834 protein-coding genes, 4 tRNA genes, 1 other RNA gene, 17 pseudogenes and 2 riboswitches (2 of these 858 cut by a window edge) are annotated in these 912,501 nt (G+C 72.5%); of the genes and pseudogenes, 452 read left to right on the top strand and 404 right to left on the bottom strand.

Annotated features, from left to right (window positions below; genetic code table 11):
• From O7627_RS26050 to O7627_RS26020, 7 genes are all read left to right on the top strand, one after another.
• Positions 1–1,523, top strand: the 3' portion of a protein-coding gene (locus O7627_RS26050) for a TIGR03960 family B12-binding radical SAM protein (protein WP_278096105.1). 466 nt of this gene lie to the left of the window's left edge; the window shows 1,523 of its 1,989 coding nt (coding positions 467–1,989); its start codon lies beyond the left edge, outside the window; the stop codon is at positions 1,521–1,523.
• A gap of 5 nt (positions 1,524–1,528) precedes the next feature.
• Positions 1,529–2,305 (top strand): TIGR03936 family radical SAM-associated protein, encoded by a 777-nt coding sequence (locus O7627_RS26045; RefSeq protein ID WP_278096104.1) that lies wholly within the window; start codon positions 1,529–1,531, stop codon positions 2,303–2,305.
• A gap of 137 nt (positions 2,306–2,442) precedes the next feature.
• A complete protein-coding gene (locus tag O7627_RS26040) occupies positions 2,443–5,502 on the top strand; it encodes an Rne/Rng family ribonuclease (RefSeq protein ID WP_278096103.1) in 3,060 nt (1,019 codons plus the stop codon).
• A 227-nt stretch (positions 5,503–5,729) separates the two neighbouring features.
• Positions 5,730–6,059, top strand: a complete 330-nt coding sequence (gene rplU / locus O7627_RS26035; protein ID WP_278096102.1) for a 50S ribosomal protein L21 — start codon at positions 5,730–5,732, stop codon at positions 6,057–6,059.
• Positions 6,060–6,070: 11 nt separating this feature from the next.
• Positions 6,071–6,328, top strand: a complete 258-nt coding sequence (gene rpmA, locus O7627_RS26030; protein WP_278096101.1) for a 50S ribosomal protein L27 — start codon at positions 6,071–6,073, stop codon at positions 6,326–6,328.
• A 96-nt stretch (positions 6,329–6,424) separates the two neighbouring features.
• Complete coding sequence (obgE, locus tag O7627_RS26025) at positions 6,425–7,927, top strand: GTPase ObgE (protein WP_278096100.1); 1,503 nt, start codon at positions 6,425–6,427, stop codon at positions 7,925–7,927.
• Positions 7,928–8,049: 122 nt separating this feature from the next.
• Positions 8,050–8,454 carry a hypothetical protein gene (locus tag O7627_RS26020; protein ID WP_278096099.1) on the top strand — a complete coding sequence of 135 codons (405 nt, stop codon included), beginning with the start codon at positions 8,050–8,052 and terminating at the stop codon, positions 8,452–8,454.
• Positions 8,455–8,470: 16 nt separating this feature from the next.
• Here O7627_RS26020 and trpS read toward each other — a convergent pair whose 3' ends face one another.
• Both trpS and O7627_RS26010 read right to left on the bottom strand, forming a co-directional pair.
• Positions 8,471–9,469, bottom strand: coding sequence for a tryptophan--tRNA ligase (trpS, locus tag O7627_RS26015; protein WP_278096098.1), 999 nt, complete (start codon positions 9,467–9,469; stop codon positions 8,471–8,473).
• 604 nt (positions 9,470–10,073) lie between these two features.
• Positions 10,074–10,268: pseudogene (locus tag O7627_RS26010) on the bottom strand (DUF397 domain-containing protein); the annotation flags it as partial.
• Between the two features lie 447 nt (positions 10,269–10,715).
• On the opposite strand from O7627_RS26010, the gene O7627_RS26005 reads away from it, so the two are divergent.
• Entirely contained in the window at positions 10,716–11,006 is a 291-nt protein-coding gene (locus O7627_RS26005) for a hypothetical protein (RefSeq protein ID WP_278096097.1), read from the top strand.
• 7 nt (positions 11,007–11,013) lie between these two features.
• Here O7627_RS26005 and O7627_RS26000 read toward each other — a convergent pair whose 3' ends face one another.
• On the bottom strand, positions 11,014–13,818 hold the full coding sequence (locus O7627_RS26000) for a PQQ-dependent sugar dehydrogenase (protein ID WP_278096096.1): 2,805 nt from the start codon (positions 13,816–13,818) through the stop codon (positions 11,014–11,016).
• Positions 13,819–14,128: 310 nt separating this feature from the next.
• Complete coding sequence (locus tag O7627_RS25995) at positions 14,129–14,347, bottom strand: DUF397 domain-containing protein (RefSeq protein WP_278098438.1); 219 nt, start codon at positions 14,345–14,347, stop codon at positions 14,129–14,131.
• A gap of 79 nt (positions 14,348–14,426) precedes the next feature.
• Between O7627_RS25995 and pepN the strand changes: the two genes are divergently transcribed.
• From pepN to O7627_RS25970, 5 genes are all read left to right on the top strand, one after another.
• Positions 14,427–16,946, top strand: a complete 2,520-nt coding sequence (pepN, locus tag O7627_RS25990) for an aminopeptidase N (protein ID WP_278096095.1) — start codon at positions 14,427–14,429, stop codon at positions 16,944–16,946.
• A gap of 83 nt (positions 16,947–17,029) precedes the next feature.
• Entirely contained in the window at positions 17,030–17,626 is a 597-nt protein-coding gene (nadD, locus tag O7627_RS25985; RefSeq protein WP_278096094.1) for a nicotinate-nucleotide adenylyltransferase, read from the top strand.
• A gap of 101 nt (positions 17,627–17,727) precedes the next feature.
• Positions 17,728–18,126, top strand: coding sequence for a ribosome silencing factor (gene rsfS, locus O7627_RS25980; protein WP_278096093.1), 399 nt, complete (start codon positions 17,728–17,730; stop codon positions 18,124–18,126).
• The gene (locus tag O7627_RS25975) at positions 18,123–18,749 is read left to right on the top strand and encodes a histidine phosphatase family protein (RefSeq protein ID WP_278096092.1); all 627 of its coding nucleotides are present in this window, start codon (positions 18,123–18,125) and stop codon (positions 18,747–18,749) included. Before rsfS ends, O7627_RS25975 begins: the two co-directional genes overlap by 4 nt.
• Before the next feature lie 49 nt (positions 18,750–18,798).
• Positions 18,799–19,647, top strand: a complete 849-nt coding sequence (locus O7627_RS25970) for a DegV family protein (protein ID WP_278096091.1) — start codon at positions 18,799–18,801, stop codon at positions 19,645–19,647.
• Here the strand turns inward: O7627_RS25970 and O7627_RS25965 are convergent.
• A complete protein-coding gene (locus O7627_RS25965) occupies positions 19,571–20,659 on the bottom strand; it encodes a hypothetical protein (RefSeq protein WP_278096090.1) in 1,089 nt (362 codons plus the stop codon). The genes O7627_RS25970 and O7627_RS25965 overlap by 77 nt on opposite strands.
• Positions 20,660–21,013: 354 nt before the next feature.
• On the opposite strand from O7627_RS25965, the gene O7627_RS25960 reads away from it, so the two are divergent.
• The 5 genes from O7627_RS25960 to O7627_RS37215 all read left to right on the top strand — a co-directional run bounded on the left by O7627_RS25960 (position 21,014) and on the right by O7627_RS37215 (position 27,039).
• Positions 21,014–21,493: a MarR family transcriptional regulator gene (locus tag O7627_RS25960; RefSeq protein WP_278096089.1), complete on the top strand. Its 480-nt coding sequence runs from the start codon at positions 21,014–21,016 to the stop codon at positions 21,491–21,493.
• A 404-nt stretch (positions 21,494–21,897) separates the two neighbouring features.
• Positions 21,898–22,662 (top strand): ComEA family DNA-binding protein, encoded by a 765-nt coding sequence (locus O7627_RS25955; RefSeq protein ID WP_278096088.1) that lies wholly within the window; start codon positions 21,898–21,900, stop codon positions 22,660–22,662.
• A gap of 32 nt (positions 22,663–22,694) precedes the next feature.
• Positions 22,695–25,133 carry a ComEC/Rec2 family competence protein gene (locus O7627_RS25950; protein ID WP_278098437.1) on the top strand — a complete coding sequence of 813 codons (2,439 nt, stop codon included), beginning with the start codon at positions 22,695–22,697 and terminating at the stop codon, positions 25,131–25,133.
• Between the two features lie 107 nt (positions 25,134–25,240).
• On the top strand, positions 25,241–26,242 hold the full coding sequence (gene holA / locus O7627_RS25945) for a DNA polymerase III subunit delta (RefSeq protein WP_278096087.1): 1,002 nt from the start codon (positions 25,241–25,243) through the stop codon (positions 26,240–26,242).
• Positions 26,239–27,039 (top strand): hypothetical protein, encoded by an 801-nt coding sequence (locus O7627_RS37215; protein WP_347404675.1) that lies wholly within the window; start codon positions 26,239–26,241, stop codon positions 27,037–27,039. Before holA ends, O7627_RS37215 begins: the two co-directional genes overlap by 4 nt.
• Before the next feature lie 139 nt (positions 27,040–27,178).
• On the opposite strand, the gene rpsT is transcribed toward O7627_RS37215, so the two are convergent.
• The 3 genes from rpsT to O7627_RS25925 all read right to left on the bottom strand — a co-directional run bounded on the left by rpsT (position 27,179) and on the right by O7627_RS25925 (position 28,917).
• Complete coding sequence (gene rpsT / locus O7627_RS25935) at positions 27,179–27,445, bottom strand: 30S ribosomal protein S20 (protein ID WP_278096086.1); 267 nt, start codon at positions 27,443–27,445, stop codon at positions 27,179–27,181.
• 166 nt (positions 27,446–27,611) lie between these two features.
• Positions 27,612–28,625, bottom strand: coding sequence for a phosphotransferase (locus O7627_RS25930; protein ID WP_278096085.1), 1,014 nt, complete (start codon positions 28,623–28,625; stop codon positions 27,612–27,614).
• Positions 28,626–28,671: 46 nt separating this feature from the next.
• Entirely contained in the window at positions 28,672–28,917 is a 246-nt protein-coding gene (locus O7627_RS25925) for a hypothetical protein (protein ID WP_278096084.1), read from the bottom strand.
• 107 nt (positions 28,918–29,024) lie between these two features.
• Here O7627_RS25925 and lepA point away from each other — a divergent pair, with 107 nt between their 5' ends.
• The 3 genes from lepA (at position 29,025) to O7627_RS25910 (ending at position 31,800) form a co-directional block, all read left to right on the top strand.
• Positions 29,025–30,905, top strand: coding sequence for a translation elongation factor 4 (lepA, locus tag O7627_RS25920; RefSeq protein WP_278096083.1), 1,881 nt, complete (start codon positions 29,025–29,027; stop codon positions 30,903–30,905).
• Positions 30,906–30,976: 71 nt separating this feature from the next.
• Positions 30,977–31,438, top strand: a complete 462-nt coding sequence (locus tag O7627_RS25915) for an NUDIX hydrolase (RefSeq protein WP_278096082.1) — start codon at positions 30,977–30,979, stop codon at positions 31,436–31,438.
• Between the two features lie 71 nt (positions 31,439–31,509).
• Positions 31,510–31,800, top strand: a complete 291-nt coding sequence (locus tag O7627_RS25910; RefSeq protein ID WP_278096081.1) for a GlsB/YeaQ/YmgE family stress response membrane protein — start codon at positions 31,510–31,512, stop codon at positions 31,798–31,800.
• Positions 31,801–31,929: 129 nt separating this feature from the next.
• Here O7627_RS25910 and O7627_RS25905 read toward each other — a convergent pair whose 3' ends face one another.
• A complete protein-coding gene (locus tag O7627_RS25905; protein ID WP_278098436.1) occupies positions 31,930–32,784 on the bottom strand; it encodes a hypothetical protein in 855 nt (284 codons plus the stop codon).
• Between the two features lie 79 nt (positions 32,785–32,863).
• Positions 32,864–33,655, bottom strand: a complete 792-nt coding sequence (locus O7627_RS25900; RefSeq protein WP_278096080.1) for an enoyl-CoA hydratase-related protein — start codon at positions 33,653–33,655, stop codon at positions 32,864–32,866.
• Positions 33,656–33,673: 18 nt separating this feature from the next.
• Here O7627_RS25900 and hemW point away from each other — a divergent pair, with 18 nt between their 5' ends.
• A complete protein-coding gene (gene hemW / locus O7627_RS25895) occupies positions 33,674–34,897 on the top strand; it encodes a radical SAM family heme chaperone HemW (RefSeq protein ID WP_278096079.1) in 1,224 nt (407 codons plus the stop codon).
• Between the two features lie 53 nt (positions 34,898–34,950).
• Here hemW and O7627_RS25890 read toward each other — a convergent pair whose 3' ends face one another.
• Entirely contained in the window at positions 34,951–35,541 is a 591-nt protein-coding gene (locus O7627_RS25890) for a DUF4870 domain-containing protein (protein WP_278096078.1), read from the bottom strand.
• 251 nt (positions 35,542–35,792) lie between these two features.
• Here O7627_RS25890 and hrcA point away from each other — a divergent pair, with 251 nt between their 5' ends.
• The 3 genes from hrcA to O7627_RS25875 are packed head-to-tail and all read left to right on the top strand — an operon-like array spanning position 35,793 to position 38,858.
• Positions 35,793–36,815, top strand: a complete 1,023-nt coding sequence (hrcA, locus tag O7627_RS25885) for a heat-inducible transcriptional repressor HrcA (RefSeq protein WP_278096077.1) — start codon at positions 35,793–35,795, stop codon at positions 36,813–36,815.
• A 54-nt stretch (positions 36,816–36,869) separates the two neighbouring features.
• Positions 36,870–38,003: a molecular chaperone DnaJ gene (dnaJ, locus tag O7627_RS25880; protein WP_278098435.1), complete on the top strand. Its 1,134-nt coding sequence runs from the start codon at positions 36,870–36,872 to the stop codon at positions 38,001–38,003.
• Positions 38,004–38,006: 3 nt separating this feature from the next.
• Positions 38,007–38,858, top strand: coding sequence for an RsmE family RNA methyltransferase (locus O7627_RS25875; protein WP_278096076.1), 852 nt, complete (start codon positions 38,007–38,009; stop codon positions 38,856–38,858).
• 116 nt (positions 38,859–38,974) lie between these two features.
• Here O7627_RS25875 and O7627_RS25870 read toward each other — a convergent pair whose 3' ends face one another.
• Positions 38,975–41,155 (bottom strand): MMPL family transporter, encoded by a 2,181-nt coding sequence (locus O7627_RS25870; RefSeq protein ID WP_278096075.1) that lies wholly within the window; start codon positions 41,153–41,155, stop codon positions 38,975–38,977.
• 228 nt (positions 41,156–41,383) lie between these two features.
• Here O7627_RS25870 and O7627_RS25865 point away from each other — a divergent pair, with 228 nt between their 5' ends.
• On the top strand, positions 41,384–41,941 hold the full coding sequence (locus tag O7627_RS25865; RefSeq protein WP_278096074.1) for a TetR/AcrR family transcriptional regulator: 558 nt from the start codon (positions 41,384–41,386) through the stop codon (positions 41,939–41,941).
• A 66-nt stretch (positions 41,942–42,007) separates the two neighbouring features.
• Positions 42,008–45,145, top strand: a complete 3,138-nt coding sequence (gene ileS, locus O7627_RS25860) for an isoleucine--tRNA ligase (protein ID WP_278096073.1) — start codon at positions 42,008–42,010, stop codon at positions 45,143–45,145.
• Here ileS and O7627_RS25855 read toward each other — a convergent pair.
• Positions 45,126–47,654, bottom strand: a complete 2,529-nt coding sequence (locus O7627_RS25855) for a glycoside hydrolase family 3 C-terminal domain-containing protein (protein WP_278096072.1) — start codon at positions 47,652–47,654, stop codon at positions 45,126–45,128. The genes ileS and O7627_RS25855 overlap by 20 nt on opposite strands.
• 142 nt (positions 47,655–47,796) lie before the next feature.
• Here O7627_RS25855 and O7627_RS25850 point away from each other — a divergent pair, with 142 nt between their 5' ends.
• From O7627_RS25850 to era, 7 genes are all read left to right on the top strand, one after another.
• The gene (locus tag O7627_RS25850) at positions 47,797–48,147 is read left to right on the top strand and encodes a histidine triad nucleotide-binding protein (protein WP_278096071.1); all 351 of its coding nucleotides are present in this window, start codon (positions 47,797–47,799) and stop codon (positions 48,145–48,147) included.
• A gap of 119 nt (positions 48,148–48,266) precedes the next feature.
• Positions 48,267–49,667, top strand: coding sequence for a serine hydrolase domain-containing protein (locus tag O7627_RS25845; RefSeq protein ID WP_278096070.1), 1,401 nt, complete (start codon positions 48,267–48,269; stop codon positions 49,665–49,667).
• Positions 49,668–49,827: 160 nt separating this feature from the next.
• Complete coding sequence (locus O7627_RS25840) at positions 49,828–50,883, top strand: PhoH family protein (protein WP_278096069.1); 1,056 nt, start codon at positions 49,828–49,830, stop codon at positions 50,881–50,883.
• Positions 50,884–50,931: 48 nt separating this feature from the next.
• Positions 50,932–51,399, top strand: a complete 468-nt coding sequence (gene ybeY, locus O7627_RS25835; RefSeq protein WP_278096068.1) for an rRNA maturation RNase YbeY — start codon at positions 50,932–50,934, stop codon at positions 51,397–51,399.
• Positions 51,399–52,829: a hemolysin family protein gene (locus tag O7627_RS25830; RefSeq protein ID WP_278096067.1), complete on the top strand. Its 1,431-nt coding sequence runs from the start codon at positions 51,399–51,401 to the stop codon at positions 52,827–52,829. The genes ybeY and O7627_RS25830 overlap by 1 nt, the downstream gene beginning before the upstream one ends.
• A complete protein-coding gene (locus tag O7627_RS25825; RefSeq protein ID WP_278096066.1) occupies positions 52,822–53,175 on the top strand; it encodes a cytidine deaminase in 354 nt (117 codons plus the stop codon). Before O7627_RS25830 ends, O7627_RS25825 begins: the two co-directional genes overlap by 8 nt.
• Positions 53,172–54,053, top strand: a complete 882-nt coding sequence (era, locus tag O7627_RS25820; protein ID WP_278096065.1) for a GTPase Era — start codon at positions 53,172–53,174, stop codon at positions 54,051–54,053. Before O7627_RS25825 ends, era begins: the two co-directional genes overlap by 4 nt.
• Positions 54,054–54,083: 30 nt before the next feature.
• Here the strand turns inward: era and O7627_RS25815 are convergent, their stop codons facing one another.
• On the bottom strand, positions 54,084–54,872 hold the full coding sequence (locus tag O7627_RS25815; protein ID WP_278096064.1) for a DUF4097 family beta strand repeat-containing protein: 789 nt from the start codon (positions 54,870–54,872) through the stop codon (positions 54,084–54,086).
• Positions 54,873–54,970: 98 nt separating this feature from the next.
• Between O7627_RS25815 and recO the strand changes: the two genes are divergently transcribed.
• A complete protein-coding gene (recO, locus tag O7627_RS25810; protein WP_278096063.1) occupies positions 54,971–55,753 on the top strand; it encodes a DNA repair protein RecO in 783 nt (260 codons plus the stop codon).
• Positions 55,750–56,538 (top strand): isoprenyl transferase, encoded by a 789-nt coding sequence (locus O7627_RS25805; RefSeq protein ID WP_278096062.1) that lies wholly within the window; start codon positions 55,750–55,752, stop codon positions 56,536–56,538. Before recO ends, O7627_RS25805 begins: the two co-directional genes overlap by 4 nt.
• 7 nt (positions 56,539–56,545) lie before the next feature.
• Here the strand turns inward: O7627_RS25805 and O7627_RS25800 are convergent, their stop codons facing one another.
• The 3 genes from O7627_RS25800 to O7627_RS25790 are packed head-to-tail and all read right to left on the bottom strand — an operon-like array spanning position 56,546 to position 59,379.
• Complete coding sequence (locus O7627_RS25800; protein WP_278096061.1) at positions 56,546–57,346, bottom strand: energy-coupling factor transporter transmembrane component T; 801 nt, start codon at positions 57,344–57,346, stop codon at positions 56,546–56,548.
• Entirely contained in the window at positions 57,343–58,791 is a 1,449-nt protein-coding gene (locus O7627_RS25795) for an ABC transporter ATP-binding protein (RefSeq protein ID WP_278096060.1), read from the bottom strand. Before O7627_RS25795 ends, O7627_RS25800 begins: the two co-directional genes overlap by 4 nt.
• 3 nt (positions 58,792–58,794) lie before the next feature.
• The gene (locus O7627_RS25790; protein WP_278096059.1) at positions 58,795–59,379 is read right to left on the bottom strand and encodes an ECF transporter S component; all 585 of its coding nucleotides are present in this window, start codon (positions 59,377–59,379) and stop codon (positions 58,795–58,797) included.
• 75 nt (positions 59,380–59,454) lie between these two features.
• A riboswitch (TPP riboswitch) is annotated at positions 59,455–59,559 on the bottom strand.
• Positions 59,560–59,666: 107 nt separating this feature from the next.
• Between O7627_RS25790 and O7627_RS25785 the strand changes: the two genes are divergently transcribed.
• The 13 genes from O7627_RS25785 (at position 59,667) to O7627_RS25725 (ending at position 70,523) form a co-directional block, all read left to right on the top strand.
• Positions 59,667–60,704, top strand: a complete 1,038-nt coding sequence (locus O7627_RS25785; RefSeq protein WP_278096058.1) for a permease — start codon at positions 59,667–59,669, stop codon at positions 60,702–60,704.
• Positions 60,704–61,435, top strand: a complete 732-nt coding sequence (locus tag O7627_RS25780; RefSeq protein WP_278096057.1) for a TIGR03943 family protein — start codon at positions 60,704–60,706, stop codon at positions 61,433–61,435. The genes O7627_RS25785 and O7627_RS25780 overlap by 1 nt, the downstream gene beginning before the upstream one ends.
• 99 nt (positions 61,436–61,534) lie before the next feature.
• Positions 61,535–62,023, top strand: a complete 489-nt coding sequence (locus tag O7627_RS25775; protein WP_278096056.1) for a DUF6328 family protein — start codon at positions 61,535–61,537, stop codon at positions 62,021–62,023.
• Positions 62,024–62,113: 90 nt separating this feature from the next.
• The gene (locus O7627_RS25770; RefSeq protein WP_278096055.1) at positions 62,114–64,120 is read left to right on the top strand and encodes an acyl-CoA dehydrogenase family protein; all 2,007 of its coding nucleotides are present in this window, start codon (positions 62,114–62,116) and stop codon (positions 64,118–64,120) included.
• A 201-nt stretch (positions 64,121–64,321) separates the two neighbouring features.
• Entirely contained in the window at positions 64,322–64,603 is a 282-nt protein-coding gene (locus tag O7627_RS25765; protein WP_278096054.1) for an uberolysin/carnocyclin family circular bacteriocin, read from the top strand.
• Positions 64,604–64,636: 33 nt separating this feature from the next.
• Positions 64,637–65,218: a stage II sporulation protein M gene (locus O7627_RS25760; RefSeq protein ID WP_278096053.1), complete on the top strand. Its 582-nt coding sequence runs from the start codon at positions 64,637–64,639 to the stop codon at positions 65,216–65,218.
• 28 nt (positions 65,219–65,246) lie between these two features.
• The gene (locus tag O7627_RS25755) at positions 65,247–65,846 is read left to right on the top strand and encodes a hypothetical protein (RefSeq protein WP_278096052.1); all 600 of its coding nucleotides are present in this window, start codon (positions 65,247–65,249) and stop codon (positions 65,844–65,846) included.
• Positions 65,847–65,866: 20 nt separating this feature from the next.
• Positions 65,867–66,253 (top strand): hypothetical protein, encoded by a 387-nt coding sequence (locus tag O7627_RS25750; protein WP_278096051.1) that lies wholly within the window; start codon positions 65,867–65,869, stop codon positions 66,251–66,253.
• 1 nt (position 66,254) lies between these two features.
• The gene (locus tag O7627_RS25745) at positions 66,255–67,829 is read left to right on the top strand and encodes a hypothetical protein (RefSeq protein ID WP_278096050.1); all 1,575 of its coding nucleotides are present in this window, start codon (positions 66,255–66,257) and stop codon (positions 67,827–67,829) included.
• The gene (locus O7627_RS25740; RefSeq protein WP_278096049.1) at positions 67,781–68,437 is read left to right on the top strand and encodes an ATP-binding cassette domain-containing protein; all 657 of its coding nucleotides are present in this window, start codon (positions 67,781–67,783) and stop codon (positions 68,435–68,437) included. The genes O7627_RS25745 and O7627_RS25740 overlap by 49 nt, the downstream gene beginning before the upstream one ends.
• Positions 68,434–69,366 carry an ATP-binding cassette domain-containing protein gene (locus tag O7627_RS25735; RefSeq protein ID WP_278096048.1) on the top strand — a complete coding sequence of 311 codons (933 nt, stop codon included), beginning with the start codon at positions 68,434–68,436 and terminating at the stop codon, positions 69,364–69,366. Before O7627_RS25740 ends, O7627_RS25735 begins: the two co-directional genes overlap by 4 nt.
• Entirely contained in the window at positions 69,363–70,163 is an 801-nt protein-coding gene (locus O7627_RS25730) for a hypothetical protein (protein ID WP_278096047.1), read from the top strand. Before O7627_RS25735 ends, O7627_RS25730 begins: the two co-directional genes overlap by 4 nt.
• 48 nt (positions 70,164–70,211) lie before the next feature.
• On the top strand, positions 70,212–70,523 hold the full coding sequence (locus O7627_RS25725) for a hypothetical protein (protein WP_278096046.1): 312 nt from the start codon (positions 70,212–70,214) through the stop codon (positions 70,521–70,523).
• A gap of 3 nt (positions 70,524–70,526) precedes the next feature.
• Here O7627_RS25725 and O7627_RS25720 read toward each other — a convergent pair whose 3' ends face one another.
• From O7627_RS25720 to O7627_RS25685, 8 genes and pseudogenes are all read right to left on the bottom strand, one after another.
• Positions 70,527–71,231 (bottom strand): hypothetical protein, encoded by a 705-nt coding sequence (locus tag O7627_RS25720; RefSeq protein WP_278096045.1) that lies wholly within the window; start codon positions 71,229–71,231, stop codon positions 70,527–70,529.
• A gap of 147 nt (positions 71,232–71,378) precedes the next feature.
• Complete coding sequence (locus O7627_RS25715; protein WP_278096044.1) at positions 71,379–71,978, bottom strand: hypothetical protein; 600 nt, start codon at positions 71,976–71,978, stop codon at positions 71,379–71,381.
• A gap of 23 nt (positions 71,979–72,001) precedes the next feature.
• On the bottom strand, positions 72,002–72,403 hold the full coding sequence (locus O7627_RS25710) for a Fur family transcriptional regulator (RefSeq protein WP_278096043.1): 402 nt from the start codon (positions 72,401–72,403) through the stop codon (positions 72,002–72,004).
• Positions 72,400–72,699 carry a metalloregulator ArsR/SmtB family transcription factor gene (locus O7627_RS25705; protein WP_278096042.1) on the bottom strand — a complete coding sequence of 100 codons (300 nt, stop codon included), beginning with the start codon at positions 72,697–72,699 and terminating at the stop codon, positions 72,400–72,402. The genes O7627_RS25710 and O7627_RS25705 overlap by 4 nt, the downstream gene beginning before the upstream one ends.
• 178 nt (positions 72,700–72,877) lie before the next feature.
• Positions 72,878–73,705: pseudogene (locus O7627_RS25700) on the bottom strand (metal ABC transporter permease); the annotation flags it as partial.
• On the bottom strand, positions 73,702–74,475 hold the full coding sequence (locus tag O7627_RS25695; RefSeq protein ID WP_278096041.1) for an ABC transporter ATP-binding protein: 774 nt from the start codon (positions 74,473–74,475) through the stop codon (positions 73,702–73,704). The gene O7627_RS25695 and the pseudogene O7627_RS25700, both read right to left, overlap by 4 nt.
• Positions 74,472–75,446, bottom strand: coding sequence for a metal ABC transporter substrate-binding protein (locus O7627_RS25690; RefSeq protein WP_278096040.1), 975 nt, complete (start codon positions 75,444–75,446; stop codon positions 74,472–74,474). Before O7627_RS25690 ends, O7627_RS25695 begins: the two co-directional genes overlap by 4 nt.
• Before the next feature lie 62 nt (positions 75,447–75,508).
• Entirely contained in the window at positions 75,509–75,766 is a 258-nt protein-coding gene (locus O7627_RS25685) for a hypothetical protein (RefSeq protein WP_278096039.1), read from the bottom strand.
• 50 nt (positions 75,767–75,816) lie between these two features.
• Between O7627_RS25685 and O7627_RS25680 the strand changes: the two genes are divergently transcribed.
• The 4 genes from O7627_RS25680 to O7627_RS25665 all read left to right on the top strand — a co-directional run bounded on the left by O7627_RS25680 (position 75,817) and on the right by O7627_RS25665 (position 78,949).
• Positions 75,817–76,158: an antibiotic biosynthesis monooxygenase gene (locus O7627_RS25680; RefSeq protein WP_278096038.1), complete on the top strand. Its 342-nt coding sequence runs from the start codon at positions 75,817–75,819 to the stop codon at positions 76,156–76,158.
• A gap of 151 nt (positions 76,159–76,309) precedes the next feature.
• The gene (locus O7627_RS25675) at positions 76,310–76,807 is read left to right on the top strand and encodes a hypothetical protein (RefSeq protein WP_278098434.1); all 498 of its coding nucleotides are present in this window, start codon (positions 76,310–76,312) and stop codon (positions 76,805–76,807) included.
• A gap of 133 nt (positions 76,808–76,940) precedes the next feature.
• Positions 76,941–78,320, top strand: coding sequence for a glycine--tRNA ligase (locus O7627_RS25670; protein WP_278096037.1), 1,380 nt, complete (start codon positions 76,941–76,943; stop codon positions 78,318–78,320).
• Positions 78,321–78,340: 20 nt separating this feature from the next.
• A complete protein-coding gene (locus tag O7627_RS25665) occupies positions 78,341–78,949 on the top strand; it encodes an NUDIX hydrolase (RefSeq protein ID WP_278096036.1) in 609 nt (202 codons plus the stop codon).
• Here O7627_RS25665 and O7627_RS25660 read toward each other — a convergent pair.
• Genes O7627_RS25660 through O7627_RS25650 form a run of 3 tightly spaced genes read right to left on the bottom strand, consistent with a single transcriptional unit; the run spans position 78,938 to position 80,843 of the window.
• Positions 78,938–79,744 carry a hypothetical protein gene (locus O7627_RS25660; RefSeq protein WP_278096035.1) on the bottom strand — a complete coding sequence of 269 codons (807 nt, stop codon included), beginning with the start codon at positions 79,742–79,744 and terminating at the stop codon, positions 78,938–78,940. The two genes, O7627_RS25665 and O7627_RS25660, sit on opposite strands and share 12 nt — an antisense overlap.
• Positions 79,741–80,391 carry an RNA polymerase sigma factor gene (locus O7627_RS25655; RefSeq protein WP_278096034.1) on the bottom strand — a complete coding sequence of 217 codons (651 nt, stop codon included), beginning with the start codon at positions 80,389–80,391 and terminating at the stop codon, positions 79,741–79,743. The genes O7627_RS25660 and O7627_RS25655 overlap by 4 nt, the downstream gene beginning before the upstream one ends.
• 59 nt (positions 80,392–80,450) lie before the next feature.
• Complete coding sequence (locus tag O7627_RS25650) at positions 80,451–80,843, bottom strand: MerR family transcriptional regulator (protein ID WP_278096033.1); 393 nt, start codon at positions 80,841–80,843, stop codon at positions 80,451–80,453.
• Between the two features lie 49 nt (positions 80,844–80,892).
• Between O7627_RS25650 and O7627_RS25645 the strand changes: the two genes are divergently transcribed.
• The 10 genes and pseudogenes from O7627_RS25645 (at position 80,893) to O7627_RS25600 (ending at position 100,581) form a co-directional block, all read left to right on the top strand.
• A complete protein-coding gene (locus tag O7627_RS25645; RefSeq protein ID WP_278096032.1) occupies positions 80,893–82,107 on the top strand; it encodes an MFS transporter in 1,215 nt (404 codons plus the stop codon).
• Between the two features lie 59 nt (positions 82,108–82,166).
• A complete protein-coding gene (locus O7627_RS25640) occupies positions 82,167–83,303 on the top strand; it encodes a sensor histidine kinase (RefSeq protein WP_278096031.1) in 1,137 nt (378 codons plus the stop codon).
• The gene (locus tag O7627_RS25635) at positions 83,300–83,962 is read left to right on the top strand and encodes a response regulator transcription factor (RefSeq protein ID WP_278096030.1); all 663 of its coding nucleotides are present in this window, start codon (positions 83,300–83,302) and stop codon (positions 83,960–83,962) included. The genes O7627_RS25640 and O7627_RS25635 overlap by 4 nt, the downstream gene beginning before the upstream one ends.
• A gap of 190 nt (positions 83,963–84,152) precedes the next feature.
• Positions 84,153–87,338, top strand: coding sequence for a hypothetical protein (locus O7627_RS25630; protein WP_278096029.1), 3,186 nt, complete (start codon positions 84,153–84,155; stop codon positions 87,336–87,338).
• A gap of 5 nt (positions 87,339–87,343) precedes the next feature.
• A complete protein-coding gene (locus O7627_RS25625) occupies positions 87,344–90,976 on the top strand; it encodes a LamG domain-containing protein (RefSeq protein ID WP_278096028.1) in 3,633 nt (1,210 codons plus the stop codon).
• Between the two features lie 56 nt (positions 90,977–91,032).
• The gene (locus tag O7627_RS25620) at positions 91,033–97,839 is read left to right on the top strand and encodes a polymorphic toxin-type HINT domain-containing protein (protein WP_278096027.1); all 6,807 of its coding nucleotides are present in this window, start codon (positions 91,033–91,035) and stop codon (positions 97,837–97,839) included.
• Positions 97,840–97,842: 3 nt separating this feature from the next.
• On the top strand, positions 97,843–98,358 hold the full coding sequence (locus tag O7627_RS25615) for a hypothetical protein (RefSeq protein WP_278096026.1): 516 nt from the start codon (positions 97,843–97,845) through the stop codon (positions 98,356–98,358).
• A gap of 308 nt (positions 98,359–98,666) precedes the next feature.
• A pseudogene (locus O7627_RS25610) lies at positions 98,667–98,814 on the top strand (LuxR C-terminal-related transcriptional regulator); the annotation flags it as partial.
• An 88-nt stretch (positions 98,815–98,902) separates the two neighbouring features.
• On the top strand, positions 98,903–99,574 hold the full coding sequence (locus tag O7627_RS25605) for a DUF2306 domain-containing protein (protein WP_278096025.1): 672 nt from the start codon (positions 98,903–98,905) through the stop codon (positions 99,572–99,574).
• A complete protein-coding gene (locus tag O7627_RS25600; protein WP_278096024.1) occupies positions 99,571–100,581 on the top strand; it encodes an NAD(P)-dependent alcohol dehydrogenase in 1,011 nt (336 codons plus the stop codon). Before O7627_RS25605 ends, O7627_RS25600 begins: the two co-directional genes overlap by 4 nt.
• Positions 100,582–100,630: 49 nt before the next feature.
• Here O7627_RS25600 and O7627_RS25595 read toward each other — a convergent pair whose 3' ends face one another.
• The 6 genes from O7627_RS25595 to O7627_RS25570 all read right to left on the bottom strand — a co-directional run bounded on the left by O7627_RS25595 (position 100,631) and on the right by O7627_RS25570 (position 105,647).
• A complete protein-coding gene (locus tag O7627_RS25595; protein WP_278096023.1) occupies positions 100,631–101,437 on the bottom strand; it encodes an SAM-dependent methyltransferase in 807 nt (268 codons plus the stop codon).
• Between the two features lie 161 nt (positions 101,438–101,598).
• Complete coding sequence (locus O7627_RS25590) at positions 101,599–101,763, bottom strand: hypothetical protein (RefSeq protein WP_278096022.1); 165 nt, start codon at positions 101,761–101,763, stop codon at positions 101,599–101,601.
• 134 nt (positions 101,764–101,897) lie between these two features.
• A complete protein-coding gene (locus tag O7627_RS25585; protein ID WP_278096021.1) occupies positions 101,898–102,179 on the bottom strand; it encodes a hypothetical protein in 282 nt (93 codons plus the stop codon).
• Positions 102,180–102,264: 85 nt separating this feature from the next.
• Positions 102,265–103,479 carry a helix-turn-helix transcriptional regulator gene (locus O7627_RS25580; RefSeq protein WP_278096020.1) on the bottom strand — a complete coding sequence of 405 codons (1,215 nt, stop codon included), beginning with the start codon at positions 103,477–103,479 and terminating at the stop codon, positions 102,265–102,267.
• 201 nt (positions 103,480–103,680) lie between these two features.
• Positions 103,681–105,369, bottom strand: a complete 1,689-nt coding sequence (locus O7627_RS25575; protein WP_278096019.1) for a sodium:solute symporter family protein — start codon at positions 105,367–105,369, stop codon at positions 103,681–103,683.
• Positions 105,366–105,647, bottom strand: coding sequence for a DUF4212 domain-containing protein (locus O7627_RS25570; RefSeq protein WP_347404717.1), 282 nt, complete (start codon positions 105,645–105,647; stop codon positions 105,366–105,368). The genes O7627_RS25575 and O7627_RS25570 overlap by 4 nt, the downstream gene beginning before the upstream one ends.
• Before the next feature lie 398 nt (positions 105,648–106,045).
• On the opposite strand from O7627_RS25570, the gene O7627_RS25565 reads away from it, so the two are divergent.
• The 3 genes from O7627_RS25565 to dusB all read left to right on the top strand — a co-directional run bounded on the left by O7627_RS25565 (position 106,046) and on the right by dusB (position 108,782).
• Positions 106,046–106,459 (top strand): hypothetical protein, encoded by a 414-nt coding sequence (locus tag O7627_RS25565; protein ID WP_278096017.1) that lies wholly within the window; start codon positions 106,046–106,048, stop codon positions 106,457–106,459.
• Positions 106,460–106,682: 223 nt separating this feature from the next.
• Positions 106,683–107,609, top strand: coding sequence for an NADP-dependent oxidoreductase (locus tag O7627_RS25560; RefSeq protein WP_278096016.1), 927 nt, complete (start codon positions 106,683–106,685; stop codon positions 107,607–107,609).
• A gap of 48 nt (positions 107,610–107,657) precedes the next feature.
• Entirely contained in the window at positions 107,658–108,782 is a 1,125-nt protein-coding gene (gene dusB, locus O7627_RS25555; RefSeq protein WP_278096015.1) for a tRNA dihydrouridine synthase DusB, read from the top strand.
• Between the two features lie 16 nt (positions 108,783–108,798).
• On the opposite strand, the gene O7627_RS25550 is transcribed toward dusB, so the two are convergent.
• Positions 108,799–109,218: a PIN domain nuclease gene (locus O7627_RS25550; RefSeq protein ID WP_278096014.1), complete on the bottom strand. Its 420-nt coding sequence runs from the start codon at positions 109,216–109,218 to the stop codon at positions 108,799–108,801.
• Positions 109,215–109,433: a type II toxin-antitoxin system VapB family antitoxin gene (locus tag O7627_RS25545; RefSeq protein ID WP_278096013.1), complete on the bottom strand. Its 219-nt coding sequence runs from the start codon at positions 109,431–109,433 to the stop codon at positions 109,215–109,217. Before O7627_RS25545 ends, O7627_RS25550 begins: the two co-directional genes overlap by 4 nt.
• Positions 109,434–109,569: 136 nt before the next feature.
• Here O7627_RS25545 and O7627_RS25540 point away from each other — a divergent pair, with 136 nt between their 5' ends.
• The 4 genes from O7627_RS25540 to O7627_RS25525 all read left to right on the top strand — a co-directional run bounded on the left by O7627_RS25540 (position 109,570) and on the right by O7627_RS25525 (position 111,959).
• Positions 109,570–109,824, top strand: a complete 255-nt coding sequence (locus tag O7627_RS25540) for a type II toxin-antitoxin system VapB family antitoxin (protein WP_278096012.1) — start codon at positions 109,570–109,572, stop codon at positions 109,822–109,824.
• Positions 109,824–110,243: a PIN domain nuclease gene (locus tag O7627_RS25535; RefSeq protein WP_278098433.1), complete on the top strand. Its 420-nt coding sequence runs from the start codon at positions 109,824–109,826 to the stop codon at positions 110,241–110,243. The genes O7627_RS25540 and O7627_RS25535 overlap by 1 nt, the downstream gene beginning before the upstream one ends.
• 216 nt (positions 110,244–110,459) lie before the next feature.
• Complete coding sequence (gene lepB / locus O7627_RS25530; protein WP_278096011.1) at positions 110,460–111,350, top strand: signal peptidase I; 891 nt, start codon at positions 110,460–110,462, stop codon at positions 111,348–111,350.
• Between the two features lie 54 nt (positions 111,351–111,404).
• Positions 111,405–111,959 carry a hypothetical protein gene (locus O7627_RS25525; protein WP_278096010.1) on the top strand — a complete coding sequence of 185 codons (555 nt, stop codon included), beginning with the start codon at positions 111,405–111,407 and terminating at the stop codon, positions 111,957–111,959.
• A gap of 66 nt (positions 111,960–112,025) precedes the next feature.
• Here the strand turns inward: O7627_RS25525 and O7627_RS25520 are convergent, their stop codons facing one another.
• Positions 112,026–113,891: a S8 family serine peptidase gene (locus tag O7627_RS25520; protein WP_278096009.1), complete on the bottom strand. Its 1,866-nt coding sequence runs from the start codon at positions 113,889–113,891 to the stop codon at positions 112,026–112,028.
• Between the two features lie 404 nt (positions 113,892–114,295).
• Positions 114,296–114,424, bottom strand: a complete 129-nt coding sequence (locus tag O7627_RS25515; protein ID WP_278096008.1) for a hypothetical protein — start codon at positions 114,422–114,424, stop codon at positions 114,296–114,298.
• Between the two features lie 446 nt (positions 114,425–114,870).
• Between O7627_RS25515 and O7627_RS25510 the strand changes: the two genes are divergently transcribed.
• Both O7627_RS25510 and O7627_RS25505 read left to right on the top strand, forming a co-directional pair.
• The gene (locus O7627_RS25510) at positions 114,871–115,662 is read left to right on the top strand and encodes a helix-turn-helix transcriptional regulator (RefSeq protein WP_278096007.1); all 792 of its coding nucleotides are present in this window, start codon (positions 114,871–114,873) and stop codon (positions 115,660–115,662) included.
• A 26-nt stretch (positions 115,663–115,688) separates the two neighbouring features.
• Positions 115,689–115,886, top strand: coding sequence for a DUF397 domain-containing protein (locus O7627_RS25505; protein ID WP_278098432.1), 198 nt, complete (start codon positions 115,689–115,691; stop codon positions 115,884–115,886).
• A 271-nt stretch (positions 115,887–116,157) separates the two neighbouring features.
• On the opposite strand, the gene O7627_RS25500 is transcribed toward O7627_RS25505, so the two are convergent.
• Positions 116,158–117,828, bottom strand: a complete 1,671-nt coding sequence (locus tag O7627_RS25500) for a family 20 glycosylhydrolase (RefSeq protein WP_278096006.1) — start codon at positions 117,826–117,828, stop codon at positions 116,158–116,160.
• Positions 117,829–118,151: 323 nt separating this feature from the next.
• Between O7627_RS25500 and ppdK the strand changes: the two genes are divergently transcribed.
• Positions 118,152–120,866 (top strand): pyruvate, phosphate dikinase, encoded by a 2,715-nt coding sequence (ppdK, locus tag O7627_RS25495; protein ID WP_278098431.1) that lies wholly within the window; start codon positions 118,152–118,154, stop codon positions 120,864–120,866.
• Positions 120,867–120,885: 19 nt separating this feature from the next.
• Here the strand turns inward: ppdK and O7627_RS25490 are convergent, their stop codons facing one another.
• Positions 120,886–121,401 carry a roadblock/LC7 domain-containing protein gene (locus tag O7627_RS25490; RefSeq protein WP_278096005.1) on the bottom strand — a complete coding sequence of 172 codons (516 nt, stop codon included), beginning with the start codon at positions 121,399–121,401 and terminating at the stop codon, positions 120,886–120,888.
• Between the two features lie 263 nt (positions 121,402–121,664).
• Between O7627_RS25490 and O7627_RS25485 the strand changes: the two genes are divergently transcribed.
• Positions 121,665–122,936: a deoxyguanosinetriphosphate triphosphohydrolase gene (locus tag O7627_RS25485; RefSeq protein WP_278096004.1), complete on the top strand. Its 1,272-nt coding sequence runs from the start codon at positions 121,665–121,667 to the stop codon at positions 122,934–122,936.
• 19 nt (positions 122,937–122,955) lie between these two features.
• Here O7627_RS25485 and O7627_RS25480 read toward each other — a convergent pair whose 3' ends face one another.
• The 3 genes from O7627_RS25480 to O7627_RS25470 all read right to left on the bottom strand — a co-directional run bounded on the left by O7627_RS25480 (position 122,956) and on the right by O7627_RS25470 (position 126,353).
• Complete coding sequence (locus O7627_RS25480; RefSeq protein WP_278096003.1) at positions 122,956–124,461, bottom strand: toll/interleukin-1 receptor domain-containing protein; 1,506 nt, start codon at positions 124,459–124,461, stop codon at positions 122,956–122,958.
• Positions 124,462–124,581: 120 nt separating this feature from the next.
• The gene (locus tag O7627_RS25475) at positions 124,582–126,072 is read right to left on the bottom strand and encodes a cation:proton antiporter (RefSeq protein WP_278096002.1); all 1,491 of its coding nucleotides are present in this window, start codon (positions 126,070–126,072) and stop codon (positions 124,582–124,584) included.
• 53 nt (positions 126,073–126,125) lie between these two features.
• Entirely contained in the window at positions 126,126–126,353 is a 228-nt protein-coding gene (locus tag O7627_RS25470) for a potassium transporter TrkA (protein ID WP_278096001.1), read from the bottom strand.
• 64 nt (positions 126,354–126,417) lie between these two features.
• On the opposite strand from O7627_RS25470, the gene O7627_RS25465 reads away from it, so the two are divergent.
• A complete protein-coding gene (locus O7627_RS25465) occupies positions 126,418–127,443 on the top strand; it encodes an alpha/beta hydrolase-fold protein (RefSeq protein ID WP_278096000.1) in 1,026 nt (341 codons plus the stop codon).
• A 39-nt stretch (positions 127,444–127,482) separates the two neighbouring features.
• Positions 127,483–128,322 carry a siderophore-interacting protein gene (locus O7627_RS25460; protein WP_278095999.1) on the top strand — a complete coding sequence of 280 codons (840 nt, stop codon included), beginning with the start codon at positions 127,483–127,485 and terminating at the stop codon, positions 128,320–128,322.
• On the opposite strand, the gene O7627_RS25455 is transcribed toward O7627_RS25460, so the two are convergent.
• Complete coding sequence (locus O7627_RS25455) at positions 128,283–129,149, bottom strand: hypothetical protein (protein WP_278095998.1); 867 nt, start codon at positions 129,147–129,149, stop codon at positions 128,283–128,285. The genes O7627_RS25460 and O7627_RS25455 overlap by 40 nt on opposite strands.
• An 86-nt stretch (positions 129,150–129,235) precedes the next feature.
• Between O7627_RS25455 and O7627_RS25450 the strand changes: the two genes are divergently transcribed.
• Positions 129,236–131,377: an ATP-binding domain-containing protein gene (locus tag O7627_RS25450; protein ID WP_278095997.1), complete on the top strand. Its 2,142-nt coding sequence runs from the start codon at positions 129,236–129,238 to the stop codon at positions 131,375–131,377.
• Positions 131,378–131,459: 82 nt separating this feature from the next.
• Here O7627_RS25450 and O7627_RS25445 read toward each other — a convergent pair whose 3' ends face one another.
• The gene (locus O7627_RS25445) at positions 131,460–131,879 is read right to left on the bottom strand and encodes a hypothetical protein (protein ID WP_278095996.1); all 420 of its coding nucleotides are present in this window, start codon (positions 131,877–131,879) and stop codon (positions 131,460–131,462) included.
• A 14-nt stretch (positions 131,880–131,893) separates the two neighbouring features.
• Entirely contained in the window at positions 131,894–132,805 is a 912-nt protein-coding gene (locus O7627_RS25440; protein ID WP_278095995.1) for a ParA family protein, read from the bottom strand.
• A 238-nt stretch (positions 132,806–133,043) separates the two neighbouring features.
• Here O7627_RS25440 and O7627_RS25435 point away from each other — a divergent pair, with 238 nt between their 5' ends.
• A complete protein-coding gene (locus O7627_RS25435) occupies positions 133,044–133,439 on the top strand; it encodes a type II toxin-antitoxin system RelE/ParE family toxin (RefSeq protein ID WP_278095994.1) in 396 nt (131 codons plus the stop codon).
• Positions 133,436–133,750, top strand: coding sequence for a helix-turn-helix transcriptional regulator (locus tag O7627_RS25430; protein WP_278095993.1), 315 nt, complete (start codon positions 133,436–133,438; stop codon positions 133,748–133,750). The genes O7627_RS25435 and O7627_RS25430 overlap by 4 nt, the downstream gene beginning before the upstream one ends.
• Here the strand turns inward: O7627_RS25430 and O7627_RS25425 are convergent.
• Entirely contained in the window at positions 133,733–134,113 is a 381-nt protein-coding gene (locus tag O7627_RS25425) for a hypothetical protein (RefSeq protein WP_278095992.1), read from the bottom strand. The genes O7627_RS25430 and O7627_RS25425 overlap by 18 nt on opposite strands.
• 456 nt (positions 134,114–134,569) lie before the next feature.
• Here O7627_RS25425 and O7627_RS25420 point away from each other — a divergent pair, with 456 nt between their 5' ends.
• The 3 genes from O7627_RS25420 (at position 134,570) to O7627_RS25410 (ending at position 137,397) form a co-directional block, all read left to right on the top strand.
• Positions 134,570–134,770 (top strand): AlpA family phage regulatory protein, encoded by a 201-nt coding sequence (locus O7627_RS25420; RefSeq protein ID WP_278095991.1) that lies wholly within the window; start codon positions 134,570–134,572, stop codon positions 134,768–134,770.
• Positions 134,771–134,984: 214 nt separating this feature from the next.
• Positions 134,985–136,868 (top strand): DNA primase, encoded by a 1,884-nt coding sequence (gene dnaG, locus O7627_RS25415; RefSeq protein WP_278095990.1) that lies wholly within the window; start codon positions 134,985–134,987, stop codon positions 136,866–136,868.
• Between the two features lie 4 nt (positions 136,869–136,872).
• Positions 136,873–137,397, top strand: a complete 525-nt coding sequence (locus O7627_RS25410; RefSeq protein ID WP_278095989.1) for a hypothetical protein — start codon at positions 136,873–136,875, stop codon at positions 137,395–137,397.
• On the opposite strand, the gene O7627_RS25405 is transcribed toward O7627_RS25410, so the two are convergent.
• The gene (locus O7627_RS25405) at positions 137,360–138,460 is read right to left on the bottom strand and encodes an EamA family transporter (protein WP_278095988.1); all 1,101 of its coding nucleotides are present in this window, start codon (positions 138,458–138,460) and stop codon (positions 137,360–137,362) included. The genes O7627_RS25410 and O7627_RS25405 overlap by 38 nt on opposite strands.
• Positions 138,461–138,545: 85 nt before the next feature.
• Here O7627_RS25405 and O7627_RS25400 point away from each other — a divergent pair, with 85 nt between their 5' ends.
• From O7627_RS25400 to O7627_RS25345, 12 genes and pseudogenes are all read left to right on the top strand, one after another.
• Entirely contained in the window at positions 138,546–139,436 is an 891-nt protein-coding gene (locus O7627_RS25400) for a LysR substrate-binding domain-containing protein (RefSeq protein ID WP_278095987.1), read from the top strand.
• 114 nt (positions 139,437–139,550) lie between these two features.
• Entirely contained in the window at positions 139,551–140,483 is a 933-nt protein-coding gene (locus O7627_RS25395; protein WP_278095986.1) for an ABC transporter ATP-binding protein, read from the top strand.
• Positions 140,483–141,304, top strand: a complete 822-nt coding sequence (locus tag O7627_RS25390; protein WP_278095985.1) for an ABC transporter permease — start codon at positions 140,483–140,485, stop codon at positions 141,302–141,304. The genes O7627_RS25395 and O7627_RS25390 overlap by 1 nt, the downstream gene beginning before the upstream one ends.
• 45 nt (positions 141,305–141,349) lie before the next feature.
• Positions 141,350–142,162, top strand: a complete 813-nt coding sequence (locus O7627_RS25385; protein WP_278095984.1) for an ABC transporter permease — start codon at positions 141,350–141,352, stop codon at positions 142,160–142,162.
• 217 nt (positions 142,163–142,379) lie between these two features.
• Complete coding sequence (locus O7627_RS25380) at positions 142,380–143,336, top strand: YihY/virulence factor BrkB family protein (RefSeq protein WP_278098430.1); 957 nt, start codon at positions 142,380–142,382, stop codon at positions 143,334–143,336.
• Between the two features lie 155 nt (positions 143,337–143,491).
• A complete protein-coding gene (locus O7627_RS25375; protein WP_278095983.1) occupies positions 143,492–144,670 on the top strand; it encodes an ROK family protein in 1,179 nt (392 codons plus the stop codon).
• A gap of 221 nt (positions 144,671–144,891) precedes the next feature.
• Positions 144,892–145,776, top strand: coding sequence for an SCO3242 family prenyltransferase (locus O7627_RS25370; protein ID WP_278095982.1), 885 nt, complete (start codon positions 144,892–144,894; stop codon positions 145,774–145,776).
• On the top strand, positions 145,773–146,654 hold the full coding sequence (locus tag O7627_RS25365) for a sugar phosphate isomerase/epimerase family protein (RefSeq protein WP_278095981.1): 882 nt from the start codon (positions 145,773–145,775) through the stop codon (positions 146,652–146,654). The genes O7627_RS25370 and O7627_RS25365 overlap by 4 nt, the downstream gene beginning before the upstream one ends.
• 76 nt (positions 146,655–146,730) lie before the next feature.
• On the top strand, positions 146,731–147,933 hold the full coding sequence (eboE, locus tag O7627_RS25360) for a metabolite traffic protein EboE (protein WP_278095980.1): 1,203 nt from the start codon (positions 146,731–146,733) through the stop codon (positions 147,931–147,933).
• A 2-nt stretch (positions 147,934–147,935) separates the two neighbouring features.
• Positions 147,936–149,000 carry a polyprenyl synthetase family protein gene (locus O7627_RS25355; RefSeq protein ID WP_278095979.1) on the top strand — a complete coding sequence of 355 codons (1,065 nt, stop codon included), beginning with the start codon at positions 147,936–147,938 and terminating at the stop codon, positions 148,998–149,000.
• 5 nt (positions 149,001–149,005) lie between these two features.
• Positions 149,006–150,334, top strand: a pseudogene (locus O7627_RS25350) (ThuA domain-containing protein); the annotation flags it as partial.
• A 245-nt stretch (positions 150,335–150,579) separates the two neighbouring features.
• Complete coding sequence (locus tag O7627_RS25345; protein WP_278095978.1) at positions 150,580–151,587, top strand: sugar phosphate isomerase/epimerase family protein; 1,008 nt, start codon at positions 150,580–150,582, stop codon at positions 151,585–151,587.
• Positions 151,588–151,647: 60 nt separating this feature from the next.
• Here the strand turns inward: O7627_RS25345 and O7627_RS25340 are convergent, their stop codons facing one another.
• Positions 151,648–152,016, bottom strand: coding sequence for a hypothetical protein (locus O7627_RS25340; RefSeq protein ID WP_278095977.1), 369 nt, complete (start codon positions 152,014–152,016; stop codon positions 151,648–151,650).
• A 254-nt stretch (positions 152,017–152,270) separates the two neighbouring features.
• Here O7627_RS25340 and O7627_RS25335 point away from each other — a divergent pair.
• Positions 152,271–152,343 (top strand) — tRNA-Asn (locus tag O7627_RS25335).
• A gap of 75 nt (positions 152,344–152,418) precedes the next feature.
• Positions 152,419–153,654, top strand: coding sequence for an NAD(P)/FAD-dependent oxidoreductase (locus O7627_RS25330; protein WP_278098429.1), 1,236 nt, complete (start codon positions 152,419–152,421; stop codon positions 153,652–153,654).
• 137 nt (positions 153,655–153,791) lie between these two features.
• Here the strand turns inward: O7627_RS25330 and O7627_RS25325 are convergent, their stop codons facing one another.
• A complete protein-coding gene (locus tag O7627_RS25325) occupies positions 153,792–154,373 on the bottom strand; it encodes a TetR family transcriptional regulator (RefSeq protein WP_278095976.1) in 582 nt (193 codons plus the stop codon).
• Between the two features lie 76 nt (positions 154,374–154,449).
• On the opposite strand from O7627_RS25325, the gene O7627_RS25320 reads away from it, so the two are divergent.
• From O7627_RS25320 to O7627_RS25310, 3 genes are all read left to right on the top strand, one after another.
• Positions 154,450–155,022 carry a dihydrofolate reductase family protein gene (locus O7627_RS25320; protein WP_278095975.1) on the top strand — a complete coding sequence of 191 codons (573 nt, stop codon included), beginning with the start codon at positions 154,450–154,452 and terminating at the stop codon, positions 155,020–155,022.
• Positions 155,023–155,073: 51 nt separating this feature from the next.
• Positions 155,074–155,147, top strand: a tRNA-Ile gene (locus O7627_RS25315).
• 160 nt (positions 155,148–155,307) lie between these two features.
• Entirely contained in the window at positions 155,308–155,526 is a 219-nt protein-coding gene (locus O7627_RS25310) for a hypothetical protein (RefSeq protein WP_278095974.1), read from the top strand.
• 62 nt (positions 155,527–155,588) lie between these two features.
• Here the strand turns inward: O7627_RS25310 and O7627_RS25305 are convergent, their stop codons facing one another.
• From O7627_RS25305 to O7627_RS25295, 3 genes are all read right to left on the bottom strand, one after another.
• Complete coding sequence (locus tag O7627_RS25305) at positions 155,589–156,725, bottom strand: cellulose binding domain-containing protein (RefSeq protein WP_278095973.1); 1,137 nt, start codon at positions 156,723–156,725, stop codon at positions 155,589–155,591.
• A 99-nt stretch (positions 156,726–156,824) separates the two neighbouring features.
• Entirely contained in the window at positions 156,825–158,138 is a 1,314-nt protein-coding gene (locus O7627_RS25300) for a DUF6596 domain-containing protein (protein ID WP_278095972.1), read from the bottom strand.
• On the bottom strand, positions 158,135–158,491 hold the full coding sequence (locus O7627_RS25295; protein WP_278095971.1) for a YciI family protein: 357 nt from the start codon (positions 158,489–158,491) through the stop codon (positions 158,135–158,137). The genes O7627_RS25300 and O7627_RS25295 overlap by 4 nt, the downstream gene beginning before the upstream one ends.
• A 274-nt stretch (positions 158,492–158,765) precedes the next feature.
• Here O7627_RS25295 and O7627_RS25290 point away from each other — a divergent pair, with 274 nt between their 5' ends.
• The 3 genes from O7627_RS25290 (at position 158,766) to O7627_RS25280 (ending at position 162,901) form a co-directional block, all read left to right on the top strand.
• Positions 158,766–160,778 (top strand): beta-L-arabinofuranosidase domain-containing protein, encoded by a 2,013-nt coding sequence (locus O7627_RS25290; protein ID WP_278095970.1) that lies wholly within the window; start codon positions 158,766–158,768, stop codon positions 160,776–160,778.
• A gap of 61 nt (positions 160,779–160,839) precedes the next feature.
• Entirely contained in the window at positions 160,840–161,544 is a 705-nt protein-coding gene (locus O7627_RS25285; protein ID WP_278095969.1) for a hypothetical protein, read from the top strand.
• A 130-nt stretch (positions 161,545–161,674) separates the two neighbouring features.
• Positions 161,675–162,901, top strand: a complete 1,227-nt coding sequence (locus O7627_RS25280; RefSeq protein ID WP_278098428.1) for a hypothetical protein — start codon at positions 161,675–161,677, stop codon at positions 162,899–162,901.
• Positions 162,902–163,096: 195 nt separating this feature from the next.
• On the opposite strand, the gene O7627_RS25275 is transcribed toward O7627_RS25280, so the two are convergent.
• Positions 163,097–163,714, bottom strand: a complete 618-nt coding sequence (locus O7627_RS25275) for an FMN reductase (RefSeq protein WP_278098427.1) — start codon at positions 163,712–163,714, stop codon at positions 163,097–163,099.
• 5 nt (positions 163,715–163,719) lie between these two features.
• Positions 163,720–164,895 carry an LLM class flavin-dependent oxidoreductase gene (locus O7627_RS25270; protein WP_278095968.1) on the bottom strand — a complete coding sequence of 392 codons (1,176 nt, stop codon included), beginning with the start codon at positions 164,893–164,895 and terminating at the stop codon, positions 163,720–163,722.
• 215 nt (positions 164,896–165,110) lie between these two features.
• Between O7627_RS25270 and O7627_RS25265 the strand changes: the two genes are divergently transcribed.
• Positions 165,111–165,833, top strand: a complete 723-nt coding sequence (locus tag O7627_RS25265) for a hypothetical protein (RefSeq protein ID WP_278095967.1) — start codon at positions 165,111–165,113, stop codon at positions 165,831–165,833.
• A gap of 78 nt (positions 165,834–165,911) precedes the next feature.
• Here O7627_RS25265 and eat read toward each other — a convergent pair whose 3' ends face one another.
• Complete coding sequence (gene eat, locus O7627_RS25260) at positions 165,912–167,411, bottom strand: ethanolamine permease (RefSeq protein ID WP_278095966.1); 1,500 nt, start codon at positions 167,409–167,411, stop codon at positions 165,912–165,914.
• A 201-nt stretch (positions 167,412–167,612) separates the two neighbouring features.
• Here eat and O7627_RS25255 point away from each other — a divergent pair, with 201 nt between their 5' ends.
• Together O7627_RS25255 and O7627_RS25250 are read left to right on the top strand one after the other, a co-directional pair.
• Entirely contained in the window at positions 167,613–168,698 is a 1,086-nt protein-coding gene (locus tag O7627_RS25255) for an S-(hydroxymethyl)mycothiol dehydrogenase (protein WP_278095965.1), read from the top strand.
• A complete protein-coding gene (locus tag O7627_RS25250; RefSeq protein WP_278095964.1) occupies positions 168,695–169,327 on the top strand; it encodes an MBL fold metallo-hydrolase in 633 nt (210 codons plus the stop codon). Before O7627_RS25255 ends, O7627_RS25250 begins: the two co-directional genes overlap by 4 nt.
• 41 nt (positions 169,328–169,368) lie before the next feature.
• Here the strand turns inward: O7627_RS25250 and O7627_RS25245 are convergent, their stop codons facing one another.
• Both O7627_RS25245 and O7627_RS25240 read right to left on the bottom strand, forming a co-directional pair.
• Positions 169,369–171,102, bottom strand: a complete 1,734-nt coding sequence (locus O7627_RS25245; RefSeq protein WP_278095963.1) for a copper resistance protein CopC — start codon at positions 171,100–171,102, stop codon at positions 169,369–169,371.
• Between the two features lie 112 nt (positions 171,103–171,214).
• A complete protein-coding gene (locus O7627_RS25240; RefSeq protein ID WP_278095962.1) occupies positions 171,215–172,435 on the bottom strand; it encodes a histidinol-phosphate transaminase in 1,221 nt (406 codons plus the stop codon).
• 712 nt (positions 172,436–173,147) lie between these two features.
• On the opposite strand from O7627_RS25240, the gene O7627_RS25235 reads away from it, so the two are divergent.
• Genes O7627_RS25235 through O7627_RS25225 form a run of 3 tightly spaced genes read left to right on the top strand, consistent with a single transcriptional unit; the run spans position 173,148 to position 177,107 of the window.
• A complete protein-coding gene (locus O7627_RS25235) occupies positions 173,148–175,067 on the top strand; it encodes a hypothetical protein (RefSeq protein WP_278095961.1) in 1,920 nt (639 codons plus the stop codon).
• On the top strand, positions 175,064–176,533 hold the full coding sequence (locus tag O7627_RS25230) for an NADH-quinone oxidoreductase subunit NuoF family protein (protein ID WP_278095960.1): 1,470 nt from the start codon (positions 175,064–175,066) through the stop codon (positions 176,531–176,533). Before O7627_RS25235 ends, O7627_RS25230 begins: the two co-directional genes overlap by 4 nt.
• Before the next feature lie 16 nt (positions 176,534–176,549).
• Entirely contained in the window at positions 176,550–177,107 is a 558-nt protein-coding gene (locus O7627_RS25225; RefSeq protein WP_278095959.1) for a redoxin domain-containing protein, read from the top strand.
• Between the two features lie 53 nt (positions 177,108–177,160).
• On the opposite strand, the gene O7627_RS25220 is transcribed toward O7627_RS25225, so the two are convergent.
• Positions 177,161–178,420 (bottom strand): MerR family transcriptional regulator, encoded by a 1,260-nt coding sequence (locus O7627_RS25220; RefSeq protein ID WP_278095958.1) that lies wholly within the window; start codon positions 178,418–178,420, stop codon positions 177,161–177,163.
• Positions 178,421–178,483: 63 nt separating this feature from the next.
• Positions 178,484–179,323 (bottom strand): hypothetical protein, encoded by an 840-nt coding sequence (locus tag O7627_RS25215; protein WP_278095957.1) that lies wholly within the window; start codon positions 179,321–179,323, stop codon positions 178,484–178,486.
• A 337-nt stretch (positions 179,324–179,660) separates the two neighbouring features.
• Here O7627_RS25215 and O7627_RS25210 point away from each other — a divergent pair, with 337 nt between their 5' ends.
• On the top strand, positions 179,661–180,428 hold the full coding sequence (locus O7627_RS25210) for a trypsin-like serine protease (RefSeq protein ID WP_278095956.1): 768 nt from the start codon (positions 179,661–179,663) through the stop codon (positions 180,426–180,428).
• 124 nt (positions 180,429–180,552) lie between these two features.
• Here O7627_RS25210 and O7627_RS25205 read toward each other — a convergent pair whose 3' ends face one another.
• Entirely contained in the window at positions 180,553–181,725 is a 1,173-nt protein-coding gene (locus O7627_RS25205; RefSeq protein WP_278095955.1) for a saccharopine dehydrogenase NADP-binding domain-containing protein, read from the bottom strand.
• Positions 181,726–181,861: 136 nt separating this feature from the next.
• Between O7627_RS25205 and O7627_RS25200 the strand changes: the two genes are divergently transcribed.
• Positions 181,862–184,642 carry a LuxR family transcriptional regulator gene (locus O7627_RS25200; RefSeq protein WP_278095954.1) on the top strand — a complete coding sequence of 927 codons (2,781 nt, stop codon included), beginning with the start codon at positions 181,862–181,864 and terminating at the stop codon, positions 184,640–184,642.
• A 20-nt stretch (positions 184,643–184,662) separates the two neighbouring features.
• Here O7627_RS25200 and O7627_RS25195 read toward each other — a convergent pair whose 3' ends face one another.
• The 3 genes from O7627_RS25195 to O7627_RS25185 form a co-directional block, all read right to left on the bottom strand.
• Positions 184,663–185,223, bottom strand: coding sequence for a thioredoxin domain-containing protein (locus O7627_RS25195; RefSeq protein WP_278095953.1), 561 nt, complete (start codon positions 185,221–185,223; stop codon positions 184,663–184,665).
• Positions 185,224–185,284: 61 nt separating this feature from the next.
• On the bottom strand, positions 185,285–185,776 hold the full coding sequence (locus O7627_RS25190) for a redoxin domain-containing protein (RefSeq protein ID WP_278095952.1): 492 nt from the start codon (positions 185,774–185,776) through the stop codon (positions 185,285–185,287).
• A 60-nt stretch (positions 185,777–185,836) separates the two neighbouring features.
• Positions 185,837–186,514, bottom strand: a complete 678-nt coding sequence (locus O7627_RS25185; protein WP_278095951.1) for a BON domain-containing protein — start codon at positions 186,512–186,514, stop codon at positions 185,837–185,839.
• A 177-nt stretch (positions 186,515–186,691) separates the two neighbouring features.
• Between O7627_RS25185 and O7627_RS25180 the strand changes: the two genes are divergently transcribed.
• The 4 genes from O7627_RS25180 (at position 186,692) to O7627_RS25165 (ending at position 192,599) form a co-directional block, all read left to right on the top strand.
• Positions 186,692–188,578, top strand: coding sequence for a hypothetical protein (locus O7627_RS25180; RefSeq protein WP_278095950.1), 1,887 nt, complete (start codon positions 186,692–186,694; stop codon positions 188,576–188,578).
• Positions 188,579–188,636: 58 nt separating this feature from the next.
• A complete protein-coding gene (locus tag O7627_RS25175) occupies positions 188,637–189,125 on the top strand; it encodes a hypothetical protein (RefSeq protein ID WP_278095949.1) in 489 nt (162 codons plus the stop codon).
• Entirely contained in the window at positions 189,122–189,592 is a 471-nt protein-coding gene (locus O7627_RS25170; RefSeq protein ID WP_278095948.1) for a hypothetical protein, read from the top strand. Before O7627_RS25175 ends, O7627_RS25170 begins: the two co-directional genes overlap by 4 nt.
• Before the next feature lie 253 nt (positions 189,593–189,845).
• Positions 189,846–192,599, top strand: coding sequence for a cellulose binding domain-containing protein (locus O7627_RS25165; RefSeq protein WP_278095947.1), 2,754 nt, complete (start codon positions 189,846–189,848; stop codon positions 192,597–192,599).
• Positions 192,600–192,659: 60 nt separating this feature from the next.
• Here the strand turns inward: O7627_RS25165 and O7627_RS25160 are convergent, their stop codons facing one another.
• A complete protein-coding gene (locus O7627_RS25160) occupies positions 192,660–193,100 on the bottom strand; it encodes a hypothetical protein (RefSeq protein ID WP_278095946.1) in 441 nt (146 codons plus the stop codon).
• A 491-nt stretch (positions 193,101–193,591) separates the two neighbouring features.
• Here O7627_RS25160 and O7627_RS25155 point away from each other — a divergent pair, with 491 nt between their 5' ends.
• Positions 193,592–193,954, top strand: coding sequence for an STAS domain-containing protein (locus tag O7627_RS25155; protein WP_278095945.1), 363 nt, complete (start codon positions 193,592–193,594; stop codon positions 193,952–193,954).
• Between the two features lie 52 nt (positions 193,955–194,006).
• On the opposite strand, the gene O7627_RS25150 is transcribed toward O7627_RS25155, so the two are convergent.
• From O7627_RS25150 to O7627_RS25130, 5 genes are all read right to left on the bottom strand, one after another.
• Complete coding sequence (locus O7627_RS25150) at positions 194,007–194,843, bottom strand: 5'/3'-nucleotidase SurE (protein WP_278095944.1); 837 nt, start codon at positions 194,841–194,843, stop codon at positions 194,007–194,009.
• A 16-nt stretch (positions 194,844–194,859) separates the two neighbouring features.
• The gene (locus tag O7627_RS25145) at positions 194,860–195,822 is read right to left on the bottom strand and encodes a PfkB family carbohydrate kinase (RefSeq protein WP_278098426.1); all 963 of its coding nucleotides are present in this window, start codon (positions 195,820–195,822) and stop codon (positions 194,860–194,862) included.
• Positions 195,823–195,968: 146 nt separating this feature from the next.
• The gene (locus O7627_RS25140; protein ID WP_278095943.1) at positions 195,969–197,798 is read right to left on the bottom strand and encodes a carbohydrate-binding module family 20 domain-containing protein; all 1,830 of its coding nucleotides are present in this window, start codon (positions 197,796–197,798) and stop codon (positions 195,969–195,971) included.
• Positions 197,799–198,067: 269 nt separating this feature from the next.
• Positions 198,068–200,077 carry a TetM/TetW/TetO/TetS family tetracycline resistance ribosomal protection protein gene (locus O7627_RS25135; RefSeq protein ID WP_278095942.1) on the bottom strand — a complete coding sequence of 670 codons (2,010 nt, stop codon included), beginning with the start codon at positions 200,075–200,077 and terminating at the stop codon, positions 198,068–198,070.
• A 179-nt stretch (positions 200,078–200,256) separates the two neighbouring features.
• The gene (locus O7627_RS25130; protein ID WP_278095941.1) at positions 200,257–200,541 is read right to left on the bottom strand and encodes a DUF1707 domain-containing protein; all 285 of its coding nucleotides are present in this window, start codon (positions 200,539–200,541) and stop codon (positions 200,257–200,259) included.
• 69 nt (positions 200,542–200,610) lie between these two features.
• On the opposite strand from O7627_RS25130, the gene O7627_RS25125 reads away from it, so the two are divergent.
• The gene (locus O7627_RS25125) at positions 200,611–201,573 is read left to right on the top strand and encodes a hypothetical protein (protein ID WP_278095940.1); all 963 of its coding nucleotides are present in this window, start codon (positions 200,611–200,613) and stop codon (positions 201,571–201,573) included.
• A 19-nt stretch (positions 201,574–201,592) separates the two neighbouring features.
• Here the strand turns inward: O7627_RS25125 and O7627_RS25120 are convergent, their stop codons facing one another.
• Together O7627_RS25120 and O7627_RS25115 are read right to left on the bottom strand one after the other, a co-directional pair.
• Positions 201,593–202,378: a DUF6585 family protein gene (locus O7627_RS25120; RefSeq protein WP_278095939.1), complete on the bottom strand. Its 786-nt coding sequence runs from the start codon at positions 202,376–202,378 to the stop codon at positions 201,593–201,595.
• A 92-nt stretch (positions 202,379–202,470) separates the two neighbouring features.
• Positions 202,471–205,845 carry a BTAD domain-containing putative transcriptional regulator gene (locus O7627_RS25115; protein WP_278095938.1) on the bottom strand — a complete coding sequence of 1,125 codons (3,375 nt, stop codon included), beginning with the start codon at positions 205,843–205,845 and terminating at the stop codon, positions 202,471–202,473.
• A gap of 98 nt (positions 205,846–205,943) precedes the next feature.
• Here O7627_RS25115 and O7627_RS25110 point away from each other — a divergent pair, with 98 nt between their 5' ends.
• Positions 205,944–206,822 (top strand): alpha/beta hydrolase, encoded by an 879-nt coding sequence (locus tag O7627_RS25110; protein WP_278095937.1) that lies wholly within the window; start codon positions 205,944–205,946, stop codon positions 206,820–206,822.
• A gap of 21 nt (positions 206,823–206,843) precedes the next feature.
• On the opposite strand, the gene O7627_RS25105 is transcribed toward O7627_RS25110, so the two are convergent.
• Positions 206,844–207,749 carry a class I SAM-dependent methyltransferase gene (locus O7627_RS25105; protein WP_278095936.1) on the bottom strand — a complete coding sequence of 302 codons (906 nt, stop codon included), beginning with the start codon at positions 207,747–207,749 and terminating at the stop codon, positions 206,844–206,846.
• A gap of 256 nt (positions 207,750–208,005) precedes the next feature.
• Between O7627_RS25105 and O7627_RS25100 the strand changes: the two genes are divergently transcribed.
• Positions 208,006–209,646 (top strand): cellulose binding domain-containing protein, encoded by a 1,641-nt coding sequence (locus O7627_RS25100; protein ID WP_278095935.1) that lies wholly within the window; start codon positions 208,006–208,008, stop codon positions 209,644–209,646.
• A gap of 180 nt (positions 209,647–209,826) precedes the next feature.
• Here the strand turns inward: O7627_RS25100 and O7627_RS25095 are convergent, their stop codons facing one another.
• The 7 genes from O7627_RS25095 to O7627_RS25065 all read right to left on the bottom strand — a co-directional run bounded on the left by O7627_RS25095 (position 209,827) and on the right by O7627_RS25065 (position 219,211).
• On the bottom strand, positions 209,827–210,993 hold the full coding sequence (locus O7627_RS25095) for an RNA ligase RtcB family protein (protein ID WP_278098425.1): 1,167 nt from the start codon (positions 210,991–210,993) through the stop codon (positions 209,827–209,829).
• Positions 210,994–211,210: 217 nt separating this feature from the next.
• Positions 211,211–212,143: a tetratricopeptide repeat protein gene (locus O7627_RS25090; RefSeq protein ID WP_278095934.1), complete on the bottom strand. Its 933-nt coding sequence runs from the start codon at positions 212,141–212,143 to the stop codon at positions 211,211–211,213.
• A 275-nt stretch (positions 212,144–212,418) separates the two neighbouring features.
• The gene (locus O7627_RS25085) at positions 212,419–213,477 is read right to left on the bottom strand and encodes a hypothetical protein (RefSeq protein WP_278095933.1); all 1,059 of its coding nucleotides are present in this window, start codon (positions 213,475–213,477) and stop codon (positions 212,419–212,421) included.
• Positions 213,478–213,684: 207 nt separating this feature from the next.
• Positions 213,685–216,009: a glycoside hydrolase family 3 N-terminal domain-containing protein gene (locus tag O7627_RS25080; RefSeq protein ID WP_278095932.1), complete on the bottom strand. Its 2,325-nt coding sequence runs from the start codon at positions 216,007–216,009 to the stop codon at positions 213,685–213,687.
• Positions 216,010–216,055: 46 nt separating this feature from the next.
• Positions 216,056–216,871, bottom strand: a complete 816-nt coding sequence (locus tag O7627_RS25075) for a carbohydrate ABC transporter permease (protein WP_278095931.1) — start codon at positions 216,869–216,871, stop codon at positions 216,056–216,058.
• A gap of 40 nt (positions 216,872–216,911) precedes the next feature.
• Complete coding sequence (locus tag O7627_RS25070) at positions 216,912–217,751, bottom strand: sugar ABC transporter permease (RefSeq protein WP_278095930.1); 840 nt, start codon at positions 217,749–217,751, stop codon at positions 216,912–216,914.
• A 152-nt stretch (positions 217,752–217,903) separates the two neighbouring features.
• The gene (locus O7627_RS25065; protein WP_278095929.1) at positions 217,904–219,211 is read right to left on the bottom strand and encodes an extracellular solute-binding protein; all 1,308 of its coding nucleotides are present in this window, start codon (positions 219,209–219,211) and stop codon (positions 217,904–217,906) included.
• Positions 219,212–219,350: 139 nt separating this feature from the next.
• Between O7627_RS25065 and O7627_RS25060 the strand changes: the two genes are divergently transcribed.
• Both O7627_RS25060 and O7627_RS25055 read left to right on the top strand, forming a co-directional pair.
• Complete coding sequence (locus tag O7627_RS25060) at positions 219,351–220,445, top strand: LacI family DNA-binding transcriptional regulator (RefSeq protein ID WP_278095928.1); 1,095 nt, start codon at positions 219,351–219,353, stop codon at positions 220,443–220,445.
• A gap of 458 nt (positions 220,446–220,903) precedes the next feature.
• Positions 220,904–222,118: an RCC1 domain-containing protein gene (locus tag O7627_RS25055; RefSeq protein WP_278095927.1), complete on the top strand. Its 1,215-nt coding sequence runs from the start codon at positions 220,904–220,906 to the stop codon at positions 222,116–222,118.
• A 116-nt stretch (positions 222,119–222,234) separates the two neighbouring features.
• Here the strand turns inward: O7627_RS25055 and O7627_RS25050 are convergent, their stop codons facing one another.
• Positions 222,235–222,945, bottom strand: coding sequence for an MBL fold metallo-hydrolase (locus O7627_RS25050; RefSeq protein WP_278095926.1), 711 nt, complete (start codon positions 222,943–222,945; stop codon positions 222,235–222,237).
• Between the two features lie 101 nt (positions 222,946–223,046).
• On the opposite strand from O7627_RS25050, the gene O7627_RS25045 reads away from it, so the two are divergent.
• The 4 genes from O7627_RS25045 (at position 223,047) to O7627_RS25030 (ending at position 225,936) form a co-directional block, all read left to right on the top strand.
• Positions 223,047–223,628, top strand: a complete 582-nt coding sequence (locus O7627_RS25045; RefSeq protein ID WP_278095925.1) for a TetR-like C-terminal domain-containing protein — start codon at positions 223,047–223,049, stop codon at positions 223,626–223,628.
• A 22-nt stretch (positions 223,629–223,650) separates the two neighbouring features.
• Positions 223,651–224,226 (top strand): hypothetical protein, encoded by a 576-nt coding sequence (locus tag O7627_RS25040; protein WP_278095924.1) that lies wholly within the window; start codon positions 223,651–223,653, stop codon positions 224,224–224,226.
• A 14-nt stretch (positions 224,227–224,240) separates the two neighbouring features.
• On the top strand, positions 224,241–224,957 hold the full coding sequence (locus O7627_RS25035) for a hypothetical protein (protein ID WP_278095923.1): 717 nt from the start codon (positions 224,241–224,243) through the stop codon (positions 224,955–224,957).
• 229 nt (positions 224,958–225,186) lie between these two features.
• Positions 225,187–225,936, top strand: a complete 750-nt coding sequence (locus O7627_RS25030) for a cellulose binding domain-containing protein (RefSeq protein WP_278095922.1) — start codon at positions 225,187–225,189, stop codon at positions 225,934–225,936.
• A gap of 18 nt (positions 225,937–225,954) precedes the next feature.
• Here the strand turns inward: O7627_RS25030 and O7627_RS25025 are convergent, their stop codons facing one another.
• Positions 225,955–226,326, bottom strand: a complete 372-nt coding sequence (locus O7627_RS25025) for a helix-turn-helix domain-containing protein (protein WP_278095921.1) — start codon at positions 226,324–226,326, stop codon at positions 225,955–225,957.
• Positions 226,327–226,638: 312 nt separating this feature from the next.
• On the opposite strand from O7627_RS25025, the gene O7627_RS25020 reads away from it, so the two are divergent.
• Positions 226,639–227,550 (top strand): NAD(P)-binding domain-containing protein, encoded by a 912-nt coding sequence (locus O7627_RS25020; protein WP_278095920.1) that lies wholly within the window; start codon positions 226,639–226,641, stop codon positions 227,548–227,550.
• Positions 227,551–227,776: 226 nt separating this feature from the next.
• Positions 227,777–230,251 carry a non-reducing end alpha-L-arabinofuranosidase family hydrolase gene (locus tag O7627_RS25015; protein ID WP_278095919.1) on the top strand — a complete coding sequence of 825 codons (2,475 nt, stop codon included), beginning with the start codon at positions 227,777–227,779 and terminating at the stop codon, positions 230,249–230,251.
• A gap of 83 nt (positions 230,252–230,334) precedes the next feature.
• Here O7627_RS25015 and O7627_RS25010 read toward each other — a convergent pair whose 3' ends face one another.
• Positions 230,335–232,848, bottom strand: coding sequence for an ATP-dependent Clp protease ATP-binding subunit (locus tag O7627_RS25010; RefSeq protein WP_278098424.1), 2,514 nt, complete (start codon positions 232,846–232,848; stop codon positions 230,335–230,337).
• A 209-nt stretch (positions 232,849–233,057) separates the two neighbouring features.
• On the opposite strand from O7627_RS25010, the gene O7627_RS25005 reads away from it, so the two are divergent.
• Together O7627_RS25005 and O7627_RS25000 are read left to right on the top strand one after the other, a co-directional pair.
• Positions 233,058–233,933, top strand: a complete 876-nt coding sequence (locus O7627_RS25005; RefSeq protein WP_278095918.1) for a hypothetical protein — start codon at positions 233,058–233,060, stop codon at positions 233,931–233,933.
• Between the two features lie 183 nt (positions 233,934–234,116).
• On the top strand, positions 234,117–234,848 hold the full coding sequence (locus O7627_RS25000; RefSeq protein WP_278095917.1) for an SDR family oxidoreductase: 732 nt from the start codon (positions 234,117–234,119) through the stop codon (positions 234,846–234,848).
• Here the strand turns inward: O7627_RS25000 and O7627_RS24995 are convergent.
• The 9 genes from O7627_RS24995 to O7627_RS24955 form a co-directional block, all read right to left on the bottom strand.
• Positions 234,833–235,624 (bottom strand): carboxymuconolactone decarboxylase family protein, encoded by a 792-nt coding sequence (locus O7627_RS24995; RefSeq protein WP_278095916.1) that lies wholly within the window; start codon positions 235,622–235,624, stop codon positions 234,833–234,835. The two genes, O7627_RS25000 and O7627_RS24995, sit on opposite strands and share 16 nt — an antisense overlap.
• Positions 235,617–235,985 carry a cupin domain-containing protein gene (locus O7627_RS24990; protein ID WP_278095915.1) on the bottom strand — a complete coding sequence of 123 codons (369 nt, stop codon included), beginning with the start codon at positions 235,983–235,985 and terminating at the stop codon, positions 235,617–235,619. Before O7627_RS24990 ends, O7627_RS24995 begins: the two co-directional genes overlap by 8 nt.
• Entirely contained in the window at positions 235,982–236,899 is a 918-nt protein-coding gene (locus O7627_RS24985; RefSeq protein ID WP_278095914.1) for an NAD(P)-dependent oxidoreductase, read from the bottom strand. The genes O7627_RS24990 and O7627_RS24985 overlap by 4 nt, the downstream gene beginning before the upstream one ends.
• Positions 236,896–237,726 carry an N-acyl homoserine lactonase family protein gene (locus O7627_RS24980; RefSeq protein WP_278095913.1) on the bottom strand — a complete coding sequence of 277 codons (831 nt, stop codon included), beginning with the start codon at positions 237,724–237,726 and terminating at the stop codon, positions 236,896–236,898. Before O7627_RS24980 ends, O7627_RS24985 begins: the two co-directional genes overlap by 4 nt.
• Complete coding sequence (locus tag O7627_RS24975; protein ID WP_278095912.1) at positions 237,723–238,664, bottom strand: DUF6282 family protein; 942 nt, start codon at positions 238,662–238,664, stop codon at positions 237,723–237,725. Before O7627_RS24975 ends, O7627_RS24980 begins: the two co-directional genes overlap by 4 nt.
• Before the next feature lie 49 nt (positions 238,665–238,713).
• Entirely contained in the window at positions 238,714–239,841 is a 1,128-nt protein-coding gene (locus O7627_RS24970) for an ABC transporter ATP-binding protein (RefSeq protein ID WP_278095911.1), read from the bottom strand.
• Positions 239,838–241,556 carry an ABC transporter permease subunit gene (locus O7627_RS24965; protein ID WP_278095910.1) on the bottom strand — a complete coding sequence of 573 codons (1,719 nt, stop codon included), beginning with the start codon at positions 241,554–241,556 and terminating at the stop codon, positions 239,838–239,840. The genes O7627_RS24970 and O7627_RS24965 overlap by 4 nt, the downstream gene beginning before the upstream one ends.
• A gap of 5 nt (positions 241,557–241,561) precedes the next feature.
• Complete coding sequence (locus tag O7627_RS24960; RefSeq protein ID WP_278095909.1) at positions 241,562–242,566, bottom strand: extracellular solute-binding protein; 1,005 nt, start codon at positions 242,564–242,566, stop codon at positions 241,562–241,564.
• Positions 242,567–242,725: 159 nt separating this feature from the next.
• A complete protein-coding gene (locus O7627_RS24955) occupies positions 242,726–243,511 on the bottom strand; it encodes an IclR family transcriptional regulator (protein WP_278095908.1) in 786 nt (261 codons plus the stop codon).
• Positions 243,512–243,725: 214 nt separating this feature from the next.
• Between O7627_RS24955 and O7627_RS24950 the strand changes: the two genes are divergently transcribed.
• Positions 243,726–244,559: a glucose 1-dehydrogenase gene (locus tag O7627_RS24950; RefSeq protein ID WP_278095907.1), complete on the top strand. Its 834-nt coding sequence runs from the start codon at positions 243,726–243,728 to the stop codon at positions 244,557–244,559.
• Between the two features lie 84 nt (positions 244,560–244,643).
• On the opposite strand, the gene O7627_RS24945 is transcribed toward O7627_RS24950, so the two are convergent.
• The 3 genes from O7627_RS24945 to O7627_RS24935 all read right to left on the bottom strand — a co-directional run bounded on the left by O7627_RS24945 (position 244,644) and on the right by O7627_RS24935 (position 247,548).
• The gene (locus O7627_RS24945; RefSeq protein ID WP_278095906.1) at positions 244,644–246,329 is read right to left on the bottom strand and encodes a thiamine pyrophosphate-binding protein; all 1,686 of its coding nucleotides are present in this window, start codon (positions 246,327–246,329) and stop codon (positions 244,644–244,646) included.
• On the bottom strand, positions 246,326–246,766 hold the full coding sequence (locus O7627_RS24940) for a carboxymuconolactone decarboxylase family protein (protein ID WP_278095905.1): 441 nt from the start codon (positions 246,764–246,766) through the stop codon (positions 246,326–246,328). The genes O7627_RS24945 and O7627_RS24940 overlap by 4 nt, the downstream gene beginning before the upstream one ends.
• Before the next feature lie 104 nt (positions 246,767–246,870).
• On the bottom strand, positions 246,871–247,548 hold the full coding sequence (locus O7627_RS24935) for a GntR family transcriptional regulator (protein WP_278095904.1): 678 nt from the start codon (positions 247,546–247,548) through the stop codon (positions 246,871–246,873).
• A 158-nt stretch (positions 247,549–247,706) separates the two neighbouring features.
• Here O7627_RS24935 and O7627_RS24930 point away from each other — a divergent pair, with 158 nt between their 5' ends.
• Genes O7627_RS24930 through O7627_RS24920 form a run of 3 tightly spaced genes read left to right on the top strand, consistent with a single transcriptional unit; the run spans position 247,707 to position 250,913 of the window.
• Positions 247,707–248,477: an aldolase/citrate lyase family protein gene (locus tag O7627_RS24930; protein WP_278095903.1), complete on the top strand. Its 771-nt coding sequence runs from the start codon at positions 247,707–247,709 to the stop codon at positions 248,475–248,477.
• A 34-nt stretch (positions 248,478–248,511) separates the two neighbouring features.
• A complete protein-coding gene (locus tag O7627_RS24925; protein WP_278095902.1) occupies positions 248,512–249,423 on the top strand; it encodes a hypothetical protein in 912 nt (303 codons plus the stop codon).
• Entirely contained in the window at positions 249,420–250,913 is a 1,494-nt protein-coding gene (locus O7627_RS24920; RefSeq protein ID WP_278095901.1) for an NAD(P)/FAD-dependent oxidoreductase, read from the top strand. The genes O7627_RS24925 and O7627_RS24920 overlap by 4 nt, the downstream gene beginning before the upstream one ends.
• Here the strand turns inward: O7627_RS24920 and O7627_RS24915 are convergent.
• The 4 genes from O7627_RS24915 to O7627_RS24900 are packed head-to-tail and all read right to left on the bottom strand — an operon-like array spanning position 250,882 to position 254,538.
• On the bottom strand, positions 250,882–252,147 hold the full coding sequence (locus O7627_RS24915) for a family 1 glycosylhydrolase (protein ID WP_278095900.1): 1,266 nt from the start codon (positions 252,145–252,147) through the stop codon (positions 250,882–250,884). The genes O7627_RS24920 and O7627_RS24915 overlap by 32 nt on opposite strands.
• A gap of 41 nt (positions 252,148–252,188) precedes the next feature.
• Positions 252,189–253,040 carry an N-acyl homoserine lactonase family protein gene (locus O7627_RS24910; protein ID WP_278095899.1) on the bottom strand — a complete coding sequence of 284 codons (852 nt, stop codon included), beginning with the start codon at positions 253,038–253,040 and terminating at the stop codon, positions 252,189–252,191.
• Complete coding sequence (locus O7627_RS24905) at positions 253,037–253,606, bottom strand: carboxymuconolactone decarboxylase family protein (RefSeq protein WP_278095898.1); 570 nt, start codon at positions 253,604–253,606, stop codon at positions 253,037–253,039. Before O7627_RS24905 ends, O7627_RS24910 begins: the two co-directional genes overlap by 4 nt.
• A complete protein-coding gene (locus O7627_RS24900) occupies positions 253,603–254,538 on the bottom strand; it encodes a DUF6282 family protein (RefSeq protein WP_278095897.1) in 936 nt (311 codons plus the stop codon). The genes O7627_RS24905 and O7627_RS24900 overlap by 4 nt, the downstream gene beginning before the upstream one ends.
• 74 nt (positions 254,539–254,612) lie before the next feature.
• Between O7627_RS24900 and O7627_RS24895 the strand changes: the two genes are divergently transcribed.
• From O7627_RS24895 to O7627_RS24885, 3 genes are all read left to right on the top strand, one after another.
• Positions 254,613–255,362, top strand: coding sequence for an SDR family oxidoreductase (locus O7627_RS24895; protein ID WP_278095896.1), 750 nt, complete (start codon positions 254,613–254,615; stop codon positions 255,360–255,362).
• Positions 255,363–255,377: 15 nt separating this feature from the next.
• Positions 255,378–256,805: an NAD-dependent succinate-semialdehyde dehydrogenase gene (locus O7627_RS24890; RefSeq protein ID WP_278095895.1), complete on the top strand. Its 1,428-nt coding sequence runs from the start codon at positions 255,378–255,380 to the stop codon at positions 256,803–256,805.
• A gap of 160 nt (positions 256,806–256,965) precedes the next feature.
• Positions 256,966–258,225 (top strand): endonuclease/exonuclease/phosphatase family protein, encoded by a 1,260-nt coding sequence (locus O7627_RS24885; protein WP_278095894.1) that lies wholly within the window; start codon positions 256,966–256,968, stop codon positions 258,223–258,225.
• A 72-nt stretch (positions 258,226–258,297) separates the two neighbouring features.
• Here the strand turns inward: O7627_RS24885 and O7627_RS24880 are convergent, their stop codons facing one another.
• The gene (locus O7627_RS24880; RefSeq protein ID WP_278095893.1) at positions 258,298–258,666 is read right to left on the bottom strand and encodes a hypothetical protein; all 369 of its coding nucleotides are present in this window, start codon (positions 258,664–258,666) and stop codon (positions 258,298–258,300) included.
• A gap of 76 nt (positions 258,667–258,742) precedes the next feature.
• On the bottom strand, positions 258,743–259,450 hold the full coding sequence (locus O7627_RS24875) for an SPASM domain-containing protein (RefSeq protein ID WP_278095892.1): 708 nt from the start codon (positions 259,448–259,450) through the stop codon (positions 258,743–258,745).
• A gap of 361 nt (positions 259,451–259,811) precedes the next feature.
• Here O7627_RS24875 and O7627_RS24870 point away from each other — a divergent pair, with 361 nt between their 5' ends.
• The gene (locus tag O7627_RS24870) at positions 259,812–260,024 is read left to right on the top strand and encodes a hypothetical protein (protein ID WP_278092690.1); all 213 of its coding nucleotides are present in this window, start codon (positions 259,812–259,814) and stop codon (positions 260,022–260,024) included.
• Complete coding sequence (locus O7627_RS24865; protein ID WP_278093401.1) at positions 260,021–260,416, top strand: type II toxin-antitoxin system HicB family antitoxin; 396 nt, start codon at positions 260,021–260,023, stop codon at positions 260,414–260,416. The genes O7627_RS24870 and O7627_RS24865 overlap by 4 nt, the downstream gene beginning before the upstream one ends.
• Before the next feature lie 63 nt (positions 260,417–260,479).
• On the opposite strand, the gene O7627_RS24860 is transcribed toward O7627_RS24865, so the two are convergent.
• Both O7627_RS24860 and O7627_RS24855 read right to left on the bottom strand, forming a co-directional pair.
• On the bottom strand, positions 260,480–260,854 hold the full coding sequence (locus tag O7627_RS24860; protein WP_278095891.1) for a hypothetical protein: 375 nt from the start codon (positions 260,852–260,854) through the stop codon (positions 260,480–260,482).
• Positions 260,855–261,162: 308 nt separating this feature from the next.
• Positions 261,163–261,858, bottom strand: coding sequence for a DUF998 domain-containing protein (locus O7627_RS24855; RefSeq protein ID WP_278095890.1), 696 nt, complete (start codon positions 261,856–261,858; stop codon positions 261,163–261,165).
• A gap of 130 nt (positions 261,859–261,988) precedes the next feature.
• On the opposite strand from O7627_RS24855, the gene O7627_RS24850 reads away from it, so the two are divergent.
• The 3 genes from O7627_RS24850 to O7627_RS24840 all read left to right on the top strand — a co-directional run bounded on the left by O7627_RS24850 (position 261,989) and on the right by O7627_RS24840 (position 267,283).
• The gene (locus O7627_RS24850; RefSeq protein ID WP_278095889.1) at positions 261,989–262,579 is read left to right on the top strand and encodes a TetR/AcrR family transcriptional regulator; all 591 of its coding nucleotides are present in this window, start codon (positions 261,989–261,991) and stop codon (positions 262,577–262,579) included.
• 362 nt (positions 262,580–262,941) lie between these two features.
• Entirely contained in the window at positions 262,942–264,021 is a 1,080-nt protein-coding gene (locus O7627_RS24845; protein WP_347404674.1) for a potassium channel family protein, read from the top strand.
• An 802-nt stretch (positions 264,022–264,823) separates the two neighbouring features.
• Positions 264,824–267,283 carry an endo-1,4-beta-xylanase gene (locus tag O7627_RS24840; protein WP_278095887.1) on the top strand — a complete coding sequence of 820 codons (2,460 nt, stop codon included), beginning with the start codon at positions 264,824–264,826 and terminating at the stop codon, positions 267,281–267,283.
• A 948-nt stretch (positions 267,284–268,231) separates the two neighbouring features.
• On the opposite strand, the gene O7627_RS24835 is transcribed toward O7627_RS24840, so the two are convergent.
• From O7627_RS24835 to O7627_RS24825, 3 genes are all read right to left on the bottom strand, one after another.
• Positions 268,232–268,477, bottom strand: a complete 246-nt coding sequence (locus tag O7627_RS24835) for a hypothetical protein (RefSeq protein ID WP_278095886.1) — start codon at positions 268,475–268,477, stop codon at positions 268,232–268,234.
• 377 nt (positions 268,478–268,854) lie between these two features.
• Positions 268,855–270,786 (bottom strand): FtsX-like permease family protein, encoded by a 1,932-nt coding sequence (locus tag O7627_RS24830; protein ID WP_278095885.1) that lies wholly within the window; start codon positions 270,784–270,786, stop codon positions 268,855–268,857.
• A complete protein-coding gene (locus O7627_RS24825; RefSeq protein WP_278095884.1) occupies positions 270,783–271,520 on the bottom strand; it encodes an ABC transporter ATP-binding protein in 738 nt (245 codons plus the stop codon). The genes O7627_RS24830 and O7627_RS24825 overlap by 4 nt, the downstream gene beginning before the upstream one ends.
• A 107-nt stretch (positions 271,521–271,627) precedes the next feature.
• Between O7627_RS24825 and O7627_RS24820 the strand changes: the two genes are divergently transcribed.
• Both O7627_RS24820 and O7627_RS24815 read left to right on the top strand, forming a co-directional pair.
• Positions 271,628–272,854 carry a sensor histidine kinase gene (locus O7627_RS24820; RefSeq protein WP_278095883.1) on the top strand — a complete coding sequence of 409 codons (1,227 nt, stop codon included), beginning with the start codon at positions 271,628–271,630 and terminating at the stop codon, positions 272,852–272,854.
• A 17-nt stretch (positions 272,855–272,871) separates the two neighbouring features.
• Complete coding sequence (locus O7627_RS24815) at positions 272,872–273,525, top strand: response regulator transcription factor (RefSeq protein WP_278098423.1); 654 nt, start codon at positions 272,872–272,874, stop codon at positions 273,523–273,525.
• A 129-nt stretch (positions 273,526–273,654) separates the two neighbouring features.
• Here the strand turns inward: O7627_RS24815 and O7627_RS24810 are convergent, their stop codons facing one another.
• Positions 273,655–274,731, bottom strand: coding sequence for a hypothetical protein (locus tag O7627_RS24810; protein ID WP_278095882.1), 1,077 nt, complete (start codon positions 274,729–274,731; stop codon positions 273,655–273,657).
• A gap of 102 nt (positions 274,732–274,833) precedes the next feature.
• Between O7627_RS24810 and O7627_RS24805 the strand changes: the two genes are divergently transcribed.
• The gene (locus tag O7627_RS24805) at positions 274,834–275,400 is read left to right on the top strand and encodes a TetR/AcrR family transcriptional regulator (protein WP_278095881.1); all 567 of its coding nucleotides are present in this window, start codon (positions 274,834–274,836) and stop codon (positions 275,398–275,400) included.
• 81 nt (positions 275,401–275,481) lie between these two features.
• On the opposite strand, the gene O7627_RS24800 is transcribed toward O7627_RS24805, so the two are convergent.
• Together O7627_RS24800 and O7627_RS24795 are read right to left on the bottom strand one after the other, a co-directional pair.
• Positions 275,482–275,979, bottom strand: coding sequence for a nitroreductase/quinone reductase family protein (locus tag O7627_RS24800; RefSeq protein ID WP_278095880.1), 498 nt, complete (start codon positions 275,977–275,979; stop codon positions 275,482–275,484).
• A 67-nt stretch (positions 275,980–276,046) separates the two neighbouring features.
• Positions 276,047–276,994, bottom strand: a complete 948-nt coding sequence (locus tag O7627_RS24795; RefSeq protein WP_278095879.1) for a WYL domain-containing protein — start codon at positions 276,992–276,994, stop codon at positions 276,047–276,049.
• Between the two features lie 63 nt (positions 276,995–277,057).
• Between O7627_RS24795 and O7627_RS24790 the strand changes: the two genes are divergently transcribed.
• Both O7627_RS24790 and O7627_RS24785 read left to right on the top strand, forming a co-directional pair.
• A complete protein-coding gene (locus O7627_RS24790; RefSeq protein ID WP_278095878.1) occupies positions 277,058–277,984 on the top strand; it encodes an alpha/beta hydrolase in 927 nt (308 codons plus the stop codon).
• 116 nt (positions 277,985–278,100) lie between these two features.
• Positions 278,101–278,541: a hypothetical protein gene (locus tag O7627_RS24785; RefSeq protein ID WP_278095877.1), complete on the top strand. Its 441-nt coding sequence runs from the start codon at positions 278,101–278,103 to the stop codon at positions 278,539–278,541.
• A 27-nt stretch (positions 278,542–278,568) separates the two neighbouring features.
• Here the strand turns inward: O7627_RS24785 and O7627_RS24780 are convergent, their stop codons facing one another.
• The 5 genes from O7627_RS24780 to O7627_RS24760 all read right to left on the bottom strand — a co-directional run bounded on the left by O7627_RS24780 (position 278,569) and on the right by O7627_RS24760 (position 283,027).
• The gene (locus O7627_RS24780; protein WP_278095876.1) at positions 278,569–279,810 is read right to left on the bottom strand and encodes a PQQ-dependent sugar dehydrogenase; all 1,242 of its coding nucleotides are present in this window, start codon (positions 279,808–279,810) and stop codon (positions 278,569–278,571) included.
• A 257-nt stretch (positions 279,811–280,067) separates the two neighbouring features.
• A complete protein-coding gene (locus tag O7627_RS24775) occupies positions 280,068–280,649 on the bottom strand; it encodes a dihydrofolate reductase family protein (protein WP_278095875.1) in 582 nt (193 codons plus the stop codon).
• A 66-nt stretch (positions 280,650–280,715) separates the two neighbouring features.
• A complete protein-coding gene (locus tag O7627_RS24770) occupies positions 280,716–281,555 on the bottom strand; it encodes a helix-turn-helix domain-containing protein (protein WP_278095874.1) in 840 nt (279 codons plus the stop codon).
• A gap of 73 nt (positions 281,556–281,628) precedes the next feature.
• Positions 281,629–282,096, bottom strand: a complete 468-nt coding sequence (locus O7627_RS24765; protein WP_278095873.1) for a hypothetical protein — start codon at positions 282,094–282,096, stop codon at positions 281,629–281,631.
• Between the two features lie 7 nt (positions 282,097–282,103).
• A complete protein-coding gene (locus O7627_RS24760; protein ID WP_278095872.1) occupies positions 282,104–283,027 on the bottom strand; it encodes a LysR family transcriptional regulator in 924 nt (307 codons plus the stop codon).
• A gap of 120 nt (positions 283,028–283,147) precedes the next feature.
• On the opposite strand from O7627_RS24760, the gene O7627_RS24755 reads away from it, so the two are divergent.
• The 3 genes from O7627_RS24755 to O7627_RS24745 are packed head-to-tail and all read left to right on the top strand — an operon-like array spanning position 283,148 to position 285,133.
• The gene (locus O7627_RS24755) at positions 283,148–284,005 is read left to right on the top strand and encodes an LLM class flavin-dependent oxidoreductase (protein WP_278095871.1); all 858 of its coding nucleotides are present in this window, start codon (positions 283,148–283,150) and stop codon (positions 284,003–284,005) included.
• Entirely contained in the window at positions 283,974–284,864 is an 891-nt protein-coding gene (locus O7627_RS24750) for a class I SAM-dependent methyltransferase (protein ID WP_278095870.1), read from the top strand. The genes O7627_RS24755 and O7627_RS24750 overlap by 32 nt, the downstream gene beginning before the upstream one ends.
• Positions 284,861–285,133: a cellulose binding domain-containing protein gene (locus tag O7627_RS24745; protein ID WP_278098422.1), complete on the top strand. Its 273-nt coding sequence runs from the start codon at positions 284,861–284,863 to the stop codon at positions 285,131–285,133. Before O7627_RS24750 ends, O7627_RS24745 begins: the two co-directional genes overlap by 4 nt.
• On the opposite strand, the gene O7627_RS24740 is transcribed toward O7627_RS24745, so the two are convergent.
• A complete protein-coding gene (locus O7627_RS24740) occupies positions 285,122–285,880 on the bottom strand; it encodes a DinB family protein (RefSeq protein ID WP_278095869.1) in 759 nt (252 codons plus the stop codon). The genes O7627_RS24745 and O7627_RS24740 overlap by 12 nt on opposite strands.
• A gap of 92 nt (positions 285,881–285,972) precedes the next feature.
• On the opposite strand from O7627_RS24740, the gene O7627_RS24735 reads away from it, so the two are divergent.
• Positions 285,973–286,701, top strand: a complete 729-nt coding sequence (locus O7627_RS24735; RefSeq protein ID WP_278095868.1) for an aspartate/glutamate racemase family protein — start codon at positions 285,973–285,975, stop codon at positions 286,699–286,701.
• Between the two features lie 37 nt (positions 286,702–286,738).
• Here the strand turns inward: O7627_RS24735 and O7627_RS24730 are convergent, their stop codons facing one another.
• On the bottom strand, positions 286,739–288,226 hold the full coding sequence (locus O7627_RS24730) for a S8 family peptidase (protein ID WP_347404673.1): 1,488 nt from the start codon (positions 288,224–288,226) through the stop codon (positions 286,739–286,741).
• A 211-nt stretch (positions 288,227–288,437) separates the two neighbouring features.
• Here O7627_RS24730 and O7627_RS24725 point away from each other — a divergent pair, with 211 nt between their 5' ends.
• Positions 288,438–289,118: a hypothetical protein gene (locus tag O7627_RS24725; protein WP_278095867.1), complete on the top strand. Its 681-nt coding sequence runs from the start codon at positions 288,438–288,440 to the stop codon at positions 289,116–289,118.
• 11 nt (positions 289,119–289,129) lie between these two features.
• Here O7627_RS24725 and O7627_RS24720 read toward each other — a convergent pair whose 3' ends face one another.
• From O7627_RS24720 to O7627_RS24710, 3 genes are all read right to left on the bottom strand, one after another.
• Positions 289,130–289,324 carry a hypothetical protein gene (locus tag O7627_RS24720; RefSeq protein ID WP_278095866.1) on the bottom strand — a complete coding sequence of 65 codons (195 nt, stop codon included), beginning with the start codon at positions 289,322–289,324 and terminating at the stop codon, positions 289,130–289,132.
• A 212-nt stretch (positions 289,325–289,536) separates the two neighbouring features.
• Positions 289,537–292,497 carry a glycosyl hydrolase gene (locus O7627_RS24715; RefSeq protein ID WP_278095865.1) on the bottom strand — a complete coding sequence of 987 codons (2,961 nt, stop codon included), beginning with the start codon at positions 292,495–292,497 and terminating at the stop codon, positions 289,537–289,539.
• A gap of 325 nt (positions 292,498–292,822) precedes the next feature.
• Positions 292,823–293,887: an FAD-dependent monooxygenase gene (locus tag O7627_RS24710; RefSeq protein WP_278095864.1), complete on the bottom strand. Its 1,065-nt coding sequence runs from the start codon at positions 293,885–293,887 to the stop codon at positions 292,823–292,825.
• A 62-nt stretch (positions 293,888–293,949) separates the two neighbouring features.
• Here O7627_RS24710 and O7627_RS24705 point away from each other — a divergent pair, with 62 nt between their 5' ends.
• Positions 293,950–294,525 (top strand): TetR/AcrR family transcriptional regulator, encoded by a 576-nt coding sequence (locus tag O7627_RS24705; RefSeq protein ID WP_278095863.1) that lies wholly within the window; start codon positions 293,950–293,952, stop codon positions 294,523–294,525.
• 51 nt (positions 294,526–294,576) lie between these two features.
• Here the strand turns inward: O7627_RS24705 and O7627_RS24700 are convergent, their stop codons facing one another.
• Positions 294,577–295,683, bottom strand: a complete 1,107-nt coding sequence (locus tag O7627_RS24700; RefSeq protein ID WP_278095862.1) for a hypothetical protein — start codon at positions 295,681–295,683, stop codon at positions 294,577–294,579.
• A 4-nt stretch (positions 295,684–295,687) separates the two neighbouring features.
• Positions 295,688–295,816, bottom strand: a riboswitch (cyclic di-AMP (ydaO/yuaA leader).
• A 118-nt stretch (positions 295,817–295,934) separates the two neighbouring features.
• On the bottom strand, positions 295,935–296,849 hold the full coding sequence (locus O7627_RS24695; protein ID WP_278095861.1) for a cation diffusion facilitator family transporter: 915 nt from the start codon (positions 296,847–296,849) through the stop codon (positions 295,935–295,937).
• Between the two features lie 163 nt (positions 296,850–297,012).
• Here O7627_RS24695 and O7627_RS24690 point away from each other — a divergent pair, with 163 nt between their 5' ends.
• The gene (locus O7627_RS24690) at positions 297,013–297,981 is read left to right on the top strand and encodes a superoxide dismutase (RefSeq protein ID WP_278095860.1); all 969 of its coding nucleotides are present in this window, start codon (positions 297,013–297,015) and stop codon (positions 297,979–297,981) included.
• A gap of 64 nt (positions 297,982–298,045) precedes the next feature.
• Here O7627_RS24690 and O7627_RS24685 read toward each other — a convergent pair whose 3' ends face one another.
• The gene (locus tag O7627_RS24685; RefSeq protein ID WP_278095859.1) at positions 298,046–300,163 is read right to left on the bottom strand and encodes an AAA family ATPase; all 2,118 of its coding nucleotides are present in this window, start codon (positions 300,161–300,163) and stop codon (positions 298,046–298,048) included.
• 307 nt (positions 300,164–300,470) lie between these two features.
• Positions 300,471–301,364, bottom strand: a pseudogene (locus O7627_RS24680) (alpha/beta hydrolase); the annotation flags it as partial.
• Positions 301,365–301,532: 168 nt separating this feature from the next.
• Here O7627_RS24680 and O7627_RS24675 point away from each other — a divergent pair.
• Positions 301,533–302,186 carry a carbonic anhydrase gene (locus O7627_RS24675; RefSeq protein WP_278095858.1) on the top strand — a complete coding sequence of 218 codons (654 nt, stop codon included), beginning with the start codon at positions 301,533–301,535 and terminating at the stop codon, positions 302,184–302,186.
• Between the two features lie 186 nt (positions 302,187–302,372).
• Here O7627_RS24675 and O7627_RS24670 read toward each other — a convergent pair whose 3' ends face one another.
• The gene (locus O7627_RS24670) at positions 302,373–302,702 is read right to left on the bottom strand and encodes a hypothetical protein (protein ID WP_278095857.1); all 330 of its coding nucleotides are present in this window, start codon (positions 302,700–302,702) and stop codon (positions 302,373–302,375) included.
• A gap of 251 nt (positions 302,703–302,953) precedes the next feature.
• Here O7627_RS24670 and O7627_RS24665 point away from each other — a divergent pair, with 251 nt between their 5' ends.
• From O7627_RS24665 to O7627_RS24650, 4 genes are all read left to right on the top strand, one after another.
• Entirely contained in the window at positions 302,954–303,445 is a 492-nt protein-coding gene (locus O7627_RS24665; protein ID WP_278095856.1) for a DUF3145 domain-containing protein, read from the top strand.
• A 183-nt stretch (positions 303,446–303,628) separates the two neighbouring features.
• Entirely contained in the window at positions 303,629–305,350 is a 1,722-nt protein-coding gene (locus tag O7627_RS24660; protein WP_278098420.1) for a glycoside hydrolase family 3 N-terminal domain-containing protein, read from the top strand.
• 89 nt (positions 305,351–305,439) lie between these two features.
• Positions 305,440–306,519: a glycosyltransferase gene (locus tag O7627_RS24655; protein ID WP_278095855.1), complete on the top strand. Its 1,080-nt coding sequence runs from the start codon at positions 305,440–305,442 to the stop codon at positions 306,517–306,519.
• Complete coding sequence (locus O7627_RS24650) at positions 306,516–308,804, top strand: hypothetical protein (protein ID WP_278095854.1); 2,289 nt, start codon at positions 306,516–306,518, stop codon at positions 308,802–308,804. Before O7627_RS24655 ends, O7627_RS24650 begins: the two co-directional genes overlap by 4 nt.
• Before the next feature lie 22 nt (positions 308,805–308,826).
• Here the strand turns inward: O7627_RS24650 and O7627_RS24645 are convergent, their stop codons facing one another.
• The 7 genes and pseudogenes from O7627_RS24645 to O7627_RS24615 all read right to left on the bottom strand — a co-directional run bounded on the left by O7627_RS24645 (position 308,827) and on the right by O7627_RS24615 (position 316,805).
• Complete coding sequence (locus tag O7627_RS24645) at positions 308,827–310,890, bottom strand: cyclic nucleotide-binding domain-containing protein (protein ID WP_278095853.1); 2,064 nt, start codon at positions 310,888–310,890, stop codon at positions 308,827–308,829.
• A gap of 294 nt (positions 310,891–311,184) precedes the next feature.
• Positions 311,185–311,817: a class I SAM-dependent methyltransferase gene (locus O7627_RS24640; RefSeq protein WP_278095852.1), complete on the bottom strand. Its 633-nt coding sequence runs from the start codon at positions 311,815–311,817 to the stop codon at positions 311,185–311,187.
• A gap of 106 nt (positions 311,818–311,923) precedes the next feature.
• Positions 311,924–313,150, bottom strand: a complete 1,227-nt coding sequence (gene fabF / locus O7627_RS24635) for a beta-ketoacyl-ACP synthase II (protein ID WP_278095851.1) — start codon at positions 313,148–313,150, stop codon at positions 311,924–311,926.
• A gap of 2 nt (positions 313,151–313,152) precedes the next feature.
• A complete protein-coding gene (locus O7627_RS24630; RefSeq protein ID WP_278095850.1) occupies positions 313,153–313,392 on the bottom strand; it encodes an acyl carrier protein in 240 nt (79 codons plus the stop codon).
• Positions 313,393–313,449: 57 nt separating this feature from the next.
• On the bottom strand, positions 313,450–314,388 hold the full coding sequence (locus O7627_RS24625; protein WP_278095849.1) for a beta-ketoacyl-ACP synthase III: 939 nt from the start codon (positions 314,386–314,388) through the stop codon (positions 313,450–313,452).
• Between the two features lie 97 nt (positions 314,389–314,485).
• Positions 314,486–315,418 (bottom strand): annotated as a pseudogene (locus tag O7627_RS24620) (ACP S-malonyltransferase); the annotation flags it as partial.
• Positions 315,419–315,554: 136 nt separating this feature from the next.
• A complete protein-coding gene (locus O7627_RS24615) occupies positions 315,555–316,805 on the bottom strand; it encodes a helix-turn-helix domain-containing protein (RefSeq protein ID WP_278095848.1) in 1,251 nt (416 codons plus the stop codon).
• Positions 316,806–316,908: 103 nt separating this feature from the next.
• On the opposite strand from O7627_RS24615, the gene O7627_RS24610 reads away from it, so the two are divergent.
• Positions 316,909–317,619, top strand: a complete 711-nt coding sequence (locus O7627_RS24610) for a phosphatase PAP2 family protein (RefSeq protein WP_278095847.1) — start codon at positions 316,909–316,911, stop codon at positions 317,617–317,619.
• Here O7627_RS24610 and O7627_RS24605 read toward each other — a convergent pair.
• Positions 317,579–318,256 carry a response regulator transcription factor gene (locus tag O7627_RS24605; RefSeq protein WP_278095846.1) on the bottom strand — a complete coding sequence of 226 codons (678 nt, stop codon included), beginning with the start codon at positions 318,254–318,256 and terminating at the stop codon, positions 317,579–317,581. The genes O7627_RS24610 and O7627_RS24605 overlap by 41 nt on opposite strands.
• Positions 318,253–319,554 carry a histidine kinase gene (locus O7627_RS24600; protein WP_278095845.1) on the bottom strand — a complete coding sequence of 434 codons (1,302 nt, stop codon included), beginning with the start codon at positions 319,552–319,554 and terminating at the stop codon, positions 318,253–318,255. Before O7627_RS24600 ends, O7627_RS24605 begins: the two co-directional genes overlap by 4 nt.
• A 209-nt stretch (positions 319,555–319,763) precedes the next feature.
• Between O7627_RS24600 and O7627_RS24595 the strand changes: the two genes are divergently transcribed.
• Together O7627_RS24595 and O7627_RS24590 are read left to right on the top strand one after the other, a co-directional pair.
• Positions 319,764–320,303, top strand: a complete 540-nt coding sequence (locus O7627_RS24595) for a hypothetical protein (protein ID WP_278095844.1) — start codon at positions 319,764–319,766, stop codon at positions 320,301–320,303.
• A gap of 212 nt (positions 320,304–320,515) precedes the next feature.
• The gene (locus O7627_RS24590) at positions 320,516–321,022 is read left to right on the top strand and encodes a hypothetical protein (RefSeq protein ID WP_278095843.1); all 507 of its coding nucleotides are present in this window, start codon (positions 320,516–320,518) and stop codon (positions 321,020–321,022) included.
• A gap of 8 nt (positions 321,023–321,030) precedes the next feature.
• On the opposite strand, the gene O7627_RS24585 is transcribed toward O7627_RS24590, so the two are convergent.
• A complete protein-coding gene (locus O7627_RS24585; protein WP_278095842.1) occupies positions 321,031–321,681 on the bottom strand; it encodes a hypothetical protein in 651 nt (216 codons plus the stop codon).
• Between the two features lie 286 nt (positions 321,682–321,967).
• Between O7627_RS24585 and O7627_RS24580 the strand changes: the two genes are divergently transcribed.
• The gene (locus tag O7627_RS24580; protein WP_278095841.1) at positions 321,968–322,504 is read left to right on the top strand and encodes a copper resistance CopC family protein; all 537 of its coding nucleotides are present in this window, start codon (positions 321,968–321,970) and stop codon (positions 322,502–322,504) included.
• Between the two features lie 57 nt (positions 322,505–322,561).
• On the opposite strand, the gene gltX is transcribed toward O7627_RS24580, so the two are convergent.
• Positions 322,562–323,971 (bottom strand): glutamate--tRNA ligase, encoded by a 1,410-nt coding sequence (gene gltX, locus O7627_RS24575; protein WP_278095840.1) that lies wholly within the window; start codon positions 323,969–323,971, stop codon positions 322,562–322,564.
• A gap of 103 nt (positions 323,972–324,074) precedes the next feature.
• Between gltX and O7627_RS24570 the strand changes: the two genes are divergently transcribed.
• Positions 324,075–325,322 carry an SLC13 family permease gene (locus O7627_RS24570; RefSeq protein ID WP_278095839.1) on the top strand — a complete coding sequence of 416 codons (1,248 nt, stop codon included), beginning with the start codon at positions 324,075–324,077 and terminating at the stop codon, positions 325,320–325,322.
• A gap of 33 nt (positions 325,323–325,355) precedes the next feature.
• Here the strand turns inward: O7627_RS24570 and O7627_RS24565 are convergent, their stop codons facing one another.
• Together O7627_RS24565 and O7627_RS24560 are read right to left on the bottom strand one after the other, a co-directional pair.
• Positions 325,356–326,639: an MFS transporter gene (locus O7627_RS24565; protein ID WP_278095838.1), complete on the bottom strand. Its 1,284-nt coding sequence runs from the start codon at positions 326,637–326,639 to the stop codon at positions 325,356–325,358.
• Positions 326,636–327,994: a GH1 family beta-glucosidase gene (locus O7627_RS24560; protein ID WP_278095837.1), complete on the bottom strand. Its 1,359-nt coding sequence runs from the start codon at positions 327,992–327,994 to the stop codon at positions 326,636–326,638. The genes O7627_RS24565 and O7627_RS24560 overlap by 4 nt, the downstream gene beginning before the upstream one ends.
• Positions 327,995–328,133: 139 nt before the next feature.
• Between O7627_RS24560 and O7627_RS24555 the strand changes: the two genes are divergently transcribed.
• Positions 328,134–328,586, top strand: a complete 453-nt coding sequence (locus O7627_RS24555; RefSeq protein WP_278095836.1) for an SRPBCC family protein — start codon at positions 328,134–328,136, stop codon at positions 328,584–328,586.
• 152 nt (positions 328,587–328,738) lie between these two features.
• On the opposite strand, the gene aceE is transcribed toward O7627_RS24555, so the two are convergent.
• Positions 328,739–331,489, bottom strand: a complete 2,751-nt coding sequence (gene aceE, locus O7627_RS24550) for a pyruvate dehydrogenase (acetyl-transferring), homodimeric type (RefSeq protein ID WP_347404672.1) — start codon at positions 331,487–331,489, stop codon at positions 328,739–328,741.
• A gap of 167 nt (positions 331,490–331,656) precedes the next feature.
• Between aceE and O7627_RS24545 the strand changes: the two genes are divergently transcribed.
• Entirely contained in the window at positions 331,657–332,061 is a 405-nt protein-coding gene (locus O7627_RS24545) for a YjbQ family protein (RefSeq protein ID WP_278095835.1), read from the top strand.
• Positions 332,062–332,109: 48 nt separating this feature from the next.
• Here the strand turns inward: O7627_RS24545 and O7627_RS24540 are convergent, their stop codons facing one another.
• The gene (locus tag O7627_RS24540; RefSeq protein ID WP_278095834.1) at positions 332,110–333,786 is read right to left on the bottom strand and encodes an alkaline phosphatase D family protein; all 1,677 of its coding nucleotides are present in this window, start codon (positions 333,784–333,786) and stop codon (positions 332,110–332,112) included.
• Positions 333,787–334,024: 238 nt separating this feature from the next.
• On the opposite strand from O7627_RS24540, the gene O7627_RS24535 reads away from it, so the two are divergent.
• The 13 genes from O7627_RS24535 (at position 334,025) to O7627_RS24475 (ending at position 342,642) form a co-directional block, all read left to right on the top strand.
• Positions 334,025–336,409 carry a transketolase C-terminal domain-containing protein gene (locus tag O7627_RS24535; protein ID WP_278095833.1) on the top strand — a complete coding sequence of 795 codons (2,385 nt, stop codon included), beginning with the start codon at positions 334,025–334,027 and terminating at the stop codon, positions 336,407–336,409.
• A 111-nt stretch (positions 336,410–336,520) separates the two neighbouring features.
• Entirely contained in the window at positions 336,521–336,958 is a 438-nt protein-coding gene (locus O7627_RS24530) for a DUF3052 domain-containing protein (RefSeq protein WP_278095832.1), read from the top strand.
• A 163-nt stretch (positions 336,959–337,121) separates the two neighbouring features.
• Complete coding sequence (locus tag O7627_RS24525; protein WP_278095831.1) at positions 337,122–337,583, top strand: peroxiredoxin; 462 nt, start codon at positions 337,122–337,124, stop codon at positions 337,581–337,583.
• 84 nt (positions 337,584–337,667) lie between these two features.
• Positions 337,668–337,742 (top strand) — tRNA-Val (locus O7627_RS24520).
• Positions 337,743–337,857: 115 nt separating this feature from the next.
• Positions 337,858–338,796, top strand: a complete 939-nt coding sequence (locus O7627_RS24515) for a tyrosine-type recombinase/integrase (protein WP_278095830.1) — start codon at positions 337,858–337,860, stop codon at positions 338,794–338,796.
• 178 nt (positions 338,797–338,974) lie between these two features.
• Positions 338,975–339,178, top strand: coding sequence for a hypothetical protein (locus O7627_RS24510; RefSeq protein WP_278095829.1), 204 nt, complete (start codon positions 338,975–338,977; stop codon positions 339,176–339,178).
• A 256-nt stretch (positions 339,179–339,434) separates the two neighbouring features.
• The gene (locus O7627_RS24505) at positions 339,435–340,670 is read left to right on the top strand and encodes a helix-turn-helix domain-containing protein (protein WP_278095828.1); all 1,236 of its coding nucleotides are present in this window, start codon (positions 339,435–339,437) and stop codon (positions 340,668–340,670) included.
• A 213-nt stretch (positions 340,671–340,883) separates the two neighbouring features.
• Positions 340,884–341,114, top strand: a complete 231-nt coding sequence (locus tag O7627_RS24500) for a hypothetical protein (RefSeq protein WP_278095827.1) — start codon at positions 340,884–340,886, stop codon at positions 341,112–341,114.
• Positions 341,111–341,362 (top strand): hypothetical protein, encoded by a 252-nt coding sequence (locus O7627_RS24495; protein ID WP_278095826.1) that lies wholly within the window; start codon positions 341,111–341,113, stop codon positions 341,360–341,362. The genes O7627_RS24500 and O7627_RS24495 overlap by 4 nt, the downstream gene beginning before the upstream one ends.
• 2 nt (positions 341,363–341,364) lie before the next feature.
• Positions 341,365–341,577, top strand: coding sequence for a hypothetical protein (locus O7627_RS24490; RefSeq protein WP_278095825.1), 213 nt, complete (start codon positions 341,365–341,367; stop codon positions 341,575–341,577).
• A gap of 28 nt (positions 341,578–341,605) precedes the next feature.
• Positions 341,606–341,911: a hypothetical protein gene (locus tag O7627_RS24485; protein ID WP_278095824.1), complete on the top strand. Its 306-nt coding sequence runs from the start codon at positions 341,606–341,608 to the stop codon at positions 341,909–341,911.
• Positions 341,912–342,267: 356 nt separating this feature from the next.
• Positions 342,268–342,459 (top strand): hypothetical protein, encoded by a 192-nt coding sequence (locus tag O7627_RS24480; protein WP_278095823.1) that lies wholly within the window; start codon positions 342,268–342,270, stop codon positions 342,457–342,459.
• A 9-nt stretch (positions 342,460–342,468) separates the two neighbouring features.
• A complete protein-coding gene (locus O7627_RS24475; protein WP_278095822.1) occupies positions 342,469–342,642 on the top strand; it encodes a hypothetical protein in 174 nt (57 codons plus the stop codon).
• A 129-nt stretch (positions 342,643–342,771) separates the two neighbouring features.
• Here O7627_RS24475 and O7627_RS24470 read toward each other — a convergent pair whose 3' ends face one another.
• From O7627_RS24470 to O7627_RS24445, 6 genes are read right to left on the bottom strand one after another with little or no spacing between them, the layout of a single operon-like run.
• Positions 342,772–342,999: a holin gene (locus O7627_RS24470; RefSeq protein WP_278095821.1), complete on the bottom strand. Its 228-nt coding sequence runs from the start codon at positions 342,997–342,999 to the stop codon at positions 342,772–342,774.
• Positions 343,000–343,010: 11 nt separating this feature from the next.
• Entirely contained in the window at positions 343,011–343,319 is a 309-nt protein-coding gene (locus tag O7627_RS24465) for a hypothetical protein (protein ID WP_278095820.1), read from the bottom strand.
• Positions 343,319–344,083, bottom strand: a complete 765-nt coding sequence (locus tag O7627_RS24460) for a hypothetical protein (RefSeq protein ID WP_278095819.1) — start codon at positions 344,081–344,083, stop codon at positions 343,319–343,321. The genes O7627_RS24465 and O7627_RS24460 overlap by 1 nt, the downstream gene beginning before the upstream one ends.
• Before the next feature lie 3 nt (positions 344,084–344,086).
• Complete coding sequence (locus O7627_RS24455; protein ID WP_278095818.1) at positions 344,087–344,548, bottom strand: hypothetical protein; 462 nt, start codon at positions 344,546–344,548, stop codon at positions 344,087–344,089.
• Positions 344,545–347,325: a hypothetical protein gene (locus O7627_RS24450; protein ID WP_278095817.1), complete on the bottom strand. Its 2,781-nt coding sequence runs from the start codon at positions 347,323–347,325 to the stop codon at positions 344,545–344,547. Before O7627_RS24450 ends, O7627_RS24455 begins: the two co-directional genes overlap by 4 nt.
• Positions 347,325–349,271 (bottom strand): phage tail tape measure protein, encoded by a 1,947-nt coding sequence (locus tag O7627_RS24445; RefSeq protein WP_278095816.1) that lies wholly within the window; start codon positions 349,269–349,271, stop codon positions 347,325–347,327. Before O7627_RS24445 ends, O7627_RS24450 begins: the two co-directional genes overlap by 1 nt.
• Positions 349,272–349,378: 107 nt before the next feature.
• Here O7627_RS24445 and O7627_RS24440 point away from each other — a divergent pair, with 107 nt between their 5' ends.
• The gene (locus O7627_RS24440; RefSeq protein WP_278095815.1) at positions 349,379–349,741 is read left to right on the top strand and encodes a DUF732 domain-containing protein; all 363 of its coding nucleotides are present in this window, start codon (positions 349,379–349,381) and stop codon (positions 349,739–349,741) included.
• Here the strand turns inward: O7627_RS24440 and O7627_RS37210 are convergent, their stop codons facing one another.
• The 20 genes from O7627_RS37210 to O7627_RS24340 all read right to left on the bottom strand — a co-directional run bounded on the left by O7627_RS37210 (position 349,742) and on the right by O7627_RS24340 (position 363,543).
• Entirely contained in the window at positions 349,742–349,870 is a 129-nt protein-coding gene (locus tag O7627_RS37210) for a hypothetical protein (protein WP_347404671.1), read from the bottom strand.
• 68 nt (positions 349,871–349,938) lie between these two features.
• A complete protein-coding gene (locus O7627_RS24430) occupies positions 349,939–350,484 on the bottom strand; it encodes a hypothetical protein (RefSeq protein WP_278095814.1) in 546 nt (181 codons plus the stop codon).
• A complete protein-coding gene (locus O7627_RS24425; RefSeq protein ID WP_278095813.1) occupies positions 350,484–351,236 on the bottom strand; it encodes an IPT/TIG domain-containing protein in 753 nt (250 codons plus the stop codon). Before O7627_RS24425 ends, O7627_RS24430 begins: the two co-directional genes overlap by 1 nt.
• A gap of 16 nt (positions 351,237–351,252) precedes the next feature.
• Positions 351,253–351,702, bottom strand: coding sequence for a minor capsid protein (locus O7627_RS24420; RefSeq protein WP_278095812.1), 450 nt, complete (start codon positions 351,700–351,702; stop codon positions 351,253–351,255).
• A gap of 10 nt (positions 351,703–351,712) precedes the next feature.
• On the bottom strand, positions 351,713–351,997 hold the full coding sequence (locus O7627_RS24415) for a minor capsid protein (protein ID WP_278098417.1): 285 nt from the start codon (positions 351,995–351,997) through the stop codon (positions 351,713–351,715).
• Positions 351,998–352,053: 56 nt separating this feature from the next.
• The gene (locus O7627_RS24410; protein ID WP_278095811.1) at positions 352,054–352,329 is read right to left on the bottom strand and encodes a hypothetical protein; all 276 of its coding nucleotides are present in this window, start codon (positions 352,327–352,329) and stop codon (positions 352,054–352,056) included.
• A 2-nt stretch (positions 352,330–352,331) separates the two neighbouring features.
• Complete coding sequence (locus O7627_RS24405) at positions 352,332–352,676, bottom strand: hypothetical protein (protein ID WP_278095810.1); 345 nt, start codon at positions 352,674–352,676, stop codon at positions 352,332–352,334.
• Positions 352,677–352,683: 7 nt separating this feature from the next.
• Entirely contained in the window at positions 352,684–353,403 is a 720-nt protein-coding gene (locus tag O7627_RS24400) for a hypothetical protein (RefSeq protein WP_278095809.1), read from the bottom strand.
• The gene (locus tag O7627_RS24395; protein WP_278095808.1) at positions 353,400–354,137 is read right to left on the bottom strand and encodes a hypothetical protein; all 738 of its coding nucleotides are present in this window, start codon (positions 354,135–354,137) and stop codon (positions 353,400–353,402) included. Before O7627_RS24395 ends, O7627_RS24400 begins: the two co-directional genes overlap by 4 nt.
• A gap of 70 nt (positions 354,138–354,207) precedes the next feature.
• Positions 354,208–354,792 carry a hypothetical protein gene (locus O7627_RS24390; protein ID WP_278095807.1) on the bottom strand — a complete coding sequence of 195 codons (585 nt, stop codon included), beginning with the start codon at positions 354,790–354,792 and terminating at the stop codon, positions 354,208–354,210.
• A gap of 1 nt (position 354,793) precedes the next feature.
• Positions 354,794–355,150, bottom strand: a complete 357-nt coding sequence (locus O7627_RS24385; RefSeq protein ID WP_278095806.1) for a hypothetical protein — start codon at positions 355,148–355,150, stop codon at positions 354,794–354,796.
• Positions 355,150–356,163: a major capsid protein gene (locus O7627_RS24380; protein ID WP_278095805.1), complete on the bottom strand. Its 1,014-nt coding sequence runs from the start codon at positions 356,161–356,163 to the stop codon at positions 355,150–355,152. Before O7627_RS24380 ends, O7627_RS24385 begins: the two co-directional genes overlap by 1 nt.
• Positions 356,164–356,201: 38 nt before the next feature.
• Positions 356,202–356,945 carry a hypothetical protein gene (locus O7627_RS24375; protein ID WP_278095804.1) on the bottom strand — a complete coding sequence of 248 codons (744 nt, stop codon included), beginning with the start codon at positions 356,943–356,945 and terminating at the stop codon, positions 356,202–356,204.
• A 121-nt stretch (positions 356,946–357,066) separates the two neighbouring features.
• Entirely contained in the window at positions 357,067–357,324 is a 258-nt protein-coding gene (locus tag O7627_RS24370; RefSeq protein ID WP_278095803.1) for a hypothetical protein, read from the bottom strand.
• Entirely contained in the window at positions 357,321–359,375 is a 2,055-nt protein-coding gene (locus O7627_RS24365) for a phage minor capsid protein (protein WP_278095802.1), read from the bottom strand. Before O7627_RS24365 ends, O7627_RS24370 begins: the two co-directional genes overlap by 4 nt.
• 3 nt (positions 359,376–359,378) lie before the next feature.
• Positions 359,379–361,208, bottom strand: coding sequence for a phage capsid protein (locus O7627_RS24360; RefSeq protein ID WP_278095801.1), 1,830 nt, complete (start codon positions 361,206–361,208; stop codon positions 359,379–359,381).
• Positions 361,209–361,229: 21 nt separating this feature from the next.
• Positions 361,230–361,469 (bottom strand): hypothetical protein, encoded by a 240-nt coding sequence (locus tag O7627_RS24355; RefSeq protein WP_278095800.1) that lies wholly within the window; start codon positions 361,467–361,469, stop codon positions 361,230–361,232.
• Positions 361,469–361,729, bottom strand: a complete 261-nt coding sequence (locus tag O7627_RS24350) for a hypothetical protein (RefSeq protein WP_278095799.1) — start codon at positions 361,727–361,729, stop codon at positions 361,469–361,471. Before O7627_RS24350 ends, O7627_RS24355 begins: the two co-directional genes overlap by 1 nt.
• A 16-nt stretch (positions 361,730–361,745) precedes the next feature.
• Positions 361,746–363,035, bottom strand: a complete 1,290-nt coding sequence (locus O7627_RS24345) for a phage terminase large subunit (protein ID WP_278095798.1) — start codon at positions 363,033–363,035, stop codon at positions 361,746–361,748.
• A complete protein-coding gene (locus O7627_RS24340) occupies positions 363,025–363,543 on the bottom strand; it encodes a helix-turn-helix domain-containing protein (RefSeq protein ID WP_278095797.1) in 519 nt (172 codons plus the stop codon). Before O7627_RS24340 ends, O7627_RS24345 begins: the two co-directional genes overlap by 11 nt.
• Positions 363,544–363,684: 141 nt before the next feature.
• Between O7627_RS24340 and O7627_RS24335 the strand changes: the two genes are divergently transcribed.
• Entirely contained in the window at positions 363,685–363,864 is a 180-nt protein-coding gene (locus tag O7627_RS24335; protein ID WP_278095796.1) for a hypothetical protein, read from the top strand.
• A 161-nt stretch (positions 363,865–364,025) separates the two neighbouring features.
• Here the strand turns inward: O7627_RS24335 and O7627_RS24330 are convergent, their stop codons facing one another.
• From O7627_RS24330 to O7627_RS24190, 29 genes are all read right to left on the bottom strand, one after another.
• Positions 364,026–364,298: a hypothetical protein gene (locus O7627_RS24330; RefSeq protein WP_278095795.1), complete on the bottom strand. Its 273-nt coding sequence runs from the start codon at positions 364,296–364,298 to the stop codon at positions 364,026–364,028.
• The gene (locus O7627_RS24325) at positions 364,295–364,483 is read right to left on the bottom strand and encodes a hypothetical protein (RefSeq protein ID WP_278095794.1); all 189 of its coding nucleotides are present in this window, start codon (positions 364,481–364,483) and stop codon (positions 364,295–364,297) included. Before O7627_RS24325 ends, O7627_RS24330 begins: the two co-directional genes overlap by 4 nt.
• Positions 364,480–364,752 (bottom strand): hypothetical protein, encoded by a 273-nt coding sequence (locus O7627_RS24320; RefSeq protein WP_278095793.1) that lies wholly within the window; start codon positions 364,750–364,752, stop codon positions 364,480–364,482. The genes O7627_RS24325 and O7627_RS24320 overlap by 4 nt, the downstream gene beginning before the upstream one ends.
• On the bottom strand, positions 364,749–365,081 hold the full coding sequence (locus O7627_RS24315; protein WP_278095792.1) for a hypothetical protein: 333 nt from the start codon (positions 365,079–365,081) through the stop codon (positions 364,749–364,751). Before O7627_RS24315 ends, O7627_RS24320 begins: the two co-directional genes overlap by 4 nt.
• 1 nt (position 365,082) lies before the next feature.
• A complete protein-coding gene (locus O7627_RS24310; protein WP_278095791.1) occupies positions 365,083–365,706 on the bottom strand; it encodes a hypothetical protein in 624 nt (207 codons plus the stop codon).
• A gap of 57 nt (positions 365,707–365,763) precedes the next feature.
• On the bottom strand, positions 365,764–365,958 hold the full coding sequence (locus tag O7627_RS24305) for a hypothetical protein (RefSeq protein WP_278095790.1): 195 nt from the start codon (positions 365,956–365,958) through the stop codon (positions 365,764–365,766).
• 109 nt (positions 365,959–366,067) lie between these two features.
• Positions 366,068–367,822 (bottom strand): hypothetical protein, encoded by a 1,755-nt coding sequence (locus O7627_RS24300; protein WP_278095789.1) that lies wholly within the window; start codon positions 367,820–367,822, stop codon positions 366,068–366,070.
• Entirely contained in the window at positions 367,819–368,019 is a 201-nt protein-coding gene (locus tag O7627_RS24295) for a hypothetical protein (protein ID WP_278095788.1), read from the bottom strand. Before O7627_RS24295 ends, O7627_RS24300 begins: the two co-directional genes overlap by 4 nt.
• Entirely contained in the window at positions 368,019–368,198 is a 180-nt protein-coding gene (locus tag O7627_RS24290; RefSeq protein WP_278095787.1) for a hypothetical protein, read from the bottom strand. The genes O7627_RS24295 and O7627_RS24290 overlap by 1 nt, the downstream gene beginning before the upstream one ends.
• A gap of 11 nt (positions 368,199–368,209) precedes the next feature.
• Complete coding sequence (locus O7627_RS24285; RefSeq protein WP_278095786.1) at positions 368,210–369,082, bottom strand: hypothetical protein; 873 nt, start codon at positions 369,080–369,082, stop codon at positions 368,210–368,212.
• A gap of 83 nt (positions 369,083–369,165) precedes the next feature.
• Complete coding sequence (locus tag O7627_RS24280; RefSeq protein ID WP_278095785.1) at positions 369,166–369,996, bottom strand: DUF2303 family protein; 831 nt, start codon at positions 369,994–369,996, stop codon at positions 369,166–369,168.
• Positions 369,996–370,358 (bottom strand): hypothetical protein, encoded by a 363-nt coding sequence (locus O7627_RS24275; protein ID WP_278095784.1) that lies wholly within the window; start codon positions 370,356–370,358, stop codon positions 369,996–369,998. The genes O7627_RS24280 and O7627_RS24275 overlap by 1 nt, the downstream gene beginning before the upstream one ends.
• Positions 370,359–370,393: 35 nt before the next feature.
• The gene (locus tag O7627_RS24270; protein ID WP_278095783.1) at positions 370,394–370,891 is read right to left on the bottom strand and encodes a hypothetical protein; all 498 of its coding nucleotides are present in this window, start codon (positions 370,889–370,891) and stop codon (positions 370,394–370,396) included.
• Positions 370,888–371,106, bottom strand: coding sequence for a hypothetical protein (locus O7627_RS24265; protein WP_278095782.1), 219 nt, complete (start codon positions 371,104–371,106; stop codon positions 370,888–370,890). Before O7627_RS24265 ends, O7627_RS24270 begins: the two co-directional genes overlap by 4 nt.
• The gene (locus O7627_RS24260) at positions 371,106–371,540 is read right to left on the bottom strand and encodes a hypothetical protein (RefSeq protein ID WP_278095781.1); all 435 of its coding nucleotides are present in this window, start codon (positions 371,538–371,540) and stop codon (positions 371,106–371,108) included. The genes O7627_RS24265 and O7627_RS24260 overlap by 1 nt, the downstream gene beginning before the upstream one ends.
• A 2-nt stretch (positions 371,541–371,542) precedes the next feature.
• Positions 371,543–371,926 carry a hypothetical protein gene (locus O7627_RS24255; RefSeq protein ID WP_278095780.1) on the bottom strand — a complete coding sequence of 128 codons (384 nt, stop codon included), beginning with the start codon at positions 371,924–371,926 and terminating at the stop codon, positions 371,543–371,545.
• Positions 371,919–372,311: a hypothetical protein gene (locus O7627_RS24250; RefSeq protein WP_278095779.1), complete on the bottom strand. Its 393-nt coding sequence runs from the start codon at positions 372,309–372,311 to the stop codon at positions 371,919–371,921. Before O7627_RS24250 ends, O7627_RS24255 begins: the two co-directional genes overlap by 8 nt.
• Complete coding sequence (locus O7627_RS24245) at positions 372,304–374,064, bottom strand: UvrD-helicase domain-containing protein (RefSeq protein WP_278095778.1); 1,761 nt, start codon at positions 374,062–374,064, stop codon at positions 372,304–372,306. Before O7627_RS24245 ends, O7627_RS24250 begins: the two co-directional genes overlap by 8 nt.
• Positions 374,061–375,413: a hypothetical protein gene (locus O7627_RS24240; RefSeq protein WP_278095777.1), complete on the bottom strand. Its 1,353-nt coding sequence runs from the start codon at positions 375,411–375,413 to the stop codon at positions 374,061–374,063. Before O7627_RS24240 ends, O7627_RS24245 begins: the two co-directional genes overlap by 4 nt.
• Positions 375,410–375,736 (bottom strand): hypothetical protein, encoded by a 327-nt coding sequence (locus tag O7627_RS24235; protein WP_278095776.1) that lies wholly within the window; start codon positions 375,734–375,736, stop codon positions 375,410–375,412. The genes O7627_RS24240 and O7627_RS24235 overlap by 4 nt, the downstream gene beginning before the upstream one ends.
• Positions 375,733–376,122, bottom strand: a complete 390-nt coding sequence (locus O7627_RS24230; RefSeq protein ID WP_278095775.1) for a hypothetical protein — start codon at positions 376,120–376,122, stop codon at positions 375,733–375,735. Before O7627_RS24230 ends, O7627_RS24235 begins: the two co-directional genes overlap by 4 nt.
• A complete protein-coding gene (locus O7627_RS24225; RefSeq protein WP_278095774.1) occupies positions 376,115–376,273 on the bottom strand; it encodes a hypothetical protein in 159 nt (52 codons plus the stop codon). The genes O7627_RS24230 and O7627_RS24225 overlap by 8 nt, the downstream gene beginning before the upstream one ends.
• Entirely contained in the window at positions 376,270–376,410 is a 141-nt protein-coding gene (locus O7627_RS24220; RefSeq protein WP_278095773.1) for a hypothetical protein, read from the bottom strand. Before O7627_RS24220 ends, O7627_RS24225 begins: the two co-directional genes overlap by 4 nt.
• A complete protein-coding gene (locus O7627_RS24215) occupies positions 376,407–376,595 on the bottom strand; it encodes a hypothetical protein (RefSeq protein WP_278095772.1) in 189 nt (62 codons plus the stop codon). The genes O7627_RS24220 and O7627_RS24215 overlap by 4 nt, the downstream gene beginning before the upstream one ends.
• Positions 376,592–377,323, bottom strand: a complete 732-nt coding sequence (locus O7627_RS24210; RefSeq protein WP_278095771.1) for a hypothetical protein — start codon at positions 377,321–377,323, stop codon at positions 376,592–376,594. The genes O7627_RS24215 and O7627_RS24210 overlap by 4 nt, the downstream gene beginning before the upstream one ends.
• Entirely contained in the window at positions 377,316–377,711 is a 396-nt protein-coding gene (locus O7627_RS24205; RefSeq protein WP_278095770.1) for a hypothetical protein, read from the bottom strand. Before O7627_RS24205 ends, O7627_RS24210 begins: the two co-directional genes overlap by 8 nt.
• A gap of 176 nt (positions 377,712–377,887) precedes the next feature.
• Entirely contained in the window at positions 377,888–378,061 is a 174-nt protein-coding gene (locus tag O7627_RS24200) for a hypothetical protein (protein WP_278095769.1), read from the bottom strand.
• Positions 378,058–378,300, bottom strand: a complete 243-nt coding sequence (locus tag O7627_RS24195) for a hypothetical protein (protein ID WP_278095768.1) — start codon at positions 378,298–378,300, stop codon at positions 378,058–378,060. Before O7627_RS24195 ends, O7627_RS24200 begins: the two co-directional genes overlap by 4 nt.
• A 53-nt stretch (positions 378,301–378,353) precedes the next feature.
• Positions 378,354–378,599: a helix-turn-helix transcriptional regulator gene (locus O7627_RS24190; RefSeq protein WP_278095767.1), complete on the bottom strand. Its 246-nt coding sequence runs from the start codon at positions 378,597–378,599 to the stop codon at positions 378,354–378,356.
• Between the two features lie 142 nt (positions 378,600–378,741).
• On the opposite strand from O7627_RS24190, the gene O7627_RS24185 reads away from it, so the two are divergent.
• The 4 genes from O7627_RS24185 to O7627_RS24170 all read left to right on the top strand — a co-directional run bounded on the left by O7627_RS24185 (position 378,742) and on the right by O7627_RS24170 (position 381,865).
• Positions 378,742–379,200: a helix-turn-helix transcriptional regulator gene (locus O7627_RS24185; protein ID WP_278095766.1), complete on the top strand. Its 459-nt coding sequence runs from the start codon at positions 378,742–378,744 to the stop codon at positions 379,198–379,200.
• A gap of 326 nt (positions 379,201–379,526) precedes the next feature.
• Positions 379,527–379,790 carry a hypothetical protein gene (locus O7627_RS24180; protein ID WP_278095765.1) on the top strand — a complete coding sequence of 88 codons (264 nt, stop codon included), beginning with the start codon at positions 379,527–379,529 and terminating at the stop codon, positions 379,788–379,790.
• Complete coding sequence (locus O7627_RS24175; protein WP_278095764.1) at positions 379,787–380,170, top strand: hypothetical protein; 384 nt, start codon at positions 379,787–379,789, stop codon at positions 380,168–380,170. The genes O7627_RS24180 and O7627_RS24175 overlap by 4 nt, the downstream gene beginning before the upstream one ends.
• 471 nt (positions 380,171–380,641) lie before the next feature.
• On the top strand, positions 380,642–381,865 hold the full coding sequence (locus O7627_RS24170) for a helix-turn-helix transcriptional regulator (RefSeq protein ID WP_278095763.1): 1,224 nt from the start codon (positions 380,642–380,644) through the stop codon (positions 381,863–381,865).
• Here O7627_RS24170 and cutA read toward each other — a convergent pair.
• The gene (cutA, locus tag O7627_RS24165; RefSeq protein WP_278095762.1) at positions 381,798–382,133 is read right to left on the bottom strand and encodes a divalent-cation tolerance protein CutA; all 336 of its coding nucleotides are present in this window, start codon (positions 382,131–382,133) and stop codon (positions 381,798–381,800) included. The two genes, O7627_RS24170 and cutA, sit on opposite strands and share 68 nt — an antisense overlap.
• Positions 382,134–382,393: 260 nt before the next feature.
• Here cutA and O7627_RS24160 point away from each other — a divergent pair, with 260 nt between their 5' ends.
• The 3 genes from O7627_RS24160 to O7627_RS24150 are packed head-to-tail and all read left to right on the top strand — an operon-like array spanning position 382,394 to position 383,063.
• Positions 382,394–382,618, top strand: a complete 225-nt coding sequence (locus O7627_RS24160) for a hypothetical protein (protein WP_278095761.1) — start codon at positions 382,394–382,396, stop codon at positions 382,616–382,618.
• Entirely contained in the window at positions 382,615–382,842 is a 228-nt protein-coding gene (locus tag O7627_RS24155) for a hypothetical protein (RefSeq protein ID WP_278095760.1), read from the top strand. The genes O7627_RS24160 and O7627_RS24155 overlap by 4 nt, the downstream gene beginning before the upstream one ends.
• Before the next feature lie 2 nt (positions 382,843–382,844).
• A complete protein-coding gene (locus O7627_RS24150) occupies positions 382,845–383,063 on the top strand; it encodes a hypothetical protein (RefSeq protein ID WP_278095759.1) in 219 nt (72 codons plus the stop codon).
• A gap of 46 nt (positions 383,064–383,109) precedes the next feature.
• On the opposite strand, the gene O7627_RS24145 is transcribed toward O7627_RS24150, so the two are convergent.
• Positions 383,110–383,736: a YdcF family protein gene (locus O7627_RS24145; protein WP_278095758.1), complete on the bottom strand. Its 627-nt coding sequence runs from the start codon at positions 383,734–383,736 to the stop codon at positions 383,110–383,112.
• Positions 383,737–383,830: 94 nt separating this feature from the next.
• Here O7627_RS24145 and O7627_RS24140 point away from each other — a divergent pair, with 94 nt between their 5' ends.
• Positions 383,831–384,949, top strand: coding sequence for a polysaccharide pyruvyl transferase family protein (locus tag O7627_RS24140; RefSeq protein WP_278095757.1), 1,119 nt, complete (start codon positions 383,831–383,833; stop codon positions 384,947–384,949).
• A 37-nt stretch (positions 384,950–384,986) separates the two neighbouring features.
• On the opposite strand, the gene O7627_RS24135 is transcribed toward O7627_RS24140, so the two are convergent.
• Both O7627_RS24135 and O7627_RS24130 read right to left on the bottom strand, forming a co-directional pair.
• On the bottom strand, positions 384,987–385,196 hold the full coding sequence (locus O7627_RS24135) for a hypothetical protein (protein WP_278095756.1): 210 nt from the start codon (positions 385,194–385,196) through the stop codon (positions 384,987–384,989).
• A gap of 58 nt (positions 385,197–385,254) precedes the next feature.
• Positions 385,255–385,683 carry a zinc ribbon domain-containing protein gene (locus O7627_RS24130; RefSeq protein ID WP_278095755.1) on the bottom strand — a complete coding sequence of 143 codons (429 nt, stop codon included), beginning with the start codon at positions 385,681–385,683 and terminating at the stop codon, positions 385,255–385,257.
• 139 nt (positions 385,684–385,822) lie between these two features.
• Here O7627_RS24130 and O7627_RS24125 point away from each other — a divergent pair, with 139 nt between their 5' ends.
• From O7627_RS24125 to O7627_RS24115, 3 genes are all read left to right on the top strand, one after another.
• The gene (locus O7627_RS24125) at positions 385,823–387,454 is read left to right on the top strand and encodes a right-handed parallel beta-helix repeat-containing protein (RefSeq protein WP_278095754.1); all 1,632 of its coding nucleotides are present in this window, start codon (positions 385,823–385,825) and stop codon (positions 387,452–387,454) included.
• 175 nt (positions 387,455–387,629) lie between these two features.
• Positions 387,630–390,830 (top strand): DEAD/DEAH box helicase, encoded by a 3,201-nt coding sequence (locus O7627_RS24120; RefSeq protein WP_278098416.1) that lies wholly within the window; start codon positions 387,630–387,632, stop codon positions 390,828–390,830.
• The gene (locus O7627_RS24115; protein WP_278095753.1) at positions 390,827–391,735 is read left to right on the top strand and encodes an SWIM zinc finger family protein; all 909 of its coding nucleotides are present in this window, start codon (positions 390,827–390,829) and stop codon (positions 391,733–391,735) included. The genes O7627_RS24120 and O7627_RS24115 overlap by 4 nt, the downstream gene beginning before the upstream one ends.
• 105 nt (positions 391,736–391,840) lie before the next feature.
• On the opposite strand, the gene O7627_RS24110 is transcribed toward O7627_RS24115, so the two are convergent.
• Complete coding sequence (locus O7627_RS24110; RefSeq protein WP_278095752.1) at positions 391,841–392,095, bottom strand: DUF3040 domain-containing protein; 255 nt, start codon at positions 392,093–392,095, stop codon at positions 391,841–391,843.
• 645 nt (positions 392,096–392,740) lie between these two features.
• Between O7627_RS24110 and O7627_RS24105 the strand changes: the two genes are divergently transcribed.
• The 3 genes and pseudogenes from O7627_RS24105 to O7627_RS24095 all read left to right on the top strand — a co-directional run.
• Positions 392,741–394,069, top strand: coding sequence for a ferredoxin reductase family protein (locus tag O7627_RS24105; RefSeq protein ID WP_278095751.1), 1,329 nt, complete (start codon positions 392,741–392,743; stop codon positions 394,067–394,069).
• Between the two features lie 30 nt (positions 394,070–394,099).
• On the top strand, positions 394,100–394,618 hold the full coding sequence (locus O7627_RS24100) for an FMN-binding protein (protein ID WP_278095750.1): 519 nt from the start codon (positions 394,100–394,102) through the stop codon (positions 394,616–394,618).
• A gap of 40 nt (positions 394,619–394,658) precedes the next feature.
• Positions 394,659–395,339: pseudogene (locus O7627_RS24095) on the top strand (FAD:protein FMN transferase); the annotation flags it as partial.
• 570 nt (positions 395,340–395,909) lie between these two features.
• Here O7627_RS24095 and O7627_RS24090 read toward each other — a convergent pair.
• Complete coding sequence (locus tag O7627_RS24090; protein ID WP_278095749.1) at positions 395,910–396,614, bottom strand: bifunctional DNA primase/polymerase; 705 nt, start codon at positions 396,612–396,614, stop codon at positions 395,910–395,912.
• A 260-nt stretch (positions 396,615–396,874) separates the two neighbouring features.
• On the opposite strand from O7627_RS24090, the gene O7627_RS24085 reads away from it, so the two are divergent.
• The 5 genes from O7627_RS24085 to O7627_RS24065 all read left to right on the top strand — a co-directional run bounded on the left by O7627_RS24085 (position 396,875) and on the right by O7627_RS24065 (position 401,674).
• The gene (locus O7627_RS24085; RefSeq protein ID WP_278095748.1) at positions 396,875–398,101 is read left to right on the top strand and encodes a helix-turn-helix domain-containing protein; all 1,227 of its coding nucleotides are present in this window, start codon (positions 396,875–396,877) and stop codon (positions 398,099–398,101) included.
• 16 nt (positions 398,102–398,117) lie between these two features.
• The gene (locus tag O7627_RS24080) at positions 398,118–398,687 is read left to right on the top strand and encodes a flavoprotein (RefSeq protein WP_278095747.1); all 570 of its coding nucleotides are present in this window, start codon (positions 398,118–398,120) and stop codon (positions 398,685–398,687) included.
• A gap of 119 nt (positions 398,688–398,806) precedes the next feature.
• Positions 398,807–399,610 (top strand): Nif3-like dinuclear metal center hexameric protein, encoded by an 804-nt coding sequence (locus O7627_RS24075; protein WP_278098415.1) that lies wholly within the window; start codon positions 398,807–398,809, stop codon positions 399,608–399,610.
• A 34-nt stretch (positions 399,611–399,644) separates the two neighbouring features.
• Positions 399,645–400,385, top strand: coding sequence for a C4-type zinc ribbon domain-containing protein (locus tag O7627_RS24070; RefSeq protein WP_278095746.1), 741 nt, complete (start codon positions 399,645–399,647; stop codon positions 400,383–400,385).
• Positions 400,382–401,674 (top strand): bifunctional RNase H/acid phosphatase, encoded by a 1,293-nt coding sequence (locus O7627_RS24065; RefSeq protein ID WP_278095745.1) that lies wholly within the window; start codon positions 400,382–400,384, stop codon positions 401,672–401,674. The genes O7627_RS24070 and O7627_RS24065 overlap by 4 nt, the downstream gene beginning before the upstream one ends.
• 8 nt (positions 401,675–401,682) lie before the next feature.
• On the opposite strand, the gene O7627_RS24060 is transcribed toward O7627_RS24065, so the two are convergent.
• Positions 401,683–402,546: an alpha/beta hydrolase gene (locus O7627_RS24060; RefSeq protein ID WP_278095744.1), complete on the bottom strand. Its 864-nt coding sequence runs from the start codon at positions 402,544–402,546 to the stop codon at positions 401,683–401,685.
• A 310-nt stretch (positions 402,547–402,856) separates the two neighbouring features.
• On the opposite strand from O7627_RS24060, the gene O7627_RS24055 reads away from it, so the two are divergent.
• The gene (locus O7627_RS24055) at positions 402,857–403,468 is read left to right on the top strand and encodes a DUF2975 domain-containing protein (protein ID WP_278095743.1); all 612 of its coding nucleotides are present in this window, start codon (positions 402,857–402,859) and stop codon (positions 403,466–403,468) included.
• Complete coding sequence (locus O7627_RS24050; protein ID WP_278095742.1) at positions 403,468–403,740, top strand: helix-turn-helix transcriptional regulator; 273 nt, start codon at positions 403,468–403,470, stop codon at positions 403,738–403,740. The genes O7627_RS24055 and O7627_RS24050 overlap by 1 nt, the downstream gene beginning before the upstream one ends.
• 55 nt (positions 403,741–403,795) lie before the next feature.
• On the opposite strand, the gene O7627_RS24045 is transcribed toward O7627_RS24050, so the two are convergent.
• Positions 403,796–404,560: a sulfite exporter TauE/SafE family protein gene (locus tag O7627_RS24045; RefSeq protein WP_278095741.1), complete on the bottom strand. Its 765-nt coding sequence runs from the start codon at positions 404,558–404,560 to the stop codon at positions 403,796–403,798.
• Positions 404,561–404,874: 314 nt separating this feature from the next.
• Here O7627_RS24045 and rnpB point away from each other — a divergent pair.
• An RNA gene (gene rnpB, locus O7627_RS24040) (RNase P RNA component class A) lies at positions 404,875–405,292 on the top strand.
• Between the two features lie 13 nt (positions 405,293–405,305).
• On the opposite strand, the gene O7627_RS24035 is transcribed toward rnpB, so the two are convergent.
• From O7627_RS24035 to O7627_RS24010, 6 genes are all read right to left on the bottom strand, one after another.
• Positions 405,306–405,545 carry a hypothetical protein gene (locus tag O7627_RS24035; RefSeq protein ID WP_278095740.1) on the bottom strand — a complete coding sequence of 80 codons (240 nt, stop codon included), beginning with the start codon at positions 405,543–405,545 and terminating at the stop codon, positions 405,306–405,308.
• Positions 405,546–405,654: 109 nt separating this feature from the next.
• Complete coding sequence (locus O7627_RS24030; protein WP_278095739.1) at positions 405,655–407,529, bottom strand: Hsp70 family protein; 1,875 nt, start codon at positions 407,527–407,529, stop codon at positions 405,655–405,657.
• A 36-nt stretch (positions 407,530–407,565) separates the two neighbouring features.
• The gene (locus O7627_RS24025; RefSeq protein ID WP_278095738.1) at positions 407,566–408,777 is read right to left on the bottom strand and encodes an acyl-CoA thioesterase/bile acid-CoA:amino acid N-acyltransferase family protein; all 1,212 of its coding nucleotides are present in this window, start codon (positions 408,775–408,777) and stop codon (positions 407,566–407,568) included.
• 249 nt (positions 408,778–409,026) lie between these two features.
• Positions 409,027–410,244, bottom strand: a complete 1,218-nt coding sequence (locus tag O7627_RS24020; RefSeq protein ID WP_278095737.1) for a hypothetical protein — start codon at positions 410,242–410,244, stop codon at positions 409,027–409,029.
• A gap of 6 nt (positions 410,245–410,250) precedes the next feature.
• Complete coding sequence (locus tag O7627_RS24015) at positions 410,251–410,571, bottom strand: hypothetical protein (RefSeq protein ID WP_278095736.1); 321 nt, start codon at positions 410,569–410,571, stop codon at positions 410,251–410,253.
• A gap of 138 nt (positions 410,572–410,709) precedes the next feature.
• Positions 410,710–411,330, bottom strand: coding sequence for an ABATE domain-containing protein (locus tag O7627_RS24010; RefSeq protein WP_278095735.1), 621 nt, complete (start codon positions 411,328–411,330; stop codon positions 410,710–410,712).
• Positions 411,331–411,423: 93 nt separating this feature from the next.
• Here O7627_RS24010 and O7627_RS24005 point away from each other — a divergent pair, with 93 nt between their 5' ends.
• Both O7627_RS24005 and O7627_RS24000 read left to right on the top strand, forming a co-directional pair.
• Positions 411,424–412,740, top strand: a complete 1,317-nt coding sequence (locus O7627_RS24005) for an MFS transporter (protein ID WP_278095734.1) — start codon at positions 411,424–411,426, stop codon at positions 412,738–412,740.
• Positions 412,637–414,349, top strand: a complete 1,713-nt coding sequence (locus O7627_RS24000; RefSeq protein ID WP_278095733.1) for an NAD-binding protein — start codon at positions 412,637–412,639, stop codon at positions 414,347–414,349. Before O7627_RS24005 ends, O7627_RS24000 begins: the two co-directional genes overlap by 104 nt.
• Before the next feature lie 21 nt (positions 414,350–414,370).
• Here the strand turns inward: O7627_RS24000 and O7627_RS23995 are convergent, their stop codons facing one another.
• Positions 414,371–414,661, bottom strand: a complete 291-nt coding sequence (locus O7627_RS23995; protein ID WP_278095732.1) for a hypothetical protein — start codon at positions 414,659–414,661, stop codon at positions 414,371–414,373.
• Positions 414,662–415,016: 355 nt separating this feature from the next.
• On the opposite strand from O7627_RS23995, the gene O7627_RS23990 reads away from it, so the two are divergent.
• The 3 genes from O7627_RS23990 to npdG all read left to right on the top strand — a co-directional run bounded on the left by O7627_RS23990 (position 415,017) and on the right by npdG (position 417,039).
• The gene (locus O7627_RS23990) at positions 415,017–415,220 is read left to right on the top strand and encodes a hypothetical protein (RefSeq protein ID WP_278095731.1); all 204 of its coding nucleotides are present in this window, start codon (positions 415,017–415,019) and stop codon (positions 415,218–415,220) included.
• An 87-nt stretch (positions 415,221–415,307) separates the two neighbouring features.
• Positions 415,308–416,183: a histone H1-like repetitive region-containing protein gene (locus O7627_RS23985; protein ID WP_278095730.1), complete on the top strand. Its 876-nt coding sequence runs from the start codon at positions 415,308–415,310 to the stop codon at positions 416,181–416,183.
• A gap of 157 nt (positions 416,184–416,340) precedes the next feature.
• Positions 416,341–417,039 carry an NADPH-dependent F420 reductase gene (gene npdG / locus O7627_RS23980; RefSeq protein WP_278095729.1) on the top strand — a complete coding sequence of 233 codons (699 nt, stop codon included), beginning with the start codon at positions 416,341–416,343 and terminating at the stop codon, positions 417,037–417,039.
• A gap of 50 nt (positions 417,040–417,089) precedes the next feature.
• On the opposite strand, the gene panB is transcribed toward npdG, so the two are convergent.
• Positions 417,090–417,920, bottom strand: coding sequence for a 3-methyl-2-oxobutanoate hydroxymethyltransferase (gene panB, locus O7627_RS23975; protein ID WP_278098414.1), 831 nt, complete (start codon positions 417,918–417,920; stop codon positions 417,090–417,092).
• Between the two features lie 132 nt (positions 417,921–418,052).
• On the bottom strand, positions 418,053–419,828 hold the full coding sequence (locus O7627_RS23970; protein ID WP_278095728.1) for an NAD+ synthase: 1,776 nt from the start codon (positions 419,826–419,828) through the stop codon (positions 418,053–418,055).
• A 208-nt stretch (positions 419,829–420,036) separates the two neighbouring features.
• Here O7627_RS23970 and O7627_RS23965 point away from each other — a divergent pair, with 208 nt between their 5' ends.
• A complete protein-coding gene (locus O7627_RS23965; RefSeq protein ID WP_278095727.1) occupies positions 420,037–421,386 on the top strand; it encodes a glutamine synthetase family protein in 1,350 nt (449 codons plus the stop codon).
• A gap of 127 nt (positions 421,387–421,513) precedes the next feature.
• On the opposite strand, the gene O7627_RS23960 is transcribed toward O7627_RS23965, so the two are convergent.
• The gene (locus tag O7627_RS23960; RefSeq protein ID WP_278095726.1) at positions 421,514–421,996 is read right to left on the bottom strand and encodes a hypothetical protein; all 483 of its coding nucleotides are present in this window, start codon (positions 421,994–421,996) and stop codon (positions 421,514–421,516) included.
• Positions 421,997–422,121: 125 nt separating this feature from the next.
• Positions 422,122–423,504: a cellulase family glycosylhydrolase gene (locus O7627_RS23955; RefSeq protein WP_278095725.1), complete on the bottom strand. Its 1,383-nt coding sequence runs from the start codon at positions 423,502–423,504 to the stop codon at positions 422,122–422,124.
• A 126-nt stretch (positions 423,505–423,630) separates the two neighbouring features.
• On the opposite strand from O7627_RS23955, the gene O7627_RS23950 reads away from it, so the two are divergent.
• Positions 423,631–424,416, top strand: a complete 786-nt coding sequence (locus O7627_RS23950; protein ID WP_278095724.1) for a GNAT family N-acetyltransferase — start codon at positions 423,631–423,633, stop codon at positions 424,414–424,416.
• 49 nt (positions 424,417–424,465) lie between these two features.
• Here the strand turns inward: O7627_RS23950 and O7627_RS23945 are convergent, their stop codons facing one another.
• Positions 424,466–424,906: a hypothetical protein gene (locus O7627_RS23945; protein WP_278095723.1), complete on the bottom strand. Its 441-nt coding sequence runs from the start codon at positions 424,904–424,906 to the stop codon at positions 424,466–424,468.
• Positions 424,907–425,028: 122 nt separating this feature from the next.
• On the opposite strand from O7627_RS23945, the gene O7627_RS23940 reads away from it, so the two are divergent.
• Positions 425,029–425,427 (top strand): hypothetical protein, encoded by a 399-nt coding sequence (locus tag O7627_RS23940; RefSeq protein WP_278095722.1) that lies wholly within the window; start codon positions 425,029–425,031, stop codon positions 425,425–425,427.
• A gap of 167 nt (positions 425,428–425,594) precedes the next feature.
• Complete coding sequence (locus tag O7627_RS23935) at positions 425,595–428,768, top strand: ATP-binding protein (protein ID WP_278095721.1); 3,174 nt, start codon at positions 425,595–425,597, stop codon at positions 428,766–428,768.
• Here O7627_RS23935 and O7627_RS23930 read toward each other — a convergent pair.
• Positions 428,743–429,618: an LD-carboxypeptidase gene (locus O7627_RS23930; RefSeq protein WP_278098413.1), complete on the bottom strand. Its 876-nt coding sequence runs from the start codon at positions 429,616–429,618 to the stop codon at positions 428,743–428,745. The two genes, O7627_RS23935 and O7627_RS23930, sit on opposite strands and share 26 nt — an antisense overlap.
• Positions 429,619–429,716: 98 nt before the next feature.
• Complete coding sequence (locus O7627_RS23925; protein ID WP_278095720.1) at positions 429,717–429,917, bottom strand: helix-turn-helix domain-containing protein; 201 nt, start codon at positions 429,915–429,917, stop codon at positions 429,717–429,719.
• Positions 429,918–430,058: 141 nt separating this feature from the next.
• On the opposite strand from O7627_RS23925, the gene O7627_RS23920 reads away from it, so the two are divergent.
• Positions 430,059–430,334, top strand: coding sequence for a hypothetical protein (locus tag O7627_RS23920; protein ID WP_278095719.1), 276 nt, complete (start codon positions 430,059–430,061; stop codon positions 430,332–430,334).
• A 134-nt stretch (positions 430,335–430,468) separates the two neighbouring features.
• Positions 430,469–430,633 (top strand): hypothetical protein, encoded by a 165-nt coding sequence (locus tag O7627_RS23915; RefSeq protein ID WP_278095718.1) that lies wholly within the window; start codon positions 430,469–430,471, stop codon positions 430,631–430,633.
• 14 nt (positions 430,634–430,647) lie between these two features.
• Here O7627_RS23915 and O7627_RS23910 read toward each other — a convergent pair whose 3' ends face one another.
• On the bottom strand, positions 430,648–431,487 hold the full coding sequence (locus O7627_RS23910; RefSeq protein ID WP_278098412.1) for a helix-turn-helix transcriptional regulator: 840 nt from the start codon (positions 431,485–431,487) through the stop codon (positions 430,648–430,650).
• 145 nt (positions 431,488–431,632) lie between these two features.
• Here O7627_RS23910 and O7627_RS23905 point away from each other — a divergent pair, with 145 nt between their 5' ends.
• The gene (locus O7627_RS23905; RefSeq protein WP_278095717.1) at positions 431,633–432,589 is read left to right on the top strand and encodes an SDR family oxidoreductase; all 957 of its coding nucleotides are present in this window, start codon (positions 431,633–431,635) and stop codon (positions 432,587–432,589) included.
• Positions 432,590–432,611: 22 nt separating this feature from the next.
• Here the strand turns inward: O7627_RS23905 and O7627_RS23900 are convergent, their stop codons facing one another.
• The 3 genes from O7627_RS23900 to O7627_RS23890 form a co-directional block, all read right to left on the bottom strand.
• Positions 432,612–433,235, bottom strand: a complete 624-nt coding sequence (locus O7627_RS23900) for a VTT domain-containing protein (RefSeq protein WP_278095716.1) — start codon at positions 433,233–433,235, stop codon at positions 432,612–432,614.
• 242 nt (positions 433,236–433,477) lie between these two features.
• Positions 433,478–434,449 (bottom strand): hypothetical protein, encoded by a 972-nt coding sequence (locus tag O7627_RS23895; protein ID WP_278095715.1) that lies wholly within the window; start codon positions 434,447–434,449, stop codon positions 433,478–433,480.
• A gap of 136 nt (positions 434,450–434,585) precedes the next feature.
• Positions 434,586–435,593 carry a trypsin-like peptidase domain-containing protein gene (locus tag O7627_RS23890; protein WP_278095714.1) on the bottom strand — a complete coding sequence of 336 codons (1,008 nt, stop codon included), beginning with the start codon at positions 435,591–435,593 and terminating at the stop codon, positions 434,586–434,588.
• A 198-nt stretch (positions 435,594–435,791) separates the two neighbouring features.
• Between O7627_RS23890 and O7627_RS23885 the strand changes: the two genes are divergently transcribed.
• From O7627_RS23885 to O7627_RS23855, 7 genes are all read left to right on the top strand, one after another.
• Positions 435,792–436,559, top strand: a complete 768-nt coding sequence (locus O7627_RS23885) for a type 1 glutamine amidotransferase (RefSeq protein ID WP_347404670.1) — start codon at positions 435,792–435,794, stop codon at positions 436,557–436,559.
• 8 nt (positions 436,560–436,567) lie between these two features.
• Positions 436,568–439,807: a bifunctional [glutamine synthetase] adenylyltransferase/[glutamine synthetase]-adenylyl-L-tyrosine phosphorylase gene (locus tag O7627_RS23880; protein ID WP_278095713.1), complete on the top strand. Its 3,240-nt coding sequence runs from the start codon at positions 436,568–436,570 to the stop codon at positions 439,805–439,807.
• The gene (locus tag O7627_RS23875; RefSeq protein ID WP_278095712.1) at positions 439,800–441,413 is read left to right on the top strand and encodes a hypothetical protein; all 1,614 of its coding nucleotides are present in this window, start codon (positions 439,800–439,802) and stop codon (positions 441,411–441,413) included. The genes O7627_RS23880 and O7627_RS23875 overlap by 8 nt, the downstream gene beginning before the upstream one ends.
• Positions 441,407–442,810, top strand: a complete 1,404-nt coding sequence (gene mptB, locus O7627_RS23870) for a polyprenol phosphomannose-dependent alpha 1,6 mannosyltransferase MptB (RefSeq protein ID WP_278095711.1) — start codon at positions 441,407–441,409, stop codon at positions 442,808–442,810. The genes O7627_RS23875 and mptB (O7627_RS23870) overlap by 7 nt, the downstream gene beginning before the upstream one ends.
• A 250-nt stretch (positions 442,811–443,060) precedes the next feature.
• Positions 443,061–444,512 (top strand): pyridoxal-dependent decarboxylase, encoded by a 1,452-nt coding sequence (locus O7627_RS23865; protein ID WP_278095710.1) that lies wholly within the window; start codon positions 443,061–443,063, stop codon positions 444,510–444,512.
• A 14-nt stretch (positions 444,513–444,526) separates the two neighbouring features.
• Positions 444,527–445,753 (top strand): endo-1,4-beta-xylanase, encoded by a 1,227-nt coding sequence (locus O7627_RS23860; RefSeq protein ID WP_278095709.1) that lies wholly within the window; start codon positions 444,527–444,529, stop codon positions 445,751–445,753.
• A gap of 67 nt (positions 445,754–445,820) precedes the next feature.
• Positions 445,821–446,660, top strand: coding sequence for an SAM-dependent methyltransferase (locus O7627_RS23855; RefSeq protein WP_278095708.1), 840 nt, complete (start codon positions 445,821–445,823; stop codon positions 446,658–446,660).
• Between the two features lie 81 nt (positions 446,661–446,741).
• Here the strand turns inward: O7627_RS23855 and O7627_RS23850 are convergent, their stop codons facing one another.
• The 6 genes from O7627_RS23850 to O7627_RS23825 all read right to left on the bottom strand — a co-directional run bounded on the left by O7627_RS23850 (position 446,742) and on the right by O7627_RS23825 (position 452,116).
• Positions 446,742–447,734: a hypothetical protein gene (locus O7627_RS23850; protein WP_278095707.1), complete on the bottom strand. Its 993-nt coding sequence runs from the start codon at positions 447,732–447,734 to the stop codon at positions 446,742–446,744.
• A complete protein-coding gene (locus O7627_RS23845) occupies positions 447,731–448,243 on the bottom strand; it encodes a sigma-70 family RNA polymerase sigma factor (protein ID WP_278095706.1) in 513 nt (170 codons plus the stop codon). The genes O7627_RS23850 and O7627_RS23845 overlap by 4 nt, the downstream gene beginning before the upstream one ends.
• A gap of 319 nt (positions 448,244–448,562) precedes the next feature.
• Positions 448,563–448,907 carry a hypothetical protein gene (locus tag O7627_RS23840; protein WP_278095705.1) on the bottom strand — a complete coding sequence of 115 codons (345 nt, stop codon included), beginning with the start codon at positions 448,905–448,907 and terminating at the stop codon, positions 448,563–448,565.
• Positions 448,908–448,942: 35 nt separating this feature from the next.
• The gene (locus O7627_RS23835) at positions 448,943–450,151 is read right to left on the bottom strand and encodes a cytochrome P450 (protein WP_278095704.1); all 1,209 of its coding nucleotides are present in this window, start codon (positions 450,149–450,151) and stop codon (positions 448,943–448,945) included.
• A complete protein-coding gene (locus tag O7627_RS23830; RefSeq protein WP_278095703.1) occupies positions 450,148–450,615 on the bottom strand; it encodes a hypothetical protein in 468 nt (155 codons plus the stop codon). The genes O7627_RS23835 and O7627_RS23830 overlap by 4 nt, the downstream gene beginning before the upstream one ends.
• A 10-nt stretch (positions 450,616–450,625) precedes the next feature.
• A complete protein-coding gene (locus O7627_RS23825) occupies positions 450,626–452,116 on the bottom strand; it encodes a hypothetical protein (protein WP_278095702.1) in 1,491 nt (496 codons plus the stop codon).
• 924 nt (positions 452,117–453,040) lie between these two features.
• Between O7627_RS23825 and O7627_RS23820 the strand changes: the two genes are divergently transcribed.
• Positions 453,041–453,175: a hypothetical protein gene (locus O7627_RS23820; protein WP_278098570.1), complete on the top strand. Its 135-nt coding sequence runs from the start codon at positions 453,041–453,043 to the stop codon at positions 453,173–453,175.
• Here the strand turns inward: O7627_RS23820 and O7627_RS23815 are convergent.
• Positions 453,140–453,611 (bottom strand): annotated as a pseudogene (locus O7627_RS23815) (DUF4291 domain-containing protein); the annotation flags it as partial. The gene O7627_RS23820 and the pseudogene O7627_RS23815 sit on opposite strands and share 36 nt — an antisense overlap.
• 266 nt (positions 453,612–453,877) lie before the next feature.
• Between O7627_RS23815 and O7627_RS23810 the strand changes: the two are divergent.
• A complete protein-coding gene (locus O7627_RS23810) occupies positions 453,878–454,252 on the top strand; it encodes a hypothetical protein (RefSeq protein WP_278095701.1) in 375 nt (124 codons plus the stop codon).
• Positions 454,253–454,514: 262 nt separating this feature from the next.
• On the opposite strand, the gene O7627_RS23805 is transcribed toward O7627_RS23810, so the two are convergent.
• Positions 454,515–455,303: a glycoside hydrolase family 11 protein gene (locus O7627_RS23805; protein WP_347404669.1), complete on the bottom strand. Its 789-nt coding sequence runs from the start codon at positions 455,301–455,303 to the stop codon at positions 454,515–454,517.
• A 147-nt stretch (positions 455,304–455,450) separates the two neighbouring features.
• Here O7627_RS23805 and O7627_RS23800 point away from each other — a divergent pair, with 147 nt between their 5' ends.
• Both O7627_RS23800 and O7627_RS23795 read left to right on the top strand, forming a co-directional pair.
• Positions 455,451–455,999: a hypothetical protein gene (locus tag O7627_RS23800; protein WP_278095700.1), complete on the top strand. Its 549-nt coding sequence runs from the start codon at positions 455,451–455,453 to the stop codon at positions 455,997–455,999.
• A gap of 214 nt (positions 456,000–456,213) precedes the next feature.
• On the top strand, positions 456,214–456,444 hold the full coding sequence (locus O7627_RS23795) for a hypothetical protein (RefSeq protein WP_278095699.1): 231 nt from the start codon (positions 456,214–456,216) through the stop codon (positions 456,442–456,444).
• A gap of 60 nt (positions 456,445–456,504) precedes the next feature.
• On the opposite strand, the gene O7627_RS23790 is transcribed toward O7627_RS23795, so the two are convergent.
• The gene (locus O7627_RS23790; RefSeq protein WP_278095698.1) at positions 456,505–456,711 is read right to left on the bottom strand and encodes a hypothetical protein; all 207 of its coding nucleotides are present in this window, start codon (positions 456,709–456,711) and stop codon (positions 456,505–456,507) included.
• 129 nt (positions 456,712–456,840) lie between these two features.
• Between O7627_RS23790 and O7627_RS23785 the strand changes: the two genes are divergently transcribed.
• Complete coding sequence (locus O7627_RS23785; RefSeq protein ID WP_278095697.1) at positions 456,841–458,058, top strand: hypothetical protein; 1,218 nt, start codon at positions 456,841–456,843, stop codon at positions 458,056–458,058.
• Entirely contained in the window at positions 458,051–458,308 is a 258-nt protein-coding gene (locus O7627_RS23780) for a hypothetical protein (RefSeq protein WP_278095696.1), read from the top strand. The genes O7627_RS23785 and O7627_RS23780 overlap by 8 nt, the downstream gene beginning before the upstream one ends.
• Positions 458,309–458,401: 93 nt before the next feature.
• Here the strand turns inward: O7627_RS23780 and glnA are convergent, their stop codons facing one another.
• On the bottom strand, positions 458,402–459,826 hold the full coding sequence (gene glnA / locus O7627_RS23775) for a type I glutamate--ammonia ligase (protein ID WP_278095695.1): 1,425 nt from the start codon (positions 459,824–459,826) through the stop codon (positions 458,402–458,404).
• A gap of 185 nt (positions 459,827–460,011) precedes the next feature.
• Between glnA and O7627_RS23770 the strand changes: the two genes are divergently transcribed.
• From O7627_RS23770 to O7627_RS23760, 3 genes are all read left to right on the top strand, one after another.
• Positions 460,012–460,392, top strand: a complete 381-nt coding sequence (locus O7627_RS23770) for an RDD family protein (RefSeq protein ID WP_278095694.1) — start codon at positions 460,012–460,014, stop codon at positions 460,390–460,392.
• 179 nt (positions 460,393–460,571) lie between these two features.
• Positions 460,572–461,669: a LacI family DNA-binding transcriptional regulator gene (locus O7627_RS23765; protein WP_278095693.1), complete on the top strand. Its 1,098-nt coding sequence runs from the start codon at positions 460,572–460,574 to the stop codon at positions 461,667–461,669.
• Positions 461,670–461,671: 2 nt separating this feature from the next.
• A complete protein-coding gene (locus O7627_RS23760; protein WP_278095692.1) occupies positions 461,672–461,875 on the top strand; it encodes a hypothetical protein in 204 nt (67 codons plus the stop codon).
• 66 nt (positions 461,876–461,941) lie between these two features.
• Here the strand turns inward: O7627_RS23760 and O7627_RS23755 are convergent, their stop codons facing one another.
• Positions 461,942–462,628, bottom strand: a complete 687-nt coding sequence (locus tag O7627_RS23755; protein WP_278095691.1) for a DUF4191 domain-containing protein — start codon at positions 462,626–462,628, stop codon at positions 461,942–461,944.
• 183 nt (positions 462,629–462,811) lie between these two features.
• Between O7627_RS23755 and O7627_RS23750 the strand changes: the two genes are divergently transcribed.
• The gene (locus O7627_RS23750) at positions 462,812–463,000 is read left to right on the top strand and encodes a hypothetical protein (RefSeq protein WP_278095690.1); all 189 of its coding nucleotides are present in this window, start codon (positions 462,812–462,814) and stop codon (positions 462,998–463,000) included.
• A 101-nt stretch (positions 463,001–463,101) separates the two neighbouring features.
• Positions 463,102–466,068, top strand: a complete 2,967-nt coding sequence (locus tag O7627_RS23745; protein WP_278095689.1) for a helix-turn-helix transcriptional regulator — start codon at positions 463,102–463,104, stop codon at positions 466,066–466,068.
• Positions 466,069–466,110: 42 nt separating this feature from the next.
• Here O7627_RS23745 and O7627_RS23740 read toward each other — a convergent pair.
• From O7627_RS23740 to O7627_RS23725, 4 genes and pseudogenes are all read right to left on the bottom strand, one after another.
• Positions 466,111–467,568, bottom strand: a pseudogene (locus O7627_RS23740) (NAD(P)/FAD-dependent oxidoreductase); the annotation flags it as partial.
• Positions 467,569–467,650: 82 nt separating this feature from the next.
• Positions 467,651–468,655 carry a lipoyl synthase gene (locus O7627_RS23735; protein ID WP_278098411.1) on the bottom strand — a complete coding sequence of 335 codons (1,005 nt, stop codon included), beginning with the start codon at positions 468,653–468,655 and terminating at the stop codon, positions 467,651–467,653.
• 135 nt (positions 468,656–468,790) lie between these two features.
• On the bottom strand, positions 468,791–469,438 hold the full coding sequence (gene lipB / locus O7627_RS23730) for a lipoyl(octanoyl) transferase LipB (protein WP_278098410.1): 648 nt from the start codon (positions 469,436–469,438) through the stop codon (positions 468,791–468,793).
• A gap of 83 nt (positions 469,439–469,521) precedes the next feature.
• Positions 469,522–471,300: a DUF2079 domain-containing protein gene (locus O7627_RS23725; protein ID WP_278098409.1), complete on the bottom strand. Its 1,779-nt coding sequence runs from the start codon at positions 471,298–471,300 to the stop codon at positions 469,522–469,524.
• A 213-nt stretch (positions 471,301–471,513) separates the two neighbouring features.
• Between O7627_RS23725 and O7627_RS23720 the strand changes: the two genes are divergently transcribed.
• Positions 471,514–472,488, top strand: coding sequence for an ATP-binding protein (locus O7627_RS23720; protein WP_278095688.1), 975 nt, complete (start codon positions 471,514–471,516; stop codon positions 472,486–472,488).
• A gap of 55 nt (positions 472,489–472,543) precedes the next feature.
• On the top strand, positions 472,544–472,936 hold the full coding sequence (locus O7627_RS23715) for an SCO5389 family protein (RefSeq protein WP_278095687.1): 393 nt from the start codon (positions 472,544–472,546) through the stop codon (positions 472,934–472,936).
• Positions 472,937–472,990: 54 nt separating this feature from the next.
• Here O7627_RS23715 and O7627_RS23710 read toward each other — a convergent pair whose 3' ends face one another.
• The 3 genes from O7627_RS23710 to lpdA form a co-directional block, all read right to left on the bottom strand.
• A complete protein-coding gene (locus O7627_RS23710) occupies positions 472,991–473,890 on the bottom strand; it encodes a TIGR01777 family oxidoreductase (protein WP_278095686.1) in 900 nt (299 codons plus the stop codon).
• A gap of 128 nt (positions 473,891–474,018) precedes the next feature.
• Positions 474,019–475,893: a 2-oxoglutarate dehydrogenase, E2 component, dihydrolipoamide succinyltransferase gene (gene sucB / locus O7627_RS23705; RefSeq protein ID WP_278095685.1), complete on the bottom strand. Its 1,875-nt coding sequence runs from the start codon at positions 475,891–475,893 to the stop codon at positions 474,019–474,021.
• Positions 475,894–475,963: 70 nt separating this feature from the next.
• Positions 475,964–477,352: a dihydrolipoyl dehydrogenase gene (lpdA, locus tag O7627_RS23700; protein WP_278095684.1), complete on the bottom strand. Its 1,389-nt coding sequence runs from the start codon at positions 477,350–477,352 to the stop codon at positions 475,964–475,966.
• A gap of 209 nt (positions 477,353–477,561) precedes the next feature.
• Here lpdA and O7627_RS23695 point away from each other — a divergent pair, with 209 nt between their 5' ends.
• Positions 477,562–477,888: a hypothetical protein gene (locus tag O7627_RS23695; protein WP_278098408.1), complete on the top strand. Its 327-nt coding sequence runs from the start codon at positions 477,562–477,564 to the stop codon at positions 477,886–477,888.
• Between the two features lie 41 nt (positions 477,889–477,929).
• On the opposite strand, the gene O7627_RS23690 is transcribed toward O7627_RS23695, so the two are convergent.
• The gene (locus O7627_RS23690; RefSeq protein WP_278095683.1) at positions 477,930–479,516 is read right to left on the bottom strand and encodes a leucyl aminopeptidase; all 1,587 of its coding nucleotides are present in this window, start codon (positions 479,514–479,516) and stop codon (positions 477,930–477,932) included.
• Between the two features lie 161 nt (positions 479,517–479,677).
• Between O7627_RS23690 and gcvT the strand changes: the two genes are divergently transcribed.
• Entirely contained in the window at positions 479,678–480,811 is a 1,134-nt protein-coding gene (gene gcvT, locus O7627_RS23685; RefSeq protein WP_278095682.1) for a glycine cleavage system aminomethyltransferase GcvT, read from the top strand.
• 34 nt (positions 480,812–480,845) lie between these two features.
• Here gcvT and O7627_RS23680 read toward each other — a convergent pair whose 3' ends face one another.
• The 3 genes from O7627_RS23680 to O7627_RS23670 form a co-directional block, all read right to left on the bottom strand.
• A complete protein-coding gene (locus tag O7627_RS23680; RefSeq protein WP_278095681.1) occupies positions 480,846–482,129 on the bottom strand; it encodes a DUF2314 domain-containing protein in 1,284 nt (427 codons plus the stop codon).
• A 74-nt stretch (positions 482,130–482,203) separates the two neighbouring features.
• Positions 482,204–482,977 carry an adenosylcobinamide-GDP ribazoletransferase gene (locus O7627_RS23675; protein WP_278095680.1) on the bottom strand — a complete coding sequence of 258 codons (774 nt, stop codon included), beginning with the start codon at positions 482,975–482,977 and terminating at the stop codon, positions 482,204–482,206.
• Positions 482,970–485,024, bottom strand: a complete 2,055-nt coding sequence (locus tag O7627_RS23670) for a bifunctional adenosylcobinamide kinase/adenosylcobinamide-phosphate guanylyltransferase (protein ID WP_278095679.1) — start codon at positions 485,022–485,024, stop codon at positions 482,970–482,972. The genes O7627_RS23675 and O7627_RS23670 overlap by 8 nt, the downstream gene beginning before the upstream one ends.
• 112 nt (positions 485,025–485,136) lie before the next feature.
• On the opposite strand from O7627_RS23670, the gene O7627_RS23665 reads away from it, so the two are divergent.
• Positions 485,137–485,337, top strand: a complete 201-nt coding sequence (locus tag O7627_RS23665; protein ID WP_278095678.1) for a hypothetical protein — start codon at positions 485,137–485,139, stop codon at positions 485,335–485,337.
• Positions 485,338–485,342: 5 nt separating this feature from the next.
• On the top strand, positions 485,343–486,140 hold the full coding sequence (locus O7627_RS23660; protein WP_278095677.1) for a site-2 protease family protein: 798 nt from the start codon (positions 485,343–485,345) through the stop codon (positions 486,138–486,140).
• Positions 486,141–486,196: 56 nt separating this feature from the next.
• Here O7627_RS23660 and O7627_RS23655 read toward each other — a convergent pair whose 3' ends face one another.
• Both O7627_RS23655 and O7627_RS23650 read right to left on the bottom strand, forming a co-directional pair.
• Positions 486,197–487,195 carry an aldo/keto reductase family protein gene (locus O7627_RS23655; RefSeq protein WP_278095676.1) on the bottom strand — a complete coding sequence of 333 codons (999 nt, stop codon included), beginning with the start codon at positions 487,193–487,195 and terminating at the stop codon, positions 486,197–486,199.
• A gap of 52 nt (positions 487,196–487,247) precedes the next feature.
• Positions 487,248–490,904 (bottom strand): WG repeat-containing protein, encoded by a 3,657-nt coding sequence (locus O7627_RS23650; protein WP_278095675.1) that lies wholly within the window; start codon positions 490,902–490,904, stop codon positions 487,248–487,250.
• Between the two features lie 345 nt (positions 490,905–491,249).
• Here O7627_RS23650 and O7627_RS23645 point away from each other — a divergent pair, with 345 nt between their 5' ends.
• Genes O7627_RS23645 through O7627_RS23635 form a run of 3 tightly spaced genes read left to right on the top strand, consistent with a single transcriptional unit; the run spans position 491,250 to position 493,841 of the window.
• Positions 491,250–491,921 (top strand): ABC-2 family transporter protein, encoded by a 672-nt coding sequence (locus tag O7627_RS23645; protein WP_278095674.1) that lies wholly within the window; start codon positions 491,250–491,252, stop codon positions 491,919–491,921.
• Entirely contained in the window at positions 491,914–492,729 is an 816-nt protein-coding gene (locus O7627_RS23640) for an ABC-2 family transporter protein (RefSeq protein WP_278095673.1), read from the top strand. Before O7627_RS23645 ends, O7627_RS23640 begins: the two co-directional genes overlap by 8 nt.
• Positions 492,730–492,764: 35 nt before the next feature.
• Complete coding sequence (locus tag O7627_RS23635; protein ID WP_278095672.1) at positions 492,765–493,841, top strand: ATP-binding cassette domain-containing protein; 1,077 nt, start codon at positions 492,765–492,767, stop codon at positions 493,839–493,841.
• On the opposite strand, the gene O7627_RS23630 is transcribed toward O7627_RS23635, so the two are convergent.
• Positions 493,825–494,412, bottom strand: a complete 588-nt coding sequence (locus O7627_RS23630) for an XRE family transcriptional regulator (protein ID WP_278095671.1) — start codon at positions 494,410–494,412, stop codon at positions 493,825–493,827. The two genes, O7627_RS23635 and O7627_RS23630, sit on opposite strands and share 17 nt — an antisense overlap.
• A 54-nt stretch (positions 494,413–494,466) precedes the next feature.
• Here O7627_RS23630 and O7627_RS23625 point away from each other — a divergent pair, with 54 nt between their 5' ends.
• Together O7627_RS23625 and O7627_RS23620 are read left to right on the top strand one after the other, a co-directional pair.
• Positions 494,467–495,234 (top strand): AzlC family ABC transporter permease, encoded by a 768-nt coding sequence (locus O7627_RS23625; RefSeq protein WP_278095670.1) that lies wholly within the window; start codon positions 494,467–494,469, stop codon positions 495,232–495,234.
• Complete coding sequence (locus tag O7627_RS23620) at positions 495,231–495,566, top strand: AzlD domain-containing protein (RefSeq protein ID WP_278095669.1); 336 nt, start codon at positions 495,231–495,233, stop codon at positions 495,564–495,566. The genes O7627_RS23625 and O7627_RS23620 overlap by 4 nt, the downstream gene beginning before the upstream one ends.
• 15 nt (positions 495,567–495,581) lie before the next feature.
• On the opposite strand, the gene O7627_RS23615 is transcribed toward O7627_RS23620, so the two are convergent.
• The 3 genes from O7627_RS23615 to nadA all read right to left on the bottom strand — a co-directional run bounded on the left by O7627_RS23615 (position 495,582) and on the right by nadA (position 498,987).
• A complete protein-coding gene (locus tag O7627_RS23615; protein WP_278095668.1) occupies positions 495,582–496,190 on the bottom strand; it encodes a DUF3043 domain-containing protein in 609 nt (202 codons plus the stop codon).
• Between the two features lie 64 nt (positions 496,191–496,254).
• On the bottom strand, positions 496,255–497,610 hold the full coding sequence (murA, locus tag O7627_RS23610) for a UDP-N-acetylglucosamine 1-carboxyvinyltransferase (protein WP_278095667.1): 1,356 nt from the start codon (positions 497,608–497,610) through the stop codon (positions 496,255–496,257).
• Positions 497,611–497,817: 207 nt separating this feature from the next.
• Positions 497,818–498,987 (bottom strand): quinolinate synthase NadA, encoded by a 1,170-nt coding sequence (gene nadA / locus O7627_RS23605; RefSeq protein WP_278095666.1) that lies wholly within the window; start codon positions 498,985–498,987, stop codon positions 497,818–497,820.
• Positions 498,988–499,054: 67 nt separating this feature from the next.
• Here nadA and O7627_RS23600 point away from each other — a divergent pair, with 67 nt between their 5' ends.
• The 5 genes from O7627_RS23600 (at position 499,055) to O7627_RS23580 (ending at position 503,651) form a co-directional block, all read left to right on the top strand.
• Positions 499,055–500,206: a glycerate kinase gene (locus tag O7627_RS23600; RefSeq protein ID WP_278095665.1), complete on the top strand. Its 1,152-nt coding sequence runs from the start codon at positions 499,055–499,057 to the stop codon at positions 500,204–500,206.
• Between the two features lie 173 nt (positions 500,207–500,379).
• Positions 500,380–500,757: an iron-sulfur cluster insertion protein ErpA gene (erpA, locus tag O7627_RS23595; RefSeq protein WP_278095664.1), complete on the top strand. Its 378-nt coding sequence runs from the start codon at positions 500,380–500,382 to the stop codon at positions 500,755–500,757.
• A 114-nt stretch (positions 500,758–500,871) separates the two neighbouring features.
• Positions 500,872–501,849 carry a carbohydrate kinase family protein gene (locus O7627_RS23590; protein WP_278095663.1) on the top strand — a complete coding sequence of 326 codons (978 nt, stop codon included), beginning with the start codon at positions 500,872–500,874 and terminating at the stop codon, positions 501,847–501,849.
• A 129-nt stretch (positions 501,850–501,978) separates the two neighbouring features.
• Positions 501,979–503,106, top strand: a complete 1,128-nt coding sequence (locus tag O7627_RS23585; protein ID WP_278095662.1) for an ImmA/IrrE family metallo-endopeptidase — start codon at positions 501,979–501,981, stop codon at positions 503,104–503,106.
• A gap of 2 nt (positions 503,107–503,108) precedes the next feature.
• Complete coding sequence (locus tag O7627_RS23580; protein ID WP_278095661.1) at positions 503,109–503,651, top strand: hypothetical protein; 543 nt, start codon at positions 503,109–503,111, stop codon at positions 503,649–503,651.
• Positions 503,652–503,675: 24 nt separating this feature from the next.
• On the opposite strand, the gene O7627_RS23575 is transcribed toward O7627_RS23580, so the two are convergent.
• The 4 genes and pseudogenes from O7627_RS23575 to O7627_RS23560 form a co-directional block, all read right to left on the bottom strand.
• Positions 503,676–503,879, bottom strand: coding sequence for a DUF397 domain-containing protein (locus tag O7627_RS23575; RefSeq protein ID WP_278095660.1), 204 nt, complete (start codon positions 503,877–503,879; stop codon positions 503,676–503,678).
• 14 nt (positions 503,880–503,893) lie between these two features.
• Positions 503,894–504,406: pseudogene (locus tag O7627_RS23570) on the bottom strand (DUF5753 domain-containing protein); the annotation flags it as partial.
• A gap of 401 nt (positions 504,407–504,807) precedes the next feature.
• Entirely contained in the window at positions 504,808–505,023 is a 216-nt protein-coding gene (locus tag O7627_RS23565; protein ID WP_278098407.1) for a sulfurtransferase TusA family protein, read from the bottom strand.
• Positions 505,024–505,130: 107 nt separating this feature from the next.
• The gene (locus O7627_RS23560) at positions 505,131–506,390 is read right to left on the bottom strand and encodes an aminotransferase class V-fold PLP-dependent enzyme (RefSeq protein WP_278098406.1); all 1,260 of its coding nucleotides are present in this window, start codon (positions 506,388–506,390) and stop codon (positions 505,131–505,133) included.
• A gap of 303 nt (positions 506,391–506,693) precedes the next feature.
• On the opposite strand from O7627_RS23560, the gene coxB reads away from it, so the two are divergent.
• Together coxB and O7627_RS23550 are read left to right on the top strand one after the other, a co-directional pair.
• Positions 506,694–507,611: a cytochrome c oxidase subunit II gene (coxB, locus tag O7627_RS23555; RefSeq protein WP_278098405.1), complete on the top strand. Its 918-nt coding sequence runs from the start codon at positions 506,694–506,696 to the stop codon at positions 507,609–507,611.
• 10 nt (positions 507,612–507,621) lie between these two features.
• Positions 507,622–508,047, top strand: a complete 426-nt coding sequence (locus O7627_RS23550) for a cytochrome c oxidase subunit 4 (RefSeq protein WP_278095659.1) — start codon at positions 507,622–507,624, stop codon at positions 508,045–508,047.
• 77 nt (positions 508,048–508,124) lie between these two features.
• Here O7627_RS23550 and O7627_RS23545 read toward each other — a convergent pair whose 3' ends face one another.
• Positions 508,125–508,346 (bottom strand): hypothetical protein, encoded by a 222-nt coding sequence (locus O7627_RS23545; protein ID WP_278095658.1) that lies wholly within the window; start codon positions 508,344–508,346, stop codon positions 508,125–508,127.
• Positions 508,347–508,487: 141 nt separating this feature from the next.
• Complete coding sequence (locus O7627_RS23540) at positions 508,488–509,075, bottom strand: TetR/AcrR family transcriptional regulator (RefSeq protein ID WP_278095657.1); 588 nt, start codon at positions 509,073–509,075, stop codon at positions 508,488–508,490.
• 117 nt (positions 509,076–509,192) lie between these two features.
• On the opposite strand from O7627_RS23540, the gene O7627_RS23535 reads away from it, so the two are divergent.
• On the top strand, positions 509,193–510,062 hold the full coding sequence (locus tag O7627_RS23535) for an SDR family oxidoreductase (protein ID WP_278095656.1): 870 nt from the start codon (positions 509,193–509,195) through the stop codon (positions 510,060–510,062).
• Positions 510,063–510,132: 70 nt separating this feature from the next.
• On the opposite strand, the gene O7627_RS23530 is transcribed toward O7627_RS23535, so the two are convergent.
• From O7627_RS23530 to O7627_RS23515, 4 genes are all read right to left on the bottom strand, one after another.
• Complete coding sequence (locus tag O7627_RS23530; RefSeq protein WP_278095655.1) at positions 510,133–511,755, bottom strand: ubiquinol-cytochrome c reductase cytochrome b subunit; 1,623 nt, start codon at positions 511,753–511,755, stop codon at positions 510,133–510,135.
• Positions 511,752–512,849: a Rieske 2Fe-2S domain-containing protein gene (locus tag O7627_RS23525; protein ID WP_278095654.1), complete on the bottom strand. Its 1,098-nt coding sequence runs from the start codon at positions 512,847–512,849 to the stop codon at positions 511,752–511,754. The genes O7627_RS23530 and O7627_RS23525 overlap by 4 nt, the downstream gene beginning before the upstream one ends.
• On the bottom strand, positions 512,846–513,697 hold the full coding sequence (locus O7627_RS23520; RefSeq protein ID WP_278095653.1) for a cytochrome c: 852 nt from the start codon (positions 513,695–513,697) through the stop codon (positions 512,846–512,848). Before O7627_RS23520 ends, O7627_RS23525 begins: the two co-directional genes overlap by 4 nt.
• A 96-nt stretch (positions 513,698–513,793) precedes the next feature.
• The gene (locus O7627_RS23515; RefSeq protein ID WP_278095652.1) at positions 513,794–514,393 is read right to left on the bottom strand and encodes a heme-copper oxidase subunit III; all 600 of its coding nucleotides are present in this window, start codon (positions 514,391–514,393) and stop codon (positions 513,794–513,796) included.
• 109 nt (positions 514,394–514,502) lie between these two features.
• Between O7627_RS23515 and O7627_RS23510 the strand changes: the two genes are divergently transcribed.
• The 4 genes from O7627_RS23510 (at position 514,503) to O7627_RS23495 (ending at position 517,770) form a co-directional block, all read left to right on the top strand.
• Entirely contained in the window at positions 514,503–515,408 is a 906-nt protein-coding gene (locus O7627_RS23510) for a cytochrome c oxidase assembly protein (protein WP_278095651.1), read from the top strand.
• Between the two features lie 87 nt (positions 515,409–515,495).
• Positions 515,496–515,891 (top strand): hypothetical protein, encoded by a 396-nt coding sequence (locus O7627_RS23505; RefSeq protein ID WP_278095650.1) that lies wholly within the window; start codon positions 515,496–515,498, stop codon positions 515,889–515,891.
• A gap of 48 nt (positions 515,892–515,939) precedes the next feature.
• Entirely contained in the window at positions 515,940–517,007 is a 1,068-nt protein-coding gene (gene trpD / locus O7627_RS23500) for an anthranilate phosphoribosyltransferase (RefSeq protein WP_278095649.1), read from the top strand.
• Between the two features lie 151 nt (positions 517,008–517,158).
• A complete protein-coding gene (locus O7627_RS23495; RefSeq protein WP_278095648.1) occupies positions 517,159–517,770 on the top strand; it encodes a DUF4142 domain-containing protein in 612 nt (203 codons plus the stop codon).
• A gap of 51 nt (positions 517,771–517,821) precedes the next feature.
• Here O7627_RS23495 and O7627_RS23490 read toward each other — a convergent pair whose 3' ends face one another.
• The 6 genes from O7627_RS23490 to O7627_RS23465 form a co-directional block, all read right to left on the bottom strand.
• Positions 517,822–518,766, bottom strand: a complete 945-nt coding sequence (locus tag O7627_RS23490; RefSeq protein WP_278095647.1) for an alpha/beta fold hydrolase — start codon at positions 518,764–518,766, stop codon at positions 517,822–517,824.
• Positions 518,767–518,825: 59 nt separating this feature from the next.
• A complete protein-coding gene (locus O7627_RS23485; RefSeq protein WP_278095646.1) occupies positions 518,826–519,113 on the bottom strand; it encodes an Lrp/AsnC ligand binding domain-containing protein in 288 nt (95 codons plus the stop codon).
• A 40-nt stretch (positions 519,114–519,153) separates the two neighbouring features.
• A complete protein-coding gene (locus O7627_RS23480; protein ID WP_278095645.1) occupies positions 519,154–520,170 on the bottom strand; it encodes a sugar phosphate nucleotidyltransferase in 1,017 nt (338 codons plus the stop codon).
• Positions 520,167–520,697, bottom strand: coding sequence for an NUDIX domain-containing protein (locus O7627_RS23475; RefSeq protein WP_278098404.1), 531 nt, complete (start codon positions 520,695–520,697; stop codon positions 520,167–520,169). Before O7627_RS23475 ends, O7627_RS23480 begins: the two co-directional genes overlap by 4 nt.
• A 100-nt stretch (positions 520,698–520,797) precedes the next feature.
• Positions 520,798–522,579, bottom strand: a complete 1,782-nt coding sequence (locus O7627_RS23470) for a RelA/SpoT family protein (protein ID WP_278095644.1) — start codon at positions 522,577–522,579, stop codon at positions 520,798–520,800.
• A gap of 135 nt (positions 522,580–522,714) precedes the next feature.
• The gene (locus tag O7627_RS23465; protein WP_278095643.1) at positions 522,715–524,493 is read right to left on the bottom strand and encodes a DEDD exonuclease domain-containing protein; all 1,779 of its coding nucleotides are present in this window, start codon (positions 524,491–524,493) and stop codon (positions 522,715–522,717) included.
• 185 nt (positions 524,494–524,678) lie between these two features.
• On the opposite strand from O7627_RS23465, the gene O7627_RS23460 reads away from it, so the two are divergent.
• From O7627_RS23460 to O7627_RS23435, 6 genes and pseudogenes are all read left to right on the top strand, one after another.
• Positions 524,679–526,217: an NYN domain-containing protein gene (locus O7627_RS23460; RefSeq protein ID WP_278095642.1), complete on the top strand. Its 1,539-nt coding sequence runs from the start codon at positions 524,679–524,681 to the stop codon at positions 526,215–526,217.
• A 199-nt stretch (positions 526,218–526,416) separates the two neighbouring features.
• A complete protein-coding gene (locus O7627_RS23455; RefSeq protein ID WP_278095641.1) occupies positions 526,417–526,644 on the top strand; it encodes a hypothetical protein in 228 nt (75 codons plus the stop codon).
• A gap of 123 nt (positions 526,645–526,767) precedes the next feature.
• Positions 526,768–527,340: a GNAT family protein gene (locus O7627_RS23450; protein WP_278095640.1), complete on the top strand. Its 573-nt coding sequence runs from the start codon at positions 526,768–526,770 to the stop codon at positions 527,338–527,340.
• Between the two features lie 143 nt (positions 527,341–527,483).
• Positions 527,484–528,917 (top strand): annotated as a pseudogene (locus O7627_RS23445) (FAD-dependent monooxygenase); the annotation flags it as partial.
• Positions 528,914–529,477, top strand: a complete 564-nt coding sequence (locus O7627_RS23440) for a GNAT family protein (protein ID WP_278095639.1) — start codon at positions 528,914–528,916, stop codon at positions 529,475–529,477. The pseudogene O7627_RS23445 and the gene O7627_RS23440, both read left to right, overlap by 4 nt.
• Positions 529,477–529,965, top strand: coding sequence for a cupin domain-containing protein (locus O7627_RS23435; protein ID WP_278095638.1), 489 nt, complete (start codon positions 529,477–529,479; stop codon positions 529,963–529,965). Before O7627_RS23440 ends, O7627_RS23435 begins: the two co-directional genes overlap by 1 nt.
• A gap of 70 nt (positions 529,966–530,035) precedes the next feature.
• On the opposite strand, the gene O7627_RS23430 is transcribed toward O7627_RS23435, so the two are convergent.
• The 3 genes from O7627_RS23430 to O7627_RS23420 all read right to left on the bottom strand — a co-directional run bounded on the left by O7627_RS23430 (position 530,036) and on the right by O7627_RS23420 (position 531,771).
• Entirely contained in the window at positions 530,036–530,725 is a 690-nt protein-coding gene (locus O7627_RS23430) for a TetR family transcriptional regulator (protein WP_278095637.1), read from the bottom strand.
• 66 nt (positions 530,726–530,791) lie between these two features.
• Positions 530,792–530,980, bottom strand: a complete 189-nt coding sequence (locus O7627_RS23425) for a DUF397 domain-containing protein (RefSeq protein WP_278095636.1) — start codon at positions 530,978–530,980, stop codon at positions 530,792–530,794.
• On the bottom strand, positions 530,971–531,771 hold the full coding sequence (locus O7627_RS23420; RefSeq protein ID WP_278095635.1) for a helix-turn-helix transcriptional regulator: 801 nt from the start codon (positions 531,769–531,771) through the stop codon (positions 530,971–530,973). Before O7627_RS23420 ends, O7627_RS23425 begins: the two co-directional genes overlap by 10 nt.
• Before the next feature lie 501 nt (positions 531,772–532,272).
• Between O7627_RS23420 and O7627_RS23415 the strand changes: the two genes are divergently transcribed.
• The 4 genes from O7627_RS23415 (at position 532,273) to O7627_RS23400 (ending at position 537,079) form a co-directional block, all read left to right on the top strand.
• A complete protein-coding gene (locus O7627_RS23415; RefSeq protein ID WP_278098403.1) occupies positions 532,273–532,560 on the top strand; it encodes a hypothetical protein in 288 nt (95 codons plus the stop codon).
• A 92-nt stretch (positions 532,561–532,652) separates the two neighbouring features.
• Positions 532,653–533,912 (top strand): M48 family metallopeptidase, encoded by a 1,260-nt coding sequence (locus O7627_RS23410; protein ID WP_278095634.1) that lies wholly within the window; start codon positions 532,653–532,655, stop codon positions 533,910–533,912.
• Positions 533,909–535,078, top strand: a complete 1,170-nt coding sequence (locus tag O7627_RS23405; RefSeq protein WP_278095633.1) for a glycosyltransferase family 4 protein — start codon at positions 533,909–533,911, stop codon at positions 535,076–535,078. The genes O7627_RS23410 and O7627_RS23405 overlap by 4 nt, the downstream gene beginning before the upstream one ends.
• 12 nt (positions 535,079–535,090) lie before the next feature.
• A complete protein-coding gene (locus O7627_RS23400; RefSeq protein WP_278095632.1) occupies positions 535,091–537,079 on the top strand; it encodes an ABC transporter ATP-binding protein in 1,989 nt (662 codons plus the stop codon).
• Here O7627_RS23400 and O7627_RS23395 read toward each other — a convergent pair.
• The 5 genes from O7627_RS23395 to O7627_RS23375 form a co-directional block, all read right to left on the bottom strand.
• The gene (locus O7627_RS23395) at positions 537,041–538,714 is read right to left on the bottom strand and encodes a bifunctional diguanylate cyclase/phosphodiesterase (RefSeq protein ID WP_278098402.1); all 1,674 of its coding nucleotides are present in this window, start codon (positions 538,712–538,714) and stop codon (positions 537,041–537,043) included. The two genes, O7627_RS23400 and O7627_RS23395, sit on opposite strands and share 39 nt — an antisense overlap.
• Positions 538,715–538,808: 94 nt before the next feature.
• Entirely contained in the window at positions 538,809–539,618 is an 810-nt protein-coding gene (locus O7627_RS23390; RefSeq protein ID WP_278095631.1) for an SAM-dependent methyltransferase, read from the bottom strand.
• Positions 539,619–539,821: 203 nt separating this feature from the next.
• Entirely contained in the window at positions 539,822–540,490 is a 669-nt protein-coding gene (locus O7627_RS23385) for a response regulator transcription factor (protein WP_130460771.1), read from the bottom strand.
• 7 nt (positions 540,491–540,497) lie between these two features.
• Positions 540,498–542,192 carry a GAF domain-containing sensor histidine kinase gene (locus O7627_RS23380; RefSeq protein WP_278095630.1) on the bottom strand — a complete coding sequence of 565 codons (1,695 nt, stop codon included), beginning with the start codon at positions 542,190–542,192 and terminating at the stop codon, positions 540,498–540,500.
• Between the two features lie 14 nt (positions 542,193–542,206).
• The gene (locus O7627_RS23375) at positions 542,207–544,018 is read right to left on the bottom strand and encodes an AMP-dependent synthetase/ligase (protein ID WP_278095629.1); all 1,812 of its coding nucleotides are present in this window, start codon (positions 544,016–544,018) and stop codon (positions 542,207–542,209) included.
• A gap of 150 nt (positions 544,019–544,168) precedes the next feature.
• Between O7627_RS23375 and O7627_RS23370 the strand changes: the two genes are divergently transcribed.
• The 6 genes from O7627_RS23370 to O7627_RS23345 all read left to right on the top strand — a co-directional run bounded on the left by O7627_RS23370 (position 544,169) and on the right by O7627_RS23345 (position 549,724).
• The gene (locus O7627_RS23370) at positions 544,169–544,624 is read left to right on the top strand and encodes an SRPBCC family protein (RefSeq protein WP_278095628.1); all 456 of its coding nucleotides are present in this window, start codon (positions 544,169–544,171) and stop codon (positions 544,622–544,624) included.
• 35 nt (positions 544,625–544,659) lie between these two features.
• Positions 544,660–545,496, top strand: coding sequence for a hypothetical protein (locus O7627_RS23365; protein WP_278095627.1), 837 nt, complete (start codon positions 544,660–544,662; stop codon positions 545,494–545,496).
• A 146-nt stretch (positions 545,497–545,642) separates the two neighbouring features.
• Entirely contained in the window at positions 545,643–546,602 is a 960-nt protein-coding gene (locus tag O7627_RS23360) for an ROK family glucokinase (protein WP_278095626.1), read from the top strand.
• A gap of 10 nt (positions 546,603–546,612) precedes the next feature.
• Positions 546,613–547,353, top strand: coding sequence for an endonuclease/exonuclease/phosphatase family protein (locus tag O7627_RS23355; RefSeq protein WP_278095625.1), 741 nt, complete (start codon positions 546,613–546,615; stop codon positions 547,351–547,353).
• A 164-nt stretch (positions 547,354–547,517) separates the two neighbouring features.
• Positions 547,518–548,918 (top strand): NAD(P)-binding domain-containing protein, encoded by a 1,401-nt coding sequence (locus tag O7627_RS23350; RefSeq protein WP_278095624.1) that lies wholly within the window; start codon positions 547,518–547,520, stop codon positions 548,916–548,918.
• A 14-nt stretch (positions 548,919–548,932) separates the two neighbouring features.
• Positions 548,933–549,724 carry an alpha/beta fold hydrolase gene (locus O7627_RS23345; RefSeq protein WP_278098401.1) on the top strand — a complete coding sequence of 264 codons (792 nt, stop codon included), beginning with the start codon at positions 548,933–548,935 and terminating at the stop codon, positions 549,722–549,724.
• A gap of 81 nt (positions 549,725–549,805) precedes the next feature.
• Here O7627_RS23345 and O7627_RS23340 read toward each other — a convergent pair whose 3' ends face one another.
• Both O7627_RS23340 and O7627_RS23335 read right to left on the bottom strand, forming a co-directional pair.
• Complete coding sequence (locus tag O7627_RS23340) at positions 549,806–551,221, bottom strand: trehalose-6-phosphate synthase (RefSeq protein ID WP_278095623.1); 1,416 nt, start codon at positions 551,219–551,221, stop codon at positions 549,806–549,808.
• Between the two features lie 185 nt (positions 551,222–551,406).
• A complete protein-coding gene (locus O7627_RS23335) occupies positions 551,407–552,276 on the bottom strand; it encodes a DUF308 domain-containing protein (protein ID WP_278095622.1) in 870 nt (289 codons plus the stop codon).
• A 251-nt stretch (positions 552,277–552,527) separates the two neighbouring features.
• Here O7627_RS23335 and O7627_RS23330 point away from each other — a divergent pair, with 251 nt between their 5' ends.
• Complete coding sequence (locus O7627_RS23330; protein ID WP_278095621.1) at positions 552,528–553,250, top strand: lysophospholipid acyltransferase family protein; 723 nt, start codon at positions 552,528–552,530, stop codon at positions 553,248–553,250.
• Between the two features lie 41 nt (positions 553,251–553,291).
• On the opposite strand, the gene O7627_RS23325 is transcribed toward O7627_RS23330, so the two are convergent.
• A complete protein-coding gene (locus O7627_RS23325; RefSeq protein ID WP_278098400.1) occupies positions 553,292–556,837 on the bottom strand; it encodes an adenylate/guanylate cyclase domain-containing protein in 3,546 nt (1,181 codons plus the stop codon).
• 244 nt (positions 556,838–557,081) lie between these two features.
• Here O7627_RS23325 and O7627_RS23320 point away from each other — a divergent pair, with 244 nt between their 5' ends.
• On the top strand, positions 557,082–557,285 hold the full coding sequence (locus O7627_RS23320) for a hypothetical protein (protein ID WP_278095620.1): 204 nt from the start codon (positions 557,082–557,084) through the stop codon (positions 557,283–557,285).
• A gap of 85 nt (positions 557,286–557,370) precedes the next feature.
• Here O7627_RS23320 and O7627_RS23315 read toward each other — a convergent pair whose 3' ends face one another.
• Complete coding sequence (locus O7627_RS23315) at positions 557,371–558,063, bottom strand: Crp/Fnr family transcriptional regulator (RefSeq protein ID WP_278095619.1); 693 nt, start codon at positions 558,061–558,063, stop codon at positions 557,371–557,373.
• Positions 558,064–558,462: 399 nt separating this feature from the next.
• Between O7627_RS23315 and O7627_RS23310 the strand changes: the two genes are divergently transcribed.
• The 4 genes from O7627_RS23310 to O7627_RS23295 all read left to right on the top strand — a co-directional run bounded on the left by O7627_RS23310 (position 558,463) and on the right by O7627_RS23295 (position 561,630).
• On the top strand, positions 558,463–558,978 hold the full coding sequence (locus tag O7627_RS23310; RefSeq protein ID WP_278098399.1) for a polyadenylate-specific 3'-exoribonuclease AS: 516 nt from the start codon (positions 558,463–558,465) through the stop codon (positions 558,976–558,978).
• Positions 558,979–559,158: 180 nt separating this feature from the next.
• On the top strand, positions 559,159–560,187 hold the full coding sequence (locus tag O7627_RS23305) for a 6-phosphofructokinase (protein ID WP_278095618.1): 1,029 nt from the start codon (positions 559,159–559,161) through the stop codon (positions 560,185–560,187).
• A gap of 209 nt (positions 560,188–560,396) precedes the next feature.
• On the top strand, positions 560,397–561,215 hold the full coding sequence (proC, locus tag O7627_RS23300; RefSeq protein ID WP_278095617.1) for a pyrroline-5-carboxylate reductase: 819 nt from the start codon (positions 560,397–560,399) through the stop codon (positions 561,213–561,215).
• A 67-nt stretch (positions 561,216–561,282) separates the two neighbouring features.
• Positions 561,283–561,630 (top strand): DUF2203 domain-containing protein, encoded by a 348-nt coding sequence (locus O7627_RS23295; RefSeq protein WP_278095616.1) that lies wholly within the window; start codon positions 561,283–561,285, stop codon positions 561,628–561,630.
• Between the two features lie 173 nt (positions 561,631–561,803).
• Here O7627_RS23295 and O7627_RS23290 read toward each other — a convergent pair whose 3' ends face one another.
• Both O7627_RS23290 and O7627_RS23285 read right to left on the bottom strand, forming a co-directional pair.
• Positions 561,804–562,520: a class F sortase gene (locus O7627_RS23290; protein ID WP_278095615.1), complete on the bottom strand. Its 717-nt coding sequence runs from the start codon at positions 562,518–562,520 to the stop codon at positions 561,804–561,806.
• Positions 562,521–562,522: 2 nt separating this feature from the next.
• Complete coding sequence (locus tag O7627_RS23285) at positions 562,523–563,443, bottom strand: DUF4397 domain-containing protein (RefSeq protein WP_278095614.1); 921 nt, start codon at positions 563,441–563,443, stop codon at positions 562,523–562,525.
• Positions 563,444–563,947: 504 nt separating this feature from the next.
• Between O7627_RS23285 and O7627_RS23280 the strand changes: the two genes are divergently transcribed.
• Complete coding sequence (locus O7627_RS23280; protein ID WP_278095613.1) at positions 563,948–565,567, top strand: glycosyl hydrolase family 18 protein; 1,620 nt, start codon at positions 563,948–563,950, stop codon at positions 565,565–565,567.
• Between the two features lie 68 nt (positions 565,568–565,635).
• Here the strand turns inward: O7627_RS23280 and O7627_RS23275 are convergent, their stop codons facing one another.
• Together O7627_RS23275 and O7627_RS23270 are read right to left on the bottom strand one after the other, a co-directional pair.
• Positions 565,636–566,298, bottom strand: a complete 663-nt coding sequence (locus tag O7627_RS23275; RefSeq protein ID WP_278095612.1) for an O-methyltransferase — start codon at positions 566,296–566,298, stop codon at positions 565,636–565,638.
• A gap of 64 nt (positions 566,299–566,362) precedes the next feature.
• Complete coding sequence (locus O7627_RS23270; RefSeq protein ID WP_278095611.1) at positions 566,363–566,776, bottom strand: DUF2000 domain-containing protein; 414 nt, start codon at positions 566,774–566,776, stop codon at positions 566,363–566,365.
• A 155-nt stretch (positions 566,777–566,931) separates the two neighbouring features.
• Between O7627_RS23270 and O7627_RS23265 the strand changes: the two genes are divergently transcribed.
• The 3 genes from O7627_RS23265 to O7627_RS23255 all read left to right on the top strand — a co-directional run bounded on the left by O7627_RS23265 (position 566,932) and on the right by O7627_RS23255 (position 570,010).
• The gene (locus O7627_RS23265) at positions 566,932–567,426 is read left to right on the top strand and encodes a hypothetical protein (RefSeq protein WP_278095610.1); all 495 of its coding nucleotides are present in this window, start codon (positions 566,932–566,934) and stop codon (positions 567,424–567,426) included.
• Between the two features lie 138 nt (positions 567,427–567,564).
• A complete protein-coding gene (locus O7627_RS23260; RefSeq protein WP_278095609.1) occupies positions 567,565–568,971 on the top strand; it encodes a 3-deoxy-7-phosphoheptulonate synthase class II in 1,407 nt (468 codons plus the stop codon).
• Positions 568,964–570,010, top strand: coding sequence for a GntG family PLP-dependent aldolase (locus tag O7627_RS23255; protein WP_278095608.1), 1,047 nt, complete (start codon positions 568,964–568,966; stop codon positions 570,008–570,010). Before O7627_RS23260 ends, O7627_RS23255 begins: the two co-directional genes overlap by 8 nt.
• Positions 570,011–570,096: 86 nt before the next feature.
• Here O7627_RS23255 and O7627_RS23250 read toward each other — a convergent pair whose 3' ends face one another.
• Together O7627_RS23250 and pknB are read right to left on the bottom strand one after the other, a co-directional pair.
• Positions 570,097–570,957 (bottom strand): deoxyribonuclease IV, encoded by an 861-nt coding sequence (locus O7627_RS23250; RefSeq protein ID WP_278098398.1) that lies wholly within the window; start codon positions 570,955–570,957, stop codon positions 570,097–570,099.
• Positions 570,954–572,951: a Stk1 family PASTA domain-containing Ser/Thr kinase gene (pknB, locus tag O7627_RS23245; RefSeq protein WP_278095607.1), complete on the bottom strand. Its 1,998-nt coding sequence runs from the start codon at positions 572,949–572,951 to the stop codon at positions 570,954–570,956. The genes O7627_RS23250 and pknB overlap by 4 nt, the downstream gene beginning before the upstream one ends.
• Before the next feature lie 139 nt (positions 572,952–573,090).
• Between pknB and O7627_RS23240 the strand changes: the two genes are divergently transcribed.
• The 3 genes from O7627_RS23240 to O7627_RS23230 are packed head-to-tail and all read left to right on the top strand — an operon-like array spanning position 573,091 to position 574,201.
• Complete coding sequence (locus O7627_RS23240) at positions 573,091–573,477, top strand: Rv2175c family DNA-binding protein (protein ID WP_278095606.1); 387 nt, start codon at positions 573,091–573,093, stop codon at positions 573,475–573,477.
• Positions 573,478–573,482: 5 nt separating this feature from the next.
• The gene (locus O7627_RS23235; protein ID WP_278095605.1) at positions 573,483–573,827 is read left to right on the top strand and encodes a lycopene cyclase domain-containing protein; all 345 of its coding nucleotides are present in this window, start codon (positions 573,483–573,485) and stop codon (positions 573,825–573,827) included.
• The gene (locus tag O7627_RS23230) at positions 573,824–574,201 is read left to right on the top strand and encodes a lycopene cyclase domain-containing protein (protein WP_278095604.1); all 378 of its coding nucleotides are present in this window, start codon (positions 573,824–573,826) and stop codon (positions 574,199–574,201) included. The genes O7627_RS23235 and O7627_RS23230 overlap by 4 nt, the downstream gene beginning before the upstream one ends.
• A gap of 478 nt (positions 574,202–574,679) precedes the next feature.
• Here O7627_RS23230 and mptB (O7627_RS23225) read toward each other — a convergent pair.
• Positions 574,680–576,032 (bottom strand): annotated as a pseudogene (mptB, locus tag O7627_RS23225) (polyprenol phosphomannose-dependent alpha 1,6 mannosyltransferase MptB); the annotation flags it as partial.
• A gap of 144 nt (positions 576,033–576,176) precedes the next feature.
• Positions 576,177–577,259, bottom strand: a complete 1,083-nt coding sequence (locus O7627_RS23220; protein WP_278095603.1) for a polyprenyl synthetase family protein — start codon at positions 577,257–577,259, stop codon at positions 576,177–576,179.
• 101 nt (positions 577,260–577,360) lie between these two features.
• On the opposite strand from O7627_RS23220, the gene metF reads away from it, so the two are divergent.
• The 5 genes from metF to O7627_RS23195 all read left to right on the top strand — a co-directional run bounded on the left by metF (position 577,361) and on the right by O7627_RS23195 (position 580,237).
• On the top strand, positions 577,361–578,278 hold the full coding sequence (gene metF / locus O7627_RS23215) for a methylenetetrahydrofolate reductase [NAD(P)H] (RefSeq protein WP_278095602.1): 918 nt from the start codon (positions 577,361–577,363) through the stop codon (positions 578,276–578,278).
• A gap of 38 nt (positions 578,279–578,316) precedes the next feature.
• Positions 578,317–578,994, top strand: a complete 678-nt coding sequence (locus O7627_RS23210) for a CDP-alcohol phosphatidyltransferase family protein (RefSeq protein ID WP_278095601.1) — start codon at positions 578,317–578,319, stop codon at positions 578,992–578,994.
• 174 nt (positions 578,995–579,168) lie between these two features.
• Positions 579,169–579,546 (top strand): DUF2089 domain-containing protein, encoded by a 378-nt coding sequence (locus O7627_RS23205; RefSeq protein WP_278095600.1) that lies wholly within the window; start codon positions 579,169–579,171, stop codon positions 579,544–579,546.
• On the top strand, positions 579,546–579,803 hold the full coding sequence (locus O7627_RS23200; protein WP_278095599.1) for a hypothetical protein: 258 nt from the start codon (positions 579,546–579,548) through the stop codon (positions 579,801–579,803). The genes O7627_RS23205 and O7627_RS23200 overlap by 1 nt, the downstream gene beginning before the upstream one ends.
• Positions 579,804–579,814: 11 nt before the next feature.
• Entirely contained in the window at positions 579,815–580,237 is a 423-nt protein-coding gene (locus O7627_RS23195; RefSeq protein ID WP_278095598.1) for a hypothetical protein, read from the top strand.
• A gap of 184 nt (positions 580,238–580,421) precedes the next feature.
• Here the strand turns inward: O7627_RS23195 and O7627_RS23190 are convergent, their stop codons facing one another.
• The 9 genes from O7627_RS23190 to O7627_RS23150 form a co-directional block, all read right to left on the bottom strand.
• On the bottom strand, positions 580,422–582,836 hold the full coding sequence (locus O7627_RS23190; protein ID WP_278095597.1) for a family 43 glycosylhydrolase: 2,415 nt from the start codon (positions 582,834–582,836) through the stop codon (positions 580,422–580,424).
• Positions 582,837–583,141: 305 nt separating this feature from the next.
• The gene (locus O7627_RS23185; RefSeq protein ID WP_278095596.1) at positions 583,142–584,572 is read right to left on the bottom strand and encodes a non-reducing end alpha-L-arabinofuranosidase family hydrolase; all 1,431 of its coding nucleotides are present in this window, start codon (positions 584,570–584,572) and stop codon (positions 583,142–583,144) included.
• Between the two features lie 145 nt (positions 584,573–584,717).
• The gene (gene crtI, locus O7627_RS23180; protein WP_278095595.1) at positions 584,718–586,211 is read right to left on the bottom strand and encodes a phytoene desaturase family protein; all 1,494 of its coding nucleotides are present in this window, start codon (positions 586,209–586,211) and stop codon (positions 584,718–584,720) included.
• A gap of 173 nt (positions 586,212–586,384) precedes the next feature.
• Positions 586,385–587,521: a glycosyltransferase family 2 protein gene (locus O7627_RS23175; RefSeq protein WP_278098397.1), complete on the bottom strand. Its 1,137-nt coding sequence runs from the start codon at positions 587,519–587,521 to the stop codon at positions 586,385–586,387.
• Positions 587,522–587,583: 62 nt separating this feature from the next.
• Complete coding sequence (locus O7627_RS23170) at positions 587,584–588,393, bottom strand: carotenoid biosynthesis protein (RefSeq protein ID WP_278098396.1); 810 nt, start codon at positions 588,391–588,393, stop codon at positions 587,584–587,586.
• A gap of 62 nt (positions 588,394–588,455) precedes the next feature.
• Positions 588,456–589,004, bottom strand: coding sequence for a GNAT family N-acetyltransferase (locus O7627_RS23165; RefSeq protein WP_278095594.1), 549 nt, complete (start codon positions 589,002–589,004; stop codon positions 588,456–588,458).
• 13 nt (positions 589,005–589,017) lie between these two features.
• Positions 589,018–589,830 carry a monooxygenase gene (locus O7627_RS23160; protein WP_278095593.1) on the bottom strand — a complete coding sequence of 271 codons (813 nt, stop codon included), beginning with the start codon at positions 589,828–589,830 and terminating at the stop codon, positions 589,018–589,020.
• Positions 589,827–590,315, bottom strand: a complete 489-nt coding sequence (locus O7627_RS23155; protein WP_278095592.1) for a YbaK/EbsC family protein — start codon at positions 590,313–590,315, stop codon at positions 589,827–589,829. Before O7627_RS23155 ends, O7627_RS23160 begins: the two co-directional genes overlap by 4 nt.
• Positions 590,316–590,516: 201 nt before the next feature.
• Positions 590,517–590,927 (bottom strand): cupin domain-containing protein, encoded by a 411-nt coding sequence (locus O7627_RS23150; protein ID WP_278095591.1) that lies wholly within the window; start codon positions 590,925–590,927, stop codon positions 590,517–590,519.
• A 60-nt stretch (positions 590,928–590,987) separates the two neighbouring features.
• Between O7627_RS23150 and O7627_RS23145 the strand changes: the two genes are divergently transcribed.
• Positions 590,988–591,473 carry a MarR family transcriptional regulator gene (locus O7627_RS23145; RefSeq protein WP_278095590.1) on the top strand — a complete coding sequence of 162 codons (486 nt, stop codon included), beginning with the start codon at positions 590,988–590,990 and terminating at the stop codon, positions 591,471–591,473.
• A 67-nt stretch (positions 591,474–591,540) separates the two neighbouring features.
• Here O7627_RS23145 and O7627_RS23140 read toward each other — a convergent pair whose 3' ends face one another.
• The gene (locus tag O7627_RS23140; RefSeq protein WP_278095589.1) at positions 591,541–592,530 is read right to left on the bottom strand and encodes an EamA family transporter; all 990 of its coding nucleotides are present in this window, start codon (positions 592,528–592,530) and stop codon (positions 591,541–591,543) included.
• Positions 592,531–592,664: 134 nt separating this feature from the next.
• Here O7627_RS23140 and O7627_RS23135 point away from each other — a divergent pair, with 134 nt between their 5' ends.
• Positions 592,665–593,123 carry a heavy metal-responsive transcriptional regulator gene (locus O7627_RS23135; protein ID WP_278095588.1) on the top strand — a complete coding sequence of 153 codons (459 nt, stop codon included), beginning with the start codon at positions 592,665–592,667 and terminating at the stop codon, positions 593,121–593,123.
• A gap of 121 nt (positions 593,124–593,244) precedes the next feature.
• On the opposite strand, the gene O7627_RS23130 is transcribed toward O7627_RS23135, so the two are convergent.
• Positions 593,245–593,367, bottom strand: a complete 123-nt coding sequence (locus tag O7627_RS23130) for a hypothetical protein (protein WP_278095587.1) — start codon at positions 593,365–593,367, stop codon at positions 593,245–593,247.
• Here O7627_RS23130 and O7627_RS23125 point away from each other — a divergent pair.
• Positions 593,366–593,632 carry a type II toxin-antitoxin system Phd/YefM family antitoxin gene (locus O7627_RS23125; RefSeq protein ID WP_278095586.1) on the top strand — a complete coding sequence of 89 codons (267 nt, stop codon included), beginning with the start codon at positions 593,366–593,368 and terminating at the stop codon, positions 593,630–593,632. The genes O7627_RS23130 and O7627_RS23125 overlap by 2 nt on opposite strands.
• Complete coding sequence (locus tag O7627_RS23120) at positions 593,629–593,901, top strand: type II toxin-antitoxin system RelE/ParE family toxin (protein ID WP_278095585.1); 273 nt, start codon at positions 593,629–593,631, stop codon at positions 593,899–593,901. Before O7627_RS23125 ends, O7627_RS23120 begins: the two co-directional genes overlap by 4 nt.
• Positions 593,902–594,104: 203 nt before the next feature.
• On the opposite strand, the gene O7627_RS23115 is transcribed toward O7627_RS23120, so the two are convergent.
• Positions 594,105–594,455, bottom strand: coding sequence for a hypothetical protein (locus O7627_RS23115; protein WP_278095584.1), 351 nt, complete (start codon positions 594,453–594,455; stop codon positions 594,105–594,107).
• Between the two features lie 86 nt (positions 594,456–594,541).
• On the opposite strand from O7627_RS23115, the gene O7627_RS23110 reads away from it, so the two are divergent.
• Positions 594,542–594,787, top strand: coding sequence for a winged helix-turn-helix domain-containing protein (locus O7627_RS23110; RefSeq protein WP_278095583.1), 246 nt, complete (start codon positions 594,542–594,544; stop codon positions 594,785–594,787).
• A 153-nt stretch (positions 594,788–594,940) separates the two neighbouring features.
• On the opposite strand, the gene O7627_RS23105 is transcribed toward O7627_RS23110, so the two are convergent.
• Positions 594,941–595,129, bottom strand: a complete 189-nt coding sequence (locus O7627_RS23105; protein WP_278098395.1) for a hypothetical protein — start codon at positions 595,127–595,129, stop codon at positions 594,941–594,943.
• Positions 595,130–595,184: 55 nt separating this feature from the next.
• Entirely contained in the window at positions 595,185–595,472 is a 288-nt protein-coding gene (locus O7627_RS23100; RefSeq protein WP_278095582.1) for a UTRA domain-containing protein, read from the bottom strand.
• 599 nt (positions 595,473–596,071) lie between these two features.
• Between O7627_RS23100 and O7627_RS23095 the strand changes: the two genes are divergently transcribed.
• From O7627_RS23095 to O7627_RS23070, 6 genes are all read left to right on the top strand, one after another.
• Positions 596,072–596,542: an SAV_6107 family HEPN domain-containing protein gene (locus O7627_RS23095; RefSeq protein ID WP_278095581.1), complete on the top strand. Its 471-nt coding sequence runs from the start codon at positions 596,072–596,074 to the stop codon at positions 596,540–596,542.
• Between the two features lie 82 nt (positions 596,543–596,624).
• Positions 596,625–597,392, top strand: coding sequence for a hypothetical protein (locus tag O7627_RS23090; RefSeq protein WP_278095580.1), 768 nt, complete (start codon positions 596,625–596,627; stop codon positions 597,390–597,392).
• Positions 597,389–599,023: a DNA polymerase Y family protein gene (locus tag O7627_RS23085; protein WP_278095579.1), complete on the top strand. Its 1,635-nt coding sequence runs from the start codon at positions 597,389–597,391 to the stop codon at positions 599,021–599,023. Before O7627_RS23090 ends, O7627_RS23085 begins: the two co-directional genes overlap by 4 nt.
• A gap of 81 nt (positions 599,024–599,104) precedes the next feature.
• Entirely contained in the window at positions 599,105–602,500 is a 3,396-nt protein-coding gene (locus O7627_RS23080) for an error-prone DNA polymerase (RefSeq protein WP_278098394.1), read from the top strand.
• A 157-nt stretch (positions 602,501–602,657) separates the two neighbouring features.
• A complete protein-coding gene (locus O7627_RS23075; protein WP_278095578.1) occupies positions 602,658–603,419 on the top strand; it encodes a methyltransferase domain-containing protein in 762 nt (253 codons plus the stop codon).
• Entirely contained in the window at positions 603,416–604,609 is a 1,194-nt protein-coding gene (locus O7627_RS23070) for a nucleotide pyrophosphatase/phosphodiesterase family protein (protein WP_278095577.1), read from the top strand. The genes O7627_RS23075 and O7627_RS23070 overlap by 4 nt, the downstream gene beginning before the upstream one ends.
• A 62-nt stretch (positions 604,610–604,671) precedes the next feature.
• Here the strand turns inward: O7627_RS23070 and O7627_RS23065 are convergent, their stop codons facing one another.
• The gene (locus O7627_RS23065; protein ID WP_278095576.1) at positions 604,672–605,682 is read right to left on the bottom strand and encodes an aldo/keto reductase; all 1,011 of its coding nucleotides are present in this window, start codon (positions 605,680–605,682) and stop codon (positions 604,672–604,674) included.
• 119 nt (positions 605,683–605,801) lie between these two features.
• Between O7627_RS23065 and O7627_RS23060 the strand changes: the two genes are divergently transcribed.
• Together O7627_RS23060 and O7627_RS23055 are read left to right on the top strand one after the other, a co-directional pair.
• A complete protein-coding gene (locus tag O7627_RS23060) occupies positions 605,802–607,073 on the top strand; it encodes a DNA polymerase IV (RefSeq protein WP_278095575.1) in 1,272 nt (423 codons plus the stop codon).
• A gap of 115 nt (positions 607,074–607,188) precedes the next feature.
• Positions 607,189–607,572: a DUF3040 domain-containing protein gene (locus O7627_RS23055; protein WP_278095574.1), complete on the top strand. Its 384-nt coding sequence runs from the start codon at positions 607,189–607,191 to the stop codon at positions 607,570–607,572.
• A 470-nt stretch (positions 607,573–608,042) separates the two neighbouring features.
• Here the strand turns inward: O7627_RS23055 and O7627_RS23050 are convergent, their stop codons facing one another.
• The 3 genes from O7627_RS23050 to O7627_RS23040 all read right to left on the bottom strand — a co-directional run bounded on the left by O7627_RS23050 (position 608,043) and on the right by O7627_RS23040 (position 612,980).
• Positions 608,043–610,556, bottom strand: coding sequence for a DUF3488 and transglutaminase-like domain-containing protein (locus O7627_RS23050; RefSeq protein WP_278095573.1), 2,514 nt, complete (start codon positions 610,554–610,556; stop codon positions 608,043–608,045).
• A 67-nt stretch (positions 610,557–610,623) separates the two neighbouring features.
• Positions 610,624–611,922, bottom strand: coding sequence for a DUF58 domain-containing protein (locus tag O7627_RS23045; RefSeq protein ID WP_278098393.1), 1,299 nt, complete (start codon positions 611,920–611,922; stop codon positions 610,624–610,626).
• 2 nt (positions 611,923–611,924) lie between these two features.
• Positions 611,925–612,980: a MoxR family ATPase gene (locus O7627_RS23040; protein WP_278095572.1), complete on the bottom strand. Its 1,056-nt coding sequence runs from the start codon at positions 612,978–612,980 to the stop codon at positions 611,925–611,927.
• Between the two features lie 375 nt (positions 612,981–613,355).
• Between O7627_RS23040 and mbhE the strand changes: the two genes are divergently transcribed.
• The 6 genes and pseudogenes from mbhE (at position 613,356) to mnhG (ending at position 619,212) form a co-directional block, all read left to right on the top strand.
• Positions 613,356–616,211, top strand: coding sequence for a hydrogen gas-evolving membrane-bound hydrogenase subunit E (gene mbhE, locus O7627_RS23035; RefSeq protein WP_278095571.1), 2,856 nt, complete (start codon positions 613,356–613,358; stop codon positions 616,209–616,211).
• Positions 616,208–616,465 (top strand): annotated as a pseudogene (locus O7627_RS23030) (NADH-quinone oxidoreductase subunit K); the annotation flags it as partial. The gene mbhE and the pseudogene O7627_RS23030, both read left to right, overlap by 4 nt.
• A 206-nt stretch (positions 616,466–616,671) precedes the next feature.
• Entirely contained in the window at positions 616,672–618,171 is a 1,500-nt protein-coding gene (locus tag O7627_RS23025) for a proton-conducting transporter membrane subunit (protein ID WP_278095570.1), read from the top strand.
• A complete protein-coding gene (locus O7627_RS23020) occupies positions 618,168–618,581 on the top strand; it encodes a Na+/H+ antiporter subunit E (protein ID WP_278095569.1) in 414 nt (137 codons plus the stop codon). Before O7627_RS23025 ends, O7627_RS23020 begins: the two co-directional genes overlap by 4 nt.
• Positions 618,578–618,838, top strand: coding sequence for a monovalent cation/H+ antiporter complex subunit F (locus O7627_RS23015; protein ID WP_278095568.1), 261 nt, complete (start codon positions 618,578–618,580; stop codon positions 618,836–618,838). The genes O7627_RS23020 and O7627_RS23015 overlap by 4 nt, the downstream gene beginning before the upstream one ends.
• Positions 618,835–619,212, top strand: coding sequence for a monovalent cation/H(+) antiporter subunit G (mnhG, locus tag O7627_RS23010; RefSeq protein ID WP_278095567.1), 378 nt, complete (start codon positions 618,835–618,837; stop codon positions 619,210–619,212). Before O7627_RS23015 ends, mnhG begins: the two co-directional genes overlap by 4 nt.
• Before the next feature lie 73 nt (positions 619,213–619,285).
• Here mnhG and O7627_RS23005 read toward each other — a convergent pair whose 3' ends face one another.
• Complete coding sequence (locus O7627_RS23005) at positions 619,286–619,828, bottom strand: hypothetical protein (protein WP_278095566.1); 543 nt, start codon at positions 619,826–619,828, stop codon at positions 619,286–619,288.
• 220 nt (positions 619,829–620,048) lie between these two features.
• On the opposite strand from O7627_RS23005, the gene O7627_RS23000 reads away from it, so the two are divergent.
• Positions 620,049–620,669, top strand: coding sequence for a LysE/ArgO family amino acid transporter (locus O7627_RS23000; RefSeq protein WP_278095565.1), 621 nt, complete (start codon positions 620,049–620,051; stop codon positions 620,667–620,669).
• Here the strand turns inward: O7627_RS23000 and O7627_RS22995 are convergent.
• The 3 genes from O7627_RS22995 to O7627_RS22985 all read right to left on the bottom strand — a co-directional run bounded on the left by O7627_RS22995 (position 620,652) and on the right by O7627_RS22985 (position 623,465).
• The gene (locus O7627_RS22995) at positions 620,652–621,320 is read right to left on the bottom strand and encodes a VTT domain-containing protein (RefSeq protein ID WP_278098392.1); all 669 of its coding nucleotides are present in this window, start codon (positions 621,318–621,320) and stop codon (positions 620,652–620,654) included. The two genes, O7627_RS23000 and O7627_RS22995, sit on opposite strands and share 18 nt — an antisense overlap.
• A 104-nt stretch (positions 621,321–621,424) precedes the next feature.
• Positions 621,425–622,156 (bottom strand): glutamine amidotransferase, encoded by a 732-nt coding sequence (locus tag O7627_RS22990; RefSeq protein ID WP_278098391.1) that lies wholly within the window; start codon positions 622,154–622,156, stop codon positions 621,425–621,427.
• 61 nt (positions 622,157–622,217) lie between these two features.
• A complete protein-coding gene (locus O7627_RS22985) occupies positions 622,218–623,465 on the bottom strand; it encodes a MurT ligase domain-containing protein (protein WP_278098390.1) in 1,248 nt (415 codons plus the stop codon).
• Between the two features lie 516 nt (positions 623,466–623,981).
• Between O7627_RS22985 and mraZ the strand changes: the two genes are divergently transcribed.
• The 26 genes from mraZ to O7627_RS22855 all read left to right on the top strand — a co-directional run bounded on the left by mraZ (position 623,982) and on the right by O7627_RS22855 (position 655,745).
• Positions 623,982–624,413 (top strand): division/cell wall cluster transcriptional repressor MraZ, encoded by a 432-nt coding sequence (gene mraZ, locus O7627_RS22980; protein ID WP_278095564.1) that lies wholly within the window; start codon positions 623,982–623,984, stop codon positions 624,411–624,413.
• 201 nt (positions 624,414–624,614) lie between these two features.
• Positions 624,615–625,790 (top strand): 16S rRNA (cytosine(1402)-N(4))-methyltransferase RsmH, encoded by a 1,176-nt coding sequence (rsmH, locus tag O7627_RS22975; RefSeq protein WP_278095563.1) that lies wholly within the window; start codon positions 624,615–624,617, stop codon positions 625,788–625,790.
• Positions 625,780–626,463 carry a hypothetical protein gene (locus O7627_RS22970; protein ID WP_278095562.1) on the top strand — a complete coding sequence of 228 codons (684 nt, stop codon included), beginning with the start codon at positions 625,780–625,782 and terminating at the stop codon, positions 626,461–626,463. Before rsmH ends, O7627_RS22970 begins: the two co-directional genes overlap by 11 nt.
• 231 nt (positions 626,464–626,694) lie before the next feature.
• Positions 626,695–628,935 carry a penicillin-binding protein 2 gene (locus O7627_RS22965; RefSeq protein ID WP_278098389.1) on the top strand — a complete coding sequence of 747 codons (2,241 nt, stop codon included), beginning with the start codon at positions 626,695–626,697 and terminating at the stop codon, positions 628,933–628,935.
• Positions 628,936–629,007: 72 nt separating this feature from the next.
• Complete coding sequence (locus tag O7627_RS22960; protein WP_278095561.1) at positions 629,008–630,684, top strand: UDP-N-acetylmuramoyl-L-alanyl-D-glutamate--2,6-diaminopimelate ligase; 1,677 nt, start codon at positions 629,008–629,010, stop codon at positions 630,682–630,684.
• On the top strand, positions 630,681–632,168 hold the full coding sequence (murF, locus tag O7627_RS22955) for a UDP-N-acetylmuramoyl-tripeptide--D-alanyl-D-alanine ligase (RefSeq protein ID WP_278095560.1): 1,488 nt from the start codon (positions 630,681–630,683) through the stop codon (positions 632,166–632,168). Before O7627_RS22960 ends, murF begins: the two co-directional genes overlap by 4 nt.
• A complete protein-coding gene (mraY, locus tag O7627_RS22950) occupies positions 632,165–633,289 on the top strand; it encodes a phospho-N-acetylmuramoyl-pentapeptide-transferase (RefSeq protein WP_278095559.1) in 1,125 nt (374 codons plus the stop codon). The genes murF and mraY overlap by 4 nt, the downstream gene beginning before the upstream one ends.
• A 217-nt stretch (positions 633,290–633,506) precedes the next feature.
• Positions 633,507–634,919: a putative peptidoglycan glycosyltransferase FtsW gene (locus tag O7627_RS22945; RefSeq protein ID WP_278098388.1), complete on the top strand. Its 1,413-nt coding sequence runs from the start codon at positions 633,507–633,509 to the stop codon at positions 634,917–634,919.
• Positions 634,919–636,025, top strand: coding sequence for an undecaprenyldiphospho-muramoylpentapeptide beta-N-acetylglucosaminyltransferase (murG, locus tag O7627_RS22940; protein WP_278095558.1), 1,107 nt, complete (start codon positions 634,919–634,921; stop codon positions 636,023–636,025). The genes O7627_RS22945 and murG overlap by 1 nt, the downstream gene beginning before the upstream one ends.
• A gap of 91 nt (positions 636,026–636,116) precedes the next feature.
• Entirely contained in the window at positions 636,117–637,550 is a 1,434-nt protein-coding gene (murC, locus tag O7627_RS22935; protein WP_278098387.1) for a UDP-N-acetylmuramate--L-alanine ligase, read from the top strand.
• Between the two features lie 272 nt (positions 637,551–637,822).
• Complete coding sequence (locus O7627_RS22930; RefSeq protein WP_278098386.1) at positions 637,823–638,560, top strand: FtsQ-type POTRA domain-containing protein; 738 nt, start codon at positions 637,823–637,825, stop codon at positions 638,558–638,560.
• Between the two features lie 291 nt (positions 638,561–638,851).
• Entirely contained in the window at positions 638,852–639,964 is a 1,113-nt protein-coding gene (gene ftsZ / locus O7627_RS22925; protein WP_278095557.1) for a cell division protein FtsZ, read from the top strand.
• A 43-nt stretch (positions 639,965–640,007) separates the two neighbouring features.
• On the top strand, positions 640,008–640,757 hold the full coding sequence (locus O7627_RS22920; protein ID WP_278095556.1) for a YggS family pyridoxal phosphate-dependent enzyme: 750 nt from the start codon (positions 640,008–640,010) through the stop codon (positions 640,755–640,757).
• 256 nt (positions 640,758–641,013) lie between these two features.
• Positions 641,014–641,730 (top strand): cell division protein SepF, encoded by a 717-nt coding sequence (sepF, locus tag O7627_RS22915; RefSeq protein ID WP_278095555.1) that lies wholly within the window; start codon positions 641,014–641,016, stop codon positions 641,728–641,730.
• Between the two features lie 24 nt (positions 641,731–641,754).
• Positions 641,755–642,054 (top strand): YggT family protein, encoded by a 300-nt coding sequence (locus tag O7627_RS22910; RefSeq protein WP_278095554.1) that lies wholly within the window; start codon positions 641,755–641,757, stop codon positions 642,052–642,054.
• Between the two features lie 52 nt (positions 642,055–642,106).
• A complete protein-coding gene (locus O7627_RS22905; protein ID WP_278095553.1) occupies positions 642,107–642,910 on the top strand; it encodes a DivIVA domain-containing protein in 804 nt (267 codons plus the stop codon).
• 230 nt (positions 642,911–643,140) lie between these two features.
• Positions 643,141–643,794, top strand: coding sequence for a hypothetical protein (locus O7627_RS22900; RefSeq protein ID WP_278098385.1), 654 nt, complete (start codon positions 643,141–643,143; stop codon positions 643,792–643,794).
• Positions 643,795–643,863: 69 nt separating this feature from the next.
• Entirely contained in the window at positions 643,864–644,196 is a 333-nt protein-coding gene (locus O7627_RS22895; protein ID WP_278095552.1) for a DUF167 domain-containing protein, read from the top strand.
• 22 nt (positions 644,197–644,218) lie between these two features.
• Positions 644,219–645,721, top strand: coding sequence for a potassium/proton antiporter (locus tag O7627_RS22890; protein WP_278095551.1), 1,503 nt, complete (start codon positions 644,219–644,221; stop codon positions 645,719–645,721).
• Between the two features lie 301 nt (positions 645,722–646,022).
• Positions 646,023–646,442 (top strand): TraR/DksA C4-type zinc finger protein, encoded by a 420-nt coding sequence (locus O7627_RS22885; RefSeq protein WP_278095550.1) that lies wholly within the window; start codon positions 646,023–646,025, stop codon positions 646,440–646,442.
• 39 nt (positions 646,443–646,481) lie between these two features.
• The gene (gene lspA / locus O7627_RS22880; protein ID WP_278095549.1) at positions 646,482–647,090 is read left to right on the top strand and encodes a signal peptidase II; all 609 of its coding nucleotides are present in this window, start codon (positions 646,482–646,484) and stop codon (positions 647,088–647,090) included.
• On the top strand, positions 647,087–648,046 hold the full coding sequence (locus O7627_RS22875; RefSeq protein ID WP_278095548.1) for an RluA family pseudouridine synthase: 960 nt from the start codon (positions 647,087–647,089) through the stop codon (positions 648,044–648,046). Before lspA ends, O7627_RS22875 begins: the two co-directional genes overlap by 4 nt.
• Positions 648,047–648,095: 49 nt before the next feature.
• Positions 648,096–649,142, top strand: coding sequence for a hypothetical protein (locus O7627_RS22870; RefSeq protein ID WP_278095547.1), 1,047 nt, complete (start codon positions 648,096–648,098; stop codon positions 649,140–649,142).
• Positions 649,143–649,306: 164 nt separating this feature from the next.
• Positions 649,307–650,950 (top strand): AAA family ATPase, encoded by a 1,644-nt coding sequence (locus tag O7627_RS22865; RefSeq protein ID WP_278095546.1) that lies wholly within the window; start codon positions 649,307–649,309, stop codon positions 650,948–650,950.
• A gap of 87 nt (positions 650,951–651,037) precedes the next feature.
• Complete coding sequence (gene dnaE, locus O7627_RS22860; RefSeq protein WP_278095545.1) at positions 651,038–654,574, top strand: DNA polymerase III subunit alpha; 3,537 nt, start codon at positions 651,038–651,040, stop codon at positions 654,572–654,574.
• A gap of 181 nt (positions 654,575–654,755) precedes the next feature.
• Complete coding sequence (locus tag O7627_RS22855) at positions 654,756–655,745, top strand: DUF2567 domain-containing protein (RefSeq protein ID WP_278095544.1); 990 nt, start codon at positions 654,756–654,758, stop codon at positions 655,743–655,745.
• Here O7627_RS22855 and O7627_RS22850 read toward each other — a convergent pair.
• Positions 655,660–656,538, bottom strand: coding sequence for an LON peptidase substrate-binding domain-containing protein (locus O7627_RS22850; RefSeq protein WP_347404668.1), 879 nt, complete (start codon positions 656,536–656,538; stop codon positions 655,660–655,662). The genes O7627_RS22855 and O7627_RS22850 overlap by 86 nt on opposite strands.
• A gap of 187 nt (positions 656,539–656,725) precedes the next feature.
• Between O7627_RS22850 and hisD the strand changes: the two genes are divergently transcribed.
• The 7 genes from hisD to priA are packed head-to-tail and all read left to right on the top strand — an operon-like array spanning position 656,726 to position 661,741.
• Complete coding sequence (gene hisD, locus O7627_RS22845; protein ID WP_278095543.1) at positions 656,726–658,057, top strand: histidinol dehydrogenase; 1,332 nt, start codon at positions 656,726–656,728, stop codon at positions 658,055–658,057.
• Positions 658,058–658,104: 47 nt separating this feature from the next.
• Positions 658,105–659,229, top strand: coding sequence for a histidinol-phosphate transaminase (locus O7627_RS22840; protein WP_278098383.1), 1,125 nt, complete (start codon positions 658,105–658,107; stop codon positions 659,227–659,229).
• Complete coding sequence (gene hisB / locus O7627_RS22835) at positions 659,226–659,852, top strand: imidazoleglycerol-phosphate dehydratase HisB (RefSeq protein WP_278095542.1); 627 nt, start codon at positions 659,226–659,228, stop codon at positions 659,850–659,852. Before O7627_RS22840 ends, hisB begins: the two co-directional genes overlap by 4 nt.
• The gene (locus tag O7627_RS22830) at positions 659,853–660,023 is read left to right on the top strand and encodes a hypothetical protein (RefSeq protein ID WP_278095541.1); all 171 of its coding nucleotides are present in this window, start codon (positions 659,853–659,855) and stop codon (positions 660,021–660,023) included.
• The gene (gene hisH, locus O7627_RS22825; protein ID WP_278095540.1) at positions 660,023–660,664 is read left to right on the top strand and encodes an imidazole glycerol phosphate synthase subunit HisH; all 642 of its coding nucleotides are present in this window, start codon (positions 660,023–660,025) and stop codon (positions 660,662–660,664) included. The genes O7627_RS22830 and hisH overlap by 1 nt, the downstream gene beginning before the upstream one ends.
• A complete protein-coding gene (locus O7627_RS22820) occupies positions 660,661–660,990 on the top strand; it encodes a hypothetical protein (protein WP_278095539.1) in 330 nt (109 codons plus the stop codon). The genes hisH and O7627_RS22820 overlap by 4 nt, the downstream gene beginning before the upstream one ends.
• A 25-nt stretch (positions 660,991–661,015) precedes the next feature.
• The gene (priA, locus tag O7627_RS22815; RefSeq protein ID WP_278095538.1) at positions 661,016–661,741 is read left to right on the top strand and encodes a bifunctional 1-(5-phosphoribosyl)-5-((5-phosphoribosylamino)methylideneamino)imidazole-4-carboxamide isomerase/phosphoribosylanthranilate isomerase PriA; all 726 of its coding nucleotides are present in this window, start codon (positions 661,016–661,018) and stop codon (positions 661,739–661,741) included.
• A 12-nt stretch (positions 661,742–661,753) separates the two neighbouring features.
• On the opposite strand, the gene O7627_RS22810 is transcribed toward priA, so the two are convergent.
• The 11 genes from O7627_RS22810 to O7627_RS22760 all read right to left on the bottom strand — a co-directional run bounded on the left by O7627_RS22810 (position 661,754) and on the right by O7627_RS22760 (position 675,761).
• The gene (locus O7627_RS22810) at positions 661,754–662,590 is read right to left on the bottom strand and encodes a hypothetical protein (protein WP_278095537.1); all 837 of its coding nucleotides are present in this window, start codon (positions 662,588–662,590) and stop codon (positions 661,754–661,756) included.
• Complete coding sequence (locus tag O7627_RS22805; protein WP_278095536.1) at positions 662,587–663,612, bottom strand: ATP-binding cassette domain-containing protein; 1,026 nt, start codon at positions 663,610–663,612, stop codon at positions 662,587–662,589. The genes O7627_RS22810 and O7627_RS22805 overlap by 4 nt, the downstream gene beginning before the upstream one ends.
• A gap of 37 nt (positions 663,613–663,649) precedes the next feature.
• The gene (locus tag O7627_RS22800) at positions 663,650–665,008 is read right to left on the bottom strand and encodes a hypothetical protein (RefSeq protein ID WP_278095535.1); all 1,359 of its coding nucleotides are present in this window, start codon (positions 665,006–665,008) and stop codon (positions 663,650–663,652) included.
• On the bottom strand, positions 665,005–666,027 hold the full coding sequence (locus O7627_RS22795; protein WP_278095534.1) for a thiopeptide-type bacteriocin biosynthesis protein: 1,023 nt from the start codon (positions 666,025–666,027) through the stop codon (positions 665,005–665,007). The genes O7627_RS22800 and O7627_RS22795 overlap by 4 nt, the downstream gene beginning before the upstream one ends.
• Positions 666,024–668,774 carry a lantibiotic dehydratase gene (locus O7627_RS22790; RefSeq protein ID WP_278095533.1) on the bottom strand — a complete coding sequence of 917 codons (2,751 nt, stop codon included), beginning with the start codon at positions 668,772–668,774 and terminating at the stop codon, positions 666,024–666,026. The genes O7627_RS22795 and O7627_RS22790 overlap by 4 nt, the downstream gene beginning before the upstream one ends.
• 10 nt (positions 668,775–668,784) lie before the next feature.
• The gene (locus O7627_RS22785; RefSeq protein ID WP_278095532.1) at positions 668,785–670,581 is read right to left on the bottom strand and encodes a nitroreductase family protein; all 1,797 of its coding nucleotides are present in this window, start codon (positions 670,579–670,581) and stop codon (positions 668,785–668,787) included.
• On the bottom strand, positions 670,578–672,512 hold the full coding sequence (locus O7627_RS22780; protein WP_278098382.1) for a TOMM precursor leader peptide-binding protein: 1,935 nt from the start codon (positions 672,510–672,512) through the stop codon (positions 670,578–670,580). The genes O7627_RS22785 and O7627_RS22780 overlap by 4 nt, the downstream gene beginning before the upstream one ends.
• Positions 672,513–672,769: 257 nt before the next feature.
• Positions 672,770–672,985 (bottom strand): thiazolylpeptide-type bacteriocin, encoded by a 216-nt coding sequence (locus tag O7627_RS22775; RefSeq protein WP_278095531.1) that lies wholly within the window; start codon positions 672,983–672,985, stop codon positions 672,770–672,772.
• An 82-nt stretch (positions 672,986–673,067) separates the two neighbouring features.
• Complete coding sequence (locus tag O7627_RS22770; RefSeq protein WP_278095530.1) at positions 673,068–673,271, bottom strand: hypothetical protein; 204 nt, start codon at positions 673,269–673,271, stop codon at positions 673,068–673,070.
• Between the two features lie 91 nt (positions 673,272–673,362).
• Positions 673,363–673,545, bottom strand: a complete 183-nt coding sequence (locus O7627_RS22765; RefSeq protein ID WP_278095529.1) for a hypothetical protein — start codon at positions 673,543–673,545, stop codon at positions 673,363–673,365.
• Entirely contained in the window at positions 673,542–675,761 is a 2,220-nt protein-coding gene (locus O7627_RS22760; protein ID WP_278095528.1) for a TOMM precursor leader peptide-binding protein, read from the bottom strand. Before O7627_RS22760 ends, O7627_RS22765 begins: the two co-directional genes overlap by 4 nt.
• Before the next feature lie 297 nt (positions 675,762–676,058).
• Here O7627_RS22760 and O7627_RS22755 point away from each other — a divergent pair, with 297 nt between their 5' ends.
• The 6 genes from O7627_RS22755 to hisF all read left to right on the top strand — a co-directional run bounded on the left by O7627_RS22755 (position 676,059) and on the right by hisF (position 686,618).
• A complete protein-coding gene (locus O7627_RS22755; RefSeq protein ID WP_278095527.1) occupies positions 676,059–678,914 on the top strand; it encodes a LuxR family transcriptional regulator in 2,856 nt (951 codons plus the stop codon).
• A 133-nt stretch (positions 678,915–679,047) separates the two neighbouring features.
• Positions 679,048–681,795 (top strand): class IV lanthionine synthetase LanL, encoded by a 2,748-nt coding sequence (gene lanL, locus O7627_RS22750; RefSeq protein WP_278095526.1) that lies wholly within the window; start codon positions 679,048–679,050, stop codon positions 681,793–681,795.
• 76 nt (positions 681,796–681,871) lie between these two features.
• Positions 681,872–681,991: an ALQxL family class IV lanthipeptide gene (locus O7627_RS22745; RefSeq protein ID WP_278098381.1), complete on the top strand. Its 120-nt coding sequence runs from the start codon at positions 681,872–681,874 to the stop codon at positions 681,989–681,991.
• Between the two features lie 126 nt (positions 681,992–682,117).
• Positions 682,118–683,968, top strand: a complete 1,851-nt coding sequence (locus O7627_RS22740) for an ABC transporter ATP-binding protein (protein WP_278095525.1) — start codon at positions 682,118–682,120, stop codon at positions 683,966–683,968.
• Positions 683,965–685,767, top strand: coding sequence for an ABC transporter ATP-binding protein (locus O7627_RS22735; RefSeq protein ID WP_278095524.1), 1,803 nt, complete (start codon positions 683,965–683,967; stop codon positions 685,765–685,767). Before O7627_RS22740 ends, O7627_RS22735 begins: the two co-directional genes overlap by 4 nt.
• A complete protein-coding gene (hisF, locus tag O7627_RS22730) occupies positions 685,764–686,618 on the top strand; it encodes an imidazole glycerol phosphate synthase subunit HisF (protein ID WP_278095523.1) in 855 nt (284 codons plus the stop codon). Before O7627_RS22735 ends, hisF begins: the two co-directional genes overlap by 4 nt.
• Before the next feature lie 151 nt (positions 686,619–686,769).
• Here hisF and O7627_RS22725 read toward each other — a convergent pair whose 3' ends face one another.
• The gene (locus O7627_RS22725) at positions 686,770–687,228 is read right to left on the bottom strand and encodes a hypothetical protein (RefSeq protein ID WP_278095522.1); all 459 of its coding nucleotides are present in this window, start codon (positions 687,226–687,228) and stop codon (positions 686,770–686,772) included.
• 60 nt (positions 687,229–687,288) lie between these two features.
• A complete protein-coding gene (locus O7627_RS22720; RefSeq protein WP_278095521.1) occupies positions 687,289–688,023 on the bottom strand; it encodes a hypothetical protein in 735 nt (244 codons plus the stop codon).
• Between the two features lie 59 nt (positions 688,024–688,082).
• Here O7627_RS22720 and O7627_RS22715 point away from each other — a divergent pair, with 59 nt between their 5' ends.
• Positions 688,083–689,540, top strand: a complete 1,458-nt coding sequence (locus O7627_RS22715; protein ID WP_278095520.1) for a PLP-dependent aminotransferase family protein — start codon at positions 688,083–688,085, stop codon at positions 689,538–689,540.
• Positions 689,541–689,600: 60 nt separating this feature from the next.
• On the top strand, positions 689,601–690,905 hold the full coding sequence (locus O7627_RS22710; RefSeq protein ID WP_278095519.1) for a low temperature requirement protein A: 1,305 nt from the start codon (positions 689,601–689,603) through the stop codon (positions 690,903–690,905).
• Positions 690,906–690,992: 87 nt separating this feature from the next.
• Here the strand turns inward: O7627_RS22710 and O7627_RS22705 are convergent, their stop codons facing one another.
• Positions 690,993–692,819: a long-chain fatty acid--CoA ligase gene (locus O7627_RS22705; protein ID WP_278095518.1), complete on the bottom strand. Its 1,827-nt coding sequence runs from the start codon at positions 692,817–692,819 to the stop codon at positions 690,993–690,995.
• 253 nt (positions 692,820–693,072) lie between these two features.
• On the opposite strand from O7627_RS22705, the gene O7627_RS22700 reads away from it, so the two are divergent.
• Positions 693,073–694,302, top strand: a complete 1,230-nt coding sequence (locus tag O7627_RS22700; RefSeq protein ID WP_278095517.1) for a S8 family peptidase — start codon at positions 693,073–693,075, stop codon at positions 694,300–694,302.
• A 151-nt stretch (positions 694,303–694,453) separates the two neighbouring features.
• On the opposite strand, the gene O7627_RS22695 is transcribed toward O7627_RS22700, so the two are convergent.
• The gene (locus O7627_RS22695; protein WP_278095516.1) at positions 694,454–695,239 is read right to left on the bottom strand and encodes a phosphotransferase; all 786 of its coding nucleotides are present in this window, start codon (positions 695,237–695,239) and stop codon (positions 694,454–694,456) included.
• Between the two features lie 146 nt (positions 695,240–695,385).
• On the opposite strand from O7627_RS22695, the gene O7627_RS22690 reads away from it, so the two are divergent.
• Positions 695,386–695,661 carry a hypothetical protein gene (locus tag O7627_RS22690; protein ID WP_278095515.1) on the top strand — a complete coding sequence of 92 codons (276 nt, stop codon included), beginning with the start codon at positions 695,386–695,388 and terminating at the stop codon, positions 695,659–695,661.
• On the opposite strand, the gene O7627_RS22685 is transcribed toward O7627_RS22690, so the two are convergent.
• The 3 genes from O7627_RS22685 to O7627_RS22675 form a co-directional block, all read right to left on the bottom strand.
• Positions 695,655–695,909 (bottom strand): hypothetical protein, encoded by a 255-nt coding sequence (locus O7627_RS22685; RefSeq protein ID WP_278095514.1) that lies wholly within the window; start codon positions 695,907–695,909, stop codon positions 695,655–695,657. The two genes, O7627_RS22690 and O7627_RS22685, sit on opposite strands and share 7 nt — an antisense overlap.
• An 83-nt stretch (positions 695,910–695,992) precedes the next feature.
• The gene (locus O7627_RS22680) at positions 695,993–698,554 is read right to left on the bottom strand and encodes a helicase-associated domain-containing protein (protein WP_278095513.1); all 2,562 of its coding nucleotides are present in this window, start codon (positions 698,552–698,554) and stop codon (positions 695,993–695,995) included.
• Positions 698,555–698,643: 89 nt separating this feature from the next.
• Positions 698,644–699,144, bottom strand: coding sequence for a PepSY domain-containing protein (locus O7627_RS22675; protein WP_278095512.1), 501 nt, complete (start codon positions 699,142–699,144; stop codon positions 698,644–698,646).
• 154 nt (positions 699,145–699,298) lie between these two features.
• Between O7627_RS22675 and O7627_RS22670 the strand changes: the two genes are divergently transcribed.
• Positions 699,299–700,087, top strand: coding sequence for a Clp protease N-terminal domain-containing protein (locus O7627_RS22670; protein WP_278095511.1), 789 nt, complete (start codon positions 699,299–699,301; stop codon positions 700,085–700,087).
• Between the two features lies 1 nt (position 700,088).
• The gene (locus tag O7627_RS22665) at positions 700,089–701,060 is read left to right on the top strand and encodes an asparaginase (RefSeq protein ID WP_278095510.1); all 972 of its coding nucleotides are present in this window, start codon (positions 700,089–700,091) and stop codon (positions 701,058–701,060) included.
• Between the two features lie 112 nt (positions 701,061–701,172).
• Here the strand turns inward: O7627_RS22665 and O7627_RS22660 are convergent, their stop codons facing one another.
• On the bottom strand, positions 701,173–701,670 hold the full coding sequence (locus O7627_RS22660) for a hypothetical protein (protein WP_278095509.1): 498 nt from the start codon (positions 701,668–701,670) through the stop codon (positions 701,173–701,175).
• 316 nt (positions 701,671–701,986) lie between these two features.
• Here O7627_RS22660 and O7627_RS22655 point away from each other — a divergent pair, with 316 nt between their 5' ends.
• The 4 genes from O7627_RS22655 to O7627_RS22640 all read left to right on the top strand — a co-directional run bounded on the left by O7627_RS22655 (position 701,987) and on the right by O7627_RS22640 (position 716,041).
• Positions 701,987–712,852: a LamG-like jellyroll fold domain-containing protein gene (locus O7627_RS22655; protein WP_278095508.1), complete on the top strand. Its 10,866-nt coding sequence runs from the start codon at positions 701,987–701,989 to the stop codon at positions 712,850–712,852.
• Between the two features lie 217 nt (positions 712,853–713,069).
• On the top strand, positions 713,070–714,872 hold the full coding sequence (locus tag O7627_RS22650; protein WP_278095507.1) for a WD40 repeat domain-containing protein: 1,803 nt from the start codon (positions 713,070–713,072) through the stop codon (positions 714,870–714,872).
• Positions 714,873–714,943: 71 nt separating this feature from the next.
• Positions 714,944–715,186, top strand: coding sequence for a hypothetical protein (locus O7627_RS22645; protein ID WP_278095506.1), 243 nt, complete (start codon positions 714,944–714,946; stop codon positions 715,184–715,186).
• 384 nt (positions 715,187–715,570) lie between these two features.
• Positions 715,571–716,041 (top strand): hypothetical protein, encoded by a 471-nt coding sequence (locus tag O7627_RS22640; RefSeq protein WP_278095505.1) that lies wholly within the window; start codon positions 715,571–715,573, stop codon positions 716,039–716,041.
• A gap of 6 nt (positions 716,042–716,047) precedes the next feature.
• Here the strand turns inward: O7627_RS22640 and O7627_RS22635 are convergent, their stop codons facing one another.
• Positions 716,048–716,233, bottom strand: coding sequence for a DUF397 domain-containing protein (locus tag O7627_RS22635; protein WP_278095504.1), 186 nt, complete (start codon positions 716,231–716,233; stop codon positions 716,048–716,050).
• Complete coding sequence (locus O7627_RS22630) at positions 716,217–717,008, bottom strand: helix-turn-helix transcriptional regulator (RefSeq protein ID WP_278095503.1); 792 nt, start codon at positions 717,006–717,008, stop codon at positions 716,217–716,219. Before O7627_RS22630 ends, O7627_RS22635 begins: the two co-directional genes overlap by 17 nt.
• 551 nt (positions 717,009–717,559) lie before the next feature.
• On the opposite strand from O7627_RS22630, the gene O7627_RS22625 reads away from it, so the two are divergent.
• The 4 genes from O7627_RS22625 to O7627_RS22610 all read left to right on the top strand — a co-directional run bounded on the left by O7627_RS22625 (position 717,560) and on the right by O7627_RS22610 (position 722,794).
• Positions 717,560–717,826, top strand: a complete 267-nt coding sequence (locus tag O7627_RS22625; RefSeq protein WP_278095502.1) for a flavin reductase — start codon at positions 717,560–717,562, stop codon at positions 717,824–717,826.
• A gap of 240 nt (positions 717,827–718,066) precedes the next feature.
• Positions 718,067–720,565, top strand: coding sequence for a S8 family serine peptidase (locus tag O7627_RS22620; RefSeq protein WP_278095501.1), 2,499 nt, complete (start codon positions 718,067–718,069; stop codon positions 720,563–720,565).
• Positions 720,508–721,227, top strand: coding sequence for a hypothetical protein (locus tag O7627_RS22615; RefSeq protein ID WP_278095500.1), 720 nt, complete (start codon positions 720,508–720,510; stop codon positions 721,225–721,227). Before O7627_RS22620 ends, O7627_RS22615 begins: the two co-directional genes overlap by 58 nt.
• 79 nt (positions 721,228–721,306) lie before the next feature.
• The gene (locus O7627_RS22610; protein ID WP_278095499.1) at positions 721,307–722,794 is read left to right on the top strand and encodes a hypothetical protein; all 1,488 of its coding nucleotides are present in this window, start codon (positions 721,307–721,309) and stop codon (positions 722,792–722,794) included.
• A 154-nt stretch (positions 722,795–722,948) separates the two neighbouring features.
• Here O7627_RS22610 and O7627_RS22605 read toward each other — a convergent pair whose 3' ends face one another.
• Together O7627_RS22605 and O7627_RS22600 are read right to left on the bottom strand one after the other, a co-directional pair.
• Positions 722,949–724,334, bottom strand: a complete 1,386-nt coding sequence (locus O7627_RS22605) for a HAMP domain-containing sensor histidine kinase (protein WP_278095498.1) — start codon at positions 724,332–724,334, stop codon at positions 722,949–722,951.
• Positions 724,331–725,095 (bottom strand): response regulator transcription factor, encoded by a 765-nt coding sequence (locus O7627_RS22600; RefSeq protein WP_278095497.1) that lies wholly within the window; start codon positions 725,093–725,095, stop codon positions 724,331–724,333. Before O7627_RS22600 ends, O7627_RS22605 begins: the two co-directional genes overlap by 4 nt.
• 102 nt (positions 725,096–725,197) lie before the next feature.
• On the opposite strand from O7627_RS22600, the gene O7627_RS22595 reads away from it, so the two are divergent.
• Positions 725,198–725,743, top strand: coding sequence for a septum formation initiator (locus O7627_RS22595; RefSeq protein ID WP_278095496.1), 546 nt, complete (start codon positions 725,198–725,200; stop codon positions 725,741–725,743).
• A 30-nt stretch (positions 725,744–725,773) separates the two neighbouring features.
• On the opposite strand, the gene O7627_RS22590 is transcribed toward O7627_RS22595, so the two are convergent.
• The 4 genes from O7627_RS22590 to O7627_RS22575 all read right to left on the bottom strand — a co-directional run bounded on the left by O7627_RS22590 (position 725,774) and on the right by O7627_RS22575 (position 729,457).
• Complete coding sequence (locus O7627_RS22590; RefSeq protein ID WP_278095495.1) at positions 725,774–726,862, bottom strand: serine hydrolase domain-containing protein; 1,089 nt, start codon at positions 726,860–726,862, stop codon at positions 725,774–725,776.
• On the bottom strand, positions 726,859–727,386 hold the full coding sequence (locus O7627_RS22585) for a helix-turn-helix domain-containing protein (RefSeq protein ID WP_278095494.1): 528 nt from the start codon (positions 727,384–727,386) through the stop codon (positions 726,859–726,861). The genes O7627_RS22590 and O7627_RS22585 overlap by 4 nt, the downstream gene beginning before the upstream one ends.
• Before the next feature lie 45 nt (positions 727,387–727,431).
• Positions 727,432–728,376 (bottom strand): terpene synthase, encoded by a 945-nt coding sequence (locus O7627_RS22580; RefSeq protein WP_278095493.1) that lies wholly within the window; start codon positions 728,374–728,376, stop codon positions 727,432–727,434.
• 451 nt (positions 728,377–728,827) lie between these two features.
• Complete coding sequence (locus tag O7627_RS22575) at positions 728,828–729,457, bottom strand: TIGR03085 family metal-binding protein (protein WP_278095492.1); 630 nt, start codon at positions 729,455–729,457, stop codon at positions 728,828–728,830.
• A gap of 146 nt (positions 729,458–729,603) precedes the next feature.
• On the opposite strand from O7627_RS22575, the gene O7627_RS22570 reads away from it, so the two are divergent.
• Together O7627_RS22570 and O7627_RS22565 are read left to right on the top strand one after the other, a co-directional pair.
• Entirely contained in the window at positions 729,604–731,508 is a 1,905-nt protein-coding gene (locus O7627_RS22570) for an ABC transporter ATP-binding protein (protein WP_278098380.1), read from the top strand.
• Positions 731,505–733,289, top strand: coding sequence for an ABC transporter ATP-binding protein (locus O7627_RS22565; RefSeq protein ID WP_278095491.1), 1,785 nt, complete (start codon positions 731,505–731,507; stop codon positions 733,287–733,289). The genes O7627_RS22570 and O7627_RS22565 overlap by 4 nt, the downstream gene beginning before the upstream one ends.
• Positions 733,290–733,396: 107 nt before the next feature.
• On the opposite strand, the gene O7627_RS22560 is transcribed toward O7627_RS22565, so the two are convergent.
• Positions 733,397–734,251 carry an alpha/beta hydrolase gene (locus tag O7627_RS22560; RefSeq protein WP_278095490.1) on the bottom strand — a complete coding sequence of 285 codons (855 nt, stop codon included), beginning with the start codon at positions 734,249–734,251 and terminating at the stop codon, positions 733,397–733,399.
• A gap of 65 nt (positions 734,252–734,316) precedes the next feature.
• On the bottom strand, positions 734,317–734,928 hold the full coding sequence (gene rpsD / locus O7627_RS22555) for a 30S ribosomal protein S4 (protein WP_278095489.1): 612 nt from the start codon (positions 734,926–734,928) through the stop codon (positions 734,317–734,319).
• Between the two features lie 73 nt (positions 734,929–735,001).
• On the opposite strand from rpsD, the gene O7627_RS22550 reads away from it, so the two are divergent.
• Positions 735,002–735,820 carry a DUF2470 domain-containing protein gene (locus O7627_RS22550; RefSeq protein ID WP_278095488.1) on the top strand — a complete coding sequence of 273 codons (819 nt, stop codon included), beginning with the start codon at positions 735,002–735,004 and terminating at the stop codon, positions 735,818–735,820.
• 42 nt (positions 735,821–735,862) lie between these two features.
• Here the strand turns inward: O7627_RS22550 and O7627_RS22545 are convergent, their stop codons facing one another.
• The 3 genes from O7627_RS22545 to O7627_RS22535 are packed head-to-tail and all read right to left on the bottom strand — an operon-like array spanning position 735,863 to position 738,096.
• Entirely contained in the window at positions 735,863–736,540 is a 678-nt protein-coding gene (locus O7627_RS22545; RefSeq protein ID WP_278095487.1) for a TetR family transcriptional regulator, read from the bottom strand.
• Positions 736,541–736,594: 54 nt separating this feature from the next.
• Positions 736,595–737,350, bottom strand: a complete 756-nt coding sequence (locus O7627_RS22540; RefSeq protein ID WP_278095486.1) for an ABC transporter permease — start codon at positions 737,348–737,350, stop codon at positions 736,595–736,597.
• Positions 737,347–738,096 carry an ABC transporter ATP-binding protein gene (locus O7627_RS22535; protein ID WP_278095485.1) on the bottom strand — a complete coding sequence of 250 codons (750 nt, stop codon included), beginning with the start codon at positions 738,094–738,096 and terminating at the stop codon, positions 737,347–737,349. The genes O7627_RS22540 and O7627_RS22535 overlap by 4 nt, the downstream gene beginning before the upstream one ends.
• A gap of 118 nt (positions 738,097–738,214) precedes the next feature.
• Here O7627_RS22535 and O7627_RS22530 point away from each other — a divergent pair, with 118 nt between their 5' ends.
• Genes O7627_RS22530 through O7627_RS22515 form a run of 4 tightly spaced genes read left to right on the top strand, consistent with a single transcriptional unit; the run spans position 738,215 to position 741,537 of the window.
• On the top strand, positions 738,215–738,646 hold the full coding sequence (locus O7627_RS22530; RefSeq protein WP_278095484.1) for a MerR family transcriptional regulator: 432 nt from the start codon (positions 738,215–738,217) through the stop codon (positions 738,644–738,646).
• Between the two features lie 22 nt (positions 738,647–738,668).
• Positions 738,669–739,121, top strand: a complete 453-nt coding sequence (hisI, locus tag O7627_RS22525; protein WP_278095483.1) for a phosphoribosyl-AMP cyclohydrolase — start codon at positions 738,669–738,671, stop codon at positions 739,119–739,121.
• Entirely contained in the window at positions 739,118–740,797 is a 1,680-nt protein-coding gene (locus tag O7627_RS22520) for an anthranilate synthase component I (protein WP_278095482.1), read from the top strand. The genes hisI and O7627_RS22520 overlap by 4 nt, the downstream gene beginning before the upstream one ends.
• Positions 740,794–741,537, top strand: a complete 744-nt coding sequence (locus tag O7627_RS22515; RefSeq protein WP_278095481.1) for a Trp biosynthesis-associated membrane protein — start codon at positions 740,794–740,796, stop codon at positions 741,535–741,537. The genes O7627_RS22520 and O7627_RS22515 overlap by 4 nt, the downstream gene beginning before the upstream one ends.
• A gap of 2 nt (positions 741,538–741,539) precedes the next feature.
• On the opposite strand, the pseudogene O7627_RS22510 reads toward O7627_RS22515, so the two are convergent.
• A pseudogene (locus O7627_RS22510) lies at positions 741,540–741,761 on the bottom strand (hypothetical protein); the annotation flags it as partial.
• A 374-nt stretch (positions 741,762–742,135) separates the two neighbouring features.
• Between O7627_RS22510 and trpC the strand changes: the two are divergent.
• The 6 genes from trpC (at position 742,136) to O7627_RS22480 (ending at position 751,450) form a co-directional block, all read left to right on the top strand.
• A complete protein-coding gene (gene trpC / locus O7627_RS22505; RefSeq protein WP_278098379.1) occupies positions 742,136–742,939 on the top strand; it encodes an indole-3-glycerol phosphate synthase TrpC in 804 nt (267 codons plus the stop codon).
• A gap of 43 nt (positions 742,940–742,982) precedes the next feature.
• Positions 742,983–744,227, top strand: a complete 1,245-nt coding sequence (gene trpB, locus O7627_RS22500) for a tryptophan synthase subunit beta (protein ID WP_278095480.1) — start codon at positions 742,983–742,985, stop codon at positions 744,225–744,227.
• Positions 744,224–745,051 (top strand): tryptophan synthase subunit alpha, encoded by an 828-nt coding sequence (gene trpA, locus O7627_RS22495; protein WP_278095479.1) that lies wholly within the window; start codon positions 744,224–744,226, stop codon positions 745,049–745,051. The genes trpB and trpA overlap by 4 nt, the downstream gene beginning before the upstream one ends.
• Before the next feature lie 80 nt (positions 745,052–745,131).
• Positions 745,132–746,463 (top strand): prolipoprotein diacylglyceryl transferase, encoded by a 1,332-nt coding sequence (gene lgt / locus O7627_RS22490; protein WP_278095478.1) that lies wholly within the window; start codon positions 745,132–745,134, stop codon positions 746,461–746,463.
• Between the two features lie 30 nt (positions 746,464–746,493).
• On the top strand, positions 746,494–747,693 hold the full coding sequence (locus tag O7627_RS22485; protein ID WP_278095477.1) for an NAD(P)/FAD-dependent oxidoreductase: 1,200 nt from the start codon (positions 746,494–746,496) through the stop codon (positions 747,691–747,693).
• A gap of 178 nt (positions 747,694–747,871) precedes the next feature.
• Complete coding sequence (locus O7627_RS22480; protein WP_278095476.1) at positions 747,872–751,450, top strand: BTAD domain-containing putative transcriptional regulator; 3,579 nt, start codon at positions 747,872–747,874, stop codon at positions 751,448–751,450.
• 31 nt (positions 751,451–751,481) lie between these two features.
• On the opposite strand, the gene O7627_RS22475 is transcribed toward O7627_RS22480, so the two are convergent.
• Positions 751,482–752,261, bottom strand: coding sequence for a GNAT family N-acetyltransferase (locus O7627_RS22475; protein ID WP_278095475.1), 780 nt, complete (start codon positions 752,259–752,261; stop codon positions 751,482–751,484).
• A 264-nt stretch (positions 752,262–752,525) separates the two neighbouring features.
• On the opposite strand from O7627_RS22475, the gene O7627_RS22470 reads away from it, so the two are divergent.
• Positions 752,526–757,295 (top strand): glutamate synthase-related protein, encoded by a 4,770-nt coding sequence (locus tag O7627_RS22470; RefSeq protein ID WP_278098378.1) that lies wholly within the window; start codon positions 752,526–752,528, stop codon positions 757,293–757,295.
• Entirely contained in the window at positions 757,288–758,766 is a 1,479-nt protein-coding gene (locus tag O7627_RS22465) for a glutamate synthase subunit beta (protein ID WP_278095474.1), read from the top strand. The genes O7627_RS22470 and O7627_RS22465 overlap by 8 nt, the downstream gene beginning before the upstream one ends.
• A gap of 63 nt (positions 758,767–758,829) precedes the next feature.
• Here the strand turns inward: O7627_RS22465 and O7627_RS22460 are convergent, their stop codons facing one another.
• Together O7627_RS22460 and O7627_RS22455 are read right to left on the bottom strand one after the other, a co-directional pair.
• Positions 758,830–759,801: a hypothetical protein gene (locus tag O7627_RS22460; RefSeq protein WP_278095473.1), complete on the bottom strand. Its 972-nt coding sequence runs from the start codon at positions 759,799–759,801 to the stop codon at positions 758,830–758,832.
• Between the two features lie 127 nt (positions 759,802–759,928).
• On the bottom strand, positions 759,929–760,405 hold the full coding sequence (locus tag O7627_RS22455) for an OsmC family protein (RefSeq protein ID WP_278095472.1): 477 nt from the start codon (positions 760,403–760,405) through the stop codon (positions 759,929–759,931).
• Between the two features lie 147 nt (positions 760,406–760,552).
• Between O7627_RS22455 and O7627_RS22450 the strand changes: the two genes are divergently transcribed.
• Together O7627_RS22450 and O7627_RS22445 are read left to right on the top strand one after the other, a co-directional pair.
• A complete protein-coding gene (locus O7627_RS22450) occupies positions 760,553–763,243 on the top strand; it encodes an FtsK/SpoIIIE domain-containing protein (protein WP_278095471.1) in 2,691 nt (896 codons plus the stop codon).
• Between the two features lies 1 nt (position 763,244).
• The gene (locus O7627_RS22445) at positions 763,245–764,345 is read left to right on the top strand and encodes a hypothetical protein (protein ID WP_278095470.1); all 1,101 of its coding nucleotides are present in this window, start codon (positions 763,245–763,247) and stop codon (positions 764,343–764,345) included.
• Between the two features lie 29 nt (positions 764,346–764,374).
• Here the strand turns inward: O7627_RS22445 and O7627_RS22440 are convergent, their stop codons facing one another.
• From O7627_RS22440 to O7627_RS22390, 11 genes are all read right to left on the bottom strand, one after another.
• Positions 764,375–764,911, bottom strand: coding sequence for a hypothetical protein (locus tag O7627_RS22440; RefSeq protein WP_278095469.1), 537 nt, complete (start codon positions 764,909–764,911; stop codon positions 764,375–764,377).
• 167 nt (positions 764,912–765,078) lie between these two features.
• Positions 765,079–765,837: a transposase family protein gene (locus O7627_RS22435; RefSeq protein WP_278094068.1), complete on the bottom strand. Its 759-nt coding sequence runs from the start codon at positions 765,835–765,837 to the stop codon at positions 765,079–765,081.
• Between the two features lie 224 nt (positions 765,838–766,061).
• Positions 766,062–766,439, bottom strand: a complete 378-nt coding sequence (locus tag O7627_RS22430) for a DUF2399 domain-containing protein (RefSeq protein WP_278098377.1) — start codon at positions 766,437–766,439, stop codon at positions 766,062–766,064.
• Positions 766,440–766,668: 229 nt separating this feature from the next.
• Positions 766,669–766,827, bottom strand: coding sequence for a hypothetical protein (locus O7627_RS22425; protein WP_278095468.1), 159 nt, complete (start codon positions 766,825–766,827; stop codon positions 766,669–766,671).
• A gap of 27 nt (positions 766,828–766,854) precedes the next feature.
• Positions 766,855–767,112, bottom strand: coding sequence for a hypothetical protein (locus O7627_RS22420; RefSeq protein ID WP_278095467.1), 258 nt, complete (start codon positions 767,110–767,112; stop codon positions 766,855–766,857).
• A gap of 143 nt (positions 767,113–767,255) precedes the next feature.
• Positions 767,256–768,002, bottom strand: a complete 747-nt coding sequence (locus O7627_RS22415) for an aminoglycoside phosphotransferase family protein (RefSeq protein WP_278098376.1) — start codon at positions 768,000–768,002, stop codon at positions 767,256–767,258.
• Positions 768,003–768,137: 135 nt separating this feature from the next.
• On the bottom strand, positions 768,138–768,983 hold the full coding sequence (locus tag O7627_RS22410) for an AraC family transcriptional regulator (protein WP_278095466.1): 846 nt from the start codon (positions 768,981–768,983) through the stop codon (positions 768,138–768,140).
• Positions 768,984–769,081: 98 nt separating this feature from the next.
• A complete protein-coding gene (locus O7627_RS22405; protein ID WP_278095465.1) occupies positions 769,082–770,578 on the bottom strand; it encodes a hypothetical protein in 1,497 nt (498 codons plus the stop codon).
• 14 nt (positions 770,579–770,592) lie between these two features.
• The gene (locus O7627_RS22400; protein ID WP_278095464.1) at positions 770,593–771,141 is read right to left on the bottom strand and encodes a DUF3558 family protein; all 549 of its coding nucleotides are present in this window, start codon (positions 771,139–771,141) and stop codon (positions 770,593–770,595) included.
• Between the two features lie 18 nt (positions 771,142–771,159).
• A complete protein-coding gene (locus tag O7627_RS22395) occupies positions 771,160–771,687 on the bottom strand; it encodes a hypothetical protein (RefSeq protein ID WP_278095463.1) in 528 nt (175 codons plus the stop codon).
• A gap of 29 nt (positions 771,688–771,716) precedes the next feature.
• Positions 771,717–772,196 (bottom strand): quercetin 2,3-dioxygenase, encoded by a 480-nt coding sequence (locus O7627_RS22390; RefSeq protein ID WP_278095462.1) that lies wholly within the window; start codon positions 772,194–772,196, stop codon positions 771,717–771,719.
• 96 nt (positions 772,197–772,292) lie between these two features.
• Here O7627_RS22390 and O7627_RS22385 point away from each other — a divergent pair, with 96 nt between their 5' ends.
• Positions 772,293–772,955: a TetR/AcrR family transcriptional regulator gene (locus O7627_RS22385; protein ID WP_278095461.1), complete on the top strand. Its 663-nt coding sequence runs from the start codon at positions 772,293–772,295 to the stop codon at positions 772,953–772,955.
• Positions 772,956–772,958: 3 nt separating this feature from the next.
• Here O7627_RS22385 and O7627_RS22380 read toward each other — a convergent pair whose 3' ends face one another.
• The 3 genes from O7627_RS22380 to O7627_RS22370 all read right to left on the bottom strand — a co-directional run bounded on the left by O7627_RS22380 (position 772,959) and on the right by O7627_RS22370 (position 777,434).
• Complete coding sequence (locus O7627_RS22380) at positions 772,959–773,456, bottom strand: GNAT family N-acetyltransferase (protein WP_278095460.1); 498 nt, start codon at positions 773,454–773,456, stop codon at positions 772,959–772,961.
• Positions 773,457–773,610: 154 nt separating this feature from the next.
• The gene (locus O7627_RS22375) at positions 773,611–776,184 is read right to left on the bottom strand and encodes a tetratricopeptide repeat protein (RefSeq protein WP_278095459.1); all 2,574 of its coding nucleotides are present in this window, start codon (positions 776,182–776,184) and stop codon (positions 773,611–773,613) included.
• A 311-nt stretch (positions 776,185–776,495) separates the two neighbouring features.
• On the bottom strand, positions 776,496–777,434 hold the full coding sequence (locus O7627_RS22370; protein ID WP_278095458.1) for an NADP-dependent oxidoreductase: 939 nt from the start codon (positions 777,432–777,434) through the stop codon (positions 776,496–776,498).
• A gap of 79 nt (positions 777,435–777,513) precedes the next feature.
• Between O7627_RS22370 and O7627_RS22365 the strand changes: the two genes are divergently transcribed.
• Together O7627_RS22365 and O7627_RS22360 are read left to right on the top strand one after the other, a co-directional pair.
• A complete protein-coding gene (locus O7627_RS22365; protein WP_278095457.1) occupies positions 777,514–777,951 on the top strand; it encodes a helix-turn-helix domain-containing protein in 438 nt (145 codons plus the stop codon).
• Positions 777,952–777,960: 9 nt separating this feature from the next.
• Positions 777,961–778,959: a DUF72 domain-containing protein gene (locus O7627_RS22360; protein ID WP_278095456.1), complete on the top strand. Its 999-nt coding sequence runs from the start codon at positions 777,961–777,963 to the stop codon at positions 778,957–778,959.
• Here the strand turns inward: O7627_RS22360 and O7627_RS22355 are convergent.
• Positions 778,870–779,698 (bottom strand): annotated as a pseudogene (locus O7627_RS22355) (2-hydroxyacid dehydrogenase). The gene O7627_RS22360 and the pseudogene O7627_RS22355 sit on opposite strands and share 90 nt — an antisense overlap.
• Before the next feature lie 210 nt (positions 779,699–779,908).
• Between O7627_RS22355 and O7627_RS22350 the strand changes: the two are divergent.
• Positions 779,909–781,627 (top strand): sulfatase, encoded by a 1,719-nt coding sequence (locus O7627_RS22350; RefSeq protein WP_278095455.1) that lies wholly within the window; start codon positions 779,909–779,911, stop codon positions 781,625–781,627.
• A gap of 58 nt (positions 781,628–781,685) precedes the next feature.
• Positions 781,686–782,492 carry an FkbM family methyltransferase gene (locus O7627_RS22345; protein WP_278095454.1) on the top strand — a complete coding sequence of 269 codons (807 nt, stop codon included), beginning with the start codon at positions 781,686–781,688 and terminating at the stop codon, positions 782,490–782,492.
• Here the strand turns inward: O7627_RS22345 and O7627_RS22340 are convergent.
• Complete coding sequence (locus O7627_RS22340) at positions 782,465–783,358, bottom strand: CDP-alcohol phosphatidyltransferase family protein (RefSeq protein WP_278095453.1); 894 nt, start codon at positions 783,356–783,358, stop codon at positions 782,465–782,467. The genes O7627_RS22345 and O7627_RS22340 overlap by 28 nt on opposite strands.
• A 203-nt stretch (positions 783,359–783,561) precedes the next feature.
• Here O7627_RS22340 and O7627_RS22335 point away from each other — a divergent pair, with 203 nt between their 5' ends.
• Entirely contained in the window at positions 783,562–784,656 is a 1,095-nt protein-coding gene (locus O7627_RS22335; RefSeq protein ID WP_278095452.1) for a winged helix DNA-binding domain-containing protein, read from the top strand.
• An 8-nt stretch (positions 784,657–784,664) separates the two neighbouring features.
• Here the strand turns inward: O7627_RS22335 and O7627_RS22330 are convergent, their stop codons facing one another.
• On the bottom strand, positions 784,665–785,864 hold the full coding sequence (locus O7627_RS22330) for an RtcB family protein (protein ID WP_278095451.1): 1,200 nt from the start codon (positions 785,862–785,864) through the stop codon (positions 784,665–784,667).
• A 179-nt stretch (positions 785,865–786,043) separates the two neighbouring features.
• Here O7627_RS22330 and O7627_RS22325 point away from each other — a divergent pair, with 179 nt between their 5' ends.
• From O7627_RS22325 to O7627_RS22315, 3 genes are all read left to right on the top strand, one after another.
• Positions 786,044–787,075, top strand: a complete 1,032-nt coding sequence (locus O7627_RS22325) for a hypothetical protein (protein WP_278095450.1) — start codon at positions 786,044–786,046, stop codon at positions 787,073–787,075.
• Positions 787,076–787,493: 418 nt separating this feature from the next.
• A complete protein-coding gene (locus tag O7627_RS22320; RefSeq protein ID WP_278095449.1) occupies positions 787,494–788,099 on the top strand; it encodes a hypothetical protein in 606 nt (201 codons plus the stop codon).
• A 21-nt stretch (positions 788,100–788,120) separates the two neighbouring features.
• Entirely contained in the window at positions 788,121–788,636 is a 516-nt protein-coding gene (locus tag O7627_RS22315) for a hypothetical protein (protein ID WP_278095448.1), read from the top strand.
• A 96-nt stretch (positions 788,637–788,732) separates the two neighbouring features.
• Here O7627_RS22315 and O7627_RS22310 read toward each other — a convergent pair whose 3' ends face one another.
• The 3 genes from O7627_RS22310 to O7627_RS22300 form a co-directional block, all read right to left on the bottom strand.
• The gene (locus O7627_RS22310; RefSeq protein WP_278095447.1) at positions 788,733–789,212 is read right to left on the bottom strand and encodes a DUF3291 domain-containing protein; all 480 of its coding nucleotides are present in this window, start codon (positions 789,210–789,212) and stop codon (positions 788,733–788,735) included.
• A 31-nt stretch (positions 789,213–789,243) separates the two neighbouring features.
• Positions 789,244–789,915 (bottom strand): transcriptional regulator, encoded by a 672-nt coding sequence (locus O7627_RS22305; protein ID WP_278095446.1) that lies wholly within the window; start codon positions 789,913–789,915, stop codon positions 789,244–789,246.
• An 84-nt stretch (positions 789,916–789,999) separates the two neighbouring features.
• On the bottom strand, positions 790,000–791,109 hold the full coding sequence (locus tag O7627_RS22300; protein ID WP_278095445.1) for a hypothetical protein: 1,110 nt from the start codon (positions 791,107–791,109) through the stop codon (positions 790,000–790,002).
• A 73-nt stretch (positions 791,110–791,182) separates the two neighbouring features.
• Between O7627_RS22300 and O7627_RS22295 the strand changes: the two genes are divergently transcribed.
• Both O7627_RS22295 and O7627_RS22290 read left to right on the top strand, forming a co-directional pair.
• Positions 791,183–791,902 (top strand): HD domain-containing protein, encoded by a 720-nt coding sequence (locus tag O7627_RS22295; RefSeq protein WP_278095444.1) that lies wholly within the window; start codon positions 791,183–791,185, stop codon positions 791,900–791,902.
• Between the two features lie 82 nt (positions 791,903–791,984).
• Positions 791,985–794,132, top strand: coding sequence for an NACHT domain-containing protein (locus O7627_RS22290; RefSeq protein ID WP_278095443.1), 2,148 nt, complete (start codon positions 791,985–791,987; stop codon positions 794,130–794,132).
• Positions 794,133–794,217: 85 nt separating this feature from the next.
• On the opposite strand, the gene O7627_RS22285 is transcribed toward O7627_RS22290, so the two are convergent.
• The 4 genes from O7627_RS22285 to O7627_RS22270 form a co-directional block, all read right to left on the bottom strand.
• The gene (locus tag O7627_RS22285) at positions 794,218–794,904 is read right to left on the bottom strand and encodes a hypothetical protein (RefSeq protein WP_278095442.1); all 687 of its coding nucleotides are present in this window, start codon (positions 794,902–794,904) and stop codon (positions 794,218–794,220) included.
• Between the two features lie 36 nt (positions 794,905–794,940).
• Positions 794,941–795,444 (bottom strand): SigE family RNA polymerase sigma factor, encoded by a 504-nt coding sequence (locus O7627_RS22280; protein WP_278095441.1) that lies wholly within the window; start codon positions 795,442–795,444, stop codon positions 794,941–794,943.
• A gap of 198 nt (positions 795,445–795,642) precedes the next feature.
• The gene (locus O7627_RS22275) at positions 795,643–795,975 is read right to left on the bottom strand and encodes a cellulose binding domain-containing protein (protein ID WP_278095440.1); all 333 of its coding nucleotides are present in this window, start codon (positions 795,973–795,975) and stop codon (positions 795,643–795,645) included.
• A 67-nt stretch (positions 795,976–796,042) separates the two neighbouring features.
• A complete protein-coding gene (locus tag O7627_RS22270; protein ID WP_278095439.1) occupies positions 796,043–797,098 on the bottom strand; it encodes a LacI family DNA-binding transcriptional regulator in 1,056 nt (351 codons plus the stop codon).
• Between the two features lie 338 nt (positions 797,099–797,436).
• On the opposite strand from O7627_RS22270, the gene O7627_RS22265 reads away from it, so the two are divergent.
• Positions 797,437–799,539 carry a cellulase family glycosylhydrolase gene (locus O7627_RS22265; protein WP_278095438.1) on the top strand — a complete coding sequence of 701 codons (2,103 nt, stop codon included), beginning with the start codon at positions 797,437–797,439 and terminating at the stop codon, positions 799,537–799,539.
• A gap of 90 nt (positions 799,540–799,629) precedes the next feature.
• Here O7627_RS22265 and O7627_RS22260 read toward each other — a convergent pair whose 3' ends face one another.
• Positions 799,630–800,073, bottom strand: a complete 444-nt coding sequence (locus O7627_RS22260; RefSeq protein ID WP_278095437.1) for a hypothetical protein — start codon at positions 800,071–800,073, stop codon at positions 799,630–799,632.
• A 164-nt stretch (positions 800,074–800,237) separates the two neighbouring features.
• Here O7627_RS22260 and O7627_RS22255 point away from each other — a divergent pair, with 164 nt between their 5' ends.
• A complete protein-coding gene (locus tag O7627_RS22255) occupies positions 800,238–800,516 on the top strand; it encodes a hypothetical protein (RefSeq protein ID WP_278095436.1) in 279 nt (92 codons plus the stop codon).
• 39 nt (positions 800,517–800,555) lie between these two features.
• On the opposite strand, the gene O7627_RS22250 is transcribed toward O7627_RS22255, so the two are convergent.
• The gene (locus tag O7627_RS22250) at positions 800,556–801,068 is read right to left on the bottom strand and encodes a hypothetical protein (protein WP_278095435.1); all 513 of its coding nucleotides are present in this window, start codon (positions 801,066–801,068) and stop codon (positions 800,556–800,558) included.
• A gap of 210 nt (positions 801,069–801,278) precedes the next feature.
• Between O7627_RS22250 and O7627_RS22245 the strand changes: the two genes are divergently transcribed.
• A complete protein-coding gene (locus tag O7627_RS22245; RefSeq protein ID WP_278095434.1) occupies positions 801,279–801,932 on the top strand; it encodes a hypothetical protein in 654 nt (217 codons plus the stop codon).
• Between the two features lie 28 nt (positions 801,933–801,960).
• Here O7627_RS22245 and O7627_RS22240 read toward each other — a convergent pair whose 3' ends face one another.
• From O7627_RS22240 to O7627_RS22225, 4 genes are all read right to left on the bottom strand, one after another.
• Positions 801,961–802,716: a hypothetical protein gene (locus O7627_RS22240; protein ID WP_278095433.1), complete on the bottom strand. Its 756-nt coding sequence runs from the start codon at positions 802,714–802,716 to the stop codon at positions 801,961–801,963.
• A 107-nt stretch (positions 802,717–802,823) separates the two neighbouring features.
• Positions 802,824–804,515, bottom strand: coding sequence for an amidase (locus O7627_RS22235; RefSeq protein WP_278095432.1), 1,692 nt, complete (start codon positions 804,513–804,515; stop codon positions 802,824–802,826).
• A complete protein-coding gene (locus tag O7627_RS22230) occupies positions 804,512–804,814 on the bottom strand; it encodes a hypothetical protein (RefSeq protein WP_278095431.1) in 303 nt (100 codons plus the stop codon). The genes O7627_RS22235 and O7627_RS22230 overlap by 4 nt, the downstream gene beginning before the upstream one ends.
• 197 nt (positions 804,815–805,011) lie before the next feature.
• Positions 805,012–806,946, bottom strand: a complete 1,935-nt coding sequence (locus O7627_RS22225; protein ID WP_278095430.1) for a PPC domain-containing protein — start codon at positions 806,944–806,946, stop codon at positions 805,012–805,014.
• A gap of 384 nt (positions 806,947–807,330) precedes the next feature.
• Between O7627_RS22225 and pyk the strand changes: the two genes are divergently transcribed.
• The 4 genes from pyk to O7627_RS22205 all read left to right on the top strand — a co-directional run bounded on the left by pyk (position 807,331) and on the right by O7627_RS22205 (position 811,483).
• Positions 807,331–808,779 carry a pyruvate kinase gene (gene pyk / locus O7627_RS22220; protein ID WP_278095429.1) on the top strand — a complete coding sequence of 483 codons (1,449 nt, stop codon included), beginning with the start codon at positions 807,331–807,333 and terminating at the stop codon, positions 808,777–808,779.
• Between the two features lie 49 nt (positions 808,780–808,828).
• Positions 808,829–809,716: an acyl-CoA thioesterase II gene (locus O7627_RS22215; RefSeq protein ID WP_278095428.1), complete on the top strand. Its 888-nt coding sequence runs from the start codon at positions 808,829–808,831 to the stop codon at positions 809,714–809,716.
• Between the two features lie 46 nt (positions 809,717–809,762).
• On the top strand, positions 809,763–810,254 hold the full coding sequence (locus O7627_RS22210; RefSeq protein WP_278095427.1) for an Rrf2 family transcriptional regulator: 492 nt from the start codon (positions 809,763–809,765) through the stop codon (positions 810,252–810,254).
• Positions 810,255–810,391: 137 nt separating this feature from the next.
• On the top strand, positions 810,392–811,483 hold the full coding sequence (locus O7627_RS22205) for a TSUP family transporter (RefSeq protein WP_278095426.1): 1,092 nt from the start codon (positions 810,392–810,394) through the stop codon (positions 811,481–811,483).
• Here the strand turns inward: O7627_RS22205 and O7627_RS22200 are convergent.
• The 4 genes from O7627_RS22200 to O7627_RS22185 all read right to left on the bottom strand — a co-directional run bounded on the left by O7627_RS22200 (position 811,464) and on the right by O7627_RS22185 (position 818,589).
• Positions 811,464–812,900 (bottom strand): pyridoxal-dependent decarboxylase, encoded by a 1,437-nt coding sequence (locus O7627_RS22200; RefSeq protein WP_278095425.1) that lies wholly within the window; start codon positions 812,898–812,900, stop codon positions 811,464–811,466. The two genes, O7627_RS22205 and O7627_RS22200, sit on opposite strands and share 20 nt — an antisense overlap.
• Positions 812,901–812,912: 12 nt before the next feature.
• The gene (locus tag O7627_RS22195) at positions 812,913–813,959 is read right to left on the bottom strand and encodes a LacI family DNA-binding transcriptional regulator (RefSeq protein ID WP_347404716.1); all 1,047 of its coding nucleotides are present in this window, start codon (positions 813,957–813,959) and stop codon (positions 812,913–812,915) included.
• Positions 813,960–814,024: 65 nt separating this feature from the next.
• Complete coding sequence (locus O7627_RS22190) at positions 814,025–816,952, bottom strand: glycoside hydrolase family 3 protein (RefSeq protein WP_278095423.1); 2,928 nt, start codon at positions 816,950–816,952, stop codon at positions 814,025–814,027.
• A 296-nt stretch (positions 816,953–817,248) separates the two neighbouring features.
• Positions 817,249–818,589 (bottom strand): ROK family transcriptional regulator, encoded by a 1,341-nt coding sequence (locus O7627_RS22185; protein WP_278095422.1) that lies wholly within the window; start codon positions 818,587–818,589, stop codon positions 817,249–817,251.
• A gap of 279 nt (positions 818,590–818,868) precedes the next feature.
• Here O7627_RS22185 and O7627_RS22180 point away from each other — a divergent pair, with 279 nt between their 5' ends.
• From O7627_RS22180 to O7627_RS22170, 3 genes are read left to right on the top strand one after another with little or no spacing between them, the layout of a single operon-like run.
• Entirely contained in the window at positions 818,869–820,551 is a 1,683-nt protein-coding gene (locus O7627_RS22180; protein WP_278095421.1) for an extracellular solute-binding protein, read from the top strand.
• A 12-nt stretch (positions 820,552–820,563) separates the two neighbouring features.
• Positions 820,564–821,637 (top strand): ABC transporter permease subunit, encoded by a 1,074-nt coding sequence (locus O7627_RS22175; RefSeq protein WP_278095420.1) that lies wholly within the window; start codon positions 820,564–820,566, stop codon positions 821,635–821,637.
• Positions 821,634–822,560: a carbohydrate ABC transporter permease gene (locus O7627_RS22170; protein WP_278095419.1), complete on the top strand. Its 927-nt coding sequence runs from the start codon at positions 821,634–821,636 to the stop codon at positions 822,558–822,560. The genes O7627_RS22175 and O7627_RS22170 overlap by 4 nt, the downstream gene beginning before the upstream one ends.
• A 53-nt stretch (positions 822,561–822,613) precedes the next feature.
• Here O7627_RS22170 and O7627_RS22165 read toward each other — a convergent pair whose 3' ends face one another.
• Complete coding sequence (locus tag O7627_RS22165) at positions 822,614–824,962, bottom strand: TIM-barrel domain-containing protein (RefSeq protein ID WP_278095418.1); 2,349 nt, start codon at positions 824,960–824,962, stop codon at positions 822,614–822,616.
• A gap of 114 nt (positions 824,963–825,076) precedes the next feature.
• Between O7627_RS22165 and O7627_RS22160 the strand changes: the two genes are divergently transcribed.
• Both O7627_RS22160 and O7627_RS22155 read left to right on the top strand, forming a co-directional pair.
• Complete coding sequence (locus O7627_RS22160; protein ID WP_278095417.1) at positions 825,077–827,161, top strand: beta-galactosidase; 2,085 nt, start codon at positions 825,077–825,079, stop codon at positions 827,159–827,161.
• A 216-nt stretch (positions 827,162–827,377) separates the two neighbouring features.
• On the top strand, positions 827,378–829,663 hold the full coding sequence (locus tag O7627_RS22155; RefSeq protein WP_278095416.1) for a cellulose binding domain-containing protein: 2,286 nt from the start codon (positions 827,378–827,380) through the stop codon (positions 829,661–829,663).
• A gap of 189 nt (positions 829,664–829,852) precedes the next feature.
• On the opposite strand, the gene O7627_RS22150 is transcribed toward O7627_RS22155, so the two are convergent.
• Complete coding sequence (locus O7627_RS22150; protein ID WP_278095415.1) at positions 829,853–830,884, bottom strand: LLM class flavin-dependent oxidoreductase; 1,032 nt, start codon at positions 830,882–830,884, stop codon at positions 829,853–829,855.
• A 150-nt stretch (positions 830,885–831,034) separates the two neighbouring features.
• On the opposite strand from O7627_RS22150, the gene O7627_RS22145 reads away from it, so the two are divergent.
• The 5 genes from O7627_RS22145 to O7627_RS22125 all read left to right on the top strand — a co-directional run bounded on the left by O7627_RS22145 (position 831,035) and on the right by O7627_RS22125 (position 836,890).
• Positions 831,035–831,460 carry a TOBE domain-containing protein gene (locus O7627_RS22145; RefSeq protein WP_278095414.1) on the top strand — a complete coding sequence of 142 codons (426 nt, stop codon included), beginning with the start codon at positions 831,035–831,037 and terminating at the stop codon, positions 831,458–831,460.
• A gap of 47 nt (positions 831,461–831,507) precedes the next feature.
• Positions 831,508–832,329 (top strand): molybdate ABC transporter substrate-binding protein, encoded by an 822-nt coding sequence (modA, locus tag O7627_RS22140; RefSeq protein WP_278095413.1) that lies wholly within the window; start codon positions 831,508–831,510, stop codon positions 832,327–832,329.
• A 2-nt stretch (positions 832,330–832,331) separates the two neighbouring features.
• Entirely contained in the window at positions 832,332–833,111 is a 780-nt protein-coding gene (locus O7627_RS22135) for an ABC transporter permease (protein WP_278095412.1), read from the top strand.
• Positions 833,108–834,247: an ABC transporter ATP-binding protein gene (locus O7627_RS22130; protein WP_278095411.1), complete on the top strand. Its 1,140-nt coding sequence runs from the start codon at positions 833,108–833,110 to the stop codon at positions 834,245–834,247. Before O7627_RS22135 ends, O7627_RS22130 begins: the two co-directional genes overlap by 4 nt.
• A 1,020-nt stretch (positions 834,248–835,267) precedes the next feature.
• Positions 835,268–836,890 (top strand): glycosyltransferase, encoded by a 1,623-nt coding sequence (locus O7627_RS22125; protein WP_278095410.1) that lies wholly within the window; start codon positions 835,268–835,270, stop codon positions 836,888–836,890.
• On the opposite strand, the gene O7627_RS22120 is transcribed toward O7627_RS22125, so the two are convergent.
• Together O7627_RS22120 and O7627_RS22115 are read right to left on the bottom strand one after the other, a co-directional pair.
• A complete protein-coding gene (locus O7627_RS22120) occupies positions 836,840–837,892 on the bottom strand; it encodes a glycosyltransferase family 2 protein (protein WP_278095409.1) in 1,053 nt (350 codons plus the stop codon). The genes O7627_RS22125 and O7627_RS22120 overlap by 51 nt on opposite strands.
• A 195-nt stretch (positions 837,893–838,087) precedes the next feature.
• Positions 838,088–838,161, bottom strand: a tRNA-Leu gene (locus O7627_RS22115).
• 118 nt (positions 838,162–838,279) lie between these two features.
• On the opposite strand from O7627_RS22115, the gene O7627_RS22110 reads away from it, so the two are divergent.
• The 8 genes from O7627_RS22110 (at position 838,280) to polA (ending at position 848,249) form a co-directional block, all read left to right on the top strand.
• A complete protein-coding gene (locus tag O7627_RS22110; protein WP_278095408.1) occupies positions 838,280–838,897 on the top strand; it encodes a response regulator in 618 nt (205 codons plus the stop codon).
• A gap of 88 nt (positions 838,898–838,985) precedes the next feature.
• Positions 838,986–840,170: a hypothetical protein gene (locus O7627_RS22105; protein WP_278095407.1), complete on the top strand. Its 1,185-nt coding sequence runs from the start codon at positions 838,986–838,988 to the stop codon at positions 840,168–840,170.
• Positions 840,171–840,408: 238 nt separating this feature from the next.
• On the top strand, positions 840,409–841,554 hold the full coding sequence (locus tag O7627_RS22100; protein ID WP_278095406.1) for a branched-chain amino acid ABC transporter substrate-binding protein: 1,146 nt from the start codon (positions 840,409–840,411) through the stop codon (positions 841,552–841,554).
• Between the two features lie 64 nt (positions 841,555–841,618).
• Entirely contained in the window at positions 841,619–842,602 is a 984-nt protein-coding gene (locus tag O7627_RS22095) for a branched-chain amino acid ABC transporter permease (protein WP_278095405.1), read from the top strand.
• Positions 842,599–843,756 (top strand): branched-chain amino acid ABC transporter permease, encoded by a 1,158-nt coding sequence (locus O7627_RS22090; protein WP_278095404.1) that lies wholly within the window; start codon positions 842,599–842,601, stop codon positions 843,754–843,756. Before O7627_RS22095 ends, O7627_RS22090 begins: the two co-directional genes overlap by 4 nt.
• Positions 843,749–844,687 (top strand): ABC transporter ATP-binding protein, encoded by a 939-nt coding sequence (locus O7627_RS22085; protein WP_278095403.1) that lies wholly within the window; start codon positions 843,749–843,751, stop codon positions 844,685–844,687. The genes O7627_RS22090 and O7627_RS22085 overlap by 8 nt, the downstream gene beginning before the upstream one ends.
• Positions 844,677–845,387, top strand: coding sequence for an ABC transporter ATP-binding protein (locus tag O7627_RS22080; protein WP_278095402.1), 711 nt, complete (start codon positions 844,677–844,679; stop codon positions 845,385–845,387). The genes O7627_RS22085 and O7627_RS22080 overlap by 11 nt, the downstream gene beginning before the upstream one ends.
• A 171-nt stretch (positions 845,388–845,558) precedes the next feature.
• On the top strand, positions 845,559–848,249 hold the full coding sequence (gene polA, locus O7627_RS22075) for a DNA polymerase I (protein WP_278095401.1): 2,691 nt from the start codon (positions 845,559–845,561) through the stop codon (positions 848,247–848,249).
• Positions 848,250–848,357: 108 nt separating this feature from the next.
• On the opposite strand, the gene O7627_RS22070 is transcribed toward polA, so the two are convergent.
• The 3 genes from O7627_RS22070 to O7627_RS22060 form a co-directional block, all read right to left on the bottom strand.
• The gene (locus tag O7627_RS22070; RefSeq protein ID WP_278095400.1) at positions 848,358–848,711 is read right to left on the bottom strand and encodes a DUF3140 domain-containing protein; all 354 of its coding nucleotides are present in this window, start codon (positions 848,709–848,711) and stop codon (positions 848,358–848,360) included.
• A 5-nt stretch (positions 848,712–848,716) separates the two neighbouring features.
• Complete coding sequence (locus O7627_RS22065) at positions 848,717–848,956, bottom strand: DUF2945 domain-containing protein (protein ID WP_278095399.1); 240 nt, start codon at positions 848,954–848,956, stop codon at positions 848,717–848,719.
• Between the two features lie 150 nt (positions 848,957–849,106).
• On the bottom strand, positions 849,107–849,919 hold the full coding sequence (locus O7627_RS22060) for a class I SAM-dependent methyltransferase (protein WP_278098375.1): 813 nt from the start codon (positions 849,917–849,919) through the stop codon (positions 849,107–849,109).
• 454 nt (positions 849,920–850,373) lie between these two features.
• On the opposite strand from O7627_RS22060, the gene rpsA reads away from it, so the two are divergent.
• Together rpsA and coaE are read left to right on the top strand one after the other, a co-directional pair.
• Positions 850,374–851,888 (top strand): 30S ribosomal protein S1, encoded by a 1,515-nt coding sequence (gene rpsA / locus O7627_RS22055; RefSeq protein WP_278095398.1) that lies wholly within the window; start codon positions 850,374–850,376, stop codon positions 851,886–851,888.
• 144 nt (positions 851,889–852,032) lie between these two features.
• The gene (gene coaE, locus O7627_RS22050; protein ID WP_278095397.1) at positions 852,033–853,241 is read left to right on the top strand and encodes a dephospho-CoA kinase; all 1,209 of its coding nucleotides are present in this window, start codon (positions 852,033–852,035) and stop codon (positions 853,239–853,241) included.
• Between the two features lie 26 nt (positions 853,242–853,267).
• Here coaE and O7627_RS22045 read toward each other — a convergent pair whose 3' ends face one another.
• Together O7627_RS22045 and O7627_RS22040 are read right to left on the bottom strand one after the other, a co-directional pair.
• The gene (locus O7627_RS22045) at positions 853,268–854,461 is read right to left on the bottom strand and encodes a DUF2254 domain-containing protein (RefSeq protein ID WP_278095396.1); all 1,194 of its coding nucleotides are present in this window, start codon (positions 854,459–854,461) and stop codon (positions 853,268–853,270) included.
• A 58-nt stretch (positions 854,462–854,519) separates the two neighbouring features.
• A complete protein-coding gene (locus O7627_RS22040) occupies positions 854,520–856,547 on the bottom strand; it encodes a hypothetical protein (RefSeq protein WP_278095395.1) in 2,028 nt (675 codons plus the stop codon).
• Positions 856,548–856,942: 395 nt separating this feature from the next.
• Between O7627_RS22040 and uvrB the strand changes: the two genes are divergently transcribed.
• The 3 genes from uvrB to O7627_RS22025 all read left to right on the top strand — a co-directional run bounded on the left by uvrB (position 856,943) and on the right by O7627_RS22025 (position 860,539).
• Positions 856,943–859,051 (top strand): excinuclease ABC subunit UvrB, encoded by a 2,109-nt coding sequence (gene uvrB / locus O7627_RS22035; protein ID WP_278095394.1) that lies wholly within the window; start codon positions 856,943–856,945, stop codon positions 859,049–859,051.
• Positions 859,032–860,102 (top strand): AraC family transcriptional regulator, encoded by a 1,071-nt coding sequence (locus O7627_RS22030; RefSeq protein WP_278095393.1) that lies wholly within the window; start codon positions 859,032–859,034, stop codon positions 860,100–860,102. The genes uvrB and O7627_RS22030 overlap by 20 nt, the downstream gene beginning before the upstream one ends.
• 68 nt (positions 860,103–860,170) lie before the next feature.
• Complete coding sequence (locus tag O7627_RS22025; RefSeq protein ID WP_278095392.1) at positions 860,171–860,539, top strand: VOC family protein; 369 nt, start codon at positions 860,171–860,173, stop codon at positions 860,537–860,539.
• Between the two features lie 106 nt (positions 860,540–860,645).
• Here O7627_RS22025 and O7627_RS22020 read toward each other — a convergent pair whose 3' ends face one another.
• Entirely contained in the window at positions 860,646–860,972 is a 327-nt protein-coding gene (locus O7627_RS22020) for a hypothetical protein (RefSeq protein WP_278095391.1), read from the bottom strand.
• 80 nt (positions 860,973–861,052) lie between these two features.
• Here O7627_RS22020 and O7627_RS22015 point away from each other — a divergent pair.
• Both O7627_RS22015 and O7627_RS22010 read left to right on the top strand, forming a co-directional pair.
• Positions 861,053–861,244: pseudogene (locus O7627_RS22015) on the top strand (Scr1 family TA system antitoxin-like transcriptional regulator); the annotation flags it as partial.
• A 22-nt stretch (positions 861,245–861,266) separates the two neighbouring features.
• The gene (locus O7627_RS22010) at positions 861,267–861,458 is read left to right on the top strand and encodes a DUF397 domain-containing protein (RefSeq protein ID WP_278095390.1); all 192 of its coding nucleotides are present in this window, start codon (positions 861,267–861,269) and stop codon (positions 861,456–861,458) included.
• 18 nt (positions 861,459–861,476) lie between these two features.
• Here O7627_RS22010 and O7627_RS22005 read toward each other — a convergent pair whose 3' ends face one another.
• On the bottom strand, positions 861,477–862,250 hold the full coding sequence (locus O7627_RS22005; protein ID WP_278095389.1) for an SDR family oxidoreductase: 774 nt from the start codon (positions 862,248–862,250) through the stop codon (positions 861,477–861,479).
• Between the two features lie 83 nt (positions 862,251–862,333).
• On the opposite strand from O7627_RS22005, the gene O7627_RS22000 reads away from it, so the two are divergent.
• The 6 genes from O7627_RS22000 (at position 862,334) to O7627_RS21975 (ending at position 868,580) form a co-directional block, all read left to right on the top strand.
• Positions 862,334–863,368 (top strand): GNAT family N-acetyltransferase, encoded by a 1,035-nt coding sequence (locus O7627_RS22000; RefSeq protein ID WP_278095388.1) that lies wholly within the window; start codon positions 862,334–862,336, stop codon positions 863,366–863,368.
• A gap of 62 nt (positions 863,369–863,430) precedes the next feature.
• Positions 863,431–864,351, top strand: a complete 921-nt coding sequence (locus O7627_RS21995; protein WP_278095387.1) for an STM4015 family protein — start codon at positions 863,431–863,433, stop codon at positions 864,349–864,351.
• A complete protein-coding gene (locus O7627_RS21990) occupies positions 864,348–865,466 on the top strand; it encodes an STM4014 family protein (protein ID WP_278095386.1) in 1,119 nt (372 codons plus the stop codon). The genes O7627_RS21995 and O7627_RS21990 overlap by 4 nt, the downstream gene beginning before the upstream one ends.
• Positions 865,463–866,287: an STM4013/SEN3800 family hydrolase gene (locus tag O7627_RS21985; protein WP_278095385.1), complete on the top strand. Its 825-nt coding sequence runs from the start codon at positions 865,463–865,465 to the stop codon at positions 866,285–866,287. The genes O7627_RS21990 and O7627_RS21985 overlap by 4 nt, the downstream gene beginning before the upstream one ends.
• A complete protein-coding gene (locus tag O7627_RS21980; protein WP_278095384.1) occupies positions 866,284–867,627 on the top strand; it encodes an STM4012 family radical SAM protein in 1,344 nt (447 codons plus the stop codon). Before O7627_RS21985 ends, O7627_RS21980 begins: the two co-directional genes overlap by 4 nt.
• On the top strand, positions 867,624–868,580 hold the full coding sequence (locus tag O7627_RS21975) for an STM4011 family radical SAM protein (RefSeq protein WP_278095383.1): 957 nt from the start codon (positions 867,624–867,626) through the stop codon (positions 868,578–868,580). Before O7627_RS21980 ends, O7627_RS21975 begins: the two co-directional genes overlap by 4 nt.
• 51 nt (positions 868,581–868,631) lie before the next feature.
• On the opposite strand, the gene O7627_RS21970 is transcribed toward O7627_RS21975, so the two are convergent.
• The gene (locus O7627_RS21970) at positions 868,632–868,928 is read right to left on the bottom strand and encodes an antibiotic biosynthesis monooxygenase family protein (RefSeq protein ID WP_278095382.1); all 297 of its coding nucleotides are present in this window, start codon (positions 868,926–868,928) and stop codon (positions 868,632–868,634) included.
• 356 nt (positions 868,929–869,284) lie between these two features.
• On the opposite strand from O7627_RS21970, the gene O7627_RS21965 reads away from it, so the two are divergent.
• Positions 869,285–870,298, top strand: coding sequence for a TerC family protein (locus O7627_RS21965; RefSeq protein ID WP_278098374.1), 1,014 nt, complete (start codon positions 869,285–869,287; stop codon positions 870,296–870,298).
• A gap of 4 nt (positions 870,299–870,302) precedes the next feature.
• Here the strand turns inward: O7627_RS21965 and O7627_RS21960 are convergent, their stop codons facing one another.
• From O7627_RS21960 to typA, 3 genes are all read right to left on the bottom strand, one after another.
• Complete coding sequence (locus O7627_RS21960; RefSeq protein WP_278095381.1) at positions 870,303–871,280, bottom strand: NlpC/P60 family protein; 978 nt, start codon at positions 871,278–871,280, stop codon at positions 870,303–870,305.
• Between the two features lie 138 nt (positions 871,281–871,418).
• Positions 871,419–872,369 carry a serine hydrolase gene (locus O7627_RS21955; RefSeq protein WP_278095380.1) on the bottom strand — a complete coding sequence of 317 codons (951 nt, stop codon included), beginning with the start codon at positions 872,367–872,369 and terminating at the stop codon, positions 871,419–871,421.
• Positions 872,370–872,378: 9 nt separating this feature from the next.
• Positions 872,379–874,247, bottom strand: coding sequence for a translational GTPase TypA (gene typA, locus O7627_RS21950; protein WP_278095379.1), 1,869 nt, complete (start codon positions 874,245–874,247; stop codon positions 872,379–872,381).
• A 134-nt stretch (positions 874,248–874,381) separates the two neighbouring features.
• Between typA and O7627_RS21945 the strand changes: the two are divergent.
• Positions 874,382–875,722, top strand: a pseudogene (locus O7627_RS21945) (DedA family protein); the annotation flags it as partial.
• Positions 875,723–875,794: 72 nt separating this feature from the next.
• Here the strand turns inward: O7627_RS21945 and O7627_RS21940 are convergent.
• On the bottom strand, positions 875,795–877,861 hold the full coding sequence (locus tag O7627_RS21940; protein WP_278095378.1) for an MMPL family transporter: 2,067 nt from the start codon (positions 877,859–877,861) through the stop codon (positions 875,795–875,797).
• Between the two features lie 88 nt (positions 877,862–877,949).
• Between O7627_RS21940 and O7627_RS21935 the strand changes: the two genes are divergently transcribed.
• The 3 genes from O7627_RS21935 to O7627_RS21925 all read left to right on the top strand — a co-directional run bounded on the left by O7627_RS21935 (position 877,950) and on the right by O7627_RS21925 (position 881,101).
• On the top strand, positions 877,950–878,441 hold the full coding sequence (locus O7627_RS21935; protein WP_278095377.1) for a MarR family transcriptional regulator: 492 nt from the start codon (positions 877,950–877,952) through the stop codon (positions 878,439–878,441).
• Positions 878,438–880,072 (top strand): CocE/NonD family hydrolase, encoded by a 1,635-nt coding sequence (locus O7627_RS21930; protein ID WP_278095376.1) that lies wholly within the window; start codon positions 878,438–878,440, stop codon positions 880,070–880,072. The genes O7627_RS21935 and O7627_RS21930 overlap by 4 nt, the downstream gene beginning before the upstream one ends.
• A 108-nt stretch (positions 880,073–880,180) precedes the next feature.
• Positions 880,181–881,101: an N-acetylmuramoyl-L-alanine amidase gene (locus tag O7627_RS21925; protein ID WP_278095375.1), complete on the top strand. Its 921-nt coding sequence runs from the start codon at positions 880,181–880,183 to the stop codon at positions 881,099–881,101.
• Positions 881,102–881,139: 38 nt separating this feature from the next.
• On the opposite strand, the gene O7627_RS21920 is transcribed toward O7627_RS21925, so the two are convergent.
• On the bottom strand, positions 881,140–881,343 hold the full coding sequence (locus tag O7627_RS21920; protein ID WP_278095374.1) for a cold-shock protein: 204 nt from the start codon (positions 881,341–881,343) through the stop codon (positions 881,140–881,142).
• A gap of 193 nt (positions 881,344–881,536) precedes the next feature.
• Here O7627_RS21920 and O7627_RS21915 point away from each other — a divergent pair, with 193 nt between their 5' ends.
• Both O7627_RS21915 and O7627_RS21910 read left to right on the top strand, forming a co-directional pair.
• Entirely contained in the window at positions 881,537–882,256 is a 720-nt protein-coding gene (locus tag O7627_RS21915; protein WP_278098373.1) for a 50S ribosomal protein L11 methyltransferase, read from the top strand.
• Between the two features lie 76 nt (positions 882,257–882,332).
• Positions 882,333–882,950 (top strand): VTT domain-containing protein, encoded by a 618-nt coding sequence (locus O7627_RS21910; RefSeq protein WP_278095373.1) that lies wholly within the window; start codon positions 882,333–882,335, stop codon positions 882,948–882,950.
• Positions 882,951–882,962: 12 nt separating this feature from the next.
• Here the strand turns inward: O7627_RS21910 and O7627_RS21905 are convergent, their stop codons facing one another.
• Both O7627_RS21905 and O7627_RS21900 read right to left on the bottom strand, forming a co-directional pair.
• A complete protein-coding gene (locus O7627_RS21905) occupies positions 882,963–883,586 on the bottom strand; it encodes a hypothetical protein (RefSeq protein WP_278095372.1) in 624 nt (207 codons plus the stop codon).
• Entirely contained in the window at positions 883,583–884,662 is a 1,080-nt protein-coding gene (locus tag O7627_RS21900; RefSeq protein ID WP_278095371.1) for a sulfite exporter TauE/SafE family protein, read from the bottom strand. Before O7627_RS21900 ends, O7627_RS21905 begins: the two co-directional genes overlap by 4 nt.
• Before the next feature lie 144 nt (positions 884,663–884,806).
• Here O7627_RS21900 and O7627_RS21895 point away from each other — a divergent pair, with 144 nt between their 5' ends.
• Both O7627_RS21895 and O7627_RS21890 read left to right on the top strand, forming a co-directional pair.
• Positions 884,807–885,076 carry a hypothetical protein gene (locus tag O7627_RS21895; protein WP_278095370.1) on the top strand — a complete coding sequence of 90 codons (270 nt, stop codon included), beginning with the start codon at positions 884,807–884,809 and terminating at the stop codon, positions 885,074–885,076.
• Positions 885,073–885,456: a hypothetical protein gene (locus O7627_RS21890; RefSeq protein WP_278095369.1), complete on the top strand. Its 384-nt coding sequence runs from the start codon at positions 885,073–885,075 to the stop codon at positions 885,454–885,456. The genes O7627_RS21895 and O7627_RS21890 overlap by 4 nt, the downstream gene beginning before the upstream one ends.
• A gap of 73 nt (positions 885,457–885,529) precedes the next feature.
• On the opposite strand, the gene O7627_RS21885 is transcribed toward O7627_RS21890, so the two are convergent.
• Entirely contained in the window at positions 885,530–886,183 is a 654-nt protein-coding gene (locus tag O7627_RS21885) for an MBL fold metallo-hydrolase (protein WP_278095368.1), read from the bottom strand.
• A 115-nt stretch (positions 886,184–886,298) separates the two neighbouring features.
• Here O7627_RS21885 and rsgA point away from each other — a divergent pair, with 115 nt between their 5' ends.
• From rsgA to uvrC, 4 genes are all read left to right on the top strand, one after another.
• Positions 886,299–887,348 carry a ribosome small subunit-dependent GTPase A gene (gene rsgA, locus O7627_RS21880; RefSeq protein ID WP_278095367.1) on the top strand — a complete coding sequence of 350 codons (1,050 nt, stop codon included), beginning with the start codon at positions 886,299–886,301 and terminating at the stop codon, positions 887,346–887,348.
• Between the two features lie 144 nt (positions 887,349–887,492).
• Complete coding sequence (gene uvrA, locus O7627_RS21875; RefSeq protein ID WP_278095366.1) at positions 887,493–890,546, top strand: excinuclease ABC subunit UvrA; 3,054 nt, start codon at positions 887,493–887,495, stop codon at positions 890,544–890,546.
• 181 nt (positions 890,547–890,727) lie between these two features.
• Complete coding sequence (locus tag O7627_RS21870) at positions 890,728–891,201, top strand: Rieske (2Fe-2S) protein (protein ID WP_278095365.1); 474 nt, start codon at positions 890,728–890,730, stop codon at positions 891,199–891,201.
• A gap of 77 nt (positions 891,202–891,278) precedes the next feature.
• Positions 891,279–893,225 carry an excinuclease ABC subunit UvrC gene (uvrC, locus tag O7627_RS21865; RefSeq protein WP_278095364.1) on the top strand — a complete coding sequence of 649 codons (1,947 nt, stop codon included), beginning with the start codon at positions 891,279–891,281 and terminating at the stop codon, positions 893,223–893,225.
• A 45-nt stretch (positions 893,226–893,270) separates the two neighbouring features.
• Here the strand turns inward: uvrC and O7627_RS21860 are convergent, their stop codons facing one another.
• Positions 893,271–894,410 carry an alpha/beta fold hydrolase gene (locus O7627_RS21860; RefSeq protein ID WP_278095363.1) on the bottom strand — a complete coding sequence of 380 codons (1,140 nt, stop codon included), beginning with the start codon at positions 894,408–894,410 and terminating at the stop codon, positions 893,271–893,273.
• 280 nt (positions 894,411–894,690) lie between these two features.
• Between O7627_RS21860 and rapZ the strand changes: the two genes are divergently transcribed.
• The 8 genes from rapZ (at position 894,691) to O7627_RS21820 (ending at position 901,678) form a co-directional block, all read left to right on the top strand.
• Positions 894,691–895,593: an RNase adapter RapZ gene (gene rapZ / locus O7627_RS21855; protein WP_278098372.1), complete on the top strand. Its 903-nt coding sequence runs from the start codon at positions 894,691–894,693 to the stop codon at positions 895,591–895,593.
• Positions 895,590–896,567 (top strand): uridine diphosphate-N-acetylglucosamine-binding protein YvcK, encoded by a 978-nt coding sequence (gene yvcK / locus O7627_RS21850; RefSeq protein ID WP_278095362.1) that lies wholly within the window; start codon positions 895,590–895,592, stop codon positions 896,565–896,567. The genes rapZ and yvcK overlap by 4 nt, the downstream gene beginning before the upstream one ends.
• An 81-nt stretch (positions 896,568–896,648) precedes the next feature.
• On the top strand, positions 896,649–897,629 hold the full coding sequence (gene whiA / locus O7627_RS21845; protein ID WP_278095361.1) for a DNA-binding protein WhiA: 981 nt from the start codon (positions 896,649–896,651) through the stop codon (positions 897,627–897,629).
• A gap of 224 nt (positions 897,630–897,853) precedes the next feature.
• Positions 897,854–898,858 (top strand): type I glyceraldehyde-3-phosphate dehydrogenase, encoded by a 1,005-nt coding sequence (gene gap / locus O7627_RS21840; RefSeq protein WP_278095360.1) that lies wholly within the window; start codon positions 897,854–897,856, stop codon positions 898,856–898,858.
• Positions 898,855–900,054, top strand: a complete 1,200-nt coding sequence (locus tag O7627_RS21835) for a phosphoglycerate kinase (protein WP_278095359.1) — start codon at positions 898,855–898,857, stop codon at positions 900,052–900,054. The genes gap and O7627_RS21835 overlap by 4 nt, the downstream gene beginning before the upstream one ends.
• A complete protein-coding gene (gene tpiA / locus O7627_RS21830) occupies positions 900,054–900,845 on the top strand; it encodes a triose-phosphate isomerase (RefSeq protein ID WP_278095358.1) in 792 nt (263 codons plus the stop codon). The genes O7627_RS21835 and tpiA overlap by 1 nt, the downstream gene beginning before the upstream one ends.
• A gap of 53 nt (positions 900,846–900,898) precedes the next feature.
• Positions 900,899–901,159 (top strand): preprotein translocase subunit SecG, encoded by a 261-nt coding sequence (gene secG, locus O7627_RS21825; RefSeq protein WP_278095357.1) that lies wholly within the window; start codon positions 900,899–900,901, stop codon positions 901,157–901,159.
• A gap of 174 nt (positions 901,160–901,333) precedes the next feature.
• Positions 901,334–901,678, top strand: coding sequence for an RNA polymerase-binding protein RbpA (locus tag O7627_RS21820; protein ID WP_278095356.1), 345 nt, complete (start codon positions 901,334–901,336; stop codon positions 901,676–901,678).
• Positions 901,679–901,682: 4 nt separating this feature from the next.
• Here the strand turns inward: O7627_RS21820 and pgl are convergent, their stop codons facing one another.
• Genes pgl through tkt form a run of 6 tightly spaced genes read right to left on the bottom strand, consistent with a single transcriptional unit; the run spans position 901,683 to position 910,046 of the window.
• Positions 901,683–902,435: a 6-phosphogluconolactonase gene (pgl, locus tag O7627_RS21815; RefSeq protein ID WP_278095355.1), complete on the bottom strand. Its 753-nt coding sequence runs from the start codon at positions 902,433–902,435 to the stop codon at positions 901,683–901,685.
• Positions 902,432–903,463: a glucose-6-phosphate dehydrogenase assembly protein OpcA gene (locus tag O7627_RS21810; RefSeq protein ID WP_278095354.1), complete on the bottom strand. Its 1,032-nt coding sequence runs from the start codon at positions 903,461–903,463 to the stop codon at positions 902,432–902,434. The genes pgl and O7627_RS21810 overlap by 4 nt, the downstream gene beginning before the upstream one ends.
• Positions 903,464–903,500: 37 nt before the next feature.
• On the bottom strand, positions 903,501–905,015 hold the full coding sequence (gene zwf / locus O7627_RS21805) for a glucose-6-phosphate dehydrogenase (RefSeq protein ID WP_278095353.1): 1,515 nt from the start codon (positions 905,013–905,015) through the stop codon (positions 903,501–903,503).
• Positions 905,016–905,048: 33 nt separating this feature from the next.
• Positions 905,049–906,713, bottom strand: coding sequence for a glucose-6-phosphate isomerase (locus O7627_RS21800; RefSeq protein WP_278095352.1), 1,665 nt, complete (start codon positions 906,711–906,713; stop codon positions 905,049–905,051).
• Positions 906,710–907,888, bottom strand: coding sequence for a transaldolase (tal, locus tag O7627_RS21795; RefSeq protein WP_278095351.1), 1,179 nt, complete (start codon positions 907,886–907,888; stop codon positions 906,710–906,712). The genes O7627_RS21800 and tal overlap by 4 nt, the downstream gene beginning before the upstream one ends.
• Before the next feature lie 16 nt (positions 907,889–907,904).
• Positions 907,905–910,046: a transketolase gene (tkt, locus tag O7627_RS21790; RefSeq protein ID WP_278095350.1), complete on the bottom strand. Its 2,142-nt coding sequence runs from the start codon at positions 910,044–910,046 to the stop codon at positions 907,905–907,907.
• Positions 910,047–910,311: 265 nt separating this feature from the next.
• Here tkt and O7627_RS21785 point away from each other — a divergent pair, with 265 nt between their 5' ends.
• The 3 genes from O7627_RS21785 to O7627_RS21775 all read left to right on the top strand — a co-directional run.
• On the top strand, positions 910,312–911,298 hold the full coding sequence (locus O7627_RS21785) for a heme o synthase (RefSeq protein ID WP_278095349.1): 987 nt from the start codon (positions 910,312–910,314) through the stop codon (positions 911,296–911,298).
• 239 nt (positions 911,299–911,537) lie between these two features.
• Positions 911,538–911,873, top strand: a complete 336-nt coding sequence (locus O7627_RS21780; protein ID WP_278095348.1) for a hypothetical protein — start codon at positions 911,538–911,540, stop codon at positions 911,871–911,873.
• Between the two features lie 3 nt (positions 911,874–911,876).
• Positions 911,877–912,501 carry the 5' portion of a hypothetical protein gene (locus O7627_RS21775; RefSeq protein ID WP_278095347.1) on the top strand. Its footprint extends 296 nt past the window's final position, so 625 of the gene's 921 nt are visible here — the first part of the coding sequence; its start codon is at positions 911,877–911,879; its stop codon lies off the right edge, out of view.

Here is a 912,501-nt window from a genome sequence, read left to right as displayed (position 1 = left end):
TCGTGGCCGGCGGGCACGCCGCCTTCAACCCGGAGCCGATCGCCGACTTCATCGACGCCGCGGTGCTCGGCGACGGCGAGGAGGCGGTCCTGGAGATCACCGAGATCGTCCGGGCCTGGAAGGCCGAGGGCAGCCCCGGCGGCCGGGACGAGATGCTGCTGCGGCTGGCCCGCACCGAGAGCGTCTACGTGCCGCGCTTCTACGACGTGGACTACCTGCCCGACGGCCGGATCCAGCGGGTGGTGCCGAACCGGGCGGACGTGCCGTTCCGGGTGCACAAGCGCACGACCATGGACCTGGACGCCTGGCCGTACCCGAAGAAGCCGCTGGTGCCGCTCGCCGAGACGGTGCACGAGCGGTACGCCGTGGAGATCTTCCGGGGCTGCACCCGGGGCTGCCGGTTCTGCCAGGCCGGCATGATCACCCGGCCGGTCCGGGAGCGGTCCATCACCACCGTCGGGCAGATGGTCAAGGAGGGTCTGGAGTACTCCGGCTTCCACGAGGTCGGGTTGCTGTCGCTGTCGTCGGCCGACCACTCCGAGATCGGCGACATGTGCTCCGGCCTGGCCCAGCAGTACGAGGGCACCAACGTGTCGCTGTCGCTGCCGTCGACCCGGGTGGACGCGTTCAACATCGAGCTGGCCCAGGAGCTGTCCCGCAACGGGCGGCGCACCGGGTTGACCTTCGCGCCGGAGGGCGGCTCCGAGCGGATCCGCAAGGTGATCAACAAGATGGTGTCGGAGGAGGACCTGATCCGCACCGTCGTCACCGCGTACGGCAACGGCTGGCGGCAGGTCAAGCTCTACTTCATGTGCGGGCTGCCCACCGAGACCGACGACGACGTGCTGCAGATCGCCCGGCTCGCGCACGAGGTGATCAAGGCCGGGCGGGCCGAGACCGGTTCGAAGGACATCCGCTGCACGGTCTCGATCGGCGGGTTCGTGCCCAAGCCGCACACCCCGTTCCAGTGGGCGCCGATGGAGCGCCCCGAGGTGATCGACAACCGGCTGCGCCTGCTCAAGCAGGCGATAAACGCCGACCGGTCGCTGGGCCGGGCGATCGGCTACCGCTACCACGACGGCGAGCCGTCACTCATCGAGGGGCTGCTGTCGCGGGGCGACCGGCGGGTCGGCGCGGTGATCCGGCGGGTCTGGGAGAACGGCGGCCGGTTCGACGGCTGGAGCGAGCACTTCTCCTACCGGCGCTGGGTGGACGCCGCCGCCGAGGTGCTGCCCGCCTACGGCGTGGACCTGGACTGGTTCACCACCCGCCAGCGCGAGCAGCTCGAGGTGCTCCCGTGGGACCACCTCGACTCCGGGCTGGACAAGGACTGGCTCTGGCAGGACTGGCAGGACTCCCTCTCCGAGTACGAGCAGGACGACTGCCGGTGGACGCCGTGCTTCGACTGCGGGGTCTGCCCGTCCATGGACACCGAGATCCAGATCGGGCCGACCGGCCGCAAGCTGCTCCCGCTGACCCCGGTCAACACCGGGCTGCGGGTGCCCGCCGGCACCCAGGGGTGATCCGGATGGCCGCGAAACGCCAGCCCGAGGGGGGCCAGGACCCCGTCGTCCAGAAGATCCGGATCCGGTACGCCAAGCGCGGTCCGATGCGCTTCACCTCGCACCGTGACTTCGCCCGCGCCTTCGAGCGGGCGCTGCGCCGCGGAGGCGTGCCGATCGCCTTCTCCCAGGGCTTCACCCCACACCCCAAGATCTCGTACGCCAGCGCCGCCCCCACCGGGGTGGCCAGCGAGGCGGAGTACCTGGAGATCGGCCTGCGGGCGGAGGTCGACCCGGCCGCGCTGCGGGCCGCGTTGGACGCGGCGCTCTCGCCGGGCCTGGACGTGCTCGACGCGGTGCGGGCCGGGCCGGGCGGGCTGGCCGACCGGATCGACGCCTCGCACTGGCGGATCGAACTGCCGGGCGTGCAGCCGGCGGTGCTGCGGCAGGCCGTGGCCGCGTTCCGGGCCGCGTCGGAGGTGCCGGTCGAGCGGCTGACCAAGCAGGGACGGCGCGTCTTCGACAGCCGGGCTGCAGTTACGCGCATCGATGTGATCGAGTCAACCGGGGCACCTTCCGAGGTCACGGCCGTACCGTGTGCGATACTCGACCTAGTCGTACGGCAGGTCACCCCGTCCGTACGGCCCGATGACGTCCTAGCTGGCCTCCGCGTGGTGGCCGACCTGGAGCCGCCGGTGCCGCCAAGCGCGACCCGGCTGGCGCAGGGCAGGCTGACCGCGCAGGGGGAGATCGTGGATCCGTTGGAGGCGGACCGCGACGGGGCAGTCATTGGTGAACGCTAGCCGGCCATCGGCGAGCGCTCAGGTAGGCAGACTTCGGTGGCCCGGGCACCACGACGCGTCACCGGAAACACTTTTGCGGCAACCCTGCGTGGCAGCGCTCACCCGCGCCCGGGGCGGCCAGAACTGGAGATCGTCCAATGCTCGACAACGAGCCCGAGGGCGGGGAGCGGAACGGCGCGACGCCGACCCCCGAAACCGCCGACACCACACCCACCGGCACCAACCTGACGGCTGACGCCGCGCCGCCCGCCGAGGTCGCGACGCCGCCGGTCCGGCGAGCCCGCGCCACCCGCCGCCGCACCTCTCCGGCGGCGGCCGAGCCGGCGCAGGCCGGCGCTCCGGTGGAGGCGCCCGCCGAGACCACGATGGTGAGCGGCGAGGCGCCGGACGGCGACGTCCTGGCGCCGGTCGCCGGCGACACCGAATCGGCCCCGAAGACCCCCCGCCGGCGTCGCAAGGCCACCACCGCGGACAAGCCCGAGTCGCCGGCCGCCGAAGCACTCACGCCGGCCGCCCCGGCCGAGCCCGAGGCCCCCGCCGCGGACGCCCCACCGGTCAAGGTGACCCGGACCCGCCGCCGCAAGGCCGCCCCCGAGGCCGCCCCGCTCTTCGACGCCACCCCGGCCGGCGACGCCCCGACCGGCGGTGCCACCCGGACCGGCAGTGCCGCCCCCGTCGGCGGTGTCACCCCCGAAGGCGAGGTCGCCCCGGGTGGCGAGGTCGCTCCGGGCGCGGCGGTCGTCGGGTCAGCCGGCCAGGCGCCGAGCCCGGTGGTACCCACCGCCGAGCCGGTCGGGCCGGCCGGCACCGAGGCGGACCCGCAGGCCCCACCCACCGAGGAGGAGCCGCCCCGGACCCGCCGCCGCCGGGCCGCCATCACCCCGCCGACCGTGCTCTTCATGGCGCCCGAGCCGGAGACGCCGCCGGTCCGGGCAACGGTCGAGGCGCAGCCCGCCCCGGCGGCCCCGGCCGAGGACGAACCGGTGGAGGAGCCGACCGAGTCGTCCCGGCGGCGCCGCCGTGGCCGACGTACCGCCGAACCGGTCGCCGCCGAGGCCGAGGTGACGGCCCCCGCGACCACCGACGAGGAGACCGACGAGGACGAGGACGACGACGAGGAGTCGGCCGCCCGGCGGCGCCGCCGCCGGGGCCGCCGCGGCCGTGGCCGCGGCAAGGGCACCGCCGAGGACGAGACGGACGACGAGGAGACCGAGCCGGCCGCCAAGGCCGCCGACGCCGAGCCCGCCGACGGTGACGACTCGGACGACGGCTCCGGCGACGGAGTCACTCGGCGACGTCGCCGGCGGCGCCGCAAGGGCGCCGGCGAGGCCGACGGTACGGCCGACGACGGCGTGCCGACCGTTGTCAAGATCCGCGAACCGCGCCGGGGCAGCTCGGACGAGGTGCAGGGCGTCTCCGGGTCGACCCGGCTGGAGGCCAAGCGGCAGCGCCGGCGCGACGGGCGCGAGCAGCGCCGGACCCGGCCGCCGATCCTGAGCGAGTCGGAGTTCCTGGCCCGCCGGGAGGCGGTCGACCGGGTGATGGCGGTCCGGCAGCGCGGCGACCGCACCCAGATCGCGGTGCTGGAGGACGGGGTGCTGGTCGAGCACTACGTCACCCGGGCCTCCGCCGGCACGATGGCCGGCAACGTCTACCTCGGCAAGGTGCAGAACGTGCTGCCGAGCATGGAGGCCGCCTTCGTCGACGTCGGTCGGGGCCGCAACGCGGTGCTCTACGCCGGCGAGGTCAACTGGGACACCACCGGCCTGGAGGGGCGGGCCCGCTCGATCGAGCAGGCGCTGCGCTCCGGGGACTCGGTGCTGGTGCAGGTCACCAAGGACCCGATCGGGCACAAGGGCGCCCGGCTGACCAGCCACATCGCGCTGTCCGGCCGGCACCTGGTCTACGTCCCGCACGGCAACGCCTCCGGGATCAGCCGCAAGCTGCCCGACACCGAGCGCAAGCGGCTACGGGACGTGCTGAAGAAGCTGGTGCCGGACGGCGCGGGCGTGATCGTCCGGACTGCCGCCGAGGGCGCCAGCGAGGACGAGCTGGCCCGCGACGTGAAGCGGCTGCAGGCGCAGTGGGAGGACATCCAGGCCAAGGCCGCCGGTGGCGGCGCCCCGGTGCTGCTATACGAGGAGCCGGACCTGGTGATCCGGGTGGTCCGGGACCTGTTCAACGAGGACTTCCGGGAACTCGTGGTGCAGGGCGAGAACTCGTACGAGATGGTCGAGTCGTACCTGTCGCACGTCTCGCCGGACCTAGTGGCCCGGCTGCGCCGGCACACCGGCGCCACCGACGTCTTCGCCGAGCGGCGGATCGACGAGCAGATCCTCAAGGGCCTGGACCGCAAGGTCTTCCTGCCGTCCGGCGGTCACCTGGTGATCGACCGGACCGAGGCGATGACCGTCATCGACGTGAACACCGGCAAGTACACCGGCGCCGGCGGCAACCTGGAGGAGACGGTCACCCGCAACAACCTGGAGGCGGCCGAGGAGATCGTCCGGCAGCTCCGGCTGCGCGACATCGGCGGCATCGTGGTGATCGACTTCATCGACATGGTGCTGGAGTCCAACCGTGACCTGGTGCTGCGCCGGCTGACCGAGTGCCTGGGCCGGGACCGGACCAAGCACCAGGTCACCGAGATCACCTCGCTGGGGCTGGTCCAGATGACCCGGAAGCGGATCGGCGCCGGGCTGCTGGAGGCGTTCAGCGAAACCTGCGACTGCTGCAAGGGCCGCGGCCTGATCATCCACACCGAGCCGGTGCCGGAGAAGCCGCGGGCCGGCGCCAACGGGGGCGCCGCCGAGAAGGTGAAGGCGGTCGCCTCCGCCTCCAACGGCGCCGCCGTCGTGGAGACGACGACCACCACCAGTACCGGCCGCCGCCGGGGTCGGCGGGCCGCCGCCCCGGAGAAGGCCACCGTCGAGGTGGTCGAGGTCGCCGGGGACGACGACACCATGGGGTACGACCTGTCGCGCTACGAGAACGCCATGGCGACGCCGGACCTCGACGAGGCGCCCGAGCTGGCCAACGGGGTCGAGACGGAGCCGACCGAGCCGATGCGGCTGGCCGGCGCCGACGACCCCGACGCGCTCGACGAGAACGGCGACCTGGACGACGAGGGCGAGCCGGCCGGTGCCGGTGGCCGGCGTCGGTCCCGGCGCGGCACCCGCCGGCGGACCCGTCCCTGACCGCCGCGCCCCGACCGGGCCGGCGGCGGTGCGGCCGCTGACGGGTACCCGGTTTGGGCGGTGGGCGGGCGATGGCGTACCCTTGCCTGTGGTGCGGATTTCCGCGCCGTGTTCCGCCTGCCCGCCCCCGCGTCCGCGCGGCCGTGGCGAGCGCCGCGGACCGAACCCGTTAGACCGCACCCGTTAGTAAGCCTCAGTAAGCCTCAACGACAGGGAGTCCGCGTCCGATGTACGCGATCGTCAAGACCGGCGGCAAGCAGTACAAGGTCGCCGAGGGCGACGTGATCGAGGTCGAGAAGCTCACCGGCCAGCCCGGTGACGCCGTGACCCTCGCCGCGGTGCTCCTGGTGACCGACGGCGACGACGCTGCCTCCCGGGTCGTCACCGACGCGGCTGAGCTGGCCAAGGTCGCGGTTTCCGGCGAGATCGCCGCCCACACCAAGGGCCCCAAGATCCGCATCCACAAGTTCAAGAACAAGACCGGTTACCACAAGCGGCAGGGGCACCGTCAGCCGCTGACCCAGATCAAGGTCACCGGCATCTCCAACGGAAAGTAAGGGCACCTGAGATGGCTCACAAAAAGGGTGCGTCCAGCTCGCGCAACGGTCGTGACTCCGCGGCCCAGCGGCTCGGCGTGAAGCGGTTCGGTGGCCAGGTGGTGAGCGCCGGGGAGATCCTGATCCGGCAGCGCGGCACCAAGTTCCACCCCGGCGACCTGGTCGGCCGCGGCGGCGACGACACGCTTTTCGCGCTGGCCGACGGGGCGGTCCTGTTCGGCACCAAGCGCGGTCGCAAGACCGTCAGCATCGTACCGGCGCAGCAGTAACCTCGGTTTCGACGTAGCGTTAGTTTCTTCGGCGAAGCGGGCCGCGGACCTGGTGTCCCGGCCCGCTTCGGCGTTCTCTGCGGAAGGTGTACCACCGTGACCACGTTTGTTGACCGGGTCGTCCTGCATCTGCAGGCCGGCGACGGCGGGCACGGCTGTGTCTCGATCCACCGGGAGAAGTTCAAGCCGTTCGGCGGGCCGGACGGCGGCAACGGCGGGCACGGCGGCAGCATCTCGCTCGTCGTCGACCCGCAGGCGCACACCCTGCTCGACTTCCACTTCCGGCCGCACCTCAAGGCGGAGAACGGCAAGGGCGGCGCCGGCTCGAACCGGGACGGCGCCAACGGCAGCAACCTGGTCCTCAAGGTGCCCGACGGCACCGTCGTGCAGACCACCGACGGGACGGTGCTGGCCGACATGGTGGGCGCCGGCACCACCGTCGAGGTGGCCCGCGGCGGCCGCGGCGGCCGGGGCAACGCCTCGCTGGCCAACGCCAAACGCAAGGCCCCCGGCTTCGCCGAACTGGGCGAGCCCGGCGACCAGCTCGACGTGGTGTTGGAGCTGAAGAGCGTCGCCGACGTCGGGCTGGTGGGCTTCCCATCGGCCGGGAAGTCCTCGCTGATCTCGGTGCTCTCGGCGGCGAAGCCGAAGATCGCCGACTACCCGTTCACCACCCTGGTGCCGAACCTCGGGGTGGTGCGGGCGGACAACCACACCTTCACCGTCGCCGACGTACCCGGCCTGATCCCGGGTGCCGCCACCGGCAAGGGCCTGGGGCTGGAGTTCCTGCGGCACATCGAGCGGTGTGCGGTGCTGGTGCACGTGGTGGACACCGCGACGATGGAGCCCGGCCGCGACCCGCTGGCCGACATCGACGCGATCGAGGCCGAACTGAGCGCGTACGGCGGGCTGGCGGACCGGCCGCGGCTGGTGGTGCTGAACAAGGTCGACGTGCCGGACGGCCGGGACCTGGCCGAGATCGTCCGGCCGGACCTGGAGGCCAAGGGCTGGCCGGTCTACGAGGTCTCCGCCGCCACCCGGGAAGGGCTACGGGAGCTGACCTTCGCGATGGCCGAGGCGGTCGAGCGGGACCGGGCCGCCACGCCGGTGGCCGAGCCGACCCGGATCGTGCTCCGGCCACTCGCCGTCGACGACGCCGGCTTCACCATCGAGACCGCCGCCGACGGCGCGTACGTGGTGCGCGGGCAGCGGCCGGAGCGGTGGGTGCGGCAGACCAACTTCGACAACGACGAGGCGGTCGGCTATCTGGCCGACCGGCTGGCCCGGCTGGGCGTGGAGGAGCAGCTCGCCAAGGCCGGCGCCGAGCCCGGCAGCCTGGTCCGGATCGGGGAGCGCGAGTTCGACTGGCAACCCACGCTGTACGCCGGGGTCGACTTCGTGCCCGGCAGCCGGGGCACCGACGCCCGGCTGGAGGAGAGGTCGTCGCGTCCGTCGGCCAGCGACCGGTTGGCCGCCCGCAAGGCCCGCCGCCAACGTCCGGCCGACGAGCAACCGGCCGCCGGGCAGCCGGTGGACGAGGAGCCGGTGGACGAGGACGAACAGAGCACGGTCGGCGGGACGCCGTCCGACGAGCACTGACGTCGACAATCCACACCGTGGGTGCGGAGAGAGTTGACTGGCCGTAGCGTTCGGCGACCACGTGGGAAAAATCGGGGCGACGGGGCCCCATCCGGCCCAAGATGGTGCAACGATGGCGTCTCATGAGCGAGTCTCCGGTTCTGGACAGCCCCGAGGCGATCGACGCCCACCTGATGGCGTCGATCGAGCCCTGGGAGCGCGGCAACCACGGCGTACGGTTCGTGCTCTGCGACGCGGACAACCAGGTTCGCGTGCACTGCCCGGTGGACCACCTGCCGCCGGACCCCGATCCGGCCGACTGCGCCCACGCCATCTCCGTCTTCGCCACCGCCCTCGCCGAGCGGGAGGGTGACGGGGGGATGCTCGTGGTGCTGACCCGGCCGGGCTCGTCGGCGGTCAGCGACCCCGACCGGGTCTGGTTCCACGAGTCGTACCGGGTCTGCAACGAGCTCGGCGTACGGCTGATCGGCGTACACCTGATGACGCCGGCCGACCAGCGGCGAATCCTGCTCGACGACGCGCTCTAGCCTGCGCGGGGCCGCTTCAGGCCAACAGGCCGATGGCCCGCTTGGCGCGGTGTACGGTCCCGGCCGCCGAGTCCCTGGCCCGCTCCGCGCCCTCCTCAAGAACCCGGTTCACGTACCCGGGGTCGCGGGCCAACTCCTTGTACCTGGTCCTGATCGGACGCAGCAGGCCGTCGACCGCCTCGACCACGGCGCGCTTGAGTGGTCCGTACGACGGGAAGTCGCCGGCCAGCGCGGCGGGTGTCGAACCGACGCAGGCCGCCAGGATCGTCAGCAGATTCGCCACCCCCGGCCGGAACTCCGGTTCGTAGCCGACGGTGCGGTGCGAGTCGGTGATCGCCCGCATGACCTTTCGTCTGATCACCTCCGGCGGATCCAGCAGGAAGATGACGCCGGCCCCGTTGCCCGTCTTGCCCATCTTGCTCCTCGGCTCGGCCAGGTCCATCACCCGCGCGGCGACCTCGGGGGCGACCCCGACGGGGACGGTGAAGGTGGGACCGTAGCGGGCGTTGAACCGGAGCGCGATGGTACGGGTCAGCTCCATGTGCTGGCGCTGGTCCTCGCCGACCGGCACCTCCTCGGTGTCGTGCAGCAGCACGTCGGCGGCCATCAGTACCGGGTAGCTGAGCAGGCTCAACCGGACATGTTCCTGGGCCGCCGCCTTCTCCTTGAACTGGATCATCCGATGCGCCTCGCCGTAGCCGGTGGCGCATTCCAGCAGGAAGTGCAGCTCGGTGTGCTCCGGCACCTGGGACTGCGCGTAGAGCAGGGCACGGTCCGGGTCGAGTCCGGCGGCCAGCAGGGCGGTCGCCTGTTCCAGGGTGCGGGCCCGGATCGCGCCGGGGTCGTGCTCGACGGTCAGCGCGTGCAGGTCGGCCAGGAACGCGATGGTGTCGGAGCGGTACTGCTCCTGGATCATCGGCCGGATTGCGCCGAGCAGGTTGCCGAGCTGCAGGTGCCCGGTCGGTTTGAGGCCAGTCAGCCGGCGCTTCGGGCGGGTTGGTGCGGTCACGGTCATGGTGGCTCCTCCGGGAGGTGGTCACCCGTCCCGGGGATCTGCCGACACGAGCAACGGCCGCCCTCCGGGAGGGCGGCCGTTTCGGTCTCTACGGGTACGCGGATGCGTCAGGGGCCGCCCGTCAGGGCGCCCGCCAACCGTTGCTCGTCGTCATCCGCACCGGTTCACGGTAGCAGTCGGCTTCATGATCGCGGAGCACGCCGCTGCTCCCGCTTGGCGTGCGGTTCCGCCTGGCGCGCGCTCTCTCACCGGGCCGTGTGTGCGTCGGCGGAACTGCCTCTCGATCGAGGCGCAGCCAGCCGTTAGATAACGCCGTTTTCGACGGCTCGGTGCGCCTCGATAAAGGAATCGTGGTCCGCGTTCCGTTGCAATAGCGGTGACGGCCGGCCCTTCGATCGCGGCTTTGCGACTCTGCCTGCGCCTGATCTGCGAGCAAATCGGTCATACCTGGGCAGAAGTATGCGGTCCGGCGAGACATTCTCTTTGTTGATTATGCCTCTCCGTCATAATTATGACGGAGAGGCATAATGCGAGTTCAGAGATTGGTGCGGGGTGCCGGTGCGCCGGGCGCGGCGGCAGTGCGAGTGCGGTTGGTGCCGGGCGGTCAGGAGCGCTTGCTACTCAGCGTGGCGACGAAGGTAGTCCAGGCGGCGGGGGCGAAGGTCAGGATCGGACCGGTCGGGTCCTTCGAGTCCCGCACCCCGACGACACTGGCGACCGCACCCCCCACCGCAGCCACCGCGACCTCGACGCAGTCACCACCGTTCTCGCCGCTGCGGGCGCTCTTGCGCCAACTTGCGAATGGGGTGTGGGAGGGTCCATGGGGCTCCTTCGCGGCTCAGCCGTGGCCCTGTGCCACCTCCGCGATCAGCTCGACGGATGCCTCATCGGGTGTCGTGCTCGCCGGTTGGCCGCGGTGCTCGGTGATTCCGGCGGCTACGGCGTCGCCGGCCGGTCGGGGCGCGGCGGCGTCCGGCAAGGTTTCCGCGCCCCGACCGGAGTCAGACGACCGGCTCCAAACAGGGCTCAAGGGGAGGGCGCGAATGGACCGCAGCCACGACAACAGCTCGCCGCACTGGCCGGCGCCCGGCGACGTGCGTCGACCACCGGTCCGACCGGTCTTCGACGCCGTCGCGGGACGCTGGACGGGCGGCTCCGACAGCAGATGCCTCAACGCCCGGGCCGGCACACCGGCCCACCTGGTCACGTTGCCCCGGCGGATGCCGGTGCTGCCGCCACCTTCACCGTGCACCTCAGCTTTGGCGCGGTCACCATGGACGACGCCCGGGCGCAGGCGATCAGCTACACCGAGGCGCTGAGCATCCTGCGGACCGAGATCGCGCTCGGCGCGAGATCGCTGTCGTACGCCGACGAGTGGCACCGGGCCGAACGACTGTTCTGCGCGGCGCGCGGACCGGACGGCGGGACCTGTGCCGGCGTACTACGTCATGCCGGCCCGCACCGGGCGGACGGCCCGGGCGGTCTCACCTGGAGCGGCGGCGACCCCGGCCCCGACTCGGGACCGGGGTCGCGTTGACGCGCGGCTACCGGCGGACTGGGATCCGGGGCGGTGACTGGCCGGCCGCCGACCCGCCGCCCAACGATTTGCGTGGGGTCGAAGCGGCGGCGAGGGTCTGGCCGGTGGTTGGTACGACACCGACGTTCAGCTCGGCCACCGAGGTCCACGGGTTGCCGTTGACCTCACCGAGCGCGGTCAACCGGACGTAGCGGGCCGTGGTCGGCGCGATCGTGACGGTCTGCTCCGCGGTCGAGTTCGGGAAGGTGCCGCCCGCAACCGGGCTGCCCCAGGTGGTGCCGTCCGAGGAGAGATGGACCTGGTAGCTGCTGATCCGGCCGTTCGCCATGTTCTGCCGTGGCAGGTAGTACAGCCGGTTCACCTGGTGCGCGGCGCCCAGATCCAGGGTGATCCAATGCGGGTGCGGCGGGTCGGCGGCCTGCCACTGGGTGTGCCAGATCGTGGCGGTGTTGCCGTCCAGCACGTTGATTCCCCGGCCGTTCTCGCCGGCCGTCTCCTGGCTGTCCTGCCCGGTCACCGTCAACTCGGTGCGGGACAGCAGCACGGTCGCCGGCGTACCGGTGAAGGTGGCGACGTAGCTGGCCGGCGTCGCGGGCGCGGTGATCACGTGCGACTGGGCGCCGCCGTCCGACCAACTCGCGTACGTGTACGTCGTACCGCTGAGGGTTTGGGGTGTCACCGCGCTCACCGTGTTGCTGGACCCCTGGATGACGGTGCGGGTGAACGGGGTGACCTGGGTGTCGGAGCCGAAGGCGAGCTGCAGGCCGGACGGGCTGGAATCGAAGGTGATGTCGACGGTCTTCGGGTCCAGCCGGACGCTGCTCTGGTGGCTGAGCCCCTGCGCGTCGGTCGCCGTGAGCACCAGCTCCAGATAGGACGGGTACTCGTGGTCCGGGGCGAACATGCTCCCGCCGGCCACTCCGGTGAAGTCCTGCAGCGCGTGGGTGTGGCAGTTGTCGAGGGTGTAGCAGTGGTGCAGCAGCATCCGCCAGTGCAGCGCCGACGCCGGCAGGGTGCCCTGGTCCGGGTCGGTGGCGTGCCCGCTGAACGTGATCGTGTCGTTGACCGCCCAGGTCAGGCTCGCCGCCGGGGTGTCGATGACGGCGGTGGGCATGCTGTTGCCGGTCTGGATCGGCACCGTCTCGGTGTCGGCGGCGCCGAGGGTGTCGACGACCCGCAGCCGGGCCGTGTATGGGCCGCCGGCCGGGTACGTGTGGCTGACCGTGGCGGCGGTCGAGTCGACGGTGCCGTCGTTGGTGAAGTCCCACTCGTAGCGGAGCTGGCCCTGGTCGGCGGGGTCCGGGTCGGTCGAGCCGGTCGCGTCGAAGTTGACGGTCAACGGCGCCGCACCCGAGGTCGGCGACGCGACGATGGACGCCTGCGGCGGCTGGTTGCCGGGGAAGTAGCGGATCCGGCGTACGTTGCCGCCGTGGTCGACGTAGTAGAGGTCGCCGCCTGGGCCGATGGCCAGGTCCACCGGGTTCGACGCGGCGGAGGCGAAGGTCTGCCGGTTCGCCGGGTCCGGCAGCCCGCCGGGCGCATTCGGCAGCATCGCCCAGATGCAGTCCCGCGAGTAGTCGGAGAAGAACAACGCCCCCTGGTACGTGGCCGGGTAGCTGCCGCCGCTGGCCGGCGAGAACGCCAAGCCGCCGACCGAGGAACTGCCGCTCGGGCAGGCTTCCCCGCTGACCACCTTCACCGCGTGGTCGTACGCGTAGTAGGGGGCGGTCTGGCCGGCGCCGGTGTAGAGGTTCTCGCAGATCGGCAGGTTCGCGCCGTCGTAGCCGCCCTGCCGGGCGGCACCCTCGTAGCAGGGCCAGCCGAAGTTCGCGGGGGAGGCGGCGGTCGGGTCGACCACCCGGTTGATCTCCTCCCACTTGTTCCAGCCCACGTCGCTGGTCCAGACCTCGCTGGTGCCCGGCCGGACGGTCATCCGGAACGGGTTGCGCTGGCCGTCGGCCACGATCCGGCGGGCGTTCACGTCGGTGCTGGCCGCCAACGGGTTGCCGGCCGCGGCGGCGCCGGTGGTCGGGTCCAGCCGCAGCACCGCGCCGTTGAGCTGGGTCGGGTCGGTCATCGTCCGCAGGTCCTGGGACCGCAGGCCGCCGCCCTCGTTCGGCGGGTCGGCGCACGGGTTCGGCGGGTTGCCGAGCTGCCCGTAGTCGACCTGGTTGTAGCTGGCGCCGTCGCCGGAGGTGGCGTAGAGCATGCCGTCCGCGCCGAACGCCAGGTCGCCGGTGGCGTGGCTGGCCCACTGCTGGCACCAGTCCTGCACCAGCACCTGCTCGGTGCCGGTCATCGTGTTCGCGGTGCCGGTGCCGGCCGGGGTGTTGCCGGCGGTCAGCTTGGACAGTCGCCCGGTGACGATGCACCGGCCGCCGTTGGTGCCGCCGACCGCCGAGCAGTTGTCGTTCCAGTACGGCGCGGTCTCACCCGGCGGGGCGTCGTAGGCGTAGAGCACGTAGAGGTACGGCTGGGCCGGGAACTGCGGGTGGATGGCCAACCCGAGCAGGCCCCGGTCGTGCTGGCTGTGCACATTCGCGGTCAGGTCGGCGAAGATGGTCGGCGTCGGGTCGGAGAGGCCGTCGTACACCTTGACCCGGCCGGCCTTCTCGGCGACGAAGATCCGGCCGTCCGGCGCGAACTCGATGTTGGTCGGCAGGTTGAGCCCGCTGAACACCACCTGCTCCTGGAATCCGGCCGGCAGCGTGACCGCCGCCGCCGGGGCCGTGGTGGTGACGATCGGTGTGAGCACCGCCGCCACCATGGCCATCACCAGGCCGATCCGGCTTGATCTCTTGAGTCCCGGCATACCTATCCGCCCCTAACAGGTCGCAGCACCAAGGGTCCACAGTGATTCGACAGGCTAGAGGTTGATTGGATGTGAGACATGCTCGGGGTGCCGGGAGTGAGCATGACGTGAGTACGGTCCTACCGCCCGTCACCGGCAAACCCGGGGAGAACGATCAACTCACCCGATCGCACTTCAGATCGCCGTGAACCTCGCTGCTACCGGCCCACTGCTGGCAATGGCGGCGATTCGCCGAGAATAAAGGGCAAACGTGAATACGGTGAAGCGGCCCGGGACCGAAGCCCCGGGCCGCCGGCACGGCATAATCTGATCAGTCGAGGTCGAACTCGCCGTCCTGGGCGCCGCCGACGAAGGCGTCCCATTCGGCCTGGGTGAAGACGAGGATCGGGCCGTCCGGCTCGGCGGAGTTGCGCATGCCGATCAGGTCGTCGACGAAGGCCACCTCGACCGCGCCCTCCGAGTCGTCTCCCTCGGCCCGTTGCCAGACGGCCCGGGACAGGTCGAAGTCACCCTTCGGGTGGTGCGCCACGGTCTGTTCCTCTGCTGCGGCATCGCTCATGTGCAAAGGCTAACGCCAGGCAGGGCCGATCATCGGGCAGGATGGGCTGATGTCGAGTCTGAGTCGTATCGAGGCGGCGCAGCGCGCCGCGCTGCTCGCCGTCGAGGCGTACGAGATCGATCTTGATCTGACGGTGGGGGACGAGCGGTTCCGGTCGACCACGACGGTCCGCTTCCGGGCGGCCACCCCGGGCGCCGCCACGTTCGTCGAGGTCAAGCCGGCGCAACTGCTCGGGGTACGACTCAACGGCGCTGATCTGGACCCGGCCACGCTGGTCGACAACCGGCTCCCGCTGACCGACCTGGCGGCCGACAACGTCCTCGTCGTCGAGGCCGAGATGGCGTACTCGAACACCGGGGAGGGGCTGCACCGGTTCGTCGACCCGGCCGACGCGCAGACCTACCTCTACGCGATGTCGTTCCTGGACGACGGGCAGCGGATCTTCGCCTGCTTCGACCAGCCCGACCTGAAGGCGCCGGTCACCCTGGCGGTCACCGCCCCGCCGGAGTGGACGGTGGCCGGCAACGGGACCGTCGCGGACCGGCCGGCGCCCGGCCGTTGGGTGTTCGCGCCGACCGCGCCGCTGGCCACCTACTTCATCTCGCTGATCGCCGGCCCCTACCACTCCCGCCACGCCGAGCACGACGGCATCCCGCTCGGCATCTACTGCCGGCGGTCGCTCGCCGAGCACCTGGACCGGGACGTCGACGAGATCCTCACCGTCACCCGGCAGTGCCTGGACCGGTTCCACGAACTCTTCGAGGTGCGCTACCCGTTCGGCAAGTACGACCAGGTCTTCGCCCCCGAGTTCAACGCCGGGGCGATGGAGAACCCGGGTCTGGTGACCATCCGGGACGACTACGTGTACCGCTCCGCGGTCACCGACAGCGAGCGGGAGACCCGGGCCACCACGATCGCCCACGAGATGGCGCACATGTGGTTCGGCGACCTCGTCACCATGCGCTGGTGGGACGACCTGTGGCTGAACGAGTCGTTCGCCGAGTACCTGGGCGTGCGGGTGACCGCCGAGGCGACCCGCTTCGACGGCACCTGGACCGCCTTCGCGATGCGGCGCAAGGCCTGGGGGTACGCCGCCGACCAGCGCCCCTCCACCCACCCGGTCGCCCCCGACGAGGTGATCGACTCCGCGCTGGCGCTGCTCAACTTCGACGGCATCTCGTACGCCAAGGGCGCCTCCGTGCTGCGCCAACTCGTCGCCTGGCTCGGCGACGAAGCCTTCCTGGCCGGGCTGCGGGCGCACTTCGCCGCCCACCGGTTCGGCAACGCCACCCTCGCCGACCTGCTCGGCGCGCTCTCGGCGGCCAGCGGGCGGGACCTGTCGAGCTGGGCCGACGGCTGGCTGCGCCGCGCCCAGGTCAACACGCTGCGGGTCGAGACCGCCCTGACCGACGACAACCGGTACGCCGAGGTGGCGATCGTGCAGACCGCGCCGCCGCAACACCCCGTGCTGCGGCCGCACCGCCTCGGCGTCGGGCTCTACGACACCGACGGGCCGGTCACCAAGCTGCGGGACCGGCTGGAGGTGGACCTCGACCCGACCGCGCCCGACGGCCGGACCGTGCTCACCGAACTGGCCGGCCAGCCGGCCGCCCGGCTGCTGCTGCCCAACGACGGCGACCTGGCGTACGCGAAGGTGCGGCTGGACCCGGTCTCGGCCGGCGCCGTCCCGGCGGTGCTGCCCGGCCTCGCTGATCCGCTGGCCCGGGCGGTGCTCTGGGGGGAGACCCTGGACGCGGTCACCGACGCCGAACGGCCGGTCGCCGACCTGGTCGCGTTGATCCTCACCGCCCTGCCGGTGGAGACCGAGGTGGTGGTGGTCGAGGACGTGCTCGGGCTGTCCCGCTCGCTGATCGACCGCTACCTCGACCCGAAGGCCCGGCTGGCCGCGCTGGGACACGTGGCGCAGGCCTGCGACCGGCTGCTCACCTCCGTGCCGGGCGTCCGGCTGGCGGCGCTGCGCGGGCTGATCGGCGCCACCGCCGACACCGCCCGGTTGGCCGGGCTGTTGGCCGGCGAGGACCTGCCCGACGGGATCGTCCTCGACGCCGACCTGCGCTGGACGCTGCTGCGCCGGCTCTGCGTGCTCGGCGTGGCCGGCCCCAAGCAGATCGCCACCGAGGAGGCCGTCGACCGCAGCGCCAAGGGCGCCGAGCAGGCCGCCACCTGCCGGGCGGCGCTGCCCGACCCGGCCGCGAAGGCGCGGGCCTGGGAGATCATCGTCCGCGACGAGGAGTTCTCCAACCGGCTGCTGGCCGCCACCGCCGCCGGGTTCTGGCAGCCCGAGCAGGCGGAGCTGACCGAGTCCTACGTGGAGTGGTACTTCGCCCAGATGCCGGCGATGGCTGGTCGGCGTACCCCGTGGGTGGCCGACGAGGTCGCTCGGCTGGCGTTTCCCCGCTACGCCGTGGCGGACGAGACCCGGGAGTTGGCCGCGGCCCTGCTGGCCCGCGACGACCTCGCGCCGGGACTGCGCCGAGTGGTGGCCGACGCCGACGACGACCTGCGCCGCGCGTTGGCGGCCCGCGCCGGTGCCGGCCCTGTGCCGTAACGGGGTGTTTGTCAGCGGCGTCCGAACTGCGATCTACGTCATGCTCCAGCGGCGGACGGGCCGGCTGGTCCTACGATCAAGGCGTGGACGGCGAAATCCGGCGAGTCGGGATCATGGGGGGCACCTTCGACCCGATCCACCACGGGCACCTGGTGGCGGCGAGCGAGGTGGCGGACCGGTTCGGCCTGGACGAGGTGGTGTTCGTCCCGACCGGGCAACCCTGGCAGAAGGCGGACGAACCGGTCAGCTCGGCCGAGGACCGCTACCTGATGACCGTCATCGCCACCGCCTCCAACCCGAGATTCCAGGTCAGCCGGGCCGACATCGAGCGCGGCGGCCCCACCTACACCGTCGACACCCTGCGCGACCTGCACGCCGAGTACGGCCCGAAGGTCCAGCTCTTCTTCATCACCGGCGCCGACGCGCTGGACAAGATCCTTTCCTGGAAAGACCTGGACCAGATGTTCGAGCTGGCCCACTTCATCGGCGTCACCCGGCCCGGTTTCGAACTGACCGACGCCCACCTGCCCGCCGACACCGTCAGCCTGGTCGAGGTGCCGGCGATGGCGATCTCCTCCACCGACTGCCGGGCCCGGGTCGCCAAGGGCGTACCGGTCTGGTACCTGGTCCCCGACGGTGTGGTGCAGTACATCGCGAAACGCGGCCTCTACCGCGAGTAGTTTCGTCACGTTGATCCGCTAACGGCAGCAAACTGCCGGGTCGTTCCGTCGCCAGGTGTGAGACGCTTGTACGCGTCCGACGGATCATCGTAAGGAGCAAGGTGACAGCTTCCGAACGCGCACTCGAACTGGCTCTCACGGCCGCCCAGGCCGCCGCCGACAAGAAGGCGCAGGACATCGTCATCCTCGACGTGTCGGACCAGCTGGCCATCACCGACGTCTTCCTGCTCGCCTCCGCGCCGAACGAGCGGCAGGTGCTCGCCATCGTCGACGCGATCGAGGAGAAGCTGGTCGACCTCCCGGAGAAGGCCAAGCCGGTCCGCCGTGAGGGCGAACGCGCCGGCCGCTGGGTGCTGCTCGACTACGTCGACATCGTGATCCACGTGCAGCACAGCGAGGAGCGCGAGTTCTACTCGCTCGACCGACTCTGGAAGGACTGCCCCACCATCCCGTTCGTGGACCGCGACCTGGTCCAGGCGGAGGCGGGCACCGCCGAATGACCCGGCTGATCGTCTGGCGGCACGGCAACACCGACTGGAACGCCGCCAACCGGGTGCAGGGCCAGCTCGACGTACCCCTCAACGACCTCGGCCGCCAGCAGGCCGGCCGGGCGGCCGAACTGCTCACCACCCTGCGACCCGACGCGCTCTTCGCCAGCGACCTGCAACGCGCCGCCGACACCGCGCGGGCCCTGGCCGCCCTCACCGGGCTGCCGATCCGCACCGACCCCCGGCTGCGGGAGCGGTACTACGGCCACTGGCAGGGCCTGACCATGGTCGAGGCGGCCGAGCGGTTCCCGACCGAGCACGCCCGCTGGCGCTCCGGTGACCAGGACCCGGGTTGCGAGATTGAGAGCCTCGACGACCTCGGCAAACGGGTCGCCGCCGCGCTGCAGGACGCGGCCGATGCGGTGCCCGGCGGAACCGTCGTGGTGGCCACCCACGGCGGCGGCGCCCGGCAGGGCTTCGGCCACCTGCTCGGCTGGGGTCCCGAGGTGATGGCGAAGGTCCGCGCCCTGCAGAACTGCCACTGGACCGAGCTGCGGCACGACGAGATCCGCGGCTGGCACCTGACCGCGCACAACGCCGGCCTGATCAGCCAGGAACTCACCCCCGCCTTCTGATCTTCTCCGTCGACGGGCCGGACCCGCGATGATCGGCTACCGTGCCGGCATGCCCGTCGCGGTCGTCACCGACTCCACCGCCTACCTGCCGGCCGAACTGGCCGGCCGACACGCGCTGACCGTCGTGCCACTGGTGGTGGTCCGCAACGGGGTGGAAGGGCTCGAAGGGGTCGAGGTGTCACCGGCCGACGTGGCCGCGGCGCTGACCGCCCGGCGGGTCGCGGTGAGCACCTCCCGGCCCGCCCCCGAACAGTTCGCCGAGGCGTACCGCCGGTTGTTCGACGCCGGCGCCGACGCGGTGCTGTCGGTGCACCTGTCGGCCCGGCTCTCCGGCACCCACGAGGCCGCGGCGCTGGCCGCCACCGAGTTCGGCGACCGGGTCAGCGTCGTCGACGCCCGGTCGACCGGCATGGGCCTGGGGTTCCCGGCGCTCGCGGCCGGCGCGGCCGCCGCCCGCGGCGAGGACCTGGACGGGGTACGCCAGGCAGCGCTCGACACGATCGCGCGCACCCACACCTTCTTCTACGTCGACACGCTGGAGTTCCTACGCCGGGGCGGCCGGATCACGGCGGCCGAGGCGTTCCTCGGCACCGCCCTGTCGGTCAAGCCGATCCTGCACGTCGTCGACGGCACCATCGCCGTCCGGGACAAGGTGCGCACCGCCGGGCGGGCGCTGGCCCGGCTGGTCGACCTGGCCGTCGAGGCGGCCGGGGACGGCGCGGTGGACGTGGCGGTGCACCATCTCGGGGCGCCGCAGCGGGCCACCGACCTGGGCGACGTGCTGCGGCAGCGGCTCGGCGACCGGCTACGCGACCGCTATCTCACCGAGGCCGGCGCGGTGGTGGCGGCGCATGTCGGTCCGGGTCTGGCCTGCGTCGTCGTACACCGCCGCCCCTGATCCAGCGGCCGGCGCCGCCGGCATCCCGCCGGCCGTCCCGGTCCCGCCGGCCGCCTGTGGTCCGGCGGCTGGCGGCGCGTAGTCCGCTGGTTAGCAGGCCGCAGCCGGCGGCGAAGGAGAGCACCGCCAGGCAGGAGGCGAGCGCCGGGTCACCGACCGCGGCGAAACTCAGCACGGCCAGCAGCAACAGGCCGAATCCGCCGGCGAGCAGGGTACGGGTGGCGCCGGTGTCGGTGCCGGACTGCCGGCGTACCCGGGGCGGGGTGGGTCCGTCGGACCCGCCGTCCGCCTCCGGCGCCCGGCCCGGCGCGGTGCTCGGTCCGGCCGACGGCGCGCCCGAACCGGCTGGCCCGGTCGGCCGGGTGGCCGGTTGATCGATCAGCGGCGCGGCGGCCGGTCGGAAATCCCGCAGGGGTACGCCGACCTGCCTCGCCCGGTGCCGGAGCAGCCGCCAGGCGTCGGTGTCGGTCGGGGCGAGATGCTCGGTGAGCAGGGTGAGATCGTCGCGGGTGAGCCGGTCGAAGTCGGCCCGGTCGGCGATCACCGAGAGCGCGGCGGGCGGCTCCACCCGGGCGGCGTGGTAGTGGTCCTGCCGCACCACGGCGGCGAGCACCGGGCCCAGTACGGTCGTGCGGGCGGCCAGCAGGTGGTCGGTGACGGCGGCCACCTGGGGGTTGGCCGGCGCGGCGGCCAGCAGTGCGACGGCGGTGGCGCCGTGCACCTCGGCGCGGCGACGCAGATCGGCCTGGCCGGCCGGTCCGGCCGACACCTGGGCCCGGGACAGGTACTCCCGGAAGCACCGGACCGCGTCCGGGTAGGCCCGGCGGGCCAACCGCTCCCAGCCGGCGGTGTACCAGGCCGTCGCATCGTCGGGGGGATCGTTCTCGGCTCGGTTCGGGCGGTCGGTCCAGGTCGGGCGGTCGGCCCGGGTCGGGTTGCCGCCGAGGGCCGGCTGGAACCGCCCCTGGCCCGGGATCGGTGACCGCACCCCCGGTTCGTCGCCGGGCCTCATGGTGTCCCACCCGGCGGCGATCCGGCGCTGCGCTGGCTGCCAAAAGTCTGCAAGACGTCCTCCCGAGCAAGCTCCACTTGTCGGTCCCCGATCGCGATGCGACGGTGGTTCTACCTAGGGTCAGGCTACGTCTACTTAGAGTCAGGGTGGGTGGCGTGCCCGGCAATGGGCAACTAGGGCGGCTGTCACCGTACGGAGTTGTCCGACTGCGCGACTATCGGGCCGAGTCGCGGGGCGCAAAGCCGGCCAACTGCACCGAATGGTCGAAGGCCCTGGCCGATGTGCCGAGATCGGCGGGTTGACCTGCTCCGTTGAGGACGGTCCGGCGGCAGATCATCTTGTTATGCTCGCGGCATGACCACCCCGGCGGCGACGGGGAGCAGCCCCGACCTGATGTTCCTGCTGTCCTGGGCAAGCCACGTGGTCACCACCGAACACGCCGCAAGACTGGCCGAACTGGGCATTTCGCCGCGGGCCTACTGCGTACTGGTCAAGGCCGTCGCCGGCGCACTGACGCAGAAGCGGCTCGGCGATCTCTGCGGCATCGACAAGACGACGATGGTGGTCACCGTCGACGAACTGGAGCGGGCCGGTCTGGTCGAGCGGCGGTTGTCCAGTGCCGACCGTCGGGCCAGGATCATCACGGTCACCGCCGAGGGCGAAGACGTCCTCGCGCGGGCCCGCGCCATCGCGGCCCGGATCCAGGACGACGTGTTCGCCGCCCTCTCCGACCGGGACCGGACGGTCTTCCTCGACGTGTTGACCGGCCTCGTGGACGGCCCGCTGGCCACCCCGGCGCGGTGCGACCGGCCGGTGCGGCGGCGTACGGCCTAGCAGAACCGGCCAAGATCAGGGCGTTTTCCACAGCCGGGCCGGTTGTCCACAGTAGGTCGGCCTTCGGCTGATCCGGCGGCGGTTCGCGGGGCACGCTGCCGGTTGTGCCAGATGACGACGAGACAGCGGTGTGGGAGCGGTTGTCGCGGCTGATGCCGGGGGCCGTCGAGCCTTGGTCGCCCGCTACTGACGTGGGCCGGCCCTCGGCGATGCTGGCGGAAGCAACGCCGGCCGCGCCGACCGGAAGCCGACCTCGGCCGCTGCCGGACCAGGGAAGCACGGGGCCGGCGCTGCCTGCCGGTCCGGTGCTGTCGGGGTCGTCGCGTCCGGTGGGGTCGTCGCGTCCGCTGGGGTCGTCGCGTCCGGTGGGGTCGGCGTGGGCTGCCGGGCCGACGCCGCCGCCGGTGGAGCCGGCACGAACTGTCGAGTCTGCGCTGCCGCCGATGGAGGCGGCGCGGGCTGGCGAGGGGTCCCGGTTGCCCGGTCCGCGGGCGTTCGATCCGGGGCGGCGGGGAGTTCGGGCGCTGGCCGTGGTGGCCGTGCTGGTGGTGCTGGGGGCGGCCGGTTGGGCCTGGCAGTCCCGGCCCCGGACCGAGCCGGTGGCCGCCGAGCCGCCCGTCGTCTCGGTCGATCAGAGCGGGCCGTCGGATCCGGACGTTTCAGGCGGGGCCGACACCGCCGGGTCACCCGGCGCGGGTCCCGGCGGTGAGGTGGTGGTCGCCGTCGCCGGCAAGGTGCGCCGCCCGGGTCTGGTGCGGCTGCCGCCCGGCGGCCGGGTCGCGGACGCCATCGAGGCGGCCGGCGGGGCGTTGCCCGGGGTCGACGTCACCCTGCTCAACCTGGCCCGCAAGGTGACCGACGGCGAGCTGATCCTGGTCGGTGTCACCGCCCCGCCCGGGTTCGGGCAGCCCGGCGCCGCTGGGCCGGGTGCCGCCGGGCCGGGCGCCGCCGGGCCGGGCGCCGGCGGGCCACCGGCCGGGAAGGTGAACCTCAACACCGCCACGCTGGCCGAGTTGGACGCGCTGCCCGGGGTCGGTCCGGTGCTCGCGCAACGGATTCTGGACCACCGCACGGACCGCGGCGCGTTCCGCTCGGTGAGCGACCTTCGCCAGGTCAACGGCATCGGTGATGCCCGGTACGAGGATCTCAAGGACCTGGTGACGGTGTGAACCCGAACCGACCGGTCCACCGGGACGACGACGTGACCGAGCCGGCATCCGACGACTCCCGGGCCGAGCCGCCCGATCTGCGGCTGGCCGGTGTGGCGGTCGGTGCCTGGCTCACCGCGCTGGCCGGCCTCTGGCTCGGCACCGACCTGACGGTATTGACGACCGCCCTGGTCGGCGGTGCCGCCGCTGCCCTCGCCGGTTACCTGATCCGGACCCGCCGACGCGCTCGCCCCATCGAATCCGGGCCGTCTACCCGGTCTGATCGGGCCGGGCTGGTGGCTCGGGCCGGGCTGGTTGCCGGGTATGGCTGGTTCGCCGTGTCGGTGTTGATCGGTGCTGTCTGTGGCGGGGCGGCGACCGGTGCGCGGCTCGCCGTCCGGGACGCACCGGCGATCACCGCCCTGGTGGCGACGGGTGCCACGGTGACGGTGCGCCTGGTGGTACGCGACGACCCGCGCGCCGTCCGTGGGGCCGCCGGTCGCCCGCCCAGCTACCTGCTCTCAGCCGAGCTGATCTGGCTGCGAACCGGGTCGGCCGCGCCGGTAGTGGTGCCGGCGCGGGTTCTCGTGCTGGCCAGCGACGCCCGATGGCAGAACCTGTTGCCCGGCCAGCGGCTGACCGCCGAGGGACGGTTGCTGGCACCGCGCGGCGGCGACCTGACGGCGGCGGTGCTGTCGGCCCGACAACCACCGCAGTTGACCGGCGAGCCGTCCTGGGCGCAGCGGGCGGCGGGAACCCTGCGGGCCGGGCTGCAACGGGCCTGTGCGCCGCTGCCGATCGAGCCGGGCGGCCTGCTGCCCGGGCTGGTGGTCGGCGACACCAGCCGGCTGGAACCGGCCGTCGAGGAAGACTTCCTGGTGACCGGTATGACCCATTTGAACGCTGTATCCGGCTCCAATGTGGCGATCGTGGTCGGCCTGGTGCTGTTGCTGGCCCGGTGGGGTCGCGCCGGTCCCTGGCTCGCGGCCGGGCTCTGCGGCGTGGCGCTCATCGGCTTCGTGATCCTGGTCCGGCCCTCGCCCAGCGTCGTGCGGGCCGCCGCCATGGGCGCGATCGGCCTGCTGGCGCTCGCCACCGGGCGCACCCGTGCGGCGCTGCCGGCGCTGGCCGCCGCGATCACCACGCTGATCTGCCTCGACCCGGCGCTCGCCGGCGACCCGGGATTCGCCCTCTCCGTGCTGGCCACCGGTGGGCTGCTGCTGATCGCACCCTGCTGGCGGGACAGGTTGCGGCGGCGCGGGATGCCGGCCGGGCTGGCCGAGGCGTTGGCGATTCCGGCCGCCGCCCAGCTCGCCTGCGCGCCGGTGGTGGCCGGGCTCTCCGGGACCATCAGCCTGGTGGCCGTACCGGCGAACCTGCTCGCGGTGCCCGCGATCGCGCCCGCCACGGTGCTCGGCGTCGGGGCCGCCGTGCTGTCGACGATCTGGCCGGCCGGCGCCGAGTTCACCGCCTGGCTGGCGAGTTGGCCGGCCTGGTGGCTGGTCCTGGTGGCCCGCCACGGCGCCCGGCTGCCGGCCGGCACCCTGCCCTGGTGGGACGGTGTCCCGGGTGGACTGCTGCTCGGCGCGCTCACCGTCGCCGTGCTGGCGGCCGCCCGCCGCCGGCTGCCGCGCCGGTTGCTGGCCGTCGCCGCCGTCGCCGCCGTCCTCGGGGCGCTGCCGGTCCGACTCGCCGCGCCGGGCTGGCCACCGCGCGACTGGGTGGTCGCCGCCTGCGCCGTCGGGCAGGGCGACGCGGTGGTGCTCCCGGTGGCCGCCGGGCGGGCGGTGGTGGTCGACGCCGGCCCGGAGCCGACCGCGGTCGACCGCTGCCTGCGCGGGCTCGGCGTACGGGCGGTGCCGTTGCTGGTCGTGAGCCATTTCCACGCCGACCACGTGGGCGGGCTCGACGGCGCGCTGCGTCGCCGCCGGGTCGGCGCCATCCTCACCCCACAGTGGCCGGAGCCGGTGGCCGGACGGGACGCGGTCAGCCGGGCCGGCGCGCTGGGTGGGGTGCCGGTGGGGGTGGTCCGGCCCGGTTGGCGGTGGACGGCGGGTCCGCTGACGGTGCGTTCGGTCGGGCCACCGGCACCGCTGCGCGGAACCAGGTCGGACCCGAACAACAACTCGGTGGTGCTGCTCGCCGAGGTCCGCGGCGTGCGGATCCTGCTGGCCGGCGACGCCGAGTCCGAACTCCAGGACGAACTGCTCACCGATCCGACCGCCGACCTGGCGGTGGACGTACTCAAGGTCGCCCATCACGGGTCGGCGTACCAGAGTCCGGCCTTCCTGGACGCGGTCTCGCCGGCGGTGGCGCTGGTGCCGGTGGGCACCGACAACGGGTACGGGCACCCGAACCCCGCAGTGCTGGCCCGGCTGGCCCGCAACGGCGCCCGGGTGCTGCGTACCGATGTCGACGGTGACGTCGCGGTGGTGGTGCGCCCCGGCGGCGGGCTGGGGGTGGTGACCCGCGGCCCGGGGGAACGCAGGTGACCACCCAGTAGAGCTGACCGAGGCAAATGTCTGGATTTGCGCCAAGTGCGGGGTCGGCCGTGGGAACGGGGGTGACCAGGTCCAATGCGCACTCGGCGCGTGCGACTATGGGCGGCGTGAGCCCCGCCAGTCCCGCACCGGTCGTCCTCGTCCTCGGCGACGAGGAACTGCTCGCCACCCGCGCCGTGGCGGCGACGACCGAGGCCGCCCGGGCCGTCGACCCCGGCGCCGACGTACGCGAGTACGAGGCCGGCTCGGTGAGCCCCGGGGAGATCGCCGAGATGCTCAGCCCGTCGCTGTTCGGCGGACGGCGGGTCCTGATCCTGCGGTCCGGTCAGGACGCCCGCAAGGACCTGGTGACCGCGCTGCTGGCGTACGCGAAGAATCCGGACCCGGAGGTCCACCTGGTGGTGACCCACCTCGGCGGCGCCAAGGGGAAGGCGTTCGCGGACGGACTCCGGGCGGCGGGCGCGGAGGTGGTGCCGGCCGCGAAGCTCAAGGGCCACCGGGACCGGGTCGCATTCGTCCGCGACGAGATTCGGCGCGGCGGCGGTCGCTGCACCGACGACGCGGCCGAGGCGCTGCTCGCCGCCGTCGGCAACGACCTGCGGGAACTCGCCTCGGCCTGCTCCCAGCTGATCGCCGACACCGACGGCCGGATCGGCGTCGACACGGTGGCCCGTTACTACCGGGGTCGGGCCGAGGTCAGCGGTTTCACCGTCGCGGACGCCGCGGTGGTCGGCGACGTGCCGGCCGCATTGGAGGCGCTGCGCTGGGCGCTGCACGTCGGCGTCGACCCGGTGCCGATCGCGGACGCCCTCGCCGACGGGGTACGCACCGTCGCGCGGGTCAGCTCCGCCGGACGCGGCAACGCCTACCAGCTCGCCAGCAGCCTCGGCATGCCGGCCTGGAAGATCGAGCGGGCGCAGCGGCAGGGTCGAGGTTGGACCCCGGAAGGGCTGGTCGAAGCGATGCGGGCGGCCGCCGACTGCAACGCCGCCGTCAAGGGCGGCGCCGAGGACCGCGGGTACGCCCTGGAACGGGCCGTGTTCGCGGTGGCGGGCGCCCGCCGGGGCGGTGCCACACCGGCGGGAGGTGGACCGCGATGAGCGTGCCGGCCTGGTTCGGGCGGGTCGCGGTGCGCCGCGCCGCCGCCGGCTTCCCCGAGCCGATCGGATTCCTACCGGACCCGGCCGGCATTCCCGCCGACGAGGACCGGCTCCGTCCGCTCTACGCCCGGGTGCTCGGCCTGAGCCACCTCGACCCCGGCGGACTGCTCTGCTTCGCCTTCTTCGAAGGCACCCTGATCCTGGCGTTCCTGCTCGCGCTCGCCGAACTGATCAGTTGGTGGGGGCTGCTCATCCTGCCGGCCTCGGTGGCGGTGATGGTCAAGGTCAATGACCTGGTGGCCGCGGCGGTGGCCCGCTCCGCGGCCCGGGTGCCGGAACTGGAGCAGGAGCGTTTCCGGCGCGAGTTGCAGCCGGTGGTCGGTCGGGCCACCGTGCCCGGCGCGCTGGCCTACCCGATGACCGTGCCGGTCCCGACGGGCCGGCAAGCGGACCGGGCCGGGGTGGCTCGGTTCGACGCCGACCGGGCAGCGGCGGGGGCTGAGCCGGGATCGGCGGCGGTGGCGCGGGTACGGCCAGAGCTGGCCACCCCCCGGACCCGGCCCCGACCGGTCGCCGACGCGGCACGAACCGGAGCCCCGCCGGCCGTGGAACCTGCCGCCTCCGGGCTGGCCGCCGCCCACTCCGGCCGCAGCGGCCTCAACGCCCACTCGTACGGGCGATTGGATTCCTACCGCCGGCCAGATCAGCGGTCGGCCCGGATCGACGCCCGGGCGCACTACCCGGCCGATGCCGCCGAGCAGCGGTTACGCCAGTCAGCCCACCGACGCTACGAGTGAACAGCCGTCGGGCACCGCGTGGAAAGCACGGCGCCCCGGACAGCGCGACGGGCGCCGACCCGGCCGGTGGCCGGTCGACGCCCGATCGAAGATCTGCGCGCCCGAGGCTCGCTCGACGGGCCGAGGCCCGGGTGCCTGGTCAGGCGGCGAGCGACCCCATGCGCTTGGCGATCGCCGACTTGCGGTTCGCCGCCTGGTTGGCGTGGATCACGCCCTTGCTGGCGGCCTTGTCCAACTGCCGCGAAGCCGCCCGCATCAGAGCGGTGGCCTGCTCGGCGTCGCCGCTCTCGGCGGCCGCGTTGAACTTCCGGATGGCGGTCTTCAGCGACGACTTGACCGACTTGTTGCGCAGCCGGCGCTTCTCGTTCTGCCGGTTGCGCTTGATCTGGGACTTGATGTTCGCCACGCGACAGCCTCGTCCTGGTAGCTAGGGTTTCTGGTTTGCTGACTCGAGTTCGCTGGTTTGCTGACTCGAGCTGAGTCCGTGCTTGTACCCGTGCCGGGTTGGGCACGTGAAAAGCCAGGCTACCAGGTCGGCCGACCGGGGCCAAAACCGGTCAGCCCGGCCGGCTTCAGCGCCAGCCGCGGCGTTCGGCGAGCCAGCCGAGCGCGATCTCCCCGCTCCACTGCTGGTGCGCGCCGAGATGCGGCGAGCCGCTGCTCGGGCCGGCGGCGGCCCGGGTCAGCCAGTGCCCGGCGAGGGCAGCCAACGTCACGTCCAGGGCATCCGGCGGTGCCTGCCGGGCGGTCGGCGACTCCGCGAACAGCCGATCGGCGTCCAACCCGGAGGCGTACGCCGTGACCAGCAGGCCGGCCACGTCGAACCAGGCGGGTCCGTAACAGACCCAGTTCCAGTCGCAGAACCAGGCGTCGCCGGCCCGGTCGATGAGCACGTTGTCCACCCGCAGGTCGCAGTGGATCACCGAGCCGGTCCGGGCGTACGAGGGTAGGAGGGCCTCCAGCGCCGCCAGTTCCGGCAGGTGGCCGCGGAGCCCGGGCCCGGCGAGCGCCCCGGCCGGCCCACGCACCGCGACGGTCGGCAGCGGCTCGACCCCGGCGGCGATGTCGCGCCACCAGCACAGGTCGGTCCGGGCGATCTCCGCCAGCTCGGGCAGGCCCAGCGCCACCAGCTCGGCCGGCGGGTTGGTCAGGCTCGCCGCGACGGTGGCGTAACCGGCCAGCGTGGCGTCCAGCTCCGCCGGGTCCCACGGCAGGGTCGGCAGGCGGCCGTCGATGGCGTCCAGACAGATGACGTAGTACCCGGCCACGGTGAGGGTCCACCGCGGTCGGGCCACCCGCAGCCCCGCGGGCAGGACCGCGCTGATGGCGGCCTCCCGCGCGTAGTAGTCGCTCAGGTGCCGCTGGTCGGCCAGGGAGGCCGCCTTGACGAACACCCGGTCCCCGGCCTCGGTGTCGAGCACCGCCGCGAAGCCACGGGTGAACCCGCCGTGCGCGGTGGTCGCCCAGACCACCGGGGAGTGCAGCCGGGCGGCGATGGCGGTCCGCAGCTCCGCCGGCAGCTCGGCCCAGCCCGGACGCACGGCCGTCGTGCCGTAGGGGACCGGCGGGACACAAACAGTGGGCATGGAACCATCCTGCCTTGATCATCGCAACGACATCATCCGGCCGACATCAGCTGGCCGACTCCCGCGGCGGCTGGCCGCCGGGCGCCGGCGGACCCGCCGGCGCACCCGGCCGGGCCGGGCGGGAGGAGTGATCAGACCCGGGGCGGGGCGGCATGGGAACATAGGTGTCGGGCCGGCGCCAGCGCCGGCCGTCCTGCCACCACCAGCCGATCAGGATCCGCCAGCCGACAAAGCACCACCAGCCGGCGAGCTGACCGGAGCCGACCGCGACCCAGTACCGAAGACGAGCCACGAGCCGATAACGAGCCACGACCCGACCAGGCCACGACCGACCAGGCCAGGGCTTGACCGACCAGACCCGGGCCGACCCCGGACCCGAGCCGATCAGAACGGACTGCTGTGCCACCGACGCCAGATCCCGGCGCGAACGCGCCTGGTACGACCGATCCCGGTCGGATCAGGAACTTCTGCATCATCGCCCACATCGACCACGGCAAGTCGACGCTGGCCGACCGGATGCTGCAGCTCACCGGGGTGGTGGACGACCGGCAGATGCGCGCCCAGTACCTGGACCGGATGGACATCGAGCGGGAACGCGGCATCACGATCAAGAGCCAGGCGGTCCGGATGCCCTGGACCGTGCGCGACGGCGAACGGGCCGGCGAGGCGGCCGTGCTCAACATGATCGACACGCCGGGGCACGTCGACTTCACCTACGAGGTCTCCCGCTCGCTGGCCGCCTGCGAGGGCGCGGTGCTGCTTGTCGACGCGGCGCAGGGGATCGAGGCGCAGACGCTGGCGAACCTCTACCTGGCGCTGGAGAACGACCTGCACGTCATCCCGGTGCTCAACAAGATCGACCTGCCGGCCGCCCAGCCGGACAAGTTCGCCGAGGAACTGGCGCACCTGATCGGCGGCGAGCCGGAGGACTGCATCCGGGTCTCCGGCAAAACCGGGGAGGGCGTACCGCATCTGCTCGACGAGATCGTCCGGCAGTTCAAGCCGCCGGTCGGCGACGCGGCCGCCCCGGCCCGCGCGATGATCTTCGACTCGGTCTACGACGTCTACCGGGGCGTGGTCACCTACGTGCGGGTCATCGACGGCCGGATCGAGGCCCGGGACCGGATCAAGATGATGTCCACCGGCGCCGTGCACGAACTGCTGGAGATCGGGGTGATCTCCCCGGAGATGCTCAAGTCGACGGCGCTCGGCGTCGGCGAGGTGGGCTACCTCATCACCGGTGTGAAGGACGTCCGGCAGTCCCGGGTCGGTGACACGGTGACCATCAACAACCGGCCGGCCACCGAGGCGCTCGGCGGCTACAAGGACCCGAAGCCGATGGTCTACTCCGGGCTGTACCCGATCGACGGCTCGGACTACCCGGACCTGCGGGACGCGCTGGACAAACTCAAGCTCAACGACGCCGCGCTGAACTACGAACCGGAGACCTCGGCCGCGCTCGGGTTCGGGTTCCGGTGCGGCTTCCTCGGCCTGCTGCACCTGGAGATCATCCGGGAGCGGCTGGAGCGCGAGTTCGGCCTCGATCTGATCTCGACGGCCCCGAACGTGGTCTACCGGGTGCTGATGGAGGACGGCGCGGAGGTGACCGTCACCAACCCGAGCGAGTACCCGACCGGCAAGGTCGCCGAGGTGTACGAGCCGGTGGTGCGGGCCACCGTGCTGACCCCGAACGACTACGTCGGCGCGGTGATGGAGCTCTGCCAGGGGCGGCGGGGCACCCTCAAGGGGATGGACTACCTCTCCGCCGACCGGGTCGAGCTGCGCTACACGCTGCCCCTCGCGGAGATCATCTTCGACTTCTTCGACCAGCTCAAGAGCCGGACCAAGGGGTACGCCTCGCTGGACTACGAGCCCTCCGGCGAGCAGCAGTCCGAGCTGGTCAAGGTGGACATCCTGCTGCACGGCGACGCGGTGGACGCGTTCAGCGCGATCGTCCACAAGGACAAGGCCTACAACTACGGCACCACGATCGCGGCCAAGCTGCGCAAGCTGATCCCCCGGCAGCAGTTCGAGGTGCCGATCCAGGCGGCGATCGGCAACCGGGTGATCGCCCGGGAGACGATCCGGGCGATCCGCAAGGACGTCCTGGCGAAGTGCTACGGCGGTGACATCACCCGGAAGCGCAAGCTGCTGGAGAAGCAGAAGGAGGGGAAGAAGCGGATGAAGATGGTGGGCCGGGTCGAGGTCCCGCAGGAAGCCTTCATCGCCGCCCTCTCCACCTCCGACGGCGGCGACGGGAAGGCCGGCGGGAAGAAGTGACCCTCCGGGCGTACGGGCCGGCGGCCCGGTTCTGCCCGCGTTGTGCGGCGCCGCTGTCCGGACCGCCGCCGGTGGCCTGCGCCGGCTGCGGCTACCAGCTGTTCGTCAACGCCCGCCCGACGGTCAACCTGGTGGTGCTCGACGGGGACGGCGACCGGCCGCACTTTCTGGCGCTGCGCCGGGTGGCCGAGCCCCGGGCCGGCCGGTGGGAGACCCCCGGCGGATTCTGCGACGGCGCCGAGCACCCCACCGACGCCGCGCGGCGGGAGGCCCGCGAAGAACTCGGCGTCGATGTCACCCTGGGCGACCTGATCGGGATGTACGTGGGCAGCTACGAGTTCCAGGACGAGGCGCTGCCGCTGCTGGAAATCTTCTATCTGGCCACCATCCCGCGCGGAGAAGTTACCCTTGACCCAAGCGAATCGTCCGAAATGAAGTGGTTTTCCGTCGCCGATCCGCCCGCTTTGGCGTTCTCGACGATGAATGCGGCCGTTGCCGACGTTGCGCGACGTCTGGGGCATGGATCGGTTTGAGCGTCGCTGCGGCCGGGAATCTAGCCGTCACCACAACAACAGCGTGTGACACTTCTTGGAGGAGGACGGCCGTGGAATTCACCGTCATGGGCATCATCACCGCACTCATCGTTGGTCTGATCATCGGGGCGCTCGGCCGTCTGGTCGTCCCCGGCCGGCAGAACATGCCGCTCTGGCTGACCATGCTCGTCGGCGTCGGTGCCGCGCTGCTCGGCACCGTGATCGCCCGGGCCGCCGGCATCGCCACCCAGACCGCCGGTATCGACTGGACCGAGCTGCTCATCCAGGTGCTGGTCGCGGCCATCGCCGTCGCGCTGATCGCGGGCGTCGGCAGCCGCCGCCGCGGCGTCAGCCGCTACTGACCGGGTTCCGGCGCGAGCCGGGACCTGACCACAACGCCGATGGGGCGCCCGACCACCCGGTTCGGGCGCCCCATCGGCGTTGTCGTCACCGGTCGGCTTCCACTGGCCGGCGTCCGCCGGTCGCCGTCGTCACCTGTCGGCGAAGACCTCCGCGAACACCTGGCCGGCGGCCGACTCGTCGTCGGCGACGGTGGACCAGTTGCCGGCACCGGAGGTCCACTCCAGAGTGCCGAAGCGCACCCGCCGTACCCCGTGGTCCTTGGCGTGCGAGACCAGCCAGTGGGCGTACCGCCAGCCGGCCCGCTCGTCGGCGGCGGTGACGGCCAGGCCGGACAGCTCCGCCGCGACGGTGGTCTCCAGCCGGCCCCAGTCCAGCCGCAACTGGTCGTCGAGCGCGCTGGCCGCGGCGCTGCCGCGCAGCGCCGGATCGCCGACGCCCCGGCAGGCCACCGCCCCGGTGGCGTTGCCGACCAGGGCCCGGGCCAGCACCGCCGACTCGTCGGCCCACTGCTCGTACGCCTCCGGGAAGGCCGACCGCTGCACCGCCTGGGCGGCGTCGGTGACCCGCATCCGCTCCCAGCCGCGCACCTTCTTCAGCCCGGCGTAGAACTTGTTGGCCGCGTACCGGGGGTCGCGGATCTGCTCCGGGGTGCCCCACCCCTGGCTGGGGCGCTGCTGGAACAGGCCGATCGAGTCCCGGTCGCCGCCGGCCAGGTTCTCCAGCCTGGATTCCTGGTAGGCGGTCGCCAGGGCGACCACCACCGCCTGCTCCGACATCTTCCGGCGGATGCCGACCGCGGCGATGGTCGCGGCGTTGGCCATCTGGCTGGCGGTCAGCTCGACCCGGCCGTCGGCCTCCACCGTGCAGCCCCGCATCCCCAGCGTGATCGGCAACGACCCGGTGAGTTCCCGGCCGCCGAGGTAGACCCCGAAGCCGGCGACCAACGCCAGCGCGGCGACAATCGCGATCACCCGAGCACGCACGGTCACCCCTCAGTTCGACTGTGGAGCCGACCCGGCATCGTCGGCGCGCTCGGCTCCGCAGCCAGCGTACGTGCCGGCGTCAGTCCACCGGGATCCATCGGGCGGGCCGCTTCTCCCGGAACGCCGCGACCCCCTCCCGACCCTCCGCCGAGAGGAAGTAGCCGGTGGAGAGCGCCGACAGCTCGGCCAGCTCGGCCCCGATCGAGGCCGGCGTCGGCCGGCGCAGCAGCTCCTTGGCGCCGGCCAGCGCCCCGGGCGCCCCCCGGACCAGCGCCGCGCAGTAGCCGGCCACCGCCGCGTCCAGCCCGTCGGCCGGCACCGCCGCGCTGACCAGGCCGATCTGCGCCGCCCGCCGGCCGTCGAAGGTGTCGCCGGTCAGATAGAGCTCGGCCGCGGCGCGCGGCTGCAGCCGGGGCAGCACGGTGGCCGAGATCACAGCGGGGATCACCCCGAGCCGGACCTCGGTGAACGCGAACGTCGCCGGTTCGGCGCAGACCGCGATGTCGGCCGCCGCGATCAGGCCCAGCCCGCCGGCCCGGGCCGGGCCGCCGACCCGGGCCAGCACCGGCTTCGGGCACTCCCAGATCGCGGTCAGCACGTCGCCGAGCATCCCGACCGGCACCCGGCCGCTGGCGTACGCGGCGGCGGTCTCGGCGAGGTCGGCGCCGGAGCAGAAGACCGGGCCGGTGTGGGAGATCACCACCACCCGGACGGCATCGTCGGCCACCGCCGCGGCCAGGCCGGCCAGCAGCTCGGTCATCAACGGGGTGGAGAGGGCGTTGCGGTTGTGCGGGCTGTCCAGGGTAAGGGTCCGCACCCCGGCGGCGGTCGAGATCCCGACCAGGCCGGTCCGCTGCTCGTTGTCGCTCATGCCGGGCACACTAGTGGGATGCCCGGCGTACCCCCAGATGGTGAGCCCGTCCCGACCGACGGTGCGCTGCCCGACGGCGCCCGCGCGGCGGTGGGCGCGCGGGGGTTCGGCGTCTACCTGCACGTGCCGTTCTGCGCCAGCCGGTGCGGCTACTGCGACTTCAACACCTACACCGCCGCCGAGCTCGGCCCCGGCGCCAGCCGCCAGGAGTACGCCGACGCGGTCCTCGCCGAATTGGCGCTCGCCGCCCGGGTGCTCGGCGACGCGCCGCCGCCCCGGGTCGACACCGTCTTCGTCGGCGGCGGCACGCCCACCCTGCTGCCCACCGACGACCTGGCCCGGATGCTGGACGCCATCGACCGGACCTGGGGGTTGGCGCCGGACGCGGAGATCACCACCGAGGCCAACCCGGAGTCGGTCACCCCGACCTCGCTCAAGGAGCTGCGGGCGGCCGGCTACACCCGGATCTCGCTCGGCATGCAGTCGGCCGCGGCCGGGGTGCTCGCCGTGCTGGACCGCCGGCACACCCCGGGCCGGGCCACCGCCGCCGCCGCCGAGGCCCGCGACGCCGGGTTCGACCACGTCAACCTGGACCTGATCTACGGCACGCCGGGGGAGAGCGCGGACGACTTCGCCGGGTCGCTGGCGGCCGTCACCGCCGCCGGAGTGGACCACGTGAGCGCGTACGCGTTGATCGTCGAGGACGGCACCCGGCTGGCGGCCCGGATGCGGCGCGGCGAGCTGCCGTACCCGAGTGACGACGTGGCGGCGGACCGCTACCTGGCCGCGGAGGCCGCCCTCGACGCGGCCGGCCTGACCTGGTACGAGGTCTCCAACTGGGCGCGGACGCCGGCCGACGAGTGCCGGCACAACCTGCTCTACTGGCGCGGCGGCGACTGGTGGGGCCTGGGGCCGGGCGCGCACAGCCACGTCGGCGGCGTCCGCTGGTGGAACGTGCGGCACCCGGCGGCGTACGCGGCCCGGCTGGCGGCCGGCGAGTCACCCGGGCAGGGCCGGGAACTGCTGACCCCGGTGGACCGGCACATTGAGGACGTGATGCTGCGGCTGCGGCTGCGCTCCGGGCTGCCGCTGGCCGCCCTCGACCCGGCTGGGCTGGCCGGCGCGGTCGAGGCCCGCGACGCCGGCCTGCTCTCGGCCCCCGAGTACGCGGCCGGCCGGGCGGTGCTCACCCTGCGCGGCCGGTTGCTGGCCGACGCGGTGGTCCGCGACCTGCTGCCGTGACGACGTCGGGCCGGGCACCCCAGGGGGTGGCCCGGCCCGACGAACAGCGCTGGTTACTTGATCATTTTGATCGACATGGGGTAGTTGTACAGCTCTCCGTTTGTCGCCTTGAGCCCGGCGATCACGCCGAAGACCGTGGCGATGATCCACGCCGCAAGGGTGATCAGGAAGCCGATGAAGATGCACATCGTGATGTAACCCACGATGGCGATGATCGACCAGAGGATCTGGAAGTTGAGCGCGTTCACCGCGTGCGCCCGGACGGTCGGGGATTCGTTCCCCTTGGCCAGGAGCGCGACCAGCGGGGCGATCCAGCCGCCGGCGCCGCCGCCGACCAGCGCGCCCGCCGCGCCACCGAAGTGGGCGACCAGGGCCCAGGTCTTCTCATCGTTGTTCGCGTAGCCGGCCGGAGCCGGGCCGCCCCCGTAGTAGCCGCCGCCGGCCGGCGGGTAACCGCCGCCCTGCGGGGGATAGCCGCCGCCACCGGGTGGGGGGTAGCCGCCCTGGTCGTACGAGGGCGGCGGGTAGCCGGGAGCGGGGGCCTCGCCCGGAGTCGAGTAGGACCCGGGGGGTGCGGGCGGAGAGGTCGGGTCCGACGGGCTGCCGGGGTAGCCCTCTCCGGGAGGGCGAGGTGGTTCAGTCATGGGGTCACGGTAGGGGCACGGGTCAAATGGCGCCAGACAACACCCGTGAAATCTGTGGACAATTACCGACCGAAGCTGTTAGGCGTCCGGAGGTATGGTCTGGGGGCCGGTCGTTCGGGGGAGGCCCGCCGGCCAGCCGGCCGGCGATCATCGCGCCTGGCCCGGGCGACGACGTAGACTGGCACTCGCTACATTCGAGTGCCAGGCGGGCGCAGCCAGCGCCGGCGCCACCCGCCGTCGGGGAGGTGAAGATGGGTCTGGACGACCGCAAGCTCGACGTGTTGCGCGCGATCGTCGAGGACTACGTCGCCACCCAGGAGCCGGTCGGCAGCAAGTCGCTCGTCGAGCGGCACCAGTTGGGTGTCTCGCCGGCCACGGTCCGCAACGACATGGCCGTGCTGGAGGAGGAGGGCTACATCCGGCAGCCGCACACCAGTGCCGGCCGGGTGCCCACCGACCGCGGCTACCGGCTCTTCGTGGACCGGCTCTCCCGGGTCAAGCCGCTCACCCCGGCCGAGCGGCGGGCGATCGAGCGGTTCCTGGTCGGCGCGGTAGACCTGGACGACGTGGTGCACCGCACGGTCCGGCTGCTGGCTCAGCTCACCCGCCAGGTGGCGGTGGTCCAGTACCCGAGCCTGGCCCGCTCCTCGGTGCGGCACCTGGAGCTTGTCCCGATCTCCACCACCCGGCTGATGCTGGTCATGATCGCCGACACCGGTCGGGTGGAGCAGCGGCTGGTCGAGCTGCCCGCCCCGGTGCCCGCCGACGACGTCACCGACCTGCGGCAACTGGTGAACGAGAAGCTCGTCAGCTGCCGGCTCTCGGAGACTCCGCCGCTGGTGCAGGCCCTGGTCGAGGAGGTGCCGCCCCGGCTGCGGCCGGCGATGACCACGCTCGCCACGGTGCTGCTGGAGACCCTGGTGGAGCGGCACGAGGAGCGGATCGCGCTGGCCGGCACGGCCAACCTGACCCGCGGCGGCCTGCTGGACTTCCAGGGCTCGCTGCGGCCGATCCTGGAGGCGCTGGAGGAGGAGGTCATCCTGCTCAAGCTGATCGGCGAGGTGGAGCCGAGCACCCTGCGGGTCCGGATCGGCGACGAGAACGAGATCGACAATCTGCGGGCCGCCTCGGTGGTCAGCACCGGTTACGGGCCGGGGGCCACGATCGTGGGTGGGCTCGGCGTGCTCGGCCCGACCCGGATGGACTACCCCGGCACGATCGCCACGGTGCGGGCCGTGGCACGCTACGTCGGCGACCTGCTGGCGCAGAACTGACCCCTGACGACCGGCGAATGGCAGCGCGAGACGGATATGAGGACACGGAACGCAGTGGCCAAGGACTACTACGGCATTCTCGGCGTCGGCCGGGACGCCTCCGACGACGAGATCAAGCGCGCCTACCGCAAGCTGGCGCGGCAGTACCACCCGGACGTGAATCCGGACCCGGAGGCGCACGAGAAGTTCAAGGACATCAACGCCGCCTACGAGGTGCTCTCCGACGATCAGAAGCGGCAGATCGTCGACCTCGGCGGTGACCCGCTCGCGCCCGGTGGCGGCGGTCCGGGCGCCGGTCCCGGTGGGGCCGGCCCGTTCGTCGGGTTCCAGGACATCATGGACGCGTTCTTCGGGGCGTCCGGTGCGCGCGGCCCCCGGCCGCGGACCCGGCCGGGGGCGGACGCGATCCTGCGGCTCGAGCTCGACCTGCACGAGACCGCGTTCGGGGTGGAGGCGCCGATCACCGTCGACACGGCGGTGCTCTGCACCACCTGCACCGGCGCCGGCACCGCCGCCGGCACCCACCTGGCCACCTGTGACGCCTGTGGCGGCCGGGGCGAGGTGCAGTCGGTGCAGCGGACCTTCCTCGGCCAGGTGGTCTCGTCCCGGCCGTGCGCGGTCTGCCAGGGCCACGGCACGATCGTCCCGCACCCCTGCCCGACCTGCGCCGGTGAGGGCCGGGTGCGGACCCGCCGCTCGCTGACCGTGAAGATCCCGGCCGGGGTCGAGGACGGGATGCGGATCCGGCTGGCCCAGCAGGGCGAGGTCGGACCGGGCGGCGGCACCGCGGGCGACCTCTACGTGGAGATCCACGAGCGCACCCACGACGTCTACTCCCGCAAGGGCGACGACCTGCACTGCCGGGTCACCGTCCCGATGACGGCGGCGGCGCTGGGCACCCGGCTGACCATCAAGACCCTGGACAGCGAGGAGCCGGTCGACGTCAAGCCGGGCACCCAGCCGGGCAGCACGCTGCGGCTGCGCGCCCGCGGAGTGCCGCACCTGCGCGGCACCGGCCGGGGTGACCTCTACGTGCACCTGGACGTGCGCACCCCGACCCGGCTCGACGCCGACCAGGAGCGGATGCTCCGCGAGTTCGCGAAGACCCGGGGCGAGGAGGTCGCCGAGCTGAGCAAGCAGGGCGGTTTCTTCTCCCGGATGCGCGACGCGTTCAACGGTCACGCCTGACCGTTGTCCGCGCCGTCGTTCCTGGTCGGGGCGCTGCCCACCGGCGATACCTGCACCCTCGACGGCCCGGAGGGCCACCACGCGTCCACGGTGGCGCGGCTGCGCGTCGGCGAGCCGCTGCTGCTCACCGACGGGCGGGGCGGCACGGCCACCGCGGTGGTCACGGCCGTCGGCCGCGGCACCCTCGACCTGACGATCACCACCCGGGGGTACGCCGAGCCGCCCGACCCCCGGCTGGTCGTGGTCCAGGGGATCGCCAAGGGCGATCGGGGCGAGCTGGCCGTGCAGGCGATGACCGAGGTGGGGGTCGACGAGATCGTGCCCTGGGCGGCGGAACGCTCGGTGGTGCGGTGGCGCGACGAGCGGGGGGAGCGGGCCCGGCAGCGCTGGGTGGCCACCGCCCGGGAGGCCGCCAAGCAGTCCCGCCGGCCGTGGCACCCGACCGTCGCGGCGGCCGCCTCGACCGGCGAGGTGGCCCGTCGGCTGACCGGCCCGGTCACCCAGCCCGGCGCGAGTGCGGCAGGCTCCGGCGGTGCTGCGGGCTCCGGCGGTGCTGCGGGCGCGGCGGGCTGCGGCGGCGCTGCGGGCTCGGCTGGTGCGGCCGGTGCGGCGGGCGTGGTCACCGGGTTGGTGCTGCATGAGGAGGCGGGGCTGGCGTTGTCCCGGGTGGCGTTGCCGGTGGCCGGCGAGATCGTACTGGTGATCGGGCCGGAGGGCGGGATCGCGCCGGGGGAGCTGGCGGCGTTCGAGGCGGCGGGGGCGGTGCCGGTGCGGCTCGGGGCCGAGGTGTTGCGTACCTCGACGGCGGGGGTGGCGGCGCTGGCCGTGCTCTCGGCGAGGCTGGGGCGCTGGTGAGGCTGGGGCGCTGGTGAGGGCGGGGCGCTGGTGGGGGCGGCGGGGGCTGAAGATCAGTTGATGAAAACGGTCGCTACCGGCTCCGGTAGCGACCGTTTTCATCATTTGATCAAGGGTTAGTGGGCCACCGCCGGTTCGGCGGGGGTGGTGGCCGGGTCGGTGGGTGGGTGTGCGGCGTCGCGGGGGGCGTCGCCGTGGCCGGGCCACCAGGCCTTGTGGCCGAGTAGGGCGGTGATGCTCGGCACCAGGAACATCGACATCACGAACGCCGAGATGGCGATGCCGACGGCGACCGCGAAGCCCATCTCGGTCAGGAACGCCACCCCGGCCAGCATCATCGAGGCGAAGGTGCCGGCCAGGATCAGCCCGGCCGCGCCGACCGACGGTCCGCCATGCTCGACGGCCAGGTCGGCGGCGGTGCGGGGATCGTTGCCGAGCCGGGCCTCCTCCCGCAGCCGGGCGATCATGAGGATGTTGTAGTCGGTGCCGATCGCCACCACGAACAGGTAGAGGATCGTCGGCAGCATGAACGACAGCCCGGGCCGGCTGCCGATGCCCTGGAAGACCAGGACGGTGGCACCCAGCGTGCTGAGGAAGCCGAGGAAGACCGCCGCCATCAGGTAGATCGGCGCGACCAGGCTGCGCAGCAGCAGGGCCAGCACGATCGCGATCAGCAGGCCGGCGATCGGCAGGATGACCCGCAGATCCCGGTTGTTGGCGTCCCGGATGTCGGCGAAGGTGGCGGTGACCCCGCCGACCAGCGCGGTGGTGCCGGCCGGGGCCTCGGCGTGGGCCAGGTCGCGCAGCTCGCCGCCGGCCAGGTCCAGCGACTCGGGCGAGTACGGGTTGTCGGCCAGCAGCAGGTTGATCTGGGCTGCCATGCCGTCCTGGCTCAGCCCGACCGGGCTGCCGTCCTGACCGGCGGGCATGGTGCCGCCGACGCCCGGTGCGGCGCCGAGGCGTTCGGCGTACCGCCGCAGTTCGGTCGGGTCGAGCGGGGTGCCGTTGTCGCTGCGGATGTAGACGGTGGTGGGGTTGAGGGCGCCCGGCGGGAAGCCGGCCTGCAGGTCCTCGAAGCCCTGGGCGGACTCGGTGTCCGACGGGAGCTGGCCGGTCTGGTCGTAGTCCCACTTCATGCCGAAGACACCCAGCGCGAGCACCACCATCAGGCCGCCGGAGACCAGGGCGACCACCCCCGGGCGGCGGCCGGTGAACCGGCCGAGCCGCTGGAAGGTGGTGCCGGTGGGCACCTTCTGCCAGGACTTCGACGGCCAGAAGACCTTGGTGCCGAGCAGCGAGACGATGGCCGGGACCAGGGTGAGGGCGGCGATCGCCATCACCACCACGGCGATCGCCAGGCCGGGGCCAAGGCTGGTGAAGGCGCCGAAGACGGCCAGCAGCAGGGCGCTGAACGCGATCACGATGGCCGCGGCGGCCGAGGCGATCACCTCGCCGACCCGGGCCACCGCGTTCACCAGGCCGACCTTGCGGTCGTCGCCGGCCCGCAGCCGCTCCCGGTAGCGGAACAGCAGGAACAGGATGTAGTCGGTGCCGACGCCGTAGAGCACGATGGTCAGGATGATCTCCAGGGACGGGTCGACCTGGAGGTCGGCGAACTTCGCCACCCAGGCGATCAGTCCCGGCGAGACGGCGCTGACCACGCTCACCGCGACGATCGGCAGCAGGGCCGCCACCGGGCTGCGGTAGATGATCAGCAGCAGGCTGATGATCAGGACGATGGTCGCGATGCCGACCACGACCAGGGCGGTGTCGAAGGCGTCGGCGTTGTCGGCGAACATCGCCACGTCGCCGGTGACGGCGGAGTCCAGGCCGGTGTCGGCCAGCGCCGTGTCGACCGTGTCGCGCAGTCGGGGGATCGCGTCGATCAGCGCCTGGTCCTCGGCGAGCCCGACCAGGCCGACGGTGACCAACTCGACCTGGTTGTTCGGCGATGGCGCGGGCGGGCCGACCAGACCGGTGACCCGCTCGATGTCGGCGGCGTCGATCGCCTGCGCCAGACCGCCGACGGTGTCGTGGTCGGCCTCGGTCAGCGGTTGGCCGTCGGTGCGCTTCACCACGATGGTGGCGGTCGCGTCGTTGGTCTGCGCGAACTGCTGCTGAGCCAGCTCCAGCGCCTGCACGGACTCGTAGCTGTCGGGCAGGAAGTTGGCCTGGTCCTGGTTGGTGACCTCGTCCAGGGTGGGGGCGAGCGCGAGGATCGCGCCGGCCACCACCAGCCAGGCGAAGATGACTTTCCACGGGTTGTAGACGACGAAGCGCCCCAACCGTTCGAACATGACTCCCCCTAGGTCGATACTTACCGTGCGGCAGGTAGATGCCTACCTGCCGCACGGTAGATAGACTCTGAGCGTACGGCAAGGCGATTTCCGACCGGGACCGATCCGCTGTGACCGCGCCCACTCACGGGTCATGATGCGTACCCGGGGCTGAGATCCCGCTGAGTGTGCGTTACGACTGAGTTGCCGGTTAGGATTGCGACCCCCTTGAGGAGGTGCGGAAACACGGTGGTGGCCGAGGACACCAAGGCCCGGATCAGGGCCGTCGCGGTGGAGCTCTTCACCGCCCGCGGGTTCGAACAGACCAGCCTCCGGGAGGTCGCCGACCGGGTCGGGATCACCAAGGCGTCGCTGTACTACCACTACCCGTCCAAGCAGGCGCTGCTGCTGGCCCTCGTGCACCCGCTCGTCGACGACCTGCGCCGGGCCGTGGAGCTGATCGAGGCGCGGCCGCACAACCCCGACTCGGTCCGCGCCGCGCTCGGCCAGTTTCTCGACATCGTGCTGCGGCACCGGGCCGCCTGCGCCATGTTCATGCGCGACACCCCGGCGGTGCTCGCCGCGATCGAGCCGATCTGGCAGGAGACCATCGGGCTCAGCACCCGCCTGCACGCCTGGATCGCCGGGCCGGACCCGACCGACGTGGACCGGATCCGGGCGATCGCCGCGTCCGAGGTGCTCGGCGCCGCCCTCTCCTCCGCGTCGGTCCTGCCCGACGTGGAACCCGCGGTGCTGCGCCAGACCCTGGTCGACTGCGCGGGAGCCGTGCTCGGCCTGCCGAGTTAAACGACTTCCGCGACAACTACTATTTGTGGGAAAGATCTGCCCGTGTTCGCGGATGAGGAGCAGCCAGTGTCAGGGTCGTCGCCGTTCAGTGCCGTACCGGCTCGGATCGACCTGCCGGCGATGGACCACGACATTCTCACCTTCTGGCAGAAGAAGGAGATCTTCCGGCGCAGCCTGGCCCAGACCAGCGGCGGCCCGCGCTGGGTCTTCTACGAGGGCCCGCCGACCGCCAACGGCAAGCCCGGCGTGCACCACGTCGAGGCCCGCGCCTTCAAGGACGTCTTCCCCCGGTTCCGCACCATGAAGGGCTACCACGTGCCGCGCCGGGGCGGCTGGGACTGCCACGGCCTGCCGGTCGAGATCGCCGTCGAACGCGAACTCGGCCTCTCCGGCAAGCAGGACATCGAGCGGGTCGGCATCGCCGAGTTCAACGACCGCTGCCGGCAGTCGGTGCAGCGCTACGTGGCCGAGTTCGAGGCGATGACGGCTCGGCTCGGTTATTGGGTGGACATGTCCGAGCCGTACTGGACCATGTCCCCGCAGTACGTCGAGAGTGTCTGGTGGGCGCTCAAGCAGATCTACAGCAAGGGACTGCTGGCCGAGGACTACCGGGTCGCGCCCTACTGCCCCCGCTGCGGCACCACGCTGTCGGACCACGAGGTGGCCCAGGGCTACGAGACGGTCACCGACCCGTCGGTCTACGTCCGGATGCCGGTGCTCGGCGAGGTCGCCGGCATCGGCGGCGTGGAGCTGCTGATCTGGACCACCACCCCGTGGACGCTGGTCTCCAACACCGCGGTGGCGGTGCACCCCGACGTCGACTACGCGGTGGCCCGCAGCGCCGCCGGCACCTTCGTGGTCGCCGAACGACTCGTCCCGGCGGTGCTCGGCGAGGACGCCGAGATCCTGGCCCGGGTGCCCGGCCGCACCCTGGACGGGCTGCGCTACACCCGCCCGTTCGACTTCGTGGAGATCCCCGACGCCCACCTGGTGGTGCTCGCCGAGTACGTCACCACCGAGGACGGCACCGGCCTGGTCCACCAGGCGCCCGCGTTCGGCGCCGACGACCTGCGGGTCTGCCGGCAGTACGGGCTGCCGGTGGTCAACCCGGTCGGCCCGGACGGGCACTTCGCGGCCGGCGTACCGCTGGTCGGTGGGATGTTCTTCAAGGACGCCGACGAGGTGCTGGTCGCCGAGCTGGAGCGGCGCGGGCTGCTGTTCCGGGCCCAGCGCTACGAGCACAGCTATCCGCACTGCTGGCGCTGCCACACCCCGCTGATGTACTACGCCCAGCTCTCCTGGTACATCCGCACCACCCGGATCCGGGACGCGCTGCTGCGCGAGAACGAGAACACCACCTGGTACCCGGAGACCATCAAGCACGGCCGGTTCGGCGACTGGCTGGAGAACAACATCGACTGGGCGCTGTCCCGCAACCGGTACTGGGGCACCCCGCTGCCGCTGTGGCGCTGCGAACAGGGGCACCTGACCTGTGTGGAGTCCCGGGCCGAGCTGAGCCGGCTGACCGGCACCGACCTGTCCGGACTGGACCCGCACCGCCCCTACATCGACGAGATCGGCTTCGACTGCCCCGACTGCGGCTCCGCCGCCGTGCGGGTGCCCGAGGTCATCGACGCCTGGTTCGACTCCGGCGCGATGCCGTTCGCGCAGCTCGGCTACCCGCACGCCGAGGGCAGCCGGGAGGAGTTCGGGCAGGCGTACCCGGCGCAGTTCATCTGCGAGGCGATCGACCAGACCCGGGGCTGGTTCTACACCCTGATGGCGATCGGCACCCTGGTCTTCGACCGTTCCTCGTACGAGAACGTGCTCTGCCTCGGGCACATCATCGCCGAGGACGGCCGCAAGATGAGCAAGCATCTCGGCAACGTCCTGGAGCCGATCCCGCTGATGGACAAGCACGGCGCCGACGCTCTGCGCTGGTTCATGCTCTGCGCTGGCTCGCCGTGGTCGGCCCGGCGGATCGGCGACGGCCCGATCGACGAGATCGTCCGCCGGGTGCTGCTGACCTACTGGAACACCGTCTCCTTCTTCACCCTGTACGCCGAGGCCGGCGGCTGGGCCCCCGACCCGGCCACGACCGTCGAACGCTCCCCGCTGGACCGGTGGCTCACCGCCGAACTGCACCGGCTGGTGTCGGTGGTCGACGCGGCGATGGAGGACTTCGACACCGCCACCGCCGGCCGGGCGATCAGCCAGTTCGTCGACGACCTCTCCAACTGGTACGTGCGGCTGTCCCGGCAGCGGTTCTGGGCCGGCGACCCGGCCGCGCTGGCCACCCTCTACGAGACGCTCGAGGTGCTGACCCGGCTGCTGGCGCCGTTCACCCCGTTCGTCACCGAGCACGCCTGGCAGGTGCTGGTCCGGCCCGCCACCCCGGACGCGCCCGAGTCGGTGCACCTGGCGAGCTGGCCGGTCGCCGACCCGTCGCTCGTCGACGAGGAGCTGCGGGCCGGGATGGCCACCGTGCGCGCCCTGGTGGAGGCCGGCCGGGCCGGCCGCAAGGCCAGCGGGCTGCGGGTCCGCCAGCCGCTGGCCCGCGCCCTGGTGGCGGTGCCGGGGGGCCGGCTGCCCGCCGACGAGCTGCTCGGCTATCTGCGCGACGAGCTGAACATCCGCGAGATCGCCCCGCTGGACGCGGCCGACACCGTCATCGACGTGACGGTCAAGCCCAACTTCCGGGGCATCGGCCGGCGGTTCGGCTCCCGGACCCAGCAGGTCGCCAAGGCGGTGAGCGCAGCCGACCCGGCCGCCGTCGCCGACGCGCTGCACGGCGGCGGCAGCTACCCGCTGGAGCTCGACGGCGAACCGATCGAGGTCGGCCCGGACGACGTGATCGTCAACCGGACCCCCCGGACCGGTTGGGCGGTCACCAGCCAGCGCGACCTGACCGTCGCGCTGGACACCACGATCACCCCGCAGCTGCGCCGCGCCGGCCTGGTCCGGGAGGCGATCCGGCTGGTCCAGGACGCCCGCAAGCAGGCCGGCCTGCAGATCACCGACCGGATCCGGCTCGGCTGGCAGGCCGACGGCGAGACCGCCGAGGCGCTCCGCGAGGGGAGTGCGGAGATCGCCGAGGCGGTGCTCGCCATCGAGATCGGCGAGGGCGAACTGCCGGCCGTCGACGCCACCAACGGCGACGACGAGCTGGGGCTGCGGGTCTGGGTCAGCCGAGTCGAGCGGTGACCGCGAGGCGCCGGTCGGCCAGACTGTGGGCGGCCTCCACCCGGTAGTCGGTCGGCGCGTCCCGCCAGTCACCATCGACCCAGGTCCGGGTGGCCCGGTGCGGCAGCGGCACCCGGGCGGTGACCTCCTCGCCCGGCGCCGCGGTCACCGTCGCGAACCCGGCCAGCCAGCGCTCCGGCCGCTCCGGGTCCGGCTCGACCGGGCCGACGTACACCTGGACCACCTCGCGGCCCGGTCGCGCGCCGGTGTTGCGCAGCCCGACCACCGCGGCCGGCTCGTCGGTGGTCTGGTCGACCCGCAGCGAGGTGTATTCCCAGTCGGTGTAGCCCCGGCCGTGGCCGAACGGGAAGAGCGGCTCGGCCCGCCAGCCCCGGTAGCCGACGAAGACGCCCTCCCGGTAGTCGAGTACGCCGTCGGTGGGGGTGACCGCCAGCGCCGGGCAGTCGTCGGCGGCGCGCGGCCAGGTGGTGGGGAGCCGGCCGCCCGGCTCGGCCACCCCGAGCAGCACGTCCGCGAGGGCGGCGCCGGCCTGCTGGCCGGGGAACCAGGTGAGCAGGATCGCGGCCACCTCGTCGGCCCACGGCATCAGCACCGGTGAGCCCGAGTTCACCACCACGACGGTCCGCGGGTTGGCCGCCGCGACCCGGCTGACCAGCTCGTCCTGCCGGCCGGGCAGGGCGAGGCTGGCGCGGTCGAAGCCCTCCGACTCGACCTCCTCGGTGGTGCCGACGACGACCACCGCCACCTCCGCGTCGGCGGCCAACGCCACCGCCTCGGCGAGCAGCTCGTCGGGCGTACCGGTGGGGGCGGCGTGCCCGAGGGTGAACGAGACGAAGCCGGCCATCCCCTCCGGCACCTTCTGGGTGAGCCGCACCTCGACCGGTTCGCCGGCGGTCATCGGCACCGGGAACCGGCGTTCGAGGGGGGAGAGGAAGACGGTGGCCCGGTCGGCGTCCTCGTCGATGATCAGCCCTTCGAAGATGTCGGCACCGGCCACCCGGAGGGTGAACATCCCGAATCCGTTGATCGTCAACACGTGTTCGCCGCTGGTCATCGGCGTACAGGTCGCGGCCAGCTCGATGGTGTCCACCTCGGCGGGGTCGACGCCGGCCGGCGGGGTGCCCATCCAGCGCACGGTGGCCCGGTCCAGTTCGGCCCGGTACAGCTCCCGCCCGCCGGCGGCGCGCAGCACGGCGGTGATCGGCGTCCACTGCAGGCCGGTGGCGGCCGGCACCTTGGGCCGGGGGTCGGCGCCGATCGCGTAACTGACCTCGGCCTGAGGCAGCGCCGCGGTGATGCCGGCCAGCGGGGAGATGACGTGCGGCGGGAAGACCTGGGCGCTGCCGCCGCCCTGGATCCGCGCGTCGGTGGCGAGTGCGCCGAGCACCGCCACCCGCCGCAGCGAGCCGGCGTCCAGCGGCAGCAGTCCGCCGTCGCTGCCGCCCCCGGCGTCACTACCGGCGGCGCCGGCGGCACTGCCGGCGGCGGCCTGGTCGGACCTTCCGGCCGCGAGGTTGTTGCGGGCCAGCACGAAGGAGCGGACCGCGACCTCGCGGGCCACGGCGGCGCCGTCCAGCGGCGCCGGCCGGTCGTCCGGCGCCACCGCCGGGGGTACGCCGTCGAGGATCCCGACCCGGGCGGCCAGCCGCAGCACCCGGCGTACCTTGTCGTCGATCTCGGCCTCGTCGACCGTGCCGGCGCGCACGGCCGCGACCAGCGCGGCGCCCCACGGGTCGCCGAGGGCCGGCATCACCACGTCCAGCCCGCCGGTGGCGGTCGCCTCGGTGGACCGGGCCGCCGTCCAGTCCGACACGATCATCCCGTCGAAGCCCCACCCGGTCTTGAGCAGGTCACGCTGCAGGGCCCGGTGCTCGGTCATGGTCGAGCCGTTGACCCCGTTGTAGGCGGCCATCACCCCCCACGCGCCGGCACGGACGATCCGCTCGAACGGGGCGAGGTACAGCTCCCGCAGCGCCCGTTCGGAGACCCGCACGTCGACGGTCATCCGGTCGGTCTCGGAGTCGTTGGCGACGAAGTGCTTGACGGTGGTGCCGACGCCCTGCTCCTGCACGCCGGTCACGTAGCCGACGCCGATCTCCCCGGTGAGCAGCGGGTCCTCGGAGTAGCACTCGAAGTGCCGGCCGCCGAGCGGGCTGCGGTGCAGGTTGACGGTGGGGGCGAGCAGCACGTGTACGCCCTTGCGCCGGCACTCCTGGCCGAGCAGCCGGCCGGCGGTGCGGGCCAGGTCGGGGTCCCAGGTGGCGGCGAGCGCGGTCGGGCTGGGCAGCGCCACGGACGGGTCGTCGGGCGCCCACCCGGTGCCGCGTACGCCGATCGGGCCGTCGGACATCACCAGCGAGCCGAGCCCGATCTGCGGGATCGCCGGCAGGGTCCACCAGTCCTGGCCGGTCAGCAGCCGCACCTTGGTCGGCAGGTCCAGGGCACGCACCGCCGCCTCGATCGCCGCCTCGCTGGCCGCCGCGTCCCGCGCCGTGTCGACCGTCGTCATGCCGGGGTCTCCCTTCGTTCCGTCCAGGGTGGACGTACATTGATCGGGTTCCGTCCCGATACTGCCAGGTTCATGATCGAGGCGCAGCCGGCCGCGATCGAGGTCCGAGCGGGTCGCCGCAGGTCCCACTACCATGCCGGGGATGACCACCGACTGCCTGTTCTGCCGGATCGCCGCCGGCGAGATCCCCGCCACCGTCGTCCGCGAGACCGACACCACCCTGGCCTTCCGGGACATCGGGCCGAAGGCCCCGGTGCACATCCTGGTGATCCCGAAGGCGCACTACGCCGACGTGGCGACGCTGGCCCAGGACGACCCCGGCCTGGCCGGCGCGGTGCTGGCCACGGCCGCCGTGGTGGCCGAGACCGAGGGGCTACTGGTGGACGGCTTCCGGCTGATCTTCAACACCGGGGAGTACGGCGGCCAGGAGGTCTTCCACGCGCACGCCCACGTGCTCGGCGGCGCCCCGCTGGGACCGATGGTCGCCGGCTGATGCCAGCGGCCCCACCCGCCCCCGGGCCGTCGCCCGCCGGGCCCACGGCTTCCCGGCCGGCTACCGCCGGGCCGACCGCTTCCCGGCCGGCTGGGCCGACACAGCGGTACGCCCGGCTGGTGCGGCGGGTGCAGTCGCAGGCCCGGGTGCCGGCCGTGTCGGCGGCCCTGCACCGGGCGGACCGGCCGCTGTGGACCTGCGCGGTCGGCGGTACCGGGGGGCCGGCGCCGCTCGGGCCGGACACCGCGTTCCGGATCGGCTCGGTCACCAAGACCTTCACCGCCGTACTCGTGCTGCAGTGCCGCGACGACGGGCTGCTCGACCTGGACGACCCGATCGGCCGACACCTCGACCTGCCGGCGCACGGCGAGCTGACCGTACGCCGGTTGCTGTCGCACACCGCCGGCCTGCAGCGGGAGCCGTACGGCGACGTCTGGGACACCCTGCGTACCCCGGAGTTGGACCGGCTCGTCGCGGAGCTGGCCCGGGCCGAGCGGGTACTGCCGGCGGCCCGGCGCTACCACTACTCCAACCTTGGGATGGCGCTGCTCGGCCAGGCGGTGGCCCGGCTGCGCGGCGGAAGCTGGGCGGAGGTGCTCGCCGAGAAGATCCTGGACCCGCTCGGGCTCACCGCCACCAGCACGACACCCGGTCCGGCGGCGGCGACCGGCTACCTGGTCGACGCCTACTCCGACCACGCCCGACCGGAACCGAACCTCGACCTCGCCGCCGTGGCGCCGGCCGCGCAGCTGTGGAGCACCGCGCCGGAGATGGCCCGTTGGGCGGCGTTCCTCGCCGACCCGGCGACGGTCGACCCGGCCGGCGCGGTGCTGGCGCCGGCCACCCTCGACGAGATGCGCTGGCCACTGACCGTCACCGACGAGACGGTCTGGGCGGCCGGCTTCGGGCTCGGCCTGCTCCTGCTGCCGCAACGCGGCGCCGACCACGCCGCCGGGCCGGGCGCGGCCGACCGGGTGCTGCACGTCGGCCACGACGGCGCCATGCCGGGCTTCCTGGCCGGCGTCTACGGCCGGCGGGGCGGCGCCGGTACGCCGGCCGCGATGGGCTGCGCGGTGCTCGGCTCCGCCGGCACGGCCGGCGCGTTGCTGGACCTGGTGCACGACCTGCTCGCCACCGCCGCCGCCGAGGATCCGGCCGAGATCGCAGTCTGGCGACCCGGCCCGCCGGCCCCCGACCGCTACCGGGGGATGCTCGGCCGCTGGTGGGGCGAGGGTTTCGAGTACGTCTTCTCCTGGCACGACGGCGCGCTGCAGGCCAGGGGTGCCGACGATCCACCGGGCAAGCCGCCGGCGGTCTTCGAACCGCTGCCCGGCGACCCGGACACCCTGCGCACGGTGGCCGGCCGGGAGACGGGCGAGCTGCTGCGGCTGACCCGCGACGGCACCGGGACGGTGGTCCGGATGCACTGGGCGACCTACCGGTTCACCCGCCGGCAGGAGACCTTCGACGGGTTCGACTTCCGGGCCGCCGACGGACCGGACACTCCGGCCCGGCGGTGACGAACCGCCGGCTCGCCGCGACCACCACCCAACTGGCGGAAATGGGCCGGGTGTCGGCCGCGTTGACCCGATACGATGGGAGCACCTCCGCACGTCACCGCCGCGAGGGCGGGACACCGAGATCGAGAGCAGGTGGCGCAGGGCCCGCCGGGCCCGACCTATGACCGGCACTCCACCTCCCGGCCAGGCCCGGGTGCAGACCAGGATCACGGTTCCTGACTCGAAGATCATGGTTAACCTGCTCGGCGCGGGCGACGAGATCCTGCGCCTCGTCGAACGCTCGATCAACAGTGACGTGCACGTCCGGGGCAACGAGATCACCGTGACCGGCGCACCCGCCGACAACGCCCTCGCCGAACGGCTCTTCGCCGAGCTGCTGGAGCTGATCGCCAAGGGCGAGACGCTCACCACCGACGCCGTCCGGCGCACCGTCGGCATGCTCGAACAGGGCTCCACCGAGCGCCCCGCCGAGGTGCTGACCCTCAACATCCTGTCCCGGCGCGGGCGGACCATCCGCCCCAAGACGCTGGGCCAGAAGCGCTACGTCGACGCCATCGACGGGCACACCGTCGTCTTCGGCATCGGCCCCGCCGGCACCGGCAAGACCTACCTGGCGATGGCGAAGGCCGTGCAGGCGCTGCAGGCCAAGCAGGTCAACCGGATCATCCTGACCCGGCCGGCGGTCGAGGCCGGGGAGCGGCTGGGCTTCCTGCCCGGCACGCTCTACGAGAAGATCGACCCCTACCTGCGGCCGCTCTACGACGCCCTGCACGACATGCTGGACCCGGAGTCGATCCCGCGCCTGATGCAGGCCGGCACCATCGAGGTGGCGCCGCTGGCCTACATGCGGGGCCGGACCCTCAACGACGCGTTCATCATCCTCGACGAGGCGCAGAACACCACGCCCGAACAGATGAAGATGTTCCTCACCCGACTCGGCTTCGGCTCCAAGATCGTCGTGACCGGTGACGTCACCCAGGTCGACCTGCCCGGCGGCACGACCAGCGGGCTGCGGGTCGTCCGGGACATCCTGGAAGGGCTCCAGGACGTGCACTTCGCCCAGCTCGGCAGCGCCGACGTGGTGCGCCACCGGCTGGTCGGCGACATCGTCGACGCGTACGCCCGCTGGGACGCCGAGCGGGAGTCCCAGGCGCAGAGCGTGCACGCCGTACCCGGACGTTCCGCGCACGGCGGCCGCGCCGGCCGGCGCCGCTAGCCACCGACCTCACCCCGTCAGGGGACCTCACTTCAGCAGGGGAAGCAGTTGTCCATCGAGATCGCCAACGAGTCCGGCACCGACGTCGACACCGACGCGGTGCTGGCCGTGGCCCGCCACGCGCTGGACGAGATGGGGGTCAACCCGCTCGCCGAGCTGTCGGTCCTGCTTGTCGACATCGACTACATGACCGAGCTGAACCACCGGTGGATGGGCGGCGACGGCCCCACCGACGTGCTCGCCTTCCCGATGGACGAGGGCAGCGTCGACCACGGACCCGGCGAGGTCAGCGGGGCCGAACCGGCGCTGCTCGGCGACATCGTGCTCTGCCCCGAGGTGGCCGCCAAACAGGCCGCCGCGGCCGGTCACTCGGCCGCCGACGAGCTGCACCTGCTCACCGTGCACGGGGTGCTGCACCTGCTCGGCTACGACCACGCGGAGCCCGAGGAGGAGCGGGAGATGTTCGCGCTCCAGGCCCGGCTGCTGTCGAGCTGGCGGACAGCGCGGGCCGGCTGATGCCGGCGTACCTGGCGGCCGGGCCGTCACCACTCGCGGCGGCGGCCGCCGCCGGCCTGCCCGACCTGCAACTGCTCTTCTTCGCCGCCGGCCTGGTGGTGCTCGCCGGCATCTTCGCGATGACCGACTCCGCGCTCGGTGCCGTCTCGCCGGCCCGCGCCGCCGAACTCGCCCGGGACGGGGTACGCGGTGCCGCCACCCTGCAACTGGTGGCCGCCGAGGCGGTCCGGCACATCAACCTGCTGCTGCTGTTGCGCCTGCTCTGCGAACTGACCGCGACCGTCCTGGTGGCGCTGGTCGCGGTCGACACCTTCGGCGCCGGCTGGACGGCCGCACTGGTCACGGCCGGTGCCATGACGGTGGTCAGCTTCGTCGTGGTCGGCGTGGCGCCGCGCACCATCGGCCGGCAGCACGCGTACTCGGTCGGGCGGATCACCGCGCCGTTGGTCCGCTGGCTGGGGCGGGCACTCAACCCGCTGGCCTCGCTGCTGATCCTGATCGGCAACGCGGTCACCCCGGGCCGCGGGTTCCGGGAGGGGCCGTTCGCCACCATCGTCGCCTCCAACTCCCGGCACGGCTCCGACGGCACCGTCGAACTGCGCGAACTCGTCGACCTGGCCGAGCAGCGCGGCGTGGTGGAGCACGGCGAGCGGCAGATGATCCACTCCGTCTTCGCGCTCGGCGACACGATCGTCCGCGAGGTGATGGTGCCGCGGACCGAGATGGTGTGGATCGAGTCGCACAAGAAGGCGCCGCAGGCGCTGATGCTCTTCCTGCGCTCCGGCTTCTCCCGGATTCCGGTGATCGGGGAGAGCGTGGACGACGTGCTCGGCGTGCTCTACCTCAAGGACCTGATCCGGCGTACCCAGGGCGGCGGCCCGGCCGCCGACGCGCTGTCGGTCGCCGAGATCATGCGGGACGCCACCTTCGTGCCGGAGTCCAAGCCGGTGGACGACCTGCTCTCCGAGATGCAGGCGGCCCGGACCCACATGGTGATCGTCGTCGACGAGTACGGCGGCACCGGCGGGCTGGTCACCATCGAGGACATCCTGGAGGAGATCGTCGGCGAGATCACCGACGAGTACGACGTCGAACGCCCGCCGGTCGAGCGGCTCGACGACGGTGGCGTCCGGGTCACCGCCCGGCTGCCGGTCGAGGACCTCGGCGAACTCTTCGACGTCCAGCTCCCGGCCGACGAGGTCGAGACCGTCGGCGGCCTGCTCGCCCAGGCGCTCGGCCGGGTGCCGATTCCCGGCGCCCAGGCCGAGGTGGGCGGGCTGCGGATGATCGCCGAGGGCACCACCGGCCGGCGCAACCACATCGACTCGGTCCTGGTCCGCCGGGTGCCGGTAGCCGACCAGCCCGACACCCCGGCCGGCTCGGGCCGGGAGAACAACCAGAGCGAGGAGAGGCAACCCGCCGATGTCTGATCCGTCCACCCCGCAGCTCAGCCAGGAGGACGCCAAGCTGGTCCTGCTGGCCCGGTCGGCGCGCGCCCGGGTGGGCGCCGTCGAAGGGGCGGCGGTACGCGACCAGGACGGCCGCACCTACGCCGGGGCCAGCGTGTCGCTGCCGTCGTTGACGGTCACCGCGCTGCAGCTCGCGGTCGCCGCCGCCGCCGCCGCGGGAGCCAGCAAGCTGGAGGGCGCCGCCGTGGTGACCGAGGCGTCGACGCTCGACGGCGCTGGCCGCGCCGCCGTGCGGGACCTGTCGGCGGAGGCGCCGATCCACCTCGCCGCGCCGGACGGCACCGTGCTCGGCACGGTGCGGGAATGACCGGGTACCGGGCCGGCTTCGGCTGCTTCGTCGGGCGCCCCAACGCCGGCAAGTCCACGCTCACCAACGCGATCGTCGGGCAGAAGATCGCCATCACCTCCAGCAAGCCGCAGACCACCCGGCACGTGATCCGGGCCGTGCTGCACCGGGCCGACGCGCAGCTCGTCCTCGTCGACACCCCCGGCCTGCACCGGCCGCGCACCCTGCTGGGTGAGCGCCTCAACGACCTGGTCCGGCAGACCTGGAGCGAGGTCGACGTGATCGGGCTCTGCATCCCGGCCGACGAGCCGATCGGGCGCGGCGACCGGTTCATCACCGGCGAACTCGCCGAGCTGAAGGCCGATGTGGTCGCGGTGGTGACCAAGACCGACCTGGTCGACCGCGGCAAGCTCGCCGAGCAGCTGCTGGCCGTCGGCGAGCTGGCCGACTTCGCCGCGGTCGTGCCGGTCAGCGCGGTCTCCGGACACCAGGTCGACACTCTGGTCGACGTGCTCACCGGCTATCTGCCCCCCTCGCCGCAGCTCTACCCCGACGACATGCTCACCGACGAGCCGGAACAGGTGCTGGTCGCCGAGCTGATCCGGGAGGCGGCCCTGGAGGGGGTCCGCGACGAACTGCCGCACTCGATCGCGGTGGTGGTCGAGGAGATGATCCGGGAGGGCCGGCTCATGAAGATCTACGCCGACGTCTACGTGGAACGCTCCAGCCAGAAGGCGATCGTGATCGGGGCCCGGGCCAGCCGGCTCAAGGACGTCGGCATCCGGGCCCGGCGGCAGATCGAGGAGCTGCTCGGCACCCGGGTCCACCTCGACCTGCACGTCCGGGTCGCCAAGGACTGGCAGCGGGACCCGAAACAGCTCCGCAAGCTGGGCTTCTGACCGGCGCCGGCACCGGCCGGCCCGGCCGGTTCAGATCCGGTCGACGGTGACGTTCCCGCTGCCGGTGCGCAGGTCGAGCAGCGCGGTGGCGGCCGGCACGTCGGAGACCCCGAGTCGCTGGTCGCCCGAGCCGGTCTCGACCCGGACCCGGAAGTCACCGGCCGGCACCAGCAGCTCGACGTCGCCGCTGTCGGCGCGGGCCCGCACCGAGGCGGCCGAGGTGAGCGCCAGAGTGATGTCGCCGGAGCCGGTCTCGGCCCGGACCTCACCGCCGCCGAGCCCGTGCCCGGTTATCGAACCGGAGCCGGCGCGCGCGGTCACGGCGGCCCGGGCGTCGCTGACGGTGATGTCGCCGGAGCCGGTCTCCGCCGTCACCGCCCCGGTCGCGTCGGTGATCTCGATCGACCCCGAGCCCACCTTGACGTTGACGTCGGCCACCCCGGCCAGCAGCACGTCCCCGGAGCCGTTCTCGCCCCGCACCGACAGCCCCGGCGGGACGACCAGGTCGTAGGAGACCCCGCACCGCCGGCCGCAGTCGACGTCGATGATCAACTCGGTGCCGTCGATCCGGTAGGTGGCCCCGGGCTCCGCGCCGCGGTAGCGGACCACCCGGTTGATCTCGACGCCCGGTGCGGTGCCGGTGCGGATCACGACATCGCCCGAGCCGGGGTTGATGGTGATCCCGGTGATCCGGGCATCCTCGGTGTGGCTGAAGTCGAGCCGGCTCTCGGCCAGCAGGTCGCAGCCGGCCAGCGGGACCAACAGCACCGCGCCGGCGGTGGCGGCGCCGGCTGAGCGGGCGAGGCGGTGGGGACGCATCGCCTGAGGCTATTGGCCGGGCGCCCGGATCCGCATCAGGGAATCCCGCCAGCCGTCCCGGATCAGACCCTGAGATCGGTCCGGGCGAGAATGGTCGGATGGCCGGGTACCGCAGGCAGCTCTACCGCGACGACGCGGTCGTGCTGCGCGTGCAGAAGCTCGGCGAGTCCGACCGGATCATCACGCTGCTCACCCGCCGGCACGGCCGGCTGCGGGCGGTCGCCCGCGGGGTGCGCCGGACCACCTCCCGGTTCGGCGCCCGGCTGGAACCGTTCGGCCACGTCGACCTGCAGATCGCCGGCGACCCCAAGGGCAACCAGGGCAGCTCGCTGCACACCGTCAGCCAGGTCGAGGGCATCGAGCTGTACGGCAAGCGGTTCCTGGGCGACTACCCGCGCTACACGGCGGCGAGCGCGATCGCCGAGACCGCGGAGCGGTTCACCCCGGTGGAGCGGGAGCCGTCGCTGCGGCTGTTCCTGCTCACCGTCGGCGCGCTGCGCGCGCTGGCCGAACGGGGGCACGCCAGCACGCTGGTGCTCGACGCGTACCTGTTGCGGGGGATGGGGCTGGCCGGCTGGGCGCCCGCGCTCGTCGCCTGCGCGGTCTGCGGCACGCCGGGGCGGCACCGCGCGTTCTCCGTACCCGCCGGGGGTTGTGTCTGCCCGGACTGCCGGCCGCCGGGAGCGGCGCACCCGGCCCCGGCCACCCTGGACCTGATGTCCGCGCTCACCTCGGGGGACTGGTCGGTGGCCGACGCCTCCGACGTCGGCCACCGGCGGGAGTGCAGTGGCCTGGTGGCGGCGCACCTGCAGTGGCACCTGGAACGCGGGTTACGCTCACTGCCGCTCGTCGACCGAGGCTCCGTGGAGGAAACCCAGTGACCCGGCCCACCCGGCCCACGCCGCATCCGTCCGGGGCGCGTCCGCCCGCCCTGCCCCCGGCCGCACTGCCCCGGCACGTGGCGGTCGTGATGGACGGCAACGGCCGGTGGGCCAAGGACCGGGGACTGCCCCGGACGAAGGGCCACGAGCAGGGCGAGTACTCCCTCTTCGACACCATCGAGGGGGCCATCGAGCTGGGCATCCCCTACCTGTCGGCGTACGCCTTCTCGACGGAGAACTGGCGCCGGTCGCCGGACGAGGTGCGGTTCCTGATGGGCTTCAACCGGGACGTGATCCGCCGCCGGCGCGACCAGCTGGTCGACCTCGGCGTGCGGGTGGTCTGGTCGGGGCGGGCCGGCCGGCTCTGGAAGAGCGTGATCTCCGAACTGCGGACGGCCGAGGAGATGTCCCGGCGCAACTCGACCCTGACCCTGCAGTTCTGCGTCAACTACGGCGGTCAGGCCGAGATCGCCGACGCCGCGGCGGCGATCGCCCGGGACGTGGCCGCCGGCAGGGTCGACCCGGCGAAGGTCAACGAGAAGATGATCTCGCGGTACCTGTACCACCCCGAGGTGCCGCCGGTCGACCTGTTCCTGCGCCCGTCCGGCGAGCAGCGCACCTCGAACTTTCTGCTCTGGCAGACCGCGTACGCCGAACTGATCTTCCTCGACACGCTCTGGCCCGACTTCGACCGTCGACACCTCTGGTACGCCTGCGAGCTGTACGCCCAGCGTGACCGACGGTTCGGTGGCGCGCTACCCAACCCGGTCGCACCCGCCCGATAGTCCGGCCTCAGCCCAGCAGTGGTCGGAAGGTGCCGAGCAGCACGCTGGTGGCGACCGCCGCGCCGGCCAACCCGGCCGCCCCGGCCACCAGCGCGCCGTCCGCCCCGGTGAACCGCTGCCGGCGGGCATGGGTACGCGGCGTGCCGGCGTCGAAGCCGCGGGCGTCCATCGCCACCGCCAACCGGGTGCCCCGCCGGATCGCGCCGACCAGCAGGGCGAACGCGGTGGAGGCGAAGAGCCGCAGCCGGGCGACCGGGTTGCGGCCGGCGTCCACGCCGCGCGCCCGGCGGGCCATGCTGATCATCTGCCACTCGCGGCCGAGCAGCGGCACCAGCCGGAACGCGGCCAGCGCGCCGATCGCGAACCGGGCCGGTGCCCGGGCGTTCTGGATCAGCGCGTCGGCCAGATCGGTGGGGTCGGTGGTGGCGAAGACGATCACGCCGGGCAGCGCCACCGCGAACAGCCGCAGGATCAGCCCGAGGGCGGTGAGCAGCACCCCGGTGGTGACCACCACCGGCCCGGCGGCCAGCAGCGTGGTGCCGTCCCGGTCGGCGGCGAACAGCACCAGGGTGACCACGATGCCGAGGGCTGCCAGCAGCAGCGGCCAGGCCCGTCGGGCCAGCGCCCGGTAACCCACCCCGAACAGCGGCAGCACGGCCAGTTCGACCGCGAGCGCGATCGCCGGGGCCACCGGATCGAGAGTGGCCACCAGCGTGAACGAGAAGACCAGCGCGGCGGCCAGCTTCGCGACCGGGTTGCGCCGGGCCAGCGGCGCGCCGGGCCGGGCGATCGGCGCGACGTCGATCACGGCTGCCGCGCCAGGGTGACCCGGCGGTCGGCCAGCGCCGCGACGAAGTCGGCGTCGTGGGTGACGGTCACGATCCCGTGGCCGGCGTCGCGCAGGCCGGCGAGCAGGTCGACCAGCTCCAGCCAGGTCCGCCGGTCCTGGCCGAAGGTCGGCTCATCGAAGATCAACAGGCGGGGGGCGCTGGCCAGGGCGGTCGCCACACTCAGCCGCCGGGCCTCGCCGCCGGAGAGGGTGTACGGGTTCGCCCCGGCCAGCCGGTCCAGTCGCAGCCGGCCCAGCAGCTCGTCCACCACCGCCGACACCTCCACCGCGGACCGGCCGGTCCGACGCGGGCCGAGGGCGAGTTCGTCGCGGACCGTGCCGGTGACGAACTGGTGCTCCGGGTCCTGGAACACCGACCCGATCCGCCGGGCCAGCACCGGCGCCCGCCACCGGTGCGGGGCGCTCCCGCCCCGCCCGCTCCCGCCCCGCCCGGAGGCGGACCCGTCGCCGGGACCGGCCAGCCCGGCACCGGCCGTCACCCGCCCCTGGCCGGGCTTGAGCAGGCCGCCCAGCAGCAACGCGAGGGTCGACTTGCCGGCGCCGTTGGGGCCTAGCACGGCGACCGCCTCGCCGGCGCGTACCGCCAGGTCGGTCGGGTCCAGCCGGGGCGCCAGGCCGACCCGGTCCGCGGTCAACAGCATGTCGCCCGGCGGGGCCGCCGCCCGGCGGGGCAGGACCGTCCGGCCGGGAACCCACACCCCGTCGGCGGCCAGCGCGTCGCCGTGCGTGCCGAAGACGACCTCCGGTGGGCCGTCGACCCGGATGCCGCCACCGGGCGTCAGGACCACCACCCGGTCGACCAGCGGCAGCCAGCCCCGGTGCTCGACCAGGATCATCGTGGTCCCGGCGTCCAGCGCGCCGGCCACCGCGGACCGCACCAGCTCGGCGCCGGCCGGGTCGAGGTTGGCCGTCGGCTCGTCGAGCAGCAGCAGTCCGGGTCGGGCGGCGAGCACCCCGGCCAGGGCCAGCCGCTGCTGCTCGCCGCCGGAGAGCGCCGCGGTGGCCCGGTCGGCCGGGTACGGGAAGCCGACCCGGCGCAGCGCGGCGTGCACCCGGGGCCAGATCTCCTCGGCCGGCACCCCCCGGTTCTCCAGCCCGAACGCGACGTCGTCGCCGGCCCGGGCCATCACCAGCTGGGTCTGCGGGTCCTGGAAGACGATGCCGACCCGCTCCCGGGCCTTGCGCGGGTCGAGCCCGTCGATCTCGACGGTGCCGACCTGCTCGCCGGAGTCCTCTGCCAGCAGACCGGCGAGCGCGGCGAGCAGGGTGCTCTTGCCCGCCCCGGACCCGCCGAGCAGCAGCACCCGCTCACCGGACTCCACCCGCAGGTCGACGTCGCGTACCGCCCATGCCCGGCGGCCGGCGTGCCGCCAGCCGAAGCCGCGCAGGTCGATGGCGCTCACGGATCAGATGGCGGCGCGTTCGCGACCGGCCGGGAACCGGTCCAGCACCCCGGTGCGGGCCAACGCCCGGGTCAGCGCCCACCCGCCGGCGCCGGCCAGCACCGCCGCGCTGACGATGGTGAGCAGGGCGTACGGGATCCGGTAGGACCAGAGCGCGTACTCGGGGTTCCAGACGAAGAAGTCGAACAACGCCGCGCCCAGGCCGGTCAACGTGCCGGCCAGCACCGCCACCGGCAGCCGGTACGACCGGTAGCGGAAGGCGAGGAAGGCCAGCTCGGCGCCGAGCCCCTGGACGATGCCCTGCGGGATGACCGTGCCGGCCCACTGGCTGCCGAGCAGCGCGGAGACCACGGCGGCGACGGTCTCGCAGTAGAGCGCCGCGCCCGGCTTGCGGATGATCAGGCCACCGAGGACGGCCGGCAGCAGCCAGATGCCGTACATGACGGCCTGTGCGGGTGGGAAGAACGCGAACGCGCTCTCGGTGGCGGACCAGACCAGGCCCCAGGCCCAGAACACGACGCCGAAGGCCACGGCGATCACCGAGCCGACGACGACGTCGACGGTGCGCCAGGTGGTGGGTTGACTCATGGTGGTGCCTCCCAGTCGCTTCAGCGGACCAGGCAAGACGCACGCCGCGGTCCGGTGGGCCCGGACTGCGGCGCGGCTGGAGGTCGACCGAACTCCCTGCGCTGGCATTACCCAGATCAGGTTCGAGGGTCTGCGGTGTCGTCCGCACTCTCAGCGCTGCGCGCTCCCCTGTCGGATATGCAGTTGTGCCGCCGACGCTAGCACCGGCCGGGCCGCGTGGGACAGGGGGATGTGGTAGCGGACACCCGGGTTAAGGTGGTTGCGCCCGATGATTGAGGAGGACCGCTGTGAGCGCACCCGGCCGGGCACCGTCCCGTCCCGACCGGGTCGACGACCCGCAGCGGCCGGCGGACCCGGCGCGGAAGCGGCTCTTCGGTGACCGGGTCGGCTCGGTCGAGGTACTGGCCGCGCTGCTCATCCTGCTTGTCGTCTTCCGGGTGCCGCTGGCCGAGGCGATCTCCAGCCCTCGGCTGCAGACCTGGACGACGGTCTTCGTCTCGGTGCTGGTGCAGGCGGTCCCGTTCCTGGTCTTCGGGGTGGCGCTGTCGGCGGTGATCGCGGTCTTCGTACCCCGGTCGTTCTGGGCGAAGGCGCTGCCCAGCCACCCGGCACTGGCGGTGCCGGTGGCGAGCTGCGCCGGGGTGGTGCTGCCCGGTTGCGAGTGCGGGGCGGTGCCGATCGCCGGCTCGCTGATCCGCCGTGGCGTGACCCCGGCCGCGGCGCTGGCGTTCCTGCTGGCCGCCCCGGCGATCAACCCGATCGTGCTGGTGGCCACCGCGGTGGCGTTCCCGAACAATCCGGAGATGGTGCTGGCCCGCGGCGTGGCCAGCCTGATCGTCGCCATGATCATGGGCTGGCTCTGGTTGCGGCTCGGCCGCACCGACTGGATCCGGCTGCCGCACCGCCCGGAGCTCGACGACTCGTCGCGGTGGCGGGCCTTCTGGGGGGCGGTCCGCCACGACATCGTGCACGCCGGCGGATTCCTCGTCCTCGGCGCGGCGGCCGCGGCCTGCATCAACGTGCTCGTCCCGGAGCGGTGGCTGCAGACGCTGGCGGACAACCCGGTGCTGTCGGTGCTGGCGCTCGCGGTGCTCGCCGTGCTGCTGTCGATCTGCTCGGAGGCGGACGCCTTCGTCGCCGCCTCGCTGTCGCAGTTCTCGCTGACCTCGCGGTTGGCGTTCCTGGTGGTCGGTCCGATGGTCGACCTCAAGCTGATCTCGATGCAGGCCGGGGTGTTCGGCCGCCGGTTCGCGGCCCGGTTCGCCCCGGCGACGTTCGCGGTCGCCGTGCTGGCGGCCGTCGGAGTGGGGGCGGTGGTCCTGTAGTGAACCGACAGGCACAGGGTGTGGTGCTGCTTCTGCTCGGCGGTGCCGTGCTCAAGGCCAGCTTCACCGACATGTACCTGCGCTACGTCAAGGAGAGCCTGCAGCCGTTCCTGATCGCCTCGGGGCTGCTGCTGGTGGTGGCGGCCGTGATGACGCTCTTCTACGACCTGCGGCGCCGGCCGGTCGCGGCCACCGGCGGGGATGACGCCGGGGACGACCACGGCCACGCCCACCACGAGCCGCGGGTCGGTTGGCTGCTCATCCTGCCCGTCCTCGGGTTGCTGCTGGTCGCCCCGCCGGCTCTCGGGTCGTACGCGGCCGGCCAGGCCGGCACCGCGCTGTCGAGCCAGCAGGTCTCCGACTACCCGCCGCTGCCCGACGGCGACCCGGTCCGCACCAGCGTGCTCGACTACGCGTCCCGGGCGCTGTTTGACAAGGGTGTCTCGATCGGGGACCGCCGGGTCCAGCTCACCGGGTTCATCGTCGACAATCCGGGCGGCGAGCCGTTGCTGGCCAGGATGATCCTCTCCTGCTGCGCGGCCGACGGACGCCCGATCAAGGTCGGCATGGACGGCAACCCGCCGGCCGGCTTGGCGCCGGACACCTGGGTGGAGGTGACCGGCCGGTACAGCGACCGGGTCGGCACCGACCCGGTCAACCGGGCCGAGATCCCGTACCTGACGGTGGAGTCCTGGCGGCAGGTGGAGGCCCCGAAGCAGCAGTACGAGTGACCTCCCCCTGTGGAGGGCGTCGAGTTAACCTCGCGTTTCGCCCAGTTGGCCGGAGGGAAAAGGTGACCGAAACTCGTGAAGAGATTTCGGAGGCCATGGGTGGACCGGGAGACAGAGAAGCAGCGTTGGCAGCGGAACTTCGCCGACCTGCTGCAGGAGTTGCGGGTCGCGCAGACCGGGGTGCAGATCCTCTTCGCGTTCCTGTTGACGCTGCCGTTCAGCAGCGGCTTCCCGGAGACCACCGTGTTCCAACGGGACATCTACGTGGTCGCCCTGCTGGCCGCCGCGGGCGCGACCGCACTGATCATCTCGCCGGTCGCGTTCCACCGGGCGCTGTTCCGGCAGGGCCGCAAGCCGGAACTCGTCCGGTTCGCCCACCGGATGGCCTCCGGCGGTCTGGCCCTGATGCTGATCGCCATGGTCAGCTCGGTCCTGCTGATCACGGATTACCTGCTTCCCCGGCCGTTGGCGTTCGTGCTCAGCGGGGTGACCGCGGTCTGGTTCCTCTCCTTCTGGGCCGGCCTGCCCTATCTGCGGCGGAACTGGGCCGAGGACGACGACGAGACTGACTCCGTTCCCGAGGACTAATGGGGCACGCCGGCCGGGTTGGCTAAACCTACCGCTGGGTAACGTCCCGGGGTAACGTTGTTGTAGCCGTACCCGGTCGGAGGGGGAACCATGACCACGACGGAGAACAGCACGGCGGCGGCGGGCGGGCGGCGCGAACCCGTCCCGCCGGCGAGCGACGGCGCCGGGCCGCTGCCCAAGGAAGCCGGCCAGGTGACCGAGCGGGAGGCCCGGCAGGTCGCCGAGGCGGCCCGGGAGTCCGAGTGGGGCAAGCCGAGCTTCGGCAAGGAGCTGTTCCTCGGTCGGTTCCGGCTCGACCTGATCGACCCGTGGCCGCGCCCCGACCCCGAGCAGACCGCCCGGGCCGAGGAGTTCCTGGCCAAGCTCGGCGAGTACGTACGCTCCGAGGTGGACGGTGCCCGGATCGAACGGGAGGCGTCGATCCCGGACGAGGTTTTTCAGGGCCTCGGCCGGCTCGGCGCCTTCGGCATGAAGATCGACCAGGAGTACGGCGGACTGGAACTGTCAAATTTGCACTACTGCCGGGCGCTCATGCTGGCCGGTTCGGTGAACCCGTCGATCGGCGCGCTGCTCTCGGCGCACCAGTCGATCGGCGTGCCGCAGCCGTTGAAGATGTTCGGCACCGAGGAGCAGAAGCGGAAGTTCCTGCCCCGGCTCGCCGCGGGTGAAGTCTCGGCGTTTCTGCTGACCGAGCCGGACGTCGGCTCCGACCCGGCCCGGCTGGCCACCACCGCCGAGCCCACCGAGGACGGCACCGGCTACCGGCTCAACGGCGTCAAGCTCTGGGCCACCAACGGCACGGTGGCCAGCCTGCTGGTGGTGATGGCCCGGGTGCCGGCCAGCCAGGACCGCAAGGGCGGCATCACCGCCTTCGTCGTCGAGGCCGACACCCCGGGGATCACCGTCGAGCGGCGCAACGCCTTCCTCGGCCTGCGCGGGCTGGAGAACAGCCTCACCCGGTTCCACGACGTGGTGGTGCCGGCCGAGAACGTGATCGGTGGCGAGGGGCGCGGCCTGCGGATCGCGCTCACCACGCTGAACACCGGCCGGCTCTCGCTGCCGGCGATGTGCGTCGGGGCCGGCAAGTGGTCGCTCAACGTGGCCCGCCAGTGGGCCGCCGACCGGGTCCAGTGGGGCCGGCCGGTCGGCGCGCACGAGGCGGTGGCGAAGAAGCTGGCCTTCATCGCGGCCTCCACCTACGGCATGGAGACCATGCTCGACCTCTGTTGCCTGCTGGCCGACGACGACCGCAACGACATCCGGATCGAGGCGGCCCTGGTCAAGCTCTACGCCAGCGAGATGGCCTGGCTGGTCGCCGACGAGCTGGTCCAGATCCGCGGCGGCCGGGGCTACGAGACGGCCGACTCGCTGGCCGCCCGGGGCGAGCGCCCGGTCGAGGTGGAGCAGATCCTGCGCGACCTGCGGATCAACCGGATCTTCGAGGGCTCCACCGAGATCATGCACCTGCTGATCGCCCGGGAGGCCGTCGATGCCCACCTCTCGGTGGCCGGCGACATCATCGACCCGGACGCCGACCTCGGCCGCAAGGCGCGGGCCGGGGCGAAGGCGGGCGCGTTCTACGCCCGGTGGCTGCCGACGCTCGCGGTCGGCCGGGGCCAGAACCCCGGCGGGTACGCCGAATTCGGCCCCCTCGCCGGCCACCTGCGCTACGTCGAACGGGCCTCCCGCAAGCTGGCCCGCTCCACCTTCTACGCGATGTCCCGCTGGCAGGGAAAGATGGAGCGCAAGCAGGCGTTCCTCGGCCGGATCGTGGACATCGGTGCGGAACTGTTCGCGATGTCGGCGGTCTGCGTACGCGCCCGCGCGGAGAAGTCCGTTCACCCCGAGGGGGTGGAGCTGGCCGACCTGTTCTGCCGGCAGGCCCGGCTACGCGCCGAGGCGCTCTTCGCCGCCCTGTGGGAGAACACCGACTCGGTCGACGTGCGGGCGGCCAAGGGGATCCTCGCCGGCCGGTACGCCTTCCTGGAGGAGGGCGTGGTCACGCCGGCCGACGACCGGCCCTGGGTGGCGGCCTGGGAGCCCGGCCCGTCCACAAGCGACGATGTCCGCCGTCGCGTACCCCGACCGGAGCGGTGACCGGTCGCTGCCGCGCCCGGCCGCTCCGCTGATGGGGGGCGGCCGGGCATAGTCATGATCGGGCGGCCGGGATCATAGTTGCTGCCCGTGCCCGCCGCAATCGCGGCAACCGCCTACCCCTAGGGGTGCCCCTTCTCCCGCCGGGTCAGCAGGATGTTCACATCTGGGCATCCCAGCCCGGCGGACAAAGGAAGGGAAGGCATGGACACTAGCCTGAAGGCAACGAGGGGCTCTGGCGCGCTGGCGACGGCCGCCGCGCTCGGGTTGACCGGACTCCTCTTCGCCAGCGTCAGCGTGATGTACATCGCCGGCATGTTCGGTCTGTCGACCGCGTTCGCGTCGCAGATCGTGAACGCTGTTCAGGTCGGCGGCATCGCCCTCGCGATCGTCATGGGCCTGCTGTCGGGCGGCATCGCCGCCACCGTCATCGCGACCGCCCGGTGGGCCATCGCCCGCTGGGGCTCCGCCGCCGCGGTGGCGTAGGCAGGTTCGACCCGTCCGAACACGAGGATGACGATGGAACGCAGTATGGCTAGGGGCGTCGCTGGGCAGGCTACGCTTACTCCCTTCCTGGCGTCCCTAGCCATACTGGCCGCGGGAATCTACGTCGGACACGCGAGCATGGACGCGGTCCCGGCCTCCGGAGCGGGCGCGGAGGACGCCGGCACGGATTCGTCCTTCCTGGCCCTGCTCTCGTTCTTTCTCCTGAGGAACCTCGGTGCCGCGCTGCTGTTCTTCTCCGGTGTCCTGACCGGCGGCGTATCGACCCTGTTGAGCTGGGGGATCACCGCGCTCTATATCGGAGCGACGTTTACCGCCGCGGCCGCGAACGTCGGCTTCTCGGCGGCGTTTGCCTCCATCGTGTGGTACGCGCCGCTGGAGATCCTCGGACTGGTGCTCGCCGCGACCGCCGGTCTCTACCCGATCAGCGCAGTGCTCCGTTCGACCTACGGCCGGGCGGATTCCGGCGACCAGTCGGTCGGCTACCTGACGACGTACCTGCGGGCGATCCGGGTCTCGGTCCGGGTGCTCGCGGTCGCGGTCGTCATCATCGTCGCCGCCGCGGTCATCGAGGCGACGACGATCAGCCTTCGCTAGCATCGATACCGATTGGACGGTAGCGACCGTGGATTCCGGCACCGAATCGAGTACCGACACCGTAGTCGCGCCCCCGGTCGAGGGGGCACCGAGGAAGCGCAACCGGACCCCGATGGTCACCAGCCGCCGGGTCTGGGCGGTGGTCTACCTCATCACCGCCGTCGCTCTGCTGCTGCGGTCGACCGGACTCCCGGCGTACGTGCGGGCCGAGTTGGACCGGCGTGACGCGAGCCGGGAACTGACCGACCAGAACCTGGAGAACCTGGCGGTCAACTCCGGGATCTTCCTCGGAATCCTTCTGTCGCTGTTCGTTCTCGCTCTCTACTATTCGCTCGCCTCGGCACTCGAACGACATATCTTCCGTCCCGCGATCACGGTCGCGGGCAGGACGCAGATCGGCCTGTTCTTCCTGGTGGCGGCGCTCTGCACGCTTCCCGTCCAGGTGGTGAGCCTGGTCTTCGGGATCTCGTCCCCCCGGAATCACGCGTTCTATCAGGGATACGTAATCGTCGCGGCCGTGGTCGCCACCTTGCTGTTCCGGCGGCACTGGATCGGGCGTCCAAAAGGGAAAATCACATTCTTGTTCGTGTGTACGCTGACCTTGGCCATCCTGTCGAGCGCCACCTGAGCGAGATTGCGGAGCAGCCGATGAATCTAGCCACCGTCTATCGATCCATACGGCGCCCGGCCGCCCTCGGGCTCGGGTTCGCCGCGCTGGTGACCGGGATCCTCGCGGCCGTCGCACCGCCGGCCGACGCCGATCGAACCCTGCTGTTCGCCGTCGCGGCCGCCCTGATCGTCTTCGGCGTCGGGGGCATCCTCGTCGTGGCCCTCCGCCCGGCGTCCCACCGGCGGGATACCGTCCTGTTCTTCCTGGCCGGTGCCGCGGCCGCGGCGCTGGCCGGATCGGGGCTGGCGAACCCGGTGGCCCGGACGCTGGCCCTGGTGGTGGCGGTGGCGGCGGTGCTGCTGGCCGTCCTGGCCACCCTGATGTCCGCCGAGCGGTCGCTTGATGATCCGCGGAGCCGGTTCTGACGTGGCGGACCGATGGCACGACCGGCGGCTGGTCTTCGACCTCTACTGCTTCGACCGGCTGATCGCACTCGGCTGGCGGATGCCGCTGCGCGTCTTCCAGATTCTGGTCGGCGGACTCTGCCTGCTCGCCGCCCCGGTCGTCCTCGCGGTCTCGCTGCTGGCCTCCCGGGCCCTGGCGTACGCGCTCACCCCCGCGTCCGGCGCGGAGCCCGGCCAGCCGGTCATCCCGGTGGCCGCCGGCACCGGGGCGCTGCTCCTCCTCGTCCTGACGAACCTCTACCTGGGCGTCCTGCAGCTCACCCGGGAGGCGATGTCCCGCCGGCGCTACGGCATCAGCCGGTCGCCGAACCTGGAGTTCTACCGGGCCTTCGACATCCGCCTGATCGACGTGTTCCTGGTCCACGCCGGCCTGCGCATCGTCCTCTTCTCCGGCGCGATCTGGCTGGTGAATCTCGGGTTCGTGGCCGTTTTCGGGGCGGTCGGCCCGCCACCGGCCCTGTGGTGGTCCGTCGCCGTGCTGCTGCCCAGCGCGGCCGCTATCACCGGGCTCGCGCTCGCCGCGCGTCACGCCAATGACGACGGCGGGAACCGCCGGGTCGGGCTCGGCCCGGTGGCCGCGGCCGCCGTCGCGGCCGGGCTGGCCGGATTCTCGTTGACGGCGCTGGCGACGGAGCTGCTCGCGGCTGCGTCGGCGCCCGCCTGGCTGCACCGGATCGACGCGACCGCGCTGGCCGCCGTGGCGGGCGCCGGTGCGTTCGCGGTCGCCGCCGGAGCGGCCATCTCCCTGGTCCGCAGCATCCGACGGATGCGTACCGAGTCCTTCGCCATCCCGGTGGTGTCGGCGGATCGACGGCCGGTCGGCAGCCGGCTGAGCCGACGGGTCCGGCCACTGCTGTGGAGGTGGACGCCGGTCGGTGCCATGCTGCACGGGGAACTACAAGGTCACCACGCGGCCGCCCTGATGCGGCGGATGTTCGGGTTCACCCTCGTCGGGGTCTGCTTCGCCATCGGGGTGGCCCAGGCACCCGCCGTCCAGCCCGTGGTCGACGCGACCAGCGGACCGCTCCTGCGCGTCTCGGCCACCCTCGCCTTCGTGGCCTGCCTGGTGTTGGCGGAGCTGACCATGTTCGCGATCGGACCGGCGACGCTCGGCCGGCACCTGCGGTACGTGTGGGAGGCCGGGGTGTCCGCCCGGGCGCTGACCGTCGGCGCCATCGCCTGCTATCTGGCACCCGCCCTCACCTTCGGGCTGCTGCTCTCGGCCGGGACCTACCTGACGGTCGGCCGGTGGCCACCGGCCGTCGTACCGATCGGCATCTCGATCGTCTGCGCCGCGGTGGTGGGGCAGTCGCTCACGGCCACCCCGAAGGAAACGGTGGACGGATCGGTCGAGGCGAACCTCTTCGTCGGCCTCGTGACGGTGCTGCTCTCCACCCCGGTGCTGATCCTGGCGCTGCGGGCGGGCGGGCCGGTCACCGCCATCGCGCTAGCCGGCTATCTGACGCTGCTGTTGGGAGGTGCGATCGCATGTCTGGCCCGCCGCGTTCAGGCGCTGCCGTCGACGTCATCGACGTGACGACCGGCTACCGCCAGGGACAACCGGTCTTCGACGGGCTCTCCGTCACGATTCCCGACCGCGGGATCACCCACGTGCGCGGCCGGAACGGCTCCGGCAAGTCGACCCTGCTGGAGCTCTGCAGCGGCTACCTGCGTCCGTGGTCCGGATCGGTGCTGGTCGGAGGTCTGCCGGCGGCGAGCCCGGCGGCCCGGGACCGCCGCCGGATCTGCCGCACCCGGACCGCGCTGTACCCGCACATGACCGTTCGCGACCACCTGATCTTCTCGGCCCGGTGCTTCCGGATCGAGGCCGAGGCGGCGACCGACCGGGCTCGGCGGTTCGGCCTCGAACCGTGGTTCGAGGCCGACAGCCGGACACTGTCGACCGGTAACGCCCGCAAGCTCTGGATCGTGCTCTGCACACTCGGCGACTTCCGGACCGTGTTCCTGGATGAGCCCTTCCTTGGGCTGGACGCCGACGGCGGTCGGATTCTCGCCGCGGACCTCGGCCGGTGGTCCGGGACCGGCGCGGTCATTCTGATCAGCCACGACCTGCCGGACGAGGTGGAGGTGGATCACCAGGTGGAGCTCTCCGCCGCGGTGGGGCAGACGAGGGAGTGTCAATGACAGTCATCGAAGCGGTCGGGCTGGGCAAGTCGTTCGGTGCCAAGCGCGCCGTCGACGACCTGTCCTTCCGGGTCCGACCCGGAAAGGTGACCGGCCTGCTCGGTCCGAACGGATCGGGGAAGTCCACCACCATCCGGCTCATGCTCGGGCTGACCCGGGGGAGCGGGACCACCACCTTCGACGGACGGCGTTACCAGGAGATCGACCGGCCGGCCCGGTCGGTCGGCGTGATGCTCGATGCCCGCGCCTTTCACCCCACCCGGACCGTTCGCGACCACCTCTCGATGGTCGCCGCCGGAATCGGAGTCCCCCCGGCGCGGGTCACCGAGGTGCTCGAACTCGTGGGACTCGCGGCCGAGGCGAGGTCCATGCCGAAGCGGTTCTCGTTGGGGATGAACCAGCGGCTCGGCATCGCCACCGCGCTGCTCGGTGAACCCGAGACCCTGATCCTCGACGAACCCGCGAACGGACTCGACCCACAGGGCATCCGCTGGCTCCGGCTGTTCCTGCGCCGGTACGCCGCGGCGGGGCGCACGGTTCTGGTCTCCTCCCATCTGCTCGCCGAGATGGAGCAGACCGCCGACGAGTTGCTCGTCATCGCCCGGGGTCGGCTGGTCCGCAGCAGCTCGGTCCAGGAGTTCATCGGAACCTCCAACCTGACCGTCGTGCACGTCCGGGCCAAGGAGCCGGATCGGCTGGCGACCCTGCTGCGCGGTGCCGGTGCGACCGTCAAGTCCGAGCCGGAGGACCTGCTCGTGGTGCAGGGCATGGGTCAGCGTGACATCGGCGACCTCGCCTTCCGCGAGTCGATAGCCGTGTACGAGATCGTCACCCGGACCGCCACCCTCGAGGAGGCCTTCCTGGCGGCATCGGACGGGCTGACCGACTACGACGCCCGGCCGGTCGACGCGAACGGGGCCCGGCGGTGAGGCCGGCGGTCGCCTACGAGTGGCGCCGGCTGCGGACGTTGCGCAGCACCTGGTGGCTGTTCGGGGTCTCGCTGGTGGTGACCGCGCTGCTGGGGCTCGCCTTCGCCGCCCTCGTGCTCGACCTGCGCGCCGATCCCGGGCAGGCCGTGTCGAGCAGCGAGACGTTCATTCTGGTCCTCACCAGGTCCGTCCTGACCCCGGTGGCGGCCGGCCTGATCGGTGTCTTCGCGATCGGCCACGACCTGCGCTACGGCACGGTCACCACGACGCTGCTGGTCACCCCCCGCCGGTCGGTCGCGTTGGCGGCCAAGGCGTTGGTGGTGGCCGGTGCCACGGCCGCGATGGCCGTGGCGAACCTCGCGGTGGCCTGGACGGTGGCGCTGGCCGTGCTCTCCGGCCGGATCCCGATGGACCTGTCGCCGTTCCATCTGGTCCGGGCGCAGGCCGGGTTCGTGCTGCTGGTGGTGGGTTGGGCGCTGATCGGGCTGGCTCTCGGCCTGCTGCTGCCGTCGCAGCCGGCGGCGATCCTGGCGCTCGTCGTGACCCCGTTCATCATCGAGCCGATCTTCCGGCTCTTCCTCGGCTCCTCCTCGTTCGGCCCGGTCCGGGAGGCGGCGCAGTTCCTGCCGTTCGCCGCCGGGGACGCCATGCTCAGCGGGGCCGACGCGTCCGCGTCGGCGGTGCTCGGCGAGAGCATGTCCGGCGCGGGTCCGCTGGTCGGCGGGGCGACCTTCCTGCTCTTCGTGGCGATCCTGTCCTGGGGCGGGGTCGCGTCGTTCCGCCAGCGTGACGTCTGACCGCCGGCGGGCAGCCGCCCGCCGACCGAGTTCGTCGAAAGGACAGTCATGACTTCGCAGCACCGCAACCCGGTGTGGATCCAGACGGTGGAGGTCGGCGGCCGGCACATCGGCTGGGACGTACCCGCCGGTGCGCCCGTCGACGACCGGCTGGGCGACATCCGAACGGGGGTGGACACCGTGGCCCGACTGGTCGCGGACGCGGTGCTCGCGATGCCCGCCGCCGGGGACTGGGAGGCCGATGAGGTGCGCGCGTCGTTCAGCGTGACACCGGTCTCCGGCGGCGGCGTGCTCCTGTCCCACGGGCGTGATCGCCCGGCGGCGGTCGGTGTGCGGGTCACCTACCGGCGGCGCGGGTAGGGGTCAGTCGGTCAGGTCCGCCGGCTCGATCAGGCCGCGTCGCAGTACCGCGCTGATAAGTCTTTCTTTGCGCCAACTACGTCGGTGACCGTCGGGTGTCTCGGGTTTGAGGTCGAGCTTCTCAACGAGGTAGGCGATCTGGGAATCCACCGCGATCGGGCTGATCGGAGTGCCATTACGTTGCAATTTCGCGGCGATCTGTGCGGATGTTGGTGGGGGAGCGTCGACGATGCCGCGCAGTCTCGGTTCGCAGAGTGCGACAAGCACCGAGAAATATGTGGCGGACCGGTCTAGTGGGCTCGGCTCATCCGGCCCGGCGGCGGGGCAGGTCGCGTCGGAAATATCGGCCGTCTCCGGTTCCGGGCCGTAGACGAGCGCGATCGTCCGGTCGGAGACGAGCACCCGGGCCAGTTCGAAGGGCATCACCACCTGCAGCGTGGCGGCGGGCACGCTGACCAGTTGATGGGCGTTCTCCAGGTCCTCGACCACGAGTGGGCGACCCTCGCTGAGGTTGTCGATCCGCCAGTGGTCGCCGTAGGCGGTCACCCGCCCGGCGACGGCGCCCTGCTCCGGGCGCAGCATCATGTCGAAATCGCAGTTCGTGCAGAGGCAGGTGCCGAAAGTGATGCTCTCGCCCAGGTGGAGGTCGTGAACCACTTGACCTCCGACTATTTCGTCGGCTGTTTGTACGCTGACCACCGGTTTCATGGTTGTATCACCACTGCTTCACCCCCGTTCGGCGTCGCCAATCGTGGCAGAGACGGGGATGTTAGTCAATGTTGTCAAGATATTGAATCGAGGTCGGCGACGATCCGAGGGAATAATGGCACCCGTCCGAATTGAGGGGATGGTCGGTTAGTTTCGGAGGCCGAGGGAACGCAGTTCGAGAGCCGCCAGACTGTCCACGGTGGATGGATCTGCCTGCCGCCAGGCCGCCGCGACATCCGGCGATATCTTGTGCAGCCTGGACAACGGCTGGGTGGCCAGCGCCCGCAGGGCCAGCAGGTCGCGGCCGGCGGGCGCCGAACGCAGTACCTTCGCGGCGGCGGCCCGGCGCATCCACCGCAGCCGCAGCGGCAGCCAGCCGAACACCACCAGGGCGATCGGGAAGACCACCACCGCCAGCGACAGCCCCAACGCCAGGTCCGCGACCAGGTCCTGCTGGTCGCGGCCGGCGTCGGCCATCGACCGAGCCGCCTCGGCGGCCCGGGTGAATGGCGCGGTCAGTTCGTCGCCGACGATCGGCACCCGGCCGACCTTGCCGCCGGCGTCGGCGAGGTTGTCGGCGAGACCACCGCCGGCACCCTCCAGCTTCTGCCCGGGTACGGCGAGCTTCTCGATCAGGTCGTGCAGCCACATTCCGGCCCGCACCCACAGGTAGACCCAGGCGACGGCGAGCAGGTCGGTGACGAATTGACGGGCGGCGGTGGGGAACCGGTCGGCGTAAATCTTCACGCCGATCAGCGTGCCTCAACCCGTCAGCGGGCGCAGTCCGGGCAGGTGCCGAAGATCTCCAGGGTGTGGCTGACGTCGGCGAACCCGTGCTTGGCCGCGACCCGCTCGGCCCAGGTCTCCACGGCCGGTCCCTCGACCTCGACCGTCCGCCCGCAGGCCCGGCAGACCAGATGATGGTGGTGGCCCTCGCTGCACCGCCGGTAGAGGTGCTCGCCGCCCGGCGGCCGCATCACGTCGACCTCGCCCGCGTCGGCCAGCCCCTGCAGGGTCCGGTAGACGGTGGTGAGGCCGACCCGCTCGCCGCGGTCGCGCAGCATCGCGTGCAGGTCCTGCGCGCTGTGGAAGCCCTCCACCTCGGCGAGCAGGGCGCTGACCGCGCTGCGCTGCCGGGTGTTCCGGACCGCCGTGCTGTCTCCGATCGTCATGTGGCCTCTCCCGCGTGGCTGACGGCATCCGCCACGATATGCGCGATGTGCTCGTCGACCAAGGCGTACGCGATCTCCCGGCCGCGTCGGGAGCCCCGGACCACCCCGGCGCCGCGCAGCACCCGCAGGTGCTGGGAGACCAGCGGCTGGGGCGCCCGCAACTTCTCCACCAGCTCGTGTACGCAGCGTTCGCCCTGGGCCAGCTCGGTGACGATGGCGACCCGGATCGGCGCGGAGAGGGCGCGCAACAGCTCGCCGGCACCCGCGTACGCCTCGTACCCGTTCGAGCTGGTCACCCTGCAACGGTAACCAATACCGCCAGGTCGCCGTCGGGCCGGATCGGACTCAGCGGTCCAGGACCACCTCGGGCGGTTCCAGTTCGGCGGCCGCCGGCCGCGGCTGGCCAACGGCACCGCCGGCGATGGCCGCACCACCGGCCCCAGCCGGCGCGGCGGCACCACTGGTCACCGGCCGGGCCGCCAGCCGGCGGCGGCGTAGCCAACGCCACACCGCCGTCGCCACGGAGACCACCAGGAACGACAGGATCGCCAGTACGACGATGGTGGCGCCGAGCGCGGTGTCGGCGGTGCCGGCCAGCCAGACCCCGGAGCCGGCGGCCAGCAGCCCGAGCCCCATCGCCGTCGCCATGGTGCTCACGAAGCCCTTGGTGAGCTGCTGGGCGGTGGCGACCGGCACCACCATCAGGGCACTGATCAGCAGCAGCCCGACCGCCCGCATGGCGATCGTCACGGTCACCGCGGTGGTCACCGCGAGCAGCAGGTTCAGCGCCCGCACCGGCAGCCCGGAGACCCGGGCGTACTCCTCGTCGTGGCAGATCGCGAAGAGCGCCGGCCGGAGCGCGATCATGGTGACCAGCACCACCGCGCCGAGCACCACGATGGTGACCAGATCCTGCGGCGACGTCGTGGTCAGCGACCCGAACAGGTACGCCATCAGGTTGGCGTTGCTGCTGTTGTCGGAGAGGCCGACGAGCATCACGCCACCGGCGATGCCGCCGTAGAAGAGCAGCGCCAGCGCCACGTCGCCGGAGGTGCGGCCGCGCTCGCGGATCAGCTCGATGGCGACCGCGCCGGCCGCCGCGACGATCACGGCGGCGATCACGGGGGAGCGGTTGAGCAGCAGTCCGACGCCGACGCCGGTGAGCGCCACGTGTCCGACCCCGTCGCCGATCAGGGAGAGCCGCCGTTGCACCAGGTAGATGCCGAGGGCCGGCGCGGCCAGCCCGATGACCAGCGCGCCGACCAGCGCCCGGATCATGAAGTCGTACTGGAAGAGACTCATCGGCCCCACAATCCCGCTGGCTCGTCCGGACCGTGCGGGTGCACGTGGTCGTGGCCGGGCTCCGCGTGGTGCCCGGCCGGCTCCGGAACCGGTCCGTCGTGGGCGATCTCCCCATGGTGTACGACCACCGCGCGGCTGATCAGGGCGGCCAGCGGCCCGAGTTCGTGGGCGACCAGCAGGGCCGTCCCGCCGGTGCCGAGGAAGTCGGCGAGCGCCTCGGTGAACGCGGCCTGACTGGTGGCGTCCACCCCGGCGGTGGGCTCGTCGAGGACGAGCAGTTCCGGCTCGCCGGCCAGCGCGCGGGCGATCAGGGTGCGTTGCTGCTGGCCGCCGGAGAGGGTGGCCACCGGGTCGGCGGCCCGGTCGGCGAGGCCGACGGCGGTCAGGGCGCGCGTCACCGCGGCCCGGTCGGCGGCGCCGGCCGGGCGCAGCACCCCGCGGCGGGCCAGCCGCCCGGAGCCGACCACCTCGGCCACCGTCGCCGGTACGCCGCTGCCGGCGCCCATCCGCTGCGGCACGTAGCCGATCCGGCGCCAGTCGCGGAACCGGCGCAGCGGCACGCCGAACAGGTCGACCGTGCCGCCGGCCAGCGGAACCAGCCCGAGGATGGCGCGGATCAGGGTCGACTTGCCGGAGCCGTTGGCACCCAGGATCGCCACCACCTCGCCGGGGGTGACGGTCAGCGAGACGTCCCGCAGCACGGGGCGGTCGTCGTAGGCGACCACCCCGTGCCGGACGGCGATGACGGGTTCGGCGGTGGCTCCGGTCACGGGCAGCTCAGCGCCGACTTGAGGGTGGTCAGGTTGGTTCGCATGATCGCAAGGTAGTCGTCCTCGCTGCCGGGTTGCAGCCCTTCGATGGGATCGAGCACCGCGGTCTCGGCGCCGACCTCGCGGGCGATGGTCTCGGCGACCTTCGGGCTGACCAGGGTCTCGAAGAAGATGGTGGTGGCGCCGTGTTCGCGGGCCTCCTCGGCCACCTCGGCGAGCCGCTGCGGGGACGGCTCGTCCTCCGGGGTCAGCCCGGTGATGCCGACCTGTTCGAGCTGGTAGCGCTCGGCCAGGTAGCCGAAGGCGGTGTGGCTGACGACGATCTCGCGGCGCTGGCAGTTGGCCAGCCCGGTGGCGTACTCCTGGTCCAGGGTCTCCAGCTCGGTGCGGAGCGTGGCGGCCCGGGCGGTGTAGTCGGCGGCCCGGTCCGGGTCGGCCTGGCCGAGTCGCTGGGCGAGCTGGTCGCCGATGGTGGCCAGCCGGGTCGGGTCGAGCCAGACGTGCGGGTCCTTGCCGCCGGTCTCCTCCTCGGCGTGCTCCTCCTCTTCCTCGCCCTCGTGGCCCTCTTCTTCGTCGTGGCTGTGGCCGCCGGCGCTGGCGTCCAGCAGCGGTTGCACGCCGGCCACGTCGAAGGAGCGGTCCCCGCCGGACTGCTCGATCGCCTCGTCGACCGCCGGCTGGAAGCCCTTGAGATAGACGATCAGCTCGGCCTCGGTCACCTCGCCGACCTGGCCGGGGTTCAGCTCCAGGTCGTGCGGCTCCGCGCCGGGCTTGGCCAGGTTCGTCACGTTGACGCCGTCGCCGCCGACCCGTTCGGCGAGGTACTGCAGCGGGTAGAAGGCGGCCACCACGTCGATCCGGTCGGGATCGGCGCCGGCCGCACCGTCCTCGCCGCACGCGGCGACGCCGGTCAGGGCGAGCAGGGCGGCGGCGGTGGCGGCCAGGGTACGGGGAGCGGAGCGGATCACCATGCCACCCACTCTCCGCGACAATGAGAATGATTGTCAAAAGTGCATGAGTGCATGGGTACGGCTCAGAGAATCTTGATCAACGCGACCGCGACCAGCAGCCCCAACAGCACCAGCCGCACCGCCCGGGTGATCGGCGTCTGCACCGGCCAGGTGGTCACCAGCAGCGCCCCGAGGCCGACCGCCAGCGCCAGCAGCAGCGCCCCGCCGATGATCCCCGGCGCGAAGAGGCCGGCCAGCACGACGACCAGGGCGGCCAGGAACACCCCGGTCGGGTTGGCCCGGGCCAACCGGACCAGCAGGGGGCTCTGCGTAGGCTCCATCACACGGACTCTACGAGGGAGTCCGACCGACCCAGCGAGGGAGGCCGCCGGTGCTGGTCACCAACCGGTTCGTGATCGAGGAGGAGGCCGCCGCGGCGTTCACCGAACGCGCCCACGCCGCACTCGCCGCCCTCGGCGCCCGCCCCGGCTTCCGCCGGGGCCAGCTACTGCGGGCACTGGACGACCCCCGGCAGTGGTCGCTGGTGACCGAGTGGGAGTCGGTCGGCACCTACCGGCGGGCGCTCGGCGCGTTCGAGGTGAAGGTGGCGGCCATCCCGCTGCTGGCCGAGTCGCTGGACGAACCGTCGGCCTACGAACCGCTCGCCGAACTGGGGCCGGACGGCCCGATCCGGGTCCTCGGCAGCGATCGGGCCGCTGGGCCGGGCCGGTGAGCCGGCGGGCACTACCCTTGCCCTCATGACCGCTCCCGGACCGGCCGGCCCACCCGCGCCGTATCCCGGCCCGCCGACTTCAGATCCCGGCCCGTCCGCGCCAGCTCCCGGCCTACCGGCATACCCCGGCCCGCCCGCGGCGTACCCCAACCTGCCCGCGGCGTACCCCGGACCGCCGGAACCGCCGCGCGGACCCGGCGTGCGGCCGCCGTTTCCGGCGCCGCCCTCGGAGGGGCGCACGGCCCGGCTCTGGCTCGGACTGGGCGTCGCCGCGCTGGCCGTCCTGCTCTGCTGCGGCGGCGGATCGGTCGCCCTGGTCGGATTCGCCATCTCCGGTTCGGAGGCGATCAGCGAGCAGGCGCAGGTGGTGGTCGGCGACTACTTCGAGGCGGTCCGCGAGGGCCAGTACGGGGAGGCGTACTCGCTGCTCTGCGACGAGGCGCGCGAGCAGGAGACCCGGGCCGAGTTCGAACGGCGGATCAGCGCCGAGCCGGAGATCGACTCGTACCAGGTCGGCGAGGCGACCTTCGGCATCGAACTGGTCGTCCCGGTCGATGTCAGCTACGCCGGCGGCGGCCGGGACAGCCTGCGGGCGGAGCTGGCCCAGGACAGCCAGGACGCCTCGCTGAAGGTGTGCCGGGTGAGCTGACCCGGTGGGGGTGGCGGGACGCGCCGACCGGCGAGCCGGGTAATCTCGGTGGGCTCAGACCAGCGATGACCGTACCGTTGATCCCGCCGACCTGTTGATCCCGCCGACCGCCAGTCGGCGTAGGAGGAAACCAATGCCAGCCGACCGTATCGACGCCGTCGTCAGCCTCGCCAAGCGCCGGGGCTTCGTCTTCCCGTCGAGCGAGATCTACGGCGGGACCCGGTCGGCGTGGGACTACGGCCCGCTCGGCGTCGAGCTGAAGGAGAACGTCCGCCGGCAGTGGTGGAAGTCGATGGTCCAGCAGCGCGACGACATCGTCGGCCTGGACTCGGCGGTGATCCTGGCCCGGGACGTCTGGGCCGCCTCCGGCCACCTGGACGCCTTCGTGGACCCGCTTACCGAGTGCCAGTCCTGCCACAAACGATTCCGCGCCGACCACCTGGAGGAGGCGTACGAGGCCCGGCACGGTCGCCCACCCGCCGACCTCGCCGAGCTCAACTGCCCGAACTGCGGCAACAAGGGCACCTTCACCGAGCCGCGGATGTTCAACGGCCTGATGAAGACCTACCTCGGCCCGGTGGAGAGCGACGAGGGCCTGCACTACCTGCGGCCGGAGACGGCTCAGGGCATCTTCGTCAACTACAAGAACGTCGAGACCTCGGCCCGCAAGAAGCCGCCGTTCGGCATCGCCCAGGTCGGCAAGTCGTTCCGCAACGAGATCACCCCCGGCAACTTCATCTTCCGTACCCGTGAGTTCGAGCAGATGGAGATGGAGTTCTTCGTCGAACCCGGCACCGACGAGACCTGGCACGAGTACTGGCTGCAGGAGCGCTGGAACTGGTACCTCGACCTGGGCCTCAGCGAGTCGAACCTGCGCTTCTTCGAGCACCCCAAGGAGAAGCTCTCGCACTACTCGAAGCGCACCGTCGACATCGAGTACAAGTTCATGTTCGGCGGCACCGAGTTCTCCGAACTGGAGGGCATCGCCAACCGCACCGACTTCGACCTGACCACGCACAGCAAACACTCCGGCGTCGACCTGTCCTACTTCGACCAGGACAAGGGCGAGCGCTGGGTGCCGTACGTGATCGAGCCGGCCGCCGGCCTGACCCGCGCGGTGCTCGCCTTCCTGCTGGAGGCGTACGACGAGGACGAGGCGCCGAACACCAAGGGCGGTGTCGACAAGCGCACGGTGCTGCGGTTCGACCCCCGGCTCTCCCCGGTCAAGGTGGCGGTGCTGCCGCTGTCGCGCAACCCGGCCCTGTCGCCGAAGGCCCGCGACCTGAGCGCGGCGCTGCGCAAGCGCTGGGTGGTCGAGTTCGACGACTCGCAGGCGATCGGCCGCCGCTACCGGCGCCAGGACGAGATCGGCACTCCGTTCTGCGTCACCGTCGACTTCGACACCCTTGACGACAACGCGGTGACGGTCCGCGACCGGGACACCATGACCCAGGAGCGGATCTCGCTGGACGCGGTCGAGCGGTACCTCATCGACCGGCTGCCGGGCTGCTGACCGGCGACCCGGCAGGTCGCATGTCGACGATCGCGCACTACCACCCGGACACCTGGCAGGCCGACGCCCCGGACTGCGCGCGGTGGCAGATCCGGGGCAGCCGGCCGATCTACGAGAGCCGGTGGGTGTCGCTGAACCTGGTCGACGTGGAGCCGCCGACCGCCGAGGCGTACCAGCATCACGTCATCCGGTTGCCGCACCACTCGGTCTTCGTCGTCGTGCACCACCCGGAGCACGGGGTGCTGCTGCTCTACCGGCACCGGTTCATCACCGACACCACCGGCTTCGAGGTGCCCGCCGGCGGGATCGAGCCCGGCGAGACGCCGGTCGAGGCCGCCGCCCGGGAGGTGCTGGAGGAGACCGGCTGGCGGGTCGACGAACCGCGGGTCTTCGCCACCGTCAACGCCTCGAACGGCCTCACCGACCAGCAGTTCCACCTGGCGTACGCGCGGGCGGTGGAGTGCGTCGGGCCGCCGCAGGACGCCGACGAGGCCGACCAGCTCTACTGGGTGGCCGTACCGCACCTGGCCCGGCTGGTGCACGAGGGTCGGGTCGCGTGCTGCCCGTCCAGCCTGGCCCTGCTGCACACCCTGACCGGCGGCCTGCTCACCACCGGGTCATCGAGCTGACCCGTTCGCGGCGCGGTTGCCGGCCCCGTTCGCCGCGTTGTTGCCCGCGCCGTTCGCATTCGGACCGATGCCCGGCTGGCCGAACGGATTCCGGCCCGGCGGGACGAACGGCGGGGGCCCGGGGAGGCCGCCCGGCGGAAGCGTCGGCGGCGGCCCGACCAGCCGGAGGCAGTAGCCGGTCACCTTGCTGCGATCCCCGGCGGCCTCGATCACCCGCCGCATCGACGGGTGATCCAGGTACCGGCGCCGGGCGTCGGCGTCCTTGATCAGGTAGAGCCGGCAGAGTCCGATGTGCAGGCGCCGGCTGAACGGGCCGAGGTCCGAGTCGTCGTCGACCTCGGGGGTCGTCGGAGCGGGGGGTGCCGGGGCAGGCCGGGACTGGACCGGCCGGGTCGGCGCGGGGGCGGCAGGAGTGGGGCTCGGCGGCGGGGTGGTGGCGACGATCGGCGGCCGGGTTACCGGCTCCCCGCCCTGCGTACTCGCGGCCACGGCGGCGCCCGCGGTGGCCGCCGCCGCGGTCAGCACCGCGACCCAGGTCGTCGCGCTGGCCGTCAACCGGCGGAGGCGGCCGAGCCGCACCGGCGCGACCGGCAAGACCGGCACCGACCGGTCCCGGGCCGCCCGGAAGGCCGCCACGGCGGCGTCCTCACCGGCGAGCTCCCGGCGGCGCGGCGGCGCGGTCGCGGCGGCCAGCAACTCCCAGACCGCACCGTCGGTCTCGGGCGCCTCGGCGAACACGGCCACCAACGGGTCGCGCCCGTCGCCGTCCCCCCGGCGGTGCCGGCCGAAGCTCATGTCATCCCTCCCCACGTCATCCCCTCCGCCTCGGGGGTCTGGGACGTCCCACCCTCAGCTCGCGGTTCGGGAATCCGCCGGGTGACCGGCGGCTCGACCGGCGCGCGGAACCCATCCTGCTCCAGAATCTTGGCCAGCCGTCGCAGCCCTCGATGCGCGGCGGTGCGGACCGCCCCCGCCCGCTTGCCCAGCACCCGTGCCGCCCCCTCGGCATCGAGACCGATGACAATACGCAGCAGCACCGCCTCGGCCTCCTGGCGGGGCAGCCGGGCGATGAACGCGATCGCCGTCCCGGTGCCGATCACCTCGCCGGCCCGCTCCGCGGTGTCCTCGTCGGCGGGCAGCTCGGCCAGCGCGTACGACGGCACCGGCAGCGCCGGCCGCCGTCGCTGCCGGCGCAGGTGGTCCATGGCCCGGTTGCGGGCGATGGTGGCCACCCAGGCCCGGAAGCTGGGGCCGCCGTCGAAGGTGTGCAGGTCGCGGGTCACCTGCAACCACGCCTCCGAGGCGACATCCTCCGCGTCGGCGTCCACCAACGCGGTCAGATACCGCAGCAGCCCGGGTTGCAGGGTGCGGTACAGGAACCGGAACGCCTCCTCGTCGCCGTCCTGGGCGGCGCGTACGGCGTCGGTCAGATCGGTCGGCACGCGCCTGGGTCAATCCGCACGGCTCAGCTCCCCCGTCGAACGTCGAACGCCCGCCAAGGTTATGAGCCCCCGCCACCCGCGGCAAGGGGTGCGCCGCGGAGTCTTCGCAGGTGCCGCGCGACGGCGTCCCTGCTCACGGTCATGCACATGATTCGGCTCTCCAACCGGGCGAGCTCTGCGGTGAACAGGGCAGTCAGCTCGTCGTCCCCGTTCTCCGGCCCGCCCACCGCCGGCCGATCGAGTTGGTCGTCGCGGAGCAGCGGGATGATCAATTTAGTCGTCAGCCCTGATCTGATCAGGCTGCTCACCAGCGACGCCCGGGCCAGGTCGCTCTCCCGGTAATGCCGGTAGCCGCTCGGTGCGCGTTCCGGGGACAGCAGTCCCCGTTCCTCGTAGTAGCGCAGCATCCGGATCGAGATCCCGGTTCGCCGCGACAGCTCACCAATCCGCACGGTCGCTCCCTTGACTCTGCCATCGGTGTGAGACTTTACGGTCCCAGCCATGACCACTCAACCCACCGGGACCCACGTCGACCGGGCGCCCGGGCTGCCCTGGCGGACCCTGCTTCTCCTGTCCGGCGCGGCCTTCGCCACCGTGACCACCGAACTGCTGCCCGCCAGCCTGTTGCTGCAACTCAGCGCCGACCTCGACGTCGCCCAGTCGACCGCGGGCCGGCTGGTCGGCGCCTGGGCCCTGACCGTCGCCGTCGCCAGCATCCCGCTCACCCGACTCGCCGCTCGGATCCCGCGCCGCCGCCTGGTGCCCGTCCTGCTGCTGCTGTTCGCCCTGGCGACCACCGGCACCGCACTCGCCCCCTCGTACGGGTGGACGCTGCTCAGCCGCATCATCGGCGCGGCCACACACGGTCTCTTCTGGTCCCTGCTGGTACCGATCGTGGCCACCCTCGTCCCGCCCGCCCGGGTCGGCCGCGCGGTCTCGGTGGTACTCGCCGGCCCCGCCCTCGCCAGCATCGTCGGCATCCCGCTCGGCGCCGCGGCCGGCGCCGTACTCGGCTGGCGGGTCAGCTTCGCGACGCTGGCGGCGTTGCTCGCCCTGGCCGCTCTCGTGCTGCGTACCCTGCCGCTGCCGGACCCCCCGCGGCCGGTCGGCGCGCGGGCCGGCCGGGACCCGGGCGTGCGGGCCGTACTCCGCGTCGCGGTGGCAGCCGGTCTGGTCCTCACCGGCCACTTCCTGCTCTACACCTACATCGCGCCGCTGCTCGAACTCTTCGGGGGGTACGACAGCGTCACCGCGGCCACCCTGCTGTTCGTCTTCGGAGCCGCCGGAGTGGCTGGCACCGCCGGGGCCGGACTGCTGTCCGACCGTTATCCACGACAGGCGCTGGGCTGGGTCAGCACCGCCTTCGCCGCCAGCGCCGCCTCCCTGCTGGTGCTCGACCGTCAGCTGGTCGTGGCGGTGGTGGTGATCGCGGGCTGGGGTCTGCTCATCGGCCTGCTGCCGCCGGTCCTGCAGACCCACCTGCTGCGGATCGCCGCCCCGGGCCGGGAGGCCGCCTCCGGAGCGATCGGAATCACCGTGCTCAATCTCGGGATCGGCGCCGGGGCGACCCTGGGCGGGTTGGTGATCGACCACCGCCAGCCGGGGGACCTGCCCCTGGTCGCGGCCGCCGTTATCGCCGTCGCCGCCACCGCGCTCATGATCGAGGGCCGCCCGGCCCGGCCCGCCGCCACCGACGCCGACGGGGGACGGAGGTGACCTGGCCGGTCGTACTTTGGGCCGATCCGGTGTGGTCCCCGGCTTCGTACGATTGATCCGTGCCCGGTCTGCTGCGCTCCGTGTGGAACGAGCCGCGCCCACCGCACGTCCCCCCACTGAGTTGGCGGGACTGGGCGCTGGTCGTGCTGCTGATCCCGGCGGCCGTCGTCGAGGGCGTGCTCCGGCCCGAGCTGCCCTGGCGGACGCTGTCGGTGCTGGTCACGGTCGGGCTGGTTCCGCTGCTGCTGTGGCGCCGGTCGGCGCCGCTGCCGGCGGTCGCGGTCGGCTTCGGCGTCTGCGCCGTGGTCTCGGTGCCGACCGACGGCGGACCCGACCTCAACGTGCTGGTCTTCATGCTGCTGTTGGCGTACTCCCTGATCCGCTGGGGATCGGGGCGCCAGATCGTGGCCGGCACCGCGATCATCGTCGGCAAGCTCGGCCTGTCGCTCGCCCTCGGGCACCTCGGCCTCGGTGATCTCGTCGCCGGTCTGATCGTGCTGACCTCCGCCGGGGCGATCGGTGCGGCGCTGCGCTGGCGGTCCCGGGCCCGCCAGCGCGAGCTGGACCAGGTGAAACTCCTGGAACGGGAACGGCTCGCCCGGGACCTGCACGACACCGTCGCGCACCACGTCTCGGCGATGGCGATCCGTGCCCAGGCCGGCCTGGCCACCGCCGGCACCCACCCGGACGCGGCGGCCGACGCGCTGCGGGTGATCGAGGCCGAGGCGTCCCGGGCGCTGGCCGAGATGCGCGGCATGGTCCGGGTGCTGCGCCGCGACGAGCCGGTCGAGCTGACCCCCACCCCCCGGGTCGGTGACCTCGAAGGGCTGGCCGACCCGTCGCGCCCCGGCCCGGCCGTCGACGTCCAGATCAGCGGCGCGGTCGACGACCTGCCGCCGGCGGTCGCGGCGGCCGTCTACCGGCTCGCCCAGGAGTCGGTCACCAACGCCCGCCGGCACGCCCGGCACGCGAAACGGATCGAGGTCCGGGTCGCCGCCGACGACCAGACGGTACGGCTGCGGGTCAGCGACGACGGCGAGCCCGCCCTCGGCCGGACCACCGGCACCGGGTACGGCCTGGTCGGCATGATCGAGCGGGCCGGGCTGCTCGGCGGTACCTGCGAGGCCGGCCCCGACCCGGACCGGGGCTGGACGGTGACGGCGACCCTGCCGCGGACCGCGCCGGGGCCGCGGTGACCGTGCGGGTGCTGGTCGCCGACGACCAGGAGATCGTCCGGACCGGCCTCACGATGATCCTCAACGCCCAACCCGGCATCGAGGTGATCGGCGAGGCCGCCGACGGCCGGCAGGCGGTCGAGCTGGCCCGGCGGCTGCGCCCCGACGTCTGCCTCTTCGACATCCGGATGCCCCGGCTCGACGGCATCGAGGCGACCCGGTCGCTGGCCGGTCCGGCGGTCGCCGACCCGCTCGCCGTCGTCGTCATCACCACCTTCGACCTGGACGAGTACGTCTACGCGGCGCTGCGCGCCGGGGCCCGCGGCTTCCTGCTCAAGGACGCCGGCCCGACACTGCTCACCCATGCCGTGCAGGCCGCTGCCGCCGGTGACGCGCTGATCGCGCCGAGCGTCACCACCCGGCTGCTGCGGGCGTTCGCCGACGCCGGGCCGGCGCAGCCGCCGCGCCAGCCGATCGAGCCGCTGACCGGCCGGGAGGAGGAGGTCCTGGCCGCGGTGGCCCGGGGCCGCACGAACAGTGAGATCGCCGCGGAGCTGTTCATCACGTTGAGCACCGTGAAGACACACATCGCCAGCCTGATGGCGAAGCTCGGCGCCCGGAACCGGGTCGAGATCGCGATGTGGGCGTACGAGACCCGCCGGGTCGGCCGGTCAGTCTAGGGGTGTCTCTCACTTGGAGGGCCGTCGACTTGCGGCGAAGGCCAGATCAGTATCCACTGTGGCCGTTCTAAGTCAGTGCCGTTGGTGAGGCCAGGAGGGCGATCACGTCAGATATTTATTGACAGTCACCTAACCGCCCCGTAGCGTCATGATCCGCTGACTCGGACGTCTCGCTGCGGGGGAGGACCGGATGGCCGTGGATGGCTGGCATGTACCCACGTCCAGGCCACGGTGGACGGTGATATTGACTGCCGCAGCGGTGGTGCTGGCCGTCGCTGCCGTGGTCAACGTCGACGATCCGCGCCGGTTCGGTGCGGTACCCGCTGCACCGGCGACAGAGGAGGGTCGCGCCTTGCTTGCGGCCCGCGACAGCGGCCGACCGGTGCGCGTCCACGGGCAGACCTCCGCAACCACCGAGGTCTGGGCCCGACCGGATGGCCAGCTTGAGGCGAAGATCTCCGCAGACGTGGTCCGGGTTCGCCGCGATGGCGGCTGGGTGCCGGTCGACCTGCAGCTTCGTCGCGCCACAGACGGGTCGGTCGCCCCCGTCGCCCACCCGAACGAACTGCGGATCTCCGGCCCCCGCCCGGCCGGCACCCACGAGCTGGCCACCGTGGGACATGGTCCGGCCCGAGTCGCGATGAGCTGGACCGGTGCGCTGCCCGAGCCACGGCTCGCCGGACCGGTCGCTACCTACCCCGAGGTGCTGCCCGGTGTGGACCTGGTGGTGCGGGCCACCCGGATCGGGTTCGAGCAGCTTCTGACGGTCAAGAACCAGGACGCGGCCGACCTGGTACGCGATGTCCCACTCACCCTGACCGGGCCCGGCGTCGCCGGACACCACCATGACGAGCGAGGCGGCATCGTTCTCACCGGCGCAGACGGCGCCACCCTGGCCACCGTGCCCGCACCGGCGATGTGGGACGCCCAGACCACCCCGGCCGGTACGCCGGCCCGAATCGCCCCGATCCACACCACCGTCACCGCCCGCACCGGCGGCGTCGACCTGCTATTGCGACCCGACGCCGACTGGCTCGACTCACCCGACACGGTCTACCCGGTGACCCTCGATCCGACGGTCAACCCGCTGTCCACCACCTTCGACGCGTACGTCCGGGAGAGCGTCACCACCAACCAGAGCGGCACCGCCGACCTGCAGATCGGCCTGCTCGCCACCAGCCCGCCGACGATCACCCGGTCGTTCGTCACCTGGAACGCGGCCGTGCTGGCCGGCAAGCAGATCAACTCGGCGACCGTCCACTTCTGGAACTGGTGGTCACACACCTGCACCCCGAAAGCGTGGGAGATCTGGAGCACCGGTGCGGCAAGCACCGCCACCCGGTGGACCAACCAGCCGGCGTGGCTGCACCACGAGGCGACCTCCACGATGACCAAGGGATACGACGCCGAGTGTGACGACGGCTGGTCGACGATCAATGGCACCGCGTTCTTCCAGCGGGCGGCGACCGCCGGCGCCAGCCAGGCACACATGGGCATCCGCGCGACCGACGAGACCGACACCACCACGTTCAAGCAGTTCCGCTCCCGGGAAACCACCGCCACCTCGCAGGTGCCGTACGCGGTGGTCACCTACAACTCGTGGCCGACTGTCACCGCCCGGTCCACGGTCCCGGCCACCGCCTGCGTCACCGGCACCGGCCGGCCCCTTGTCAACACCCTCACCCCGCAACTGCGGGCCACCGTCTCCGACGGTGACGGCACCGCGATGTCGGTGGAGTTCGAATGGTGGGCCCTCGGCGCGTCGGCGCCGCTCGGCGGCCAGACCGTCGCCAACGTCACCTCCGGTGCCACCGCCAGCGTCACCGTTCCGGCCGGCGCCTTCACCGACGGCGGCCGGTACCGGTGGCGGGTCCGGGCCAACGACGGGGTCAGCGGCAGCGCGGTGTGGACCGGCTTCTGTGAGATGACGGTGTACGTCACGGTGCCGCCGGTGGAGGGCTGCGAGGGCGGGGTCGCCAACGACTACAACGGCGACGGGCTGACCGACGTCGCCATCGCCGACCCGGAGGCATCCGTCGCCGGGCAGGCCAAGGCCGGTCAGGTTCATGTTCGCTACGGCGGCGCCGGCACCGTCGACACGCTGCACGAGAACAACGCTCAGGTGCCCGGCGGGGCCGAAGCCGGCGACCAGTTCGGGTTCGCGCTGGCAAGCTACGACGTCAACAACGACGGCTGCACCGACCTGGCGGTCGGGGCCCCGTATGAGGACCTGGACGGCAAGGCCGACGTCGGCGCCGTCTACGTACTTCTCGGCTCCCCGAACGGGCTCACGAAAGGTCCGACGTCGCTGGTCCACCACCAGGGCCAGGCGGTGTTCCCGGAGACGGCCGAGGCCGGCGACTGGTTCGGATTCTCACTCGCGGCCGGCCACACCGCCACCGGCGAGGCGTTCCTGCTGATCGGCGCGCCCGGTGAGGACGTCGGCGCCGCCGCGGACACCGGCGTCGTGCACTACCTGCGCGGCACCGCGAACATCCTGCTCAGCCAGGGAGGCAACGGCGTGGCCGGAGCGCTGGAGAACGACGATATGACCGGCTACGCGCTGGCCGCGTCGAGTCACCACTTCGCCATCGGCTCGCCCGGCGAGGCGATCGGCACCGAGGTCTTCGCCGGCGGTGTCAATGTTCTCAGCCACCAGTACACCGCCGGCCGGCCGACGCTTGTCGCCGCGCTTGACCAGAACCGGGCCGACGTGTGGGGCACCTCCACCGCCAACGACACGTTCGGCAAGTCGCTGTCCATGGTCGACTACCGCTCGGCCGGCGCGGCGGCCGGCGGCACCGATTCGTTCCTCGCGGTCGGCGTCCCCGGCAAGGAGTACGGCCCGACCGGCATCGTCGACACCGGCGTCGTGCAGCGGTTCCACATCACCGACAGCGGCTTCACCGAACTGCCGGTGATCGCCCAGCATATCGTCGGCATCCCGAGCGGTGACGAGGAGGGCGACTACTTCGGCGAGCGGGTGCACCTGGTGAATCTCGCACCCGGTTCGGAGGCGACGGCACAGAACCTGCTGCTCGCCGTTTCCGCGCCCGGCGAGGACACCGGGTCGGCGGCCGACGCCGGGGTGGTCCTGGTGTTCGGCGCGGCCGCGAACCCGATCAGCGGGTACGCCACGGTCGAGCGCGGTGCCGCAGGACTGTCGGGCACGCCGATCGCTCAGGAACTCATCGGCGTGTCGATCGCCGGCGACCAGACCCATCTCTACGTCGCCAGCCCGTACCAGGAACGGGCGGTCTACGCCCTGCCCTGGTCGGCGCTGGCCACCGGCTCGGCCACGCCACAACACGTGTGGCGGGCCGGCGAAGGAGGCTTCCCGGCCGCAGCGGTCGCCTTCGGTGCGGCGGTGAACTGATGGCCATGATCGGCAATTGGGACGGCACCACGGGGGAGGGCAGTGACGTGATCGGTGGCAGGCGGAAGATCGGCTGGCAGCGCGGGCTGGGGCTCAGTCTCGGTCTGGTCGCGCTGCTCACCGCGTACACGGTGGTGGACCGACCGGCGACCGGCGGCCCGGAACCGACGACGCCGGCGGTGGCCCCGGCGCTGCTGCCGGCCGTCGCTGAGGGCAATGTCCGGCAGACCGAGGCCGAGGCGTTCGCCCACGCGGTCGAGAGCGGCGAACGGATCGAAATCGGTGCGCTGCGGGGTGAGAGCACGCAGACGTTCGCCAACCCGGACGGCACCCTGACCTCGGTGCAGCACGCCCAGCCGTTCCGGGTGGTGCGCGACGGCCGCTGGGTACCGGTCGATGCGACGCTGATCGCCGCGGCCGACGGCAGCATCGGCCCCCGGGCCGCCACACTCGGGCTGCGACTGTCCGGCGGCGGCGACACCCCCCTGGTACGGGTGGAGCGCGCCGGCCGCGGCATGAACCTCGACTGGCCGGGCGCGCTGCCCGAGCCGACCATCGACGGCGACCAGGTCACCTACGCCAACGTGCTGCCGGACGTGGACCTGACGGTCAACGTCGAGGTGACCGGGTTCTCACACGTGCTTGTGGTCAAGACGCCAGAGGCCGCGCAGCAGCCGGAACTGGCCGCGCTGCAGTTCACCCTGGACACTACCGGGCTGACCGTGCGGGACAGCCCCGAAGGCGGGCTCGTCGCCGTGGACGAGGCGACCGGCGCGCCGGTGCTGGAAGCCGCAGCCCCGGTGATGTGGGACTCGGGCGAGACGGGGCCGGCACCGCAGGGCCGGGCCGCGACCGGCGCCGTGGACACCAACGCCGCCGGGTCCGCGCCGCCGGGCGCCAGCCTCGCTCCGGTGGACTGGCGGATCGACGGCGACACCCTCACCCTCCTGCCCGACCAGGCGATGCTCGCCTCTCCGAACACCCGCTGGCCGGTCTACATCGACCCGGTCTGGCAGGACACTCGCAACAGCGGCTGGGCAATGGTCGCCAGCGGGTTCGAAAACCAGTCGTACTGGAAGTTCTCCGGCGATGAGGGGGTCGGCGAGTGCCCGGTCTCCTCCGGCTGGTGTAACGGTGTCGGCGTCAAGCGGCTGTACTACGCGCTGCCGACGCCGTATTCGGGGCGGACCATCCTGAGCGCCGAGTTTCTGGTCACGATGACCCACACGGCCAGCAGTTCGGCGCGCAACGTCTCGCTCTACCGATCCTCCTCCGGCATCAGTTCCGGCACGAAGTGGAGCAACCAGCCGGGAACCGGTGTCCTGCAGCAGACCAAGGCACCGACCGCGACGCGGAGTTCCTGCACCTCGACAAATCAGAACGTCGGCTTCAACGCCACAGCGGCGGTCACGGAGGCGGTGAACAAAGGCTGGTCCACCACGACGTTCGGGCTGCGCGCCGCGAACGAGAGCGACGACAGCGCGTGGAAGCGGTTCTGCGGCAATGCGATCCTGTCGGTCAACTACAACCGGCCGCCGAGCCAGCCGAAGCAGTCCGAGTTGACCATGTCCCCGGGTGGGCAGTGCGTGACCGGCGCCGGCCGTCCGTACGTGGACACTCCGCCGACCCTGTACATGGTGCTGCGCGACCCGGACCACAGCTCGTCGCATACCGAGCAGGTCCACGGCCAGATCCTCTACTACTGGTACGACGACTCCGGCACCCGGATCAACAACTATGTCACCACCGGCTGGAAGGCCAGCGGCTCCCGATTCCAGTACACCCTGCCGTCGAACATCCCCAAGGACAGAGTGATCACCTGGGAGGTGCGGGCCGGGGACTCGGAAGTCTGGGGTCCGTGGAGTTGGGAATTCGACCCACAGACGAACTGCCAGTTCATCTACGACGACGAGGCGCCGGCCGCGCCGGCGATCGACTCGCCGGAGTACCTGCCGCTCAATGCGGGCACCGACGACGTCGCCTGCGCCGAGGACAACGAGCACCGGGGCGCGGTCGGCGTCTACGGCACCTTCACCTTCGACTCGGAGTCAAGCGACGCGGTCCGCTACCTTTACGGTTTCAACACCAACCCGTCGCCGAGCAACGAACTGGTGCCCGCCACCGGTGGCGGCCCGGTCTCGGTGCGTTGGATGCCGGTCAACGACGGGCCGAATTTCGTCACCGTGCAGGCGGTCGACCAGGCCGGCCTGCGCTCGGCGATCGCCAGCTGTGCCTTCTCGGTGCCGACCCGGCTGGCCGCTGGCGAGTGGGGGCTCGGTGAGGCGGCCGGCGCCGCGGCGGCCGGCGACGCCCGCGGTAACCATCCGGCGGTCGCCGGCGCCGCGGCGACGTTCGGTGTGCCCGGACCGGGCTGCGGTGGCTCCGGCGCGCAGTGCCAGTTCGACCGGGCGATCCGGTTCACCGGAAACGCCGCCGACAGCTACCTCACGACGACCAGTTCCGCGCTTGTCGACACGTCGACCGGCTTCGGCGTCAGCGCCTGGGTGCGGCTGACCGACGACACCACCGACCGGGTCGCGATCAGCCAGGACGGCAGCGGCGAGCCCGGTTTCACCCTCGGCTTCGACGCCGCGACAGGCAGATGGGCGTTCAGGATTCCGGCGACCGACGTGCTGTCGCTGGGCGGCTGGTCGGTGGCCAGCACCGTCCCGGCGGTCCGCGACGAGTGGACGCATCTGGCCGCCGCGTACGACCCGGAGTTGAGGACCATGACGCTGTACGTCAACGGTGACGTCCAGCCGACCGCGCAGCGCCGTTCGGCGTGGAAGTCCCGGGGCGCGGTCCAGATCGGCCGGGCGTACGCCCGCAGCGGCCACACAGCCGGCTGGGCCGGTGAGTTGGCCGATGTCGCCGTCTTCGACCGGGTCCTGGTGTCCCGCGAGGTCAGCGAGTTGTCCCTGCTTCGCCCGGTCCGCCTCGGCTACTGGCCGCTGGACGACGTCTCCGACGATCGCAGCCCCGAGTACGACGACGAGAACGGGCAGGAACTGCTGCTGGAGGGCGGTGCCCACCTGTACTCACCGGACCTAGACGCGGACCCGTTCGCCGAGCCGGCCCTGGCCGGTGGCGGGCACCTGGTGCTCGACGGGGTCGATGACCGGGCCCGCACCGAGGCCCCGGTGGCGGTGACCGACGGCAGCTTCACCGTCGCCGCCCGGGTCCGGTTGCCCAGCCCGACCTGTGGTGGCCGGGACCAGGCGGTGCTCTCCCAGGCCGGCGGTACGGCCAGCGCGTTCGTCATCCGCTGCGGCAGCGCTGACCGCTGGGAACTGGTGCTGCCGCAGAGCGACACCAACGACCCGGAGGCGACCGTGGTCTTCGACGGCAGTTTGCTGCCCAGCGCGGACCAGCACGGCCAGCACCTGGCGGTCGTCTACGACGCGTTCCGCGACGAGGCGCGCTTCTACGTCAACGGGCAGGTCGCCGCGACCGGCACGGCCCCCTACGCCGCCGGCTGGCGGGCGGACGGGCCGCTGCAGGTGGGCCGGGCGCTGCACAACGGCAGCTTCGGCCAGTATCTGGGCGGTGTCGTCGACGAGGTGCGGGTCTACACCGGGGTCGCCGACGACACGACCATCCAGCGGATGGCCGATCCTGATCCCGACCCGTACCTCTGATCCGATGATCCGACGCGTTGTCGTCCGCCCGCTTCGTCCGGCCCTCTGGAGTGGTGATGAGTTCCCGGTTAGTGGTTCTGACCCCGTCCCGCCGTCGACGGCTGACCGCTGGCGTCACCTGGGCGACGGCGATCGTCGTCGCAGCCAGCCTGCTGCAGGGGGTGGAGAGCCCGGCCCGGGCCGAGTCCCACGAGGCGCCGACGGTCCAGCGGCAGAAGAAGCCGGCGCCGGACCGTCCGGCGGCCCCGATACCGCCCCGCGAGTCGAACCCGGTGGTGCAGGCGGCGCTGCGTACGGCGCCGGAGGTGAAGTGGCCGGAGGCCGGGACGGTGGAGGTCCCGGTGACACCGGTTACCGGCTCGACCGGGGCCGCCGGGCGGTCGGCAGGCACCGCACCGCCGGCCAAGGTGCGGGTGCAGACCCTCGACCGGTCGGTCTCGACCCGGGCCAGGGTCGACGGCCCGGTGACCCGGATCGGCCGGGCCGCCGGCGAGACCGGCTCCGGCACGGTCCGGCTGCCGCTGAGCTACGCCGGGATCGCCGACGCGTACGGCGGTGACTTCGGCGCCCGACTGCGGCTGGTCCGGCTGCCGGAGTGCGCGCTGACCACGCCGGACGCGCCGACGTGTGCGCCGGAACCGGTGCCGGCGGTCAACAACGCCGGAGCGGACACTCTCACCGCGACAGTCGAAGTCGGCGCTGGCACCGAACTGTTCGCCATGGTCGCGTCGGAGAGCTCCGCGCAGGGCAGTTACGGCGCCACCGAGTTCGCGCCGTCGTCGAAGTGGAACGTATCGCCGTCGTCCGGCGCGTTCAACTGGTCGTACCCGATGCGGGTTCCCCCAGTGCCGGGCGGGCTGGCTCCGTCGGTGGTGCTCGGCTACAACTCCCAGTCGACCGACGGGCGGACCGCGACCACCAACAACCAGGGCTCCTGGCTGGGTGAAGGCTTCAGCTACGAGCCCGGGTACGTCGAGCGCCGCTACAACACCTGCCTCGACGACGGTCACGACGCGATGGGTGACCTGTGCTGGGCGCACGACAACGCCGTCCTGATGCTCAACGGGCGGTCGAGTGTGCTGGTGCGCACCGGCGGCACGTGGCGGTTCGCCAACGACGACGGTTCCAAGATCGAACGGTTCAGCGGTCCGGTCGACGGCGCGGTCAACGGTGACAACGACCGCGAGTTCTGGAAGGTCACCACGGTCGACGGCACCGAGCACTACTTCGGGCTGAACCGGCTGCCCGGCTGGGCGTCCGGCAATCCGGAGACCGCCTCGGTGTGGACGGTTCCGGTCTTCGGCGACGACGTCGACGAGCCCTGCTACAACGCCACCCTCGCAAACGCGTGGTGCCAGCAGGGCTGGCGGTGGAACCTCGACTACGTCAAGGACCGGCACGGCAACGTCACCTCCTACTTCTACGAGCGGGAGACGAATCACTACGCGCTGCGGGCGCGGACCAACGTCGACGGCACCGAGTACCACCGGGGTGGTTGGCTCAAGCGGATCGACTACGGCCAGCGGCACAACGCCGTCTACAGCACCCCGGCCGCGGCCCGGGTGGTCTTCACCGACGCGGAGCGCTGCCTGCCGAGTGGCAGCGTCACCTGCGCGCCGAGCCAGCTCAACAACAACACCGCCAACTCCTGGCCGGACGTGCCGTGGGACCGCAACTGTGCCGCCGAAACCCACTGCGCAATCGGCCAGTCGTCGCCCAGCTTCTGGACCCGCAAACGGGTCACCCAGATCACCACCGAGATCCGCTCCGGCAGCGACTGGACGCCCGTCGACTCGTGGAACCTGACCCACCTGTTCACCAACAACGCCGACGGCAGCCGGTCGCTGTGGCTGCACAAGATCGACCACCAGGGCCGTTACGGCGGCGGCGACCCGCTGACCGTACCCTCGGTCGAGCTGGGTCCGTTGCAACTGCCCAACCGAATCGACATCCCTGGCGACAACATCACCGGGCTGATCCGCCCCCGGCTGACCACCGTCTACACCGACTCCGGCGGCCAGGTCGACGTCACGTACAAGGCGCCGGACTGCTCGGCGAGCTCGCTGCCGACCGAGGGCAACAGCACCCGCCGCTGCTATCCGCTGAAGTGGTCGCCGAGTGGTGAGGCGAACCCGGTCACCGACTGGTTCCACAAGTACGTCGTCGAGTCGGTCAGCGAGTCCGACCGGACGAACGTCGAGCCCGGCACCGCGCTAGCCCCGGACATGGTGACCAGCTACGAGTACCTCGGTGACGCCGCCTGGCGGCACGCCGACCCGGACGGTATCGGCGAGACGAAATATCTGACCTGGAACCAGTGGCGCGGCTACGAGAAGGTGCGGGTCCGGCGCGGCAACGGTCAGACCACGACCACGCTGACGGAGCACACCTACCTGAGGGGCATGCACGGCGACAAGCGGCCGGGCGGCGGCACCCCGCCGGTCACCCGTACCGACTCGGTCGGCACCTCCTACACCGACCACGACGAACTCGCCGGCTTCGAGATCGAGACCGCCGTCTACAACGGCTCACAGGTCAGCAGCAAGTCGCTGACCAGCCCGTGGCGCTACGAGACCGCCAGCTACAGCCGGACGTGGGGCACCGAGCGTGCCTTCTTCGTCAAGCCGCGGGTCAGCCGGGGCTTCACCGCACTGGAGGGCGGTGGCTGGCGGGAAACCAAATCGGTCACCACCTATGACCCCGCGACCACCGGCTACACCGACCCGGTCGGCCGGGTGACTCAGGTGGAGGACCTCGGCGACGTCAGCACCCCCGCCGACGACAGGTGCACCCGCACCACCTACGCCGACAACCAGAGCCTGCGGCTGCGTACCCTGGTCGCCCGGGAGGAGACCGTCTCCGTCGCCTGCTCGGTCGCCAACCCGGACCGGGCCACCCAACTGCTGGTCGACAACCGGACCTCGTACGACGGTCAGGCGTACGGCGCGACGCCGACCAGAGGCAACGCCTCCCGTATCGAGAAGCTCGGCACCCACAATGGTGCCGCCGCCAGTTACGTCACCGTCGGCGAAGGTACCTTCGACGCGTACGGCCGGCCGTTGACGGCCCAGGACGGGTCCGGCGCGGTAACCAACATCGCATACACCGAGACCAACGGCCTGACCACCCGCAAGACCGAGACCGGGCCACAGATCCGGGTCGGCACCGCCGACACCCGGTTCGTCGCGACCACCGACTACCACCCGGCGTGGGGCGTGCCGGTCACCCAGACTGACTGGAACGGCAAGCGCACCGACATCGACTACGACAAACTCGGTCGTGCCGTCCGGGTCTGGCTGCCGGACCGGCCGAAGGCGAGTACCCCGGGCCAGCCGAGCGTCCGGTACACCTACAAGAACCAGGACAACGCGCCGGTCTCGGTCAAGACCGAGCGACGTGACAATGCCGGCAACTGGGTCCCCGAGTTCACCATCTACGACGGTTTCCTACGGCCCCGGCAGATCCAGGTGCCCGGTCCGGACGGTGGCCGCCTCGTCTCGGAGACCTTCTACAACGCGACCGGTCAGGTGGCGAAGCTCAACGACAAGTTCTACGCCGCCGGCGCGGCCGCTGACACGCTGCTGAAGACCGTCAACGGCGACGTCGACCTGCAGACCGTGTACGTGTACGACGGCGTGGACCGGGTCACCAACACCATCACCCAGGTCGCCGGGCAGGAGAAGTGGCGCACCGTCACCTCCTACGGCGGTGACCGGGTGCACGTCGACCCGCCGGCCGGCGGTACTCCGACCACCACCATCACCGACGCTCGCGGCCAGGTCCGCGAGTTTAGGCAGTACCACGGCGGCGAGCCGAGCGGCGCTCACGACAGCACCACCTACACGTACACCCCGGCCGGTCAGCAGGCCAGCGTCACCGACCCGGCCGGCAACTTCTGGACCTACGCGTACGACCAGCGGGGCCGCAAGGTCGAGGCGGTCGACCCGGACAGCGGGACCAGCACCTTCACCTACAACGACTACGACCAGTTGACGTCCACCACGGACGGTCGTGGGGTTACGCTCAGCCACACCTACGATGTGCTCGGCCGCAAGACCGGTACCTACCAGGGCTCGGTCGCCACCGGCACCAAAATCGCCGAGTGGGGCTACGACACGGTAGCCAAGGGGCAGCTTTACTTCGCCACCCGGATCGTCGACGGCGGCCACAAGTACCACACCATCTACGTCGCGCGGGACGCCTTCTACCGGGTGCAGCGGGTCCACTACTCGATCCCGGCAGCCGACACGCACCCGGAACTTGCTGGGTCGTACCAGTTCAACACGCAGTACAACAGCGACGGCACCGTACGAAGCTCCGGCTTCCCGGCAAGCGGCGGACTGCCGGGTGAAAGCATCGCGTACACGTACGACGACCTGCAGCGGGTCACCCAGATCACCGGGCATCAGACGTACCTCAGCCGGGCCGAGTACGCGCAGACCGGTGAGCTGCTGCAGGCGGAGAGCAGCGCCGGCAGCCGCAAGGTTTACGGCACCTACTTCTACGAGGAGGGCACCAACCGGCTTGCCCGGTCGATGCTGAGCCGGCAGGCGTTCGCGGGTGAGAACCCGATGGTGCCGACCAGTGACATCGACCAGCGCTACAGGTATGACGACGCCGGCAACCTGCTGTCGATCGCGGACACCCCTGGTTCCGGCACTCGGGACATCCAGTGCTTCCAGTACGACTACCTGCGCCGGATGACGAGGGCGTGGAGCACCGGGAACACGGCGACGGACCCGTGTGCGGGCGGTCCGGGCACCAGCGGTGTGGGCGGTCCCGCGCCGTATCACCACTCGTACGGCTATGACCTGGCCGGCAACCGGCTCAGCGAGACGATCCACGCCGCGGGCGGGGCGAGCGAGGTGGAGCGGACGTATTCGTATCCGCAGCCGGGTCAGGCGCAACCGCACACGTTGTCGCAGGTGGTCGAGGAGACGTCGGCCGGGGACCGGTTGTACTCGTACGAGTACGACGACGCCGGGAACACGACGAAGCGGGTGCGGGTCGGCGAGGAGCAGGACCTGGTCTGGAATGCCGAGGGTCGGCTGGCGTCGGTGACCGAGGGCGGGCAGACCACCAGTTACGTCTATGACGCTGATGGTGCCCGGCTGGTCCGTAAGGATCCGGATGCGATCACGGTCTACCTGCCGAACATGGAGTTGAAGCTCAACCGTTCCAACTCGGTGGTCGACGGCACCCGCTACTACCCGGTCGGTGGGCAGTTGGCTGTGGTGCGCACGGTCATGGGTGTGCAGGTGCAGGCGGCGGATCATCACGGTACCGGCCAGGCGGGCGTAAATGGTTCGACGGGGCAGGTCACGCATCGGCGGATGGCGCCGTTCGGTACGCCGCGTGGGAGTCAGCCGGGGGTCGGGCAGTGGTTGGGTGAGAAGGGCTTCGTCGGTGGTACGCAGGACGCTTCGACGGGTCTGACGAGCCTGGGTGCGCGGGAGTACGACCCGCAGACGGGTCGGTTCATCTCGGTGGATCCGATCATCGACGTGAATGATCCGCAGCAGATGCACGGGTACGCGTATGCGAACAACTCGCCGATGTCGTTCACCGACCCGGACGGGTTGAGGCCGCTCGCGACCGGTGGTGGCGCGGAGGAGGACAAGTACTGGGAGGACCGGGGTGAGAAGCTCACCCAGGGTTCCGACGGCAAGTGGAAGGTCGGCTCGAACGGGAAGAAGCGGCCGTCCGAGCCGCCGGAGGTGACGCGGGCGCGTCAGGCGGTAGAGCATGCGAAGCAGACCGTCATCGCGGTGGCGAAGGAACTCGGCCAGATCCTGATGGACGAGTTGGGGATCACTGATGCGGTCGACTGTTTCATCGACGGTGACATGGGTGCCTGTGCCGCGACCGCCTTGAACGTGGTGATGACCGCGGTCGGTGGCGCGGTCGGGAAGCTGGTGGGCCGGTACGCGTTCAAGTTGGACAAGCTCAAGGATCTTGGTGAGCGGCTGTGGAATCTTGGCGGCCGGTTGAAGGATTCTGTGGCTAAGTGGATGAACGGGCGTCGGGTTCTTGACCGGGCACAGAGCGCTGCTCCTGATTGCAATAGTTTTGTGCCGGGCACACTGGTGCTGCTCGCGGATGGGTCGACCAAGCGGATCGAGGAACTCGACGTCGGTGATCTGGTGGTCGCCGCGGACCCGGAGTCTGGTGAGACGGCTGCGAAGCCGGTCGTTGCCACGATCATCGGGCATGGGCAGAAGAACCTGGTCGAGATCACCGTCGACACCGACGGCGACCGTGGGGAGGCCGAGGGTGTCTTGATCGCTACGGATGGTCATCCGTTCTGGGTGCCGGAGGTGGGTGAGTGGCTCGACGCCGGCGAGTTGTCCCCCGGGCAGTGGCTGCAAACCTCGGCTGGCACCTGGGTCCAGATCACCGCCGTCCGCGAGTGGACCGAGACCCGCACGGTCCACAACCTCACCATCGATGACATCCACACGTACCATGTACTCGCCGGCAACACCCCGGTGTTGGTTCACAACTGCGGTGGGACCGTATGGGACGACATCAAGGGCACCCAGCCAGAGGTTCCGGGCACCGGTGGAATGCCAAAGTCCTTTGAGATGGCTGCCGGTGATACCAAGGTTTGGGTGCACGGGAATGCAAGCAAGCACATCGCCGAATACGCTGAGAACATGACCAGCAGAGGTGCGAGCCCAGAAATGGTTAGACTGGGCACCCAGCAAAACCTTCGCAGCCTCCAGGCGGCTGTGGGTAAAGCTGGCCGGGGCGGTCTCGCCTATGACAAGCTCCTAAACGTCGGCGGATGGGAACTGAAGTTCGGCGCCCCTCGGCAGGCTGGCATGTTGCCGGCTCTTGTTCACGCGCGAATGGTGGGATGACGAATGATTAAGGTTGTGGGCCACTCGCCGTGCGCCGCGGCACAAATTCAGGCGGATCCCTGGATTCCGCTAATGGTGAACTGGCAGCTCGAAGGGGGTTCAGGGCTCTTGAATCTCTACATTCAAGGGACCAATGGTGGATACGTGGAAATGAGGGTAGACGAACGTTCGGGAGCCCTTGTGGAGCTTGTTGTAATTGATGCTCCGCCAGAAGTAGAGCAACGTTTCTCGGCACCCGAAGATTCGAAGAATCTTGGGACCGTGGTCCTTGACCGAGAGATGTGGGAATGGCGCGTTAACCCGGACTATGTGGAGCCGGCCAAGCGTGACGTGTCCATTCCTCAGCACCTTGCGTGGTCGATTCAGGGCGACAGCGTCTTTCTGCAATTTGGTGACTCGCAGGCGTCCTGGTTTGTGGGTTCGGGTGACACCAAATTCGCGATCTCGGAAGCCGGGGAACTCGTTTGCGTGGCAGTTCGGAGGCCGGAAGTAGAGCTCCCGCCTGACTATCCGGGCTGATTCGCAAGGGGATACTAGAGGAGATCAACAACGCGCAGAGTGACTGCCGTGCGTACAAGTCTGTCGTTGCGCGCCTGGGTTGCCGTCAGGGTTGCCGTCAGTGGCGAGTACGCATTCGCACCAATCGATTGACTGCCGTCGGTGCGGCGATCATGGCTGGCAAGATCACTCTGTCTGCCGCCCTCCGTCACCTTGGTGCGGCCGACGTCCTCGCCGGCCTGATCATCCTGACCTCCGTTGGGGCGATCGGCGCTGCGGTGGCGGTCCCGGGCTCGCCTGCGCCAGCTGGACCAGGTCAAACTTCTGCTAACAGTGAGATTGCCCGCGGAGCTGTTCATCACGCTGAGCACCGTGAAGACGCACATCGCCAGCCTGATGGCGAAGCTCGGCGCCCGGAACCGGGTCGAGATCGCGATGTGGGCGTACGAGACCCGCCGGGTGGGCCGCTCAGCCTAAAGTACGGTCCGGGCGCCCCTCCATCGGCCGGTGTGGTCGCGGCCCGTGGACCGATGAATCGGCACCGTCCGATCGCGACGATCAGTGCATGACGGCGAACCCCCGACGGCAGTGGCTCATCCCCACCGCGCTGATCCTGCTCACCCTGGTCCCGATGGTGGCCGGCTCGGTTCGGCTGGCCGAACTCTCCACCGGACCCGAGGTCACCGCGGACAACGCCCGCTACGTCGCCGACCCGCTGCCGGTGGTGCTGCACATCATCAGCGCGTGCGTGTACTGCGTACTCGGGGCCTTCCAGTTCATCCCCGGACCGCGCAGCCGCGGGCGGCGCTGGCACCGGTATTCCGGCCGGCTGCTCGTGCCCACCGGCATCCTGGCGGCGGTCACCGGGGTCTGGATGACGCTCGACTATCCGTCGCTGCCCGGTGACGGGCTGGCGCTGCTGCTGGTTCGGCTGGTGGTCGGCTCGGCGATGGTGGCGGCGATCGTGCTCGGGCTGGTCGCCGTCCGCCGCCGCCGGTTCGCCGAGCACCGGGCCTGGATGATCCGGGCGTACGCGATCGGCCAGGGCGCCGGCACCCAGGTCTTCACTCACCTGCCGTGGGCCATCCTCGTCGGCGAGGCGACCGGCACCCCACGGCTGGTGTTCATGATCGCCGGCTGGCTCATCAACGCCGTCTTCGCCGAATGGATCATCCGTCGCCGGCGCCGTCCGGCGGTGTCCACCCACCGTCCACTAGTTACCTTGGAGGCCCGATGAAGGCGATCGTCCAGGACCGGTACGGCTCGCCCGAGCTGCTGCGACTGCGCGACGTGGACCGGCCGGAACCGGCCGCGGACGAGATCCTGGTACGGGTGAAGGCGTCCTCGGTCAACGCCCGGGACTGGCACCTGCTGCGCGGCGACCCGCTGCTGGCCCGGCTGCTCGCGTCCGACTTCGGTTGGCGGGCGCCGAGGCGGCCCATCCGTGGCAGCGATGTGGCCGGCCAGGTGGTGGCGGTCGGCGCGGCGGTGACCCGGTTCCGTCCCGGCGACGAGGTGTACGCCGACGCCTGCGGGCCGGATGGCGCCTTCGCCGAGTACGTCTGCGTGCCGGAGCGGCAGGCCGACACCAAGCCGGCGCGGCTGTCGTTCGAGCAGGCCGCCGCCGTGCCGCTGGCCGGCGCGACCGCGCTGCTGGGGCTGCGCGACGTGGCGGGCCTGGTAGCCGGCCAGCGGGTGCTGATCAACGGCGCGTCCGGCGGGGTCGGCACCTTCGCGGTGCAGATCGGCCGGGCGATGGGTGCTGAGGTGACCGGGGTGTGCAGCACCCGCAACGTCGAATTGGTCGAGAAGCTCGGCGCGGACCACGTCGTCGACTACCGGCGGTCCGACTTCGTCGCCGCAGGGCCGCGCTACGACGTGGTCCTCGACCTGGTTGGCAACCGTGGTCTGGCCGAGTTGCGGTCGGTGTTGGTGCCGGGCGGCACGCTGGTGCTCTCCGGCGGCGGCACCTCGGGCGAGGGCCGACCCACGGTGGTGGGTCCGATGCGGCTGAGCCTGTGGGGGATGGCCCGGTCTGGGTTCGCCAGGCGGGACCGGATCCGGCAGCTCAACGTCGTACCGAAGGCGGAGACGCTGGCGGCGCTGCGGGGGCTCATCGAGCGCGGGGACGTCACCCCGGCCATCGACCGCAGCTTCCCGCTCGGCGAGGTCCCGGAGGCGATCCGCTACCTCGAACACGACCATGCCCGGGCCAAGGTCGTCATCACCGTCCACCAGGACTGAGAACGTGACCGACTTCCACCCGGGGGCTGACTGGGTCGCGCGGCTCGGTTCAGCCGATGCGGCCGACGCCGCCGAACAGGTAGACCTCCGGCTCGTCGGACTCCGGGTCGGGCCGCCACCGCGAGCAGGTGACGACGCCGGGGTCCAGCAGGTCCAATCCGTCGAAGAAGCGTTCGAGCTCCGTCTTCGTCCGGGCGCGGATCGGCGTACCGCCGCGCTCGGTGGTTTCCCGCATCACGCGCAGCATCGGCTCGCCGTGGATCTCCGCGGTGGAGTGGGTGAGCACCAGGTGGCTGCCGGTGGGCATCGCCCGCACCAGCTGCGCGACGGAGCCGTACGCCTCGTCGTCGTCCATGATGTGGTTGACGACGCCGAGCAGCATGAGCCCGATCGGCTGCGAGAAGTCGAGCGTCTGCCGCGCGGACGCGAGGATCGTGTCCGGCTGCCGCAGATCGGCTTCGAGGTAGGTGCAGCTACCTTCGGGCGTGCTGGTCAGGAGCGCACGCGCGTGCGCCATGACGAGCGGGTCGTTGTCGATGTAGACCACCCGGCAGTACGGGTCGAGGGACTGCGCGACCTCGTGGGTGTTGTCCGCCGAGGGGAGCCCGGTGCCGACGTCGAGGAACTGACGGATGCCGGCATCCTCGACGAGGAACCTGACCACGCGCTTGAGGAACGCGCGCTCGGACTTCGCCCCGACGGGGATGTCCGGGATGTGGGCGATCACCTCGTCGCCGGCGGCCCGGTCGACCGCGAAGTTGTCCTTGCCGCCGAGCCAGTAGTTCCAGATCCGCGCCGAGTGCGGGACCGTGGTGTCCAGCTTGGAGTTGGGGGGCAGCTCCCGGTCCTCTGTCATGCCGGCATTCTTCCGCACCGAAGCAGCGGCGCGACAAGCGGGGCACCGGCCCGACGGCACGAATCCAGGCATTCCGCACCCTGCCCGTCTCAAGATCGTGGCGTACTGAACCGTTGATAGCGGCGATTCCACCAGCTCGGTGCGCCTTGATCATGCGGTGCTCACCGCACTTCGATGTCTACGGTCCGGCCGTCGGACGTGGAGACGGTCGCGATTCCGTGCTGGTCGGCGTAGCGGCGTAGCAGCCGCATGATCCTGATCGCGCGGTTGATGGCGTCGGTCTTGTTGGTCCCGCCGTCGTCGAGCAGCTCGTCGAGGGCGGCCACGGTGCCCGGCGTGAGGTTTATGGTGATCCGGGAGAGATCGGCGGGCCTGCGTCGCTGGTCGTGACGGCGACTCTGGTTGACTCGGCGGCGTTCACCGGGTCGTCCGGCTGGCGTGATCCCTGGTCCGCCGCTGGTCACGGCACGTCCTGTTCGTCCGGGTCGAAGGCGACCAGGCCCCACGTTTGGCGTACGCGGTTGAGGATGAGGGCGGCGGTGGCGTCCTCGCGTCCGTCCTGGTCGGTCAGCAGGCAGTAGCCGGAGCCGGTGTCCCAGAGTCGCCAACGTTCGTCGGAGGGCACCCGGATCTCCAGCCCGGAGCTGCCTCCGGTGTCCAGCCATACGGTCACCGGATCGTCGGCCGGTGGCAGCGGAGTGGGCACCACCACGGGCACCCACGGCGGTCGCAACAGGCTCACAGGCAGCTCCACGTCATGCCACGACGCTACGTAGCCTGTCGGTGGCGAAGAGGTACCTGGAGTATCTGGTGACGCGATGTAACCCTTACCGATCCACTCCGACCCGGGTGGCCAATTCGGCCGCCTCGGCGCGGATCGACGCGGGGCCTTCGTCGGCCAGGCGGGTCAGCATGTCCCGAGCGGCCGGTGAGTAGCGGACCGTCTCCGGCGATGTCGCGTCCGCCCGTTGGAGCAGGTGCAGAGTGGCCTCGCGGGCGCCTTCCAGATCAGCTCCGCGGGCCAGCTCCACGTAGTGCCGGCCACGCCTCTCGGTGGACGGGATCGACTGCGGATCGAGCGAGTGCGCCCGCCGCTGGGCCTCGTCCGGATCACCGAGATCCACCGCGCACATCACCGCGTAGACGTCCACCAACGGCCGCGAGACCCGGGTACGCAAACCAACGTAGTCGGCGGGAAGTACCCGGTGCACCAGATCATGGGCGGTCTGCCAATCGGCCCAGGCGCTCTGGTCGCCGGTCCGGGCGCGGGTGAGAGCGGTGCACAGGTGCAGGTCGGCCAGCGTTTCCGCGTACTCCATGGGGCCTTCCGCCACGCGGGGCTCGACGAGGCTCCGGGCCTCGGCGAGCCTGGCCAGCGCCTCGTCCCCGCGCCCCACCGCTCGGAGCAGGTGCGCGGCGTACCAACTCGCCTGAGCGATCGCGAGCGGGTCGTCGGCGTCGAGGGCCGCGGTCATGCCCCGGTCCACCGTCAACCAGCACAGCTCCCGGTCACCGTGCCAGGCCAGGTACGCCTGCGCGAGATGGTACGACTGCGCCAGCATCGCCAGCGCCGAGCGCCGGTCGGGACCGGTGTGCAGGCGGGCGGCTCGTTGCGTGCTGTCGAGGAGTCCAGGCAGGATCGCGCCGATCTCGGAGCGCTGGTGGCGTGAGGTGTGCCAGGTCTGCCAGGCCGAGTCGATGGCGCCGCGCAGATAGTCCGGGGTGGCCGGATCCCCGGCGACGGTGACATGCCAGGCGGTCAACGCCTTGCGGACATCCTCAACGCCAGGGTGCGTGGGTCGCCCGTCCAACGACAGCGACACGGACGGGCCGAACAACTCGCCGAGATCGCGTACGCCAAGGTGCGGGGCGATCTGCTGAGCCGCCCGCAACGTCAGCGAGCGGCGCCCGGTCTCGATGAACTTGACAGTGGTCGGTGAGAGACCGGCCAATCCGGCGAGCCGTTCCCGGGACAACCCCGCCGCCCGACGAAGCCGTTCGACGCGTTTGCCCGGCGTCGGTTGCTGCACTGGCTCGGACATGGCACCTCGCTCAGTGGTGGGGGTACATCGTGTACCTCATGACGCTACGCGTGGTCAGGCTCACGCACCAGAGTGATGTCACATGTCGTGCTGCCTCAACTCCAGACGGTTGGCGGATCCGGGGATGAGCAGGCGGACCGGCCGCCGGTCCCGTCGTCATTGACGGGTCCGGCGGCCGGCGCTGGTTGGCGAGGTACGGGGTCAGGCCGCGTCGGGGGTGCTGGCGGCGGTCACCTCCCGGCGGGAGGCGGCCGGGTAGCGGATGCTCTCCACCATCTCGGAGATCTCGGCCGGTGGCGGTGCCGTCGCCTTCGACACCGCGATGGTGACGATGAAGTTGACGATGGCGCCGATGGTGCCGATGCCCTCCGGGCTGATGTCGAAGATGTGGTCGTTGGCCGCTGTGCCGAACACCTCCAGGGTGTAGATCATGTAACTGGCGGTGAACAGCATGCCGGTGATCATGCCGGCCGCCGCGCCGGTGGCATTACATCGTTTCCAGAAGATGCCGAGCACGATGACCGGGAAGAAGCTCGCCGCTGCCAGGCCGAACGCGAAGGCGACCACCTGCGCAACGAAGGCCGGCGGGTTGATGCCGGCGTAGATCGAGATCAGCACCGCGACGCCCATGGCGATCCGGCCGGCGAGCAGCCGCTGCTTGTCGGTCGAGTCCCGCTTGACCCGGCGGAAGTACAGGTCGTGCGAGAACGCCGACGAGATCACCAGTAGCAGACCGGCGGCGGTGGACATCGCCGCCGCCATGCCACCGGCCGCCACCAGACCCACGATCGGCGCCGGCAGGCCGGCGATCTCGGGGCTGGCCAGCACCAGGATGTCGTTGTTGACGATCAGGTCCGCCCCGGAGGCCGGGTTGTTGCTGACCGTCTGGATGGTGTCGACCCCATCGCCGTACGTGACGAGGCCGGTCGCCGCCCAGTTCTCGATCCACCGCGGCAGTTCGCTGACGGCCACGCCGTTGACGTCCTGCAGCAGGTTCAGCTTGGTGAACGCGCCCACCGCCGGAGCGGTGGTGTAGAGCAGCGCGATGAAGAACAGCGCCCAGAACGCCGAGTAGCGCGCGCCCCGGACGGTCTTCGTGGTGTAGAACCGCACGATCACGTGCGGCAGACCGGCGGTGCCGATCATCAGCGACATCGTCACCAGGAAGACGTCGATCTGTGGCCGGGCCGCGAACGCCTGGGTGAACTCGTTCAGCCCCATCTGCACGCTGATCACGTTCAGCTCGTCGAGGATCTGCCCGAAGGTGATCTGCGGGATCGGGAAGCCGGTCATCTGCTGGGCCACCGCCACGGCGGGGATCAGGTAGGCGATGATCAGCACCGTGTACTGGGACACCTGGGTCCAGGTGATGCCCTTCATCCCGCCGAGCACCGCGTACGCCCCGATGATCACGGCGGCGACGATGACGCCGCCGGTGATGTCGAGGCCGAGGAACCGGCTGAAGACGATGCCGCCGCCGCGCATCTGCCCGACCACGTAGGTGAACGAGATGATGATCGCGGCCACGGCGGCGACCGTCCGGACGGTTTCCGAGTACCGGTCACCGACGAACTCCGGCACCGTGAACTTGCCCCACTTACGCAGGTAGGGCGCGATCAGCAGGGCCAGCAGCACGTAGCCGCCGGTCCAGCCCATCAGGTAGATGGCGCCGTCCGATCCGAGGAACGCGATCAGACCGGCCATCGAGATGAACGACGCGGCCGACATCCAGTCCGCGGCGACGGCCGCGCCGTTGGCGACCGTCGGGATGCCCTGGCCGGCCACGTAGAAGCCGGCTGTCTCCTTCACCCGGCTGCGCCAGGCGATGGTGAGGTAGATGCCGAAGGTCAGGACGATGAAGACGAGCGTCCAGCTCTGGATCTGGGTCACTTGACGCTCCCTTCGACCTGCTCATCGACGCCGTACTCCTTGTCCAGGCGGTCCATCATCTTCGCGTACACGAAGATGAGGATCACGAAGACGTAGATCGATCCCTGCTGGGCGAACCAGAAGCCGAGCGGGTAACCGGCGATGACGATCTCGTTCAGCGGCTTGATCAGCAGAATGCCGAAGCCGAACGAGACGACGAACCAGATGCTCAGCAGGATCACCATGAGTCGGAGGTTGCGGCTCCAGTACTCCCTGCGCCAGCTGTTCTCCGGAGGCACCGGTGGAGTTGGTGGCGGTTCACCGCCATCGGTGGTTTTATCGGGCGTTGTGTCGGTCATATCGGGGGGCCTCCTAGTCGTTATGGGAGCGACGGTCCGTGCGCGGACCCGCGCCCCCGCGCGGCAGTCCTGCCCTCGGGTTGTGCTGTCAGTCACACCCGTGTTTGGGAGAGCGAACGCGAATCAGCCGGGCGGGGCAAGAGTCGATCTGTTAGCCGTTGCTCCGGGGCGGTGAGCGGTTCTTGAGCGTCCGTGGGCGGTCGGCCGGGGCGGAGAGTGCGAGATTCCGTCCGGATTTGCGGCTGTTCAGGGCTGTGACCTGGCCGTTTGTCGTCCGCAGTCGACCGCTCACCGATTGACGGGTGAGCCGTCGGGCCGCCAGCGCCTAGCATCCGGACATGGCTGACACCGCACCTACCGCCGCACCTGCCCGCCGGCGCGTCCTGCACGCTGGCAGCCTCGGCATGATCATCGGGGGCGTGTTGTCGTTCGTCGGCTCCCTGATGCCCTGGGTGATCACCCCGTTCGGGACGCTCTCCGGCACGGCCGGCCCCGGTCTCTGGACGCTCTCCGCCGGGTTCATCGCGATCGCGGGCGCACTCCTGCCGTACCGCAAGGTGGCCATCGCGCACGCCCTGGTGCCCGGACTGGCGGTGGCGGCCATCGTCGGCTGGCAGGTCGTCCGACTCCTCCAGCTCAGCTCCACAACGGACAGTTGGGGCCAACTGATGCCCGGCATCGGCCTGGTGATGGTCGCCGGCGGCGCGGTCGTCCTCATCCGCACCGGCGTCCGCCTCGTCTCGATGCGCTGACCCCGCCCGCCGCCCACCCCCGTTCGCCACGACGCGTCCATAGGCGACGCATCTACCCCGCCCGCCCTCCGCGATTCGGTCCAGAGCAAGTGTTGAGACGTCTTGTTGTCGCCCCAGTGACACCGCAGCGTCTCAACACGTTGTGTTCGAGGAGAGGTGCGGTTGTTGACTTGAAGCGTGGTTGAGGTCGCAGACTCCACCTGCGGACAGGAAGGGGAGTCCTATGCGAGCGGCGGCGCTGGTCGAGTACGGGGGTCCGGAGGTGCTCCGGCTGATGGATCTTGACGATCCGCGGACGGGGGCGGGGCAGGTCCGGGTCCGGGTGAAGGCGGCCGGGGTGCAGCCGTACGACATGTGGTTGCGTTCCGGCCGGCTCCCCTCGGGGGCCGCGCCGGGCGCGCCGGTGATCCTCGGCAACGAGTTCGCCGGGGTGGTGGACCAGGTCGGCGATCGCGTCACCGGGGTCCAGGTCGGCGACGAGGTGCTCGGCTTCGGCCGGCACGGCGGGTACGCCGAGCTGGTGGTCGTGCCGGCCGACCAGGTCGTCGCCAAGCCGCCGACGATGCCGTGGGAGGTGGCCGGCGCGCTCAGCGCCAGCGGGCAGACCGCGCACATCGCGCTGACGGAGCTGGGTGTCGGAGCCGGCGACACCGTGCTGATCCACGGCGCGGCCGGCGGGGTGGGCACCGTGGCGGTCCAGCTCGCCGTGCACTGGGGTGCCACCGTGATCGGCACCGCCCGGCCCGGCAACCACGACTACCTTCACGAGCTGGGAGCAACCCCCATCGCGTACGGGGAAGGGCTGCTGGACCGGATCCGGGCGGCGGCGCCGGACGGGGTGGATCACGTGCTCGACGCGGCGGGTGGGGAGGCGCTGAGCGTCTCGCTGGAGCTGATGTCCGACCCGAAGCGGATCCTCACCCTGGTCGAGCACGCCCGTGCCGACGAGCTGGGGGTCCGGGCCACCCCGCCCAACCTGCGGTCGGCGGCCCGACTCGCCGAGCTGGCCGACCTGCACACCCGGGGCAGGCTGCACATCCACGTACGCCGGATGCTGCCGTTGGAACGCGCGGCCGACGCCCACCGCGACCTGGCGACCCGGCACGGTCGCGGCAAGATCGTGCTCGTCACCGCCCCGCCGTCACGCTGAGACGATCCGCCTCCCGCCGCTGCCGATGCGGCGTGGGATGCTCGGGGGGTGGACGGGTTGTGGCTGGGTGGGCAGCGGGTGGAGCCGCCGGTGGTGTTGGCGCCGATGGCCGGCATCACGAATGTCGCGTTCCGGCGGCTCTGCCGGGAGCAGGGCGGCGGGCGGTACGTCTGCGAGATGATCACCACCCGGGCGCTGGTGGAGCGGAACCCGAAGACCCTGCACATGATCGCGTTCGCGCCCGACGAGCACCCCCGCAGCCTGCAGCTCTACGGCATCGACCCGGACGTCACGGCGGCGGCGGTGCGGATGGTGGTCGAGCAGGACCTGGCCGACCACATCGACCTCAACTTCGGCTGCCCGGTGCCGAAGGTGACCCGCAAGGGCGGCGGTGCCGCGCTGCCCTGGCGGCGCCGGCTCTTCGCCCGGATCGTGCGGGCCGCGGTGGCGGCCGCCGCCCCGGCCGGGGTGCCGGTCACGGTCAAGATGCGCAAGGGCATCGACGACGACCACCTCACCTACGTCGAGGCCGGGCTGGCAGCGCAGGAGGCCGGCGTGGCGGCGGTCGCCCTCCATGGGCGTACGGCGGCACAGCGCTACTCCGGCACCGCCGACTGGGACGCGATCGGCACCCTCAAGCAGGCCCTGGACGTGCCGGTGCTCGGCAACGGCGACATCTGGGAGGCCGACGACGCGCTGCGGATGGTGGCCCACACCGGGGCCGACGGCGTGGTCGTGGGCCGGGGCTGCCTGGGTCGGCCGTGGCTCTTCGCCGACCTGGCGGCGGCCTTCGCCGGCCGCCCCGAGCGCCGGCTGCCGGCGCTCGGCGAGGTGGCGGTGACCATGCGCCGGCACGCCGAGCTGCTGACCGACTGGCTCGGCGCCGAACGGGACGGCTGCACCGACTTCCGTAAGCACGTCGCCTGGTATCTGAAGGGCTTCCCGATCGGCAGTGACCTGCGCCGGGCACTGGCGATGATCTCCAGCCTGGCCGAGCTGGACGACCTGCTCGGCAAACTCGACCCGGCCGAGCCGTTCCCGGTGGCCGTACTCGGCCAGCCGCGCGGCCGGACCAACAGCCCCGGCAAGGTCTTCCTCCCGGACGGCTGGCTCGCCACCCGGGACGACGCCACCGTCCCCGACGGCGCCGAACTAGCCGACTCGGGCGGCTGAACCGATTTCGACCCGATCAGGACTGATCTGCCGGACGTTCATCGAGTCGGATCATCGCGATTCCAGGGCGGACCTTCGCGATCGAGTCGAAGTCGGCGTCAACGTGGAGCAGGGTCAACCTATGTTGCTGTGCGGTCAGGGCGATGACGATGTCGATCGGAGATGGCCCTCGGTGGTGTCCGATCCTGATCAGGTCACGCTGCACGGCGAGCACGTGCTTCCACGGATCATCCATCGTCGGGCACCAGCCAAAGGTACGGCGCAGAATCGCGAAGAACGCCTCGTAGTCGCGTTCCGCCCGCACGGACACCATGAGTTCGGCCTCGACGGGCGGGCAGAGCGCAACCAGACCTTGAGCAACATAACGGGGCCAAGGATCGGCGATCTGTCGGCGCAGGAGCCGCCAGGCAGCTGAGGTGTCGACCAGGTATGTCATCGACCGGTGCGCTCGTTCTCCTCCAGGACCTCGAAGTCGAGCACCAGGTCTGCGTTCTCCTGTAGCCAAGCGAGCCCACGGGCGCGATCGTCAGCACTGGTACCTGCCGCGATGGCAAGAGCTCGATTTATCGTCTCCCGCTTCGTCTTGGTGCCTAGTTGGCGTTGGGCGAGGGCGAGGGTCGCCTCGTCGAGGTCGATGACAGTGCGAGCCATGCGGGCCTCCTTGATATACCAGAAGGTGTAGAGATACAAAGTTAAGCATACCCTGGCCGGCGGGTTGCGCATTGGTGTTCTGCTAGACATGATCTTGGTGTCTTTGGCTAGACCCTTCTGGTGTATCCTATCCGGCATGACGCGCATCACGGTGGATGTCAATGATGAGTGGTTGGAGGCGGCCCGGGAGGTGCTCGGCACCGACACCAAGGTGGCGACCATCAACGAGGCGCTGCGTTCCTTCGCTGTCCGGCGGCGGGCTGTCGAGATCGTCTCGGCCCTCGACTCCGTGACGATGGACTACTCGGGTGCCCACGAGGCGTGGGGCTACGGCGGTGGCCGTGATCTGGGGGCGCTGGCCGAGGACGCGCGGGACGAGCGCGTGGCGTGATGGCCGGCGCGGTCTACCTCGCCGACACGTCGGTCTACGTCCTGCGGGGTCGGGACGCGGTGGTGCGGCGTCGATTCGAGTCGCTGCTCGCGGCCGGCCGGTTGGCCGCCTGCGAGATGACGGCGCTGGAATACCTGAACAACGCCCCCGACCCGAAGGGCTACGAGGTCGTCTGGGGTGCCCTACGGGGGCAGCGTTGGCTGGAGGTCACCACCGAGGCGATGGCGCGGGCGCTGGAGGTGCATCGCATGCTGGCGGCGCGTAGCCAGCACCGGCACTTCCGGCTGCCAGATCTGATCATCGCGGCCACCGCCGAGGTGCACGGCGCCACCGTGCTGCACTACGACGCCGACTACGACCGGATCGCGGCGGTGACGGATCAGCCGGTCGAATGGGTGGTGCCGAAGGGTTCGGTGTAACGACCAGCGGTCGATCTACCTAGGTAGACTTTCAAACTCTAGATAGGTAGAGGAGCTGCTGGAGACCCGCTGGGAGGAGCCGACGACGCCCGGCCGACCCGCCCGGCACGCGTACCGGCTCACCTCGGACGGGGCGGCGCTGGCCCGCGCCCGGGTGGCCGGGCGGACCCGCCGCTCGCCACTCCCGGGCACCGGCCCGGTGCTGGGCGGTGCGTCATGATCGCGGCGCACCCCGACCCGGCGACCGGTCCGAACACCGAGCGTTTCCAGCCGGTGAGGTCGCCTGACGAACCGGTGGCGCGGCGACTGGCCCGCGCGTCCCTGACCATGGCGGTCCGGGGTCGGACACCTGTCGTCCCGGCCACCGGCCCCATTGCCGGCTCGGCGGCAGGCGCCACCGCCACCGGCAGCGCCGCCGGCGGCCGGGGGTCGGTCTGGGGCGAGGCGGTCCTCGCCGAGTTCGAGGAGACCACCGGCGGTTGGGAGGCACTGCGCTGGGCGGCCAGTGGGGTCCGGATCTCGCTGCGGGAACGGCGCGGCGGACGCTCGTTGCTCGGCGCGGTCGGCGCCGCGCTCTGGCACCGGGGACCGCGACGGCGAACGCTTGTCGTCGCGCTGGCGACGGCCCTGCTGGCCGCGTTCGCGAACCAGTTCGTGGTCACCGTTCGGCATGTCCCGAGCATCTCGATGGAGACGACGCTGCTCGTCCACGACCGGGTGCTGGTCGACCGGGTCGCGTTCCGGCTGTTCGGGATCGAGCGCGGCGACGTGGTGATGGCGGAGCGCCGGATCGTCGATCCGACCTCCGCCCGCTCCGAATGGTTCGCCATCCGGGTGCTCGGCCTGGCCGGTGACGCCATCTTCTGCCGTGACGGCGACCTGTGGCGAAACGACGCCCTGGTGGACGAGCCCTATCTGGCCGCCGGCACCGTCACCGAGTGCGACCCGGTGACCGTGCCGCCGGGGCAGGTGTACCTGCTCGGCGACCATCGCGAGGCGGCCCAGGACTCCCGGCACTGGGGCCCGGCGGACGCCACCGGGATAGTGGGTCGGGTGCCGGCCCGGGTCTGGCCGGTGCTGCGGATCGGCCCGCTCGACCAAGGCTGACGGCGGGGCGGCCCGTCACGGCGGCGGCTTGACAGCCGCACGGAGAATGGCGCGATGATCACTGAGGCCACCACACCCCGGATAGTCGTCTCCGCCGAAGCGCTCGCCGAGGACGACGAGTCCACCGTCATGTCGTTCGTCTCCATTGTCGACGAGCTGCTGGAGCGGGGCATCGCCGACGGCGGGCTGGTCGACGGGGCGCTGGGGGCGTACTACACGGACGTCTACGCCGCGCAGGTCGTCAACGGCGGGTTCGCCCAGTTCCTGATCAACGGCGGGCACCGTCCGGACGTGCTCGCGGCCGTACGCGACTGTCTGCAGACCCTCGGCGCCGCCGCGCACGTGGCGATCTTCGACCGGTTCCACGCCGGCTGGACCGCCCTGACCGAGTCCGCTCGGGAGGAGTTTCTGGCCAGCCAACTGTTCGGCGACAACCCGACCCGGGACCGGCTGAACGAGCCGCTCGACGAATTCTTCGCGCTCAACGCCAGCGACCCGATCATGGACCGGCTGGCCGGCTGGCTGCGCGGCCACTCGGAGCTGTTGGTGTTGCCGCGGGCCCGGCTGGCCCGCTACGTCGCTGCCCGGGTCGCCGCAACCAACTCCTGACCGGCGCAAGGCGCGGGCCCCGCCGCGGCATCGCGACGGGGCCCGCGTCGGACCATTACGGACCGGTCAGGCGGTGGTGCAGGTGGAGCCGTTGAGGGTGAAGGTCGCCGGGTGCGCGGTGCCGTTGCCGATGCCGTTGAACCCGATGGTCGCCGTACCCTGCGGGACGAGCGTGCCGTTCCACGACAGCGACGTCGCGGTCACGTTCTGCCCGCTGGTGAGGTAGGTGGCGGACCAGCCGTTGGCGAACGAGTGGCCGGCCGGCAGCGCGAACGCCAGCGTCCAGCCGTTGATGGTGCTGGAGCCGGTGTTCTTGATGACGATCGTGCTGGTGAAGTTGCCGAATCCGCTGCTGTTGATGGTGTAGGTCACCTGGCAGGACCCGGTGGAGGCCGGCGGCGTGGTGAAGCTGACCGCCGAGGAGTACGCCGACGTGTTGCCGGCCGCGTCCTTGGCCCGCACCCGGAACTGGTACGCCGTGGAGGCGGTCAGCCCGGTGGCGGCGTACGAGTTGGTGGTGGGGGAGCCGACCGTGGCGAAGGCGCCGCCGCCGACCGAGCGCTGCACGTCGTATCCGGTGACGCCGACGTTGTCGGTCGAGGCGGTCCAGGTGAGCGAGGCCGAGGTGGCGGTCACGCTCGACGCGGTCGGGGTGCCCGGCACCGACGGTGCGGTGGTGTCCGGGGTGCCGCCGCCGTCCGGCTGGGTGTAGAGCAGGCGGTTCGGCGAGCCGGTGCCGACGCTGGTCAGCACGTTGGTGGTCGAGGCGGCGATCAGCGCCGCCTTGGCCTGGGCGAGGGTGGCGGTCGGGTTGGTCTCCAGGTGGCGGGCCACCCAGCCGGCGACGTGCGGCGCCGCCATCGAGGTGCCCGACCAGCCCGAGGCGACTGCGGTGTCGCTGGTGCTGCCGGCCGAGGTGATGCCGCTGCCGGGCGCGAAGATGTCCACGCAGGTGCCGAAGTTGGAGCTGGACCACCGGCTGTCGTCGCTGGCGCTGGCGCCGGTGACGATGCCGCGCGAGGAGCGCGGGTTGTTGCCGCAGGCGTCGGTGTTGTAGTTGCCGGCGATGAAGACCGGCAGCACCCCGGCGTCGATCATGTTCTCGGCCGCCGCGTTCACCTCGGTGCCGTAGTTCTGCAGGCTGAAGTTCGCCACCGAACGCGCGGGCGCGTTGGCGGCGACCCAGTCCATTCCCTCGATCAGGTCGGCGTTGGTGCCGTAGCCCTGGCAGTCGAGGACCCGGATGTCGCGGATCTGGGCGTTCTTGGCCACCCCGTACGACGTACCGCCGACGGTGCCGGCGACGTGCGTGCCGTGCCCGTGGCAGTCACCGGCGGTCGGGCCGGCGCCGTCGTTGACCGCGTTGTAGGCCCACTGGGCGCGGGTGCCGAAGTCGGTGTGGGTGGTCCGGATACCGGTGTCCACAATGTAGACGGTGGCGCCGGTGCCGGTGGTGTCGTAGCTGAACTGCGAGTTCAGCGGCAGGTTGCGCTGGTCGACCCGGTCGAGCCCCCAGGACGGCGGGTTGGGCTGCACCCCGCCGACGCTGCCGCCGCTGGCGGGCGCCGCCTCGATCGCCAGGAACCGGGAGTCGGCCCGGACGTAGTCCACGTTCGGGTTGGCGCGGACGGCGGCGAGCGCGTCGGCGTCCAGCTTCGCGGAGAAGCCGTCCAGCACGGTCGAGTAGCGGCGGATCTCCCGACCGCCGGCCCGCTCGGCCACCGTGGCGGGGTCACTGCCCGCGCCACCGACGGTCGGCCCATCCTTGAGTACGACGATGTAACCGCCGTTGGGCGTGCCGGCCTCGGCCGGCAGCAGTGGTGCGGGTGTGGTGGTCTGGGCGCTGGCCGGCGCGGTCGCCATCGTGGCCCCCACCACGACGGCGGCGGCTGCCGCGGCCACCCTGATGATGTGTCGACGCTGAACTGACATGGTCAGATCGTTCTCCTGAGGACTGTGCCGCCCGTACGGGTCATTTCGCCGCAAGCCTCAACGCGTGCGCCGACAACCCTTTTCGGGCGACCACTTCCAACATGCCGGTCTGGGACCGGCGGATCTGACGGTGTGCCCGGTCTGTCGACGCTGCCGGGGTCACCGGCGGTCGACAGGCCGGACCCAAGCGCGCCTCCCCCGTCTGTAGCAATTGGAGCACGCGGACATCGGTCGACCAATACCCAAGGCTGTCATGCATTCCCATGTGACGATGCAATTTCTCCGCAGCCTGGGCATCGGCTTTCGGTCACCCGCCGAAGATGGCACGCGTGACAACTCTCACGCCAGCCGTAATGTCTTCTCGGTCCGTTTTCGGTGGCGAGAGTTGTCGGGTTGGCGCGAATTCACGGGTTACCGCAGCATTCGTCGTCGGGTGAGCGGATCGACCAGGCCAGGAAGCGCGTCCACAATTCGGTGGCGCCCGGTGCCGCATCCTGGTTCAGTTTCAACAGGTCCCGGATCGCCTCGTGCATGCAGGTCGCCAGGAAGATGCGCAGCTCCGGGTGACGGCCCCGGTATTCGCGCAGCAGGCCGAGCCGGACGTTCCCGCACGGCCACGGCGCGGCACAGCATCGGCAGAGCCACAGCGGACGCAGTGGAGTGTGTGGACGACGCGGCGCCGGTCCGGGTGGACCGGTCGCGAAACGCCCCCGGTTGGACGGCCAGCTCATCGCGGTCCTCCGATCGTGGGCATTCGGGCGCCGGGGTGCTGGAAGGCGGGGAGCCGGTTGCGGCTGCGGACCAGGGCCGGCTCCCCGCCGTGGTTCCGTCCCCATCCTCGGGTGACAGAAACGGTTCCACTGATGACAGTCTGTTGTGGATGCCATAGGGTGCGGTAGGTCCCGGCGAACACGGTGCGTCGTCATGCCGGGACGTGAGGTGAGTGAGGCGCGCCGTGCGGATTGTGAGGAGGATGTGGGTGGACGACAAACGACTGGAGTTTCTCCTGGAAGAACTGCGCTTCATTCGGGCCGCGCGAGGAGTGACGCAGGAGGAGTTGGCCAAGCGGATCAACTGGTCGGCCTCCACCGTGGCGATGGTGGAGACCGGGTCGCGCAAGCCGCCGGCCGGATTCTGGGACCTCGCCGACGCGGCCCTCGACACCGGCGGAACGCTCACCCGACTGGCCGACCGCCTCGGCACGCCGCAGTGGAAGGTCGACTGGGCCACCGCCGAGCGCGTAGCGGTGGCGTTGCGCTCGTACGAGTCCACCGTCGTTCCGGGCCTGCTGCAGACCGAGCCGTACGCACGCGCGGTGCTACGCGACGCGGGTCTTCTCGGCGATGAGGAAGTCCAGCGTCATCTCGGGGTGCGGATGGCCCGACAGGAGATCCTGACTGGCAAGAACCCACCGCAGCTCGTGGCGGTGCTGGACGAGGGCGTGCTCCACCGCCCGGTCGGCGGGGCGACGGTGATGCGTGAGCAGATTCTGGCGATCATCAAGGCGTGCGAGGAACAGCCGCACATCTGGGCGCACGTCGTGCCCGCGTCGGTCGGCGCCTACGTCGGACTGAACGGGCCGTTCATGGTGGCGGTCGCCCCGGACGGCCAGACCACCGGCTATCTGGACAACCACCTCTACGGCGACGTGGTCGACGGTGCCGAGCAGGTGGCCCGGCTGCAGATAGCATGGGAGGCCATCCGGGGTGAGGCCCTTCCGCAGCGGCAGTCGATCGATCTGATGAACGAGGTGGCGCAGACATGGAGCTGACCGGAGCGCCCTGGCGCAAGAGCAGCATGGAGCTGATCGGAGCGCGCTGGCGCACGAGCAGCCGCAGCAGCGGCAACACCGGAAACTGCGTCGAGGTGGCGGCCAACCTGCCCGGCGTCGTGGCCGTCCGCGACAGCAAGGACCCCACCGGCCCCGCCCTCACCTTCACCCCCGCCGCCTGGCGCGCGTTCTCGGCAGATCTTGGCGGCAACCGGCCCCGATAGTTGCCACTCGCTGCCAAGATCCCGGTCAGCCGAGCGCCGGTGCGCGGATGGGGCGGGGTTGCCGGGGATTCCTGGCCGCGAGGTGAACGCCAGTTACCCTACGACGCGGTTTTAGGGTAACTGGCGTTCACCTCGTGGCCCGTCAGCGCCGGTGTGGCGACCGGTGACGGGAGCCGTGGTGGCGAATTGCCGGGAATGCCGGTTGCTGGCCCGGGGTAACCGGCCCCGGTGTGGGTCGGTTACCGGGGGCATCCCGTTCGGCCTGAGTGGTTCAGCCGGGCACCTGGGCGGGGGTGGGGCGGGGTTGCCAGGGGATTTCGGGGGAGCGGTGGTAGGTGATGCCGGCGGTGTCCCAGCGGGCGCCCTGGCCGGCGAGGCGGTGGCGGAAGTCCGGCCAGTCGCGGGCCGACTCGGCCGACCAGCCCAGCTCGGCGATGGCCGGCAGCCGCGGGAACGTCATGTACTCGATCTCCGCCACCGAGGTGACCGTCTCCGTCCACAGCGGCGCCTCGACCCCCAGTACCGCCTCGGCCGGCACACCCTCCAGATAGGACCCCGGATCCCAGCCGTACGCCGTCGACACCTCGATCAGCCCGGCCCAGTCCTTGCCCAGCGGGGTGGCCGGCGTGTACTTCATGTCGAGGTACGTCCGGTTGCCGGGGGAGAGGAGCACCTTGGCGCCCTGCCGCACCGCCTCGGCCACGCCCGCGTCGGCGGTGCCGGTGCCCCAGTACTGGATCACCCGACCCGGCGAGTGGCCGACCGCCGCGAGCTGGTGCCAGCCGACCACGGTCTTGCCGGTCGCCGCCACCAGCGGCTGCAGCCGCTCCATGAAGACGGCGTACTCGGCCGGCCCGAGGGTGAACGCCTCGTCGCCGCCGATGTGCAGGTAGGGGCCGGGGGTCAGCGCGGCCACCTCGGCGAGGACCTCCGCGAGGAAGGTGTACGTCGACTCGCGGTCGACCGCCACCGAGCTGAACCCGACGTCGGTGCCGGTGTACGGCGGCGGCGCTACGCCGGCCGGAGCCAGTTCGCCGTAGGCGGTCAACGCCGCGTTGGTGTGCCCGGGCAGGTCGATCTCCGGCACCACGGTGATGTGCCGCTCGGCCGCGTAACTGACGATCCGGCGGTACTGGGCGGCGGTGTAGTACCCGCCCGGTCCGCCGTCGACCTCGGTCGCGCCGCCGATCTCGGCCAGCCGAGGCCAGGCGTCGATCGCGATCCGCCACCCCTGGTCGTCGGTGAGGTGCAGGTGCAGATGGTTGATCTTGTAGCGAGCGATGTGGTCGATGAACCGGAACACCTCGGGTACGCCGAAGTAGTGCCGGGCCACGTCGAGCATCGCCCCCCGGTACCCGAACCGCGGCGCGTCCTCGATCACCCCGCCCGGCACCGACCACGGCCCAGGCTGCGGCTCGGTGCACTCGATCGCGGCGGCCAGCAACTGCCGCAGGGTCTGCACCCCGTAGAACAGCCCGGCGGCACTCCCGGCCCGGATCAGCACCCCGTCGCCGCTGACCACCAACCGGTACCCCTCGTCCGCCTCGGCGCCGGCCTCGGCCTCAGCTTCGGTGGTGGCGTCGGCTTCGGTGGCCCCGGCAACCTCAGCGGTGGGGGCCTGGTCGAGCAGCAGAGTGATTCCGCCGAACCCGGTTGATTCGGCCTCGACCACCGGCAGCGGGTAGCCGATGGCGGGTTGCAGCAGGTCTGCGAGCTGGTGGCCGACTGCCCGCGCGTCCGGGTGCGGGGACGTGCGGATCACCGTGTCGGCGGTGATCCGGTAGTCGGCGCCCGGGTCCGGCCGAACGGCGACCGGCGCGGGCACAATGTCGGCCAGCCGGGGCGGCGCGTCGGCCAACCGCGCGCCGGTCGACGGTGCGTCGCCGACCGGGTCGGCGCCGGACGGTGGGACAGGATGGAAGCCGGGGGCGCTGGGGGGCACGGGCGGTCCTCGGGGGCGTCGGGGGATGGGGGAATTTGCGGTAATTTCTGGTGAATCTATTCGACGGTAGGTCGCGGTTCGCCGAGCGTCAAGGGCTGCACCGGCTTGACCGAATGTGCGCATGGAAGCGTTCCCAACAACCCGCGCGAACACGGACATGAGCCGCCACTGTGCGCATTGTCACCGAAGCCTCGCGACTTGCCGCCAGGTCGCTTAACCTTCGCCCACCAATGGCAAAAGTTCCCTGGTAAGGGTGCTCGTCTGGGGGGTACGCAGCACAACTGAACCATGGTTCAGTGCCGAACCGGCGTGCGTGGGAGGCTCTGGTGGCAACTCGGAAAGCGACCGCGGAATCCAAGTACATCTATGACTTTGCCGAGGGGAACAAGGACCTGCGGGATCTGCTCGGCGGCAAGGGCGCGAATCTCGCGGAAATGACGAACCTCGGGTTGCCCGTGCCTCCCGGATTCACCATCACCACCGAAGCCTGCCAGGCGTACCTCGCCACCGGCGCCGCGCCGGACGGCCTGGCCGACCAGATCACCGGCTACCTCACCGCGCTGGAAGACAAGATGGGCAAGCGGCTCGGCGACCCCGCCGACCCGCTGCTGGTCTCGGTCCGCTCCGGCGCCAAGTTCTCGATGCCCGGCATGATGGAGACCGTCCTGAACGTCGGGCTCAACGACGCCAGCGTGACCGGGCTGGCCGCCCAGGCCGGCGGCAACGACCGGTTCGCCTGGGACTCCTACCGGCGGCTGATCCAGATGTTCGGCAAGACCGTCTGCGAGGTGCCTGGCGAGGAGTTCGAACACGCCCTCGACGAGGCCAAGCGCGCCAAGGGCACCACCAACGACCTCGACCTGGACGCCGACGACCTGCGTGGACTTGTCGACGCGTACAAGAAGATTTTTTCCAAGCACACCGGGCGGGAGTTCCCGCAGGAGCCGCGCGAGCAGCTCGACCTGACCGTCAACGCGGTCTTCGACTCCTGGAACGCCGACCGCGCCGTGCTCTACCGCCGGCAGGAACGCATCCCCACCGACCTCGGCACCGCCGTCAACGTGGTCGCGATGGTCTTCGGCAACCTCGGGCCGGACTCCGGCACCGGCGTCGCGTTCACCCGCGACCCGGCCAGCGGCGCGCAGGGCATCTACGGCGACTACCTGGCCAACGCGCAGGGCGAGGACGTGGTGGCCGGCATCCGCAACACCGTCCCGCTGCAGCAGCTCGAAGAGCTGGACAAGCGGTCGTACGACGAACTGCTCGGCATCATGTCCCGGCTGGAGGAGCACTACCGGGACCTCTGCGACATCGAGTTCACCATCGAGCGCGGCAAGCTCTGGATGCTGCAGACCCGGGTCGGCAAGCGCACCGCCGCCGCCGCATTCGTGATCGCCGCCCAGCTCGTCGACGAGGGCATCATCGACCTGGACGAGGCGCTGCACCGGGTCAACGGGGCGCAGCTCGCCCAGCTGATGTTCCCGCGCTTCGACGGCGACCACACCCAGGAGTTGGTGGCCCGGGGGATCGGCGCCTCGCCCGGCGCGGCGGTCGGCAAGGTGGTCTTCACCGGCGCCCGTGCGGTCGAGCTGGCCGCCCAGGGCGAACAGGTGATCCTGGTCCGCCGGGAGACCAACCCGGACGACCTGCCCGGCATGATCGCCGCGCAGGGCATCCTCACCTCGCGCGGCGGCAAGACCAGCCACGCCGCCGTGGTGGCCCGGGGGATGGGCAAGACCTGCGTCTGCGGCGCCGACGACCTGGACGTCAACGTCCGCGAAAAGCGCATCCTGGTACGCGGCCAGACCGTCACCGAGGGCGACGTGGTCTCCATCGACGGCACCACCGGCAACATCTACCTCGGCGAGGTGCCGGTCTGCCCGTCCGAGGTGGTCCGCTACTTCGAGGGCGAGCTGTCCCCGCAGGAGGCGACCGATCCGCTGGTTGCCGCCGTACACCGGATCATGACGCACGCCGACGGGCTGCGGCGGCTGCGGGTCCGCACGAACGCCGACACCGGCGCGGACGCGGCCCGGGCGCGGCGGTTCGGGGCCGAGGGGATCGGCCTGTGCCGCACCGAGCACATGTTCCTCGGCGACCGGCGCGAGCTGGTGGAGAAGCTGATCCTGGCCCGCACCGAGGCCGACCGGTCGGCGGCGCTGGCCGCGCTGCTGCCGTTGCAGCGGGCCGACTTCGTGGAGATCTTCCGGGAGATGGACGGGTTGCCGGTCACCGTCCGGCTGATCGACCCGCCGCTGCACGAGTTCCTGCCGCCGCTGGAGGAGTTGGCGGTGAACGTGGCGGTCGCCCAGGAGCGCGGCGAGGACGTGGCCAAGGAGGAGGCGCTGCTGTCGGCGGTGCGCCGGATGCACGAGCAGAACCCGATGCTCGGCCTGCGCGGGGTACGCCTCGGGCTGGTCATCCCCGGCCTGTTCGCCATGCAGGTACGCGCCATCGTGGAGGCGGCGGTCGAGTGCGCCCGGGACGGCCGGGTGGCCAAGCCGGAGATCATGGTGCCGCTGGTCGGTGCGGTGCAGGAGCTGGAGACGGTCCGCGCCGAGGCCGAGAAGATCATCGCCGAGGTGGTTGGCGACAGTGGCGTAGAGGTGCTGATCGGCACGATGATCGAGGTGCCCCGGGCGGCACTCACCGCCGGCCAGATCGCCGAGGCGGCCCAGTTCTTCTCCTTCGGCACCAACGACCTGACCCAGATGGGCTGGGGGTTCTCCCGCGACGACGTGGAGGGCGCGTTCTTCTGGCGCTACCTGGAGCTGGGCATCTTCGGCATCTCACCGTTCGAGTCGATCGACGTCGACGGGGTCGGCCGGTTGATCCGGATCGCCGCGCAGGAGGGCCGGGCGGCCCGGCCGGGCCTCAAGCTCGGGATCTGCGGGGAGCACGGCGGCGACCCGGAGTCGGTGCACTTCTTCCACGAGGTGGGGTTGGACTACGTCTCCTGCTCGCCCTTCCGGGTGCCGGTGGCCAGGCTGGAGGCCGGCCGGGCGATGGCGGAGTCGGTCGGCTCCGACAGCCGCTGACCGGCCGGCGCGTCCGGCGTCAGTAGGTACCCGGGTAGCGGTGGTGCCGCTCGCCGCCGTACGGGCCGCCGAGGCGGTCCACCGGCAGCGACGCCATCGGGGTCCGGACGGCCAGCGGGGCGTGCGGGTCCGCGAGTTGGGACCCGCCGACCCGGTCGTCGACGGTCCGCACTGGGTCCCACAGGGCGCCGAGCCGCTGCGCCACCGCGCGGGCCTCGGGATGCAGCCGGCTCAGGTCGGCGACCGGGAACGCGACCACGGTCAGCAGCGCGTGCCCGGCCGGGTAGCAGATCACCCAGCCGCCGGTGGCCTGGATGATCGACTCGCGCAGCGGACCGTGCCCGACGATCTGCGCGAACCGGTGACCGATGCCGACGCCGGCTGCGGAGAGCGCGGCGACGTTCTGGGCGTCGATCCCCGGCAGGTCGCTGACGACCAGCAGGCCGTCGAGATCCGCCAGGACGGTGCCGGAGACATCGGGCATCCGGCGGCGTAGCCGGTGCAGTTCGGCCAGCATGGCGGCGTGAGCGTCCACTGGCGTCTCTCCTCACTGGTCTTGTGGCGGAACGCCGCGAACGCCGCCCCCGGTCGTCACCAATAACGTTCCGCTTCCGGCACGCTACACCCGGCCATTCTTGATTGCGACCCGTCACCGTCAGAGATCGGACAGCAACTATCAACTGATCGGCTCTTGTGTATTCACGTTTTGCGATACTCAGAACCACGGAATGTTACGGCGCAGTTACCGATGATCTCGGCGTAGCCTGAGGACACTCCGACAGGGAAGGAAGGGCCGCGTTGACGGGCAACCCCGACCCCGGCGCCGACCAGGAACGCTGGGTCCCCGAGGCGGCGAAGGACCTCGGGTACGCGCCGGCCGCCGCCGATCCGGACGCCTACCGGCGCGGCCCCTACCAGCGGGACCGGGCCCGGGTGCTGCACTCGGCCGGCTTCCGCCGGCTGGCGGCCCGAACCCAGGTGCACACCGCCGGCACCGACGACTTCCTGCGTACCCGGTTGACCCACTCGCTGGAGGTCGCCCAGATCGCCCGCGAGATGGGCGGCTGGCTCGGCTGCGACCCCGACGTGGTGGACGTCGCCGGGCTGGCGCACGACCTCGGCCACCCGCCGTTCGGGCACAACGGGGAGGACGCCCTGGACGCGTTGGCCCGCAACTGCGGCGGGTTCGAGGGCAACGCGCAGACGCTGCGCGTACTCACCCGATTGGAGGCCAAGGTGGTCGGGCCGGACGGGGCCTCCGCGGGGCTCAACCTGACCCGGGCCTCGCTCGACGCGACCTGCAAATACCCGTGGCCGCGCCGACCCGGCCAGCGCAAGTTCGGCCACTACGCCGACGACGCCGAGGTCTTCGGCTGGCTGCGCGAGGGTGCGCCCGGTCAGCGGCGCTGCCTGGAGGCGCAGGTGATGGACTGGGCCGACGACGTGGCCTACTCGGTGCACGACGTGGAGGACGGCATCCACGGCGGCTACCTGCGGCTCGCCCCGCTGCGCGACGACCCGGACGAGCGGGCCGCGCTCTGCGCCGACGTGGCCGCCAGCTACTCCACCGAACCGGCCGAGGACCTGGCCGAGGCGCTGCGCGGGCTGCTCGACGATCCGGTGCTGACCCCGCTGGTCGGCTACGACGGCAGCCACCGGGCGCAGGCGGCGTTGAAGTCGGCGACGAGTGTCCTGACTGGACGGTTCGTGGCCGCCGCGGTGGCCGCCACCCGGGAACGGTTCGGTCGCCGGCCGCTACGCCGCTACGCGGCGGACCTGGTGGTGCCCAGGCCGGTCCGCGCCCAGTGCGCCCTGCTCAAGGGGATGGCCCTGCGGTACGTGATGCGCCGGCCAGGGGCGCTGTGGCACTACGAGCGGCAGCGGGAACTGCTCACCGACCTGGTGCACGGGCTGACCGCGCGGGCGCCCGACCGCCTGGACCCGGTCTTCTCCGTACTGTGGAAGGCCGCGCCGGACGACCCGGCCCGGCTGCGGGTGGTGATCGACCAGGTGGCCTCGCTCACCGACCCGGCGGCGGTGGAGTGGCACCGCCGCCTCGGCGCCGGCTGACCCGGCCGGCTCGTGTCGATCAGGGCTTGTCGTTCTGGTCGGGGCGCTTGAGGCGCCGGTAGAGATCGTCGTAGTCCGGTGGCGGGGCGATGGTGATCTCCAGGCCGAGCCGGGGCGACGGCCCGTCGCGGTCGGCCGCCCGGGTCGGCGGCACATCCGGACCGCCCGGCACCAGCAGCTCACCGTCCAGATAGGCCACGATCCGCTCGATCCGCTCGGCGTCGCGCAGATCGACGAGGGAGATGCCGTGCACCTCGATCTCCGGGCCGTCGGACTGGCCGAGGAAGCAGGGCACCATCAGCAGCTTGCGCTGCCGGTGCAGCTCCAGCGCGGTCTCGAACTCCTGCCGGCAGTAGTCGCTCTTCCAGTACGCCTGGCTGATCAGCGGCACGAAGACCCGGCTCTCGGCGACCTTGCGGGGCAGCTCGTTCTTCCAGAACTCGCCGGGTCGGATGCTGTTCTCGTACATGTAGTGGAAGGGCCGGATGTTGTAGCCGCGCAGCCGGTCGACGATGCCCCGGGCCAGGCCGTTGTCGGCGCCGGCGTTGCTGACGAAGACCGGTCCCCGGATCTGCCCGAGGCTGCGGAAGTACGCCGTACCCTCGTCCTTGGTGGCGAACTCGCTGCGCGACTCCGACAGCTCGCGGATCCGCTCGCGCAGCTCCCGGCGGAGCTGGTCGGGATCGCTCCAGCGCAGCACCGCCTCACCGGCCGAGCCGGCCATCTCCAGGGAACGGTCCAGGAACAGGCGGGGGATGCTGGCGCTCGGCCGGGTCGGCGGCTGGTGCTGCAGCTTTATCGACGGGACGAACCGGCCCTGCAGGTACGCCATCTGCTGGGCCAGGTCCGGGTCGCCGATCTCGCCGACGACGAAGTCCAGCCGGTCCAGCTGGGTCGCCATCCGGGCGCTGTCCAGGTCGTCGAGGTCCAGGTCGACGGCGGTGTAGCCGGCCTCGTCCAGCAGCTCCCGGATCACCTCGGCGGCGGCCCGGTGGCGCGTGGTGGCCGGCAGCAGCAGGCCGACGTCGCCGAGCGCCCGGTTGCCGATGTTGACGTACGCCCGGCTCTCGGCGGCGAGCAGCCGCAGCTTGGCCCGGATCTCGTCGCGGCTGCGCCGCAGCGTGTTGCGGTCGAACACCAGCGTGTGCTGGGACTGCGGGAAGTGCGAGCCGGAGACGTTGCGTTCCAGCAGCACCAGCCGGGGCTTGTGCGCCTGCACCGCCAGGCCGTGCTCGTAGACCATGTACGGCGAGCAGCGGTAGTGCGGCTGGTCCTCGCGGCGGGTGACCACGGCCAGGAAGGCGGCGCTGGAGCGCATCATCATCTCCAGCCGGGTGGTGGAGAGCCGGCGCAGCGGCGAGTCGACGGTGAAGGCGAAACCCTCGTCCCAGCACAGGTCGTGGAAGTACTGGTTGACGTCCCGGTCAGCTGGCCGGTAGCTGTGGCACAGGTAGGTCGGGATGTGGAGCAGGCCCGGGTCAGATGCCGGTCCGGAAGTCCCGGGGATGCCGTCGAGCTGTTCCATGGTCCGCCTCCGCAGCCGTCGCTGATCGAAGAGGTCGCCGCTCCGGAATTCGCGTCGTTGCGACGAGAAGCCTGACTCGACGGTAACTTGTGGCGGGGTTCTCGTCAAGCTGGCGCGAAGTCAGGTGTGGTCGGTGGTGGTGGCCGACCCCATCGGCTCGCGGACCAGCGTCTGGTCGATGTAGCAGTACCGCCAGTCCTCGCCCGGCTCCAGAGTCCGGATCAGCGGATGGCCGGTCTCGTGGAAGTGGGCGGTGGCGTGCTTGTTCACCGAGTCGTCGCAGCACCGCACCGCGCCGCAGGACAGGCACATCCGCAGATGCACCCAGTCGTCCCCGGTCTCCTCGCAGAGCGAGCAGGACTCCTCGTCGGTCTCGGTGATCTGGATCCGGTCCAGGTGCGTGCAGGCCGTGCTCATCGTCTCCTCGCGCACGTACCGCCACCGGTTGCGCAGCAGCCGGTCCGGGATGACCCGGGCCAGATACCGCGACCGGGCGGCCAGCATCGGGCTGAGCACCGCCAGCACCAGCACATAGAGCGCGACGAACGGCCCGATCCGGTCGTCCAGCCCGGCGGCGAGCGCCATCGTCGCCAGGATCAGCGAGAACTCGCCCCGGCCGAGCACGGTCAGCCCGACATTCGCCGCGCCCCGCTGGTTGAAGCCGAACAACGCCCCGGTGACCAGGCCGGCGCTGATGTTCACGACCAGGGTGAGCAGCACCGCCAGCAGCGCCGGCACCGCCACCGCCCCGAACGCGCCGACGTCGATGCTCAACCCGAACGCCACGAAGAAGACCGCCGCGAAGACGTCCCGCAGCGGGGTCACCAGCCGCTCCACCCGCTCCCGCACCGAGGTCCGGGAAATCACCAGGCCGATCATCAGGGCGCCGATCGCGTCCGAGACACCGACGTCGGCCGACAACCCCGCCACCAGCACGACCAGGCCGACCATCGCGATCGCCAGCAGCTCGTCCTCGCGGCTGTCGATCAGCCGGCCGATCCACCGCGCGCCGAACCGGGCCACCACGAACAGCAGCAGCAGGTAGCCGAAGCTCGTCGCGATGTCGAGCGCCAGCTCACCGGCGGAGCCGGCGTCGGAGAGGACCGGCGACAGCAGCGCCAGATAGAACGCCAGGAACAGATCCTCGATCACGATGATGCCGAGGATGACCGGCGTCTCCGCATTGGTCAGCCGGCGCAGCTCGATGAGCAGCTTGGTGGCGATCGCCGACGACGAGATGCCGAGCGCCCCGCCGATCACCAGCGCCTCGGACGTCCCCCAACCCAGCGCGAAGCCGAGCAACAGCCCCGCGCCGACGTTCATGCCGATGTAGCAGCCGGCCGCCAGGAACAGCCGCCTGCCGCTCCCCAGCACCTGCTGCAACGGGAACTCGACACCCAGGTGGAACAGCAGCAGGACCAGGCCGAGCGACGCCAGCAGCGTCAGATCCTCCGGGTGCTCGATCAGCACCGGGCCGGGCGTACCGGGGCCGAGCAGGATGCCGGTGAGCATGTAGAACGGCACCGTCGGCAGGCCGAACCGCCGGCCGCCGCGAGCCAGCAGCCCGGCGATCAACACGATCGCCCCGAAACCGACCAGGTCAGCGTGCATGCTGGCGCCCCCCGCCGGTTGTGCTGAGCCCGGTTGTGCGGGGCCTGGTTGTGCTAGGCCTCAAAGAAGGTCCCGGAGAGCACCGCACTCACCTTGCGCGCCTGTTCCTCGCTCAGCTCGATCACCGCGGTCGGATCCTCCGAGCGGGTGGTGAAGACGTAGAGGTCGCGGGTGCCGTCCCGGCGCACCACCACCGATACCCGGTCGCCGCCCCGGCCCAGGTCGATGTCGTAGCGCTTGCCGATGCCCGGTAGCTCCTGCATGTGTACGCCCTGGCCCATGACCTCTCCCGCCCCTGACGCTGACCCGTCCCACAGCGTACGCGCAAGTGGTTGACTGGGCGGCATGCTGCCCTGGGACGCCGAACTCGCCGGCCGACTCGACCGCACCGTCATCGACTCCACCCTGCTGCGCGACAACCCGCTGGGCGACCCGCACCAGCGACCGATCTGGGTCTACCTGCCACCCGGCTACGACGACGGCACCGACCGCTACCCGACGGTCTACGTCATCCAGGGCTACACCGGGCAGGTCACCATGTGGGCCAACCGGACGCCGTACCGGCGACCGTTCATCGAGACCGCCGACGAGGTCTTCGCCAGCGGTGAAGCACCCGGCTGCGTGGTGGTCTACGTCGACGCCTGGACCGGCTACGGCGGGTCGCAGTTCGTCGACTCGGCCGGCACCGGCGCCTACCACTCGTACCTCTGCGACGAGGTGGTGCCCTGGGTGGACGCCCGGTACCGGACCATCGCGGCGCCCGCCTCCCGGGCCATCGCCGGCAAGTCCTCCGGCGGCTTCGGCGCCATGATCACGCCGATGCTGCGGCCGGACCTGTTCGGGGCGTTCGCCACGCACGCCGGCGACACCCTCTACGAGCTGTGCTACCTGCCGCTGTTCGGCCCCGCCGCCCGGCAGTTGCGCGACTACGACCACGACATCGGCAACTGGTGGGCCGACTTCCGGTCCCGCACCGCCTTCACCAAGGAGGCCGACCAGAACCTGCTGATGCTGCTCGGCTGCTCGGCGTGCTTCTCGGCCGGCCCGGACGGCACCCCCGAACTGCCGTTCGACCCCCGCACCGGGGCACCCCGCCCGGACGTGTGGCAGCGCTGGCTGGCCTGGGACCCGGTCCGGATGATCGACCGGTACGCCGAGGCGCTGCACAGCCAGCGGGCCATCTGGATCGACGCCGGCACCCGCGACGAGTGGTACCTGGACCTGGGGGCCGAGGCGTTCCGGATCGGGCTGGAGCGGATCGGCGTACCGGCCGAGCGGATCCGGTTCGAGCTTTTCGACGCCGGTCACGGCGCGATCGACTACCGCTATCCACTGGCCCTGAGCTGGCTGTCCCACCAGCTCGAACGCTGAATCGGATTCGACCAGGATTCTGAGGGTAGCCTAACAATCATGGCGGACCGGAAGAACAGGACCCAGGTGCATCAGGCCACCGTGCTGCGTACGGAACGGCTCACCCCGCACATGATCCGGGTGGTGCTGGGCGGCCCGCTCACCGGCTTCACCGCCGGGGCGTACACGGACCATTACGTGAAGCTGCTGTTCCCGCAGCCGGGTGTCGCGTACCCCACGCCGTTCGACCTGGACGCGATCCGCCGGGACCTGCCACGCGAGCAGTGGCCGCGGACCCGCACCTACACCGTGCGGGCCTGGGACCCGGTCGCCCGGCAGCTCACCATCGACTTTGTCTACCACGGCGACCACGGGCTCGCCGGCCCCTGGGCCGCCCGGGCCAACCCCGGCGACCAGCTAATGTTCCTCGGCCCCGGCGGCGCGTACGCGCCCACCCCGGACGCCGACTGGCACCTGCTGGTCGGCGACGAGAGCGCACTGCCGGCCATCGCCGCCTCGGTGGAGCAGCTGCCGGCCGGCGCCCCGGCCCGGGTCTTCATCGAGGTGGCCGGCCCCGCCGAGGAGCAGCCCCTGACCACCGCCGGGCAGGCCGAGATCGTCTGGGTGCACCGCGGCCACCGGCCGATCGGCGCCGCGCTGGTGGCCGCCGTCCGGGCACTGGAGTTCCCGCCCGGTGAGGTGCTCGCCTTCGTGCACGGCGAGGCGACCTTCGTCCGCGAACTGCGCAAGTTGCTGCGCGTCGAACGCGGCCTGCGCCGCGACCAGCTCTCCATCTCCGGCTACTGGCGACGCGGCGCCGACGAGGACGGCTGGCAGTCGTCAAAGGCCGAGTGGAACCGTCAGGTCGAGGAGGAAGAGGCCCGCGCCGTCCCGGTCTGAGCTGAGTCCTCCGGCGCACCGGTCTGATCCGGTCGTGCCGCCTCGCCGGTTTGATCCGGTTGCGTCGGCCCGGCGGTCTGAGCCGGTTGTGCGGGCTTGCCGGCTTGAGCCGGTTGTGCCGGGTTGCCGGCTTGAGCCGGTTGTGCCGGGTTGCCGGCTTGAGCCGGTTGTGCCGGCTTGCCGGCCGGCGCCAGCTCGGGGCGGCGGCTCAGCACCGTGCCCACCTCCGCAGCCGACCTGGCGACCCGGCCACGCACGTAGCCGACGTGCGCGGCCACCGACCCGGCCAGCACCGCCACCCCGGCGCCGACGGCCAGCCAGGGCGGACCGGCCGTCAGCACCGCCGTGGCCGCGCCCACCCCGAGCAGCGCGCTGTTGAGCAGCCCCACCGTGCCGGCCAGCCCGACCGCGTCCCGCAGCCAGTGCCGGCGGAACGGCTCCTTCGCGAACGGACCCGGATCGTCCAGCGTCGGCATCAACACGTACGGCGCCACCCCGGGCGTCCGCCGCAGCAGGTAGGTCCGCAGCGCCGTCATCGCGACCGCGTACCGCCGGTGCCGGTCGTTGAACTCCACCTGCCGGACGAATACGCTCAGGCCCAACAGCAGCACCAGCCCGCCGATCGAGGCCACCACCCCGGCGCGTACCGGGCTGAACCGGGCGGCGGTGCCGACCAGGCCGGCCGAGACCGCCGTGGCGGCCGACGCCACGGCCAGGAAGAAGTTGAACCGGGCGGTCGAGTTGTCCTGGATCGACCGGCGCGCCTCGGTCAGCCGCTCGTACTCGGTGAGTGCGACCGTGAGATCGATGTCCGGATCGGTACCCACCGTCGCGCCCCTTCCGCCGTCGGGCCGGTGCCGGCCGGCCGACCGCGACGGTACCGTGTCCCGATCAGTCGGGGAGGGGAGCGGGTGTGAACGCCAGGACGACCGAGATCGCCGCCGAGCAGTCCTACTTCGACGCCGCGGCGAAGCACCGGGCCCGCAAGCTCGACGGCCTGGCCGAGGTCGCGAAGGCGGCGGCGAACAAGGGCGCCGCCGGCTACCTGCACAGGTACGCCGAAGCGGCCGGCCGGGCCATCGGCGGCGCCGACGACGCGGTCGCCTTCGGACGCATCGTCGACGGCGACGGCGAGCGCGTCTACCTGGGCCGGCACCTGATCCGCGACACCGACGGCGAGATCCTGGTGGTCAACTGGCAGACCCCCGCCGCCGAACCCTACTTCCGGGCCAGCCCCGCCGACCCGTGCGGGCTGGCCAGCCGCCGCACCTACACCTGCCAGGGCAACACCATCGAGGACTTCACCGAACTGGTGTACGCCGAGATCGCGGCGGCGCTCGACGACGGGCAGCGGGTCGGGTCGGTCGATCCGCACCTGCTCGGTGAGCTGGCCCGGGGCCGCACCGGCGCGATGCGCGACATCGTGGCCACCATCCAGGCCGCCCAGTTCGACGTGATCCGCGCCGACCGGGACCAGGTGCTGGTCATCGAGGGCGGACCCGGCACCGGCAAGACCGCCGTGGCCCTGCACCGGGTCTCCTGGCTGCTGTTCAACCACCGCGACCTGAACCCGGCCGACGTGCTGGTGGTCGGGCCGCATCCCACCTTCATCCGCTACATCGGCACCGTCCTACCCGGACTCGGTGACGGCGAGGTGGAGCTGCGCGACATCGGCCGGCTCGCCCCGGACGTGCCCCGCGGCCGGTCGGAGGCGCCCGAGGTGAGCCGCCTCAAGGGCGAGGCCCGCCTCGCCGGGCTGCTGGCCCGCGCCCTGCGCGCCAGGATCGGCGCCCCGGAGCCGGCCGAGCGGCTGCTGCTGGCCGGCCGGTTCGTCACCCTGCCCGGTGCCGAGATCGCCGAGGCGATCGCCGCCGCTGACCGCGCCGACCTGCCGTACGCGGGCCGCCGGCAACTGTTCCGGGACCGGCTGGCGCAGCTGCTCACCGACCGGGGCGCCGCCGACCCGGCCGGCCGGCCGGAGGTCGCCAACCTGGTCGAGCGGCTCTGGCCGCAGCAGTCCCCGGCCGCGTTCCTGCGCGACCTGTTCGGCTCCCGGCCCCGGCTGCGGGCCGCCGCCGGTGCCGACTTCACCGCCGAGGAGGTGGCGTGGCTGCACCGGCCGGGCGCCGACCGGCTCTCCCACGAGGTCTGGTCCGACGCCGACCTGCCGCTCCTGGACGAGCTGGCGCACCTGATCGACGGCCCCGGCCGCCGGTACGCGTACCTGGTGGTCGACGAGGCGCAGGACCTGTCGCCGATGCAGTTGCGGTCGGTCGGCCGCCGGTCGGCCACCGGCGCGTTGACGCTCGTCGGTGACCTGGCCCAGTCCACCGGGGCGTGGGCGCGCGACTCCTGGGACGAGGTGACCGCGCACCTGCCCGACCACCATCCGGCCCGGGTCGAGGCCCTGCGTTACGGCTACCGGGTGCCGCGCCAGGCGTACCAGCTGGCTGCCCAACTGCTGCCGGTGGCCGCGCCGGCGGTCCAGCCGCCGGAGGTGGTCCGCGACGGCCCGGCCGAGCCTGAGGTGCATGTGGTCGGGCTGACCGAGCGGGCCGGCCGGGTGGTGGCGGTCGCCACCGGGCACGCCCGGGAGGGCCGGTTCGTCGGCATCGTCTGCCCGGCCGGCTGCCGCCGGGAGGTGGAGGCGGCGCTGGCCGCCAACGGGGTCGAGTGGAGCAGCGCCGACCGGGGCGAGCTGGGCGGCGCGGTCAACCTGGTCAGCCCGCAGGAGGCCAAGGGGCTGGAGTTCGACGCGGTGGTGGTGGTCGAGCCCGAGCAGATCGTGGCCGCCGACCCGCGCGGGCACCGGCTGCTCTACGTGGCGCTGACCCGCACCACCGGGCACCTGGACGTGGTCTGCGTCGGCGACCCGCTACCGCTTACGCCGATCACCGCCCCCGACCCGGACGACCCCACCGACCGGCCCTTCACCAACCGCGACATCCACCGGCTCGCCGAACACCTCGCCGGCCAGATCCGCGCCGCCGCACCCCCCGACCGGTACGCCGACATCGTCGCCGAAACCTGCCGCCACCTCGACGACATCGACTGAACGGCTCGCTCGAACCGTGATCACGTAAGATTCGGGTCTCGCCAGGTCACCGGATCCTTCGTGATCACGGGGTTGATGTAGGTCAGACGCGGGCCGGGGTGGGGCGGCTGATGGCCTCGGAGTCGAGGCGGCGGCCGACGGTCCACTGGACGATCTCGTGTAGCACCGCCGGCTTGGTGGCCTTGCTCGGCACCGCGATGCCCAGCTCCTTGGCGAGCGCCCGCAGTTGCGCCACGGTGAGCTTCAGGTCTTCCAGGTAGCGGCCGGCAGCGGCGCGGTCGCCGATCGCGGCCAGCTCTTCGCGTACCCGCTCCGGCTGGACCGGCGGCGGGGCCGACGCCTTGGTGCGGGTGGCCGTGGTGGTGCGGGCCCGGCCCCGGCCGGCGATCTCCAGTTTGGCGGTGCCGTCGGCCAGGGCGGCGAGCTGGTCGGCCGGCAGGGCCCGGATGAACTCCGCCACCCGGAGCAGGACAGCATGGGTGAGGTCGGCGGGACTGGTCACGGGGGCGCTCCTGGTCAGGTCCGGGTCTTGGCGAGGAACTCGCTGGCGAGCTGCTGAAGTTCGTACTGTACGTGCGGGTTGCCGTCCGGGATCAGCACGGCCGGGATGCCCTGCTCGCCGGCCGGCGCGAACAGCGTCTTGTTGTCGCGGATCGACTGCCGGAACACCGGTGCCTCGATTGTGTCCGGCTGGTTCAGGTAGTTGCGCTGGGAGACGATCGGCCCGTTGTTGGCGTACTGGACCATGGTGAAGACCACACCGAGGATGGTCGGGTTGATACGGGCCACGGCGGTGCCGGCGACCCGGTTGTAGTCGCGGGTCAGCTCGGAGACCTTCTTTCGCAGGTAGTCGATGCCAAGCGTGGAGAGGTAGTCCGGGCGGGCCGGCACCAGCAGGTGGTCGCTGGCCACGATCCCGGTCCGGGTCACCATCGTGAAGTTCGGCGGACAGTCGATCAACACGGTGTCGTAGCCGGCGAACGCCTCGCCCGCCAGCTCGTCGGCGAGCGCCCGGTGCAGCGACAGGAACCGCGGACTGCCGTGCTGGAACCGGGAACCGCCCAGCTCGGCCGCGAAGTCCAGGTCGACGTCGACCATCATCAGGTGCGAGGCGACCAGGTCCAGCCGGCCCTCACCGGTCCTGCCGATCAGCTCGTTGACCACCGGCGGGGTGAGGACGTACTTCTCCAGCGGTTCGGTCGGCCCGGTGTCGAGCACCGAGCCGAACCACTGCAGGATGGTCCGCTCCTCGGCCAACTCCCGTTCCCACTGGGTCGGCTGGAAGAACGAGAAGGTGAGGCTGGCCTGCGGGTCCAGGTCGATAAGCAGCACCCGCCGCCCACGCGCCGCCAGCTCGGCGCCGAGGTTGGCCGTCAGCGTGGTCTTGCCCACCCCGCCCTTGTAGTTGATCACCGACACGACGTTCATCGGGCACCCCGCCCCGCAGCCACCGCCACCATGCCGGGCAGCATGCCACGCCGCGCCACCCCACCGCCTCCCACGCCCGGTCGTACCGGGCGCCGGACGGCGGATCGCCAACGGGCAACGGGGCGGCGCCTCCCGGCCCCACCCCCAGCGATCGCCCTCCGGCCTGACCAACGGGACGTCCGACTGGGCAGAAGACCGGATGGTGGTGGCCTTGTTTAGTTGGAGCTATAGTTGCCAGGTGTCAACCCGACGGTCTGGGCGTTGGACGATCAAGGCTACTGCCGACGTTCGAGAGTGGCTGCGGGCGCTGCGGCATGCCGACCCGGCGACATACCGGGCAGTGAACATCGCCATCGACACGCTCGCTGAATCCGGACCGGGCCTTGGCCGCCCGCTCGTAGACACGTTGCGCGGATCTGCGCTCAGCAACCTCAAGGAGCTGCGACCGAGGTCCGGCCGCGATGTGGCGATCCGGGTGCTGTTCGTGTTCGATCCCTGGTCTCAGGCGGTGTTGCTCGTCGCCGGGAACAAGGCGGGTGACTGGGCGAGGTGGTATCGGAAGGCGATCCCGATCGCGGAGATCGCCTACGAGAACTGGTTGGCCGTCGAGAGGAAACGGAGGGAGGGACCATGACCGAGTTCTACGACTGGGAGGACATCCGCGCCGAGTTGGATGACGGCGACAGCGAGGCGCTCGCGGTTGAGCGGGCCCGGACTGAGGCGTGGGTCCACGCCTTTCACCTGGCGGAGGAGCGTAAGCGGCTGGGGCTGACGCAGCGCCAGGTGGCCGAGCTGATGGGCGTTACCCCGGGTCGGGTCAGCCAGATCGAGAACGGCGACCTCGACGTTAACGAGGTTGCCACGCTCAGTCGGTATGCGCAGGCGTTGGGGGCGCGGCTGCGGATCATCTTCGACTACGGCAGTGACCTACGCCAGATCGCCTGACGTCGCGCGGCTGCGGACGGGTTCGAACGACGCGGCCAAGAGGCTGTAGGTCAGAGTTCGTCCTGGTCGTCGTCGTCCGGGGTCGGCCAGATCTCCCGGGGCGCCGTCCATGATCTCGCGGGCGTGCCGGTCTTCGGGGTGTGCGTACCGTGGGTCGTTCCGCGGATCCTGGCGCGGGATGGCACGGCGGCTTTCGCCCGGGTCGTGGCGGCGTCGGAAGCGCAGCGCCTGGCTGAGCGGTAGGGGTCGACTGCCGCAGACCGGGCAGGTACTGGTGCGTTGCCAGTGCCGCCGTAGGGCCCGTCGGGCCAGCAGGATCCGGCGGTTGCGGATCTGGCTGGGGGACAGGTCGAACGCGGTCATCTCCGTTGCCTCCCGGACAGGGGGGCCAGGGAGGCGCGGAGCGCGCGGGCCGGCTCGACAGCCGTGTCACACATCTCTCGGTCCGCCATGCTTTCGGGGTATGCGTCGGGCGTACCGGGTGGCGCGCTGGTTGGTTGCGCACCCGCTCGGCCGCCGATCGAGCCGCCGGTAGACCACCGCACCGTCGCACCGCGAGGTCTCAACCAGGTCGGCCACCAGGCCGTCTGTGCTCGGTTGCTGCCCAGGTTCTTGTCGTAGGACAACCGGTCCGTGGATGCCGTCGATTGTGGACCAACTTGGCCATCGAAACCATCGGCTGCATCTGGCCGAACGGTGGCTGCCATCCAAGCGAGGGAGAAGGGTGAACATGTGCACAGCCTACATGAACCTATGCATATGAAGAGTTCGTCTGTGCAGAGAGCGTGTGTTCAGTTCGTGTGAACTTACGGTGTTGACATGGGTGAGCTTCGGCTGGTAGCGAGCCAGGAGGTGCAGGAGATGCTTGGCGTCTCGCGCACCCGCGCCTACCAGATCACCAACTCGAAGTCCTTCCCGGATCCGGTGGCCGTGCTGTCGGTCGGTCGCATCTGGCGTACCGAGGACGTCGAGGGGTGGATCAAGAAGCACCGGCCGGACCTCCAGGACGCCGAAGGGTAGCCAGATCCCCAAAGTCGAGCGGGGCGGGCGGGTGGGGCCAGCTTGGGAGTTGATGATCTGAGCGCTACTGCTGTTACCGGGGCCGTTTAACAGCAGTAGCGCTCAGATCATCAAGAGGGCCGCCGGTGGGTGCGGTGGCGGTGGGGTGGGCGGCGGCCCCGGGGGGCGTTCGGCGGGGCGGGCAGGGCAGGATGGGGGCGGAGGTGGTGGCCGGGTGGCTGGGCGGATCCGGGACGAGGACATCGCGTTGGTCCGCGAGCGCACCGCGATCGCGGACGTGATCTCCGATACGGTCACCCTGAAGTCAGCCGGCGGCGGCAATCTCAAGGGGCTCTGCCCCTTCCACGACGAGAAGACGCCGTCGTTCACCGTCGCACCTGCCCGAAATGTCTATTTTTGCCACGGGTGTGGGCAGGGTGGGGACGCGATCAAGTTCCTGATGGACGCCGAGCACCTGACGTTCATCGAGTCGGTGGAGCGGCTGGCCGGGCGGGCCGGCATCCAACTCCGCTACATCGAGGCGGGGCCGGCGCCGGTACGCCAGCAGCAGGGGCAGAAGCAGCGGCTGGTCGCCGCGCACGCCGCCGCCGTCGACTTCTACACCGACCAGCTCCGCACCCCGGGCGCCCGCCCGGCCCGCGAGTTCCTCGCCCAGCGCGGCTTCGACCGCACCGCCGCGGAGAAGTACGGCTGCGGCTTCGCCCCCGACGCCTGGGACCAGCTCACCGTGCACCTGCGGCAGAAGGGTTTCACCGCCACCGAGCTGGTCACCGCCGGCCTGGCCCGGGAGGCCCGGTCCGGTTCGCTGATCGACCGGTTCCGCCGCCGGCTGCTCTGGCCGATCCGGGAGATCACCGGAGACGTGATCGGCTTCGGCGCCCGCAAGCTCTTCGACACCGACGACGGCCCGAAGTACCTGAACACCCCCGAGACCCCCATCTACAAGAAGTCCCACGTGCTCTACGGCATCGACCAGGCCAAACGGGAGATCGCCAAGCAGGGACGGGCGGTCATCGTGGAGGGCTATACCGACGTGATGGCCTGCCACCTGGCCGGCGTACCGACCGCCGTGGCGACCTGCGGCACCGCCTTCGGGGCCGACCACATCGGCGTGCTGCGCCGGCTGCTGATGGACACCGACGCGGTGGCCGGGGAGATCATCTTCACCTTCGACGGGGACGCCGCCGGGCAGAAGGCGGCGCTGCGGGCGTTCGAGGACGACCAGCGCTTCGTCGGCCGCACCTTCATCGCGGTCAGCCCCGACAACATGGACCCGTGCGACCTGCGACTGGCAAAAGGCGACCTGGCCGTACGCGACCTGATCGCCCGCCGCGAGCCGCTCGTCGACTTCGCGCTGCGGCACGTGCTGAGCCGCTTCGACCTGGACACCGTCGACGGCCGGGTCGAGGCGATGCGCCAGGCGGCGCCGCTGGTGGCCAAGCTCAAGGACCGGGAAAAGCGACCGGAGTACGTCCGCAAGCTCGCCGGCGACCTGGGGATGGAGATCGAGCCGGTGCAGCGGGCGGTGCTGACCGCGGCGGCCACGCCGGCCAAGGGTCCGGCCCCGGCGGCGGCCGGCGGGGCGGCCCCGGCCGGCCGGGGACCGGCACCCCGGGCGGTGGTGGACAGCCCGCAGTCGCTTGTCGAGCGGGAGGCGTTGAAGCTGGCGCTGCAGGTGCCGGTGCTGGCCGGCCCGATGTTCGACGCGCTTGGCGCGGACGCGTACCTCAACCCCGTACACGTGGTGGTGCGGGAGGCGGTCGGCGCCGCCGGCGGCGCGGCGGGCGCGACCGGCGGCGCGGTCTGGATCGAGGCGGTCCGGGACGCCTGCGCGGACCTGACCGGTCGGGCGCTGGTCGGCGAGCTGGCGGTCGAGCCGCTGCGGATCGACTACGAGCCGGATCCACGGTACGTGCAGATCACCCTCGCCCAGCTGGAGTGGGGCTCGGTCACCGCCCGGATCCGCGACCTGAAGTCGAAGGTGCAACGGATCAACCCGGTCACCAACAAGGACGAGTATTTCGCGCTCTTCGGTGAGCTGCTCGCGCTGGAGCAGCACGCCCGGGCGTTGCGGGAGCAGGCGGCGGGGGGACTGTAGGCGGATGGGGATCTTCAGGCGCCGGCCGAAGCTGCCGGCCGACGAGCGCCCGGCGTTGGACCGCGAGGAGCGGGTGGTCGGCTGGACCCGGGTGGGCGGCGATGGCGGGGTGCTGGTGGTGACCAACCGGGGGCTGTGGCTGCCGGGGGAGGAGCACCGGATCGGCTGGCACGAGGTGCACAAGGCGACCTGGTCGGGGTCGGTGCTGGCGGTCACCCCGGCCGAGGTGGTGACGGTCCGGGAGGGGTACGCGGTGCTGGCCGACCGGCCGGTCCGGTCGTTGCCGCTGCCCGATCCGGGGGACGTGCCGCACCAGATCCGGGCGCGGGTGACGCGGTCGGTGGCGTACACGGCACACCACCGGCTGCCGGGCGGCGGGGTGCGGGTGGTGGCCCGCCGGGTCAGCGGGGTGGACGGGCTGTCGTGGACGGTCCGGTACGACCCGGGCACGGCGATCGGGGACGAGGTGGTCGCGCAGACCGACGAACTGGTCAGCGCCGCCCAGGCGAGCACGGCTCCGGCCGACTGATCGGCGCCCCGGCCGGCCGATCGGCGTCAAGCGGGCGGTCGGCGGCAAGTGGGCGGTCGGCGGCAAGTGGGCGGTCGGTCCCGACCCGGTCCGGACGGCTGGCGCCAGGCGGGTCGGTGGTAAGTGGCCGGTCGGTCCTGACCGGGTGCGGGCGGCTGGCGTCAGGCGGGCCGTCGGTGCTGACGGCAGGTGGTCGGGGCGCGTCGGGTGGTGCTTGCGGGCGGGCACCGGTGCGTTCGGCGCCGATGCCGGCGGCGACCACGAGGGCGATGCCGAGCACCGGGGCCGGGCCGGGCACCTGGTGCAGGGCGAACAGGCCGACGACGAGGGCGAACGCGGGTTCCAGGCACATCAGCGTGCCGAAGGCGGCGGTGGTCAGCCGGCGCAGGGCGAGCAGTTCCAGGGCGAACGGGATCACCGGGAGCAGCACGGCCAGCCCGAGGCCGGCGAGCAGGAGCCGCCAGTCGAGGTCGGCGAGCACGTCCGGGCCGACGACGCAGCTGGCGACGACGGCGGCGACCGGCATCGAGACCGCGAGCCCGCGCAGCCCGGCGACCTCGTCCCCGACCCGCTGGGTGAGCAGGATGTAGGCCGCCCAGCAGGCGCCGGCGCCGAGCGCGTACGCCACCCCGACCGGGTCGGTGCCGCCGTGCCAGGGTTCGGTGAGCAGCAGCACCCCGGCGGCGGCGAGGGCGGCAAGGGCCCGGCTCCGGCCCTGGCCGCGGATCAGCGCGAGGCCGAGCGGGCCGAGGAACTCCAGCGCGCTCGCCGTGCCCAGCGGCAGCCGGGCGACGGCGGCCATGAACAGCATGGTGAGCCCGGCGGTCACCACCCCCAGGGCGAGGCAGGCGGCCAGCGCGGAGCGGGAGAAGGCGGCGGGCCGCGGACGGACCACCACCAGCAGGAGTACGCCGGCCCAGGCGAGCCGCAGCCAGGCGGCGCCGTCGGGGCCGAGCCGGTCGAAGAGGCCGACCGAGACGGCCAGCCCGAGTTGGATGCAGAGCATGGCGGCGATCGCCATCGAGGCGCCGCCGCGGGCGCTGGTGGGCTCGGCGTACGTCATGGGGCCAAGTAGACGAGGAACAGACCGTTCGTGTCCACGTGTTAATCATGGACATACCGTTCGATGATCCTGAACAATAGGCCGGATGGAGACCCGCCGGTTGCGGCTGCTGCTCGAACTGTCCCGCCTCGGGTCGATGCGCCAGGTTGCCGAGGAGTTGGGCACCACCACCTCGACCGTCTCCCAGCAGCTCGCCGTGCTGGCCCGGGAGGTGGGGGCGCCGCTCGTCGAGCCGGCCGGTCGGCGGGTCCGGCTGACCCCGGCCGGGCGTCGGCTGGCCCAGCACGCGGTCACCATCCTCGCGGCGGTCGAGGCGGCCCGGCTGGACCTGGATCCGGAGGCGGAGCCGGCCGGGTCGCTGCGGGTGGCCGGCTTCGCCACCGCGATCCGCCGCTCCCTGCTGCCGATCGTCGCCGAGCTCGCGGTGACCCACCCGAGGGTGCGGCTGCTGATCCACGAGCACGAGCCGGCCGAGGCGTTCGGGCTGCTGGCGGGTGACGACGTCGACCTGGCGCTGGTCTACGACTACGACCTCGCGCCGGCCGCCGTCGGGCCGACCCTGCAGAGCATCCCGCTCTGGTCGGTCGGGTGGAGCCTCGGCGTGCCGGCGGGGCTGGCGGCGGTCGCCGGCGACGCGCTGACGGTGTTCGCGCGGTTCCGCGACCACGACTGGATCGTCAACTCCCGCAACACCGCCGACGAGGACGTGGTGCGTACGGTCGCCTCGATGGCCGGCTTCGAGCCCCGGGTCGTGCACCGGGCGGACAGCCTGGAGCTGGTCCAGGAGCTGATCCTCGCCGGCCTGGGCGTGGCGCTGCTCCCGGCCGACCTGGCCACGCTGCCCGGCGTCGGCCTGGTCGGGCTGACCGATCCGCAGGTCCGGCTGCGGTCGTACGCGGTGACCCGCCGGGGTCGCGCGGCCTGGCCGCCGCTGGCGCTTGTCCTCAATCAGCTCACCGCCGGCCGGACACGCTGACCCGGCCGCCCGCTCCGGGCCGGGCCGATCCGGATGGGCCGGGTGACTCGGTGGGGTCGGGGGTGCTGGCGAAACTCGGTGGGGGATGTCGTAGCCGGCCGTTAGGGTCGCCCGGTGACCACTGCTCAACCACTCATCCAGGCCCGGGGGCTGGTGAAGCGGTTCGGCGACTTCACGGCGGTCGACGGGATCGACGTCGACGTGCGGGGCGGCGAGGCGTTCGGGTTCCTGGGTCCCAACGGGGCCGGCAAGAGTTCGACCATGCGCATGATCGGCTGCGTCTCCCCGCCCACCGGCGGCGAGCTGCGGATCCTCGGCATGGATCCGGGCCGGGACGGGCCGGCGATCCGGGCCCGGCTCGGCGTCTGCCCGCAGCTGGACAATCTCGATCCCGAGCTGACCGTCCGGGAGAACCTGACCACCTACGCCCGCTACTTCGGCATCCCCCGGCGGGTGGCCCGGGAGCGGGCCGCCGAGCTGCTGGATTTCGTGCAGCTCGCCGAGCGGGCCAACAGCAAGGTGGAGCCGCTCTCCGGCGGCATGAAGCGCCGGCTGACGATCGCCCGTTCGCTCGTCAACGAGCCGGAGATCGTGCTGCTCGACGAGCCGACCACCGGGCTGGACCCGCAGGCAAGGCACCTGGTCTGGGAACGGCTGTTCCGGCTCAAGCAGCAGGGTGTGACGCTGGTGCTGACCACCCACTACATGGACGAGGCCGAGCAGCTCTGCGACCGGCTGGTGGTGATGGACGGCGGTCGGATCGTCGCCGAGGGGTCGCCGCGCGAGCTGATCGACCGCTACTCCACCCGCGAGGTGGTCGAGCTGCGGTTCGTGGCCGAGTCGCAGGAGGACTTCGCCGGCAAGCTGGCCGGCATCGGCGAACGCATCGAGGTGCTGCCGGACCGGGTCCTGATCTATGTCAGCGACGGTGACGCCGCCGTGGCCGAGGTGCATAACCGGGCCCTGACACCGGCCAGCGTGCTGGTGCGGCGCAGCAGCCTGGAGGACGTGTTCCTGCACCTGACCGGCCGGACGTTGGTCGACTGATGAGCGGCGTGCAACTGGCCGGCCCGGCCGCGCCGGAGACGACGGGCCGGGGCTCGGCGTTCGCGGTTCCGGCGTTCGCGGTGCTGGAATACCACCTGGTCGCCTACCGGCGGACCTGGCGCAGCACCGCGGTCTCCTCGTTCATCCTGCCGCTGCTGACCGTGCTGGGGTTCGGGGTCGGGGTCGGCGCGTACGTCACCGGTGGGGTGGACGGCGTGCCGTACCTGGACTACCTGATCCCCGGGCTGATCGCCTCGACCGCGCTGCAGGTGGCGATCGGCGAGTCGTCCTGGCCGGTGCTCGGCAACTTCGAGTGGATCCGGATCTACTTCGCCCAGGCCGCCAGCCCGCTGCGGGTCGCCGACATCGTCGGCGGGCACCTGCTCTTCGCGTTGTTCCGGGTGCTCACCAGCAGTGTGGCGTTCCTGCTGGTGGCGGCGGCCTTCGGCGCGCTGCACTCGCCGTGGGCGCTGGCCGTACTGCCGGTCGCCCTGCTGCTCGGGCTGGCCGTGGCCGGTCCGGTCTTCGCCTACAGCTCCACGGTGCGCTCCGACAGCTACCTGGCCCTGCTGTTCCGCTTCGCGCTGGTGCCGATGACCCTCTTCTCCGGGGTCTTCTTTCCGGTGGACTCGCTGCCGATGGTGCTGCGCTGGCTGGCGTACGTGTCGCCGCTCTGGCACGGGGTCGACGTCTGCCGGGCGGCCACCCTCGGCGCCGCGTCGCAGTGGTCGATCCCGGGGCATCTGCTCTACCTGGCGGGCTGGGCGGTCGGCGGCTGGTTCCTCGCCCGGGCCCGGTTCCGCCGCCGGTTGGTGATCTGACGGCCGGCCCCGCCGCGCCGACCCGTCGTTGAGGGAGGGAGTTCCGTGGTCAGCCTCGTGTTGCCCCGGCTGGTCAGTTTCGAGGTGGCGCCCCGCCGGGCCGCCTCGGTGGCCGAACGCAACGTGGCCGCGCTGAAGTCCGCGTACTGGATCGTGTTGGTTTCCGGCTTCTTCGAGCCGTTGCTGTATCTGCTCTCCATCGGGGTCGGGGTGGGCGCGCTGGTCGGCGACATCCCGCTGCCCGGCGGTGGGGTGGTCAGCTATGCCGCCTTCGTCGCCCCGGCGATGCTCTCGGCGTCGGCGATGAGCGGCGCGCTCTCGGAGACGACCTTCAACTTCTTCGGCAAGATGAAATACATGAAGCTGTACGACGGGATCATCGCGACCCCGGTGCAGCCGTTCGAGATCGCCCTCGGTGAGCTGGGCTGGGCGATGATCCGGGGTACCCTCTACTCGGCGGCGTTCCTCGGGGTGATGGTGGCGATGGACCTGACGAGCGCCGGCCGGGCGCTCGCCGCGTTCCCGGCCACGGTGCTGGTCGGCTTCGCGTTCGGCGCGCTGGGCATGACGCTGTCGACGTTCATGCGCAGCTGGCAGGACTTCGACCTGATCGGCTCGCTGCAGTTCGCGCTCTTCCTCTTCTCCGGCACCTTCGTGCCGGCCGAGGCGTACCCGCTGGTGCTGCGCTGGGTGGTGGAGCTGACCCCGCTCTACCGGGCCGTCGAGCTGATCCGGGGGATCACCACCGGCGGCGCCGACGGCTGGGGCCAGGTGATCAACGTGGGATATCTGCTGGCGCTGGTCGCCGTCGGGCTGATCATCGCCTCCCGGCGGATGGGGCGGTTGTTGTCCAAGTGACCGGCCGGCCGTGAACCGGGTTGAGCTGCGGTGATTACCCGTCGTCCGGGCGGGGCATCAGGAGGGGTGTCACCCGTTCGCGCGATGAGGGAGGGTCCGCACCATGGCCTCCGACCGGTCCTCGGCCGACCAGCCCACCCACAACGGTGCGTCCCTGCAGCCGGAGCGGCAGCCGGGGCGCCCGGAGCCCGCGCGACCGGAGCGCCCGGAGTCCGAGATGCCGCCGGGTCCGGACGCCGGCCCGGAGAGCCCGGCGCACCTTCCCGGCACCTCGTGGAAGGCGGCGCTGCGCCGCACCGTCCGCGAATTCCAGGACGACAGTCTCACCGACTGGGCCGCCGCGCTCACCTACTACGGGGTCCTGTCGATCTTTCCGGGCCTGCTGGTCCTGGTCTCGCTGCTCGGTCTGCTCGGCGAGCGGACCAGCGAGGACGTCCAGGGCACCATCACCGACCTGGTGCCGCCCGGCGAGGTACGCAACATCGTCCAGCAGGCGATCGACAACGTGCCACCCGGCGGAACGGCGGGCCTGGTGGCGATCATCGGTCTGCTCGGTGCCTTCTGGTCCGCGTCCGGCTACATCGGCGCGTTCATGCGGGCCTCGAACTCGATCTACGATGTGCCGGAGGGGCGGCCGATCTGGAAGACCCTGCCGATCCGGGTCGGGGTGACCGCGGTGATCGGCGTGATGCTGCTGGCCAGCGCGTTGATCGTGGTGTTCACGGGGCGGTTCGCGGAGGTGGCCGGCGAGGCGATCGGGGTCGGATCCGGCGCCGTCACGGCCTGGGACATCGCCAAGTGGCCGGTGCTGCTGATGCTGGTCAGCCTGATGTTCGCCATCCTGTACTGGGCGTCGCCGAACGCCCGGACCGGCGGGTTCCGCTGGGTGAGCCCGGGTGGCATTCTGGCCGTGCTGGTGTGGCTGATCGTCTCGGCCGGATTCGCCTTCTACGTCTCGGCTTTCGGCTCGTACAACGAGACCTACGGCACCCTGGCCGGCGTGATCGTCTTCCTGGTCTGGCTCTGGCTGTCAAACCTTGCGATCCTGCTCGGTGCCGAGCTGGACGCCGAGCTCGACCGGGGGCGGGCCATCGCGGGTGGCCTGACGCCGATCGACCGGGAGCCGTACCTGGAGCTGCGCGACGACCGCAAAATCAAGAAAGCGGACGGCTGACGCGAGGCCCATTCTCCCGAGCTTTTGACGATTAGTACAAAAGTTCGCGCCGGATCGGTTGAAGCGCTGGACACGCGTCGCGGAAGACTCCTACTGTGTCGGACATAACGTGCCGATGTAACGTCGGCGCGGCAGATCTCCGACGGAGGTAGATCGTGCGTCTGGCCGAGCCCCTGCACCTGCGGTTGCTGCGCCTGCTGCGCGACCAGGGCGCGATCTCCCGGGCCGAGCTCGGCGACCGGCTGGAGATGCCCCGACCCCGGCTCCTCGCCGAGCTGGAACGGCTGGTGGCGCTCGGCTACGTCGCCGAGGCCGGCCAGGCCGCGTCCCGGGGCGGCCGGCGCTCCACCCTCGTCGAACTCGATCCCTCCCTGCGCTTCGCCGCCGTCGACCTGGGCGCCAGCTCGGTCGACGTCGAGGTGGTCGACGGCCGGCTCGAACCCGTCGTCGCGTACACCGAGACGGCCGACATCCGCACCGGGCCGAAGGCCATCCTGCACCGGGTGAACGAACTGCTGCACAAGGCCCGCGTCGACGGAGCGTACGAGCGGCTGCACGCCGTCGGCATCGGCGTGCCCGGGCCGGTCAGCTTCCGCGACGGCGTACCGGTGTCGCCGCCGATCATGCCCGGCTGGGACCGGTTCCCGGTCCGCGAGCTGCTGACCCGCGAGCACGGCTGCCCGGCGGTGGTCGACAACGACGTGAACATCATGGCGGTGGGGGAGCGGCACGGCGGGGTGGCGCACTCGGTGGACGACTTCCTCTTCGTCAAGATCGGCACCGGCATCGGGTGCGGGATCTACCTGGCCGGCGAGGTCTACCGGGGCACCGACGGCTGCGCCGGAGACATCGGCCACATCCAGGTCGACGCCCACGGCCCGATGTGCTCCTGCGGAAACGCCGGCTGCCTGGAGGCGCTGTTCAGCGGGGCGGCCCTGGCCAAGGACGCCACCGTCGCGGCGCGGTCCGGCTCCTCACCGGCGCTCGCCGAGCGGCTGGCGGCCAACGGCGCGCTCACCGCCCGGGATGTCGCCGAATGCGCCATGGAGGGCGACGTGCCCTGCATTCAGCTCATCCGCGACGGCGGCCGGCGCATCGGCGGGGTCCTCGCCGGCCTGGTCAGCTTCGCCAACCCGTCGATGATCGTCATCGGTGGCGGGCTGGCCCAGCTCGGGCACATCCTGCTCGCCGAGATCCGCAGCGTCGTCTACCGCCGGTCGTTGCCGCTGGCGACCGGCAACCTGCCGGTGGTCCTCTCCGAACTGGGCCCCCGGGCCGGCGTCACCGGAGCCGCCGTCCTCGCCAGTGACGTCGCGTTCGGCGAGGCATCCTGACCGGGGCCTCCGACCGCTGATCCCCGGCTGGCCGCCGTCGGCACCGTCCGGGCCGGGCGGCGCGACGGCCGCGACGAGATCCGGGTACGGTCGGCCAACCGGTCGACATCGACCCCGCCGGATATCCGGCGGGCGACGCCGCTCGACCGCGTACGAACGCCGCCGGCCTGACCAGCCGGTGATCAGCGGTCGACGCCGCGCCATCCGAACAAGGAGGCCCCATGCCAACACCTGCCGATCTCGCGGAACTGGTCCGGGCACCGGCCGCGCTCTCCGTACCCGGGGACGTGGTCGCCGGCGCCGCCGCCGCGGGAGCGCTGGACCGGCGGGTGCCGGCGCTGGCCGGTACGTCGGTGCTGCTCTACTGGGCCGGGATGGCCGCCAACGACTGGGCCGACCGGGAACTGGACGCCGCGGAACGGCCGGAGCGGCCGATCCCCAGCGGCCGGGTCACCGCCGGCGCCGCCCTGGGCCTCTCGGCCGGGCTCACCGTCGCCGGCCTCGCCCTGGCCGGACTGGCCGGCGGCCGGCGCGCCCTCACCGTCGCGGTCCCGCTGGCAGGTGCGGTGTGGGCGTACGACCTGTGGGCCAAGAACACCCCGGCCGGTCCGGCGGTGATGGCCGCCTGCCGGGGACTCGACGTCCTGCTCGGGGCGAGCGGCGGCCGGTTGTCGCGGGCGGTGCCGGCGGCGGTCACGGTGGCCGCGCACACCTACACGGTGACCGCGCTGTCCCGGCGTGAGGTGCACGGCGCGACCCGCGAGCTGCCCACCGCCACCCTGGCCGGCACCGCCGCCGTGGCCGTCGCGGCGGCCGCCACCGGCCCGGCCCGGCGGGACAGCGACGTCGGGCCGGAGCCGGTGCGCGGGCTGGTGGCGGCGACCCTGGCCGGCTGGTACGCGCTGCGCTACGGCGCCGCGCAGGCCCGGGTGCTGGCCGACCCCGGGGCCGCCCAGGTCCGGTCGGCCGTCGGCGCCGGCATCACCGGCCTGCCCGCCCTGCAGGGCGCGCTGGTGGCCCGGGCCGGCGCGCCGATGCTCGGCGCGGTGGTCGCCGCGGCCGCCCCGCTCGGCCGCCGGCTGGCCCGCTGGGTCTCCCCGACATGACCGGCACCAGCACCGGCGGGTCGGGCGGCGGGCTGCGGTTCGGGTACGGCACCAACGGCTTCGCCAACCACCGGCTGGACGACGCGCTCACCGTCCTCGCCGAGCTGGGTTACCGGGGAGTGGCGCTGACCCTCGACCACGACCACCTCGACCCGTTCGGCGCCGACCTGGCCGCGCGGGTGGCCGCGTTGGGCGCCCGGCTGGCCGACCTCGACCTGGGCCTGGTGATCGAGACCGGAGCCCGGTACCTGCTCGACCCGTGGCGAAAGCACGCCCCCACCCTGCTGCACGACGATCCGGCGCTGCGGATCGAGTTTCTCCGCCGGGCGGTGGCGATCGGCGCCGACCTGGGCGCGGAGGCGGTCTCGTTCTGGTCCGGGGTCCGGCCGGCCGGGCTGGCCGAACCGGCCGCCTGGGACCGGCTGGTGGCCGGTTGCGCCGAGATCGTCGAGGTCGCCGACGCGGCGGGCCTGCCGATCGGCTTCGAGCCCGAACCGGGGATGCTGGTCGCCGACATCGCGGACTGGCAGCGGCTGCGGACCGCGCTCGGCGCGCCGCCGATCTTCGGGATCACCCTCGACATCGGGCACTGTCGCTGCCTGGAGCCGGCGCCGGTGCCCCAGTGCGTCACGGCGGTGGCGGACCACCTGGTAAACGTGCAGATCGACGACATGCGCCGGGGAGTGCACGAGCACCTGGAGTTCGGCACCGGGGAGATCGACTTCCCGCCCGTGCTGCGGGCGCTCGGGGACGCCGGATACCCGGGCCTGGTCGCGGTCGAGCTGCCCCGGCACTCGCACGACGCACCGGGGGTGGCGGCCCGGTCGCTGGAGTTCCTGCGGGCGGCGGAACGCGCCGGATCGGCCCGGCCGACATGATGCGGATTCCGCACCGGCGGCCTACTTTCGAGGTGACCACGATCGAGCCGGACACGACCCCACAGGGAGACGCCTGATGCGACTGCGCCACCGGGACGGGCAGACCGTCCACCTGGGCTACTGCACGAACGTGCACCCCGCCGAGGATCTGGCTGGCGTGATCGGGCAGCTTGACAGCTACGCCACACCGATCCGGGAGCGGCTCGGCGCCGACGTACTCGGGTTGGGACTGTGGCTGGCCGCCCCGGTGGCGTCGGCGCTGGCCGAGCGGCCGGCGCTGCGGCGCAAGCTGCGCGCCGAACTGGACGCCCGCGGCCTGGAGGTGGTCACCCTCAACGGCTTCCCGTACCAGTCGTTCCAGGCGCCGGTGGTCAAGATGGGCGTCTACCAGCCGGACTGGACCACCCGGGAGCGGCTCGACTACACCCTCGACCTGGCCCGGATCCTGGTCGACCTGCTCCCCGACGACGCGCTGCGGGGCAGCATCTCGACCCTGCCGCTGGGCTGGCGGGAACCGTGGGACGAGGCCCGGTCGGCGGCCAGCACCCGACTGCTCGACAAGCTCGCCACCAGCCTGACCGAGATCGCCTGGCGGACCGGCCGGGCGGTGCGGGTCGGCTTCGAGCCGGAGCCCGGCTGCCTGGTCGAGTCCACCGCCCAGGCTGCCGAACGGCTGTCCCGGGTGGACACCGACCGGCTCGGGGTCTGCCTGGACCTGGCCCACCTGGCCTGCGCCTGGGAGGAGCCGGCGGCGGCGCTGCACCGGCTGCGCGCTGCCGGGCTGCCGGTGGTGAAGGTCCAGGTCTCGGCGGCCCTGGCGGCGGACGACCCGGTCGCCGCCGCGGACGCCCTGCGCGGGTACGTCGAACCGCGGTTCCTGCATCAGACCCGCAGCGCCGGCTGCGCCGGGGCGGCCGACCCGGCCGACCCCCGGTGCGCCGCCGACGACCTGGACGCCGCACTGGACGCCGGGCTGCCCGGCGCCTGGCGGGTGCACTACCACGTGCCGCTGCACGCCGACCCGGAACCGCCGCTGCGCTCCACCGTTCCGGTCCTGCGGATGGCGCTGCGGGAGCTGCTCGGCGGCGACCGGGCCGGCTGCGACCACCTCGACGTCGAGACGTACACCTGGGGGGTGCTGCCGCCGGCACGGCGGCCGGACTCGGCCGACGGCCTGGTGGCCGGGATCGCCGCGGAGCTCGCCTTCGCCCGCGACGAGCTGGTGGAGCTCGGGCTCCGGGTGGTCGAGCCGGTGGGGCCGCCCGGGACCGGGGGCTGACGGTGACCGCGGCCCCGGGGGCGGCCTCCCGGGAGTTGCGGGGGCGCTTCGACGCGCAGCTCGCCGCCTTCCTGACCCGGCAGCAGGCGGCCTGGCCGGCCAGCGCGCCGCGGGTGGCGCTCGACCGGTTGCGCCGGTTCGTGCTGGCCGGTGGGAAGCGGTTGCGGCCGACGTTCTGTTACTGGGGTTGGCGGGGGGCCGGTGGTCCGGACTGTCGGGAGATCGTGGCCGCGGCGGCGGCGTTGGAGATTTTCCACGCGTTCGCGTTGATTCACGACGACATCATGGACGGTAGTGATCAGCGGCGGGGTGAGCCGTCGGTGCACCGGTTCTTCACGGATCTGCATGCCCGGTCGGCGTGGCGGGGGGACGCGGGTCGGTACGGGCACAACGCGGCGTTGCTCTGCGGTGACCTCTGCGCCGCCTGGGCCGACGAGATGTTCCAGCACTGCGGGCTGCCGGCCGAGCAGACCGCGCGCGGGCACCGGGTCTTCGCGGCGATGCGCACCGAGGTGATCGCCGGTCAGTACCTCGACCTGGTCGCCGGGATGGACGACGGCTCGCTGGAGAGCGCGCTGCGGGTGATCCGGATGAAGGCGGCGCGGTACACGGTGACCCGGCCGCTGCAGGTCGGCGCCGCGTTGGCCGGGGCCGGCGCGGACGTCCTGACGGCGTACCAGGAGTTCGGCGACCCGCTCGGCGACGCGTTCCAGCTCCGCGACGACGTGCTCGGCGTGTTCGGGGACCCGGCGGTGACCGGCAAGTCGGTCCTGGACGACCTGCGGGAGGGCAAGTCGACGGTGCTCATCGCGCTGGCCCGGCGGGGCGCGGACCGGGACCAGGCGGCCCGGCTGGCGGAGCTGTTCGGCCGGCCCGACCTGGACGACGGCGGCGCCGCGACGCTGCGGGCCGTCATCGTCGACACCGGGGCACTGCACCAGGTCGAGCGGATGATCAAGGAACGGGCCGAGACGGCGCTGGCCGCCCTGGACCGGGCGCCCATCTCCGGCGCGGCCCGCGCGGCGTTGGCCGCCCTCGCCGCCCGGGCCGTGGACCGGCGGGAGTAGCGACGATGCGCAGATTCCTCCGCCCCATGCTCGGCGTGCTGGCCGTGACCGCCACGCTCGCCTGCACCGGCCCGGCCGAGGTCGACAGCCCCGGCGGGGCCGGGCCGACCGTCGGCGTCGACGATTCCGGGTACGACGTGCTGGTCTTCTCCGCCACCGCCGGCTTCCGGCACGACTCGATCGCCGCCGGCACCCAGGCCATCCGCGAGCTCGGCGCGGCGCACGACTTCACCGTCACCGCCACCGAGGACGCCGCCGCCTTCACCGCCGACAACCTGGCCGGGTACGAGGCGGTGGTCTTCCTCAACACCACCGGGGACGTGCTGGACGGCAGCCAGCAGGCCGCCTTCGAGGCCTACATCCGGGGCGGCGGCGGGTACGTCGGGGTGCACTCCGCCGCCGACACCGAATACGACTGGCCGTTCTACGGCGACCTGGTCGGGGCGTACTTCGCCTCGCATCCGCCGGTCCAGCAGGCGGACGTGACGGTGGTGGATCGGGGGCACGCCGCCACCGCCCACCTGCCGCGGACCTGGACCCGCACCGACGAGTGGTACGACTACCGGTCCAACGCCCGGTCCACCGCCCGGGTGCTGGCCACCCTCGACGAGGCCAGCTACTCCGGCGGCACGATGGGCGCCGACCACCCGCACGCCTGGTGCAAGGCGTACCAGGGGGGTCGGTCCTTCTACACCGGCGGCGGCCACACCGACGCCGCGTACGCCGAGCCGGCCTTCCGGACCCACCTGCTCGGCGGCATCCGGTACGCGGCCGGCCGGACCCGGGCCGACTGCCGCCCGGAGAGCGGCTACACCCCGCTGCCCCCCGGTGCCGGCTGGGCGCAGGCCGGGCCGGGTGGCTTCACCGACTCCGACGGCACCCTCACCTCGGTCGGCGGGATGGGTCTCTACTGGTACCGCGCCCGTCAGTTCGGGTCGTACTCGTTGAAGCTGGACTGGCGGCTGGCCGGCGACGACAACTCGGGGGTGTTCATCGGCTTCCCGCCGTCGGACGACCCCTGGTCGGCGGTGAGCAACGGCTACGAGGTCCAGATCGACGCGACCGACGCCGCCGACCGCACCACCGGCGCGGTCTACCCCGTCAAGTCGGCCGACCTGGCCGCCCGCGACGCCGCGCTGAACCCGCCGGGCGAGTGGAACAGCTACGAACTGCTGGTCGAGGGGGAGCGGCTGCAGGTCTTCCTGAACGGGGTGCGGATCAACGACTTCACCAACACCGATCCGGCCCGGTCGCTGGCCGGTCACATCGGGCTGCAGAACCACGGCGACGGCGACGAGGTGTCGTTCCGCAACATCCGGATCCGGGAGCTCGGCGGCTAGCCGCGGCTAGCCGGCCGGCGGAGCGGGGCCTAGAGTGGAGGGCGGCCCTCCTCGGAGGTGGCCGGCGACCGGACGGGAGGCGCAACCCGCCCGGCCCAGGTGCCCGTGGGCACCCGTCGCGCCGCCGCCAGCGGAGCGGCCCCCGTACGCTGCGGGCCGGCTCCCTCGCCCCTGCCCACGGCCGCCGCCTGCCCGGCGACCGGCGGGAATCCCAGGCAACCAACAGGGGAGTAGGAACTATGCCGCGACCGATCACCCTCTTCACCGGCCAGTGGGCCGATCTGCCGTTCGAGGAAGTGTGTCGACTCACCTCCGAATGGGGCTACGACGGGCTGGAGATCGCCTGCTGGGGTGACCATCTGGATGTCGACCGGGCGCTCAACGACGACTCGTACCTCGACCGCAAGCGGGAGACCCTGGCCAAGTACAACCTCAAGGTCTTCACGATCTCCAACCACCTGGTCGGTCAGGCGGTCTGCGACCACCCGATCGACGAGCGGCACCAGGGCATCCTGCCGGCCCGGATCTGGGGCGACGGCGAGCCCGAGGGGGTCCGCCAGCGGGCCGCCGAGGAGATGAAGAACACCGCCCGGGTGGCGGCCAAGCTCGGCGTCAACACGGTGGTCGGGTTCACCGGCTCGTCGATCTGGCACACCCTGGCGATGTTCCCGCCGGTGCCGCCGGAGATGATCGAACGCGGTTACCAGGACTTCGCCGACCGCTGGAACCCGATCCTCGACGTGTACGACGAGGTCGGCGTCCGGTTCGCCCACGAGGTCCACCCGAGCGAGATCGCGTACGACTACTGGACCACCCGGCGGGCGCTGGAGGCGATCGGCAACCGGCCGGCGTTCGGCCTGAACTGGGACCCGTCGCACTTCGTCTGGCAGGAGCTGGACCCGGTGAACTTCATTCTGGAGTTCGCCGACCGGATCTACCACGTCGACTGCAAGGACGCCAAGGTACGCACCGGCGACGGCCGGCGCGGCCGGCTCTCCTCCCACCTGCCCTGGGCGGACCTGCGCCGGGGCTGGGACTTCGTCTCCACCGGGCACGGCGACGTGCCGTGGGAGGACTGTTTCCGGGCGTTGAACGCCATCGGCTACACCGGCCCGATCTCGATCGAGTGGGAGGACGCCGGGATGGACCGCCTGATCGGTGCCCCGGAGGCGCTGCAGTTCGTCCGCCGGCTCGCCTTCGACGCCCCGGACGCCGCCTTCGACGCCGCCTTCGCCAGCAAGGACTGAGCCTGACGACAATGGGCCGGTCACCCCGTGCGGGGTGACCGGCCCATTGGCTGTTGGTGCTCACAACGCGGTGCCGTTGGCTCCCGAGCCGGAGGACTTGCCGGAGGTGGTGGTCGAGGTCCCCTTGGTGCCGCTGCCGGCGAGGGTGCTCTCGGTCGTGCCCAGCTCCGCGGTGGTGGCGCTGCTGCTGGTGCCGCCGTTGGCCGGGCTCAGCTTCTCACCCAGCCGGGTGTGGCTGAGCCGGTCCTTGCCCTCGGCGTAGAGCCGGTTGGCCTGGGCCTGCGCCACGCCGGCCGCCTCCTGGACGGTCGGGTGGTCCAGCACCTTCTTGCCCTTGAAGACCAGCTCTTCGTACTTCTCCCGGCCCGCGCGGGCGCCCAGGACGAAGCCCGCTGCCAGCCCGCCGATAAACCACAGCTTTCCGCGCATGGCGGCTCCTTTCGTGCCTGACGCCGGGTTGCGCCACCGGAGTTCCCAGTTGCCAACCCTGTCGCGCCTGCGTCGTCTGTCCCCGGTTACCTACCCATACTGCTCCGCGCTCACGCCTCATAGTGGCGGGCGCGACAAATTGCCGACGACGATGCCCAGCGGTCACGGTAACCCGGTAGCCGGACGGGGCGGTTGATCCTGTACTCTGATCCCGGTCGCGCGGCGCCGGAGACATCCAGCGTCGTGAGCAGCGATCCCCCGTAGCTCAATTGGCAGAGCAGCCGGCTGTTAACCGGCAGGTTTTTGGTTCGAGTCCAAACGGGGGAGCTTTCCCGCCCCCACGTGCCCGCCGGCCACCCGGCGGGCATTCTCGTATCCATGACCGATCCCCCGCCCACCACGCTGCCCACCGAGTCCGACGTCGTCATCGTCGGGGGTGGGCTGGCCGGGCTGGCCGCCGCCCGCCGGCTGCACCGGGCCGGGGTGCCGTGGGTGCTGGTGGAGGCGGCGGACCGGCTCGGCGGCCGGGTCACCACCGACGCCGTCGACGGCTACCTGCTGGACCGGGGCTTCCAGGTCCTCAACACCGGCTATCCCCGGCTCGGCACCCTGCTCGACGTCGACACCCTCGAACTGGGCTACTTCACCTCCGGGGTGCTGGTACGGCGCGGCGACGCACTGCACCGGCTGGTCAACCCGCTGCGCGAGCCGGCCGGCGCGGCCCGGACGGCGGTCGCCGACGTGGGCACCGCCCTGGACCGGGTACGCCTGGCCGGGCTCGCCGCGGGCTGCGCCGCGCTGCCGCCCGGCCGGCTGCTCGCCGCGCCCGAGTCGACCACCGAGGTGGCGCTGCGCCGGGCCGGGCTCTCCGACCGGATCATCGAGGAGCTGGTCCGGCCGTTCCTGTCCGGGGTGCTCGCCGAGCGGGAGCTGACGACGTCGAGCCGGGTCTTCGCGATGATCCTGCGGTCGTTCGCCCGCGGCCGGATCGGGCTGCCGGCCGGCGGGATGGCCGCCCTGCCCCGGGCGATCGCCGACCCGCTGCCCGGTTTCCTGGTGCACCGCAACCGGCCGGTCGAGGCGGTGGCGCCGGGCCTGGTGCGGACCGACGCGGGGGAGATCCGGTGCCGGGCCGTCCTGGTCGCGGTCGACCCGGTGGCGGTCACCGCGCTGCTGCCGGCTCTCCATCCGGTACGCACCCACGCGCTGACCACCTACTACCACAGCGCCGCCGAGCCGCCGCTTGACGAGCCGATCCTGCTGCTCGACGGTGACCGGCGGGAACTCGTCGCGAACACGGTGGTGGTCAGCCGGGCCGCCCCGTCGTACGCGCCGGCCGGGCGGCATCTGGTGGCCAGCACCGTGGTCGGGCCGACCACGCCGCCGGAGCCGGTGGTCCGCGCCGAACTGGCCCGGCTCTACGGCCGGTCCACCGCGGACTGGGAGCACCTGGAGACGGTTTCGCTGCCGGCCGCGCTGCCGGCGGCGCCGCCACCGCAGGGCCGGCTGCGCCAGCCGGTGGCGCTCGGCGACGGCATCTATCTGGCCGGCGACCACCGGGACAGCCCGTCGATCCAGGGTGCCCTGGCCAGCGGCTGGCGGGCGGCCGGGACGCTCGTGGCCGACCTGCGCGGCTGACCCGGTCGTCCGGCCAGTGTGCGCGGTTGACCGGTGACCTGGCCGGCCTGCGCGGTTGACCGCCGCGGGCCGCTCGCTCGGCCGGGCCGCTCGCTCGGCCGGGCCGCTCGCTCGGCCGGTGTGCTCGCTCGGCCGGGTCAGTTGCGGTCGGCGCCGCCGACCAGCCGGGCGACAAGTGACGCCACCACCTGGTCGGGGTCGAACCCGGCGCCGATCGAGGGGGTGAGCAGGTCCAGCAGCAGGCCGTCGACGGCGAAGTGCAACAGCGCGATCTCGTACGGCCCGCCGGGCAGGCCGGTGCTCTGGTGGAATGCCACGTCGTCGCGGTACCCCCGGCGCAGCATGCCGCCCAGGCTCTCGGCGAGCGCCGGGCGTCTGGTGGCCTCCAGTCGTAGTTCGATGAGCGCCCGGGTCAGGTCGGGGTGCCGGGTGGTCCGCTCGATGATGTAGCGCAGGTAGTCGATGAACAGCTCCGCCGACGGCGGGCGGGCGCCGAGTTCGGCCAGCACCGCCTCGTCCGGGGCGAACCGTTCCAGGATGCGCTCACCGAGGGCGGCCAGCAGGGTGTCGCGGGACGGGAAGTAGTTGGACGCCGTACCGATGGGCACGCCGGCCTCGGTGTCCACCGACCGGTGGGTCAGCCCGCGCGCGCCGGAGACGGCGAGGACCCGCAGCCCCGCGTCGGCGAGCAGCGCACGTCGCTCGGGATTCCTGGCCATGGAGAACACGCTAGCACCAACCACGACAGGCGTTGTAGTCTTCAACCACGACAGCAGTAGTGATTGGAGGTCGCTCATGCGACGACTCGTCTACCACGTGGCCAGCACCATCGACGGCTTCATCGCCGGCCCGGAGGGCCAGTACGACTTCCTCCCGTTCGAGGCCGATCTCGGGGCGTACACCGTTGCGACCTGGCCCGAGACGCTGCCGACGGCGTACCGGGTGGCCGCCGGCATCGATGAGGTTCCCAACGCCCGCTACGACGCGGTGCTGATGGGACGGGGGACCTACGAGCCGGCGCTCAAGGCCGGCATCACCAGTCCCTACGCGCACCTGGAGCAGTACGTCTTCTCCCGGACCCTGGCCCCGGAGACCGACCCGACCGTGCGGTTCGTGACCGGACCGCCGGTCGAGTTCGTCCGCGGGCTCAAGCGGCAGGAGGGCCGCGACATCTGGCTCTGCGGTGGCGGGCAGCTCGCCGCCGAGCTGCAGTCGGAGATCGACGAGCTGACCATCAAGCTCAACCCGGTGGTGGCCGGCACCGGCATCCCGCTCTTCTCCCGGGGATTCGACCCGCGCCGGTTCGCGCTCGTCGAGACCCGTCCGTTCGACTCCGGGGTGGTGCTCCTGAGCTACCGTCCGACCTGACGGCCGCGGGGCGGTTCGGGATCGCCGACTAGGCTAGGCTTTCCGCCGTCGGGGGCGGTAGCTCAGCCGGTTAGAGCAGAGGACTCATAATCCTTGGGTCGCGGGTTCGAGTCCCGCCCGCCCCACTTTGATCCTGTGCGCTGCTACTTGTCGAGGTAGTGGCCGTGGCAGGCGGCGATCTTCTGCGGCGGTGGCAGACCCGCACCGCTTCCGCCGGCTGGTCAACTCAGCAGAATCCCAGCTCATGCACAGGATGAGGTGGCGTGACCCGCATACCCTTGCGGCATGATGCGGCACCTGAAGCGGCTGATCTTCTCGCTGGTGGCTGCCCGGCTCGGTCGGATGCTGCACCGGCACGGCGGACACGGAGGCTACGGGCACGGGCAGCCGTACGGCTACCACGGGCATCGGAAGCACCGCGGCTACGGGCACGGGCCGTCCTACGGCTACCACGGGCACTACCGCTTCAAGGGGCACTACCGCAAGAAGCGCCGCCGGTACTGATCCGCCGGCGCCGGGCCCCGGCTCGCCACCACATTGCCGGTGGCGAGCCGGGCCGGGCGGAATCAGCTGTACGACACGGAGAAGTCGTTCGTGGTGAAGTCGAGTCCGCCGGCGGACGAGGTGATCTCGTATCCGAACTGGACGTCACCGACCAGGACGTCGCCGTACCAGCCGGCGTTGCGGATCCAGTTGAGGACCGCCAGCACGTCGACGGTGCCCGAGTTGGTGTTGCTGGTGCGGATGAACGAGAAGACCTCGTTGGCGCCGTTGGAGCCGCGGTAGACCTGCCAGCTGTGCCCGCCGACCGTGGCGTTGGTCTGGAACGACCCGAGTGGACCGACCGGGCCGGTCTTGTTCATCCAGAGCATGATCTCGTACGCGTGGTTGTTGGCCCAGATGTCGTAGGTGCTCGCGTACGCCCCGCCGCTCGGCACGGTGACGTTGAAGGTGCTGGTCAGACTGCGGATCGCGCTGAGGTTGCGGTTCACGTTGCGGGTGGCGTTCGGGTAGGACTTCACGCCGCCGGTGTTCGGGTGGTTGGCGGTGACGCCCCAGTTGCGGTAGGAGTTCGCCCAGATCCGCTGGCTGCCGGCGCCGCTGCCCCAGATGTTGTTGTAGAGGGTGTACCCGCCGTTGGTCCAGGTGCCCCACTGGTCGGACGACTGCCAGGCGACGCCGCCGGGCGGTGGGGTGGTCGGGGCGGGCGTGGTGGGAGCGGGCGTGGTCGGGTTGGGGGCGGTGGTCGGCGGCTGCCCGGTGGACGGAGCGCCGGTGCAGGTCACCCCGTTGAGGCTGAACGAGGTAGGGGCGTTGTTGGTGCCGGTCCAGGTGCCGTTGAATCCGACGGAGACGGTGGCGTTGGTGCCGAGCCCGGCGTTCCAGGACGCGTTCGTCACCGTGACGGCCGAGCCGCTCTGGCTGAACTGGCCGCCCCAGCCCTGGCTGACGGTCTGCCCGTTGGCGAAGCTCCACCGCAGGGTCCAGCCGTTGAGGGGGTCGCCGAGGTTGGTGAGCGCGACGTTGGCGGTGAAGCCGCCGGACCACTGGTTGGTGGTGTAGTCGACGCGGCAGCCGGTGGCGGCGCTGGCGGGTGAGGTCAGCACCGCCGTCAGGCCGACACCGACGAGCACCGCGGCGGTCGTCGCGATGCCGGCGCGCAGCCGTGGATGCCGGGTCCCGCGTGAGCCGGTGGTGGTCATCCGGGCCTCCTTGCCCTGAGGTCTTTAGTTTGAAACCCCAACAAAGTAGCCCGGAAAGGCCCCGCTTGACAACGACATCCGTCGATAGAAAGCCGGCCGTCAGCTCGCCGGTAGCGAGGCGAGCCGTCGCCGCAGATACTCGCGTTCCGGCTCGTTTCCGGCCAGCTCCAGGGCCTTCCGGTACGCCGCCGCGGCCTCCGCGTCGCGGCCCAACCGGCGCAGCAGGTCCGCGCGGGCGGCCGGCAACAGGTGGTACGCGGCCAGCGCCCCGCCGGCATCCAACGCGTCGAGCAGGGCCAACCCGGCGGCCGGACCGTCCCGCATGGCCACCGCCACCGCCCGGTTCAGCTCCACCAGCGGCGACGGCGCCACCTCGGCCAGCACGTCGTAGAGGGCGACCACCTGGGGCCAGTCGGTGGTGGCCAGATCGGCGGCCTCGTCGTGCACGGCGGCGATCGCGGCCTGCACCGCGTACGGGCCGGGCCGGGTCCGGGCGGTGGGTGACGCAGGGGTGAGGGCGGCCACCACCAGTCGGCGGCCCTCCTCGATCCGGTCCCGGTCCCAACGGGAGCGGTCCTGGTCGGCGAGGAGCACGAGGCCGCCGTCGGGCGAGACTCTTGCGGCCCGCCGCGCGTCGATGAGCAGCAGCAGCGCGAGCAGCCCGGTCACCTCCCGTTCGCGGGGGAGCAGTCGGTGCAGGATCCGGGCCAGTCGGATCGCCTCGTCGGCCAGTTCGGCCCTGATCAGGTGTGGTCCGCCGCTGGCGGCGTACCCCTCGGTGAAGATCAGGTAGAGCACCCGGAGCACCCCGGGCAGCCGGTCCGGCAACTCGTCGGCGGTCGGCACCCGGAACGGGATCCGGGCCTCGCGGATCTTCCGTTTGGCCCGGGCGATGCGCTGGGCGACCGTCGCCGTCGGCACCAGGAAGGCCCGGGCCACCTCGGGGTTGGCGAGTCCGGCCAGGAAGCGCAGGGTGAGCGCGATCTGGGCCTCCTCGGCCAGCGCCGGGTTGCAGCAGGTGAAGAAGAGCCGCAGCCGCTCGTCGGGCAGGTCGTCGACGAGACCACAGGCCGGGTCGGCTCTTCCGGGTGAGTGGGCTGGGCCGGGGACCGGTGGATCGTCGTCGCGGAGCGCTTCGGCCCGCAGTACGGCCAGTCGGGCGGCGTACCCGCGGTCGCGGCGCAGGCGGTCGACGGCCCGGTTGCGGGCGGTGGTGAGCAGCCAGGCTGCCGGCCGGGCCGGCACGCCCTGCACGGGCCAGCGCCGCAGGGCGGACTCGATCGCGTCGGAGGCGACCTCCTCGGCCAGGTCGAGGTCGCCGAACTGCCGGACGAGGCTGGCGAGCAGCCGGCCATGCTCCTCGCGGAACACCGTCTCCACGATGGCGGAGGCCGGCCGCCCGTCCCCGCTCACGGCTCCTCGAACTCCTGGATCGGCCGGACCTCCACCTTGCCGCGCAGCGCCCCCGGGCAGCGGGCCGCCCAGTCGACGGCAGCGTCGAGATCGGGCAGCTCGACCAGGTAGTAGCCGCCGAGGATCTCCCGGGTCTCGGCGAACGGCCCGTCGGTGACGGTCCGGGTACCGTCGCCGCCGACCTGCACGGTGGTGGCGGTCTCGACCCCCTGCAACGCCTGGCAGGAGAGCAGCGCGCCGACCTCGGTGAGCGCCTTGTCGTACGCCCAGTACGCGTCGATCTCGGCCTGGATGACGGCCTCGTCGGTCGGGTCCCCGGCCGGGTCGCCGTAGATCAGCAACAGGTACTTCATCCCGCGATTCTCCTCTCCACCGGTCCGGCGAGGCGCCGTCCCAGCATGACGACGAACCGGACCGCGGGATGTGACCGACCGGCCGCGAGGTTTTTCACGTGCCACCGGGGCTCGAAACGCTTGCGAGGAATGTTTCGTACGCCTTGGTGTTCGGCCCGCTGCGGTAGGCGTTGTTGCTGGCAGGAGAACTTGATGATCTTAAATTCCTGGGTGCCTTGTTGAAAGGGTTTTCCTGGGCGATGGTGTGCTGAATCGGCCGGCTTCGGAGGATTTGATGAGTGTGACCGCTCAGGACGCCAGCCTGGTCGGCGGGCGTCCCGTCGTCCCGTCGCGCGGTGCGCTGCGCCCGCTGGGACTACGCGAGGTCCGGATCACCGGCGGGTTCTGGGGCCAGCGCCAGCAGGTCAACGGGACCGCGACCCTGGACCACGGTCGCGTCTGGATGGACAAGCTGGGCTGGACGGGCAACTTCGCGGCGACCGGCACCGCGACCGGCGCCGACGGCGGCCCGACCGAGGTGCGCGGCCGGGAATTCTCCGACGCCGAGGTCTACAAGCTGATCGAGGCGATGTCCTGGGAGGTCGGTCGGGAGGCGGACCCGTCCCGCGACGCCGGGCGGGACCGCGAGATCGTGGAACTGACCGCGCTGATCGCGGCCGGGCAGGCGGCCGACGGTTACCTGCACACCGCCTTCGGCCGGCCCGGCCAGCCGCCGCGCTACGCCGACCTGGCCGCCGGACACGAGCTCTACTGCGCCGGGCACCTGCTGCAGGCCGCGGTCGCCCGGACCCGCAGCAGCGGCCCCGACCAGCTCCTGACGGTCGCCCGCCGACAGGCCGACCAGGTCTGCGCTACCTTCGGGCCGGCCGGCGCGGAGGGCATCGGCGGGCACCCGGGGATCGAGCCGGCCCTGGTGGAGCTGGCCCGCCTCACCGGCGAGCAGCGCTACCTCGACCAGGCCGCCCGCTTCCTCGACCTGCGCGGCCACCGGAGGCTGCCGGCAGACCACCTGGGCTGGTCCTACTACCGCGACGACAAGCCGGTACGCCGGGCCACGGTGCTGTGCGGCCACCCGGTGCGGGCGCTCTACCTGGCCTGCGGCGCGGTCGACGTGGCGGTCGAGACCGGCGACGACGAACTGCTCCAAACGGTCGCCGGCCAGTTCGACCGCACCCTGGCCCGCCGGACGCACCTGACCGGCGGGATGGGCTCGCAGCGCCCCGACGGCGCGTTCGGCGACGACTTCGACCTGCCGCCGGACCGGGCGCACGCCCAGAGCTGCGCCGCGGTGGCGGCCGTCATGCTCGCCTGGCGGCTGCTGCTGGCCACCGGCCAACCCCGGTACGGCGACCTGATCGAACGGGTCCTCTACAACGTGGTGGCGACGGCGATCGGCGACGACGGCCGGTCGTTCTTCCACACCAACACGTTGCACCAACGCTTCCCGACCCGGATCGTCCCCGGCGACCAGGAGCAACCAGGCACCGGCTGCGGGCTGCGGGCCGCCCGGTTCGAGGCGTCCCGCTGCCTGACCAACCTCGCCCGCCTGCTGGCCAGCCTGACCGCCTACCTGGCCACCGCCGACGACGGCGGGCTGCAACTCCACCAGTACGCCGACGCCGAGGTCCGGACCCGGATCGGCGACGGCCGGCGGGTCGCGGTGCGGGTCACCACGGACTACCCGGACCGCGGCGCGGTCGTCGTACGGGTGACGGAGTGCGACGGTAACCGGTGGGCGCTCTCGTTCCGGGTCCCCGCTTGGGCCACCGGGGCCGTCCTCGTCGACGGGTCGGTGCGCCGGCCGGTGCGGCCGGGCACCGCCGTGCTGGAACGGGACTTCAAGGTGGGCGACGTGATCAGGCTGGAGTTGCCGGTGCGACCCCGGTTCACGCTGCCGGACCCGCGCATCGACGCGGTCCGCGGCTGCGTCGCCGTGGAGCGCGGGCCGGTGGTGCTCTGCGCGGAGTCGACCGACCAGGGCGGCGAGTTGGACCGGCTGCTGGTGGACCCGAGCGAGCCGCCCGAGGACGTCAGCGGCAGGCAGCCGGGCGGTGAGGTGGTCGCGACCGTCGCCGGCGGATTCCCTGTGGTGTGCGAGACCGACTGGCCGTACCGGCCGGAAGGCGGCGGTACCGACCGCCCGACCGTTGCGACCGGGCCGTCCGTCGCGACCGGGCCGAGCGGTGCGATCGGTGCGATCGGTGCGGCGGCGATCCGGCTGGTGCCGTACCACCGGTGGGCCCGCCGAGGGTCGTCCACCATGCGGGTCTGGCTGCCCCGCTGCTGACCCGCCCGCCGGGGAACCGGACCGGGTGGTCGCGACTCGCCTGTACCAGGAGGTGGTTGCGATGCGTCCACGACAGACGCGGGTACGACGAGTGCTGGCCGGCCTGGCCGCGGTGTTGCTGGGGACGGGTCTCGGGCTCGGGGTGGCCCCAGCGCCGGCCGGGGCCGGGGGCTGGGCGTCGACGGTGCTCGACCCGTTGCCGGAGCGGCTGGAGCCGCAGCGGGCGTACACGGTGGGGTTCTGGGTCCTGCAGCACGGCGTGCGGCCGCTGCCGGCCGAGGTCGGGCGGCAGAGACCGATCGGGATCAAGCTGGTCGGCGAGCAGGGCCAGACGGTCGTCTTCGAGGGGGTGCCGCTGGCCGAGGCGGGGCATTTCGCCACCACCATCGTGATTCCGGAAGCGGGCACCTGGCGGGTGCGCGGCGCCCAGGGCGGCTTCATGGACTTCGAGATCGGGACTGTCCAGGCTCCCGGCGCGCTGCGGGTGCTGCCGGTGCCGGCCGCGCCGTCGCCGGACAGTCGCGAGTGGACGGGTGCGGTACGCCCGCCGCAGGTAGAGGTCGATCCGAACCGCAACCCGGTCGACACCGAGCCGATCGCCTACACCTGGAACGGCGGCACCCCGACCGCCGATCCGGCGGCGGCGGGGGAGCCCACGGCCCGTTCCGCCGAGCGGACGGGCACCCTTGCGCTGGTGGCCGTGGGGCTGCTGGCCGCGGTGGCGTTCCCGGCTCTCTATCTGCGGCGGCGACCGGCGTCGGGCTGACGGCGGGTGTTGATCGAGCGTTGACGGCCGGTGGCGGTGCGTGGTCTCATCGAACCTGGAAAATGTTTCGCATTCGTCCGGGGCGAGGGAGTCCGATATGGCCAGGTACCGACGTCGTCCCGCCTTCGCGATGGCCGTCGCCCTCCTGCTCGGGGCGGCGGCCGGCCTGACCGCCGTGCCGGCCCCGGCCTCGGCGGCGCTGCCCACCGCGGCGGTGGCGATCGGGGACAGCTTCGTCAGCGGCGAGGGCGCCGGGGCGTACACGCCGGTGGTCGACATCTCCGGCACGGCGCAGGGCTTCCCCGGCTGGTCGGCGCCGAACAACAACGCCTACTTCTGCCACCGGTCGGCGAACGCGTCACTGCACCAGGCGAGCCTGCCCGGCATCCAGGCCCGGTTCAACCTGGCCTGCTCGGGCGGCCAGCCGCACGACATCGCCGCCGCCTCGGCCGCCCGCGCCAAGGGCCGGTCGGTGGCCGCCCAGCTCGACCAGCTGCGCGGGGTCGCGCAGACCCACGACATCGACCTGGTCCTGATCGGACTCGGCTCCAACAACAGCTCGTTCACCTTCGGTGACGTCGCGTCGCTGTGCGCCAACCGGTTCATCGCCGACGCCTGGACCGGCTGGTGGGAGTTCTGGGCCTACCTCGGCGGCCCGGTGCCGCAGGAGCCCTGCGCCGCCTCCGACCTGGCCACCGAGGCGGAGGTGGCCGCGGCCACCGCCGAGACCACCGCGGCCGTCCGGCAACTGCTCACCACGCTGGCCGAGGTCGACGCCGACGGCCAGCACCGGATCGTCTTCCAGGACTACACGAACCCGCTGCCGGTCGACATCGCCTCGCCGTTCCACACCGAGGAGAACCGCAGCGACACCCGGGACAAGTTCCGGGCGCTGGGCGCCGAGCGGTACGCCGCCGGCTGTCCCGTGCACCGGGCCAGCCTCGCCCCCGGCCACCTCTTCTCCGCCGGCCTGGGCACCATCGTCTCCTCGGCGCACGCCGCCATGTCGGCCGAGTTCCCCGGCGCCGACCTGGTCTACCTGAACGTGCAGCGGGCCTTCGACGGCGCCCGGCTCTGCGAGAACGCCAACAGCCCGGCCGGCACGCTGGCCACCCCGATCCGGCTGCAGGACGGCCCGACCGGCGTCTTCGTCACCAGCCTCTCCGGCTACGACAAGATCGCCATCCAGCGCATCGCCAACGCCTGCGTGACCTACTTCCAGACCTGCCAGGAATCCTGGCACCCGAACGCCGCCGGCCACGCCGTACTCGGCCAGTGCCTCACCGCCGCCGCGGCCACCCCCAACCACACCCTCGCCTGCGTCCGCTCGACGAACGGCACTATCACCATTACCTGACCTCCTCCGGCGCCAACCCCAGCATCCGGAGCCCCACCCGGCCCGCAAAGATCCTCAGGACATTCAGCACGCGATCCGGCCTAGTGACGTGCTCGATGTCCTGAGGATCATGGTCGGGCATTGGCTTCGATCGGCTCACTGGCGGGTCTTTCCGGTGCGAGGCGCACGGCGTGCGCTGGCGCACTCCTGGGCCTGTCAGTCGGTGCCATGGAGCAGTTTTTCGAACGGGGTCGGGTCGGCGAATGGGTCGCTGTGCCGGTGTGGGCTGGTGCCCTTGAGTCGTCCAGCCAGTTCGGCTGCGGCTCTGTCGATGCGGGTGGCCAGTGGGCCGGCGGCGGTCCCGCCGGCCCAGTCCTCGGGGGCGGCGAAGACCGAGGTGGTGACGACCTCGGCCCGCAGGTACACGAAGAGTGGGCGGATCGCGTGTTCCAGCGCCAGCGAGTGGCGGGCCGTTCCGCCGGTGGCCGCGATCAGGACCGGCACCTCCCGCAGCGCGCCCTCCTCGACGACATCGAAGAACGACTTGAACAGGCCGCTGTAGGAGGCGTTGAAGATCGGGGTGACCGCGATCAGGGCGTCCGCCCCGGTCACCCGCGTCAGGGTCCGGTCCAGATCCGGCGCTGGGAAGCCGGTGAGCATGGCGTTTACCAGGTCGTGGGCATGGTCGCGCAGGTCGACCACGTCCACGTCGAGCGGCGTGCCATGCCGGTCGGCCGCCAGCCGGGTGGCCGCCGCGAGCCGGTCGGCCAGCAGCCGGGTGGACGACGGCTGGCTCAACCCGGCGGAGACGACAGCCAGCCGGCGCGTGGGCACGTCGGTCACCGTCCGGCTCCCGTTCCGGCGGGGGTGGCCTGGCCGGTGGCGGCGTCGGCCGGGCTGGTCGGCGTACCCGCTGAAGTGGCGTCGGTCGGAGCCGGCGCCGCGTCGCGGGCCGTGCGGAGCGAGGCGTGCGTCGGGGCGTCCGGGACGTGCGCGGGGCGGCGGGCGGCGAACTCCTTGCGCAGCACCGGAACCACCTCCTCGCCGAGCAGGTCGAGCTGCTCCAGCACGGTCTTGAGCGGCAGGCCGGCGTGGTCCATCAGGAACAGTTGCCGCTGGTAGTCGCCGACGTGCTCGCGGAAGGTCAGGGTCCGCTCGATCACCTGCTCGGGGGTGCCGACGGTGAGCGGGGTCTGCTCGGTGAACTCCTCCAGCGAAGGGCCGTGACCGTAGACCGGCGCGTTGTCGAAGTACGGGCGGAACTCGCGCACCGCGTCCTGCGAGTTGCGGCGCATGAAGACCTGCCCACCCAGCCCGACGATGGCCTGGTCGGCCGGGCCGTGACCGTAGAACTCGAACCGGCGGCGGTAGAGCTCGACCATCCGCCGGGTGTGCTCCATCGGCCAGAAGATGTTGTTGTGGAAGAAGCCGTTGCCGTAGTACGCGGCCTGCTCGGCGACCTCCGGGCTGCGGATCGAGGCGTGCCAGACGAACGGGGGTACGCCGTCGAGCGGGCGCGGGGTGGCCGTGAACGACTGCAGCGGGGTGCGGTACTTGCCCTGCCAGTCGACGACATCCTCGCGCCAGAGCCGGTGCAGCAGGTCGTAGTTCTCGATGGCCAGCGGGATGCCGGCCCGGATGTCCTTGCCGAACCACGGGTACACCGGTCCGGTGTTGCCCCGGCCCAGCATCAGGTCGACCCGGCCGTCGGCGAGATGCTGCAGCATCGCGTAGTCCTCGGCGATCTTCACCGGGTCGTTCGTGGTGATCAGGGTGGTGGCGGTCGACAGGATCAGCCGCTGCGTGCGGGCCGCGATGTAGCCAAGCATGGTGGTCGGTGACGACGGGACGAAGGGCGGGTTGTGGTGCTCGCCGGTGGCGAAGACGTCCAACCCCACCTCCTCGGCCTTGAGCGCGATCGTCACCATCGCCTTGATCCGCTCGCGCTCGGTGGGCACCCGCCCGTTCGTCGGGTCGGGCGTCACGTCGCCCACGGTGAAGATCCCGAACTGCATCTCAGCGTCCCTCCTCGGCCGGACCGTCCCGTCCCTGCGGAACACGTCTCGTTCAGTTTTGAACTATATCCCCGGACCAGCTATTCCTGACCATCGCGCCGATCCGGCCCGGTCGGGGTGCAACCCGGCGGGCGGTCGGCTCCGTCTACCAGTTCGAGCGAGGTGGATCACCCACCGGCGATGCTCACGCCCGCCGACCGGTCGAGGAAGTGACGATGAGATCAGGCACCGTTCGGCCCAACCCGCCGCCGGTCCGCCCGGGGCCACACACCGCCGCGGTGTTGCCCAGCCTGCTCCTGCTGATCCTGGTGTTCACCCCGCTCGCCTGCGCCAACCCAGGCACGGACGCCCCGGCACCAGCGGGTGGCCCGAACGCCACGGCACCTGCCGGTGACCCGAGCGTCACGGCACCGGCCGGGGACGGCTCGGGCGCGCTCGACCGGGCGCTGCTGCCCGCCGCCGAGATCGGCCCGCACTGGCGGGAGATCCGGGAACCGGCCGGATCGCCGAGCTGGCCGTGGGCGCAGCCGGACTGCCCGGCCTACCAGGACACCGACTATCCGGCCCAGCAACACCGCGACGCCGCGGCGCAACGCGGCTACCGCGGGCCGGGCGCGCCGGCCCTGCAGGTGGTCGAGGCGTACCAGCCGGGCTGGGGCAGCCGGGCCATGGACGATGCCAGGCAGGTGCTCCGGGCCTGCTCGCACTACGACTTCCTCGGCGGCCAGGTCAGCTTCGCCGTCCAGACCACCGCGCCGGTCGGTGACGACGTGCTCGTCGTGCGCGGCGCCATCGCCCGCCCGGGCCGGCAGGCCACCGTCTCCTACTTCCTCGCGGTCCGGCAGGGAGACCTGGTCACCACCCTGAACGTGCCGGATTCCGGCGGGCAGCGGATCGGTGACCTGGCCGGCGAGCTGGCCGAGCGGCTGGCCCCCTGACCGGCGGGCGGCCGGCCTGGTCGGCGCGCCGGCTGTCCGCCGTCGCGCCGACCGACCGACTGCCGCCGGGCGTACCGGTCAGTTCGACAGCTCGGTCTCGGCCCGCTCGACGGCCTCGAACTCCTCCTCCGGGGCGGTGGCGACCAGCCGGTGCCGGCTGTAGAACCAGAAGTAGCCGAGCGCGGCCACGAAGATGGCCGCGGTGATGGCGGCGGCCACCTCGTCGACGAAGAAGGTGGCGATCACGGCGGCCACCGCCAGCACCAGCGCCACCCCGGTGGTGACCGACCCGCCGGGCGTCCGGTACGGCCGCGGCAGGTCCGGCTCGCGGGCCCGCAGCACCAGGTGGGCGACCATCATCAGCACGTACGACACGGTCGCCCCGAAGACCGCGATGTTGATCATCTTCGCGCCGTCCTCGGTGATCGCGGCGAGCAGGAAGCCCACCGTGCCCGGCACGATCAGCGCGACCCACGGGGTCTTGCGACGGCTGGTGACCGAGAGCCAGCGGGGCAGGTAGCCGGCCCGGGAGAGCGCGAAGAGCTGCCGCGAGTAGGCGAAGATGATCGAGAAGAAGCTGGCCACCAGGCCGGCCAGGCCGACGTAGTTGATGAAGTCGGCGAGCAGGCTGTCGCCGCCGTACGCGGCCCGGACCGCCTCCGGCAGCGGGTTGTCCGACTCGGCGATGGTCGACGAGCCGGCCCCGCCGGGCGCGGTGACCAGGATCAGGGCGGCCAGCACCAGCAGCGTGGCCATCCCGGCGATGATCCCCTTCGGCATGTCCCGCTTCGGGTCGCGGGCCTCCTCGGCGGCCAGCGGCACCCCCTCGATGGCCAGGAAGAACCAGATCCCGTAGACCAGCGCGGCCAGCACCCCGACCACCCCGAACGGCAGGAAGGTGCTCGCCCCCAGCGCCTCGGTCGGCGCGATGTCGAACAGGTTGTCGGCGTCGAACTTCGGCGCCATCCCGATCACGAACGCCACCAGGGCCACCAGCGCCACCCCGGTGATCACGAACATCACCCGCAGCGCCTCGCCGACCCCCCAGAGGTGGATGCCGATGAAGAGCGCGTAGCAGGCCAGATAGATCGGCCAGCCGCTGGTCAGCCCGAACAGCCCGAGCGCCTCGACGTAGCCGCCGATGAACACCGAGATGGCGGCCGGGGCGATGGCGTACTCGATCAGGATCGCGGTGCCGGTGGCGAAGCCGCCGAGCGGACCGAGGGCACGGCGGGCGAACCCGTAGCCGCCGCCGGTGACCGGGATCGCCGAGGCGAGCTCGGCCAGCCCGAACACCATGCAGGTGTACATGGTCGCCATCAGCACGGTGGCGATCAGCAGACCACCCCAGCCGCCCTCGGCCAGCCCGAAGTTCCAGCCGGCGAAGTCACCGGAGATCACGTACGCGACGCCCAGGCCGGCGAGCAGCACCCAGCCGGCCGCGCCGCCGCGCAACTGCCGCTTCTGCAGGTAGTCGGCGTCGACCTGCTCGTATCCCGCGCCGTGTACCTGCCGTCGGGCGGCGGGCGCGTCCGGCCCGCCCGATCCGCTGTTGGTGGGGCTCGCCGAGTCGGTCATGTGCCGGCCTCCCGCGGTCAATGGTTCAGGGTCGGACCTTTTGAGGTTTGGGTGCGAGGGTGGACCGGTGCCGTCGCACTGTCAAGAGGGCAGCGGCGGATCCGCCGCCCGACCGGGTTCCATCCGGTGCCGGTCGTGACATGCTGGCGAGATCCAACCGTGCCCGGGTACGGCCGACGGGCGGCAGTGAAGGGGGAGAGCGTGAGCGAGGAAGTACGCGGGGTCATCGCCCGGGCCAAGGGCCAGCCGGTCGAGGTGGCCACCATCGTGCTGCCCGATCCCGGGCCCGGCGAGGCGGTGGTGCGGGTGCAGTCCTGCGGGGTCTGCCACACCGACCTGCACTACCGGGAGGGCGGCATCAACGACGACTTCCCGTTCCTGCTCGGCCACGAGGCGGCCGGCGTCGTCGAACGGGTCGGCGACGGCGTCACCGACGTCGCGCCCGGCGACTTCGTGGTGCTCAACTGGCGGGCGGTCTGCGGCGACTGCCGGGCCTGCCGCCGCGGCCGGCCGTGGTACTGCTTCAACACCCACAACGCCGCCCGGAAGATGACCCTCACCGACGGCACCGAGCTGAGCCCGGCGCTCGGCATCGGGTCGTTCGCCGAGAAGACGCTCGTGCACGCCGGCCAGTGCACGAAGGTCGACCCCGCCGCCCGGCCGGCCGCGGTCGGACTGCTGGGCTGCGGGGTGATGGCCGGGCTGGGCGCGGCCATGAACACCGGCCAGGTGACCCGGGGCGACTCGGTCGCGGTGATCGGCTGCGGCGGGGTCGGCGACGGCGCGGTGGCCGGCGCGGCCCTGGCCGGCGCGACCACCATCATCGCGGTCGACACCGATCCCCGGAAGCTGGAGTGGGCCCGCGGGTTCGGCGCCACCCACACCGTGAACGCCCGCGAGACCGACCCGGTGGCGGCGATCCAGGAGCTGACCGGCGGCTTCGGCGCGGACGTGGTGATCGACGCGGTCGGCCGGCCGGAGACCTGGCGGCAGGCCTTCTACGCCCGCGACCTGGCCGGGACCGTGGTGCTGGTCGGCGTGCCGACGCCGGAGATGACCATCGAACTGCCGCTGCTGGACGTCTTCGGCCGGGGCGGGGCGCTCAAGTCGAGCTGGTACGGCGACTGCCTGCCCAGTCGGGACTTCCCCCTGCTCACCTCGCTGTACCTGCAGGGCCGGCTCGACCTGGACGCGTTCGTCACCGAGGAGATCGCCCTCGACCAGGTGGAGGAGGCGTTCGGCAAGATGCACCGCGGCGACGTACTCCGGTCGGTGGTGGTCCTGTGACCGGGGCCCGGATCGAGCACGCCGTCACCTCGGGCACCTTCAGCCTGGACGGGCAGACCTTCGACGTCGACAACAACGTGTGGGTGGTCGGCGACGACAGCGAGTGTGTCGTCGTCGACGCCCCGCACGACGTGGCGACCATTCTGCGCGCCGTCGGCGGCCGCCGGGTGGTGGCGATCCTGGCCACCCACGCCCACGACGACCATGTACGGGTCGCGCCTGCGCTCGCCGACGAGACCGGCGCGCCGGTGCTGCTGCACCCGGCGGACCGGGTGCTCTGGGACCAGGTCCACCCGGACCGGGCACCGGACGGCGAGCTGACCGACGGGCAGCGGCTGGCGGTGGCCGGCATCGGCCTGAGCGTCCTGCACACCCCCGGCCACAGCCCGGGAGCCTGCTGCTTCTACGCACCCCAGCTGAAGGCGGTCTTCACCGGCGACACCCTCTTCGCCGGCGGTCCCGGCGCGACCGGCCGCTCGTACAGCGACTTCGGCACCATCATCTCGTCGATCCGGACCCGGCTGCTGGGGCTGCCGCCGGAGACCCTGGTGCACACCGGCCACGGCGCCAGCACCACCATCGCGGTGGAGGCCCCGGAGCTGGAGAACTGGATAGCCCGGGGTCACTGACGGTCAACGCACCGGCACCGGGTCGACGCACCAGCACCCGGTCAACTCACCGGCACCGTGGTGGTCACCGTCGCCTGGTCGATCTCCGAGATCCGCAGCGTGAAGCGGACCTCCCAGTCGCCGGGGATCGGGAAGTTCAACGCGCCGATGGCCTGGTTGTCGTCCACCCCGAGCATCAGGGTGGAGACCGGCTCCACGTTCCGGGCCGGCAGCAGGGTGGTCACCGTCCACTCCTGCACGGTGATCGGCTGACCCTTGGCGGTGTAGGCGAAGGCGTGCACGGTGTTGCTCTCGCCGAGCTGCACCGGGTAGATGCTGAACGACAGCGTGTAGAGCGGGCTCTCCAGGGTCTGGGCGAAGTCGTCGATGCGCGCCTCGGCGGCCTCGATGCCGGCCTGCCGGCCGGGCGTGGTCTGCGCCAGCACCGCGGTCAGCCCGAGCACCACGGCGGTGGCGGTCACCTCGACCCCGACCAGGGCGCGCAGCCGCCGCCGGGCCGGCCCGGCGCCGGTGCGGGCCGCGACGACGCGGCGTGCGTACGCGGCGGCCGACAGCGCCACCGCGAGCAGCGCGATCTTGCCGAGCACCAACCGCGGGTACGCCGAGTCGAGCAGGGCGTCGAGCGGGCCGACCTCCAGCAGGGCCTGCACCAGGCCGCCGCCGACCAGCCAGATCACCGCCACGGTGGCCCACCGGGACCAGACCGGCATGATCACGCCCAGGGTCCGGGGCGCGGCCCGGGGGAGCAGGATGGTCAGCAGCGTCACCAGGCCGCCGAGCCAGACGGCCATCGCCGCGATGTGCACGGTGTCGGCCAGCACGCTCACCACCGGCAGCACCGAGGCGACCGGGTGCCCGGCCAGCGGCCAGGTCGCGGCGCCGGCCAGCCCGGTCAGCCCGAGCAGTGCGGCCCGCCGCCGCCCGACCCGCCCGACCCGCCCGACCCGCCCGACCCGGCCGGCCTGCCCGGCCTGCCTGACCCGGCCGGCCTGCCCGACCCCGCCGGTCAGCACCGGTCGGAGCAGGGCCGCGGCCAGCCCGAGCAGCCCGAGCCGGGCCAGCAGCACCAGGCCGAGTTGGCTGTCGAGCACCTGCCACAGCTCCAGCGGCGAGGCGTCGTACGCCGGGGCGGCGCTGGTGAACGGCGCCTGCAGCCAGATCGCCGCCAGGGTGCCGGCGGCCACCAGGGCGAGGCCGACCCGGACCAGGCGCACCCCGGCGGTCCGGGACAGCCGTCGTGGCCAGAGCAGGGCCAGGAACAGCGCCGGCCCGGTGATCAACGTCAGCCCGGCGTAGCCGAGGTACTTGGCGACCGGGGTGGCGACCTGCACGCTGGGGTGCACCTCGTGGGCGGGCAGCTCGGGCGCGGACGCGGACGGGGCGCCCACCGCGAACGTGTAGGCGCCGCCGATCGGGTGGCTGTCCGCGGAGATCACCCGGTAGCTGACCAGGAAGGTGCCGAGCGGCTTGTCGGCCTCGCGGATCGGGATCCGCAGCACCGTGCCGCGCACCGAGGGCTCGCCGTCGTTGATCCGCTTGCCGTCCGGGGCGAGCACCTGGACCCGGCCGGTCACCGGCCGGACCGGCTCGCTGAAGGTGATCGTCACCTCGGTCGGGTTCTGGCCGAGGACCGCGTTCTTCTCCGGGGTGGTCGCCACCACGGCGGCGTGCGCGCCGGCCGGCGTCGCCGGCCAGCCCACCCCGAGCAGTCCGCCGGCGAGCACGGCGAGCAGCACCAGCGCGGCGGCGCGGGTCCGGGGGGCGGCGGGCGGCATCAGGCGATTGTGGGTGAACCACCGAGCCGGGTGGGCGGCGGGTCCGGGGTCGTCCGGCGCGGTTCCGGGATCGCTCGGCGCGGCGGTCGGCTCGCGGTTCGGCCGCCCGGCATCACCGTACGGCCGCCAGGTCGGGGCCGGCGTAGCCGGCGCTGCGGGCGGTGGCCGGATGCATGATCAGATCGGCCGACGGGGCCTCCGGCTCGCCGTGCAGCCGGCGGCCGTAGCTGAGCATGCCGTCGACCAGCCGGCGGACGTCGTGCTGGGGACGGACCACCAGCCGGACGAACTGGCTGGTCATGCCGAGCTTGTTGCCGCACTCCCGGATGTAGACGCCGTACCGGCTCATCAGGTATTCCTTCAGGCCGACCCCGTCCCAGCCGAGCGGCAGCTTGACCAGGATGAAGTTGCCCTGGGACGGATAGATGGTCAGCCCCGGCACGTCCATCAGGTCGTCGGTCATCTGGGCCCGGTCCCGGGAGAGCCGGCGCAGGCTGTCCCGGTAGTCGGCCTCGTACTCCTTGATCATGAAGACCACGGCCTCGGCGAGCGAGTTCAGGTTCCACTTCGGCAGCGCCTTGCCGATCTTCCCGGCCAGGGCCGGGTTGGCGATCAGGTAGCCGAACCGGATGCCGTGCAGACCGAAGTTCTTGCCGAGGCTCTTGAGCACCACCATGTTCGGCCGGATCGCCGCGTCCGGCCCGACGGTGGGGTGCCGCTCGTGGTCGACGAAGTCGATGAACGACTCGTCGACGATCACCAGGTCCAGGTCGTGCAGGGCGTCGACGAACCGCAGCACGTCCCGGCGGGGCAGGTAGTTGCCGTCCGGATTGTTCGGGTTGCAGATCACCGCCACCCGCGAGCCACGGGACCGGATGAAGTTGAGATACCCGTCCAGGTCGAGGACGAAGTTCTCGGACTCCTGGAGCAGGTGCATGTCCACCCGCTTGCCGGTCTCCAGTGGCTGGTCGGTCCACCGGCCGAAGGTGGGGATCGGGATCGCCACGCTCTCCTTGATCAACAGGTGGTCGATCCAGGTGATCAGCTCGGTCGAGCCGTTGGCCATCGCGACGGTCTGCGGGTGCAGGTTGAGCACGCTGGCGAGCTGGTTGGTGATGGTGCCCGAGTCGCTCGGGTAGTACTTGAGGATCGACTCCAGGTTCTCCGAGAGGGCGCCGAACATCGCCGGGGTGGGGAAGTAGGGGTTGCACGGGATACAGAAGTCGACGATCTCGGCGCCCTCTCCCATGCTGCGCTCCAGCGCGAAGTACGACGCGCTGTGTGCGCCCTGCCGCATCAGGGTCGGATCGATGCTGCTGTGTCCGTGTCGCACGTGCCCTCCAGTCTGGTGGCTGGTCGGCCGGGGTGGTCGGCCCGAGCGGCACCGGAGGCGCCACTCGCGTGCAGGGGTACGGATTACCGGCACCGAACGGTTCAATGACGATTGAAAACTGCGCGTAACCCGGTCCTGAGCTGCGCAATCGCCCGAGTGGACCGGTCGGGCCGGCCGGCGTACCGGGAAATTGCCGGACCATTTCCCGCAGCTGCCGGCGGCGAGGGTCAGGATAGCGGCAAAGGCGGCTTAAGTTTTTCTTATCGTTTCTTGTTGCCGGTCGTCGCGCCGGACCGCCGGCGCGGACGTCCGACCGGCGTCGCGGCGGTTGCCGGCCACCGGGTTTCGGCCGTCGGGAGGCGGGTGGCGGGCCGGCTGGGCGCCTTCGGTCAGCCGCTGGCTCTTGGTGATCATCGGGTAGCGGCGTGCAGTATCCGCAGCACAAAGCCACGCTTAAGACGGGCCGTGCGGGGGTCTGGCCGACTGCGGTCGGCAGTGGTGAAATGAAATCGCGTCTAGACTCAACCGCTCGGCCCGTTCCTACGTACCTGGGGAGGGACAGGACCACCGGGTGCACCCGACCCGGTGGTGAACCTTCCCGAAACGGTTCCTGCCGAACCGAATGGAACGAGCAGGGAGGGCTGACCGCACCGGGCCGGGGGCAACCGGCCGGGCGGGACGCGCGGCACAGATGGGGAAGATCGAGGAGCGTATGGCCCGGACCAGGCAGATCCAGCGACCGCCCGAGATCCCGCGGACCACCAGCAGCCGGTCCGGCTCGGTCCGTTCCAAGTCGGCTCTCGCCCTGCTCATCGGATCCGCGCTCGCCGCGGTCTGGGCGGTGGCGATGCTCACCCCGGCCGGCCGGATCGCGTACGTGTACATGTTCGTGTACCTGGAGTTCTATCTCGGTCCGGTGACCCTGGTGTCGCTGACCCTGACGGTGATGCTCGGCCTGGTGGCCACCGACCGGTCGGTGTTGATGATCAAACAGCGGGTGGTGCTGCAGTCCTCGCACCGCGCGCTCGGTATGGTCGCCGTCGGCAGCCTCGTCCTGCACATCCTGACGAAGGTCGCGTCCGGCCGGCTCAACCCGCTCGAAGTGCTGCTCCCCTTCATCTCCGGCCGGGGCATCCAGGGGTTCTGGGTCGGGTTGGGCTCGGTGGCCGCCTACCTCATGGTCGCCACCCTCTGGACCGGCATCATCCGGGCCCGGTTCGTCGGGGTCGGCAAGCCGTGGGTGTGGCGGGCACTGCACAGCACCGCGTACGCCTCCTGGCCGTTCGGACTGCTGCACGGGCTCAAGGCCGGCCGCTCCGCCGCCACCTGGGTGACGTTGAGCTACATCGCCTGCATCCTGCTGGTGGTCATCGCGCTGCTGATCCGGCTGGCGGCCTCGATCGGCCGCAAGCGCAAGGAGGCGGCGCAGACCACCGGTTCGATCAAGGCGGTCGGCAAGCCGGTGCAGACCGGCTCCGAGTCCTGGACGACGCTGGCCGGCGCGGCGAAGCGCATCGCCGGCAGCCGGGAACGGGTGGCCCGCCAGCCGCGGCTGGGGCGGGACGTGGAGGAGAGCTTCACCAGCTCGCTGGCGCCACCCGATCCGCTCACCGACTCGTGGGTCCGCTTCGGCGACGTCCGCAAGGGCGACTCGCCCGGCCAGCGGCCGAACCGGTTCGCCGTACCCGAGGTGCCGCTGCCCAGGTCGGGGACCCGGTCGGTGCCCGAGGATCCGTGGGACAGCCCGCGCCGCTGGTCGGCCGAGCGCAGCGCGCCGGAGGACCCGTGGGACAGCCCACGTCGCTGGTCCCCCGAGGGCCGCCCGGAACGCCCGGCGGCGAACCGACCCCAGTACCAGCGGGTCGAGGAGCAGGCGCCGGCGGCCCTGCGGGAGGAGACCCGGGAGATCCCGCGCCGCCGCCCGGTCGCCGAGCCGGCCCCGGTCGAGTCGCGCCGCAGCCGGTCCGCCCGGTATACCGAGGAGGAGGACGAGGCGCCGGTGACCGGGTCGCGCCGCGGCCGGTCGCCCCGGTACGCCGACGACGAACCGGCGGCGCCGGTGACCGAGTCGCGCCGCAGCCGGTCGACGCGGTACGCCGATGACGAGGACGATGCCCCGGTGGTGCAGCCGCGTCGGAGTCGGTCGGCGCGGTACGCCGAGGAGGAGGACGAGGCGCCGGTGGTGGAGGCGCGGCGGCGCACGCCCCGGTACGCCGATGACGAGGACGATGCCCCGGTGGTGCAGCCGCGTCGGAGTCGGTCGGCGCGGTACGCCGAGGAGGAGGACGAGACGCCGGTGGTGGAGGCGCGGCGGCGCACGCCCCGGTACGCCGATGACGAGGATGACGCCCCGGTGGTGCAGCCGCGCCGCAGTCGGTCGGCGCGCTATGCCGACGACGAGGACGACGCCCCGGTGGTCGAGCCGCGCCGCGGCCGGACGGCCCGCTACGTCGAGGAGGACGACCAGCCGCTGCCCGACGACGACACCCCGACCCTGGTCGACCTCGCCTCCCGGCGGGCCCGCCGGGCGGCCGCCGAGGGCGGCACGTCGAGCAGGTCGCGGAAGAAGAAGGCAGCCGCCGACGCGGTCGACGAGGCGTACTGGCGGAGTCTGCGGGGCGAGGCGCAGTGAGTCTCAGCGCGATGCCGCCCGTCGCCTGCTTCGACGAGCCGCGGCTGACGGCCGGATTCGAGCAGTTCGGCCGCCTCGACCTGCGGGCGCACGAGGAGGTGCACGGCCCGATCAACCCGCTCTCGGCGGCCTCGCTGCTCAAGCTGGCCGACGGGATCGAGCTGAAGGGCAAGGGCGGCGCGGGATTCCCGTTCGCCCGCAAGATGCGGGCCGTTCTGGAGTCGGCCGACAAGCAGGACCTGCCGGCCGTCGTGGTGGTCAACGCCACCGAGGGCGAGCCGGCGAGTTGGAAGGACAAGGTGCTGCTCACCCGGGCGCCGCACCTGATCCTCGACGGCGCGGCGCTGGCCGCGTACGCGTTGGACGCCGAGGAGATCGTGATCGGGGTCGCCGACGACGGCGTCGGTGAGGGCTCGCTGGCCGCCGCGCTGAGCGAGCGGCGGATGCCGGTGCAGACCGGCATCGTCACCGTGCCGCACCGGTTCATCTCCGGCGAGGGTGGCGCACTGGTCCGCGGCATCAACGGTGAGGCGCACATCCCGCCGGGCGTCAAGAAGCGGGCCAGCGACTCGGGTGTCTCCGGACTGCCGACCATGCTGTCGAATGCGGAGACCTACGCCCAGATGGCGATCGCCGCCCGGCTCGGCCCGTACGACTACGCGGCGGTCGGCACCAGCGACGAACCCGGCACCGTCCTGCTGACGGTGACCGGCGCCGCCGGTCGGCCGGCGGTGGTGGAGTGCCCGGCCGGCACCCCGCTGAAGGAGATCCTCGACCTGTGCGAGGTGCCGCCCGGCCCGGGCGTGCTGGTGGGCGGCTACCACGGCAAGTGGATCACCGCGGAGGCGGCGGCCAAGGCGGAGGTGTCCCGCAAGGGGCTGGAGGCGGTCGGCGGCGTACTCGGCGCCGGCATCGTCATCCCGCTCAGCGAGGACACCTGCCCGCTGGGCGAGGTGGCCCAGGTGGTGCAGTACCTGGCGGGGGAGTCCGCCGGCCAGTGCGGCCCGTGCCGGCTGGGGCTGCCCGACCTGGCCCGGTCGGTCGACCTGACGGTGGCCGGCAGCGCCGCCTCGGAGGTGGTCCGGGTCGCCGCGAACGTGGTCAAGGGTCGGGGCGCGTGCAGCCACCCCGACGGCAGCGGCCGGTTCGCGATCTCGGCGATGGAGGTCTTCGCCGAGGACCTCGCCGCGCACAGCACCCGGGACGGCTGCGGTCGCAAGGTCAAGGGCCTGATGGGCCTGCCCCCGAGCGCCGGCAGCAACTCCTACCGGCTCTCCGTCGACTGGTCCCGGTGCGACGGCCACGGGCTCTGCGCGCACGTCGTACCCGAGTTCATCCGGTTGGACGGCAACGGCTTCCCCGCCTTCCCGCCCACGCCGGTGCCGACCTGGCTGGAGGCCGGGGCGCGCAAGGCGGTCCGGATGTGTCCGGCCCTCGCGTTGCGGCTCTCCGGCGACAGTCACTGACGAAGGAGGCAGTGCCATGCGGAGCCGACCTGCGGCCGTGATCCTGCTGGCCGCGGCCCTGTTCGCGACGGCCGCCTGCGCCGGCGGCCGGGACCCGGCCGGCGGCGACGAGTCCGTGGTGGTGCAGGCCGAATCGACCGGTGGATCGGTCGCCGCGCCGGTGCCGGTCGCCGACCTCCTGAAGTTCGACAGCCGGACGCTCGACGGGCAGGCGTTCAACGGGGCCAGCCTGGCCGGCCGCCCCACCGTGCTCTGGTTCTGGGCGCCCTGGTGCGCCACCTGCGCCGGCCAGGCCGCCTCCATCCGGGACATGTTCGCGGCGCACGCCGAGCAGGTGAACATCGTCGGAGTGGCCGGCCTCGGCGACGAGAAGGCGATGCGCGAGTTCGTGGCCGAATTCGAACTGGCCGGGGTGACCCAGCTGAACGACCAGACCGGCGAGGTCTGGCGCCGGTTCGAGGTGACCGAGCAGAGCACCTACGTCTTTCTCGACGGTGCCGGCCGGATGACCCACCGCGGCTGGCTGGACAGCGTGCAGTTCGAGTCGCAGGTCGCGGCCTTCGCCGCCGGCTGAGTCGCCGTACGGCAGGCCCGCGGGACCCTCGGCCCACCTGGTGGGGTGGCCGGTCAGAGACGGATCGGCATCAGGATGGAGAAGGCCCGCTCGTCGCCGGGCAGCCGGACCGCGAGCGGCCGGATCGGGCCGTCCAGCTCCAGCACGAGTTGCCCGCCGCCACCGGCGTCCAGCGCCTCCAGCAGGAACTCCCGGTCGACGCCGACCGGGCCGCCGCCGGCCGCCAGCTCGTCGCGGCCGAGCACGGTGAGCGCGCCGCGGTCGTTGATGCTCAGCGCGACCACCTGGCGGGTCGTGCCGTCGTGCTCCCGGCTGAGCACCGGCCCGGGGTCGGCCAGCAGCGCCGCCCGCAGGGCCGGGGTGTCGACGGTCGCCCGGCGTGCTCCGGGGCCGCCGGTCTGGGCACCCAGCAGGCGCCGGTAGTCGGGGAAGTCGTGCTCCAACGGCCGGCCGTGCACCTCGTCCTGGCCGACCCGCAGCCCGATCCGCCCGGCGGTCAGGGTGAGCGTCACCTCGCCGGGGCCGGGATCGGGGCCGGTGAGCAGCGCGCGGGCCGCGTCGACGAACCGCACCGGGGCCAGCAGCCGGACGACCCCCGGCCCGGACCCGTCGGCCCGGTCGGACGACGGGCCGGGTGCCACCGGATCTTTCGCGGTCGGCCCGGTCGGTGGCGGTTCGGTCAGTGGCGGGCCGGGTCGGTGGCGGATGGGCGCGGCGGCGACCGCGAGCCGGTACCGGTCGGTGGCGACCAGGCGCACCTGCTCGGTGTCGGCCTCGAACAGCACGCCGCCGAGGACGGGCAGGTCGGGGTCGGTGCCGACGGCGAACCGGACGGCGGCCAGGGCGCCGGCGAGGTCGGCGCCGGCGAGGGTGAGTTCCGGCCGGCCGGCCGGGAGGTGCTGCTCGGCGTGGTCGAGTTGGGCCTGTACCCGGGCCAGCTCCCGACGGGCGTCGGCCAGACCGCCGGCCAGCCGACGCAGGTGCTGCGCCAGCAGCGGCCGGACCGCTGCCGGGTCCGGCCAGCCGCGCAGCACCAGCGCGATCTCGGCCAGCGGCATGCCCACCCGGCGCAGGCTGGCCAGCAGCCGGGCCTGCGCCACCTGGTCCGGGGCGTACCAGCGGTAGCCGGTGTGCGGATCGACCCGGTGTGGGACCAGCAGCCCGGCGCCGTCATAGAAGCGCAGGGCACTGACGGTGAGTCCGCCGGCCCGGGCCAGCTCACCGATGCTGAGCGCCCGCACCGTCGCGTCGTCCCGCACCGTCGCGTCGTCCCGCACCGTCACCTCGTCCCGCGCTGCCGCCTGGGTGTCCATGGTCGCCCATGCTGCGGGCTCGACCTGGTCGAGGGTCAACCCGGTCGTCGCGTCCGGCGCCGGTCAACGCCGGGGCGGCCAGTAGCCGCCGAGCACCTGGAACTCCTGCTCCGGCCCGCTGCCCCGGCCGACGTAGAAGGCCAGGTCCCGGTCCGGTCCGCACATCCGGTCCAGGTAGATGCTCCGCAACGCCCGCAGCAGCCGGTCGTCGGAGAGCCCGGCGAGCCGGCGTTGCAGCGCGACGAACTCCCAGTCGTCGATGCGCTGCCGGTGCCCGGCGCAGGACCGGTCCTGACACCGGTACCGGTAGGCGCCGCTGAACCGCGGGACCTCCGGCAGTCCGTGGTCGTCGTCGGGATCGGGGTCGACCCGGCCGAGATAGGCCAGCAACCTGCGCCGCTCCGGCGGCGTCCACGCCGGGTGCGGGGTGAGCAGCAGCCCGTCCACGTCGGTCGGGCGGACCAGCCCGAGGGAGCGCCCACCGGTACGCTGCCGGGCGTCGCGGTCCAACCTGCACATCGACACCTCGACGTACGGGTCGAGCCATTCCCGCCGACGCTGCCACTGCTTGAGGTGCACCTCGCGGATCAGGGTGTGCATGGCCGGGCGCCAACTCTCCCGGCGTGGATCGTGCCGGGCCCGCCGGGCGTCGACCGAAACCAGGTCGTACGCCTGCAGTCGCCCCTCCTCGGCCAGGTCGCGAGGGTCGACCGGGTAGAGCCGGATCCAGCCCGGTCGGTGCGGATCGGTGCTCAGGCCGGCCGCGTACATGGTCTCGTCGACGCTGTCGCTTGGGCGTGGTGCGGTTTTGGCGGTGATCAGAAGGCGGAGCCGGGTGGTCTCGGGTGAACCGGCCGGGGCCGGCTCGGTCGGGTCGGGATCGAACGGGGACAGTTGAGACACGCGCACCCTCCGCCAGCGCATAGCTGAAGGCACTGAGATAGCTCATGGTAGCTGTGCGATTACATCCGAATGCGTAAGCATGGCACATGTCCCGGCCGACCGGCCACACCCGAAATACATTCCGGTACATCTCGGTGACCGGTAATCCATCACCTCGTGATAGGGCCGGACAGGTATAGTCGTCTACATTTAAATTGGTCTATCGAGAGCATAGTGTGCTGGCTGGGAATCATCCCGCTCCGTCACCCCAGGAGGTTCGCCCATGCTCCGGATCCGTGTCCCTCGTAGACCCGAGGGCGGGACCAGCAGTCGCCGCGCGGCGCTGGCCAGACTCGCCATGGTGTCCGCCCTCGTCGCGGCAGGTCTGTCCTGGCCGGCCACCGCCGGCGCCGCCGAGACCGCCGCCAGCACCGCCACCGCCACCGCCACCACCACCACCGCCTCCGCCGGGGCTTCCGACGACGTCGGCATCCTCGTCGTCAACGGTCGCCCGGCCACCGAGAACTACTCGTTCATGGTCTACGTCTCCGGCTGCACCGGCTCCCTGATCAAGGCGAACTGGGTGGTCACCGCCAAGCACTGCCCGAACCCGTCCTCGGTCCGGGTGGGCAGCGTCAACCGCACCAGCGGTGGGGTGGTCGTCCGGGTCAGCCGGGTGGTCAACCACCCGTCGATCGACGTCAAGCTGTTCCAGTTGGCGAGCTCGGTCAGCTACGCGCCGGCCCCCATTCCCACCAGCTCCGGCGCGGTCGGCACCGCCACCCGGATCATCGGCTGGGGCCAGACCTGCGCGCCGCGGGGCTGCGGATCGGCGCCCACGGTCGCCCACGAACTGGACACCTCGATCGTGGCCGACAGCCGCTGCCTCGGCATCAACGCCACGTACGAGATCTGCACGAACAACACGAACGGAAACGCCGGCGCCTGCTACGGCGACTCGGGCGGACCGCAGGTCCGGCAGATCTCCGGCCGGTGGGCGTTGATCGGCGCCACCAGCCGGGCCGGGAACAACAACTCGACCTGCGCCACCGGGCCATCGATCTACGGCGACCTGCCGTCGATCCGGTCCTGGATCAACACTCAGGTCGGCGGCCTGCCGGCCTGACCAACGACTTTCCTCCTGCGTCACCTCCGGTGGCCCGCCCGATCGACCGGTCGGGCGGGCCACCGGACCGGTCGACCGGATCGGCGGGACGACCTCCCGGGCCGTCCGGGTGACCTCCGCGCCGTCAGGAGAGCGTCCGGAAGGTGATGCCGGCCCGGATCAGCCGTCCGGTCAGCGCGTCGCCCATCGCCACCGCCGTGGTCACCTGCCCGGCGGTGCCGGGCAGCTCGTCGAAAGCCAGGCAGAGGGCCGACTCGGCCACCATCTTCGCCGTCTCGTCGTAGCCGGGATCGCCGCCGGACACCTCGGTGACCACCCGCTGTCCGCCGCCCTCGCCGACGAACCGGACCCGGAACCAGCTACGGGCACGTCGGGCAGCGGCCGGCCCACTACCGGGTGCCACCCGGCCCAGCAGCCAGGATCGCGCCGGTGGGATCCGGGTCAGCCCGGCGATCGCCGCCACCCCGCCCACCGCCGCCAGCGTCGTCGGCAACCGGCGCAGCGAGGCGAAGTGCCGGTACCGAAAGTCCGGCCCGTACACCGGCAGCGCGGCGGCGGACCGGCGTACCACCTGGGGGTCGATGGTCGGTAGCGGCAGCACCCAGCCGGACTGCCCGGGTGCCCGGCCGGGCCGGCCCGGCACGGTGCGGACCCGACGGCCGTCCGGTCGCGGCTCGGCGAGCCGCCGTTGCCGGGCGACCCGGGCCGCCTCCCGCCGCCGGGCGACGGCCGACGCGGCCGAATGGACGGTGCCGCCGGAGAATCCGCCGGCCGCCCGGACGTACCCGTCCACGGTCAGCGGCACGTCCCGCGGCAACTGCCCGACCGTGAAGTAGACCCCGAGGTCGTGGGGCACCGAGTCGAATCCGCAGGCGTGCACCAGCCGGGCCCCGCTGGTCACCGCCCGCTCGTGGTGGCGCAGGTACATCAGATCGACGAACTCCTGCTCGCCGGTGATGTCGACGTAGTCGGTGCCGGCCGCCGCGCAGGCCGCGACCAGCGGTTCCCCGAACCGCAGGAACGGACCGACCGTGCTGATCACCACCCGGGTCGACGCGGCGACGGCGGCGACGTCGGCCGGGTCGGTCGCGTCGGCCCGCAGCAGCGGCAGCTCCGCGCAGGCCGGGTTCACCACGGCCAACTCCCGGCGTACGGCGGCGAGTCTCTCCTCGTTCCGGCCCGCCAGCGCCCAGCGCAGCCCGGCCGGGCCGTGGTCGGCCAGGTAGCGGGCGGTCAGGCCACCGGTGAACCCGGTGACGCCGAAGACAACCAGGTCAAAGGGGCGATCATCGGCCATCGCACGAGTCTGTCACCCGGACCGGGCAACCGCCGGGTGAGTCGGGACCGGATCAGGGTGAACCGCCCTGATGCCCAGGGGGTGAACAGCCCCGGGCCGGGTATCCGCGTCGCGGCCGACGATCGGGGGTGCGGGGGTGACCGGTGAACCGATCGAGGGCGCGACGCTGGCCGGCCGGCCGCTGCTGGCCGGCAAGCTCGCGGTGGCACCGCTGCCGGCCGACCCGGTGGTCGCCCGGCCTCGCCTGTTCGACCTGCTCGACCGGGGAGCACGCGGACCCGTCACGGTGCTCACCGCGCCGGCCGGGTACGGCAAGAGTGTGCTGCTCGGCGCCTGGGGCCGGACCCGGGTCGGTCCGGTCGGCTGGCTGACCGTGGAGCCGGGCGACGACGGCGCCCGGCTCTGGCCGTACCTTGCGATGGCGGTGCGTCCGGTCGGACCGGGACCACCTCCGGAGCCCGACGGCGGCGCCCGGGGCGGTACGGATCTGCCGATCGACGTACCCCGGGTCATCCTGGACGGACCGCTCGGCGCCGACTTTCTGGAGCAGCTCGCCGTCGACCTCGCCGACCGTCCGGAACCGGTCACTCTGATCATCGACGATCTCCACCTGGTCACCGACGCGGCGTTCCTGGCGGGGCTGGAGTTCCTGCTGCGGCACGCGGGCCGGCGGTTGCGGCTGGTGGTCGCCGCCCGCACCGAGCCCGCCCTCGGGCTGCCCCGTCGGCGGCTGGCCGGCGGTCTGACCGAGATCGGCGTGGCCGAGCTGGCCTTCACCCCGGCCGAGGTCGTCGAGCTGCTGGCCGGGCAGGGCCTGCGGCTCCCCGAGGAGCAGGCCGCCGACCTGTGGGAACGGACCGAGGGCTGGCCCGCCGGGCTCCGGCTCGCCGCGCTGGGGCTGCGCGGACACCCCGATCCGCCCGGGTTCATCGCCGGGTTCGGCGGCGACCACCCGGCGGTGGCCGCCTACCTGGGCGAGGAGGTACTCGTCGGGCTGGACGAGCGCACGCTGGACGCGTTGACCCGACTCTCCGGCGCGGACCACCTGACGCCGGAGCTCTGCGACGCGGTCACCGGCCGGACCGACGGCGCACTGCTGCTGGCCGAGACCGATCGGCGCACCGGGTTGCTGCGCACCGACGGCCGCCGGCCCGGGTACCGGATGCAGCGGATGTTCGCGGAGTCGCTCCGCGCCCGACTGCGGCGGTGGCCCGCCGCCGACCTGGCCGAGCTGCACGCCCGGCTCAGCGACTGGTCGGTCCGGACCGGCGCCGTCGGCGACGCGCTCCGGCACGCCCTGCACGGCCGGCGGTGGCCGCTCGCCGCCGACCTGCTCGCCCGGCACTGGCCCGAGCTGGTCCCGTTGAGCCGGGACCACAACCGGGCGGTACCGCCACCCGAGCCGGAGCCGGAACTGGTCCAGACCGACCCGGGGGTCGGCCTGGCGTACGCGCTGGAGCGGCTCGCCGCCGGTGACCTGGCGGCGGCTGGTCGGCACCTGACGCCATTCGACCCGGCCGGCGGGCCCGACCGGGACCGGTGGGCCGAGATCCGGGCGGTGTTGGCGCTGGTCCGGGCCGAGCGGGCCGGTGAGTACGAGACGCTCCGCGCCGGCTGCGCGGCGCTGCTGCGCCCGGCCGGGCCGGGGTCGGACGCCTGGCCGGGGGCCGCCGCCCGGGCGGTCGCGCGCGGCCTCCTCGGCGCGGAACTCCTGGCCGCCGGTGAGCTGGCGACGGCGCAGGCCGCGCTGACGGCGGGAACGGCGGAGTGCGCGGCCGCCGGACTGCCCCGGGCCGAGCTGATCTGCTCCGCCCGGCTGGCCCTGACGGTGGCGCTGTCCGGCCGGCTGACCTCCGCCACCGAGCTGGCCCGACGGCTGCTGGCGGTGTCGGCCACCGACCCGGAGCGCGCCGGACCGGCGGCGCCGCTGGCGGCCGGCTACGCGCACCTTGCGCTGGCCGTGGTGGCGCTGCGGCGCGACCGGGTGGCCGAGGCCGAGGCCGAGCTGGCCGCGGCCACCGCGGTACCGGGCAGCGCCGACGAACCCGGACTCGCCGTGCACGCGGCGTGGCTCCGGGGCGAGCTGGGACGAGAGCGGGGGGACCCGGTCGCGGCCTACCGGGCCGTGCGGGACGGCCGGGACCGGCTGGCCGGACGACCCGGGTCGTCGGAGTTGGCGGCCCGATTCGCGCTGCTGGCCGAAGAACTGCGCGCCGCGGCCACGCCCGCCGCCGCTGACCTGGCAAGGCCGGACCTGACTGGGCCGGAATCGACTGGGCCAGACCTGACTGGGCCGGATCCGGTCGGGCGGGAACTGGCCGGGGCCGGACGGTCGGGGGCGCCGACCGTGGTGTGGGCGGTGGTGACGGCGCGCGGTCTGCTCCGGGCCGGCGACGCCGCGGCGGCGGCCCGGGCCCTGCCGGACTGGGCCGGCCCGACCGGCGCGGCCTGGCCGCTGGACCTGCGGATCGACGCCGGGCTGCTGGACGCCCTCGCGGCCCGCGCCGTCGGCGATCACCGGCGGGCGGCGCGAACCCTCGAACGGGTGCTGGAACTCGCCGAGCCGGACGGCCACCGGCGGGTCTTCCGCACCGCCGAACCGCCGGTGCGCGACCTGCTCACCGCGCAACTGGACGCCGGTACGGCGTACTGGGCCACGGTGCTCGAACTGATCGGGGCGGACCGGCCCCGGCCGGCCGCCGGGGCGGCGCCGGCGGCGCCGAGCGAGCCGTTGACCGAGCGGGAGCTGACCATCCTGCGGTACCTGCAGAGCATTCTGTCCAACGTCGAGATCGCGGCCGAGCTGTCGCTGTCGGTCAACACCGTCAAGACCCACGTCCGCAACATCTACCGGAAGCTCGACGCCACCCGGCGCCGGGACGCCGTCCGCCGGGCCCGGGAACTGCGCCTGCTGTGACCGTCACCCGCCGCGGGCCGTCAATCGTCGGGTTCCTCGGCGGCGTCCACCGCGGCCAACAGGTCCGGCAGCGCGTACGGGCCGTCGTGTCGGAGCCCGTTGACGAAGAAGGTCGGCGTGCCGTTCACCCCGCTGCGGATGCCGCCGACGAAGTCGCCGCGCACCCGGTCCAGGTGGACGTGGTCGGTGACCTCCCGGGTCACCTCGTCCGCCGGCAACCCGACCTGCTGCACGCCCAGCGACAGGTGCACCGGATCGATCTGGTCCTGGTGCTCGAAGAGCCAGTCGTGCAGCTGCCAGAACCGGTCCCGGTCCGTGCCCGCCTCGGCCGTCTCGGCCGCCACCTCGGCGTACGGGTGGAGGTTGGTGACCGGGAAGTGCCGGAACACCACCCGCACCCGGTCGGGTCGCTGACGCAGCACCTCGTGCACGTTCTCGTACGCGGCCCCGCAGTGCGGGCACTGGAAGTCGCCGTACTCGACCAGGGTGACCGGCGCGTCGGTCCGGCCGCGGACATGGTCGCCCCCGCCCACCGGAACCCGGAGCCGGCTCACCGCGACCTGCGTCTGGGTGCTGCTCATCGCTACCTCGATTCGATCCGCGCCACCGGTGGCGCCGGCCCGGGACTTCGGTCTCGCCAGGTCAGACAGCGACCTGGCGCCGGCTGGACAACTCCTCCAGGGCGTCCAGGATGAGGTCCGCGCCGGGATTGACGTTCGACGGTCCGATGTAGCGCCAGGCGATGATGCCGTCCTGGTCGATCAGGAAGAGCGCGCGGGCGGCGCAGCCCTCCGGCTGGTAGACGCTGTACCGCCGGGCCACCGCGCCCTTGGGTTCGAAGTCGGAGAGCAGGGGGAACCCGATCCCCTTCTGCTCGGCGAACGCCTTGTGCGACCAGGGGCTGTCCACCGAGATGCCGACCAGCGCGGCGTTGAACCGCTCGAATTCCGGCATCGCCAACTGGTAGAGGGACAACTGGTCGGAGCAGACCGGGCTCCAGTCGCCGGGGTAGAAGACCAGCACCGTCGGCCGCCCCCGGAACGAGGCGAGGCTGACCTCCTCGCCCGGCCCGGAGGGCAGGGTGAAGGTCGGCGCCGGTACGCCCGGGTGCACGCTCGGGTTGGGGTCGGTCATGGTCGCAGCTTCCTTTCGCGCGGGTGCGGCCGGTCCACCCGGCCGCCGGGTGGGCGGCGGTCACAGCCGGACCGTGATGTGGTTCTCCACGAACGTGACGCCGGGTGCGGACCAGGCCACCCGCTCGGCTTCCTCGCGTTCCAGCCAGGACCGCACGACGCCGCGCAACTCGACCGTGTCGTGCTGGACGTCGATGCTGATCCGGGCCGCGTCGGTCTCGACGCTGCGGACCAGCGCGGCCTCGATCCGCCGTTTCAGTTCGTCGGGGGAGAGGTTCGCCCGGGGCCGCACGCCGATCGCGTTCGTCACCCCGCGGACCCCGGCGAGCCGGCGGACGGACCGCTCGGCGGCCCGGCGCTGGTATTCCCACTCCACCTCGCCGCGGACGACGACCCAGCCGCGGGAGACGGTCACGTCGAGGTTCTCCACCGGTACGAAGGCGTCCCACTCCAGCGCCCGGGTCGCGGCCAGCGCCAGGTCGGGGTCGGTGCGTTCGGCCGCGGTGGGTAGCCGTACCTCGATGTCGTTGGCGACCGCCCGGACGGTGCTGACCCGGTGCGCGGCGCGTTCCGCCGCCCACTTCTTGGCGTAGTTGTCCACCCAGCCGGTGAGGGTCACCACCCCGGCCTGCGCGGTCACGCCGATCTCGTGCGGCTGCACCCGTGGTTCCCAGTTCAGTTCGTCGAGCACGTCCCGCTGCAGTTCCTCGTCGGTCCGGCTGATCATCGGGGTGCTCATGGTCGTCCCTCCCACAGGTCGATGTCGGCCAGTACCGATGCTGGGGCGGAACCGGGTGACCGGACCTCACCCGGTTGGGGCGAGCGCGCCTACCGGGTGGGGTGACAGTCCGGACCCGGATAGGCGATTATCGACTGTCGATCGATGTGATCAAAGCCCGGCCGTGAGGAAGAGTGCATGACGACGGAACAGGACGTCCAGGACAGCCCGGCCCGCCGGCGGACTGGGGGGACGCTGCGGCTGTTGCGCCACGAGTGGACCCTGGCCATCATCGGTGGCCTCCTGCTGGCGGCCGTGCTCACCTGGCCGACGCTGGCCCACCCCGCCAGCACCATCCCGCAGGACATCGGCGACCCGATCCTGCAGGCCTGGCAGATCGCCTGGGGCGGGCACGCGCTGCTCACCGATCCGACCCAGCTCTGGCACTCCAACACGTTCTTCCCGGAGCGGTACACCTACGCCTACTCCGACACCCTGCTCGGCTACGCGCCGTTCGGCATGATCGGTTCCGGACCGGTGGCCGCCGTGGTCCGCTACAACATCCTGTACGTGCTGACCCACGCGCTCGCCTTCGTCGGGGCGTACGCGCTGGTGCGTCAGCTCGGCGCGGGCCGGATCGGGGCGGCGGTGGCCGGTGTCGGCTTCGCCTTCGCCCCCTGGAAGCTGGCCCAGGCCGGGCACCTGCACGTGCTCTCCATCGGTGGCATCGCGCTGTCGCTGGCGATGCTGGCCCGGGGACACGGCTGGTCGCTGCGGGACGGCTACCGGCCCCAGCGGCGGCGGCCGGCCTGGGCGCTGGCCGGGTGGCTGGTCGCCGCCTGGCAGATCACGCTCGGCTTCGGCATCGGCCTGCCGTTCGGGTACGTGCTGGCGTTGATCTGTCTGGCCGCCGCCGCCGGGTACGGCTGGTCCTGGTGGCGACGTCGGGTCCGGCCGCCCTTCGGCCGCCGGTTGCTCGTCGCGGACCTGGTCGGCGGGGCGCTCTTCACCGGGACCACCGTCTTCATGGCGCTGCCCTACCTGCGGGTGGTCGAGCTGCATCCATCGGGGCGGCGGACGCTGGCACACGTCGCCCAGTTCTCGCCGCCGCTGCGCGGCTTCGTCACGGCGCCGCCGGAGTCCTGGCTGTGGGGGGAGCGGCACGCTCCGCTGCGGGAGACCCTCTCCTTCGCCGGTGAGATGACGCTGCTGCCGGGGGTGGTGCTGATCGGGCTGGCCTGCGCCGGCCTCTTCTTCTCGGCCTGGTCGGTGCGGCACCGGCTGCTGCTGGCCGTCGCCACGGTGATCAGCGTGATCCTGGCGTCCGGCACCACCTTCGGCGGGGACGGCGACCCCGGGTACGCGACGCTGATGAACGTGCTGCCCGGCTGGGACGGGATTCGCACCTCCGGCCGCCTGGTGCTCTGGACGACGCTGTTGCTCGGCATCCTGGCGGCCGGTGCGCTGACCGCCGTCACCACCCGACCGCCGACCACCGACCCACCCGCCGCCCCGGACGCCGACCCGGCCGAGCCCTCGGACCCGGATGCCGGCCGGGCCGAGCCGGCGAACCCGGACAATGACCGGACTGAGCCGTCGGGTGCGGGAAGTGGTGAGCCGGTGGGGGCGGGCGCGGGTCGGCCGGTGGACTGGTTGCTGCGGGCGCTCGCGCTGGTGCCGCTGGCCCTGGTGATTCTGGAGGGGGTGAACAGGACTCCGCACCCGCCGCCGCTTCCGCAGCCGGTGGCCATCCGGTCGGCGGTCGAACCGCTGCTGGTGCTACCGAGCTACGGCACCCTCGAATTCAGCGTGATGCTCTGGGGCACCGACGAGTTCCCGCGGATGGTCAACGGTCTCGCCTCGTTCACCCCGGCTTCACAGGCGCAGACCCATGCTGTCACCGCCAGTTTCCCTGATCCGGTGAGTGTCGCGTATCTGCGTGACCTTGGTATCCGTACCGTGATTCTCTTGCCGGGGTACGCGGTCGGCACGCCATGGCAGGATGTGGGGAACCGGCCGGTGGACGGGTTGGGCATCGAACGCCGGGAGGTGGGCGATGCCGTCGTGTTCGAGATTTCGAGTTGAGTTGCCGGGTTGAGATTGTCATCAGGTGAAGCGGTCAGGTGAGCCCTTCGGGCGAGGCGTGGGCGATCGCCGTGGCCAGGCGGCCCGCCCGCTCGTCGGCAGCGCTGTGGACCGGCGCATCGCCGCGCTGTTCTTCGGGATCGTCGCGATCGGCCTGGGACCGGCCGTCTGGCTGGGCGGCACCATGCTGCGTACCGAACCGGCGCCGCGGCAGCCGGCCCCGTCGGTGATCAGCTCCGTCAGCCCGGTCCCGACCGGGCAGGCCGCCCCGACGCCGGGTGAGTTGGCCCCGACGGCAGACCCGGCCGCCGGCGCCGACGGCGGCGCGGTGGACGGTGGCGCCGCCGGAGAGCTGCCGGACGATCCGGTGATCGTGCCGTCGAACCCGCCGCGGCCACCGCCCCCGGTGCTGCCCCCGCGTCAACCGCCGCCGACGCGACCGGCCGTGACCCCGACTCCGACCCCGCCGGCATCGCCGACCGGGGAGCCGACCGAGCCGCCCACCGAGCAGTCGCCGGCCGATTCCGGGTCCGGACGCCCGCGATGACCGCGTCGATGGCGGCCCGGACGATCGGCCGGGCCGCCCGCGAGGCGGCCGAGGCCGCCGCCGGCCGGGATCCGGCGGCGCTGGAGCGGGCGGTGGAGAAGCTGGCGGAGCAGCGCCCGGAGCAGGTCGGCCTGGTGCTCGGCGGGACGCTGCGCCGGCTGCTGGAGCAGTCCCACCCGGACGGCCTGACCGGCGACGACCTGCGTGACCTGGTGGTCGGCTGTGCCCGGGGAGCCGCCGGCTGGCTGCCGGAGCTGGACCCGGGGGTGCTGGCGGTGGTGTTGACCGGTGCGCTCGGGGTGCAACCGTCGCCGGAAGAGACCGGGCCGGTCGACCCGGCGGCACTGGCCCGGCACGGCGCGCTGTTGATCGCGGAGCTGGCCCCGGCCACCGGGCGGCCGGTGGCCGACCACCTCTCCGACGCGCTCGCCGAGATCGCCGTCGACCAGACCATGGAGTTGCCGTAACCGGCTGGCCTTTGTTTGGGTGTCCAACTATTGACAGCGCTGACGTGCGTGTGTGAGTGTCTGGACCAGACCGGTGCGGGAGCCAGGACGCCGGAGCGGAAGCCGTCGGGCAGCCTCCGCCAGCTCGCCCCCATGCACGCGTTCGGCGCGGCGGCCGATGGCGTCTCCCCGGGAAGATCCCGCACCCGACGCCCTTTCGTGCATGGCGGCTGTCCATCCCTGTGAACAGCGCAGCTCTTAGAGGGAGCCGTACATGCGTAGAAGTCTCGCCAGCGCGCTGGCCGCCGTCGTGGCGGCCGGTGCGGTGGCCATGGCCATCCAGGTGGCCGTGAGTCCGACGGCCGCACCGGCGTCGGCGGCGGTCTCCGAGCCGTACTCCTGGAAGAACGTCCGGATCGACGGCGGCGGTTTCGTCCCGGGCATCGTCTTCAACCCGACCGAGCGGAACCTGATCTACGCCCGCACCGACATCGGCGGCGCCTACCGGTGGGAGCAGGCGAGCCAGACCTGGACGCCGCTGCTGGACTGGGTCGGCTGGGACAGGTGGGGCTGGAACGGCGTGCTGAGCCTGGCCACCGACCCGGTCCAGACCAACCGGCTCTACGCCGCGGTGGGCATGTACACGAACGACTGGGACCCGAACAACGGCGCCATCCTGCGCTCCACCGACAAGGGCGACACCTGGCAGGCGTTCGAGCTGCCGTTCAAGGTCGGCGGCAACATGCCGGGCCGCGGGCAGGGCGAGCGGCTGGCGGTGGACCCGAACAACAACGCGATCGTCTACTACGGCGCCGAGGGCGGCAACGGGTTGTGGCGGAGCACCAACCACGGCGCCAGCTTCACGAAGGTCGCCAACTTTCCCAACGTCGGCAACTACGTCGCGGTGCCCGGTGACTCCTATCAGGGCGGCAACCAGGGCGTGACCTGGGTGAGCTTCGACAAGAGCACCGGTATGGCCGGCAGCACCACCCAGACCATCTACGTCGGCGTCGCGGACAAGGAGAACCCGGTCTACCGCAGCACCAACGGCGGCAGCAGCTGGCAACGCATCGCCGGCCAGCCGACCGGCTACCTGGCCCACAAGGGCGTGGTGGACCACGTCGGCGGCTTCCTCTACATCGCCACCAGCGACACCGGCGGCCCGTACGACGGGGCGAAGGGCGACGTCTGGAAGTTCAACCGCGCGACCGGCGCCTGGACCCAGATCAGCCCGATCCCGTCCAGCAGCACCGACGCGTACTTCGGCTACAGCGGCCTGACCATCGACCGGACCAACCCGAACATCCTGATGGTGGCCACCCAGATCTCCTGGTGGCCGGACGCGATCTTCTGGCGCAGCACCGACGGTGGCGCCACCTGGTCGCGGATCTGGGAGTTCACCAGCTACCCGAACCGCACCAAGCGCTACACCATGGACGTCACCTCGGTGCCGTGGCTGACGTTGGGCGCGAACCCGCAGCCACCGGAGGAGACCCCGAAACTGGGCTGGATGAACGAGTCGGTGGAGATCGACCCGTTCGACGGCAACCGCTTCATGTACGGCACCGGCGCCACCATCTACGGGTCGACGAACCTGAAGAACTGGGACACCGGCGGCACGGTGACGATCCGGCCGATGGTAGGTGGCCTGGAGGAGACCGCGGTGCTGGACCTGATCAGCCCGCCGACCGGCGCGCCACTGATCAGCGGGCTCGGCGACATCGGCGGCTTCCGCCACACCGACCTGGCCGCGGTGCCGCCGATGATGTTCCAGCAGCCCTACTTCACCAGCACCAACAGCCTCGATTTCGCCGAGCTGAACCCGAGCGTGATGGTCCGGGCGGGCAGCTTCACCGACGCCGACCGGCCCAACGACAGCCACGTCGCCTTCTCCACCGACGGCGGGGCGAACTGGTTCCAGGGCACCGAGCCCGGCACCATCAACAGCGGCGGCACGGTCGCCGCGGCGGCCGACGGCAGCCGGTTCGTCTGGGCCCCGGGCGACGCCGGCCAGCCGGTGGTCCACACCGTCGGGTACGGCAACTCGTGGACCCAGTCGACGGGAATCCCGGCGAACGCGGTGATCGAATCCGACCGGGTGAACCCGAACAAGTTCTACGGGTTCTCGGCCGGCACGTTCTACGTCAGCACCAACGGCGGGCAGAGCTTCACCGCCACCGCCGCCACCGGGCTGCCCGACATCGAGGTGAAGTTCAAGGCGGTGCCCGGGGCCGAGGGCGACATCTGGCTGGCCGGCGGGAACGGCCTGTGGCGCTCGACCAACTCGGGCGCCAGCTTCACCAAGCTGGCGAACGTGGCCAGCGCCGTGAACGTCGGCTTCGGCCGGGCCGCGCCCGGCCAGTCCTACCACGCGGTCTACACGATGGCGACGATCGACGGGGTGCGGGGCGTCTACCGGTCGGACAACGCCGGGGCGGCCTGGGTCCGGATAAACGACGACCAGCACCAGTACGGCAACGCGGGCGAGGCGCTGACCGGTGACCCGCGCGTCTACGGGCGGGTGTACCTGGGCACCAACGGCCGTGGGGTGCTGTACGCCGACCGCCTCGGCGGGCCGACCAGCGGTCCCACCACGACCGCTCCGCCGCCCACCACCACGCCACCACCGACCACGACCCCGCCGCCGCCCACCACCACACCGCCACCGACCACGACCCCGCCCACCACGACCCCGCCGCCCACCACGGTCACTCCGCCGCCGACCGGTGACTGCGCGGCCTCCTACCGGGTGACCGGTTCCTGGCAGGGTGGTTTCCAGGGCGAGGTCACCGTCCGCAACACCGGCACCACGACGATGACCGGCTGGGCGGTGACCTGGAGCTTCGCGAACGGGCAACGGATCGCGCAGCTCTGGAACGGCAGCCACACCCAGAGCGGGGCGAACGTGACGGTCCGAAACGTCAGCTGGAACGGCGTGCTGGCGCCGAACGCCACCGCCACGTTCGGCTTCCTCGGTAGCTGGACCGGCACGAATGCGGCACCGACGCCGCTGTGCACCCGCGGCTGACGGCAGCCGCCGGTGCCCCGGCCGCGGGTTCGCGGCCGGGGCACCGGCGGGGCGGGCGAGTCAGGTGTCCATCGCGACCGGGCTCGGCCGGTCGACGTCGACGAACTCCACCCGCTCGGCGGCCCGCATCTCCTCGTCGGCGCGCTCGGCGGCCGCGCGGGCGGCCATCCCGGCGGCCCAGCCGACCGCCGCCCCGGCGAGGCCGGCGCCGATCAGCAACCCCCAGGGCAGCCCGGGGCGTCGGCCGGCCAACGCGTCGTACGCCCGGTTCGCGCGTACCCATGCCTCGTCGGCGGCCGAACCGACCCGGTCGCCGGCGGTGTCGCTCAGGCCGGCGGCGGTGCGGCGGGCCAGCCGGGCGCCACCGCGGGCGGAGTGCCGGACGTTGTCGCCGGCGGAGTGCACGGCGGTCGTGAGGTAGTCCCACGCCTGGTCCGCGATCCGCTCCGGGGCGCTCCGGCGGTCCAGCAGCTTCGGCGCGGACATCCTGTTTCCGAACATCGGTGATACCTCCTCGGCTGCCGAACTGAGCGGCCACTTCGGACACGAGCGGCGGTTCGGCGCGGTTGCGGTGGAACCTCTCCCTTCGAGGTGCCCGGACATCTCCGGTGGCAAACCCAGGATCACGCGCGGGAGGGCCGGCCGGGGCGGTCTTTCTTCATCTGTCCGGTAGGTCGAAGCGGACATTCGCCGCGAGTGACGGCGAAAGCCTGCGTAGTGGAGTGGGTTCGGAAGACTCCACCCGCCCGCGGTCGGGTCGCGCAGGTGCGCATCGCGGTCGGCCGGGTACCCTGGAGGTTCGGACCACCAGACGTGGCTCCTGTATCGTGGGAACATATGATGCTGATTGCCCGGATTTCGCCCTGTTGGCGGATTAACTCCGCTAGATTGTCCCGCCGCGGGGCTGGCGAGCCGGGCGTTCGGAGGAATACTCTCGGTCGCGGCCCGCGTACTGACGAGGCGCCCGGTTGCGGGCGAGTGGAGGTGTTCGCGTGAGCCTGTCGATCGTTAAGTCGACCCTGTCCGACGGAACGGTGGAGATCGCACCACGCGGAGAGATCGATGTCGACACGGCGTACGAGGTTCGGGAGGCAGTCGCCGAGGTGCTCGCCAAGGGCACCCCGCCCCGGATCGCACTGAACATGCGGCTGGTGACTTTCATCGACTCGGTCGGGATCAGCGCCATGGTCGCCGGGTTCCAGACCGCCGAGGTGAGCAACGTGCGACTGGTGGTGACCGAACCGAGCCGGTTCGTGCACCGCCAGCTCTGGGTGACCGGCCTGCTCGGCCTCTTCGGCGCTCCCGAGCCGTACTTCTCCGGCGCCACCCCGGAGGCCCAGCTGCCCGGCGGCTGACCGGCTCAGCCCGTCGGGCCCGTCGGGCCCGTCGGGCCTCAGCCCGTCGGCCTCAGTCGGCCAGGCCCGGGAGGTCCAGATCGGACAGATCCACGTCGGACGCCTCGACGATCGCCCGGATCGCGGTCACCGAGGCGTAGCCGGCGCCGAGCCAGGCGACGTCGGTGCCGGCCTGGACGGTCTGGCCGGACTCCTCGAGCGAGGTCCGGATGAACCCCTTGCCGGTCTCCGCGACGGTCATCTGAACCTGGCCGAACCCGGACAGAGAGCCCCGGCGTAGACCCCGCAGCCGCTCGTACGGCAGGTCCGGGGTGTTGACGTTGAGCACGGTGTCGCGTGGTCCGGCGGTCAGCCGGGGGAGCAGCTCGACGGCCACCCGGGCCGCGGTGCCCCAGTGCCGGCTGGTGTCGCGGGCCTGCCCGCCGGCGGCGATCGCGGCGCCGCCGCTGCCGGCGGTGGCCTCCGCCGGGGCCAGTACGTCGAGCGAGACCGCCAGGCCGTGGCAGCCGTTCGCGGCGGCCGTGAAGGCGGCGCCCACGGTGCCGGAGTGCAGGACCGCCCGGCCGGCGTTGGCGCCCCGGTTCACCCCGGAGAGCACCACGTCCGGCGGCGGGCCGAAGGCCCCGTGGATGGCGATCAGCGCGATGAACCCGGGCGACCCGGCCACCCCGTACGAGGGGATGCCGGCCAGCTCGTCGACCTCGTGCTCCTCCACCACCACCCGGCCGTTGCGCTCCACGGCGGTCATCGCCGCGCTGTAACCGCTCGCCTCCTCGCGGGGCGCGGCCACCACCACGTCGAGGCCCCGGTCGGCCGCCGCCCGGGCCAGCCACCGTACGCCGGGCGCGGCGATTCCGTCGTCGTTTGTCACCAGGACCCGCAGCGTCATGAGGTCGTCCGTCGCGTCATGAGGTTATTGTCCTGCCCGCCAGCTCGTCCGGGGTCGTCCGGTCCTGCCGGTGGGTGCCGACCGGCGCCAGCCGGACCCGGTCCACCAGGCCGGCGATCGCATCCGGGCGGCCGGTGCCGAGCCCGTGCCGGGTGACGTTGAGGGCGCCGGCCGCCGCGCCGGTGCGGATGGCGAGCCGGCCGTCCCCACCGCCGGCCAGCACCGCGGCCACCCCGGCGGTCATCGAGTCGCCGGCCCCCCGGGTGTCCGCGGCCTGCAGTTGCGGCATGTCGACCTCGAACACCTCGCCGTCGATGAGCGCCAGCGCGGCGGCCTCGGCCCGGCTCACCACCACCGACTCGGCACCGGAGTTGTGCAGGTCGTAGAGGATGCCGAGCAGGGTCTCGTCGTTGTCGTCGGTGGCCCGGCCGTCCCGAATCAACTCCTCGTGCGAGACCTTGAGGAAGGTCAGGCCGCTGGCGAGCACCGCGTCCAGGTGCGCGCCGGAGAGGTCCGCCACCACCATGGCGCCGTTGCGCCCGAGGTCGGCGGCGAGCCGCCGGTAGATGTCCGGCGGGACCAGGGACGGATCGCCGGGCCCGCTGAGTACGCAGACCCGGGCATTGAGCCCTTCGCCGAGGGCGAGGTTGTAGAGCTCGTCCAGTTCGTGGCGGTTCAGCGGGTGACCGGGCACGTCGGCGATCTCGGTGCGGCTGCCGCCCCGGCGGTCGTGCACGTACCCACCGTTGCTGGAGTCCCGGCGGACCACCTTGAGGGTCACTCCCTCGCTGGCCATCAACGGTTCGAGGACCTGACCGATCTCCCCGCCGAGGCTGGTGCAGAGCACCACCGGGGTACCCAGGCAGGTGATCATCCGGGCCTGCCAGACGCCCTGCCCACCGGGGTGCAGGTGGATCTCGGTTTCCCGGTCCGGCCGGTCCAGCGTCACGGTGAGCTGCGGCGCGGGCGCGAAGACCATCACCTCCCCGCCGATGCTGGCCGGGGGCACGCCGGACGACCGGTCGATCGCTGCGGAGTCCATGCGTCCTGGTTCCCCGTCTCGGGCTCGTCATGCGGCCGGCGGGACCCGGCCCCGGATGGGGACGGGTCCCGCCGGATCTCAGGTCAGCGCCAGGAGTCGGACCAGCTGGCCGCGCAGGGCGCGGCCGCCGCCGTGGTGCGGGTCCGGTTCGGGTCGCTCTCCCAGCTCACCTGGGAGCCGTTGCGCTTGATGTACTTGTACTGCACGGAGGTGCCGGCCGGCAGGCTGACCGTGCCCCGCCAGACCGGGTACGTCGCCGGGTCCAGCGGCACCGAGTTGGCCGGGTTCCAGTTGCCCAGCGCGGCCACGTTGCCGACGACGTGGATGTTCTCCCCCCAGACCGTGCTGGCGTTCACCGCGAAGCTGGTGGCCACCGTCGAGCAGCCGCCGCCGGTCGGGGTCGGGGTCGGGCCGGGGGTGCCGGTGGTCCGGGCGTCGACGTGCAGCGCCAGCGCGCCGTTGGCCGGCACCGTCGCGGTCACCTGCCCCGCGCCGTTGACCTGGTACGAGGTTCCGGTGCAGCTGCCGCCGGCGAAGTCGCCGCTCATCACGTCGCAGTAGGTGCCGGCCGGCAGGCTGGTCTGGAAGGTCCGGGTCAGCGCGCCGCCACCCCGGTTGAAGGCGGCGTACGCGGCGCTGCCGCGGCCGAAGGCGATCTGGTTGGAACCGTTGCTCCACCAGTTGGTGAGGCCGGCTCCGGCGGCGGCGTTGCGCAGCCCCACCATGTTGGCGGTGGTCCGCCAGCGGTGCTCGCACTGCCAGCCGTTCCCGCAGCTGACCGCCGTGGTGGTGCCGTTCGAGGTGGCGGGCGGCCCCTGGTCGTGGTCGCTGAAGGTGAAGCTGGACATCACCTGCGGCACGCCGTACGGGTGGGCGATCATGAACGCCTCGGCCAGCGCGTACGGGATGCCGTTGCGGTAGGTCAGCACGTTGCGGCCGTTGCGCTGGGTGTCGTGGTTGTCGATGAAGGCGACCGCGTCGCCGGAGCCCAGCCGCAGCTGTCCGGCGAGGTTGCCGAGTCCGGCGAGGTTGCCGTCCCGGAAGGCGGCACTGACCCGGTCGCCGTAGCGGAACTCGGTGACGTCGCCGGTGCCGACGTACTCCTCGGGCGTCGGTTCGCCGGCGCCGCCCTCGATCACCTCGTGATAGACGTACGGGTTGCCGGCGACGCCGCCCAGGATGGCGGCGAGGTCGGCCGCGGGCAGGTGCTTGGCGGCGTCCACCCGGAACCCGTCGACCCCGAGGGAGACCAGGTCGTTGAGGTAGCCGGTGAGCTTTCCCCGGACGTACGGCGATTCGGTCTTGAGGTCCGACAGGTCGACCAGCTCGCAGTTCTGGATCTCCCAGCGGTCACCCCAGTTGACGATGTCGTTGTTGCCGTTGCGGCCGCAGTAGTGGAAGTCGTTCGGGCCGTACGGGACGGCCGGGTAGGTGTACTGGCTGTAGCTGGAGCCGGCGGTGCCGGCGCCGGTGGAGGCGCCGCCGGCCATGTGGTTGACGATCACGTCGACGAAGACCTTCACCCCGGCGTCGTGGCAGGTCCGCACCATGCTGGCGAACGCCGCGCGGTCGCCGCGCCGGGAGACGAGTTGGTAGCTGACGGGCTGGTAGTCCTGCCACCAGGGGTGGCCGCGGCCGGGCAGCACCACGTGTTCCTGCGGCGGCGAGACCTGTACGCCGCCGAAGCCCTTCGGGCCGAGCACGGTGGTGCACTCGTTGGCGACGGAGGCCCAGGGCCACTGGAAGAGGTGGACGATGACGTCGGAGCTGCCGGGGGTGGCCGGGCTGGCGGCGGCCGGTTCGTTGTGGCGGACCTGCCCGGCGACCAGCAGGCCGGCGGCGAGGACGGCGACCGCGACGGCGGCGAGCAGGGCGCGGGGGACGGTGTGCGGGGTGGTGGGGCGGGCGAGCATGGGGGCACCTCCCGGTGCGGGGGCGGGGCAGCCGGGTCCGAGGCGGGGGCGACCCGGTCTGCAAGTTCTTGCAGAAGTTGCCGGGAAGCTATCACCGTGTTGCGAGACGGTAAAGAGAGCGACTCCGAGGCTGTTTGTCAGCTTAGGGGCCGAAATGCTGCGGTCCGGCTTGCAGAAGATTCCCGACCAGCCCTCCGGATCTTGGCAACCGCGCAGGTCAGAGCGCAGTTCGGGAGCGCCGGCCAGCGGTGAACTTTCATAGATCCACTTCAGGTGCGGGCACCCTGCCGGGTCAGGGAGAGCAGGTAGAGCTGTCGGTGCCGCGGATCGGCCGTGGTCCGTGGCCGGGTCGGCACCGGGCCGTGGACCGGCCGGTACCCGTCGAACGCCGTCTCCAGCACCCCCTCGCCGGCGGTCAGGCCGGGTAGGCGGCGGTGGAGTTCCCGCATCCGCGCCGCCGGCACGGCCGCCTCGATCGAGGTCAGCTCGCCCCGCACCGTCTGCTCGCGGACCGCGGCGCCGAGGCGGCCGAGGGCGGTCAGCACCCCGCTGATCGTCCGGACCGGGACCTCCAGCCCCACCCGCAGAACGGGCTCGCAGACCACCGTCGAGGCCCGCTCCAGCGCCGCCATCAGCACCAGCGGGGTCAGATCGCGAAAGTCGGCGGGCGTACTGAGCGGACCGCGCCGCGACGGCGGCCCGTCCGGGACGCTGTACTCACTGGCGATCATCGTCACCACGCAGTCGGTGACCCGCCAGCCGAACCGGCCCTCGGCCAGCGCCCGGCGCACGTACCCGGCCATGTGGTCGGCGAACCCGTCCGCGTTGCGGTACACGTACATCGGGATCGTCTGGGGTCCGACCCGCAGCCGGAACTCGATCCCCGAGCCGGGCGGGCCGGGTTCGACCCGCAGCCCGATCCCGGCCCGGAACGGGTTGCCGTCGGCGTGCAGCGGCTCGACCGCCTCGCCGCGGCGGACCGGGCGCTCCACACAGATCACCGTCGTCTCGCGGAACGTGACGTCGATGCCGAACTCGGTCGCCAACGTCGCCTGGATGACCTCCATCTGCACCTCGCCGTAGAGCGAGACCGAGACCTCCCGGCCGGAGTCGTCCGCCCGTACGTTGATCAGCGGATCCTCCTCGGCGAGCTGGGCCAGCGCGGCGCGCAGGGCGCCCTCGTCGGCCGGCCGGACCGTGCTCACCACCGTTTCGAGGGTCGGCGGCGCGAACCGGTGCTCGACGTCGGTCACCGGCGGCTGGCCGATGGTGTCGCCGATGCGCGCTCCGGCCAGCCCCCACAGCCGGCCGATCTCACCGGCGACCAGCGCGGACCGCCCGACCCAGGTGCCGCCGGCCGAGACGCTGATCGCGGTGGCCTTCGCCACCCCGGTGCCGCCGTCGGCGGTCCGGACGGGCAGCCGTTCCCGCGCCCGCACCGTGCCGGCGAACATCCGCACGTAGGCGATCTTCTCGCCGGCCGGTCCACGGTCGATCTTGAACACCCGGCCGGCGGCCGGGGCCCGCTCGTCGCCGACCGGGGCGGGCAGCAGCTCCACCAGACCGGCCCGCAACGCCGCCACCCCCTCCCCGGTGATCGCGGACCCGAGGAACACCGGGTGCGTCAGCGACCGCCGGGTCTGCGCGGCAAGCCCGGCGCGCAACTCACGGTCCGTGACCGCCCGCTCATCCTCGACGTACGCGGCCAGCAGCGCGTCGTCCCGGTCGGCCAGCGCCTCGATCAGCGCGGTCCGGGCGGCCGGGTCGGCCAGCCGGTGCGGCCTGAACCGCGCCCGCCGGGTGCCGGCCTCCTCGACGGCGCCCATCGGGACGATCGCGGGGGTGAGCCGTCCCCGGATGGCGTCGAGCACCCGACCGGGGTCCGCGCCCCGCCGGTCGATCTTGTTGACGAAAAGCAGCGTCGGCACCCGCAGCCGCCGCAGCGCGCGCATCAGCACGCGGGTCTGCGGCTGGACGCCCTCGACCGCCGAGATCACCAGGACCACGCCGTCGAGCAGGCTCAGCACCCGCTCGACCTCGGCGATGAAGTCCGGATGGCCCGGGGTGTCGATCAGGTTGACCGGCACCCCGGCCACCTCGAACGACACCACGGCGGCCCGGATCGTGATCCCGCGCTGGCGTTCCAGCTCCAGGGTGTCGGTCCGGGTGGTGCCGGCGTCGACCGCGCCGACGGTGTCGATGACCCCGGCCGCGTAGAGCAGCCGTTCGGTCAGAGTTGTCTTACCGGCGTCGACATGCGCCAGAATTCCCAGGTTCAACGTGCTCCGCGGCAACCGCCACACCCCTCGAAGACATCGACGTTCCCTGTTCGATGAAGGTGTGGAGTGCTCGCATGTCGTCTCCTCGGTCGGTGGCTGACGCAGCCCGTTGCGGTGAGTCAAACACGACCCGGGCCGCCGTACGACCGAGTTATCGCACCCGGAGCGGTGGGACCGGCTCAGCGGAGCAGCAGGACCAGGCCGCCGACCACGACGAGCGCGACGATGGCGATCAGGAAGGCGACGGCGAGCTGGTGCGTCTCGGTGCTCCCGCCGCTCGTCGGCTCGGCCGGCAGGTCGTCGACGACGGCGGCGAGTTCTCCGTGGGTGCGGGCGGCCAGCGCCCGGTCGACCCGCTCGGTGTACTCGTCCAGGCTCAGCCGCCCGGCGGCGGTGTGCCGCTGCAGGGCGCTCACCACCTCTTCCCGGTCGTCGTCCGAGGCCCGCAGTTCCGGGAAGTTCACAAGAATCACCTTAGGACCGTTTCCGCACGGGGCAGCGCGTCGAAGGGATGGAACGGTACGGTGCACCGCGTGACGACTCCTCCGGCCGGCAGCGGCCTGCTGGTCATCGAACGGATCCTGCGCGATCGGGCCGGCATCTGGCAACAGATCGTGGAGGAACGACAGCTGCGTCCGCTGATCGGCCAGATGCTCGCCAGCTCGGCGATCAGCCTGGCGCTCTACGGAGCCGTGCTCGGCGCCTCGTACGGCTGGGAGCAGATCCTCTCCTCACTGATCAAACTGCCGCTGCTGTTCCTGGCGACGCTGGCCATCTGCCTGCCGACGCTGTACCTGTTCAACCTGGTCTTCGGTGCCCGGCTGTCGATGGTGCAGTCGGTCGCGCTGATCATGGTGTCGATCACCGTCACCGCCGTGCTCACCCTGGCCTTCGCGCCGGTCAGCCTCTTCTTCCTGGTCACCGCGCAGAGCTACTCGTTCTACAAGCTGCTCAACGTGGCGATCCTGCTGCTGACCGCGGTGATCGGCCTGCGCTTTCTGGTGGAAGGCATGCACACCCTGAACCAGCAGCGCTCCATCGCGCCGACCCCGGTCCCGGCGCAGCAGCTCCCCACCACCCCGGCCGCCGTTGCGAACGGCGCCGGTGCCAACGGCGCCGTCGCGGCGTCCGAGGACGCCACCGCGACAGCCGGGGACGCCGCTCCGGTCGGCAGCGCCGTCCCGGCAGCGGCGGCCGCGCCGGTCGCCACCGCGACCCTGCCGCCGGCCGCGGCGCCCCAGCCCCTGCACCTGCCGGCGCGGCCGATGAACCCGCACTACGTTGCGGCGGCCCGTCAGTCGGCGACCGACCGGCCGGCCAGCATGGGTCTGCTCTACATCTGGATCGTGCTCTTCGGGTTCGTCGGCACCCAGCTGGCCTGGACCCTGCGCCCGTTCTTCGGCGATCCCGGCCAGCCGTTCGGGGTCTTCCGGGAGGTGGGCGGCACGTTCTACGCCGACGTCCTGCGTACGCTCGGCGACCTGTTCGGCGGCTGACCCCGGGGTCGTCCCGGCCTCAGCCGCGCGGGGTTCCGTTGATCTCCACCGGCAGCCCGCGTCCGTCGAGAATGGTCAGCAGGATCAGCAGGTTCGGGATCCGGCGGGCCAACACCGAGACGGGTTGCCCGCCATCGTGGGTCCGGATCCGCAGGCGGACCCGGCGCAGCTGCACCAGGGTGATGTCCGACCAGCTCAGCTGGCCGCCGCCGGCCGTCCGGATTCCGTCCGAGGTCAGCGTCAGCGGGCCGAACGCGACCCGGCCGGCCGACTCCAGCTCGGCCAGCACCTGCGGCAGCCGGGCGTGCGCGGACCGCCGCTCCACCTGCCGGCCCAGCTCCTCGCCGTCGACCAACGGCGGCTTCTCCAGGTTGAGACGGGTGCCGTCGGCGAGGCGCAGCCGGCAGCGGGACAGCATCATCGGACCGTCCTGGGCAATCCACTGCAGGTAATACCGCCAGATGGCGACGATGTCGGTCCAGGCCACCGTCCGGGTCACCCGGGCGTGCCGCTCGGCCACCAGTAGACCGCCCTCGCACAGGTAGCACCGGCGCCCGAGCAGCCGCCAGGTGTCCACCACCCCCCAGCCGGTCGCCAGCAGCGCGGCCGCGGTCACCGCCGCGAGCACCAGCACCCCGACCGGTTTCGTGGCGGCCGCGGTGGCGACTCCGAACAGCACCGTCAGCCCGAGGAAGAAGACCGTCGCGATGACACTGTTCGCGTAGGTCGGCCGGAAGGCGCGTTCCACCCGGCCGAACGCGATCCGGTCGGCGACGTCCACTATCGACTGAGGCGGGTCGGGCATCCGTCCAGGCTAGAGCGGAGTGGCCACGCCGAGCAGGTGCCTGCGGCGATGCGCACCGAGGCAGGCGCGCTCGTTGCGTGATGCCGCACCGTTCAGGTCCCGGGGCGGGACCCGGGCGTCAGCGCCGCCGCGAGGTCGGCCAGGTACCGGGCCACCGGGCCCAGGGTGATCAGGCCGCTGCCGGCGCCCGCCAACTCGCCGGCGGCCGGCAGCAGATCCGCGTGCACGGACGCCATCGTGGCCCGGTCGCCAAGGGCGATGGCGGCCCGCCCGGCCAGCACGAGCCGCACCTCCCAAAGCAGGTCGTGCGGTGACTCGGGCAGGTCGGCCAGTGCGGCGGCGGCACCGTCCCGGTCCCCGGCGTCCAGCAGCAGCAGCGGCCGCACCCACGGCTCGTACGGCCCCCAGTCCCACTCGGACCCCGCCCGGTCTGGACCCGCCTGGTCTGGACCCGGCCGCTCCGGTGCCGGCCGTCCCGGTGCCGGCAGGTCCGGTGGCTGGCCGGCGAGCAGCCGCAGGGACAGCAGGGCGAGGGGGAGCAGCCCGTCGGTCAGGCCCGGCATCCCGGCGGCGGCCAGCCGCGGGTACGCCGCCCGGTAGCCGGCCGCCGCCTCGGCCAGCCGGCCGTCGATGGCCGACCGCAGGGCGGCGTACCAGTCGGTGAAGATCCCGACGACCGGCAGCTCGTAGCGGTCGGCGAGTCGGTCGGCGGCCGCCGCGTGGGCATCCGCGGCGGCGAGCTCGCCGCGCGCACACCGGGCCTGCATCAGGATCAGCTGACCGAGCACCTCGAAGGTGACCAGCTCGTGCCGGGCGGCCAGGTCGACCAGTTCGGCGCCGATCCGGGCCCGCTCGTCGGCCAGGCCGGTGCGTTCGACGGCGTGCATGAACCGGGCGTTGAGGGCGAACGCCAGCAGCGCCGGATCGGCCGACCGGCGGGCGATCGCCACGGCCTCGGCCGCCGCACGGCGACCCCGGTCCGTCGTGGTCCCGCGCAGCTCCAGCGCGATGGTGCTCAACAGCCTGGCGCGGCGGGTCGACTGGTCCTCGCCGAGTAGCGGCAGGGTCCGTTCGGCGGCCTCGACGACCTGCCGGGACAGCTCCTCGTCGTCGTTGCGGAGCCAGTTCGCGGGCACCTGGAAAGCGGCGATCACGTCGGCCGCCAGCAGCGGATCGTCGAGCTTGCCGGCGATGGCGACCGCCTCGGCCCGGTGCCGGCGCGCCGCGGCGAGCCGCCCGGTCACCGCCAGCGCGCGGCCCAGCCCCATGATCGCCGCCAGTCGGTCCGCCACCGGGCCGACCCCGGCCCGCTCGTCGGCGTCGATCGCGAGCTGCCACAGCCGGGCGGCCTGCCGGGAATCCGAGCGGCGTTCGGCCTGCTCGGCGGCGAGCCGGGCGTACCGGGCCGCCCGGGCCGCGGTGGCCGGGTCCCCGGCGTACGCGAAGTGGTGGGCGAGGGCCGCGCTGTCGTCCGGGCGTAGCCGTTCGATCGCCTCGGCCACGGCGGCGTGCCAGCGGGCCCGCCGCAGTGCGGAGAGATCGTCGTAGAGCGTGTCGCGGACCAGCAGGTGGGTGAAGCGGGGCCGCCCGGTCGGCGCCTGCTCGGTGAGGAAGCCGGTCCGCAGCCCGCAGTCCAGGGCGTCGAGCACCGTCGACTCGTCGCCCACCAGGGCCACCAGCACGTCGGGGTCGATGTCCCGCCCGATCACGGCGGCCTGCCGCAGCACCGCGCGGGCCGGCTCCGGCAGCCGCGCCATCCGGTGCCGGATCACGTCGCGTACCCCGGCCGGCACCTGACGCAGCGCCGCCTCACCCTCGGCTTCGAGCAGCCGCGCCAGTTCGCGGACGAAGAACGGGTTCCCGCCGGTCCGCCGGTGGATCAGGGTCGCCGCCGCGGCGTCCAGGACGGCCGGGGCGATCGAGCCGGCCAGCTCGCCGGTGGCGGTCTCGGAGAGGCCACCCAGGTGGACCCGGGTCGGTTCGGTGCGGGCGACCCGGGCCAGCGCGGCGGTCAACGCCGCACCCGTCTCGGTGGCGCGGTAGGTGCCGACCAGCAGCAGGGGAGTCGCCGGTCGGCGGTCGGCCCCCCGTGCCTCGGTGACCAGCGCGGCCAGGATGTCCAGCGTCGGATCGTCGGCCCGGTGCAGGTCGTCGACGACGAGCAGCAGCGGACCCCGGTCGGCCAGCGCGGTCAGGTGCGACACCACCGCCCGCCGCAGCCGGAACCGGGCGACCGCCGGGTCGTCGCCGGCGAGGGCGGCCGCCTCGGCGTCGAGGATCTGCAGCCAGGGCAGGGCGGCCGGAGCACCCTCGTGTTCCGGGCTGCGTCCCCACGCCGTGCTCCAGCCGCGCGTCCCGAGCCGTCGGGTGAGGGCCTCGGCCAGCGCGGTCTTGCCCACCCCCGGATCACCGGCGATCAGGGCCAGCACCGGCCGGCCGTGCCGCACCGCCGCCTGCGCCGCCGACTCCAGCCGGGCCAGCTCGTCGTCCCGGCCGACGAAGGGTTTCGGTTCTGCCTCGCGTACCCGATCGGGCCGGGGTGCACCGGTGGCCGCCGGCGCGGCAACCACCCCATCCGGCGCGGCGGCCGGCGGCCCCGGCGCGGATGCCGGCGGGCCGGCAGCCACCGGTCCGGTGGCTGCGGGTGCGGCGGGCGCGGCTGCGGGCGTGGCGGGGGCGGGTGGGTCGAGGAGGTGGGGTGCCTGGGCCAGGATGTCGGCCTCCAGTTGCCGCAGGCCGGGGCCGGGATCCAGGCCGAGCTGGTCGACCAGGGTCTGCCGGGCCTGGCGGAGCGCGGCCAGCGCCTCGCCCTGCCGGCCCGCCCGGTACAGCGCGCTGGCCAGCAGCCGCCAGGCGTCCTCCCGCAGCGGGTGGGCGTCGGCGTGGGCGCGCAGGTCGGAGACCGCCTCGGCGGTCCGGTCCAGCCGCAGCAGAGCCTCGGCCCGCCGCTGGACCGCCAGCGCCCGCAGGTCGTCGAGCCGGTCGATCTCCGCCCGCGCCCACGCCTGGTCGGCGTACTCGGCGTACGCCGGGCCGCGCCAGCAGCCGAGCGCCACGTCCAGCCGGGCCAGCGCCCGGTCGGCGTCCCCGGCGGCCAGCAGGTCGGCCGACCCCGTCAGCAGCGCCTCGAACCGCCAGGCGTCCACCGCGTCCGGTTCCGCCCGGAGCGCGTAGCCGGGCGGCGTGGTGACCAGGAGCTTGGCGGGCTGCCGGGGCGGCCGGTCGGGCTCCAGCGTCCGGCGCAGATCCGACACGAAGGTACGGATCGCCGCCACCGCGCCGTCCGCCGGCTCCGCCCACAGGGCGCCGGCGAGCCGGTCGACCGGCACCACCCGGCCCCGGGCGATCAGCAGCCGGGCCAGCACCGCGCGTTGCCGGGCACCCCGGACCGGCAGCGGGCCGTCGTCGGTGGCGGCCAGCACCGGCCCGAGTACGCCGAAGGTGACCCGAGGCGCCTGCCTGGTCATGGCCCCAATCTAGTCGCGGCCACTTATCCGGCACTGATCAGCCGCTGATCGCCGCCCGGCAGGCTCGCCGCATGACCTCCGACGAAAGGACACCGCTCGTGGACCTCAGGATCGACGGCTTCGACTACCGGCGGGTGCCGGTGGCGCCGGACGTGGCGTTGAACGTCGCGGTCGGCGGCTCGGGCAGCCCGGTCGTGCTGCTGCACGGCTTCCCGCAGACCCACCTGATGTGGCGGCACGTCGCGGCCGACCTCGCCGCCGACCACACCGTGATCTGTCCCGACCTGCGCGGCTACGGCGCCAGCGACAAGCCGGTCGACCCCGACGGCACCGGGTACGCCAAGCGCACCATGGCCGCCGACGTCGTCGCCGTGGCCCGGGAGCTGGGGCATCAGCGGTTCGCCCTGGCCGGGCACGACCGGGGTGCCCTGGTCGCGATCCGGGCCGGCCTGGACCACCCGGACGCGGTCACCCACCTTGCCTCGCTCGACGTGCTGCCGACCCTGGACATGTGGGACGTCATGCACGGGGTGAGTGCCGCGGTCGGTTTCCACCTGTACCTGATGGCCCAGCCGCCCGGTCTGCCCGAGCGGCTGATCGGGAACAGCCCGGACGAGTTCTTCGGCCACTTCCTCGACATCTGGACCCGGGATCCGGCGGCGATCCCGGCCGAGGTGCGGGCCGCGTACCTGGCCGCCTCGCGGGCCGCCGTGCCGTCGATCGTCGCGGACTACCGGGCGTCGGCCGGCGTCGACGTCGAACACGACCGGGCCGACCGGGCGGCCGGCAACCGGCTGGGCATGCCGGTGACCGTGCTGCAGCAGGACTGGGGCGCGGCGCTCGGCTTCGACGCGGCCGGCCGGTGGCGGCAGTGGGCCGACAACCTGGTACATCGCACGGTCACCTGCGGCCACTTCATGGCCGAGGAGGCGCCGGGGGAGGTGGTGAAGGAGTTCCGCGAGCTGTTGGGCCGGTAACGGGGCGATCCGACCGGGGCGTCAGTCGAGTTGGAAGTGCCAGATGATCAGTGCGGGGACGTCGGCGTGGGCGGCGTTCACCGCGGTCGCAACGATGTCCATCAGGGACCAGGGCCAGCCGTCCCAGGGTCCGACGACGATCTCCGGGGCCGGCCGGTCGGGGTCCACCCGGGCGGTGATCCGGGGTTCCGCGCATCGCCGTACCCGCAGTCCCACCGGCAGGGCCGCGTCGAGGTAGTCGCTGGCCCGATGCCGGTAGGCCGGCAGCAGCCCGGGTTCGCCCCCGGTTGAGCGGACCCGGGGGACCGAGCCGAGCGACACCAGTTCCTGGTGGACGTCGGTGATCACCAGGTGTCCCCCGGGCCGCAGCACCCGCGCGAACTCGGCGAAGACCGGCCGGAGGTCGGGCAGATGGGTCAGGGCCAGGGCACAGACGGCGACGTCGACGTGGTCGTCGGGGACCGGCAGCGCGAGCAGGTCGCCCGGCCGGAAGTCCGCCTGCGGCACCCGGGCACGGGCGAGGGCGAGCATCTCGGGTGAGCTGTCGACCCCGATCACCCGGTGGCCGAGGGCGGCCAGCCGCTCGGAGTGCCGGCCGGTGCCGCAGGCGGCGTCGAGGGCCAGCCCGGTCGGCAGCGGGTCGAGAATCTCCGCCACGACGGATTCCTCGCTGCCGAACAGCCCGTTGCCCGGCTCGTCGTAGGTCGCGGACCAGACGCGGTAGCCAGCGACGGTGTCCACCCGGCGGGCCGCCGCGCCGTCCCCGCCCAGCGCCGGCTCGGCCAGCAGCCGGCGGATCTCGGCGATCCGGGCCTCGGTGAAGTCGCGATCATGCTCGCCGGCGAACGCCCGCAGCAGCGCGACACCCTCCAGCCCCAGCAGATAGGCAAGGGGCTTCTGGTAGATCGTGCCGGAAAGGTGTGGCACCCGATCGCATCCTTCGATGCGTTTCATTGATGTTGTTGAATGAACCGAAAGTTTTCCGTAACGTCGAGGTACGGCCGGGACGGCCGGAAACGGACCCTCTGACGTCCGGGCGGAACGGTCCCGGCGAGCCACCGTCGCCCCATCGAAGGAGCCTGCCTTGACAGTCCGCATAAGACCCAGACCGGGTGGCCTACCACTGCGATCGACCGCTCTGGCGCTGGCCGGGGCGCTCGTCATCGCAGCCTCGGTCACGGCCGTGACGAGAACCACCACCGCGGCCGCGGCCGGCAACCTCGCGCCGGCGGCAGCGGCCGAACTCGCCGTCGTCTCGCCGGTCGAGGACGAGGGCGTCGACTGCCCGGTCCCGAACCCCGGCTCCCTGCCGGCCAACTCCCGGCTCCCGGATCCGTTCCGGAAAATCGACGGCACCCGCATCACCACGAAGGCCGACTGGCGGTGCCGGCGGGCCGAGACCAAGGAGCTGGCCGAGCGGTACGTCTACGGCGACAAGCCGGCCAAGCCGGCAAGCGTCACGGGCACGGTCTCGAACTCCAGCATCACGGTGAACGTGTCGCACAACGGCCGTAGCGCCAGCTTCTCCGCGAGCGTCAGCCTGCCGAGTGGTTCCGGACCGTTCCCGGCGGTGGTCGTACTCGGCGGCTTCGGCGCGGACACCGCGACCATCAGGTCGTCCGGGGCCGCCGTCATCAACTACGACCCCCTCGCGGTCGGCCGCGAGGGCACCCCCCGCAACAACAAGCAGGGCGCCTTCTACAGCATCTACGGCGCCACCAGCAGCACCGGCCTGCTGGCCGCCTGGGCCTGGGGGGTGAGCCGGATCATCGACGTCATCGAGCAGTCCGGCGGAACCATCCTGCGGCCGGACGCGACCGGCGTCACGGGGTGCTCCCGGTACGGCAAGGGGGCGTTCGTGATCGGCGCGCTCGATCAGCGGATCGCCCTCACCATGCCGATCGAGTCGGGCAGCGCCGGCGCCCCGATCTTCCGGGGCATCCCCGGCGAATCCGGTGCGCAGCCGCTGAGCAGCGCGTACGGGGAGCAGCCGTGGCTCGGTGACGCGTTCAGCTCCTTCACCGGCAACCCGAGCACGCTGCCGGTGGACACCCACCAGACGGTGGCGATGATCGCGCCGCGCGGGCTGTTCATCATGGAGAACCCGCACATCGACTGGCTCGCCTCCCGGTCCGGAAGCGTGGCCGCCCTCGGCGGGGCGGAGGTCTACCGGGCGCTCGGTGCCGGCGAGAACATCACCTACTGGTCCGACGTCCAGGACGGTAGTCACTGCGCGTCCCGGCCCGAATGGCGTACCCCGCTGCAGCAGCACATCCAGAAGTTCCTGCTGAAGACGGGCAACGCCGCCGGCACGTTCCGGATCTCCAGCCGGAAGGCGGGCAACCTGGCCGAGTGGCGCGACTGGCAGACCCCGACCCTGGCCGACGGCCCGACCACCCCACCCCCCACGACCCCGCCCCCGACCACTCCGCCGCCGACCACTCCGCCGCCCACGACCCCGCCGCCGACCACTCCGCCGCCGACGACCCCGCCGCCCACGACCCCGCCCCCGACCACTCCGCCGCCGGCCGGTGGTGGTTGCTCGGCGACGGTGTCGCTCAACCAGTGGAACGGTGGGTTCGTCGCGACGGTCCGGGTCACTGCCGGCTCGGCACCGGTCGCCGGCTGGACGGTCACCATGACCCTGCCGTCGGGCGCCAGCGTCACAAACGCCTGGAACGCCAGCCGTAGCGGCAGCACCGGCACGGTCCAGTTCACGAACGTCAGCTACAACGGTGCCATCGGTGCCGGCCAGTCCACCGAGTTCGGTTTCCAGGGCACCGGCTCGGGCAGCGGTATGACGCCCACCTGTTCGGCCAGATAGCGTCCCGTCTCCGGGATCGCCTCGGGGCCCGGTGCGCACGCGCCGGGCCCCGTCCGCCGGACTGGTCGGGCAGACCCCAGGCGGGCCGACGGTCGGGGCGGGCCGCGTCGGACTCCAGCCGGGGGATCCGCCGGGCCAACCACCAGGTGCAGCACCGAGGCTGGCGACCGGAAGACAGCATCATGGCCGCCCCCGGTCGCGACGCCGGCCCCGGCGGGGTTCGGAGCCGCGGTCGGCGGTCTTGTAGGTGACCAGCGGCACCGTGCTGGCCACCGGCGTCGCCAGGCCGTGGTCGACCAGGTCCGCCACCACCCGCTCGATGCGCTTGTACGCCGTCGGCGCCTCCTCGAACAGCAACTGCCGGTCGCCGCAGACCACGATCGACCCCACCGGCGTACGCCGTAGCTCCTCGACGGTGTGTTTGGCGCGGCCCCGGCGCAGCGCGTCTGCGCGGGACATCTTGCGGCCCGCCCCGTGTGCCACGGAGTGGTTGGCGTCCGGCCCGGCGTGCCCGGCGACCAGGTAGGAGCGGGTGCCGCGGGTGCCGGCGATCAGCACGTCCCGGCCGTCGCCCCGCGCCGCGCCCTTACGGTGCAGATAGCGGCCGTCGCGGATCTCGACCAGGTTGTGGCACTCGTCGACGATCGGGTCCGTGGGCTCGGCGCCCAGCGCGTGCGCGACCCGGGCGGCCATCAGCCGCCGGTTGAGCGAGCCCCAGCGGACGGCCTCGTCGTGGGCGGCCAGGTAGCCGGCCGGATCGGGAGCCGGGCCCGCCCCGTGCACCTCGGTGTGTGCCCGCAGGATCCGCTCACCCAATCCGCGGGAGCCGCTGTGCACGATCAGGACGAGGTCACCGGCGGCCACCGCGAGCCGGTCGGCGTGGTCGCCGTCGAGGACGGAGTCGACCCGGGCCAGCTCGACGAAGTGGTTGCCCCGCCCGACGGTGCCGAGCCCGTCGCGGTGCCCGGCGGGGATGTCGCCAGCCAACGCGGCCCAGGCCGGGTCGTCGGGGTCGGGCGTGCGGTCCAGGTCGGGAAAGCGGGCGGCGACCTTCTCGGGTACGGCCCGCTTGAGCCGAATCGGGAAGACGGCGATCCCACAGCCGATGTCGGACCCGACCAGGAACGGGTAGAGCACGGTGGCGGTCATGGCGGCGCCGATCGGGGCGCCCTTGCCGGGGTGCAGGTCCGGCATGCCGGCTACGTGGATCATGCCGTCGAGGGCGGCCACCTGGTGGCACTGCGCGACGGCGTCGGACTCGATCCAACTGTCGGGGGAGGCGAAGACCGCGACGGTGGCCAGGGTGGACCCCGACCGCGAGTGAGGCGGGGAGTTGTGCGGTGACAAGACGTTCTCCACTACGGGAAGAGAGATCGACGGACGGCGCACCGGCGCGGCTCGCCGCGGTGCGCTGAGCAGGAGCCGAGGTTGGTCCGTCAGAACGTCATGCCTGACACCATCCGACACCCGACCGGTCGCCGCAATCCGTTTTCGCGTCCGACCGCCGCGTCCGACCGCCGCGTCCGTGCTCCGATCCGGCGGCCGGGTGGCGCGGGCCCCGTGGTCAGCGGGGTGGGCGTCCCCAGCCGGCGAGCATCGAGATCGCGGCGATGTCGGGTTGCCGCCTCGGCCCGAGAACGATGCCGCCACCGCCCACCAGCACCTCTCCGGTCGGGCCGGCACGCCGGGCCGCGGCCTCGACCGGATGCTCCGCTGCCCACCAGATCTGCTGCGCACGGGCCGAGATCGCCTCGAAGCGGAGGCGGTCGGTGCTGTTGCCGATCGCGGCAAGGCTGCCCGCGACGCGCATCGCGATGTTCGCCGCGTCGGCGGCGATGCCCCACGCGCCGGCCGCGTCGTGCAACTCCATCGCGCCGACCGCGGCGCCGAGCCACTCCGGCGCCGCCAGTCGGAAGCTCGGCGGCGCGGTCGAGAGCCAGAAGAAGTCGGTACCCGCCGTGCCCGCCTCCTCCCGGAGCCGTTCCGCGGCGAACAGTGCCGTGTCGAACTCGGACAGCGCCTGGTCGGGCCGGCCGTCGAGCAGCAGAGCCCGGCCGATCAGGGCGTGGCTGCGGACCAGGCCGAACTCGCGTTCCAGCGAGTCGCCCTCGGTCACCTCCTGGTACCCGTCGAGCGCGTCCCGGCCGGCCTGGGCCGCCTCGTCGTAGCTGCCCTCCTGCACCAGGACCACGGCCATTCGCAGGGTCACGTCGCAGAGCGCGACCGCGTACCGGTGGGGGTCGGCCGTCGCGAGGGTGGTGTAGTGCCGCTGCGCCTCGTCGAGCACCTCCCGCGCCTGCGCCGGGCGCTCCAGATGGATCAGACGGTAGGCGTGGTTGTACAGCCCGGCGGCGAGCGCGCTGACGTGCCGTGGATCATCCGGATGACGCCCCACCAGCATCCGGCACACCTCCACCGCCTCGGCGGAGAGTCGGGTCTGCTCCTCGTGGTCGCCGCGGCTGCCGGCCAGGCGGGCGGCGGCGAGCAGGTCGGTCACCCGTCGCTCCAGGTCGCGGTCGGAGTCGCCGCCGGCTTGTCGGTTTCTGCGGAACCAGCCCACCGGGGTCTCCCCTCGCGCATCGTGCCCTGCCGCCGTGAAAGCCTGGCCTGGCCGTCCTCTTCACAGTATTGGCGGACGCAACCGCCGGGGTGTCTCGGCGGACGGGGTATGCGGGTGAACTCGGCCGCGTCGGGCTCCACCCGGTAGCCGGTTCTGCCTTCGGGTGGGACGGGGCGGCCCGAACGCGGCCGCCCCGTCCGGTGTGCGGTGAGCTAGGCCGCCGGCACCGGCAGCACGTGCAGCTGCGGCGGGCTACCCGACCAGTGCTGGGAGACGGCGTAGACCGCTCCGCCGTCCGGAGACCAGGCCAGCGCCCCGGTCACCAGGGTCTGGCCGAGTTCGAACGTGGTGACCCGGATGCCGTCCGGCCGCAGGATGAAAACATCCGGCTGGTAGGCGGCGTCCGAGCCGGCCGCGATCCGGGCGCCACTGGGGGACACCTCGACCGCGTTCGGGTAGGCGGTGGTGGGGATGAACATCGACTGCTGGTTCAGGTCCGCCACGGCGAACGCCTGGATGCCGTACGGCGCACCCTGGGCGAGGTAGACGCTGGCGGCGTCCGCACCCAGCGCGATGTCGCGCAGGTTGCTGCCGGCGGCGGTGTGGGCGGTGCGCCGCTGGAAGGCGAGCGCGCCGCTGGCGGCCACCGAGTAGACCGAGACCGAGGCCGGGCTGAGCGCGGGCTGGCCCGCGATCAGCACCGACGGGGCACCGGGCACGGTCGACAGCAGCGGGTGGCGGTAGAAGCTCTCGCTGGCCAGGCCGGTGTGGACCGTCGCCGGCTGCTGGTCCAGGTCGATCCGGCCGATGTTGCCGCCCCACTGGTCGCAGCCGTAACCGAAGTAGAGCCGGTCACCGGCGAGCGCCAGCGAGGAGGGGCAGGCACCGGCGCCGGTGGCGTAGCGGGCGGTCTCGGTCAGCGAGCCGGTGTCGAACGCGGCGATCTGGTTGACGTTGGGCAGCGCCACGTAGAGCGTGCTCTGATCGTCGCTGAGCAGCAGGTCGGCGGGGCCGGGTAGGGCGTCGAGCATCCCGAGGACCTCGCCGGCCGGGTCGGTGACCGCCACCGACTGCGACAGGTTCCCGCTGCTGATGAAGACCCGCTCGGCGGTGGCCACCACGTCGTCGGCCCGGTCCAGTGGAAGCTCGGTGTAGGGCGCGGCGGCTTGGGCTGCCGCGCCGAACGGGTGGAGCAGAGTGCCCGCGATGACCAGCCCGGTCGCCAGGGCCAGCCTGGCGGTCGAGCGGGTGAGCCGTGTCGTCTGATGCAACGATGCCTCCCGTTGGTCTGGTGCCGGTCGTTCCGCGGACTGCGGCCGGCACGCACGAACCCGCGCAGGAGGAACAGCGCCCCCCGTAGCGCCTCGTGCCGATCTATTTGTAGCCCTCGGGTATGACACTTTGGACCGATGATGCGGACGACGAATCGGCCGGCCCGACGAGGTCGGACCGGCCGTTGGATCGTGGCTCGCGCGGGTTCAGTTCACTTCGGACGTCGTCCAGCGGGCGGACGCGTTGGAGACCGGCACGGTGTCGCCGACCAATGTGGTCAGCGCCTGGGTGTCGCGTTGCGCGCTGGTGCCGACCCAGAGTTCGACATCGCCGGGCTCCACGACCCGGGTGAGGGTGCGGTCGGAGAAGGCCAGCCGGGTGGTGGGCACGGTCAGCTCGACCGTGACCGACTGCCCCGGCTCCAGCCGCACCCGGCGGTAGCCGAGCAGCTGCGCCACCGGCCGGGTCACCGAGGCGACCAGGTCGTGACCGTAGAGCTGGACCACGTCGTCGCCGACGACCGGGCCGGTGTTCGTGACGCGTACGGACACCCGCAGCGCGCCGTCGGTCGGCACGGTGGCCGGCACGGTCAGGTCGGCGTGCTCGAACGTCGTGTATGACAGGCCGTGACCGAACGGCGCCGCGGGCGTGGCCGCCAGATTCGTCACCTCGCTGCCTTCGCCCAGGGTGGGATGCAGGTACGAGTAGGGCTGCGCCCCCGCCGGGCCGGGCAGGCTCACCGGCAGCCGGCCGGACGGGTTCACCCGCCCGGAGAGCACGCCGGCGATCGCCCCGGCGCCCTCCTCGCCGGGGAAGAACGCCTGCACCACCGCCGCGCACCGGGTCAGCGCCCAGCCGACCGCGTACGGCCGCCCGGTGAGCAGCACCAGAACGACGGGCGTACCGGTGGCCAGCACCGCCTCGACGAGGTCGCGCTGGACGCCGGGCAGTTCGAGGTCGTCGCGGTCGCAGCCCTCGCCGACCGTGCCGCGCCCGAAGAGCCCGGCGTGGTCGCCGACCACCAGGACGGCCATCTCGGCCGCGGCCGCGGTGGCGACCGCCTCGTCGAAGCCGGACCGGTCGTCGTCGTCCACCGCGCAGCCGCGCGCCCAGCTGACCAGGTCCGCGCCGAACTCGACCCGGAGGGCGTCGAGCATCGTCGGTACCTCGATGCCGGTCTCGACGTCGGGGTGCTGGACGAGCACGTGGTTGAGGAAGGAGTAGCAGCCGAAAAGCGCGTTCTGCCGGTCGGCGTTCGGGCCGATGACCGCGACCCGTCGACCGGCCGGCAGCGGCAGCGCGTCCTGGTTGGCGACCAGGATGATCGACTCTTCCGCGAGGCGGCGGGCGATCGCCCGGTGCGCGGGCGAGTCCAGGTCGATGTCGGCGGGTGGCCCGTCGGTGAAGGTGGCGTCGAGCAGCCCGAGGTCCAGCTTCTGGCGCAGCACCCGCAGCACCGCCCGGTCCAGGACCGCCTCGTCGAGCCGCCCGGACCGGACCGTCTCCCGCAGGGTCAGGTACGCGTCGCCGGTCGGCAGCTCGATGTCGACCCCGGCGGTGAGCGCCTGCACGGCCGCCTCCGCGTGGTCGCCCGCGACGTGGTGCAGCAGGTTCAGGAACGCCACCCCGAAGTAGTCGGCCACCACGGTGCCGTCGAAGCCCCACCGGTCCCGCAGCAGGCCGGTCAGCAGCGTCGGGTCGGCCGCGACCGGCACTCCGTCGATCTCGGCGTAGGAGTGCATGACCGAGCGCGCGTCGCCGTCCAGGACCGCCATCTCGAACGGGACCAGCAGCACGTCGGAGATCTCCCGAGGGCCGGCGTGCACCGGCGCGAAGTTGCGCCCGGCGCGGGAGGCGGAGTAGCCGACGAAGTGCTTCAGCGCGGCGTGCACCCCCTGCGACTGCAGACCGCGCACGTACGAGGTGCCGATGGTCCCGACCAGGTAGGGGTCCTCGGAGATGCACTCGTCGACCCGGCCCCAGCGCGGGTCGCGGATCACGTCGAGCACGGGCGAGAGACCCTGGTGTACGCCCAACGCCCGCATCGACTCGCCGATCACCGCGGCCATCTCGGTGACCAGGTCGGGGTCGAAGGCGGCGCCCCAGGCCAGCGGGGTGGGGAAGGTGGCCGCCTTCCACGCCGAGAGCCCGGTGAGGCACTCCTCGTGGACGATCGCTGGGATGCCCAGGCGGGTGCCGGTCACCAGGTCCGACTGGAACTTCCACAGCCAGGACGCCCGTGCGGCGGCGTCGACGGGACGGGTGCCGTAGGGCCGGGTGAGATGGCCGAGCCCGTGCCGGGAGAAGTCCTCGAGCCTGGCGTTGTCGCCGAACTCGCCCTGCATGGGCGCGACGGCCTCGCCGTCCTCCTTCTCCCAGAAGCCGACGACCTGCGCGATCTTCTCCTCGACCGTCATCCGGCCGAGCAGTTCTCGGACGCGTGTCTCGCCGTCGGGCCCGTCCGGCCGGTCGTGGTCCGGACTTGCCTGGGCCGGTGCCGGCCCGTCCACGACCCCGCGGACCTCAGTCATGCTGTGCCTTTCCGTTTGTTGTACCCGTGTTGGTGCCGCCCGCGGGTCAGCCCTTGACCGCGCCCTGCAGGCCGCCGACGATCTGCTTCTCGGCGAAGGTGAAGAAGAGCAGGGCCGGCAGCATCGCCAGCGAGGTGAAGGCGAGGATGCCCGCCGTGTCGGAGGTGTACTGGCTGGAGAAGTTCTGCACGCCCAGCGGCAGCGTGTGCAGGTCGACGTCGCCGAGCACCAGCAGCGGCAGGAGGAACGCGTTCCAGCTGGTCACGAACGCGAGGATCCCGACGGTGACGAGCGCGGGCCGCGACAGCGGCAGCATGATGCGCCACAGGAAGCCGAGCCGGCCGGTGCCGTCGATGGCGGCGGCGTCCTCCAGTTCGCGGGGGACGGCCGCCAGGAACGGTCGCAGGATCACGATCGTGAGCGGCAGCGCGAAGGCGACCTGCGGGAGGATCACCGCGAGGTACGAGTTGACCAGGTTCAGGTCGCGCAGCATGAGATAGAGCGGCAGGATCGCCGCCCCGGCCGGGAAGAGCAGGCCCAGGGTGAAGAAGGTGTAGAGCACCTCGCGTCCCCGGAAGGTGTACCGGGCGAGCACGAACGCGGCGCAGACGCCGAGCGCCACGACGCCGAGAGTCGTGCCGAAGGCGATGACCGCACTGTTGACCGTCTGTCCCCAGAAGCCGCTCTGGGTCAGGACCCGGACGTAGTTGTCCATCACCCACGGGTCGGGCAGCCCGGCCGGGTCCGCGATGATCTGCGGGGTGGTGCGGAAGCCGCCAACGATCACGTAGACCACCGGGGCGATGGAGACCCCGGCGACGGCGAGCGCCAGCGCGTAGGTGAGTGGATTGCCCCACGACACCGGACGGCGCGAGGGGCTTCGGACGGTGGTAGTGGCCACGTTAGTTCGCCCTTCTGGTGATGGCGCCCTCGATGTCTCGACGGAGCAGGAAGCGCTGGAACAGCACGGCCGCGACGAACGAGATGGCGAACAGGATCACGGCCACCGCGTTGCCGTAGCCCCACAGCCGGGCGAAGAATCCGTTGTCCACCATGTACGTCGCCATGGTCGCCGAGGCGCCGAGCGACCGGACGGCTGGCACCGAGGTCACCCAGATCACGTCGAAGACCTGCAGCGAACCGATCATCGACAGGAACATCCAGATCCGGAACGTCGGACCCAGCAGCGGGAGCGTGACGTGGCGCTGGGTCTGCCACCAGCTCGCCCCGTCGATCGCGGCCGCCTCGGTCAGCTCCTGGGGCACGTTGGAGAGGCCGGCCAGCAGCAGGATGATGGCGAATCCGACGTACTTCCAGGTGAGGACGAACAGCAGCGTCCAGATGACGAGGTCGAGGTCGGCGAGCCAGGGCCGGACCAGGCCGCCGAGGCCCACCGACCGCATCAGCGCGTCGACCGTGCCGCCGTCGGTGAGGATCAGCTTCCACATGATGCCGGCCGTGACCTCGGCGAGCACGTAGGGCACGAACACCAGGAGCCGGAAGATGGTGCGGCCGCGGAACTGCCGGTTGAGCAGCAGGGCGATGCCGAGCGCGATGGGGCCCTGGATCAGCAGCGACCCGACCACGATGACGGCGTTGTTGCGCAGCGCGTCGATGAAGATCGGATCCTGGAAGGCCAGGACATAGTTGTTGAAGCCGACGAAGTCGGTCGGGGGTCCGACTCCCCGCCAGCGGAACATGCTGTAGTAGACGGCGAAGCCCATGGGGACCAGCACGAACATCACGTAGACGATGACCGCAGGCGTGGTCAGCCCAATGATTTCGTACCATTTGCGGCGGTTCTCGGCTGCCCGGGACGACTTCCGGGATTGCCGGAAGCCCGCCGGCGGCGCGGAAGCGCCACCGGCGGGGTTCAGGGTCTGGTTGACGGAACTCACTTGGCTGCGGCCGCCTTCATGGCCTCGACGACCTGCTCGGGCGTGCCGTTGCCCGCGAAGATGGCGACGATCGCGTCGTTCATCGCGTTGCCGACGGTGCTACCGAAGGCCGTGTCCAGCCAGAGCTGGACGTAGGTGGCGTTGCTGGTGGCCTCCAGGATCGACTGCAGCGAGGGGTCGGCGACGCCGGACTCCGCGCCCTTGGCCACCGGCAGACCGGTGCCGGTCTCGGCGTAGCCCTTCTGCACCTCGGGGCTGACGATGTACTTCAGGAACTCGACGCACTCGGCCGGGGCGTTCTTGGCGCAGGCGAACCCGTCGCCACCACCGAGAGCCGCCTTCGGGTCACCGGCGGAACCGGTGAGCGCCGGTACCGGGAACCAGCCGAGGAAGCTCTTGAGCTTCTCCGGGTCCTCGGCGATCGTCTCCAGGGTGCCCCGGTTCCAGTCGCCCATCAGCTCCATCGCGGCCTTGCCGTTGGCGAGCAACCCGTTGGCGCTGGTCGGGTCGTTCTGACCCGGCGTGGCGATGAAGTTGTCCTGGAACGGTTCGGTGTCGATGAAGGTCTTCAGGTCCTGGCCGGCCTTGACGAAGCACGGGTCGTCGAAGGTCAGGTCGACCGAGGCCTTCTTCAGGGTGTCCACCGAGCAGGCGCGCAGCGCGAAGTTGTACCACCAGTGCGCCGCCGGCCACTTGTCACCGGCGCCGAGGGCGATCGGGACGACGTTTATCGCCTTGAGCTTGGTGACCGCCTCGTTGAGCTCCTCGAACGTGGTCGGGGGAGCCGCGATGCCCGCCTGGGCGAACATGTCCTTGTTGTACCAGATGCCCTCGATGCCCATCCGGTACGGCAGACCGTACTGCTTGCCGTCGGCCTGCCAGATCTCGACGGCGCTGCCGATGTTCTCGACCTCCGCCGTCACCTCGTCGGTGATGTCCTTGAGGTAGCCGGCCTCGACCTGCTCGCGGAGCTCGCCACCGCCCCACGCCTGGAAGATGTCCGGCGGGTCGTTGGTCAGCAGGGCGGCGGGGAGCCGGGTGCGCTGGAGCTGGTTGGTCTCGATCGCCTCGATCTCGATCGTGACGGTCGGGTGCAGCGCGGAGAAGTCCTTGGCGACCTTCTCCCAGTAGGTCTTGCCGGGCCCGTCCTGGGAGGCGTTGTGCCACCAGGTCAGGGTCACCGGGTTCTCGTAGAGTTCGCCCTGCGAGGGCTCCTCCTCGCCGCCGCCACCACAGGCGGTGGCGAGGAGGGCGGTGGTCATGAAAAGCGCTAGGACGGCGCCTGCGCGGCGCGGAATCGCCATGGATGTCTCCTCGACTAGTCAGTCGCGGTGCTTGGCCTGCCGGCGAGTTTTACAGCCACGTAACGCGGTGTCAATCGGTATCGATAACGTTTTCGACTACATCCTGACGGGCCCCCGTACGCCCTCTATCATCGTCGGCGTGGAGTTCTCGCAGCGTGTCAAGATGTCGGACGTGGCCCGCACGGCCGGCGTCTCGGTGGCGACCGTATCGAAGGTCGTCAACGGCCGGTACGGCGTGTCGCAGGCGACCGTCGAGCGCGTCCAGCGGGTCATCCACCAGCTCGGTTACGAGGCGAGTCTGGGCGCCCAGAGCCTGCGCAGTCACCGCACCAACGTGCTCGGCATCCTGGTCGCCGAGTTCGAGCCGTTCTCGACCGAGCTGCTCAAGGGTGCCTCCCGGGAGGTCGCCGGCACCGGCTACCAGCTGCTGGCCTACTCCGGCGGCGACGGCGACGGGTCCGGCGTCGGGTGGGAGCGCCGGTCGCTGGCCCGGCTCTCCGGCACGCTCATCGACGGGGCCGTGATCGTGACGCCGACCGTGGTCGAGACCAAGCAGGGCTTCCACGTGGTGGCCGTCGACCCGCACACCGGCCCGTCGGGTCTGCCCACCGTCGATTCCGACAACTTCGCCGGCGCCGTGCTGGCCACCACCTACCTGCTGTCGCTCGGCCACCGCCGGATCGGGCACATCAGCGGGCGGCCCGACCTGGAGTCGGCCCGGTTGCGCGAGGCGGGCTTCCGCAAGGCGATGGCCGACGCGGGCGTACCGGTCGACGAGCGCCTGGTGCGCGTCGGCGGGTTCCGGATCGAGGGCGCGGCGGACACGGCCGCGGAGCTGCTCGGGCTGCCCGACCGCCCGACCGCCGTCTTCGCCGGGAACGACCTCTCCGCGATCTCGACGCTGAACGTCGCCCAGGCGATGGGGATCGCGGTGCCCGACGAGCTGTCCGTGATCGGCTTCGACAACGTTCCGGAGTCGGCGCTCGTCAATCCGCCGCTCACCACGATCATGCAGCCGTTGCAGCGGATGGGCGCCGAAGCGCTGCGCCTGCTCGTCGACCTGATCGGTGGCGTCGAACGCGACACCCACATCCGGCTCCCCACCGAGCTGGTGGTCCGGGCGTCCTGCCGCCCGATCTCCGCCTTTCCGGTGGTGCCCGCGCCGGTGTCCCCGCCGCCGGCACCGCAGGTGTCTCCGCCGCCAGCGGCGCCGGTAACGGCGGCCGGCGCCTGAGCCCGATGGCCGGGCGGCGCCAACCCGGGGGAGTGACCTCGGCGCGCTCGGGACACGGTTCGACGGCAACGTCGACCTGACCGCCTATCGCCACCGGGTGCACGACCACTGATTTGCACCGACCAAGTGCAGCACAATGCGTGATTCAAACGGTTCAATGCCGAAATTCCAACGCCGACAGCCATTTTGAATGCGGAGAACGCGGCTAACCCGGGTCAAATGCTCAATTACCACCCGCACCGACGTGATCTTCGCCGCCCCCCTGACTGCGGGTGAGCCCCAGCCCAGGCCGGGCGGGGTGCGGTGGACCCGGCACCGGTGGCCGGACATCGGCCGAAATTTGCATCGGCACTAATCAATCCCTAAAGTGATCCTATGAATGTGCCGGGCCGCTGGCGGCTACCGGGCAACGCCGCCATCACCGTTGCAGCATCAACATCGTTTGGGGAGCACAGTACATGAGAAAAGATCAGGCTGGATGGTCGCGGCCGCGCTGGCGGCGGTCAGCCAGAACCATCATCGCCACGGCGGCGGCCGCCGCAATCGCCGTGCTCACCATCGGAGCCACGCCGGGGCCGGCAGCCGCGGGCGGGACCTCCGTCGAGCGGGTCGCGCTGGCCGCTGCGGTGCAGGCCAGCGTCGCCACCGGATACTCGCACTCCTGCGCCATCCCGACCGACGGCAGCCTCTGGTGCTGGGGCAACAACTTCAGCGGCCAGCTCGGCGACGGCACCAACACCAACCGGGAGACCCCGGCCCAGGTCGGCACCGCCACCTGGGCCAGTGTCGACGCCGGCACCAGCCACAACTGTGCGGTAGCGACCGACGGAGCGCTCTGGTGCTGGGGCAGCAACAGCCGGGGCCAGCTCGGCGATGGCACCACCACCAAGCGGAACGTCCCGGTTCGGGTCGGCACGGCCACCGACTGGGCCAGCGTCAGCGCCGGCCCCAGCCACACCTGCGCCATCCGGACCGACGGCTCCCTGTGGTGCTGGGGCTTCAACCGGAACGGCCAGCTCGGTACCGACGGCTCCCCGTACACCGCGACCACCCCGCTGCGGGTTGGTACGGCCACCAACTGGGCCAGCGTCACGAGCGGTTTCGCGCACACCTGCGGTCTGCGCACCGACGGCACCCTGTGGTGCTGGGGTGACAGCACGAGTGGTCAGCTCGGCATCGGCGTGCTGAGCTACCGGACGGTCCCGACCCAGGTCGGCACCGCCACCTGGACCGACGTGGCGGTCGGCTACGCGCACTCCTGCGCGGTTCGCACCGGCGGCACCCTCTGGTGCTGGGGCGAGAACGGGTACGGGCAGGTTGGCGTCAGCGGCTCCCTCCGGACCTCGCCGGTCCAGGTGGGCACCGCCAACTCGTGGAACGGGATCACCGCGGGCGACGACACGTCGTGCGCGACCCGCACCGATGGCAGCCTCTGGTGCTGGGGCAACAACACGGCGGGCGCGCTGGGCGACGGCACGACCACCCACCGGAGCGCCCCGAACCGGGTCGGCACCGCGACCACCTGGACGAACGACATCGCCGTCAGCTACCACAGTTGCGCGGTCCGCACCGACGCCAGCCTGTGGTGCTGGGGCAACAACGTGGCCGGTCAGCTGGGCGACGGCACCACCACCGGCCGGACGTCGCCGGGACAGCTGACGCTCCCGGTCTGACCGGCACGCTGAGTCCGATGTCCGGCCGCCGCCGACGGATCGCGGCGGCCGGACCGACGGCCCGGGCCCGTGGTCCCGGGCTCAGTCGGCGGTTCGGAAGCGTTGACCGCCGCCGTTCAGGCGGTGGTTCGGATCGCGCGGACCGCCTCCGCGACACCACCGGACCACGGCGGGCCGTGGCCGGGCAGCAGCCAGGTCGCCCGGATGTCCTCGAGCTGGCGCAGCGAGGCGACCGCCTGGCGCGGATCGTCGGTGAACGGCGCCGGTTGCGGGCCGCGCTGCCCGGTCAGCACGTGGCGCGTGGTGAGCGCGTCGCCGACGAAGATCGCCTCGGCGACCGGCACGTGGATGGCGACGCTGCCCGGTGAGTGGCCCGGAAGGCCGATGATCCGGGGTGCGCCGGGCAGGTCGAGCACCTGACCGTCGTGCACCTCGACCACCTCGGTGAGGTAGGTCGTGCGGAACCCGCCCTTGCTCACCGCGTACCGGAAGAAGCCGGCGGTGGGGCCGAGCCTGAGCCGCCCCCACGAGATCTTGGGCTTGACTTCGCCGCGGGCCCGGGCGGCGTCGGCGGCGTGCACGTGGACCGGCACGCCGTGCTCGCGGCGCAGCCGCTCGGCGAAGCCGAGATGGTCGGTGTCGCCATGGGTGAGCACCACGCCCCGGATGTCGCCCACCGCTCGCCGCAGGCCCGCGAGCTCGGCGTTCAGGTCGTGCCAGTGGCCGGCCAGGCCCGCGTCGATGACGGTCACACCGTCGTCGGTGACGACGAGGTAGGCGGCCACGATGTCGTTGCCGATCCGGTGCAGGTGCGGTCCGAGCCTCATCGCGACGCCCGCCGCCGGGTTGCTATGGTAGCCATGATGGCTACGATAGTTAGCCATCATGGCTAATGTCAATAGCTATCGTGATCCCCGGAGGAGCTGGCATGCCGACCCCCGACCGGACCTCCCTCGACGAGATCATCGCGGCCGGTCGCGCCATCCTGGAGTCCGACGGCCTCGCCCGGCTGACCATGCAGGCCGTCGCCGACCGGGTGGGGGTCCGCGCACCGTCCCTCTACAAGCGGGTACGCAGCCGCGACGACCTCGTCCGCCTGATCGCCGAGGCCACGGTCCACGACCTGGGTGACCAACTGGCCGCGGTCGGCACCGGAGACGACCCGCGCCAGGATCTGGCCGAGCTGGCCCGGACCCTCCGCGCGTTCGCGCACGCCTGCCCGGCCGGCTACCGCCTGATCGTCGCACCGACCCTCGACGCCGCCCGGCCCGGCCTGGAGTCACTGACCCGCGCGGTCGCCCCGGTGATGCGGGTGGCCGCGAGCCTCGCCGGCCAGCGGCACGCGCTGGAAGCCGCGCGTACGGTGACCGCCTGGGCGAACGGATTCATCAGCATGGAGCTGGCCGGCGCCTTCAACCTCGGCGGCGACATCGACCGGGCCTTCGAGTTCGGGATCACCTGCCTCGGCGACGCCCTCGCCGGCCAGGCCCCGCCGGACCCGCCCGCTTGACAGCCCAATATCCTCTATGGACGTGACCCCCACCGCCGAGCCCGGCCAACCTGCCACCTCCCCGACACCGGTGGCCTCCCGGCGCCCGCGCTGGCCCTGGCTCATCGCCTGCGGTGCGTTGCTGGCCATCCTCGGCACGGCCACCATCGGCCTCCTCGTCGGCCAGCGGGCCGACGAGCGCGTACCGATCGCCGGCGCCGCTCCGTCCGGGGCGCCGACCCCGACCCGTGCGGCCATCGATCCGACGGTCAGGGCCCGCTGCGCGGACATCGTGGATGCGTACAAGTGGTGGCACTACTACCAGACCCTGAACGACTCCGGGACCGTCGAGGGCATCCGCTCGCTCAACTCGTCGCAGATCGCCGTTCTGACCGAGCGGACGAACATCCTCTCGGACGCGGTCCTCGAACTCGCCGACCCGAGGGCGGATCAGCTGTTGTCGGCCCTCGCCGACAACAGATCCTCCCTGTTCCGGGCGCGGATCGAGGTGGGGTCCGGCGGGCCGGTCGCACCAGACACCGCCGCCGCGGTGCTGCAATTCCAGCAGGCGGCGCGCGACGCGTACCTGATCCTTGTCGCCGAGGTCTGCACCGGCTGATCCCGTCGCCAACCATGCGCGCCGGCCGCGATGAACGTTTCGATGCGGGTTCGATGAACGGCTCGGCCGAGCATGGCCCCATGACATCAACCACCAGCGTCACCGCCCGTCGCGCACTGCGGCGGGCGTCAGTCATCCTGGTCACGCTTCTCACCGCGACGGTGGGCGTCGTGACGGTGTCGCAGTCCGCCGCGGGCGCCGCCCCGATCGGCAATTCGGTGAACCAGACGGCGTTCATCTGGAACTGCCCGACGGGCGCGCCGGCATGCTTCCCGGGTCCCCAGACGCGGGTCGGTGACGTGCGAGTGGGCGACCCGATCGCGGATCTGTGCCACGGCAACTTCGACGGCAGACTGAAGAACCTGATCTGGAACCAGACCGGCCGCGCCGGCGCCGCCGAGCGCACCGGATTCCTGTACCAGTCCAATCTGGTGTCAAGGACCCAACGCGACTCGTGTCACTCCGGTGGCGTCGGGCTCACCGCCGTGTTCCTGGGAGCCACCCAACGGCTCTGCCCGTACGCCACCTGCGGCCGGACGGGCAGCGTGCCGAGGGACAACACCAACTGGGTCCTGCGCGAGTTCTGCAACGTCGACCGGGGCGGCGTGAACTGGCGCCTGGTGGTCGCGTACAACAGGTCCACAAACGGCCCGCTCACCGCGGGCTTCGTGGACGAATCGGCCCTCGACGACCCATTCCGCCGTACGCAGGTCAACTGCGACCTCATCTGAGCGCGGAATTATCCAGAGGTGGATTGCCGTCCCATGTGCCGGGCGACCGACGAACTGGTCGCCCGGCACATCGGCAAAGCCGAACGTACGCCGCGAAGCCGACGTTGGCGATGGAAATCGGACCGGGTCCGGGTCCGGATAGACATTGGTAGCCTTCGAAGTACCGTCGAATCGGGGCCTGTTTTGTGCGGGGCAGCAGCCTGCGGCGGGCCACAATAGGAGGTACCGAATGTCGTACAGATTAGGCGTTTCCCTCGCCGGTGCGGTGCTGGCCGTCGGGGGTCTGGTGGTCGCCGGCGGGATGGGCAGTGCCGTAGCGTCGCCCGGGACGTTGTTGACCACGCCCACCCCGTCGCCGACACCGACTGTGGCGTGCCCGCCGGCGTTGCCGATCACCGGCATGGTGTCCGCGGTGACGGCCACCAGCGTGACGATCAGCTATTCGATGCTGCTCAGCCCGCCCTGCGGATACGATCCACCCATCATCGTCACCCTCTTCGCCAGCCGTTTCGACGCGGAGCAGTGGCTCGATCCGGTGGCCGAGGCGGTGTCCGGGCCGGAACGCAACGGCACGGTTACCATCGACGGACTGACCCCGGACACCATGTACTGGTACCGGTTCAGCGCGAGTGACACCCGGGACCCGTACCTGATCTCGCCGGTGCAGACGGCGCCGCTGTCGTCCTGTGCCGCGACCTTCGTGATCGACAACCGCTGGTCCGGCGGTTTCCTCGCGACGGTATCGGTGCGCAACACGGGCACCGAGGCGCTCGACGGGTGGCGGGTCTCCTGGCGGTGGCCCGGTGACCAGCGGATCGGCGCGCTCTGGAACGGCGTGGCCGAAAGCAGCGGCGCCGACGTGACGGTCCGCAACGCCTCGTACAACGCAAGCCTGGCGACGGGCGGCGCCACGAGCTTCGGCATGCTGGTGTGGGGTGGCACCGCGCCGGGCGGCATCACCCCGACCTGTACCCGCTGATCGACCACCACGACCTGGTCACCCGACCGGGCCCCTGGTGATGAGGGAACCGTCCGCGGCAAGACGCTCGGCGCGGGCGGTTCCCCACTCGCCGAGCGGCGCGAGTGCGGCGTTCAGCGTGCGGCCGTCCTCGGTAAGCGAGTACTCGACCTTCGGCGGCACCTCGCGGTGGATCCGGCGGTGAATCAGCCCGTCCTGCTCCATCTCCCGGAGGTGCTGGATCAGCATCTTCTCGCTCACCCCGGGCAGCCCACGCCGGAGTTCACCGAACCGGCGTACGCCGTGGTTGTCGAGCTCCCACAGGATCAACGACTTCCACTTGCCGGACACCACGTCTATCCCGGCGTCGATGCCGCAGAGGTAGGGCCCGCGCCGCGCGTTCGATGCCATCGCCACTCCCATGCTTACCAATAAGTAAGTATCGAACAAAATAGTGGGTACTTGTCGTTGCGATGGTACGGGCGAAACATGGTCATCGGCTCCGGGTCAACCGGAATCCGTCCACGGGTTCATCACCACGAGCGGGTTAGGACCATCCGATGACCACCAGCACCACGTTTCTCGGACCGGGCGATGGGGAGTGCGCTCTGCCTGCCAGACCACGCCTCGGTGCACCAGGGCCTCGATCCACTCGCCGGGTGCGGTCGCCGGGTTCGGGGAGCACGGCACCGCATGGATGTTCGAGTCGATGAGGAGCAACCCGTGAACGCCGGTACGCCGACTTCGGAACCGGTCACCGTCATCGGTCTCGGCCCGATGGGGCGGGCCATAGCGTCCGTGCTGTTGCGGGCCGGCCACCCGGTGACCGTCTGGAACCGTACCCCGCGCCGGGCCGCGGACCTGGTGGCCGCGGGCGCCACTCTGGCGCAGACGCCGGCTGCCGCGGTCGTTTCTTCCGACCTGGTCCTGCTCAGTCTCACCGACTACCGCGCCATGTACGAGATCTTCGGCCCGGTCGCGGCGAACCCCGACCCCACCGGTGTGCTGGCCGGAAAAACTCTCGTCAACCTGAGCTCCGACACTCCCGACGAGTCCCGCGCGGCCGCCGGTTGGGCCGGCCAGCTCGGGGCGGGCTTTCTCACCGGTGGGATCATGGTGCCGCCCCCCGCGGTCGGTCAGCCGGACGCGTACGCGTTCTACAGCGGTCCCGGGGAGCTGTTCCTCGCCCACGAGCCGGTGTTGCGGCTGATCGGCCGGACGAGGTACCTGGGCGCCGATCCGGGTCTGGCGCAGTTGCTCTACCAGGCACACCTGGACGTCTTCCTCACCGCTCTGGCGGGCCTGCTGCACGCCACGGCCCTGGTCACCGCGGCCGGCGTGCCGGCGGACGAGTTCCTGCCGGACGCGATGCGAACCCTGGCCGACATCCCGGCGATGGTGGGCGACGGGTCAGAACTGGCTGCGGAAATCGCGGCGGGGGAGTACCCGGGGGATCTCAGTACGGCCCTGATGATGGGGGCCACGGCCGACCACATCGCGCGGACCAGTGCGGCAAGCGGCGTCGACCTGGGGCTACCGAATGCGGTCAAATCACACTATGACCGGGCGATCGCCGCAGGTCTCGGCGGCCGGAACTGGACGGCACTGTACGAAGTGGTCAAGGCTCAGCGCTGACAGTCACGGTGCGACCGAAACTACCGGTCGATCTCCGAAACTATCGCTTGATAAACCAGCGTGTATCTGAAAGCCTGGGTATCCATCGATAGGTGTGAGCGTTAACACGTTGCGCTCGGCCCTGAGATGCCGGCGCAGGTCGGTCCTGACCGGCCGGAGCACCAGTCACACCACCGAACCCCACCGCACCGTCAGAAGTCGTTCCGTTACAACTTGGAGGATCTGCATGATCTCCCGGACCCGTCCCGCCGGGCGTCGACTGAGAACGCTGACCATCTCTTCAGCGTTGGCGCTCGTCGCTGCCCTCGTCGTGACGTTGCTGCCCAACCTCGCACAGGCTGCCGAGGCGACCCTCGGTGCCGCAGCGGCCCAGTCCGGCCGGTACTTCGGTGCCGCCATCACCGTGGGCAAGCTGAACGACAACACCTACACCACGATCCTCAACCGTGAGTTCAACTCGGTCACGGCCGAGAACGAGATGAAGATCGACGCGACCGAGCCGAACCAGAACCAGTTCAACTTCACCAACGCGGACCGGATCGTCAACTACGCGCTGGACCGGGGTTGGAAGGTGCGCGGTCACACGCTGGCCTGGCACTCCCAGCAGCCGCCCTGGATGGAGCGGATGGAGGGCTCCGGGCTGCGGTCGGCGATGCTGAACCACGTCACCCGGGTGGCCTCCTACTACCGGGGCAAGATCGACTCCTGGGACGTGGTGAACGAGGCGTTCGAGGACGGCAACAGCGGCGCGCGGCGTAACTCGAACCTGCAGCGTACGGGTAACGACTGGATCGAGGCCGCGTTCCGCGCCGCCCGCGCCGCCGACCCGGAGGCCAAGCTCTGCTACAACGACTACAACACCGACAACTGGACCTGGGCCAAGACCCAGGCGGTGTACCGGATGGTGCAGGACTTCAAGCAGCGTGGCGTGCCGATCGACTGCGTCGGGTTCCAGTCGCACTTCAACTCCGGCTCGCCCTACAACAGCAACTACCGCACCACGCTGTCCAGCTTCGCCGCCCTCGGGGTGGACGTGCAGATCACCGAGCTGGACATCGAGGGCTCCGGCGCCACCCAGGCCAACACCTACCGCAACGTCGTCAACGACTGCCTCGCCGTCGCCCGCTGCAACGGCATCACCGTCTGGGGCGTGCGGGACTGCGACTCGTGGCGTAGCGGCGGGACCCCCCTGCTGTTCGAGTGCAACGGCAACAAGAAGCAGGCCTACAACTCGACGCTGGAAGCGCTGAACAGCGCCACCCCGCAGCCGACCACCCCGGGCCCGACCACCCCTGGTCCGACCACCCCGGGGCCGACCCCCACGACCGGGCCACCCGGCTCCGCCGGTCAGATTGTGAACGCGCAGTCGAACCGGTGCATCGACGTACCCAACGCCTCCCGTGACAACGGCACCCGGGTGCAGCTGTACGACTGCCACACTCAGTCCAACCAGTCCTGGACGTACACCGCGAACAGGCAGCTGCAGGTGTACGGCAACATGTGTCTGGATGCGGCGGGTTCGGGTAACGGCGCGGCGGTGCAGATCTACAGCTGCCACAGCCAGACCAACCAGCAGTGGAACCTGAACTCCAACGGGACGATCAGTGGTGTGCAGTCCGGGCGCTGCCTGGATGTCTGGAGCACCTCCAACGGGGCGCAGGTCCAGCTCTACGACTGCCACGGACAGCCCAACCAGCAGTTCCGGCACAACGCCACCGGCGGTCCGACCAACCCGCCGCCGACGACCCCGCCGGCTACCACCCCTCCGGGCACCACGCCGCCGCCGGGCAACACCTGCGCGCTGCCGTCGTCGTACCGGTGGTCGTCGACGGGTGCGTTGGCGCAGCCCAGGTCGGGATGGGTGTCGCTGAAGGACTTCACCCACGCGCCGTACAACGGCCAGCACCTGGTCTACGCCACCAACCACGACACCGGCACGACGTGGGGTTCGATGAACTTCGGGCTCTTCTCGAACTGGAACCAGATGGGTTCGGCCAGCCAGAACGCGATGCCGTTCGCCGCGGTGGCGCCGTCGTTGTTCTACTTCGCTCCGCGCAACGTGTGGGTGCTGGCCTACCAGTGGGGCGGGCCGGCGTTCTCCTACCGGACCTCGACGGACCCGACGAACGTGAACTCGTGGTCGTCGGCGCAGACGCTGTTCACCGGTAGCATCTCCAACTCGAACACCGGGCCGATCGACCAGGCGTTGATCGGTGACAGCCAGAACATGTACCTCTTCTTCGCCGGTGACAACGGCCGGATCTACCGGGCCAGCATGCCGATCGGCAACTTCCCCGGCAGCTTCGGCTCCAACTACACCACCATCATGACCGACACCACGAACAACCTCTTCGAGGGCGTTCAGGTCTACAAGCTCGAAGGCGAGAACCGCTACCTCATGCTCGTCGAGGCGATCGGTTCGCAGGGCCGCTACTTCCGCTCGTTCACGGCCACCAGCCTGGGCGGAAACTGGACCCCGAACGCCACCAGCGAGAGCAACCCGTTCGCGGGCAAGGCCAACAGCGGCGCCACCTGGACCAACGACATCAGCCACGGCGAGTTGATCCGGACCAACGCCGACCAGACCATGACCGTCAACGCCTGCAACCTGCAACTGCTCTACCAGGGCCGCTCGCCCAACTCCGGCGGCGACTACGGCCTGCTGCCCTACCGGCCCGGCCTGCTCACCCTGCAGCGCTAACCGTCTCACGCAGTTCCGGCACGGCGGCGGGCTCGGCGAAAGCCGAGCCCGCCGCGCGTCGCGGGGTTGCCTTGTGGCTCGCGCTATCCCTCGGCGGTGGCGGCGTCGAGGTCGACGGGGACCGCGTCCGGCGCCACTGCCGCGCGGACGGATCCGGTGAAGGTCAGCCGGGACTCCCCGTCGGCTGCCGGGTCGTCCGCGCAGTCCACGACCACGATCTGGCCGGGGCGCAGCCCGTTGCAGAGGATCCGCTCGGAGAGGTTGTCCTCGATGTCGCGCTGGATCGTCCGGCGTAGTGGCCGGGCGCCCAGCACCGGGTCGAAGCCCTTGCGCGCCAGGTACCGCTTGGCGTTCTCGGTCAGCTCCAGCCCCATGTCCTTGTTGCGGAGCTGGGTCTCGATCCGCGCCAGGAAGATGTCGACGATCTGCCGAATCTCGTTCTGGCCCAGTTGGCGGAAGACGATTGTGTCGTCGATCCGGTTCAGGAACTCCGGCCGGAGATGCCGGTTGAGTTCGTCGTTGACCTTTGCCTTCATCCGGTCGTAGCCGCTGCTGGCGTCCTCGGACGCCTGGAACCCCGGCGACACGGCCTTGGCCACGTCGCGGGTGCCCAGGTTGGTGGTCAGGATGATGACCGTGTTCTTGAAGTCCACGATCCGGCCCTGACCATCAGTGAGCCGCCCGTCCTCCAGGATCTGCAGCAACGTGTTGAACACGTCCGGGTGGGCCTTCTCGATCTCGTCGAACAACACCACCGAGAACGGCCGCCGCCGCACCTTCTCCGTCAGCTGACCACCCTCGTCGTACCCCACATACCCGGGAGGCGCACCCACCAGCCGCGACACCGTGTACCGGTCATGGAACTCCGACATGTCCAACTGGATCAACGCGTCCTCGGACCCGAACAGGAACTCCGCCAGAGCCTTCGACAACTCCGTCTTACCCACACCCGACGGACCCGCGAAGATGAACGAACCAGACGGCCGCTTCGGATCCTTCAACCCGGCCCGCGTCCGCCGGATCGCCTTCGACACCGCCTTCACCGCGTCTTCCTGGCCGACGACCCGCTTGTGCAGCTCGTCCTCCATCCGCAGCAGGCGGGCGGTCTCCTCCTCGGTCAACTTGTACACCGGGATACCGGTCCAGTTCGCCAACACCTCAGCGATCTGCTCATCATCGACCTCGGACACCACGTCCAGATCGCCGGCCTTCCACTCCTTCTCCCGCTGCGCCTTCTGACCCAGCAGCTGCTTCTCCTTGTCCCGCAACTGCGCAGCCCGCTCGAAGTCCTGCGCGTCGATCGCCGACTCCTTGTCCCGACGCACCTGAGCGATCCGCTCATCAAAATCACGCAGATCCGGCGGCGCGGTCATCCGACGAATCCGCATCCGCGCACCCGCCTCATCGATCAGATCGATCGCCTTGTCCGGCAGGAACCGATCCGAGATGTACCGGTCAGCCAACGTCGCCGCCGCCACCAACGCCGCATCCGTGATGCTCACCCGATGATGCGCCTCATACCGATCCCGCAAACCCTTCAGAATCTCAACGGTGTGCGCCAGCGTGGGTTCAGCCACCTCGACCGGTTGGAGGCGGCGTTCCAGCGCCTTGTCCTTCTCGATGAACTTGCGGTACTCGTCCACCGTCGTCGCCCCGATCAGCTGCAACTCTCCCCGGGCCAGCATCGGCTTGAGAATCGCGGCCGCGTCGATGGCGCCCTCGGCGGCACCGGCGCCGACGAGCGTGTGGATCTCGTCGATGAACAGAATGATGTCGCCGCGGACGCCGACCTCCTTGAGCACCTTCTTCAGCCGCTCCTCGAAGTCACCCCGGTAACGCGAACCCGCCACCAAAGCGCCCAGATCCAGCGTGTAGAGCTGCTCGTCCTTCAGCGTCTCGGGCACCTCACCCGCGACGATCGCCTGGCACAGCCCTTCCACCGCGGCGGTCTTGCCGACCCCCGGTTCACCGATCAGGACCGGGTTGTTCTTCAGCCGGCGGGAGAGCACCTGCATCACCCGCTCGATCTCCCGCTCCCGGCCGATCACCGGGTCGAGCCGGCCGTCCCGGGCCCGCTGCGTCAGATTGATTCCGAACTGGTCGAGGACCGCCGACGGCGAGGGTGCGGCGGGCCGGCCGGGCGTGGCGGGCTGGCCGCCCTGGTCACCGGCGAGGAGCTGATTCACCTGCTGACGGACCCGGTTCAGATCCGCACCCAGCTTGACCAGCACCTGGGCCGCGACACCCTCACCCTCCCGGATCAACCCCAGCAGGATGTGCTCCGTACCGATGTAGTTGTGCCCGAGCTGCAACGCCTCACGCAGGGACAGCTCCAACACCTTCTTGGCCCGCGGCGTGAACGGAATATGCCCGCTCGGCGCCTGCTGACCCTGACCGATGATCTCCTCAACCTGCTGACGCACGCCCTCCAGCGAGATCCCCAGACTCTCCAGGGCCTTCGCCGCGACGCCCTCACCCTCATGGATGAGACCCAACAGGATGTGCTCCGTACCGATGTAGTTGTGGTTGAGCATCCGGGCTTCTTCCTGAGCCAGGACGACAACCCGACGGGCCCGGTCGGTGAACCGCTCGAACACGACACTCACGTCCTCGCGGCGGAGCCCCACGCACTCCGCCCAAGAGACGCGCGGGTACGCGCGGAAGCGGGTAGGAGAGTGAGTGCGCTGAGTCGGAGCCTCTTGGCGTTGGCGCGTGACCCGCGTGGGGGGCCTCGCTACGCTCGTGCAGGCGCGCTGCCCCCACAGAATACAACGATCCGACCTACGATCGGCGTGGGAGGACCACGATGAGCGGAAACCGCAGCCGACGACCCGTACCCGACCGCGCCCGCCGACGCGCGATCCGCGCCAAGGCCGCCGAGCTCGGCGTGCCGTACTCGGTCGCGGCCCGCCTGCTCAGGGCGCAGACGTCCGCGCCGACCGGCCGGCAGCGCCCCGGCTTCCCGGTCGGCGACGACGAACACCGGGCCTGGATGTTCGCTGCCCGCGAACACCGCACGTTCCACTCCCGGGTCCGCGACACCCGCCAGGCCGCCGATCTCCCGCTGGGTCGCGCCGCCCAGCTGACCACGCGGTTCCCGCCCCTGCGCGCCACCGCCGGGATCGGCCCGCTCTACCACGGTGAAGGTCGCGAGACGACCCTCGCGATGCTGTACGCCGTCCTCGCGCACGAGTCGCCGAGCCTGCTGCCCCCGGCGGACGAACTCGCCTGGGCGGCCGAGCTCGGCGAGGAAGCGGCCGTCGACATCGCCTGCGCGGCGATCGACCGGGCGGCCCGGCACCTGCTCGACAACGACCGGTGGCGGCTCTGGGCGCGGGTGGAGGCCGCCCTCGCCGCCGGCGGGGCGAGCCCCGACCGCCGGGTCCGGGACGCGGCGACCACCCTCGGCCGGGAGCTGCGATCCACGAGTCTGCGCGGCTCGCTCGACGGCGTCCGGCACATCCTCGACGCGCTCCTGGTCGAACCGTACGGCGGCCACCCACCCGGTATCCGGGTGGCTGTCGAGCGCCGGACCGGCACCGTCGTCGGTGCCCGCTGGGGTCGGACCGGCCCACCGACCGGGTACGAGGTGCGCCTCGACACCGAGCCGGGCATCCGCCTCGTGTCCGGCACCGACCTGGCCGACGCCTCGTCCGCCGAGCCGGAGCCGGTCTCCAGCTGAGCCGGTCGAGGTGGTGCGCCTGCGGCCGGTACAGCCGCACGGCGAAGCCAGTGGCACGCCTACTCTCCGGCGTCGTCCGGGCGGCGCGAGCGGAGGCTGGACCCGGCGTCGGCAGGATGTATGATGATCACACAATCGTGTTGGTTGGGCGCCGGGCGACGGCGTCATCCGAGGGGAGGACGCATGGAGCTGACCGCGGTGGTGACCGGCGCCGCCCGGGGGATCGGCCGCAGTGTGGTGACCCGACTGCGCGACGCCGGCTACCGGGTGGTCGCGGTGGACGTGGCACCCGAGGTCACCGAGCTGGCCGAGCCGGGCTGGCTGCTGCCGGTGGTCGCGGACGTGACCGACGACGGCACCCCGGCCGCTGTCGTGGGCCGTGCCGTCGCCGAGTTCGGCCGGCTCGACCTGCTGGTGAACAACGCGGCGCGATTCCTGCGCCGGCCGGCCCTGGAAACCACCGACGAGGACTTCGACCGACTCTTCGCCGTCAACGTGCGGTCGGTGTTCCGGCTCACCCGCGCCGCCCTGCCACAACTGACCGAAACCCGGGGGTGCGTCGTCAACACCGCCTCCATCTCCGGGCTGGTCGGCATCGCCAACCAGAGCGTCTACGCACTGACCAAGGGCGCGATCGTGCAGCTGACCCGGCAGCTGGCCATCGAGTACGCGGCCCGCGGCGTCCGGGTCAACGCGGTCGCGCCCGGGGCGGTGGACACCGAGTTCATGGCCGAGGCCCGGGCGGCCGACCCGGACCCCGCCGCGAGCCTGAAGGTGACCCTGGGCAACCACCCGATCGGGCGGATGTCCACGCCCGACGAGGTGGCCCGGGCGATCGTCTTCCTGGCCGCGCCCGAATCGGCCGGTATCACCGGCACAATCCTGAGCGTGGACGGCGGCTACGTCGCCCGCTGATCGGGCGCCTCCGCTATCGCCGCAAGCTCCTCGATCAGGATCGGGGCGGCGGCGGTGACCCCGTGGATGCCGAGCACCGAGGCGATCTCCATGACCTCCAGGATCTCCTGCGGCGTGGCCCCGTACCCGATGGCGTTTTCGATGTGCAGCTTGAGCCCCGGCTGGTAGAGGTGGGTGGCGGCGGTGTCGAAGGCGATGTAGACGAACTCCTTCACCTTCGGTTCGAGGGTGCCCGACCGCCACGGCACGGCGGAGAACTCGGTGTACGCCGTGAACATCTCCGGGTCGAGTTCGAGGATCTCGTCCCAGAAGGCGTGCCAGTATCCGCGGGTCCGGGTGAACTCGGCCTTGAGCTGCTCCTGCTCCTCGGTCAGCGGCGCCGGGCCGCTGCGCAGACCCTTCTCCTGCAGCACCTCGACCAGGATCGGCACGCCGATGTTCATCGCGTGGATGCCCAGGGTCGCCGAGAGTTCGAGCACCTCCATGATCTCCTGACCGGTGGCGCCCAGCTGGAGGGCGGCCCGGATGTGCTGGCGTACGCCGGGCAGGTACATGTGGGTGGCGTTGGCGTCGATCGCGATGTAGATGAACTCCTTGACCTTGTCGTCGAGGTGGTTCTTGCGCCACGGCACGGCGGAGAAGTCGAGGTACGCCCGGAGGAACTCCGGGTCGAGCCGGAGCACCCCCTCCCAGGTGTCGCTCCACGCCCCGCGTACCCGGATGAACTCCTGCTTGATCTCTTCCTGCCGGGCGGTCAACGCGCTCGGGTCAGTCATCGTCGGTTACCTCCTCCGCCCAGCTGGTGGCGCCGAGCGAGATCGCGGTGTGGGTCATGACCGAGTCGGGCGCGGCGCCGTGCCAGTGCCGCTCGCCGGGCGGCACCCAGACGGTGTCGCCGGCGCTGATGGTGCGCGGCCGCTCGCCGTCGGTGCAGATCAGCCCGCGTCCGGCGAGCACCTGCAGGATCTGGCCGTTCTCGTGCCGGTGCCAGTAGGTGCGGGCGCCGGGGGCGAAGAAGACCGTGGTGATGGTGACGCCGTCGGTGGCGGGCAGGACCGGGTCGAACCACACCTCGCCGGTGACCGTGTCGCGCTGGTCCGAGCCGATCCCGTCGGCCCGGCCGTGGACGATCCTCATCTGGTCGGTTCCTCTCTCGGGGGTGCCTGTTCCGTGGTGTGTAGCCGGACGCCGCCGGAGAGGTCGCCGATCGCGTCGACCACGGTGTTGCTGATCTCGTCGGCGTAGCCGAGCGCGCGGGCCAGCCCGAAGCTGGCCAGCGGTCCGGCCGAGTTGGGGCTGATCACGCCGAGCCGGGCCACCAGCTCGGCGTAGAGGTGCACGTCCTTGAGCATCAGGGTGTTGGTGAGCCCACCCTTGAGGTAGTCGCCGTGGATGATCTTCGGGAACCGGTTCAGGGTGGCGAAGTTGACCCCGGAGCTGGCGTTGAGGACCGCGAGCAGGGTTGCCAGATCCAGACCGGCCTTCTTCCCGGCGACCATCACCTCGGCGGTGGCCGACAACGCGATCGCGTTGAGAAAGTTGTTGAGCAGTTTGACCGTGTGCCCGGCGCCGCTCGGCCCACAGTGGAAGATGTGCGCCGAGAACAGTTCCAGGACCGGCCGGGCGCGGTCGAGGACCTCAGCCTCGCCGCCGACCATCAGGGTCAACGTCCCCTGCTCGGCCGCGGCCGCGCCGCCGGAGACACCCGCGTCGAGGTACGCCGCACCCCGGTCGGCGAGCAGCCCATGCAGCCTGGTGGTCGAGTCCGGAGCCGCGGTGGAGAGGTCGACCACGATCTGACCCGGTCGGGCGTGCGCGAGCACCCCGTCGTCGCCGAGCACGACCGCCTCCACCACCCGGCTGTCCGGCAGCGACAGCAGCAGCAGGTCGCTGCCGTCGGTCAACTCGCCGACCGACGCCGCCGGCTCCGCGCCGGTCGCGGTCACATGCTCCGGGCGTACGTCGTAGCCGAGCACGTCCCGGCCGCCGCCGGTGATGCAGGCGGCCATCCGGCCGCCCATGTTGCCGAGTCCGGCGAAGCCGATCCTCATCGGGGCTCCTCTCCGATCGTGGCGGCGTGGCCGATCGTGGCGGCGTGGCCGGTCAGTTCGCCCTCGGTGACCGGGGTGAACCGGGCCAGGGTGTCCGGGTCGTGGCCGGTGACCAGGTGGTCGACCGCGCCGGTGCCGACCATGGCGCGGATGCGTTCGAAGCCGGCGTACATGTCGACCAGGTTGGCCACCTGCGTGAACGGCATGCTGCGTTCGTACTCCTCGTAGTAGTGCACGGCGTCCGAGGCCAGCAGCACCACGCCGGCGTCGGTGTCGACGGTGACGACGGTCTGCCCGGGGGTGTGCCCGCCGACCCGGATCAGCCGCACCCCCGGCGCCAGGACCAGTTCGTCGCCGAAGGTCCGCAGCCGGCCCTCCCGGTCGGCCTGCCGCAGCAGGTCGATCTCCGCGTCCTCGACGGAGTGGTGCAGCAGGGTCCGGTCGGCGTAGGGGCCGGTCCAGAACTCGTACTCGGCGGCCGCGATGAGCACCGGCGAGGCCGGGAAGAGGTCGAGGTTGCCGATGTGGTCGTAGTGGGCGTGGGTGACCACCACCGGCGGCCCGGCGGCGGTCTCCACCCCCAGCGCGGCGAACGCCGTCGCCGGTTCGATCGTGGTGGTCCGCCGGCGGCGGGCACCCCCGGCCGCGGAGAACCCGGTGTCCACCACGATGGTGCGGTCGCGGTCGCGGATGAGCCAGAAGTAGTAGTCCATCCGGATTGGACCGTCGGGCTCGCCGTAGAGGTGGTAGTTCAGGTAGACGTCGCTGCGGACGGTCTGCCGGGTGCCGTACCGGACGATGGTGACCTGGTAGCGGGCGCCGGTCATGGCAGCAGCAGCTGTCCGGCGTTCGTCCCGACCAGTTGCCGGATGTCGGACTCGGAGATGCCCGCGTCCAGCAGGCCGCGCACGGCCCGGCGGTAGAGGGTCACCGGCAGCGGGTTGGTCTTCTGGCCGGAGTCCGAGGAGAGCACGGTCTGCCCGACCCCCACCTCCTTGATGAAGGTGAGCAGCTCGCCCAGGTCCCGGCGCCGCTCCGGGCGGCCGAAGTACATGATGATGCAGTGCTCGATGGTGACCCCCTGCCGGGCCCAGGCCACCGCCTGCTCGACCGAGGCCTCGACCACGAAGCAGGGGTGGTTCACCAGGATTCGCCCGACCCCGGCGGCGAGCGCGGCGTCGATCAGCGGCTGGGCCTCGTCGACCCCGAGGTGGCCGCAGGTCAACACTGCGTCCTCGGCCGCGATCACCGAGAGGATGTCCTGCACCTCGGGGAGCACCCGGCCCCGCTCGTCGAGGATCGAGATGATCTCGTTGGGACGCAGGTCCACCTCCGGGCTGGGGAAGCCCGAGTCGTGCCCGTCGTGGTGCCGGACGTGGGCGGCCGAGGAGAGCGTCGGGAACCACACCATCCGGCCGCCCATCCGCAGCGCCAGCTCGACCGCGTACGGGTTGAGGCCGCCGACGGTCCGGTTCAGCGCGATCCCGCCGTACACCTCGGTCGACACCTCGGCCAGGCCGGCGGAGCGCAGGGCCAGGATGTCGGTGACCATGCTGTGGTGGTGGGACTTGGCCACGATCGCCCGGAAGCCGACGCTGGCCGCGTCCCGGGCCGCGTCCAGGATGCTCATCCGCCTCGGGAACGGGCTCGGGCCGGGGTGCTGGTGCAGGTCCACCGCCCCGACCAGCAGGGCGTCGGCCTCCGGGTCGGCGACCTTGCGGTCGGAGTCCGCCTCGGGGTTGAACGGGTAGTCGACTGGGATCATGGTGTCTTCCTTGTCAGGGGTTCGTTCGTCAAGGCGGACTCGTCGGGGTTCACTCGGTGACCAGGACCTGGTGCTCGGGCCGCCAGTGGGCGATCACCCGGCGGCCCGGCTCGACCGCCGCCGCGGCGCCGACCGGCAGCACCGCGCAGCCGGTCGACTCGTCGTCGAAGGCCAGCTCCAGCCGGTAGTACGTGCCGTAGAAGGAGACGTCGGTGATGGTCGCCGGGGCGGTGTTGCTGCCGGCCGGCACCGCACCCTCCTCGTCGGCGACCTGCAGGTGTTCCGGCCGGACGATCAGCGCCTGCTCCTCGGCGGCGGCGGCGGGTGGCGCGGCCACGGCCCACTTGTGGCCGTGCCACTCGTAAACGTCCGCCGCCCGGTACCGGCCGGCGAAGACGTTCGACTCGCCGAGGAACCGCGCCACGAACTGGGTGGTGGGCCGGTGGTAGAGCTCGGCCGGGGTGCCGACCGCGACGATCCGCCCGCCGTCGAAGATCGCGATCCGGTCCGAGAGGGTCATCGCCTCGTCCTGGTCGTGGGTGACGAAGACGAAGGTCAGCCCCAGCTCCTGGTGCAGCCGCTTGATCTCACGCTGCAGCGACTGGCGCAGCTTGCGGTCCAGCGCGCTCAGCGGTTCGTCGAGCAGCAGCACGCTGGGGGAGAAGACCACCGCGCGGGCCAGCGCGACCCGTTGCTGCTGGCCGCCGGAGAGCTCGTGCGGCCGCCGGTTGCCCATCGCGCCCAGGTCGACCAGCTCCAGCGCCTCGCCGACCCGGCGGGCCGCCTCGGCGGCGGGCACCTTCCGCTCGCGCAGCGGGAAGGTGACGTTCTGGGCCACCGTCAGGTGGGGGAAGAGGGCGTAGTTCTGAAACACCATCCCGAAGTTGCGCTTGTGCGCCGGGGTCCGGGAGATGTCGCGGCCGTTGAGGACGATCCGGCCCGAGGTGGGCTCGGTGAAACCGACGATCATGTTGAGCGTGGTCGTCTTGCCGGAGCCGCTGGGCCCCAGCAGGGTGATGAACTCGCCCGGCTGGATGTCGAGGTTGATGTGGTCGACGGCGGCCGGTTCGCCGCTGCCGCCGTACCGCTTGCAGAGGTCCACCAGCTCGACCCGGCCGCCGCCGGTGCGGACGGCCGGTGCCGGCGGGTCCGGCTGCTGGTGCGTGGCGGAGCTCATCGGGTGCCTCTCTTCCCGCGTCGGGCGCCGGCGATCTGTGCGAACAGGATGGGAACGCTTACCAGCAGGACCATCACGCTCGACGCGGCGGAGATGGTCGGGTCGATCTGGATGGTGATGCTGTTGAACATCTGCACCGGCAGGGTGATCGCCCCGGGGGCCTGCAGGAACAGGGCGATGACCACCTCGTCCAGCGAGGTGACGAACGCCAGCACCGCGCCGGAGAGCACGCCGGGCAGCACCAGCGGCAGGGTGACCCGGCGGAACGCCGAGAGCGGGCTGGCGCCGAGGCTCGCCGCGACCTTGGGCAGCCGGTGGTCCATGCCCTGCAGCCGGGCGGTCACCGCGATCACCACGAACGGCAGGGCCATCGCCGTGTGGGCCAGGATGATGCCGAAGAGGGTGCCGTTGAGGCTCAGCCGCAGGAACGCGGCGAAGACCACCAGGGCGACCAGGATGTGCGGGACGATCATCGGCGAGAGCAGGAAGGCGTTCAGCGGCCCGCGCCAGCGCGGCCGCAGCCGCATCAGGCCGAACGCCGCGGTGGTGCCGAGCACGGTCGCGATCAGCGCGGTGTAGATGCCGACCTGGAGGGTGTTCAGGATCGCCGCGGTCCACTCGGGCGAGGTGAACAGCCGCTCGTACCACCGGGTCGACCAGCCCTGCGGCGGGAACTGGAAGGTCACCCCCGAGGAGAAGCTCATCGGGATCACCACCAGGGTGGGACCGGCGAGCAGAATCGCGACGATCGTGGTGTGCACCTTCAGCCACGGCCGCACCTCCGAGGCTCCCCGGCCCGACGGGGCGGTGCGGGTCGGCTGGCCGCCGGCCGCGACCACCGCCACGTTCTGCCCGGCCAGCCGGCGACTCAGGCCGAGCACCAGCAGGGTGACGGCGAGCAGGAACATGCCGATCGCGCCGGCCCCGCCGAAGTCGAGCAACTCCTTGGTACGCACGTTGATGACCTGGGCGATCATCGCGCTGCGGTTGGAGCCGAGCAGGGCCGGGGTGACGTAGAAGCCCAGCGCCAGCACGAAGACCAGCGACATGCCGGCGATCACCCCCGGGGTGGCCAGCGGCAGGTAGATCCGGCGGAAGGCGCGGGCGCGCGGCGCCCCGAGGCTCTGCCCGGCCGCCACCAGCCGCCCGTCGATCTGCGACATGGCGCTGTACATCGGCAGCACCAGGAAGGGCAGCAGCACCTGGGTCATCGAGATGCCCACCGCCAGCGTGGTGCCGAGCAGGGTGACGTCGCCGAGCCCGAACGGCCGCAGCGCCTGCTGGATCAGGCCGCCGTCCTGCATCAGCACCAGCCAGGCGAAGTTGCGGGCCATCATGCTGGTCCAGAACGGGACCAGCACGATCGTCACCAGCAGGGCGCGCATGGTCGGGCCGACCAGGGTCATCGCGTACGCGTACGGGAAGGCCAGCAGCGCACCCACGACGGCGACCACGAGCGCGACCAGCAGCGTCCGGCCGAGCACCCGGATGGTGTATCCGTCGGTGAACAGCGAGGCGTAGTTGTCCAGGCCGACGGTCGGTTCGGTGAAGCTGTCCACCACGACGTTGGCCAGCGGGGCGACGAAGAGGACCAGCAGGGCGATCAGCGACGGCAGCAGGAGCAGCCATCCGGAGGCGCGGACCCGGCTGGCGATCCGGGCCGGCCCGAGGCGTCCGGTGGGGGACGCCTCGGGCGCGGCGGTCGGCGCGGACATCTGCGTCAGCCGACCTTCCAGCTCGTCCAGCGCTGGACGAGCGCGTCGGTGTTCTCGATCCACCACTGCTTGTCCTGCTCGATGGTGCGGCCGCGGTCGGGCAGGAAGGCGTTGAACTTCTTCTGCTCGTCGGTGTAGCCGACCGATTCGAGGTCGACCTCCGGCCGGGAGGGAGCGGTGCCGGTCAGCTTGGCGTACGCGATGGACTGCTCGGGCTCGGTGACGAAGGCGAGCATCTCCTGGGCGAGGGCCTTGTTCGGGGTGCCCTTGGGGATGACCAGCGCGCCGATGTCGGTGGTGTTGAAGTCCCAGACCGGGACGAGGTTGGCGCCGCTCTGCGCCGAGACGATGGTCCGGGCGGTCACGGTCAGCACCATGCTGGCCTGCTTGTCGACGAGCATCTGCTGGATGGCGCCGTAGCTGGGGGCGAAGACCAGCGAGCTCCTGATCGTGTCGATCTTCCGGAAGGCCCGGTCGAGGTCGAGCGGGTAGACATCCTCCGGTGCCACCCCGTCGGCGACCAGCGCCGCCTCGAAGAGACCGGCCTTCGGGTAGTCGTAGACCACCCGCTTGCCGGGAAACTTCTCGACGTCGAAGAAGTCCTGGATCGTGGTCGGCTTGTCGCCGGGGTACATGTCGGCGTTGTAGCTGAAGATGTTGGCGTACCGGTAGGTCGGCACGAAGCACTCGCCGGTGGTGCCCTCCGGGAACTTGCTGCGGTCCAGCGCCGGGTCGTCGAGCTTCTCGAACAGCTCACCGCAGTACGCGCCGGCGTAGATCCAGCTCATGTTGGCCAGGTCCCAGATTGTCTTGCCCGCGGTCACCATCGCGCGCACCTGGGCCTGCTCGGCCGGGCTGACGTTGACGAACTCGGTGCCGGTCTTCTCGGTGAACGGCACCTGGAGGGCGTTCTTCTCGTCCTCCTGGAACTGGCCGCCGGTGCTGGCCCAGGTAAGCGTCTTCGCATCGGAGTCGCCGGAGTCGCCGCCGCCCACGCCGCAGGCCGACACGAGCAGAGCGCATGTCAGGATAGCGGTAAATGTGCCTAGTTTTCTCATTTTATCGCCTTCTTCATGATCTAAGAGTGTCGCCTCGTCGTCACGGTTGGGGATGGGACGGCGCTTCTCGGTGCCGTTCCGTCGGTCCGCTCCGGCCGCCGGCCGGAGCGCTCAGGGGTGGTCCGACCCGTTGTCCAGTGGGCTGACCATCCGCCGGCTGATCGTCTCGGCGCCCGAGAGCAGGGCTCGGGCCAGCGGGCTGTCGATTTCCTCGGGGACGAATTGCGAGATGTCGACGGCGGCCAGGGTCGCCACCACCCGGCCCGCCGGGTCCCTGACCGGGGTGGCCACGGCGCTGACGCCGTCGCGCGGGCTCTGGCGGATGGAGATCCCGGTCCGGCGGACCTCCGCCAACTCGGCTTCGGTCGCGTCCGCGGCGGGTGCGCCACGGAACCGGTAGAAGGACTCGTCCCGGAAGGCCCAGAAGACCAGGGTCTGCGCGGCGCTCGGCCCGAGGTGGCTGCCGACCGCTATCGAGACGTGCGCCGTCCGGCTGCTGTCCTCGCGGACCTGTGCCACCACCGGGCAGATGCCGTTCCACACGCTCAGCACGATGGTGTGCCGAACCCGAACGCTGATCTCCTCCATCACCGGGCCGGCCAGGTCGACGACCCCCAACCGGGACAGGGCCATGGTGCCCAGCTCGGCCAGGAGCACGCCGAACTCGTACCGGTTGCGGTCCCGGCGTTGCAGGAGACCGTGGTTCTCCATCGAGGCGAGGTACCGGTGCGCGGTGGACTTGCCGACGCCGAGCTCCTCGGCCGCCGACACCAGGTCGATGCTGGAGTTGCCCGCGAGCAGGCGGAGCAGCTGGACGACCCGGGCCACCACCTGGAGGTCGCCACTGGCGATCTCCAGCTGGTCGGCGCGCGGACCCCGAGCGGTGTTGCTGGACATCGCGCACCTCCCTCGCCTCCGGCTGCGTCCCGCATTGCGGGGTGACCGTCCGTGTATCCGGTACCCGTGGAATCTAGGTGACCCCTCCCACGCCGTGTCAAGGGCTAGCGAGGTTTCGGTTCGACTTCTTGAAGGTTAATTCTCGCGGGTGACATCATTGTATGATTGGCCTACAATCTTGGCTAGTGCTGATCATGCGAATGTGGAGGTGGACATGCGCGGACTCGCCGGCAAGGTGGCCGTGGTGACCGGCGCGTCCGGCGGCATCGGCGCGGCCACCGCCCGTCGCCTCGCCGAGGAGGGCGCCCGCGTCGTGGCGGTGGACCTCGACGAGGCCGGGGCGCGCGCGGTCGCCGAGTCGCTGCCCACCGAGGCGATCGGGGTTCGCGCCGACGTCTCGGCCGAGCAGGACGTGGCGGGCTACCTGGCGGCCGCGGTCGAGCGGTTCGGCCGGGTCGACCTGCACCACCTCAACGCGGGCATCCCCGGGTCGCTGGCCCCCCTGCCCGAGCTGACGGTGGCCGACTTCGACCGGGTCATGGCGGTCAACGTCCGCGGCGTCTTCCTCGGCGTACGGGCGGCCTTCCGCCAGTACGCCGCGCAGGGCGGGGTCGGCAGCATCGTCATCACCGCCTCGATCGGCAGCCTGCGCGGCAGCGCCGATCTGCTCGCCTACCAGACCTCCAAGCACGCGGTGCTCGGGTTGCTGCGCGGCGCCGCGATGTACGGCGGCCCCCTTGGCGTCCGGGTGAACGCGGTGGCCCCGGGCATCGTCCCCACCGACCTGTTCGCCGCGACCCCGCAGGTTGCCGGCGGGCGGGACGACATGGCCCGGCGGGCCAGCAGCACACCGCTGCGCCGGGCCGGCACCGGCGACGAGATCGCCGGCGCGGTGGCCTTCCTGCTCAGCGACGACGCCACCTACCTCACCGGCGAGGTGGTCTCGGTCGACGGCGGCGCCAGCATCGTCAGCACGGTGCGGCCGTCGGGCGGCGCCGGCGCCTGGGACTTCGCCGGCTACGACCGCGCGCTGTACGGCTCCGGCTGACCCGGCGCCCACCCGCCTGGCGACCGCGCTCCCGCCGCCCGCCCGCGACCGCCCACCGCCCTCCTGCCCGGCGACCGGTGCGGGCTACGGCCCGGTGACCGGCTGTGGTGCGGCGGCCTCGATGTCGGTGTGCACGTCGACCACCACCGGCCGGCCGGCGTGCAGGGCGCGGTCCAGCGCCGTCGGCAGGTCGCCGGGCCGGTCCACCCGGATGCCCAGCGCACCCATCTCCTCCGCGATCCGCGCGAAGTCCACCTCGCGGTAGGTCCACAGCTCCCGGGAGCGTTCGGTGCCCTGGCCGCCGTACGCCCGGTCGAAGCCCCGCCGGCTCTGGTTGCCGCCGTGGTTGTTGTTGACCACGGTGACCAGGTTGACCCCGCGTCGGGCGGCGGTCTCGATCTCGCCGAGGTGGTAGTAGAGGCCGGCGTCGCCGGTGAAGACCACCACCGGCCGCTCCGGCGCGGCGCACTTGGCGCCGATCCCCGCCGAGAACGCCCAGCCCAGGTGGCCGGCGCTGCGCAGGTAGCTCTGCCCGGCGGCGGTCACGTCGTGGAACTGGGCCAGCCACATTCCGGCGTGCCCGGTGTCGACCAGCAGGACGGCGTCGTCGGGCAGGCCGGCGGTCAGCTCACCGGCGATGCGTTCCGGCCGGATCGGCACCGCGTCGCTGGTCAGCACCGCACGGTAGCGCGCCCGCCAGGCCGCCCGCAGCGCCTCGACCTCGGCCAGCCAGGCCGTCCGGTCCGGCTGCCGGTGCCGGCTGGCCAGGGCGAGCATCCTGGTGAGAGCCGCCTTCGCGTCGGCGACCACCGACGCCCGCAGCGGATAGTTGCGGCCGAGCTGCGTCGCCTCGATGTCGATCTGGACGGCCGGGGTGCCGGCCGGCGGCACGGCCCAGAAGTGGGTGGTCATGCCGCCGGTCCCGGTGCCGATGAAACAGACCAGATCGGCCCGGGCGACCACCTGGTTCGCGCACTCCCGGGAGTAGGTGCCGACCACCCCGACCGACCTCGGGTGGGTGCCCGGGATGGTGTCCTTGCCGTTCGCCGAGGTGGCCACCGGGATGCCCAGCGACTCGGCGAGCGCCACCAGTTCGGCGCCGGCGCCGGAGTGCCGGACCCCGCCGCCGGCCACGATCACCGGTCGCACGGCCTCGGCCAGCAGCCGCAGCACCGCCGTCACGGACTCGTCGTCCGGGGTGGGGCGGACGGCGGGCACCCGGGCGAAGCCCGGCTCCACCACCGGCTCGACGTCGGTGGGTTCCGTGTCGAGCTGCCCCTCGTTGCCCTGGATCTGCAGGTGCACCGGGCCGGGGGCGCCGGTGGTGGCGACCCGGAAGGCATGCCGGAGCATGTCCGGGAACCGGTCGGCGTCGTCGATCGTCGCGTTGAACTTGGTCACCGGGTCGAACGCGGGCAGGTCGTCGACCTCCTGGTAGACCTGCCGGAACTTGGTGGCCGGTGAGCGGCCGCCGGTCAGGGCGAGCACCGGGGAGCCGGCCAGGAACGGTTCGCGCAGGCCGGCGGCGAGGTTCAGCGCCCCGACCACCTGGGCCGCCGTGACGCCGGGTCGGCCGGAGACCCGGGCGTACCCGTCCGCCATGTAGGCGGCGGACTTCTCGCCGTGGGTGACCACCGTGGTGATGTGCGGGTGGTGCCGTTCCAGCTCGGCCAGGGTGCGCCGCAGGATCGCCGGGACCAGGAACAGGTGGGTGACGCCGTAGCCGTCGAGCAGGTCCGCGACGACCCGGGCGCCAATGCGCCGGGTCACCCGGCGACGACCCCGACCGCGGCGTTCCCGGTCGAGGAGCCGGCGGCCGCGGCCTCCTGGCGTACCTCTTCGATGGTCCGTTCGGCGAGTCGGAACGACTCCAGGGCGGCCGGTGCGCCGCAGTACGCGGCGGTCTGCAGCAGCGCCTCCTGGATCTCCGCCTCGGTGCAGCCGTTGCGCAGCGCGCCCCGGATGTGCACCGTGAACTCGTGCGGCCGGTTCAGCGCGGTAAGCATCGCCAGGTTCAGCAGGCTGCGGGTGCGCCGGTCGAGCCCGGGGCGGGACCAGACGTCACCCCAGCAGCTCGCCGTCACGTACTCCTGCACCACCCGGGTGAAGTCGGTGGCCGCCAGCATCGACCGGTCCACGTGCGCGTCGCCGAGCACCTCGCGTCGGACCCGGTTGCCGCGTTCGAGCCGGCTGTCGTCATCACTCATGGACCGCTCCTGTGGTCGATAGGCAGGGGCAAAGCGTACGACCATCATACAATCTTGGGAAGCGGCGAGAAGAGCGCGAGTGGGTGCTGTGCTGCGGCGGGGTGCTACCCGGCGTTCTGTTCGGCGAGCGCGAGCAGCGCGACCCGGCCCGCCTCCTCGACGTGCCGGGCGCAGGCCGCCGCGGCGGCCTCGGCGTCGGAGGCCTGGACGGCGTCGACGATCGCGCGCAGCTCCTTGACGCTGTGCTCCAGCCGGCCGGGGACCGAGGTCGACAGCGACCGCAGCATGCTCACCCGGGCGTGCAGGCCACCGACCACCGCGCGCAGCGCCTCGTTGCCGCCGCCCTCGAAGAGCACGTCGTAGAAGTCGTCCTTCGCGGCCAGGATCGGCCCGCCCTTGGCGGCCTGCCGCTCCACCCGCTCCAGGGCGCGGACCAGCGCCCGGCGCTGGGCGGCGGTGGCGTGCGCGACGAAGAGCCGACCGGCCAGCGCCTCCAGCGCGGAGCGCACCTGGTAGAGCTGGCGGGCCTCCTCGGGGCTGACGCTGGTGACCACCATGCCCTTGTTGGGGATCGCGGTGACCAGCCCTTCGGCGGCGAGTTCCCGCAGCGCCTCCCGGACGCTGGTGCGGGAGACGCCGGTCAACTCCACCAGCTCCCGCTCGATCAGGCGCTGCCCCGGCGCGAGTCGGCGGTCGAGGATCGCCTGGCGCAGGTTCTCCAGGACCTGCGAGCGGATGAGGGCAGGGTTCCGCTCCACGCGCAACACATTCGTCTGTGTCACCGCAGCCTCCCTCTCATGCCCCAACCCGTGGGGCACATCGTACCCAGTCCATGCCGCTCGGCGGGAGGTGGCGCAGGTGCGTCGGCGCCGGTCCCGTTGTTTCAGATCGTATGACGATGCTACAATTTTTTGGCCCCGTACCCCTGGTGAGGAGCGTCATGGCGCGGTTGGGATTCGCTCGCAGGCTGGCCTCGGCCGACCGGTGCCTGGCCGGCACCTGGGTGAAGATACCGGCCCTGGAGCCGATCGAGATCCTGGCCGACGCCGGGTTCGACTTCATCGTCATCGACCAGGAGCACGCGCCGCTGACCTTCGAGTTCGCGTACCAGGCGACGGTGGCGGCGCAGGGCGTCGGGCTGTCGGTCCTGGTCCGCGTCCCGGACCGCAGCGGCAGCCACCTGCAACGACTGCTCGACGCCGGGGTGGACGGGATCCTGGTGCCCCGGGTCACCTCAGTCGCCGAGGCGACCGCGACGATCCGGCAGATGATCTTCTCGCCCCGCGGCGACCGGGGCCTCGGCACCACCTCGCGGGCCGGCCGGTGGGGCGGCACCCCCCGGGACGAGTACCTGCGCTTCGGGGACGAGGAGGTGCTGCGCGCCGTGCAGTTGGAGGAGCGCGCGGCGGTCGAGGCCGTCGACGAGATCCTCGACGTGCCAGGCCTCAACGGGGTGTTCCTCGGCATGGGCGACCTGCAGCTCTCGTCCCGCCGGCCGCAGTCCGACCCGGAGATCCAGCAACTGGCCGACCGGTTCCTGACCGCCGCGAACGCGCGCGGCATCCCGGCCGGCACCGCGGTGGCCACCGCCGAACAGGCGCGACAGGCCGCCGACCAGGGCTACCGGTACGTGATGGTCAGCAACGACACCAGCCTGCTGCGCTCGGCCGCGACCTCGGTCGTCGGCGCGCTGCACAACCGACCCGCCTGAGACACCACCCGAATCCAGAGTCTGAGGAGCACCCGTGGCGTACGAATCCAACGACCTGCGCTCCACCCTGCCGTCCAGCACCGCGACCGCGCCGACCCCCGAACGGTTCTCCGGCGCCGAACACGTCCAGTTCCGCGACCTGCCGCCGGTGGAGAAGGGCGACACCGTCTCGACCTGGTACGCCCGCGGCCAGAACTTCGTCGTCGGCTACTCCGAACTCGACGGCACGACCACCTTCAGCCGCACCGACCAGCCGGACGAGTACGTCGTACTGCTGGCCGACGACTCGCTGACGGCGCAGGCCCGGGCCGGCGACGACCAGGTCGACGCGGCCGGCCGCACCATGCTCGTCCTGCCCCCCGGCGACAGCACCGTCACCGTCACCGGGCAGGGTCGGGTGCTGCGGCTGGTGACCAGCCGCTCCACCGACCTCGCCGACCTCGCCGCGAACGCGGACTCCTACGCCGAGCGGCACGAGAACATCGCGCCCTTCCAGCCCTGGCCCGAGCCGCCGGCGGGCTACCGGATCCGCAGCTACGACCTGACCGTCACCCCTTTGGCGAACCCGCCGTTCCGGCTCTACCGGTGCACCACCTTCATGGTCAACTTCATCGACCCGAAGCAGGGACCGCGCGACCCGTCGAAGATGTCGCCGCACAAGCACGACGACTTCGAGCAGTGCTCGATCGTGCTGGCCGGGGAGTACGTCCACCACATCCGCTGGCCGTGGACGACGAACAAGGCGAACTGGCGCCCCGACGAGCACCAGCGGGTGCTCGCCCCGGCGGTCACCGTCATCCCGCCGCCCTCGCTGCACACCAGCGAGGCCGTCGACCCGGTGACGAACCACCTGATCGACGTGTTCTGCCCGCCACGGTTCGATTTCTCCGCAATGGACGGCTGGGTGTTCAACGCCGACGACTACCCGGCGCCGGAACCGCGATGACGGCAACCGCGCCGGATGCGACCCCGGCGAAGAACGGGCGCGAGCCGATCCGGGTGGCCATCATCGGCGCCGGTCTCGGTGGCATCGCGGCCGCCGTCAAGCTGCGTCGGAGCACCTCGGCCCAGGTCGTGATCTTCGAGCAGTCCGCCGGCGTCGGCGGCACCTGGTACGACAACCGGTACCCGGGGTGCGAGGTGGACGTGCACTCGCACGCGTACTCGTTCTCCTTCCTGAAGTACGACTGGCCGCGTACCCATGCCACCCAGCCGGAGCTGCTCGCCTACGCCGAGCATGTGGTGGACCGGTTCGGGCTCCGCCCGCTGCTGCGGCTGAACACCCGGGTCACCGAGCTGGCCTGGGAGGAGTCGACGAGCACCTACCGGTTGTCCACCGAGCGCGGCGACAGCGAGGAGTTCGACGTGGTCATCTCCGCGCTGGGCCTGCTCAACGTGCCCCGCTACCCCGAGTGGCCGGGCCTGGACACCTTCGTCGGCCCCTGCTTCCACACCTCACGGTGGGAGGAGCACGACCTGACCGGCAAGACGGTGGCGGTGGTCGGCACCGGGTCGACCGCGGTGCAGATCGTGCCGGCGATCGCCCCGGCCGCGCGCCAGGTCTACGTCTTCCAGCGCGAGCCGGGCTGGATCGAACCGAAGAACGAGCGGGAGTTCACCGCGCGCGAACGGTCGTGGTACCGCCGGGTGCCGTTCGCCCAGCGGCTGAACCGGGCCCGGATCTTCCACCAGGGCAACCGCCGGTTCAAGGGCTACGACGTCGGGTCGCGCCGCCAGCGCCGGATGCGCGAGGTGTGTGAACGGTTCATCGCCGCCACCATCGACGATCCGGCCACCCGGGCGGCGGTCACCCCGCACTACCCGTGGGGCTGCAAGCGGCCGGTGCTCTCCTCCACCTTCTACCCGACCCTGAACCGGCACGACGTGGAGCTGGTCCCGCACGCGGTGCGGCAGGTGACCCCGACCGGGGTGATCGACGCGACCGGCACCCGGCGCGACATCGACGTGCTGATCCTCAGCACCGGGTTCCAGCCGACGAAGTTCCTCTCCAGCCTGGACGTCAAGGGTCGCGACGGACGCAGCATCCACGACGTCTGGCGGGAGCGGGCCAGCGCCTTCCTGGGCATCACGGTGCCCGGCTTCCCCAACTTCTTCATGCTGTACGGACCGAACACCAACGGCGGCGTGTCGGTGATCGCCCAACTCGAACGCCAGGCCGAGGTCGTCGTGCGGTCCGTGCGGCGGCTGGAGCGCACCCGGAGGCGGTTGGTCGACACCTCGCCGGCCGCGACCCGGCGCTTCCTGGCCTGGATCGACCGGCGGATGGTGACCCACGCGTCGGCCATGAACGCCGGCTGCCACAACTACTACCACGACCCGGCGGGCCACAACGTGACCCAGTGGCCGGCCGGGCACCTCGCCTACGCCCTCGCTACCCGCCTGCTCACCCGGTTCGGGCTGCGGACCTCGCGCTGACCGGCACGGTCCGGCTGGTCGCGATGGCGGCGTAGCTGGCTGCGCTCGGCTTCGGCGTACGGGCGAAGGTGGCTCTGTCGACCGTGTGCAGACCGAAGTGGAAGGTGTAGCCTGCAGTCCACTCGAAGTTGTCCAGCAGGGTCCAGTGGCAGTAGCCGAGCACCGGTACGCCGTCCTCGATCGCGTCGAGCAGGCCGGCCAGCGACGGCTCGATGAAACCGGCCCGCAGGGTGTCGTCGTCGGTGCCGATGCCGTGCTCGGTCACGAAGACCGGCACGCGGCTGACCTGGTGTGCGTACCGCACGGCGCCGCCGAGCGCCGCCGGGTCGATCGCCGAGCCCAACTGGTGGAGGGTGGCCTCCGGCGGCGGCGGCAGCAGACCGTCGCCGTCGTACACCGCGCTCTCGTAGTTCTGGATGCCGATGAAGTCGTCGTCGCGGGCGACCCGCAGCCAGTGGTCGTACAGTTCGGCGCGCTTGCGGTCGCGCAGGGCCGGGTCGTCGCCGGCCACCCGGTCGTCCACGATCGCGATTGACAGGCCCACGGGAAGGTCGGACCGCCTGGCCTTGATCGCCTCCCGGGCGGCGAGGTGGCCCGCCGTCATGCCGTCGCGCATCGCGTCGAACTCCTCGGGCAGCATGATGTTGCTGACCCGGTAGCGGGGCACGCTGCAGGCTACGGCCGCCGCCTGCAGCGTGGCCCGCTCCAATTGCAGTACGGCTGCCGGCGGCCCCGCCCAGGCCAGCAGCTGCGGCAGGTTCGGCTCGTTGAGGGTGACGGCGGCGGCGATCCGGTCACCGAAGTGTTCCATCACCCGGTCGCAGTACCGGGCGAACAGCCCCGGCGCGGCGGGGTTCAGCCAGCCGGCCCGCTTGGCGAACCAGTGTGGACTGGTCAGGTGGTTCAAGGTCACCACCGGCGCCAGCCCGCGCCGCAGGCAGTCGTCGACGACGGCCGCGTAGTGCGTCAACGCCTCGGCGGAGAACTCACCCTCCCGCGGCTCGATCCGGGCCCACTCCAGGGAGAACCGGAAGGCGTCCAGCCCCATGGCCTGGACCAGGTCGAGGTCCTCCCGCCACCGTTCCCAGCTGTCACAGGCCCGGCCGGAGCGTTCGGTGAAGACGGTCGGCGTCACGTTCTCCAGAAACCAGGTGTCGCTGCTGGTGTTGCCGCCCTCGGTCTGGTGGCCGGAGGTGGCGACACCGAAGAGAAAGCCGTCGGGGAAGCGCCGCATCCGGCCAGCCTAGTTGCGAACCAGCCGGGCGGGGCGCCCGGCTACGGCGCCGGCAGCGCGCTCGGGTGGCCGCCGGCCAGCGAGACCTCGGCCACGTGTAGACCGTCGTCGAACGTGGCCGAGGGGAACCGGTCCCAGACCGCCGCCTCGTGGAACGGCAAGATCCGGCGGCTCTGCCCGCCGACGTCGGTCAGCATGGCGTCGGCCAGGTCGAGCCAGCTGGCCGCGTTGCCGGTGGTCATCGCGATCGGCGCGAACACCCCGTCGCCCCGGATGCCCTCGACGTTCTCGTAGCTGTAGACGTTGTCCCCGGCGAAGACCCAGGTCCCGTCCGCCGAGTTGGTGACGGTGACGAGCTGCGACCCGGCCGTGTGGGTGTCGTACGCCGGGCGCAGGTGCAGGCCCGGCGCCACCTCGGCGGCCCCGTCGACCAGGGTGGCGGGCCGGGCCGCCAACCGCTGCGGCAGGTCGGCCTGGCAGGACCGGGTCAGGAACTCGAACCGGGCCGGCCGGGCGGCGGCGGCCAGGTAGCCGTCGATCTCCCGCCGCTGGATCCAGACGTGCGCGGCGGGGAAGCCGTCGAGGCGGCCGGCGTGGTCGAAGTGGTTGTGGGTCAGCAGGACGGTGTCGACCCGCTCGGCGGCGACGCCGACCCGGGCAAGGGCGTCGACCGGATCGCACCAGCGGGTGTCGCCGTACTTGGCGGTCAACCGCTCGTGGATCACCGGGTCGGCGAAGCCGGTGTCGACGAGCACGCAGCGGTCCGCCGACCGGACCAGCCCGAAGCAGTACGGCATCCGCCGGTGTCCCTCGTTGGGCTGGGCGGCGAAGAGGTTGCTGGCCGGGAAGCGGTCGACGTAGCCGTACTCGATGATCCAGATCGACCAGTTCACGACGCGGCCGGCGGCTGCACGTCGAAGACGGCGAGCTGCCAGGCCACCATCGTGTAGTAGCCGATGATGGTGACCAGCTCGAAGAGCCCGACCTCGGTGAGCACGGCGGCGGCGGCGTGGAACTCGGCCTCGTCCAGGGTGCCCCGGTCCAGCACCGCCCGGGTGGTCCGCCAGACGCACGACTCCAGCTCCGACAGGTTCGCCGGCTCCGCGCCGGCGGCCAGCGCCGCCAGGTCCGCCTCGGTGAGGCCGGCGGCCAACCCGGCGCGTTGGTGTGCGTACAGCTCGAAGGGGCTGTCGTGGTGGTGGCCGACCAGCAGGATGGCGATCTCGCAGGCCCGGGTGGGTAGCTGCGAGCCGAACCGGACAGCGGTGCCGATCTGCTGCAGCGCCTGGCCGAACTGGGCGCTGAGCACCCAGATCGCCGGCGGTCCCTGGAGCCGTCCGTCGGCGTCGACGAGCACGTACGGGTTGTCGGGGGTGGCCCGGGGTCCGCTGGCGTACCGGTCGTAGACGGCCCGCTGGCCCGCGGACATCCGCGTCGGATCGACGTGCTCGACTCTCATGCCGGTTCTCCCAGGAAGGCGCGGGGATTTGTGGAAACCATCGTGGTGATCTGCTCGGCCGTCCAGCCGAGGTAGGCGAGCTGCTCGACGAACATCCGCAGGCACTCCGGTTCGGGCGGCACCCAGCGGGAGAAGACGTCCGTGGTGAGGACGACCCGCTGCGGCCCGACGGCGGCCAGCGCCTCGTGCACGTCCCGGATGCGCAGGTGCCCGTCCGGGTGCACCAGCGGGGCGTTGCAGAACTCAAGGTACGCGCCCATGCCGACGAATTCGCGCAGTTGCGCCGGGTCCGCCGTGTAGTGCAGTGGGTGCGTGATCAGCAGCCGTTGGCCGACCTCGGCGCAGTACGCGGCGACGGCCCGGCTCTCGGCGGGCGAGGCGTGGCCGGTGGCCAGCGCGAGCCCGAGCGCCCGGCAGGCGTCGATGACCGCCCGGGTCTGTCCGGAGAGCGCTCCGTTCGGGTCGCAGAGCGAGATGGCCGACCGGGTGGCGTACTCGTCGAAGGCGGGCGCGACCCGGCCCAGCAGTGTCGAGATGTATCCGCCGCGGGCCACGTCGGCGGCGGCGCCCCAGGTCGGCAGGAACACCACCCGGGCGCCGTGGGCGGCCGCCAGCTCGACCACGCTCGGCTCCAGGCCGCCGACCGGGGGATTGAGGGTGATGCTGCCGTACACCTGGAAGGTGGTGTCGGCGAGCGCCCGGCGCACGTCGCGGGCGCGGTCCATGGTGGCCCAGAGGTGCGACTTGAGGACCCAGCCGGACATCCCGTACGCGTGCGCCAGCCGGGCCACGGCGGCGTCCGCGCCCCGGTTCGGCAGCCCGGTGGAGAGGTCGGGTTGGCCATGTACGTGCAGGTCGACGGCGCCGCGCAGGAGGCGACCGAAGTCGTCCGGCTGGGCGGCCACGAACAGGTCAGGTTGCTGGTCGGGCACCGTTGAATTGTATGACCGTACGACACTAGACTCAACGCCGGCCCCGGATATCTGGCGGACAGGGAGGGCGGTTCGTGACGGCATCGCTGGCCGGGAAGATCATCCTCGTCGTCGGCGCGAGCAGCGGCATCGGCGCCGACACGGCCCGCGTCCTCGCCGCCGACGGGGCGACGCTGATGCTCGTCGCCCGCCGGACCGAACCGCTGGCGGCCGTCGCCGCCGAGCTGGCGGAGGCGGGACACCAGGTCGCCTACCGGACCGGGGACGTGTCGCGGGCGGCCGACGTCGCGGGCTTCGTCGAGGCGACCGTGGCGCGGTTCGGGAAGCTGGACGGGGCCGTCAACAACGCGGCGATGCCGCAGAGCGGCCGCCTCGACGAGGTGCCGGAGGAGGACTTCGACCGGATCATGGCGGTGAACGTGAAGGGCACCTGGCTATGCCTTCGCGAACAGGTCCGGGTCATGCGGTCCGGCGGCTCGATCGTCACCCTGAGCAGCATCGGCGGCCTGCGCGGCAGCTCCGGCATGGGGGCGTACCAGGCCAGCAAGCACGCCGTCATCGGCCTGACCCGGACCGCCGCGCACGACTTCGGCCCGCTCGGCATCCGGGTGAACGCGATCGCGCCCGGACCGACCGAGTCGCCGATGCTCGACCACACCCGGCGGGCGATCCCCGGCGGCGTCGAGGCCCGCATCGCGGCCACCCCGCTGCGCAAGGCCGGCACCGGCGCGGAGGTCGGCGCGGTGGCGTCCTTCCTGCTCAGCGACCGGGCGAGTCACCTCAGCGGAGTGGTGCTGCCGGTCGACGGCGGCTTCCTCGCCTGACAAAGGAGCACACCCATGACCCTGCACGCCGACCTGTTCATCGACGGCCGGTGGCGGCCCGGTTCGGACGGCCGCCGCTTCGACGTGATCGACCCCGCCGACCTGTCGGTCGTCGCCCGGTTCGCGGTCGCCACCGAGGCGGACTGCCTGGCCGCCGTCGACGCCGCGGCGGCCGCCCAGCCGGGCTGGGCGGCCACCGCCCCGCGCGAGCGCGGCGAACTGCTACGCCGGGCGTACGAACTGCTCACCGCCGAGGTCGAGCAGCTCGCCGAGGTGATCGTGCGGGAGAACGGCAAAGCCTGGCCGGACGCCCGCGCCGAGGCGAGCTACGCGACCGAGTTCTTCCGCTGGTTCGCCGAGGAGGCGGTACGGATTCCCGGCGACTACCGGCTCTCGCCGGCCGGCGACAAGCGCATCATCGTCGACCGGCAGCCGATCGGGGTGTCCCTGCTCATCACCCCCTGGAACTTCCCGGCGGCGATGGCGACCCGCAAACTCGCCCCGGCCCTGGCCGCCGGCTGCACGACGGTCCTCAAGCCGGCCCGGGAGACCCCGCTCACCGCCGCCTACATCGTCGACGCGCTGGCCCGCGCCGGGACGCCGGCCGGCGTGGTGAACCTGGTGACCCCGGTGCCGACCGGTCCGCTGGTGCAGCTGATGATCGACCGTCCCGAGGTCCGCAAGCTCTCCTTCACCGGCTCCACCGAGGTCGGCCGGGAACTCCTGCACGCCTGCGCCGACACCGTGGTCAGCACCTCGATGGAGCTCGGCGGCAACGCCCCGTTCATCGTGCTGCCCGGCGCGGACCTGGACCAGGCGGTGGCCGGCGCGATGATCGCCAAGATGCGCAACGGCGGCTCCGCCTGCACCTCGGCCAACCGCTTCTACGTGCACCGCAGCCTGCACGACGAGTTCGTCGCCCGGATGGACGCCGCCCTCGGCGCGCTGACCGTCGGCCCCGGCCTCGACCGCGCGAACGACCTCGGCGCCCTGGTCTCGGTGGCGGAGCGCGACAAGGTGGCCCGCCTGGTCGAGACGGCGCTGGCGGACGGCGCCACGCTGCGGCGCGGCGGGCAGGCGTCCGCCGACGGGGCGTTCTACGACGCCACGCTGCTCACCGGCGTCGCGCACGGCTCGACCATCACCGGCACCGAGATCTTCGGCCCGGTGACGGCCGTGGTCAGCTTCGACGACGTCGACGACGCGGTCGCGATGGCCAACGACACCATCTTCGGCCTGATGGCGTACGTCTTCGGCGAGGAACGCGAGGCGATCGCCGTCGCCCGCCGCCTGGAGAGCGGGATGGTGGCCGTCAACCGTGGCGTCGTCAGCGACCCGGCCGCCCCGTTCGGCGGGGTCAAGCAGAGCGGCCTCGGCCGGGAGGGCGGCTTCGACGGCATCGCAGAGTTCCTGGAGGAGAAGTACATCGCGCTGACCGCCTGAGCGACACGTCTTCCGGAGTTCACGTCAGCGCCGCCGGATCGTCGGCGTACCAGGGTAGGACTCACCCGTACCGTGTCGACGTCGATGATGGTGCGGCGTCCCCACGTGGTCGCACCGGCCGGGGGCGTGACCGCGGCCGGCGGAGCTGGCAGGAGGAAGCATGTCCTTGACAATCAGGCGGGTCCGACGGGTCGGTGCCCGGGCTCTGCTCGCCGCGGCGGTGACCCTGGCCGCGATCCCCGCCGCGTCGGCGCCGGCCGCCGCGCACGGCGGCGGCGAGGTCCGGTTCGCCACCTTCAACGCCTCGCTGAACCGGGGCACGGCCGGCGCGCTGCGCGCCGATCTGTCCACACCAGACAACGCGCAGGCCGGGGTGATCGCCGAGATCGTGCAGCGCACCCGCCCGGACGTGCTGCTGGTCAACGAGTTCGACTACGACCCGCTGGCGGCGAAGCTGTTCCAGGACAACTACCTGTCCGTCGGCCGCAACGGGGCGACGCCGATCCGCTACCCGTACCGGTTCATCGCTCCCAGCAACACCGGTGTCGCCTCCGGCTTCGACCTGAACAACGACGGCGCGGTGGTCACCGAACCGGGCGCCCCCGGGTACGGCGACGACGCGCTCGGCTTCGGCGCCTTCCCCGGCCAGTACGGCATGGTCGTCTACTCCCGTTACCCGATCGACCACCGGGAAATCCGGACTTTCCAGAAGTTCCGCTGGAAGGACATGCCCGGTGCGCTGCTGCCCGACGACCCGGCCACCGTCGCCCCCGCCGACTGGTACTCACCCCAGGAGCTGCGGCGGGTCCGGCTGTCGTCGAAGAGTCACTGGGACCTGCCGGTGCGGATCGGGCGCCAGACCGTGCACTTCCTGGTCAGCCATCCCACCCCGCCGGTCTTCGACGGGCCGGAGGACCGCAACGGGCGGCGCAACTTCGACGAGATCCGGTTCTGGGCCGACTATGTGCGCCCCGGCGCCGGCCGCTACATCTACGACGACCGGGGCGGCCGGGGAGGGCTGCGGCCGGGATCGGCGTTCGTGATCGCCGGCGACCTGAACTCCGACCCGCTCGACGGCGACAGCATTCCCGGCGCGGCCCAGCAGTTGTTGGAGAGCCCCTGGGTGAACGCCCGGTCGACCCCGTCCAGCGCCGGCGCCGTCGAGGCCGCCGCGGCGCAGGGCGGCGCCAACGCCACCCACCGCAGCGACCCGGCGTACGACACGGCGGACTTCGCCGACGTGCCCGGCCCCGGCAACGTCCGTGCCGACTACGTGCTGCCCTCGCGCCGGCTCCCGGTGCGCGGCAGCGGCGTGTTCTGGCCCACCGCCGACGACCCGCTGTCCCGGCTCACCGGCACGTTCCCGTTCCCCAGCTCCGACCACCGGCTGGTCTGGCTCGACCTGCGCGTCGGCCGGTAGCGGTCGGTCCGTCCGGCCAGGTCGGCGCCGTCGTCGTCGTCGACCTGGTCGGGCGGTGGCCCCGCGCGGCGGTTATCCGCCGGCCTGGTCGCCGACCAGCGAATCGGGCGCGCGCATCCGCCAGGCGTCCGTGACGAGCTCGGTGAGCCGACCCAGATCCACCTGCGCCAGCCGCACCATCACCAGGGGCATGCCGTCGTACGCCGGGGTGGTGAAGAACAGCTCCGGCTCGCCCAGCAGCAGCGCCTGCTTCTCGGCCTCGTCGCCGACGTAGAGCACCGCGATGTCGGTGCGGATCCGGCGCGGCTGACCGGGCACGCGCTCGGGATAGGACCAGACGAATCCCTTGCCGGCCACCCGGAAGTCGAAGCCTTCGCTGTCGATCTCGACCACGTCCGGCAGCGCCAGCGCCAGCCGACGAACGTCGTCGGCGTCAGTCATCGACCTTCTCCTCCGGATCGTCGCGGGCGACCATCGGGTCATCCTAGTGCTCGCCCCGACCGTGTCCGCCCGGTTGTCAGCCGGTCGGCCCGTGGGCGCAGGCGGCGCAGATGGGGGAGTGGGTCCAGTCGGCGCGGGCGTGCGCGGCCCGGTAGGCCACCATCCGCGGAGACTCCCATAGCCCGGCGAAGGTCGCGGTCCGCAGGTCCCCGACCAGATACTGGGCGTACGCCGGGATCCTGGGGTTGACGTGGCGGCACATGGTCAGCCGGCCGTGGAAGTCGATGACGGCGGTGGTGGCGGTCAGCAGGCACGGCGCGGTCCTCGGGCGGGGCGCGGCCGGTGCGCGCCACCGGCCGGGCCGGCTGTCGTGGGTGCCTGGCGAGATCATCTCGACCCGGCACCCGTCCAGGTCGACCACCGCCGCCAGGCCGTGCCGGACGGGCTGGTAGCGCCAGTCGTAGCGGGGCAGCAGCCCGGTGCGGCGCAGCCATGCCTGGACTGCGGCGTAGGCGGGCGGCGTGTCGGCGTACCGGGGGTGGCGGGTGATCCGCAGGTAGCCGAGCCCGCTCCGGACCAGGCGCCGGAGCCGGGCGTGGTCCAGCAGCTCGCCGGTGCTGTGGATCGCCGGCCGGGCGGCGGGCGCGGCCGTACGCACGTACCGGATCTCGTCGTGGAGACGGCGGTTGAGCAGCGGGTCGTGGCTGTTGTGGATGGTCAGGTCGCCGGCGTAGCCGAGCTGGCCCAGCTCGTCGACGATCCGCTGGAACAGCCCGAGCTCCATCAGGTCCTGGTGGCGGCGTCCGCCGGGCCCGCTGTTGCGGCACCACGGGCAACGGCGGTCGCAGCGCCGAGACGTCTCCACCGTCACCTCCAAGGGAGAAGCCCGCCGCATGCCACAGCGTCAGCCGCTCCTCATACAACTGACTCGCTCCGCCCGCGCCCACCCGGAACACGCACCGCACCGAGTACCAATCCCCTTGACTACGCTGCGCCTCATCGCTCGGTCGGTCCACCGAGCCGACTCTACAATCCAGGCGCGCACATGCCGATGAGAGCACGTCGGTGGATGGATGATCTATCCTGATCAGCGTCGCAGTCTAGTTGATTTTACTTGATCTATCTAGCAGACTAGGCTAGAGTCCATGAAGCGGGTCGACCTCATCAAGAAGATCGGTGCAGCGGCAGCCAAGGCGGGCAAAGAATTCGTGCTGCTTCGGGAAGGCGGTAGTCACTCGATCTTCAGGTGCGGCGGCGAGAAGATCGTCATACCCCGACACAGGGAAATCAACGAACATACCGCGCGAGGCATCATGAGCGACCTCGATGACCAACTTGGGGAGGACTGGTGGAAATGACGACCTACTCCGTGTCCTGCCGACGGGTCGGCAACTGGTGGGCCATCAGCGTGCCCGAACTCAAAGGCGTCCACACCCAGGCCCGCCGGCTCGACCAGGTCGCCGCCATGGCTCGCGAGGCGATCGCGTTGCTGCTCGAGATCGACCCGGCCGCAATCAGCATCGAGGTACACCCAGAGCTTCCCGGAACAGTCGTGGCAGCACTGGACGCCCGGCGGACCGCTCGGGACGCCGACGAGAAGGCCGAACAAGCGACCACGACAGCCGTACGGGCACTCCTTGGCGACGGATACACCGTCCGAGACGCGGGTGCCCTGCTGGGACTGTCGCCCCAACGCATCTCACAGATCGCCGCCCAGAACACCACACGTCCCACATCAAGCGCGGCGTAACACTGCCGGATACAAACTGCCGAACCTCACCGTTCTGCCGCACGGCGGGCGCGGAGGGGCAGTTCAGTCGAACCAGTTGAACAGCAGGTCACCGAGCCGGCTTGGCTGGTGGTAGGAGACATCCCGGCGCTCTTCTTCGGTAAGGAGTTGCAGGTGTCGCTCGTGGAGCGGCTGGTTCAGCTCTGCCGTGGTGGCGACCCGCAGCCCTGCGCGGCGGTAGATCTCCCAGCCGGGGACGTCAACGAACACTGAGTGGATCATGTGGGGATCTTGCTGTTCGGCTCCAGCGACCAGGAAGACAGCAGCGTTGAAGAGGATGCTCAGCGGCTTGTCATCACGCAGTCGCACACCGACCCGGTAGTGGTTTCGGCCGACCGTCGGCTCCTCCACCGACGCCGTCACCACACCGTCGAGCGCCCTGGTGCTGTCATACACCATTGCCAGCCAGGCTGCACCGGCCGTCCGATCCAGGTGCGGTTTGGTAACTCCCGCTGCAGCAGTCGAATGATCTCCACGCAGAGATCATCCGGCATCGCGGCGCAGACGGCGAACCTCAGGAGAGGACGCCTCCACGTGCGTCGAACCCAGCCCTTCGTGCCCGCATCTGCCGCGAGCCGGGCGTCACCGTGGGTGACGGCGGCGCTGGTCGCCAACTTCCGGGGGTGCTGATGAGCGTACGTCTGACTTGGCGGTCCGGGGGCAGCCGCGCGGTCCCGGCGTCTGTGGCGGATCTGGCTCGTGGCCGTTCATGCGTTTCCAGGCGTCAACCGGGGATTGCCTTTCCAGATGGACTTGCCGGCGCAGGCGAAGCCGATCAGGAGGGGATAGACCGCGCAGCGTTCGACCAGGCCGATCAGGCCGGCCGATGAGCCGGCGATGGCCATGAAGCCGACCAGCGACATAAGACCGAAGACGCCGAGGGCGACCATGGCCCGCCCGGTGTTGGCATCGATGCCGGCGAGTCGGTGCGCGCGCCCGAGAATGATGATCAGTACGTTGCCGCTGACGATGCTTGCCAGTGCGCCCAGGGAGTGAAGGTCGATGGCACCGCTGTCGGGCGTTTCGCCGGTTCCGGGGAAGAAGGCCAGCAGGACCCCGCCGACAGCCATCAGGAAAGCCAGTGTGCGCACTGCCCAGGTGCGCGGGCCGCGCATGCCCGCGAGCATGGCGATGCCGCCGAACAGGGTGATCCCGAACAGGAAGAATCCGGTGTTCATGACCCAGGCCAGCGGCGAGTACATGAGCTGCCCGAATCCTTGCGCGGGGCCGTGAACCCCGAGGTTGCTGATGTAGTGGTAGGTGTAGCTGTAGGGGGGATCCGTCCACGCCGCCGCGGCGATGAACTCGGCGATGAAGAAGATCAGCCCTCCGGCGATGAGCATGATGCCGGCAGCGGAGCGTTGCCTCTGCCGATGGTCCACCTGGGCGTACGTCACGTTCATGGTTCCTTTTCTCCCGGCATCCTGTCGCACCGCTGGTGCCATCGCTCAACCTCCGGTCTCGCACCAATACTGTACCGAGACCAGTTTCGGAGTCAATACATGTAGCGAGCGGATCCAGTACTCTGTTGGCATGAGCGAGGGGCAGAGAACCGGACGACGGGAGCGAAAGAAGGCAGCGACCCGGGCAGCGATCGTGCAGGCCGCCCACGAGCTGTTCCTCGAACGAGGGTTCGACGCGGTGAGCGTCCGAGAGATCGCCGACCGGGCGGATGTGTCGCCGACCACCGTCTTCGCGCACTTCCCGCACAAGGAGGCCCTCGCGTTCGGTGACGAGCAGGTGCGACACGACCGGCTCGTCGCGGCAGTAGCTAACCGACCGCACGAGACCTCGATCTCCGCCGCGCTCAAGGCGCACTACCTCGCAGAGATCGCCGCGCTCGGATCCGAACCCGAACGGTCGCTCCTCGCCCTCATGGAACAGACACCCGCCCTCGTCGAGTACGCCGAACGCATGTGGTTCCGCCACGAAGATGCCCTGATCGCAGCGATCACCGAGGAGTTCGGGCTCCCCGAGCCGAGCGACGAGATCCGCTTCTACGTCCGCTTCGCCCTCCAGATACAGCTCAGCGCGACCCGGAATATCAACCCGGAGTCCGTCATCGACGCAGGGTTCCGGCTCCTCGACGAAGGCTGGCTGCGTTACCAGCGCCAGTTCCACTAGCTAGTCCAATGCCGCGGTCTGGACTGGAGACATCACCGCCGGATCGGACCGGGGTCCAAATCCCGAGGCTTGATCAGCCGCGCACATCTGGCCGCGAACCAGTCCCACCGTGGGTGACGGCGGTGTTGACCGGCAGCTTCCAGACGTGTCGAGTCGAGTGGACGTCTGCAAGTCCGAATGCACAGGTTGCCGCACATGGATGATGCGCCAATGGCGGGTTCGGCAGCACTGCTACTTCTGGCTCGCCAGCAAGAAGCCGGCTGACCCGCGCCGTTCCCGGCGGTGGCGGGGGACGTGTTCAGGCTGGCAGGTCGGACGCGTCGGCGGGGTGACGAGCCGGATCCGGTGGCGAACTGCTGCGTGTGTCCGTACGGTGGTGTGGACGATCATCGCCGGGCGGGCGCAGCGGACGGGTGGGCGAAGTGGACGCGGTGCTGGTGGCGGTCGGGCTGCTCTTGGTCGCCGTGGTCGTCCTCGACGCTGCGCTGACAACCCTGTCGCTGGCCGGGGCCGGTCCGCTGACCGGGTGGGCGGCCCGTCTGGTCTGGTCCTCGATACGCCGGCTGTCAGGTCGGCGACGGCGACGGCACCTCGTGCTGCGGTGGTCGGGAACGGTGGTGCTGACAGCCACGTTCTTCGTCTGGGTCGCCGGGCTGTGGCTCGGCTGGTTTCTGGCATTCAGCGCCGGGGACCGGACCGTGGTGGACGATTCCGGCAGTCCGGCGGGTGGCTGGTCCCGGTTCTACTTCGCCGGTTTCTCGATCTTCACCCTGGGCGTCGGTGACTACGTGCCGGGAACGGCCTCGGCCCAGATCGCGACCAACTTCGCCGTGCTGTCCGGGCTGTTTCTGATCACACTGGGAATCACGTACCTCATGCAGGTGGTCTCGGCCGTGGTGGACAAACGGACGATCGCCGGGCACATAGCGGCGCTGGGCACCGACCCGGTCGACATCCTGCGGCGCAACTGGGACGGCACGCGGTTCTCGCCGATGTTCGAGCAGCACCTGACCAGCTTGACGCCGGAGGTGATCCGGCTCGGCGAGCGCCACCTGGCCTATCCGGTTCTGCACTACTTCCATGCCGAAACCCGCACCAAGGCGGCTCCCGCAGGACTGACCGTGCTCGACGGGGTTGTGCTGATCCTGCGGGTCGGGGTGCATCCGAAGCACCGGGCCGACATCGCCGCGGTTGAACCGCTCGGATGGGCACTTCGGGAACTGGTGAGTACCTTGACCGGACCCTTCATCTCCCCGGTCGAGGAGCCGGCCGCCCTTCCCGGCTTCGACGACCTGGCCAGTGCCGGTCTGCCGGTCACCGACGCCGACACTTACGCCCGTGCGGTGGCGGACTGCCGCGACCACCGCGTCCGGCTATGGGGCTGGTGCGTCAGCGACGGCTGGGACGATCCTGACCTTCGCCTGACCCGTGACAACAAGTGAAGCCTCAAGGTGTATGACGCCGGGTCAAAGACCTCCTGAAGAATATGGCGGGACTCGGACGGGGCAGCGTATGAGCTTGCAGGGGCACTACCGGCGGGTCGTCGCTCCGGCGCTGTGCAGTCACCGTCTCCGGCCTGCGGGTGTTCGTCACTGGGACCAGCAACGGCGCGGCCTGGCCGCGTACACCGGCGGCGGCCGGTGCGATCGGGTGAGAACTCGACAGGGTTGCCGGAGCCTCGACGACGCCCCGGTCCACCTGCGATCGGGCTACGGCACCCTCGGCCCTGTCCGCCTCAGCCGTGGCGTCGAGGCGACCTGTTCCTGAGCACGTGACCCGCACCACCCGGCCTACCAGCAGACTGCGGGAGGAGCGAGACCCACTGGTGGGTCGGGACCAGGGACGGCGGTGCTGCAATCCATCGACGAACCTTGACACGCCCGCGCACGGACTCTTAGGTTTCTCGCAAGTACCGGGAGGGAGACCGAAAGTTTCGAGGCTTGCCGCGCAGAGCAGCAGCCGACAGGGTAGGGCGCGGACTCCGGACAGTTGGCAGTGAGGAGGCTGTCCGTCCACTCGGGCAAACAGTTCTTCAACGAGGGATGCGCTCTCGGGGAGTGGAACGGGTGACGGGTTGGTCGCCAAACCGGCCCCTGGATTGTTGACGTACCACGCTCGCATCACCGTCACCCACGGTCAGCAGAGCCTCTAGCAGTTGCCTCAATATAGGGAGCGCTAATAATGAAGCGTGAAAGGTCGCTAACCAGAGCCTACCGCTGTCTCGCAGTCATCATACTGGTTTCTGTGTTCGCCGTTTCCGCCGCACCGGCCTCTGCGGCCGAAGGTGAACCGACACATGCCAGAAAGGGCGACGTCGACAAAGTTGGAGCCGTGGGGCTCGACGGCAACCGAGGTTCCGAAACGAGAGATGAACTTAACGAGCTGATCGCGCAAGCCGAAGCTCTGAGGAGCGGCAACGCCGAATTCCCGCTGCAGATTTCACGCACCCGCGACGGGTCCGACATAAACAAGGCCTTCCCCTGGGTGTACGCCCATGAAACCAAAGGTCTTGACTTTGCGATTTGGTTCGCCCGCAGGGCGCCAATTTCCTGGGCCCGGAAAGCCAAGACCTGGCTTGAAAACGCAATGGAGAGCTTTGCCGGGAAGATCAAAGCGGACGGTTCGGATCCTTATTTCCGCCTTGATCCAGGCCCCGGGAAGCTGGCTATAGAGATTTCCGCTCCCACTGATGCCTGGACCGCAAGGACACCACTTGACAGCCGTGTCCCTGCCGACTTTGCTGGTGGCACATCCGAAATGATCCCATATCCTTTTGTGGATTCCGAAGGCAAAGCTGATGTCCTCAAGATCAATTACGTACATAACGGGACAAGCACGTTCGGCGGAATCACCGTTCAATCCCCGTTGTCTCCCGCGGTGGATGTTCCAGAAGGCTCAACGATCGAGTTTGATGTGTATTATCCCAAGAGCGCGCAGGGCAAGTACATGAGGTGGAGAATAAGAAACCTCGACTCCGACCTCGATAGCTACCTCAGAGATTACGAGTACAACAATCTCAACCCCGACTGGGTCGGCAGCTACGACGGTGAGACCTGGTTGCGGGCACACCACAGCGTTACCGCCTCGGTAGGCATGTCCTCGAACTTCATTCTTGAGCTCCACGGCGAGACGAGTCGTCCCGCAGAAACCGGCACGCTTCTTGTCGCCGATATCGCGATAACCGCGCCCGATCCCAACGGCGTTGCACTTCCGCCTGTGGTCAACAGGGAAAACCAGGGCGTCGTGGCGCCTTTGAAGAGTGTTTACAACAGGGAAAATGGCCGGTTCATGGTCGGCGCGATCGGAACCGGACCAGTAACCGGAACCAGGGCCCGGCACTATGAGATCTTCGTCGACGGCAACAATCTCAAGGCCGAGAGCACGCATCCCCGCGGCCCAAGCTGGCTGAAGAGCGTTACTGGCGAGGCATTGAGCGGTTCAGACACCACGCCTGGTCTAGGTGAATACAGCTTCCCGACCGACGCGTATCAAGCGATCAGGGATTCCGGAGCTTCCGGAGAGTACAAGTCTCACGCCCATGTCCTGGCATGGTACAACCAGGCTCCCGCATGGATGAGACAAATTGTTCCCGCGAACCTTCCGCTCGGATATAACAGCACAACCAATTTTTACGGATTGGGCAACGGGGTTGGCGCCAAGGTTCCGGTAGACAAGCAAATGTCCAGGAGGGTGCAGTTCAATCACACCATGCATGTGATGCGGCACTTCCTGACCGCGGATGCGAAGTATGGCTCAAGCACATCCCGCGGAGTAATCCCATTCAATTCATGGGACGTGCTCAACGAAGAGGTCCACGAAAGTCGCCACGGCGAACTCATCCCCCAGGATCCGAACAACTGGAGAACCAGCCTCAAACACACCAACTGGCTTGTCGCGATGTCGGACGATCTAGTTGGCGGTGACCTCGAAGAGCATTACATCTACCTGCTCTTCAAGTACGCGCACATCGCGGCCCCCAACGCCGAGATGGCGGCGGCCTACAAAGCCAACTACGCGGATCTTCCCGAGTACATGAAACTCGATGGACACGACGCCGGCGGCAGCATCGACGCCTACGTTGTTGACAATCCTCCGAAGCTGACTTACAACGACTACGGTATTGCTACCCGCAGCAAAGCGAGGACCGTATACAATATGGTCCGCGAGTTGAACACCACATGGCTCTCGGATCCGCTGTACGACGGAAGACCACTGATCGAGGACGTCGGCATCCAGGGACACGATTCGATTGGAAGGACCCTGGCCAGCGATAACCAATACGCCATGGCGCTCTATGCCACCCTCGTTGACCAAGGACTTCTTTCTGGCATTTCCTACTCCGAGTTCGACTTGAAGCTGCCGACCAGCGCCCCCGGTGGCGGCGCGATCGCTCCGGCACAGCTCAACGTCAGGCAGTCCGACGCCCTTGGGTACGAGTACGCGCTGATGTACAAACTATTCACCAAATTTGCCCCGTACATCGACCACATCATCAGCTGGGGCGTATCCGGTTCGGGGTGGCAGGGAAGCTATGTGCTGTTCGACAGTGAGGACAATGCCAATGCCGGCTACTACGGCGCCATGAATCCGGACAGGTTCATTCTTGGCCATTCGTATCTGGACGATTACTTTGAAGGCGAGTACGAGAAAATCCAGGACGGCTATGGAATCGACCTCGGCGACCTTGGAACCTTCACGCGCTGATCCATAGGCGGTACCCCAGATTGATCTGCGTGTTGTTCCCCATCCCGCTGATCTGGCTTGTCGGCGCCGAACTCGCCGCGGGCCCGGACCTGACCGATCCGTTGTGGATGGCCTCGCCGCCGGTGCAGCGGTTGGGGCAGGTACCGGGCCTGCGCCGGCTACCGGGTTGCGGCACCCGACCGTGCCGTCGAGTACTCGGACCTGAGCTTGGTTACTGGATCGCGGGGCGCGGGGGTGTGTTCAACGCCGAGGTCATCGATCGGGAGAGCGTGGAACTCCAGTCAGGCGTGGTTGGCGGCGGCGCCCTTCCCGGCCAGGCCCAGTTCAGCGGCCTCGGCAGAGGTGAGCAGGCTGACAAGGACGTCGACGCCGGCGGCGCGGAGGGCGGCCATCTCGTCATTGAGCCAATCGTCGCCGCGCGGCCGCGGCATGGTGCTCAACTGGCCCGGTGGCGGCGTCGGAATGCGATACAGGGTGGCTGGAAGCGCATACGTTCAGGAGGTCCGCCAGGTCGTTGTTGTGGGAACCGCGATCGTCCCGGGCGGTCTCCGGAGGCATGCTCGTCTACCCGGCCGGTGCCGTCCTGAGGAGTCCCCGTGGTGTGTCGCAGGCTGGTTACAGGGCTCCGGACATGGGCCAGTTGCGTCGACACGCTCCACATCGTACCCACTCGCACCCCACCGGTCCCCGGCCGCCGATCGGCGGATGGGCCAACAAACACGAGTAGGTAGCCGGGGACGCGCGGTCATGCCGCCGAGCGGGCGGCTTACCGAGGAGTCGTCGGTGCCTGTTCGTCGGTGCCGTCCAGGCTGGCGTCGAGGCGGATGTTGACGTGCGCCGGTAGTGGATAGGCATGGTCGACGGGTAGGTGCGCTGCTGCCGCGATCTGACACAACCGAGCGAGCCGTCCGTCGCGGCCGATTGGTCGGATGTGCGGACATGCCGTGATCAGCGTGCGTTGGGATCACTGCCTGCCAGGCGCAGGAGGCCGAGTCCGTCACGGGGCGCGCACGCGTACAGCACAAAGGTTCGACCCTCTCCCTGTGCCTCCGCCCACGCCATCACCTCATCGACGTCGGCCCTTTCGACCTCGTACTCGTCGGCGACGCCAGTCTCGTCGTGGAAGTAGACCCGGTACCGGGGCTGCAAGATTTCCCAGGTCTGGTCACGCTGGTCCACCGCTCTGATGTCCATGTTCTGAAGCCTGCCAGGGGATCGGCCACCGACGCCGCGACATGCCGCTGACAGCGCGTTCACGGCCGTCGGTGCGACATCTTCCCGCACTCCTCGCAACGCGGCCACTTCGGAAGATCGCGCCAAGGAGGCTGCACGGGCACAGGAACCGTGTGCGGCCGGTTTCCGCGGCCAGAGCGGCGATCGCCCGTGGCGGCGAGAGCGGTGAGGTTCAACGCGTAGGCAACGCCGTTGTCGCGCACCGCAGCGTCCGCGATGTTGTAGACGTCGGCGTCCTCGTCCGCGAGATTCGCAGCCACTCCCCGCGCCGGCCCGCTTCCGGCGACGGTCGGGCGCTGACCGGGTCGGCTATCGATCATGGTGGGCGGCTCTTTCGGTCAGGCGGGGTCGTCGGCAAGGTTTGGTGCCTTTCGCGTACGGATGCCGGCCGTTGCCGCCGCGGCCGTGAGCAGCAGGCAGGTGACGCCGATGCCGAGCAGCGGGAGCCACGGGATGGTGATCGGCACGGCGATGCCGGCCAGGTCGGCCGTGATGGCGCGGCGTACGAGCCAGCCCAGTAGCGCGGTGGTGCCGCCGCCCAGGAGCAGGCCGGTGCCGCAGACGAGGGCGGCCTGCCAGATGGCCGCTCGCCGGACCTGGTCGGGGCTCGCACCGAGAAGTTGGATCAGGTCGCGTTGCCGGCGCCGTTGGGCGGCGCCGATGAGGGTGGAGTTGACCATCGCGATGGCGGCGTACAGCCCGGCCGGGCCGAGCAGGATGGTGAGGCCGAAGTTGTTCGCCTGGCGGGTCTGCGCCGCGGCGGCGTCGATCCAGTCGCCGGAGTCGAGGATCCGGCTGTCGGTGCCGGCGAGCGTGCGCCGGAGGGACTCCCGCGTGGTGGCCGGGTCGGTGTGCGGGACGACGAAGACTGTCCCGGTGTCCTGGACGCTGGCGGGTGGGAACAGGCCGGCCGGGATGACGAGTTCGGCATAGAGGTCGGGTGCGTCGGGGAGGACGGCGACCACCCGCAACGGGACCGGCTGGCCGTCGATCCAGACCGGGAGGGTGCCGCCCAGGTCGACGCCGGCGTCGGTGACCCACGTGGCGGTGACCGCGACCACGCGTCCGTGGAAGTCGTCGAGGGTGCCGCGCGTGGCGGTCAGACCCCGGGCGACGGACGCGGTGGCGAGGTCGATGATCTCGACCTGGTCGAGTCCGCCAGGGCTGCCGTCCTCGTCGTGCCGGAGCGCGGCCTGTCGGCGTACGTCGGCTACCGCGACGGCCCGGTCGGACGGAATCGACGCGGCTGCGGCCGGACTGCCCGCCTCGACGACCAGCGGCGCGCGCAGTCGGGCCCGGTTCTGCGCGGTCGCCCAGTCGGTGGTCAGGCTGAGGGTCAGCAGCAGCGACCCTGCGATAGCGGATATGGCCAGGACCGGGGCGGCGACCGCGGCGGTGGTGCGGGGGGCGGCGCGTACCTCGTCGCGGGCCATCCGGGCGGTCACGTCCCGGCCGATGAACGGGCGGGCGAGCAGGGCGGCGAGCCGCGGGATGACGACGGACCCGATGCTCATCAGGCCGATCACGACCACCTCGGGTAGCAGGATGGAGGCGAGCATCGTCAACAGCGGCGGCTCGTCGGCGGAGGCCACGACGGCGGCCACCAGGCCGCCGAAGCACAGCGTCGCGACGACGACCTGGACGATGCTGGGCCGGGCCGGCCCGATCGCGGCCTCCCGCAGCGCGGCACCGGGGGGGATCCGGGCGGCCCGGCGCGAAGACCGCCAGACCCCGACGAGGGCGACCACCGCGGCGGTGGGAGCGGCGACCACCCAGGCGATCCAGGGACTCGGGGCACGCAGGTCGAGCGTGGTGATCCCGATCGCCCGCACCAGCCAGAGAACAGCCGGAGCCAACGACGTGCCGAGCAGGCAGCCCACCGTGGTGGCCGCGGCCGCGACGACGACCGACTCGCCCAGCAGGAGCCGGCGTACCTGTCGTGGCGTGGCGCCGACCAGGCGCAGCAGGCCGAGCTCACGTTGGCGTCCGGCCACGACGAAGCCGAACGTGCTGCCGACCACGAAGAGGGCCATGAACGCCGAGATCACCGACATCATCGCGAACATCGCGGCCAGACCGTCGAGTTGGGCATGCTGATCGGCGGTGACGCCCGGCCGGCCGCCGGTGGCGTCGATGCTCCCGATGAGCGTCGCGGTGACGGCGATCAGGACGACCCCGAACAGCAGAGCGACGAAGGCCCCCAGGTAGCCGCGCCAGGAGTGGTGCACGGTCTGCCGGGCCAGGGCCAGCATCGTCGGGCCGCGCATCATCCTCGCTCCAGATCGTTCATCATCTCGGCGATCTGGCCGGCGTCGGCGCGCGCGAGGTGACCGACGATCTGCCCGTCGGCGAGGAACAACACCCCGTCCGCGTACGAGGCGGCCAGCGGATCGTGGGTCACCATGACGACGCTCTGGCCGCCGTCGGCCAGCGACCGCAGGAGCCCGAGCACGTCGCGTCCGGTGCCGCGATCCAGCGCGCCGGTGGGTTCGTCGGCGAACAGCACGTCGGGCCGGCCGTGCAGCGCGCGGGCGATCGCCACCCGCTGCTGCTGGCCGCCGGACAGTTCCGACGGCCGGCGCCGAGCGTGCTCGCTGAGGCCGACGTGGGCCAGCGCGGCCCGTACCGTGCCGGGGTCGGATCGCCGTCCGGCCAGGCGGGCGGGAAGCGCGACGTTGTCGAACGCGGTGAGCGCGTCGAGGAGGTTGTAGGACTGGAAGACGAACGCCATCGCCGTACGCCGGAAGCGGGTCAGCTCGGTCTCGTTCAGCTTGTCGAGCCGGGTCCCGCCGACGGTTACCCGGCCCCCGGTCGGCCGGTCGAGACCGGCGGCAAGCTGGAGCAGGGTGGACTTGCCGGAGCCGGACGGCCCCATGATGGCGGTGAACGTGCCGCGCTGGAACACGTGGGTCACCCCACGCAGCGCGTGCACCGAGCCGGCGCGGGAGCGGTAGGTACGGCTGAGACCGTCGAGCGTGACGGCCGCCGGGGTTGCCTGGGTCATGCCCCCAGTGCACCCGGGGGCGCGGCCCGGCACACGGGCTCAGACGCGATTTCGGGGTAGCGTGTGCGCTACCCCGCGCGGCCGATGTGATCCGTAGGGTCTGACACATGAGCGACGCCTGGACCGCCGTACGCGGACACCCCGCCCGGTTCCTGGCCTCGGTGTGGCCGTGGCGCTCACTGGCGTACCTGGCCACCACCGTGCCGATCGGTCTGGCCTGGCTGACTGTCCTGGTTGTGGTGTTCGCGGTGGGTGCGGCCACGGTCGTCCTGGTCGCGGGACTTCTCGTGCTGGCCGGGATGCCGGTGCTCGTTCGGCTGGCCGCCGCGGGCGAGTGGCGTCGGATCCGGCTGGTCTTCCCCGGGCGGCCGGTGCCCCAGCCCACTGCGCTACGCGACCCGGGACGTGGCCGCGCGTCCTGGCCGGAGGCGGGCGTCACGGTCCTGCTCGCGACGCTGTTCTGGAGCGCGGACGCCGTGCTGCTGGTGCTGCTGACGGCTCCGGTGCTGCTGGTCATCGCCCCGGTGCTGGTCCGTTCCGGCACCATCGACATCGCCGGGTGGCGGATCGACACCGCCGGTGAGGCATGGACCGCGGTGCCCGCCGGCCTCGTCATCCTGGTCCTGCTGATGTACGCCGTCACGGCGCTGGCCTGCGGCCAGGCGGCACTGGTCCGGCACCTGCTGGACCCGCCCCAGGCCCGGCTGGCCGAACGGGTCCAGCAGCTGCGCAGGTCCCGGACCGGGCTGGTCGACGCGTTCGAAACCGAACGCCGCCGAATCGAGCGCGATCTCCACGACGGCGTCCAGCAGCGCCTCGTCGCCCTGACCATGACGCTGGGCAGCGCCGAGCTGGACCTGCCCGCCGGCCCCGGGCTCGACCTCGTCCGCGAGGCCCACCAGCAGGCCGAGCAGGCCCTCGCCGACCTGCGCACCACGATCCGGGGCATCCATCCCCGGGTACTGACCGACCACGGCCTCGCCGCGGCCGTGCACGAGATCGCCGGCCGGTCACCAGTCCCGGTCCACCTCCAACTCGCCGTCAACGGGCGGCTCCCACCCGTGGTCGAGGCGGCGGCCTACTTCTTCGTCAGCGAGAACCTCACGAACGTCGCACGCCATGCCCGCGCCCGATCGGCACAGGTGCACGCGTGGATCGAGGGACACACGCTGATCGTCTCGGTCGTCGACGATGGCGTCGGCGGCGCCGACCCACAGGCCGGCACCGGTCTCGCCGGACTGCACGCCCGGCTCGATGCCCTTGAAGGCGAACTCGACATCATCAGCCCCACCGGCGGCCCGACCCAGGTCAGGATGACGTGCCCGATCCACTGACACCGCCACCGAACGCGCTGCGGATCGTGGTAGCCGAGGACGCGGCCCTGCTCCGAGAAGGGCTGGTGCGGATCCTCGAACGCGCCGGCCACGAGGTCGTCGCGGCCGTCGCCGACGCCCACACCCTGCTCACATACGCCGGAAACTGCCACCCCGACCTCGTCATCACCGACATCCGCATGCCGCCCACCCACAGCGACGAGGGTCTGCGCGCGGCGGCGACGATCCGGGCCGCTCAACCCGGCATCGCGATCATGTTGCTGTCGGCCTACGTCGCCGACGCCTACGTCGGCGAGCTGTTCGACTCGACTCCCGGCGGGGGCATCGGCTACCTGCTCAAAGACCGGGTCGGCCACGTACGCGACTTCCTCGACAGCATCGACCGGGTCGCCGCGGGCGGCACGGTCGTCGACGCCGAGGTGGTCCGCCAGCTCGTCGGCCTCCGGCGGGCCGACGGCCCGCTCGCGGGCCTCACCGAACGCGAACGCGAGGTTCTCGCGCTCATGGCCGAAGGCCACACCAACCGCGCGATCGCCGGCAAACTGTTCGTGAGCGAGGCGGCGGTACGCAAACACATCGGCAACATCTTCGCCAAGCTTCCGATCGATCCGCATTCGGATCGCCGGGTCTCCGCCGTTCTCACCTACCTGCGCGGCTCACCGAGCGCCTGAGACCCCCGCCCACTTCATGCTGAGACTCGTGCGCGAGCGCCAGTCATCCAGGCATTCCCGGCGGCGAGCTGATTCCGGTGGACATCCGGGCCGCGCCGGTTTGGCGCGGTCGGGGACTTGGGAGTGCGGTCATGTGTCGAGGATCTGGTACTCGCCGCCGCAGGCTTCGGCCAGGGTGGGGCCGAACAGCGCGGCCGGGGTGTACGCGCCCGGCTTGCCCTGCCCGTCGAGCAGCCGGCGGACCACCTCGGCCGGCACCGCGCCCGTCCAGGCCTGGGCCTCGCCGACGCGCAGCCAGCCCTCGCGCTTGCTGCCGTCCGCCCACTCGATGACGGCGTGGCCCCACGAGTGCTCGCGCGGTTTCGGCGCCGCCTTGACACGGACCGTGGCCAGGCGCCGGCGGGCGAAGGCGCGGACTGGCCCGATGGTCAGCAGCGCGGTCGCCGCCGGCAGGATCGCGCGTACGACCGGCGATGCCGGGGCCTCGCTGGACGCGGAGACCACGTCCGCGGCACCGCTGGCCCGCTGGGCGGCCATCAGCTCGCCGAGCGGCATGCCCGCCGTGGTGACGGTCGAACCGTCCGGCAGGACGAGCCGGATCGGGTCGCTGGCGAGCTTGTCGGGCACGAGCCGGCCATCGCGGTACCGTCGACCTTGGAACCTCCCGCCGCCCTCGAGCCCTGGCAGGCCCGCCACGAGGGTGCCCGCGAGCGCGTCGCCGACGGCGCCGGCCTCGACGGTCAGCGACGGCACCATGTCGACCCGGACCCGTCTCGGGATCGGCCGTCCGTCGCAGAGCTTGACCACGACGCTCTCCGTGGCGGTCACGCCGAACCCGGCACCGGTGACAGCGGTGCGCCCGGCGGCCGCGAACGCGTCGCTGCGGCCGAGGGTCGCCGACACCGCGGCGAGGTCGTTGGCCAGGTCGAGATAGTCGCTGGCCGGCAGGCACGCGTCCAGCAGCGGGGTGGCGGATTCGGTGAACGGCCCGATCGTGTTCACGACCATGGCTGGTCGTTCCCGCCGTATCGCGTACGCGGTCTCGTCGACGGATTCGGTCACGACCGTCGGTAGGCCGTTCGCCGTGGCCGCGAGTCGTCCGGCGTCCCGACCGACCAGCACCGGCCGGATGCCCCGGTGCTGTAGTTCGGCGGTGATCGCCCGGGCGCTGCGGCCGGTCCCGCCGAGGATCCACACGTCTGTCATGGCACAGCTCCGCTCCGATGCGGCGAGCGTCCCAGTGACGACACGCCGTGTCATGACTATAGAGACGACGACACGCAATGTCATCATGGGTACAATTCCGGGATGGCACGATGGCAACCCGACGCGCGAGAGCGGCTGCAGCGGGCGGCCCTCGAGCTCTTCGCCGAGCAGGGTTTCGCCGCGACCACGGTGCCGGCGATCACCGCACGGGCCGGCCTGACGACGCGCACCTTCTTCCGGCATTTCGCCGACAAGCGCGAGGTGCTCTTCGCCGACGAGGCCGAACTGCCCGCGTACGCCGAGCAGCTCGTCGCCGAGGCGCCCGCCGACGCCAGCCCGCTGGCCATCATCCTGGAGGGTCTGCGTGCCGTCGCCGAAGCCCGCTTCGAAGGCCGTAAGGACATCATCCGGCAGTGGCGCGCCATCGTCGCGGCCGACGCCGGCCTGCGCGAGCGTGAGCTGCAGAAGCGAGACGCGCTGGCCGCCGCCATGCGCGACGGTTTCCGCGCCCGCGGCCTCGATCCGACCCGGGCCGCCCTGCTCGCCGAGACATCGACGACCCTGATGTACGTGTCGGTCACCGCATGGCTCGAGACCGACGACGACCGCAAGCTCTACGACATCATCGAGGCCGCCCTCGCCACGCTGCGGGCAACCCTTGACGCGTAGTGCGGACTCGGGTGATTCCCACCGTCCTGACCCAGGTCTGTGAAATTCGTGATGATCAGCCCAGCCAGCAAGTCCGGTCGATCAGCTGCCCCGCGACGCCTCGGGCGTGCCGGGCCGGGGCACCAGGACCACCACCGCGGTTTCCGATGACCGCCGTGCCGCGTACCCGTCCAGGTTCTTGTCGATCTCACGCCAGCGTTCCCACAGCCGTGACCGTTCGTCGCCTGTCGCAGCACGACCACGCACCAGCCGCGGCCCGTCGACCAGGTCAACGGTCGCGTCCGGATGCGCCTGCAGATTGAGCCACCAGGCCGGCTCAGGCTCTCCCCACCCGTTCATGGCCAGCGAGACCAGATTCTCGCCGTCCTCGAAGTACCCGAGAATCACACCGCGCTGCTGGCCGGTGCGACGCCCGACGGTGGTCAGGCGCAACAGTCCGTACCGGTTGCCGCGCGGGCGCGACAGTCCGAGCCGGCCGCCGGAACGCCGGAACACGCCCCGATGGGCCGACCAGAACAGCCGGATGAACCAACGGGGCGGCAACCAGGGTCTTTTGGCAGGGCGCAGGTCCTCGGTCACTTCCTCATCGTATTGGCCGCTGTCACGCCCGAACGGCAGCCGGGGTCGTACGACGACCGTGCGGTTCTCAGCCGTACCGCTCGACGAGCGCGTTGCCGATCGAGGCCAGGTGGTCGCGTACGGCGGGAGGGCCGGTCACCTCGATCCATTCGGTCAGGCCGGCCAGCTCGCCGGCGAGTTTGTATTCGTCGTTGCCGCGGATCACGACCTCGATGCGGCCGTCGGTCGTGGCACCTCCCACCTCGAGCCGAACGCCGAACCCGATCCGGAGCACGCCCAACCCCTGGGGTGTGCACACCGCCCGGGCTTCGACGGGGGTTCGTCTGCGTTCGACCTCGTCGGCGATCGCGCGCCAGCTCTCGGCAAGGTCGAAGTCCCCGGGCCGGTGCACGGGGTCGCCGGTCGGGTCGGCGGACCAGACGCGGTCGATCCGGAAGGTCCGCCGACCTGCCTCGGTGTCGGCGACGAGATACCACGATGGGCCTTTCGCGACGATGCCCAGCGGGTGGACGGTTCGCTCGGTTTCGGTGCCCTCGCGGTCGACGTAGCCGAGCCGGACCTGTACACCGCGGATCACCGCGTCCTGGAGTTCGTCGAGGTAGCGGGTCGGTCGGGGCTCGACCCGGCTCGACCCCCAGCGCTGCGAGTCCAGGACGAGCGATGCCGCCGCCGCCTCGGCCTGCACCCGGAAGGGCTCCGGCATGGCGTGGACGAGCTTGCGCAGCGCCGCCTTCACGGCCGGCGTCGCCGCCGAGGCCGGACCGGCGACCAGGAAGAGGGCGCGAGCCTCGCTCGCGGTCAACCCGGAGAGGTCGGTGCGGGCGCCGCCCACGAGGCGCCAGCCGCCACCGCGGCCCTGGATGGCGTACACCGGGACCCCGGCCATGCCGAGGGCGTCGAGGTCGCGGCGGGCGGTGCGCTCGGAGATCTCCAACTCCCGGGCGACCTCGGCCGCCGTCACCTGCTCGCGCTGCTGCAGCAGGAAGAGGATGGCTATCAAGCGGTCGGCTCGCACTCCGGCGATACTTCCACGAAAACCGGTCAGGAGGTGACCGGTATCGGTCGGCAAGATGTCGGCATGACAATCGAATTTCCCGAGCCCACCCGCATTCCGGTGAACGGTGTGGAACTCGAAGTCTTCGAAGCCGGCCGGCAGAACGCCGGGAACCCCATCGTGCTCTGCCACGGCTGGCCGGAGCACGCCTTCTCCTGGCGCCACCAGCTGCCCGTCCTCGCGGCGGCGGGCTACCACGTCATCGTCCCGAACCAGCGGGGGTACGGCGCCTCGTCCCGCCCGACCGACGTCACCGACTACGACATCACGCACCTGTCGGGCGACCTCGTCGCACTGCTCGATCACTATGGGTACGACGATGCCACCTTCGTCGGGCACGACTGGGGTGCGGCCGTCGTCTGGGGGCTGACCCTGTTGCACCCGGCCCGGGTCAACAAGGTGATCAACCTGAGCCTGCCGTACCTCGAGCGCGGCGACCGGCCCTGGATCGAGTTCATGGCCGATGTGCTCGGCAGCGACTTCTACTTCGTCCACTTCAACCGGCAACCGGGCGTCGCGGACGCCGTTTTCGCGGCGAACCCATACCAGTTCCTTCGCAACCTGTACCGGAAGAACGTGCCGATCGGGGAGCCGCAGCCGGGTAACGCGTTGATCAACCTCGCCAGGATGGAGACTCCACCCGGTGAGCCCATCATGAGCGACGGCGAACTGGCCGTCTTCGTCTCCGCCTTCGAATCAACAGGCTTCACGGGTGGTCTGAACTGGTACCGGAACCTGGACCGCAACTGGCACCTGCTGGCGGACGTGGACCCGATCATCCGACAGCCCACCCTCATGATCTACGGCGACCGCGACACGGTCGCGAAGTCCGAAAACCTGCCGGAATTCGTGCCGAATGTGGACGTGGTCAGTCTGGACTGCGGTCACTGGATCCAGCAGGAAAGGCCGGCGGAGACAAACCAGACGATCCTGGAGTGGCTGGACCGGTAGCCCAACGCGGCGAGCCGGGTCAGGATGCCGGCGAGGGGAGGACGTTCGAGCTCGGGCGTTCTCCTCCGCACGGGGCCGGTGGCGCCACCGGACCCCCTTACCCGATAGTGGGAGTCATGAGGTGGTTGCGGCGCTCGCGCCCTGCCTACGCGGTCGACGGTGTCGAGCCGCAGCGCGGCGGCGACGGCTGGGACAGCTTTCCCGGCCACGCGCTGGCGGGGCTGCCCGCGGTCGCCGAGGCCGCCGCGCGCCTGCCGCGAGACTCAGCGCTGGAGGAGCTGCCGGACTATCTGTCGGTCGCCACCAAGGACGGCCGGGAGTGGACCCTCGGCCTCGACGACGGCATGCTCGTCGTCTTCGACCTCTCCTATCCCGGCACGGACGTCTTCGAGCAGGTGTTGACGGCCGCGCCGTGGACCGAGTCGGTCGAACGGGTCGACCGCGAGGTCTTCCTGTTCACCACGATCGCAGTGCTCACCGCCGACGTGGTGCTGGCGCACTGCGTTGACGTCTGCGGCGAGGTCTTTTGCCGGCTCGGCGGTTCACCGCCGGCTTGACACCTCGGATCAACCGGGGTCGCGGGTTCAGCGGTTCGCCGCGCTGCCGCTGGGGGTTGGCTGGACGCGCTCGAACCGTACCCGGCTCAGGAATCCCGGGAGGTCGCTGAGCACGTACAGTTCGCCGTGCACGTCGGCGTCGATCGCGGTCGGCTGGGTGGGGAATCTGCCGATCGTGGCGGACTCGTAGCCGCCCCCGGGCTTGGGACGCACGGCGAATGCGGCGGTCGAGCAGTAGTCGCTCGCGATGTAGGTGCCCCGTGCCTCCGGGGTGGCGGACCCTCGGTACACCACGCCGCCGGTCACGGAGCAGCCGTCGGTCATGTAATGCGGGTACTCGAAGACCGGGTCGGTGTACCGCACGCCCGGCTGGCACTGCTCCGGGTCGAACACCGGGGTGCCCTCCCGGCAGGACCAGCCGAGGTTCGCGCCACGCTGCCACGGACGGATGTGGTTGATCTCCTCGATCAGGCCCTGGCCGACGTCCCCGATCCACAGCGAGTTGTCGATGTCGATGGAGAACCGCCACGGGTTGCGCAGCCCGTAGACCCAGATCTCCGGCCGTGCGCCGCGCTTGCGGACGAACGGGTTGTCGGAAGGTACGCAGTAGGGCTTCGCCCCGCAGGTGCGGTTGACGTCGATCCGCACGATCTTGCCGAGCAGGGTGCCGAGGTCCTGACCGGACTTGAACGGGTCGTTCGCGTGGCCGCCGTCGCCGAGGGACCAGTAGAGGTAGCCGTCGCGGCCGAACGCCACCTGTCCGCCGTTGTGGTTGTTGTACTCGGCGTGCTCCTGGGTGAGCAGCACCTGTAGCCGCTCGGGAGCGTCGATGGGTACCCGCGCCAGGGTCAGCGCGCCGGCCGGCAGGCTCGTGTAGGCCACGTAGAGGATCCCGGTCCGCGCGAAGTTCGGCGCGGGCGTGATGCCGAGGAGGCCGCGCTCGTTGCCCGACGTGTCGATCCGGGCGGTCAGGTCGAGCACCGGCTCCGCCGCCAGGCCGGTGTCGGGGTGGTAGGAGCGGACCGTGCCGTTCTTCTCCGCGATCAGCATCCGGCCGTCCGGCAGCCCGGTGAGCGCGATCGGTCGCTGCAGACCGAAAGCCACCTGTTCGGATACCACGGTCAGCTCGGTGAGCGGCACCGGACGGGGGTGGGAGGCGCCGGCCTCGGCGGTATCGGACACCGAACCCGGGAGCACCAGGAACGCAGACAGGACCAGAACGAGCAGGCCGGCTAGCATGGTGACCGGGCGAAAACCCCGTCGCGACATGATTCAGCTCCTCAAGCGGCGTGGAGGACGCAATCTGGGCGTACCCACAACGTACATCGATCCCTGTCTATATCCAACCTTTCGCGCCAGCTTCCGCGGTGCTCCGGTCGGACAGTTCGGCGGGCTGCCCGCCGGTTGGCTGGACCTGGCGTTCTCCGGCGGTCCGCTCTCCGGTCAGCCCCGGCGTCCAGGACGCGCTGCGGCAAGGCTGACCTGACCGGCGCTGGCTCAGGCAGTGCACGTTCCGGCCGACGTGGTCAACGGCGCACCTGGTAGCGCAGGTGAAGCACCCGGTTGCCCTGAATCACCACGTCCGGATCTTCCAACAGGTGTTGCGCGTCGACCGACCCGAAGTAGCGCTTGCCGGCCCCGAACACGACGGGTACGACGTCCATGCGCACCTCGTCGACCAGACCGGCGGCAAGCACCTGGCCACCGACGTCGCCGGCGGCGACCTCGACCAGGCGGTCACCCGCAAGCTCCTGCGCCTTGGCCACGGCCGCCTCGACGCCGTCGACGAAGTGGAACGGCGCCTCGGGGTGCCAGCCCTCGGGCCGGCCCCGGTGGGTCACGACGACGACGTGGTCGATCCCGCCCGGCGGCTTGCCGTCCCAGCCGTCGGTCAGGTCGAAGACGTGGCGGCCGGCGATCGTCACCCCGATCTGGTCCCAGTACGGCCGGGTGTAGTCGTAGGACGTCTGCGACACCTTCACCGCGCCGCTGGCGTCCAACGGGACGTCACCGCCGGACAACCAGTCGAACAGCGGTCCGGGCTGGTCGTTCTCGTCCGCGACGAAGCCGTCCACCGACACCGAGCTGTACATGACCACCTTGCCCACGGGGCGCTCCTCTGCATTGGGGTGCCCTCAAACTAGCGGGTCGTGAGCTGCGGTTCTTGTAAGAAATCAAACCGCCGGCAGCGGCCAGCTGTCCAGCGCGTGGCCGGGATGTTCGCGCAGGAACCGCCGCCGAACTTCGACGTACCGGGTCGGCGTGAGCCCGGTGAACGCCTGGAACTCGTGGCCGAGGTGGGCCTGGTCGAAGTAGCCCGCGCCACCGGCGAGGTCGCCCCAGTCGACCGGCCCGGCGGGGTTGATCGCGAACACGGTGGCGGCGAAGCGGTGGGTGCGGGCCAGCCGCTTCGGCGTGATCCCGACGAGCTCCTTGAACCGCTGTGCCAGGTGAGTGCTGCTGACCCCGGCCGCCACGCTCAGGTCGCCGATCGTCACCGCCCCGCCGGCCGCCGCGATCACCCCGCTCGTGTGGCGAACCAACCCCAGGCCGGCGGTCTCGCACAGCCGCCGCATCAGCTCCTGCTCCAGCACCGTCAGCATCTCCTGCGGTCCCCCCGCCGCGGACAGCCGGTCCCGCAGCTCGGCCACCGCGGGCCGGCCCCATACCTGCTCCACCGTCACCGGCCGGTCGCACAGCTCGGCCGCCGGCATCGGCAGGAACGGCGCCAGCCCCCACGGCTTGAAGTGCACACCGACGGATCGGGTCCGCAGCGGGTAGCCGAACTCCCACGCACGGGTGGGCATGGTGGCCACGCAGCCATCGGCGTACTCGGCCGTTGCGACGTCGGCGCCGCCGCGGATACGGAACGGCGGCCCGAGGTTGACGACCAGCAACGCCGAAGGCGCCGGCGGCAGTGTCAGCCGGGCGTACGGCGACACACCCGCCAGGTAGTAGAGGTCGTCGACCAGCCCGTCCAGCGGCGGTCGCGGCACCCGGGACACGTACTCCACGCCCACAGCATCGCCGACATCGCGGAGGCCATGCTGCCGGGGGTCAGGTCGAACGGTCCGGTGAGTGCCGTTGTCAGTCCAGGGCCTCACGAGCCGCGTCGAGGAACCTCAGCCGAGGTTCCTCGAGCAGATCCCGGACCGCCGGACCGTTCGGCTCTCCCTCCCACACCGCGCCGTTGAGTAACAGGAAGTAGGCGCGGGCCGCGTCGTGCACCGGGGTGGGGAACAGCAGCCGGATCATCCGCTCCGCGACCCAGAAGCGGTTCATCACGTCCTGGGCCCGGGTCGGCCAGGCATCGCCGTCCTGCCACTGCGCCGGCCGGGTGAACGCGCACCGTTCGGCCTCGGCCGCGACGTCGACGAACCGCTCCACCATCGCCAGCCGCTCGGCTCGCCTACTCTCCGCCAGCGCAAGCTCCTGCTTGCGTTGCTCGATCTGCACGGCCGTCCGTTGTGTGGTCCGCTGCACCAGATAGGACAGACCACCGCCGATCGCGACGCCGCCCAATGACGTCACCGCCGTCCAGATCTCGACCGTCATGGAGGCATCATGGCCGGGACGCAGAGCGGAGTCGATCCGTGTGCTTGGCGATCTCCGCCGCGGCCTCGACGGCGTGCTGGATCGCCCGCGCGGCGAGGGGAGACCGGGTACGGCCGGACCGCCAGTGCAGATAGATCTCCCGAGCCGGTAGGGACGGTCGCAGCTCGTGCACCCGGAGCTGGTGGTCGGATTGCGCGTTGGTGCCGCGGATCGCGAGCCACGGCAGCACCGCCGATCCCAGGCCGGCCCGCACCATGGACAGGAGGGTGTCGTTGATCGCGCTACGGAACACGACTCGCGGACGGCTGCCGCTGCGCACGAATGCCTGCTCCATCCAGGGTTGATCGCAGGTCAACGGCCAGGCCACGATCGGTGCGCCGTCGAGTTGATCCAGCCGGACCGGACCGTCGGGGAAGGCGCCGTCGCGGGCGACCAGAAGGTACGGGTCGTCGAGCAGCTTGACGTTCTCGACATCACCCTCGATCCGGCCGTCGTAGAAGAGCAGGTCGAGATCACCGATCTGCGGTTGATCTGGCTCCTCCTCGGACAACCTGATATCGCAGGCGGGATGTTCCTCCCGCAGCCGGCGTACGACCACCGGCAGGATCACGTTGGACACGCTCTGGAATGTGCCGATGTCGATCCGGCCGTCACCCGCCTTGAATCGGTCGATCGCGTGGACCAACCGCTGCGTCTTCGCCAGCAGCTCGCGGCCATGCGTCAGGACCACGACGCCGAGCGGGGTGATCTGTACCGGTTTGGGGCCACCAGGTCGATCGAACACCGGACCGCCGACGGCTCTTTCCAGGGCGGCGATCTGCTGGCTCACCGTCGACTGGGTGTAGCCGAGCCGGACGGCCGCCCGGTTGAAGGAGCCCTCGTCGGCAACTGCGGCCAGCGCGGCGAGGTGGCGCAACTCGACGTCGATCACGAGTCCCAACGTAGCAAGGCGATTGGCAGAAGCGATTGATCCAATCATAAACTATCGCTTTTCGCGATCAAATCAGCGGCTTAGCGTGACAGGACAAGCAAGCATCCTCAGGAGGCCGACATGACCGCGCGGAACCGACTACGGTCGGCACTCTGGCTGCCGCTCTTCGACGACCTCGCCGACCCGAGGGTGGTGGCGCGGCTGGCCGCCGACGCGGAGGAGGCCGGGTGGGACGGCTGCTTCGTGTGGGACCAGCTGAGCTGGCGGGCGCCGGTCCGACCGCTCGCCGACCCGTGGATCACCCTGGCGGCGGTGGCCACCGCGACCGAACGGCTGCGGCTGGGTCCGATGGTGTCGCCGCTTCCCCGTCGCCGGCCGACAAAGGTCGCCCGGGAGACCGCGACCCTGGACCGGCTCAGCGGCGGCCGACTCATCCTCGGAGCCGGCATCGGCAGCGACCAGTACGGCGCCGAGCTGTCCAGGACCGGCGAACAGCTCGACGATCGGCGGCGGGGCGGGATGCTCGACGAGTCCCTGGCCATTCTGGCCGCCGCCTGGTCCGGCGAGCCGGTGCACCACCACGGCGAGCACTACCTCGTCGACGACATCAGGTTCCTGCCCCGGCCGGTCGGTCGGCCCGGTGTGCCGGTGTGGGCCGCCGGATTCCCCGGCAACATCAGGCCGATCCGCCGGGCCGCCCGGCTCAACGGCTTCTTCCCGGCCAATCTCGAACACCCGGACCAACTCGCCGAGATCGCCGCCACCATCACCGACCTCCGAACAGGTGCGACCGGACCATACGACATCGCCATCGGCCTGCCATTCGACGCCGACCCCCGGCCGTACGCCGCTGCCGGCGCCACCTGGTGGCTGCCGGAGTTCGAGCCCGGCGTGGCGCTCGACACGGTGCGCGGCGTGCTCCGCGACGGCCCGGCCGACCCTGCCGGTGGAGGACTACCCGGTCCGGGCGGTGATTGAGTTGTTCGACTACGACGCTGAGCTGAGCCGCTACCACCGGCGGCTGCTGGCCGCCGCGAGCGTTCAGCCCGCAGATCGGGTGCTCGACATCGGCTGCGGTGCCGGGCAGACCACGCGGGACGCCGCCAGATTCGCGACCTCGGGCAGCGCCCTCGGCGTGGACCTGTCTGGCCCGATGCTCGACCGCGCCCGCCAACTGAGCGATAGCGAAGGAGTCCGCAACGTCGACTTCGAGCGGGCGGACGCCCAGACGCACCCCTTCGCGCCGGCGAGTTTCACCCTGGGGCTCAGCCGGTTCGGCACGATGTTCTTCAACGACCCGGTCGCGGCGTTCACAAACATCGGGCGGGCACTGCGGCCGGGAGCGCGGCTGGTCCAGCTCGTGTGGCAGGCGTACGACCGCCAGGAGTGGTCCCGCGCGATCCGACCTGCCCTGGCCGGTGGCCGGACCATGCCAACCGGGTCCAGCCGGAGCGCCTTCTCGCTGGCGGATCCGACCGTGATGACCGGCGTCCTGACCGCCGCCGGCTTCACCGCGGTCGAGATCACCGACGTACGCGAACCGGTCTACTACGGTCCGGACGCGGCCAGTGCCCGCGACGCCCTGTTCGAACTCCGGATGGTCCAGGATCTGGTCGCCGAACTGGACGACGCCGCGACGGCTCGTGCGCTCGACCGACTGCTGGCCATGCTTGACGAGCATGACGTCGGCGACGGCGTGTGGTTCGACTCCCGTGCCTGGCTGGTTACCGCGGCGCGGCCAGCGCTCAGCGGGGGTCTCCCCACCGACCAGCCCGCCGCCGACCGGGGGCGCCTGCAACGTCCGTTACTCGGTCCTACACCTGGGACACCTACCTGACGAGCAGCATCACCATCACCAACACCGGCGCGACCACGATCGCCTCCTGGGAGCTGAAGTTCCCGCTGCCCGCCGGACAACGCATCACCACCGGCTGGAACGCGGTGTACTCCCCGATCAGCGGTGATGTCACGGCCCGTGGCTACGATGACCACGTCACTATCGGTCCAGGCGCCACTATGGCCATCGGCTTTGTGGCCACCCACACCGGTGACACCGGCGCCCCGTCCTGGTTCACCCTCAACGGGACGCCCTGCTCACTCGGTTGAGCCCTCATCGGTCGTGTCCGTGCCCGAGTCGCCCTGCGCGTCGAGGTCACGCAGGGCATAGCGGAGATGTTGCCACTCCTCGTCGAAGATCACCTGGAGGCAGTGCAGCACGGATTCGTGGTGATCCGGCCACCACGCCGTCGGTCGCGGCTCGGCGAGCAGATCCGGGGTGACGGTGGCGAGGAAGTCCCGGACCATGGCCTGCCGCTCGGCACGCACCTGGAGGGTCTCGGCGAAGGTCGGCGTCCCGGTGGCGAAGATCGAGGTGTCGAAGCCGTCCGTCTCGTACTCGACGTGCGGCTGGCCCAGCGGGTGGAAGGGCTGCGGCAGGCGGAGGATCGCCTTGCCGAGCCACGCGTCGGCGGCGAACGCGAGGTGGCGAAGCGTCTGCGCGAACGACCACTCGCCGTCGACCGAGACGTCGACGGCGCCATCGGGCATGGACCGGGCCCGGTCGACGGCGGCGGCCCAGGCCCGTTCGAGCGCCGCCCATCCCGCGCGCAGACTGTCCGGCTCGGTGGCCTGCCTCAGCTCACGCCCGGGGAACCGCCGGTCGAGCTCGGCCTCGACCAGTGGCACGACGTCGACGCCGTTGACCAGGAGTGTCCCGTCGGCCAGCCACGGTGCGTCGACGTCCAAGCCGTTCACGTCGACGCCGCGCATCACCGCGCCGGCAAGCGTCGACCTGCTGAACCGCGCACCCCGCAGGTCCCTGTCGACGAAGGTTGTGCCACTGTCGCTGGCCATCGCACCCCATCCCTCCACTGATCAGGCGATGCTAGAACCCGGGTCCGACAATCGAGTTCTGCCTCCTCGCCCAGGGCAGCAGGATAGGAGCCATGCTCACGATCGGGATGCTCGGCGGGATGAGCTGGGAGTCCAGCGTCCACTACTACCGGCTGGCCAACGAGCTTGTCCGCGACCGCCTCGGTGGCCTGCACTCGGCGCGGTGCGTGCTGTACTCCGTCGACTTCGCCGAGATCGAACACCTCCAGAGCGGCGGGCAGTGGGAGGAGGCGGGTCGGCTGCTCGGCCAGGCCGCCGCCGCGGTGCAGGCTGCGGGCGCCGACCTGCTGTTGTTGTGCACCAACACCATGCACAAGGTTGCCGACCAGGTCCAGGCCGCCGTCACCATTCCGCTGCTGCACCTGGCCGACGCCACCGCCGACGCGGTCACCGCCGCCGGACTGCGCACGGTGGGACTGCTCGGCACCGCCTTCACCATGGAACAGGACTTCTACCGCGACCGGCTCAGCCACCACGGCCTGCGCGTGCTCGTCCCGGCAGCGGAGGACCGCGCCGAGGTGCATCGCATCATCTACGACGAGCTCTGCCTGGGTGAGGTCCGCGAGGCATCAAGACAGACCTACCGGACGACAATCGCCCGCCTCGTCCGGGCCGGCGCACAGGGCATCATCCTCGGTTGCACCGAGATCGAGCTGCTGATCTCGGCCGCCGACAGTCCGGTTCCGGTCTTCCCGACCACCCGGCTGCATGTCGAAGCGGCCGTCGACGCCGCACTGGCGGACCCTGGGCACGCCGGCGCGGGTCACCGGCCTCACCGGTGACCCGCGCCAGCTCGTCAACGTGCCTCGACCCGCGGGCTCACGGGTTGCCGCTGGGGCAGTTTCTCGCGTACCCGCCGGCCGTCACCACGGCCCCGGTCGCGTCACCGACTCGGACGGCGATGGTCACCGCGTTGCCCGGCACGCAACCGATGGAGACGTTGCTCCGGTTGTTCAGCGAGCTGACCACGCTGCCGTTCACGATCCATTGGGTGGTGACCGGGGCGATCCCGCCGTGCCGGCGGACGTTGCAGAGGAACCGGGCCCGCAGACCCTCGCAACCGAACTGGGTGATCCGCAGCGCACCGTTGTCGAGGTAGAGCAGCCGGTTCGGCGACCCGGAGCCGGGGTTGCCCACCTTGCCGGTGCTGGCGCTGCCGATCAGCTCCTCCTGCACCTGCGCCGGGGTGAGCGTCGGGTTCGCCGCGAGGGCCAGCGCGGCGGCGCCCGCCACGTGCGGGGCGGCCATCGAGGTGCCGTTGATGCTGTTGGTCGCCGAGTCGGAGGTGTGCCAGGCGGAGGTGATGCCCACGCCAGGGGCGAAGATGTCGAGGCAGGTGCCGTAGTTCGAGAAGCCGGCGCGGGCGTCGTTGATGTCCGTGGCGCCGACCGTGATGCCCTCGGCCACCCGGGCCGGGGAACGGACACAGGCATCGGTGCTCTCGTTGCCGGCCGCCAGGCTGTAGGTGACACCGTCGGCGATCGAGCGGCGGACGGCATCGTCGATCGCGGTGTTGCCGCCCCCACCGAGGCTCATGTTCGCCACCGCGGGCGCTCCCGCCGGATGGTGGGCGGTGACCCAGTCGATCCCGGCGACGACTCCGGCGGTCGTACCGTTGCCGGCGCAGTCGAGCACCCGCACCCCGATCAGGGTGGCCGCCTTGGCGACGCCGTGGGCCGCCCCGCCGACCGTGCCGGCGACGTGCGTGCCGTGGCCGTTGCAGTCGTCGGCCGCGCCGCCGTCGACCGCGTCGAACCCGGTGACGGCCCGGCCGCCGAAGTCGCCGTGGGTGAACCTGATGCCCGTGTCGATCACATAGACCGGTACGCCGGCGGCGGTGCGCGGATAGGTGTAGGCGCTGTTGAGCGGCCGGTTCTCCTGGTCGATCCGGTCCAGCCCCCACGACGGCGGGTTCAGCTGGGTGTCCAGCAGCCGTACCCGGTGGTTCTGTTGGACGTACGCCACCGCCGGGTGGGCCGCCAGCCGTTCGGCCGCGTCCGCGTCCAGCGACACCTCGAAACCGCGCAGCGCCGACCGGTAGACGTGCCCGACCCGGCCGGCCCCGGCGGCGGCGAGTTGGCCGGCCGTGGCCGCCACCGACGTACGCGCGACCGCGGAGTCCCGGAGAACGACGAGGTAGCTGTCCGCGATCGCGGTCGCGCCGCCGGCGTGCAGTACCGGTCCGGTCGGCTCGACGGCGGCCGCCGGACCGCCACCACCCAGGTAGAGCGCCGTCGCCAGCAGTGCGGCGGCCGTCGCCCGCATGGCTCGGGCCGGACCGCGGACGGATCCTGTCGGTGAGCGCATCAGCTTCCCCTCCTTTGATCGCCGGGATGTCCCGCCTGACGACCGCGCACCCGGAGGTGGGTCGTCCGCCGGCCGGTGCCGACCGGGGACGCGAGCGGGTCGACCGGGGACGCAGACAGTAGAGCCGACGACCCCCGGCAGCCGGTACCGCACTTCGCAAGGCGGCAGCCGAGCATTCGTGATCCGGAAACGGCCGGGTGATGATGGGCCGATGATTCATTCGTTCCATCTGGCGCTGGTGCCGCCGTCGGTGACCGTTCGGGCACTGCTGCGCGGCCCGCGGGCGGCCGGGCTACGGCACGCCGAATGCCTCGCGTTGATGCGGCTCGGCGCCCCGGCGGTGTCGCTGGAGCGGATGCAGCTGCGGCGCCTGGCGATGTTCGCCGAGTGGGCGGACGAATCGGCGTTGGAGCGGTTCCTCGCCGACGACGGTCTGGGGCGGCGGCTCGCCGGCGGCTGGCACGTGCGGTTGCGCTACCTGCGGCGGTACGGCGAGATCGCCGCCCTCGCTGGGCTACCGACGGTGGCGGGCCGCTGGGATCCGGAGGAGCCGATCGTGGCCGTCACCCTGGCCCGGCTCAAACTGCCCGAGCTGCCCCGGTTCCTGACCTGGGGGCGGCCGGTCGAACGACTGGTCGCGGGTCACCCCGGCACCACGTACGCCACCGCCGCGATCCGCCCGCCGCACACCTTCTCGACCTTCAGCATCTGGCACAGCGTGCGTGCGATGACCGACATGGTGCACGGCCGCAGCGCCGTCCCGCAGGCCCACACCCACGCCGTCGCCATGGCCGAACAGCACCGTCGGGACTTCCACCACGAGTCCGCCTTCATGCGGTTCCGCCCGCTGTCCGAACACGGGACCTGGGAGGGCCGCCGCCTCCTTCCGTAGCCGGGGGTCGGCTACCCGCCGGTCGCGGTGAGGGCCTGCGCGGCTGTGAACAGCTCGCACTCCCGCCCCGGACGGTAGGAGTCGTCGGCGGAGGGCTCGGCCCGTTCGAGGTTGACGTGACACCCGCTCGGCCCGGCGGCCGGGCCGGTCGCCACCCGGGCCCTGGACTGCGACGTGTTGACCGCCCATGGCTCGGACCTGCGCATCGTGGTCTACACGGCGCCCAGGGCTCCCCGGACGCCGACAAGCTCGATCTCCTGCGCATCAGCGGAGCAGTGCCCATCTCCCCGAGCGGCTAGGGCGGCCACGCCCGATGCGAGTGGACGGGACCTGGGCGGTCACTGGAGCGGTCGGGTGCGTGTGCCGTGGCCCGAGGCGTCCGGTACGCGGGTGCGCACCGGACGCCTCGGGTTCGGGATCAGCCGGTGATCGCGAACGGCACGGTCACCGTGGACTGGGTGCCCTGGGCGGCGGTGGCGTCGACCCGGACCGTGGTCGGGGCGTTGCCGATCGCGTTCCACAGCTCCAGCTTCACGCAGCCCCGGTTCATCGCCGCCAGGTTCCCGGTCGACGCGGCCAGCCCCGCCGACTGGGTGTAGGTCTCGGTGCCGGGCACCGGGTCGGTGGCGAAGTACCGGTACGTCTCGACCCGGCCGAAGGTGCCCGAGCCGCTGGCGTCGTACGAGATGCGGGCCTGGACCCCGGCCCCGACGGCGCCGCCGGCGTCGACGTGCAGCGCGAAGGCACTCGCCCCGCTCACCGACCCGGTCAGCCCGCAGACCGTGAAGGTGGCCTGGTTGCGGGGGGTGCCGTCGAAGTTGCCGTTGGCGGCCGGCAGGGTCACCGTGGTCGCGCCGCCGCCGGCGGTGGCCGACAGGACGCCGCCGGAGCGGACGAACAACCGGTTCGACCCGACCGGCGGGGCGGTCGTCGGTGGGGGAGTGGTCGGCGGTGCGGTGGTCGGCGGCGGGGTGGTCGGGTTCGTCGTCGGCGGGGTGGTCGGGTTGGGCAGGCCGCCGTTGGCGTTGCCGCCGCTCCAGGTGAACGCGCCGGTGGTGGCCGTCTTCCCGGCCGGCACCGTCAGGGTCCGGCCGTCGGAGAAGGTGACCGTGATCGGGTTCGCCGAGATGTTCGACGCCACGTAGGTGCGGTTGCCGTTCTTGGTGAAGACCGAGTACAGCGGGTGGTTCGCGGTCACCGTGGTGTCGACCTGGCCGAGCGCGGCCAGGTTGCGGATCCAGTGGAAGGTGTGCGCCCGGGTCTCACCCTCCTCGATCGGATAGTTGGGGTTGGCCCGGAAGTTCGCCAGCGCGGTGTCGCCGTTGTTCAGCGCCTGGAACGACCAGAGGATGTCCTGCCACACCGTCGGCGGGCCGCCGTTGTTGGTCACGAGCGAGTTCCAGTTGGTCGGGATGTAGCCCGGCCGGTAGCCCAGGTAGAGCGAGCCGCCGGTGATCGGCAGCATGTTGATGCCCTGGATCATCTCCGGATCGGCGCTGAACCAGGTCGCGTACGCCCCGCCGTCACCCCAGACCATGCCGACCGAGGTGTGCCCGAACCCGGCCGGGAAGTTCTCGTTCGACGAGTCGAACCAGTACTCCTGGATGGCCGCCGCCTGGGTGGTGTAGATGTGCAGGCCGGCGTCCCGGATCGCGGTGTTGCCGGTGGCCAGTCCCCACTGGATCAGGGCGTTGGCGAAGTTCATCCCCTCCGACGAGGACTCCTGGTTGTTGCCGGCACCGAACGCCGCGTGCCCGGCTGCCCAGTCGTGGCCCGCGTAGATGTCGAAGTCGCGCAGGAACGGGAACATGGTGTCGCCCCGGTCCCAGCCGTTGGCGTCCCGGATCAGCAGGTTCACCATCCCGCCGTACCGGCTGGTCGAGGCCCAGGTCGGGTCGAACTTGGCGAGCGTGGCGGCGGCGGCGATGTAGTAGCCGTAGTGGAAGTGGTGGTCGTTGAGGTCGGTGTCCGAGCCGTACGAGGCCGGGTAGCCGACGAGCGTGCCCCAGGCCCGGTCGTAGTGGAAGACCCGCTGGGTCTTGCCGGGGGTGGCGGTGAACCAGTCGGTCAGCCGGGTCCGGATCGCCGACAGCAGCGCGTCGCGCTGGGCGGTGCGGCCGAGCTGGTCGGCGATCTCGGCGAGCCGGGCGGCCCGGCCCAGCGCCTTGCCGGTCCAGTAGGTGTCGTTGTTGAAGCCGGCGAACGGGTCACCGCCGGCCACCTGGTCCAGGTAGCCGCCGAGGGTGGCCAGGTCGCCGCCGGCCGAGGTGGCCACGGCCGGGACCTCCGGCAGCACCCCGTGGTAGCGGATGCCGGTGCTGAACGACGAGGTGCCGACGAGCGTCTTCATCGGACCGCGCGGCGAGACGTAGGTCTGCCCGATCGGGGTGCCGCCGGCCAGGTTCTTCCACTGGTGCGGGTAGAGGGAGGCGACGGTGTTGCGTTCGGTGCCCTCCCGGGCGGTGGTGGTGAAGCCGTAGGTCGCGGTGACGGTGCTCGACGACTGGTTGTAGGCCCAGGAGACGCGGGTGCCGGTGACGTGCGCGTGGGCGTACCGGCCGTAGCTGTCGGCGAGCGCGGTGCGGGTCGCCGCCGAAGTGCCCGGCGTGGTCGGCAGCAGGGCCACCGACAGGTAGCCGCGACCGGCCAGGTTCGAGGTGATCTCGCTGCCGCCGACCGTCCAGGTGGCGCCGCTCGGGGCGTACGCGACGTAGTCGTGGCCGCGGACGGTGAAGCCGATCCGGTTGCCGCTGTTGGTCCAGACCGTCGGCGGGCCACCGAAGGCGAGCCGGGCGTTGCCGCCGGTCACCTGCGCGTACACGAAGGGCAGTCCGTGGCCGATGGTGGCGCGCAGGGTGCGGGCGCCGTCGGACCAGTACGGGCTGACCGTCCAGTCGGTCCAGCCGTCCACCTTGACGTCGGGGGAGTTCAGGCCGGTCACCCCGAGGGTGAACTCGGTGGTGTACGGGAAGTGGTACTCGCCGACCCCGGTCGAGGTGCCGGAGATGGCCGCCTCGGTGGTGTACGAGACGCCGAGCCCGCCGGCGGCGGTGTCGAACGACATCGGGTGGGCGTGCAGCGGCTCCGAGTAGGAGCAGTCCCAGCGCTTGAAGAGCAGCGACGACCACCAGTCGTTGGTGGGCACCGCGCCGGTCGGGGCGTTGCCGGTGACGTACTGGCGCGGGTTGCTGGCGATGTTGCCGCAGGCGGTGGGGGCGGCGCCGCCGGCCGGGCGGGTGGTGGTGTAGCTGCCGGCGCCGATGGTGTCGGCGTCCGCGCCGCGCGCCACCATGACGGTGAGGGCGCCGGCGGCCAGCGCGACGGCGGCCGCGGCCGCCAGGCCGCGCCGGGCGGTCGAGCCGGGGACAGGGGATCTCATGGTGCCTCCGGGGGAAGGGCAAGGATTTCGTACGCATTAACGAGTCGTTGCGAGCAGGGCACCAGAGGGCAGCCGGCTCTGTCAATGTTTCGGCCCGAACTTTGCCGTCCATGGGCTGTCGAGTCCCATTCGTATTGACAGCCGCCGGTCCGGGCGATAACTTCTGTGAGAGCGCTCTCAGGGCCGGCGATGCCAGGTTGGCGCGGTTGCTGATCCACTACGGAGGGCTAGCGAAAGAGCGCTCTCTGAGACGACCTGAATTGCATCGGACGCATTCGGGTTGCCCGCCCCGAAATGCGGATGGCGTTCCCGGGTGGTATAGCGATCAGTTCGGCGGGCCGGCGGCGAGTGCGAGTCGGACCGCCGCGTTCCGGGCGCCGGTCCACCGCCGCGCCTGGGCCAGTCGGCCGACGAGGTGCGAGACCCGGGCCAGCCGCTGGGTGGGCCGGCGCCGGGCGCGGTCGTAGCGGGCCAGCGCCACCGCGACGGCCGGCTCGTCGATCAGACAGCGCCCCAGCGTCACCGCGTCCACGAGCGCCTCGCACGCCCCCCGGCCGAGGTCCGGGGTCATCGCGTGCGCGGCGTCGCCGATCAGCGCCACCGACCCGGCCACGTAGGACGGCAGCGGCGGGGCGAGGTGGTAGAGGTCGTGCCGGAGCACCTCCTCCTCGCGGATCCCGGCGAGCACCCGACGGACCTCGTCGTGCCAGTCCCCGAAGAGCGCCCGCAGGAGGGTCACCTCGCCGCCCGGGGCGCGCCCGCCGGCCGGGGTACGCAGGGAGGCGTACCAGTTGGTCCGGCCGTCCTCGCGGGGGGTGATGCCGAACCGGCGACCCGGCCCCCAGGTCTCGGTCACCGCTGAGGTCGCGCCCGGCACCGTGCCCCGCCAGGCGGTCACCCCGGCGTAGCGGGGCGCGCCGGCGGCGCCGAAGAGCTGGCCCCTGCTCCGGCCGAAGATGCCGTCCGCGGCGATCACCACGTCGTGGTCGTCGACCAGGTCCGACACGCTCGTCACCTCGCTGTCGAAGGTCACCGTGCCGGGGGAGAGGGCGCCGGCCAGCAGTCGCAGCAGGGCCGGGCGGGAGATCAGGTGCACCGTGTCGCCGGTCCGGCGGACCAGGGCGGCCACGTCGATGGTGGCGATCCGGCGGCCGTCCGGCCGCCGGAACTCGCCGGTGCGCTGCGGCGCGCCGATCCGCCGGACCTCGGCGCCGATGCCGAGCGCGTCGAGTGCGCGCAGCGCCTCCGGCCACATGCCGAGCGCGGTGCCGGCCCCGCCCAGCGTGCCGGCCCGCTCGTGGACCCGGACCGACCACCCGGCCCGCTGCAATATGGCAGCCGCGGCCAGTCCGCCGATGCCGCCCCCGATGACTGCCGCGTTTCCCGTCATGGAGGCGACGGTACTACGGATGTAGTTGCTGTGACTACGGATGTAGTTGTTAGGGTGAGCACATGTCCAGGCAGGAGGAGTTGGCCGACGCGGCGATCCGGGTGCTGGGCCGGCGTGGACTGCGCCAGCTCACCCACCGGGCGGTCGACGCTGAGGCGGCCCTACCCGCCGGCTCCACCTCCAACCGCTACCGGACCCGGGACGCACTGCTGCGCGCGGTGGTGGAGCGGCTGGCCGTTCTGGACCGCGCCGACTGGGCCCAGCTCGCCCCGCCCGGCGGACCATCCGCATCGCCCGGCGGGAGCCGGCCGGTGGCCGGGCTGGTCCCGGCGTTGGTGGACTTCGTGCGGCTGGCGCTGGCCGACGGGCGGGACCGCACGATGGCCCGGTACGCGCTCAGCCTGGAGGCGGCGGTCAACCCCGAACTCGCCGCCGAACTGGCCCGCGGCAGCGCCGAGATCCGCAGCTGGGCCACCCCGTGGCTGCGCGCCGCCGGCTCGACCGATCCGGACCTGCACTGCCGCCTGATGCTCGACTACCTCGACGGCGTCCTGCTGCACCAACTGGCCTACCGGGACCCGGACTTCGACCCCCGACCCGGCATCGAGACCATCCTCCGTGCCCTGCTCACCCGGTGATCGCAAAGGATCCGGTGCACGACAGCACACCGGATCCTCCGCGATCACGGATCAGTTCATCGACAGGTGTACGTGGTTGGTGTGGTCGCCGGACGGCGTGCCGTCGCCGTTGTACGCCCGCCAGCCGCTGCTCGGCAGCCAGATCTGCCGGAACCAGATCACATAGAGCACCCCGAGCCGACTCGCGTTGTTGACGAAGTACGCCGCCAGGTTGTTGCCGTAGGTGCGGTCACCGCCGGTGGCCGTACCCTCGAAGCCGTTCTTCTGGGCGGCGAAGTCGCACGCCTTGCCCTGCGGGTGCTCGCCCGAACCGCCGCTGCGGAAGCAGGAGACGAACCGCGTGAAGCCGGCCGCCTTGGCCTGCTTGAGGGCGTTGAGCGTCCGCGGGGTGATGCACCCCGAGGTGGTCGGGTCGTTGAGGCTGCAGGACTCGTTCGGGAACGAGCCGTCGGAGTTACGCGCCACGGCCCGGGCGCGGGCCGAGTTGGAGCCGCTGACCCCGCCGCTGGGGCCGCCGCTGCCGACCGCCGCCAGCGCCCGCTCGGCCTGCTGCTTGCGCTTGGCCATCACCTCGACCTGCTTCTTCTCCTCGGCGACCTCGGCGTCGATCGCCGCCTTCGCCCGGGTCTGCTGCTCCTTGGTCTCCTGGAGCTGACGCAGTTGCCGGTCCTCGTTCGCGGCCACCGAGTCGAGGGTGGCGGCCCGGTCCAGGAAACTGTCCGGTGAGTCGCTGGCCAGCAGCGCCGACACCGGCCCCAACCGCCCGGTGCGGTAGGCCCGGCCCGCCAGGTCGCCGAGCTTGCGGTTCTGCTCGGCGAGGTCGGTTTCGAGTTGCTTGAGCAGCTCGGTGAGCTGCTTCTGCCGCTCGGTCGACTTCTTCAGCGCGGCCTGCGCGTCGAGGAAGCCCTTGGACGCCTCCTGCAGCGCCTTGCGCAGGCTGTCCGAGCCGCCCTCGTCGAAGTCCTGCTGGGCGAGGACCGGGGCGGCGAGTGGTGTCGCGGGTCCGGCGGCGACCGCCGTGCCGGTGCTCACCAGGGTGGCCGCCAGGCCGACCGTGACGGCGGCGAACAGCCGGGCCGCCCATCGGGTGTTTCGGCGCGACGCGGGTCTGGCGGCCCGGCGCGCGTGCGCATGTCGTACGGATGCCAGTGCTGGCATTGCCACGTCCTTCCGTCAGCCGCCGACCGGGTTAGCTGACGGGTTCGGGACGGAAGATCCCTACCGCTTTCGCGGATACACCCCACGTACATGGTTCCCCGGCTCGCAGGACGCGATTAGGCGACGACCACCGCAGGCGCCGTGAGGGCGCCGCCCGGCGGCGGCCGTCGCCGAGCCTACCGGCTGTTATCCGGCTCTCTCAGGTGAGAAGGGGCGAATTAAGACGTAGCTAAGCCGGGCGGTGAGCGCCGTCACCAGGTCGTCGGGCCGCAGCCCCCGGGGGAGGTGCCCGGTTCGACCTGCAGGGTCGCGTGCTCGATGTGGAACTCCTCGGTCAGCGCCGACCGGGCCGCGGTGAGCACCGTGCCGACCTCGGCGTCGGGGTCGATGGTCAGGTGGGCCGAGGCCACCTCCATCCCCGAGGTCAGCGTCCACACGTGCAGGTCGTGCACGTCGGAGACGCCGGGTACGGCGCAGAGCCGGGACCGTACGGCCGGCACGTCGAGGTGCTCCGGCGCGGCCTGCACCAGGATGCGTACCGCGGCCCGGCCGAGCCGCCAGGTCCGGGGCAGGATGAACAGCCCGATCCCGACCGCGACCAGTGGGTCCGCCCACCACCATTGGGTGGTCGCGATCACCACGGCGGCCACGATCACCCCGACCGAGCCGAGCAGGTCACCGAGCACCTCCAGATACGCACCCCGCATGTTGATGTTGTCGCGGGCGCCGGACCGGAGCAGGGCGAAGGCCACGATGTTGGCGAGCAGGCCGGCGACCGCGACCACCAGCACCGGGCCGGCGGTCACCTCTGGTGGGTCGTCGAGGCGGCTCACCGCCTCGATCAGCACGTAGACCGCGACGCCGGAGAGCAGTACGGCGTTGGCGAGCGCGGCGAGCACCTCCAGCCGGTAGAGGCCGAAGGTCCGCTGCGGGTCACCCACCGCCCGGCGGGCCGCGGTGATCGCCGCCAGGGCCATCCCGATCCCGAGTACGTCGGTGAACATGTGCCCGGCGTCGGAGAGCAGTGCCAGCGAGCCGGTGAGCAGGGCGGTGACCGCCTCGACGAGCATCAGGGCGGCGAGCAGCCCGAACGCGGCCCAGAGCCGACCCCGGTGCTGGTCGGCGGCCCGCGAGGCGGCCCCGCCGTGGTCATGACCTGCGCCCACGCTCACACCATCCTCGATCAGGCCGACTCGGTCCAACGTATGCTGACATTGCTATGTATGCAACTGTGAGTGCGGTCACCCGGCTGGCCCTGGCATCATCGGAACCGGCCCGCAACGAAACCCGTAGATGCCTGCCGACCCCGGGCCCGAAGGGACTGCGATCATGCGTCACCGCGGACGCAACCTGCCGGTCAACCGCCGCACGCTGCTGATCACCACCGCCCTCGCCGTCACCGCCGCCGGACTGCCGGCCGCCCCGGCCGCCGGAGCCCCGGCCATCACCGGGCCGGTCTTTCCCGACAGCTTCCCGCTGCCACCCGGTTTCCAGCCGGAGGGGATCGCGATCGGCTCCTCGCCGTACGCCTTCTTCGGCTCCCGGGCCACCGGCGCGATCTACCGCGCCAGCCTGGTCACCGGCCGGGGCGAGATCATCAACCCGGGACCGGGTACGCCCTCCCTCGGCCTCAAGATCGACAAGCGGCTGCGGCTCTTCGTCGCCGGCGGGACCGGCGGCGACGCCCGGGTCATCCACGCCCGCACCGGCGAGCTGCTGGCCAGCTACCGGCTCGCCGACGGGGCCAGCTTCGTCAACGACGTCGTCCTGACGCCGGGCGGGGCCTGGTTCACCGACTCGACGAACCCGGTGCTCTACCGGCTGCCGCTGGACCGGGCCGGCCGGCTGCCCGGCCCGGACGGCGTCGTCCGGGTGCCGCTCACCGGCGACATCGCCTACGGCACCGGGATCAACGCCAACGGCATCGTCCGGACCCCCGACGGCACCGGCCTGCTGATCGTGCAGTCCGGCACCGGCCTGCTGTTCCGGGTCGACCCGCGCACCGGGCTGACCCGCACCGTCGACCTCGGCGGGGAGTTGCTGACAAACGGCGACGGCCTGCTGCTCGACGGGTGGACCCTCTACGTGGTCCAGAACCGGATCAACACCGTCGCCGTGCTCGGCCTGGACCGGGCCGGCACCCGCGGCCGGCTGCTGACCCGCCGGACCGACCCCAGGTTCGACGTGCCGACCACGGTGGCCGCCTACGGCCGGCGGCTCTACCTGCCGAACGCCCGCTTCTCCACCCCGCCGACCCCCACCACCGAGTACGACGTCATCGCGATCCCTCGGCACTGAGCCCGACTGTCGCCCGCCGGGAGCGCCGGCGATCGACCCCGCCGGAAGCTCCCGGCCCCGCCAGCTATCGGACGTCGACCGTGGTCAGGCGCTGGGTGGCCCGGGACAGGGCGACGTAGAGGGTCCGTACCCCGGCCTCCGAATCGGCGCGGATCTCGCCGGGGGCGACCAGCAGCACCCCGTCGTACTCCATGCCCTTGGCCTGCAGCGCGTTCACCACCTGGTGGCGGTCCGGGTCCGGCAGCCCGGCCAGCCAGCCGGCCACCTCGTCCCGGCGCGGGACCGGCGTGATCACCCCGACCGTGCCGTCGACCTCGGTCAGCAGCCGGGCCACCGCGTCCCGGACCACCGCCGGCAGCTCGGCCGCCGGCGCCGACAGCTCCACCGGGGCGACCCCGGTGGAGCGCACCGCGGTCGGCAGCACCAGGTCGGGGTCGATCTCCCGGATCACCGCGGCCGCGGCCGCGAAGATCTCCGCCGAGTTGCGGTAGTTGGTGGAGAGCGTGAAGCTGTGCCGCGCCCGCCGGCCCAGCGCCCGGTCCCGGGCCCGGTGCAGCTCGGCCGGGTCGCCGGTCCAGGCGGTCTGGGCCGGGTCGCCGACCACCGTCCAGGAGGCGATCCGGCCCCGCCGGCCCAGCATCCGCCACTGCATCGGCGAGACGTCCTGCGACTCGTCGACCACCACGTGGGCGTAGTCGCGGTAGTCCGCCGGCCGCTCGGTGGCCGCCTGCCGGGCGGCGCGCTGCCGTTCGGCGGCGGTGCTCAGCTCGCGTACCCCGCCGGCCACGTGGAACGGGTCGCGCCTGCGCCGGGGCGGCTGCGGCGGACGGCCGAGCAGCTCGTCGAGCTCGTCCAGGATGGCCACGTCGGCGAAGCTCAACCCGCCGGTGGCCGGCGCGGTGTACGACTCGGCGAGCATGGCGATCTCGGCCGGGGTGAGGATGCCGGCGGCGTACCGGCGCAGCCGCGTCGGCCGGGCCAGCCAGTGCAGCACGTGCCGGGGGTGCAGCCGGGGCCACCAGGCCCGCAGGAAGTCGCGGAACTCCTGCCGTTCGGCCAGCTCGTCCTCGAAGGTCCGCTGGTCGGGCAGGCGGCCGATCCGCAGCCGCTGGGCCTGGCTCCAGAGCGCGCCGAAGAGGCCGTCGATGCCGGCCCGGCGTACCTCGTTGCGGCGGGCGCCGCGCGGCAACGCCCGGGCCCGGATGCCGTCCAGCTCGGCCCGGCCGAGCCGCAGCAGCTCACCCCGGTAGAGCAGGCGCAGCTCGCCCGGCCCGTCCGGCACCGCGTCCCGGACCGCCCGTTCCAGCACCCGTCGCATCCGCAGCGACCCCTTGACCGCGGCGATCGCGGCCGGGTCGGAACGGGTCGCGGTGACCCCCGGGAAGAGCGTGCCCAGCGAGTGCAGGGTGGCCGCGTCCTCACCCAGCGACGGCAGCACCGAGGAGATGTAGTCGACGAAGACCGAGGACGGCCCGACCACCAGCACCCCGCCGCCGACGAACCGGTTGCGGTCGGAATAGAGCAGGTACGCGGCCCGGTGCAGGGCGACCGCCGTCTTGCCGGTGCCCGGCCCGCCCGAGACGATCGTCACCCCGGAGGCGGGGGAGCGGATCGCCTCGTCCTGCTCGCGCTGGATGGTCGCGACGATGTCGCGCATCCCCCGGCCGGTGGCCCGGGCCAGGGTGGCCAGCAGCGCCCCGTCGCCGACCACCTTCATCCCGGGCGGCGCGCCGGCCGGGTCGAGCAGGTCGTCCTCGATCCGGGTCACCCGCTCCCCGGTGGAGGAGATCATCCGGCGGCGGACCACGCCGCGCGGCTGGGTGGCGGTGGCCTGGTAGAACGCGGCGGCGGCCGGGGCCCGCCAGTCGATCACCAGCGGCTCGGCGCGTTCGCCGCGGACCCCGAGCCGGCCGATGTGCAGCACCGAGGAGTCGCGCAGGTCCAACCGCCCGAAGACCAGCCCCTCGTGCTCCGCGTCCAGCACGTGCCGGCGGCGGGCGGCGTGGAAGACCATCGCGTCCCGCTCGACGAGGGCGCCGAAGTTGCCGACCCGGGCGAGTTGGTAGCCCTCCTTCTCCGCGACCGCGGCGGACTGGCGCAGCTCCGCCAGCCGGGCGTACACGCGGTCGAGGTGCTGCTGCTCGGCGGCGATCTCCTGCTGCAGGGTGGTGGGGTCGGTCAACGCGCAAGCTCCTGGCCGTCGGTGGCGGGTCCCTGGGTGGGCCCGGGCCACCGGTGCCGGTGCGCGGTTCGGGTCGGGACTTGCTCTGCGCGCGCATCAGTGGCCAGAGAGCGAGGGTACGCCCTGTCGATCAAGGACATGTTGCCGTTGTTCGATCCGCCTCGGTTCGTGGCGCGTTCCGCGCCGCGCCCGGTGCCGGCTTGCGCGCCGCGCCCGGTGCTGCCAGCTTCCGGGTCGAGCCGGCGTTCCGGGCCTTCGGCAGTGCCCGGCGTGCCGCCCGGGTCCGGGCGCGGGCGGGTACGGCCCGGTCGAGGACCCGGCGGACCACCGCGACCAGAGCGGCGTTCACCTCGTCCGGTCGCTCCATCATGAGCATGTGACCGGCACCGGGGCACAGCGTCAGCTCGGTGGCCGGCAGGGCCTCGGCGATCGACTGGGCGCACGGCGGCGGGGTGAGCCGGTCCCGGTCGCCGACCAGGGCCGCGACCGGGACGTCGCCGAGGGCGGCCAGGGTCTCCAGGCGGTGCTGGGCGCCGATCGACTGCCGCAGGCCGCCGACCGAGACGAGCGCGGTGCGGGCCACCGCCGAGCAGGTGAGCCGCAGGTCGGCCGGGTCGTAGGCGTCGCCGAAGAGCAGCCAGCGCAGCGACGGCCGCAGCGCTCTGAGCAGGGGTCGGGGCGTACGCCAGGAGCCGAACCGGGCCAGCACGCCGGCGCCGGTGGTCTCCGCCAGCCGCACCAGCCGGCCGATCCGCGACGGCAGCCCGTACCGGGTGTGGGTGTGGCCCTCGGCGGTGGTGGCAACGAAGACCAGGCCGGCGACCCGGGCGGCGAAGTCGGCCGGGTGCCGGTGGGCGTACTCCATGATCGTCATGCCGCCGAGCGAGTGGCCGGCGAGCACCACCGGGCCGGTGGGCGCGACCTCGGCGAGCACCGCGGCCAGGTCGTCGCCGAGCTGGTCCAGGGTGGCCGAGCAGCGCGGGGTGCAGCCGGACCGGCCGTGCCCGCGGGCGTCGTAGCTGACCACCCGGACGGCGTCGCCGAGCGTCTCGGCCAGGGCGGCCACCTGGCGGTGCCAGGTGCGGCCGTCCAGCGTCCAGCCGTGCAGCAGCAGCACCGTCACCGGCGCGTCGGCCGGACCGGCGATCTCCGCGTGCAGCTGGACGCCGTCCGGCGCCGTGACCGGAACGTGGTCGGGCATGGCCACCTCCGAGTAGGTCCGGGTGCGGTCGTCCGAGAGCTTTGGTGGCATTTGTCGCGCGGCTCCCGTCGATCTCTTGTACCCCTCGTCCCACCAGGTGAATCCGCGGTGGTGAGAAGATTCGCAACAGACTTCGCTGGCGGGCGCCGAGACGGAAAGCTGTACCCCATGTCCTCGCCGTCCGGTTCCCGGGAAGTGGCGACGCCGGTCGCCTCCACCTCGCCGCCGCTGGCCGCCCGTGGGCCGGCGGAGGCCCTGGCCGAGCTGCTCGCCGGCAACCGCCGGTTCCTCAGCCGGCAACCACTGCACGGTCACGACGTGACCGCCGCCGAGGCGAGCGCCTCCGGCGACCAGCAGCCGTACGCCGTGGTGGTCGGCTGCATCGACTCCCGGGTGCCGCTGGAAGCGATCTTCGATCAGACCTTCGGTTCGATCTGCGTGGTCCGCTCGGGCGCGCACGTGCTCGACCAGGCCGTGCTCGGCTCGGTCGAGTTCGCGGTCACCGCGCTGCGCGTCCCGCTGGTCGTGGTGCTCGGTCACGAACGCTGCGGGGCGGTCGCCTCGACCGTGGCGGCGCTGCGCGAGGGCGAGCAGCCGCCCGGGGCCCTGGCCTACCTGATCGAGCAGATCGCGGCGGCCGTCACCGACGTCGGGGTGGACCATCCGGACGTGCACGCCCTCGCCACCCGCCGGCACACCGCCCGCACGGTGGCCCGGCTGCGGGAGAGCGCCGCGCTGGCGGCCGGCTGCGCCGACGGCCGGGTGGACGTGGTCGGCGCCATCTACGACCTCAGCACCGGCCGGGTGGACCTGCTGACCTGAGGGGCGTACCGGCCGGTCTCGCGGCCTCCGGTCTTCCGGTCGTTGGCTGCGGGGCGTGGGCAGCCGGCCGCGCGGTGCTGTCGTCGCAGTCGCTACGCGCGACGCCCCGGCGCGGAGGGTTCCCCGCCGGGGCGTCGGACGTCGGTGCGAAGTAGCGGCCCGGCGGCAATGCCGGGCCGGGTTGGCTCAGGACTCGAAGACGCCGGCCTCGACCAGACGCTTCTCGGTGGTGTCCCAGCCGTCCTGCGGGTAGGTCGCGTTCAGCGCGTTGATCTCGGCGCGGATCTTGGTGGCGTGCCCGGCGCCGGCCAGCGTCCGGATCTCCTCGATGAAGGCCTCGGAGTCGGTGCGCAGGTGCGCGGTCTTACCGTTGGTGAGATTCCGCACGTAGGCGTGCTTGCCGCCGTTGAGCGGGATCAGGTACTTGAACTCACCGAGCACGCTCAGGGCGCCACCCTGGCCGGCCTGGCCGGCGCGGACGGACGCGCGCGCGGTCTTTGACGTGTTGCTCGCCACGGAGGTCTCCTTGCAGACGTACGGGAGGACAGGGGGATTCGAGCGAACTTTACACCAGCCGCGCTGCCGGGTTGGCAGACCGTGGCCGACGTGGAGTCCAACCCGGGTCACCGGTACGGTCATTCCCGGGCGCCAGTTTCTCGATTCTCTGGCGCACCATCCGTCACACAGGTCATCATGTCTCTCAACACAGCACCACTCGGTGGTCGAGGTCGTAGGGGAAGACGCACCTCGCTCTCCGGGAGGTCACCGTGCCAACGCGTGGCGTCGTATACGTCCACTCGACCCCGCTCGCCGTGTGTCAACACGTCGAGTGGGCGATCGCGCGCGTCCTCACCGCGCCGGTCAACCTGCACTGGACGGCCCAACCGGTCGATCCGGGCGCCCGTCGGGCGGAGTGCGGGTGGACCGGCAGCCCGGGGACCGGCGGCGAGCTGGCTGCTGCCCTCCGGCAGTGGCCCATGATCCGTTTCGAGGTCACCGAGGAGCCGAGTCCCGGCGTCGACGGTGAACGTTTCATGTACGTGCCCGGCCGGGGACTGTTCCGGGCCACCGCCGGCGCCGCCGGGGACATCCAGCTCGGCGAGGACCGGCTGCGCGCCATCATGGCCTCCGCGCGGGCCCCCGAGGCGCTGGCCCACGCCCTCGACAAGGCCCTGGGCACCTCGTGGGACGCCGAGCTGGAGCCCTACCGGTACGCCGGCGACGGCGCCCCGGTGACCCTGCTGACCCGGGTCGGCTGAGGCCACGAGTTGCCGGCCACCGGCGGTGGCTGGTGGGATGGGCGGGTGTCGGCCTCCCCTCGACGATCCGTCTCCGTGCCCACCCGCCCCGCCGGAACCGCCCGCCCCACCGGGAGCACCCGGTCCGCCGGGCACGCCCGGTCCGCCGGGACCATCGGGCTCGCCGCCCGGTCCGGTCGCCGGCTGTGGCCGGGCCGGCGGGCCGTCGCCGCGGTCGCGGTCGCGGCCCTGCTCGCGGGGTGCGCGGACGACCGGACCGACGAGGTGGCCGGTGCGCCGTCGCCCAGCCCGACCCCGACCGCGTCTCCGGCGGTCTCGCCGAGCGGCGACCCGGCCGCCGAGCGGGCCGCCGCCCTGGTCGGCACCCTCGCCGACGAGGACCTGGTCGGGCAGGTGCTGATGCCGTACGCGTACGGCAACTCCGCCACCCAGGTCTCGGCCGGGTCCGCGGCCGGAAACCGGAAACTGGCCGGCGTCGACACCCCCGCCGAGATGGTCGCCCGCTACCGACTGGGCGGGGTGATCCTGGTCGGCTTCTCCGCCGACGACCCCACCGGCGCCAACCAGGCCACCACGAACGTCGACAGCCCCGCCCAGGTCAAGAAGCTGACCGGCGGCCTGCAGGCCGCGGCCGGCAAGCTGCCCGCCGGCGCCGCCCCGCTGCTGATCGGCGTCGACCAGGAATTCGGCGTGGTCACCCGGATCCGGGACGGGGTGACCGCGCTGCCGAGTGCGATGGCCGCCGGGGCCGCCGGGGACCCGGCGCTGACCGAGGCGGCCTGGCGGGCCGCCGGCACCGAACTCGCCGCGCTCGGCGTCAACGTCGACTTCGCGCCGGTCGCCGACGTCCTCGGCGAAGCGGACAGCCAGGTGATCGGCTCCCGCTCCTACGGGGCCGATCCGGCCGGGACCGCGGCCCAGGTCGGCGGGGCCGTGCGGGGCCTGCAGTCGGCCGGGGTGGGCGCCACCCTGAAACACTTTCCGGGCCACGGCCACACCGCCGCCGACTCCCACTCCGACCTGCCGGTGCTCGCCCAGGACCGGGCCGCCCTCGACGCCGGCGACCTGCCACCGTTCACCGCCGGCATGGCAGCCGGCGCCTGGCTGGTGATGTCCGGCCACCTCGACGTGCGGTCGGTCGACCCTGGGGTGGCGGCCACCTTCTCCCGGAAGGTGCTCACCGAACTGCTGCGCGACCAGCTCGGCTTCACCGGCGTGCTGGTCACCGACGGCATGAACATGGCACCGGCCCAGAAGTACCCGGCCGGGGAGGCGGCGGTCCGGGCCATCAACGCCGGCAACGACCTGCTGCTGATGCCGCCGGACGTGGGCGGGGCGTACAACGGCCTACTGGCGGCGCTGCGGGACGGCTCGCTGCCCCGCGAACGGCTGGTCGAGGCGGCGACCCGGGTGCTCACCCTGCGATTCCGGCTGGCCGACCGGCCGGCGCCGGAGATGGCGGTGCTCAACAGCCCGGCACACCGGTCCGCCGCCCGGAAGCTGGCCGCCGCCGCGGTGACCATGTTGCGCGGCTCCTGCACCGGCCGGCCGGTGACCGGCCCGGTGACGATCACCGCCTCCGGCGGCCGGGACGGCACCCGGAAACTGCTGGCCGAGGCGCTGCGCGCCGCCGGGGTCAAGGTGGTCGCGGGCGGTGGCACGGTCGTGCACCTGATCGGGTACGGCGACGGCCCGGCCGACCTGCGACCCGGCGCCGCCGTGACGGTGGCCATGGACACCCCGTACCTGCTCGGCCGGGCCGACTCGAAGACCCTGCTGGCGACGTACTCGTCGACCCCGGTCGCGATGGCCGCGCTGGCCGACGTGCTGGCCGGCAAGGCCCAGCCGACCGGCAGGTCCCCGGTGCCGGTGCCCGGCCTACCCGCCACCGCCTGTGCCGGCTGACCCATGGCTGCCCGAGCCCGGCGGGCGGTGACCTGCTGCTGGTAGCGTTCGGTCGTCCGTCAGGCCGACCGGGGGAAGGGTGCCGGGCCGTGATCCAGCCGGAGCCGACCCTCTCCGTGGTCGTCCCGATGTTCAACGAGGAGAGCGTGCTGCCGCTGTTCGCGCAGCGGCTGCGTCCCGTCCTGGACGGGCTCGGCGAGCCGTACGAGGTGGTGGCCGTCGACGACGGCAGCTCGGATGCCACCCCGGCCGTCCTCGCCGGGCTGCGGCGGCGCTGGCCGCAGCTGCGGGTGATCCGGCTGCGGCGCAACAGTGGCCACCAGTCGGCGCTGACCGCCGGCCTGTTCCGGGCCCGCGGCCGCTACGTCGCCAGCATCGACGCCGACCTGCAGGACCCGCCCGAGACGATCGTCGAGATGCTGCGGCTGGCCCGTGACCGCCAGCTCGACGTGGTGTACGGGGTGCGCGCCGACCGGTCCAGTGACGCGCGGTTCAAGCGGTGGACCGCCGGCCTCTACTACCGGGTGATCCGGCGGCTGGTCGGTCAGGACGTGCCCGCCCAGGCCGGCGACTTCCGGCTACTCAGCCGGACCACCGTCGAGGCCCTGCGGGAGCTGCCCGAGCGGCGGCCGGTGCTGCGGCTGGTGGTGCCCTGGCTCGGCTTCCCCAGCGACTCCGTCCGGTATGTCCGGGCTGAGCGGGCCGCCGGCAGCACGAAGTACTCGCTGACGAAGATGGTGCGGCTGGCCGCCGACAGCGTCACCAGTTTCTCCGCCGCGCCGCTGCGGCTGGCGAGCTACCTCGGCCTGGCCGGCATGCTGATCTGCGCCGTGCTGCTGGTCGCGGCGTTCGTGGCGTACCTGCTCGACTCCACCGTCGCCGGCTGGGCCTCGCTCTACGTGGTGGTGCTCTTCCTCGGCGCCGTCCAGCTGTTCTGCCTGGGCCTGCTCGGCGAGTACATCGGCCGGATCTACGTCGCCGTCCAGGGCCGGCCCGGCTACTACGTCGACTCCGACAGCTACGTCGACTTCGACAGCGCGCCGCCGCCGACCGACGTCACCGGCCCGGCCGGCACCGACCCGGTCGGCACCGACCAGGCTGACCTCGACCCCGGTGGCAACGGTGGGCGGCTGACCCGCTCGGCGCCCGGCGCCCGGACGGCGTCGTGACGACCGACGCGCCCGCGACCAGCGCACCCGAACAGCCCACCGAACCCGCACCGGGCCGACCCCGCCCGCTCTGGCGCTGGCTGCCACTGGTGGCCGGGGTCGGCTACTTCGTGGTCGTGCTGCTGGCCGCCGACACCGCCCCGACCGACCTGCTGCGATACGCCTGGTACATCGGCTTCGGTCTGCTGCTGCCCGGCACGCTCGTCTACCGGGCGCTGCGCCGCCAGCCGCACACCCTGGTCGAGGACCTGGCCATGGGCGCCGCGGTCGGGCTGGTCCTCGAACTGCCCGCCTGGGCGGTCTTCGCCGCCCTCGACCGCCCCGGCTGGCTGTGGCTCTGGCCGCTGGCCATCGTGGCCGTCTTCGCCGCCGTGCCCGGCCTGCGCCGGCACTGGCGGGTCACCGGCTACCGGCCGGTGCCGGTCGGCTGGTCCTGGACGGTGGCCGGGTCGGTGGCGTTCTTCACCACCTACCTGTCGTACACCTTCCTGGAGCGCAACCCGGTCCTGCCCGCCGGCGAGGACACCCGGCAGTACCTCGACCTGGCGTACCAGCTCTCGCTGGCCGGGGAGGCGAAGCACCAGTTCCCCATCCACCTGCCGCAGGTCGCCGACGAGCCGCTGTACTACCACTGGTTCGGCTACGTACACATGGCCGCGACCAGCCTGATCGGCGGGATCGACCTGCCGGTGGTGGCGCTGCGGCTGACCGTGCCGGGGCTCTGCGCGGCGGCGATCGTGCTGGTGGCGACGCTCGGCTGGCGGGTCAGCGGCCGGCCCTGGGTCGGCGCGCTCGCCGCGGTGCTCTTTTTCGTGATCGGCGAGACCAACTTCACCCACCCGGTGAACATGCCGTTCGGCACCCAGGCGTCCTTCGTCGTCTGGCACGGCATGTCGATGATCTACAGCTGGGTGCTGCTGATCGCGCTGATCGCGGCTCTGGCCGACGTGGTCGACCGGCGCCCCGACCGGCCGGTCGCCCCGATCGGGCCGGGGGCGTTCGTCCTGACCGGGCTGCTGATGTTCGCCTCCAGCGGGGCCAAGGCCAGCTCGCTGCCGGTGGTCGCGCTGGCGCTGGCGTTCACCGCGCTGGTACTGCTGGTCGCCCGGCGCCGGATTCCGTGGGCGGTGGTGGTCGCCGGCCTGCTGGCCGGTGCCGCGCAGCTCTTCGCCACCGCCGTGCTCTACCGCTTCAACGCGTACGGCATCGAGGTCGGGCCGTTCTGGAGCTTCGAGCGGTTCTGGGAGCAGCCACCGACCAGACCGGACTGGCAACAGCCACTGGTGGTCGCGGCCGTGCTGGTCGCCTTCCTGATCAACATGCAGGCCCGGCTGGCCGGCGTCGTCGCGCTGCTGTGGCGCCGCCGTGGCCGGCTGGCGCCGTTACAGGTGTTCCTGCTCGGCGGGGCGCTGGCCGGCGTCGCGCTCTACGTGCTGCTGCGCCAGCCGGGCGGAGCGAACGAGTACTTCACCCGGGCCGGCTTCACCTTCGGAGTGGTGCTGTCGGCCTGGGGGTTCGCGCTGGTCTGGGACCGGGCCACGCTGACCGGGCGGCAGCGGGCGGCGCTTGGCGGCTGCGCCGCGGCGCTGGCCGTCCTGCTGACGCTGATCCAGCTGCGCTACGCCGGCCCGGCCCCCTACGGCCAGCCGCTCGACCCGGTACGGCCACTGCTGGGCTGGCTGCTCGGGCTCGCCGTGCTCGGCGTGCTGGCCGCCTCGTTCTGGTACGCGCTGCGGCCCGGGGTGCCGGCGCTGCGCGGCCGGGGCGGCCTGGTGACGCTCACCGCCGTCCTGGTGGTCGGGGCGCCCGGCCTGGTGATGGACATGTACAAGTCGACGCAGGCCCCCAACGGCGGCGCGTACGCCAACGTGCCGATGCCCAGGTCCCGCATTGACGCGGCCCGCTGGACCCGGGACCAGAGCCGACCCGACGATGTGATCGCCACCAACGTGCACTGCCTGGCGATCCGCAACGGCTGGTGCGACTCCCGGACCTTCTGGCTCAGCGCGTACGCCGAACGCCGGGTGCTGGTGGAGGGCTGGGGCTTCGCCCCCCGGGTCGCCACCACCGGCCCGTACACCCCGTTCTGGGATGAGGACCTGCTGCGGCGCAACGACGCGGCGTTCAGCGCACCCACCGCCGACGGGCTGGCCGAGCTGCGGGACCGGCACGGCGTCCGGTGGCTGGTGGTGGACCGGTCGATCGGGGTCGAGTCACCGGAGCTGGCCGGGCTGGCCACGCTCGGCTTCGACAACGGCCGGCTGGCCGTCTACCGGCTGCGCTGACCGCGGGCGCCGCCCCGGCCGGCTATTCGAGTTTGACGTCGGCGACCTCGACCTCGCCGTACGGTGGCTCCGCCCGGCCGTCCCGGACGGCCGCCAGCGCCGTGACCAGCTCCTCGATCGCCGCGTCCCGGTCGGCGCCCACCTTGATCGGTGTCACCCCGGGCGCGATCAGCTCGGGTCTCGCGGCGCCGAGCACCACCGGGAAGATGCAGGGGTTCGCCTCGAAGTAGGTCCGCCGGGCCTTGATCTCCCGGACCACCCAGTTGGTCTCCGCCCGCCCCCGGATCTGCACGTTCGAGGAGATGATCGGCACCAGGGCGCGGGAGTGCTTCAGCGCGTCGTTCACCTCCCGCGCGAACCCGGCGCCGCTGCTCGGCTGGTTCATGAAGACCGACAGCCCGCGCGAGCGCAGGGCCGCCGCCCAGATCCCCGCCTCGGCGGCGTCGTTCGTGGTGTAGGAGATGAAGACGTCGTAGCTGAAACAGGGACCGGCGGCCGCGTCGAGCACGGCCCGGCGCAGCGCCTCCCGCTTGTGCCGTTCGAGCTTGTTGATGCCGCTCGCCTCGATGCGGAAGACCGCGACCGAGTTGCTCACGACGTCGAACCGCGGCTTCGGCAGGACCAGAATCCCCGGCAGGTTGACCCACAGCACCGGGAAGTTCTCGTGGCTGAGTTTCTCGGCCTCGCCGACCTGGTTGACCAGGGTGCCGGCGGCGAGCAGGTAGACGCCGTCGCGCCGGTCGGTCGAACCGGTCGAGCCGGCCGCGACGGCGTCGGCGAAGGTGACCTGCCGCAGGCTGTCCGGCAGGGTGATCAGCTCACAGTGGTCACTCAGCTCGGCCAACGGGTCGGCGTCGGACCCGGCCGGCTCGGCGAGCGGGCCGTTGCCTTCGGGGCCGAGCAGGAACGGGACGTCCTGGCTGACGTACTCCAGGATGCGACGGTCGATGAAGCTGGCGATCGTGGTGCGGGCCCGGTCCGCCGCCCGGTCGTTGCGGCGGCGCAACTCGACCAGCTGACGCTCGATGTCGCGGTAGTGGAACGAGAGCAGCACCACCGGCGTCATCGCCACCAGGTCGGCGGTGCGGTGCCGACCGAGCGCGAACGCCAGCTCACCGACGACGTCACCCTCCTGGTGGGAGAAGTTCGGCTCGATCGAGCGGCTGGTCGCCGCGGCACTGTGCTTGTAGACGCCGACCCGGCCGCGCAGGATCACGAACATCGTGTCGCCGCCGTCGCCCTCGCGGCAGATCACGTCGTTGTACTGCCGCTCGACCAGCTGCGCCGACTGGACCACCTCGCGGCGCATGGTCGGTTCGAGGAACTCGAAGAAGGGATTGACGAGCACGTTGCCGTCGTGGGTGGTGTAGAGCAGGTCGAGCTGATTGAGCCGGTCCAGCGCGGTGAGCGCCTCCCGGTCGCTTTTGTTGACCTGCAGGATCCGCCGGGCGTAGTAGATGACGTCCCAGCCGGACTCCGGCCGCTTCGGACCGGTCACCGCCCGGAGCTGCTCGCGGTCACCCTCCGTCGGCGCGTACCACCGGGACCGGATGGCCCCGACCGACATCAGCCAGAGCTGCTGATCGGTCCCGCTCTTGTCGCGCAGCGTGCGCGGTTCGTGGAACCGCACCTCCAGCCAGTCGGCCTCCCGCTCGATCCAGCGCCGGAAGGCGTCGGAGGCGACCACCCCGTCGGGGCCGCCCCGGCTGAGCAGCCAACCGGCGACGTTTATGCCGTTGCCGACCACCTGCACCCGACCGTCGGCACCGGCCAACTGGCTCACGTCACCGGCGTGGGCGGTGAGCCGCAGCCGCACCCCTGCCCCCGCGGACCAGGCGGCGAGCCGGTTGACGTGGTCGATCGCGGCCAGGCTGGCACCGACGCGCTCCGGGAAGACCACATGGCCGCCGTCGCCGCCCGAGGCCCAGACCGCGTCCGGGAACTTGCCGATGGTCTCGGCCACCACCGCGTTCACCCCGGCGACCCGGTCGAACTGCACGTCGTGGTTGGACTCCGACGAGTGGCCGACGATGTCGCAGGAGATCACCAGTACCTCGTGCAGCTCCAGTGCGGACCGACCGGACACGAGCTGCCCCCTTCTCCCGAGGGCGGCCCAGAATCCGCCCGAGCGGACCTGCCAGCCGAACGCGGCGGGCCACCGGTGGACGGCTACCGCGTGGGTGCTGAGCAGGCGCCGAACCGATGCCTGCCACATCGGATCGACAGTGGAGCGCAACCCGCGCCCCAGGTGCGTTTGTCACGTCGTGCGTGGTGCCCGTGCGCCGCGACTACTCCACCGGGCGTGGTGATGCCCGACGGCACCATGTTACGCCTGGTCAGCCACAGTCCTCATCGGTCCGTTTCGCGGAGGTCGGGGTGGTCAGTTGTCCGTGACGGCCAGGACGGGGGTACGCATCCGCATCATCCAGTGGCTGGATGGGATCCGGGTGGCGTCGTCGACGACCGTCCCGTCGACGGATGCGAAGTGGTCCCGGCCCAGCGCGACGAACTCCTCCGGCGTCCGGACGTACTCGCCCCGGTCGTTCTCCGACATCCACCGGGAGATCCGGCCCTGGCCGGGTTCGAAGCAGGGGTCCACCGCGATCACCCGGCCGTTCGGCGCGAGCGCCCGGGCCGCCACGTCCAGCAACTGCCGGCAGTCGGCGTCGGAGAGATGGTGCAGTAGGCCGAGCAGCAGGATCGCGTCGGCCTGCGGCAGCTCGGTGAGGTGCTGCTCGCCGAAGACCTCGCAGCGGAACTCGGCCAGGTCGCTGCCCCACCGCTTACGGGCGTGCGCGACATAACGGGCCGAGGTGTCGAAACCGTAGTAGCGGACCCGGGGGAGCCGGGCGAAGTAGTAGGCCGGTCCGCAACCCACGTCGATCACGGTGTCCCCGTCGGTCAGCGCGAGCTCGTCCAGACACCGGTAGCGCAGCCGGTCGGCGCCGACCGCGCGCTGCAGGGCCACGTACAGGGCCTCGTGGCCGAGCAGGTTCTTCACCGCTGCCAGCATCCGGTCTCCTCGCGGGTGTGGTCCGACCGCACGAGGCTATCCAGCCGGTACGGGTCGGCGCCGACCGGCCCCGACCCGTACCGGAGTGGAAAGAGCGGCGCGAGGCTCAGGGCCGGGTGAAGACCAGCGCGACGTTGTGCCCGCCGAAGCCGAACGAGTTGTTCAGCACGGCCGGGACCTCCATGTGCCGCGCCTTCTGCGCGGCCACCTCCAGGTCGAGGCCGTCGTCCGGATCGTCGAGGTTGATCGTCGGCGGGACCACCCCGTCCCGGATGGCCAGGATCGAGGCGATCGACTCCAGCGCGCCGGCCGCGCCCAGCAGGTGGCCGGTCATCGACTTGGTGGCGGTCACCACCGGGTGGTCGCCGAGCGCGGTCCGCAGCGCGATGATCTCGGCCAGGTCGCCGACCGGGGTCGAGGTCGCGTGCGCGTTGACGTGGACGATGTCGGACTTGGAGACGCCGGAGTCCTCGATCGCCTTGGCGATGGCCCGGACGGCACCATGGCCCTCCGGGTGCGGCTGCACCATGTCGTACCCGTCCGAGGTGAGCCCGGCCCCGGCGAGCCTGGCGTAGACCCGCGCGCCGCGCGCGGCGGCGTGGTCGGCCCGCTCCAGGACGAGTACGCCGGAACCCTCCCCGAGGACGAACCCGTCCCGGGCCTTGTCCCACGGCCGGGACGCCTTCTCCGGGTCGTCGTTGCGGGTCGACATCGCCCGCATCGAGGCGAACCCGGCGATCGGCAGCGGGTGGATCACGGCCTCGGTGCCGCCGGCCACCACCACGTCGGCCCGCCCGGACCGGATGATGTCCAGGCCGAGCGAGATCGCCTCGGCACCGGTGGCGCAGGCGCTGGCCACCGAGTGCACCCCGGCCTTGGCGCCGAGTTCCAGGCCGACCCAGGCGGCCGGCCCGTTCGGCATCAGCATCGGCACGGTGTGCGGGGAGACCCGGCGGGGCCCGGACGCCTCCAGGATGTCGTCCTGGGCGAGCAGCGTCTGGGCACCGCCGATTCCCGACCCGATGCTGACCGCGAGCCGTTCCGGGTCCAGCCCGGCATCGGCCAGACCGGCGTCGGCCCACGCCTGGTGCCCGGCGATCAGGGCGATCGCCTCGGACCGGTCCAGCCGGCGCAGCTTCACCCGGTCCAGCGTCTCGGACGGCTCGACGGCGAGTTCGGCCGCGATCCGCACCGGCAGTTGGGCGGCCCACTCCTGGGCCAGCGCCCGCACCCCGGAGCGGCCGGCGAGCATGGCGTCCCAGGTCGACGCGACGTCCCCGCCGAGCGGGGTCGTCGCGCCGAGCCCGGTGACGACGACGTCGGGACGACCCATGATCAGGACTGGGCCTGAATGTAGGCCACCGCGTCGCCGACGGTCTTGAGGTTCTGTACCTCGTTGTCCGGGATCTTCACGCCGAACTTCTCCTCGGCCGCGACGACCACCTCGACCATCGAGAGGGAGTCGACGTCGAGGTCGTCGGTGAACGACTTCTCCTCGGCGACGTCGTCCGGGTTCACCCCGGCGACCTCTTCGAGGATCTCGGCGAGGCCGGTGGTGATCTCGTCACGCGTCATGACTGGTGGTTCCCTTCACTTGTTGGAAAAGTCGTACCTGGGGTCGGTGGTGGTGGTTCAGGGGCAGCGGACGACCTGGCCGGCGTAGGTGAGCCCGCCGCCGAAGCCGAACAGCAGAACCGGCGCGCCGGACGGCACCTCGCGCCGCTCGACGAGCTTGGAGAGGGCCAGCGGCACGCTCGCCGCCGAGGTGTTGCCGGACTCGACGACGTCCTTGGCGATCACCGCGTTCGGGATGCCGAGCCGCTTGGCGATACCGTCGATGATCCGGGCGTTGGCCTGGTGCGGCACGAACGCCGCGATCTCCTCCGGGGCGACGCCGGCCCGCTCGCACGCCTGCCGGGCGATCGGCGCCAGCATGGTGGTGGCCCACCGGAAGACCGACTGGCCCTCCTGGGCGATGTAGGGGCGCCAGCCCTCGATGCGTACCGCGTCGCCCTTCTCCGGGGCCGATCCCCAGACCACCGGGCCGATCCCGGACGGCTCGTCCGGGCCGGTCGCGGTGACCACCGTGGCGCCGGCCCCGTCCCCGAAGATGATGCAGGTGGAGCGGTCGGTCCAGTCGGTGAAGTCGGAGAGCTTCTCGGCCCCGATGACCAGGGCGTTGCGGGAGGCGCCCGCGGAGAGCGCGTGGTCGACCACCCCCAACGCGTACGAGAAGCCGGAGCAGGCGGTGTTGAGGTCGAAGGCGCCGGGCGCCTCGATGCCGAGGCGGGCGGCCACCCGGCAGGCGGTGTTCGGGCTGCGGTCGATCGCGGTGCAGGTCGCCACCACCACCAGGTCGATGTCGGCGGCGGAGAGGCCGGAGTTGGCAAGCGCCTTGCCGGCGGCCGCGGTGGCCATGTCGGTGAGGGTCTCGGTGTCGGCGATCCGCCGGGTGGCGATGCCGACCCGGTCGCGGATCCACTCGTCGTTGGTGTCGACCAGTTCGGCGAGTTCGTCGTTGGTGACCACCCGGGAGGGCTGGTAGTGCCCGACCGAGAGCAGCCGGCTCACGACCGGGCCTCGCGTGCCCGGCCGGCGGGGCGGTGGGCGCGGCCGGTCGGCGCGGAACCGCGGTGGGTGATCATGAGAGCTCTCCTGGGATGCGGGCGGCTGGAGCGCCGCCGTGCCGGGCGATCAGGTCCCGCGCGGCGGGCAGGTCGTCGGGGGTGTTGAGGGTGACGATCTCCGGGGCGCCGGTGCCCTTGAGCTCGCGCTTGATCAGGCCGGCCAGGGTGCCGGCCGGGGGCAGCTCGATCACCCCGGTCACCCCGAGATCGCGCAGCGCGTGTACGCAGAGATCCCAGCGGACCGGCGCGGTCACCTGCCGGACGAGTCGGTCGAGCAGCTCCCGGCCGTCGCCGACCGCGGCCCCGTCGAGGTTGGAGAGCAGGATCCGCTCCGGGTCGGTCGGGGTGATGCCGGCGGCCAGGTCGGTGAGGGTGCGTTCGGCGGTCGACATGTACGGGGTGTGGAACGCGCCGGCCACCTTGAGGGTGATCGCGCGGGTCCCGGCGGGCGGCTCGGCGGCCAGCTTGGCCAGCCGGTCCACCGCTCCGGCGGCGACGATCTGGCCGGCGCCGTTGCGGTTCGCCGGGTAGAGCCCGTGCGCCTCGATCGCGGCCAGCACCTCGGCCGGGTCGCCGCCCATGACGGCCGCCATGCCGGTGGCCTCCAGCTCGCAGGCGGCGGCCATCTCCCGGCCGCGCACCCCGGCCAGGGCGATCGCCGATTCGGCGGAGAGTGCCCCGGACAGCGTGGCCGCGCCGAGTTCGCCGACGCTGTGCCCGGCGGTCACCGCGACCTCGTGGCCCCCGCCCGGCAGGTGCTCGGCGGCGAGCAGCGCGGCGGCGACCAGCAGCGGCTGGGTGCGGGCGGTGTCCCGGATCTCGTCGGCGTCGGCCTCGACGCCCAGGTGCACCAGGTCGACGCCGGCCAGCGCGGACCACCAGCGCAGCCGGGCGGCGGCGCCGGGCAGGGCGACCCAGGGAGCGAGGAAGCCCGGCTTCTGGGAACCCTGTCCGGGCGAGAGGACGGCGAGCACGGTTAAGACTCTGCTTTATACCGAGGGGTCACGTGGGTGCCGGTAGGCACCAAACCGCACTACAACCTTTGTGAGGATCGTACAAAGATCGTTTTGCGTCGCTGCGCTCTATGCGCGTTATGACGTTAAAGTTACTTCAAGTCCGGTTGGCCGGGCCGCCGCCGAGCGCCGGTGCCGCCGGATCCAGCCGGCCGACCGCCAGCGCAATCCGCAGCGCGAACGCGTCCCGGGGCGCCAACGGTGAGAAGCCGGTCACATCCGCGACCCGTCGGAGCCGGTACCGCACCGTGTTCGGGTGCACGAACAACGACCGGGCCGCGCTCTCCAACACGCCACCGGCGGCGAAGAACGCGTCAAGCGTCTCCAGCAGCTCGCCGCCGGAGCGGACCAGCGCCGCGTACACGTCCTGGCGCAGGCTGCGTCGCGCCTCCGAGTCACCGGCCAGCGCCCGCTCCGGCAACAGATCCACGGCGGCCACCGGGCGCGGGGCGGTCGGCCAGGCCGACGCCGCCCGGAAACCGGCGAGCGCCGCGCGGGCCGAATCGGTCGCCTCGTCCAGGCTCGGCACCGCCGGACCCACCACCACCGGGCCGGCCCCGAATCCGCCGAGCATCCGCCCGGTCGCGGCGAGCGGATCCGGCGCTCCGCCCAACACGATCACCAGCCGGTCACCGTGCACCCCGCCGATGGTCTCCACGCCGATCCGGCGGGCGGCCCGATAGACCGTGTGCAGGACGGCGGCCACCTCGCCGCCGGGGGAGCGGCCGACCGCCACCGCCACCGGCGGGGCGTCCGCCCAGCCCAGCGCCGCGGCCCGGCTGGCCAGCACGTCCGGGGAGTCGCCGCGCAGCAGCGCGTCGACAAGCAGCGCCTGCAACCGGGCGTCCCAGGCGCCGCGCGACTCCGCCGCCCGGGCGTACACCCGGGCGGCCGAGAAGGCGATCTCCCGGGAGAACTTGAGCACCACCTCGCGCAGCAGCTGCTCCTCACCCGGCTCGGCCAGGTGCGGAACCTGCTCCTCGACCACCACGATCGTGACCTTGATCAGCGCCACCGCCTGCTGCAGGCTGATCGACCGGGCCAGCGCCCGGGGAGCCGCCGCGAACACCTCGTCGGAGATCTCCTGCGGTGCGTCGTCCAGCAGGGCATCGGCGGTGTCCGGCCCGCGCAACACCTCCGGGCGGTTCGCCCGCAGCCACCCCACCAGGGACTGGACGCCCGCCTGGGCGACAAGCATCACCCAGGACCGCTGGTCGGCCGGCAGCTCGCGGAACCAGGGCAGCGTCTCGTCCATCCGGGCCACGCTGGCGGTGGCCAACGCACCGGCGGCCCGTTCGATCCGGCGCAGCGTGCCGGCCAGTTCGCCCTCGTCCGGCTCCGCGGTCACGCCTAGAGCCTGTCATGCCCGGCCGGCAGCCGATCACGCCCATCCGGATCCGCCGGTCCGGCTCGGCGGGCGGACCGGCGCGGCGCATGCCAGGATTGCGGTGGTGTACGCCCGATCGGCCCCACCCGCCCAGCCGCCCCTGGCGGCTTCACCCGCCCGACCGCCGCTGGCGGTTCCGCTGGCCGCGCTCGCCGGGTTCGGCCTGCTGCTGGTCCTGACGATCGGTGGCTGGGCGCCGCTGGACGACTGGGACGCGCGGGTCAGCGAGTGGTTCCGCGGGTACGGCGACCAGCGGCCGGATCTGGTGGCGGTGATCCGGATCGGCACCGACGTCGCCGCCACCGTTCCGTTCCTGATCGCCGGTCTGCTGGTCAGCCTGGCCCTCGCCGGCCGCCGCGACTTCCGGCCGGCCTTCCTCTGCGCGGCCGTCACCGTCGCCGTGCCGCTGCTCTGGGGCCTGATGCACTGGGCGCTGCACCATCCCCGGCCGGCCGACGGGTTCGTGCTGGTGCAGAGCAACGGCTTCCCGAGCGGGCACACCAGCAACGCGGCCGCCGCGGCGCTGGTGGCGGTGCTGCTGCTCTGGCCCCGGTGCGGCCGCGCCGGCCGGGCGGTCACCGTCGGGCTGGCGGTCGCGTTCGCCCTGGCCGTCGGGCTGACCCGGTTGGCGTTGCTGGTGCACTGGCCGGCCGACGTGCTCGGCGGCTGGTTGCTGGCGCTCGTCGTCGTGCCGCTGGCCGCCCGGACGGCCCACCGGGTCGTGCCGGCGCGGATCAGCGACCGGTCCGCGGATCCTCGGGTGCCGGCAGGCTGAGCTCCTGGGCCAGGATGGCGGCCTGCACCCGACTGCGCAGACCGAGCTTGGTGAGGATCCGGCTCACGTGCGTCTTGGTGGTGCTCTCGGCCATCTCCAGCCGGTCCGCGATCTGCTGGTTGGTCAGGCCCGCCCCGAGGCAGCCCAGCACGTCCCGCTCGCGGGGGGTCAGCTCGGCCAGGGCCGCCCGGTGCGCCGCCGAGGGGCCGGGGCCGGTGGCCGCGAAGGCGCTGATCAGTCGCCGGGTGACCGCCGGTGCGATGACCCCGTCGCCGCGCGCCACCGTGCGGACCGCGTCGATCAGGCCGGCCGCGTCGGTGTCCTTCAACAGGAACCCGGCGGCGCCGGCCCGCAGCGCCCCGAACACGTACTCGTCAAGGTCGAACGTGGTGAGCACCAGCACGTCGGCCAGGCCCTCGGCGACGATCTGCCGGGTCGCCGAGATGCCGTCCAGCCGCGGCATCCGGATGTCCAGCACCGCGACGTCGGGCCGCGTCGACCGGCAGAGCGCAACCGCCTCCTCCCCGTCGCCGGCCTCGCCGACCACCCGCACGTCCGGTGAGCCGGACAGGATCAGCACCAGGCCGGCCCGGACCGCCGGCTGGTCGTCCACCACCACGACCCGTACGTCGTTCACGGCTTCTCCTCGACGGTGGGCAGCTCCGCGTGTACCCGCCAGTGGCCGTCGAGCGGGCCGGCCTCGAACCGGCCCCGCAGCAGGACGGCACGTTCCCGCATCCCGATCAGGCCGACCCGGGCGCCCGGCAGCGACTCGGCGCCCGGCACCGCGGTGGCGTCGGGCAACGGGTTCTCGACCACCAACCGGACCAGGTCCGGCCGGTAGTCGATGGTCAGGGTCGCCCGGCCGGCCCCGTGTTTGACGGCGTTGGTCAGCGACTCCTGCACGATCCGGTACGCGGCCAGGTCGACGCTGACCGGCAGCGGGCGGACCCGGCCGAGGGTCTCCAGCCGCAACGCCAGCCCGGTGCCGCGGGCCTTCTCCACCAACCGGTCCACCTCGACCAGCCGGAACCGGATGGGTCCGTCGCCGGCCGGCGGCCCGGTCGCACCGGCACCCCCCGCCGCCCCGGCGGTCGCGGCGCCGCCCCGGTCTCCGGCGCCCGCCTTGTCGGTGCTGTCCGGCTCGGCCGGCTCCCGGAGCAGGCCGATCATCTGGCGCATCTCGGCCAACCCCTGCACGCTGTTCTCCCGGATCACCCGTAACGCCTGATTCACCTGCTCCCGGTCCAGGCTCGCCACCGAGAGCGCCGCCGTCGCGTGGATCGCCACCGCGCTCAGGTGGTTGGCGATCACGTCGTGCAGTTCCCGGGCCATCCTGGTCCGCTCGGCGGCCACCGCCTGCCGCTGGTCGAGCTCGGCCAGCCGGGCGGTCTGCTCGGCGCGGAGCCGCTCCGCGGCGGCCTGGTCGCGGTACTGCCGCACGCTGATCCCGGTGACCACCGGCAGCACACCGATCAGCGCCACCAGGACCCCGAACTGGGCACCCTGCCACGACCAGAAGACCAGGACGCCGAGCAGGGCGGCGGCCGGGGTCAACGCCACGGTCACCACCAGCAGGCCCCGCCACATCCGCCGCGAACCGAAGACGCAGGAGTCGTAGAGGACCTGGCTGTAGACGAGCAGGGTGCCGAGCGAGCCACCGAACAGCAGGTCGGCCAGGGTGGCCGCGGTGCCCAGGGCCAGCCCGGTCCGGGTGGCGACCCGGCGCAGCGCCACCGCCACACAGCCGACCCCGAGGGTGACCAGCAGGAGCCGTTCGGGCAGATGGTCGGGTGCGGCGGTGATCTGCCGGTGGAAGCCCATGCTGTAGAGCACCAGGCCGCCGACCAGATAGCCGGTCGCGATCGCCAGGTCCCGGCGCAGCGAGCCGCGATCCAGCCCCAGCCGCGTCAGCACCGCCGCGCTCCCGGTCATGCTCCGATCCCACCACAACCGGGCGGCGGCGGCCTCGACCCCGCGGTGGAGCCGGCCGGCCACCGGTATCCGCCGAAAGAGGTACCCGCCGGGACCATCCTTCGACGGACCCGGATCTCGGCCCGTACGCCGACGCGCGGCCCCGGCGGCCGGGGCAGGCTGAGGGTACGGCCGCCACCCGGCCGACGGTCGATGAGGAGGGGTGACCGATGCTGCTGGCGGTGATCGCCGCGTGCGAGATCGGGTTCTGGGTGGTCCTCGGGGCCGGGCTCGTCGCCCGGTACCTGCTGCGGATGCGGCGGCTCAGCGCGGTCCTGCTGATCTGCGTACCGCTGGTGGACCTGGTGCTGCTCGCCGCCACCGTGCTGGACCTGCGCCGCGGGGCGACCGCCGACTTCACCCACGGCCTGGCGGCCGCGTACCTCGGCTTCTCGGTGGCCTTCGGGCACTCGATCGTGCGGTGGGCGGACCAGCGCTTCGCGCACCGGTTCGCCGGTGGTCCGCCGCCGTGGAAGCCGCCGAAGAGCGGTTGGGCGCGGACCCGGTACGAGTGGCGGGAGTGGGGCAAGGCGGTGCTCGGGTGGGCGGTCGCCTGCGGGCTGCTCGGGCTCGGGGTGCTGATGGTCGGCGACGCCGACCGGACCGCCGAACTGACCGCGTGGATCCTGCGGCTCAGCGTGGCGATCGCCATCTGGTTCGTGGCCTTCCCGCTCTGGGCAACCCTCTTCCCCGGCAAGCCGCAGACCTGACCGATGAGGTGTCCGCCCAGCTCACGCAGCGGTCCGTTGGTCGCATCCAGCGGACACCGCAGACGGCGGCGTCGACCGTGTCATGGTGTGCCAGTACGGTGACACCACCCGGCACGTCGGTCCAGCCGCTATCCGTGGCCGTCAGCCACCGTGGCACGTGCCCGCCGGCCGGGCGACGCCCACACGGCGACGGCGAGCGTGAGGAGGCCGCGATGGGACACGAGGCCGAGCCCCACCGGGTGACCGGTGACCCGCACCACCTGCGCGGCGACCAGGACCGCGGCCCGGCCCGCACCGACCGGGAGTTCCTCCGCTGGGTCTGCGGCGCCACCCCCGGCCGCGAGGTCGCCCCTGGTCACGATCTCACCCCTGGTCACGAGTCAGGCACTGGTCACGAGTCAGGCACTGGGCGCGAGTCGGGCGCTTGTCGCGATGCCGCCGCCGAGGTCGAGACCGGCACCACGCCGGGTGGCGGGGTGGGGCCGGCCGGCGCGGTGGCCGGGCCGGCTGGGCGGGTGCCGCGGCAGCGCGTCGGCGACGCCACCGAGCAGCAGGGTGATCCCGACGAGCCGGTCATTCGGGCGGAGGCGGCGGAGTCCGAGCCCTCGACGGGCTGCCAGACCGACCGGTCCGGCTGGGCCGGCGCACATCGGCACGGCGCGGTCCGACCCAGGCCGCGGCCAACCCGCCGGCAACGGCCGCCGGGCCGTTGGTGCTGACCGGACCGTCACCGGGTGCGGCGGCGCACCAACAGGGCTATCCCGGCCAGGCCGAGGGTGATGGTCAGCAGTACGGCGCCGTTGAGCAGCAGCAGATGGCGCAGTTCGCCGAGCACCCGGTCGAGGTTGTCGCCCGCACCCAGCCCCTCGTCGGGGATCACCCGCTCGCCGCCGCCGATGCCACCGCTGATCGGGTCGGACCGCTCCGGCAGCGGTGCGCCGGCCGCCCGGAGCGTCTCGGACATGCTGAGCCGGCCGAAGAACCAGGCCGCCGTGGACTTGCGTTCCGGCTGCTTGGCCGGCCGGTGTGCGCGCGGTCCGCCGTTGGCCAGCGGGTACAGGTCGTAGGTCTGCTTGGCGACGTCGTCGGTCAGCAGCACGACCGTGTACTTAGGACCGAGGTCGGCCTTCTTCGGTGCGGTGGTCTGCCCGGCGCCCGTCAGGTAGCTCACCTGGTCGAGCAGCGCGGCGAAGAGCTCCGGGGCGTCGGCCGCCTGCACGTTGATCGGGGCGCCGATGTCGTCGCCGGTGATGGTTACCGTGGTCGGGCCCTTGGGCTCCTTCGGAGCGGCCTGGGCGGTGCCAGGACTGCCGAACCAGACGCCGATCGCGCCCAGCAACGTGACGATCACGAGTCGGAGACTCATCCGTCGGACCATTGCCGACCCCCTCGCCCCGTTTCGATGGATGGTCTTGTGCAGGTCACGCGCTGGTTCGTCGAAGAAGCGCCAGCCGCAATGGACGCGAACCGGGGCGCTATCTGAAAGACTCCGCAGAACGTCGCTCGGTTGCACCGGAACGAGCTGAAGTTGGAACTACCCGCGATCTCCGACCGACTAACCGGACGAGCCGTAGATCACCTATTCGAATCGTAGCTTTGTGGAGGGGACCATGGGGGGCGGCCGGACCCGCACTGTAGCGCTCTTGTTAACTGTCACCGGAGCGATGCTCTCCGTGTTCGCGTTGGCTTCGCCAGCCGCCGCCCACAACGCGTTCACGGGCAGCAACCCCAAGGACGGGGCCAAACTGGCGGAGCCACCACGCCGGATCCAGCTGAACTTCCTGTCCCGCCTGAAGCCCGAGGACACCACGGTGACCGTGACCGGTCCCGACGAGGTCCCGGCGGCCGGCGGGAAGCCGACCTTCGACGGGTCGCGGGTCACGGTGCCGTTCAAGCCGGGTGCCGCCGGTGTCTACATCGTCCAGTACCGGACGCTCTCCTCGGACGGCCACACCATCTCCGGGGAGATCCAGTTCACGATGACCACCGGCACCGCACCGACGCCGGCACCGACCTCGGCCGCCGCCCCGACCCCGACCCCGGCCGCCCCGACCGCCGCGCCGTCGGCCGAGCCGGCACCGTTGGACCGGGCCAGCGACGCCGATCCGACCGCCTGGTGGCCCTGGCTGGTGGTCGCGGTCCTGGCCCTGGCGGCGCTGGCCGGCGGAGTGTTCCTGGTCCGCCGCCGACGGACCGGCTGATCCCGGCCATCGCGGGGGATCGGGTCCGGGCAGCCGACCCGCCGCCGACCGCCCGGGTCAGGGTAGCCGGACCCGGGCGGCCCGCAGCCGGGTCAGGGTCCGGTCCCGGCCGAGCACCTCCAGCGACTCGAACAGCGGCAGCCCCACGCCCCGTCCGGTCACCGCGACCCGCACCGGCGCCTGCGCCTTGCCCAGCTTCAGGCCACGGGCGGCGCCGACCTCCTCCAGGCTGGCCTTCAGGGTCTCGGCGTCCCAGCGCAGCAGCGAATCGAAGGCCGCGATCGTCTCGTCGAGCAGTTCGGCGGAGCCTTCCTTCATCGCCTTGGTCCAGGCGGCCTCGTCGATCAGCGGGGACGCCAGGAAGAGGAAGTCGACGGTCGGGACGATCTCGCTGAGCACCGCGATCCGGGTCTGGGCCAGCGGGGCCACCGCGGCGAACGCCACCGGGTCGAACTCGGCCGGCTGCCACGGGGGTGGCGCGATGGTCGCCGTACCGGTCAGCCAGGGCCCGCAGGCGGCGACGAACTCGTCGACCGGCAGCGCCCGCAGGTACTCGCCGTTGAACGCCCGCAGCTTCTTCTCGTCGAAGAAGGCCGACGACGGGTTGACCTCCTCCAGCCGGAACTCGGTCTCAATCACCGACCAGGGCACGATCTCCCGGTCGCCGCCGGGCGCCCAACCCAGCAACATCAGGTAGTTGCGCATCGCGGCGGCCAGGTAGCCCTCGTCCCGGTACGCCTCCAGGGCCACCTTGTCCCGGCGCTTGGACAGCTTCTGCCGCTTCTCGTTGACCACCACCGGCACGTGTGCCCAGACCGGTGGCTTGACGCCGAGCGCCTCCCAGAGCAGCTGCTGCTTCGGGGTGTTGGGCAGGTGCTCCTCGGCCCGGATCACGTGGGTGATCTCCATCGTGATGTCGTCCACGACGTTGGCCAGCAGGAACACCGGGGACCCGTCGCCGCGGGCGATCACGAAGTCCTCGATCAGGCGGTTCTCGAAGGTCGGCTCACCCCGGATCAGGTCCACCACCACGGTCTCGCCGGTGTCCGGGGTCCGGAACCGCAGCGCCCGACCGGGGGCGGCCGACAGCCCGCGGTCCCGGCAGAAGCCGTCGTAGCCCCGGTACTGCGACCCGGTCCGGGCCTGGACCGCCTCCCGGCTGCAGTCGCAGTAGTAGGCCCGACCGGCGGCGTGCAGTCGGGCGGTCGCGGCCCGGTGCTCCTCGGCGTTCGCGGACTGGAAGTACGGACCCTCGTACGTGCCGCGCTGGATGCCGATCCAGTCCAGCGCCGAGAGGATGCCCTCGGTCCACTCCGGTTTGTTCCGGGCCGCGTCGGTGTCCTCCACCCGCAGCACGAAGACCCCCCCGCGCTGCTTGGCGTAGATCCAGTTCTGCAGCGCCGAGCGGGCACCGCCGACGTGGAACATTCCAGTCGGAGAAGGGGCAAAGCGTACGCGTACCGTCACGCCCTCAGCCTACGGCCGGACCCCCGGTGCAATGCCACCAGGTTTGGGTACCCGGCCCGGGCGGTGAAGATAGCGGGGCTGACCAGGGAGGAACCGCTCGACAATGAGTTGCGACACCGGCCCGGCGGAATCCGGCGTACGCACCGCGCGGCCGCCCGGCCGCAGGTGGCGGGCACCCCGGCCGGGCTGGCCGGACCTGCTCCCCATCGCGCTGCTGGCGCTCGCCGCCGGGCTGCTGGCGACCGGGCTGCTGCCGACCGAGCGGGCGGCGGCCGCCCTCTGGCGTACCGCGCCGTTGTTGATCTTCTTGGTGGCGGTGCTGGTGCTGGCCGAGCTGGCGGCCCGGGCCGAGGTCTTCGACGTGCTGGCGGTCCGGATGGCCATCGCCGGCCGGGGCAGCTACCCGGCGCTCTTCGCGCTCAGCGTCGGCCTCGCCGCGGTCACCACCATGATCCTCAACCTGGACACCACCGCTGTCCTGCTGACCCCGGTGATGCTTGCCGTCGCGGTCCGGGCCGGCATCGCCACCCTGCCGCTGGCGATGACGACCGTCTGGCTGGCGAACACCGCGAGCCTGCTGCTGCCCATCTCCAACCTGACGAACCTGCTGGCCGCCGACCGGGTGGACCTGAGCCCGCTGGGGTTCGCGGAGCGGATGGCGGTGCCGCAGGCGGCGGCGCTGCTGGCCACCGCCGGCTGCCTGTGGATCTTCTACTGGCGGCGAGGGCTGCGGGACGAGCGGCGGTACGCGCCGCCGACCCGGCACCGTCCCCGCGATCCGGTGCTGTTCCGGGTCGCGGCGGTCACCTGCGGCTGCTTCGCCGCCGGGGTGCTCGCCGGGGTGCCGATCGAGATCGTCGCGGTGGCCGCCGCGCTGGCGCTGGTGGCCGCGTTCGCCGCCCGGGACCGGGCCGGGCTGCGCGGCGGCCTGGTCTCCTGGCGGCTGCTCGGGTCGGTGACCGGGCTCTTCCTCGTGGTGGAGGCGATCAGCCGGCACGGACTGCTGACCGAAATGGCGAAGCTGATCGGCCCGGACGGCGGCCCGGCGGGGATCTGGCGGGCGGCGGCCACCGGGGCCGGGCTGTCGAACCTGGTGAACAACCTGCCGGCCTACCTGGCCGGCGAGGCGGTCGTCCCGGCCGGCAACCACGATCAGCTCCTCGGCCTGCTGATCGGCACGAACGTCGGCCCGCTGGTGCTGCCCTGGGCGTCGCTGGCGACGCTGCTCTGGCTGCAACGCTGCCGGGCCGCCGGGGTACGGATCCACTGGCCCCGGTTCGTCGCCACCGGCGCGGTGACCGCCGTCGTGGTCCTGTCGGCCGCCGTCGGTGCGCTGCTGGCCACCGGCTGAGGTCGGGCCGCTGGGGTGGCGACCGGACGGGGATCAGCGTACGGAGCGGATCTGGACGACCAGGACGGCGCCGAGCAGGGTGACCACGGCGGTGACCGCGTACAGGGTCGGATAGCCGCCCAGGTGCACCACGATCGGGGCGGAGAGCGCCGGCCCGAGCACCTGGGGCGCCGAGTTGGCGATGTTGATCACGCCGAGGTCCTTGGCCCGGTCGGTCGCCCGGGGCAGCACCTGCGTGATCAGCGCCGCGTCCACGGCCAGGTAGATCCCGTAGCCGGCGCCGAGCAGCAGAGCGGCCACCATCGCCATCGGCCAGACCGGCCAGATGGCGAGCAGCAGCGCGGCGACGGTCATCACCACCCCGGACCAGATCACGAAGATCTTGCGCCGGCCGGACCGGTCCGAACGCCGGCCGGCGACCACGGCCGTCGCCATCATGCCGACCGTGTAGAGCAGGATCAGGACCAGCAGCCCGCCCTCCGGGTCGGCGTGCCGGACCTCGTCCTGCAGAAAGTAGAGCAGGTAGAGGGTGCCGAGCGCGTTGCCGATCTGGACCAGGAAGCGGGTGCCCCAGGCCCAGGCGAAGTCCGGGTGCCGGCGCGGGCTGACCCAGAGCCCGGCCAGCAGGTCCCGGGGCCGAAGCCGGGCGCGGGCGCCCCGGGGCAGCGGGTCGTCGGCGGTCAGCAGCGCGAACGGCAGCGACAGCAGCAGCAGTGCGATCGCCACCGCGACGTAGCCGGCGGCGTTTCCGGTCACCACGGCGGTGACCAGGATCGCGCCCAGCACCAGGCCGAGGGCCTGCGGGATGCCCACCCAGCCGGAGACCCCGCCGCGCTGCGGCACCGGCACCCGGTCCGGCACCGCCGCGGTCAGGGTGGCCAGCATCGCGTTGAGGCAGAGTTGGGCGGCCACCCAGCCGACCGCGACCCCGAGGATGGTCCGCTGCTGGGCCAGCAGGACCAGGGAGAGGGCGGCGAGCAGGCCGCCGACGACGGTCCAGACGTGCCGGCGGCCGAAGTCGCGCCCGCCCAGCCGGGGCCGGGTCCGGTCCGACAGCGCACCGGCGATCGGGTTGGCCAGCACCGCCGCCAGCGCGCCGAGGCCGGTCACCAGCGCCAGCATCTCCTCCTTGTCGCCCGGCGAGATCGATTCGATCTGCTGCGGAAGCAGCACCTGGATCGGGGTGAAGAACGCCATCCAGAGCCCGAGGTTGGCGCTGAACAGCAGCGCGATCCAGCGCGGCCGGACCTGGTCGGTCGGCTCGGCGAGCGCGGCCGGCGGTGGCAGCGAGGCCGGGGTCGGGTCGAAGGTGGTCACGGCAGCCGGCCGGCGGCGATCACGTCCCGGTACCAGGCGTACGAGGTTTTCGGGGTCCGGCGCTGGGTGTCGAAGTCGACGTGCACCAGGCCGAACCGTTTGGTGAACCCCTCGGCCCACTCGAAGTTGTCCAGCAGCGACCAGACGAAGTAGCCCCGCACGTCCACGCCGTCCGCGATCGCCCGGTGCACGGCCCGCAGGTGCCCGTCCAGGTACGCCACCCGGTCCGGGTCGTGGCAGCGGCCGTCCGGGCCGACCGTGTCGTCGTAGCTGCAGCCGTTCTCGGTGATCTGGATCGGCGGCAGCGCCGGGCCGTACTCGCGGTGCAGGCCGGTGAGCAGCTCGTGCAGGCCGTCGGGGACGACCGGCCAGTCGAAGCTGGTGGTCGGGTGGCCGGTCAGCGGCACCAGCTCGAACGGCAGCGGCCCGGCCGGGTCGTCCGGTGCCCGTACCCCGGTGGGGTTGTAGTAGTTGACGCCGAGCGCGTCCAGCGGCGCGGCGATCGTGGCCAGGTCGCCGTCGCGGACCACGGCCAGGTCGAACGGCAGCTCGGCCGGGTAGCTGCGGCCGAAGAGCGGGTCGGTGAAGAGCCGGTTCTGCAGTGCGTGGAAGGCCGCCGCGGCGGCCAGGTCGGCGTCGCCCGGTTGGGCGCCGGCCGACCCGAACGCCCGCACCGGGGAGTAGTTGTTGGTGATGGCGACCGGGGCGCCGGTGCGGGCGCGCAGCGCGGCGACGGCCAGCCCGTGCCCGAGCATCTGGTGGTGGGCCACCGGGAAGGCGTCGAAGAGCAGCGCCCGGCCGGGGGCGTGGCTGCCGACGCCGTACCCGAAGCTCATGTGCACGAACGGCTCGTTGAGGGTGATCCAGAGCTTCACCCGGTCGCCGAGGCGGTCGGCGACCAGCCCGGCGTAGTCGGCGAACCGGGTCGCGGTGTCCCGGGACAGCCAGCCGCCGGTGTCCTCCAGCGGTTGCGGCAGGTCCCAGTGGAAGAGCGTGGCGACCGGGTCGATGCCCCGGTCGAGCAGGGCGTCCACCAGCCGGTCGTAGAACGCCAGCCCGGCCGGGTTGGCGGGGCCGCTGCCGGTCGGCTGGATCCGGGGCCAGCTGATCGAGAACCGGTACGCGGTGACGCCGAGCCCGGCCAGCAGGTCGACGTCCTCGGCGTACCGGTGGTAGTGGTCGCAGGCGACGTCGCCGGTGCTGCCGTCGGCGACCGCGCCCGGGGCGTGGGTGAAGGTGTCCCAGATCGACGGGCCGCGGCCGTCCGCGTCGACGGCCCCCTCGATCTGGTACGCCGAGGTGGCCGCGCCCCAGGTGAAGCCGGCCGGAAAGTCGAGCGACGGACCCCGGTTCATCAGCCCTCCAGCGCAAGACGCGAAAGTTGCTCGCACTCTAGACGGCGCGGCGTGTCGACGGAAGGGCGTCCGGATTCGTCCGGTTATGCGGCTAAGGTGGGTAATGGTCAGTTAATGCCCTCAATGGAGGCGACTGCAGATGATGCTGATTGAACGCTGCACCCGGGTGGCGGCACCGATCGAGGCCGTCTGGGAGGTGGTTCGGCGAGCCGAGCACCTGCCGGCCTGGCTGACCGGGGTCCGGCAGGCCGAAGTGGTCTCCGGCGACGGCGTCGGCCGCCGGCACCGGGTGGAGGCCGCCGACGGCGCGATGTTGGACGCCGAGGTGATCGCCTACCAGGAACCGACCCTGATCGCCTGGCGCGAGCGGGCCGAGGGTGCGGGCGCGCGCTCCGAGGCGCGCACCGAGGTGTACGTGGAGCTCACCGCCGAGGACGACGGGGACACCTCGGTCCGGCTGATCGTGGTCCGCTGGCCGGCCGGCCCGGTCAGCAGCGCGCTGCTGCGCTGGGGGATGCGCCGGGTCGGCACCGACCTGGAGGGCTCACTGGCCCGACTGACCGGCCTGGCGACGCTGACGGCGGTCGGCTGACCGGCTGCGGCCTGCTGACCGGCTGCGGCCTGCTGACCGGCTGCGGCCTGCTGACCGGCTGCGGTTTGCGGATCGGCCGACCCACGCCGGCGGACCGGCGAACTCACCGTCCCGCCAGGACTGATCCGGCGGGACGGTGACTGCGCACCTGCCTACGAGTCGCCGCCGGTCTCGCCGACCGGGGCGGCGGTGACGTCGTCGATGGCGTACTTCTTGGCGGCCTCGGCCGGCACCGACGCCGGCACCTTGCCCGCCTTGGCGAGCTGCCGCAGCGTCGCCACCGCGATCGACTCCGCGTCGACGTGGAAGTGCCGGCGCAGCGCGTGCCGGGTGTCGGAGAGGCCGAACCCGTCCGTGCCCAGCGAGGTGTAGTCGTTCGGGATCCACCGGGAGATCAGGTCCGGCACGGCCCGCATCCAGTCGCTGACCGCCACCACCGGGCCGTCGGTGTCGGCGAGCTTGCGCTGGATGTACGGCACCTGCTGGTCGCCGCCCGGGTTCAGCAGGTTGTGTTCCTCGCAGCGGACCGCGTCGCGACGCAGCTCGGTCCAGGAGGTCACCGACCAGACGTCGGCGGCCACCCCCCAGTCCTGGGCGAGCAGCTGCTGCGCCTTGAGCGCCCACTGCATGCCGGTGCCGGAGGCGAGGATGTTGGCCCGAGGGGCCGCCTCGTCGCCGCCGGCCGCCGGGGCCGGCGAGTAGCGGTAGATGCCGCGCAGCAGCCCGTCGACGTCCACGTCCTCGGGCTCGACCGGCTGCAGGATCGGCTCGTTGTAGACGGTCAGGTAGTAGTAGATGTTCTCCGGCTGCTCGCCGTACATCCGGTGCAGACCGTTCTCGACGATGTGCGCGATCTCGAACGCGAACGCCGGGTCGTAGGCGACCACCGCCGGGTTGGTGGCGGCCAGCAGGTGCGAGTGGCCGTCCTCGTGCTGCAGGCCCTCCCCGTTCAGGGTGGTCCGGCCGGCGGTGGCGCCCAGCACGAAGCCCCGGACCATCTGGTCGGCGGCGGCCCAGAACGCGTCACCGGTGCGCTGGAAGCCGAACATCGAGTAGAAGATGTAGAGCGGGATCATCGGCTCGCCGTGGGTGGCGTACGACGACCCGGCGGCGGTGAACGAGGCGACCGAGCCGGCCTCGTTGATCCCCTCGTGCAGGATCTGGCCGCTGGTGGCCTCCTTGTACGACAGGAACAGCTCCCGGTCCACCGAGGTGTACTTCTGCCCGTGCGGGGAGTAGATCTTCTGGGTCGGGAAGAGCGAGTCCATGCCGAAGGTGCGCGCCTCGTCCGGGATGATCGGCACCCACCGCTTGCCGAACTCCCGGTCCTTCATCACGTCCTTGAGCAGCCGGACGAAGGCCATCGTGGTGGCGACCTTCTGCTTGCCGGAGCCCTTCTTGACGTCGGCGAACCGCTCCGAACCCGGGATCCGCAGCGGAACCGGCGCGGTCCGCCGCGACGGCAGGTAGCCGCCGAGCTGCTCGCGCCGCTCGCGCAGGTAGGTCATCTCGTCGGAGTCGTCGGCCGGCCGGTAGTACGGCGGCAGGTACGGGTTGGCCTCCAGCACCTCGTCCGGGATGTCCAGGTAGAGCCGGTCGCGGAAGGTCTTCAGGTCCTCCAGCGTCAGCTTCTTCATCTGGTGCGTCGCGTTGCGACCCTCGAAGTGCGAGCCGAGCGTCCAGCCCTTGATGGTCTTGGCCAGGATCACCGTCGGCTGTCCGGTGTGCTCGGTGGCCGCCTTGTAGGCCGCGTACAGCTTGCGGTAGTCGTGCCCGCCCCGCTTGAGGTTCCAGATCTCCTCGTCCGAGAGGTGCTCGACCATCTTGCGGGTGCGCGGGTCGCGGCCGAAGAAGTGCTCCCGCACGTACGCGCCGGACTCGGCCTTGTAGGTCTGGTAGTCGCCGTCCGGGGTGGTGTTCATCAAATTCACCAGCGCGCCGTCGGTGTCGGCGGCGAGCAGCGGGTCCCACTCCCGGCCCCAGACCACCTTGATCACGTTCCAGCCGGCGCCCCGGAAGAACGCCTCCAGCTCCTGCATCACCTTGCCGTTGCCCCGGACCGGCCCGTCCAGCCGCTGCAGGTTGCAGTTGATCACGAAGGTGAGGTTGTCCAGCTCCTCCCGGGCGGCCACCCCGATCGCGCCCAGCGACTCCGGCTCGTCCATCTCGCCGTCACCGAGGAACGCCCATACGTGCTGGTCGGAGGTGTCCTTGATGCCCCGGTGCTGCAGGTAGCGGTTGAACCGGGCCTGGTAGATGGCGTTTATCGCGCCGAGTCCCATCGAGACGGTCGGGAACTCCCAGAAGTCCGGCATCAGCCGCGGGTGCGGGTACGACGGCAGCCCGCCGCCGGGGTGCGACAGCTCCTGCCGGAACCCGTCGAGCTGGTGCTCGGTGAGCCGGCCCTCCAGATAGGCGCGGGCGTACATGCCGGGGGAGGCGTGGCCCTGGTAGAAGATGTGGTCGCCGCCGCCGGGGTGGTTCTTGCCCCGGAAGAAGTGGTTGAAGCCGACCTCGTAGAGCGACGCCGAGCTGGCGAAGGTGGAGATGTGCCCGCCGACCCCGATCTCGGGGCGCTGCGCGCGGTGCACCAGCATCGCGGCGTTCCACCGGATGAAGGCGCGGATCCGCCGTTCGATGTGCTCGTTGCCGGGGAACCACGGCTCCCGCTCCGGCGCGATGGTGTTGAGGTAGTCGGTGGTGGTCAGGGGCGGCACCCCGACCTGACGCTCCCGGGCCCGTTCCAGCAACCGCAGCATGACGTACCGGGCGCGCTTGGCGCCCCGCGCGTCGATGACGCCATCGAGCGACTCGACCCACTCGCCGGTTTCTTCGGGGTCGATGTCCGGAAGCTGGCTCGGCAGGCCGTCACTGATCACCGGGCGCTTGCGTTCCGTGGCCACGGGCGTCCCCTCGGTTGTGTGTGTGGTTTACGTCTCTAGCACCATCCTGCCCCCTGGTGCCTTCCCGCGTCACGTCTAGCCGCCGCAGGGCGACGATCGACACATGTACCGACCGGTAACTTTGGGTGATCCGGCCCGCCGGGCGGCGGTCCGGCAAACTGGGGCCCATGCGCACTGAAGTGGTCACCATCCGCACCGGGTCCCGGCCGACCGTCCGGGACCTCACCGCCGAGGCGGAACGGTTCCTCGCCGGCGCGGGCGACGGGCTGCTGCACGTCTTCGTCCCGCACGCGACCGCCGGCCTGGCCATCATCGAGACCGGCTCCGGCTCCGACGACGACCTGCTCAGCGCACTCAACGACCTGCTGCCCGCCGACGACCGGTGGCGCCACCGGCACGGCTCACCGGGGCACGGCCGGGACCACGTGCTGCCCGCCTTCGTGGCGCCGTACGCCACCCTGCCGGTGCTCGGCGGCCGGCTCGCGCTCGGCACCTGGCAGTCGATCTGCCTGGTCGACCCGAACGGCGACAACGCCACCCGCCAGGTCCGCTTCTCCTTCCTGGCCGGCTGACCCCCGTCGGGCGCCCGGCTGACCTCGCCGGGCGCCCGCTGGGGCCGGTCAGGGCCGCGTCGTCTCCCGGTCGACGGTCTCGGCGCCCTGGTCGGTGCCCCGGTCGGCACCGGACCGGGCCGGGGCCGGGTCGAGCGGCCGGTCGTAGGTCTGCTGCGGGCCGGGGACCCGGTCCTCGACGACGAACGACGCCCGGGTGTGCACCGGCGCTCCCGGGCTGCTCACGTACGGCACCACCTCGAAGTCGGCGGTGAGCTGCCGCGGGGTGAGCCGGGTCAGCACGTACCCCCGCTGGTTGTTGTAGAACCGCAGGTGCGGGTTGATGGCCAGGAACGGGTGGCTGGCCGGGTCGGAGTCGGCACCGTCGCCGCCGGAGGTGATCGAGGAGCAGACCAGCTCGCTGCCGACCGTGCGTCCGGTCGGGTCCGCGTAGTCGAGTTTGAGGTCGCTGGCCCAGTGCGCGTGCACGTCACCGGTGAGCACCACCGGGTTGCGCACCCCCGCGTCCAGCCAACCCCGGGTGATCCGCTCCCGGGACGCCACGTAGCCGTCCCAGGCGTCCATGCTGGTCACGGTCGCCGGTCCGGCGTCGTTGTCCCGCTGGGCGAAGAAGACCTGCTGGCCGAGGATGTCCCAGCGCGCCTCCGACCGCCGGAACCCGTCCAGCAGCCAGCGCTCCTGCTCGGCGCCGGTGATCGACCGGGCCGGGTCGCCGGCCGCCGCGCAGTCCCGGTAGCCGTCCCCGCAGGCCTGGTCGTCGCGGTACTGCCGGGTGTCGAGCAGGTGGAAGGTGGCCAGCCGGCCCCACCGGACCCGCCGGTAGAGCTGCATGTCGATGCCGCGCGGCACCGAGCCGCGCCGCAGCGGCATGTTCTCGTAGTACGCCTGGAAGGCGGCCGCCCGCCGGTCCAGGAAGCCCGGCTGCGGATTCTCCGGCCGCTCGGGCACCTCGTCGGCCCAGTTGTTGTCCAGCTCGTGGTCGTCCCAGACCACCAGCCACGGCGCGGCGGCGTGCGCCGCCCGCAGATCCGGGTCGGTCTTGTACTGGGCGTGCCGCTGCCGGTAGTTGGCGAGCGTCACCGTCTCCGGGCCCTCGTGGTCGCGCGGGTTGCCGCCCGGGGCGACGTACGCGCCGGCGGTGTACTCGTACTGGTAGTCGCCGAGGTGCAGGACCAGGTCCGGCTCGGCCTCGGCCAGCCGCCGGTACGCGGTGAACCAGCCGTGCTCGTACTGCGAACAGGAGACGAACGCCATCGCCAGCGGCCCGCCCATGGCCCACGGGGGCGGTGCGGTGCGGGTGCGGCCGACCGGCGAGACGTACCGCTCGACGCGGAACCGGTAGAAGTACTCCCGGCCGGCCGGCAACCCGCCGAGCTCGACGTGCACGCTGTGCGCGGCGGCCGGCGAGGCGACGGCGGTGCCGCGCCGCAGGACGTGCCGGAACCGCTCGTCGGCGGCGAGTTCCCAGCGCACCGGCACCGGTCGCGACGGCATCCCGCCGAGGCCGTCCTCGGCCAGCGGCTGCGGGGCGAGCCGGGTCCAGAGCACGAAGCCGTCGTGGTCCGGGTCACCCGAGGCGACGCCGAGGGTGAACGGGTCGGCCGCCAGCGGGCGGGTGGCCGCGGCGCCCACCGGCGCGGCGGTGGCGGCGGCGGGTCCGGCCAGCGCCGCGCCGCCGGCGCTCACCCCGGCCGCGACGAGCAGGCTACGTCGGGACAGTGACATGTGCGACTCCCCAGAATCCGTGACGGACCCCCGGGCCGTGGACCGGCCGGCGGGTCGGACTGCGGGCAGCGTCGCGAGTTCCGGTTCACGCCACGGTTCGGGTCGTTGACAGCCCGCCGAACACAGCGGTAAATCTCGATCAATTGCGTCCGCGGGCAGCGGCCGAATCACCGTCCGTGATGCGACACACCGGTGCGCTGCGGGCCGTTCAAGTGGTCAGGTCGGGCGCGCGTCGGTAATGCTGTCCGACGTGACGACCCCTCAAGATCTCGACGAACGGTTCCGGGTAGCGGTCGGCGCGCTGACGGCCGCGGACGCCGAGCGTCCGGTCGACGGCCCGGTGCGGGAGGGGACCGGGCTCACCGGGGAACGGGCGCTGGCGCTCTTCGACGCCCAGCTCACCAGCCGGCACCTCGACCTCGCGGCGCGCTGGCTGCGCAGCTTCGGCGAGGGCTACTACACCATCGGATCGGCGGGGCACGAGGGGAACGCGGCGGTGGCCGAGGCGGTCCGACCGACCGACCCGGCGCTGCTGCACTACCGGTCCGGCGGCTTCTACTGCGCCCGGGTGGCGCAGGCCACGCCCACCGGGCCGGCCACCAACTCCGGCGACGACGGCGAGTCCGACCCGCCGGAGGCGGTCACCGAGGCGGCCCGGGACGTCCTGCGCGGCGTGGTCGCCTCGGCCAGCGAGCCGGTGGCGGGCGGGCGGCACAAGGTGTTCGGCAATCCCGCGCTGGCGGTCGTCCCGACCACCTCGACGATCGCCTCGCACCTGCCCCGCGCGGTCGGCGTCGGGTTCGCGATCGAGCGGCTGCGCCGGCTGGCCGGCGCGGCGCAGGGCCGCGGCACCGGCCGGCACCGCCCGGGTACGGGCGCCCGAGCGCCGGTCGACATCCGGGCGCCGTGGCCGGCCGACTCGATCGTGGTCTGCTCGTTCGGCGACGCCTCGGTCAACCACGCCAGCGCGGTGGCCGCCTTCAACACCGCCGGCTGGTGCGACCACACCGGCCTGCGCATCCCGGTGCTCTTCGTCTGCGAGGACAACGGCCTGGGCATCAGCGTGCGCTCGCCGGACGGCTGGGTGGCGGCGACCCTGCAGGCCAAGCCGGGGCTGCGCTACTTCGCCGCCGACGGCTGCGACCTGGCAGCCAGCTTCGACGCCGCGACGGAGGCGGCGACCTGGGTACGTCGGCACCGGCGCCCCGCCGTGCTGCACCTGTCGACCGTACGGCTGATGGGCCATGCCGGCGCGGACGCCGAGGTGGCCTACCGGTCGGCCGCCGACATCGATCGCGACCTGGCGCGGGATCCGCTGGTGGCCACCGCCGGCCTGCTGGTGGCCGCCGGCCTGACCAGCCCGGACGAGCTGATCGCCCGGTACGACGAGGTCGGCTGGCAGGTCCGCAAGGTCGCCGAGGAGGTGCTCGGCGAGACGAAGCTGGAGACGGCGTCGGACATCGTGGCCCCGCTCGCGCCGCGCCGCCCGGTGCGGGTCTCCCGGGCGGTCTCCGACGCCGCCGCCCGGGCCGGCGGTCCCGCGGCGGCGGCCCGGGTCACCGCGTTCGCCGGGAAGCCACCGGAGCAGTCCGGCCCGCTCACCCTCGCCCAGACCATCAACGCCACCCTCGCCGACGCGTTGCTGGAGTACCCGACGATGACCGTGTTCGGGCAGGACGTGGCGGTCAAGGGCGGCGTCTACGGGGTGACCAAGGGGCTGCGGGAGCGGTTCGGGGCGTCCCGGGTCTTCGACACGCTGCTCGACGAGACCTCGGTCCTCGGGTTGGCGCTCGGCGCCGGGCTGACCGGCATGCTGCCGGTGCCGGAGATCCAGTACCTGGCCTACCTGCACAACGCCGAGGACCAGCTGCGCGGCGAGGCGGCCACCATGCAGTTCTTCTCCCGCGGGGCGTTCCGCAACCCGATGGTGCTGCGGTTGCCCGGCCTGGCGTACCAGGAGGGGTTCGGGGGGCATTTCCACAACGACAACTCGGTGGCCGTACTGCGGGATGTTCCGGGGCTGGTGCTCGCGGTGCCGGCGCGGGCCGACGACGCCGCGCCGATGTTGCGGTCCTGCCTGGCCAGCGCCGCGGTGGACGGCAGCGTCTGCGTGTTCCTGGAGCCGATCGCGCTTTACCACACCCGGGATCTGCACACCGATGGTGACGGGGAGTGGTTGGCGCCGTATCTCGCCCCGGGCGACTGGGCCGGCGCCCACCTGCCGGTCGGGCGGGCCCGGGTGTACGAGGTCGGCTCCGCCGAGGACATCACGATCATCACCTTCGGTAACGGGGTACGGATGTCGCTGCGGGCCGCGGCCCACCTCGCCGAGGAGGGGATCGGCACCCGGGTGGTGGATCTGCGCTGGTTGGCGCCGCTGCCGGTGGCGGATCTGATCCGAGAGGCGTCGGCCACCGGCCGGGTGCTGGTGGTGGACGAGACGCGCCGGTCCGGCGGGGTCGGGGAGGGGGTGGTGGCCGCCCTGGTGGACGCCGGATATGTCGGAGTAGCGCGCCGAGTGGCGTCAATTGACACATTTGTTCCACTCGGCCCGGCCGCCCGACAGGTCCTGGTTTCCGAACAAGCCATTACCCAGGGTGCCCGAACGCTGCTGGCACGGTAAATTCCCTTCCAGCCGGTGCGCCACTTGCGTCCGGCCGCCCAACTGTGTGGACTTTGCTCTACCGGCGTCGTACCGATGCCGCTACCAGTGAAGAAGAGGAGGCACGCGACAGTGAGCGCGACCGCAGGTCAGGCCGCCGACGGAGTACGGAGCCTGGCGGACCGGTTCGGTATCGAACCGGGGATGGTCGTCATGGAGATCGGCTACGACGACGACGTAGACCACGACCTCCGCGACGCCCTGACCGACCGCTGTGGGGAGTTGGTGGACGAGGACACCGACGAGGTCGTCGACGCGGTGCTGGTCTGGTACCGCGACGGCGACGGCGACCTCTTCGAGATCCTGGTGGACGCCCTGAACCCGCTCGCCGGCAACGGCGTGGTCTGGCTGTTGACGCCCAAGGCCGGGCGGGACGGGCACGTCGAGCCGAGTGACATCAGCGAATCGGCGCCCACCGCCGGCCTGCAGCAGACCTCCACCGTCAACGCCGGCAAGGACTGGAGCGGCGCCCGCCTGGTGCTGCGCCGGGGGAGCAAGAGCAAGAAGTAGCGAAACCAGACCCGTAGCGGTACGGGCGCCGGTCGGGCGGGCCGGTGCTCGTTTCACCACCTCCGCACCCGGTTGGTGCCACCGGGTGGCGGTGAGCCACGTACCCGGCATACTCATACGGGTCCGGCGATGATCCGCCGGCCGACGACCGAAGGGGTGGGGTATGCCGATCGAGGTGGGCGCCGAGGCACCGGACTTCCTGCTGAAGGACCAGAACAACCAGGAGGTCCGGCTCTCCGACTTCCGCGGCCGGCGAACCGTCCTGCTGGTCTTCTACCCGCTCGCGTTCACCGGCACCTGCTCCGGCGAGATGTACGAGATGCGCGACAACCTGCACGAGTACGTCAACGACCAGGTGCAGCTGCTGACGGTGAGCGTCGACTCGGCCTACAGCCACAAGGTCTGGGCCGACCGGGAGGGCTTCGAGTTCCCCCTGCTGGCCGACTTCTGGCCGCACGGCGCGGTCGCCCAGGCGTACGGCGTCTTCAACGAAGAGGCCGGCATCGCCAACCGGGGCACCTTCGTGATCGACAAGGCCGGCGTGGTGCGGTTCGCCGAGATGAACTCCCCCGGCGAGGCCCGCGACCAGTCCGCCTGGCGCAAGGCACTGGCCGCCGCGAGCTGACGGCGGTCGCCGGAGCCGGACCGGCACGACAGGGTAAGCTTGCCGCCGCCGGCAAGCCGGCTCCCGTCATGCCGTACGGCGTCGGGGCGCGTAGCTCAGTGGGAGAGCACTCGCCTTACAAGCGAGGGGTCGCAGGTTCGAAACCTGCCGCGCCCACCACCAGCGAAAACGTCGATGAGCCCGCCGAGAAAGTCATGGCACGATGCTCACAGACCACTCGCTTATCACCGTCGCCCCGATCCCGGGCCGGCCCTCTTCCGGGGGACGGTGAGGCATGCCACGCCACCCCCGGCCCGCCGTCCCGGCCTGGGTCACCCCCTGGATCGACTCCTTCGCGCTCTCCCTCCGCGCCAACCGCCGCTCGCCCCGAACCATCGAGATGTACATCGATGTCGTCCGGTGGTTCGGCGGATGGCTCCCTTCGGAGATCGACGACTGGTCCGAGGTGACCATCGACCACGTCCGCCGCTTCTTCGTTCACCTGCAAGACCTGGAATACTCCGCCAGCTACGTAAACAACGTCGGTCGATGCCTCCAGGCATTCTGGCGGTGGTACTCGGTGGAGGAAGATCAGCCGAACATCTTCGGCGATCGGCTGAAGCCGCCACCCCCGCCGAAGCTCGGCGATACCCCACCTCCCGTCATCGCGGCTGAGCAACTCGCTCTACTGCTCAAGGATGCTGAGGCCCGTCGCGACTTCGAGGGCCGCCGAGACGCGGCGATCATCCGGCTGTTCGCCGCCACCGGCGGGCGCCTCGCCGAGCTGGCGCTCCTCCAGGTCGACGCCGTTGACCTCGGCCAGCGGCAGGCCACCGTCACCGGCAAGGGCGCCAAGACCAGGATCGTGCGCTTCGACAACCAGGCAGCCCTCGCTCTTGATCGGTACCTTCGGGTCCGCGCCCGCCACAAGGCCGTGACGGAACTAGGGGTGACCGCCTTGTGGATCGGCACCCGCCGCCGCAGCGGCATGACACCGTCAGGAATCCGACGGATGATCTACCGCCGAGCCAAGCGACTCGGACTCAAGGTCTGGCCGCACCTGTTCCGGCACACGTTCGCCCATCAGTGGCTCGATCGAGGAGGGGCGGAGGGCGACCTGATGGAGCTGGCGGGGTGGGGATCACCGCAGATGCTGCGGCACTACGGCGCCTCCGCGAGGGGTGCGCGAGCGCGCCGGGCTTATGACCGGGTGATGGGCGAGATGCCGGGATGAGCGGATGACGGTGTGAGGGTGTCCTAACAGGTGGAACGGCCGATAGCCGATCATGCTACGTGATCACTCGGTGACCAGGCGGATTCCTGCCTGGACAGATGATGACCATGGACGTAACCAGCCGACTACCGTGAGCCCCTTGCACCTGCAACTTCCACCACCGCCACGGGAGGAAGCAATGATCCACATAGCCAGGTCACCACTGACCTGGATGATCCTCGTCGCCACCGTCTCCGGCTCCGGCGCCATCCTCGCCGCCGGACTCCGCCACGCACGCGCAGCCGGCTACGTCGCCGGCTACTGCGACGCCGCCCGGGTGCGGCCCGGCCGCCACCTCTGGGCCGTCCCGGCCGGCCCGGACACCCGGCGCGCAGCACGCTGATCGGAGGGTGGAGGGGGATCGGGGCCGGGCTTCAAAAAGCAGCATCGAAGCCCCCCCCCGCTGGATAGTCATATCGCGTCACAGACAGCAATGACCCCGACCTACCCAGGTCGGGGTCATCACGTTGCTGGCGGAGCCGGCGGGCAGGCCGGCCCCCGGGGTGGCAGCGTAGCAGCGCCAGCCGACACGGCGTACGGTCGCAGGTAGACAGGCCCGGGCAGGGGCCCGGCCGACCCTCGGGCAGGAGGGCACCATCATGGCCACCATTGGGGACAACATCGCCAGGCTCCGCCGGTCGAAGGCGATGACGCAGGAGCAGCTGGCCGAGCACGCCGGCCTCGCCGTCGCCACCGTGTCCAAGCTCGAACGCAACGAACGCACCTCAGCCCGGCTCGACACCGTCGCCAGACTCGCCCGCGCCCTCGGCGTCCCCACCACCACCCTGGTCGGCGACGCATCCGAAGCCGCCGCCCGGCGCGAGCCCGAGCACCGCCCGCTGTCCCTGATCCAGGTACGCCAAGCGCTCACCCCCGCCCGCGGCCTCGCCGGGTCGGTCGCCACCGCCCCGGCCGGACCGCCCCCGGGGCTCGATGCCATCCGGGCCCGCCTCCGCCGCGCCGACCAGGCGTACCACGGCGCGGCCTACGGGTCGGTGCTCGCCGAGCTGCCCGAGCTGATCACGGACGCGCGGGCGGCCGCCGAGGTCGCCCAATCCGACGAACACGGCCAGGCCCACGCCACCCTCTCCCGGGTGCTCCACCTCACCGGCTCCCTCCTGATCCAGATCCGCGCCGGGGACCTCGCCCACGCCGCGCTGACCGCATCGCTGACGGCCGCCGAGGCCGCCGGAGACCAGACCCTCGCGGCGGCGGCGATCAAGCAGCGGTGCTGGCTCCTGCTCCGCCAGGCGCGCCTGGCCGAGGCCGAGGCCCTCGCCGTGAACACGGCGGACGCGGTCGAGCCCCGGATGAGCCGAGCCGAGCCGGCCGAGCTGGCCGTGTGGGGCTGGCTGCTGATGACGGGAGCCGCCGCAGCAGCCCGGGATCAGCGGCCGGGTGACGCGGCCGAGATGTTCGACGCGGCAGCCGCGGCGACCGCCCGCCTGGCCGACCGGCCGATCGGCGGGGATCACCTGCTCGTCCTGGACGGAGTGCGGTCGTCGGCGGTCGAGATGATGCGGGTCGAGACAGCCGCCGTTACAGGCGCCCCTGACCGGGTGGTGGCGATGGCGGAACGGATCCGGCCGGACGACGGCGCGGACGCCACCTCGTGGCAGCGGCACCGCCTTGACGTCGCGTGGGCGTGCGCGGAGATGGGCCGCTGGGGTGATGCGACCGACGTTCTCAGCGACCTTCGGCACCGGGCGCCGGCATGGCTGCGGCACCAGCGGTACGCCCGGGACGTGGTCCGGACCATCAGCGACGGGCGGCGGCGGGCGATGTCGGCCGAGCTGGCCGAGCTGGCGGAGCTGACGGGGGCGGCACGTACGTAGGTACTAGATCCATTCCGGAGGGTCAGTTCCCGGACACTGTGCATCTGGGACGGTGCGTGATCACCGAGCAGCATCGGGTGAGGACGCGACGCCGGACCGGACTCCATCGGCAAATGGCCTGGCCCCGTAACCGCGTCCCGCACGAGCGGCGCGGTGCCGGGCCCCCCACGACGCAGCCCGGCACCGCGCCCCCGACCCGGGAGGCGCGCGCGGATGGATCACCCATGGCCCGGCCGCCGGCCGCGAACGCTCGCCGAGCTGCGTGCCGCCGCCGAGCAGCACCGCGCCGAACTAGACGACGCCTCGGCCCGGGAATGGCTTGACCGGGCGCTCCTGCGGCCGGAGATGGAGGCGGCGAGAGCGGACACGATGCGCCGACTCCGGGCCTGGGCCACCCGCACTACCAGCCAGATCCGCGCGCTCACCGACCAGGAGCAGCAGTGACCACCCCGCCGGCCGACCCCGGCGACGACCAGCCGGTGAGCGCGGTCGGTCTGACCCGGTTCACCGTCAACCTGACCCCCCGCGCTGTCGTCGCCCTCGACGGCCTGGCCGCCGCCGGACCGCAGAGCCGCACCGACGCCATCAACCGGGCCTTGCGAACCTCGGCCCGGCTGGCCAGGTGCGCCGACGCCAACGGCGTCGTGACGGTGCTCGTCGACGGCCGCCAGGTCGAGATCGAGGTGGTCTGACCGTGACCTCGATGGACGACGGCGCACCCACCCACGCCGCCCTGGCCGAGGCCGCGGCACGGACCCTGACCGGGCACCGGGACGGCGGCCGGTGCGGCGAGTGCAGCCCGGATGGCTGTACGCAGCTCGACTGGGCGCAACGCTGGACCGGCCAACTCGTCCGCCGTCCCCGGGTCGGCGGTGCGATCGGCCGGATCCTGCGCAGCATCGGCTGATAGCCGGCCCCTCGAGTACGCTCATCCCATGCCTGAGATGCCGCTGACCATCCCGCAGCTCATCGAGCGGCTGGAGCAGCTGGAGCGGCTCCGCGGCCTGGAGCGCACCGCCGAAGCGCGGGCGCTGTCCGACATCGCGGCCTCGGCGATCCGGGCAGCCGGCGACCAGGGCGCGTGGGAGGGCACCAGGCGCACCGGGCCGGAGTCCCAGCATCCGTGGGCGCGGCGGACCCGGGAGCAGGCGGAGGAGCAGCTCGGGGTGGGTCACGGCCGGATCGACCGGGCGGTGTCCGCGCACAACGCGCGGCTGCGGGCCGGGTGGCTGAAGGGCTGACCCCAGACCGGGTGATATCGGGCAAGGTCACGGGCCGTGGTGCCCGTTTCGTTCCCGGCAGCGGTCGGTATGTCCGAGTAGCTGCGGCAGTTCCGTAACGCTGTCCCAATTGACCTGCTTAGCTACTCGGCCGTTCGGGCAGACCTATCCCATGCATGAGGTACGTAAGGGGGTAGTCGGCCAACCCGGCTTACACTGTCCACCTCGGACGGTCGACGCGCCGTCACCCCGGCGCCGATAGCCGGTCGAATCGGACAGCGGGCGGATCGGGCGGTCCGCCCGAGGCCTCGCGCGGCCGTATCCGTGCAGGTCAGAGGCACTGTCATCCCATGTATGGGATGACTAGCGTTGTGGGCATGACGTACGCGGAGTTGGAGCAGCAGGTAGCCGGTCTCACCGAGCAGCAGACCTGCCCGGTGTGCCGGGACACCGGGCTGATCACCTGCCCCTGCCACATGAGCCGCACCGAGGACGGCTGGTGCTGGTGGTGCGACTCCCCGGACCTCCCCGCGCAGATCCTCTGCCCCTGCCAGCACCTGACCGCCTGAGGAGCCACGATGTCCCCCACCCTCGCCGCCGCCCTGACCGCCGAGCTGGACCAGGCCCGCAGCGACGCCCTCGCCGAGGCGATCGCCACCGTCACCGCCCTGCTCACCGACGCCGACGACGCAGCCGACGGGTACCGCGACGGCGTAGACGACGCGCTCACCGTGCTCCGCCGCCTCGCCTGACCCTGGACGCACGAGAGCGCCCCGTCTCCCTGGTGGGAGGCGGGGCGCTCTGCGTTGAGGGGGTCCGGCCCGGGGGTGACCGGCTGGAGACGGGGAGACTCCCGGAGGCTCCGCCGGACCGGACCCCGGCTACTCGCGGGTCAGGCTCGGCGAAGCCGGCTCGCCCACCGGCGCGCTGACGATCGACGTCACCAGCGACGCCAACGCCATGCCCAGGCCGATCCCAGCTGCGCCCTGCCAGTCGATGTTGAACACGCTGATGCCCGGCTCGCCGAGGCCGGCCGCGATGCCGAACCCCTGCGCGAACGTCTTGATCAGACGCTCCCCGGCGCCCTTCCAGAACTTCTTGGTGAACACCCTGACCCTCCTCAGGTCTGATGTGAGTGGCCGTTGATGTGCTCGGACAGCCGGGCCTCCACCCGGTTGACCGCGTCCCGCAGGCTGCTGCCGTGGTCCGGCTGTAGCTCCGCCTCGATCCGGGCCAACCGCTCCGGCACGCCCGGGATCGGCGCGCGGCCGGGCCGGGCCGGCGCCCCGTACCAGTCGACCCGGAACTCGTCGTTCTGCCGGGCGAGCCGGCGCAGCGGCCGGCCCACGGTCACGCCGACGGTGAGAGCGGCAGCGACGATGCCCGTGACCCCGCCGCCGATCGCGACCACCGTCTGCACGTCGACCATCAGCCCTGGTCGGGGGCGAGGCTGGACAGGGCCCGCCGCACCCCCGCGTCGGCCGCGGCCACCAGGCGCTCGTCGGCGACGTCGCCCAGCTCCTCCCGCAGTGCGTTGACCAAGGCGGCACCGAGGCCGGCGTTGAGGTCCGCCAGGATCTCCGCCCGGATCCGCGCCTGCCCGGCCGCCAGCTCGGCGGCCCGCTGGTCGATCCGAGCCAGGATCTCCCCGGCAGACTCGCCCGCGCCCGCGCGCATCAGCGCGTCCAGCCGGTCGGTGATCGCCCGCTGCCAGGTCTCGTCCCGCACCCTCCAGCCGTGGTTGCGGCCCAGGTCCAGGCGGGCGAGCGCCTCCAACTCGGCGAGCTTGTCCATGTCGAGTTCCTCCTCTGGCGTAGCCAGTCCCCACGGCCGACGGTCCTGCTCTGCTGTCCGGCTCTGGTCGATGGATAGGTGGAAGTGCCCGGTGTGCGGGTTCTTGCCGCTGTACGGCTCTTCCCGCCACCCGCGGAGCCGGTGGTAGAGCCGATGCCGGTAGATCAGGTAGCGGGCCGACGGGTGCCGCTTGATCGCCGCGAACACCACGCCGAAGTCGATGCCGTCGGCGTCCACGTCCAGGGCGTTGACCGATTCCCGGCCGTTGGGGATGTGGTCGGACGGTGGGGTGTGGAACTCGTCGCCGATCGTGCCGTCGCTGGTGCGGTCGCGGCGCGGCCACCGCTGGTCAAGCTCGGACCGCAGCACGGCGAGGGACGGGGCGAGATACCAGGCCACGGGTCAGTCTCCGATCCGGTAGCAGGACAGGTGAGCGGTCACGTTCCGCGCGGACCCGTGGGAGTGGAATACGTCGCAGACGAAGGTGTCAGCGGCGAGCAGCGGCAGCACGATGCCCACGCACCCGCGGTCTTCCTGGTTGTCGAACAGGTTGCGATAGGTCAACGCGTGCCCGCCGGTCACCGCGCTGGTCGGCACCACAGAGCAGAACGACCGGGTGCCGGCGGTCAGGCTGTCGACGACCGGGACGTAGGTGATGGCGTACAGCCCGCCCAGGCCCGCCGGGATGGTGACGGTCGCGCCGGAGCTCCAGAACCCGTCGGTGTCCTCGTCCTCGGTGTCCCAGGAGATGTTGGTCTGCGACGCGCTGTTCACCGACTGGTTGGCGGCACGGCGTAGGCGTACGCCGGTGCGCACCGGTAGGTCGTCGGCGGTGACGATGGCACCTGCTCCGGGCCAGCTCATCGGGCGAGCCTCCAAGGGTCGGTAGCAGTGACGCGGCTGCCGGACGGGATGGTCTTGGTGATGCCGTTGACGGGGGCGGCGTCGACGTTGAGGGTCTGCGGGTCGGTCGACCCGGTGATGCCGGTGACGGTCAGCCGCACCCCAGCCACCTCGATGTCGAACGGAAAGTCCTGCGGCCTGTCCGCCGTCGTGATCCACAGCCGGCGGGTGCCGGACGCCCGCTGCACGGTCATCGACGTGTCGGTGCCGGCGTCGAAGTCCGCCGTGGTCTCGCTGCCGCCCGTGTCGAGCCGGGTGGTCGCACCCAGCTCCCCGACCCGATGCAGCCGACCCGGCGCCGCGTTCCAGGTGATTTCGCGCCGACTCGGCCGCAGCGTCTCCACGTACCCGCGCACCAGCAGTTCCGGCTCATCCGGCGGCAGATGCTCCGGCAGGCTGGTCAACCGGAGCAGGTCCCCGGTGTCAGCGGCGGCCGCCGCGGCGGCCAGGGCCGGGTTGGACGCCATTGCCCGGCCGGTCAGCCGGACCCCGACCTGCGGGTAGCGGGACTCGTCGAGGGTTCCGCCATGCCGGCGCCAGTCGGCCGCCGGCTGTAGTTGGCTGTCGGTGGCCAGGATCAGCTCCGCCGCCACGTCGTAGACCCCGACGCCGTCCGGGTCGTCCTCGGGGTCCTGCACGTTCAGCGGCCCGGTCTCCTGGACGCTGCGGTACGAGGCGCCGGCCGGCCTGGACACCGTGACGTCGTTGGCGACCAGGGCGTCATCATCGACGGGCCGCAGCGGCGGCATGATCTCCCCGGCTGCGTAGTCCAGGGTGATCGGGGCCTGGTTGTAGAGGGAGCGTCCGGTCCGGTAGGACAGCGACCGGTTGCCGCGGGTCTCGACGATGAACCCGCCGTCCGCTTCGGACACCTCGCCGAGCAGGTCGAGGAACCGTTTGGTGCCCTGCGGTCCCATCGGCTGGCTGTCGGCGGGGTCACCGATCACGATCGCTGGCACACCCTGCTCTCCGCACAGCCGGAGGAACCGCTCGGCGGCCAACTCGCCGTTGTGGGCGCTGGCCGCCTCGGCGAAGGAGAACGTGACGAACGGGAGGTCTCCGTTCGTGGCGAACAGGTGCGACACCCGCGGGTTGGTCGCGGCCAGCACGCTGTCGACGGTGATCCGGAGCGACCGGAACGCCCCGGCCTGGCCGGCGAACGAGTTGGTGCCGGAGGTGAAGAACTGCGGGCCGTCGCCGACCGCGTGGAAGTTGACGGCCCAGTTCACGTTGCCGCCGTTCTGGAAGACGAGCAGCGTGAACGCCACCCACTCCTCATCGACGGCGGCGACGCTGCCGGAGACGTTGACGTCGTCGGTCGACAGCACCACCGTGGACAGCCCCGACGTGCCGATCGCCGAGATGGTCAGCAGTCCGTTCGACTGGAGGTCCAGCGTCCATGTGTGTGCGGTGCCCGTGCTGGTGATCGTCATCAGCCGGGTGGTCGACGCGGGCAGCGCGGTCAGGCGGGCGAACCACAGCGCGGTCCACGAGTTGGTCGAGGCGTGCGGCGATGCTTGGCCGATGATGCTGCCGGCCGGCCCGAGCACCGCCACCCCGGAAGCGCCCAGCAGTGTCGGGTCTGTCTCGAAGGTGACGTCGGAGATGACGGCCGGGCTGCCGTTGGGGGCGGCGGTGCTCATCCGGGTCGCCGTGCCGCCGTCCTCGCACGTCCACCAGGCGACCGGGTTCCGGTGCACCAGGTTGCGGTAGATGGGGCTGCGCAACGGTTTCCGGCCCTGTCCGAGGCGGCGGAGGATCCCCGACGCGGTCAGGGCCACCGACACATCCCGCCCGGAGGTGTCCCACTCGGGCGGCCACTCCGACACCTCGGCGACGATCCGCGCAGCAGGGTCGTCGACCACCGCCCCGGCGCCGATCAGCCAGGTCCGGCCGGCGGTGTCGACCTGGCTGGTCTCGCCCAGCTCGGAGTCGCGCCAGTCCGGCCGGGCCACGATCGTCCCGCCGATGCTCGACCGGACCTGCACTTCGTACACCCGGCCGGCCGGGAGCACCGGATCGTTCTGGACAACGTACAGGTCGGCCGTGCTGCTGTAGATGCTGGTGGTGCCGGTGGTGGTGAAGGTGATGCCCAGCGGCGTCCAGGTGCCGGCCAGGTCCCCATCGGAGACGTAGAAGGCGACCGTGTGCCCGCCGGCCCCGTTGTTGACGTCGAGGGTCGCGCGGACGCGGAACCGCTCGCCGAACGCGGCCGGCACCGGAACGCTCGACACCTCCGACCGCTGAGACGCAAAGGTGCCGTCCGGCGACCAGATGAACTGCAGGTGCCCGGCGGACGTCAGCCGGAGCAGCCACGACCGCTGATTGCCGGTCGTGAGGTACTTCGTCACGAGGGCGAAGTCCCGATTCCACACCGCGCCGTCGAACCTGACGTCGATGTCCCCGGTGATGTCGAGCGACGCGTGATCGGCGGTGTAGGCGGCAGCACCCGGGTACCCCTGCAACGTCAACCAGTTGTCGGGACTCTCCCCGACGACCCTCGCCCTGATCGGAGTGTTCCGGCCGAGCCGGCCGTAGTACTCGCTGCGCGGGTTCCGCGGCGAGTACTTCCCGTTAGGGCTGCGCAGGTCACCGATCGTCAGGGTGCCGGGCTCCGGCAGCACCCCGCCGCGTTCCGAGTATCCGCGGGTGATGGTGACTCCGCCCTTGACCCGCACGTCGGAGGTGATGTCGACCCAGGATCCGTCGACCAGCATCTCGAACTGGTACTCGGGCATCAGGACCGTCCGCCGAAATACGCCTGCACGTCCCCTCGTCCCCGGGTCTGCACCTTCTTCCGAACGAGGAGCACCAGGTCCTCACCGCTGATCCGGAATTCGCCTGCCAGCTGGATGGCCTCGGCGTGCCCGCCGCCGGGCAGGTCGCGCACCTGGGCGGCCGGCACGACCCGCTCCCCGCGGTGGATGACGGCCAGGCCGTCACGCAGCACATCACCACCCTTGGCGAGGTAGGGAATGTTCGGGGTGGACAGGGTACCGCCGCCGAGCTGGCCGAGGCCCGGGATGTTCACCGACGGCAGAGAGAATGACAAGCTGTTCCACTTGCCGATGATCCAGTTGATCGCGCTCCGGAATGCGTTCTTGATGCCGTTGAACATGCCGGATGCGGCGGCCGAGATTCGGCCCGGCATCGACCGGACGAAGTTGCCGAGGGCGAGCATCTTGTTGACGATCCAGTCCTTCACGGCGGTCGTCGCGGCCTTGATCCGGTCCCAGTTCTTGACGATCGCCAGCACAGCCAGGCCGATCGGGCCGGTAATAATCGCCAGCAGGAGCGGCCAATTGTTCTTGATCCACTCCCACACAGCCATTGCCGCGCCCTTGATGCCACCCCACGCCCAGGCCCACAGATCCTGAAACCAGGTCGTCTTAGTTGCGATGAGGATAATCGCGCCGACGAGAATCAGGATGCCGAGGACGATCCATGTGATCGGGCTGGTCCACAGCGCCAAGTTAAGGACCGCTTGCACAACTGCCCACACCTTCATGGCGGCGGCGACGGTGCCGATGACGAGGGCCAGGGCGCCGAGACCGACCGCCAGTGGGCCCACAATTTCCGAGTACTCGGACAGGAAGCCAATGACCTTTTCGAGGTAGGGGATCGCGTCGGCCATGGTCGTCGACAAGGCGCTCATCGCCTGGCGCTTGAACGCCTCCAGCTTCTGGGAGGCGGACTCCTCCAGTGTCTCGCCGAGCCGGTCGGCAGCGCCGGTGACGTTACCGAGGCGGTCGGCAGCGGTATCGACGTCAAGGGCGTACAACGCGGCGCCCAAATCTTCGGCTTTGGTGCCGAACAATGCGACCGCGGCAGCATCGCGCTTCACCGGGTCTTCGATGGCGCGGAGCCGGTCGAGGACGGTGTCGAGACCCTTTTGTGCTGCCGGGCCACCCTTGGCGATTTGAGCGGTCATCCGCCCGGCGTTCAGACCGAGGAGCTTGAATCCCTCGGCCGATGCGGTCGACCCGTCGATGGCGCGAATTGAGAATTCCTTGATGGCATCCGCGACCGTGTCAACGTCCCTCGCGCCGGCCTTCAGACCTTGGGTCATCAGGCCGGTCGCGGTAGCGCCGTCCAATCCGAGCTTGCGGAACTGAACGGAGTACTCCGAATAGGTGTCGAGCAAATCGCCCGCGTGGTCACCGGTTTCTTGGAAGCCGCGAGTCAAAATATCGAATGCCTCGGCGCTGTTCTTGGCGAGCCCATTTCGGACCATTTGCCCGGCAGCCCTTGCCGTCGCCGTGACGTCTTGGCCGAAGACGTCGGCAAGGGCCTGGGCCTTGATGGTGACCGACTCGATTTCAGCATTGGTGGCGTCCTCCTGGACCAGGCCGGCCGTGAGGACACCCCGGAGCGACTCGCCCACTGCGGCGGCCGACTCACCAAAGCCGCGGGAGTAGATCTCGCCGGCGATCCGGCCCATCTCCGCCCCGTACGCCGGGTCGCCGCCGAGCTGCGCGGTCAGCTTGGCCTGTGCCTTTTCCAGCTCCATCGCGGACAGCAGGCCGGCGCCGAGTGCGGCGCCGATCGCGGCACCGGCTACGGCGGCGGACGCCTTCAGGGAGTCGCCGTGGTCCCGCCACGCCTTCTTGGCCGTGCGCAGATCCCGCTGGAACGGCTCCAGATTCGCGGAGAGGACGGCGGACAGTTCACCCAGCTTGAGCACGATCCGCCTCCCCAGAATGTGTCAGATCTTGGACGGCCAGCGGACCCGCTGGCCCGGCGTCGGTACGGTGCCCCGGGTCCCCACCCCCGCCACGAGAGGACCTTCCGATGTCGACTCAGCCCGCGCTGCCCCGCAAGGTGATGGGAGCGCTCGGTGTGCTGATGCTGCTGGTGATCTGCGTGATCGGCGGCTTGATCGTGTTCCTGCCCAACGCCTCCGACGATGAGCCGGCGTCGGTCGCCACCGAAGCGGCCGCCGAGCGCGCCTACCTGGATGCCCTCGCCGAGCTCGACCCGGCCCTCGTGTCCAGCGAGCAGGTGGCGCTCAACGCTGGCGAGAACATCTGCCAGGAAGTCGAGACCGGTAAGGAGCCGGACATTGCGGCGAAGAACGCGGCGGCCCGGTTCGAGGTCGACGAGTCGCGCGGAGCCGAGCTGGTCGCCGTGGCACGTGAGCATCTCTGCCCGTAGCTACCGCCGGCCGTAGGTAGGCACGCTCGGCATCTCCGGCTCGGGTGAGAGTGCCCGATAGATGCGGGTGTCCGCGCTGAGCAGGCCGAGGATGCGGTACTCCAGCCAACGCCACGACCGGGAGCGCATCAGCTCCCGGTCATCGGCCTCAATCCCGAACTCGGAGTGCAGGTCGGCGACGACGAGCCGCCAGCGGGTCAGGATGTCGACCCAGGCGACCGGGCCGCCTTGCCGCTCGACCCGGACTTCCGGCGGGTACTCGTACCACTCGTACGTGCCGGTGATCGGGCACCGCTGGCCGCGCCCGTACTGCTCTTCTTCGCTGCTCGGCGGTCCGCCCGGTTGGTCTCCGGGCGGAGGGATTCCGGGCGGCCACCCGCCTCCCAGTACCTCCGGGCCACGTCCTCGTCGGCGACGATCCACAGGTAGGCGGTGGAGCCGCAGATCTGGATGTACTGGTCGGGTACCCCGTCGGCCACCATCTGCGCGTACGCGTCGCCGAGAACCCGCTCCGGCAGGCTCAGGTCTCCGGGCAGCTCGGGGAGGGCGTTGGCCCGGTCGACGGCTGCCCGCGCTTCCTCGGGGGTGCTGGCGGAGGTGATCTCGCCGGTGGCGATGGCCATCCGCCGGCACCACAGGCCCAGTTCGGCGGAGGCGAGGGGGACGACGTACTCCCGGCCCAACACGGTCAGCGTCAGGCCAGGGCTGAAGTACTCGTCGAGATCGGCGAACTTCGACGCCATCAGGTGGTGTACACGTAGTCGTTGCCGGTGCCGCTGGTGGAGCTGGTGCCCTCCGGCGTCGTCACGGTGACCTGCACGGTGCCCGGCGAGACGACGGGGGCGACCGCCACGATGGTGGAGTCGTCGATCACGGTGAAGTCGGCCGCCGCCACCCCGAAGTCGACATCGGTCGCGCCGGTGAAGTGCTGCCCGCCGATCGTGATCAGCTCGCCGCCCTCCTCCTCGCCGGTGGCCGGCGTCAGGGAGAGGACGACCGGGGTGAGGTCGGCGGCCGGGTTGTCGACCAGGCTCATCGGGCCCTGCCCCTGGATGACCAGGCTGATGGTGTCCCGCGCGCCCGGACCGCCGCCGTCGGGGTTCCAGGACTTGACGTAGGCGCGGCCCTGCTCCGCCTGCTCCAGGCCGGCCCGGTCGTACACCCGGACACCGAACTCCCCGGCCGCGGTGCCGGACGTCTTCATGGCCTTGAACTTCGCCTTGAGGAAGGCGTGCACCGGGTTGACGGTGACACCGTCGGCGGCGGTCCGGTGCAACAGCTTGATCTCGTACGCCCACCGGTAGCCGGTGAACACCTCCCGCATCGCGCCCTCGTCGTCGTACGCCTCGTCCGACTCGACCCGGGGCTCGTCGATGGGCTTCATCTCCTCGACGCCGAGGAGGCGCTCCCAGTCGACCGCGGGGAAGGCGGCGATGTCGATGTCGATCGCCATCCGGCGGGCGAGCAGGGTCACGTGGTCGGTCGGCTGCGTCATGGTGACCTCTCCTCGGTCAGTCGGTGTTCCACGCGGTGGGGCGCATGGCGTCGATGTAGTAGTTCTCCGAGCGTTCCCACCGGCCCGAGGTGTCGGTGCCGAGGGAGGTGTAGGACTGGCGGCGGACCTGCACGATCGGGATGCCGCCCCAGGTGACCCCGGTCAGCCCGTCCAGGGCCTCGTAGATCGCGTCGGCGAGGTCGTCGCAGTCGCGGGGGTCGGCTCCGGCCCGGACCCGGATCTGCACGCCGCTGACGCTGTCGGCCAGGCCGACGTAGTCCTGCCCGACCGGGTACGCGGCGAGGGTGATCAGCCGGTCCGGAGCTTGCGGTACCGCCCGGATGACGATGGCGGTCTCCCCGGCGGCGTAGGCGCCGGAGGGTCGCCAGTCGCCCACGCCGGCCGCGTCGAGCAGCTCGGCGAGGCCGGTCAGGAGTCGGGACGTCCAGCCGTCTCCGATCGCCACAGCGGCCTCCTTATTGGAGCGGTTTGCCGGCGGCCTTGGCGATCAGCGCGAGCATCGTGTCCCGCTCTGTCGCCATGGGCTTTTCCAGGTACTTCGCCTCTCGCCCCTCGTCGTGCCGGGCGGTCAGGTCTTCGTGCTGGCGGACGGCGTAGGGCCGGTCGTACGAGACGGCGACCGCTCCGCGGGCGTCGTCCCGGGACACCTCACCGGACCGTTCGAGGTCGCCCTCTTCGTGCGGCACCAGCTCGCTGCTGGCTTGGAGTAGGTGCTCGGCGGCCAGCTCCAGCCCGTCCATCGTGGCGTCGGCGAGGATCGCCGCGATGCGGTCGCCGTTCCACTCCAGCTCCACGGTCAATCCCCGTCGCTGGCGATCCTGGCCCGCATGCGGGTGACCGCGTGGTCCAGCAGGCCAAGCGCGCGGTGCAGCGGCACGTCACCGTCGCGGTAGAGCTGGCCCACCGCGGTGATGCCGTCGCCGTCCTCGTCGTAGCCCTGCTGGGCGGTGACCACGACGTACTCGGTGAGGAGCCACGGGCCTGACCCGGCGTAGGCGTCGAGGGTCTGTTGGATGGCGGCGGTGAGGGCATCATCGGCGGCCCGCTGTTCGGGGGTACGGGAGTCGGTCACGCTCACTCCAGGCTGATTTCGAGGTGCTCGGGCAGCTCCAGGCCGTGATCCGTCGGCCGGGACACGGCGAGCACCCGGGCGGCCGGGCGGCCGGTCAGGGTGACCCGGGACCCGGCCGGACAGGTCGTGGCCAGCGGCGCGAACACCGTGGTGCTGGAGACCGCCTCCTGCCCGGCGGCGTCCTGGGTCTGCACCCGCACCAGCCGGCGGGACTCGTCCACTACGCACGGGGTGACGTCGACCGGGGCGCCGAACACGTCCCCGTACGCCCCGGATCCGTCGTACGGCTCGACCTGCACGGTCGCCGGCTCCGGGATGAACTCGGCGCAGAACTCTTCCCACGTCATCGCCGGGTCACCACGTCTGCGGCCCGTGGCCGGTCAGGCCGGCCGACTGAAGCACCTGCCACGCCTGGGACCACAGCGGGCCGATCTTGTCGACCAGGGCGCCGGACGCGCCGCCGGCACCGGACGCCTGCTGCACCGACAGCTTGCCGATCGTGAAGCCGGACCGGCGCGGCGCGGCGCCGGTGCCCGACCGGTTGCCCGCGTCGAGATTCCCGATCGCCTGCTCCACGGTCGCGTCCCGCAGCGCTGTGATGTGCGCGGCGGTGGTCGGCAGGCCATTGTCATCGACCGGGTAGACCGAGGTCAGCAACGCCCGGTCGACATCCCTGCTCGCCCGGACCAGCAGCATCGCCGCGCCGGCCGGAGTGCTGCCGTAGACGTCGTTCAGGTCGGTGAGGGTGGCGTACGCCCCGGGCACCGGGATGTACTCCTGCACCGTCACCGTGTCGACGGCGGGGATCTCCTCGGAGTCGCCATCGGTCGCGGTCCAGATCGCGTAGTACTCGCCCGGGTCCTGGTCGGCCGGCACCTCCCAGCGGTAGGCGTTGAGGCCGGTACCCGCGCTCGTCACCCCGGTGCTGGTCGGCCCGACCACCGCAGCACCGCCCGCGATCGGCACGATCTCGATCGTCACCCCGGTCACCGCGACCAGCGGCCCGCCTTCGTGTGAGCGCCACTCCACTGGCAGGGTCAGGGTGCGGCCCTGCTGGATCGTCCACGCGGTCACGCCGAGCCTCCCAGGTTCGTCAGGCTCCAGCGCAGCGGGTACGCCGAGGAGGCGAAGAGCGTGCGGGAGGAGGCGCCGGTGGCCCGGCCGTACAGCCGCACCGTCACCTCACCGGACACCACGTCCCCGGCCTGGACGGTGTAACGCGCCGGCAGCCGCGGGCCGGTGAAGCCCTCGGACACGTACCAGGCGGCGATTCCACCCGGCCACCTGCTCGCGGCACCGCCCGTCGACCACCAGTTGGTATCGGCGCCGGAGACCCGGGTGGCGGCGTCGAGCTGGCAGTCGTCCCCGGTGTTGTTGAGCAGGCAGCTCGGGGCGAGCTCCAGGACGTCCCCGGCCGCGGCCTCGATCGTCAGGTCGGGGCCGAGCTGGATCCAGTCGGCCTGTTCGACGGTGATGTTGCCGGTGGTGACGTGCCCGGTGTCGGCGACGACCAGGGCGGCCGGGCCGGTCGGGTGGGTGTGGTCGCCGGCCGCCACCTGCCCGGCGCTCGTGCCGACGTCGGCGGTCAGGGTGCGGTCGGCGGTCAGGTCACCGCCGCCGGTGAGTCCGGTACCAGCGAGGATCTGCCGGGAGGTGGGCACTCCGCCCTCGCCGCCCTGGTCGACGTACGCCTTCGTCGCGGCGTGCAGGTCGGCGCTGGGCGCACCGGGCAGCACGAGGGGGCCGGTCATCGTGTCCCCGGCGACCGAGACCTTGCCCGGGTCGCCCGAGGTGTATCCAATCGCCACGATGACCTCCCCTCCGCGTGTTGGTGGTGCGGTGCCCGGCCGGCCTTCCCCGCCCGGCCGGACACCACGATCAGGTGATGACGACCCGGGGGATGAAGTTCTTCGCCGTCGGCGTCGCGATCGTTGGCGGCGCCGTGTCCGTCAGCGTCGAGCCCGACGACACGGACAGGTTCCGCTCCCCGGTCACGATCGCCGGCTGCCCGATGGCGCCGAGCAGGGTGCACACCGACGTCGAGTTGACCATCACGCTGGCCCAGTAGATCCCCGACCGGGTGATCCGCTGGGCGGTCGCGAGGGCGAGGGTCTTGGTCGTGTTGGCCGCCCAGGCGGTCGACGTCTGGTCGGCCGTCTGGGCCAGCAGCGCCGGGGTTGCCGCGTCGCTGTAGAGGGCGAACCACCAGTTGGCCGGGGTGCCGACCGCCGTCGCGCCGGAGGTGAACGACAGGTTGGTGACCAGGTCCCCTGCGTGCAGGTAGACCGCCACGCTCGTCATGACCGCGTCGGCCAGGGCGACGTGCCCGGTGTCTCCGGCCGAGTCGGTCAGGCCGACCCGGGGGAGGTTCGACCGCCAGAACGTGTCCGGGCTGGACGGGTCGGCGGCGTTCAGGTAGCCGAGGGCGTCGCGCACATTGCGCTGGTATCCGCCGAGCTGCATCTCAGTCCTCCTTCGGGCCGAGGACGTGCTCGGCCAGCTCGTCGCGCTTGAGCGGGGTCGCCTCGTCGAGGGTGAGCCGCTTCTCGCCGGCTGCCTCGCTGGTCACGAACGCGATCCACGCCTCCTTGGCCGCACCCCGAGCCGGAGGCTCCGGTGAGGGGGGAGCGGGGGGCTGTTCGGCCTGGACTGCTGCCGGCTCCGATACCTCCTCGACGCGGTAATCGCGCCGCCGGAAGTAGGCGAGCGCGGCCTTCGCGCCGGGCGCCGTGTCGTCGACCTCGCCGCGGCCGGCCACGAACGCGACACCGCACCGCTCGCCGGCGAACTGCTGGTTGGGGGTGTGGATGATGTATCGCATCAGCCCGACACCTGCACCCCGCGGAGCACGCCCGCGCTCTTGGTGGACTTGACGACCAGCGCCGCTGGCCCCATCTCCACCTCGCCGGTCTTGACCGCGCCGGCCCGGTCAAACTCGGGCAGCCAGGTCTGCACCAGCGGCACGTTCGCCGGGGATGCGGCGTGGACGCTGTCGAGGCCGAAGGTGACGGCGTACAGGTCGGTGTCGTTGGCGACGATCGGGATGATCGACGTCGACCCGTCCGCCCGGTCGCCGATGTCGACCAACGCCCAGTCGCCGTAGCGCATGACCTGCCGGCCGACGCTGTCCTTGTCCTCGCTGTAGATGCCGGCCCAGCGGGCGAGCGCCTTCACCCGGGTGATCGACCGGGTGTTGCCGAGGATGGCCTTCACCCCAGGCGGCAGGGCGCCGGGGGTGCCGAGGTCACCGCCGCCGGTGGTCGACGGGACGATGGTGGCCAGCCACTCGTCGAGTTCGTCGAGGGCGGCCATGGCCAGGGCCTGGGTGGTGATGGTGCCGGGGGTGATGTCGGCCATGCCCTCGGACGCGGTCCGCTCCGTGCTGCTGCCGGTGAGAAGCTGGTCCAGGCCGTCGAAGCCCTTGTCGTCGCTGGCGATGTCACCGTGGATGAGTTCCTGCTGGAAGCGGATCCGCGTCGAGGTGAGCAGCTGCTGCATCTGGAACGTGACTTCGTTCGTCGCGGCGGCGCCGAGCTGGGCGATGACTCGGTCCACCTCGAAGGCCCCGCCCAGGGGCTTGAGGTCCACCGAATAGCGCTGCCTGGTGGCCTTGCCGGGGGTGTACTCCGAGTTGATGGCCCGGAAGGCAGCCGCCGCGGCGGTGATGAGCCGGGTGTAGGAGTAGGTGAGGGACGTCCCGCCGGTGCCCGGCGTGACGGTGTCGTCGAAGACGATCTGGTCCAGGAGCCAGGAGTAGCGCCGGAGGTTGTCGATCACCGCGTAATCGACGTCTGCCTGCGTGTTGACCTGGGCCTGGGCGAGGGTGACAGGCATGTGCCGCTGTCTCCTAGCTCTGGAGTGTGGGTTGTGGGTTACTGGCCGCTGAACGCTCTGCTGACGGCGGCGGAGAGGCTGCCGCTGCGCTGTCGGCCGTTGTTGCCGCCGCCGTGGTCTGCTCCCTGTCGGGCCGGCCCTTGGCCTCCCTGGGTCGCAGCGGCGAGCTTGGGGTTGGCCTTCACCGCGTCCCGGATCGCGGCCGTCACCGACTTCTCGAAGTCGGCGGCGGTCGGGTCCAGGTCGGCGAGGGCCTTCATGAAGCCGCGGGAATCCTGGAGCGCGTCGACGTCGCCGCCGGCCTTACCGGCGAGCTTGTAGAGCGCGTTCTCGATCCGCAGTTCCCGGTTCTGCGCCTGGGCGTCGGTCAGCTCCTTGGCGACCTTCGCCGCGGTGGCGGCCGGGTCGGTCTTCGGGTCCGGCTTGAGGCCGAGGGCCACGAGGACCGCGTCGAGTTTGGCCTGTTGGTCCTGCTCGGCCTTGATCCGGGCGTCCTTCTCGCGCTTCGCGTCGTCTCGGGCCTTGCCGAGGTCCCGCAGGGCGCGGTCGGGGTCGAATTCGCCCTTGATCTTCGGGGTCTTGCCGGTGCCCGGGTCGCCGTCGGCGCCCTGGCCGTCACCGTCGTTGCTGCCGGTGTCGTCTCCGCTGGAGCCGTCACCGTCCCCGCCGCTGTCCCCGTCGCCGGAGCCGCCGGCGGCGAGCCGGATCGGCGTGCCGTTGCGGCGGTAGCCGATGATCTGGCCGGCGAGTGCGCTGAGGGTGCGGGATCGGGTGTGGTGCACGATGCCTCCTTGAGGCTGTCGTTGGGTGGGTGGTGCTGGCCCCGGGCCTTGCCGGGGTGGTCAGGGGCGCGCAGGGCCGCCCGGACCCGCGCGGAACGGGTCGGTGCGCGGGGCGGTGCGGCTACTCGGCGGGAAGGCCCATGATCCGCCGGGCGCGCTCGTGGAACTCGTCCAGAGCGGCGGCGGGGGCGTCCAGGTCGACGTGGTGCACGTTGTAGTCGCTACCCGGTGTCGGGTGTTCGGTGGGCCGGAAGCCGGCGTCGTCGGCGTGCCGGGCAGTCCACTCGCGGTGCCAGTCGCCCAGCTCGGTGAGCCGGCGTACCCGATCCTCGGACGGCCGGACGGGCTGGCTGCGGGGGCGGGGCATCGGCTGGCTCACAGCCACTTCACCCCCTGCCAGTCCGAGCCCAACATGGTCATCTTGCCGATCCATTCGCCCCCGGCCGCTTCACTGCGGCCGAGCTGGGAGATCTCCCACGCGGACGGGTACCGGTCGGAACCGAACGGTTCGGTTGCTGCTCGGTCGAGGATATCGCCGGTGGCAAGGAGCTGGCGGTCCAGCGCGTCGGCTGTCGCCCTCAGCCGACGGGCGTCCTCGGCGCTCGCGGCCGCGGCCCGCTCGCGCAGCTCGGCCGACCGGCTCTGTACGACACCGACCATGAACCGGAGCCGGTTGATCACGCTTTGGGCAGCGTAGTCGTCGGCGAAGTCGTAGCCGTGGGATGCCCAGGTGTAGCCGCCGACGTCGATGTTGGCGTGGACCTCGATCCTGACGATGCCCTGCGACCGGTACCACCGTTCCAGATTGGCGTTGAACTCGGACGCGAAGCCTTTGCCGCGCAGGTCGCGGTCGATCTGGAGGAACGCGTGCACGGCGACCAGGTCATCCCCGTCGCGGTAGAACGCCCGCTGAACCCGGCCGGACGGCTCGCCGCCCTGGTCAACGATTCTCGCCGAGACGATCAGGCCATGGCCGCGGCCGGCCGCGCCGAAGCCTTCGTATCCGGTGACGTCGGTGACCTCTACGCCGAGGCCGGCGTACCGGCCGTCGATCACGCTTGCCATTCGGTCGCGGACCAGGTCGCGGTTGGCGGCCCGGTCGAGGTCGACGGCCAGAATGTCTGTGAGGGACTCGGTTGGCGGCGTCGGCGCGCTGCGGGTGCGTTGTGGCAGCGCGGGCGGTGCGGGGGTGGGTGGTGCCGGCGGTGTCAGGTCGGCGGCCTGGATGGGGGAGCCGGGCCCGCCGGCGAGCGGCCGGGGAGGCGAGACCCCGGGTCCGCCTGCGCGAGGGCCGGGGATGTTCCCGGCGCCGGGCTGCTCCCTGTAGCTCAACCTCTTCAGCTCCGGGTTGGCCGTGAGGTGGTTGCGCATCTCGCCCTGCCAAGCCCGGACCTTCGCGCGGGCGCCCGCGGCGGCGGCCGGGTCCAAGGCGGCGGTCTCGCGCTCCTTCCACTTCCGGATCTGCCGCTCGATCTCGCGCTGCCGCTCCTTGGCGCGGTAGCCCTCGGGGTTCTCGGTGGGCCGGGCCGGCCGGCGGGTCGCGCCCGGCAGGAACGCCCGGAGGCTGTGCGTGCAGTTGGGGTGTTGCAGGCCGGCAGCCCGGGCGTCGGCCACGCTGCCGGCGATGTCCACGGTCACCGTGCCGGACCCGACCGCGCTGGGCAGCTCCACCCGGCCACGCTGCCCCCCGGAGATGCTGAGGATCTTGCCTTCCCACGGCCGGCACTTCGGGCACTCCCGGGGCGAGTCCGAGACGATCACCGTGTCGACGCCGAGGGTCGTGAGCCGGTCTGTCTGGCCCTGGACGGCGGCCCTCTGCGTCACCGTCCGCGTGGCCATCTCCACGTAGGAGGAGAGCCTCCAGCGGCGGCCGGAGCTGTCGACGAAGGACGTCAGGCCCTGGTCGACGAGCTTCGCGTAAGCGTGCTGGCTGGCCTGCCGGCGGGTCATGCCGCCGGCGATGGACACCGCAGACGCCTGCTGGATGACCGACCGGTAGGCGTCGAGGACGGTGCGGAGCACGTTGGAGTGCTTCGCACCGATGTCGGCCACCAGCGCGGCGGCGAGGGACTCGACCGCGGCTACCCTCGGCACCTGCTGGATGACGGCGGCGAGCCGGCCCGAGTCCGGATCACCCCGCAGTAGCTGCGCGGGCAGGCCGGTCGTGGCGATCGCCTGACCCGAGCGGTACGCCGCGGCCAAGGTCTGGCGGATCTGGTCGGCGCCCGCCGCCTGGACCAGGCCGAGAATCCGCTCTGTCGCCGTACGGAGGGTGGAGAGCGCGCCGAGGCGGGTGACGGCCCAGTCGGGTGCGTCCATGCCGGCGGCGAGCCGGCGGGTGATCTCGGCCAGGATCGCCTGCTCCACCTCCTGGTAGAGGCCGACGGTGGAGGCGGTGACGGCTTCGATCTGGTCGCCGGTGAGCGCCACGGCCTACTCCTCCGGCTCGCCTTCGCCTTCCTGCTCCGGACCGCCCGGGGGCGGGTTGTTGCCGGCCAGAGCGCCCAGCGCCGGGCCGACCTCAACCGGCTCCGGCTCGTCATCCTTGATGCGCGCGACCTCCTGCTGGACCTGGGTGTCGTCCCAGTCCGGATGCACCATCCGCACCCGGGTCTCAACCGAGACGGCCTCGGCGGCGTGCAGCAGCTGGAGGGTGCGAGCAACCGTCTCCGGTGCCTCACTGACCGAGTCGCCGAACTCGACGTTCGGCCGGACCGGCTCCACCTTCCCGGCGAGCTGGGCGCGCTCCACCGCCAGGTGCAGCTCGATGTACTCGGCGATCGCAGGGCCCCAGGTGTTGACCCGGTTGCCGCGGGTGGTGAAGCTCATGCGCTCCCGGGACTGGACCTCCGTCGCGGTGACCGCGACGTCGCCTTCATCACCGAGGGTCTGCGAGGAGAGGCCGGCGTGCCGCATCGCCACTTTGGTCAGCTCGTCGATCGTGGCCCGGTGCTCCTCGACGCGGATGTCGAACTGGCTGATGGTGATGCCGGTGCCGGAGTCCGGCAGTGCGTTGACGGCGGTGAAGACCTCCCGCTCGGCGTCGAAGCTCGCGCCCTGGCCGCGGCCGGCGGACTGGAGCATGTAGTCGGGGACGACCAGGCGGCCGCGGCCGAGCCTGATGTCCCGCATCCACGAGGTCCACGCCTCGTCGACGGCGTCGAACCACTGCTCGTTGCCGTCGAGGTCGGACCGGCCGAGGTACTTCAGGCCGGGCGTGGTGCGCCAGCGGCGCTGCGGGCCGGCGTTGGGCACGCGTACCACGTCCAGGCGGTTAAGGCCGGTCACCTGGCTGCTGTCGGCGTCGACAAGGTCGGCGAGGTACGCGGCGCCGTCATGCTCGGTCAGCGGGATCACGCGGCCGAGCTGGTCTGGGGTGCCTTCGTGGAGCTGGTAGACGATCCGGCCGACCTTGCCGACCACCTCGTGGTGTTCGAGCAGGCGCACCACCGTGTTGCCTTCGCGGTGCAGCTCGGACCAGAAGGTGACGTCGACCAGGCGACCCCAGCGGAGGTTGGGCAGGGCGCCGTCGGCGTGCACGACGGACGGGAATGCCTTGCCGGGCATGACTTCCTGGTCGACGACGGGCCGTAGGTAGACGTCGCCGAGGGCCGAGTTGGCTTCGGCGGCCTGCAACAGGAGGGAGTTGAGGCCGTCCTCGATCAGCGTTTCGAGGCGGGTCATCACCGACGTGTCCTCGTGGCTGATCTTCGGCGGCTCGGAGAACAGCAGGTTGGCGACCGACGCGGTGAGGTCGGCGGGAAGGGGGCAGTGCAGCCGGGCGTCGCGGGAGCCGACCGGGGGCGGGTTGCCCCAGAGCCAGCGGCTGAAGGTGCCGACCAGTCCGCCGGCGTACTGGCCGGCTCGGACCCGCTGGCTCGGGGAGAGGTTGGTGCCGTTGACGGCGCGGTTGAGGTAGACGGTGCGGAGTTGGTCCGGGTCGCCGCTGTACCAGGCGTCCCAGTCGCGGTAGGCGCTGTAGGCGGGGGCGTGTGCGGGGGGCGGCCAGGCGCCCCCGGTGGGCATCGGCATGAACTGGTGCCCTCCTCCGGTGACGGCTTGGGTTGCGGTGGTCAGTGGCACCCAGACCACCAACGCGGGAAGCGGTTCCTCCTGGAGCCACCCGGTTTCGTCGGGGGCGTAGATGGAGGCGAGGAGGCAGGTTCCGGCGACGCACGCGTGCGCGATCTTGCGAAGCAGCATGGTGAAGATGGTGAGTCGCCGACCGCGCAGATAGCCGACGGTCGATTGGCTGCCGGGCATCCAGGTCGGCTGGCGGCCCGGTCATCGAGCGCGCCACGCCCCGCGCTCGCGAAGGATGGCGCGGGCGGCAGGCGCCCAGTCCTGCGGTCGCGTGGCGATCGGCATGGGCGCGGGCCGGAACAGGCTCAGGTTGAGCACGGGTGGCGGCTCGATCGGCGGCAGCGGCGGCAGGCACCCGGTGCACGACCCGACGCGGCAGGCGGGGTAGTGCATGCTGGTGCCGTACTGCTCCGGGGTCAGCGCGGCGGTGAGGCCGTCCATCAGGCCGGCGAGGTCGGTGGCGTTGCCGGCGAGGCGCCCCGGTAGTTCAGCTCCCGGGCGACCGCGGCGTTGGCCCAGAACATGACCTCTTCCAGCGAGGTCAGCGCGAGGGACTTCTCCCGGCACTCCTTGTCGATGACCTCGTTGAGGAGCTGGGCGAGCGCAGCGGAGGCGTCCCTGATCAGCTCGTGCTTCTGGACGATCGCCGGGGTTGACGGCGGGTGGTGGGCGAAGCGGTGGGCGAGCTGGCCGGCGTCCATGGGGCTCCTTCGGGGGTCAGGCTGCGAGGTCGACGGCGCTGCGGAGCATCGGCCGCCACAGCACCTCGGGCGTCTTGATGGCATATCTGGCGGCATCGATTGAATGGTCGTCCGCCTTGATCGGCGCGTCCGAACCGTCCCGCTCGATGGCCTTGTCGTCCCACGAGTAGCCGGGGATCTCCTCGATCAGGCCCTTGCACGACCGGTGGATCTTCAACTGGTCGTTGCCGAGGAGGCTCGACATGAGCCGGATGCCGTCGAGGACGCTGTTGTCGGCAGCCGCCGACGTCATGCCGTCCTCGTGGAGCTGGAGCCGCAGCGACCGCGCGGACGGGTCGACGACGGTCCACTCCGGGGCGAGGCCCTTGAGCCCGGTCGCGCCGGGCACCTCCAGGCCGTGAAGCCAGGCGCGGATCTCGCGGGACAGGCCGGCGTCGGTGAGCTGTCGGCGGGCGGTGGCCGGGTCGTGCCGCCACTCGTGGGTGAGGTAGAGGCGGCCGTCGCGGCCGGCGCCGAGGATGAGGGCGGCGGTGGCGTTGCGGGTGCCGTAGTCGATGCCGACGCTGATCCAGCGGTGGATCTCCGGTAGCACGGGGACGATGTGGCGGTCTTCGTCGAACATGTCGAAGACGGCGCCCTCGGCCTGCACCCAGGCGCCCTGGATGAACCGCTTGAACCACAGGCCGACGTACTCGACTTTCAAGCTGGCCACGTAGGCCGGGTCGAGGTGCGGGTTGTCGTCCAGGGTGGAGTGCCAGGTGCGGAGGTTCAGCTCGCCCTGCCGAAGCAGGTACTTCTTCCGGAGCCAGTGCGCCGGGCTGTCCGGGTTGGTGGTGCCGAAGAGCTGCGCGCCGGGCACGCTGAGCCGGGCCAACACCTGGGTGAAGAACGCTTCCGGGATGGTGGTCAGCTCGTCGCCGTACGCCAGGCACAGCGTCATGCCGCGGACTTTGGGCTCCGCTTTGGCGTCGTTGGCGCCCAGGACGTCGACCTCTCGGCCGAGGATGGTGCCGGTGGGTGCGCCCGGGTTGTACTTGATCAGGCGGGCGAGGGGGCCGAACAGCGCCGGGTCGGTAAGCACCGCGAACACGTTCCGGTTGACCGACTCGCGGGTCTTGCCGAAGAGCAGGACCCGGCCGGACGTCGGCGCGGTGGCGATCGCGAGGAGCAGCCGCAGCAGCGACGCGACCGTCTTCCCGGACCTGACCGAGCCCTGCCAGATATTCAACCGGGCCGTGGACTCGACGACGCTCCGGAGGTGGATCGGGGACAGGGACCGGGTGACGACGTCGAGGTCAATCGCCATCGGACTCGGCGGCGGTGAGCTGGTCGTAGGCGGCGCCCAGGCCGCGGGCGAGGGCGCCGAGCATGCTCTTCGCGGCGTCGATGCCGGGGTCGGCGTCGTACTCGTCGAGCCGAACGGCCTTGTCGATCGCCGTGCCGATGGCGGACATCAGGTCCCGCTTGTCCCGGAAGCTGGGTTCGCTGATCAGGGCCTGCTCGAAGGTGTTGTCTTTGCCGCCGAAGTTGTAGACGGTGCAGGCGGTGAAGAGCTGCCCGCGGAGTTTCTCGGCGTCGTCGAGGAGGCCGAGGGCGAGGGTGGCGCGGCGGGCGCGGGCGTCGGCTTGCTTGGCGGCGGTGGCCTTGGCGGCGGTGGTGCGGTCGAAGTCGAGGCCCTGCTCGGCGGCGAGTCGGGTGATGGTGCGGGTGCCGCGGTTCAGGGCCTTGGCGATCGCGTTGCGGCCGAGGCCCTGGGCGTGCAGTTCGCGGACCTGTTGGCGGTCGTGGTCGGTGACGGGACGCTGCTTGGCCATGGTCGGTCACCTCCGCCGACCCTTGGCCGGCTGGCTATCGGCGACGCGCCTTGCGCGCTGCCGCTCAGCGTCCCGGTCTGTCGCATTTGGAGCCGGTACGCTCAGTGGTCCAGTTCTCAAGATCACAAGGAGGGGGTCAGGATGGATCTGTGGTCCATGGCGTTCGACGACATGAACGCGCTCGACGGCCAAGCAGATGAGATGACGGTTGATCAGCGCCTGAAGTTGGCGGAGGTCAAGGCGCTGCTGTCCATCTCGCAGGAGCTGTCACGGATTCACCACCAGGGCATCAACCCGGAGTACGACTCGTCCGCAGGCTGAGTGTTGGGCCGGCGGTCCGCCACGGTCCGCCGGCCCGACCACCACCACCTGCCCGCGCGCCGCCGCCCCTGGGTGTCCGGGTCCGGGGATGACGGCAGCCCGGGAGCGTGATCGCTCAACCGGGCTGCGGGCAGACTCCGCCTGTCGGCGGGATGGTCAAATCATGCGGCGATCATGGGCGTTCCGTCAACTCGCCGCTTCCGGCCGCGCGCGGATCGGCGCTTGGCGGCCTCCACGCGGGCGGCGTCGCGCCAGCGGTAACGCACCTCGGGACGGCCGTTGGCGCCGAGGATCCGGTACGCCTTGAGGTCGCCGTTGCGGTCCCAGTTCCGGACGGTCTCGGCAGTGACCTGGTCGCCGTCGAGGCTGAGTTGGGTGAGGCGGGCGGCGATTTCGGCGCGGGTGCCGTACTCCTCGCCCTGGACGGTGATCACGGCTCGATCACCTCGCCGTCGATGACCTGGCCGAGGCCACACTTCGCGCGTAGCCGCTGGTACTCGTCGGCGGTCAGGATCGGCTTGTACTTCTCACGCAGCAGGCGCTCGAACTCGGCGGGGTCGGGTGCCTGGATGTTCGGGATGTCGAAGGTGGGGCCGAGGACGTCGACCAGCTCCGTCATGGCTCCACCAGGGCTTCGGCGGCTTCCTGGGCGGCGATGCGGGCGACGTCGGCGAGGGTGAGCCGCACGGTGCCGTCGGTCGAGCAGACGCCGATGCCCTGCTCGACCTGGAAGCCGCCGCGTTCTTGGGCGGTGAGGGCCGCGACCAGGCGGGCGTGGATGCGGGCGGCGAGGCTGGCGCCGGGCTCGCTGGTGGTGCGGAGCCTGGCGGCGGCTTCGGCGGTGCGGTCGAAGATGGCCGCGGGCGGTCCGGGCTCGGTGGCGGTCATGCTGCCGATGGTACGGCTGAGGTGCCGCACGCGTTGCAGGTGAAGCCGGCCGGTGGTGCCCCGTTGCAGGCGTCGCACTGGGGCGGCTGGGTGAGTGCCCAGGGGTCGACGCCGAGCACGGCGGCCAGGCAAGCGAGGTCGTCGGCGTCGACTCGCCGCTCCCGGCGCTCGATGCGGCGGACGCCGAGGATCGGGATGGGGTGACCGATCGCGGCGAGCTGCTTCACCAGCTCGGTGTACGTCATGTGGCGTTGTTCGCGAATCCGGCGGAGGTTGTTGGCCACGTTGGTGCCGAGGGGGCCGATGGGGATGCGCTTGATGTCGGCCATGTCAGGCGGCCTTCCGGTCGGTGGTGGCGGTCAGGGTGGTGCGGAGCCAGATGTGGGTGACGCCCTGGGCGCGGATGGGCATCTGGCAGGGGCACCCGTCGCCGGTGCAGGTGCATCCGGCGCCGCACGTCACCGTCCAGTGGTCGCGGGGGCCGGCGTCGTGCAGCTGGAGGAGGCGCACGCCGCACCCGGGGCAGTCGCCGGGCCAGGCGGTCAGCCGCGGCGGTGCCGGCAGGGCGGCGTCGATCCGGCCGGTGAGCATCCGGAAGCAGCGGGCGGCGACGTTGGCGGCGCGCGGCTGGAGGCGCGGCAGGAGCGGCAGCAGTCGGGTCATGGGGTCGATGGGGCTGGGCGGGGTGAGCTGGTCGGCGATGGCGGCCAGGCGGTCGCCGACGAACTGAGCGAGGTCGGCGAGGGGGTCGTGTTCGCGGGTGCCGAGGAGGGCGATGGTGCCGACGGGGTCGCCGTGGCCACCCAGCGAGGATCGGCGGCCGAGGGTGGAGGAGCGGAGGCCGTCGGGCTGGTCGACGACCTGGCGGCGGGTGGCGATGGTGCGGGCGAGTCGGCGGCGGGCGGTGTCGAGGGTGTGGGCGGTGGTGTGTGCGTGGAGGTGGTGGGGGTGCATGGCGGCCTCTCGGGGGTTGGGCCGGCCGCCCGCGGTGGGCGGCCGGCGGTGCGGTGGTCAGAACGGGGATTCGTCGCCGAGCTGGCCGGTGCGGTGGGCGCGGGTGATGCGCTGGCGGATGGTCCAGGTGGCCCAGACCCAGTGACTGCGGAGCCAGGACGGGTTGCAGTCGGGGCAGCGTCGGCCTCGGCGGGTGCGGCCGGAGTCGCAGCAGCGGTAGCAGTTCGGTTCGGGGGCGTCGTCGTCGTGCATCAGGCGATCCGGTCGAGGGCGGTGAGGGCGGCGCCGAGGCCGAGGATGACGCCGACGCCGACGGCGAAGCCGCAGAGCAGCTCGTAGGCGAGGCGGCGGGCGAGGGCCTTCATCGGGTGACCTCCGGTCGGTCGCCGATCTCCAGGCGGTCGCCGAGGTCCCCGATCGTGATCGTGCATCCGACGGCGGCGGCGAAGCCGACCCGGTAGCCCTGCTTGGCGGCGCTGCGGATGATGTCCAGCTCGAACGGGGACTGGCGGATGGTCGGCTTGGGTAGGCCGGCCACGAGGGCGTCGAGCTGGTCGTTGGGGATGTCCTGGCCCTGCGACGGTGCCGGGCGGAGGAGGCGGACCAGCGCGCCGGCGAGCGGGTACGTCGGGCTCGTCACCGCGGTGGCTGTCCAGGCGGCGTCCCAGCGGTCGAGGAGTGTCTCGATGGCTTCGGCGCGTTCGGCGTCGCCGGTGGCGGTGTCGAGGTCGTGGCGGGCGGTGGTGATGAGCCGGTCGGGGTCGAATGTCTCGGCGGCCGGGGCGGTGTCGGCCTGGGCGAGGCGGTCGCGGAGCACGTCGGACAGGTCCGGGCCGGCCTCGGCGGCGGTGTCGGCGATCGTGACGGCCGGCACCGACAGGTCCACACCCGGCCAGGCGTGCAGCAGGACGTCGACGGCCTGAGCGAGCGGCCCGTGAAGCGGCCAGTCCGGCGAGCCGGCCTCGACGTACCGGCCGCGCCACTCCGCGGCGCCCTGGACCAGGGCCAGGACGCGGTCGATGGCTTCCAGCGCGGTATCGACCGGCCCGGTGCCGATGAGCGCCCACGGGTCGGGCTGAATGCTGCGGTCGAGCAGGCCGGTCCGGAGGCGCTCCAGCTCGCCGGCGAAGCGGCGGGCGGCGGCGTCCGGAGTCTCGGCCGTGTCGGTCGGCTCCTGCGGCTCGTCCGCGTCCAGGCGGTCAACGGCGGAGGCGAGCTGCCCGGCCGCCGCGGCGTGGTCGAGACCCCCGCCTGGCCAGTACCGGCGCCACTGTCGGGCCAGGTCCAACACGTCCCGCTCAGCCTGCCCCTGCGCGCGCGAACCGGGAACCGGGGTCGCGGCGGCGGTGGCTTGGCGTCGGCCTTCGAAGGCGATGTGGGCGTTTGGGCGGCACTGGTCGACGCAGATGTGGGCCGCGGCGGTGGGCTCTTCCTGGGCCTTGCTGGTGCGGATGTCGGCGGCGAGGGTGGTGCAGTCTTGGCAGGCTCCGCAGTGGGGGCATCCGCTGTCGGTGCGGCCGGGTTGGGTGCAGAGTCCGCCGCCTTGGTAGCAGCCGCAGTGGGTGCAGTGGGCGTCCTGGGTCGCGGGTGTGGTGCTGTCGGTGGCGTTGAGGGCTGCCTTGACGGCTGGGTGGTCGAGTGCTTCGCCCTGTTCTTCGGCGTAGCGGTCGAGGGCGGTGAGGGCGTCGCGGACGCTTTGGGGGAGGGCGGTGGGGTCGAGGTGGCTGCTGTGGCTGTCGGGGTGGAGGTCGCGGTGGGTGCGGGCGCAGAGCTGGTCGAGGGCGGTGGCGAGGGTGCGGATGGCGGTTCGGAGGTTGGCGCGTTCGGTGAGGAGTTGGTCGACGCGTTGGCCGTAGAGGTCGCGTTCGGTGGTGGCGTCGCGGGTGATGGCGTGGGCGCGTTGTTCGGCGGCGGCGATGATCGCGGTGCGCACGGTGGAGATGTGGGTGGCCTGGTCGGGGAACGTCACTGCCGGGCTGTCGTTTCGGTCGTCGAGGGCGGAGGTGATCCAGTCCTTGAGCAGGTCGGTTCGTTCGGTGGGCTGGTAGTAGGTGCCGTTCCAGGTGACTTCGAGGAGGAGTCGGGTGGGTTCGGTGGTGGCGGTCTGGTCGGTCATCGGGTGGTCCTCTCGGCTTCGATGTCTCGGCGGATCTGGTGGCAGCGGCGGCGCCAGGCGGCGGGGCTGGGTGGCCAGGTGGGCCAGGGGTCGGGGTCGGGTGGGCGGTGGTGGGCTTGGGCGCGGGCGATGGCGGCGGCCGCGGCGGCCTGGGCGGCGCGTTCGCGGACGGTGCGGTGCCGGGGCAGGACGGTCATCAGGCGGCGTCCCGGCGGCGGCGGCGAGCCCGATCGGCGGCGGCCCTGCGGCGGCGGGCGCGTTGCACGGCGGCCTCCAGCGGGGTCACCGTGTCCGCGTTGGGCGCCTCAGTGGCGATGCCGACGAGGCGGTTCAGGGCGGCGGAGTGCTGCGGCGCGGGCAGGTTCTGCGTGGTCACGTCGGGGCCTCTCAGGCGGTCCGGGCGCGGGCGATCGGGTGGCATGTCGGGCAGCGCGACAGTCGGCCGTCGGGCAGCTCGACGAGCCGGGAGGGGTCGCAGCGGTCGCACTTCGGTGGGAGCTGGACGGCGGTGTGCGCGGCGGCGCGGATCTCGGCGAGGAGGTCGGTGAGGTCGTCGTCGGACATGGCTCGGACGTAGGCGCCGAAGGAGCGCGGGCGGAATCGGGTCTTGATCGTCTGGATGAGGAGGTGGGTCTCGTCTTCGGTCGCGCCGGTTCGTGCGATCAGGTGGGCGGTGGTTGGTGGCCGCTGATTGATGACGGGTCCGGTCCCGGACGGATAGGGCGGGTGCTGGGCGACGCCATGCGTTGTTGAGCGCCCGCCTTCGGTGTCTGAGCGCCCGCCTTCGGTGGTTCTCCGCCCTCCTTCTGAGGTAGGAGGGCGTTCGCGCCCGCCTTCGTGACCTGCGGTTATGTCGGAAGGTGGGCGCTGGTGTTCGCCTTCGGGTTCAGCGGGCGGGAAGTTATCCACAGCCTGTATGGGCTGGTTTCGGCAGGTGTCGCAGCGGCATCCTGGCGGCACTGGCAGCGACGGGAGTCGATAGCGGGGGACCTGGCCGCGGAAGGCGTAGACGGGTCGGCCGGTCCGGTCGGTGCCGAGAGAGACGCGTACCTCGATGCCTCGGCCGGCGAGTCGGCGGAGGGCGGCGCGGACGTTGCTGGGGTCGAGTCCGCCGGTTCGCCGTTCGAGGGTGGCGGTGTCCAGGTCGCATTCGCGGGTGGCGGTGCGGGCGCGCTCGGCGATGGCGACGAGGACCAGGCGCTCGGCGGCGGTCATCGGTGGCGCGTGGTCGAGGACCTCCGCGACGAGCTGGTAGGACAACTGCGCTCCCGTGGTTCAGGGTGGTTGGGCGGTGGTGCGTGCCGGCCCGGTCCGCCGTGGTGGGGACCGGGCCGGCACCGGGGTTAGGCCGGGGCGGTTCCGCGCAGGATCGGCACCGGCACCCCGCCGGCCACCTGCTCCACCACTCCCTCGAACGCGGCGTTGATGACGTCGTCGAGCTGGTCGAGGATCACGCCGATGGTCAGCCGGCCCTCGCCGTTGATGCGGAACCGGAGGCGGGCGGTGACCGGGTCGGCGACGGCCGCGCCGTCGAACACGGCCAGGGCGAGGCCGAGGCTGTCGGGGATGGCCATCTCCCCACGCCGGCCGGCGTTCGCGTCGACCTGCTCGACGTAGGAGAGCTGCCGCTGGCCGTTGGTCAGCAGCATCGAGGACTTCCACGCGACCTTGGTGGTGCCCTGGATGGTCTGGGCCATCTCCAGGACGTCGGCGGCGGCCGGGGTGCGGATGTCGGCGCGGTGGTCCTCGACGAACTCCGCGAACGCGGTCTGCGCCATCAGTTGGCCGCTGATCTCCCGCCAGGCGGTGAAGGCCTTGGAGTGGCGGAGCTGGAGCACGGCGCGGTGCTGCTGCCACGCCGGGGTGCCGCCGTCGCCCGGGTGGGCGTCCAGGACCGCGGTGATGGTGCCCCGGTCCCGGTCGGCGTAGATCTCGGCGGTCGGCGAGGCGTGCTTGGCGAAGACGGCCAGGAAGCTCGGCGCGTCCCGGACGGTGACGGTGCCGATCTTGCGGCGCGGGTTGTCCCGGTAGGCGTCGCCGGTCAGGTCGACGTGCTGCACCCCCGCCGGGGTCTTGACGATGTAGTAGCCGCCCAGGTCCAGCTTGGTCGGTTCGGCGGCGACCAGGGCGGTGCCGACGATGGTCTGCATCTCGTTCTCGATGTCGCTGGTCATCAGGCGGTGGCCTCTCGGGTGGTGTCGAGCCCGCGCAGGGGCAGGGTCGGCTGGTTGGGGTCGTTGCGGGTGAGGTTGCCGGCGGCGTCGGGGAAGAACACCGACGACGGGAAGGCGTCCTCGCCCTCCGGCGCCTTGCACACCGACCGGCCCGAGACGACGAGGGTGTCGGTGACACCGGCCTTGATCGGGGCGACGGTGATGGTGAGGGTGACCGTGCCCTTCTTGCCGGTGGCGTGGACGGCGGTGGTGAGGTCGGCGAGCTGCTCGGAGAGCCGGTTGTGAAGGCGGCCGGCGGCGATCTCCTGGAGGATGGCGCCGAACGGGCGGACCGTCCGGTCGTCCTCGGTGGGCTGTGGCACTGGGTGGGTCTCCTCTCGGGTTGGGTGGTGCTGGGTCAGGCCGCGGCTGCCGCGTCGGTACGCGGTGCCTCTCGGCGGATCTGGTGCCAGGTCCGGAACCGCAGCACGCAGTTCCGGGCCTTCCGGGGTGTGTCCGACCAGCGGAGCCGGACCCCGATGGCGGTGTCGTCGAGGCCGTCGGCGATCAGCCGCTCGACGAGGTGACGCTTCTCGGCGGTGCCGAGCTGCCGGGCGGTGATTTGGCCTGCGAGTGCCTGCTCGATCCGGATCGGGTCGATGTCCCGCCGTGCCCGCCAGGCGGTGAACTCTTCGTCCTGGATGGCGGGCATCCGGGCGACGAGGACGCTGCCGGGGTACGTGGTCCATCCGGGCACGTCGGCTGCGGGGAAGATGAGCCAGAGTGGTGGGCCGCTGATGATCGCGCCGAGGTCGGCGGCGTAGTGGTCGAGTAGGCGGGTGGCCTCTTCGATGAGTTCGGATCGGGTGTAGTGGTCGTCGGTGATGGGCCAGACGATCTGGAGGATGTGGCTCATGCGTCGTCCCCGATTCGGCGGCGGTGCTCTGCCGTGGCCTCGCTGGTGTCGGGGAGCTGGTGGCGGACGTGGCCCCGGTGCAGGCCGCACCGGCACAGCGGGTGGTCCGGGTCGCGCGGGTCCGGCAGGGTGAAGTCGGGGGCGTAGACGCACGGCGCCAGACGGCTCTTGGCGGGCTGGCGGGACCGGCGCGGCCGGGGACGAGACCGGGCCATCACGCGCTCATTCCCAGGGCGGCCAGCGGCCCGAACAGGTCGAGCTGCTCGGGTCGCGGCGGCGCCGGCTTGCGCACCACGCGCGGCGGGTGGGGGCAGCACGTGCACATCTGGTACGGGTCCGGCGCGCCGTCCGGCACGAGCCAGGCCCAGTGCTCCTCGAAGGGCCGCCCGTCGTCGGTGATCCCGTGGACCAGGAGGTGACCGCGGCTGCCGAGGACGTAGCCGCGCCAGCCGTGCGCGCGGGAATCGCCCTCCGGCCACCCCGGCAGGCCGTGGAACTGCACCCAGTCGCCGGCACGGTACGGGCTGCGGTCGGCTACCTCTCCGTAGCCGATGGACACGAACATCTCGCCGGCTGGGGTGAACGCGGCGTGGTCGGACTGCCACACCCCGCGGGCGCGGTGGCGGAACGGGTCAAACGGTTGAGGCATCGTCACCCCTCCTCTCGGGGCTGCCAGTCGCGGCAGGCTGGCCACCAGGCGCGCACGTCGGAGGCCGGGCCGTGGGTGACCCGCGGCACCGGCCCGGGCGAGCTGGGCCGCCACAGGCACTTCGGGTAGGTGGCGGTCGTCCGGTGCCGGCAGGTGCCGCACCGCAGCGGCCGGGAAGCGGCGTTGTCCGCGCTGGCGGTCCGGTCGGGGTCCGCGTCGGGGTGGATCCGGATCGACGGGTCGACCCGGGCGAGGGGGTGGGCGCCGAGGCGTACCGCCTCCGCCTGCCGCTGGGTGAGCCGGCGGCCGGCGGACACCGGATCGGCCGGCAGCGGGCCGGTCTCCGGGGCGAGGAACGGTTCAGCCGGGAACAGGCCGTCAGCCATCGGACCCACCGTCCAGCGCGGCGATCGTCGGGCACGGGCCGGCGCCGACCTCGATCCCGCAGCCGGCGCACACCAGCACCGGGCCAGCCGGGCCGGCCACCTCGCGCTCCTCGTGCAGGGCGCGCACCGCGGCGATGGTGTCGGCCAGCTCGTCGACCGCGGTGGCCAGCTCCCGTCGGAGCTGCTCCGCCTGGTGCAGCTCGTCGACCAGCACGGGCACGTCATCGGCGCACGCCTCGGCGAGCATCGCGATGACGCTGGTGGCGGCGTGGGCGCGGGCCTCGCACAGGGCGGTGTACCGGTCGCCGATGGCGTCACGGTCGGCTCGGGGGCGCCCCGGGGCCAGCACCACGCTGGCCCCGGGGAGGTAGCGGACGTTATCCACGGCCGGCCGCCACAGGCTCAGGCAGGCAGCGGCAGGTGACGTAGCCGTGCTCGGCGAGCTGAGCGGCCTCGTGCGCCGGCAGCGGGCCGTACGCCGTGTCCACCAACGGCTCCGGCGCCTGGTCGGCGTCCCAGTCCGCCTGCTCCTCCGGCATCCCGGTCAGCTCACCGGCCAGGACCGAGCGGGCCTCCTCGCGCAGGGCCTTCGCCTCCGGTGTGCCGAGGGACGACGCCTCGATCAGGTCGCCGATGTCCGGGGCGGTGTCGTCCGGCGCGTCCGGCATGATCGCGGCAGGATCGTGCACCCGGGCCGCGCCGACCACATGCCGGTCGACCCAGGCCAGGCCCTCTCGGTCAAGCACATCCTGAGCGCGGGTCACCGCGACGTAGGCCAGCATCGCCTCCTCGCGGGCCGGGCTCGGCGTCTCCCCGGTATCGCTGTCGGGCTTCGGCTCCGGGAAGTCCGCGGCGATCCGGACCGTCGGCCACTCCCGCCCTTTGGCCTTGTGCGCGGTCGAAACGACAACATCCGCGCACCGCTCGTCGACCAGGGCGTCACAGACCCGCATCACCTCGCGAGCCCCGTGCTTGTCGATCAGCCGCACGAACACCCGCAGGTCGGAACCGGCGGCGTCGTGCTCGACGTAATCCCGCACCTCCCGCCAACTGGTGAACGCGAACAACTCCGGGTGGTCCGTCGGCCGACCAGCCTGGAGCCTCTCGGCCGCCTCCGCCATCCGCCGGATTTCGTTGCCGCCCCCGACCAGAGCCACCCGGCGGCCGGCACCCAGCGCCGACATCACCTGGCCGATCGCCCCGCCGTTGGACCGGCACAGCACCGCGTCGGCGGCGTCACCGAGCGCCCCGATCCGGGACGGGATGGCGTCGTAGCCGGTCAACCGCAGAGGCGCGTCGAGCAGCGAGAGCCACTTGTTCGCCTCTGCTGCCACGGCCGGGCCGAAGCGGAACGACTGGCTGAGCTGGAATCGCTGCCCGTCGAAGGTGGCCATCGCGTCGGTCGCCCCACGCCAGCCGTAGATAGCCTGCGACCGGTCCCCGACCAGGATCCGCTGCGCCGGCTGGTCGGACACCAGACCGGCCACGGCCGGGTTAGAGTCCTGCGCCTCGTCGAGTAGCACGTAGTCGGCGTGGATGACCGGCTTCGACAGGATCCACATCTTCAGGTAGCAGTCGTGGGTGAACCGCAACCGGCCCTCGCGGCTGGTGATGTCCTCGTCCCAGGCGCGCTGGGCGATCGGGACCAGGTACCGGGCCAGCTCGGCCTGACCCGCCTTGTCGACCCCGTTGATCAGCGGCACGTTCATCCGCTGGATCCGATCGTCGGCGGAGTAGCAGAACCGCTGGATCGTCTCGGTGACGAGCCGGGCGAGCTGCTGGTAGGAGAAGGTGACCTCGCCGACCTTCACCGGTTCGTTGATGCCGAGGATGCCGGCGGCCTCTCCGGCCGGCATCCTCGGCGCCTTCAGCCGGTGCGCGTAGTCCCGGCCAACCGCTCCGTACGCGAAGCTGTGCGCGGTCTTGCACACCACCGACGACGGGAACGACTTGGCGGCGTCGACCGCGATGGCCTTGTTGTAGGCCAGGTACGCGCCCCGCCGCCGGCTCTGGTCCCGGGCCAGCATCTTGAGGGTGCTGGTCTTCCCGGTGCCGGCGCCGGCCTCAATGGTGAGGTCGTCGCCGGTCCGGGCAGCGTCGATGATCTGCTGCTGCTCGTGGGTGGGCTTGTGGCTCATGCGTCAGCCCCCACCCGCTCGGCCGGCGGCTGGGACTGCGCCGCCACCCGCTCCAGGTGGTCGATCACCCTCCGCGCGTCGTCCACGCTGAGCCGGTTCTGCGTGTCGATGTCCCGGTCGAGGATCTCGCCGAGCATCGCCAACCGGGTGTCCCGGTCGTCGATCGCGGCCTCACCGCACAGGGCGAAGATCTTCCGGTGCTGTTCCGGCGTGGCCGGGTTAGCGGGGAACAGGTGTTCCTTCCGCTCCCGCCACTTCTGCTCGATCCAACGGCCCTCAGCGGCGGTGACCCGGTTCTCGGCCTGGGCTGCACCAGCGGCCCGCCACACGGTGCGTAGTGCCTCCTGGTCGGCGGCGGCGGCGAGGTCGGCCAGGATCGCGGTCGCGGCGGCGCCGAGCGCGGGCGGGGCGGCGGGCGGGCCCGACACCGGCCGCGCCTCGCGGCGCTCCGCCGCCTCGGCGATTCCTTCCCACGCGCCGCCGCGCTCGTCGATCCGGTCCTCGACCGGCGGACGATCGCCATCCGGCTCGGCCGGCTGCAACACGGTCAGGTCCCGGACGTGGGCCTCGGCCGGCGCGCACCGGAGCGTGTCGAAGACGATGCCCTCGACCGTCCAGTCACGGGCCAGCTCGATCGGCGCGTCGTAGCCGGGCCGCAGTCCGACGTGGACCGACCGGACACCGACCACGGTCCCCGGCTTGGCCCGGTCGAGGCGGATCCAGCACGACGCGTCGAAGCCGATCGTCTTCTGCCCTTCGACCCGGTACTCCCGGGTGTTCGGGATCGGGTTGCCCTTGTCGTCCATGGCGGCGACGTCCTTGCCGCGGGCGGTCATCAGCACGATCCCGGGGAAGGTCATCAGGGTGGTCATCAGGCGCCTGTGGCGGCCGTTGGCCTCGTTCCACAGATCCATGGAGATCTTCGGCTCTTCGTCGGCGGCCAACTCCTTGCGACGCTGCTCGCGGGCCTTCCGGTTGTACCGCTGGCGGGCCTTGTCCGAGGCCCAGTCCTTCAGGAGGTCCCACTCGGCCGTCATCGAGTCGATGACCAGCACGACCGGCGGCTCCCCGGCCTCGGCGGCGCGGGCGGCCTCGGCCTTGACGGCGTCGACGGCGCCCTGGATCTGTGCCCAGGTGCCGTCGTGCTCGACGACCAGGTAGTTGGCGCCGGGGATGGCGCCGTACTCGTCGGCGGCGCCTTCGCCCAGGTCGATCCAGTACATCTGGCCGATGCGGTCGCTGGTGCTGAACTGGGCGCACGCCCAGGACTTGCCGGACTTCTCCCCGCCCTCGATGAGGATCAGGGGCCAGGGCACGGCTCCGGTGGGCTTGCGGGTGCGAAGGGTCATGCTGGGTCTCCCGTGGCGTTGTGGCGGTGCTGGTGGTGGTCGGCGCGGAGGTCGATGCCGCGCCGACGGACGACGGCGCCGCGGCGGCGGTGCCGGGCCGGCATGTCCCGGGCCATCAGCCAGGCGGCGACCGGCAGGAGGAGCAGGTCCAGCGCCGACCAGGTGAGGTCGAGGGCCGGCGCGGCGACCGGGCCGGGCTGGTGGGGGCGGACGACCGGCAGGAGCTGCACGGCGTCCGTGACCCGGGGCATCGACTCCGTGTCGACGCCGACGATCGCGGGCGGCCGGCGCAGCACCGGACCCGGCCAGGCCAGGCCGGTCACCGCGGGTCCTCCGGGCTCGTCACCGGCACCGTGTTGATGTCGCGCATGGTCGTGGCCCACCAGGGCTGGTCGGCGGCCGGTCGCGGGGCGGGGCCGGCGATGCTCAGCGCGTCGAGGTCGTGCCGGAGGCTTTCCGCCTGCCGGATCGCCTCGTCGCGCTCGCCGAGCAGGTCGATGAACCGGGCGCGCATCAGGGAGAACTGCCGGAGCTGGTGGCCGGCCTGGTTCAGCTCGGTGCGGAGCAGGCGGGCCTGGGCCTGGGCCTTGTCCCGGTCGGCTCGGGCGTCGTCTCGGGCGTCGCGGGCCCGGAGCCGGCCGTACCAGCACAGGACGGCAACCCCGCCGCCGATCAGGGCCAGGGCCAGGTAGATCCAGGTCTCATCCACGGTTGTGCTCCTCTCGGATGGCGCGGTAGAGCTGGTGCCAGCGGGCGGCGACGGTGCGGGCGGTGGTGCGCTCCTCGCGAACCACGGCCAGCTCCCGGTTGAGCCGGCGCACCTCGGCGTCGACCAGGCGGGCGATGAGGCGGGAGATCATCCGATGACCGCCCGTCCGATGAGGCCGGCCGCCAGCAGCAGCGGGGCGGCGGCGAGGCAGGCGAGGTTGACGCGGTGCCGGCGGCGGCAGCCGGGGCAGGCCAGGTCGGGCCAGCACGTCTCCGGGTGCCGCTTCACCGGGACCACCCCGCGGGCACCCAGTTGTCGCAGCAGATGTCGCCGGGGAGGATCTCGGTGCCGCAGCCGTTCGGGCAGAGCGTGATGGTGGTGATGGTGGTTCCGGTCTGCTCCGGCAGCCCGGACGGCTGCCACGGGCCAGGGGGCACCGGGAACGGGTTGCTCGGGGTGCTCGGCTGCGTCACCGCGCACCCCCCGGGCACTGCGACGCCCGGTGGATCTGCCGCATCGTCCGGGCGCGGCTGGTCGGGTGGTCCAGGCACGCCGGGTCCGTCCGGCTGGCATCCACCAGCCCGCACGGCGCCAGCGCGCACGAGCACCCCTGCTCGACCGCGTTGCCGGAGAACGCCCGGCCAACGTGCAGGCCATCCGGCACCGAAGCCGGCTCGGCGGGCAGCTCCCCGTCGCGCACCCGCACCAACCGGATCAGCTCGTCGAGCTCCCGCTCCGTGTGCGCCGGGTTCTCCGACGGCGCGTCGCGGTGGGCGTAGACCAGGGCGCGAGCAGCGTCGACCACGGCCGCCTCGTTCCAGCGGTCCACCCTGGTCACGACACCCCGGCCGAGCACCAGGTCCTCGTCAGCGCCGTCGACCACGGACACCTCACCGCGGGCCAGGTCGACGAACACCTCGATGTCGCCCTCGTCGGCGAGACCGAGCCGCTCGGCGAGGTTGTCGATGAGCCGGTGCAGCTCGGTACCGACGCTTTCGCCGGCGCCGACCTCCAACGGCCGGAGCGCCGGAAGCAGGTCGATCAGCGCGGACGTGGTCGGCGTGCACCGCTCGCAGTGCAGCAGGCCGGCCCGCCACTCGGAGAGGGCGACGGCGTGACCGCACAGGCCAGCCACCATGTTGGGGCGGGCGGAGTGCGGCACCCCGGCGCCGAAGTCGATCAGGTAGGTCGGGTCAGCCACGGTCGGCACCGTCCGTCAGGACCGCCCGGACCGCGCCGAGGACCGCGCCGGCCGCGATGTTGTCCAAGCCGGTCAGGGCGTGGCCGAGGGCCACCGTGACGCCCGGCAGGGCCAGGCTGAGCGCGATGTCGACCACGCGCCGCTCACCCCGCGACAGCGGGATCCGGCCCTGGTCGACCTCCACCATCAGCCCGCCCCAGTCCAGCCGCAGGAACAGGCCGGTGTTGTCGGCGATGGCGTGCCGGACGACGTCCGGCCGGGTCGGGGTGAGGACGAACGGCGCGGCGGTGATCAGCAGGTCGATGGCGGCCAGCTCGGCGACGCCGGACGCGCCGCGGCGGAGCTGGGTGTGGAGCTGGTCGGCGGTGAGGCCGGTAGGCTGGGACATCGGGTCCCTCCTGTCGTGGTAGGTGGGTAGGGGATTCGCTGAGCCCTCGCCGTAGCCGCGGCGGGGGCTCGAACGTCAGAGGTGCCAGGCCAGGCCGACCGGGTCGGCGAACGCGACCAGGGCGAGGCCGGCAAGCACGGTGTGCTGCACGGCGATCAGGAGCCGGTCGACGGTCATCACTTGGCCTTCCGGTTCGCGGGCCGACCCCACGTCTCCGCCGGCTGCTTCGTCACCGGCCGCATCGAGCTGCGCGGCGGCGACCACGCCGGGTCATCCGGCCCGAACTGCTGGAGCAGGCGGCGGGTGATCGGGCCGAGCACGGGGAACACGGGGGCCTTCCTGGTGGTCATCGGGTGGTCTTCCGGCGGCCGCGGCGGGACTCCGCCGAGGCGAGAGACATCCGGCGGAAGTGGGCGCTCTTCAGGCGGCCGACCGCTGCCGCCAGCTCGTCCGGCGGCAAGACGCCGTCCGGGTCGGCCAGGCGCTCCCACTTGCTCCGCAGCGCCGCGTTCGCGGCGTCGAGCTGGGCCCGCCGGTCGGTCTTCGAGGTGACCTGGGACCAGCGGGTGAGGCTGCCGTAGGAGGCCATCAGCGATCGTTGGGCCGGCGGACGGCTGTCGAATCCGCGCGTCGGGGCGGCCATCAGAGCCGGGCCTGGGGACGCAGGTCGGTGATGGCGCAGCCCAGCACCTTGGCGAGAGCGGCGAGCACCGGCGGGGACGGGTTGCGGGTGCCGGATTCGAGTTCGGAGAGGTGTCCGGGGCTGATTCCGGCCGCCGTGGCGACGTCGAACTGAGTGCGTCCGGCGTCGACCCGGCGGTTGCGGAGGGCGACCGGGTCGTGGTCAAGCGGGTGGCGGGCACCTGCTCGGCGGGTTGCTTGGGGCATGCGAAGAACGTAGCCCGCTTCGCACTTCTTCGCAAGTCTGCGCGCGAAGTGGGCTGTTCGGTTGATCAACCACCGGTACGGATAGCGATTCATTCACGTCCGTCTGTGCGAAGATCCGCGAAGAATCGCGTAGAGTGCGCGCATGACTCCGCGCGAGCTGACCCCCCTGGGCCAGGTCCTCGACGACGCCCGCGAACGCCTCGGACTCTCCGGCCGCCAAGCCGCTCAACGGGCCGGCATCAGCGAAGCCCGATGGCGCCAAGTCGTCACCGGCAGGCAGAGCAAGGGTGGCGGCCGGGTGGCAGTGAATCCGGGAACGCTCACGATCGTCGCCATGGCGCTGGCGGTCGACGCGGATCCAGGACATGCCCTCGCTGTTGCCGGCAAGAGCGTGGCACCGGAACAAGTCGCGCTCCTGGTCCAACAGGTCCAGGAGCGCGAGGTGGCCGCCGGTGAGGCGTCGGTCGACGTGGCCGCCGAGCTTGACCGGATCAAGAACCTCAGCGGCATCTCCGCACGCGACAAGCTGCGGATGGTGCGGGCCGTCCTGGAGATCCAGGAGCAGGCCGAAGAAGATCAAGAAGCCCAGCGAACGGGCTAGTCAGCGACCACTCGCTTATCGACTCTCCGCACGATGGGCACCCCCAGCAAGGCCAGGTCGAACGCGTTCATGGCACCGCGCTAACTCGGTCCCGCCTTACAAGCGAGGGGTCGCAGGTTCGAAACCTGCCGCGCCCACAGAACCCGATCCACCAGCGAAAACAGAGATCGCTCTGTCGCATCACCTCGCGCTTGGTCGCTCGGCCAGCACTCGCTTGTCAGAAGCGCCGACACCTTCCGGTCTACGCATTTGAGCGCGACGCACCAGCCGGCCGACCGGCCCGAACCCCTCGAACGACTCGGGTATGAAGCGGTAGGCTGTCAGGTATGACGAAGCGGGTAACGGTTAGCCTCCCTGACGACATCGCCGAACGGCTTGAAGGCGAACCCAACGCCTCCGCCTACGTCGCCGAAGCCATCCGCCAACGCGCCGCCCGGGAACGCGGCCACCAGATGCTCGCCGAACAAGGCTTCGTCATCACCGAGGAAGGCCGCGCCCGCGCTCGCCAACGCCTCGCCGAGGCCCGCGAACGTATGACCCCCGAACGGTGGGCCGCTCTGCGCCGTGTCGGCCAGAACCCAGCGGCGTGAGCGGCGACATCCACCTCATCCTCGACGCGTCCGCGATCATCGCCTACGCCCACGCGTCGATCCACGTCGGCGAGACCATCGCGGAGATCGCTGACGAAGAAGGTCGGTTCGCGGTCCCCACGGTGTGCCTCGCGGAGGCTGGACGACGGCTTTTGGGCGCCGACGACCCGCGGGTGCTGCTGCTGGTGCAGCACCCCCACGCCGTGGTCACCGGAGTGCCAGCGCAGGAGTGGGGGTTGTTGACGAAGTGGTCGGTCGCCCTGGGTCGGCTCGATCTGGCTGCGGCGATGGTTGAGGCGAGCGTCAATGGGGCCTACGTGCTGACGTCAGAGCCGGAGGCGTACGGGGACTGGAAGGACGGACCCGTCATCCCGATCTAGCGAGTCCCCTCATTGCCAGCGGTTTCCACCCGTTCGCGACGGGAGACCGAGTACGTCGCCGTGGAGTCGCGTTTGGATGGTAAGCCCGGCCGACTTGCGCATCTCGGCCAACTCATGCCCCCGGATTCGGCCGAGATTCTCCGCGCGAGTCGTGGCCCGCTGGCCTTGCGCCTCAGCGCTGTCCAGCCACGGCTGTCGGGCCATCGCCTCGGCCTTGACATCACCCCACCGGTGGGCGGTCACGATCCCTCCTCGTTCTTGCGTTCGACCGGGTGCTGCTCGAAACGTTTCTCAGCAACCGAATGTTCCCCCGGTGACCAACAGTCGGATGATGTCGCATCGGTAACTGTAGTGAGCCGGCGGTAGCGCTGTGTGACTTCTGGGCTTGCTTCGGTGTACGGTGACTCGGCAGTTGCCGACAGTAGAAGACCCGGCGGACCGCCGCTCAGCCTCTAACCGGGAGTGTCGTCAATGGACGAATTTCACACCCGTCTCCGCGAACTGCGCGCCGCTCGCGGGATCTCCCTGCGAGCCCTCGCAAAGCAGGCTTTTTACACCAAGAGCTACCTCCACGAGCTGGAGACCGGGGCCAAGGCTCCCAGCGCCAGGGCCGCCCGGCAGATCGACAACGCGCTCGGCGCCGGTGGCGAGCTGGCCGCCCTGGCAACGGGCCAGCCCGGACTGCGGCGCCGCGAGGTGATCGCGCGGGCGGGGCTCGCCGTGGCACTGCCGCACACCATCCTGGAATGCGGCTCGAAGGTTGGGTCCGCCGTACCGCAACAGCTCGCCGATCGAACCGCGCGGCTGCGCCGCCTTGACGATTTCCTCGGCGGCGCCGACACGGTCGAGCTGTTCACCGGGGAGATGGAATCGACCCGTAGCCTGATCCAACACGGCACCTACGCGGAGACGACGGGCCGAGGACTGCTGACGGTCCTCGGCGAGCAGGCGCAGCTCGCCGGATGGGCGGCCTTCGACGCCGGCCGCCTGAGCGACGCCGACCGGCTGTTCCGGACCAGTCGCGCCGCGGCCCTCGACGCTGGCGACACCGGCCTGGCGGGTAACGCCTTCGCGTTCCTCGCCTACCAGGAATCGGACCAGGGCCGAGCGGCGAGGCACGCGGCGGCAGCGTGCGAGACCGCCGGGCCTGACGCGACACCGACGGTCCGGGCACTACTGCACCTCCGCCGAGCATGGGTCCACGCGCTAGGCGGCGTGGCAGCGGCAGCCGAGCGGCATCTGGACATCGGCACCGCATGCCTGACCGAGGTGAGGGACCGCCCCGAACCCGACTGGGTGTACTGGGTCGACCGGTCCGAGGCGGCGATCATGACCGGCCGCTGCTGGACCGTCCTACGCCGCCCGCTGCGGGCCATCCCTGTCCTGGAGGCGGTGCTGGCCGCCTACCCGGCCACCCATGCCCGAGACAAGGCCCTGTACCAGTCGTGGCTCGCCGAGTCATGGCTCGACGCTCACGAGGTCGAGCAGGCATGCGCGACCGCCGCCGGTGCCGCCCATCTGGCGGCCGGTGTCGCGTCGGTGCGGCCAGCGCAGCGGATCGAAGCGCTACTCAACCGGCTGACTCCGTACGCCGCCCTGCCCTGCGTGGCCGACCTGCGTGGGCTGGTCACCGATCTGCGACTGACTCATCCAGCCAGGCCAGGCACCCCGCCGATCCCGCCACGATCGGAGTAGCGGTGATCTGCGGGTTCTGCCACGGGTGCCAGTCGAGCAAGGCCAGTTCGAGCTCCGCATAGCGGGCCTTCGTCGTGTAGAGCAGCACCCGCCACTCCTCGGCAGTGACCATCTCGCCGAGATGCCACGCCACACTCATCACCGGCCCGGTGACCTGCGCGCTGGCGGCAAGCCGGGCGGCGACAATCTGCCCGGCCAGGTGAACAGCCGAGTCGCGGTCAGCGGTGGCAGTCGCTACCTGCAGCGCCAGTTCCCGGAAGTCCGCCATGCCGCGAGCGTAGACCTAGGAATGTCCGCGGACACCCCTGGCGGACTGCGGAGGACATCGAACATCTGCCGATCCGCGACCGACCGCGCGAAGCTACCTACCGGATACGGCGAGTGAGTGCACCTCACCAGATGTTCCACAGTTCTCCCGCCGTATCCGCTGAGCCGGGCGCGGTGCCCGTGATCCCCCGTGAGCGGGCACCGCGTCCACCGGACGGGCGCGGCGGTCGACCGCTGCGCTCCCGACCAGGGAGGCGCGTCATGGACCCGTTGGACGCCCGCCGGCCGCGTACGCTCGCCGAGCTGCGTGCCGCCGCCGAGCAGCACCGCGCCGAACTGGATGACGCCGCCGCGTACCGGTGGCTCGACAACGCCCTCCTGCGACCGGAGGTCGAGCAGGCGCGACAGGACACGATGCGCCGGCTTCGGACCTGGGCTGACCGCACCATCGACCAGATCCGCGCCCTGACCGAGGATCGGCCGTGAGTGCCGCCTCGGAACCGGACGGCCTGACCCGGGTCACGGTCAACCTGACCCCCCGCGCCGCCACCGCTCTGGACGCCCTGGCGACCGCCGGGCCGATGTCCAAGACCGACGCCATCAACCGGGCGCTGCGGACCGCCGGCAGGCTGGCCCGGTACGCCGACGCTGACGGCGCCGTCGTCCTGCTCGCCGGCGACGGCCGCCAGGTCGAGATCGAGGTGGTCTGACCGTGACCGGGATGGACGACGGCGCCCCGACCCAGGCGGCCCTGGCCGAAGCGGCGGCGCGGACCCTGGCCGCGCACCGGGACGGCGGCAGGTGCGCGGAGTGCGGCGGACCGGACGGCTGCCGGCAGCTCGACTGGGCGCAACGCTGGACCGGCCAGCTCGTCCGCCGGCCCCGGGTCGGCGGGGCGGTCGCGAGGATCCTCCGAAGCATCGGCCGCTGATGTCGAGGCTGGCCGTAGGTCAGTCCGGCTGCGCGTGTCGATCTTGCTAGTAGGTGTCCGCCGCTTCCGCGGCCGTCGGGCTCGGACGGGTCGGAAGATACGCCGCGTGCCTGGTGAAGAGCCACCGGTGCAGGTCAGGTAGCTCCTTTATCGACCCGGTCAGCGTGGCCAGATTGGCCAGTGATTCCCGCTCTCTGCGGCGCCGGGCCGCGAGCGAAGTATCGTCGATCCCGACGTTCGGCACCTGCTCGAATTCGAGCTGGTAGCCCGAATCCGAGAGGCTGAACACCCACTCGAAGACGGCCCGCACCCTGGCCAGGTGGAACTCGGACGTGATGATCAGCAGCCGGCGCAGGCCGCGCGGATCGGTGTGGATGGTCCGAGCGAAGTAGGCGTTGCCGATGGTGTCATACGACGACGTCTCGAACAGGAGCGAGGCGGGCGGCACACCCTTGTCGGCCAGGTACCGCGCGGCGGCGACCGACTCGAACACCGGAAAGCCGTCGCGATCCAACGGCGGGGCCTTGTGGGTCGTACCGGCGCTCAGGGTGATGATCGGCTCGCGGGTCCGCCGCCGAACGGCATGGTCGAGCCGGTGCCGCACCCACTCGGTCGGGCTCCCGTCGGGTCGCAGACCGCCGCCCGGGACCAGGATCGCGTCAAGCGTCTCCACCGGCCGAGCCTATTACCCGGGGGTCAACTCGCTGGCCGGGTGACGTGTGCGCGGTGCCGAACCGGGTATCCCGCCCCAACTTCGGGGAGGTGGCATGGCGGACGGCGGCGGGCCGGTGATCGGGGTGCTCGGCTCGTACGGCGGGCGGAACCTGGGCGACGAGGCGATCCTGACCGCGCTGCTGGCCGACGTCCGGGCCCGCCGGCCGGACGCCCGCATCCTGGTCTTCTCCCGCAACCCGGCGCACACCACGCTCGCCCACCCCGGCGTGGAGGCGGTGGTGTGGGAGGGGATCAGCCGCGCGGACACCACCGAGACCCTGGCCCGGATGGACCTCCTGCTACTCGGCGGGGGCGGCATCCTCTACGACAGCGAGGCCCGCCGCTACCTGCGGCTCGTCGTCGCCGCCCAGGACCGGGGCCTGCCGGTCTTCACCTACGCGGTGGGAGCCGGACCACTCACCGAGGGCATCGACTGCACCATGGCGCGGGACACCATCGCCGCCGCCGCCGAGGTCACCGTCCGCGACGAGGAGTCGAAGCTTCTGCTGGAGGAGGCCGGGGTGATGCGCGACGTCACCGTGACCGCCGACCCGGCGCTGATGCTCGAACCCGAGGAGTTCGGGTCCGGGCTGCTGCGCGCGGAGGGCGTGCCGGGCGGGCGCCGGCTGGTCGGGATCAGCGTACGGGAGCCGGGCCGGGCGGCCGAGCGGCTCGATGTCGGCGGCTACCACCGGCTGCTGGCCCAGGTCAGCGACTTCCTGGTGCACCGGCTCGACGCGAGCGTGCTCTTCGTACCGATGGAACGCGACGACATCCGGCACGCCCACGGCGTGCTGTCCCACATGACCTCGTCGGAGCAGGGGCGGATCCTGCACGGCGACTACCAGCCCCGCCAGCTGCTCGGCCTGATGCGCCATTTCGACCTGGCGGTCGGGATGCGGCTGCACTTCCTGATCTTCGCCGCGCTGGCCGGTGTCCCGCTGCTGCCGCTGCCGTACGCGGGGAAGGTCTTCGACTTCGCGCAGCGGGTCGGGGCGCCGGCGCTGCGTGGGGTGGAGCGGGAGGTGGAGGGACCGTTGCTGGCCGAGGTGGACCGGCTCTGGGACGAGCGGACCGCGCGGGTCGCCGATATGACAGGCCGGGTGGCGTGGCTGCGGGACCGGGCCTGGAACACCGGCAAGCTACTGGACCCGCTGCTGGCTGGACTCTGAACCCGCAGCCACCGCCGCGCCGGGCGCCGGCGACGGCTCAGGTCACCGGGCCGCGGCAGGTGTAGTGCCAGGGAGGCCCGTCCCCGCTCGTCGACTCCAACTCGTAGATCTCGGCGTCGGCCAGGCCGCCGTCACCCAGGTGGTGATGGGTCAGTGGTGGCCGGCCGGTGGCGTCCAGCTCGACCCGGACCGATTCACCGTCGGCCGATCCGCCGATCAGCGGGATATCCGCCGTGGTCGCAGTCATGGCCCCAGTCTGCCGCCGCCGACCGGTTCCCGCAGCGCAAGGCGGATGATCGCCGCGGTCAGTCGCGCCAGTCGTACGTCAGTTCGCTGCCCGGCACGCCGACGACGATCTCGTTAAGCACGGCCGCCAGCGCCTCCTGCCGCCCGGCCGGCGGCACGTCCCGGGCGGCGCTCTCGTTGAGCAGCTGGAAGCGGGTCCAGACCTGGTCCTCCGTCTCACCGGCCGGCAGCCACGGCCGCGGACATCCCGGCCGCAGGCACCCGTAGAGGCGCCGGCCGCAGGAGGAGAACGCGGGCACCAGCAGCTCGCCGCAGGGACGGCAGCGCAGCAGGCCACGCAGGAAGTAGTAGTGGTTGGTCGCCGGTCGGGTAACGATGGGACGTTGCACTGTCACCACCTCGCTCAGCTGGTCGATCTCCGCCCGCAGGTCCGGCCGGCCGCGGCCACCGCCCCGCATCGTCGCGGGTGAATCTCTGCCGTAACCCATCCTCAACTGTCTTTACGGCTGGAATCGCCCATCTGTTCGGTTGCTGACCCGGCTTCCGCGTAAACCCGCCAGTCGGTCGTGGCAGATCCACCGCGGCCGGCGGACGTTAGCCGGGCCGGGAAGCGGGAACAGCCGGTCGATGGAACCGCTGGTCTGCGATGCCCTGGAGTACGGACTGGTCGGTGACGGGGTGACGAACGACCAGCCCGCCCTCGCCGAGCTGGTCGACCGCCTCGGGGCCGCCTGCGCCGAGGACGGCCGACGCCGGACCATCCGCTGCCCACCCGGCTGCTACGCGATCAAGGACGTCGGCACGGTCTGGCGCAGCGGAGTCTCGCTGGTCGGGGCCGGCCCCGGCGCCACCCGGTTCCTGCTCTCCAACCCCGGTGACCCGGACAGCCCCACCCCGCTGGCGTACTTCACCGCCAAGGAGCACGGCGCCAGCCGCGACCACCACATCGCCGACTGCACCTTCGCCGGCTTCGAGATCGACGGCTCGGCGGTCCGGCTGGCCGGCTACGACCCGCTGGCCAAGGGGCTCGGCCTGCAGTACGTGCTCCGCGGCCGGTTCCGTGACCTCTACATCCACGGCACCGCCGCCACCGGATTCGGCTGCGACTTCCTCCAGGACTCGATCGTCGAGGGGGTGCTGACGGTCGGCTGCGGGCGGCTGGACAACGGCCACGAGTGGGGCGGCGCCGGCATCGGCATCGGCGTCGGCGGCTGGGGAGCCAGCGAACGGACCACCATCACCGGATGCACGGCCGTCGGCAACGGCACCAACGGGATCTTCCTGGAGCTGCAGCATCCGAACTGGCGGCCGCCGCGTGGCATCCGGGTGGTCTCCTGCCACGCCGAGGGCAACCACTTCGGCATCTCCGACTGGGGCGCCGACGGGCTCATCGTCGCGGCCTGCACCATGATCGGGAACCTGGAGGCCGGTTTCGACGTCTCGGCCCGGGGCACCGTCGGGATCGCCGGCCGGGGTGGCCTGCTGACCGGCTGCGTCGTGGACGGCAACGTCCGCGACGGGCTGAGCATCGGCAACACCCCGGGGCCGTACGCCGTGCGCGGCAACCGGATCAGCGGCAACGGCCGGTACGGCTTCCGGGTGCACAACCTGGGCGGGGCAGCCGGGCCGAGCGCGCGGGCGCTGGTACTGGACGGCAACGAAATCTGGGGTAACGGGCTGGACGGGGTGCACCTCGACGCCGCGGTGGTGGACGCCTCGATGGTCAACAACCGGATCCGGGACAACGGGCGGCGCTGCGAGCCGGCTGGCTTCGGCGGCGGCGCCGGGGTCCGGTACGGCCGCACCTGCCTGGTCGACCCGGCCGCCCGCTGGGTCCCGGACGGGCTGCTCGGCACGACAGTCACCGTGGGGGACCGGACTGCCGTGGTCGTCGGCAACAGCGAGACCGAGCTGACCCTGGCTCCGGTGCGGCCCGGAGTGACGACCGCCTGGACCGGGGAGCCACCGGCCGACGGCACCGGCTACCGGCTCTCCGGTGCGCCGGCCGAGCGGGCCGGCATCACCCTGGCCGCCCCGACCCACGGGCTGACCATCCGCGACAACCGGATCTGGGACGGCCAGGACCAACCGACCCAGACCCACGGCATCTGGCTGACCGGCACCGGGAGCTGCGTCTCCGGCACCGTCGAGGGCAACGACCTGGCCGGCAACGCGGTGGCCGCCACCCGCTTCGACACCGCCCCGGCCGGCGGCCGCTGGCTGCGCAACCACACCCTGGTCGACCGCCCGCCGACCTGAATCGACCCATCCAAAGCCGCCTGACCTGATCCCGGCACGGCCACGCCTGCCCGAGCGGCGTGCACCGGCCGGGGCGTGCACCGGCCGCAGCGTGGGCTGGCCCCGGGGCGCGCCCGGCCGGGGTTGGCAGTGGCCCGCACCTATCCTGGGTCGGGTCGCTGTCGAGGGGATGCCGGTGCTGGTCGTACACGGGTTGTGGTTGCCGGGTGGGCGGCTGGCGCTGTGGGGTGAGGAGTCCGCCCTGCCGGCCCGCCCGCCGCGCCGGCCGGGCCGCCAGCCCCGGGACCGGCCGCACCCCTACGCCGTCGGGCACGGCCCGCTGGCCGAGGCGCTCGGGGAGGCGGCCGCCAAGGCGGTCAGCGGCACCCTGACGCTGGCCCTGCCGACCCGGCAGGGCGCGCCCACCGACTCGCCCGAACTGGTCCGCACCGAACCGGTCGAACCGGCCCGCGGTCCGGTCACCCTGGCACCCTGGCGGGTGCCGGTGCTGGAGTACGACGCCGACCACGCCCTTCCGCTGCTCACCGATTCCGACGGCGGCGGCCCGGCCCGGGGTGCCGGCCTGCGGCATCTGGCCGAGCTGGCCGGCTTCGCCGCCGACCTGGTCACCCGGGGCCGGGTACTGCCGGACGTCCGGACACCACCGGCACCGGCCGCCGACCGCCCGGCAACTCGGGCGGCTCGGGATCCGGTGGGCTCCGCCGAGGCGGTGTGGCGGCCGTTGCTCACCGGCGCGGACGCCGGCTGGGCGCGGGCGCTGGCGATGTCGTGCCCGCCCGCCGTCCGGTCCGGCGCGCCGTCGCTGACCGTGGCGGAGTTGCTGACCGACGCCATCGACGCCCTGACCGACGCGGCCGCCCGGGCCGCGCTGGACGGCGTACGACTGATCGACGCCCGGACCGGTCGCGGCGCCGACGCGGCGGTGCGGGCCTGGCTGCGCGCCCTGACCAGCCGGCAGCGCGCCTTCGACGCCCCGGCCGAGGCGGTGGCCGCGCTGCGGGCCGAGCTGGCCGACTGGCAACGCGACGCGGCCGGCAGCCCGGTCCGGGCCTGCTTCCGACTGGTCGAGCCGGCCGCACCTCCGGACCCGGCCGGCCTCGATCCGCCCGGCGCGGATCTGCCCGGCGCCGATCCGAACCGAGCCCATGCCGATGCGGACGCCCACGCCGAAGCTGGCGCGGATGCCGGTGCCGAGGCCGTGGCGGTCGCCGGCGACGCGGCGCGGTGGCGGGTCGAGTTCGCGCTGCAGGCGGCCGATGAGCCCAGCCTGCTGGTCCGTGCGGACCGGATCTGGCGGTCGGCCGGCGGACTGCGCGCCCTGGCCCGCGACCTGGCGGCGCCGCAGGAGACCCTGCTGGCCGAGCTGGGCCGGGCCAGCCGGCTCTGGCCGGAGCTGACCGAGGCCCTGCGTACCGCCGCGCCGGACGGCCTGGACCTGGACACCGAGGGCGCCCACCGGTTCCTGCGCGACGGCGCGCCGGTGCTGCACGCCGCCGGCTTCGGGGTGCTGCTGCCCGCCTGGTGGCGGCGGTCCGGCGCCCGGCTCGGCGCCCGGCTGCAGGCCACCACCCGCACCGCGCCCGGCACGGTCGCCACCGCCAGTACGCTCGGGCTGGAGTCGCTTGTCGACTACCGCTGGGAGCTGGCGCTCGGCGACCAGCCGCTCACCGCCACGGAAATCAAGAGCCTGGCGAAACTGAAGACCCCGCTGGTGCGGCTGCGCGGGCAGTGGGTGGAGCTGGACGCCAAGCGGCTCGCCGCCGGTCTGCGGCTGCTGCGCGCCGGCGGCGAGATGACCGTCGGCGACCTGCTGCGGCTCGGGTTGGCCAGCCAGGACGACGCGGCGGAGCTGCCGGTGCTGGCGGTGGTGGCCGACGGGGCGCTCGGCGACCTGCTCGCCGGCCAGGCCGAGCGGCACCTGGCCCCGGTCGACGAGCCGCCCGGCTTCGCCGGCACGCTGCGGCCGTACCAGAAGCGGGGTTTGGCCTGGTTGGCTTTTCTGCAGTCGCTCGGCCTCGGCGGGATCCTCGCCGACGACATGGGACTGGGCAAGACCGTGGAGCTGCTCGCGCTGCTCGCCGGCGACCCGGCCGGCTCGCCGCCGACCCTGCTGGTCTGCCCGATGTCGCTGGTCGGCAACTGGGAACGGGAGGCGGCCCGGTTCACACCGGAGCTACGGGTGCACGTGCACCACGGCGCCGACCGGCCGCGCGGGGAACGGTTCGCCGCGGCGGTGGCCGCCGCCGACCTGGTCGTCACGACGTACGCGATCGCCGCCCGCGACTCCGCCGCGTTGGCCGAGGTGGGCTGGCACCGGATCGTGGTCGACGAGGCCCAGGCGATCAAGAACGCGGCCACCCGGCAGGCGGCGGCGGTCCGGTCGCTGCCGGCCCGGCACCGGATCGCCGTCACCGGCACGCCGGTCGAGAACCGACTGGCCGACCTCTGGTCCATCATGGAGTTCGCCAACCCCGGCCTGCTCGGTTCGGCGCCGACCTTCAAGAAGAGGTACGCCGAACCGATCGAGCGGCACGGCGACGAGGAGGCGGCCCGCCGGCTGCGCCGGATCACCGGCCCGTTCGTGCTGCGCCGGGTCAAGACCGACCGGTCGATCATCTCCGACCTGCCGGAGAAGCTGGAGATGGAGGTGCTCTGCAACCTCACCGCCGAGCAGGCGTCGCTCTACCAGGCGGTGGTCGACGACATGCTCGACCGGATCTCGACGAGCGAGGGCATCGAGCGGCGCGGCCTGGTGCTCGCCACCATGACCAAGCTCAAGCAGGTCTGCAACCACCCGGCGCAGCTGCTGCGGGACGGCTCGGGCCTGCCCGGCCGGTCCGGCAAGCTGGCCCGGCTGGAGGAGATCCTCGACGAGGTGCTGGCGGCCGGCGAGAAGGCGCTGATCTTCACCCAGTACGCCGAGTTCGGCAACATGCTCCGGGCGCACCTGGTGGCCCGGTTCGGCCGCGAGGTGCTCTACCTGCACGGCGGTGTCGGCAAGGCCGACCGGGACCGGCTGGTCACCGGCTTCCAGTCCGACGGCGGACCGGCGCTCTTCGTCCTCTCCCTCAAGGCCGGCGGCACCGGGCTGACCCTGACCGCCGCCAACCACGTGGTGCACGTCGACCGGTGGTGGAACCCGGCGGTCGAGGACCAGGCCACCGACCGGGCGTTCCGGATCGGTCAGCGGCGGGCCGTGCAGGTCCGCAAGTTCGTCTGCGCCGGCACCGTCGAGGAGAAGGTCGCCGCGATGATCGCCGAGAAGCGCGGGCTGGCCGCGCGGATCGTCGGCACCGGCGAACAGTGGCTCACCGAGCTGTCCACATCGGAGCTGCGGCAGCTCTTCGCGCTGGAGTCCGGGGCGGTGGTGGAGTGAGCTACTTCGAATACCAGCGACCGCGCCGGGTCGACGGCGGGCTGCGGGCCCGCACCACCCGAGGACCGATCGGCCGGTCCTGGTGGGCGCGGCGCTTCCTGGACGTGCTCGAATCGTTCGCGCTCGGCACCCGGCTCACCCGGGGTCGGGCGTACGCCCGCGCCGGCCAGGTGCTCAGCCTGACCGTGGCGCCCGGCACGGTCGCCGCCTCGGTGCAGGGCTCCCGGCCGACGCCGTACCGGGTCACCGTCGGGCTCCGGACGTTCGAGGAGCCGGTCTGGCAGCGGGTCGAGGTGCTGCTGGCGGCGCAGGCCCTGTTCAGCGCCCGGCTGCTCGCCGGTGACCTGCCGCCGGAGTTGGAGGAGGTCTTCGCCGACGCCGGGGCGCCGCTGTTCCCGGCGGCGGTCGAGGAGCTGGCGATGCGGTGCAACTGCCCCGACTTCGCGGTGCCCTGCAAGCATCTGGCGGCGACGTTCTACCTGCTGGCCGAGGCGTTCGACGCCGACCCGTTCCAGCTCCTGCACTGGCGCGGCCGGGACCGGCCGACCCTGCTGGCCCGGCTGCGTGAACTGCGCGGCGCCGGGTCCACCGGGACAGCCCCGGGCGGCGCTGCCTCGGACACCGCAGCCGCCGGCGCTGCGTCTGCCTCCGCCGACGGCGGACCGACGGCTTCGGTTGGCGGTGCCGCGGCGGCCCTGGCCGACCTGCCGGGCACCCCACTGTCCGAGGTGGCCGACCGGTTCTGGGTGGCGCCCGTGCCGGTGCCGGACCGGCCGCCGACCCTGGCCACCGGGTCGGATCTGCTGCTGCGGCAGCTCGGCCCACCGCCGGTCGCGATCGGTGGTCCCGGGCTGGCGGAGCGGCTGCGCCGGGCGTACGAGCGGTTCGGGGCCGACCGGGACTGACCGACGTGCCGGCGGCGGATTGCGGCCGGATGCGCGGCAGTGGCCCGTGGCCGGATGCGCGGCGGTGGCCGCGTGTGGCCGGATGCGCGGCGGTGGCCCGGGTGGTCAGAAGTGCCGGCGGGCCTGCCAGACCAGCACGCCGGCGGCCACCAGCACCATCGGTACCAGTGCGGCGGCCAGCCAGCCGCCCAACACGACCACGGCGGGCACCGACGCCCACAGCAGGACAGTCAGCAGCAGCATGAACCGGGCCCGCCGGTTCCTGGCCCGATGGCCCAGCCGGGCGACGAACTCCGGATCGGTCTCCCGGAGGTTTCGGGTGATCTCGTCGAACCGGCGCTGATCCTCTTTGCTGAGCATGGCGGTGACCTTCCGTCCGGCGTCAACCAGTCCGGCGCCGGGATACCCGCTGGGCGGCCCGTATCACCCGACGGCGTGCCAGCGACCACCCCCATGATCGGGGCGCACTCAGCCGTTACGAACCTCCTGTCTGCAACGGCCCCAGTGCGCCACGATCATCTGACACCGCCCCCGTGGGGTTAGCCGGTGGTTAGCCAGGGCTTAAATTTCTGCCCGTCTCCGAAACCGGACGAGAGGGGCGCAACGGGGTGGGAGACGCCTGCCCGGTCCGGGTTCGCGGCGTCGGCCCAGTTCGTGACCCGGCCGGACGGATCGCACAATTTCCGGTCCGTCCGGCCGCCGCTTGAACCGGTCCTTAAGCGCAGCCGTGATACCAGTTTGATGACCTTGTTGGTGCGCTCCCGGCTGACTATTTTTCCCCTCGCAACCGCCCCTGGTCGTGAGTCACGAGGTAGCGCCCGGCACCGGCCCGAGCCGGCGCGGGCCGCCCGGGAAGAGGGATTGGGACATGACTGAGCTGGGTGCGCCGAATGGGCTGGGTGCGCCGGCGATGGCAGGCTGCTCGTGAGCCGGTCGACGCGTACCGCGGGTCGTCGGCCGTCGGCGGACCGGACCCGCCGGCGGCCGACTCCGACCGGCCCCACGGTGCCGCGGCCGCGTGGCCGGCTGGCCGGTCGGCTCGTCGTCGCCGTCGGCTGGCTCGGGCTGCTGGCGAGCGTGCTGCCCTGGTGGCAGCAGACACCCGCCGGGTCGCTGCGGGACACCGCCGCGATCCTGACCGCCGGAGGGCAGATCACCGGCCTCGTCGCCGGCTATCTGCTGCTGGTGCAGATCCTGCTGATGAGCCGGCTGCGGCTGCTGGAGCGCACCATCGGCACCGAGCAGATCGCCCGCTGGCACCGGGACATCGGCGCCACCCTGCTGGTGGCGGTGCTGGCCCACACCGCGCTGATGGTGGTCGGCTACGCCGGCCTGGACCAGGTGTCGATCCCGGCGCAGATCGGTCTGCTGTGGAACAACTACGAGGACCTGCCGAGCGCGTTCATCGCCACCGGAATCCTGGTCTTCGTCGCCTTCACCAGCATCCGCGCCGCCCGCACGGCGGTACCGTACGAGCTCTGGTACTTCCTGCACCTGAGCAGCTACGCCGCGCTGCTGCTCGGGTACGGCCACCAGTTCGCCAACGGCCAGCAGCTCTTCCAGCCCGGCCCGGTGCGGACCTTCTGGATCGGGATGTACGTGCTGGTCGTGGTCGCCCTGGTCTGGGGGCGGGTGATCGCGCCGCTGCGGCTGAACCTGCGGCACCGGCTCGAAGTGGCCGACATCGTGGCGGAGAGCCCGGACACCATCTCGATCTACCTGATCGGCCGCCGGCTGGACCAGCTCGAGGTCCGCGGCGGCCAGTTCTTCCGCTGGCGGTTCCTGGCCCGGGGCTGCTGGTGGCAGTCGCACCCGTTCTCGCTCTCGGCCGCGCAGAACGGCCGCTGGCTCCGGCTGACCGTCAAGGTGGTCGGCCGGCACACCGCCGACCTGCGCGACCTGGAGCCGGGCACCCGGGTCTGGGCGGAGGGCCCGATGGGCACCTTCACCGCCGAGCACCGCACCCGCGACCGCGCCCTGCTGATCGCCGGCGGCAGCGGCATCGCACCGATCCGCGCCCTGCTGGAGGAGCTGCCCCCGGGCTCCGCGCTGATCTACCGGGCCAGCCGCCCGGAGGACGTGATGCTCTACCGGGAGCTGGACTGGCTGGCCGACGCGCGCGGGGTCGACCTGCGCTACGTGGTCGGCTCCCGCAGCGACCCCGGCCCGAGCCAGGTGATGAGCCCACGCGGGCTCCGTTACCTCGTGCCGGACCTGGCCCGGCGGGACGTCTTCCTCTGCGGACCGGCCGGCCTGGTCGACGAGTCGGTTCGGGTGCTGCGCCGGGCCGGCGTGCCGAAGAAGCAGATCCATCTCGCCACGTTCGAGCTCTGACCGTCACGACACCGACCCGGAGGTCCAATCTTGCGTCGCACCCTGTTCGCCGTCGGTGGCCTCGTCGCGGGTACCACCCTGCTGGTGGCCGTCAAGGCCGGCCCGGCCACCACCCAGGTCGCCCAGGACGCGCCGGCCGACCAGGCCGGCAGCCCGGCACCGGCGGAGTCCGCCGCCCCTGCGCCGAAGGGCTCCGTCGCCCCGCCGGCCGACCGGAAGAACCAGGCCGGCTCGCGCTCGGAGCGCAGGTCCGACGGCGGCACCTTCACCGTCACCGGCCCGGCGGTCAGCAACGACTACGGCACCGTCCAGGTGAAGATCACCATGTCGGGCGAGAAGCTGACCGCGGTCGAGGCGCTGGAGATGCCGACCAGCTCGGCCCGGTCCGTCCAGCTCAGCGAACGGGTCACCGAGGACCTGGGCGCCGCCGCGGTGGCCGAGCAGAGCGCCGACCTGGACGCGGTTTCCGGCGCCAGCTCCACCAGCGGCAGCTACCTGGAGTCGCTGCAGGCGGCGCTGGACGCCGCCGCCCGGGGCGAGCGTGACTGATCTGCGGTCCCGACCCGGGCTGCGCCGCGTCGAGCAGGTGATGGGTACGCCGATCAGCCTCGATCTCGCCGACGACCTGCCCCGGGCCGCGCTCGACGAACTGGCCGACGACTGCTACCGCTGGCTGCGCGAGGTCGACCGGCGGTTCAGTACCTACCAGCCGGACAGCGAGGTGAGCCGGTTCGGCCGGGGCGAGCTGCCCTTCGACGACCTCTCCGCGGACCTGCGCGCGGTGCTGGCCCGCTGCGCCGACCTCTGGGCGGCCACCGACGGCTACTTCGACGCGTACGCCGCCGGCGGGTTCGACCCGTCCGGCTACGTCAAGGGCTGGTCGGCGCAGGTCGCCTCGGACCGGCTGCTGGCCGCCGGCGCCGGCAACCACTGCCTCAACGCCGGCGGCGACGTCCGGGTACGCGGCCACAACGCCGCCGGCCGCCCCTGGCGGATCGGCATCCGGCACCCCTGGGACCCGGCGCTCACCAGCTGGGTGCTGGCCGGCACCGACCTGGCGGTGGCCACCTCCGGGGTCTACGAACGCGGCCACCACGTGATCGACCCGCGGACCGGCGCCCCGGCCCGTGGCCTGCGGTCGGTGACCGTGGTCGGCCCGGACCTCGGGGACGCCGACGCGTACGCCACCGCGGCGGTGGCGATGGGTGCGCGGGGTGTGCGGTGGCTCGGCGGGCTGCCCGGCCACGAGTGCGCGGTGGTCACCGACGACCGCCGCTACCTGCGCTCCAACGGCCTACCGGTGGCCGCGTCCTCGCCCTCCAGGCCGCGCAGACCGGCGCCGCCGGCTCCGGACCTGTCGCCCGGTCGCCGGTCCAAACCGACCGACGGGACGCCGACCGACGTGGCGCCGACCGCGTCGGCACCGACCGACACGGCCGGGCCGACCGTCAACGTACCGGACGATGGGTCCCGGCCGGCCGGGATGAGCCGGTCGGGCGGGCACCGCCCGGCCGGGAGCCGGCCGGGCGCGTCCCGGCCCACCGGTGCCACCTGATCGTCCGTCGTGGGCGCCGGCCTCCGTCGGCCGAGCGTGCCACGTCCTCGTCTGCCATTTCCACACCCCCGTTGACGACCCGTGGTCGGGCCGCTACCAGCGTCAACGACCGCAGCGCCGGCCGGACGCTGCCGGCCGGCGCGGGGGAAGCGTCGGGTTGCCGATCCGCCGGCATCCCATCACCGGGTGGTCCGGCCGGCGCCGCCAGCGGCCGGCAGCCGCCTGGACCGGCAGCCGCCGGCCGGTGGCCGCCGGCCCGGTGGCCGTGCTGGCGGGGGCCGGCGGTCAGTAGCCCTGGCGGGGGGCCGGCAGGTGGGCCGGGACCAGTGGCCGGGCCAGCGCCGGCGCGACGCCGTGCAGGGTCTCGACCAGCAGCTCCTGCACCCGGTGCGGGTCCGGCAGCGTCCAGCGGGTCTCCTCGGGCGGCACCACCCACCGCACCGTGCCCTCCGGCAGCCGGGTCGGCGGGGCGGGGATCCAGGAGCCGACGCCGTGCCGGACCACATAGAGGCACTGGTCCAGCTCCGGGCGCAGCGGTTCGCCGGGGCGTACCAGGAACATCCACCTGCCGCCCGGGGTGACCGCGACCGGCCCGCGGCGGTGGTCCACCGAACCGGTCGCCGGTTGGCCCCCGACCGGGCGGCCGGTGGTGGGCCGGACCGCGTCCAGGACGGCCCGGCCCAGGTACGCGGGGACCTCCAGCACGTCGAAGACGCGGCCGGTGACGAGCAGGACCGCGTGCGGCCGTACCCGCCACCAGGTGGCCACCCGGGCGGAGTCGGCGCTGGCGCCGCCCTCCCAGTCCTCCAGCGCGGGGTGGCAGCCGGTGGTGGGGCAGCCGGCCCGGCCGCAGATGAACCGGTGGCGGGTCAGGCACGCCCCGGGAGTGACGTGCCAACCGTGCGTGGCGTAACGTACCGCGATTCGTCGGAGCCGGATCCGGTCCAGCGTCGAAAGCTGGCCGAACGGCGGCCGGACTCTGCCCCACATGCCCTGGAACCCCCTACCTCTGCGACCGGCATCCTGGACGGCGTTCGCGGCGCCGTGAACCCATAACCGGCATCTGATGTCGTCGTTGGAATCGGCAGACAGTCAGTTGCAACTTGCACGAAAAAACTATGAGTGGTGGCTCACGGACCGACGTACCTGCTGTGCGACCAGTGCAGACGTGCCGAAGGGCGGCGACCCCGCCTGCACAGCGTCACGCACCGTACGGGTCCGCGAAGAATTGAAGAGGGGAGGGACGGGGCGTGGACGATCTACCGATCGGCCGCCGTGTCGCCTACTGGCGTGGTCGCCGCAAGATGTCCCAGCAGGTGTTCGCCGACCGACTCGGCAAATCGAAGAGCTGGGTGGACAAGGTCGAGCGCGGAGTGCGCCGGCTGGACAAGTTCTCCGTCCTCTACGAGATCGCCGACGTGCTGCAACTCGACGTGCAGCTGCTGGTGGGTCGGGAGCCGGAACGCCGGGTGGGTGGCCTGACCTGCATCGACCAGGTCGAGGTGGAGGAGATCCGGGCCGCCCTGGAGCGGTACGACTCGATGAGCGCCTTCTTCCACGGGGCGCCGGAGCCGCCGCCGCTGGCGGAGATGGCCAAGGCGATCAGCCATGCCTGGCTGACCTACCAGTACGCCCGCTACGGGGTGCTGACCCGGGCGTTGCCGAAGCTGCTGCGCGAGGCCCAGGCCGCCGACTCCGCCTGCACCGGTGACGACGCGCAGCAGGCGGCGCAACTGCTCGGGCAGGTGTACCAGATCGCCTCCTCCACGCTGCGCAAGCTCGGCGAGTACGAGCTGGCCTGGCTGGCCGCCGACCGGTCGATGGCGGTCTCCCAGCGGGCCGGCGACCAACTGCTGGCCGGGGCGGCGACCTTCCGGGTCGGCAACGCGCTGCTGGCCCTCGGCCGGGCCCGGCCGGCGCTGGAGGTGAACGTCAACATCGCCAACCGGCTCGCGCCGGGCGACAGCAACGACGTCAGTCCGGAACGGCTCTCCGTCTACGGCATGCTGCTGCTGCAGGGCGCGATGGCGGCGGCCCGGATGGGCGACGCCAACACGGTCCGGGACCTGGTCAACGGCGCCCAGGAGGCCGCCGACCGGCTCGGTCGGGACGAGAACCACTACTGGACCTGCTTCGGCCCGACCAACCTGCAGCTGCACCGGGCCGCCGCCATGGTCGAGCTCGGCGAGGGACGGCAGGCGGTGGAGACCCACAACAAGATCGACCCGGCCGGGTTCAACGCCCTGCTGCCGGAGCGGCGGGCGCACCACATGCTGGACCTGGCCCGGGGCCTGTCCCAGGTCGGGGATGTGACGAAGGCCGGCGAGATGCTGGTCCGCGGTGACCAGCTCGCCCCGTCGGAGATCCGCTGCCGACCGCTGGCCCACGAGGTGATGTCCGATGTGCTCCGTCGCACACGTGGTGCGCCGCCATCGCCGGTGGCGGAGTTGGCTGAGCACATGGGAGTTGGAATATGACCGGGATGCCTGCGGCATGACCGCGCACCCGCAGCAACGGGTCCTGTACGTGATCGCCTGCGGCTCGCCGCTGGCCCGCAATGTCGGCCGGCTGGTCGACCTCGGGCAGGAGGATGGATGGGAGGTCTGTGTCGTCGTCACCCCGGACGGGCACAAGTTCGTCGACCAGTCGGCACTCGAACGGCAGACCGGGCATCCGGTCCGCAGCGCGTACAAGAAACCAGGGGAGCCTGATGTGCTCCCGCCGGCCGACGCGATGGTCGTCGGACCGGCCACCGTCAACACGATCAACAAGTGGGCGGCCGGGATCGCCGACACGCTGGCGCTCGGCCTGCTGGTCGAGGCGCAGGGCAAGGGACTGCCGCTGGTCGCGATGCCGTTCACGAACGTGGCGATGGCGAACCATCCCGCGTTCCGGGCCAGCATCGACCGGCTCCGGCAGTGGGACGTGACGGTGCTCTTCGGTGACGATGTGATGCCGCTGCACCCGCCGGGCACCGGCGAGCGGTACCTGGACGGGTTCCCCTGGTGGATGGCGATCGATGCGCTCCGGGCCCGGTCCTCGGTTGGCGGTCGGCCGGGCTGACCGGGCAGCTCGCCGACCGGGTCGACGGACCCGGTCGGCGACGCCCGGGTCCGGACGGTCCGCCGGTAAGCTGGGCCGCCGTGGGGAGCACCGAGAGCCGTACGGTCAGCGTCGCCGACGTGGTGGCCGCGCTTGACGCGCGCTATCCGCCGGCCTGGGCCGAGCAGTGGGACCGGGTCGGGCTGGTCGTCGGTGACCCGGCCAACCCGGTCCGGCAGATCGCCTGCGTGGTCGACTGCGTACCGGAGACGGTCGCCGAGGCGGTCGCCGGCGGCGCCGACCTGATCGTCGCGCACCATCCGCTGCTGCTCCGCGGCGTCTCCTCGGTCGCGGCGACCAGTTACAAGGGCCGGATCGTGCATCAGTTGATCAAAAACGACGTCGCCCTGTACGTCGCGCACACCAACGCCGACGTCGCCAGCCCCGGCGTCTCCGACGCCCTCGCCGCCCGACTGGACCTGATCGACGTGCGCCCGCTGCGGCCGAGCCCGCCCGGCTCGCCGGCGCACGGCGAGGGCCGGGGGACCGGCCGGATCGGCCGGCTGTCCCGACCGCTGACGCTGGCCGAGCTGACCCGGCTGGCCGCCCGTAGCCTGCCGCCCACCGCCTGGGGAGTGCGTGCCGCCGGCGACCCGGACCGGCTGATCGGTACCCTGGCCGTCTGCGGCGGCGCCGGGGACTCGTTCCTCGACGACGTGTCGGCGGCCGGCGTGGACGCCTACCTCACCGCGGACCTGCGTCACCACCCGGCCAGCGAACACCTCGCGGCGGGCGGTCCGGCGCTGCTGGACGCCGCCCACTGGGCGACCGAACGACCCTGGCTGGACGACCTGGCCGGACACCTGCGCGCCATCCTGGGCGTGGGTACCGTGGTGTCCGATCTGGACACCGATCCGTGGACCCTGCACGCCGCGAACCCGTGAAGTCCGGCACCCCTGTCGACAAGGAGGCCCACCCGTGAAGGCCGACCCGCGAGACCAGCGCCGCCTGCTCGACCTGCAGGCGATCGACACCGCGCTCGCCCAGCTCGCCCACCGGCGGCGCACGCTGCCCGAGCACGCCGAGCTGGAGTCGCAGGCCCGGGAGCTGTCCGCGCTGGAGGACGAGCGGGTCCGCGCCCAGGTGGCGGTCGACGACCTGGACCGCGACATCGCCCGGCTGGAGAAGGACGTCGACCAGGTCCGGGTACGCAAGGAGAAGGACCAGGCCCGGCTGGCCGCCGGCACCGGCCCGGCCCGTGAGCTGGAGGCGCTGCAGCACGAGATGGTCTCCCTGACCCGGCGGCAGACCGAGCTGGAGGACGCCGAGCTGGAGCTGATGGAGCAGCGGGAGACCGCCCAGGCGACCCTGGACGGCATCGAGCGGCGGCTGACCGAGACCCGGGACCGGCGTGCCCAGACCGAGCAGCGGCGGGACCAGACGCTTGCCGAGATCGCCCAGGACGAGCAGTTCCGGGTCAGCGCCCGGCAACCCCTCGCCGCCGACCTGCCGGCCGACCTGATCGCCCTCTACGACCGGGTCCGGGAGGCCTCCGGCGGGCTCGGCGCCGCACTGCTGACCGGCGGCCGGTGCGGCGGCTGCCGGCTGGACCTCTCCGGGGCCGACCGGGCCCGGATCAGGGCGGCGGAGCCGGACGAGGTGGTCCGCTGCGAGGAGTGCCGCCGCATCATGGTCCGGACCGCCGAGTCGGGCCTGTGACCGGCGCCGGCCCACGGGTGGTGGTGGAGGCCGACGGCGGCGCCCGGGGCAACCCCGGCCCGGCCGGGTACGGCGCGGTGGTCCGCGACGCCGGCACCGGGCAGGTGCTGGCCGAGCGGGCCGAGGCGATCGGGGTGGCCACCAACAACGTCGCCGAATACCGGGGCCTGCTCGCCGGGCTGACGGCCGCCGCCGAGGTAGGCGCGGCCGAGGTCGAGGTGCGGATGGACTCGAAGCTGGTGGTGGAGCAGATGTGCGGCCGCTGGCAGATCAAGAACCCCGGCCTGCGCCCGCTGGCGGCCGAGGCCGCGGTGCTGGTCCGCCGGTTCGACGCGGTGACCTTCACGTGGATCCCGCGCGAGCGCAACCGGCACGCCGACGCGCTGGCCAACGCCGCGATGGACCAGGCCGCCGGCCGTCCACCGAAGGCGTCCCGGCCGACCACCGCCGCCGAACCCCCGGCGGCCCTCACCGAGCCGGGCGAACCGGGCGAGCAGCCCGGGCGCACCGCGCCGGCCGGCGGCGTCGACCCGGCCGTGCCGCCGGCGGACGGTGGGCCGCTGGCCGAGCCGCTCGCCAACGGCGGACCGCTGGCCGTGCCGCTCGCCGATGGTGGGCCGCTGGCCGGGCCGGCCAAGCCGACCTGGGAACCTCGGCCGGCCTCGACCGCCACCCGGCTGGTGCTGATCCGGCACGGCGAGACTGAGCTGACCGCCCAACGCCGCTACTCGGGCCGGGGCGACGTGCCGTTGGCGGCCGACGGGGCGGCGCAGGCGCGGGCGGTGGCGGCCAGGGTGGCCGCGCTGGCCCCGTCGGTCGCGGCCGTGGTCAGCTCACCGCTGTCCCGGTGTACGGCGACCGCGTCGATCGTCGCCGAGGCGCTCGGCGGCGCGCCGGTGCGGACCGCGGACGATCTGATCGAGTGCGACTTCGGTGCCTGGGAGGGGCGCACCTTCGCCGAGGTGCGGGCCGGCTGGCCCGCCGAGCTGGACGCCTGGCTGGCCTCACCCGAGGTCGCCCCGCCGGGCGGTGAGTCGTTCGTCGAGGTGACCCACCGGGTACGCCGGGCGGTGGCCGACCTGCTGCGGGCGTACCCGGGGGAGACCGTGGTCGTGGTCTCGCACGTCTCGCCGTTGAAGATCGCGTTGCGGGATGCCCTGGCGGCCGGCGACGCCTTCCTGCACCGGCTCTTCCTGGACCCGACCGGCCTGTCCATCGTGGACGTTTGGGCGGACGGCGGGATCGCGGTGCGGACGGTCAACGAGACTGCCCACCTCGCCGACCTCTGACCGTCCGGTCAGTCGGTCGCGGCGAGGAAGTCCTGGATGGTGCGGGCGAAGCCGGGCGGGTCGTCGACCCACGGGAAGTGGCCGGCGCCCTGCTGCACCACCACCTCGGCGCGCGGGAAGTGCCCGGCGAGCCGGCGGGCCGCCTCGGGGGTCGGTGCCGCGTCGAGTTCGCCGGCCACCACCAGCACCGGGACATCCAGCGCCTTCAGCGCGTCGCGGACCGCGGCGGTGTCCGGCTCGAACCCGGCGTAGAACCCGTCGGTGCCGGCGTGCGACCGCTCCCAGGAGTCCGCCTCGCTGTGGGCGCGGGCCCGCTCGTCCCACCGGCCGTACCAGAACGGGGCGGCGGCGAGCGACAACGGGGCGAGTTCGGCGCTGGTCCGGCCTTCGGCGATGGCCTGCTGTCGGGCGTACGAGGCGGATTTGGCCTCGGCGAACCACCACTCGCCGGCGCGCTTGGCCTGCGCCTCGGCCGCACCGACCGGTGGCAGGCCGAGCACCTGCAGGCTCGGGGTGACCAGCACCAGCCGGGCGATCCGGTCGGCGAACCTGGTGGCGTAGAGCTGTGCGACGCTGGCACCGGCCGAGTGGGCGAGCAGATCCATCCGGTCCAGGGCGAGGTGGACCCGGAGCGCCGCCAGGTCGTCGACGAGCCGGTCGCAGCGGTAGCTGGTCTCGTCGGCCGGCACCTCGGACTCGCCGGTGCCGCGCTGGTCGAGCATGATCAGCGTGCGGTGCGCGACAAGTCCGCCCAGGTCACCGAGGTAGGAGGAGGCGCGGGCCGGTCCGCCCGGCAGGCAGACCAGCGGCGGTCCGGCGCCCTGAACGTGGTACGCGAGCTCGGTCGAGTCGTACGAGCGGAAGCGAGGCACCCGGCCAGCATGGCAACCCGTCTCGCGGGGAGCAAGGCGGCATAGGTCGACTTCGATGAAATTGACCTCTTCGACTTCTCTGGCATCGTTCCAGATTGCTGCCCGGCCTCGCTTCTGGCCGTCGTGATCAGGAGATCCACGATCGACCGTTGACAGTTGCCTGTTTCGATGTGTCCCCGGTCACCATGGCCCCCTGGTGGGCCACCCCCTGGGGTCCGCCGCAGTCCCGGATGCTGACTCCGTCCGGTTGACAAACGTACCCCTCCTTATCGATTATCAATACATTGTTATTCGATAAGGGAGGTCTCTGATGCGAGGGTTCATCGACCGGCTGCGCAAGCCGGACTGGCTGGCCGAGATGCGGGCCGTGCTGATCGCCGGCCTGGCGCTGTTCGCGGTCGTCGTCACCGGCAACCTGGCGCTCACCCTGACCGGCAACCGTGACGTCGTCGTCGAGGTGCCGGCCAAGGCGGTCGACGGGGTCGCCGGCGCCAGCGGCGGCCTGACCGGCGGCGCGGTGGTACGCCCGTCCTCGGCGGTGGTGGTCCACCTCCCCGAACCGACCGCCGGGCAACTCGTCGCCGACACCCTCACCGGCCTACCGTCGGCGCTTGTCGTGCTGGCCATGCTGGTCCTGCTGTTCCAGGTCGTCCGTCGGGCCCAACGCGCCGAACCGTTCTCGGCCTACGTCGTACGCCGGCTGCGGCTGGCCGCCGTGGTGGCGCTCGTCGGCGGTGTCCTGGCCGGCCTCGTGGAGGCGATCGCGGCGCTGAATCTGTCGATGTCGGCCACCGGCGGGGAGGGAACGACCACCTGGCAGTTTCCGCTGCCCTGGATCCTGGCCGGGTTCGGCCTGTTCGCCGTCGCCGAGGTGATCGGCCGGGGAGTGGCGATGCGCGCCGAGCTGGAGACGGTGATCTGATGCCGCCGGAGGAGGACCATCGGGTCCAGGTGCACCTGGACCGGCTGCTGGCGCAGCGGGGGGTCACCCTCACGGAGCTGGCCGACCGGGTCGGCGTGACCCTGGCCAACCTGTCGATCCTCAAGAACGGCCGGGCGCGGGCGATCCGGTTCAGCACCCTCACCGCCATCTGCGACGCCCTCGACTGCCAACCCGCCGACCTGCTCACCGTCCTCCCGGCTGAGCGGTCCGCAACCGGCCCGGCGACAGCCGAACCCGACAGGACCGGATGAAGGCTCAGCCCGACAGTGCCCGGCGGCAGTCGAGCCGACAGAGCCGGGTGGAGGTTCAGCCCGACAGTGCCCGGTAGAGGAGGTACAGGCCGATGAGGGTGCCGAAGACGACGATGACGGTCTTCAACACGGCCGGCGGGAGGCGGCGGGCGAGCCGGGCGCCCGCGTATCCGCCGACGATGGTGGCCGGGGCGAGCACCGCGACGCCGGCCCAGTTCACCGGCCCGAACACCGCGAACACGGCGACCGTGACCAGCCCGACCACCGCCGACAGCAGGTTCTTGACCGCGGTGATCCGGCGCAGCGACTCGTCCAGCACCAACGCCAGCCCGGCCACCAGCAGCACCCCGAGCGCGGCGCCGAAGTAACCCCCGTACACCGAGGCGAGGCCGACGATGCCCTGGCGGGTGAGTGCCCGACGGCGCGGACCCGCCCCCGGCCGGTGGCCCACCAGCAGCCGGAGCCGATCCTGAAACGCCAACGTGCCGGCGGCGCCGAGCACCAGAAACGGCACCACCAGCTCGAACGCCCGCTCCGGCGTGGTCAGCAGCAGCACACATCCGGCGACCGCGCCGACGATCGCGGTCGGGACGAGCCGGAGCAGGGTACGCCGATCCGGCAGGTCCTGGCGGCTGCCGGCCACGCTGGCGAGGTATCCCGGGCTGACCGCGATCGAGTTGGTCACGTTCGCCGCCACCGGTGGCAGCCCGACCGCGATCAGCGCCGGAAAGGTGATCAGCGACCCGCCCCCGGCCACCGCGTTCACCGTTCCCGCCGCCACCCCCGCCGCGACCAGCCCCAACGCCTCAGTAATCTCCATCGCCCGCCGACGCTACCCCCTCCGCCGCGCCCGCCACCCAGGCTCACCCCAGCCCTACAGGTTGCCCGCCCGCCGCACCTCGGCTCCGGGCCATTCCAAGATCCACAGGACATAGGGCACGCCCAGAGCCCCGATCACATGCCAAATGTCCTGTGGATCTCGTCAGCCGTCGGCTTATCCAAGATCGAATGATGGAAAGTCCCGGAATCACACCCGAAGCCGGGACTTTCCATCATCTGATCTTGAAGCCTCGTGCTGGCGGGGCGGTTGGTGGAGGCGGGCGTGGGCGCGGATAGACTCGGTGGTGCGACGGACGAGTCGACCGGGCGGTCGCGTCAGCGGGCTGATGAGGCCCGGTGCCGAGGAACGTCCGGACTCCACAGGGCAGGGTGGTTGCTAACGGCAACCCGGGGTGACCCGCGGGACAGTGCCACAGAAAACAGACCGCCCACCGGGCACGCTCGGTGGGTAAGGGTGAAACGGTGGGGTAAGAGCCCACCAGCATCCCGGGTGACCGGGATGGCTAGGTAAACCCCACCCGGAGCAAGGCCAAGAGATGGTGTCTCCAACAGGAGTTCACCTGCGCAGGCGTTCGAGGGCGGCCCGCCCGATGCCTGCGGGTAGGCCGCTGGAGCCTGCCGGCAACGGCAGGCCGAGATGGATGGCCGCCGCCGGCGCCACCGGCAACGGTGCCGCCGGGCACAGAATCCGGCGTACAGGTCGACTCGTCCGTCGACCTAACAGCTCAGGGCGATGGCCGCTGGGGTCGCTCGCGGTCCGGGGTGGGCATCGGCGCGACCCATTCCTCCTGCGCCTGGATCTCAAGGCGGGAGCGGTGCGCCGCCGGATGCCAGATCTCCTCGAACGGACCCAGCACGTCGACCCCGCCGCCCCGCCGTCGGATCCGGGCTCCCAACCACACCAGGCCACCCGCGATCCCGGCCACGCCGGCCGCGACCACCAGGAACCCCACCACGCCGGTCATGCCACCGAGCGTACGCCGGAAAGCAGTGGTGCTCAGGGCGGGCAGACCCTCGGCCGGGTGTACCGCCGCCGACCCAATGACATGAGCCGGATTCCGGATCGGGCAGGGGTCAGCCGCCGGCCGGGTTCCGGCGGGCTTCGACGGTGTAGTCGGAGTGCGTGATGCTCAAGCCGTCGCCGACGCAGACGTAGCTCACCGGTGCGGTGCTCGGCTTCCCCATCGCCTTGGACTCCCGGATCGACCCGTTGACCTTGTAGATCGTGGTGCCCTTGGAGCTGGCCCCGGAGTAGATGATCTGGCCGTTACCGGCCCGGTAGCGCCAGGTCATCCGGCCGTTGTGGATCGCCTCGTACCGGTTGCCGCCGGACTTGCCGGTGAGGCGTACCTGGTCGATCCGGGTCTCTCCGGTGCCGTCCGCCCGCCACGTGTACCGCATGCCCTTGCCGGACAGGACGACCGACCGGCCCCACATGTTGACGTCGTGGTAGACCAGGCTGGTCTGCGTCCAGGTGCCGACCAGGCAGGCGTCCCCGCCGGCCGGCGGCGGGGTGGGGGTCGGGGTGGGTGTTTCGGTGGGCGTGGCCGGTGCGGAGCTGCTCTGGCTGACCGTCCGCCGGCCCTCGTCGGTGTCCGCGTCGCTCCCGTCCGGAAGCCAGAGCGCCACCCCGGCGACGACCGCGACGACGCCGAGCACCGCCGCGGTCGCCACCGCCGGTCGTCGCCAGCTCGGCGTGGCCGACCCGCCGGCGGCCGTACCGGGGGCGTCGCCGGTCGGCCACGGGTCCTCGGCGGCCGGCGCGGCGGGTGTCGGCCCGGGCAGCGGCGCCCGCCCGCCGGCGTCCGGGTCGGTCCGGGTCAGGTCCGACCCCGAATCGGGTACGCCGGCACCGGCCGGCCCGGTCCGGATGGTCAGGCTGCCCTCGGCAACCACCAGTTCCGGCTGTTCGAGGGTGGCCGGTCCGACGCCGAGCGCCCGGTGCAGCAGGGTGGCGGCGAGCGGCAGCCGGCTGGCGCCACCGACCAGGTAGAGACCGGCCAGTTGGCCCGGTTCCGCCCCGGCGTCGGCCAGCACCTGCCGCAGCACGGTGACGGTCCGGTCCAGCACGGGCTGGGCGAGCAGCTCCAACTGCTCCCGCCCCAGTGGTGCCTCGTCGTCGAAGAGCGGGATCGGGATGCGCGCCGAGGTGGCCCGCGACAGCAGCTCCTTGGCCTCCCGTACGTCGTCCCAGAGCCGCTGGGCGGCGGTCCGGTCGGCCGGGGTGACAGGTTGGGTCAGCCGCTGCCAGCGGTCCGGGTCGCGATCCCGGTAGGTCTGTTCGAGGTGGGTGACGATGGCGGCGTCGATGTCCAGGCCGCCCGCGTCGGTCAGGCCGGCGGAGGCGAGCACCTCGAACCCGTCGGCACCGCGCCGCAGCACCGCGGCGTCGAAGGTGCCGGCCCCCAGGTCGTAGACGGCGACCAGACCGCCGGGTGCCAGCTGGCCGCCGGCCAGGGCGGCGAACCGGCTGGCCGCGGCGACCGGCTCGTCGACCAGCTCGTGCCGGGCGAAGACCTGGCCGGCGGCGGCCGACAGGGTGGCCCGCCGGCCGGTTCCCCAGGCCACCGGGCAGGTCAGCACCGCCGTGTCGACCGGCGCCCCGGCGACCCGGGACGCCTCGTCGGCGACCCGGCGCAGCACCGCCGCGATCAGGTCGGTGACCGGCAGCTCCGCGTCGCCCAACAGCACCGTACGTTCGTCCACGTGCTGTTTCGGGTGCGGTTCCAGCCGCTCTGGGCGGCTGCGGGCGGCGTACCGGGCGTCCCGCCCGACCAGCAGCTCCCCGGATTCCTCCAGGAACACGGCCGAGGGGAGCTGCGGTACGCCGTCGAACAGGAGGGTCCGCACGCGGCCGTCGGGCAGCCCCAGTACCGCGGCGGTGTTGGAGGTGCCGAAGTCGATGCCCACGATCGGCGGGTTCGACCCGGGGGCGACGCTGTCCGACATGGAGTCAGCCTAGCTACGCCCGGCACCTGCCCACTGTCAGGACAGTGTCGCCAGCAGGGCGAGGACCTCGGGCCAACTGTCCCGCCGGGCGGCGGCGTCTGCGGCTCTGGACCCGCCGGACTCCAGGAGGTGACCGGTGACGGGATGCACGTCGACGACACCGGCGGGCTGGAATGGGTACGTGCCGACGCCGTGTCCCGCGTCGGGGTAGACGAGCACGCGAACAGAAGATGCCGACCCGGCCCTGCGCAGGTTCCGCTCGATGGCCTGGGCCTGTGCGGCCGACGGCCAGACCCTGTCCTTGCCACCGGCGATGGCCAGCACCGGCCCGACGACGTTGTCGACCGGAATCCCGGTCGAGGGAAGGTCCCTACCGCCGCTGGTCCAGGCGGCGCCTGTCGCATCGGGGAATCCGGCCCGTACCGTGTCGCTCGGCGCGTAGAGCACCGCCCCCCGGATGAGGTCCGGGTGGTGCTGGGCGAGCAGGAGCGCGGCCTCGCTGCCCCGCGAGTAGCCACAGACCGCGACCGGCCCCGACGTCGCGCTGGCGTGGCTGGACAGCAGGCGGGCCGCGTCGGCGAAGTACTCCAGCGGGATCCGCCGCAACGTCTGCGGTAGTGCCGGGACTCCGAAGTAGGCCAGCGACAGGGCCGGATGTCCGTGCGATGCCAGGAGCGCGGCGGTGAACACCATGCTGTTGCCGCCCTCGGACCCGCCAAAGATCAGAACTGGCGTCTTCGCCGCGCTGCCGGCCGGTGGCAGATACAGGTCGCCGTGGAGGCCGTCGACGGGTGGCCGGAGCTTGCGATGGACGACGCCTGGGGCCAGCCATTCCCGCCGAAGGCTCCGGCTGGCCACCTCCCGGCCGTCGACCGTGACGGCCAACCGCATCTCGTATCCGGCGGCCAACTCGGGGAGCCGGGGAAAGAACGTCTGCCCCTCGCCGTCGAGGTTGGTCATGGACCAGAAGAGGCCCATTCCGTCCACGGCGTCGTAGCTACCCGCGTCGGGCGGGGCCTGGTCCAGGTCCACCACTCCGTTGGCGTCGGCCGTGAACGTCGCCCGGCCACGCCAGGTCGATCCGAGGTAGTCGGTCGCCGTCAACGTGACCGCGGCGTCCTGGCCGGCCGCGAGTCCGCTGACCCGGATCCGCACCGGCTGGTCGACGAGGGTGGACGACGGGTCGACCCCGATCACCGGTGTCCCGGCGGCCCGCGTCGTGCAACCGGCGACCGTTGCGACAAGCACGGAGGCGGTGATCGTCGCGGCAAGGCAGAACCGAATCTGACGGCGGCGCGGTTGGCGCCTGCTCTGGGCCGCAACTCCTTGCCCGGGTCGGCACCCGGCCGGAGCATGGCGGGACTCGGTGCGGAAGGAGTCGCGAATCGTGACGGGGCGGGCACCGTGGCCGACGGTGTCGGAGTCCGGCCCTCTTCATTGTCTGCCTCTCCCGACCGTGCGGTTGATCCGATGGCGACGCCCACTCAAATCCCCGGGTCAGGGCGCAGGGGCCGGGTAGCCGCTCACCGAGACCGGCCGTCCCGCCGCGTCCAGGATGACAGTGGTCCGCTCCTGCCATTCGATGTGGATGTTGAACGGCTGGGTGCCGGGGATATGGCTGCCGACCCAGTCCTCGAGGTACTGGGGATTGGGGTCGATGATGTCGTTCCAGGTGAAGGTGCTGTCCAGCACCACCTCGTGTCCGCCGCCGGGCAGCGGCCGTACGGTCGGGGTGCCCTCGATGTGGAAGTCGCCGACGGTGGCCTCGGTGCCGTGCAGGGTCTCGTGGCCGGTGCCCCAGCCGTCGGCGATCGTCACGTTGGTCCGCAGGTCGTATGTCGCACCGTTCGAGGCGACCGCCGCCGCGGCCAGGTCCCGCAGGTGGGGGTCGAGTTCGCCGCGCAGCAGGGCGTCGTCCTTGAGGTAGTTGGACGTGTCCGAGCCGTCCCGGAAGAAGACCGCCGGTTCGCCGTAGGGCTCGGTCCACCGGTAGAGCATCACCCGACCCTGCGGGTCGGTGTCGGTCAGCTGCGACTGCAGGTAGGTCCAGAAGTTGCCGACCCGGCCGGCGCCGACCTCGCGGTCCACCTTCAGCTCCGCCGCGGTCGGCTCGCGGTACAGCAGCCGGGCCAGGTCCTCGCGGGCGCCGCCGATGGCCCGGACGAACGCCAGCCGTCCCTCGCGGGCGGTCTTGAACGCCAGTGACGCCTGGTCGACCACCGGCTGGAAATGCGCCTCCGTGACCTGGTGTTGTTGCTGGTACCTCGCCACCGCCTGCCAGTTTCCGTACCGCACCCAGTAGCGCGGGTATCGCGAGTGCTGGGTGAAGCGGGCGTGTGAGGTGACCGCGCCGAATCCGAGTACGCCGAGGATCAGCCGGTTCGGCAGGCCGATCGAGGCGGCGGTGGCCAGTGCGGTGCGCAGCTGCGACTGCGCCGTCTCCAGGGTGCCGGCCAGCGCCTCGCAGGCCCGGCCGATCACCGGCAACACCTCGTCGACGAGGACGGCGTACGGTTCCTGGACGGTTGTCATCCTGGTGCGGTAGGCGTCGCCGGCGCTGCCGCTCCAGTACCCCGAGGTGCGGTTCAGGTCGGTGCGGGCGTCGCCGGCCCGCCGGGTGATCTCGGTGCCGAGCGTGGTCAGGGTCTGGGTGGTGAGGCGCAGCGCACCGGGGTCACCGGCGACGGCGTCCTCGGGCGCGTAGGTGTAGGCCATCGGTGCTCACCGCCCCGCCGGCACCAGGCAGGCCCGGAACTCGTCGGCCGCGGACTGGTCGCGCTTGGCGTACCCGGTCGCGCAGCCGCCGGCCAGGTCGGCGTAGCGGCGGACCTCGGTGCCGGTGCGCCGTACCGCCTCGACGGTCTCGGACAGCGCCTCGCGCAGGGCGTCGGCGCCGTCGCTGCCGACCCACGACTTCTCGATCATGGGCGCGAGCGAGGTCAGCGGGCCGGTGGCCTGCTCGATCTCGGTGGCCAGCGATCTGGTCAGCTCGACGTGCCGGGTCACCTGACCCGGTTCGACTCGGAAGGAGCCCGCGGTCATGACCGTCACCTCTTCGTTCGTCAACGGCTGTCGTCACCGACGAGGCTAGGGTCGGCGGCCGGCCGCGGGACACGGCACAAATACCCAGGAACGGTCCGCCCGCATGCGGACCCCCGCGGTGGGTGACGGCCCGAGACTTCACCGCGCGGTACGGGTACGCCGCGCCGCGACGTAACGTCGGGTCTTCTCGGCGGTGCCGCAGTCGTCCATGCTGCACCAGCGGCGGCTGCGGTTCTTGCTCTCGTCGTGGAAGAGGAAGCGGCACCCGCCGCAGCCCTTGATCCGGTCCAGCGGACCGGTGGTGAGCAGCCGCACCGCCGCGTGCACCGTCGGCCACAGCGGTCGGGCCAGCGTCCGGTCGTCCCGCCAGCTCCATGCGTACCCGTTGGTCGGGTCGAGCCGGGCGTGGCCGAGCGCCTCGGCCTCGTCGTCGCGGAGCCGGTCCAGTGCGGACGCCTTCGGGTTCTTGCCGGCGGCCAGCGTCCGGAAGATCTCGTCGAGGTGGTCCCGGGTACGCAGGGCGCGCGCGAAGGCGGCCCGCGCGCCGGCCGGGTCCTCGCGGGCCAGCCGCCGCAGCGCGGTCGCCTCGGTCGCGGTGAGCGCGCCTGCGTACGCGCCCCAGGCCACCAGTTCGGCGTAGCCGGTGAGGACGTCGTCGTCCGGGGCGCCGGCCGGCGGGCCGGTGCGGGTGTTGACGAAGTCCAGCGCGAGGTTGCCGCCCACCAGGCGCATCCGGGTCACGTCCTCGACTGTTTCCATCAAAACGCACTTTACCAGTTGACCCGGATCGGACGGCGTCGCTAATCTGTTGCCGTCATAAGCTATTTAGACGGTAACAGTGGGGGGGTTCGGATGGGACGCGGCCGGGCAGTTGGGGCGTTGATCGGCCTGTCGGGCGGGACCTTCCTCTACACCACCGCGGAGGCGCTGCCGATCGGTCTGCTGCTCCCGATGGCCGGTGACCTGGCCATCCCGCCGGCACAGGTGGGCATGCTCGTCACCGCGTACGGCGCGGTGGTGATGGTCGCCTCGGTTCCGTTGACGGCGCTGGTCCGGCGGGTTCCGCGCCGGTGGCTGCTCACGGCGCTGCTGGCCGGCTTCGTGGTCAGCAACGCGGTCACGGTCCTGGTGAGCTCCGTCCCGCTGCTGCTGGCGGCGCGGATGGCGACCGCCGCGACCCACGCGCTGTTCTGGGCGGTGGTGGTGCCGGCCGCGGCCGAGCTGTTCCGACCCGGGCTGCGTGGTCGGGTGGTGGCGGTGGTGTTCGCCGGCGGCACCGTCGCCCTCGCCCTCGGCGTGCCGGCCGGCACCTGGCTGGGCGAACGCGCCGGGTGGCGGGCGTCGTTCCTGGCGGTGGCCGGCCTCGGCGCGGTCGTCGGCGTCGTGGTGGCCGCGCTGCTGCCCTCGACCCGACCCGAACAGGGCCACTCCGCCCGGGGCGCCACGCCCGACCCGGGCCGCTTCTGGCTGCTGGTGGCGGTCGCCATCCTGGCCACCGCCGGCGCCATCGCCGCGTACACCTATGTCGCCCTCTTCGTCACCGAGGTCAGCGGGTTCTCCGCCGCCTCGGTCGGGGCCATCCTGCTGGCGCGTGGCATCGCCAGCGTGCTCGGCATCCTCGCCGTCGGTGTCCTCGTCGACCGCAGCCCGTGGCTGGCCCTGGTCGCGACCGTCGCCGTGCAGTCCGCGGCGCTGCTCGGGCTGGCCGTCACCGGTCACCGGCCGGCGCTGGCCGTCGCCCAGATCGCCCTGGCCGGCCTGGCGTTCGCCGCCTTCACCGCGTCGCTCGGCGGTCTCGTGCTGCAGGTCGCGCCCGGGCGGTCCGATCTGGCCGCCGCCGCGGTCTCGGCCGCCGTCAACGTCGGCATCACCGGCGGCGCCTTCGTCGGCGGCCTCGCCCTGCCGGCCCACGGTGTCCGCAGCACGGTGCTGATCGGCGCGCTGCTCAGCGTCGTCGCGCTCGGGCTGGCCCTCGGCGAGCGCCTCATCCGGCCCACCGGTGCTCCGGCCGAGCCGGTGGACGCCCGCCTCGGCCGGCTGGACGGTGCTCGATACGATCGGCCCCGTGAACCCGTCGGGGTCCGTCCCGCCGGCTCCGGTCGAGGTAGCCGACGCGCGCCGGTTCGTCATCTGCGGAGACGACTCGCTGGCCTACCGCCTCGCCGATGAACTGCTCAACCGGCACCACTGCGCGGTGACCGTCATCCTGAGGTCGCGGACCTCGACGTACGGCCGCCGGATCGCCAAGCTGGCCGGGCTCGGGATCGTCGAGTCGGAGCAGCCGGACCTGGACGCCTATCGCGCCGCCGGACTCGACTCGGCGGACGCGCTGGCGCTTGTCGGACGCGACGACGTCAGCAACATCGAAGCGACCCTGCACGCGCACGATCTGCACCCGGGTCTGCGGATCGTGGTGCGGATGTTCAACACCAGCCTGAGCGAGGGGATCGCGCGGCTGCCGTACTGCACGGTGCTCTCCGACGGGGCGCTGGCCGCGCCGGCGTTCGTCGCGGCCGCCGTCGGAGCGGTCGCGCCGAAGGAAGGGCTGCGCAGCGGCACCATGTTCGTCGCCCACCGCGGCGAGGTGCCGGACCGCGACATCCTGGTCGGCCTGGCCCGCACGGCGGGTCGCGACGAGCCGGACGTACTCCCGGTCGAGCAGGACGAGGCCGACCTGGTGCTGGTGTCGGCCGCGCCCCGGACCCTGCCGGTGACCCGCCGCCGGCGGCGGGCGCCCGGCTATCCGGTCGGTGCGATCGTCGGGCGGGTGTGGCGCCGGCTGCGCCTCGCGCTGGGGGTGTTCGTCGGTCTGCTTGTGCTCGGCTCCGGTCTGCTCGCGTTGGAACGGCCGGAGACCACCTGGTGGCAGGCCGGTTATGCGGCCACGCTCGCCGCGTTCGGCGGCGCCGAGGCCGAGCTGAGCGCCTCGGCCGTCGAGCAGGTGACGCTCGTCGTCCTCTCCATCGGCAGCATCGCGGTGATTCCGCTGCTCACCGCCGCCGTGGTGGACGCGGTCGTCAAGGTGCGGTTCGAGGTCGCGGACGGTTCGCTGCCGAGACGGATGGCCGATCACGTCGTCGTGGTGGGCCTGGGCGGCGTCGGCAGCCACGTCATCGAGGGCCTGTACGCCGCCGGAGTCGACGTCGTCGCGGTCGACCGGTCGCCGGAGGCGCGCGGGGTGCAGGTCGCCCGGGATCTCGGGATACCGCTGATCATCGGCGACGCCAGCCGGCGGGAGACCCTGCTGGCGGCCTCCCTGCCGACCAGCGCCGCGCTCGTGGTGATCACATCGGACGATTCGACCAATCTGGAGACCGCGCTGGTCGGCCGGGGGATCCACGAGAATCTGCGGGTGGTGCTGCGGCTCTTCGACGGGGGCTTCGCCAACCAGGTGCAACGCGCCTTCGACATCGGCATCTCCCGCAGCGTCAGCTACCTCGCGGTGCCGTCGTTCGCCGCCCGCATGCTCGGGCAGGACGTGGAGGCGGTCGCTGTCGACCGCCGGGTGCTGCTGATCGCCGAGGTGGTGGTGGCGCCGTACGCCCCGCTGGAGAACCGGACCGTCGGCGACCTGCGGCGGCCGGGCGAGGCGTGGCTCGTCCACCTGACGAACGCGCGGGGCGCCCGGCTACCGGCGTCGGTCTCGGCCGGGCGCCGGCTGCAGCGCAACGATCGGCTGCTGCTGGTCGCGACCCGGGCCGGGCTGGCTCGGCTGCTGGCCGAGGCGGCCACGCCGCCGGAGAACGCACCGCGACCGGCAATAGTCCCGCACGAGTAGGGGCTCCCGGGGCGGACGATGTCAGTCCGTTCGGGTCGAACCAGCGGTGAAGAAGCCGGCCGACTCCAGGGCCGCGCCGAGGGCCTCCGCGTCGCCGGGCTCGGTGGCGGCGAAGGTCGCCCGATGCTCCCGTACCAGCCGTTCGGCCTCGGCGCGGTCGCCGTCGACCGCCAGCCGGACCGCCAGCGCGACCACTCGCGGATCGTCGTGTGCCGCCGCGAGCTGGGTGAAGACCCGGCCCGGCGGCGAACCGTCCCGGAGCCGGACCCGCGCATGCGCAACCAGTACCGCCGTGGCGGCGTCGCTGAACATGCTGTGACGGTGCCCGGTACGGACCGCCGGCGCAACTGACCGGCCGGGACCGCCGGGGCGGAAGTGGCGCCAGGTGCGCAGGCGATGTCGGGTTTCCGACTTCTCGCGGTCGGTGTGGCGGGCTGTCCGCGTACCCGGAGGGCTTTTTTCTTTTTCGGCTGGGAACGGTGGCGGTTGCGGCTGTGGGTGCCGTTTCATCGTCGTGAATCGCTTGCCGCAGAACATTTCCGTCGGGTACGGAGTGAGTTTGGCGAACTGCCGGCGGCGGGCGTCGAGGGGGTCTACTGTGGAAGACGCCTCTCCTATTTGCGTGAAACGGTAGCGCATGGTCGGTTTGCGGTGTCACAGTGATCTCATGAGCGACAGCGGTAGTGGTGCCCGGTACTACTGGTGCGAGCGACACCACCGGGTCGAGACGGATGCCGACGCGTGTCCCGCGCGGTACCTGCTCGGCCCGTACGCCTCAGCTGCCGACGCCGAGAACGCCCTGCAGAAGGTGCAGGAGCGTAACGAGGAGTGGGAAGCCGAGGACGCCCGTTGGGCCGGGGAGGAGCGCTAGGCCGGCGCGGCGAGAGTCCGCGTCGAGGAACTCCGTGGTCTCCGCGAGGAGACACCCGAGAGTAAGTCCCGCAAGGAGGGAACCCAGATGGCCGAAGCACGAAAGGCCACCACCCGCCCGACCGCCAAACGCGTGGCCGGGAAGAAGACCGCGGCGAGCGCACGCAGCGCCGGCACGCGCACCTCGGCGGTGCGCAAGGCCGCGGTCAAGAAGGCCGCCGCGAAGAAGGCTCCGGCGAAGAAGACCGCGGCGAAGAAGGCTCCGGCGAAGCGGGCCACCGCGAAGACGGCTCCCGCCAAGCGGACCACCGCCAAGAAGACCGCCACGGCGCGGACGATCGCCGCGAAGAAGTCGGCGGCCCAGAAGGCGGCGGCGAAGAAGGCCACCGCCCGCAAGAGCGCGGCGAGCAAGACGACCGCCCGGAAGGTGGCCGCCCGCACGGCCGCCGCCCGCAGCAGCGCGGCGAAGAAGACCACCGCGCGCACGGCGCTGGCGAAGCGGACCGCCGCGAAGAAGTCGGCAGCGGCGAAGAAGTCGACGGCCGCGAAGAAGATGACCGCGGCGAAGAAGTCGACGGCGGCCAAGAAGTCGACCGCCGCGAAGAAGACGATGCCGGCGAAGCGGTCGACCGCGGCGAAGAAGTCGACGGCCGCGAAGAGGTCCACGGCCGCGAAGAAGTCGACGGCGGCGAAGAAGTCGACGGCCCGCAAGGCCGCCTCGACCCGGCCGGCGAGCGCCCGAACGACGGCCGCGAAGCGGGCACCGGCCCGCAAGGCGAGCACCGTGAAATCGACGGCCAGTCGGGCGGCGGCGAAGCGGACCAGCGGCACCGGTTCCCGGGCGAACGCCGCCTCGACGGCCCGCAAGGTGACCGCCCGCCGGTCGCCGGCGAAGAAGGTGGCCGCCCGCGGCGCGGTGGCGAAGAAGACCGCCACCCGCGCCACGGCCCGCAAGCCACGCTGACCCGATCCGGCCGGGTCGACCCCGGTAAATCATGACCAACAGTTCGAAACTCCCGCTGTCCGCCTGGGCAGCGGGAGTTTCGATGGGCCACCGGGGCGGGGATTCTCACAGCCGCGGGTAGCTGCCGAAGCAGGGGTTGGGCTGCGAAGATGTCCGGATGGGCTATGACGCGAGCACGCTGCCGGACGTGACCGGGCTGACCGTCGGCATCCTCGGCGGCACCGGGGACCAGGGACGCGGCCTCGCCTACCGGCTGGCCCGGGCCGGTCAGCCGATCCTGATCGGCTCCCGGTCGGCGGAGCGCGCCGAAGAGGCCGCCGCGCAGATCCGCCAGTTGGCCGGACTGCCCGCCGACGCCGACGTGACCGGCGCCGCCAACCTCGACGTCGCGACCCGCTCCGACATCGTCATCGTCGCGGTGCCCTGGGACGGGCACGCCGCCATCCTCACCGAGCTGCGCGACGCGCTGGCCGGCAAGGTGGTCGTCGACTGCGTCAACCCGCTCGGCTTCGACAAGCAGGGCCCGTACGCGCTGCCGGTCGAGGAGGGCAGCGCGGTGCAGCAGGCGGCGGCGCTGCTGCCGGACTCCCGGATCTGCGCCGCGTTCAACCACGTCAGCGCCCCGCTGCTGGCCGACCCGCAGGTCGACCGGATCGACCTGGACGTGCTGATCTGCACCGAGGAGCGGGAACTGATCGGGATCGTCGCCGCACTGGCCGCCCGGATCCCCGGCATGCGCGGCATCTACGCCGGGCGGCTGCGCAACGCCCACCAGATCGAGGCGTTCACCGCCAACCTGATCGCGATAAACAAGCGGTACAAGGCGCACGCCGGCATCCGGGTCACCGACATCTGAGGCCGCGACGCCGGCGCCGTGGTCCGGCGCCGGCGTGCTTTCGGCGTACGTCAGAAGGTGTGCTCGGCGGCCGGGAACTCGCGGGCCCGGACCTCCTCGGCGAACCGCGCGGTGGCCTCGCCCAGCGCCCCGGCCAGGTCGGCGTAGCGCTTGACGAAGCGCGGCATCGGACCGGTCCGCAGCCCCGCCATGTCCTGCCAGACCAGCACCTGGGCGTCGGTCTCCGGGCCGGCGCCGATCCCCACGGTCGGGATCGCCAGGTCGTGGGTGACCCGCTTGGCGACCTCGCCCGGCACCATCTCCAGCACCACCGCGAAGGCGCCGGCCTCGGCCACCGCGTGCGCGTCGGCCAGCACGTCCTCGGCCGCGTCGCCGCGGCCCTGGACCCGGTAGCCGCCGATGGTGTGTTCCCGCTGCGGGGTGAAGCCGATGTGCGCCATCACCGGGATGCCGGCGCCGGTGATCGCCTCGATCTGGGCGGCGTAGCGCCGGCCGCCCTCCAGCTTCACCGCGTGGCAGCCGGTCTCCTTCATGAACCGCACCGCCGTGCGCAGCGCCTGGGTCGGCCCCTCCTCGTACGAGCCGAACGGCAGGTCGGCGACGACCAGGGCGTAGCTGGTGGCCCGCACCACGGCCCGGGCCAGGGGGAGCAGGTCCTCGACGGTCACCGGCACGGTGGTCTCGTGCCCGAAGACGTTGTTCGCCGCCGAGTCGCCGACCAGCAGCACCGGAATCCCGGCCCGGTCGAAGATGGCGGCGGTGTACTGGTCGTACGAGGTGAGCATCGGCCACCGGTCGCCGCGTTCCTTCGCGGCGGCCAGGTCCCTGGTCCGGACCCGGCGGGTGGCCGGACCGCCGTACAGGGTGGGTACTTCGAGCACGTCGTTGGCGCTCACGGTCTTCTCCTCTCGCCCTCGAGGCCGCCTGCGCGGTCCCCGGGTATAGGCCGATCGTCGCACCGGACGCCGGCCCGCGGTCAGGGAAGAGTGGAAGTTTTCACACCGTGACGTCGGTCAGCCGTGCTCGCGCCACCGGTTGGTGATCGGCAGCCGCCGGTCCCGGCCGAACGCCTTGATCGAGATCTTGGTGCCGGGCGCCGACTGCCGCCGCTTGTACTCGGCCAGGTCGACCATCCGCAGCACCCGGTCGACGAGCGCCGGGTCGTGGCCGGCCGCGATCAGTCCGGCCCGCCCCAGGTCGCCGTCGACGTAGCCGGTCAGGATCGCGTCCAGCACGGTGTAGTCGGGCAGCGTGTCGGTGTCGAGCTGGCCGGGGGCCAGCTCAGCGCTGGGCGGCTTGGTGATCGAGTTCTCCGGGATCGGCGGCTGCTCGCCGCGGGCCGCGGCGTCGGCGTTGCGCCACCGGGCCAGCCGCCACACCGTGGTCTTCCAGACGTCCTTGATCGGGTTGAAGCCGCCGACCGAGTCGCCGTACAGCGTCGAGTAGCCGACCGCCAGCTCGCTCTTGTTGCCGGTGGTGAGCACCAGGTGCCCCTCCTGGTTCGACAGCGCCATCAGCAGCACACCGCGTACCCGGGCCTGGAGGTTCTCCACGGCCAGCCCGGCCAGCGAGAGGTTGGCCAGGAAGGTGTCGACCATCGGCTGGATCGGCTCCACCCGGTAGTTCAGGCCGGTCCGCTTGGCCAGCTCGGCGGCGTCGTCGCGGGAGTGCTCCGACGAGTGCTGGCTGGGCATCGAGACGCCGATCACCCGGTCCGGGCCGAGCGCGTCCACGGCGAGCGCCGCCACCAGCGCCGAGTCGATGCCGCCGGAGAGCCCGAGCACCACCGACGGGAAGCCGTTCTTGTCGACGTAGTCGCGCAGCCCCACCACCAGCGCCCGCCAGATCTCCGGTTCGTCGCTGACGTCCTCGGCCACGATCGGCTCGACGATCCCACCGGCGGCCGGCGGCCCGGCCGGTGCCGGCAGCGCGTCGCTGACCACCACCCGTGCGATCCGCATCCCCGCCGAGGTGGGGCTGTCGGCGGCGGGCTCCGGCGCGGCGGCCGGCAGGTCCAGGTCGTGCAGGAGCAGGTGCTCGACGAACTGCGGTCCCCGGGCCAGCACGGTGCCGTCCGGCTCGACGATCATGGAGTCGCCCTCGAAGACCAGCTCGTCCTGGGCGCCGACCATGTTCACGTACGCCACCGTCGCCCCGGCCTCGGCGGCCCGGCGGCCGACCAGCGGCAGCCGTACGTCGTCCTTGTTCAGCTCGTACGGCGAGCCGTTGATGTTGACGACCAGGCCGACCCCCGCGTGCCGGGCGGCGGCGAACGGGCCGCCGGCCTGCCACAGGTCCTCGCAGATGGTCAGGGCCACGTCCACCCCGCCGATCCGGGCCACCGTGAGGGTGTCGCCGGAGACGAAGTAGCGGTCCTCGTCGAAGACCCCGTAGTTGGGCAGGTGGTGCTTGAAGTAGCGGGCCGCCACCCGCCCCTCGTGCAGCACCGCGAGGGCGTTGCGCGGGCCCCGGCCGGCGCGCACGTCGGCGCTCGTGGGCGGCGGGCCGTCGGCGTCCAGATAGCCGACCACGACCGCCGCCGACCCGTGCCCGTCGGCGGCCAGGTCGGTGGCGAGCCGCTCCAGCGCGGCCCGGGACGCATCGACGAACGACTCTCGAAAGACCAGGTCCTCGACCGGATAACCGGTCAACATCATCTCCGGGAACGCGATCAGGTGGGCTCCCTCGGCCGTCGCCTGGCGGGTCCGGTCGCGGATGATCCGGGCATTGCCCGTCAGGTCACCGACGGTGGGGTTGACCTGGGCGAGTGCGATGCGCAGGGTGGGCATACCTTCATACTGCCGCAGTGGTTAACCGGTCGCCCGGCCGGGCATCACAGAGCGGACGGACGGCGGTTGCGTCGGTGGAATCGGGCGGACCCGAGGCTGCGTGGACCGCACCCGTCACGTAACGTCCATGTAACGAGATCGGTGAAGACTGGCCGTCAGGCCGTGCCTGGCCTGGCCGGGCCGAGCAGGAGTGTCGCGAGGGGTTGACGTGGACCGACAGCAGGAGTTCGTGCTCCGCACGCTGGAAGAGCGTGACATCCGTTTCGTCCGGTTGTGGTTCACCGACGTGCTCGGCACCCTGAAGAGCGTGTCGGTGGCGCCGGCCGAGCTGGAGGCCGCCTTCGAGGAGGGCATCGGCTTCGACGGCTCCGCCATCGAGGGGTTCGCCCGGGTCTTCGAGTCCGACATGGTCGCCATGCCCGACCCGACCACCTTCCAGGTCTTCCCGTTCGAGGGCGGCGTCAGCGGCGAGAGCGCCCGGATGTTCTGCGACGTGCTGCTCCCCGACGGCTCCGCCTCCTGGGCCGACCCCCGGCACGTGCTGCGCCGCGGCCTGTCCCGGGCAGCCGAGAAGGGCTTCACCTTCTACACCCACCCGGAGATCGAGTTCTTCCTGCTGGAGAACGGCCCGACCGACGGCTCGGTGCCGATCCCGGTCGACTCGGGCGGCTACTTCGAGCACACCACCCACGCGGTGGCCCGCGACTTCCGCCGTCAGGCCGTGCTCGCCCTGGAGCGGATCGGCATCTCGGTCGAGTTCAGCCACCACGAGGTCGCCCCCGGCCAGCAGGAGATCGACCTGCGCTACGCCGACGCGCTGACCACCGCCGACAACATCATGACCTTCCGGCACGTGATCAAGGAGGTCTCGCTCACCACCGGCGTGCGGGCCACCTTCATGCCGAAGCCCTTCACCGACCAACCGGGCAGCGGCATGCACACCCACCTGTCGCTGTTCGAGGGCGAACGCAACGCCTTCCACGACCCCAGCGACCCGATGAAACTCTCCAAGGTGGCCCGGGCCTTCATCGCCGGCCTGCTCACCCACGCCCGGGAGTACACCGCGGTCACCAACCAGTGGGTCAACTCGTACAAGCGGCTCTTCCCGCAGGCGTTGCCGGACCGCATCACCGAGTCCCCGGCGTACGTCTGCTGGGGACACCTGAACCGGTCGGCCCTGGTGCGGGTGCCCGCCTACGGCAAGCCCAACTCGGCCCGGGTCGAGGTCCGCTCGCCCGACTCGGCCACCAACCCGTACCTCGCCTTCGCGGTCATGCTCGGCGCCGGCCTCAAGGGCATCGAGGAGGGCTACGAGCTGCCGCCGGGCGCCGAGGACGACGTCTGGGCACTCTCCAACGCCGAACGCAAGGCGATGGGCTACGAGGCCCTGCCGGAGAACCTCTCCGAGGCGATCGACGTGATGGCCGAGTCCGAACTGGTCGCCGAGGTGCTCGGCGAGCACGTCTTCGACTTCTTCCTGCGCAACAAGCGCGCCGAGTGGGAGCAGTACCGGCGCGAAGTCACCCCCTACGAGCGGCAGCGCTACCTCGGTCTGTAGCCCGCGGCGCGCGCCCGGAGACCCTGGCGCCGGACGGCTTTGCCGGGCCGTCCGGCGCCAGGATCTTTCTTCCCGTGGGGGACGGGCTCAGATCACTCGCCGGTCCTTGGTCACTCGCGGTGGGTCGTCACTCGCCGTCGGCGGGCCCGGCCGGCCGTCCCGGTCCGCCCATCGGGCCGCCGCCGCGTCCGGGGCCGGGCAGCACCCCTTCCTGGTACGCCTTGAGCACGGCGTCCGCCTCCGCCTGCGTGAGCGTGCCGTCCGCGACCGCCGCGTCGAGCTTCTCCCGCAGCCGGGCCTCCCGGTTCTCGCCATTCATCGGCCGTTCGCCGTCAGGCCCGCCGATCTCCTCGCGGACCTTCTCCATTGCGGCCTTGACGTCGTCGGCCGACACCCCGAGTTCGGTGGCGAGCGCCTCGGCCAGCTCGGTCAGGTGCTCGGCCCGGCGCTGCTCGCCAGCCTGGCCCGGGTCGGCGTCGGCGGTGGCCGACGGGGTCGGCTCGGCCTCGTCCTGGGCGAACGCCACGGTCGGCGCGGCGATCCCCACACTCAGCACGCCGGCCGCGGCCAGCCCGGCCAGCATGGACTTCTTCGTGATCCGTCTGGTCATGACGTACCTCCGGATGTCGTCGGTGTGATGCGCTGTCATGACCGACTGTTATCGGCTCTCCTGGGCGGCGGCCGTGCCGAAGCTGTCCCCACGCTGAGAATCCAGCGTGGGGACAGGGCGGTGTACTACCGCATGCTCGCCACCACGAACGGTCCGTGCCCACGCAGGTAGTTCGTCCAGCCGCCGGTGACCGGGGCGCCCGGCGAGAGCAGGTTCGTGGTGTCCGTGCCGACGTCGAGCTTCCAGGCGGTCCACGAGATGCTGTTGGCCCGCATCCAGTCGATCCAGGCCTGTGCCTCGGACTGGCAGATCACGCCGTCGAGGCCGCCGTCGGCGTGGCTGGCGCCCCATTCGGTGACGAACAGGGCCAGGCCGGCACGGATGGCGGCGTCGCCCTTGGCGCGCAACTGCGCGCCGTGCGTGCACGAGTAGAAGTGCAGCGTGTACATCAGGTTGGTGCCGGTGACCGGGCTGCTGGCCGCCACGTCCACATCCTGTGACCAGGTGGGCGTACCCAGCACGATGATGTTGTCCGGGTCGGCCGCCCGGATCGCGGAGACCACCGCCTGGTGATAGGGCTTGATCACGCCGGTCCAGCTGACCTGCAGCGGCTCGTTGTACGGCTCCCAGATGACGTTGGGCAGGTGGCCGTAGCGACGGGCCAGGTCGGAGAAGAACGACACCGCCTGGGACTGGTGGTTCTGAGCCTCGTGCGAGTGCCAGTCGACGATCACGTACACACCGGCGGTGACCGCGTTGTTGATGATCGTCTCGACCTGGCCGCGGGCCTTGGTGGGGTTGCTGAGGTAGGCGCCATCCGGCTCCACGCCCATTGCCGCCCGGATCACCTGGAGGTTCCAGTTGTCGCGCATCCAGCGCAACGCCGTCAGGTTCTCCGCGTACGGCTGGGTCTGCCAGTTCAGCCACATGCTGCTGATGCCGCGCAGCTGGATGCGGGCGCCGGACCTGTCGCACATCGCGGTGCCGCAGACCCGCAGTTGGCCGTGTCGGGCGACCGGCGTATCGCCGGTCGGCGGCGGCGTGGTCGGCGGTGCGGTGGTCGGCGGCGGGGTCGTCGGCGGTGCGGTGGTCGGCGGGGTCGTCGGGGTGGTGCCGCCCGAGCACGAGGCCCCGTTGACGGTGCAGCCGGTCGGCGTACCGCTGCCGTTGACGATGAACCCGAAGGAGGTGGAGGCGCCGGCGGAGAGGTTGCCGTTCCAGGCGGCGTTGGTGAAGGTGTACCGGTTGCCGGAGGTGGCCTGCTGTGCGCTCCAGGACTGGGTGATCGTGGAGCCGACGGGTAGGTCGAACTCCACCCGCCAGGAGGTGATCTGCGCGGAGGTGTTGTTGGTGACCGTGAACTGCCCCTGGTAGCCACCGCCCCAGTTGTTGACGATCGTGAAGGCGGCGGTCGCCGCGCTCGCCGGGAGGGCGGTGATGACGACCATGGCAGCGGCGGCGAGGACGCCGACCATGGAGACAGAGATGGCGATAGTCGAGCGTCGCATGATTTCTTCCGCTCACTGTGGGTGGTATCGAAGTTTGTCAAACCCTAGCCGGGAGCGCTCCCATGGTCAATGTCTGGTCGCCAGGGACGGCGGGAGTGCGGCGGCCCGTAGGGGGTAGAAGGGAGGGTGCGCCCTCTTCGTTCGAGCGTCGTCGCGTCCCGGCCCGTCGATTCCACGGACGCCGACCTGACCGACGGACGGTTCGTGCTGCGCCCGGCGACGCGTGTCGACCTGCCGGCGATGTCCCGAGCGCACATCGATTTGCTCCCGATGGGGCTTTTCCCGGCGCTCGGACCCCGGTTTCTCCAGCGCTGGCAGCGCACCTTCCTGGAGTCGCCGCACGGGGTGGGCATCGTCGCCGTCGACACCACCACCCGGCCCGGTGAAGTGGTCGGCCTGGTGCTGGGCGCCACCGACCACCACGCCCATACCGCGGAGCTGGCGAGAAACCGACGGGCGTTGGCGTCCCTCGCCCTCGCCGGGTGCCTGGCGCTGACGGTCCGACCCCGGGTGGCCGTGCGCACCGCGCGATCCCGGCTGCGGCCGCTGGCCCGGCGCCTGCTGCGCATCGGCGTGTTCCCGGCGACAGCGGAGCGAGCGGCGTCGGTCGCGGCCCCGAACGTGGCGGTCATGTCCGTGCTCGCGGTACGACCACAGTGGCGCCGCAGCGGCATCGGGGTGCTGCTGGTCGCCCACTTCGTCGAGCAGGCACGGCTCGCCGGCGCGACCCGCGTCGAGGCGCAGACCTCCACCGGATCTGTCGGAGCGACCGGATTCTACGAGCGTCTGGGCTGGGAAGCCGGCGCGCAGGAGTCGACACCGGACGGCGAAAGCGTCCGCACCTACCACCACCGCCTCGAACCTCCTGACCGCGCCATCGCTGACGGCGAAATGACCGGACGATCGCACTGACGAGGTGAACACCAGTTACCCTAAAACTCGGACGTAGGGTAACTGGCGTTCACCTCGTGCTCGTCCACCGACCGGTGTGACGGTGTCGGCTGGGTTGGGATGGTGGATCTACACTCGCTGACACCTTCGTGGATCGGCGATCATCTTGAGCACTCTGTTCGATGCGGCGCGTGACGGCGACGGTCAGGCCGTGCGGGCGCACCTCGGAGCGGGTGCCGATGTGGCCGCAGCCGACGCGCAGGGTTTCACCGCCCTGCACCGGGCGGTGATGGGTGCCGGGTCGCCCGAGGTGCTGCGGCTCCTGCTGGCAGCCGGTGCGCCAGTGGAGCAGCGCGGCCCGGGTGGACGCACGGCCCTGTATCTCGCGGCGGAGTTCGCGACGACGACCGATGCCGTACAGGTGCTGTTGGATGGCGGAGCGGATCCCGACGTCAGTGATGAGCACGGCAACCATGTCGTCGACAACGCCGGCGCACCGGAGGTCCAGCAACTGCTGTCCGGCTCACCGGCTACCCCGTACCGGCGGAGCCGGCGTCGGCCCCCGAGCCGGTCAAGCTGGGCAACGGGCGGTGGAAGGCAGCCCGTACCCAGATTGACGTTGTTTTTCAGTCGTTGGCCGAAGCCGGGATCGTTGCTCGGGGCGGTGGCGTCGGGCTCTGCTACTACACCGAGCAGGACGGCAAGCGGGCGAAGCGGACCAGCCGGCTGCCCCTCGGTGTGTGGGGCGCGCCGGATGGCGACCAGGACGCCACCACCCGTACCGCGACCCTCGTCGTCGAGCATTTCCGCCAGCACGGCTTCGCGGTGGAGTGGGACGGATCGGGCACGAGCCGTCCCGTTCTCGATCTGCGGAATCCGCTGGCTGGACCAGGCGTGCGTCGGGATCGGGTGGTGACCCGGGAGCAGTTCGCGGATGGGTCGGCAAACGCGCCGGTCGTTGATGCGGCGCGGTTCCGCGCCGATGTGGACAGCGACATGGACCGCGGTTTCCAGGACCCCTATGAGGTCTGAGGTGCGCAGCCTGCTCGATACCAACGTACTCATCCGGTGCCGGCAGATCGCCCACGCTCGGCTGTCGGCGGTGCCGCTTCGCTGACTGCTGGGCCGCCGACGAAGAGGTTGCGTCCGGCCGGCATGCTGGTGCGCGGTAATCGCCCCTGCACGAGGAGTGTCCCGGCATGCCCGAAACGCTCAGCTACACCGACGCCGTACGTCTGCTCGGCGGCGAGCGCAGCAAGGTGGTGACCGCGCTCGACGCGCTCACCGGCGGCGCGATGCTCGCCACCGCGACCTCGGTGCCGGCGGTGCTGGGCTGGTTCGACGCCAAGGCCGAGTTCGTCCGGCTCAGCCACGACCTGGTCCGCCAGGTCGCCGAGCGGCGCAGCGGGCTGTCCCGCTACGACCGCACCGAGCGGCTGGCGGCGGCGCACCGGGTGCTGGTGGTGACCGCCTTCTTCGAGGCGTTCGGCGAGGTCGATCTGCCGTTCCGCCTCGCCGAGCTGGAGCTGACCGGCCGGGAGCAGTTGGGCATCGTCGGCGTCGACACCTTCACCGGTCCACAGTCACTGGCCACCCTGCTGCTGGACCGGCACGTCCCGCTGCCCACCCCACAGCGCTCCCACCGGGCGTACGCCGACGAGCTCGCCGACCGGTACCACGCGGTCGCCGACCGGCTCGCCGGCTTCGTGCGTGGCCTCGCGGTTTGGGAGCGGCTGCCCCCCGCCGACCAGGGGCGGTTCACCGACGTGTTGGCCGGGCTGCCCGGCCGTGCGGTCCAGCGGCACGGCGAACTGGTGGCCCGGCTGGCGGCCGACTTCCCCGAGGTCGCCTACTGGGCCGGGCTGCGTGAACACGAGGAAACCCGCGACGAGGTCCGCTCGGTGGCCACCTCGCTGGCCGCCGTCGAGACCACGCTCACCGCGATCTCCACCGGCCGCGCGCCCGACCAGCGGCGGGAGGCCCTGGCCCGCGCCTACCGGGCCGCACTGGACCGACCGATCGTCGAGGCCGGCGACGTCCCGGCGGGACTGTCGGTGCCCAGCCTCGGCGCGGCGTACCAGCCGCCGCTGTGCCGGATCGCCGAGCTGGGCTCCGGCGCCCGACCCAGCGACGAGACCTGGTGGGCCGAGGCGCCGGTCCGCGCCGACCTGGCCGACTTCCTCACCGGCCACCTGACCGGGCCGGGCGCCACCCGTACCCCGTTGCTGGTGCTCGGCCAGCCCGGCTCCGGCAAGTCGGTGCTGACCAAGGTCCTCGCCGCCCGGCTGCCGGCCGCCGACTTCCTGCCCGTGCGGGTGCTGCTGCGGGAGGTCCCGGCCGCCGCGGACCTGCAGGACCAGATCGAGTACGCGCTGCGTCAGGCCACCGGCGAGCGGCTGGACTGGCCGGCGCTGGTCCGGTCGGCCGGCGACGCGCTGCCGGTGGTGCTGCTCGACGGCTTCGACGAGCTGTTGCAGGCCACCGGCGTCAGCCAGACCGACTACCTGCGCAAGGTCGCCGCGTTCCAGCGGCGGGAGGCCGACCAGGGCCGGCCGGTGGTGGTGGTCGTGACCAGCCGGACCAGCGTCGCCGACCGGGCCGAGGCGCCGGCCGAGACGGTGGCACTGCGGCTGGAACCCTTCGACGACGTCCGGGTCACCGACTGGCTGGCGGTCTGGAACGCCGACAACGCCGAACACTTCGCCGCGAGCGGCGTCGCACCAATGGACCCGGCGACCGTGCTGGCCCACCCGGAGCTGGCCGGGCAGCCGCTGCTACTTCTGATGCTGGCCCTCTACGACGCCGACTCGAACGCCCTGCGGGAGGCGGGCGCGCTGCGCCGGGACCAGCTCTACGAGCGGCTGCTGTACCGGTTCGCCGAGCGGGAGGTGACCAAACACCGGCCCGGCCTGCCCGCCCACGACCTGGCCCAGGCCGTCGAGGATGAGCTGCGCCGGCTCTCGGTGGTCGCGTTCGCGATGTTCAACCGCGCCACCCAGTGGGTCACCGAGGCGGACCTGGAGACCGACCTGGCCGCCCTGATCGGTGCACCCCGCCAGGCCACCGGTGCCGACCTGCGGTCCCCGCTGCGCGCCGCCGAGGTGGTGCTCGGCCGGTTCTTCTTCGTGCACCGCGCCCAGGCGTCGGTCGACGGCGACCGCCTGGAGACCTACGAGTTCCTGCACGCCACCTTCGGCGAGTACCTGATCGCCCGGCTCGTCTGGCGGGTCGTCGGCGCAATGATGGCCCGGGAGAACGCCGCCACCATCGGCTTCGGCACCGCCGAGCCGGTCGACGATGAACTGCTGCACGCGCTGCTGTCGTTCGCGGCGCTGACCGGTCGGGCGCCGATCGTGGGGTTCCTCGCCGCCCTCGCCACCGACCTGGACGAACCGGCCCGCACGCGTACCCGGGATCTGTTGGTCGGCCTCTTCCAGAACGTGCACCATGCCCTTCCCGGCCGTCGGTTCGACGGCTACCGACCCCACCGGCTGCCGGTCCCGGCCCGGTACGCCGCCTACAGCGCCAACCTGCTGGTGCTGGCGGTCTGCACCACCGGCTCGCTGCGCGTCAGCGACCTGTATCCCGAAGACGACCTGGTGACCGCCTGGCACCGGCAGGCGCTGCTGTGGCGCTCCCAACTCAGGACGGAGGACTGGACCAGCCTGGTCGAGGCGCTGCGACTGGAGCGCCGGTTCGCAGGTGCCGCCCGGGACATCGTGCTGGCACTCGCCGACGAGTTCGACCCGGTCGATCCGGGGCCGGTGAACCTGGTCTGGACCTACAACCTGCGGACCCGCCGCCAGGGCGCGAACTTCACTCCGCCGGCCCAGTCCTTCGATCGGCTGCGCCGGGCCGCCAACTTCCAGTGCGGCGTCAACGAGGACCTGCTCCTGCACACCGTGGAACCGGTGGCCGATACCTTGCCGTCGGCGATCAACCTGATGCCCGCGACCTCCGCCGTGAGCGCCCGCACCGCCGCTCACGACCTGCTGCGACTGCTCGCCGGGAACCCGTCCCCCGAGCAGCGCGCCGACCTGTACCGGCAGGCGATCGGCCGCTCGATCCGGCTGGGGCTGCCGGGCATCGAAGTCGAGCGGTACCTTGCGCTCTGCCTTGACCGCATCGCGGTCGACACTGCCATTCCACCCCGGGCCGCCGTCGAGATTCTGGACCTCGCCTGGGACCCTTTCCGCCCCCGCGACGACCATATGCAGGACTCCGTGGCGCAGGCGTGGCTCCGCTGTGCACGCGCGGTTCTTGACCGCGCAGCTGAACCCGATTTCATCTACTTCCACTCGATCGCGTCGAGGAACCCGGAGCTAGCCGACTGGTTCAGGAAGGCTGTCAGCGAACGGCAGGCGAGACGGTGAGGGTGCCGGCGGTGGCGTCCAGTGTCGCGGGGACGCCGACGCCGACGGTGAGTTGGCCGGTGCCGTGGCCGATGGGCAGGCCGCCGAGGACCGGGACGCCGAGGTCGCCGAGGCGGTCGGTGAGCACGTCGGCGATGGTCACCGGCCAGTCGTCGGCGCAGCGGGTGAACTGGCCGACCGCGACCCCGGCGACTCCGGCCAGCAGCCCGGCCCGCCGTAGCTGGGTGAGCATCCGGTCCACCTTGTACGGCGGCTCCTCCACCTCCTCGATCAGCAGGATCGCCCCGGTCAGGTCCGGCAGATCCGGGGTGCCGATCGAGGAGACCAGCAGGCACAGGTTGCCGCCGAGCAGCGGCCCGGTGGCCGAGCCTGGTACGCGTACCGGGAAGGTTTCCTCGGTTTCCGCGGCGGTGACCGTCGCCGGTTCGGCGCCCATCAGCGCGGCCCGCAGTGACTCGGCCGAGGATTCCGGCAGGCGGTGATCCAGCCAGGCCGCCCCCGGGCCGTGCACGGTGGCCAGCCGGGCGCCGTGCCAGAGCGCGAACTGCAGCGCGGTGATGTCGGAGAAACCGGCCACCACCTTCGGATCGGCCCGGACGGCGGCCATGTCGATCAGGTCCACCACCCGCTGGGCGCCGTAGCCGCCCCGGGTGCAGAGCACCCCCCGGACCTCCGGATCGGCGAACGCCGCGTTCAGGTCGGCGGCCCGCAGCGAGTCGTCCCCGGCCAGATAACCCCGCCGGGCGTACGCGTTGGGCGCGAGCACCGGACGCAACCCCCACCCGGTCAGCAGTTCGATGCCCCGGGCCACCCGCTCGGGCCGGGTCGGCCCGGACGGCGACACCAGCATCACCTGGTCACCGGGGCGCAACGCGGGCGGTCGGACCGGGTCGTCCCGCAATGGTTGATCGAGGCTCACAGCGGCCGAGCCTAGCCCGGTCGAGGGGGTCACTCCTCGCGTTGCCGCTTGCGGGTGGCCTGCCACTCCTCGACGTCCTCGGTACGCCAGATCCGGCCAGCCTTCAGGACCACCGCCGGCTCGGGGAAGTCCCGCCGTTTCGTGAGCACCTCCACCCACTGGCGGGACACGCCGAGGTACTCGGCGATCTCGGCAGCTCCCATGATCCGCAACGGCTGGCGTGTGGGCACATAGCGACATTCCCACTAGCAGGGTAGACAACCTTGCTAGGTGTTACACCAATAGCAAGATAACACTAGGGGGTGTTGACTACTCCGGGAGTTCGGTTCAGCGTGGACGGGTCACATCACGACAGCCAGCCGGAGGTGTCCATGCGGCTTCCGCCGTGGGTACGCATCGTGGTGCCAACCGATCCGCCGCCACCCGAGCAACCCGTCACGGTCTGGCTCGACACCGGCTCCGGAACCGGGCTTGAGATCCGGGTCCCCGCCGACGAACGCTGGCGCATCTGGAGAACCGAGAACGGCCACTGCCTGCTGACCGACGCCCACGGCAGGGAGGACCTGGCGGCGTTGAAGATTTTCGACAATGCCCGGGCAGGTTGGGGCTCGGCGAGGTCCGACCCTGACGAGCAGGATGTCCCGTGATCCGCGCGGATGAGCCGGACCGACCTCGTCGGTGGCGTCGCCCGGCAAATCAGAGCCGCCGGTACGGCAGACAGCACCCCGCTGGGGATGTCGTCGACCTCACCCGGGTCGCGGTCGACCTGACATCCCGAACCATGGCCGCGCTGGACGAGCTGTGCGAACAGGGTCAGCTGAACCGGACCGACGTGATCAGCCGGGCGGTTCGGGTGGCCCTGCTGCTGCGTCGCTACGCCGACGACGATGGGGTGACGACGGTGACCGGGCCGGACGGGCGGCAGTTCGACATCGAGGTGATGTGAGCGCCCCGAATCAGTCAGCGCAGCGCTGGGGCGCCGATGACGGAGAGGAGTTGGAGTTTTTCGTAGCTCTCGCTGCCGGGGGCGGCGGTGTAGACGAGCAGCGCGTGCGACTGGATCGGGTCGAGCAGGGTCTGGCAGTTCAGCTCCAGCGGGCCGACCTCGGGGTGGACGAAGCGTTTGACCTCGTTCGGGTGGATGCCGACCTGGTGGTCGTTCCACAGCTCGCGGAACTCCTCGCTCTGCGGGAGAAGGAGGTCGGCGAGCTGCGCGGCCCGGGAGCCGGGTCCGCGCAGGGTGACGTTCTCGCGCAGTCCGGAGGTGAACATCCGGGACAGGAACGCGTGGTCCTCGGGCGCGTACAGCCGGCGGGTGGCCGGGTCGGTGAACCATCGGTAGCCGATGCTGCGGGCCGGGCCGGTGTAGGCGGTGGTGTCGCCGGTGAGGGCGACGCCCAGCGGGGTCTGCCGCAGGGTCTCGCCGAGTTCGGTGACGATCTCGGCGGGGGTGTCGTCGGCGAGCCGGTCGAACACCCGCAGCATGCCGGGGCTGATGTGCTCGCTGACCAAGCCGCGGGCGGGCGGCTGCTGACCCGCGAGCCGGAACAGGTGATCGCGTTCGGCCAGCGACAGGTGCAGACCCTGGGCGATCGAGGCGAGCATCTGCACGGACGGCTGGGGTCCGCGCTGGCGTTCGAGTCGGGCGTAGTAGTCGGTCGACATGTGGCAGAGCGCGGCCACCTCCTCGCGGCGCAGGCCGTTGGTCCGGCGGCGGCGTCCACGCGGGAGACCGACGTCCTCGGGCTGCAGCGCCTCCCGGTGGAGCCGGAGGAACTGAGCCAGTCCGGCCCGATCGATCACCAGGTGCCCCTTTCTCGGTGCTGACTTTCTTTGTACCGCCCGCCCCGATCACGCAGCCACGGATCGGCAGTCCGTGGATAGCCCGGCGGATGAGCGGCAGGCTCGGAACCGGAAGCGCCAGTTCGAGAGCCCAGGAGGCGACATGGCCCGCCGTCAGCCGGATATCACCGTTCCCGACCTGTCCGGGAAGACCGCCGTGGTCACCGGCGCCAGCGACGGGGTGGGGCTGGGTCTGGCGACCCGGCTCGCCGCCGCCGGCGCCGAGGTGATCATGCCCGTGCGGAACCCGCGGAAGGGTGAGGCGGCGATCGCGAAGATCCGCCAGCAGCACCCGGGAGCGGCCCTGTCCCTGCGCGAGCTCGACCTCTCCTCGCTGCGCTCGGTCGCCGCCCTGGGCGCCACGCTGACCAGCGAGAATCGCCCGATCCACATCCTGATCAACAACGCCGGTGTGATGACGCCGCCGGACCGGCAGACCACCGCGGACGGGTTCGAGCTCCAGTTCGGCAGCAACCACCTGGGCCACTTCGCCCTGGTGGCGCACCTGCTGCCACTGCTCCGCGCGGGCCGGGCCCGGGTGACCTCCCAGCTCAGCATCGCCGCCAACCAGAGATCCATCAACTGGGACGACCTGAACTGGGAGCGTTCCTACAGCGGCGGGCACGCCTACAGCCAGTCCAAGATCGCTATGGGTCTGTTCGGGCTCGAACTGCACCGGCGCAGCGTCGCCGGCGGCTGGGGCATCACCAGCAACCTCTCCCACCCCGGTATCGCCCCGACCAACCTGCTGGCGGCCCGCCCCGAGGTCGGCCGGGCCCGGGACACCGTGGGCGTACGCCTCATCCGGGTGCTCTCCCGCAGCGGCATCCTCCTCGGCAACCTGCAGACCGCGCCGCTGCCGGCGCTGTTGGCCGCCACCTCCCCGGACGCCCGCGGCGGTCGACTCTACGGGCCCAGCGGTCCCAGGAACCTGGGCGGCGGACCCGCCGAACACGCCATCTACTCACGGCTTCGTAGCCAGGACGAAGCCAACCGCGTCTGGCAGCTCTCCGAGGAGCTCACCGGAACGTCCTTCCCGACGGCCGTACGCGTTCGTTGACCTGACGTAAAAGCGCAGCCGGTCAGCCGAGGCTGGGGTCGAGCTCAACCGAGCGGTGTGTCACGAGCCGCGGAGTGATCGCAGTGCCGCGCCACTTCTCGCGCAGGGCGAACACACCGGTCAGGACCACTCCGAGCACCATCGCGCTCCCGGCGCCCAGCAGCGGCGAGTCGGCGAAGGTCGCCCCACCCAGCAGGCCCAGGCCGATCGCATACACCGCCCAGGCCGCGCTCGCCAGCGCGGTGAAGAGCCGGAACCGACCCAGCGGGACGGACATCGCACCCGCCGCCAGGGCGGTGGAGGTGCGCCCGTACGGCAGGAACCGGCCGACCAGGATCACGACTGCGCCGTACCGCATCAGCGCACGTTCCGCCTTCTCCTTGACCATCGCGAGATTGCCGTCGGTGACGCGGCCGCCGGCCTTGCGGCCGAGCAGGTACGAGACCCGGTCGCCGGCGATCCCGCCGGCGACCACGGCGGCGGCAAGGGCGACAAGGTTCGGCGAGTCGGTCGCCGACAGCGCGCTCAGGCCGATGACCGCGACTTCGGTCGGCAGGACCGGGATGAATCCGTCGATGGCCACGGCCGCGAAGATGATGATGTAGAGCCAGGGCGAGGAGAGCAGCGGCATCAGGTGGTCGAGCATTGTCGTTCGTCTCCTACGTGTCGCCGGCGTCTGTCGTTCGGAGCCGACGGTAGGTCCCATTTCTTAGGCATTCGTAAGAGCGCGGTCCCCGGCGACGCGCATTAATCCTGCCCTCAGGTTTGTCGGCGACATTGATCGACGTGAGAGCCGACAGCATTCACTTCGGCGTCGCTGGCGGCGGCAAGCCCAGCAGACCGAACCTCGACCTCAGAAGCCGCGGTGACCCGGAGGCTTGCCGTCGGTCACCAGACGGAGGCGGTCCGGATCAGCGGCCAGCCGGTGCCGACGGCGAGCACCACCCGGGATCCGAGCGGCTCCGCCAGGGTGACCGTGACCTGTGGCAGGGCCAGTGCGCCGGTACACGGGCCGCCGGTCGGCGGGTCGGACCGGCCGCCGATCACCACCAGGTCGTCGGTCTCGTACGCCAGTCCCACCGGGTTGCGGTCGCAGCCGGAGATGCCGATCGGGTAGGTCAGGCGGTTGCCGTCCACCCTGGTGAGCCGGGCCGGCGAGGCGAGCTGCGGCGCTTCGGCCCAGGGCGGGACGGACGGCTGCGGCGGCGCGGACAGCGACGCCGGGTCCAGCGCGGCCCGCGCCACCGGCTCGGGCAGCTCCGCCACGGTGAAGAGCCAGGCCGGTACGGTGACCGGCCCCCGGCTGGTGGCGAGTTCGGTGGTGCCAGGGGCGACGGCGGTGACGGTCAGTACCGCGCAGGTGTGCGTCGCCGGGGCGCCGACCGGCGCGGTCGGGTCCGCTCCGGTTCCGGCCGGGGTGGGCACCGGGGCTCCCGGAGCGGACCCGGGCGGGACGGGATTGTCGGGGTGCTGGCACGGCGGGTCGCCCCGGTCCATCGCGGCGTAGGCGGTTCGGGCGTCCACCAGCGGGACCCGCATCGTCGTCCGGTCGGGGAACTCGACCACGGTCGAGCCGGCCGGGTTCGTCGGAAGCGGGGCCCGCAGGCGGTACCAGCCGGCGGCGAACGCGTGCCAGGTGTCGTCGGTGAAGCCGCGGGCGGGCGGCACGGTCAGCTCTTCCAGCGGCACCAGCCCGGTGCGCCACCGGTCGCCGGCCGGACCGGCGACGGCGGCCCGCCAGACGTCGGCGACGGTCCGGGCCCGCTGCTCGAACGCGGCCTGCGGCGCGGCCGACGGGCCGGGATGCTGCCGGGCGCACGCCGTGGCGGTGAGCAGGATCAAGGTCGTGACCAGCAGCATCCGACGCATACCTTCTTCGACCGGAAAGGGCCGGCGGGAGTTCCCCGTCGCGGCGGGCGATTTCTCATCGGCGGAACCGGTGGTGGCGGATCGCCACCACCGGCACCGGTGCCGAAGAGCGGTCATCGATCACAGATCACGGTGAAGCGGCCTCCGCCGCGTTGTACAGGGCGGCGGTGTCGTTGTCGTAGTACGGCCCGTATTCGGGTCCGCTGCCGTCGGAGTTCAGGCTGTACGACTGGTTGCTGACGATGATTCCGAGCGTGCTCGTGTCGCTGTAGTCCCGCAGCCAGGGTCCGCCGCTGGCACCGAAGCGCATGTCGCAGTTCAGCTTCTGGTCCCGGTTGAATATCGACCTCGCGCTGAGCGTGCCCTGGCAGAATGCCTGCTGCTCGTTGTTCTGGAAGTTGCTGGGGTAGGCGATGGCCGTCACGAACGGCCGGCCCGGGTTGACGGTGAGCCCGTTGCCGCCGACGCGGTCGACCACCCGCTGTCCGGCGGCGTTGGTCTGGGTGATCGCCACGGCGTAGTCGTACCCGAGATTGCTGTTGTTCATCCAGGCGCTCTGCGCCCAGAGCTGGTACGCGGGGAAGGCGCCCGCCGGTCCGGCGCCGTTCTGGTAGCCGGGGTAGAAGACCCAGTTCTGCATCCACTGGCCGCCGCTGCCACCGTGCACGCAGTGCCCGGCGGTCATGACCAGCCGGCGCTTGCCGCTGTTGACCGTCCCGGCCGAGCAGGAGTGGTTCGTCCCGGTCACCGGATTGCGGTAGAACACCCGACCCTCGGCGTGGCTGAAGGCGACCGCGACGCTCGCTCCGTCGACCTTCGTCGGTTCGGCGATGAGCCGCTCCTTCTCCGTCGACGCCGCCGGCGGCGCGGCCTGGTCGGATACGGCGGGCGCCACCAGGCGGGCGGGAATGGCGGTGGCTCGGCGGGCCGGCGTCCAGTAGCCGGTGATGATGTCGGCCGCCGCGTTCCCGCTGGCCATTCCGGCGACACCCCGGTCGGCGTCGTACACCGGCACCAGTCCGGAGCTGACCGCGGTCGAGCCGGTGGCCGGTGCCGCGGCGGCCGGTGTCGGCACGACGAGCACGGTCGCCAGGACCAGGCAGATCCCGGCAGCCACGTACCTCGGTTTGTGCATGTGGTTCCTCCCCAGAACGTGCGTACCCGATGGTCGGGTACGACCTCCATGGGAATGCACAATCATCGATCTATTGCGGCTTGGGCAAGGCATCTGACTCATTGCCGATTCAACGCTGGACTCCGCCGGACGCGGCAATAAATCCTTGGGACACCACGTCGTCGGCGGGTGCCCGGTGGTACCCGATAGCCTCGACGGGTGGGAACCGCACTGGTGATCGAGAACGACCCGACGGACGACGCCCGCCGGCTGGGGGAGTGGCTGACCGAGGCCGGGCTCAAGCTGCGCATGCTGCGGCCGTACGCCGATGACGTGCTCCCCGCGGACCTGGCGGGCTTCGCGGCGCTGGTGGTGCTCGGGGGTGAACAGCACGCCTACCCGCACCCCGACGGCAGCCCGGGGGCGCCGTGGTTCCCCGCGCTGGAGGGGCTGCTCCGCAAGGCGGTCCGGCACCGGGTGCCGACCCTGGGGGTCTGCCTCGGTGCGCAACTGCTGGCCAACGCGCACGCCGGGCTGACCGAGCGCAGCCCGGCCGGACCCGAGGCCGGGCCGGGGCTGGTCGGCAAGCGTGACGTTGCCGACCAGGACCCACTCTTCAAGTACGTACCGATGGTCCCCGACGTGCTGCAGTGGCACGCCGACGAGGTCACCGAGCTGCCCAGGGGGGCGGTCCTGCTGGCCGCCTCGACCCGCTACCCGCACCAGGCGTTCCGGCTCGGTGACCGGGCCTGGGGGCTGCAGTTCCACATCGAGTGCGACACGGCGATGATCGCCACCTGGGCGGCCGGTTCGACGATCCTGGCCGAGCTGGGCTACGACCCGGACGCGGTGGTGGCCGCCTGCGACGAGATCATGGTGGACGTCGAGGAGGTGTGGCAGCCGTTCGCGGCCCGGTTCGCCGCGCTCGCGCTCGGCGAACTCGACGACGCCGGCTCCCGGCGTACCCTGCCGCTGCTCGGACAGTAGGGACGGCGATGACCAGACCGACGAGCGCCAACGGCCGGCTCGCCCGGTACGGCTTCGGGGTGGGCGGGGCCGAGTACGGCGCCCGGGCCGGCGACCTGCTCGGCCCGGACGGGCTCGCCCTCTGGGACGGCACCGCCCAGGAACCGGTGGACCGGGCTGCGGCGGACCTGCTCGCCGCCCTGTCGAGGGCCGCCGACCCGGACCTGGCGCTGCGCCAGCTGCACCGGATCGTGGAGGCCGAGCGACGCTCCGGGACCTCGACCGTGATCAAGGCGCTGCACGCCGACCCGGGGCTGCGCCGACGGCTGGTCGCCGTGCTCGGCGCCTCCTCGGCGCTCGGCGACCACCTGGTCGCCAACCCCGACCAGTGGAGCGCCCTGGCCACCGGCAAGGACGGGCTGGCGCCGGCCGCCGACGGCCGGCTCGACCCGACCGGCTGGCGTCCCGACCCGGCGCCGTCGACCCAGCCCGAGTCGGCGCCGTCGACCCAGCCCGACCCGGCGCCGTCGAACCCGCCCGACCCGGCGGGCTCGAAGCCGACGCCGGCGGGGGCGCGGAAGCTGCCGCCGGTGGCCGCGCTGCGGCGGGCGTACCGGCTGGCGCTGTTGCGGATCGCGGCGGCCGACCTGACCGGCGGGCAGGGGCTGGAGCAGACGATGGCGGCCCTGTCGGGGCTGGCCGACGCGACCCTGGCCGCCGCCTACGAGATCGCGGTGGGGGAGTTGCCGGCCGGCACCGCCGAGCCCCGGTTGGCCGTGGTGGCGATGGGCAAGTGCGGCGGCAACGAGCTGAACTACGTCTCCGACGTGGACGTCATCTTCGTCGCGGCCGGCGACGAGGACCTGACCGCCGGCACCACCATCGCCACCCGGCTGATCCACATCTGCGGGCTGGTCGCCTGGCCGGTGGACGCCGCGCTGCGCCCGGAGGGCAACCGGGGGCCGCTGGTCCGCACCCTCGGCAGCCACCTGGCCTACTACAAGCGCTGGGCGCGTACCTGGGAGTTCCAGGCGTTGCTGAAGGCCCGGCCGGCGGCCGGCGACGCCGAGCTGGCCCGGGAGTGGATCGAGGCGCTGGCGCCGCTGGTCTGGCAGGCCGCCGAGCGGCCGGAGGCGGTCGAGGACGTCCGGTCGATGCGTCGCAAGATCATCGAAAACGTGCCGCCGCGCGAGGTGGAACGCGAGATCAAGCGCGGGCCGGGCGGGCTGCGCGACATCGAGTTCGCCGTCCAGCTGCTGCAACTCGTGCACGGCCGGGGCGACGAGACGCTGCGGGTGCCCGGCACCGTCCCCGCGCTGCGGGCGCTGGTGGCCGGCGGGTACGTCGGCCGCGCCGACGGCGAGGCGCTGCTACGCGGCTACCGGTTCCTGCGCGCCATCGAACACCGGCTGCAACTACAGGCGCTGCGCCGCACCCACACCGTCCCCAACGACCCGGCCGGGCTGCGCTGGCTCGCCCACGGACTCGGCTACACGGCGCTGCCGGGCCGCGACGCCGTCGAATCGTTCCGCGCCGACTGGGTCGCCCACGCCACCGAGGTACGCCGCCTGCACGTCAAACTCCTCTACCGGCCGCTGCTGGAGTCGGTGGCCCGGGTGTCGGCGGAGTCGCTACGGCTGACCCACGAGTCGGCCCGCAAGCGGCTGGAGATCCTCGGCTTCGCCGACCCGGCCGGCGCGCTGCGCCACCTGGAGGCGCTCACCGGCGGCGTCACCCGCACCGCCGCCATCCAGCGCACCCTGCTGCCGGTGCTGCTGCAGGACTTCGCGGACGCGCCGGAGCCCGACCGGGGCCTGCTCAACTACCGACAGGTGTCGGACAAGCTCGGCGGTACGCCGTGGTACCTGCGGCTGCTGCGCGACGAGGGACCGGTCGCCCGCCGGCTGGCCCGGGTCCTCTCGCTGTCCAGATACGCCGCCGACCTGCTGGCCCGTGACCCGGAGGCGCTGCGCCTACTCGCCGACGACGGCGAGCTGACTCCGCGCCCCGCCGACGTGCTCTGCGACGGCCTGATCGCGGCGGCGGGCCGGCACCTGACCGGTCGCGGCCCCCGGCCGGCCGATCCGGTCCAGGCGATCCGGGCGGTCCGCGCCCTGCGCCGCCGCGAACTGTTCCGGCTGGCCTGCGCCGACCTGCTCCGGCGGGGCGGCTCGCTGGCCCCGCCGGCCATCGCGGAGCCGTTCCGCGCCGGGCCGGCGGTGTTCGAGGGAACGGTGCTACCCGACGGCTACGGCGACCCCGAGGGCTCCACCGTGCCGGACGGGGCGATCGAGCTCGGCGGCCCGATCGCCGCCTCGGAGATCGTCTCCGTCGGCGCGGCGCTCTCCGCCGTCACCGACGCCACCCTGGCCGCCGCGCTGCAGGTCGCCCGCGCCACCCAGACCCCGATGCCCGGTCTGCGGTTCGCCATCATCGGGATGGGCCGGCTCGGCGGGTACGAGTCGAACTACCTCTCCGACGCGGACGTGCTCTTCGTCTACGACGCCCCGCCCGAAATCGCCGAGGGCGACGCCAGCGCCGCCGCGCACGCCATCGCCGAGGAGCTGCGCCGGCTGCTCGGCATGCCCGCCCCCGACCCGCCGCTCGGCGTCGACGCCGACCTGCGCCCCGAGGGCCGCCAGGGGCCACTGGTCCGCAGCCTCGCCGCCTACCAGCAGTACTACGCCCGCTGGTCGAAGGTGTGGGAGTCGCAGGCGCTGCTGCGGGCCCGCTGGGTCTGCGGCGACGCCGACCTGGGCGCCGAGTTCGAGGCGATGGCCGACCGGATCCGCTACCCCGACGGCGGGCTGACCCGGGAACAGATCATCGAAATCCGGCGGATCAAGGTCCGGGTGGAGAACGAGCGGCTGCCCCGGGGCGCCGACCCGGCCACCCACACCAAGCTCGGTCGGGGCGGGCTCGCCGACGTCGAGTGGGCCGTCCAGCTGACCCAGCTGCGGCACGCGGGCGCCATCCCGGCGCTGCGCGGTACGCGCACCCTCGACGCGCTGGTCGCCGCCCGCGACGCCGGCCTGATCGACCCGGCCGACACCGCCGCGATGGCCGCCGGCTGGACCCTGGCCGCCCAGGTCCGCAACGCGCTGATGCTGGTACGCGGCAAGGCCGGCGACCAGCTGCCCCGGCACGGGGTCGAGCTGGCCGGGGTGGTCCGGCTGCTCGGCGGCGAAGACCCGGGGGAGTTCCTGGACGACTACCTGCGTACCGCCCGGCGGTGCCGGTCCGCCGTGGAACGCGTCCTCAGTGCCTGAACCGCCGCACGCGCCGAACGCGCCGCACGCGGCGGGCCGGCGGGTGGTGCCGGTCGCGCTCGCGCTGGCGGCGGCGCTGGCGGCGGCGTTCCTGGTCGCGCCGCCGCTCGGTACCGACCTGGCGGCGCAGGAGGCCCGCGCGAGCTTCTTCGACCGGCACGGCTTCACCCCGATCGATCTAGGCTGGTACGGCGGGGTGAACCAGTTCGGCTACAGCCTGGTCAGCCAGGTCCTCGGGGCGTGGTTCGGGCCGCCCGTCGTGGGCGCGGTCGCCGCGGTCGTGTCGGCGGTCGCCTTCGCCCACCTGCTGCGCCGGACCGCCGCCCGGCGGCCGGTGCTCGGTGCGGTGCTCGGCGCGGTCGTGCTGGTCGGCAACCTGGTCAGCGGCCGGATCACCTTCGCGGTAGGACTTGCCTTCGGCCTGCTCGCGCTGGCGACCGTGGCGGGGACGGGCGGGGGACGGGCGGCCCGGTTGCCGGTTGCCGCGCTGCTTGCCGCGCTTGCCACCTGGGCGAGCCCGGTCGCCGGCCTGTTCGTGGGCCTGGCCGGCGGTGCGCTGCTGCTCGCCGGATGTCGCCGGCCAGACGGCGCCGGGTGGCGGGACGATCGGTGGCTGCCGGAGGCGTTGGTGCTCTGCCTGGCGCCGGTGGTGGCGCTCGCGCCGATGGCGGTGCTGTTCGGCAACGGCGGCCGGCAGCCGTTCACGGCCGAGTCGATGCGGATCAACATCGCGCTGGCCGTGCTCGTCATCGTGGTGCTGCCCGCCGGGCGGCGGACGCTGCGGATCGGGGCCGCGCTGACGATCGTGCTGCTGCTGCTGGCCTACCACCTGCCCAGCCCGATCGGCTCCAACGCGCTGCGGTTGCCGATGCTGTTCGCGGTGCCGGTGCTGGCCGGGTACGCGACGCTGGGGCGGCGCTGGCTGGCCGGGCTGCTGGTGGCGGTCGTCTGGTGGCAGCCGCCGGTGATGACCTCGGACCTCGCCTGGGCCGGCGCGGCGGCCAGCGGTGCGGACTTCTACCGCCCGCTCGCCGACGAGCTGCGCCGACGCGCCCCGGTCGGCCGGGTCGAGGTGGTGCCGCTGCGCGACCACTGGGAGTCCCGCCACATCGCCCCGGTCGTGCCGTTGGCCCGGGGCTGGGAACGCCAGGTCGACGTGGACCGCAACCCGCTCTTCTACACCGACCCGATCGACCCGGCCGACTACCGCGACTGGTTGCGCGACAACGCGGTCAGCCTGGTCGCGGTCGCGCCGGACAGCCCACCGGACCGGTACGCCCGCGGTGAGGCCGCGCTGATCGCCACCGGGCTGCCGTACCTGCGCCAGGTGTGGCGGGACCAGACCTGGCGGCTCTACGCGGTCGACGACCCGGAGCCGCTGGTCGCCGCGCCGGCCCAGCTCGTCGAGTCCACCGCGGCGGCGGTCCGGTTCCGGCTCGACCGACCGGCCGACGTACTGGTGCGGGTGCGCTGGTCACGCTGGCTGACGCTGACCGGACCCGGCGGCTGCCTGGCGCCCGGCCCGGACGGCTGGACCAGGGTCCGGGCCACCGCGCCGGGAGAGCAGACCCTCTCCAGCGGCTTCCGCCCGGGACCGACGTGCTGACCGATCGGGTACGGCTGCGCGGCGTGCGTTATGCCGGCCTGGCCGGTTCGGTCCTGCTCGCCCTGGGCGCGTATCTCGGTGGGGTCTTTCCCACCTGGCAGCCGGACGTGACCCCGGCGAGCATCTGGCGCGGCGACCACGGACCGGTGATCCTGGCCTGCTGGCTGGTGGGTACGGCGCTGCTGACCGGCGCCTGGTGGTGGGGTCACGCCATCGTCACCTCCACCAGGTGGGCCTACCTGACCGCCGGGCTGTGGTTGGTGCCGCTGCTGGCGGTGCCGCCGCTGGGCAGCCGGGACGTCTACTCGTACGCCTGCCAGGGTTGGGTCTTCGCCGACGGTCAGGATCCCTACGCGGCCGGGGTGGCCGAACTCGGCTGCCCCTGGCTGGACTCGGTGTCGCCGATCTGGCGCGACTCGCCCGCCCCGTACGGGCCGCTGTTCGTGCTGCTCGCCGGGGTGGCCGCGGCGGTCGGCGGGACGCTGGCCGGCACGGTGGCGATGCTGCGCCTGGTGGCGCTGCTCGGGATCGTGCTGACGGCGGCCTGCCTGCCGGTCCTGGCCCGCCGGGCCGGGGCGCCGCCCGCGCGGGCCGCGTGGTTGGCCCTGGCCAGCCCGCTGGTCGGGGTGCACCTGCTGGCCGGTGCACACAACGACGCGTTGATGGTCGGCTTGATGGTGGCCGGGTTGGCGGTCGTCGCCACCTGGCCCGGCCGGACCGGACCGCTGCTGGCCGGCGGTGGGCTGCTCGGGCTGGCGGTCGCGGTGAAGGTGACGGCGGTGGTGGTCGTCCCGTTCGCGGTGCTGCTCGCAGTCCGCGGCGGATACCGTCCGGCCGCGCTGGCCGGCGCCGGCGTCCGGGTGCTGGCCGGCGGGCTGGCCGCCCTGCTCGGCGTGGCGGCGGTCAGCGGCCTGGGCTGGGGATGGGTCGACGGCCTGGCCCGCAGCGGCGACTCGGAGCAGTGGACCTCACCGCCGACCGCCGTCGGGCTCACGGTCGGCTACCTGGCCCGGCCGTTCGGCGCCGACTGGGACGCGGTGCCGGCGGTCCGGGCGGTCGCGGTGGTTGCCCTCGCGGTGCTGCTGGTGGCGCTCTGGTGGCGGGCGGTGCGCCGCCGTACGCCGTTGCTCGGTGCCGGCCTGGCGTTGGCCGCGACGGTCGCGTTCGCGCCGGTGTTCCACCCCTGGTACGCGTACTGGCCGCTGGCGGTGTTGGCGGTGACCATGTTGCCGGCCCGGTGGCTGCTCGCGCCGGTGAGCACGATCGCCTTCCTGACCCTGCCGGACGGGACGAACCTGGCCCGGTTCAGCAAGTTCCCCGGTGCCGTGGCGATCACCGCGATGGCGGCCGTAGCGGTGATCGTCGTCGCCCGGCGGGCGCTCGCCACCCGGTCGTAGAGGTTGACCGCTGTCACTATCCTCGGGGCGTGGCGGAGATCCTGTTCAGTGTGCAGTCGCGGCCCGGTCATCTGAATCTGGGCCGGCGGCAACCAGCGTAAACCCGCCCTCACCACCGGTCACGCCGCGTGGAACGTCGTCCTGCTGCCGCGGATCATCGGGAAGATGGGCGGTCCCGCCCCGAATTGACCTGCCACCTGATGGAAATTGGCGTGTCGCCGGGCGGGACCGGGGTGCGAGGGTGGAACCCATGAGTGATCCACTGCTCGACCCGGCCACCGCCGAGGTGCTCGGCCGGGTCTACGACACCGCCGTCGACTACCTCGACTCGCTGGCCGACCGGCCCGTGCACGACCCGGCCACCGCGCCGCTGCTGGCCGAACTCGCCGGCGTCCTGCCCGCACGCGGCGACGGCTCGGCCGCCGTCGTCGACCGCCTGCTCCGATTGGGTACGACCACAGCGACGCATTCCGCCGGTCCACGCTTCTTCCACTTCGTCATCGGCGGGGTGACCCCGGCCGCGCTGGCCGCCGACTGGACCGCCTCGCTGCTGGACCAGAACGCCGGCTTCCGGGCCTCGTCGCTGCTCGCCACCGAGTTGGAACGGACCGCACTGCGCTGGCTGCGGGAGCTGTTCGGCCTGCCGGCCGGGTTCGGCGGCGCCCTCGTCGCCAGCGCCACCTTCGCCAACTTCACCTCGCTGGCCTGCGCCACCCACTGGTGGGGTGAGCAGCACGACGTGGACGTGGCCGCCGACGGGCTGGTCGCGCTGCCGAGGATGCCGGTGCTCTCCGGCGGCTACCTGCACGCCAGCGCCCGCAAGGCGTTGCAGATGCTGGGGCACGGCCGGGACACCGTGCAGGTGTTCGCCCGGGACCGGGTCGGCCGGGTGGACCTGCCGGCGCTGGAACGGCGGCTCGCCGAGATCGCCGCCCCGGCCGTGCTGATCGCCAACGCGGGGGAGGTCAACGCTGGCGACTTCGACCCGATCGCAGACCTCGCCGACCTAGCCGAACGCTATGGTGCCTGGCTGCACGTGGACGGCGCGTTCGGCCTGTTCGCGGCGCTGTCGCCGCGTTCCGCCGGGCTGGTGCGGGGGGTCGAGCGGGCCGACTCGATCGCCTGCGACGCGCACAAGTGGCTCAACGTGCCGTACGAGAGCGGGTTCGCCTTCCTGCGCGAGCCGTCCCGGTTGCCGGTGGCGTTCGGGATGCCGGGGGTGCCGTACCTGCCGGGGTCGTCGAGCCCGCTCGCGGGGGATGATCCCGGGGGCGTGGACTACGCGTTGCACGGTCCGGAGTCGTCGCGGCGGTCCCGGGCGATGCCGATCTGGGCGACGCTTGCCGCGTACGGGCGGGACGGTCACCGGGCGATGGTGGAGCGGCACCTGGACCTGGCGCAGCGGCTGGCCGGGTTGGTGGACGCGGCGCCGGAGCTGGAGCGGCTGGCGGAGGTGCCGCTGAACATCGTCTGCTTCCGGGCCCGCCCGGACGGAGTGCCGCCGGACCGGATCGACGAGCTGAACCGGCGGCTCGGCGCCGCGCTGCTCGCCGACGGCCGGGTGTTCGCCGGCACCACCGTCTACGACGGCAAGGTGGCGCTGCGCCCGGCGATCGTCAACTGGCGCACCACCGAGGCCGACATCGACCTGCTGGTGGCGGTGGTCCGCGAACTGACCGCCGACCTGCTCGCGAAGCTCTGACCGAAGGGGAGACCATGCAGCACCGCATCGGCGAGGTCACGCTCACCGTGCTCGGGACGGACGGTCGGCCGCTGGCCGATCGGGTCGTCACGGTCGAGCAGCGGCGGCACGCGTTCGCGTTCGGCAACATCGGGTTCAACTTCGTCGGCCTGGTCGGCGGGCCGGAACCGACCGGGGACGGCGCGGCGGACCTCGACCTCGACCGGTTCGCCGAGCTGTGGCTGGGCCTGTTCAACACGGCCACCCTGCCGTTCTACTGGGGCCGGTACGAGCCGACCCGCGGTGCGACCGACGTCGCCCGCCTCACCGCAACGGCCCGGTGGCTCGCCGAGCGCGGGGTCGTGGTCAAGGGGCATCCGCTGGTGTGGCACACCGTCCAGCCGTCCTGGCTGCTCGGCCTCGGGTTGGACGAGGTGGAACGACTGCTGCGGGAGCGGGTCCGGCAGGTCGTCGGCGGCTTCGCCGGCCTGATCGACACCTGGGACGCGATAAACGAGGCCGTGATCATGCCGGTCTTCGCCAACGGCGAGAATGCCATCACCCCGCTGGCCCGCGACCGCGGGCGGATCGCGATGGTACGGCTGGCATTCGAGGAGGCGCGGGCGGCCAACCCCGCCGCGACGCTGGTACTCAACGACTTCGACCTCAGTTCGGCGTACGAGTGCCTGATCGAGGGGGTCCTGGAGGCCGGTGTCCGGATCGACGCGATCGGCCTGCAGACCCACATGCACCAGGGCTACCGCGGCGAGGAGTACATGGGCGCGATGCTCGACCGGTTCGCCCGCTACGGCCTGCCGCTGCACCTGACCGAGAGCACCCTGGTCTCCGGCCACCTCATGCCGGGCCACATCGAGGACCTCAACGACTACCAGATCCCGCACTGGCCGACGACCCCCGAGGGCGAGGAGCGCCAGGCGGACGAGATCGTCCGGCACTACCGGTCGCTTGTCGCCCACCCGGCGGTGCAGTCGATCAACTACTGGGGCCTGACGGACCGGGGTGCCTGGCTGGGCGCACCCGTCGGCCTCATCCGGGCCGACGGCACCCGCAAGCCGTCGTACGACGCCCTGTCGGCCCTGATCAAGGGGGAGTGGTGGCTGCCGCCGACCGAGATGCGCACCGACGCCGACGGCTCGGTGACGGTACGGGGCTTCCACGGTGACTACGCGGTCGCCGGGACACCGTTCCGCATCAGCCCGGAGGAGAAGACCACGACGGTGACCGTGGGCTCCGCCGACTGACGGAAGACAGTGGACGACCACGGTATGCTGCCCTCCCGGCACCACCGAGCTGACTCTGGAGTCCGCAATGGAGCGAATCGCCGAAAGCACCGAGGATGCCGAGAACGCGGAAGCCGTGGTCCCGGCCGGTGTGGATATGACGGTCCCGAGCGTGGCCCGGGTCTACGACGCGCTGCTGGGCGGCAAGGACAACTTCGCAGTCGACCGGGCCATCCGCGACCGGCTGATGGAGCTCACTCCCGGCGGCGCCAACGTGCCGCTCTACAACCGGGCCGTGCTGGGCCGGGGCGTCCGTTTCATGGCGAGTCAGGGGATCGACCAGTTCATCGACCTCGGCGCCGGACTGCCGACCGTGCAGAACACCCACGAGGTCGCGCAGAGCGTGAATCCGCAGGCCCGGGTCGTCTACGTTGACAATGACCCGATGGTGCTGGCGCACGGCCGTGCGTTGCTGACCAGGAACCAGAACACCACGGTGATCACCGCCGACTTCTGCGAACCCGAGGTGGTGCTCAACCATCCCGAGGTGCGTAGTCTGATCGATCTCGATCGGCCGGTCGGGTTGCTCATGGTGGCCGTACTCCATCACCTCGACGACTCGCAGCACCCGGGCCAACTCGTCGCCCGCTATCGGGACGCCCTCGCGTCCGGCAGCTACCTGTTCATCACCCACTTCATCGACGGCGGCGAGGAGACCGCCGAGATCGAGCGGGTGATGATCGGTGACCTGGGCAGCGGACGATTCCGCAGCTTCGACGAAGTCCGTGGCTTTCTCACCGGTACGGAGCTGGTGGAGCCGGGCGTCGTCTACAACCCGCTCTGGCGTCCGGACCCGACCGATGTCGTACCGGACCCGATGACCTTCGCCGGAAAGATCATCGGCGCCGGAATGGGCCGCAAGCCCTGATCTTCGGTCCAGTGACCTGTAGGCGCGGTCCGTGCGCGCCGCCCAGGGGTGCGGACGGCGCGCACGGCGCTGGTTTGAGAGTCAGAACCTGCCGGCGCTGATGTCGGCCACCTTCACCCGGAAGACCTTGGAGGTCGCCCCGAAGGAGGTGCCGGTCTCCGGGGAGTTCACCTGGGAACTGATCGGTACCCCGCTCCGGGCGTTGATGGTCAGCACCTGTTCGGTGTCGTCCCCCCACACCTTCGCGGTGATGGTCAGGGTGGGCTGCCCGCCGGTCGTCGAGTCCACGACGGTGACGTCGGGGATCGTGGAGATCAGGCGAAGCACACCCGCCCGTACCTTCGGGTCGCCTCCGCCGGCGGAGAGCACGTCCACGCTGTTGATCCAGACACGGTTGTCGGCCATCTCCTCCCGCTCCTCGTCGGTGAGCGGCGGCGGGCTCGCGACCCCCTTCCGCCGGAGGAACTCGATCCGGTCCTGCTCGGCGTCGGCGGGAGGCTTCCCCTCGTCGTACACGGAGTTGATCATTTGTTCCCGGGCCGTGGCGAGGTCACCGGTTGCCGCGTACCGCGCCGCCGCCAACCCACGGGTGTGGAAGCCGTTGCCGAGGTTCTCGCCCCGAGCGATCACCCGTGGGAGTTCGTTCCTGTCCTCCGTGTAGTAGTACTCGCCGCTGTCGGTGTACAGGTGGTACCGGGTGCGAGAGGGCATGGTGCCCTGACGGACGTCGACCTTCTCGACGATCAGCGACGCGTCACCCGGCAGCGGGGCGTTGTGCGTGGTCAGGTTGGCTGCCAGGGACACGAGCCTGGTGTCGCCTGCCGATGCCGGGGCGGCGACCCCGGCCTGATCGTCCTGGCCGGTGGGAGCCGGGGCGGTGCCGGATCCGGTGGCCATTGGCAGGACCAGCGCGAGCGCGGCCACGGCCGCGACGCCACCGCCGGCGGCCAAGCCGACGACACGGCGCCTGCGCCGCCGGGCTCGGCCGCGTTGCTCGATCGCCTCGACCGGGCGATCCATCCGTACGTCGGAAAGGGTCTGCTTCACCGCGTTCCACACCTCATCGTCATTCATGATCGAATCTCCTCATGGACCGCGGGCGCGAGCTGCGCCCGCAGGGTTGCGGTGGCACGGGACAGATGGACCGCCACGGTCTGGGGCGAGATGCCCAACACCGTGGCCACGGACCTGGTGTCCAGGTCGAGCCAGATGCGTAGCACGACCACCTCACGCTGCCGCTGGGGCAGCCGGCGTACGGCGGCCAGCAGGGCGTCGTCCGGGCCGAGGTCGTCCTCGACGACGGAGGTCCCCTCGTGGCCGTCGAGGGCCACCTCCCGGCGGCGGCGCCGCCACCAGGACACCCGGACGTTGAGGGCGGTGCGCACCACCCACGCCGCCGGTGCCGGGTGCCGGCTCAGCTGTGGCCAGGAGGCCCAGGCCCGCGCGAACGCCTCAGCGACCAGATCCTCGGCCAGCGCGCGATCGCCCGTACCAGCCAGTACGGCACGCAGGCAGTTGTCCCGGAAGCGCTGATAGAAGTCCGCGAAGTCCGTCCGTTCTCGTTCCACACGGGGTTCACGCATCAGCACTCCGATCCATTTACCGCCCGGAAGGAATTTTCGTTGATCATGGGGCAGGCGGTGACAGGGGGTGACCTGCCGACCAGGACCCGACCCAGACCGAGACCATGCACCGGCTCGACGGCACCCACTACCGGGCGCGAGCCACGATGCCGCTCGCCTGGGTCCTCAACACCACCCCCTCCGAACACGCCCTCGACCGACTGACTTCCATGATCCCGGAGAGTTCCGGTTGTTCGCGGTCACCAAGCCCTTCGCGATCATGGCGCGCCTGAAGTGATGGACCCCTGGCGCTCACGGCTCTGCCGGGGTCGAACCTCGTTCACCTGGTCTCGATGTATTCGAATACTGCGCCGTCGGGGTTCCTCGCGATCAGCCGGACGCCGTTCGGGGCGGGGTTGGGTCCGTCCAGGATGTCGCCGCCGGCCTCGGTGATGTCGCGGATCACCGGGCCCAGGTCGTTCACCAGCAACGTGGCCACCCGATTGTTGTACCGTACCGCGTGCGGACCGGACAGCAGCAGGAACGGGCCGATGCTGGCCAGTTCCACGTCGGCAAAGGTGAACCGCTGCACCTCCGTCGCACCCGAAAGGGCCTGGTACAAGGGAATGGCCGCGTCGAGGTCGGGTACCACGACCCGGGCCAGCACTGCGGTGATGTTCGGCATTCATCGCCTCCGGGCAACGGTGAAGAGATTCTGCGTTACCAGGCAACCGGCAACGAATGGACGCCATACGTGACATTGGATCGCCGATACGACACGTCCTCGAACGGGACAGCCAGTCGTAACTCCGGGAACCTGCGCAGCAGGGCCGGAAACGCCAGGTGCATCTCCAGGCGGGCCAGCGGGACACCGACGCAATAGTGCACGCCGTGGCCGTAGGCCAGGTGGGTACGAGGTTCCCGGTTGAAGTCGAGCCGATCGGGGTCCGGGAACCTCGATTCATCCCGGTTGGCGGAGGGGATCGCCACCAGCACCTGCTCGCCCTCTCTGATCAGGGTTCCGTTGACCGTCACATCGGCGGTGGCGGTCCTGATCTCTCCATGGTTGGGAATCGATACGTACCGGACGAGTTCGTCGACCGCGCGCTCGACAATGTGCGGATCGTCGCGCAGCAACGCCAGTTGTTCGGGATGGCGCAACAGTGCGAGGGTACCGATGCCGAGCATGTTCGCGGTCGTCTCGTGCCCGGCGACCAGCAGCAGGTTGCCGACACCGACCAGCTCCTGATCGGTGACGGAGGCCCCGTGCTCCTGGATGATCCGACCCAGCACGTTGTCGCCGGGCTGCTTCCTGTTGTGCTCGACGAGTTCGCGCATTCCGGCACGTAGCGCGTTCCGGGCCGGGATCAGCGTCTCCAGGCTGGACATCACGTCGGTCATGATCCGGGTGTAGCCGGCGAAGTCGAAGTCCTGCGGTACGCCCAGCATCTCGCAGATCACCGTCGACGGCACCGGCAGCGCGAACTCCTTGACCAGGTCGACCGGCGATCCGACGGCGGCCATCGCATCGAGGTGGTGCTCGACGATGGCCTCGACCCGGGGCCGAAGTTGCGCCATCCGTTGCGCACTGAACTCCCCGGTGACCAACTGACGCAGCCGGGTGTGTTCCGGTGGGTCACATTCGATGAACGTGCCAGGCTGCTGGTCCTGCAACTCCTCGGCGAGCGTACGGTTGCCCGGCTCAGGCAGGACGATCCCCAGCGGGGTGAGCGCGCTGCTGAACCGGCGGTCGCCGAGGATCTCCCGGCCGTCGTCGAACCGGGTGACCAGCCACACCACGTGCCCGCCGTTGATGGTTATCCGGGTGATCGGTTCCTGCGCGCGCAGCCGGCTCATCTCCGGGTCGGGACTGAACGGGCAGCCGGCATCGCGCCGGTACGGCAGGGGAAGCGTGTCGCTCTGCGTCACGATGCCGGCCCCTCCGGATCGCCGGACGGCACGTGGGAGACCCACTCGCAGCTGCGCTCGCCGAGCTCGTGCTCGACCGTGACAGCGAGGTGGTTGGCGGTCCGGTGATGCAGGTCGACACAGAACTCGCAGGGTCGCTTGAGAGTCAGCTGTACGCCCTGCTGCTGGGCTCGCTCCCGGTAGTCATAGATGCCACAGCGGCGCACGGTGAGCCGGGATCGGTCGGGTGTCTCCGTACGGCTGGTGTCCGAACCGTAGACCTCGAGCATGGACTCCAGGCCGGTCAGCAGATCGCGAGCCTGACCGGCGGCGTCGGGCACCCGCCGGCGGGCGGCTTCGGCGTTGATACTCGCGACATGCTCGGTCCACTGTGGCAGGCCGTCCACCCCCATGAACCGTTCGATCGCGGCCTGCGTACGGAAGTAGACACCCAGCACGAATTGGGCCTTGTCCGCCTCGGACATCGGGCTCCGGTCAGATTCCATCGACGGTGATCCTCAATCTCGAAGGGTCAGGAGGTTGAGTCCTTTCCGGTTCGGTGAGCGCGCCGCCGGGGTGGGCCGGGCGCAGACCGGTGGACGCCGCCACCTGCTGGAGGGTTTGTCGTAGCGCCGCTTCGACCGGCGCCGGAAGCCCGCGCCACGTCCGGGCGTCGTCCAGGTCCAGTACGCGCGACAGCTTCCAGCCGACGTAGGAACCCATCGATGCCAGTGGTGGGAGCGCGTCCACGACGCCGATCCCGAAGCGCCGCCCCGCGAAGGACGAGCCGAGACGATCGGTCGTGGCCGCGATCCACGGGGCACTCGGTGGCCGGTCGGTGGTCACCAGGCAGACCACCTCGTGGCCGCGGACGACCAGCATGTAGTCGAGGACGATCGGTCCTCCGCCGACGCCGGACCACAGTTCGGCCTCGAAGTCCTCCTGCCGGGTGCTGACGCCGCCGAACATGATCACGTCCTGTCGCCGGCCGAGCGTACGCATCACCGGCAGCGCGAGACCGCAGGGGCAGGGTTCGCCTGTCGTCTGGACCAGGTCACCGGTCCGGTAGCGCACCAGCGGCCGGGCCGGCAGATCCAGGGTGGTGACGACCAGTTCGCCGCTGTCCGGCCCCCCGTCCACCAGCCGGGTACCCCGTTCGTCGTACAGTTCCAGCAGGTAACTCTGCAACTGCAGATGCAGGCGTCCGCGCTCGCAGGTCACCGCCGTGGTACCGGTCTCGGATGAGCCGTAGGAGGCGACGTACGCGGTCGCTCCGGTCAGCTGTTCCAGGTGCCGTAGCAGGTGGTCGCCGGTCTGCTCGGCCATCAGCAGCAGCCGGTCGAAGCGCGGCGGCGGCGTGCCGTTGCGGACCGCGAAGTGCACCAGCTCCAGCAGGCGCGAGGCCGTACCCACGTACACATTGGCGGGCAGGTCCGCGGCCAGCCGGAGCACTCGGGTGTAGTCGCCGGTGACGTTGTCGACCCACAGCCGCATCGACAGGACCCCGAGATATTCCAGGACCTTTTCGAACTGGTAACCGGCAGGAGCGAAAGGACCATTGATCAGGATCAGCGCCGCGTCCGACGGGTCGAGAATCCGGCCCCACATCTCGCCGATGTTCATCGTGTTGACAACCAGGTCGTCGACGGCCTTCGGCGCGGCCACCGGGTCGCCGGTCGTACCCGAGGATTCGTAATAGTGCAGGAAACCGGCCATCTGTCGGGTGAACGCGTCACGAGACCGGGCGCGCAGCTCTCCACGGTCGAGCAACGGCACGCTGGACAACAGCTTGGTGAGCACCACATCAGCTGGCAGCGCACGGGCCTCGGCGAGCGTACGGTCGTCGCGCCAGGCCCGCAACGACTCGGCATGGAGCCTCGAGTGAGCCGCGACAGCGAGCGTGTCGAGCAGCTTCCGCGCCTGCAGCGCGCTCAGATCGTCCGTACCGGCGTGGACGGCTCTGACGGTGCGCAGATGGGACTCCATAAGGCTCATGTGACGAGCGCGAAGGACCTCGTCACGCACGAGTAACACGGCGTCTCCTCAGATCCGCCGGCACGTACAGGGCGTCGCGAGGCGGAAACGGTGGGCGTGATGGCATCTCCCGGAGATTGCTCCGGCGACGGGAAACACGATGACTCCGCCGACCAGGAGGTCGCGTCGCCAACCTGATCCGCCGCGTTGAGACGGACCATGAGCGGGGCAACCGAAGAACCCGCGGAGTGGGCCGCACGTATCGTGACGGGCGCCGCACCGCTGCCCGCGATCAGCGGTGCGTTCGACTTCCGCCACTCCGGCCGAAAACTGTCACTCGTGTTCTGCGCACGTACGTGGTTCTTCCGTCGTCTTGTGCGCCGACTCGCGGGCCCAACGCCTCGGCTCGCCAGCACAGGGTATGCGTCTCGTGCCGGCAGCCGACCGACCGTACCGCTGTGGACCGGCCCAGGTCTGCTGGGCAGTCGGCGAAGCATTCACCCCAGGCATGCTTGCCATCACCGCATGCATCCCGATGACGTCGACCGGTGCGTAGTCCGCCCGCACCAGCAGGGCGACCTCGATACGGCGCTGTTCGTCAGACATGGCCTTGGACTATCAGGTTCGTCATAACCCGAACACTAGGCCCGATTCCGCCCTGTCTCGTCGTACCACGGTGCCATCCTCGGGAAGGAGGCAATACCGCGGTACGACTGCGGACCGCCGTTCGACATCCGCACGGAGAACCAAGGCCCGTCGCAGCTGGGCCCGAAGTCACGCCCACGAAAGTCCGTCGGCGATGGACGGGCTGTCCTGGCCGGTGCCGTCGTGCTGGCCACCGCCGGGAGAAGGTGCCGGGCGGCGCAGAGGGCCTGCTGCACCGATAGGTGACATCTGGGATGGCTTGCCCGGTGGGTGGCCTGGAAGGATGCTGCGGTGCTCGGGCCGGAGAACGAGGTCCTGCGCCGGGCCGCTGCGTACCTGTCGCAGGCGCATTGCTGGGAAAGGCTCTACCCGCTCGTGAGCGAGCTGGTCGCTGGCGTCGAGGCGGATGTTGACGTGCGCCGGTAGTGGGTAGACATGCTCGACGGGTAGGTGGGCTGCTGCCGTGTGTTCGTCGTTGACGCGGAGGAGATCCCGGATGCGCGCGACGGTGGGAGTGATGTCCGTGACCGCGACTGTCCAGTCGTCGACGTACCGGTCGACAGCCTCGCCGGACAACCCGACCTGCAGCGATCGGTCAGGCTCGGGACAAGGCCCACTCGAAGCCCTGCCGGGTGATGTCGATGGCCAGGACGTGCTCCTGCCCGGGCTTGGTGGCCCAACCGCAGCGGTACGTCATCCACAGGAAGGACGGCTTGATCCAGGTCATCCGTTCCCTCTTGAAGGGGGCCACGAAGCGGCCGGCCGCCACCGCCGGGAGCGCGATCTGCGGCGGGTACGCCTGGTACACGGTGATCGTGTCGGTCGAGTAGCGGGCACGGATCTGACGGGCGGGAACGGACACGCCTCGATCCTTACCGATCGGGCCTCGACCGCTCCACCGCAAATTCGGCGCCTACGCCAGTCTCGGACCGCGCGATCTGGTCAACTGGGCGTTTCGTCACTGTCGTGGGGAGCCTTGGTAGTGGTCTCTATCGCCCGAGGCGCCGCGGGTGCGACGATGACCGGAACTCGTCACGGAGGACCGTCATGGCTCCCACTCCTGAGAGACTGGCCGGCGCGGACCGGCGCCGGGCCCACCGTAGCGCCGCTCTGCACGGCGTGGCGGTCGTGGTCTTCGGCCTGATGGCCTGGACCGGCGTCAACGGGATTGGCGTCGGCGCCCAGGCGCTGGGCGTACCGATGCTCATCACGGGCGCAGCAGGCGCGACCGGCGCGCTGATCGTCGTCTGGTCGGTGCTGCGGCCCGACCTGACCGATGGCCAGCGCCCACCGGCCCGGTCGAACGTGCAGCGCGTCGCGCGTATCGGGATGGCGGTGGCCGCCGTGGCGACGGTGGCGATCGGGGTCGGGCTTGCCCCGGGCGGATGGGAACGGGGCTTCGTCATCACGGTGAATATCGCCATCGGCGGCCTACTGGCCGTCTTCGCCCTACTCGCCGGCGAACCGGCACGCAGGCGGGACGAGGATCGACCGCAACATTGATCCTCCGATTCTGTCGCGCTCGGACTGTTGTCGGTTCTTCAGCAACGCTGGGCGATGAACACGAACTCGCTACCCGACGGTCCGGCGCCTCCCGCAGGTCACGGACGAGGTAGCCGCTGGCTGCCAGGCTCGACTCGATTTCGCCGCGGGCGCGGAACAGAAGGGTCGAGTCCTCGGCGCTACTGGCGCGGAGCCCCTTGCAGCCCGAATAGCCCTGCGTTTCGCCCCGGTGTTAGCCGTAGGGGTGCCGTTGAGGGTTTGGTCACCCGATAGTCTCCGCCGTGCTCGGCGCCGGAGTCGACGGCTCCGGTCCGGAAGTGCTGGCGCTCGGCTGTGGGCCCAAGACCTCGCTCACGGTGATGGTGGAATTGCCGCTGCTCTGGTAGGCCTCGGTGGCCAGGATCTGGTAGTGGTGCGTGCCCAGTTGCAGACCGGACTGCCCCCACGCGTCGAAGTGGTTGCCGACGGTGATTGTGCCGCCGACGCGCTTCTGCCGCCGGACGCTCCAGTACTGGTAAAAGGTCGCGATGCCGTCGATCGACGGCTGGTTCACCCGCAGAGTGCGGTAGATGTCGTAGGTGCCGCCGTCGCTCTGGATCGTCCCGAGCCGGCTGGCGCCGGCGGTGGGAATCAGGGTTCCGAACGTCTCGACCACGTAGTACTCGATCAGCGGGTTGCGGGTCCAGCCGTACAGTGCCAGCCAGCCGTTTCCGTTGCTGCGCCAGGTGCCGGAGTAGGCGATCACGCGGCGGGCGCCGGGGTTCCAGCCCTTGCCCACGATCGTGTTGTTGGTGCCGTTGGTCCACTGGACCCGGTAGTTACCGGCGGCGCCCAGCGTCATCGTGACGTTGCCGGTGTCCTTCCAGTACGAGTAGAAGTATCCGTTGTGCCTGCCCTGCTCGTTGGCGGTGACGGTCCGGTCCTCTTCGGCGTGGGCGGTTCCGGCCACGGTCACCGCGGTCACGGCCAGCACGACGGCGCAGGCGCCACCGAGCAGCAGCCGCCCTCGGCCACCCCACTGGCGCAGCGGCCTGACGGAAATCTCGGTCATCTGCACTCCTGCCTCGGTGGCCGACCAATGTGGAAGCCGGAAAGCCAACCCAGCGACAAGGGTCGATGTCTGGGGATGAGTCACAGTATTCGGTTGAGTCCGCGACCGTGTCAATGACTTTCGGAGATTCCCGGAAATTTCGGTCGGGTGTCACCGCAGGCCACCGCCGAGGCGATCGAGCCGAGCATGACGAGGTCTGGTCAGGATCAGGTGGCGGTCTGGGGATGGCTGAACCTGGGCGCCGCAGCCGCAGCGACCCGGAACAACCGGATAGATGTGGCGACCGACGCGCTGCGGAGAGCCCGCGCGGCTGGGCACGTCGCCGCCGGTTACGTCTCGCCGCAGGTCGCCCACTGGACGTCCTTCACCCCCGCCGTCGTGGCCATGCGGGACGTCGAGCTGGCGATGGTGACCGGGGACGCCGGACGAGCCCTCCAGACCGCCCGTTTGGTGCCATCCGGCGCCCGACCGGCCGTCACCTACCAGCGGTTCCAACTGGATGTCGTCGCCGCCGCCCTGGAGCGCCGCCGCGCCGACGAGGCACTCGCGATTCTGCTGAGTCTGCGAGAGTCCGCATCGGGCTGGCTACGGCACCAGCGGTATGCCAGGACGTTGACGGGTCGCCTGTTGCATCGTCGCGCCCGTGCCGTCTCGCCGGAACTGCGTGAGCTGGCGGACTTCCTCGACGTCGCCTGACCAGGGGAGATGCCCCAGGCTGGGTCACTTCTGGCAGTTCACGATGACGATCTGTCACTACCTGCACATGTACGGGTGCCGAAGGTGATGCCACTGTCATGTCCGGACGTCGCGCGTGGTCCGCTCCCGCCGGGCGCCGCGTCCGCTGCACGGGTGCGGCGGTCGGCTGACAAGGGGTCTCGGCCGCCGCACCCCCTTCGGCCAGGAGGTGCCTGTGGAATCGTGGCAGTCGGTCGTGGTGACGTCGGCCCTGGCTCGGGTGACGGTGAATCTGACCGAGTCTGCCGGGCGGGCCCTGACGGTGCTCGCTCCCGGAGTGGGCAAGACGGCTGCGATCTGCCGGGCGCTGCGGCTGGCGGCTGCGGTGCGGGACCTGGCGGACGAAAGCGGGGTGGTCACCGTCCTCGGTCCAGGGCGCTCGCGGACCAAGATCGTCGTCCTGTAGTGGGTGCCCGAGACGCGACCCGGGCGAATTCGCCTCGCTGGTCGCGGCACGGTGGGAGCGCTATGTCTCGGCGGAGTCGCCGCGTTGATGCGGGCGGTGCTCCCTGATCCAGGCGGCTACCTCGGCGCGCTTCCAGACCCGGACCCGACCGGAGGCGACCACGGCAAGCGGCGCCGGGAAGGTCTTGTAGTTCGTGACCTCGGTGGCGCGGGTGCGCGAGACGCCACCCAGCATCTCTTGGATCTCCGCCAACGCGACCAGGTCCATGTGCCAAGGCTATGAACGTGAACCGGGTAAACATGTACGTACTGCAAGGTGTACCCGGTTAACGTTGACACCCGTACACGTGTAGAGGGATGCTGTTCGGCAAGGGAGGGCGATCGTGAGGCGGTTCGGATGACATTGATCGGGGACGACTGCGACGAGGGAGACCGGACCGACGCGGTTCGTTCCCTGGAACGGGGCGTGGACGAGGTGCGGCAGGCGTACGCGCGGTTGGTGCTGAATCTGGAGCGGGCGCGGGCGGTGACGGACGGGTCGAAGAATCCGCTGCCGGCGCGGGCGCTGCGGCACTGGACGGCCGCGCTGGAGCTGGCCGAGCGGACCCAGCGCTGGCTGAGCGGTGGGGTGGCCGAGCTGCGGCGAGGGCCGGACGGCCCGCCGGGCGCCATCGACGACGTGCTCACCGCGCTGGTCCGGGCCACCGATGGGGTACGCGCCAGCGCCGCCAACCTCATCCAGCTCCGGCACCGCCTCGACACCGCGACCACCGGGGCGCCGACCGGGGCGCCGACCCGGCTGCGGGGCGGGGCCGGGGCGCTCGACGAGCTGACCGCCAGGATGCAGCAGGGCTGCGCGGCGCTGTCCGCGTACACGAATGTGGTTTCGGGGTTGGACGTGCGGGCGGGGCGGACCGCGCGGGCCGTAGCGTTGGCGCAGGCGAGCTGGCATCCGCCCGACTGCGTCGGGGTGGGCGCGAAACTGGCGGGTCGGCTGGTCGGTGCGGCTGGGCGCCGGCCGCACGATCCGCCGGTACCGGCGCACCTGCGGGTGCCGGCGGTGCGCCGCGCGGCCTGGCGGACGGTCCTCGGCATCGGATCCGCGAGCCGCCTGCCGCCGACCACCGACGCCGGCTTCCTCCACCACAGCCTGCGGACCCTGCTCACCCTCACCAGCGGAAACCCCATCCGGTACGCCGCCCGCGTCGAGCGTTACCGCCGGGCCGGGGTGCTCGGCTACTACGCCGACGCCCTGGCCGCCGCGCTTGTCGTCGCCGTGGACCGGCGGCTGGCCCCCGGCCGGGACGCGGCGACGGTTCGGCGGCTCGCCGCCCGGCTGCACGCCCGCTACGACGGCGGGACCGGAGATGTGCCGGCGGAGGTCGGCGGTGGGCTGCTGCGGGCCGCGCTCGGCGCCGCGCCCGCCCCGGCCGCCGGTACCGTCCGGCTGACCCTGGTGCAGACGCTGCTGGTGGTGGACCTGCTCGGCGACGAACCGCTGCGCCGCCGGGACCGGGCCGACTTCCGGTCGGAGGCGGTCGAGCTGGCCTCGGCGCTCGGCCCGGCCCGGCTGCGGGCCGAGCCGACCACTCGGGAACGGTACTGCGATGGCTGACCGTCCCGAGCCGGCTGACCTTCCGGAGCCGGCTGACCACCCCGAGCCGGCAGGCTGGCCGGCAGAGCCCGGCGACGAGGTGTTGCATGCTCTTGCCGCCGAGCGTGACGAGCTCCACCGGCTGCTCGGGGCGGCCCGGGGCGAGGCGGATCGGCTCCGGACGGCGCTGCGGCGCTGGCAGGTCCGGCACGGCCACTGCCTGCGGCGTGGCCCAGCCAACCAGGGCCACTGGGGCAGTGTGCCCTGGTGACCCGGCCACGGCTCCGCGGCCACGGAAAGCGGCGAGCCGCCGACCGCGCCCTGGTGGGGCGGTCGGCGGCTCGCCGATGAACGCAGCCGTGCTCTACACGTTGTAGTACATCTCGAACTCGTGCGGGGTGGGGCGCAGGCGGATCGGGTCGACCTCGTTGGTGCGCTTCCACTCCACCCAGGTGCTGATCAGGTCCGGCGTGAAGACGCCGCCCTCCAGCAGGAAGTCGTGGTCGGCCTCCAGCGAGTCCAGCACCTCCGGCAGGGTGCCCGGCACCTGCTTGACCGAGCTCCACTCCTCCGGCGGCAGGTCGTAGAGGTCCTTGTCGATCGGGGTCGGCGGCTCGATCTTGCTCTTGATGCCGTCCAGGCCGGCCATCATCATCGCCGAGAAGGCGAGGTAGACGTTGGCCGACGGGTCCGGCACCCGGAACTCGACCCGCTTGGCCTTGGCGTTGCTGCCGGTGACCGGGATGCGGGTGCAGGCCGAGCGGTTGCGCTGCGAGTAGACCAGGTTGACCGGGGCCTCGTAGCCCGGCACCAGCCGGCGGTACGAGTTGACGGTCGGGTTGGTGAAGGCCAGCAGCGACGGGGCGTGGTGCAGCAGGCCGCCGATGTACCAGCGGGCGGTGTCGGACAGCCCCGCGTAGCCGGTCTCGTCGTAGAAGAGCGGCTCACCGTTGAGCCAGAGGCTCTGGTGGGTGTGCATGCCGGAGCCGTTGTCGCCGAAGAGCGGCTTGGGCATGAAGGTCGCGGTCTTGCCGGCCGCCCAGGCGGTGTTCTTCACGATGTACTTGAAGAGCTGGAGCTGGTCGCCGGCGTGCAACAGGGTCGAGAACTTGTAGTTGATCTCGGCCTGGCCGGCGGTGCCGACCTCGTGGTGTGAACGCTCGACGGTGAAGCCGGTGTCGATCATCTTGCGGACGATCTGGTCGCGCAGGTCGGCGTAGTGGTCGACCGGCGGCACCGGGAAGTAGCCGCCCTTGTAGGCGGTCTTGTAGCCGCGGTTGCCGCCCTCCTCCTCGCGGCCGGTGTTCCAGGCGCCCTCGATCGAGTCGATGTAGTAGTACGCCTGGTGCGCCGACGTCTCGTGCCGGATCGAGTCGAAGATGTAGAACTCCGCCTCGGGCCCGAAGTACGCGGTGTCGGCGATGCCACTGGCGGCGAGGTAGGCCTCGGCCTTCTTGGCGACGTTGCGCGGGTCCCGCGAGTACGCCTCGCGGGTGAACGGGTCGTGGATGAAGAAGTTGAGGGCCAGCGTCTTCTCGGTCCGGAACGGGTCGATGAAGGCGGTGGCGACGTCGGGAAGCAGCAGCATGTCCGACTCGTGGATCGCCTGGAAGCCACGGATCGAGGATCCGTCGAAGGCGAGACCGTCGGTGAAGACACTGTCGTCGAATGACTCGACCGGCAGGTTGAAGTGCTGCATCACGCCGGGCAGGTCACAAAATCGAACATCGACGAACTTGACGTCCTCGTCGCTGAGGTATCGCAGGAGTTCCTCGGGATTGGCGAACACACATCCTCCTGGGCACGTCCACGGTGGCTGGGCTGGTGGCGACGCTATGGCCACGGGGTTGCCCGAGCGTATCTCTGATGTTTCCGCCGTGTTACGTCATTGGCGGAGCGTGATCGGGTCTCGCCGCGACCACGCGGATGACGTCGGTGCGGGGCGTCTGCGATCGACCGATACCCTCACGTGTCGTGGCGAAAGAGTACGCGAACCCGGACCCGCCGAGCCTCGCGCGCCGGTTCGGCGCGCTGATGATCGACTGGGTGCTCTGCCTCTTCGTCGCGATGCTCTTCAGCGACCCGCTCCGCGACGGCTGGGCGCCGGTGCTGGTGTTGATCCTGGCCTACGGCTTCTTCATCGGCCTGTTCGGCCAGACGCCGGGGATGCGGCTGACCGGCCTGGCCTGCGTGGGACATCCCGACGGCGGGCGGATCGGGGTGCTCCGGGCGCTGCTGCGCGGCCTGCTGCTCAGCCTGGTCGTGCCGGCCCTGATCATGGACGACCGGCGGCGGGGCCTGCACGACCGCGCGGCCGGGTCGGTGATCGTGGTAGCCAGCCGGCCCAGCGCCTGAGCCCCGAGCCCAGCGCCGCCTGAGCGCCGCGCGGCGGCGCCGGAGCCGAGCCTGCCAACACCGGGGGCCGCTGGATCGATTCAGAATACCCTCGCCAACTCCCTTGTTCTGGATCGATCCAGCGACTACTGTATCGATCCAGGGCACCTCTGGATCGATACAGGAGCGAGGGGAACACCGTGCCGACGAAACCGACTCTGCAGACCGTCGCCGACGCGGTCGGCGTCTCGCGGAGCACGGTCTCCAACGCGTACAGCCGTCCCGACCAGCTCTCCCCGGCGCTGCGCGAGCGGATCCACGAGGCGGCCCGGCGGCTCGGCTACTCCGGCCCCGACCCGGCGGCCCGCTCGCTGCGCAGCGGCCGGGCCGGCGCCATCGGCGTGCTCTTCACCGCCGACCTGCCCTACGCCTTCACCGACCCGTACGCGGTGCAGTTCCTGCGCGGGCTGGCCGAGTCCGCGCAGCGGCACGGCACCGGCCTGCTGCTGGTGCCGATTCCCGACGAGGACGAGCAGGCGGCGGTGGGGACGGTCCGCAACGCCGTGGTGGACGGATTCTGCGTCTACTGCGTACCCGGATCACACGGCGCGTTGGCCGCGATCCGGTCGCGTGGGCTGCCGATGGTGATCGCCGAGCAGCCGAGCGCGGTCGGGCCGGAGGCCATGTTCGTCGGCATCGACGAGCAGGCCGCCGCCCGCCGGGCGGCCGGGCACGTGGCCACCCTCGGCCACCGCCGGGTCGCGGTGATCTCCGACTTCCTGCTGCCCGGCCGAGCCGACGGACCGGTCACCCTGGCCGGTCCGGAGGAGATCGGGTACGACGTCACCCGCGCCCGGGCCGGCGGCTTCCGCGACGCGCTCGCCGAGGTGGGCGTTGCCTGGTCCGACATGATCACGGTGCACGCGGCGGCGAACAGCCGCGAACACGGCGCGCTGGCCGCCTCGTACGCCCTCGACCGGGCCGACCGGCCGACCGCCATCCTCGCCGTGACCGACCTGCTCGCCCTCGGTGCGCTCGACGCGGTCCTGGCCCGTGGCCTGCGACCCGGCCGGGACATCTCGGTGACCGGCTTCGACGACATCCCCGAGGCCGCCGCGGCCGGCCTCACCACGATCCGGCAACCGGCCGTGGAGAAGGGCGTCCGGGCCGGTGAACTCCTGCTCGACCCGCCGGCCGACCCGACCGCCCGGCAGGTGCTGCTCCCCACCGAACTGGTCGTCCGGGCCTCCACCGGCCCGGCCCCCGCCGCACTCGACGGACTCGACGGAAGGAAATGATCATGGATCCGCTCGGCTTCAACCTCGCGATGGATGCCACCCTGCGGCACGTGCTGTCGGCCCGACCCGACGCGCCCGTCCGCCCCGATCCACCGCGCCGGTCCCGCGACACCGCAGCGCTGCGCCGGTCCGCGGCCGGTCTGCTGCGGCGCGCCGCCGACCGGCTCGAACCGCGCCGCCCGGCCCCGGTCCGCCCCTGCACCTAGCGCATCCGCCGCCGTCTGGACGGATCGCGGTCCGGTTCGGATCACGATCCGCAGCGGCCCGGTCGGTCAGCGGCGGCCCTGGCGGAAGGTCGCCTTGTTCGGTCGCAGGTTCTTCGGGATCGCGCCCTTGGGCATCTGCGGCCGGGCCGACAACGCCTTGAGCCGCTTGTCCAGCGCGTTGACGTCCTTGCCGCTCAGCGCCCGGGGCAGCCGCATCAACGTCATCCGCATCTTGCGGATGGGCAGCTCGCCCTCACCCTGGCCGATCAGGAAGTCGTGCAGCGGGGCGCTGCCGATCACCTTCGCCAGCCGGCGCTTCTCCTGGCCGAGCAGGCCCCGCACCCGCTGCGGATTGCCCTCGGCGAGCAGGATCACGCCGGCCCGGCCGATCACCAGGTGGACCATGTCCATCTGGGTGGTGGAGCTGACCGCCGGGGTCACCCGCCAGTCACCCCGCATGTTCTCCAGGATCGAGGCGGCCGCGCCCGGCTGACCCTCGGCGGCGTTCATCATCGCCTTGTTCGACCGCAGGTTCAGCACGATCAGCAGGCCGAGCAGGGCGAGCAGGATGCCGATCGGCAGCCACAGCCAACCCCAGGCCAGCACCGCCACCACGGTCAGCGCGAGCGGGATGAGGACGGCACCGGCGGCGAGCGGCACAAACCACTTGTCGCGTTTGGCGGTGAACGAGAAGACCATCCCGATCTGCTTCAGCCGCTGGCCGAACGACACCTTCTCCTGGGGCTTTGCCATGCGCCGAAGTCTAGTGGTCGCCGCCCAACCCCGGCTAAGGACCTTACGGCCCGCCGGCCCTCGCCAGGGCTCCGGTAAGGAGGGTGCCGACGGCGAAGATAGGCAGCCTGCCCATCCCGGGTCGGGGGCCTTCCCGAGCAGAGTCGGTTCTGCCAGCGAGAACCGACGACGAGGGAGCCACCGATGCTCATCCAGGACGCCCAGACCATGCTCTCCATCCAGCGTACGCACGTCGACGAACTGCGGGCGCGGGCCGCCGCCGACCGGCTGTCCCGGTCCGTCCCGCGCCGCGCCGGCCGCCGCTGGCCACGGCTCTGGCCGCGCCGGCGGCCCGCCGGCGGCCCCGGCCGGAGCGCGGCCGCGCTGTCGTGACGACGCCGGTCGAGCGCGGCGGTGGGTGGCCGCTCGGGGGGTCACCCACCGCCGCGAAACGCGGTACCGACGCCACCGCGGACCGTGGCATGCTCGATCTCGTGACCGTTCGGGCGACCAGCAACGTCCTCGTCGGCCGGCAGAGCGAACTGGCCGCGTTGCGGGAGGCGTACAAGCGGGTCCGCGGCGACGAGCCGGCGGCCGTGCTGCTCGGCGGTGAGGCCGGGGTCGGCAAGTCCCGCCTGATCGAGGAGTTCGGCCGGCAGGTGGTCGCCGACGGCGGCCGGCTGCTCGTCGGCCAGTGCCTCGAACTGGGCGAGGAGGGCCTGCCGTTCGCGCCGTTCGCCGCCGCGCTGCGCGAGGTGCTGCGCCGCGACGGCCCGGGCCCCTTCCAGGGGTACGAGCCCGAACTCGCCCGGCTGCTGCCCGAGCTGGCCCGGGTCCCCGCCGCCTCGGCCGACCCGACACCCGTACCGGTGCGGGGGATGGCCCAGATCGCCCCCGACGTGCAGCGCGGCTACCTGTTCGAGCTGGTCGGGGAGCTCTTCGCCCGGCTCGCCGCGCAGCGCCCCCTGGTGCTTGTCATCGAGGACCTGCACTGGGCCGACCGGTCCACCCGGGACCTGGTCGCCTTCCTGGTCCGCGCGGTCCGGCCGGCCGGCGTGCTGCTGATCTGCAGCTACCGCTCGGACGAACTGCACCGCGGCCACCCGCTGCGGCCGTTCCTCGCCGAGCTGGACCGCGCCCGCGGCCTGGAACGCGTCGAGCTGAACCGGCTCGACCGGGAGGGCACCGCCGAGATCCTGGCCGACCTGATCGGCGCCGAACCCCACCCACGCGCCGTCGACAGCATCCACGACCGGACCCAGGGCAACCCGTTCTTCGTGGAGGAGCTCGCCGCGGCCAGCGACCCGGTCGGCTGCGCGGCGCTGCCCGACACGCTGCGGGACCTGCTGCTGGCCCGGGTCGACCGGCTGCCCGACGCCGCCCAGCGGGTGCTGCGGATCGCCGGTGCCGGCGGCACCCGGATCGCCCACGACCTGCTCGCCGAGGTCGCCGAGGTGCCACCGGTGGAGCTGGAGGAGGCGCTGCGGGCGGCCGTCGCCGCCCAGCTGGTGATCGCCGACCCGGACGGCGGGTACGAGTTCCGGCACGCCCTGGTCCGCGAGGCGGTGCACGACGACCTGCTGCCCGGCGAGCACGCCCGGCTGCACGCCCGCTACGCGGTCGCCATCGAGGCGCAGCCGCAGCTGGTCGCCGCCGGCCGGGCACCCGCCGAACTGGCCCACCACTGGTACGCCGCCCACGACTACCCGCGCGCGCTGGTCGCCGCCCGGGCCGCCGCCGCGGCGGCCGGCGCCAGGTTCGCGTACGCGGAGCAGAGCCGGCTGCTGGAACGGGCGCTGGAACTGTGGGAACAGGTGCCGGACGCGGCCGCCCGGCTGGGCCTGGACCACCTGGGACTGTTGGCGGAGACGCTGGCCGCCGCGCACGCCGCCGGCGACTACCACCGGGCCGTCACGCTGACCCGGGCGGCGCTGGCCGAGGTGGACGCCGACGCCGAACCGCTGCGGACGGCCGAGCTGCTGGAGCAGCGGGGCCGGCTGATGCGGCTGCTCGGCAAGAACTCCGGGCTGGACGAGCTGCGGCGGGCGTACCGGCTCGCGGCCGGCGTCCCGGACGGCCCCCGCCGGGTCCAGTTGCTCGCCCAGATCGGCTCCTGCCTGTCCTGGTCCGAGCCGGCCGAGGGGTTGCGGATCGCCGACGAGGCGCTGGCCGCCGCCGAGCGGCTCGGCGACCCGGAAACGCTGCTCGCCGCGACGCTGCTGCGCGGCAAGATCCGCAGCTGCCGGGTGGAGGTCACCGAAGGCCTGGCCGAGCTGCGCCGGGCCGAGCAGTTGGCCCGCGCCGCCGACGACCTGCCGAGCCTGGTCAGCGCCCGGGTCAGCATCTCCGACGCGCTCTTCGAACTGGGCCGGTACGCCGAGAGCGCGCAGGCCGCCGCCGACGGCGCCGCCGACGCGATGCGGGTGGGCCTGAGCCGGTCCACCGGCGCGTTTCTCTTCTCCAACCAGGCCGAGGCGCTGATGGCGCTCGGCCGCTGGGACGAGGCCGACACGCTCTGCGCCGAGGCGGCCCGGCTGGACCTGCCCGGCAGCCTCGGCCTGCACTGGCTGCAACTGCGCGCCGCGCTCCGGCTGGCCCGGGGCCACCCGGGCGCCGCCGAGCTGGTCCGGCGGGCACTGGGCTTCCTCGGCCGGCCCTACCTGGACGGGCAGCTGCGGGTCCCGCTGCACGAGCTGCGGATCGAGGCGGGGCTGGCCGGCGACGACCTGGCCGGGGCGGTGGCCGCCGCGTACGCGGCTCTGGACGTGCGGGCCGGCGCGGTCGACACCGACGGCGAGGTGCCGGCCGCGCCGGGGGCCGCCGCCGACGGCCTCGACGAGAATCCGCGGTGCGGCTGGCCGCTGCTGGCCGCTGCCGCCCGGGCCGCCGTGGCCGCCGGCGAGCAGCCGTTGCGTGACCGGATCCGGTCGGTGGCCGCCACCCTGCCGGCCCGTCACCCGGCCGCGAAGGCGCACGCCCAGGTGGTGACGGCGTTGCTGGCCGACCCGGCCGAGGCGCTGCCGCACTGGCGGGCCGCGGTGACAGCCTGGCGGGCCGACGGCCAGCCGTACCCGCTGGCGCGGGCGCTGCTCGGGCTCGCCGAGGCCAGCGCGGCGGCCGGCGACCGGCCGGCCGCCGGCACCGCGGTCGACGAGGCGACCGCGGTGGCGGCCGGGCTGGGCGCGACCCCGCTCGTCGAGCAGGCCGCCACCCTGGCCCGCCGGATCGGGCTACGCGGCGTGCGGCGGGACGGGGCGAACGGCGAGCTGCTCACCGCGCGGGAGCGGGAGGTGCTGGCCCTGGTCGCCGAGGGGTACAGCAACAGCCGGATCGCCGACCGGCTCTACATCTCCCCGAAGACGGCCAGCGTGCACGTCACCCGGATCATCGCCAAGCTCGGCGTCGGGAACCGGGTCGAGGCGGCGGCGGTGGCCAGACGCCTGGGTCTGCTGGACGGCTGAGCCCGCTTCGCGGACCTGCGAGGCGGCGGCGGGTCGGCGGGGCACGATCGGGGCGGCGCGGCCGGTGCCGTGGTCGCCGGGGCGCTTCTCCTCGTGGTACTCCTCCTCGACGTTCACCTGCCACACGTCGTGGTCGGCGCCGTCGAGGATGTTCTCCACGGTGAGCATCGCGGTGAGCATCGAGTGGTCCTGGTTGTTGTAGCGGTGCATGCCGTTGCGGCCGACCGGGTGCACGTTCGGCACCGCCCGCGCCAACCACTGCCGGATGGTGTCGACGGACCGCTCGTACCCCTCGTCGTAGACGGGGTAGGCCTTCGGCATCCGGACCACGTGGCCGGCGGTCACCGATCCCGGGGTGACCAGCCCGAGTCGTTCGAGCTCGGCGGTGCCGAGCGCGACCAGGTCCGCGTCGGTGGAGTTCCACAGCTCGTCGCCCTCGAAGACGAAATACTCCATCCCGAGGCAGGTGAAGCCGTCCTGGACCAGGTACGGCGACCAGGAGCCGAAGTTCTGGATCCGGCCGACCCGTACCCCCGGGGTGTGCACGTAGATCCAGTTGTCCGGGAAGCCGGCGTCGGCGGGCACCACGAGTGCCACGGTGAGGAAGTCCCGGTAGCGCAGCGCGCGGGCGGCGGCCTGGACCTCCGCCGGTGCCGGCGGGTCCATCGCCAGCACGAGCTGGGAGATCGGCATGGTGGAGACGACGTGGTCGGCGGCGACCCGGCGGCTGCCCTGAGCGTCGGCGACCGTGACGGCCACCGCCCGCTCGTCGGTGCGGTGCACGGTGGTCGCCCAGGTGTTGAGGGTCACCGTGCCGCCGGCCGAGCGGACGTGCTCGGCGCAGCGTTCCCACATCATGCCGGGGCCGTACTTGGGGTACTGGAACTCCTCGATCAGGCTGGTGATGTCCTTGCGGTTGCGGCGCGGCATCAGCGCGTTGATAACGGCGTTGGCCAGCGACAGGTTCTTGATCCGCTGGGCCGCCCAGTCGGCCTGCAGCTCGGTGGCCGGCATGCCCCAGATCTTCTCGTTGTAGGTCTTGAAGAACATCGTGTAGAGCCGCCGGCCGAACCGGGCGGTCACCCAGCCCTCCAGGTGGCTCTGGTCCTTCGGCGGCCGGACCTGCGCCCACAGGTACGAGCCGACGCAGCGCACCGCCTCCACCAGCCCCATGTTGCGTAGCGCGTTGCCGGCCCGCAGCGGGTAGTCGAAGAGTTTCCCGGCGTAGCTGATCCGGCTCATCCGGGGGCGGAGCAGGAAGTCCTCGTCCGGCAGGATCTCGTGCCAGAGGGCCTCGACCTGCGGCACCTTGGTGAAGAACCGGTGCCCGCCGATGTCGAACCGGAACCCGTCCCGCTCGACGGTGCGGCTGATGCCGCCCACGATGTCGTCGGCCTCGAACACCTCGGCGGTGGCCTGGCGTTTGGTCAACTCGTAGGCGGCGGTGAGACCGGCGGGACCGGCGCCGATGATCACGGTGTGCGGTGGTGGTGGTGTCATGGTTCTATTCATCATCATCGACGCCCGGTTGGCAACCAGTGGTACGCGTTGATGATGATCAGCCGTCCGGCCGGTTTGCCGGTCAGCGGCCGGCGGTAGCCAGCCCGCGAGCCTCGATGGCCTGCTCGTAGAGCCGACCAGCGCGGTACGACGACCGCACCAGCGGACCGCTGAGCACACCCGCGAAACCGATCTGTTCCGCCTCGGCGGCCAGCTCCACGAACTCCTCCGGCTTGACCCACCGTTGCACCGGGTGATGCCGGGGGGAGGGGCGCAGGTACTGGGTGATGGTGATCAGCTCGCAGCCGGCGGCGTGCAGGTCGCGCAGCGCCTGGCTGATCTCGTCGCGCTCCTCGCCGAGGCCGAGGATCAGGTTGGACTTGGTGACCAGCCCGGCGGCCCGGGCCTGGGTCAGCACGTCGAGCGAGCGGTCGTACCGGAACGCCGGCCGGATCCGCTTGAAGATCCGGGGCACGGTCTCCACGTTGTGGGCCAGCACCTCCGGGCGCGACCCGAACACCTCGGAGAGCTGGCCGGGGTCGCCGTTGAAGTCCGGGATCAGCAGCTCGACGCCGCAGCCGGGCAGCTCACCGACCCGCTCGCCGGTCCCGGCCCGCTGGGTGAGGGCGTGGATCTGGCGGACCGTCTCGGCGTACAGCCAGGCGCCGCCGTCGGGCAGGTCGTCGCGGGCCACCCCGGTCACGGTCGCGTACCGCAGCCCCATCGCCACCACCGACTCGGCGACCCGGCGCGGCTCGTCGGCGTCGAACTCGGCCGGCTTGCCGGTGTCGATCTGGCAGAAGTCGCACCGGCGGGTGCACTGGTCACCGCCGATGAGGAAGGTCGCCTCCCGGTCCTCCCAACACTCGTAGATGTTGGGACAGCCGGCCTCCTGGCAGACCGTGTGCAGGCCCTCCCGGGCCACCAGGCCGCGCAGTTGGGTGTATTCCGGCCCCATCTTCGCCTTGACCTTGATCCACGGAGGTTTCCGCTCGATCGGGGTCTCGGAGTTGCGGGCCTCGACCCGCAGCAGCCGCCGCCCTTCGGGCGCGACCGGGGTGGCCGGTCGGCGCGGTGGGTCGGTCAGGACGGCCGCACCGGCGTCGTCGCCGGTGGCGGATTGCCCGGAGTGCACGATCGTCACAAGGCCGAGACTACGCGCAGCCGAGGGCCGGTTGAACCGTGGGCGACCGGACTCACGTATCGGACCACGTGAGTCCGCTCACCCCAGCAGGGTGCCCAGGTGCCGCTCCACGATCGGCAGCACCTCGGCGACGGTGACCCGCCGGCCCAGCTCCGCGGTGAGCGAGGTCACCCCGGCGTCGCGCAGCCCGCACGGGACGATCCGGTCGTACGCGGTCAGGTCGGGGTCGCAGTTGATCGCGAAACCGTGCTGCGTCACGCCCCGGGCGACCCGGATGCCGATCGCGCCCACCTTGCGGTCCGGCCCCCGCTCGTCGGCGGGCACCCACACCCCGCTGCGGTTGTCACCGGTGATCCGGGTGGTGGCCAGCCCCAGCTCGGCGCAGACGTCGATGAGGAGCTGCTCGGTGCGCCGGACGAAGGCCACCACGTCGGGCGGTTGGCCGTCCGCCGGCAGCGGGAGCCGGATGATCGGGTAGCCGACCAGCTGCCCCGGCCCGTGCCAGGTGATCCGGCCGCCCCGGTCCACGTCGATGACCGGAGTGCCATCGGTGGGCCGGTCCCACGGCTCGGTCCGCTTGCCGGCGGTGTAGACATTCGGATGCTCCAGCAGCAGCACGCTGTCCGGTTCCTCGCCGGCGAGCACCGCCGCGTGCAGCCGCCGCTGCTCGTCCCAGGCCACCCGGTAGTCGACCAGGCCCGCCCGAACCCCCCGCAGCCCACCCACCGCAACCTCGCTAATCACACCCCCACCCTAACTCCCACCCCACCCAGCCAGACCCTGTGATCCCGTCGCGATCACGGTTGGTCTCAGGTGGGTGGGCGCCAGAGGTCGACGTCGGCGACGCGGGTGGGCGGGCCGAGTAGGGCGGTGGCGGTCTGGCGGAGGGCGTCGACGTGGATCGGGAACTTGGCGCCGTGCACCCGGTCCGGCAGGACCACCGCCTCCACCCGCCAGTAGCGCAGGTCCTCACGGGCGGCGGCCCGTTCCGCCTCGCCGATCGGCGGTACCACGCCGGTGCGGGCCACCTGCTGCAGCAACTCGTCGGTGGGGCGGGGGACCGGGCCGATCCGGCCCCGGCCGCCGGGGCCGCCGGGGCCGAGGAAGAAGCCGGCTGGGATCGCGAACTCGCCCTGCCGGTCGGCCAGCGCGTACGCCTGCCAGCGCTGCCCGTCCGGGGAGACGTCCAGGGTCAGCGGCAGCGGGGTGAGCACGCCGCCGGGCGAGACGTGCTCCCGCCACACCCCCGAGGTGATGAACGCCGGCACCGGCGCCCGCTCGACGGTCAGCAGCGGCACCGGCAGCAGCGGCAGCAGCGCCGCCGCGTAGCCGGCCGCCCAGCCGAGCCGCCGCGGCCGGGGCGGCGGGTCGGTGAGCAGCAGCAGCGCCGCGTACGCCAGCAGGATGCCGAGCAGGGGGGAGACCACCATCGCCAGCCGGGCCGGCAGGGCGGCGTTGAAGACCGGCAGGTGCCCCAGGAGCGCGTACGGCAGCGGCAGGTCGGTGTGCTCGCCGAAGATCTTCACCCGGGGCCCCCAGGAGAGCACCGTGAAGACGGCGACGCTGACGCCCAGCGCCCGCAGGGTGGCCCGGTGGCCGGGGTCGGCGGCCCGCCACAGCAGCACGAAGCAGGCCACCGCGAGTGCCAGCAGGGGCAGCCCGAGGAAGGAGTTCTCCTCGGTCGGGTTCGGCGCCAGCGAGGTGCCCAGCCCGGCCAGCCCGGCGAGCGACCGCTGCGGGAAGGCCCCGTACGCGGCGATGTCCTCGGCGTGGATGACCGGGTCGAAGCCGGTGCCGTGGAACCGCTGCGGGCCGAGGAAGTGCATCCAGAGCGGGTACGCCAGCAGCGCGCCCGCGGTGGCCGCGGTGACGGCGAGACCGCGCAGCAGGCTGGGCAGCGCGGCCCGCGCCTCGGCCCGGACCGCCGGGGCGGCGGCCCAGGTGCCGAGGAAGACGCCGCAGGCCAGCGCGGTGAAGAAGAGGCCCTCGGCGGCGATCGAGAAGGCGACCGCGACCAGGACGCCGAGGATCAGCCCGTTGCGCAGCCAGCGGCCCGGTTCGCGCAGCTTCAGCACCCGCCAGATCAGCAGCGGCACCAGCCAGCCGGCGCTCCAGTTCAGGTGTCCGTTGGCGTGCGAGACCAGGCTCGGCGCGAACCCGATGAAGAACCCGGCGACCAGGGCGGCGACCTGTCCGCGCGGGGTGACGCCGGCGCCGGTCCGGCCGGGCAGCAGGACCCGGGAGAGCAGCCAGTACCAGGCGATCGCCGAGCCGGCCAGGTTGCCGGCGAGCAGCACCGCGAAGGTGGCCGGTGGCCCGATCAGATAGGTCAGCGGCGCGAAGACCACGGCGTACACGGTGATCGAGGTGTTGACGGCGAGGTTGACGCCGTCCGGGACGTTGAGCAGGTGGGTGAAGAACGGGTTCTCGCCGTGGGTCAGCGCGTGCGCCCCGTAGGCCAGCAGCCACTCGAAGAGGGCCTGGTCGCTGGAGTTGACGGTGATCGCGCGGGCCGCCGGGTCCGGCCACAGCCCGCTGGTGACCCAGCCGGCGAGGAGCACCGCGGCGGCGACGGCGGCCAGGTCCAGGCGCCGGTCCGGGCGGGCGCGGGTCGGCGAGCCGGGTCCCTCCGGCGCCGGTTCGGTCTGCACGGTGGGGGCGATCGGCACGGGCGGAGGTTACCAACCGTGGCCCGACACGCCGAACCGGACGCGGACCTTGACGAATCTACTGAAAATGACTTCCAATACAGATGGTAATGATTTCCGGTATCAGCCGGACTTCCTGGAGGAACCCGTACCGTGAAGATCTGCTTTGTCGGCAAGGGCGGCAGCGGCAAGACCACGCTCGCCGCGCTCTTCGCCCGGCAGCTCGCCGCGTCACCGCCGGCCGCCGTGCTGGCCATCGACGCCGACATCAACCAGCACCTGGCCGCCGCCCTCGGCGCGGACGAGCACGAGGCCGTCCTGCTGCCCGCCCTCGGCGACCACCTGGTCGAGATCAAGGAGTACCTGCGCGGCGAGAACCCGCGGATCTCGTCGGCCGCCACGATGGTCAAGACCACCCCGCCCGGCCGCGGCTCCCGACTGCTCACCGTCACCGACCGCAACCCGCTCTACGACGCGCTGGTCCGCGAGATCGGCGGGGTGCGGCTCGCGGTGACCGGCCCGTTCGCCACCGAGGACCTCGGGGTGGCCTGCTACCACTCCAAGGTGGGCGCGGTGGAGCTGCTGCTCAACCACCTCGTCGACGGCCCCGGCGAGTACGTCGTGGTGGACATGACCGCCGGCGCCGACTCGTTCGCCTCCGGGCTGTTCACCCGCTTCGACCTGACCTTCCTGGTCTGCGAGCCGACCCTGCGCAGCGTCGGCGTCTACCGCCAGTACGTCGGCTACGCCCGCGACCACGACGTGCGGGTGCGGGTGGTCGGCAACAAGGTCGACGACGAGTCGGACGTGGCGTTCCTGCGCGAGCACGTCGGCGCCGACCTGCTCGGCTGGATCGGCCGGTCCGGCTACGTCAAGGACGCCGAACGCGGCACGCCCCGCCCGCTCGACACCCTGGAACCGGCGAACCGCCGGACGCTGGAGCTGATGCGGGCCACCGTCGACGGCTGCGCCAAGGACTGGCCCGCCTACACCCGGCAGGCCGTGGAGTTCCACCTGCGCAACGCGCGAGCGTGGGCCAACGACCGGGTCGGCGAGGACCTCGCCGACCAGATCGACCCGGAGTTCGTGCTCGGCCCCGACGCCATCGGGGCGACCGTGCGGAGCTGAACCGCCCCACAACCATCCGAACGACCGTGCAACCGAAGAACGTGAAGGAGAAGAGATGTCCCTCGACGTACCCGCCGCTCTGCTGGAGCGGGCCGAGGCAGGCCAGGTCGACGACGCCGAGTTCGTCGACTGCGTACGGCGGTCGTTGCCGTACGCCTGGGCGGTGGTCTCCGAGGTCGCCGCCCGCGCCGCGGCGACGCCGGCCGAGTTCGCCGACCACGCCGTGCCGCCGCCCAGCGAGACCGAGCGTGGGCAGCTGCTGCGCGCGCTGGCCAGCGACGCGATCCGGGGCGGCCTGGAGCGGCACTTCGGCGTGAAGCTGGCGTTCCAGAACTGCCACCGGGTGGCGGCGTTCAAGCTCGCCGCCGTGGGCGGCCAGACCTACCAGCGGTTCATCTCGCCGCTCGCCCAGATCCGCAACCAGTCACCGGAACTGCGCGACTGCTGACCCCGCCCGCCGTCACCGCCCCGCCGATCCGCCAGGTCGGCGGGGCGAGCCGTGTCAGTCGTGCAGGGCGGCCTGCAGGGCCGACGGCAGGTCCGGGTGCCGGTAGGCGAAATCCTCCCGGGACAGCACGCCCGGCAGGACCCGGGCGCTGGTCAGGATGTCGGCGGCCAGCCCGCCGACCGCGATCCGCAGCGCCGGCCCGGGAATCGGGAGCACCGCGGGCCGGTGCAGGGCGGCGGCGAGCGCCCGGGTGAACTCGGCGTTGGTGACCGGCGCCGGGCCGACCACGTTCACCGGGCCGGCGACGTCGTCGCGGTCGAGCAGGAACGTGACGGCGGCCAGCCAGTCGGCGAGCGAGATCCACGGCAGCCACTGCCGGCCGCTGCCCATCCGGCCGGCGATGCCGAGCCGGAACGGCAACAGCTGCGGCTTGAGGAAACCGCCGTCACGGTGCAGGGCGTACCCGGTGCGCAGCCGGACCACCCGCACGCCGGCGCTCTCGGCCGGGCCGGTGGCAGCCTCCCACACCCGGCACATGTCCGCCAGGAACCCGTCGCCCGCCGGGGCCTCCTCGGTGACCGGATGGTCGCCGGTGTCGCCGTACCAGCCGATCGCGGAGGCGTTGAGCAGCACCCGGGGACGGTCGTCGGCGGGCCGGCCGGCGATCGTGGCGGCCAACGTGCCGGTGCTGTCCACCCGACTGGTGCGCAGCAGGTTCTTGTACGCCTCGGTCCACCGCCGGTCGCCGACCCCGGCGCCGGACAGGTTGATCACCGCGGTCACACCGGACAACGCCGTGGGGTCGAGTTGGCCGGCGGCCGGGTCCCACCGGACCTCGTCCGCCGATCGCGGTGGGCGCCGGACCAGCCGGACGATCTCGTGGCCGGCCGCGCTGAGGTGGCCGGAGAGCCGGGTGCCCAGGAAGCCGGACGAGCCGGCGATGAGGATCCGCATGTAGGTATCTTCGTCCACCCCGGGCAGAACGGACGCGCAAGGCAGCGAGAGCCGAATCGCAGTTTGCCCCGGGAAACGGCCTCGGGCCCGGACAGGGGTGGCGTCCGGGCCCGAGGAACGTAGTCGGGTCAGCCCTGGGGAAGGCCCAGCTCCGACTCGAAGTTGCCGCCCTCCAGCCGCTGCTTGACCGCGGTGAGGAAGCGCGCCGCGTCGGCGCCGTCGATCAGCCGGTGGTCGTAGGAGAGCGCCAGGTAGACCATCGAGCGCGGGACGATCACCTCGCCGAGCTGCGGGTCCGAGAGCACCACCGGACGCTTGACCACCGCGCCGGTGCCCAGCATCGCCGACTGCGGCGCCGCCACGATCGGCGTGTCGAAGAGGGCGCCCCGGCTGCCGGTGTTGGTGAGCGTGAAGGTGGCACCGGCGATCTCGTCCGGGCTGATCTTGTTGGTGCGGGTCCGCTCGGCCAGGTCCGCGATCCGCCGGGCCAGACCGGCCAGGTTCAGGTCACCGGCGTTGTGGATCACCGGCACCATCAGGCCACGCTCGGTGTCGACCGCCATCCCGAGGTGCTCGGCCTCCGGGTAGGTGATGGTCTGCGCCTCCATGTCCATCCGGGCGTTGACGATCGGATAGGTCTGCAGGGCCTCGACGGCGGCGAGCGCGAAGAACGGTAGGAAGGAGAGCTTCACCCCGTGCCGGGCCAGGAACTCGTCCTTGGCCCGGGCCCGCAGCTTCGCCACCTTCGTGACGTCCACCTCGACCACGGTGGTGAGCTGCGCGGAGCCGTGCAGCGACTCCAGCATCCGCTTGGCGATCACCGAGCGGATCCGCGGCATCTTGTCGGTCCGGCCGCGCATCGGGCTCGGCTGGGCCTTCGCCGCCGGCGCGGCCGCGGCCTGCGGCTCGGCCTTCGCCGGCTCGGCCGCCTTGGCCTGCTCGGCGGCCTTGGCCTGCTCGGCGGCGGCCAGCACGTCCTGCTTGCGGATCCGACCGCCGACCCCGGTGCCGGTGACGGCGGCGAGGTCCACGCCCTGCTCGCTGGCGAGCTTGCGGACCAGCGGCGTCACGTAGCTGGCCACCTCCTCGCCGTTGGTCGCCGGCTGGGCCGGACGGCCAGCCGAGGCGGGTGCCGGCTGGGCGGCGCGCTCGGTCTTGGCCGGCTGGTCGGACTGCTCGGTCTCCGGGGCCGGCTCGCCGTACGACAGCCCGGACGTGGGCTCCGGAGATGCGGCGGCCTCGGGCTCCGCGGCCGGCTCGGGCGCCGGCTGCTGCCCGGCCGGCTCGGTCTTGGGCTCGGCCCTGGGCTCGGTCTTCGGCTGGGCGGTGGCGCCCTCGGCGCCGATCACGGCCAGCTCCGCGCCGACCGGCGCGGTCTCGTCCTGCGGCACCCGGATCTCCAGCAGGGTGCCGGCGGCCGGGGAGGGGATCTCGGTGTCGACCTTGTCGGTGGAGACCTCCAGCAGCGGCTCGTCGGCCTCGACGGTGTCGCCGACCTCCTTGAGCCAGCGGGTCACCGTTCCCTCGGTGACGCTCTCGCCGAGAGCGGGCATGGTCACCGTGGTGCTCTCGCCGCCCGCCGCGCCGGCCTGACCGGCGTCGGCCGGCCGCTCGTCGGCGTCGGCCGGCTCGGCGTCGGCCGGCTCATCCTGGGCCGGCTCGCCCTCGGCCGCCGCCGGCTCGCGCTCGGCGGACTCGGCAGGTGCCGGCTCGGCCGCGGCGGACTCGTCGGCGTCCTGGCCGCCCGCTGCCGCAGCCGCGTCGCCCTCGCCGTCGATCACCGCCAGCTCGCTGCCGACCTCGGCCGTCTCGTCCTCGCTGACCACGATCCGGCTCAGCACGCCGGCCGCGGGGGAGGGGATCTCGGTGTCCACCTTGTCGGTGGAGACCTCCAGCAGCGGCTCGTCGACCTCGACCCGGTCGCCCTCCTGCTTGAGCCAGCGCGTGACGGTGCCCTCGGTGACGCTCTCGCCCAGCCGAGGCATGGTGACCGATACCGGCATCTCTCAAGACTCCTTTGTGGCCTGGTGCGTAGCTCGCCCGGTCGCCGCCGGACGCCGCGGAATTCTCTGCTCAGCCATGCGCGTGCAGCGGCTTGCCGGCCAGCGCGAGGTGCGCCTCGCCCAGCGCCTCGCTCTGGGTGGGGTGGGCGTGCACGAGCTGCGCCACCTCGGCCGGGTAGGCCTCCCAGTTGTAGATCAACTGAGCCTCGCCGACCAGCTCGCCGACCCGGGCACCCACCATGTGTACGCCCACCACCGGGCCGTCGTCGACCCGGACCAGCTTGACGAAGCCGGCCGTCCGCAGGATCTGGCTCTTGCCGTTGCCGCCGAGGTTGTAGTTGTAGGTCTTGACCTTGTCCGCGCCGTACTGCTCCTTGGCCTTGGCCTCGGTGAGGCCGACCGACGCCAGCTCGGGGTCTGAGTAGGTGACCCGCGGGATGCCGTTCTCGTCGATCACCGCCGGGTTCAGCCCGGCGATCTCCTCGGCCACGAAGATGCCCTGCTGGAAGCCGCGGTGGGCCAGCTGCAGACCCGGCACGATGTCGCCGACCGCGAAGACGTTCGGCACGTTGGTACGCAGCCGCTCGTCGGTCAACACGAAACCGCGGTCCATCTTGACGCCCTGCTCGTCGTAGCCGAGGCCGTCGGTGGTCGGGCCGCGGCCGACCGCGACCAGCAGCAGCTCGGCCTCGATCGTCTCGCCGCCGGCGATCGTCACCCGAACCCCGGAGTCGGTCCGCTCGACCTGCTCGAACCGCTTGCCGACCTTGGCGACGATGCCCCGCTTGCGGAAGGCCCGCTCCAGGGCCTTCGAGGACTCCTCGTCCTCGCCGGCCACCAGCCGGGGCAGCGCCTCGACGATCGTGACGTCGACCCCGAACGAGCGCCAGACGCTGGCGAACTCGACCCCGATCACGCCGCCGCCGAGCACCACCACCGAGGCGGGCACCCGGTCGAGCTGGAGCGCGTGCTCACTGGTGATCACCCGCTCGCCGTCGATCTCCAGGCCGGGCAGGGAGCGCGAGTACGAGCCGCTGGCCAGCAGGACGTTGCGGCCGGTGTAGCGGGTGCCGTCGACCTCGACGGTGTCCGGGCCGACCAGCTTGCCGGTGCCCTCCACCACGGTGATCTTGGCGCTCTTGATCAGCCCCTGCAGGCCCTTGTAGAGGCGGCCGACCACGCCGTCCTTGTACGAGTTGACCCCGGCCATGTCGACCCCGACCAGCTCGGCCTTGATCCCGAACTGCTCGGACTCGCGGGTCTGGTCGGCGATCTCGGCCGCGTGCAGCAGCGCCTTGGTGGGGATGCAGCCCCGGTGCAGGCAGGTGCCGCCGAGCTTGCCTTTCTCGATCAGCGCCACCGACAGGTCCAGTTGGGCGGCCCGCAGGGCGGCCGCGTAGCCGCCACTGCCACCGCCGAGGATGACCAGGTCGAAGGTTCCGCCGTCCGGCTGGCTCACAGTTCACTCCCAGGTCGCGTCGCTACCACCAACCGACCTTTCGGTCCAACCGCCGGCCGGCCGCAGAGTTTCCACCTCGGTCATCTTGTCACTTGCCGATGCGGCCCGCGTAACGAGGTGCCCAACGACACGTCAATGGGACGTAGGCTTGCCGGAAGTCGCCGACAATGGGCGGTGCTGATGCTCGGGGAGGAGACGTTCGGGTGGCCTTGTTTCGGCGGCGGAAGAAGTCAGGTGGCGCTGCTGGCGGCGGTGGCGACCGACCGGCGAACCGTGGCGATCTGGAGCACCTCGAGCAGTTCATCCGGTCCAGGCGCGGGGTGGAGGCGTTCATCGAACCCCGGACCACGGTGACCGAGACCACCGTGATGCTCATCGCGCATGACGGGGAGTGGACCCGCCGGCGCATCGACGGGCCGGAGGGCGCCCGGCGGTTCGCCCACAAGATGGCGATCCCGATCTACGACGTACGGCTGGTGGGCTACCCGCAGCGGATGCGCGACTACAACGAACGGCGCAAGCGGGCGCCGAGCTGACGCGGTCGGGCCGGCCCGGCGGGCGGGCCGGCCCGCGCCGGTCAGCCCTCGGCCGCGATCTCCTCCAGCAGGTGCAGCAGGGTCCGCACCGGCACCCCGGTGCCGCCCTTGACCCAGTACCCCGTCGGCTCGGTGGTGTGATAGCTCGGGCCGGCGATGTCGATGTGCGTCCAGGGCACCTCGTCGGCGACGAACTCGCGCAGGAACACCCCGCCCTGCAGCATGTGCCCGGCCCGGTCCATCGCGGAGTTCACCTGCGAGATGTCCGCCACGTCCGAATCCATGCCCTTGCGTACGTCCTCCGGCAGCGGCATCGGCCAGGCAGGCTCGCCGACCGCGTCGCCGGCCGCCTGCACCCGGGCGCAGAGCTCCGGCGTACCCATCAGGCCGGCGACCCGCTTGCCCAGCGCGACCACCTGGCCACCGGTCAGGGTGGAGGTCTCCAGCAGGTAGTCGCAGCCGTCCTCGCAGGCCCGGACGATCGCGTCGGCCAGCACCATCCGGCCCTCGGCGTCGGTGTTGAGCACCTCGACCCGCTTGCCGCCGTACATCGTCACCACGTCGCCCGGCCGGTAGGCGGTGCCCGACGGCATGTTCTCCGCGATCGGCAGGTAGCCGTGCACCGCCACGCCCGGCTTGAGTTCGGCCACCGCCAGCATGGTGGCGGCGATCGCCGCCGCGCCGGCCATGTCGGACTTCATCTCCCACATGCCCTGCGCCGGCTTGATCGACAACCCGCCGGTGTCGAACGTGATGCCCTTGCCGATCAGCGCGACCCGCTTGGCGGAGCCGTCCGGCACGCCGGCCGGCTGGTAACTCAGCTTCACCAGCCGGGGCGGCGCGGACGAGCCCAGCCCGACCGCGAGAATTCCGCCGTAGCCCCCGGCCGCCAGCGCCTGCTCGTCGAGCACCTCGACGGTGAGGCCGGCGGCCCGGGCGGCGTCGGAGATCGCGGTGGCGAACGACGGCGGGCGCAGCTCGTTGGGGGCGGTGTTCACCCAGTCGCGGGTCTGGTTGACCGCGGCGGCGACCACCGCCGCCCGGGCGAGCTCGGCCCCGGCGGCCGGGTCGGCGGCGTCCGGGACGTGCACCGCGATCGAGCCGACCGCGGGCCGGCGGCTCGGCTGGGGCCGGGTCTTGTAGCCGGCGAACCGGTAACCGCCCAGCAACGAGCCCTCGGCGAGCGCCCGGAGAGCGGCCGGGGCGTCCTCGTCGTCCGGGATCGGCAGCGCCAACGCGACCCGCTCCGCCCCGGCGAGGGCGCGGATCGCCGACCCGGCGGCCCGGCGCAGCGCCTCCGGTGGCGGGGCCGCACCGGTCGGCTCCGGCCCGAGACCGACGGCCGCGACCAGCGGCGCCGTCACCGTACCCAGGGTGGCGAGCTTGATCACCTCGCCGGCCGCGCCGGTCGCGCCGAGCAGCGCGAGGGTCTCGGTGAGCCGTCCGTCGAACGCGGCGGCGATGCTCTCCGCGCCGGTGGCCAGCAGCAGGGTGCCGGCGAACCCGGCCGGCCCGCCGGCGGGTTCCTCGGCGCCGGTGCGGCTGTGCAGACCGATCACGATGGCGTCGACGGCAAGCTCGGCGGGGTCCGTGTCGACCAGGCTCAGGGTGGTGCTGGACGGTGTCACTCGGCGTCTCCGGCGGGGTTGACCGGCCGCCTTGTGAGCGGCCGGTGACGGTGGTCTCCGGCGCAACCTACCTGCCGGAATCGGAATCTGTCCCGCCGACTGTCGCCGCCGGGATCCCACCGATGCTATCCAGGCGATGATCCACCGGTAGGTTTCGACCCATGACCGACGAGTCCCCGCCCGACCAGCTGCGCCGATCCCCCCTGCACGAGCGGCACGCCGAGCTCGGCGCCAAGTTCGCCGCCTTCGGCGGCTGGTCCATGCCGCTGGAGTACGCCGGTGGCGGCGTGCTCAAGGAACACGCCGCCGTCCGGTCCGGCGTCGGGGTCTTCGACGTGTCCCACCTGGGCAAGGCGCGGATCCAGGGACCGGGCGCGGCCGACTTCGTCAACGCCTGCCTCAGCAACGACCTGGGCCGGATCGGGCCGGGACGGGCGCAGTACACGCTCTGCTGCGACCAGGCGTCCGGTGGGGTGGTGGACGACATCATCGCCTACCTGCACGCCGACGACCACGTCTTCCTGGTGCCCAACGCGGCGAACACCGCCGAGGTGGTGCGCCGGCTGGCCGCCGCCGCGCCGGCCGGGGTGCGCGTCACTGACGAGCACGAGGCGTACGCGGTGCTGGCCGTGCAGGGGCCGGCCTCGGCCGACCTGCTCGGCGCCCTCGACCTGCCCACCGGGCACGGCTACATGAGCTTCTCGACCGCCACCCTGGCCGCGGCCGCCACCGGCGTGCCGCTGGTGGTCTGCCGGACCGGGTACACCGGCGAGCACGGCTACGAACTGGTCGTGCCGGCCGCCGCGGCGACCGCGGTCTGGGACGCGTTGTTCGCCGCCGGGGCCGGGTACGACCTGCGCGCCTGCGGGCTGGGCGCCCGCGACACCCTGCGCACCGAGATGGGCTACCCGCTGCACGGTCAGGATCTGTCCCTGGAGATCACCCCGGTGCAGGCCCGGGCCGGCTGGGCGGTGGGCTGGGACAAGCCCGCCTTCTGGGGGCGGGAGCCGTTGCTGGCCGAGCGGGCCGCCGGGCCGCGCCGGCTGCTGTGGGGACTGGCGGCCCAGGACCGGGGCATCCCACGCCCCGGCATGACCGTGTACGCCGGCGACCAGCCGGTCGGCGAGGTCACCAGCGGAACGTTCTCGCCGACCCGCCGGGTCGGCATCGGGCTGGCGCTGCTGGCCACCGACGCCGGGCTGGCCGAGGGGTCGACCGTGGAGGTCGACGTGCGGGGTCGCCGGTCGGCGATGCGGGTGGTCCGGCCACCGTTCGTCGAACCGTCCGTACGCTGACCGACCCGACCGGCCGAGCCGCCGGGTGGGTCGGTCAGTTGCGTTCGCCGGCGTCCAGGACGGCCTGCGTCCAGCCGCCCTCGACGACGCCGGTGCCGTCGACGAGCGCCCAGTCGATCACGTCCAGCGCGTCCACCACGACCGGCTGGCCGATCCGCACCGCCGGGTCGGCGGCGGCGTCGCTCGCGCTGGCGCCGACGATCCGCTCCGGGGTGGCCCACGAGGTGACCCCGGCCCAGACGAACTCCGGCCCCTCCTCGGTGGGCAGCCCGTACTTGACCAGCAGCTGCACCTCGTCGGGGAGGGTGTCGGCGAGGAACCGTTCCCGGATGCCGGGCAGGCCGTCGCGGGCGGTGGCGATCGCCCGGGACATCGCGTCGTCCGGCCGGGCGTAGCGCACGTCTGAGCCGGTCTCGCCGAAGAGCGTGGCGCAGACGGTCGCGAAGTAGCGGCCGCCGCCGCCGTCGGAGTTGCCCGGCGGGCGCAGCGACAGGAAGGAGTCCGCCTCCGGATCGGTGGCCGGGTCCAGTTCGAGCCGCAGCAGGGCCGGTCCGGAGGTCTCGTGCTGCTGCGGGTTCCCGTACGCCACCGCGATGTCGTGGCCGGTCACGGCGGTCAGCACCGGAAGTTGGACGAACGCCGGCACCTCCGGCTCGGCCAGCCCGTCGGTCCAGGTCCGCAGCAGTCGCCGGGCCACCCCGGTCATCACCGCGCCCCAGGCCCGGGTCAGGTGGGCCGGTACCCCCTGCGTCTGCAGCTCCAGCAGGCCGAAGCGGCGCAGGCCCTTGGTGGTGAACCAGAGCCCACCGTCGTCGGAGGAGTAGGGGACCAGCACCCAGTCGACCAGCCGGATCCGCCCCTCGTCGTCGGGGAGCGAGCGCAGGGCGGCGGCGGGATCGAGGAACTGCAGGCCGAAGACGTCGACCAGGTCACCGCCGGCGGCCTCGGCGAGGGCGGCGGCGACCGCGCGGGCGCCCCACTCGTGGGCCGGCGGCCAGCCGGGCCGGTAGCTGGCCTGGACCACCACCAGGCTGGTCGCCGCGGCCAGCCGGTCCAGTTGCTCGGCGGTGGCGCCGAACGCGGTGAGCAGGTCCGGCGGCAGATGCGGGAAGTCGCTGATCGGGCGGGTGTCGACCGACATCAGCGGGCTGGCCAGCAGCTGCCGGGCGAGGTCACGGACCGGTGCGGAGAGCCGCCCACCGAGCGCCGCGACCGCCTCGGCCGGCGGGACGTCCAGCCGACCCCGGATGGGCACCAGGTAGGTGGCGGTCAGGGACTCCGGCACCGGCACGGGCAGGAAGTCGTCGGTAATGATCATGAAAGCTGCTCCCACTCGACGGTGTGCCGGTGTTGTCTCCTGCTCTGAAACGCTACCCGGCTCGCCGGCCCGGATCAGCCGGTCAGCAGCAGTCCCAGGTAGACCAGCGTGGTGGCCACCTCGACAGCGGCGCCGAGCACGTCGCCGGTGATCCCGCCGAACCGGCGTACCACATGGTGGAGCAGCAGCCCGACGGTGCCGACGGCGATCGCCACGGCGAGTGGCCCGTGCCACGGGCGGCCCGGCACCGCGGCCACCGCCAGACCGACGACGGCGGCCGTCGCCACCACCAGCGCCGGCCCGCCGACCGTGCCGGCGACCAGCGCGCCGAGGCCGTCGGGGCGGGCGGCGGGAACGCCGCGCCGGCAGGCCCAGCTCACCGCCAGCCGGCCGGTCGCCACGGCGGCGGCCACCCCGAGGACGGCCGCCGGCCAGGACCGGCCGGCCAGCGCCGCGAGCGCGCCGGCCTGAATCAGGAGTACGAGCACCAGCGCCGCGACGCCGAACGGGCCGACGTCCGGCTTCTTCATGATCGCCAGCGCGTCGGCGCCGGTGCGGTAGGAGCCGAGCGCGTCGACGGTGTCGGCGAGGCCGTCCAGGTGCAGACCCCGGGTCAGCAGGGCCCCGGCCGCCACGGTCACCGCCCCGGCCACCGCGGCGGGTGCGCCGGCCGCCACGAGCCCGACCAGCACCGCACCGAGCAGTGTGCCGAGCAGCGCGCCGACGGCCGGCGCCAGCGTCATCGCCACCGCGGCCGTCGACCGGTCCACCCGCCGCACCGACAGCGGGGCGATGGTGAAGGTGGTCAGCGCCAACCGGACGCCGGCCGACAGCCGGCCGTCAGGCACCGTGCGGTGCCGTTGTCCCGCCGGCCGGTACATCGGACGCCGCCCGCCCGCCGTTGCCGGCCGCTTCCCCGGTGGCCTCCGGCCGGTCGGCGGCGGCCGGGCCAGGACCGGCCGGCTCCGGCTCGATGAACTCGCTGTCGTCCGCGCGGTTCTTGTCCGCTCGGTCGACGTCCGCTCGGTCGACGTCCGCGCGGTTGTCGTCCGGGCGGGCGTCGGTCGGCCCGGCCGGCTCGTCGTCGGCCGGTTCCGGCTGCCAGCCGTCCGACTCCGGCTCGGTGGTCGGGGCGAGCGCCGGGTGCACCGGCAGCGTGGCGGCCAGCGCGAGCGCGGACCGCAGCAGCGGGAGGGTGGCCAGCGCGGTGGCGCCCTCGCCGAGGTCCAGCCGCAGGTCGAACAGCGGGGTCAGGCCGAGAACGTCGGCGGCGTGCCGCACCGTCGGGTGGCCGCCGTGGTCGGCCAGCAGGCACCAGTGCCGGGCCTGCCCGGCCAGGTCCCGGCTGATCAGGGCGGCCGCGACGCCCACCGGGCCGTCCAGCAGCACCGGGGTACGCCGGGCGGTCGCGCCGAGCAGGATGCCGGTGGCGATCGCGATGTCGCCGCCGCCCAGCTCCGCCAGGACCTCCTTGGCGGTGCGGGTACCGCGCCGGGTGCGGTGCAGGGCGTCCCGGACGGTGGCGCACCGGACCATCCAGGCGGTGTCGTCCACCAGGCCGCCCGGGGCGAGCACCCGCGCGAGCACGGCGGCCGGTTCGGCGCCGGCGGTGGCGGCGAGCACGGCGGCGCTGGCCGTCTCGCTACCGGCGCCGCACGCGCCCAACACGATCACCCGTACGCCGGCCTCGACGGCGTCCTCGGCGAGCTGCCAGCCGAACCGCAGGGCGGCGTCGATCGCCGTATCGACGAGCGCGGGACCGGCCTCGATCGGCGCGGCCGTCGGCGCGTCGATCACCTGCAGGGTGGCGCCGGCCTCGGCGGCCAGCCGGGCCAGCGGACCCTCGCCGGAGCGCGCCAGATCGGCCCGGCGGGTCGACTCGCCGGGGACGGTGCCGGCGGCGGCGCCGCCGGAATGGTCGCCGTGCAGCAGCATGACCCGCACCGACCGCCACGGCTCCGGTGCGGGGGTGCCCTGGGTGGCGGCGGCGAAGCTGACCACCTCCGCCAGGTTGCCCAGGCCGGCGCCGGGGAGGTCGAGGGTGGTCAGCCGGTCCAGGGCGTCGGCGCCGGCCGCTTCGGCCGGCATCGGCAGCTCCATCGCCGGCTGGATCACCAGGCCGGTGGCGACCACCGGCAGGCTCATCGTCGGGGCGGCCCAGCCGGCATCCGGTGCGGCCGGCGTGCTGATCTCCGACGCGGCGGGCGCCTGCGAACTGGGCTCGGCCGGCGGCACGCTGGGCGTGAGCACCGCCGGCCTGGGCTCGACCGGTGCCGGGGTTGCCGGGGCTTCTTCGACTGGTTGAGCCGGTGGAGCCACCTGACCTGCTTGCGCTGCTTGGGCCGGTTGGGTCGGCTTGAGCCAGGCGGGCTGGCCGGCGACCACCAGCACCACCGCGTCGCAGGCGTCGGCCAGCGCGCGGTTCGCCGAACCGAGCGCGTCGGCGAACGCCCGGCCGACCGGGGTCAGCGGCACCATCGACAGCCCCACCTCGGAGCTGACCAGCACCAGCCGGGCCGCGCAGGCGGCGACCGCCGCGGCCAGCTCCGCGATCGTGGCGACGTCGTCGGCCGGCTGGTGGGCGGGGTCGAGCAGGACGGTGACCCAGCCGCCGAGGTCGTCGACCAGGAGCGTGTCGGCCGGACCGGCGGCCGAGATCACCTCGATCAGCCGGGCCGGGTCGGCGCTGGTCTCCTCGATGGTCCAGTTCTCCGGTCGTCGCTGCCGGTGCGTTTCGATCCGGGCGATCCACTCGGGATCATCGGCGCCGGGGGCAGCGGCCGTAGCGACATACCGTACGTTTCCGGCGTCACCAACCAGCTCCTCGGCGAACTCCGACTTTCCGGACCGGATCCCGCCGAGCACCAGGATCGTGTTCCAACCGTGCAGCGACATGCCCGTACCTTAAGCCTCCGGCCCACGGTTTCCGGTGGGGGAGGTCACCGGGGCGATCGGCCGCCCGCGCCGACTAGGCTGGCGGGGGTTGGTCGGCGAGGGGAGACGGAACATGCCATGGAGCTGGCGATACGAGGGCGCGGACGGCAAGGCGGTGAGCGGGCCGACCGAGACGTTCGGCAGCCAGGCCGACGCCGAGTCCTGGATCGGCCAGATGTGGCGTGAGTTGGCTGCCACCGGCGTCACCTCGGTCGCCCTCGTCGAGGACGACCGGCTGGAGTACCGGATGAGTCTGCTGCCGGCGGCCGAGTAGCCGCGATGGCCAACGGCTGGTCGGACGACGGGCGGCTGCTGCTCGGCGTACCCCGGGAGGCGTTCCGGCCGAGCCCGATCTTCCTCGCCCTGGTGGCGGCCTTCGTCGGCGGCGGACTGCTCGCCTGGCACGAGGTCGGCAGCCCCCGGCTGGCGGTCTTCGTCTTCGTGGTCGCCGGCTGGCTGGTCTCACTCTGCCTGCACGAGTACGCGCACGCGGTGATCGCGTTCCGGGCCGGGGACCGGGCGGTGGCGCACCGCGGCTACCTCACGCTCAACCCGCTGCGCTACAGCCACCCGTTGCTCTCCATCGTGCTGCCGGTCGTGGTGGTGCTGCTGGGCGGCATCGGCCTGCCCGGCGGCGCCGTCTGGGTCGACCGGCACCGGATCCCCGGGCGGCTGCGGCACACCCTGGTCAGCCTCGCCGGCCCGGCGACCAACGTGGCGTTCACCCTGCTGCTGGTGCTGCCGTTCGCGATCGGGGTGCAGGTGTCGGCCCATCCGCCGTTCTGGGCCGGGGTGGCGCTGCTGGCGTTCCTGCAGTTGACCGCGAGCGTGCTGAACCTGCTGCCGGTGCCGGGCCTGGACGGCGGCAACATGCTCGCGCCGTGGCTGTCGCCGCAGTGGCGGCGCGGCTACGACCTGCTCGCCCCGTTCGGCTTCCTGCTGCTGTTCGCCCTGCTGTGGAACCCGCGGGTCGGCGGCTGGTTCTTCGCGGCCGTGTTCGCCGTCGCCGACGCGATCGGACTGCCGCCCGCCCTCTACTCCGCCGGCCTGGACCTGATCCGCTTCTGGTCCTTCTGACCGGGCCGTCGCGCCCGGCGCCCGCCGACGCGTCGACGGACACCGGGCGCGGACGATCAGGGCCGTTCGGCCGGGCTCTGGGTCTTGCCCGGGTCGCGCTCGGTGATCGGCTCGACGATCTCGTCGATCTTCTTGAGCAGGTCGGCGTCGAGCTTCACGCCGCTGGCCTTGACGTTGTCGAACACCTGCTCCGGCCGGGACGCCCCGACGATCGCCGACGAGACGTTCGGGTTCTGCAGCACCCAGGCGATCGCCAGCTGGGCCATGCTCAGGCCGGCCTGGTCGGCGAGCGGCTTGAGCCGCTGCACCGTGCCGAGCACCTCGTCGGTCATGAACCGGGCGATGAACCCGGCGCCGGACTTGTCGTCGGTGGCCCGGGAACCGGCCGGCGGCGCCTGACCGGGAACGTACTTGCCGGAGAGCACCCCCTGGGCGATCGGCGAGAAGACGATCTGGCCGAGGCCGAGCTCCTCCGAGGTGGGGACGACCTCGGACTCGATGACCCGCCAGAGCATCGAGTACTGCGGCTGGTTGGAGACCAGCTGGATCTTCAGCTCCCGGGCCAGCTCGTGCGCCTCGCGGATCTGCGACGCCTGCCACTCGGACACGCCGATGTAGTGCGCCTTGCCGGCGTGCACGATGTCGGCGAACGCCACCATCGTCTCCTCCAGCGGCGTCGAGTAGTCGAACCGGTGCGCCTGATAGAGATCCACGTAGTCGGTCTGCAGCCGGCGCAGCGAGCCATTGATCGACTCCATGATGTGCTTGCGCGACAGGCCCCGGTCGTTGCGTCCCGGGCCGGTCGGCCAGAAGACCTTCGTGAAGATCTCCAGCCCTTCCCGGCGCTCGCCGCGCAGCGCCCGACCGAGCACCTCCTCGGCCCGGGTGCCGGCGTACACGTCGGCCGTGTCGAAGCTGGTGATACCCGAGTCCAGCGCCGCGCGCACGCACGCCGCCGCGGCCTCCTCCTCGACCTGCGAACCGTGAGTGATCCAGTTTCCGTACGAGATCTCGCTGATGATCAGGCCGGAGCGGCCAAGGTGTCGGAATTCCATACCGTCGACCCTAACGCCAGGCCGGCCCGTCCACCCGAAGGCGCCGGGCGGCTCACAGCACCGGCTTGGTGTCCGCCAGCAGCCGGTCGATCTCGTCCATCACCGCGGTGCGGCTGGGGTGGTAGGCGTCGATGAGCGGGGCGCCGCGCCGGTCCAGCGCGCCCCACTTGCCGGTACCGCTGCCGATCAGGAACGCCACCGGGTGGATGACCAGGGCCGGGTGGACCGGCGCCACCAGCACCTTGCCGGTCCGGTCGATGACCCCCTTGCGGCCGCCCATGTCGACGATCGCCAGGCCCTCGTCGGTGAAGCCGTCGATGTAGCGGCCGTCGGTGAGCGCGGTGGTGAAGCCGTCGTACCGGGGCGCCACCACCACCTTGCCGGTCTTGTCGACGGCGCCCCAGACCCCGAGCCGGCGGATCGCGGCGATGCCGCGCCGGAACGGACGGACGTCGTCGTAGCCGACGGTGATCACCGCCCGGTTCGTCTTGTCGATCGCGATCCAGGTCCGGGCGCCGTCGCGGGACACCCAGGCCAGCCCGTCGTTGAACGACCCGACGTTGAGGTACCCGGTGGACGCGTCGATCAGGGTGGCGCCCGACTCGTCGATCAGTTCCCAGGTCCGGGCCTCCGGCCGGCGTACCCAGGCGACGCCGTCGCGGAACGGCTGCGCGTCGGCGTAGTTCGGTGCGACCACGAGCTGCCCGTCCGGGTCCGCGTAACCCCAGCGCTTCGCCTGCTCGCTGAACGTCGGCAGCGGCGGCCGGTGCAGCCGCAGGACCTCTTCCCGGGTACGCGGATACGGGCCCCACCCGTTCTGCGCGACCCGGCTGAACACCGCGTCCAACGCCAGCTCGGTCCGCGCGATCAGCTCCGGGTCCTCGACCTTGCGCAGCTCCAACGCCTTCTCGAAATGGTTGCAGGCCTCCATGTAGCGGCCCTGGTCGTAGCAGGACCGGCCGGCGTGCTCGTGCATGGTGGCCCGCAGCCGGTCGGGCAGCTCCGACGAGTTCGCCTCCTCGAAGAGCCGGTCGGCCTCGTCGAACTCGCCGCGCCACTGCAGCACGTGCGCCAGCCGGGCCTGGGCGATGGCGATCCGGCGCAGCTCGCCGGTCGCCTCGGCGTGGGCCAGCCCCAGCTTGCCGTCGGCGAGGGCCTTGCCCAGATCACCGAGAATCCGCGAGACCACGGCACGCAGGCTGAGCAACCGGGCCCGGGTCCGGTTGTCGGTGGCCGGGTCGAGCTTCTCGGTCAGCCGGTCCCGGATGGCCCGCAGCTCGTCCGGATCCTCGACCAGCTCCCGCAGCGTCTCGTGGTGGAACCGCCACTGGTAGGTGGCGAGCACGTGCTCCGGGTCGGCCGGCCGCTCGGGTTCCGCCGGGGCCGCCGACTCGGTCGGCGGCGGGTCGTCGGTGCGGACGATCGGGGCGAGCATCGTCGGCGCGCTCAGCGCGGTGGCCGCGCCGGAGGCGGGCCCGACCGGCAGCACCGTGTCCGGGCTGGCGACCACCGAGTCGGCCGGCGCGGTGGACGCCAGGTCCGGGTCCGGCAGTTGGTCCGCGGGGATCGGGTCGGTCAGCGGATCGGGTTTCTGCTCGGCCACGGGATCGGTCGGGCTGGCCAGGACCGATTCCGCGAGCGGTTCCCGGATCGGATCGGTGAGCGGGTCGTAGCCGGCGCCGGCGACCTCCGCCGCCGAACCGGTGGTCGGCTCGTCCGAGTCGGGGGCGGGTGACTCGGACGACGGCGACCCGACCGGCGGCGTTGTGGTCGCAGCGTCGTCGCCCGGATCCCGAGGCTCGGGTATCTCCCGGCGGCCGACCACGATGAGTTCCGGCTCACCGAGCCGGGAGGAGGCGGGTTCGACGGGCGGTCCGTCGACCGGGCCGCTGGACGCCGGCTCGATGTCGGCCCACTCGGCCTGGTCGTCCTGGTCGGCCCGGTCCGCGCCGGCCGCGCGGTGGCGGTGGTCGGTACCGACCCGGGCGGCGTCGCCCGAGCGGTCGCCCGCCGTGCCGCTCGGCCCGACACCGTGTGGCTCGGCCCGGTCGGTGGAGCCGGCCGGGGAAACGGGAGCGTCGTCGGCGTCGAGGGCCGGTCGGGCCGGCGGCGCCGACTCCTCGGCGCGCCCGGTGGTGGCCCCGGTGCGGAACTCCAGCCGCAGGCCGGCGGCCGGCGGGGCGACGGGTGGCCGGGACCGGTCCACCCGCTCGACCCGGTCACCGGGTTCGGGGTGCGCACCCGATTGGACCCGCTCGCCCGGCTGGACGCGGTCACCGGGTTGGACGCGGTCGCCCGGCTGGAGGCGTTCGGGGCGGTCCGGCCGTTCGGGCCAGGTCGACCGGTCGGGGCGGCGGGCGAGCCCGGGTGGGGTCCGAAGATCGCGGGTGGGACCGTCCACTTCGACCGGGTCGAGGAAGCGCCCGCCCTGCCGGGCCGGCGGTGTCTCCCGGTCGGGGCGGCGGCCGCTCGCCGCCCATCCCGGCGCGGCCGCCGACCGGTCGTTGCCGAACCAGGCGTCGTCGTCGGCGGCGTCGAGTTCGGCCCCATCCCGCCAGCCCTGGGCCGGCGGCGGTCCGGGCGGCGCACCGTACGCCGCCGGCCGCAACGGTTCGCCACGCCGAGGACCCTCGCGCTGCGGGCCGTCGCGCTGAGGCCCATCGTGACGTTGCCCTGCACGCTGCGACCTCCCGCGACGCGGGCCGTCATACGTCGGCTCGTCGTGGCGCGGTCCGTCGCGCTGTGGTCCGTCAAGGTGCTCGTCGCGCCGGATCTGGTCGTCGCGCCGGGCCGGTCGGTCCCGGCGACCCGGTTCGTCCCGCCGGGCCGCCTCGCGCTGGTCGCGAACCGGGGCCTCGCGCTGGTCGCGGGCTGGCGCGTCGCGCTGGTCGCGCAGGGGCGCAGCACGGCGGACCGGCTCGTCGCGACGGCCCGGTTCATCACGGCGGGCGGCCTCGCCCGGCCGGATCGGCTCGCCACGTCGCGGCGGCTCGCCCCGGCCCGGCGGTGGTCCGTCGCGTCGGGCGGGGGCCGGCCGCTGCGCCGGACGGCCACGTCCCAGCGGTTCCGGCGGGTCGTCCAGCCACTGTGGCTCGGGCGGATCGTCGAGCCACTTCGCGCCGCTCGGCCCGGACCGCGACGCGGAGACCGGCGCCGGGTCGTGCGGCTCGGACCAGGTCGGCCGGCCGCCGGGCGGGGCGCCGCGCCCGTCGCGTCCGGCCCGCCGGCCTTCGTCCGCCGGATCGAGGTCGCGCCGGCCGGGACGCACCCCGCCGCGCTCGTCCGGCCGGGGTCTGCCGCGTTCGTCGGGGCGGGGGCCGCCGCGCTTGTCCGGGCGGAGACCGGCCCGCTCGTCCGGCTCTTCCCAGCCGTCCGGTTCCCAGGCGTCCCGGTCCCGGCCCCGGCCGTTGCGGCCGGGGCGCCGCCGGTCGCCACCCGGTGCGCCGGCCTGGTCGTACCCGTCGGCGTCGAACCCGTCCGGAGCGCGGGCCGGATCGCCGTTCGGCCCGAAGACGGTGGCCCGCCCGGCCGGACCGGCCGGCCGCTCGCCGGGTCGACGGGGTCGCGGCTCGGCCGCCCCGTGGTCGCCGTGGTCGCCCGGGTACCGCTGGCCCGGGAAGACGGCCTCCCACTCCGCGGTGGGCGCGGTCACCCAATCCGGGTCGGCGGTCTCCTCGCCCCACCGGGTCGGGTACCGGTCGATGGTCATCGGGCACCCCGACCCGTGTCCGGCGCGAGACGCGGCCGGTGGAACGGCTCGCGTCGCTCGCTCACGGGGGTGTCACCTCGTCGAAAATCTGTCGCGGGGCAGCCAGGGGCACCGGATAACGTCACCCGGTTCGGTGCATGGTCGCGGAAGGAGGGTAACGGCGTGGGCTTGTTCACCGCCACTGTGCCACCGCCCCTCATCCGAAACATTATTCTATGGTTTCGGACATTTACCGCGATAACCGGATCGGGGTTTCGTCGGTACTCTACCTACCGCCAGGCGACGCTCGCCGGAGCTTTCACCAACACCGTCTTCGGATTCCTGCGGTGCTACGTCCTGCTCGCGGTGGCGGCCGGGGCCGGCGGTGCCGTCGCCGGCTACCGGCCCGCGCAGCTTGTCACCTTCGTCTGGGTGGGGCAGGGCCTGCTCGCCGTCGTCTGGATCGGCGGCTGGACCGACCTGGCCGAGCGGATCCGCACCGGCGAGGTGGCGAGCGACCTGCTGCGGCCGGTGCACCCGGTGGTCAGCTACCTCGCGGCCGACCTCGGCCGGGCCGGGCACGCGGCGATGACCCGCTTCCTGCCGCCGGTGCTGACCGCACCGCTCTTCTTCGAGATGCACCTGCCCGACCGCTGGTTCACCGGGCCGCTCTTCGTGCTCTCCGCCGCCCTGGCCGTGGTGGTCTGCTTCGGGTGCCGATACCTGGTCAACGCCACCGCGTACTGGCTGCACGACGCGCGTGGACCGCTCACCGTCTGGGGGCTTGGCAGCGGCGTGCTGGCCGGGCTGTACTTCCCGCTGCGGTTCCTGCCCGACTGGCTCGCGCTGCCGCTCTGGATCGGCACCCCGTTCCCGAGTCTCCTGCAGATACCGCTGGACGTGGCGGTGGAGCGCGACCGCCCGTCGACGCAGCTCGCGTCCGTGGTGCTGCAGGCCGGCTGGGCGGTGCTCATCATCCTGGCCTGCCGGGCCGTGCAGCGCCGGGCGGAGCGGCGGCTGGTGGTGCAGGGTGGCTGACCGGACGGCCGGCGCCGGGCGGGCCTACCTGGCGCTGCTGCGCGGGCAGGCCAGGTCACAGGCCTCCTACCGCGCCTCGTTCGCGGTCGATCTGGCGGCCAACGTCGGCTCCACCGTCTTCGACGTGCTGACCGTGCTCGTGCTCTTCCAGGTCACCCGCACCATCGGCGGGTTCGAGGTACGCGAGGCGATGCTGATGGTGGGGCTCTCCTCCTGCGGGTTCGCCCTCGCCGACCTGACGGTGGGCAACATCGACCACCTCCGCAGCTACGTCCGGACCGGCCGGCTGGACGCGGTGCTGGTCCGGCCGTTGGGCGTACTGCCGCAGTTGGTGTTGATGGATCTGCCGCTGCGCAAGCTGTCCCGGGCACTGTTCGGCACCACCGTGCTGGTGGTGGCACTGGTCGCCGCCGACGTGTCGTGGACGCCGGCCCGGCTGGCCCTGGCGGTGCTGGCGCCGCTGGCCGCGGCGGCCTTCTTCGGCGCGATCTTCGTGGCGGCGGCCACCGTGGCGTTCTGGTGGATCGACTCCGGCGAGCTGGGCAACGCCTTCACCTACGGCGGGCGGGACTTCACCACGTACCCGATGACCGTCTACGGCGGATGGTTCCGGGCGGTCTTCGCGTACGGCCTGGGGTTCGCCTTTGTCGCCTATCACCCGGCGCTGGCGCTGCTCGGCCGGGCCGACCCGCTCGGCCTGCCGGGCTGGGTCGGCTGGGCCTCGCCGGCGGTGGCCGCGATCGCCGCCGCCGGCGCCGGCGGGCTGTGGCGGCTCGGCGTGCGCCGGTACCGCGGCACCGGCTCGTGAGCCGGGCGGGCAACGACGAGCGAGGGGAGCGGCAGATGACGGAGCCGGTGGTCGAGCTGCGCGGGCTGCGCAAGGACTTCGTGGTACGGGTCCGCGACGGGCGGTTGCGACGCCGCAACCGGGTGATCGCGGCGGTGGACGGCGTCGACCTGGCCGTGGAGCGCGGTGAGATGGTCGGCTACATCGGCCCGAACGGGGCCGGCAAGTCCACCACCCTGAAGATGCTCACCGGGGTGCTGACCCCGTCGGCCGGCCACGTCCGGGTCTGCGGGCTCGCGCCGGTGCCGCAGCGGACCCGGCTCGCGCGGCGGATCGGCGTGGTCTTCGGCCAGCGGTCCCAGCTCTGGTGGGACCTGCAGCTGCGGGACTCGTTCGACCTGCTGCGGCACATCTACCGGGTGCCGGCGGCCGAGCACGCCGCCCGGCTGCGCCGCTGCCGCGACCTGCTCGACCTGGGCGGCTTCCTCGACGTCCCGGTCCGGCAGCTCTCCCTCGGCCAGCGGATGCGCGGCGAGTTGACGGCCGCGTTGCTGCACGGGCCGGCGGTGCTCTTCCTCGACGAACCGACGATCGGCCTGGACGTGCTGAGCAAGCAGGCCGTCCGGAGCTTCCTGGCCGAGCTGGGTCGGGCCGGCGACACCACGCTGCTGCTCACCACGCACGACCTGGCCGACATCGAACGGCTCTGCCGGCGGCTGGTGGTGATCGACCATGGCCGGGTGGTGCACGACGGTTCGATCGAGGCGCTGCACGCCCGGTACGGCACGCGCCGGCTGGTGGTGGTCGACCTGGACGAGCCGCTCGCGCGGACGCCGGAGCTACCCGGTGCCCCGGTCAGCCGGGTGGCGGCCGACGGCCGCCGGTTGGTGCTGGCCTGCGAGTCGATGACCGCGGCGCAGGTGGTGTCGCGGCTGTCCGGGCTGGCCGCCCTGCGCGACATCTCCATCGTCGAGCCGGACATCGAGGAGGTGGTGGCCCGGCTCTACGGCGAGCCGGCCGGCGGCGAGCAAGCTGGCAGGGTCGAGCTGGCCGGCGACCGCGACGAGCGGGCCGGCCGCGGTGGCCCGGCCGGTGGCGGATCGGGGTCGGCGCCGGTCAGGGGTGCTCCATGACGAGCACCGCGAACGTTCCGGGGGTCAGGGCCTCGTACCGGTGGGACAGGTCGCCGGCGAAGGTGGCGTAGTCGCCGGGGCCGAGCTCGACCGGTTCGGTGGCCGGTCCGGCCCGCAACCGGCCGGCGGCGACGACCAGGTGCTCGACGCTGCCCGGGGTGTGCGCCTCGGCGGCCCGGACCGCCCCGGGCTCCAGCTCGATCAGGTAGATGTCGCGGCGGGCGTGCGGTGACCCGGCCGACAGCAGCGTTCCGGCGAAGTCGGCGTGGTCGGAGCGTAGCCGCGGGCCCTCGCCGGCCCGGATCACCTTCACCACCGGCGCGGGCTGCTCCACCAGTCGGCTGAACGGCACGCCGAGCGCGACGCCGAGCGCCCAGACCGTCTCGACGCTGGGGTTGCCGGTGCCGGCCTCCAGTTGGGAGAGGGTGGACTTGGCGATGCCAGCCCGTCGGGCCAGCTCGGCGAGGGAGATCCCGGCCCGCTCGCGTTCCCGGCGTAGCGCGGCGGCGATGGTGGCCACCGGCGAACCGGTCGCCGGGGAGGTCTCGGCCGGGGAGATCGTTCGGTCCATCGGTCGTTCCGTTCGTCTTGACGAACATGGGGGCGTGCGTTCATCATACTGAACATGCGTACGGTAGAGCGAACGCCGGATGCCGGGTTGGTCCGTGACGCCGGCGCAATCAGTCTCGCCGCGCTGGCGATCGGACTCTCCTTCGGTGCCATCGCGGTCGGCGCCGGGATACCCGGCTGGCTCGCGGTCCTGATGTCGGTCGTCGTCTTCGCCGGCGGCTCCCAGTTCATGGCCGTCGGCCTGCTGTCGGCCGGCAATCCGGTGGCGGCCGTCCTGGCCGGTCTGCTGCTCAACGCACGGCACCTGCCGTTCGCCCTCACCGTCGGCGGGTTGCTCGGCAAGCGGCTACGGACCCGGTTGATCGGCAGCCACCTGCTGATCGACGAGTCGGTCGCGTTCGCCCTCGCCCAGCCGGACGGTCCGGGCCGGCGGCGGGCGTACTGGCTCACCGGCGGCACGCTCTTCATCACCTGGAACATCGGCACCGTCCTAGGCGTCCTGCTCGGCAACGTCGCCGGTGACCCGGACCTGCTCGGACTGGACGCCGCCTTCCCGGCCGGGCTGCTGGCCCTGCTGCTGCCGTCGCTGCGCGACCCGGACACCCGGCGGGTGGCGGTGGCCGGCGCCGTCATCGCGGTGCTGACCACGCCGCTGCTCCCGGCCGGCCTGCCGGTGCTGCTGGCGCTGGCCGGTCTCGGACTGCTGGTGCTCCGCCGCCGACCCCCCGACCCGACCGGACCGGCCCCGGCCGGACCCGACCCGGCCGGAAACGGGCCGACCGGAGCCGAACCGATCGACGTGTCCGAGGCGGGGGCCCGATGAACCAGCTGCCGCTTTCGACGTCGACACTGGTCGCGGCCGTGCTGGCGCTGGCCGTCGGGACGTACGCGTTCCGGCTGGCTGGGGTGCTCCTGCGCGACCGGCTGGATCTGCCCGACTGGCTACGGCGGATGCTGCCGATCGGGGCGGCCGCCCTGCTCGCGGCGCTGGCCGCCACGGCGGCGCTGACCGAGGGGAGCGGGTTCGCCGGCGTCGCCCGGCCGGCGGGCGTGCTGGTCGGGGTGGCACTGGCCTGGCGGCGGGCGCCGTTCGTGGCGGTGGTGGTCGCCGCCGCCGCGACCACCGCGCTGCTCAGACTGGCCGGCGTGCCCTGACCGGCCGGGCGCGGTTCAGATCTTGTCGCCGATGTTGACCTGGGGGACCGGTGCCCGCATCCGGCGGAACGTGATCGCCCGCATGATCGCGTAGAGGTAGAGCGAGCCCATCCGCTGGTCGGTGCGGGGGTAGCGCGCCAGCACCAGCTTCTTGACCTTGCGCGCGATCAGGACCGAGTCGATCACCACGGCGAACGCCAGGCTGGCCCAGAGCAGGTTCGACACCAACCGGACCACCGGCGGCATCGTGGGGGAGGAACCCAGCAGCACCACCAGCGCGCCGCCGAAGAACCAGGTGCCGACGGTACGCCGGGAGTCGACCACGTTGCGGGCCAGCAGCCGCTCCGGCCCCCGGTCCCGGGGGCCGCCCTCGCGGCGGAACTCGGACGCCGCCTCGGCCCGCGCCGCGCGGCGCCGCTCCCTGGCCTCCTGCTTGGTCAGCGGCTTGCTGTCGGTGACCGGCCGTCGGCCGGCGGCCGGCCGCTTCGGGGTGGCCACGCCCAGCTCCTTCTTGCTCGGCGTGTATCCCCTGGGCCGGGTGGCGGCGGCTTCCTCCTCGACCGGCACCTCGGTGACGGCCTCGTCGACGAGGTCGGTGGACTTGCGGCGAAAGAGCGAAGGCACGGGTGAAGGGTAGCCAAGGCCGGGCCGGGACCGCACATCGCGGTCCCGGCCGGACCTGCCGGCGTTACAGCCGCTCGACGTGTGCGCCCAGCGCGGACAGCTTCGCCTCGAAGTCCTCGTACCCCCGGTTGATCAGGTCGACGCCGTAGACCCGGGAGGTGCCCTCGGCGGCCAGCGCCGCGATCAGGTGGCTGAACCCGGCCCGCAGGTCGGGAATCACCAGGTCCGCCGCGTGCAGTTTGCTCGGGCCGGCGATCACCGCGGAGTGCCGGAAGTTGCGGCGCCCGAACCGGCACGGGGTGCCGCCCAGGCAGTCCCGGTAGACCTGGATGGTGGCCCCCATCGTGTTGAGCGCCTCGGTGTAGCCCAGCCGCTGCTCGTACACGGTCTCGTGCACGATCGACAGGCCCCGGGCCTGGGTCAGCGCCACCACCAGCGGCTGCTGCCAGTCGGTCATGAAGCCGGGGTGCACGTCGGTTTCCAGGGCCACCGCCCGCAACTCGCCGCCCGGGTGCCAGAACCGGATGCCGCCCTCGACGCCGGACCCGCCGCCGCGGGGCGGGCGGGCGTCGGTCACCTCGTACGCGCCGCCGACCGACCGGAACACGTTGAGGAAGGTCATCATGTCGACCTGCTCGGCGCCGAGCACCTGCACGTCGCCGCGGGTCGCCAGCGCGGCCGCGGCCCAGCTCGCGGCCTCGATCCGGTCCGGGATCGGGCGGTGCGAGTAGCCGCTGAGCTTCGGTACGCCCTGGATCTCGATCACCCGGTCGGTGTGCACCTTGATGATCGCGCCCATCTTCTGCAGGATGCAGATCAGGTCGATGATCTCCGGTTCGACGGCGGCGTTGCGCAGTTCGGTCACGCCGTCGGCCAGCACGGCGGTCAGCAGCACCTGCTCGGTGGCGCCGACGCTCGGGTACGGCAGCGCGAACTTGGTGCCGTGCAGCCCGTTCGGGGCGGTCAGGTGCAGGCCCTCGGGGGTCTTCTCGACAAGCGCGCCGAACTCGCGCAGCGCCTGCATGTGGAAGTCGATCGGGCGGGGCCCGATGTGGCAGCCGCCCAGGTCCGGGATGAACGCGTGGCCGAGCCGGTGCAGCAGCGGTCCGCAGAACAGGATCGGGATCCGGCTCGACCCGGCGTGCACATTGATCTCGTCGGTCGAGGCGCTCTCCACGTTGGCCGGGTCGAAGACCAACTCGCCGTCCTCGTCTCCGTCGGTCACCTTGACCCCGTGCAGTTCGAGCAGTCCGCGGACCACCTCGACGTCGCGGATGCGCGGTACGTCGAACAGCCGGCTGGGCTTGTCGCCGAGCAGGCTGGCGACCATCGCCTTGGAGACCAGGTTCTTGGCGCCGCGGACCCGGATCTGCCCGGTGAGGGGTGAACCTCCGTGTACGACCAGGACATCGTCGGTCAACGCAAACCTCCAGCGGTCATGCTTGCTGTTCGAACAGAGCGGGGGTGGGTACGGCGAGCGCTCTCGGACCCCGGGCAGCATAGCCCTCCGTGACGGGGTTGCGCCCGGCAAGCGGCATTTCGTGGCACGAAACGGGGAGCTCGCCCCTAATCCGTACATTAGTCGTCACTCAAAGTGACGAAAGGTTGACGACCCGCTGGCCGTCGATCAGGGCAGGGCGAGCATCTGGTCCAGCGCCACGCGGGCGTGATGGGCGGTGTCGGGGTCCACCGTGATCTGGTTGACCACCCGGCCCGCCACCAGCTCCTCCAGCGCCCAGACCAGGTGCGGCAGGTCGATCCGGTTCATCGTCGAGCAGTAGCAGACCGCCCGGTCCAGGAACATGATCTGCTTGTCCGGGTGGGCCTGGGCCAGCCGGCGAACCAGGTTCAGCTCGGTGCCCACCGCCCAGGCCGAGCCGGCGGGCGCGGCCTCGATGGTGCGGATGATGTATTCCGTGGAGCCGACCTGGTCGGCCGCGGTCACCACCTCGTAGCGGCACTCCGGGTGGACCAGCACGTTCACCCCGGGCACCCGCATCCGGACCTCGTTGACGCTGCTCAGGGTGAACCGGCCGTGCACCGAGCAGTGCCCGCGCCAGAGGATCATCTTGGCCTCCCGCAGCTGGGCGGCGGTGAGCCCACCGCCCGGCTTGTGCGGGTCGTAGAGCACGCAGTCGTCGGCGTCCAGGCCCATCTCGAGGACGGCGGTGTTGCGCCCCAGGTGCTGGTCGGGCAGGAACAGCACCCGCTGGCCGCGCTCGAACGCCCAGTCCAGGGCCCGCCGCGCGTTCGAGGAGGTGCAGACCACCCCGCCGTTGCGGCCGACGAAGCCCTTGATGTCGGCGGACGAGTTCATGTACGTCACCGGGACCGTCGAGCCGGCGATGCCCAGGTCGGTGAGGGTGTCCCAGGCGGTCTCGACCTGCGGCAGGGCGGCCATGTCGGCCATCGAACAGCCGGCGGCCAGGTCCGGCAGGATGACCCGCTGCGCGTCGCTGGTGAGGATGTCCGCGCTCTCGGCCATGAAGTGCACGCCGCAGAAGACGATGAACTCCGCCTCCGGCCGGGCCGCGGCCTCCCGGGCCAGCTTGAACGAGTCGCCGGTGACGTCGGCGAACTGGATCACCTCGTCGCGCTGGTAGTGGTGACCGAGCACGAACAGCTTCTCGCCGAGCGCTTCCTTGGCCGCCGTCGCGCGGGCCACCAGATCGGGGTCGCTGGGCGGCGGCAGCTCGCCGGGGCACTCGACGCCGCGCTCGGAGCTCGGGTCGCTGCCCCGGCCCAGCAGCAGCAGGGCGGTGGCGGTGTTCGAGGGCTCTACCCAGGTCGAGGTCACCCATTCATGGTCCCATAATGAGACCCTTTCGCGGTCCGCTGCGGTGTGGCCTGCCACACTGCCGGACATGCGGGTTCTGGTCTGTCCGGACAAATTCGCCGGCACCCTGTCGGCCCCCGACGCGGCGGCGGCGGTCGTCGACGGCTGGCGCTTGGCGGCCCCCGACGACCAACTCGTGGCCCGGCCGCTCTCCGACGGCGGCCCCGGGTTCGTGGCGGTGCTCGCCGGTGCGCTGCCGGACGCCCGGCTGCTGCCGGTGGCGACCGTCGACCCGATCGGCCGCCCGGTCAAGGGTGAGATCCTGCTCACCGCCGACGCCGCCGGCGTGCCCACCGGCTACCTGGAGAGCGCCCAGGCGTGCGGGCTGCACCTGCTCACCGAGGCCGAGCGGGACCCGAAGGCGACCACCTCGTACGGGCTCGGGCTGCTGCTCGCCGCGGCGGTGGAGGCCGGCGCCCGCCGGGTGGTGATCGGCCTGGGCGGATCGGCGGTCAACGACGGCGGAGCCGGCCTGCTCGCCGCGCTCACCGCCGCCCCGCTGGACGAGGCGGGCTTCGCCCTGCCGTACGGCGGCGCCCCGCTGGCCGCGGTGGCCGGGCTTGCCGGGCCGCCCCGGCTGCGCGGGGTCGAGCTGGTCGCCGCCACCGACGTCGACAACCCGCTCACCGGCCTGCACGGCGCGTCGAACGTGTTCGGCCCGCAGAAGGGCGCCTCCCGCGCTGACGTGCTGCTGCTGGACGCCGCGCTGGCACGGTTCGCCACCGTGCTGGAGCGGGAACTGCCGACCTGCCCGCCGGAGCTGGCCAGCCGGCCCGGGGCCGGTGCGGCCGGCGGGCTGGGTGCCGCGGTGCTCGCCCTCGGTGGCCGGTGCGAGTCGGGGATCGCGCTGGTCAGCGCGTTGATCGGGCTCGCGGCGGAGTTGGACGCGGCGGACCTGGTGATCACCGGCGAGGGGTCGTTCGACCACCAGTCGCTGCGCGGGAAGGTGGTGGCCGGGGTGGCCGGCGCGGCCCGGGACCGGGGACTGCCCTGCGTGGTGCTGGCCGGCCGGGTGAGCACCGGCCGCCGGGAGGCGGCGGCCGCCGGGGTAACCGAGGCACACAGCCTGGTGGACCACTTCGGGGGCGCCGAACACGGCGGGTTGGAGCGGGCCATCCAGCGGCCGGCCCAGGGCCTGCGGGAGCTGGCGGAGCGGCTGGCCCGGCAGTGGAGCCGCTGATTAGGCCCATATGCCGCTTCAGGTGGCAAAGCCGGCAGGGCTTCGCTCGGTGACCGGGTGACATCGGCCGCATCGGCGTACGATCGATCAGAGCCCGATTGGGAATCACCGGCCAGACGGATAGCGTTGGCCAGTACGGACATAGACCGCACCGTCGCAGGGGAGACTTCCACGTGACCACGCCAGCGCAGACCGAGTCGACTGAGACGACCGGGGCCGCGGCCCCGACCACCGTCGTGCTCAGCGATGTCGCGGCCGAGAAGGTCAAGGCCCTGATCGAGCAGGAGGGCCGCGATGACCTGCGGCTGCGGGTCGCCGTGCAGCCGGGCGGCTGTTCCGGCCTGAGGTACCAGCTCTTCTTCGACGAGCGCTCGCTCGACGGCGACATCGTCAACGACTTCGGCGGCGTCGAGGTGGTCGTCGACCGGATGAGCGCGCCGTACCTGACCGGGGCGACCATCGACTTCGCCGACCGGATCGACGCCCAGGGCTTCACCATCGACAACCCGAACGCGCAGAACTCCTGCGCCTGCGGCGACTCGTTCCACTGAGTCGACCGGCTCGACACCCTCGGGGCGAGCACTGACCGAGTGACGACGAGCGGCCTACCGGACCGGTAGGCTGTCTCGTCGCCAGTGCCTCCCGTCTCGACCTTGAGGGCCGACATGAAGATCGCCGTTACCGGCTCGATCGCCACCGATCATCTGATGCACTTCCCCGGGAAGTTCGCCGATCAGCTGATCGCCGACCAACTGCACCAGGTGTCGCTCTCCTTCCTCGTCGACGACCTGGTGTTGCGTCGCGGCGGGGTGGCGGCCAACATCGCGTTCGGAATGGCGCAGCTTGGTCTCAGCCCGGTGCTGCTCGGCGCGGTCGGCGCCGACTTCGCCGACTACCGCTCCTGGCTGGAGCGGCACGGGGTGGACTGCGACTCGGTGCACGTCAGCGAGATCGCCCACACCGCGCGGTTCGTCTGCACCACCGACACCGACATGTGCCAGATCGCCTCCTTCTACGCCGGGGCGATGAGCGAGGCCCGCAACATCGAGCTGGCTCCCGTCGCCGACCGGGTCGGCGGCCTGGACCTGGTGCTGGTCAGCGCCAACGACCCCGAGGCGATGCTGCGCCACTCGCAGGAGTGCCGGGACCGGGGCTACGCCTTCGCCGCCGACCCGTCCCAGCAGCTCGCCCGGATGCCCGGCGAGGACGTGGTCTCGCTTATCGACGGCGCCGACTACCTGATGACGAACGACTACGAGAAGTCGCTGCTGCAGTCGAAGGCCGGTCTCTCCGACGCCCAGCTGCTGGACCGGGTCAGGGTCCGGGTGACCACGCTCGGCAAGCGTGGGGTGGAGATCGCCGGCCGGGACTTCGACCCGATCCACGTGCCGATCGCCCGGGAGATCCAGGCCACTGACCCGACCGGCGTCGGCGACGGCTTCCGGGCCGGCTTCTTCACGGCGCTGAGCTGGGGCCTCGGCCTGGAACGGGCGGCCCAGGTCGGCTCGCTGCTGGCCACCCTGGTCCTGGAAACCATCGGAACCCAGGAGTACGAGGTCCGCGGCGACCTCTTCGTCAAGCGCCTCGCCGAGTCCTACGGCGACGAGTGCGCCGAAGAGGTCCGCCCCCACCTCCCCGCCTGACCCGACGTCGCTGGCAAGTGCACTGAGGCTTTACGGCCGAGCGCAGCCAGTGAACTCATTCGCACGATAGGAGCTACAGGCTATCCTTGATGAGTGCGAAAAGCGCACCAGCACCGAGGAGAGTTGTCCATGGCAAGTGCACGGCTGCGGAGCTGGGTGGAGGTGGGCGGCCGAATCGCGACGGCGCGAGAGCGGGCTGGCTTCACTCAACGTGAGCTTGCCGAGCGACTCGGGATCCACCGGTCGGCGATGACCCGGATAGAGCTTGGACAGCGTCAAGTCGACGCCTTGGAACTCGCCCGGATCGCCGACGTACTCGGGCGGACGGTCGAATGGTTCGTCAGCGAGGCACCGGGCACGATCGCGAGTCATCGCGCCAACCTGAGCGTCGACCAGGACGCGCAACGGTTGGAGGATGAGCTCGAGCGGGCCGGTCGAGATGTGGAACTGCTCAGGGACGTCGGCACACTGGCCTTGCCGGAGGCGCGTCTGCCCTCAGGCGTGAGCACGTTGGCGGAGGCTGAGGCGGGTGCGGCCGAGGCGCGGGTGATGCTGGGATGCGGCGATGGTCCACTCATCGATCTGCAACAGCTGATCGAGCAGTTGGGGCTACTGGCGTTCTCGATCGACCTCGGACCTGGGGTGATTGACGGAGGCTACGTCCGGATCGACGGACTCGGTGTCGCTCTCATCAACGGGTCGGCCGACCCCGGCCGGCGGAGGTTCAATCTCGCACACGAGCTGGGTCACCATCTACTCGCGGATGAGTACACCGTGGACTTCGGTCTCGGTACCAGCAGATCCGATCGCGAAGCTCTGATCAACGCCTTCGCCATCCACTTCCTGATGCCGGGTCAAGCGATGCGATCGCGGTGGGAAGAGCTGTCGGATGGCCGGGGCAACCCTCGTCATCGGCTGATCGCCTTGGCGGCCGCGTACCGGGTCAGTTGGTCGGCGGCGGTATCGCACGCCCACACCCTGGGTCTGCTGTCCCGTGCCGAGTTCGACATGCTCAGGCACCAGCGTCCGACTGCTGGCGACTACCTCGAGGTGGGGGTTCGTTTCGAGGAAGAGCTTCGTCCGGTCGCCCTGCCACCGGCCTACTCCCAGGCCGCGATGCGCGCCTACCGCCGCGGTGTGATCAGTGGCGACCGTGCGGTGGAGTTGCTCCGGCGGACAGTGCCCACGGACGAATTACCCACTCCGCACGAGATGCCGATTGAAGCCCTCGTTGCGGAGTTCGAGGACGTCGGCTGATCATGTCCAAGGGGGTGGTGGTTTTCGACACGAGCCCGCTGAGTCACTTCGCCCGCGCCGGTGAGTTGCCCGCGCTCAAGGAGCTGGTCGATGACTTCGACTGCGTGACCACCAAGGCAGTGCGCGGCGAGCTGCGGAAGGGAGCTCGGGAACATCCGGCGCTGCAGACGGCGCTGGACCTGGACTGGATCGAAACCGTTCCGTGTGACGATCTTGAGGAACTCTACCTGTTCGGCCAGTACATGAACCGACTCGGCAACTTCGAGCGTAACGCCGGTGAGGCATCGGTGCTGGCATGGGCCGAGGCGCACGCGGCAGCCGCGTATGTAGATGACCAGGTCGCCTGCAATGTCGGCCGAGCCCGGGGCGTCCGGGTCCACCGCACCCTGCAGTTGGTCATCGCCGCTCTCCGGCGGGGCGTGTTCGACGAGGCCAACGCCCAAACCCTGATCGAGCGGCTCGCCGACACCGACGCTCGGTTCCCGCTAGAGGCTAGGGATAATCTGCTGGCGTGGGCTCGGACGAGGCATCCCCCACTGCTGTAGGTGCGACGGTCGAGCGGATCGTGGTTACAGAGTGTCACCTTTCCTGGCCAAGGCGGCGAGGAACCCCGTCCAGCTGGACGAGGTGAACACGAGCACTGGTCCGGAGCGGTCCTTGCTGTCCCGGACGGCCATGCCGCCGGGCCGCTGGGCGCACTCGACACAGTCGCCGTTGTTGGCGCTGCGGCTGCTGGTGAACCAGTTGGCGGTGGTCAGTTTGGGGGTGGTCACAGAGGCCTCCGGGGCTAGGCCGCGCCAGCAAGCTTCCTGATCATCGCGCGAGAATCGGCGGGCGACAGGGCGACCTGGCGCAGGTTTTCCGCCACCATGTTATAGGTCCGTACGCCGTCCGGATCCTGCACGTACATCGCCCCGTCGAGCAGTTCGGTGTAGGCGATCGGCTGGACCCGACCGAAGTCCAGCACGACGAACTTCCCCAGTGGCGTGGCGGGGTGTGGGCCGTCCTCAGGTCGAAGGATCTGGACTGTCACGTTCGGCAGTTCCGACATCCTTACCAGATGGGCGAGCTGAGCCCGTCGGGTCTGGTCCCCGTTGACCCGAAGCCGGAGTGCCGCTTCGCCGATGACCGCGTGTAGGGCCAGCGGTTCGTCGTCGGTGAGCCGTCGGGCCCGAGCCTGCCGGAACGAGACGAACCGCTCGGCGTGATCTGGTCGGACGAAGCCGGTGCCGAGCGTCAGCGCCTGGGCGTACTCCTCGGTCTGCAGCAGGCCGGGGATGACCATCGACTCGAAGACGAAGGCGGCGTCCGCCGGTCGGTGACGGTCTCGCCAGCCGGTTCAGCAGCGTCGAACGGGCACAGTGGATCCACTCGGCCGCCCGACCGACGCAACTCACCTGGATCGATCAGCCGCCGCTCGGCCTCGGCGCAACCGCCCCCGACGGCGACTGAGCGGACCAGCCGTCGATGCTGTGCCAGCCCACACCAACCTGGGCGGCAGCCAATCCCCGGCTGGCGCCGCGCGACGCCAACTCACCCTCACCCCGCGACCATTCGTGATCGCGAATGATCCGGTGCCTTGTGGGTCACCGAATCCTCCAAGATCTCTCGGGTCGGGGGGGCCGGGGTGTCGAGCCGGAGACGAAGAAGGCGAGGGCTGGCCCGGTGGCCGCCGCGCGCATCTGGCCATTGACCGTGGTGTCAGTGCCGGCGGCGGATGTCGAAGGCGGGGGCGCCGGCCACCGTCGAGGTGGCGACGAGTTCCTGGCCGCGCATCCGGCACCAAGCCGGCACGTCGATGGCCGCTGCCGGGTCATCGGCCAGCACCCGGATCACGGCGCCGACCGGCAGTTGGGGCAGCCGCCTCGCCACAGCGATCACCGGCAGCGGGCAGCGCTGCCCCAGACAGTCGATCACCTCATCCGGCTCGACGGTGGCCGGCTCCGCTGGCCCAGCCGCCTCGGCCCGCTCGGCTGGTCCGGTCGCGTGCGCTGGTCCGGTCGCCGCTGCCGGGTCGGGGGTGGTCACAGCCCCACCACGCCGGCCTCGGCGCGCAGGTCGGCGACGATGCCGGGCAGTTCGGCCAGGAACCGGTCCACCTCCTCCGCCGTGGTGTCCCGGTGCAGTGAGACCCGGATGTTGCCGTGCGAGAGCACCCCCATCGCTTCCAGCACATGCGACGGGCGCAGCGTCGAGGAGGTGCACGACGAGCCGGAGGAGACCGCGAAACCGCGCCGGTCCAGCGCGTGCAGCAGCGCCTCCCCGTCGACGTACAGGCAGGAGAAGGTGACCAGGTGCGGCAGTCGCCGCTCCGGGTCGCCGACCACCTCCACGTCCGGCACCGTGGCCGGCACCACCGCGCGGATCCGGTCGGTCAGCGCGCCGAGCCGGGCCACCTGCGCGGCCGCGTCGGCGGTCACCGCCCGCAGCGCGGCCGCGGCCGCCACGATCGCCGGCAGGTTCAACACTCCGGGGGTACGACCGGACTCCCGCTCGTCGGCCGGGTACGGCGACTCCCAGCGGGTGCCCTTGCGCACCACCAGCAGCCCAACGCCGGGCGGGCCACCCCACTTGTGGGCGCTGGCGGTGAGCAGAGACCAGCCGTCCGGCGGCGCCCCCCACGGCACCGACTGGGCCGCGTCGACATACAGCGGCACGCCGGCCGCCGCGCACGCGCCCGCCGCCTCGGCCACCGGCTGCACGGTGCCGGCCTCGTGACTGGCGCTGATCAGGGCGGCCAGCGCCACCCCCGGCCGGGCCACCGCCGCCGCCCAGGCATCCAGCTCCACCCGCCCGAGCCGGTCCACCGGCACGGAAACGACGTCCGGCCGGCCGCCGCCCGCCGGGCCATTGCTCGTCGCGCCGCCGTCTGTCGCGCCGCCGTCCGCCACGGCGGAGGCAGCCTGGCTGCCGTCTGTCGAGCCGTTGGCCGTCGCGCTGTTGGCCGTCGGACTGCTGGCCTTCGCGCTGTTGGCCGTCGGGTTGGCCTTCGCGTGTTGTTCGGCGGCGTGTAGTACCGCGGAGTGTTCGATGGCCGAGTGGACCAGGGTGCTGCCGGTGCGGCGGCGGGCGGCCAGGCCGCCGAGCACGGCCGCGTGGGCGGCCGCCGTACCGCTGGGGGTGAAGGAGAGCTCGTCGGGGCGTACCCGGAGAATTTCGGCGGTTGCGGCCCGCGCCGCGTCGAGAAGCTGGCGGGCCCGGCGGGCCTGCGCGTAGAGCTTGCCCGGGTCGGCCCAGCCGTCGGCGAGGGCGGCCAGCAGCGCCTGCCGGGCCACCGGGTGCAGTGGCGCGGCGGTGGCGGCGTCGAGATAGGCCGCCGGTGGGTTCGCGGGGGACGCCGGAACGGTCGCACGGGAAGACGCCGGAACGGTCACGTGGGAAACGGTAGCGTGCTGCTCATGGCACAAGATCCCCGACGGGCCGCCGCGCCGACCCCAGAACCGTCCGGTCTGCGCTGGTCGAGTAATCTGCGACCGTCGGTGACGCCTTTGCCGCCGGAATTGACTGATACGCCGGCGGGCGCGCTAGGGAGGCAGGACCAGGTGGGCGCAACGGGTTTGCAGGAGCGGGCCGGTGCCGGCACGCGGGTGGCCGGCACCGGACGCGGCAGGCGCCGCGGCGCCGTGCGGGCCGGCGGGCTCGTCCTCGGGGCGGGGGCGCTGCTGACCCTGCTCACCGGCTGTGATGTCGGTAAGGCGTTCGCCGGGTTCGGCTGGCCGCAGGGCGGGATCACCGACGAGGCCAACCGGATGTACGACCTCTGGATCGGGTCGGTCATCGCCGCCCTCGCGGTCGGGTTCTTCGTCTGGGGCCTGATCTTCTGGTGCATCATCCGGTACCGCAAGCGCGGCAACGAGTTGCCGGCGCAGACCCGGTTCAACATGCCGATGGAGTTCCTCTACACGATCGCGCCGATCCTGGTCGTGGCCGTGCTCTTCTACTACACCGCGATCGTGCAGACCGACGTCGACCGGCTGCGCGGCAACCCGGACGTGACCGTCGAGGTCGTGGCGTTCAAGTGGAACTGGCAGTTCAACTACCGCGACGGGGTCGGGCCGGAGGCGCAGACCGTGGCGTCCACCCTCGGCACCACCGAGGTGGTGCCGGTGCTGGTGCTGCCGACCGGCCGCAGCATCCGGTTCGAGGAGACCAGCCGGGACGTCATCCACTCGTTCTGGGTGCCGGAGATGTTGTTCAAGCGGGACGTCTTCCCGGGTGACATCCGTAACGTCTTCGAGGTGGAGGAGTTGCAGACCGAGGGGGCGTACGTCGGGCGGTGCGCCGAGCTGTGTGGCACGTACCACTCGATGATGAACTTCGAGCTGCGGGTGGTCTCACCCCAGGCGTACGACCAGTTCCTCGCGGCCAAGCAGGCCGGCGCCTCGACCCAGGACGCGCTCGCGCAGATCGGTGAGGAGCCGTTCGCGGTGACCACCAAGCCGTTCGAGACCAAGCGGGACGCGAGCAACTTCGGCAACGACAGCGCCGCCGGCGCGGGAAACTGAGGAGCCCGGCATGAAGACTGAATGGCGGCTGTTCGCGATCATCTCGGGGTTCCTGCTCTTCGCCACCTTCCTCTACGGCTTCTGGACCGAGGGCGTGGACGGGCGGGTCGAGTGGATCGGCACCACCGCGCTGACCCTGTCGTTCTTCCTCACCGCGATGTGCGGTGGCTTCTTCTGGTTCGTCTCGCGGCGGATCGATCCCCGCCCGGAGGACCGCCCGGACGCGGAGATCGCCGAGGGCGCCGGTGAGGTCGGGTTCTTCAGCCCGGGCAGCTACTGGCCGATCGGGCTGGCGTTCGCCGCCACCGTGGCCGGTCTCGGCCTGGTCTTCTGGCAGTGGTGGCTGATCGCCGCCGGCCTGATCGCCGTGATCCTGGGCGCCTGCGGGCTGCTTTTCGAGTACTACTCCGGCACCCGGCGGACCGCCGAGCACTGACGACCGCGGGGGAGCCGTCCGGTTTCCCAGGTCCAGGGCAACCGGACGGCCGGTCCGGCGTGTCAGGGGCGGCGCGGTCAGGCGGCCAGTCGCCGGCCCGGTGCGGTGTGGCGGCGGAGGCGTCGGGTGGTCCGCGGGCGGCGCTGCCGGGCCAGCGGGTCGACGCCGATCAGGATCGCCGAGCCGCATCCCGCGCAGGCCAGCTCCAGGCAGTCGGCTCCGTGGCCGTCGGCGCACGGCGGCATCTCGAACCGCCGCTCGCCTCGACAGGTTTCGCAGTGCAGCTCTCGCTCGCGCACGGGCGTCTCCTCTCGTCCGACCCGGGAATTACCCCTGTGTAGTTTGCCACCGACCGCGCATCCCGGGCCAATCGCCCAGGCCGGTCGGCGTGTCGGGCCGATGTGAGATCGACTACCGATCCGTCGAGTCATCGCCGCCGGTCATGCCGGTCGGCTGTTGCCGGCGATCATGTCGACGAGGGTGTCGGTGAGGTCTTCGGCGGAGACGCCTCCCCACTTCGGGTCGGTGAGCTGGCCGCTGGCCGCCAGGCCGGCGATCCCGTTCGCGCTGCTGATGAGCAGGGCCGCGTAGCGGCGGGCGTCCGGCTCGCCGACCAGGTCGGCGACGACGGCCAGGAACTCGGTCTGGCTGCGCTGGGCGGCGCGGGCGAGCGCCGTGGGGTCGCCGGGCGGGTTGCTGAACATGAGCTGGTACAGGTGCGGCTGAAAGCGGCCGATGTCGATGAGCGCGAGGAGACCGCTGCGCATCTTCTCGGCGGCCGACAGGCCCGGTTGCGCGCGAAGGACCTGCATGCGGTCTCCGAGGCTGTCCCAGGCCCGGGTCCCGACCGCGATCAGCAGGCTCTCCTTGTCGAGGAAGTGCCGGTAGGGCGCTCCGCGACTCACTCCGGCGCGCGCCCCCACGGCGCGCAACGTCACGGCGTCGAGGCCACCGGAATCCAGCAGCTCGGCGGCCGCATCGAGCAGGGCGCGGCGGGTGGCGGCTGCTGACTCGGCACGGCTGGTCACGCGGAAGATGCTAGCCCACTTGTGATGACTAAGTCACTTGAACCAGTTGACGCTGTCATCTCAGTACTGCACACTCAAGAGATGACATCGTCAACTGAAACTCGGGAACTTGTGGTCGTGACCGGAGCGTCGGCCGGCATCGGCGCGGCCACCGCACGGGAACTGGCTCGGCGCGGCTTCCACGTCCTCGCCGGCGTACGGCGCGACAGCGACCGGACACCCCTGCAGGCCAGGGACATCGAGCCGGTGATCCTCGACATCACCGACGCCGGCCACGTCGCCGCGCTCGCCGCCCGGGTCGAGCGGGATCCGCGGCCGCTGCGGGCGCTGGTCAACAACGCCGGCGTCCCTGGCGCCGGCCCGGTCGAAGTGATGCCGCTCAGCGAGTGGCGGCGGATCTTCGAGGTGAACCTCTTCGGCCACGTCGCCGTCACCCAGGCCCTGCTTCCCGCGCTGCTACGTGGCAACGGGCGCGTGGTCAACATCAGTTCCCTCAACGGGAAGATCTCCATGGCCGGCTACGGACCGTACGCGGCCAGCAAGTTCGCGATGGAGGCGACGAGCGACGCGCTGCGCAACGAGCTGGCCCCCCACGGTGTGCAGGTGGTGGTGGTCGAACCGGGCGGCGTCCAGACCGAGATGTCCCGCGCCGGCCTGGCCGCCCTCACCCGTCTCGGCGACGGGATGGCGCCCGAGCAGCACGCGCGCTACGGCGCTCTGATGCGGGCGATACCCGCCCACGTGGCGGCGTTCACCAAGGCCGGCGTGACCGCCGACGTCGCCGCGCGGAGGATCGCCAAGGCGGTCACCGACCGCAGGCCCCGCACCCGATACACCATCGGCGCGACGGCTGCCTTCCTCATCCGGGCTTCCCGCATCCTTCCCGACCGGATGCTCGACCGGATGACCACCTCCGACCTCCGCAGGCACTACCCGACCGACGACCGCGGCCGGACGACCCCCCGGGTTCCGATCCGGGGCGCGTAACGGCGTCAGACGGAACGGCGCCCGCCGGGTGTGAACCCCGGCGGGCGCCGCAATCGTCGGTCGGTGTCGGTCAGCGGCCTCCGCCGGTGCCGATCTGCTCCCGCTCCGGGCGCTCCTGCACCGGCGGGTGACCGGGCGAGGTGGGCGCCTCGGCGGGCCGCTCGATCGGGTAGAAGAAGCCCTTGATGGCCGGTCCGAGCGCGCCGAGCCGGTTCATCTTCTTCGGCACCACCCAGCCGGCGTAGTCCAGCTCGCCGTGGCCGTGCCCGTCGGCGGCGCCGAGCGGCTGGTGGACCTCCTCGTACCGGCCGTCGGGCAGCCGGCGGATGATGCCGGTCTCCACGCCGTGCGCGAGCACCTCCCGGTCGTGCTGCTGCAGCCCCAGGCAGATCCGGTAGGTCAGGTAGTACGCCAGCGGCGGCAGGATGATCAGGCCGATCCGGCCCGCCCAGGTCATCGCGTTCAGGCTGATGTAGAACTTGTCCGCGATCACGTCGTTGGCGCCGGAGAGGGTGAGCACCACCCAGAAGGTCAGAGCCATCGCGCCGAGACCGGTCCGGTTCGGTACGTCCCGGGGGCGCTGCAGCAGGTTGTGCCGGGCCTTGTCCTTGGTCAGCCGGGCCTCGATGAACGGATAGAAGATCGGCAGCATCGTCAGGATGCCGGGTAGCACCACGGTCGGCCAGAACAGCGGCGGTATGACGTACCCGTCGCCGATCGGGATGGTGATCTCCCAGTCCGGCATCAGCCGGGTCGAGCCGTCCAGGAACATCACGTACCAGTCCGGCTGGCTGGCCGCCGAGACCACCGCGGCCTCGTACGGGCCGAACAGCCAGATCGGGTTGATCTGGAACAGGCCGGCCAGCAGCGCGATCACGCCGAAGACGACCATGAAGAAGCCGCCCTGCTTGATCGCGTACCGGGGGAACATCCGCTCGCCCACGACGTTGTCGTTGGTCCGCCCCGGCCCCGGCCACTGGGTGTGCTTCTGCTTGAAGACCAGGCCCAGGTGGACGCTGATCAGCGCCACCAGCAGGCCGGGGATGAGCAGCACGTGGGCGATGTAGAAGCGGCTGAGGATGATCTCGCCGGGGAACTCGCCGCCGAAGATCGACGAGGTGACCCAGGAGCCGATCACCGGGATGGAGAGCATGATCGCCGAGGCGATCCGCAGGCCGGTGCCGGAGAGTCCGTCGTCGGGGAGCGAGTAGCCGGTGAAGCCGGCCAGGAAGCCGACCCAGAACAGCAGCGAGCCGATGATCCAGTTCAGCTCCCGCGGCTTGCGGAACGCGCCGGTGAAGAACACCCGCATCATGTGCACCACGATCGCGGCCATGAACAGCAGCGCCGCCCAGTGGTGCATCTGCCGCATGATCAGGCCGCCGCGAACGTCGAACGAGATGTCCAGCGCGGTCGCGTACGCGGCGGACATGTGGGTGCCGCGCAGCGGGGCGTAGCTGCCCTCGTAGGTGACCTCCTGCAACGACGGGTCGAAGAAGAAGGTCAGGAAGACGCCGGTGAGCAGCAGCACGATGAACGAGAAGAGCGCGATCTCACCGAGCAGGAACGACCAGTGGTCCGGGAAGACCTTGTTGAGCAGCTTGCGCAGTGGGGTGGCGACCTGGAACCGGTCGTCGACCTCCCCGGCGGCCTTGCCCGGTACTGCCGCTACGTCTAGCTTGCGCCGTTTCATGGCCGCTCCCAGAAATCTGGCCCGACGAGCTCCTGGTAATCGGAGCGTGCCACGAAGAAGCCCTCCCCATCCACCGTGATGGGCAACTGGGGGAGGGCCCGGCTGGCGGGTCCGAAGATGGGCCGGGCGTTGTTGGTGATCAGGAACTGCGACTGGTGGCAGGGGCAGAGCAGCCGGTTGGTCTGCCGCTCGTAGAGGCTGGCCGGGCAGCCGGCGTGCGTGCAGATCTTCGAGAAGGCGATGTAGTTGCCCCACATGTAGTCGGACTTCCCCTCCCGCTCGCCGGCCTCCTGGGCCGCCCGGGCGTCCTCCTCCCGCAGGTGGATCAGGAGGGTGGGGGAGTCGGCGTAGCGGTTCAGGGCGCCGACGAAGTGGTCGTCCTCGAAGAGGCTGGGAAACACCGTGAGCTGGCCGCCGACGCTGACGTCCTCGGGCCGGATCGGGGTGCCGTCCTCGTGCGCGAGCCGGACCAGGCCGCCGTCCTCGGCCGGCGCCCAGCCGGTGGTGAACATCCGGTTGTTCTTGTGCGGGTCGGTGATCAACCCGCCGATCAGCGGAGCCGCGGCGACGGCGCCGACCGGTGCCAGCCCGGCCAGCAGCGAGACGCCCAGCAGCGGCCGCCGCTTCACCCCGAGTTCGTCGGCCATGTAGGCCAGCGTGCCGCCGGTGATCTTCCGGTCGTCGGCGCTGGAGGCGCCGTCGTGCCGGTCCTGGATCGACACCTCCTTGGGCAGCAGCTTCTTGCCCCAGGTCAGGATGCCGAAGCCGATGCCGAGCAGGGCGACGCCGAGCGAGATGCCCAGCAGCGGGGTGTAGTACTTGCTGGCGCCGCTACCGGACTCGTACTCCCACGGCCACCAGATGTAGACCGCCAGGAAGACCGTGGCGGCCAACCCGGTGAGCAGGAAGAACGTCGCCACGACCCGGGTCAGCCGACGCTCGGCCTTGGTGCCGGGCACCGGGAACGGCGGCTCGTAGTGGACGATCTCGATGTCGTCGCGGCGGGCCCCCTCCCGGACGATGTCGAACCGGGATGTCTTCGGGTCGTGGATGTCGACCTCGGGGGCCTTGTGTGCGGTTGTCGCGTCGCTCATGACTTCCCCGCAATCCAGAGGCTGGCGAAGACCAGCGCCACGATGCCGACCAGGAAGATCGCCAGGCCCTCGGTGGAGGGGCCGTAGCGGCCGAGGTTGAACAGGCCGCCGGGGTCCCGGTCGTTCTTGAGGCCGTCCTGGATGAAGGCGATCACGTCGGCCTTCTGCTCCGGCGTGAGCTGGTTGTCGCCGAACACCGGCATGTTCTGCGGGCCGGTCAGCATCGCCGCGTAGATCTGCCGGTCGGTGGCCGGGCCGAGACCGGGGGCGTACTTGCCGGAGGAGAGCGCGCCGCCGCCGCCGCTGAACGCGTGGCAGGACGAGCAGTTGATCCGGAACAGCCGGCCGCCCTCGGCGATGTCGCCGCCGGCGGCGACCTCCCCGGCGGGCACCTGCGGGCCGCCGCCGAGCTCCTGGATGTACTGGCCGAGCTGGCGGGTCTCCTCGTCGGAGAAGACCGGCGGCTTCCGCTCGGCCTGTGCCTCCTGCCGGGCCATCGGCATCCGGCCGGTACCCACCTGGAACTCCACCGAGGCGGCCCCGACGCCGATCAGGCTCGGTCCGCGTCCCTCGACGCCCTGCGCGTTGCGGCCGTGACATGAGATGCAGCTCACGTCGAACAGTGCCTTGCCGTCGGCGGCGGCGCCGGTGAACTGCGGCGTGTCCTGGGCCGACAGGCTGGGCGCGAAGACGGTGTACGCGCCACCGGCCAGGAAGAGCGCCAGGGTGAGGCGTACCGCGGCGCCCAGTCGGCGCCGGCCCCGCCCGCGCGGCGTGGAGCGCGCCCGGCGCAACCGCGCGAGCAGCCCGCGCCGGCGACCGCCCGCGTTGGGGGTGTCAGAAGTCATGGCCAGTGTCCTTAACGGTTTCTCGACCTTGTCTCAGGGACGGGATGGCGGCGTGATTCATGACAGCCGCCCTGATCGCCGGAGCCGGCTGGATGATCATTGGAGCCAGTAGATCATGCCGTAGAGGGCGATCCAGACGACGTCGACGAAGTGCCAGTAGTACGACACGACGATGGCCGCGGTGGCCTGGGCCGGGGTGAACCGGCCCATCGTCGTACGGATCATGAAGATGATGAAGGCGATCAGGCCACCGGTGACGTGCAGCGCGTGGAAGCCGGTGGTGAGGTAGAACACCGAGCCGTAGCCGTCTGCGTTGATCTTGATGCCCTCGTGCACCAGCGTGCGGTACTCCCACATCTGGCCGAGCACGAAGATCAGCCCCATCACGAAGGTGATCGTGAACCAGCGCCGCAGCGCGTGCACGTCGCCCTTCTCCGCGGCGAAGACCCCGAGCTGGCAGGTCACCGAGGAGAGCACCAGGATCGTGGTGAAGGTCGTGGCGTACGGGATGTTCAGGTGCGGCGTGTGCTCCTCCCACATGCTGTAGTCGGCAGCGCGGATCGAGAAGTACATGGCGAACAGCGCCGCGAAGAACATCAGTTCGCTGGAGAGCCAGACGATCGTGCCGACGCTGACCATGTTCGGTCGCGTCAGCGAGTGGATCCGGCTCTTGTCAATGGCTGGGGCCGCAGTCACGCGGTCATTATTGCCCCCGAGCAGCATCGGCGATCGTCGGGGTACCACAACTACGCCCGGTCGTGGGTCGCCGTCACCCGCCCGGTTCGCCTGGCCTAGCCTGAAAAGCGTGCTCGCCGTCGATCCGACCACCACCCCACCGCCGTTCACCGTCGCCCGGGTCTTCACCGAGACCGGCCTGGACACCTGGCTGGCCGTGGTGCTGGTGGTCGCCGCCGCCGGCTACCTCTACGGGGTGCACCGGCTGCGGCTGCGCGGCGACCGCTGGCCGGTGAGCCGGACCGTGCTCTTCATCGGGCCGGGGCTGGGCTCGATCGCGGCGGTCACGGTGAGCGGGCTGCACGCCTACGACACCGCCCTGTTGTCGGTGCACATGGTCCAGCACATGGTGCTCTCCATGATCGCGCCGATCTTCCTGGCCCTCGGCGCGCCGGTGACGCTGGCGCTGCGGACGCTGCCCGCCGCGCCGCGCCGGCGGCTGCTGGCCGTGGTGCACAGCCGGCCGGCCCGGGTGCTCAGCAACCCGCTGTTCGCGTTCGGCATCTTCGTGGCCAACCCGTTCGTGCTCTACTTCACCGGGCTCTACCGGCTGACCCTGGAGAACGTGCTGGCGCACGAGCTGGTGCACGCCCACTTCATCCTCACCGGCTGTCTGTTCTTCTGGCCGCTGGTCGGCCACGACCCGCTGCCCGGCCGGTGGCCGTACCCGGCCCGGGCGCTGCTGATGGTGCTCTCCGTGCCGTTCCACACGGTGCTCGGGTTGACCGTGATGCAGAGCGCCACCCTCTTCGGCGGGGACTGGTACCCCTCGCTCGGGCTGACCTGGGCCGACCCGTGGGCCGACCAGAAGGTCGCCGGCGGCATCCTCTGGGCCGGCGGCGAGTTCGTCAGCGTGACCATGCTGGCGGTGCTGGTGGTGCAGTGGATGCGCCAGTCCGAGCGGGAGGCCCGGCGGGTGGATCGCGAGCTGGACCGCCAGGAGGCCCGCGACCGCGCCGCCGGCTCCGTCGCCTGACAACCACCATCGGGTACGCCGACAGCCTCCGAACCTCACCCGACCGGTACGATCGGCGGGCAGCTACGAGGTGGGAGTCCGCGACCGATGACCGACCGTCTTTACACCGTCCTGCTCTACAGCGACGACCCGCAGGTGCGTGACCGGATGCGGCTCGCCGTGGGCACCCGCCCGGCGGCCGACCTGACGGTCGAGTTCCTCGACGCGGCCAGCTACGACGAGTGCGTCCGGCTGGTCGACGAGTACGAGGTCGACCTGATGCTGCTCGACGGCGAGGCCACCCCGGCCGGTGGGATCGGGATCGCCCGCCAGGTCAAGGACGACTTCGACGACCCGCCGCCGACCTGCGTGGTGATCGGCCGCGCGGCCGACCGCTGGCTGGCCGCGTACGCCCAGGTCGACGCCACCCTGCAGCACCCGCTGGACCCGGTGACCGCCGGGCAGACGGTCGCCGGGCTGCTGCGCGCCCGCGCCGCCGCCTGATCCGCCGCCACCACACGCCGCTTCCACCGCCACCTCGGGAGGCCCGACATGGGCGAACGGACCTGGTCGAACCTGCTGGCCGCGCTGCTGCGCGCCGAGGAGCTCAGCACCGAGGACACCGCCTGGGCGATGGGCGAGATCATGGCGGGTTCCGCGACGCCCGCCCAGATCGCCGGCTTCGCCATCGCGCTGCGGGCCAAGGGTGAGACCTCCAGGGAACTGGCCGGCCTGGTCCACGCCATGCTGGCCAGCGCCGTACCGGTGGAGCTGCCGGCCGGGCTGCGGGAGCGCGCCGTCGACATCGTCGGCACCGGTGGCGACCGGGCCCACACCGTGAACATCTCCACCATGACGGCGATGGTGGTGGCCGGCGCCGGGGTGCCGGTGGTCAAGCACGGCAACCGGGCGGCCTCGTCGTCCTGCGGCGCGGCCGACCTGCTGGAGTTCCTGGGCGTGCCGCTGGACCTGGGGCCGGACGGGGTGGCCCGGTGCGTCGCCGAGGCCGGCATCGGGTTCTGCTTCGCGGCCCGGTTCCACCCCGGGATGCGGCACGCCGGCGTGACCCGGCGGGAGATCGGCGTGCCGACCGCGTTCAACTTCCTCGGTCCGCTGACCAACCCGGCGCGACCGCGCTCCGGCGCGGTGGGCTGCTTCGACAAGCGGATGGCGCCGGTGATGGCGGGGGTCTTCGCCGCGCGCGGCGACACGGTGCTGGTGCTGCGCGGCGAGGACGGGCTGGACGAGTTCAGCACCGCCGCGCCGACCCGGGTCTGGCTGGCCCGCGACGACCGGGTCGAGGAGTCGGTGCTGGACGCCACGGAACTCGGCGTACGCCGGTCGGTTCCGGGTGACCTGCGCGGCGGCGACGCGGCGTTCAACGCCGACGTGACCCGCCGCCTGCTGGCCGGCGAGACCGGACCGGTGCGCGACGCGGTCGTGGTGAACGCGGCCGCCGCACTGCTGGCACACGGTGGGGCCAAGGGCGACCTGCTCGCCGGGCTACGGGCCAACCTGGACCGGGCGGCCGAGGCGATCGACTCCGGCGCCGCGGCCCGGGTCCTCGACCGCTGGGTGGCGGAGGCCGGGGCGGCCAAAGCGGCCGAACAGCCCGGATAGCGGACGCAGGCCCCGAACCCGACATCGAGGTCGTCGGCTCCGGCCTGGTCGACGCGTCGGCTTTGGTTGGCAGCCGACTGGCGGTGGCCGGCGTGCTCGGCGGTCGATGGGGTACCCGAGCGGTCCATCGACCGTGAGGGAGGGACCGAGGATGCTGTCCGTCAAACGCTTGGCGATGATCGCCGGCCTGGTCGTGGTGGGCCTGGCGCCGGCCGGCGCGGCGACCGCCGCGCCCTCGGCGCAGGACACCCAGTTCCTGCAGGGGATCCATCGGGCGAATCTGGTGGAGATCTCCGCCGGGAAGATGGCCCAGCAGAAGGGGGCCAACCAGCAGGTCAAGGAGCTGGGCGAGATGCTGGTGACGGATCACACGAAACTGGATGAGACCGTCAAGAGCACCGCGTCCTCGGTGGGGGTGACCCTGCCGGACAAGCCGACCAACGATCAGCAGGCCGTTCTGAACCACCTGAAGGGTCTCAACGGCAGCGCCTTCGACAACCAGTGGGTGTCGGTGGAACTGGTCGCCCATATGCGGGCGATCGAGCTGGCCGAGACCGAGGTGGCGCAGGGCTCCGACCCGGCCGTGGTTCAGGTGGCACAGAACGCCCTGCCGGTCCTGCAGGAGCACTACCAGGAGCTGGTGAACCTGGCCGAGACGTTGGGCGTGCCGATCCCGGAGGAGAGCGGTACCCCGACCCCGGGCAGCAGCTCGGGTCGGCCGAGTCCCGCCACCTCCGGCCCGTCCAGCCCGGGCCGCCGCTGACCCGGTAGTGGGCCGGCCGGATTCGGGTTCCGGTCCGACCGGCCGACCGGGTCACCCCGGTGCCGCCGTCCCCTCGGGGTCGGCGGCACCGCCGTACCCGGGCAGGTCGGCGGCGAAGGCGGCCACCCGCTCGGCGAGCGGGGCGCTGGCGCGTACCCAGGTGAAGTGGTCCATCGGTCGGCCGGCCTGCGCCGCGGTGTAGTGCTCGCGGCGCACGGGCGCCGCGGTCAGCTTGCCGCACAGGTCGTCAAGCAGCCCCGGCGGGGTGTGCCGGTCGCCCGCCACACTCACCGCGAGCACCGGAGTCCGGACCGTCCGCACCGCGGCCTCGGCGTCGACCGTGCCGATGGTCGGGAACCGGCCGGTCCGACCGGTGTACGCCCAGTCCCGGATCACCCCGCGGGCCTGCCGGCCGCCGAACCCCCAGCCGGGCCAGTACCCGAGGAGGCCGGCCGCCGCGTGCAGGCCCTGGGTGAACGGCAGCACCAGCAGCCGGAGCCGACCCCGGTACGACCGCCAGTACGGCAGCCCGACCGCCACCAGGACCAGGCCGGCCACCGACTCATCCCCGGTGCCGGCCAGATGCAGCAACGCGGCCTGCCCACCGAGCGAGTGGCCGAGCAGCAGCCGGGGCCGCCCGGTGGCCCAGCCGGTCAGGTGCTCCTGCACCGCGCCGATGTCGTCGGTCAGTTCGGCGTAGCCGTACCGGGTGCGGCGGCCCGGCGTGGGGGTGCTGGTGCCGGTACCGCGCAGGTCGGCCACGGCGACGGCCAGGCCGGCCGCGCGCAGCGCCGCCGCGAGCGGCCGGTAGTAGCTGGCCCGGACCCCCATGGCCGGCCAGATCACCACCACCGGCCCGCCGGTCACACCGGCCGGCTCCGGGTAGATCTGCACGCCGATCCGGTTGCCGTCCGGGCGGTCGACGAATTCCTGGCGGGGCGGCGGGTCCGGCGCCCGGTGGTCGGCCGGCGGTCGCTGGCCCGGGAGAGCGGTCACCGGACCAGGGTACGGGTCTGTCGTTACCGACTGGTAAGCGTGATCCGACCGATCGCCGGTCAGTCCGCGTCGGCCAGGCCGATCGAGAATGCCTCCTCCAGGTCGTGCTGGGAGTAGGCGCGGAAGGCGATGTGCGACTCGGTGTTGAGGACCCCCGGGACCTTCGAGATCCGGCCGGCGATCACCTCGGCGATCTGCTCGAACTCGCGGACCCGGACCATCGCGATCAGATCGACGTGGCCGGCCACCGAGTAGACCTCGCTGACTCCGGGTAGGGCGGCCAGCGCCTCGGCCACCTCGGGGATGGCGTCGGTGGCGCAGTCGATCAGGACGATGGCGGTGATCACCTGGGGCTCCTCTCGGCCGGCGACGTGCTCATCGTAGGCATTACCCGGGTCGGCCCGCCGGAACGCCAGCCGGGACGGTGAGGTCCGACCCGACCCGGATCGCGTCGGCCAGCCGCTCGCCCTCGCCCACCGTCGCGCCCGGCCAGATCACGCAGCGGCGGACGCTGCCCCGGACCACCGCGCCGGCTCCGACCACCGCCTCCCGGCAGGAGCCGGTGACCGTTGCCGTCGGATCGATGAGATTGCCGGCGTCAACCGCTGGATCTGACGCGCCGTTTGCGGCGGCGGGCGGCTCGGCGGGTCGCGGGCTGCTTGCGGTGACCTGCGGGTCGGCAGGTGGCGCGCTCCTGGCGGCGGCGTGCAGGTTGGCGGCGAGGTAGTCGGCCGGGGTGCCGGTGTCCAGGTAGGTGCCGTCGTACCGGATCACCGTCAGGTCACCCGCCGCCTCGGCGGCCCGCCAGACCGGGCGGACCAGTTCGGCGTGCGCGACCGGCAGATCCCGCACGTAGCGCCAGGGCAGCAGGGAGAACCCGGCGAACCGGCGGCCGCTGAACCCGCCGCGTTCGGCCGGGTCGGCCATCGGCTGGCCGAGCAGCCGGACGGTGCGCCGGTCCCAGCCGGCCAGCAGCGCGGCGATGTCCGGCCCCGGCCCCAGGGTGGGGTGGGCCAGGTAGGCGTCGGCGTTGCCGACCAGCACGCCGCGCCCGTCGATCCAGTCCCGCAGGTTGGCGATCCCACCGGCCGTGCCGAGCGGGTCGCCCGGCTCGACTGAGAGGTGGGCCCGTCCGCCGACGTGCCGGACCACCTGGTCACCCAGGTAGCAGGCGTTCACCGCGACCCGGGCCGGCCGGTCGAAGCCGAGCGCGGCCAGCCGGGCGAGCGCGCGGTCCAGCAGCGCGACGTTACCCACCGGGCAGAGCGCCTTGGGCAGATGTTCGGTGAGTGGCCGCAGCCGCCGTCCCTCGCCGGCGGCGAGCACCACCGCGCAGACGTCGGCCGGCGCGACGGCGGCTTCAAGGCCGGCCGTCGGACCGGCGGCGACATGATGGCCGGTCATCCGGCGGGTGGCGGTGCGGGGGCGTCACCGGCCAGCGGGCCGATCCCGTAGTAGGCAAGCAGCCGGGCGGTCGGACCGCTCAACCGGGGAAGCTGGTCCAGCGGGTGCCAGACCGCCTCCCAGACCTCGGCGCCGTCGACCGCCAGCGGGGTGGTCGAGGCCGGCACCCGCGCCTCGAAGACGCAGTCGACCCAGCCCTTGGCGTGCACCACGGCGTTCGGGACCGCCGGCACCAGCTCCTCCGGGGGCACCGAGATGCCGGTCTCCTCGCGCAGCTCACGGGCCGCGCCGACGGCCGGGGCCTCCCGACGCCGCAGCAGACCGGCCGGCAGGGTCCAGCTGCGGCCGGGCGGCTGGCGCAGCAGCAGCAGCCGTCCCGGCTCGGGCGCCTCGGTGTCCCGGACCAGGGTGACCGCGCCGACGATGTACTTGGGCACGATCATCCGGACCAGGCGTCTGCGGACCGAGTGCGGCAACCGGTAGAAGGTGCTGTATACGACAGCCCGGACCTTGGGGTGGCGGGTGATCACGAATCCAGGCTAGTTGGCGGAGGTCCGACGCGGGGCGGCCGGGGCACGCCCGACGGTCGGGTACCGGACGGGGTTCGGTTGGCGAACCGGCGTTCGTTCACTCCCGGTGATCGACGAGGGCGATCAACCGGTCCACCACCACGTCCGGGTCGATCGCCCGGTCGAAGACGGCGACCAGCAGCGTCTCCAGGTCGGGGTAGTCCAACTCCTCGGCGAGCTGGCGCAGCGGCAGGTCGCTGGCGAGGCCGCGATCATGCTTACGGAGGGTGAGGCTGATCGTCGCGCGACCGAGCCGGACCTTGTCCGCGATGGAGATGCCGGGCTCCTGGTGGTCGGCGAACCACCGGTTGATCTGCATCTGGGCGTGCGGTGACTTGACGAAGCTGAGCCACTCCCGGCGCGGACCGGGTGGCTCCAGGGCTGCGTCGAACTCGGCGTGCCCGTCCCGCTCGGTGAAGATCTCCACCACGTCGCCCTCGTCGAGTTCGGACGCCAGCGGGGCGAGCCGCCCGTTGATCTTCGCCGCCAGGCAGTGGTCGCCGTGGTGGTTGCTGAGCTCGTACGCGAGATCGACCGGAGTCGAGCCGGCCGGCAGCAGCACCGGGCGCCCCTCGGCGAAGACGGTGATCTGCGCCTCGGCCAGGTCGCAGCGCAGTGACTCCATGAACTGCGCGGAGTCCTGGGTCTCCGCCTCCCAGTCCAGCACCCGGCGCAGCCAGTCCAGATCGTCGGTCCTGGTGCCGGCCGTCGCCCCCGGCGTCGGGAAGCGGAAGGCCGCGGCGATGCCGTACTCCGCCGAGCGGTGCATCTCCCGGGTCCGGATCAGCACCTCCACCGTGCGGTCGCCCGGACCCGTCACGGTGGTGTGCAGCGAACGGTAGAGATTGTTCTTGGGCGAGGCGATGAAGTCCTTGAACCGGCCGGCGGCCGGGCGCCAGAGCTGGTGGATGGCGCCGAGGGCGGCGTAACAGTCGGTGTCCGGCCCGTTGACGACGATCGCGATGCGGGGCAGGTCGAACGGGCGGCTGTGCTGGCCGGCGACCGTGTCCTTCCAGATCGAGTAGAGGTGCCGGGGCCGGGGGGAGACCACCGCCTCGACCCGGTCCCGGCGCAGCGCGGCCCGGGCCTGGGCGACCACGTTCGTCAGGTAGTCGGCCCACTGCGGACGGGTGCGGACGTGCTCGGCGATCCGGTCGTACTCCTCGGGGTGCAGGTGCATCAGCACCACGTCGTCCAGCTCGCGCTTGAGCGCCTGGATGCCGAGCCGGTCGCAGAGCGGCACCAGCACCTCCTCGGTGGCGCGGGCGATCCGGGCCCGGGAGGCGGGCGAGCGTACGCCGAGGGTGCGCATGTTGTGCAGCCGGTCGGCCAGCTTGATGATCAGCACCCGGACGTCCTTGCCGGCCGCGATGATCATCTTACGGATCGTCTCCGCCTCCGCGGCCTTGCCGTAGAACGCCTTGTCGAACTTGGTCACGCCGTCGACCAGGTGGGCCACCTCGGGGCCGAAGTCGTCGTGCAGTGCCTGCAGGGTGTAGCTGGTGTCCTCGACCGTGTCGTGCAGCAGCGCCGCCACCAGCGTGGTGGTGTCCATCCCCAACTCGGCGCAGATCTGCGCCACCGCCAGCGGATGGGTGATGTACGGCTCACCGCTCTTGCGGTACTGCCCCCGGTGCATGTTCTCCGCGATGGTGTAGCCCCGGCGGAGCACCGCCACGTCGGCACTCGGGTGGATCGTCCGATGTGCCCGCGTCAGTCGGGTGACCGGGTCGACGTCCCCCGACGACCAGGACAGCAGCGCGCGCAACCGCTGGCTGAGCGGCATCTCGGCTGGCAGGGAGCTTCCGAGGGCGGCGCCGTGACCGGCGTCGAGGTCCACGGGGAGACACCTCCTCGACCAGCTCCCGAGCCGCCGCGGAACCGCGGGCGGCAGTGAGCACAGGCCACGAAAACGGGCATGACTGCACTTCTCTAACAGAGTAAGCGAGCATGCGTAGTCCGAATGGTCAGTTGCTCATGGGCGTTCGGTCGATACTTGCGCGGATGTTGCTGCCTCGGCCTTGGCGAGCAGGTCACGGAACCGGGCCGCGCCACGGACCGGCGACGCCCAACCGGCCGTGGTCTCGACCAGCCGGGTGTCGGGTCGCTCCAGCCAGGACAGGATCCGTTCGGACTCCTCGGCCGAGGCGCTCGGCACCGGCCCGAAGCCGGACACGACCGTCTCGGCGGTGGCCTTCACCAGGTCGAGCATCGGCCGGGGATGCACCCCCGGCGGCGAGACCCCGGCGCTGGCCAGCCGACCGTGTCGGACCACCACGAGCTCCCAACCGCCGGCCGCCGACCGGCGGGCGGCCACCAGCTCGGCGATCCGGGTCAGACCGGCGAGCCGCTGCATCCGCACGGTCGCCCGCAGCACCGCGACCAGCCGGCTGCGGACCACCGCCGCCTCCTCGTACCGGCCGGCGGTGGCGAGGGCCTCCATCCTGGCCCGCAGACCGTCCACCACCACCTGCGGATCGTCCACCATGGCGGTGCGGAACGGGTCGGCGGCGCGGCGGGCGTACTCGGCCGGGGAGATCCGGTGTTCGCAGGGGGCGTCGCAGCGGCCCAGCTCGGCCAGGGCGCAGGCCGGCACCGTGCTGCGGGCGGTCAGCTTGTGGGTGCACTGGCGCAGCGGCATCGTGTCGTGCAGCCCCGCCGCGGCCAGCTCCGCCACCCGTCGGGAGCTGAACGGTCCGAGGTACGCCTCGTCGTCCGGGTTCAGCGCCCGGACCACCGACAGCCGCGGGTAGAGCTCGGTGGTGAGCTTCAGCCAGATCATCCGCTCCGGGAACTTCGACCGCCGGTTGTACGGCGGCGCGTGCGCGGCGATCAATCGCAGCTCGCGCACCTCGGCCTCCAGCGTGTGGGCGCACTCGACCGCCTCCACCCGCTCGGCCGCCGCCAGCATCTCCGAGATCCGGGCCCGCTTCTCGGCCGCGGTGAAGTAGCTGCGGACCCGGGTGGCGATGTCGCCGGAGGTGCCGACATACAGCGCCCGGTCGTCGGCGGCCCGGAAGATGTAGACCCCCGGCACCCGGGGCAGCCCCTCGGCGAGGTGCCGCTTGCGGCGCTGGGTGGGGCTGACCGCCTTGGCGAACTCGATCGTCTCGCCCAGCGTGTGCACCCGGTGACCGCCCAGCCGGGCGATCAGCCCGTGCAGCACCTCGACGGTGGCCAGGGCGTCGTCGAGCGCCCGGTGGGTGGGGCGGTGGGTGGTCCGGAAGAAGGCCGCCAGGGTGCCCAGCTTGCGGTTGGGCACCTCGTCGCGGGTGAGCACCCGGCGGGCCAACGCGGCGGTGTCCAGCACCCGGGGCGCCGGCCAGGGATAACCGTGCCGGGCGCAGGCCGCCTTCAGAAAACCGACGTCGTACGGAGCGTTGTGCGCGACCAGCACCGCGCCCCGGATGAACTCCAGGAAGCTCGGCAGGACCTCCTCGATCGGCGGAGCCGGCGTCAACATCGCCTGGGTGATGCCGGTCAGCACGGTGATGAAGGGCGGAATCGGGGTGCCCGGGTTGACCAGGGTGGCCAGGGTGCCCAGCGGTTCGCCGCCGCGGACCTTCACCGCGCCGATCTCGGTGATGCCGCCGCCGTCCGGCGCCCCGCCGGTGGTCTCCAGGTCGACCACGACGAAGGTGGTCCGGTAGAGCGGCAGGGCGGCCAGCGCGGCCCGGTCGTCGTCGGCCGGCTCGCCCGCGTCGAACCCGGCCAGCACCTCCTGCACGAATCGAGGTGCCTCCTGCTGTGTCACGGCGGTGACCCTACGGCCCGGGTACGACACTCCTGCCCCATCCGTCCCACCTGCACTATCAGGCGCAGAACTGGGGAGTGGCCGGAATCGGGCGACCGTCCGGACGGATCGTGACGGCCGATCAACCACGAGAGATCGTCTGAGTCGTCGGGCGGCGGGGGCCGTTGCGGTGGGAGACTGGCACTATGCCCCTCAGCGATCCGTCCGACCGCCGTCTCCGGCAGGAGGCGGCCGGAGCTGTGCGGGACGGTGGTGCCGACGGGGGCGAAGCGGCGCGGCTGGACCGCGTACCCGAGCCGGGACCGTCACCCGCTCCGGAGCTGGAGTCCGGTCCGGAGCTGGAGTCAGGTCCGGGGCCGTCGGCCGGCGCGGGGCCAGGATCCGGCGCGGAGCCGGCGGCCGGTCCGGACGCCGAGTCTGAGCCGGAGGTGGAGCCGGCGTTGCCGGAGCCGGTCCGGGTTCGGATCATCACGCTCGCCGCGGCGGCGCTGCCGGCGCTGCCGCCGGACGAGGTACCGGTGCCGTTGCGCCGGGTGGCCCGGTTCGCACCGAACCGGCGGGGCCGGCTCGGCGCACCGATGATCGCCACCCAGCTCGCCACGGACACCCTGTTCCGGCAGCGGGTGAGCGGCCGGGTACTGGCCGAGGCGGGCGAGTTGGGCGCCGCGGTCGTCGAGGGGAACCCGCCGGCCGCCGCGGACCCGGTCGAGGTGGCGGCGCTGGCCTACCTGTCCCGCCCGGCGGGCTGGCGGGACCTGGTCGAGGCCGCCGGCGCGGCGGTCCGGGCCGAGGCGGAGAGCGCCGCCGTCACCGAGCTGGTCCGCGACGCCGAGCAGCGGGTCGCCCGCGCCGAGCACGACCGGGCGGTGGCCCGGGTCGAGGCGGAGAAGCTCCGCGACGAGCTGGGCCGGGTCCGCGAGGAGCTGGGGCAGTTGCGGGAGGAGAGCCGGCAACTGGCCCGTTCGCTGCGGGAGACCCAGGCCCGCGAGCGCAAGGCGGCCGAGATGCTGGCCACCGAGAAGGGCCGGGCGGCCCGGGCCAACGCCGACCACGACGCCGAGCTGCGCCGGCTGCGGGCCAAGCTCGCCGAGGCCGAGGCGACCGCCGGGGCGGCCCGCAACACCGCCCGGGAGGCCCGGTCGGTCGACGACGCCCGGCTCTGGCTGCTGCTGGAGACGATCGGCCAGGCCGCCGTCGGGCTGCGCCGGGAGCTGGCCCTCGACCCGGCCGAGCGGCTGCCGGCCGACTACGTCGCGGACGCGTTCGCCGACTCGCCGAACCGGGTGGCCGCCGCCCGCGCCCTGGACACCGACGACCCGGCCCGCCTCGACGAGCTGCTCGCCCTGCCCCGGGCCCACCTGGTGGTGGACGGCTACAACGTGACCAAGCGGGGCTTCGGCGAGATGTCGCTGGAGCAGCAGCGCAAACGCCTGATCACCGGCCTGGGCGGGATCGCCGCGCAGACCGGCGACGAGGTCACCGTGGTCTTCGACGGCGCCGACCGGATGCACGGCCTGCCGCCGGCCCCGCGCGGGGTGCGGGTGCTCTTCTCCCGCAAGGGGGAGACCGCCGACGAGCTGATCCGCCGGCTGGTCCGGGCCGAGCCGCCGGGCCGGCCGATCGTGGTGGTCTCCTCCGACCGGGAGGTCGCCGACGGGGTACGCCGGCACGGCGCCTACCCGCTCGGTGCCGACTCACTGCTACGCCGGCTGTCCCGCTCCTGACCGGGCTGCGATGTTCGGCGACGGGTCGCCGGGTCACCGCGCGGGTGCGCTGAGCGGCGCGAACTTGATCGCTTCGCCCGGCCTGGCGGAATTTGTCGTACCCCCGTTCTAGCGTCGATGTGACCGACGGTGGCCGGGTCGCGACGGTGCTGCGAGAGGCGGCGGCGGGCCGGTGCCGACGCGCTGAGGAGGAGCGAGCATGCTCATCGACTGCGAGACCTGCACCGCCCGGGGGAGTGCTGCGGCCTGTTCCGGCTGCCTGGTCGCCCTGCTGGACCAGCCCGACCGGCCGGCCGGGCTCACCCCGGCCGAGCAGCGGGCGATCGAGGTCTTCGCCCGGGCCGGCTTCGACGTCGAGGTGATCGAGGAGCCGGCGACCGCGCCGGTCCGGCTGGCGTCGCGTGCCCGCCGCCGCCGGGTGGCCTGACCGAACCTCCTCGTCCTGTCGCATTTGCTCGTGGTCGAAACGAGGAGAACGGCTGACCCGAGGAGGATGGCTGGAACGTGGCGTTTCGTCCGCTCCGGCCGGGGGCGAGGCATTATCGATGACATGTCATCTCGTGTCTCGCTCGCGGAGAAGCCGACGTTGGTCGGCGAGTCGGTCGTGCTGCGGCCCGTGCGCGCGGCCGACGCGGCGGGGCTCGCGGCGTTGCACCCGGAAACCATCCGGCTGACCGGCACCCACCGGATCCACAGCATCGAGGTGTTGGAGCGCTGGTACGACTCCCGCGCCGGCCTCGACGACCGGCTGGACCTGGCGATCGTCGAACCGGACCGCGACGTGTGGATCGGCGAGGTGGTGCTCACCGAACTGGACCCGTACAACCTCTCCTGCGGGTTCCGGATCATGCTGGCCGGGCCGGAGTTCTACGGTCGCGGGTACGGCACCGAGGCGACCCGGCTGATGCTCGGCCACGCCTTCGACACCGTCGGGCTGCACCGGATCGAGCTGGAGGTGTACGCCTTCAACCCGCGCGCCCGGCACGTCTACGAGAAGGTCGGCTTCCGGTACGAGGGGACCCGCCGGCAGGCCCTGCGCTGGGAGGGGGAATGGGTCGACGCCCACGTCATGGCCATCCTCGGTGATGACTGGGCCGACCACCGGGGCCACCCCGCGGGCTGACCCACCGCGGCGGCGAAGGATTTTTCGCTTGACAAGCTGTCGGGCCAAATTGACACTGAATTCACGAGACAGTCTGTCCGTCGAAAAGAGGTCCCGTCATGACTGTTGCGCCTCCTGGTGCGGGCTAACCCGCGCAGGTCGCCGTCGTCGGCGCCGGACCGGCGGGTCTCTTCGCCGCGCTCACCCTGGCCCGCCAGGGCGTCCACGTTCTCCTCCTGGACAAGCGTGGAGCCCCCTCCGCGCTGCCGCGGGCCGTCGGGATCAGCCTCCGCCAGATGGAACTCCTGCGGGCCTGGGGCCTGGAGGACGCCGTGCGCGCCGGTGGCGCCGACGTCGAACTGGCGATTCTCGAAACCGTGACCGCGGCCGCCGCCGGGGCAGGTGTCCGCCGCGAGATGAACACGCCCAGCCTGGCCCAGAGCCGCGTGGTGAGCCCGACCAGTTCAGCTCGGGTGCCTCAGGACCACCTGGAGGGAGTCCTGCAGGAAGCCCTGATCGCCATGCCGACGGTCCAGCTGCGACGCGGTGTCGAGGTCACCGGTCTGGCGCCGACCCCTGATGGCGTACGCCTGCGGACGCGGACCACCGACGGGACGGAATCGTCGGTCCGGGCGGCCTATGTCGTCGCGGCGGACGGTGCCCACAGCGCCGTACGGCGCACGCTGGGCATCGCCATGGTCGGACCCGATGACGCGATGGCGGGCCTGAGCGTCGAGCTCCGGGCTCCATTGTGGGAGGTGCTCGGTGAGCACCGTTTCGCGTTGTACACGGTCACCCATCCCGACGGCGAGGGAGTGCTGATCCCGACCGGCGACGGTGACCGCTGGCAGTACGGCATCGTGACCTCCGGCGACGACGTGGCACACCTCGACGACCCTCGGCCGCTCCAGGCCCGGGTGCGCGCCGCCAGCGGCGTTCCCGACCTGCCCGTGGAGATCGTCCGTACGCACCGTTTCACCTCCGCCGCCCAGATCGCCGACCGCTTCTCCCTCGGCCGGGTGTTCCTGGTCGGCGACGCCGCTCATCGGGTGACGCCGCGCGGCGGCAACGGGCTGGCAATGGCGGTACGGGACGGCTTCGACCTCGGTTGGCGGCTCACCTGGGTGTTGCGCGGCTGGGCACCCGAATCGTTCCTGGGCGACTACGAGCAGGAGGCCCGCGCGTTGGTCGCCGACAGCGTGGCCCGCGCCGAGGCGCCGATCGGCCGGTGTCGATCGGTCATCTCCGAGATGCAGCATGACCTCGGCGGCCGGATCGCCCACGCGTGGGTCCGGCCCGGCACCTCGACGCTGGATCTGGTCGGGCCCGGACTGACGTTGATGACCGCCGGGCCGAGCGACGTCTGGCGTTCGGCAGCCGAGACCCTCGACGTACCGGGTCTCGTCCCGGTCGCGGTGGTATCACTTCCCCAACCGACGGCCCACGCGCTCGGCCTTCGCGGCCCGCGCAGCGCACTACTGGTCAGGCCCGACGGCGTACCGGTCGCGACCTGGTGGACGGTGACCGAACCTGTCCGCGAGCTCGAACGGACGGTGGCCATCGCGTCGGGCCGTGATCAGCAGGAGGTCCGGCGATGAACACCGTGTTGCGACCGCTCACGCTGTCGGAGGGCCGCTTGCTGCGCGACGATGTTCGCGGCTTCACCTCGGTCACCGGCCTGGCCGTGGCCGAGGGCTACCTCGACTTTCCGGGAGCGCTCGACCGGTTGGTCGCCGCGCTCGAATCCGGGATGCCGCCGCGCTGGTGGAGTCACCAGGTGATCGACCCGGGCATCGCGACGCTTGTCGGACTGGGCGGCTACAAGGGTGAACCGCGCAACGGTACGGTCGAGATCGGCTACAGCGTGGCGCCGGACCACCGCGGCCTCGGGCACGCCACCCGGGCGGTGGCCAGCCTGCTGCGCGGGGCGGCCGACGCCGGCGTCCACCACGCGCTCGCGCACACCAGGGCGGAGCCGAATCCGTCCACGCGCGTCCTGGAGCGCAGCGGGTTCGACCGGACCGCGACGCTCCCGGACGCCCAGCTGGGCCAGATCTGGCGCTGGCACCGTCACCTCGGGGCCGACTTCCGGTCCGGCACGGATCAGCGGCCGGCATCCCGGTCGGACAGCCCGTCCGACCGACGAGGAGGGATCTGATGACGTCATCGGTCGTCCACCCCGGCGAGGGCCGCCGGGGCGACCTGGGTCCGATCACCGTGGACTTCAAACTCTGGGGCGCCGACACCGGCGGGGCCCTGGCGATCGTCGAGCACGGATTTCCGCCGGGCGCCCTCGTGCCGCCGCACGTCCATACCCGGGAGGACGAGTTCTCGATCGTGACCAGTGGCCTGATCGGCTTCCGCTCCGGAGAGCGGGAGGTCGTCCTTGGGCCGGGCGGCTACCTGACCAAGCCACGCGGCGAGGCCCACGCCATGTGGAACGCCGGCTCGGAGCCCGCACGCATGATCGAGGTGATCAGCCCCGCCGGGTTCGAACTGTTCTTCCGCGCCGTCGTCGACCTGTTGGAGTCCGGCGACGCCGACCCGGAGCGCGGTGCGGCCCTCGCCACCGACTACGGGCTGACGTTCGTCGACACCCCGTGGCTGGCCGACGTCGTACGCCGATTCGGGCTCAAAGCCTCCTGACGCCGGGGCTCGACGCCCTCCTGGTGCCGGGCTCAGCGCTTTTGCCGCTTAGCGCCTCCGCGCGCTGGGATCAGCCGTTCTCACGCCGGGCCACCCGTTCCCGGGGGCGGCCCTCGTCGGCCCGGGACCGCTTCGGCTCGGGCTTCGGGCGGCATACCGTCCGGTCGGCCATCATCACCAGCGTCTCGATCGCCTCGTCGACCGTGAGACCACGGCCGGTGACCAGCAGGTCGAGGCTCTCGAAGCTGGTCAGCACCCACAGCGTGTCGGCGGCCTGCTCCACGCTGAGGCCATCGCGCAGGGCGCCCTCGTGTTCCAGATGCGCGGCGAGGTTCTCCATGCCGGCCCGCCGGTCCTTCTCCATGTGCCGCACCGCACCGCCCGCCGACTCGGGGTCCAGCCGATCCATGGCGTGCAACACCCGGTAGATCGCGAGTTCCCGTCCCTTCATCCGGCTGGCCGCGGCGATGCCCTCCCGCAGATGCTCACGTGCGTCGTCCGAGGCCACGGCCCGACCGAGCTCGCTGAGCCCGGTACGCTCCCAGAGATCGACCACGAACGCGTCGAACAGACCCGCCCGCGAGCCGAAGTCCGCGTAGATGGTCGACCGCGACACCTTCGCCAGCCGCGCCACCTGTTCGAGACTCGGCTGTTCGGTCGGAACCTCGCGTAGGCGCCGCCCGACCGCGTCGAGGATCCGCCGCCTCGTCTCCTGGGCGGCCTCCGCGCGGAGCACCTGTTCGTATCTGCGGGTCGCCATCGCCCCGTCCTCCCGCGCTTTCGCACCCGACCCATTTCGACGCACATATCGTACGTCGAAATGGGTTCAGCGGGACTTCGTGAGCCGGACGAACGCCTGCCAGGAGGTCGGGGTGAAGGTGAGGGTGGCGCCCGCGCGGTCCTTGGTGTCGCGGACCAGGACCCGGCCGGGCAGGTTGTCGGCCACCTCTACGCAGGACCCACCGTTGGTGCCGGAGCGGGTCGACGTCCGCCAGTTGGCGCCGGTCACGTCCATGACTTCACCGCTTCCTTGATCAGGTCGAGAGACTGGCGTCGTGGCAGCGCCTCGCCGACTATGTCGTCCCACGTTTCCTGGAGGGTAGCAATGTCGTGGACGCCATTCACGACCTGCGCTTTGACCTGGTGGTCCTGGTGGGCAATCATCGTGCCCTCCTGCAGCGTCAGGGTGATGAAACCACCCTGCAGGCCAGGGTAGAGGCCGACCTCGGCGGGGACGATCAGGATCCGCACGTCTGGCAGCTCCGCGCAAGTGGCCAGGTGTTCGAGCTGCTCCGCCATCATGGCCCGGTCGCCGCCGAACGTCCGCCGCAGTACCGCCTCGTCGAGCACCGCGACGAAGTGCGGCGGCTTCTCGGCGCGCAGGATCGCCTGACGGTCCAGCCGGGACGCCACCCGCTTCTCGGCCTGGTCCGGGGCGAATCTTCCGCCGGCCAGCAGCGTGGCCCGGGCGTACGCCTCGGTCTGTAGTAGACCCGGCACGAACGATGGCTCGTACCAGCGGATCGAGCGGGCCTGGCGCTCCAGCTCGATCCACTCGTGCAGCCAGACCGGCGCCAGCTCCAGGCTTGTCACCTTCTTGAACAGGCGGGTGTAGAAGCCGCCGGTCTGCAGCGCCCGGTCGACCGCCTCGACGTACTCGACGGTCACCGGTCGGCCGCCGGTCTCGACCGCGCTGACGTGCGAACCCGAGTATTTGATGAGCTTGCCGAACTCCTCCTGGCTCAGATCGCGGGTCACCCGAGCCGCCCGCAACTCGGCCACCAGGAACTCCGTAAGCGTCTCCACGTCGCTGCCCAACCTCTCCCCAACGTCGTCAGGGTGTCGCCCGCGCCCCGCCGGAGCCACCCATCCGGACCGGTCGACTACCCCCTGTTCCGTTTCGCCTTCCGACAGTAGGCGAGTCCACACCAGAGTGTCACTAGCGGAACCGCTCGGATCCACGCCGGCAACCGGACGGGCGGAACCGCGCGGGGGACCGGCGCCCGCCCCCTACCCGGCGCCGGTCCCTCGCTTCCAGCCCACCGGAGGGAGCCAGCAGACGATGAGACGCAAGCCGAAGCCCGTACCGATGGCACCGACCCACCGCCGTTACTGGTCACGTTGGGGACGGTGGTGCCGGTGCGGGCTGCGCTGGCCGTGCCCCGACCGGCCGGCGGCCGGGCTGACGCCGCCGTACCCGATGGCGGGATTCGCCGAGCCGTCGCCCCCGCCGACCAGGCCGCGGCCGATCAACCGGGGTCCGCACTTCGACGACCGGTCGATCCCGCCGTCGAGGTGGTCCGGCCAGTGACCGGCGCGCACCGGCCACGGCGGCCGCTCTGGCTCTGCCGGGACTGCGCCCAGCCGTGGCCGTGCGCCGACGCCCGGCGGATCCTGCTTCACGAGCACGCCGCCGACCGCAGCGCACTGCGGATCAACCTCGCGACGTCGATGCACGAGGCGGTCCGGGACCTGCTCACCCTCAACCCGCACGAGGCACCCACCCCCGCCGAACTCTGGACCCGCTTCCTGGCCTGGACCGCACCCGCCCGCCGGTCCGACCCCACCGACGGCGGACGTCACCCCAGGACGTAGGTCTCGTTGCATGGCCGAAGCGCGCGGGCGTGGTCATAGGATGGCCGCGCGGCGGTGGCCATCGGTGGTGCCGGCGGTGGAGGAGGGAACGGATGACCCACCGGACCTGGGCCCTGGTGACGCTCGCCGGGCTGGCGGTCGCGCTGGTCGTGGTGGCTGCGCTGCTGGTGCCCTGGCAGCGGCCACCGGCGCCGCGTAGCGACCAGCTCGCCGCGCTGGGCGACCTGCCGGCGGCCGAGGTCGAACGGGCCAGGGAGTTCCGGTCCGCGCTGCGCCCCGGCTCGTACGGCTCGCTGGTGCTCGGCCTGGTCGTCGCGCTGCTGCTCGGGCTCACCCCGCTCGGCGCCCGGCTGATCGAGCTGGCCGGCCGGCCGTTCGGTGACCACTGGATCGCCCAGGCCGCCGTCGGCGGGCTCGCCGTCGTACTCGTCGCCGACCTGGTCACGCTGCCGCTGGCCGCCTGGCGGCACACCGTGCTCACCCGGTACGGGCTGGCCACCCAGGGCTGGGGCGGCTGGACCGTCGACCTGCTCAAGTCGTACGCGGTCAGCGCGGTGATCGGGGCGGTCGCGCTGGTCGGCTTCTACACCGTGATCCGGCTGGCGCCGCGCTGGTGGTGGGCGTTCGGGGCGGCCGGCGCCGCCGCGCTCGTGGTGTTGCTGTCGTTCGTCCTGCCGGTGTTGGTGGAGCCGGTCTTCAACCGGTTCACCCCGATGGAGCAGGGGCCGCTGCGGACCGAGCTGATGGCGCTCGCGCAGCGCGACGGCGTACCGGTGCGGGACGTGCTGGTCGCCGACGCGTCCCGGCGGACCCGGGCGGTCAATGCGTACGTCTCCGGGTTCGGGCCGACCCGGCGGATCGTGGTCTACGACAACCTGCTGCGGGAGGCGCCGCCGGCCGAGGTGGCCGCCGTCGTCGCCCACGAACTCGGCCACGCCAAGGACCGCGACGTGCTGGCCGGCACCCTGACCGGGGCGCTCGGCGCCGGCTCGGCGGTGGTCGCGCTCTACCTGCTCGGCTCCTGGGGTGGGCTGCTGCGCCGGGCCGGCGTGGAGTCGATCGCCGAACCACGGGCGTTCCCGCTGCTGCTCGCGCTGGTCACCGTCGTGGGCCTGGCGACCGCGCCGGCCCAGGCGTTGATGTCGCGGCGGGTCGAGGCCCGGGCCGACGCGCACGCGCTCGCGCTGACCCGCGACCCGGCGGCCTTCGAGGCGATGCAGGCCCGGCTCGCCACCATCAACCTGTCCGATCCCGATCCGCCCCGCTGGGAGTACCTCTACTCCGCGTCGCACCCCTCCACGGTCGAGCGGATGGCCTTCGCCCGGGCCTGGGCGCGGACGGCCGGCCGATGAGCCGCACCCTGCTGGTCACCAACGACTTCCCGCCCCGGCCCGGCGGCATCCAGTCGTTCGTGCACAACCTGGCGCTGTGCCAGCCGGCCGGCTCGGTGGTGGTCTACGCCTCCACCTGGCACGGCGCCGCCAAGTTCGACGCCGAGCAGCCGTTCGAGGTGGTCCGGGAGCAGACCAAGGTGCTGCTGCCCACCCCGGCGGTCGCCCGCCGGGCCGCCGGGCTGGCCCGGTCGTACGGCTGCGACAGCGTCTGGTTCGGGGCCGCCGCGCCGCTCGGGCTGCTCGCCGCCGGGCTGCGGCGGCGGGCCGGCATCCGGCGGGCGGTCGCGCTGACCCACGGGCACGAGGTCGGCTGGGCGGCGCTGCCGGGCGCCCGGACCGCGCTGCGTCGCATCGCCGACGGCGTCGACGTGCTCACCTACCTGGGGGAGTACACCCGGGTCCGGCTCGCCGCGGCGGTCGGCGACCGGACCGACCTGCGCCGGCTGGCGCCCGGTGTGGACGTCGACACCTACCACCCGGGGGTGGACGCTGCGGCGGTCCGGGCCGCGCACGGCCTCGCCGACCGGCCGGTGATCGTCTGCGTCTCCCGGCTGGTGCCGCGCAAGGGGCAGGACCTGCTGATCCGGGCGCTGCCGGCGGTCCGGCGCCGGGTGCCCGGGGCGGCGCTGCTGGTGGTCGGCGGCGGGCCATACCGGGACCGGCTGGAGCGACTGGCCCGCGCGGCCGGGGTCACCGCGGACGTGGTCTTCACCGGCAGCGTCCCGACCGCCGACCTGCCCGCCCACTACGCGGCCGGCGACGTGTACGCGATGCCGTGCCGCACCCGCAACCGGGGCCTGGACGTGGAAGGGTTGGGCATCGTCTACCTGGAGGCGTCCGCGACCGGCCTGCCGGTGATCGCCGGCGACTCCGGCGGCGCCCCGGACGCCGTCCGGCAGGGCGAGACCGGGTACGTCGTCGGCGGGCGCGATGTGGCCGGGCTGACCGACCGGCTGGTCGAGCTGCTCACCGACCGGGACCTGGCCCGCCGGATGGGTGCGGCCGGCCGGGCCTGGGTGGAGCGGGAGTGGCGCTGGCAGACCCAGGCCGACCGGCTCCGGTCGCTGCTCGAAGGCAACCCGGGCAACGGCGTGCCGAACCCGGAAGGCATTGACGCTTTGTAGTAGCAAGAACGCATGGAGTCGCCGCAGCGGGAGGCGGGCGATGCCGACCCGCCATTGGCCGAGATCGAGATTCCCTACTGGTTGACCGGCACCGCCGAGGCGGCCAACGCCACCTTCTGGCGGATGCTGCGCCGGCTGCCCAGCCTGCTGCGGCACGCCGGCAGCCTGGCCTGGCGGACCAACCGCGCGGCCACCGCGGCGGTGGTGCTGCTGCACCTCGGCGCCGGGCTGGCCAGCGCCGTCAGCCTGGTCAACGTGGTCGGCGTACTCGATGGGTTGCTCGCGGCCGGGCCGACCCCGGACCGGGTCCGGGCGGCGGTGCCGTCGCTGCTGGTGGTGGTCGGCGCCGCCGCCCTGCGCGGCGTGCTCGGCACCGCCGCGACCGCCGCCCAGGGCCGGCTCAGCCCGCAGGTCAGCCGGGCCGCCGAGCTGCGGCTGGTGGAGCTGACCACCCGGGTGGACCTGGCCACCTTCGACGACGCCGAGTGGCGCGACGCGATGCACCGGGCCCGCGACCGGGGCATCGACGCCACCCAGCGGCTGGTCGACCACGCGATCGAGCTGGGCACCGCGCTGGTCAGCCTGGTGGCCAGCGCCGGGGTGCTGGCCGTGCTGCACCCGGTGCTGCTGCCGCTGCTGGTGGTGGCGGTGCTGCCGAACGGTTGGGCGGCGGTGCGGTCGGCCCGGCTGGGCTACCGGGCCCAACTGCGGATGATCACCATGTTGCGGCGCAAGTGGATGCTGTCGGACCTGCTCGCCGACCGGGACGCCGGGCCGGAACTGCGCGCCTTCACCCTGCGGGAGTACCTGCTCGGCGAGGTGCGCCGGCTGCTCGACGCCAGCACCCGGCAGTACGTCGAACTCTCCGACGCGCAGGTGCGGGCCAACCTCGCCGGCCGGGCCCTCGGCGGGGTGGCGCACGGCCTCACCTACGGCGTGCTGATCTGGCTGCTGCTGGTCGGCGAGATGGAGCTCGCGGTCGGCGGCGCGGCCGCGTACGCCATCAGCGCCGGGATCACCGCGCTGTCCAACATCGCCTTCGCCGTGAACCACGTCTACGAGCAGGGGCTCTACTTCTCCGACTACACCAGCTTCAGCGACCTGGCCCGCAGCCGCGCCGAGCCCCGCCCGAAGCTGGCCGCCCCCGCCCGGTTCGACGAGATCACCCTGACCGGGGTCACCTTCAGCTACCCGGGCGCCGACCGGCCGGCGGTCCGGGACGTGACCCTGACCCTGCGGCGCGGCGAGACGATCGCCCTGGTCGGCGAGAACGGCTCCGGCAAGTCGACGCTGGCCAAGCTGCTGGCCGGGCTCTACCGGCCGGACGGCGGGACGATCCGGTGGGACGGCGTGGACCTGGCGCAGGTCGGCCCGGACACCGTCCGGGACCGGGTCGCGGTGGTGATGCAGGAGCCGACCAGGTGGCCGTTCTCGGCCGGCACCAACATCACCATCGGCCGGTACGACCGGCCACACGATCCGGACCAGGTGACGGCGGCGGCCCGCGCCGGCGACGCGCACGAGTTCATCGTGGAGCTCAGCCGCGGCTACGACACGCTGCTGTCACGGCACTTCGTCGACGGTGCGGACCTCTCCGGCGGCCAGTGGCAGCGGCTGGCGGTCAGTCGGGCCTTCTACCGGGACGCGGAGCTGCTGATCTGCGACGAACCGACGGCGAACCTGGACGCCCGGGCCGAGCACGACGTCTACCGGCGGCTGCGGGAACTCGCCGTGGGGCGGACCGTCGTGCTGATCACCCACCGGATGGCCAGCGTCCGGACGGCGGACCGGATCTACGTCCTCGACCATGGCGTGTTGACCGAGCAGGGCGACCACGACGCGCTGATGACCTGGGACGGCACCTACGCCAGCCTGTTCCGGCTGCAGGCGCAGGCCTACCAGCGGGGCGATGCCCACCCGGGGGCCGACGGCGCCGGGGACCGGTCGCCGCCGCGGCAGCCGTCAGGCCCGGATCAGCTGGCCGGTGATCAGGTCGGGTGAGGCCGGCCGGCCGAAGTGCCAGCCCTGGGCGGCGTCGCAGCCGATGGCCCGGAGCCGGTCGGCCTGGCCGGCGGTCTCCACGCCCTCGGCGGTCACCGTCAGGTCCAGGGTGTGCGCCAGCGCGACCAGGCTGGCCAGGATGCGTTCGTCGGTGCTGCCCGCCGCGTCGCCGGCCGGCGCCCGCAGCCCCTCCACGAACGAGCCGGCGAACTTCAGCTCGGTGATCGGCAGGTCGCGCAGGTAGGCCAGGTTCGAGTAGCCGGTGCCGAAGTCGTCGACGGCGATCCGTACCCCGAGGTCGGAGAGCTCGCGCAGGGCGCGCACCGGTTCGCCGGCGTTCGTCATCAGCGCGCTCTCGGTGACCTCCAGCTGCAGCCGGCCGGGCGGCAGCCCGTTTCGGTCGAGTACGGAGTGCACCTCGTCGACCAGGCCCGGCCCCTGTACCTGGCGGACGGCGAGGTTGACGCTGACGAACGGCCCACCGGGGTCGGAGCGGTGCCAGTCCCGGGCCTGCCGGCAGGCCTCGGCCAGCACCCAGCCGCCGAGCCGGACGATCAGCCCGGTCTCCTCGGCCAGCGAGATGAACGTGTCCGGGCGCAGTACCCCCAGTTCCGGGTGCCGCCACCGGACCAGGGCCTCCAGGCCGACCACGTTCCCGCCGGTAAGCGACACCAGCGGCTGGTAGTCGAGGTAGAACTCGCCACGGTCGAGGGCGCCGGGCATCGCCGCGGAGAGCGCGTACCGGGTCATCTCGCGGGCGTTGCGCTCCGGGTCGTAGAGCGACCACCGGCCCTTGTTGCTGGTCTTGGCCCAGTGCAGGGTGATGTCGGCGTCGCGCATCACCGCGGTCGGGGTGGTGCCGGCCACCGGCCGCTCCACCACCCCGATGCTCGCGCGGATGGTCAGCTCGTGGCCGTCGACCACGGCCGGTGTGCTGATCGCCGCCAACGCGGCGTCGGCGACCTTTACGACGTCCTCGGTGCAGGTGGTGTCCTCGACCAGCACCACGAACTCGTCGCCGCCGAGCCGAGCGACCAGATGGTCGCCGACGCTGCGGCGCAGCCGGCCGGCGACCGAGGCGAGCAGCAGGTCACCGAGCTGGTGACCGAGCGCGTCGTTGACCATCTTGAAGTCGTCGAGGTCGATGAAGCAGACCCCGACCCGCTGGCCGACCCGGTCCGACCGGCCGATCGCCGCGCCGAGCCGTTCGGTGAACAGGATCCGGTTCGGCAGTTCGGTGAGCGGGTCGTGGGTGGCCCGGTAGCGGTACCGGGCCTCGCTCTCCCGCAGCGCCTGCTCGGCCTGGATCCGGGCGACCATGCCGGCCCGCCGGATCGACTCCTGCTCGTCGAGGGTGCGGTCCCGCAGGGCGCGTGCGTAGCCGGTGGCGACGGTGGCCAGCAGCCGGGCCATCCGATCCTGGGTGTCGTCGTCGGAGAGGCCCAGATCGCGCAGCAGCCGGAGCTGGATGACCTCGATGGTGCGCCCCAGCCCTTCGGCGGAGGCGATGTGCGCGGCGACCAGGTCGGCACCGACCCGCTGGCCGATCTGCAGATTGAACGGTTCGGAGTGCAGCGCGTCGGCCAACTGCGCCGTCAGCCGGCGCAGCAACCGCTCCAACTGGGCCTGGGTCATCGGGATGAAGCTGGTGCCGGTCACCGCCTTGGCCCAGGCCCGCGCGAAGGTGTCGAGCCCCGGCCGGGCCGGGACCGGCGTGGCCTCGTCGAGCTCAGGCACCGAGCCGGCCCACCCCACCGAGGAAGACGGCGCGCTCGGCGTCGTCCAGCCCGTCGGGGGAGTCGGGGCGCCACTGCGGAACCCAGACCACGCCCGGTTCGACCAGGTCGAAACCGTCGAACAGCTCGGTGAGCCGGGTCCGGCTGCGGGGGGTCAGCGGGCTGTCGGTGCGCCGGTAGACCCGCCTCGCCTCGGTCTGTTCGGTCTCGCTCCGGCCGTCGTCGCTGGCCTGGGAGAGGACCAGGAAGCTGCCCGGCGCCAGCGCGCCGCGGATCGTCCGCAGGGCGGCGTCCGGGTCGTCCTCCTCGGGTACGAAGTGCAGCACCGCGACCACCAGCACGGCGACCGGCTCGGCGAAGTCGAGCAGCTTGCGCAGCTCGGGGTGGGACAGGATCTGCTCCGGCCGGCGGAAGTCCTCCTGGATAACCACGGTCTGGTCGTTGCCGGCCAGGATCTCGCGGCTGTGCGCCACCGCCACCGGGTCCGAGTCGACGTAGACCACCCGGGACTCCGGCGCCGCCCGCTGGGCGATCTCGTGCAGGTTGCCCACGGTGGGGATGCCGGAGCCGATGTCGAGGAACTGCCGGATGCCGGCGTCCACGAGAAACTGCACGGCGCGCCGCAGGAACGCCCGGTTGGCCTGCGCCATCAGCGGCGCGTCCGGCACCACCGAGATGACCGCCTGGGCGGCCTCGCGGTCCACCGCGAAGTTGTGCGACCCACCCAGGTAGTAGTCGTACATGCGGGCCACGCTGGGCCGTTCGATGTCGACGTTGTCGGGTGCCCAATCCGGCCGCTGCATGCTTGCCCCTTTGGTGAGGTTGCGGTGCTTTGTGGCTCCCCCGATTGTCTTCGCCATTCTGCCCGGCGCCGGTGCGGCTATCCAGACCGTGCCGTATCGTCCCATGCCCGCGGAAGTTGCGGGTAGGGGGTGGGTGGCATCCGCCGACGGCCGGGCCCGCGGGGCAGGCGGTCCCGGACGACCCGGCGACCGGGCGGAGGCTGTTAGAACTTGGGCGCGTCCGGAGCCTCGAGCAGACCGAGTCGCAGGGCGGTCATCAGGGCCTGCGCCCGGTTGGCGGCGCCGAGCTTCTCGTACAGCTTCGAGATGTGGGTCTTGGCGGTCGACTCGCTGACGAAGAGCTGCTTGGCGATGCCGGCCACGCTCATGCCGTCGGCGAGCAGCCGGAGCACCTGTCCCTCGCGGGGGGAGAGCTGCGGGCCGGACGGCGCGAGCCGGCGCTTCATCGCCTCGGCCAGGTCGGCGGCGGTGAACGCGCTCGGCGAGGAGGCGGCGTGCCGGGCGGCGGCGACCACCTCATCGGCGGGCGCGGTCTTCGGCACGAACGCGCTGGCGCCGGCCTCCAGGGCTCCGAACAACTGGTCGTCGCCGGCGTACATGGTCAGCACGACGATGCCCATCGTGGCGCTGGACTTGCGCAGCGCCCGGGTGGCCTCCAGGCCGCTGCCGTCGGGCAGCCGCAGGTCCATGATCACGACGTCTGGCTGCAGGGCGCCGGCCTGCCGGACCCCTTCCGCGGCCGTGGCGGCCTCGCCGACGACCTCGAACTGCCGGTCCCGCTCGAATGCGTGGCGCAGTCCCTTGCGGATCAGGTCGTGATCGTCGACAAGTAGCACCTTGGTACGGGTGGTCGGCGTGGGGCTGGTGGTCATGCTCGGGTTACTCCCCTTCTGATGCGGTGACGCTATCGCGCACGTTATCGCGCCGGGGCGAGGTTCCGAGCACCACGGCCACGGTCGTGCCATTGGGGTGTCGCGGACTGATCTCCAGCCGGCCCCGGATACGTTCCGCTCTCTCGGCCATGATCGCAAGACCGTACCGGCCGTCGGGGCGCTGGTCAGCGATGCCCTGACCATCATCCGACACTTCGATTTGCGCATACGGCGGATCCACGGCACAGGTTACCCACATGTTGTCCGCTCCGGAGTGTTTGCGGGCGTTTGTGATTGCTTCCTGTGCAATTCGGAGGAGTTCCGCCTCGGTGGCGGCCGGCAGCCGGGCACTCGAATCGTCGATCGACAGGTGCAGCCGCAACCCGGCCGAGGCGCAGACGGTGCGGGCGTACTCGGCGATGGCGGCGGCCAGGCCGCCGTGCCGGTCCACCTCGCTGCGCAGCTCGAACAGGCTCAACCGCAGCTCGGTGATCACCCGGGTCACCTCGCCGCGCAGCACCCGCAGCTCCTCGGCGGTCTCCGCCGCCCCGTCCGGCAGGGTGGCCAGCGCGTTGTCGATGCCGTAGCCGACCATCACCAGCTCCTGGGCGACCCCGTCGTGGATCTCCCGGGCTAGCCGCTGCCGCTCCTCGTTGGTGGCCAGCGAGCGGACCTCGTCGAAGAGCAGGGCCGCCTCCAGCCGCAGCGCCGCCGGCCGGGTCAGCGCGGTCACCCGCGCCACCACCGACAGCGGGTACGCGTTGGCGACGTCCGCCTCCAGGGTGACCAGCCCGATGGTGCGCACCCCGGCGACCAGCGGTACGACCAGGGCCGACACCTCCCGGCCGGTGTGCGAGCGGGCCTGGGACCGGTGCGCGGTCTGCGGCTGCTGGCTGGCCCAGGCGTCGGCGATCGCCGAGTCGGCGTCGAGGGTGGTCTCCCAGTCGACCCGGTCGACGCCCATCTGGGCGAGCACCACCAACCGGCCGCCGCCGCTGCCGGAGAGCACCGCGGCCCGGTCCGCGCGGGCCACCGTGCGCAGCTCCTCCAGCAGGTGCTCGGAGATGCCGCCGGGGTCGAGGGTGGCGCCGGGCAGCTGGCGGGCAACGCTGCGTAACTGGGTGAGCAGCCGGGTCGCCTCGGCGTACGGCTGGGGTTTGGTCTCGCCCCGGGCCTGCATGATCCGCTGCAGCGTGTTGGCGGCGTAGAGCCCGAGCCCGGCCAGGATCAACCACTGGGCGCAGACGACCAGGTATCCCAGCCGTTCGAGCTGCGGGCCGCTGGCGGTCGTCGTGATCGCGCCGCTGGCAACGAGGCTGACCGCCGCCACCCCGAGCAGCGCGGCCCCCTCCAGCGAACGGCGCTGCACCGCCACCACCGTCAACGGCACGGCGAGGTACGGCAGCACGGCCGAGGCGCCCATCCCCACGATCGGGCTGGCGGTGGTCGCCGCCGCCGCGACCTGGCTGGCGGCCATCCCGAGGATCGCCACCTCGGCGAAGCGGCCGAGTGGCCCGAGGACCGGATGGCCGTGGGCCAGCACCGCCGGCAGGCCGGCGACGGCCAACAGCGCGATCCAGCGCAGCTGCCCGACGTCCTGGGTCGCGATCATGGTGAGGACCGCGACCAGCGAGAGCATGACGACCCGCGCCGCGGCCGCCAGGGGATGCGGTCGCGGCGTGGCGGCTGTCGATGCGGTCACGTGACGGATCGTAGTCAGCTTCCGTAGATATCGGCGATCTCAGCGGCGTATGTCTTGTGTACGACCGCCCGCTTGACCTTCATCGACGGGGTCAGCTCGCCGGTCGCTTCGGTGAAGTCGCGGGGCAGAATCCGGAAGACCTTTATCGCCTCCGCCTTGGAGACGGCCGCGTTGGCGTCGTCGACGGCCCGTTCGATCTCCGCGCGCAGCGCCGGGTGCTCCGTCGAGTCGGCGATGCCGGCCTCCGCCGGCAGGCCGTTCTCGTCGCGCCAGCGGGGCCAGGCGTCCTCGTCGACGGTGATCAGCGCGGCCACGAACGGCCGCCCGTCGCCGACCACCACGGCCTGGCTGACCAGCGGATGGGCGCGGATCCGGTCCTCCAGTACGGCCGGCGCCACGTTCTTGCCGCCGGCCGTGACGATGATCTCCTTCTTCCGGCCGGTGATGCTCAGGAAGCCGTCGCCGTCGAGTTGGCCCAGGTCACCGCTGTGGAACCAGCCGTCGGCGTTGAGCGCCTCGGCGGTGGCCTCCGGGTTGTTCCAGTAGCCCTGGAAGACCAGCTCTCCCTTGATCAGGATCTCGCCGTCGTCGGCGACCCGGATGGTCACGCCGGGCAGCGGGCGGCCGACGGTGCCGATCCGGGTCGCGTGCTCCAGGTTGGCGGCGGCGGCCGGCGAGGTCTCGGTCAGGCCGTAGCCCTCCAGGATGGTCACCCCGATCCCCCGGAAGAAGTGGCCCAGCCGCGCCCCCAGCGGCGCGCCACCCGAGATCGCCACCCGGCAGCGACCGCCGAGTGCGGCCCGAAGCTTGCGGTAGACCAGCAGGTCGAAGACCTTGTGCCGCAGGCGCAGGGCGGCGCCGGGTCCGCCGGGGGAGTCCAGGGCCTCGCTGTACGCCACCGCCACCTGCTCGGCGGCGGCGAAGATCCGGCCCTTCCCCTCCGCCTGGGCCTTCTGCGCGGCCCCGGTGTGCACCTTCTCGAAGACCCGGGGCACCGACAGGACGAAGGTGGGGCGGAACCGCTGCAGCTCGGCGACGAGGTTCTTGACGTCGGAGCTGTGCGCCATGGTGGCCCGCGCGTGCACCACGCCGATCTGGATCAGTCGGGCGAACGAGTGGGCCAGCGGCAGGAACAGCAGGGTGGCGGCACCCTCGTTGAACAGCCCGGGCAGCACCGGGATCGCGTTGGCGATGTCGGCGTACATGTTGCGGTGGGTCAGCACGCAGCCCTTCGGCTGCCCGGTGGTGCCACTGGTGTAGATGATGGTGGCGAGGTCGCCGGCCCGGATGGCCTCGCGGCGCCGGTCGATCTCGGCGGGCGCGACCTGCTCGCCGGCCGCGACCAGGGCGTCGAGGTCGCCGGCGTCGATCTGCCAGACGTTGCCCACCGCCGGCAGCCGCTCGGCGAGCCCGGCCAGGCAGAGCGCGTGTCCGCTGGTCTCGACCACGCAGGCCACCGCGCCGGAGTCGGCGAGGATCCAGGCCACCTGCTCGGCGCTGGACGTCTCGTAGACCGGGACGGTGACCGCTCCGACGGCCCAGATCGCGTAGTCGACGAGGGTCCACTCGTACCGGGTCTTGCTCATCAGGCCGACCCGGGAACCCGGCTCGATCCCGGCCGCCACCAGCCCCCGGGCCAGGGCGATCACCTCGTCGCGGAACTGCCGGCAGGTGACGTCGACCGGTTGGACCGTCCCGTCCGACCCCGGGGCATAGCGGACGAACTGGACGGCGTCCGGCGCCGCTTCCGCGTTGTCCCAGACCGGGTCGGTCAGGTTGGCCGAGTCGCCGACGGTGACGACCGGTGGGACGGAGAACTCGCGCACCTGTACTCCTCACGCTGCCGGGCGGTTCGACCACTGTTGAACCTACCGGCCAGACCGGCTGGCCGTTCGGGCAGGCCGGCGATGCGATGATCCAGAACACCGGGGCCGGGCTCGCCGTCGGTGCGCCGCGCACCGGGTAGCCTGCCCCCCATGGCGGACTCCTCCACCCAGTCGATCATCATCGCGGCGCGCCCGGACCGGGTCGCGGCGGTGATCGCCGACTTCCCCCGGTACCCGGAGTGGACCGAGGCGGTGAAGAACGTCGAGGTGGTCGAAGAGTACGAGGACGGCTACGCCAGCCAGGTCCGCTTCGAGCTCGACGCCGGCGTGCTGGTGGACGACTACACCCTGGCGTACGAATACGCCGAGGACCTCTCCCGGGTGCAGTGGCACCTGGTGGCCCCGTCCCGGATGCAGCGCACCCAGAACGGGTCCTACGACATCGAGGACAACGGCGACGGCACCTCGACGGTGACCTACACACTTGAGGTCGAGTTGTCGGTCGGCATGCTCGGGATGTTCCGGCGCAAGGCCGAGAAAATGATCATGGATACGGCGTTGAAGCAGCTCAAACGGCGGGTAGAAACCCTGGATGGGGCGGCGTAGCGGCGGCCGGCGACGCCGGGGTGGAGGAGCCAGGAATGGCAGGGACCGATCCGGGTTCGGCCCGCGAGGAGGCCGAGCGACTGGTGGCGACCGTGCTGGCGGCGGCCCGACTGGCCGCCGCCGGGAAGGACGCGAGTGGGCTGGCCGCCGCGGGGCAGCAGGCGGCCCGGGCGGCGGGTCTCGGCCCGCTCGGCGACCTGATCTCGGGGGCATTCGGCGGCGGTATCGCCACCGGCACGCCGGAATGCTGCGTCTGCCCGGTCTGCCGGGGTATCGCCGCACTGCGCGACCCGGACCCGCAGTTCGCCGAGCGGCTGGCGGCCGGTGCCGGCGAGGTCGCGGCCGGGGTGGCCACCGTGTTGCGGGCATTCGGCGAGGCCACCCGGGACCGGAGCCCGGCCGATCCGGCGCCGGCCGGAACCGACCGCGACCCGGCCGATCCGGGATCGGCTGATCCCGGTCCGGCTGATCCCGGTCCGGCTGATCCCGGTCCGGCTGATCCCGGTCCGGCTGATCCCGGTCCGGCTGATCCGGGGCCGGTCGAACCGCGGGGCGGATCGGTCCGGGACGACCAGGTGTGGCGCGAGGCCACCCGTACCGGGCATGATTCGTGGCCGGCGCCCGAGCGGGACGTCTGGGCGGCCGCCACCCGTGCGGAGGCCCGGACCACCGACGCGGGTGCCGCCCCGCCCGTCGATGTCGCCGGGCCCGGCGGTCCCTCCCGCCCAGCCGACCGCCGGTCCACCGGCCCGGCAGCCGTCCCCACCGGGACGGCGGACGCGGAGGGCGCCGGACGACCGGCGGTGCCCGCGTCGCGAGCCCCGGAGTCAGCCGCGGCGACCGACGGCGTCCCGCCGGCCGACGGGGACTGAACAGTGGAGGCCCGATCGAGCAGCAGCCCGATCGCGGCCCAGACGCCCGGTCACGGGCCTGACGTCCGGTCACTTGCCGGCCGGTCGTGCTCGGGCCGGTGGCGCGGTCGGGCGGCCGCGTGGCACGGCAGAGGGGAGCGGCAGCGGTGACGCTGACCATCGGAGTCGACGTCGGAGGCACCAAGGTGGCCGCCGGAATCGTCGACATGGCCGGCGAGGTACTGGCGGAGACCCGCCGGGACACGCCCGCCGATGACGTCGCCAAGACCCGCGACGTCATCATCGAGGTGGTCGCCGAATTGCTGGCCCGCCACCAGAGCCAACCGGAACCGATCACCGCCGTGGGGATCGGCGCGGCCGGCTGGATCGACGCCACCCGGTCGGTCGTGCTCTTCGCTCCCAACATCGCCTGGCGCAACGAGCCGCTGCGCGACTACGTCAGCGCCGCCGTCGACCTGCCGGTGGTGGTCGAGAACGACGCCAACGTCGCGGCCTGGGCCGAATTCCGGTACGGGGCCGGCCGGGACGCCAGCGACTCGATGGTCATGTTCACCATCGGCACCGGGGTGGGCGGCGGCATCGTGCTCGGCGGCGAACTGCTGCGCGGCGCCAACGGTATCGCCGCCGAACTGGGCCACATGCTGTCCGTGCCCGAGGGGCACCTGTGCGGTTGCGGCCGGCTCGGCTGCATCGAGCAGTACGCCAGCGGCAGCGCCCTGGTCCGGTTCGCCCGGGCCGGCGCCCGGCAGGAGCCGGCCCGCGCCACCGGCCTGCTGGAGCTGGCCGGCGGCGATGTGGAGGCGGTGACCGGGCGGATGGTGACCGCCGCCGCCAAGGCCGGCGACGGGGTCTCCTGCGCGGCGTTCGCCCAGATCGGCTGGTGGCTGGGGATCAGCCTGGCCGACATGGCGCAGATCCTCGACCCGGAGACCCTGGTGGTCGGCGGCGGGGTGGTGGACGCCGGTGACCTGCTGCTCGGCCCCACCCGGCGGTCCTATCTGGAGGCCCTGGCCCAGCGCGGCCGGATTCCGGTGGCCGACATCCGCCCGGCCGAGCTGGGCAACACCGCCGGGGTGGTGGGCGCCGCCGACCTCGCCCGGCGCTAGCCTCGACACCGTGATCGAGAGTGGGGACGGCGCCCGGCTGCGGGTGCTGTCGTACAACGTGCACGGCCAGCGCGACGACGTCGCTGCGCTGGCGTCGGTCGTCCGCGCGGCGGCTCCCGACGTCGTGATCGTGCAGGAGGGGCCGCGCCGGTTCCGCTGGCGGCACCACAGCGCCGCGCTCGCCGACCGGCTCGGGCTGGTCGTGGTCGCGGGCGGACTGCCCGCGCTGGGCAACCTGCTCCTGGCCAACCTGCGGGTACGCGTCCACCACACCTGGTGCCAGCGGTTTCCGCTGACCCCCGGGCGGCACCTGCGCGGCGCGGCGTTCGCCGACTGTTCGGTCGGGGCGCTGGACGCCGGCGGCGGGCCGGCCGGCCCGGGCGCCGCCCGGTTCGTGGTCGCCGGTACGCACCTCTCCACCGACCCGGCCGAGCGGCCCGGCCAGGCGGCCCTGTTCCGGCGGGAACTCGCCGAGGTGAAGCTTCCGCTGATCGCCGGGGCCGACCTCAACGACGAACCGGCCGGCGCCGCCTGGCGTACCGTCGCCGCCGGGCTGGTCGACACCGCCGTCGCCGCCGGTCGCGACGACCGGCTGACCTACTCCTGCGGCGATCCCCGCCGGCGCATCGACGCGATCTTCGTCGACCCGCGGATCGAGATCGTCGACTACGACGTGGTCGACACCCCGCAGACCCGCCGGGCCAGCGACCACTTCCCGGTCCTGGTCGACCTCGTCCTGCCGCCGGGCTGACCGGCCTCTCCCGGCCGGTCGGTCCGGATGCTGGCCGGATCGCTGCGGACCGTGACCGAGGTGTTACCGCGACGCTGCGCCCGGCGGGCTGGACAACGGGTGACAGAAGCCGGGAGGATGCGGCAGCACGTCGGCACTGGTGCCGGAAAATAAGGAGATACCGGGTGTCCACCTCCACCGACTACGACGGCCAAGAGACCGGTGCGACCCTGTGGCGGGACGGGCGCCCGGTCTACGACCGCAGCGGCGCCGTCTGCGTCATCGGCGCCGGAGCCAGCGGACTGACCGCCATCAAGAACCTGAAGGAGTACGGCTTCCGGGTCGACTGCTACGAGCGGGAGACCGGCGTCGGCGGCGGCTGGAACTGGCGGCACGACCGCAGCCCGGTCTATGCCAGCACCCACCTGATCTCGTCCAAGCCGTTCACCCAGTACCCGGACTTCCCGATGCCGGACGACTGGCCGGACTACCCGCACCACAGCCAGCTGTTGTCCTATCTGGAGCGCTACGCCGACCATTTCGACCTGCGCCCGCACATCTGGTTCGGCACCGAGGTGGTCCGGGTCGAGCCGGCCGACGGCGACCGCTGGGACGTCACCACCCGCAGCACCGGCGGCTACGGCCCGGAGCGGACCCAGCGGTACGCCGCCGTGGTGGTCGCCAACGGGCACAACTGGGCGCCGAAGTTCCCCGCGTACGAGGGGATCGACGACTTCCGCGGGCAGCTCATGCACTCCTCGGCGTACAAGGACGCCACCCAGATCCGGGGCAAGCGGGTGCTGGTCGTCGGGGCCGGCAACAGCGGCTGCGACATCGCGGTCGAGGCCGGCCAGCAGGCCGCCCGCTGCTGGCACTCCACCCGGCGCGGCTACTGGTACGCCCCGAAGTACGTGCTGGGTCGCCCGGCCGACCAGGTCAACGACACCACCCTGGCCTGGCGGTTGCCGATCTGGCTGCGGCAGTGGCTGTACCACCGGGTGCTGCGGCTCACCGTCGGCGACCTGACCCGGTTCGGCCTGCCGAAACCCGACCACAAGGTCTACGAGACGCACCCGATCGCCAACAGCCAGCTGGTGTACTACGTCGGGCACGGCGCGATCACCCCGGTGCCCGACATCGCCCGGTTCCGCAGCTACAGCGTGGAGCTCACCGACGGTCGCGAGGTGGAGCCGGACGTGGTGGTCTTCGCCACCGGTTACCTGCCGCGGTTCGAGTTCCTGGCCCCGGAACTGCTCGGCATGGACCAGTCCGGCCGACCCACCCTGCACCTCAACGCCTTTCCCCGCCGGCACCCGACGCTGGCCGTGGTGGGGCTGCTGCAACCCGACTCCGGCCTGTTCCCGCTCAGCCACTGGCAGTCGGTGGCGGTCGCGCGCTGGCTGCGGCTGCGGGAAGCCGCCCCGGAACGGGCCACCGCCTTCGCGGCGCGCGTCGATGGCGAGGCCGGCCGCCGGTGGAGCCGGGCGAAGGTCAAGGACACCACCCGGCACTGGTTCGAGGTCGGCCACACCGACTACCTTCGTGCCCTGCAGCGCACCATCGACGAACTGGAGGTCGCCCGGTGAGCCGGCCACGGGTGATGCGGGCACGGGACTGGACCAGGCCGGTGCCACCGGTGCGCCGGGAGGTGCTGGCGGCCCTTCCGGAGGACGACCAGGGGCGGCCGCCGCTGCTCTTCGTCCCCGGCTTCGGCCATGGGGCCTGGGTCTTCGCCGAGCACTGGCTGGAGCACACCGCCGGGCGCGGCTTCCCGGCGTACGCGATGAGCCTGCGCGGGCACGGCCGCAGCGGCACGGCGCCGGGCGCGACGCTGCGCGCGTACGCCCATGATGTGGTCCAGGTGGCGGCGGGCCTGCCGCGGCAGGCGGTGCTGGTGGGGCACGGAGCCGGCGCGCTGGTGGTCGCACACGCGATGGCGCGGTACCCGGCCCGGGCCGGGGTGATGGTCGCGCCGGTGTTCGGCGGCTGGTCGACGCTCGGGGTGGCGTTGCGGCGCAACCCGGTCGGCACGCTGCCGGCGGTCGTCGGCGCGCCGCTGCGGCTGACCGGCGGGCAGCTGTTCAGCCGGGAGGTGCCGGTCGAGACGGCACGCGGGTACGCCGGCCGGCTGGGTGGGGCCGCACCCCGGGCGCAGTGGCAGCTGCTGGTCCACCGGGCGCCGGAACCGGCGGTCGGTGAGCCGCCGATGCTGGTGCTGGGCAGCCCGGACGACCGGGTGGTGTCGCCGGCCACGCTGAACCGGGCGGCCCGCCGGTACGACGCCGCACCGCTGCTGTTTCCGGGCATGGGCCACGACATGATGCTCGACGCCCGGTGGGCCGAGCCGATCGACGCGATCCTGGAGTGGCTGAGCAAGGAGACCGCGGCCTGACCGGCACCGGCGCCGCGGCCCGGGCCGGTTCGGCCCGGGCCGGTCGCGCCGGCTCGGTGGCTCGTCCGGTTCAGCGGTCGGTCAGGCGGTGGCCAGCCGGGTGGTCAGCTCCCCGGTCTGGTCGAGGGCGCTCAGGTAGGAGCGCGCCCAGGCGCGGATGTCGTGGGTGCGCAGATGGTCCCGCATCGCCCGCATCCGTTCGACGGTGTCGGTCGGGGTGGCCTGCAGGGCGTGCATCAGGGTCAGCTTGAGCCCTTCCAGATCGTGTGGGTTGACCAGGAACGCCTGGGTGAACTCGGCGGCGGCCCCGGCGAACTCGCTGAGCAGCAGCGCGCCCGAGTCGTCGACCCGGGCGGCGACGTACTCCTTGGCGACCAGGTTCATGCCGTCGCGCAGCGGCGTGACCGCCATGATGTCGGCGATCCGGTAGAGGGCGGCCAGCTCGGCCCGGTCGAACGGCTGGGTGAGGTAGTGGATGGCCGGCTCGCCGACCCGGCCGAACTCGCCGTTGATCCGGCCGACCTCGCGTTCGACCCGCTCACGCAGGATCTGGTACTGCTCGACCCGCTCCCGGCTGGGCACCGCCACCTGGACCATCACCGTGTCCCGGACCTTCACGTGCCCGGTGGCGATCAGCTCGCTGTACGCCTTGAGTCGCTGCTCGATGCCCTTGGTGTAGTCCATCCGGTCGACGCTGAGGATGACGTGCTGCGGGTCGCCGAGGTCGGCCCGGAGCCGGGCGGCCCGGCGGACCACGTCGGGGCGGCCGGCGAGCGCCTCCATCTCGGTCATGTCGATCGAGACCGGGAAGGCGCCGATCCGGACCACCCGGTTCTCGACCGCGACCCGCCGGTCGGTGGCGGGCAGGTGGAGCACCTTGGTGGCGAGCTGGGCGAAGTTGTGCGCCGCCTGGGCCCGCTGGAAGCCGACCAGGTCCGCGCCGAGCATGCCGAGCAGCAGTTCGGCCCGGCGGGGTAGCTGCATGAACAGCTCCGGCGGCGGGAACGGCACGTGCAGGAAGAAGCCGATCCGCAGGTCGGGGCGGAGCGCGCGGAGCATGCCGGGCACCAGGTGCAGGTGGTAGTCCTGTACCCAGACCAGCGCGCCGGGCTCGGCGGCGGCCGCCGCGGCCTCGGCGAACCGCTGGTTGACCCGCTGGTACGCGTCCCACCAGCGGCGGTGGTAGACCGGCTGCTCGACGGCGTCGTGGTACAGCGGCCAGAGGGTCGCGTTGGCGAACCCCTCGTAGTGGTCGCGGATGTCCTCGCGGCTCAGCGGGACGGTGTGCATCCGCACTCCGTCGATGTCGGGCAACGCGGGTGCCGGGCCGGTGCCTCCGGCCCAGCCGACCCAGGTGGCCGGGGTGTGTTGGAGCAGCGGGTGCAGGGCACTGACCAGGCCACCAGGGCTACGGCGCCATTCGCAGGCGCCGTCCGGGGCCACGCTGTCGTCGACCGGCAGCCGATTGGCTACCACCACGAGGGAACTTTGTCGCAATTCGGGCACCTCGTTTCGGGGCGAGGCGACCACCGCGAGGATCGATACATCGGCAGTCGTGAGGAGTGGTGAGGGGAACGTAACCTACCGCAGTATTCCTACTGACGTGAAGTTACACCGGTGTTACACCCCGCCCACAGGCGCCGGTGAATCTCGCGATCTGGACGCTACGGGTCAGATCCGCGCTAGACCACCGCGCCGTCGTCCGGATCGTCGTCCTCCTCGTCGCCGGGCCGCAACCGCCAGATCAGGGTCACGAAGCCGGCCAGGATGCCGGTGAAGCCGACCATCGTCGCGAGGCCGCGCTCGACCGGCAGCAGCGACGGGAAGAGGAAGAGGGCGAAGCCGAAGGTGATGGCGAGCACACCGACCACCGCGAACTTCGAGATCCGGGGGAGCGGGGGCGGCGGCGGGGGGATGTAGCGGTCCTCGGGTCCGTCGGGCAGCTCCGCGCCGAAGGTGTCCAACCCGTCCAGCAGCGAGCCGTCGCCGGTGCGGTGCCCGACGGAGATGCCGGAGATGTCGGCCGCGTACGGCAGCTTCCGGCCGGCGGGCGGCGGTGGGCCGGTCACCTCCGGACCGGGCCGGGGGGCGCCGGTCGGGTCGTCGGTCGGCGCGGGGTCGCCGGTGCCGTCCGCCCCGAAGCCCGGGCTGCCGGCCGGGTCGACATCCTCGGCGGCCGGCCAGGGCCGGTGGTCCGGGGCGCTGTGGTGGTAGCCGGCGACGATCCGGGCCCACTCCGCCTCGACGTCCGGGTCGGGGCCGTCCAGCTGCCGGCCGGGCCCCTCCTCGGCGAGTTGGGTGAGATAGTCCCGCGCGGTGGCCAGGTGGCTGCGGTCGACGTAGAGCCGGTCGGTCGGCCGGGCCGGGACGGTGGTGGTCCGGGTGACCGGGTTCAGGTCGGCCGACGGCTGCAGATAGGCGGCGATCCCGCCCGCGGCAAGCACGTCGAGCAGGTGTTCCCCGACCCGGGGGTCGACGTCGCCCGCGACGGCGTACTCCGTCGCGTCGAGCCCGTTGTCCCGCCGCCCGCGGCGGGCGCCGCCCGCTGACACTCGACACCCTCCCTCACCGGCGCGACCGCGCGCCACCCCCGAGTCCGCCGCGCCGACCCGCGCGTCGTGCACTGAATCGTGACACGTCGCGGCCCGGTTCCGGGAGTGCGTTGTGGTGTGCCGTCCGTCCTTCGTAGGCTCATGGTCGTCAGTTCCGCCGACCGCCCGCGCTCGACAGACGCCGCGCGACAAGCGTGGCGGCGGGAGCGCCCGGCGGGCGTGGGGGACGTTGGCGCTCGGAAGGGACAGCGGTGCTGTACTGGCTGATCAAGTACCTCCTCCTCGGACCCTGGCTGAGATTGATCTTCAGGCCGCAGGTCGAGGGGGGAGGTTACGTGCCCGATCGCGGTCCGGCGATCCTGGCCAGCAACCACCTCTCCTTCTCCGACTCGATCTTCATGCCGCTGATGGTCAAGCGCAAAGTGACTTTCGTGGCCAAAGCCGAGTATTTCACCGGCAAGGGCATCAAAGGCTGGCTGATCAAGATGTTCTTCGTCGGCACCGGAACGATCCCGGTGGACCGGTCCGGCGGCCGGGCCGCCCAGGCCGCGCTCGACACCCAACTTGAGGTCCTCCGGGCCGGCAACCTCGCCGGCATCTACCCGGAGGGGACCCGGTCCCCGGACGGTCGGCTCTACCGCGGCAAGACCGGCGTCGCGCGGCTCGCCCTGGAGAGCGGCGCCCCCGTCATCCCGGTCGTGATGCTCAACGCCGACGAGATCCAGCCACCGGGCAAGCTGATTCCCAAGATCGAACGGGTCCGGATCAGGTTCGGCGCCCCGCTGGACTTCTCCCGGTACGCCGGGATGGCCGGCGACCGGTTCGTCGAGCGGGCCATCACCGACGAGATCATGTACGAGCTGATGGAGCTCTCCGGCCGCGAGTACGTCGACATCTACGCGCAGAAGCTCAAGACCGCTCCACCCCGGTCGGCCGCCGGACCGGACCCGGCCACCACCGCACTGGCCGCGTAGCCGGCGCGGCGCCCGTGCTGCGGACCCGGCCGGGCCGGCCGTCAGGCGGTCGCGTCGGGCAGGCCGGCGGGCGGGTCTGGTCGCTCGCGGTCGGCGAGCCGGAGCAGGCCCGGGGCGCGGTTGCGCAACGCGAACTCGCGTACCTCGCCGAGCAGCTCCTCGGCGCCGGCCTCGTCGTCGGCCCGGCGCAGTGCCCCGGCGGCCAGCGCCAACGCCACCATCCGGTCGGTGTGGTCCGGAATCTGGGCGTACACCCTCGCCGCCGCCTGATGCCGCGCGGCCGCCTCGTCGTGCCGCCCCTCGGCGTCGGCGATCGCCGCGGTCACCGTGTGCCGGGCCGCCCGGCCCCAGGCGGTGAGGTGACCGGGCCGGTCGAGCATCTCGTGCACCAGCAGGGCGGTCGGCCGGTCGCACAGCGCCGCGGCGCAGGCCGCCGCGGCGCTCCACTCGCCGCTGATCAGCGCGGGGACCGCCCGCTGCGCGCCGGCCAGCTCGGCCAGCAGGCCGGCGGCCTCCGCCCGGCGGCCCTGCAGGGCCCGGACCAGCGCACCCATCCCGAGGGCCGTCCAGTGCATCCGATGGAAGCCGCTGCCGCGCGCCATCGTCAGCAGGTCGGTGATGTCGTCGGACTCCGGCGGGCCGGGCACCGGTTCGCCCCGCAGCACCCGCAGCGCCGACCGCAGACCGCGCACCTGCAGATCCCAGCGGCCCGCCGACGAGGCGACGAACCCGTCGGCGGCGGCCAGCAGCCGGTCGAAGTCGCCGGTGTAGTAGGCGATCATCAAATCCCGGGAGACCCCAGTGTCGAGGTTGTGGCCGCCCTGCACATCGTCGTTCGCCTCGGCCAGCAGCGCGTTGGACCGCACCCAGTCGCCCTCCTCCAGCACGGCGGCGGCCAGGTTGCGCAGCCCCCGGCGGAGCGCGAGCAGCCGCTTGCCGCGGCACAGCTGGAGCACCGTCTCCAGTTCGTCGAGGCCGGCCCGGTCGCCGGACTGGTAGCGGGCGATGCCGATGGTGATCTGGGCGTTGGTCCGGACCTCGACCAGGCCGAGCCGGCCGGCGATCTCGGCGGCCCTCCCGGCGGCGTCGATCGCCGGGGTGTCCTCGAAGTTGAGCATGTAGAGCCGGCCCAGTTCGGCGTAGGCGTCGGCCTTCTCCGGGCTGTCCGGCTGGTCGGCGAAGAGCTCCACCGCCCGGTCCAGGTGCGCCAGCGCGGTGGTCCGGTCGGCCCGCAGCCAGGCGGCCTGGCCCAGCAGCGTCCAGGCCCGGGCGGCGTGGCCCAGCTCGGCCCGGTCGTAGAGCTGCTCGGCGAGCTTGGTCAGTAGCTCGGTGCCGCCGTGCGACAGGAACGCGTCGTGGTCGCGGTAGAAGGCGACCTCGGCGCTGAACAGCTCCAGCCGGAACCGCTCCCGGCTGTCGGTCTCCACCCCGTCGCGGAACAGCGTCAGCGCCCGGCTGACGTGGCCGGCCGCCGGCTCCAGGGCGTGCAGCGCGTACGCCCGCCGGGCCGCGCGCAGCAGCGCCTCGCGGGCGGGTGGGGCGTACCGGTCGGTGTCCAGGCCCAGGGTGCGGGCGATCTCGTGGGCGGCCCACCGGTGGTGGGCGAGCACCTCGGCCAGGTCGGTGTCGCGGCTGCCGGAGAGCGCGTCCAGCCAGCCGGCGGTGCGTTCGTGCCGGGCCACCCGTTCGGTGCGCGGCAGCCGCTGGTAGCAGACGTCGCGCACCAGCACGTGCCGGAACCGGAACTCCGGCTGCCCGGCCATCGTGGAGGACGACTGCTCGTGCACCAGGTCGCGCTGCTCCAGCCGGCGCAGCGCCCGCTCGACCGACTCGACCGGCACGCCGAGGGCGGCGGCCACCGCGCCCGGCCAGAACTGCATGCCGACCACCGAGGCGGCCAGCAGCACCGACCGGTCGTCCGGATCGAGCAGGTCGACCCGGTTGGCGATGACCGAGTGGACGCTGTCGGGCATCGGCAGGTCGCCGCGCTGCTCCAGCGACCAGCCCTGCCCGGACTGGCGCAGCGCGCCCTGCTCGACGAGCATCCGGACGTACTCGTGGGCGTAGAGCGGATTGCCGTCGGCCACCTCCACCAGCGGGCCGAGCATGGCGGTCGGGAACGCCGCCGGGCCGAACATGTGCGCGTACAGCGCGGCGATGCCGCTGTCGCGCAGCGGCGGCAGGGTGATCGTCAGCGACCCGTTGATGGTCCCGGCCCAGCTCGGATCCCGGGTGACCAGCTCCGGCCGGGCGGTGCAGAGCAGTAGCAGCGGTACGTCCCGGGCGGCGGCGCCGAGCAGTTCGACGAAGCGCAGCATCGCCTCGTCGGCCCAGTGCAGATCCTCGAAGACCAGCACCGTCGGCCGCCGTGCGGCCAGCGTGAGCAGGAACCGCCGCCACGCCGACTCGGTCTCCTCGGCCGGCAGGTTCGCCCCCGGCAGGCCGATCAGTGGACGCAATGCGTCGGTGATCCGGTCGGCCCGGCCCGGGGAGAACAACTCCTCGACGGCCGCCTTCAGCCGGGCGGCCGCCGCGGCGGCCGGGTCGGTGTCCAGAATGCCCGCCTCGGCCTTCACGATGTCGGCCAAGGCGGCGAAGGTGACGTTCTCACCGAACGGCGGGCACCGGCCGACGCGCCAGGTCAGCGGCTCGTCGACCACCTCACCGGTGTGCCGGGACAGCTCCCGGACCAGCCGGCTCTTGCCGATGCCGGCCCGGCCGAGCACGGTCACCACCTGCGGCACCCGGTCCCGGGTGGACCGGTGCAGCGCGTTGACCAGCAGACCGAGCTCGTGCTCCCGATCGATCATCGGGGCGGTGTCGACCTCCCGGTCCGGGGCCCCCGGGCTGACCGGGGCCACCGCCAGCCACACCTCGGTCGGGGCGGAACGACCCCGCAGCATCACCGGCGGATGCTGGCGGTACTCGATCGCGTCCCGGGTGAGCTGGTGGGTGGTGCCGCAGACCAGCACCCCGCCGGGGGGTGCCACGGACTGCATCCGGGCCGCGGTGTTCACCACGTCACCGGCCACGATGGCCTGTCCACCGTCGCGCGCCGCCGCGACGTCAACCAGCGCCTCGCCGGTGGCCAGGCCGACCCGGAAGCGCAACCCGTCGGCGCCGGTCGGGGCGAACCGGGTCAGCACGCGCTGCAGTTCGAGACCGGCCCGCACACAGCGCAACGCGTCGGTCTCGGTCGCCACCGGCGCGCCGAACAGCGCCATCACCGCGTCGCCGATGTACTTCTCGACCACCCCGCCGTACTGGCCGACCACCCGGCGGGCGGCGGAGAAGAAGCCGGTCTGCATACCCCGGACCAGTTCCGGATCGGCCCGCTCGACATATGGCGTGAAGTCGATCAGGTCGATGAACAGCACGCTGACCCGGCGACGGTCCTCGTGGCTCGGGGTGGCGGCCCGTACCCGGCCAGCGGGTCTGGGCGTTCCGCAACCGGTGCAGAACGCCACGCCGGCCGCGAGCGGGCGGCCGCAATTCAGGCAGGCGGGTGTCAGCTCGGTCCCGCAGCCACCGCAGAAGCGGTCGTCGGTGGCGGCGGTCCGGCCGCACTTGACGCACGGAGCGGAGATGCCGTCCTCCTGTACCAGTCGATCGGACCTGCTGGCCGGGCCGGTGCCACGGGCCAGTGCCGTACGGTTCGACGGCCCGTCCCGGGGGGAGCCGTGCCGGCCGCCACTGCCGAGTATCGTCGCCCGGCGCCACTGTCGGGAACCGGGCAGTTGGCTAGAGGACAGCCTTTGAGCGGACGAATCGTCGACCACGGCAACTACAGTCGGACCGCAACATTCGATCACTACCTAAGGAGATGCGTCGATGGTTGACGTACGGCTGGAGCGGGAGTGGACCGACGCCGACGGGGTCGGACACTCCGCGGGGGACACGGTCGACGTGGACGCGGCCACCCTGGCCGACCTGCAGGCCCAGGGGATCGTGGGTGGCGAGAAGACCGACTGGGTCGGCGCGACCGGAGGCAAGGAAGGCACCGACTGGGTCGGCGCCACCGGCAACCCGACCTGACCGGGTCAGGTTGCCCGCTACGCCAGTTGGCCCGCACACCCCGGGTGTGCGGGCCAACTGCTGTCCACGGTCGTCCGAGATTGCCTCATCGATCCGCCATCCCGGCCCGCCGGCGCAGCGCCGAGACGTCGGTGACCACGATCCGGCGGCCCTCGGTACGCAGCCAGCCCCGGCTCGCGAACGAGCCGATGGCCTGGTTGACGCTCTGCCGGGAACCGCCGGCCATCTCGGCGAGCTGGCTCTGGTTGAGTTCGATGGTGATCATCGGGGCCTGGCTCTCCCCGGCCAGCCGGACCAGGGTCTTGGCGACCCGGCCCGGCAGGTCCAGGAAGACGTGGTCGGCGTTCTGCTCGGTGAGCCGCCGGATCAGCCCACCCAGCGAGCGCATCACGGCGTCGAGGATGCGCGGGTTGGAGTGCACCAACTCCATGAAGGCCCCTCGCGACAGGGCCAGCGCGGTGCAGTCCTCGATCGCCTCGGCCGAGGCGGACCGGGTCGAGGCGTCCAGCAGGGAGACCTCGCCGAGCACGTCGGGCGGACGGATCACCGACAGCACGGCGCGTTCCCCGGTGGGGGCGGTCCGGAACACCGCGACCGCGCCCCGGCGGAGCACGATCAACGACTCGCCGGGGTCGTTCTCGACGAACAGCAGTTGACCTTTGCGGTAGGTGCGGGGCACCGCGGCGGCGATCACCCGCTGGCGCACCTCGGGCTCGAGGCCGGCGAACATCTCCACACCGGTGAGAGCGTCCCCCGGCTCAGGCAGGCGACCCTCCAAGGCTCAACCCCTCCCCGGTTAGAAACACGTTCTGAACCTGGCCGACCTCGGATCGTGCAAGGACCAAGGCGAATGGACACCGGATTTCCCGTCCGGTAGCGGTACACATCAGATCATGACGGTCGTGTCGCGTGCTGTACACCCCTCGAATCACTTCTGTGACAGTACGGCTGACCGGCCGGCGCCATTCTTGTACCAGATCCGCTACTGGGTGGGGACCGTACGGGGGAGTGGCGGGTCTGGGGTCGCGGGGCGCCGCGGCAGGCTGGGGAGAGCGGTGCTCGCCGGGCCGCCCGGCCTGCCGTGGCGGGGCCCCGGACAGCGGAACCCCGTCGGATCCGGCGGGGCGGGGGTGCCCCGATGACCGCGACCGCAGTGCGGTGGGCGAGGATGCCGGGGATGGTGTACCGCTACTTCTACGACTGCGAATTCATCGAGGACGGCCGGATCATCGACCTGGTGTCGATCGGCGTCGTCGATGAGTACGGCCGCGAGTTCTACGCCGTCTCCACCCAGTTCGATCCGACCCGGGCGGTGCCCTGGGTCCGCCGCAACGTGCTCGACCGGCTGCCGTCGCCGGGCGACCCCGCGTGGCGCTCCCGGGAGCGGATCCGAGACGACCTCTACGAGTTCCTGCTCGAACCGGTGCGGGACCGGCCGGGGGAGCGGCTCGACCTCTGGGCCTGGTACGCGGCGTACGACCATGTGGCGCTCGCCCAGCTCTGGGGGGCGATGCCGGCGCTGCCCCGGGAGATTCCCCGGTTCACCAAGGACCTGCGCCAGCTCTGGGACGACCAGGGGCGCCCGCCGCTGCCGTCGTCGGCCGACCGGCACGACGCCCTGGTCGACGCCCGGCACAATCTGGCCCGGTGGCGGATCATGGCCGCTCGCGCCGACCTCGACGCCCCGTCCTGACCGCCGCGCCGCGCCCCCCGACGTCCCACCCCGCAGGGCGGTGTGCATCCTCGACCGCGGCGCCGACTACAGTGCGCAATGACGGCCCGCCCCGGGCCGGCAACGACGCCGACGGTCTGACCTGACTTCGACCCTGGGGCTTGACGGGCTTACCTGAGGCTCCAGGAGGATGAGCAGATCATGCGTATCGGCGTGCTCACCGGTGGTGGTGACTGTCCAGGTCTGAACGCGGTGATCCGGGCGGTTGTGCGCAAGGGCGTGGCCACCTACGGTCACGAGTTCGTGGGCTTCCGTGACGGTTGGCGGGGTCCGCTGGAGGGGATGACCAAGACCCTCGGCATCGCCGAGGTGCGGGGCATCCTGCCCCGGGGCGGCACCATCCTCGGCTCCTCCCGGACCAACCCGTTCAAGATCGACGGCGGGGTCGAGCGGATCAAGGACAACCTCGCCGCGCAGGGCGTCGACGCGCTGGTCGCGATCGGCGGCGAGGACACCCTGGGGGTCGCCACCAAGCTGCACGAGCTGGGCGTACAGGTGGTCGGCGTGCCGAAGACCATCGACAACGACCTCGGCGCCACCGACTACACCTTCGGCTTCGACACCGCGGTCAACATCGCGATGGAGGCGATCGACCGGCTGCACACCACGGCGGAGAGCCACCACCGCACCCTGGTGGTCGAGGTGATGGGCCGGCACGCGGGCTGGATCGCCCTGCACGCCGGGCTGGCCGGTGGCGCCAACGTGATCCTGCTGCCGGAGCGGGAGTTCGACGTGGACCAGGTCGCCACCTACGTCGAGGAGCGCTTCAAGAAGCAGTACGCCCCGATCGTCGTGGTCGCCGAGGGCGCCCACCCGATGGAGGGCCAGATGGTCCTGCACAACCAGGAGCTGGACGCCTTCGGTCACGTCCGGCTGGGCGGCATCGGCCAGTGGCTGGCCGGGCAGTTGGAGGCCAAGACCGGCAAGGAGGCCCGCACCGTCGTGCTCGGGCACATCCAGCGCGGCGGCACCCCGACCGCGTTCGACCGGGTGCTGGCGACCCGGCTCGGCCTGCACGCCATCGACGCGGCGCACGAGGGCGACTGGGGCAAGATGGTGGCCATGCAGGGCACCGACATCGTCCGGGTGCCGCTCGCCGAGGCGACCCGCGAGCTCAAGACCGTTCCGCTGGAGCGCTACACCGAGGCCGAGGTCTTCTTCGGCAGCTGAGCGCGAACCGCCCGGCCCGGGGCCGGACCCGCCGACCGGCGAGGTCCGGTCCCGGGGACCGCGCGGACGGTGGGGCCTCGGCCCAGGCCGGGCGGACAGCAGGGCGGACAGCAGGTCCGGTCGGCAGCAGGCCGTCCGGGAACGACGTTTGGGCGGGAAGACACTCGACCGGGAAGTCGCTCGGGGCGGGTGGAACCGGAGGAGGCAGGATGGCGCCGGGGGCGCACACGGTCGCGGTGGTCGGTGCCGGCAAGATCGGTGAGCTGATGCTCTCCGGGCTGCTGCGGGCCGGCTGGCCGGTGGAGAAGCTGCTCGCCACGACCCGCCGGCCGGCCCGGCGTGAGGAGCTGGCCACCCGGTACGGCGTCCGGGTGGTGGACAACCTGACCGCGGTGACCGAGGCGGACGTGCTGGCGATCTCGGTGAAGCCGCAGGACGCCGCGGTGCTGCTCGACGAGATCGGGCCGAAGGTGCCGGGGGACAAGCTGGTGATCTCGCTCTGTGCCGGCCTGCCGACCGGGTTCTTCAACCGGCGGCTGCCCGAGGGCACCCCGGTGGTCCGGGTGATGACGAACACGCCGGCGCTGGTGGACCAGGCGATGACGGCGATCTCCGCGGGGCCGCACGCCACCGCCGGGCACCTGGCGCTGGCCGAGGAGATGTTCAGCCCGCTCGGCGCCACCATCCGGGTACCGGAGTCGCAGCAGGACGCCGTCACCGCCCTCTCCGGTTCCGGGCCCGCCTACTTCTATCTGCTGGTCGAGGCGATGGTCGACGCGGGCATCCTGCTCGGGCTGCCCCGGCAGGTGGCGCACGAGCTGATCGTGCAGACGGCCATCGGGTCGGCGGTGATGCTCCGCGACTCCGGCGAGCACCCGGTCAAGCTGCGCGAGGCCGTCACCTCACCGGCCGGCACGACGATCTCGGCGATCCGGGAGCTGGAGAACCACGGGGTACGCGCCGCGCTGCTGGCCGCGCTGGAGGCCGCCCGGGACCGGGCCCGGCAGATCGCCGACCAGAGCGGCTGACGGCCGGTAACGGGACCGCACACGGGCGGCAACCTGGCCGACCCGGCGATGGCCCATACTGGCGGGCGTGTTCACCCTTGCCCAGGCCCGCCACATGGTCGCCACGCTGCGCCCCCTGATCGACGAGCTGATCACGCTGCGCGCCGACCTCGCCGAACTGACCGTCGAGATGGCCGGCGGTCCGACCCGGTCGGGCGGTCTACCCGAGATCAAGGCGTTGGAGGCGCGGATCCACGGCCTGGTCGACGAGTTCCGGGGGCACGGCATCCAGGTCAAGGGGATCGCTCCGGTGCTGCTCGACTTCGCCGGGGTGCGCGACGACCGGCCGGTGCTCTGGTGCTGGTTGGAGGGGGACACCGACATCCGGTGGTACCACCGGATCGAGTGCGGCTTCGCCGGCCGCCGCCGGATCTGACCGCCGCCGGAGCCGGCCCATGATCCTGACGCACCCAGCCGTGCTGACCGGCCATTCTCGACGGCTCATGGCGCCACGATCGCCCGGCCCGCGGCGCCCGGCCCGCAGCGCCCGACGCCCGGCCCGCAGCGCCCGACGCCCGGCCCGCCAAGCCGGGCGGCGGCCGGGTCGCGTCAGGCCGGGCCGGGCCGGGTCCACTTCGCGAACGGATCGACCGGCTGATCCCAGACGGCGAAGACCACCAGGTTGTCGCGGTAGTGCCGGCTGCGCCCGTCGAACTCCCCGTCGCAGGTGACCAGGCGCAGTTCCGGGCCAGGGGTGGGGCCGTAGACGGCGGCGGTGGGGAACCGGTCCTTGGCGTGTCGACTCGCGGCCACCACCCGGAACGGTAGCCACCGGTCGTCCCGCCGTACCTCGATCCGGTCGCCCGGTCGTAGCTCGGGCAGCCGGTGGAAGACGGCCGGCCCGGTCCGGGAGTCGACGTGACCGGCGATCACCGCCGGTCCGGTATCGCCGGGTGCCACGCCCCCGCCGAACCAGCCGGCCCGGTCGAAGTCGGCCGGCGCCGCGAGCCGCCCGTCCCGCTCCAGTCCGAGCACGACCAGGGGCGAGTCGACGCCGATCCGGGTGATCCGGATCCGGGTCGGCGGCCCGGCCGTCGCCTCTGGCCGCCCGGCCGTCGCCTCTGGCCGCCCCGTCGAGGCCGCCTTCGACGGACAGCCGTCCCCGGCGCAGGGGTCGAGCCAGACCGGCGCCGGCGCGCCCGGCCGGGTCGCGGCGACGGCGAGCCCGGTTCCGGCCGCGGCCCAGACCACCAGCCCGGCACCGGTCAGCAGTCCGCGCCGGGTGAGGCCACCATCGGCGGCCGCACCGGCCGCACCGGCGGCCATGGTCAGGGACTCCGGCGGGCCCGTCGGCGGACCGGCCCGACCAGGGCGGCCGCCGCAGCCCCGGCGACCAGGATGGCGGCCACCGCACCGGTGGGCAGGGCGCCGGTCGCGGGCAGCCCGTCCGCGGGGGCGTCGGCGCCGGTCGGACCGCTCGCCGCCGCGCTCAGGCCGCCGCCGCCGGTGTCCACCCCACCGGCCGGTACGACGGCACCGCCCCGCGCATCGACCCGCAGCTGTGTGGTGAGCCCGCCGCGTTCGTCGTCGAGCACCAGCAACGAATAGACGTTCCCGCCTGCCAGGGTGACCTCGGTGGTGGTCGGGGTGGCACCGGGTGGCGCCAGCCGCAGGGTCCAGGTGCCCGGCACCACCTGCTCGTACCGGGTGGTGGTGGCGAACTCGACGCCGCTGGCGATCTCCGGGCCGCCCGCGGCGGCCACGTCGATCACCGGCGCCCGGACCGACGCCTGCACCACCCGGACCTTGGCCCGGCCACCGGCGGGTGCCCGCAGATCGTCCTCGAGCACTCGCAGGCCCAGGTCGGCGTAGCGTCCCACTCCGGCGACGGTGTAGGCGGCACCGGCCGACACCGTCACCTCGGTGGTGAGTACCGGCGGTTCGCTCGCCGGCGCTCCCGCCGTCCGCATCGAGACCGCGTACCGGCCGGCGGGCAGCGGCAGGTAGTCGGAGAGCGCTCCGTAGCCGACGGCGGGGAAGACCTGCGGCTTGTTCGGGTTGGTGGTGCCGGCCAGGTAGACGTCGACCGCCGGGGTGTCCGGCGACAGGTGGGCCAGCCGCACGTAGCCGACCGCCGCGCCGGCGGCCGGCGTGGCGGTGGTCGCGGTCAGGCCGACGCCGAGCAGGGCCGCGCCGGCCAGCGCCGCGACTCGGCGTAGCGCGCGGATCAGTGGTGCTGGCGGGGTCATCGCTGCTCCCTGGGGGGACGGGTGGTGGCGGCCGGTCCGGTCGGCGGTACGCCGGGCGCGGCCGGGATGGTCGCGTTCGCCGGGGCGGTACGGGTCCGAGCCCGGCCAGGACGCCGGCCGGGACAGCGTGGCCGGTCGCCCGGGGCGCTCGGGCGGGCGTGGCTTCGGCGGTGCGGACTGGTTACAGAGGCTCATGGCATCCGGTGGTTTCTGCCGGGCCGCCGGCAAGCGGGCGTCGGGTCGTACATGGTTCCCCCTGCTCACCGCGCCGTTGTCTCGGGATTGCCGTTCATGGTCAGAGTCCCGTTGATCGGACTCTTCCGCAAGTCCTGTACTCAAGGTGACTCAATCGTTACTTAGAGAGAGTTAGGGTCGTCGATTCCGTGGGCTGCGCCGATCCCTGCCGGTAGATCGAGAAATGGACATCTTGACTAATCGGTAACCGGGTGAGTAGCGTCTCACTAGCTTTTTGGAAAGTTTCCTAACTGTTTGGGGAGACGCCACATGAAGAGATCCCTCCGCCTGGCGCTCTGCGCCGGGGTGGCGGTCGCGGCCGCGGTCGCCGTCGTACCGATGACCTCGGCGTTCGGTGCCGGAAATGTCACCACCACCTTCACCGCCAGCTCCGACTGGGGCAGCGGACACGAGGTCCGGGTCACCGTCAGCAACGGAACCGACGCCCCGCTGAACACCTGGCGGGTCGAGTTCGACCTGCCCGCCGGCACCACGATCAGCAGCTTCTGGGACGCCGACGTCACCCGCAGCGGCAACCGCTACACCGCGGTCAAGAAGAGCTGGGCCGGAGCGCTCGCCCCCGGCGCTTCGACCAGCTGGGGCTACATCGGCTCCGGCGCCTACAAGGCGCCGACGAACTGCACGGTGAACGGCGCGTCCTGCGGCGGCGGCAGCACCCCGCCGACCACCGCGCCACCCACCACCGCCCCGCCGACCACCGCGCCGCCCACCACTCCACCCCCGACGACCCCGCCGCCGACCACCCCACCGGGCGGCAAGAAGGTCGTCGGCTACTTCACCCAGTGGGGCGTCTACGGCCGCAACTACCACGTGAAGAACATCCACACCAGCGGGTCCGCGGCCAAGCTGACCCACATCCTGTACGCCTTCGGCAACACCACCGGCGGCCGGTGCACCATCGGCGACTCCTACGCCGACTACGACAAGGCGTACACCGCGGCGGAGAGCGTCGACGGGGTCGGTGACACCTGGGACACCGGCGCGCTGCGGGGTAACTTCAACCAGCTCCGCAAGCTCAAGGCGATGTACCCGCACCTGAAGGTGATCTGGTCGTTCGGCGGCTGGACCTGGTCGGGCGGCTTCACCCAGGCCGCGCGGGACCCGGCGGCGTTCGCCCAGTCCTGCTACAACCTGGTCGAGGACCCGCGCTGGGCCGACGTCTTCGACGGCATCGACATCGACTGGGAGTACCCGAACGCCTGCGGCCTGACCTGCGACGAAAGCGGCCCGAACGCGTTCAAGAACGTGATCTCGGCGCTGCGTACCCGGTTCGGCTCCTCGGCCCTGGTCACCGCCGCGATCACCGCGGACGGCAGCAACGGCGGCAAGATCGACGCCACCGACTACGCCGGGGCGGCCGGCAACCTCAACTGGATCATGCCGATGACCTACGACTACTTCGGCGCCTTCAACCCGCAGGGCCCGACCGCCCCGCACTCGCCGCTCACCTCGTACGCCGGCATCCCGCAGCAGGGCTTCTGGTCCGACGCGGCGATCCAGAAGCTCAAGAGCAAGGGCATCCCCGCCAGCAAGCTGCTGCTCGGCATCGGCTTCTACGGCCGGGGCTGGACCGGCGTCACCCAGACCGGACCGGGCGGCACCGCCACCGGCGCGGCACCGGGCACCTACGAGGCGGGCATCGAGGACTACAAGGTCCTCAAGAACACCTGCCCGGCCACCGGCACCGTCGGCGGCACCGCGTACGCCAAGTGCGGCAACAACTGGTGGAGCTACGACACCCCCGCCACCATCGGCGGCAAGATGTCGTACGCCAACGGCCAGAGCCTCGGCGGGGCGTTCTTCTGGGAGCTGTCCGGTGACACCACCAACGGCGAGTTGATCACCGCCATCAAGAACGGCCTCGGCTGACCCCGAGTGTCGGCGCGGCACCCCACCAGGGCGGGGCGGGATCCCGATCGGATCCCGCCCCGCCCTGGTCAACGCACCAGCACCAGCGCGAAGCCGTCCCAGCCCTTGACCCCGACCGTCTGCAGTGCGGTCGCCTCCAGCCGTGGGTCGGCCCGGACCAGCTCCAGGAACTCCCGGACGCCCCGGACCCGGTCGTCCGGGCAGTCCGGATCCACCACCGCCCCGTCCCGGACCACGTTGTCGGCGATGATCAGGCTGCCCGGCCGGGTCAGCCGCAGCGCCGCCGCGAGATAGGCCGGGTTGTTCGGCTTGTCGGCGTCGATGAAGACCAGGTCGTACGCCGGCCCGCCGCGCGCCACCAGCTCGGCCAGCCGGTCCACGGCGGCGCCCACCAGCAACTCCACCCGGTCGGCCACCCCGGCGGCGGCCAGGTTCCGCTCGGCCAGCTCGGCGTACCCGGGGTCGAGTTCGATCGTGGTGACGTGCTCGACCGCCCGGGCCAGCCAGATCGTCGAGTACCCGGCCAGCGTGCCGATCTCCAGCACCCGGCGGGCGCCGCCGAGGCGGGCCAGCAGGGCCAGCAGGGCGCCCTGGTTCGGTGCCACCTCGTACGCCGGCAGGCCGGCGTCCCGGGCGCTGGTACGGGCGGCCACCAGCGCCTCGTCCTCGTCGACGAGGGTGGTGGCGAGATAGCCGTCCACCGCCCGCCAGCGCTGTTCGGAGTCGTACATCGGTCCTCCTCGCGATGACGTCCCGGGGCGCGGCCCCGGAACGTGATCATGGTAGGAGCCCGAGCTACGGATGCAGGCGGGCGCCCTTGAACGCCTTGTCGACGCTGTTGCGGGGGCCGAAGACGGCGATTCCGACCAGGTCGAGATCCGCACGGGCGACCGCCCGCACGGCCGCCCGGTTGTCCAGGTCGTTGCCGGTCGCGAAGAGCTCGGCGGTGAACACCGACATCGGCAGGCCGCGGTCGAGCGCCCGGCCGTGCGCGGCGGTCAGCAGCGGGCCGTCACCGGCGAAGACCAGCACCGGCTGGCCGAACATCGGCAGGTACTTGGTGCCGTCGGCGTCGGCGTAGGGCTCGCCGATCGTCTCCGGCACGCTCGCGGCGATGCCGCTGACCAGGAAGGCCGTCACGTTGAGGCGTTGCCAGGTGGCCAGGTCGTCGCGGAGCAGCACCGCGATCTTGGTGGGAAAGGCGCTCATGGCAGCCACTCTGCCGGACCCGGCCCGGATGGTCTTGTACGTTCCTGACGCCGCCACCACGCGATGCGGCCGGGCCGGCCGCGGGTGGCTAGAGTGTCGGCGGTATGCCGGTCAGGTGTCCCGCCGGCCGGACCGGCGGGGAAATGAGGAGCGCGATGGCCGTCCCAGGCAGGCGTCCCGCCCGGTGGGTGGCGGCGGTCGCGGCGCTGCCGCTGGCGCTCGGCGGCTGCGGGCTGGTCGGCGGTGCCGAGCCGGACCCGGCCGGCAGTACCATCGTCGACGACGGGGCGGACGAGGCCCGGCAGCTCGTGCAGCGCTACCTGGACGCGATGACGGCCAAGGACACCGCCGCCGGCCGCGGGCAGCTCTGCGCCGCCATGCACGAGGCGTTCGACCAGGGTGCAACCGGCCCGAACGGGGACTTCGCGGACCACTTCACCGTCACCGGGGCGAGCATCGTCGACATCCGTGCCGACAACGGCGGGCAGCAGGTCAGCACCGCGATCACGGTCGAGTCGGGCGGCCGGAAGATCCCGGCCCGGATCCTGTTCGTGGTGGCCCGCACCGAGGCGGGCTGGTGCATCGCCGACGAGCGGGTCGGCGGCAACACCCCGGCCCCGGCCGGCTCCGCGACCGCCACCCCGGGCTGACCGCCCGCGGGTCGGGCCCGACGGCCCGATCCGTCGACCGGCCCGGCCGGTCGGCCCGGCCGACCGTGGCTTTCTCACGAACCGGAAGGGCCACCCTCAGCGGTGGCCGACGGCCGCTGTCGCCGTACGCTTTGCCTCATGCGCCAAGAGTGGCACCAGTTGAGCTACCCCGCCGTGGGCAACGCCGGCCTGCGGACCAGCCGCCCCACCGACGCCTCCGCCGAGGACGAGGCGCTCGGCCTGGACCGCTGGCGGGACCTGCCGCGCGCCCAGACCCCGCCCTGGCCGGACCCGGCCGTGGTCGCCGAGGTGTGCAAGATCCTCGACAACGTCCCCTCGGTGGTCGCCCCGTACGAGGTCGACCACCTGCGGGAGCGGCTGGCGCTGGTCTGCGAGGGCAAGGCGTTCCTGCTGCAGGGCGGCGACTGCGCCGAGACCTTCACCGACAACACCGAGAGCCACCTGCTGGCCAACGCGCGCACCCTGCTGCAGATGGCCGTCGTGCTCACCTACGGCGCGTCCCTGCCGGTGGTGAAGGTGGCCCGGGTCGCTGGCCAGTACACCAAGCCCCGGTCGCTGCCGACCGACGCGCGCGGGCTGCCGGCCTACCGGGGCGACATGATCAACTCGCTGGAGGCGGTGCCGGAGGCCCGGGTCGCCGACCCGCAGCGCATGATCCGGGCGTACGCGAACTCGGCCGCCGCGATGAACATGCTCCGCGCCTACCTGGTCGGCGGCCTGGCCGACCTGCACGCCGTGCACGACTGGAACAAGGGCTTCGTCCGCAACTCCCCGGCGGGCGAGCGGTACGAGGCGATCGCCCGCGAGATCGACCGGGCGCTGGCCTTCATGCGGGCCTGCGGGATGACCGACGAGGAGGCGCTGCGCACCGTCACCCTCTACTGCTCGCACGAGGCGCTCGCCCTGGAGTACGACCGGGCGCTGACCCGGGTCTCCGACGGCCGGGCGTACGGGCTCTCCGGGCACTTCCTCTGGATCGGCGAGCGGACCCGGCAGATCGACGGCGCGCACATCGACTTCATCTCCCGGATCGCCAACCCGATCGGCGTCAAGCTCGGCCCGACCACCACCCCGGACGAGGCGATCGAGCTCTGCGAGAAGCTCAACCCGGAGAACGTGCCCGGCAAGCTGACCCTGATCAGCCGGATGGGCAACCACCGGGTCCGCGAGACGCTGCCGCCGATCGTGGCCAAGGTGACCGCCGCCGGGGCCAAGGTGGTCTGGCAGTGCGACCCGATGCACGGCAACACCCACGAGTCCTCCAACGGCTACAAGACCCGGCACTTCGACCGGATCGTCGACGAGGTGCTCGGCTACTTCGAGGTGCACCGCAACCTGGAGACCCACCCCGGCGGCCTGCACGTCGAGCTGACCGGCGAGGACGTCACCGAGTGCCTCGGCGGCGCCCAGGCGATCGCGGACATCAACCTGCCGGACCGCTACGAGACCGCCTGCGACCCCCGGCTGAACACCCAGCAGTCCCTCGAACTGGCCTTCCTGGTCGCCGAGATGCTCCGTGGCTGAACCGGCCGGTCCGGCGGGCCCGGTCGACCTGCGGTCGGACACCGTCACCCGACCCACCGCCGGGATGCGGGCGGCGATGGCCGCCGCCGAGGTCGGCGACGACGTGTACGGCGAGGACCCCACCGTCAACGCGCTGGAGGCCGAGGTCGCGGCGCTGTTCGGGCACGAGGCGGCGGTCTTCGCGCCGACCGGCTCGATGACCAACCAGATGGCCCTGCAGGTGCTGGTCCCGCCCGGCGCCGAACTGCTCTGCGACGCCGACGCGCACGTGGTGACGTACGAGAGCGGCGCCGCGGCGGCGTACGGTGGCATCTCCTCGCGGACCTGGCCCGCCGCGGGCGGCGAGCCGGACGCGGAGCTGATCGCCGGCCTGGTCCGCCCGGCCGGCTTCCACGCGGTCGCCACCCGCGCGATCGCCGTCGAGCAGACCCACAACCGGGGCGGCGGCGCGGTGATCCCGCTGGCCACCCTGCGCGACCTGCGCCGGATCGCCGACGACGCGGGGATCGGCCTGCACTGCGACGGGGCCCGGATCTGGCACGCCCACGTCGCCGACGGGGTGCCGCTGGCCAGCTACGGCGCGCTCTTCGACACCCTGTCGGTCTGCCTCTCCAAGGGGCTCGGCGCGCCGGTCGGCTCGCTGCTGGTCGGCAGCGCCGAGCGGGTTGGGCGGGCCCGCGCGGTCCGCAAGCGGCTGGGCGGCGGGATGCGGCAGGCCGGGGTGCTCGCCGCCGCCGGCCGGTACGCGCTGCGGCACCACCTCGACCGACTCGCCACCGACCACGCGCGGGCCGCCCGGCTGGCCGACGCGCTGGGACCGTTCGGGGTGCTGGCCGGGCCGGTACGCACCAACATCGTGCCGCTGGACCTGACCAAGTCGCCGCTGGACGCGCCGGCGCTGGCCGCCGCGGCCCGGGAGCGGGGCGTACTCATCTCCGTGCTGGGCCCGCGCACCGCCCGCCTGGTCACCCACCTCGACCTCGACGACACCGCCCTGGACCGGGCCGTCGAGGTCCTCACCACCCTGCTCCGCGCCTGACGTTCCCCGCGCCGGAGGTTCGGCGCCTGAGCCTTCCCACGCTGGCGGTCCCGCGCCTGAGTCGGCGGCTCGCCGCGCCGGCCGGCTCAGCGCAGTCGTTTCAGGGTGGCGATGTCGTCGGCGTGGCCGTGGTGCTTCTCGCTGGGGGTCTCCACGATCACGGGCCGGCCGGCGGTGGCGGGGTGGGCCAGCAGCTCGGCGAAGGCGGCCTCGCCGATGGTGCCCTTGCCGATCGTCTCGTGCCGGTCCCGGGTGGAGCCGCAGGGGTCCCGGGAGTCGTTCGCGTGGATCAGCCGGAGCCGGTCCGGACCGACCGCCGAGACCAGGGCGTCCAGGGTCTGCGCCATGCCACCCGGCCGGGCCAGGTCGTGTCCCGCGGCCCAGGCGTGGCAGGTGTCGAAGCAGACACCCAGCCAGGGATGGTGGTCCACCGCGTCGAGGTACGGCGCCAACTGCTCCACCCGGGCGGCCAGCGACCGGCCACCGCCCGCGCTCGGCTCGACCAGCAGCATCGGCCCGGCCAGCTCGGCGGCGTCGTCCAGCAGCGGCAGCAGCACCTCCCGCAGCTGCCGCAGGGCCGCGTCGAAGTACGCCGGATCGACCGCGCTGCCAGCGTGGAAAACCACCCCGGCGGCGCCGATCGCGACCCCCCGGCGCAGCGCGTGCGCCAGCGTGGCGACCGACCGCTCGACTGTCGCCGGGGTCGGCGAACCGAGGTTCACCAGCAGCGACGCGTGGATGTAGACGGCCAGGCCGCGGTCGGCGCAGCCGGCCCGGAACGCCGTGTCCTGCGCCGGATCCCCGGGCGGCAGCGCCCACCCCCGGGAGTTGGAGACGTAGACCTGCACCGCCTCGGCGCCGGCCGCGTCGGCGTACGGCAGCGCGGTCCGGGCCAGGCCGCCGCCGGCCGGGGTGTGCGAGCCGATCGGCCGGTCAGGTGCCATCAGAAACACCCGATGACGACCTGGGTGCCCGCCGGCACCTGCGAGTTCTCCGGCGGATTCTGGAACCGGACCGTGCCGTTCGGGTTGAACTGCACGGCGACGGTGAGCTGCTGACCCTCCAGCACCTGCTGAGCCTGGGCGCAGGGCAGGTCGATCACCCGGGGGACCACCACCGCCTGCGGGCCCTTGCTGACCTCCAGCTTGATCTCCGCGCCGCGCTCCACGCCGGTGCCGTCCGCCGGGCTCTGCCCGATCACCAGGTCCTTCGGCCGGTCGTCGTCCTTGTACGTCTCGACCACCTCCAGCCCGAGCTGCTGAAGTTGGGCGCGGGCCTCGTTGATGTTCTTCCCGACCAGGTTCGGCACCGAGATCGGTGCCTTCCCCTTGCTCACCGTCACGGTGATCTGGTCGCCGGGCTTGACCTCCGCGCCGGGCTCCGGGTCGATGGCGATGACCACCCCCTTCGGGAGGTTGTCGTCGAACCGGTCCGGCCCCTTCTTCACCACGAGTTTCGCCTGCTCCAGCTCGCTCTGCGCCAGATCGAACCGCTTGCCGACCACATCGGGCACCTCGAACCGCTCGGGACCCAGGGAGAGCACCAGAGTGATCGTGCCGTCCTTGCGGATCTTCGCCGCCGAGGCGGGCGACTGGCCGAGCACCACATCCTTGGCGACGTTTTCGTCGTACCGGGGATCGCCGTAGACGATCGTGAAGCCGGCCTGCTGGGCGCGGGCGACCGCGTCGGCGTTGGAGAGGTTGACCAACTGCGGCGTCTCGGTGTACCGGCCGACGCCGAACCACCAGCCGCCGACCCCGGCGACCAGCCCGAGCACCACGATGGCGGCGGCCAGCACCGTGCGGCCGCGCTTCGCGGCCAGCACCTGGTCGCGCAGCGTACGCAGCCGCTCCGGCAGCCCGGACAGCGCGCCCGGGGCGGCCGCGCGCCGGCGGTGCGGGGTGGTCCTCGGCCCGTCCTCCGGCAGCCGCGCCCAGGTGGGCCGGTCCGCCGGCCGTACCGCCGAGACCACCATGGTCGGCTGGTCCGCCGGCGGCGGCGGGGTCTGCGGAAGCTGGCGGAGCAGAGCCGTGTTGGCGTTGGCGTTGCCCAGGTCGTCCCGGGCCACCTGCACCTCGGCCTGCAGCGCCCCGGCGTCGGTGGGGCGGGCCGCCGGATCCCGCCGGGTGGCCCGGACCACCAGGTCGTCCACGATCGGCGGCAGACCGGGGACGAGGGTGGACGGGGTCGGCACGTCCCGGTCCACGTGCTGCCAGGCGACGTCCACCGCCCGGGCCCCCTCGTACGGCACCCGACCGGTGAGCATCTCGAACAGCACGATGCCGGCCGCGTAGACGTCGGTGCGGGGATCGGCGTGCCCGTCGGTCACCAGCTCCGGGGCGACGTAGGCGACCGTCGCCATCAGCTGGCCGCCGGCCTCCGCCTCGGAGCTGGCCGCCACCGCCCGGGCCAGCCCGAAGTCGGCGACCTTCACCACACTGTCGACCAGGTTCGCGGAGCCGCCGGTGGGGGCCTCGGCGACCAGCACGTTCTCCGGCTTGACGTCGCGGTGCACCAGCCCGGCGCGGTGGGCCGCCGCGATCGCCGCGAGCATCTGCTCCAGGATCGCCAGCGCCTCACCCGGGTTGAGCCGCTGCCGCTCGGTCAGGACGTCGCGCAGCGTCCGACCGCGCACGTACTCCATCACCAGGTACGGCAGGCCGCCGTGGGTGCCCTGGTCGTAGACCGCGACGACGTTGGGGTGGGTGAGCCGGGCGATGGTCTTGGCCTCGTCGGTGAACCGCGCGAGGAAGGTGGCCACCCGCCCGTCGGCGTCCTGCGCCTGGCCGGGATGAATGATTTTCAGCGCGACGGTGCGTTCCAACCGCTCGTCGACGGCGGTGTAGACGGTCGCCATGCCACCACGGGCCACCCTGGCGCGGATCCGGTACCGCCCGTCGATCAGGGAACCCAGCAGCGTGTCGGCGACCTGTATGTCCATCGGCAGGCAGTCTATGTCTCCAGAGGGGGGCGGCAGAACAGGATGCCACAGCCGACGCCGAACGGAAATCCCGGCCGGCCGGTCGGCCCGTCGCCGAGGGCGTTGCCGGCGGCCGGACCGGACGTGGCAGGGTGATCGGGTGACCGATTCCGTACCCGCCTCCCCACCCGCCTCCCCGGAGCCGCCCGACCAGGCCGGACCGAGCGGCTGGCTGACCCTGCCGGACGTGGCCGAGCGGCTCGACGTGACCATCAGCAAGGTGCACCAGATGATCCGCGACCGCGAGCTGCTGGCGGTCCGCCGGGACGGGGTACGCCGGGTGCCGGCCGAACTGGTCGCCAACCAGACCGTCCGCAAGCACCTGCCGGGGGTGCTCACCCTGCTCGACGACGCCGGGTACGACGACGAGGCGGTGCTGCGCTGGCTGTACGAACCGGACGACAGCCTGCCGGGTACGCCCGCGGCGGCGCTCGGCGGCGACCGGGCCCGCGAGGTCAAGCGCCGCGCCCAGGCCCTCGGGTTCTGACCGACGTGGAACGCTTCGCCTACCTGGCGGTGCTGGCCGGCTGCCTGGTCTGCGCGCTGTGGCTGGAGCCGGTGCTGCGGGTCAACGTGCTGCGGCGGTGGCGCCGGCTGCTGCTCACCCTGCTGGTCGTCCTGGTGGTCTTCGGCGCCTGGGATCTGGCCGCGATCGCGGCCGGGCACTGGACCTTCGACCCGGCGCAGACCACCGGTGTGCTGCTGCCCGGCGCGCTGCCCCTGGACGAGGTGCTCTTCTTCCTGGCCGTGCCGTTCTGCGCCATCCTCGGGTTCGAGGCGGTCCGGGCGGTCCGCGGCTGGCCGGCCGGCGACGAGCCGCCGGAGGCGGACCGGTGAGCTACACGACCGCCGCGCTGCTCGGCGTCGTCGCCGCCGTGCTCGTCGACCTCTTCGTGCTGCGGACCCGGCTGGTGCTCCGGCCGGTCTTCTGGGCCACCTATCCGATCATCATCGGGTTCCAGCTGCTCTCCAACGGCATCCTGACCGGCCGGCAGATCGTCCGGTACGCGCCGGAGGCGATCATCGGGTGGCGGGTGGTCTACGCCCCCGTCGAGGACCTGTTCTTCGGGTTCGCGATGATCCTGCTGACCCTCTCCGTATGGGTCTGGCTGGGCCGCCGGGGTGTGCAGCGTACGCCGGTGGCGGGGCAGGGGAGCCCGTTGCTGCGGCTGCTGGACCGGCGTCGGTCGTCCCGGCGTCGGCGCGGCTGACCGGGCTGCGCCGGCGGCGGATCAGCCGCCGCGCCGCTACCACCAGCGCGGCGGTGACCAGCGCCAGGTCGAGCAGGGCACCCGGCAGTTTGGTCAGCACCGGGACACCCAGGCCGTTGGGCAGCACGAGCAGGCTGAGCGCGAGCACCGCCAGCGCGAGCCGGCGCCGCCACCGCCGTCCCGCCACGCCGGCGGCGAGGACGGCGATCGCCGCCAGGCCGTACCAGGGGTAGACCACCGGCGAGAGCAGCACCAGCGCCGCGAACGCGGCCCCGCACCCCACCACCACGCTCCGGCGTGCCGCCGTCCGGTCCGGCTGTGCCGCCGTCGGGCCCGGCTGTGCCGCTGTCGGGTCCGGCTGTGCCGCTGTCGGGCTCGGCCGGCCGGCCGCCGAGCGGGTTGGCCAGCGCCGGGCGTTCCGGGTGGCGCGCCAGGCGTGGCCGACCAGGGCGGCCGTGACCACGAGCAGCATCCCGGACCCGAGCGCCCGGGCCACCTGGACGGCCGGCTCGATCGCCTCGGGGCGGCCGGCCCACCGCAGGGCGTACCCGACGGCCATGCCGACCCCGGAGGGGAGCGAGGTCCACTGCACCAGCCGGCCGGTGTCGGTGAGCGCCCGGAGCCAGCCCAGGTCGAGCCCGGTGCCGAGGGTCAGCGCCGCGAACGCGCCGGCCGCGCCGGCGAGCACGCCGGCACCCGTCCGGCCGAACACCGCACCGGCCGGGCCGCCCGTCCATGCCGCGCTGCCCGTCGGCGCCGTGGTGCCCGGCGTGGCTGTGGTGCCCGGCGTGGCGGCGCCGGGTGGCGGGTGGCGCAGGGTCGCCAGCGCGATGACGAACGGCAGCGCCAGCATCGCCGTGATCTTGATTCCGGCCGCCAGGCCGACCGTCGCGCCGGCCGCGATCGCGGCGGACCCGACGCCGGCCCGGCCGGTGGGCGTTCGGGCCGCGGCGGCGACGGTCAGCGCCGCCACCAGCAGCCCCACCATCAGCGCGTCGTTGTGCGCGCCGCCGACCAGATGGATGGCGACCAGCGGCGACGGCAGCGCCAGCCAGGTGGCCGCCACCGGGTCGACCCCGCACGACCGGGCCAGCCGGGGGAGGTACCCGGCGATCAGCAACCCACCGCCGAGCGCGACGGCCCGGAGTACGGCCACCGCGACGAGCAGTTGGCCGTCGGCCGACCCGGTGACCGCGCGGGCGACCGCGACCGCCGCCCCGGACAGCGCCACCGCCAACGGCCCGTACGGCGTGGTGGTGTCGTGCCAGAGCGTCGGCACGGCGTCGGCCCACCGACACCCGCCGGCGACCACCCCGATGCGGTACGGGTCGACCCCGTCGAGCCAGAGCGCGCCCTGGCAGGCATAGGCGTAGACGTCCCGACTGCCCACCGGCGGCGTGCCCAGCAGCGGAACGGTCCAGATCGCGGCCGTGCCGAGCAGCCAGCGCAGGGTCACCGGCCCCGGTGTTTCGCGTACCGCCCGCCCCAGCCGCCACCAGGCTCCGGAGAGGGTCAGCAGCCCGGCGGCCCAGACCGCCAGCGCCAGCCACCAGGACGGCGCGACGGCGAGTGGCCCGGCCGAGCGCAGTGCGGCGCCGGGGTCGGATCCGGGCGGCGCTCCCGCGCCGAAGGAGCCGACGGCCATCAGGGTGGTCCCCGCGAGCCCCGCGATCCGCCACCGGCCGGGACGACCGGCTGGACCACCGTCCCGGTCGGTCCGGGATCCGTCCCGATCGGCTCCGCGTCCGCCGTGGCCGGCCCCGCGTCCGCCGTGACCGGCCCCGCGTATGTCCGGATCGGCCCCGCGCCCGTCCGGATCGGGTTCGCGCACGTGCCGATCGTCGCACCTACCGGTGACGGCCCGACGCCGATCGGGTGGACCGGCGATGAGCCGACGGTGTCCGCCGGATGGCCCGCCGGGCGCGCCCCGGCGGCGGCCCGTCCAGCGCTGCGCGGTGGCGCCGATGCGGAGGGGTCAGTACTTGCGGCGGGTCGCCGCGACCGCCAACTCGGCCAGCACCTGCCGGGCCTCGTCGGCCAGGTCGGCGCCGGCCAGCGTCGCCAACGCCGCGTCGGTCAGGCCGGCGATCCGCCGTTCGGTCCGGTCCAGTGCCCCACTGGAGGTGATGATCTCGCGGAGCGCGGCCACCCCGGCCGGGTCCAGATCCGGATCGCCGAGCCGACGGGTGAGCAGCGCCCGGTCCGCGGTACCGGCGGCCTCGAAGGCGGCCGCCACCAGGTACGTCCGCTTCCCCTCCCGCAGGTCGTCGCCGGCCGGTTTGCCGGTCTGGTCCGGGTCGCCGAAGACCCCGAGCACGTCGTCGCGCAGCTGGAACGCCTCGCCCAGGGCCAGTCCGTAGGTGGAGTAGGCGGTGCCCACCCCGGCCGGTGCGTCGGCCAGCGCGGCGCCGAGCAGCAGCGGCCGCTCGACGGTGTACTTCGCGGACTTGTACCGGGCCACCTGACCGGCCCGCTCGACCGACATGTCGCCAGTGGCCTGGGTGAGCACGTCCAGGTACTGCCCGATGGTCACCTCGGTGCGCATCTCGTCGAAGACCGGCCGTCCCCGGGCGAGCACGTCCGGGGCCAGCCCGCTGCCGTGCAGCAGCCCGTCCGACCAGACCAGGCAGAGATCGCCGAGCAGGATCGCCGCGGCGTCACCGAAGCCGCTCGCGTCGCCCACCCAGCCGCGTTCGTCGTGCAGCGCGGCGAACCTGCGGTGCATCGCCGGCTCGCCGCGCCGGGTGTCCGACCGGTCGATCAGGTCGTCGTGGATCAACGCGCTGGCCTGCACGAACTCCAGGGCGGCGAGGGCGGTCACCACTGCCTCGGAGTCGGCGCCGCCGGCCCCCCGGTACCCCCAGTAGGCGAACGCCGGCCGTAGTCGCTTACCACCGCCGAGCACGAAACTGGTGATCGACCGGGCGACCGGCGCCAGCGCGTCGTCGACGCCGGCCAGCCAGCCGCGCTGGGTGGCGAGGAAGTCGGCCAGCGCCCGATCGATGCGTACCCGGAGGTCGGCGCGGTCCACCGGGGAGACGGGAGCGGCGTTTGTCACGCCCCGACGCTAGTCGTAGGCCGGTCGGTGCCGGTAACACCGCCCCCGCCGAGGCGTGGGACGTCCACCGGTCGGCCCGGCCGGCCGTCTAGAGTCGTGGGGTGTCGCTTGGTCTGCCTTCCGTCCTTCGTAACTCCCAGCCGTCGATCGGGGATCTGATTCGCGGCCCGGAGCCGACCTTCTCGTTCGAGTTCTTCCCGCCGAAGACCGCCGAGGGTGAGCGGCTGCTCTGGCGGGCGATCCGGGAGCTGGAGTCGCTGCGCCCGTCGTTCGTCTCGATCACCTACGGGGCCGGTGGGACCACCCGGGACACCACCGTCGCGGTGACCGAACGGGTCGCGACCGAGACGACCCTGTTGCCGATGGCGCACCTGACCGCGGTGAACCACTCGGTCGCCGAGCTGCGGCACATCATCGGCCGGCTGGCCGGGGTCGGGGTCCGCAACCTGCTGGTGGTCCGGGGTGACCCGCCGGGCGACCCGACGGCCGAGTGGGTGCCGCACCCCGACGGCGTCGAGTACGCCGAGGACCTGGTCCGGCTGGTCCGTCAGTCGGGTGACTTCAGCGTCGGCGTCGCCGCCTTCCCGTACAAGCACCCCCGGTCACCGGACATCGCCAGCGACACCGAGTACTTCATCCGCAAGTGCCGGGCCGGGGCGGACTTCGCGATCACCCAGATGTTCTTCGACGCCGACGACTACCTGCGGCTACGGGACCGGGTGGCCGCCGCCGGCTGCGACACCCCGATCGTGCCGGGTGTCATGCCGGTCACCCAGCTGCGCACCATCGAGCGTTCAGAGCAGTTCTCCGGCGCCCCGTTCCCGAAGGCGCTCGGCGCCCGGTTCGAGGCGGTCGCCGACGATCCCGAAGCGGTCCGCCGGCTCGGCATCGAGCAGGCCAGCGAGATGTGCCGGCGGCTGCTCGACGAGGGCGTGCCGGGGATCCACTTCATCACCATGAACCGGTCCACCGCCACCCGCGAGGTCTGGCAGAACCTCCAGGTGGGGGCGCGGGTGTGAATTCGCGACCCGGCAGCCCGTCCGACGGTTGATCCCCGGTGGGCACCAGGCTGAGTTGGGACGAGTACGCCGCCTCGTGGGCGCGGCTGCACGGCGGGTTCGACCCCCGGCAGGCGACCCCGACCGTACGCGGCTGGCTGCGGATGGCGTACGAGGTGGGGTCGGTCCTGAGCCGGTTGCGGGTCTCGCCGACGGCGGTCACGGTGCTGGGCACCCTGCTCTGCGCGGCCGTCCCGCTGGTGGTGGCCCGCGGCCCGTCCGGCCCGCTGCTCGGCGCGGTGCTGATCCTGCTCGCCGCCGTCGCCGACAGCGCCGACGGCGCGGTGGCCGTGGTCACCGGCCGGACCAGCCGGCTCGGGTACGTCTACGACTCGGTCGCCGACCGGCTCGGTGAGGCGTTCTGGCTGCTCGCCTTCTGGCTGGTGGGGGTGCCGGGCACCCTGGTGGTCACGGCCGGGGCGCTGTCCTGGCTGCACGAGTACGTCCGGGCGCGGGCGGTCTCCGCCGGGATGAAGGAGATCGGCGCGGTGACCATGGGGGAGCGCCCCAGCCGGGTGTCGGTCGCCATCGTCGGCCTGCTGGCCGCCGGGGTGACCGGCCTGATCCGGCCGGAGCTGGCCGCCGGCACGATGACGGTGGCCACCACCGTCTGGGTGGTGCTCGCCGCCTTCGGCCTGGTGCAACTCCTCGCCGCCGTCCGCCGCACGCTGCGCTGAACCAGCTCGCCGGCGCCGCAAGCCGTCTCCGGGGCAGGGCACGACAGCTTGATCTCGCCGGGGGTAGCTGGCTTCGCCAGTCCGGGTGGTTGGCAACGCTCAGCGGGATCGGAATTGAATAAATTAAGATCAACTTCTTGAATCTTAAGGTGTGGCGAACCTATGCTTTGAGATATGTCGGAGCGGGCAATGGAGTGGCAGGAACTGACAAACCTGACCAGGGGGCAGCCGTTCGTCGTTGAGCGGGTGCGCATGGCGGGCAACGGGGTGGCGATCGAGGGCGAGTTCGAGCTACCGCAACTGGCTCAGCTCAACGTCGAGGACCAGGTCTTCGTCACGGCGTTCGTGCGGTGCCACGGCTCCATCAAGGAGATGGAGCGGATCTTCGGGGTGAGCTATCCGACGATCAAGTCACGCCTGAACCGGATCGCGAAGCTGCTCGACTTTGTCGAGACCGACCCGGCACCGTCGCGGGCCGACGTCATCGATCGGTTGCGCCGCGGTGAGATCACCGCGCAGCAGGCGCTCTCCGAACTGGAGGGCCGCACGTGATGCCGCAGTTGGTGACCATGCGCGTCGACCGCGCGAGCGGTCGTCCCATCCGGATCTGGATTCCGATGCTCCCGGTGCTGCTCGTGTTCCTGCCGATCGTGGTCCTGGCCGTCCTGGCGGCGGTCGTGGCCTGCCTCGGGTACCGCGTCGACGTGGTGCGGGCACTCGGCGCCGGTTGGCGCACCGTCTCCGCGTTGTCCGGCACCCGCGTCGACATCAGGCAGGGCCGCACGGCCGTGCTGGTCGCCATCCGTTAGGAGAGGTTCTGATGAACGAAGAGCGTAAGGACATCCTCGACATGCTGGCCGAGGGCAAGATCACCGCGGCGGAGGCGGAGCAACTCATCGCCGCGCTCGAACGGGACCAGCCGCCCGTCGCGTCGAGCCCCGACGCCCGGCCGAAGGGCAGGGCGAAGTACCTGCGGGTGCTGGTGGACACCCAGGACGACGGCGAGTCGGGGCGGGTCAACATGCGGGTGCCGCTGCAGTTGCTGCGGGCCGGTGTGAAGCTGGCGGCCCTGGTCCCGCCGCAGGCACTCGGCAAGATCAACCTCGAGCTGCACAAGTCGGGTGTGCCGGTCGACCTGACGCAGCTCAAGCCCGACCAGCTCGAGGACCTCGTGGATCAGCTCGACGAGATGACCGTGGAGGTTGATCAGCCCGATGCCAAGGTACGCATCTTCTGCGAGTAGGCACCGTCCGGATGGACGGACCCCCGAGAGGGTGCGGGAACACCCTCCCGAGGCCGCGTCCGCTACCGCAGAACACGGTTGAACTGCCGCTTGAAGTCTAGCCGCTCGGCCCTGCGCTCCGTGCGCACAGGCCCAGCGAGACGGGGGCGGTCCGGCGCGTCCGCCGGACCGCCCCCGCCGCCGGTCAGCCGCAGGAGCGGGCCGGGTACGTCGTGGTCAGCGTGGTGGTCAGTGGTGCGCCGTCGCGGCGGCCGGTGACCTCGACGGTCACCTCACCGGCCGGGACCTGTGCCTCCCCGGTCGGGAACGTCCGGGGCTTGCTCGCCCCGGGCTGTAGCCCGATCGATTTCGACCCGTACGCCGCCGAGGTCACCGAGCCGGTCAGCCGTACCGTGTCGCCGTTGGCGACGGTCACCAGCACCTGTCCCTTCCGGCCGAAGCAGCGGATCTCGGCGGTCGCCGAGACGGTCAGCGCCGGCGGTGCGGCGGTGAACGACCAGGAGTCGAGCTCGAAGAGGTCGGTGTCGGCCGGTCCGGTGTAGCTGAAGTAGACGTCGTGCACGCCGGTGACGCCGGTCAACTCGGCGGTCAGCTCCGTCCACTCGCCGGCTTCCGCGTCGACCGGGATGGTCGCCACCACCGGCGCGGTGACCTCGTCGAGCCGGACCTGGATCTGGCCGCCGGCCACCAGCGGGCGCACCTTCGCGGTCACGGCGCCGGCACCGGTGCCGAAGTCCACCGCAGACAGTGCAGTCCAGTCACCGTTGTCGATGTCGCGCACCACCAGGTTCGGCGCCGAGTCGCCGAACTGGTCGGATCCGCCGTCGACCTTGGTGGTCGCGACGCCCTTGCTCCAGCCGAAGGTCTCCGCCTCGAACACCCGGTACGGGTCGAAGTCGCGGACCTGGTCCACCCCGGCGTAGGTGCCGACGACCTGCTGGATCGTGCCGTCCGGGTTGAAGGTCAGCTCCTGCATGTGCGGGCTGCGGTAGCCCTGGGTGGTGTCGCCGTTGATGCGCTTGTTCAGCGTCGGCGCGTGGTGGGTGAAGTAGTACCTGCCCTCGAACTCGAACACCGACTGGTGGTTGTTGCCGCCGGTGCCGGGGCCGAAGAACTGCGACTGGTTGGGGAACAGCACGCCGGCGTAGGTCTCCTTCGGCCAGTCCATCGGGTCGTCGGAGATCAGGTAGCCGATCTGCCCGGCACCGGGGTAGCCGGGCAGCGGGGTCTGGTTGCCGCCGAAGTCGTTCCCGCCGAAGTGCGAGGAGTACGAGAGGTAGTACCTGCCGTCGCGCTTGAAGACCTGGGCCGCCTCGAAGGCCACCGGGGCGTCCACCACCTCGGCCGTGCCCTCGGTGGAGACCATGTCGTCGCCGAGCCTGATCACCCGGATGTTCTTCGGGTTGTTGAAGCGCTCGGCCGGCGGCATGTTCGTCGCGGCGGGACCGCCGCCGAAGTAGAGGTAGGCCTCGCCGTCGGAGTCCACCAGCGGGGCCGGGTCGAACTTCCAGGCGACCGCCTCGGCGCCCGGGGTCCGGCCGTCGATGAGCGTGCTGTCGCGCTCGCTGGTCCACGGACCGACCGGCGACTCACCGGTGATCACGTTGCTGGACCCGCCGCCGTTGGCGTAGTAGAGGAAGAACTTCTCCTCGCCGTCGACCACCTTCTTGGCCATGCCGGGGGCCCAGGAGTTGTTCGTGAACGGCGCCACGCCGTCCGGACCCGCGACCTGGATCTCGCCGTGGTCCGTCCAGTTCACCAGGTCCTCGGAGGAGATCACCGTGATCTGGTTGATGTCGCCGTAGTTGATGCCTGGCGAGACGCCGGTGACCGGGTCGGGCGCGTACCCCTGGGTGTCGTTCGTCAGGTACATGTAAACCCGGCCGTCGTGCACGAAGCCGAACCCGTCGGCACCGAACTTGTGCCCGATCAACGGGTTGTGCTCGCCGGGCAGCTTGCCGACGACCTCGATGGTCTTCGACGCCGGGGCGGGTGGCGCGGCGCCGACGACCGAGACGTCGTCGAGGGTGAAGTCCATCAGGTGCAGGTCGGGGTCGGTCGACGGGGTGCTGGTCCAGGGCGTCTCGAAGAAGAGTCGGGCGGTCGAGACCGCCTGCCCGGCCGGGATGGTGAACGTCCCGTTGAACTGTGCCCACTGGCCCTTCGTCGCGGTCACGCTGACCAGGTTGGTGTAGCTGGCCGCCCCGTAGTGCATGGTGGCGAAGAACTGCTTGGTCGCGGGCCCGGCCGGGTTGTCGTACCTGATCCGGGCGGTGAGCGTGTACGCCTGCCCGGCCTGGACCTTGCCGCTGAGGTTCTGCATCGGGCCGGATCCGGTGGTGGTCCGGGCGGTGACCCGCACCGCGCCCGAGCCGGAGTAGGCGTCGGTGGTGGGGGAGAGGGTGGCGCTGTCGGTGGCGTTTCCGTTGTTGGCGAACCAGCCGGTGAGGCCCTCCTCGAACCCGCCGTTGACGATGAGATCCGCCTCGGCGGCCTGGACGGGCGCGGTCGGGGCGATCAGCCCCGCGGCCGCCAGGGCACCGGCTGCGGCGACCGCGACGGCCCGTCGGCGGGCGAGCGTTCGTAGGCGTTGTTCCACGTGCTGACCTCCTGGGGCGGGCAGGACGAAGGGACGAGGACGGGGCAAAAGTCGACCCCCATCTTTGTTAGCGCTCACATTCAGTGTCAAGGGTCGGCCCGAAACTCAGTCGAAACGATCTCGCAATCCGGGGCCGGTGTTCGCGGCGCGGTAGCTGCTCCAGGTTCGGGCAACACCGGTGGGGCAGACGCCGCCGGCTCCGCCCGACCCGGGATCGGATCGGACGGAGCCGGCTCATTGATAACGCTCACAAAAAACTGTTCATGGCGTTATTCGCGAATGTCGGAGAAACAATTGTTAAATGGTCAGCGTTGCAGGGTGAGCAGGCCGGGCCGGTAGGGCAGCAGGCCGTAGTCGCCGCCCGAGTTGGGCGAGCGGCCCTGGTAGAGCAGTTGCAGGTTGCAGGCGTTGACGGTCATGGTCTGGTCGGCGTTGGTCCGGATCAACTCGCCGTGGCTGATGTCGTTGGTCCAGGTGGCGCCGCTGTTGGCCTTGCCCGCGAACGGGTTGCTCTCGCTGGTGGCGTTCGGGGTCCAGTTTCCGCCCAGGCTGGTGGCGGTGAAGGAGCGGAAGTAGCGGCCCTGCGAACCGATCGCCTCGACGAGCATGAGGTAGCGGTTCTCGCCTTCGAGCTTGTAGACCTGAACGCCCTCGAAGAGGTTGTTCGTGGTGTCGGTCATGATGGTGGTGTAGTTGGAGCCGAAGCTGCCGGGGAAGTTGCCGATCGGCATGCTGGCCCGGTAGATCCGGCCGTTGTCACCGGCGAAGAAGAGGTACATGTTCTGGCTGTCACCGATCAACGCCTGGTCGATCGGCCCGGTGCCGGAGTTGGAGATGCTACCGGTGAACAGGGTCTGCGCCGACGACCAGGAGTTGACGTTCGTCGGGTTGGTGGAGGTGCGGTAGGAGAACGCCGGTCCGCCCCACTGGTAGGCCAGTACCCACACGTTGCGGGGGGCGAAGTAGAACAGCGACGGCGCGACGGCCGAGAACGGCATGGCGTTCTGGCTGGCCGAGCCCATCTGGTTCCAGTTGGAGAAGAGTCCGAAGTTCATCGAACCCCAGGACGTGCCGAAGTCGTGGTTGGTGGCGTAGACCAGGTGCTGGCCGTTGTACGGGGCGTGGGTGAAGTCCTTCAGCGACACCCAACCCGACCTGGGCTGCGCCAACGCACCCGTCGACGACCACCGGTAGCTCGACGGCAGCGGGCAGTTGTTGGGCGGCGGGGTGGTCGGGGGCGGCGTGGTCGGCGGCGGGGTGGTCGGCGGTGGCGTGGTCGGCGGCGGTCCGGTGGTGGGCGGGGGTCCGGTGGTCGGTGTCGTGCTGCCGGTACACGTCACGCCGTTCAGGGCGAAAGTCGTCGGCGTCGGGTTGCTGCCGTTCCATGACCCGTTGAAACCGAACGACGTGGTGGCGTTGGTGCCGAGCGAACCGTTGTAACTCACGTTCCGTGCGGTCACCGCCGAACCACTTTGCGTCAGCGACGTGTTCCACGACTGGGTGACCGTCTGCCCGGCGCCGAACGACCACGTCAGCGTCCAACTGGTCAGCGGATCGCCCAGGTTCGTGATGGCCACATTGGCTCCGAATCCGCCCGGCCACGAAGAGGAGACGGAGTAGTTCACCGAACAGCCGGCGGCCGCGGACGCCGGCAACGCCACGGCGACTGTCGCCGACGCCAATAAAGCGACGCCGGCCGACACAATGGCCACATTGGTGGCTCTGGATCTAGGCATAAAACACCCTCCTGACGGGTTGGCGGCCTACGTATTGGCGCTGATCACTGTTAGGTGAGCGTTAACAGCCGCGTCAGGTATGTTACGGGAGCGCTCCCAGAGGCTCAACCATCGATTTGTCAAGCCCTCGGGCCGAGGTGGCCGGTCAGGCCCGGCCCACCTGGGCAGCGACGATCTGGGCGGAGAGGGTGACCATCGGCAGGCCGCCGCCCGGGTGGGTGGAGCCGCCGACGAGGAAGAGCCCGTGCACCGGGGCCCGGTTCGCCGGCCGGAGCAGACCCCCCGCCGTACCGTAGATCGCCCCGCCCGGCGTCGCGGTCGTCTCGGCCAGGTCGGCGGGGGTGCGCACCTCGCGGAAGACCAGCCGGTCCCGCACGTCGACGCCGCGGGCCGCCAGCACGTCGAGGATCCGGTCCGCGTACGCGTCGGCGAGGCCGGGCCGCCGCCAGTCCAGACCGGCCAGGGTACGCCCGTGCCGGGCGGCGTTGACGAGCACGAACCACGCCTGGTGCCCCGGCGGGCGGACCAGCGGATCATCGGCCACCGTCACGAAGACCGTCGGGTCGGCGGCCGGCCGGGCGGGCCGGCCCCGGCCGGGATCGCCGAAGACCGCGTCGAACTCCGCGTCGTAGTCGGCCGGGAAGAAGACGTTGTGGTGCGCGAGCGCGCCGGACCCGCCGGGCTCGTCGCGTACCCCGAGGAGCAGGACGAAGCCGGCCAGGCTGCGGTCGGCGAGCCCGGCCAGCCGGGCCGGCGTGGGGAGCAGGTCCCGGTAGACGGTGAGCGCGTCGACGTTCGCCACCACGACGTCCGCCGGCACCGGCCGGGCGCTGCCGGCCACGCGAACCCCGTGCACCCGTCCGCCGGCCGCGTCGATGCCGGTGACCCGGGTCCCGGTCTGCACCACCACCCCGAGGTCCAGGCAGTGCGACAGCAGCGCGTCGGCGAGCGTGCCGAGCCCGCCGCGCAGGTACCAGCCGCCGAAGGTCAACTCCGCGTACGGGATCGCGACCAGCGCGGCCGGGGCGCGGCGCGGGTCGGCGCCGGTGTAGGTGGCGTACCGGTCCAGCAGCATCCGCAGCCGCGGGTCGCGCAACGTCCGGCGACCCAGCCCGCGCAGGGTCTGCCCCGGGCCGATGGCGGCCAGGTCACCGAGCCGCCAGGCCAGCGGCGCCAGCGACCGCGCCGAGTCGACCTCGGATCGCAGCACGTCCCGCCAGGAGGCGTCCCAGACCCGGGCGGCCCGCCGCCACAACCGCCGCCAGTCGGCGGCGGCGCCGGCGCCGAACCGCTCACCGATCCGGGCCGCGAAGTCCGCCGGGTCGGCGCACGAGTCCAGGATGGTCCCGTCGGCGAAGGTGTGCCGCACGATCGGGTCCACCGGCTGCAGGTCGAGATGCTCGTCGAGCTTGGCGCCGGTATCGGTGAACAGGTCGGCGAAGACCTGCGGCAGGGTCAGCAGGCTCGGCCCGGTGTCGAACGCGAAGCTGCCGGCCGGGGTGTCCCGCCGGTACCGGCCGAGCTTGCCGCCGACGGTGTCGGACCGTTCGAAGAGGCTGACGTCGTGGCCACCGGCGGCCAGCCGGGCCGCCACGGCCAGCCCACCCACCCCGCCGCCGACAACGACCACCCGGCTCATACCGCCTCCATCCACGTCCCCCGCAGATGGTACGGCCGCACCCGCGCCCGGCGCGGCAAGCGCCACCGCCCGCTCCTCGCGCCTTCGCGTGCCAGCCGACCACCGTCTTGCCCGTCGCCCGGTGGCACTACGAGCGGCAGCGGGAGCGGCGGCCGCCGGCCGGCCGGGCCGTTTCAGCGCACGGGGCGGCCGCGCCAGGTCAGCCGGCCGCTGCTGCGCAGCCGGTAGGACCGCGCGGTCAGCCAGCCGAGCAGCGCCACCGAGAGCGGATGGGCGAACGCGTCCGGCCAGCCGCGGCCGCCCGTCGCCCGCGCGCTGACGATCCGCCCGGCCACCCCGAGCAGATAGCCGGCCGCCCCGGCGAACGCGATCGACGCGTCGCCGACGACGAGCCCGGCGACGAGAACCAGCGGCGGTGCGGCGTACCCCAGCAGGAGCAGGAGCACGACGGCGGCCGCGGCGACCGGCGAGCCGAAACTGGCCCACAGCGACTTGCTGTAGCCGTCCCGGAGCTCGGTCCAGGAGCCGTACATCCGGCAGTCGGCGACCGGTGAACCGTCGGCGAGCGCGATCCGGCCGCCCGAGCGCTTCACCGCCCGGGCCAGCTCGACGTCCTCCAGGATCCGGTCCCGCACGGCGGCGTGGCCGCCGGCCCGCCGGTAGCCGGCCCGGTCCACCACGAGCAGTTGCCCACCGGCGGCGGCCAGCGACGGCCGGGGCGAACGCTCCATCGCGCGCAGCGGCAGGAAGGTCAGCCAGAGCCACTGCAACAGCGGCTGCACCAGCCGCTCGCCGGCCGACTCGGCGACGATCCGGGGGTACGGGGAGAGCAGGGTCGCCGAGGCGGCCCGGAGCTCGGCCACGGCGGCGGCCACCGCGTGCGGGGCGAGCACCACGTCCGCGTCCACGAACACCAGCACGGTGGCGGCCGGACCGGCCTGGTCGGCGAGCTGCTGGCAGGCGTGCGGCTTGCCCAGCCAACCGGCCGGTGGCGGCGCCCCGGTGACCAGCCGGACCCGGGCGTCGGCGCCGGCCACCGCCCGGACCACGTCGGCGGTCCCGTCGGTCGAGCCGTCGTCGAGCACCACGATCCGCAACCTGGGCACCCCCCGCTGGGCCAGCAGCGAGCGCAGGCAGGGGCCGACCCGGTCGGCCTCGTCGCGCAGCGGCAGCAGCACCGCCACCGGTTCGCCGACCGGGTCCGCGGCCGCGGCGGTCGGCAGCCGGCGCAGCCACCGGGTGGCGTTGACCAGGGTGTGCGCGGTGAACAACGCGACGCAGCCGACCAGCAGCCAGGCCGCCCCGACCAGCCAGGCGGCGCCGGTCGGCCAGGCGGCCACGGCCGCCGGCCAGGCGGCGTCGGGGAGGCCGGTCACGGTGGCAGCTCGCCGGCGGGCCGGCGGCCGCGCAGGCTGAGCGCGAGCGGTACGGCGACCGTCGCCATGGCCAGCGCACCCCACCCGGCCGAGGCGGGCAGGCCGAGGAAGACCGCGTGGGCGAGCACACTGGAGGCGTAGGTCCACAGGTAGAGCGCGTACATCGGCCGGTCGTCGGGCCCGGCGGCGCCAGGCCCGGCGGTGCCCGGCCCGGTTGTCGCGGCGGGGCCGGCCGCCGGGCCGAGCAGCGCCATCAGCACGAGCGCGAACAGCAGCCAACCGAGATAGTTGCTGATCGGCACGCCGGGTACCCCGGGCAGGGCGGGACCCGGGTTGAGCCAGGTCCAGTAGCCCTCGCCGACCATCTGCGGATCGAGGAAGACATCCCAGGCGGCCAACCCGACCGCCGCCACCAGTACCCGACCGGCGAAGCGCCGGGCGCCGGGGGCGATCCGGCCGGTCAGCCGGACCGCCGCCAACCAGGCCGGCCACGCCATCCAGGTCCAGGCGAGCGGGATCACCAGCGGCACCTCGGCGACCTTCGGTCCGAGCGCGCCCGAGTAGTCGTACGCGCCGAACGGGAAGCCGGTGCTCAACCCGATCGCCTCGACCGCGAAGCCACCGCCGGTGGTCACCACGAGTAACGCGAGCGCGACGCGCGGACCGCGGCTGAGCAGGGCGTGCCCGACCGAGAGCAGGTAGCCGAGCAGGACCGTCAGCACGGTCAGCCGGGCCCGCGCCGAACCTTCGGTGAGCGGGTAGCCGATCTGCGTCAGGACCAGCGCGGCCAGCAGCAGCCAGGCCAGCCCTCGCCGGCCAGCCCCGGCGGTCCGTCTCCCGGCGGTCCGTCTCCCGGTGTCGGTCCGGTTCACCGCGGCGGGTCGAGGGGCAACCCCCGACCGAGTACGGCGAAGGCCCGCTCGTCGCCCGGGAAGCGGAACCCGCGCAGCACGTCGACGAAGCCGAACCGGCGGTAGAGCCGCCAGGCCCGGGACGCCAACTCGTCGGCCTCCGGGGTGGACAGCAGGGTGGTGCCGCCCGGAGCCATGCCGAGCAGGGTACGCAGTTGCCGGGCGCCGAGTCCGTGCCCCTGCGCCGGCGGCCGGACGTGCAGCTCCACCACCTCGAAGCAGTTGGCGAACCAGGTCTTGCGGGCCTCGTTGTTGAGCGCGCCGTACACCTGGTCGTGCCACCACTGCCCGGGTGCGGAGAGGTAGCCGTAGCCGAAGCCGGCCAGGTGGCCGTCGGTGGTGAGGGTGGCGACCGCGCGGAAGCCGGGCCGGCGTACGTGGGTGGCGATGTAGCCGCGGCGGGCCTCCAGCAGGTCGGCGCGGTAGCCCATCGCCTCGCCGTAGACCGCCACCACGTCGTCCAGCCGCCGGACCAGGTCGTCCGGCTGCCAGGGCACCAACCTCATCCCGGCCCGCTCCTCACTGCCGTTGCCCGTCGTGGGCGATCCAGCCGAGCACCGTACGGTCACCGACCACGTCGCGCACCTCCAGCCGGCTGAACATCTCCTCGGCGTACCAGCGCTGGACCGGGGTCCGCATGATCGCCGCGCGGTGCTCCGGGTGACGGTACGCGAACCGGGTGAGATCCGTGGCGTCGCGCCACACGCTCACCGTGCCCTGGAAGCCGAGCGGTGCCTCGCCGATGCCGAACCGGCAGAGCAGTCCGGGTGCGTCCCGCAGCGCGGCGGCGACCGGCGGCACCGCCCGCCAGAAGTTCACCGCCCGCGCCGGTCGCAACCGGGCCCGGGTCAGCGCCAGCACCGGCCGAGCATCGATCGGATCCGGGTCGCTGACCTGCGGGCCGGCGGGCGGGGTCTCGTCGGCCCGCGGACCGGCGGGCTGGGGGCCGGTGGGCGGTGGGTTGACCGCGCGGGCCGGGCCGGGGTCGCCGAAGGGCTCGACGCCGGCCCACCGCCCCCGGCTGGCCACCGGGTGCAGGTCGAGCCGGACGGCGGAGTCGGCGATCCGCCGCCAGGCGCGGCCGACCGGGCTGTCGTCGAAGCCGGCGGCCTGCGCCGGGTCGGACCAGACGACCAGGGCCGCCCACCGGGTGGGGTCGGCGTCGGTGGGGCCGAACCCGGTGCCGGTGCCCGTGCCGAGCAGCTTGCCGAAGGAGACGCCCGGGGTGGCCCGCAGCCGGCGCCGGTCGACCGCCATCCGGTGCAGCGCCCGGGGCAGGACCGGCGGGGGAATCCGCCAGACGTGCAGGGTGACCAGCTCCGGTACCGTCATGCCACCTCGGCGGGGGCGCCGTCGGTGATCCGCAGCAGCTCGGTGTAGCTGGTCGGGAAGACCGCCCGGGGTACGCCGCCGGCGGCCCAGACCACGTCGTAGCCGGCCAGGGCGGTGTCGACCAGGGTGCGGACCGGTTTCGGGTGGCCGAGCGGGGCCACCCCACCGATCGGCTGGCCGGTGTGCTCCCGGACGAACTCGGGGGTGGCCCGCCGCAGCGCGGTCACCCCGAGGTCGGCGGCGACCCGGGCGGTGTCCACCCGGTGCGCGCCCGAGGTGAGCACCAGCAGCGGCTCACCGTCCGCGTCGAAGATCAGCGAGTTGGCGATCTGGCCGACCTCGACGCCGAGCGCGGCCGCCGCGGCGGCCGCCGTGTGCACGGCGTCGGGCAGGACGCGTACCTGGCTGGGTGACCCGGCGCCGTCCCGGGCGTCGGCGCTGTCCAACGCGGCCTGGACCGCCTGGACGTTGGCGTGTGGCTGCATGCCCCCATCTTGCTCGACGGCTCGTCGGTCCAGCCAGGCGGGCGGCCGCCGCGACCGGGGACGGCCGACGCCCCGGCCGCCGTCGCGGAGGTCTCGATGATGCTCTGGCTGCTCGTCAAGGGCGTCAAGGTCCGCAGCCGGACCGGCCGGCCGCCCATCCGGCCGCGGCCGGCGTCGCCGTGTCCTGACCGGCCGGTCGGATCAGACCGACCAGGCCGGGGTGAGCCTGGCACTGGCCGGGACGTTCGCGACCGGTGCCATGGTGTCGCCGTCGATCCGGTAGGCGCGGCAGCCGGCGGGCGCGACCACCAGGGCGGCGAAGCCGCCGGGCCGGGTGACGGTCACCCGGCGGGGGACGTCGGCCGGGATCACCAGGGTGTCGCCGGGCTCGATGGTGACCGCCGCGTCGGCCAGGTCGACGGTTGCCGCGCCCGCCAGCACGGTCCAGATCTGCGTGGTGTCGATCGCGTGCGGCGGCCCGGACTGGCCGGCGCGCATGTCGACCCGCCAGACGGCCTGGTCGGTCCCGCCCTGGGTGGGGGAGGCGAGCGTGGTCATGACGGCGTTCGGCGTTTCGGTGCGCCGGCTCTCGGCGTGGCGGATGACAGGCATCGGGTGGACCTCCTAAAGTCGTCAACGTGGTTGTCGAAATAGTTAACCAGGTTGTCGTTCATGTCAAGTGACCCGCGCGAGCCGGACGCGCCGGGGTTCGAGCTGCCACTGCGGTTGCTCCTCGGCTTCCGGGTGCTCATCGACGAACTGCACGCCGAGCTCGCCCGGCAGGGGCACCCGGAGATGCGGCCGATGTACGGCTTCGTCTTCCAGGCCATCGGCGTGGAGGGGACCACCGCGGCCGAACTCGGGCGCCGGCTCGGCGTCTCCAAACAGGCGGCCGGCAAGACCATCGACTCGCTGGAACGACTCGGCTACCTGCGGCGGGAGGCCGATCCCGGCGACGCGCGCCGCAAGCTCGTCCGGCTGACCGAGCGGGGCGTCGACTCACTGCACCGGTCGGCCCGCATCTTCGACGACCTGCGGAGCCGATGGGCCGACATCGTCGGCGTGGAACGCCTCCGGGCGCTGGAGACGGACCTGCGCAAACTCACCCCCTCCGACGTCTTCCCGCTGGACGTCCCCGGCTGGTTCGGCGGCCAGTGACCGACGCGCCTCGAACCGCCGGTGGGGCCAGGGTGGTCGGCGTACCTCCGGTGGCGGTCGTCGTCGCTCAGGCCGACGTGCGGGCGGCGGTGCTGAGCAGAGCATCCGGCGCGGGTGGCGGGGGATCGGGGTCGTCGGGTAGGGCGACCCGGGCGGTCTCGGCCAGCGCCACTCCGGCCAGCACGAGCAGCCCGCCGGTGAGCTGGGCGGGGTTGAGCGCCTCGCCCGCGCCGAGCACCACCCAGGCCACCGTCGCGGCGAGCAGCGGCTCGACCATGCCGATGATCCCGACGCTTGTCGCCGGCAGGTGGCGCAGGGCGCCGGCCACCAGCAGGTACGGCAGGATCGAGCCGAGCACCACCACGTACCCGCAGAGCAGGGCGACCGGCACGCCGTCGGCGGTGCGGTCGCCGAGCGGCCCCCAGCCGCCGGCGCCGACGGTGCCGGCCCGGGTGAGCAGGCCGGCCACGGCCGAGGCGCCGAACGCCCAGGTGGTCAGCGACAGGGTGTCGCGCTGCCGGACGCCGCGGGCGCCCAGGACGTAGTAGAACGCCAGGAAGCCGGCCGCCCCGAGCCCGGCGATCACCCCGAGGCCGTCCAGCTTGAGATCGCCCCAGACCTCGGCCACGCAGGCCAGCCCGGCGAGGCTGAGCGCCAGCCCCAACCAGAGCCGGGACCGCACCCGCTGCCGCTGGCCGAACCGGGCCCAGAGGGCGACCAGCAGCGGCGCGGTGAACTCGAACAGCAGCGCGATGCCCACCGGCAGCCGGGAGATCGCCACGAAATACAGCATCGGTACGAGGAAGAAGCCAGTCAGCCCGTACCCGATAAGCAGGGGCAGTTCGCGGAGGGTGACCCGCAGGCGGCGGGCGCCGGGGCGCAGCACCAGGCTCAGCGCGAGCAGACCGACGAACGCTCCGGCGGCCCGCAACAGGGTGAGTTGCGGGGCCTCGATCCCGGCCCGCAGCACCAGCTTGGAGACCGTGCCGTTGACGGCGAACAGCGCGCCGGCGGCGATCACCATGCCGACGCCGAGGGCGGGACGTCCACTCGTCATGGGCCGAGGCTAGCCACCGGCAGTCAGGGGTGGAAGCGGATATCGCCCGTTACCAGAGGGTGGGACCGGCGGGCCGGAAAAACTTCGGCGTACGACTTGACCCTGGACCCAGGTCCGGGTTCTAGCCTCGATGCATGGCCGGAGTTGAGGCGCCCGCCGGGCTGACCACCGCCCAGGTGGCCGGCGGCGCGGGCATACCGATCGACACCCTGCGGTACTACGAGCGGACCGGGTTGCTGCCCCCGCCGCCGCGCACCAGCGGCGCGCACCGGCGCTATCCGGTCGCCGTGCTGGACCGGCTGCGGTTCATCCGGGGCGCCCAACGGCTCGGGCTGACGCTGGCCGAGATCCGCGACCTGCTGGCCGTACGCGACACCGGGGTCTGCCCGTGCGAGCCGGCCGAGGTGCTGCTGCGCCGGCACCTGGCCGAACTCGACGCCGAGATGGCCCGGTTGGCCGCGTTGCGCGGCGAGCTGACCGGGATGCTCGCCCGAATGCCCGGCCCGGACTGCCCGGACCCGGCCCCGGGCACCTGGTGCCCACCCGTCGCCGCCGAACCGGTGGCGGCGCTGCCTGATCCGGAAGGGAGGTGAACCGTCATGACCTGTCCGTGCTGCGAAGGCCCCTGCGACTGCTGCTGACGCGGTGAGTCGATGATCGTCGTCCCGTCCCGAGGCGCCCGGGCGGGCCGACCCACGCTCAGTCCGCGATGCCCTACCGGTAGCGCAGCTCGTGGTCGAAGATCAGCCCGGCCGGCACCTTCGCCCCTCCCGGTTGGTTGAGTCCGGCGACGAGTGGTGGACGATGGCCGGCAACATGCGCCACAATTGTGGCCATGACAACAGAGTCGCTTCGTAGCGTTCGCGACCACCTCTCTGAGTATGTCGACCGAGTGGAGCGCGAACACGAGCGGATCGTCCTGACCCGCAACGGTCGAGCCGCTGCCGTCTTGATCAGTCCCGAGGATCTTGCACAGCTAGAGGAGACGATCGCCGTGTTACGCGATCCGGATGCCTTGGCCGAGATTCGCGAGGCCGACGACGCGTACGCGCGCGGTGACGTCCTTCGGGGCGTCGACGAGGTGCGCAGGCTCCGCCGGTGACCGACTACGAGTTGGTGGTGACCCCGCCTGCACGTAGGGCACTCTCGTACGCCTTGCCCGAGTCTGTCGCCTCCGCCGCGATCGAATTTCTCACAAACACTCTGGTGCGCAATCCGCACCGAGTGGAAAAGCCACTGCAGTTCGAATTGACGGGCATCTGGGCCGCGCGCCGCGGGACCTACCGGGTGCTGTACCGCATCAACGACGACAAGCACGAGGTTGTCGTGTTGCGAATCGAACACCGGCGTGATGCGTATCGGCCCAGGTAGCGGTGGGCCGATGATCGTCGTCCCGTCCCGAGGCGTCCGGGTGGGCCATCGGCCTGGTGCAACGGCCGGCCGGCATCTTCGACGGACTCCGAACCGATGGGCCGAGGTCGTCGGGCTGCAACGCCTCGCGGCGACGAGGCGGGCCTGCGCAAGCTCACCCCGTCGGACGTCCTCCTGTTCGACGTTCTCGGCTGGTTCGGCGGCTAGCGGCCGTCGTGCCGTGGCTTTCTGCCTGCCGTATCAGGCGTTCGAGTCCCCCGGTCCCGAGCCTGGTCGAGATCGATCGGGTAGTCCTCGATCACGTCTGCCGCACAGAGGCGCAGGATCACGCCGACCAGCGGCACCGGAAGGTCGTCCATCCGAAACAGGCTCAGGCTCGGGTAAATCACGCGGTTGCCACCCCAGGGCGGTATCTCGCGGGAGTAGTGGATACCGTCCCGGTCCTTTGCGCACCAGGATGGGTGTTCCCGTGTTGAGGGCTGGGCGTCGATCGCGGGAAGCTCGCCGGGCATGACCATTGGGATCTCCTTGTCGGGCTCGTCGATGGAGTCCACCCTATTAGTAGACGTCTACCACGTCTACCACGTGGCGTACGTGGATCACGAGGCTCACGTATGTCGAGTGCGGCAGGCTTGGGGGCATGGCACGTCCACGCGAGGTTGACCCCTGGGACCCCACCCCGATCTACCTGCAGATCGCGGGATTCCTGCGCGAGGACATCGAGAGCGGGAAGCTTGCCCCGGGCGCGCAGTTGCCCAGTGAGAAAGAGATCCAGCAGACGTACGGGGTGGCTCGGGAGACCGCCAGGGCGGTGGTACGCAAGCTCAGGGACGAGGGGCGGGTGGTGACGCTGCCCGGCCGGGGCACCTTCGTCCCTCCCGGTTGATTGAGTCCGGCGACGAGTACCGGACGGTGACCGGCAACGGCTTGTCCCGGACGTAGACAGCCTCGCCGATGTGGCTGCGCGGGTTGCCCTCGACCTTGAGCACGCCTAACGCGCGCTAGTTCGGTCGCCCGCAGCGCGTACTCGTTCCTTTCGTTATTCCGCGTGGATCTCGTAGCGCAGCCGGCGGCTCTTGGCTGGCATCCTCAGCTCGCTCACCTCGACAGGGAGACCGGGCTCCGTCGAACTGACCCGGAAGATCCGCAGCGTCCAGTCCTGGTTGTCGAGCCGGAGCGCGTCTCGTTCCCGGGCCGTTGGGCGGTGGGCGTAGACATCCTCCCGAATTCGGCATGGACGGTGGCCGAGTTCGGCGAGCAGCCGGACGGCGCCGCCCCGGATCTTACGCGGCTCGGCGAGTGCGGTGCCCCTGGGCGAGCTGGGCCGGATAGTAGGAGTCGGTCAGCTCGACCGGCCGGTCGTCGAGGAACATCACCCGGCGCCGAACGACGACCCGGTCGTCGCCGAGGGCCTCGACAACCTCCGGGGGCGCTGTGGACTCGCCCACCTCGCTGAGATGCTGGGTTCCGTGCCCGCCGAGCCGGCGCGCCTCTTCGGCCCATTCGTCCCGTGCCTCGCTGGTCGCGGTGACGTACGGCAGGGAGGAACCAACCCATCTCGCTGCGTTCATCCTCGTCTCCCGAGCTGTCGTGTCGAGCCGTGGCGTAAAGGGATTCTTGGACTCTAAGGCGGGGCGCCTCCTTCACCGAAACTCCCGGTGGGAGCTGGCCGAGCATCAGCCGGATTCCTTGCGGGTGGTGTCCGTCTGCCTCCTTGGGGGGTGCTGGTGGGTGGGGTGTCGAGGGTTGCGTTTTTGTCGGGGGCGGGGTGTACTCTCAGCAGTAGTTAGAACGAGTGTTCGATTGAGTCGTACACTCGGACTGACACACACCGGAGGAGGCGTTCGCGGCGCCGGCTTCCGGAGTGCGGCTCCGCGGGCCGCACAGGTTCCGGATCCGGCCGGGTCTGGGCCATCAAGGCAGGACCGCTGGTCGCCACCCACCGACCCCCGGGTGGCGGCCGGCGGACCCGCCGGTTCTGCCGGCCGGGTGTGGTGTGGGGAAGCGTCCACATCCGGCCGGCGAACAGGCCGCCGGTCCAGCCGGCGGTGTGCGTGACCGGTGCGTCTTCCTCCGCAGCGGGTTGATCGAACAGACCGATCGACACAGACGTGTGCCGGCCGATCCCGGCCGGTGGCGTGATGAAGTGGTGACGCGGAGGAGACGTTTCATGCCGACCAACCCGGTCTCGGCGCCACTGGTGCCCGCGCATGTGCTGCCGCACCGCACCCCGGCGCAACTGCTCGCCCTCGCCCGGCAAGGGCTGGCCGAGGCTGCGCAGACCCGGCCGGACGGCCTGCGCTACGCCGGCGCGCACCTGGCCGCCCTGCGCGCCGCCGCCGCCGTCCTCGCCGCCCGGGCCCGACCCGCGCCGGCCCGCCGCAACCGGGTCACCAGCGTCTGGACCCTGCTGGTCATGGTCGCCCCCGAGTTCGGGGAGTGGGCCAGCTACTTCGCGCTCGGCGCGGCCAAGCGGGCCGCCGCCGAGGCCGGCATCCCCCGGGTGGTGACCGCCCGGGAGGCGGACGACCTGCTGCGCTCCGCCGAGCAATTCGTGGCCGTGGTCGAGGTGGCGCTCGGCGTCGCCCACCAACCGGTCCTCGACGGACTGCCGCCAGCGGACGGGCTTGCCGCGGCCTGACCGTCGCGGCGGTTGGCGAACCTTCTTAACCACCTGAACACCTGGATATCTGGCGCTATCAGTACTGCGGGGGTGAGAGCCGATGGCGGGGCGGATGTTGGCCGGGTCCGCCGCGTTGGCCGCCCTGGTACGTCCGGCGAGCGAGCCGGACCCGACCGGGCCGCACCGGCTGTTGCCGGTGCTGCCCGCGTTGACCGGGCTGCTGCCCGCCCGGGGGTTACGCCGGGGGAGCACGGTCGCGGTGACCTCCGGCCAGCCGGCGCGCGGCTGCACCTCCCTGGTGCTCGGGCTGCTGGCCGAGGCGTCCCGGTCTGGCTCGTGGTGCGCGGTGGTGGGCGTGCCGACCCTGGGTGCGGTGGCCGCGGCCGACCTCGGCATCGCGTTGGACCGGCTCGCCCTGGTGCCACACCCCGGCCCGGACTGGGCGACCGTGGTCGCCGCCCTGATCGACGGGGTCGACGTGGTGGTAGTCGCCGTGCCAGGCCAGGTCAGCGCCTCCGTGACCGGGCGGCTGGCGGCCCGGGCCCGGCAGCGCGGCAGCGTGCTCGTCCCCTACGGCGGCTGGGAGGGGGCTGACGTCACGCTCCGGGTGGTCCGCGGGATGTGGGAAGGGCTCGGCGCGGGCCGTGGCCGGCTGCGCCGGCGCGAGGTGACAATCGCCGCCCTGGGGCGCGGCGCCGCAGCCCGGCCCAAGGAGATCAGGATCTGGCTGCCCGGCGATGCGACGACCCGGCCGGGTCCGAGGTCGGGGTCGGGGTCGGGATCTGGGCCGGGATGGGGACCGGAGTCGGGTCCGAGGGCTGCGCCGGAGCGGTCCAGGGCGTCGCTGACCGTGGTGCGTGGCCGGTGAGCGGCGTACGGACCCTGCTGCTCTGGTGCCCGGACTGGCCGGTGATCGCTGCCGAGATCGTGGCCGGGGTGCCGGCCGACGAGCCGGTGGTGGTGCTGCGCGCCAACCGGGTGATCGCCTGTTCGCCCGCCGCCCGCGCCGAGGGGATCCGCCTGGGGTTGCGCCGGCGCGAGGCGCAGAGCCGATGCCCGACGCTGACCACTGTGGACCACGACCCTGGTCGGGACGCCCGGGCCTTCGAGCCGGTGGTCGCCGCGGTGGAGGAGGTCGTCGCCGGGGTCGAGGTGGTGCGGCCGGGAGCCTGCGCGCTCGCCGCCCGGGGACCGGCCCGCTACTTCGGCGGCGAGGAGTCGGCCGCCGAGCGGATCGTCGAGCACGTCGCCCAGAGCTGCGCGGTGGAGAGCCAGATCGGCATCGCGGACGGGGTGTTCGCCGCCGGGCTGGCCGCCCGCACCGGCCGGATCGTCCCGCCCGGCGGTACCGCCGGGTTCCTCGCCGACCAGCCCGTCGAGGCGCTCGGCCGGCCGGCCCTGACCGACCTGCTGCGCCGGCTCGGGGTGCGTACCCTGGCCGAGTTCGCGGCGCTGCCGGCCGGGGACGTGCTGGCCCGGTTCGGGTTCGACGGCGCGTTGGCGCACCGGCTCGCCGCCGGGTACGACCACCGCCCGCTCGCGGTCCGCAGCCCACCGCCGGACCTGGCCGTCGCCGACACCTTCGACGAGCCGCTGGAGCGGGTGGACACCGCCGCGTTCGCCGCCCGGTCGCTCGCCGAGCGGCTGCACGCCCGACTCGCCGGCTACGGGCTGGCCTGCACCCGGCTCGGCATCGAGGCGGTCACCGAACACGGTCAGGAACTGCACCGGGTCTGGCGACACGACGGGCTGCTCACCGCCGCCGCCATCGCCGACCGGGTCCGCTGGCAACTCGACGGCTGGCTCTCCGGCACCAACCGCCGAGGCGGTACCGCCGGGCCGGCCGTGCTGGGCGGTGCCGGATTGGCCGTGGGTGGCGGTGGGGCGGGCGCTCTGCGGCGGCCCACCGCCGGGATCGTTCGGCTGCGGTTGATTCCGGCCGGGGTGCTGGCGCAGGCCGGGCTGCAACCGGGGCTGTGGGGCGAGACGGGAGAGGAACGCGAGCGGGCGCACCGGGCGCTGAGTCGGGTACAGGGCATCCTCGGGCCGGAGGCGGTGGTCACGGCGGTGCTCGGCGGTGGGCGCTCGCCACTGGACCAGACCCGGCTGGTGCCGTGGGGGGATGAGCGGGTTCCCAGCCGCCCGGCCGAACCGCCCTGGCCCGGTCGGCTGCCCGGGCCGGCGCCGGCGATGGTGCTGGCGGCCCCGGTGCCGGTGACCGTGTACGACACCGACGGCGCACCGGTCGGGGTGACCGCCCGGCTGGCGGTCAGCGCGGCTCCGGCCCGACTCGTCGTGAACACCGGCCAGCCAGACCGGAGTGATGCGCGGGGAGGCGAAATCGTCGGGTGGGCGGGGCCGTGGCCGATTGACGAGCGCTGGTGGGCGCCGGGCGAGGCGCGACGGCGGGCCCGGTTCCAGGTGTGCCTGGCCGACGGCACGGCGCTGCTCCTCTCCCTGTCCAACGGAGCCTGGGCGATCGAAGCGATCTATGACTGAGATGCGCCGAGCCGAGATTTCGATCTTGGTAGCTAACGGCCCCTATGGGGGCCATTCCTTACCATCTGTTGGCGGGACGTGATGGGGTTCCACAATCCGGAGGTGCCGTGGGGGGAGTTGGAGCGGGCACTGTCGGGGGGAGGGGAGAACAGCGGGGGAGCGGGGGGTGCCGGGCGGGAGCGGCGGCATCTGCAGGTGGTGGATCCGCTCGCCGTCGACGGCGACGGGGGAGACGCGCCGGGCTGGAGCCGCAAGCGGGGCGGCTACACCGCTCCCGGGATCGTCCGGCCGGACGCCCCGGTGCCGTACGCGGAGCTGCACGCGCACAGCAACTTCAGCTTCCTCGACGGGGCGAGCCATCCGGAGGAGCTGGCCGAGGAGGCCACCCGGCTGGGGCTGACCGCGCTCGCGGTCACCGACCACGACGGGTTCTACGGCGTGGTCCGGTTCGCCGAGGCGGCCCGTGCGCTGCGGCTGCCCACCATCTTCGGCGCGGAGCTGTCCCTCGGCCTACCCGGCCCGCAGAACGGTGAACCCGACCCGCTCGGCCGGCACCTGCTGCTGCTCGCCCACGGCCCGGAGGGGTACGCCCGGCTGGCCCGCACCATCGCCCGCGCCCACCTGCGCGGCGGCCAGAAGGGCCGCCCGGTCTACGGCCCGGAGGTGTCGGCGGCGTTGGAGGAGATCGCCGCCGAGCTGCGCGACCACGTGCTGGTGCTCACCGGCTGCCGCAAGGGGACGGTGCCGGCGGCGCTGCTCACCGAGGGGGTCGACGCCGCCGCCCGGGAGCTGGACCGGCTGACCGCGCTGTTCGGCGCCGAGACGGTGGCGGTGGAGCTGACCGACCACGGCGACCCGACCGACGGCGACCGCAACGACGCCCTCGCCGAACTGGCCGCCGCCGCCGGGCTGCCCACGGTGGCCACCACGAACGCGCACTACGCCACCCCGGGCCGGCGCAGACTGGCCACCGCGCTGGCGGCCGTGCGGGCCCGGCGCAGCCTCGACGAACTGGACGGCTGGCTGCCGGCGGCCGGCACCGCGCACCTGCGCAGTGGCGCGGAGATGGCGCAGCGGTTCGCCGCCTATCCGGGGGCGGTGGCCCGGGCCGCCGAGTTCGGCGCCGAGCTCGCCTTCGACCTGCACCTGGTCGCCCCGGCGCTGCCCGACTACCCGGTGCCGCCCGGCCACACCGAGATGAGCTGGCTGCGGAAGCTGACCATGGACGGGGCGCTGGAGCGGTACGGGCCGCCGGAGGCGCACCCGACGGCGTACCGGCAGTTGGAGCACGAGCTGGCGATGATCGAGGCGCTCGGCTTCCCCGGCTACTTCCTGGTGGTCTACGACATCGTGACGTTCTGCCGGCGCAGCGACATCTACTGCCAGGGGCGGGGCTCGGCGGCGAACTCGGCGGTCTGCTACGCGCTGCGGGTCACGAACGTCGACGCGGTCCGGCACAACCTGCTCTTCGAGCGGTTCCTGGCCCCGGAGCGGGACGGGCCGCCCGACATCGACGTGGACATCGAGTCCGACCGCCGGGAGGAGGTGATCCAGCACGTCTACGCGAAGTACGGCCGGGAGCACACCGCGCAGGTCGCCAACGTGATCTCGTACCGGCCCCGGTCGGCGGTGCGCGACATCGCCAAGGCGTTCGGCTTCTCCCCCGGCCAGCAGGACGCCTGGAGCAAGCAGATCGATCATTATGGATCAATTGCGGCCGTTGACGCCGACGAGGTTCCCGCGCACGTGGTCGCGTACGCGAACGAGTTGCAGACCTTCCCCCGGCACCTGGGGATCCACTCCGGCGGGATGGTGATCTGCGACCGGCCGGTGATCGAGGTGTGTCCGGTGGAGTGGGGGCGGATGCCGGGCCGCACCGTCCTGCAGTGGGACAAGGACGACTGCGCCAACGCCGGCCTGGTCAAGTTCGACCTGCTCGGCCTGGGCATGCTCTCGGCGCTGCACTACGCGTACGACCTGATCGAGTCGTCGCTGGATCTGAGCAGCATGTCGCTCGACGATCCGGAGGTCTACGAGATGCTGTGCCGGGCCGACTCGGTCGGGGTGTTCCAGGTGGAGAGCCGGGCGCAGATGGCCACCCTGCCCCGGCTCAAGCCGCGCGAGTTCTACGACCTGGTGGTCGAGGTGGCGCTGATCCGGCCCGGCCCGATCCAGGGCGGCTCGGTGCACCCGTACATCCGGCGCAAGAACGGGCAGGAGGAGGTCAGCTACCCGCATCCGCTGATGCGCAACGCGCTGGAGAAGACCCTGGGGGTGCCGCTGTTCCAGGAGCAGCTCATGCAGATGGCGATCGACCTGGCCGGCTTCGACGCGGCCGGCGCCGACGAGCTGCGCCGGGCGATGGGCTCGAAGCGGTCGGCGGAGCGGATGGCGCAGCTGCGCGACCGGCTCTACGCGGGGATGGCCGCCCGGGGCATCACCGGCGAACTGGCCGACGACATCTTCGTCAAGCTCTCCGCGTTCGCCAGCTTCGGGTTTCCGGAGAGCCACGCGATGAGCTTCGCCTACCTGGTGTACGCCAGCTCCTGGCTCAAGCGCTACCACCCGGCGGCCTTCCTGGCCGCGCTGCTCAACGCCCAGCCGATGGGGTTCTACTCGCCGCAGACCCTGGTCGACGACGCCCGCCGGCACGGGGTGGAGGTGCGCCGCCCCGACATCAACGCCAGCGGCGCCCGGGCGATCCTGGAGTCGACGCCGCGGACCCGGTGGGGCAGCATCCCCGGCGAGCCGCCGCACCAGTGGGGGCTGGGCGGCCCGGCCGTCCGGCTGGGACTGGTGAGCGTCCGCAGCCTCGGTGCCGACCTGGCCGAGCGGATCGAGGCGGAACGGGCCGCCGGTGGGCCGTACCGGGACATGCCGGAGCTGGCCCGGCGGGCCGGCCTGACCGCCGGGCAGCTGGAGGCGCTGGCCACCGCCGACGCGTTCGCCTGTTTCGGACTGACCCGGCGGCAGGCGCTGTGGGCGGCCGGGGCCGCCGCGCAGGACCGCCCCGACCGCCTGCCGGGCACCACCACCGGTACGGAGCCGCCCACGTTGCCGGGGATGGGCGCGGTCGACCGGCTCTACGCCGACGTGTGGGCCACCGGGCTCTCCCCGGAGAGCCACCCGGCCAGGTTCATCCGGTCCCGCCTCGACGAGTTGGGCGCGGTGCCGATCGCCCGGCTGGACCGCTGCGACAACGGCCAGCGGGTCCGGGCCGGCGGCATCGTCACCCACCGACAGCGGCCGGCGACCGCGGGTGGGGTGACCTTCCTGAACCTGGAGGACGAGACCGGCATGCTCAACGTGACCTGCTCGCCGGGGCTGTGGCAGCGCTACCGGCGGGTGGCCCGGACCAGCACGGCGCTCGTGGTGCGGGGCAGGTTGGAGAAGCACGAGGGGGTGCTCAACCTGGTCGCCGACCGGCTGGACGCGGTCGCGGCCCCGGTCAACCCGACCTCCCGGGATTTCCGCTGACCGCCGACCGCGTCCTGGTCCGGTCGGCTACCGGTCCACCTCCGGCTCGGCGCCCGACAGTCGGTTGCGGCTATTGGGCACTCACCCTCCGCTGATGGCGCCCTCGCGGGGAGATGGCCGGCGGTGGGCCGCGAGTGGCTCCACTAGGCTGCTCCGGGTGGGACGAACGAATATTCAGCCGGGCGCCCGGGACGGCGGCCACCCCGCGACGCCCCGGACCGCCGTGGTCTGGGCCGTGCTCCGCCAGGAACTTGACCGGCAGTTCGGGCGTTCCCTCGCCGTGCTCGACGTGGGCGGCGGCACCGGCGGCTTCGCCGTGCCGCTGGCCGAGGCCGGCCACCGGGTGACCGTGGTGGACGCCAACCCGGACGCGCTCGCCGCGCTCAACCGCCGGGCCGCCGAGGCCAAGGTCGCCGACCGGGTACGCGCCGAGCAGGGCGACGGTGACGCGCTCGCCGGCCTGGTCGAACCGGGCAGCGTCGACCTGGTGCTGTGCCACTCGGTGCTGGAGGTGGTCGACGATCCGTCCCGGGTGCTGGGTGCCATCGCCACCGCGCTGCGGCCGGGCGGCGCGGCCAGCGTCCTGGTCGCCAGCCGGGCCGCCGCGGTGCTCAGCCGCGCCACCAACGGCCACCTCGACCTGGCCACCGCGCTGCTGACCGACCCGGACGGCCGGGCCGGGCCGCGGGACACCCTGCGCCGCCGCTACGACGCCGAGAGCGCCGCCGCGCAGTTGCGCTCCGCCGGCCTGCGGGTCGAGCAGACCCACGGGGTACGGGTCTTCGCCGACCTGATCCCGGCGGCGGTCGGCGAGGGCGATCCCGGCGCGCTGCTCGACCTGGAGCTGGCCGCCGCAGCCCACCCGCCCTACCGGGACATCGCCGCCCAGCTGCACCTGTTCGCCCGCCGGACGCCATGAGCGTGGCCGACCTCTCCCGCTGGTCGACCGGACCGGCACCGTTCGACGTCGTCGCTCCCCGCTACGGCACGGCCAGCCTGGCCGACCTGCTGCCCAGCGCGCTGGCGGTGCTCGGGGTCCCGGGCGCGACCGACCGGCTCGGCCTGACCGACCGGCTCGACGGGGTCCGCCGGCTCGCGGTCCTGCTGGTGGACGGGCTGGGCTGGTACCAGATCCCGGTGGCCGCGCCGCACGCGCCGACGCTGGCGGACCTGGCGGTGGCCACCGGCACGCCGCTGACCGCCGGCTTCCCCTCCACCACCCCGACCAGCCTGGTCTCGCTCGGCACCGGCGCCGCCCCCGGCGCGCACGGCGTACTCGGCTTCAAGCTCAACGTGCCCGGCACCGACCGGGTGCTCAACCACACCAACTGGCGGGGGTCGGCCGACGGGCCGGACCCGCGCCGCTGGCAGCCGCTGCCGACGCAGCTGGAGCGGGCCGCCGCGGCCGGCGTGACGGTGACGGTGGTGAGCCGCCCCGAGTACGCCGGCAGCGGCCTCACCGCGGCGGCCAACTCGGGCGGGACGTACCGGGGGGCGGCCGGGGTGGACGTGCTGGCGGCCGAGATGCTGGCCGCGCTCGCCGCCGGTGACGGGCCGACCCTGGTCTCCGGCTACCACCCGGATCTGGACCAGCAGGGTCACCTCAGCGGGGTGGACTCGGCGGCCTGGCGGCTCGCCGCCAGGGATGTCGACCGGCTGCTTCGCCGGCTGGTCGCCGGCCTGCCGGCGGACGCGGCGCTGCTGGTCACCGCCGACCACGGGCAGCTCAACGTGCCGCCCGGGCATCGGTTCGACCTGGACGCCGACCCGCGGCTGCGGGCCGGCGTCCGGCTGGTGGCCGGCGAGCCCCGGGTCCGCTACCTGCACGTGCAGCCCGGCGCGGCGGCGGACGTGGTGGCCACCTGGAGTGCGGTGCTCGGCGAGGCGGCCTGGGTGGCCAGCCGGGCCGAGGCGGTCGCGGCGGGCTGGTTCGGGCCGGTGCCCGAGGAGCACCTGGCCCGGGTCGGCGACGTCGTGGTGGTCTGCAACGGCTCGTACGCGGTGCTCGCCACCGCCACCGACAGCCAGGTCGAGTCCCGGCTGATCGCGTACCACGGATCCTGGACCGCCACCGAGATGACCATCCCGCTGCTGGTGGTCCGGGGCTGACGGTGGACGCCCGCGGGACGACCGGTGTGCGGCCGGTCGCCCCGCGGCCCCCGTGCGTCCGGTCAGGCGCCGGCCGCGTCCAGCCGGGTCAGCTGCTCCGCGGTCAGCTTGACGTCCAGCGCCGGCAGCGCCGCGTCGAACTGGTCGAGCGTGCGTGGCCCGATCAGCGGGATCATCGTCGGCGCGCCCTGGTGCAGCAGCCAGGCCAGCACCAGCTGGTTGGGGGTGACGCCGACCTCGGCGGCCACCTCGGTCAGCACGGCGATCCGGGCCTGCGCGTCCGGCCCGTCGTACGGCTCCATCGCCCAGTGCCCCTGCCGCTTGGCCGGGTCGTCGTAGATCCCCTTCAGGATCGGCGAGTACGCCACCAGGGTCAGGTCGTCGTGCGTGCGCAGGTAGTCCAGCTGCTCGTCGTCCACGATGGACACGTGTGACAGCCCGGCCCGGCGGCGCAGGTAGCTGTGCTGCTGCTGCACGGCCACCGGCGCCGGCCAGCCGTTGCGCTCGCAGAGCTGGCGGATCCGCTCCAGCCGCCAGGTGCGCACGTTCGACCAGCCGATGTGGCGGGCCTTGCCGGCCGCCACCAGCCCGGCCAGCGCCGCCAGCGTCTCCTCCAGCGGCGTGGACCGGTCGTCGACGTGCACGTAGTACAGGTCGACGTGGTCGGTGCCGAGCCGGCGCAGGCTGCCGTCCAGGGCGTGCCGCAGGGTGTCGGCGCCAGCCCCGGCGAACTGCCGCCGGGCGACCTCCCAGTCCGGTTCCGTCGGGTCCGCCCAGACCCGGTCCAGGCCGGTGACCGCCGCGCTGCCCTTGGTGGCCAGGAAGACGTCGTCGCGCCGACCGGAGCGGGCGAACCAGCGTCCGAGCACCGTCTCGCTCTCCCCGCCCCGGCGGTCCTGGCCGGTCCACCACGCGTAGCAGTCGGCGGTGTCCAGGAAGCCGCCGCCGGCGGCCAGATAGCGGTCGAGCATCTCGAACGACGCCTGCTCGTCGGTCTGGGTGCCCATCAGCATGCAGCCGAGGGAGAGCTGGCTGACCTGTTCACCGGTGCGGCCGAGTTCCACCGTCCTCATCTGTGCACTCCTCACGTCTCGTCAGCACCGTCCCCGTTTCCGGTGACCGATGACGCACACGCTAGGAGTTCGAGCGCGCTCGAAGTCAACCTGTCGTACCGGCGAGCTAGCCTGCCGGCATGGGTCGCAGCCAGTCGATGCGCGACGGGGCGGGGAGCGCCCCTGATCCGCGCTTCGGGTCGGCCGCCGACGACACCGGCTGCCCGATCCTGCACGTCGACATGGACGCCTTCTTCGCCGCCGTCGAGGTGCGGCACCGCCCGGAACTGCGCGGCAGGCCCGTCGTGGTCGGCGGAGTCGGGCCGCGCGGGGTGGTCAGCTCCGCCAGCTACGAGGCCCGGCGGTACGGCGTACGCAGCGCGATGCCGACCGCGCGGGCCCGGTCGCTCTGCCCCGGCGCGGTGTTCCTGCCACCGGACTTCAGCCGGTACGCCGCGGCGTCCCGGGCCGTGATGGAGATCTTCCGGGACGTCACACCGCTTGTCGAACCGCTCTCGCTGGACGAGGCGTTCCTCGATGTCTCGGGCGCCCGCCGGCTGCTCGGCCGGCCGGCCGAGATCGCCCGGTTGATCCGGGAGCGGGTCGCCGGGCAGGAGCGGATCACCTGTTCGGTGGGGGTGGCGCCGACCAAGTTCGTGGCCAAGCTCGGCTCGGCCTGGGCCAAGCCCGACGGGCTGGTGGTGGTGCCGGCCGGTCAGGTGCTCGACTTCCTGCACCCGCTGCCGGTGGCCGCGCTCTGGGGGGTGGGGGAGCGGGCCGCCGAGACCCTCCGCCGGCTGGGTCTGCGCACCGTCGGCGACCTGGCCCAGGCGCCGGTCGGCATGCTGCGTGGTGCGCTCGGTGAGGCGGCCGCCGGGCACCTGCACGAGCTGGCCTGGGGTCGGGATCCCCGCCCGGTGAGCCCGGAGCACGTGGAGAAGTCGATCGGCGCCGAGGTCACCTTCGACACCGACGTCGCCGACCAGCGGGTGATCCGGCAATCCCTGCTGGCGCTCGCCGAGAAGGTCGGGGTACGGGTGCGGCAGGCAGGTCAGGTGGGGCGGACGGTGTCGATCAAGGTGCGGTTCGCCGACTTCCGGACCATCACCCGCGCCCGTACCCTCGCCGAGCCGACGGACGTGGCGCATGAGGTGTTCGAGACCGCCCGGTCGTTGTTCGACACGCTCGCCCCCGGTGAGCGGATCCGGCTGATCGGGGTGCGGCTGGAGGGACTCGCGGCGGCCGGCTCGGCGCCGCGTCAGCTCACCCTCGACGCGCCCGAGCACGGTTGGCGGGAGGCGGAGGCCGCGGCCGACGCCGCGGCTGCCCGATTCGGGCGATCCGTGGTGCGTCCAGCGAGCCTGTTGGGGCGCGATGACCTGCGGCGGACGGAAAATCAACCCCGACCGTAGGTCGTCCCGCTTTCCGACCCGCGACCCCCCTCGTAGACTTGCCGGTAAGCAGCCGGTTGGCTGCCACGGTCTGTCGGTCCGACCGGATCGACCAACGTGACCGGGGAGGAGTGCCGTGCCGCTCTCGGAGCACGAGCAGCGGCTGTTCGAGCAGATCGAGCAGTCGCTTGCCGAGGACCCCAAATTCGCCTCGGCTGTGCGTGCCAGCGATCCGCGTTTCCATGCGCGACGTCGCCTGCTCGTCGCTGCCAGCATCGTCATCGCTGGCCTTGCATTGGTTGTCTACGGCACGGTGAGCAAGACGCCGTTGCTCGGCGTGGCGGGATTCGTCGTCATGCTCGGCGCGGCCGCGTTCGCGATGAAGTCGCACCGCAAGGCCCAGACACCGGACCTGCACGTGGTCGGCGGCACCACCAGCCGTCGCACCCGCGGCAGACGGCTGTCGCTGGTCGACCGGCTGGAGGAGAGGTGGCGTCGGCGGCCGGAAGGCCACCGCTGACCGCTCTCCCGCGCTGATCCGCGGATCCGGCCGCACCGGACGGGGCTGACCACGCCCCGTCGACCGGTGCGGCTCAACGCTGCCCGCCCTTCGGCAACCCGGGGAGAACCACCCGTCAGCCCGGAAACACTGCCGCAGCCCAGCCGGCCCGCACTAGTCCGAGCCAACTGGCTGCGATCTTGGTAGCTAATGGCCCCTATGGGGCCCTTTACGTACCAGGGTCGCATCGAGCCGGCCGAAACTACTGGCGGCGTGGAGAGCCGTATGGGGTGCAGGGGTAGGCCGGGCACCGGCGGCGAGATCATGGCGCGCTCAGCCGTTCATAGACAGCCGTTTACGACGGCACCGCGCGCCATGATCACGGGCAGGTGAGCAGGCGGGGGTAGGTGAGCAGGCGCGGCCGGTGGTGCTGTGGGTGGGGTGGTTAGCGGGACGGGGTCAGCGGGGGCGGGTGGTGCTGTGGGAGGGGGTTAGCGGGGGCGGGGGGCGAGCAGGCGGCGTGGGCTCCAGCGCAGTAGGCGGTCGCGGAGCAGGCCGCCTACGGACACCAGCCGGGCGAACCCGTCCGTTGTCGCCGCCCGCCAGCGCAGCAGCACCGACGGTGGCAGCACCGTCGCGACCAACCGGGTCCGCCGGCCGGCGCCGGCCGAGATCGACCGGCGTACCGTGCGGAGCGCCTCGCCGAGTTGGCCGCCGGGCAGCGGATCACGGGCGTACCTGGCCCGCTCCTCGGCCGCGCCCAGCAGCCGGACGGCGGGCACCGAGTCACCGGTGGCCAAACCCGCACCGATGAGCCGGTCGGCGGTCGCCCGGGGCGTCTCGGTCGGATCCACCCGCAGCCGGTAATCGACAAGGGTGTCGATCAGCTCGTCCCAGGCGGCGTGCGCGTCGGCCCGGATCCGGTCGGGGTCCGCGTCCACGGTCATCGCCGGGGCGGCCATCGGCCGGCCACCGCCCGGCCCGCTCGCCTCGCCGGGACCCGCGGGGCCGCCGGGGCCGCCTGCGGCGGCCGCGCCGACCGGCGCGCTGGTCGGGGCGGTGCGACCCTGCCGACGTCGGCGCAGCAGGACCCGGCGCAGGGCCGGCACCGCGAGCAGCCCCAGCAGCAGCACCAGTCCGGCTGCCGTCCACCACGGCCAGCGGGGCGGACCCGGCTCGGTCGGGGCGGTGCCGCCGGTGAACCCCTCGTCGAGGCCGCGGTCGGCCTCGTCCTGCCCGGCCGGGCCGGCCGACGGGTCGGCACCCGGCGCGGCGGTCGGACCGGCCGACGGCGTCACCTCGTCCGGCGCGTCGGTGTCCGGCGCCCACGCCGAACGGGTCGAGCCGGCGACGCTGGCCGCCGGGGTCGCGTCGAAGGGCACCCAGCCCACGGTGTCGAAGTACACCTCGGTCCAGGCGTGCAGGTTGAGGTTGGTCAGGGTGTAGGTGTTCTCGGTGCGCTTGCTGCCGTTGGTGAACCCGAAGGCCACCCGGGCCGGGATGCCGGCCGCCCGGACCAGCCAGGCCATCGCGGCGGCGTACTGCTGGCAGAAGCCGACCTGGTTGGTGAGGAAGTCGACGATGTCCCGGCCGCTGGTGCCGCCCTCGGTGCTCAGGCTGTAGCGGTAGCCGTTCTCCCGGGAGAAGTGGGAGTAGATCGCCATCACCTTGTCGTACTCGGTCCGCTCACCGTCGGTCAGCTCCTCGACCAGCTCATCGACCTCGCGTACCCGCTCGGGCACCGACGTGAAGAGCCGGCGGATCGGGTGCTGGCCGGCCAGTGGCGGCGCGTCGTCGAGGACCGCCGGGGTGAAGTCGGCGCGGAGGTAGTCGAACGAGTAGGTCCGTCCCCGGGACTGGGAACGGTTGGAGAAGACGACCCCCATGTTCTGGTCGAACAGCCAGTTGGCGTCGACGTCGCGCATCTCGACCGGGGTGCTGTAGATCGGCAGGAACGGCATGCTGAAGTCGTCGGTGACCTCGACGGTCGCCTGGTGCTGGGTGTAGCTCACCCGGCGGCTGCCGGCCCGGGGGTTCGGCAGGTCCCGGGTGACCGCCCGGCCGCTGGGGTTGCGGGCGGCGAAACCGTCCGGCCGCAGGTCGTCGGCGACCGCGAGGCGTAGGTAGTACGGATCGTCCTCGGTGGTGGTGACCCGGACCAGGTCGCGGACCTCACCACGGGTGAGCTCCCCGCTGAGCGCGGCGAACAGGTTCACCCGGCCGGGCCCGCCGCCCGCGCCGCCCCGGCCGTTGCCCTCGCCGGCGGCGGTGTTGAACCGGTTCAGCAGCCCGCTTGTCATGTCCGGCATGGCGACCGGCAGCAGCACCGCCACCGCCACCCCGAGCACCGCGAGCCGGCGCCCGGCGGCGGCGAGCGGGGACGGCTCCCAGACGTCCACGTCCCGCCCGTCGCCGGTGAACCGCCGCCCGAAGTGTCGGACCCGGTCCACGTTGTCGGCGACCAGCAGCCAGAGGAAGCCGGCCGCGCCGACGACGAACGGCAGCGGCGAGACGCTGTCGATGATCACCGCCACCGGGACCGAGTAGATGGCCAGCATCGGCAGGCCGGCCAGCGCGGGCCGGCGCAGCCCGACCGCGAGCAGGTCGACCACGATCGCCACCGCGCCCACCCCGGCGACGGTGACGAACAGCAGCGGGTCGGTGTCCGGCACCGGTACGGCGTACCCGCGCATGTCCTGGACCGAGCCGGTGGCCAGCGCGCCGAAGTTGGCGAAGGTGCCCGGCCCGGGCAGCAGGCCGAGCAGCTCCTCGCCGCTGGGGAACATCCAGGTCAGCGCGAGCAGCAGGGCGCCGGTCATGGCGGCGAGCTGCGCCCAGACCGGACCCCGCAGGGTCCGGGTCAGGGTGGCCGCGCCGGCCACCAGGGCGACCGCGAGCAGGCACTGGACCAGCCAGGTCCACCGGTCGAAGATCTCCGAGAGCGGGGCGGCGGCCAGCAGGGTCGCCGCCGCCGCGACGAATCCCAGGTGACGGCGTCCTCTCATGACCTCTCCTCGTTCTCCTCGCTCGGCGAGGACGTATCGGGGTCGACGGCCTGGCGCGGGCGGCCGGTCATTTCACCCCACCGGCCACGGTCTCGGCCAGCACCGCCCGCCAGGCGAAACCCTGCGACCCCCGGGCCGCCTGTGGCCACAGCGCCGGCAGCCTGCTGCCGTGGTCGACGCCGACCACCCGCCAACCGGCCTGCAGCAGAGCCAGCGCCGACGCCCCGTGCGCGTGGTCGGCCTCGGCCCGGGCCGGGGCCGGCAGGTTGAGCCAGGTCGACGCGTCCACCAGGAAACCGACGCAGGTCGCACCGTTGCCGCGCAGCGCCGCCAACACCTCGGCCTCGGCCGTGGTGAGGGTGCCGAGCAGCCCGATGACCAGGCCGCCGTCGGTGCGCTGCCGGACCCGGTCCACCAGTTGCGCCACGTCGCCGCGTTGGTTGAGCCGGACGTCGGCGAGGTAGTCGAGCAGCATCCCGTCGCCGCCGACCTCGGTCGCCTCCACGTCGATCCCGGTGTCGGTCACCAGCCGCAGCTTGTAGCCGGCCTGCCGCAGGTGGACGGCGACGCTGGCGGCCGCCGACACCGCCCACTCGAAGCTGGCGGTCGGACCCTCGCCGCGGTGCGCGTACGCCCGGGTGTCCAGCACGATGGTGGCCCGGCTCTCCCAGGGCTGCTCCTCGCGCCGCACCATCAGCTCACCGGTGCGGGCGGTGGACTTCCAGTGCACCCGGCGCAGGTCGTCGCCGCGCCGGTACTCGCGGGTCGCCGCGTCGTCCTCGCCGTGCACCGCGACCGACCGGGCGCGGCTGTCGCCGGCGCCGGCGTACTCCCCGGCGAGCCGGACCGACGGCAGCGGGGTGACCTGTGGGATCACGGTGAGCCGGTCGACGCTGGGGAAGGCGCGGGTGAGTTCGCAGAGGCCGAACGGGTCGGTGAGGCGGACCACCAGCGGCCCCACCTCGTAGCGGCCCCGCACGTCGGCCCGGACGGTGTACGCCACCGAGCTGGCCTGGTGCGCGCCGAGCCGCTCCAGCACCACCCGGGGCCGGCTGCCGAGCGCGTACGGCAGCCGGTCCTCCAGCATCAGCGTCCCGGTCGGCAGCCGGGACAGGTTCTGCAGCCGGAGCACCACCCGGGAACTCGCGCCGACCGGCACCCGGTGCGGTTCCAGCGAGCGGCTGCAGGCGAGTTTGTAGCGGCTGCGGCCGACGTAGGCCGCGGCCAGCAGCGGCAGGACGGCCAGCAGCACGGCGACCCGGAGCAGGTCGGTCTCGCCCAGGATGGCCGCCGAGATGGCGGCCGCGACGGCCGCGGCGAGGAAGGACCGCCCGCGGGTGGAGAGCCCGCGCAGCGCCTCACGCACGGTCATCGCCTCCGGGGCTCGTACTGGGATCGACTGTCACCGGGGGCCGGTGGTCGGGTGTCGTACGGCGAGCGCTGCCGGTCGTGCGGCAGGGCGAGCCGGTGCACCAGATCGGAGATGACCGCGTCGGTGGTACGCCGGGCCATCTGGGCTTCGCCGGTCGGGATGACCCGGTGGGCGAGTACCGGCACGGCCAGTGCCTGCAGATCGTCCGGCAGCACGTAGTCCCGGCCCTCCAGGGCGGCCACCGCGCGGGCGGTGCGCAGCAGTTGCAGGCTGGCCCGGGGGGAGGCGCCGAGCCGCAGTTCGGGGGACTCGCGGGTGGCGGTGACCAGGTCGACGGCGTACTGCTTGACCACGTCGGCGACGTGCACGTCGCGCACGGTGGCGATCAGCCGGCGCACCGTTCCGGCGTCGGAGACCGGCCGCAACGCGTAGATCGGGTCCCGCCCGCCGTGGACGTCGAGCATGGCCAGCTCGGCTCCGGCGTCGGGGTAGCCCATCGCGATCCGGGCGGTGAACCGGTCCCGCTGCGCCTCGGGCAGCGGGTAGGTGCCCTCCATCTCGATCGGGTTCTGGGTCGCGATCACCATGAACGGCGTCTGCAGTTCGTAGGTGGTGCCGTCGACGGTGACCTGCCGCTCCTCCATGCACTCCAGCAGCGCCGACTGGGTCTTCGGCGAGGCGCGGTTGATCTCGTCGCCGACCACCAGGTTGGCGAAGACCGCGCCCGGCCGGAACTCGAAGTCGTGGGTCTCCTGGTTGTAGACGCTCACCCCGGTGACGTCGCTGGGCAGCAGGTCGGGGGTGAACTGGATCCGCCGGACCGAGCAGTCGATCGAGCGGGCCAGCGCCTTCGCGAGCTTGGTCTTGCCGACCCCGGGGACGTCCTCGATGAGCAGGTGGCCTTCGGCGAGCAGGACGGCGAGCGCGAGTCGTACCGTGGCGGTCTTGCCCTCGATGACCTGCTCGATGTTGGCCACGATGGCGTCGCTGGCGGCACGGAACTCGGCGTGCGGCAGCGCCCCACCCAGCTCGTCCCAGGTCTGTTGTGTCACGGGCCTCCTCCTCGTCGTGGGACGGGTGCACTCGACCAGAGCCCCGGAACCGGGCTCAGGTTCCGGATGTCTCTCCCGTTAGCCGCAGAGACCCCATCAGCATCTCAGGCTATCCAGCATCGCCCGCATCCGACGAGCGCGCGGTGTTACCTCGCGTCTGGACGACTATCGGTACTTCTGCCGACTACCCAAGGTGTATTGCAGTCGGTGCCGCTGGCTGCTCACCGGGAGAACCAAGGGGTATCAGGACCTTATCGCCTGATTTAGGGAATTATGACCGGAGTGGGCTCACCTCGACCCACCGCCTGGAAGGAGCCTCATGCCCACCGCCGCCCCGGTCGGTCCAGTAACGGCCCGCCGGCCGCACCTCGACCGATGATCCTGCCGGTCGTCTTCGTGCTGCTGGGTGGGCTGGCGGCTACCGCGCCGCTGCTCGCCCGGCGCTGGGGGCGCGCCGCCGGTTACCCGCTCGCCGCCGGCTACCTGCTGGCCGTGGGATTGCTGGCCGGTCAACTACCCGGCGTGCTCGCCGGCGGCGTGGTCGAGGTCTCCTGGCGCTGGCTGCCAGCCCTCGGGGTCTCCGCCGGCCTGCGACTGGACGGCCTGGCGATGGTCTTCGCCATGCTGGTCCTCGGCGTCGGCACCCTGATCATGGCGTACTGCCCGCGCTACCTGCATGTCGACCGCGATCACGCGAGTCTCTACCTGCTGCTCACCCTCTTCACCGTCGCGATGCTGGGGCTGATCCTCGCCGCCGACCTGCTCCTGCTCTGCGTGTTCTGGGAGCTGACCTCCCTGCTCTCCTTCGCCCTGATCAGCCACGCCGGCCCGGCCGCCCGCCAACCGGCGATCCGGGCGCTGCTGGTGACCGTGGCGGGCGGCCTGGCGCTGCTGGCCGCGGTGGCGCTGCTGGCCGCCACCTACGGCACCACCGAACTCGACCGGATCCTGGCCGACCCCGCCCGACTGACCGACTCGCCGATGGTCTGGCCGGTCGGCGCCCTGCTGGTGGTGGCCGCCTTCAGCAAGTCCGCCCAGCTGCCGTTCCATTTCTGGCTGCCCAACGCGATGGTCGCCATCACCCCGGTGAGCGCCTACCTGCACGCCGCGACGATGGTGAAGGCCGGCATCTACCTGCTGATGCGCTGCACCCCGCTGTTCGCCGAGGAGAGCGGCTGGCGGTTGACGCTGGCCGCTGTCGGTCTGGCGACCGCGCTCTTCGGTGCCTTCCTCGCGCTTCGCCAGGACGACCTGAAGGCGCTGCTGGCGTACTCCACCGTCAGCCAGCTCGGCCTGCTGGTGTCGGTGATCGGCATCGGCACGCCGCTCGCGCTGGAGGCGGCCCTGCTGCACACCATCGCCCACGCCCTGTTCAAGGCCACCCTCTTCATGCTCGTCGGCATCATCGACCGGGAGGCCGGCAGCCGGGACCTGCGACAGCTCTCCGGGCTCGCCCGGGTGATGCCGGTGACGACCGTGCTCACCGGGCTCGCCGCGATGTCGATGGCCGGCCTGCCCCCACTGATCGGGTTCGTCAGCAAAGAGGTGATCTTCGAGGCGCTGGGCGAGGCGAACCACTGGTGGGCGCCGGTGGCGGCGACGTTGGCGGTCACGGCCTCGGTGCTGACCTTCGCCTACGGCACCCGGATCATGTACGCGTTCAGCGGCCCGATCCGCCAGGACAACCTGTACGAGCCGGCCCTGCCCTTCCTGGCCCCGGCCGGGGTGGCGGCCCTGCTCGGACTCGTGCTCGGGCCCGGCGTCTGGGTACTCAGCACCCTGATCGAACGGGCCACCCTCGACGCCCGGCCCGGTGGCCGCCCGGTGGAGCTGGCGCTCTGGCACGGATTCACCCCGGCGCTGTGGCTGTCGCTGACCACCATCGCCCTGGGCACGGTGCTCTTCCTGGCCCGGCGCACGGTCAACCCGATCGTCAAGGCCGCACCCACCTCGACGCCGGTCGAGCGGGCCTTCGACCGCGCCCACGCCGGCCTGCTGCGGTTCGGGACGCTGGTGGGTCGGCCGGACCGGCGGTCCGGACCCCAGCCGTACCTGCTCCGGCCGGTCCTGGCACTGATCGTGCTGGGCGCGGTCGCGGTGGCCACCCTGGGCCGGCTGACGCCGTGGCCGGGCGGCACCAGCCGGCCGGGCGACTGGCCGCTGGTCGGGCTGCTCGCGCTCGCCGTCGGCGCATTGATGTTCGCTCGTTCCGCGCTGGCCGCGGTCGCGCTCGCCGGCCTGGTCGGCCTGATCATGTCGGTGTGGTTCGTCACCGCCGGCGCGCCGGACGTCGCGCTCACGCTGCTGCTGGTCGAGGTGTTGACCGCGGTGCTGGCGATGCTCGTCCTGCGCGGCCTGCCGGCCCGGCTGCCGACCACGCCGCGGCGTCGTGGCGTCGTGCTCGCCGCGACGGTGGGAGTCGCGGCTGGCCTGGCCGCGGCGTACCTCACCGCCGCCCTGACCGGCCGGGCGGGTCTGTCCGAACCGGGCCGCTACTTCCTGACCAACGCCGCGGCGCAGGTCGGCGGCGAGAACGTGGTCAACACCATCCTCGTCGACTTCCGGGCCCTGGACACGCTCGGCGAGGCCGTGGTGCTCGCCTCGGTGGCACTCGGTCTGGGCACACTGCTGCGGCCCGCGCCCGACGGAACGCGCGGCCGCGCCGCCGCCGCTCCGGGCGGAGCTCCCGGGCACGACACCGCTGACCCGGGCGGAGCCGTCGAGCGGCCCGGGAAGGCTGCCGTCGACATCGTGCTCTGGTTCGCCTACCGGGCCCTCACCCCGGTCATGCTCGCGGTCTCCGGCTTCCTCTTCCTGCGTGGACACGACGAGCCCGGTGGCGGATTCATCGCCGCGCTGGTCGCCGGGACCGCGCTCGGACTGGGCCAACTGGCCTTCCCCGGATCGCGGGCACCCCTGCTCGGCCGGGTCCGCGCCCGGCCGCTGCTGGCGACCGGGCTGCTGCTCGCGGTGCTGACCGGGCTGGGCGCGACGGTGCGGGCCGAGCCCTTCCTGTCCCCGGTGTCGCTGCGCTGGCCGGGGTCGGCCGGCCCGTCGGTCTCCGGGGCGCTCCTCTTCGACCTCGGCGTCTACCTGCTCGTGCTCGGCCTGATCGCGGCGTCGACGCACCAACTCGGCACGCCACCGGGCCGGCACGGGCCGGCCCCGGATCCGATGCCGGCGACGCCCGGGCCGACGGTGCCGGCCGGTCCCGGGGCGGCGGGCCGATGACCGCGGCGATCACCGTCGGGCTCCTCGTCGCCGGAGGGGTCTTCCTGCTGCTGAGCCGGGGAATCGTCCGGATCGTCGTCGGGTTCGTGCTGCTCGGCCACGGGGTGAACGTGCTGCTCCTGGCGGCGGGCGGGCTGGACCGGCGGGCCGCGCCACTGGATGGGGCAGGCCCGGCGGAAAGCGCCGATCCACTGCCGCAGGCATTCATTCTCACCGCGATCGTGATCACCTTCGGAGTCACGGTGTACCTGCTCGGCCTCGCCCGCGCCGGTCGCTCCGACCCAGAACGGTCGGGTCCCGACGCCACCCAGGCGGGTCCCGACGCCACCCAGGCGGGTCCCGCTGACACCCAGGCGGGTCCCGCTGACAGCCAGGCGGGTCCTGCGGCCGGTGCTGCCGGTTCCGGTGTCGACCGGCGTCGGGCCGACGGGGACCGAGGGCGACCCGGGCGTGAGTCGGCATGAGCCTGCTGCTCGTGCTGCCGGTGGTGGGGCCGCTGCTGGCCGCCGGGGTGCTGCTCGCGACGCCGTACCGGATCGGGGTGCACCGGGCCGCGGGCCTTGCCACCACCACCGGGGTGCTGGCGGTGGCGGCCGGATTGCTGGCCGTGACCTACCCCGGCGGGATCCCGGTGGTGCGGATCGGCGGCTGGCCGGGCGTGATCGCGATCAGCTTCGTGGCCGACACCCTCGCCGCCCTGATGGTCGCGGTGACCGCCGTGGTCGTCCTGGTCTGCCTGGTCTGCGCCATCGGCGGCGAGGAGGAGCGCCGAGCGCAGTACGTCCCGCTGGTGCTGGTGATGTCGGCCGGCGGCTACGGGGCGTTCCTCGCCGGCGACCTGTTCAACCTCTTCGTGATGATCGAGATGATGTTGGTGCCGTCGTACGCGCTGATGTCGCTGGGCGGCAGTCCGGGGCGGGTGCGGGCCGCCCGGGTCTACCTCACGGTGAACCTGCTCGGTTCCACGATCCTGCTGGCCGGGGTGGGGCTGCTCTACGGCCTCACCGGGGAGGTCCGGCTCGCCGCGCTGGCCGGTGCGGCGCGGACCTCGCCGGGCGTCGCGCTGGCCGGCGGCGTCATCCTGCTGGCGCTGGCGGTGAAGGCCGCGGTCGTCCCGCTGCACGGCTGGCTGCCACGCAGCTATCCGCACGCGCCCCCGGCGATGGCCGCGCTCTTCTCCGGCCTGCTGACCAAGGTCGGCCTGTACGCCATCATCAGGATCTTCGCCGTGCTCTACGACGGTGATCCCCGCTTCCGGTGGATCATCGCCGCCGCGGCGCTGGCCAGCATGGTGGTCGGGGTGCTGGCGGCGGTGGGTGAGGCGACCGTGCGGAGCATCCTCTCCTTCCACATGGTCAGCCAGATCGGGTACGTCCTGCTCGGGCTTGCCGTCTTCACCGCGGCGGGCCTGGCCGGCGCGGTCTTCTACCTGGTGCAGTACATCGTGGTGAAGACGGCGCTGTTTCTCTGCGCCGGTGCGCTCTGCGCCGGGTACGGCACCGACCGGCTGGACCGGCTCGGTGGTCTGACGTCGCGGCAGCCGCTGCTGGCGGTGGCGTTTCTCGGCGCCGCGCTGTCGCTGGCGGGGTTGCCGCCGTTCTCCGGATTTCTGGCGAAGTTCCTGATCATGCGGGCGACGGCCCTGGACCGGGACTACCTGGGTCTGACCGTGGCGGTGGTGGTGAGCCTGGTGACCCTGGTATCGATGCTGAAGATCTGGAAGGCGGTGTTCTGGGACGGCGAACCCGCTCCGGACCACGGTGGGGTGGGTCCGGACCGCGGTGGGGCCGGCTCGGCCCTGGCCGTCCGGCTGCGGCCCACCCGTACGGTCCCGGTCCTGGCCCTGGCGGTCCTCACCCTGGCCCTGGGGATCGGCGCCGCGCCGCTGCTGGCGCTCGCCGACGCGGCCGCCGCCGGCCTGCTCGATCCGGCCGACTATGTCCGGGCGGTGCTGGGGTGAACAGCGGCAGGTCTGGTCTGCTCCGCCGGTTCGCCCTGCGCACCGGCCGGATAGTCGCCTTCCTCGGTTACTTCGTCGGCCGCCTGGTGGCGGCGAACATCATGGTGGCCCGCGAGATCGTCACCCCGGGAACCGGGTTCCGGCCGGGCATCGTCGACTACCCGGCCCGACCGGGCAGCCGCTCCGAACTGGTCCTGCTCTCGCTGATCATCGGGTTGACCCCGGGGACCCTCACCGTGGCGGTCAGCCAGCGACCCCGGGTGCTGTACGTGCACGGCATGCGCGCCGAGGACCTGGCGGCGTTCCGCCGCGACCTGGCCGAGATGGAGTGGCGGATGCTGCTCGCCCTGCGGCCGGTCGACCGGCCACCGGCGCCGGTGCGCCCGATCGCCGACGGAGTCGAACGATGATCTTCCTCGATGTGATTCTCGGTGCGCTCGGGCTGACCATGGTGGCCGCGATCGTACGGGTGATCCGCGGCCCGACCGACGCCGACCGGGCGACGGGCCTGGACTTCGGGTTCTTCGTCTTCATGTCCGCGGTGGCGGTGCTCGCGGTCCGCCTCGACACCATGATTCTGCTGGACATCGTGCTCGTCGCCACGCTGGTCGGGTTCCTGGCCACGGTGGCGCTGGCCAGACTCGTCGAACGGAGGAGCGACGGATGATCCGAACCGCGGTCGCGGGCATCCTGCTGGCGATCGGGACCCTGCTGATCCTCATCACGGGGATCGGGGTGCTGAAGCTGCCCGATGTCTACAACCGGCTGAACGCGGTCGCCAAGGCGGCCAGTCTCGGCCTGATCTGCGTGCTCACCGGGGTGCTGGTCCTGCGTCCCGGGCCGCGGACCGCCGCCGTGGTCGGGGTCGCCATCGTGTTGCAACTGCTCACCGCCCCGGTGGGCTCGTACGCGTTGACCCGCGCCGCCTACCGGTCGGGCACCCGGCTGACCCGGTTGACCCGCCACGACGCGTTGGCACGCCGACGGCTGGCGGACGGACCCGCCGGGACCGGGCCGCCGGCGGACCCCGGAGCGCCCTGACCGGCCGGGCGCCGCGCACGGTGCGCGTGCCCGGCCGGTGCGGCGTCGGGCCTGAGCGGCCCGCGGCGGTCGGTCAGGCCGGGCCGATGACGTTCGGGCGGTAGGTCCGCTCGGCGCCGCAGTAGTAGACCGGCATCGGCGTCGGGCCCAGCGGGTACCGGCAGACCTGGACGACCACCCGGTCGATCCCGGCGGGCAGGATGCTGGTCTCGCCGAGGGTCAGCTTGAACTCCAGGCGGCCGTTGTCGGTCCGGTACGCCATCCGGTCCAGCAGCCGTTCGCCGGCGTACCCGGCGAAGGTCACCACGCTGTAGTAGCCGTCGTCGAGGCAGGTCCGGGAGTCGTCGACGGCCGGCCGGTCGACGAGGACGCCCTGGACGTCCACCGGCGCCAGTGCCGGCGGCCGGGTCACCCGCCAGGCCAGCACGCCCAGGGTCTCGCCGTAGCGGCATCGGTCACCGGAGTCGGCCTGGAACCGTTGCCGCTCCGGTAGCGGGTCGATGATCTGCGCCTGGGCCGCGGCCGGTACGCCGAGCACGCCGGCGAGCAGGGCGGCGGCGAGCAGCAGTACGCGGGGCAGGGCGGAGCGGCGGAGGTTAGTCGGTGGCTGTCTCAACGGGGCTCCTTCGCGTCGGCCAGCGGGGACGGGCTGGCGCGCCTCGGGGGGTCGCCGCGGGACGGCTGTCCGACGCGGGATCCCGGTCGGCAACGGGGGGGCAATGCATCCGAGTCTATCGATTTTTGGCGGCCCGGTCGACGGCACTCAGAGGCCGCGCCGGGCCGGGCGGCGCGGACCGCGTACGCCAGGCGCCCGGGGCGCGTCGTAGGGTCCACCGGTGATCACCGGAACAGCGCTCGCGGTCGTCGCCGGACTGGGCTTCGGGCTGTCGTTGATCGTGGCCATCGGCGCCCAGAACGCCTTCGTGCTGCGGCAGGGACTGCGCCGTGAACACGTCGGCCCGGTGGTGGCGGTCTGCGCGGTCTCCGACGCGGCGCTCATCGTGGCCGGGGTGGCCGGCGTCGGTGCCCTGGTGACCCGGTCGCCGCTGCTGCTGGACGCGATCCGGTACGCGGGCGCGGCGTTCCTGGTCGGCTACGGCCTGCTGGCCGCGAGAAGGGCGGTCCGGCCGTCCCGGCTGGCCGCCGACCCCGGGGGCGAGCGCACCGGACTGCGCGGCGCGCTGCTCACCTGTCTGGCCCTGACCTGGTTGAACCCGCACGTCTACCTGGACACGGTGCTGCTGCTGGGCGCGGTCGCCAGCGCCCGACCGGCGGCCGACCGGTGGTGGTTCGCCGGCGGAGCGGTGCTGGCCAGCCTGCTCTGGTTCGGCGTGCTCGGCTACGGCGCCCGGCTGCTGCGCCCGATCTTCGCCAGCCCGACCGCCTGGCGGATCCTGGACGCGGCGATCGCGCTGACGATGATCGCCATCGCGATCGGCCTACTGGTCGGCGGCTGAGCCGGCGGCGGCCTGGTCGGGAGCTGACCCGGCGGCGGCGCGGGCGCGGCGCAGTTCGCGCTCGGCCCGCCAGCCCTGCACCAGCAGGACGCCGGTGGCGATCGCGCCGAGGGCGGCCGGCGCGGCGGCGTACCAGTTGATGCCGTCCGGGGAGACCGCCGACGCCCCGACGGCGGCGTAGCCGAAGGCCGACGGCGCCGACGCGAGCACGCTGCCGAGCAGGAACGGGGCCAGCCGGGCGCCGGTGGTGCCGTAGCCGTAGCTGACCAGCCCGAACCCGGCGACCGGCAGCATCCGTACGGTGATCACGCCGAGCACGCTCTGTCGGGCGAACCAGTGGTCCAGCCGGGCCAGCCGGCCCCGGACCCGTTCGGCGACGAACTCCCGGCCGAGCAGCCGCCCGACCGCGAAGCCGAGGCCGGCGGCGAGCAGCGCCGCCGCGAGGGTGTACGCGGCACCCTGCCACGGCCCGAAGATGGCGCCCCAGGCCAGCGTGATGAAGGTCCGGGGGACCAGCACGATCAGCAGCAGCGCCGCCCCGAGCACGGCGGCGACCGGGGCGGCCGGGCCGAGCCGGTCGGCCAGTTCCGGGATCTCGGCCAGCTCCGGCAGCGGCACCAGGAGCAGGGCCAGCGCGAACGCGCTCAGCATGGCGAGCAGCAGGGCGAACCGGGCCACCGACCGCTGCGCCAGCAGCCTCCGTACCAGCCGCACCGCCCGACCGGCGAGGATCCGGCCGGGGGTCGCCCCGCCGGTCATTGCCGGGCGGCTACCACGGCGGCCATCCGTTCGGTACGCAGCCGGTCCGTCCAGGTCTCGTCCAGCGGGGCGAGCTGGCTGACCCCGGTGGCCCAGCGCAGCAGCAGGTCGGCCAGGGCCGGGTTGCGGGCCAGCGCCGGCCCGTGCGAGTAGGTGCCGAGCAGCTTGCCGTGCCAGGCCCCCTCGGTCTCGCCGTCGTTGCCGATCCCGGTGGTCACCCGGGCCAGCGCGGTGACCCCCGGGCCGAGGTGGGTGCGCCCGCCGTGGTTCTCGAACCCGCTCAGCGGCGGCAGCCCCAGCCGGAAGTCCATCTCGCCGGCGAGCTCGCCGACCGCCCGCGACGGACCCCGGTCGGAGTGCAGGTCGAGCAGGTCGAGACCGGCGCACCGGGTGCCCTTGGCGAAGAACGAGCCACCGAGCAGCTGGTAGCCGGCGCAGACCGCGAAGACCACCGAGCCCTGTTCGGCGGCGCGGCGCAACCCGCCGTCGGCGATCAGGCGCTGCGCGCCGAGCGCCTGCGGACCGTCCTCGCCGCCCCCGATCAGGTAGATGTCGGCGGCGGTGGGCAGCGGTTGGTCGGAGCGGACCTCGATCGTCTCGACCGGCATCCCGCGCAGCTGGGCCCGCCGGGCGAGGATCAGCAGGTTGCCCCGGTCGCCGTAGGTGGAGAGCAGGTCCGGGTAGACCCAGACGATCCGCAGCGTGCTCTCGCCGCCGACGGCCGCCACCGGGTACGGGTCCGGGGCGGGCCGGTTGGACCCGTACTCGGTGGGCGCGAAGTAGTTGTGCTCAGTTGACACGGTCCAACTCCGCTCGGATGTCCTGGAACGCGGTGTAGTTCGCGATCACTTCGAGCCGACCCGGTGGCACCGCGCTGACCGCCGCGCCGAACGTGCGGACGTGCTGGAACGGCACCTCGTTCACCTCCAGCCGGACGGCGAGGTCGTAGGCCCGGTCGCCGGTGATCAGCACCTGCCGGCCGCGCAGCGGGGCGAAGTCGACGTCGAAGAGCCAGGAGGTGTCCAGGCCGTCGGGGTCCCGGGCGTTTATCGACAGCAGGGTGGGCGCCTCGTCGGCCATGTCGAACGCCTCCAGCCAGCTGGCCGGGTTCTTGGCCAGCAGCAGCCGGATGTTGCGTCCCTGCCGCTCGACCTGGGCGTACCGGCCGGCGACCGAGGCGACCCCGGCCAGCCGGGAGACGGCGTCGTGCGGGCGTACCCCGAATTCGGCGGCGACGGCGAGGGCGGTCGCCGCGTTGCCCAGGTTGACCCGGCCCGGCAGTTGCAGCACCACCTTGTGCCAGGCGCCGGTCGGGTCGGTCACCCCGTCGTCCTCAACCGTCCACTGCGGCATCGGGCGGCGCAGCGGGCAGCCGCCACACCACCACTGCTCCTCGGCCCGTTCGATCGGGGAGCCGCACTCGGGGCAGACCCAGGAGTCGTCGTGCCAGCGCTGGCCGGCGCTGAACCAGGTGACGGACTGCTCGGCCAGCCCCTCGGCGCGGGCCGCGGGTGGCGTGACGGCCCAGACCACCATCGGGTCGTCGGCGTTGGCGACCACCCGCACCTCGGGGTGCCGGACCAGCGCCGAACGCCACATCTGGGCCATCATCGCGACCTCCTTGGCCCGGTCGAGCTGGTCGCGGGAGAGGTTCAGCAGCGCCACCACGTGCGGCTCGGTGGCCTCCAGGACCTGGGCCAGGTAGTGCTCGTCGACCTCCAGCACGGCGTACGGGGTGCTGCCGGCCTTGGCCAGCGCCGAGGTGTGCCCGGTCGGCATGTTGGCGCCGAAGGAGTTGGTGGCGACCGGCCCGAGGACCCCGACGGCGGCGGCGGTCAGCCGGGTGGTGGTGGTCTTGCCGTTGGTGCCGGAGACCAGGGCGATGGCCCGGCCGGCCGCGAGGTGGGCGAGCAGCTCCGGGTCGATCTTGAGGCCGAGCCAGCCGCCGATCACCGATCCGTCGCCGCGGCCGGCCGCCCGGGACAGCGCCGCGGCGGTCCGGGACACCGAGCTGGCGACCTTGGCCCGTAGGGGCATTCTGGCGTCCGTCACGCGAGCGAGGTTACCGGACCGGGCGGGTGCCGAACGGAGGCCCGCAAGCATCCGCCCCTGGGCGGTAGGCCGCCGGCCGGCGGCACCGGGATCGATCGCGGCGGCGCGTCTCCACTTTCCTCCCCGGGCCACCGTCGGCGCCCCCGGCGCGGCCGTCCGGGTCGGCCGCGCCGCCGGAAAGCGCACCGGGAGTCCGATTTCGCACTCCGCCGCGCGGTCGGAATTCACCGCATGCGGTTGCCAGGTGGCTGTCGGAAAGCGGACCGGGTTCGGGGCCGGCCGCCGCCCTCCACTCCGCACCACCCCTTCTGACGTGCGGTTTTGTCGCCGGCGCGGGTCCGATTTCTCCGCGATTCTGGTTGCGGGTGGAGGGAAGTGGAGTAGAGTGGGGCGCATTGGTGGAGCCGGGAGGGCTCCGCCGGGGCGGGGTCAGTTGGCTCTGCCGGCCCGGGGGACAGCGGCGCCGCGAACGCCGTTGCTGGGGCGAGGGGGGTAGGGCCGATGTTTCTCGGCACGCACACTCCACGCCTCGACGACAAGGGCCGGCTGATCCTTCCGGCCAAGTTCCGCGACGGGCTGGCGGGAGGTGTCGTGATCACCAAAGGGCAGGAGCGCTGCCTCTACGTATTCCCGATGCCGGAATTCCAGCGGATCGCGGAGCAGCTGCGCGAGCAGCCGATGACGCACAAGGCCGCCCGGGCGTACAGCCGGGTGTTCTTCGCCAGCGCCCACGACGAGGTGCCCGACAAGCAGGGCAGGGTGACCATCCCCGGTCACCTGCGGGAGTACGCCGCCCTCGATCGCGAGCTGGTGGTGATCGGCGCCAGCAGTCGAGTGGAGATCTGGGACCGGCAGTCCTGGGAGACCTACCTCGCCGACAGCGAAGACGGCTTCGCTGACATCGAGGAGGGGGTGCTGCCGGGCGGACTGTAGGGCGTGCCAACGCCCGACGTACTGCGAGATCTCCACCCGCTCGAGTTCCTGGCGTCTCTTCCCCGATGCCAGGCGCGCGATCCCCGGCCGGTCTTCGGACCGGCCGACGGACCAGAGCGGATGGGGATCTGGCGGTATGACGGACGGCACGGCAACTACGAAGCTCGGACAGAACAAGACAGCGGTTCACTGGGGGTCGACATGGGGGAGCTACGCGGTACGCACGTACCGGCGCTGCTTGAGCGTTGTCTCGAGCTGCTCGCTCCCGCGCTCGGCCGCGGGGCGGGCGACCCGCCGACCTACGTCGACGCGACGCTCGGCCTGGCCGGGCACGCCGAGGCCGTTCTCACCGCGCATCCGGACGCCGTCCTGATCGGACTGGACCGGGACACCGAGGCGCTCCGGCACGCCCGCGCCCGGCTGGACCGGTACGCCGACCGGATCCACCTGGTGCACGCCGTCTACGACGAGTTGCCGGCGGTGCTGGACCGGTTGGACCGGCCCCGGGTGGACGCGATCCTGTTCGACCTCGGCGTCTCGTCGCTGCAGTTGGACGCGCCCGACCGCGGGTTCGCCTACGCGCAGGACGCGCCACTGGACATGCGGATGGACCAGTCGGCCGGAGTCACGGCCGGCGCGGTGGTCAACGGCTATCCGCACGGCGATCTCGCCCGGATCCTGCGAGTCTACGGCGAGGAGCGGTTCGCCGGTCGGATCGCCAGCGCGATCGTGCGGGAGCGGGAACGTGCGCCGATCACCTCGTCGGCCCGGCTGGCCGAGCTGGTCCGGGACGCGATCCCGGCGCCGGCCCGACGAACCGGCGGACATCCGGCAAAAAGAACGTTTCAGGCTTTACGGATCGAGGTAAATCAGGAGCTGGCCGCGCTGGAGTCGGCGCTGCCGGCCGCCCTGGACGCGCTGTCGGTGGGCGGCCGCCTGGTGGTCCTCTCCTACCACTCGCTGGAGGACCGGATCACCAAGCAGGCGTTCGCCGCCCGGGCCCGAAGTACGGGCCCGGTCGACCTGCCGGTGGAACTGCCCGGGACCGGCCCGACGCTGCGGCTGCTCAGCCGCGGCGCCGAGCTGCCCGGTCAGGCGGAGGTCGAGGCCAACCCGCGGGCCGCATCGGCGCGGCTGCGGGCGGCCGAACGGATCGAAGCAGACCAACCAGGCGCCACGACCAGCGCCGGGACCGACCGCGAACGGTCCCGACGCCGGGTCAGGGCGCTGAGCACACCGAGCGCGCTCCGGCCGGCTGGCACCGGCCGCGGCGCGACTGCGGAGGAGCGCTCCGCTGCGGAGCAAACGGAGGCACCGCGCCGGTCGGGGGACCGGGGCGGTAGAGCGGTAGAGGGGGAGGGAACCTATGCAATTTGACAAGCGCGACCGCCGGGAGCAGACCGGCGTGGAGCGCGACGGTGGGCAGCGTACACCGCGTTCGGGGGGCCGGAGCGCGGCGGAGCGGACCACCCGGACCGGACCGGTGACCGCCCGGGGGAGCGGATCGGCGGCTGCCCGAGCGCGGGGGGCGCGCGAGTACCCGACCGACGGCAGCGCGGCACTGCGACCCCGGGAGCGGGTCGCCCCGGACCGGCCGCTGCGGGTCTGGGACAGCTCGGCGGAGCCGGCACCGGCGGTCGAGCCCGCCAGCCGGGCTCGACCGGAGCGGGTGACGCCGCCCCGGCTGCGGGTCGCGCCGCCGCCGCCGGTCTCGGTGCCGGGCGCGCCGTTCGTGGCCTTGATCCTGGTCCTCGTGGTCGGCGGGGTACTCGGCATCCTGGTGGTCAACACCAAGATCAATGAGAACTCGTTCCGGCTCGGCAAGCTGCGTGAGCAGCAGGCCACGCTCGACGTGCAGGAGCAGCAGCTGGAGAAGAAGATCATCGAGGCGGAGGCGCCGGGCAACCTCGCCGCGCAGGCCCGCAAGCTCGGCCTGGTGGAGTCGGAGAACCCGGCCTTCATCCGGCTGCCCGACGGTCAGGTGATCGGCGTGCCCCGGCCGGCCGGGGGCGAGCCGGCCCGAACCAGCCCGCAGGGCGCGGGGGGATAGCCCGTGCCATCGCGGTCGGACGACCCGCGCCGGGACGCTCAGGCGTCCCGGCGCGGATCGTCGCGGGCCGGCTCCGGGACCGGCGGGTCCGCCTCGGGCGCGCCCGGCGGCGGAAAGTCCGGTGTCGGGAAGTCCGGCGGCGGAACCACCGGCGGCGGTAAGCCCGGATCCGGCGGGTCGAGGTCCGGGGCGGACGGGTCGAGGTCCGGGGCGGGCAGCGGGCGCGGCGGGCTGGACGGCATCTCCGACGCCCGGGCCTACACGCCGCGCGGGCGGACCGTGCGGGACACGCCGGAGTTGCGGCGTGCCCCACGCGGTGGCCGCTCGGCCGACCCGTTCCGGCCCGCGTTGCAGGTCCTGGAGGGCGGGCGCTCCGCCAGCACCCGCGGCGGGCGCCGCGACGACCGGACGGACCCGGGCTCCGGCGGCGGGGGCCGCCGCGCGGGCGCGGGCTCCCAACGGTCCGGCGCCACCTCCGGCACGGCCCGCGCCACCACGGGCGGGCCCCGCACCAACAGCGAAACCCGCACCAGCACTGGATCTGCCCGCTCCACGGGTGCCGTCCGCGCCGGGCGGGTGCCGACCCAGCCGGTACGCGGCGGCGCCCGGACCGGCTCCCCACCACCGCGCCGCCGGCCGACCACCGGCCAGAGCACCGGCGGACTCCGGCGCGGCGGCAGCGGCCGGGCCGCCCGCCCGGTCGTCCGGCGGCCGGTCCGCAAGAAGCGGTTCGGGCCGCCCCGGCTGGCCGAACCGACCCGCCGGCTGCGGATCGGCAGCCTGCTGGTCCTCGCCCTCTTCGCCGTGATCGGCATCCGGCTCGTCGCCCTGCAGGTCGTGGACGCGCCCGCCTACGCCGGCGGCGGGGTCGCCGACCGGACCAGAACCGTCGAGCTGCCGGCCCCGCGCGGTGCGATCTACGACCGGGCCGGCGTCGCCCTGGCACACAGCGTCGAGGCCCGCTACGTGTACGCCGACCCGGTGAAGATCCAGGACCTGGCCGGCACCGCCGCGGCGCTCTCCCCGCTGCTCGGCATCCCCCGCTCCGAGCTGGTCGAGCGGATGCGCCCCCGGGTGCACCCGGACGGCCGGCTGTCGATGTTCGAGTATCTGGCCCGGCAGGTCGACATCGAGACCGCCGACCGGGTGATGGCCCTCAACCTGGCCGGCATCGGCGTCAAGCCCGACGAGCGGCGTGAGGTCCCCGGCGGTGACCTGGCGGCCAACCTGCTCGGCTTCATCGGCGAGGACAGGACCGGCCTGGAAGGGCTGGAGGCGCGGTACGACGAACTGCTGCGCGGCGTCAACGGCCGGCACGTGTACGAGTTCAACCGCGGCGACGGGATCACCCCGATCCCGGGCGGCTACAGCCGGCTCACCGAGGCCCAGCCGGGCAGCTCGCTCGGCCTGACCATCGACCGCGACCTGCAGTACGAGGTGCAGCGGGTGCTCAGCCGGACGATGCAGGAGGTGAACGGCACCACCGGCGCCGCCGTCGTACTCGATCTGAACGGCGAGATCCTCGCCCAGGCCAGCCACCCCACCTACAACGCCGCCGACTGGCGCAAGAGCGACCCCGCCGACCGCCAGGACGCCGCGACCAGCTTCGTCGTCGACCCCGGCTCGGTGCACAAGCCGATCATTTTCGGCGCCGGGCTGGAGGAGGGCGTGATCAAGCCGGACAGCGCGTTCCGTGTCCCGTCCACCATCCGCAAGGGCGACACCGTCTTCTCCGACACCCACCCGCTCAACGGGCGGACCGCCACCCTGGCCGGCATGCTCGGCTACTCCTCGAACGTCGGCACGATCCGGATCGCCGACGTGCTCGGCCCGCAGCGCGTCCACGACTACCAGGTCAAGTTCGGGCTCGGCGCGGCCACCGGCGCCGGGGTGCCCGGCGAGGCGGCCGGCCGGGTGCTCGACCCGGCCGACTGGAGCGGCTCGTCGCACGGGTCGGTGCCGATCGGGCACAGCGTCGACGTGACACCCCTGCAGATGGCGGCCGTCTACGCGGCGATCGCCAACGACGGGGTCTGGGTGCAACCGCACCTGGTCCGGGAGACCGTCGCCCCCGACGGGACCCGGACCCCGGCGCCGGACCCGCAGACCCGACAGGTGATCAGCGCCGAGAACGCCGCCGCGCTGCGCGAGCTGATGGAGGCGGTGGTGGCGCTCCCCGACGGCACCGGCACCAACGCCGCCATCGCCGGCTACCGGGTCGCCGGCAAGACCGGCACCGGCCGCCGGATCGTCGACGGCCGCTACACCAACGACGAGGTCGCCTCGTTCATCGGGATGGCGCCGGCCGACCAGCCCCGGTACGTCATCGCCGTCTTCGTGCACACCCCCGGCGGCGGCGGTGGCACGGTGGCCGCGCCCGCGTTCCGCGACATGATGGCCTTCACGCTGCGCCACTTCCGGGTGCCGCCCACCGGTTCCCGACCGCCCGACATCACCGTCTTCCCCGGGTAATGGCCGGTCCGACCACGTCCGGCGGCCGGACGGGACATCATCGGGAGGTGCGGGCGAACCACCGGGGCGGCTGTGCGCTCCCCATCCGACGACCGGGTAGGGTCTAGCGCCGTGCCCGGCAATCCCCGTCCCCGCACCATAAGCCCGATCCGGCTCGGCGAGCTCGCCGAGCGGATCGAAGCCGGTACGCCGGCAGCCGCCCTGACGCCGGTGTCACCGGAGGCGGCGGCCGTGGCCGTCACCGGAGTGACCCACGCCAGCGACGCGGTGCGGCCCGGTGATCTCTACGCCGCCCTGCCCGGAGCCCGCCGGCACGGCGCCGACTTCCTGCCGGCCGTCGTCGCGGCGGGCGCGGTGGCGGTGCTTACCGACCCGGCCGGCGCCGACCGGGCCGCCGAGGCCGGCCTGCCGGCCCTGGTGGTGGCCGACCCGCGGGCCGTACTCGGCGCGGTGGCCGCCGCCGTCTACGGCGAACCCACCCGGGACCTGACGGTGATCGGGGTGACCGGCACCGCCGGCAAGACCTCCACCGCGTACCTGATCGAGTCCGGGCTGCGCGCCGCCGGACACCGCACCGGGCTGATCGGCACCGTGGAGACCCGGCTGGGCGACCTGGCGCTGGACAGCGTCCGGACCACGCCCGAGGCGACCGACCTGCACGCCATGCTCGCCGCCGCCCGGGAGCGCGGGGTCACGGCGGTGGTGATGGAGGTGTCCAGCCACGCGCTCGCGATGGGCCGGGTCGGCGGCGTCCGGTTCGCGGTCGCCGGCTACACCAACTTCGGCCAGGACCACCTGGACTTCCACGCCGACGCCGCCGAGTACTTCGCGGCCAAGGCGCAGCTCTTCGACGGCCGGGCCGCCGCCGAGGTGCTCAACGTCGACGACCCGGCGCTGGGTCCGCTGGTCAAGCCCGGCACCGTCACCTACTCGGCGGCCGGTGACCCGGCCGCCACCTGGCGGGCCGCCGACATCACCGGCGACGGGTACGCCCAGCGGTTCACCGCCCTCGGCCCGGCCGGGGCGGTGGCGCGCACCGGCGTCGCGCTGCCCGGCCGGCACAACATCGCCAACGCGCTGCTGGCGATCGCCGCGCTGGTCGCCGCGGGCGTCGACCCGCAGACCGCGGCCGCCGGCGTGGCCGCCTGCCCGGGCGTGCCCGGCCGGTTGGAGCTGATCGAGGCGCCCGGCCCGGTGCGGGGCGTGGTCGACTACGCGCACAAGCCGGACGCGATCGTGGCGGCGCTCGCCGCCCTGCGCGAGCTGACCACCGGCGCGGGCCGGGTGATCTGCGTCCTCGGCGCCGGCGGCGACCGGGACCGGGGCAAGCGCCCGGTGATGGGCGCGGCCGCGGCCCGAGGCGCCGATCTCGTGCTGATCACCGACGACAATCCGCGTACGGAGGACCCGGCGGTGATCCGCGCCGAGGTGCGCGCCGGCGCCGAGCAGGCCGGGGTGGGCGCGGACGGCGCCGGGCTGGCCGGGATTGGTGCCGACGGTGCCGGGCCGGCTGGGGGCGACGGCCGCGAGTGGACCGGTCCGGGAGCGGCGGTGGTGGAGGTGCCCGGTCGGCGGGCGGCGATCGACGAGGCGGTCCGGTTGGCCCGGCCCGGTGACGTCATCGCGCTGCTCGGCAAGGGACACGAGCGCGGCCAGGAGATCGCCGGGCGGGTCGAGCCGTTCGACGACCGGGTGGAGCTGGCCGCCGCGCTGGCCGCCCGGTACGGCGATCTGGTGGTGCGCCGGTGATCCCGCTGCGCCTCGACGAGGTCGCCGCCGCGGTGCGCGGCCGGCTGCTCGCCGCCGACCCGGCCACCCCGGTCACCGGGCCGGTGGAGTTCGACTCCCGCAAGGTCGCCCCGGGCGCGCTCTTCGTGGCCTTCCCCGGTGAGCAGGTCGACGGCCACGACTACGCCGCCGCCGCGGTCGCCGCCGGCGCGGTCGCCGTACTCGGCACCAGGGAGGTCGACGGGGTGCCGATGGTGCTCGTCGACGACGCCCTCGCCGCGATGGCCGCACTGGCCCGGGCGGTACTCGACCGGCTGCCCGACCTGACCGTCATCGGGCTGACCGGCTCGTCCGGCAAGACCAGCACCAAGGACCTGATCGCGCAGCTCGCCGCCCGGCTCGGCCCGACGGTGGCGCCGCCCGGCTCGTTCAACAACGAGCTGGGGCACCCGTACACGGCGCTGCGGGCCGACCGTCAGACCCGGTTCCTGGTGCTGGAGAAGGGCGCCCGCGGACCCGGCCACGTGCGGTACCTGTGCCAGGTCGCGCCGCCGCGGATCGGGGTCGTGATCAACGTCGGGGTGGCGCACATCGGGGAGTTCGGCTCCGTCGACGCGATCGCCGAGGCCAAGGGGGAGCTGGCCGAGACGCTGCCACCGGCCGCCGAGGGCGGGGTGGCGGTGCTCAACGCCGACGACCCCCGGGTGCGGGCGATGGCCGGGCGCACGATGGCCCGGGTGGTGCTGGTCGGCGAGGCGGCCGACGCCGAGGTGCGGGCCGAGGACGTGACGCTGGACGAGCGCGGGCGGCCGTCGTACACGCTGGTGGTGACCGGCGGTCCCGCGGAGCCGGCGGGGGCCGGCGGGCCTACGGAGCCGGCGGGGGCCGGCGGGGTCGAGGAGTTCCGGGCGCCGGTGCGGCTGGCGCTGACCGGGCGGCACCACGTCGGTAACTCGCTGGCCGCCGCCGCGGTGGCCCTCCAGATCGGCCTACCGCTGGCCGACCTGCCTGCCGCGCTCGGCGCGCTGCGGCTGGTCTCCACCAGGCGGATGGACGTCTTCGACCGCACCGACGGGGTCACGGTGGTCGACGACTCGTACAACGCGAATCCGGCGTCGACGGCGGCGGCGCTGCGCGCGCTGGCCGGGATGGGTCAGGGCCGCCGGAAAATCGCGGTGCTGGGGTATCTGGCCGAGCTGGGGGAGTTCGAACGGGAGGGGCACGAGGAGGTCGGCCGGTTGGCGGCCGAGTTGGGCGTGGACCGGCTGGTAGTGGTCGGGGAGCCGGCCGCGCCGATCCACCAGGGGGCGTCCGCTATCGCGACATGGAAGGGAGTGTCGGTGCTGGTGACCGATCAGGCCGCAGCGGTGGAAGCGCTCCGGCGCGAGCTGCGCCCGGGTGACGTCGTCCTGGTGAAGGGCTCGCGCTATCGCACCTGGGAGGTGGCCGACGCGCTGCGCGCCGACGCGACCGGCCAGACGCCGGGGAACGGGGCGACCGCGTGAGGGCGGTGATCGTCGCCGTCTTCGTGGCCTTCCTGGTCTCGCTGTTCGGCACCCCGCTGGCCATCAGGGTCTTCACCCGGCTCAAGGCGGGCCAGCCGATCCGGGCCGAGGGTCCGGTGATGCACCAGGGCAAGAAGGGCACCCCCACCATGGGCGGGGTGGTCTTCATCGTGGCGACGGTGATCGCCTACGTGGCCGGGCACCTCACCCTGACCACCCTGCCGGACGAGCAGATCGCCCAGGTGGAGCCGACCATCACCGCGCTGGTCCTGCTCGGCCTGCTGGTCTTCTCCGGGGCCGTCGGCTTCATCGACGACTTCCTCAAGGTCCGCAAGCGCAACAGCGCTGGCCTCAACAAGCGCGGCAAGCTGCTCGGCCAGATCCTGGTCGGCGCCGTCTTCGGGGTGATCGCGCTCTGGTTCCCCAGCACGATGGTCGACGAGGCGGGCAACCCGACGAACACCGAGACGGTCGGCAGCACCACGCTGTCGTTCATCCGGGACATCGACGCGCTGGACGTCGGCAAGGTCATCTCGGTCATCCTCTTCATCTTCGTGGTGATGGCCTCCACAAACGGGGTGAACCTGACCGACGGACTGGACGGGCTGGCCACCGGCGCCTCGGTGATGGTGCTGGCCGCGTACGCGCTGATCGCCTTCTGGCAGTACCGGCACTGGTGCGCCGACCCGAACTACACCCAGGACTACTGCTACCAGGTCCGGGATCCACTGGAGATCGCGCTGATCGCCGGGGCGGCGGCCGGGGCCTGCGTCGGGTTCCTCTGGTGGAACACCTCACCGGCCCGGATCTTCATGGGCGACACCGGTGCGCTCGGGCTCGGCGGCCTGATCGCCGGGATGGCGATGTCCACCCGTACGGTGCTGCTGCTGCCGATCATCGGCGGGCTCTTCGTCATCATCACCATGTCCGTGGTGATCCAGATCATCTCGTTCCGGACCACCGGTAAGCGGGTCTTCCGGATGTCGCCGCTGCAGCACCACTTCGAACTGGCCGGCTGGAGCGAGGTCAACATCGTGGTCCGGTTCTGGATCATCGCGGGGATCGGGGTGGCGATCGCGCTCGGCCTGTTCTACAGCGAGTTCCTCGCGGCTGTCTCCTGACGTTCTCGGCCGGGCCGGCCGGGGTCCCGGTCCGGCCGACACGCCCGGCCGGCCACCTGCCGCGACCGGGCGCGCCGACGGTCGATGATGGGCCGGTGGGTCAGGACGAGGGGTGGACGGGATGACCGGCGAACCAGCACGATCCACCACCACTACCGGCGGTGCGGACCCCGGCGCGCGACCCGGACCGGACCGGGGCTTCGACCCCGCCGGTGGGCTGGCCGCGCTGCGCGGCCTGCTGGCCCGGCCGCTCGCCTCCTACTACCTGCTCGTCTCCAGCGCCGGCCTGCTGCTGGTGATCGGGCTGACGATGGTCTTCTCGGCCACCAGCGTGAAGGCGTACGCGACCGACGGCAACGCCGCCACGATGTTCCTCAAGCAGGCCCTGTTCGCGCTGATCGGGCTGGTCGCGTTCTGGATCTGCCAGCGGCTGCCGGCCCGGACGTTCCGCGCCCTCGGCCTGCCGGTGCTGATCGCCGCGGTGGTCCTGCTGCTGCTGCTCAACGGACTGCTGGCCTGGGCCTCGCTGAACCAGCTCGAGGACGCCAAGGTGGGGCCGCTGGAGGCCAACCTGCTCTGGCTCTACCTCGGTCCGGTCCAGGTGCAACCGTCCGAGCTGGCCAAGTTCGGCCTGGTGCTGTGGGGAGCCGACGTGGTCGCCCGCAAGGGCGCCGCGCTCGGCTGGTGGCGGGAACTGGCCACCCCGCTGTTTCCCGCGTTGGCCCTGCTCTTCGTCCTGGTGGGCTACAACGACCTGGGCACCATGCTCTGCCTGCTGGCGGTCGTCGTCGGCCTGCTCTGGGCGGCCGGGGTGCGGCTGCGGACCTTCGCCACGCTGGGCGCGCTCGGCCTGGTCGGCATCGGACTGCTGGTCGCGGTGGCCTCGGTGGGCGGCGGTTCCGGCTCGGCCGACGCGGAGAACTACCGGTGGGCGCGGATCACCTCGTTCCTCGACCCGCCGCCGCCGGAGGAGTGCAAGCTGGCGGACTGCTACCAGATCGCCCAGGCCCGGTACGCGATCGACCAGGGCGGCTGGTTCGGTGTCGGGCTGGGCAAGAGCGTCCTCAAGTGGGAGTGGCTGCCGGCCGCCGACAACGACTTCATCTTCGCGGTCGTCGCGGAGGAGCTCGGGGTGGTCGGCTGCACGGTCATCGTCGCGCTCTTCGCGGTGCTGGCGTACACCGGGTTCCGGATCGCCCGCCGGGTGGAGACTCCGTTCCGTCGTCTCGCCGCCAGCGCGGCGACGGCCTGGCTGATCAGCCAGGCGATCATCAACATCGGTGGCGTGGTCGGCCTGCTGCCGATCACCGGGCTGCCGCTGCCGTTCATCTCCGACGGCGGCAGCGCGCTGGTGGTGACCCTGGCGGCGGTCGGCATGCTCGCCTCGTTCGCCCGCGCCGAGCCGGACGCCGCGCGGGCCCTGCACGCCCGTCCGCCGGCCCGTTGGGTACGACTAGTCTGGGCCCCGTTGCCGCCGTTGCCGCCGGCCCGGCGAAGGTCGACGAAGCGTCCGCCGACGGACGGTGAGTCCGAGCCCGCAGCGGGGAAGCGGCGGGACGGTGGTCCCCGGCCCGACGGTGGCGGGGCGAACAGAGTGCGCGCCGGTACGGCGCGCGAGAGGAGACGCTGATGGGTCCGCTGCGGTCGGTGGTGCTCGCGGGAGGCGGCACGGGCGGGCATATCTACCCGCTACTGGCCTTCGCCGACTGCCTGCGCCGGCACGATCCGGGCGTGCGGATCACCTGCCTCGGCACGCCGAAAGGGCTGGAGACCGAGCTGATCCCGCCGCACGGCTACGACCTGAAGCACATCCCGGCCTACCAGCTGCCGCGCTCGGTGAACATGAATCTGCTGCGCACCCCGGACCGGATGTGGAAGGCGGCCCGCGCCGCCGGCCAGGTGATCGACGATGTGCGGGCCGACGTGGTGATCGGCTTCGGCGGCTACGTCTCGGTGCCGGCGTACCTGGCGGCGTGGCGGCGCGAGCTGCCGATCGTCATCCACGAGGTGAACGTGCCGCCGGGGGTGGCCAACCGGCTCGGGATGAAGTTCACCAAACATGTGGCGGTCGGCTTCCCGCACCAGCCGGCCCAGGCCGAGGCGCTGCGCGACGCCCGGGTGGTGGGCGTACCGCTGCGGCGCGGGATCGCCGGCCTGGACCGGGCCGCGCAGCGGGCGTCCGCGCGGGCGCACTTCGGCCTCTGGCCGGACCTGCCGACGATCTTCGTGGCCGGCGGGTCGCAGGGGGCCAGGTCGATCAACCTGGCCGTCTCCGGGGCGGCCAAGGAGCTGGCCGGGGCCGGCATCCAGGTGCTGCACGTGACCGGCGCCCGCAACGAGCCGGTCTCGGTGCCCAGCGACCTGCCGGTGCCGTACGTGACGCTGCCGTACCTGTCGGAGATGGAGCTCGGGTACGCCGCCGCCGACCTGATGGTGGGTCGGGGCGGGGCGATGACCTGCGCCGAGGTGGCCGCCATCGGGCTGCCGACGGTCTACGTGCCCTACCCGCACAGCAACCAGGAGCAGCGGCGCAACGCGCTGCCGGTGGTGGAGGCGGGCGGCGGGCTGCTGGTCGACGACGCCGAGCTGACCCCGGGCTGGGTGGAGCAGCAGCTGGTCCCGCTGGCCCGCGACCCGCACCGGCTGGCCGCGATGGGCGCGGCGGCGGCCGGCTACGGCCGCCGCGACGGCGACGAGGCGCTGCTCGATTTCGTGTACGAGGCGGTAACCCGGTGAACGGACCGACCGAAAATGGAAGGCTGACCCCATGAGCACCGCGGATCCAGTGCGCACCGCGCACCAGGTGGACACCGTCGAGACCGGTGGGATGCCGACCGCCGAGCAGCTGGGGACGGTACACCTGATCGGCGTCGGCGGCGTCGGCATGAGTGGGCTGGCCCGCCTGCTGCTGACCCGCGGCATCCCGACCTCCGGCAGCGAACTGCGGGAGTGGCCGACCCTGGCCGGGCTGCGGGCGCTGGGCGGCACGATCCACATGACCCACGAGGCGGCCAACCTGGACGGGGTCGACACCGTTGTCTACTCGACCGCCATCCCGTCCGACCACCTCGAACTGGTCGAGGCCCGCCGGCGTGGGCTGCGGGTGATGCACCGGTCCGAGGCGCTGGCCGCCACCATGACCGGCCGCCGCGCGGTCGCGATCGCCGGCACCCACGGCAAGACCACCACCACCTCGATGGTGACGCTGATCCTGCAACGCGCCGGGGAGGACCCGTCGTTCGTGATCGGCGGCGAGATCTCCGAGGTGGGCTCGAACGCCCACCACGGCAGCGGGCAGTACTTCGTGGTCGAGGCCGACGAGAGCGACCGGTCCTTCCTGCTCTACCGGCCGTACGTGTCGATCATCACCAACATCGACGAGGACCACCTCAACACCTACGGCGACTACGCCGGCCTGGAGTCGGCCTTCGCCGAGTTCGCCCGGCTGACCGACCCGGACGGGTTCGTGGTGACCTGCGCCGACGACCCGGGCACCCGACGGATGGCCGAGACGCTGCGCGCCGAGGGCCGGCAGGTTTTCACCTACGGCACCGCACCCGACGCCGACCTGCGGCTGAGCGAGGTCGTCTCGTCGGTGCAGGGGGTGCGCTACCTGGCCGCGCTGAACGGCACGTCACTTGGTGAGATCCGGCTGCCGGTGCCGGGCCGGCACATGGGGCTCAACAGCGCCGCCGCGGTGCTCACCGCGGTCAAGCTCGGGGTCGACCTGGCGGCCGCCGGGGAGGCGCTGGGCGCCTTCCCCGGGGTACGCCGCCGGTTCGAGCGCAAGGGCGCGGTCGACGGCATCCAGGTCTACGACGAGTACGCCTACCACCCGACCTCGATGACCGCCGCGTTGCAGACCCTGCGTGAGGTGGCCCGGGCGGGCGAGTCGGGCGACGGCGCGGACGGCGGCCGGCTGATCGTGGTCTTCCAGCCCTACCGGGTCTACCGCACCCGGGACCTGCAGGCCGAGCTCGCCACCGCGCTGGCGATCGCCGACGAGGTGATCACGCTGGAGGTCTTCGGCCCGGGCGAGGTACGCGAGCCCGGCGAGGGCGGGGTCGCGTTGACCGCGGCGGTCGCGCTGCCGGACGACCGGAAGATCTTCCTGCCGTCCTGGGACGAGGTGCCGGCCGAGGTGGTCCGGCGGGCCCGCCCGGGGGACGTGGTGGTGACCATGGGCGCGCCGCCGATCTCGCTGATGGGTGACGAGCTGCTGGCCGCCCTCGCCGGTGCCACGGCCGACCGGGCCGGATGACGCCGGGCCCGATGACACCGGGGCCGTCGACCCCGGGCCGGCGACCGGGCCGGGGCCGCGGTCCCGGCGGTCCGGCGCGGGACCGTACCCCCCCGCGTGGTCGGTCCGGCGGCCCGGTCGATCGCGGCGGTCCGGCCGGCGGCCGGACCGGCGCCGACGGCGCGGACGGCGGCCGGTCGGATGACGGCCGGCCCGGCGCCGGCGGCCGGCCTGGGGTTGGCGGTCGGCCTGGGGTTGGCGGTCGGCTCGGGGTTGGCGGCCGGCGGTGGCGGCTGGTCCGGGCCGGTAGCGACGCGGTGCCACCGTCGGCGCGGCGGTTCATGCGCCGGGCCCGGCAGCGTCGGCTGCGGGCGGCGGCGCCGTGGGCGGTCGGCGGCGCGGTGGTGCTGCTGGGACTGCTGGCCGCCTGGTTGGTCTGGGGTACGGCGTTGTTCGGTCTCCGCGAGCTGCGGGTGACCGGCACGGACCTGGTGAGCCCCGCGGACGTACGTGAGGCCGCGGCGGTCGCCGACGGCACCCCGCTGGCCCGGGTCGACCTCGACGCGGTCCGGGGCCGGGTCGCCGAGCTGGCGCCGGTGGCCGAGGTGAGCGTCAGCCGGCGGTGGCCGGACACCCTGGTGATCGAGGTCGTCGAGCGGTCACCGGTGGCGGTGGTCCCGCAGGGCCGCCGGTACGCGGTCGTCGACGGCGCGGGGGTGGTGTTCCGTACCCTCGCCGAACGGCCGGCGGACCTGCCGGTCGCCGTGGTGGCCGAGCCCGGTCCGGACGACGCCGCCACCCGGGCCGCGCTGGCCGTGCTCGCCGCGCTGACGCCGCGGCTGCGGGACGAACTGGTCGAGGTGACGGTGGCGGGTCCGGCCGAGATCCGGTTGAAGCTGCGCGGGGACCGGGTGGTGATCTGGGGCGACGCTTCGCGGAGCGAGACCAAGGCCCAGGTGGCCACCGGGCTGCTCCGGCAGCGCGGTGACACCATCGACGTCAGCGCGCCGGACGTGGTGACGATCCGTTGACCCGGTGAACCGGGTCGCAGCGCCGTCCGGCAGCGCGGGGCAACCTGCGGTCGGGATTGTCCACAGGGCGTGGCGACACGCCGAGCGGGTCCTTGGCTCCCGCCGTACGTGCGCATACGTTGCCCCGAGAGGATCAATAGTTGACATAACTGTAAGCCTCTAGTAGAGGGTGAGGGTTACTCCTCGTCCTCCTCGGCCGAGCGGAAGCCCGGCCGAGCGGATGTCGACCGCGGTTGCGCCGGACCGCGCGACCGGTCGGCGCCCTGCCCAGTCCCGAAGGAAAGGACCCCGATGACACCTCCGCACAACTACCTGGCGGTCATCAAGGTCGTCGGCATCGGTGGCGGCGGCGTCAACGCCGTCAACCGGATGATCGAGGTTGGGCTCAAGGGTGTCGAGTTCATCGCGATCAACACCGACGCCCAGGCGCTGCTGATGAGCGACGCCGACGTCAAGCTCGACGTCGGCCGGGAGCTGACCCGGGGCCTCGGCGCCGGCGCCAACCCGGACGTCGGCAAGAACGCCGCCGAGGACCACCGGGACGAGATCGAGGAGGTGCTCAAGGGCGCCGACATGGTCTTCGTCACCTGCGGCGAGGGTGGTGGCACCGGCACCGGCGGCGCCCCGGTGGTGGCGAACATCTCCCGCAAGCTCGGCGCCCTCACCATCGGCGTGGTGACCCGGCCGTTCTCGTTCGAGGGCAAGCGTCGCCAGGTGCAGGCCGAGACCGGCATCGACGAGCTGCGCAACCAGTGCGACACGCTCATCGTGATCCCGAACGACCGGCTGCTGGCGCTCGGTGACCGCGGGATCAGCATGATGGACGCGTTCCGCCAGGCCGACCAGGTGCTGCTCTCCGGTGTGCAGGGGATCACCGACCTGATCACCACGCCCGGTCTGATCAATCTGGACTTCGCCGACGTGAAGAGCGTGATGAGCGGTGCCGGCAGCGCGTTGATGGGGATCGGCAGCGCCCGGGGGGAGAACCGGGCGGTGGAGGCGGCCGAGGCGGCCATCTCCAGCCCACTGCTGGAGCAGAGCATGGACGGGGCGCGCGGCGTGCTGCTCTCCATCGCGGGCGGCTCCGATCTCGGCCTCTTCGAAATCAACGACGCGGCTCAGCTGGTCACCGACGCGGCCCACCCGGACGCCAACATCATCTTCGGGGCGGTCATCGACGACGCCCTCGGCGACGAGGTGCGGGTCACCGTCATCGCGGCCGGCTTCGACGGCGGCACGCCGGCGTACAAGCCTGCCGAGTCGCGCAAGGCGAGCGTGTCGCAGCCGGCGCCGCCGGCCGGCCCACCGGTCACCCTGCCGCCGACCCCGGCCCCGGCGCAGCCGGCCCGGCGGGTGCTCTTCGACGACGTCGATGTCCCCGACTTCCTCAAGAACGGTTCCTGAGCGGGGCGGGATACCGACGGATAACCGACAGCCGATCGACACGATGACGGCGGAGACCGGGCGCGACGGAACCACCGCGCGGCGCGCGGAGCTGACCGCGAACCTGGCCCGGGTCCGGTCCAGGATCGCGGCGGCCTGCGACGCGGCGGGCCGGGACCGTGGCGAGGTCACCATGATCGCGGTCAGCAAGACCTACCCGGCCAGTGACGTGCTGCTGCTGGCCGGGATCGGGGTGTCCGACGTCGGGGAGAACCGGGACCAGGAGGCGGCCGGCAAGGCCGCCGAGGTCGCGGCGGCCGGCGTCGCGGTCCGCTGGCACTTCGTCGGCCAGCTCCAGCGCAACAAGTGCCGGTCGGTCGTCCGGTACGCCGATCTGGTGCACTCGGTCGACAGCGTCCGGCTGGCCGGGGCCCTGGCCACCGCGGCGCACCGCGGTCGGGACCGGCCGTTGGACGTGCTGGTCCAGATCGGCCTGGACGGCGACCCGCGGCGCGGCGGCGCGGTGGCCGGCGATCCGGACCCGGACCGGGGACTGGACCGGGTGGCCGACGCGGTGGCGGCCGCGGACTCGCTGCGGCTGGCCGGGGTGATGGCGGTGGCCCCGCAGGGCTGGCCGCCGGACCGCGCGTTCGGGTTGCTGGCCGACCTCGCGGCCGGCCTGCGGCGGCGGTTTCCGGAGGCGGTCGTGATCTCGGCCGGGATGAGCGGCGACCTGGAGTCGGCGATCGGACACGGCGCGACACATGTGCGCGTCGGCAGCGCGTTGCTCGGAATGCGTAGCACGCTGCGGTAGCCTGACGAGGACACCAAACTACATCAGTGTTGTTTGCGACGAACCCCGTCCCCACCTGGGGATCGAGCTCCCACTCCGGGAGATCGATCCCTACTTGGGTATCGGTGCCCGGCAGGGGCGGCGATCCCGGGGGTGGGCACGAGGCGCCCGGCTGGCGCGCCGGGAGTCGGCTCGGGCCGGGGGGCCCGGTGGGTGGCGGCGCGCGACAGCGGCAGGGCCGGGGGGCGTGCCGTACGGCGGACGGAGGGGCGCGGCGATGGGTGCACTGCGCAAGGCGGGGGTCTGGCTCGGCCTCGTGGAGGAGGACGACGAGCGGGCCTACGACGACGGTGGCTACGACAAGGGTGGCTACCGCGAATCGCGCTACCGGCAGAGCCGGTACGCCGAGGAGTTCGCCGACGAGGATGACGAGCCGGAGGAGGTGCCGGCCCGGCCCCGGCCGCGGTCGGCCGACCGGGCTGGTCGGCTCCCCGAGCGGGTGACCAGCCGGTCGACCGAGGTCGACCGGGGTGACGAGGATGACGAGCGGCCGGACCGGGTCGAGCGGGCGAGTGTGCGGTCGATCACCCGGCACGGCTCGGACCGGCACGGCTCGGAGTCGTCCTCGGCGCTGACGTACCACACCCGGGACAACCTGGCGTTGGCTCCGCAGGTTCAGCTGCGGGAGCGGGCCGTGGTCGCGGAGGAGGAGCAGCGGTACCAGATCACCACGCTGCATCCGACCACCTACCGGGAGGCACGGACGATCGGCGAGCACTTCCGGGACGGGGTGCCTGTGATCATAAACCTCACCGAAATGGATGAGGCGGATGCCCGCCGATTGGTCGACTTCGCCGCCGGCTTGGCCTTCGGCCTGCGCGGTACGATCGAGCGCGTGACCAACCGGGTGTTCCTACTCTCACCGGCAAACGTCCAGGTCACCGCGGAGGACAAAGCCAAGATCGCTGAGGGTGGGTTTTTCAGCCTGAGTTAGCTCGACCGAGGGATCCAGCCTGCCGTGTTGTCGATCGTGCTCCAAGTCCTCTATCTGGTCCTCTACGTCTTTCTCCTGGTGCTTTTGGCCCGATTTGTGCTAAGTGCGGTCCTGCAGTACGGGCGCCGCTGGCAGCCGGGCCGGGGGGCGTCGGCAGGACTTGAGTCGGTGTGGAGCGTCACTGATCCGCCCCTCAAGGCGTTGAGGCGTGTGATCCCTCCATTGCGAATTGGTACCGTGAGCATCGACCTGGCCTCCCTTGTGCTCCTGGTTATCCTGTTCGTGCTGATGGAGTTCGTGTTAAGGCCGTTGATCATCAGGTGAGCAGCCTGCTGACCAGCGCGTTACGCGGCCGCAACTGACCCGAGGAGTTTCGATGCCGCTGACCCCGGCCGACGTCCATAACGTCGCCTTCAAGAAGCCGCCGATCGGCAAGCGGGGCTACGACGAGGAGGAGGTCGACGCTTTCCTGGACGAGGTCGAGCGCGAGCTCGCCCGGTTGATCGAGGAGAACAACGAGCTGCGCGCCCAGGTGGAGCGTGGCGGCCGGGGCGGCGCGCCGGCCGGCCCGGGGGCGGACCCCCGACTGGCCGCGGAGCTCAACGACGTCAAGGCCCAGCTCGACCGGGTGCAGCGCGACAAGGCGGCCGCCGAGCAGGCGGCCCGGGCGATGCAGGCCGAGCTGGAGCAGGTCCGCTCGCAGGGCGGCCCGGTCACCGGCGCCGACGGCGAGCAGCAGGCGCTGCGGGTGCTGATGATGGCCCAGCGCACCGCCGACGACCACGTCTCGGACGCCCGGCGGGAGGCCGACAAGCTGCTCTCCGACGCCCGGTCCAAGGCCGAGGAGGTCACCCGCGAGGCGCGGGCCAAGGCCGACGCCCTGGAGCGCGACGCCCGGCAGCGGCACCAGGAGGCGATGGGCGGCCTGGACGCCAAGCGCACCGCGCTGCAGAAGCACATCGAGGAGCTCAAGCAGTTCGAGCGCGAGTACCGCACCCGGCTCAAGGCCTACCTGGAGAGCCAGCTGCGTGACCTCGACGGTCGCGGCCAGGGCATCGAGGCGGAGCTGGTCCGGCCGGAAGGCAACCGGTCCGGCAGCGGCCCGGCGGGCCTGGCGGCGGCGGGCCTGTCCAGCTCGTACGGCGGAAGCCGCTCCGGCGCCCTCGAAGCCGGCCGCTGACCGCGGCCGGACGGCACCACGCCGCGGTCCGGCACGACGGCGGCGAGCGCTGACAAACCTAAAACGAGGCGGCGGGGGTGGCCGTGATAGTTGGAAGTCTCCTGCTCATCCTCGTCGCCGTGACCCTGCTCGTGCTCGGGTTGGCGACCGGTTCGAGTGGGCTGCTGATCAGCTCCATCGCGGCCAGCCTGCTGGCGGCCGTGGCGCTGGTGGTGGGGGCCAGGCAGGCGGTGGCCGGGCGGGCCGGGGCCGACGACCTCGACGACGCGGCGCACGTGCGGGCCGCGGCCAGGAACCGGTACGCGACCGCCCGGGGGGCCGGCCCCCGGGTCGGTGAGCCGGTGTGGCGGCCCGACGCGACCACCCCCACCGGCTACGCCGAGCCGGAGACGTACGCCGGCTCCGAGACGTACGCCGAGCCGGAGCGCTACCCCGGGTCGGAGAGCTACGCCGAGCCGGCCGGCTACGGCGGACGGTCCGGGCACCCGGACACGACGGCGTACGCCGAACCGGTCGAGGTCCTGGTGCCGGCCCAGGGAGGGGCCACCGACGCCGACGAGATGTGGCGACCGCCGACCGGAGCCGCCGACCCCGCGGCCGCCACCGGCCCGGCTGCCCCGACCGTCGACGAGTCCACGGACGAGCCTGCGGACGAACCCGCCGCCCAGCGCCTCGGAGCCGGCGACGAGGCCCGGCTGGCCCAGCTCGCTGCCGACGTGATGGTGGTCGACGGCCGACCCCGCTTCCATCTGCCCGGCTGCCCCCACCTGCGCGGCCGGGAGACCGATCTGCTGCCGGTCGGCGAGGCGGTCGAGCTCGGCTTCACCCCGTGTTCGCGGTGCGCGCCGGCCACCGCGCTGCTGGCCGAGACCCCCGGTGGCTGAGCACCGCCCCGCCGGCGCCGCCCGGCACGGCCGCCCCGCCGGCGCCGTCCGGCGCGGCGAGCGACGCTGATGCGCGGCCCGGACCCCGACGCGACGACCGCGGTCACCGTCGCGGTGCGGGTCCGTCCCGGCGCCTCGCGGACCCGGGTCGGTGGCCGGTACGACGGGCCGCTCGGACCGGCCCTGGTGATCTCCGTCAACGCCCCACCGGTCGACGGCCGGGCCACCGAGGCGGCTCGGCGGGCCCTCGCCGACGCGCTGCGGGTCCGCCCGGCGGCGGTGACGCTGCGCTCCGGGGCGGCGAGCCGCGACAAGCTGTTCCTGGTCCGACCGGCCACCCCGGCCGGCACGCCGACGATGTCGGAGCGGATCGACCGGCTGCGGGACGGGACGCCCGGGTGAGGGCCGCCCGCGCGGGACGTCCGTGAGTGATCGGCTCGAACTCGCACTGCTGCTCGGCGCCGCGGTGCTGCTGGCCGCCGTCGGCGCGGTCCGGCTCTCCACCCGGCTCGGGGTGCCCAGCCTGCTGTTCTATCTCGCGCTCGGGGTCGCCATCGGCGAGTCCGGCCTGGGCATCCGCTTCGACGACGTCGAGCTGACCCGCACGCTCGGGTTCTGCGCGCTCATCGTGATCATCGCCGAGGGCGGGTTGACCGCCCGGTGGAGCACCCTGCGTCCGGTGCTCGGGGTGGCCAGCGCGCTGGCGACCGTCGGGGTGCTGGTCAGCGTCGCGGTGGTGGGCGTGCTGCTGCACCTGCTGCTCGGGCTGGACTGGCGGTTGGCGCTGCTCTACGGCGCCGTACTGTCGTCGACCGACGCCGCCGCCGTCTTCGCCACGCTGCGCCGGATGCGCCTGCCGCCCCGGCTGGTCGCCACCCTGGAGGCCGAGTCGGGGATGAACGACGCGCCGGTGGTGCTGCTGGTGATCCTGCTCTCCGCGGCCGAGTTCGGCGCCCGGCCGTGGTGGCTCGAAGTGCTGGTGGTCGGCTACGAGCTGACGGCGGGCGCGGCGCTCGGTTTCCTGGTCGGGATGGGTGGACGGTGGGCGCTGCCGCGGGCCGCCCTGCCGGCGTCCGGGCTCTACCCGATCGCCGCGGTGGGGCTGACCGTGCTCGCCTACGGCGCCGCCACGGTGTCGCACGCGTCCGGGTTCATCGCCGTCTACGTCGCCGGAGTCGTGCTGGGCAACGCCCGGCTGCCGCACCGCCAGGCCATCCTCGGCTTCGCCGACGGGCTTGCCTGGATCGCCCAGATCGGGCTGTTCGTCCTGCTCGGACTGCTGGTCTCGCCGAGCCGGTTGGACCAGGCGCTGCTGCCGGCGGTGCTGGCCGGGCTGGCGTTGGTGCTGCTGGCCCGACCGCTGTCGGTGCTGGTCTCCGCGACCGGGTTCGGGATCCGGGCCCGGGAACAGGCGTTTCTGTCCTGGGCCGGGCTGCGGGGCGCGGTCCCGATCGTGCTGGCCACGATCCCGCTCTCCGAGGGGGTGCCGGGCGCCAGCCGGCTGTTCGACGCGGTCTTCGTCCTCGTGGTGATCTTCACGTTGGCGCAGACCGGGACGCTCGCCCCGGTGGCCCGCTGGCTGCGGGTGACCGCCCCGGCCGAGGCGACCGAGATCCGGGTGGAGTCGGCACCGCTGGACCGGATGGAGGCCGATCTGCTGCAGATCGAGGTCTCCGCGGGTTCCCGGCTGGCGGGCGTGCACATCGACGAGCTGCGGCTGCCGGTCGGCGCCGTGGTCACGCTCGTGCTGCGGGACGGGGAGGGGTTCGTGCCCGGCCCGGACACCCGGTTGCGGACCGGCGACAACCTGCTGATCGTCGCCACCGGCCGGGTGCGGGACGCCGCCGAGCGCCGGCTGCGGGCGGTGAGCCGGCGGGGCCGGCTGGCCCGCTGGTACGGCGAACGCGGTGCGGACCGCAGCGGGTGAGCTATGTACCATATGCGGGTTGTGCCGGGCCGTCCCGCCGCGCTGCGGTGCGGCGTGTTGTCGGACGTCTGTACGTTCCGTATTCTTGCCAACCTCCGGAGTGCGCGGCGTCCCGCCGCGCGCCCGTTTTGCAAGTGGGGGACGCCATGGCCGAATCGGCGCACATCGCCGGACCGGTCGCGGTGCCGCACGCCGGGTCGAGCGGACGGCCGATCGCGGCCGTCCGGTCCACCCATGGTGGCGCTGGGGGATCCTGTCCAGGCACCGTCGATCGCCGCGGCTCGCGGCCTAGGGAGTGACGATGGCGAAGCCAACTGAGACCAGGACCGCCGGCCGCAAGCCGGCGGCGAAGGCCGCCCGCAGTGCCGCGGAGACGGAGAAGATCCGGGCCGCGCTGGCCGCCCGCCGGGACGAACTGAAGGCCGAGTACGATCAGACGCTGAGCGAGATCACCGAGCTGCAGCGGGACCGGCTGACCGACTCGGCCGGCGACGACCAGGCCGACACCGGCACCAAGACCGGCGAGCGGGAGCAGGAAATCTCCCTCGCCAACAGCATCCTGGAACGGATCACGCAGGTGGAACGGGCGCTGGAGCGGCTCGACGAGGGCGGCTACGGCTGGTGCGAGCGGTGCGGCAACCCGATCCCGGTGGAGCGGCTGGCCGCGTTCCCGTCCGCGACCCTCTGCGTCTCCTGCAAGCAACTGGAAGAGCGACGGTGACCGCCGGGGGGACCACCGCTGGACACCGATGAGGAGCAGATGACGCGGGCAGCATCGGCCGCCGGTGACACCGGCGGGCCGCCGGAGCGCCCGCGTCGGCGGCGGCCGGTCATCGTCCTGTTGGCCGTCGCGGCCGTCGCGGTGCTCGCCGACCTCGGCACCAAGCACCTCGCGGTGCTGGCTCTGTCCGACCGCGAGCCGGTGCAGCTGCTCGGCGGCGCCGTCTACCTGAACCTCACCCGCAACAGCGGGGCGGCGTTCAGCCTGGCCCGGGACCACACCTGGATCTTCCCGATCGTCACCGTCGGAGTCGCCGGCTGGATCGGCTGGCTGGCGCTGCGGCTGCGGTCGCTGCCCTGGGCGGTCGCGCTCGGCCTGGTCCTCGGCGGGGCGCTCGGCAATCTGGTCGACCGGATCTTCCGGGCCCCCGGCACCTTCGTCGGGCACGTGGTCGACATGATCAGCCTCTTCGACCCGTACGGCCGGGTCTGGCCGGTCTTCAACCTGGCCGACAGCGCCCTGGTCACCGGGGTGTCGCTCGCCGTGCTGCTGGAACTGACCGGCCGTCAACGCGACGGCACCCGGATCGGTCGCGGCGCCCCCGCTGCGGTCCCGACCGGTTCCGACCCGGATCGGAGCGGCCGATGAACCCGCCGACCAGTCCGGGGCAGCTCCGGCCAGTCGGTGACACGCGTTCCCTGCCGGTGCCGGACGGACTCGACGGGATGCGCCTGGACCAGGCGGTGTCCCGGCTGTTCGGGCTCTCCCGGACCGCCGCGGCGGCACTCGTCGAGGCCGGTGACGCCCTCGTCGACGGGACCGCCCGGCCGAAGTCCGAACGGGTCGCGGCCGGCTCCTGGCTGGAGGTCACGCTGCCCGCTCCGCCGGCGGCGGTGACCGTCGTCCCGCAGGCCGTCGCCGGTCTGCGGGTCGTCTACGCCGACGACGACATCGTCGTGGTCGACAAGCCGGTCGGTGTCGCCGCCCACCCCAGTCCAGGGTGGACCGGACCGACCGTGATCGGCGGCCTCGCCGCGATCGGGCACACCATCGCCACCAGCGGCGCCGCCGAACGGCAGGGCGTGGTGCACCGGCTCGACGTCGGCACCTCGGGGGTGATGGTGGTGGCCAAGAGCGAGCAGGCGTACAGCCACCTGAAGCGGGCCTTCAAGGCGCGCGAGGTGGAGAAGCGCTACCACGCGGTCGTGCAGGGCCATCCCGACCCGCTGCGCGGCACCATCGACGCGCCGATCGACCGACACCCGGTGCACGACTACCGGTGGGCGGTGATGGCCGACGGCAAGCCCAGCGTGACCCACTACGACACGCTCGAGGCGTTCCCCGCGGCGAGCCTGCTCGACGTCCGGCTGGAGACCGGCCGCACCCACCAGATCCGGGTGCACATGTCCGCCCTGCGGCACCCCTGCGTGGGCGACCTCACATATGGCGCGGATCCCACGCTCGCCGCCCGGCTCGGGCTGACCCGTCAGTGGCTGCACGCCCACGAACTGGGCTTTCTACACCCCCGTACGGCCGAAGAGGTTCGGTTCGTCAGCGACTACCCTGACGATCTGAGGCACGCACTCGCCGTCCTGCGTGACTGAGCGGGCGCCGGGCCTACCGACCACCACCCGACCAGGGGAGTGCCACCACGTGCGTGCCGGCGACCTGTTGCGACAGCTGGACCGTCGGCTGCTGCCCCCGTTGGGGCGCGGCCTGGCCCGGCTCGGGCACGGTCCGGTCCGGTTGCGGATGCTGACCGGGGTGGCCCTGTTGTCGTCCGCCGCCGTCCTGGTGACCGCCGTCTGGGCCGCCGAACGGCGTCCGGTCGGAGATCCGACAGTCGGCGAGGTGACCCGGATCGGTGTCGTCGAGGGACAGTCGATCCCCGGCTACGTCGCGTCGACCCGGGGCGAACTGGCCGAGTTGCTGGCCGCACCGGCGACCGGCCCGGCCGTCCGGACCTACGCGCTGGTCGCGCTCGCCGCCTACCTCGGCCCGGACCGGCTCGCGCCGGTGCTGGCCGGCGCCGAGGTCACGGAGGTCTTCGCCCGGGTTCCCCTGCCGCAGATCCAGACGGAGATCGTCCGGATCCCGGCCGCCCGGCTGCCCGGTGACGTGACCGAGGGGATGCTGCGGGTGGCCGAGGAGAAGGACCGCGAGGTGGCGGACTACCGGCAACGCAGCGCCGCGGTCACCGGCAGCGGAGACCGGGCCGCCGGGCTGCGCCGCTGGTACGACAGCGGCGCCGAGGTGGCCAGCGCGGAGGCCACCGGCTACCGCAGCCGCTGCTCCTGCCTCTACGCGGCGGTGGTGCGGGCCGACGCGGCCACCCTGGACCGGATCGCCCGCCGGTCCGAGGTCCGGGCCGTCGACCCGGCCCCGGAGGTGACCCGGTTGGACCGGGCCGTCTTCTCCCCGCCACTGCCGGACCAGCACGACGTGGTCCGGCCGCCGGCCGACTCGCAGTTGCCGGCGCCGGCCACCGGCGGCGTACCGGCGCAACCAGTGCAACCGGCGCAACCGCCGCCGCTGTCGGCCACGCCGTCGGCGTCGGTCACCGCGCCGCCCACCGACCCGGCTTCCCCGCCGGAGCCGAGCGCGGCGCCGAGCACGGACCCGTCCCCGTCGAGCCCGGCCCCGGACGCCGAGCCGTCCCCGGTCGACGTGGAGGAGAGCAGCCCGATGGCGGTGCCGTAGCCCCTGGTCGGGGTGGCCGGCGAACGGAAAGCCGGGCGTTGAGGTGATGGAAGGAAATCCCGCGCAGTGGGTCACGACAGCGGGATGAGTGCTCTGGTGTGGCCTGAACAGGTTTTGCTTCGTAGCCTGTCAGGGCGGGACCGATAACGCTGGGAGGGCGAGCCGTGGACGGCACCGAGACCGGCTGGGGCCGGCCGGCGGAATCAGCACCCCGCTGGCGGGCTCTGCTCGACCGGGCCCGGCTGGCTGGCCGCACCGGCGACTCCCCGGACCAGGGTGAGCGTGGCGACGAGGCCGGTCAGGCCGACCGGCCCGGCCGGCTCGCCGGCAACGGCGCCCAGGGCCGGGCCAGCATCGGCGCTCCGGGCGAGCCCGAACCGGGCTACCGGCCCGGCCCGCCGGCCGACCCGCACTACGGTGCCGGGCCGGGCTACCATCCCGGTGCCGGCCCCGGGCGCCCCGGGTCCGGCTATTCCGGGTCCACCCCGGTGCCCCGGCCGATCCGACCCCGTCGGGCCGGTTATCCGGCCGCCCCCGGACAGGCGTCGCCGGCCGAGGGCGGTTACCCGGCCGAGGCCGGTTACCCCGCCGGTGCCGGCTACCCGGCGGGTCCGCCACCGCGGCCCGGTGCCGACCCCGGCCCGCCGCCCGGCGAGTCGCGCTACGCGCTGCTGGAGAACGGTTACCAGCCGGAGCCGCGGCAGTCCCGCTACGCGCTGCTCGACGGCTACCGCACCGCCCCGGTCGCGCCGCCCCCGGTGGTGGCGCCGCCGCCGGTCCCGCCACCCGCGCCCCCGCCACCCGGGCCGCCGGTCGCGCACCCCCCGGTCGCGCCGCCGCCGGTGCATCCCGGTCCGGAGCGGATGCCCGCCCCGCCGCTGCCGCCGGCCCGGCGCGGCCATCCTCCGGTGCCGCCGCAGCCCGCCCCCGAGCGGGCCCGGGTGACCCGCGAGGCCGGCTACCCGGCCCGGGTGGAGTGGCAGGAGAGCCGGACCGACAGCGAGGTCGAGCGGGCGGTGAGCGTGCTGCGCCGCGACCTCGGCACCCCGCGGGTGCTGGCCTTCGCCAACCCCAAGGGGGGCGTACACAAGACCACCGCGACCGTCCTCGGCGCTGCCACCATCGGCAGCGTGCGCGGCCGGGGCGTGCTGGCCTGGGACGACAACGAGCTGCGCGGCACCCTCGGGCTGCGGGCCGGCAGTGCCCGACACGCCCGGACGATCCGGCACCTGGTCGCCGACCTGCTGGACGTCGAGTCCCGGCACGGCGCCGACCTGACCGACCGGCTCGACGACTACCTGCGGCACGCCTCCGACGGCTCGTACGACGTGCTGGCCGGGGAGGAGAGCCCACGCTTCGCCCAACGGCTCGACCAGCACACCGTCCGCCGGGTGCTGGAGCTGCTGCGCCGCACCCACGACGTGATCTGCGTGGACACCGGCAACAACGTGGAGAGCGCGAACTGGCAGACCGTGCTGCAGGCCGCCGACCAGCTGGTCGTCACCACGGTGCCGCGCGAGGACGCCGCCTTCACCGCCGACTGGATGCTCGACCTGCTGCACGACGTCGGGATGGGCGAGCTGGCCGACAACGCGGTGACCCTGCTCTCCTGCCCGACTCCGGGCCGGTCGCCGCTCCTGGACGATCTGCAGCGGCACTTCGCCACCCGGACCCGGGCGGTGGCGGTGGTGCCGTACGACGCCGCGCTGGAGACCGGCTCCTCCATCGAGTACCACCAGCTCCAGGACGAGACCCGGCAGGCGTGGCTGCTGGCGGCATCGGTGATGGTCGAACCCTTCGCCCGCTGACCCCGCGGCCCGGTGCCTGGCCGGCCGATCACTTCAGGACTAGGCTGCCAGCGGCGCCGGGGGGTGGCGCAGAGGTGGAGGGGATCCGTGGCTGACTCGTTCGTGCACCTGCACGTACACACCGAGTACTCGATGCTCGACGGGGCGGCCCGACTCAAGGACCTGTTCGCCGAGGCCAACCGGCTCGGCATGCCCGCGCTGGCGATGACCGACCACGGCAACCTGTTCGGGGCGTACGACTTCTACAAGCAGGCCACCGCGGCCGGGATCCGGCCGATCATCGGCAGCGAGATGTATCTCACCCCGGGCACCGACCGGCGGGACCGGACCCGGGTGCGCTGGGCCGACGGCGGCGAGAACGACGTCTCCGGCGGTGGCGCGTACACCCACCTGACCATGCTCGCCGCGGACGGTGACGGGCTGCGCAACCTGTTCCGGATGCAGTCGCGGGCCAGCCTGGAGGGGTACTTCTACAAGCCGCGCGCGGACCGCGAACTGCTGCACGAGTACGGCAAGGGGATCATCGCCACCACCGGCTGCCCCTCCGGCGAGGTGCAGACCTGGCTGCGGATCGGCAACTTCGACAAGGCGTGCGAGTCGGCGGCCGAGTTCCGGGACATCTTCGGTGCGGACAACTACTACCTGGAGCTGATGGACCACGGTCTGGACATCGAGACCCGGGTCCGGCAGGACCTGATCCGGCTCGGCAAGCGGCTCAACCTCAAGCCGGTGGCCACCAACGACCTGCACTACACCTACGACCGGGATGCCGACGCGCACGAGGTGCTGCTCTGCGTGCAGTCCGGGTCGACGATGGCCGACCCGAAGCGGTTCAAGTTCGACGCCCGGGACTTCTACCTCAAGTCGCCGGCCGAGATGCGGGCGCTGTGGGACGCGGAGGTGCCGGGCGCCTGCGACAACACCCTGGAGATCGCCGAGAAGATCGGCGACTACTCGGCGCTGTTCGCCTCCCGCAACCTGATGCCGCAGTTCCCGGTGCCGGCCGGCGAGACCGAGGAGACCTTCCTGCGCAAGGAGGTGCTGCGCGGGCTGGAGCGGCGGTTCCCCGGCGGCGTGCCGGAGGGGCACCGCAAGCAGGCCGAGTACGAGCTCGACGTGATCCTGAAGATGGGCTTCCCCGGCTACTTCCTGGTCACCGCCGACCTGGTGGACTACGCCAAGCGGGAGGGCATCCGGGTCGGTCCGGGCCGTGGGTCGGCCGCCGGCGCCCTGATCGCGTACGCCCTGGGCATCACCGAGCTGGACCCGATCCCGCACGGCCTGCTCTTCGAACGGTTCCTCAACCCCGACCGCGTCTCGATGCCCGACATCGACATGGACTTCGACGAGCGTCGGCGCGGCGACATGATCCGGTACGCGACCGAGCGGTACGGCGAGGAGCGGGTCGCCCAGATCATCACCTACGGCACGATCAAGGCGAAGGCGGCGGTGAAGGACGCCGCCCGGGTGCTCGGCTACCCGTTCGCGATGGGCGACCGGATCACCAAGGCGATGCCGCCGCCGGTGATGGGCAAGGACATCCCGCTCGGCGGCATCTTCGACCCGAAGCACCCGCGCTACCCGGAGGCGGTGGAGTTCCGCCAGCTCTACGAGTCCGACGCCGAGGTCAAGAAGATCGTCGACACGGCCAAGGGGCTGGAGGGGCTCAAGCGGCAGTGGGGGGTGCACGCCGCCGGGGTGATCCTGTCCCGGGACCCGCTGATGGACGTGCTGCCGATCCAGAAGCGCGAGCAGGACGGCGCCATCATCACCCAGTGGGACATGGGCGCCTGCGAGACCATCGGCCTGCTCAAGATGGACTTCCTGGGCCTGCGCAACCTCACCGTGATGGACGACTGCGTCGAGTCGATCAAGGAGAACCGGGGCCTGGACATGGTCCTGGAGGAGCTGCCGCTGGACGACAAACCCACCTACGAGCTGCTGGCCCGGGGCGACACGCTCGGGGTGTTCCAGCTCGACGGCGGGCCGATGCGGTCGCTGCTGCGCTCGATGGTGCCGGACAACTTCGAGGACATCTCGGCGGTGCTCGCCCTCTACCGGCCGGGTCCGATGGGCGCCAACGCCCACAACGAGTACGCCGACCGCAAGAACAACCGCAAGCCGGTGGTGCCGATCCACCCGGAGCTGGCCGAGCCGCTCGCCGAGATCCTGGGCGACACCTACGGGTTGATCGTCTACCAGGAGCAGGTGATGGCGATCGCCCAGCAGCTCGCCGGCTACACCCTCGGCGCCGCCGACCTGCTGCGCCGGGCGATGGGCAAGAAGAAGAAGGAGATCCTGGACAAGGAGTACGTGCCGTTCTCGCAGGGCATGCGGGACAACGGCTACTCCCCGGAGGCGATCAAGACGCTCTGGGACATCCTGGTCCCGTTCTCCGACTACGCCTTCAACAAGGCACACACCGCCGGGTACGGGCTGGTCTCGTACTGGACCGCGTACCTCAAGGCCAACTACCCGGCCGAGTACATGGCCGCCCTGCTCACCAGCGTCGGCGACGACAAGGACAAGGCCGCCGTCTACCTGGCCGAGTGCCGGCGGATGAGGATCAAGGTCCTGCCGCCGGACGTGAACGAGTCCAACGCCCGGTTCGCCGCGGTCGGCGAGAACATCCGGTTCGGCCTCGCCGCGGTCCGCAACGTCGGCGTCAACGTGGTGGAGTCCATCCGGCGCAACCGCCGGGAGAAGGGCGCCTACACCGACTTCTACGACTACCTGCGCAAGGTCGACGCCGTCGCCTGCAACAAGCGCACCGTCGAATCGCTGATCAAGGCGGGCGCCTTCGACTCGCTCGGGCACACCCGCAAGGGGCTGCTCGCCGTGCACGCCGACGCGATCGACTCCTTCCTCGACATCAAGCGCAACGAGGCGGTCGGCCAGTACGACCTGTTCGGCGACGCGTTCGGCGCCGGCGACGGCGCGCCCGGCGGCGCGATGGTGGTCACCCCGCAGATTCCCAGCACCGAGTGGGACAAGACCGACCTGCTCACCTTCGAACGGGAGATGCTCGGGCTCTACGTCTCCGACCACCCGCTGTTCGGGGTGGAGCACGTGCTCGCCGCGGCGGCCGACCGCTCCATCGCCTCGCTCGGCGAGGAGGGGGCTGTGCCCGACGGCCAGGTGGTGACCCTCGCGGGGATCCTCTCCGGGGTGCAGCGGCGGATCACCAAGCAGGGCCGGGCGTGGGCGTCGGCGAGCCTGGAGGACCTGGGCGGCGCGGTCGAGGTGCTGTTCTTCCCGAACACCTACGAACTCGTCGGCCAGTACATCGCCGAGGACGCCATCGTCGTGGTGAAGGGCCGGGTGGACCGGCGCGACGACCAGCCCCGGCTGATGGCGATGGACCTGTCGGTGCCGGAGATCACCGCGGCCGACGAGGTGAAGCCCGTCATCCTCGCGCTGCCGCCGGCCCGCTGCACCCCGCCGCTGGTGGAGCGGCTGCGGGAGGTGCTGACCAGCCATCCCGGGTCGGCCGAGGTGCACGTCCGGCTGGTCAACGGTTCCCGGGCGACGGTGCTGCGGCTGGGACCGCTGCGGGTGGCGCCCACCACGGCGCTGATGGCCGACCTCAAGGCGCTGCTCGGCCCCAGCGCGGTGGCCGGCTGAGAAGCGGCGGTCACCCGGCCGGACCGGCAGGTGGCCGGGAAACCGGCCGGATCGCGGCTCCGCCGCCCGGCCGCCGGTCCGCGGCCACCGATCGCGGCTCCGCCGCCCGATCCGCCGGTCCGCGGCCACCGATCCCGGGTCCGCCGGCCGGATCGCCGGTCCGGCCTGAGAGGATCACCAGGTGAGCCCGGCCACTTCCGAACCCCATCCGCCGTCCGGAGACGCCGGCGACGGCACGTCGCTGCCGGCTGACCCGACCGTGCCGGCCGCCCAGACCGGCCCCACGGCGGCCGGCCCGGTTTCGGCCGGCCCGGTCCCGGCCGGGCCGCCGGTCGGCGGTGGCCGACGGCCCGGGTTGGCGGCGCTTGTCGGAGTTGCGACGGCCGCCGGGATCACCCTGCTGGGACTGCCGATCGGGTTGCTCTGGGCGGCCCTCGCCCCGGCCGTGCCGGTCCGCAAAACCGCGGACGGGGCGGTCCTGACCCAGGCCCAGCCGGAGGAGTTCATCGCCGCCGACGGCTGGTTCACGCTTATCGGGCTCTGCTTCGGCGTGGCGACCGCGATCGCGGTCTGGCTGCTGCTGCGCCGCCGGCGCGGGCCCTTCGGCCTGATCGTCGCGGTGCTCGGCGCGCTCGGCGCGGCGGTGGTCGCCTGGCAGGTCGGGCGCCGGATCGGCCTCGCCGAGTACCAGCGGCTGCTCGCCGACGCCCAGGTCGGGGACATTCTCAACCGGCCGCCGGACCTGCGGGCCGGTGGCTTCGAGTGGGTGCTGGGGGTGATCCCGACGATCCAGGGCAACCTGCTGCTGCCGGCATTCGGCGTGGCGGTCATGTACACCCTGCTCGCGGGCTGGTCGGGGCACCCCTCGCTGCGACCTGAGCCCGACCACCTGCGATACGACGCCGGTCCCGGCGGACCGCCGGCGGGAACGGGAACGGCAACGGTGGAAACCGCCGGGGGGTTCGGTGCCGGTGGCGCAGGTGATGTCGCTGAGGCGAACGGAGCCGCCGTCGTCACCGATCCGGGCACCGCCAGCGACGTTCCTGCTGCCGACCAGACGGCCGGGGGCGGCGAGCCGCCGGTGGTCAGTTGGGGCTCGTCGGAACGGCCAGCTCCGGCAGCGGCACCGGCACCGCCCGAACCTGGCGCAACAGAGTCGCCTCGCGGGTGAGCAGACGCAGCTCGGCGCGGAGCCGACCGGCCGTGTCCAGGGTGGCCAGCAGCCGTTGACGGTCCGCCAGGCTCAGCGCCGCGGTCGCCGCCACCAGGTGCGACAACACCGTCGGATCGTCAGGCAGCTGCTCGGAGATCTCCTCCGGATCGTCCCGGATCAGCCCCAGGTACTGCCGGAAGACCGCGAGCACCCGGGGCGCGAGCAGGTCGGCCACGTCCTCCCGACCGGCCGGCTCGGGCAGCCAGTCCACCGCCGCGGTCAGATACGGTTCGGACCCCTCCGCCACGTCGACGATCCGGAACCGCCGCCGCCCCACCGTCACCACGTCGAACCGGCCGTCCGGTAACTCGGTCACCTGGCGCAACTCGGCCGTGCAACCCACCTCGTGCAGCACCGCCCCGCCCCGGCCCGGCCCGGTCCCGTACCCGCCCGAAGGCCCGCCGCCACCCGCCCCGGCACCGGGACCGGCGCCGCCGGTCGGGCCACCCGAGCCGGTCGGGCCACCGGCCTCGGCCGGGCCGCTGGGGCCGCTGGGGCCGCTGGGGCCGATGGTGCCGGTGGTGCCGATCGGGCCGACCGAGCTGGGCTGGCCGCCGGGGCCGGCCGCGGTGGTGGCGGCCGACCACCCGCTGCGGACCGCGACCACGCCGAACTCGCGGGGGGTGCCGTCGGGCAGCCCGATCAGATGGCGGATCAGCGCCCGGTAGCGCTCCTCGAAGATGTGCAGCGGCAGCACCAGGCCGGGAAACAGCACCGTCCCGAGCGGGAAGACCGGCAGCCGCGCACTCACCGGTCGAGCCTAACCTCCGACGCCAGCCCGGCCGGCGGCGGAGCCGCCGGCTACCGGTGAGCGATCACCTCGGCGCCCGCCCCCGGACCCTCCCGGCGCCGGCCCGCGTTCGCCCGTGGCCGGGCTCACCGTCCCGCCCGCTGGACGGCCTCGGCCCGACCATCAGCGGCCGCCTAGACTCGCAGGCGTGCTGAACCGGATCGACCTGCGCGGCGGCGCGCGTGACCCACACGGCCTGCTGCCCCGTGCCCAGCTGGACGTCTCGGTGGCGGTGGAGAAGATCCGCCCGATCGTCGAGGCGGTCCGCGCGCATGGGTACCCGGCGATCCGGGAGGCGACCGAACGCTTCGACGGGATCAGCCTGGACCGGGTCCGGGTGCCCGCCGAGGCGATCGCGGCGGCCGAATCCGCACTCGAACCCGAGGTCCGCGCGGCGCTCGTCGAGTGCGCGGAGCGGGCCCGCCGGGTGCACGCCGACCAGCGCCGGACCGACACCACGACCCAGGTGGTCCCGGGCGGCACGGTCACCGAGCGCTGGGTGCCGGTCGACCGGGTCGGTCTCTACGTCCCCGGCGGCCTGGCCATGTACCCGTCGACAGTCGTCATGAACGTGATCCCGGCCCAGGTCGCCGGCGTCCGGGCACTGGTGGTGGCCAGCCCGCCCCAGCGGGAGAACGGCGGGCTGCCCGACGCCCGGGTGCTGGCCGCCTGCGCGCTGCTCGGGGTCGAGGAGGTCTACGCCGTCGGCGGCGCCCAGGCGGTGGCGATGCTCGGCTACGGGTCCGCCACCGACGCCGCCGGGACCGACCGGTGCGAGCCGGTCGACATGATCACCGGACCCGGCAACGTCTGGGTGACCGCCGCCAAGCGGCTGCTGCGCGGGGTGGTCGGCATCGACGCCGAGGCCGGGCCGACCGAGATCGCCATCTTGGCCGACGACACCGCCGACCCGGTGCACGTGGCCGCCGACCTGATCAGCCAGGCCGAACACGACCCGCTCGCGGCGAGCGTGCTGGTCACCCCCTCGGTGGAGCTGATCGAGGCGGTCGAGCGGGAGCTGCCGCGGCAGGTGGCCGCCACCAAGCACGTCGAGCGGATCACCGCCGCGCTGACCGGCGACCAGAGCGGCGCGGTGCTCGTCGACGATCTGGCGCACGGTCTGCGGGTGGTCGACGCGTACGCGGCCGAGCACCTGGAGATCCAGACCCGGGACGCCCGGCAGTGGGCGATGCGGGTCCGCAACGCCGGCGCCATCTTCGTCGGCCCGTACGCGCCGGTGTCGCTCGGCGACTACTGCGCCGGCTCCAACCACGTGCTGCCGACCGGCGGCTGCGCCCGGCACTCCTCCGGACTGTCCGTGCAGTCGTTCCTGCGCGGCATCCACATCGTCGAGTACGACGAGGCGGCCCTGCGCGACGTGGCCGACCACGTCGTCACCCTGGCCAACGTGGAGGACCTGCCCGGCCACGGCCAGGCCGTGCAGGCCCGGTTCCGGTCGTCCGCCCAGGTGCCGTCGTGACCGGCGCCCAGGATCCGCCGATCCCTACCGGCTCCCAGGATCTGCCGATCCCTACCGGCCTGGACGACCTGCCGATCCGGGACGATCTGCGCGGGCTGCGGCCGTACGGGGCGCCGCAACTCGACGTCGCGGTGCGGCTGAACACCAACGAGAACTCGTACCCGGTGCCGGAGCCGGTGGTGGACGCGATCGGCAAGGCGGTCGCCGCCGAGCTGCGCGACCTGAACCGCTACCCGGACCGGGACGCGGTGGCGCTGCGCGCCGACCTGGCCGACTACCTCGGGCACGGGCTGACCACCGCGAACCTCTGGGCGGCGAACGGGTCCAACGAGGTCCAGCAGCAACTGCTGCAGGCGTTCGGCGGGCCGGGCCGGGTGGCGCTCGGGTTCACCCCGGCGTACTCGATGCATCCGCTGCTGGCGCTGGGCACCGGAACCGGCTGGGTGGCCGGCCGGCGGGACGCCGAGTTCGGCCTGACCGCCGACGACGCCGTGGCCCAGGTCCGCGAACACCGGCCGGACCTGGTCTTCCTCTGCTCGCCGAACAACCCGACCGGGACCGCCCTGGACCCGGCCGTGGTCGACGCCGTGCTGGCCGCCGCGCCCGGCATGGTGATCGTCGACGAGGCGTACGCGGAATTCGCCCGGCCCGGCACCCCGACCGCGCTCGCGCTGCTGCCCGGGCATCCCCGGCTGGTGGTGACCCGGACGATGAGCAAGGCGTTCGGCTTCGCCGGGGGACGACTCGGCTACCTGGCCGCCCACCCCGCGGTGGTGGACGCCGTCCAGCTCGTCCGGCTGCCATACCACCTCTCCGCGCTCACCCAGGCCGCCGCCCGGGCGGCGCTGGCCCACCGCGACGTGCTGCTCGGCACGGTCGCGGCGATCAAGCAGCAGCGGGACCGGATCGTCGCCGAGCTGACCGGCCGCGGGATCACGGTGGCGGCCAGCGACGCCAACTTCGTACTCTTCTCCGTCGCCGGGTTCGCGCCCGGCGGCGACCAGCGGGCGGTGTGGCAGGCGTTGCTGGCGCACGGGGTGCTGGTCCGCGACGTCGGGCTGCCCGGCTGGCTGCGGGTCACCGCCGGCACCCCGGCGGAGACCGACGCGTTCCTCACCGCGCTGGAGGCCGTGCGGCACGTCACCGCGCCCAGCAGAAAGGTCGGACAGTGAGCAGAACCGCCCGGATCGAGCGGATCACCAACGAGACGAAGGTCGTCGTCGAGCTGGACCTGGACGGCACCGGCAAGGCCGAGATCGGCACCGGCGTCGGGTTCTTCGACCACATGCTCAACCAGATCGCCCGGCACGGCGGCTACGACCTGACCGTGCGCACCATCGGCGACCTGGAGATCGACGCCCACCACACCATCGAGGACACCGCGCTGGCGCTGGGCGCGGCCTTCGACTCCGCGCTCGGCGACAAGGCCGGCATCCGCCGGTACGGCTCGGCGACGGTACCGATGGACGAGGTGCTGGTCCGGGCCGCCATCGACCTGTCCGGCCGGCCGTACGTGGTGCACGACGAACCGGCGACGCTGGCGCCGTACATCTTCGGCAACGCCGGCCCGGTCTACCCGACCAGCCTCACCCGGCACGTCTGGGAGTCGTTCGGGCAGGCGGCCCGGTTGACCATGCACGTGACCGTGCTGCGCGAGGGCCGGCCCGGCGCCCAACCGGACGCCCACCACGTGGTGGAGGCCCAGTTCAAGGCCGTGTCCCGGGCGCTGCGCGAGGCCACCTCGATCGACCCGCGCAACAGCGGCGCCGTGCCCAGCACCAAGGGCGTGCTGTAGATGGGCACCGTGCTGCCGATCGCGCTGTTCGCGCTGGCCGGCGTGTTGGTCGGCGGCGCCTGGTCGCTGGCCCGGCAGGGGGCACCCCGGGCGATGCTCGGCGTGGTCGGGGCGCTGGCCCTGCTCAGCGCCGCCGGCGGCGTCTTCTGGCTGCTCCCCGGGGACAACTGATGGCCGCCGCAGCCGGCCGCCGGCCGACGGTGGTGGTGCTCGACTACGGCTCGGGCAACCTCCGCTCGGCCGAGCGGGCGCTGGAACGGGCCGGCGCCGAGGTCACCGTCACCGCCGACCTGGCCGCCGCCGCGACCGCCGACGGTCTGGTGGTGCCGGGCGTCGGGGCGTACGCGGCCTGCATGGCCGGCATCGACGAGCTGCGCGCCGGGCCGGTCATCGCCGACCGGGTGGCCGCCGGCCGGCCGGTGCTGGGCATCTGCGTCGGCATGCAGATCCTCTTCGAGTACGGCGAGGAGCACGGCGTGGTCAGCAAGGGGCTCGGCCTGCTGCCGGGCGGGGTGACCCGGCTGGCGGCCCGCCGCATCCCGCACATGGGCTGGAACACGGTACGGCCACCGGCCGGCTCCGGCCTCTTCGCGGGCCTGCCGGCGGACAGCCGGTTCTACTTCGTCCACTCGTACGCCGCCGGTGACGCCGCCGGACTGGCCGACGCGGGTGCCCTGGTCACCACCTGCACCCACGAGACGCCGTTCGTCGCCGCGGTCGAGCGGGGACCGCTGTCGGCCGCGCAGTTCCACCCGGAGAAGTCCGGCGACACCGGCGCCGGGCTGCTGCGCAACTGGCTCGGCACGCTGTGAGCAAGGAGCGGGCCCGGCGCCGGGCCGCCCGGCAGGCCCAGGCCGAGGCCGAGCGGGCCCGCCGGGCCAGGGCGGTGGCTCGGCGGCAGCGGCGCCGCACGCTGCTGCGCCGGCTCACCCCCCGGCTGCCGGACCGCCGCCGTACCGGCCGGCTCTTCGTGCGGCGCAGCCGGGCCGAGCGGGCCGGTGTCGTCGTGCTGTCGCTGCTCGCGGTGGCGGCGATCTGGGCGCTCGTGGACAACCTCGCGCTGCGCCTGGTGCTGATCGTGTTGCTGATCCTCGCCCTGCCGGCGGCCGTGGTGATCGCCCTCGGCCGGCGGATCTGACCGTCCACATGCAAGGAGACCCGTTGTGAGCCTGACCCTGCTTCCGGCCGTCGACGTCGCCGACGGTCAGGCGGTGCGCCTCGTGCAGGGGGCGGCCGGCAGTGAAACCACCTACGGCGACCCGCTGGAGGCCGCGCTGGCCTGGCAGTCCGACGGGGCGACCTGGATCCACCTGGTCGACCTCGACGCGGCCTTCGGGCGGGGCTCCAACGCCCACCTGCTCGCCGACGTGGTACGCCGGCTCGACGTCGCCGTGGAGCTGTCCGGCGGCATCCGCGACGACGAGTCGCTGCGGGCCGCGTTGGGCACCGGGGCGGCCCGGGTCAACATCGGCACCGCCGCGCTGGAGGACCCGGTCTGGTGCGACCGGGTGCTCGGCGAGTACGGCGACCGGGTGGCGATCGGCCTGGACGTACGCGGCCGTACCCTCTCCGCCCGGGGCTGGACCCGCGACGGCGGCGACCTGTACGAGGTGCTGGAGCGGCTGGAGAAGGCGGGCGCGGCGCGGTACGTGGTCACCGACATCACCAAGGACGGCACCATGCGCGGCCCCAACCTGGACCTGCTCCGGGAGGTCTGCGCCCGCACCGACGCGCCGGTCATCGCCTCCGGCGGCGTCTCCACCCTGGACGACCTGCGGGCGCTGACCGCGCTGGAGTCGATCGGCGTGGAGGGTGTGATCGCCGGCAAGGCGCTCTACGCCGGCGCCTTCACGGTGGCCGAGGCGCTGGCGGTGCTGGCCAACCCGTAGCCCGGGGCGTGCTCAGGCCAGGTCGCGGCGGCGGAAGATGACGAGCGCGGCGAGCAGCGCCAGCACCACGTAGCCGGCCAGCACCCCGGCGGCGACCGGGCCGCTGGTGACCGCGGCCACCCCGAAACCGTCGCCGCTGGCGCCCAGCGCCGCCGCCACCGACCCGGAGCTGGTGCTGAGCTGGACCGTCCGGACCGCGCCGAGCAGCGGCACCAGCCCGCCGAGGCCGGTCACCGCGTTCTCCACCAGCAGGGTCCAGAGCAGCCCGGCGCCGACGGCGGCGGTCAGGCTGCGGGTGGCCAGGGCGAGGACGAAGCCGACCATGCCCCAGGCGGTGCAGATCAGCCAGATCGAGCCCAGCGCGAGCAGGAACCGGTCCGGGCCGGGCCAGCGGATCGCCGCCCCCTCCACCAGCGCGACGGCGACGCTGCTCGCGGCGCTGACCGCGAGCGTGAGCACCGAGAGCGCCAGCAGCAGGAGCGCCAGCGCGAGGAACCGGCCGAGCAGAAAGGACGTCCGGTCGGCGAACCGGGCCAGCACCGTGCGCAGGGTGCCCCAGCGCTGGTCGCCGCCGGCGATCAGGGCGCCGAGGACCAGCATCACCGGGCCGCCCCAGATCGGCAGCGCCCCGACGATCGTGTGGTCCGCGCTGGCCGGCAGCAGATCGGCCAGGATCGGCCCCGAATCCGAGCCGGAGCCCTCCGGCTGCGCCGCCACCGCCCGGTAGACCAGGTAGGTGATCAGGTAGACGAAACAGATGATCTGGACCGTCCAGCCGGCGGCGACGATCCACACCGCCGGGCGGCGGCGCAAGGCGAAGAGCTCCGCCCGCAGGCTGCGTACCGTCATCGCCGAACCTCCTGCGGCTCACCCGGCGCCCACAGTTGTCGCGGGGGATCGGGGGATTCGGTGGTGAGATCGAGGAAGACCTCCTCCAGGGTGTGGCGCGCCCAGCTCAACTCACTCACCCGCACCCCGGCCAGCACCAGCGCCTCGTTGATCTCCGCCGCCAGCTCCGGCCCGGCGACGCGGTCCGACTGATCGGCGGCGTCGGCCGCGAGCGGCGCGGCGGTGCCGCCGCCGAGTTCGACCAGCTCGCCGTCGACCCGCAGGACCCGTACCCCGGGTAGTTCCCGCAACCTGGCCAGCGCCGCCTCGACCGGCCGCACCCGGACCGACACGGTGCCCGGCCCGCCCAGCCGGGCCTGGACCTCGGCCAGGTCGCCCTCGACGACCAGCCGGCCGGCGTGGATGATCCCGATCCGGTCGCAGACCTGCGCCACCTCGCCGAGCAGATGGCTGGAGAGCAGCACCGTCCGGCCGCGCCCGGCCAACGACCGGAACAGGTCCCGCATCGCCGCCATCCCGGCCGGGTCCAGCCCGTTCGTCGGCTCGTCGAGAATCAGCAGTTCCGGGTCGTCGAGCAGGGCCGCCGCCACCCCGAGCCGCTGCTTCATGCCGAGCGAGTAGGTGCGGTAGCGGTGCGCGGCCCGGCCGGCCAGGTCGACCTGGTCCAGCGCGGCCCGGGCCGCCGGGTCGCCCACCCCCAGATAGCGAGCGAGCAGCCGGAGATTGTCCAGCCCGGACAGGTGCGGCTGGAAGGCCGGCGCCTCGATCAGACTGCCCACCCGGGCCAACGCGGCCGGGTCGCCGAGCGGGCGGCCGAGCACCCGCCCGGTCCCGGCGGTCGGCCGGACCAGGCCGACGAGCATCCGCATCGTGGTGGTCTTGCCGGCGCCGTTGCGGCCCAGGAAGCCGTAGACCTCCCCGGGACGCACGGTCAACCGCAGGTCGTCGACCGCCCGGATGTCCGGCGGGTACGACCGGCTCAGTCCGTCGGTCTCGATCACCGGCCCGGAGCCCGACGTCACCGGTGCCCCCGGTGCCCGGCCCGGCGCCCGCGGCACGTCACCGGGCCGGCTCCGCGGCGGCCCGCCTGGCCCGGCGGCGGAACAGCTGGCGGACCAGCAGGACCACCGCCACCGCCTCGGCGGCGAGGATCGCCACCGCGGCCGGCCCGTTGAGCCAGCGGCTGAGGTTGAGATACCACAGCGACACCATCGCGGCCAGCAGCGTCGCGCCGACCGCCGCCACCGCGAACCCGTACAGCGCGTGGGTGACCCGGTCGGCGGGCCGGAACGCCCCGACCCCGCGCCGGGTCAGCACCGCCCCCCAGAACCGCCAGGTGTCCCGCCGCAGGTCGAGCATCCCGGTGGCGTGGTTGAGCATGAAGTAGCCGTCCAGGCGCAGCACCGGCAGCAGGTTCAGCAGCACCGTCAGGGTGCCGTAGAACAGCAGCGAGCCGGCCAACGCGTGGGCGTGCCCGCCGGCCGGGATCAGCAGCCAGCCGAGCGCGAACGGCACCAGCGCCACCAGGTTCACGAACACCCCGGCGAAGGCGGTGTAGACCCGGTGCCGGCGGCGCGCGAACAGCACCACGTCGTCGGTCTTGCAGTACGGCGTGAGCAGCGGGAAACGCCACAGCACCCCGAGTTCGGTGGCGGCCCCGCCGAACCGGCGGCAGGTCAGCCCGTGGGCCACCTCGTGCGCCGCGATCACCAGCCAGGTGGTGACGAAGGAGACCACCGCGAGCGGATGGCCGATGTTCATCCGGGAGGCGGCGTAGAGCTGGCCGGCGTCGCCGACCGCCACCACCAGCGCGGCGGCGGCGGCGAGCAGGGCCGGCACCACGAACCAGGGCGAGTAGAGCACCCCCGCCCGGGGGGCCAGCCAGGCCAGGAACCGGTCCGGGTTCACCAGCGGGAACCGGGCGTACCACAGCTTGCGGCGCCCGGCGCGGCGCTGCCGGTCCGCCCGCAGCCGCAGCGCCGCCAACCCGGCATCGTCGCCCGCCGACCCGGCGCCGGCACCCGGCCGTGCGGTGTCGGCGCCCCCCGGGTGGCGGCCGGCGGTCCCGTCGCCGGCCGCCACCCCGGAGCCGTCGGCCGGCGGGAGGTCGGCGTGCTCGTCGACAAGCAGGCGTCGGCGGTCGAGCATCTCCAGCAGCGCGGACCAGTGCGCGGCGCTGAGCCGGCGGCCGAACCGGTCGGCGTACGCGGCCTCCACCTGCGCCCGGCTCTGCCGGCCGTCCAACCTGGAGAGCAGGAAGAACTCCCGCGCCCCGAGCTGGTAGAACCAGCCGGTCCGGGGGTCCTTCACGAAGTGCACCGTGCTGTCCCCCCGGCGCAGCCCGGCGCCGAGCACCACGTCGGAGCGGACCCGCGGCGGCAGCTCGTGCGGCTCCGGGACCTGCACGGCGGCGGTCACGCCGGCACCGGTTCGGCGTCGGTGAGCGCCCGGACCATCAGGTACGACAGGTAGATCTCGTCGAGGATGCTGGTGCCGATCCGGTTGTTCGTCATGTGCACGTAGGAGCTGAGCAGCACGGTGAACGCGATGTCTGGATCGGTCACGGTGGTCGGGGCATCCTCGCTGCGGCGGTGGAACACCAGCGCGCCGGACGCGGCCAACCCGACCACCTCCTCCCGCAGCGCCAGCGCGTGCCGCACCCAGCCGCGTTCCAGCGCCGTCAGCCGGGCCCGGTCCGGGTCGCGTACGGCGTCGCGTAGCCGGGCCAGGTGCCCGCGCAGCCCGGTGGCGACCCGCTCGAAGCCCTCGTCGAACCGGCTGTGGTAGACGTCGCTGCTCTCCTGGTGCAGGTTCTCCCAGAACCGCCGGTAGTCGGTGAAGAACCGCGCCACCCGTTCGTCGGTGCCGAGGAAGGCGTAGCAGAGCGCCGCCGCGAGCTGCGCGGAGCTGCCCAGCCGCACGGAGCTGACGTGCGCGTTCGTGGTTTCCAGCAGCCGCAGCACCAGGTTGCTGGAGACCTCGAAGTGCCGCTCGGCCAGCTCGACGCCGGCCGGCCCGCCGTACCTGTCGTACTCCGGCTCGTAGGCCTCCCCGCGGACGCTGTTGTTGGGCTGGAACGGCATCCCGCCGCTGGCCCCGTACGTCTCGTCCCAGCGCTGCTCGCCGTACTCGGCGATGTAGAGCTGGCGGTAGACGTCGCCGGCGCCGGCGGTCGAGGCGTCGTAGAGCGCGGGCCGGTTCTTCAGGAAGGCGCCGATCGCCTCCTGCGCGGCCAGCCGCACCTCCTCCGCCGCCGACTCGTCGGCCGGCAGCAGCCGCAGCCGCACGTGCGGCCCCTCCAACCAGTAGCGGATGAAGAACCAGCGGCGCAGCAGACCACGGTCGCGCAGGTCGGCCACGAGCGGTCCGACGCACCGCAGCAGCATCGGGTCGCTGTTGCTGGCGTAGTAGATGTGCAGGCTGATCCAACCGGTCACCGGGGCACCTCCTCCTGGGCGGCGTTGAACGCGAGGACGAGTTCGCTGACGTGGGCCGCGCCGCCGTCGGTCAGCCACTGCTGTCCGTGGTCCGGCAGCATCTCGGTGAAGACCAGCCGCTTGTCGGCCTCCCGGGCCACCGCGGCCAGCAGGGTCAGCGAGAAATAGCTGTCGAAGTCGACGTAGAGCGGCTTGTGCGAACCGAACGCCCGGGCCCCGGCCCGGCCGGCCCCGTCGGGGGTGACGAAGACCCGCCGGGGCAGCCCGTGTTCGCGCCGCCAGCGGGCCCACGCCAGCAGCCAGTCGCTGCCCGGCGCGTCCGCGGCGACCGCCGGCAGGCAGTCCGGGTGGGCCTTCCACATCCGCCGCTGCAGCACCACGTCGCGGTACCGGATCCGGGGGTAGCCGGCGATGCCCCGGTCCGGCAGCGGCACGGTGGTGCCGGCCCACAGGTCCAGCGCCGCCATCCCGGTCGGGGAGAAGGTCAGCAGCACCTGCTGGATCTCCGGCAGCGCCATCGGCAGCAGGAAGCCGAGGTAGACCGGGACCACCTCGACCCCGAGCCGGCGGGAGCGCAGCACCAGCCGGTCGGCGACCGGGTCGTCGAACAACACCAGATCGTCGATCGGGATCTGCTCCTCGGCCGGCCGGGAACTGATGTCGCCGGGGCAGACCAGCTCGTAGTCGGTCGCCGCCGGGTGCAGGTTCAGGTTGGTGTCCTCGTGGCCACCCTTCAGCTCGGCGAAGACCACCCCGGGCGGGCAGGCCGCCGCCAGCCCCCGGCTCAACAGATCGGGGCGGCCGTCGCCGGGGCCGCCGAGCCAGTGGGCGAACCGGGAGACCATCAGGGCCGGCCCGGTGAAGCCCTTGTTCACCACCGCGAGCGGCCCGGCCGGGGTGCGGGCCACCTGGAGGAAGAAGCCGTGCGCCTCGACCGGGCCGAGGGTGGCCGGCACCCGGTCGCGCAGCGCGGTGAAGAAGCCGTCGTCGAGGACCAGCTCGGTGGCCCCCGGCGGCAACGCCGCGTACGCCGCGTTGACCCGCTGACCGGCCAGCTCCCGGGCCTCGTCCAGCAGGTCTATCTCGGCCAGCCGGAAGGTGTTCGACTGCGGGACGTACCGGTTCTCCGCGTCGAACGGGCGGCGCCGCAGCTGGCTGCCGGCGAAGTGGTCGAAGAAGTCGTCCAGGTATTCGTGGGCGAAGGTGAGCACGTCGTCGGCCCGGCCGCCGGCGCCGTACCGGGCGCGGAAGTACCCCTTGGTGACCAGCCGGCGGGCGATCTGGATGTCGAAGACCGGCAGGATGCCGGCGACCGCCGCCAGCCCGGCGGTGAGCCGGCCCCAGGCCGCCCGGTCGGCGGTGACCCGGGCGGGCAGCACCACGTCCTCGTACACCGGGTTGTCGGGCGGGTCGGCGGCCGACTGGCCCAGGTCGAGCCGGGCCCGGACCAGCTCGTCGCCGATCGCGTCGAGCAGGTCGCGCCGGCCGGCGAGGTCCGCGTCGGGATAGCCGGCCAGGTGCCGGTCCACCGTGTCGAGGCGGGCCAGCAGCGGGTCGGCCCAGGGCTGGTCGAGGTCGCGCAGCCCGGCCCGGAACCCGGCCAGCGGGTCCGGGTGGTGGATGTCGACCCGCAGCGCGGGCGCGACCAGCAGGCCCAGCCGCAGCAGGTGGTCCAGGTAGCGGTTGACGTCGGCCGGGTTGCGCCCGCCCGGGTCGCGGGCGACCAGGACGTCGGCCACCGCGCGCAACGGCCGGGTCCGGCCCTGCCCGAGCAGTTCGATCAGGTCGTGCATCAGGTCGCTGGTGGGCAGGTGGAACAGGTTCTCCTGCAATCGCTGGACCACCCCGCCGCCGCCCCGACCGGCCTGCCGGCGCAGGTAGGAGAGCCGGTGCGCGCCGGACCGCAGCCCGGTCACCAGCCGTACCGGCAGCCCGGCCCGGATGTCGTCGCGGGCGATCACCGCGCCGGCCAGCCCGGTCAGGGCGGCCACGTTGAGCCGGACGTGGTGCCGCTGGCCGCCACCCGCCCGGTCCAGCCGCAGCACCGGTCCGCCGCTTCCGTTCGTCGCGGCACCGTCGACGAACCCACCCTCGCAGACGCTGGTGAAGGTGGAGAACGGGCTGGTCTTGGTGGCCGCCCGGTAGACGTACTCCAGCAGGGACCGCTCCACCCGACGGGCCCGTTTGTCCAGCCGGGCGTCGCCGTCGGCCCGCAGGTAACGCGGGAGCTGCCGGTCGAGCAGCCGGGAGGAGAGCAGCAGCCCGTGCCGCAGCGCGGGTTCCTCGGCGACGGCCCGCAGCGCGGCCCGCCGGTCGGCCACCTCGGCGGCGAACAGGTCGGCGCCGCCGGCCGCCACGGCGCGCAGCCGGTCCCGGTCGGCCAGCCACCGCCGGTAGCCGCCGAGCGCCGCCGGGGCCGCCGCCGCGAGCAGCGTGACCACCGCGGCCGGGTCGCGCGGCGCCCGGTCGTTGAACACATCCCGGCGTACGTTGATCAGGGCGGCCCGGACGGCCGGCTCGGCGATGCCGGCGGCGACCGCCGCGGCGAGCAGGTCGCCGACCCGGGCGGCGTGCTCGCGCAGCGCCCGCTCACCGTCGACCAGCCGGTGCGCCCAGGCCGCCGTACGCGGGAAGGCGAGCCGCTCGGCCGTGGCCAGCGGCAGCCCGCCGACCCGGACCAGGAACTCGTCGGGGGTGGCGAACCGGGACCGGTGGTCCCGGCGTCGGCTGGCGGCGGTGATGGTCATTGCGGCCTCCTCAGCTCGGGTGGGCGGTGCCGGCCGCCGGGACGACCGGATAGTCGAGACCGCCGGGCGCCGGGCGGTCGTGCCCGAGCAGGGCGAAGAGCAGGGTGTGCTGCCCGCTGCCGGTCAGTCCGAGCAGGTCGTCGAGCGCCTCGTTGTCCAGGCCGAGCACGGCGCCGCACCCGACGCCGAGCACCGTCGCGGCCAGGTAGCTGACCTGGATCGCGCTGCCGGCCAGCGCGTTGAGCAGCCGGTAACCGCGCGGGCCGTAGTGGTCCAGCGTCTCGCCCAGCCGGCCGGAGACGGCCAGCACGGCGGCGACCTGCTCCAGGTTGTAGTTGGTGAGCGCGTACGCGCGCTGCAGCGGGTCGGCGGTGGGGCCGACCCGGACCGGCCGGAGCCGGTGCCCGGCCGGCTGGTAGTGGTAGCTGCCGGCCGGTACCCCGGCCACGTCGTTGACCACCACGTGCAGCGCGGCGGGCGGGTGCGGACCGGTCAGGTCGGTGGGAAAGGCGAGTCCGGCGGCCGCGCAGCCGAGGATGCCGCCCAGGTCGGCGGTGGAGAGCCGGTGACCCCGGCTGAACCGTCCGAAGCTGGACCGCCGCCGCCGCAGCGCCTCGGTCAGGTCGGTCTCCCACCGGCCACCGGGCAGCTCCGGCAGCGCCACCCCCGGCCCACCTGGCGGGTCGGGCGGTTCGCCGCCGACAGGCAGCGGTGCCGGCCGGGCCTCGGTGGTCAGCAGGGTGGCCCGGTGCACGGGGACCAGCCGGTCCGGTGCGAAGACCCGGCGGGACCGTTCGAACCGGACCGCCCGCACCGGCTCGCCGACCGGCGCCGGCCCGTGCCCGGCCGGTCCGTGCCCGGCCGGTCCGTGCCCGGCCGGTCCGTGCCCGGCCGGTCCGTGCCCGGCCGGTCCGTGCCCGGCCGGCCCGTGCCCGGCCGGTCCGTGCCCGGCCGGTCCGTGCCCGGCCGGTCCGTGCCCGGCCGGCGGGCCATCGTGCGGTGGCCCGGGCAACGGTACGACGGCCAGTGCGCTCTCCGCGTCGGTGTCCAGCCCGAGCGGGCCGTTGACGGCCGCGTCGGCGAACCAGAGCACCGGCGCCAACCGCCGGCCCAGGCCCCGCGCGATGAGCTGCCAGGACCCGAGCAGCGCGCCGAGGTCCTGGGTCACCACGTGATAGCAGAAGTTGTGGTACTTGAAGGCGTTCTTCCAGAACCGCACGGTGACCACCAGAAACTGTCCGGCCGTGGCGGCGGTCGGAGCGCCGAGGCAGGCGTCCCGGACGGCCCCGGTCTGGTCGCCGGTGGTCAGCCGCTGCCAGGCCCGGTGCCCGGTGTGGAAGTGGTAGACGCCGGGACGGACCGGCCCCCCGGTGCCGGTCACCCAGTAGATCTCCAGCGGGTACATCCCGCCGCCCGACGGGGTGGCCCGGCCCCACGTCGCGCTCGGATAGTGCGCCTGGCCGGCCAGGTCCTGGTTCCAGCTCGCGGCGACCCGGCGCTCCTGCACCCCGTACCCGAGGTCGGCGAGGGCGCAGACGGCGCCGGCGGTCCATTCCCGACCGGGACCGGCCGCGGCGGTCGGGTCGGCGGCGAGCAGGTCCGGCAGCCGGCCCAGCGACGTCGCCGGGCGGCGCGGCGCGGGAAGCATCGGCACCTGCGGGAAGGTGGTGTGCTTGGACGGGGCGTCGGCCCAGTCCACCTGGAAGTCGGCGCCCGTCAACGGCCGGCGGGCCCGTTGGAACACCGCCTCGGCGTAGTCCCGGACGACCTGTGTGGAGCGAGCTGGCATCGCGTCCGCCTGTCTCATGGGAACGGGTGTGGGTGGGGGTGGGCCGCGGCCCCGGTACGCCGCAGCCAGCCGGTGAACCGCGGGTGGTGCAGCACCCGTTGGCGGGCCCAGCCGAAGTCGATCGGCAGCAGCCCCGGCGCGACCACCGCGCTCGTGTGCACCCCGGAGCGGCGCTGCTCCGGGCAGGTCTGGTCGACCACGAGCACGTCGCTGCCGAGCCCCGCCACCCGGTCGACCAGGTGGCGCAGGTCGTCGGTGAGGTCCTCGGTGACCGGCCGCTCGGCCAGCCAGTCGCGGTAGAGCTCGGCCATCGGAACCAGCGGCGGATCGTCGAAGAAGAAGTCGGCGTGCGGGGCCATCTCGGGCAGCCCGTAGAGCAGCGCGTGGTGGCGCAGCTCGGTCAGCCGCTCGTAGTCGGTCGCCATCGGCCGCACCTCGGCCAGGCTGGCGGCCACCCGGTCGGCGAACCCGGGAACGTAGGACGCCGTCTCGCAGAGCGCGGCGCGGACCGCGTCGGTCGGGTCCAGCGAGCTGCCGGCGGCGAAGCAGAGGGTGCCCAGGCCGCCGTCGCGGCGTACCGCGACCGCCATCACCACCGGCACCGGCAGGTCCGCCCGCAGGTCGAACAGGCGCACGTGGTAGCCGAACAGGCCGATCCGCTCCCGCATGAACTGCACCTCGGGGCTGGCCACCGTGCGGATGTCGATCTCCGGCACGGTGCGCCGGGCGTACCACGACAGCAGGAAGGCGTCCCGTTCGATCAGCTCCAGCAGGCCGTAGAAGGCCGCCTCCTCCGGGCAACTGCCGCTGGCGCAGCCGTTGGAGCACTCCTGGACGAAGTTGTTCTCCCCGACGTGCCGGTCCAGGTAGTACACGAGCTGCTCGGGCACCAGCACCGGTCGCTCGTCGCGCAGCGACCGGCCCCACACCCAGCGCATCGGCAGCTCCGGGGTGAACGGCTGGTAGTGGTGCCGTCCAGAGTAGAAGCCCGGCCGGTAACCGCCGCAGTCGCGGGGATCCAGCGCGTCCGCGCCGAGGTTGGCCAGGCTGTCCCGCACGACGACCGGCCGGGACCGGGGCTGCTGGCCGGCGTACCGTTCCAGGCCCTCCAGGATGCCGGCCCGCTCGCTCTCGGCGTAGCTGTAGGCGTGCCCACTCCACCAGGAGTCGTGCAGGTCGTACTTGCTGCGTACCCGGAACAGGCCGCTCACCGGGGCGGTGGCGCCGAACTGGTAGATGCGCAGGGCGGTGCCGCCGAGCGGGCCGCAGACCGGGTCGACGAAGCCGTCCAACCGGTAGGAGCCGGTGTCGCGCAGCCGGTACCGGTCCGGCGCCGGTTTCGGCCGGGGCACCAGGGGCCGGTCGGCGGCCGCCCGGGTGTCGACGGCCGGCACCGCGCAGCGGGGGCAGAGCGAGTCGGCGATCAGGAGGTGCCGGCGTACCACGGCGGTGTCGAGCGCCACCTCGTAGATCCCGGCGGTGCCGGGCTCGGCCGGCGGCTCGGCCAGCAGATGCCGGGCGACCGACCAGAGCCGGCCCAGCATGGTGGGCAGTGGGGCGGCCCCGATGCCGTCCGGGCCGCCCTCGGGGTGCGCGCCGGCAATCTCCAGGGCGCGGCGTTCGGGCATCGGCCGGGTCTCCTGCCAGCGCCGCTCAAGGCAGCGTACGCAGGGCGGGGCGGCCGGGCCGGCTGACCCGACCGGTCCGATCAGGGCGGTCCGGCCGTACAGCCGCACCGGCAACAACACGGCCGGCACCGGCCCGGCCGCCAGCGCGTCCGGTCCGGTCGCATCGACCGACGCGTCCGGCGGCGGCCCGGTGAGCCGGTCGGCCAGGCCGAGCACGTCGACATCGACGGCCACCCGGTACGGCAGCCGGTCGGCCCGCTCGGTCAGGTACCGGGCCACCCGGTCGACCGGTACGCGGCGCTGGGCCGGGCTGGCGGTCATCGACACCGTCGCTCACTCCTCACCTGTTCGCGGTCGATCCAGCGGGGCATCGGTGGGCCGCCGCACCCGCCGGTCGGCGCCGACCGGTCCGGCCGGGCGGCGAGCCCGGCCGGACCGACCGGTCCGGTGAAACATCGGATCGTTGGGGCATGATTGGCGGGACCACCGGGTAGAGGCACACGGACAGCGGTTGTGGCCGGCGTTGCCCGGCCCGATGCGGCGCCGCGACGGGCGGTGGTAGCGACCGCCCGTCGCGGTCAGCCGCAGCTCGAGGTGCTCGAGCTCGTGCTGCAGCAGCTCGACGTGGAGCAGGAGCAGCAGCTCGAGCAGGAGCAGCTCGAACTGCAGGCCGCGACGGCCAGATCGTCCGCTGGCATGTTCGCCAGGTCCTGTGCGGTCTCGGTCAGGTCGAGGATTTCGAAGGTCTCGGCCTCGATCTGGAGCAGGTCGTCCTTGAGCTGGTTGGAAAGCATGTGTCACCTCCCTTCCGCCGTGTGCCCCGACCGGGTGGTCCCGCCGGTCGGTCCTCGGTCGTCCGGCCGGTCGGCCGGACGGTCAGCCGCAGCTCGACGTGCTGGTGCTGCAGCAGCTCGACGTGGAGCAGGAACAGCAGCTCGAACAGGAGCAGCTCGAGCTGCACCAGCCGTCCTCGGCCGCCGGCACGGTTGCCAGGTCCGCACCGATCTCGGTCAGGTCGAGGATTTCGAAGGTCTCGGCCTCGATCTGGAGCAGGTCGTCCTTGAGCTGGTTGGAGAGCATGTCTCACCTCGATTCCGTCGGTGTTCCTCGACCCGGTGGGTCCGCCGGGTGCGGCCGGGCGAGCCAGGATGGCGACACCAGCCGCCGTTGCTCAGCTGCCGCAGCTCCAGCTGCAGCTCGTCGACGAGGTGGAGCAGGCGTCGGAGCAGCTGGTGCTGAAGTCCTCGGCGACCGGGGCGTCGGCGAGATCCTGGCCGAGATCGCGGAGGTCGACGATCTCGAAGACCCCGGTCTCGATCTCCAGCAGGGCGTCGGCCAGGTCGTTGATGCTCATCCGGTCATTCCCCCCGTCCGCGGGTCCGGCCGGTCGCCGGCCGGCCCGGCCAGCAGCACCCGGCCGGTGTGGAAGCCGCCGACCGAGGCCAGGTCGGCCGGGGTGGTGGCGGCGAAGAGGGCGTCGTGGTCCAACTCGGCCAGGTGCCGCAGGATCGTCGCCCGGTCGGCCGGGGCGGCTTCGCCGGCCGGCGGCGCGGTCGCCGCGATCACGGGCGGCAGGTCGGCCACGAGCGGATCGCCGAGGTCGCCGGCGCCACCGTGGTACGCGTCGAGCTGGGCACCGCCGAGCAGGAGCGTCAACGCCTCCCGGACCGCGCCGGCCCGATCGCCGGCCACCCCGACCCGCCAGCCCACCCGGTCCGGCTGGTCCGCCTGATCCGCCAGGTCCGGCTGATCCGGATCGGCCGGCGGGGCGAGGCTGGCCAGCACCACCGGCACCGGGCCGTCCTCGATCAACCGCAGCGTGGGGGAGTGCCCCAGGTGCCGCAGGCAGTCGCGCAGGAACGGCAGGCGGTCGGCCCCGTCGGGCAGGGCGTCCGGGTCGAGCGCGGCGACCGCCGCCGCACCCCGCAGCATCCGGTCCAGGGCGCGGTAGGCGAGCGCGGTGAGCAGGCCGGCGTCCGCCGCCGCCTCGGCGTCGGCGCCCACCCCGAGCCCGGCCGGTCCGGCCTCGAACACCAGGTCACCGTTCCACCGGCTCGCCGGAAAGACCGCGCCGGCCGGCACGTACCGCGGTTCGCCGGTCAGCAGCGAGACCGCTGGCACCCAGCCGGTCGGCTCGTCCGGCCCGGGTGCCCGCAGACCGGCCCAGGTGCCGAGCCGGTCCGCCCCGACCGCCGGCGCGTCCAGGTCGGCGGCCCGGCCCACCCGCACGGGTACGGCCGCGAGCCGGTCCGCGTAGTGGCCGACCGCGGTCCGGGCGGCGGACAACCGGGCCCGCAGCACGGTCTGCACGTCGAAGCCGACGAACTCGCGGATCGGCTCGTCGGGGCCGGCCGGCGACGCCACCCGCAGTCGCCCGGTGGGCAGCGGGGACTGGCGCAGCGGGTCGTCGGTGAACTCGGCGAACGGCCCGGTGCGGTGGTCCACCAGGGCGCTGAGCCGCTCGTACCGGCTCTCGTCGGTCTCGTCCGCGGCCGCCGGTGCGGCCCGGAGGCCGGAACCGGCGCAGGTCGGGCAGCGGGGGTGCGCGATCACCGGGGCGACCCCGGCCTCCAGGGTCAGCGCGTCCTGCACCAGGACGGCACCGCGCGTGTCGGGCGGCAGGGCGGCGGTCAGCTCCCGGAACACGTCGAAGGCGGCGGCGTTGCCGATCATCCGGCGGACCGTCTCGGTGGGCGCCGACCGGTCCGGGGTGACCGGCCCGAGCGCGATCGACCGCCAGGTGTCGGCGGCCAGCTCGGGCGGGTCGTTGGCGGCCAGCCGGAGCTGCGCGCAGGTCCAGCAGCCGGCGCGGTCGGGTCCGACCAGCGGGCCGAGGAGCGCGCGTCGGCCGCGCAGCACGGCCGGCAGGAAGCGTACGCCGGCCGCCCGGCTCTGTTCGGCCAGCCGGGCGACGAGCGCCAGGTCGGTCTCGTCGGCACAGTAGACCAGCAGGTCGACATCGGTCAGGTCGGCGTCGGTGGGGGTGCCGGTGAGCTCCACGGTGGCCCGCAGGGCGGCGGCGGTCGATTCGATCGCCGGCCGGTGCGGGTCGGTGACCGCCGCTCCGGCGAGCCGCAGCGCGCCCAGCCCGTTGCCCAGCAGACCGGTGGCGACGGCGTGCAGCGCGTGGCCGGTGCCGAGCACGACCACCCGGGCGGTCCGGTAGGCCAGGAACTGGTCGACCGGATCGTCGGCGAAGTGGCCGAGGAAGGCGAGCTGGTCGGCGAACCGGTCGGCCAGCGGCGCGGGCAACTCGCGCTGCGTCGAGCGCCGCAGGTCGTGTGCCATGCCGCGGTCGAGCAGGGCGCCCACCAGGTTCGCCACCGCCGCGGACTGGGTCCGGGGCAGCCCGGCGCAGAGTTCCCCGAGGCTGTGTTCGCCGGTCAGGTACGGGCTGATGGCGGACATCAACCGGTAGGTCGAGGACCCGCGTAGCAGCATCGCGCTCTGCGCGCTGCGGACGTAGACACCCTCGTCGCTGCGCAGCCAGATCACGTCGCCGCGCAGCCGGGGCCGGGCGTCACCACCGGTGGTGGCCGGCTGTTTGTCGGTCAACTGCTGGTCGGTCATCCTGAGCTCCCAACCGCCCGATCGCTGCGGACCGTGGCAGCACGGACTCTTCGGGAATTCGACGTCGGCCGTCAAGCAATCCGGGTCGATTCAGTAGTTCTCCGGATGCTGCGGACCGGCCCGCCTCCGGGCCGGGCGATCGCCGGTGGATCTTCGCCAACCATTAAATGTCTACAGCGGACTTAATGCTGTCAACGGGCCGGAGGGCCACGATGCCGGTACATTCGTCGATCTGGCGGTGGATCGTTTCATGAGGTTACGTGGTCGGCACGAGAACTTCTGTCAAGGAGGAGTCTTGTGCGGACACGTGTGTCTGGGTCCGATGCGGTAGCCGAGCCGGCGCGTGGTCGGCCCGACCGGATCGGCGACGGGTTCATCGGGCGGGCCGATGAGCTGGGCCGGTTGTCCGGTTCGCTGGTGGCGCCCGGGGCTGGCGCGACCGTGGCGGTGGTCGAGGGGGAACCGGGCATCGGCAAGACCCGGTTGGTCGCCGAGTTCGCCGGCCGGGCCGGCGAGTCGGGACTGACCATTTTGTCCGGTCGCGCGGCGGAGTTCGAGCGGGCCGTACCATATGGCATTTTTCTGGACGCACTCGCGCTCGATGTCGAATCGGACGGCTCGGGATCCGAGCAATTGCGGGAATTGCTCGAATCGGGCAGCCGGGTGTCGGGCGGCGGCCCGGGCGGGATGCGGCGGCGGGAGCTGCATTCCCGGATTCGGGCGCTGCTGGCCACCCTGGTCGGCCCCGCCGGACTGCTGGTCATCCTCGACGACGTGCACTGGGCCGACGAGGCGTCGATCGACCTGATCAACCTGCTGCTGCGCTACCCGCCGGCCAGGCGGGTCCGCTTCCTGCTAACCCTCTGCAGTGGACAGTGTCCACCGCTGCTGGAGGCGAATCTGGCCCGGCTCGCCCCGGCCCCGGTCCGGCTGCGACTCGGGCCACTGGCCGGGCCGGACCTGGCCGGCCGGCTCGCCGGCGAGCCGCCGGCCCGCCGCCGCCTGCTGGAGCGGATCAGCGCCGGCAACCCCCTCTATCTGGAGCTGCTCGCGCCGCTGCCCACCGCCGACCTGGTCGCGTTGGACGCCGACGACTGCCCGCAACTGGACACCAGGGTCGGGCTGTACGGAACCATCGCGGCCGAGCTGCGGGGGCTCGGCACCGTCGAACGCCGGGTCGCGCAGGCCGCCGCCGTGCTCGGGCCGGGCCGCGACTTCGCCGCGATCGCGCAGGTCGCCGAGGTCGCCCCGGAGCTGGCGACGGCGGCGATCGACCGGCTGGCCGGCCGGATCGTGCTCCGGGAGGCGCACGGCCGGCTGGAGTTCCGGCATCCCCTGGTGCGGGCGGCGGCGTACTGGACGGCCGGCCCGGCCTGGCGGGCGGCGGCCCACCGGCGGGCCGCGGCCCACCTGCGCGACCGGGGCGCGCCGCTGTCGCTGCAGGCCCACCACCTGGCCCGCACCGTCGACGTGGGCGACGAGGAGGGCGCGACCATCCTGGCCGACGCGGCCTGCGACGTGCTGGGAACCGCGCCCGGCAGCAGCGAGCGGTGGCTGCGCAGTGCGCTGTGGGCCCTGCCGGACCGACCCGAGCTGGCCGATCGGCGGGCCGAGCTGACGCTCTGGCATGCCCGGGCGCTCAGCCTGTGCGGGCAGCTCGACGCCGCCCGGGCCGTCCTGCACGACCTGGTCGCGCAGGCCGGCCCGCACCGGCACGCGGCGGTCGAGCACCTCGCGGTGGTGGAACGGCTGTTCGGCCGGCACGACACCAGCCGGGCGCTGCTGAACCGGGAACTGACCCGGGACCGCCCCGGCGCCTCCGCGCAGGCGTTGCGGCTGGAACTGGCGGTGAACGAGATGCTCGACGGCGTGTGGCCGGACGCCGTCCGGCACGGCGACGAGGCGGTCCGGCACGCCCGGGCGGCCGGCGACAGCGGCGTCGAGGCGGCGGCCCAGACGGTGCTGGCCGGCTGCGCGCTGGGCAGTTCGGCGCTGCCGACCGCGCTGGCCCACATCGACCTGGCCGGCGCTCTGCTCGACGGCCTCGCCGACCCGGCCCTGCGCGACCAGCTCGGCTCGGTGGCGCTGCTGGCCTGGATCGAGCACTCGGTGGACCGGAACCCCGCCGCCCTGCGGCACCTGCAACGCGGCATCAGGGCCGCCCGGCGCTACGGCCGCAGCCACACCCTGCCGCAGCTCTACACCGTCCGGGCCATCGTGCGGACCAGCCTCGGCCAGGTCGTCGAGGCGCTGCACGACGCCCGGGAGGCCGAGTCACTCGCCCGACGCCAGGCCAGCTCCGAGATCGCCGCGCTGGCCGCGGCGGTGAGCCTGCGGCCGACGCTCTGGGTCGACGGGCCGGAGGCGGTCCGGGCGATCCTGGATCGGCTGCACGCCGTCGAGCCGCCCCGGTCGGCGTGGTACCGGGCGATCAGCCTGGCGCTGATCGGCGAGGCCACCCAGGTCGTGGCGGAGGCCGGTCAGCCCGACGGCGAGCTGCCGCCGCCGGTGTCGATGACCGAGGCGGTGGCGGTGGCACGGCGCTGCCTGGGACCCGGCGCCGCGACCGCCCTGGCGTTGAGCGTGGAGGGCGCGCCGGCGCCGGGGGACGCCGGCCGGCTGCACCGGGCCCGCGCGGTCGCCGGCGGGCTCTCCTCCCAGCGCGGCCGGGTGGAGCTGGCCGCCACCCGGCTGGCACTGGCGGCGGGGCGGATCGACGAGGCCGTCGTGTCCGGGCTGCGCGCGGTCGGGCTCTTCGTCCGGGCGGGTACCCCGGCGCCGGAGGGCTTGGCCCGGATGCGGCTGGCCGAGGCGTACTTCGTGCTCGGTGACGCGGTCGCCGGCCGGGCCCAGGTCGGCACGGCCAAGGGGCTCTTCGTCGCCGCCGGGGCGCGCTGGCTGGCCGACGAGGCCGGCCGGGCGCAGCGGCGGTTCGGCGCCCGGATGCCACGGGCCGGGTTGGTCGGCAAGTTGTCCGGTCGGGAGGCCGAGGTGGCGGAGCTGGTCGCCCAGGGACTCACCAACCAGCAGATCGCCAGCCGGCTGGTGGTCAGCCCGCGGACGGTCGAGACCCACCTGGCCCGGATCATGTCGAAGCTGAACGCGCCGACCAGGGCGGCGATCGCCCGCCACCTCGGCCCGCTGCCGGCCTGAACAGGCCAAACACGACTGTCCAACATGGATGACTGCTAGCATCCGGAAATCTACTGAACCGGCGCCGGGATCATTGCGGCCGCTCCGATAATCGATAAGCGTTTGTCTGGCCCCGCCGAGCGTAGGAGTCCGGATGAGCGCCGACCCGATCGAGGAGACCTTCCCGCTGACGTCCCTGCTGGACACCGTGCTGTCGCCGGACGCGCGGGGCTGGCGGGTCGAGCGGTCCGGCCGCTGGTGCCACGTTCGCCGCCCGGACCAGCCGGCCCGCCGGCAGGGTTGGAAACTGCACCTCTCCGCCACCCCGCTCTCCGCCCCGCTGGTGCTGGTCGCGGCCGCCCGGGTGCTTGTCGAGGCGCGCTGCCAGTTCAAGTTCGCCGCCGACCTGGCGGCGGTCAAGGAGTTGACCGACGGCCGGGCCGACCGGGGCGGCGGAGGCAAGTTCCTCACCGTCTACCCGGCCGACGACGAGCGGTTCCGTCGGCTCGCCGAACGGCTCGACCTGGCCACCGCCGGGTTGCCCGGTCCGGCCATCCTCTCCGACCGCCGGTACCGCCCCGGCAGCCTGGTGTACTACCGGTTCGGGGCGTTCACCGGCGTCACCGTGCTGACCAACGACGGCACCTACGACTGCCGGCTCACCGCCGCGGACGGCACCCTGGTGCCGGACCAGCGGCGTGCCTGGTTCTCCCCGCCGGCCTGGGCGGACAACCCCTTCCCGAGCGAGCAACCGGCCCCGAACCCGCCGACCAGACCGGCGGCGGTGCTGCTCAACGACCGGTTCGAGGTACGCCGGGCGATCCAGCACGCCAACAAGGGCGGCGTCTACCGCGCCCGGGACCGGCGTACCGGCGCCGAGGTGGTGGTCAAGCAGGCCCGGCCGCACACCCAGGCGTCGGTGGCCGGCACCGACGGGCGGGACCTGCTGCGCCACGAGGCCAGGATGCTGCACCGGCTGGCCCCGCTGGGCCGCACCCCCCGGCTGGTGGACCTCTTCGAACAGTCCGGCGACCTGTTCCTCGCCGAGGAGCAGATCACCGGTACGCCACTGCGGACCTGGGCCGCCCGGCAGGCCGCCGAGCGGGCCGACGGCGTACCGGTGGCGCAGGCCTGGGCGCTGGCCGCCAGACTTGTCGAGCTGGTGGCGGCGGTGCACGACGCCGGCCTGGTGCTGCGCGACCTGTCGCCGAACAACCTGCTGGTGGTGCCCGGCCCGGACGTGCGGCTGGTCGACGTCGAGTTCGCCGCCGAGCCGGGCACCCCCGGACCGCGGGTGCACACCCCCGGCTACGGCGCCCCGGAGGTGCTGGCCGCCCCCCGCTTCGGCCCGTGCCCCGGCCCGGAGACCGACCGGTACGCGCTCGGCGCCACCCTGTTCCATCTGGCCACCGGCGTCGACCCGGTCTTCCCGGACGGTCCCGGCCCGGTCCCGGCCGGCCGGATCGCCCGACTCGCCGCGACGATCGGCGCGCACCTGCCGGCCCTGGCCGCGCTCGCGCCGCTGATCGCCGGACTGACCGGAGCCGACCCGGCTTCCCGCTGGGACCTCGGCCGAGCCCGCGAACTGCTGCTCGGCCCGCCCCCACCGGCCGCCCCATCGCCGGCGGTACCGCGCTCGGCCGGGTTCGGCCCCGGCTCGGTGGTGGACGTGGCCATCGCCGACGGGCTCGACCACCTGCGGCGGCTGGTGGACACCGGCGACCCCGGGCGGGCCACCCGGACGGGCGGGTTCGGCGCCGCGGCCGACCCCTGCGCGGTGCAGCACGGTGCGGCCGGGGTGCTGATGACCCTGGTCCGGGGCGCCCAGGTCCGGCCCGAGCCGGTCGCCCGGGCCGCCGTCCGCGACCTCGCCGACTGGCTGGCAGCCGCCGTCGACCGCGCCGCGCCCGCGCTTCCCGGACTCTACTTCGGACGGTCCGGCACCTCGGTCGCCCTCGGCGCCGCCGCCGACCTGCTGGGCGATGAGGCCCTGGCCGAACACGCCGCCGCGCTGGCCCGCCGGGTGCCGGTGCGCTGGCCGAACCCGGACGTCTGCCACGGCGCGGCCGGCGCCGGTCTGGCCAACCTGCTGTGGTGGCGGCGCACCGGCGACGACGACTTTCTCGACCGGGTCCGGGACTGCGCCGACGGGCTGCTCGCCGCGGCGGTCCGCGACGGGCGCGGCGTCTGGTGGCCGGTGCCCGACGACTTCGACTCGGTGCTCGCCGGCTCCTGCCAACTCGGCTTCGGCCACGGCGTCGCCGGGGTGGGCGCCTTCCTGCTCCAGGCGGCCCAGGCCACCGGGCACGAAGACTACCTACGGGTCGCCGTCGAGGCCGGCGGCACGCTGCGCGACACCGCGATCGTCGAGGACCAGACCGCCTGGTGGCCCCGCGACCGGGCCGACAGCGAACCGGCGTACGGGCCGATGACCCCGCACTGGTGCAGCGGCGCCTCCGGGATCGGCACCTTCCTGGTCCGGCTCGGGTCGGCCACCGGCGACGGCCGGCTGGTCGAGCTCGCCGGTCAGGCCGCGCGGACCGCGTGGCGGGCCCGGTGGAGCGCCCCGCCGGTGCAGTGCCACGGCACCGCCGGGGACGGGGAACTGCTGCTCGACCTGGCCGAGCTCACCGGCGTGGACGGCCACCGCCGGCAGGCCGAGGAGTTGGCGGTGGCCATCCTGAGCCGCGCGGTGCGCCGCGACGGACTGCTGGTGGTCGCGGACGAGACGCTGCGGGACGTGGTCGCCGACCACCAGACCGGGCTCGCCGGCACCCTGGCCTTCCTGATCCGGCTCCGGCACGGCGGCGCCCGCGGCTGGCTCGCCGATCCACCAACCGACTCCGCCGCCGGAGTGCCGATGCCGGCCGTGCTCGCCGGGTCGGCCAGCGGGCCGGGCTGACGGCCCCCGAGATGTCGCCGGCCGCCCTCGGGAGGTCGCCGATTCCACCAACCAGGTTCGAGAGGAGGTGAACGAGATGGAGAACGACATCGCTGCCCTGCAGATGCTCGAGGGCGAGGAGCGGATGGACGTCATCGCCCCGCCCGGCGGGTGCGGCTGGACGTGCGCGTGGACGTGCTCGTGGACGCTCTTCTGAGCCATGCTCCGCTGAGCCGAACGAGATCGTCGGGGCGGCCCACCCGGCCGCCCCGACGTGCCCACCCGCCGACATCCGCCACCCCGCCCCGCACCACCGGACCCGGCAGCCAGGCAGGAGGAGCGCGTGACGTCCGCAGAGCAACCGCCGACCGGCAGCCGCGCCGGGGACCGGTTGCTGCTGGCCGTCGCCCGGCAGGCCCGGGGGCCGACCGCGCTGCTGGTGGCCGCCAGCCTGACCCGGGCCGGCGTGGCGCTCGCGCTGCCCGCGGTGACCGCGCAGGCCGTCACCAGGTACGCCGCCGGCCGGCCGGCCGGGCACCTCGTCGGGATGCTGGCCGCGCTGGTCGCCGCCGCGGTGCTCGCCGAGACGGTGGCCATCGGGTACGGCGGTGCGGTGGTCGCCCGTACCGCCGGAATGTTGCGCCGCCGACTGGCCGCGGCGGTGCTCGACCTCGGCCCGGCCGGCGCGCGCAGCTTCGCCGCCGGCGACCTCACCGCCCGGCTCTCCACCGGCGCCGGGCACGCCGCCGCCGTGGTACCGGTGGCGCTCTCCGTCGTGGTGACGCTGGTGACCGCCGTCGCCGGCATCGTCGCGATCGGCTGGTACGACCCGCGGCTGGCCCTGCTCGTCGCACTGGCGATCCCGACCCTGCTGCTGGTGATGCGGACGCTGCTGGTCCGGTTCAGCCGGCTCTTCGGCGACTACCAGGCGATCCAGGCGACGATCGCCGCTCGGCTCGCCGACGCGCTCGGCGGGATCCGCACCATCCGGGCCGCCGGCACCGTCGACCGGGAGATCGACCGGGTGCTCGCGCCGCTGCCCGACCTGCGCGACGCCGGCCTGCAGGCCTGGGCCCAGCAGCGCCGCGCGATGTGGCGGATCGGTCTGCTGCTGCCGACCGCCGAGGTGGCCGTACTGGCCGCGACCGGCGTCGCGGTCGCCGCCGGCCGGCTCCCGGCGGCCGGGCTGGTGGCGGTGGCCGGCTACCTGGCCCTGGTGCTCGGCGCCCTGACTCAGGTGGACTCGGTGCTGCTGCTGGCCCAGGCGCGGGCCGCCGGCGCCCGGATCGCCGCGGTACTCGACGCCGTGCCCACCCCACCCGCCACCCCGGCGGACACCTCCGCGCCCGCCGTGGCGCCGGCACCCGCGCCGGCCGTGGCGCCGGCACCCGCGCCGCCCGGGGCGCCGGCACCCGCGCCGGCCGTGGCGCCGGACCGCGCGGTCGCCGCGTCGGACGGCACGGTGGAAACGGCGGCGGGCGGGGTGGAGATCCGGCTGCGCGGGGTGCGGATCGGTCCGCCGCAGGCGCCGGTCCTGACCGGGGTGGACCTGTGCCTGCCCGCCGGCTCGGTGGTCGCCCTGGTCGGGGCGAACGGGACCGGCAAGAGCGCGCTGGCCGCGCTGCTCGGCCGGCTGGCCGACGCGGACGCCGGCGAGGTGCTTCTCAACGGGGTGCCGACCACCGCGCTGACCGACCACACCCTGCGCGGCCTGGTCGGTTACGCCTTCGCTGAGCCGGCCCGGCTGGGCGGCACCATCCGGGCGATGATCGGGTACGGCGTACCGGGGGAGTTGCCGGTGCGGGCGGCGGCCGACGCCGCCCGACTGGCCGGCGCGGACGAGTTCATCCGGCGGCTGCCGGCCCGTTACGAGACCCGCTGGTCGGACGCGCCACTGTCCGGCGGCGAACTGCAGCGCCTGGGCCTGGCGCAGGCGTTCGCCCGCCGTACCCCGATCCTGGTCCTGGACGACGCGACCGCCAGTCTGGACACGGCCACCGAGGCCCGGATCGGCCGGGCGCTGACCGCGCAGCGCGACGGCGGCACCCGGCTCATCGTGACCCACCGACCCGGCATCGCCGCCGCCGCCGACCTGGTGGTCTGGCTGGACGGCGCCCGGGTGCGCGCCACCGGCCGGCACGATCTGCTGTGGGCCGAGCCCGACTACCGGACCGTGTTCGGAGCGGCGGCATGACCGCGCCCGCCGGTCCGCAGCGGGTGAACCGGCGGGCGGTGGCCCGGATCGCCGGCTGGTCGGTGCTGGAGTCCCTGCCCGACCTGCTGTTCGGTCTGCTCATCGCGGCCGCGATCGATCACGGGTTCGGCGCCGGCCGGGTCGGCCTCGGCCTCGCCCTGATCGGGCTGCTCGGGCTCGCCCAGCTCACTGCCGGGCTGGCCACCCGGGCGGTGTTTCCGTGGCTGGCCGCGGTGGTGGAGCCGCTGCGGGACCGGCTGCTGGCCGGGGTGGTGGCCGGCAGTCTCCGCTCGGCGGTGCTCGGGCAGCCGGTCGACACCGCGGTGGTGGCCCAGGTGACCACCCAGGTGGACACCGCCCGGGGGTTGGCGTCGGCCCTGCTGCGGGGCCTCCGGCAGGGGGTGCTGAGCCTGGTCGCGGCCGTCGCCGGGCTGGCCCTGCTGGCGCCGGGGCTCGGCGCGCTGGTCGGCGGCTGCCTGGTCGGCGCCGCGCTGGTCTTCGCCGCCGTGGTCCGCCGGTTGCGCGCCCGGCAACTCGACGCGCTGGCCGCTGAGGAGTCGCTGACCGAGGTGGGTGGCCGACTGTTCGGGGCGGTGCGCGACATCACCGCCAACAACGCGGCGGACCGGGCCCGGGGCGAGCTGTTCGCCGCGATCGACCGGCAGACCGCCGCCACCGCCGCGATGGCGCGGACCGCGGCCGGCCGGACCGCGGCGGTGGCGGTCGGCGGCTACCTGCCGTTGCTCCTGCTGCTGCTGGTCATCCCGGGCCAGCTACGCGCCGGGACGCTCAGCGCCGGGGCGGCGGTCGGCGCCGTCAGCTACGTCGCGGCCCGGCTGCTCCCGGCGTTGATCACGCTGACCGCCACGATCGGCCCCTGGCTGGTCCAGTTGGCGGTGGTGCTGGCCCGGCTGCGGGACGCCGGCCGGACCGCTGTCCCGCCGGCCGGACCGCCCGCGCCCCCCGGGGCGGTCGCGCTCCCCGGGCCACCCGCGCACCCGGGGGCGGTCGCGCCGGTGTCCGGCGCGACGTCGGTCACCCTCCACGAGGTGACCTTCCGGTACGGCCGGGCCGCGGCCCCGGTGCTGGACCGGTTCTCGCTCCGGCTGGTGCCGGGCGACCATCTGGCTGTGGTGGGACCGAGCGGGGTCGGCAAGTCGACGCTGACCCGGCTGATCACCGGCGAGCTGCCGGCCGGTTCGGGGCGGGTGGAGTTCGCCGGGATCGACGTGGGCCGGCTGCCGCCGCAGCTTCGGCGCCGCGAGCTGGCCGTCATCCCGCAACAGGCGTACGTCTTCGACGGCACGCTGCGCGACAACCTCTGCTACCTGTCCGGCCCGCGCCCGGCCCCGGCGCTCGACGACGCCTGCCGGCTGCTCGGCCTGTCCCCGCTTGTCGACCGGCTCGGCGGCTACGACGCGGCCGTCGGCCCGGGCGGGGCTGCCCTGTCGGAGGGCGAGCGGCAGCTGGTGGCGCTGGTCCGGGCCTACCTGACGCCGGCGACGGTGGTCGTGCTGGACGAGGCGACCAGCCACCTCGACCCGCGTACGGAGGATCGGGTCGAGCGGGCCTTCGCCGACCGGGGCGGGGTGCTCGTCGTCGTCGCCCACCGGATCAGCTCGGCCCGCCGGGCCGGCCGGATTCTGCTGCTCGGCGAGGCCACCCCGCTGCTGGGCGGGCACGATCGGCTGGTCGCCGAGTCGCCGCTCTACGCCGAACTGGTCGGCCACTGGCTGCCGCCCGCCGGGCTGTCCGGGACGCGGGTCGCCGGCGGCGCGCCGGGTACGCTGCGTCCATGACGGTTGCGGTGCGGGTCATCCCCTGCCTGGACGTGGACGCCGGCCGGGTGGTCAAGGGGATCAACTTCCTGGACCTGCGCGACGCCGGCGACCCGGTCGAGTTGGCCGCCGCCTACGACCGCGCGGGCGCCGACGAGCTGACCTTCCTGGACGTGACGGCCTCCTCCGACGACCGGGGCACCATGCTCGACGTGGTACGCCGCACGGCCGAGTCGGTCTTCATCCCGCTGACGGTCGGCGGCGGGGTGCGCCGGGTGGCCGACGTGGACACCCTGCTGCGGGCCGGTGCCGACAAGGTCGGGGTGAACACCGCCGCGATCGCCCGGCCGGAGCTGATCGCCGAGATCGCCGACCGGTTCGGCCGCCAGGTGCTGGTGCTCTCCCTCGACGTACGCCGGCTGACCCGGCCCGCCGCGGTGACCGGCGGCGGGGCGGCTGGTGGCGGCGCGGTGGCCGCCGACGGCGGGTTGACTGGTGGCGGCGCGGGTGAGGCGGTGCCGGCGAGCGGTTTCGAGGTGACCACCCACGGCGGGCGGCGGGGCACCGGCATCGACGCCGTCGAGTGGGCCCGGCGGGCAGCCGAGCTCGGCGCCGGCGAGATTCTGCTGAACTCGATGGACGCCGACGGGACGAAGACCGGGTTCGACCTGGAGCTGATCGCCCGGGTACGGGAGGCGGTCGACATCCCGGTGATCGCCAGCGGTGGCGCCGGGGCGGTGGCGCACTTCCCGCCGGCGGTGGCGGCCGGCGCCGACGCGGTGCTGGCGGCGAGCGTCTTCCACTTCGGCGAGCTCACGGTCGGCGAGGTCAAGGACGCCCTGCAGTTGGCTGGCCACCCGGTCCGGCATTGACCTCCCCTCCGCCCTGAAAGGACGGGGATTACCTCCACGTCGCGGGGCGGAACACTGGCCCGCATTCCGGTAGCCGGCGAGGTTCGCAAGCGGCGGGCGAGGTCCGCCATCAGCCGGCGAGGGCCGGTATCGGCGGGCGGGCGGTTCCGGCCTACCGGCCGTCGTTCTCGGGGGAGCGGCGCGGGGCCGGGATCCGTACCCGGGCGGCGTACTCCTGGACGGCGGCGGCGTGCTCCTCCTCGTCCAGCTCCCACTCCGCGGTGCCGGGCGGGTGCCGGCGGGTGAGCACGTTGTGCATGGTCTCGACGGTGGTCGACAGGCCGCCGTGCGGCCGGGTCCGCCAGAGCCGCTCGCCGGTCGGGGTGACCCGGAACCAGCCGTCGGTGACGGTGATCAGATCGGCGCCGATCAGCCGGCGCACCGCCGCCTCAACCTCCTGCCGCGCCGGGATGGCGTGGTTGAGGTGGTCTGCGGTGGAGAGCACGTCGGTGAGCCGGACCCCCTCGGGACGCCGGCTCGACGGTGCGCGGCGGTGTCGTCCGGCGCCGCCGGCGATGACCAGCGACACGAAGATCCAGGCATCGGACCACCGCCATCCCTCGTCCCCCATGGGGAAATGATGCCGGGTTACCGCCGGGGAGGGAACGACTGCCCCACCGTGTTCGTCCACTCATTCATGTCCGGGAGCCCCTGCGGGCCGGTTAACCAGGGCTGGCCGATCCGGAACGATATCGTTGTCGTTCCGAATGCTGGGAAGCTGGAACAGCGGAACGAAGACGTGCGCCAGCGGTCCGATGGCCAGCGCGTAGGCCACCGTGCCGACCCCGACGGTGCCGCCGAGCAGCCAGCCGACGGCCAGCACGGTCACCTCGATAACCGTACGGACCAGCCGGATCGACCGGCCCGGCCGGCGGGCGACATAGCCGGTCATCAGCCCGTCGCGGGGTCCGGGGCCGAACCGGGCGCCCAGGTAGAGCCCGGTGGCGACGCCGTTGAGCAGGATTCCGCCGGCCAGCAGGGCGATCCGGGCGGGCAACGACCCGCCGGCCGGCAGCAGCGCCAGCGCGGCGTCCACCACCAGGCCGATGACGATCACGTTGCTGACCGTGCCCAGCCCCGGGCGCTGACGCAGCGGGATCCACAGCAGCAGCACCCCGGCACCGACCAGAATGGTGACCGTGCCGAAGGAGAGCCCGGTGAGGTTGGTCAGCCCCTGGTGCAGGACGTCCCAGGGGTTCAGGCCGAGTGACGACTCGATCATCAGCGCCATGCTGATCCCGTACAGCGCGAGTCCGGCGTAGAGCTGGACCAGCCGGCGGGGAAGCCGGTCGGTGTTGCCGGTCCGACTGGTGTTGCTGGTCCGACCGGTGTCGCTGGTCCGATCGGTGTTGCCAATATCTGCCATGCGTGCCACTCTGAGGGCCAATTAGGCCGAGGGTAAGAGCCAATATCGCGGAGGTGGCCATGACTAGCCTCGTGCGGGGGACGCAATTGGCTCGTCTGCTGGGGCAGTGGCACGCATTGCCCGGCCGTCGCCGCAGTCCGGACTACGCCGCCCTGGCGGCCGCGGTCCGTGGCCTGATCGCCGACGCCCGGCTTCCGCTCGGGGTCCGGCTGCCGGCCGAGCGGGAGCTGGCCGAGGCGCTGCGGGTGAGCCGGACCACGGTCACCGCCGCGTACCGGGAGTTGCGCGAGAGCGGTCATGTGACCAGCCGGCGCGGCGCCGGGAGCTGGACCACCCTGCCCGGCGGGCACCGGGTGGCCAGCTCCGGTCTCTGGACCCCGCTCGACGACCTCGACATGATCGACCTGGGCTGCGCCGCGCCGGCCGCCCCGGTCGAGTTGCTGTCGGCGGCCCGGGCCGCCGCCGAGGAGCTGCCCCGCTACCTCGGTGGGGCCGGCTATCACCCGACCGGTATCGGCGAGCTGCGGGAGGCGGTCGCCGCGGCGTACACCCGGCGGGGGTTGCCGACCAGTGCCGAGCAGATCATGATCACCAACGGCACCCAGCACGCGCTCGATCTGGTTCTGCGGCTCACGTTGCCGGCCGGCGCGGGCGTCCTGGTCGAATCGCCGACCTATCCGAACGCGTTGGCCGCGCTGGCCGCCCGGCGGGCTCGGCTGACCACGCACGGACTGGCCGCCGACGCCGGTGGCTGGGACGCCGACCTGCTGCTGGGTAGCCTGCGCCAGACCCGACCCCGGCTGGCCTACCTGATTCCGGAGTTCCAGAACCCGACCGGACACCTGATGCCGGTCGACCTGCGCGAGCGGCTGGTCGCCACGGCCCAGGCCACCGGCACCGACCTGGTGGTCGACGAGTCGTTCGTGGATCTGCCGCTGGACGGCACGGCGATGCCGGCGCCGACCGCGGTGTTCGACCGGCACTCCCGGGTGGTCACCATCGGCGGGATGAGCAAGCCGTACTGGGGCGGTCTGCGGATCGGCTGGGTCCGGGCCGCCGCTCCGCAGGTGCAGCGGCTGGCCGCCGCCCGGGTCGGGGTCGACATGGCCAACCCGGTGCTCGACCAGCTGTTGGCGGTGCACCTGCTGGCCGACGCCGACGCGATCGTGGCCGCCCGGCGGGCCGAGCTCGCCGGCCGCCGGGACGCGCTGGTGGCGGCGCTGCGGGAGTTCCTGCCGGACTGGCGGGTGACGGTTCCCCGGGGTGGGGTGACCCTCTGGACCGAGCTGGACGGGCCGATCTCCAGCGCGCTGGCGCGGGCCACCGAGGAGGTCGGCGTACGGCTGGCCCCGGGGCCCCGGTTCGGGCTGGACGGCACGCTCGAACGGTTCCTGCGGCTGCCCTTCACGCTGCCCGCCGAGGAGCTGGTGGAGGCGGTACGCCGGATCGCGGCGGTTCGCTACGACCTCGACCAGACCGCCCGGCCGCGCTGGCGGGAGCCGGCCGTGATCGCCTGAGCCCCGCTCCGCTCGGGGCGAAAAAACCTAATTGTTCCTTTCGGCTGCCAGACTGGGCCGGTGGGCGGACCCGAGGACCGCAAGACCGCGAAGCAGCTGCTGCCGCTGGCCGAGGGCGCCCGCGTCACCCGGCTGGAGCTCTTCTTCGACCTGGTCTTCGTCTTCGCCTTCCTGAACGTGACCCGGTTGATGGCCGACGACCTCACCGAGCGCGGCCTGATCCGGGGCATGTTGCTGCTGATGCTGCTCTGGTGGTGCTGGTGCTCCTTCACCTGGGTCGGCAACCTGGTCCGGATCGACCAGGGCTTCATGCCGGCGGTCCTGTTCGTCGCGGTGGCCGCGATCCTGGTGGTGGCCGTCACCGCCCCGGAGACCATCGTCGACAAGCCCGGCGGGATCTCCGGACCGCTGGTCTTCCCGGTCTGCTACCTGGTCGTCCGGTCGCTGCACGTGGGAACCCTCTGGTACGCCAACCACGGCCAGCCCGGACTGCGGCGGCACCTGCTGCGGGTCGGGCTGCCCGCGCTCGCCGCGGTGCTGCTGCTGACGGCCTCCGCGCTGATCTCGTTGACGGTCGGCTCGACCCAGCCGTTCCCGGTCAAGGCGACGCTCTGGACGCTCGCCGTCGGCATCGAATACGGTGCGGCGGCGACCGTCGGGGCGCAGGGCTGGCGGATCATCTCGGCCGGCCACTGGGCGGAGCGGCACGGCCTGATCATCATCGTGGCGCTCGGCGAGTCGATCATCTCGGTCGGCGGTAGCGGGGAGCTCGTCCTGTCGCCGGTGAGCTGGTCCGTGCTCGGGGTCGGGCTGGCCGGCCTCGTGATCACCGCGTCGCTCTGGTGGTTCTACTTCGACTTCATCGCCCTCGCCGCCGAGCAGGCGCTGCACGACGCCAGGGGAGCCGCCCGCGGCATCCTGGCCCGGGACGCCTACACCTACCTGCACCTGCCGATGATCGCCGGGATCATCCTGCTCTCCCTCGGGGTGCGGGAGGTGCTGCAGCACATCGTGCAGCCGCCCGCCGCCGGGCCCGACGGCCCGCTGCAGGTGATCGACCGGGCGGTCCTCTTCGGCGGGGTGGCCGTCTTCCTGCTCGGGCACCTCGGTTTCCAGTTGCGGATGCTCGGTACGGTGCTCTGGAGCCGGGTCGTCACCATCGTGCTGCTCGGGCTGCTGATCCCGGCGACGGGTGCCGTGCCGGCGCTGGGCCTGCTCGTCCTGCTGGCCGGTCTCTGCCTCGGGTTGGTGCTGGTGGAGCGCTGGGTGCTCGCCGGGTCGAGGCGTGCGGTGCGGGGCGCGGTGCTGCAGGAGCAGGTCGCCCACGAGGCCCGGGAGACCGCCTGGCGGCGTCGCCACCGCTGACCGGCGCAGTGATCCGCCCGGACGTGGGGCTCCGGGCGGGGAGTGTCCGGTGGGAGGGCGGGTGCCGCGCCCTCCCACCGGAGCCGGTCAGAGCTCGGCCAGCGTGCCCTCGTACATCTTGTCGATCTCGGCGGCGAAGTTGGTCTCCACGCCGCGCCGCTTGATCTTCAGCGACGGCGTCATCTCGCCGTCCTCGATGGTCAGGTCCCGCGGCAGGATGGTGACCTTCTTGACCGTCTCCCAGCGGTTGAGCTTCGCGTTGAGCTGCTTGACGTAGTCGTCGACCATCGCCGCCGCCTCGGCCGAGGTGACGATCTCGGTGTACGGGCGCCCGGCCAGCGGCCCGCCGGCCGCCCAGGCGGTGATCGCGTCCGGATCGAGCGTGACAAGCATGGTGCAGTAGTTGCGGGCCTGCCCGATCACCACGGCCTGCGAGGTGTACGGGCAGAGCGCCTTGAACACGCCCTCGATGTGCGACGGCGCGATGTACTTGCCGCCCGAGGTCTTGACCAGGTCCTTCTTCCGGTCGGTGATCTTGAGGTAGCCGTCGGCGTCGAGTTCGCCGATGTCACCGGTGCGGAAGTAGCCGTCCTCGGTGAAGGCGGCCGCGGTCTCGGCCGGCAGGTTGTGGTAGCCGCGCATCACCGGTGCGCCCCGCAGCAGGACCTCGCCATCCGAGTCGATCTTGCATTCCAGGTCGCCCATCGCCTGGCCGACGGTGCCGATCCGGATCGCCTCGGCCCGGTTGACGAAGTTCCCGGCGCTGGTCTCGGTCAGCCCGTACCCCTCGGAGATCGGCAGGTTCGCGGCGGCGAAGAACTCGCCGATCTCCTTGCTCAGCGGCGCCGCCCCGGAGACCAGCACCCGGATGCGTCCGCCGAGGCGGGCCTGCAGCTTGCTGAAGACCAGCTTCTCGGCGATCCGGTAGCGCAGCTGCAGGCTGCCCGGTACCGGCTTGCCGGCCTGCTCCAGGGCGACCTTCTCCTTGCCGGTCCGGACCGCCCAGGCGAAGATCTTGGCCTTGGCGCCGCCGGCCGACTGGGCGGTGGTGACCGACTTGTTGTAGACCTTCTCGTAGACCCGCGGGGCGCCGCACATCAGCGTCGGCCGCACCACGCTGAGCAGCTCGACCAGCTTGTCGACCCGGCCGTCGACGTAGGTGGGCAGCCCGACGTGGATGACCCCGCAGAGCAGCGTCTTGCCGAACGAGTGCGACAGCGGCAGCCAGAGATACTGCAGGTCCTCCTCGCGGAGCAGGCCCAGCTCGGCCTGCGCCACCGCCTCCCAGCACCAGCCCCGGTGCAGCAGTTCGACGCCCTTCGGGCGGCCGGTGGTGCCGGAGGTGTAGATCAGCGTGGCCAGGTGGTCCGGCTCGATCTCCGCGACGATCTTGTCGACCAGGTCCGGCTCGGCGGCCAACGCCTGGGCGCCGCGGTCCTCCAGGTCGGCGAGGCTGAGCTGCGGGGGAGTGGCGGCCGGGTCGGGCGTCCCGTCGATGAGCACCACGTGGGTCAGCCCGGCCGGTACGGCCCCGGCCATCTTGCCGGCCTGGGTGGGGTTCTCGGCGATCAGCACCCGGGACCCGGAATCGGCGACGATGTAGGTCGCGTCCTCGGGCTCGGTGGTGGGGTAGACGGTGGTGGTGGCGGCGCCGGCGCACAGGATCCCGAGGTCGGCGAGGACCCACTCCAGGCGGGTGTTGGCCAGGATCGCCACCCGGTCCTCGTGGCCGACGCCCAGGCCGCGGAGTCCGGCGGCGATCGCCTTCGCCCGCTGGCCGACCGTCTCCCAGGTCAACCAGACCGGGGCGGAGTCGTCGGCGTTCGGGTGCGCGAACGCCTCGCGGTCCGGGCTCGCCGCGACGCGGCGTAGGAACATGTCGGGGATGGAACGGTACGGCACTTCGAGAGCCATGGTGGGGGCAGCCTCCGGTTATCGGTTCGTGACGGGGGTCACGTTGACTAGCGGTTACCGAAGGGTATTGCGTCCGGCCGCGCCTCGGCTAGCCCCGAGACCGACCGGCTCCGGTCGCCGCCGGCCGGCGCTCTGCCCGGTGCGTCCCGCCGTCGAATGATATGGGTATTCCGGTATATCCGTCTCCGGCGTCGCGCTCAATAGGCTCCTCTCGATCCGTCCAACCCCCGGACGGTCAGGGAGGAGCGGGAGAATGAAACTCCCCGACATGCGGTACGGACGCCGGGCCGCGCTCGGCATCTTCGCGGCCGTGGCGACCGGGGTGGTCGCCACCGCCGGTCCGGCCGTCGCCGCACCCACCGGCGACGTCCGGTACGCCGACAGCCCGACCGCCGTCGCCGGCAGCTACATCGTGGTGCTCAAGGACAGCGCCGTCGGCGCCCGCGCCGGCACCGCCCTCGCGGCGTCCGCGGTGCCGTCCCGGGCCAAGGCGCTGACCGCCCGGTACGGCGGCAGCGTGGCGCGGGTCTACGGCGCGGCCGTCAACGGCTTCGAGGCGAAGATGAGCGCGTCGGCCGCCCGCCGGCTGGCCGCCAGCCCGGACGTCGCCTACGTGGAGCAGGACCAGGTGATCTCGATCGCCGCCACCCAGACCAACCCGCCGTCGTGGGGGCTGGACCGGATCGACCAGCGGTCCCGGCCGTTGAACAACTCCTACACCTACCCGAACACGGCCAGCAACGTGCGGGCGTACATCATCGACACCGGCATCCGGCTCACCCACAACGACTTCGGCGGCCGGGCCAGCACCGGCTACGACGCGGTCACCTCGGGCGGCACCGCCAACGACTGCAACGGTCACGGCACGCACGTGGCCGGCACCGTCGGCGGCAGCGCGTACGGCGTGGCCAAGGGCGTCCGGCTGGTCGCCGTCCGGGTGCTCAACTGCTCGGGCAGCGGCACCACCGCCGGGGTCATCGCCGGCGTGAACTGGGTGACCTCGAACGCGGTCCGGCCGGCGGTGGCGAACATGAGCCTCGGCGGCGGCGCCAGCAGCACGCTCGACAACGCGGTGGCGAACTCGATCGCCTCGGGGATCAGCTACGCGGTGGCGGCCGGCAACTCCACCGCCAACGCCTGCAACTCGTCGCCGGCCCGGGTCGGCTCGGCGATCACGGTCGGCGCCACGACCAGCACCGACGCCCGCGCGTCGTACTCCAACTACGGGACCTGCCTGGACATCTTCGCGCCCGGCTCGGCGATCACGTCGGCCTGGTACAACAGCAACACCGCGACCCGCAGCATCAACGGTACGTCGATGGCGGCCCCGCACGTGGCCGGCGCCGCGGCCCTGGTGCTGTCGGCCAACCCGTCGTACACCCCGAGCCAGGTCCGCGACTACCTCTACAACAACGCGACCACGAACGTGGTCACCAGCCCCGGCTCCGGCTCGCCGAACCGGCTGCTCTTCGTCGTCAACTGATCGGGTACGACCACAGCTCCGCCCCGCGGGGGGAGCCGGCGCCCGCCGGCTCCCCCCGCGCCCGCCGGTGGCGCCGGGCTTGCCCGGCACGGCCGCGCGGCCTCCGCGACCCGATCCGTCAACAAGCGCTTCTCCGGCGACAGCACCGGACTCAGTCGAGCAGGGCGGCCAGCCAGCGGTCGGCGTGCGTCGCGGCGTACTCCGCGTCGGCCCGCCAGGACTCGCCGTGTCCCTCGCGCCACAGCCGCGCCCACGGCTCGACGCCGCGGGCGGATTCCCGGGCCAGCAGGTCGTGCATGGCGGCCGCCCGGCTGGCCAGCAGCCGCACCAGCCGGCGGCGCCCCGCCTCGTCCAGCCGGTACGCGTCGACAAGCACCCGCAGCCGGTCCGACGCGTCCGGGCGCCGCCAGTCGGGGTGGGCGGCGAGCGGAACGAACCCACGGGCCGCGTACGCCAGGTCCCACAGCCGGGTGCCCGGCGCGGCCATGTCCCAGTCGATCAGCACCCACCGGTCGCCGACCACCAGGTTCCACGGGGCCGGGTCGTGGTGTACGACGATCCCGCCGCCGTCGCGGACGGGGTCGCCGCCGTCCGGGATGAGCACCTGCCAGCGGGCGTCGGCCGGCGGGGTGAAGCCCTCGGCCGCGTCGTGCAGGTCGCGCAGCAGCCGGCCGACCCGGGCCAGCTGGTCGGCCGGCTCCAGCAGGTCGAACCGGTCCGGCCAGGGCACCACGCCCGGGGCGTAGGTGAGCACCTCCCGGCCGCGCTCGTCGATGCCGAGCGGCCGGGGGGCGGCGTCGAAGCCGACGGCGTGCAGGTGGTCGAGGTACGCGTGCACGGCGGGCGTCCACGGGCCGGCCGGTCGCCGGACGGTGTCCCCGACCCGGACCACCCCGGCGCTGACGTTCCCTCCGGTCAGCGGCATCTCGTCGGGCACGCCGGCAGTCTGTCAGCCGCGGCCGGCCCCGGCGAGCGCTTTCGCGTGTGGCATACCTGAAATGCCCCGATACGTCTATATGATTTCCGACAAATGCCCGGCTCTGTTTTCCGGAGCCTTCGATCCCAGGCGGGAGGGATTCGGCGATGCACAGCTTGCGCCGCTTCGACGACGGGCAGCCCGGTCACGTGATCCACCTCCGCGTCGGGGTGGGCAGCCTCGCCGCCGCCACCGACCTGGCCGCCCGGCTCACCGAGTCGCTGTCGTTCCTACCCGAACTCGACGCCGGCGAGGTGACGGTCTCGGCCGAGGACGCCCAGCACGAGCACCACCGCGTCTTCTGCGACCGTCTCCTGGCCGGCGGCGCCCGCTGCGCCAAACGCCTACCCCATCCGGCCCCCTGCGCCCCGAAGATCTACTGACTCTGCCGGGGACGACGGCGAGTCGTGTAGGGAAGGGCGAAGAGGTAGAGGCCGGAGAAGGTGAGCAGGGCGAGCGGGAGCAGCGGCAGGTAGAACACCCACTCGGCCGGCTCCTCCTGCCCCACCACCGCCACCGTCACGATCACGACGGTCACCACGAAGGTGATCGAGAGCCAACGGTGCAGTTGTCGGATCCACCTGTTCCAGTTCACCGGGAACTCCTCATCGACGGCGCTGACGATGGTCACGCTAACCGCGCCGCCGCGGCCGGTGCTTCTCGATTCCTGACCGGTATTCCGGTCCGGTCCGCGCCCCCGGCTTCCCGAACGCGCTAGTCGGCCGGGCCCACCGCGAGGATCCGGGAGAGGTTGAACATCCGCTCGTCCTGCCGCATCCGACACCAGGCGAAGATGGACGTGCCGGCGAGTTCGATGCTCTCGATGACCCGGTTGCTGACGTTGCCGGCCTGGTTGACATAGTCGATGCGGACCGGCCCGCCGCTGTCGATCGCGTGCGCCAGTATCCGGGCCGGACCGATGGTGAGCTGCGGCGCCTCGGCCTGCACCACGGGCAGCGACCGCGACCGCGGCCCGGCCGCCTGGTCCGGGCGGCCCAGCAGGGTACGGGCCAACTCCGCCGGCTCCGGCCGACCGGAGCCGCCCGCGCTCTTCGACCTGCCGGCCGGCCGGGCTCCCGCCCCGGTCGCGCCAGCCCCGCCGGCTCCCGCCCCGGCCGCGCCCGGCTTACCGGGTCCTGCCGCGCGAGGTTCAGCTGTGCCGGGTCGGGGTTTGGCGGACCGTGCTCGGCCGGTAGCTGTCCCGGCGGTTGCGGGACCGGGGGCGCGGCGGGGGGCGGCCCGTTCCAGGATCGGGGTGCCGTCGGGCGACTCGGCCAGCGGGGCGTAGCCGGCGGCCCGCAGCGCGCTGATCGTCTCGGCGAGCGGCCTTCCGCCGGCCAGCACGGTGGGCGCCAGCACCCGCAGCGCCAGGCCGCGCAGCCGCCGGTCGGCGGCGATCTCGGCGAGCAGCGCCGGATCGTCGGCGCGCAGGCAGCAGGCGACGTCCTGGCCGCGTACCGCGCCGTGCCGGCGGGCGACATCGTTGACCAGATAGGTCAGCGGCTGGGGCAGCACGCCGCCGGTGGCGACCGCGGCCAGCTCGGCGAGCAGTCCGTCGGGCCGGGTACCGGCGTCCAGTGCCCGGCGTACGCTGCCCGGGGTGAACCGCCAGGTGCTGGCGGTGCCCCGGGACTCCCGGTCGGCGGCGGAGTCCAGCACGTCGGTCAGCTCGGCCGACGGGGTACCGGCCACCACGGCGGTCAGATCGGCCTGGATCCGGACGGTCCGTTCGGTGCCGCCCAGGTCGGTGAGGGCGCGCGCCGGGTCGTCGCCGACGACCAGCGCCCGGCCGGCCGCGCTTAGCGCGCCCGCGCCGACCGCGCCCAACAGCGCGGCCTCGGCCCAGCAGGCCGTCACCAGCCGCGCCGCCTCCGGCTCGCCGAACAGGAACGGGTGGCGCCAGGCGACCAGGTCGGCGAGGCCCGCCGGGTCCGCCACGGCCAGCGGCTGGTCACCTGTCGACAGGTCGGCCGCGGCCCGCAGCAGGGCCGGCCGCAGCGCGGCCAACCCGGGCGAGCCGGCCTCGGGTGTCCAGCCGGCGCCGGCGTCGCCGGTCGGCACGGCCGGCATCGCCCACCAGGCGGTCAGCAGCACGCCGAGCCGGTCGGCGGGCTCGCCGCGCAGCCATTCGTCGTACCCCTGGGTTGGGGTCATCCCGTCGGGTCCGAAGGTGAGCAGCCCGGCGTGGTCGGCGACGGCCAGCCCGAGCCGGATCTCGGCTTCGGCGCCGCCGATCCGCTTGGCCAGCCGGCGGATCTCCCGGACCCCGAGCCCGCCCGCCTTGAGCGTCGGGAAAGGGCTCCGGCCGGCCTCGTCGGCGAGCGCCGAGACGACCCGCAGCGCCGCGGCGCCGGCGGCCGCCGCGTCCCGGGCCACCACGTCGGCCGCCACCGGCGCGGTCGACGGGCGGGGCGGTTCCGGGTCGAGCGGCGCGGTCCAGCCCGGCCCGCGCAGCGCGAGCGCGATCTCCGCCGGAAGGCGAAGGTGGTCGTCCCAGTCGCCGCCCGGCACCAGCAGTCCCCGCTCGTAGGCCCAGATCGCCGGGTCCGCTCGACGGTCCGGGCCGGACCGGTAGCCGAGGTGGATGAAGCGGAGGTGGCTCTCCTGCGCCACCGGCTCGCCGGTCAGCGCCGACTTCATCAGCAGTTCCCTGGTGGCCGGCGGCGCGGTCGCCACCACCCGGCGGATCAGCTCCGGATCGCGGTACGCGGCGATCAGCTGCGCGAGCAGGTCGGCCTTGCGGGTGGCCGGCTTGAGGTCGAGCAGTCGCAGGCACCGGCGGAGCCCGTCGGCGCTGTGGTAGCGCACCGCTTCGGCCACCGGTACGCCGAGACCGAGGGGCGCCTCCCACGCACCGGCCATCGCTTCGGTCAGGCGCGGCCGGTCCCGGTCGGTCAGCAGGGCGTACCCGTGCAGGGTCGCCAACGCCCGGTCCACCACCGCGGCCCGCTCCCGGCCCGCAGCGGCAACGCTGCCGGCGGGTGCGGCGCTGCCGGCGGGTTCGGCGCCGGCCGGGTCGGCGGGGGTGACGCCCAGCAGGCGGTCCAGGGTGGTGCGGTCGGCCTCGCCGCCGAGCGCGGCGAGCGCCTCGGCGACCTGCAGGGTGGGGCGGTCCAGCTGCCGCAGCGCGGCGATCAGGGAGCGTGGCTGGTTGAGGCGGTCGGCGAGCTCGGCCAGCGAAGCCGGCAGCGGCGCCGCGGTCGCGTCGGGTCGCCGTCGCAGCAGGGCGTCGAGCTCGGCCTCGCCGAGGGCGCGCAGCCAGGTCGCGTCGATCATGATCCGTTCCCGGTTCCGGAGGCGATGGCGACCGGAAGGTTACCCTTCCGGTCGCCATCGCCTCAGGTTGCACCGGGCGTGGCGCCCGATCAGTCGTCGTCGCGGTCGTCGTCGCGGTCGTCCTTGTCATCGTCGTCGGCCGGCTCGCGTTCGGCCTTGACGATCTCGCCGGTCTCGGCGTCCACGTCGACCTCGACCTCGGTGTCACCGTTGACGATCTCGACGCTCCAGACCTGGCGGCCGTGCTCGGTCTCCCGCTCGATCTCGTCGACCCGGCCGCCGCCCGCCTCGGCGAGCGCGATCTCGACAGCCCGGTCGTGCCCGATCCCGGCCGTGCCGGCCGGGGCGCTGGTCGGCGTACCCGTTGGGGTGCCGGTGGGGACGGCGGTCGGGGTGGCGGTCGGGACACCGGTGGGCGCGGAGGTCGCCGGGGTTGCCGGCGTCTCGGTGGCCTGACCGACGGCGGCGACCGGGGTCACCCGGGTTCCGCCGGTGACGAGCTCCGCGGCGCCGGCGCCGATCGCCGTGCCGACCACGGCGATCGCGACGACGGCGCCGCCGGTGGCCAGCATCAGGGTCCTGCGTGTCATGTCGTACTCCTCGGAGTTCGGTTGTTGATGACCCCGAGGTTCCCGCCGAGGGGGATAGCGGCGCGCTGCGTCAACGCTAAGCCCGGGTTAAGACTCGACTTGTAACCCTAGCGGGGGTATACAGGGGGTATGAATTCGAGTCCGGGGGTTGGGTGTGCCGAAGATCAACGTGTATCTGCCCGACGAGCTGGCCGAGGCGGTCCGGGAGGCCGGGGTGCCCGTCTCGGCCGTCTGCCAGCGGGCGCTGGAGCAGGCCGTACGGCGCATCACCGCGATCCGGGAGACCACCGTGGGTGAGCTCGACGAGACCGACCTGGTGGCCCGGCTGCCGCACTTCACCGACCGGGCCCGGACGGCGCTGCGGCTCGGCATCGACCAGGCCCGCGCCGCCGGATCGCCGGCGGTGGGCAGCGCGGCGCTGCTCGGCGGCCTGCTCGCCGAGGGCGGCAACCTGGCCCTGCACGTGCTGCGGGCGGTGGACATCGAGCCCGGCCAGGTGGCCGCGGAGCTGGTCAGAGGGCCAACGGGGGAGGGCGACGCCACCGACGGCGGGTTGCGGTTCAGCGCACCCGCGGCGGCCGCCCTGGAGCTGACCGTCACCGAGGCGACGGCGTTCGGGCACAACTACATCGGCTGCGAACACCTGCTGCTGGGCCTGATCTCCGAACCCGACGGGGTGGCCGGCCGGGTGCTGCGCGGCCTGGGCGCCGAGCCGCGGCTGACCCGCCGCGCGGTGGCGGCCGCCCTCGCCGGCTACGTCCACCTGCGCGCCCAGACGGCCGCCCGGCAGCCCGCGCCGCCACCGCCAGGCGACCCGACGGCGCCGCCGGCCGGGCCGGCCGCGGTCGCCGAGGCCGTCCGCCGCGAACTGCGGCCGCTGATCGGCCGGATCGAACGGTTGGAGGAACGGCTCGACGCGGCCGGGTCCGGGGCGGGCGGCTGAGATGCCGCCCCGGGTGCTGCTACTGGCGACGAAGGACACCATGGCGTACGCACGCCGCCCGCCCGGCGTCGCCACCGGCGCGGAGCTGCTCGCGGCGGTGCCCGCCGACCTGCTCGCCGCCGAGGTGACCGTCGAGGACGTGTCGAGCGAACCGAGCTGGGACATCACCCCGGCGACGATGTTCGCGCTGGCCCGCCGGGTCCGCGCCGCTCTCGCCGACGACGGGTACGACGGCGTGGTGCTCACCCACGGACTCGACACCCTGGAGGAGACGGCGTACCTGATCGACCTGGTCGTCGGGGAGGCCGCGGACCGCGGCCGGATCGTGCTGACCGGGGCCACCCGGTACCGCGACGAGCTCTCCGCCGACGGTCCGCGCAACCTGGCCTCGGCGCTGACCGCCGCCGCCGATCCGGCGCTGGCCGGGGCCGGCGTGTTGGTCTGCCTCGACGACGAACTGCACGCCGCCCGGCGGGTGTCCATGGTGGACGCCACGGGTATCGCGGCGGTCACCTCGGCCCCGTATCCGCCGGTCGGGCGGGTGGTCGGCGGCCGGGTCGAGTCGTTGGCCGCGCCGCCGCAGCGCCCGCCGCGGGCAGTTGGCGAACCGGAGTCGGACGTCGCCCTGATCAAGACCTACCCGGGCATCGACCCGGTGCTGCTGACCGCCGCCGTCGACGCGGGCGCCCGCGGGGTGGTGCTGGAGGGCACCGGGGCGGGCAATGTGCCGGCCAGCCTGCTGGTGACGATCAGCGACCTCACCGAGTGGGACATCCCGGTGGTGGTCGCCTCGCGCTGCCGGACCCGCCCCGTCGACCTGGCGGAGCAGTCGCTGGGTGGCGAGATCGCGGCCAAGGTGGGGGCGATCGGCGCCCGTGGCCTGGCGCCCGGCAAGGCCCGTTGCGCCCTGATGGTCGCCCTCGGCCACATCGGCGGGGTACGCGTCGCCCGCGACTGGTTCGCCCGGCTCTGACCGTGCACTCAGCTCTGACCGTGCACTCAGCTCTGTCCGTGCGCTCAGCTCTGTCCGTGCGCTCAGCTCTGTCCGTGCGCTCAGCTCAGCCACTCTCCGGCGATCCGGGTGCTCAGTCGGCCGCGCTGACGATCTCCCGGATCGCCTCGCGGGTGTCCTCGGCGGGCGCGTCGTCGACCCGGGTGATGGTCGGGTCCCCGGGGTCGTGGGCGACCGCGACGTAGCGGGCCGCCGGGAAGTTGGACCGGCCTTCGGCCATCGCGGTCACCGGGATCTCGCCGACGGCGATGAAGACGGCGCAGTCCTGGCTGGCCAGGGTGTTGACGTAGGTGAGCGCGTTGGCCGCGGTCTGCGGCCCGGCCACCGACAGGTACTGGATCTGGACCAGGTCGGCGGTCGAGGCCTCCTGCATGCCGGCCCAGACCGTCGCGGCCGGCTCACCGGTCAGCCCTCGGTCGTCGGTGAGCAGGCAGGCCGTGGCGTCGCGGTACCGCCGCTCCCGGACCGGCCCGTCATCCGACTCAGGCCACAGTAGCCAGACCGCCGCGGCGGCCAGCACGACGACGGCCGCGCCCGCTGCCAGCACGCGGTCCCGCCGCGAAAACCGCACCACAACCCCCGTAATGCCGTGGATCCGCCGCCGTCAGGATCGCGGCCACGGTCGGCCAGAGCATAGCGACCCGGACCGGGCCGCAGAAGCCCGTCGACCGGGCGTCCCAATACCGGTTCCAACAGCCGGGATAGCTGAAAGTAATCATCCGTGGTCAAGGCGCGTTCGCGCGTGGACTGTCGGAAAGGCTGTTGCCAGATTCGAACCCTGCGCCGCAAGCTTCCTCCACTTTGTAGCTGCACGGGGGAGGGCTGCGATGAGCGGTCGAGCGCGCATCAGCAGGTCACGGGACGGTCGGAGCCGACCGGACCGAACGGTGACGGGATCAGCCCGTCGCCTCGCCACGGTTCTGATCCTGGCGCTGGCGCTCGGGCTGGGCATCCCGCCCGGCGCGGTGCCGGCGGACCGGCACCCGACGTCGTTCTCCTGGCTGTGGAACTGGCTCTCCACCCGGCCGTCGTGGGCCTTCAACGACCCGCCGACCCCGGCCCAGGAGCGTGGCCGGGCTCCGGACCGCGGGCACTACGTCGAGGCCGCGAAGGCGCCGGCCGGCGGTACGGCCAAGCCGGCCAAGGGCGAACTGGACCGGTACGAGCCGCACCGGCCGACGTCCCGCTCGGTGAACACCGGCGAGGCCGACACCGGCTTCGACCCGACGACAAGTGAACGGATCGCTTCGGCCGCCAGCGAGAAGTCGGACGTCTACCAGAACCCGGACGGCTCCTACACCCGGCGGGTGCACCGCGACCCGGTCAACTACCGGGCCGCCGACGGCACCTTCAAGCCGATCGACAGCACCCTGCGGTTCGGCCGGGACGGCCGCCCCCGGGTGGCCGCCAACTCCTTCGACCTGAGCTTCGCCGGCCGCGCGACCACCGTCCCGCGCAAGTCGGCCCAGATCAGCGGCGACAGTGCCACGCCGGCCGGGGAGAGCGGCGACCTGGTACGGGTCACGCTCGGCGATGGCCGGGAACTGGCCTTCACCCTCTCCGGCGCCACCGTCGGCACTCCGGCGGTGGACGGCGAGATCACCCGGTACGCCAACGTGTTCCCGGACGTCGACCTGGAGCTGGGCGCGATGGCCTCCGGGGTCAAGGAGGTCCTGACCCTGCGGTCGGCGCAGGTGCCGACCGAGTACGTCTACCCACTGCGGCTGACCGGCCTGACCGCCCGGATCGGCGCGGGCGGGGCGGTCGAGTTCGTCGGCGACGACGGCAAGGTCGTCGTGGCGATGCCGGTCGGCTACCTCGAAGACGCCGCCGTCGACGCCACCGGCGCGGGCGCGATGTCACACGCGGTCCGCTACGAGATCATCGAGGCCGACGGGGCGCCCGCGCTGAAGGTGTCGATCGACGGGGCGTGGCTGCGCGACCCGGCCCGCAAGTTCCCAGTGGTGCTGGACCCGACCGCCACCATCGCGACCACGAACAGCGACACCTATGTCCAGTCCGGATCGAGCGAGCCGGACCGGTCCACCGAGACCAACGTCGCGGTCGGCACCTTCGACGGCGGGGGCGGCAAGGCCAAGTCGCTGATCCCGTTCCCCACCTTCGGCACCACCTTCGCCGGCAAGCGGCTCAGCGCCGCCGACCTGAACCTGTTCATGAGCTACCAGGGCGTCGGCACCGGTTGCGTGGCCCGCCGGTTCGACGTGCACCGGGTCACCTCGACCTGGTCCTACTCGACCGTCAAGTACGCCACCTTCCCGACCTACACCACCTCGATCGGCAACGCGTCCCCGTCGAACACCAACGCCTGCAACAACGTCTCGGCGGTCCGCAACGTGGGCACCTGGGTGTCGGTGGCGCTGAACGTGGCACAGGTCAACGAGTGGGTGACCGGCGCCAGCAACTTCGGGCTGGCGCTGACCGCGTCGGAGACCGACAGCATGGCCTGGAAGCGGTTCACCTCGGCGAACCCGAACCTCACCTGCAACCACGGCACCTACGGCGCGATCCAGTGCGACCCGTTCATCGACATCACCTACAGCGACAACGTGGCGCCGCAGGTGACCGCCCGCTACCCGGAGAACAACTACACCGTCAGCACGCTGACCCCGGAGCTGGCCGCCCAGGGCTCCGACCCGGACAACTGGCCGGCCAAGGGGCTGCGGTTCAACTTCCTGATCTACAACGACCAGGGCACCCAGATCACCACCTCCGGCTGGGTGCCCGGCGGCGTCTGGAAGGTGCCGCCGGGCGTGCTGGCCTGGGGCAAGACCTACCTGTACGCGGTCCAGGTCAACGACTACTCGTCCACCGGTCCGCCCGCCCCGGTCACGTACGCCTTCTCCACCCAGGTCCCGCAGCCGGCGGTGACCTCCTCGCTGGCGCAGAACGGCGGCAAGGGTTACGAGGCCAGCGTCGGCAACTACACCACCTCCGACAGTGACGCCGAGGTCGCCACGGCCGGGCCGGCGCTGTCGATCACCCGGGACTACAACAGCCTCGACACCCGCGCCGACAGCGCGTTCGGGCGGGGCTGGTCCTCGCTGCTGGACATGCGCGCCCGGGAGGACCGGGACGGCGCCGGGGTGCTGCAGACCGCCACCATCCGCTACCCGGACGGGCAGGAGGTGGCGTTCGGGCGCAACAACGACGGCACCTGGGTGCCGCCGTCCGGCCGGTTCTCGGTCTTCAAGGCGATCACCGGCGGCTACTCGCTCACCGACAAGGACGCCACCGGGTACGAGTTCACCCAGCCCGGCGGCACCGGCGTCTTCCGCCTCACGAAGATCACCGACGCGTCCGGCCGGGCGCTGACCCTGCGCTACGACACCAACGGTCGGGTCGACCAGCTCCGGTCGGTGGCATCGAACCGGACCCTGACCATCGCCTGGTCCACCCCGGCCGGCGCCGACCATCCGCACGTCGCGACCGTCACCACCGACCCGGTCACCGCGGGCGATCCGGGGTCCGCGCTGACCTGGAACTACGAGTACGACACCGACCTGCTGGACCGGGTCTGCCCGCCGGGCACCAGCACCGAGTGCGCCAGCTACGACTACACCCCCACCGCGCAGCACGCCAGCACGGTGCTGAACTCCGCGCCGTACTCGTTCTGGCGGCTCAACGAGCCGGCCGGCGCGACGGTAGCGCAGAGCGGGGTGCTCTCCAACGACGGCGGCGACGCCGGCATCCTGGAGAACGTCACCCTCGGCCAGCCTCCGGTCCACCCGGAGTCCACCTCCGCCTCCGCCACCTTCAACGGCACCAGCGCGAAGGTGCGGTTGCCGGCGAAGGCGATCGCGAACGCCGCGTACCAGTCGGTCAGCATGTGGTTCAAGACCAGCACCCCGACCGGGGTGCTGTTCAGCTACCAGAAGGACGCGGTCAACCCCGGCGCCACCACCACCGGCGGGTACGCCCCGGCGCTCTACGTCGACTCCCAGGGCAAGCTGCGGGGCCAGTTCTGGAACGGCAACGCGGCCAGCACGCTGGTCTCCCCGGGGACGGTCACCGACGACCAGTGGCACCACGTGGCGCTGTCCGGCAACGGCGGCAGCCAGCGGCTGTACCTCGACGGCGCCGAGGTCGGCGTGCTCAACGGCGCCATCACCCTGACCAGCCTCGGCTCCACGAACAGCTACATCGGAGCCGGCTTCCTCGGCGGCGCCTGGCCGGCCCAGCCGCACACCACCCCGACCGCCACCTTCTTCAACGGCTCGATCGCCGACGTCGCGTTCTACAACCACGCGATCTCCGGCACCACCGCCAGTTCCCTGCACGCCTCCGGGCGGTTCGCCACGCCGGTGATGTCGCAGGTCACCAGCAACGCCGGCCGGGTCCGCGCGCAGGTCCAGTACGACACGGTCAGCGGCCGGGTCAGCCAGGTCACCGACGAGAACGGCGGCTCCTGGCAGATCGCCGCCCCCACCACCTCCGGTTCCAGCCAGGTCTACGTCTCCACGGTGCTCGGTTCCCGGCCCCGCGACTACTACCGGCTCGGCGACATCGAAGGGCCGGCCGAAGCAGCCAACGAGGTGGTCGGCAACCGCGCCTACTACAACAACGTCACCTTCAACACCGCGCAGCCGAACACCACCAGCCCGTTCGCGGACACCTACGGCGCCGGCTTCAACGGCACCTCGTCGTTCGTCCGGATGCAGGGCTGGGGGGTGGTGCCGTTCGAGGGACCGCACTCCATCGAGATGTGGTTCAAGGTGCCGGCCAACCACGCGCAGAGCGGGGTGCTCTACAGCTACCAGGACTCGGCGGTCAACGGCGGCTCCCCGACCACCGGGGCGTACGTGCCGGCGCTCTACGTCGGTTCCGACGGCTACCTGCGCGGCGGCATGTGGACAGGTGCCCGCGGTTCGATCACCTCGACGGTGAAGGTGAACGACGGCAACTGGCACCACGTGGTGCTCTCCGCCACGTACCAGAACGGGCAGCGGCTCTACCTGGACAACAAGCTGGTCGGCACCCGGGCCGGCGCGTTGGTGCCGACCTTCTCCGAGCTGGGCTACATCGGAGCCGGCACCACCCTCAACTGGGCCGGCTCGTCGCGCAACGTCAGTTACTTCACCGGCAACATCGCCGAGTTCGCCTACTACAACGAGGCGCTGACCGAGGCGGCTGTCGACGCGCACTACAAGGCGTCCCGCAGTGCCCTGCCGCCGCCGGCCGGGGTCACCGGTCCGGTGCTCACCCCGGTCACCACCGCCACCGTGACCGACCCGACCGGCAAGCCGATCAAGCAGATGTTCGACCTGGCCAACGGCAACCGGCTGATCGCGCAGACCGACGCCCTGGGCAACACCACCTCGTACGGCTTCGACGTCGGCGGCTTCGTCTCGGTGGAGTACGACCCGCTGGGCCGCAAGACCGAGCTGGGCAAGGACGTCCGCGGCAACACCATCCGGTCCACCACCTGCCGGCACCACGGCGGCGAGGTGGGCGACGAGTGCCAGACGTCGTACTACCGCTACTGGCCGGACGCCACCACCGTCAACCTGACCCCGGACGCCCGTAACGACCAGCTGATCGAGATGGTCGACGCCCGGGGGACCAGCGAGACCGATCCGGCGTACCGGACGCGCCTCACGTACGACACCGCCGGCAACCGGACCAGCATGGTCACGCCGCCGGTGCCGGGCCACCCCAACGGGCGCACCACCACGATGACCTACACCACGGCCAGCACCCCGGCCGTGGGCGGCGGGGTCACCCCGCCGGGCCTGCCGATGACCACCACCTCGGCGCGCGGCTCCCTGCAGCGCACCGACTACAACGCCGCCGGCGACGCGGTCCGGGTCACCGATCCGGCCGGGCTGGTCACCGAGTTCGGCTACGACGGGCTGGGCCGGGTCGCCACCAAGAAGGTGATCTCGACGGCGTACCCGGCCGGGCAGGTCACCAGCTACGCCTACGACGCCGACGGCGAGGTGACCGAGACGGTCGAGCCGCCGGTGACGAACCGGATCACCGGGGCGGTGCACACCGCGCGGACCACCGACGTCTTCGACGCCGACGGCCTGGTGACCGAGCGGACCGTGGCCGACACCACCGGCGGAGACAGCGCCCGGACGGCGACCAGCGCCTACGACGCGTACGGCCGGATGATCAAGAGCGTGGACCCGGCCGGTGGGGTCACCCTGCTGGAGTACGACGTCTACGGCAACCAGACCAAGGCGGTCTCCTGCGACAGCGACCCCGACCCGGGTGACCCCTGCCCGACCGGTGACGTGCTGCGCGTGCTCGAGGACGAGTACGACGCCGAGGGTCACCTGCTGACCAGCCACCTGACCGGCGCCGACGGCACCCGCACCCGGCTGACCTTCAACGCCTACTACGCCGACGGCACCCTCGCGTCCGAGACGGACGCGATGAACTGGACCACCAGGTACCTCTACAACGCCGACGGCACGCTGCGGACCGTCACCCGGACCGACGGGGTGAAGACCCACATCGTCGAGGAGAACCTCTACGACCGGGCCGGCAACCTCTCCTCCCGGACCGAGAACAACGGCGCCACCAACACCCAGCACATCCACGACGCCGCGGGTCGGCTGCAGGCGTCCCGGGTGGTGGTGAACGACGTTCCCCGGACCACCCGTTACTCCTACGACGCGGACGACCGGGTGGTGGCGACCCGGGACACGGTCGGCGACAACGAGACCGTGCTGCGCACCGTTGAGAACACCTACGACCCGATGGGTCGGGTGACCTCGGAGAGCATCAGCAGCAACGCGGCCTCGCGGCCCGCCGGCTGGTGGAAGCTGGACGAGACCAGCGAGCCGGAGAACTTCTTCACCGCCCACGACTCGTCACCGTCCCAGCAGGACGCCTACGGCTACCTCGGAGCGTCCCTCGGCGGCGGGGTCGGCACCTTCTCCACCGGCACCCTCGAAACGGGCGGACCGGTGCTCAACACCACCCAGTCGTACTCGGTCTCGGCGTGGCTGCGGGTCAACAACCTGACCGCCTACCACACGGCGGTCGGCCAGGGCGGCAACAACCACGGCGCCTTCTTCCTCCAGTACAACCGGGGGGCGAACAAGTGGGCGTTCACCTCGCCGTCGTCGGACTCGACCTCCCCGTCGGCGTACCGGATGGCGACGGCGAACCTGGCCCCGGCCGTCAACACCTGGGTCCACCTGGTCGGTGTCTTCGACGCCAACACCAAGGTGATGTCGATCTACGCCAACAACGTGGCCGGCGTCTCGGCCACCAACGCCACGCCGTTCAACTCGACCACTCCGCTGAGCATCGGCGGCAACCGCTACGCCAACGGCGGCGGAGACACCTTCGTCGGCCAAATCGACAACGTTCAGGTCTACCAACGGGCCATCTCGGCAGCCGAGGTCTCCACCCTGTACGGCGGCGGCAACGGCCGGACCAGCAACGCCACACTGAGCGTCAACCAGTTGACGACCAACTACACCGTCGACGACCGGGGTCTGACCACCGCGATGGTGGACCCGAAGGGCAACCGCACCGACTACGAGTACGACGAGGCCGGCCAACTCGTCCAGCAGCTCGACCCGGCGGTCAGCACCGAGGTCTTCGGCGGCGGCGCCCCGCTGCCGATCCGGCCGGTCTCGAAGCTCGGCTACAACACCTTCGGCGAGGAGGTCGAGTCCCAGGACCCGCTCGGCAACATCACCCAGGTCCGGGTCGACGCGCTCGGCCGGCCGTGGCAGACGATCCAGCCCGACTACACCCCGCCGGGCGGCACCCCGATCGTCGGCGCCAACACCACCGTCACCTACGACAAGCTCGGCCAGGTCACCGCCACCACCGACCAGCGCGGCAAGACGACGACCTACGAGTACGACTCGTTCGGCAACGCCGTCAAGGTGATCGACCCGGCCGGCAAGTTCTCCACCGCCACCTACAGCCCGGTGGGTGACCTGCTGGAGACCGTCGACCCGACCGGCGCCAAGTCGACCGCCACCTACGACTACCTGGGCCGGCAGGTGACCACCAGCCAGGTGGTCCGGCAGCCGACCCCGCAGGTGAACACCACCCAGTACGACTACGGCACCGGCGTCTACGGCGACACGGCCCTGGCCGGCCCGTGGCTGCAGAAGGTGACCTCGCCGGACAACGTGGTCACCTCGATCACCAACAATGTGCTGGGCGAGCGGGTCGCCGTCCGCGACGGCGCGAACAACACCACGAACATCGAGTACGACGGCCTCGGCCGGGTGTCGCGGGTCGTCAACCCGGACCAGTCCCGGCGGCTGTTCAGCTACGACGGCGCCGGCCGGACCGTGCAGGTGGAGAACCGCGACCAAAACAACGCGGTGGTGACCACCGAGAAGGCCGCGTACGACGAGAACGGCAACCTGGTCGCCTCGACCGACGCCCGGCAGACCACCACCACCTTCGGCTACGACGCGTTGAACAACCTGACCAGCGAGGTCCAGCCGATCACGGCGACCACCGCGATCAGCACCTCGTTCGGGTACGACGCCGCCGGCAACCGGACCCGGTTCACCGACGGACGCAACAACGCGTTCTGGACCACGTACAACAGTTGGGGTCTGCCGGAGTCGCAGATCGAGCCGGCGACGGCGGCCCACCCGGACCTGGCCGACCGGACCTGGACGGCGGTCTACGACCGGGCGGCGCGGCCGGTCGCGCAGCTCGCGCCCGGTGGGGTGCGGATCGACAACGAGTACGACGACCGGCACCGGCTGATGGGCCAGACCGGCTCCGGCGCCGAGGCCACCACCACGGCGCGGACGTTCGACTACGACGACGCCGGCCGGCTCACCTCGTTCTCCGCCCCGAACGGCACCCACTCGATCACGTACGACGACCGGGGCCTGCCGCTGACGATCGACAGCCCCGGCAACCCGATGGCGTTCGGCTACACCCGGGACGGCCGGATGGCCTCGCGTACCGACGCGGCCGGCACCACCGGTTACACCTACGACGTGGCGGGCCGGCTGCGGACGGCGTCGAACCCGACCACGGGCATCGACCTGACCATCGGCTACAACGCCATGTCGCTGCCGTCGACGATCACGTACGGCACGAACAACAACGTCCGCACCCTGACCTACGACGCGTTGCAGCGGCTGCGCACGGACACCCTGCGTACCGCCAACGGCGCGACCACCCTCGGGTCGATCACCTACGGATATGACGAGAACAGCAACCTGACCTCGAAGGTGACCACCGGGTTCGCCGGGGCCTCGTCGAACACGTACGGCTACGACCTGGCCGACCGGTTGACCTCGTGGACCCGGGGCAGCACCGTCACCGCGTACGCCTACGACGGGTCGGGCAACCGGACTCAGGCGGGGTCGAAGACCTTCACCTACGACGCCCGCAACCGGCTGACCGGGCAGACCGGGGTGGGGACGTACGCCTACACCCCCCGTGGCACGCTGCGGCAGACGATTGTCGGCTCGGTCGGCTACGAGACGACGGCGGACGCCTTCGGCCAGGTGATCTCGCAGCAGGCGGCGGGCGGGAACAGCACGTACGAGTACGACGCGCTGGGGCGGGCCGTCCAGCCGGAGTTCCGGTACACCGGCCTGGGTAACACCCTGGCGCAGGACGCCACCGCGACCTACACCCGTGGTCCGGGTGGCGAGCTGCTCGGTCAGGGCGCCGGCTCCGGCGCCGGTTCGGTCTACGCCTGGACCGACCTGCACCTGGACGTGGTCGGGCAGTTCACCGCGACCGGTACCGCGTTGGCCGGTTCGACCAGCTACGACCCGCTCGGCACGGCGTTGGCCAGCTCCGGGATGGTCGGCAGCCTCGGTTACCAGTCGGAGTGGACCGACACCGAAACCGGCCGGGTGAACATGCACGCCCGCTGGTACAACCCGGACACCGGCCAGTTCGACACCCGCGACACCGCGTCGAACAGCCCGGTGCCGGACTCGGTGGCGGCCAACCGCTTCCAGTATGGCGACGCGAACCCGATGACCACCATCGACCCGACCGGGCACTGGGGCATCAAGAGCTTCCTCAAGAAGACCGTGCGGGTCGTGACCAACCCGGTCGCGACGTACAAGGCGGTGGCCAGTAAGGCGACGTCGGCGTTCAAGTACGTCTCGTCGGGGCGGGCCTGGAAGGACGTCAAGTCCACGGCGAAGAAGACCTGGACCAAGGCCAAGAAGGCCGCCAAGGTGGTCAAGGATTCCACCGTCCGGTGGGCCAAGAAGAAGGTCAACACCGTCAAGGACGCCTACAAGTCGGCGAAGAAGTGTGTCTCGGGCGGGGTCGGCAAGTGCGTCAAGGAGACAGCCAAGAAGGCCGTCAAGAAAGTCGCCACCACCGTCAAGTCGACGGTGGAGGCGATCAAGAAGGACCCGTGGAAGTTCGTCGCGACGGCGGCCGTGGGGCTCGCGGCTGCGGTGGCGGTCGGGGCGCTCTGCGCCACTGGCGTGGGTTGTCTGATCGTCGCGGGTGCGGTCGCCGGAGCGATGTCGGCCGGCGCCGGCTACATGGTCGACGTCAGCCGCGGTGACGAGGAGTTCTCGTGGAGCGGTCTGGCCGGGACGATGATCGAGGGCGGCCTGGACGGGGCGCTGTCGGCCGGGCTGAGCCGGCTCGGCGGCGGCCGACTGCCCAGCATCGGCGGTGGCCGGGGCACCCCGGGTGGCCGGAGCCCGGCGGCGGCCTCGGCCGGCCCGTCGGCCCGGTCGTCGTACACCGGCGGTAGCCCCGGTGGTGGTACGTCGGCGGCCCGGCCCGGCTCGTCGGGTGGCGGCGGATCGTCGACGCCGGCCCGGCCGCCGAAGGCGGAGGAGAGCCGGACGTCCGGTCCGGGATGTCCGCGACACAGTTTCGATCCGGCAACGCCGGTGCTGCTTGCGGACGGCAGCGCCCGCCCGATCGGTGATCTCACCGTCGGCGACGAGGTGGTGGCGACCGACCCGGAGACGGGGGAGACCAGCGCCGAGCCGGTGACCCGGTTGCACGTCAACATCGACCGGGAGCTGACGAACGTCACGGTCCGGGAGGCGGGTTCGGATCGGACGGTGACGCTGGAGACGACGGCGCATCATCCGTTCTGGGATGCCACCGAGCGCCAGTGGGTGGATGCCGGAAAGTTGCAGGTGGGGCACCGCCTGCTGGTCCACGACGACAAGCGCCTGGAGGGCGACGGCACCGGCGCCGGGGTTGGCGGCGGCGGACCTGGACCCGAGGTTACGGTCGTCGCGGTCGACAACTTCACCGGCTCCGAGGTCATGCGCGACCTCACCGTCGCCACCCACCACACGTACTATGTGATCGCCGGCGACGCCCCGGTACTCGTACACAACTGCGTGGTGAAGTGGAGGAACGCGGACGACAGCCGTTTCCCGAACCGTCAGGTCGACACGAGCGATCAAGACCCATTCCCCAATTCCGCAGCGGTGCGGAGCAGTAATGACAGCGGGGCAGGGAGCCTGAAGGACGGTGATCATCATTTTGTGATCATGCCGACTGGTGAGGTGAGATCGGCTCTGAACGCAGACATTGAGGATGCGTTTGACAATAACATCTGGCCCGGTCACACGAGCCTGGCTGGGCGTGACGCGAACGGGGATCCCAATGCGGTTATCATGGCGGGAAGATTTACCGTCCAGAATGGAAGAATTTCAAGGTACGATAACTGGTCGGGTCACTATCAGCCACAGCAGTATGGCAATCGGGCGCTACAAGATATTGCGAAACGTGCCTTCACTGACGCGGGATACGCGGGCCGGCGAATGCGATTCACCCAATACTGAGTAGATTGATCAACTGATTGCGGTTTGCGGCTAGCGCATCCGTCGGCAGGGCAGTGGCGTCCGGGCGGAACCGTTGGCAGAGCTGCGTTCGGAAGGCGGTGACATGCCGGGTCCTTGGCGTATGGTCTGGTCGACCGGGTACGACCTGCCGCGTCTGGGTCGTCTCTTGCCTACGGGATCAGTGGTCGCAGTGGCTTCGGGTCGAGATGTCGGACACTTGATCGCGGTTCTCACCAGCCGGGACTCAGAGGCCGGGTGGGGCGATCGGCTGCAGGTCTGGGATGTGGCATCGGGTTCGGTTGTGGTGGCCTCGGTGGAGGCTGCGCAATGCTTGACGGTGGGCGACTCGGCGGACGGCCCGGTTGTGGTGACGGGCCATGCGGATGGAGCGGTGCGGGTGTGGACGGCGTCCGACCTGACGCTTTGCCATGAGTGGTATGTGGGTAAGCGTGGAATCGACGAAATAGGCTTGGGCGAAGCGGTCGTAGTGACGCTGGACGGCGAGGGCGCAGTGGCGCGATGTTCACTGCAGTCCGGCGAGTCGTTGGACGCGCTCGATGTGACGGCTGTGCGTGTTCTTTGCGTAGGCGAGCTGGCCAGCGGGCGGTCGGTGATCGCCACCGGCGGGCGTGGCCTGTCGTTGTGGGACGCGATCAATGGGAAGCGGCTGCCGCTTCCGATTCCCGCGCAGGAGAGCCTGGGCAAGATTGCGGCGTTGCTGCTGTGCACCATTGCGGGGCGTGACGCGCTGACGGTCGTGACGGGTGCGCGCGAGATCGTGACGTTCGACGTGCTCACCGGCGCGCAGGTGGGCGGGCGGATCGATGCACATGTCGATGACTTCACCGAGCAGCGGGGACGGGTCTGGGGTGGTCGGCGTGGCCGGCCGAAGTTGGCGGTGGTGGGCGGAATGCTCGCTGTGCCGACGAGGTGGCGGGTCCACGTCTGGGACCTGTCGAACACCACACCGGCGCGGCCACCCTTGCCGGGTCCGGTCCGGAGGCCGGTACTGGCGACTGTGCGGTGGCAGGGCCGCGCCTGGCTGGTGACCGGTTCGGCGGAGGACGGCGTCGTTGGTCTGTGGGACATCAACCAGCCCGTACGCCCGTTGCTGCCTGGCCACGATGAGGAGGTTGCGCTTATCGGCCTGGCGGAGCCTGGCGTGGTCGTGTCGGTCGATGGGGGCGGAACGATCGCCGCGCGTCGGACCGGTGATGGTTCGCTGGTTGCGGAGCCGACGGAGAGTCGTGTCCCGGGTGCGGTGGCGTTGGCGGCCTGGGTGGCTGGTGAGTCAGTGCGGGTCGCGGTCGGGGCAGGTTCGCCCGGGTCGTCGCATCCCTGGCTGCGGAGATGGGACCTCATCGCACGGGCAGAGATTTCGCCGCCGATCAAGGTGCGCGTGCCGCAGTTGCGCCATGTGTCCCTAGCCACCGTGCTGGGAGAACGAGTCTTGGTGATCATTGACCGAGATCTGCTTCAGGTGCGACGGACCGTCGATGGCACGCTCCTTCACGAGGTTCGTAAGCACCGCGGGACATTCCGGCTGATCACTGGGTCGTGGGAAGGGAGGCCGATCGCGGTCGTCTCCGCGCTCGATCGGGTGCCCGAGATCTTCCAGTTGGAGGACTTGGCCGTACCGCCGTCGCCGATCGAAGGTCTGCGCGGCTGCTTCGCCGCTGCCGTAGCGGGCCAGCGGCTGCTTGCGGGAAGCCTTGCGGAGCGGCAATCCGGTTGGCGCACAGTGTGGGCTTGCGACTTGTCAGGTGAGCCGATCGGCCCCGACCTCCACGGGGCGCCGATCACTTCGGTCGCGGTCGCCGGCTGGCCAGCGGTATATGTGGCCAGATCAGATTGCACCGTTTCCTTGACCGACTTCGAGTCCGGTCGCGACTTCTGCCCGGCCCTGCACCTTCCGGCAGCGGCAAGAAGCATAGCCGTGGATAGCAACGGGGATTTGCTGGTGGGGGTGGGCGCCGACGTGGCCCGCTTCGCGCCCCCGGCTCAACTACCGAGCGGTTAACCGAGGGTGATGTTGGCTACGGAGCGTTTGAGAACGGTCGGAGCGCAGCGAGCAGGGGGGTGCCCGGTGGTATGACGCAGGCGATCAAACGTACGCTGTCGATGCGGCCTGAGGTCGACCGGATGCTCACCGCGCACGTCGCGCACACGCCCGGGGCCACGATGTCCGGCACCGTCAACGCCGCTCTGGCTGAGTACCTGGAGGCTGCGGCGCTGGAGGCGTATCGGCAATGGGACGCCGAGGCCGACGAGAGTGAGCGAGCGGCCTTGGACGAGTTTTCCGCCCACCGTGACGAGTCCTGGGCTGCTGGGTGAGGCGGGGCAGCATTCTGCAGTACACGGTGGGTAGCCACCAGCTGCGGGTCGTCGTGGTCACGGCGGATCGATACAACCCGAACCACGGTCTCGTGGCCCCGCTCCGCGAACGAGCGCACCCGACCTCGTGCCTGCGTTCCTCGTGCCACTGAGTCGACAGGACTGGCCGACCGCCGCTGTCATTGATCTCTCCCGGGTGCGGTCCCTCGATCCGGCATCGGTCGCCGGACCGGCCGGCCAGCTCACCCACACGACACTCCAAACCTTGATGGCCGCTGTCCGCAGCTACCTCGACGCTACGGAGCGGGTTTCGTAGTAGACCCGAAACGGCTGTCCAAAGGAGACTCATCAGGTTGATGAGCGACGCTGGGCTACCGTGCTCGCGTGGCCAAGGTTGTGGACCTGTCGAGTCCGGCGTCGCGCCGGGAAGCGCTCCGGATGGTGGACGTCGAGCACCCGCGTTCCCACCACGCGATGCTGCGGGAGATCTTCGACCTCGAACGGTCCTGGCGCGAAGGTCCGGACAGCGGCGAGAGCGACGAGTACGAGCAGATCTACGTGGCAGCCTTCCTGCTGTTCCTGATCGGTGATCCCGCGGACTCGTGCCGCCTGTATGCCGCGAAGTTCCACACCGGCGACATGGACCTGGGCGTCGGCTTCGACGCCCAGGCCATCTTCGGTGCCGGCCGCCACGAAACGCTGCGGTGGCTCTCAGAGCACGGGTACGCCGACGAGCACGCGCATCTTGCCGAATGGTTGTCACACGCGGAGGACCCGACGATCGAAGACTGGGCTCGGCAGACGCGTGACTACTTCTACTCGCCGGACGGAAAGCTGCTTCTCGAAGGGCTCTGACCTGGGTTAGCGCTTGAGGCCCTGCACGAAGGAGTGCCAGGCGGTCGGGCCGAAGGTCAGGGTGGGGCCGGTCTGGTCCTTGGAGTCGCGGACGCACACCCGCCCTGGGAGGTTGTCGGCCACCTCGACGCAGTTGCCGGTGCCGTTGCTGCGGGTGGACTTCCGCCAGCTCGGCTCAGAGGTTGCGGTCATTGATCATCCTCAGCATCGCGTCTCGCGTCTGGACGACGGGCAGCGCCAGTGCGTCGATCTCTGACCATGTTAGCTCCAGCTGTCCCAGGTCGCTATGGCCCGTGACAGGCTGGCCGGTCAACTGGTTGTCCAGCAGGCCCGCTCGGCGGCCGTCCGTCAGGTAGGCGATGACGAGGGGACCGCTGAGTCCGGCGTGGATCATTTCGTCTTCGGCCGGGATGAGACGGATCTTGACATGCGGCAGATGGCCAACATCGACGAGGTGGCCCACCTGCTTCTTGAGCGTCTCTTTCGGCCCTCGGTGCAGTGCCATCTCGCCGATTATGGCGGACATAGCGACAGGATTGTCGTCCCGGTGGATCGTGTCCGCCTGACGCTGAAGGCGGTTGGCGACCAGGTCGTCGACGCGGCCGGCGTTGCGTGGCGTCGCAGCGAAGACCTCGCGCATATACGCCTCGCACTGCAGCAAGCCCGGCACCACCATCGGTTCCCATGTCCGCAGGAGCAGTGCGCGGCGTTCCTGTTCGACCCAGGACCGAAGCCACGGCTGGCGATCTTCCCGTCCCTCCTTGGCCAGCTTGCGGATCTCGGTGCCCGTACCGAAGAACTCGTCGAGATCGGCGGCGGTGTCGTCCTGCGGAATCAGCTTCCCCGACTCGAATTGTTGGATCAAGGACTTCGACACCTTGAGCGCCGCCGCGAGCTTGTCCTGGGTCAGCTTCCGGCCGGCCCGCAGGCTCCGGAGTCGGGCCGGCAGATCCTGATAGTCATTCATGATTATCCCCGCCTGTCGCTTGGTCGTCCTGACACCTGGTTCGTCCATGCGCGCTATCCATCTTCTGCTATTCCGCCACCACAGTCCAGGGTGGAGGACAACCAGAAATCACCGACCCCCGGTGTCCGTGCGAGCCCCGAATTCGCCCCCGCACGGACACCGGGCCGCAGATCCGGTGTCCGGGGTGTTGCGAAACAACAATGCGCACCCCGGGCGCCGGCCCGGCCGACTCTCTCGACACGGACGGAGACCCAGATGCCGCAGGAGGACGGGGACCCGAAGATCACCCGCTTCACGATTCCGCCATTTCCCACCGGGACACTCTCCGGCGGATTCGGACCACCAATACTGCGACAGCGGAAGACGCCGGTGCCCCGCCGCGTGAGCTATGACGAGTACCTGCGGATCGTCGCGACGACCTTCGCCTGGCGGCATCGCCCGACCTGGTCCTGGCGGAGCTGGCGGTTCGTGTGCCGGTGCGGCTCGGATCTGCCGTGCCGGGTCAGGCACCGGGTGCCGGTCAATCGCGGCCACTGGCCCCGGGAGGGGCGATGAGCAGCCACGAGCCGGTGACCCCGGCCTGGGACTGCGCCGGCTGCGGGATGCCCTGGCCGTGCGGCACTCGCCGCCAGGAGTTGCGGGCCGAGTACGAGCGCGCCCCGGTGTCACTGTCGCTCTACCTCACCTCGCACCTGGTCCGAGCGATGAGCGACCTGCCCAACACCCACGCTGGAGTGCTGCACCGCCGCTTCGTGGGCTGGCTGGACCAGCACGGCACGCCGCAACGGGAGCCCCGGTTCCGCCGACGTTCAATCTAGGACCGGGAGGGAGGTGTGTATGAGCGAGCGCCTCGTGGGTAGCGAATTGGTGTACCGCCCTGAACGATCTACCAGAGGCTGATCATGGAACGGCTCCCCGTCATGCTTTCACTCGTCGTTGTCGCGGCCGCCGCGAGAACCGGACCCGGCACCGTCGAGCCGACCCCACCCAGCGACGCACAGCGAACAGCCGAGACCTCAACCGGGACGGAAGCTGGTGACGACGTCCGTGTCACCCTCGTGACCGGCGACCGGGTTGTCGTCGTGGACGGCGACCTCGGCCGTGCCCGGGTGGAACCAGCCGCAGGTCGCGAGGAGGTCTCCTTCCACATCTCGTCGGCGGGTGACCGCCTCGAGGTGGTTCCCTCCGACGCGAGTCGCTACCTGGCGAACCGCACACTCGACGGCCGATTGTTCGACGTCAGTCTGCTGATCGAGGCCGGATACGACGACGCGAACACCGACACCGTGCCGCTCATCGTCTCCGCGCCGGCCGCACCGGCGTCCGCTGGCACGGCGCTCGCCAGCGCCGGCGCCGCGCCGGGCCGCGAACTTCCCGCCGTCGACGGATTGGCCGCCGAGGTCGACAAGACCAGGGCAGCGGAGTTCTGGTCGGCGATGACCGCTGCCGGATCACGATCGCTCAACGGCGTCGAGCGGGTCTGGCTCGATGCCACCGGCCACACGAGGCTGGACGAGAGTACCGCCCTGGTGAACGCGCCGGCCGCCTGGGACGCCGGCCTCACCGGCGAGGGCGTGACGATCGCCGTCCTCGACTCGGGCATCGACGCCAGCCACCCCGACCTCGCCGGACGCGTCGCGGAGGTGGCGAACTTCACCGCTGAGGAAGCGGGTGACCAGTCGGGCCACGGCACGCTCGTCGCATCGGCGGCCGCCGGTACGGGCGCGGCGTCAGGCGGGACGTATCGCGGCCTGGCGCCGGGCGCGACCCTGCTCGACGGCAAGGTCACGAACGCGGAGGGCACGTTCCGCGAGTCGGCTGTGATCGAGGGCATGCAGTGGGCGGCTGACCAGGGTGCGCAGGTCGTCAATCTGAGTCTCGGCGCGACCGTCCGGGCCGAGACGACTCCGCATCCGTTCGAGCAGGCGGTCGACCGGCTCACTCAGCAGGCTGGCCTGCTGTTCGTGGCCGCAGCGGGCAATGCCGGGGCGGCTGACGGAACGGTGGAATCGCCGGCCAGCGCGCGGTCGGCTGTCGGTGTGGGTGCCGTGGACAAGGACGGCGTCATCTGGGAGCAGTCCAGCCCGGGACCCCGGGCGGGTGCGACCGTCGTCAAGCCGGACCTCCTGGCCCCGGGTGTCGAGGTCACCGGCGCTCGCGCCAGCGAGGGTTACATCGGCGTGCCCGTCGACAACGACTACGTCCGCGACTCGGGAACCTCACTGTCCGCCCCGCTCGTCGCCGGTGCGGCGGCCCTGCTGCTCGAAGCCGAACCGGATCTTGCCCCGGCCGAGCTCAAGGCCAGGCTGATGGCCTCGGCCGATCCGCGTACCGGCGAACCGGCGTACCAGCAGGGCGCGGGACTGCTGGACGTGGCTACCGCAGTCGAGCAGACCGTCACCACCGAGCCCGCGAGCGTCGACCTCGGAGTACGGCGATGGCCGCACTCTGACGATGACCCGGTCGAACGGACCGTCACGTACGTCAACACCGGTACCGAGAACGTCGCGCTGGAGTTGTCGGTGATGGCGTTCGGGCCGGACGGAAAGGCGCCGGCCGAAGGGATGTTCACGCTCGCCGACAGCGCGCTGGAGGTGCCGGGCGGTGGCACTGCCGCGACGACGCTGACCGCCGACACCAGCCTTGGTGGCCCGAACGGGCACTACTCCGGACGCCTCACGGCAGTCTCCCCGGACGGCAGCACCACCACCACGCCGTTCGGTATCCACCAGGAGGCGGAACTTTACACCGTCACGTTCGCCTTCGTCGATCGGGACGGCGAACCCAGCGACAACTACAGCATGCGACTTCAGGATCACGACGAGGAACGGCAGTGGTGGTTCGCCGGCGCTTCGCACGGGACGGAGACCGCCGTCCGGATCGCGCCAGGCCGGTATCACCTGGACGCCCGATTCCCCACCCCCGACGGTGGGCTGGCCCTACTGGTGCAACCGTTGCTGGAGGTGACCGGGGACACCTCGATCGAGGTGGACGCCCGTTCGGCGAGGGCCGTCGAGGTGACCGTTCCGGACGATACCGCTGAGCTGCAACGCGGCCTGATCGGCTACGAACTGCAGCTGGCCGAGGACACCCGGCGGTTTTCGAGCAACCTCGTCGGCCTGGACCGCAACCACATCGGCCAGCTCGGCCCCGAGCTCGACGCGCACCAGTTCGAGACCAGGATCGTGGATTCTGGGGCACCGACAGCAACGACCGTTACGCACTCGCCTGGTTCGAGGGCGGCCGGCTGCCCACCGGCCTGCGGCGGGACGTCCACCGGCACGAGCTCGCCACGCTGCGGCTGTACGCCTTCAGCACCGGCACCGACCAGACCGGCTCCGGCGAGATCGTCGCCACCGGACCGTTCCTCGGCACGTCGACGTCCGGGCGACTTCCGGAGGTGGACCTGCCCGCCACGCTGGACCTGCACGTCACAACCGGCGACGAAACGTGGCAGATCGAGTTCGAACAGCAACCGAACCTGCGCACGCTGCGGACGGTGCCGACCAGCTACGAGCCGGGCCGGTGGCAGGTGGACAGCTGGAACGCCGCTGTGATCGGCCCCGGTCTGGTCAGCCCGGACGGCTCGACGGCGGCGACGAGGCTGGGCGACACCATCCAGGTCGACGTGCCGCTGCAGACCGACCGCGCCGGGCACCCCGGCACCACCTTCCTGATCGACTACCTCGGCACGCGTACCGCCCTGTACGCAGACGGCGAACTGGTCGACGAGACCAGCCGCCCGGGTACCGGCGAGTTCGACGTGCCCCCCGGTGCCACGAACCTGGGACTGGAGACGACCCTGGCCCGGCTGCCGGGCACCGCACACCTCTCGACCACGGTCGACGTGGCCTGGACGTTCCAGTCCAGACACGTCGTCGACCCCGAACCCCGACCGCTACCACTGACCGTCGTACGGTTCGCGCCGTTCCTCGACCGGCACAACCGGATGCCGGCCGGGCCGGCCGCGTTCGTGCCGGTCACCGTAGAAGCCCAGCACGGTACGCCGCCGGTGGACGACCTCGTCGTCGAAGCATCGCCCGACGACGGTGACACCTGGGCCGAGGTTCCGGTCACCTCGGTCGGCCACGGCTGGCTGGCGCGCATCCGACACGACTCAGCGGCCCGGTTCGTGTCACTGCGCGCCACCGCCACCGACGAGGGTGGCAACAGGGTCGAGCAGACCATCATCCGGGCGTACGAACTCGCCGCCCGGTGAGGAGCCGGGCAGCCGGCCGATCGGCCGGGTCCGGAACGGCAAACCGCAGTTTCCTGCCCGTCTACGAAGGAGGTCAGACATGCGACGCATCTGGCCGCTCTCCGCCGCCGTCTTGCTGGCGTTGAGCGCATGCGCGAACAACCCCGGGAACGGAACCGGCGGGCCGACCACCCCGACGGAGACCACTCCCGCTCCCGAACTGGCGGAGTGCACCAACGACGAAGTCGGGTACGTCGCGCGATACCCCGCCGACTGGCACACCAACCCCGGCGACGTGGTGCAGACATGCAGCTACTTCGACCCCGAGCCCATCTCGGTGACCGAGGGTACCGAGCCCGACGTCGCGGTCGTCCTGCGGTCCACGGACGTTGGATACCGCACCACCTCGTCGTCCGACGCGTTCGGCGAGGTCCGCTCCCGCGACTCAGCCATGGTCGACGGGCGCGAGGCCGTCGCCGTGGTCGACGAAGCCACCGGGGAGGGACTGCTCGACGAGGGCACGCTCGCGTACACCTGGGTGGTCGACATCGCGGACGGCAGTTTCCTCGCGACGACCCACGACGCACCCGGGCGCGACTTCTCCCGCAACAGCAGGGTGGTCGACCAGATCATGGCGAACCTCGACTTCACCGCACCGCCACCGGACGACGGCAACGGCGACAACGGCCAGGACGGCCAGGACGGCGATGACGGCGGGCCGCCCGGCGAACGGACCGTCGTCGCCCGTTACGACGGGTTCGATGTCGTAGCCGTCCGGACCGCCGAGGAAGTCTGTCTGGTCGCCCGCGCCGACGGTCGCGGGGGTGACCCTGCCTGCTGGAGCGCGGGCGGGTCGGACCGCGAGCTCACGGTGAGCCCGCTCGACGTGCCCGGCGACCTCCGGGCGATCGGCGGGCTGGCCGCCCCCGAACTGCCCCGTGTCCTGGTCGCGACCACGGACGAGGGCACCGCGGGTTTCCGCCCGTCACCCGTCGCCGGAACGGACACCCGGGCCTGGGTGGTGCCGGTCGACCAGTCGGCGACCGATCGGGTGATCGGGTACACCGCCGACCAGGAGATGGCCGTCGCCATCGACGCGCGGGGCCGGTCCACCGATGTGCTGCCCGGCACCGACACTCAACCGGAGAACACCGGCCCGTCCGACCAGTTCCACCTCCTGACCGACGTGGAGACCGGGCTCCACGCCGGCTACGACCGGGTCACGTTCCAGTTCGGCGACGGCGCGCCCGGTTACGAGGTGTCGTACGAGGATCGGCCGATCACCGAAGACGGCTCCGGCGCGGAGGTGAGCATCCAGGGCGACGCCGTGGTCGTCGTCCGCATGCGGCTCGCGTCCGGTCGCGAGCGAACCGGGACGGGCGAGCCGACGTACACCGGCCCTGAGCGGCTCCGGGGCGCCGGCACGTTCGCGGTGACCGAGGTCGTCCGGACCGGTGATTTCGAGGGTGTCCTGTCGTGGGCGGTGGGCGTACGCGGCGAGTCGCCGATCCGGGTCCAGGTATTCGGCAACGTCATCGCGGTGGACGTTCGGCACGCCGAGTCCGACCAGGGGTCAGCGGTTGGCTGATCAACGCCCGACCGATCAGCCGGTCGCCGGGGACTGCCTGCTCGCCGCCGGCACGCCCGACGTGGGCGCTACGGATGTCTTACCAGCGGGCACAGCCGCTCACGATGGCTCCTCAAGATCGCCGCCGTCCGGTACGAGGTGAACGTCAGATACCCTACGTCGCGGTTTTAGGGTAACTGGCGTTCATCTCGTGAGCCGGACCGTGATTGCTTCCGTCCGTCGACCGTGATCGCGAGCGGTTCATGGGCTCAGGTGGGGGACCGAGGTCGACGGTGATCAGGGCGCCGCCGGGCGAAGCGTTGGACACGGACATCGTGCCGCCGCTGTCGGTGGCGGCCCGCCGCACGATGTCGAGGCCGAGTCCGGTCGAGCCGGCGGCGCTCGCCCCGCGTCGCAGCACACCGGACCCGGCCAGCCCTGCCGGCAGCCCCGGACCCTGGTCGGTGACGACCAGCCGGGCACCACCGCCGGGCCGCCCGGCCAGCCTCACCCCGAACGCCGTCCCGTCCGGGGTGTGCGCGAAGACGTTGCCCAGCAGCGCGTCCACGGCGGCGGCCAACTCGTCGGCGCCGACCCGTACCGGTAACGGTGTCTCGGCCAGGTCCAGGGTGACCGGCCGGTCGGTGTCCTCGGCGAGCACCGACCAGAACTCCACCCGGTCCCGGACCACCGCCGTGGCGTCGCAGGCGGCCACGGTCGCACCCTCGGTACCCCGCCAGCGGGCCTGCCGGATCAGCCCGGTCACCGCCCGCTCCAGGTCGTCCACCCGGGCGGTGATCCGGGCCGCCTCCGCCGGGTCGGCCAACGACTCCGACTCCAGCTTCAACGACGTCAACGGGGTACGCAGCCGGTGCGACAGGTCCGCCACCTGCTCCCGCTCGTCGCGCAGCAGCTCCTGGATCCGGCCGGCCAGGTGGTTGAGCGCGCCGGCCACCTCGCGCAGCTCCGGCGGCCCGGCCGGTCGCGCGCGGGCGGACAGCTCCGCCCGGGCCAGCCGATGCGACACGGTGGCCAGCTCCGCGATCGGGGCGGTCAACGCCCGCGCCAGCCGGTCGGCGACCAGCAACCCCAGCAGCAGCAGCGCGACGCCCAGCCCGGCCAGCACCAGCCAGGCCCGCCACACCCCCCGGGTCAGCTCCTCGGCCGGCACGAAGGTGCGGATCACCGCCGTACCCTCCGGTCTGCCCTGGACCGCGACCAGGATCTCCCGGCCGTCGGACCGGTCCACGCTCAGGCTCTCGCCGCGCGACGCCAGCTCGACCCCGTCGGTCCGCTCGGCCGGGGTACCGAGCACCGCGCCGTCCGGCAGGAACACCGTGATCGGGCGGCCGCTGGCGGCCGCCACCTGCTCCGCGCTGACCCGCAGCGACTCCGGGTCGGCGGTGCCGACCACCGACACCAGCCCCTGGGCGTCGGCGCCGGCCTGTGCCACCGCCCGGTCCCGAGCCACGGTACGCAGCAGCACCGCCAACGGCACCAGGAACGCCAGCAGCACCAGGCACATGGTCGCCGCCACCAGCAGCGTCAGTCGCCGCCTCATGGACCACCAACCCCGCCGCCACCGTCCGCCGCACCACTGGTCGGCCCGGCACCGTCCGTCCCGGCGCCGCTGACGCCAGTGGGTGGGGCGCTCAGGCGTACGCCCACGCCGCGGACCGTGTGCAGGTAGCGCGGTTGCTGGGCGGTCTCGCCGAGTTTGCGGCGCAACCAGGACAGGTGCACGTCGACGGTCTTGTCGGCGCCGCCGTAGGGCACCTGCCAGACCTCGGTGAGCAGTTCCCGCTTGGTGACCACCTGATCGGCCCGGCCGGCGAGGTGGTGCAGCAGGTCGAACTCGCGGGGCGTCAGCTCCAGCTCGACGCCGGCCAGGGTGGCCCGGCGGGCGCCGACGTCCACCCGCAGCTCGCCGACCACGAGCGCCGAGTCGGTGCCGCCCGCCGCCGGCCCGCGTCGCAGCACCGCCCGGATCCGGGCGTCGAGCTGGGCGGCGGTGAACGGTTTGACCACGTAGTCGTCGCCGCCCGCGTCCAGCCCTCGGACGATCTCCGTCTCGTCGTCCCGGGCGGTGGCGATGATCACCGGTACGGCGGTGACCGCCCGGATCATCCTGAGCAGCTCCAGCCCGTCCAGGTCGGGCAGCCCCAGATCGAGTACGACCAGGTCGGGCCGGTCGTCGAGAACCGACTGCAGGCCGGCCATGGCGGTGTGCGCCGCCGCGACGGCGTGGCCCCGCTCGCGCAGCGCCCGCAGCAGCGGGGTCCGGATCGCCGGGTCGTCTTCGATCAGCAGGAGGCGGGCCACGCCAGCACGGTATCCGGTCGGTCCGCCGGTGAGCTGCCTCGTTAACCACCTCTTAGGGTCGGCCGGGGCCCGCCTTAACCAGGGACCGGGCATAGTCGGGGGATGGCACGACGGACCGCGCTGGCGATCGCCGGGTGGCTGGTCGCCGCGGTGGCGGCCACCGGCACCGGGCTCGCCGCCGTACAGGTGATCGGGGCCGGCCTCACCGGCCCGGCCGGCGAGGTTCGCGACGCCGACGAGGTGGCCCGCCTGGTCGCCGCCCCGACCCAGCCGCCGGGCATCGGCCCGGCCCCCGGCTCGGCCCGGCCACCGGGCACCGCCGAACCATCGGACCCCGGCCGGTCAACGGACCCCGGCCAGTCAACGGAACCCGGCCAGTCACCGGGCGGCACGCCGGGTCCCGGTGTGCCGGAGTCCCGGCGGGCGTTGGCGACCCCGGGCGGCACCGTGGTCGCCGAGTGCCGCGGCGCGGACGTGGCGCTGGTGTCGTGGACGCCGGCCCAGGGCTACCGGGCCGCCGACGTCGACCGTGGTCCGGACGACGACGCGGAGGTCACCTTCGCCGGCTCCGACCACGACATCGAGGTCGAGGTGGCCTGCGTGGCCGGCACACCGGTCGCCACCCACATCCGGGACACCGACGACTGAGAGTTGAGCCGGGCGGGGAGGAGCGCTGAGCTAGCGGGTTCGGGCTGCGTCGGGTTGTGGGTGTGGGGCAGCCGGTGGCAGCAGACCGATACCGAAGTTCAGGACGCTGGTGAGAATCCGGGTGCGGCCGTCGTTGCAGGTGATGAGTGCGGCGGCGGACCGGTCCGGGGAGACGACGGCGGTGGCCACCCAGCGGGCGTTCGAGCCCTGCTGGGCGTAGGCCACCCGGTACCGCAGCGACCCGCCGCCGGGGACCCACCAGCCCATGCCCTGCTCGGCCCCGGCGGGCGGCGTGACGATCCGCTCCAGCGACCCGGCGCTGACCAGGCTCTCGGGCCGGGCCAGGAAGATCCGGATGAACGCCGCCCAGTCCGACAGGCCCAGGTGCAGCCGCCCGGCCGGGGAGAGGACCGGCGGATTGTCCGGTGGATGCCGCAGCGACCGGTCGGCCGGTCCGACGGCCGGACCCCGGCCGACGCCGAGCCCCCGGACGGCGAACCGGGCGCGGTGTCCCCAGGGCTGGTCGGCGGCCGGCGGGCCGAACCCGGCGGTGGTCATGCCGAGCGGGCGCAGCACCTCGGCGGCGAGGACCTCCTCGAACGGCGCACCGGTACGCCGTTCGAGCGCCGCGCCGACGAGGGTGTAGCCCAGGTTGGAGTAGCGGAAGCGGCCCTTCGGCCCGGGCGGCCGGTCCAGGGTCTGCCGCGCCAGCCGGGACCGCTGGACCGGCAGCGGGGTCGGGTCGGTCAGCGCCGCCCGCAGCTCGTCGGCGGTGGGGTTGGCCGGTACGCCGGCGGTGTGGGTGAGCACCTCGGCCAGGGTCACCGCCCGCCACCCGGGGTGCGCGGCGTCGGCGTCGAACAGTTCCGCCACGGGGGTGGACCAGGCCAGTTCGCCCCGGTCCACGAACCGGGCCACCACCACCGCGGTCATCGCCTTCATGCAGGACCCGATATGCCACCGGTCGGCCGGCTCGACCGGGTCGCCCTGCCCGCGGACCCGCTCGCCGCCCACGGCGACGGTCGGCTCGCCCACGGCCGGCACCAGCGCCACGCCGATCCCGGGGGTCCGGGTCCGGCGGCGGTAGGCGTCGAGAGCGGCGGTGAGCCCGGGCGTCACGCTTCCTCCCCGGGCACCGACGGGCGCAGATCCAGCACCGCGCTCAGCACCGTCAACAGTGGGATGACCTGCTGCTCGCGTACCGCGTAGGTGCCTCGTTCCGGTTGGTGGACGACGCCGGCCGCGAGCAGTTCCTTGAGGTGGTGGAAGAGCTGGCCGGTGGAGGGCTGGTTCAGCCGGTGCGCCAGTTCGGCGGTGGTGAGGCGGCGGCGCAGCAGCTCGACCGCGATCCGGACCCGGGTCGGGTTGCCCAGCGCGGCCAGGACGGCGGCGCTGCGCTCGGCCGGGGCCTGCCGGATCTCCTCCCAGCCACGTTCGACCTGCCAGGCCAACGTCTGGCCGTCCCAACCGCCGACGCCGGCGTAGAGCACGACGTCGGCGGAGTCCGGGCCGCCGCGTAACCGTTCGAGCAGCTTCTCCACCGCGGGGGGTGCGGTGGGCGTCCCCGCCGGTGCGCCGGCTTCCAGGGCGGCCACCCGCCGGCCGAGTTCGGCCAGCGATCGGGAGATGTCATCGGCATCCATCAGGATACGATAATCCGTCATTCCGGAATAGCAAAGCCAGGTGGATCAGTGGTAGCGGGTGGAGTGCAGCGACCAGTCGTAGGTGCCACGGATCCAGCACCGGCGGGCGGTGAGCATCCGGGTCACGGCCGGGTCGGCGCCCGGCAGCATCGCCGCCTCCAGCCGCAGGTACGACTCGATGCCGGCGTTGAAGCGGCCGGCCGCCTCGGCCAGCGCGGCCGCCTCGTCCTGCCCGGTCTCCTGGGCGATCGCCCGGGCCAGGTTGTGCCCGTCGCGGCTCTCCTTGTCGTAGGAGAACAGGTCGTTGCACCAGCAGACCAGGTCGGCGGCGAGCCCGTCCAACGCGGAGAGCCGGGGATCGGCCCGCCGGCCGGCGTCCGGCAGCGCGTGGTGGGCCAGGTCGGTCAGGGTGAAGCTGGGATGCACGCCGCCGGTGTGCCGGCGCATCTGCCGATACTCCTCGACCGCGGGTATCCGGGCCCGCTGCCGGTTCGCGGCCTCCCAGAGCAGCGCGAGCAGATAACTGCGGAACTGCGCGGTGAAGCGCAGCAGCAGGTACGGCTGCCGCTGCGCGCGGAGGCGCCGGCACAGGTCGTGCAGCCCGACGCCGGTCGGCCCGGCGGGCGCCACGGCGGCCGCCGGGTCCGGACCGCCGAGCAGATCGAGTACGTCGAGCAGCCGGCCGACCACCGGCGCCAGCCGGCTCGGGTCGTCACCCAGCCCGTCGTCGTCGCAACTGTCGTCGAAGGTGAACAGCCAACTGAACAGGTCGGCCAACAGTTGCAGGTGGTCCAGGTCGGCGTCCGGGCAGGCCCGGCCGGCGAGGTCGCCGGCGTTCGCCCGGTCCAGCCGGGCGGCGGCGGCCGCCGTGGCCGCCAGCCCGATCTCGGCCGCCCACCGGGACGACCGGGCGCCGACGTCCGCCGCGTACCGGCTCGTCCGGGCCGGGAACGGCGGGCCGATCAGCGCCGTGGCGGCGAAGTCTCGCATGGTGCCCCCTGTCGCGCGCGAACCCGCGCGGTGGGGCGCGCGTCGCGGAGGCGCCGACGTCGGTGCTGGCCCACCATCCGGTGCCGTCGGAGGGCGACACGACGACGACGCACGGCGGTGAGGGGGTTCGCCGATACGCCCGGGCTGATGGATGCCGTTACGACGTCGGTGCGTCTCCGATCCGACGCCGACCTGCCGCAGTCAGGTACGCGCTGTCGATGGATAGCCGGTGAGGAGGTGGAACTACGACGACACGCAGCGGTGCGCGATGGTATCGCGCGAATCTTGCCAACTTGCCGGTCCGCTCCACTGTGGCACGATGAACCGCCCGATTTCCGCGCCGAGCGGCCCGGCCGGTCGGCATTCCCCCGGTCCGCCCGGCCGAAGTACCCGGTCCGGTCGGCTGATCCGCCCGCCCCGCGTCGGCGCCGGCGGATCGAAGCGCGTGGTGTCAGACCCCGAGGTGGGCGTTGCGGAGCCGGCCGGTGAGCTCCGCCGGACCGTCCAACTGGACCCGGGCCACCCGCTGGCGGCCGAACAGGAACAGCGTCAGCTCACCCGGCGGCGCCACCAGGCGCAGGTCCTCGCCGCCGGCACCGGCCCGCCCCTCGCCGTGCCCGGGCGCCTGGATGAGCAGCCGGGCCGGGAACCGGCGCAGGCTGAGCCGGGCCAGGCCGGGCACCCGCTTCCAGAGCGCCGCCTGCAGCCCGTGCGGCAGCTCCCGGGGCTGCCAGCCGGGTTGGGCCCGGCGGACGTCCTCGTGGTGGACGAAGAACTCCATGGTGTTGGTCAGCTCCTCGACCAGCCGGTTGCTCACCGGACTCCACCACGGCGGGTTGCGCACCTGGGTCACCAGCTCAGGGAAGGGCTTGGCCGCCAGCGCGGACTGGACCCGGTCGGCGTACCCGCGAAGCGGCTTGAGCACAACTCCGGCGGCGGCGTCCGGCCGGCGTTCCCGAAGAATCAGGTGGGCGGCCAGGTCGCGGGTCATCCAGCCCTCGTTGATCGTCGGCGCGTCCGGCCCGACGGCGAGCAGGAGATCGGCCAGCGACTGGCGCTCGGAATCTGCGTACCTCGGCATCCTCCGATCGTAGATCCGCCCAGCGTGTGACGGTTGACACAATCGATACCGGTTCGTCGCCGATGGCACTTGTCGGTAAGGATGAGGTTGACGGGCGATGGCTTACGGCGGGGGAGAGCGTGGCGACGACCAGGACAAGTCGGGACGTGCTCGGCCGTGGGCTGGGGGTACTGGGCAGGGCGATCCGGGAGCAGCCGCGGATCTTCGCGGTGTCGGTCGTCGGCAGCGTGCTGTTCAGCCTGCTGATCATCGTCACCTCGTACACGGTGGGGACGATCGTCGGCGAGGTGGTGGTGCCGGCGTTCGAGCGCGGCCGGGCCGACGCGGCGCTCGTCGCCCTCGGCGCCGCGGCCCTGCTGGCGATCAGCCTGCTGCGGGTGGTCGGCATCTTCGGCCGCCGGCTCGGCGCCGGCTACATGCAGTTCCGGCTGCAGGCCAGCTACCGCCGCCGGGTCACCCGGCAGTACCTCGACCTGCCGCTGTCCTGGCACCACCGGCACGCCACCGGCACCCTGCTCAGCAACGCCAACTCCGACGTCGAGGCCACCTGGTTCCCGATCGCGCCGATGCCGTTCGCGGTCGGCACCGTGGTGATGCTCTTCGCCGCCATCGGGTCGCTCTTCGTCACCGACTGGGTGCTCGCCCTGGTCGGCGTCGCGATCTTCCCCGCGCTGTTCGCCCTCAACGTCGTCTACTCCCGGCGGATGGCGCCCCGGCAGGCCCGGGCCCAGCAGCTGCGCGCCGAGGTCAGCGCGATCGCCCACGAGAGCTTCGACGGGGCGCTGGTGGTCAAGACGATGGGTCGGGAGGCGGCCGAGACCGAGCGGTTCGCCGCCCGGGCCGGCGAGCTGCGGGACGCGCTGATCTCGGTGGGCCGGCTGCGCGGCATCTTCGACCCGATGCTGGAGACGCTGCCCAGCCTCGGCACGCTGGCCGTCCTGCTGGTCGGGTCGGCCCGGCTGGGTCAGGGTGCGATAAGCGTCACCGAGCTGGTCTCGGTGGCGTTCCTCTTCACCGTGCTGGCGTTCCCGGTCCGGGCCATCGGCTGGGTGCTCGCCGAACTGCCCCGCAGCGTGGCCGGCTGGGACCGGGTGCAGAACGTGCTCACCGCCACCGGCGAGATGCCGTACGGCGCCGACGAACTGCCCGACACCGGCCGTCCGGTCACCCTGACCTTCGACCGGGTCCGGTTCGGCTACGCGGCCGGCGAGGCCGGCCCACCCGACGAACCCGGCGACCCGCAGCGGGCCGGTCCGCTGTCGAGCGCCGACGCCGACCCGACGCCGGTGCTCAAGGACGTGTCGTTCACGGTCCCGGCCGGCCGCACGGTCGCGATCGTCGGCCCCACCGGCTCCGGCAAGTCGACGATCGCCTCGCTCGCCGTCCGGCTGGTCGACCCGCAGGCCGGCTCGGTCAGCCTGGACGGGGTGGACATCCGGTCGCTTACCGCCGCCTCGCTGGCCGCCAACACCGCGCTGGTGGCGCAGGTGCCGTTCGTCTTCGACGACACCGTCCGGTCCAACGTCACGCTGGACCGGGCCGGCCTCACCGACGACGACGTGTGGCGGGCACTGCGGCTGGCCGAGGCGGACGGCTTCATCAGCGCGCTGCCCGACGGGCTCGACACCATGGTCGGCGAGCGGGGCACCACCCTCTCCGGCGGTCAGCGGCAACGGCTCACCCTGGCCCGGGCACTCGCCGGCCGCCCGCGGCTGCTGGTGCTCGACGACGCGACCAGCGCGGTCGACCCCCGGGTGGAGGCGGCCATCCTGGCCGCGCTGCGCGGCGGCCGGGTCGACGCACCCGAGCGGCCGGCGCCGACCTCGATCCTGGTGGTCGCCTACCGCCGGGCCACCATCGCCCTCGCCGACGAGGTGGTCTACCTGGAGCACGGCCGGGTGATCGCCCGGGGAACCCACCCCGAGCTGCTGACCACCAGCCCCGGCTACGCCAACCTGGTCACCGCGTACGAGAAGGCCGAGGCGGAGCGGGAGCGGGAACGCGGCTTCGAGCGGGACGCCGCGTACCAGGGCGAAGGGGTGACGCTGTGACGGCCGCGGCCCCCGGCGTCGAGCGGACCGAGGGCACCTGGCGCACCCTGCGGCGGGGTCTGGCGCTCAGCCCGGAACTGCGGATCGGGCTGGCCGGCACGCTGCTGCTGGCGCTGGTGTCGATGATCGGCCGGGCCGCCGTGCCGGTGGCCGTGCAGCAGGGCATCGACCGTGGCCTGCGGGCCTCGGGCGGGCCGGACCTGGACGTGGTCGGCCTGGTGGTGGCCGTGACCGCCGCGGTCCTGGTGATCACCACCTGCTGCGGCTACCTGATGATGCGCCGGCTCTTCACGGTCAGCGAGACCGCGCTGGCCGGGGTCCGGACCCGGGCGTTCCGACATGTGCACGACCTGTCCATGCTGCACCAGCAGTCGGAACGGCGCGGGTCGCTGGTGTCCCGGGTGACCAGCGACGTCGACCAGATCACCCAGTTCCTCCAGTGGGGCGGCGTCATCCTGCTGGTCAGCGTCGGTCAGGTGCTCGTCACGTCGATCGTGATGGCGGTCTACTCCTGGCAGTTGACGCTCGTGGTCTTCGCCGCGTTCGTGCCGGCGCTGCTGGTTATCCGGGGTTTCCAGCGCCGGCTGGCCGCCGCCTACGGGCAGGTCCGGCAGCGGATGGGCACCCTGCTCGCGGTGGTCTCCGAAAGCGTGGTCGGGGCGCCGGTGATCCGCGCGTACGGCGTCTCCGCGCGCACCGCCGCCCGGCTGGACGAGGCCATCGACGGACACCGGGTGGCGCAGCAGCGGGCGATCCGGACCAGCGTGATCAGCTTCTCCACCGGCGAGATCGCCGCCGGAGTGGCGCTGGCCGCGGTGGTGCTGCTCGGCGTCCGGCTGGGGGTGGCGGGTGAGCTGGGCATCGGCGAGCTGACCGCGTTCCTGCTGCTGGTCACCCTCTTCATCCAGCCGATCCAGATCGCCACCGAGGTGCTCAACGAGGCGCAGAACGCGATCGCCGGCTGGCGTCGGGTGCTGGACGTGCTCGATGTGGAGCCGGACGTCGCCGACCCGGGTACCGAGGGGGTGCCGCTGCCGGCCGGCCCGCTCGACGTCCGCTTCGTCGGGGTGAACTTCGCCTATCCGGGTGGCCCGCCGGTGCTCTCCGACGTCACCGTCGACATCGCCGCCAAGAGCCGGGTGGCGGTGGTCGGCGAGACCGGCAGCGGCAAGACCACCTTCGCCAAGCTGCTCACCCGGCTGATGGACCCCACCGCCGGGCAGGTGCTGCTCTCCGGCGTACCGCTGGACCGGGTGCGGTTCGCCTCGCTGCGGTCCCGGGTGGTGATGGTGCCGCAGGACGGCTTCCTGTTCGACGCGACGGTGGCCGACAACGTCCGGTTCGGCCGGCCCGGCCTCAGCGACGAGGAGCTGGCGCTGGCCTTCACCGAGCTGGGCCTGGCGGACTGGGTGGACGGCCTGCCGGCCGGGCTGGCCACCCCGGTCGGTGAGCGCGGCGAGGCGCTGAGCGTCGGGGAGCGCCAGCTGGTCGCGCTGGCCCGGGCGTACGTCGCCGACCCGGACCTGCTGGTGCTGGACGAGGCGACGAGCGCGGTGGACCCGGCGACCGAGGTCCGGTTGCAGCGCACCCTGGACGCGGTGACCCGGGGGCGGACCACGGTCGCCATCGCGCACCGGCTCTCCACCGCCCAGTCCGCGGACGAGGTGATCGTGGTCGACCGGGGCCGGATCGTCCAGCGTGGCCCCCACGACGACCTGGTCCGCGACCCGGACTCGATCTACGGCCAGCTCTTCGCGTCCTGGCTGGAACAAACGCGCTAGCGGGCGGCCCGGCTGTACCAGACGCGCCAGCGACCGGCCCGGCTGGGCGGACGCGGTGCCGGGTGGCGCCACCAGATGGTGGCCGCCACCCGGCTGGTCGGTCGGCGTCAGCGGGCCGACATGGCCGGTGCCCGGGCGACGAACTCCATCATCGCCCGGTTGATCTCGTCGCCGTGCGTCCACGGGATGCCGTGCGGCGCCCCCTGCAGGGTCACCAGCTTGCTGCCGGGCAGCATCGAGTGCAGTCGCTGCCCGGTCACCGGGTACGGCAGCACGGCGTCCTTGTCGCCCTGGATGATCAGCACCGGAACGTCGATGCGGGGCAGGTCCGGCCGGAAGTCGGTGAGCCACGCGTCGACGCTGTGCAGGGTGCCGATCGCCGACGCCCGGGCACCGATGTTCCAGTGCGCCCGGAACGCCTCGTCGCTGACCCGCTTGCCGCGGTTCTCCTCGAAACTGAAGAACGAGGTGACGAAGCTGGTCAGGTACTTGAACCGGTCCGCCACGATGTCCCGCTTGAACCCGTCGAACAGGCTCTGATCCACCCCGTCCGGGTTGTCCGGCGTCTTCAGCAGGAACGGCGCCAGCGGGCTGATCAGCACCGCGCTGCTGACCCGTTCGGAGCCGTAGGCGCCGAGGTAGCGGGTCACCTCACCGGTCCCCATCGAGTGCCCGACGAGGATGGCGTCCCGTAGGTCCAGGTCGGTCATGATGGTGTTCAGATCGGCCGCGAAGGTGTCGTAGTCGTAGCCCATGGCGGGTTGGCTGGAATTGCCGAAGCCGCGCCGGTCGTAGGTGATGGTCCGGTAGCCGGCGTCGAGCAGCGGACCCACCTGCTTCTCCCAGGACGAACCTCCGTAGGGGAACCCGTGGATGAGCACCACCGGCTGCCCGGAGCCGTGGTCCTCGTAGTACAGGTCGATCGGCGCGTAGTTCTCCGCGCCGACGGTGATGTACGGCATGGGAGTCTCCTCGTATCTACCGTCGATGGACCCCGCTGCCTACCCCGACCGGGCCGGGTTACGCCTCAGCGTGAGTAGTACTCGACGACGAGCTGTTCGTCGCAGATCACCGGGACCTCGCGCCGGGCCGGTTCGCGGACCAGGGTGGCGCGCAGGTCGGCGAGGCTCACCGACAGGTACGCGGCGCCGGGTCCCTCGGGGGCGTGCGCGCCGGCCGCCGCGAGCTGGAACGGCGGCTTGCTGCGACTGCGCTCCCGGACCGCGACCACCTGGCCGGGCCGCAGCCGGTACGACGGCCGGTCCACCTTCGTTCCGTCCACGGTGAAGTGTCCGTGCGCGACGAGTTGGCGGGCCTGGTAGATGGTGCGGGCCAGGCCGGCCCGGTGGACCACCGCGTCGAGTCGCCGTTCGAGGAGGCTGACCAGGCTGTCGCCGGTCTTGCCCGGGCCCTGCACGGCGTCGTCGAAAGCGCGCCGGAGCTGGGTTTCGCTGATGTTGTACTGGTGCCGGAGCCGCTGCTTCTCCAGGAGCCGGACCTGGTAGTCGGAGGTGCGGCGGCGCTGCCGGCCGTGGACCCCGGGTGGGAACGGGCGCCGCTCGAAGTACCTGACGCACTTGCGGGTGAGCGGGATGCCCAGGGCACGGGACAACTTCGCCTTGGGTCGCGGCTTGTTCACGTGGACGTCTCCGGTTCTGTAGGTTAGCCTCACCTTACTAAGGCGAGCCTAACCCGTGTCGGAGGTCCGTGTCATGCAGCCCAGTCCCGCCGAGGTCGCCCGAACCCTGGCCACCGGCCACCTGGCCGGGCGGGTGCAGGTCGCCTACCGTCCCGGCGCCCACCAGGTCCGCCACGCCGTCGACCGGCAGGGCCGGGTGCTGCTGCTCGTGTCGATAGTGGACGATCTAGCCCTGGCGCTGCTGCCGGTGACCGGCGCGGACGACGCCGCCGTGGTGCTCGACGTCCAGGACCTGCCGCCGGCGGCCGGCGCGCCGTCGCTGGGCCGGGTCTGGATCTCCGGCTGGGCCGCGCCGCTGACCGGACCCGACGCCCGCCGGGCCGCGCTGGACTTCGCCGACGTCGACCCGACCGGTGACCTGCTCGACGTCGGCACCCGGCTGACGATCTACCGGTTCGACGCCGCCGAGGTCCGGCTGGAACGCGCCGGCGCGATGATCGACATCGACCCCAAGGAGTACGCCGAGGCCGAGCCGGATCCGCTGCACCGCATCGAGCGGGACCTGCTCGCCGACCTCGCCGACCACCACGCGCCGGAGATCGCCGACTTCATCCGCCGCCAGCTCGGCGCCAGCGCCGAGCGGGTCCCCGCCGGCTCCCCGGAGCCGAGGGTGGTGCGGATGGACCGCTACGGGCTACTGGTGGCGCTCGGCGCGTACACCGCGCCCCGGTGGGCCAGGCTGGCGTTCCCCCGCCCACTGTGCGGCCACGCCGACCTGGTCCGGCTCCTGCACCCGGTGATCTGCCGGCGCGGCCGCGAACACCCCGGCCACGAGACGCACGCGGAGCCGATCGCCCACCCCAACCCCGCCGCCCGGGGGGACCGGGCCTGACCGGTCAGTCAGCCGCAGGCGGCACCGGTCAGCCGCCGGATGTCACCGGTCAGCCGGCGGCGCCGCGCCGGCGCCGCCCGGCCCGGTGGCGGTCGGCGGCGCCGGCGTCGTCAGCAGGTCGGCGGCGTCGGCCAGGTCGCCGGTGAGATAGCGCTGCAGGGTGGGGCCGACCGCGGCGGCCACCGCCTCGGCCGGCGCCGACGCCAGCGGCTCCAGCTTGACGATGTAGCGCATCGTGGCCAGCCCCAGCAGTTGTGAGGCGACCAGGGAGGTGCGCAGCGGCGCCTCCCGGGGATCGAGGTCCACCTGGGCCAGCACCCGGCGCAACACCTGCGTCACCAGGAACTCGCGGAGCAGCCGGCTGCCCCACTCGCTGCCCACCGCCGACCGCAGCAGGGCCACTCCGCCCGCGCCGGCGGGCGAGTCCCAGACCCGCAGGAAGAGCCGCGCCAGCCGCTCGCCGAGCCCGTCGACCCCGCCCGCCAGCACCTCCGGCAGCAGGGCGCGCGGGTCGACCGGGGAGCGGATGGTGGCCAGGAAGAGCTGGTCCTTGGTGCCGAAGTAGTGGTGCACCAGCGCCGGATCGACCCCGGCGTCGGTGGCGATGGCGCGGATCGAGGCGCGGTCGAACCCGCGTTCGGCGAACGCCGACCCGGCGGCGGCGAGGATCGCCTCCCGGGTGTCCGGGTTGCCGGGCCGTCGACCGGTCCGTCGTGCCATCGCCGTCCCTCACTCACCCACCGCGCCGCGCCGGCGCGCCGATCCGGTACGCGGTCAGCCGGTCCGCCGCCGCAGGGTGGCCGCCGCGAGCACCAGCGCCACCAGCACGGCACCGCCGACCACCGCGAGGTCCCGCCACATGGTGCCGGTCGGCTCGGCGTGCGCGCCGACCTCCTGGAGCGCCTCGACCGCGTACGACAGCGGCAGGACGTCGCTGACCGCCTGCAGCCAGCCGGCCATCTGGTCCCGCGCGACGAACAGGCCGCAGAGCAGGATCTGCGGGATCACCACGACCGGCATGAACTGTACGGCCTGGAACTCGGTGCGGGCGAAGGCGCTGCAGAACAGCCCCAGGGCCACCCCGAGGACGGCGTTGAGCACGGCGATCAGGATGACCAGCCCGCTGCTGCCGGCCGTGTCCAGGTCGAACACCCAGTAGGCGAAGCCGGCCGCGACGCTCGCCTGCACGGCCGCCGCGAGCCCGAACGCGATGCCGTAGCCGAACAGCAGGTCGAGCCGGCCGAGCGGGGTGGTGAGCAACCGCTCCAGCGTGCCCGAGGTGCGCTCGCGCAGCATCGCGATGCTGGTCACCAGGAACATGATCACGAAGGGGAAGATGCCCAGCATGACCAGGGCGACCCGGTCGAAGGTGGTCGGCTGGCCGGGCACCGACGGCTGGTCGGCGTACATGAAGTAGACCACCGTGAGCAGCAGCGCCGGCACCACGAGCAGCAGTGCGACCGTACGCCGGTCGTGGCGCAGTTGGCGCAGGATGCGCCCGACGGTGGCAGCAAGGATGCGAGGGTTCATCGGGTCACCGCCCGGCCGGAGTCGGACTCGGCCGCCCTGGTGCTCGCCTCGATCAGGCGGAGGAACGCCTCGTCGAGGTCGTCGGTGCCGGCCGCGGCGCGGACCGCCGCCGGGGTGTCCTCGGCGATCAGCCGCCCCTGGCGGATGAGCAGCAGCCGGTCGCAGCGGGCCGCCTCGTCCATCACGTGGCTGGAGACCAGCAGGGTGGTGCCGGCCGCGGCCAGCGCGTGGAACCGGGCCCACAGGTCGGCCCGCAGCACCGGGTCCTGGCCGACCGTGGGTTCGTCGAGCACCAGCAGTTCGGGTCCGCCGACGAGGGCGCAGGCCAGCGAGGCGCGGCTGCGTTGGCCGCCGGAGAGGGTGCCGACGAGCTGGCCGGCCGCTCCGGCCAGGCCGACGTCGGCGACGGCCCGGTCCGCGTCGGCGGCCGGCACGCCGTGCAGGGCGGCGAAGTAGCGGGCGTTCTCCCGCACCGTCAGGTCGGCGTAGACGCTCGGCGCCTGGGTGAGGTAGCCGATCCGGTGGCGCAGGCGGGGTGCGCCGGCCGGTTCACCCAGCACGGTGATCGTGCCGCCGGCGACGATCTGGACGCCGACCACGGCCCGCATCAGAGTGGTCTTCCCGCTGCCGCTCGGGCCGAGCAGCCCGGTGACGCTGCCACGCGGGATCCGACAGCTCAGGCCGTGCAGGACCGGCCGCTTGCCGCGTCGTATCTCGAGGTCGCGAACCTCGATGGCGGTCTCCATGAATGATCCTCCGGAATTCATCGAGCAATGAACTCAACGGTAGATGAAATACTCCGACGCGGGCAACCGACGGTAATGAACTTGACTCCGGGCCGGCTCGGCCTGGAACCCTGAACGGGTGGAGTCCTCACTGCGAACCGACACCGGACAGCTCCCGGTGGTCGACGACTCGACCCTGTCGGTCGGCGCCGCCGCCGAGCGGGTCGGCCTCACCGCCTACACCCTGCGCTGGTACGAGCAGGAGGGCCTGGTCGCCCCGGTCGGCCGGGACTCGGCCGGTCGGCGCCGCTACCGCCCGCAGGATCTGGACTGGCTGCACCTGCTGACCAGGCTGCGCCGGACCGGGATGCCGGTCCGCGACATGCGCCGCTACACCGACCTGGCCCGCCAGGGCGACCACACCCTGGGAGCCCGCCGGGAGCTGTTCGAGGCGCACCGGGACCGGGTGCTGGCCCGGATGGCGGAGCTGGAGGACGACCTGAAGGTACTCAACTACAAGATCGACCTCTATCGCCAGATGGAGGCGGAGACGCCGCCCGCCGGCCACTGAGCCGGTACGCAACAATTGGCCCGTGCCAGTCTCCGACCGACCCGTGGCCGCCCCGCCCGCCGCCAGCAGCCCGCCCGCGCCCGGCCCGGCGCGACCCTCCGCGCTCGATCCGGCGATCGCCCGCCGGCTGCGCCGCACCGCCGACGGTCTGGTGGCCGCCGTGGTCCGGCAGCACGACTCGGGGGAGGTGCTGATGCTGGCCTGGATGGACGACGAGGCGCTGCACCGCACCCTCACCACCGGCCGGGCCACCTACTGGTCCCGCAGCCGCCGGGAGTACTGGGTGAAGGGCGCCACCTCCGGCCACCACCAGTACGTCCGCGCGGTGGCGCTGGACTGCGACGGCGACACGGTGCTGGTCAGCGTGGACCAGGTCGGCGCGGCCTGCCACACCGGCCGCCGGACCTGCTTCTCCGACGAGCTGCCGGTCAGCTCGCCCGTTCCGGCCGACGGCGACGCCCGGGAGTCGGCGTGACCACCGGCGCGGTCAGCCCCGACGAGTCGACCTTCCACGAGCTGGCCCGGGACCGGCGGGTGGTGCCGGTCATCCGCCGGCTGCTCGCCGACGGCGAGACACCGGTCGGCGTGTACCGGAAGCTGGCCGGTGGGCCCGGCACCTTCCTGCTGGAATCGGCCGAGCAGGGCGCCGGCTCCGGCGGCACCGCCTGGTCCCGCTACTCCTTCATCGGCGTCCGCAGCGCCGCCACCCTGACCGAGCGGGACGGCCGCGCCCAGTGGCTCGGCACCCCGCCGCCCGGCCTGCCGACCGGCGGGGACCCGGTGGCGGTGCTCCGGGAGACCGTGGCGGCCCTGACCGGGCCGGCCGGACCGGTCGACCCGGGCCTGCCACCGCTGACCGGCGGGATGGTCGGCTACCTCGGGTACGACTTCGTTCGCCGGCTGGAGCGGCTGCCCTCGCTCACCGAGGACGACCTGCGGCTGCCCGAGCTGGGGCTGATGCTCGCCACCGACCTGGTGGTGCTGGACCACTTCGAGGGTACGGCGATCCTGGTCGCCAACGCCGTCCTGCCGGCCATACCCGAACCGGCCGGCGCGGCCGAGCCCGGCGCGGCCGAGCCCGGCGCGGCCGAGCCCGGCGCGGCCGAGCCCGGCGCGGCCGAGTCGCGCGCGGCCGGGTCCAGCGCGGGCGGGTCCAGCGCGGGTGACGGCGGCGACCGGGCGGCGGCGGTGGCCGCGGCGTACCACCACGCGGTCGGGCGGCTGGACGCGATGACCAGCGCGCTGTCCCGCCCCAACCCGCCGATGATCTCCACGGTCGGGGTCGCGGCGCCGGGCGAGGTGACCAGCCGGACCCCCGAGGGCGGCTACCCGAAGGCGGTGGACGAGGCGAAGGAGGCGATCCGGGCCGGCGAGTGCTTCCAGATCGTGCTCGCCCAGCGGTTCGAGCGGGCCACCCGGGCCGACCCGCTCGACGTCTACCGGGTGCTGCGGGCCACCAACCCGAGCCCGTACATGTACCTGCTGCGGTTCGACGGGTTCGACATCGTCGGCTCGTCCCCGGAGGCGCACCTCAAGGTCACCGCCGGCGCCGACGGCGACCGGCGGGCCATGCTGCACCCGATCGCCGGCACCCGGCCGCGCGGCGCCACCCCGGAGCAGGACGCCCGGCTCGCCGCCGAGCTGCTCGCCGACCCGAAGGAACGCGCCGAGCACGTGATGCTGGTCGACCTGGGCCGCAACGACCTGGGTCGGGTCTGCCGGCCGGGCAGCGTGGAGGTGCCCGAGTTCGCCACCATCGAGCGGTACAGCCACGTCATGCACATCGTCTCGACCGTGGTGGGCACCCTGCGGCCCGAGCAGACGGCGTTCGACGCGCTGGCGGCGACCTTCCCGGCCGGCACCCTCTCCGGCGCCCCCAAGGTGCGGGCCATGGAGATCATCGAGGAGCTGGAGCTGACCCGGCGCGGCCTGTACGGCGGCACGGTCGGCTACTTCGGCTTCGGCGGCGACCTGGACATGGCGATCGCCATCCGGACCGCGCTGATCCGCGACGGCCGGGCCTACGTGCAGGCCGGCGCCGGCATCGTCGCCGACTCCGACCCGGCCGCCGAGGACCGGGAGACCCGCAGCAAGGCCGCCGCCGTGCTGGCCGCGATCGCGGCCGCCGAAACCATCCGACCGGCACGATGAGCCAGCCCGACCCACCGGGCCCGGTGGACCGGGGGGCGCCGGGCCCACCGCCGCAACCGGCGGCCACCGGCGTTCCGGCAGCGGTCGGCGGCCCGGCCGACCCGGTCGGACCCGGGGATGCCGGCGGACCGGACGAGCCGGGCCGCGGCGGGCGCCGCCTGCTGGCGTACGCGGTCGGGGTCTGTCTGGTGGGGGCGGGCCTGGCGCTCTTCGCCGCCACCCGGACCTGGGCGGTGGAGGTCACCCTGCGGCCGACGCCGCTGCCCGCCGTGCGTACCGACCGCACCGGCGGCGACCTGCTGCCGTGGCTACCGGCGCTGGCGCTGGTCGGGCTGGCCGGGGCCGGCGCCGTGCTCGCCACCCGGGCCACCGCCCGGCGGCTGATCGGCCTGCTGCTGGTCGCGGCGGGGGTGGGGATGGCGGTCGGCGCGGTCACCGGGCTGGGCGACACCGACCGGGGTGGCATCGGCCCGCTCTGGCCGCTGGCCGCGCTGCTGGGCGCCGGCCTGACCGCCGCCGCCGGCGCGGTCACCGCCGCGCACGGGCACCGGTGGCCGACGATGGGCGCCCGCTACGAGCGGCGCTCCGGTCGCCGCCGGCCCGAGCGCGCGGACCGGGCGGACCGGACCGCCGGCCGGCCGACCGACGCGGCCGACAACGCCGGCTCGGCGCGGGTCACCGGCCGGCGCACCACCGAGGTCTGGGACGCGCTGGACCGGGGCGAGGACCCCACCGGCTGACCGGCGGCCAGCAGTGCCACCAACCGGCGTACCTCCTCGCGCTGGTGGGCGCGGGCCCGGTCGGCGCAGACCGCCTCCCAGGCGTTGCCCTGCGCGGTGCGGACCCGGGCGTCGCCGACGAGCGCCCGTTCGACGGCGTGCGCCACCCCGGCGGCGATGGAGAGCAGGACGCGCGGGATGCTGCGCAGATCACGGGCGGTGCCCGGCTCGGTAGCGGCGTTCATGGTCGTCTCCAGGGGGAGAAGCGATCCTGCGTCAGCGGCGGTCCCGCGACCAGTTTGCCCCACCCCGAGGGTGCGCGGGCGGTGTTTCGCGGCGGTGACCCCGCCGTCAACTGTTAGCTGCACGGCGGCCACGGCTGTGGTGTCATAGGGCCGTGATCGTCGATGGATATTGGGGCGCGGCGTGCCAATTCGATCACCGGAGGGCGGTCATTATGCCCGAGTCCACCTCGTGAGGCGCGCCATACCCCCGGCACCGCCCGGCGCCGGTGGACACCTAGCATCGGCCCATGACGCCCGGAGAGGGGAGTCCGTTGGTGACTGCTGAGCATGGGCACGCCGAAGGGGACGGTGCCGCGTCGGCGGCGTCCGGGAGCGTGCTCGACGAGATCCTGGCCGGCGTCCAAGAGGACGTGGCGCGACGGCAGGAGCAGGTTCCGCTGGAGCAGATCCGGCAGCTGGCCGCCGAGGCACCGCCACCGCTGGACGCGTTCGCCGCGCTGCGCCGTCCCGGCGTCGCGGTGATCGCGGAGGTGAAGCGCTCCTCGCCGTCCAAGGGACAGCTCGCCGAGATCGCCGATCCCGCCGAACTGGCCGGCGAGTACGCGGCCGGCGGCGCCCGCTGCATCAGCGTGCTCACCGAGGGCCGCTGGTTCGGCGGCTCGCTCGACGACCTCGCCGCGGTGCGGGCCGCCGTCGGCGTGCCGGTACTGCGCAAGGACTTCGTCGTCTCCAGCTACCAGGTGCACGAGGCGCGCGCGCACGGCGCCGACCTGGTCCTGCTGATCGTCGCGGCGCTGGAGCAGAACGCCCTGGTCGGTCTCCTGGAGCGGATCGAGTCGCTCGGCATGACCGCCCTGGTCGAGGTGCACACCGAGGAGGAGGCCGACCGGGCCCTGGAGGCGGGCGCCCGGGTGATCGGGGTGAACGCCCGCGACCTGCGCACCCTGGAGGTGGACCGGTCGGTGTTCGAGCGGATCGCGCCCGGCCTGCCCAACGGGGTCGTCAAGATCGCCGAATCCGGCGTCCGCGGACCGCACGACCTGATCCGGTACGCCTCGGCCGGCGCCGACGCGGTGCTGGTCGGCGAAGGGCTGGTCACCCAGAAGAGCCCCCGCGAGGCGGTCGCCGAACTGGTGAACGCCGGCAACCACCCGGCCACGCCCCGGCCGGTGCGGTGAGACCGCCGGCCGGCCGTCCGGCCACCCGTGAGAGGACCACCCGATGAGCACCGACGCCCTGGCCGCCGAAGCCGGCCAGCTGCCCGACGCCGCCGGCCACTTCGGCCGCTACGGCGGGCGGTTCGTCCCGGAGGCGCTGATCGCCGCCCTCGACGAGTTGGACGCCGCCTACCGGCACGCGATGACCGACGAGGGCTTCCAGGCCGAGTTCACCGCCATGCTGCGCGACTACGCCGGCGTACCGTCGCTGCTCTACTCGGCCCGGCGGCTGTCGGCGGAGGTCGGCGCCCGGGTCCTGCTCAAGCGGGAGGACCTCAACCACACCGGCGCGCACAAGGTCCGCAACGCGCTCGGTCAGGCGCTGCTGACCAAGCGGATGGGCAAGCCGAGGGTGATCGCCGAGACCGGGGCCGGCCAGCACGGGGTGGCCAGCGCCACCGCCGCGGCCTACCTCGACCTGGAGTGCGTGGTCTACATGGGCGAGGTGGACACCGAGCGGCAGGCGGTGAACGTCGCCCGGATGCGGATGCTCGGCGCCACCGTGGTGCCGGTGACCACCGGCTCGCGCACCCTCAAGGACGCGATGAACGAGGCGATGCGCGACTGGGTCGCCAACGTCGACCGCACCCATTACCTGATCGGCTCGGCGGCCGGCCCGCACCCGTTCCCGGCGATGGTCCGCGACTTCGTCCGGGGGATCGGCGTGGAGGCCCGCCAGCAGTGCCTGGACCTGACCGGAACGCTGCCGGACGCGGTGGCCGCCTGCGTCGGCGGCGGATCCAACGCGATCGGCATCTTCCACGCCTTCGTCGACGACCCGGCGGTCCGGCTCTGGGGCTTCGAGGCCGGCGGCGAGGGCGTCGACACCGGTAAGCACGCGGCCAGCGTCTCCGGCGGGTCGGCCGGCGTGCTGCACGGCGCCCGCACCTACGTGCTGCAGAACGCCGACGGGCAGACCCTGGAGTCGCACTCGATCTCGGCCGGGCTGGACTACCCGGCGGTCGGCCCCGAACACGCCTGGCTCAGCGACATCGGCCGGGCCAGCTACGCCCCGGTCACCGACGCCGAGGCGATGGCGGCGTTCCAGCTGCTCTGCCGCACCGAGGGGATCATCCCGGCGATCGAGAGCGCGCACGCCCTGGCCGGCGTGCTCAAGACCGTGCCGGCGCTCACCGCCGAGCTGGGCCGGGAGCCCACCGTGCTGGTGAACCTCTCCGGCCGGGGCGACAAGGACGTACACACCGCCGGCCGGTACTTCGGCGTGCTGGACGAGGAGAAGGCGCAGTGAGCATCTCGGTGGCGTTCGAGAAGGCGCGGGCCGAGGGGCGCGCCGCGCTGATCGGCTGCATGCCGGCCGGCTTCCCGACCGTCGACGGCAGCATCGCCGCGATGATCGCGATGGCCGAGGCCGGGGTCGACGTGATCGAGATGGAGCTGCCGTACTCCGATCCGGTGATGGACGGCCCGGTGATCCAGAAGGCCAGCGACATCGCGCTGGCCGGCGGCGTCCGCACCGCCGACGGCCTGCGGATCGTCGAGACGGTGGCGGCCACCGGCGTACCGGTGGTCACGATGACCTACTGGAACCCGATCGAGCAGTACGGGGTGGCCGCGTTCGCCCGCGACCTCGCCTCGGCCGGCGGCACCGGGCTGATCACCCCGGACCTGATCCCGGAGGAGGCCGCCGAGTGGCTGGCCGCCTCCGACGAGCACGGCCTGGACCGCACCTTCCTGGTCTCACCGTCGTCCACCGACGCCCGGCTGGCGATGACCCTCGCGCACTGCCGGGGCTTCGTCTACGCCACCGCGCTGATGGGCGTCACCGGCGCCCGGCAACAGACCTCGGCCGCCGCGCCGACCCTGGTCGGCCGGGTCCGGGCCGCCCTCGCCGCCGCCGGACCGGACCGCGAGCGGCTACCGGTCGGGGTCGGCCTCGGGGTCGGCACCGGCCCGCAGGCCGCCGAGGTCGGCTCCTACGCCGACGGAGTGATCGTCGGCAGCGCCCTGATCCGCTGCCTGCTGGACGCCGAAGATCAGGCCAGCGGACTGACCGCGCTGCGCCGGTTGAGCGCCGAGCTGGCCGAGGGCGTCCGGAGCGGCGTGACCGTCTGACGGCGCGCTTGCGGTACCGGCGCATTGCCGGCCGTACCGGGGTGCCGCGGGCACCGGGTGCGACGGTAGCGTGTGCACCCGTGACCCTCGCCTCGCTTCCTCCACTGGCGGCCCTGCCCAGCCCGACCACCGCGATCTGGGAACTCGGACCGCTGCCGATCCGGGCCTACGCGCTCTGCATCGTGCTGGGCATCGTGGCCGCCTGCGCGGTCACCGAGGCGCGGCTGCGGCAGCGCGGCGTCGCCCCCTGGGCGGTGCTGGACATCGCCGTCTGGGCGGTGCCGGCCGGCATTATCGGCGCCCGGATCTACCACGTGATCACCTCGCCCGGGGCGTACTTCGGCGCGGACGGCAACCCCATCGAGGCCCTCTACATCTGGCAGGGCGGCCTCGGCATCTGGGGCGCGGTGGCCGGCGGCGCGGTCGGCGCCTGGTGGGCCGCCCGGCAACTCGGCATCCCGTTCGCCGTGGTGGCCGACGCGCTCGCCCCCGGGCTGCCGCTGGCCCAGGCGATCGGCCGGTTCGGCAACTGGTTCAACAACGAGCTGTACGGCGGACCGACCACCCTGCCCTGGGGCCTGGAGATCCACCGGATGGACTCCAGCAACCCCGGGCACGCGCTGCGCGACGAGAACGGCAACCCGATCCTGGAGCCCGGCCTCTACCACCCGACCTTCCTCTACGAGGTGCTCTGGAACGTCGGGGTGGCCGCGCTGGTGTACCTGGTCGACCGGCGGTTCAAGCTCGGCCGGGGCCGGGCGTTCGCGCTCTACGTGATGGGCTACACCGTCGGCCGGTTCTGGATCGAACTGATGCGCACCGACCCGGCGAACCTGATCGGTGGGGTCCGGCTCAACGTCTGGACGTCCGTCCTGGTCTTCGCCGGCGCGTTGATCTACTTCCTCCGGGTCCGGGGGCCGCAGGAGTACCTGATCCCGCTGGACGCCGACGGGACCGGTCTCGGCCGGCCGGTCGACGCCGGCACCGGCGCCGAGGCGGACCGGCCGGCGGCCGACCGCGCCGGCGCGGACGCCGCGGAGGCCACCGAACCGGCCGGCGGCGTCTCCCAGGTCCGGCTCTCCGAACGGCCGGCCCCCCGCGCCGACGGGCAGCCGGCCGGCTACCGGGTCGTCACCGAGGAGCAGTTCCACGCCTACCAGCGCACCGGGCAGCTCCCGGCCGATCCGGCGACCGACGACGCGACCGAGCCCGCCAGCGCGGCTGACGCGACCGAGCCCGCCAGCGTGGCTGACGCGACCGAGCCCGCCGCGCCCGGTGCCGCCACGGAGCCGGCGGCTGCGGGTGACGCCGACGCCGACGCCGCGCCGGCCCGGGCCGACCAGCCGTCCGCGGCGGGGGAGCCCGACGAGCCGACCGGACCGGACGGGGATCGCCGGGCCGGAGAACGCTGACCGAGAACGTCGAGCGAAGGAGCCGGACCGATGCGTACGGCCGTGGTGGTGGGCGGAGGAGTCGGCGGGCTGGCCGCGGCGGGCGCGCTGGCCCGGTCCGGCTGGCAGGTCACCCTGCTCGAACGGGAAGCCCGGGTCCGGGCCGAACGGACCGCCCTGGTGCTCTGGCCGAACGGGATCCGGGCTCTGCGCGCGCTCGGGCTCGGCGACGGGCTCGACGCCATCGCCACCCCGCTGCCCGACATCGGCATCCGCCGGCCGGACGGGCACTGGCTGGTCCAGCCGCGGGCCCTGCTCGGGGAGCGGGCACCGGTCGTGGTGCACCAGGAGGACCTGCACGACGCCCTGATCGCCGGGCTCGGCGACCGGGTGGAGATCCGTACCGGGATCTCGGTGCGGACGGTGCGCGCCGTGGACGCCGACCGACCCGCGGTCGGCGACGGCCGCACCACGTTCGAGGCGGACGTGGTGGTGGCGGCCGACGGCATCGACAGCACGATCCGCCGCCGGCTCGCCCCGGAGTCCAGCGTGGTCAGCTCGGGGTGCGCCGCCTGGCGGGCGGTGATCCCCTGGTACCGCGCCCCCCGGTTGCCCGCCGACCGGCCGATCGGGGAGGAGATCCTCGGCGCCGGCTACCGGTTCGTCGCGGCCTCGCTCGGCGAACGCGGCTCGTCGGGCGGGTCCACCCGGGGCGGCATCTACTGGGTGGCCACCGCGGCCGGCGCGTCCCGGCCCGAGCCGCCGGTGACCCAGCTGGCGCTGCTGCGCCGCTGGTACGCCAACTGGCCGGCGCCGATCGGCGACCTGCTCGCCGCCACCGAGCCCGACGACCTGCTACAGCAGGAGGTACGCGAGCTGCGCCCGCTGCCCCGCTGCTACGGCTTCCCGGCCGGTCCGGGTGGCGTGGTGCTGCTCGGCGACTCGGCCCACGCGATGCCGCACCACCTGGGTCAGGGCGCCTGCCTGGCGTTCGAGGACGCGGCCACCCTGCGCTCGGTGTTGCGGGAGGCGATCCCCGGCGACCAGACCCGGGCCGCTGTCGAGTCGTACAGTCGGCTGCGCCGGCCGCGCGCGGCGACCGTGGTGCGACAGACCCGGCGGATGGCGGCCGTTCTGCAGACCCGAGGACGGCTCGCGTTGCGCGCCCGGGATGCGGCCCTCGGCACCATCACCCCCCGGTTGATGGGCAGTGCCGCGTCGGCCGCGGCGCAGTGGCGACCGCCCAGCTGACCGGCCCGTCACCCGGACCCGGATCCGGTCCTGAGTAGACGTCCCGGCGGCCGGTGCCGGCCGGCCCCGCGGTGACCCGCCGCCGCCGAGCGGCGCAGCGGGCATCGCCCACTTCGCAGCGTAACCGGCACCGACGGGTGATGACCGTCCGGTCGGCTCGGTCGCAGACTGGTGGGGAGTGAAGGCGAGGCTCCAGGTGCGGCGCAGTGTGCCCGAACGGCGGGGGACGGGAACGACCGAGGACGGCCGGTCCCGCTTCCAGGTGCGGCTGCTCGGCCCGGTCGAGCTGACCGGTCCGAACGGCCCGGTGGTGTTGCCCGGCGCGGCCCGACCGTTGCTCGGTCTCCTCGCCCTGCGTCCCGGTGAGCCGGTGACGGTCGCCGAACTGCTCGACGCGCTCCACCCCGACCAGCCGTTCACCGCGCCGGCCGACGCTGGCGCGCCGGTCGGTCTGGGCCGGGCCGCTGAGGTGTTGGCCGTCGCCCTGGCCGATGCCGGGCGTCCCGACGCGCTGCGGGTCCGACCCGGCGGCTATCTGCTGGACGTCCCGGCCGACGAGGTCGACGCCGGCTCGTTCGGCGCGCTCGCCGACCGCGCCCGGCGGCGGGCGGCGGCCGGCGACCCGGGCGGGGCACTGCCCTGTTACGCCGAGGCGCTGGCCTGTTGGCGGGCGCCGATGGGCGGCGGACCGCTCACCGGGCACCGGCTGCGGCCCACCGGCTGGGCGGCGGCCGCGGCGGCCCGGCTCGCTCAGATGCGGGTCGCGGTGACCGAGGAACGCTGGGACGCCGCGCTGCGACTGGCCGCCGCCGCCGCGCTGGCCGCCGGCGGATCGGTGGCCGACGCGGCGACCGTCGCGGCCGGCGAGGAGGCGGTCCGGCTGGCCGGCGTCGCCGAGGAGGAGCTGGCGACCGCCGTCACCGCGCATCCCCTGCGGGCCCGGCTCTGGGAACTGCTGCTGGTGGCCACCTTCATCGGGCGTGGCCGCCGCGCGGCGATCGATGTCGGCCGGCGGGCCGGTGTGGTGTTCCAGGAACAACTCGGGGTCGAGCCGGCCACTCGGCTGGCCGAGCTGATCACCGCGGCCGAGCTGGGTGATCCCGGCCAGGAATGGCTTGTCGCCGGCACGCCCGTCGACCAGCCGGGCGGGCCGCCCCCGACCCGGTCCACGCCAACCGGGCCTACGGCAACCGGACCCGCTCCGACCGGACTCGCTCCGTCCGGACCTGCCCTGACCGGACCCGCTCCGACCGGACCTGCCCTGACCGGACTCACTCCGACCGGACCTGCTCCGACCGGGCTCGGGCCGGCCGGGTCTGCTTCCACGGGGCTCGTTCCGATCGGGTGCGCTCCGACCGGGTCCGATCTGACTGCTGCGGGCGCCCTGGAGCCGGCCGGCGGTGCCGTGGCCGCTCCGGTGACGGCGGTGCCGGGCTCGGCCGGCCCGGCCGGTGCGGCCCGGCCACCCGATCCGCTGACACCGCTGCTCGGCCGGGACGAGTTGCGCACCGTCGTCGCCGAACGGCTCGCCGAGCACCGGCTGGTCACCCTGGTCGGTCCGGGCGGAGCGGGCAAGACCCGACTCGCGTTGGCGGTGGCCGCCGGCCGTCCGGAGTGCCGATTCGTCGACCTCAGCGTGGTGGAGAGTCCGGTCCGGGTGCCGGAGGCGGTCGCCGCCGCGCTCGGTCTGCCGGCTCCGTCGGCCGACACCGACGCCGTCGGGCTGCTCATCGACCGGCTCGCCACCGCCACCGTCCTGCTGGTACTGGACAACTGCGAGCACGTCGTGGCCGGCTGCGCGGAGCTGGCCACCCGGCTGCTGGACCGCTGCCCGGGGCTGCGGGTGCTGGCGACCAGCCGGACCCCGCTCCGGCTGTCGGCCGAACTGACCGTGGCGGTGCCGCCGCTGGCCGGACCGCCGGCCGGGTCGGGGCACACCATCGCGAGCCTCGCGGCCCATCCGGCCAGTCGACTCTTCCTCGACCGGGCGCGGGCGTGCTCGGGACGGCCGGTGCCGGAGGAGAGCGCGGACGCGGTGGCCCGGCTCTGCGTGGAGCTGGACGGGCTGCCGCTCGCGATCGAGCTGGCGGCCGCGCGTACCCCGATGCTGGACGTCCGGGAGATCCTGGCCCGGCTCGGCACCGACCAGCGGCTGCTGCGCAGCTCCGACCCGACCGCGCCGGACCGGCACCGGACCCTCGCGGCGGCGATCGATTCCAGTGTCGAGCAGCTCGACCCCGAGGCGCGCACGCTGCTGGAACGGCTCGCCGTCTGGAGCGGCGGGTTCCCGGCCGAGGCGGCCACCGCGATCTGCGGCCCGGCCGGCCCGGCGGCCCTGGCGGCCCTGGTGGACGCCTCACTTGTCGAGCCCATACCCACCGCCGCGGCCGGTCCTGATCCGGCGAGTCCCGATCCGGCCGGCCCTGATCCGGCCGGTCCCGCCCCGGTCAGCCCCGGACCTGCCGCTGCAGATCTGATGGCCGCCGACGAGTCCCGGTACCGCCGGTTCCGGATGTTGATGCCGATCCGGCGGCACGCGGCGCACCTGCTGACCTACAGCGGCGCGGAGTTCGCGGCCCGACAGGCGCTCGCGGCGTACTGTCTTGCCCTGGCCGAGCGGGCGGACGCCCGGCTGCGCGGCCCGGAGCAGCAGCCGTGGCTGCGTCGGCTGCGGGCGGAGGCGGTGAACCTGCGCTCCGCGCTGGCCTGGCTGGCGGAGGCCGGCGCGGCCGGCGAGCCGTACGGCGACCTGCGGCTGGCCGCCGCCCTGGCGATGTACCACCGGTTGGACGGCCGCTACGGCGAAGGGCTCGACTGGCTGGCCAAGGCGCTGCACCGCCACCCCGGCGCGCCCGCGCCGCTGCGCGCCCGGGCCGGCGTCGGCGCGGCCATGCTGGCCATGCTGCGGTGTGACTACCCGGCGGCGGCGGAGCACGCCGAGGCGGCCCGGGCCGCCTGCCGCGCGACCGGGGACCGCCGGGGCGAGGCGCGGGTGGAGCTGATCCTCGGCTCGGCGGAGCGGGAACGGGCCAACTACGCGAAGTCGAGCGCACACCTGGCCAGCGCGGCGGCGATCTTCGCCGAGCAGGGCGACGAGTGGGGCGAGGCGCAGACCGTCCAACTACGCGGCTTCACCGCCTGGATCTCCGGCGACCTGGACCGGGCCGATTCCCGGCTCCGGTCCGGCCTGCACCGCTGTGAACGGCTCGGCGATCCGGAGGCGGTCGCGTCGGCCCTGATGAACCTCGGCGCGGTGGCGCTCTACCGGGGCGACATCGACCGGGCCTCGTCCCTGCTCGACGCCGCGCTGCACCGGTACGCGGCGCTCGGCTTCCCGGAGGGGGTCGGCTGGGCGCACAACCTGCGCGGCGTGGTCGAGCTGCGGGCCGGCCGGACCGACCGGGCCGGTCGGCATCTGGCGCTGAGCCTGGCCGCACACCGCGAGGTCGGCGACCGGTGGCGGATGGCGAGCGTGCTGGAGGCGCTGGCCGAGGTCGCCCGCCTCGGCGGCGAGCCGGTTCGGGGAGCCAGGCTGCTCGGTGCCGCCGCCCGGATCCGGGCCGAGATCGGCGCGCCGGTGCCGGCCTGCGAGCGACCGGACACCGCGGCCACCGAGCGGGCCCTGCGCGCCCGGCTGAACGCCGACGACCCGGAAGGCTTCCGGGCCGCCCACCGGTACGGCTGGGAGGCGCCGCTGGACGTGCTGGTCGACGGCGGCTCGGCGTACCACGACGGAGTCCTGGCGCCGGTCCCCTGACCGAACAGCGGAGTCAGCCTGGACAGCGCGGTCAGGCCGGCACGGCGGCGGGTTCGCCGATGCAGGCCGTTCCCAGCCGGCGGAAGCCGACCCGCAGGTAGACCCGCGCGATGTCCTCGCTGCCGGCGGAGAGGAAGACCAGGTCGGTGCCGAGGTCGAGCATCCGGCGGGTCAGGGCCGCGGTGAGGGCCGCCCCGACGCCCCGGCGGCGGACGCTCGGCAGCGTGGCCACGCCGGTGATTTCCGCGACATCATCGACCCGCATCGCGGTGCCGCAGGCCACCGCCCCGATGCCGGGCAGCTCGGCGAGCGCGGAGACCTGCCGGCCGCCGACCGCCCGGGCGCGCTCCTCGGCGAGGACGTCCGGCGCCAGTTCGATGGTGGTGGCGTCGCGTTCGGCCGGGCCGGCCGCGCCGGGTTCGGTGCCGGGGGTGCCGAACCCGACCGTGGCCAGCGCGCGACGGACCGCGAGGTCCGCGGGATACCGCGGGTCGTCGGGGTCCAGGACCCGCACCGGTACGTCGGCGAAGCGCTCCGGTGGCGCCAGTTCCGCGACGTCCAGCACCATCAGCGGCGCCTCCAGGACCGCCAGGCCGGCGGAGCGGGCGACGGCGAGCAGGTCGGGGTGCCGCTCGTGCATCCACTCGAACGCCTCGGGTACACCGAGGTCGCGCTGACGTTGCCGGACTGCGGTAATGTCGGCCGCAGAAGGCGGCTCGGTGGCGTCCGGCCGGGGGCGGGCGTAGAAGGGCCAGCCGGCACCGTCCCGGACAAATAGCACAAGACCGCCGAACTCCTCCGTGTGGGACATGTCACGGGGCAGGGCGTCGTAAAAGCGTTCTAACCGGTCAAAGAGCTGCTGTTGCACGGGAGCCACCGGGGGAGAGTACACGTCCCACCGAGTGGGGTGTGATCAATCCGCACTGGTCGAGCGGGGCCGGCCCTAACGTAGACTCGTAGGACTCAGCAGGGCCGACGTCGTCCCGACCGATTGACTGAAACGTGAGTGACGACAGGAGGCCCGGTGGTTCTTCCGTACCGTCAGGAGCCGAACCTCTCTCCGACCGCCCAGGGTCTGCCGATCGCGCAGAGTGACCCGACCGCGCCAGGTCTGCCGACCGCGCAGGGACTCTACGACCCGGCCTTCGAGCGGGACGCCTGCGGGGTCGCCTTCGTCGCGGACCTCAACGGCCGGCGGTCCCACGACGTGGTGGGCAAGGGCCTGTCGGCGCTGTGCCGCCTCGACCACCGGGGTGCCCGGGGCGCCGAGCCGAACACCGGTGACGGCGCCGGCATCATGCTGCAGGTGCCGGACGGCTTCCTGCGCGAGGTGGTCGACTTCCCGCTGCCGCCCGCCGGGCAGTACGCCACCGGCCTGGTCTTCCTCCCGGTCGACGAGCCCGACGAGGCGCAGGCCCGCCGGGTCATCGAGAAGTACGCGCTGGTCGAGGGCGCCGAGGTGCTCGGCTGGCGGGACGTGCCGGTGGTCCCGGACGACCTGGGGGAGACGGCGCTCGCCGCCCGCCCCCGGATCCAGCAGATCTTCATCGCCGCGCGTCGGCTGACCGACTCGCCCGCCGGCCCGGCCGGCTCCCCGCTCACCGGCCTCGACCTGGACCGGGTGGCGTTCTGCGTCCGCAAGCAGGCCGAGCGGGAGAGCGCCGAACGCGGGGTGCCCGCGTACTTCCCGTCGCTGTCGGCGCGAACCATGGTCTACAAGGGGATGCTCACCCCGGACCAGTTGCCGAGCTACTTCCCGGACCTGACCGACCCGCGGGTGACGAGCGCCATCGCGCTGGTGCACTCCCGCTTCTCGACGAACACCTTCCCGTCCTGGCCGCTGGCGCACCCGTACCGGTTCATCGCCCACAACGGCGAGATCAACACGATCCGGGGCAACAAGAACTGGATGAACGCGCGGGAGGCCCTGCTGTCGAGTCCGGCGATCCCGGGCAACATCAAGCGGCTCTTCCCGGTCTGCACCCCGGGCGCCTCCGACTCGGCGAACTTCGACGAGGTGCTTGAGCTGCTGCACCTGGCCGGCCGGAGCCTGCCGCACGCGGTGCTGATGATGATCCCGGAGGCGTGGGAGAACGACTCGGACATGGAGCCCGCGGAGCGGGCCTTCTACCGGTTCCACGCCAGCCTGATGGAGCCGTGGGACGGGCCGGCCTCGGTCGCCTTCACCGACGGTTCGCTGGTCGGCGCGGTGCTCGACCGCAACGGCCTGCGGCCGGGCCGGTGGTGGCGGACCAGCGACGGGTTGGTGGTGCTGGGCAGCGAGGCCGGCGTGCTGGACCTCGACCCGGCCACGGTGGTCGCCAAGGGCCGGCTGCAGCCGGGTCGGATGTTCCTGGTCGACACGGTGGCCGGCCGGATCGTCTCCGACGACGAGATCAAGGCCGAGTTGGCCGCCGAGCGGCCGTACGACGACTGGCTGCACGCCGGGCTGATCGACCTGGCCGACCTGCCGGCCCGGGAGCACACGGTCTACACCCACGACTCGGTGCTGCGCCGCCAGCAGACCTTCGGCTACACCGAGGAGGAGCTGAAGATCCTGCTGGCGCCGATGGCCCGCACCGGCGCCGAGCCGATCGGGTCGATGGGCACCGACACCCCGATCTCGCCGCTGTCCACCCGGCCGCGGCTGCTCTACGACTACTTCCACCAGCTCTTCGCCCAGGTCACCAACCCGCCGCTGGACGCGATCCGGGAGGAGCTGGTCACCAGCCTGCAGTCGACCATCGGGCCGGAGGCCAACCTGCTCGATCCCGGCCCGGCGAGCTGCCGGCAGATCGTGCTGCCGTACCCGATCATCGACAACGACGAGCTGGCCAAGATCCTCTCGATCGACGAGGACGGCGACCTGCCCGGCTTCAAGGCGGTCCGGGTCTCCGGGCTCTACCGGCTGCGCGACGGCGCCGCCGGCATCCGGGCCCGGCTGACCGAGATCTGCCGGCACGTCTCCGAGGCGATCGAGGACGGCGTACGGATTCTGGTGCTGTCGGACCGGGACTCCACCGTCGACCTGGCGCCGATTCCCTCCCTGCTGCTCACCGCCGCCGTGCACCAGCACCTGGTCCGCGAGCAGACCCGCACCCAGGCGGCGCTGATCGTCGAGTCCGGCGACTGCCGGGAGGTGCACCACGCCGCGGTCCTGATCGGCTACGGCGCGGCGGCGGTCAACCCGTACCTCGCCTTCGAGTCGGTGGAGGACCTGATCGCCACCGGCGCGCTCACCGGCGTGGCGCCGCAGACGGCGATCCGCAACTACGTCAAGGCGCTCGGCAAGGGCGTCTTGAAGATCATGTCCAAGATGGGCATCTCCACGGTCTCGTCGTACTGCGGGGCGCAGGTCTTCGAGGCGGTCGGCCTGGACGACCGGCTGGTGCAGCGCTACTTTGCCGGCACCCCGGGCCGGATCGGCGGCGTCGGCCTGGCCGGCATCCACGGCGAGATCGCCGCCCGGCACGCCCGGGCGTTCCCCCGCTCGCTTACCGGCGTCCCGCCGGCGGGTGCCGCGACGGCCGGCACCGCGCAGCCGGCCGCCGGGCCGGCCGGCGACGGCGAGCTGCGCCGGCTGGCCGTCGGCGGCGAGTACCAGTGGCGCCGCGAGGGTGAACTGCACCTGTTCAACCCGGAGACGGTCTTCCTGCTCCAGCACGCCACCCGCAGCCGGCAGTACGACATCTTCCGCGAGTACACCGCGAAGGTGGACGAACTGGCCGCCCGCACGGGTTCGCTGCGCGGGCTGTTCACGCTGCTGACCGGCGAGCGGGAGCCGGTGCCGCTGGACGAGGTCGAACCGGCCAGCGAGATCGTCAAGCGGTTCGCCACCGGCGCCATGTCATACGGTTCGATCTCCGCCGAGGCGCACGAGACCCTCGCCGTGGCGATGAACCGCCTCGGCGGCAAGTCCAACACCGGCGAGGGCGGCGAGGACGTCGACCGGCTGCACGACCCGGCGCGCCGCTCCGCGGTCAAGCAGATCGCCAGCGGCCGGTTCGGGGTGACCAGCGAATACCTCGTGAACGCCGACGACCTGCAGATCAAGATGGCGCAGGGGGCTAAGCCCGGCGAGGGCGGCCAGCTGCCCGGCAACAAGGTCTGGCCCTGGATCGCCCGGACCCGGCACGCCACCCCCGGGGTGGGGCTGATCTCCCCGCCGCCGCACCACGACATCTACTCCATCGAGGACCTGGCCCAGCTCGTCCACGACCTCAAGTGCGTGAACCCGGCCGCCCGGGTGCACGTCAAGCTGGTCAGCGAGATCGGGGTGGGCACGGTCGCGGCCGGGGTGGCCAAGCTCAAGGCCGACGTGATCCTGATCTCCGGGCACGACGGTGGTACCGGCGCCTCCCCGCTCAACTCGCTCAAGCACGCCGGCACCCCGTGGGAGCTGGGCCTGGCCGAGGCGCAGCAGACGCTGCTGCTCAACAAGCTCCGCGACCGGGTCACCGTGCAGGTCGACGGCCAGCTCAAGACCGGCCGGGACGTGCTGGTCGCGGCGCTGCTCGGCGCCGAGGAGTTCGGCTTCGCCACCGCGCCGCTGATCGTCGCCGGCTGCGTGATGATGCGGGTCTGCCACCTGGACACCTGCCCGGTCGGCATCGCCACCCAGAACCCGGTGCTGCGCGAGCGGTACACCGGCCGGCCGGAGTTCGTGGAGAACTTCTTCCTCTTCCTCGCCGAGGAGGTCCGCGGCTACCTGGCCGAGCTGGGCTTCCGGACGCTCGAGGAGGCGATCGGCCGGGCCGAGCTGCTCGACTTCGAGCCGGCGCTGGAGCACTGGAAGGCGCACGGGCTGGACCTCACTCCCGTACTGCACGTGCCGGACCTGCCGCCCGACGCCGCGCGGCGCGGGGTGCGCGCCCAGGACCACGGCCTGGCCAAGGCCCTGGACAACGAGCTGATCCGGCTCGCCGAACCGGCGCTGCGCGACGGCACCCCGGTGCGGGCGGCCACCGCGGTACGCAACGAGCACCGCAGCGTGGGCGCGATGCTCGGCGGCGAGGTGACCCGCCGGTTCGGCGGCGAAGGGCTGCCCACCGACACCATCGACCTGACTCTGACCGGCACCGCCGGCCAGTCGTTCGGGGCGTTCCTGCCGCGCGGGGTGACGCTGCGGATGATCGGTGACGCCAACGACTACGTCGGCAAGGGGCTCTCCGGCGGCCGGATCGTGATCCGGCCGGACCACGCGGCGCCGTTCGTCGGGGCGGCGGCCAGCCGCCCGGACGGCACCGGCGGGGCCGAGGAGCAGATCATCGCCGGCAACACCATCCTGTACGGCGCCACCGGCGGGGAACTGTTCCTGCGCGGCCGGGTCGGGGAGCGGTTCGCGGTGCGCAACTCCGGCGCGGTGACCGTCGTCGAGGGCGTCGGCGACCACGGCTGCGAGTACATGACCGGCGGCACGGTGGTGGTGCTCGGCCCGACCGGCCGGAACCTCGCCGCCGGGATGTCCGGCGGCACCGCGTTCGTCTGGCGGCTGGACCGCCGCAAGGTCAACCCGGAACTGGTGGACCTCGCGCCGCTCGCCGACGACGAGCGGGTCACCCTGCACAACCTGGTGCAGCGGCACTTCGCCGAGACCGACTCGGCGATCGCCGAGGAGCTGCTCAAGCGCTGGCCGGAGGCGGTCGAGGAGTTCACCGCCGTGGTCCCGCGGGACTACCGCCGGGTGTTGGAGATCATGAAGGCCGCCGAAGCCGCCGGCCGGGACGTCGACGAGGCGGTGATGTCCGCGCTGGCCGCCCCGACGGCGCCGGCGGCGGCGCCCGCCGCGCCGACCGTGACGGAGCTGCCCGCGCCGCGGGCGTCCCAGGAGGTGGCTCGTGCCTGACCCGAACGGTTTCCTGCGGTACGGCCGGCAGCTGCCCGCCCGCCGCCCGGTGCCGGTCCGGATCAAAGACTGGCGGGAGGTCTACCCTCCCGCCAGCGACCAGCTCATCACCGAGCAGGCGACCCGCTGCATGGACTGCGGCATCCCGTTCTGCCACGACGGCTGCCCGCTGGGCAACCGCATCCCGGACTGGAACGACCTGGTCCGCACCGGCAACTGGGCGGCGGCCATCTCCTCGCTGCACGCCACGAACAACTTCCCCGAGTTCACCGGCCGACTCTGCCCGGCACCCTGCGAGGCGGCCTGCGTACTCGGCATCGGTGGGGTCGACCCGGTCGCCATCAAGCAGGTCGAGGTCGAGATCATCAACCGGGCCTTCGACCTGGACCTGGTGACGCCGCAGCAGGTCGGCGAGCCGACCGGCAAGCGGGTCGCGGTGGTCGGGTCCGGCCCGGCCGGGCTGGCCGCCGCCCAGCAACTGGCCCGCGCCGGGCACGCGGTGACCGTGTACGAACGGGACGACGCGATCGGCGGGCTGCTGCGCTACGGCATCCCGGACTTCAAGCTGGAGAAGGAGCACATCGACCGCCGGATGGCCCAGCTCACCGCCGAGGGCGTCCAGTTCCGCACCGGCGTCAACGTCGGCGTCGACATCACCGCCGAGGCGCTGCGGGCCGAGCACGACGCGGTGCTGCTCGCCTGCGGGGCGCTCGCCGGCCGGGACACCCCGGCCACCCCGGGCCGCCAGCTGCGCGGCGTACACCAGGCGATGGCGCACCTGGTGGCGGCCAACCGAGTGGTTTCCGGGCTGGCGACGAGCACCCCGATCGACGCCGCCGGCAAGCACGTGGTGATCATCGGCGGCGGTGACACCGGCGCCGACTGTCTCGGCGTGGCGCACCGGCAGGGCGCGGCCGGCGTACACCAGCTCGACCTGTACCCGGAGCCGCCGCACAGCCGCGACGCCGACCGCGACCCGTGGCCGACCTGGCCGTGGGTGCTGCGCAACTACCCGGCCCACGAGGAGGGCGGCGAGCGGGTCTTCGCGGTCGCCGTGCAGGAGTTCGTCGACGACGGCACCGGCCAGGTGCGGGCGGTGCGGATCGCCGAGGTGACCGTCGAGAAGGTCGACGGCCGGCGGATCCTGACCCTGGTGCCCGGGTCGGAGCGGGAACTCCCCGCCGACCTGGTGCTGCTCGCGATCGGCTTCGACGGCACCGAGGAGCAGCCGCTGCTCGACCAGCTCGGGGTGACCCGCAACGCGCGCGGCGCGGTGGACTCCCGACCGGACTGGCAGACCGGCACCGACGGCGTCTTCGTCGCCGGCGACATGCACCGGGGGGCCTCGCTCATCGTCTGGGCGATCGCCGAGGGCCGGGCTGCCGCCGCCGCGATCCACACCTACCTCGGCGGCGCCGGCGAACTCCCAGCCCCGGTCAACCCGGCCTCCCGCCCACTGGCGGTCCGCTGACGGGTGGCACCGCCGAGATCTTGGAACCGGAGTGTCGTCCAAGCGGCGCTCCGGTTCCAAGATTCACCGACGCTCGTCCGGGCACCAGCCGGCTGCCAGGAGTGCCTGGCGGACCTGGGCGATCACGTCGGCGGGGCGGTCGCGGACGAGCCAGGCGGGGAAGCGCAGCACCCGGTCGCCGGCGATCCACAGGTCGTTCTGCCGGGCCATGTCGGCCCACTGGGCGCGGACATCCAGGTGGTGGCCGCCGTCGATCTCCACGTGCACCCGCCACCGCTCGTAGTAGACGTCGAGGTAGCGGATCCGGCCGGACGCGTCCCGGCGACGGTGCTGCCGGTTCGGCTCCGGCAGCCCGGCGCGGCGGGCCGCCTGCAGGTACCGCAACTCGGGCAACGACTCCGAACCGCCGCACGCGTCGTCGGCCGTGGCCAGAATCAACGCGCGGCGGCGCAGGGTCGGCAGCCGCGACACCAGCCGGTGGATGTCGTCCCCGCCGACCAACCGCTGCTGGAACCCGGCTGCGATCACCGCCCTGGCCCGGTCGTCGGTTGCCGCCCACGCCGCCGCGTCCACCAGAGACCGGGCGTTCGTGGTGTACGGCGGTAGTCCTCGGGAATTGACGTCCTCCTCGGCGAGCGTGCCGCTGCGGTGCACGACCACCCCGCGCGGTGGTCGAACGGTGCGTAGCTGCGCCGGCCGGACGAGGTGGATGGTCCGTTCCCCGAAGCCCTTCAGCCCACACCGGGCGGCCGCGGTCAGACCGGCGAGCGCGCTGCCCTGACCGCAGGCGAGGACGGCGATCCACAGCCGCTGCTCGGCGCTCACCGGTCCACTGTGGGTGACGTACACGTCGCGGTGCACCCGGCGCCAGCGTCCGGATCTGACCCGGTGGCGCACCGCGGACGCAGTGAGGTGCTGCCGCGCCTGCCGTCCGGCCAGCACCTCATCCTGCCGGAAGAGCAGCCAGGTCAACTCGTCCGCATCGTCGCCGGGAACAGCCCGCTCCGCCCGCTTCCCAGAGGTAAAGAACGCCATGCCGCCCAACCCTGCCCACCCCGCACCCCTCCCACTGCCAATAACCCGCCACAACCGCCTCTCTTTCGCTCCCCCCGAGAGATCTTGGAAGCAGAGTGACGCGACCGCGACCGTCCCGTTCCAAGATTCAGCTTCCTGCGACCTCGATCAGCGGTTCGTGGCGGACGGGGAAGTTGACGGAGGCGGCGATGAAGCAGCGGTTGTGCGCTTCGGGGTGGAGGGCGGTTGCGGTGGCTATCTGGTCGGGGTTTTGCACCGTTATCTGGGGGCGCAGGACTACTTCCGTGAAGTGACCGCCCGGGCCGACCTGCCGCATGGAGCCGTCGGCGTGGTCGACATAGTGGGTCACCGTCACCCCGTTCACGGCGCATAGGTGCAGGTAGGAGAGCATGTGGCACTGGGAGAGGGCGGCCAGCAGCAGGTGCTCGGGGGTCCAGCGGTCGGGGTCGCCCCGGAAGGCGGGGTCGGAGCTGCCGGGGATGACCGGCCGACCCTCGGCGGCCACCTCGTGGGTCCGGTCGTAGTCGCGGTAGCCGCTGGTGCCGGTGCCGCGATTGCCGGTCCAGGTGACCACCGTCCGGTAGTGGTGTACCAGGTTCGTCATCGCACATCTCCATCCGTTTCCCAGCCCTTGTCGACCGCGATCCCGGTCGGCGGTCCCAGCGTATTCGGGGTGGCTGGGATGCCGGGGGCCGGTGGGGTCGGTTAGTGTTCCCGTGACTACGCGGCCGGGACGTGGGTGGGGGGCAGGTTGGGACTCGCAGCCACGTACCGGCGGGCGCTGGCGGCGCACCGGCAGGCGTACGTGCACCTGGCGGCCGCCTCGCGGGAACTGACCAGCCTTGCCGCGCCGGCCGACACCGGCCAGCTCGCCGACGTCGCCGCGCGGCTGCGGCGGATCGGTGACGTGGTGACGGCGGCGCCGGAACCGGCCGGATTCTTCCCCGGCCCGATCCCGGTGCGGGTCGGTTTGGCCGGCACCTCGGAGAGCGCCGCACCCGGCGGGTTGTTCCCGGCGATCGTGCCGCTGACCGGCGGCACCCACCTCGCGATCGACGCCGACGCCCGCGATCCGCGGGTGGCCGCGCTGCTGCGTGGCCTTGTCGTGCGGCTGTTGCTGGCCGCCCCGCCCGGTGCGGTGCGGGTCGCCACGATGGACACCGCCGCGTTGGGCGCGACGTTCGTACCGTTGCGGGCGCTGGTGGAGGCGGGCGTGCTGCAGCCACCGGCCACCAACGACCAGGAGGTGGCGGCGCTGCTGGACGCGGCCGAACGCCACGCCCGCACCACCCAGGACCGGGTTCGTGCCGCCGGGGGCGTACCGGGCGGCCTACCGGGCCGCTTCGCCGGCGGCTCGGCTTCCGGTGGCCCGGCTTCCGGTGGCCCGGCGTTCGGTGGCTCGGGGTCCGGCGACGCTGCTGCCGGTGGCCCGGCGTTCGGCGGTCCGGATGAGCTGCTGCTGGTGGTGGCCGCCTCGGCGCCGCAGGGGCGGGAGCTGAACCGGCTCGCCGCGCTCACCCATGCCGGACCGAGCGCCGGGGTCTGCGTACTGGTGGCGGGTTATCCGCCGCGGGTGGCGGGCCTGACCCCGCCGGAGCTGGGCGGCACCACCCAGATCCGGGTGGAGGGGGACCGGGCGCGGGTCGGCGACCCGCCCGGTCATCTGTTCAGCAGCGACGGCAGCGGACTGGCCGTGCCGGTGCGGCTGGACGGCGACCCGCCCCGGCAGGTCATCGACGAGCTCGCCGACCAGCTCGGCGAGCAGAGCCGGCGCGGTTCCGAACTGGATTTCACCGACCTGCTGCCGGCCCGGCCGTGGACGGAGTCGTCCGCCGCCGGGCTGCGTACCGTGATCGGCCGCGCCGGCCGGGACGCGGTGGCGCTCGCCTTCGACGACAAGACACCGCACTGGCTGGTCGGCGGCCGCACCGGCGCCGGCAAGACGGTCTTCCTGCTCGATGTCCTCTACGGACTGGCGGCCCGCTACTCCCCGGACGAGCTGGCGCTCTACCTGCTCGACTTCAAGGAGGGCATCAGCTTCACCGAGTTCGTGCCGACCGGCCGCGACCCGTCCTGGATCCCGCACGCCCGGGCGGTCGGCATCGAATCCGACCGGGAGTACGGCGTGGCGGTGCTGCGCGAGCTGCGCCGGGAGCTGAACCGGCGGGCGTCGGCGTTCAAGCGGCACGGCGTCACCAAACTGGCCGACCTGCCCCGCGACGACGGCCGGCCGGTACCCCGGGTGGTCGCGGTGATCGACGAGTTCCACGTGCTCTTCGCCGGCAACGACGCGGTCGCCCGGGAGGCGGTGGCGCTGCTGGAGGAGCTGGCCCGCAAGGGCCGCTCGTACGGCATCCACCTGGTGCTGGCCAGCCAGAGCATGTCCGGCATCGAGGCGCTCTACGGCAAGACCGACTCGATCTTCGGTCAGTTCCCGCTGCGGATCGCGCTGGCCGGCGGTAACGGCGTACTCGATCCGCTCAACGACGCGGCCGGCGCCCTGCCGGTCGGGTCGGCCGTGGTCAACCCGGCCGCCGGCATCCGGTCGGCCAACACCGTGGTCCGGTTCCCCGACGCGCACGCCAGCGCCGGGCAGGTCGCGGCGCTGCGGCACGAGCTGTGGCGGGCGCGGGCGGCCGGCTCGCGACCACCCGCGGTCTTCAAGGGGTACGAGTCGGCGCACGTCGAGGACGACCCCACCTTCGCCGGCCTGGCTCCCGGCGGTCGGCGCCCGCTGGCGCTGGTCGGCCGGGTGGTGGACGTGGACCTCACCTCGGCGATGTTCCCGATCGACGCCACCCCCGGCCGGCACCTGGCGGTGGTCGGCACCTCCCCGGTCGGCGCCGACGTGCTGCACGCCGCCGCCGTCAGCCTGGCCCGCCAGCACCGCCCCGGCACCGTCGCGTTCCTGCTCGCCCCGCTGGTGGCCGGCGCCGACCAGGTCGCCGACGAGACCGCCGAGACGCTGGCGGCGGCCGGCCATCCGGTGACCCGGCTGGACGCGCAGACGCTGCGCGACGAGATCCGCAAGCTGGCCGAGCCGGCCGGCCGGCAGTCGACCGACCGGACCTACCTGGTGGTGTTCGGGATGGACGCCGCCAGCGGGGTGCTCGGCATCACCGACGCGAGCTTCCGGTCCGGGCTGGACGACCTGCGCACGATGCTGCGTCAGGGTCCCGCGTACGGGGTGCACCTGCTCGGCTGGTGGCGTGGACTGAGCCGGCTCTCCGACGACATCGGCGGCTCGTTCAAGCGCGACGACGTCGCCTGCCTGGTGGCGTTGAACGTGACCGGCGCCGAACTCGGCTCCTACCTCGGCACCCAGGAGCTGCCGTACGCGCCGCGCGCGAACCGGGCGCTGCTGATCGACCGGCACGACCAGCGGACCCGGCTGATCGTCCCGTTCGTACGCCCCGGCCACGAGTTCGACGAGGGGCTCTGAGATGCCACGTTGGGATCCGCCGGGCCAGCCCGGCCCGCCGGCGGCCGGCTCCCCGGCCTGGTCCGGCTTCCAGGAGTACGCCGCGCTCGCCCGGCACCTGCACGAGCTGCACCGCACCGGCGCCGACAGCACCGACCGGGTACGCCAGCAGCGGGCCGACGCCGACGCGGAGATCGCCGGGTTGTCGCATCACCTGGCCATGCAGCGACGCCGGCTGACCGATCTGGCCCTCAGCATCGGCGAGTCCCCACCCGGCCCGGACCCCGACCCGAACAACCTCCCACCCCCGAGCCCGACCCACCCCGGCTTCCCGACCCCGCCCCCGGGCGCCGGCCTGCCGCCCCCGCCACCGCCACCGGGCGCCGGCCTGCCGCCCCCGCCACCGCCACCGGGCGCCGGCCTGCCGCCGCCACCGCCTGAGGGCTGGGCGCCGCCGGGTGCCGGGCGTCCCGGTGGTGCCGGGTATTCGGGGGCTGACGGGCATCCGGAGTTGCCGGCCGGGCCGGCTCGGATCGCGCTGCCGGCCACACCGGTGTCGGAGGCGGGTGCCCCGGGCCCCGGGCAGCCGCCGGTGCCGCCGCCGCGTACCGCGTACGACGATCGGGCCGTGCCGGTCGGCACCAGCGTGCGGTGGGGTGAGCCGATCCGGAACGCGCCGGCCGGCGGCGCCGCGCCGGACCCCGCCCCGGCCGACCCCGGGCGCGAGATCGCGCTGGCCCGGCAGGCGATCGCGGCCGCCGACGAGGCCGCGACCCGCGCGGAGGAGCTGGCCCGACGGCCCGCGCTGCTGCCGATGTGGGCGCCGCTGGGTCGGGCGGTGGCCGTCTACGCCGGCTGTGGGGCGGCGGCGGGCGTCCTGCAGTTCGTGATCCTGTATCTCAACCGGCTGGTCGACACCGACCCGTTCGCCTACTTCGCGTGGAGCTGCGCCGGGCTGCCGGCACTGGCCTTCTTCGCCGGCTTCCTGATCCTGCGCCTGTTCGGGCAGCCCAAGGTCGGCGAGACGCCCGACCTCTACGCCCGACTGGGCTTCCTGATCTGCTTCCTGGTCGCCGTGGTGGCCCCCTGCCTCCTGACGATCGTCCCCCGGCTACTCCTCTGACGGTGGATGCGGGAGTCTTGCGCAGGTGATCATGGCTGGTCGGCGGGTTTGGTGAGGTCTTCGGCGGAGCGGAGGAAGGCGTCAAGGTCGGTGGGGGAGAGGCCCTCGTCGTGGAGCAGGCCGATCAGCAGCAGGGTCTGGGTGGCGATGGCGGCCTGGTCCATCGGCACCGGCGGGTACTCGCCGAGCGCGGCCCAGACCAGCGCCTCGGCGGTGCCCGGGTCGATGTCGCGCCCGGTGCGGTCGTAGCGTTCCCGGATCCCGGCCACCATCCGAATCACCGGCGCCCGGTCCTGGCCGGGCCGGAACCGCCGCCCGACGGCCAGCGCGAACGCGACGGCGAGCAGCGCGCCGTACCGCTGCCAGTCGGCGTCGTCGAAGCGGCGCAGCCTCAGGTCGTAGTCGTGGACCCGGCCCTTGGCCAGATCCCGTAGCGGGCGGCGTACCTGCTCATCTGATCCGTGCCGTCCATGGTGGTCGCTCCCTGCGTCGATGGTCCTCGCGAACGCCGTGCAGCACTCGTGCCGGGCGGCCGCGCCAGCCGTCCCCGGCCGGACGGCGAGCACGGCTCGATCCGCGGCCCGCGCTCCAGCCACGGTCTCCGCCGCCAGGTTCGCGCACAGCGGGTGCGCCTTTCGGAGGTTCCCCGCGTCCGGCGACCCCGCCTCGGCCGCGAAACGTCATCGCGGGCAGGGCGCCTGATCGCTCGGCTGAGGCGACCAGTGACGTGATCTCAGCAAGGATGCGGTAGGTATCGGTATTCGAAGTGTGTGAGGTGGATAGCGGCGCGGACGATATCGCCGAGGCTTCGTGGGCTGGCGGTGGTGTGACGAAGCGTCCGCCAGCGGCCGGTCAGGATTGCGAAGCCGCGTTCTCCGAGGCACCGCAGGGATCGAAGGATCGCGTTGTGGGTTCGGTTGCCGACGGCGAGGCGGTGGCTGTCGGTGGGTTGCTTGTATGGGGTGTGGATGCCCTGGCCAGCGCCTTCGTAGCCGGAGTCGGCCAGGGTCGGCAGGTCCAGGGTTGACGCGGCCCAGTAGAGCGCGCCGGTGATGTCCAGGTCCTGGGCGCAGGTCAGGTCGTGCAGGTGCGCGGGCATCGCCTCGGACGTCCAGATCGGTAGCCCGTCGGGCCGCATGATCGCTTGGATGTTCGCGCCGAAGCCACGGTGTTTCCCGGAGTACCAGGCATCGATCGTTTCGCCTTTGACACTGGTGGTGGTCTCGCCGAGCCGGTCGGTGTCGAACAGTTTCCCGTCCAGGATCACGTGCGACCAGCCGTCCGCGGCCACCCGGGCGAGGGCGTCGTGCAGGGTTGGTGTCTGCGCCGCGAGGACCCGCACGGCCTCGGCGACATACCGGTACGCGGTGGCCCGTGACACCCCGAACCCGGCCCCGAGGGTGGTCTTGTCCTCACCCTTGCGGAACCACACCAACACCAGCAGCGCCTGGTAGAAGCACGTCAACGCCCTCGTGCGGCGGCGGGTACCCACCGCCGCACGCTCGGCGCGAAGCAGACCCGCCACGTGACGCACGAGTTCCCTGGGCACGTCAAGCCTGGCAGAATAGGTGATCACGTGGAGCCCTCTCGGAGACCGATTCCGTCGCAAGAACCTGTCTACCGATGGCTCCACGTCCATATCCCAGCATGTCCGCTACGGGCGCTACGTCCGTGTCATCCCGAACCGCTCCCGAATCCTTGCTGAGATCACCTCAGTCAGTGACCGGCCAGGTCGGCGAGAAGGGTGTCGAGGACCAGTTCCTCCTCGACGCGGGCGCCGTGCCGGCGCATGAGGTCGGTCAGCTCGGCGTCCCAGCCGGCCTCGACCGGCAGGCCGGTGAGCGTTCCCGGTGTGGCGTCGGCGACCGCGGCCCGGTACGCCGCCGCGTCGTACCGCCACGGTTGCCACCGGACCCGCGACCGCAACAGGTTGGCGATCCGCAGGCCGCCCCAGTCGAAATCGCCGTGGTACGACAGCCGCGCGCCGGCTTCGGCGAGCGCCATCAGCAGCCGCAGCGCCGCCGTGCTCGGCTGACCGTTGACGCAGACCAGCGGCGGGCACGCCGGACCGAGCTGGTCGGCCGCGGCGGCCAGCTATCGTCATCGCGGCTGACAGCGCCGCGATGGCCAGGCGGCGGGATCTGAGGAGTGGAGGTATCAAGACGTGCCCCCTTCGGCAGCCGTCCTGGTGTGGGCCTCCCCGTGAAACCCGATGACGGCTGCGGATCGAAGGCAACCTAACGTGACAAGTCAGTGGGGCACTGCCCCGGGCTGACCGGCTTGCTTTGGTAACGGCCGGTTCGCAGACGGAAGTTCCAAGTCGCTATTGGAGTGATTCCGAGGCCGGCCAGAACTGGAACAGGAACGACTCCACTCCGCGCAACTCGTCGATCCCGGCGCGCGGGGTCAGCTCGGCGATACGGGACCGTCCGGCGCGGTACGCCCGCAGCTCATAACGACCGGGCGGGCCGATCCGCAGCACGTGGGTGTCGGTGGGCTGGATCTCCAGCTAGCCGCTGTCGAGCCGGACCCGGGCCGCCTTGCCGCTCTCCCAGCCGCCGGCCGGCGGGGGTGCCGTATCCCAGATCTCGACGGTAACCCGGGCGTGGTGGTCGGTGGAGCCTGCGCTGATTGCGACCACGCAGTTCGGTGTGACCGACAACCAGTCCTTTTCGGACAGCCCGTAGTCGCTTGCGTCGTCGAGGAGTACGATCATGCCCTGGGTGACGAGGGCCTCCGTCTCCAGCCGGGTCAGGCATCGGGGCATCAGTCTTCCCTCCAAGCCCTGGGAGGTAGGCGGTGAGCCGGCCCGCCACGGCTGGCGGGGCGGTGCCGGCGGACCTCCGGTCATCATGGCAGAACCCGTCCTGACGGCTGGACGCCGCCGCCCGGATGGCGTGGACCGGTGCCTCACATCCGGGATCTGAGCACGTCGACCTCGCAGCCGGGGGCGGTCGGGTCGAAGCCGTGTTCGGCCAGCCAGCGGATCGCCGTCAGGCTGCGCAGCGACCACCAGCCGCGGATCACGTCGAGGTCGACGTCGGTGCCGTAGCCGGCGAGGAGATCGCCGAGGCGCTCCTCGTGGCCGAGTGTCAGGATGGCGAGGTCGAACATGGCGTCGCCCCGGCTCGCCTCGGACCAGTCGATCACCCCGGTTACCTCGTCACTCTCGACGAAGACGTGAGTGATCTGCAGGTCGCCGTGGATGAAGACAGGTTTCCACGGCCGCAGCGCCGCCCCGGCCACCTCGCGGTTGCGGGTGACCAGGTCGTGGGGGAGAATGCCGTCCGCTACCAGCCGTTCGCACTCCCTGTCGAGGTCGGCCGCGAACTCGTCGGCGGTGCGGCCGGTCCGCGGTGGCGGCGGCGAGTCATGCAGGGTGCGTACGGCGGCACCCGCCGCTGCCCAGGCCGCCGCCGACGCGGTCGACGGCTCGCCGAGGCGGCCGAGTGCCGTCCCCGGGAGCGCGGCCAGCGCGAGCACCGACGGCCTGCGCCACAGCACCCGCGGCGTCGGGATCGGAGCCATGGCCATCGCCTCGGCCTCGACCTCGATGCGGGTCGGATCGGAGTCGATCTTCAGGAACATGTCGCCGAGGCGCAGGGTGACGCGCTCGTCATGGGCGACGACGACCTCGACCTTCTGCACCCCACCCATTGTCGGGACGACGGCCTGCGGCGCCACTGGTTTAGCCGCCTCCAACTGCCTCGGATGTACGGCGGGACACAGTTGACCGTCGGCTTCGCCCTCGCTGCGACCGGCCTGGTGGCCGCGGCGACAAACGGACCGCGCTCAGCCTGCTGACCGGGTTCGACGCGGACGGGGCCGGCTGACGTCCCGGCTCAGCCGGGCGAAGTACGCGGGGCTGACCCCGACCAGCTGCTTGAAGTGCCGGCACAGGTGCGACTGGTCGTAGAACCCGGCGGCCGTCGCCACGTCGGCCGGGGGGATTCCGGCCAGCAGCAGCCGTCGGGCGTGCTCCACCCGACGACCCGTCAGGTAACGGTGCGGCGGCAGCCCGTACTCCCGGCGGAAGGTCCGGATCAGGTGCACCGGGTGGGCCTGGAGCAGCTCGGCCGCCTGGTCGAGGCGGACCCCTTCGGTGGTGTGCTCGTCCAGCAGTTCGCGCAGCCGTCGGGCCAACCGGGGTTCCCGCCGTGGGCGCGGCTCGACGGAGCCGCCGCCGAGGTGGGTGCGGAGCCGGTCGCCGATCAGGGCCAACCGGCAGTGCGCCGCCAGCTCGTCGCCGCCCTCGGCGAGCAGGTCGTGCAGCTGGCCGACCCTGGTCCGCAGCATCGGATCGCGCAGGTCGGGTTCGTCGGCGGCCGGCCCGACGAGTGATTCGTCCAGCAGGGACCGGTCCAGGTAGAGCACCCGCTTGCGCAGGCCCTCCGGCGCGACGACCCGGCCGTCGTGTGGCAGGTGCGGGGGCAGGATCGTGGTGGTCGCCTCGCCGACGGTGTGTTCGCGGTGGTCGAGCTCGTAGTGCACCGCACCACCGTCGATGATCAGCAAGGTCCAGGCGTCGTGCGTGTGCACCGGATACTCGTGCCTGGCGTACTGGGCGTGGAAGACTTCGATGATCCCCGGCACCGGTGGCCGCCACGCCGCGACCACCGCGTCAGCCGGAAGCCGCACCCGTTCGCTCCCTGAGTCGTGCCGCCGGGAAACCCGCACGGCTGTCGAGCGCCGACGATACCGGAGCCGGGTCCGGAAGACAGCGGACCGGGGCCGGGTCAACGGGATTCCGGAGGCGTACAGAGGTCCACCTTCGGGATCACCTCCTGGTTGGACCAGAGTTTCTTCGCCGGTGGTCCGATCCGGTTCTCGGCCGGGATGGGTTCGACGCTCAGCAGACTCAGGAAGTCGTTGATCAGCTTTGCGACCGGGGCGAGAATGGTGTAGCCGATGCCGTACCTGGCCCACATCCCCAGGCCCACCCCCCGGCACTCGACGAAGTGCGAGCCCAGCGTGCCGACCGCGCCCAGGCTGGAGCCCAGCGTCGCCCCGTAGGCGGTGGTCACCTCGAAGAAGACCCCGGCCTTGAGGACGAAGGCGTTGAACCCGACGTTGAAGTTGACCGAGTGCTCGATGAGCAGACCCATCACCCCCACCGGTACGCCGGTCAGCGAGTCGATGAGGCTCTCCTTGCGCCGTACGTCCGTGGTGACCCGGGTGCCGAAGGTGCCGTCGGCGTACCCGTAGCCCAGGGAGCCGGCCAGGCTGAACTCGCCGGAGCCCTTGACCGTGCCGAGCTTCGCGCCGAACGCGGTGGTGACCTTCAGGGTCTGGCCGATGGTGAGCGACAGCGGCACGCCCAGGATGGTCCCGATCGGAAAGCTGAACTCGACCGGGACCGGGAGCACGGCCTTGATGTTCTGGCCGTCCTTGATCCCGGCCTCGAACGCCACCTTCACCCCGAAGCCGCCGCCGAGCTCCAACTCGGCCCGGTGCACCGCACCGTCCCGGATGTCGAGGTGGAAGCTGGCGCCGATCTTGGTCTGCGCGGTCAACTGGACCCGCCCGGCGAGTTTGACCCCGTCCCGGTAGTAGTAGAAGCCGAGGTCGGCGCCGTCGGCGAGGCTGGCGTTCTTGAAGAAGTTCGCGTTGACGAGCTGGACCTCGTTGCCGCGGACCGGCGGGGGCTGGACCGGCCGGGCGCCGGGTGCGTCGCGCTGCGCCAGCCGGATCGGGGCGGCCCGCCCGGGCCGTCCGGCGGCACCGGTCTCGCCGCCGCTCCCGCCAGGTTCCGGGCCGGCCGCCGCGCCCGCGGCGGGGTCCGCCCAGAACGGCTCCCCGGCCTGGTATGCGATCGGGTCGTCGAGCACGATGCCGGAACGCTCGAAGGTGCCGTCCCGGATCACCTCGGTGAGGTTGACCGGTCCGATCGTGGCCAGCAGGTCGTCGCCGTCGCGGTCCAGGTGCAGCACCCGGCCGACCGCCCGGCCGGTGACGAACATGACCTTCCCCGGGGCCAGTTCGTCGGCCCGTTCGGCGCCCGCGTCGACCCGCCAGGTCAGCCCGTCGGCGGTGACCGATCGGATCGACCGGCCACCGCCGCCGACGATGACGACATCGGGCTGGTACGTCACGTCCGGGTGCGGCTGCGGGGCCAGCCCGTACCGCATGGCCGGCTCGCTCCACGGGTCCTCGGCGGTGGTCTGCGCCGTGGACCGGCCACAGGCCGCGAGCAGGACCAGCACGCTGACGGTCGCGGCGACCAGCTTCCGCATGCGCCCGGCTCCCGTCAGATCCGGCCGGCCGCGGTGCGGGCCAGGCTCTCCAGCGGCTCCCGATGGGTGGCCGGGTCGTCCAGCCGCACCAGGCGGATGGAGAACCAGAGTCCGGACCGGCTGACGAAGACCATCGTGCCGTCGACCCAGATGTACGCCTCGTCACCGGCCCCCGAGATCGGCTGCAGGTCGTGTCCGAGCTGGCGTTCGATGTCGAGCTGCTTCTTCGCGCCGTCGCCGACGTAGACCTCGACCTGGGCGACCGGGCCGCTGGGCGGCGCGGTGTACTGGCACGCCTGGGAGGCCGGAACCGGGTCTGCCAGCGGCGTGCCGGCGAGCTGTTCCGCCTCGGCCGGCAGGACCAGGGAGCACGCGTCCACGGTCGGTCCGGCGGTCGGTTCGGCGGTCGGCTCGGCGTCGGCCGTGGTGGTCTCCTCCGCGGCGGGGGCGGCGATGGAGGCGGCGCCGGGGTCAGGGTCCTGGTCGGCTCCGCCGCAGCCGGCCGTTGCGGCCAGGGTGAGTGCGATCAGGCCGAGCACGGCGGCCCCGCGGACGTCGTACATGATGTCTTCTCCTTCGCGCTAGAGACGCTGGCGGACCAGGCCGATGAGGCGGACGATGGTCGGCCGGTCGGTCTCGTCGGTGACGCTGGTGACGACCTGGAGTTCGCAGCTGCGGTTGCCGGCCACGAACTCGGCGATGTTGCCGGGGGCGAACCGGATGCCGTCGGGGCCGGGTTCGGTGGTCCCGTAGTCGGACTCGGCGGGCAGTTCGCCGCTGGCGGCGGTGCCGGCGTCGCCGATGCTGACGGTGATGGAGTGGTAGGTCTCCGGGTTCTCCCAGACGCAGGAGCCGCCGTCGTCGCCGTCGCTGCGCCGCCCACCGTCGTTGGCGCCGATCACCGGGTCGACCTCGTCGGGGGTGAGCAGCGCGCACACGTCGACCGGCTCGGCGGGGGCGTCGGCCGCCGCGGTCGTCCCGGCGCCGGCGGCCGGTGGGTCGTCGTCGGCCGCCGGCGAACCGCAGGCCGCCGCCGTGAGGAGCAGCCCGAGGGCGGCGGCGCGGACGGCGAGCTGGCGCCACCGGGCGGGCGCGGGGGAGTCGGTCATGGGAATACCTCCTGGTGGGTTCGGGCTGGTCAGTGCGCTGGTGGCGGTCCGAGCAGCTCGATGCCGTGCCGGGCGGCGGCGTGGCCGAGCGCGGCCGGATCGATCGGCGCCGGGTCGGGCAGCCACCGGTGCAAGGCGGGGGTGCCGGCCTCGGCGGCGAACCGGTCGAAGCCGGCCGGGGTGGTGATCTGCAGCGTGCGCAGCGGCTGGTCGGGCCCGACCAGGAAGGTGTGCGGCAACCCGACCGGCAGCAGCACGAAGTCGCCCGGACCGGCGACGAACGCCTTGCCGTCGCAGCGGAACTCGGCGTCGCCGGAGAGCACGTAGAACAGCTCGTCCTCGTCCTGGTGCCGGTGCAGCGGCGGTGCGAAGCCGGGCGGGTTGACGAACTCGACCACGGTGACCGCACCGCGGGTCTGGGCGCCGGTGGCCTTGACGGTGACCAGGCTGCCGGTGAACCAGTGCGCCTCACCTTCGTCGGCCCGGAGCAGGTACGGACTCGTGGACACGGGACCCCTCGTTTCGTTGGACACCGGTCTCTTGGATAGAGCCGAGTATTTTCAATAGACACCGTCTAGTAGATAGACTGATAGTGTGGCCATGTCATGGCAGATGTCAAGGACGGAAAGCCGACCCGGACCTACCGCTCGGCCGTCCGCGAAGAGAGCGCCCGCCGCACCCGGCGGGCGATCGTCGGCGCGGCCGCCGAGCTGTTCGTGGCGCGCGGTTACGGGCGCACCTCGCTCGCCGACGTGGCGGCCGCCGCCGGGGTGGCCCGGCCGACGGTCTTCGCCGCCTTCGGCTCCAAGCCGGGCCTGCTGCGACAGGTCCTCGACGAGGCGCTGGCCGGCGACGACGAGCCCGTACCGGTGGCGCAGCGGCCCTGGTACCGGCCGGTCTGGGACGCCCGCACCCAGTCCGACCTGCTGACCGCCTACGCCGGTGTATGCACCCTGATCGGCGGCCGCGCCGCGGGGATCTTCGAGACCGTGCGCCGGGCCGCCGACGAGTCGGCCGAGGTGGCCGAGGTCTGGGAGACGCTGCTGCGCAACCGCCGCAGCGGCGCCCGGATGGTCGTCGAGCAGGCCCGGGAGCTCGGCCCGCTGCGGCAGGGCGACGACGTCGAGCGGGCGATCGACGCGGTGTGGATGTGCAACGACCCGGCCCTCTACGGGGCGCTGGTGCTGCGGTGCGGGTGGTCGGAGGAGGAGTTCCGGGAGTGGCTGACCGGCCAGCTGCGCCAGGCCGTGCTGCCCGACCCGGCCTGACCCCTACCGTTCCAGCAACAGCACGGCCCACTCGTCGCCCGGCTCGGCCGGCCGGCGGGTCAGGCCGGCCCGCTCGGCGACCCGGATCGCCGGGGCGTTGTCGGGTCGGGTCTCCACCAGCACCGGCCACCGCGGGTGTGCGACCGCCGCCACCGCGACCGCCTCCCGGGCCATCTCGGTCGCGATGCCCCGCCCCCACCACCGCGGCGCCAACCGGTAGTAGAGATTCCAGCAGTCCCGGTCCCGCCACCGTTTGGGCCGCACGCCACCGAACCCGGCGATCTCGCCGTCGTACCGGATCGTCCAGTAGCCGAGCTCCCCGCCCTCCCACACGTCGACGAAGGCGGCCAACAGGCGGGCGGAGTACGCCGGGTCCGGCGGCTGACCGGGCGGCTGCCGGCGCGACCGGAGCGCGGACTCGACGGCGACGAACGCGTCCAGGTCAGCCATTGTCACGGGCCGCAGGACCAGCCGGGAGGTACGCCACTGCACGGGCGACATGGCAGCAACCGTAGCCGGCCCACGGTGAACCGCGACCGAATTACCGAGCCGAACCGGGCCGCGACGCCCACCCGCCCCACCGCTGCGGCTGGTTACGATCAACCGCGATGGAGCTGCTGGAGCGGGCCGAGGCACTCGGCCGGCTGATCCGCGGTCACGACCCGTGCGGTCCGGCGAGGGCGGCGCGGACCTGGACGGCCTCCGGCGCGCCGAGGTCGGCGTAGTGCGCGAGCGCCCGCTCCCAGTGCCGGCGGGCCCGGTCGGGGTCGCCGGTCGCCTGGTGGGCGTGGGCCAGCCCGTCGTGGGCCCGCGCCTGCTCGTAGCGGTCGCCGACATCGGTGGCGAGGGCGAGCGCGGTACGGTGCTCGGCCCGCGCCTCGACCGGACGGCCGGAAGCGCGTAGCGCCTCGCCGAGCCCGTTGCGCGCCTCCGCCTCGCCGCCGCGGTCCCCGGTCTCCCGGAAGACCGCCAGCGCCAGCCGGTGCTGGGCGATCGCCTCCGGATGGTGGCCCAGCCGCTGGTGGACCACCCCGAGATCGGTGTACGCGTGCCCCTGGCCGTGCCGGTCACCCAGCCGCTGGCAACTGGCGAGGGCCTGTTCCAGGTGCTCGACGGCCGCCTGGTAGCTGCCCAGCCGCTGGTAGACGAAGCCGAGATTGCCCAGCGCGTACGCCTCGCCGGTCCGGTCACCGATCTCGCGGCACAGCGTCAGCGCCTGCCGCTGGTGCTCGGCCGCCTCCTCGAACCGTCCGGACAGCTCGTAGACGACACCGAGAAAGGCCACCGCCTGTGCCTCGCCGACCCGGTCGTCGATCTCCCGGAACACCTCGCGGGCCTGCTCATAGTGGGCGATGGCGTGCGGATACTCGCCCAGCCGCCGGTAGACCAGGCCGAGGTTGGCCAGCGCGCGGGCGGTCCCCTCGCGATGCCCGGCCCGCTGGGCCAGCCCGACCGCCCGCCGCAGGTGGTCCAGCGCCTGCCGGTAGTTGCCGAGGTGCCGGGTGGCGACGCCGAGGTCGGTCAGCGCCTGCGCCTCGGCGGCCAGGTCGCCGCTGTCCCGGGCGGCCCGCCGGGCGTGGCTGTGCACCGTGACGGCGTCCCCGTGGTCGCCCCGGGTCTCCAGGTAGCGGAAGAGGGTGGCGGCCAGTCCGGTCGCGTGCCGGGGCCAGCCATCGGTGGCGGCCAGCCCGGTCGCCGCGATCAGGTTGACCCGCTCGGCGTCCAGCCAGTCGCGGGCCGCCTCCGGATCGTCCACCACCGGCCCGTCGGCCGGCCGGGTGGGTCGGGGCCGGCGGTGTTGCTCGGCCGGGACCAGGGCGTCCATCGCCGCCGCCGCGGTGGCCAGGTAGTGATCCAGCAGCCGGCCCACCGCGTCCCGGCGGGCGGCCGGCCGGTCCTCGTCCTGGCTGCGGTCCATCGCGTACGCGCGAACCAGGTCGTGGAAGCCGAACCGGTCGGGGCAGGTGCGTTGCAGCAGATGCTCGTCGGCGAGCCGGCGCAGGACGTCCCGGGCCACGGCCAGGTCCACGCCCGTCAACGCGGCGGCCGCGTACGGGTCGAGGTCCTGGCCGGGATGCACCGCCAGCAGCCGGAACAGCTCCCGCCGCGCGGGCTCCAGACCCTGGTAGGACATGGTGAGCGCGAGCCCCACCTCGGTGTCCAGCCGGTGCATCCGGTGCCGCTGGTCGAGCCAGTCGGCGTGGTCGGAGCAGGTCCAGCCGGGCTTGGTGCGCATGTGGGCGGCGAGCAGGCCGAGAGCCAGCGGGAGCCGGCCGCAGCGCCGGGCCACCCGGTCGAGCGCCTCCGGGTCCTCGCCGAGCGGCACCTCGGGCACCGCCCTGCTGAGGAAATCGGTCGCCTCCCGGTGGGTGAACACGTCCAGCCGCAGGTGCAGGGTGGGGCGCAGGCCGGTCAGCCGGCGCCGGCTGGTGACCAGGGTGAGGCTGCCGGGCAGGCCGGGCAGCAGCGGCCGCACCTGTTCCTCGTCGGCGGCGTTGTCGAGCACGATCAGCACCCGGCGGCCGGTGAGCTGGCGACGCAACGCCGACCGACGGTCCGGCAGCGCATGCGGGATCCGCTGCCCCGGCACGTCGAGCAGGCGCAGGAAGCTGTCCAGCACGGCGCCCGGGTCGGCCGGTGGCTGGCCGGGGTCGGGATGGAAGCCCCGCAGGTTGACGAAGAGCACCCGGTCGACGGCGCGTTCCCCGGCGAGTCGGTGCGCGGCGTGCACCGCGAACCCGGTCTTGCCGACCCCGGCCATCCCTTCGATCACCACCACCTGGGCCCGGTCGTCGCCGGTCGGTCCGATCCTCAGCAGCCGGTCCAGTTCGGCGGCGCGACCGGTGAATCCGTCGATGTCGGCGGGCAGCCGGTCATGGGCGCGGACCTGGACCGCGGCGCGGCTCTCGGCGAGCACGATGCGCAGCACCTGGCGCCACTGCGCGACGTAGCCGGCATCGGGCTGCAGCGCCTGCACCACGGCGACGACCAGGTCGGTGTTGACCCGGCGGCGGCCGACCTTGAAGCAGTCCGCCACGGTGTTCTTGCGCACCAGTTCGGCGGCCGGGCGGGCCGGTTCCGCGTTGATTCGATCCTTGATCGTCTCGTACGACGGGTCGCCGGCCCAGATCTTGAGCAGCCGGAGCCGCTCGATCAACTCGTCGAGGTTGCGTGCCTGGCTCGGATCGGGCAGCTCCGTCAGGGGCCGGGCCGGTTCGGTCTGCGTCACAGTCCGGCTCCGTAGCGTACCCGGAATGGCGTTCGGCGTCCGGGATCGTCCGGGAATGCCGCCGCGACCCCACCGGCTCCGGCAGAGTATGGGTGGCGGCCCCTGGCGGCACGGGGGGTCAGGGGCCCCACTCCGACGGTAGAACACATCCTGACGGTCGGGCGCATCGTGGCGGTCGGGCGCATCGTGGCGGTCGAGCGCGTCGTGGCGGTCGAGCGCAGCCCGACGGTCCAGCGCAGCCTCATCCGGTCTCCTCGGTCGCCCCGAGGAGCAAGTTTAGAAGCCGTCGGGTCCGGGCGCCCGGCGCAGGGTCAGCCGGGCAACAGGACGAGTCGGCCGGGCAGCCGGCCCGCGGCGAGCCGGTCGTGCGCCTCGGCCACCCGCGCCAGCGGCAGCGTCCCGGCGAGCCGCAGGGTCAGCCGGCCCGCGTCGACGCCGGCGGCGAGTTCGGCCAGCCGGGCGCCGTCGGCGTACACCTCCTGGACGAGGACCCGGGTGGCCCGCAGCGGTGGCGGCGCGAACGGTGCGACGAGCGCGACGAAGGTGCCGCCGCCGCGCAGCGCCTCGTGGGCGGCGACGCCGACGACGGCAGCGTCGACCACGGCGTCCACCCCGCCCGGGACGATCCGCCGAACCGCCGTGCCGAGCCGGTCGGTGCGGGCGACGAACTCGTCGGCGCCGAGCCCGCGGACGTAGGGCTCGTCGGCCGCGTCGGCGACCGCGACGGTACGGATGCCGCGCGGCGCGGCCAGTTGGAGCAGCAGGCCGCCGACGCCGCCGGCCGCGCCGGTGACCAGCAGGGTCTCGCCGGCGCGCAGTCCGGTCAGGGTCAGCGACCGGTCGGCGGTGAGCCCGATCAGCGGCAGGGCGGCCGCCAGCTCCACCGGAACGCTGGCCGGCGCGGGTGCTACCGCACCGGCGTCGAGGACCACCTGTTCGGCCTGCGCGCCGCCGGCGGAGAGCACGTCGCGCAGCCCGATCACCCGGTCGCCGACCCGGTGGCGGGTCACCCCGGCGCCGACGGCGTCCACCTGCCCGGCCACGTCCCAGCCGAGAGCCACCTCGGGTAGGCCGCGCGGCAGCAGACCGGCCTCGGTGAGCGCTCCGCTGCGGGTGGAGAGGTCGATCCGGTTCACGGCCGCCGCGGCGACCCGGATCCGGAGCTGGCCGGGACCGGGTTCGGGACTGGGCAGGTCGGCGATTTCCAATACCTCGGGGCCGCCGAAGCGGCGGACGATGACAGCTCGCATGATCCGAACGCTAGGGGCGTTACTCTCCATTGGTAAGAAGGCACCTCCAGGTGCGTAGCGAACCCCGGAGGCACGACCGATGGTCACCCTGCCCGCCGCCGCCCGCCGCGAGCGGGACCGCCAGCGGTACAACGCCAACCTGGCCGGCTGCCCCGGCCACGAACTTCTCGCCACCCTCAGCGACAAGTGGGTGACGCTGGTGTTGAGCGCGCTCGCCGACGGGCCGCGGCGGTACAGCGAGCTGTCCCGCACCATCAGCGGGGCCAGCCAGAAGATGCTCACCCAGACGCTGCGCAAACTCGAACGCGACGGGTTGCTGACCCGCGCGGTGACGCCGTCGGTGCCGGTCCGGGTCGACTATCGGCTCACCCCGCTCGGCGAGAGCCTGCTGCCGGTGCAGCGGGCCATCAAGGACTGGGCGGAGACCCACATCGAGCAGGTGCACGCCGCCCGGGCCAGCTACGACGGGACCAGGGCGGTCGAATCCGAGGTTTCGACGGGTGTCCGATCTGGATAAACCGGAGGTATGGGCGAGATCCGGGTGGGCACGTCGTCGTGGGCGGACCGGTCGTTGGTGGACTCGGGGTGGTACCCGCGGGAGTTCAACACCCCGGCCGGCCGGCTGGCCTACTACGCCGGCTGGTTCGACCTGGTCGAGGTGGACACCAGCTACTACGCGCTGCCGGCGGTGGAGACCGCCGCCGCCTGGGCCGACCGGACGCCGCCCGACTTCACCTTCAACGTGAAGGCGTTCGGCCTGTTCACCGGCCACCCCACCCCGGTCTCCGCGCTGCCGAGGGACCTGCGGCCGACCGGCCGGCACGACCGGGTGCGGCGTCGGGACCTGGCCGCTTCGGCGTACGACGAGCTGTGGGCCAGGTTCCACGCGGTGCTCGATCCGCTGGCCGGGGCCGGCAAGCTCGGCGTGGTGCTGCTGCAGTTCCCGCCGTGGCTGGTCGACGGCGAGGCGGCCCGGCGGCGGATCGCCGAAACGGCCGAGCGGTGCCGGCCGGCCCGGGTGGCCGTGGAGTTCCGGCACGGCTCCTGGCTGCACGGTGCGGCGGCCGACCGGACCCGTGAGTTCCTGGCCGGCAACGACATCTCCCTGGTCGGGGTGGACATGCCGCAGGGCCACCCGGAGTCGGTGCCGCCGCTGCTGGCGGTCACCGCCGAGCCGGCGGTGGTGCGGCTGCACGGCCACAGCCCGGCCTGGGACAGCGGCGACAAGCGGGAGAAGTTCCGGTACGCGTACGGCGAGGAGGAGCTGGTCGGGTGGGCGCGCCGGCTGCGCGGGTACGCCCGGCGGGCCGGCACCCTCCACGTCCTGCTGAACAACTGCTGCGCCGGCCAGGCCCAACGGGACGCGGCCCGGCTCGCCGACCTGCTCGGCGTCGGCGCCGGTCGGCCCGCCCGCGGCCCCGCCGTCGGTGCCGCGTCAGCCCGGGGCGGTGACCGGGTGCGCGGCGCCCTCGCCGCGGGCGAACGCGGAGAGGTTGGCGATCGTCGTTTCCGCGATGTTGTGTAGCGCCTCCTCGGTGAAGAACGCCTGGTGCCCGGTGATCAGCACGTTCGGGAAGGTGGTCAGGCCCGTCGCGGAGCTGCCCGATGCGCTTCTCGTCGATCAGGTGGAAGGTGTCGGCGGTCAGCGGGCAGTGCAGCGTGACGATGTGCGACTCGGCCAGCAGCGTCTCCAGCGGCACGTACTCGGCGCCGGCCCGGACCGCCTCCGCCGACGGGTACGGGTCGGTGGCCAGCACCCGGCAGCCGAACCCGGCCATGATCCGGATCAGACAGACACCGATCTTGCCGGTGCCGACCACCCCGACCGTCTTGCCGTACAGGTCGAAGCCGAGCAGCCCGGTCAACGCGAAGTTGTGTTCGCGTACCCGGTTGTAGGCGCGGTGGATCCGCCGGTTGAGCGCCAGGATGAGCCCGACGCAGTGTTCCGCGACGGCGTGCGGAGAATAGCCCGGCACCCGGGCCACGGTGATCTGCAACCGGGCCGCGGTGGCCAGGTCGACGTGGTTGAACCCGGCCGAGCGCAGCGCCACCAGCCGGACACCGGTGGCGGCGAGCGCGGTGAGCACCTCGGCGCCGAGGTCGTCGTTGACGAAGGCGCTGACCGCCGGGCAGCCGGCCGCCAGCGGCACGGTCGCCGGGGTCAGCCGGGGCTCCAGAAACACCAGGTCGTGCCCGGCCCCGTCGTTCGCGGCCCGAAGAAACCGCTCGTCGTACGGTTTGGGGCTGAACACGGCGACCCGCATCGCTCCACCTCCGTCGCCGACGCTAACCGGACGGCCGACCCACCGGCAGGGCATTAGGTCCCGCCCGTCGCCCTGTCGTGGGAATGAACCGGGCGGGCTCCGCGCGCGTGTGGATGATCGGGATACGGTGGCACGACCACCCGTCCGGTCCGCGCGCGACCGTCGACAACCCGTCCAGTTGCCACGAGCCAGATGGAAGGTCCCCGCGTAGTGTCGCTGCCAGCACTCCTTCGTCGGTCACCCACGCGTCCGGACGCTCCGGAGCGGCCCGACGAGGGGCCTGCCGAGGGGTCCGCCAGCCGCGGCGACCGGCGCGACCGCGGCCGGATCCGCCGGGTGCTGGCCGCCGGGCTGACCGGGGCCGCCCTGCTGCTGGTGCTGGTCGCGCTTGTCGCGCCGAACGAGCTCGGTCGGCTCACTCCCGGCGCGTTCGTCCGCGTTCCGCTGGAAGGGCTGCTCGGTGCCGCCCTGCTGCTCGCCCTGCCGGCCCGGGCCAGGCGGGTGGTGGCCGTACCGGTGGGGTTGGTCCTCGGTCTGCTGGTCGTCCTGAAGGTCCTTGACATGGGTTTCTTCATGGTCTTCGCCCGGCCGTTCGACCCGATCTTCGACTGGACGTTCCTGACCGCCGGGGTGGACTTCCTCACCGAGTCGGTCGGGCGGGCCGGTGCGGTCGGCACCGCGATCGGGGCGGTGGCGCTGGCCGTCGCCGTACTCGTCGCCATGGTGCTGTCGGTCCGCCGGCTGACCAGCGTGGCGGGCGATCACGAGACGGCGGCGAGCCGGACCGTCGCGGTGCTCACGGTGCTCTGGGTCCTCGGCGCGGCGTCGGGCGCGCAGATCGTCCCCGGGCTGCCGGTCGCCGCGGACAGCGCGGCCACCCTCGCCTACGACCGGACGCTGCAGGTACGCGACGGCCTGCGCAACCAGGAGGCGTTCGCGGCCGGAGTGCGGATCGACGACTTCGACCAGGCCACCGGGGAGCAGCTGCTGACCGGGCTGCGCGGCAAGGACGTGCTCTTCTCCTTCGTGGAGAGCTACGGCCGGGTCGCGGTCGAGCATCCGCAGATCGCGCCCCGGATCGACGCCCTGCTCGACGACGGCACCCGCCGGCTGCGAGCCGCCGGGTACGACTCCCGCAGCGCCTTCCTCACCTCGCCGACGGCCGGCGGTGGGAGCTGGCTGGCCCACGCGACGCTGCTCTCCGGCATGTGGACCGACAACCAGTTCCTCTACAACGACCTGGTCACCAGCGACCGGCTGACCCTCAACGGGGCGTTCCAGCGGGCCGGCTGGCGGACCGTCATCGTGATGCCGGCCCTGACCAAGGCGTGGCCGGAGGGCGAGTTCTTCGACTCCGACCAGATCTACGGTCCCGAGCACCTGGGTTACCGGGGTCCGAAGTTCGGCTTCGCCCCGATGCCCGACCAGTACACCCTGGCGGCGTTCGAGCGCCTGGAGCGGTCCCGGGCCGACCGCGGGCCGGTGATGGCCGAGATCGCCCTGGTCTCCAGCCACGCGCCGTGGACCCCCACCGCGGAGCTGGTCGACTGGAACGCCATCGGCGACGGCTCGATCTTCGGCCCGATGGCCAAGGACGACAGGTCGAAGGACGCCTCCTGGAAGAAGCCGGCCCAGGTACGCGGCGGCTACCAGCGGGCCATCGAGAACTCGCTGGCGAGCCTGATCTCCTACGTCGAGACCTACGGTGACGAGGATCTCGTCCTGGTCTTCGTCGGTGACCACCAGCCGGCGCCGGCCATCACCGGCGAGGGCGCCGATCGGGACGTGCCGATCACCATCGTCGCGCGCGACCCGGACGTGCTGGACCGGATCTCCGGCTGGGGCTGGCAGGAGGGCCTCAATCCCGATCCGCAGGCTCCGGTCTGGCGGATGGACACCTTCCGCGACATGTTCCTGCGTGCCTTCTGACCAGCGCCGACCGGGCCGATGCCGGCGGATCCGGCGCCCGCCGGTCTAGGGTTTCGACATGCGCCCAGACGCCGCGGTGATCGAATCGCTCAAGTCCGACCCGGCCACCGCCGGGCTCCGGCGCTCGCTGGAGTTCTACTACGGCGACCCGGAACAGGAAGCGGCGATGGACGCCTTCTACGCCCGGTTCGTCTCGGCCGGCGACCTCGTCTTCGACGTCGGCTCCCACGTGGGCGACCGGATCGGCAGCTTCCGCCGGCTCGGGGCCCGGGTGGTGGCGGTGGAACCGCAGCCGGCCTGCGCGCGCGCCATCCGCGCCATCTACGGCGGGGACGACCAGGTCACGCTGGTGGAGGCGGTCTGCGGTGCGGAGCCCGGCAGCGCCCGGTTGCGGGTCAACTCCGCCAACCCCACCGTCTCCACCGCCTCGCCGGAGTTCGTCCGGGCGGCGCGGGACGCGAACGGGTGGCGCGACCAGGTCTGGGACGCCGAGATCGAGGTCCCGGCGGTGACCCTGGACCGGCTGGTGGCCGAGTACGGCGAACCCGTCTTCGCGAAGATCGACGTCGAGGGCTTCGAGGACGCCGTGCTGGCCGGTCTGAGCCGTCCGCTGACCGCGCTGTCGTTCGAGTTCACCACCATCGCGCGCGAGGTCGCCGGGCGCTGCCTTGAGCGCCTGACCGAGCTCGGCTTCGCCGGCTTCGACGTCGCCCTGGGGGAGAGCATGACGCTGACCTTCCAGCGGTGGATCCCCGGCGACCAGATGCGGACGCATCTCCTGGCGCTGCCGCACCAGGCCAACGCCGGCGATGTGTACGCCGTGTCGGCGTTCGACGGTCAGCGTTCGGAGAGCACCACCGGGTAGTCCGTCGCTTGCAGCCCCGCGGCAACCGGCTCCGGGTCGAGGTCGAGCGTGGGTGCCGACCGGAAGCGGTGTACCGGGGCCGTGGCCCGCACGTCCGGCGGCACCGCAGCGCCGTCCCCGGCGGTGCCCAGGGTGCCGGCGGCGTCGGCGGTCGTTGCCGCCTGCCGCCACGACCAGCGGATGTCGGTGCCGAACGACCAGACCAGCAGCGCCAGCGCGGCGCCGACGGCCAGCGTCGCCTGCCAGCGCGGCAGCACCCCGGCGGTGGCCACGACAAGCACGACACCCTGCAGTGCGGCGACCACCTTTCGCGACATCCGGGGCGGCAGGGGCGCGGTCAGCCAGGGGAAGACCCAGGTCAGGACGACGAAGACGTACCGGAACGCGCCGATCGCCAGCACCCACCAGCCCAACGACATGGCGACGTAGACACTCAGCACGAGCACCAGCACCGAGTCGGCCTCCATGTCGAACCGCGCACCCAACCGCGACGTGCAGGCCCGGCGGCGGGCGACCTGACCGTCGACCGCGTCGAGCAGCAGCGCCACCGCGGCCAGCGCGGTCAGCGCCGCCACCGGCGGCGGCGCCCAGATCGAGTCGGCCACCAGGGCCGTCACCCCGCCGGCCAGCGTCAGCCGGGCCAGGGTGACCGTGTTTGCCGGCCCCCAGCCGTGCACGTCGGGTTGGCGCAGCGCCCGGGAGAGCAGGACGTAGCTACTCAGGGCGTACCCGGCGCCGGCGAGCCAGCCCGCGGTGCCGAGACTGACGGTCACCGCCAGTGACGCCAGCACGACGAGTTGGGCGGCCAGGCCCACCGTCGGCGGGTGGACCCCGAGGGCTGAACCGCTGCGAGCGCTTACCGTCACCATTCCTCCGTCACCAGGGCCTCTGTTCCGCGGCCGGCCGATCTTCGCCGCATCTCATGCATACGTGGATACCCCGCGGAAGGTTCAGCCGCAGTGGCAGGTTCGCCGCGCCGCCCGGGCCGTTGTCGACGCTACGCGACGTATCCACTGCTCACCACCGGGACGGCGATTGGCGAGTCGGACCCCACACCTATGGTGGGGGAATGGTCGACGCTCATCAGGTGCGCAGTTTCCGGATCCGAGCCCAGCAGCTCGACCGGGACCGGGGCGGCCTGGGGGACACCTCCGTTCTCGATCTCGGGGTGCAGCAGACCGGGCCGGACGGGGCCGGCTGGGCACTCGCCGTGCGCGGCGTCGACGTGGCGACCCTGCCGGCCGAGGAGCTGATCCTGCTCTGGACCATCCGCGGCGCTCCGCATCTGTACCGGCGGGCCGACCTGCCGGAGGTGGCCGCCGCGGTGGAGCCGTTCTCGGACGCCGACGCGGGCCGGCGCATCTTCGACGCCGCCAAACCGCTGCGGGCCGCCGGGATCGACAACCTGGCCGCCCTGGACGAGGTGGCCGCCCACCTGCGGGCCATCGTCACCGGACCGATGGTCAAGGGTGATGCCTCGGGCCGGTTGGCCACTGTGCTGCCCGAGCCGTACCTGCGGTTCTGCCGGGCGTGCGACGCGACGCACGTCTACGAGCAGCCGTTCCGGCTGGCCGCGCTCCGGGCCGGTCTGGAGTTGGAGATCGACACGTCGCCGCCGGTGCTGCGGCCGATCCCCGGGTTCCGGACGGCGGCCGCGGCGGGCGACCGGTTCGACCTCATCCGCGGCTACCTGCGGCTGCTCGGCCCGGCCAACCCCAAACACGTGGCCGAGTTCCTCGACGCGCCGGTGAAGGAGGTGCGGGCCCGCTGGCCCGAGGACGCCGTCGAGGTGGTGGTCGACGGCGAGCCGCGGTCGATCCTGGCCGCCGACGAGCCGGCGCTGGGGTCAGCGCCGGCCGCCGGCGTCCGGCTGCTCGGCCCGTACGACCTCTTCCTGCAGGCCAGGGACCGGACCACCCTGACCGCCGACGCCGGCCAGGCCAAGCAGCTGTGGCCGGTGCTGGGCCGGCCCGGCGCGGTGCTGGCCGGCGGTGACCTGGTCGGCACCTGGCGGCCCCGCACCTCCGGGCGGAGGTTGCGGGTCGCCGTACAGCCCTGGCGGAAGCTCCCCGCCGCCACCCGGTCGGCCGTCGCCGAGCAGGCCGAGCGGCTCGCCGGATACCGCTCGGCCACCCTCGCCGGCGTCGACTTCGACGACGACTGACGGCCGGGTCAACCCTTGACGCAGACCACCTGCTTGAGGTGCGCCACCACCTCGACCAGGTCGGACTGCTGCTCGATCACCGCGCCGATGTCCTTGTACGCGGCCGGGATCTCGTCGACCACACCCGCGTCCTTGCGGCACTCCACCCCGGCCGTCTGGGCGGCCAGGTCGTCGACGTCGAAGGCCCGCTTCGCCGCCGACCGGGACATCCGCCGCCCGGCGCCGTGCGAGGCGGAGCAGTACGCGTCGGCGTTGCCCAGCCCGCGCACGATGTAGGAGCCGGTCCCCATCGAGCCCGGGATGATCCCCAGGTCACCCCGGCCGGCCCGGATCGCCCCCTTCCGGGTGACCAGCAGCTCCACCCCGCCGTAGGTCTCCTCGGCCACGTAGTTGTGGTGGCAGGAGATCGGCTCGGCGAAGCGCACCGCCGGCACCGCGTCGCGCAGCACCCCGCAGAGCAGGGCCAGCATGATCGCCCGGTTGCGGGCCGCGTACTCCTGGGCCCAGGCCAGGTCGCGCCGGTAGGCGGCCATCTCCGGGGTGCCGGCGAGGAAGACCGCCAGGTCGCGGTCGGGCAGGTCGGCGTTGTGCGGCAGCTTCCGCGCCACCCCGATGTGCCGCTCGGCCAGCTCCTTGCCGATGTTGCGGGAACCGGAGTGCAGCATCAGCCAGACCTGACCGGCGTCGTCGCCGCCCTGCTCGACGCAGACCTCGATGAAGTGGTTGCCGCCACCGAGGCTGCCGAGCTGCCGCTGGGCGCGCGACTCCAGCGCCCCGACGCCCGCGTGCAGGTCGCGGAAGCCGGCCCAGAAGTCGCCCCAGCCGGCGGTCGGCAGACCGTGCACCCGGTACGGGTTGACCGGGTCGTCGTGGGCGTGGAAACCGACCGGGATGGCCGCCTCGATCGCCGTACGCAGGGCACCGAGGTCGTCCGGCAGGTCCGCGTCGGTCAGGTTGGTGCGGACCGCGGACATCCCGCAGCCGATGTCGACGCCGACCGCGGCCGGGGCGAGGGCCTGCCGCATGGCGATGACCGAGCCGACCGTGGCGCCCTTGCCGTAGTGCACGTCGGGCATCACGGCGACCCCCTCGACCCAGGGCAGGGCGCCGATGTTGCGCAGCTGCCGGGCGGCGTCGGGCTCGATGGTCGACGGGTCGGTCCAGACCTTGACCGGGGCGCGGGTGCCGGACAGCAGGGTGTGGTTCATGCGAGCGACGGTACGGCGCCCGATCGGGGCGGACAACGGCTTTCCCGGTGATGCCGGCGGAGTTGGGTTGTTGCCCGCCATCTGACATCCACGCTCATCGACGGACGTATCTATCTGTCGATTCGCGGCTCAGGAACGTTGTCAACGAACCGAGTCGGTCCGTCTACTGAGGAGGCCCAATGTTGGGTAGCAGGAGAAGGCAGTTCCGAGCGCTGGCGGCGGGAGCGGCGTTGACGCTGCTGCTGTCGGTCGCCGGGTCCGGCCCGGCGCTCGGCGCGGTCACCGCCGACGAGGGCGGCGCCGCGGTCACCGACCGCACCGACGTCTACCTGCGCGACACCGCCGACGACATCGGTGTCGAACCGCATACCCTGAACCCGCTGTGGCAGAGCCCGGACATCAGGGTCTGCAACGGGCCGGCGCTCTGCGCGGCCAGCCAGAACCCGATCGTCGGCCAGACCAACTACGTCTTCGTCACCCTGCGCAACCCCGGCCCGTACGGCTCGGGTGACAGCACCGGCACGATTACCGTCTACCGGACCACCCCGGGCGGCGGCGCGGCCTGGCCGGCGGCGTGGACGGTGATCGGCTCGCAGACCCTGAGCGTGCCGGCCGGCACGACCACGGTGATGCTGCCGTGGACCGGCGTACCCGGGCCGGGGCACTTCTGCCTGATCGCCCGCTGGGTGTCGCAGACCGATCCGATGACCGGGGAAGGCCCGGACATCGGCCCGAACACCCGGAACAACAACAACATCGTCTGGCGCAACGTGGACTCGGTGCACCCGCAGCCGGGTGATGGCGTCAGCGACCGACCGTTCGCGATCGGCAACACGCTGCGCCAGACGACCGCGAACGACGTGCTGTTCACGCCGTTCGGCAGAGCGTTCCAGGACCTCGGCGGGCGGATCGTGGTCGACCTCGGACCGGCACTGTTCGAGCGCTGGCGGGCCGGCGGGGGCCAGGGCAAGGGCATCCGCCAGGTCGGCCAGACCCAGGTGGAGATCGTCGAACCGGCCGGTGCCAGCATCAACGGGATCCTGCTGGCCCCGGGCGAGCGGCTCACCTTCCGGATCTCCTTCGTGGGTGGCGGCGAGGCCCGGGAGCGGGCCGGGCTGGATGTGACCCAGTTCGGTCCGGACACCACCGGCGCCCGCCGCGCCGACCTGGGCGGCGTCCGGTACGAGATCGCCCCGGCCGCCAAGCGGTAGCCGAGTCGATGCGCTGTCGCCGCCCTGCACGCCGGGGCGGCGATGGCAAACCAGAACGATGGTTGTTTCGCTTAATTGGTCGCACCGCGGCCCGTTCGGCGATTGATCGCCGATTCTGGCGGCCGCATGTCAGCGTCTGGTCAAAATGTTTGTAGAAATCAATGTTTATGGATCTGTTACCTGTCACCATCTGTATCAGACGCCGGCCGGCGAAACCTTCCCCACCAGTACGAATGTCGTTCGGGGCGCACCTATTCCCTACTGTCCGGAATCGATCTAGCCGGTGCTGACCGGGGCTGCCGCGCGCGTGGGCAGCGGTAGGGGCGCCGGAGAAAGTAGGCTCGGGCAATCCAAGAGCGGCGATGGCATAAATGTAAATGCCGTCCCGATCCTTCGTCGTGCAGAAGGTGGGGAAAGAATGTCGATTGCTACCGTGTCCGGGAAAAGGGCGCAACGACTGCTGGCGGTTGTCGCGGTCGGTGCACTCGTGGCGGTGGGCCTCGCCGCGCCCGCGTCGGCGGGCGAAGGGCCGGCCCGCGTCTCCGTGTTCGAGTCCGCGATGAACGTCGTCGGGTACGATCGCGCGGTGGCCAAGGCGAACGGTTACGAGATTCGTACCGACGAGAACGGTCGCGAGTACTCGGTGCCGAAGGGCTCGGCCCCCGACTACCGGCCCGCCGAAGCCGTCGTTCAGGACGAGCGGGTCGGCAATTGCGGCAGGTCCTTCGTCTACCTGTACGGGCTGGGTAACCACCAGGCCGAGATCCACACCGGCTGGCGACTCAACTCCGGAATGTCTGGAGCGGTCCAGCAGACCTGGAGTGTCTCCGTGCTTGACGACTACGGGGTCAGCATCAAGAGGTTCGACCGGCTGCACGCCTCGGAGCACAGCTGGCAGGCCTGGCACACCTTCACGGCCGGTGGTCCGACCTGGGTCACCGCCGAGGTGATCGTCGGCACCGTCGTCCTGTGGAACGGAACGATCTGCTTCGCGCTCGGGCCAATCGCGCACAAGTACGTGTAGTCGGGTTAGGAGATCTCCACCATGCACGCCTCCTGGCAGGACCATTCGGTGTCGTTCGGTGAGCGTCACGCACGGGTGCGGGCACCGTTCTGCACTCCCGTCGGTGTGGAGATCTTCTCCGACTCGGAGCACGAGCGGCATGGAACTGTTCCGGTCTCCCATCCGGTGCTGCTCAAATGGGAATACGTCACAGCAGACGGCTCGCCGATCCACGTGGTGACGCGCCGCCCGTACGCCTGGTCTCGGGTTGAGATCTCCGAGCATCTCTGGCAGGTGCTCGGAGATCTCATCCTCAAGGAGCGTCATCCGCAGCACCGCGGCCCCCGGCACGAAGTGTTGGGCGAGCGTCCGTCAGAAACTGCTGGCCGGATGCTCGTCGTCGACGGACAGGCGGTAGCGGCGTCGACAATGGTCCACGGTGCATTCGAGGCACGCGGCGTCTCGGTCGCGAACGTCGCGATAGCCGTCGCCGCACCGAGCGGGGTCCTTGCCGGTCGAGAGTTCGCGCTGGAAACCGTCGCTGCCGCGACGGGTTAGGTGGTACTGCGGGCCAACTGGTCAAGCGGCGGACGCTGTCGCCGCCCTCCCCCGTGGCGGACGGCGACAGCGTTGCCAGGTGTACGCCTGCCGGGGTCAGGTCGGCCCGGCGGCGCAGTCCGGTGGTGGGTAGGTCTCCCGGAAGGTGAAGGCCCGCGGTCCCGGGCCGTCGGCGGCGAGTAGCTCCAGCCGCTGCAACGCCTCGGCCACGGTCGGCAGGTGCCCGGCCGGCACCCACCACAGCACCAGGTAGGCGGGGAGCCCCTGGTGGTCGAAGAACTCCCGGCGCCGGCGCAGCGATTCCAGGTGCGCCGAGTGGTAGGTGAAGGCGCGCAGCGTCTCGACGTCGGTCCAGACCGAGAGGTTGACGATGACGTCCGGTTGGTCCAGCGGACGCAGGCCGGTGGCGTCGTCGGCGCCCTCCTCCTGCAGTCGCCAGACGAATCCGGGGGAGGCGTCGGCGAGGGCGTTGATGACCGGCAGCGCGGCGGCGAAGTCGGCCATCGACGGGTCGTCCAGCGGAGCGCGGAGCCGACCGATGTTCAGCTGGGCGAGGTGGTGACGACTGGTGGGCATGCCGGAAGCACACCAGGCCCGCGCTCTATTGTCAATCCTTATTGTTTTTAGTCAGCGCCACGCAGCACCGACCCACCGCCGGGTCCAGGGCGGCCGTCCAGGTCGTGACCCCGGCTCCGGCCAACAGACCGTCCACGAGCGCGAGGTTCATCCCGCAGATCAGCGGCGGGAACCGCTCCGCCAGCACGTGGAACGGGCAGTTGCGCAGCCGGATGACCTGGTCCTCGCGCTCGGGTCGGTACTCGTTCGCGGAGAGCAGATCCAGTACGTCCTCATCGGACGGTGGTGGCTCCGAACCGGCCCGGTCCGTGCCGGCCCGGTGGCCGTGCCGGCGGGCCACCTCGTAGAGGGTCGCGTCGGCTCCCGACCGGTCGAGCGCCTCAGCCAGGATCTCGGCGCCGGTCCGGTACGCGCGGGGCGGGACGCTGACGGCGTGCTCGGTGACCGCTGGCCGGTACAGCTTCGCCGGGCGGCCGGCGCCGGGTCCGGACCGGCCGGACCGGCGGGCGAACGAGACCTCCAGCACGCCCACGTCCACCAGCTTGTCGAGGTGGAAGGCGGCCAGCGTGCGGCCGACCCCGAGGCTCGCCGCCACCTCGTCCCGCCCCACCGGGACATCGCTGGCCGCCACCACCTGGTACGCCGCCCGCCGGACCGGATCGGTGAGCGCGGCGACCGCGCCGAGGTCGAGTTCGGAGATCATGCCGGGATTCTATATCGCATCAACGTTGTCGTTAGTGGCCCGGGTGCCGGCCCGATCGGTTTCAGGCTGCCGCTCCCGGTCGGTTCACCAGGTGAACGCGACCGAGAACGGCGAGTCGACGGCGGCGCCCGCGCTGTCCACGCAGCGGACGGAGATGTTCTCGTCGGAGCCGGCGGACGACCAGCCCGACGCGTGGCAGCGGGAGTCGGTGGTGCCGGTCGCCCGGGCCACCGCGTGTCCGTACGGGCTCGCGATCTGGGGATAGAAGACCCGGTAGCTGCCGGTGCCGAGCCGGGTGACCGTACGCAGGTGGCTGAGGTTGCTGTCGCTGTTCCAGGCGAAACCCGGGGTGGTGCCGGCCAGGGTCACCTGACTCAACGAGGTCGGGGCGATCCGCATCAGCAGGTTGGACGGTGCGAAGGTCAGCGAGAACCGGGTGTCGACGAGCGCCCCGGCGGCGCTGCGGCACCGCACCCGGACCACCCCGCCGCCCAGGTATCCGGTGACCTTGCAACTCACCGCCGCCGCCCCGTACGCCGTGGTCTGGTAGAACGTCGTCACCTGCTCCGGATAGGTGTGGGTGCTCGGCAGATAGGCCCGGTAGTCGCCCACCCCGTCCCGGAACACCCACGGTGCGACGCCCCTGGCGTCGTACCGGTAGTGGCTGGCCGGCGCGTAGCTGGCGGTGGTCGGCTGGTCCGCCCAGAGGTAGCTGTAGTGGTCACCGGTCAGCTCGCCGGCAACCGCCGTCCAGTTCGCGGTGAAGAAGGTGTCCTTCGGCGCGCCGGTCCGGTCGTAGCAGGCCACGCTCACCACCACGTCCGTTCCGCGACCCCAGGAGATCACCGCGCACAGGTCGCTCGTCGACCCGTACGCGCTGGCGTGCGCGACCCCGCCGCCAGCCGGCGCGGCCGTTCCCAGCCCGCCCCACCGGATGCTGTACCGGCCGGTCGACGACCGGGTGACCGTCGTCGGACCGGCACCGTCGTTGGCGCCGTAGAAGGTGCTCCCGGCACTCTCCGGGATCACGTAGCTGGCGACCGTCGGCTGATAGCCCCAGACGTAACCACCGGCGCCCGGAAACGGCGCGGCGGCGGCCGGCGCGGGAGCAAGCGTCGCCGAGGCGGCGCCGACCGCGACGCCCGTGGCGAGGACCGCGACACGATGGACAATTCCCGGGGTACGCAGGTTCATGATCGGCAGGATAGGACCGGGCCACAACGGCCCGGGGACGGCACCGGTTGGACGATTGCGGTAGACAGTGGGCATGGACGAGGTGATGCCGGCGTACCTAACGTCGATGCCGCTGCACGCGGTCACCGAGGTGTACGGCGAGGCCGGGCTGCGGCAGCGCTTCGCGCTCGAGATCGCCGGCTTCGACGAGCCGGCCCGGGACCGGCTGCGGCGGGCGTTGGCGCTGGCCGAGCGGCTGCACCGCGACGACCGGCGGGTCCGCGAGCCGTACCTCAACCACCTGCTGCGGGTGACCATCCGGATCATCTGCTACTACCGGGTGCGGGACGTGGACGTGCTGGTCGCGGCGCTGCTGCACGACGCGGTGGAGGACCACCCCGCCGAACTCGCCGGGTCCGCGGCCCAGGACCCGACCGAGGCGGCGCTCGCGGTGCTGGCCCGCGACTTCGGGGTACGGGTGGCCGCGCTGGTCGCCTCGGTCACCAACCCGCGCTACGACCCCGACCGCGACGCCTACCAGCAGTACCGCGAGCACGTCGCGAGCAGCCTGGACCGGGATCCGTGGGCGCGGGTCATCAAGTTCTCCGACTTCACCGACAACGGGGTGGGCGTCATCCACACCACCGCACCGAAGGCCGGCCGGGCGGCGACCAAGTACCGCCCGCTGGTGCCGATCCTGCGGGAACTTGTCACCCGCCCCGACACGCCGCTGGACGACGACGTCCGCCGGCACGTGCTCGACCAGCTCGACCTGGCCGAGCAGCGCTTCAGCGCCATCCTCGCCGGGGCCTGAGGGACGGGCCACCGGTTCGGCGGCCCGGGATCACCGAAAGTCCTGGTTGTACTACCGGAGGCCACGACGGTAGACATGTTCCGTGCGCCGGACCACGATCATCATCGCCACGGTGGTCTGCTCCCTTGCGCTGGGTGTCGCCACGAACGTGGGATCCGCCGCCTTGCCGGACGACTGGGGACCCTACCTGTGGCTCGCCTGGCCATTGGCCCTGCTCGGAGCCGCGGCGCTGATCGTCCTTGAGCTGCGCCGCGATCGGCCGGCCGTGCCGGCCGCACTCGGTGCCGAGGATCGCTACCGACGTACGCTGCTCGGCCGGGTCGACCGCTACTGGGTGCGTAGCGTCCTGGAGGGCTCGCTCTACCACGAGGCGCGCATCGAGCTCGGCTTCGAGACGGTGCAACAGCAGGGACACCCGTGGGACGTGACCGCCGCGCGGTCCGGCGGCGTGCCGCAACCACAGCCGGCCGGGCGGACGATGAGCGACCTCTTCGACACCTTCGACGAGGCGATCGTGATCATCGGGGCGCCGGGCTCCGGCAAGACCACCATGCTGCTGGAGCTGGCCCGGGATCTGCTTGCCCGCGCCAACGCCGATTCCACCTATCCGGCCCCCGTGGTGCTCAATCTCTCGTCGTGGGTTCGCCTACGCAAGCCGGTGGCCGAGTGGCTGGCCGACGAGCTGACCGAGCGGTACGGCATGCCACGCGAGTTGTCGGCGCGTTGGGTGGCCGAGGAACGTCTGCTGCCGCTGCTCGACGGTCTCGACGAGGTGGCGCCCGAGTACCGTGAGGCATGCGTGGCGGCGATCAACACGTTCCGCCGCACGTACGGTGCCGTGCCGCTGGCGGTGTGCTGCCGCACCGAGGAGCACGACCGCCTCGACACCACCCTGCGGCTCTACGCCAGGGTGATCATCCAGCCGTTGAGTCAGGCACAGATCGGCGCCTTCCTCGACCGCGCGGGGACGGCGGCCACCGGCATCCGGGCCGCTCTCGACGCCGACCCAGGACTGTGGGACCTCATCGACTCACCACTGTTGCTGAGCATCGTCGCGCTGGCCCACGCCGATCGGCGGGGTCGGCCCGCTCCCGAGCCCCGGACCGCGCCCGAACCGGGCACGACCGACGCTCCGACGCGCGGGCGGCAACGGCTCTACACCACGTACGTGCGCACCATGCTCACCCGCCGGCCGAACCCGAACTTTCCGCCGGCCGCCACCGTGCGTCACCTCGCGGCGCTCGGTGGCAACCTCCGGCGGAGGAGCCTGACCGTGTTCACAATCGACACCATCTCCGCCCGGTGGTCATCCGGGTGGCTTGATCGTCAGGAACATGCCGCGGTGGTCACCTCGACGGCGGCCGGGCTGCTGCTCGCTGGGCTGGGATACCCGCTGCTGGGGGTCTCGGGTGCCGCCGTCGGCGTGGTGTGTGGGCTGCTCATCCTCGCCGGGCACCGCAACCTCTCGTATGACGGGGCGTCGTACCTCGCGGAGGGTAGGAGCGAGCGGGAGGGCGACCGGGGTGGCGGCCGCCTACCGCTGCTCTGGGCCTCCGGCACCTGGGACAACGCCGTGGAGCTGCTGCGCGCGCCCACGGGGCTCGGGGTCGTCGCCGGCGGTGGCGCCGCCATCGGAGCGTTACTCGGCTGGCCGCACGGCGGGTTCGCGATGGCGGGTTATACCGCGGTCGCCGCCGTGACGATCGCGCTGCTCTGGGGCGCCGTCGACGATCTGCTGCTGCATCTGCACTGGATACCCGCGCCGCGCCCGGACGACGGCACCGGTCGGGTGGAGGTGCCCTCCCCGCTGATGCGGATGAGACTTCGCGGCAGCCTGCTGGGCGTGGTGATCGTTGCCGTGCTGGCCGGGACAGCCGCGGCAGCCGCGGCAGCCGTGCTCGCTGGCGCCGATGCGGCGCAACGCGTCGGTGCTTTCACCGCTGTCGGCTCGGCCGTCTTCGTGCTCACCGAGACGGCTTTCACCCCGATGCTCGAGCAGTGGCTGATCCGGCGGGCGCTGGCGCGCAAGGGGGTCGTGCCGCTGCCGTACCTGCCGTTCCTCGACCACTGCGTGCGGTGTCTCATTCTGCGCCAGGTCGGTGACGGATACATCTTCGTGCACCGCGAACTGCTGGACTTTTTCGCCGACTGCTGGCCGGACTGGCGGACGCATCGCTCCCGGGATGACGAGCGGGCCACCGCCGAGAGGCTGCGAGCACTCGTACCCTGACCTGCCGACGACGCCGCGACCCGCCGACCGACCGAGGCCGTACGGACGTTGCGGCGTTCGTACGGCCCCGGTCTCGACCGGCTGCTCAGCCGCCGACCGACTCCGCCTGGTCGGTGACCGTGATGCCCTCCGCGAAGCGCACGATCTGGTCGTCGCGCAGGCCCAGCTCGCCCGGGACCTGCACCAGGACCCGCTGGCCCGAGGCGACCGGGAAGATCAGCCAGCGGGTGTCGGACGGTTCGCCCGGCGTCTCCCAGGGCGAGCCGAGCCGGCCGGTCCGGCCGTTGATGTCGACCTGGGTGACGGGCGAGTCGTCGGGGAGCCGGGACAGGCTCTCCAGGGACACCGAGATCCGGCCCCGCAGGCTGACCGCGCTGCCGGGAGCGGCCGGGGCCGGGTCCTGACCGGACGGCATCACCACGAACATGCTGGTGTCCGAGGAGATCACCTGCCAGCCCTGCGGCACGGTGCTCACCTCGAAGCCGACCGGCTGGGTGCCGGTGTACGCGACCAGCCGCAGCGTCTGCGCCGTCGGGCCGGTTCCCGTCGTGCCGGCGGTCGGGGCGCCGGCGGGCTGGCCGAGCTGGCCGGCGCCCACCGCCACGGCGGCGACGGCGGCGACCGCCGCGCCGGAGAACGCGAACCGCTGCCGGCGGCGGCGGGTCAGGGCGCGCTGCCCCCGGGCCACGTCGGCGGCGACCATCTCCGGGCTGGTCCGGTCGGGGGTGACGGTCTGCGGCAGGGTACGCAGGACGTCCACGACGTCTGGCATGTCGGTACTCCTTCGATCAGGCGGTTCGGGAATGGGTCAGGCGAAGTGGTTCGCGCGTTCGGGCAGGAGTGCCCGTAGTCGCTCCAGACCGCGGGAGCTCTGGCTCTTGACGTTGCCCTCGCTGCACCGCATGGCGTCGGCGGTCTCGGCGACGCTCAGCCCTTCGACGTAGCGCAGCACCACCGCCGCCCGCATGCTCGCCGGGAGGGTGGCCAGCAACGCCAGCACCGTTGTCTCGTCGCTGTCCGTGGTCGTGGCGGCGACGTCGGGCAACTGCGCCCGTACCTGCTCGCGTCGCCGGAACAGGCTGCGGCGCTCGTCCGACGCGGCGTTGACGACACACCGCCGCGCGTACGCGTCGACGGTTTCCGGCCGGACCCTTGGCCAGGCCAGGTAGAGGCGGGTCAGCGCCGTCTGTACCACGTCCTCGGCCTTGGCCAGGTCACCGGAGACCAACAGTGTCGCCACCCGGACCAGCGCGGCACGCCGGGTCGTCACGAACTCGGTGAACTCGCGATCCTGCTCGGAAGGCCGTCTCACTGGCCACCCACCTCTCGTCGTCCCCACTTGCCATCTGGACGCCTCTGATACGGGATCGCCGTGGCATCGGTTGCATGGTGGGACGGAAATTCGTGGGCTGGTCAACGGCCGCGAGGCCGGCACCCCGTGCCGGCTTCGCGGGAACTGGTTTGGTGGTCTGCCGACCGACCGTCGAGGTGGCGGCCGGTCGGGTGGCTGTCAGGGGCTGGTGCAGGTCAGCGATGGGGCGGACGGGCTGCCGCTGCCGAGGAAGCCGAACGTGGTGGAGCCGGCGGCCGGCAGCGAGCCGTTGTCGGAGGCGTTACGGACCGACACCGTGGAGCCGCTGGTGCTGAGCGTGCCGTTCCAGACCTGGCTGATGGTCTGACCACCGCCCAGGGTCCACTGCACGGTCCAGCCGTCGACGGCCGCACCGGCCGCGGTCACCTCGCCCTGGAAGCCGCCCGGCCAGGAGTTGACCGTCCGGTAGGTCGCCCCGCACGCTCCGGCCGGCGGCGGCGCGGTCGTGGTCGCATCGTCGGCTCTCCTCACGGCATCGATGTGAACGCTCACCTATATCGATGAACATCAGGCTGCCAGAGCCTCCGGAGGATTTCAATCAGGCCGCGGGCGGCGCGGTGCTCCGCCGGACGGTCAGGGTCGTCGCCAGTTCCAGCCCGGTCTGCCTGATCTTCTCGCCGCGCCCGAGCGCGAGCGCCAGCTCGGTGGCGGTGACGGCCATCTCGATGAGCGGCTGGTGGACGGTGGTCAGCGGAGGGTCGACCAGGTTGGCCACCGGCAGATCGTCGAATCCCACCAGGCTGAGGTCGGCCGGGATCCGCAGCCCCAACTTGCGGGCGGCCTGGTAGACGCCCAGCGCCTGGAGGTCGTTGCAGGCGAAGATCGCGGTCGGACGATCCGGCCGGTTCAGCAGGTCGAGCGCGGCGACCTCGCCGTCCTGCTGGTGCAGGCCGGTATGGGTGACCAGCGCGGGCTCCACCGGCAGGCCGGCGGCGTCCATCGCGGAGCGGTAGCCGTCCAGTCGGGCCCGGCAGCACAGGATCCGCTCGGGGCCGCCGATCATCGCGATCCGGCGGTGGCCCAGCCCGATCAGGTGCCGGGTGGCGGACCGGCCGCCGGCCCAGTTCGTCGCCCCGACGAAGGGGACGCCGTCGGGTAGCTCGCTGGTGGGGTCGAAGACCACCAGCGGGATGCCGCGGGCCCGCAACTGGTTACGCTGCTCTTCGCTCAGCTGGGCCACCGTCACCAGACAGTCCGGACGGCGGGAGATGGTGTCGTCGATCCAGTACCGGATCGCGTTGCGCTGTGGTCCGAACTCGGTCAGGACCACCCCGACGCGCTGCTGCCTGGCCACCCGCTCGACACCACGGATGATCTGCAGCCCCCACATGTCCTCGATCTCCTCGAAGACGAGCTCCAGGGTGTTGCTGCGGACGGCCGGGGACGGTCGGCGGTAGCCGTGCTGGCTGATCACCGCCTCGACGCGGGCCCGGGTGTCGGCGGCCACGCCGGACCGGCCGTTGATGACCTTGGACACGGTCGGGATCGACACCCCGGCGGATTCGGCGATGGCCGCGATCGTCACCGGCCTCGTCGGATCACCGAGCAGCGGTTTCAGTTCGGTGACCGGCCCGCCCGGCTCGGCAGTTGTCAACCCGACCCCCCTTCCTCGGCCGACCGCCGCGACTGTGGGCACTTCTCCACCCTGACCGTCCTGCGGAGAGTGCCAGCGCGTCCACCGCAAGGGTAGTCGGGAGCACCGCTCGGCAGTCATTGACGCTGCTCGACGTAAACTGTAACGTCCGTGCCGGAAACTTTCCGCTCCTGATGAGCGATCGTTTCTATCGCGGGAGTCCCATCACTCGTCGCGGCGGCCCGGGCAGGCCCCGCGTACACCGCCGCCGTTTCCGGCTGCGCGCGGCGCCCGACCACCGGGCGCGTACCGATCCCCCCAGACTTTCCGCGGACGCCATGATGGCGAGGAGATGCAGGATGAGTTCGTCGAACACAAGGAAGATCCCTTGGCGGGTCAGCATCGTCGCCGCGGCGGTGGCGGCGCTGCTGGTGGCGGCGACAATGGTGAGCGCCAACGCGCAGGCGGCGGCCGGCTGCCGGGTGGCGTACACGGTTTCGGCCCAGTGGTCGGGCGGCTTCACCGCGAACGTGAACGTGACAAACCTCGGCGACCCCATCAACGGTTGGCGGCTGGTCTGGACGTTCCCGGCCGGGCAACGGGTGACCCAGGCCTGGAACGCCACCGTCACCACCTCCGGTGGCCAGACCATCGCCACGAACATGAGCTACAACGCGAACATCGCCACCAACGGCTCGGTCTCGTTCGGCTACAACGGAGCCTGGTCGGGCAGCAACACCGCCCCCACCTCGTTCACCCTCAACGGCGTCGCGTGCACCGGCAACGTCGGGCCAACGGCGTCGCCGACCCCCACCGCGACGCCGACGCCGACCCCCACTCCCACCACGTCGCCGTCCCCGACGCCGCAGCCGCAGGACCCGATGGCCCAGGTCGCGGCCATGCAGCCCGGCTGGAACCTGGGCAACACCTTCGACGCGATCCCCGACGAGACCTCGTGGGGCAACCCGCTGACCACCCGGGAGATGCTGCACTACCTCCGGTCCCAGGGATACAACAGCATCCGGATCCCCATCACCTGGAGCAACCACCACGGCGCGGCGCCCGACTACACCATCGATCCGGTCTGGTTGAACCGCGTCCAGCAGGTCATCGACTGGTCCCTCGCGGAGGGCTTCTACGTGATGATCAACCTGCATCACGACTCCTGGCAGTGGATCAACACCTACCCCGGCGACCGCACCACCGTGATGAACCGCTACCGGGCGCTCTGGACCCAGCTCGCCACGACGTTCCGGAGCCACTCGTCGAAGCTGGTCTTCGAGAGCATCAACGAACCGCAGTTCGCCGGCACCTCCGGTGACGCCGAGAGCGACCAGCGGCTGCACGAGCTCAACCTGGAGTTCGTCCGCCTGGTACGCGGGACCGGCGGCGGCAACGCCACCCGGCTGCTGGTGCTGCCGACCCTGCACACCAACGGCGAGCAGGGCCGGCTGGACGCGCTGCTGGCCACGATCAACGAGCTGGACGACCCCAACCTCGCCGCCACCATCCACTTCTACGGCTGGTGGCCGTTCAGCGTCAACATCGCCGGCGGCACCCGGTACGACACGAACGTCGAACAGGACATCCTCGGCACCTTCGACCGGGCGCACAACACCTTCGTCCAGCGGGACATCCCGGTCATCATCGGCGAGTGGGCGCTGCTCAGCTACGACTACACCCGACCGGGCATCATCAACCGCGGCGAACTGCTGAAGTTCTTCGAGTCGGTCGGATACAACGCCCGGATCAGGAACCTCACCACGATGCTGTGGGACGCGGGATCGTTCCTGCACCGTCCCGAGCTGCGCTGGCGCGACCAGGGCATCTACGAAATGATGAAGGCGAGCCTGACCACCCGCTCCGCGACCGCCTCGACGGACCAGATCTACGTACCCCGGACCGGCTCCATCACGGCGAAGTCGCTCACCCTCAACCTGAACGGCCTGTCGTTCCGCGGTCTGTGGCAGGGCAACACCCAGCTCGCCAACGGCACCGACTACACCGTCTCCGGCAACACCCTCACGCTCACCGCCGCGGCCGTGACCCGGCTGGTCGGCAACCGCGCGTACGGGGTGAACGCCACCATCGAGGCCCGCTTCTCCGCGGGCGTGCCGTGGCAGCTCAGCATCCTCAGCTACGACCGGCCGACCCAGGCGGCAGCCACCGGCCCGACCAGCTCGTTCGCCATCCCCACCCAGTTCCGCGGCGACCAGCTCGCCACCATGGAGGCGAAGTACCCCGACGGCAGCGGCGCCGGGCCGGCGAACTGGACCTCCTACAAGGAGTTCTGGACCCACTTCCAGCCCGACTACGCCGCCAACACCATCATCCTGAAGCCGGAGTTCTTCGCCGAGGTCAACGACGGCACCGTCAACCTGACGTTCCACTTCTGGAGCGGCACCCAGATCACCTACCGCATCACCAAGTCCGGAACTACGGTCACCGGCAGCACCACCTGATGAGCCCGGGACGCCCGGCAGGGGACCGGCCGGGCTGACCATTCGGGTAGGGCCGGTGCGGAGTTGGGCACTCCGCACCGGCCAACCAGCTCAGCCCGCCCATTCGAAGATCGCGCCGAGGGTGAGGAAGAGAGCCAGGAACAGGACCGCCGCCGCGATGCCGAGCCCGATCGGCAAGGCGGGGAAGTGCCGGCTGAACACGGAGCCGTTGACCGGCTGGTCACAGGTGATGGCGGCGGTCCCCGACCACCAGGCCGACACGTGGTGGACGCCGTCCGGACCGGGCCGCACGGTCACCCGGCGGCGCTCACCGTCCGCCGGGGCCACCAGGCAGCCGGCGGCAGCCGGCTCGGTGAAGGTGCGCGCCAGGGTGAACCGCTGCCCCCGGACAACCGTGATGGTCGTCGGCGCGTTCACGTCCACCTGGAACGGGTCCGGCCTGGTGTTCCAGAACGCGGCACCGAGCGCCACGAACCCGGCCAGACCCAGCACGACGACCGCCGACGCGGGGCCGAGCCGATACCCTTGGTCCACGGTACGGACGGTACCGGCGCGGAACCAGCCGGACCTGACTCCTCGGGTCGCGCCGGTGCGGCGGGCGAGCTGCGTCTGCAGCTCACCGACGGACGCACTCGCGGTGAGCTGCGGGTACGCCTCCGCGACCAGCCGGCCCAGCGCCGGCCCGGGTCACCGGCCGGGTGCTGCGCATCGTGCCGTTCGGCACCATCGGCGACGCCGCGTCCACCGCCCGGCTGACCAGCCTGTACGACAGCCGGGCGCTGGCCTGGCTGACCAAGCGGACCGGGGCGCCCGCGGTCACCTCCGACGGGACCGGCCTGGTGCCCGGCTACTTCGTGGTGCTCGACGACGGTTCGTCGCCGCAGGTCACGGCGTGGCGCGCGACCCCGCGGTCCAGCCGACGGCTGCGCCCGGGCGACGTCGTCACGGCGCGGGTCGAGCGCTGGACCAGAGCCTGATCAGCGTCGAACTCGGCGGATCGGCGGGCGAGCCGGGGTTCAGGGGCGTGGGCGGTGGAGGAGGTGGCGCATCGAGCCCGTGCCGTAGCGGTCGACGGTGCTGGACATCGCGGCCACCTCGGACAGGATCGGGTCGGTGTCGATACCGAGGTCGCGGGCTCGGGTGAGCAGGGCGTCCAGGGCCATCAGTTCGTCGCGGGTGTCCGCGCCCTGGTCGCGGGCCGACAGGTGGATCAGCCGGGCCCGGAAGTCGGCGGCGGTGCGCCAGTCGCGGGGCAGGTGGGCGGCCCACCGGAACGACGGGTACCGGTCGAAGAGCCCGCGGATGGTCGTCCGGGTCGCGTCGTCGCCGGTCGCGTACCGATCGATGATCGTCGACAGTACCGCCGTGGTCCGGTCGGCGACGCCGAGTCGCTCAGCGAGCGGGGTGGCGTGCGCGACGGCCAGCTTGGCGAGCCAGTCCGGGTCGGAGATGTCCACCGGAGCGTGCGCGGCCGGGGCGAAGAGCGCGTCGAGTTCCGCCACGGCGTCCTCGATTTCCTGCGGCTCCATCCGATCCTCACGCCCTGCGCCGACCCCGCCTCGACCGTACCGGATCATTGGTGGTCGCCCTTCCCGCCGCCGGCGGGTTGACCGGATGGCGGCCAAAGGCGTCGATGGGGTGCTTTTGATCGTTTCGGTCCGGAGTACGAGGGGTACGGATCGGGAGATCAGGGCGGACTACCGCGGACGTCCCGTCCGCCAACGAACGAGGAGAGTGGCATGACGATGCGTCGAGGACTCGCCGGAATCGGGCTGTGCGCGGTGACCGCCATGGTGGCGGCCTGCACGAGCTCGTCGCCGGACGCGACCCCCTCGCTGTCGCCGATCGCCACCCCGGTGACACCCTCGCCGACCGGCTCGCCGACGCCGGCCCCGTCCGGCGGCTCGGCGGCGCCGACGGATCTTCCGCCGGTGCTCGCCGGTGACCGGCAGGTCACCATCGTGCGGACGGCGGCGTTCGAGTCGGGTCTGTCGCTGGCCGACGGCGGGCGGCTCGGCGAGGTGGACGACGACAGCGGCCGACAGCTCTTCGTGCCGAGCCCGATCGGCGGGCAGAAGTTCCTGATCCTGTCGTACTTCGGGGCCGGCGGCGGCCCGGGCGAGGGCGAGCCGGTCTGCTGGCAGGTACGCAACCCGGGCAACTCGCAGCCGTTGCACGTCGAGGGCGCCGAGTGCGACGAGCAGGAGCCGCACCAGCAGTTCGAGATCGCGGCCGCCCAGGGTGACGCCGAGGACACCTACCTGATCAGCATCACCTCTGCCTACCTGCGCTCGTCGGCGCGGTCGGGGCTGATCCTGGAGGAGCTGGGTGACGCGCCACCCGCCGACACCTTCCGGTTCAACGACAACGGCCCCGCCCCCGACCGGAACTGAGCCGGCCGCCGGCCCGGTCCCGCGCCACTCACGACGGCCGGGGGTGTTTCAGGAGTTCTTCGAGTTCGGCCAGGCCGGCGGCGTAGAAGAACGAGCCGGCGAGGTCGGTCGGGGCGCTCAGCAGGGTCAGCACCGGAACCCCGATCACGGCGTCCACGCTGGCCTTCGTCGCCTCGGTAACCAGCCGGATCCCGACCCGCTGGAAGATCCGGTCGGTGGGCCGGTGCTGGCCGGGCAGCACGACGGTGAACTCGCGACCGTCGTCGGTGCTGAACCGGTAGGCGTCCACCCGGTCCGTCGGCTCCAGCGAGCGGCGTAACTGCGCGCACAGCTCCTCCCCGGTCAGCGGGCCGGCGATGTCCCGGTGCTGCCAGTCGCCCGGCATACCCAGCACCCGGTCGAAGACGCTCCGCGCGATGACGGCCCAGTCCTCCGCCGACCGGCCGATCGGCTCCAGGTGTTCGCTGAACGGCGGCTCCGGGCCGGTGAGAACCGACGCTTCCGTCGAATCGAGAAGCGGTTGCCGGCCGAGTTTGTGCCCCGGCAGTTCGGTCTGCCCGCGGCCGGGCGGGGCGGTGATGTCCGGCCGCTCCAGCGGATCGTCGAGCGGATCCGGGTGCACGGGGCCGGACTCTATCCCGGGCACGTCGTCCCCGAGCCAATCGTCCGGAGCGGCGATCGCCTTGACCGTCAGGTCGTCAAACGGGTCGAATGCGGCCGGCGTGGGCGCCGGCTCGGGGATCTCGGGGAACTCCGGCGGCCTGCCAGGGCGAAAAAGGTCCATCCTCAGCTCCGATCCCGGGCTCAGCGGCTACCTCCCTCCACGGTAGACGGCCGCCGCCAGCCCGGTCCCGGTCCGCCGACGCGAACCGGGACCGGGCTGGTTGCTGCTCACTGGCTCTGCTTGGCGACCTCCTCGGCGGTCAGCCGCAGCGGTGCCGCCGCCGTGGTGCGGGCGGCCGCGGCGGCCGGCGCCGGGTCCGGCGGGCGGCGCCAGTGCCAGTCGGTGACCGCCTGGTACGCGGCCACCACCGACAACAGCCGGTCCTCGGCGTACGGCAGGCCACCGAGGATGGTGCCGATCGGGACGCCGGCGGGGTCGAAACCGATCGGGAAGGCGATCTCCGGCAGGCCGATGATGTCGAACGGCACCGGGCTGGTCTGCACCACCACGTCACAGCGGTCGAAGAGCTGGTCCAGCACCCGCTCCAGCAGCAGTTGCTTGGCCCGCTGGCCGGTGATGAACTCGGTCCCGCCCAGCAGCGCGCCCTGCAGCCAGCTGGTCACCGAAACCCCGAATCCGCGCAGGTCGGTGCGGAGGTACGGCATGAACGGCTCGCTGCGTTCGGGCAGCCGGACGTTGTTGAAGGCGCCACCGGTGAGCAGGTCCCACTCGTCGGGCAGCGGCACGTCCACCACGCTCGCGCCGGGGATCGCCGCCAGTTTGGCCAGGAATGCCTGGCGGGCCTGGGCGGTCGGGGAGGTGCCGGCGGTGAAGTCGGGCAGCACCCCGATTCTGGTCCGCCAGCGCAGCTTGACCCGCTTGCCGTGGTAGACCGGGTTGGCCGCCTCGATGAGGTTCGGCACCTTCGGCAACCCCTGGGTACGCGGGTCGGCGGGGTCCTCGCCGGCCATCGCGGTCAGCATGATCGCGGCGTCCTTGGCGTCGCGGGCCAGCGGGCCGGGATGGTCGCGGGTGTAGGTGAGCGGGATGATGCCGTACAGCGAGACCCGGCCCATGGTGGGTTTGAGCCCGGTCAGGTTCTGCGCGTTGGACGGGGCGGTGATCGAGCCGCCGGTCTGGGTTCCGGTGCCGGAGGTGGCCAGCCGGCCGGCGACGGCGGTACCGGTGCCGGTGGAGGAGCCGCCCGGGTTGGTTGCCGGATCGCCCGGCGTCCAGGCGTTCACGGTGGTGACCACCCCGGCCGGGGTGGTGGCCCGGGTGGTGGCCAGCGGCCCCATCTGGGTCTTGCCGAGCACGATCGCGCCGGCACCGGTGAGCCGGGCCACCGAGGTCGCGTCGAACGGCGGCACGAAGTCCTGGAACAGGTACGAGTTGGCGGTGGTGGTCACCCCCTTGGTCCAGTAGTTGTCCTTGATGGCCAGCGGGATGCCGTGCAGTGCCCCGGTGCGCGGGGTCCGGCCGGCCTTGCGGGCCGCCTTGATCGCCGCCTCGGCGAGCACCAGGTTGAACGCCTTGTACGTGCCGTCGTACGCGGTGATTCGGGCGAGGTATGCCTCGACCAGTTGTTGTGGGGTGAGTTTGCCGGCCCGGATCAGCCAGGCGGCCTCGGCGATGGTCAGCTCGGTCGGGTCGGCCATCGCCTCCGGCCGGGGCCGGACGTAGGCGGCGGGTCGGTCGAGGTTGGGTGCCTGGCCGTCGGGCCACGGGCCGCGGTGGCTGACCGGTCCGAAGGCGAGTGTGCCGCCGGCCTGGGCGGCGGCGGGTAGTCCGACGGTGCCGCCGACGGTGGCGACGGCGGCCAGCGCGGCGGTGCGGGCCAGGAAGGCCCGCCGGTCGACGGTGCGGTCGAGTGGCTGTGGATCGGTGGCGGCGATCCGGTCGAGCGGTTCGATGCTCATGCGTCCCGCCATTCCGTGCTGATCGAGGGGTAGAGGATCGGGGCGGGCTGCTGGGAGAGCGCCATCGCCAGCGCCGGGTCCGTCCCGGTCGGGGCGGGCATCTGGTACGCGGCGAGGGTGCCGACGGTGCTGCGCACGAAGGACCGCAGCGAGGCGAGTACGGAGTCCCGGCCGGGGGAGCCGGTCTCCGGGTCCGCGGTGCTGCCGGCGGGGAGCTGGTCGAGGTCGATGCCGACGCTGGCGAGTCTGGCGCGGATCATGGTGTCGAGTTCGGCGTCGGTCGGCGGGGTTGGTGCCATGTTGCTGCTCCTCCCGAAGGGATCGTTGCCGAGACTGTCGGCGTTGATCATGTCGGGGAAGTGCCAGCAAGATCACGTGACTGTGAACCGGCCCAGCTCAGCGCGGTTCGGTCCGAACGGAGGAGGCGGTCCAGACGGCCCGGCCGGGGCCGCCGCGTGGGCGACCCCGGCCGGGGACGGTGCTGCGCTGCCGGCGCCTACTTGGTGACGGTGAGAGCGATCCGGCTGTGGGTGTCCTCGATGCCGGTGAACCCCTCGCCGGGGTTCAGGTGGTCCTCGCCGAAGTCGACGTCGGTGTCGTCGGCGGTGCCGCCGATGCCGTCGGGGCCGACGCCGTACATGACGGGGAAGTTGCCGCCCTGATCCATCAGGTTGGGCGTGTCGTTGAACTGGTCGACGTGCCAGTTGCCGAAGAAGTGGCCGGCCTCGTGGGAGGTGACGTTGCCGATCGCCTGCCCGACGAACGCGACCCGGTCACTGGCCTCGTTGAGGTAGTAGTTCAGGGAGAGTTCGTCGTCGGACGGACCGCTCATGACGTCGAGCAGGACCAGCGCCGACTCCTCGGTCTCGAAGTTGCCCGGGTCGATCGACTGGGCGATGCCGATGGTCGGCACGCCCGACTCCTCGATGGTGCCGCCGATGACCACCCGGCTCACGTTCGGCTGCCCGAACGGGTCCGCGTGGTCGCGGCTGTTGAGCAGCCGGATGTCGAAGTCCGGGTTGAGACCGCTCTGCAGCATGTCCCGCCGCAGGTTCTCCCGCACCTCGGCGATGATCGCGTCGATCACCGCGTTCTCGTCGGCGGCGGTCAGGCCCCACTGGCCGAGGAACGCGCGGAACGGGCTGAGGTCACGCACCCCGGGGCCGCCGAAGATCGCCGTGTTGACCCGGGCGCCGTCGAAGTCCAGGAAGAGCTTCTGCACCGGCCGCTGGCCCTCCAGCACCGGCCGGAACACCTCGACGGTGAGGTCGTAGTCCCCGTCGCCGCTGGCGACCCCGACGTAGTGCCAACCGGTCCGGTCGACGACGTGGTCGGCGACCGCGTTGCCGCCGCCCGGCAGCGGGGTGCTGGCCGGGTAGATGCCGCTGGCGTCCTGGGTGGAGCCGTGCGTCTCCTGGCCGGGGGTGTCCCAGATGGTCACCTCGGCCGCGGCGCCGGCGACGGAGGCGCCGAGCACGTCACCCTTGCGCAGCTGCACCGCGTAGAAGTCGACGTCCATCTGGTCGGTGGCCAGCTTGCTGATGCTCACCGCGTACGGTCCCTCGCTGTCCGCGCCGGTGCCGCTGCCGGAGTCGAACGGGTCGTTCGGCAGCACCGGGAACCCGGTGACCAGCACGAAGTAGGTGCCGGCGACGGTCACCTCGTAGGTCAGCAGGCTGTCCAGGCCGTCGACGCTGTCGTCGTTGAGGGCGACGATCTCGCCCGCCTCGTCGTAGAGGGCGACCACCGAGTCGAGCGAGCCGCCGTCCGGAGTGTCGATGTCGACGGTGACCACGTCACCGGCGGCGGCGCTCAGGGAGTAGAAGTCGAAGTCACCGTTGCCGGTGCCACCGCTGCCGTGCGGCCCGTCACCGATCTCGCCGGTGGTGGTGATGCCGCCGAGGTTTTCGTCGATGCCGGTCTCGGTGGCCAGCGGGATCGCGCCGTTGTCCTCCTCGCCCGGCGGCAGGCTCTCGATGGCGACGTCCTCGGGGGAGAGGGTGCCGAGGACCCGCATCCGCTGGTTCTGCGCCGGGCCGGTGCCGAACCCGGTGATCCGTTGCGCGTTCGCCGGCGACTCGTTGGAGCCCCGGATGCCAGCCGGCTCGGCCTCGTCGACGAGCAGCGGCGTCGGGGCCAGTGCCCGCTGCTTGGCCTTCTGCTGGGCACGTAGCTCGCCCTGCGCGCTCATCCAGGCCCGCCAGCCGGCGTAGTCGGCCTTGGACGGATCGGGCAGCAATGCGAGGTACGGGTTGGCGCCGGCCGGCTTGCCGGCGGTGCCACCGGGTTTGGCCGCGGCGAGTCGGGCCGCCTCCAGTGTGGCCGAAGCGGCGTGGTCGGGCTCGCCGGCCGGCCGGGCCTGCGCGGTTGCCGGCGTGAGCAGTCCACCCACCAGGATGCTCACGGCCAGCAGTGCAGTCGTGCGACGCATGAAGTCCCCTCTGCTGTGTCCGCCTCGATGGCCCCCGCCATCGATGGCATAGGGGACGTTACTGCCGATCATGTCCCGTTGATAGATGTGTGGGCATGAACCAATCAGAATGTCGCGATGGCGACCCGCTCACGGGCCGGCCGGACCGACCGGGTTCCTGGCCGGTAAGGTGGGTCGTTCTCGCGATCGGCGCCGACCGGGCCGACCGGGAGAGACACCGGGTGAGGGACGGGAGTACGCTTCCGCAGCGGCCGTTGACGCCCGCCACCAACGTCACCGGCGTGCGCACCCGCCGGACTGCCGGCCGTCGCGGGACGTTGGACCCGTGTTAGAAATCCGGCAAGGGGTCGGTCACCGGGCCGATCCGGGAGAGAGACTAGCCTGATGGGCGTGAACCGCCGCGCGAAGATCGTCTGCACCCTTGGCCCCGCGACCTCGTCACCGGAGCGCATCCGGGGCCTCGTCGAGGCGGGCATGGATGTGGCCCGGCTCAATTTCAGCCACGGCAGCCACGACGACCATGAGCAGGTGTACCGGCTGGTCCGGCAGGCCGCCGAGGCGCACGGGACCGCGGTGGCGATCCTCGCCGACCTGCAGGGCCCCAAGATCCGCCTCGGCCGGTTCGCCGACGGCCCGCACGAGTGGCGGACCGGCGACTCCGTGGTGATCACCAGTGACGACATCGTGGGCACCCGGGACCGGGTCTCCTGCACCTACCGGAAGCTGCCGGCCGAGGTGAAGCCGGGCGACCGGCTGCTCATCGACGACGGCCGGGTGGCCGTCGAGGTGACCGCGGTGGTCGGCAACGACATCCGGGTGCTGGTGACCGAGGGCGGGCCGGTCTCCAACAACAAGGGCGTCTCGCTGCCGAACGTGGCGGTCAGCGTCCCGGCGATGTCGGAGAAGGACGCCGAGGACCTGCGGTTCGCGCTCGGCCTCGGGGTGGACCTGGTCGCGCTGTCGTTCGTCCGGTCCGCCGAGGACATCAAGCTGGTGCACGGCATCATGCAGGAGGTCGGCGTACACCGGCCGGTGCTGGCCAAGGTCGAGAAGCCGGAGGCGGTCGACCAGTTGGAGGCGATCGTGCTCGCCTTCGACGGCGTCATGGTCGCCCGCGGCGACCTCGGGGTCGAGATGCCGCTGGACCAGGTTCCGCTGGTGCAGAAGCGGGCGGTGCAGCTCTGCCGGGAGAACGCCAAGCCGGTGATCGTCGCCACCCAGATGCTCGACTCCATGATCGAGAACTCCCGGCCGACCCGGGCCGAGGCGTCGGACGTCGCCAACGCGGTGCTCGACGGCGCCGACGCGGTGATGCTCTCCGGCGAGACGAGCGTCGGCAAGTACCCGGTGCTCACCGTCAGCACGATGGCCAAGATCGTGACGACCACCGAGTCCGGTTCGATCGGGGTGCCCCGGCTGCAGCACGACCCCCGTACCCACGGCGGCGCGCTGACCGTGGCCGCCTCCCAGATCGCCCGCGCGATCGGCGCCAAGGCGCTGGTGGCCTTCTCGCAGACCGGCGACACCGTACGCCGGCTCTCCCGGCTGCACTGCGACCTGCCGCTGCTGGCCTTCACCCCGGTCCCGGAGGTGCGCGACCAGCTCGCCCTCTCCTGGGGCGTGCAGACCTTCCTGATGCCGTTCGTCCAGCACACCGACGACATGTTCCGGCAGGTCGACCAGGCCCTGCTCGGGCTCGGCCACGCCAACCCCGGCGAGTACGTGGTGATCGTGGCGGGCAGCCCGGTCGGCACGCCCGGCTCGACGAACACCCTGCGGGTGCACCAGCTCGGCTCGCTCGTCGACGCGGCGGCCGCGCGAGCCCTGCTGTGATCCTCGACCGGCTGATCTCCGACCGGCTGGTCTCCGATCGGGTGCGGCGGTGACGGCGGGGGAGAGCGCGGTGCGCGGCCAGGCGGCGGTGGACCAGCTGCTGGAGGTGCTCGACCTGCGGCAGACCGGCCAGATGTCCTTCCAGGGGATGAGCCCGCCGGTCGGCCCGCAGCGGGTGTACGGGGGCCAGGTGGCCGGCCAGGCGCTGGTGGCCGCCGGGCGGACGGTGGACCCGTCCCGCCTGGTGCATTCGCTGCACGGCTACTTCGTCCGGCCGGGCGACCCGTCCGAACCGATCGAGTACCAGGTGGAGAACATCCGGGACGGCCGGTCGTTCTCGGTCCGGCGGTCGGTGGCGCTGCAGCACGGCAAGACGATCTTCTTCATGTCGGCCTCCTTCCACCGGGTGGAGGAGGGGCTGGACCACCAGGCACCGCAGCCGCCGGACGTGCCCGGCCCGGACGAGGTGCCGACGATGACCGAGCGGCTCGCCCGCTACCCGGAGCGGCTGGGCATCTGGGCGGTCATCCCGCGCCCGATCGACGTCCGGTACGTCGGCGAACCCGGCTGGGTCCGGCCGGGCGACCGGCCCGCCGACCCGTACCAGCGGGTTTGGATGCGGATCGACGGCAAGCTGCCCGATGATCCGCTGCTGCACGCCTGCGCCCTGGCGTACGCCTCCGATCTGACCCTGCTCGACTCGGTGCTGTCGGTGCACGGCGAGGTCTGGGGCCCCGGTGGGCTGATCGGCGCCAGCCTGGACCACGCGCTGTGGTTCCACCGTCCGTTCCGGGCCGACGAGTGGTTCCTCTACGACTGCTGGAGCCCGTCGGCCTCCGACGCCCGCGGCCTGGCCACCGGGCGGATGTTCGCGCCGGACGGCCGGCACATCGCCAGCGCCGTGCAGGAGGGCCTGCTGCGCCGGGTCGGCGGCTGAGGCCCTGGGGTCACCCGTTGGTGTGAAGCCGACTAGCCTTTGAGCCATGCGCCTCTCCGCCCGGGTCGACTACGCGTTGCGGGCCGTCGCGGAGCTGGCGGCGCTCGCCCTGACCGACCCCGCCGATCCGGACGGCACGCCACCGCGCCGGCCGACCCCGGTGACCGCCGAGCAGATCGCCCGCGCCCAGGCCATCCCGCCGAAGTTCCTGGAGAGCATCCTGTTGCAACTGCGCCGGGGCGGCATCGTGCACGCCCAGCGCGGTCCCGAGGGCGGCTACTGGCTGGCCCGGCCGGCCGACGGGATTTCGCTGGCCGAGGTGATCCGGGTGATCGACGGACCACTGGCCAACATCCGGGGACAGCGCCCGGAGGACCTCGGCTACCAGGGTTCGGCGCGGGCGCTGCAGGAGGTGTGGATCGCGTTGCGGGCCAGTGAGCGGGAGATCCTCGAACTGGTCACGGTCGCCGACGTGGCGACCGGGAAGCTGCCCCCACGGGTCCACGACCTGATCGCCGACCCGAGCGCCTGGACCTGACCGACCCGGCCTGACCGCCGTCGGGCTCCCACCCACCGGAACACTCTTGACCGCCACCCCGCCCGGCGGCATTCTCGACTATGCCGATAGGAATAACCAAAACAATAGGCATTGCCGAGTAGGGACAGGTGGTTCAGGTGCGCAAACTTCTGGTGCTGGCGCTGGTCGGCCTCGCCGCCCAGCTGGTCGACGGCGCGCTCGGCATGGGGTACGGGGTCACCTCCACCACCCTGCTGCTGCTCGCTGCGGTGTCGCCCGCCACCGCCTCCGCCTCGGTGCACCTGGCCGAGATCGGCACCACGCTCGCCTCCGGGGTGGCGCACTGGCGGTTCGGCAACGTCGACTGGGCTGTGGTCCGGCGGATCGCCCTGCCCGGCGCGCTCGGCGCGTTCGCGGGCGCCACCTTCCTCAGCTCGATCTCCACCGACCTGGCCGCGCCCTGGATGGCCGGCATCCTGTTCGCCCTCGGCTGCTACCTGCTGATCCGCTTCTCCCGGCCGGTGCGGGCCCGAGCCCGACGCCCGCTGCGCGGCCGGTTCCTCGCCCCGCTCGGCCTGGTCGCCGGCTTCGTCGACGCGACCGGTGGGGGCGGCTGGGGACCGGTGGCCACCCCGACCCTGCTGGTGTCCGGGCGGATGGCGCCCCGCAAGGTGATCGGATCGGTCGACGCCAGCGAGTTCGTCGTCTCCGCCGCGGCCAGCGTCGGCTTCCTGATCGGGCTCGGAGCGGGCGGGTTCCTGCTGCCGATGGTCGCGGCCCTGCTCGCCGGTGGCCTGGTGGCCGCCCCGATCGCCGCCTGGCTGGTCCGGATCGTGCCGGCCCAGCTGCTCGGCGCCGCGGTCGGTGGCCTCATCGTGCTGACCAACGCCCGTACCCTGATGAACGGGCTCGACCTGGTGCCGGCCGGCGACCGGTCGACCGTCTACCTGGTCATCGTCGCCGGCTGGCTGACCGCCACCGCGTTCGCGGTCCGGGCGCTACGCCACTCCCGCCGCGCCGCAGCCGCCACCGCCGTCCCGTCGGGCGTCGTCCCGCCGGGCGCCGAGTTGCCGGGCGCCGAACTGCCGGGCGCCGAGCTGCCGAGCGCCGGGCTGCCGGGCGCCGAGTTGCAGGACGGAGGGCGGCCCGGCGCCGAGCTGCAGGAGGACGCCAGGCGGCCGGGTGCCGGGCAGCCCGCCGCCGCGTCGGATTCCGCCGGCGGGCCAACGGTCACCTGGCCAGTGAATTGATCAGCTCCCACGCCTCGGTGACGTGCTCCGGCCCGGTGTGCGGCGAGCCGACCGCCAGCCGGAGGGTGTGGCGGCCGGCCACCCGGGTGTGCGTCAACTGGATCCGGCCGGTCGCGTTGACCCGGGCCAGCAGGTCGGCGTTGCGCGCGTCGGAGTCGGCGCCGTCGCCGGTGTCGCGTAACCGGAAGCAGACCAGCGAGAACGGATGCGCCGCGACCACCTCGAACCGGTCGTCGGCGCGTACCCGGTCGGCGAAGCCGGCGGCCAGCCGCACCCCGGACCGCACGTGCGCGCGCAGCCCTTCGGCGCCGTACCAGCGCAGCACGAACCAGAGCTTCAACGCCCGGAACCGCCGGCCCAGCGGGACCTGCCAGTCCCGGTAGTCCAGCACCGCGCCGGACTCGGTCGCGGCGTTGCGCAGATACTCCGGCAGCACACTGAGCGCGTCGATCAGCTCGGCCCGGTCGGCGACCCAGAACGCGTCGCAGTCGAAGCCGGTCAGCAGCCACTTGTGCGGGTCGAAGCAGTACGAGTCGGCGTACTCCAGGCCGGTGTGCGTCCAGCGCAGCTCCGGGCAGATCGCGGCCGACCCGGCGTAGGCGGCGTCGACGTGCAGCCACACGCCGTACTCCCGGCAGACCTCGCCGATCGCGGGCAGCGGGTCGATCGCGGTGGTCGAGGTGGTGCCGACGGTCGCCACCACGAGCGTCGGGTGGGCGCCGGCGGCCCGGTCCGCCTCGATCGCCGCCCGCAACGCCACCGGGTCCATCGCGAGGGTGGCCGGGTCGACGCCGACCTGGTGCACCCCGGCGTCGCCCAGCCCGGCGATGCGGGCCGCCTTCTCGATCGAGGAGTGCCCCTGGGTGGAGGTGTAGACCCGGTACCGCCGGTCCACCCCGGCCGACCGCCACCGGCCGCCGCCGGCCCGGTGCAGCGCGACCAGAGTGGCCACCAGGGTGGCCGACGAGGCGGAGTCCTGGATCACCCCGCCGCCCGGGCCGGTGGAGCGGAACCCTGCCGGCAGGTCGAGCAGCTCGGCCAGCCAGTCCAGCATCACCGTCTCCACCTCGGTGCAGGCCGGTCCGGTCGCCCAGAGCATCCCCTGTACGCCGAGACCGGCCGCGACCAGGTCGCCGAGCACGCTCGGGCCGGAGGTGTTGGCGGGGAAGTAGCCGAAGAAGCCCGGGTGCTGCCAGTGGGTCAGCCCCGGGGTGATGACCCGGTCCAGGTCGGCCAGGATCTCCTCGAAGCTCTCGCCCCGCTCCGGCGGCCCGGTCGGCAGCAGCGCGGCCACCGTCCCCGGCGGGTCGGCCGAGGTGACCGGCCGGTCGGCCAGGGTGGTCCAGTAGTCGGCGATCCAGTCGACGACGGCGTACCCGTTGCGGCGGAACTCCTCGGCGTCCATGTGCGCGGCCATGGACTGAGTCGATCATCCACGGCGACCGGGAGCAAGGACGCGCCGGTCGGCCGCGGCGGCCGGTGGCGCGGTGCTGGCCCGCAGGGTCAGCCGGGGATCGAGCAGCGTCGACTCGGGCACGGCCTCCCCCTCCAGCTTGCGCATCACCAGCGACACCGCCTGCCGACCGACCTCCTCGGCCGGGACCAGCACCGAGGTCAGTGCCGGGCTGGCCCGCTCGGCCACCTCGTCCGGGCAGATCGCCAGCACCGACATGTCGGCCGGCACCGACCGGCCGAGGGCGGTGAGCGCGGCCAGCACCTGCCCGACCGCCGCCTCGTTGTGCACCACCAGGGCGGAGAGGTCCGGATGCCGGTCCAGCAGCCCGGCCAGCTCCCGGCGTACCGCGTCGAAGTTCTCCTCGCACGGCTGGGCGACCGCGGCGATGCCCAGCTCCCGGGCCGTCTCGGCGAATCCGGCCCGGGTCCGGTGGGCGAAGCCGGTGTCCCGGTCATAGACCACGGACGGCGCGCCGAGCAGGGCGATCCGCCGGTGTCCCAGCCCGGCCAGATGCTCCACGCAGGCGCGGCCGGCCCGGTAGAAGTCGAGGTCGACGCAGGTCAGCCCGGCGGCGTCGGCCGGGAAGCCGATCAGGACACTCGGTCGGGCCAGCTCACGCAGCAACGGCACCCGGTCGTCGCGCATCTCGACGTCCATCAGCACGATGCCGTCCACCATCGCGCTGGCCGCGATCCGCCGCAGCCCGGCCGGACCCTCGTCGGCGGTGACCAGCAGCACGTCGTGGTCGAACTGCCGGGCGGTGGTGACCACCGCCGTGGCGAACTGCATCAGCACCGGCAGGTGCATCCCGGACCGCAGCGGCAGCACCAGCGCGATCACGTTCGCGCGGCGGCTGGCCAGCGCCCGGGCGCCGGCGTTCGGATGGTAGCCGAGCGCGCGTACGCTCGCCCGCACCCGCTCGCGGGTGGTGGCGGAGATCGCCCGCTTGCCACTGAGCACGTAGGACACGGTGCTCACCGCCACCCCGGCGTGCCGGGCGACGTCGGCGATCGTCACCATGTCCGGCCGCTTGGCCGGTTCGCCGCCCTGGCCGGCGGGTTCGGTGGCCTGCGACGGATCGGACACTAGGACCCTCCACTCCCAGCCGCGGACCGGTCGCCGTCCGCATCGGCCCGCGCCTCGGCGTCGAAGGCGAGCCAACTCACCGTAGCGCCCGGCGCGTCGAAGAGCAGGTACAGGTCTCGTACTCCGGTCACCCCGCCGAGCCAGCGGCCGGCCACCTCCCGCCAGGCCAGCCGGTCACCACCGCCGGCCGGCACCGGTACCGTCCCGGCCACCGGCCCGGCCACCGGGTCGTCCAGCCGCAGGGTCAGGGTGCCGGTCCCGCCCGCGCCGGACCGTCCGGCCACCCGCGCGGTCACGCCGCCGACCCCGGCGCCGAAGTCCACCCCGGAGAACCGCAGCCAGCCGCCCGGCTCCCAGGCGGTGACCGCCCCGCCGCCGTTGTCGTCGGGCAGCGGGACCGTGCCGGCGTACTCGTCGTGGTCGGTGGCCCGCAGCGGACCGGCCAGCGGTGCGCGGTGCGCCACCGGCTCGCCGCGCACCGACAGCGGCGCGGACAGCGCCAGGTCGGCGCAGGAGCGGCCGACCGCCACCGTGTGCCGGGCGCGCTCCACCACGTACCGGCCCCGGGTGACGTCCCAGTACGCCAGGTCGGCGGCGCGCAGCCGGAACCGGACCGTGGTGGACGCCCCGGCGTCGAGGGCCACCCGGGCGAAGCCGCGCAGCTGACGCAGCGGCTGCTTGACCCGGGACCGGCGTTGCCGGGTGTAGAGCTGCACCACCTCCTCGCCGGCCCGGGGGCCGGTGTTCGTCACCCGCACCGAGACCTCGACCTCCCCGTCGGCGTCCACCTGCCCGGCGCCCAGCCGCAGCTCGGAGTAGGCGAAGGTGGTGTAGCTCAGGCCGTGCCCGAACGGGTAGAGCGGCGCGCCCCGGTAGTACAGGTAGGTGGCGTCGGTGGCGATGATGTCGTAGTCGAGCAGGTCGGGCAGCTCGGTGGCGTCCCGGTACCAGGTCTGGGTGAGCCGGCCGCCGGGGTCGGCGTCGCCGGCCAGCACGGCCGCCAACGCGTGGCCGTACTCCTGGCCGCCGTGCGCCGACCAGAGCACCGCCGGCAGGTGGTCGTCGGCCCAGCCGACCGCGTACGGGTAGCTGCTGGACAGCACCAGGACGGTCCGCGGGTTGGCGGTGTGGACGGCGTGCAGCAGCGCCTCCTGGGCGGGCGGCAGCGCCAGGCCGGTGCGGTCCTCGGTCTCCCGGCCGCAGACCATCGGGTGGTTGCCCAGCACGACGACCGCGACATCGGCCGCCCGGGCCGCGGCGGCCGCCGCCCGGGCGCCGTCAACGACCACGTCGATGACGAAGCCGGTCGCCTCGGCGAGGCCGGTCGCTTCGGCCCGCAGTTCACCGTCCGGGCCGACGAGCACGTAGCGGTCGCTGGCCAGGTGGTGCAGGGCGGTCCCGCCGGCCGGCCGGTCGACCAGTCGGAACGTCTCCCGGACCACCCACTCGCCGGGACCGGGCCGGTCGTTGACGAGCAGCCCGCGGGCGTCGACGCCGACGTGCCGGCCGTTGGCGACGCTGCGCAGCGCGACGACGCCTGGTCCCCACTCGAAGACGTCGAACCAGGTCCGGGCGCCGGCCTCGGCCGATCCGGGGGACCCGGCGGGGGCGGTGGTGAGCGGGGCGCCGGCCGGTCCGTCGCCGGCCCGCACCGGCGCGCCGGCCGCGCCGTACGGGCGCAGCGCGATCCGGTCCACGCCGGGGTGGTGGACGACCGCGTCGGCGCCGAACCGGGCGGTCAGCCCGTCGAGGGCGGAGACGGTGTACGGCGGGGTGCCGCTGTACCAGTCCTGGTGGACGGTGTCGGCGAGCGGGCCGAGCACCGCGACCCGGGTGCCGCCGGCGGTCAGCGGGAGCAGCCCGTCGTTGCGCAGCAGCACGACGGACTGCCGGGCGGCCTCCCGGGCCAGGTCCTGGTGCGCCGGGCAGTTGATGACGTCGGCGGTGACGGCGGCGTACGGGTTGGCCGCTGGCGGGTCGAACTCGCCGAGCCGGAACCGGACGTGCAGGATGCGCCGGACCGCGCGGTCCACGTCCGCTTCGTCGAGCAGGCCGCGCCGCAGCGCCTCGGTGATCCGGTCGATGGTCGGCCGGGAGTCGGCGTCGTCCTCGGTGAAGTTGTCGATGCCGGCGCGCAGCGCGGCGGCGTAGCCGCTGGGGTGGTCGGCGTGGAAGCCCTGGGCGCCGGCGATGTTGGAGACCGCGGCGGCGTCGCCGACCACCATGATCTCCTGGTCGGCGTACCCGCGCAGCTCGGTGTCGATGAGCGGGCTCAGGTGCGCGGGCCGGCCGTTGACGAGGTTGTAGGAGGCCATCACGGCGACCGCCGCGCCGGCGGCGAGGGGGGCGCGGAAGGCGGGTAGCTCGTACTCGTGCAGCACCCGGGGTGGCAGGTTGCTGGAGGTCAGGCAGCGGTCGGTCTCGTTGTTGTAGCCGAGGAAGTGCTTCAGGGTGGGGGCGGTCCGCAGGTAGCGGGGGTGGTCGCCGCGCAGGCCGGCGGCGTACGCGGTGCCGAGTACGCCGGTCAGCCAGGGGTCCTCCGAGTAGCCCTCCTCGTTGCGGCCCCAGCGCGGGTCGCGCAGCGGGTTGACCACCGGTGCCCAGACGTTCAGCCCGGCCCGGGTCGGGTCCTTGTGGTGCAGGCCGCGCACCTCGTCGCCGACCGCCGAGCCGACCGCCCGGATCAGCTCGGGGTTCCAGCTCGCGGCGAGCCCCACGGCCTGCGGGAAGACGGTGGCGGGGCCGAGCCACGCCATGCCGTGCAGCGCCTCCGTGCCGGTGCGGAACGCGGGTACGCCGAGCCGGGGGACCGGGGCCTGGTGCTGGTGCAGCAGCGCGACCTTCTCGTCGAGGGTGAGCCGACCCAGCAGGTCGGTGACGCGGTCGTCCAGCGGTAGGTCGGGGTCGCGGAAGGTGCTGTCGCTCATCTGTCGATCACCTTTCGTGATCTTCGGCCGGCGTCCCAGGAGGGGATCCGTCGAAGCGCTTCGAATTGGTGTTGAGGGCATGGCGGGGTGATACGGGGGGTGGCCGCCAGCCCGGGAAGCTCGAAGCGCTTCGACGACCGTGTGAAAAATCGCCCGGCCGCGATGGTGGTTTCCCACGTGTTACGACAGAGGCAATTCGAGGTTCCACCACCGGGCCGGACGGGTCAAGGGTTTCCGGCCGGCGAATTGGTCGCCATCATCGCCGGGAGCCCGGCCCGGACCGCTCTTTCGGCCGGTCAGCCGGCGGCGACCGCGGTGGCGGGGGTGGCGGGGGTGGCGGGGGTCGGACCGGTCACGGCGGTCGCCGGCCCGGTCCCGGAGACGCCGGTTGGCTCGGCCGGCCGGGCCGGGGTGGTGGGAGCCGATCCGACGGGCGGCAACCGGCCCGCGTCGACCAAAGCGAGGGTGCGGGCGGCGCCGCCCGCGGCGGCGGCCCCCGGGCCGAGGGTGGAGGCGACCAGCCGGCAGCCGCCGGCCTCCGGGGCGATCGCCCGGGCGGCCAGCTCCGCCTCGGCGGCCGGCAGCAGCCACGGCGCCAGGTCCACGAAGTAGCCGCCGAGCAGCACCACCTCGGGGTTGACCAGGTTGACCAGCAGGGAGGCGGCGTACCCGAGCTGCCGGCCGACCTCGTCGAGCGCGGTCAGGGTGGCCCGGTCGCCCTGCCGGGCGCTGCCCCGGATGCGTTCCACCTCCGGGGCGAAGTCGGTGAGCGGACCGTCCTCGGCGGTGTCCGGGAGGACCCGCCGCACCAGGGCGGGGATGCCGGCCACCGCCTCCAGGCAGCCGCGCCGGCCGCAGGGGCAGGGCGGGCCGGCGGGGTCGAGCGGCACGTGACCGAGTTCGCCGGCGAAGCCGCGGCCGCCGCGCAGCAGCCGACCGTCGGCCACCACCCCGGCGCCGATGCCCGCGCCGCCGGTCAGGTGCACCAGGTTGTCGGTGCCGGCGTACGGGCCCTGCCGGTGTTCGGCCAGGGCGGCGAGGTTGGCGTCGTTCTCCACCGCCACCTCGAACTGCGGGTCGCGCATCGCGCGCCGCAGCTCGGCGGCGAGTGGCACGTCCCGCCAGCCGAGCCCGGTGGCGAGCCGGACCGTCCCGGTCCCGTCGACCAGCCCGGGGACGCCGACGGTCAGCCCGAGCACCCGCCGGCCCTGCGCGCCGACCCGGTTGACCGCCCGGCCGGCCAGGGCGGCGATGGTGCTCACCGCGCGGCCGGGCGGCGCGTCGAGCCCGGGGAAGGCCCGCCGCCAGGAGAGCAGTTCGGTGCCGGCCAGGTCGACGGCGTGCACGGTGAGCTGGTCGGCGTTGACCTCCAGCCCGATGGCGGCGTAGGGCTGGCCGTCGAGCACCAGCATGGTCGCGGGGCGGCCGATCCGGTTCTCGGTGAGCCCGGTCTCCCGGATCAGCCGGCGTTCGATCAGGTCGGCGACCAGGCTGGAGACGGTGGCCTTGTTGAGCCCGGTGGCGGCGGCGATGTCCGCCCGCGAGCAGGGCGCGTTGGCCCGGACGTAGCGGAGCACGACGGCGAGGTTGGTGGCCCGGACGTCGGCGAGGTCGGCGGGCTGTGGCCCGCTCGGCATGGTGATCAAGGTCAGTCCCGCTCCCCGCGTGTTCTTCTCCCGACCGGTGCCGCCCGGCCCGCGGTGGTGTGCCTCATCATGCCGCACCTTTCGGGATCCGGGCCATCTTCGTTACCTGGCCGCGCCGGTGGGCCATCTTGTGGCACCGTGCACCGTCGATTACTTTTGTTTAGTCATCAGACGAACTAACTCTAGCGTGTCATCGCCCCACCCCACACCCTCAATCGAGTGGCCGCCCGCGCCCGGCCGGACCGCTCGCCGATACGAAGGGAGCGCGCCGTGGACCCATCCCTCGCGAGCGCCGCTACGGACCGCAGAAGATTCCTCAGCCTGCTCGGGGTCGGCGCCGCCGCCGTCGCCGGCGGTGGCCTGCTCAGCGGTTGCAGCAAGGAGGTCGGCTCCACCACCAGCACCCAGGACCTCGACAAGCTCTCCGCGCTGGTGCCCAACCAGAAGAATCTCGACCTGGCCATTCCGAAGCCGGACGTGCTCAGCACCCGCCCGGTGCCGGACGGCTACACCAGCTTCCCGCCGGAGCTCTTCGACGCGATCACCGAGAAGCCCGGCACCAGCGGCCAGGAGATCAGCGCGATGACCCCGGCCTGGGGCCCGGCGCCGCCCGGTCTCGGGCAGAGCGCCTACCTGGACGCGATAAACGCCGAACTGGGCGTGCCGGTCAACTTCAGCGTCCAGGACGGCAACAACTACGCCGACAAGCTGAACGCGATCCTCGGCGCCCGCGACGTGCCGGAGCTGCTCTGCGTGCCCGGCTGGGAGGTGGACAAGATCCCCCGGTTCTCGGACGCGGTCGCCGCGCTGTTCGAGGACCTCACGGACCGGCTCAAGGGCGACGCGGTGAACAAGTACCCGATGCTTGCCACCTTCCCGACCGGCGCCTGGCGCAACTCGTTCTGGAACGAGCGGCTGATGGCGATCCCGAACCCGACCGACGGTCCGTGGCCGTGGATGATGTTCCAGCGCAAGGACCTGCTCGACGCCGCCGGGCTGACCGCGCCGACCACCATCGACCAGCTGCTGGAGCTGGGCAAGGAGGTCACCGACACCGCCAAGGGCGTCTGGGCCTTCAACGACATCTTCGCGATGGTGCAGATGTACCACAAGGTGCCCGCCTCCAAGCAGGGCTGGCGGCTGAAGTCGGACGGCACCCCGGAGTTCAAGTACGAGACCCCGGAGTACCGGGCCGCAGTGGAATTCATGATCAAGGTGTACGAGGCCGGCCTGGTCCACCCCGACCTGGTGGCCAGCACGGGCGCCGACGCCAACGCCCTCTTCTACGGCGGCAAGATTCTCTTCCTGCAGGGCGGCCCCGGCGTCTGGCAGCCGATGCAGGCCGAGCAGCAGAAGGTGACGCCCGGGTTCAACATCCAGCCGGTGCCGCTCTTCTCCGCCACCGGCGGGGACCCGCTGGCCTGGGGCGACGACGAGCCGATCTCGTTCACCTTCATCCGGAAGGGGCTGCCGGAGGAGCGGGTCGACGAGCTGCTGCGGGTCATCAACTGGTGTTCGGCCCCGTTCGGCACCAAGGAGTTCGACCTGCGCGAGCACGGCGTGGAGGGCAAGCACCACACCCGCGACGCCAACGGGCCGGCAAAGACCGACCTGGGCTTCAAGGAGATCCAGAACCAGTACTTCTTCATCAGCGGCCGCAGCCCGGTGCTGCAGCCCACCCCGCAGACGCCGACCTACGTGCGGGACATGCTCAGCTACTCCAACGCCACGGTGAAGTTCCTGGAGAAAGACCCGTGGGACGGGATCAAGCTGGAGATGCCGGCCGCCTACAAGGCGGCCCAGGTGCCGACCGAGGACAAGATCACCGACCTGCTCCGGGGCCGGCGCCCGCTCACCGACCTGGACGGCATCGTCAACGAGTGGCGGACCAGCGGCGGCGGTGACGAGGCGCGCGCCCTGCTGGCCAAGGCGCTCGAAGACGCCGGACGATGAGTAGCCCGATCGATGAGTAGCACCGACACCACCCGGGTGGCCGGGGCCGGCGACGACCGGACCCGGCCACCCGGCGGTCCACCGCCCGCACCCGAGAAGGCCGGCCGGCCCGGCCAGCGGTCCGGCCGGCGACCGGGTCGCGACCGCCGCCGGTCCCGGATGCCGCTGCGGGCCCGACTACGCCGCGACTGGCCGCTGCTGGTGATGGTCGCCCCCGGCGCGCTGCTGCTGGCGGTCTTCCACTACCTGCCGATGCTGGGCAACCTGGTGGCCTTCCAGGACTACAACCCGTACGTCGGGGAGACCCCGCTGCAGGCGTTCCTTTACAGCGAATGGGTGGGCTTCGGCCAGTTCGAGGCGCTCTTCGGCGACCCGGCGTTCTGGGACGCGCTCTGGAACACCCTCTCCATCACCGCGTTCCAGCTGGTCTTCTACTTCCCGCTGCCGATCCTCCTGGCGATCATGCTGAACAGCATCCTGTCCAGCAAGCTCCGCCGGTTCGTGCAGACCGTCGTCTACCTGCCGCACTTCTTCAGCTGGGTGCTCGTGGTGACGTTCTTCGTGCAGATGCTGGGCGGCGCCGGGCTGCTTTCCCAGGTGATGCGCGACGCCGGGCTGGAACCGTGGAACATCATGACCAACCCGGACACCTTCATCGTCCTGGTCACCGCCGAGGCGGTCTGGAAGGACATCGGCTGGGGGACCATCGTCTTCCTGGCCGCGATCGCGATGATCGACCCCAACCTCTACGAGGCGTCGGCCGTGGACGGTGCGGGTCGGTGGCGCCGGCTCTGGCACGTCACCCTGCCCAGCCTGCGTCCGGTGATCATCCTGCTGCTGATCCTGCGGCTCGGCGACGCGCTCTCGGTCGGCTTCGAGCAGTTCATGCTGCAGCGCGACGCGGTCGGCCGGCAGGCCGCCGAGGTGCTGGACACCTTCGTCTACTACCACTCCATCGCCACCGGCAACTACGGCTTCGGCGCCGCGGCCGGCCTCTTCAAGGCCGCCGTCGGGCTGGTGCTCATCCTGGCCGCCAACAAGTTCGCCCACGCGATCGGCGAACGGGGGGTGTATTCGCGGACATGACAATCGCCAGAACGACGCCCAAGAACCGGCGCGCGGCCACCGGCCGGCCGGCCTGGGAGGAGCCGCCGAGCCCGGCCGGGCAGGCCGCCAAGGGCCTGGTGCTCACCCTGGTCGTGCTGGCCGTCCTCATTCCGATGTGGGTGGTCCTGGTGACCAGCCTCGCCGACCGGCAGACCATCAACGAGGCCGGCGGACTGGTGGTCATCCCCCGGGAGATCGACTTCTCGGCGTACGTGACCGTCTTCTCGGGCGGGCAGGTCAGCCAGGCGCTCTGGACCAGCACGCTGATCACGGTGATCGGCACCGCGGTGAGCCTCACCCTGACCGTGCTGGCCGCGTACGGGCTGTCCCGGCCGGGATCGGTGCTGCACCGGGGGCTGCTCTTCTACTTCCTGCTCACCTTCCTGCTCTATCCGGGCCTGGTGCCCAGCTACCTGGTGGTCACCGGGCTGGGCCTGAAGAACAGCATCTGGGCGCTGATCCTGCCGACCGCGGTGAGCGTCTTCAACCTGATCGTGATCCGGGCGTTCTTCCAGAACATCCCGCAGGAACTGCTGGACAGTGCCCGCATCGACGGGGCGGGCGAGTTCCGCATCCTGGCCCGGATCGTGCTGCCGCTGTCGAAGGCGGTGATCGCGGTGGTCGGCCTCTTCTACGCCGTCGGCTACTGGAACGTCTGGTTCACCGCCCTGCTCTACATCGACGACAACTCCAAGTTCCCGATCCAGCGGGTGCTGCAGAGCTACATCCTGGCCGGGCAGAGCCCGAACACCTCCGGCACCGGGGTCGGCGTCTCGTTGCCGCCGACCCTGGCGATCAAGATGGCGGTGGTGGTGGTGACGGTGGCCCCGATCGTCGCGGTGTACCCGTTCGTGCAGCGGCACTTCGTCAAGGGCGTGATCGTCGGAGCCGTGAAGGGCTGAGGGCGGGGCGCCCCCCACCTGGGCACCCCGCCCCGCTCACCCGCCCGCGAGGATCAATCGCGTACCGCGGGTAGTCCGTCGGCCGGCACGAAGGCCGCCGGTACGCCGTTGAGCAGCAACCGCCTCGGCGCCGGCGGCCCGGCGGCCACCGCGGCCAGGGCCACCCCCCGGACCCGGGCCGGACCGCTGGTCTCCACCCGCAGTGTGTCGCCGTCGCGGATCACCGTCACCGCCGTGTCCCCGTCGACGTCGCTGATGGTGGTCCGGGAGGTGATGGCGCCGTAGCTGACGACGGTGATCTCCGGGAACGGCCCGTCGCCGATCGAGTCGGCCAGCGGGGCGGTCGGCAGCAGGGCACCGTGCCGGACGAAGAGCGGCAGCCGGTCCAGCGGCTGGACCACCCGCAGGTGCCGCCCGCCGGTGTGCAACTCGCCGGACCAGAAGTCCACCCAGTCGCCGGCCGGCAGGTAGAGGTGCCGCCGCCCGTCCGGGTTGGTCATCGGGGCCACCAGCAGGTCCGGGCCGAGCAGGTACTCCAGCTCGGCGTGCCAGGCCGCCGGGTCCTCCGGGGTGTCCACCAGCAGGGCCCGCATCATCGGCGCACCGGTCCGGGCCGCCACCACCGCGGCCGAGTAGAGGTACGGCAGCAGCCGGTAGCGCAGCCGGACCGCGTCGACGGCGTCACGCTCGGCCTCGGCCGGGAAGTCCCAGGGCAACCGGCTGCTGGTGCCGTGGAACCGGAACAGCGGCGAGAAGGCACCGAACTGCGCCCAGCGGACGTAGAGGTCCGGGGTCGGGGTGCCGTGGAAGCCGCCGGTGTCGTGACTCCAGAACGGGACGCCGGACAGGCCGTGCGAGAGCCCGCCGCGCAGCGTGCTCGCCATCGCCGGCCAGGTCGAGGCGACGTCGCCGCTCCACTGGGCGGAGTGCCGCTGCCCGCCCAGGTACGACGACCGCGCCCACACCAGGCCGTGCCCGGCCACCTCCCGGGTGACCGCCGAGACGGCGTCGTTGAAGAGCAGGCTGTAGACGTTGTGCAGCTCGACGCCGGTCATCCCGTTGTAGGCCACCGCGTCCGCCGGCACCCCCTCGGCGAAGTCGGTCTTGAACACGGCGGCGCCCTGTGCCAGCAGCGGCCGCAGCAGCCCGGTGAACCACGCGCTGGCCGCCGGGTTGGTGAAGTCCACGATCCCGGAGGCCGGGTGGGTGCCGTGCCAGACGTCGGCGACGTAGGCCGACCCGTTGGCCCGGCGCAGGAAGTAGCCGGCCTCGGCCGCCTCGGCGAACAGCGGGCTGCCCTGGCTGAGGTACGGGTTCATCCAGAGGCTGACCTTGAACCCCTGGTCGGCGAGGATCGCCATCATCGCGGCCGGGTCGGGGAAGTTGTCGGTGTCCCAGCGCAGGTCGGACCAGGCCCCGGCCACCTGCCAGTAGCAGTCCAGGTGCAGCACGTCGCAGGGGATGCCGCGCTCGCGGATCTTGCGGGCCCGCTCCAGCACGTGCTCCTGGGTGTCGATGAAGAACCCGGACGAGATCCAGCTCCCGAAGGCCCACTTCGGTGGCAGCTCCGGCCGGCAGGTCAGCCCGTTGTAGCGGTCCAGGAGCTCGGCGGGGGTCGGCCCGGCGATCAGGTAGTAGTCGAGCAGGTCGTCCGGGACCACTATCTGCACGCAGCTGTGGGTGGACTGGCAGATGTCGAACTCGACCGGCATCCCGCTGTCGACGAGCACCCCGTAGCCCCGGCTGGACAGGTACAGCGGGATGCTCTTGTGGGACCGGTCGGACTCGCTGCCGAAGGCGTCGAAGTTCCACATCAGGGCCCGCTGGCCGCGCTTGTCCAGCGGGGTGAACTTCTCGCCGAGCCCGACGAAGCGCTCGTCGCCCGGCGCGGTGAAGGTCTCGTGGTACGCGGCCACGCTGCCGTCGGCCAGCGACCGGCCGAACGGCAGGGTCCGCAGCCGGCCGCTGATGTCCTGCTCACCGGGGTTCTGCTCGACCAGCAACTCGCCGTCGGCGTCGACGAACCGCAGGTGCCAGGGGTCCAGCCGCAGCTCGGCGGTGACCGCGCCGGCCGAGATCCGGACCCGGTCGCCGTCGACGCGTACCTGGGCGGGGTGGGTGCCCGGCCGCACCAGCGGCAGGATGCGGGCCGACCGGCTGCGCGCCACCGGGTCCTCGCTGAGGCGTACCCGGATGACGCCCTCGCCCGCGGCCGCGACCCGCACCGCGAGCGATCCGCCGTCGGAGGTGGTGGCCTTCAGGGTCACCCCGTGTTCGTCGGTGGCCAGCACCTCGGCCCGGGTCAGCGCGGAGAGGCCCTGCTCGCCGGGGGCGCGCACCGGAAGCTCCGGCGGGTCGGCGACGAAGGTCTCGTGCGGTACCAGGGGCGGACGGTACGGCATGCGATCTCCTCAGCTCCCGGGCGCCGACGGCGTTCTATTAGTTTCTTTGCTAACCCAACAAACTGTCAACGGTCGAGATTGACAGCCCTCACCGCCCTGCCTAGGTTCGGCACGATGCGATGGCCCCGCGGGTTGACCCGGCTCTGCTACGGCGGCGACTACAACCCGGAGCAGTGGCCGGAGGCGGTCTGGGCCGACGACGTCGAGCTGATGCGGCGGGCCCGGGTCAACCTGGTCACCGTCGGGGTGTTCGCCTGGTCCCGGCTGGAACCGGCCGCCGGCGCCTACGACTTCGGCTGGCTGGACCGGGTGCTCGACCTGCTGCACGACGGCGGCGTCCGGGTCGCGCTGGCCACCCCGACCGCCTCCCCGCCGCCCTGGTTCTCGCTCGCCCACCCGGATGCGCTGCCGGTCACCGCCGACGGGGTACGACTGCACCACGGCAGCCGCGACACCTACTGCCCGAGCGCTCCGGCCTACCGGTCGGCGGCGCTGCGGATCGCCGGCGCGCTGGCGACGCGGTACCGCGACCACCCGGCGCTGGCCCTGTGGCACGTGCACAACGAGTACAGCGCGGCCTGCCACTGCGCGCACTCCGCGGCGGCGTTCCGGCGCTGGCTGCGCCACCGGCACGGCGACCTGGCCACCCTCAACGACGCCTGGGACACCAGCTTCTGGAGCCAGCACTACGGCGACTGGGAGCAGATCGGCACCCCCCGGGCCACCCGCTACCTCGCCAACCCCGGCCACGAGCTTGACTTCCGGCGGTTCTGTTCGGACGAGCTGCTGGCCGCGTACACCGATCAGCGGGACCTGCTGCGGACCGTGACCCCCGACGTGCCGGTGACCACCAACTACGTCCTGGGGGGTTGGGTGCCGGTCGACCACGCCCGCTGGTCGGCGGAGGTGGACCTGGTCGCGATCGACCACTACCCGTCGCAGGTCGGCATCGGCGCCGAGGAGCAGACCGCCCTCGCCGCCGACCTGGCCCGCTCCTGGGCGCGGCGCAGCCCCGGCGGGCCGGGCTGGCTGCTGATGGAGAGCGCGCCGAACCTGATCTACACCGCCGGCCGGATGCACACCAAGGAGCCGGGTCGGATGGCCCGGCACAGCCTCGCGCACGTGGCCCGGGGCTCGCGCGGGGCGATGTTCTTCCAGTGGCGGGCGCCGCGCGGGGGAGCCGAGCGTTTCCACTCGGCGCTGGTGCCGCACGCCGGCCCGGACAGCCGGATCTTCCGCGAGGCGGTCGCCCTCGGCGCCACCCTGGACCAACTGTCCGAGGTGGATGAAGGTGCGGTGCACGCGCCGATCGGCATCGGCTGGGATGCCGAGTCCTGGTGGGCGTTGCAGGGGCCGGGTCTACCTGCGGAGCTGGACTATCTGGCCGAGGTGTCGGCCGCGCACCGGGCGCTGTGGCAGGCCGGCATCGGCACCGACTTCGTGTCACCGGGTGAGCCGCTAGCCCGGTGGAAGATGCTGGTCCTGCCGGCCCGTTACCTGGTCACCGACGCCTTCGCCGCGCAGCTGGGGGAGTGGGTGGCGGCGGGCGGGCAGCTCGTCGTGACCTATCTCAGCGGGGTCGCCGACGAGCATGGCCGGGTACGGCTGGGCGGCTACCCGGGTGCGCTGCGGGACCTGCTCGGCATCCGGGTGGAGGAGTTCTGGCCGCTCGCCGAGGGCGAGACGCTGACGTTGTCGTCGCAACCCCCGGGCGCGACCGGCTCGTTCTGGTCGGAGACCGTCCGGCTCGCCGGGGCCGAGCCCGTCATCGGGTACGCCGAAGGCCCGCTCGCCGGCCAGCCGGCGGTCACCCGGCACCGGGTCGGGTCCGGGACGGCCTGGTACGTCTCGACCCGGCTCGACGAGGCTGCCTACCGCTGGCTGCTGACGTCGATGGCGGCGACCGCCGGCATCGAGCCGACCTGCCCCGCCGCCCCCGACGGCGTGGAGGCCGTCCGCCGCTCCACCCCGGACACGAGCTGGCTGTTCCTGTTCAACCACACCGACCGGCCCCACCGGGTGCCGGTATCCGGCACCGTGTTGATCGACGCCAACCGGGGACCGGGCGAGTTGGCTCATCCGCAGCCGGTCAGCGAGGTGCTGGTCCCGCCCGGCGGCGTCGCAGTGCTCCGCGAACCCTCCCCGGCGCCCGCCGCCGAGCGGGGAGTTCACGATCCTCAGGACATTCGGCACGTCTGATGCGCGTTTGGCGTGCCGGATGTCCTGACGATCGTGAACGGCCGGTTGGTGTTGTCTCGGGAAAGCGGTTGCCTTAGCATGCTGGTGCGCAGGAGTTGGCATCCATCGATAGTCAGCGGGGTTTGAATCGTTCCATCCCCGTCGGCGCGGCACCGCGGCCGACCCGGGCAAGGGTCGCGTCGGGCGGCGCCGCGCACCGCCACCATCGGAGTCAGCATGCGCATCTCGCGACATCGAACCGCCCTGCTCGCCGCCGGCACCAGCGTGCTCGTCGCCGGCGCCGGCGTCTGCTTCGCCACCGTCGCCTCGGCCGCCGCCGGCTGCCGGGTCGACTACCAGATCGCCAGCCAGTGGTCCGGCGGCTTCGGGGCGAACGTCACCGTCACCAACCTCGGCGACCCGCTCACCGGCTGGTCGGTCACCTGGGCCTACGGCGCCGGCCAGACCATCACCCAGGCGTGGAACGCCACCGTCACCCAGTCCGGCGCCAACGTCACCGCCACGAACGTCAGCTACAACGGCAACCTGGCCACCAACGCCAGCACCTCGTTCGGCTTCAACGGGTCGTGGACCGGCTCCAACCCGGTGCCGGCGAGCTTCGCGGTCAACGGCACCACCTGCACCGGCGGCGTGACCCCGACGACCCCGCCGCCGACCACCGGCCCGCCGCCCACCACGCCGCCACCCACCACCCCACCGCCCACCACGCCGCCCCCGACCACGCCGCCGCCGACCACCGGGCCGCCGCCGGCCGGGGCGAAGCAGATGGAGGACCTGGACCGGGGTCTGATCAGTGTCCGGTCCGGCTCGGGCAACCTGGTTTCCTGGCGGCTGCTGGGCACCGAGGCGGCCGGCACCGGCTTCAACGTCTACCGGGGCGGCACCCGGGTCAACTCCACCCCGATCACCAACTCCACCAACTATCTCGACTCCGGGGCGGCGGCCGGTTCCGCGTACACGGTCCGGGCCGTGGTGAACGGCGCCGAGCAGGCCCCTTCCGGACCGGCGTTGCAGTTCACCAACGGCTACCTGGACGTGCGGCTGCAGGTACCGCCCGGCGGGACGACGCCGTCCGGCGAGTCGTACAGCTACTCGGCAAACGACGCCTCCGTCGGTGACCTCGACGGCGACGGCCAGTACGAGATCGTCCTCAAGTGGGACCCGTCCAACGCCAAGGACAACTCCCAGTCCGGCTACACCGGCAACGTCTACGTCGACGCGTACCGGCTCGACGGCACCCGGCTGTGGCGCATCGACCTGGGCCGCAACATCCGGGCCGGGGCGCACTACACCCAGTTCCAGGTGTACGACTACGACGGCGACGGCCGCGCCGAGGTGGCGATGAAGACCGCCGACGGCACCCGCTCGGGCACCGGGCAGGTGATCGGCTCCGCGTCGGCGGACCACCGCAACTCGTCCGGCTACGTGCTCGCCGGCCCCGAGTACCTGACCATGTTCAACGGCCAGACCGGCGCGGTCGCCTCCACCGTCAACTACGTGCCGGCCCGGGGGAACGTCTCGTCCTGGGGTGACTCGTACGGCAACCGGGTGGACCGGTTCCTGGCCGGCACCGCGTACCTGGACGGCCAGCGGCCGTCGCTGATCATGGCCCGGGGCTACTACACCCGCGCGGTGGTCGCCGCCTGGGATTTCCGCAACGGCAGCCTGACCCAGCGCTGGGTCTTCGACTCCAACTCCTCGGGCAACGGCTCCTACGCCGGGCAGGGCAACCACAGCCTCTCCATCGCCGACGTGGACGCCGACGGTCGGGACGAGATCGTCTACGGCGCGGCCACCATCAACGACAACGGCAGCGGGCTGTGGAACAGCGGCCTCGGGCACGGCGACGCCGGACACGTCGGGGATCTGAACCCGAGCCGGCCCGGGCTGGAGTACTTCAAGGTGCAGGAGGACGGGTCCAAGCCGTCGTCGGCGATGATCGACGCCCGGACCGGGCAGGTCATCTGGTCCACCGCCGCCGGTGGTGACAACGGCCGGGGCGTCTCGGGCGACATCTACGCCGGCAGCGCGGGCGCCGAGTCCTGGTCGAACGCCGTGGACGGACTGCGCAGCCCGACCGGGTCGAATATCGGCCGCAAGCCGTCGTCGGCGAACTTCCTGGCCTGGTGGGACGGGGATCCGGTGCGGGAACTGCTGGACCAGACCAGGATCGACAAGTACGGCACCTCCGGTGACACCCGGCTGCTCACCGGCAGCGGGGTCGCCGCCAACAACGGCACCAAGGCCACCCCGGCGCTCTCCGGCGACCTGTTCGGGGACTGGCGGGAGGAGGTGATCTGGCGGACCAGCGACTCGTCGGCGCTGCGGATCTACGCCACCCCACACCAGACCGACCGGCGGATCCACACCCTGCTGCACGATGCGCAGTACCGGGTGGCGATCGCGTGGCAGAACACCGCCTACAACCAGCCGCCGCATCCGAGTTTCTTCATCGGAAACGGCATGAGCACCCCGGCGCAGCCGAACATCTACGTCCGCTGACGGGAAAAGCCTGACCGGAAAACAGTCGCGCCGGGCCGGTAAGGAGCGGAATCCGCTCGTACCGACCCGGCGCGACACACACCGCGACATAGCGCAGCCCGTCCCGACCGCGCTCGTCGAACCACCACCGGGTATTACTCTAGGCGCCGTTCCGGGACGGAGCCGTGACGGTGGGATGAAGTTCCTGTTTCACGACCCCGACGTTTGTCGATGCAATCCGCCGGCCACCTTTTCCGCGATCAATTCGTACGAGCGCACCCGGTCGGCGAGGTCGTAAACCAGGGCGGTGAGCATCAGCTCGTCCGCGCCGGTGCGGGCCAGCAGCTCGGTCAGTTGCCGGCGGACCGTCTCCGGCGAGCCCATCGCCTGCCCGGTCCGGCGGTCGAGGGCGAACTGCCGCTCCGCCTCCGTGTAGGGGTAGGCGGCGGCCTCCTCCGGGGTGGCCAGCGGCTGCGGCCGGCCGGACCGCAACCGCAGGAACGACAGCACGGCCGGCCCGGACAGCCATTCGGCCCGCTCGTCGGTATCGGCGCAGACCGCGTTGACGGCGACCATCGCGTACGGCTTGTCCAGCCAGCGCGACGGCCGGAAGTTCTGCCGGTACAGCGCCAGCGCGGGCAGCGTGTTCGCGGCGCTGAAATGGTGGGCGAACGAGAACGGCAGGCCGAGCCGGCCGGCGAGCTGTGCGCTGAATCCGCTCGAGCCGAGCAGCCAGATGGCTGGCCGGTCGCCCCGGCCCGGGGTGGCCAGGATCGGCCCGGCCCGTTCTCCGGTGAAATAGCTCTCCAGGTCGGCCAGCTCCTGCGGGAAGCCCTCCGCGGAGAGCCCTTCCATCGTCCGGCGCAGCGCCAGCGCGGTCACCTGGTCGGTGCCGGGCGCCCGGCCGATGCCCAGGTCGATCCGGCCCGGGTGCAGTGCCTCCAGGGTGCCGAACTGCTCGGCCACCACCAGCGGCGCGTGGTTGGGCAGCATCACCCCGCCGGAGCCGACCCGGATCCGGGTGGTGGCCGCCGCCAGGTGGGCGATCAGCACCGCCGGCGCCGAACTGGCGATCGCCGGCATGTTGTGGTGTTCGGCCACCCAAAACCGGTGGTAGCCCAGCTCCTCGGTGCGCCGGGCCAGCTCGGTGGTGTGCCGCAGGGCCTGGCCGGCGGTGGTGCCGGCCGCCACCGGAGCAAGATCAAGAACAGACAACGGTACGTCGATCACAAGATCATTCAACGCGTCCGGCCGCGAATCTGTTCCGGCGCACCGCTTCCGGTTTCCCGCCCCGACCCCTGGCGTCGAGTCGCCGTGGCGGTCCTTCGATGACGCAACTGCGAGCATGTCCAGCAGTTTCCTGTCGCGGATGCCAACGGTATGGTCTGTCGCATGGGGCAGTTTCGGATCGGTGAGGCGGCCGAGCTGCTGGGCGTGAGCACCGACACCGTCCGGCGGTGGGTCGACGCCGGCCGGCTGTCGGCGGCCCGGGACGAGCACGGCCACCGGGTGATCGACGGCGTCGACCTGGCCGCTTTCGCCCGGCGGGCGGGCGACGAGCCGGACGGCCGTGCCGGCGACTCCTCGGCCCGCAACCGGCTACGCGGCATCGTCACCGCCGTGGTGAAGGACACCGTGATGGCCCAGGTCGACATCCAGGCCGGACCGTTCCGGATCGTCTCCCTGATGAGTCGCGAGGCCGTCGAGGCACTGGACCTGGCGGTCGGCTCGGTCGCGGTCGCGGTGATCAAGTCGACGACCGTCGTGGTGGAGAAAGCCGCCCCGCCGACGCCCGTCCGGACCCGGAGCACCCCGTGACCGCGCCATCCGGGGCGACCGCTGGCCGGCGAGACCCGGAGCATCCGGTGATCGCGCGATCCACGGTTCGCGCCGGCCGGCGGGCGCGAACCGGCCGGCCGGCGGCCGCGCTCGGGTTCGTCCTCGCCGCGACGCTTGCCGCCGGGTGCGGTGGCGCCCCGGACGCGGCCGGATCGCCGTCCGGCGCCGGGGTCACCGGCACCGTCACCGTCTTCGCGGCGGCCTCCCTCACCGAGTCGTTCACCCAGCTCGGCACCGCCTTCGAGGCCGCGAACCCGGGCGCGACGGTGGTCGTCAACTTCGCCGGCAGCTCCGCGCTGGCCACCCAGATCAACCAGGGCGCCCCGGTCGACGTCTTCGCCGCCGCCGCGCCGGCCAACATGGCGACCGTCACCGACGTCGGCAACGGTGCCGGCAGCCCGGCCACCTTCGCCCGCAACCAGCTCGTCATCGCCGTACCCGAGAGCAACCCCGGCGCGGTCACCAGCCTGGCCGACCTGACCGGACCCGACGTCAAGGTGGCGCTCTGCGCCGAGCAGGTGCCCTGCGGCGCGGCGGCGAGGAAGGCACTCGACGCGGCCGGTGTCACGCTGACCCCGGTGACCCTGGAGCAGGACGTGAAGGCTGCGCTGTCGAAGGTGCGGCTGGGCGAGGTGGACGCCGCGCTGGTCTACCGCACCGACGCGCGGGCTGCCGCCGACGATGTGGACGCAGTGGAGTTCCCGGAGTCGGCGGGCGCCGTCAACGACTATCCGATCGTCGTCCTCACCGACGCGCCCAACCCCGACGGTGCGCAGGCGTTCGTCAACTTCGTCCTCTCCGACCGGGGCCGGACCGTCCTCACCGACGCCGGCTTCCAGGTGCCGTGACGATGCGCCGACCGCCGCTGGCGCTGCTGGTGCCGGCCGGACTCGGGCTGGCGTTCCTGGTGCTGCCGCTGGCCGGGCTGCTCGTCCGGACGCCCTGGGCCGACCTGCCCGAGCGGCTGACCGAGCCGGGCGTGCTCACCGCCCTGTGGCTGTCGCTACGGACCGCCTCGGTCGCCACCGGGCTCTGCCTGGTCCTCGGGGTACCGCTGGCCTGGCTGCTGGCCCGGGTCGAGTTCCCCGGCCGCCGGCTGGTACGGGCGCTGGTGACCGTCCCGCTGGTGCTGCCGCCGGTGGTCGGCGGCGTCGCCCTGCTGCTGGTCTTCGGCCGCCGAGGCATCGTCGGCTCCTGGCTGGACACCACCTTCGGGATCACCCTGCCGTTCACCACCACCGGGGTGGTGCTGGCCGAGGCGTTCGTCGCAATGCCGTTCCTGGTGATCTCCGTGGAGGGCGCGCTGCGCGGCGCCGACACCCGGTACGAGGAGGCCGCCGCCACCCTCGGCGCCGGCCGGTGGACCACCTTCACCCACGTCACCCTGCCGCTGGTCGCCCCCGGCATCGCCGCCGGCGCGGTGCTCTGCTGGGCCCGCGCCCTCGGCGAGTTCGGCGCCACCATCACCTTCGCGGGAAACTTCCCGGGCCGCACCCAGACCATGCCGCTGGCGGTCTACCTGGCCCTGGAGACCGACCTGGAGGCCGCCATCGTGCTCAGCCTGATCCTGCTGACCGTCTCGGTGACGATCCTCGCCGGGCTACGCGACCGCTGGCTGACCAGCTCATGACCGGCAGACGGCCGACGCCGGACGGTCCGCGCGATCGTGCCGTGCCGGTCGGCGCCGCGCAGCGGGCCGGCGCGTCGCCGCTGCTCGACGCGCGGCTGACCGTCGACCGGGGTGAGTTCCGGCTCGACGTGCCGCTGACCATCGCCGCCGGTGAGGTGGTGGCGCTGCTCGGCCCGAACGGGGCCGGCAAGACCACCGCGCTGCGCGCCCTCGCCGGCCTGCAACCGCTGACGGCCGGGCACGTCACCCTCGCCGGCGCCGACCTCGACCGGCCGGGGAGTCGGGCGTTCACGCCGGCCGAGCGGCGCCCGATCGGGGTCGTCTTCCAGGACTACCTGCTGTTCCCGCACCTGAGCGCGCTGGACAACGTCGCCTTCGGCCCGCGCCGGCACGGCGTCGACCGGCGCCGGGCCCGCGACCGGGCGGCCGGCTGGCTGGACCGGGTCGGCCTGACCGAACACGCCCGCCGCCGGCCCCCGCAGCTCTCCGGCGGTCAGGCCCAACGGGTCGCGCTGGCCCGGGCGCTCGCCGTCGACCCGGCCCTGCTGCTGCTCGACGAGCCGCTCGCCGCGCTGGACGCCCGCACCCGGTTGGACACCCGGGCCCAGCTGCACCGGCACCTGACCGACCACCCGGGCGCCACGCTGCTGGTCACCCACGATCCGCTCGACGCGCTGGTGCTGGCCGACCGGCTGGTCATCATCGAGGACGGCCGGGTGGTGCAGGAGGGCGACGCGGCCACCGTCACCGCGCGCCCCCGCACCGACTACGTGGCCCGGCTGGTCGGGCTGAACCTCTACCGGGGGCGGGCCGACCGGCACCGCGTGACCCTCGACTCCGGTCTCACCCTCACCGTCGCCGACCCGACCGACGGCGAGGTGTTCGTCGCGTTCCCGCCCAGCGCCGTGGCACTGCACGCGACCCGGCCCGACGGCAGTCCTCGCAACACCTGGCCGGCGACGATCGCCGGGATCCAGCGCCACGGCGACAACCTGCGCATCCAGGTGACCGGCCCGATCACCGCCGCCGCCGACGTCACCCCGGCCGCCGCCAGCCAACTGAACCTGCTGCCCGGCCAGCCGGTCTGGGCGGCGGTCAAGGCCGCCGAGACCCGCGCCTATCCGGCCGCCGGTTGATTGCGGTGTTGGTCTGGCCGCAACGCCGTCTGATTGGAAGACTTCAGGGGACGTGACCCTTTCCGTCGAAGGTACAGGTCCCGGTTGAATGCAGGTCATAAACGCCTGGAATCTTCTTCACAGACGGTATCCATCGGCTCGATGGTCGGACGCGTCCAAGGTGTAGCGGAGACGGTGTTGGCGCCCTTGGCGTACTGCAGGCCCTATGGCAGCCCATTGGGTAGGTAGCCGGCCAGAATCGATTGGCGGGGGTTGTGGGAGCGGGGGCCTCCGGCCGGTCGGGACGGGAATTGCAATCCACGCCAGGTCGGAGGCCCCCTCATACCTCATGGTCGGATGTGGTGCGCCACTAGCGTCGGCGACTTCTGGTCAGTGCGGCCGAGCAGGACATTCTGGTGCTGCCTGGAGGACTACCAGACGGCCATCGAGTCTGCGTAGCGGTGAGTACCTGCGCCGCCTGTGCAGATGGCGGTTGATGTTCCGGACCCGTGACGTGCGGGCCCTTGACGTGACCAGGTGAATCCGGATCCGTCAATGCAGTAAGCGATTGCTGCGAACCACTGCGGCCCTGGCCCCTGTGCGCACGTGTAGCTGATCGATGTGGATGTCCCGCTCTTGTTGCAAGGACCGACGGCTGAGGCGGCGGCTGGCACGGCGAGAATGGACCCCGTCACGACGAGGGGCACGGCGATCCGCGCAAGCATCATTCTCATTTTGCTCCTTCTGGTCTCTAGAGTGGACGATTCCACGAAAGTACTCGGCTGCATCGATAAGCTGAAGGAGTTTAAGTCAGTACTGAAAGACTGGGTTTGAAGCCGGTCGCGTGCTACCGTGCTAACGACTTCATAGGCAAGTTGACTTCATTGAGCCCGCTGCGTGGCCACTTTCTCCTGCGCGGCAGGTTTCCGAAGTGTCGGTTGACCCGCGTGATAGATTGTCCCGGAGCGGTGTGTAGCGTGCCGTATCCTTTTGGGTATAACGGACGGCCGCGATCCTGGTCGTCCCCGCCCGAGGAGCCCGGTGAACCGCACTCCCCGTGTCATCCGTAACGACTGGTCCCCGGTGCCGGTGCCCGACCTCGACGGCTGGCGGCCGACGATGTCGGTGACGGTGGTGATCCCCGCCTACCGGTGCCAGCCCACCCTCGACCTGACCCTGGCCTCGCTGAGCCGGCAGACCTACCCGGCCGACCTGCTGGAGGTCGTCGTCGTCGACGACAGCTCCGACCCGCCGCTGCGGCTGCCGGAGATCCGCCCGGAGCGGACCAAGCTGGTCCGGGCCGGCGACGCCGGCGAGCCCGGCTGGGGCCGGGCCAACGCGCTGCACCTCGGAGTGACGCACAGCTCCGGCGAGATCCTGCACTGGCTCGACGCCGACATGGTCGCCTACCCGGAGCACGTCGCGGCGCAGGCCCGCTGGCAGCACGTCCTGCCGTACGCGGTGACCCTCGGCTACAAGCGGTTCGTCGACCCCGACACGCACGGCCCGTGGCCGGCGCCGGAGACCGTCGCCGCGGCGTGGGACGCAGGCGCCGCCGCCGACCTGTTCGGCGGCAGCCAGGGCGACCCGCACGAGTACCTGGAGCGCTACCTCGCCCAGACCGACCAGATGCGCACCGCCGACCACCTCGCGTTCCGCTTCCACGTCGGCGCCACCGCCGCGCTGCGTCGGGAGCTGTACGAGGCGGCCGGCGGCTTCGACCGGGAGCTGCGCCTCGGCGAGGACACCGAGTTCGGCTACCGGCTGGCCCAGGCCGGCGCGGTGTTCGTACCCGAACCGGCGGCCCGGTCCTGGCACCTCGGCCGGACCCACGTGATGCGGGCCCGGGAACAGGTCGCCCGCTACAACCGGCCGTTCCTGGCCGACCGGCTGCCGTACCCCCGGCACTGGCGCCGGGCCGGCGGCACCGCCTGGACCGTCCCGCTGGTCGAGGTCGTCGTCGAGGTGGCGGACCAACCGTTGGAGCGGGTCCGGGCGGCGGTCGACGCGGTGCTGCGCGGCACCGAACAGGACCTGCGGGTCACCCTCGTCGGCCCCTGGGACCAGCTCGACGACGACCGGGTGCCGGTGCTCACCGACCCTCGCCTCGACCTGCGGCTGATCGCGGCCAGCTACCGGGGTGAGCCCCGGGTGCGGCTGGTCACCGAGCGGCCGGAGACCGCCTTCCCGTCGCCGTACCTGCTCGACCTGCCGGCCGTCCACGGCCTCGCCCCGGACGCGGTGCGTACCCTGATCGACCTGGCCGACCGGCACCAGGTCGGCGTGCTGCGGGTCGAGGCGCCGGAGGGCGCCGGCCCGCCGGCGCTGCTCTGGCGCACCGCCGCGCGCGGCCGGACCCGGTGGGCACGCGCCGCCGGCGAGTCGCTCTTCGACGCGGTGGATTCGGTGTACGGCCACCGCGCGGTGACCGCCGCCGAGGTGGGGATCGTCGACCTGACCCGGTACCAGCCGGCCGACCTGCTGCACGGGGTCGCCCGGCTGGTCGAGGCCGGCCGCCGCTCCCCGGCGCTGGTGCCGTCGATCGTGGAGGTGGAGGGCGTCCGGTCGCTGGCGAAGGCGACCGTGGTGGTGGGCTGGCTGGCCGGCCGCCGCCTACTGGCCTGGCTGCGCCCCGGCCGGCGCGGCCCCGCTGCTCGCCGGTGACCCGTTGTCCGGCGGGGATTCGCGGTCGGGCCGCGCTCCGGCGTCCGGCGGTGATCCGGCGGTGCCGGTGCTCGGGCGGGTGAGGGCCAGGTCCCGCAGCCGGTGGCGCAGGGTCGGGGGGATCAGCCAGATCTGCAGGAACGTCAGGTAGTCCAGCGGTCCGGGCCGGCCGTGCCGGTGGGCCTCGCGCCACAGGGTGCCGAAGACCTTCGGGCTGCGGGTGCCGGCCGCCATCGAGCTGATCACGCTCATCGTGACGGCCGCGTACGCGCGCGGCGTGAAGAGTGGGCGGCTGCGCCGCAGCCACTCCAGCTGGCGCTGCCACGGCGAGTGCAGGCTGATCCGCGGCCGGTCCTCGTCCTGGTGCCAGATCACCAGCGGCTGGTCGGCGATGAGCAGTTCGACGTCGTCGTGGGCCAGCGCCCGTAGCGTCCAGTCCAGCTCCTGCATCCGGGGCACCGCCGGGTCGAACGGCACCCGGCGCAGCAGCCGGGTCGGCGCCAGGATCGTCGAGGTCTGGATGAACCCGTCCCCGTGGAACAGTCCGCGCCGCACGGTGAGGTACTCGCTGAGCGACTCGCCGCTCGCCGGCAGCCGGCGGGGGATGACGAACTCGGCCCGGGGGGTGCGGTTGATCAGGCGACTGCCGACGATCGGCAGCGGCGCGGTCGCCCGCCGGGCGAGGTCGAGCTGGACGGCGAGCTTGGTCGGCAGCCACTCGTCGTCGTCGTCGAGCAGCGCCGTCCACGGCGCGCGGGCGGCGCGTACCCCGGCGTTGCGGGCGCTGGGCGCCCCGCCGCGGGCCGGTAGCCCGATCACCCGCAGCCGGTGGTCGGCGAAGCTGTCCAGCGCCGCGCGGGTGGCCGGGTCGGGCCCGTCCACCACGACGAGGACCTCGATGTTCGGCACCGTCTGGGCGAGCGCGCTGCGCACGGCCCGGGCGACGAGTGCCGGGCGGTTCAGCGTGGGTACCACCACGCTGACCTCGGGAATGGGCGTCATGGAGTCCCGCCGGGTCGATGGGAATGAGCCCAGGAAGCTATCGACCGCGCGCGGCCGGCAGGTGAAGTTCGGGTGGTGTCAGGTTGGCGAGCCGGAGACCAACAACCGAGCCCGGCGGGTGGCGGATAATGGCAGGAAGCCGGCCGAACGGGGTTCGGCCGGCTCGGTGGGCGCACGCGACGCGCCTGGCAGGGGTGCCCCCGGTGGGACTCGAACCCACACTGTCGGAGGTTTGAGCTCCGTCTCTCTGCCGGTTGGAGTACAGGGGCCTGTCAGGAGTACTACAGGGGCCTGAGGTTCTTGGCTCAGCCAGCCTACCCACTACGCTGAGGACGGTCACATCCGGTAGGTCGGGTGTCGCTACTAGAGCGCTGGGGGTAGGGGTCCGTGACCGACACGCAGGATGGCGCCGAGCGCAGACGGGTGCTCATCGCCGAGGACGAGGCGCTGATCCGACTGGACCTCGCCGAGATGCTCGTCGAAGAGGGCTACGACGTGGTGGGCGAGGCCGGCGACGGCGAGACGGCCGTGCGGCTGGCCGAGGAGCTCAAGCCCGACCTCGTCATCCTCGACATCAAAATGCCGATCATGGACGGTCTGGCGGCGGCCGAGCGGATCGCCGCCGGCCGGATCGCCCCGGTGGTCATCCTGACCGCGTTCAGCCAGCGCGACCTGGTCGAGCGGGCCCGGGCGGCCGGTGCGATGGCGTACCTGGTCAAGCCGTTCCAGAAGAGCGACCTGGTGCCGGCGATCGAGATCGCGCTGTCGCGGTACTCGGAGGTCGCGGCGCTGGAGGCCGAGGTGGCCGGGTTGACCGACCGGCTGGAGACCCGCAAGACGGTGGAGCGCGCCAAGGGCGCGTTGATGACCACGTACGGGATGACCGAGCCGCAGGCGTTCAAGTGGATCCAGCGCACGGCGATGGACCACCGGATGACCATGCGCGAGGTGGCGGAGCGGATCCTCGCGGAGGGCACCGGGACCGAGCCGCCGGCCGCCGGCTGACGGGCCGACGCCGTGGGTCCGGCGGCAGGGGCAAGCGGCGCCGGCTCGCGGGCGCCCCGGGGCGGCCGACGGCCCTAGAATTTGACGGATGCCGGTGTCCCGACGCCTCGCCGCCGTGTTCGCGGTTTCCCTGCTGGCGCTCGCCGGCTGCCGGGCCGGTTCGGAACCCGAGCCGGCGCCGCCGGAGCCGCTGCGCCCGGTCTGGCAGCCGCTGACCCTGCCGGCGCCGGCGGGTGAGCCCGGCCGGCCGATGCTGCGCGACATCGTCGCCTGCGCCGGCCGGTGGTTCGTGGTCGGCGGGCTGGCCGACGCCGCCGGCGGCACCAGACCGGCGGCCTGGACCAGCACCGACGGGCAGACCTGGACCTCGCTGCCGTTCGTCGCCGACAGCTACTACGGGCGGCAGAACGTCGTCTACGCCGCCGGCTGCCGGGACGGTCGACTCGCCGCGCTCGGCGCGAAGACCGGCGGCGCGCACGCCTATCCCCGGACCAGCAGTTGGTGGCAGCGCCCGGACGGCACGCTGGTCGAGGTGGCGGCCCGGTTCGAGCTCTACGGCGGCCCGACGGCCGTGAACGTGGGCCGGCTGGTCGGCGGGCCGGCCGGCTGGTTGATCACCGGGAATCGCAGCAGCGGCGCGGCGGCCTGGGTGTCGCCGGACGCGGCCGGGTTCGAACTGCTCGAAGGGGCGCCCGAGTTGGCCTCCGACGACCGGGGGGTGACCTGGGGCTTCGACGCGGTCGCCGGCCCGGCGGGCTGGCTGATGGTGGGCGGCCTGCTGCCGCCCGGCCGGATCGACCGCGACCCGCTGGCCTGGACATCGCCGGACGGGCGGGCCTGGCAGCGGGTGTCGCTGCCGGGAACCGACGAGTACGAGGAACTCCAGCGGGTCGCCCTGGTCGGCTCGACACCGGTCGCGGTCGGGCTGCGTGGCGACTCGTTCGGTGCCTGGCGGGCGTCCGGCGACGGCTGGCGGGCGGCCGGCGGGTTCGGTGCGGTCGGCGGGACCGGAGTGGTGCCCGGGGTGGTCGGGCTCGGGGTGGTCGGTGACCGCCTGCTGGCGACCGTCTCGGACGGCACGGCGTACACGGTCTTCAGCTCGGCAGACCTGGGTGACAGCTGGCTGCCGGTGGTCGCGCCGGTGCCGATGCCGGCCGGGCCGGACCGGGATGCCGGGTTGGCGGTGGTCGCGGATCGGGCGGTGCTCTTCGTCGATCCGGGCGCAACCACGGACCAAGGTGGCGCACTGTGGTTGACCGAATCCGGACTGTGAATGCGATAAGGGACGGGAGCGCTCTCGCATGTTACGGGCAATGACGCGATCGCACTCGTATTCGTAACGGTTTGGCATGCCCCGGCCCCAGGCCTTCCGAGAGTGAATGAGCCTAGGTACGCTCCGCCATCACGAGCCGTAACGCAGGTCAGCGTTCCTGGTCGGTTGGCGCGTGCGCGGACACGTCGCGTCGTACCCCGACTGCCGTTGCCCTGCATCCCGAGGAGGTCAAGAAGCCGTGAGGCGAAAGTATGTACGGGCGCTGAGCACCGCCGCGCTCGCTACGGTGATGGTGGCCGCCGCCGGCTGCCAGGACAGCGGTAGCGAGGGTGGCGAGGCCGCCGAGTGCGGCGGCAAGATCGCGATCTTCGGCGCGTTCAGCGGTGACAACGCGGGCCTGGTGCTCCCGTCGCTCAACGGCGCCGAGCTGGCCGTGAAGCAGCACAACGAGGCGAACGCCGACTGCCAGGTGACCCTGCAGCGGTTCGACACCCAGGGCGACCCGGCGGTGGCCACCCCGTTCGCCAACCAGATCGCCGGTGACCAGTCGTTCCTCGGCGTCATCGGTGGGCACTTCTCCGGCGAGACCGACGCCACCATGCCGATCTACGAGGCTGCCGGCCTGGCCATGATCAGCCCGTCCGCGACCCGGCTGGACCTGACCTCCAAGGGGAACAAGTCGTTCTTCCGGGTGGTCGGCCACGACGGCACCCAGGCCGCCGCGGTGGCGACCTACATGAAGGCGCAGAACGCCCAGCGGGTCTTCGCCGTCGACGACGGCAGCGCCTACGGCGCCGGCATCACCGCCGAACTCGGCACCGCGCTCGGCCCGCTGATGGCCGGCACCGACAAGATCCAGGAGCGGCAGGCGCAGTTCGACGCCACCATCTCCAAGATCAAGGCAGCGAACGCCGACTACGTCTTCTACGGCGGCTACGTCCGCGAGGCGGCCCCGCTGGTGCGTCAGATGCGCTCGGCCGGTGTCACCGCGAAGTTCGTCGGCCCGGACGGCCTCTACGACCCGGCGTTCGCCGAGGGCGCGGCCGGCGGCGCCGAGGGCGCCATCATCACCTGCCCGTGCATCCCGGCCGACAAGGCCGGCGGTTCCTTCACCGAGGACTACCAGGCCGAGTACGGCATCGCGCCGGGCTCCTACGGCGGTGAGGGCTTCGACGGCGCCCAGATCTACCTGGACGCATTCAAGGACGGCAAGCAGACCCGCGCCGACATCCTGGCCTTCGTGAAGGCGTACGACAAGCAGGGCGTCTCGAAGTACATCAAGTTCGCGGAGAACGGCGACGTCGACCCGTCCCGTGTCGTGATCTGGGCCTACGAGATCAAGGGCACCGCGATCACCCCGCTGCAGGAACTCAAGCTGAACTGACGACCGCGTCATCTGGAGTACGGCCGGGGGGATCCCCCGGCCGTACTCGATGCAAGGAGTTCTTGTGAATTTCGACGAACTATTCGGCCATCTCGGCCAGCACACCGTCGACGGGCTCTCCAAGGGATCGATCTACGCCCTGATCGCTCTCGGCTACACCCTCGTCTACGGCGTCCTGCGCCTGATCAACTTCGCGCACTCCGAGGTTTTCATGGTCGGCACCTTCGCGGTGCTCGGCGTCTGGACCGCCATGGGAGTGCAGGCCAACCCGCCGATCGGGCAGGCCATCCTCATTCTGCTGATCGGTCTGATCGCCGCCGCGATCGCCGCCGGCGGCACGGCACTGGCGATCGAACGCGTGGCCTACCGGCCACTGCGCCGAAAGAACGCGCCACCACTTATCTTTCTGATCACCGCGATCGGCCTGTCGCTGGTCTTCGTCGAGGTCTTCGGCTTCGTACTGCCGAAGCTCTTCGGCGGGATCGCCGAGACCCTCTTCGGGCGGCCCCGGCAGATCATCGGGATGCCCACCATCATCGAGCAGAAGACGCTCTTCACCATCGCCGGCACCGCGATCACGAACGTGCAGCTGATCGTGGTGATCGCCGCGGTGGCGATGATGGCGGTGCTGGACTGGTTCATCAACCGCACCCGGTACGGCCGGGGCGTGCGGGCCGTCGCGCAGAACCCGGAGACGGCCGCCCTGATGGGCGTCAACCAGGACCGGGTGATCATGCTGATCTTCGTGCTCGGCGGGATCATGGCCGGCGCCGCGGCGCTGCTGTGGAGCATGCGGTTCGGCTTCACCCAGAACAGCATCGGCTTCGTGCTCGGTCTCAAGGCGTTCACCGCCGCGGTGCTGGGCGGCATCGGCAACCTGCGCGGCGCCCTGCTCGGCGGGCTGCTCCTCGGCATCGTCGAGGTCTACGGCGCGACGCTGCTGCAGTCCCGGTGGGAGGACGTGATCGCGTTCGTGGTGCTGATCGTGGTGCTGATGTTCCGGCCGACCGGCCTGCTCGGTGAGTCGCTGGGGAGGGCCCGAGCATGATCGACAAAGCTCGTGCCATGGACAGTCGCCGGCTCGCCTTCCTGACCGGGATCGGCGACCGGTTCCGGGCGCTGCCGAAGTGGCAGCGAATGCTCGCCGTGGTGGCCGGCATCGCCTTCCTGTACTACCTGCCGCTGCTCGGCATCCCCGGGCTGACCTGGCTGCGCACCGACTCGATCGAGGGCGGCAACAACTGGGCCGGCGTGCTCTTCGTCTGCGCCATCTACGTGCTGGTCGCGATCGGACTGAACGTGGTGGTCGGCCTGGCCGGCCTGCTCGACCTCGGCTACATCGGCTTCTTCGCCATCGGGGCGTACAGCGTGGCGCTGTTCGGCTCGGTGAACTCGCCGGTGGTGCAGTGGATCCAGCGGGAGTTCGACCTGCCGCCGACCTGGGCGGTGACCTGGGCGGTCTGCGCCTTCCTCGCGCTGGTGCTGACGCTGATCTCCGGGGTGATCCTGGGCTGGCCGACGTTGCGGCTGCGCGGCGACTACCTGGCCATCGTCACGCTCGGCTTCGGCGAGATCATCCGGATCTTCGCCCGGAACTCGGAGCAGATCACCAACGGGCCGCAGGGCATCTCCGCGATCCCCGGCCCGGAGGGCCCGCCGTCGGCGGACAACCAGCTGTTCGGCCTGATCGACGTCAAGCCGTGGTACTGGTTGGCGCTCACCTTCGTCATCGTGATGGTCTTCGCCGTGCGCCGGCTGGAGCACAGCCGGGTCGGCCGGGCCTGGCTGGCCGTGCGGGAGGACGAGGACGCGGCCGCGGTGATGGGGGTCTACCCGTTCAAGTTCAAGCTCTGGGCGTTCGCCATCGGCGCCGCGCTGGGCGGGCTCTCCGGGTTCCTCTTCGCCAGCCGCAACGCCTTCATCGACCCGACCCAGTTCAACGTCAACCTGTCGATCCTCTTCGTCGCCATGGTGGTGGTCGGCGGCTCGGGGAACATGGTCGGCGTCTCGCTGGGCGCGGTGCTGCTGGCGTACCTGCCGGAGCGGTTCCGGGAGTTCAGCGACTGGCGGTGGCTCGTCTTCGGCCTGGCGATGGTGCTGGTGATGATCCTGCGCCCGCAGGGCATCATCCCCAGCCGGCGACGGACCCGGGAGTTCAAGGACCGCGCCGAGGAAGCAAAGGAGGCGCCGGCTCATGCCTGACGACGCAACCGCGGTGGCGGCGCCCCGCATCCCCACCCAGCCCGGCCCCCGCAAACCGCTGCTGGAGATCGACGACGTCACCCTCCGGTTCGGTGGGGTGGTGGCGCTCAACGAGATCCGGTTCGAGATCTACGAGGGCGAGATCCTCGGCATGATCGGGCCGAACGGCGCCGGCAAGACGACCTGCTTCAACGTCATGACCGGTGTCTACAAGCCCACCTCCGGGGCCGTCCGGTTCCGGGGCGAGCGGGTCAGCGGCCGCAAGCCGCACCAGATCAGCAAGCTCGGCATCTCCCGGACCTTCCAGAACATCCGGCTGTTCCCGGAGATGACCGCGCTGGAGAACGTCATCGTCGGGACCGACTCCCGGCACAAGACGAGCGTGCCGGGGGCGCTGTTCCGGCTCTACCGCAAGAAGCCGAAGCCGGAGGAGATGCCGCAGGTCACCGCCGAGGGCGGTCCGCTGCGGGCCTGGCAGCAGCTGAAGCTGTCGGCGGCGAAGGTGTTCGGGATCTCCCGGCACACCCTGGAGGAGCGGGCCGCCGAGCGCAAGGCGCTCGATCTGCTCCGGTTCGTCGGCATCGTCGACCGGGCCAACGACGCGGCCCGGAATCTGCCGTACGGCTACCAGCGCCGGTTGGAGATCGCCCGCGCGCTGGCCACCGAGCCGAAGCTGCTCTGCCTGGACGAGCCGGCCGCCGGCTTCAACCCGGCGGAGAAGGAGCAGCTGCTCGAGCTGATCCGGCAGATCCGCGACCGGGGTCACACCGTGCTGCTGATCGAGCACGACATGCGGCTGGTCATGAACGTGACCGACCGGATCGTGGTGTTGGAGTTCGGCAAGAAGATCGCCGAGGGGGCACCCTCGGAGGTCAGCAAGGACCCGCGGGTGATCGCCGCCTACCTGGGGGAGTCGACCGATGCTGCTTGAGCTGGATCAGGTCACCGTCGCGTACGGGCGGATCGAGGCCCTGCACGGCATCAGCATCACCGTCGACGAGGGCGAGATCGTGGCCCTCATCGGGGCCAACGGTGCCGGCAAGACCACCACCATGCGGGCGATCTCCGGCATCCGGTCGCTGTCGGCCGGGCGGATCACCTTCAACGGCGAGGACATCAGCAAGCTCCGGGCCGACCTGCGGGTCATCCGGGGGCTGTGCCAGTCACCGGAGGGCCGGCAGATCTTCCCCGGCATGACGGTGCTGGAGAACCTCGACATGGGGGCGTACACCCGGCGCGACACGGCCGGGATCGCCGCCGACCTGGAGCGGGTGCTGACCCTCTTCCCGCGGCTGCGGGAGCGGCGCAAGCAGGCCGGTGGCACGCTCTCCGGCGGCGAGCAGCAGATGCTCGCGGTCGGCCGGGCGCTGATGAGCCGGCCGAAGCTGCTGCTGCTCGACGAGCCGTCGATGGGGCTGGCGCCGATGGTGATCCGGCAGATCTTCGACATCATCACGGAGATCAACCAGCAGGGCACCACCATCCTGCTGGTCGAGCAGAACGCCCAGCAGGCGTTGTCCCGGGCGCACCGGGGCTACGTGCTGGAGACCGGCCGGATCGTCAAGGAGGGGAGCGGGCAGGACCTGCTGCACGACCCGTCGATCAAGGAGGCGTACCTCGGCGTCGCCTGAGCCGGGACGTACCGGGATCTGTGGCCGGCCCGGGACGCGGATGTCGCGTCCCGGGCCGGCGCCGTTCGCGGCGGTGTTTTGATGGCCGCGTCGGCGGCGGTGTCTTGATGGCCGCGTTCGCGGCGGTGCCTGTGCCGGAGTTGTCGGGGGGCCGGACTAGAGTCGGCTGACGTGACAGCCTCCACCGCACCGCGCCTGCTCCTCATCGATGGTCACTCGGTGGCCTACCGGGCCTTCTTCGCCCTGCCGGTGGAGAACTTCTCCACCACCACCGGGCAGCCGACGAACGCGGTCTACGGCTTCACCTCGATGCTGATCAACGTGCTCCGCGACGAGCGGCCGACCCACCTGATCGTCGCCTTCGACGTGTCCCGCAAGTCCTTCCGCACCGAGAAGTACGCCGAGTACAAGGCCGGTCGCTCGGAGACCCCCGCCGACTTCCACGGTCAGGTCAGCCTGGTCAAGGAGGTGCTGGCCGCGCTGCGGGTGCCGGTGGTGGAGAAGGAGGGCTACGAGGCCGACGACGTGCTCGCCACCCTCGCGAAGCAGGGCCGGCAGGCCGGCATGGACGTGCTGATCTGCACCGGCGACCGGGACGCCTTCCAACTGGTCGGCCCGCAGATCACCGTGCTCTACCCGCGCAAGGGCGTCTCCGACCTGGCCCGGATGGACCCGGCGGCGGTCACCGAACGCTACGGCGTCGGCCCGGAGCAGTACCGCGACCTGGCCGCCCTGGTCGGTGAGAGCAGCGACAACCTCTCCGGCGTGCCGGGCGTCGGCCCGAAGACGGCCGCCAAGTGGATCATCCAGTACGGCGGGGTCGAGGGCGTCATCGCCCAGGCCGACAAGATCAAGGGCAAGGCGGGGGAGAGCCTGCGCGAGCGGCTGGCTGATGTGATCCGAAACTACGACCTCAACTGTCTCGTCGACGACCTGGAGCTCTCCCTGCGGGCCGAGGATTCCCGCTGGCCCGGCTGGGACCGCGAAGCCGTCCACCAGGTCTTCGACACCCTGCAGTTCCGGATCCTGCGGGACCGCCTCTACCAGTACCTCGACGCCGTCGAGCCGGAGGCGGAGGCCGGATTCGAGCTGGCCGGCGAGGTGCTGCCGGCCGGCGGGGTGGCGACCTGGCTGGCCACCCACGCGCCGGCCGGGGTGCCGACCGGGGTGGCGGTGGCCGGCACCTTCGGCCGGGGCACCGGCTCGCTGACCGGGGTGGCGCTGGCCGCCGCGAGCGGCGAGGCGGGCTGGTTCGACCCGGCCGCCCTCGACCCGGTCGACGAGGCGGCGGTCGGCGCCTGGCTGGCCGACCCCGACCGGCCCAAGGTGCTGCACGACAGCAAGCCCGCGCTGCTCGCCTTCGCCGAGCACGGCTGGAGCCTGCGCGGGGTCAGCCGGGACACCGCGCTCGCCGCCTACCTGGCCCGCCCCGACCAGCGCTCCTACGACCTGACCGACCTGGCGCTGCGCTACCTGCACCGGGAGCTGCGGGTGGACGCGCCGGAGACCGGGCAGCTCACCCTCGACGGGCTGGGCGACGACGGCGCTGTCGAGCAGAACCTGATGCTGCGGGCCCGGGCCACCCTGGACCTGGCCGACGCGCTGGACGCCGAGCTGTCCCGGGACGCGGGCACCGCCTCCCGACTGATGGCCGACGTCGAGCTGCCCCTGGTCGAGGTGCTGGCCGGGATGGAACGCACCGGCATCGCCGCCGACACCGACTACCTCTCCGAGCTGGAGGCGCTCTTCGCCGGCGAGGTGAAGGCGGCGGCCCAGTCGGCGTACCAGGTGGTCGGGCGGGAGTTCAACCTGGGTTCGCCGAAGCAGCTGCAGGAGATCCTCTTCACCGAGCTGGGCCTGCCGAAGACCAAGAAGATCAAGACCGGCTACACCACCGACGCCGACGCCCTGCAGTGGCTCTATGCGCAGAACCCGCACCCCGTGCTGGAGCACCTGCTACGACACCGCGACGTGGCCCGGCTCAAGTCCACCGTGGACGGGCTGCTCAAGTCGGTCTCCGACGACGGCCGGATCCACACCACCTTCCACCAGACGGTGGCCGCCACCGGCCGGCTCTCCTCGACCGACCCGAACCTGCAGAACATCCCGATCCGCACCGAGGAGGGCCGCCGGATCCGGCGCGCGTTCGTCGTCGGCGCCGGGTACGAGTCGCTGCTCACCGCCGACTACAGCCAGATCGAGATGCGGATCATGGCGCACCTCTCCGGCGACGAGGCGCTGATCGCCGCCTTCAACTCCGGCGCGGACTTCCACGCCGCCACCGCCTCCTCGGTCTTCGCCGTCGACCTGGCCGCGGTCACCGCCGACCACCGCCGCAAGATCAAGGCAATGAACTACGGCCTGGCGTACGGGCTCAGCGCGTTCGGGCTGTCTCAGCAGCTCGGCATCAGCGCCGAGGAGGCGCGTGGGCTGATGGAGGAATACTTCGGCCGCTTCGGCGGGGTCCGCGACTACCTGCAGACGGTGGTCCGCAAGGCGGTGCTCGACGGCTACACCGAGACGATTCTGGGCCGCCGGCGTTACCTGCCCGACCTGGTGAGCGACAACCGGCAGCGCCGCGAGATGGCCGAGCGGATGGCGCTGAACGCCCCCATCCAGGGCTCGGCCGCCGACCTCATCAAGGTGGCGATGCTGCACGTCGACACCGCGCTGCGCGGCTCCGGGCTCCGGTCGCGGCTGCTGTTGCAGGTGCACGACGAGCTGGTCTTCGAGGTGGCACCCGGCGAGCGGGAGCCGCTGGAGGCGCTGGTCCGCCGGGAGATGGGCGGCGCCCACCCGCTCTCGGTCCCGCTGGAGGTCTCGGTCGGCGCCGGCCCCGACTGGAACAGCGCTGACCACTGACCGCCGGCCGACCGCTGACCACTGACCGCCCGCCGCCCGTTGTCGGCCTGCGGCCTGCCAACAGGCCGGCCCGGCCGGCCATCTGCCGCTCCGCGGCCGCGCCGCAGGTCAGCGCTTGAGCGGGTCGTGGCCCCAGTTCATCAGGGAGTGCCGCCAGCGGGTGTCGGTCACGTCGCCGGCCGGGCGCTGGGCCAGGTGGCGGTGGACGTAGCCGACCACCTTGCGCATGTGGGCGTAGTCGGAATCGGACAGGTCGGCGCGCTTACGGCGCAGCAGAGCCACGATCCGCCGGCCGGAGGCGTGCCCGACGGACTCGCCGCCGCCGGCGGAGTGCTGCCCGGCGGCCTTGGACTCCTCGGTCGTGAGCCACTTCTCCAGTTCGCCGGGGCGCATGTTCACCGCGTCGGTGAACTGCCGGTAGTGCTCCGCGGCCTCGGTTTCCGGACTCGCCGTCCTGGCCATCGCGGTCACCTCCGCTCGGGGCGCAGCGCCTGGGGCTTGTGCACGGCGTCGCGGCCCTCGTCGGTGCGGACCCGGTACTGCGGCTCCTGCGGGGAGGCGGCCACCGTCCGCCCGGCCGCCTCGGTCCGCTCGGTGATCTTCTCCTGCACGGTGCCGTGTGCCGTGCCGCCGTGGCTGCGCCAGCTGACCCGGTCGCCCTTGCGCGGCTCGTCCCGACCGGCGTGAGTCGCCTGGTTGGTCCGCACCGCCCGGTCGGCCTCCGATCCTCGGTCGGCTCGTGTCCCTCGGTCGGCTCGTGTCCCTCGGTCGGCTCGGGTCGTCCGGTCGGCTCGGGCCGCCCGGGGGCCGCTCTCGTGCTCGGGTGTCGGCCGTTTCCGCTCGCTCATGCCCTCCGGCTACCCGCGACCGGCCGTCGGTAACGCGCCGGCCGGCCGGTCGCAGACGAAGATCGCGGTGCCCGGGAAGAGCCGGCCGCGCAGCGGGCTCCACTGCCCCCAGAGCTGCTCGTGCCCCGCCGGCCACTCCGGTTCCACCACGTCCCGCAGCACGAAACCCGCCCCGACGATCTCCCGGACCCGGTCGCCGACCGTCCGGTGCTGCTCGACGTACGTCGGCACCCCGTCGGCGTCCTGTTCCACGTACGGGCGCCGGTCGAAGTACGAGTGCACCGCGGTCAGGCCGCGCTCGCCCGGATCGTCGAGGAAGATCCAGCGCATCGGATGGGTGATCGAGAAGACCCACGAGCCGCCCGGGCGCAGCACCCGGAACACCTCCCGCATCACCGCCGCCGAGTCGGCCACGAACGGCACCGCCCCGAACGCCGTGGCGACCAGGTCGAACGCGCCGGTCGCGAAGGGCAGTGCCAGCGCGTCGGCCTGCACCAGCGGTACGCGTACCCCGGATCGGGTGGCCGCGCGAGCGGCGTGCCGCAACATGCCGGCGGACAGGTCCAGGGCGACCGGCCGGGCACCCTCGGTGGCCAGCCACCGGGCGCCCGCGGCCGCCCCGCAGCCCAGCTCCAGTATCCGGCGTCCGCGCAGCTCGCCGAGGAGTCGGGCGTCGGCCTCGCGCAGCCGTTCCGGGCACCAGACCCAGTCCACGTCGCCGAGGAACGCGCCGTGTTCGGCCTGGTACGCGTCGGCGTCCGCGTCCCACCACCGGCGGTTGGCCCGGCGGGCCTCCCCGTCGCCGACCGGTCGCCGCTCCACCCCGTCCCCGCCGGCCGCGCCGTCCCCGGCGGCACTGTCGTCGGCCGCAGTGTCGGCGGCCGGGATGTCGTCGGCCGCGCCGTGGTGGGTCGTGCCGTGATAGGCCACCGCCGCGCCGGGCTCGGGGGCCTGTTCCAGGTTGCTCACGGCGCTACCGTAGGGGCAGGTCGGGACCGTCCGGCCACCGGTGCCCGACCCGGATCGTCCCGGGTCGTGGACAACTGATCTCATCAGGTGCCGGTAGGGCTTGCACGCTGTGGTAATGCGCACGGTAAGCTGTTCGATGCGCACGCGGATCGTGTGCCTCGGCAGGGAGCAGGTCCGCGGTCGACGGACACACCCCATGATCGAGTGGCGATTGTTCGGTGTGCCCGGCGACGGATCCGCTGGCGCAAACAGGTCACCGCGACACAAACCTGCAGTGACACACCATCCGACCGGAGCAACCGCCCACATGACGAGCAGCATCGAGGCCCCCTCGAGCGCCACCCGGGTCACCCACGACGATCTCGGTTCCGAGGAGGCTTTCCTCGCCGCGATCGACGAGACCATCAAGTACTTCAACGACGGCGACATTGTCGAAGGCACCGTCGTCAAGGTCGATCGGGACGAGGTCCTGCTCGACATCGGCTACAAGACCGAGGGGGTCATCCCCTCTCGCGAGTTGTCGATCAAGCACGACGTTGACCCCGCCGAGGTGGTGTCGGTCGGTGATCACATCGAGGCCCTGGTTCTCCAGAAGGAGGACAAGGAGGGCCGCCTGATCCTCTCGAAGAAGCGGGCGCAGTACGAGCGCGCCTGGGGCACCATCGAGAAGATCAAGGACGAGGACGGCGTCGTGCGCGGCTCCGTCATCGAGGTGGTCAAGGGTGGCCTCATCCTCGACATCGGGTTGCGGGGCTTCCTGCCCGCCTCGCTTGTCGAGATGCGTCGCGTGCGTGACCTGCAGCCGTACGTGGGCCGCGAGCTGGAAGCGAAGATCATCGAGCTGGACAAGAACCGCAACAACGTGGTTCTGTCCCGCCGGGCGTGGTTGGAGCAGACCCAGTCCGAGGTGCGCACCGAGTTCCTGAACAAGCTGCAGAAGGGGCAGGTCCGCAAGGGCGTCGTCTCCTCGATCGTCAACTTCGGCGCGTTCGTGGACCTGGGCGGCGTGGACGGCCTGGTGCACGTCTCCGAGCTGTCCTGGAAGCACATCGACCACCCGTCCGAGGTGGTCGAGGTCGGCCAGGAGGTGGAGGTCGAGGTCCTCGACGTCGACCTGGACCGGGAGCGGGTCTCGCTGTCGCTCAAGGCGACCCAGGAGGACCCGTGGCGGCAGTTCGCCCGGACCCACGCGATCCAGCAGATCGTGCCGGGCAAGGTCACCAAGCTGGTGCCGTTCGGTGCGTTCGTCCGCGTCGACGACGGCATCGAGGGCCTGGTGCACATCTCCGAGCTGGCCGAGCGGCACGTGGAGATCCCGGAGCAGGTCGTCCAGGTGGGTTCGGACGTCATGGTCAAGGTCATCGACATCGACCTGGAGCGGCGCCGGATCTCGCTCTCGCTCAAGCAGGCCAACGAGGGCTTCGTTGAGGGCGAGGAGCACTTCGACCCCACCCTCTACGGCATGGCCGCGACGTACGACAACGAGGGCAACTACATCTACCCGGAGGGCTTCGACCCGGAGACCGGGGAGTGGCTGGAAGGCTTCGACAAGCAGCGGGAGACCTGGGAGACGCAGTACGCCGAGGCGCGGACCCGTTGGGAGGCCCACACCAAGCAGGTGCAGACCTCCCGGGCCGCCGACGCCGAGGCCGCCGCGAACCCCACCCCGCCGAGCGCGGCCGCGTCCAGCGGCGGTGGCGGTGGCGGCGCGACGTCGTCGTCCAGCCCGGCCCCGGCCCGGCAGGCCGAGGAGCCGGCCGGCACCCTGGCCACCGACGAGGCGCTCGCGGCACTGCGCGAGAAGCTCGCCGGCGGCAAGTGACAAGCGGTAGTTAGCGTTACCTTCAGGCCCCGGCCCCGCGATCCGCTCGCGGGACCGGGGCCTCCGCACGCGGTGCGAGATCTTGGCACGAAACGGCCCCGGGTGGCCACCTCCTGCCAAGATCCGGAAAGGGTGGGACGGCCGGTGCTGAGTGTGGGGTTGACCGGGGGGATCGGGTCGGGGAAGAGCGCGGTGGCGGCGAGACTGGCCGGGCACGGGGCGGTGGTCATCGACTCGGACCGGCTCGCCCGGGAGGTGGTCGCCGCCGGCACCGACGGGCACCGGGCGGTCGTCGCGGCCTTCGGGGAGCGGGTGCTGGCCGCCGACGGCGAGCTGGACCGGGCCGCGCTGGGCGGGATCGTCTTCGCCGACGCCACCGCCCGGTCCCGGCTGGAGGAGATCATCCACCCCCGGGTACGCGCCCGCAGCGCCGAACTCGCCGCCGCCGCCCCGCCCGACGCGGTGCTGGTCAACGACGTACCCCTGCTGGTGGAGGTGGGGCTCGCGCCCGCGTACCACCTGGTGGTGGTGGTCTCCGCGGCGGCGGGGGTGCGGGTCGACCGGTTGGTGCGGCACCGGGCGATGACCGCCGAGCAGGCGCAGCAGCGGATCGACGCGCAGGTCGACGACGAACGGCGGCAGGCCGCGGCCGACGTGCTGCTCGACAACAACGGTCCGCTCACCGACCTGCACGCCGCCGTGGACGCGCTCTGGACCGACCGGCTAGTGCCCTACGAGCACAACGTCCGGCAGCGGCGGCATGCCGCCCGGCCGCAGCCGGTGTCGCTCGTCGAACCGGACCCGACCTGGCCGGCCCAGTACGCCCGGCTCGCCGCCCGGATCCGGCACGCGCTCCGCCCGGCCGAACCGCGGATCGACCACATCGGCTCGACCGCGGTGCCCGGCCTGGCCGCCAAGGACATCATCGACATCCAGCTCGGCGTCGACACCGACGCCGCCGACCCGCTGGCCGGACCCGAGGCCGCCGAGCTCGTGGACCGGCTGTCCGGGGCCGGGTTTCCTCCCCTGCCCGGCCAGTGGTGGGACACCCCGCACGGGCCGGGGCAGCCGCCGGATCGCTGGCCGAAGCTGCTGCACGGCAACGCCGATCCGGGCCGCCCGGTGAACCTGCACGTCCGGGTCGCCGGATCACCCGGCTGGCGGTACGCCCTGCTGATGCGCGACCACCTGCGGGCCGACCCGGCCCGGGTGGCGGAGTACCTGGCGGTCAAGCGCGGGCTCGCGGCGCAGGGACTGCCGATCGAGGCGTACGCGGCGGCGAAGGAGCCCTGGTTCGACGAGGAGCACCGGCTGGCCGAGGAGTGGGCCGAGGCGACCGGCTGGCGCCCCTGACGGGCGGTGGGGTCGCGGTGGGTCGGTCACCGCGCCGACCGCTGTCGCACCGAAAGCCGGTGCGACGGCCGAACCACGGTCTCCAGATCGGCGACGACACCCCCGAGCAGATCCACGATCCTCGGCTGGCCGTCGGCGGCGGAACGCACCTCGTCGACCACCATCGCCAGCAGGCTGTCGTAGGACTGCTGCTCCACGCGTACCCGAACGGTCGCGGCGTCGTCCCGGACGACGTGGGGCTGCAGTGGCCGCGCACCGACCCGGCGCAGCAGGTCGTGTGCCTCCTGCACGGCGCGGACCGCAGTGGTGAGGTCGTTGACCCCGGGGGAGAGTGCCCGTCCCGCGATGTCGGCGAGTTGCCGGAACCCGAACCCGATGTCCTGACCGGGAGTGCGTTCCGCCGCGATCTCGACGCCACGCGCCGCGCGGGCCGGATCCACCCGCCGGGGCGGGGCGTCGCCGACCTGGTGGACCCGCAGCAGCGGCACCCCCTCCGGCACGAAGTCGCCCGGCGTGGGCACCACCGAGATCGCGCAGTCGTGCTGGCGGGCGAGCGCGGCGAGGTGGTTCAGGTCGACCCGGGTGATCATTCCCGGCCGGTCAGCGCGGATGACCTGGACCACCTCACCCGGCACCGCGAAGCTCCGATCGTCGGCCTCCGCCGGCAGGTGCTGGTCGATGCAGTGGCGGGTCTGGGCGCCGATCGCGGCGATGATCTGCGAGACCCGCATGACGGTGGTGATGTGGTGCAGGTAGTAGATGAAGACGCCACTGCTGGCCAGGACGAGCGCCATCGACGTTGCCAGCGCCAGCTCCGGCAGCCGCTCGGTGTCCGCCCCGGGTAGGGCGGCGAGCACCACCATGGCGAACAGGAAGGTGGCCACGAAGGTGCCCAGGGCGAGTTGGATGACCCGGTCCTGCAGGAAGGTGCGCAGGACCCGGGGGGAGTACTGGCTGGAGACAAGCTGCAGGGCGACGACGGTGATCGAGAAGACCAGCGCGGTGAAGGAGATCATCGCGGTGATGATCGACGACAGCAGCGACCGGGCGCCCGCGGCTCCGCTCGGCAGGAGACCCCGCACCGGGAACTCGAACCGCAACTCCAGCACCGACAGACCGATCGCCACCACGACGGCGCCGATCGCGCACACCGCGGGCAGTACCCAGAAGCTCTCCCACACCTCTGCCAGGCGCGACGAGACCGTACCCGGCCGATTCATCCGGCTGCAGTTCCCCGCGCGGGACCCGTTCACACCTGCGGCGCACCGGCGTCACCGGTCAGTTGGTCGGCACCCAGGGCAGCTCGGGAACCTGGCCGGGATGCAGGTCGAGCTGGGCGAAGGCCCCGGTGCGGGTACGCAGCTCCAGCCGGCGCAGCAGCCCGGACCGGTCCACCCAGTACCGCATCCGGGCCTGACCGCGCGGGGTGTCCGCCTCGACCGGCTTCGGCAGCTCGAACACGGTCACCTTCTGCCCGGCGACCACGTCGCGCCGCAGCCACACCGCCGACCGGCGTAGCGCGGCCAGGTCGCCGGCCCGCTGGTCGCCGAGCGACAGCACCTCGCTGACGAGCAGATCGAGGTCGAGGCCGCCGAGCCGGTCGGTCCGCTCGGGCCACTGGCGGTAGCTCCAGGCCCGGTCGATGGGTGCGGGCAGCGGCGGCAGGTCGGCCGCACCGGGCCGGCCGTCGCGCGGGGGATCGGCGCCGTGGGCCGGTGCGTCGTCCTCCCGGCGTACGGTTCGGGCCGCGACCCCGGCCGGGTCCGCCCGCAGCAGCAGCCGCTCCGTCGGCTCGTCCAGATCGTGTACGGCGAGGTAGGCGTTTCCGCCGTACCAGTTGACCCAACCGGCGCCGCGCAGGTTGACGGTCGGTCCGTCGCCGGGCAGCAACCGTTCCGCCGGCACCGTCGGGACGGTGAGCGCCACGGTCGCGCCGCCCTGGTCCAGGTTGGTGGGGCGGAGCCGGGCGAGCAGTTCGGCCTCGTCGGCGGTCACCGCGCGGGGGAGTACCGGCAGCCCGCCGAGGGCGGCGACCGCGGTCACCTCCGGGCGGGTCGTCCGGTCGAGGTCCACCTGGACCGGTACGTTCTCGCCCAGCAGCGCCTCGATCCGGTGCAGCCGGGCGTCGGAGTCCAGCCAGTACCGGACCGCGCCGCCCATCTCGGTGAGCGCGGTGGGCGTCGGGCTGGCCGGGCCGCTGTCCCAGCTGGCCTGGGACACGGCGGGGCCGAGCAGGACGTCGACCGTGGCGCCGCCGGCCCGGTCACGGCCGAGCCAACGCGCCTCGCTGCGCTCCAGCGCCTCCGGGCGGTCGGGGCGGTCGGCGGCGGCGGCGAAGATCAGCGCGAGGAACGAGTCCAGCGGGTTGACCTCGGTCCCGGTGCCGCCCATCCGGCGGACCCGCCAGCCGTCCTGGGGCGGTGCGACCGGTGGCTGCTCCGCGGCGGCGGTGGCGGCCTCCCGGGGCGGGCCGGCCGGTTCGGCGACGACCGGCCCGGGGGCGCCCGCCGGCGGTCCGAAGACCCCGCCGGCCGGACCGGTTTGCCCCGGTCCCGCCGTCTCCGGCTTGCCAGTCGCGGGCTCTCCGGTCGCGGGCTCTCCTGGCGTGGGGTCTCCAGTCGCGGGGTTGTCGGTCGCTGGTTCCTCGGCTGCCGGGTCTCCGGTCGCCGGGTCTCCGGTTGCCGGTTGGCCGGCTGGCGGGTCCGAAGCGCCGGGCTCGGTGCCGCCGGGCTGCGTGCTGCCGGGCTCGGTGCTGGCAGGTCCAGTGCTGCCGGGCTGGGCGCTGCCGGGCTCAGCGCTGCCGGGCTCGGTGCTGGGTGGTTCCGTCGGGCCGGGTCGGGTGGCGGCAGGTGGGTCACCGGCCGGTGGCCGGGCGCCGGCTGTGGTGCCGGCGGCGGGGTCCCGATCGTCGGTGGGCCGTCCGGTGGTGGCCGGTCCACTGGGCCGGGCCGGGGTACGGCCGGTGGCCGGCGCCGGGCGGGTGGCCACCAGGCCGGGGCCGGCCTGCAACAGCCCCCGGTGCTCGCCCGCGCCGGGGCCGGTGACGGTGAGGTAGATCAACTCCCGTCCCCAGTCCACCGCCCCGGTCACCTCGATCTCGTCCCCGGCCAGCCCGAGCGTCGCCCGCAGGCCGACCCGGCCGTCCTGGTAGTTGGTCACCCGCATGGCGGCCAGCCGGCGGGCTTCGGCGGGCGACAGGGGCCGGGCCGTCTCCAGGGTCGGTGTCGGTTGACAGGAGATCAGCCCGCCGGCCAGCCCGGCCCCGGAGCCGACGGCGAGGCAACCCAGCACGGTAAGCGTCAGCATTCGGCGGCGGCCGGGCTCGGAGGTGCGCGCGACGGGCGTGGGAGTCCTCACTCGTGGTTGAACTGCGACAACCGGCGAGAGGTGACGTGAGCAGGGGCGGAGCGGTCTCCAGCGGCGCGCGGCCGGGCGGCAAGGGGCGCTCGCGGCGGCCGGTCTGCGCTGTCGCGCGACCGCGTCGGGTGCGCACGCCGACACGTCGTGCCGGGGCTGCAACCACTGCGCCGGACGCGACCTGCCGGTGTGGCGGTGGGTCGCGGACCCGGTCGGCCGCCGCGAGCGGCCTACCCTAGAACGGTATCGTGGTGATCTTTCACACACAATGCGAATATCGAAGCCGATCGTGTACCCACCGTGTGCTCCCGGCCTTGTCGGGGGTCGGGCGTACGGTTGTTCCCATGGCGCTCGACATACCCCGGCTCGACGGCACCTTCGAGGTGATCAGCGAGTTCAAGCCCTCCGGTGATCAGCCGGCAGCTATCGATGATCTTGAGCGCCGGGTCCGTCGGGGGGATCGTCACTCCGTGCTGCTCGGCGCCACCGGCACCGGCAAGAGCGCCACCACCGCGTGGCTGGTCGAGCGGCTGCAACGGCCGACCCTGGTGATCGCGCCGAACAAGACCCTCTGCGCCCAGCTCGCCAAGGAGTTCGGCGAGCTGCTGCCGAACAACGCCGTCGAATACTTCGTCTCCTACTACGACTACTACCAACCCGAGGCGTACATCCCGCAGACCGACACCTACATCGAGAAGGACTCCTCGATCAACGAGGAGGTCGAGCGGCTGCGGCACAAGGCCACGATGTCCCTGCTGACCCGCCGCGACGTGATCGTGGTGGCCACCGTCTCGGCGATCTACGGCCTGGGCACCCCGGAGGAATACCTGGACCGGGCGGTCCGGATCCGGGTCGGCCAGGAGGTCGAGCGGGACGGCCTGCTGCGCCGCCTGGTCGACGTCCAGTACACCCGCAACGACATGGCGTTCAACCGGGGTACCTTCCGGGTCCGCGGCGACACGCTGGAGATCATTCCCGCGTACGAGGAACTGGCGCTGCGGATCGAGTTCTTCGGCGACGAGGTGGAGAAGCTCTACTACCTGCACCCGTTGACCGGGGACGTGGTGCGGGAGGTGGACAACCTGCTGATCTTCCCGGCCACCCACTACGCCGCCGGGCCGCAGCGGATGGAGCGGGCGATAACCGACATCGAGGCCGAGTTGGGCGAGCGGCTGGCCGAGCTGGAGCGGCAGGGCAAGCTCCTGGAGGCGCAGCGGCTGCGGATGCGCACCACCTACGACATCGAGATGATGCGGCAGGTCGGCTTCTGCTCCGGCATCGAGAACTACTCGATGCACATCGACGGCCGGCTCCCCGGCAGCCCGCCGCACTGCCTGCTCGACTACTTCCCGGACGACTTCCTCACCGTGGTCGACGAGTCGCACGTGACCATCCCGCAGATCGGCGGCATGTTCGAGGGCGACGCCTCCCGCAAGCGGATGCTCATCGACCACGGGTTCCGGCTGCCCAGCGCCGCCGACAACCGGCCGCTGCGGTTCGACGAGTTCCTGGAACGGGTCGGCCAGATGGTCTTCCTGTCGGCCACGCCCGGCACCTGGGAGCTGCAGGAGGCCGGCGGCGAGTTCGTCGAGCAGGTGATCCGCCCGACCGGCCTGGTCGACCCCGAGGTGGTGGTCAAGCCCACCAAGGGCCAGATCGACGACCTGATGCACGAGATCAAGCTGCGCACCGAACGGGACGAGCGGGTGCTGGTCACCACGCTCACCAAGAAGATGGCCGAGGACCTGTCGGACTACCTGCTGGAGCACGGCATCCGGGTGCGCTACCTGCACTCCGAGGTCGACACGCTGCGCCGGGTCGAGCTGCTGCGCGAGCTGCGCAAGGGCGACTACGACGTGCTGGTCGGCATCAACCTGCTCCGGGAAGGGCTGGACCTGCCCGAGGTGTCGCTGGTCGCCATCCTCGACGCCGACAAGGAGGGCTTCCTGCGCAGCGGCCGGTCGCTGATCCAGACCATCGGCCGGGCGGCCCGCAACGTCTCGGGCCAGGTCCACATGTACGCGGACAAGATGACCCCGTCGATGCGGGACGCGATCGACGAGACCAACCGGCGCCGGGCCAAGCAGGTCGCGCACAACGAGGCGCACGGCATCAGCCCCGAGCCGCTGCGCAAGAAGATCCACGACATCCTCGACGACATCTACCGGGAGGCCGAGGACACCGAGGGCGCCACCGTCGGCGGCGCGGCGCGGCAGATGTCGCGGGGCAAGGCGCCGGTCCCGGAGACCCGCAGCCGGTCCCGGTCCGCGGCGGCCGGCCCGTCCCGGCAGGGGATGGCCCGGGCCGACCTGGCGCAGCTCATCCAGGAGCTCAACGACCAGATGCTGGCCGCCGCCCGGGAGCTGCAGTTCGAGCTGGCCGCGCGGATCCGCGACGAGGTCTCCGAGCTGAAGAAGGAACTGCGGGGCATGGATGCCGCCGGCATCACCTGAGCCGGCGACCGAGGCCACGGCCACGGCGTCAGCCGAGAGCCCCGCCGACGGGCCGGCCACCGTGCTGACCGCCGACAGCGGCCTGGTGTTCGGCACCCCGCAGCCGGTACTGCGTCAGTACGTCGACAGGTACATCGGGTACTGGGAGCGGGCCCGGGAGCCGTTGATCCGCCGGGAGGTGGCGGGCGCCTTCGTCGTGGTCGTCCTCGGCTGGGGCGCACCCATGGACGTCACCGACCCGCTCGACGCGGATCGGGGAGTCCGGCGGACGGCGTCGTTCGCCGCCGGGGTCTACGACCGGTACGTCACCACCCATCTGCCGGCCGGTCTCGGGCAGGGGGTCGAGCTGATGCTGTCCCCGCTGGTGGCCGGGCGGCTGCTCGGCCTGCCCGGCGGCGAGCTGGGCAACCGGTCGGTCAATGTCGACCAGCTTCCGGGCGGCTGGCTGGGTCGGCTGCGGGACCGGCTCGCCGAGGCGCCAGACTGGCCCGCCCGGTTCGCGCTGCTCGACCGGGCGATCGGGGCGCGGCTGGCCGCCACCGCCGACCCCGACCCGCGCCTCGACCGGGCCTGGCAACGGCTGGCCGACACCCACGGCCGGGTGAGCATCGGTCAGCTCGCCGCCGAGGTCGGGTGGAGCCGCCGGCACCTCGCCACCGTGTTCCAGCGCGAGATCGGCCTGGCGCCGAAGACGGCGGCCCGGGTGCTGCGCTTCCAGCGGGCGTACGCCGACGGCGGCGTCGGCTCGGGTGCCGGAGGCGGCTCAGGTGACGGTGGCGGCGGATCGAACGGCGGTGGCGGAGCGCATGGCGGCGGCGGGTTGGCTGACGGTGGCTGGGCTGACGGTGGCTGGGCTGACGGTGGCTGGGCTGACGGTGGCTGGGCTGACGGTGGCTGGGCTGACGGTGGCTGGGCGGCAGTCGCGGCCCGGTGCGGCTACTACGACCAGGCGCACCTGATCCGCGACTTTCGCGAGTTCGCCGGCGCCACTCCGACCGAGTTCGCCGGGTTCGCACCGAAGCCGGTCGCCGGACCGTGTGAGCCCGTCTGATGCTGAAGCGACCCGCCAGGGTCACATTTTTACAAGCGCGGCTGACCCTCGGCGAACCAGACTGAGGCATGCGAACGATCTATCCCATCTTCACCTACTCCGACGCCCGGGCCGCCATCGACTGGCTCACCAGGGCGTTCGGCTTCCAGGTCCACCAGGTGCACGACGCCCCGGACGGTTCGGTCGCGCACGCCGAACTGATCTACGACACCGGAATGATCATGATCGGTCGGGGGACGGGACCCGATCCCCTGCCGGCCCCCGACCAGTGGTCGGTCTACGTGGCGGTGGACGACATCGAGGCGCACCACGCGCGGGCGAAGGCCGCCGGCGCCGAGATCGTCCAGGACCTCCGCGACACCGACTACGGTTCCCGCGACTACAGCGCACGCGACCTCGAAGGTTACGTGTGGTCGTTCGGCACCTACCGGGCCTGACCCTTGACAACAGGGGTCGGTGATCCGACGGCGGATCATCGGGTCAGGTCCGGCTGCACTACCGATCGACGCTTCGACGCCGGTGCTCCGGTGCACCGACCGGGGCTCAGGCAGGTTCGACACCGGTCTCCGGCGAGTAGAGCTGCACGAGTTGGGCACCGGGTAGCTGCTGCGCGCGCCAGATCGGCTCGACGCAGGAAACCCGGAGCGAGCCGGTCGTCGATCCGCCAGCGGTGCCGGCATCAGCGGGTGGGAGGTCGGCCGGGGAGTCGCCGGCCAGTGCGGATCCGTGCTGGCCGGGCCACCCGTGGTCCCGGAGCGGCCGCAGCAGGTCCAGCTCTCCCCAGTCGCTGTAGTAGGTCTGTGCCTGCTCCGCTGTCGGGAAGACGCCCACCTCCCGGATATCCCGCTCCGGGTGCTTGAAATAGACCACCGCCTCGGTGGTCGACTCCAGTCCCCAGCCGACCGCCCGGTGGTGGCCGGGCTCGCCATTGGTTCACCCCACACACCACCTTCTCGATCTACACCTTCCCCGACCCCGCCGACCCACGGACCGTGGTGCTGGAGACGCTGACGAGTGACATCCACCTGACCGATGACGAGGATGTCGTCCTCTACGCGCGGATCGGGCGCTGGCTGCAAGAAGCGGCACTCTCCCCGGCCGAGTCGATCGATCTTCTGGCTAAGCTGACTGACAGCAGCTAGAACCTTGTCGGGGAGGTGACCCATGGTCGCGCGGTATCCGGGGCGCCCGGAATGGCGCAAGAGCAGCCGCAGTAACACCAGCGGCAACTGTGTCGAGGTCGCGGCGACGGGTGGGATGGTCGTGGTCCGGGACTCCAAGGACCCGGCCGGACCGGTGCTCGGCTTCCCGGCCGCCGACTGGCAGTCCTTCGTGGACAGCCTCCGCCGCGCCTGACCGACCGCCGGAACGCCGTCAGGCGTAACGGTTGAAGCCGCCCTCGGAGTCGATGACCTGGCCGGTGATCCAGCGGGCGTCGGCCGAGCAGAGCCACTCGACCAGCCGGGCGGCGTCGTCCGGGGTGCCCCACGCCCCGCCCGGGAACATTCCGGCCACCACGGCCGCCGCCTCGGGTGTCGCGTACCCGGTGTCGGTCGGTCCGGGATTCACGCAGTTGACGGTGATGCCGTTGGGCGCCAGTACCGGCGCGAGCTGCCGGGTCAGGTTCTCCAGGGCGGCCTTGCTCGCCGCGTACGCCAGCTCGGCGGGCATCGGGCCGAGCCGCTGACCGCTGCTGAACAGCACCAGCCGCCCGCCTGCCGGGGCCGTGAACGCGGCGGCGAACGCCTCCGCCAGCAGCATCGTGGCCCGCACGTTCACGACCAGGTGCCGGTCGATCTCGTCGGCGGTCAACCCGCCCAGCTCGGTGCGGGTCGAGTACGCGTGCGCGGCCACCACCGCGTCCAGCCGGCCGAACCGGCGTACCGTCTCGGCGACCAGCTCGCCCGGCGCGGCGGGTGCGGTCAGGTCGGCGGCCCGGTGGACGGCGTCCGGACCCAGCTCGGCCAGCAGCCCCGGCACCCCGTCCGGGTCGCCGCCGTAGGGCTGCGCGGCGTCGTACGCCGGCAGCCCGGTCAGCGACAGCCGGTAGCCGGCCGCGGCGAACCGGCGGGCGATCGCCGCGCCGATCCCGATCCGGCGGCTCACGCCGGTGATCAGGGCGACCCGGCCGGTCGTGGGCTCTGTCATGGTCCCGACCCAACCGTTCGGACGGCAGGTCGGCAACCGGAATTCGGTGGGGCGCCGGGCCGGGTCGGGCCTACCCTCGGCAGATGCGACTCGAATCGACTGTCGGGGCGGATTCGCAGCTCGCCTGGCGCCCACTGACCGGCGGTGACCTGACCGGCGGTGATCCGGCCGGCGGTGAACCGGCCGGCCTGGTCGCGCTCGCCGGCCGGTGCCGGGCCGCCGACGGCGGCATGCCGCTGATCACCTCGCCGTCGTTCCTGGCCGGCCGGTTCGCCGCCGCCGACGGTGTCGGGTGGGGCGCGACCGACCGGACGGGCGCGCTGGTCGCCGCCGGCGCGGTCCGGAGCGTCCAGAGCCGGGTACGCCGGGCCGTCTTCACCGGGCTGGTCGACCCCGCCCACCGCGGGCGCGGCGTCGGGGCCGCCCTGCTCGACTGGGGACTGGCGATCGCCGGTGGCCTGGGCGGCCGGGTGGCGGTGGAGACCGAGTCGCTCACCGGCGCGGCGACCGCGCTCTACACCAGCCGGGGACTGCGGCAGACCTTCGCCGAGGACGTGCTACGCCGCGACCTGGCCGCAGTGCCGGGCGTCGGCGCCGACCCGACGGTGCCGGGCGTCGGCGCCGACCCGACGGTGCCGGGCGCCGGCGCCGACCCGACGGTGCCGGGCGCCGGGGTCGACCCGACGGTGCCGGCGGGCATCAGCCTGCGCGCCTGGCCGACGGTGCCGGCCCGGCGGTTCTTCGAAACCTACCGGGCCGCGTTCCGGGACCGGCCCGGATTCCCCGGCTGGTCGGAACGGAAATGGGTGGAGTGGACGGCCGACGACGCGGAGTTCCGACCCGAGTGGTCCCTGCTGGCCGTCGACGACCGGTACGGCGACGTCGGCTTCGTCACCTGCGCCGACGGGTGGATCGTGCAGGTCGGCGTCCGGCCGGACCGGCGCGGCCACGGTCTCGGGGCGGTGCTGGTGGCCGAGGCGCTGCGGCGGATGCGGGCGGCCGGCGCCACCGAGGCGCTGCTCGACGTCAACGTGGACAACCCGGCGGGGCGTCTCTACCGGCGACTCGGCTTCGTCGAGATCGGACGGCGGGCCCGGTTCGAGCCGCCGGCATCCTGAGCCGTGTCGGCGGGCCTTGCTAGGGTTTCGCCCGCCCGCATCCCCGGCCCGGAAGAGCCAGCATGACGATCAGCCAGTCCCGCACCGAGTTCGCCGGCCTGCCGGTGGTCGACTTCGACCCGGCGGTGCCCGCGCCCACCCCGGCCGGTGCGGCCGCCTGGCGGTTGAGCCTGGACTACGACTCGACGGCCGAGGAGTTCGCCGGTCTGGTCGAGAGCTTCCTCGCCGCCGTCGACCCGGCCCAGGTCGCCGCGCTCGTCGTCGGGCAGTGGGGCGAGGAGTACGAGACGCCGGCCCCGATCGAGCTGCTGGCCGGGCTCGCCCCCCGGCTGACCGGCCTGCGGGCGCTCTTCCTCGGCGAGATGACCTTCGACGAGTGTGAGATCTCCTGGATCATGCAGGGCGACGTGACGCCGCTGCTGTCCGCGTACCCGGGATTGGAGATCTTGTGGGTGCGCGGCGCCACGGAGCTGGCGTTGCGGCCGGTCCGGCACGCGGCGCTGCGGGAGTTCGCGATCGAGGCCGGCGGTCTGCCGGCGGCCGTGGTGCGGGCGGTCGGCGGCTGCGACCTGCCGGCGCTGGAGTGGCTGGAACTCTGGCTGGGCACCGACGACTACGGCGGCGACGCGGGCGTCGACGACCTGGCGGAGATCCTGGCCGGCGGGCGGCTGCCGGCGCTGCGCCGGCTCGGGCTGCGCAACGCCCAGATCGCCGACGAGGTGGCCGCCGCGCTCGCGACCGCGCCGGTGGTCGCCCGGCTGGACGTCCTCGACCTCTCCCTGGGCACCCTCTCCGATGCCGGCGCGGCGGCGCTGCTGGCCGGGCAGCCGCTGGGCCACCTGCGCCGGCTGGTGTTGGACCACCACTACATCGGCGCCGAGCTGGCGGCCCGACTGGTCGCCGAGCTGCCGGATGTCGCGGTCTACCTCGCCGACCGGGAGGAGGCCGAGGACGGGCGGCGCTACGTGGCCGTCTCCGAATGACCGGCCACGGCGGTCGGCCGCTGCTGGTGGTCGGTAACCCCGCGAACCGCCGGGTGGCGATGCTGCGCGCCGCGGCCGACCGGGTCGGGGTGCCGGCGTCGGTGCTGCCCTGGCGGGAGCTCGCGGCCGGGCCGGTCCGGGTGCCCGACGGCGCGGTCGTTCGGGTCGACTCGCCGGGCGAGGACGCCGAGGTCGACCGCCTGCTGCGGGGAGCCGACCGACCCGCCGACCCGGGCGAGATCATCGGCGCGGCGGCCTGGTACGCCGGGTTGCGCGCCGCGCTGGGCCGGCTCACCGAGGCGGTACGCACCGCCGGCGGCACCCTGGTCAACGCGCCCGACGACATCCTCACCATGTTCGACAAGCCCACCTGTCACCGCCGGCTGGACCGGGCCGGGGTGCCGGTGCCGCCGGCGCTGCCGGCCCCGCCGGCGGACTGGCCGGAGCTGCTGGCCGCCCTGCGCGCCGCCGGCTGGGCGCGGGTCTTCGTCAAGCCCGCGCACGGCTCGTCCGCGTCCGGCGTCCTCGCGTTGCAGATCGGCTCGACCCGGGTCCGCGCGACCACCTCGGTCGAGCTGGCCGGCGACGGCCGGCTGTTCAACTCGCTGCGGGTGCGGCACTACACCGACGAGCGGTCGGTGGCGGCGATCGTGGACCGGCTCGCCCCGGACCGGCTGCACGTGGAGCGCTGGTTTCCAAAGGCGACGCTTGCGGATCGGGTGGTCGACCTGCGGGTGCTCGTGGTGGCGGGGGTGCCCGGCCACGTCGTGGTGCGCGCCGCCCGGCAGCCGCTGACGAACCTGCACCTGGGCAGCGCGCGGGGTGATCTCGCGGCGGTGCGGGCCGGCTTCGGCGCGGCCGGCTGGGCGGCTGTCCTGGACACCTGCGTACGCGCCGCCGGTTGCTTCCCCGGCAGTCTGCACGCCGGGGTCGACCTGTTGCCGGGCAGCCGATGGCGGCGACATATGGTGGCCGAGGTGAACGCGTTCGGCGATCTGCTCCCCGGCGTGTACGACGCCGCCGGACGGAACAGCTACGCGGCCCAGCTGCACGCCCTGCGGACCGGGGGATTCGACCGGTGGCGGGCGACGGGCCTCGACGGGAGGGCGGCATGAAAGATCTGATCGGCAGCCACGACCTGCTTCTGGTCACCCTCGACACACTCCGCTACGACGTGGCCGAGGAGTTGGCGCGGACCGGGCGGACCCCGAATCTCGCCCGGGCCCTGCCGGGCGGCCAGTGGGAGCGCCGGCACAGCCCGGCCAGCTTCACCTACGCCGCCCACCAGGCCTTCTTCTCCGGCTTCCTGCCCACCCCGACCGGCCCGGGGCCGCATCCGAGGCTCTACGCGGCGACCTTCCCCGGCAGCGAGAGCACGGCCGGTGACACCTGGGTCTTCGACGCCCCCGACGTGGTGACCGCGCTGGCCGCCGCCGGCTACCACACCATCTGCGTCGGCGGCGTCGGCTTCTTCAACCGCAAGCCACCGCTCGGCGCGGTCCTGCCGGCGTTGTTCACCGAGTCGCACTGGGAACCCGAGTTCGGGGTCGCCGCCCCGGGCTGCTTCCAGGCGCAGCTCGACCGGATCGCCACGGTGGTGCCGGCCGTGCCGGCCGAGCAGCCGATGTTCCTCTTCGTGAACGTGGCGGCGATGCACCAGCCGAACCGGCACTACCTGCCGGGCGCCGACCGGGACAGCCGGGAGAGCCACGCCGCCGCGCTGGAGTACGTCGACCGGCACATCGGACGGCTTTTCGCGCTGGTCAGCTCGCGGGACCGGCCGTGCCTGGTGGTGATCTGCTCGGACCACGGCACCGCCTACGGCGAGGACGGCCACAGTGGACATCGACTCGGCCACGAGGTGGTGTGGACGGTGCCGTACGCGCAGTTCGTCCTGCCGCCGGGCGAGTGGGGGAAGCCAGGGGACTGGGAGTGAGCCGGCTGGCCGGCTCGCCGTACCAGGACTACCTGTACGCCTACCCGCACAAGACGGCGTACCGGCCGTTGCGGCCCCGGCCCGCGCTGCGGGAGGTCTGGGCGGGGGAGCGGTCCGACGCCCTCTTTCTCTACCTGCACCTGCCCTTCTGCGAGCATCGGTGCGGTTTCTGCAACCTGTTCACCAGGGCCAATCCGCCGGCTGAGCAGGTTGGCGCGTACCTCGCCCAGCTTGCCCGGCAGGCCGACCGGGTCGCCGACGCCCTCGGCGCCGGGGCGAACTACGCCCGGGTGGCGATCGGCGGCGGCACCCCGACCTTCCTGACCGCCGGCGAGCTGTCCGACCTGTTCGACCTGGTGGCCCGGTTCGGCGCCCGACTCGGCTCGGTGCCGATGGCGGTGGAGACGTCACCGGCGACCGCCACCGCGGACCGGATCGCCGTGCTGGCGGAGCGGGGCACCAGCCGGGTCAGCATCGGGGTGCAGAGCTTCGTCGACGCGGAGGCGCGGGCGGTGGGCCGGCCGCAGCGGCGGGCCGAGGTGGAGGCGGCGCTGGCGACGATCCGGTCGTACCCGCTGCCGGTGCTCAACCTCGACCTGATCTACGGCATCCCCGGCCAGACCGAACGGAGCTGGCGGGCGTCGTTGGCGGCGGCCCTGCACTGGCGGCCGGAGGAGCTGTTCCTCTACCCCCTCTACGTCCGGCCGCTGACCGGCCTGCGCCGTCGTGCCACCGGCGGCAGCTCCAGCGGGGGGCGGGACCCCGAGTGGGACGCGCAGCGACTGGCGCTCTACCGGATCGGTCGGGAGTCGCTGTTGGCGGCCGGCTACCGGCAGCTCTCCCTGCGGCACTTCCGCCGGGCCGGGCCGGGCCTCGACGTCGACCCGGCCCCCGAGTACTCGTGCCAGGACGACGGGATGGTCGGGCTCGGCTGCGGCGCCCGCTCCTACACCGCCGGCCTGCACTACTCGTTCGACTACGCGGTCGGGGTCCGGCAGGTGCGGGCGATCATCGACGACTACCTGCGCCGGCCGGCCGGCGACTTCGAGGTCGCCGAGGTCGGGTTCCGGCTCGACGACACGGAGCGGCGCCGCCGCTGGCTGGTGACGTCGTTGCTGCGGGCCGAGGGGTTCCGGCCGGCGGACTACCGGGACCGGTTCGGCACCCCGGTCGAGGAGGACTTCCCCGAGCTGGCCGAGCTGACCGGCCGCGGTTGGCTCGACGCCGGCCCGGGCCTGCTGCGGCTCACCGAGACCGGGCTGGAACGCTCCGACGCGATCGGTCCGTGGCTGGTCTCCGGCCCGGTCCACGCCGCGATGGCCGGGTACGCCGCCCGGTGAACCTCGCCATCCTCTACCGGGGGCCGCTGGCCAGCTGCAACTACGACTGCCCGTACTGCCCGTTCGCCAAGCGCCGGGACGGTCGGGCCGAGCTGGCCGCGGACCGGGCCGCGCTGGACCGCTTCACCGACTGGGCGACCCGCAACCCGGACGGCGACCGGCTGTCGATCCTGTTCACGCCGTGGGGCGAGGGGCTGTCCCGGAGCTGGTACCGGTCGGCCCTGACCCGGCTGTCGCGGCTGGCGCACGTCGAGCGGGTGGCCATCCAGACGAACCTGGCCGGTCAGCTCGGTTGGCTGGCCGAGGCGGACCGCTCGACGGTGGCGCTCTGGGCGACGTACCACCCGGGTCAGGTGCGCCGGGAGACCTTCCTGCGCCGGTGCGACCGGCTGCTCGGGCTGGGGGTGCGGTTCTCGGTCGGCGTGGTCGGCCTGCCGGACCACCTCGCCGAGGCCCGGGCGATCCGGGCCGCGCTCCCCGACGAGGTGTACCTCTGGGTCAACGCGGCCGATGGCCGGCGTTATCCGGCCGACGAGGAGGCGGCCTGGACGGCACTGGATCCGCACTTCGGCTACAGCGTGCGGCCGCACCTGACCGCCGGGGCGTCCTGCCGGACGGGGGAGAGCGTGCTCTCGGTGCTTGGCGACGGCACGGTGCGCCGCTGCCATTTCGTACCGACCCCGATCGGCAACCTCTACGACGGGTCGTACCGGGCCGGCCTGCGGCCCCGGCCGTGCCCGAACGCGGTCTGCGACTGCCACATCGGCTACGTTCACCTGCGCACGCTGCCGCTCTATCAGGTCTTCGCGGGCGGCACCCTGGAGCGGATCCCCGCGAACTGGCCCGGTGCCGCGGACTTCTCCGGCCGTGACCCGGCCCGCCGGACCGGCGGCCCCGAGCCCGCCGGTCCGGCCGGACCTTCAACGGGTCCGCAGTGGACTACGGCAGGCTAGTAGCGACGTACGACATTTCTGGCCGGCGAGCCGGCGGCCGGCCTCGTCGCCTCAGCCGACGGGTACGTCGGTGAAGTGTTCGACCACCGGGGCGGCGGCGAAGTACGGGCCGATCAGCTCGCGCCAGGCGGTGAAACGCTCGGTGTTGCGGAAGTTCTCCTCGTGCGCGGCGACGGAATCCCACTCGACCAGCAGCACGAACCGGGACGGCGACTCGACCCCACGGGTCATCCGGACCGACCGGCAACCGGGCGTGCCGGCCAGCACCGGGTGCCCTTTGGCGTACGCGGCCGCGAACTCGTCCTCATGACCGGCCCGTACGTCGATCAACGCCACCTCAAGAACCATTCCGCGAGCCTCGCACGGCCGCCGGGACGGGCCGGCACCGGGGCCTTCCGCTTCATACCTAGCCTCCTAGGATGCCGTTAGGGGAGGTCCGGAGTGTCACACGACGCAGAACTCCGAGGTGCGGTGCCGGTGGTGGATGGTGAACAATGGTGGGCAAGGAGGGGAGTATTCCCCCGTGACGGTGTCGTCAACACGGTCGTCGTCGCCCCCAGGCAACGACCCGGCGCCGTCGGTCACCGCCCTCGTCGGCGGTGACGGAAGAGACCTCCGACAGCACCCGAGACACAACGCCTTCCGGCCTGCCCAGAATGGCCCCGGCCGGTACGGCGTTGTGGCGTGTCTGCCGGAGGTTCGTGTTGCAGGTTTCAAGCTGGGTGTGGGCCGTCACGCTGGTCGTACTGACCGCGGTGCTCATCGCCGATCTGCTGATCATCGTCCGGCGTCCGCACGAGCCGAGCTTCCGCGAGTCCAGCTTCTGGACCGCGTTCTACATCGTCTTCGCGGTGATCTTCGGCCTCGGGGTCTGGCTGGTCTGGGACTCCCGGCACGCCGGTGAGTTCTTCGCCGGCTACGTGACGGAGAAGAGCCTGTCGGTGGACAACCTCTTCGTCTTCGTCCTGATCATGAGCCGGTTCGCGGTGCCCAGGAAGTACCAGCAGAAGGTGCTGCTGGTGGGGGTCGTGCTCGCGCTGATCCTGCGCGGCGGTTTCATCGCCGCCGGTGCCGCGCTGATCTCCCAGTTCTCCTGGATCTTCTACCTGTTCGGGGCGTTCCTGATCTACACCGCTATCAGCCTGGCTCGCGAGGGCGAGCCCGACGAGGGGGACTTCACCGAGAACGCGCTGATCCGGTGGAGCCGGCGGGCGCTGCCGCTGTCGAAGGACTACCACGGTGGTTCGATCACCATGGTCAGCGACACCGGCCGGCGGCTCTTCACCCCGATGCTGATCGTGATGATCGCGATCGGCACCACCGACGTGATCTTCGCGCTCGACTCGATCCCGGCGATCTTCGGCATCACCCAGGAGCCGTACCTGGTCTTCACCGCGAACGTCTTCGCCCTGATGGGGCTGCGCCAGCTCTACTTCCTGCTCGGCGGCCTGCTGGACCGGCTGGTCTACCTCAACATCGGGCTGGCGGTGGTGCTCGGCTTCATCGGGGTCAAGCTCGTCCTGGAGGCGTTGGCCGACAACAGGCTGCCGTTCCTCAACGGCGGCGACCCGGTCGGGTGGGCGCCGCACATCCCGATCTGGCTCTCCCTCACCATCATCCTCGGCACCCTGGCGGTGGCGACGGTGGCCAGCCTGGTCAAGTCCTCGCGGGACGGCCGGCGGGCCGTCGACAAGGACGAGCAGCTCCCGGTCGGCTGACCCGTCAGGCCGGCGCCAGCCGGCAGACCCGGTGGGCGCCGACCAGGGTGGCCGCCCGGTCGGCCGGCATGGACTCCTCCACCACCCGCCGCGCCGAATAGCTCGCGTGCAGCATCCGCCGGTCCCCGCCAGGCTGGGCGGCGGTGACGATGCCGACGTGGTGCACCGGCCGGCCCGGCCGCGCGAACAGGTACAGGTCACCCGGCCGCTCGGTGCCGGGTGCCAGCGGGCGGGTCGCGCCGGCCTGGTCGTCGGCGTCCCGGGGCAGCCGGATGCCGAGCCGCCGCCAGGCCAGGTGGACCAGGCCCGAACAGTCGATCCCGTACGCCGACACGCCGCCCCAGACGTAGCCGACGTCGCGGAGCCGGTTGGCGATGGTCAGCACCTCGACGGCGGTGGGTGGCCGGGTCGGGTTCCGCACCAGGTGCCGGCGAGGCGCCCAGAGCAGACGTCGGTGACCGGGCACCCGGACGGGTTGCCAGCCGCCCCGGGGCGGCCCGGCACCGGCCAACCGGGTGCCGAGCACCACCCCGGGAACCACGACCGGCCCGCCGGGGGTGGCCCGTAGCGCGGTGGTGACGGAGTCGACCACCAGATCGCGGGTGTCCGGCGGGTCCTCGCCGGTCGTGAGCTGCCCGGCCGGCAACCAGCCCGGGTAGCCGCGCGGGTCCAGCTTCGCGGCGGGCTGCTCCACGGCGACCAGCCGGGCCCATCCGTCCGGACGCACCTCCTCGACGAGTACCCGCTCGCCGAGCAGGAGCTGACTGAGCACCCGTTCCTGGAACCGTGCCTCGGCGTGCAGGGCGGAGCTCCACCGGGCGAGATCGGTGCGGTGGGCCAGCGCCGGCGCGTCGACCGGCCGAACGGCCTCCGGCCGTGCCCACAGGGTGGCGACGGCGACCCGGACCACCGCCGTCCGACCCGCCCGTACGCCGGCCCGGCCGGCCCGGCCGATCCAGTCGCCGCCCCTGATCGGACTCATCGGCGCCCCCCACTCGTCCGGCCGGTTTCCTCGACGGTAGTGGCCGCGGACCGGAATTGGCGGCCGTCGCCGTCGATTCGCTGGTGGGCGCAATTCTGCGCGTCGACTGCGCCGATCCGCCGGGGTTGTGCGGTGGGGTCAGCCCGTCGGGGTCGGCGGTGGCGGTTGGTCCGGGGTCGCGACGGTCAGGGATCGGCGGGCCTGCCAGGCGGTGGCCGAGACCCGCGCGATGAGCGCCCGGGCCGCGGCGTCCCACTGCCGGGCCGCGACCCGTTCCCGGGCCGGGTCCTCCGGCGGGCCGGTCGGCCCGGCGCCGGGCGGTCGCCGGCTGACGCAGACGGCGATGGTGTACGGGGGAGCGTCCTCGGGCAGCACCAGGCCGGCGCCGTGGCGTACCCACCGGACCCAGCCGTTCTTGTGCGCGATACGGGTGCCCGGCGGTAGCCCGGCGGCGAGGTCCTCTCGGCGCTGCTGGCGGGTGAGAATGTCGAGCATCGCCGCGCAGCTCGCGGCACCGGCGACCCGGTGGGTGGCGATCGCCGCGAACAGGCCGGCCAGGTCGGCGGCGGTGACCAGGTTCTCCAGGCCGGACCGCCGGGCGGCGGAGTCGTCGATGCCGCGGGCGGTGCCGCTGTGCCGGGCGCCGGCCGCCGCCCAGGCCCGCCCGACCGCCGGTAGGCCGACCTCGGCCAGCACCAGGTTGGTGGCGAGGTTGCTGGACCGGGTGATCATCCGGTCGGCGAGCCAGTCCAGCGGCGCCGTGTCGCCCAGCCGCAGCCAGACCGCCTCGTCGCCGTCGAACTCCCGCTCGCAGCCGAAGCGGGCCGCCCCGGGCGCGGCCGAGTCGAACTCGTTCACCACCGGCACCGCCGCCGCCAGGTCCAGGGTGCCGGTCTCGGCGGCCCGGTGCAGGGCGGCGAGCACCGCGACCTTCATGGTGCTCGCCGCGTAGTGGGTCCGGTCCGGCGACCGGGTGTACGCCGGCGGCGTGCCGGGCCGGCCGACGTACGCCGACACCGTGCCGTCGACGGCGGCCAGCTCCGCGTCCAGTTCGGCCCAGCCCGGGGCCGGTTCGATCTGCGGGCCCACCCGGTGCCGTCAGCCGGCGTGCTTGCGGCGGGCGGCGGCGCGGCCCCGGGCGTTCTGGTCCAGCACCACCTTGCGCAGCCGGATCGCCGCCGGGGTGACCTCCACGCACTCGTCCTCGCGGCAGAATTCCAGGGCCTGCTCCAGGGAGAGCTTGCGCGGCGGGATCACCTTCTCGGTCTCCTCGCTGGTGGAGGAGCGCATGTTGGTGAGCTTCTTCTCCTTGGTGATGTTGACGTCCATGTCGTCGGAGCGGGAGTTCTCGCCGACCAGCATGCCCTCGTAGACCTCGGTGGTCGGTTCCACGAAGAGGGTGCCGCGCTCCTGCAGGTTCAGCATCGCGAACGGGGTGACCACCCCGGCCCGGTCGGCGACCAGCGACCCGTTGTTGCGGGTACGCAGTTCGCCGAACCACGGTTCGTAGGACTCGAAGACGTGGTGCAGGATGCCGGTGCCCCGGGTGTCGGTGAGGAACTCGGTGCGGAAGCCGATCAACGCACGGGCCGGCACCAGCCACTCCATCCGGATCCAGCCGGTGCCGTGGTTGATGAGCTGTTCCATCCGGCCCTTCCGGGTGGCCAGCAGCTGGGTGATCGCGCCGAGGTACTCCTCCGGGGCGTCGATGGTCAGCCGTTCCACCGGTTCGCAGAGCTTGCCGTCGATCTCGCGGGTCACCACCTGCGGTTTGCCGACGGTCAGCTCGTACTGTTCGCGGCGCATCTGCTCGACCAGGATGGCCAGTGCCAGCTCGCCGCGGCCCTGCACCTCCCAGGCGTCCGGGCGTTCGGTGGGCAGCACCCGCAGCGAGACGTTGCCGATCAGTTCCCGGTCCAGCCGGTCCTTGACCATCCGGGCGGTGACCTTGGCGCCCTTGACCCGGCCGACCAGCGGGGAGGTGTTGGTGCCGATGGTCATCGAGATGGCCGGTTCGTCGACGGTGATCAGCGGCAACGGGCGTGGGTCGTCCACGTCGGCCAGCGTTTCGCCGATCATGATGTTCGGGATGCCGGCGACGGCGATGATGTCGCCGGGGCCAGCCTGGTCAGCGGGCTTGCGCTCCAGCCCCTCGGTCATCAGCAGCTCGGAGATCCGGACCTTCTCGGTGCTGCCGTCGGTGCGGCACCAGGCGACCGTGCTGCCCTTGCGGATCGTGCCGTTGCGCACCCGGCACAGCGCCAGCCGACCGAGGAACGGGGAGGCGTCCAGGTTCGTCACGTGCGCCTGCAGCGGGACGTTCTCGTCGTAGGCGGGCGGCGGGATGGTCTCCAGCAGGGTGCGGAACAACGGCTCCAGGGAGCTGCTGTCGGCCGGGACCGTGCCGTCCGGGGGCTGGGCCAGGGAGGCGATCCCGTCCCGGGCGCAGGCGTAGACGATCGGGAAGTCGATCTGCTCGGCGTCGGCGTCGAGATCGAGGAAGAGTTCGTAGGTGTCGTCCACGACCTCCTTGATCCGGGCGTCCGGCCGGTCCACCTTGTTGATCACGAGGATGATCGGCAGCTTGGCCCGCAGCGCCTTGCGCAGCACGAACCGGGTCTGCGGCAGCGGCCCCTCGCTCGCGTCGACGAGCAGCAGTACGCCGTCGACCATGGTGAGGCCGCGTTCCACCTCGCCGCCGAAGTCGGCGTGCCCGGGGGTGTCGATGATGTTGATGGTGACCGGGTCCGAGCCGTCGGCCGGCACGTACCGCACGCCGGTGTTCTTGGCCAGGATGGTGATGCCCTTCTCCCGCTCCAGGTCCATCGAGTCCATCACCCGGTCGGTCAGCTCACCCCGGGACTGGTACGCGCCGGACTGTCGCAGCATGGCGTCGACCAGGGTGGTCTTGCCGTGGTCGACGTGGGCGATGATGGCGACGTTTCGGAGGTCGGCGCGGGTCTGCATGGGTTCCATCCTCCCCGGCCCGGTGATCTGAGCCCGCGTCGGGGTCACCCCTGAGGTGGCCCGGATCTCCGCCGTAACGGGTGGGCCGGATCGGGCGTCGCCTGGCATGCTGGCCCGGTGTCCCGGGGGTCGATGTGCACGAGGTGATGACGTTCGTCCGGGACCTGCCGCCCGGGCTCATCTACCTCGCTGCCATGGTGGTCGTCGCCGGTGAGACGGCTCTGATCTTCGGCCTGCTGGTGCCGAGCGAGGCGACCCTGCTCCTGGTCGGTTTCCTGGCGTACGCCGGCACGCTGGAGCTGGCCCCGGCGATGGTGTTGATGATCTCGGCGGCGTTGGTCGGTGACAGCCTGGCCTTCCGGGCCGGGCGCCGGCACGGGCCCCGGTTGCGGGCCAGCGGGTGGGGAACGAGGGTCGGCGCGGAACGCTGGGTGCGGGCGGACGCGATGCTGGCCCGGCTGGGCGGGCGGGGGGTGTTCGTCGGCCGGTGGGTGGCGTTCGTCCGGACCCTGATGCCCCGGCTGGCCGGCAGTGCCGGGATGCCGTACCGGAGGTTCCTGCCGTGGAACGTGGCCGGCGTGCTGGGCTGGGTGGGCGGCTCGGTCCTGGTCGGCTTTCTGGCGGGCGAGTCGTACGAGACGGTCTCCCACCGGCTCGGTCGGGCGACCGGCGCGGTGCTGGCGTTGCTGGTGGCGATCGTGGTCATCGTGTTGATCGGTCGGTGGCTCGGTCGCAACCCGGATCCGGTCCGGGCGCTGGCGTCCCGGGTCGGGCGGCTGCCGCCGCTGCGCTGGCTGGCCCGGCGGTACGGCGTGCTGTTCTTTCTGCTGTCGATGAGTGTCGGGCCGGGCTGGACCCTGTTGATCAATCTGGTCGCCGGGCTGGCGTTGTTGTTCGGGATCGGCATCGCGCTGGCCTGGCTGATCGACTGGGTGGTGCGGCACAGCGGGCTGTCCGTGGTGGACGGTGCGGTGGCGGAGTGGATCGCCCAGCGGCGTACCGACGGGATCGCCGAGCTGGCGACCGGGGCGATCTCGGTGCTGCGCGGCTCGTTGTTGATTGTGGTGGTCGCGGTGGTGGCGTGCGCCCTGGGTTGGCGCAGCCGCGCCTGGCGGGCGGATCTGGTGAATCTGGTGGGTACGGTCGGGGCGTTCGTGCCGTTGGTGCTGCTCGCACTGGTGGCCAGCAGCACCCGGCTGGACGAGGGCACGACGGTGATCCGCGGCTCGGTCTTCCCGGCGCACAGCGCGGTCGTCATCGCCGCACTCTGCACGCTGGCCTGGCTGCTGGCGCGGCGGACCCGCTGGCCGCTGGCGGTGGCGGCCTGGACGGCGGCCACGGTGGGGGTGGTCAGCCTCGGCGCGGCCCGGCTCTACGTGGGGTGGAGTTCGGCCAGCGAGACGGTCACCTCGGTGCTGCTGGGGGTGCTCTGGACGGCGGTGTTCATGGTCGCCTGGTCGACCCGCGCCCGGGCGGCGCGGGCGGCGGGGCAACCGGCCGGGCCGCTGATCCCCCGCCAGACCGGGCGGGCGGGCCGGTCCCGGCGGCTAGCCTTTCTGCCGGCGGGACAGTTCGCTGGGCCACCAGAACCGGCGGCCGAGGGTGATCGCGATGGCGGGCACCAGCAGGGTGCGGACCAGCAGCGTGTCGAGCAGCACGCCGAGGCCGACGATCACCCCGATCTCGGTGAGCGTCACCAGCGGCAGCACGCCGAGGACGGCGAAGACCGCGGCGAGCAGGACACCGGCGCTGGTGATCACGCCGCCGGTGACCGCCAGTGAGGTGAGCATCCCCTGCCGGGTGCCGCTGGTGGCCGCCTCCTCCCGGGCCCGGGTGGCCAGGAAGATGTTGTAGTCCACCCCGAGGGCGACCAGGAACAGGAACGACAGCAGCGGCACCAGGGTGTCCAGGGCCGCGTAGTCGAGCACCTGGGTGAAGAGGAAGTTGCTGGCGCCGAGCGCGGCGAAGAAGGTGGCCACCACGGTGGCGACCAGCAGCAGCGGGGCGAGCAGCGAGCGGAGCAGCACGATCAGCACGAGCAGCACGACGATCAGGATCAGCGGCACCACGACCCGCAGGTCCCGCACGGCCGCTTCCCGGGTGTCGAGGTTGGTGGCGACCGTGCCGCCGACCAGGGCCTCGGCGTCGGGGACCGCGCCGACCCGGTCGCGCAGCGTGCGGATGGTCTGGTAGCTGGCGGCGCTGTCCGGTTCGGCGTCGAGGATCACGTCGATGGCGACCAGGTCGGCGGTCTGTTCGGTCACCCGGGCGCTGGCCACGCCGGGGGTCTGCTCGGCGGCGGCGAGCACCGGGGCCTGCTGGCCGGCGCGGGTGAGCAGCACTGTCGGGTCGGCGGCGCCGGCCGGGAAGTGTCGGCTCAGGGTGGCCAGCCCGTCGATCGACTCGGCCTTGACCCGGAACTGCTCGGTCTTGCTCAGCCCGAGCCGCGCGTCGTAGAGACCGGTGGCGAGGATGGCCAGCAGGACCAGCGAGCCGGCCAGCACCGCCCGGGGACGTCGGTCGACGAACCCGCCGATCCGGGCCCACCGGCCGGTCCGGGTGGGGTCCGGCTGGCCCACCCGGGGGATGAAGGGCCAGAACAGGCCCCGCCCGCAGACCGACAGCGCCGCCGGCAGGACGACCAGTCCGAAGACGGCGGCGACGGCGATGCCGGCGGCGCCGGCGACGCCGATCGCCCGCTCGTTGTCGAGGACGGCGAAGACCAGGGTGAGCAGGCTGAGGCAGACGGTGGCGGCGCTGGCGGCGATGGCCGGGCCGGCGGAGGAGAGGGCCTTGCGCATGGCCGCCCGGCGGTCGGGCTCGCGGCGCAGCTCCTCGCGGTACCGGGCGATCAGCAGCAGGGCGTAGTTGGTGCCGGCGCCGAAGACGAGGACGTCGACGATGCCGGTGGTGGAGGGGTCGATGTCCAGCGCGGCGGCGCGGCTGACCAGGGCGATGACCGCGTTGGCGACCACGTCCGAGGTGCCGACCACGGCCAGCGGCACCAGCCACAGCCACGGGCTGCGGTAGGTGATGATCAGCAGACCGGCGACCACCGAGACGGTGACCAGGATGAGCTTGAGGTTGGCGCCGTCGAAGGCGGAGGCGACGTCGGTGCTGAAGCCGGCGCCGCCGGTCACCTGGGCGGTGGCGCCGGCCGGCAGGCCGTCGCGGGCGCCGGCCCGCAGCCGGTCGACGACCGGGGCGAGTGCCTCGTTGCCGGTGTCGGCGGGCAGCGGTACGGCCAGCAGCGCGGCCTGCCCGTCGGGGGAGTAGACCGGCGGGGAGACCTGGCCGCCGACCGCCTCGGTGGCGAACGCCGCCGCGTCGGCGGCGATGGCGGCCCGGTCGTCCTCGGTGAGTGGTTGGCCGCCACGGGAGTAGACGATCAGGGCCGGGTTGAGCTGGCCGCTGGGTAGCTGCCGCTGTAGCTCGGCGACCCGCACCGACTCGGCGGAGTCGGGTAGGGCGGAGGTGGGGTCGTTGCTGGTGCGGGCGTCGCCGGCGAAGCCGATCAGGGCACCGGAGGCGAGGACCGCGACGAGCAGCACCAGCCAGGCGCTCCAGCGGCCGGTGATGACGCCGGTGAGCCGGCCGCCTAGTGATCTGGTCACGGGCACTGCGCTCCCTCATTAGCCCATCAAGTATCTCGACGATCGAGATTATCGGCCGATGAGGTAAGGTGCAACCGTGGTAGCGGGGATGTATCGGCCGCGCGACACCCGGCGCGACGAACTGGTCGGCGACATCACCGCCGACCTGCGCGCCTACACGGTCGACGCCCAGCACGTCGGGCACGCGTTCGCCGCCCGGCACGGGCTCGGCCAGACCGACCTGCAGGCGCTCATCGCCGTGATGGACGCCGAAGGCAGCGGCGATCCGATCACCCCCGGCCGCCTCGGCGAACAGCTCAACCTCTCGTCCGGTTCCATCACCGCGTTGATCGATCGGCTGGAGCGGGCCGGCCACATCCGCCGCGACCGCGACACCACCGACCGCCGCAAGATCTTCCTGCGGTACGCCGAGCGGGGCGCCCGGGTCGCGGTGGAGTTCTTCCGCCCGCTGGGCCGGCGCACCGACGCGGTGATGGACCGCTTCACCGAGGAGGAGCTGGCGATCGTCCACCGGTTCATGCGGGAGATCGTCGGCTCGATGCGCGAGCACCGCGACGCGATGCGCCAGGCGGCCGATTGATCGGCCGGATATTGAGCCGGGCGGCCGGTCGGGTGCTGGGCCTGCCGGCCCCGACCGGCGGGCGGATCACGGTGCGCCGGCACCTGCCGGTCCGGGTCCGCGACGGGGTGACGCTGCGCACCGACCACTACGCCCCGCAGCGGTCCGGCGCTCCCACCGTGCTGATCCGCACCCCGTACGGCCGCGGCGGACCGATGCGGCTGCTGGCCCGGCTGATCGCCGACCAGGGTCTGCACGTGGTGGTCCAGTCCTGCCGGGGCACCTTCGGCTCCGCGGGAACGTTCGAACCGCTGGTGCACGAGCGGGCCGACGGGCTGGACACCATCGACTGGCTGCGCCGCCAACCCTGGTACGCCGGGTCGTTCGGCATGTTCGGCGCCAGCTACCAGGGCTTCACCCAGTGGGCGGTGGCACCGGACGTCGGCGCCGACCTGGCCGCGCTGGTGCTCGTCGCGACCGCCTCCACCACCCGCGACTCCACCTACTCCGGTGACTCCTTCGCGCTGGACACGGTGCTCACCTGGGCCGAGCTGATCGCCGCGCAGACGGTGCCGCGACTGGCCCGCCAGGTCGAGCTCAAACGCGGCCAGCCCCGGCTGCTGGCCGGCCTTGCCCACCTGCCGCTGGCCGAGGCCGACCGGGTCGCCACCGGCGCCACCGTCGGGTTCTTCCAGGAGTGGCTGCGCCACGACACGGCGATCGACTACTGGCGGCCCCGGGTCTTCGACGACGGGGTGTCCCGGGTCGCCGCGCCGGTGGCGATGGTCACCGGCTGGCAGGACATCTTCCTACCGGCGCAGCTGGCCGACTACGCCGCGCTGCGGGCCGCCGGCCGGCGCCCGTACCTGATCATCGGGCCCTGGACCCACGGCAGCGTCGGCCTGTTCGGAGCGGCGCTGCGCGACGGACTGGCCTGGTTCCGGGCCCACCTGGCCGGCGACCCGGCCGCCCTGCGGGCGGCGCCGGTCCGCATCCACGTCGGCGGCGGGGGCGGGTGGCGGGACCTGCCCGACTGGCCGCCGCCGGCCACCCCGACCCGCTGGCACCTGCAGCCGGACGGTGGACTGGCCACCGCCGGGCCGCCACCGTCCGCGCCGGACCGGTTCCGGTACGACCCGGCCGATCCCACCCCGTCGCTGGGCGGGCCGCTGCTGGTGTCGCACCGGGCCGGCCCGGTGGACAACCGTCCGCTGGAGGCGCGGCCGGACGTGCTGGTCTACACCAGCGAACCGCTGGCCCGGCCGCTGGCGGTGGTCGGCGCCGTCACCGGCCTGATCCACCTGCGCAGCACGGTGCCGTACCTGGACGTGTTCATCCGGTTGTGCGACGTGGACCGGCGCGGGCGGTCGTGGAACGTCACCGACGGACTGGTCCGGGTGGTGCCCGGCGACCACCCGGCGGACGCGGTGCTGCGGGTGGCGGTCACCTGCTGGCCGGTGGCGCACCGGTTCCGCCGGGGCCACCGGATTCGGCTGCAGGTCTCCGGTGGCGCCCACCCCCGGTACGCCCGCAACCCCGGCACCGGCGAGCCGCTGGCCACTGCGGTGCGGCTGCTGGCCGGCGACCGCGAGGTGCTGCACGACCCGGAGAATCCGTCCTCAGTGACCCTCCCGGTCAGCTACCAGCTGTGACGAACCTCCGGGTCGTCCGAGGTTGGCACGGCTCTGACCTGGACATATGCCGGATCGGCTAGTTACCGTTTCGGTAACACCGGGGCCCCGAGGTTGGAGGGCGGACGGGTGCGCATTCTCTGGTTTGTCGAGGTGCTCCGGGCGGCGGGCCTGACCGTGCACGAGGTGGACGGGTGGCGGACCCGAGGCTCGGCGACCTTCGAGCCACGCGGGATCATGGTCCACGAGACCCGCGGTTCCCTGCGCTCCACCGACGCCGGTGAGATCCGGGTGCTGCTCAACGGCTCGACGACGGCACCACCGCCGATCGCCCAGCTGTATCTGTCCCGCAGCGGCCAGTGGTGGGTGGTCGCCTCCGGCCGCTGCAACCATGTGCTGACCGGCTGGGCCGGGCCGTTCAAGGGGGTCGGCAACGGCGGCCTGCTCGGCATCGAGGCGCAGCACGCGCTCGGCGAGCCGTGGACCGAGAACCAGTACCGGTCGTACGTGCGCGGCGTCGCCGCGCTGCGCCAGCGCACCGGCTGGGCCGTCGCCGGCCACAAGGAACACCAGCCCGGCGGGTACGGCAACCCGAGCGTCAAGACGGACCCGAGCTTCAACATGGACCAGTTCCGGCGCGACGTCGCCGGGCGGCTGACCGGAACGGAGAGCATCATGCCGGCACTGACCGAGGCGCAGCAGGAGCAACTGCTGCGGTACGCCAAGGACAACTACTACATCCTGTGGCAGGGCGCCCAGAAGCCCGACGGCAGCGGCCGCACGGACTTCCGCCAGTACTTCCAGGATCTCCGCCAGGACCTCCAGGATCTCCGCCAGGAGCTACAGGCCCTGCAGGCTCTGCTGTCGGAGGTCCGGGCGGGGCAGCGGGAGCTGGCCGGCCGGGACTGGGTCGACGAGCGGCAGATCATCGACGGTGTGCTGGCCGGTCTCGGGTCGCGCGACCTCGACGAGGTGGCGTCGGCGCTGCGGGCGGTGTTCGGCGAGCGGGCCGCCGAGCTGGGCGCCAGGCTCGTCGGCGTACCGCGCTGACCCGCGCGGTGCGCCCACCCGGCGCCCGGCCCGGGCGCTCACATCGGGCGGACGTTCTCCGCCTGCGGACCCTTCTGGCCCTGGGTCACGTCGAACTCGACCTTCTGGCCCTCGTTGAGCTCCCGGTAGCCGGAGGTCGCGATCGCCGAGTAGTGCACGAAGACGTCGGGCCCCCCGCCGTCCTGCTCAATGAAGCCGAATCCTTTTTCCGAGTTGAACCATTTCACGGTGCCGGTTGCCATGCCTGTCTCCTTCACGGGTGCGGGCCGAGGTTGATCGCCACGCACTGTGATGACAGTAGCCGCCCGACGGGCCGCGTGGGCCGGAAGTCGGTCCGCCCCGGGTGTTTCGCCGCCGATCCTGGCGCTCGTCCGCCATGCTGAGGCGGTGACCGGTCCGACCACGGCGGCCCTCGCCGACCTGGAACGGAAGACGCTGGAGCGGGCCGACCCGCCGCGGCGCCCGAGGTCGGCGCCGCCGCGCGGCATCGACGGGCTCCGACTGACCGCGGTGCCGTTCGTCCCGGAGATCCGGCTGCACCTGGCCGAGGACCCGATCGTCTTCTGGGCCCGGATGGAGGCCGAGGCCGGTACCGCCCTCACCCCGCCGTTCTGGGCGTCGGCCTGGCCCGGCGGCCAGGTACTGGCCCGGTACCTGCTGGATCACCCGCAGGTGAGCGCCGGGCGGCAGGTGCTGGACCTGGCCGCCGGCTCCGGACTGGTCGCGATCGCCGCGGCGCTGACCGGCGCGCGCTCGGTCACCGCGAACGACATCGACCCGTACGCGCTGGCCGCCGTCATCCTCAACGCCCGGTGCAACGCCGTGCCGGTCGCGGTGCGCGGTGGTGACCTGCTCGACGGCGACGCCGACGGCGCCGATCTGGTGCTGGCCGGCGACGTCTTCTACAGCGCCGCGATGGCCGAGCGGATGCTGGCCTTCCTGGACCGGGTGGTGCGCCGCGGCGGCCAGGTGCTGGTCGGCGACCCGGGCCGGACCAACCTGCCGCGGGGGCGGCTGAGCACGGTGGCCAGCTATCCGCTGCCGGAGGCGGACGCCTTCGCGGACTCCCAGATCCGGCGGGCCGACGTGCTCCGGCCGGCGCTCGCACCCGGCCGGGCGGCGGCGCGCCGGTCGTCTCAGGGGGGACCCGGATGAGAGCCGGGTCTCGATCGACCAGTTCCGGGCTTTCACCTGATACCGGCCGGCCGGTAGCGGGCCTAGCGTGATCAGCATGGGGGAAATGATCACGCAGCTCGGAAATCTACCGACGCTCTGCCTGATGCTGGTGCTCGGCGGGGTGATGCTGCTCGACGCGGTGCCACTGCTCGGGGTGCTGGTGCCCGGTGACGTGGCGGTGTTGGCGGTGGTCAGCGTCGGCCGGCCGGTCGGCGGGATCAGCGCCTTCGTGTCGGTGATCGGCGGCTGCCTGACCGGTTGGTCGCTGAGCTTCCTCGCCGGCCGCCACTTCGGGGACCGGATCCGGCAGGGCTGGTTCGGCGCGTGGGTCGGTGAGGCGCGGTGGACCGCCGCCGAGCGGCTGCTGCGCCGCGGCGGCGGCCGGATGGTGATGGTCGCGCCCTTCCTGCCGGTGCTCAACGCGCTGCTGCCGCTGGCGGCGGGCGGGCTGCGGATGTCGTACCGGCGCTTCGTGGCCTGCGCCACCGTCGGGTCGGTGCTCTGGGCCGGCCTCTACGTGCTGCTGGCCGTGGCGGCCCGGTCGCTGGGCGGCCTGCTGCCCGGGGAGACCTTCGCGATGGTCGGCACCGTCGCGATCGGGCTGGTCTTCGGCTGGCTGGTGCTGCTCAGCATCCGGCGTCGGCTCGGGATCGCCGCCCTGGAGGATGCCTGACCGGCGCCCGGGTCAGCGGCCCGGCAGATCCAGCAGGTAGCTGTCGCCGTCGCGCCGGAACCCGAGCCGGCCGTAGTACGGCGCCACCATCCCCGGCGGGGTGCGGACCCGGCGGAAGCCGCGGGCCGCGAATGCCCGGCTGTCCCGGTAGACGAACTCGCCCGGGGTGAGGTCGCGGAACGGGCGGGTGACGTAGTCCAGCTCGACCTGGGCCACCCCGTCGCCGCTTGCCCGGACCAGCACCATCCCGACCAGCTCGTCGGCCCGCAGCACCAGGAACGCCGACCGGTCCGGCCCGTCGGGGGACCACCGGAACCGGGGGTTGAACCGGGCGATGTCGGCGGCGTGCACCCGCAGCGCGTGCGCCAGGAAGCCGTCGTCGGTGCCGACCTCGACCACCTGGTAGGTCTGCTGGTCGTGCCGGGTCCGCAGGATGCGGACCAGATACCAGATGTTGATCACCGCCAGCACCGCGTTGAGGCCGACCATCGGCCAGACCCGCAGCGCGCCGTTGTAGCCGACGAGCACCAGGGAACCGACCAGGTTCAGCGCCCGCAGGCGCAGGATCCGCGACTGCAGCAGCGACCAGACCAGCAGTCCCGAGCCGGCCCAGCCGACCACCTCCAGCCAGTTCACCTGGTGAGGTTAGCCGCCCCGGCGTGATCGGCCCCGGCGCCCGTCGGGCCGGCTGCGGCTGGCTGCGGGCCGGGCGCGGCCGGCTGCGGGCCGGGCGCGGTGGCGGGTTCGGGCTGCCGGGGGTCGGGTGCGGCTGGCGGGTCCAGGCGGGCGGCGCGGCGCTCGGCGCGGGCCAGGGCGGGCAGGCCGTGCCGGCGGCGGGCCGCCATCCAGGCCAGCGAGCCGAGCCCGAGCGCGGCGGCCAGCCCCACCAGCAGGGCGCCGTTCGGCACCCCGAGCAGCTTGAGACCGCTGGCCAGCAACACCACGGCCAGGGCCCGGCGGACCAGCCCACCCGGCGCCCGGGTGGATAGCTGGGCGCCGAGCCAGGCACCGGGGACCGCACCGATCAGCAGCGACGCGGTCAGGTCCAGCCGGAAGTCGCCGAACAGCAGGTGGCCGAGCGCGGCGGCCGCCACCAGCGGGACCGCCTGCACGAGGTCGGTGCCGACCAGGCTGCCGGGGTGCAGCAGCGGATAGAGCATCAGCAGCGCGATGATGATCAGGGAGCCGGACCCGACGCTCGTCATCCCCACGATCAGGCCGCCGACGGCGCCGACCAGCACGGTCGGCACCGGCCGGGCCAGCACCGGGCCGGTCGGCGGCGGGGCCGGTGCGGCGCCGGCCGCCGCCGCGCGGCGCCGGGCCGCGTGCTCGACCATCCGGGTGTACGCGCGGTAGACCAGTCCCGCAGTGGCGACCAGCAGCGCGATGCCGAGTGCGATCTTCACGGCGCCCTGCAGCCGTTCACCGTCGCCGACGGCGCGCAGCAGCAGCACCCCGGTGAAGGCCGCCGGCACGCTGCCCACGCAGAGCCAGCCGACCAGCGACCAGTTCACGGTGCCCCGGCGGATGTGGACCAGCCCGCCGACCGGCTTCATCACCGCGCTGACCACCAGGTCGCTGGAGACCGCCGCCAGCGGCGGGATGCCGAAGAAGAGCACCAGCATCGGCGTCATCAGCGCCCCGCCGCCCATGCCGGTCAGCCCGACGACGATGCCGACGGCCAACCCCGCGATCGCCAGAACCCAGTCCACCCGCCCGAGTGTGAACCACCGGAGCCGGAATGTCGACCAACTCGATCGACTTAGTTAGACCACCCGCCGGCCGGGCACCGATCGGATGCCGGCGGAGTGCCCGGATCCCCGCCTGACCCGGTCAACCCGTGTCATACTGCCGGTATGACGAAGCGGGTAACGGTCAGCCTCCCCGACGACATCGCTGACCGACTCGAAGCCGAACCCAACGCCTCCGCCTACGTCGCCGAGGCCATTCGCCAACGCGCCACGCGCGAACGGGGCCGGCGCATCCTTGAAGAGCAGGGCTTCCGAATCACCGACGAAGGGCTCGCCCGCACCCGGGAACGCCTCGCCGAAGCCGACCGCGAGTGGACCCCCGAGCGGCGCCAAGCCCTCCGGGAACGCTTCGGCCTCCCCGGCCGGGCCGCGTGACCGCCTCCATCCGGGTCGTCCTCGACGCTTCCGCCATCGTCGCCTACGCCGCATCCTCCATCGCGGTGGGGGAGATCCTGGTCGAGGTCGGAGACGAGGGCGCCCGCGTCGGCCTACCGGTCTTCTGCCTGGCGGAGGCGTACCGGCGAGTCCCCGATCACGATGTCGCGGCCGTCGGCCTGCTGGCCGGGCATCCCGCCGTGGTCGTGGTCGACACGGACCCCGGCGAGTGGATGCCGTTGGCGCAGGCGGCGCGTGATCTTGGCCGGGTGGACACCGCGGCGGCACTGCTGTTGACAATTGGTGCTGACGGGCACCTGATGACTTCGGATCCGGACGCGTACGGGGACTGGAAGGACCTACCGATCATTCCGATCTAGCGCTCGATCCAGAGCGAGCGGGGTGGTCGCGGTTTGGACCGGCAGGCTGGTGTCCGGCCCGTCGCCTACACCCCTACCAGCCGCGGGCGCGCCACTGTGGCAGCGAGCCGCGTTCCGCGCCGAGCGTCGAGTCCTTGCCGTGGCCGGGGTAGAACCAGGTCTCGTCCGGTAGCCGGCCGAAGAGCTTCTGCTCGACGTCGTCGATCAGGGGGGCGAACCGCTCCGGGTCGCGGTCGGTGTTGCCGACTCCGCCGGGGAAGAGGCTGTCGCCGGTCCACAGGTGCGGCCCGCCGGCCGGGTCGCGGTAGAGCAGGGCTATCGAGCCCGGGGTGTGCCCGACGATGTGGATCACCTCGAGGGCGCAGTCGCCGACCGGCACCAGGTCGCCCTCGGCGACGGTCTCCGAGGAGATCGGCAGCCCCTCGGCGTCGGCGGCGTGCACCAGCGACCGGGCGCCGGTGCTGGCGACGATCTCCTCCAGGGCGACCCAGTGGTCCATGTGCTGGTGGGTGGTGACGACCGCGGTCAGCCCGGCGTCGCCGACCAGCTCCAGCAGCCGGGGCGCCTCATTGGCGGCGTCGATCAGCACCTGGTCACCGGTGTTGCGGCAGCGCAGCAGGTAGGCGTTGTTGTCCATCGGGCCGACCGAGACCTTGGTGATGGTCAGGTTGGCCAGCTCCCGTACGGCCGGCGGGCCACCGGGGGAGACGTCTCCGGAATAGGTCACCCGCAGACCCTAACGGCCGGCCCGGCGGTGGTCGTACCCGGAATTGGGTTTCTCCGGTGGTCGGCCCCGGCCTACCGTCGGGTACGCATCATCGACTGACCGGAATCGGGCGGACATGACAATCGACCTCGCGTCCCTGGGCTGGGACGCCGCGCGGGTGGCAAGCGTCGACCCGGGTTGCCGGCCGGGCCGGGTCACCCGGGTCGACCGGGGGGTCTGCACCGTGCTCTGCGCCGACGGACCGGTGCGGGCCAGCCTGGCCGGGGCGGTGCTGGCCCGGGCCGCCCACGACCCGGCGAACCTGCCCTGCGCGGGCGACTGGGTACTGGTACGGAACTGGCCGGACCAGCGGGTCACCGCCGAGGCGGTGCTGCCCCGGCGGACCGCCCTGATCCGGCGGACGGCCGGCAGGGACTCCACCGGACAGGTGCTGGCCGCGAACCTGGACGCCGCCGCGGTGGTCGAACCGATGCATCCGGCGCCCGACACCGGCCGGATCGAACGGCTGTTGGCGTTGGCCTTCGAGTCCGGCGCCGACCCGCTGGTGGTGCTCACCAAGTGCGACCTGGCGGCCGACCCGGCGGCGGTCGGCCGGCAGATCGCCGCCGTCGCCCCCGGGGTGCCGGTGGTGCCGGTCAGCGCCCAGCGTGGCGACGGGTTGGCCCGGCTCCGCCCGCTGGTCGCCGCCGGGCGCACGCTGGCGCTGCTCGGCCCGTCGGGGGCCGGCAAGTCGACGCTCGTCAACGCGCTCGCCGGCGCCACGGTGATGACGACCCAGGGGATCCGTGGGGTGGACGGCAAGGGTCGGCACACCACCACCTACCGGGCGTTGATCCCGATCCCAGGGGGCGGGGCGGTGCTGGACACCCCGGGGATTCGGGCGGTCGGCCTGCTGGCCGCCGCGGCCGGGCTGGACCGGGCCTTCGCCGACGTGGCCGACCTGGTCGCCGCCTGCCGGTTCGCCGACTGCGGGCACGCCGCCGAGCCCGGTTGCGCGGTGACGGCGGCGCTGGCCGCCGGGGAGCTCGCGCCGCGCCGCTGGGAGAGCTGGCGCAAGCTGCAGCGTGAGGTGGCGTACGAGACCGGCCGTCGGGACGCCCGGGTGGCCGCCGCCGAGCGGGCCCAGCGGCGGCGCCGCGACCGGCGGGCGACCGGCCGAGGGTGACCGCGCCGTTGACCTGGGGGAATCATCGCGGACGGGAAACTGTCATACCCCGGGACTAGAGTTGCCAGGCGGTGCCGTGGGCTCGGCGAGAGCCAACCCGGGTGACCACAATTCGGACATACAATCCCAGGGAGTACGCCGACCGTGGCCGACCGATTGATCATCCGTGGCGCCCGCGAGCACAACCTGCGTGACGTCAGTCTCGACCTGCCGCGCGATGCGATGATCGTCTTCACCGGGCTCTCCGGCTCGGGCAAGTCCAGCCTCGCCTTCGACACGATCTTCGCCGAGGGTCAGCGCCGGTACGTGGAGTCGCTGTCGTCGTACGCCCGGCAGTTCCTCGGGCAGATGGACAAGCCCGACGTCGACTTCATCGAGGGCCTCAGCCCGGCCGTCTCGATCGACCAGAAGTCGACCTCCCGCAACCCGCGCTCCACCGTCGGCACCATCACCGAGGTCTACGACTACCTGCGGCTGCTCTTCGCCCGGGTCGGCGAGCCGCACTGCCCGGTCTGCGGCGAACGGATCTCCAAGCAGAGCCCGCAGCAGATCGTCGACCGGGTCCTGGCGATGGCCGACGGCACCCGGTTCATGGTGCTCGCGCCGGTGGTGCGCGGCCGCAAGGGCGAATACCTCGACCTCTTCGCCGAGCTGCAGGCCAAGGGCTACGCCCGGGCCCGGGTCGACGGCGTGGTGCACCCGCTCACCGACTTCATCGGGGAGCGGCCGACCCGGCTGAAGAAGCAGGAGAAGCACACCATCGAGGTGGTGGTGGACCGGCTCACCGTCAAGGCCAGCGCCCGGCAGCGGCTCACCGACTCGGTCGAGTCGGCGCTCGGGCTCTCCGGCGGGCTGGTGCTGCTGGACTTCGTCGACCTGGCCGAGGACGACCCGGGCCGGGAGCGGCGCTACTCCGAGCACCTGGCCTGCCCCAACGACCACCCGTTGGCGATCGAGGACCTGGAGCCCCGGGTCTTCTCCTTCAACGCCCCCTACGGCGCCTGCCCGGAGTGCACCGGCCTGGGCACCAAGAAGGAGGTCGACGCCGAGCTGATCGTGCCCGACCCGGAGCGAACCCTGCGGGAGGGGGCGATCCAGCCCTGGTCCGGCGGGCACACCCTGGAGTATTTCCTGCGCCTGCTGCAGGCCCTCGGCGACGCCGAGCACTTCGACCTGGACACCCCCTGGCGCAAGCTGCCGTCGCGGGCGCAGAAGACCATCCTGTACGGCGGCGGCGACCAGGTGCACGTGCGCTACCGCAACAAGTACGGCCGCGAGCGCTCCTACTACACCGGCTTCGAGGGCGTGGTGCAGTGGATCGAGCGCCGGCACTCCGACACCGAGTCGGACTGGTCCCGGGACAAGTACGAGGGCTACATGCGCGACGTGCCGTGCCCGTCCTGCCACGGTGCCCGGCTGAAGCCGGAGGTGCTCGCCGTCACGCTGGGCGGGCGCAGCATCGCCGATGTCTGCGCGCTCTCGGTCGGCGAGTGCGCCGAACTGCTCGGCGGGATGACCCTCACCGACCGGCAGAAGATGATCGCCGAGCGGGTGCTCAAGGAAATCAACGCCCGGCTGCGGTTCCTGGTCGACGTCGGCCTGGACTACCTCTCCCTGGACCGGCCCGCCGGCACGCTCTCCGGTGGGGAGGCGCAGCGCATCCGGCTGGCCACCCAGATCGGCTCCGGGCTGGTCGGCGTCCTGTACGTGCTCGACGAGCCGTCGATCGGGCTGCACCAGCGCGACAACCGCCGGCTGATCGAGACCCTGGTCCGGCTCCGCGGGCTGGGCAACACGCTGATCGTGGTCGAGCACGACGAGGACACCATCCGCACCGCCGACTGGATCGTCGACATCGGGCCGGGAGCCGGCGAGCACGGCGGCGAGATCGTGCACAGCGGCTCGGTGGCCGAGCTGCTGACCAACGAGAAGTCGGTCACCGGGGCGTACCTGGCCGGCCGCCGGTCGATCCCGACGCCGCAGGGGCGCCGGCCGCAGACGCCGGGCCGGGAGCTGGTGGTCAGGGGTGCCCGGGAGCACAACCTGAAGGACCTGACCGTGGCGTTTCCGCTCGGGCAGCTCATCGCCGTCACCGGGGTCAGCGGCTCGGGCAAGTCCACCCTGGTCAACGACATCCTGTACGCGGTGCTGGCCAACCAGATCAACGGCGCCCGGCTGGTGCCGGGCCGGCACACCCGGATCGGTGGGCTGGAGCACGTCGACAAGGTGGTCGGGGTGGACCAGTCACCGATCGGCCGCACCCCCCGGTCCAACCCGGCCACCTACACCGGGGTCTGGGACCACGTCCGCAAGCTGTTCGCCGAGACCACCGAGGCGAAGGTCCGGGGGTACGGCCCGGGCCGGTTCTCGTTCAACGTCAAGGGCGGCCGCTGCGAGGCGTGCAGCGGCGACGGCACCATCAAGATCGAGATGAACTTCCTGCCGGACGTCTACGTCCCGTGCGAGGTGTGCAAGGGCGCCCGGTACAACCGGGAGACCCTGGAGGTGCACTACAAGGGCCGCACGGTCGCCGAGATCCTGGGCATGCCGATCGAGGAGGCGGCCGAGTTCTTCTCGGCGATCCCGGCCATCCACCGGCACCTGAAGACCCTGGTCGACGTCGGGCTCGGCTACGTCCGGCTCGGGCAGCCGGCGCCGACCCTCTCCGGCGGCGAGGCGCAGCGGGTCAAGCTCGCCTCGGAGCTGCAGAAGCGGTCCACCGGGCGGACGGTGTACGTGCTCGACGAGCCGACCACCGGGCTGCACTTCGAGGACATCCGCAAGCTGCTGATCGTGCTGGAGAGCCTGGTCGACAAGGGCAACACGGTGATCGTGATCGAGCACAACCTGGACGTGATCAAGACCGCCGACCATCTGATCGACATGGGTCCGGAGGGCGGCCACCGGGGCGGTACGGTGCTGGCGACCGGCACCCCGGAGGAGTTGGCCGAGGTGGCCGAGAGCCACACCGGGCAGTTCCTGCGGCCGGTGCTCGGCCTCGACGGTCCGGCGAAGGGCGCCCGCGCGGCCACCGCCCGGGCGTCCCGCGCCAACGGCACCCCGACCGCCAAGAGCACGACGGCCAGCAAGAACACGACGGCCAGCAAGAGCACGACGGCCAGCAAGAGCGCGACGGCGAAGAGCACGCCCGCGGCGAAGGGCACCGGTCGGGGGCGGCGGCCGGCCTCGAAGGTGTGACGGCCGGGCGGACATTCAGGTTACTCACAGCGCGGTGCCAGCCGGCTCCCGGACAGATGCGGCAGGCTGGCGTCCGGGTCTACGCTCCGGGACAGTTTGAACCGCTTTGTGAGATCTTCCGTGACTACCTGAGTGGCCGCGGACGACCGGGTGCGTGGCGACGCCGAGAGAGAGGCTAGGCATGAGTGACGAGCAGACGGTGACCGGGGTGGGTCCGCGGAGCCGCCGGGCGCTACTGGCGGGGGCGGGCGCCGTCGGCGCTTCTGTCGTGCTGGCCGCGTGCGGCACCGACACCACCCCGGACGCGTCGGGCAGCACCACCGCACCCCCGGCCGGCGGGGCGACCGGCGGCGCAGCCCCGGGCGGCGGCGCGGCGCTGGCCGCCACGAGCGATGTCCCCGAGGGCGGCGGACTGATCGTCCAGGGCCAGAACGTGGTCCTGACCCAGCCGGCAGCCGGCCAGTACAAGTGCTTCGACGCCATCTGCACCCACCAGGGCTGCCCGGTCTCCAACGTCGACGGCGGCACCATCAACTGCACCTGCCACGGCAGCAAGTTCTCGATCGAGGACGGCTCGGTGACCACCGGCCCGGCCCGGACGCCGTTGGCCGAGAAGCAGATCACGGTCGAGGGGGACAGCATCAGCCTGGCCTGACGCAGGACCGAATCCGGCGCGTCGCGGGGGCCGCGTCGCGCCGGATTCCTGTCGGGCGTACGGATTAGGGTTGGAGCGTGGCTGACCCCTCGACCTATCGTCCGGCGCCGGGCACGATTCCCGACGCCCCCGGGGTCTACCGGTTCCGCGACCCGACCGGCCGGGTGATCTACGTCGGCAAGGCGAAGAGCCTGCGCAGCCGGCTCAACTCCTACTTCGCCGACCCATGGACCCTGCACCAGCGCACCCAGCAGATGGTGACCAGCGCCGCCTCCGTCGACTGGACCACGGTCGGCACCGAGGTGGAGGCGCTGCAGCAGGAATACACCGAGATCAAGCAGTACGACCCCCGGTTCAACGTCCGCTACCGCGACGACAAGTCCTATCCCTACCTCGCGGTGACCCTCAACGAGGAGTTCCCCCGGCTGCAGGTGATGCGCGGCGCCAAGCGCAAGGGGGTGCGCTACTTCGGGCCGTACTCGCATGCCTGGGCGATCCGCGAGACGCTGGACCTGCTGCTGCGGGTCTTCCCGGCGCGGACCTGCTCGTCCGGGGTGTTCAAGCGGGCCGGGCAGATCGGCCGGCCGTGCCTGCTGGGCTACATCGGCAAGTGCTCGGCGCCGTGTGTCGGCACCGTCAGCGCCGAGCAGCACCGCGACATCGTCGAGGACTTCTGCGACTTCATGGCCGGCCGCACCGACTCGATGGTCCGCAAGCTCGAACGCGAGATGGCGCAGGCCAGCGAGGCGCTGGAGTTCGAGCGGGCGGCCCGGCTGCGCGACGACGTCGCCGCGCTGCGCCGGGCGATGGAGAAGCAGACGGTGGTGCTCGGCGACGGCACCGACGCCGACGTGGTCGCCTTCGCCGAGGACCCGCTGGAGGCCGCCGTCCAGGTCTTCCACGTCCGCGACGGGCGGGTCCGGGGGCAGCGCGGCTGGGTGGTGGAGAAGGTCGAGGAGCTGACCACCGGCGACCTGGTGCACCACTTCTGCACCCAGGTCTACGGCGGCGAGGAGGGTGAGCGGGACGTCCCCCGCGAGCTGCTGGTGCCGGCGCTGCCGCCGGACGCCGACGCGCTCACCGAGTGGCTCTCCCAGCACCGGGGCGCCCGGGTGTCGCTGCGGGTGCCGCAGCGCGGCGACAAGAAGGCGCTGCTGGAGACCGTCGGACGCAACGCCGCCGAGGCGCTCAACCGGCACAAGCTGCGCCGGGCCGGTGACCTGACCACCCGCAGCCAGGCCATCGACGAGATCGCCGAGGCACTCGGCATGCGGACCGCGCCGCTGCGGATCGAGTGCTACGACGTCTCCCAGATCCAGGGCACCGACGTGGTGGCCAGCATGGTGGTCTTCGAGGACGGGCTGGCCCGCAAGACCGAGTACCGCCGGTTCGCGGTGCGCGGCGCCACCGACGACCTCTCCGCGATCTCCGAGGTGCTGCGGCGCCGGTTCAGCCGCTACCTGGCCGCCCGCAGTGAGACCGGCGAGCTGGGCGAGGAGACCGCCGCCGACCCGGACCGGCCGGGCATCGACCCGACCACCGGCCGGCCGCGCCGGTTCGCGTACCCGCCGCAGTTGGTCGTGGTCGACGGCGGCCAGCCCCAGGTCGCGGCGGCCGCCGCGGTCCTGGCCGAGCTCGGCATCGACGACGTGGCGCTCTGCGGGCTGGCCAAGCGGCTGGAGGAGGTCTGGCTGCCCGACGACGAGTTCCCGGTCATCCTGCCGCGCACCTCCGAGGCGCTCTACCTGCTGCAACGCATCCGCGACGAGGCGCACCGGTTCGCCATCACCTTTCACCGCCAGCGCCGCTCGAAGCGGATGACCAGCTCCGGCCTGGACGACGTGCCGGGCCTGGGCGAGGTACGCCGCAAGGCGCTGCTGCGACACTTCGGCTCGGTCAAGCGGCTGGCCACCGCCTCCGTCGACGAGATCACCGCCGTTCCCGGCGTCGGGCAGCGCACCGCCGAGGCGATCCTGGCCGCGCTGCGCCAGCAGGAGCCCGCCCGACCGGAACCGGAAGCGTGACCGGACCGCGGGTTCCGCGCTGGACACGTGCCGCCGCGGTGGCGGTCACGGCTGCCAGAACCGCACCTCGGGGTAGCGGTCGGACGGGCCGCTCAGCAGCGGCGCGGGGCGGCCGCGCAGGTGCCGGTCCGCGAACGCCAACGCGTACGTCCGGGTGAGCTCCCCGCACCGGTCGCCGGCCAACGGCTGCCCGGGCAGGCCGACCTGGTCGCCGAGGATCCCGTAGTCGGTGAACGAGCTGTGGGTGGTGCCGTCCACGGTCAGCCAGCGCCGCCAGCCGGTCAGGTTCGACCAGGTCCGGTCCCAGCTCAGGTCGTCCCCCGGACCGGTCGCCTCGGCACCGACCAGCAGGAACGGTCGGTCGAAGGCGGTCAGCGGTCCCGGCCGGAAGGTGCCGTCGAAGTTGCCGCCGGCCCGGATCCGGCGGTCGACGAGCATCGCCTCGGCCGCCGCGGCGCCACCCAACGAGTGGCCCAGGACGGCGATCCGGCGGGGGTCGATCCGATGGCCGCCGCGCCACGCCGGCCGCCGGGCGGTCAGCCGGTCGATGACGAAGGAGATGTCCCGGGCCCGGCCGGCGGTGGCGTGGACCGGGTCCGGGTTCGACCGGCAGGCGAGGCAGTCGGTGATCCGGCCGTCGGGGAAGGTGATCGCCGCCGCCTCGAAGGTGTGGTCCACTCCGGCCACCACGTAGCCGTGGCTGGCCAACTCCTCGGCCAGGGCGGTCAGCGACGAGCGGGGGAAGCTGAACCCGGGGGAGAGCACCACGAGGGGCAACCGCCGGCCCGCCGGCCGTGCGTCGACGCCCGCGTGGACGCGGGTGGCGCTGAGGATCTCCGGGGGCAGGCTGGGTGCCCCGATCTGGGCCAGGATCAGTGCCGACTCGGCGGGGCTCACGTACTGGGCCGGGGTGGCGCCGGCCCCGGTCGCCGGGTACCAGACCGAGACCATCAGCTCGCGACGTTGTGAGGTGACCCAGGGGTCGGCGCGTTCGGGGTCGCGCAGGTGCACGGTGTCGAGCCCGACCGGGTGCCGGCCGGTCGGCGCGGGCAGCGCCAGCGTCGGCTGCCGTCCACTGGCGACGGTCACCCACCGGTCAGCCGGCGGGGCCGGCGCGGCCGGGCTGACCAGCGCGGCCGCGCTGAGCAGGGTGGCCACCGCGACCGGTGCGATAAGGCGGGACATTCCCGACATGCTGCCTCCCCGTGGTGTTTCGATCAGGGTCCATCGACGGTCGGCGTGCTGGCCATCGGGAATGACCCGGTGGCGACCCTGAGTTGACCCGCAGGGGTCGGCCGCCGTCGGGTCGGCCAGAAAGTGCCGGGAACGGCCGGATAGAGTACGAACTCGTCGTCGTTGACGATTACCGGGTGTGACGCTGGTCCCCGGGTCTCGGGCGGGACCGGACCGGTCGCGTCGGGGCGGCGGCAACCGGGTTTGGGGGAGACGCGTGACGGACCAAGAGGTGCGCCCGGTGGGGGCCGAGCTGGCACCGCCGGCGGAGCGTGCGGACACCGTGCTGGTGGTGGTGACGGGGGTCTCCGGCGGCGGCCGCAGCACGGTCGCGCGGGCGCTGGAGAACGTCGGCTTCTACGTGGTCGACAACCTGCCCCAGGCGCTCATGCTGGACATGGCCGAGCTGGCCTTCCAGGCCGGCGGCGCGACCCGGCAGACCGCCATGGTGCTGGACGTGCGCAGCCGGGCCTTCTCCACCGACCTGGCCGGCGCCATCCGGGCCCTCAAGGACCGCGGCTACGGTCCCCGGGTGGTCTTCGTCGACGCCGACGACGAGGTGCTGATCAGGCGGTTCGAGAGCGTCCGGCGGTCGCACCCGCTGCAGGGGGAGGGGCGGCTCGCCGACGGCATCGCCGTCGAGCGCGGCCTGCTCGCGGAGGCCCGCGAACAGGCCGATGTGATCATCGACACCTCGCACCTGAACGTGAACCAGCTTCGGCGCCGGGTCGAGGAGCTCTTCGGCGACGAGGACGCCCGCCGGCTGCGGGTCACCGTGCTCTCCTTCGGCTTCAAGTACGGGTTGCCGCCCGACGCCGACTTCGTGCTGGACGCGCGCTTCCTGCCCAACCCGTACTGGGTTCCGGAGCTGCGCGAGAGCACCGGGCGGGACGAGCCGGTGAGCAGGTACGTGTTCGACCAGGACGGCGCGGTCAGCTTCGTGGCGGAGTACGCGCGCCTGATCGGCGCGACGGTGCCCGGCTTCGAGCGGGAGGGCAAGCGCTACCTGACGGTGGCGGTCGGCTGCACCGGCGGCAAGCACCGCAGCGTGGCCATCGGCGAGGAGCTGGCCAACCAGCTCCGGCAGGCCGGATTGGTGGCGAACGCGCAGCACCGCGACCTGGGGCGCGAGTGACGGCGGCCCGACCGGTGCGGGTGGTCGCCTTCGGCGGGGGGCACGGGCTGGCGGCGTCGCTGCGGGCGCTGCGCCGGTGCCCTCCCGACCTGGACCTGGAGATCACCGCCGTGGTGACGGTCGGTGACGACGGCGGCTCCAGTGGGCGGCTGCGCGCCGACCGGGGCGCGCTGCCCCCGGGCGACCTGCGCCAGGCGTTGGCGGCGCTGGCCGGCGACGAGCCGGTTGCGCGCCGCAGCGCCGACCTCTTCCAGTACCGGTTCGCCGCGGGCGGCCCGGTGCCGGATCCGTTGGTCGGGCACGCCGTCGGCAACCTGGTGCTCTGTGGCCTGATGGAGCTGCTCGGCGACCCGGTGGCGGCGCTGGAGCACGCCGGCGGGATGGTCGGCGCGGTGGGTCGGGTGCTGCCGATGTCGCGGCAGCCGGTCGGCATCGAGGCGCGGGTGCGCGGGGTGCGCGCGGACCGGCCGGACGAGGTGGTCACCGTTCGCGGGCAGCACGCGGTGGCGGTCACGCCGGGCCGGGTCGAGCTGGTCAGGTTGACCCCGCCGGGGCCGCCCGCCTGCGCGGAGGCGGTCGCCGCGGTCCGGGCCGCGGACTGGCTGATCTTCGGGCCGGGGAGCTGGTACACCAGCGTGATCCCGCACCTGCTGGTGCCCGAACTCGCCGGCGCGATCGTCGCCAGTCCGGCCCGGCGGCTGGTGACCCTCAACCTGGCCGCGGAGAAGGAGACCCTGGGGCTCTCCGTCGCCGATCATCTGGCGGCGCTGGCATGGTACCTGCCGGAGCTGAAAGTTGACGCGGTTCTGGCCGACGAGAAAGCGGTAGGAGACCCCGAACCGGTCCGACGTGCGGCAGAATCGCTGGGTGCGCGGCTCGTGCTGGCCCCGGTGGCGGTACTCGACGGCTCGCCGCGGCATGATCCCGCGGCGCTCGGCGCCGCACTGGTGCCTGTCCTGGGTGCCGATCGTTAAGCACCTACGAATCACCGGCACAACACGCCGAAACCAGAATCACCGGCGAAACGCCGGAACCGGCCACGAGGTGACGACAAGATGGCGATGACGGCGGCGGTAAAGGACGAGCTGAGCCGGGTCGACGTGCCCAAGCCCTGCTGCCGCAGGGCGGAGATGGCCGCCCTGCTGCGGTTCGCGGGCGGCCTGCACATCGTCTCGGGACGGGTGGTGGTGGAGGCGGAGCTGGACACCGGGGCGGTGGCCCGGCGGCTGCGCCGCGAGGTGGCCGAGGTGTACGGCTATCCGAGCGAGATACACGTTCTCGCCTCCGGTGGGCTGCGCAAGGGCAGCCACTACATCGTCCGGGTGGTCAAGGACGGTGAGGCGCTGGCCCGGCAGACCGGGCTGCTCGACGTACGCGGGCGCCCGGTGCGCGGCCTGCCGCCGCACGTGGTCGCGGCGAACGTCTGCTGTGCCGTCTCCGCGTGGCGGGGCGCCTTCATGGCGCACGGCTCGCTCACCGAGCCCGGTCGGTCCTGTGCGTTGGAGATCACCTGCCCGGGGCCGGAGACCGCGCTGGCGCTGGTCGGCGCGGCCCGGCGGATCGGCATCACGGCGAAGTACCGCGAGGTGCGCGGGGTGGACCGGGTGGTGGTCAAGGACGGTGACGCCATCGCCGCGCTGCTCACCCGGGTCGGCGCGCACGCCAGCGTGCTGGCCTGGGAGGAGCGACGGGTACGCCGGGAGGTGCGGGCCACCGCGAACCGGCTGGCCAACTTCGACGACGCGAACCTGCGCCGCTCGGCGCGGGCGGCGGTGGCGGCGGCGGCCCGGGTCACCCGGGCGCTGGAGATCCTGGCCGACGAGGCGCCCAACCACCTCACCTCGGCCGGCCAGCTGCGGCTGGAGCACCGGCAGGCGTCCCTGGAGGAGCTGGGCGCGTTGGCGGATCCGCCGCTGACCAAGGACGCCATCGCCGGTCGGATCCGCCGGCTGCTCGCGCTGGCCGACAAGCGGGCCCGTGACCTGGGGATTCCCGACACCGAAGCGGCGGTCACCCCGGACATGCTCTCGGTCTGAGCCCGCCTCACCACCGGCCCGGCACCGGATTACGCCCCGACGCAACGCGGCGCCGTCCGCTCGGATAAGGTCGCAGCGTACGGCGACGCGGCCGGAACCGGTTCTCCGCGCCGCATCACCGCCTCGGGCGGTCAGGTCCTCGGGCCGTGGCGAGGTGGCCGACAGACCTATCAGCGGCCGGCTTCCAAACGGTCGGCGAAAACCAGTGCGAGGAGATGGGACCTGTGACCATCCGGGTTGGCATCAACGGGTTCGGCCGGATCGGCCGCAACTTCTTCCGGGCAATGCTCGCGTCGGGCGCCGACATCGAGCTGGTCGGCGTCAACGACCTGACCGACAACGCGACCCTGGCGCACCTGCTCAAGTACGACAGCATCCTGGGCCGGCTGCCGCAGGAGGTCAAGGCCACCGCCGACGAGATCACCGTGGGTGGACAGACGTTCAAGGCGTTCGCGGAGAAGGACCCGGGCAAGCTGCCCTGGGGTGACCTGGGCGCGGACGTGGTGATCGAGTCGACCGGCTTCTTCACCGACGCGACCAAGGCGAAGGCGCACGTCGACGCCGGTGCGAAGAAGGTCATCATCTCGGCCCCGGCCAAGAACGAGGACGTCACGATCGTGATGGGCGTCAACCACCAGGCGTACGACCCGGCGGCGCACACCATCATCTCGAACGCGTCGTGCACCACGAACTGCCTGGCCCCGATGGCGAAGGTGCTCAACGACAGCATCGGCATCGAAAAGGGTCTGATGACCACCATCCACGCCTACACCCAGGACCAGAACCTGCAGGACGGTCCGCACAAGGACCTGCGCCGGGCCCGCGCCGCCGCGCTGAACATCGTGCCCACCTCGACCGGTGCGGCCAAGGCGATCGGCCTGGTGCTGCCGGAGCTCAAGGGCAAGCTGGACGGCTTCGCGCTGCGGGTGCCGATCCCCACCGGCTCGGCCACCGACCTCACCTTCACCGCCGGCCGGGAGACCACCGTCGAGGAGGTCAACGGCGCGATCCGGGCCGCCGCCGAGGGGCCGCTCAAGGGCGTCCTGGTCTACACCGAGGACGAGATCGTCTCGGCCGACATCGTCACCGACCCGGCCTCCTGCATCTTCGACGCCGGTCTGACCAAGGTGATCGGCAACCAGGTCAAGGTCGTCGGCTGGTACGACAACGAGTGGGGCTACTCCAACCGCCTGGTCGACCTGGTGAAGCTGGTGGGTTCGCAGCAGTGAGCATCCGTACCCTCGACGATCTGCTCGCCGAGGGGGTCTCGGGTCGGCGCGTGCTGGTGCGCGCCGACCTGAACGTCCCCCTCGACAAGCAGTCCGGCGCGATCACCGACGACGGCCGGGTACGGGCGGTGCTGCCCACGCTCACCGCCCTGCGCGACGCCGGTGCGGCCACCGTGGTGGTCTCGCACCTGGGCCGCCCCAAGGGCGAGCCGGACCCGAAGTACAGCCTGGCCCCGGTCGCCACCCGCCTGGGCGAGCTGCTCGAATCCCCGGTGCTGTTCGCCGAGGACACCGTCGGTGAGTCGGCCCGCGCGGCCGTCGAGGCGCTCGGTGCCGGCCAGGTCGCGCTGCTGGAGAACCTGCGGTTCAACCCGGGGGAGACCAGCAAGGACGCCGCCGAGCGGGAGGCCTTCGCCGACCAGCTCGCCGGGTTCGCCGAGGCGTACGTCGACGACGCGTTCGGTGCCGTGCACCGCAAGCACGCCAGCGTGTACGACGTGCCGGCCCGGCTGCCGCACGTGGCCGGCCGGCTGGTGCTGCGCGAGGTCGAGGTGCTCTCCAAGCTGGCCGAGAAGCCCGACCGGCCGTACGTGGTGGTGTTGGGCGGCTCGAAGGTCTCCGACAAGCTGGCCGTGATCGAGGCGCTGCTGCCCACCGTGGACCGGCTGCTGATCGGCGGCGGGATGTGCTTCACCTTCCTCAAGGCCCAGGGCCACGAGGTGGGCAGGTCGCTGCTCGAAGAGGAGATGGTCGACACCTGCCGGGACCTGCTGGCCCGCGCCGAGGGCCGGATCCTGCTGCCGGTGGACGTGGTGGCCGCCACCGCGTTCGCGGCCGAGGCCGAGCACGACACGGTGGACGCCGCCGCCATCCCGGCCGACCGGCTCGGGCTGGACATCGGCCCGCGCACGGTGGCCGAGTTCGCCTCGGCGCTCGGTGGGGCCCGCACGGTGTTCTGGAACGGACCGATGGGCGTGTTCGAGCTGGCACCGTTCGCCGCCGGTACCCGGGGCGTGGCCGAGGCGATCACCCGGGTGGACGGCTTCACCGTGGTCGGCGGCGGCGACTCGGCCGCCGCGGTCCGCGCGCTGGGCCTGGACGAGTCCTCGTTCGGGCACATCTCGACCGGCGGGGGTGCCTCGCTGGAGTACCTGGAGGGCAAGACCCTCCCCGGCATCGCCGCTCTGGAGACGTGATGGCTACCCCCGCCCGCCGGCCGCTGATGGCCGGCAACTGGAAGATGAACCTCAACCACCTTGAGGCCATCGCGCTGGTGCAGAAGCTGGCGTTCAGCCTGAACGAGCAGCAGCTCACCGACGTGGAGACGGTGGTGCTGCCACCGTTCACGGACCTGCGCAGCGTGCAGACCCTGATCGACGGGGACAAGCTGCTGATCGGGTACGGCGCGCAGGATCTGTCGCCGTACCAGTCCGGGGCGTACACCGGGGAGATCTCCGGGGCGATGCTGGCCAAGCTCGGCTGCCGGTACGTGGTGGTCGGCCACTCCGAGCGGCGGGCCTACCACCACGAGGACGACGCGTTGATCAACGCGAAGGTGCTGGCGGCGTTGGCGAACGACCTGACGCCGATCCTCTGCATCGGCGAGGGGCTGGAGATCCGCGAGGAGCTGCGGCACGTGCCGCACTGCTGCGACCAGCTCGACAACGCGCTGCGTGGGCTCAGCGCCGAGCAGGTCGAGAAGATGGTGGTCGCCTACGAGCCGGTCTGGGCGATCGGCACCGGCAAGACCGCCACGCCCGAGGACGCCCAGGAGGTCTGCGGGGCGGTCCGGGCGCGGCTGACCGAGTCGTACGGTGCCGAGCTGGCCGAAAAGGTCCGGGTGCTCTACGGCGGCTCGGTGAAGGCGGCGAACATCGCCGGGATCATGGCCCAGCCGGACGTCGACGGGGCATTGATCGGCGGGGCAAGTCTCGACGCCGACGAGTTCGCACAGATCTGCCGGTTCCCGGAGCACATCGCCCGCTGACGGCTCGCTATCCTTACGGGGCACCCCGCCCGTACGAGAGGACTGACCCTGCCATGCCGATCGCGTTCGCGTACACGTTGATCGTGTTGCTGACCCTCACCAGTGTCCTGCTCACCATGCTGATCCTGCTGCACCGGGGGAAGGGTGGCGGCCTGTCCAGCATGTTCGGCGGTGGGGTCAGCTCGAACCTGGCCGGCTCGTCGGTGGCCGAGAAGAACCTGGACCGTTACACCGTTCTGGTGGCGATCGTCTGGTTCGCCTGCATCGTCGGCCTCGGCCTCTGGCTCAAGCTGGCGATGAACTCGGCGACCTGATCACCCCTTACGGGCAAGATCCGGAGCCGGCGAAATTTCTGAGAACTCTTAAATTCTGCGCGCGGCCCCTTTCAAAGGGCCGCGCGCAGTTTATTCTTTGCTACTTCCGCTGCACCACCGTCGTGCCGCCACCGGCAGGTGGCGGACCCCCTCCGACGATAGGAGCGAGCAGCCGTGCCAAGTGGCAGCGCCATCCGCGGCACCCGAGTCGGTTCCGGTCCCCTGCGGCCCAGCGAGCGGTGTGAGCCCGCTCCCCGCCGCCCGGTCACCTACTGGTGCGCCAACCAGCACGTGGTGGAGATCCTGCTGGCCGTCGAGGCGGCCCCCCCGGCCACCTGGGACTGCCCGCACTGCGGTCAGCCGGCCGGCCAGGACGCCGGAAACCCGCCCGGCCGGCAGCGCCCCGAGCCCTACAAGTCGCACCTGGCCTACGTGAAGGAGCGGCGCAGCGAGGCGGACGGGGAGGCCATCCTCAACGAGGCGCTCGCCGCGCTGCGCCGCCGTCGCGGCGAGCGGTAGCCCTCTACCGGGCCGCCCCGACCTCGGCCGCCGCCGCCCGGTCCAGCGCCCAGAGGGTACGCGTGACGCCCCGGACCGCGGCCGCCGGCAGCCGCGCCGGTCCGGTGCCGGCCAGCGCGACGCCGACCGCCGGCGCCTTGTCCGCGCCGGTGGCGACCAGCCACACCTCCTCGGCCGTGTTGATCGTCGGCAGGGTGAGAGTGATCCGGACCGGCGGCGGTTTCGGGCTGTCCCGCACGGCGCTGACCGGCTGGCCGGGCTGGTCGATCGGGTGGTCGGGGAAGACCGAGGCGACGTGGCCGTCCTCGCCGACGCCGAGCATCAGCACGTCGAAGCGGGGGAGTGGGCCGGATCCGGCGGTCCTGGCCAGCTCGGCGGCGTACCGGGCTGCGGCGGCCGTCGGGTCCGGTCCGTCCGGTCCGTCGGCGGCCGGCATCGGGTGCACCCGGGCCGGGTCGAGCGGCACCGCGTCGAGCAGGGCCGCCCGGGCCTGGGTCTCGTTGCGGTCCGGGTCGCCGGCCGGCAGGAACCGCTCGTCGCCCCACCAGACGTCCACCCGGCTCCAGTCGACCGCGTCGCGGGCCGGCAGCTCGGCGACCGCCCGGTAGACGGCGGCGGCCACCCGGCCACCGGTCAGCACCACCGACGCCTCGCCGTGGGCCGCCTGGGCGTCGATCAGCTTCACGATCAGCCGGGCGGCGACCGCGTGGGCCAGCACCTCCCGGTCGTCGTGCGTCACCACCGTCGCCCCGGTCATGCCACCAGCCCGGCGGACGGTCCGGTGGGGGTGTCGGCCGGTAGACCCAGGCCCGACTCGTCGTGCGGGGCGGTGGGGTCGCGCCAGACGTGCACCCGCTGGTTGGAGCGGGACGGCAGGCCGGGGATGCCGGCGGTGGCGCCGAGCGCCTCGGCGTACACCTGGTCGGCGTCGAGCCGGCGCAGCTCCTCGGCCAACTCGTCACCGATCGGCCGGCGGGCCAGCGGGAGTTCCCGGTCGTCCTGGCCGGTCCGCTGGAACACCGCCGTGCCGTCGGTCCGGGTCAGGCTGAGCAGCTCACCGCTGGCGCAGCGCAGCTCCACCGTCCGCATCCGGGGCCACTCGGTGGTCGGCTCGAACCTGGGCCGCACCCCGAGCCGGGCGGTCAGCCAGCCGGACATCAGGGCCGCCGTCGGGTCGGCCGGCGGGGCGACCACGGTGGCGGCGTTCACCTGGCTGCCCTCGGCGGTGTCGAAGGCGCCGGCGACCAGGGTCCGCCACGGGGTGATCCGGGTCCAGGCCAGGTCGGTGTCGCCGGGGGCGTAGTCGCGGGCCCGCTGCCGCAGCGCCGCGATCGGGTCGGCGGCCTGGGCGCAGTCGGTGATCCGCCGGTCGGCCACCACGCCGAGGTAGTCGGTGGCGATCTCGTCCGGCGGGGCGCCGTGCCACCAGGTCACCACCGGCACGTCGGGCACCAGCAGCGGCATCACCACCGACTCGGCGTGCAGGCCGAGCCGGCCGTACATCCGCAGCACCACCGCCTCGCCCGGCCCGAGCCGGCCGCCGACCACGATCTCGGCGTCCAGCCGGCTGCGTTCGCGTTCGATGTCGGAGCGGACCACCACCAGCATCCGGCACGGATGCGCCGCCGAGGCGATCGTCACCGCGGCCTCCGCCTCGCGGACCCGCTGCTCGTCGACGATGACGATGAGCGTCAACGCCATCCCGCTGGCCACCCCGCCGCTGCGGCGCTCGGCGGCCAGCGCCTTGACCACCTCGTTGCCGCTGGTGTCCCAGAGACCGATCACAGTGCTCGCCCTTCCTGTCGTACGGCCGGCGGTGGGTTCACGCCCGCCTCCAGTGCCGGCCCTCGCGGGCCAGCATCTTGTCGGCGGCCCGTGGCCCCCACTCGCCGGCCCGGTACGGCTCCGGCTTCGTGCCCTGCCAGGCCTTCTCCAGCGGGTCGACCACCTGCCAGCTCTGTTCCACCTCGGCGGCGTCCGGGAACAGCGTCCGGTCGCCGATCAGCACGTCCAGCACCAGCCGCTCGTACGCCTCCGGGCTGGACTCGGTGAACGCCTCGCCGTACTGGAAGTCCATCGCGATGTCGCGGACCTCCATGGTGGTGCCCGGCACCTTGGAGCCGAACTTGAGCACCACGCCCTCGTCGGGCTGGACCCGGATCACCAGCTGGTTGTTGCCCAGCATCTCCATGTCGGTGGGGTTGAACGGCAGGTGCGGCGCCTTCTTGAACATGATGGCGACCTCGGTGACCCGGCGGGGCAAGCGCTTGCCGGCACGGACGTAGAAGGGCACCTCCGCCCACCTGCGGTTCTGGATGCCCAGCCGGATCGCGACGTAGGTCTCCGTGGTCGAGTCGGGTGGCACCCCCTTCTCGTCCAGGTAGCCGACGGCGCGTTGACCGCCCACCCAGCCGGGCAGGTACTGGCCCCGCACGGTGCCCCGGGAGACGTCCGCCGGCAGGGTGATCGCCCGCAGCACCTTCAGCTTCTCGGCCCGGATCTCGCTGGCGTCGAAGCTGGTCGGCTCCTCCATCGCCACCAGGGCGAGCAGCTGCAGCAGGTGGTTCTGCACCACGTCGCGGGTCGCGCCGGCGTCGTCGTAGAAGCCGGCACGGGAGCCGATGCCGACGTCCTCGGCCATGGTGATCTGCACCGAGTCGACGTAGCGCGAGTTCCACAGCGGCTCGAACAGGTTGTTGGCGAACCGCAGGGCGAGGATGTTCTGGACGGTTTCCTTGCCCAGGTAGTGGTCGATGCGGAACACGTCGTCGCGGGTGAAGACGTCGTCGACCAGGTCGTTGAGCGCCTTGGCCGAGGGCAGGTCGTAGCCGAACGGCTTCTCCACCACCACCCGCCGCCAGCCGCCGCACTTGACGTTGTCGGCCATTCCGGTGCGGGCCAGCTGCTTGAGCACCACCGGGAAGGCGGCCGGGGGGATCGAGAAGTAGAACGCCGCGTTGCCGTGGATGCCGTGGCTGGCCCGCAGCCCGTCCAGGGTGGCGGAGAGCTTGTCGAAGGCGGCGTCGTCGTCGAACGAGCCGCCCACGAAGCGGATGTTGCCGGCCAGCCGGGCCCAGACCTCCTCCCGCCACGGCGTACGGGCGTGCTTGCGGGCGGCCTCGTGGGCCAGTGCCTCGAAGTCGCCGTCCTGCCAGTCCCGGCGGGCGAAGCCGAGGATGACGAAGCCGGGCGGCAGCAGGCCCCGGTTGGCCAGGTCGTAGACGGCCGGGAGCAGCTTTTTCTGGGCCAGGTCACCGGTCACGCCGAAGATCACCAGAGCGCACGGCTCCGGGATGCGCGGCAACCGGCGGTCCTGCGGGTCGCGCAGGGGATTCACAGCGCCTCCTTCCTCCCTCTCGCTCACCTATTGTCAGCCCCGCAGGTTACGAACCGCGTCCAGCAACTGCGCCACCCCGGCGGCGCGATCGGTCAGGTGCAACCGCAGCAGCGGCCGGTCCCGGCCGGTCAGCGCCTGCCGGTCGCCGGCCGCCTGGGCGGCCTGCAACTCCCCGAAGGTGTACGGCCGGCCCGGCACCGGCAGGTCGGCGACGACCGCACCGGTGATCTGCAGGTACGACCCGACCTGCGGGCCGCCCTTGTGGTACTGGCCGGTGGAGTGCAGGAACCGTGGCCCCCAGCCGAAGGTGACCGGCCGGCCGGACGCGGCGGCCAGCGCCGGCCGGATCAGCGCGGCGTCGGCGTCGGCGGCCCGGTCCAGGTAGGCCATCACGGCCAGGTAACCGTCCGGGCCGATCCCGGCCAGCAGCGTCCCGAGCGCCCCCGCCAGGTCGGCCGGCGCCGAACCGCCCGGCACAGACCAGTACGCCTCGATCGCGCCCTCGGTGAAGGTCGGCGACTCGGCCGGTGGGCCGGAGTCGAGGATCCGGTTGGTGTTCTCCTTGGACTCGGTGACGTTCGGCTGGTTGAACGGGTCGATGCCGAGCACCACCCCGGCGACCGCGGTGGCGTACTCCCAGACCAGGAACTGCGCGCCGAGCGGGCCGTTGACGGCCAGGTGCGGCCGGATCCCGCCACCGGGCACCGCCTCCGGCGCCAGCGCGCCACCGTAGGTGACGGTGAGCACGTCCTGGCCGGTGGCGCCGGGGCTGTCCGGGGACTCCACCACCACCGGCAGGATGCCGATGGAGTTCTTGCCGGTCGACTCGGCGATGAGCTGCTCGGCCCAGTCGCCGAGACCGTCGATGCCGGTGCCGTCGGAGATCAGGGCCACCTTGTCGCGGCCGGTGGTGGCGGCGGTGCCGAGCGCGGCGCCGAGCGCCAGGCCGGGGTTGTCGCTCTGCGCCGCGAGCGCCTTGGCCAGCGCCTCGGCCTGGTCGATCAGCTCGGCCACCTCCACCCCGGCCAGCGCGGACGGGACCAGCCCGAACGCGGTCAGCGCGGAGTAACGGCCGCCGACGTCCGGGTCGGCGAGCAGGACGAAGGCCCCCATCTCGGTGGCGGTCTCCACCAGCGGCGAGCCCGGGTCGGTGACGAAGACGAACCGGCGGCCGGCCTCGGCCTCGGTCAGCCCGGCGTCCAGGAACGCCTGCCAGTAGGCCCGCCGGTGGCTGTCGGTCTCGACGGTGGTGCCGGACTTGCTGGAGACCACCACCACGGTGCGGTCGAGCCGGTCGGCAATCGCGGCGGCGACCTGGCCCGGGTCGGTGGTGTCCAGCACGGTCAACGGCCGACCCATGGTCCGGGTGATCACCTCCGGGGCGAGCGAGGAGCCGCCCATGCCGGCCAGCACCACGTGGTCCAGGTCGGCCAGCTCGGCGCGCAGCTCGGCGAGCTGGGGCAGCAGCTCCCGGCTGCGGACGAAGGTGTCCAGCCAGCCGAGCCGGATGGCGGCCTCCGCCTGCGCCTCGGGTCCCCACAGGGTGGGGTCCTTGGCCACCAGCCGCTCCGGCACGTCGTCGGCGACCAGCGCTGCCCGGGTCGACGCGGCGGCCGACTGGTCGATGCCGGCCGCCCCCCAGACGGCCAGGCCGGCGGCCGCTTCCGCCCCGCCGTCGAGCAGGTCGCCGGAGCTCACGCGTTGCCCCCCGCCTGCTGGGCCGCCTCGGCGTTCTCCTCGGCGGCCTCGTTCGGCTCGTCCGCGCCCTGCGCCGCCGCCTCCAGCGACTTGCGTACGCCGTCGAGCAGCTCCAGCCAGCTCGCCTCGAACTTCTCCACGCCCTCCCGCTCCAGCGTGTCGATCACGTCGTCGAAGTCGATGCCCTGCCCGGCCAGCCCGGCGAACACCTCGCGGGCGGCGTCGTAGGAGGCGGTGACGGTGTCGCCGCGGGTCTCGCCGTGGTCGGCGTAGGCGTGGATGACCGGTTCGGGCATCGTGTTCACGGTGCCGGGGGCGATCAGCTCCTCGACGTAGATGACGTCCCGGTAGTCCGGGTTCTTCGTCGAGGTGGAGGCCCAGAGCGGGCGCTGCGGGTGGGCGCCGGCGTCGGCCAGGGCCCGCCAGCGGTCGGAGGAGAAGACCTCCGAGTAGCGCTCGTAGGCGAGCTGGGCGTTGGCGACGGCGGCCTTGCCGCGCAGCGCCTTCGCCTCCTCGGAGCCGATCTTCTCCAGCCGCTTGTCCACCTCGGTATCGACCCGGGAGACGAAGAACGAGGCCACCGAGCCGATCTTGGACAGGTCGTGGCCGTTCGCCCTGGCCTGCTCCAGGCCGGCCAGGAACGCCTCCATCACCGCGGAGTAGCGGTCCAGGCCGAAGATCAGCGTGACGTTGACGCTGATCCCCTCGGCCAGGGTGGCGGTGATGGCCGGCAGCCCGGCCAGCGTCGCCGGGATCTTGATGTAGAGGTTCGGCCGGTCCACCAGCCACCACAGCGCCTTGGCCTCGGCCACGGTCCGCTCGGTCTCGTACGCCAGTCGCGGGTCGACCTCGATCGAGACCCGGCCGTCCACGCCCTTGCTGGCGTCGTAGGCCGGGCGCATCACGTCGCAGGCCCAGCGCACGTCGTACGTGGTCAGGGCGCGCACCGCCTCCTCGACGGCGACCCCTCGGATGGCCAGGTCACGCAGTTGCCAGTTGTACTCGTCGGCGTCGCTGAGCGCCTTGGCGAAGATCGTCGGGTTGGTGGTCACCCCGACCGTGTGCTTCTCCCGGCGCAGTTGGTCCAGCCCGCCGGAGCTGAGCCGTACCCGGGAGAGGTCGTCGAGCCAGACCGCGACACCCGCGGCCGAGAGTTCTGCCAGCCTGTCCGTCATTGTCGTCGTCCCTCCGTCAGTTTCCGGTGGTGTGACCGGTGATGGTGCCGACCCGGGCCAGCGACGCGTGTGCCGCCGCCACGATCCGGTCCGGAGTGAAACCGAACTGCTCGAACAGCACGGTGTGCGGGGCGCTCGCCCCGTAGTGCTCCAGGCTGACGCACTCGCCGGCGTCGCCCACCAGGTCCCGCCAGGACATCGCGATGCCGGCCTCGACGCTGACCCGGGCCTTGACGCCGCGCGGCAGCACCGATTCGCGGTACGAGTCGTCCTGGGCGCGGAACCACTCCTGGCAGGGCATCGAGACGACCCGGGTCGGGGTGCCTGACTCCTCCAGCCGATCCCGGGCGGCCAGGCAGAGCTGCACCTCCGAGCCGGTGCCGATCAGGATCACCTGGGGCTGGCCGGGGGTGGACGCCTCGGCCAGGATGTAGCCGCCCCGGGCCACCCCGTCGGCCGGGGCCAGCGCCTCGCGGTCCAGCACCGGCAGCGGCTGCCGGCTCAGCGCCAGCGCGGTCGGCCGGTCGGTGTGCTCCATCGCCAATCGCCATGCCCAGGCGGTCTCGTTGGCGTCGGCCGGCCGGACCACGTCCAGACCGGGGATGGCCCGCAACGCGGAGAGGTGCTCGACCGGCTGGTGGGTGGGTCCGTCCTCGCCCAGGCCGATCGAGTCGTGCGTCCAGACGTAGGTCACCGGCAGCGCCATCAGCGCGGCCAGCCGCACCGAGGGGCGCATGTAGTCGCTGAAGACCAGGAAGGTGCCGCCGTACGGGCGGGTTCCGCCGTGCAGCGCGATGCCGTTGAGGATCGCGCCCATCGCGTGTTCCCGGATGCCGAAGTGCAGGGTGCGGCCGTACGGGTGGCCGGGGAAGTCCTTGGTGGCGTGCTCGGCCGGCACGAACGACGGCTCGCCCTTCATCGTGGTGTTGTTGCTCTCGGCCAGGTCGGCCGAGCCGCCCCACAGCTCCGGCAGCACCGGCGCGAGCGCCTCCAGCACCTTGCCGGAGGCGGCCCGGGTGGCGATCCCCTTCGGGTCGGCCGGCCAGCTCGGCAGCGCGTCGGTCCAGCCGGCCGGCAGCTGGCGCTGGGCGAGCCGGTCGTGCAGCGCCTTGCGCTCCGGGTTCGCCTTCGCCCACGCCTCGTACGCGGTGGTCCAGTCGGCGTGCAGGCGCCGGCCCCGCTCCAGCACCTCGCGGGCGTGCATCAGCACCTTGTCGTCGACGGCGAAGTGCTGGGCCGGGTCGAAGCCGAGCAGCTTCTTGGTGGCCGCCACCTCGTCGGCGCCGAGCGCCGAGCCGTGGATCTTGCCGGTGTTCTGCTTGTTCGGTGCCGGCCAGCCGATGATGGTGCGCAGGGCGATGAACGACGGGCGGCCGGTCTCGGCCCGCGCGGCCAGCAGCGCGGTGTGCAGCGCCTCGATGTCCTCGCGGTACTCGCCCTGGTCGGCGTCGCCTTTTCGCCAATCCACGGTCTGTACGTGCCAGCCGTAGGCCGCGTACCGGGCGGCGACGTCCTCGCTCTTGGCGATCCGGGTGTCGTCCTCGATCGAGATCTCGTTGTCGTCGTAGATCAGGGTCAGGTTGCCGAGCTGCTGGTGACCGGCGAGCGCGCTGGCCTCGTGGCTGATCCCCTCCTCGATGTCGCCGTCCGAGGCGATGCACCAGATCTGGTGGTCGAAGACCGACCGGCCGGGCTTGGCGTCCGGGTCGAGCAGGCCGCGCTCCCGGCGGGCCGCCATCGCCATCCCGACCGCGTTGCCCAGGCCCTGGCCGAGCGGCCCGGTGGTGGTCTCCACCCCGGGGGTGTGGCCGTGCTCGGGGTGGCCCGGGGTCTGCGAGCCCCACTGCCGCAGCGACTGCAGGTCGGCCAGGGAGAGCGGATAGCCGGAGAGGAAGAGCTGCACGTACAGGGTCAGGCTGGAGTGCCCGGCCGACAGCACGAAGCGGTCCCGACCCGGCCAGTCCGGCGCGGTCGGGTCGTGCCTCATCACGCGGTTGAACAGCAGGTACGCCGCTGGCGCCAGGCTCATCGCCGTACCCGGATGGCCGTTGCCGGATTTCTCCACGGCGTCCATGGCCAGGACCCGGGCGGTGTCGATTGCCCGGCGGTCGAGGTCGGACCAGTTCAGCGAGTCGTGCTCGGATCGGTTGGCAGCCACGATGGTGTGCTCCTCGGCGGATCGGCGGAACCCTCACTGATGACCCTATCGAGCGGTCCTAAACGTACGCGGACGGATCCTCCGCATGCCATTGCGGACGTACGGATGATCAGTTCCGTTCAACCGTCACGGGGTGTGACCGGTCGCACCCTTGCCGGCCCGCCCGGGCAGCGCAGATCACGCCGCGTAGGCTGTCGTCGGCGCCGTGACCGGTCCGAGGGTCGTGCGCCTGGTCTCCTGCGTCGACGCCGGAAGGTGGCAATCCGTGAGCATGATCACCGACCGTCCCGGCGCCAGCGGGTCGCTGCCGGCCGGGCCGGACGCCACGGTGCCGCCGCCGGCGGGGCCTGATGCCTCGGTGCCGGCCCATCGGGCGGCGGGGGACGTCGGCGCGGTGCTGCGGGCCTACCTGTCGTTGACCAAGCCGCGGATCGTCGAGCTGCTGTTGGTCACCACGGTGCCGACGATGATGGTGGCGGCCGGCGGGCTGCCGTCGTTCGGTCTGGTCCTGGTGGTGCTCGTCGGCGGTTCGCTGGCCGCCGGTGCGGCGAACGCGCTGAACTGCTACATCGACCGGGACATCGACCAGTTGATGCGCCGGACCCGGCGCCGTCCGCTGCCGGCCCACACCGTGGCGCCGCGCAGCGCGCTGCTGTTCGGTCTGGTCCTCGGCGCGATCTCGCTGGCGCTGATGGCGGCGTTCACGAACTGGCTCGCCACCGGGCTGACCCTGGCGGCGATCGTCTACTACGACGTGGTCTACACGATGTGGCTCAAGCGGAGCACGCCGCAGAACACCTTCTGGGGCGGCATCTGCGGGTCCGCGCCGGTGCTGATCGGCTGGGCCGCGGTGACCGGCGGCCTGTCGCCGTTGGCCTGGGCGCTGTTCGCGGTGGTCTTCTTCTGGCAGCTGCCGCATTTCTACGCGTTGGCCATCAAGTACAAGGACGACTATGCGCGGGCCGCCATCCCGATGCTTCCGGTGGTCGCCTCGCCGCGCCGGGTCAACCTGGAGATCGTGCTCTTCTCCTGGCTGACCGTGGGCGCGTCGCTGCTGGTCTGGCCGCTGGGGATGAGCGCCATCTACGGGGTCACGGCCGTGGTGGTCGGGGCGATCTTCGTGCTGGAGGCGCACCGGCTGCGGGCGCGGGCCGGCCGGGGCGAGCCGGTGCAGCCGATGCGGCTGTTCCACTGGTCGACCACCTACCTGACGATCCTGTTCCTCGCCGTCGCGCTCGACGCGCTTGTCTGATACATGCCTGTAGATCCGTTTCGTCGCTCTTCGAGGTAGATCCGAGCGTCGAAAGCGCACTGTGCGTTGTCCAACTGTCCGTCCGATTTGGGACTTAATGTCTGGTTAGCATAGGGGTCTATAACGCGAAATTTGGACCTGAAACGCCTGTGGTTCCCCTTAAACACCCAGGTAATTGGCATCACAAATTGTCGACACTTGACCGTGTCGACCAGGCATCCATGCCTAGAGTGCGCGTTATGGCAGATGGTTCCGATACGACGCTGACGGCCGAGCAGACCGTGGTCACCGAGGCCCCGAGCGAGCTGGTCGCCGGCATCAAGTCGTTCGCCGCCGGGCACGGGGGCGCGAAGGCGGTCATCGAGTACGTCGGCAAGCGGGGGGCGCGGATCGTTCTCGTCGGGGGGGACGGTGCGTGGGGCGACCAGTTCGCGGACGGTACGGACGTCGCGCGGCTGGCCTGCTCCCTGGCGGGGGTTGATGTGGAGAACGAATGGGAGCGCGAGCTGATGGACCAGATGCGCCCGAGCAACGACCTCTGGCGGTCGATGGCCCGGCGCACGATGGCCCGTTGAGCATTGTCAGTTGACCACGTAGCGGCCCGGGAGGAATCCCGGGCCGCTCTCATCACCTGCGCCACGCTGCCCGACCTCGACGACGACGACCGGCTGCTGCTCGCGCCGCTGGCCGCCCTCGGCGTCGCCGCCGAGCCGGTGGTCTGGGACGCCCCCGACGTCGACTGGTCCGCCTTCGGGCTGGCCGTGCTCCGCTCGCCCTGGGACTACACCGGCCGCCGCGACGAGTTCGTGGCCTGGGCCGGAACCGTTCCCCAGCTGGCCAACCCCGCCGACGTCGTCGAGTGGAACACCGACAAGCGGTACCTCGCCGGCCTGGCCGAGGCCGGCCGGGCGGTGGTGCCGACCAGCTGGCTCACGCCGGCCGACCGCTGGGACCCGCCGACCGACGGCGAGTACGTCATCAAGCCCACGATCGGGGCCGGCAGCGTCGACATCGGCCGCTACCAGCTCACCGACCCGGAGCACCGCTGGCTCGCCGCCGCCCACGTCGACCGGCTGCTGGCGGCCGGTCGCCCGGTCATGGTGCAGCCCTACCTGCCGGCCGTGGACAGCGTCGGGGAGACCGCGCTGCTCTTCTTCGCCGGCCCGGACGGGCTGGAGTTCAGCCACGCCATCCGCAAGGACG

The sequence above is a fragment of the Solwaraspora sp. WMMD1047 genome (assembly GCF_029626155.1).
Lineage (GTDB): Bacteria > Actinomycetota > Actinomycetes > Mycobacteriales > Micromonosporaceae > WMMD1047.
Note: the sequence above shows the minus strand (reverse complement) of the source record. Positions and strands in the feature narration are given on the sequence as shown.

Excerpts from the sequence above, each read along its gene's own strand:
- O7627_RS26045 (WP_278096104.1), top strand. The coding sequence starts at position 1,529 with ATGGCCGCGAAACGCCAGCCCGAGGGGGGCCAGGACCCCGTCGTCCAG.
- O7627_RS26040 (WP_278096103.1), top strand. The coding sequence starts at position 2,443 with ATGCTCGACAACGAGCCCGAGGGCGGGGAGCGGAACGGCGCGACGCCG.
- rplU (WP_278096102.1), top strand. The coding sequence starts at position 5,730 with ATGTACGCGATCGTCAAGACCGGCGGCAAGCAGTACAAGGTCGCCGAG.
- rpmA (WP_278096101.1), top strand. The coding sequence starts at position 6,071 with ATGGCTCACAAAAAGGGTGCGTCCAGCTCGCGCAACGGTCGTGACTCC.
- O7627_RS26020 (WP_278096099.1), top strand. The coding sequence starts at position 8,050 with ATGAGCGAGTCTCCGGTTCTGGACAGCCCCGAGGCGATCGACGCCCAC.
- trpS (WP_278096098.1), bottom strand. The coding sequence starts at position 9,469 with ATGACCGTGACCGCACCAACCCGCCCGAAGCGCCGGCTGACTGGCCTC.
- O7627_RS26000 (WP_278096096.1), bottom strand. The coding sequence starts at position 13,818 with ATGCCGGGACTCAAGAGATCAAGCCGGATCGGCCTGGTGATGGCCATG.
- pepN (WP_278096095.1), top strand. The coding sequence starts at position 14,427 with ATGTCGAGTCTGAGTCGTATCGAGGCGGCGCAGCGCGCCGCGCTGCTC.
- O7627_RS25975 (WP_278096092.1), top strand. The coding sequence starts at position 18,123 with ATGACCCGGCTGATCGTCTGGCGGCACGGCAACACCGACTGGAACGCC.
- O7627_RS25970 (WP_278096091.1), top strand. The coding sequence starts at position 18,799 with ATGCCCGTCGCGGTCGTCACCGACTCCACCGCCTACCTGCCGGCCGAA.
- O7627_RS25965 (WP_278096090.1), bottom strand. The coding sequence starts at position 20,659 with ATGAGGCCCGGCGACGAACCGGGGGTGCGGTCACCGATCCCGGGCCAG.
- O7627_RS25960 (WP_278096089.1), top strand. The coding sequence starts at position 21,014 with ATGACCACCCCGGCGGCGACGGGGAGCAGCCCCGACCTGATGTTCCTG.
- holA (WP_278096087.1), top strand. The coding sequence starts at position 25,241 with ATGGGCGGCGTGAGCCCCGCCAGTCCCGCACCGGTCGTCCTCGTCCTC.
- O7627_RS37215 (WP_347404675.1), top strand. The coding sequence starts at position 26,239 with ATGAGCGTGCCGGCCTGGTTCGGGCGGGTCGCGGTGCGCCGCGCCGCC.
- O7627_RS25930 (WP_278096085.1), bottom strand. The coding sequence starts at position 28,625 with ATGCCCACTGTTTGTGTCCCGCCGGTCCCCTACGGCACGACGGCCGTG.
- O7627_RS25900 (WP_278096080.1), bottom strand. The coding sequence starts at position 33,655 with ATGAGCGACAACGAGCAGCGGACCGGCCTGGTCGGGATCTCGACCGCC.
- hemW (WP_278096079.1), top strand. The coding sequence starts at position 33,674 with ATGCCCGGCGTACCCCCAGATGGTGAGCCCGTCCCGACCGACGGTGCG.
- O7627_RS25890 (WP_278096078.1), bottom strand. The coding sequence starts at position 35,541 with ATGACTGAACCACCTCGCCCTCCCGGAGAGGGCTACCCCGGCAGCCCG.
- hrcA (WP_278096077.1), top strand. The coding sequence starts at position 35,793 with ATGGGTCTGGACGACCGCAAGCTCGACGTGTTGCGCGCGATCGTCGAG.
- O7627_RS25870 (WP_278096075.1), bottom strand. The coding sequence starts at position 41,155 with ATGTTCGAACGGTTGGGGCGCTTCGTCGTCTACAACCCGTGGAAAGTC.
- O7627_RS25855 (WP_278096072.1), bottom strand. The coding sequence starts at position 47,654 with ATGACGACGGTCGACACGGCGCGGGACGCGGCGGCCAGCGAGGCGGCG.
- O7627_RS25850 (WP_278096071.1), top strand. The coding sequence starts at position 47,797 with ATGACCACCGACTGCCTGTTCTGCCGGATCGCCGCCGGCGAGATCCCC.
- O7627_RS25840 (WP_278096069.1), top strand. The coding sequence starts at position 49,828 with ATGACCGGCACTCCACCTCCCGGCCAGGCCCGGGTGCAGACCAGGATC.
- O7627_RS25830 (WP_278096067.1), top strand. The coding sequence starts at position 51,399 with ATGCCGGCGTACCTGGCGGCCGGGCCGTCACCACTCGCGGCGGCGGCC.
- O7627_RS25825 (WP_278096066.1), top strand. The coding sequence starts at position 52,822 with ATGTCTGATCCGTCCACCCCGCAGCTCAGCCAGGAGGACGCCAAGCTG.
- era (WP_278096065.1), top strand. The coding sequence starts at position 53,172 with ATGACCGGGTACCGGGCCGGCTTCGGCTGCTTCGTCGGGCGCCCCAAC.
- O7627_RS25815 (WP_278096064.1), bottom strand. The coding sequence starts at position 54,872 with ATGCGTCCCCACCGCCTCGCCCGCTCAGCCGGCGCCGCCACCGCCGGC.
- recO (WP_278096063.1), top strand. The coding sequence starts at position 54,971 with ATGGCCGGGTACCGCAGGCAGCTCTACCGCGACGACGCGGTCGTGCTG.
- O7627_RS25790 (WP_278096059.1), bottom strand. The coding sequence starts at position 59,379 with ATGAGTCAACCCACCACCTGGCGCACCGTCGACGTCGTCGTCGGCTCG.
- O7627_RS25770 (WP_278096055.1), top strand. The coding sequence starts at position 62,114 with ATGACCACGACGGAGAACAGCACGGCGGCGGCGGGCGGGCGGCGCGAA.
- O7627_RS25765 (WP_278096054.1), top strand. The coding sequence starts at position 64,322 with ATGGACACTAGCCTGAAGGCAACGAGGGGCTCTGGCGCGCTGGCGACG.
- O7627_RS25760 (WP_278096053.1), top strand. The coding sequence starts at position 64,637 with ATGGAACGCAGTATGGCTAGGGGCGTCGCTGGGCAGGCTACGCTTACT.
- O7627_RS25750 (WP_278096051.1), top strand. The coding sequence starts at position 65,867 with ATGAATCTAGCCACCGTCTATCGATCCATACGGCGCCCGGCCGCCCTC.
- O7627_RS25740 (WP_278096049.1), top strand. The coding sequence starts at position 67,781 with ATGTCTGGCCCGCCGCGTTCAGGCGCTGCCGTCGACGTCATCGACGTG.
- O7627_RS25735 (WP_278096048.1), top strand. The coding sequence starts at position 68,434 with ATGACAGTCATCGAAGCGGTCGGGCTGGGCAAGTCGTTCGGTGCCAAG.
- O7627_RS25725 (WP_278096046.1), top strand. The coding sequence starts at position 70,212 with ATGACTTCGCAGCACCGCAACCCGGTGTGGATCCAGACGGTGGAGGTC.
- O7627_RS25720 (WP_278096045.1), bottom strand. The coding sequence starts at position 71,231 with ATGAAACCGGTGGTCAGCGTACAAACAGCCGACGAAATAGTCGGAGGT.
- O7627_RS25710 (WP_278096043.1), bottom strand. The coding sequence starts at position 72,403 with ATGACGATCGGAGACAGCACGGCGGTCCGGAACACCCGGCAGCGCAGC.
- O7627_RS25690 (WP_278096040.1), bottom strand. The coding sequence starts at position 75,446 with ATGGTGATCCGCTCCGCTCCCCGTACCCTGGCCGCCACCGCCGCCGCC.
- O7627_RS25685 (WP_278096039.1), bottom strand. The coding sequence starts at position 75,766 with ATGGAGCCTACGCAGAGCCCCCTGCTGGTCCGGTTGGCCCGGGCCAAC.
- O7627_RS25670 (WP_278096037.1), top strand. The coding sequence starts at position 76,941 with ATGCCAGCCGACCGTATCGACGCCGTCGTCAGCCTCGCCAAGCGCCGG.
- O7627_RS25665 (WP_278096036.1), top strand. The coding sequence starts at position 78,341 with ATGTCGACGATCGCGCACTACCACCCGGACACCTGGCAGGCCGACGCC.
- O7627_RS25660 (WP_278096035.1), bottom strand. The coding sequence starts at position 79,744 with ATGAGCTTCGGCCGGCACCGCCGGGGGGACGGCGACGGGCGCGACCCG.
- O7627_RS25645 (WP_278096032.1), top strand. The coding sequence starts at position 80,893 with ATGACCACTCAACCCACCGGGACCCACGTCGACCGGGCGCCCGGGCTG.
- O7627_RS25630 (WP_278096029.1), top strand. The coding sequence starts at position 84,153 with ATGGCCGTGGATGGCTGGCATGTACCCACGTCCAGGCCACGGTGGACG.
- O7627_RS25625 (WP_278096028.1), top strand. The coding sequence starts at position 87,344 with ATGATCGGCAATTGGGACGGCACCACGGGGGAGGGCAGTGACGTGATC.
- O7627_RS25620 (WP_278096027.1), top strand. The coding sequence starts at position 91,033 with ATGAGTTCCCGGTTAGTGGTTCTGACCCCGTCCCGCCGTCGACGGCTG.
- O7627_RS25615 (WP_278096026.1), top strand. The coding sequence starts at position 97,843 with ATGATTAAGGTTGTGGGCCACTCGCCGTGCGCCGCGGCACAAATTCAG.
- O7627_RS25605 (WP_278096025.1), top strand. The coding sequence starts at position 98,903 with ATGACGGCGAACCCCCGACGGCAGTGGCTCATCCCCACCGCGCTGATC.
- O7627_RS25600 (WP_278096024.1), top strand. The coding sequence starts at position 99,571 with ATGAAGGCGATCGTCCAGGACCGGTACGGCTCGCCCGAGCTGCTGCGA.
- O7627_RS25595 (WP_278096023.1), bottom strand. The coding sequence starts at position 101,437 with ATGACAGAGGACCGGGAGCTGCCCCCCAACTCCAAGCTGGACACCACG.
- O7627_RS25580 (WP_278096020.1), bottom strand. The coding sequence starts at position 103,479 with ATGTCCGAGCCAGTGCAGCAACCGACGCCGGGCAAACGCGTCGAACGG.
- O7627_RS25565 (WP_278096017.1), top strand. The coding sequence starts at position 106,046 with ATGGCTGACACCGCACCTACCGCCGCACCTGCCCGCCGGCGCGTCCTG.
- O7627_RS25560 (WP_278096016.1), top strand. The coding sequence starts at position 106,683 with ATGCGAGCGGCGGCGCTGGTCGAGTACGGGGGTCCGGAGGTGCTCCGG.
- O7627_RS25550 (WP_278096014.1), bottom strand. The coding sequence starts at position 109,218 with ATGACATACCTGGTCGACACCTCAGCTGCCTGGCGGCTCCTGCGCCGA.
- O7627_RS25545 (WP_278096013.1), bottom strand. The coding sequence starts at position 109,433 with ATGGCTCGCACTGTCATCGACCTCGACGAGGCGACCCTCGCCCTCGCC.
- O7627_RS25540 (WP_278096012.1), top strand. The coding sequence starts at position 109,570 with ATGACGCGCATCACGGTGGATGTCAATGATGAGTGGTTGGAGGCGGCC.
- O7627_RS25535 (WP_278098433.1), top strand. The coding sequence starts at position 109,824 with ATGGCCGGCGCGGTCTACCTCGCCGACACGTCGGTCTACGTCCTGCGG.
- lepB (WP_278096011.1), top strand. The coding sequence starts at position 110,460 with ATGATCGCGGCGCACCCCGACCCGGCGACCGGTCCGAACACCGAGCGT.
- O7627_RS25525 (WP_278096010.1), top strand. The coding sequence starts at position 111,405 with ATGATCACTGAGGCCACCACACCCCGGATAGTCGTCTCCGCCGAAGCG.
- O7627_RS25520 (WP_278096009.1), bottom strand. The coding sequence starts at position 113,891 with ATGTCAGTTCAGCGTCGACACATCATCAGGGTGGCCGCGGCAGCCGCC.
- O7627_RS25515 (WP_278096008.1), bottom strand. The coding sequence starts at position 114,424 with ATGCACGAGGCGATCCGGGACCTGTTGAAACTGAACCAGGATGCGGCA.
- O7627_RS25505 (WP_278098432.1), top strand. The coding sequence starts at position 115,689 with ATGGAGCTGATCGGAGCGCGCTGGCGCACGAGCAGCCGCAGCAGCGGC.
- O7627_RS25480 (WP_278096003.1), bottom strand. The coding sequence starts at position 124,461 with ATGGAACAGCTCGACGGCATCCCCGGGACTTCCGGACCGGCATCTGAC.
- O7627_RS25475 (WP_278096002.1), bottom strand. The coding sequence starts at position 126,072 with ATGCACGCTGACCTGGTCGGTTTCGGGGCGATCGTGTTGATCGCCGGG.
- O7627_RS25470 (WP_278096001.1), bottom strand. The coding sequence starts at position 126,353 with ATGGGCCAGGGCGTACACATGCAGGAGCTACCGGGCATCGGCAAGCGC.
- O7627_RS25465 (WP_278096000.1), top strand. The coding sequence starts at position 126,418 with ATGCTGCCCTGGGACGCCGAACTCGCCGGCCGACTCGACCGCACCGTC.
- O7627_RS25460 (WP_278095999.1), top strand. The coding sequence starts at position 127,483 with ATGGCGGACCGGAAGAACAGGACCCAGGTGCATCAGGCCACCGTGCTG.
- O7627_RS25440 (WP_278095995.1), bottom strand. The coding sequence starts at position 132,805 with ATGAACGTCGTGTCGGTGATCAACTACAAGGGCGGGGTGGGCAAGACC.
- O7627_RS25430 (WP_278095993.1), top strand. The coding sequence starts at position 133,436 with ATGACCGAGTTCTACGACTGGGAGGACATCCGCGCCGAGTTGGATGAC.
- O7627_RS25425 (WP_278095992.1), bottom strand. The coding sequence starts at position 134,113 with ATGACCGCGTTCGACCTGTCCCCCAGCCAGATCCGCAACCGCCGGATC.
- O7627_RS25420 (WP_278095991.1), top strand. The coding sequence starts at position 134,570 with ATGGGTGAGCTTCGGCTGGTAGCGAGCCAGGAGGTGCAGGAGATGCTT.
- O7627_RS25410 (WP_278095989.1), top strand. The coding sequence starts at position 136,873 with ATGGGGATCTTCAGGCGCCGGCCGAAGCTGCCGGCCGACGAGCGCCCG.
- O7627_RS25405 (WP_278095988.1), bottom strand. The coding sequence starts at position 138,460 with ATGACGTACGCCGAGCCCACCAGCGCCCGCGGCGGCGCCTCGATGGCG.
- O7627_RS25400 (WP_278095987.1), top strand. The coding sequence starts at position 138,546 with ATGGAGACCCGCCGGTTGCGGCTGCTGCTCGAACTGTCCCGCCTCGGG.
- O7627_RS25390 (WP_278095985.1), top strand. The coding sequence starts at position 140,483 with ATGAGCGGCGTGCAACTGGCCGGCCCGGCCGCGCCGGAGACGACGGGC.
- O7627_RS25380 (WP_278098430.1), top strand. The coding sequence starts at position 142,380 with ATGCCGCCGGGTCCGGACGCCGGCCCGGAGAGCCCGGCGCACCTTCCC.
- O7627_RS25370 (WP_278095982.1), top strand. The coding sequence starts at position 144,892 with ATGCCAACACCTGCCGATCTCGCGGAACTGGTCCGGGCACCGGCCGCG.
- O7627_RS25365 (WP_278095981.1), top strand. The coding sequence starts at position 145,773 with ATGACCGGCACCAGCACCGGCGGGTCGGGCGGCGGGCTGCGGTTCGGG.
- eboE (WP_278095980.1), top strand. The coding sequence starts at position 146,731 with ATGCGACTGCGCCACCGGGACGGGCAGACCGTCCACCTGGGCTACTGC.
- O7627_RS25345 (WP_278095978.1), top strand. The coding sequence starts at position 150,580 with ATGCCGCGACCGATCACCCTCTTCACCGGCCAGTGGGCCGATCTGCCG.
- O7627_RS25340 (WP_278095977.1), bottom strand. The coding sequence starts at position 152,016 with ATGCGCGGAAAGCTGTGGTTTATCGGCGGGCTGGCAGCGGGCTTCGTC.
- O7627_RS25325 (WP_278095976.1), bottom strand. The coding sequence starts at position 154,373 with ATGGCCAGGAATCCCGAGCGACGTGCGCTGCTCGCCGACGCGGGGCTG.
- O7627_RS25320 (WP_278095975.1), top strand. The coding sequence starts at position 154,450 with ATGCGACGACTCGTCTACCACGTGGCCAGCACCATCGACGGCTTCATC.
- O7627_RS25310 (WP_278095974.1), top strand. The coding sequence starts at position 155,308 with ATGATGCGGCACCTGAAGCGGCTGATCTTCTCGCTGGTGGCTGCCCGG.
- O7627_RS25305 (WP_278095973.1), bottom strand. The coding sequence starts at position 156,725 with ATGACCACCACCGGCTCACGCGGGACCCGGCATCCACGGCTGCGCGCC.
- O7627_RS25295 (WP_278095971.1), bottom strand. The coding sequence starts at position 158,491 with ATGAAGTACCTGTTGCTGATCTACGGCGACCCGGCCGGGGACCCGACC.
- O7627_RS25290 (WP_278095970.1), top strand. The coding sequence starts at position 158,766 with ATGAGTGTGACCGCTCAGGACGCCAGCCTGGTCGGCGGGCGTCCCGTC.
- O7627_RS25285 (WP_278095969.1), top strand. The coding sequence starts at position 160,840 with ATGCGTCCACGACAGACGCGGGTACGACGAGTGCTGGCCGGCCTGGCC.
- O7627_RS25280 (WP_278098428.1), top strand. The coding sequence starts at position 161,675 with ATGGCCGTCGCCCTCCTGCTCGGGGCGGCGGCCGGCCTGACCGCCGTG.
- O7627_RS25270 (WP_278095968.1), bottom strand. The coding sequence starts at position 164,895 with ATGCAGTTCGGGATCTTCACCGTGGGCGACGTGACGCCCGACCCGACG.
- O7627_RS25265 (WP_278095967.1), top strand. The coding sequence starts at position 165,111 with ATGAGATCAGGCACCGTTCGGCCCAACCCGCCGCCGGTCCGCCCGGGG.
- eat (WP_278095966.1), bottom strand. The coding sequence starts at position 167,411 with ATGACCGACTCGGCGAGCCCCACCAACAGCGGATCGGGCGGGCCGGAC.
- O7627_RS25245 (WP_278095963.1), bottom strand. The coding sequence starts at position 171,102 with ATGCCGCCCGCCGCCCCCCGGACCCGCGCCGCCGCGCTGGTGCTGCTC.
- O7627_RS25235 (WP_278095961.1), top strand. The coding sequence starts at position 173,148 with ATGGCCCGGACCAGGCAGATCCAGCGACCGCCCGAGATCCCGCGGACC.
- O7627_RS25225 (WP_278095959.1), top strand. The coding sequence starts at position 176,550 with ATGCGGAGCCGACCTGCGGCCGTGATCCTGCTGGCCGCGGCCCTGTTC.
- O7627_RS25220 (WP_278095958.1), bottom strand. The coding sequence starts at position 178,420 with ATGGACACCCAGGCGGCAGCGCGGGACGAGGTGACGGTGCGGGACGAC.
- O7627_RS25210 (WP_278095956.1), top strand. The coding sequence starts at position 179,661 with ATGGTGTCCGCCCTCGTCGCGGCAGGTCTGTCCTGGCCGGCCACCGCC.
- O7627_RS25205 (WP_278095955.1), bottom strand. The coding sequence starts at position 181,725 with ATGGCCGATGATCGCCCCTTTGACCTGGTTGTCTTCGGCGTCACCGGG.
- O7627_RS25195 (WP_278095953.1), bottom strand. The coding sequence starts at position 185,223 with ATGAGCAGCACCCAGACGCAGGTCGCGGTGAGCCGGCTCCGGGTTCCG.
- O7627_RS25190 (WP_278095952.1), bottom strand. The coding sequence starts at position 185,776 with ATGACCGACCCCAACCCGAGCGTGCACCCGGGCGTACCGGCGCCGACC.
- O7627_RS25185 (WP_278095951.1), bottom strand. The coding sequence starts at position 186,514 with ATGAGCACCCCGATGATCAGCCGGACCGACGAGGAACTGCAGCGGGAC.
- O7627_RS25180 (WP_278095950.1), top strand. The coding sequence starts at position 186,692 with ATGACGACGGAACAGGACGTCCAGGACAGCCCGGCCCGCCGGCGGACT.
- O7627_RS25170 (WP_278095948.1), top strand. The coding sequence starts at position 189,122 with ATGACCGCGTCGATGGCGGCCCGGACGATCGGCCGGGCCGCCCGCGAG.
- O7627_RS25165 (WP_278095947.1), top strand. The coding sequence starts at position 189,846 with ATGCGTAGAAGTCTCGCCAGCGCGCTGGCCGCCGTCGTGGCGGCCGGT.
- O7627_RS25160 (WP_278095946.1), bottom strand. The coding sequence starts at position 193,100 with ATGTTCGGAAACAGGATGTCCGCGCCGAAGCTGCTGGACCGCCGGAGC.
- O7627_RS25150 (WP_278095944.1), bottom strand. The coding sequence starts at position 194,843 with ATGACGCTGCGGGTCCTGGTGACAAACGACGACGGAATCGCCGCGCCC.
- O7627_RS25145 (WP_278098426.1), bottom strand. The coding sequence starts at position 195,822 with ATGGTCTTCGCGCCCGCGCCGCAGCTCACCGTGACGCTGGACCGGCCG.
- O7627_RS25140 (WP_278095943.1), bottom strand. The coding sequence starts at position 197,798 with ATGCTCGCCCGCCCCACCACCCCGCACACCGTCCCCCGCGCCCTGCTC.
- O7627_RS25120 (WP_278095939.1), bottom strand. The coding sequence starts at position 202,378 with ATGCCCGACCCGCCTCAGTCGATAGTGGACGTCGCCGACCGGATCGCG.
- O7627_RS25115 (WP_278095938.1), bottom strand. The coding sequence starts at position 205,845 with ATGACCAGGCAGGCGCCTCGGGTCACCTTCGGCGTACTCGGGCCGGTG.
- O7627_RS25080 (WP_278095932.1), bottom strand. The coding sequence starts at position 216,009 with ATGACTGAGGTCCGCGGGGTCGTGGACGGGCCGGCACCGGCCCAGGCA.
- O7627_RS25070 (WP_278095930.1), bottom strand. The coding sequence starts at position 217,751 with ATGTTCGTGCTGGTCCCCATGGGCTTCGCCGTCTACTACAGCATGTTC.
- O7627_RS25065 (WP_278095929.1), bottom strand. The coding sequence starts at position 219,211 with ATGGCGATTCCGCGCCGCGCAGGCGCCGTCCTAGCGCTTTTCATGACC.
- O7627_RS25055 (WP_278095927.1), top strand. The coding sequence starts at position 220,904 with ATGAGAAAAGATCAGGCTGGATGGTCGCGGCCGCGCTGGCGGCGGTCA.
- O7627_RS25050 (WP_278095926.1), bottom strand. The coding sequence starts at position 222,945 with ATGAGGCTCGGACCGCACCTGCACCGGATCGGCAACGACATCGTGGCC.
- O7627_RS25045 (WP_278095925.1), top strand. The coding sequence starts at position 223,047 with ATGCCGACCCCCGACCGGACCTCCCTCGACGAGATCATCGCGGCCGGT.
- O7627_RS25035 (WP_278095923.1), top strand. The coding sequence starts at position 224,241 with ATGCGCGCCGGCCGCGATGAACGTTTCGATGCGGGTTCGATGAACGGC.
- O7627_RS25030 (WP_278095922.1), top strand. The coding sequence starts at position 225,187 with ATGTCGTACAGATTAGGCGTTTCCCTCGCCGGTGCGGTGCTGGCCGTC.
- O7627_RS25025 (WP_278095921.1), bottom strand. The coding sequence starts at position 226,326 with ATGGCATCGAACGCGCGGCGCGGGCCCTACCTCTGCGGCATCGACGCC.
- O7627_RS25015 (WP_278095919.1), top strand. The coding sequence starts at position 227,777 with ATGATCTCCCGGACCCGTCCCGCCGGGCGTCGACTGAGAACGCTGACC.
- O7627_RS25005 (WP_278095918.1), top strand. The coding sequence starts at position 233,058 with ATGAGCGGAAACCGCAGCCGACGACCCGTACCCGACCGCGCCCGCCGA.
- O7627_RS25000 (WP_278095917.1), top strand. The coding sequence starts at position 234,117 with ATGGAGCTGACCGCGGTGGTGACCGGCGCCGCCCGGGGGATCGGCCGC.
- O7627_RS24995 (WP_278095916.1), bottom strand. The coding sequence starts at position 235,624 with ATGACTGACCCGAGCGCGTTGACCGCCCGGCAGGAAGAGATCAAGCAG.
- O7627_RS24990 (WP_278095915.1), bottom strand. The coding sequence starts at position 235,985 with ATGAGGATCGTCCACGGCCGGGCCGACGGGATCGGCTCGGACCAGCGC.
- O7627_RS24985 (WP_278095914.1), bottom strand. The coding sequence starts at position 236,899 with ATGAGGATCGGCTTCGCCGGACTCGGCAACATGGGCGGCCGGATGGCC.
- O7627_RS24980 (WP_278095913.1), bottom strand. The coding sequence starts at position 237,726 with ATGACCGGCGCCCGCTACCAGGTCACCATCGTCCGGTACGGCACCCGG.
- O7627_RS24975 (WP_278095912.1), bottom strand. The coding sequence starts at position 238,664 with ATGATCCCAGTCGACTACCCGTTCAACCCCGAGGCGGACTCCGACCGC.
- O7627_RS24970 (WP_278095911.1), bottom strand. The coding sequence starts at position 239,841 with ATGAGCTCCGCCACGCACCAGCAGCCGGACCCGCCGGCACCGGCCGTC.
- O7627_RS24965 (WP_278095910.1), bottom strand. The coding sequence starts at position 241,556 with ATGTCCGCGCCGACCGCCGCGCCCGAGGCGTCCCCCACCGGACGCCTC.
- O7627_RS24955 (WP_278095908.1), bottom strand. The coding sequence starts at position 243,511 with ATGTCCAGCAACACCGCTCGGGGTCCGCGCGCCGACCAGCTGGAGATC.
- O7627_RS24950 (WP_278095907.1), top strand. The coding sequence starts at position 243,726 with ATGCGCGGACTCGCCGGCAAGGTGGCCGTGGTGACCGGCGCGTCCGGC.
- O7627_RS24940 (WP_278095905.1), bottom strand. The coding sequence starts at position 246,766 with ATGAGTGATGACGACAGCCGGCTCGAACGCGGCAACCGGGTCCGACGC.
- O7627_RS24930 (WP_278095903.1), top strand. The coding sequence starts at position 247,707 with ATGGCGCGGTTGGGATTCGCTCGCAGGCTGGCCTCGGCCGACCGGTGC.
- O7627_RS24920 (WP_278095901.1), top strand. The coding sequence starts at position 249,420 with ATGACGGCAACCGCGCCGGATGCGACCCCGGCGAAGAACGGGCGCGAG.
- O7627_RS24915 (WP_278095900.1), bottom strand. The coding sequence starts at position 252,147 with ATGCGGCGCTTCCCCGACGGCTTTCTCTTCGGTGTCGCCACCTCCGGC.
- O7627_RS24905 (WP_278095898.1), bottom strand. The coding sequence starts at position 253,606 with ATGAGAGTCGAGCACGTCGATCCGACGCGGATGTCCGCGGGCCAGCGG.
- O7627_RS24890 (WP_278095895.1), top strand. The coding sequence starts at position 255,378 with ATGACCCTGCACGCCGACCTGTTCATCGACGGCCGGTGGCGGCCCGGT.
- O7627_RS24885 (WP_278095894.1), top strand. The coding sequence starts at position 256,966 with ATGTCCTTGACAATCAGGCGGGTCCGACGGGTCGGTGCCCGGGCTCTG.
- O7627_RS24880 (WP_278095893.1), bottom strand. The coding sequence starts at position 258,666 with ATGACTGACGCCGACGACGTTCGTCGGCTGGCGCTGGCGCTGCCGGAC.
- O7627_RS24875 (WP_278095892.1), bottom strand. The coding sequence starts at position 259,450 with ATGGAGCTCGGGCTGTTCCAGCGGATCGTCGACGAGCTGGGCCAGCTC.
- O7627_RS24870 (WP_278092690.1), top strand. The coding sequence starts at position 259,812 with ATGAAGCGGGTCGACCTCATCAAGAAGATCGGTGCAGCGGCAGCCAAG.
- O7627_RS24865 (WP_278093401.1), top strand. The coding sequence starts at position 260,021 with ATGACGACCTACTCCGTGTCCTGCCGACGGGTCGGCAACTGGTGGGCC.
- O7627_RS24860 (WP_278095891.1), bottom strand. The coding sequence starts at position 260,854 with ATGGTGTATGACAGCACCAGGGCGCTCGACGGTGTGGTGACGGCGTCG.
- O7627_RS24855 (WP_278095890.1), bottom strand. The coding sequence starts at position 261,858 with ATGAACGTGACGTACGCCCAGGTGGACCATCGGCAGAGGCAACGCTCC.
- O7627_RS24850 (WP_278095889.1), top strand. The coding sequence starts at position 261,989 with ATGAGCGAGGGGCAGAGAACCGGACGACGGGAGCGAAAGAAGGCAGCG.
- O7627_RS24835 (WP_278095886.1), bottom strand. The coding sequence starts at position 268,477 with ATGGACATCAGAGCGGTGGACCAGCGTGACCAGACCTGGGAAATCTTG.
- O7627_RS24830 (WP_278095885.1), bottom strand. The coding sequence starts at position 270,786 with ATGATGCGCGGCCCGACGATGCTGGCCCTGGCCCGGCAGACCGTGCAC.
- O7627_RS24825 (WP_278095884.1), bottom strand. The coding sequence starts at position 271,520 with ATGACCCAGGCAACCCCGGCGGCCGTCACGCTCGACGGTCTCAGCCGT.
- O7627_RS24820 (WP_278095883.1), top strand. The coding sequence starts at position 271,628 with ATGAGCGACGCCTGGACCGCCGTACGCGGACACCCCGCCCGGTTCCTG.
- O7627_RS24810 (WP_278095882.1), bottom strand. The coding sequence starts at position 274,731 with ATGACAGACGTGTGGATCCTCGGCGGGACCGGCCGCAGCGCCCGGGCG.
- O7627_RS24805 (WP_278095881.1), top strand. The coding sequence starts at position 274,834 with ATGGCACGATGGCAACCCGACGCGCGAGAGCGGCTGCAGCGGGCGGCC.
- O7627_RS24790 (WP_278095878.1), top strand. The coding sequence starts at position 277,058 with ATGACAATCGAATTTCCCGAGCCCACCCGCATTCCGGTGAACGGTGTG.
- O7627_RS24785 (WP_278095877.1), top strand. The coding sequence starts at position 278,101 with ATGAGGTGGTTGCGGCGCTCGCGCCCTGCCTACGCGGTCGACGGTGTC.
- O7627_RS24780 (WP_278095876.1), bottom strand. The coding sequence starts at position 279,810 with ATGTCGCGACGGGGTTTTCGCCCGGTCACCATGCTAGCCGGCCTGCTC.
- O7627_RS24765 (WP_278095873.1), bottom strand. The coding sequence starts at position 282,096 with ATGACGGTCGAGATCTGGACGGCGGTGACGTCATTGGGCGGCGTCGCG.
- O7627_RS24755 (WP_278095871.1), top strand. The coding sequence starts at position 283,148 with ATGACCGCGCGGAACCGACTACGGTCGGCACTCTGGCTGCCGCTCTTC.
- O7627_RS24740 (WP_278095869.1), bottom strand. The coding sequence starts at position 285,880 with ATGGCCAGCGACAGTGGCACAACCTTCGTCGACAGGGACCTGCGGGGT.
- O7627_RS24735 (WP_278095868.1), top strand. The coding sequence starts at position 285,973 with ATGCTCACGATCGGGATGCTCGGCGGGATGAGCTGGGAGTCCAGCGTC.
- O7627_RS24730 (WP_347404673.1), bottom strand. The coding sequence starts at position 288,226 with ATGCGCTCACCGACAGGATCCGTCCGCGGTCCGGCCCGAGCCATGCGG.
- O7627_RS24725 (WP_278095867.1), top strand. The coding sequence starts at position 288,438 with ATGATTCATTCGTTCCATCTGGCGCTGGTGCCGCCGTCGGTGACCGTT.
- O7627_RS24720 (WP_278095866.1), bottom strand. The coding sequence starts at position 289,324 with ATGCGCAGGTCCGAGCCATGGGCGGTCAACACGTCGCAGTCCAGGGCC.
- O7627_RS24715 (WP_278095865.1), bottom strand. The coding sequence starts at position 292,497 with ATGAGATCCCCTGTCCCCGGCTCGACCGCCCGGCGCGGCCTGGCGGCC.
- O7627_RS24710 (WP_278095864.1), bottom strand. The coding sequence starts at position 293,887 with ATGACGGGAAACGCGGCAGTCATCGGGGGCGGCATCGGCGGACTGGCC.
- O7627_RS24705 (WP_278095863.1), top strand. The coding sequence starts at position 293,950 with ATGTCCAGGCAGGAGGAGTTGGCCGACGCGGCGATCCGGGTGCTGGGC.
- O7627_RS24700 (WP_278095862.1), bottom strand. The coding sequence starts at position 295,683 with ATGCCAGCACTGGCATCCGTACGACATGCGCACGCGCGCCGGGCCGCC.
- O7627_RS24690 (WP_278095860.1), top strand. The coding sequence starts at position 297,013 with ATGCGTCACCGCGGACGCAACCTGCCGGTCAACCGCCGCACGCTGCTG.
- O7627_RS24675 (WP_278095858.1), top strand. The coding sequence starts at position 301,533 with ATGTCCTCGCCGTCCGGTTCCCGGGAAGTGGCGACGCCGGTCGCCTCC.
- O7627_RS24640 (WP_278095852.1), bottom strand. The coding sequence starts at position 311,817 with ATGCTGGCAGCGGTGAAGAACCTGCTCGGCCACGAGGCCCTGTACGTG.
- fabF (WP_278095851.1), bottom strand. The coding sequence starts at position 313,150 with ATGGGTCGTCCCGACGTCGTCGTCACCGGGCTCGGCGCGACGACCCCG.
- O7627_RS24630 (WP_278095850.1), bottom strand. The coding sequence starts at position 313,392 with ATGACGCGTGACGAGATCACCACCGGCCTCGCCGAGATCCTCGAAGAG.
- O7627_RS24600 (WP_278095845.1), bottom strand. The coding sequence starts at position 319,554 with ATGACCGGGAGCGCGGCGGTGCTGACGCGGCTGGGGCTGGATCGCGGC.
- O7627_RS24595 (WP_278095844.1), top strand. The coding sequence starts at position 319,764 with ATGCTGCTGGCGGTGATCGCCGCGTGCGAGATCGGGTTCTGGGTGGTC.
- O7627_RS24590 (WP_278095843.1), top strand. The coding sequence starts at position 320,516 with ATGGGACACGAGGCCGAGCCCCACCGGGTGACCGGTGACCCGCACCAC.
- O7627_RS24585 (WP_278095842.1), bottom strand. The coding sequence starts at position 321,681 with ATGGTCCGACGGATGAGTCTCCGACTCGTGATCGTCACGTTGCTGGGC.
- O7627_RS24580 (WP_278095841.1), top strand. The coding sequence starts at position 321,968 with ATGCTCTCCGTGTTCGCGTTGGCTTCGCCAGCCGCCGCCCACAACGCG.
- O7627_RS24570 (WP_278095839.1), top strand. The coding sequence starts at position 324,075 with ATGAGTTGCGACACCGGCCCGGCGGAATCCGGCGTACGCACCGCGCGG.
- O7627_RS24560 (WP_278095837.1), bottom strand. The coding sequence starts at position 327,994 with ATGAACCGGGGTCCGTCGCTCGACTTTCCGGCCGGCTTCACCTGGGGC.
- O7627_RS24555 (WP_278095836.1), top strand. The coding sequence starts at position 328,134 with ATGATGCTGATTGAACGCTGCACCCGGGTGGCGGCACCGATCGAGGCC.
- O7627_RS24545 (WP_278095835.1), top strand. The coding sequence starts at position 331,657 with ATGCGCACTGAAGTGGTCACCATCCGCACCGGGTCCCGGCCGACCGTC.
- O7627_RS24540 (WP_278095834.1), bottom strand. The coding sequence starts at position 333,786 with ATGTCACTGTCCCGACGTAGCCTGCTCGTCGCGGCCGGGGTGAGCGCC.
- O7627_RS24535 (WP_278095833.1), top strand. The coding sequence starts at position 334,025 with ATGCTGTCCGACGTGACGACCCCTCAAGATCTCGACGAACGGTTCCGG.
- O7627_RS24525 (WP_278095831.1), top strand. The coding sequence starts at position 337,122 with ATGCCGATCGAGGTGGGCGCCGAGGCACCGGACTTCCTGCTGAAGGAC.
- O7627_RS24515 (WP_278095830.1), top strand. The coding sequence starts at position 337,858 with ATGCCACGCCACCCCCGGCCCGCCGTCCCGGCCTGGGTCACCCCCTGG.
- O7627_RS24510 (WP_278095829.1), top strand. The coding sequence starts at position 338,975 with ATGATCCACATAGCCAGGTCACCACTGACCTGGATGATCCTCGTCGCC.
- O7627_RS24505 (WP_278095828.1), top strand. The coding sequence starts at position 339,435 with ATGGCCACCATTGGGGACAACATCGCCAGGCTCCGCCGGTCGAAGGCG.
- O7627_RS24500 (WP_278095827.1), top strand. The coding sequence starts at position 340,884 with ATGGATCACCCATGGCCCGGCCGCCGGCCGCGAACGCTCGCCGAGCTG.
- O7627_RS24485 (WP_278095824.1), top strand. The coding sequence starts at position 341,606 with ATGCCTGAGATGCCGCTGACCATCCCGCAGCTCATCGAGCGGCTGGAG.
- O7627_RS24480 (WP_278095823.1), top strand. The coding sequence starts at position 342,268 with ATGACGTACGCGGAGTTGGAGCAGCAGGTAGCCGGTCTCACCGAGCAG.
- O7627_RS24475 (WP_278095822.1), top strand. The coding sequence starts at position 342,469 with ATGTCCCCCACCCTCGCCGCCGCCCTGACCGCCGAGCTGGACCAGGCC.
- O7627_RS24465 (WP_278095820.1), bottom strand. The coding sequence starts at position 343,319 with ATGGTCGACGTGCAGACGGTGGTCGCGATCGGCGGCGGGGTCACGGGC.
- O7627_RS24455 (WP_278095818.1), bottom strand. The coding sequence starts at position 344,548 with ATGAGCTGGCCCGGAGCAGGTGCCATCGTCACCGCCGACGACCTACCG.
- O7627_RS24450 (WP_278095817.1), bottom strand. The coding sequence starts at position 347,325 with ATGCCCGAGTACCAGTTCGAGATGCTGGTCGACGGATCCTGGGTCGAC.
- O7627_RS24440 (WP_278095815.1), top strand. The coding sequence starts at position 349,379 with ATGTCGACTCAGCCCGCGCTGCCCCGCAAGGTGATGGGAGCGCTCGGT.
- O7627_RS37210 (WP_347404671.1), bottom strand. The coding sequence starts at position 349,870 with ATGCGCTCCCGGTCGTGGCGTTGGCTGGAGTACCGCATCCTCGGCCTG.
- O7627_RS24430 (WP_278095814.1), bottom strand. The coding sequence starts at position 350,484 with ATGGCGTCGAAGTTCGCCGATCTCGACGAGTACTTCAGCCCTGGCCTG.
- O7627_RS24425 (WP_278095813.1), bottom strand. The coding sequence starts at position 351,236 with ATGACGCAGCCGACCGACCACGTGACCCTGCTCGCCCGCCGGATGGCG.
- O7627_RS24415 (WP_278098417.1), bottom strand. The coding sequence starts at position 351,997 with ATGGACGGGCTGGAGCTGGCCGCCGAGCACCTACTCCAAGCCAGCAGC.
- O7627_RS24405 (WP_278095810.1), bottom strand. The coding sequence starts at position 352,676 with ATGACGTGGGAAGAGTTCTGCGCCGAGTTCATCCCGGAGCCGGCGACC.
- O7627_RS24390 (WP_278095807.1), bottom strand. The coding sequence starts at position 354,792 with ATGCAGCTCGGCGGATACCAGCGCAATGTGCGCGACGCCCTCGGCTAC.
- O7627_RS24385 (WP_278095806.1), bottom strand. The coding sequence starts at position 355,150 with ATGCGATACATCATCCACACCCCCAACCAGCAGTTCGCCGGCGAGCGG.
- O7627_RS24380 (WP_278095805.1), bottom strand. The coding sequence starts at position 356,163 with ATGCCTGTCACCCTCGCCCAGGCCCAGGTCAACACGCAGGCAGACGTC.
- O7627_RS24360 (WP_278095801.1), bottom strand. The coding sequence starts at position 361,208 with ATGCCCGGCAGCCAATCGACCGTCGGCTATCTGCGCGGTCGGCGACTC.
- O7627_RS24355 (WP_278095800.1), bottom strand. The coding sequence starts at position 361,469 with ATGGACGGCCTCACCGCCGCGCTGACCCCGGAGCAGTACGGCACCAGC.
- O7627_RS24350 (WP_278095799.1), bottom strand. The coding sequence starts at position 361,729 with ATGGACGCCGGCCAGCTCGCCCACCGCTTCGCCCACCACCCGCCGTCA.
- O7627_RS24345 (WP_278095798.1), bottom strand. The coding sequence starts at position 363,035 with ATGGCGATTGACCTCGACGTCGTCACCCGGTCCCTGTCCCCGATCCAC.
- O7627_RS24340 (WP_278095797.1), bottom strand. The coding sequence starts at position 363,543 with ATGGCCAAGCAGCGTCCCGTCACCGACCACGACCGCCAACAGGTCCGC.
- O7627_RS24335 (WP_278095796.1), top strand. The coding sequence starts at position 363,685 with ATGGATCTGTGGTCCATGGCGTTCGACGACATGAACGCGCTCGACGGC.
- O7627_RS24325 (WP_278095794.1), bottom strand. The coding sequence starts at position 364,483 with ATGACGGAGCTGGTCGACGTCCTCGGCCCCACCTTCGACATCCCGAAC.
- O7627_RS24320 (WP_278095793.1), bottom strand. The coding sequence starts at position 364,752 with ATGACCGCCACCGAGCCCGGACCGCCCGCGGCCATCTTCGACCGCACC.
- O7627_RS24315 (WP_278095792.1), bottom strand. The coding sequence starts at position 365,081 with ATGGCCGACATCAAGCGCATCCCCATCGGCCCCCTCGGCACCAACGTG.
- O7627_RS24310 (WP_278095791.1), bottom strand. The coding sequence starts at position 365,706 with ATGCACCCCCACCACCTCCACGCACACACCACCGCCCACACCCTCGAC.
- O7627_RS24305 (WP_278095790.1), bottom strand. The coding sequence starts at position 365,958 with ATGCACGACGACGACGCCCCCGAACCGAACTGCTACCGCTGCTGCGAC.
- O7627_RS24300 (WP_278095789.1), bottom strand. The coding sequence starts at position 367,822 with ATGACCGACCAGACCGCCACCACCGAACCCACCCGACTCCTCCTCGAA.
- O7627_RS24295 (WP_278095788.1), bottom strand. The coding sequence starts at position 368,019 with ATGACCGTCCTGCCCCGGCACCGCACCGTCCGCGAACGCGCCGCCCAG.
- O7627_RS24280 (WP_278095785.1), bottom strand. The coding sequence starts at position 369,996 with ATGACCAGCGACATCGAGAACGAGATGCAGACCATCGTCGGCACCGCC.
- O7627_RS24270 (WP_278095783.1), bottom strand. The coding sequence starts at position 370,891 with ATGAGCCACATCCTCCAGATCGTCTGGCCCATCACCGACGACCACTAC.
- O7627_RS24265 (WP_278095782.1), bottom strand. The coding sequence starts at position 371,106 with ATGGCCCGGTCTCGTCCCCGGCCGCGCCGGTCCCGCCAGCCCGCCAAG.
- O7627_RS24260 (WP_278095781.1), bottom strand. The coding sequence starts at position 371,540 with ATGCCTCAACCGTTTGACCCGTTCCGCCACCGCGCCCGCGGGGTGTGG.
- O7627_RS24255 (WP_278095780.1), bottom strand. The coding sequence starts at position 371,926 with ATGGCTGACGGCCTGTTCCCGGCTGAACCGTTCCTCGCCCCGGAGACC.
- O7627_RS24245 (WP_278095778.1), bottom strand. The coding sequence starts at position 374,064 with ATGAGCCACAAGCCCACCCACGAGCAGCAGCAGATCATCGACGCTGCC.
- O7627_RS24240 (WP_278095777.1), bottom strand. The coding sequence starts at position 375,413 with ATGACCCTTCGCACCCGCAAGCCCACCGGAGCCGTGCCCTGGCCCCTG.
- O7627_RS24225 (WP_278095774.1), bottom strand. The coding sequence starts at position 376,273 with ATGATCTCCCGCCTCATCGCCCGCCTGGTCGACGCCGAGGTGCGCCGG.
- O7627_RS24205 (WP_278095770.1), bottom strand. The coding sequence starts at position 377,711 with ATGTCCCAGCCTACCGGCCTCACCGCCGACCAGCTCCACACCCAGCTC.
- O7627_RS24200 (WP_278095769.1), bottom strand. The coding sequence starts at position 378,061 with ATGACCACCAGGAAGGCCCCCGTGTTCCCCGTGCTCGGCCCGATCACC.
- O7627_RS24195 (WP_278095768.1), bottom strand. The coding sequence starts at position 378,300 with ATGGCCTCCTACGGCAGCCTCACCCGCTGGTCCCAGGTCACCTCGAAG.
- O7627_RS24190 (WP_278095767.1), bottom strand. The coding sequence starts at position 378,599 with ATGCCCCAAGCAACCCGCCGAGCAGGTGCCCGCCACCCGCTTGACCAC.
- O7627_RS24185 (WP_278095766.1), top strand. The coding sequence starts at position 378,742 with ATGACTCCGCGCGAGCTGACCCCCCTGGGCCAGGTCCTCGACGACGCC.
- O7627_RS24180 (WP_278095765.1), top strand. The coding sequence starts at position 379,527 with ATGACGAAGCGGGTAACGGTTAGCCTCCCTGACGACATCGCCGAACGG.
- O7627_RS24170 (WP_278095763.1), top strand. The coding sequence starts at position 380,642 with ATGGACGAATTTCACACCCGTCTCCGCGAACTGCGCGCCGCTCGCGGG.
- cutA (WP_278095762.1), bottom strand. The coding sequence starts at position 382,133 with ATGGCGGACTTCCGGGAACTGGCGCTGCAGGTAGCGACTGCCACCGCT.
- O7627_RS24160 (WP_278095761.1), top strand. The coding sequence starts at position 382,394 with ATGGACCCGTTGGACGCCCGCCGGCCGCGTACGCTCGCCGAGCTGCGT.
- O7627_RS24140 (WP_278095757.1), top strand. The coding sequence starts at position 383,831 with ATGGCGGACGGCGGCGGGCCGGTGATCGGGGTGCTCGGCTCGTACGGC.
- O7627_RS24135 (WP_278095756.1), bottom strand. The coding sequence starts at position 385,196 with ATGACTGCGACCACGGCGGATATCCCGCTGATCGGCGGATCGGCCGAC.
- O7627_RS24130 (WP_278095755.1), bottom strand. The coding sequence starts at position 385,683 with ATGGGTTACGGCAGAGATTCACCCGCGACGATGCGGGGCGGTGGCCGC.
- O7627_RS24125 (WP_278095754.1), top strand. The coding sequence starts at position 385,823 with ATGGAACCGCTGGTCTGCGATGCCCTGGAGTACGGACTGGTCGGTGAC.
- O7627_RS24110 (WP_278095752.1), bottom strand. The coding sequence starts at position 392,095 with ATGCTCAGCAAAGAGGATCAGCGCCGGTTCGACGAGATCACCCGAAAC.
- O7627_RS24090 (WP_278095749.1), bottom strand. The coding sequence starts at position 396,614 with ATGTGGGGCAGAGTCCGGCCGCCGTTCGGCCAGCTTTCGACGCTGGAC.
- O7627_RS24080 (WP_278095747.1), top strand. The coding sequence starts at position 398,118 with ATGACCGCGCACCCGCAGCAACGGGTCCTGTACGTGATCGCCTGCGGC.
- O7627_RS24055 (WP_278095743.1), top strand. The coding sequence starts at position 402,857 with ATGCGAGGGTTCATCGACCGGCTGCGCAAGCCGGACTGGCTGGCCGAG.
- O7627_RS24050 (WP_278095742.1), top strand. The coding sequence starts at position 403,468 with ATGCCGCCGGAGGAGGACCATCGGGTCCAGGTGCACCTGGACCGGCTG.
- O7627_RS24045 (WP_278095741.1), bottom strand. The coding sequence starts at position 404,560 with ATGGAGATTACTGAGGCGTTGGGGCTGGTCGCGGCGGGGGTGGCGGCG.
- O7627_RS24035 (WP_278095740.1), bottom strand. The coding sequence starts at position 405,545 with ATGACCGGCGTGGTGGGGTTCCTGGTGGTCGCGGCCGGCGTGGCCGGG.
- O7627_RS24030 (WP_278095739.1), bottom strand. The coding sequence starts at position 407,529 with ATGTCGGACAGCGTCGCCCCCGGGTCGAACCCGCCGATCGTGGGCATC.
- O7627_RS24020 (WP_278095737.1), bottom strand. The coding sequence starts at position 410,244 with ATGGCCTACACCTACGCGCCCGAGGACGCCGTCGCCGGTGACCCCGGT.
- O7627_RS24015 (WP_278095736.1), bottom strand. The coding sequence starts at position 410,571 with ATGACCGCGGGCTCCTTCCGAGTCGAACCGGGTCAGGTGACCCGGCAC.
- O7627_RS24010 (WP_278095735.1), bottom strand. The coding sequence starts at position 411,330 with ATGGAAACAGTCGAGGACGTGACCCGGATGCGCCTGGTGGGCGGCAAC.
- O7627_RS24005 (WP_278095734.1), top strand. The coding sequence starts at position 411,424 with ATGGGACGCGGCCGGGCAGTTGGGGCGTTGATCGGCCTGTCGGGCGGG.
- O7627_RS23995 (WP_278095732.1), bottom strand. The coding sequence starts at position 414,661 with ATGTTCAGCGACGCCGCCACGGCGGTACTGGTTGCGCATGCGCGGGTC.
- O7627_RS23990 (WP_278095731.1), top strand. The coding sequence starts at position 415,017 with ATGAGCGACAGCGGTAGTGGTGCCCGGTACTACTGGTGCGAGCGACAC.
- O7627_RS23985 (WP_278095730.1), top strand. The coding sequence starts at position 415,308 with ATGGCCGAAGCACGAAAGGCCACCACCCGCCCGACCGCCAAACGCGTG.
- npdG (WP_278095729.1), top strand. The coding sequence starts at position 416,341 with ATGGGCTATGACGCGAGCACGCTGCCGGACGTGACCGGGCTGACCGTC.
- O7627_RS23970 (WP_278095728.1), bottom strand. The coding sequence starts at position 419,828 with ATGCCCACCCTGCGCATCGCACTCGCCCAGGTCAACCCCACCGTCGGT.
- O7627_RS23960 (WP_278095726.1), bottom strand. The coding sequence starts at position 421,996 with ATGACCAGACGGATCACGAAGAAGTCCATGCTGGCCGGGCTGGCCGCG.
- O7627_RS23955 (WP_278095725.1), bottom strand. The coding sequence starts at position 423,504 with ATGCGACGCTCGACTATCGCCATCTCTGTCTCCATGGTCGGCGTCCTC.
- O7627_RS23935 (WP_278095721.1), top strand. The coding sequence starts at position 425,595 with ATGCCCGAAACGCTCAGCTACACCGACGCCGTACGTCTGCTCGGCGGC.
- O7627_RS23930 (WP_278098413.1), bottom strand. The coding sequence starts at position 429,618 with ATGCTGGTGTCGCCGTCCGGGCCGACCCGGCCCGAGCGGGTGGCCCGG.
- O7627_RS23920 (WP_278095719.1), top strand. The coding sequence starts at position 430,059 with ATGCGGCTTCCGCCGTGGGTACGCATCGTGGTGCCAACCGATCCGCCG.
- O7627_RS23915 (WP_278095718.1), top strand. The coding sequence starts at position 430,469 with ATGGCCGCGCTGGACGAGCTGTGCGAACAGGGTCAGCTGAACCGGACC.
- O7627_RS23905 (WP_278095717.1), top strand. The coding sequence starts at position 431,633 with ATGGCCCGCCGTCAGCCGGATATCACCGTTCCCGACCTGTCCGGGAAG.
- O7627_RS23900 (WP_278095716.1), bottom strand. The coding sequence starts at position 433,235 with ATGCTCGACCACCTGATGCCGCTGCTCTCCTCGCCCTGGCTCTACATC.
- O7627_RS23895 (WP_278095715.1), bottom strand. The coding sequence starts at position 434,449 with ATGCTGCTGGTCACGACCTTGATCCTGCTCACCGCCACGGCGTGCGCC.
- O7627_RS23890 (WP_278095714.1), bottom strand. The coding sequence starts at position 435,593 with ATGCACAAACCGAGGTACGTGGCTGCCGGGATCTGCCTGGTCCTGGCG.
- O7627_RS23880 (WP_278095713.1), top strand. The coding sequence starts at position 436,568 with ATGACCAGACCGACGAGCGCCAACGGCCGGCTCGCCCGGTACGGCTTC.
- O7627_RS23865 (WP_278095710.1), top strand. The coding sequence starts at position 443,061 with ATGAGTGATCCACTGCTCGACCCGGCCACCGCCGAGGTGCTCGGCCGG.
- O7627_RS23860 (WP_278095709.1), top strand. The coding sequence starts at position 444,527 with ATGCAGCACCGCATCGGCGAGGTCACGCTCACCGTGCTCGGGACGGAC.
- O7627_RS23855 (WP_278095708.1), top strand. The coding sequence starts at position 445,821 with ATGGAGCGAATCGCCGAAAGCACCGAGGATGCCGAGAACGCGGAAGCC.
- O7627_RS23850 (WP_278095707.1), bottom strand. The coding sequence starts at position 447,734 with ATGAATGACGATGAGGTGTGGAACGCGGTGAAGCAGACCCTTTCCGAC.
- O7627_RS23845 (WP_278095706.1), bottom strand. The coding sequence starts at position 448,243 with ATGCGTGAACCCCGTGTGGAACGAGAACGGACGGACTTCGCGGACTTC.
- O7627_RS23840 (WP_278095705.1), bottom strand. The coding sequence starts at position 448,907 with ATGCCGAACATCACCGCAGTGCTGGCCCGGGTCGTGGTACCCGACCTC.
- O7627_RS23830 (WP_278095703.1), bottom strand. The coding sequence starts at position 450,615 with ATGTCCGAGGCGGACAAGGCCCAATTCGTGCTGGGTGTCTACTTCCGT.
- O7627_RS23825 (WP_278095702.1), bottom strand. The coding sequence starts at position 452,116 with ATGGAGTCCCATCTGCGCACCGTCAGAGCCGTCCACGCCGGTACGGAC.
- O7627_RS23805 (WP_347404669.1), bottom strand. The coding sequence starts at position 455,303 with ATGACCGAGATTTCCGTCAGGCCGCTGCGCCAGTGGGGTGGCCGAGGG.
- O7627_RS23790 (WP_278095698.1), bottom strand. The coding sequence starts at position 456,711 with ATGGACCTGGTCGCGTTGGCGGAGATCCAAGAGATGCTGGGTGGCGTC.
- O7627_RS23785 (WP_278095697.1), top strand. The coding sequence starts at position 456,841 with ATGACATTGATCGGGGACGACTGCGACGAGGGAGACCGGACCGACGCG.
- O7627_RS23780 (WP_278095696.1), top strand. The coding sequence starts at position 458,051 with ATGGCTGACCGTCCCGAGCCGGCTGACCTTCCGGAGCCGGCTGACCAC.
- O7627_RS23760 (WP_278095692.1), top strand. The coding sequence starts at position 461,672 with ATGGATCCGCTCGGCTTCAACCTCGCGATGGATGCCACCCTGCGGCAC.
- O7627_RS23755 (WP_278095691.1), bottom strand. The coding sequence starts at position 462,628 with ATGGCAAAGCCCCAGGAGAAGGTGTCGTTCGGCCAGCGGCTGAAGCAG.
- O7627_RS23750 (WP_278095690.1), top strand. The coding sequence starts at position 462,812 with ATGCTCATCCAGGACGCCCAGACCATGCTCTCCATCCAGCGTACGCAC.
- O7627_RS23715 (WP_278095687.1), top strand. The coding sequence starts at position 472,544 with ATGTCCCTCGACGTACCCGCCGCTCTGCTGGAGCGGGCCGAGGCAGGC.
- O7627_RS23710 (WP_278095686.1), bottom strand. The coding sequence starts at position 473,890 with ATGCGGATCCTCATCGCCGGCTCGTCCGGCTTCCTGGGCACCCGGCTC.
- sucB (WP_278095685.1), bottom strand. The coding sequence starts at position 475,893 with ATGCCGGTATCGGTCACCATGCCTCGGCTGGGCGAGAGCGTCACCGAG.
- gcvT (WP_278095682.1), top strand. The coding sequence starts at position 479,678 with ATGACCGACGAGTCCCCGCCCGACCAGCTGCGCCGATCCCCCCTGCAC.
- O7627_RS23680 (WP_278095681.1), bottom strand. The coding sequence starts at position 482,129 with ATGATCATTACCGACGACTTCCTGCCCGTGCCGGTGCCGGAGTCCCTG.
- O7627_RS23670 (WP_278095679.1), bottom strand. The coding sequence starts at position 485,024 with ATGTCGCTGCACGGTTGGAACACGATCCTGGTGCTCGGCGGGATCCGG.
- O7627_RS23665 (WP_278095678.1), top strand. The coding sequence starts at position 485,137 with ATGCCATGGAGCTGGCGATACGAGGGCGCGGACGGCAAGGCGGTGAGC.
- O7627_RS23660 (WP_278095677.1), top strand. The coding sequence starts at position 485,343 with ATGGCCAACGGCTGGTCGGACGACGGGCGGCTGCTGCTCGGCGTACCC.
- O7627_RS23655 (WP_278095676.1), bottom strand. The coding sequence starts at position 487,195 with ATGGAATTCCGACACCTTGGCCGCTCCGGCCTGATCATCAGCGAGATC.
- O7627_RS23650 (WP_278095675.1), bottom strand. The coding sequence starts at position 490,904 with ATGACCATCGACCGGTACCCGACCCGGTGGGGCGAGGAGACCGCCGAC.
- O7627_RS23635 (WP_278095672.1), top strand. The coding sequence starts at position 492,765 with ATGACGGAGCCGGTGGTCGAGCTGCGCGGGCTGCGCAAGGACTTCGTG.
- O7627_RS23630 (WP_278095671.1), bottom strand. The coding sequence starts at position 494,412 with ATGGACCGAACGATCTCCCCGGCCGAGACCTCCCCGGCGACCGGTTCG.
- O7627_RS23625 (WP_278095670.1), top strand. The coding sequence starts at position 494,467 with ATGCGTACGGTAGAGCGAACGCCGGATGCCGGGTTGGTCCGTGACGCC.
- O7627_RS23620 (WP_278095669.1), top strand. The coding sequence starts at position 495,231 with ATGAACCAGCTGCCGCTTTCGACGTCGACACTGGTCGCGGCCGTGCTG.
- O7627_RS23600 (WP_278095665.1), top strand. The coding sequence starts at position 499,055 with ATGCGGGTTCTGGTCTGTCCGGACAAATTCGCCGGCACCCTGTCGGCC.
- O7627_RS23590 (WP_278095663.1), top strand. The coding sequence starts at position 500,872 with ATGAAGATCGCCGTTACCGGCTCGATCGCCACCGATCATCTGATGCAC.
- O7627_RS23585 (WP_278095662.1), top strand. The coding sequence starts at position 501,979 with ATGGCAAGTGCACGGCTGCGGAGCTGGGTGGAGGTGGGCGGCCGAATC.
- O7627_RS23580 (WP_278095661.1), top strand. The coding sequence starts at position 503,109 with ATGTCCAAGGGGGTGGTGGTTTTCGACACGAGCCCGCTGAGTCACTTC.
- O7627_RS23550 (WP_278095659.1), top strand. The coding sequence starts at position 507,622 with ATGAAGACTGAATGGCGGCTGTTCGCGATCATCTCGGGGTTCCTGCTC.
- O7627_RS23530 (WP_278095655.1), bottom strand. The coding sequence starts at position 511,755 with ATGAAACGGCGCAAGCTAGACGTAGCGGCAGTACCGGGCAAGGCCGCC.
- O7627_RS23525 (WP_278095654.1), bottom strand. The coding sequence starts at position 512,849 with ATGAGCGACGCGACAACCGCACACAAGGCCCCCGAGGTCGACATCCAC.
- O7627_RS23520 (WP_278095653.1), bottom strand. The coding sequence starts at position 513,697 with ATGACTTCTGACACCCCCAACGCGGGCGGTCGCCGGCGCGGGCTGCTC.
- O7627_RS23505 (WP_278095650.1), top strand. The coding sequence starts at position 515,496 with ATGACCGACCGTCTTTACACCGTCCTGCTCTACAGCGACGACCCGCAG.
- trpD (WP_278095649.1), top strand. The coding sequence starts at position 515,940 with ATGGGCGAACGGACCTGGTCGAACCTGCTGGCCGCGCTGCTGCGCGCC.
- O7627_RS23495 (WP_278095648.1), top strand. The coding sequence starts at position 517,159 with ATGCTGTCCGTCAAACGCTTGGCGATGATCGCCGGCCTGGTCGTGGTG.
- O7627_RS23480 (WP_278095645.1), bottom strand. The coding sequence starts at position 520,170 with ATGACCGGCCATCATGTCGCCGCCGGTCCGACGGCCGGCCTTGAAGCC.
- O7627_RS23460 (WP_278095642.1), top strand. The coding sequence starts at position 524,679 with ATGCCCCTCAGCGATCCGTCCGACCGCCGTCTCCGGCAGGAGGCGGCC.
- O7627_RS23455 (WP_278095641.1), top strand. The coding sequence starts at position 526,417 with ATGCTCATCGACTGCGAGACCTGCACCGCCCGGGGGAGTGCTGCGGCC.
- O7627_RS23450 (WP_278095640.1), top strand. The coding sequence starts at position 526,768 with ATGTCATCTCGTGTCTCGCTCGCGGAGAAGCCGACGTTGGTCGGCGAG.
- O7627_RS23440 (WP_278095639.1), top strand. The coding sequence starts at position 528,914 with ATGAACACCGTGTTGCGACCGCTCACGCTGTCGGAGGGCCGCTTGCTG.
- O7627_RS23435 (WP_278095638.1), top strand. The coding sequence starts at position 529,477 with ATGACGTCATCGGTCGTCCACCCCGGCGAGGGCCGCCGGGGCGACCTG.
- O7627_RS23430 (WP_278095637.1), bottom strand. The coding sequence starts at position 530,725 with ATGGCGACCCGCAGATACGAACAGGTGCTCCGCGCGGAGGCCGCCCAG.
- O7627_RS23425 (WP_278095636.1), bottom strand. The coding sequence starts at position 530,980 with ATGGACGTGACCGGCGCCAACTGGCGGACGTCGACCCGCTCCGGCACC.
- O7627_RS23410 (WP_278095634.1), top strand. The coding sequence starts at position 532,653 with ATGACCCACCGGACCTGGGCCCTGGTGACGCTCGCCGGGCTGGCGGTC.
- O7627_RS23405 (WP_278095633.1), top strand. The coding sequence starts at position 533,909 with ATGAGCCGCACCCTGCTGGTCACCAACGACTTCCCGCCCCGGCCCGGC.
- O7627_RS23400 (WP_278095632.1), top strand. The coding sequence starts at position 535,091 with ATGGAGTCGCCGCAGCGGGAGGCGGGCGATGCCGACCCGCCATTGGCC.
- O7627_RS23395 (WP_278098402.1), bottom strand. The coding sequence starts at position 538,714 with ATGACCCAGGCCCAGTTGGAGCGGTTGCTGCGCCGGCTGACGGCGCAG.
- O7627_RS23390 (WP_278095631.1), bottom strand. The coding sequence starts at position 539,618 with ATGCAGCGGCCGGATTGGGCACCCGACAACGTCGACATCGAACGGCCC.
- O7627_RS23385 (WP_130460771.1), bottom strand. The coding sequence starts at position 540,490 with ATGACCACCAGCCCCACGCCGACCACCCGTACCAAGGTGCTACTTGTC.
- O7627_RS23370 (WP_278095628.1), top strand. The coding sequence starts at position 544,169 with ATGGCGGACTCCTCCACCCAGTCGATCATCATCGCGGCGCGCCCGGAC.
- O7627_RS23365 (WP_278095627.1), top strand. The coding sequence starts at position 544,660 with ATGGCAGGGACCGATCCGGGTTCGGCCCGCGAGGAGGCCGAGCGACTG.
- O7627_RS23345 (WP_278098401.1), top strand. The coding sequence starts at position 548,933 with ATGCGGGCACGGGACTGGACCAGGCCGGTGCCACCGGTGCGCCGGGAG.
- O7627_RS23320 (WP_278095620.1), top strand. The coding sequence starts at position 557,082 with ATGGTTGACGTACGGCTGGAGCGGGAGTGGACCGACGCCGACGGGGTC.
- O7627_RS23310 (WP_278098399.1), top strand. The coding sequence starts at position 558,463 with ATGGTGTACCGCTACTTCTACGACTGCGAATTCATCGAGGACGGCCGG.
- O7627_RS23305 (WP_278095618.1), top strand. The coding sequence starts at position 559,159 with ATGCGTATCGGCGTGCTCACCGGTGGTGGTGACTGTCCAGGTCTGAAC.
- proC (WP_278095617.1), top strand. The coding sequence starts at position 560,397 with ATGGCGCCGGGGGCGCACACGGTCGCGGTGGTCGGTGCCGGCAAGATC.
- O7627_RS23290 (WP_278095615.1), bottom strand. The coding sequence starts at position 562,520 with ATGGCCGCCGGTGCGGCCGGTGCGGCCGCCGATGGTGGCCTCACCCGG.
- O7627_RS23285 (WP_278095614.1), bottom strand. The coding sequence starts at position 563,443 with ATGACCCCGCCAGCACCACTGATCCGCGCGCTACGCCGAGTCGCGGCG.
- O7627_RS23280 (WP_278095613.1), top strand. The coding sequence starts at position 563,948 with ATGAAGAGATCCCTCCGCCTGGCGCTCTGCGCCGGGGTGGCGGTCGCG.
- O7627_RS23275 (WP_278095612.1), bottom strand. The coding sequence starts at position 566,298 with ATGTACGACTCCGAACAGCGCTGGCGGGCGGTGGACGGCTATCTCGCC.
- O7627_RS23270 (WP_278095611.1), bottom strand. The coding sequence starts at position 566,776 with ATGAGCGCCTTTCCCACCAAGATCGCGGTGCTGCTCCGCGACGACCTG.
- O7627_RS23265 (WP_278095610.1), top strand. The coding sequence starts at position 566,932 with ATGGCCGTCCCAGGCAGGCGTCCCGCCCGGTGGGTGGCGGCGGTCGCG.
- O7627_RS23260 (WP_278095609.1), top strand. The coding sequence starts at position 567,565 with ATGCGCCAAGAGTGGCACCAGTTGAGCTACCCCGCCGTGGGCAACGCC.
- pknB (WP_278095607.1), bottom strand. The coding sequence starts at position 572,951 with ATGGACATACAGGTCGCCGACACGCTGCTGGGTTCCCTGATCGACGGG.
- O7627_RS23205 (WP_278095600.1), top strand. The coding sequence starts at position 579,169 with ATGTCGGAGCGGGCAATGGAGTGGCAGGAACTGACAAACCTGACCAGG.
- O7627_RS23200 (WP_278095599.1), top strand. The coding sequence starts at position 579,546 with ATGCCGCAGTTGGTGACCATGCGCGTCGACCGCGCGAGCGGTCGTCCC.
- O7627_RS23195 (WP_278095598.1), top strand. The coding sequence starts at position 579,815 with ATGAACGAAGAGCGTAAGGACATCCTCGACATGCTGGCCGAGGGCAAG.
- O7627_RS23185 (WP_278095596.1), bottom strand. The coding sequence starts at position 584,572 with ATGCCTAGATCCAGAGCCACCAATGTGGCCATTGTGTCGGCCGGCGTC.
- crtI (WP_278095595.1), bottom strand. The coding sequence starts at position 586,211 with ATGAGCCGGGTGGTCGTTGTCGGCGGCGGGGTGGGTGGGCTGGCCGTG.
- O7627_RS23165 (WP_278095594.1), bottom strand. The coding sequence starts at position 589,004 with ATGAGGTTGGTGCCCTGGCAGCCGGACGACCTGGTCCGGCGGCTGGAC.
- O7627_RS23160 (WP_278095593.1), bottom strand. The coding sequence starts at position 589,830 with ATGACGGTACCGGAGCTGGTCACCCTGCACGTCTGGCGGATTCCCCCG.
- O7627_RS23155 (WP_278095592.1), bottom strand. The coding sequence starts at position 590,315 with ATGCAGCCACACGCCAACGTCCAGGCGGTCCAGGCCGCGTTGGACAGC.
- O7627_RS23150 (WP_278095591.1), bottom strand. The coding sequence starts at position 590,927 with ATGCCTGTCATCCGCCACGCCGAGAGCCGGCGCACCGAAACGCCGAAC.
- O7627_RS23145 (WP_278095590.1), top strand. The coding sequence starts at position 590,988 with ATGTCAAGTGACCCGCGCGAGCCGGACGCGCCGGGGTTCGAGCTGCCA.
- O7627_RS23140 (WP_278095589.1), bottom strand. The coding sequence starts at position 592,530 with ATGACGAGTGGACGTCCCGCCCTCGGCGTCGGCATGGTGATCGCCGCC.
- O7627_RS23135 (WP_278095588.1), top strand. The coding sequence starts at position 592,665 with ATGGCCGGAGTTGAGGCGCCCGCCGGGCTGACCACCGCCCAGGTGGCC.
- O7627_RS23125 (WP_278095586.1), top strand. The coding sequence starts at position 593,366 with ATGACAACAGAGTCGCTTCGTAGCGTTCGCGACCACCTCTCTGAGTAT.
- O7627_RS23130 (WP_278095587.1), bottom strand. The coding sequence starts at position 593,367 with ATGGCCACAATTGTGGCGCATGTTGCCGGCCATCGTCCACCACTCGTC.
- O7627_RS23110 (WP_278095583.1), top strand. The coding sequence starts at position 594,542 with ATGGCACGTCCACGCGAGGTTGACCCCTGGGACCCCACCCCGATCTAC.
- O7627_RS23100 (WP_278095582.1), bottom strand. The coding sequence starts at position 595,472 with ATGAACGCAGCGAGATGGGTTGGTTCCTCCCTGCCGTACGTCACCGCG.
- O7627_RS23095 (WP_278095581.1), top strand. The coding sequence starts at position 596,072 with ATGCCGACCAACCCGGTCTCGGCGCCACTGGTGCCCGCGCATGTGCTG.
- O7627_RS23090 (WP_278095580.1), top strand. The coding sequence starts at position 596,625 with ATGGCGGGGCGGATGTTGGCCGGGTCCGCCGCGTTGGCCGCCCTGGTA.
- O7627_RS23080 (WP_278098394.1), top strand. The coding sequence starts at position 599,105 with ATGGGGTTCCACAATCCGGAGGTGCCGTGGGGGGAGTTGGAGCGGGCA.
- O7627_RS23070 (WP_278095577.1), top strand. The coding sequence starts at position 603,416 with ATGAGCGTGGCCGACCTCTCCCGCTGGTCGACCGGACCGGCACCGTTC.
- O7627_RS23065 (WP_278095576.1), bottom strand. The coding sequence starts at position 605,682 with ATGAGGACGGTGGAACTCGGCCGCACCGGTGAACAGGTCAGCCAGCTC.
- O7627_RS23060 (WP_278095575.1), top strand. The coding sequence starts at position 605,802 with ATGGGTCGCAGCCAGTCGATGCGCGACGGGGCGGGGAGCGCCCCTGAT.
- O7627_RS23050 (WP_278095573.1), bottom strand. The coding sequence starts at position 610,556 with ATGAGAGGACGCCGTCACCTGGGATTCGTCGCGGCGGCGGCGACCCTG.
- mbhE (WP_278095571.1), top strand. The coding sequence starts at position 613,356 with ATGATCCTGCCGGTCGTCTTCGTGCTGCTGGGTGGGCTGGCGGCTACC.
- O7627_RS23025 (WP_278095570.1), top strand. The coding sequence starts at position 616,672 with ATGAGCCTGCTGCTCGTGCTGCCGGTGGTGGGGCCGCTGCTGGCCGCC.
- O7627_RS23015 (WP_278095568.1), top strand. The coding sequence starts at position 618,578 with ATGATCTTCCTCGATGTGATTCTCGGTGCGCTCGGGCTGACCATGGTG.
- mnhG (WP_278095567.1), top strand. The coding sequence starts at position 618,835 with ATGATCCGAACCGCGGTCGCGGGCATCCTGCTGGCGATCGGGACCCTG.
- O7627_RS22995 (WP_278098392.1), bottom strand. The coding sequence starts at position 621,320 with ATGCTGAGCGCGTTCGCGCTGGCCCTGCTCCTGGTGCCGCTGCCGGAG.
- O7627_RS22985 (WP_278098390.1), bottom strand. The coding sequence starts at position 623,465 with ATGCCCCTACGGGCCAAGGTCGCCAGCTCGGTGTCCCGGACCGCCGCG.
- mraZ (WP_278095564.1), top strand. The coding sequence starts at position 623,982 with ATGTTTCTCGGCACGCACACTCCACGCCTCGACGACAAGGGCCGGCTG.
- rsmH (WP_278095563.1), top strand. The coding sequence starts at position 624,615 with ATGGGGGAGCTACGCGGTACGCACGTACCGGCGCTGCTTGAGCGTTGT.
- O7627_RS22970 (WP_278095562.1), top strand. The coding sequence starts at position 625,780 with ATGCAATTTGACAAGCGCGACCGCCGGGAGCAGACCGGCGTGGAGCGC.
- murG (WP_278095558.1), top strand. The coding sequence starts at position 634,919 with ATGGGTCCGCTGCGGTCGGTGGTGCTCGCGGGAGGCGGCACGGGCGGG.
- murC (WP_278098387.1), top strand. The coding sequence starts at position 636,117 with ATGCCGACCGCCGAGCAGCTGGGGACGGTACACCTGATCGGCGTCGGC.
- ftsZ (WP_278095557.1), top strand. The coding sequence starts at position 638,852 with ATGACACCTCCGCACAACTACCTGGCGGTCATCAAGGTCGTCGGCATC.
- O7627_RS22920 (WP_278095556.1), top strand. The coding sequence starts at position 640,008 with ATGACGGCGGAGACCGGGCGCGACGGAACCACCGCGCGGCGCGCGGAG.
- sepF (WP_278095555.1), top strand. The coding sequence starts at position 641,014 with ATGGGTGCACTGCGCAAGGCGGGGGTCTGGCTCGGCCTCGTGGAGGAG.
- O7627_RS22905 (WP_278095553.1), top strand. The coding sequence starts at position 642,107 with ATGCCGCTGACCCCGGCCGACGTCCATAACGTCGCCTTCAAGAAGCCG.
- O7627_RS22895 (WP_278095552.1), top strand. The coding sequence starts at position 643,864 with ATGCGCGGCCCGGACCCCGACGCGACGACCGCGGTCACCGTCGCGGTG.
- O7627_RS22885 (WP_278095550.1), top strand. The coding sequence starts at position 646,023 with ATGGCGAAGCCAACTGAGACCAGGACCGCCGGCCGCAAGCCGGCGGCG.
- lspA (WP_278095549.1), top strand. The coding sequence starts at position 646,482 with ATGACGCGGGCAGCATCGGCCGCCGGTGACACCGGCGGGCCGCCGGAG.
- O7627_RS22875 (WP_278095548.1), top strand. The coding sequence starts at position 647,087 with ATGAACCCGCCGACCAGTCCGGGGCAGCTCCGGCCAGTCGGTGACACG.
- O7627_RS22830 (WP_278095541.1), top strand. The coding sequence starts at position 659,853 with ATGGGCACCGTGCTGCCGATCGCGCTGTTCGCGCTGGCCGGCGTGTTG.
- hisH (WP_278095540.1), top strand. The coding sequence starts at position 660,023 with ATGGCCGCCGCAGCCGGCCGCCGGCCGACGGTGGTGGTGCTCGACTAC.
- O7627_RS22810 (WP_278095537.1), bottom strand. The coding sequence starts at position 662,590 with ATGACGGTACGCAGCCTGCGGGCGGAGCTCTTCGCCTTGCGCCGCCGC.
- O7627_RS22790 (WP_278095533.1), bottom strand. The coding sequence starts at position 668,774 with ATGACCATCACCGCCGCCAGCCGACGCCGGGACCACCGGTCCCGGTTC.
- O7627_RS22785 (WP_278095532.1), bottom strand. The coding sequence starts at position 670,581 with ATGAGACAGGCGGACGCGATGCCAGCTCGCTCCACACAGGTCGTCCGG.
- O7627_RS22780 (WP_278098382.1), bottom strand. The coding sequence starts at position 672,512 with ATGACCGCCAGCCCGGCCCAGCGCCGCGTACCGGTCGACCGGGTGGCC.
- O7627_RS22775 (WP_278095531.1), bottom strand. The coding sequence starts at position 672,985 with ATGCTTTCCAACCAGCTCAAGGACGACCTGCTCCAGATCGAGGCCGAG.
- O7627_RS22770 (WP_278095530.1), bottom strand. The coding sequence starts at position 673,271 with ATGCTCTCCAACCAGCTCAAGGACGACCTGCTCCAGATCGAGGCCGAG.
- O7627_RS22765 (WP_278095529.1), bottom strand. The coding sequence starts at position 673,545 with ATGAGCATCAACGACCTGGCCGACGCCCTGCTGGAGATCGAGACCGGG.
- O7627_RS22760 (WP_278095528.1), bottom strand. The coding sequence starts at position 675,761 with ATGACCGACCAGCAGTTGACCGACAAACAGCCGGCCACCACCGGTGGT.
- lanL (WP_278095526.1), top strand. The coding sequence starts at position 679,048 with ATGAGCGCCGACCCGATCGAGGAGACCTTCCCGCTGACGTCCCTGCTG.
- O7627_RS22745 (WP_278098381.1), top strand. The coding sequence starts at position 681,872 with ATGGAGAACGACATCGCTGCCCTGCAGATGCTCGAGGGCGAGGAGCGG.
- O7627_RS22735 (WP_278095524.1), top strand. The coding sequence starts at position 683,965 with ATGACCGCGCCCGCCGGTCCGCAGCGGGTGAACCGGCGGGCGGTGGCC.
- hisF (WP_278095523.1), top strand. The coding sequence starts at position 685,764 with ATGACGGTTGCGGTGCGGGTCATCCCCTGCCTGGACGTGGACGCCGGC.
- O7627_RS22725 (WP_278095522.1), bottom strand. The coding sequence starts at position 687,228 with ATGGGGGACGAGGGATGGCGGTGGTCCGATGCCTGGATCTTCGTGTCG.
- O7627_RS22720 (WP_278095521.1), bottom strand. The coding sequence starts at position 688,023 with ATGGCAGATATTGGCAACACCGATCGGACCAGCGACACCGGTCGGACC.
- O7627_RS22715 (WP_278095520.1), top strand. The coding sequence starts at position 688,083 with ATGACTAGCCTCGTGCGGGGGACGCAATTGGCTCGTCTGCTGGGGCAG.
- O7627_RS22705 (WP_278095518.1), bottom strand. The coding sequence starts at position 692,819 with ATGGCTCTCGAAGTGCCGTACCGTTCCATCCCCGACATGTTCCTACGC.
- O7627_RS22700 (WP_278095517.1), top strand. The coding sequence starts at position 693,073 with ATGAAACTCCCCGACATGCGGTACGGACGCCGGGCCGCGCTCGGCATC.
- O7627_RS22690 (WP_278095515.1), top strand. The coding sequence starts at position 695,386 with ATGCACAGCTTGCGCCGCTTCGACGACGGGCAGCCCGGTCACGTGATC.
- O7627_RS22680 (WP_278095513.1), bottom strand. The coding sequence starts at position 698,554 with ATGATCGACGCGACCTGGCTGCGCGCCCTCGGCGAGGCCGAGCTCGAC.
- O7627_RS22675 (WP_278095512.1), bottom strand. The coding sequence starts at position 699,144 with ATGACACGCAGGACCCTGATGCTGGCCACCGGCGGCGCCGTCGTCGCG.
- O7627_RS22665 (WP_278095510.1), top strand. The coding sequence starts at position 700,089 with ATGCCGCCCCGGGTGCTGCTACTGGCGACGAAGGACACCATGGCGTAC.
- O7627_RS22645 (WP_278095506.1), top strand. The coding sequence starts at position 714,944 with ATGACGCAGGCGATCAAACGTACGCTGTCGATGCGGCCTGAGGTCGAC.
- O7627_RS22635 (WP_278095504.1), bottom strand. The coding sequence starts at position 716,233 with ATGACCGCAACCTCTGAGCCGAGCTGGCGGAAGTCCACCCGCAGCAAC.
- O7627_RS22630 (WP_278095503.1), bottom strand. The coding sequence starts at position 717,008 with ATGAATGACTATCAGGATCTGCCGGCCCGACTCCGGAGCCTGCGGGCC.
- O7627_RS22625 (WP_278095502.1), top strand. The coding sequence starts at position 717,560 with ATGAGCAGCCACGAGCCGGTGACCCCGGCCTGGGACTGCGCCGGCTGC.
- O7627_RS22610 (WP_278095499.1), top strand. The coding sequence starts at position 721,307 with ATGCGACGCATCTGGCCGCTCTCCGCCGCCGTCTTGCTGGCGTTGAGC.
- O7627_RS22605 (WP_278095498.1), bottom strand. The coding sequence starts at position 724,334 with ATGAGGCGGCGACTGACGCTGCTGGTGGCGGCGACCATGTGCCTGGTG.
- O7627_RS22595 (WP_278095496.1), top strand. The coding sequence starts at position 725,198 with ATGGCACGACGGACCGCGCTGGCGATCGCCGGGTGGCTGGTCGCCGCG.
- O7627_RS22585 (WP_278095494.1), bottom strand. The coding sequence starts at position 727,386 with ATGGATGCCGATGACATCTCCCGATCGCTGGCCGAACTCGGCCGGCGG.
- O7627_RS22580 (WP_278095493.1), bottom strand. The coding sequence starts at position 728,376 with ATGCGAGACTTCGCCGCCACGGCGCTGATCGGCCCGCCGTTCCCGGCC.
- O7627_RS22575 (WP_278095492.1), bottom strand. The coding sequence starts at position 729,457 with ATGCCGAGGTACGCAGATTCCGAGCGCCAGTCGCTGGCCGATCTCCTG.
- O7627_RS22560 (WP_278095490.1), bottom strand. The coding sequence starts at position 734,251 with ATGCCGTACATCACCGTCGGCGCGGAGAACTACGCGCCGATCGACCTG.
- O7627_RS22550 (WP_278095488.1), top strand. The coding sequence starts at position 735,002 with ATGCAGCCCAGTCCCGCCGAGGTCGCCCGAACCCTGGCCACCGGCCAC.
- O7627_RS22545 (WP_278095487.1), bottom strand. The coding sequence starts at position 736,540 with ATGGCACGACGGACCGGTCGACGGCCCGGCAACCCGGACACCCGGGAG.
- O7627_RS22540 (WP_278095486.1), bottom strand. The coding sequence starts at position 737,350 with ATGAACCCTCGCATCCTTGCTGCCACCGTCGGGCGCATCCTGCGCCAA.
- O7627_RS22535 (WP_278095485.1), bottom strand. The coding sequence starts at position 738,096 with ATGGAGACCGCCATCGAGGTTCGCGACCTCGAGATACGACGCGGCAAG.
- O7627_RS22515 (WP_278095481.1), top strand. The coding sequence starts at position 740,794 with ATGAGCCAGCCCGACCCACCGGGCCCGGTGGACCGGGGGGCGCCGGGC.
- trpB (WP_278095480.1), top strand. The coding sequence starts at position 742,983 with ATGAGCACCGACGCCCTGGCCGCCGAAGCCGGCCAGCTGCCCGACGCC.
- O7627_RS22485 (WP_278095477.1), top strand. The coding sequence starts at position 746,494 with ATGCGTACGGCCGTGGTGGTGGGCGGAGGAGTCGGCGGGCTGGCCGCG.
- O7627_RS22475 (WP_278095475.1), bottom strand. The coding sequence starts at position 752,261 with ATGTCCCACACGGAGGAGTTCGGCGGTCTTGTGCTATTTGTCCGGGAC.
- O7627_RS22460 (WP_278095473.1), bottom strand. The coding sequence starts at position 759,801 with ATGGCGTTCTTTACCTCTGGGAAGCGGGCGGAGCGGGCTGTTCCCGGC.
- O7627_RS22455 (WP_278095472.1), bottom strand. The coding sequence starts at position 760,405 with ATGACGAACCTGGTACACCACTACCGGACGGTGGTCACCTGGACCGGC.
- O7627_RS22445 (WP_278095470.1), top strand. The coding sequence starts at position 763,245 with ATGCCACGTTGGGATCCGCCGGGCCAGCCCGGCCCGCCGGCGGCCGGC.
- O7627_RS22420 (WP_278095467.1), bottom strand. The coding sequence starts at position 767,112 with ATGCCCCGATGCCTGACCCGGCTGGAGACGGAGGCCCTCGTCACCCAG.
- O7627_RS22415 (WP_278098376.1), bottom strand. The coding sequence starts at position 768,002 with ATGGGTGGGGTGCAGAAGGTCGAGGTCGTCGTCGCCCATGACGAGCGC.
- O7627_RS22405 (WP_278095465.1), bottom strand. The coding sequence starts at position 770,578 with ATGCGGAAGCTGGTCGCCGCGACCGTCAGCGTGCTGGTCCTGCTCGCG.
- O7627_RS22400 (WP_278095464.1), bottom strand. The coding sequence starts at position 771,141 with ATGTACGACGTCCGCGGGGCCGCCGTGCTCGGCCTGATCGCACTCACC.
- O7627_RS22395 (WP_278095463.1), bottom strand. The coding sequence starts at position 771,687 with ATGACCGACTCCCCCGCGCCCGCCCGGTGGCGCCAGCTCGCCGTCCGC.
- O7627_RS22385 (WP_278095461.1), top strand. The coding sequence starts at position 772,293 with ATGGCAGATGTCAAGGACGGAAAGCCGACCCGGACCTACCGCTCGGCC.
- O7627_RS22380 (WP_278095460.1), bottom strand. The coding sequence starts at position 773,456 with ATGTCGCCCGTGCAGTGGCGTACCTCCCGGCTGGTCCTGCGGCCCGTG.
- O7627_RS22370 (WP_278095458.1), bottom strand. The coding sequence starts at position 777,434 with ATGCGAGCTGTCATCGTCCGCCGCTTCGGCGGCCCCGAGGTATTGGAA.
- O7627_RS22365 (WP_278095457.1), top strand. The coding sequence starts at position 777,514 with ATGGTCACCCTGCCCGCCGCCGCCCGCCGCGAGCGGGACCGCCAGCGG.
- O7627_RS22360 (WP_278095456.1), top strand. The coding sequence starts at position 777,961 with ATGGGCGAGATCCGGGTGGGCACGTCGTCGTGGGCGGACCGGTCGTTG.
- O7627_RS22345 (WP_278095454.1), top strand. The coding sequence starts at position 781,686 with ATGCGCCCAGACGCCGCGGTGATCGAATCGCTCAAGTCCGACCCGGCC.
- O7627_RS22335 (WP_278095452.1), top strand. The coding sequence starts at position 783,562 with ATGGTCGACGCTCATCAGGTGCGCAGTTTCCGGATCCGAGCCCAGCAG.
- O7627_RS22330 (WP_278095451.1), bottom strand. The coding sequence starts at position 785,864 with ATGAACCACACCCTGCTGTCCGGCACCCGCGCCCCGGTCAAGGTCTGG.
- O7627_RS22325 (WP_278095450.1), top strand. The coding sequence starts at position 786,044 with ATGTTGGGTAGCAGGAGAAGGCAGTTCCGAGCGCTGGCGGCGGGAGCG.
- O7627_RS22320 (WP_278095449.1), top strand. The coding sequence starts at position 787,494 with ATGTCGATTGCTACCGTGTCCGGGAAAAGGGCGCAACGACTGCTGGCG.
- O7627_RS22315 (WP_278095448.1), top strand. The coding sequence starts at position 788,121 with ATGCACGCCTCCTGGCAGGACCATTCGGTGTCGTTCGGTGAGCGTCAC.
- O7627_RS22310 (WP_278095447.1), bottom strand. The coding sequence starts at position 789,212 with ATGCCCACCAGTCGTCACCACCTCGCCCAGCTGAACATCGGTCGGCTC.
- O7627_RS22305 (WP_278095446.1), bottom strand. The coding sequence starts at position 789,915 with ATGATCTCCGAACTCGACCTCGGCGCGGTCGCCGCGCTCACCGATCCG.
- O7627_RS22300 (WP_278095445.1), bottom strand. The coding sequence starts at position 791,109 with ATGAACCTGCGTACCCCGGGAATTGTCCATCGTGTCGCGGTCCTCGCC.
- O7627_RS22295 (WP_278095444.1), top strand. The coding sequence starts at position 791,183 with ATGGACGAGGTGATGCCGGCGTACCTAACGTCGATGCCGCTGCACGCG.
- O7627_RS22285 (WP_278095442.1), bottom strand. The coding sequence starts at position 794,904 with ATGCCAGACGTCGTGGACGTCCTGCGTACCCTGCCGCAGACCGTCACC.
- O7627_RS22265 (WP_278095438.1), top strand. The coding sequence starts at position 797,437 with ATGAGTTCGTCGAACACAAGGAAGATCCCTTGGCGGGTCAGCATCGTC.
- O7627_RS22250 (WP_278095435.1), bottom strand. The coding sequence starts at position 801,068 with ATGGAGCCGCAGGAAATCGAGGACGCCGTGGCGGAACTCGACGCGCTC.
- O7627_RS22245 (WP_278095434.1), top strand. The coding sequence starts at position 801,279 with ATGACGATGCGTCGAGGACTCGCCGGAATCGGGCTGTGCGCGGTGACC.
- O7627_RS22240 (WP_278095433.1), bottom strand. The coding sequence starts at position 802,716 with ATGGACCTTTTTCGCCCTGGCAGGCCGCCGGAGTTCCCCGAGATCCCC.
- O7627_RS22235 (WP_278095432.1), bottom strand. The coding sequence starts at position 804,515 with ATGAGCATCGAACCGCTCGACCGGATCGCCGCCACCGATCCACAGCCA.
- O7627_RS22230 (WP_278095431.1), bottom strand. The coding sequence starts at position 804,814 with ATGGCACCAACCCCGCCGACCGACGCCGAACTCGACACCATGATCCGC.
- O7627_RS22225 (WP_278095430.1), bottom strand. The coding sequence starts at position 806,946 with ATGCGTCGCACGACTGCACTGCTGGCCGTGAGCATCCTGGTGGGTGGA.
- pyk (WP_278095429.1), top strand. The coding sequence starts at position 807,331 with ATGGGCGTGAACCGCCGCGCGAAGATCGTCTGCACCCTTGGCCCCGCG.
- O7627_RS22210 (WP_278095427.1), top strand. The coding sequence starts at position 809,763 with ATGCGCCTCTCCGCCCGGGTCGACTACGCGTTGCGGGCCGTCGCGGAG.
- O7627_RS22200 (WP_278095425.1), bottom strand. The coding sequence starts at position 812,900 with ATGGCCGCGCACATGGACGCCGAGGAGTTCCGCCGCAACGGGTACGCC.
- O7627_RS22195 (WP_347404716.1), bottom strand. The coding sequence starts at position 813,959 with ATGGTGACGATCGCCGACGTCGCCCGGCACGCCGGGGTGGCGGTGAGC.
- O7627_RS22190 (WP_278095423.1), bottom strand. The coding sequence starts at position 816,952 with ATGAGCGACAGCACCTTCCGCGACCCCGACCTACCGCTGGACGACCGC.
- O7627_RS22185 (WP_278095422.1), bottom strand. The coding sequence starts at position 818,589 with ATGCCGAGCGGGCCACAGCCCGCCGACCTCGCCGACGTCCGGGCCACC.
- O7627_RS22175 (WP_278095420.1), top strand. The coding sequence starts at position 820,564 with ATGAGTAGCACCGACACCACCCGGGTGGCCGGGGCCGGCGACGACCGG.
- O7627_RS22170 (WP_278095419.1), top strand. The coding sequence starts at position 821,634 with ATGACAATCGCCAGAACGACGCCCAAGAACCGGCGCGCGGCCACCGGC.
- O7627_RS22165 (WP_278095418.1), bottom strand. The coding sequence starts at position 824,962 with ATGCCGTACCGTCCGCCCCTGGTACCGCACGAGACCTTCGTCGCCGAC.
- O7627_RS22160 (WP_278095417.1), top strand. The coding sequence starts at position 825,077 with ATGCGATGGCCCCGCGGGTTGACCCGGCTCTGCTACGGCGGCGACTAC.
- O7627_RS22155 (WP_278095416.1), top strand. The coding sequence starts at position 827,378 with ATGCGCATCTCGCGACATCGAACCGCCCTGCTCGCCGCCGGCACCAGC.
- O7627_RS22145 (WP_278095414.1), top strand. The coding sequence starts at position 831,035 with ATGGGGCAGTTTCGGATCGGTGAGGCGGCCGAGCTGCTGGGCGTGAGC.
- O7627_RS22135 (WP_278095412.1), top strand. The coding sequence starts at position 832,332 with ATGCGCCGACCGCCGCTGGCGCTGCTGGTGCCGGCCGGACTCGGGCTG.
- O7627_RS22130 (WP_278095411.1), top strand. The coding sequence starts at position 833,108 with ATGACCGGCAGACGGCCGACGCCGGACGGTCCGCGCGATCGTGCCGTG.
- O7627_RS22120 (WP_278095409.1), bottom strand. The coding sequence starts at position 837,892 with ATGACGCCCATTCCCGAGGTCAGCGTGGTGGTACCCACGCTGAACCGC.
- O7627_RS22105 (WP_278095407.1), top strand. The coding sequence starts at position 838,986 with ATGCCGGTGTCCCGACGCCTCGCCGCCGTGTTCGCGGTTTCCCTGCTG.
- O7627_RS22090 (WP_278095404.1), top strand. The coding sequence starts at position 842,599 with ATGATCGACAAAGCTCGTGCCATGGACAGTCGCCGGCTCGCCTTCCTG.
- O7627_RS22085 (WP_278095403.1), top strand. The coding sequence starts at position 843,749 with ATGCCTGACGACGCAACCGCGGTGGCGGCGCCCCGCATCCCCACCCAG.
- O7627_RS22080 (WP_278095402.1), top strand. The coding sequence starts at position 844,677 with ATGCTGCTTGAGCTGGATCAGGTCACCGTCGCGTACGGGCGGATCGAG.
- O7627_RS22070 (WP_278095400.1), bottom strand. The coding sequence starts at position 848,711 with ATGGCCAGGACGGCGAGTCCGGAAACCGAGGCCGCGGAGCACTACCGG.
- rpsA (WP_278095398.1), top strand. The coding sequence starts at position 850,374 with ATGACGAGCAGCATCGAGGCCCCCTCGAGCGCCACCCGGGTCACCCAC.
- O7627_RS22045 (WP_278095396.1), bottom strand. The coding sequence starts at position 854,461 with ATGAATCGGCCGGGTACGGTCTCGTCGCGCCTGGCAGAGGTGTGGGAG.
- O7627_RS22040 (WP_278095395.1), bottom strand. The coding sequence starts at position 856,547 with ATGCTGACGCTTACCGTGCTGGGTTGCCTCGCCGTCGGCTCCGGGGCC.
- uvrB (WP_278095394.1), top strand. The coding sequence starts at position 856,943 with ATGGCGCTCGACATACCCCGGCTCGACGGCACCTTCGAGGTGATCAGC.
- O7627_RS22030 (WP_278095393.1), top strand. The coding sequence starts at position 859,032 with ATGCCGCCGGCATCACCTGAGCCGGCGACCGAGGCCACGGCCACGGCG.
- O7627_RS22025 (WP_278095392.1), top strand. The coding sequence starts at position 860,171 with ATGCGAACGATCTATCCCATCTTCACCTACTCCGACGCCCGGGCCGCC.
- O7627_RS22010 (WP_278095390.1), top strand. The coding sequence starts at position 861,267 with ATGGTCGCGCGGTATCCGGGGCGCCCGGAATGGCGCAAGAGCAGCCGC.
- O7627_RS22005 (WP_278095389.1), bottom strand. The coding sequence starts at position 862,250 with ATGACAGAGCCCACGACCGGCCGGGTCGCCCTGATCACCGGCGTGAGC.
- O7627_RS22000 (WP_278095388.1), top strand. The coding sequence starts at position 862,334 with ATGCGACTCGAATCGACTGTCGGGGCGGATTCGCAGCTCGCCTGGCGC.
- O7627_RS21995 (WP_278095387.1), top strand. The coding sequence starts at position 863,431 with ATGACGATCAGCCAGTCCCGCACCGAGTTCGCCGGCCTGCCGGTGGTC.
- O7627_RS21990 (WP_278095386.1), top strand. The coding sequence starts at position 864,348 with ATGACCGGCCACGGCGGTCGGCCGCTGCTGGTGGTCGGTAACCCCGCG.
- O7627_RS21985 (WP_278095385.1), top strand. The coding sequence starts at position 865,463 with ATGAAAGATCTGATCGGCAGCCACGACCTGCTTCTGGTCACCCTCGAC.
- O7627_RS21970 (WP_278095382.1), bottom strand. The coding sequence starts at position 868,928 with ATGGTTCTTGAGGTGGCGTTGATCGACGTACGGGCCGGTCATGAGGAC.
- O7627_RS21960 (WP_278095381.1), bottom strand. The coding sequence starts at position 871,280 with ATGAGTCCGATCAGGGGCGGCGACTGGATCGGCCGGGCCGGCCGGGCC.
- typA (WP_278095379.1), bottom strand. The coding sequence starts at position 874,247 with ATGCAGACCCGCGCCGACCTCCGAAACGTCGCCATCATCGCCCACGTC.
- O7627_RS21935 (WP_278095377.1), top strand. The coding sequence starts at position 877,950 with ATGTATCGGCCGCGCGACACCCGGCGCGACGAACTGGTCGGCGACATC.
- O7627_RS21920 (WP_278095374.1), bottom strand. The coding sequence starts at position 881,343 with ATGGCAACCGGCACCGTGAAATGGTTCAACTCGGAAAAAGGATTCGGC.
- O7627_RS21910 (WP_278095373.1), top strand. The coding sequence starts at position 882,333 with ATGGGGGAAATGATCACGCAGCTCGGAAATCTACCGACGCTCTGCCTG.
- O7627_RS21895 (WP_278095370.1), top strand. The coding sequence starts at position 884,807 with ATGACGAAGCGGGTAACGGTCAGCCTCCCCGACGACATCGCTGACCGA.
- rsgA (WP_278095367.1), top strand. The coding sequence starts at position 886,299 with ATGACAATCGACCTCGCGTCCCTGGGCTGGGACGCCGCGCGGGTGGCA.
- O7627_RS21870 (WP_278095365.1), top strand. The coding sequence starts at position 890,728 with ATGAGTGACGAGCAGACGGTGACCGGGGTGGGTCCGCGGAGCCGCCGG.
- O7627_RS21860 (WP_278095363.1), bottom strand. The coding sequence starts at position 894,410 with ATGTCCCGCCTTATCGCACCGGTCGCGGTGGCCACCCTGCTCAGCGCG.
- whiA (WP_278095361.1), top strand. The coding sequence starts at position 896,649 with ATGGCGATGACGGCGGCGGTAAAGGACGAGCTGAGCCGGGTCGACGTG.
- tpiA (WP_278095358.1), top strand. The coding sequence starts at position 900,054 with ATGGCTACCCCCGCCCGCCGGCCGCTGATGGCCGGCAACTGGAAGATG.
- secG (WP_278095357.1), top strand. The coding sequence starts at position 900,899 with ATGCCGATCGCGTTCGCGTACACGTTGATCGTGTTGCTGACCCTCACC.
- pgl (WP_278095355.1), bottom strand. The coding sequence starts at position 902,435 with ATGACCGGGGCGACGGTGGTGACGCACGACGACCGGGAGGTGCTGGCC.
- tal (WP_278095351.1), bottom strand. The coding sequence starts at position 907,888 with ATGACGGACAGGCTGGCAGAACTCTCGGCCGCGGGTGTCGCGGTCTGG.
- O7627_RS21780 (WP_278095348.1), top strand. The coding sequence starts at position 911,538 with ATGGCAGATGGTTCCGATACGACGCTGACGGCCGAGCAGACCGTGGTC.